Here is an 897,243-nt window from a genome sequence, read left to right on the forward strand (position 1 = left end):
ACCCGCTCACGAACTCGCGCTCGACTGCCTCGCGGCCGGTATCGAGGCCGCCCAGCCGGAGGTGGCGGTCGCGCGCCACCTCTCGCTCTCGGCGGACGGCGAGACCCTCGACGTCATGGGGGAGACGTACGATCTCGGGAACTACGATCGGGTGCTCGTCCTCGGCGGGGGGAAGGCCGCCGGCGGGCTGGCCCGCGCACTCCGTGACCTCCTCGGCGACCGCATCGACGGCGGTGCGGTGGTGCTCGACGCACCGGCCGACCTCACGGTCGAGGTCCACGTCGGCGGCCACCCGGTTCCCGACGAGGGGTCGGTCGCGGGCGCGCGGCGACTGCTCGAACTCGCCCACGACGCCGACGAGCGGACGCTCGTCCTCGCGCCGATCACGGGGGGCGGATCGGCGCTGCTGGCCGCCCCCGTCGAGGGCGTCTCGCTGGAGGAGCTCCGGACGGTCACGGAGTCGCTGCTGGCCTCGGGGGCGAGCATCGACGAGATGAACGCCGTCCGCAAGCACTGCTCGGCGATCAAGGGCGGCGGGCTGGCGCGGGCCTGCGGGGACGCGACGGTGGTCGGCCTGCTCGTCAGCGACGTCGTCGGCGACGACCCCGCGGTCGTGGCGAGCGGCCCGACCGTCCCCGACTCATCGACGTTCGCCGACGCGCGGGCCGTCCTCGACCGCTACGGGATCGACCCGCCCGACTCGATCGACGAGCGGATCGACCGCGGCGTCGAGGGGGGCGTCGAGGAGACGCCGAACCCCGGGGACGCCCTCTTCGAGCGCGTCTCGAACCACGTTCTCGTCGGGGGTCACACGGCGATCGAAGCGGCCCGTGAGGTGGCCGAGGAGCACGATCACGGGACGAGGCTGCTCTCGGCGAGGCTCCGCGGCGAGGCGGCGGAAGCCGGGCTGACCCACGTCGCCGTCGCCGAGGAATCGCTCGACACCGGCGAGCCCGTGACGATTCCGGGGGTCGTGCTCTCGGGCGGCGAGACGACGGTGACGCTCGGCGACACCTACGGGGAGGGCGGCCCGAGCCAGGAACTCGCACTCCGGGCGGCCATCGAGCTCCCCGAGGGCGCGGTGCTGGCGAGCGTCGATACGGACGGGCGGGACGGCGGATCGGACGCGGCGGGCGCGCTCGTCGACGCCTCGACCGTCGAGGACGCCGACGAGGCCCGCGACGCGCTCGCCCGGAACGACGCCGGCTCCTACCTCGGCTCGCGCGGAGCGCTCCTCCACTCCGGGCGGACGGGGACGAACGTCAACGACCTCCGGGTGCTGGTCGTCTCCGGCTGAACCGACCATCGACCCCCGACCGGCCGACGGACGTTCGCCGGTTCGGACGGATCGGACGGCGGGTCGCGAGCTTTTTCTCGCCCGGTCACGAAGGTCCGGCGTGGATCTCGGGCACTTCACGGACGTCTCCGGGTTCGGGAGGCTGGAGTGGATCGTCCTCGGCCTCCACGGCGTCGTCGGCGTGCTGTTCCTGACCGCCGCGGGCCTGACGGTCGCCAGCGGCGGTCCCCTCTACGGAGCGGGCCTCCAGGCGCTCATCGGCCTCATGGTCGCCGCCCTGGGACTCGTCGTCGCCCAGGTCGCCCGCGACCGCTAGTCCAGACAGGCCGCGACGACGCGCAGCGTCTCCTCGCCCCGTACCTCGTCGGCGAACAGCGGGACGCGCTTGACATCGACCCCCCGAAAGAGGTCCTGCGCCCGCGAGAGCGCCCCGCGCTGGACCTCCCAGCGTCGCTTGCAGAACGCACAGGAGTCGAGGTCCGGCGCGACGAACCAGTCCGTTTCCACCCCCGAGACGTCGGCGAGGTCCTGCATGACCCGGTTGACGACGATGGTCCCGACGGGGATGCCGAACCGTCCGAGCCGCTCGACCAGCCGCTCGGATTCGACGACGCTCATCTCCTCGGGTACCATCACGACCCGGAAGTCCGTCCGGCCGGGGTCGCGCAGGGCGTCGCGGAGCCGTTCGACCCGCCTCGATAGCTCGCGGAGGTCGTCGAGCCCCCGTTCCATCTCCTCCTCACCGCCGCCGAACATCCCCGTCACCGAGCCCATCATCCCGGAGAGCCGCTCGCGAAACGAGAGCAGCCGGCCGACCATCGAGTCCATGACGTCCGGGAGTTCGAGCAGCCGGAGGGTGTGGCCGGTCGGCGCGGTGTCGACGACGACTCGCTCGAACCGGTCGTCGTCGAGGTACTGGAGGAGCAACTGGACGGCGGCCGCCTCGTCCGCCCCCGGCATCGGTCCCGAGAGCGGGTCGCCAGGGGTCTCGTTCGGAGCGTTGGCCCCGCCGCCGGGTCCCCCCTCGCCGTCGGCGAACGGGTCGTCGCTACCGCCGAGCGGGCCGCCGTCCCCGCCGAGTAGCCCACCGAGCCCACCGAGCCCGTCGACGTCCATCTCGCCGCCGGCGAACGGCCCCTCCTGCATCGCCTCGGGATCGATCTCGACGCCGTAGAGCGGGTACTCCTCGTGGATACGGCCGGGCTCGGTGGGTACGTCGGTGCCAAGCGAGTCGGACAGCGAGTGTGCGGGGTCCGTCGAGACGACGAGCGTGGCGGTCCCGTCCCGGGCGGAGGCCAGCGCCGTCGCCGCCGCCATCGTCGTCTTCCCGACGCCGCCCTTCCCGCCGTAGAGGACGTACTCCGGGGCGTCGACCCCCCGTGGGACGTCCGCGTCGTCGAGCGACTCGACCGCCTCGACGTGCAGGTCACTCATCGGCCGGGGTTCGCAGTCCGGACACCTGTACCCGTCGGTCACGGCCGAGGGTTCGAGAGGGATGACGCGTCCATCCGTTCCCGGGCGTCGGTCCCCGTCGATCCCCGTCGATCCGGCCGAAGCGAACGGGGATCGGGGTCGTCCACCGGAGAGTGGCGACGACCGTCAGTCCGCGTAGCCGCACCGCCGCGCGGCCGAATCAGCGTCCGAGACGGGACAGTAGGCCCGACGCCCCGGAGCGAGCGAGTTCGGCCCCGCAGGCGTGACACGCCTCGTCGCGAGGACCGTTCAGCGTCCGGCAGTCGGGACACTGCTCCATCTTCCCTCGACGACGCATCCGCCGGGCCAGCCGACCGTCGAGGTCGGGATCGAGGTCCGACGCGTCGAGCGCAGGGAGGCCGACCGCCGCGGGCGTTCCCGGCCGGGCCGCCCGGTCCGGGTCGGCGTCCCGCATCCGCCGGTCGAGGCGGTTGATGAGTTCGTCGTCGCGCATCCGCATGAGGAGTCGCCAGAGCCCGAGGTACATCGCCGTGGGCGTCACGACCATCACGGCGGTGAGCGCGGCGTCCACCACGGGACCCATACACACGCGACGGTGCACGCGGACTTCAGTGTCTCGGCGGCGTCAATGCTCGTGTGGCGGGCATGGGATTCATGTCCGACTCGCCCGGTGTGCGTGTATGTACCAGTTCGCGGCGGAGCCGCCCGTCGAGGAGCGGCTAGGTGAGGCGCTCCGCGAGCGCGGGGAGACGATCGCCGTCGCCGAGTCGGCTACCGGCGGGCTCGCCGGGTCGCTCCTCACGGACGTCCCGGGATCGAGCGACTACTTCGACCGCGCGGTCGTGACCTACTCCTACCGGGCGAAGCGGGCGCTGCTCGCCGTCCCCCGGGAGGACCTCGACGAGCAGGGGGCGGTGAGCGAACCGGTCGCCCGACGGATGGCCGCGGCCGTGCGCGACACCGCCGACACGACCTGGGGTGTCGCGACCACCGGGGTCGCCGGTCCCGAGGGCGGTACCGAGGGGAAGCCCGTCGGGACGGTCTTCGTCGGGGTCGCCTTCGCCGGTGAGTGGGGAACCGGCACCTCCGAGACCGCGGTCGAGCGCTACGAGTTCGACGGCGACCGGATCGAGTGCAAGGAGCGGTTCGCCCGACAGGCGCTCGGGGACTGTCTCGCGGCCGTCGAGCGGCGCGGATAGCTCGACAGAACGGAAACGCTTGTGGGGTCGACGGTCGTCACCCCGACGGTGAACAAGCAGGGTCACGTGCTGAACGCCCTCCTCCTCGCGGTGGGGCTGGGGTACGTCCTCGAGCCGGCCGGCGACCTCGAGACGTTCCGGACGATTGCGGCGGTGTCGGTTCCGGTCGTCCTCGGGGCGCTGTTCCCCGACGTCGACACCGCGTTCGGCAAGCACCGCAAGACGCTCCACAACCTCCTCACCCTCGCCGTGTTCCTCGCGTTTCCCCTCTACTTCGACAACCTCCGGTGGGTGTGGCTGGGCGTCCTCACCCACTACGTCCTCGACATGCTCGGGAGCAGGCGGGGGGTCGCCCTGTTCTACCCGCTCTCGGACCGCGAGTTCGGCTCGCCGACCGGCGTCACGACTGACAGCCGGTTCGCCAACCTCGTCACGCTCCTGGTCACGGCGCTCGAACTCGCCGTCGCCGCCTTCCTCGTCCACGTCGCCCCGGGGCTCGTTCAGCGGGTCGTCGAGGCGATACCGTACGCTCAGTAGACGGCGTCGTCCTCGAAGCGCCCCCCGTAGGCGGGGTGACGCGGGTGGGTCGCCTCGCGACCCTTCAGCACGACCCGCTCGAACTTCTGCCAGGAGTTCTCCCAGCCGAGGTGTGCGAACTCCGCGCGACAGCGCACCGCGTGGGACCACCCCCGTCGGCGGTACACCCGACGCGGGAGCCCCTCGCGGAACGCCTCGACGACAGACGGGACCGACGGCAGGGGTTCCTCGAACGCCGTCCACACCTCCCCGATGCTCCCCCGCAGGTGGGCGTACGAGGAGCCGAACGCCGGGAGCCCCGTCCCGCGAGCGATCTCGCCCGCGCGGCCGTTGTGGCGGGCCCAGTGCTTCGAGTTGTACACCTCGACGGCGTCCACGATGTGGCCGTACCGGTCGATGTCCGCGGCGTCGAGGCTCACCGTCGCGAACTCGGGGTGCGGAACCAGCACGACCGCGTTCTGTCGATCGAGTTCCCGCATCGTCGCCTCCAGTGTCAGGTAGTCGGGGATCGGCGCCGAGAGCCCGGTCGCGAGGATGTGCTTCCGGTTCCGCCAGCCGCCCGTAAACAGCTCCCGCGCCGGAACGACCAGCAGCTCCTCGTCGGAGAACGCCCGGGCCCGGGACTCGATCTCGGGCAGTCGCGTGAAGTGTGGGGCGTAGACCAGCGCGTCGAGCCCCCGGCGCTTGGCGCGGACGACCACGCGCTCGTCGAGCACCTTCACGTGGGGATCGACACGGAACTCGGTCACGCGCCGGGGTTTGTCGGAGCGGAATTTAGCCGTTGTCGTTCGGCGGACCCGTCAGGTGGATGGGCGGCTCACACCGTCCCATCGAGATCGAACGCCAGCGATCCCGCACTCCCCTCGTGACGGAGGAGCCGCTCCTTCAGCCCCGGATACCGGTAGCCACGGAGCGAGTCCGCCCCGACGACCCGGTGACACGGGACGACGAGCGGGAGCGGGTTGCGCGCGTTCGCACCCCCGACGGCGACCGGCGCGGACCCGAGCTCCGTCGCCAGCTCGCCGTACGTCGCCGTCGCTCCGTAGGGGATGCGTGCGACGCGCGCCCACACCCGTCCGGTGAACGTCTCGGGGTACTCGACGGTCAGGTCGAACCGTTCGCGCTCGTCCGCCGCGTACTCCCGGACCCGGCGACGGACCTCGGCGTCGGGCTCGCCGAGGAGCGAGGTGTCGAGGCGTATCGTGTACCCGAGGAGGTCGACGGCGAGGGATTCCATCGGAGCGTCGGTCAATAGAACGCCCCGAGTTCGGACTGGACCCCCGTGAGGACCCCCTCGTGAGCGAGCAGCGCCCGTTTCGCATCGAGGCCACCCGCGGCGGAGAACCCGCCGAGCGAGTCCGTCCCGACGACCCGGTGACATGGGACGACGACCGGGGCGAGGTTCCGACCGCAGGCCGACCCGACGGGCACCGGCGCGCTCCCGAGTTCGCTCGCCAGCTCGCCGTACGTCCGCGTCTCGCCGTACGGGATCGACGCCATCGCCGCCATCACCCGACCGACGAACGTCCCCGGGAACTCGACCGTGAGGTCGAACGTCCGGCGCTCGCCGCGGTCGTACTCGCGGACCTGACGTCGGATCACCTCGGGAGGCTCCGCTATCGCGTCCGCGTCGATCTCGAAGTCGAACCCCCGAACGGTGACGTGCAACACTACCTGCTCCGCGACGGGAGGTCTTCTACCTTCGGGCGTTCCCGCGGCCCCGTCCGGAGCGTACGCCCCCGCCCGGAACGGTTTAGTCCCGTCGTGCGCTCGCTCGGCTCATGTGGGAGTGCGCCATCGAGGGCTGTGGCCACCGGTCGGACGCCGCCGACGAACTCCTCCTCCACCAGGCGACCGACCACGACCCGGTCCGCTGTGAGATCTGCGGAAAGCGCGTCCCCGACGGGTACTTCGCCATCCGCCACGTGTTCGACGAGCACAGCCGGGCACAGTACATCCGGGCCTACGACGGCGACGCCGAGGAGATCAAGCGGCGGGAGGCGGTCCGCGAGGAGGTGGAGGGGGCGGTCGACCTGGAGGCCGTCGTCGAGCGACTGAACGCGAAGGGCGGGTAGGTGTTCGTTTCAGGACCCGGCAGAAGCCTCCAGTGCCGCTCGGCTCCGCCGAGTCAGGGTCGGGGGACGTCTCCAACGACGCGCCGAGTGGGGAATGCGCCCCGATCACGGGATGGGGAGGGACGTTCGCGGTCCGGCGGGTCTCGGGCGTTCTCCCTACCCGAAGGCGAGCCGCAGGACGAACATGACGACGAACGCCCCGACCGCGCCCATCAGACCGGATTCGACCGAGGAGCCACCCAGGACGACGAATCCGAGTAGTGTGCCGATCGAGACCGCGAGACCATACGCGATGGGGCGGCGAAGATCGGTCATGGTCGATCCGTTTTCTCCCACCCTGGAAAGCGTTTCCGAGCGGACGTACTCACTCGTGGAGAGCTGGAGGCCGATACGCGTCGGCGGGCGACAACTCGTGGTGAAAATCCCGGGTGATAGCCGTGTTCAGCCCCTGTCCGCGTCCGGTTAGCGCTCGCCTCTACTCCGAGCCTTCCGGGAGACCTGCTGACTCGAACCGTTCGGGACACGGCCACGCACCGCTCACCGTTCCTCGCTGTCCTACGCGAGCGAAGCGAGCGAGGAGGTCGAGGAGCGCTTTCAGCGCTCCTCACTGTCCAGCACGCGGATCTGGTCCCCGCGGACGGTGACCGGAATGGGAACGGTGGCCTCGTAGAGTTCGACGGTGACCTGGTCCTTGCCCTCGTCGATGCGCTGGACCTGGGCCTTCTCGCCCTTGAACGGGCCGGCGATGAGTTCGACGATGTCGCCCTCGGCGATCCCCTCGACGTCCGGCTTTGGCGAGAGGAAGTGCTCGACCTCCGTGATCGAGGACATCCCCGGGACGACCCCGCGGGCGTGGGGTATCTCGTCGAGGATGCGCTCGAAGACGCTCTCGTCGTCGGCCTCGACCATCACGTAGGAGGTGAGCTGGTCGGGCGCGAGCGCGGCGTGGATCGACGCCTCCTCGCGGTTCATGATCATGTCCGCGACGGTTCGCTCCTGGCTCGCGGTCGTCTTGACGGCGAAGATTCCCATCTCAGGCACCTCCGGGGACGAACGACATGAACACGAAGATGACGAACCCGAGCAGGCCGACCAGCAGGATACCCGCACCGGCGACGAGCGCGACCTGGGAGAACTCCTCGGTCGAGGGCGTACTCGCCAGCTTGAGCACGCGGGCGTACGAGGAGAGGTCTTTGGGGACTTCCATACCCGGACTTTTCCGCGCGGCTTTTTCTACCTGTTGGTCCGCACGCTACCGATACCACAGGTTGTGAGGATGCGACGCGCTGATCGCCGGGGGCCGAAAGTGTAGGCAGGAACGGGGGCGAGCCGTGAGTCCGACCGATCCGACTACTCCACGAAGTCGATGCCGCCGTCGGAGGTCGCCGTGCGGCTCTGGCTCCCGCCCTGCTGTGCCCGCTGTTCGCGCTCGGCCTCGCTCTTGCCGTAGATCTGCGGGCTCTCGACGCCCGTGACGACCACCATCGTCTCCATCTTCCCGTCGAACTCGGGGTTGACCGACGCCCCCCAGATGATGCGGGCCTCGGGATCGATCCGGTCGTAGATCTCCTCGACGACGCCCTCGGCCTCCTCGATGGACATGTCGGGGCCGCCGACGACGTTGACCAGCGCGGAGTTCGCGCCGTCGAACTCGACGTCGAGCAGCGGCGACCTGAGTGCGGAACGCATCGAGTCCTGGGCCTTGTTCTCCGAGTCGGACTCGCCGAGGCCGATCATGGCGACGCCGCCGTTCTCCATGATCGTCTTCACGTCGGCGAAGTCGACGTTCACCAGGCCGGGCTTGGTGATGAGTTCGGTCATCCCCTTGACCGAGCGCATCAGCACCCGGTCACAGATCTTGAACGCGTCCTGCAGGGGCAGGTTCGGTGCGAAGTCGAGCAGCCGGTCGTTCGGAATGACGATGACCGTGTCGGCCACCGCACGGAGCCGTTCGAGGCCGGCGTCGGCGTTCGCCCGGCGACGTTCGCCCTCCGCCGTGAACGGGATGGTGACGACGGCGATGGTGAGCGCGCCGGCCTCCTGGGCGGCCTGGGCCACGACCGGAGCGCTCCCGGTGCCGGTTCCGCCGCCCAGTCCGGCGGTGATGAACACCATGTCCGAGCCATCGATGGAGGCCTGGATGTCCTCAATGTTCTCCTGTGCGGCCTCCTCGCCGATCTTCGGGACGCTCCCGGCTCCGCGACCACCGGTCCGTTTCCGGCCGATGAGGATCTTCTTGTCGGCGATGACCTGCTGGCCGAGGTGCTGAGCGTCGGTGTTCGCCGCGATGAGCTCCGCGCCGTGGATGCCCTCCTGGGCCATCCGCGTCACCGTGTTCCCGCCGGCCCCGCCGCAACCGAACACCGTGATCTCCGTCTCGAGATCCGTGATGACCTCCGCCAGCTCCTCGTCGGTCATCGTCCCGGACGTGCTCGGCGCGGCGTCGCCCTCGGTTCCCTGGGTGGCCCCATCCACCCGGTCCTCCTCCGCCTCCTCGATGGCGCCCTCGATAAGCGAGTCCATGCTACCCGGCGCGTTGCGTGTGCCTCATATGTATCTATCGCCGGCGTCAGACGCTCGTCATACGGTTTCAGAGCTTCTCGCGTCCGATTTCGAGGTTCGGGCGTAAACCATTGAACGCGATATAAAAACACGACGGACGACTCTCCGCGTGACCCGTCCGCGTCTGACGGCGGCGCGCGGGGAGCGACGGACGAGAGCGAACGGGCCCCGGAGCGGCGGACCGACGACGGTAAACCGCCCCGTCGGCTACTCGTCCCATGACCCGAACGCACGCCGACCCGCCCTGGGTGAGTCTCTTCTCCGGCGGGAAGGACTCCTCCTGGGCACTCTACCGGGCCATCGAGGAGGGGCTCCCGGTGGAGCGGCTCGTCACCGTCCACCCGGAGGGGGAGTCGTTCATGTACCACGTCCCGGCGACCGAACTCGCCTCGCTCGCCGCCGAGAGCATCGGTATCCCGCTCGTCGACGTCCACCCGGCGGACTTCGAGGCGAGAGCGCCGGACGCGGAGACCTCCGGCGAGCGCGGCGACCGCGAACTCGAACCGCTCGAAGACGCGCTCGAACACCTCGCCCGCGAACTCGGCGGGCTCGGCGGGCTCACCGCCGGCGCGGTCGAGAGCGAGTACCAGACCTCGCGTATCCGGGCGATGGCCGATCGGCTCGGCTGTGAGCTGTTCGCCCCGCTCTGGGGCGAGGACCCGCTCGAACTCGCCGAGGCGATGCTCGATGCCGGCTTCGAGATACGGATACTTCAGGTGGCGGCCGCCGGCCTCGACGAGTCCTGGCTCGGCCGCCGGCTCGACGCCGACGCGCTCGCGGAACTGGAGTCGCTCAACGAACGCTACGGCGTCCACCTCCTCGGGGAGGGCGGGGAGTTCGAGACGTTCGTGGTCGACGGTCCGCACATGTCCCGGCCGATAGAACTCGAGTACGAGCGCGTCTGGGAGGGCGACCGGGGGCACCTCCGGGTGACCGACGCGCGACTCGGATGAGCGGAGCGGGGAACCCCTTGTGCCGTGCCCGATATCGGGCTTACTCGCGGTCCCCGTTGGTGAGGCGGGTGTGCGCGCCGACGAGCGCGCCGGCGAGGTCGAGATTCTCGAGGTGGGCACCCTCGTCGACGATGGAGTCCTGGACGTCGCAGTCGAGGATGGTCGCGTCGGGGAAGACGACGGAGCCTTCGAGCGAGGAGGACTCGACGCGGGCACCGGCCATCACGTGGACGTTCTCGCCGACCTCGGAGCCCTCGACGATCGCCGAGTCGGCGACGATGCTCTCGCCGCCGAGCGCCCACCGGACCGCTTCGAGGTAGGACTCGGGCGTGCCGATGTCGTACCAGGCGTCCTCGAAGGTGAACGCGTGGACGGGCTCGTGGGACTGGAGCCACTGGAGGAACCAGCCCGGCTCGTCGGGGTTGTTGTCGTCCGTGAGGTACTCCTCGAAGCGGAGCGACTCCCGGGGGAGCGCGTAGCAGGCGATAGAGACGAGCGTGCTGCGCGGGTCCGCGGGTTTCTCCTGGAAGTTGACGACCCGTTCCCCTTCCAGTTCGACGAGGCCGTAGGACTTGGCCTTCTCTCGCGATCCTACGTCGTAGGCGGCGAGCGTGGCCGTCCCGTGTCCCTCGAAGTGGTCGAGGAAGTCCCGGAGGTCGAACCCCATCATGTTGTCGCCCGCGACGACCAGCAGGTCGTCGTCGACCCCCTCGCGGTCGACGAGCTGGGCGAGCGCGCCGACGACCCCGAACTTCTCGTCCTCCTCGCTCGTCTCCTCGACCGAGAGGACCGGCTTCTCGAACCCGCTCTCGTCGAGATACTCCTCGAAGTCGCCGGCGAACCGCTCGTTCGTGCTCACGTACACCGTCTCGACCCGGTCGTCGCGTTCGAGCTGGTCGAAGATGCGGTCGATCACCGTCGTCTCCCCAACGGGGAGGAACATCTTCGGCCGGTGCTTCGTGATCGGCCACAGGCGTGTCGCGTACCCGCCGGCCAGCACGACTGCTTTCATAACCCGGACTGTTACTGGGGCGGGGTAAAGCACTTCTCATTCGATCGGACAGGTGACCGATCCCCTGAGGTACAGGGGCTCACGTACCGTTGCAGTCCGGATGGGTTCCTGTCGCCGGACCGTCGTCGGCGTGCCGGACGGACGGCGGTCCCCGACCGCCCAAGACAAGGGATATACGGGACCGGAGCCACCGCCCGAGCATGCAGGGCGCAGACCGGACGACGCGCCAGCGCATCGCCGACTTCCTCCGCGAGGACACCGCCCGGGCCGGGACGCTCGCCAACGAGTTCGGCATCACCACCGCCGCCGCGCTCACACACGTCGAACACATCGCCCAGTCGCTGGCGAGCGAGGGCGACGAACAGCTTCTGGTCGCCCCGCCCGAGTGCCGCGACTGCGGGTTCACCGACTTCGACGATCTCGTCAACCGACCGTCGCGGTGTCCGGAGTGTCGCTCGGAGAGCATCGAAGAGCCGGCGTTCCGCGTGGAGTGAGAGCAGAGACGCCGAACGCCGGCGCTTCGAAGAGGAGCCGGCGTTCCGCGTCGGCAGCGTGTCCCGACGGTGTAACCCGGACACGCGCGCCGCGGGGTTCTACGACCCGGTGAAGTCGATCCGCCCGCCCGGGGAACCGGTCGAGAGGTCCGCGTCCTCGCTCGGTCCCAGTGAGTCGAACGCCAGGTCCTCGTCGGTCAGGTAGACGTCGCCGTCGTGGACCGTCACGTCCACGCCGTCGAGGTACGCCCCCTCGCAGGGGCCGAAGTTACAGTACCCCGTGTCGGTCTCGAACGTCGCGCCGTGTTTCTGACAGACGAGTTCGTCGTTCCGGACCATCCCACCTGACCCCTTGTCGAACCGGACGTCCGTCCAGTGCTGACAGTAGTTCTCCCAGGCGGCCACCCCGTCGGCCAGCCGGACGAGGACGACCTCCACCTCGTCGAACCCCTCGCGGGCGGTGAACAGGAGCGTCCCGCCCTCGGGGATCTCCGAGAGCGCGGCGATGCGCCGGTCCTCGCTCGGTGCCATACCCGAGGTCGGGCCGCGAACGGTTCCAACCTTGCGGTCGGCCCCGAACCGCCACTACCGGAACCACCGAGTAGGAGCGACACGAAGCGGGCTCGTGACCGATCTCGACCGGCTCGAACGTCTCGGGAGGGCCTCGGGGGTGGCGTTCGTCCTCGTCTCGCTCGGGGCCATCCTCTCGGCGACGCTCGTCTCGCCGACGTTCACCTGGACCGGGAGCGCGCTCTCGGATCTCGGTGCGCCCGGCACGGCGACCGCGCTCCTGTTCAACGGCGGGCTCGTGCTCTCCGGTCTGGTCGCCCTCCCGTTCGTCGCGTGGCTCTACCGCTACGGCCGGAACGGCCTCGAACGGACCGGGGGCGCGGCCCTCGGCGTTTCGGCCGTCCTGAGCGCCCTCGTCGGGGTCTTCCCGACCGGAACCCCTCAGCACTTCCCGGTCGCGGTCGCGTTCTTCCTCTCGGTCCCGGTGGCCCTCTGGACGCACGCGACCGGCTCGTACCGCGCCGGCCAGGCCCGCGACGCCGTGGTCGGGTTCGTCTGCGGCACGCTCGATCCCGGAGCCTGGCTCGTCTGGGGACTCTACGTCCGGACGGTCGCCCCCGGGCTCGCCATCCCGGAGATCGTGGGCGTCCTCGGACTGCACGCGTGGGCGCTCTACACGGTGTTCTCGTCCCGACGGCAGGGGAGCGGGCGTACCCGGGAGGACCGTACCGACGGCACCGACGGCCGCGAGCGGGCTACCCCGGGCGGGTGGGATCAGTAACAGCGTTCCTCGACGCGCTCGTCGTAGAGCCGTCGGAGGAGTTCGGTGATCGGGCCGCCGCCGACGGCGATGCCGTCGATCGACTCGATCGGGCGAACCTCCCACGTCGAGCTGGTGAGGAACGCCTCGTCGGCGTCCCGCACGTCGTCGAGGTCGTACGCACCCGTCTCGACCGGGAACGGCTCGTCCTCGGCGAGTTCGAGCACTACCTCGCGCGTAACGCCGGGGAACAGGTCGCCCGCCTCGGGGGTCCGGAGGGTCCCGTCGGCGACGAAGAAGAGGTTGCTCGTCGCCCCCTCCGCGACGCGGCCCTCGACGTCGCGCAGCAGCGCCTCGTCCGGACGGTAGGAGTCGTTGGCGGCCCGCCGGAGTTCGAGGCGCGCGAGGACGCCGTTGAGGTAGTTGTGGGTCTTCGCGTCGGCCGGGAGCGACGCGTCGGGGACCCGTCGGGTCCGCACCGACTGGACCACCGCGGGGCCGTCCCAGACGTCCTCGCCGTCGAGTCCACCCCGTGGGAGGGCCTCCACCGTGACGACGACGGTCGGATCGACCTCCTCTTGGGGGGTGAGCGTTCCCGGCTGGACGCCCCGCGTGATCGAGATCCGGACGCGGGCGTCGGCGAGGTCGTTCGTGTCGAGGGTCTCGGCCACCCTGAGCGGGAGGTCTCCGGGCACCGCCCCGGGCATCCCGAGCGTCTCGCAGGTCCGGGCCAGCCGCGCGGCGTGGCGGTTCCACTCGAACACTTCGCCGCCGTACGCCCGCATCGTCTCGAACGCCGCGTCCCCGTAGCGGAACCCCCGGTCCTCGACCGGGACGGTCGCCTCCTCGCGGGGGAGGAGTTCGCCGTCGACGTGATACTGTACCCCGTCCGTGTCGCGCGTCACGACCGCCGGCTCACCCGAGACGGTCGTCGGCCGCCTCCTGCCAGTCCGTGATGCGCTTCTCCGAGATCCCCGACGCGTCGGCGAGTTCGGCGGAGTCGGCTCCGGCGAGGTCGGCCACCGTCTCGACGCCCGCGTCGGACAGGCGCTTGCCGTACGCCTGCCCGATGCCGCTGATCGAGTCGACCGGCTCGCTACCCGCGTCGGTCCCGTCGTCCGTCCCGTCGGTCTCCTCGGTCTCGTCGACCTCCTCGGATTCCGCTACGGACCCGCTCTCGGCGACGCCCGTCTCGGTCGACGGCTCCGGGGCGGCGTCCTCGGGCTCGACGTCCACGTCCGGCTCGTCGGGGGTCGGCCCGGCGGCCTCGGCGGGTTCGGCTGCCTCCCGCTCCGTTCCGGCGTGGTCGGTCACGGTGGTTCCCTCGGCCGGTTCGGCCGGCTCGGTCGCCGCGTCGGGGTCGGGCGGCTCCTCGGTGAGCGAATCGGTGGAGGCCGCCGCGTCGGTCCCCGCGGTCACCGCCTCGTCGAGTTCGTCGGGGTCACCGGCCTCGTCGTGCTCGGGCGAGTCGTCGGTCCCCGACGCCAGGGCCTCCGACGTCGCGTCGACGTCGGCCGACTCTTCCGGATCGTGTTCGACCCGGACGTCCGTCGTCCGCCGTTCGACCTGCTCCCCCCGGTCGGACCCGTTCCCGCCGATGCCCAACCACGAGCGGATCGTATCCAGCAGTCCCATGCGTAGGGAAAGCGGGAGGTGGTACTTAAATCCGTTCGCAGTCGAGCCGCCCGTCCCCGATCGGCCCTGGGAGGATGGCGGGCGGGGAGCGGTTACAGCCGCGACCTGAGCGCCCGGTTCATCGCGTCGACCGGGGCCTCCCGGCCGGTCCATCGCTCGAACGCCGCGACCCCCTGGTAGAGGAGCATCCACGCGCCGTCGACGGTCGTCGCGCCCGCGGCCCCGGCCTCGCGGAGGAGTCGTGTCTCGACCGGGCGGTAGACCGCGTCGAGCACCGCCAGCCCGCCGTGGAGCGCCGCCTCGGGGACCGGGGAGACGTCCTCCTCCATCCCGACGCTGGTGGCGTTGACGAGCACCGAGGCGTCGGCCAGCAGGTCCGGGAGGGCGTCGAGGGGGTGAGCCGTCGCACCCTCGACCGCTCCGGCGAGCTCCTCGGCCCGCTCGACCGTCCGGTTGGCGATTCGAACGTCCATACGCTCGTCGGCGAGCGCGAACGCCGCCGCCCGCCCCGCCCCGCCCGCCCCGACGACGACGGCCGAGCCCGCCAGGTCGACGTCGTGCCGCTCGAACGCCCGAACGATCCCCTCGGCGTCGGTGTTGTGTCCCGTCGGTGTCCCGGAGAAGTCGACGGTGTTGACCGCGCCGATACGCGCGGCGAGGTCGTCCGGCTCGACGAGGTCGAGGACGTCCCGCTTGAACGGGATGGTGACGTTCAGCCCCGCGATACCCAGCGCCTCGGCCCCGGCGAGCGCCGCCGGGAGCGCGTCGGGTTCGGGCTCGAACGTGACGTACCGCGCCTCGATCCCGAGCTCCTCGTAGGCGGCCTCGTGCATCGGTGGCGAGAGCGAGTGACCCACCGGGTTGCCGAGCAGACCGAACACGTCCATACGCGGTCGGGTCGGGGGCCGGTCGCATACGTGGTTCGATTCGACCGGGCGGCCCTACTCCCGCTCGTTGACCGCGAGGACGGGCACGTCCGAGCGCCGGATGGTCCGCTCGGTCGTGCTCCCGAGGAGGTACCGGTCGAGACCGGTCCGCCCGCGCGTCCCCATCGCGATCAGATCGACGTCGTGCTCGTCGGCGTACGCGAGGAGTGTCTTCGCCGGTGAGCCCTCGCGGACGTCGGTGACGGCGTCTAGACCGGCCTCCTCCGCTCGCGCCGCGACCGCCGCCGTCCACCGCTCACCGTCCTCCCCGAGCCGCTCGCGGAGTCCGGTTATCGACGCGAAGTCCCGGACCGAGTCGAGCCGCTCGACGTCGACCGCGGTGACCGCGTGGACCCTGGCACCGACCCGTTCGGCGACCGCGATCCCGTGCCCGGCCGCCCGGGCCGCGTGGTCGCTCCCGTCGGTCGGAACGAGGACGTCCGTGTACTCCCCCTCGAGACGGCTCCCCCCGGTCGCCCGGGCCGTCAGGACCGGCACCTCCGCCAGCCGCAGGACGCGCTCGGTGACGCTCCCCGCGACGTACCGCTCCAGGCCGGTCCGTCCGTGCGTCCCCATCGCGATCAGGTCGACCCCGTTCTCGGACCCGTACTCGAGGATCGCCTCGGCCGGGCTCCCCCTGACCAGCGTCGTCTCGACACGGTCCTCCTCGTCCGCCACGGCTTCGACCGCCTCGATCGCCGTCCGCCCCTCGGATTCGAGGCGCTCGACGAACGCCTTGTCCACCCCCCCGGCATTGAACGGTCCCGCCGCGGCCTGGACGTCGACGACGTTGAGGAGGTGTACCGTCGCGTCGAACGCGCGGGCGAGATAGACGCCGTGCTCGGCCGCCCGGACCGCGTGCTCGCTCCCGTCGGACGGGATCAGAACGGTGTCGTACATGGCGTACACAGCGTGGAGTCGGGCCGCACCCGATAAATAACGGGGTGTCCGGCACCGGTCGCGAGTACCCTCGTAGCGTCCGCCTGCTCTACACTGGTTCACTCGGGTCGCCCGTCGAAACGGCCGCCGGGATTGAGATCGGAGCGGCCACCACTCCGGCGTGCGACGCTTCACCGGACCGGGCGGGGCCGGTCCGGGGACATTAGTACCCCCGGCGGGAACGACCTCCCGAGCGATGTCCAGAAAGGCGACGTTCGAGGTGTTCCGGGACAACGCGGACGAGTGGCGGTGGCGTCTCGTCGCCTCCAACGGCAACATCATCGCGGACAGCGGCGAGGGATACCAGTCGAAACAGGGCGTCGAGCGGGGGATAGAGAGCGTGAAACGGAGCGCGCCGGACGCCGAGGTGCAGTTCCGCGAGGGCACCTGAGCGCGCGCCGCGTCCAGCGACCGTCCAGCCCCCGTAGCCGCCCAGCCCCGGCAGCCGAGCGGCCCGTGATCTATCCCTCTGCTACCGATACGTCCGAAACCGTCGATTTCAGGCCTCCAGTCCGGTAAATTCCGAACCAGCCGCTAGAATCCCATATCGAGTGGCTCAGCGGCCAGGGACGCGAAATTCGGGGGAAGGAGCCGTATCTTGTGAATTATAAGCGGTGACGCTCTGGTGGGAGACGAACGGAGGAACGCGAGGACGCCAGCATGAACTCGAAACCACTCCGGACCGTCGCTCTCCCGGCGATCGGTCCGGCCACCGGAGTCGTCGGATACCCATGAGAAGACAGTCGCTGCGGATGATCGGGATGGCGGTCGCGCTCACCCTCCCCTGGGTCGTCACGTGGATCGTCACGTCCGTCCTCCCGGTCCTCGCATCCCTCCTCGGCGTCGGGTACGAGGTCCCCGCCCTGTTCGCGGACATGTCCACGCTCACGATCGTCGCGGTGAGCGGGCTCTCCGTCCTCGGGGCGTCCTTCCTGCTCGCGTGGGGGGCCGAAACCGCCGAGAAGGACGTCCCCCGGGCGTTCGCGATCGCGGTGCTCGCGGTGCTCGCGGTCGCGCCCGAGTACGCCGTCGACGCGCTCTACGCCTGGAACGCGGGCGTCTACGCGGGCACCGAGCGCGGCATCGAGGCCGGTAACCTCGCCGTCGCCAACATGACGGGGGCGAACCGCATCCTCATCGGGATCGGGTGGGCCGGGATCGCCCTGTTCACCGTCTATCGTGCCGGGTCGTCGGCCGACCCCGCCGTCGAGGAGCGCTCCGGGGTCCTCGCCGACGTCGTGACGATCGACCGGGAGATCGGACTCGACATCGTCTTCCTGCTCGCCGCGACGGGCTGGGCGTTCCTCGTCCCCCTGAACGGAGGCATCGACATCCTCGACATGGCCTTCCTCGTCGGGCTCTACGTCGCCTACATCCTCATCATCCTCCGGGGCGACGTCGACCCGGCCGAGGAGCACGTCGGCGTCCCCGCCTACCTCCAGCGGTTCCCGAAGCGGAGGCGGATCTCGACCGTTCTCCTGCTGTTCGCCTACTCCGGGCTGATGATCTTCACCGCGGTCGAGCCGTTCGCCCACGGGCTCGAAGAACTGGGGCAGAACATCGGCGTCCCCTCGTTCTTCATGATCCAGTGGATCGCGCCGCTGGCCTCCGAGTCCCCCGAACTGATCGTCGTCCTCTACCTGGTGAACAAGGCCCGCTCGACCGCGGGGTTCAACGCGCTCATCTCCTCGAAGCTCAACCAGTGGACGCTCCTGATCGGGACGCTCGTGGTCGTCCACTCGCTCGCGCTGGGGCGGTACGGCGTGCTCGCCTTCGACCAGAAGCAGGCCGCCGAGATCTGGATCACCGCGGCGCAGTCGCTGTTCGCCATCGCCGTCCTCGTCAACTTCGAGATATCCGTCAGGGAGGCGCTCGTACTGCTACTCCTCTTCCTCTCGCAGGTGGTCATCGAGTTCCTCATGATCCGCGACGCCATCGCCATCGGGATCTCGAGCTACGAACTGCTGCTCGTCTACACCGCGATCTACATCGTCATCGGCGTCGCGCTGTTCGTCCTGCGTCGTCACGCGCTCGCTGGCATCCTCCGGCGTACCACCGGGACGATCAGCGAGGCGTTCTCGACGGGCGAGAGCCAGGCCCGGAGCGGCGACGACTGACGGACACGAGCCGACCTCGCACCATCCCGGATCCCCCGCCGCTCCCGCACCGACCCCCCGTTCGAATCCCGACCCCCTCCGGACAGCCCCGGCCGGTCCGATATCGGGAGGGTTAATCCCGACCGACGGGAACGCCCCGACGTGCTAGCCATCGTCGTCAGCAGGGACGACTCCGCCTCGGTCCACGTCGGCGAACACCTCCGGGGACTCGTCGAGTGGACCGGGCGCGTCGACGACGCGCGGCCCGACGCCGAGGGGGGCGGCCGCTACTACTCCGCACCCGGAGCCGAACTCCGCGAGTTCGACGACCTCCACATCCACCTCGAGCGGCCCGCCGAGGCGTTCTCCGAGCCCCCCGACCTCCTGGTGTTCGCCTCGCGGCACGCGGGCGACACCGGGGCGCTCCTGACCGCCCACACGACCGGGAACTTCGGCCCCGCCGACTACGGCGGCGAGCCGAACGCCCTCGCACGCGCCGCGCCGAACGCCCTCGCGGAGATTCACGATGCGTTCGAACGACACGCGCCCGATGGCTACGACGTCGGGATGGAGTGCACCCACCACGGACCGACCGAGGTGGGCGCGCCCTCGCTGTTCGCCGAACTCGGCTCCGGCGAGGACCAGTGGAACGACCCTGCCGGTGCCGAGGCGGTCGCGCGGGCGGTCCTCGATCTTCGAGGGACCGACCCGGACCGCGAGCGCCAGATCGTAGGGTTCGGCGGGGGTCACTACGTCCGTCGGTTCGAGCGGGTCCTCGCGGAGACCGACTGGGCGGTCGGCCACGTCGCGGCCGACTGGGGCCTGGAGGCGATGGGCGACCCCCGCGACCCGGCGAACCGGGCGGTGATCGCGGCGGCGTTCGAGCGGTCGGGCGCGACCCGAGCGTTGCTCGACGGCGACGGCGATTCGCGGGCGATTCGAGAGGCCATCGAGGCCGCGGGCTACGAGACCGTGGGCGAGCGGTGGCTCCGGGAGACCGCGGGCGTCCCCCTCGATCTCGTCGAGCGGGCGGAGGACCGGCTCTCGTCGATCGACGAGGGGCTCCGTTTCGGCGCGGATTCCAGGGAGTTCGACGGCGAGTTCGAGACGGCCACCCTGCCCGCGGACCTGCTCGGCGAGGCGGTCGGCATCGACCGCGAACGGGTCCGCGAGACGGTGGTCGACTCGACCGTGGCGTTCGAGTCGACTGAGAACGGAACCGTCCCCGACGGCCGGATCGCCGTCCGGGAGACGTCCGACCGCGAGTCGATCGTCGACGACCTCCTCGACGTCCTCCGGGAGAAGTACGACTCGGTCGAGCGCGAGGACGGCGCGGTCACCGCCCGGACGAGCGGGTTCGACCCTGAGAAGGCCCGAACCCTCGGCGTGCCGGAGGGACCGGCGTTCGGCCGGCTGGCGGCGGGGGAGGTAGTGGAAGTCGAGGGGCGGGAGATACCCCCCGAGGCAGTCGAGGGGACGACCGAGCGGCGGTTCGATATCTGAGGAGGACGAGGCTGCCCGCTGCGCCGGCGGTCAGGGCCCCGAGAACTCCTCCTCGACGTCGGACTCGCTGACGTAGGAGGCGAACCTGACCCCGACGAGGCTGATGAGGATGCCCGAGAGGACGAACAGCGCGAGCCGGGTCCAGACGGAGAAGGCGATCCCCTCGACGGAGACGGGCCCGAATTCGACCGCCGGGATCGTGAGGGGGGCGATGACGCCGCCGCGTTCGAGGAAGTACGCGGAGAACCCGCGGACGACGAGGCCGACGGCGACGACGCCGAACGGGAGGTTGAGCAGCGACGACCGGACCCCGCCCTCGTCGAGCAGTTCGTCGAGGAGGCGACCGGTCGAGGCGGCCAGCGCCGCGAGCGCCAGCCACGGGACGCTGTCGAAGACGAACCGCATGGCGACGAGCGGCGACGCCGGGTCGGCCATCCCCGAGACGCCGATGGCCCCGGCGAACATCCCGACCAGGGCCAGCCCCACGCCGACCACGTAGGTGACGAGCGAGACCTGCCCGGCGTAGAACGCCTCGCGGAACAGCGCCGGGAGCCGGGCCAGGAGGTCGTCGATGCCGAGGCCCTTGTAGAGAAGGAAGACCCCGATGACGGCCGCGATAGCGGACACCGCGATGGTGAGGCTGTCGGCGAGCAACAGCAGGAGGGGGAACACGAGCAGCGTCACGCCGATGGGGACCAGCACCGTTCCGCGGAGCTCCTCGTCGCCGAGGAACTGCTTGAGCAGGTAGTAGGTGGACTCGATGTCGTGGGCCTGCCGGACGACGACGCGGTCGACGGCGTCGACCCGAACCCTGGACTCGACGATCGGGAGGAGCCGCTCGTCCTCGGCGCTGTCGATGACCACCACCGCGGACTCCGGATCGAAGCGTTCGACGAGTTCGTCGGTCTGTCGGGCGACCGCGCGGTCGGCCGCGACGGCGTCGCCCGTCCCCCGGCCGGAGACGACGGCGACGACCGCCTCCTCGCCCGACTCCTCGAGGTCCCGCGCCACGCGGAGCGTCTCGAGCAGGCAGTTGACACGGGAGTCCTCCGGATCGTCGACGCCGACTTCGACGACGAGCTCGCGGACCGCCTCGACCCCGACCAGCGGCCCGTCCGGCGCGAGCCCCCCGCGGTCCACGCACACGACCAGCGTGCTCACTACCGGAGGGACGACCCCCGCCGTAAAAAAGGCTCGTCGATCGGCCGGGGATTACTCGACGGACGGTCAGCGATAAAGAAACCGGACAGTACGGGTCCCGAGGATCGACGAGCACGCGAGCGACGGGTTCGTGAGTGAGTGTCGTCGCCCGGCCTGGCGGATGGGGCGTCGGCGACGCCGGGCCCGTTCAGTCGAACCGGAACCGCTCGACCGAGGCCCCGGGGACGAGCGCCGAGGCGATACCCGCGCCGAAGGCGTAGGCGACGCTCGCGGCCCCCCCGCGAAGTCGCTGGAGCGGCGACCTCGAAGGGGAGAGCTCCTTCACGGTGGCCTCCTCGCCGAGCGTCTCCTCCAGCCGGTCGAGGGTCTCCTCGCGCGTGCCGAGCTCGTCGACCAGTCCCCGCTCGTGGGCCTCCCGCCCCAGGTACACCTTCGCCTCGGTCGCCCGGATGCGGTCGGGATCTTCGTTTCTCCCTTCGGCGACGGTCTCGACGAACAGGTCGTAGTAGTCGTCGATGAGCCCCTGGAGATAGCGCCGCTCGTCCTCGTCGACGTCCGTCGGGAACGCGCCGGCCTCCTTGTACTCGCCGGCCTTGAACTGCTCGTAGTTCAGGCCCACCCGATCCAGCAGCTCCTGACCCGTGATCCGCGACCCCCGGACGCCGATGGAGCCGACGATCGACCCCTCGCGCGCCCAGAGCTCGTCACAGCCGCTGGCGATCCAGTAGCCCCCCGACGCGCAGACGTCGGTCGTGTAGGCGACCGTGGGGCCGTCGAACTCGGCGGCGGCGAGCCGGATGTCGTCGCTCGGGACGACCTCGCCCCCGGGCGTGTTCAGGTGCAACAGGAGCGCCTCGCTCGCGTCGTCCTCGTCGGCGCGTTCGATGCGCTCGACGACCTCGTCCGCGCCGGGGCTCGTCGGCCCGGACGGTGGGAACGAGGGGCTCCCGCCGTCGCGGGTGATGGGCCCGTCGACGGCCACCTCCGCGACGTTGTGCGAGGGGAACCTCGCGGCGGCGAACCGCCCGCCGAGACGGACGCCGAGGACGAGCAGTCCGAGCGCGAGGACGACACCGAGGAGCCGGGCGAGGCTCCCGCTCGGCAGGAAGACGAACAGCACCCAGCCGACGACCGCCGCGAGGGCGGCGGTGACGACGACGAAAAACAGCCGACCGGCGGCACTCGTCCGGTCGGTCATGGCGTATCACGGCGCATGGTCCGACCTGCGGGGGGCCAACGGTTAGGGCTATCGCCCGCCCCGGTCGTGCGTCCGTCGGCGGATTCCGCTAGCCTGGGGTCGCGATATAGACCGTGGCGGTCGCTGACGGGAAGGGGAACTCCGGCTTGCGGATCGAATCGAGACAGGGTAGACGCCCGGGAACCGGGCCCGCGGGTGTGGCGAGTCTACAGCAGACCGGCCTTCTGGAGCTTCATCAGGTCCTCGGTGTCGAGGGTCTCGCCGTCCTTGAAGCTCTGGTAGATCTCCTCGGCCTCGCGCTTTGCCTCCTCGCGCTTCTCCTCGCGCTCGGACTCGCGCTCGCGCTCCTCCTCCTTGTCCATCTCGCGGAGGCGCTTCTGGACGCGGACGAAGTCCTCGTGGTGGCGGTCGGCGGCCTCCTGGGCCTCGACGAACTTCTCGTGCCACTCGTCGGCGTCGTCGCGGATGTCGTCGGCCTCGCGGTAGGCCTGGATCATCTCGTTGTGGTGCTCCTGGGCCTCGTCCGCGAGTTCGGTGACCTTCTGGTGGTGCTCGCTGGCCTTCGCGCGGACCTCCTTGGCCTTGGACTTGAGCTCGTCTAAGTCCTGGTTCTGGTCGAGCTTCTCCTTGCGGTCCTCGAGGCGGGTGCGCTTGTCCTCGATCTTCTCGATGAGTTCGCGCTCCTCGTCGCTCGAGAGCACCTGCGTCTGCTGTTTGAACTCGAGGTCCTCGATCTCCTCCTTGAGCTGGTCGACCGACTTCCCGTCGTTCAGTTCGAGCTCGTCCTTGAGCTCGTCGACCTTGTCGAACAGCTCGTTGGCCTTCGCGTTGAGCTCGTTGCGCTGCTGTTTGTGCTCCTGGACCTGTTCGTTGAGCTCGTCGCGTTTCTCGCGGTGCTGCTGGGCCTCGTCGACCTTCTCGCGGGTCTTGGCGTTGAGCTCGTCGCGCTTGGATGCGCGTTCACTCGCCTTCTGGTTGAGGTCGTTCCGCCGGTCTCGGAGCTGACCGGCCATCTTGATGAGCTGACCCTTCGATTTGTTCTCCAGGTCGTCGTCTGTCAGTGCTACGTTCTTGGACTCGTCAATACTCTCTGCCATGGTTATCGTCGATTCCATTACCGCTTCGGCGTTCCACAGGCGCGGCTCCCGGGTGCGGCTGCCACCGGACAAGCAGTTTCCCTGTCATCTGGGCGTCGTGCGATGCTGTCGAACGCCGGAGGCGTTCTGGTATCCTTCGGTACAGGGTAGAGGAATTTAAACGTTTTGGTGGTCCCGATCCCGGCGACCCGGCCCGTACCGCACCACAGCGGCGCGTTAACTGATACCACGGTAACCCGGGCGGTATATTAACCCGACCGGGTGCGACGGAGCCCGCGGATGACGGATCGGGATGGTCGCGCTCAAGTGTCGCGCCGGTCGAGAGGGGACCGTGACCGACGACCGAACGCGGCCACCCGATGACGAGCCGTCGGCGGGCGCGGGACCGACCGAGACCGTCCGTGCCCGCGGCCACGAGAACGTGGCCGGGACCCACGCGAGCACCTGGGAGCTGACGAGCGACGACTGGCTCACGCCGGCGGGTGACTGCATCGTCGGGGTCGAGGCCGACCGTACTCCGGCCGAGTTCGACCCGGCGTTCGTTGCAGCCTGCCGGGACGCCGACGCGACCGTCGTCGCGACGCTCCGCGCGGGCGGCCACGAGGCCGTCGTGACCGGCCGCGGCGACCCCGATCTCACCTTCGAGGACGAACGGAGCCTCGTGGCCCGGACCAGCGACTACGTCGACGACCGGACGGTGATGGTGGGCGCGGACGCGGCCGCCGCGGACCTCGACCGCGACCTCGTCGCCGCGCTCGCTGACGGGGCGGCGCTGACCCTGACCCTCCGCATCGAGCCGTAGGGCGAGGGATCGAAACCCCGCCCGAATCCCCGCCTACGAAAGCCCCAAGACCGCGCCGTCCGTCTATCAGCTATGCGACAGCAGCTCCCGCGCCCCCCCGACGGCGGCCTCCTGAACGCCGCCCGGTTCGGGGGGAACCCCCGTCGGTTCCTCGAGGGCGTCCAGTCGCGGTTCGAGGACCTCGTCGCGGTCCCCATCCCCGGTCGCGGTCCGCTCGTTGTCGTGACGAACCCCCGTCTCGTCCACGACGCCCTCTCGCGGCCCGCCGAGTTCCCGCGGATCGCCGCGAGCGGCTCCGCGGCGATGATCGCCGAACAGGGGCTCGTCCAGAGCGAGGGCGATCTCTGGGAACAGCAGCGCTCGATCATGGCCTCCGCGTTCGCGGGCAGGCAGGTCACCGCGTACGCGAACACGGTCGGCGAACGGGTCGAGGAGCTCGCCGCCGAGTGGCGGGCCGACCCCGGCGAACGGAACGTCCACGCCGAGATGACCCGGCTCACCATCCGCGTCGCCTCGGAGATCCTTCTGGGGGACGACATCGGCCACGAGGCCGCCGACGAGTTCCACGGCTGGATGCAGACCGCCGGCCGCGAGTTCGAGTTCTCGCCGACGAGCCTGGCTCCCGAGTTCCTCAGCCCCACCTCCGAGGAGTTCGAGGCGGTGGCCGACGAGATACGGGCGATGGGCGAGGAGATCATCGCCCGGCGCCGCGAGAAGCTCGCCGAGGACGGCGGCGACGGCGAGGAGCCGAGGGATATGCTCGCGCTCCTCCTCAGGGCCGAGGAGAACGGCGTCGAGATGCCGCCGAACCAGATCCGCGACGAGGTCCTCACGTTCCTCATCGCCGGCCACGAGACGACCGCGCTCTCGCTCACCTACGCCTGGGCGCTCCTGTCGTGGCACCCCGAAGCCCGCGAGCGCGTACGCGAGGAGGCCCGCGAGGTGCTCGGTGACTCGACCCCGCGGTACGAGCACGTCCGCGAACTCGACTACACTCAGCGGGCGTTCCGCGAGGCGATCCGGCTCTACCCCGCGGCGTGGGCGGTCTTCCGCTCGACGACCGAGGAGGTCCGTCTCGGCGACTACGCCATCCCTCCGGGCGCGTCGATCATCCTCCCACAGTGGTCGATCCACCGAGACCCGCGCTACTTCGAGAACCCGCGGGAGTTCGATCCCGACCGGTGGGCGCGCCGGAACCCGCAGAACGTGGAAGCGTACTTCCCGTTCTCCTCGGGGCCACACTCCTGTATCGGCCAGGCCTTCTCGCTGTCGGGCGCGACGCTCGCGCTGGCCGGACTCGCCCGCGAGTTCGACGTCGAGATCGCCGAGGACGCGCTCTCCGACCTCCGGGTGACGCCCACGCTCCGACCGGCCGGGGACGTCACGGGACGTATCGAGCCCGTCGACTGAGCCAGGACACACTTTCCTCGGCGCTCACGGCCCCGTTACTCCCGTCCCGCACCGATCCCGATCTCGAACCGGGCCCCACCGTCCGTCCCCTCGGTGACCTCGATCCCCCAGCCGTGTGCCGCGACGATCTCGGCGACGATCGCCAGCCCGAACCCGGTCCCTTCCGACGCGGTCGTGTATCCGGATTCGAAGACGTGTTCACGCTCTCCCTCGGGGATGCCGGGCCCGGTGTCCTCGACGTAGAACCCGGGGGAGTCCTCGCACCAGCCGACGCGCACGAGTATCCCGTCGCGACTGTCCTCGGTGGAACCGTCCCGATCGGCCCCACCGCCCGTGGAGCTGTGCGCCGCGCTCTCGTCGGCCGGAGGCCGACTACCCGTGGAGCTGTGCTCCACGCTGTCCTCGCGAGCCTGCGAGCGAGGGCTCGTCGAACCGTGTTCGACGGCGTCATCGGGCGAAGCCCGATTGCTCGTGGAGCTATGCTCCACGCTGTCCTCCCGAACCTGTGAGAGAGGGCTTGTCGAGCCGTGCTCGACAGCGTTCCGAAACAGGTTCTCGAAGAGCCGTTCGAGCCGATCGGGGTCGGCGTCGACCGTGCGATCGGTTTCGACCCGGAGCGTGGCCCCGCCGGTCTCGACGTTGGCCCACGCGCGGCGGGCGACGGCGTCGAGCGCGGCCGGCAGTGTCTCCTGGATCGCGTCCCCCTGTCGCGCCAGCGCGAGCACGTCGTCGATGATCCGCTGCATCCGCTCGTGTGCCCGAGCGACCGTCTCGGCGTGCTCTACCTCGCCCGTCTCGGTGAGCAGTTCGAGACCGGCCATCGCCACGTTGAGGGGGTTCCTGAGGTCGTGCGTGACCACGTCGGCGAACCCGTCGAGCCGCTCGTTCTGTCGCTGTAGCTCGCGCTCGCGCTCCCGGAGCGCCCGCTCGCGGCCGAGTCGATCCAGGGCGGCCTGGAGGTTCGCCGCGAGCACCTTCGCGAGCGAGACGTCGGCTTCCTCGAAGTCGTCCACGGTCGTCGAGCCGATGAGGAGTATCCCGTGGTCCCCGAGCGGGAGGTGTAGCTCGCTACGGATCGGCGTCTCCGGGTCGTGGACCGTCGGTTCGGTCCGGACGTCGCCGTACACGCTGGGCTCGCCGCTCTCGAAGACCCCCCAGGCGATGCTCTCGCCCTCCCGGAGCGTCGGCGGGTCACCGACGACCTCGCGGGTCCCTGTCGAGGCGGCCAGCGGGACCAGTCCGTCGGCGTCATCGTCGTAGAGATGGACGCCGTTCAGCGGGAGCCCCAGGACCTCGCACGTCGCTCGGCTCGCGATCCGGGCCATCTCCCGCCGGGTGTCGGCGGCCATCAGCTCACGCGAGGCCTCGTGGAGCGCGTTCAACCGCCGCTCGCGCCGCTTTCGCTCGGTGATGTCCGTGTAGATACCGTGTGCCCGCGGCTCCGAGTCGACCTCCTCGATGAGGACGTTCCGGAACAGGAAGTCCCGAACCTCGCCGTCGGCCGTCCGCCGTCGGATCTCCCTGACGAGCTGTTCGCCCTCCCGGGCTCGCCGGTCGATATCGGCGCTCTCCGAGCCGAACTCCTCGGGGACGATGAGGTCGTTGAGGGACACGTCGACCGCCTCCTCGGCGGGGTAGCCGAAGACATCCTCGAACGCACCGTTCACCGCCCGGGTGACGGCGTCGTCCCCCACGAGCTCGACGATAACTCCGGGATCGGGCAGGTGCTCGAAGAGCGCCCGGAACCGGTTCTCGGCGCGTTTGCGCTCGGTGATGTCCTGGTACACCCAGAGGTAGCCCGTCCGGTCGTCGTCGAACTCGACCGGCGTTCCGCTCCGCTCGAACGTCCGTCCGTCGACCAGCGCGAACTCCTCGCGCCGGATCGTCGCCTGGGTTGCGACGGCCTCGTCGGTCGTATCGAGGAACCGCTCCGACTCGACGAAACGATCGCTGACCTCCCTGGCGGCGGCCGCACAGTCACGGCCGACGAGCTCGTCCGGGGATGACTCGACGTCGAACAGCTCCGCGAACTCCCGGTTCGTGAACCGGATCCGTCGCGCGTCGTCCTCGACGAGAATGCCGGCGGGGATGTTCTCCACGAGCGTCGAGAGCACGTTGCTCGTCGAGCGGAGATCCTGCTCGCGAACCTTCCGCTCGGTGACGTCCTGGAACGTCCCCCGGAGCGCGACCGTCTCGCCCGCTTCCCGTCGCGCCTCCCCCCGCGCACGCACCCACCGGAGGTCGTCCTCGGCCGTGCGGAGGCGGACCTCGATATCGTAGCTCTCGCCGTACTCGATCGCCCGCTCGATTGCGGACTCGAGGGCGGGCGTGTCCTCGGGGTGGACGAACTCGAGCGCGTCGGCCACCGTCGGCTCGTAGTCGAGCGGCAGATCGTATATCCGGTAGGTCTCGTCGGTCCACCGCAGCTCGTCGGCGACGACGTCGAGCTCCCAGCCGCCCGTCCGGGCGATGCGCTGTGTCTGTTCGAAGAGGTCCCCCTGTCGCTCGAACTCCCGTTCCCGACGGGTACGCTTCGTCCGTGCGCGGGTAACCGCATCCGCGATCCGGTCGGCGAGCAGCGAGAACCGGTCCACCCCCTCGCGCCACCGGACGCAGTCGGTCGCTCCCGCCGCGATGGCATCGCTGGCGAACCCCCCGGATTCGTCGTCGATACACAGGACGACCGGGAGGTCGGCGGAGACGCGGCGGACGCGGCGGGAGAGTTCGAGAGCGTCCGCCGCGGAGAGCCCGTATCCGCCCACGACACAGTCGACCCGCCGCGCCTCGGCGGTCAGCCGATCGACGGCGACGGCCGGGCTGGTCGCGACGGTCAACGCCAGCCCGTCGACGCGTCCGAGGGACGTGGCGGCCGCCCCGCCCGACTCCTCCCCATCGACGTAGAGGACGCGTACGTCCCGTCGGGGGGTTCCGCCCATACTGCCACATTCTTTTACGGTGTAATTAAAGAGCGGTCGGGCGTAGCTCTCGATAGTCGCCGGAGCCCGTGGCCGCGTCCCCGTCACCGTCGAGATCCGACGGACGGTCGAGGGACGAACACGGCGTTCCGGAGCGTCGTTCGAGTCTCGCCGCGTCCCACCCGTTTTTGTCCGTACGGTACTCATCCGCGGGTATGCCGGAGGAACCCGCGGAGAACATCAGCGGCGGGCCCGACGGGGGTGGGATCGAGTCGGCGTTCGAGCCGAGCCCCGATCCGGCGACCCGCGCGGAAGCCGTCGTCGACCGACTCGGCGACATCTACTGGCAGAAGGCCTACGGCGGCCAGGACGCCTTCGAGTGTCTCGTCCGCACGGTCCTCTCACAGAACACCTCCGACGTGGCCTCACAGCCCGCCCACGACGCGCTGATGGCCCGGTACGGCGAGGGGGGCGAGGAGTGGGAGGACGACCTCGCGGTCTCGCTCGCCGACGCCGTGCGGGACGAGCTCGCCGAGACCATCGCGTCGGCGGGGCTGTACAACCAGAAGTCGAAGACGCTGATACGGCTCGCCGACCGCATCGTCGAGGAGTACGGCGGTGCGGAGGGGTTCGACGAGTTCGTCACCGGGGGCGATCCCGCCGAGGTTCGCTCGACCCTCCTCGATATGAAGGGCGTCGGCCCGAAGACCGCCGACTGCGTGCTGCTGTTCTCGGGCGGGCGCGGCGGGGTGTTCCCCGTCGACACCCACGTCCACCGCATCGCCCGGCGGATGGGGCTCGCACCCCCCGACGCCGACCACGAGGGGGTGCGCGAGTGCCTGGAGCAGGACGTTCCGCCGGAGAAGTGCGGCTTCGGCCACACCGCGATGATCCAGTTCGGCCGGGACTACTGCAAAGCCCGCAAGCCGGCGTGCCTGGACGATCCCGAGGCCTGCCCGATGGCCGACCGCTGCGACCAGGTGGGGGTCTACCCCGACACGGGGGAGGTCGTGGACCCCCGCGAGGCGAGCGATGTCGCCGACTGATCCCTCCCCTAGAGCCGCCGTCCCTCGAACCGACCCCTGACTACGACTCGAAGTAGCGCTCGACGATCCGCTCGCCGGTGCGCGCCGCGAGCGCCTGCCCCGTGTTCGTGGGGTTGGGGCCGCCGATACCGTTGGAGAGGGCGGAGTGATCGGCGACGAACAGGCGCTCGACGTCGTAGGCCTCGCAGGCCTCGTCCACGACTCTGCCCATCGCCATCGTGCTGTGGATGTGGATGGCCGTCGTCGGCGAGTCGGACCGGTGGACGTGTGACGCGCCGGCGGCCCGGAGGAGTTCGGCGGCGATCTCGGCCAGTCGATCCCGCCGCTGTCGATCCCCCTCACTCGGCTCGTAGTTCACCAGCGGGATCGGCCCGTGCTCGTCGGCCACACCCTCCTTCACCGAAACCCCGTTCCACCGGTGGGGGTGGTCGTCCGAGAGCACGAATATCGGGAGCAGTCGCCGGTAGCCCGCGAGTGTGCGCTTGAGCTCCGCCCCGGCGAGTCGGCCCATCGTGTCCCAGGGGGCGTCTTCCGGGTCGTTCTGGAAGGCGAAACCCGACGCGCTCGCGCCGAACCCGAGGAGGGCGTTGATGGCAGGTGAGGCCGTGATCGGCTGGAACATCCCGAGCCCGGGGTAGTCGAAGCGGATGGCGCTGTCCTGGCCCTCGAACTGGTCGACGGTCCGCTTGCCGACCGTCGCTTCGAGATCGTCGCCGTCCCACAGCCCAATCACGCTGTCCGGGAAGTGGACGGTCATCCCCCGGCCGACCCACCCGTTGTCGGGGAGGTCGGCGTTGAGCCACAGCCGCGGGGTCTCGACCGCGCCCGCCGCGAGCACCACGACCTCGGCGTCGACCCGTTCTCGCTTGCCCGACCAGGTGTCGCGGAACCGCACCCCCGTCGCCGTGGGCGCATCGCCAAGCGGCGTCTCGGTCAGGATGTCGGTGACGAACGCGTTGGGCCGGACGGTGACGTTCCCGGTCCGGAGCGCGGCGGGGACGAAACTGACGTTGCTCGCCCGCTTTGCCTTCTCCTCGAACGGCGCACCTCGGGGATGGGGGTTGCCGGTGATGTTCCCCAGCGAGAGGGTATCTCCCTCCAGATCGGGGTAGGTGAAATCCCCCTCGTAGCCGGCATCGACGTGGAGGCGTTCGTCGGGCTGACGGATCGCGTTCGGCTGGGGCCGGTAGCCCGGGCCCGTCACGTTCAGGTCATCCAGCAGGTCCCACCCCGCGGCCTCCGCCCCGCGGACGAACAGTTCCTCCTTGGCGGTTATCGGTGCCGGTGCGACGTCGCACATCGCCTCGACCTCCCGGTAGTAGGGGAGGAGGTCGGCGTAGTCGATCGGCCAGTGGCCCTGCTCGTCGAACGACGCGGGGTACGCACGGGGATGGTTCCCGAGGTAGTGGAGGGTGGTGCCGCCCACTCCGGAACACTGGAGGATCGCGCCGTCCCCGGGGAACTTCCGGAACCAGAACCCCCGCTCGTAGTCCGCCGGCCCGAAGATCAGGCGGTTGATCATCTCGAAGTCGCGGGTAGTGAACTGCTCGTCGAGGAGCTCCCCGCTCAGGTCCTCGACGCTCGATGAGGCCTCGCCGCCGGGCTCCTCGTGGGGTCTCGGCCACTTCCGGTTCCCGTGGAACGGGCCGGCTTCGAGCAACAGCACGGAGAGGCCGGCCTCGGCGAGCTTCCAGGCCGTGACCGGCCCGTCGCCGCCCGCGCCCACCACTACTGCATCGTAGCGACTCTCGACCATCGCTCACTCCGGGTAGGGTTCCTCGTAGCCGCTCGTGTCGTAGTCGTTCTCGCGGAACGACCCCGAGCCGTGGGTGAGGCGAACCGCCGAGGGGCCGTCGCCGATGGTGACCCAGGTCTCGCCGTCCCCGAGCGTGCTCCCCTCGGCCCCCAGGTATCCCCGGAGGGCGGCGTGCCCCGGGGCGGTTCCGGGATAGCCGGTCTGTCGCCAGCTCTGGACTGCCGCGGGGTCGTTCGAGTGCGTGAGTTCGCTCGGCGGTCGAACGAACTCCCCGTAGCCCTGCCACTCGCTGTAGTAGATCATCTCCGTGAACCCGACCACCAGTTGCCCGACGAGCCCCGCGTCGAACTCGAACAGGTCGTCCTCGAACGGCGTCAGCTCGAGTTCGAACTCGTCGAGTATGCTGATCGCCCGCAGCCGGTCCTCGCGTGACAGCCTGGCGAACATCCCGGCGGCACGCTCGGCCCGCATCGCCGCCACGCTGCCGGGCTCGTGCAGGGCCGCGGCGCGGTCGCGGCCCGGTTCGAGGGCGTTCTGCCCCCGGTCGACCAGCGTCAGCGCCGCGGCGTCGAGGACGTGCGCGACCCCGTCGGCCAGGGGGATGTTCCCCTGTGGCCCGAGGTGGGGGAGGCCGAGCTGGAAGCCGTCGTCGACGTACGTGATCACGAACTCGTCGAGGCCGACCGACAGCCCGCCGGGGACGTGTCCGGAGCCGAGTTCGTCGGCGAGTTCGGGCGTCTCGGGAACCACCGCGTCGACGATCGCCCGGAAGGTCACCGAGGTGTGGGGGTCCTCGCCCCAGTCGAGGCCGAGGCGCTCGGCCACCAGCCACGCGAGGGACTCCGCTCCGCGTCTCGCGGCGTCTATCCACCGACCGGCCCGACGCCACGCGCGACCGTCTGGCATACGTCCACATCGGTCATAGTAGTAATATCCTTTGCTGTGAAATATAGAAAGAACGACGCGTTCGCTCGTCGACCGGGGCCAGCGGGACCGGGAACCGGCTACCGACCGGGGGGATCGGTCGTACTCCGAGACGGGTCACTCCCCGTCGAACGGCGTCATGACGTAGTACAGACAGAGCCGTTCCCCGTCGCCCGACTCCTTCTCCTCGGAGTGGACGTATCCCAGCGAGCCCTCTCCGGGGGCGGGGAGGATCTGGAGGTCACCCTGGCACCACTTCCCAACCATGAAGTCGTCGGTGAGCTGGCGTATCTCGTCGTGCCAGTGCGTGAAGTCGAACGTCTTCAGTACCGCTTCGCCCATCTCCGTGCGGGAGTGCCCGCGCCAGACGTCGAACACCTCCCACTCCATGTCGAGTTCCCCGCCCGAGTCGTCGAACCGGAACTCGAAGTAGGGCTCGGAGAGCCCGGCGCTCGAGACGAGACGGGTCTCCCAGGGCGTCGACGTGAGAACCGAGGGATCGGGGGCGGTCCCGTGGTCCCACAGCGCCCGGTGGTCGACCGGCGAGAGGAACTCGAAGCCGTACTCGCGGGTCATCGCGAACGTCAGGAGTTCGATCCCGTAGGGGAACCGGCCGAGGTAGGCCTTCCCGACGAGCACGCCGTCGCTGATCGGGAGCAGGAGGTCGTAGAACATCCGGTACTGGAGGTCCGAGTAGGTGAGCAGGGCGTACTGCCTGCCCCGGTGTTCGACCTCGCGGAGCCGGTTGTGGCCCGTGATCACGCCGTCGGGATCGGACGTCTCGCCGCGGTAGGCGTCGCCCTCCGTCCAGAACCGCTTGTGGAACCCCGCCCGGATCGGCGAGAACCGGTTCAGGAGCGTCAGTGCGTGGTCGGTCGGGAAGAACCCGCGCCAGTACTGGTTCGTCTCGACCGTCCGGTCGGGCACGTCCACCCGACGGCCGCCGTCGTTGACGAGCGTGTCGATCGGCATCGGGTCCGCGGTCCGGAACAGCTCGTCCAGGCGTTCCTTCGGGCAGTACATCGGCTGCTCGGCCGAGCACTCGTCGGTCGTCGTTCGCGCCTCGACCGTCTGTGACCCACCCGACGACCTGCCCGGGGTCCCGGGATCGGTCGGAGGGGACGAACCGCGGCGCGCGCCGAACAACCGGGAGAGGCCGGCGAAGCGCGGGGAAGTCCTCGACTGTGCGACGATCCTGGACGGGAGCTGTGACATGGTAACGTATCGTCGAGAGCGAGAATAAATGTTTGTACAATAGTTATATATCCGAGCCACCCCCGCCGAACCGGCGAAGATAGGCCGGACGCCGGATCGCCCGGGCGCGAGGATCAGGGTTCGGCCGAGGCGACCGCTACCGCGGCCACCAGCCCGCTCACCAGCGCGAACGCCACGAACGAGAGGTTCGGAACCGTGAGCCCGAGGACCGGAGCCCGCCAGAGGACCGCCGCGCAGTCGCCGGCGAACCCACAGGAGACGGTCGTCGCCTGGAGGTAGGAGTGGTACGCGGCGAGGCCCGTGCCGAGGACGGAGAGCGGCAGGACGGTCCGCCAGACCGACGCCCGGCGCTCGACGGCCGCCACTCCGAGAACGACCACGAGCGGGTACATGAGGATCCGCTGGTACCAGCAGAGCTCGCACGGGACCAGCTCGAGGCCGAGCGAGAGGTAGAGGCTGCCGACGGTCGCGGTCGCGCCGACGAGCGCCGCCAGCGCCAGCGGGAGGCGGGGATCGTCGAACCCCGCGGCGAGACGCGAACCGGCCGCTCGGGTCGTCCCCACCATCGCCCTACGAGGTCAGCGCGTCGAGCGCCTGGCGCGTGCTCTCGGGGTCGAACGGCGAGTAGGCTTCCCGGTCGATGACCAGCGTGGGTGTGCCGCTCACCCCGGCGGCGCTCGCGGCCTCGGTCGTCGCCCGCACGCGGTCCTCGAACCGGCCGCCCTCGATGGCCGCTCGGATATCGGCCGTGGAGGAGACGCCCGCGTCCTCGGCGAACGACACCAGCCGGTCGGTCGTCGCCCAGGTCTCGCCCTCGGGGGGCTGGTTCGCCATCACCTGCTCGTGGTAGTTCCAGTAGCGCTCGGGGTCGACCGTCCAGACGGCGAGGCCGGCACGGGTCGCCCGCGGGGCGTCCGAGCCGAGGAACGGCTGGCCGTCGGACCCGTACGCGAGGCCGCGGTAGCGAAGCGAGGCGTCGCCGGGATCGACGTAGTCGGCCACGATCGTCCCGAGCGGGAGGACGGCCTGGTCGGCCTCGCCGGTGGCGAAGTTCGCGCAGAACGGGCACTTCCAGTTGCCGAAGTAGGTGATTACGGGATCCGAGCCGGTCCCGGCGGTGGCGTAGTCGACCGAGGAGGGGTCGTCGGGGATGGGCGCTCCGGTGACGGCACCCGGTGGGGGTGTGCCGGCGGGCGTGCCGTCGGAGCCGCCGCCGAACGAGACACAGCCGGCCAGCCCGGAGACACCGGCGAGACCCGCACCCGCGAGGAGTTCACGTCGCGTGTTCACGCTCGAGTGTAGCCGAACGCGGCGGTTCAAGTTTCTGGTCCGGACCGCCAGGGGGACGGGCTCACGAGCGACCGGCTCGATCGGTACGAGAGCGTCTTCCACGTCGGGAGGTCGGGACGCCTCGGCCGGGGGTAACGCGAGACGGCTACTGTCGACCGCAGGGCCACCTCGGGCGGCGGCAGACTCAATATCGCTCCTGTCGAATGGGCTTCGGATCGGATCGGATCCAGGAACACCACGATGCTCCAGATGAACGTCCTCCTCGAGATGCCCGTCGTCTTCCTGCTCGCGCTGTCGGCGGTCCTCGGCGGACTCATGGCCGGGTTCTTCTTCGCCTACTCGGCGAGCGTGGTGCTGGCACTACGGACGCTCTCGGCACCGGAGTACACGACGGTCATGCAGGAGATCAACGAGAAGGTCCTGAACGCGGTGTTCGGAGCGGTGTTCTTCGGAGCCGTCGTCGTCCCGGTCGGGGCGTCGGCCCTCGTCGTGCTCCAGGGGAACTGGTCGACGGGGTACGGACTGCTGTTCCTCGCGGGGACCGTCGTCTACCTCGCCGGGGCGTTCCTCGTGACGCTCGGCGTTCACATCCCGATGAACGACTACATCGCCACCTGGTCCCCGATCACGCCGCCCGACGAATGGGCCGCGGTTCAGGCGCGCTGGGCACGGTGGAACCACGTCCGGACGACCGCAGCGGTCGTCTCGTTCGCGCTGTACCTCGCCGCGATCGCCTCGTTCGGTCCGTAGAACCACACTTCGTGAGCGAGCCGGCGTCGGTCCGTAGCACGGTTTCCTCTCCAGCGCCCGACCCCCGTCAGGTTCCGATTGCCTGACGAATCCTCCGGACCGGTCGTTCACGACGAGTAGCGACTGCATCCGAATCCGAGGGGAGGCGGAGCGGTACGGTTCCAGCACGCTCACCCGCGACGAGCGACTACCGCGCCCGAGCGTAGCGAGGGCGCGACTGGAGCGAGGAGCGCTTTTTCCCCACGTTTTTTCCGGGGGCCTCGCTTTGCTCGGCCCCCCGTGCAAAAAGTGGTGTACCTACTTGAACCGGAACGTCTCGAGGTTCTTCGGGGCGAACGTTCGCATGTTGAACTCGTGGTAGAGCGCGCTGGAGAGATCCTGCGTCGAGGACTCGTCGCCGTGGACGCAGAGCACCTTCTCGGGCCGGGGGTTCATCGTGCGCACGAAGTTCTCGAGGCCCTGGCGGTCGGCGTGGCCGGAGAAGCCGTCGACCGTCTCGACGTCCATCTTCAGCGTCAGCGTGTTCGACCGGCCGCTCCCGTTCCGGTCGTTGATCGGGATCTCGTCCCAGCCGTTCTGGATACGCCGACCGAGCGTCCCCTGTGCCTGGTAGCCGACGAACACCATCCTCGAGTCGGGGTCGCTCCCGAGGTGGCGGAGCCAGGACATGATGGGTCCGCCGGTGACCATCCCCGAAGTCGAGAGGATGATAGCCGGGCCGTCGTCGACGATCTCCTGGCGCTCGTCCTCGCCGCCGTCGATGTGATTGAACTCCTCGGCGAGGAAGGGGTTCTCGTCCTCGTGGAAGATCCGATCCCGCAGGTCGTCGCGGAGGTACTCGGGGTAGGTGGTGTGGATGGCCGTCGCCTCCCAGATCATCCCGTCGAGGTGGACGGGCATCTCCGGTATCTCGCCCTTCCGCATCGCCTCCTCTAGGACGAGCATGATCTCCTGTGAGCGACCGACGGCGAACGCCGGGATGAGCACCTTCCCGCCCTCCTCGTGGGTGCGGTTGATGACCTCCTGGAGGTGTCGCTCGGAGTCCTCCTGGTCGGTCTGGTAGTCGTTGCGCCCGCCGTAGGTCGACTCCATCACGAGCGTCTCGACGCGCGGGAACTCGTTGACCGCGCCGTTGAACAGCCGCGTGTCGTCGTAGTGGATGTCCCCCGAGAAGGCGACGTTGTAGAGGCCGTCGCCGATGTGGAAGTGCGCGATGGAGGACCCGAGGATGTGCCCGGCGTTGTGGAGCGTGAGCTTCACGTCCGGGGCGATGTCGGTGACGTCGCCGTACTCCAGCGTGACGGTGTGTTTGATCGCCTCGCGGACCATGCTCGACTCGTAGGGCGGGGTCCGGCCCTCCTTGGCCGCGACGTCGAGGTAGTCGAGCGTCAGCAGCCCCATCAGGTCCCGCGTGGGCTCGGTCGTGTAGATCGGCCCGTCGTAGCCGTATTTAAATAGCAGCGGGATCAGCGCGGAGTGGTCGAGGTGGGCGTGGGTCAGCACGACCGCGTCGAGGTTGTTCGCGCCCGCGCCGAGCGCCTCGGGCACCTGGAGGTAGGGCACCTCGCCCTCCGCACCGGGCTTGTCGCCGCAGTCGATGAGGATGCGCGTCTCGGCGGTCGAGAGGATGAACGCCGCCCGGCCGACCTCCCGGCAACACCCGAGGGTCGTGATGCGGACCCACTGCTCGTCGGCCATCTCCTTGCGGTGGATCTGCCGGCCGACCCGTTCGAGTATCTCCCGGCGCTCCTCGCGCTCCTGCTTGAGGAAGTTCCGGACGTTCGAGACCGTCGAGGACTCGATCGGTGGCGTCCTGACGACCTCGGGGGTCCACCCGACGCGCTGGGTGATCTCCCGGAGCGTCGAGCCGTGCCGCCCGATGACCATCCCGGGCTTCTGGGCCTCGATGATGACCTCGCCGGTGTCGGCGTGGAAGTCGAGGTCCGTGACCCCCGCTTCCTCGGGAATGACCTCCATGATCTCCTCGCGCGCGCTCTCGGGGTGCGAGAGCGTGTCCGGGTCGGGCCGGACGGTGATGCGCTTTCGGAGCTTGGAGGCCAGTTTGCGGACCAGATCGCCGTTCTGCGCGAACTTCTTCGGATCGCGCGTGTAGACGACCAGTTCGGGCCCCTCGTACTTCACGTCGGAGATCGAGATGTCGTCGGGGACCTCGCCGATGATCTTCGACTTCAGGTCCTCGAGTTGCCGCTCTACTGTGCTCATGAGTGTCGGTGCGCCGCGCCGCTGGCCGGCCGACTCGCGTCGACCCGCGCAACGGTCGCGTGGCGCGATGGAAGGAATCTCTTCATGTTCGCTTTCCGATTGGACAGAGAGTTCGCCCCCGTGGGGCGACTGCGGGAGAGGTTACCCGTAAAACCCGCGTGTGTACCGACGTAGGCCACTGTGTGTATAAAACCCTTCGGGACGAGACGCGGATATGACCGGTGATGGGAGCGCCGACGGGGACGGAGCGGGGTATCGACTGCGGCTCACGCCCGCGACGGTCGAGCGCGAGCGCGACTGGGTGCGTGACCGCACGGCGGTCGTAGGGCTGATCAACGAGACGCGCGCGGCCCTCGGCGAGGCGTTCGAAACGGAGGTCGGATCCGTGACCGAACCGGACTACCGCACGGAGGTAGAGCGGGTGTTCGCCGACGGCGACGTCGCGGTCAACGCCGCCGCGCTGATCGCCCTGCTCCGCGGGCTCGACGTCGAGGACGACTACCCGGGGTTCGTCGTCGACGAGTTCCTGGGCCGGGAGCTCGCGGCCACGATCGCGAGCACGCGCGGGCGGGCCTACTCGCTGCTCGCGGAGGCGACGTTCCACTACGCCGACATCCACGCGCACGGGACGCCCGAGGAGGCGGCCGGGGCCGACGACCTCGACGCCGCGCTCGCCGCGGGGTTCCAGACCCGCCTCCCCGGGTGGGCCTGGACCGAGGGGGACTCGCCGTTCGCCGTCGAGTGACGGAGCCGAAAACGGCCGACACGGGCCGGAAGCACGCTATCGAGGAGCGTTTCAGGGGGTTTTTATCCGGACGCGGAGTAGGGCCGGTAGATGACCCGTATCGTCGTGGTGGACAACGACGGACAGTTCACCCACCTGGAGCAACGGGCCCTCCGCGACATCGGCGTCGAGACGGAGATCGTCTCGAACTCGACCCCGGCGTCCGAACTCGACGCCGACGGGATCGTTCTCTCGGGCGGTCCCCACAGCGCGGACCCGGAGCGCGGCGGCCGGTATCTCGACCTCGGCGTCCCGGTGCTGGGGATCTGCCTCGGCATGCAGGACATGGCCGCGGCGTGCGGCGGCCGCGTCGGCTCCGGCGAGTACGGCGGCTACGCGGACGTGACCGTCACCATCGAGGACCCCGACGACCCGGTCGTCGGGTCACTCGCCCCCGAGACGCGCGTCTGGGCCTCCCACGCCGACGAGGTGAAGGAGGTACCCGAGGGGTTCACGCTGACGGGGAGCAGCGACGTCTGCGGGGTCGAGTCGATGAGCGACACCGACAGGGATCTCTACGGCGTCCAGTGGCACCCCGAGGTGGCACACACGGCGGAGGGGGAGGCCGTCTTCGAGAACTTTCGCGCCGTCTGCGAGCGGGCGTCGGACGGGTGACCGACGGAGGTTCCACGAGCGAATAAATAACCGGACGCGAAAGGACACACCACATGAGCAACACGCAGGGCGATCTCGCCTCGCTCTCGCGGTTCATCTTCCGGGCACCCTCCTGGTACTCCAGCGTGGCGTTCTCGCTGCTCATCGCCGCCCTCGCGGGGGTCGCCGCCTTCGACTCGCGGTTCGTCCTCGAGGACGCCTGGCAGGGGGTGTTCTTCATCGGCGTCCCGACGGTGATCGCGAGCCTCGTCACCCCCTGGCTCGACGCCCGGCTCGGCGGCCAGCTCACCCCGAACCGCGCCTCGCTGCTCGCCCTGACGTGCGAACTCGTCGTCGTGGGCGTCCTCACGGTGGCGGGCGTCGTCGCGATCCTCTCCCCGGCGTTCAACCAGGACTTCGTCTTCGACGCGCTCGTCGCCTCGCTGGCGAGCATCTTCGCCCTCCGCCTGCTCGTCGTGATGGCCGTCTCCCGCCGCAAGCTCCGGGTCGCCGCGATCCCCGCGAGCGTCCAGACCGTCGCCGGCGCGACCCTGCTGTTCGTCTACTCGGGGACGATGCGCTACTTCGAGGTCGGCGGGCCCATCCTCCGGTCGTACCTCTCGCGTCCCGAGAAGGCACCGCCCGAACTGCTGGTCGTCGGTCCCGAGGAGTTCGTGCTGCTCGCGCTGACCTGTGGGCTCTACGCCGGGGCCGTCTACCTCTTCCTGCTCGTCATCGACCGACCGTGGCGGCAGTCGATGGGCGTCTCGGTGCTGGACTTCCTCCGGGGGTTCATCGGCCACATCGCCGAGGGGTCGCGCGAGCTCGAGGAGTTCTTCGAACAGCTCGGCGAGGAGGCCGTCGTCCCCGTCACGGTCCTCTCGTTTCGAACGAACGTGGGCGAGAAGGCACGGTTCGTCCTCCCGATGATCCACCCCGGTCCGATGGGCGACATCGGTGGGGGGAACCTCCCCGAGCGGGTGGCCCGGGAGTCCGAGGGGCTCGCGTTCCCGCCGCACGCCACCGCCGGCCACGACTTCAACCTCGTCACCGCGCGGGAGGTGAACGGGCTCATGGCCGCGGCCCGGACCGCACACGACCGCATCGAGTACGACGCCGAGGCCTCACCCGCCGCGCGCGAGACCGAGGGCGAGGCGACGCTCCTCGGCCAGCGGTTCGGCGACGGCGCGCTGATGACCGCGACCTACTCGCCGGGCTGTGCCGACGACGTCGAGTACGCCGTCGGGCTCTCGGCAGCCGCCGAGGCCCGGGCGAGCGGCCTCTCGGACGTCCTGCTCGTCGACGCGCACAACTGCAACGACGGCCTCGACGGCGAGGACCTCGGCCACGTCGTCCCGGGGTCGCGCCGCTCGTTCGACATGATACGGGCCGCCGGCCGCCTCGGCGAGACGCTCGCCGCGAGCCACACCGACTCGCTCCGCCTCGGGGTCGCCTGGGACCCCACCGAGTGGGGCCCGCTTGACGGAATCGGACCGCTCGGCGTCCGCGTCGCCGTCGCCGAGGTCGGCGACCAGCGGACCGCCTACGTCCTCGTCGATGGGAACAACATGGAGCCGGGCGTCCGCGAGCGGCTCATCGGCGCGCTCGACGGCGTCGACCTCGCGGAGGTGATGACGACCGACACGCACGTCGTCAACACCGTCGAGGCGACCAACCAGGTCGGTGACGCCATCGACGTCGACGAACTCGTCGCGCTCGTCCGCCGGCTGGCCGACGAAGCGGTCGACGACCTCGAACCCGTCGAGGCCGGCATGGCGACCGAACACGCCGAGGTCACGGTGTTCGGCAACGACCGGACGGAGACGCTCGCCTCGCACGCCAACGCCATGATCTCGATGGGCGGGGCGCTCGCCGGCGCGTTCATCCTCGCGGTGACGGCGGTGTCGGCGCTGATCTTCTTCCTGACGTAGCGGGGTCGAGCGCGCGCCGGCCGGCGGTCTCTCGGCGTTCCCGTCGTAGCACGCGATGGCGCGGTGGTCCGGTGGGCGGCGTCACAGAGGCTATCGTCGTCGCCGTCGTACTCATCGAAACGACCGATACCCATGACGCATCTCGATATCTCGACAGGGGCTGGCGGCGGGACGGCGACCGAACGATCGGGAGTCGTATGAGCGACCGACTGCAGCGCCGCAGCGAGGGAGGAACCAGCTACCTGACCGGCGGGGAGGGCCCGATCGTGGTGTTCCTCCACGGCATCCCGGGGTCGGCGCTCACCTGGGAGCCGGTGGCGACGCGGCTCCGATCGCAGTACCGCGTCGTCCTCCCCGACCTCCGCGGGTTCGGCCACTCGGAGCCACCTGTCGGCGACTACTACATGGAGGGGCAGGCGCGGGCGGTGAGGGACCTCCTCGACGCGCTCGGGATCGAGGAGTTCTCGTTCGTCACTCACGACTTCGGCGGGCCGGTCGGGCTGACGACGATGCGGCTCTTCCCGGAGCTGACCGTGCGGGGACTGGTACTCTCGAATACGAACGTGTTCACCGACACCTACGTTCCCCCGCCGCTCCGCGTCGCGAAGGTGCCCCTGCTCGGTACGCTCTGCTTCGGACTGATAGTCGGCAACAGGTTCGGGCTACGGCTCCTGTACCGGGCGGCCGTGGTGGAGAAGGGGACGGCGACGTGGTTGCGGTTCCAGCGCCACCTCACACCGTCGGGTATGGCGATGACTCGCCGCATCTTCCAGCGGAGTCTGACGGACCTCGAAGCGAACTACGGGGAGGTAGAGCGGATGCTCCCGGAAGTCGGGGTCCCGACGCTGGTGGTCTGGGGTGACGACGACCCTTTCTTCTCGACCGACGTGGCCGAACGGACGCGGGCGGCCATCCCCGGTGCCGATCTCGTCGTCTACGACCGGACGGGCCACTTCGTGCCGGAGGAACGCCCGGCCGAGGTCGCATCGGACGTCCTCGCACTCCTTCGGTCGGGGTAGGGAAGCCGCCTGGTCAGGCCCCGTCCCCTCCGCCCTGCGCCTCCGCGAACAGTTCGTCCACCGCGGCCTCCGCGGCCCGCACCGCGTCCTCGGCCACCTGCTCCGGATCGAGATCGTCGGGCGCGTTCAGGTAGACGTCCACCTCCAGAGTACCGTCCTCGAACCGGACGGTCACGTCGAGGTCGTCGATCTCCGACTGTTTGTACCGCGAGAGGACGAGCCCCTCGGCGGCGTCGGAGGCGGCCTCGACGACCGCCTCGTCGCTCGGTTCCCGTTCGTCGCCCGGGTCCGTGTCGGCGTCGCTGTCGCTCATAGACGGGTGTGAACCGCGCCGCGAGAAAGGTCTGGCCGTTCGGGTCTACGCGCCGCCGGCACCCGGACCGCCGGGACCCATCGGGCCACCGCCGCCGGGACCGCCCGCGCCCGGACCGCCGGCACCGCCGCCCTGGAGCATCTGCTGGAGTTCCTGCTGGAGCTCCTCGAACTTGTCGCGGACGCGGTCCTCCTGCTTCTCGAGGGTCTGGACGCGCACTTCGAGGCTGTCGACCTTCTCCTCTAGGTCGTCGTAGGCCTCGTCGTACTCCGTCTCGATGAGCAGCTCGCCGACCTCGCGGTACATCCCGGTGTCCTCCTCGATGTCCTCGAGGGCGTCGAGGGCCGTCTTCGACTCGCGGAGCGTCGACTCGGCCTGCTGTTTCTGTGTCGCGACCTCCTGTGCGGTCTCCTGGAGGTCCTGGAGCTCCTCTATCTTCTCCTGGGCCTCCGGCGGAAGGTTACCCTGCATGGACGGACGGTGGGGTTCCCCCCTGAAAAACCCACGCTATTCCGACGAGCGGTCGCCCGGCGGTGTCGGTACGTCTCGGGAGACGAACTGCAGCGGCGAGAGCCGAGGACACGGCCGTCCGGCCACGCCGTGGTATGGGCGGAACGCCCCGTCACGGTCTGCCCTGGGGTGGCTCGGGGGTCCACCGCTCGTCGGTCCTCTCGACGGCGTGCTTCGTCGCGATCCCGAGGAGGACCACCGCGACCCCCGCCAGCAGCAGTTCGACGGCCGGGCGGAGACGCCCGGACCGGGATCGAGTACAGTAGCGTTCGGAACCGATGCGGCACCGCCCCCGAACAGGAGCCAGTGCCACTCGCCCACGGCGGTCGACGCGACTCCTGCGACCCGGTCGCGCGGTGACTCCTCGTCACCGTACCAGGCAGAGTCGGACATCGACCCCGGGGGTCGGGCCACGCGAGGGGTAAAAGCGGTGTCGGATTACGTACCCACCTGTCCTGAAAGAAGCCCGCAGAACCCGAGTGCGAACCGCTCGAACCGTCTCTCGGTCGTGAGCTCGGTGAGCCGCTCCCGCCCCTCGTCGACCCGTCGGGAGAGGGTCGACTCCGCGCTCGCGCCCGGGAGGACGGAGACGATGACGTCACCCGGGGTCGAGGCGGGGGCGCTCGCCGCCGTGAACGCCCGGAACGCGGGGTTGAGCGGCCGACCGAGCGGGTGGTCGGTCGAGGAGAGGTCCATCAGTGCCAGCCGGCCCGAACAGAGCGAACACCACTCCTCGACGACGCCTGCGGGGTCGGCGAACATCCCCGTCACGAACGTTCCGAGGACGGCGTCGACCTCGCCTTCCTCGATCGGCGGGCGGGTGGCGTCCCCCCGCAGGAGACCCGCTCGGGGCGAGCGCTCCTCCGCTCGCGCCAGCAGTTCGGGCGTGAGGTCGACGCCGATCACTCGGCCCCCGGGGCCGACCCGCCGGCGGAGGTACGGGAGGTTCGCGCCCGATCCACAGCCCATCTCGACGACCGTATCGCCCGGCGAGAGCTCCAGCGCGTCGGCGGCGGCACGACGCCACCGTCCCACGCCGGGGAGCGTGGCGATGCGGTCGTAGAGGGCGGCCCACCGGCCGTAGAACCCCGGGACCGACACCCTACGCGACCCCCCTGACCCGCTCGGCGGCGGCGACGGCGTCGGGGCCGAGCACGTAGATCACCGGCTCGACGCCGAACCCGCCGGTCTGGTACAGCACGTCGGCGTCGGGATTCGACCCGACGGCGGCGACGACCGCCTCCTCCAGGTCGGCCTCGGCGTCGAACTCGACCGCCTCGTACTCGGCGGCGAGCCGTTCCACGAGGTCGGGATCGTACCGGACGTTGACGGCGGCACGGGCGTCGCTCCCGGCGCTCCGGGCGGCCAGCAGCAGGCCCGCGACGTGCTCGCTGACACCGAACTCGGGATCTGCGGGGACGGTCGTCCGGCCCTTGACCTCCAGGAGACGACCCGGTACCGCGGCCACGTCGTCGATGGTCTCCGCACCCGGGACGGCCTCGACGAGGTTCGACCCCACCGCGGGGATGAGCGCGGCGAACCCCGAGGTGTTCTCGAGGACGCGCAGGCCACGGCGGATCGAGGCGAGCACCCGCTCCGCGGTCCGGAGCTCCGAGTCGGGGTCGTGGACGTCGAACCCGCCCTCGTAGTCGGCCAGGGGCGGGAACGCCTCCTCGTGGAGCCGGGAGAGCAGGTCACCGCGTTCGAGCCGCCGAATCAGTACCTCCGTCTCGACCAGCGCCTGCACCCGGCTCACGTCGCCGGTCGCCAGCCCCTCGGCCAGCCGCTCGACCAGGTCGCGGACCCGCTCGTCCTCGCTGACGGCCTCGTTGACCGCCACGCCGCCCTGGGCGTACTTCGAGACGGCGCTCTGGCTGATACCCAGGAGGTCGGCCACCGCCGACTGGGTGAGCCCCCGCTCGCGGAGCGCCGAGGCCAGCATCGAGCGGTAGGTCGGGAGGAACTCCTCGACGACGACCTCCTCGACGAAGCGCATCTATCGGTCGCCTCCGGACGCCGACCAGGTCGACACCGAGGTCCGCCCCGCCGCGCTCATTGGCCGCCCCCGAACTCCAGGTCCCCACCGATCCGAGAGGCCTGCGGCCCGGTCTGGTCCTGGTACTTCGAGCCGCGGTCGCTCCCGTACGGCCGTTCGGCCGGGGTCTTCAGCTCGGTGAACAGCACCTGCGAGATGCGCATCCCTGGAGAGAGCGCGACGGGCGCGGCACCGAGGTTCGAGAGTTCGAGCGTGATCTGGCCGCGGTACCCCGGGTCGATGATCCCCGCAGTCGCGTGAATGACGATCGCGAGCCGGCCGAGCGAGGAGCGTCCCTGGACGTGGGCGATGAGATCCGACGGTATCTCGACGCGCTCCATCGTCGTCCCGAGGACGAAGTCCCCGGGGTGGAGGATGAACTCACCCCCCTCCTCCACGACGGTCTCGGTGACGTAGTCGTCGACCTCGTGCTCGCTGTTCGGGTGGATGCACGGGATGTTGGTCCGGCGGAACTCGAGGAACTCCCGACCCAGCCGGAGGTCGACGCTCGCCGGCTGTATCTGGAGGTCTGGATCCGACAGCGGCTCGATGGTGAGGTTGCCCGCCTCGAGCCGACGGCGGATGTCCCCGTCCGACAGTATCATGCGGGAGACGGCGAGCGAGAGGGGCAAAAGGCTCTCGGTGGGCCGCCGATACGGGTATCGACGTTTTCCCGTCCGCGTCCCGCTGGCGACTATCCTCCTGCGTCCGGCGAGGGACGGGACCAGACTTACCCGTCTCAAGGCACGCGGTGCGGTATGGTACAGCAGGACCCACACGAGACGGACGATACACCACACACCTACGAGTGCGTGGACTGTGGCGAGCGGGTCGAGGCCGAGAGCCACCCCGTCGACTGTCCGGAGTGCGGCGGGGAGATGCAGAACATCAGCAAGCCCCGGGAGTAGGTCCCCGAACGCTCGGCGGGACGGGTAGGTGGACACCGCTAAGGGTCCGGCCGCCGGAGCCACGATATGGACACGAAACAGGCCATCGTCGCCCGCACTGACATCGGGATGGGGACGGGCAAGCTGGCCGCACAGGTCGCCCACGCCTCGCTGTCGGCCTACGAGGACGCCGACGAGAGGACGCGAAAGGCCTGGAAGGGGTCGGGACAGAAGAAGGTCGTCCTGAAGGCGTCGAGCGAGTCGGGGATATTCGAACTCGCGGACCGCGCCGAGCGCGAGGGGCTCGCCCACGCGGTCATCCGCGACGCGGGACACACGCAGCTAGACCCGGGCACCGTCACCTGCCTCGGCGTCGGCCCCGGGCCCGAGGAGACCGTCGATCGCGTCACCGGGGATCTCCCGCTCTACTGAACCGCCCGGCGCGACGGGACCGGCGGCCTACGACCGCGGGAACGCCCGTGCGTACTGCGGTGGGACGTCGACGCGGTCCATCGCGTCGAGTTCGCGCGCCGCCGTCAGCGTGAAGTACGGGTCCCGGAGGTGCTCGCGGGCGAGGATGGCGAGGTCCGCGCGACCGTTCAGGATCACCTCGTTCGCCCCCTTCGGGGTGGTGATACCGCCGACCGCCCCCACGGCGAGCTCCTCCTCGTCGTAGGCCGCGCGGACGTCCTCGGCGAACGGCGTCTGGTAGTGCGGACCGGTGTGGGGGATCTCCTGATCGGGGTGGATACCGCCCGAGGAGACGTCGACGAGGTCCGCGCCGTCCTCCGCGAGCAGGCCCGCGAGCCGGACCGTGTCCTCGCTCGTCCAGGCTTCCTCGCCCATCCAGTCGGTCGCCGAGAGGCGGACGAGTACGGGCCTGTCGTCGGGCCACACGTCCCGCACAGCACGGGTAACCTCCCTGACCAGTCGCGTCCGGCCGTGGAAATCCCCGCCGTAGTCGTCCTCGCGGGTGTTGGTGACGGGCGAGTAGAACTCGTGGAGGAGGTAGCCGTGGGCCCCGTGGACTTCCGCGACGTCGAAGCCCGCGTCGAGCGAGTGTTCGGCGGCCTCACGGAACGAGTCGATCACCCCCTCGATATCCTCGACCGAGAGTGCCTCGACCCGTTCGTGGGGTTCCTCGTGGGGATACGGGACGTCGGTGGGGCCGACTGGCGTCCACCCGTCCGAACCGTGGACCGGGCCGCTCTCCTCGGAGAACGGTCGGAACGTGCTGGCCTTCCGGCCGGCGTGGGCGAGCTGGATCGCGGTGGTCGCGCCGTTGCGTTTCATCGCTTCGACCGTCGGGGCGAGCGCGTCGGCGTGCTCGGCCGACCAGATGCCCAGGTCCTGCGGGGAGATTCTTCCCCTACCTTCGACGGCCGCGGCCTCGCTCATCACGAGGCCGGCACCGCCCACCGCCCGCGAGACGAGGTGCTGGCGGTGCCAGTCGGTGGCGAGGCCGTCCATCGCCTCACAGGAGTACTGACACATCGGCGAGACCATCACGCGGTTCCGTATCGTCGTCCCCCGGAGTTCGAGAGGGTCGAACAGGTCGGTCATCGATCGGGGTTCACGGTCCCGGGACAAGACCGCCTCGGCTTCGGTACGACTCGCCGGTAGGAGTGATGCCGACTGGATCGAGCGACGGACGGTCCGGTCGCCGCTCGGCCATCACTCCCCCTCGGTGTCGCCGGCGAACCCGCGATAGGGAGCGAACCGCTCGCCGCGGATGAGCTGTTCGTCCGAGACGGCGAGCCCGAGCTCGCTCAGGTCCGAGGCGATGCGGGTGAGGTCGTCGTTGTCGGCGGCCACGACGCTCACGAGGAGGTTCTCCTCGCCGACGGCGATTTCGCGGACCGAGACGACGCCGGGCACCTCGATGGCCCGGTCGGCCAGCCGCTCGCGGTCGGTGATGGGGGCCGTACAGACGATCTGCACCAGGAGCTGGTAGCCGGCGCGCTCGAAGTCGACCTCGGCGTGGTAGCCCGAGATGATACCCTCGTCCTCGAGCCGCTGGATGCGCTTTCGGACGGTGCTCGGCGAGACGTCCATCCGCTCCGCGATCTCCTTCGAGGAGGCGTGACGGGCGTCCGCCTGGAGGGTGTAGAGGATGTGCCGGTCGAGTTCGTCCAGACCCTTCAGGGTCATACCGGAACAGTGTACGGAGCGCGGGTATGAGTGTTCGCCTCTCGGGAGGGGACCGATCCCCGGCCCGTCAGTCGCCGGCTCCGTAGAGCGCCGCGAGGCACTCGTCGATGAACCCCGGGACGCAGATCTCGTTGCCCGCCCGGATCTTGATTATGAGCCCGTCGGCATCCGAGAGGTAGACGTGGACGGCCGTCGCGCGCTCGTGCTGGAGCACGAGGCTGCAGGCGTGGCCGAGGTGGGTGTACACCTCCTCGACGTACGGGCGGTTGAACAGCGCGATCGATCGGTGGACGACGACGTCGAACTCGTGGTTCGAGAGCTCGGTCTTCAGGTCCTCGCGGATGTACCGGACGTCGTACCGGTAGCTGTCGGTGTTGAACGACGCGATCCACCGCAGGTCGTCCTCGTAGCGCTCCAGCAGGAACGCGACGAGTGCGTCGTAGTCGGGCTTGCGTCCGTTCGTGTCGATGTGGGTGTCAGTGCTCATGATTTCGTGGTGTAGTGGTGGTTGTTCATCCGAACTGTGCGATCAGCAGGACCACCCCGAGGCCGGCACCGACGACCAGCAGGGCGGTCCCGATGGCCGACTCGGCGGTCGCGGGGTCGTCGCGGTCGAGGAGCGATGCGACGGCGGCGCTCGCGCTCGCCAGCGCGCTCGTCGACCGCCGCCCGGCCCCGGCCGCCAGCCCGGCGGCGAGGCGGGCGAGGCGGAACGCCCCGGGGTGGACCAACCGGTCGACGTCGACGCTCGGAAGCCGCGAGAGCGGGCCGCGCAGGGCGACGAAGCCGACGACCCCCGCGAGGGTGACCGCGGCGGCCTTCGTCAGCTCGCTCGTCGCGTAGGGGTCGAACCCGCCGCTCCCCCCGGGGAGGAGCCCGAACAGGAGCTCCGGCGCGAGGCCGAACGCGACGCTCGGGACCGCCGCGACGACGAGGACGGCTGACAGCGCCGGGCGCGAGGGCCGGACCTCGATCGGCTTCGGCGGAACGCGGACGAACGCGTAGTAGCCGAACTTCGCGAACGACAGCACCGTCCCGACGCCGGCGAGGACGAGCGACCACCAGACGAGGTCCGCCCAGGGACCGGTCCCCTCGATGGACTTGAGGACGAGCCCCTTGCTGACGAACCCGGAGAATCCGGGGACGCCCGAGATGGCCAGCGCCGCGACGAGGAACGCCGCGAACGTCAGTGGCATCCGCCGGCCGAGCCCCCCGAGATCCTTCAGAGACCCTGTTCCGACCCGGTAGACCAGTGCGCCGGCCACCATGAACAGCAGCCCCTTGTAGAGGACGTGCGTCGAGAGGTGGGCGACGGCGCCCGAGGTGGCGAGTGCGGTCCCGACGCCGACCGCGGCGACCATGTACCCCACCTGCGAGACGATGTGGTACGACAGCAGCCGCCGGGCGTCGGTCTGGAGCACCGCCATCCAGACGGCGTACAGCGCCATCGCCGCGCCCATCCCGGCGACCAGCACGTGGCCGTCGGGGACGACACGGACGAGGGCGTAGACCGCCGCCTTCGTGGTGAAGCCCGCGAGGACGACGCTGGCGGCGACGTGGGGCCGCGGGTAGGTGTCGGGCACCCAGTAGTGCAGGCCGACGAATCCGAGGTTGACGCCGACGCCGAGCACCCCGAGTACTGTCGGGAGGCCGTCGGCGAGCCCCCCCACGATGAGGAAGTCGCCGACCGCCGTGTAGTGCAGCGCGACGGCCGCGACGAGCAGCGTCCCGCCGAGCAGGTGGTAGACGGCGTACCTGAACGCCGGACGGACGGCGTCGCCGCCGTGGTGCCAGACGAGCACCGTCGCGGTGACGGCCATCAGCTCCCACGCCACCAGGAGGGTGAGCCAGTCGCCCGCGAGTACGGCGGCCATCGAGGCACCCATGTACGCGAGGGCGTACGCGTTCGTCCTGGCGTCGGCGTCGGTCGCGTACGCGTAGGCGACACCGAGCGCCGCGACAGAGCCGAACACCGCCGCCACGGGCCTCGTGAGGCCGTCGATCCGGAGGAGCGTCTGCTCGAACCCGAGCGGGGCGACCGCGAGGGCCGTCCCGGCGGGCGCGAGCAGCACCCAGGGGACGGTCAGCGCGGTCAGCACGACGCCGACCGCGTAGCCCGCCCTGCGGGGAGCGACCAGCGCCACCGCGGCGGCGACCAGCAGCGCGACCCACGGCGGGACCGCGAGGAGTTCGTTCATCCGAACACCTCCGCGACGGCCGTCTCGGCCAGCTCCCAGAACGGGAGTGCGGTGGGGACGACCCCCAGCACCACCGCCATCCCGACGGTGAACAGCACCGGGAGGAGCAGGGCCGGGACGGCCTCGCTCGCGGGGGTGCGGTGCTCCCACGCCGTCGAGCGGGCGTAGCCGCCGTCGGCCGCCGCCGGGACGCGGGCACTCCCGCTCCCGCCAGCGCCGCCCTCGGGGCGGTCGTGCGGCGGGGCGAACGGGTGCCGGCTGGCCGGCGTCGACCGGTCGCGGCGGCCGAAGAACGCCGCGTAGACGACCGGCCAGAAGTACAACAGTTTCAGCACGCCCGCGACGAGGAACGCCGCGACGAACGCCGGGTGGACGCTCTCGGCGGCCCCGAGGACGAGGTGGAACTTGCTGACGAAGCCGGCCACGAGCGGGAAACCGACGAGCCCGGCGGCGGCGACCGCGAACGCGGTCATCGTCGCCGGGAGGCGTCGCCCAATGCCAGCCATGTCGGAGACGTACTTCTCGCCCGTCTCGACGTAGACCAGCCCCGCGGCGAAGAACAGCGTGATCTTCATGAACGCGTGGGCGACCACGTGCAGGAGCGCGCCGAACGCCGCCAGCGGCGTCAGGAGCGTCACCCCGAGGACGATGTACGAGAGCTGGCTGATCGTCGAGTAGGCCAGCCCGGCCTTGAGGTTGTCCTGCCGGAGACCCACGAGGGCCGCGAACACCATCGTGACGGCGGCGGCGGCCGCGAGGGGGAGCGCCACGCCGAGATCGCTCGCCGCGTCGGGGCCGAAGACGTACAGCACCGAGCGGGTCACGGCGAACGCGCCGCTCTTGACGACGGCGACGGCGTGGAGCAGACCCGACACCGGCGTCGGCGCGACCATCGCGGTCGGAAGCCACGCGTGGAGCGGGACGACGGCGGCCTTCACGCCGAACCCGACGACGAGCAGGCCGAACGCCGCCCGGCCGAGCGTCGGGTCGGCCGTCAACCCCCCGAGCCCGCCGGGAACGAACCCGAGGGTGCCGGCGAGGAGGCCGACGAGCAGGATGCCGCCGAAGGCGAGCACGCCGCCGCCGAGCGTGTACGCGAGGTACGTCCGACCGGCGGCGCGGGCCTCCCCGGTCCCCGCGTGGACGACCAGCGGGTAGGTCGCCAGCGTGAGCAGTTCGTAGAACACGAACAGCGTCAGCAGGTCCGCGGCGAGGGCGACGCCCATCGTGGCGGCGATGCTGGCGGCGAACGCGGCGAAGTACCGCGTCTGTCCACCCTCTCCGAGCCCGCGCATGTAGCCGATACTGTAGACGCTGGTGGCGGTCCAGAGGGTGGCCGCCAGCAGCGCGAACAGCAGGCCGGCGGCGTCGGCCCGGAGCGCTAGGTCGACCCCCGCGAGCGAGCCGAGCGGCGTGACCTGGGTGTCCGGCGAGCGGACCATCACCGCGACGACGGCGAGCGTGCCGACGGTGGCGAGTAGCGTCCAGGCCTCTCGGAGATTCGGGCGGGCGCTCGAGGCCAGGATGGGCGGTATCGCGAGCACCGGGACGAGCACCGCGAGCAGCGGCAGCAGGGAGACGACGTCGGTCATAGCCACCCCTCCACGACGGGGGCGAACCAGTCCGCCAGCGCCGTCGACGCCAGCCCGAGCGCGACGACGAGGGCCGCGGCCACGAGGACCACGGCGAGGGCCGACCGGTCGCTACGACCGCCGTCGGTCGCGGCCGGCGGCGAACCGGTGGGGGTCGACGATCCGCCACCGAGGTAGCACCGCTCGACGAGTCGACCGGCGTACGCCAGCGAGAGCATCGTGCTCGCGACGACGACCGCCGCGACGGCCCAGGAGCCGGCCTCAATGGCCCCGAGCGCGAGATACCACTTCGCCGCGAATCCGACGGTGGGCGGGAGGCCGACCAGGCTCACCGCGAGGACGGCGACGGCGGCGGCGTGGGCCGGCGACCGCCGCGCGATGCCGGCGTACTCCTCGACCGTTCGAGCGCCGAACTCGTGGGCGATCGTCCCCACGGCGACGAACAGGCCGCCCTTCGCGACGGCGTGGCCGACCAGCGCCAGGAGCGCGCCGACCAGCGCCGTCGGGGAGGCCAGGCCGACCCCGAGGCCGACGAGGCCGAACTGCGAGACCGACGAGTATGCCAGCAGCCGGCGGACGTCGGTCTCGCGGAGCGCGAGCACCCCGCCGGCGAGGACGCTGACGGCCGCGGCCGCGAGCAGGACCGTCCGGACCACCGGAACGGCCTCGAAGAACGCCGGCGTGAACACCCCGTAGGTGAGACGGACCAGCGCGTAGGCCGCCACCGTGGAGCCGAGCGCGGCGAGCAGCGCGGCGACGGCCGGCGGGGCGCTCGCGTAGGCGTCGGGCTTCCAGGCGTGGAGCGGGAACAGCGCCAGCTTCACGCCGAGGCCGACCGCCATCAGGGCGAACGCGGCGACGACGAGCGTCGAGCCATACCCGGCGGCCGCCAGCGCGGGCGCGAGGTCGGCCATCGCGAGCGTGCCCGTTGCGACGAAGGCGTAGCCGACGCCGAGCAGGTAGAGCGTCGCCCCCACGGTCCCGACGAGGAGGTACTTGAGGGCCGCGAGCGCGGCGTCAGCCCCCCGGGCGTGAGCGACCAGCGCGTACGCCGCCAACCCCGAGATCTCGAGGAAGACGTAGAGGTTGAACACGTCGGCCGTGACGACCACACCGGTGAGCCCGGCGGTCAGCAGCAGCCACAGGCCGTAGTAGGGGCCGCTCTCGACCGTCCGGTCGGAGAGGACCCCCCCGAGCCCGGCAAGCGCCACGAGCAGGACCATCGCGGCGGTCAGCCGGTCGGCGAACAGCCCGATGCCGAACGCAGCCGGGATGCCGCCCACGACGTAGACGATGGAACCCTCGGTGGCGACGAACCAGGCGAGGACGCCCGCGAGTCCGACCTGCGCGGTCAGGGTGAGCGTCGTCGCTCCCCGGGCGATCCGCGGGTAGCGCGGGGCGAGGAACACCGGTAGCACCGCCGCCAGGAGTGGAAGCGCGACCAGGAGCGGGAGCAGATCGCCGGCGTTCATGGCGATCCCTCCGTGGGCTCCGGTTCGGACACTCGACGCGCCTCCGCGCGGATCTCGCGGATGACGTCCTCGCGGAGCGTGCCGTACTCGTCGTAGAGCCGCACGACCAGCGCCAGCGCCACTCCCGTCACGCTGACCCCGACCACGATGGCCGTCAGGATGAGCACGTGCGGAAGCGGGTTGACGAAGGGACCCTCGCCGACGAGCAGCGGGGTCCGGCCGTCGACGCGGTACGCGCTCGTGACGAAGAACAGGAACACCCCGGTCTGGAGGATGTTCAGGCCGACGACCTTCTTCACGAGGTTCTCGTCGTCGACGAGGACGAACAGTCCGATGCCGACGAGCAGTGCGTAGACGGCGTGGGCGAACCAGCCGTCGAGGGCGAACGGGAGCTCAGTCATCGACGGCCACCTCCGTGGCGGGTCCGAGACCGCCGATCGGGTCATCGACCTCTCCCTGGACCGCGTCCCCGGACGTCTCGGGCTCCTCGTACCCGTCCGCGATGCGGACGAAGAGGACGACGACGACGGCCGCCACCGTCGCGCCGATGCCGACCTCGATGGCCTCGGTGGCGTACACCGTCGCCTTCGGTATCGGGAGGACGTCGAGCTGGAGGAACGCCCCGTCGAGGGCGACCCCGGCCAGCGCGACGGCCCCGAAGACGAGCGGGCCGGCGGCGACGAGCGCCGCCAGCACCCGGCGGTCGAGCCAGGCGGCGGTCCGCCGGATGCCGAGCGCGAATGCCACGGTGACGACCATCGCGGCGGCGACGACCCCGCCCTGGAACCCGCCGCCCACGGAGCTCGTCCCGTGGAACAGCGTGAACAGCCCGTAGGTGAGCACGAACGGGGCGAGCAGGCGCACCGTCGTCGTGACCACCGGACTGTCGGTGTACGGTTCCCGGGTCATGCCAGGGTCTCCCGGCCGAGGACGGCCAGCACGGCGACGGCGGCGGCGAACACCACGGCCACCTCGCCGAAGGTGTCGAACCCGCGGTAGACGACGAGCACCGCGGTCACGGCGTTGTCGACCCCGCGGTCCGTGGCGTCGGTCAGGTAGTAGTCGGCGACCGGGCCGAACGCGGCCGTCTCGCTCGCGCCGACGGCCGGGAGCGCCGGTACGGTCGCGAGCAACCCGAGGGTGACCGCGCCGGCGACCAGCACCGAACGGGGACGCACGCTCCGCCGATCGACCAGCCCCCCGTCGTCGGCCGGGCGGACGGTCCGGCTGATGGCGAGCAGGAACAGGGCAGTGGTGACGCCCGCGCCGACGGCGGCCTCCGTGAGCCCGACGTCCGGGGCCCGGTAGACGACCCAGAGCGCCGCGAGCCCGAGGCTGTAGGCGGCGAAGACGACGACCGCGGTGAGCACGTCGCGGACGATCGCGGTGAGCAGGGCCACCGTCAGGACGAACGCGAGCAGGACCGCGGAGAGGGCGGCCTCCAGCACGAGCGTCATCGAGACCCCTCCGTGTCCTCCGTCCCGTCGGAAAGGGCTGGCCCGAACCCGCCGTCGGGCAGTGGGGTGTCCCGGACCCACGGTTCGATGCCCGCGTCTGCGGCCGACCGGACGACCGCGTGGGCCGCGGTCGGGCCCGTCACGAGCACGAACAGCGCGAGCAGGGCGAGCTTCAGCGTCTCGCCGGGGCCGAACGCGACGGCCGCCGCGGCGATGGCCAGCAGCGCCCCGAGCGTCTCGCTCTTCGAGGCCGCGTGGGCTCGCGCGTAGACGTCCGGGAGCCGGTAGAACCCCACGACCGCCACGAGCGAGAAGACGACGCTCGCCGCGACCAGCCCGACGACGGCGACCGTCACGAGCGCGCTCACAGCACCCCTCCGCGCTCGATGCTGAACTTCGAGAGCCCGACCGAGAGCAGGAAGTTCAGCAGCGCGTAGACGAGCGCCACGTCGAGGAACCCCGGTTCGCCGAGAGCCGCGCCGACGAGCGCGAGGACGACCACCGTGGTCGTCCCGAGGACGTTCACCGCGACCACGCGGTCGTGGACGGTGGGACCGACGACGATTCGACCGAGCAGGACGGCGGCGAGGCCGGCGAGCAGCGTCGCTCCGCCGAGGAGCACGTCCGCGAGGAGCGGGTCCGGAACGTCGGTCATCGACCCCCTCCGTCGGGTCGGGGACCGGGCTCGCCCATCACGAACTCGACGGCCCGGGCGAGCGAGCCGGCCTCCAGGTCGGCCCGGCTCCCCGCGGTCAGGGCGTGCACGACGAGTTCGTCGTCGGTGATGTCGACGGTCAGCGTCCCGGGGGTGAGCGTGATGCTGTTCGCCAGCAGTGCCCGTGTCACCCGTCCCTCGGGGACGGGGAGGCGGACGACCGACGGCTCGATGGGGAGCCCGGGGTGGAGCACGACGTAGGCCATCGCGAGGTTCGCGCGGACGACCGCGTAGAGCAGGTACGGGAGGAAGACGACCGCTCTGAGCATCCGACCGACGGTTGCCACGGTGGGATCGGTCTCGAGCGTGACGCGGGAGAGCACGGCCGCGACGACGGCGGCGCTGACCACCCCGGTCACGAGGTCGAAGGGGTCGGTTGGATCCCCCAGCGCGAGGTAGAAGGCCAGCGCCAGCCCGAACGTGGTCGCGGTTCGGCGGGGGGTCCAGGGGAACGCGATCGGCGGCCGACGGACGCTACGCCCGGTCGGGGCCGGCTCGACGGCGATGTCCCGCCCGAGCGAGGCGATCGCGTCCCCGACCACACCCGGAGTGAACTCGTCCAGTTCCGGCGAGAGGACGACCCGGGTCGTCGCCGGGGGCAGGGCAGCGACGAGAGCCGTAACCCGTGCCGTGGCGTCCGCGCCGGCGACCGGCAGGGGCGCGACATCGACCGTTAGCCGTCCGAGGGACTCGCCCGCGAGGCCGTCCCGGATGCGTTCGACGAGCGCCTCCGCGGCGGGTCGGGGGAGCGCATCCTCGCCCGCACCGACGGCCACCAGGAACCGCGCGGAGACCGGGCCCTCCTGGGCCGCATCCCGGGCCTCGCGGAGGGTGTACTGTACGACGTCCCGGAGTCTGCCCCGGTCGCCGACGATCGCGACCAGATCGGTCACGATCCCCCTCCAGCGGGGGCCGACCACGCGCATCGAGCTGCTAAACGGGCATTCATTACCAACTCGGTAAAAGATACACACTATATTTACCGTTTCGGTTAATTCTTGGGCAAAGTTTATCGTTTCATGTCACTCAGTGCTCGTATGGCTATCAGACGCCGGGGCACCTCGGACAGTACCGAGCCGGATTCGTGGGCGAAGCAGCTGGCGACGGTGATGGACGGAACGGGGACCGAGAGGGGAGTCGACGACGGTCGACACCGGGACGAGAACCGCGTCCTAGTAGTCGGCGGCGGACAGGTCGGCCGGCGGATCGCCGAGGGGCTCGCGACGACCCACCACGTCCACCACGTGGACGCGGACCCGAACGTAGTCCGGACGGAGGCGTACGGGACGAGCCACGCACCCGACCTCACGAGCCCGGCGGCGATGGCGAGGATCGGAATCACGGCAGAGGACGTCGCCGTCGTGGCTACCGGGCTCGACGCCCGGAACCTCCTGGTGGTCCAGCAGCTCCGGACCCGGTTCGGCGTCGAGCGGCTCCTCGTCGTCGTCGAGGACCCCCGCAACCGCGAGGCGCTCGATCTCCCCGGCGTGACGGTCGTCTGCGCCGGGACGGTGCTATCGGAGGCGGTCGACTCGGCCGTCCTCGATAGCGACGAGGGGAACGTCGGAGAGGACGCTCCGGCGGCCACCGACTGAGATGACGAAGACGCTCGAGCGTGACCTCGGGCTCCCGGCCGTCGTCGCCATCAGCATGGGCGCGAGGGCCCCCCGGCTTGCGTCCCCGCTCGCCGACCCGTTCGATAGTGGGAGTGTCGGGCGTCGTGCCGAATACGGGGAGTGTCCGCCGTGTCCGCCCCACCGGGTGGTGGCGGACCGACGCGACCCCGCGGCGCGAAACGGCCAGTAGCTTTTTCGAGGCGACTGTCGATACTGCTGTCATGAACGGTGGGGAGACGCGGCCGATGCACTCGGCCGCGAAGGGGGGAGTCGCTGCTACGACGAATCGAGCCGGTAGCTCCCGTGACGGGGGGCGGGGAACGGTGCGCCGGATCCTGCGACCGGACGTCCGAACGATCCGTGGGCGATGGAACGTGCGTGGACGGAGGAGCTGAACGACGGATGAGATCGGAGAGAGCCCCGTTTCGAGCGGATGGAGTGGCCACACTGGTTGTCGCGGCTCTGGTGGTGCTCGTGGCTACCGCCGGCGTGGTGACGGCGGCCGGCAGCACGACCGTCAGTATCACGTCACGGACCGACACCGTCGACGTCAGCGAGACGACGACCTTCGAGGTGGTCCTCGAGAGTGCTGACGGCGGGGTCGGCGTATACAGCCTCGACGTCGCGCTCTCGGATCCGTCGGTGGCGACCATCTCCGGCGTGGAGTTCGGCGGCAGCCCGAACCTGACGGAGAGCAACGTCGAGGCCGGCTCCGCGAACGTCCGGGCGGCCAGGGCAGACACCGCCGACACCGGACCCGTGACGGTCCTGACCGTGACCGTCCGGGGCGAACGGGCCGGATCGACGAACCTGTCGGTGACGGTCAACGCCCTCGGAGACGAACAGGGGATCGACTACGACGTGACCGGCACCAGCGGCGCGAGCCTCACTGTGTCCGAGGCGAATTCGGCGTCGGGGGGCGGTGACGCTCCCGACCGCGGTGGCGGAGGCGGCAGCGCGCTCGGCGAAGACCCGAGCGGCGAGGTAGAGGTCGTCGACGCGACCCTGCTGAACGAAACGGTAGCGACCGACGCTGGTGTGGTCGCGCGCGTCGACCTGGCGAACAACGATCCCGTTCGCGGGATCGTCTCGCTGAACCTGACGGCGAACGGGTCGACCGTGACCGAGCGGTCCGTGGCGGTGGCCGCGTCGACCGAGCGGACGGTGTTCCTCCGACACGAGTTCGACCGGCCGGGGACCTACGAGGTGTCGGTGAACGGCGTAGCGCTCGGTGCCGTCAGCGTCACCGCGGAGGCGACTCCCACGAGGACCGGCACCACCACGCCCGGCCAGACGACCGATTCGGCGACGGTCTCGCCGAACACGACGACGGACGACACCGTCACGCCGGCGGACGCCGAGCGCCCGGAGACGGCGGGAGACGGGGACCGCTCGCCGAGCGCGCGCGACGGGTCAGGGTTCGGCCTGTTCGTGACGGTCGTCTCCGTCCTCGTCTCCGGTCTGCTCCTGCGGCGGGTCTGAGTCGAGCCGCCGTCGCCCCGTCCGATCTCGGCTCCGTCGCGCTCCGCTCGCTCGGACGACCCGAGTGACGCCTCACTCACGCCGCGGACCGCACACCGAGACCCGTAGCGCCGCGCTCTCGCGCCCGAACCCACAGCGACTTCCCGTCGCCCTTCGAACCCCGGCCATGCACGCGCCGCACCGGCTCGCGACGGAGGGTCACTGATGCGCGAGGCCGGTCCGCTGGAGGGCGAGATGGGGATGCGCTACTACGCGAGCGAGAGCGACGGTACTGGTGGAGTTCTCCGCACGGAGCCCGAAGACTTCCGCGTCACCGAGATCGAGCGGTTCGGCGCGGACATCCGGCCTCGCGATGCGGACCCGGGGAGCTACCCTCACACCGTCTTCCGGGCCACGCTGCGAGGGTGGGACACGAACGACTTCGCCGACGCCCTCTCGACGAAGCTCGGGATCAGCCGCGAGCGGGTGTCGTGGGCCGGCACGAAGGACAAACGCGCGGTCACCACACAGCTGTTTTCGGTTCGGGACGTCGACCCCGACGGGGTGCCCGAGGTCCGGAACGCCGACATCGAGGTACTCGGACGGGCGGGTCGGCCGGTACTGTTCGGCGACCTCGCGGGCAACGCCTTCGAGATCCGCGTCCGCGACGCGGAGCGGCCCGAGAACGCCGAACTGGTGGCCCGGGAGCTCCGCGCGTTCGCCGGCGGCGACCCCGACGATCCCGACGTTTCGGGAGGTACCCCGAACTTCTTCGGCCACCAGCGGTTCGGCTCGCTCCGACCGATCACCCACCGGGTGGGGCTCGAGGTCGTCCAGGGGGACTGGGAGGCGGCGGTGCTGGAGTACGTCACCACGACGGGCGAGAACGAACCGGCGGACACCCGCGAGGCCCGAGAGTGGGTCGCCGAGACGCGCGACTGGGCCGGGGCCGTCGAACGGCTTCCGGGTCGCCTGCGCTACGAGCGGTCGATGTGTCACGCGCTCGCCGAGGCGGTGGGTGAGCCCGGACCCGAGGAGTTCCGCGGAGCGCTGGAGACCCTTCCCACGAACCTCCAGCGGCTGCTCGTCAACGCCGCCCAGTCCTACCTGTTCAACGAGATCCTCTGCCGGCGGCTGGAGCGCGGGCTCCCGTTCCACGAGGCCGTCGAGGGTGACGTGGTCTGCTTCGCCGACCGCGACGCCCCCGATGGGCTGGCGCTCCCCGACACCGACCGGCTCCAGGTCGCGAGCGGCGATCGGCTCCGGACCGTCAACCGCCACTGCGCGCGCGGGCGGGCGTTCGTCACCGCACCGCTCGTCGGCACGGAGACGGAGTTCGCCGACGGCGAACCGGGCGCGATCACTCGGGAGGTCCTCGAGGAGTTCGGCGTCGTCCGGGAGGACTTCGACCTCCCCGGGGAGTTCCACTCGACGGGGACCCGCCGGGCGGTGCTCCTGCGGACGGACCTGGACGTCGGGATGGATCCCCCGACGCTCTCGTTCCCGTTACCGAAGGGGAGCTACGCGACGGTCGTCCTCCGGGAGATCATGAAGACGGACCCCACGGCGCTGACCTGAGATCGTCCGCCGCAGCCGACTGTCGAGGTTGACATCCTCCATCGCCTGAAGACGCGGGCCTCCCATGCGTTGTTGGCCGAGGAGGTCGATCCTGACGCTCGGGCGTCTACGGTTTGCTGGACTGGCAGCCAGTGGCTCTGTCATGAAGCCGTTACTCGTCTACCCGGAGAGGGCGTCGAGTACCTGGAGTGATTAGCCACAGTCGCCGTGATCGACTTACCGTCTTTCCGTTTGAGTTCGGCTCCGAGCCGTGGCAAACACCGAGTCAACTGCCAGTGTTCCGCGTACACGACCGAGGACAGCACAGTATGACGAAGGTGTATCGGATTCAGTTGGTGGCTGACGCCACCAGTATCCTTCTCGAACCCGAAATTTGCGTTTCGGACCGACGGGACTGTGCTGCAAGAGCGGACTGCCGATGGCCGGGAGCTTCCTCCCGATCAGATACGTTCGATGACGAACCTGCCTCCGTCATTGTGTGAGGTGCTCCAGCCCCACGTTCCGTCGAGCCGATGTTCGGTTAAACCGCTTCGCCAGATTCCGAGCCCTCGGTTCGGTCCTGATCGCCACTGGTAGTCAATACGGATACCCTTGAATCCAAGACTATCAGTCCCACTAATAGTCTCCAAATATTTTATCGTTCCCTGGATGTCGACGGTCACCTGTCCGGAGTGGTAGGTATAGGTGAATCGCCCGTCGATCGGTGTTCCGTTCTCGAGATTCGGTTCTCCCGGCGTAAGAGTTCCGTTGATCGCGATTCGAGGGTTGTTCGGATCGTTGCGGATCGAGAACGATCCCTGCCAACTCCCCGCCAAGAGGTTGTTCCAAACGACCGGGGCAACATCGCCGTGGTACAGGTTCGTGTGAGTTTCTTCGTTCCAGTTGGCATTCACGTAATCCCGGATATCGAACCGGCCGCCGGGGTTGTTCTCCAGCCAGCGATAGAACTCGTATCCTCGGGAGTTCGCCTCGAGATCAGCCCTCGAGTAGACGCCTGTGCTCTGAAGACCGAAGATCGCGAGCGGAGGGTCGGTATAGTGCACAACTTCGTTTAACGGAGCGGCAGCTTCGGTCTCGTGGCCCCATTGACGTGCATCGGCCAGCGTGTGTCCGTGGCGTGTGACGAGGATGTAGTACACGTATCCCTGTTGCATGAAGTGGCCAAGCTTGTCCGCGCCGATGTACACGTCACCGATGCGTATTGTCGGAGCGAGAACACGTGTCAGGCCTCCATCTGAACTTCCCCACAACCCGTAGTTTACCCCGGCGTACTTGCTCACGTTCTGTGCAACTGGAAACGAGAAATTGGGTCCGCCCGTCCCCGCCCAGGCTTCGATTTTTGTCTTGTAATTCGAGCTAAAGGGATTCCATGTCGCGTTCCTCCCGACCAGCCGGTACACTGAATCAGCCACTTGCCGTCCGTTCACTCCGGCGGGAGCACTTGCCAATCCAATCGCGGTGTTCACGTACTGGTTGACAGCGTTGGTCGCATCAACCTGGGCTCGTGATCGAACGTTAGTGTCACATTCGGCCATTGTGACACCTCAGTTGTCCTCGTCGTCCGGCTCGGCCGGGTCGTCGTCCGAAGGGCCGTCCGGTTCCGGTTCGTCGAACCCCGGCGGGGAAAACGGCGGTTCGGGACCACTAGTGAGTTCGTCCGGACTCGGCATCGGCGGTACGTTCGCTCCCGCCACGAGACCCAAAATATCGGTGACGTCCGGGATCGGTTCGGAGCCACCGAAGTGTGCGCCGGTCGTTGGATCCTCACCCACGTCGCTCCCGGACGGTGTACTTGGCGACATCCCTCCGGGCATCTCACCGGAGGAACTGGGTGTTGATCCGACGGCCATAAGCTCCGGTGTGGTACCCACTGCATCACCGGCGAGGAGGTCTTCAGTCGTCTCAAGCGGCGTGAGCCACTCGGCCATCGAACAGTCGAAAAGAACCGCGCTGTGCTCGGCAACGACTAGCAGCCCGCCACCTACGGTCGTGATCGTTAGAATCGGTGAAGAGAATTCGTGTGGATGCCACGCTTGATCGAATCGATTCCACCCCCAGACGGTTCGATCGCTCCGAACGTAGATACACTGTGACGACGGTATAGAAACCTGGCCGGGAGCGGATCCCGAGGCATGGGGACCGATGGGAAGTCCACCGCTCCCCGTCGCATCGCTCTCTCCACCACCGTCCCCACCGCCAGGACCGTTATCTCCGCTTGAATCGTTTCCTTCATCCGGACCGGAGGGCTCCGGATCGCCTGGACCTCCATCCGCCGGTGATCCTTTCTTTCCTTTTCCCCGTTCGATACGCTTGGCCTCGTCTTCCGCCTCTTCGATCTCCCGCTTTGCTTCTTCGACTGCTGCCTCCGCGATCGCCATCCGGAGTTCGGCAATCAGGTCATCTATCAGAGCGACTTCCGCCCCGTTCTCTTGTGCGATCTGTTTTTTTGCCTCGATCTTCGGTAGTTCGTCCTCTAGCAAGTCCTTGAGCCGACCGAGGCCGTTGATTACTGTCGTCATCTACGATATTCCTCCGTGCGATAATCGTCGATCGCAGAATTTATACTATTTATTATATAATAATCATTGCGGCAAGAGAGGCAGGTACGCTCGATCTGATAGACTTTACTGTATCCACCGAACCGCCCCCCTTATCCACCCGCCGCGCCCACTACTGGTATGCAGTGTCGGCAGTGCGCGGGGTCGCTCGAACGTCCCGGGGACTACTGTCTCCGGTGTGAGACGCCCAACGCCGACACCGTGGTCCTCGACCTGGACCGCGAGCGGGCGGAGGTGGCCGTCCTCCTCGACGAGGAGCTCGTCGCCCGGCGGGTCGTCACCACCCGCGAGGAGGACTCAGAGCGGTGGGGACCCACCGAACTGCGGAACTACGCCGGGCAGATCGCCGACGAGGTCCACCGGAAGCGCCCCGAGGAGGTGTACGCAACCGGCGACCGCGACACCCTCAACGCCGTCCGTGCACAGCTCCACTACCCGCTCTACCGGGTCAGGGGCGAGGACCCCGTCGAGGCCGTCAGGTCGCGTCGGGACGAGGAACCGCTCGAAGTGGTCGAGAAGTCCGTCGCCGAGAAGATCGGAGGGATGCACTCGACGCTCATCGGGAACCGGGACGGGATGCGGGCCGTCGAGACGGTCGCGGGTCACCCGCACGTGAAGAAGGTCGTCCCCGGCCCCATCGACGCGGGGGGGTCGGGGTCGAACTCGGGGGTCCGGGCGAAGGCGACCCGCGCCGACGGGAAGGGGAACGTCCGGCTCCTGGTCCGCGACGGATCGAGCGTCCAGGAGAACCGCGTCGTCACCACCGCACGCGACCGCGAGTCCGGCGAGTGGATACGCGAGGACCTCAACGAGGCGCTCGGCGAGGCCGGACTGCAGGAGTGAGGAGTAGCGCGCCGGCCGGCGTCCCCGGCGCGGAGCTGTCGGCGGTAGCTTTATCCCCTCCAATATCTTTTCTGTCACGTTATGCCCGAAACCGGCTGGGTGCGCTACACGCCCCACGCGCTCGTCGCCACGGTGGTGTTCGAGTTCATGCACATCGCCGACGAGCTGGCCGGGAACTGGGCCCCGTTCACGCCTATCAACGAGCCGACGATCGCCGCCATCAGCATGGGGATCTTCACCTTCTTCGGGCTCTGGGGGCTGTGGTGGAGCCTCGAGGAGCGGCCCTGGGGCTACGGGCTCGCCGCGCTGTTCGGGCTGTTCTTCGGCGTCGCGGAGGTCTGGCATCTCGTCGACGACGCGAACATGACGCTCTTCCGGTGGGTCGTCGTCCTCCTGGCGCAGGCCTGTGCCGCCGTCGTGATCGCGCTCGGCGCGAGCGGCCTCTGGAGACACAAGCCCTGGCGAGGGAGCCGGGCGGCCGGCGTCTGAGCCGAACCGCTCCCCACTCGATCCCGCACCGCTCTCGACCCCACCGCTACGCCGGGAAGACCCCGTCGGGTCCCGGGACGGCCCAGAGGTTCGCCGCGACCTCGAGCATCAGGCCGTCGAGCTCCTCGGTCATATCGAGGTACCAGAACTCCAGCCCCTCGAACCGGCCGCTCTGGATCACCGGGATCCCGGCGGCCTCGTACGTCTCGACCACGGCACGGGGGTCGTCGTAGGCGAAACAGCCGACGTGGTGGATTCCCGACCCGCCCGAATCGAGGTGTTCGGTGTAGGTGCTCTCCCCTTCGAGGGGCTCGATCAGTTCGACGTTCACCCCCGGGAGGCCGGGGTTCGGGAGCGAGGCGAGCGGGCTCCGGTGATCGGTACTCGACGCGCCGAGCCCGAGCCGGTCGCGGAGCGCCGTCACCCAGTCGACGAGCCGTCTCAGTACCCCCGACGGGAGGACCTTCGACAGCAGGTCGACCGGCCCCCCGACGTCCGAGAGCGCGACCCGCATCGAGTAGTCGGTCGGCTCGCCGCGGACGGTCGTGTGCGCGAGCCGTGGGGGCTCGTACCGGTAGAGTAGCCAGGGCTCGATCCCGAGGAGGCGGCCGAACCGACGCATGGCGTCCTCGAGGTCATCGACGACGAACGCGACGTGGGAGATCTCCGGGAGCGGGACGCCTACACGCGGGACGGTACCGTGAGTCATGGACACTCGTCGTCGTCAGTGGGGATTAACCTGACCTCGGTCGCCACGGCGTCCGGGTGTCGGTCGCGTGCCCGAATCGGGCAAACCGATATATCCGCCCGGGAGCCTCTCTTCCGGCGTGAGTCACCGTGTCACAGGTCACGACGGACACCGAGCGGGTCGTGCGGGAGTACCTGACCGTCTGGAACGACCGGGCGTACGAGAAGATCCCCGAGGTGGTCGCGGAGTCGTTCGTCATGTACGACCCCTGGGCCATCGCCGGTGATCTCCCGGGACCGAGGGGTGAGGTCCACGGCCGCGACGGCCTCGAACCGTTCGTCCGCGGGGTCGTCGCGGGGTTTCCCGACTTCCACGTCGAGATCCTCGATATGTTCTGCGAGGGCGACGCGGCGATGTACACCGGCCGGATCGGCCTGACCCACGAGGCCGACTTCTGCTGGATCCCGCCGACCGGCCGGCGCTGTGAGTTCCGCTACATGGGAGTGATCCGGGTCGCCGACGGCCGGGTGGTCGAACACCGGGTCTACCCCCCGCTGCTGGACATCCTCGACGGGTTCGGGTTCACGTCCCCGGCGGTCGTTCCCTACCTCCCGCGGCTCGCCTGGGCGGCGGCGAGACAGCTCGGCAGGTCGCTCCGTCGGCGTCGGATCCGCCACGGTACCAGTTAACACTGGTTCGTGCCACTGGAGTGCATGGGACTCGACACCGGGACGGCGCTCGTGACGGGCGCGTCCGCGGGCATCGGACGGGCGCTGGCCGAACAGTTCGGGAGCGAGGGACACGACGTGGTGCTGGTCGCGCGCCGCGAGGGTCGACTCCGGGAGGCGAGCGACGAGATCGAGGCCGCACACGGCGTCACGGCCCACGTCGCGCCGGCCGACCTCTCGGAACGGGAGGCCCGCGACGCGCTCTACGCGGACGTCGGAGAGCGGGGGATCGAGGTCGACTACCTCGTCAACAACGCCGGCGTCGGCACGCAGGGAAAGTTCACCGAGATCGACCTCGACCGTGACCTCGCGCTCGTGGAACTGAACGTCGCCGCCCCGACGCACCTCACGAAGCTGTTCGCCCGCGACATGGTCGAGCGGGGGCGCGGCGGCGTGCTCAACGTCACCTCCACCGCCGCGTTCCAGCCAGGGCCGTACATGTCGACCTACTACGCCTCGAAGGCCTACGAGCTGTGGTTCTCACAGGGGCTCTACGAGGAGCTTCGCGGGGACGGCGTGACCGTCACCGCGCTCTGCTCCGGGCCGGTGGCGACGGAGTTCCAGGAGCGGGCCGAGATGACGGACGTACCCATCGGGCGACGGGACAGCGGACTGATCCGGTGGCTCGACGCCGAGACGGTCGCGCGGGTCGGCTACGAGGGGCTCGCGGACGGGAAGGCAGTCGTCGTCCCCGGCACGGCGAACAGGGTAGTCCGGGTGGCGGCGAAGCTACTGCCCTCGTCGGTGGCGCGGAAACTGGCCGCGCGGGTCAACCGCTGAATCCGCGAGCGCGACTCGCAGGGTTTATTCCCCCGTCGGACCCACCTACGGCTACTATGGCCAAGAGCAAGGTCGGCAGCGCGGGTCGATTCGGCGCCCGATACGGGCGCGTCTCCCGCCGCCGCGTCAAGGAGATCGAGGACGACATGCGGAACTCGAAGGTCGACGGCGACGACGTCAAGCGCCTCGGCACCGGCGTCTGGGTGAACGAGGAGACCGGCGAGACGTTCACCGGCGGGGCGTACCGCCCGATCACCCCCGCCGGTCGGACCGTCCGCCGGTCGATCCGCGCCGCCCTCTCGGAGGGCGAGAGCGCGGCCGACGTGACCGCCGACGCCGAGGACGAGGGCGTCGCGGCCGACGACGCGAGCGAGTGAGATGAGCTACAAGTGTTCGCGGTGCAAGCGCGACGTCGAACTCGACTCCTACGGCGGCGTCCGGTGTCCGTACTGCGGCCACCGCGTCCTGCTGAAGGAGCGCTCGCCCGACGTCAAGGAGATACGGGTCGAGTAGCGACCGACCGCCGGTGACCGGGAGCGTGGCCGACGCGCCACACGCGGCCGAACTCGTCTTCGACTACAGTACCCCGGAACGGGCACGACTGCTCGCCCGCAGCGTCGCCCAGGAGCTCGACGAGATCGAGGGCGACCGCACCCGGGCGACCGTCGAGGCCCGGGACCGATCGGTCGTCGTCGAGATCGCGGCCGACGATCTGGTCGCGCTGCGAGCGGGTGTGAACACCTGGGCGACGCTGGTCGAGGTGGCCGAGCGGGCCGCGCGCGTCGGCGATAGCGTTTAAACCGGGGCGCTGAAACCCCCGGTATATGATAGAAACGGCGTGCTGGATACAGAGGGTGGATTCAGTACAATAGCCACTGCTGCCCACGGGGAGCTGACCGCGTCAGTACAATCGGCAGGCGCCCCCATCGGCCAGCACGTCAGATCTTGGTAGATCTCCCGCGAGAGCCCTCCACTCCCACACTTCCTGGCTCACTCCGTGCCCATGTTTAAGTGGGTCTTCGTCGCAGTAGCTACTGACGTAATGGTAGACCCCACCGAGACCGTCCATATCGAGAACGTCGTCGCCTCTACCGGGATCGGGACCGAGCTCAACCTCGAACAGCTCGCAATGGACCTCCAGGGGGCCGATTACAATCCTGAGAATTTCCCGGGCGTCGTCTACCGTCTCCAGGATCCCAAAGCAGCGACACTCATCTTCCGCTCCGGCAAGATCGTGTGTACAGGCGCGAAATCGATTGACGACGTCCACACGGCCTGCCAGCGTGTCTTCGACGATCTCCGTGACCTCGGCGTCGACGTCGATGACGACCCCGAAGTCATCGTCCAGAACATCGTTGCCTCTGCGGATATCGGCGACAGCCTCAACCTCAATGCCATCGCCATCGGGTTCGGTCTCGAGAACATTGAGTACGAACCCGAACAGTTCCCCGGCCTCGTCTACCGCATCGACGATCCCAAGGTCGTCGCGCTGCTCTTCGGCAGTGGCAAACTCGTGATTACAGGAGGGAAAACACCGAGCGACGCGAAACGTGCGGTGGCAGTGATCATTGAGCGGCTCACCGAGGTTGGCATGGCCCCTACCCCGATGTAACCGTAGGGCCGATCGTCTATCCCGGTGTCCGCTCGGGGCAGTTGGCCTCCGGCCGGGGCGTCGAACATCCTCCCGGTTCGGGTTCCGTGTCGAACGATTCGAGTGGCGTGAGGCTGCCCCACCTCCTCTGACCGATTCGCGCGCTGTATACAGCACGACCTCTGAAGCGTATCACGGATTGAGAACTCCGACAAGGTCATTTGAGCGACCTCGAACCGTTTTCACCGTGGCCGCACAGGTCGGTGTATGGTCGACGCCCGCGAGTACCACGAGCGGACGAAACACTCCCCGCAAAGCGTCCGTGAGGGCGCGTTCCGGCTCGACCGGTCGAACCAGCCGCGGCCGTACAAGATCTACGAGGACCTGCCGCGGTTCTCCCCGCCCGGGTCCCCGGACCCGCCCGACGAACCGATGCTGTCGGCGCTCGCCCAGCCCCGGGCGGAACCGACGTGCGGGCCGGACGACGCGGGCGACCCTGACATACACACGCTCTGTCACTACGCGACGGGCGTGACGAAGGAGCTCGACCGGGGCGGGCGGACGATGCGCTTCCGCGCGGCGTCCTGCACCGGCAAACTCTACCACATCGACCTCTACGCCGTCGCGGGTGACTGCGGTGCGTTCGACCCGGGCGTCTACCACTTCGACCCCCATCACGACCGGTTCGACGTCCTCCGCGAGGGCGACTATCGGGGCGTTCTCGCCGGGGCGGCGGGCGGACACGACGCGGTGGCGGACGCGCCGGTGACGTTCGTCGCCACCTCCGAGTGGTGGCGCAACGCCTGGAAGTACCGCGATCGGACCTACCGGCACGCGTTCTGGGACTCCGGTACCGTGCTGGCGAACCTGCTGGCGGTCGCCCACGGAGCGGGCCAGCGCGCGTCCGTCGTCACCGGGTTCGCGGACGAACCCGTCGCGGAACTGCTCGGCGTCGACCCCGACGAGGAGGCCCCCCTGGAACTCGTCCCGGTCGGCGACGGCGATCCGGTTCCGGGGACGCCGACGGTCGAGCCCATCGACCCGGCGGAAGCGCCGCTCTCGGAGGATCCGGTCGACTACCCGCTCGTCCCCGACGCATGGCGGCAGAGCACGCTCCCCGACGGGGAGTCGGCGAACGAGTGGCGAGAGCGCGGGAGCGGGGAGTTCGGCACCCATCCACCGGGAGACGGAGAGCGAATCGAGCTCGACCCCGTGGACGCCGCGACCGCGTCGGCCCGGCCGGTCGGCGCGACAATCGAGCGCCGAGGGTCGCTCCGCGAGTACAGCCACGAGCCGGTGAGCGCCCGGAAGTTCGCCACGATACTCGATCGGGCGCTTCGAGGGACGCCGACAGATCTCGCGGACGACTCGCTCCTCGACTGCTACTGCCTGGTCCACGCGGTCGAGGGGATCGAGCGCGGGGCCTACCAGTACCACCCCGGAGCGAACGTCCTGGAGCGAGTGGGCGAGACCGATCGTGAAGCGGCCGGTCACCTCGCGCTCGACCAGCCGGTCGTCGGGGACGCAGCGGCGAACGTCTACCTGCTCGCCGACGTCGAGCGCGTCGTCGAGCGGCTCGGGAACCGCGGCTACCGGCTCGCACAGTTAGAGGGGGGTATCGCCCTCGGACGGCTCTACCTCGCCACCTACGCCCACCTCGGCCTCGGCGGCCGCGGGTTCACCTTCTACGACGACCTCGTGACGGAGCACCTCTCGCCGTGGGCCGCCGATCGGACCCCGATGACGATGTTCGCGCTCGGGAAGGCCGACCGGTAGGCCGACAGTCGTCTCTCCTTCATTCGTTCTCGGAGTCGCTGGCCGGTCCCGCTCGCTACTCGGCAGTCGCAGCCCCGGCTCCTTCGCTCGCCTCCACCTCCTCGGAGCCGCCCGTGATGACGACGGGACGCGTCGCGTCGAGCGTGACGGCCTGACTGACGCTGCCGAACAGGAGCGACCCGAGCGGCGAGCGCTTCCGGCCGCCGAGGACGATCATGTCGGCGTCGATCTCGTCGGCCGCCCGCAGGATCTGCTCCGCCGGGTCGCCGAACCGGGTCGCGGTCTCGACGCGGATACCGCTGGTCCGCAGGCTGTCCTGGGCCATACTCCCGGTCGGGAGCTGGCCGATCGAGGTCGATTCGGCCGTCTCCCTGTCGTCGAAGACGTGCAACAGCGTCGCCTCGACCCCACCCTCCGCACCGGGCAACGACGCGACGGCGTCTACCTGCGCCGCGGTCCTGGACTCGCTGGTGTCGAGTGGTAGCAGTACTCGATACATATGCTAACACTGGCCACTCATAGTACATAATTATTGTTGTCGTACTCCGGAGAGTCGCCCGCGTCTTCGGCGGCTCGGCGGGGTGTCCACTCGGATCTACGACCAGGAACGCTCGCGGACCCGGCCCTCGCGAGTCGTGACACGGACCGACCGTTCGTCGTGGCCTCTCGCCCGAACGACGGATCCGAACGCCCGACCGGGGCCGGGGGCGAGCCGGGCCGTCAGCCGTACCGGTCGGCGTGGGTCGAGCAGAACTCGGGCTCTCGCAGCTGCGCCTCGATCAGCGCCTCCTGTCGGTGGGCGTCGAACAGCCGACAACGTTCCGCCTCACAGAACGCCTCGCCCGTCTCGAGGTAGTGGATCGCCTGCAGGACGTACCCCTCGAGGGCCTCGGTCGTCCGTGGGTCGTCCTCGACCAGGAACGCCCCCTCGACCTCGTTTTCGAGCACCTCGCGGGGCGGCGTGTCCCCCGAGACGAGCGTGTGTTTCCCCTTCTCACGGTAGTACGTCTCCGGCTTTGCGGGGGCCTCGTAGAGCCCGGGGACGGAGACGGGCGCGAGCGGACCGAGGACGTTCACGCGCTTGTGCCAGCGGCCGTCCGCGCCCCACGTGCCGAGGACGCGGTCGAGCAGCGGGACGTGGAGGCGGTCGAGCGAGCGCTCCTCGTCGGGGAGCCGCCGTTCGAGCAGCTCCTGGACCGCGAACCCGTCGTAGATGACGCCCCCGGCTCGCTCGGGGTGATCGAGCGCCTGCTCCTCGTAGCGAACGATGCCGAGCATCGTGTTGCCCGTCTCGCGCTCGTACGGCGAGACGACCCGCGTCTCGGCGAGCTCACGGGCGAGCTCCCCGTCCCGGTACCGGTCGAGGAAGCGGTCGCACACCTCGACCGTCGCGTCGACACGGGGACGGAGCCACGCCGCGATCTCGGTCGCGTCCGCGACCGTCGTGGGCGCGCGGTACAGGCGGACGTGGTCGACCATCCGGCGTTCCGGTGGATCAGTCGGCTCCGGCCGCGCGGGAGGTCATCTCGACGGGCTCGGCGTCCACGCCGAGTTCGTCGATCGCGGTCTGGGCGGCGCGCTTGCCCGAGACGAGCATCGCGCCGAACGTCGGCCCCATCCGGGGGAGCCCGTACGTCGTGGCGACGGCCATCCCGGTCACCACGAGCCCGTCGTGGGCCAGCCCGGTGTGCTCGACGACGGCGTCCTCGCTCTCGCCGACCCACATCGAGTCGTGGCCCGGCGAGTCGTGGCCCGGCGCGCCGTACTCCTCGTCGCCCGTCGCGTCCATCCCCGTGTTGTGCTCCCGTGCGTGCTGGATGCCGGGCGCGTCGAGCACCCCCCGCTCGTCCAGCTTCGAGACCGCGACGGCCTCGTGGCCGGTCGCGTCGATCACCAGGTCCCCCTCGACGGCGATCGGGTCGACACAGGTGATCTCCCGGGGCAGGGCGTGGACCGGCGTCCAGTTCATCACGATGCCGCCGACGCGGTGGTCCTCCCGGATCACGATGTCGGTGAACTCGGTCATGTTCTGCATCTTCGCGCCGGCGTCACACGCCGCCTTGATCAGCCCGGAGCAGGCCTCCGGGCCGTTGGCGACGTACAGCCCCTCGGAGTCCTGTGCCGGCTTGTAGTCGACGCGGAGCTCGTCGAGGACGCCCTCGGCGGGCCCTCGCACCGTCACCTTGTTCATCAGGAACCCGCCGAGCCAGAACCCACCGCCGAGATAGTTGTTCTTCTCGACGACCATCGTCTTCACGCCCCGTTCGGCGAGCTCCTTGGCGGCCATCAGCCCCGACGGGCCGCCCCCGACGACGATCACGTCGCTGTCCGAGAAGTCCATGAACTCCTCGGTCCACTCCTGGCCGATCGCGCGGGTCACTTCCGCCTCGCCGACGTCGCTGAACTGTTCGGGCTGGTTCATACCACCTAGTAGTAACACCGGGTGCTCGGATAAGTCCTTGGGACGCGCCGCTGTCGGGAGCCGTGTGCGCAATGGGGGGCGATGCGACGCCGAGGAGGGCGAAGACGACGGTGAGGTCGACTCCAGGGGTTCAGTCGGAGGCGACCCGCTCCCGGCCGGCCATCGAGTCGAAGACGCGCTCGCGGAGTTCGTCGAGCGAGACGCCGTCACCGGGCCCGATGCCGCCGAGGTGGTCGACCGAGAGCTGGCCGCCGCCCATCCGGGCGTGTCCGCCGGCGTCGGCCATCGGGATGTCGGCGACGACGCGACGGAGGCACTCGCCCATGTGGATGCGGTCGTCGCGCGACCGGCCCGAGAGGTGGAGCGTCCCGTCCGACTCCCCGCCGACGACGACGGCGGTCACCCCTTCGAGCCGCAGGAGCTCGTCGGCGGCCTGTCCGAGCGCGTCCACGTTCGAGACCGGCCCGACGAACGAGCAGACGAACGGCCCGTCCTTCCGCCGGTTCGTCGCCGCCCGGGCCTTCACGTCGAGCGTGCCGGCGTCGACCGGCGGGTTGGCGATCCGGTCGAGCGCCTCGGGGTTCGCCGCCGGGAAGAGGAACGCGGCAGCGGCGAAGTCCGCGTCCGTACAGCCCCGCGAGAAGTTCGTCGTGTCGGACTGGATGCCGTAGAGCAGGCCCGTGGCGAGGTCCTCGGGGACGTGCCGACCCCCGCTGCTGTCGGTCCGCCACCCGATATCCCGGAGGTACTCGGTGACGATGGCCGCACAGGCCCCGTACTCCGGGCGGACGTCGGTGAACGCTCTCCCCTCCCCCTGGCCGGGGTGGTGGTCGACGACGGCGTACGGCGAGAGCCCGCCCGCGCCGGCGAACCCGCGGGGCTCGTTGTGGTCGACGAGGACGACGCGATCGCCGGCCAGCCCCTCGTCCGCCGGAAGATGCTGCATCTCCACCCCGAGAACGGTCTTCATCGCGCGGTTCTCCTCGTGGCGGATCTCCCCGGGGTACCGGACGACCGCCTCGGTGCCGGCGTAGTCGGCGATGCGGCTGACGGCGAGTGCGCTCGCCATCGCGTCCGGGTCCGGGTTCGGGTGCGTGAGGACGACCACCCGATCGACGCGACCGAGCGCGCGGACCAGCCGATCGGCCGGCGTCCGTCGGAGGAACCGCACCGCGAGGTACCCGACGGCCAGGACGGCCACGACCGCCACGACCGCGATAACGGCCCGTTCGGGGCTCGACTGTGCCGCCTCGACGAGGTCACCGGCCTGCCGGACCACGGGCTGAGCGACCCCGAAATCGAGGGACATGTGCGGCGGGATTTGGATCGGAATTAAAAGTACTTTCCCCTGCCTCCAGCGCTCGTATTCGTCACCGAAACGGCCTCAGCGGGCCTCATCACCACCATTCGTGGCCGTATACGCCTCGATGGCGGCCCCGTACCCCTCCCGAAACGTCGGGTACGCGAACTCGTAGCCGAGCGAGCGGAGCCGGTCGTTCGAACACCGCTTGCTCGTCAGTATCCGCCGCTCGGCCGCCCGAGAGAGGTCCCCCGCGTCGAGACGCTCCTGCTTGGTTCGCTTCGGGGGACGCTCGACGCCGCACTCGTCGGCCAGCCAGTCCGCGAACGCGTGCTTGTCGGCCGGCTCGTCGTCGACCGCCAGTACCACCTCCGCGTCGATCCCCTCCTCGAGCAGGAACTCGACGACTCCGGCGGCGTCGTCCCGGTGGATCATGTTCAGGTAGCCCGCCGTGACCGGTCCCTCCAGGTACCGCTCCAGCCGGTAGCGATCGGGACCGTAGAGCCCGGCAAACCGGGCGACCTGCCCCTCGATGCCGCGTTCGTGGAACTCCTCGCGGGCGATCCGTTCGGCCTCGACCAGCACCTCCGTCTTCTCCGTCGTCGGCTCCAGGGGCGTCTCCTCGTCCACCCAGCCCCCGCCGTGGTCCCCGTAGACACCGGTACTGGAGGTGTAGACGTACCGGTCCGGCACCGCCCCGCGTCCGGCGAACTCCCGCAGGACCGCCCGCTGGCCGTCGACGTACACCTCGCGGGCGGCCGCCGCACCCCGACCACCCGAGGAGGCGGCGAACACCACCCAGTCGGCGTCGGGGATCCGCGAGAGGTCGTCCGGATCGGTCACGTCCGCGCGGACGGCCTCGAACCCCGCGTCCTCGATGGCGGCACACCCGGCTCCGGACCGCCGGACGCCGACCACCTCGTGATCGTCGCGGAGCCGTCGTCCCAGTTCCAGCCCGACGTACCCACAGCCGAGTATGGCGACGCGCATCGCTACTGGCGCGTCTGGAGGTACCGGTGGACGTCGGCGAACTCCCGGAGCGTCATCGGGAACCGCCCCTCGACCTTCGCCTGGAGTTCGCGCGCCTCCAGGTCGCTCTCGACCCCGCGGGCCAGCGCCTCGACGTCGACGACCGCGTTCGTCATCCCAATCAGGAGCGCGTCGCGGTCGAGCGCGGCGACGGTGTCCCCGTCCTCCTCGACGCCGAGCGCGAGCAGCGCGGCCGCCTCCTCGAGGGTGAGTTCGGGCCCCTCACCCGCGAGAAGCGCGTCGACGGTCTCGCGGTCCACGCCCGAGCGCTCGCTCGCCTCGGACGGGCCGACCTCCTCGACGGTCTCGACCAGCAGCGCCTCGTAACGGCCGTACAGTTCGTCCGCGGAGTGGTCCCCGGGGTCGTCGACGGCGTCGTGGAACATGCCCGGGAGTACGCGACCGGCGGTTAAGTTCGTACGGTCTCGCGCCCGCGAACGCGGGAAACGCGTAGTCGGAGATCTCGACCCGGAAGTATCAGATACAGATAAAATCTGCGTTAACAGGTGACATGGAGCGGCCTCGAACCGGCTCCGATCGCCGTTTCACTCGCTCCCGCGGTGGCCTCCCGTGGATCCGAAAACGGGGCACAACGGGTCCGAGACTGACGAAACAGTCCGCAACAGTCGAGCAACAGTCGAAACCGTCTGGGGCGTTTATTCTACATCCCTGGAACGTACGGATCGACGATGAACTCCACGACGACCGCGCAGCCCCCCGAGGAGGAGACTGCGCGCCCGGCGTCGGGCCCCGACCTGCGGACCACCGACGCCACGACCGAGACGGAGGAGGAAGAGGAGTCGCTGTCCCGGGACGAGCTGTTCCACCTGCTGCAGAACTCGCGTCGACGGGCGGTCCTGCGGTACCTGCGCGGGCGCGAGGGGCCGGTACGGATGCGCGACGTGGCCGAGCAGGTCGCGGCGTGGGAACACGGGACGACGGTCGCGCGGCTCACCTCCGAGGAGCGCCAGCGGGTCTACATCGCGCTGTACCAGTCCCACCTCGACACCCTCGCCGAGGCCGGCGTCATCGACTACAACAAACCCCGGGGGGTCATCGAGCCCCGGCCGCTGCTCGACCGCGTCGCCTCGTTCCTCGACCCGGACTGGTCCGACGAGGGCGAGGACGAGGCGGATGGGGGCGAACCCGAGGCGGACGGGAGCGACTGGGACCGGGGGTACCTGGGCGTCGCGGCCGCGGGGTCGCTCCTCCTCTTCGGGACCGCGCTCGACGTCTCGGTGCTCGGGGCGCTGTCGAACCTCGTCACCGCCGGCATCATCCTGACGGCGTTCACCCTGCTGACGCTGGCGAAGCTCGCCTCCGAGTGGGACGGGTCCGAACCGGTCGACTCCGAGTAGGAATAGCGGAGCGGATCGTTCGGAGGCTGACACTCGTTTCCGTTCCTGCTGTGGCCGTAGCAGGGGGCTACCGGTGACCGCCCGGTACCCGGCAGCACCCTCGACCGGTCCTACCGCCCGGCGGCCTCCTCGGCCTCCGCTCGTTCGGCCATCATCGAGGCGGCCGTCCCGGCCCAGTCCCCCCAGAGGAATCCCGCGGCGGCGACCGCGGCCCAGCAGACGTACGAGAGGACGACCCCCACGTAGACGCCGAACAGCCCGTAGCCGAGGGGGACCGCGAGGAGGTACGAGAGGCCGAGCATGAACACGAACGCCCCCAGCAGCCGGGCGTAGAAGGGCGTTCGCGTGTCGCCCGCCCCCCGGAGTGCGCCCGCGAGCGGGAAGAACACCCCGAAGAACACCATCGAGACGCCGAAGACGCGGGTGAACTGCACCGCGTACCGCGCCGTGGTCCGGTCGTCGGTGAAGAGGTTCGCCAGCGCCTCGCTCCCCACGAACAGGACGACACCGGCGAGACCCAGCAGGACGACTCCGAACCCGAGGATGGCCGTCGCAGCGTAGCGCGCCTCCTCGGGGTCGCCCTGGCCGAGCCGCTGGCCGACGATGATGCTCGTGACGGTGCTGAGCGAACGGTACAGCGGGCCCGTGAGCTGCTGGTAGATCCGCCGGCCGATGTGGTAGGCCGCCGCCGCCTCGGTGCCGAACAGCAGGAGGAGGGCATTAAATGGAAAGTTCGCGAGCGAGGTGCTCATCCCCTCGGCGAACGTCGGCGTGCTCACCGCGACGAGCTGGCGGGTGACCGTGGGGTCGCGCGGCCGTGTGAGCGAGACTGGGGTCCACCGGGTCGTCATCGCGCCGGTGATGACGACCGCCTCCAGCAGGCGGCTGATCGCCGTCGCCAGGCCGACACCGAGGATACCTAGCCGAGGCGCGACACCGATGCCGAGACCGAGGGAGACCGTCAGCAGGATGTTCAGCGCGTTCGTGCCCCCGTTGACGAGCATCGGCGTCCGCGTGTCGCCGGCCCCCTGGAGCGAGCGGGCCCCCACGAGGCCGACGATCCGCATCGGTGCGGCGACGAACACCACGAGCAGGTACGTCCCGCCCAGTTCGACGACGGCCTGCTCGGCCCCCAGAATCGAGATCAGGTCGTGGCTGAACAGGAGGCCGACGACGACCAGCGGGAGCCCGCAGAGCGCGCCGATGAGGAGCGCCTGGGTGATGGCGCGGTCGCGCCCGAGGTCCGCGCCCCGGCCCGTGTCCTGACTGGAGAGGGCGATGGCACCCGCGCCGAGGCCGAGTCCCACCCGGAGGGGAATCTGCGCGTACAGGTCGGCGAGACCGATGGCGGCGACGGCGGCCGGCGAGAACAGCCCGGTGACGACGATGTCGACCGTCCGCATCAGCGTGTTGAGCGTCTGCTGGACGGCGATGGGCCACCCCAGGCCGATCATCCGGCCGTAGATCGAGCGGACCCGCGCCGGGAGTCTACGCATCCGGATCGGTCGACGAGAGGGGGGCTTAACAGAACACCGGTGCTAAGTCCCCTTCCTCAAGGAACGGACCGCGTCAGCGGTGAACGAGTAGGGTGGGGTAGTTCACGGAGACGCCGGTCACCCGGCGGAACGGATCGTCGGTCGCCCCTCGACTCGTGCGATTCGCCGGGCCTCGGGACACCATCCACGCGTCCGGTGTCGAGTACGCGGGCGAACCCGGAGGATTTCGGGGAGCCGCGGGAGAACCGATTTCGCGACGAACGACCGCAGAACCCACAGGTAACCGAGTAGCGGCTGGAGCGAGCGGCACCCGACGTAGCCGGGGGCTCCGTCCGTCCCCTCCCGCTACCGCCCGAGGCCCTCCTGACCTGCGATCGTATTCAGTTGAATCTCGTCGGTCCCCTCGACGATCCGGAAGATGCGGGCCTGGTGGAGTTTGTCCATGAACTCGTTCTCCTCGGCGAGCCCCATCCCGCCGTGGACCTGGACGACGTCGTCGGCGACCTCCCAGAACGTGTTGGTGGCGAACCACTTGAGGACCGACGAGTCGGTGATCGCCCGCTCGCCCTGGTCGATCTTCCAGGCGCACCGGAGTCCGGCGGCGTCGGCGGCGTACGTCTTCGCGCGGCCCTCCGCGATCTTGTGTGAGACGCCCTGGAACTCACCTATCGAGTGGCCGAACGCCTCGCGGTCGTTGGCGTACTCGGTCGCCCGGTCGAGGAGCCACTCGGAACTGCCGACCGCCTGCGCCCCGATCTCGACGCGCCCGAGCGAGAGGAAGCCCATCGCCTCGTAGAACGCCCCGTCGACCTCGCCGAGGACGCGGTCCTCGGGGACGCGCACGTCGTCGAGTAGCACCTCGGCCTGGAGCCCCACCGAACCGACGGCGTTGTTGAGCGAGCCGAGTTCGTACTCGTCGCGCTCGACGATGAAGCAGGTGATACCCCCGTACCGGCCGGCCTCCTCCTGTGGGGTTGTCCGGGCGAACACCTGCAGGAAGTCGGCGTAGGGGGCGTTGGTGATCCACTGTTTGGTCCCGTCGATGATCCACTCGTCGCCCTCCTTCTCGGCGCGCGTGTCCATGTTCGGCGAGTCCGACCCGACCCCGGGCTCGGTCTGGCCGAACCCCGTCGACTTCTCCGCCCGCATCACGGGGTCGAGGTAGCGCTCGACCTGCTCTCCCTCGGCCTGGGCGAGCAGCGGCTTCGGTCCCTCGGGGCCCGCGAGCACCTGCCCGGTGAGCGGCGTCCCCATCGCGGCGAGGTGCCTGTTCGCCCGGTACCAGGTGACCGTCGAGACGTCGTCACCGCCGACCTCCTCGGGCATGTTCATCGCGTAGAAGCCCGCCTCCGCGCTCCGGCGGCGGACCTCCCGCATCGCCTCGATCACCTCCTCGGTCAGTCGGCCGTCCGGTTCGTGCCCGAGCCGCGGGTTGGTGAGCGTCTCGCCCAGCTCGTCGGCGATCGGCGCGACCTCACTCTCGACGAACTCGTCGAGGCTCTGGAGGATGAGTCGGGTCTCCTCGTCGGTTCCGAACGCGACGCCCGACGTATCGCCTGTCGCTTCTGACATACTGTGTCACGGTATATATCAGGAGACACATAACCCCTCGTCCCGCCGCAGTCGGCCTCTCACCGGGCTCCGGCGACCGACACCGCGACCGATCACTGAAGCCGCCGAGCGCTGACTGACCGGATACGCAGGCGTGCACGCAGTCGACGCCGCCCGTATCCGGTGTGGCGGGCGCGACGGCTCGGTTCACGACCCCACCGGCGTGCCCCGGCCGCCGAACGGTCGAAGGCGGTGGAGCGGCGCAACGACGTCTCCGGAGTCGACGACGAAGGGGACGTGATCTGCGGCGGCGGCGAGCAGATAACACGCCGCCCGAGGGGAGCGGCCGGGAACGACACCGCTGACGTCCAGGTCGACGCGTGGGACGAGCCGACGACGATCAGTCCGTACCGCTCGCCGCCCGCATCGCCTCGATGTGGTCGCGGGCTGTCGGCCCCACGTCTGGGTGCCACTCGATGAACTGGAGCTGGACCCCGTGCCACGATCCGGGGTGGATCGTCGCCTCGTCGCGGACGCCGGGCACCGTATCCTCCATGACGACCTCGGCACCCGCCGCCGTGACGGCCGCGACGGTCGACCCCAGGTCCTCGACGTTGACACCCATGTGGTGGATACCCGGTCCCCGGCGCTCGATGTAGTCGGCCATGAAGCTCCCCGGGGAGGTCGGTTGGATGAGCGTGAACATATCCTCGCCGGCTAGCATGTACGCCGTCCGGTACCCCCACTCCTGGCTGTCCTTCGTGAAGACGTGCTCGGTCCCCGCGGGGCCGGTGAAGTCCCCGACCGCCGCGTCCAGGTCCTCGACGGCGATCGCCACGTGGTCGATCTGGTACATCGAAGCCCCGTCGACGGGTCCGTATATCAGCGTTTCCCGCCCGAGAACTGCCCGGTACCCACGACGAGTTCGTCACGTCTCCCTCCTCCCCTGTGACCGACCGCTAACTATCATTGTATTAATTTTTCCCAAGCTGTTCACCCACCCGCGGTGGCTCGGACGCCACGGGACGTCGCGTACCGTCGGGTGCGGCCGCACTCGTGCCGACCGACGGATCGACCGCCGGCGACCTCCCCATTTATACGACCCCCCGCACATCGTCCCCAGGAAGCAGGATGAGTACGATCCGATCCCTCGAAACCCGGCACTGCGATGCGGGATGGCGCAACTACCACTTCGTCCGCGTCGAGACGGACGACGGCACCGTCGGCTGGAGCGAGTTCGACGAGAACCTGGGTGCCACGGGCATCACCACGGTCGTCGAGGACATGGCCGAGACGGTGATCGGCGAGCCCGTCGAGGCCGTCGAGCGCGTCCGGGCGAAGCTCGTCCCCCGGGTGCGCCAGTCCTACACCGGCGTCGGGGCGATGGCCGTCGGCGCGATCGAGAACGCCCTCCTCGACGCGAAGGCCAGGGAGATGGGCGTCCCCTGCGTGGACCTGCTCGGCGGCGCGGTCCGCGAGGAGATACCGGTCTACTGGTCGCACTGTGGCACCTACCGCATCGGCGACCGGGGGGACTACTACGATTCGGTCGAGACCCTGGACGACGTGGTCGCCCTCGGCGAGGAGGTACGGGACAGCCAGTTCGGCGCGCTGAAGACCAACATCTTCGACTTCCGCGGCGAGGAGCCCTCGCCCTGGCGGCCCGGGTTCGGCGAGCCGTACCAGCCCTCGCTGACCATCGAGGACGACCAGCTGGCTGCCCAGCGCGAGTACCTCGAAGCGCTACGGGAGGGCGCGGGCCCGAACACCGACATCCTCCTCGACCTCAACTACAACCTGAAACCGGAGGGGTACATCCGGATGCTCAGGGAACTCGAGGACTTCGACCTGTTCTGGGCGGAGATGGACCTGCCCAGCGCGGAGGCGCTGGCGGACGTCCGACGGAAGAGCCCGCACACCATCGCCTCCTGTGAGGCGCTCGTCCCCCACGAGTCGTTCGTGCCCTACCTGTCCGAGCAGGCGACCGACGTGGTCATCATCGACGCGCTCTGGAACGGCGTCCAGCACACGGTGCGGATCGCCTCGATGGTCGACGCCCACCAGCTCCACGTCGCCCCGCACAACTACTACGGCCACCTGGGTACGTTCATGAACGCCCACTGGGCGGCGGCGGTCCCGAACCTGCGGATCATGGAGACGGACATCGACCGGCTCCCCTGGGACGACGACCTGTTCACGACCGCCCCGGAGTACGAGGACGGCAAGCTACAGCTCCCCGAAGGGGCCGGCTGGGGCTGTGAGCCCGACGAGGACGCGCTCGCGGAACACCCCGTCGAGGACTGACTCGGGGCCGTCACTGAGCCCCGGCGAAGACCCCGGTCCCTTCCCGTTCCGGACCGAGGCGAACTGGTCGGGAACGGGGCGGGCTCCGTGCGATCGGCTCGGCCGTCTCCGGCACCGGGGACGAACCTGCCTTCTCGGGCCCGAGACGAGGAGCGAATCGACCCGTCCAGCACTCCCGCGAGGGGAAGAGGACTCGGCGTCCGCTACTTCGGCGGCCGGAGCCGGTAGTACCGCCGGTTGAGCTCGAACATGTACCCCTCGCGCATCGACTTCAGCACCGCGTAGGAGATGACGGCGGCCACGGGCGGCACGAGGAACGTCAGATCGAACAGGAGGCGTGGATCCAGCGGGACGAGATTCTTCGCCGAGTAGGCGGCGATCGTGAACGCGAAGGCGACACCGCCGACGCCGACAGCCGCCCAGAACGGCTGCTCGACGGGCCGGCGGGCGCTGCCCTTGTTCAGGAACGGGACGATGGCGATGAACCCGACGACGACGAGGTTCGCCACCACGCCGTAGGTCCGGTCGGCCATCAGTTTCGACCCGCCGAGCAGCGCGAGGTTGGGGTTGAGCGGCCCGAGCTTCAGCAGCCCGAACGACCAGTAGAGATACCAGTCCGGCAGGATGATTCCAGGGGTCGACTGCGGGTTGGCCGGCGCGCCGATATGCGGCGGGAGCGCCGCCGCCAGGAAGACGAGCATCCCGGTGAAGAAGCTCGTGAGCGCGAGGTTGCGGACCATCTCGTGGGGCCACGTCGGGAACGCCAGCACGTCCCGCTCGACGTAGTCCGACTCCATCCGCAGGTCCTGGTCCTCGCGCCTGGCGCGCTCGAAGTACTCGTAGGTCAGCCGGGAGAGCCCCTGCTTGCGCTCCTTGCGCTCCTCCCACGTCGGCACCGCTCCGTCGGGCGGGACGATACCGGTGCCGTCGGCTCGAACGTCCTCGTCGGACGGGTTCTCGTCGGTCAGTGTCTCGTCTACGCTCTCCGTGTCGTCGCTCATTGGTCTGTCGTGTGCGGGGATTCGTCCGCTACTGCCCGGTGGGTCGGGACGGTGACCCGTCGCGGGTTGCCGTCAGTCCACCGTCGGCTCGATTCGCCGCGGTCAGCGGGGGCTGTTCCGACTCGTCGCGACCGATTGAACGGCTCATCGCCTGTGCCGAACGCCTGGTGTCGCCTCCCGGTCGGGCCGGCGGTATCGGGGGGCTGCCCGGGATCGGCGGCGAACGTCCGTCCGCTCGGCGCAAGCGGTGGCGGGGCCTCGTGCCGACGGCCGGGACGTGAGACGGGGAACGCAGATGCTCGGAAGGGGCGCGAGTCCGCGTTCCCGGGTGGTGGAGGGGGGAGGGAGTCGACCAGGGCGGTCCGACACGTTCTGGGGGCAGTCGCGATGGTGATGTAAGCGTTTCCAGCAGAAAGTTTGTGTTGACTATGTTTCAAATTCGACGGGGTGAGGCGACCGGCCCGAAAGGGAGCGGTGTCCGCGAGACGGTCCCTTCGCGGGCGGGTCGGTGGTCCGAATCGGGGAGTTTGAGTACCGGCGACCGCAGGTGCGAGCAGAGACGTGATGGACGCGCAGGTCTCACCCGGGAAACTGGAGGAGGTGTTCGGACTCGTCGCCAACCAGTCCCGTATCGACGTCCTGCTGGAGCTCTGGAAGCAGTATCCCGATCCGATCGCGTTCTCCGACCTCAGGACGGCGGTCGGGATGGAGAACTCCGGGAAGTTCAACTACCACCTGAACGTCCTCCGCCCGGAGTTCGTCCGGAAGGGAGAGGAGGGGTACCGCCTCACGTTCGCCGGCAGGGAGGCCATCGGTGTGTCCGTCTCCGGTAGTTTCACGGCGGCCGACACGGTCGACATCGGTCGGGTCCCGGCGGGGACGTGTATGTTCTGCACTGGGAGACTCGAAGCGGTCTACGAGGAGGGTCACGTCGTCGTCACCTGCTCCGACTGCGAGGAGCTGCTCGCGAAGCTCCCCATCTCACCCATCTCGATCTCCACCGTCGAGCCGGAACGGGTCCCGGACGTGTTCAGTGATCACCTCCTGATCCTCGCTCACACGCTCAGTTCGGGGTTCTGCACCCACTGTCGTGGGCGTGTCGAGGCGTCGCTCACCGCGCTCTCCGACGAGGAGTCGGTCACGTATCGGGACACGCTCGACGTCCGTTTCGACTGCCAGCAGTGCGGCGACTGGACGAACCTCAACGTCGGGGGCGTCCTGATGAACCACCCCGTGGTCACGGCGTTCCTGTTCGGTGCCGGTATCGACCTGCACGACCGGGGGACGTACGTGTGGGAGGTCCTGCCGCTACTCGATCCGGACGAGAACCTGGCCGGTGGCGAGGATCCCCGGCTCGAACTCCGGTTCGAGATCGACGAGCGGCTGCTCGAACTGACGGTCGACGACTCCGTCACCGTCGTCGACTACGAGTATCCGTGACCGCCTCCCGTGATAGTCCGCGGAGACCGACCACCCATGCGGGTTCGGCCGACGACGGCGACGTCCGAGTTGATCGGAGCCAACCGCCGGCCTCAGCCCCGGGCGGCCACCCAGATGCCGATCCCGCCCATGAGGAACCCGGGGAGCGTCGCGAGCAGTCCGGCGTAGAGGAACGGGGTGCCGGCCAGCACGGCGGGGCGGATCACCAGCCGCAGGTAGACGAGCAGCGGCACGAGCACGAGCGAGAGCCCGACACCGCCCACGACGAGCGGCCAGTCCGAGGTCACGAGACCACCTCGTGACCGGGGGACCCGATCTCGCCCGTCACGGTGTCGAACGAGACGAACTGGCCCGCCGCGATCCGCCTCGGCTCGGAACGGAGGGCTCCACGGTGACTCACCCGACCGATCGCGTGAGCGCCTCCAGGGCGGTGATCGGGCGGACATGCCGGGACGACGTTCGTTCTCCTCCCGACGCACCCGGAGGAAGAGGGCAGGTCACTGACGCACATCACGAAGGCCATTCGATGCGGGAACGGGAACCGATGACTCCGGATATCTACGAGGAGTTTATAACCAGGGGGGAGCCGGGAACGCTTTTCGGGCGCCGTGCCGAACCGGCCGCCGATGAAACGTGTACGAATAACTATACACCCACAGGAGCTCGACAACCCCGACCTGTACGAAGTGCTGACGGAGGCCCCGTACGTCTCGGAGGTCCGGACGGTGAACTGGAACAACGAGACGCCGCCGGTCGGGTTCCTGCTGTGGATCCGGGGGGACTACCGGCGTCTGGAGTCGGACATCGTTGCCGACCCCGTGATCTCGAACTACGAGATCCTCCCGCTCACCGACGAGGAGTGTCACTGCTTCCTCGAAGGGAGGGGGACGGCCGACGCGCGGGCGCTCTGGGCGAACTTCAATCGCGGGAGCCTGATGACGATCCCGCCGGTCGAGTGGAACGACGACGGGAGCAGCACGTTCACGCTCGTCGGCACCGAGGCCGACATCCAGACCGCGGTCGAGGAGGTCCCCGAGACGGCCCCGGTCGACGTCGAACGGGTCGGGGGGCGGTCGGTCCGCCCCGAGAGCGTCGTCGGCGAGCTATCGGACAGACAGCGCGAGGCGGTCGAGACGGCCGTCTCCGTCGGCTACTACGACACGCCCCGCGACGCGACGGCCGAGACGGTCGCCGCGGAGATGGGGTGTGCGCGCTCGACCGCCGCGGAGCACCTCCAGCGAGCGGAGGCGAAGACGATGCTCGCCCTCTTCGGGGAGTGATTCGCCGGGAGTCCGGAGACGGATCCGATCCGCCGTTCGTCCGAACGGGGTGTCGGATCCCGGCTGGAGCCAACGCGACGATTCGGCGACCGGCTATCTTTCATCAAGGAGAGAATCCCGCCGTGTACGGCGGGCGTGAATCCGACACCCCGCACACGTATGTTGTCCGGAGGGTGGGTCAGTATCACCGACACAAAAGAACTGAGATACCTCCGAGTCACCGGGGCAGAACCAGTGGAACCCACCGGCCGATAGGAGTAACGGGGGCGTGGCACTCCCATCGGCACGTCGGGTCGTACACGTACGTTCCCAACCCAGCGGTGCGGGACCGTGGGAAGCCTCGCCGGTTACGGCGAGGAGGATGTCACACTCGACCTACTCCGAGTCCCGTTCGAACATCGCCATCACGCCGCCCCCGCCGCCGACGCTCATCCCGACGAACCCCCGGGTGAGGTTCTCGCGTTCGAGTTCGTACAGCAACGAGGCGGCGATCATCCCCCCGGACGCGCCGATTGGGTGGCCGTACGCCACCGCCCCCCCGCGGGTGTTCAGCCGGTCGTGCGGGACCCCCACCCGGTCCATCACGTGGATCATCTGCGCGGCGAACGCCTCGTTCACCTCGAACCGGTCGACCGCATCGACGGCGAGGTCGTTCCGTTCGAGGAGCGCCTCGACGCTCGCGGCGACGGCGTCGTTGAACCACTTGGGGTCGCGGTACTCGACGGCGTAGTCGGTGAAGCGGGCCTTCGGATCGAGACCGTGGGCCTCGGCGGCGTCGGCGGTAGCGAGGAGGAGAAAGCCCGCACCGTCGCTCAGTTTCGAGGCGTTGCCCGGCGTGATGGTCCCGTCCTCGGCGAACGGCGTCGGGAGCGAGCCGAGCGCCTCCATCGAAGTGTCCTTCCGGGGTCCCTCGTCGGCGTCGACGATCCCGTCGGGCGTCTCGACGGGGACGATCTCCGCGTCGAACAGCCCCGCCTCGGTCGCCCTCGCGGCCCGGCGGTTCGACTCGAGGGCGTACTCGTCCTGCGGTTCGCGGGTGATCCCCTCGCGCTCGACGAGCGCCTCGGTCAGCTCCCCCATGTGGGCGTCGTAGGAGACGTCCCAGAGCGCGTCGTAGATCATCGTATCCCGGAGCGTGGCGTCGCCGTAGCGCCGGCCCTTCCGGTAGTCGGGTATCGCGTAGGGCGCGTTCGTCATCGACTCCATCCCACCCGCGATCGCGAACTCCCCGCGTCCGGCGGCGAGGTGGTCGCGGGCGGTCATGAGCGCCCTGACGCCCGATCCGGACGCCTCGTTGACGGTCGTCACGGGAACCCCCTTCGGGAGTCGCGAGGCGTAGACCGCCTGCCGCCCGGGAACCTGTCCGACCGCCGCCTGGATGGCGTTGCCCACGGTGACGTAGTCGACGGCACCGGGATCGAGGTCGATCCGGTCGAGGAGGCCGTCCAGCGCCGCCCGCCCGAGGTCGACCGCCCCGAGATCGGCCAACCCGCCGAGGAGTGCGCCGTGAGGGGTGCGTGCACCGTCGACGACCACGATGTCGGTCATGCGTCCACTCCGGTGTCGAGCCACATAACGGTGTGTCGGTAGTCCTGGCCCCGATCAGCTCGGGGCCCGTCGTCGACGATGGCTCCCGCCCCCAGAGGCGGACCGGCGATCACTCCTCCTCGTCGACCGTCGCGACCGCCTCGCGGAGTCGATCGACGTGCCCGTCGACGACGCCGAGGGTCGCGTCTGCGTCGGCATACCCCGCCTCGTACTCGTCCATCGCGTCGTCGTACGCCCGGAGGAACCGCTCGACCGCCGCATCGGTGTCGGTCATGACCGGGCGGAGTCGCGGCTGGTACTTGAGCCTCCGGACTCGCCGGGAGCGGGTGCGAGGTGGGGGTGTTCTCGGGACCGATTCGTTCGTGCTACGGCGCGAGCGCGGGGCGCTACAGGCTGTTCCGGATGCGCTCGAAGAACCCCTGTTCGACCTCGACGTCCTCGCCGCCGGCCTCCGCGAACGCCTCCAGCGCCTCGCGCTGTTCCTCGTTCAACTCACTGGGCGTGACGACCTGCACCTGGACGTAGAGGTCGCCGTGGCCGCGGCGCTGGAGCCGGGGCATCCCCTTGCCCTTCAGCCGGAGCACCTCGCCGGACTGGGTTCCGGGGTCGACCTCCGTCTCGACGGCACCGTCCATCGTCGGCACCTCGATGGTGTCGCCGAAGACCGCCTGCGGGAACGACACCCCGAGCCGGTAGTAGAGGTCGTCGCCCTCGCGGTCGAACTCCGCGTGCTCGCGTACGCTGATCTCCACGAGGAGGTCGCCGTTGGGGCCGCGGTTCTCGCCGGGCGCGCCCTCGCCGTCCATCCGGAGGGTCTGGCCGTCCCTGATACCAGCGGGCACGTCGACCTGGAGGGTCGACTCGGCGCGGATCTGCCCGTCGCCCCGGCAGGTCGAACAGGTCTCGGAGTAGAGCGTTCCGTCGCCGCCACACCGCGTGCAGGTCTGGGTCTGCTGGACCCTGCCCAGGGGGCTCTGCCGGACCGTCGTCTGCTGGCCCTGCCCGTCGCACTGCGGGCACGTCTCGGCCTCCGCCTCCGGCGGGTGGCCCTCCCCGTCGCAGTCCGGACACCGCTCCGGACGGGTGATGGTCATCTGCTTGGCCGCGCCCTCGTAGGCCTCCTCCAGGCTGACGTCGAGCGTCGTCCGGAGGTCGGCGCCCTGGCGCGGTCCGTTCCGGTCGCGGCCCCCACCGCCACCGCCGAAGAACTGCTCGAAGATGTCGTTCATGTCGCCGAACCCACCACCCATTCCGCCGAACGGGTCCCCGCCGCCCGCGCCCCCGGCACCACCGTCGAACCCGCCGCGCTTCTCGGCCTGCTCGAAGCGCTCGTGGCCCATCCGGTCGTACGCCTGGCGCTTCTCCTCGTCCGTGAGGACCTCCTTGGCCTTCTTCACCCGCTTGAACTTCTCCTCGGCGTCGGGGTCGTCGCTCACGTCCGGGTGGTACTCCGACGCCTTCTTCCGGTAAGCCCGCTTGATCTCGTCCTTGTCCGCGTCGCGCGAGACGCCGAGCACCTCGTAGAAGTCCTCGCTCATTCGTTGCGCGGTGATAGTCCGTTGACCCACTTGAAAAGAACGGGTCGAACGTGGCGCGTGTCACTCGACCTACCAAAGCGCGTTTCAGCGAACGCTCTTGTCCCCTCGAACGCTGTGTGAGTGTATGGCACGAGCCGCCGACTACGTTCCCGTGGCCGATTTCGACGACCTGCGCGAGCGGGGACAGGACGTCGTCAGCCAGGGCGGACAGGCGATCGCCCTCTTCTACCACGACGGCGAGGTGTACGCGGTCGACAACCGTTGTCCGCACATGGGGTTCCCGCTGACTCGTGGAAGCCTCGAGGACGGCGTCCTTACCTGTCACTGGCACCACGCCCGCTTCGAACTCGAGGAGGGCGACACGTTCGACATCTGGGCCGACGACGTCCAGACGTTCCCCACCGACGTTCGTGATGGAGAGATCTATCTGGACCCCGATCCCGAACCGGACATCCCGCCGGCGACCCACTGGCGGAACCGGCTGGCGGACGGGCTCCAGGAGAACCTCTCGCTGGTGATGGCCAAGAGCGTCATCGGGCTGGACGAGGAGGGCGAGGGGTTCCACACGCCCGTCGAGACCGCGGTGAACTTCGGCACGAACTACCGTGACATGGGCTGGGGCCGCGGGCTCACGACCCTCGGCTGTATGGCGAACCTCTACGACGACGTCGGCGGCCGGGACAAGCGCCGCGCGATGTTCATGGGCGTCCGCGAGGTTGCCGACGAGTCCGCCGGCGAGCCACCACGGTTCCAGCAGTACGGCTTCGACAACCGCGAGGTCCCGAAGGAGCGGTTGAAACGATGGTTCCGCGAGAACTGCGAGGTTCGCGACGCCAACGGCGCGGAGCGCGTCCTCCTGACCGCGATCGCCAATCTCCCCGAGGCGGACGTCGCGGAGATCCTGTTCGCCGCCGCGACCGACCACCTCTACATGAACGCCTCGCACACGCTCGACTTCCTCAACACGGCGTTCGAGACCCTCGACCACATCGGGTACGACGAGCACGCCGACTCGGTGCTCGCCTCGACGGTTCCACAGCTCACGGGTGCGACCCGCTCGGAGGAACTCTCCTCCTGGCGTAACCCGATCGACATCGCGGAACTCGTGTTCGACGCCCACGACCGGCTCCCCGATCTCGTCGCCGCCGGCGAGGGGCGGAGCTGGAAACGTCCGGACGGGTTCGTCGGGACGCTCATGGACGACGACCCCGAGGCGATACTCGACGCGCTCACGGGTGCCATCCGCGAGGGGGCGACTCGGGAACAGCTCGCCGACGCCGTCGCGCGCGCTGCGACCCGGCGGGTCGCCTACTTCGCGACGAACAACGAGTTTGGAGACTGGGACACGGTCCACCACACGTTCACGTACGCGAACGCGGTTCATCGAGCGACCCGCCGGACGGACGCCGTCGAACTCTACCGCGGCTGCTTCGACGGCGCGATGTCGGTCTACCTCGACCGGTTTCTCAACAGCCCGCGAGCGCCGATGCCCTCCCCGGGCGAGTCCGACTCCACTCGGGACCCCGCCGAGGTGCGCGAGGACCTGCTCTCCTGTTTCGACGAGCAGGGGAAGGTCAACCGCGCGGCCACGCTCGTCCACGAGCACTTCGACGTCGGCGGCGACCCGGGGGACCTGAAGCGGACCCTCGGGAGGGGATTGCTCCGCGAGGACGCCGACTTCCACACGCTCCAGAACCTCGAAGCGGCCTTCCGCCGGTTCGAGGCGGTCGAGGAGGACGAGGCCCGGCGAATGGCGCTCGTGGCTCCCGCCCGGTACATGGCCGCGCACTCCCCCACCCGACGGGAGGCCGAGCAGACGTTCTCGATCGCTACCCGTCTGCATCGGGGTGAACGGCTCCACGAGGTGGAGTAGGGCGATCGGACGGATCGCGGGTCGCGGTAACCTCGCTGGCGCTCGACGAACCGCGTCGTATCCAGCGGTGCGGGGCCGTGGGAAGCCTCGTCGTTTACGGCGAGGAGGATGTCACCGCTTATCCGCTGCAGTCCCCAACCGCGGGCGATGAACGGATCCGTCTTCAGTGTGCTCGATCGCCAGCGACACCGGCACCCGGTACCGAGCTGATGGGGATACTCAACCAACTCTGGTGGCTGGTGGGTGTCGTGATGGCGATGCCGCTGCTGGTTCCCGGCGTCGGACTCCTCAACGACGGCTCCCAGTGGGGTGTTCTGCTCCTCGCGCTGGGCCTCGTTGCGCTGTTCGCGCCGGAGTATATCAGGTGGCGATTGTTCGGCGGGAGTTCCCCGTTCAAGCGGGTCCCGCTACTCGGCACACGCGCGGACAACGACGAGGCGTGAACACCCGCCCCGGCGGCAGATACGAGAGTATTGCCGCGTTCGACGACCGTGCGATACATCGGCCGGTATCGGTTCCGGGCAGTACGGACCGGAACCAGGGTGCACGATACGTGCTCCGTGTTCGACACGGCCCACGGGATCCAATCACGGTACCGTAACTCCGACGATCCGGCCCATCGGAACCGCGAGCGGCCGAACTCCCACCTCCACGGCGATCGAGGACGGTCATCCACGGTATGTCACCCGACGTCGTCCGGGGTCGGGGAAGGCGACCACTCCTCGCGGATCGCTCCGCTTTCCGCTCCGATGTTCGAGGTTCTCCCCTCGCTGCGACCGCGCTACTGCCCGCGGTTCACGCCGTTCCCCGCTCGCTTTTCCGAGGCGCGAGCGAAGCGAGCACCTCGCTACTCCTCACGGCTCGCTTCGCTCGCCGTTCGGATTTCGGAGACGCTCCCTTCGGTCGCGTCTCCCTACTCCTCGTCGTCCTCGTCGTCCACGTCCTCGAAGTCGGCGTCGACGAAGTCCTCGCCGTCGCCGTCCGCGGCACCCGCACCCGGGCCGGCACCGCCAGGGCCCGCACCGCCGGGACCGGCACCGCCCATGCCGGCACCGCCGGCGGCCTGCTGCTGGGCCTGCTGTTCGTACATCTGCTTGCCGATCTCCTGGAGCTCCGTCGAGAGCGCCTCGGTGACCTCCTCGTAGTCCTCCTTGGTGGCGTCCTCGTCCTCGAGGACCTCGCGGACGTCCTCGATGCGGTCCTCGATCTCCTCGCGCAGGTCGTCGTCGACGTTCTCCTCGTTCTCCTCCAGGAGCGTCTCGGCGCGCTGGACGGACGACTCGGCCTCGTTGCGGGCCTCGATGCGCTCGCGGCGCTGCTGGTCCTCCTCGGCGTGCTCCTCGGCCTCCTGCTGCATCTGCTCGATCTGGTCGTCGGAGAGACCGGCACCGCCCTCGATGGTGATGTCCTCCCTGTTGCCCGAGCCCTTGTCCTCGGCCTCGACGTTGACGATGCCGTTCTCGTCGATGTTGAACGTCACCTCGATCTGCGGGGTGCCGGCGGGCGCCGGCGGGATACCGGCGAGCTGGAACTCGCCCAGGAGCTCGTTCTCGTTGGCGATCTCGCGCTCACCCTGGAACACGCGGACCTGGACCTGGGTCTGGTTGTCGGCGGCGGTGGTGAACACCTTCGACTCTTCCGTGGGAATCGTGGTGTTCTTCTCGATGAGCCGCTCGAACAGCCCGCCCTTGACCTCGATCCCGAGCGAGAGCGGCGTGACGTCGAGCAGGACGATGTCGTCGACGTCGCCCGAGAGCACGCCGCCCTGGATGGCCGCGCCGAGCGCGACGGCCTCGTCGGGGTTGACCGACTTGCGGGGGTCCTGTCCGGCGAGCTCCTCGACCTTCTCGCGGACCTGCGGCATCCGCGTGGAACCACCGACGAGGAGCACCTCGTCGATGTCGGACTTGTCGTAGCCCGCGTCCTCCAGCGCCTGCTCCGTTGGGCCGACGGTCCGTTCGAGGAGGTCGCCCGTGAGCGCCTCGAACTTCGCCCGCGAGAGCTTCGCCTCGAGGTCCTTCGGGCCGTCGTCGTCCGCGGCGATGAACGGGAGCGTGATCGTCGCCTCCTTCCGGTTGGAGAGTTCGATCTTCGCCTCCTCTGCGGCGTCCTTGAGCCGCTGGAGCGCCTGGCGGTCCTCCCGGAGGTCGATGCCGTGCTCGTCCTCGAAGTCGTCGGCCAGCCAGTCGATGATCTCCTGGTCCCAGTCGTCGCCGCCGAGGTCGTTGTCGCCGTTGGTGGCGACGACCTCGTAGACGCCGCCGCCGAGATCGAGGATCGAGACGTCGAAGGTCCCGCCTCCGAGGTCGTAGACGAGGACTGTCTGGTCCGAATCGTCGTCGAGGCCGTAGGCCATCGACGCGGCGGTGGGCTCGTTGATGATACGCTCGACGTCGAAGCCGGCGATCTCGCCGGCGTCCTTCGTCGCCTGGCGCTGGCTGTCCGAGAAGTACGCCGGGACGGTGATGACGGCCTTCTCGACCTCGTCGCCGAGGTACTCCTCGGCGTCGCGCTTGATCTTCTGGAGGATCATCGCCGAGATCTGCTCGGGGGTGTACTCCTCCCCCTCGATGTCGACGCTGTAGCCGTCCTCGCCCATGTGTCGCTTGATGGACTGGATGGTCCGCTCGGGGTTCTGGACGGCCTGGTTCTTCGCGGGCTTGCCGACGAGGCGCTCGCCGTCGTCGGTGAACGCGACCACCGAGGGCGTCGTGCGGTCGCCCTCGGCGTTCGAGATGATCTCGGGATCGCCACCCTCCATCACCGCGAACGCGGAGTTGGTGGTACCGAGGTCGATACCGAGGATCTTGTTGCTCGCCATTGTTGGCTACGTGTAGCCGCTTGTGCCCGTTAAAGATTACTAGACGGTACGAACGTCGCCCGCGAGCCACCACGACCGTGTCGGGCGGTTTTGCCGACGGTCGCTCTCTATGACCACGTGAATTTTTACCGAACCGCTCTCAGCGTTCACCTCGTCGCGAGGGCCGGCCCGAGCGGGGGACGACCGGTCGAACGCCCGTCGGTCGGGGACCGCCTACTCCTCGCTCTCCTCGGCGACCGTGACCTGCGCCGGGCGGAGCACCCGCTCGGCCATCTCGTAGCCGGCTCGGTGGACGCCGTCGACGCTCCCCTCGGGGTGTTCGGAGTCGACGCGCATCAGCACCTCGTGGCGCTCGGGGTCGACCGCCTCGCCCGGCTCGGGGTCGATCGCCTGGACGTCCTCGGCGTCGAGCACCCGGTCGAACTGGTCGAGCGTCTTCTCGATTCCCGGCCGGACGTCGACGTCCTCGTCCTGGTCGAGCGCGCGCACGAGGTTATCCCGGACGTCGAGCAGGCGCTCGACCAGGGACTCCGTCGCGCGCTTTCGCTCGCGCTCCTGCTTTCGCTCCATCCGCTTCTTGAAGTTCTGGAAGTCGGCCTGCTTGTGCTTGAGCTTCGACTCCAGCTCCTCGACCTGTTCCTCGGCTTCGGCCGCTCGCTCTTCGGCCTCGTCGGCCCGCTCCCGGAGCGCGCGTATCTCCCGGGCGAGGATCTCGGGGTCCTCCTCGGCGACACGCTCGCGGAGCTCCGGCTCCTCCTCGCTTCCGGTGCTCGCCTCGTCCTCGGGGCTGGTCCCGTTCCCCGCTTCGGGGGTGGACCCGTCGGTCTCCGGGCTACCCTCGGGGGCGGTGCCGTCCGGCGTTTCCTCCTCGGCACCCTCGTTCTCGCTCATACTCGAATCGAGGGGCCGCGACGTGTATAAGGGTTGAGAAACCGTTCGTGATCGACCACGAGCCACCGGGGACCCGTGGCCTCCTCGACGAGGGATTCAAGCCCCAGTACGCCCCACCTCGGCACGTGACCGACGCGTCCGTCCGGCTGACGTTCGAGGGGGGGACCGTCCGGGTGGACGCCCCCCGGGACCTCCTCGAGACGCTGCCGGACGTCGAGTACGACCCCCGGACCGAGACGGGTCGCACGCCGGGGTTCCGGTACGCAACGCTCCGGGCGGCGCTCGCCGAACACGACGTCGAGGTCGAGGACCGTGTCCTCGCGCTTTCCGACCTCCCCGCCCTCCGCTCGGCCTACGAACTCCGCGAGTACCAGCACGAGGCCCTCGACGCCTGGCGTGACGCCGGGCAGCGGGGCGTCCTCGAACTCCCGACCGGGAGCGGGAAGACCGTTATCGCGCTGAAGGCGATCGAGGCGCTCTCGATCCCTACCCTCATCGTGGTCCCGACCATCGACCTGCTCGACCAGTGGGAGCGCGAACTCGGTACCGAGTTCGACGTCGATCTCGGGCGGCTCGGCGGCGGCGAACAGCGCGTCGAACCCATCACCGTCTCGACGTACGACTCGGCGTACCTCCGGGCGGACGAACTCGGCGACCGGTTCGAACTCGTGATCTTCGACGAGGTCCACCACCTCGGCGGCGAGGGGTTCCGGGACATCGGACGGCTGCTCGCCGCGCCCGCCCGGCTCGGCCTGACGGCGACGTTCGAGCGGCCCGACGGCGCACACGAGGTCGTCGAGGAGCTGGTGGGGCCGGTCGTTTACCGGCTCTCCGCGGAGGACCTCGCCGGCGATCACCTCGCCGCCTTCGACATCAAGCGGATCGAGGTGGCGCTCACCCCCGAGGAGCGCGAGCGCTACGAGGAGTTCCAGGGAACGTTCACCGACTACCTCGCGCAGTCGGGCATCCAGATGCGATCGGGGAGCGACTACCGCGAGATCGTCAAGCGGTCGGGCAACGACCCCGCGGCGCGCGAGGCGCTCCTGGCGAAACAGCGCGCCCGCGAGGTGATGATGAACGCCGAGGGGAAGGTCGAGGAGCTCGCGGGGATACTCGACCGCCACCGCGGGGACCGCGTCATCGTCTTCACCGCCTACACCGATCTCGTCTACCGGCTCTCGGAGCGGTTCCTGATCCCCGCGATCACCCACGAGGTCCCGAAAGTACAAGCACGCCGGCGTATCTTGGAGAAGTTCCGACGTGGCGAGTACAGCCGGATCGTCAGCTCGCACGTCCTTGACGAGGGGGTGGATGTACCTGATGCGAATGTCGCGGTTATCCTCGGAGGAAGCGGGAGCGAAAGGGAGTTCAAACAACGCCTCGGCCGCGTCCTGCGACCGAAGGCAGAAGGCGAGCGAGCTATCCTATATGAGATAATCGCCGAAGAGACGGCCGAGGAGCGAGTTGCTGAACGAAGACGTGGATAGAGCTTCGTTGCGCTTCAGGGACACCCCCCTATTATATGTCAGCTCAAATCTGGTGAGGAGGTAGATATAAAGAAGGGGTATTTCGGCCAGATTTGTTTTATCTATCTGTTTCAACACATCTTCCAACGCCAGGGTATTGCCGTTGATATGAAGCCATTCTCGTCGGTATTCGTAGTCCGGCACGAGTACTCCGACCGCAGTACAGAAGACGTCACTGTGTAGTCGTGGATCGAATGGACGATTTCGCCGACCTGATCCGCTTCCCGTGGCGCTCACGATTGCATTATCGGGTGAAACTCCTCATGTGACCGTGGACACCCATCCTGTAAGACGCTCACGATTAGTCTGGGCTCTTCGACGCGCTTCGGTATCCACCCTGATCGTTCTCACCTCCCTGGTGCGGGTCGCAGGTCACGCCACCGAACATGGTGGACTGTCCCGTCGTGGAGCTTGATCCTGAACAGGTGAGCGTCTCGTGGATCGCCAGTGTGGTGGCCTGCGTCGTCCTCAACAACCTCTACTACGATCCCGTACTGACCATGGAGTCGGTCGTGGTCGGGATCCGCTTGATCGGGGATGTCCACACGAACTTGATCCCCCTCCTCGAACCGCCTCATTACGCTCCCTATCGGTAGAGAAAACTTGTGCTTTCGGTCGTTACTCCGAAACGAACAGCTCGAGGCCAGAAATGTTACTGTGCGTCCTCCACGTATCGGTACTGAATAGCAAGGAATACGAACGCGGTTAGCCTCGATACCCGACGATCAGACCACACTCCGGGCAATTGATGGCCGAGGAGTCGCCGAGATCGGTAAACGACTGGTCCACGGTGAGTTCACCACCGCACCTCGGACAGCTGCCCGACCTCGAGAGGTCGGATACCGAAGTGAGCGCCTCGATACGAGGAGCCACCTGCCGAGCGTGGGTAGAAACCTGTTCCAGCTGCTCCTCGAGCGCAGAGAGATCCTCGTACGATACCTTCGACACTTCGTGGTCATCGATGACTTCCCGCTCTGTGTGCAATTCCTCTCGCAGGTATTCGAGCTCGTCCTGCTGCCGCTCGAGAAGCGACTCCAGCTCGGTCACCCGTGACTCAAGCTCTCCCGCACTGGCGGAATCATCGGTATTCGCGCCGTCAGCCGTGTCGTGGGCAGATACGACGTCCGTGCCTCCATCAGCCCGCTCTCTGGCGGAGGGGTCACTCGAGATGTGGAACCCCGACGTTTCGTCATCGAGCTGTATACGGGCCGTTTTTGAACACGCCGGACATTCCAGCTCGCCGTTTTCCGACTGGTGGTAGAGGTTGAGCAGTCGGCGGAGCAGCTCGGATCTGCTCACGCCAATCTCGTCTGCTGATTCGTCGATGAGGACTCGTGTCTGTTCGTCGACCTTGGTCGTGATCGGGTGGTTTCCTTGGCATGTTGCCATGGTATTACTTAGTATTACTACTGGAGAATAATAGAGATTGTGGGCGTTTACCCGATAATACTGGCAGCTGGCTGGTGATGGGCTGATCGTTTCACCCTACATGCAAGCGAGTCAATCCCCGAGCTCCTCGGTCATCGAATAATTGGTAGCACAGGACTCCGAGCGAGGAATACCCGACGGAAACGGTTTTCACCCGTACCTATTTGCGTACCCCCTGCAACTCCGCCAACATGTCTAATGGCTTTTTCCTGGGAGACGATGGAATTCCCTGGGAATCGGAGCGGACTGGAGCAGAATGCACGGTCCATCTGGGTGAGGGGAGCGGGAGTATACTGGAGGTAGTCGTCACTGAATCAGAGGGGAGACCGACCAAGGAGTTTCTTCAAAATACGTATACCGACCGCCGAGACGGCCGGGTCGCACCAGTGCTCATTGTCGCGCAGTACAGCGGGAACAAGGTCGGTCTCTGTGGCCCCAGCGGCGAGGAGCCGATGGTGTTCCGCGACGTCGACGCCGGCCAGGCGAAGCGAGTCTGCGCTGCTGCCCTCGACAAGCCAAGCGGGAGTGCAGCCCGTGACTTCCTGAAGGACATCATCCCACAGCTCTCGGAGGATCTCACGGGAGTACACAACCAGGGTCTTCTCTCGACTCACGAGCTGAAGGTGGGTGTTCCCGATCGAGATGACTGGACCGAGTCAGCCGAACGGGCGCGCGGCGCCATGGCAGACGACCCCCGCGACCTGCTCAAGGGGCTCAACTACACCATCGAGCGCGACACCGACCACAGCTACGTCCTGAAGCACACTGAGGATGGTCGGGAGTCGGCAGTTGCGGTCTTCCTCCAGGAGGAGGAATCGTTCGAGCACAAGCAGGACCGTTTCGTCGGAGATTCGCCGGTCGCCTACGCCCTCCGCCAGGCCGAGCAGCGCAACCTCGACTACGTGATCGGGAGTTCGGGCGATCAGCTCCGGCTCTACACGACGAACCCTGAGGCCGGCTTCGGCTCCCGTGGGCAGACCGACACCTACGTCGAGGTGAACACTCGCCTCCTCGACGACGAGCAGGCGGCCTACCTCTGGCTGCTCTTCTCCGGTGACGCCCTGCGCGAGGACGGCAGCCTCCACCAGATCATGGAGGACTCGAAGGAGTACGCCACCGGACTCGGTGAGCGTCTCCGAGACCGGATCTACGTCGATGTGGTCCCCCAACTCGCCGAGGCGCTGGCCGAGGCCCGTGATCTCGACGACCCCGACAAGGACGAACTCGACGAGACCTACCGGATGACGCTGGTGCTGCTCTATCGGCTGCTGTTCGTCGCCTACGCCGAAGACGAGCGGTTCCTCCCACGCTATCGCAACAACCAGTACGACAAGTACTCGATCAAGCAGAAGGCCCGCGACATCCACGAGGGGATGAAGTACGACGATAACCTTACCATCCTCTGGGACGAGGTCACGACACTCACGGAGGCGATTCACGAGGGGAGTTCGAATATGGGTCTACCCGCGTACGACGGGCGCCTCCTCTCGAATGACTCCGAATGGACTGAGGCTGGCTATCAGCTCTCCCAAGTTCAACTCACAGATGCGGAGTTTGGCCCGGCGCTCGAAGCACTGCTCATCGACGAGACGCCAGACGGCTGGGAGGGTCCGGTCGACTTCCGCAACGTCGGCGTTCGCGAGTTCGGCGTTATCTACGAGGGCCTGCTCGAGTCCGAACTATCCGTCGCGGAGCAGGGCCTCGCCATCGAGATCGATGACGGCGACGAGCAGTATGTGCCCGCAGACGAGGGCGACGAGGTCATCATCGGGGAGGGAGAGGTATATCTCCACGGCCAGTCTGGCGAGCGCAAGGCCACCGGCACATACTACACCAAAACGCGGTTCGTCGAGCATTTGCTGGACTACTCGCTGGAGCCTGCGCTGGACAACCACCTCGATCGCGTTGACCGTATCCGCGAGGAGGAAGGGGATGCGGCCGCTGCGGACGCCTTTTTCGACTTCCGGACGGCAGACATCGCGATGGGGTCGGGCCACTTCCTCGTTGGTGCCGTCGACCGCATCGAGAAGGCGTTCCGGAACTACCTTCAAGAGACCACACTCACCGGTGTTGAGGAGGAGTTGGACAACCTGAAGAACGCTGCCGAGGCCGCGTTCGAGAGCGAGGAATACACCCCCGACATCGAGCGGAGCCAGCTTCTCCGGCGGCAGATTGCCAGGCGCTGCATCTATGGCGTCGACCTAAACGAACTGGCGACGGAACTCGCACGGCTCTCACTGTGGGTTCACACCTTTGTCCCGGGGCTGCCGCTGACTTTCCTCGACTACAACCTCCAGTCCGGCGATGCACTCGTCGGTGTCGGCACACTGGGTGAAGTCAGCGATGAGCTCGGGATGGAAGAGGATCAGGTGACGCTGGGCAATTTTGACAGCGGCTCTGGCATCGTCGACGAACTTGATGATGAGATTCAAAGGGCGAAGAACGTCTCGGATACGAGCGCGGAGAAGGTGCAGGAGGCCCGCGCTACTCGGGACCGTATCGACGACTCGCTTGCCCCCGTTCGCGCACGGTTAGACATCCTCACAGCGGCTCGCATCAACGACGACATCAACACAAATCTCGCCACTGACACGAGTATTGACGATCCGAGGGGCCTCTCGACCTACGATGACGTTAAGGAAGTGCTGGACCCGTTCGACGTATTCCACTTCCCGACCGCGTTCCCAGAAGTATTCGAGGGTAATCGCGCCGGGTTCGACACCATCGTGGGGAATCCACCCTGGGATAAGGTACTGTTTGAGCCCCAGCAGTTCTGGGTAACTCGTCATCCGGGGCTTAATGCGCTCTCCAAGACCCGGAGGGACGACCGCATAGAGGAACTCCGTGAGAAGTTCCCTTGGCAGGCAGAAGAGGAGAAGGAAGAACAGGAGCAGCGCGAACAGTACCAGGAGTACGTCGGTAACTCCTTCGATGATCAGGGACGGGGTCACTACGACTATGCCAAACTGTTCGTTGAGCGGGCGACCGACCTACTGAATGACGACGGTGACCTTGGTTACGTACTGCCGCGCCAGTGTCTCGTTCTCGGCGGCTGGAAGCAGCTTCGTCGCCGGCTTATAGCCGATTCCGAAGCTACTGTTCTGCAGGCTCGGAACGCAGGCGGGTGGATTTTTGAAAACGTCGAGGCACGATATATGATTGTCCTCATCACTTCTACCTCAACCGAGGAGGAGGAGGTGGGAGCACACGTTTGGCCGGCTATTGAAGAGGAACAGGCGATGGATGAAATCTCGCTCTCGAACTCAATATACCTCACGTATGACGATCTCGCCAGTTTAACAACTGAAAGCCGGCTGGTTGTGCCGTGGTTCAACAGTGATGGGGCGCGGGATGTTTTCCCGAAGATGAGGAATCAGCCGCGATTGTCGGACGAGGACGGATGGTTCTCCGGAATCCACGACTCACGGTGGGACTTCCGGGGCTCCGGACGGCACAGCCACATCTCCAACAGCGAGCGGGAGCCGCATCACTGGCGGGTGTTCATGACTCGAAGCGTGGACCAGTACAGTATCAACGAGGAGAAGGAATTCCGCCGGTTCGTCGATCCAGAGGATCTCCTCCGGGAGGGGGAAGACTTAGAAACGGAAGATGAGGAGGTCCGGCTCAGTTCCAGTCACCCGACGGTTACGTTCCGTCACGTCTCCCGGAACGATGATACCCGAACGATGATTGCGACTGTCCTCCCCGAATCTGAGTTCGTTTACTGCGCGGGTTACGTTCACGCCGTCGACCATGATCCGGAGACATCCATCGAGGATCTGCTGGCTCTTCTCGGATATTTCAACAGCTTCACCGGTGGGTGGTGGGCCCGGCGTATCGTCGACCGGCACGTTACCGCACCCGTTATCAACAATATCCCGATTCCCAAGTGGGAGGAGAACCAGATTCAGCAGGTCGCCCACTTGGCAGGGGAACTGACCAGACGGAACGGAATCGAAACTCTTCCAGGGGGCATTCCGGTCCCAACTGGTAAAAGTACAGGAGAGCTTGAAGAAATGGAAATTATCGCTCGCATCGAGGCGCTGGTCGCGAAAGGTTATGAATTAGAACCGGAGGAACTGGACACGGTTCTCAGTGACTTCACGACGAAAGCCGCGTCGAACGATCTCCGAGACCGAATCCAAGAGATGGTTGCGGGTGGTACCGCGGGAGCTGCTTCCCTTGCAGAGGACGATGACTGACCGACCACAGTTCGTCGACAATCGCGACGGTAATACGCTCACCGCCGCCATCAACGAGTATCTTGATGGACTTGGCGCGGAACTCGTCGAGTCGCCAGATCTGGACGTAGTGACGGGCTACTTCAATCCGCGAGGGTATTTCTCCGTCCGCCAGGGACTGGAAGAGGTCGGCAACGTCCGGCTGCTCATCGGCGCCCAGCCCGGCGACGAGGGGCGCGAAAAGTGGCGCCAACCTGGCGACCCACTCGATGACGACCAGTATGACCAGGAACGTGTCGATGAGGTACTGCAGTCGTTGGACGAGGACCTCGCCCGGGACCGGGACCTGCTCGGCTTCTCCGAGAACGTCGAGGAGGGGTTGCGTGACCTGGTGGGCTGGCTTCGATCGGACAGCGTCGAAGTCCGACGCCACGAACAGGGGTTCGTCCACGGGAAGGCGTATCTGTTCTCAGAGGGTCACCAGGGAGTCATCGCCGGCTCGTCGAACTTCACCGGTGCGGGGCTGAACTCGAACCTGGAGCTGAACCTCGGAACCTACCAGCCACAGGTGACAGAGGAGGTCAACGGATGGTTCGAGGACCTCTGGACGGAGAGCGAGCCCTACGACCTCGCCTCGCTGTACGAGGAACGGTTCGAGCCGTTCGATCCGTACTTCATCTACATGCGGGTGCTGTACGAGCGCTACGGCGACGAGATCGAGGAAGAGCGTGAAGAAGAGGGCGGCATCCAGCTCGCGAACTTCCAGGAGGACGGTCGACGCCGGGCACGACGGTTCCTCGACGAGCGGGGTGGCGTCATTGTGGCCGACGAGGTCGGGCTCGGGAAGACCTACATCGGCGGGAAGCTGCTCGAGGAGACCGTCCAGGAGAACCGCCAACGGGCCCTGGTGGTGGCTCCGGCCTACCTCCGAGACGGCATGTGGGAGAGCGTACGCTCGGAGTGGAACTTCCACTTCGAGGTGATCTCGTACAGTCAGCTCCGGAACGAACGCCAGCTCGGCGGGGACACGGCGTACCTTCCGCAGGACGTCGACGACTACCAGATGGTAGTACTGGACGAGGCCCACGCCTTCCGGAACCCAGGCACCCAGCAGGCCCAGGCGCTCCGGCAGCTGCTCCGTGGGACACCCCCGAAGGATGTGGTGATGCTGACGGCAACGCCAGTCAATAACTCGCTATGGGACCTCTACTACCTCCTGCGATACTTCGTCCGCAACGACGCAGCCTTCGCCGACGAAGGTATTCGCTCGCTCAGAGACCGAATCAAGAGCGCCCAGTCCGAGGATCCCTCAGAGCTGAACCCCGAGTCCCTGTTCGACGTGCTCGACCAGACGACCGTCCGACGGACTCGGCGGTTCATCAAGGAGCACTACGACCAGGCACGGCTCCCCGACGGCGAGGGTGGGTACATCTACGTCGATTTCCCCGAACAGCGCCCCCGACGTATCGACTACGACTTCGACGACACGTTCGGGGACGATTTCTTCCAAGATATCGCCCATGGGCTCGCCGCCGGCGACGATATCGAAGAGTCGGATCTGAAGCTTGCCCGTTACAGGCCGTCATACTACCTCGAAGGCGAGGAGGACGGCTCTGAGCTGTCGCTCGTCGGTCTGCTTCGGACGGGGCTGCTGAAGCGGTTCGAGTCATCGTCGCAAGCGTTTGCGAACACGTTGGACCGGATGGTCAGACAGAACGAGACCGCTCTCAGACTGCTGCAGGAGGGCTACGTGCCGGAAGCCGAGGCCATAGACGAGTGGGTCGAGATGGACAGCGACGAAGCGTTCGAGGAAGCGTTCGAGGGAGTTGACGAAGCCCGTGTGAACGCCCGGCCCCTGACCGATGAGGAGGGGGATATCGAAGCGTTCCGTGCTGACCTGGAAAACGATCTCGAGATCCTCCGACGGTGGCGTGACCGGGCAAAGAAGGTCGGCCGGTCCGACGACGAGAAGCTCCACGCCCTACGGGATGCGCTTCATCATATCGTCGAGGACGCCCGTGAGGATGCCCGGGCAAACACGACGGACCACGAGGCTTTCGAGGGCGTCTTCGGACGCAACCGCAAGGTACTGCTGTTCTCGTACTACAAAGACACCGTCCGGTGGATCCTCGACTATCTGAAGGAGACCGTTCAGAACGACGAGGACCTCTCGTGCTACGAGGGGCGTATCGCAGCGGTAACCGGTGACGAGTCGATCGACGGCGTCTCACGGACGGATGCAGTCCACGGCTTCGCACCGAACTCCACCGATGCCCCCGAGGGAACGACCGACGACTACGATATCCTCATTGCGACCGACGTGCTTGGTCAGGGGGTCAATCTGCAGGACGCCCGGAACGTCATCAACTACGACCTGCCGTGGAATCCGATGCGGGTGGTCCAGCGGAACGGCCGGATTGACCGGGTGAACTCGCCCCACGACGAGATCTTCCCCCACTGTATTTTTCCGGAGGATCGGCTGGATGACCTGCTCGGCCTCGAGCACAGAGTCCGCCAGAAGCTCACACAAGCTGCTCGGACCATCGGAGAGGAGGGCGGTATCTTCCCCGACATGGAGACCGTCGACCGAAATTACGCTGACAAGAGAGGCGATATCGAGGCGATACGAAACGAACAGGAGGGAGCATACGAGCAGGGCGGACGCGAGGCCGCTGCCTACTCCGGCGAGGAGTACCGCCAGGAACTCCGTGAGGGACTCACCAATCACGAGGAGCGTATCACATCACTTCCGTGGGCAGCCGGTTCTGGGATGCGGGGCCCGTACCCCGGGTACTTCTTCTGTGCCCGTATCGGCGACGAACTCTACCTCCGGTTCCTCTCCGCAGAGAGGAACACCGCCGAGGGTGAGAGCGATTCGGACGACGAAGAGGAAGGGCCCATCCACGATACTCTCGGCTGTCTGAAACGAATCGAGTGTGACCCGGACACTGACCGTCACCTCCCTCCAGAGGCACGGGATGGCGTGTACGAGGCTTGGGACGAGGCTCGGGACGACATCTTCGCCCAGTGGCAGTACCAGGTGGACCCGCGAAACGTCCAGCCTGACGTGCCGAGGATACTGCGTGAAGTCCGAGAGCACCTCGCCGACCACCCACCGACCAACACTGATCAGGAGGGTGCAGAGCGCACACGGGAGGCTGTAGGCGCACCTCTCAGCCGCCGTGAGCAGCGCGAATTCAGGGAGATCTACGAAGACGGGGGGCTGGAACCGATTGAGAAGTCGAACCAATTCGTCGAGAAGGTCGACGAACTGGGGCTGGAACCATTCGAAAATCCGGATCCGAAACCTCGCATTCGCAAAGAGGATATCCAGCTCATCTGCTGGATGGTGGTGTCCCCAGAGGAGGAAGAATCTCGGAACTGGGGTGGACTCGAGGGACAATCGACTATCGGATTATAGGTCAATGGACGGAAATCCATTTTCTCAATGGCAATCACGACCGCTTCTACGGATCGGTCTTTGACGTCCACCGCTACGATGGGTCAGAGCCGCTGATATCCCTCGTTATCTGCATACCCGGCACCCACAGAGAGATGCGCCCGTGTAGTCCGTTAGTTCTATGTGGGTCGAAACGGGCCCAGCTCACACCGTATTTCCGAGCGTTCCAGCTCCGCCGTCACGTCTACCGAAAACCAGGGAATGAAGCGCTCAAAACGATCCTCGAAACTGCACTCTGACTCAGCAACAATCTACGCCACAAGAGCGCTTGCGCTTGTGGCCGGTCCACTAAAGTCGGCGGAGCGCTCCTCACTGGTGGTCTTGCCGTCGGCGTCGACGCGGATAGTGGGATAAACGTGGAGAGTGTCCTACGGGGGTTCCCGTGCCCTCGGATCAACGCTGACGTCGTGGGGGGTAGTTCAAAACCGCTCGCGATTCCCGAGGACGTAACCCAACAATACAATCAGGAGCGTCCCGACGAACGTCTCGACAAGAGCGATGCCTTGTGCTATCGGATGTACCGGGAGCTTCCCGCCAGGAGGCGACGTGGTGAATGTCACGACGCTATACGAAAGACTATTCTCAATACCTGGATCAAGCAGATAGACCACCGTCGCGATACCGAACAACAACACCATAAGCAGACCGACTCGGATGGGGCGGACGCCATAGCCGGTCAGGTACCGGGAAGCTTTGGAACTGAGGTAGGCCTGACTCAACCGCCCTTCGGTCGCTTCAGCTTCTCGCTCGCGGGCGTCCTGTTCGAGGACATGATAGTCGCGAGCGCGGCCGACCAACCCATTCGCGGCAAAGGCCATCTTAAGGGCATGATAGGAGCGGGCTACATTGTCCCATCCGGTGGCCGAGTCGTCAGCTGCTGTCGCGGTCTCACGAAGTCCTGGTAGATCATCACACTGAGTCCCACGACTGAGCGTCACACCTGGGAGCTTGGCCTCGTTCAGGTTCGCATTGATGAGGATAGCTCCTCGGAGATCCGCATCGGTGAGGTCGGCTTCTCGGAGATCCGCATCGGTGAGGATAGCACCTCGGAGATCCGCATCGGTAAGGATAGCACCTCGGAGATCCGCATCGGTAAGGATAGCACCTCGGAGATCCGCATCGGTGAGGTCGGCGTCTCGGAGGATCGCGCCAGTAAGGTCGGCCTCTCGGAGATCCGTATCAGTGAGGTCAACTTCCCTGAGGCTCGTGTTGATGAGGTCGGCGTCTCGGAGGATCGCACCAGTAAGGTCGGCGTCACTGAGGTCCACGTTGTTAAGGATGGCACCTCGGAGATTCGCACCCGTGAGGATGACATCTCGGAGTTCCGAATCGGTAAGGTCGGCGTCGCCGAGGTTCGCTCTGACAAGGTCGGCGTTCCGGAGGGTCGCATCGGTAAGGTCGGCACGCCGGAGATCCGCATCGGCGAGGGTAGCGCCCCAGAGGTGGACTTTGGTGAGTGTTACGTCCCTGAGGTCCGCATTGGTGAGGTCGGCGCGCCGGAGGTCCATATCGGTGAAGTCGGCGCCCTTGAGGCTCGCATTTGTGAAGTCGGCGTCTTGGAGGTCTAAGCCCCAGGGGAACGAATGCTCAGTAAAATCCGTCTTCTGGGCTCGGGCTCCGATCAGTTCCCCGTCCCCAATTGTGGCGAGTAATTCCATTGCCGGCTTATTATCGTGCTCGGCGTGCCAGACACACCGGTCGGAGTCTGTCCCCTCCCAGACTGGTCTTGAGCACCTCACATGTGTGGGATCTGTATCAAACAAGCCTTGGGGGGCATTGAGTTCGTCTGGCGTAAATGTGCATGTCGCCGGCTCCGACGTGCCCGCGTCTTCGTCGGTCATGTCCGTCGTGTCTTTTGGTAGCGCAACCAACTTTTCCCCCATCGGTTCAAACAAGCCGAGCAGCAGTATCCCGACGCCGATAACCGCCTTGTTTCACAACCCGGTTACGAATCCTGGGAGAACCGGGCTGATCGGGGGGATGGAGTCATTTCTGTCGGGGGATTATAACCGCCTTATTTGTACTATCCGTGCATGGTCCGAATCGACGACTCCGGCGACGTCGCGAAGTGCTGGCTCTCCCCCGAGGAACTCGACCGGCTCGAAAGGATCGCGGGGGACGCGGATTGGAAGCGTGAGGTCGCCGTGCAGCTTATGGGGCGATGTGGGCTCCGAGCCGACGAGGTGTCCTACCCAGCTGACCACCATCTCCGGTGGTCCGAGGACGGAGAGGTGTGGCTCTTCGAGGTCCGGGGGAAGAACACAGCGGGCGGGGAGCCGAAGGTCCGCGACGCCTGGATGCCCGAGGCCGTCGCCGACGACATCCACAAGTACAGCCGCGAACGGACATTGACGGCATCCGATCCCTGGGTCTCGGTCTCGACATCGACGGTCCGGCGATGGATCCGGGAGGCTCGCGAGCAGCTCCAGGAAGAGACTGGCGAGTGGCGGTGGGGACACGTCTCCTCACACGACCTCCGGCGGTCGTGGGCGACTCACCACCTCGTCGAGCGGCAGGTCGACGTCCGCACGATGATGGCCATCGGCGGGTGGTCGGATTACTCCGCGATCGAACCCTACCTGACCGAGCCAACCGAAACTCGGATTGGTGAGGCCATGCGCGGGGGCACGGGAGAATAAATCTGTTCGCGTGGACAAACGGTAACCATCTCGCAATCGTTTATTCCGACAATACCCCTGACCACAGGAGACATATCATCCTCCAGTATGGTGGTTCTACTGTCCGGGGGTGGTCAGGGGTGTCCCGTGGACATGGAGAGTACCCGGATTGGAGACAGGAATCTCCGGCGCTCCGGGACGAACTCCAGCCCACAATCAACCGCAGTGTAATCGATTTCTCGAAAACAGATCAGGGCGGAACGCGAGAACAGGAAATCAACCAATCAGTCCATCCCCTATCTGATCATCCTGTTCGATATCTGCCAGAACACCGATCACAGCATTGATTGGAATCCGCGGTAGAGAATAGTAGCGAAGAACAGCGACATCAGCAGGTTCGTCGGGTCTTCCGGGTTTTTGTAGAGCAGGCGTAATTCCAGTCCGGAGCCTCGGGCGTCGGTCCCACTGGCGGGATCGCTCTGTCCCGTCGGGAGTCGATTCGGTATATTCGAATCTGAACGCGCTGTCAATGTACCACCGAACGTTCAGTGACGCTGCCTCAACGGCCGAAGTATACCGGGTGGTATCGAACACAACGTGGACGGATTGGGGCTCGTAGGTATCGGGAACCAGTTCACAGCTCTCGACGAACGGTTGCGGACTGAGAAACCATACGAGTATCCGCAGGGCTGCACGGTCTGGTGGCGATTTTCCTGTCGTTAAGTCTCGGTGATCCGTTCCCATGCCCTGATCACCTCGGGATGAGCCGGCCGTCGTTCTGAACCAGCTGTCGGGCGAGTTCGTACACCTGAAGATCTCGTTTGATCCCGCTCCACTCACGGAGTTTCTCCATCTGTTCGTGCATAGGCTCGCCCTCCTCGATCACTGTGATATTCCTCGGATCGTCGGCTTCGAAGCGGGCTTGGTAGGCGTCACGACGTTCCTCCAGATCGCGGACGCGATCAGTTATCTCCTTGACCGAGAGGTTCTTTGCGATGTGGTCCGCCTCCCACCACTCGACGTACGCCGTATTGCGTGCGTAGCCTCGTGACTCGGCATTCACCACCCCTATGTCGGCGAGCAGATCGAGGTGCTTTTTGGCTGTTTTCGGGTAACAGGACGCTGTTTCGGCGATGGCTCGGTGCGAGGTCGGCTCTCTGATGCCGAGGACGACCTGAAAAATACGGCCGGCGGTATCGGTCCGATCGCTCCACTGTTGACGAAGTTCCTCGGCAGCCTGGTCAGTCGGGATGTTCCCGCGTGGGTCCATGATTTCTATTTGAGAGAGGTATGGAATAAAATCACCGATCCGGGAAATAATTCTTTATTGGACATATTTAACCATCGAGACCATCGGAACAATCGTGGCGCAAACAACTGTATGCACGCGTATACCAGAACAGCTGGAGGTCGCAGTCGAAGCTGCGGCCGAGTCCGAGGGCTTGTTCCGCTCGGAGCTCGTCCGTCGGGCGCTCGATTACTACGTCACGGAGAATCCGGACGGGATCCCTGTGCTCAAACAGAGCCGCCGGACGGGGCGTGCGGAGAATACCCCGACATCGTCCCGGTCCGACCTTCGGATGAGTCGGTCAGACGACTTCATGAAGGGACGGTGGACGAACACAGACACCTAATAAGAGATACATGTCACGACAGAACTACGCCGTGCCGCGAAACGCCCGTGGTCAGGCCCGTACGATTGGACCCGTCTGGCCCGACCCCGGCCCGAGCCACGGCACGACGATAGTGGGCTCGCTGGACGCTCCATTGAACCCATCCTCGTGTTGGTGGGACGACGGTATAAGCGTTCATCAGCTTCCGCTCTCGTCGACTGTGCTCGGCCGCAACAGCCCCTGCGCACACGACACGACGATGGAACTACAACGAATCACGACACCTCCAGAACGCTTGGCCACTGGAGACAAAGTGACCGGCCCGCTTGGTGTCACGAGGAGGCACACTACCTTGATGGGCCCCGGAAGGAGCGACAGGACTCCGAGCGAAACGTTCAATCCTGATGGGAATGTCGCCCAGTTATGGGCGTCCCTCGAAGCTGGAGCCTGTCCCGAGGGGGTAGCTCCGAGGCCGGGCCCCAACGTCACGACCGGTGCAGTTGTGTCGGGTCGACCCCCGAACGCAGCCGGACCACGAGGTCCGAGTCCGACCGGCCGAACACCCCTCCGCCTACAGCTTCGTAACCCCGGCGGGGGGTGTGCTATCACCATACCGTCGAGTCGAAACGGTGGTCGAAAACCGCAGTACAGCGACCGATTTTCACCTCGATATGAAAATCGCAAGGCTGCGGCGGGATGGTTCCACTCGAAATGGAGGTTGATCCGGGGACGGAAGAGGGACCACAACCCCTCTATTTCACAGTCTATCGAGCGAGCCCACTCGATAGACACGAGCACCTGTGTCGGAGCCGCAACTCAGGCCGGGAACTGGAGGCGGGGCCGATGACGTTCGAAGAGGAGGATCCTCGGCCGCAGCTCAATGTCCGGCTTGACGAGGAGCTGATGGAGCAGTTAGACACACTCAGCGACTCGACGGGCGTCACCAAGACGGAGGTAGTCCGAGCCGCTGTGAAGGAGCGCCTTCCCGAGCGAATGAGCGAGGACCACAGCGTCCCCAGTGACGAAAACCTCCGAGAGACGTACCTCTGGTTACTGGAGAACTCGAGACCGGATGGTACGATCGAGGCAGCCCTCGCCAAGAACGAGTTAGCACAGTTCCACGGGAAGTCTGAAGAGCTGGTAAAAAAGACCCGGCTCAGACCCTTGCAGAGACGCGGTTGGACCAGCGTGCGCAACGCGACGATCAAGGTCCACGAGGAGACGGGTCGGCCTCAACGTGGTGAGAGTGAATGACCAACGGGACAGGTCAGCCAGGGGCTGTCGGCGAAACAGACCTCGGCATCGAGCAAGAAGAGCCCGTTCTCCAGCGACGGGAAATCGATCTCGCCCGCGATTTCACGGGCGACCCGCTCGGTGTCATGGTCTTTCTGACTGCTGCCGACCTGCGGACCTGGGATGTCGATCTGTCCGGTCCGACCGTGGTAGTGGTCTACACGACTGAGGGCCTGGTAGTCATGTAAGGCCCTTCTTTACAGGAGCCTGTAAATTTATACGGTATTAACTGTATACAGGTAGCTGTACGGAGGTGATGGACGAGGACGACCAACCCGAAAGTAGTCGGAAACAGTACCCGCTGACCGCCTTCGTTGAGGCGATCGAAGCCGAGGGCGGCATGGCAGGGACACAAGCTGTTGCCGAGCATGTCGGTTGCAGTTACGAACTTGCCTACAAGCGATTGAGCGAGCTGAAAGAAAACGAACGGATCGAAAGCGAGCGCATCGGGAACGCGCACCTGTGGAAAACAATGTAACAACATGGAAGAAGACGAAACCCAGCCCGCCATGTGCTATCCCTCGGAAGTCCAATACGGGGAGTGGAAACGGCGGGCCGAGTCAATGGACATGTCGGTGTCGGAGTTCATGATGTCGATGGTAGAGGCGGGGTGGAAGAAGTTCGAGGCGACTCCGACCCCTGACGAGACCCGTCTCGAACTCCGCGAGCAACGGAACGACCTCAAAGCCGAGCTGGAGCGTGCCCGCGATCGGGTCGGAATGCTCGAAGACCGCGTACATGAGGGCGAACGTTCCGAAATCGAAGCATATGTCGCCACTAATCCTGGTGCGACCTACCAGGAGATCGTAGAACACCTCGGTAAGACCATCCCTGAACGGGCTTCTCGGCACCTCGATGAGCTTGAAGGCCACCAGCTCCGGAGTAATCCTGAGGGGGAGTACTACCCAATGGACGAACAATGAGCGGTATAAAAACGGCTTTGGGGAGAGCGGAGGAGTACGCTGCCGGCTCCTCACCGTGCTACGGCATACCTGCTCGTCCATGTGGGGTAGCGGGAGCCGTGTCAGGGGGGCTCCCGTGAACCACGATGGCAATCGCCGGCCGATCGAAATCCCGGCGGATCCCCGAGAACGTATGGGTGTCTATCAGAGGCTCGAAGACGTCCCGGCTAAACACCGGCTCGAAAATCACGCAGCCGCGTACCGTAACCGAGACACATGGTCCGAGTTCGAGGCTCGACAGGTAGACAAGAATTCCTCGGATAGCCACCGGGCACGAGTGGACCGTGGTGGGAGACGGTGGAAGGAGCACATGATGAAACGCAACCGCCACCATGCTCTCGCGAGACCAGAGGACGTTGAGGCGTACATCGAGATGATGATGGAGATAAATGCTATGCGGACCATTTACAGTACGTACTGGACACATCTCAAGCAGTTCTACGACTGGTTATTGTGGCACACCGAACACCCACATCGATATCATCCGGTCCTAATGGCCGCCGCTCACGAACCGAACACCAGACGTATGTGGACGTATGTAATAGAGGATGTCCGATAGCAACCCATCCGACCCCGAGCAGGAGGGCGACAGTTTACATGCCGCGAAGGAAGCGCTGGCGAGCAAATTCGGTCGTACACTCGACCCGCTCGCGGAGTACGAACCGATCTTCCGTGAGGAAGATCCCGACCTCTTCGGCATGTTCATGACCGAAATCGTGGAACCGAACGATCCAGCTCCGAGCACGACTTCCCAGTACGGCCAGATGTGGGAACAGTGGTGCGAGGTCATGGGACGGGACGATCGCCATCCGGCATGCCCGAATGAACAACACGCGCTGGCTTACATCCAGTACCTTCAGGACGAGCGGGAGAACGAACCCGGGACGATCCGAGCAAAGCTCCAGAAGATGGGGCGCATCTACGAGCACTGGCAGGATGAGGCCGCACTTCCGCACCCCGACGACTTCGACCCGATTTCATCCGCCCGCAAGAAGGTGTCTCTCTCGGATCCCCAGAAGAAGTCGCCGCCGAACATTCCACTCGAACGCCTTCGTGAGGTCGTGGGTGGGATCCACCACATCCGGGATCAGGCGGTCGTGGTGATGCAACTAAAGCTCGGCCTCCGCGCGACAGAGCTCTGTAACATCAAGCTCACCGAAATCAGCCTCGTTGACGAGAAGATCCGAGCCTTCTATCCCGAGCTGGGTACCAGCGAGTATCTTGAGGGTCGTGAGAACGCCATCTACATTCCGCACGACCGCATGGGAAACAAGTCGAAGCGACCACGGGTGCTCCCGCTTGACGAGGAGCTGCGACAGGTACTCCGTCGGTATCTCCTGATCCGTCCGGCCAGTAATCGGCCGTGGTTGTTCCTATCGAAGCAGAGGCATGCTCGACTGGGTGATTCGGCAATAAATGACGTCTGGCATGGGCACTTCCGGCCAGAGTACGACGAGACACCACAACACCGAGCGGTGACAAGCCACTTCGGCCGACACTACTTTACAACGTGGTGGCGGGTGAAACAGAACCTCAATCGAGAACTGGTGAAGTACATGCGAGGAGACAAGCAGGGCATGGAAAGCGGCGTGGGTCGGGAGGGCATGGACCACTACCTCCATGCCTACTATGAGGATATTGAGAGCATCTATCTGAATCGGGTATTTAAACTAAATCTATGAGGTAGCCCTGCAAAGAGTTGGCGAAAAGATAATATATCATTACGGCCCTGGCTTCACGAAGGGCACGTGATAACATATGGCTGACTGGTTTTATCGATATACCGACGACCCACAAGAAAAGTCCCAACTGGATTCCGAGCGGAAAATTGAATCTATCAACTCAAACCAAACACTCTGGGCTACCAGAAGATATTCTCAAGCCCAAAGTGCCAACAACGACTTAAATATTGGCTCTTCACCGGACTTTCGAATTGGGCCGATACCCGATGTTATGATGCCGACATTCAAATACGGCCCCGTGCCGATCCAACCACAGGGTGGAAACGGAGGGGGGAACGGAGTTGAGGTTGCAGTTTCAGATCCTATTTGGGTTTTCGGTATCTGGGACTTCAACAATAGTGACTGGGAGGAGATGTAGGGATGTCAAGTCAAGAATACGAGGAGGTATTAGACTACGTTGAAGGATCATATGAAAGCCTGATAGAATCACACGATTTAAGCGCAGATCCGATCATCCGCTACCCCTGGGGTGGAAACAGTATTCGGCTTTCCTGGACCGGGGACAACGGTATTTCAAAAAACATAATTTCCGAGATCAAAAAGGAGCAGTCTCAGTTATGGATTGAAGCGAACAGCTGGAAAGACGTAAGGAGCGGCGATACAGTCACCCGACGATGGGAGCATTTTCCCGATATTGATCCGGTCCCCTTGGACGGTCCCGAGTTGGAATTCCGAATTCACCACGGGGTCGAAGAAGCATTTGAACAAGTATACCCGATACTGGACGATGACTTAACCCAAGAAAAGGAGTTACAACTGAACCAGTCCGAGCTCAACTTATTAGATAGATAGATGTTGCTACCGGGTGCGCAAAGCACACCACTTCTTTCTCCTGAGACACAGCTATTACTCGGTGTAGGGGGGTTGATCTTGGATATTATCGGCGCAGCATTGATAGCCATCCCCGATTTTCTTTCCCCTCAATCTTTTCTCTTCTCCCAAGCGTATGGAGAATATAAACGGAAAGAGGATCGGTTGGATGAGGAGAAACGAATGCTATTCCGAAATAATTTCATATCTGTTGATAGTAGTTCAGATACAGATCATATTTTGTCGGATCTTCTAAAAGAATACTTAAATGCTCCTGGGAATGTTACGCGCATTAACAGGCGGCCGGAGAGGGGTGGAGAGATACAACTTCAGTTTGCTGAAAGAGAGAATTCTGACCCATTATCAGATGTGATCGTTGGTGAACTTATCGAAGGACATCTGAACGACGTGAAGAGAGCAGAAGACAGGAGAATACGTATCGTCGGAATAGTGCTACTGGTGCTTGGAATACTGTCACAGGCTGCCTCCTATCTCGGTGGGTACCTCCATTGACGTCCTGCTCATGTATTAGCACAAACTCCGTCTACACCCACGAGACGTCCGCGAGCGAGAGACGCCGTATCCTCGAACGATTTCGAGACGGGCGTTACTCCCGGATCGTCGCGGCGAACGTCCTCGACGAGGGCGTGGACGTCCCCGATGCCAACGTCGCGGTCGTCCTGTCGGGCTCGGGAAGCGAGCGGGAGTTCACGCAACGACTCGGACGTGTCCTCCGGCCGAAGGCCGACGGGGGCCGGGCGGTCCTCTACGAACTCGTGACCGGGGAGACGGCCGAGGAGCGGGTCGCGGCACGGCGGCGATGAGTAGCGGGGCCCGCGATCCGTCAGCGATCCGTTGAAGCGCGTGCGAGCGGAGGAGGGGACGTGACGAACAGCGCTGTCGGATTCGTCGTCGTCGTGTTCGGTTTCCTGGCCGCGGCGCTAGGTTCGGTCCCGCTGGCGGTGGTGGTGTCCTGCTCGGCCGGCGCTCGTCGGCCTCGCAGTCGCCCGATTCCGTCGGTGACGCAGGGTCAGGTCCCGAGCCGACGCGGCGATCGTCCATGCGCGCGGTTCCAGCCCCTCCCACAAGTACCTGCGCCGCCGGGCCGACGCACGCGTGATTCCTGCCCGCCGCGATGGCGTTAAACCTCGTCGCCACGTCGCCGTCCACATGAGCGACGAGGAGTTCGAACTCACCGCGCCCGAACTGACGCCCGACGACTTCCTGGTCCTGCCCGACGACCGGTACACGACCGACAACGTCGCGCTGGTGACCGGCGCGGCCTCCGGTATCGGCCAGGCGACGGCGGTCGTCCTCGCGGCCAACGGCCTCACCGTCGTCGGGACCGACATGGACGAGGAGGGGCTCGCCGAGACGGCCGCCATCGCCGAGGACTTCGATCTCCCGGGGAGCTTCACCCACGTCGTCGGGAACCTCACCGACGACGGCGACATCGAGCGGATCGTCGACTCGGCGGCCGAGGAAGGGACGGTCCGGTACCTCGCGAACATCGCCGGGCTCCAGCACATCGCCTCCATCCCCGAGTTCCCCCCCGAGAAGTACGACCTCCTCCACGACGTGATGCTCCGAGCGCCGTTCATGCTCTCGAAACACGTCATGCCACACATCCGCGCCACCGGAGACGGCGTCGGCGCGATCGGCAACATGTCCTCGATCCACGGCCAGTACGCGACGAAGGACAAGGCGGCCTACATCACGATGAAACACGGGCTCACGGGGCTCACCCGATCGATCGCCGCCGAGGGCGAGGGCACCCTCCGCGGGTTCTCGGTGAGCGCCGGCTACGTGCTCACGCCGCTGATGGTGAACCAGATCGAGGACACGGCCCGCGAGCGCGGCATCGGCGAGCGCGAGGTCGTCGAGGACGTAATGCTCGGGCAGGCCCGCACGAAGACGATGATGGAACCCGTGGAGGTCGCCAACCTGTTCGCCTTCGGCTTCTCGGCGTTCGGCCGGCACCTCAACGGCGCGGACCTGCTCTGGGACGGCGGCTACGTCCACACGTACGACTGATGGCGGACGGACCGCTCGGGGACGGCGCGGACGGCGCACGTGATGGCGGCGGCCGCGACGACCACGACGACCGCGGCGATGGCGGCGACCGGGGCGACGGCGACCGACCGACCCGTGTGGCCATCGCCTGTCAGGGTGGCGGGAGCCACACCGCGTTCACGGCTGGCGTCCTCCGTGGGCTCCTCTCCGCGTGGCCCGAGGGCCACGAACTCGTCGGCATCTCCGGCACCTCCGGGGGGGCGTTCAACGCGCTGGCGGTGTGGTACGGCCTCGTCACTGCCGACGAGACGAAGGCGGTCGACCTGCTCGACTCGCTGTGGGCCGACCTCGCCGCCGATACCCCCTCCGAACGGGTGGCGAACGACTGGCTCGTCGCCGCCACACGCTGGTACAACGCGGGCTTCCCATCCGCGAGCCTCTCGCCCTACCGCAACCCCTTCTCCCGGATGGGCCAGGAGCGCATCGCGGAGGTGCTCGAATCCCGCATCGACTTCGAGGCGATACCCGACCTCTGTGGACGCGGCGCGCCGAAGCTCGTCGTCGGTACCGTCGACGTGAACGGCGGCGTCTTCGAGACGTTCGTCGACGGGGAGGTCACGACCGACGCGGTGCTGGCCTCGGCGGCCGTCCCCGAACTGTTCCCCGCGGTCGAACTCCACGGACACGCCCACTGGGACGGCCTGTTCAGCCAGAACCCGCCGGTGATGGACCTGATGACCGTCGACGCCGACCGCAAGCCCGACGAACTCTGGGTGATACAGATCAACCCTCAGGTGCGCGAGGAGACGCCGACGTCGCTCGTCGACATCGCGGACCGCCGGAACGAGCTCTCGGGCAACATCTCGCTCAACCAGGAGCTACGGTTCATCAAGTGGATCAACCAGTGGATCGAGGCCGGACACCTCCCGACCGAGTCGTTCTCGCGGACGGCGGTCAGGCGGATCGCGCTCGGCTCCGGCTACGGCCACTCGACCAAACTCGACCGCGACCCCGAGTTCATCGGGGAACTGATGGCGATCGGCGAGGAGCGGGCCGCCGAGTTCCTCGCGGTGCTCGCCGACCCCGAGCGGGAACCCGAGGGCATCGACCCGCTTGCCACCGGTCACGTCGAGACGGTCACGGACGGGACGGGCGAGAGCCCCGACGCGGGTGAGGACCGACGGTAATCTACCGAGTGACGGCTCCCCCACCGCCGCCCGCTCACCCGGGCGGGGTCCCGCCGTCCTCCTCCTCGTACCGGAGCGTCGAGCCGTCCATCGAGACGCCGGGGAGGTCGGGGAGGTACTCGGCCACCAGCTCGCTCCACCACCGCTCGGGGTCCTCGTAGCCGGCCGGGTCCTCGCTGAAGACCCGTCGCCGTAGCTCCTCGGGCGTCGCTCGTCCCCGAGTGCGGAGGTCGGTGAACGCGTTTCGGACCGCCGCCTCCGCGTCGGGCACGAGGTCGAACGAGACGAGTTCGTGCTCGATGGCCGGCGGGGTGTCGATCCGCTCGTCGGCGTCGCCGTCGCCCGGCGACTCGAGGACCCGACGGCCGCTCTCGGTGAGCTCGTATCCGCCCTCGCGCTCGTCGACGAGCGCGTTGTCGGCGAGTTCGGAGAGCCGCTCCTCGACCGCCGTCTCGTCGCTCCCGACCGTCGTGGCGAGGTCGGGGGTCGACCGCCGGTCCCCCCGGAGATCGCGGAGCAGCGCCAGGTCCGCGTCGGTGAGGTCGACTGTCGTCACACCCGACGTGACGGGCCCCCGCAGTTGAACCCTCACCACGCCGAGGCAAGGCCTCCAGTCACGCCTACCTCCGGGCGGGAACTCTCCGATCCGGGCACCCCGCCCGCTCCCGATACTGTGATCGTGCGGTGATCCCCGGGACGGCGGGAGGAACCGGTCGGCTTACCGTTCCTCCGGCGGCTCCTCTCCGGTGTAGTCGTCGGCGAAGAACCCGAAGTCGTTCTCGTCCCGGCGGAGGTAGTCGTTCTCGAGCGTCTCCGAGACGACGCGACCGAGCGAGTCGAGCTCCGCGTCGACCCCGTCAGGGTCGTCGAACGCCTCGCGCTCCTCCCCGTTCAGGGTGGGCGCGCGGTAGCCGACCTCGTCGGTGGCGGGGTCCCAGTAGAGGTCGAACCGCTCGATCAGGCCGAGTTCGACCGCTCCCTCGAACTCGGCGTCGGTGAGGTGCGTGTGTTCCGCCCACTCCTCGAAGGCGTCCTGCCAGGCACCGTCCCGGAGGACGCCCTCCAGCTCCTCGCGGCGGTAGTCGTCGGTCGGCTCCTGATCGGTCATGTCGATGGCCTCGTACTCGCCTCGCGACTGCGGACCGCGGAGCGACGGCGGATCGGGGACCTCGGCGTCGAGCACCATACCCGCCCGGACGTCGCCGTCGTTGATGTGTCTTCGCCCGGCCGCCGTACGGTACGGCCGGGCTCCCTTCCCCCCGCTCGTCGATCCCCCGTCGGGGTTTTGTCCCCCCACTGACTACCCCCTGTAGTGCTGACGAAGGACCTGCTCCGGGTGTCGCGCGCCGGCGGGGGGTACCACCCGCAGTTCGCCCGCGAGGAGCCGGGGGCCCGCGAGACGGCCGCCCGGGTCGTCGGCGTCTTTCAGGGGCACGTCGGCCACGCCCGCGAGGAGCTCGACGAGGCCCTGACCGCCGTCGAGACGGACGCGCCGGACTTCAAGCTCGTCCGCGGGTTCGCCAAACTCCTGGAGCGCGAGGCGACGTTCGAGACGCGGGCCCCGATCGAGCCCGAACGGGCCCGCGAGGTGGCCTTCGAGGCCGGGGAAGCTGTCGGAGTCGTCACCGCTTCCGAGCGTGAGGCGGCGCTCTCGCGAGCCGCCGACCGGCTCGGGGTCGACGTTCCCGAGATCGACGAGGCGCTGTACGCCGACCTCGGCGCACGGCAGATCCTCGCGTCGTTCGAGCCGCGGTGGACCCCCGACGAACTGGTCGAACAGTACGACCTCTCGCTCGCCCAGACGGCGCTGTTCGACGCCACCGAGGTCCGGGTCCGCTCCTCGGACCCGAAACGGCTGGTTTCGGCCGTGAAACGCCTCCGCCTGCTCTACGAGATCCGCCGCACCCCCGAGGGACGCGAGGTGGTCGTCACGGGTCCGGACGCGCTGTTCCGCCGGTCGCGCCGGTACGGGACGCGCTTCGCCCGGCTGCTCCGGACGGTCGCGGCGACCGGCGAGTGGACGCTGGAGGCGACGGTCGACGACCGCGGGACCGAGCGCACCCTCCGGCTCTCGACCGGCGACGTATCGGTGCCGGGCACCGAGCCGGTCGCCGAGCCGACGTACGACTCGGCCGTCGAGGCGGAGTTCGCCACCCGGTTCGAGTCGCTCGACCTCGACTGGGCGCTGACCCGCGAGCCCGAACCGCTGGCCGCCGGCGAGCACGTCGTCATTCCGGACTTCGCGTTCGACTGGGCACACGGCGGGTTCCGCGTCTTCTTCGAGATCATGGGGTTCTGGACGCCGCAGTACGTCGAGAAGAAGCTCTCGCGGTTCGGCGACCTGGAGGACGTCGCCTTCCTGGTCGCCGTCGACGAGTCCCTGGGGGTGGGCGAGGAGGTGGAGGCGCTCACCGACGGGGCGATCCCCTACCGGGGGACTGTCCGGGTGAGGGACGTCCGGAACGCGCTCCGGAGCTACGAGGACCGCCTCGTCGCCGAGAGCGCCGCGAACCTCCCCGACGAACTCGATCCCGACACGGACGTGACGACGCTCGCCGCCCTCGCCGCCGAGTACGGCGTCAGCGAGTCGGCCGTCGAGGACGCGGACTTTCCGGAACACGAACTGGTGGGCCGGACGCTAGTCCGCCCCCGGATACTCGACGAACTCGCCGACCGGATCGACGCGGGAATGTCGCTCACGGAGGCCGAGGCCGTCCTCGACGAGTACGGTATCGACGACGCGAGCGCGGCCCTCTCGCGGCTTGGCTACCGGGTCGAGTGGGAGGGGTTGAGCGGGGGCGTCCTGCGGGAGAAGTGACGGCCCGGCGTTCGTGGTCAGCTTCGATAGGGACCTCACGGTCGACCTGAACCCACCAGAGGTCGGGCGAGGGGGTCCCCCGCTGGAGAACATAGTGTCGTCCAAGTACGGGCCGCCGCGTCACGATGGCTCCGACGTCACGCACAACCATCCAGGGGTTCGATGGCTCCGGGTACGGCAACTCCTCCGAGACGAAGCCGGACGTCAAAGGCGACGGCCAGAAGCGGATGGAACGTCGCCACGGATGCCATCACAAAAGGTCACACTGGTTGGACTGGGCTCCTTCGGTGAGTGGATCGACCTTCCGAATTCATACCACCTTACCACGTCATAAGGCACCAAGTCACAAAGGAACACTGCTTTATCGACCAAGGCGTCCATATTCTTGACAGCCTCGGCGAACGTTTCGAACGTGTTGCCGGACGGGACCACCGACATCGGTACGATTCGTGTCCAGTTCAACACGATTCATACGGACTGGTGTAGTCCGTATCAGTTGGCGGCGTGCGTGGGCGGTGGGAATCGATCAGAACTCCCGCCGCCGGCCCTTCGGCACCTGCGAGCGGAGTTCGTCGTAGAGGTAGAGCCCGACGCCGATCGGCTCGCGGTCACCGGCGATCTCGTGGGCGACGATCAGGTAGCCCCAGTCGCCGTCCCACCTCGGGAGGTCCTGGGTCTCGCCGGCGAGGAAGCGGCGGGCTTCGTCCTCCTCCAGGACGACGACGTTCCTCGTCGCCTCGCGGCCGAACCGCTGGACGCCGTCGGTCGTCGGCTTCCAGTGCTCCTGGCGGGTCCGGAGGAACGTCATCCCGAGCGCCTCGACCTCGGCGGGCGCGGGCAGGTCGGCCGCGAACGCCCACACCTTTCCCGCGCCCTTCTCCCAGAACGTGTGGCCGTCGAACGCGTCCTCCGGGAGGCCGTACCGGTCGATCCAGAACTCGACGACGGCCTCGCGGCTCGGCCGTCCCTCGACCTCGCGTTCCCCGGAGGTGGCGGGCAGACGCTCGAAGACGTGGGAGCGGTTCTCGCTCACGCGCCCACCTCCGATCGACCGCTGACCGCCGTCGTCACGCCCCCACCTCCAGTTTCGCACAGAAGAACCCGCCCGTGTCGTTCTGGTGTGGGTAGATCCGGCGGGCGCGCTCGACGCTCCGGTCGAACGACTCGCCCTCCCACTCCGTGACGCCGGGCGAGGATTCGAGGGGGAGGTCGAACTCGACGAGGCGGCAGTCGCGCTCACCGAGCACGTAGTCGAGCACCGCCTCGTTCTCCTCGGGTGCGAACGTGCAGGTCGAGTAGACCACGGTTCCACCTTCCCGTGTCACCTCGACCGCCCGCTTCAGGATACCCTTCTGGACGCCCGCGATCCCCTCGACGTGCGAGAGCGTCCACTCGTCGAGCGCGTCGGGGTTCTTCCGTATCGTCCCCTCGCACGAGCAGGGGGCGTCGACGAGCACACGGTCGAATGGCTCTCGATCGAACGGCTTCAGCGAGAAGTTCCGCGCGTCCCCCTTGGTGACCACGGTGTTGGTAACGCCACAGCGCTCGGCGTTCGACCGGAGCGCCGAGAGCCGACCGAGGTTGTTGTCGTTCGCCACGAGGAGTCCCGTATCGTCCATCAGCGCCGCCAGTTGCGTGGTCTTGCTCCCCGGCGCGGCGGCGGCATCGAGCACCCGTTCGCCGGGTTCCGGACCGAGCACTTCCGCGGGGACCGCCGAGACCTCCTCCTGGCCGTACACCCAGCCGTGGACGTACGGCCAGGAGTTCCCCGGATTCTCCCCGTCGAGCCGGAGGAGCCCCTCGTGCCAGTCGACGGGCTCGTAGCCGACGCCGGCGTCGTCGTAGGCCCGCCTGACCCGCTCGGCGGTGGCCTTGACGGTGTTGACGCGGACGACCGACGGGAGCGGGCGCTCGCACGCCGCGCGGAGCGCCGCCGCGTCGTCCACCAGCGGTTCGTACCGGCCGAGGACGTCCATACCCCCCTTCTGCGGGGCCCTCGCTTGTGGGTTTCGACCGGCGGGTCGGACGTCGGACCGACTCGCCGTCGCCCGGAGCTACACCGACCCTTCGTCTGCGTCCACTCGATATTTGTCGCTGGCGACCCTGGTCCCGACAAGGAATGGACGAGTACGAGCGAAAACTCCTCGTCGAGCGCATCGGGCGCGAGGGGGCGACCGTCGGCGTCTCCATCCCCGAGCGGATCACGGTTCAGGGCCAGGAGATCGACCTTCAGGAGTTCGTCTTCGAGATCAAGCGCCGGGACACGGTACCCTCCGGAGAGCGCGAGCGGGTCGAGGAGGCCAAGAAGAACCTCCGGCGCGAGCGTCTCCAGCGCAAACAGCGCATCGAGCACGGCGAGATCGAGTTCGAGGAGGGCGAGCGCCTCGCCGAGTCGATCGTCGGTATCGACCGCGCGCTCGAAGCCCTGGAGAACCTCGGCCCATCGAGCGTCGAGGACGAGGCGAAGCGACAGGAGGCGATGGACCAGAAGCGGTGGATGAACTTCCTCAAACAGGTACTCGGACGCGACGACAGCTCCTCGAAGCGTCGGGGGACGCGATGACCCGGAACGGCGAGGTGGCCGCCCTGCTGGAGGAGTTCGCCGATCGGCTGGAGGCGATGGACGTCGAGTACAAACCCCGCGCCTACCGCCGGGCGGCCGAGAGCGTCCGGGCGAACGCCACCGATATCGAGGCGCTCGCGGCGGAGGGGCAGGACGCCGTCGAGGAGATCGAGGGCGTCGGCGACGCCATCTCCTCGAAGATCGTCGAGTACTTCGAGCACGGCGAGATCGACGAACTCGAGGAGCTACGCGCGGAGCTCCCGGTCGACATCGACGCGCTCACCGCGGTCGAGGGGGTCGGCCCGAAGACCGTCGGTGACCTCTACGAGGCGCTCGACGTGCGGGATCTGGACGACCTCGAAGCGGCCGCCAGGGAGGGTCGCATCCAGGAGGTGGAGGGGTACGGCGCGAAGACCGAGGAGAACATCCTCGAAGCGATCCCGTTCGCCCGGCAGTCCCGCGAACGGGCGCTGCTGGGGGACGCCCGGCCGGTCGCCGACCGACTGCTCGAGTACCTCCGCGGACGGGAGGCCGTCGAGCGGGCCGAAACCGGTGGATCGCTCCGGCGGTGGCGGCCGACCGTCGGCGACGTGGACGTCCTCGTCGCCAGCGAGTCGGGCGAGGCGGCCGTCGAGGCGTTCGTCGACTGGGGGGACGCCGACGAGGTGATCGAGGCGGGGGAGACGAAGGCCTCCGTCCGGTCGAACGGGATGCGCGTGGACCTCCGCGTGGCCGCACCGGAAGAGTTCGGTGCGGCGCTGCAGTACTTCACCGGGAACCGCGACCACAACGTCCGGGTCCGCAACCGCGCGATCGAGCGCGACCTGAAGATGAACGAGTACGGCGTCTTCGACGTCTCCGAGGTGAACGATCCCGATAGCGGTGAGGGAACCGACGGTTCCCGAACGTCGTCGGACGGGTCCGGCGGAAGGCAGCGCGTCGGCGAACGCGTCGCCGGCGAAACCGAGGAGGGGATGTACGAGGTGATCGACCTGCCGTGGATCGCCCCCGAGATGCGCGAGGACCGCGGCGAGATCGACGCCGCGGACGCGGGCGAGCTACCGGATCTCGTCGCCGTCGACGACGTCCGCGGCGACCTCCACACCCACACAGAGTGGTCCGACGGCAAGCACTCGATCGAGGAAATGCTGGAGGCGGCGGCCGCGTTCGGCCACGACTACTACGCCGTCGCCGATCACGCCACTGGCCCGGGAATCGTCGGCGGCGTCGGGCTCTCCGACGAGGAACTGCTCGAACAGGTCGAAGAGGTGCGGGAGGTCGCCGAAGGTGTGGATATGGAGGTGTTCACGGGTGTCGAGGCGAACCTCGACACCGAGGGCGGGTTGAACGTCGGCGACGACGCGCTCGACGAACTCGACGTGGTCGTGGCTTCGCCCCACGCCGCGCTCGACGGCGACGGCACCGACCGTATCGTCGCCGCCATCGAGCACCCCGAGACGAACGTCGTGGGGCATCCGACGGGCCGGACGCTCAACCAGCGGCCGGGGATGAGCCTCGACTTCGAGACGGTCGGCAAAGCGGCGGCCGAGCACGACGTCGCGCTGGAGATCAACTCGTATCCCTCGCGGCTCGACCTCCGCGGTGCAGCCGTGAAGACCGTGATCGAGGAGGGCGCGACGGTGGCGATCGACACCGACGCCCACGCCCCGGTCCACATGGAGTTCCTCCGCTACGGCGTTCACACCGCCCGCCGAGGGTGGACCGAGCCCGACGACGTGCTCAACACCCGCGACGTCGAGGGGATCCGCGAGTTCCTCGGGCTGTGAGGGGCTCGGCGTCCGGAAACGAGGGTTCGACCGCGGCTGGACCGTTCCTGCTCGACGTCATGCTCGGCAAGCTGAGGAGCTACCTGCGGATGTGCGGCCACGACGCCGTCTACGCGCTCGACCGGGGTATCGAGGACGACGACGTCCTCCTCGAACTCGCCCGCGAGGAGGGGCGGACGCTACTCACCCGCGACGTCCAGCTCGCGGGACGGGCGGAGCGGTCGCTGCTGTTGACCGAACGCGCCCCCACGAAACAGCTCCGTGAACTCCTCTCGATGGGGGTGCCGCTCGACCCCGACGAGCGGCCCTCGCGGTGCGGGCGGTGTAACGCCCCGCTCGAACCCGTCCCCGACGAGGCCGGGACGCCGGAGTACGCTCCCGACCCCTCGGAGCGCTCGCAGTGGCGCTGTACGGACTGCGGCCAGGTGTTCTGGAAGGGGAGTCACTGGGACCGGATGCGAGAGACGCTGGCCGGACTCGACTCGGAGGCGTAGAACGGAATCCGGGACCGTCCCCCGTCCCCGGTGCTAGGACTCGGGACTCGACGACTCTCGGTATCCTCTCGGGGTGTAGAACGCTCCGGAAGGGGGAACGCAGGCTACTCGATCCGCTCGATGCCCGAGACGTTCGCCTCCCACTCCTCGCAGGGCTCCATGTCGTCCATGACCTCGCCGTTGAACCCACAGTACGGCTTCATGCCGTCGTTCGTCCGGACGTAGTTGAAGTGCGCGCAGTTGCCGCAGTAGACGTCGCCGCGGGGGTCGGGGCTCGGCTCGTCCAGGAACTCGGCGTCGTGTCCCGCGGCCGTCGAGCCGCCGTCGCTCACAGGCGCTCGGCTCTCGCCCGCTCCGGCGGTCTGGGTCGGCGTCTCGCCGTCGGGGGCACTCCCCAGGAAGCCGATCCCCGAGAGGCGGCTCCGGAGCCCCTCGTTCGACACCTCGACGACTCGCGTCCGTCCCTGCTTGGTGATCTCAAGTTTGACCGTCCCGCCGGGGTCGTTGCGGGTCTTGAAGTTCGCGACGGCGGTGAACACCGCCCAGAACGTCGTCAGGATCCCCAGGAAGTAGATGCCGGAGACGGGGAGGGTGTAATCGGTCTCCATGCCGTACCACTGCATCGGGTAGAACTCCCAGAAGAGCAGGACGCCGAACAGGGCGATGAGCGAGCCGACGGCCGAGGCGACCCGGACGCGCCGATCGGACTGGGGGAGGACGGTCACGACGCCGATGAAGGTGAGCGGGAGGCCGACACCGGCGGCGATGACCGCGACCTCGCGGGCCTCGAAGACCCCCAGCCCGAACGCGTCGGCGGCCGCGGTCGAGGTACCGAAGACGACCCCCGTCACCGCGAGCACGACGCCGACGAGGAAGAGCCCGACGCCGGCGTAGAGCCGTCGGAGGCCGGCTCCTCCCCTGTCTCGCTCGTACACCTCCGAGAGACTAGCCATGGGCCGAGTTGCCCGCGCTCACACAAAAGGCTACGTCAGACGTCCGTCCGACGCCGGTCGGTTTCGGGACGCTCGACCCTCGAGAACGGGTTCGGGGCACGCCCGCCCCGTCGCGACTCCCGGTTCGAGAGCTCAGAGCACGAGCGGGTCGGCCGCGTCCCACCGCGGCCCGAACTCGGTGCGGACGGACTCGGCGAACTCGCGGTCGGTCAGCGCGATCATCCCGAACACCTCCTCGTCGTTCAGGGGGTGGGGGACCTCGATGACGGTCTCGCCGCGGTCGAGGAGCGCGAAGGTCCCGGAGACGTTCCCGCTGGTGCGGACCTCGAACCGGTCGTCGCCCGACAGCGACTCGCGGTAGCGCGCCCCGACCGACTCGGGGAGCAACGGGACCAGGTCCGGGCGCATCAGCAGGCGGACGTCGACGCCGCGGTCGAGCGCCGCGACGAACTCGTCGAGGACGAGGCTACCGACGCCGTCGACCGCCGCCTCGAAGAACCGCTCGGTGTACGTCGAGAGGACGAACACGATCCGCTCGTCGGCCGCCGCCAGCCGCTCGACCAGGAGGTCGACGACCTCCTCCGGGCCGACCGCGGCCGTCCAGAAGGTCTCCTCGGCCGGCTCCGTGGTTTCGAGCTCGCCCTGGAGTGACTCGACGACCTCGGCGTACTGGTCGGCCTTGCGATCGAGTTCGCGCCGCTTGTCCGCGAGCAGCCGTTCGAGCGCGGTGGTCGGCTCGACGGCGGCGTACTTCTTCGGGCGGCTGGCGGACTGCGACCGGATCATGTCGGCCTGCTCGATACTGTTGAGAACGTCATAGATCCGGCCCATCGGGACGTCGCTGACCCGAGACAACTCTTTGGCGGTTGTCGGGCCCGTCTCCAGGAGCGATCGGTAGGCCCGGGCCTCGTACTCGGAGAGTCCGAGGTCTCTCAGGTCTGCCATCATCCCTTGGAGAGCGTGCGGGCGTATAAACACTCCGGGAGTTTTCGACGGCCGTGGCCGACGGACGCCCGGGCTACGGAGCACGCTTCCCGGCAGGGGTCGATCGGAGTGGCCGATCACTCCAGCGAGGGCTGGTCGGTTTCGCCCACGCGGGTCGCCAGCTCCTCGGGATCGCTCGCTGGAGCCGAGCGCTCCCCCCCTCGACGGACGACGGCGGTCTCGCGGTCGCCCGGGACGACCACCTTCTCGTGGTCGGCGATCCGGAGGGCGGCGCGGTGGAGGTCGGTCCCCGCCGGGGGCGTCTCGACGACCAGCGGGTCGTAGTGGTGTCGGGCACACGCGGCGGCGTAGGCGGCCACCTCGACGCCCATCCGATCCGCCGCGCCGGCGAACGCCGAGAGCGCCTCGCCCGCCGCCTCGCGGTACCGGTCCTCTCCTGAGAGGTACGCGAGGTCGACCAGCGCGTCCGCACACTCGACGTTCGTATCGAGCGGGCGCAGGGGGCGGTCGAGCAGTCCCGGCCCCTCCGTGGGGCCGTCGAGGAACGCGCCGTCGGTCGCCTGCAGGGAGAGCGTCTCCTCCGCGATCTCGCGGGCCGCGTCGAGGTACTCCTCCGCGCCGGTCACCTGGACGGCGGTGGTGAGCCCGGCGAGGAGGCGGGCCGAATCGACGAGGAGTCCGCTCGTGCCCACCTCGGTTCCGTCGGCGTAGTGGGTAACCGTCCCCCCGTCGACGAGCTCGTCGAGGACGTGGTCGAGGGCGCGCTCCGCGTAGCGCCGGGGGGCCTCGGTGTCGGTGACAGAGTGGAGGCAGAACAGCGCGTCGGCCGCGAGGCCGTTTCGGTCGGCGAAGGTGGTCGGATCGACGTGCGGCGCGTCGGCCTCCTCGCGGTCGCTGGCTTCGAGGGTGTAGTAGTCGCCGCCGGCCTGGGAGCCGGCGAACGCCTCGCCCGTCCAGAGGGTCGTGGTGAGGTAGTCCGCGCCGCTCTCGGCCGCCTCGCGGTAGGTGTCGTTGCCGGTGTAGAGGTAGCCCGTCACGAACGCCCGGAGGACGGCGGCGTTCTCGTCGAGGAGCTTCTCGCGGTGGAGCCCCGACCAGTCGCGGTTCTCGGTGTAGCGGTAGAACCCGCCGTCGTAGGTGTCGTGGAGGTGGGCGTGGATCGCCTCGAGGGTGCGGGTCGCGCGGTCGCGGTCGCGCTTGGCCGCAAACTCCACGGTACGAGGAAGGGGGAACTTCCCGCCCTGTCCCCAGCCGCCGAACTCCTCGTCGAAGGAGGCGGCGACCTGCTCGACCATGTGCGCCTCGACCTCCGCAGTGACCTCGCCGGCGGGGGGGTCGGGGTCCTGGAGCGCACGGGGGACCCGGCCCGCGTCGACACCCTTGGAGGCCCACATCTCCCGCACCGAGTCGAGTATCCCCCTGAAGCCGTCCGGTCCGAGGTAGGTCGCGCCGGTCATCACCTCCCCGCCGGGCGTCAGAAAGACCGTCGAGGGGAACCCGCCCATGTTGTACCGTTCCCGGACCTGCGGGTTGCGGTCGGCGTCCACCCGTATCGGGACGAACCCCTCGCCGACGTGGGCGGCGAGACGCGGCTCGGAGAACGTGGCGGAGTCCATCTCCGAACACGCCACGCACCACGGCGCGGTCAGGTAGAGCAGGACGGGTTCGGTCCGGGCATCCGCGTGATCGAACGTGGTCGGTCCCCACTCCCGCCAGTCGACGAGCGTCCCGTGGCGAGCGGTCGCGGTTTCGTTCCCTCTCGCGTCCCCGCTACCGCCCCCGTCGGTCCCTCCGGCGTCGGCGTCGTCGGTCATGGTCGTCGTTGGAGGTGAGGCCGGGAAAGCCCTGCCGTTCGGTGTCGCAGTGGCTCGGCCAGACATCAGGGTCGCGTTTGCCGCAGGCTGTCCCTGGCGGTCTCGAAGGGCGAGGGCTTCGGGGTTCTGTTCCAGTCTCCGACTCCCTCGCTGTCGGAACCACATCCATGGCCCGACTGGTCTCTGAAACCGTACGAACCGAACCCAGTCCGGAAAGGGTTACAAGACCCCCGAACCTACGTGCCGACATGGACCTGCGTCTCGTCGGCGTCCTGCTGCTCATCCCGCTGCTGGACGTGATGCTGCTGGTGATCCTCGCCACGCAGCTCGGCGCGGTCGCCACCGTCGCGCTGGTCGTCCTGACCGCCCTTATCGGGCTGTTGCTCGTCCGCGCGGAGGGACGACACACCCTGCGGAAGCTCGAGTCGAAGGTCGCCGCCGGCGAGATACCCACGGACGAACTGCTCGACGGCGGACTCATCCTCGTCGCCGGGGCGCTGCTGCTCACCCCCGGGCTCGTCACCGACCTCGTGGGGCTCGTCCTCGTGATCCCGCCGTCGCGCTACCCGGTCCGCGTGCTCCTGAAGAAGTACGTGGTCACGCCCTACCTCGACGCGAAGGCTCGGGGGATGGTCTCCGGATCGGTCTACACCGGCGGGTTCCCCGGCGCGAGCGAGACCGGCGGCGGCCGGACCGTCGAGGTCGACGAGGCGGACTACCGCTTCGACGATGCCGACGACCGGGACCGCGACTCTCGCGACGGCGGTACCGGAACGCCCGAGGACTGACGGGTCTCGCCGTGGCGACAGCCGGTGAGGACTGACGAACCTCGCCGCGGTGATGGTCGGAGTAGTCCGACCGCTCCGTCGCCACACCGCCGATCACCACACTCTCCTCGCCGTGTTATCTCACTCCATAGCCTGCCAAAGCGGAACGCTTAAACGATTCTCGGCGGTACGTCGTGATGCGCCGACGGGGCCAGTAGCTCAGCCAGGTACGAGCGCTCGGCTGATAACCGGGAGGCCCTCGGTTCAAATCCGAGCTGGCCCATCTACCCTCTCGACGTTTTCAAATCACCACGCGGAAATGTATCATTTGTATGGTGTGTCTGGGGTCCGAGGCTCATCTGAACCGTATCCACGACGTTTTCTCCCGGACCCTCGCCTCGCATGGTGGTGCCCTACTACCGAAAAGAGTCGTTATCTCCTACCCATCGAGCGCTTCGCGGTAGGACTTTTCCAGGCAAATCCGGAGACGGTGCAGAGAAACGACGGCGTAATTAACGAGTCCGCCGCCACCCCGTGGGACGGCGGATCTACCTCGACCACCGACAGCACGTCTGGCCAGCGTCATGAACTGTTCAGTGAAATCGTGTATAACCGATTGGAACCATCCCTCGTTTCCCGCTTCGGCTCCCTGGTTGTGGCGGATCGGGTCGGCGCCGTCTGGCGATTCATCGGGGCCATGGTACCCTTTATTATCAGCGGTTCTGATACGATCGAACGGAACATGGAAATCACGAATATTGAGCCGTATATCGTTCCGATCCCACCGGAAGGTGGAGAGATGGTCGAAGACGGTCATTTTTGGACCGAAACGAACTGGGTGTTCATCGAGGTCGAGACCGACGAGGGTGTTGTAGGCGTCGGAGAAGCCAACTGGACAGTGTTCCGGGCAAGGACCGTGGTACAGGCTCTTGAAGACATGGAGCGATTCGCCGTCGGACTGAACCCGTTTGATGTGGAAACGTTGCGCCAACGTATGTACAACGGCAACCACTTCCTTCACACCCCCGGCGTTGTTCAGTCGATGGTCATCGGCGCGATCGAGATGGCCTGCTGGGACATCATGGGAAAGGTGACCGGTCAGCCCGTATACAACCTTCTCGGCGGCAAGGTCAACGATCGGATCCGGTCGTACACGTACATGCATTATAAATGGATGCCACCAGAGCCCCCCGAGAAAGCCGCTGAAGCTGCCCGTCACTACGTCGACAAGGGTTTTACTGCAGTCAAGCTCGATCCCGTCCGACCGAAAGAGGGTCCCCGAAACCCCCGTATCGACGAACTCGAGTACGCGGAGGCGGCGGTCGCCGCCGTTCGCGAGGAGGTGGGCAACGAAGCGGATATCCTTATCGGCACCCACGGGCAACTGTACACACATTCGGCCCGACGGCTTGCCGCCCGTCTCGAACCGTACGATCCACTCTGGTTCGAAGAGCCCGTCCCACCGGAGAACTTCGGCGAGCTTCGAGAGGTCGTCGATTCGACGAGTATTCCGGTATCGACAGGTGAACGACTCCTGACCGTCCACCAGATGGCCCAGGCCGTCGAGAACGGCGTCAGGATCATACAACCGAACGTGGGACTGACGGGACTCCTCGAAGCACGCAAGATGGCCGGAATCGCCCAGGCTCACTACGCTCAAGTGGCGCCCTGGATGTATGCGGGACCGATCGCGGGCGCAGCCAGCGTCCACCTGTGTGCGGCCATCCCAAACTATCTCCTCCAGGAGTCTCTCGAGGGGTGGAACGGATTCCACAACGACATTCTCGAAGATGGTCTCGAATGGGATAACGGCGATCTTATCCCGCCGGAGAAGCCGGGACTCGGCGTCGAGTTCGACAGGTCGGTGCTTGAGTCGTACGCAGGGGAATATCGTCCGGAATCCAGCTAAAGGGCTCCGGTGAATCGCTTGACGACGTTCGATTCACTGGTCACGGCTTGATTGATGTCGTAGACCGTACACCTCAGCACGATATCCGAAATTTGCGGTACCACGCTCGATCGTCGAGAAGCCGGTCTCAGACAGCGCTCGTCGGCCCTATCTTTCATCAAGGAGAGAATCCCGCCGTGTACGGCGGGCGTGAATCCGACACGCACACGTATGTTGTCTGGGGAGTGAGTAAGTATCACCGACACAAAAGAACTGAGATACCTCCGAGTCACCGGGGCAGAACCACCCGAACCCACCGGCGGATAGGAGTAACGGGGGCGTGGCACTCCCATCGACACGTCGGGTCGTACACGTACGTTCCCAACCCAGCGGTGCGGGGCCGTGGGAAGCCTCGCCGTGTACGGCGAGGAGGATGTCACCGAGACCCATCGGTTGCGCCCACAACAGCGCATCGACGGGTCGAAACCCACGATGCTTGATGCGCGGCTTCACGCCTTCTTTCCGTAGCTTATCGCGTAATTGCCGCCGGTCGTAGCCTCGATCGGCGGCGAGACTGTGCAAATCGCCCGACGCGACGCGGGCGAGTGTCCGGCGTCCGTCTCACCTCATGCCGTTCCGACCGGCTCGATCGCGGCCCATCGAGATGCCGGAGCTCCCCGCGAGGTCGTCAATGATCGGGGCGATCTGAGCGAACGCATCCTCGAGACGCACTACGACAGAGCCTCGGAGCACCAGCGAATGCGTCGACGTCGCGAATATCTCCCGGAGGACTTCCGGACGGTCGAACCAGCGACCGAACGAAGAGGGGGACTCGCTTATCCCGGGCTGGTCCATCGTGGCCAGTCGACTCCCGTCGGCGTCCAACCTTGCTTCGATCCCGCAGTCTCCCGAGGCCCCTCTCCAGGGCCTGCATCTGCAACCCACCCGCTCTCTACCCTGGAAGACCATGATAGAGTAGACGCGAGATGTCCGACCGAATGAACTCGACCACCATCGCCGGTCCCGTCTCGATGTGCGACCGGGTCCGGGGTGAGGTCGCCCGACACGAGGGCGTGCCGCCGGAACGGCTGGACCAGCGCCTCGACGCCGTGATCGACACCGAGGCGCTGAACGAACTCATCGCCGGCGAGTCGGCGACGGTGTCGTTCAGCTACTGCGGCTACGACGTCCTGGTCTCCAGCGCTGGTGTCGTGACGGTCGATCCGCTCGACCGATAGCCCGTCTCCGATACGGCGTCGTCAGTCGCGTCGGCTCGACTCCACGAACGAGATCACCGCGTCGGCCCCCTGGAACCCGTCGGCGAGGCGACCGACGAGGTCGCCGTCCTCGAAGAGGAGGAGCGTCGGAACCGACGAGATCGCGTACCGCTCGGCGAGGTCGAACGCGTGGCCGGCGTTGACCATCGCCACCGTCGCGTCCGTGACCCGGGCGACGTTCCCGAGCACCGGCTCCATCGCCGCGCACATCGAACAGCCGTTGGTGTAGAATTCGACGAGGAGCAGATCCGTCGACTCGCGGAGGTCGTCGAACTCCTCGCTCCCGTCGAGTCGTCGGGGATTCCGGTGCTCTCCGTCGGTGTCGGTCGTGTTTCTCATGTGCAACACTATGCGGTGTGGACCTAAAGCTCTGTCCCGCCGGTCGGTGTCCCGTTCCGTCCCATCGTGTCTCCTCGCCTTCCCCGTCCCTTTCCACCCGTCACTTCCCGATCAGTCCTTCACCGATATCACCGTACTCGACGACCTCGCCGCCGTACGCCCCGGCGAACGCCGTCGCGTCGTCCTCAGCGGAGAACGGGACGAAGTCGGGCCCCATCGCGCCCCGTACCTCGCTCTCTACGACGTAGTAGAGCTCCGCTGCGGGTGCGAACGCGTCCGCAGCGACGTGCGAGGAGATGTACGTCTCGCCGCCCTCGCCCGTCACGTCGTAGTCGACGCCGCTGTAGTCGGTGGCGTACTGGGCGGCCACCGACCATCCCCGGTTCTCGCGTTCGAGCCGGTAGGGGAACATGCACTGCTTGAGCGCGTCGAAGTAGGCGGGGTTCTCGTGGCCTTCGGGGGCGTTCTCCTCGAAGAATACCTGTCCGACCGGCCCTGGGTGCTTCTGGATGACCATCCCGCAGTTGTCACACGCCTGGCCGGCGTCGAGGGCGATCGGCTCGGGGGCAGACGGCCCGCCTCCGAAGGAGGTGCACCCAGCGAGACCGGCGAGGACGGCGCTCGCCCCGGCGGTGAGGACCGTCCGACGGGTAGGGGGGTGAGCGTGGTCGCAGTCGGTACCGTTCGAGTGAACGTGTCGTGTCGGGTATGTCTCCTCGTGCATCGGGGCCACCAGAGCGGTAGTATTGCTCTTCCGTGGGACTACTATCCACGTATACTTGAGCACCGCGCCCGTTCTCACTGCCCAAGAACGGTCGCAGTCCGGTTACCTCTTGCCGTTCGAGTGCCACCGACAGTCGATGGACCCCCGTCCAGCCCTCGCCGTCCTGGTCGCCGTCCTCCTGCTGGGAAGTTCCGCGTTCGCGGTCGACGTGGCCGGCGGCCGGCAGTACGAACCGGTTCCGTTCGAGGACACCATCGAACTCGGCATGACCGGTGCGGTGACGGTCCGGGCCGACGGCGGATCGGGATCGTTCGCCGTCCCGAAGGCCGAGGCGTTCTACTCGGGATACCGGTACGTCGTCGGCTACTACGGCGTCGAGACGCTCGTCGACCACCTCGAGAGCGACGGACACGAGGTGACCTTCGGTCGCCCGCTCGCGGTGTTCGTCACCGACTTCGCCGATAGCGGCGTCTCGCTCTCCCCGGAGGGGTACCTCACGCTCCCTGATTCCCTCGGCCAACACACCGGGTGGGTTCCAGCGAGCGAGGCGGTCTACGTCGTCGGGAGCGAGGCGCGCACTCCCGCCGGTCCGGTTGTCGTCCCGTTCTCCTCGCGAGCCGCCGCCACGTCGTTCGTCGAGGCGTACGGCGGCGAGGTGCGCGAGTGGAGCGATGTCCGCGAGACGTCGTTCGGGACGGGTGCGGCGACCCGGGATGGCATGCGCGAGGCCGTCCGCGAACGGACCGTGTGGGCCGACCAGCAGGTGGCGGCGACCCGAACGCTCCTCGACCGGCCCGTCTCGATCGTCGTGGGCGAGGACGCACCTACCGTGGCGGCGGCCGTCGCCAGCGCGCCGCCGAACACCACCGTCCGGATCCCGGCGGGCACCTACGACGTTCCCGAGCTCACGGTAGAGAAACCCCTGACCATCCGGGGGGTGGGCAACGCCACCCACCTCCGGGGTAGCGGGAACGGCAGCGTGGTCCGGGTTCGAGCCTCGAACGTCGCCGTCGTCGACCTCCGGATCACGGGCGTCGGCAACCGGACCTCGCCGGACGTCCGGCGGGGCAACGACACCGACTGGGACTACGCCGTCCAGATGGGGTACGGCTTCGGCGACGCCGCCGTCGACGTCGTGGGCGTGAGCGGCACCCTCGTCGACGGTGTCTGGACGCGGACGCCCTCGAACGGGGTCCTCCTGCGCGACACGAACGGGACGGTCGTCGAGGGCGTGACCGTCGTCGGCGAGGAGGAGTGGATGGACGGGTTCATGGGCGTGATGTCGATGCGCGCCCGCCCCGTCGTCCAGGACTCGACGTTCGTCGAGGGGCGGGACGGCGTCTACACCCACCTCTCGGACGGCATCGTCGTCCGGGACAACCGGATGCGGGGGAACCGTTTCGGTGTCCACCTGATGTACACCTCCGACGCGCTGCTGGCGAACAACACGGTTCGGGACGCGGGTATCGGGCTCGTCGTGATGACCCGGCCCGAGGGGAACGCACTCGTCGACAACGACGTGCGATCGAGCAACGCGGGCATGAGCGTCGCCGGCGGGCGATCGTACGTCGCGGGGAACGTCCTCGTCGAGAACCGATACGGTCTGCAGACCCCCTCCAGGCGGACGCTGTACGAGCGGAACGTCCTCGCGTACAACGACGTCGGGCTCCGGGCGTCCTCGATACTACCGACCAACCGAGTCGTGTCGAACGACTTCGTCCACAACGACCTGCCGGTGACGGCCGCGCTCGGTCCCCTCCAGGTGCTCACCGTCGACGGCCGGGGGAACTACTGGGCCGACGCGCCCGGCTTCGACCGCGACGGTGACGGCGTCATAGAGCGGGAGTACGCCCCGACCGGGGCGGTCGACCGGCTCGTCGGTCGAGTCGGGGGAGCGCGGACGCTCGCCCACTCACCAGGCCTCGCCGCCGTCAGAGCGCTGGGCGAGGCCGTTCCCGGTCTGCGAGGTACGGGGGCGCTCGACACCGCACCGCTTGCCCGACCCGTCCGCCCGGAGGTCGTCGCAGCGCTGAACCGATCGACCGACGCGACGGAGGTGCGCGCGTGACCGCGGACCGGGGCTCCGGGGTGTCGGGGGCGGACACACAGGACGAACGAGCCCACCGCGAGACTGACCCCGAACCGGGACCGGAGGCCGGCGAGCGGGGGTCGGTCCTGCGCGTCGAGGGGGTCTCGCGGTCGTTCGGTGACCTCGACGTCCTCCGGGACGTCTCGCTGTCACTCGCCTCCGGAACCGTCGGCTCCGTCGTCGGTCCGAACGGCTCGGGCAAGTCGACCCTCCTGCGGGCGCTCGCCGGGCTCTCCCCGCACGGGGGCACCGTCGAGTTGGCGGCGGGCGGTCCGAGAGCCGTCGGGTACCTCCCGCAGTCCCCCGCGTTTCGGCCCCGGTTCACGGTCGGGGAGACGCTCGAATTCTACGCCGACCTCCTCACGGGGGAGGTCGACGTGGACGCGGCGCTCGAGCGGGTCGGGATGGCCGGGGCCGCCGACCGCCGGACCGAGGCGCTCTCGGGCGGGATGCGTCGGTTGCTCGGCATCGCGCAGGCGACGCTCGGCGACCCGCCCCTCCTGCTGCTCGACGAGCCGACGAGCGATCTCGATCCGCGGATGACCGAGCACATCTTCGGCGTGATCGAGGGGATCGTATCGGAGGGTGCCGCGGTCCTCCTCGCCACGCACGATCACCGCGGCGTCGAGCGGAGCGACCGGGTCTTCCTGCTGGACGAGGGCCACATCGTCGTCTCGGGGTCGCCCGGAGAGCTCCGTGGGGACACCGACTCGGCGCTCGACGCGCTGTTCGCCGAGTACGTCGCGGACCCGACGGCCGACCTCACCGTCGGGACGCACGACGCCGTCGACGACGGCGGGGGTGGGGGATCGTGAGCGGCGAGAGCGACGGATCGGACGGATCGCGTCCCCGGGTCGGGGGACTCTCCGACGTCGGATCTCGCGAGCAGCGGGCGGTCCTCTCCCGATTCCTCGCGACCGTCGAGCGCGAACTGACCACGGTCGTCCGGACCCGATCACTGCTGGCGGTCACCGTTGGCTACGCCGTCGTCGTGGTCGGACTCGCCTCGGTCGCCGACACCACGGGGTACGTCCCGGCGGTGCTGAACCTGCTGACACCGACCGAGGTGCTGGTCCCGGCGCTCGCGGTCGCCTTCGGTTACGAGGCGGTGCTCGGCGACCGGACGCGCGGCGAACTCGACGTCATCCGGACCTACCCGCTCGGTCGCCGGGAGTACCTCCTCGCGGTCTACGTCGGCCGCGCGGTCGTCCTCCTGTTCGCCGTGCTCGTGCCGCTGTTCCTCGTCGCGGGACTCGTCACGGCGACGGGCGGGGCGAGGACCTCGGTGATCGCCTCGCACGCTGGCGTGGACTCGTTCGTCCTGTACGTCCGGTTCGTCGTCCTGACGGCGCTGCTGGCACTCGTCGCGCTGGCCGTCGCGGTCGCCGTCTCGGCGGCTGCCGGCGGCCCGCGCTCGGCCGCCGCGCTCGGCGTCGGGGCCGTCGTCGCACTGGTCGTCGGTATCGACCTCGCCATCGTCGCCGGACTCGGCGCGGCGTTCCCGGCCGCCGCCCTCCCGGCCGTCCTCGCGATCTCGCCGACCGGGGCGTACCGGGGACTGGTGCTGGGGAGCGTCCTCGACGTGGCACTCGCCGAGGCGCCGGCCGCCGGCGCACCGCTGCTCTCGCTCGTCGGCCTGCTCGCCTGGCTGGTCGGGTCGCTCGTGCTCGCGACCCTCGTGGTCGCACCGCCCGGGAGTCGACGGTAGGTTCTCGGTCGTCCGTCCGCAGGGCCGGACGGCGCTCAGTCGACGATCTCGGCCATCGTCCGTCGATCGACGAGCGAGACGGCGGCGAGGTCACGCCCGTCGGCGATTCCCAGCAGCGACTCGAACTCGGCCGGGTAGTAGTAGCCGCTCCGGCGGGCGTCGGCCCGCCTGCGGAGTACGCCCGCGTACCGGCTCGCGGTCGACTCGGGGACGCCGAGTTCGCGCGCGGCCTCGGCCGCCGTCACACCCCCCGACAGCGCCCCCCGGAGGGCCGAGAGGTCGAACGGCGCGTCCGTGTCCGCCGGGCGGAACAGGTGGAGGTTGCGGCGTGCGCGGGCGACCTGCCTCGCCGTGACGCCGAGCCGTTCGGCGACCCCGTCGTCGCTCGACCCGGCGTAGAACCCGCGGACGACAGCTGCGAGAGCCGCATCGTCGAGCCCGCTTCGGAACCCGTAGCGCGCTCGCATCCCGGCGACCAGTTCGCGGAGGCCGGCCTCGACGTCGCGGTCGTCGAGGACCGCGCCGCGGGCGACCTCCTGGTGTTCGGTGAACGTCGACTCCGCCGCCACCGACGCGTAGAGCTCCCGTAGGTTCCGTACACGCTCCTGCCGACTCGTGCTCTCCGTCGTAGGAATCACACCAACACGCGGCTTCGCGGCTGTGCCGTCTTTGCCGCGAGCGAACGGCGCTCTCGCTCGTGACTGCCTCCGAAAGGTCTCACGACGGTATAACCCGTTCAGGGAAGGGTGACCGCCTCGCCCAGCCCCGCCCGGGGCGGATCCGCGAATAGGCCGGACCGCTCGTACCGTGGGCTCGCGACCGCTCCGGTAGTGTTTTCGCCCTGGCGGGTCAAGCCGCGAGCAATGATCCAGCGCCTGTCGGACCAGCTCGAGAAGGAGTCCCGCGACCTGCGGGTCCTCGCGGCGGTCATCGAGCACCATCCCATCGGTATCGTCCGGCTCTCGAAGGAGACCGGCATCCCTGACCACAAGGTTCGGTACTCGCTCCGGATGCTCGAGAACGACGAGCTCATCGAGGCGACCCAGCAGGGGGCGATCCCCGGCGACGACATCGGGGGACGGGTCGAGGAGCTGAACGCCGGTATCGGGTCGCTCGTCGAGCGACTGGAGTCTCTCAAGACCGAACTGCCGGAAGCCGAGGACGCCACGGCCGACTGACGCGGGGCTCCGTCCTTCTCCCCCGGAAGATCGAAGCCCGCCGACGGACGGTCGACCGGGAGCGGATCCCCGACTATCGAGCGCCGCGACCGTCCGGTTTCCCCCGGGACCCGACGGACGCCGGACCCCGAACTGTCGGCTCAGAACCCCTCCCGGAGCCACACGGGCTCGGCCGGGAACACCGCATCGAGCCGCTCGATCACGCCGGCAGGGTGGTCGATATGCCCTGCCGTCGCCATCGCGGAGGCGTCCCGGTAGCCGACCGCCAGTTGCGAGAGCCGACCCACGCCGAGCGACACCTCCGCGTCGCGCTCCGCCGGTGCGCACTCCGCTCGCCCGTCTCCGACCGACAGCCGGAACGACCGGTCGTTCGCGTCGACGAGCGGGTCGCTGACTCCCACGACGAGCTCGTCGTCCACCTCCTGGGGGTACGAGAGCGCCGAGAGCCCCCCGGCGACGTCGACCAGTCGGACCATGTGTCCCGCCTCGATCTCGACCGTCACCGACGAGGGGTCGTCGACGGTTTCGAGGATCACGACTTCGGGGTCGAACGGCGCGGCGAACCGCACCGTCCCGACCTGCGAGTCGTGATCGCCGAGGAAGCGAAAGAGCTGTCGGCGGGCGACCGGGTCCGCCCACGACGCCTCCCGGACGCGTAGCTCGCGCCCGTCGTCGCCGTCCTCGACGACGTAGGTGAGGTACGCCCGGGGCTCCCCGTTCTCGTCCTCCCAGCGGTAGACGTAGGGGTCGGTCCCCCAGCCCTCGAACACCCGCTCGCGCCACCACGCCTCCGTCCGGTCGACGTGGAGCCCGCGACCGGCGTCGTGGGCCTCGTGGACCGGGACGAATCGCTCCCACTCCCCTGCCTCCGTGGACCGGAACTCGCCGCGCCGGTCGGCTCCCGCGGCCCCGAGTTCGCCCGGCGGGGCCTCGACGCGGAGGTACTTCGAGCCGGTCCCCCAGCCGAGACGCCGATAGAACGACCGTTTGAACGGCCACAGCGCCGAGAACCGGATCCCCTCGTCGTCGAGCTCGCCGAGCATCCGTCGGAGCAGTTCGCGGACGTACCCCCGACGGCGGTGTTCGGGAGGCGTGGCGACGGCCGTGACGCCGCCGAGCCGGTGGTAGGATCCCCGGATCCGCGTCCGGAAGTCGTGGTAGCCCGCAACCGCGACCGGGTCGTCCAGATCGGGGCGATAGAGCCCGCGCTGGGCCCGCTCGACCTCGGCGTCGTCCGTGTCACCGCCGTCGCTTCCCTCGTCCGACGAATCCTCGGTCGAGGTATCCGGGGGGCCGTCGGTCGGGCGGAAGGCGTACCGCACGTACCGGTCGAACGTGTCGTCGTCCACCTCGCGGTACCCGAGGTCCTCGTCCATGCCGCTCCGGTGATCGGGCGGGCGTATCAGTGCGTCGCCCCCGTGTCAGGCCGTGTCGAGCCCTGTCCGGCGCTCGGTACCCCGGCGCTACTCCCGGGCCGGTCTCACCGTGAGCTCCCGTTCGAGGTACGCACCGCCACCGCCCGGAACCGTCAGTTTCACCCCCTCCCGGACCGACGTTCGGGTATGTCGCTCCTGCAGGCCGCGGGGATCGACCTCGACCCGCCGCGCTGGCTGACGTTCCTGCTCGTCCTCGCCGTCGGGGTCGCGGTGTCGGGGTTCGCCGACTTCGCGCTCTCACAGGCCGGCTACGGCGGTCTCGGGGCGTACGTCTGGGCCGTCGGCTACGCCGGGACGGTGCTCCTGTTGTTCGTCCTCTACCTCCGGCCGCTCGAGATCACGGGGCCGGACGGCGAGGACGGGGCCGAGCCCGACCGGTAGTCCCGCGCGGCGGCGAGTAACGGAAATCTTAAGCGGTCGGTATCGTGAGTTGGGACAAGGATGTTCGCGCCACCGCTGCAGGTCGTCGACAGCTTCCTCCTCCAGTACAACGTGGGGCAGGCGCTCCTCTTCCTCTACATCCTGACGACGCTCGCGGCCCTGCCGCTCAAATCACAGAAGATCATCGGTATCAACACGCTGGTCTTCGGGCTCATCTTCCTCCTCACCCCCACGGGGCCGTCCGCGCTCCAGCCAGTCGAGTTCCAGTTCCTCGGGCTCGCGCTCCTGTTCGTCGGGCCGTTCCTCGTCCTCACCGCGAACCGCTGATCCCGGGCTCGCCAACCGCCACTACTCGCCGGTCCCGCCATTACTCGCCAATCCCGCCATCCCCGAGTCCGACCCGCTCACCACCTCTCCCAGCTACTGACACCCTTGCCCGGAGATGGTCTCCACCGGGACCGCAGGATCGGCGAACCGCTCGTCCGTTCGATCCCACTGTTTCCGGTAGCTGTCGGGGGGCGCGTGCGAAATGCGCGCGCTGGATCTCGGACGGGGTTACGCCGGCTCTCGGGTGGCTGGGTCGCGTAGCGCCGGGGGTGAATCGGTCACACGGTCGGCCGCGGACCGATCGGTGCAGGACGACTGCCCCCGTGAAATCGGCCCGGACGAGCGTCTTCGGCGGAGCGAGCCTACCCACCCTCCAGTGTCCAGCAGGTCCGGGAGAGGAGGCTGTCGTCGATGTGACTGCGCAGTTCGCGGACCATCCGTTCCCCGGTCACCCGGTACACCGCCCGGTGTGTGTACGCATCGGGCGGAAGCGGTGTCGATGTCGTCCCCCCCGCGTCGGCGGTCGGCGTCGCCGGAACCGCGTCGACCGAGAGGCTGACGACGTATCGCTCGCCCACCGTCTCGACGGAGTGGATCCGGAGCGACTCGACGTCCCCGTACTCCTCGTTGGTCGCGAGGGCGTACACGCGTTCGAACTCCCCGACGAACGCCTCGACGGTCTCCTCCGTCAGCTCCGGGGGTGGGCTCGGCACCCCGTCGATGTCCGGCAGTGGCCCGCACGTCTCGGGGAACGGAACCGGCGTTTCGGTCGGAGTCGGCGTCGGTGAGGCCGCCGTCGCCCCCGACGTCTCGGTCGCCGACGCTGCCGTCTCCGTGGGCGTCGACCTGGGCTCGGTTCCGCCGTTCGAGCTCGACGATTCGTCGCCTATGCAACCGCTCAGGCCGCTGAAGCCGACCACGCCCATCGTCACTCTGAGGACGTCACGTCGACGCACGCCCGGGTGTAGCTCGAGTCCGTGAAAGTAGGTGCCGATAGCTCAAACGTGTCCTTCATGCACACGCTGAGCGGGTGATCCGTCGACTCGCGGGCGAGACGGGTAGACCAGCACCGATCGACCGGTCGCACTCCGCGACCGAAGGCGGTTCCGTCGCTACACTACGGCCGTCCGACCGTGGCGTACCACGACGACGGACGGTCGGTGGGGACGGACCGCGGGGCCGTCACTCGCTTCCGCTCACGAGGTCGTCGTACTGTGCGCCGGTCTGCTTCAGCGTCTCCGTCGAGTAGAGCCGCTCGTGTGCGAAGGGGAGGTGCTCCTCGGCGAGTTCGTCGATCTTCCCGTCTACCGCACCTGCCTCCCGTCCGTGGACCATCGTGAACAGGTTGTACTCCCAGTCGAGTTCCGGCCGACGGGGGCGGTGATAGCAGAGCGTGACGTACGGGAGCCGACCGACGGCCTCGCCCCGCACGTCGAGTTCGTCGTCCGGGACGTCCCAGACGACCATGCAGTTGGCGTCGAACCCCGTGACGAGGTGGTTGACGACACAGCCGATGCGCTTTATCGATCCGTCGGCGAGCAGGCGCTCGACGGCTGCGAGGACGTCCCCGACGGGGGCGTCGATCGTCTCGGCCACGTCCCGGTAGGGGGTCGCCGAGAGCGGGAACCCGCTCTGGATGGCGAGCAGGAGTCGCCGGTCGAGATCCGAGAGCCCCGCGGTGGCCTCCTCGGAGATCCGGGTGGCGTTCACCTCGGTCTCGTCGAGGGACTCCCTGGCAAATCGGTCCTCGTTGACCACCGGGAACTCGAGGTCGATGTAGTAGTCGGTGAGCATCGGGAGCCGCAGGACGGGGAGGCCGGTCCGCTCCTCGATCTCGTGGAGGATACCGTCGCGCTTCGCGCGCGTGCCGGCGGTGACGACGAACCACATGTTCCACTCGTGCTCGCGCCGGTAGTTGTGGTTCACCTGCCGGTAGCCGTTGATCACCCCTGCTACCTCCTCGAAGCGCTCCTCCGGTACCGAGACGGCCGCGAGCGTCGAGGACCCGATGACGGGCGGGTTGAGGACGGCACCGAACCGGCGGAAGACGCCCCGCTCGCGCAGGCGCTCGACCCGGGCGAGCGCCTCTGTCTCGCTCGTTCCGAGCGCCTCGCCGACCGCCCGGAACGGCCGCTCCTCGACGGGGAACCCGCTCTGGAACCCGTCGATCAGCGCCGCGTCCACCTCGTCGAGATCCGACCGCCAGTCGTCACCCGACTCGGCCCCCGAACCGGCGTCCGCCTGCTGGCTCATCGTCCGGACTAGGGGGCCTCCCCGCCTATGGCTTTCGTTCGCCGGCGCGGTTCGCCGGGTCGTCAGGTGATCCCCGAGCGACGGCGGCGTTCCCTCGATGGAAGGTCCTCGCCTCTCCGTCGACAGCCCCGTCCTCGTCCGGCTGTCGGGGGATCAGCCCGCCGGCCGGTGCGACCGACGGGAAACTATCGAGCGCGGCGTGTACCCGGCAGCCGGAGTGTGCGGAGGGTGCGGGCCGTCGGATCAGGACGCGGCGCGGACCGCCTCGAGCAGCTCCTCGTAGTCCGGTTCGTTCGTGGGATCGTCCGCGATCCACTCGTAGGTGACCGTCCCGTCCCCGTCGAGGACGAACACCGAGCGGTTCGCGACCCCGAGCAGGCCCAGGTCCTCGATGTCGATCTCGACGCCGTACGCCCCGATGGCGTCCCGGTCCATGTCGCTCACGAGGTCGAACTCCAGGCCGTGCTCCTCGCGGAAGGCGTTCCCCGAGAACGCCGAGTCGGCGCTGACGCCGAGGAGCGTCGCGCCCGCGTCGACGAACTGGTCGTAGTGGTCCTGCAGGGCGACCATCTCGTTCGAGCACGGCGGCGTGAACGCGCCGGGGAAGAACGCCAGGACGACCGGGCCGTCCCCGAGGTGGTCGTCGAGGTCGAACGCTTCCACGTCGCCGTTCGCGATCGTCGCGGTGAACGTCGGTGCGGAGTCGCCTTCTGATACCATGGTCGAATCTGTGTGCCCTCGCCTGATGAAGGCTCTGCAAGCAGAAGCCGTGGCGGGTGGCCTCACCGCCGACCGCCCGGCACGCGCCGAGCGGTTCGGTCCTCGGCGGCGCACGCTCCGGCGTTCGCCGTCGAGACGCCGCGGGCTCGCGGTGCAGGCCTCCACGAACCGTTCCCCGTTCCGGCGGGTGTGGCGCGATTGAACGGCTTTTTGGTCGCGGCGGCCCGAGGTCGGTGTATGGCGAAAGCGACCGAACGATACGGGGACTGGCCGCTCAAGCGGCTGATGACCGAGGTGGTCGGCTCCGGTCACAAGTCGGCGGACGACATGACCCGCGGGCAGGCGACCGAGGCGATGCGGCGCATCGTCGACGGCGAGCCCGACCACACCACGCTGGGGGCGTTCTGGCTCGCGAACCGCTGGAAGCGCAACACGCCCGAGGAACTCGCGGCCTACGTCGACGTGATGGCCGAGTCCGTCGAGACGGGCGTTCCCGATGCGGACCCGGTCGACTGCGGGGCCAACTACGACGGCAAGGGTCGGACCGCCATCCTGGGGGTCGCCGCGGGCGTCGTCGCGGCCGCCGCCGGCACGCCCGTCGTGACCCACTCGGGCGACCGCGTCCCCACCCAGAAGCAGGACGCCTACAAGCACGTCCTCGACGAACTCGGTATCAGGACCGAGATCGTCCCCGCCGAGTCCGCGGAGATGGTCGACGAGACCGGGTTCGGGTTCTACTACCAGCCCGAGTTCAACCCCGCGGTCCACAGACTGCACGACCGGCGCGACCGGATGGGCGTCCGGACGTTCGTCAACACCATCGAGACGCTCGCCAACCCAGCGGAGGCGAGCGTCCACCTCGGCTCGTTCTACCACCTGCCCTACGCCAAGCGGATCATCAGTACCTTCCGGGAGAGCGAGACGGCCGTCGTCGACCGCGTCATCATGTTCCAGGGGATGGAGGGGTACGACGACATCCGGCCGGGCGACACGAAGGTCGCCGTCTGGAACCGCCGCGAACGAGGTTCGCGGGCCCCGCAGGACGACGGTCCTGCGGACGCGGGCGACGAGGAGGTCGAGGCGTTCGACATCCGCACACCGGAGTACGGGATGGACTTCGACTCCGAGAGCCTCGGTGTCGAGGACGTCGCCGGCGAGTCCGCCGAGATCACCGAGGCGGTCCTGACGGGGGAGCACGGGTCCGGGCGGACGGACGAGTCCGCCCGGGACGACGTCGATCAGTTCGCCGACGCGGTGGCGCTGAACGCCGCGTTCCGGATCTACGCCCGCGAGGACTGCGAGGACCTGGACGAGGGGCTCGGGATGGCCCGCGCGGCCATCGAGGACGGGAGCGCCGCCGACGTCCTCGACTCGCTCAGGGCGTTCTGATGGCCGGCGAGCGCGCGGACGGTCCCGGCGGTCCCGACGGTCCTGGCGACGACGGGGGTGAAGGCGGGGGCGAGGACCCCCTCCCGTTCGGCGTCGCGGGACTCGACGACCGGCTCGGCGCGCCCCTCCGCCCGGGATCGGTCGTCGCGCTCTCGGCCGATCCCGCCTCCCCGAGCGAGGAACTGCTCTACCCCCCGGCCGCAGCGAACCCCAACCGATACCTGACGACGCTCCGCGGGGCCGCCGAGGTACGCGCCCACGCCGACCGGACGGTCGACACGGGCAGTATAGACGTCCGCGAGGCGACCGGATCGAGCCTGCTCGACGACCCCGCGGGCAGCTTCTCGGGGCTCGACCCCCGGTCGGTGGTCGTCCTCGACCCCGTCACCGAACTCGAACGCGAGGGTCGCGAGCGCTACCGGGCGTTCCTCGACACGCTCGTCCGCGCGGTCAGAACGACCGAGAGCGTCGCCCTCCTCCACTGCCTGCGGATGAACCCCCGTGCGCTCCAGCGTGACCTCACCCTCGCGGTCGCCGACACGGTCCTCGAACTCGAGACCTACGTCGACGAGAACGGCGGGCCGGTGGTGACGCTGGCGGCCCGGAAGGCCCGGTTCGGGCGCGCTCCCGCCGGCCCCGTCCCCCTCTCCTTCGAGGATGGACCGGCGGTCGCCGGCGGCAGCGGTGCGGGGACCGACACCGGGGAGTAGGCCGTACCGCCACCCTTTTGCGCGGTCCTCGCTTGCTGTAACTATGAGCAGAGACGTCGAGAACCCCGAGAACCCCACGGCGACGCTCCGAACCACCCACGGCGACGTCACGGTCGAGCTGTTCGCCGAACGCGCCCCCCGGACCGTCGAGAACTTCCTCGGCCTCGCCACGGGCGAGCAGGAGTGGACCGACCCCGAGACGGGCGAGACCCGGACCGAGCCCCTCTACGAGGACGTGGTCTTCCACCGCATCATCGAGGGGTTCATGATCCAGGGCGGGGACCCCACCGGCACCGGCCGGGGCGGCCCGGGCTACCAGTTCGACGACGAGTTCCACCCCGACCTCCGCCACGACGGTCCCGGCATCCTCTCGATGGCCAACTCCGGCCCCGACACCAACGGCAGCCAGTTCTTCATCACGCTCGATGCACAGCCCCACCTCGACGACCGCCACTCCGTGTTCGGACAGGTGATCGAGGGGATGGACGTCGTAAGGGAGATCGGCGATGTGCCGACCGACCGCAACGACCAGCCCCAGGAGGAGATCGCCATCGAGACGGTCGACGTGGACCGGTAACCCGATCAGACCTCCCCGTCGCCTTCTTCTCCCGCCCCCTCTCCGTCATCCGCCCGGATCGTCAGCGTTCGACCCTCTATCCCCACCCGGTGGGTCCCCGCCTCCAGCCAGTCGGTGTCGAGTACGACCACGTCACCGCCCTCGACGTCCACGACTTCGGCCGTCGCCTCCCGTTCGACCCCGGTGGACGAGTCCTCGTCTCCGCCTTCGCCATCGTGGCCGGCCGCCAGGTCGAACGCCCCGGCCACGTCGAGTATCCCGCATCCCTCTCGCGGGGTGTCCGGAAGCTCGCGCGCCGACCCCTCGAACGTCCGGACCACCTCGCCGAACTCCGCGCTCAGATACTGGAGCACGGCCGCCGAGAGGATCGGCGCGGAGAAGCTCGTCCCGGACGCCTTCACGTACCGGTCGTCGATCACCTGCCCGAGCGAGGTCCCCTCCGCACGGGGGAGGCGGACGTCCTTGCCGACGGCGCTCACGTCCGGGTTGTCCCGCTCGGGGTTGTAGGCGCTGAACCGCGTGAGCTCGCCCTCGATCGTCACCGCGCCGGCCGAGAACGCCCGTTCGGCGGTGGCCGGGCTCCCGCCGAGGCCGCCGCTGTTGCCCGCCGAGACGACGCCGAGGACCCCCGCGGCGACCATCCGGTTGTGGAGGACGTCGAGCTGGCTCACCCGCTCGTTCGACCCGATCGAGGCGTTCATCACGTCCACCCGGTCGGCGTTGTCGACGAGCCACTCGTACGCGTCGGCGATGGGGTCCAGCGATCCGCGCCCCTGCCCGCCGAACACCCGCAGGTCGATCACCTCCTCGACCGCCGGGGCGAGTTCGACCGCGAGGCCGGCCACGGCCGTCCCGTGTCCGACCGAGTCCCGCCCGTCGCTCTCGACGAACGACTCGTGGGTCACCGGCACGTCCTCGAACACCGGATGGGACTCGTCGACCCCCGAGTCCACCACGGCCAGGGTCAGCCCCTCCCCGTCGCCGCCACGGTCGGTCCACTCGTGGAACGCCCGTATCTCCCCGGCGGTCACCGGCGGTGCCGCCGCGTCCGTGACGAACGGATCGAGGCGAAAGTACGCGTCGGTGTCGTGGTGCACGATATCATCTGTCGTACCAGTTCGTGAAAAAACCTCACCCGGGCCCGGGCAAGCCCCGATCGGATCGCCGGAGCCGGGTGTCTTCACCGTCAGTCGTCGATCCCGTCGAGCGCCGGTGCCATGGTCTCCGCCCACGCCAGGAGCCGCTCGTCGTCGCCGAAGCCCGCGACGACCTGCAGCCCCAGCGGGAGCCCCTCGTGCTCGCCCGCCGGGAGGGAGATAGCCGGGAGCCCCGCGTGGGTCCACGGGAGGTTCATCACCGGGTCGCCCGTCGAGTCGAGCCCCTCGGGGGCCGTTCCGGGTGCCGGCGGACACACCCAGCAGTCGATGCCGGCCTCGTCCATCCGGTCTCCGAGCCTCGCCCGGAGTGCCTCCCGGCTGGCCCGTGTCTCTGCGAGCGTTCCGGCGGTGGTCTCCCGCCCCTCGCGTATCCGTTCGGCCGTATCGTCCGCGTAGCGCCCCTCGTGTCGCTCGAACCAGCCGTGGTGCGAGAGCGCCATCTCCGCGTCGACCAGCGACCGGTGCCGCCCGTTGATCGCCTCGATGTCCTCCAGCGCCGGGACGTGCCTGACCTCGAACCCCGCCGCTTCGAGGCTCTCGACGGCCCGTTCCAGCCCGCGCCGGCCGACCGCCGAGGCCTGTTCGAGGTAGGGCCCCTCCGGGACGCCGAGGACCGGCCGGTCGGGATCGGGTACCTCCCCCCAGTCGGGGACGCAGATCGACGCGGCCAGGTCCATCCCCTCGACGTCCTGGGTGAACAGCCCGACGTGGTCGACCGACTCGGAGACGATCAGCAGCCCGCCGCGCGGGATGCGCCGGAAGCTCGGCTTGAAGCCGACGATACCGCAGAACGCCGCCGGGCGGATGGTCGAGCCGATGGTCTGGGTGCCGAGCGCGAGCGGACAGAGCCCCGCGGCGACGGCCGCGACGCTTCCCGAGGAGGATCCGCCGGGGGTGTGCTCCAGGTCGTGGGGGTTCCGCGTCGGCCCGGGGACCATGTACGCGAACTCCGTCGTGTGGGTCTTCCCCAGGACGAGCGCGCCGGCGTCGCGGAGCTCGGAGACGACGTCGGCCTGCGGCCCGGCGAGGTCCCCCGGCGGGAGCTCCGATCCGGCGCGGGTCGGGAGCTCGGAGACGTGGAAGATGTCCTTCACGCCCACCGGAACGCCGTAGAGCGGCGGGCGGCTCCCGGGGTCGGGGTGACGTTCCTCCAGGCCCGCCGCGGCGGCACGGAGGCGATCCTCGCGCCGCGGCTCGGAAACCAGCGACCGGAGGTCCGGTTCGACCTCGGCCACCCGCTCCAGCGTGGCCTCGACGTGGTCGGTCGCCGTGCGCTCGCCCTCGCGGAGCGCTCCGGCGGTCCGACCGAGCGGGGCGGACTCGGGATACCCGCTCATCGGCGACCACCGACCCGCGGCGGTCGTCGATTCGATACTCCAGGTGCCCCCGGTACAAACGACGCCGTCGACGGTCCCGCGTGTCTCTGTCGCATACCGAGCGAGGTTCCGGAAGGGGCGTATAGCTTCGGGTGATCCGCTCCGATCCCGGGTCGCCAGCGCGTCACGCAGACGGGCTCTACCAACCGGTTCGGCGTCGGATGGTGGCTAACCTGACCGGCCGGAACGGTGGTCGGCGCGCTCACCGATCGTTCGGAAAATGTTATCCTGTCTGAAGGAGTCGGAGGATGTGATGGACGTTCTGGTGATCGGAGGGACCGGAACCATCGGCGCCGGGGTCACGGAACAGTTGGTCGCGGAGGGGTACGACGTCACGCTCTACAACCGCGGCCGGACCGCCGCGACGGTCCCCGCCGACGTCGAGGTCCTGCGGGGTGACCGGACGGACCACGGGACCTTCGAGGCGCGGGCGAGGGGCCTCGACGTCGACGCCGTCGTCGACCTGGACGTCTCGTACGGCTCGCTCGCCGACGTCGAGAGTTCGCTCAGGGCCTTCGAGGGACGGGTCGACCACTACGTCTTCTGCAGTACGGTCACGGTTTATCGCCAGCCGGCGGAGTCGGTCCCGATGACCGAGGGCGCATCCCGGAAGCCACCGGGGGAGAGCTACGGCGGACGGAAGGTCGCGTGCGAGGACCGACTCCTCGAGGCCCACGGCCGAGAGGGGTTCCCGGTGACGATACTGCGACCGGGCCACACCTACGGCGAGGGCGGAGTAGGCGGTGGACTCTCGTACTCGCTTGGCTTCTGGGAGCCGTACTTCGTCGACCGCCTCCGGAAGGGGGAACCGATAGTCGTTCACGGGGACGGGACGGCGCGCTGGGGGTTCTGTCACCGGGACGACGTCGCCCACGCGTTCGTCGCCGCCGTCGGGAACGAACGGGCCGTCGGTGAGACGTACCACGTCCCGAGCCCCGAGAGCCTGACGTGGGACGCGTACGTGCGTACCGTAGCCGACGTCGTCGGCGCCCCGGAGCCGACACTCGTTCACGTCCCCTCTCGACTACTGCGGGACGTCCTCCCCGACGAGCGGAACCAGCTGGCCGAACTCGACTGGGACCACAGCTGGGTGTTCGATACGTCGAAGGCGGAATCGGAGCTGGGTTTCGAGTCGAGCGTCCCGCTACGCGAGGGGGTTGCGAGGACCGTCGACTGGCTCGACGAGCACGATCGTATCGGCGACAGCGAACGGGAACCGCTCGACGATCGTATCGTCGACGCGTGGCGGTCCGCGGAAACCGAGTTCGTCTCGGCGTTCGAGCGACACGAGGGTTGACTACCGGGGATCGTTCCGTAGTCCGAGAGACGAGCTGGAGGTGTTCGTCCTCCCGGACACCCGGGAAACGGCGTCGTCCCGGTCGGACCTACAGCAGGCTGCTCCCGTCGAGTTCGGTGCGGTCGACGTCGAGCTCGAGCAGGTCGAGCAGCGTCGGGGCGATGTCGAACAGGTCGGCGTCGACGACGCGCGCGTCGTCGTCGATGAACAGGCTGGCGTTGTCGAACGAGTGCATCCCGTTGCGCGGGCCGACGCCGAAGACGTCCTCGTCGCCCTTGAACCCGGCCTTCAGGTCGAAGCCGTGGTTCGGCACCACCACGAGGTCGGGGGCGATGTCGTCGTGGTCGCCGCGGAACGCCTCCTCTCGGGTGACGACCCGGTCGGCGACGGGGTTCCCGTCGGGACCCTCTAGCGATTCGAGGGCCGACTTCAGCTCCGCGCGGGTCTCCTCGTACTCCTCCTGGGGGACGACGCCTCTCGGCTCGCGGCCCTCCAGGTTGATGTAGAACCGCCCGGGGATGAGCGAATACGCTCGTGTTTCCTCGGAGATGTCGTCGAGCGAGTCGTGGTCGTCGTCGCGGTAGGAGAGCCACCCCTCCTCCTGGAGCCACGCGTTGAAGTGGACCTCGTAGTCGAGCGAGGTGAACCCGTGGTCGCTGGCGACGACCATCGTCACGTCCTCGGGGAGCGCCTCGCGGAGTCGGCCGAGGTAGCTGTCGACCTTCTCGTAGAACTCGAGGAACGCCTCCTTGTTCTCCCCGTCGCGCTCGTAGTCCCTGAACAGGAAGTGGTTGACCCGGTCGGTGGTCATGAACACGCCGAAGAACAGGTCCCAGTCGTCCTTCTCGACGTACCGGCGGAACGCCTCGTACCGCGCGTCGAGCGTCTCGTGGGCGTCCTCCATGAACTCCGACTTGTCCTCGTCGTGGCCGAGTTTGGCGTTCACGTCGATGCGGTAGTTCGAACTCTCGAGGTCGTTCCGGAGTTCGTCCGGGTACGAGGCCTTCTCGACCGAGGGCGAGAGGAACCCGCTGACCATCCGCTGGACGTTCCGCTGTGGCGGGAACGTGACGGGGACGTTCATCACGGTGGCGTCCCGACCGTCGTCGGCCACGCGGTCCCAGATACGGGTGGCGCGGACGTCCTGGCCCATCGGGACGTACGTGTCGTACGAGCCGTTCTCGCGGTCCTGGAAGCCGTAGACGCCGGTCTGACCGGGGTTCACGCCGGTCGTGAGCGCCGGCCAGCACGCGCTCGACTCCGGGGGGACGATGCTGTCGATGGCACCGCTGCTCCCCTCTCGGGCGAGGGCGGTGAGGTTCGGAAAGGTGTCCGGGTTGTCCGCGATCAGGCTGTAGGGCACGCCGTCGATACCGAAGAAGGCGACGCGAGGCCCGTCGCTGCCGCGGAGCCGGTCGAACAGACCCATGTCTCGAAAAGCGGGAGGCGGCTACATGAAGCTTCTTGCTTGCGAGCGCCTCGAAGCGGCTCCGCGGGCGGACCGACCGTGCGGGCTGGTCCCGTGTCCCACCTCGAGCTCGGGCCCACCAGCCAGCAGTCAGTCGTCCGTGTCGTCCTCCTCGTCCGTGAGACGGTCGGGTTCCGCGTTCTCCGGCACCACCGTGCCGTGAGCGATACCGAACGAGGGGCCGAGGGAGTCGCGTTCTCTCGTCGCCATACCCCTACCACGGACCGCCGCCTCAAGAAATTACCCATGAGCATAACACATCCGGGTCGGAGCGACGATAACCGGGAGGAATACAGATGCGTGGCCCCCATCGCTCACGAACGATCTATATCCCTCGGTAATCGTCGTGTCGCCGGACGCCCTACCCGAACTGCTGTTCGTAGAGGTCCTGTGCGTGCTCGATGGCGTCCATCGCGGCCTCGCGGCCCTCCCAGCCCTGCGTCTCGACCTCCTTGCCCTCCTCCAGGTTCTTGTAGGTGGAGAAGAACTCGTCGATCTCGTCGATGGTCTGCTGGGGGACGTCCTCGAGGTCCTGGAGGTGGTCGAACCGGGGGTCCTCCGTCGGGACGGCGATGACCTTGTCGTCCTGCTCGCCGTCGTCGTCCATCTTCATGAGGGCGACCGGACGGGCCTCGATGATACAGCCCGGGAACGTCTGGTCCTCGACGAGTACGAGCACGTCGAACGGGTCCTCGTCGTCGTAGTACGACTGTGGGATGAACCCGTAGTCCGAGGGGTAGTGGACGTTCGAGTGGAGCACCCGGTCGAGGACGACGCCGGGGACGTCCTTGTCGTACTCGTACTTGTTGCGCTCGCCCTTCAGGCACTCGACCACGGCGTAGATCTCCTCGGGCGGGTTCGGGCCCGTCTCGAGGTCCTCCCACAGGTTGGTCATGGTCCGGACTGCGACTGGCCCCGAAAAAGTCCTTTCGGCATATCGATACGGCCCACGAAATTATCTATATATCAACAGGAAACGTCGAGCCACTCCCCCGATAGCCTCGTGTCGTCTCCGAGCGTTGATTCACCGGATAGGTGTTTGCAAACTGTTAAATACCTGGGAGACCTCCTTACCACTATGTCAGAGGCTCAGACAGTTGATGGCACACCCGGGATCGCCAGTGAACTCACGGCGTTCCAGCGGAACATCCTGACCATCCTCGCCGAGGAGGCGCGGTACGGGCTCGCGATCAAACGCGAGCTGGAATCGTACTACGACTCCGAGGTGAACCACGGTCGGCTCTACCCGAACCTCGACGACCTCGTCGAGATGGGGCTGGTCGAGAAGTCCGAACTCGACAAGCGGACGAACCAGTACGCGCTGACCGACGACGGCGAGCAGGCCCTGCTCGACCAGTTCGAGTGGGAGTTCGCCCGGTTCTGCACCGAAGCCGGCCGCGCGGATTCGCTGCGCGATCTCCTCGACGACCTCGAGTAAAATAGCAGCAACCCCGGCACCCTTCTTTCGAGCGAAACACCGCCCAGAATCGGCTCCGTCCAGCGGTCGCGCCGTCGGCGGTCACCCGGGTCGCGAACGGTCGACGCGCTCGAACAGCAGGTCGAGCGACTCCCCGAGGGCCTCGCGCTGTTCGTCGGTCGGCCAGGCGTTCCGTGGGAAGTACTCCTCCGTGAACTCCTCGACCTGTCGCTCGGTCGCCCGCTCGATCGGCTTCGCGTAGTGGTTACCCATGAAGTCGGCGAACGCGTGGGCGTTCGCCCCGTGGACGCCGCCGTGTTCGGCCTCGACCGACTCGGCGAGCGCCCGGTTGCGCGCCTCCACGTCGTCCCACTCCTCGGGGTCGCCGGTCCCGTCGAGGGGGACCTCGACCGCCCGGGAGACGTCCTCGATCCGCTCGACGCGGACGACGCCGTCCTCTACCCACTCGACCGGGTGGAGCACCAGGACCTCGCCGCGATCCTCCGAGCGGAGCCGGGCGGTGTAGTCGTGTGCCTCCAGGAGCGCCCCCCGGCGATCGCGGTAGGCGGCGGTCTCGTTCCCGTCGACGGCGTCGCGTGCGAGCCGCGTCAGCCGCTCGGCCTCCTCGACGACCGACTCGGGGAGGGGGGGTTCGAGCTCCTCGTCGGACTCCTCTCCTGATTCCGCCTCGGGTTCGTCGTTAGCCTCGGCCGTCATCGAGTGCCTCGTTCGCCAGTTCGTCCGCGCGGTCGTTTATCTCCCGCGGTACGTGCTCGATCGACCACGACCCGAACCCCTCCAGTAACTCGCGGACCCGTACCCGACGCTCCCGGAGGTCCGGGTCGTTCGTGTTCCACTCCCCCCTGACCTGCCGCACGACCAGCTGGGAGTCCCCGCGGACGACCACCTCCTCGAACCCGAAGTCCCGCGCGACCTCCAGCGCCCGGATCAGCGCCTCGTACTCCGCGCGGTTGTTGGTCGCCCGACCGATGCGGTCGCCCCCCTCCGCGGCGATGCCGTCGCCGGTGACGAGCACGTACCCCACCGCCGCCGGCCCCGGGTTCCCGCGACAGGCCCCGTCGAAGTAGACGTGCGCTCGCCCGCCACCGTCCCTGAGGAGGCCGACGAGCCGCTGGGGATCGCGTCCCTGCACGACGACCTTCCCGTCGTAGGCGACGGCGGTCGAGCTCTCCAGCGTCGCTCGCCACCGCTCGTGGTCGGTGTTGCCGGGATCGACCGCCACGCCGGCGGTCTCCAGCCGCTCCCGCGCCGTCTCGGGATCGCACTCGATGACGGGCATTCGTCCACCCTCGGCCCATACCGGGGATAAGCGTGGTGGTGGCGGTCGGGTTCGTCACCCCGCTTCCCACGGCGACGTGGGGTGGGGCCCCAGAGTTTATGTATGGCGGTCCTACTACCGTAAAAACGCGATGTCACGGCCCACACGCCAACGGGAGCGCGAGGGGGATCGCCAGGAGGAGACCGCGGAGGAGGCGGAGGCGGCCCGGGTCTGTCCCGAGTGTGGTGCCGACCGGATCGTGAAGAGCTCCGACAGGGGGGAACTGATCTGTGACGAGTGCGGCCTCGTCGTCGAGGAGGATCAGATCGACCCCGGCCCGGAGTGGCGCGCGTTCAACCACTCCGAGCGCCAGAACAAGTCCCGGGTGGGTGCCCCCACCACCCAGACGATGCACGACAAGGGACTGACCACCCAGATCGACTGGAAGGACAAGGACGCCTACGGCCGCTCCATCAGTTCGGAGAAGCGCTCGCAGATGCACCGGCTCCGGAAGTGGCAGGAGCGTATTCGGACCAAGGACGCCGGCGAGCGCAACCTCCAGTTCGCCCTCTCCGAGATCGACCGGATGGCAAGCGCCCTGGGCGTTCCCCGCTCCGTACGAGAGGTCGCCTCCGTGATCTACCGCCGGGCGCTCAAAGAGGACCTCATCCGCGGGCGCTCGATCGAGGGGGTCGCCACGAGCGCGCTCTACGCCGCCTGCCGGAAGGAGGGTATTCCGAGGTCGCTCGAGGAGATCAGCGAGGTCTCCCGCGTCGAGCGCAAGGAGATCGGCCGGACGTACCGGTACGTCTCCCAGGAACTCGCCCTGGAGATGGAGCCCGTCGATCCGAAGAAGTACGTCCCCCGCTTTTGCTCGGAACTCGATCTCTCCGAGGAGGTCCAGACGAAGGCCAGCGACATCATCGAGACCACGGCCGAGAAGGGCCTCCTCTCGGGGAAATCCCCCACCGGCTACGCCGCAGCGGCGATCTACGCGGCCTCGCTGCTCTGTAACGAAAAGAAGACCCAGCGCGAGGTCGCCGACGTCGCCCAGGTCACCGAGGTCACCATCCGAAACCGCTACCAGGAACAGATCGAGGCCCTCGGCCTCCGGGCCTGACCGCTCGGCAAGTCCTCCCAGAACGCGCTCTCGCTCGGCGTCGTGGGCCGTCTCCGTCCGTCCCCGCCCCGTCGGCTCGCACGCGGGGTTCCGGCTCCGCGGTACCACTTTCACCGTGCCCCCGAGCGATTGAAACCCCCGGCGGTCGTAGCGAGGGTAATGCGGCTGGACGACTACCTCGAGGGGTTCGAACGGGACGAGCAGGCCGACCTCCGCCGGCTCGCCGAGGAGAAGTCCTACGCCATCACGGACCACATCGAGGACGTGAAGACGCGGTTCGACGAGCGGCTGAGCGGCGAGTCGCTCGTCGGCTCGACCTCCCCCTCCATCTTCGTCGGCCGGTCGAACTATCCCACGGTTTCGACGGGCCTGCTCTCCCCCGTCGGCGACGAGGAGAACGCCGCCGACTACACGACCAGCGGCCGGTGGTACCGCGACGGCTTCTCCATCGACGACGTGTTCCAGCGCCGGACGGGACTGCTCAACTCCACCCGGTCGGCGGACGTGAACGTGAACGACGTCTGGGACGGCTTCGTCGGCGTCCAGCGCGAGGTGGCCATCGCCGACCGGCCCGTCGGCGTGGAGCTCGGCCTCGACGGCCGGCCCGAACTCGACCTCGAGTCGTCGATCGACGACGTCGGCGCGCCGACCGGCCCCCGCGCGAGGGCACGGAGCGCCGAACTCACAGAGAACCCACACGTCCCCCGCGCGGTCGAGAAGACCCTTTCGGACGACGACTGGCGCGCGGAGGGGGCGATCAACTACCTCTACCGACGGGGGTTCGACGTCTACGAGATCGACGACGTGCTCTCGGCGGGGGCGCTCGGCCGGTCGGAGGAACGACGGCTCGTCCCGACGCGCTGGTCGATCACGGCCGTCGACGACACCGTCGGCCAGTTCCTCCGGGGGACGATCCGCAACGCCCCCTCGGTCGACACCGTGGAGGTCCACTACAACGAGTACGTCGGCAACCAGTACTGGGTGGTGCTCGCGCCGGGGGACTGGGAGTTCGAGCTCGTGGAGATGAAGGCTCCGGGGAGCATCTGGAACCCCGACGCGGAGGGCTCGTACTACGTCGCGGCCGACCGCGAGGGCTACGAGGGCCGGACGGAGTACGTCGACGAGACGGCGGGGGCCTACTACGCCTCCAGACTGGGGGTGCTCGAGGAGCTCGCCGACCGCGGCCGACAGGCGAAGGTCCTCGTCCTCCGACACGCCTCCGAGGAGTACTGGGCCCCCGTCGGCGTCTGGCAGATCCGCGAGTCGATCCGCGACGCCTTCGATGGCGAGCACGGCGAGTCCGAGTCGTTCCACGACGCGATCCGGGAACTCGACGGTCGGTTACCGATCCCGTGGAACAACCTCAGGCGAAAGTCGCGGATGGTCGCGGGGCTCCAGTCACGGCTCGTGGAGTTCGCTGACGACTGAGTTCGGTGTGTCTCGTTGGGGTTGAGCAGACCATCGGGTGGGACTGAAAGGGGCTGGGTTCTCGGCGAGCGAGACGACGCAAGCACTGCAACGAGCGAAGCGAGTGAAGCGCGCAGCGAGTCGCAGCCGCCGAGAACCCAGGGGCTTTCGAGCTGTTCCTCTCGCTTCAGCCCTGAGTCCGTCGAAAACAGCTCGAAAGCTCTCCGATAGCTACGCTCCCGCGACTCGTTGCGGTCCTCGTCGCTCACTTCGTTCGCTCCTGTGGTCCTTACATCGTCGGGGTTCGCGTAGCATGGGTTGCCGGCTCCGCCGGCAACCGCATAGCGTGGCGGCGAAGCCGCCACGCGCGGCCCCTTTCAGCCTCACCCGATGCCGTCCCTCCGGTGCTACACCTGAAGATTGATAGGTCCGGGGAAACGGACCCACGATATGGTCCCCCCACTGCTCGATGCGTTCGTCCCCGCGTTCCCCGGCATCCCGGGCGGTCCGGAACTGCTGATCATCCTCCTGATCATGGTCGTCCTGTTCGGACTCCCGCTCGTCCTGATCGTGGGCGCGGTGTTCCTGGGCTGGAACGTCCTCGGATCGCGGGGCGAACGGGTCGAGGAGCTCGAATCGCGCGTCGAGGAACTCGAGCGGGAACTGGAGCGAGAGCGCCAGGACTGAGGGATCGTCGCCGCGGAACCGGAGAGGAGAGATGGGAGATGGGAGCGTCCGTCGGGGACCGCGTCGTCGTCCCGCCCCGTCCGCGTTACTCGGCCTGCGCTTCGGGCGCTTCGAACTCCTCGACGGGGATCTTCTCCTCGACGAGGAGCTCCTCCTTGCCCGAGACGTCGACCTGTTCGCGGGCGAGGCGTTTGAGCGCCGACTGCGGCGAGAGGTCGCCGATGAGGACGCCGCCGATGACCCTGCCGTCCTTCAGCGCGACGCGCCGCCACTCGGTGTCGGAGTACTTCCGCTCGACCTCGTCGTCGCCGAGCGTCGGGTGACCGAACGAGAGGAACGGGAAGTCGAAGTGGGTGATGGAGTACGAGGAGACCCACTCGAACCGCTCGGCGGGGTCGTCCCAGTCGGCGACCATGTTCGCGCCGGCGACGCTCCCCTGCTCCTTGGCGCTACCCCACGCGCCGTTCTGGGCCCGCTCGCCGAGGATGACGTCGTGGAACTGCGTGATGTCGCCGGCGGCGTAGACGTCCTCGACGTTGGTACGCATGTACTCGTCGGTGACGACGCCGTCGTCGGTCTCGATGCCGGATCCCCGGAGGTACTCGGTGTTGAAGTTGAGCCCGATGGCGACGCCGACGAAGTCCGCCTCGAACCGCTCGCCGTTCGGGTCGACCGCCGCGACGACCTTCCCGTCGTCGTCGGTCTCGAAGTGATCGACGCCGGAGTCGAAGACGGGTGTGACGTTCCGCTCGCGGAGCGCGTCGTGGATGATCTCGGCACCCTCCTCGGAGAGCGCGTAGCGCCACCAGGCCTTCCCGCGCATCAGGTAGTGGGCGTCGAGTTCCTGGGCGGCGGAGATCGCCGCGAGGTCGATCCCCAGCAGCCCGGCACCGACGACGACGCCGGTGTCGGCCCGCTCTGCGTGTTCCTTGATACCCCGGGCGTCCTCGAACGTCCAGAAGTGGTGGACTCCCTCGGCGTCGGAGTTCTCGACGGGGAGCTGCGTCGGCGTCCCTCCCGTCGCCACGAGGAGCTTGTCGTACTCGTAGGTGTCCCCGGTGTGGGTGTGGATCTCCTTGGCCTCGGTGTCGACCTCGGTGACGTGCGTGTTCAGTTCGAGGGCGATATCGCGTTCCTCGTACCAGGAGGGGTCGTGGATCGAGATGGGTGCCTCGGGGAGCTTCCCCTTGGCGAACTCCTTGATGAGAATGCGATTGTAGAGCGCCTCCCCCTCCTCCGTGATGACGGTGACGTCGGCGTCGGGGTCCGCCTCTCGGATGGTCTCCGCCGCGGACGAACCGGCGATACCGTCGCCGATTATCACGTACGACGCGGTCATATAATCCGCAGGTTACGGCGCGGGCCTAATGGGAGTTGCTATCCGTACATCACGGTCGTTAAGACGGGGGTCGTATCGCGGGCCCGACCCCCGGCTCACGGCCCCGCTGTGCCGTGGTACTACGACACGTGACGGGTGCGACGATCCCTGTCTCGGTCTCGGGGAGGGAACCGCCGGAGACGGGACGTTCAAGGGTGTCGCGACCCAAGAGCCGGGCATGAAGATCCGGCAGAACCTCCGTCACTGGGCGGCGAAGAAGGCGCTCACCACGCCGGTCGTCGGCGAGTTCGCCACCGAGAAGCTCGTGGACATGCACACGGACATCTTCCTCGGGAAAGCGCACGAGGCCCGCCGTGAGGAACGCCGGGCACACCTCGACGACTTCTTCGACGCCACGATGGACACCTACGTCGCGGCCCTCGAAGCCGGGATGCCCGAGGCCGAGGCCCGCGAGATCACCCACGTCCAGGCCAACTTCGACTTCTTCAACCACGGCTGGACGGAGATGATGGAGATCCCGGCCGACGAGTTCGAGGCACACTTCCGGCGCTACGAGTCGTTCTTCAAGCGCCACGGTATCACCGTCGACGACCCGCTCGGAGCGTTCCGCCCGCCGGGGGGTATCGCCGAGGCCCCCGCGACCCCGGAGAAGCTCGACGACCCCGAGTACGAGAACGCCATCGCGGGGTTCGCCGACGACGTCTACGTCGACACACCCGAGGGACAGTTCGTCGGCCGCGGGACCGACGAGCCCGCGGACGTCGACGTGAGCCAGGCCCCGGGGATGGGCGACGCCGACGAGACGAACGCGGACTGAGCGGCGCGAGAACCGAGGAACCGTTTTGTGGTGCCCGGTCGCCGCCCGGGTATGGAGCGGGTACGCGTCGACGACGTGGAGAACGACGTCCAGCCGGCGGCGGTGATGCGCAAGCTCACGAAACCGCTCGGCCTGACCGACCTCGCGATCAACTACTACGAACTCGAGCCCGGCGACAGCTTCTCGTTCGCATATCACAGCCACGGCGTCCAGGAGGAGGTGTTCTACGTGATCGAGGGGACTGCCACGTTCGACACCGACGAGGATCCCGTCGAGGTCGACGCGGGCGAGGCGATCCGGTTCGACCGCGGGGAGTTCCAGCGCGGGTGGAACCGCGGCGAGGAGCGGGTGGTCGCGCTGGCGCTCGGCGCACCGCTCGAGTACGGCGAGCAGGTGAAACTCCGGGACTGTCCCACCTGCGGGGAGCCGACGGACAACCGGCTCGAACGGGTCGACGGGGACGGCGAGGAGATCGTCGTCGCGTACTGTCGCGAGTGCGGGACGGAGACCGGTCGGTGGTACCGGGGGTCGATGGACGGGGAGGTGCCCTGAGGGCCTCGCTCCCCTCGGCGGTGGCCGAGCTATCGTTCGCCGGCGCTTTTACCCCGCGTGTCGACTCACTTCCGACCGAGAATGCGGTCGGCACACTCGTACCCCGCGACGACGCCGCCGTTGAGCGACCGCTCGGGGTACTGCGCCCGCGAGGCCATCCCCGCGTAGTAGAGCCCGTCGGTCACCTCCGGGAGGTCGTACGGCACGACCATGTCGAGGTAGCCCCGCTCGTAGATGGGTGCGGTCCGGGGGTTCCGCGCGATCTTCATCCAGTTCACCGAGCCGCGGTCGAACTGCGGGTAGAGGTCCTCGATGCCGTCGAGCCACGTCTCGCGGACCTGCTCGTCGTCCATCCGCCAGAGCGCCTCCTCGGGGGACTGGATGTAGCTGGCGACGTACAGGAGGTGTTCGCCGCCGTACCTACCCGGTGAGACGAAGTTGGTGTGCTCGATGAGCGCGCCGAACGGGGCCTCGTCGGCGATGTTGAGCCAGTAGGTGTCCATCAGGGACTCGTCCATCGAGACGACCGCACAGACCGACCCCTGGAAGTCGATGGCACACTCGTAGCCCGTCAGCGATTCGAGGACGTCGGGCATCGTCGCGACCACGACCGCGTCGACGTCGTGGGTCTCGGTCCCCGTTCGCGTCTCCTCGCCGGTCGCCCGCGAACTCGCCGACCCGCCGTCGGCGGCCGTCGCGTCGTCCTCGTCACTCGTCTCGACGGTCATCGACTCCACGCCCTCCTCGAACGAGAGCTCCGTGACCCGGGCCCCGGTAGTGACGTTCTCGCGCCCGACGGCGTCGACGAGCGCGTCCAGCAGGACGCCGAACCCACCCTGGAAGTAGCCCAGTTTCTCCCCGCGCAGGAGGTCGCGCTCGCCGCGGAACTTGATGCGTCCCAGGAGCCAGGCGGCGCTCACGTCGTCCTTGCGGTCGCCGAACTTCGCGCGCAGGAGCGGCTCGAAGAAGTAGTCGTACACGCCGCGAGTCGTGTGTTCCAGCAGGAACTCCCTGATCGGGACGTGCTCGTAGGCTTCGAGGTCCTCGTAGGTGTCGAATTTGGGTACGCCGCCGCGCACGTCGACCTCGAGCGTGAGCATCCCCAGCCTGAACTTGTCGTAGATCGAGAGGTGGGGGTAGGCGGCGATCTCCCACGCCGTGTTGAGGGGGTGTTCGACGCCGTCGACGTAGTAGGCGTCCCCCCCGTAGCGCCACTCGACGCGGTCGCCGACGCCGAGGTCCTCCGCGAGGTCGACGATGGTCGTCTCGTTGGCCGAGAGGTGGTGGTAGAACTTCTCGATGCGGTCGCCGGCGGTGTCGTAGGTGGCGGCGAGCCCGCCCACGCTCCCGCTCGCCTCGAACACCTGTACCTCGTGGCCGGCCTCACGGAGCCGGTGGGCCGCGGCCAGCCCCGCGATACCGCCACCGACGACGCCTATCATGCCCGCGAGTCGCTCGCGCCGAGGGATGGGTCTTTCCGTTCGTCCCCCGACGCACGTTCGGGTACATTTATCCGACGGCTGGCGCTACCGCGGGTATGCTGACCGTCCGGGCCCCGGCCACGAGCGCGAACCTGGGGAGCGGGTTCGACGTCTTCGGCGTCGCGCTCGACCGCCCGGCCGACGTCGTCCGGGTCTCGAAGGCCGACCGGACGACCATCTCGGTGACCGGCGCGGGGAGCCAGTTCATCCCCGAGGACCCGGAGAAGAACACGGTCGGTGCGGTCGCGGAGGCGCTGGACGCGCCCGCACACATCCGTATCGACAAGGGCGTCCGCCCCGCCTCCGGGCTCGGCTCCTCGGCGGCGAGCGCGGCCGCCGCCGCCGTCGCGCTCAACGAACTCTACGACCGCGGGCGGACCCGCGAGGAGCTCGTCCCGATCGCCGCCGAGGGCGAGGCCGTCGTCTCGGGGGCCGCCCACGCCGACAACGTCGCCCCCTCGATCCTCGGCGGGTTCACCATCGCCCGCGAGGACGGCGTCACGAGCGTCGACGCCTCGATTCCCCTCGTCGCGTGCCTCCCGGATATCGTCGTCTCGACCCGGGACGCGAGGCGAGTGGTCCCCGACGGCGCGCGGATGGAGGAGGTCGTCGAGACGGTCGGGAACGCCGCGACGCTCGCCGTGGGGATGGCCCGCGGCGACCCCGAACTCGTCGGGAGGGGGATGGCCGATCCGGTGGTCACCCCGTCGCGTGCCGAACTCATCGAGGGCTACGCGGCGGTCCGCGAGACGGCGTTCGACGCCGGGGCGACCGGCGTCACCATCAGCGGGGCGGGCCCCGCAGTCCTCGCAGCGTGCTACCCCGGACGGCGGAGGGAGATCGCGGCCGCGATGGTCGACGCCTTCGACGACGCCGGCGTCGACGCCCGCGCCTACCAGACGGGGATCGGTCGCGGCGCGGAGGTGTTCCGATAGTGGCCCTCGGCGGTGTTCGCGGGTTCGGTCCCGGGTTTTCGGGAGCCGTTCGCTCGTGGAGCGCCGAGCACCGTCGGCCCTTCGGCCGGCGACGATAATCACGACGGAACGACGGGCACGGTGCCTCGCCTCGGCTGACGCCCTCACGAGAGGGCCGTCGAGCGGGGCTCATACGGACGGTTGTAGTCTTTTACCGGTCACCGACGACCCAGTGCGGGCGGTGACCGGTAAATCGTTACAACAGTCCGTATCAGACGAGGACGGCGTTGAGCAGGAGACCGACGGCAGTCCCGATGACGACGACGGTCCCCGCGTAGACGGCCAGCAGCCGCCGCTCGAACAGCCGGCTCAGGAGGACGAGGTTCGGGATGCTCACGCCGGCCCCGCCGACGACGAACGCCAGGACGGTGCCGATGGGGATCCCCTGCTCGCTCAGCGAGGCGGCGATGGGCAGCATCCCGCTCATGCTGACGTAGACCGGCGCGCCAGCCAGCGCCGCGAGCGGGACGGCGACCGGGTTCTCCGGTCCGAGCACGCCCCGGACCACCTCGACGGGCACGACGCCGTGGATGAGCGCCCCGGCGGTCATCCCCAGGAGGAGGTACGGGAACGTGTCGACGAGGAACGCCCAGGCCTCGCCTGCGGCTGTCCCGACGCGATCTCGGTGGGTCCGTCCGACGGGCTCGGCGCTGCTCGCACAGCCACCACCGTCGACGGCGTCCCCGCACTCCGAACGGCGGGCGGTTCCACCGTCGGTCCGGCAGCCCCGCCCGACAGCCCCTCCATCCGGCCCGCAGCCACCGGTTCCACCGTCCGCTTCGACTGACCCACCCACCTCGGCGGCCACGTCCGGTTCGGTGGCCCGTCCGGCATCGAACACGGACAGGTCCTTGACGTGGTCGTCGAGGCCGAGCCGACCGACGACGATGCCGCCGACCACGGCGGCGGCGAACGTCGCGAGGACGTAGAGGGCGGTCACCCTGACGCCGAACAGCCCCAGGAGGAGGACGACGGCGATCTCGTTGACGAGCGGCGACGCCAGCAGGAACGAGAACGCCAGCCCGAGCGGTGCTCCGGCCTGGAGGAGCCCGGCGAGCGCCGGGACCGTCGAGCACGAACAGAACGGGGTGACGGCACCGAAGGCGGCCGCCGCGACGTTTCCGATCCCCTCGTCGTATCCGCGGAGCCGCCGCTCGACCGCCTCCGGGGGCAGGTACTCCCCCGCGAGACCGACGAGGAACGACCCGCCGACGAACAGCGGGACGAGGACGACCGCGAGGTGGACGAAGAACGCCAGCGAGTCGAGGAGCGCGCTCTCGGTTCCCGGAGGGAGGTCGAGGAAGAGCGGGGAGCTCACACTCATTCCTCCGTTCGAGTCTCCATCCTCGTCTCGTCGAGGAACCGGAGCAGGCGCTGTGCGTGGGGGGTCGCGGTGTAGTACCGCCACCGGCCCTCCTTCCGCCGTTCGACGAGCCCGGCACCGAACAGCCGGGAGAGCGCCTGACTGACCGCGCTCTGACTCACCCCGAGCGCCGGCTCTAGCTCGCAGACGCAGACGGGATCCTCGGCCTCCGCGACGAGCCTGAGCGCCTCGTACCGCGTGTCGTTCCCGAGCGTCGAGAGGACCCGGACGTCCGCGGCGACCTCCGCCTCCATCAGGGAGTGCGCGAGCGCCGACCCACCGGCCTCCCGGGGACCCCGACTACCGTTCGACGTTTCGCTCTCGTTCTGCCCAGTCATTTTAGTAATTGCTAATATATGCATTCACTAATATAGTGGTTACGGTCCCGGCGCTCGCTGTCGAGGATGCTCTGCGGTCGGGGCGGAATCACAGCGCGAGACGGCTAGCTCGGCGACTCGGACGCGGTTCGACACCCCGATCTCGGCCCCAGAAGGCGTCGGAACCCCGGCCCGCCACGGCCGGCGGGCGCGTGCCGGCGTCGAGCGGTTCGGATCCACCTCTGTGGTCCCGCCCGTTCCCACTGCCCGGTCGCGGTTTCGCCGCCGGTTCAGCCGTCGGTGGCAGTCCCCACCGGTCGGAGGTGCTCCCGGATCGCCTCCAGGAACTCCTCGGGGTACTCCGCGTGGGGGAGCAGGTCGGCGTCCTCGACGACGAGCAGCCGCGCGCCGGCCGCCCGGGCGATCTCCCTCCCCCGATCGAGCGGCGGGAGGTCGGCCTTCCCGCCCCAGACGACGGTGACGGGCTCGTCGACGTCGGCGAGCGCCGCCCCGAGGTCGAAGTCGAGGTCGAGGAAGCCGCTCACGAACGAGGCGGGCGCGTACCGAGCGCCTGGCTGGTGGGCCGTCCGCCAGTCGTACTCGACCCACTCGTCGGTGACGTGGGCCTCCTCGGCGAAGCCGTGGTCGACGAGGAAGTACCGGATCGAGGGCTTGGAGGTGAGGAGGTTGTAGAGCCCCTCGCCGACGACCGGCGAGCGCAGCAGCGACCGGAGCCACACTCTTCTCCCCGGTATCGTCGACGCCGTTGGACAGACGAGCACGAGCGAGCGGAACTCGACGGACTCGGCGGCGCGGGCGGCGTAGGCCCCCGAGAGCGAGGAGGCGAGGACGGTCGCGTCCTCCGTCAGGTCCCGGGCGAAGTCGGTGACGAACGTGACGTAGAGCGATCCGGAGTAGAGCAGCGGCGGCCGGTCGGAGTGGCCGAACCCGGGCATATCGGGCGCGAGGACGTGGTAATCCTCCGCGAGAGCGTCGACGACGTGGCGGAACTCGTGGCTCGACGCCGCGGCGTTCATCCCGTGGAGCAACAGGAGGTCCGGGTCGTCGGGGTCACCGGCCTCCGTGTAGGCGACGTCGACCCCGCGCCAGCGGTAGGTCTCGGGTTCGCGGCCGAGCGGCGGTTCCAGCTCCCCCGGCTCGCGCCGGAGCGCGCGGTTGGCCAGCGCCGCCGCGCCGAGACCGATGCCCACGCCGGCGAGGGCGGTCCTGAGTCGCATACCCGGTTCGAGAACCCGCCGTCGCTTATACGTGGTGCCGGCGCGGGCAGGCGGATGTCGGGCTACGAGCCGTCCTCGCCCGTCCGCCCTCGCTCCTCGACGCACTTCCGGAGGGGTTCGAGCACCTCGTCGGCCACGGTGTAGGGATCCGTCTCGCGGTCCATCACGGCGTCGACGTACGCGTCGAGCCCGCCCTGTGCCTCGATCTCGCGGGAGGCCAGTCGGGAGGTGTCCTCCCGTAGCAGGGTCCGTATCTCCTCGGCGTACCTGGTTCGGGTCTTCCCCTCCAGCCGCCCCGTGCGTTCGAGCCACTCGCGGTGGTCGGCGAGCGTATCGAGGAACTCGTCGATCCCCTCCCCGGACTTGGCGACCGTCTCGAGGACCGGCGGCTCCCAGGTGTCCGGTTCACCCTCGCCCCCGTCGTCCCCACGGTCTCCGCCGCTCTCGCCGTCGCCGTCGTAACTCGCCTCCGCGCCGTGGTGACCGGCGAAGGAGGGCGAGTCGTCGCGCATCCGGACCATCTCGCGTAGCTCCATCACCATCCGGTCGGCCCCGTCCATGTCGGCCTTGTTCACGACGAGGACGTCCGCGATCTCGAGGATGCCGGCCTTGAGCATCTGGACGTCGTCGCCCGAGGAGGGCGGGACGAGCACCGCGACGGTGTCGGCGGTCGAGACGATGTCGACCTCGTTCTGACCCGCGCCGACCGTCTCGATGATGATCCGGTCCTTGCCGAAGGCGTCGAACGCCTTCACCGCGTCCGTCGTCGCCGTCGAGAGCCCTCCCAGGGTGCCCCGCGCGGACATCGACCGGAAGAACACCTCCATGTCGCCGACGTTGGAGGCCATCCGGATGCGGTCCCCGAGCACCGCCCCGCCCGTGAACGGCGAGGAGGGGTCGATGGCGATCACGCCCACGGTGAGCCCGCGCTCGCGGTACCGGGCGGCCATCTTGTCGACCAGCGTGGACTTGCCGGACCCGGGTGAGCCCGTGATGCCGATCACCTCCGCGCTCCCGGTGTGGGTGTGGAGCTGCGAGACGAGTTCCCGGTAGCCCGGCGAGCGGTTCTCTATCTTGGAGATGACCCGCGCGAGCGCCCGGTGTTTCCCGTCGAGCAGTTCCTCGATGAGGTCCGGGTCGGCGGTCTCGCTCGCGCTCTCGCCCCCGCTCATCGCTCGGGGGCGTTCTCGCGGACGAACCTGACCGTCTCCTCCATCGTCGCGCCGGGACCGAAGATCTCCGCGACGCCCGCCTCCCGGAGCGCCTTCCGATCGTCCTCGGGGACGATCCCGCCGACGATGACGAGCGTGTCCTCGAGGGCGTCGTACTCCCGGAGCCCGTCGAGTATCTTCGGGACGAGCGTGTTGTGCGCCCCCGAGAGGATCGAGATGCCGAGGACGTCGACGTCCTCCTGGACGGCGGCCTGGACGATCTCGTCCGGTGCCTTGTGCAGTCCCGAGTAGATGACCTCGAACCCGGCGTCGCGGAACGCCCGCGCGATGACGTGTGCGCCGCGGTCGTGCCCGTCGAGGCCGACCTTCGCGACGAGACACCGGATGGTCCGCTGCTCCTGCTCCGTGCTCATGGGTGGGAGTAACGGCCACGCTCGTTTGACTCTAACGGAGGGACGGACGTTCTCAGGCCTGTTTGGACTGATTCAAGCTCGCTTGGATTCGGGTCCCGCTCGGCTCCATCACGGTCACTCCCCGCGTTCGAGCCGCGCCGCCGTCCGCTCGGGTAGCCCGGTCTCCCGGATCGCCGCCTGTACCCGATCGACGTCGTACTCGACGCGGTGGAGGTCGGCGGTCATGGTGCCCGTATCGACGACGGCGAACGCCGCGCGCGGGTCGCCGTCCCGCGGCTGCCCGACGCTCCCGGGGTTCAGGACGAGGCGGCCGTCGACGGTCGCCTCGTGCTGGACGTGGGTGTGTCCGAGGATACAGGCGTCGTAGTCGTCGAGGTACGGCCGGATCGCGGGGAACTGGTGCGGGCGGACGTACTGGTCGACGTGCTCGGGGTGATCGTGAACCATCAGGATCCGGCCGTCGGCGAGGTCGACCTTCCGGGGGAGCGAGAGCACCCACTCCCGCCGGTCGCCGTCGAGTCGCCTGTCGGCGAGTTCGAGCCCCGCGTGGGCCATGTGGTTGGCCCGGTAGCGCTCGGGGGTGTCGACGTTCCGGTCGTGGTTCCCCCGGACCGTCGCCTCGCAGGCCTCGCGCACCCGGTCGACGCACTCGGCGGGCCAGGGGTTGTAGCCGACGACGTCGCCGGCACAGACCAGCCGGTCGACCGGCGGCATCGCCTCCAGCACCCGTTCGAGCGCCACGAGGTTGGCGTGTACGTCGGAGATGACGCCCAGTCGCATGGGGAGGGCTTTGATGCGAGGACGCCTACGTCTTCGGGTCCGGAGTGATGGTTCGCGGCTGAATCTACTGGACGTTCGAGTCCTGACATCACCTCGAAAGCCCCCGGCCCCTTTCATTCCCACCCACACCGGCTGGTCGGTCAGCCATCGTCGGGCGGGAGTGAAAGGGGCGAACCGCTGGAGGAAGACGGGCGGCGAAAGCACGCGGCCGTAAGGGAGCGCGCCGCAGCGAGCCCCTTGACCCCAGCGGTTCGGGGTTTTGAGGTGGTCCTGGCCGATGCTACCTCCTCCGATGTCCCGTATCGGTAGCGACCCACCATTCCAGACGATCGATCAAAAGTCGGTACGTCCTCTAGCCGGAAGCGAAGCCGACATACCCCGTCCGCTCGAACCCGCATATATGGCTACCGCGTCATCGGACGGGCCGGTCGGGGTCGTCCGCGAGCACCCCCTGGGGGTGACGGCCGCCCTCTCGGTGGTCGGCTACGCCCTCGTCGGCGGGGCGTTCGCGGGCGTGCTCCCCATCTTCCCCCCGCTCTCGGACGCGACGGTGGTGCTGTTCTCGGACGCCATCGCCGTCGTCAACTCGCTCGCACTGACCTCGCTGCTCGTCGGCTGGTACTTCATCCGGAGCGACGACGTCCGACGACACCGCGCGGCCATGGTGACCGCCTTCGTCCTCATCTGCCTCTTTCTCGTGCTCTACCTCTGGAAGGTCGGCGGCGGGTTCGAGAAGTCGTTCGTCGTCCCGGAGGGGGCGTTCCTCGCCGCCTACGCCGGGATCGTCGAACCGGTCTACCTGGTGATGCTCGCGATACACATCTTCCTCTCCGTCGTGAGCGTCCCGGTCGTGCTGCTCGCCATCGTGCTCGGGCTCACCCACACGCCCGCCGAACTCCGTGACACGCGACACGCGCAGGTGGGCCGTATCGCCGTCCTCGCGTGGTCCGTCTCGCTATTCCTGGGTATCGTGACGTACTTCATGCTCAACCACGTCTACGGCTGGGTGCCCCGCGGCGAGGAAGCCCTGCTCCTGCTCCTCGTCGCTCCCCGGCCGCTCCGTGCCGCCCTCGATTGCGAGGAGGACTGACTCGCCCGGTTCGACCTCCCGTCGTCGTGACACCTGACCGCACGCGTCATATACGCTGGCCGCCCTAACCCGAGGTAAGTCCGGCCGCGGGGTCGGGCCGACCTGATGACAGACGCGACAGACACCAGCACGCACACGTACGAACGGCTCTACGGGGAGACCATCCCGTCGGTCGTCTCGCTGTACGTCACACCCGAGGCGGACGGCGAGCGGGGCCGACACGGGGCCGGGTCCGGGTTCGTCTACGATCGGACCCACGTCGTCACGAACCAGCACGTGGTCGGGGACGCGACCGAGGTCGACCTCCGGTTCAGCGAACGCGACTGGCGGCGCGGCCGGGTCGTCGGCACGGACGCCTACACCGACCTCGCCGTCGTCGCCGTCGAGGACCTCCCGGGGTACGCGATCCCCCTCGAACTCGTCGCCGCGCCCCCGTCGCCGGGGACGCCCGTCGCGGCGCTCGGCAACCCGATGGGCCTCGACGGCTCCATCTCCGCGGGCATCGTCTCGGGGGCCTCGCGGTCGATGCCGACCGGCAACGGGTTCGCCATCCCCGACACCGTCCAGACGGACGCGCCGATCAACCCCGGCAACTCGGGGGGTCCTCTGGTGACGCTCGACGGCCGGGTGGTCGGCGTCAACCGGGCCCGGACGGGCGACAACATCGGCTTCGCTGTCTCCGCGGAGGTGGTCAGACGGATCGTCCCGGAGCTCGTCGAGACGGGTGAGGTGCGACACGCCTACCTCCGCATCCGCACGCTCGACGTCTCGCCGACGGTCGCGGAGGCCAACGGGCTCGAGGAGACCCGCGGCGTTCTCGTCGTCGACGTCTCGCTCGGCCCGGCCAGCGGCGCGCTGCTCGGCTGTGACGACACGCGCGTCGTCCGCGGCCGCGAGATTCCGACCGGCGGCGACGTCATCGTCGCCATCGGCGGCGAACCCGTCGACTCACACGAGGGGCTGATGCGCCACCTCCTGCTGGAGACCGGCCCGGGCGAGGAGGTGACGATCGACCTCCTGCGCGACGGCGAGGAGCTGACCGAGCGCGTCACGCTGGCCGAGCGTCCCGCCCCACGTCGTCGCCGTCGGCGCAGAGGGGGCGGGAGGGGAAGCGGTGGCGGCGGACACATCCCGGTCCGCTAACTCCCCCCTGGCTCTCCGTGCACGGACCGATCCACGAGGACGGGCCGGTCGACCCTGATAAACGACCGGATCGAATCGGGAACCGACCGCCCCGAAACGGATTCATTCCACCTGTGCTGAACGTACGTCAGAGGTGAAAATCTCGTGGACTGTATATCGTGTGGGCTGCCGTCGGGGTACAACCGGGTGGTGATCGACGGGGAGACCGAAGCGGAGATCGGTGGCCTCTGTATCGAGTGCGAGGAGCACCAGATGGGCGAACGCCTGCGGTGGGACATCCGGGCGAAGACCGAACCGGAGGGGTGTGCGCTCTGCGCCCGTGACGCCCACGTCCGCGCCCCCGAGTGGGATCCGGAGATGGAGACGTCCGCGGACGGTACCGCCGTGTGGGTCGAGTACCAGGTGACCGAGACGACTCCCGGTCTCTGCGAGGAGCACTTCGAGGGTCTCGTCGCTCCCGACACGGTGGCCGAGCCGACGCCCGGGACGCCCCGTCGGTCGGAGTGAGCGCCGGTCCGACTCGCTCCGACTGACCCGGACGTCCACCGCTCACGGTCGAGCGTCGAGGGCCCGGGGCCGTCAGTCCGTCCGGGGGATGGCGACCGCCCCGGCGACGAAGAGCACCACGGCGAGCGCCGCGAGGACGATCAGATTCGAGGCGACCGACCCGCCGGCGGGCTCGTACGTCACCGCACGTACCCCCCGCGCGAAGTAGGTGAGCGGCGAGGCCCACACCGGGAGCCACCCGGGGAGGAGGTCGGGCTGGACGAACGTCTCCGAGAGGAAGAGCAGCGGGAGAGCGACCCCGTTCGACGCGGCGATCACGCCGTCCTGGGAGTCCGCGATCCGGCCGAGGACCGCACCGAGACCGCAGAACAGCACGACCCCCAGGAAGACGTAGGGGACGACGAGGAGCGTCGCCGGGCCGAGACCGACGTTCGCACCGGTCGCGACGATCACGAGGGCGAAGATCAGCAGCGCCGCGAGGCCGATCACGCCGGCGTTGACGAGCGTCTGTGCGAGCAGCCACTCCGCGCGGCTCAGGGGCGTCGTCGCCAGCTTCTCGAAGCGCGCGCCCTCGCGGTGACGGGCCACCTCGCTCCCGACCCGCGACAGCGGCGTGAACAGCACGACCACCGCCAGATACCCGGGGACGTAGTAGGCGGGCGGGAGGGCGAACAGTCCGCCGTCGGCTCCCTGGCTCCGGACGATCACCCCGAAGATGAGCACCAGCAGGACGGGAAAGAAGAAGGTGAAGAACACCGCGGTCCGCCGGCGGAGGAACGACCGCGCCGCGGCCGTCGCCTCCGCGCGGACCCGACCCGTGCGGCTCACCGGTGCTCACCTCCCTCGCCGCTGGCCGCGGGTTCGACCCCCGTTCCACCGTGCACTTCGTCCTCCCGCTCGACGGGCTCCCCGCCGCTCCCGACGCCGGTTCCGGTCAGCGCGAGGTAGACGTCCTCGAGGTCGGGCTGTGTCCACGCGAGCGCGCCGTACGCGATCCCATCGTCGTCGAGCACCGCCGCGACCTCCCCCACCTCCCGCGCCGCGATACCGGTGACGGCGAGCCCTCTTCGGGTCTCGACCGTGGCGTATCCGGCCGCGTCGAGCGCCGTGGTCGCCCTCGTGGTCTCGCCCTCGACGGCGATCTCCAGGCGCGGCTCGCCGCCGTGCGCCGCGACGAGTTCGGCGGGCGTCCCCGTGGCGACGAGTTCGCCGTCGGCCAGCAGCCCGACCCGGTCGGCGAGCGTCTCGGCCTCCTCCATGTAGTGGGTGGTGAGGAGGACGGTCGTTCCGGCCTCGGCCAGGCGTTCGAGGAGTGACCAGAGGGCGCGGCGGCCGGCAGGGTCGATCCCCGTCGTCGGCTCGTCGAGCACCAGTAGCTCCGGATCGTTGACCAGCGCGGTGGCGACGCAGGCCCGGCGCTTCTGTCCGCCCGAGAGGTTCTCGTACCACGTCTCCGCGTCGTCGGAGAGCCCGACGTCCGCGAGCACGGACTCCACCGAGCGCGACTCCTCGTAGAGCCCGCCGTAGTACTCGACGAGCTCCCGCGCGGTGAGCCGCTCGGGTGGGCCGAACTCCTGGGGGAGCAGACCGATCCGCTCGCGGTCGACCGCTTCCGGGGTCGCTCCGAGCACCTCGACGCGACCCTCCGCGTCGGTCGTCCCCGTGAGCGCCCGGATGAGCGTGGTCTTCCCCGCCCCGTTCGGGCCGATGAGCCCGAACACCTCCCCCGATCCCACGGTCAGGTCGACGCCGTCGAGGGCGACGGTGTCACCGTACGTCCGGCGGACGCCCTCGGCGACGACGGCGTGCTGCATGGGGGACCGTCCGGGGGTATCCGGTATTGCGGTTGTGGTTCGTCCGTGAAAGAAGCAGTCGTCTCCGTACCCGGGGGCGACATCCGTCGCTCGGCGCGTTGGGACGCTTCGATACCGTCACTCCCGCTGTCGCCGCCGCTGTCGGTCGAGCAGTCGTTTCTGCCCCTTCCCCGGGCCGCCCTCGATCGGCCACCCCCGGGTCCGCCACGCCGGGGGTTCGGGCGAGAACTCCGGGCACGACCCCGAACACTCCCTGTCGGTCGGCGACCGATCCTTCGCCCCACACCACGGCATCGGACCGGCCGGGTCGCGCAACTCGAAGTGCCGGCAGTCGGGCCGCATGGTGTCGGCGTACGAGCGCCAGCCGCGCTCGTAGGCCCGCTCGGCGATCTCGAGGCGCTTCTCGGCCTTCCACGCCGGGTCGGCGTACTCGAACCGCGCCGCCGAGCGGTCGTGTTCGCCGGTGCCCGGCCGGTCGAGGATGCGCGTTCCCGGACTACTGACGGCCAGCGACCGGGGATGCCAGACGACCTCCGGGGTGTCGAGTGCCGGTCCCTCGCGGTCGAACGCGAGGATGCCCGCCTCGACGGGCAGCCGTTCGAGCAGCGCCGGTTCCACGGACTCGCCCGTCCTGCGGGTGGCGACCCACACCTCGTCGGCGAGTCCGAGCGCCACGTCGCGCTCGGTCTGGTCGGCCAGCGCCCGCGCGGCCGAGGCGTCGAGGTCCGGCTTGTTCTCGACGGCGATCACTCGACGAACCCAGTCCGGGTAGCGCCAGCGCCGCCGGAGTTCGATCCGGCCGTCGCGCTTGCGCGAGTCGACGACGCCACGGTCGGCGGCGCGGTGGACCGCCTCGCGGACGTAACGCCACGGGTAGTCGGGCTCGGGGAGCGCCTCGCGGTACCAGGACCACTCCCGGGGGGCATTCCGGACGACGTGGAGGAGATCCGAGTCCAGCCGCTCGGAGCCAAAGCACGCCCGGGTCTCGAGGCCCACGGGGTCGCACTCGAGGACGATGGTGTCCCAGCGGCGGTCGCGCGTTCCGAGCTGGCGGGCGACGAGCACCGAGCTGTCGTCGCGGGCCGGTTCCCAGGCCCGCTCGGCCCACCGGCAGACCCGGAGCTCGAAGGTGAACTCCGGTTCGCGTCCTCCCGCGTGGCCGGTCACGACCGCTCCTCGGTGTGCGGGGGGCCTAAACCGTTCGCACCCGATCCCGTTCGGCCTCCGGTATCACTACCGGACTCTCACGTCGAACCTCGCTCCCCTCAACGTCCTCACTCGCCCGACGACCGAACCCGCTCCGGCCCGAAGCCGTGCAGACCCATGCAGTAATCTCCCCTCCTGCTGGTGTTATCGTAGCCGACCCGTCTTATCGACTATCGGGTCCGATAGGAACATTATATATACTGTCATATTGATTCCGCTCTCTGAGCCGATGAACAGAGCAACACTCTTCGTACTGGTGATGATCGGGGCCTCGTTAGCCGGGGTCGGCGCGGCCCAGCAGACGTCGTCCGACGCACTGGACCCGACCAGCCACCTCAGCACGACACCTCCTGTCGACGGAAACCTGACGATATCCGGTGAAACCGATCGGTTTTGGTGGGCAAGTCACTCTCTCATACTAGATGACTGGGAGAGGGTAACCGTCACGCTAACCAACTTCGGGTCCGAAGAACTCTCCCTTTTAATCGGCGGCGGCGAACGGAATGGGTTCACTGTGGGTGATATCATAGTTGCACCCGGTTCAACTGGCTCAACGTCGTTCGAGTATGATCCTACAGTAACAGATTGGTCCGTGTTCGGACTTTATCTCACAGGTGCCCCCGGAACTGAGTACAAGATCGAGGTCGTATCCGAGACCGATCGACTCTCGCCGACACCAACACCTACGCCGACGCCGTTCGAAGAGGTAGAACCGAACGACGACTATCCCTCGGCGAACGCAGTCGAACTCGGCCAGGTGGTGTCCGGTGAGGGGGACCGAGGGGGCGGCGTTGATACTTTCAAGACGTATCTCGACGAAGGACAGAGAGTAAACGCTACGTTCACCAACTTCGGATCGGATAGTCTCACTGTATATATAACCGGCGGTCCGAGACTCTCGGACGACTTGGCTACGTTTCGAGTCGCAAGCGGTGCTACTGAATCCGTGTCGTTCCGTGCGTACAGCAGATCGCCGCTACAGAAGAGACAGGGCAGGACGTACATTCGCGCGAAGTTTATAGAGGTATACTCCTCGTATCCTACCCGTTACGAGTTCGAGATCGTCCCCGAGACCGATCAGCCCTCGCCGACGCCAACCCCGACACCGACGGCGACACCAATACCAACACCGACGCCGACACCAGGGCCGCCCACGCACTTCCAGATCGACCTCGTCGAGGGCGAGCCGATCGAACGGCTGGATCCTGAGGCGGGCGACACGTACCACAAGCAAGGCCGGTTCATCACCGCGCTCACCCGCTCCGAGGAGGAGGGGAACGCCGGTGGGCCGGGGTCGTACATGGGCCGGACCTACGAGTCCGACGGTTGTGAGGTGGCCTACAGCCTGCTCGGTTTCGACCCCGACACCGGTCTCTCGGAGGTCGCCGTCGAAGTCTCGGACGTCGGTGGCTGTGAGGACATCACCCTCTCGTACGTCGGCTACGAACTCCCCGAGGGGACGACGGGCTGGGACCCCGATCGGGCCGACGAGCAGGAGCTCAGAGACTCGGAGACGGTGACGCTCGAACCGGGCCAAAGCACGTCCTTCATCGTTGACGTCGTCGATGAGGAAACCCCAACGCCGACGCCAACACCCTCACCGACGCCGACACCCAGGCCCGAGCTGCCCGTGGACTACCAGATCGATCTCGTCGAAGGTGACCCGATCGAGCGGCTGGACCCGGAGGCGGGTGACACGTATCACAAACAGGGTCGGCTCATCACCGCGTTCCTGATCGACGAGGACGACCGGCGGCGGGGCGGTCCCGGTTTTACTCCCCGTCGAACCTACTCCTCGGACGGCTGTGAAATCGACTACACGCGGCGGAGCTTCAATCCGAATACCGGTACGTCGCGTGTCGGCGTCACGGTCGAGGACGCGGGAGGCTGTGAGGGGATCACCCTCACGTATGTCGGTTACGAACTTCCCGACGGATCGACCGGCTGGGACGCCGATCGTGCCGACGAACAGGAGCTCAAGGATTCGATGACCCGTACACTCTCCCCCGGCGACGAAATGGTATTTATCGTCAACGTCTTCGACCAGGACCCCCCGACGACGGGCACGTTCGAAGTAGCGGACATCGACGCTCCTGACGTCGAACAGGGGGAGATAGCGAACGTGACCGCGACGATCGAGAACACCGGTGATACGGCCGGGACGCAAAAAGTTAATCTCTCGACGGAAGGTGCAGCCGCGAGAGGGGCGACCAAGCTAGATATCGTCTTCGTTGTCGATGATGTACACCCGTCACCGAACGAAATGGAGGACGTACAGGGGCACATTCGCAACTTTTCCAGCCAACTCGACCGGGCCGAGGTCGACGCACGATACGCACTCGTATCGTTTGCGAACGAGCCCGAAGTGGATCAGGAGTACACGAGCAATATCTCAGAATTCCAGGATAGCGTCGACCGACTCACGCGAACTAGCGGATCCGAGAGGGCGGACGCTTGGGATGCGATCCGTATGGCACTCGAATTAGAGGCTCGTGAGGATTCGACTCCCGTCGTTATCCTGATCGGCGAAGCACCGGCATACCACAACAACGAGTTCTCGGATCTCATCCGGTCCCAGGTTGCCTCCCTGATCGATGAGGCGAATGCCTCGTTGATCACCGTCACCTCCGTCCATAGTGACGTGGCTAGTCGGCACGGAGACACGACGGCACTCGCTGGTGACGTAGAAGACGGGACGCATTTCGATCTCGTGAAGTACGACTTCGGCGGCCCCATCTCGGACGAGATCGCCGCTCTGCTCATCGAACGATCGCGCACGCGAGAGGTGACCCTCGCGCTTGCCCCCGGCGAATCGGCACGAGTGTCGTACTCGGTGAGCACCGACGACGTTCCGCCGGGCACCTACAACATCACGGTCTCCACGGAGAACGAGTCCGAATCGACGACGCTCACCGTCACGGACTAACTCCCGGGCACCTTCTTCAGGTCTCGGACGGCAGCGGAGACGTGGCCGCGCTGTCGGTGGCAGTTCTCCGGGGGCTACCCGGCGGCGGATTCGCGTCTCGCCCGGGTCGCGGCGGCGATGGCTCCTCCTTCGCAGTTGAACCCGAGAACGTGATCCCGTCGTCGGACGGTGCGGCCGCTCCCCGTACCGGACGGACGCGGGCGATCGCCCGCCTCACTCCGCCTCTTCCGTCTCCAGCGCCTCCTCTATGAACTCGTGGGCCTCGCGGAGGATGTCCCGGGGGCCGTCCTGGGTGATGGTATTGATCGCCTGCTCGTAGTCGCGCCACTGCAGGTCGCGGTGCTCCTTGGATAGCTCTGCGGACGCCTCGAACGACCTCGCGATGAACAGGTGGACCGTCTTGTGGATGGTCTTCCCGTTCGCCTCGAAGACGTAGTCGTAGTCCTCACGGAAGCCGTCGATGAGCCGGAATTCGTCGATCCCGGCCTCCTCTTTCACCTCGCGGATGGCGGTCTGTTGTAGCTCCTCCTCGCCCTCGACGCCGCCCTTCGGGAACTCCCAGTCCCCGGGACGGCTCTTGAGCAGGAGGTACTCCCGCCGGCCACGCGTGTCGCGAAAGAGGATGGCTCCCGCGCTCGTGGCCTCTAGCATACGCGTGAATACTCCACGACCATTTAAATCCGTGTCGGACCACACACGATTCTGAACTCCGCGGGAACCGCCGCGGTCGTTCGTGGCATCCCATCCCGGAAACGCGCCCGTCCGGCGGGACGAACCACCCACCTACGCCGGGATCCGTCTCAGTCCTGTGGGGCCGGCTCGCCCGTCGGGGGGTCTGCCACGTCGAGACTCTCCTCGACCTGCGAGAACACCAGCGCCAGCGCCACCGCCGCGAGTCCGGCCCCGAACGCGAACGGGACGACGAACCCGTAGGAGACGAGGAACCCGGATACGAGGGGGCCGAACGCCACTCCCAGCCCGAACGCCATCGTCAGCACCGAGAGCTGCGTCCCCGACTGGCCCTCGCGGGCCAGGTCGCCGGCGAGCGCGAGTGCGGGGGCGAACACGCACGCGACGGCGACCCCCTGGACGAACCGCGCGACGAGCATCAGCAGCGGGTCGGTGACGAACCCCTGTGCGAGCACCGACGGGACGAGGATCACGAACCCCGCGAGCAGGAACGGGCGACGGCCGTACTCGTCGGACCAGCGTCCGATGGGGACCTGGAGGAGGACGTTGGCGATGACGACCGCGGAGAACTGGAGACCGAACAGCGTCGAGCCCTGGCCGAGACGGGCGTTGATCGTCTCCTGGAGGGTGGCGTACAGCGCGATGGTCAGTGCCATGAACAGCGTCCCGACGCCGAGGACGAAAACCGGGTCTAACCCCCCGCCATCCCGGTCGAGGACGGCGATCGAGAGGGTGTCGCCCGCGTCGGCGTCGGGTGACTCGGGGTCGTTCACGAGCAGGAAGACGAGCGCGAAGCTCACGACCGCTCCGAGGACCGCGACGGCGAACGCGGCGTCGAACCCCGAGACCGCCATCCCTCCGAGCGCGGGTAGCCACGCCGGGAGGGCGTACGTGACGACCTGGTCGCCCCCGAACCCGCCGGTGACGACCGCGCCCGCGACGACCGGCCCGAACCCGAAGCCGATCAGCCGGAAGGTGTTGAACACCCCGAAGTTCCCGCCCCGCTCGCGGTTCGAGGTCGCGTAGTCGTTGACCAGCGCCACCGTCACGGGAACGGTGAACGCCGCACCGAGCCCCTGGAGGCCTCTGACGACCACCACCGACCAGTAGGAGGTGACGAACGGGTAGGCCGCCGAGGCGACGGCGAAGATCACCAGCCCGAGCAGGATGTAGAACTTCCGCCGGTTCGTCCGGTCCGACAGCCGGCCGGTGAACGGCTGGCCGAAGCTGTTCAGGAAGCCGAACAGCGAGAGCACCACGCCGATGAGGAACTCCTCGGTGAGCCGGAAGCCGAGCACCTGCCCGTCGACGATGCCGGCGATCGATATCTCCCCGCTGGCGATGTAGAGCGGCAGGACGATGATGAGAAAGGAGTTCCCCAGGGCGTCTGCCATCCGCGCCATGGCCAGCGCCAGCACGCGTCGGTCGACGCCCAGAACCATTCGTTCGGGAGGTGGACCGTCGGCCGTAAGACGGTTTCCATGCGCCTCACTCCTGCCGGAAGCCGACCGACCACCCCGACAGCGCTCGGAGAGACTGACCTCGGTCGAGTGGTCGCCCGGGAAGCGAGGCGTGGCCGACACCTGGGCCACGACGAAAGCGGCTTGACCGGTCGGGGCCAGGTCCGTTCATGGACGAGCGCGAACACGCCCGAGAACGGCGTCGACTGCGAACCCTCGCCGACTACCAGTTCGGGCGGGGTGCGGGTCGGGCGCTGTTCGACGAGGATGTCGTCGTCCGGCGGACGAGCACGGGTCGACCACAGCAGGTGCTCGCGGACGGCTCGCGGCTGGTCTCCTACGGGACCGACGGGCGGTTCACCCTCGGCGTGGCGGGCGGTCGACGGCTCCACGCCGCGCTCTCCCCGCCGGCGTACCGCGTGGTCGTGGGCGACGAGAGCGAGCCGTTCCTCCGGGATGGGGCGAACGCGTTCGCCAAGTTCGTCACCGACATCGACCCCGCGATCCGGCCGGGCGACGAGGTGCTCGTCGTCCACGAGCGGGGCGACCTCCTCGCGGTCGGACGCGCGGAACTCCCCGGGGAGGCGATGCTGGAGTTCGGGACGGGGATGGCGGTGAAGACGAGGGAGGGTGCGGGCGAGCCCGACGGGACGGTGTGACGCGGGTCCCCCCCACGTGTCGCCGTCGCTGTCACCGACGCTCGCCAGGTCGTTTCAGACCGTGAAAACGCTCGCGGGTCGCTTTATACGTACCTCCACAAGTGGAATCCGGGGTGAGTGGGGCCCATCGATGATGGGGCTGTCCGACGAGGACGCGTTGCGGGCCCCACCGCCTCGGGGTGGCGGATGCACCCGACCGTCGCCGAGACGGCCCGGGAATCCCGTTACGATATCGGTGTACGGCAGGGGGGAGTAACGGTCACCCGGCGTCGACGGCGACGTCCGATCGCCGGTCACTCGTGCGTGGCACGCCGTGCCCGCACGGAGTGAGTAGGCTTTTTTATTGGGCGTCCCTCCCGACGGGTATGTTCGGAGGAGGCGGCGGCGGACTCAACCCCCGCAAGATGAAGCAGATGATGGAACAGATGGGGATCGACCTCACCGAGATCGACGCCGAGGAGGTGATCATCCGGACGGCCGACGAGGAGCTGGTCTTCGACGACGCGGACGTCCAGCGGATGGACGCCCAGGGCCAGGCGACCTACCAGATCGTCGGCTCGCCCGAGAGCCGCCCCCGGTCGGACTCCGGGTCGAGCGGGGACGACGCCGCCACGGCCGGGGCGGTCGAGGCGGCCGATCCGGAGGAGGATACGGAGTCGTCGGGCGGGGACGACATCCCGCAGGCCGACGTCGAGATCGTCGCCGGACGGACCGGGGCGAGCGAGGCGGAGGCGCGGGAGGCGCTCGAAGCCGCCGACGGCGACCTCGCGGCCGCGGTCGAGCGGCTGGAGTGACCGACACGGGAGAGCGCGACCGACCGACCTTCCTCCTCGTCAGCGGCGACCGCGAGTTCCTCCTCTCGCCCGGCGAGGAGAAGGGGACCGACCTCGGCGTGCTCGAACTGCCGGAGGACGCCGACCCCGGGGACGTCGTCGAGACGCATCTCGGCGAGCCGTTCTCGGTCCGGGAGCTCCGGGGACCCGACCTGTTCGACCACATGGAGCGGACGGGCGCGCCGATGATGCCCCGCGATATCGGCCTCCTGATGGGCCACACGGGGGCATCGGCCGGCGACCGCGTACTCGACGCCGGGACCGGCACCGGCGTCCTCGCGGCGTACCTCGGACGGGCCGGTGCCTCGGTCACGACCTACGAGTCGAACCCCGACTTCGCGGACGTCGCCCGCGGGAACATGGCGCTCGCGGGGGTCGCCGACCGCGTCGAGGTGCGGACCGGCGACGTCACCGCCGACCTCGACGACCTCTCGGGCGGGTTCGACCTCCTCACGCTCGACACCGGGGACGCCCCGACGGTGATCGAGCGCGCGCCGACACTGCTCCGGGCTGGCGGGTTCCTCGCCGTCTACACGCCGTTCGTCGAGGGGACGCGCGAGGCGGCCCTCGCGGCCCGCGAGGCGGGGCTGGCGGAGGTGGAGACGTACGAGACGATCCAGCGGCGGATGGACTTCGACGACCGCGGCTCGCGCCCGGGCACGGCGGGCGTCGGTCACACTGGCTACCTCACGTTCGCACGGATGCCCGCGGACGGGGAGTGACTCGGGGCCGGCCCGGACTCGTCTCGCCGGCTTCCCCGTCGTTAAGTTCACGCCGACACAACCCCCTGCCATGAGCGAGAGCGATGCCGACGAGGTCGAGCCGCGGGTCGAGGAGACTCGGACCTGGCCGGAGCTAGCGATCAGCCTCTACGACCGCCTGACCGGCCGCGGTGCCGAGATAACCTACGAATTCTCCGACATGGAGGTGGACGTCCCGAGCAAGACCGGACCGGACGCCGACCACGCCCAGTGGCGGATCGACGGGACGCTCCGCATCGCCACCCGCGAGCGCGACCGCGACGGCGACGACTCCGACTGACGGTGACGCCCGTTCGAGACCTCTTCGAAGCGCTCCAGGGCGATCTCGCCGACCGAGCGCCGATAGACGTCACCGCGGACCTCTCGCTCGCCGTCGACGGCGAGCCGGTCCGCGTCGAGTCGTACACCGACCTCGTGACCGTCGACCTGCGGTCCGTTCGATCGGCGGTCCGGCTCCTCCGTCGACACCGCGACCGGGCGGGTGACCTCCCCGACCTGCTCGCGGCCGCCGGACTGACCGTCGAACTGACGGTCGGCGGGACCACGGTCGTCCGCGCGGGGGCCGACGCCGACGCCGGGTCGCTGGAGCGACGCTTCGGCTACCCGGCAGTTCGGCTCCGGCCGCTCGGCTGCCTCCTCGCGGTGCTCCGCTCGCCGCGGTAGTCGTTCCCGACCTATCCGGTCGCCCGAACCAGATCGAGTAGCTCCTCCTGGTAGCCGCTCGCGTCGGGATCGACGTCGGCCAGCAACTCACCGAGCCCGGACTCGGGGTAGACGCCGCCGGCGACGTGGAACCTCTCGTCGAGCCAGACGGCGATGAACCCCCTGACACGGAGGTCGACGCTCAGGCCGCCGTCCCGGAGCGGGTAAATCGCCCGGTAGTCGGTGAGCCGCGCTCGCGCGCCCGAGTCGGTCCGCACGTTCCGTGTCCGCCCGCGGTCGACGTTCACGAACCCTCGCTCGCGGAGGTCCTCCGCGAACTCCCGTCGGGCCTCGTTCGCCACGGTCGACCTGATGAGGGATGCGACGCCGGGGGAGAGCGGTGGTGAGAACTCGACGGTGCTGGCGAAGAAGAACCGGCAGAGCCGGTCGACGCCCGTGGCCTCCCCCACCGCACGCCGGAGGGTGGCGTCCTCGTAGACGCGGGTGTGGCCCTCGACGCGGGCCGCCGACAGCTCGAACAACGTCTCGGTGGACTCCTCGACGAGCTCCCAGCCCCCGGCTTCGAGACGCCCGGTCGGCTCGCCGACCGGGCCGGTGCTCGTCCCCTCGGACATACCCCGGCTACGGGCGGGTGACGTATAGTCCTGTGTCCGACGGCAGTCCCCCGGGTGAGCCGGTCGTCCTCGCTCCCGGTCGGGGGGACGGGAGGCGGTCGCGAGCCGGCGGTCGGATCAGAACAGTTCGACCCGGATGCCGTCCGCCTCCAGCGCCTCCGCGAACGCGCTCGCGTCGGTCTCGATGGCCTCGAACGTGTCGTAGTGGACCGGGAGGACGAGGTCGGGATCGACGCTCCGGGCGAACTCCGCCGCTTCCTCCCGGTCCATCGTGTAGTGCCCGCCGATCGGCGGGATGAACACGTCGGCGGTGATCGACTCGTGGTGAGGGAGGAAGTCGGTGTCCGAGGGGAAGTAGACCGTCGTCCCGTCGAGGTCGAACACGAGGCCGATGACCTCCCCGTCGGCGTGGAACGGGTTCCCCTCGTCGTCGAGGTGCTCCCCCTCGGGATCGTTGTAGGCCGGGACGGCCCGGACGTCGATCCCCGCCACGGTCGTCTCACCCTCGTAGGGGAGGTCGATCACGTCGAAGTCGAGGTCGGTCGTATCGACCGCCTCGTAGACGGCGACGGTCGCGTCGGGTCCGGCGACTGCCGCGATCCCCTCGGGATCGTAGTGATCGAAGTCGTCGTGCGTGACGAACACGACGTCCCCATCGCCGGGTTCGCCGTCGAGGACCTCCGCCCACGGGTCGATGTAGACGACGGTCTCGCCGGTGTCGATACGGACGCTCGCGTGTCCGGGTCGCTCGAACGACAGCCCCTCGTATTCGACGGACATGGTTCGGGAGCCACTACCGCCTCCCGTCTAATATCGGTTGGGAGTCGAGTTCTCGCGGGGTGGTCGCCACCTCGGGGGCAGGACGGCGCGAGCGGCGGGGACGATGGGAAACGTCTAAGTCGGCGTGCGCCGTCCGCCCTCTCATGCGAGGTGTCACACGTCGTGGTGGCCGCCGGCGGGGCCCGACCCACGGGTGTGACCGCGCGTTCGCTTCTCCGAAACGGAAACGGCGGTAGCCACCGGTTCGTGGCGGGCGTGGCGACCCCGTCGCGGGCCACCGCCGACCGGACCGTACCCGACCACCCGACAGCGTACACGACACACAGCACATGACACACGAGCCGTTCACCGGCGTCTTCCCCGCGATGACGACGCCGTTCCACGACGACGAGAGCATCGACTTCGAGACACTGCAGGCGAACACCCGACGACTCGAACGCGCGGGCGTCGCCGGGGTCGTCCCCGTCGGGACGACCGGCGAGTCCGCGACCATGACCCACGACGAACACGTCGAGGTGGTCGAGGCGGTCGTCGACGCGGTCGAGGACGTGCCCGTCATCGCCGGCTCCGGGTCCAACAACACCCGCGAGGCGCTCGACCTCTCCCGACGCGCCGCCGATGCGGGTGCCGACGGTCTCCTCCTCATCTCGCCGTACTACAACACGCCCGAACCCGACGGGATGGAGGCGCACTTTCGGGCGGTCGCCGACGAGGTCGACCTCCCCCAGATCGTCTACAACGTCCCCAGCAGGACGGGGCGGAACATCGAGGTCGGGACGGCGGTGAACCTCGCCTCCCACCCCAATATCGTCGGCTACAAGGCCGCCAGCGGCGACATGGCCCGTATCTCCGAGGTCATCGAGCGAACCCGCGAGGAGGAGTTCACGGTGCTGTCGGGCGACGACGCACTCAACTACCCCATCGTCGCGGCCGGGGGATCGGGCTGTATCAGCGTCGCGGCGAACGTCGAGCCCGAGCGGTGCGTCGCGCTGATCGACGCCGCGCTCGACGGTGATCTGGACTGCGCACGCGACCTCCACCACGAGATGGGGCCGCTGTTCCGCACCCTGTTCGTCGAGACCAACCCCATCCCGGTCAAGGAGGCGATGGCGATGCGCGGGCACATGCCCCGGACGATGCGCCCGCCGCTGTCGTACCTCTCCGAGGAGCACCGCGAACGGCTCCGCTCGGTGCTCGCGGAACTCGAACCCGAGGCGACGGCAACGGCATGAGCGGGTTACGAGTCGTCGTCACCGGCGCGACCGGTCGGATGGGCGGCGCGGTCGTGGAGGCGGCCGCCGAGCGCGGGCACGAGGTCGTCGCGGTCACCGAGACCGCGCCGATGGACGTCCCGGACGTGGACGAGACGTTCGCGGGCTCGGACCTCCGGGCGGCACTGGAGGACGCGGACGTACTCGTCGACTTCACGGTCCCCGAGGCGAGCCTCGACTACGTCTCGACGGCGGCCGAGGCGGGCGTCCCCTGCGTCGTCGGGACGACCGGATTCGGCGAGGAGGGCACCTCGCGGCTCCGGGAGGCGAGCGGGCGCGTCCCGGTGCTGAAGGCGGCGAACTTCGCCCGCGGCGTCCAGGCGCTCCTCCGGGCGGTCCACGCGGCGGTCGATGCCCTCCCGGGCTACGATATCGAGCTGACCGAGACCCACCACAACGGCAAGCGCGACGCCCCCTCGGGGACGGCGCTGACCGTTCTCGACGAGATAGACGACGCCCGCGGGGACGACCCGGAACGGGTCTACGGTCGGGAGGGCGAACAGCCCCGCGAGGACGGGGAAGTGGGCGTCCACGTCCGGCGTGCGGGCGACGTCCGCGGCGAGCACGAGGTGCTCCTGGCGGGGAACGAGGAGGTGCTCACGCTCGCGCATCGGGCGGAGTCACGAGGGGTGTGGGCGGCGGGGTCGCTCGACGCCGCCGAGTGGCTCGTCGGGCGGACCCCGGGGTACTACGGGTTCGGGGACGTGCTCGGAGGTGAACGAACGTGAACTCGACACTGGAATCGGACGTGACGGCGCTGTGGGAACGGTACGACGACGGGCTGACGGCCGCCGAGGCCGGCCGCGAGGAGCTCGACACCCTCGACGCCTTCCTCGACGCGCTCGAAGCGGGGGAGGTCCGTGCGGCCGAGAAGCGCGACGGCACCTGGACGGCGAACGAGTGGGTCAAGCGCGGGGTCCTGCTGAACTTCGGGCTGCGCGAGACCGTCGCCCACCACCACGGCGGCGTCGACTACCACGACGTCCTCCCGCTCCGGCGGACCGACGACCTCCACGAGCGAGGCACTCGAAACACCCCCGACGGGACGGTGATTCGGCGGGGAGCGTACGTCGGGAGCGATGCGATCCTGATGTCCCCCGCGTTCGTCAACGTCGGGGCCCACGTCGGCGACGGCACGCTCGTCGACTCCTGTGACACGGTGGGGTCGTGTGCGCAGATCGGCGAGGGCGTGAAGCTCGGGGCGAACACGCTCGTCGGGGGCGTGCTCGAACCGGTCGAGGACGCGCCCGTCGTCGTCGAGGACGGGGTCTCGCTCGGGGCCGGGTGTCGCGTCACGTCGGGCTTCGTCGTCGGCGAGGACTCCGTGGTGGGCGAGAACACGCTGCTCACCCCGCGAATCCCGATCTACGACCTCGTCGAGGAGGAGGTGCGCTACGGCGAACTACCTCCCGAGCGGCGCGCGTTCATCCGCTACGTGGAGTCGAGCGTCGGCGAACACGACCTGTTCGAGGGCGGCGCGTACAAGCCCGCGGTGGTCGCCACCCACGTCGAGGAGGACACGCTCGAGGCGACGAGGCGCGAGGGCGCGCTCCGGGAGTGAGACGGATGAGATGTAGCACGGGCGAACGCCGCCGAAGCCCGCGGCCGCTGGGCCGCCACGCGCGCTCTGCTCGATTCCGACGGGGAGAGACGAATCCGGCCGAGCGAAGCGGCCCCGGGAGGTGCGTCCCGTGACAGACAACCCCCCGATCCGGCGACTCGACGACTGGGAGGCCGAGGGGCTGCGCGACCTCGCCGACGAGTTCGACACCCCGCTGTACGTATACGATCTCGAACGGGTGCGCGAGAACGCCGCCCGGCTCCGTGAAGCGTTTCCGGACGCCGACGTGGCGTACGCGGTGAAGGCGAACACGACACGACCGGTGCTCGAAGCGCTCGAAGCCACCGGAATCGACGCCGAGTGCGCGGCCGCCGGCGAGGTCAGGCGTGCGCTCGACGCCGGCTTCCCGGCCTCGAGGGTCCGCTACACGGCCGTGAACCCGCCGGCGTGCGACCTGGACCACGTCTGCTCGCTCGATTCGTCCACCGAACTCACGGTCACCGTCGGCGCGGCGGACACGCTCGACCGTGTCGCGGCCCGGGGTTTCGACGGCCCGCTGTGTATCCGGGTGAATCCCGGGATCGGCACGGGCCACCACGCGAAGGTCTCGACGGGGGCCGAACCGAAGTTCGGCGTCCCCTACGACCGGGCCGCGGCGGTCGCCCGCGCCGCCGCCGACCGCGGGTTCGATGTCGTGGGGATCCACGCCCACGCGGGGTCAGGCATCTCCGGCGAGGACCTCTCGGCCCACCGGGAACTCGTCCGGCGGATGGGCGACCTCGCCCGCGACATCGCCGACCTGGATCTCGAATTCGTCGCGGTCGGCGGCGGGTTCGGCGTCCCCTACCGGGAGGACGAGGAACCGCTCGACCTCGATGCCGTGGCCGGGGCGACGCGGGAGGCGATCGGGGACGTCGAACCCCGGCTGGCGATCGAGCCCGGCCGGTACTTCGTGGCCGACGCGGGCGTGCTCCTCACCACCGTGAACACGGTCAAGGAGACGCCCGAGACGACGGTCGTGGGTATCGACGCCGGGATGACCACGCTCCTCCGGCCGGCGATGTACGACGCCTACCACGCGGTCCGGAGCCTCGAGCCGGACCGGCCGCCGCGCGATCCGGTGTCGTGCGAGGTCGCAGGCCCGGTCTGCGAGACGGCGGACGTGCTCGGCCGGGACCGGACGCTTCCCGACCCGACCCGCGGGGACCTCCTCGCGGTGGGGAACGCGGGGGCGTACGGCTACGAGATGAGCAGTCAGTACAACTCCCGGCCCCGCCCGGCGGTGGTCGCGCTCGACGGCGGATCGGCGCGGCTGGCGGTCCGGCGCGAGACGCTGGCGGATCTGACGCGCCTGGAAGTCGAGAGCGGCCCCGGCTCCGCTCGATCGGAGGACCGGGACGAGCGGGATGGGACGACCCGAGCGGACCGTGGGTCTCAAGTGGGTGAGGCGGCTGGAAGTGGCATGACCGACGAGTTCGGGAGTGACGACGGACGGGACGAACGATGGTAGACGTAGACAAGTACCACGGGACCGGAAACGACTTCGTCGTCGTGGACGCGGCCGAGGAGGTGCCCGACCGGCGGGCGTTCGCGGCCGACCTCTGCGACCGGACGGACGGTATCGAACCTCCCGAGAATGGGACCGGGACGAGGGGTGCGGACGGCGTCCTCTTCCTCTCGCTCGAGCCGACGTACAGTCCCCCGCGGGTCGTCATGACGCTCGTCCAGCCGGACGGGAGCGTCGCGGCGATGTGCGGCAACGGTGCCCGGGTTACCGCCCGGTGGGCCGCCGACCGGACCGGAAGCGACGAGGTGATGATCGACACGCTCTCCGGCACCCGGTCCGCCACGCTCGACCGCGAGACCGGCGAGGTGACCGTCGACATGGGCCGACCGACGTTCGATCCCCCGGACGTCCCGGTCCGCTCGGAGGAGCCGTTCGTCGAGCGCGAGGTCGAGGGTGTAGTCGTGACCGCAGTGAACACGGGCGTCCCGCACGCCGTCGCGTTCGTCGAGAGCGTGGACGAGGTGGACGTCGAGTCGGTCGCACCGCCGGTCCGCCACGCCGAGGTCTTCCCCGAAGGGGCGAACGTGACGTTCGCCTCCGAACGGGCCGACGGCGGCTACGACCAGCGGACGTTCGAACGCGGGGTCGAGGGCGAGACCCGCTCGTGTGGGACCGGCGCGGTCGCCGTGGCGGCGGTCGCTAACCGCCTCGGTCGCGTCGAGACCGACGAGCCCGTCGTGGTCTCCCCGCCCGGCGGCGACCTCGCGGTGAGCGTCACCGGCTCGGGGTCGACGCTCCGCGGGCCGGTCGTCCACGAGTTCGAGGGGTCGAGCACTCCCGCCGGGCCGCGCCGACTCGATCGCGTGGCGGGGGACGACGACTGAACATGTCGGCGTTCGACCCGATCGCGTTCCACGAGCGGGCGGTCCGGACACCCTCCCACGAGGACGTGACCGAGATGCGTGACGTCCTCGTCGAGACGCTCGAGGAGCACGAGACGGAGCCCGAGGTCGACGACGCCGGGAACGTCCTGGCCTCGCGCGGCGAGGGCGATACCCACCTCGTCCTGAACACCCACATCGACACCGTCCCGCCGCACGTCCCCTATTCGAGGGACGACGACGTGGTGAGCGGTCGCGGCTCCTGCGATGCGAAGGGACCGCTCGCGTCGCTGCTCGACGCGTTCCTCGCCTGCGAGCCGGGGAACGGGCGAGTGACGCTCGCGGTGACGCCCGACGAGGAGACCACCTCGACGGGCGCGGCCGCGCTCGACTTCGACGCCGACGGCTACGTCGTCGGCGAACCCACGGGGCTGGACGTGTGTACGGCCGCGCGCGGGCGGTTCGAGGGGGTCGTCTCGGTGAGCGGGGTCGCGGCCCACGCCGCCGAGCCACAATCGGGCGTGAACGCCGTCGCGGCGCTCGAAGGGCTCCTCGCCGCCGTCCGGAGCTTCGACGGGACGCACGGTCCCGGCGAGCACGCCCAGTTAGGGGGGCCGACGCTCACCGTCACCACCGTCGAGGGGGGCGAGGCGACGAACCAGGTCCCCGCGGAGTGCCGGTTCACGCTCGACCGCCGATCGGTCCCTCCCGAGACCGCCGAGGGGTTCCGGGCGGAGCTGGACGAACACCTCCGGTCGCACGCACCCGATGGGGCGAGCGTGGAGTTCGCGCTGCGCGACCGACCCACGCCGCACCTCGAGGCGTGGGCGACCGACCCCGACGCGCCGCTGGTCGGGCGACTCGTCGAGGAGAGCGGGGGGGAGACGCGGCCGTTCACCGCCGCGACGGAGGCCTCGTACTTCGCGGCGGACGCCCCGACCGTCGTCTTCGGTCCGGGCGTCCTCGCCGACGAGGAGGGCGCGGTCGCCCACGCCGAGCGGGAGTACGTCCGGCTCCCGGAGGTCGAGGCGGCGGGGGATGCGGTGAGGCGGACGATCGACGCGCTGCTCGGCTGAGACCGGCCAGCGTGCGTCAGCTCCTCGCCTCCCGTTCCTTTCACATCTCGTCATCGTCGGATCTAGGACGTCCCGCACGAGGGACGGCGACCCGGCGCGACTGGGCAGACGGGCACAACGTATAGTAGCGGGCACGGCCACCCACGGCCATGGACACGGAGGGACTGGAGACGGGCGAACGGCTCGTCGAACGGCTGGCAGCCGGCGGCGTCGAGTACGTCTTCGCGACGTTCGGGACCGACCACCCGACGCTAGTGAAGGGGCTTTCACGCGACGCGGCACCCACCACGGTGCTGGCGTCGGACGAGACGGTCGCGGCGAGCGCCGCGCACGGCTACGCGCAGGTCACCGGCGACCCGCAGGCCGTGCTCGTCCACGTCGACGTGGGGACGGCCAACCTCGGGCCGGCCCTCCACAACGCGTCGCGCTCGCACGTCCCGATGCTCGTCCTCGCCGGTCGGACCCCGCTCACGACCCGCGGCGAGCGCCCGGGATCGCGGAGCATCTTCGTCCACTGGTACCAGGACGTCTACGACCAGCAGGGACTCGTCCGGGAGTACGCCAACTGGACGTACGAACTCGAGACGGGGGCCAACGTCGATCGGGTCCTCGCCCGGGCGTTCGACACCGCCGAGGGGCCGCCCGCGGGCCCGTCCTATCTCACGCTCCCGCGGGAGGTGCTTCGCGAACCCGCCGAGACGTCGCCGGACGTCGGGACCGGCCGCCGGGAGACGGCACCCGCGACCGCGAGCCGTGAGACGAGAGAACGACTGCTCGATCTCCTCGATTCGGCCGAGGACCCGCTGGTCGTCACGTCGTACCTCGGTCGCGAGGAGGCGGCCGTCGGGACGCTCGTCGAGTTCGCGGAGACGGTCGGTGTGCCGGTCGTCGAGGCCGCCCCGGCGTTCGACATGAACTTCCCCCGGGACCACCCGCTCCACCTCGGGTTCGGGGCCGAACCGTGGCTCGACGACGCCGACCTCGTCCTCGTCGCGGCCTGCGACGTCCCGTGGGTCCCCTCCCGCGCGACGCCCGGGGAGGACGCAACGGTCGTCCACGTCGACCCCGACACGGAGAAGGGCCAGTACCCGCTCTGGGACTTCCGCCCCGACCTGGCCGTCCGCGCGGACCCCGCGACGGTGCTCGCGGACCTGGCCGCGCGGTACGAACCCGGCGAGCGGACCGAGGACCGGACCGCCCGCGCCGCCGAGCGCCACGACGCGCTTCGAGAGAGCTGGAACGACGCGGTCGATGACGACCCCGACCGCATCACACCCGCCGTCCTCTCGCGGGCCATCGGGGAGGCCGTCGGCCCCGAGGCCGTGATCGTCGACGAGACCGTGACGAACACGGTGTCGGTGCTGCGTCACCTCGAACGGACCGAACCCGGGACGTACTACTCCTACTGTTCGAGCGGGCTGGGGTGGGCGCTCGGGGCCTCGATCGGCGTCAAACTCGCCCGGCCGGACCGGACGGTGGTGACGACTGTGGGCGACGGCTCGTTCGTGTTCGGCAACCCCCTCGCGGCCGCCGCGACGGTCCGTGCCTGCGGCGCTCCCCACCTGTGGGTCGTCTACGACAACGGCGGCTGGCGGGCGGTGTCGGACGCCGTCCACGACCAGTACGAGGATCCCGACTTCCTCGACGACGCCTTCACCCGGTTCGACCCGTCGCCGGACTACGCGGGGGCCATGGCGGGGATGGGGTGTCACGCGGAACGGGTCACCGAACCCGAGGACCTCGCCCCCGCTCTCGACCGGGCGCTCGAAGCCGTCGAGAGCGGGACGCACGCCGTACTCGACGTCGCCGTGGAGTAGCCGCTCGCGGCTACGATACTCGCTGGTCAGAACTGTCCTCTCCACCGAGGGGAGGACTCGCTCCGGTCGTTCGGTTCCGGATCGGGAGGGCTCAGATCCCGTCGGGATCGCGTGCGGCCTTCACCGTCCGGACGGCGGCGACGTTCTCGGGCACGTCGTGGACCCTGACGATATCCGCACCGCGGTCGGCCGCGAGCGCCGTCGCCGCGACAGTGGCGGGAAGGCGCTCGTCGTCGGCGTAGCCGACGAGGTCGAACATCGACTTGTGCGAGTGACCAACCAGCACGGGACACCCCAGCGAGCGGAACTCCCCGATCCGGCCCAGGAGCTCGAAGTTCTCGTGGCGTGTCTTCCCGAACCCGAGGCCGGGGTCGACGATGATCTGCGAGCGGTCGAGACCCGCCCGCTCGGCGAGCAGGACGCGTTCGGCCAGGGCGTCGAGCGTGTCCTCGACCACGTCGTCGTACTCCACTCGGGTACCCGGATCGACCGGCGCGTCGATGGAGTGCATCACCACCACCGGGACGTCTCGATCGGCGGCGACCAGGCGCATCTCGGGGTCCTCGAGACCGGAGACGTCGTTGAGGATGTCGGCACCGGCGTCGAGCGCCGCCCGTGCCACCTCGGCCTTCCGCGTGTCGATCGAGACCAGCGCGTCGAGATCCGTGATCGCCTCGATCACGGGGACGACCCGCGCTATCTCCTCCTCGACGGGGACTGGTTCGGCCCCGGGCCGGGTCGACTCCCCGCCGACGTCGACGACGTCCACGCCCACCTCGACCATCCGCTCGGCGCGGGCGACGGCGGCCTCGACGTCGTCGTACTCCCCGCCGTCGTGGAACGAGTCCGGCGTGACGTTGAGGATGCCCATCACCGCCGTGCCGTCCTCCCAGGGGTAGCCGTGCCGCTCGCGTGGCGTCGTGGTCGCACCCGGGTCGAGCGCCCCCCGGACGTCGGTCGCGAGGCGGGTCAGTCCCCGATCGGAGCCCTCCAGCCGCGTCGCGAGCCGCTCGAACCCGTCGAGCGTCCCCGACAGCACCGCGTCGACGAGGTCGTGGGTCGTGGACTCGACCCCGGAGGTCGCACACGCGACGCCCGCGCCGAGCGCCTCCGCGCGGAGCGTCTCCGCCCGCCCGCCCTCCACGCGCACGCGGAGGGTCCGGTGGACCCCCTCGCTCGCCAGACGCTCGACGTCGACCTCGGGGACGTCGGCGTCCGCGAGCACCGCGCTCGCCGTCTCCACGTCGGGAACTCGCTTCCGTACCGGCGTGCGGGTCCACCGACGGCGGGCCTCGGCCACCGTGAACAGCGATCCGGTGACGACCACCGCGTCCCCCGCGCTCGCGTCGTCGAGCGCGTCGTCGAGCGCCCCGCCCACGTCGTCGGTCTCGATCACCGTCCCGGCGCGTCCCTCGAACGAGACGGCTAGCGCGCTCGCCGTCTCCGCGCGGTCCATCCCCGGCCGGCAGGTGTAGACCCGCTCGGCGCGCGGGAACGCCGCGGCCATCCCGGCGTGGTCCTTGTCGGCCATCGCACCGACGACGAGGTGGAGGGCGTCGTACTCGAACGATTCGAGCGTCTCGGTCAGGCGCTCGGCGCTCCCCGGGTTGTGCGCGCTGTCGAGGACGACGAGCGGCTCGCGACCCATCACCTCCAACCGCCCCGGCCAGTGGGCGTTCCGGAGCCCGCGTTCGAGGTGCGCCCCGGTCACGTCGGTCCCGGTCGCGGCTCCGACCTGCCGGCAGAGCGCGGCGGCGCCCCCGGCGTTCAGCGACTGGTGGGAGCCGAGCAGCGGGAGCCGTGTCTCGACCGCCCAGTCCGGCCCGGTCAGCTCGACGGCCCCCTCGATGCCCTCCCGCCCGCCGTACTCGACGAGTACGTCCGCCTCGTCGTCGGTTCCGACCCGGAGGACGTCACCCGCCGTCGCCCGCACCGCGTCGAACGCCTCGCCCTCGGTCGCGGTGACGAGCGGTCCGCCCGCGGGGGCGACGTGAGCCTTGTCGTGGGCGATCTCGGCGACCGTGTCCCCGAGGATATCGGCGTGTTCGAGCGTGACGCTCGTCACCGCGCTCGCGATCGGGTCACAGACGCTCGTGGCGTCGTACCGACCGCCGATACCCACCTCCAGCACCGCGACGTCGACCGCCTGACGGTCGAACTCCCACAGCCCGAGCGCGGTCAGCGCCTCGAAGAACGTCGGCGAGTCGTTCCCGGCGGCCCGGCGGTCGAGGTACTCACGGCAGTCCTCGACGAACTCGGCCACCCGCGCCTTCCTCACGGGACGGCCGTTCACCCGTACCCGCTCGCGGACGTCGTCCAGGTGTGGCGAGGTGTAGAGGCCGACGTCGAGCCCCGTCTCCCGGAGAATCCGCTCGACCATGCGGGACGTGCTCCCCTTCCCGTTCGACCCCGCAACCTGCACCACCGTCAGGTCCTCGTGGGGGTTCCCGAGATGTGCGAGGAGGTCGCGCGTGGACTCCACGCCCCGCTTCGGGGCGAACCGTCCGAGATCGAACAGGGCGTTCGCCGCCGCCTGGTACTCCATACCCGCTCGACCCGCGGAGCGCGCTTTAGCCCTTCGGCACCAGAACACGTCGTCGCCCGTTCCCCCCACCGACACCCCTGGACGGGTCGCGGGCTGCCGGGCGTGGCTTCCCTCTCCATCGTGTCGTCCCGATCCCGATCGGGGTGGTGCCATCCGTGGGATCGCGCCCACCCGTTCCGGTGGGTCAGTCGTGGCGGAACGCCCGCGAGCCGGTGAACGCCATCGCCATGTCGTGTTCGTCGGCGGCCGCGATCACGTCGTCGTCGTTGACCGATCCACCCGGCTGAACGACCGCCTCGACGCCCGCCTCGGCGGCCGCCTCGATCCCGTCCGGGAACGGGAAGAACGCGTCGGAGGCCATCACCGCTCCCTCCGCGTCCTTCCCCTCCGCGTGTTCCTCGGCCTTCATCGCGGCCAGCCGGACCGCGTCGACGCGCGAGACCTGCCCCATACCCACGCCGACCGTCTCGGTCCCCGACGCGAACACGATGGCGTTCGACTTGACGTGCTTGATGACTCGCCAGGCGAACAGCATCGACTCGACCTGTTCGTCCGTGGGCTCGCGCTCGGTGACGACCTCCAGGTCGTCCGCCGAGAGCGACTGGAGATCGCGCTCCTGGACGAGCCGCCCGCCGACGAGCGGCTTCTCCGTCAGCCGTTCGGTGACCTCGCCGAGGTCGCCCACGCGGAGGACGCGCAGGTTCTCCTTCCCGCACAGGACGTCGAGTGCGGCGTCGGTGTACCCCGGCGCGACGACGGCCTCCTTGAACGACTCCACTATCCGCTCGGCGGTTGGGGCGTCACAGTCCCGGTTGAGCGCGACGATACCCCCGAAGGCACTCATCGCGTCCGTCGAGAGCGCCCGGTCGTAGGCTTCGGCGAGCGAGTCGGCCGTCGCACAGCCCGCCGGGTTGGTGTGTTTGATCACCGCTGCCGCGGGCTCGGCGAACTCCTTGACGAGGTTCAGCGCCGCGTCCGCGTCGTTGTAGTTGTTGTAGGAGAGGGCCTTGGACCCCTCGTTGAGCTGGTCTGCGTGTACGACCGACGCTTCGGTGCAGGTCGGGTCGGCGTACAGCGCGGCGTCCTGGTGGGGGTTCTCCCCGTAGCGGAGTCCCGCGGCGTGGTCGTTCGAGACCAGCCGCCTGGTGGGGAGATCACCCGCCGTATCGCCCTCGACGCGCACCTCGCCGTCGTCGCCGATCTCGACCCGGTCCTCGGCGAACCAGCCGACCGCACGCGGGTACGCCCGGTACTCCCCCTCGTAGAGCACGCGCTCTTTCAACGTCCCCTCGTCGTCGCCCTCGAAGACGGGGATCGCCTCCTGGGTGACGATGGGGCCGCCGTCGACCGTCTCGTCGACGATGTGAACCGTGCAGCCCGTCATCCGAACTCCGGCGTCGAGCACCTGCTCGTGGGCATCGAGCCCCGGGAACGACGGGAGCAGCGAGGGGTGGACGTTCAGGGTCGTCGGGACCGAATCGAGGAACTCCTCGGTGAGTATCCGCATGTAACCGTCGAGGCAGACGAGGTCGAAGTCGTACTCGGCGAGGCGGCCGAGGACGCGTTCTTCGTGGTCCTCGCGGGACTCCTCGTCTCCGCGGGCGACGACCTCCGTCGGGATGCCGCGCTCGGCGGCCGACTCCATGACGGGGGCTCCCTCCTGGTTGGTGAGGACGACCGCGAACTCCGCACCGCCGGGGGCGCGGTCCGCGACGTGCATCAGGTTCCGACCGCGGTTCGAGGCCATGCCGGCGATTCGCATGTGCGGAACCGGGCAGCGTCGGGCAAAAGGGGTTGCGGTCGGGGTGTCGGGAGTGAGGTGTAGTCCTGAAACGGGGTGTCGGGTGGGACTGAAAGGGGCCGCGTTCTCGACGAAGTACGGTGCCGCAAGCACCGCAGTGAGTGACCGGAGGGAACGAACGAGGAGCGCAGCGCGTACCGCACGAGTCGAGAACGCGGGGGCTTTCGAGGTGTTCCAGTCTGTACTCGCTGCGAGCGGTGAGAACACCTCTAGAGCCCCCGCCGGTTCGAGTCGGGGGGCTCGTTGCGCGCCTCGCGCTCACTTCGTTCGCGCTGCGGTGCTTACGTCGCCCGCCTTCCTCGAACCAGCGGCCCCTTTCAGTCCCACCCGACATCCCGACGAGACGGCTACGGTTCGACACCCTCTTTTCGGCACTCCGCGCACGTCCACGCATGACCGACGACCGGGACGCTCTGCACGCCGTCTCGCCGCTCGACGGCCGTTACGCCCGCTACACCGAACCGCTCGTCGAGTACGCAAGCGAGGCGGCGCTGATGCGTGCCCGCGTCCGCGTCGAGGTCGAGTACCTCCTCGCGCTCGCCGACCTCGACGCCACGCCGCTCTCGCTGGACGACGAGACGCGAACCGAGCTCCGCTCGCTCTACGAGGGGTTCGACGCCGACGACGCGCGGACGATCAAGGCCTACGAAACCGAGGGTCACGCGGGCCGATCCGCGACCAACCACGACGTGAAGGCCGTCGAGTACTTCGTCCGTGACGGCACCGAGCGCGATATCGGGCCGTGGGTCCACTTCGCGCTCACCAGCGAGGACGTGAACAACCTCGCCCACCGGCTCCTCCTCGGGCCGGCCGTCGAGGAGGTGATCGTTCCCGCAATCCGGGGGGTTCGCGACGCGCTCGCCGCGCTGGCCCGCGAGCACCGCGACCTGCCGATGCTCGCTCACACCCACGGTCAGCCGGCCACTCCTACCACGTTCGGCAAGGAGATGGCCGTCTTCGCCGCCCGTCTCGCGACGGTGTTGGGGGAACTCGATCGCGTGACCGATCGGCTCTCGGGGAAACTCGCGGGGGCGTCGGGCACCTACGCCGCCCACCACGCGGCCTACCCCGAGGTCGACTGGCGGGCGTTCTCCCGCGAGTTCGTCGGGTCGCTCGGCCTCTCCCACACGTCGCTATCGACGCAGGTCAACCCGTGTGACGATATCGAATCCGTTTTCAACTCTCTGAAGGCGGTGAACAACGTCCTGCTCGATCTCGACCGGGACTGCTGGACGTACGTCTCGATGCGCTATCTCGGCCAGGAGGCGGTCGAGGGGGAGACGGGGAGTTCGACGATGCCCCACAAGGTGAACCCCATCGACTTCGAGAACAGCGAGGGGAACCTCTCGAAGGCCAACTCGGACCTCACCTTCCTCGCGGACTACGTCACCACCTCGCGGCTCCAGCGGGACCTCTCGGACTCGACGGTCAAGCGGAACGTCGGCGCGGCACTCGCCCACTGTCTGATCGGCTACCGGAAGGCCGCCACCGGCCTGGAGAAGGTCGTCCCGCGCGCGTCCGTGATGCGCGAGGACCTCGAATCGAACCCGGAGGTGATCGGGGAGGCGGTCCAGACGATACTTCGACGCGAGGGCCACGAGGACGCCTACGAGCGGGTGAAGGCACTCTCGCGGGGCCAGCGCGCCTCGCTCGAGGACTTCCGGGAGCTGTTCGCGGACCTCGACGTCGACGAGTCGGTTCGCGCGGAACTCCGCGCGCTCACCCCCGACACCTACACGGGGCTCGCGGGCGATCTCGTGGACGAACTCGACGGGTAGCCGTCGCCACGGCCGACCGGGGGACGCGATCCAACTGAACTCCTGTCGGCGACGCAACCTCCCGTAGCCCGGGCCCTGTCGACGAGCACGACCGCGAACGGCGCCGGAGTGCGGTTCGACCCCCGCCGTGAAGCCGGTGAGTACGACAGTCCTCGCCGAGGGGACGACCGGTGACCGCCGTCCCCCCCTGCCGTCGCCCCACCGCCCCGAACACGCCCACGGACGCCGCCGTCGATCGTCAGGACGACGCCACCCCTGCCATCCACGGCCCAGTAACTCGCGTGAGGCCGCTCGGTTGCCGGTTCGCTCGATCGTCTCCCATGGGTCCGTATCGGCGTCTGACGGGTTCCCCGGGGATCCACGAGCGGTCGCTACCGCGACCGCGACCCCGGTGAATCGTCGGACGGCGCGGCCAAGTCGGGGCAAATGATGCCGAAACACCTAACTTCTCGCCCCCGATAACCGGCAACACGCCTCATATGATTATTGGTGCCATACACCACGTCCCGCTCCAGGGGGGCCTGATCCCGCGGGGGACGCGGATGAACGTCTTCAACGAGATATTCACGGTCTTCGTCGCACTCGGGACGCTCGTCGGCGTGATCGTTCTGGGCTACATGCTCTGGAACGCCTACAAGTACCGCGACGGGACCGAGCGCGACGACGTGAAGAAGGCCGACGCCGAGCGGCCGTCGCTGGGGGAACTCCCGGAGGGCGGCGGCGGCGGTCGGAAACTGTTCCTCTCGTTCGGACTCAGCACCGTCATCGTCGTCTCGCTCATCGTCTGGACCTACGGCACCCTGCTGTACGTCGAGGGCGGGGCCGCCGCCCAGACCGAAGAGCCCATCGACGTGGAGGTCGAGGGCTACCAGTTCGGCTGGGCGTTCACCTACCCGAACGGCGAGGAGGTCAACGCGATCCTGCGAGTGCCGGCCGACACGCCGATCCGGCTCACCGTCACCTCCAGCGACGTGTTCCACAACTTCGGGGTCCCCTCGCTGCGCGCGAAGACCGACGCCATCCCGGGGACCACGACCGAGACGTGGTTCATCGCCGAGGAGCCGGGCAACCACACCGCCCAGTGTTACGAGCTCTGTGGGGCGGGCCACTCCGCGATGAACGCGCAGGTGGTCGTCATGGAACCCTCCGCCTACGAGGAGTGGTACGCGGGCATGAACACGTCGAGTTCGGACGCTACGAGCGGTACGAACAGCACCAGTGACACGAACGGCACCGGCGGATCGAGCGCGCGTATCGCCGCCCCCGCGGCGGCCTTCGGTGGGGGTGTCCCCGCATGAGTGACGGGACGGGGACCGAGGCGAACGGCGGTGCATCGACCGACGGGGACCGGGAACCCAGGGACCTCCGATCCGATGGAGGCCACGCCGAGGACCACCACGGCCTCCCGCCGATGTCCTCGGTCAAGCGGTGGTTCGTCACCACGAACCACAAGGACATCGGTATCCTCTACCTCGTTACGTCGCTGTTCTTCGTCGTCTTCGGTGGTCTGCTCGCGCTGCTCATCCGGACGCAGATGTGGACGCCGGGCGGTACCATCCTCTCACCTCAAGCGTACAACCAGACGGTCTCGATCCACGGGCTCGTCATGGTGTTCTGGTTCCTCTCACCCTTCGCGTTCGGTTTCGCAAACTACGTCGTCCCGCTCCAGATCGGCGCGGACGACCTTGCGTTCCCGCGGCTGAACGCCCTCTCGTACTGGCTCTACCTCGCCTCGGGGCTCCTGGTCGGTGTGTCGTTCTTCCAGGGGGCCACGTTCTCGGGCGGGTGGACGATGTACGCCCCACTCAACGTCCCGATGTACATGCCAGAGGTGGGGGCCTCGACGGCGGTGCTGGCGCTGCTGTTGTTCGTCGTCTCGGTCACCGTCTCCTCGGTGAACTTCCTCACGACGATGCACCGGATGCGGGCGGAGGGGCTCACCCTCCGCCGTCTCCCCCTCTTTACCTGGAGCATCCTCCTCACCGTGTGGATGATGCTGTTCGCGTTCGCGGCGCTCCTGGCGGCGCTGATGATCCTCAGCGCCGACCGCCTGCTCGGGACGATGTACTTCGTTACCGAATCGCCGGGCGGGTCGATGCTCTGGACGCACCTGTTCTGGTTCTTCGGGCACCCGGAGGTCTACATCGTCTTCTTCCCGGCGCTGGGGGTGATGGCCGAGATATTCCAGACGTTCACCGGGAGCCGGCTCATCGGGCGCAAGTGGTTCATCGCGTCGATGGTGCTCGTGGCGCTCCAGTCGTTCATCGTCTGGATGCACCACATGTTCCTCACGACGATCAACCTCCAGATCAAGACGCTGTTCATGGCGACCACCATCGGGATCTCGCTCCCGTTCGACCTGATGGTGTTCGCACTCATCTACACGATGTTGAAAGGCAGGATACGCTTCAAGACACCCTTCCTCTTCGCGTTCGGGGGGCTGATCGTGTTCATCGTCGGGGGCATCACCGGCGTGTTCCTCGGAGCCGTCGTCCTCGACTACGCGATGCGGGGGACCTACTGGGTCGTCGCACACTTCCACTACGTGATGGTCGCCGGCGTGACGGCGCTCATCGGCGGGCTCTACTACTGGTTCCCGAAGATGACCGGCCGGATGTACGACGAGTTCCTCGGGAAGGTCCAGTTCGGGCTGTACTTCCTCGGGTTCAATCTGCTCTACTTCCCCATGTTCGTCGCCTGGGAGACCCCACGACGGGTGTTCGACTACCCGGCCGAACTCGTCGGGTGGCACCGGATCGCCACCGTCGGCGGCTTCCTCCTGGGGATCTCGTTCCTCGTGATGTTCTACAACCTCTACACGAGCATCTGGAACGGCGAGGAGGTCGACGGTAACCCGTGGGACTTCACCCACACCGCCGAGTGGGCGGTCTCCTCGCCCCCGCCGCTCGAGAACTTCCCCGGGCGGGCCACTTACAAGGGGGGATTCCTCGACTTCGTCGACCGCGTGACTACCGACGGCGGCGAGGAGACCTCGGAGGGGTACCGCTCGCCGCTGTCGGCCGACGGAACCGGGACCCGTTCGGACGGTGGCACGAGCACCGGCGCGCCGGATGGCGGCGTGGTCACCGGCGGTACGGGTCTCCCCGCACAGCGCGACGAGGGCGGCGGGGAGATGGCGGTCGCCCACGGCGAGGGGCCGAGCCACGCCAGCATCTGGCCGTTCGCGACCGGCGTGGGCGCGTTCGTCCTGCTGGTCGGGCTCTCGGGATTCCAGAGCGGGGCGTTCCCCGACGGCGTGGCCGGCGGGTTCTACATGGGCACGTCGCTCGCGGGCGGGCTGATCACCCTCGGGTCGCTGTTCGCGATGGGCTACGAGGACTTCCACGCCCCCGAGATGGCTATCGCCGAGCGGTGGCCGTTCGCCGGCGTCGAGAACACCAAACTCGGCGTGTGGATCTTCCTCGCCAGCGACGTCGTCCTCTTCGGGGCGTTCATCGGGGCGTACGTGTTCGTCCGTTTCTCGGCCGGGTGGACCGGCTGGCACATCGTCCCGCACAACTCCCTGCCGGGGCTGATCAACACCTACCTCCTGTTGACGAGTTCGTTCACGGTCATCCTGGGGATGGTTGCGGCCGAACACGAGAGTCGGAAGGGGCTGCTGGCGTGTCTCACCGCCACGCTCCTCCTCGGCATCGGCTTCCTCATCAACAAGGGGATCGAGTGGGTCGAACTGCTCCACGAGGGGATCTGGCTCGACGCCTCCATCGAGGGGGCGACGTTCTTCCTCACGACGGGCCTCCATGGGGCACACGTCCTCGCCGGCCTGGTCATCACCGTCTACCTCATGTGGCGGACCTGGGGCGGGGCCTACATGGGCGACGAGAAGCCGGTCGAGTACTTCGGGCTCTACTGGCACTTCGTCGACATCGTCTGGCTGTTCCTCTTCCCGCTGTTCTACATCCTGTGAGGTGACAAGACATGGCAAACACCAGACTGTACACGCTGATATTCGTCGCGCTGTTCGTCCTGGCGACCGCGCAGGTCGCGGTCGAGACGATGGGGTTCGTCGAGAACGCCTACTGGTACGCCTTCGGGGCCATACTCGCCCTGTCGCTGCTGAAGGCCGTCGCGGTCGCCGGCTACTACCAGCACCTCCTCTACGAACCCCGGTCGCTGTCGTACCTCATCGGGATCGGCCTGCTGGCGGCGCTCACACTCACCATCGCCGCGTCGTACTCGATCCTCCCGTAACCGGTTCGGATCGGTCCGACCCCTCTTCTCGACGGCTCCGGAGCGAGCGCCCGCGCCGTACTCACACGCCGAAGACCATGTACGCGAGGACGAGCACCGCGTAGAGTATCGCCAGCGCCCCGACGATCTTCAGGTGGAAGAGGAACAGGTCGTCGTCCTCGGCGTCGCGGGCCGCCTCGTAGGCCGCCCGCTCGAGCTCCGAGAGCGACTCGGTGCCGTGCTCGGCGAGGTGGAGGTCGCGGTACTGTTCCCGCCTGAACGGCCGGCCACAGCGGGGACACCGAACCGGGTCCTCCTCTAGGGGAACGTCCCAGTCGGCGCTCGGATCAGTGGTCGCGTCGGTAGTCGCCACGGCTCAGTCACCCCCCTCCCGACGGCCCGGTCGCCACACGAACACGCCCACGGCAACGAGGAACGCCGCCGTCGAGAGGTCGAGCGAGAGCGCGGAGACGCTCGCCAGTCCCGCGCCGCCGACCCCGACGGCACCAACCAGCGACACCAGGAGCGGGAACGAACAGCCGATACAGGTCGCCACGCCGAGCACCCCCGTGAGGGTTCGCGCCGAGAGGTCCCGCACCGCGACCCAGAGGAGATATGCTAGCGCGAGGTAGCCGACCACCCGGTAGGGGACGAAGTAGACGTGGAACCAGTCGCCGACGTAGGCGATCCGGGGTCCCCACCCGGGTGTCGCGGGGGTGAACTGCCAGCCGTGGAGGTGGTCGTGGGCGTGATCGGGACCGTAGACGGCCAGCAGCCCCGAGAGCCAGGCGAGGACCAGGAAGTACCCGGCCCCCGCGAAGTCCGCCAGCCGTCGGAGGCCGTCGCCCGCCCCCGACGGTTCGACGCGCCAGACGGCGTACAGCCCGGCGTTGATCCAGACGAACGGGTAGAGGACGTACCGGGGGTCGGTCACGGTCGCGGGCGTGAGCGCGAAGTGAGCGAGGACCCAGAGCGCCTCGACGGCGAGGAGTCCGGCCCAGATCCGCCGGTCGGGAAGGAGCGGTCGAGGTGCGAGCTCCCGGACGACGCCCGTCGACATCTCAGGTGAGGAAGACGAGCTTGGCGGTGATGACGAGGAGGAACAGCGTCCCGACGAGGGTCGACCCCTCGGCGACGGCCACCGACGACGGTCGGCCGCGGCCCCGCGCGGACGCGTACGTCCCGTAGAAGAGGTACCCGCCGACCACGGCCGCCGTGGCGACCCCCAGGACCAGTCCGATCGCGTTCACCGTCTCCTCGGGGAGGCCGCCGGCGACGAACACGACCGCCCCACCGCCGAACACGACCAGCAGGAGCAGGAACCCCGCGATCCAGACGGACTGGTTCCCGGCTGCCCGCGAGACCAGATCCCGACCGCCCGGCGCGTCGGGCGTGTAGGCCTGCCAGTCGATCCACCGCACCGCGACCAGTACGACCGCCAGCACCAGCGCGCCGGTCAGGAGCGTGCTCAGGATGAGTGTCTGTGCCATGATAACTCCACTCGTGTAGGTGGATCGTCAGCGCGGACCGTGTTAACGCTTCCGGCGGGTTTCGCCGTCACGTCACCGGGATTCGGGGGTGAAAACGGGACCGATCCACGTCGGCCGACGAGGGATCAGGGGAGGGACGTCCTATCGGACCCTCCAGGCGGGGTCGACGACCCCGACAGCGAGGCCGATCAGGCCTCGACGGTGAGGGCCTCAGGCCTCGACGACGAGTCCGGCCTCCCGGAGCGCCTCCTCGACCGGGAGGTCGTCGTGGACGACGCCCGAGACGGCGCGGGCGATGGCCTCGGGGTCGTCGTGCTGGAACACCGACCGCCCCATCGAGACACCGGCACCGCCCGCGTCCATGGCCCCCCGCACCGCTTCGACGGTCTCGCGGTCGGTCCCCTTCGACCCGCCGGCGATAACGACGGGGAGCCGGGTCGACTCGACGACGTGCTCGAACGAGTCGGCGTCGCCGGAGTAGCCCGTCTTCACGAGGTCGGCACCCAGCTCCTCGGCGAGCCTGACCGCGTGGCCGAGCGACTCGGGATCCGACCCGTCGACCCCCGGTCCCCGGGCGTACGCCATGGCGAGGACCGGGATCCCGAGCCGGGAGGCGTCGTCGGTGAGTTCGGCGAGGCCCTCGATCTGCCGCGGCTCGTGGTCGGAGCCGACGTTGATGTGGAAGGAGACGGCATCCGCACCCGCTCGCACCGCTTCCTCGACGGTACACGTCACGCGCTTGTCGTTCGCGTCCGGGCCGATGGTCGTCGAGGCGTTGACGTGGACGATGTAGCCCGCACCGTTCTTGTTCGGGTGGACCCGGGGCGCGATCCCCTTCTGTGTGAGGACGGCGTCGGCCCCGCCGCGGGTCACCGCGTCGACGGTCGAGTCGATGTCCTTCAGCCCCTTCACCGCCCCCATCGTGATCCCGTGGTCCATGGGGATGATGACGTACTTCCCCCCTGTCCCGATGCGCTCCAGCCGTGCTGCCGTCCCTGCGGTCATGGGTGTGTCACTCTGTGACAGGTGTCCTCATTTGCGTTCCGGTTCCGGCCGCCGTTGCGTGCCGGCGACCGCGCCGTCCTTGAGTTCGCGGGCTTTCTCGCGGAGCCTGGCCGCGGTCTCCTCGACCGGGTCGTCCGCCTCGTGGCCTTCGGCGACGATGTCGACGAGCGCCGACCCGACGATGATCCCGTCCGCGCCGGCCTCGACCACCGAGGCCGCCTGTTCGCCCGTCGAGATGCCGAACCCGACGGCCTTCGGGAGCGACGACTCCGAGAGCCGGGCCAGCGACTCGGTCGTCCGATCCGAGACGTCCGCCCGTGCCCCCGTCACGCCGAGCCTCGCCTGGACGTAGACGTACCCCGAGGAGAGCCCGAGGAGCCGTTCGAGACGGGATTCCGTGGTCGTGGGCGCGACGATGGAGATCAGGTCGAGGCCGTGCTCGTCGCACGCCTCGCGGAGCGGCCCGGCCTCCTCGGCGGGCAGGTCCGGGACGACGAACCCGTCGATACCCGCCTCCGCCGCGCGGCGGACGAACGGTTCCGGCCCCTTCTCGCTCGCGGCCTCCCCGCTCGCGTCCTTCGAGTCCCGCCGGGCCTCCTCGTCTCGGTACTGGTAGAGGAGATTGTAGTAGGTCATACAGACCACCGGCACCGGCGAGTCGAGGTCCTCGACGAACTCGAAGAACCGGTCGGGGGTCATCCCCCCTTCGAGCGACCGGACGATGGCGCTCTGGATGGTCGGTCCCTCCGCGATCGGTTCGGAGAACGGCAGGCCCAGTTCGAGCACGTCCGCGCCCCCGTCGATCAACGCCCGTGCGTACGCGAGCGAGGCATCGTAGCTCGGGTCGCCCGCGGCGATGTACGGGACGAACGCCGGGCCGTCGGCGAACGCCTCCGCGATCCGCGAGTTCGAACTCCGGATCACTCGAAGACCTCCATCTCGGGCGCGTTCGGGATGTCCCGCCGATCGGTCTCCTCGATGGCCGCCTCGAGGTCCTTGTCCCCGCGCCCGGAGAGGTTGACGACCACCGACTCGCCGAGATCGGTCGGGTCCGTCTCCTCCAGGTAGGCGAGCGCGTGGGCGCTCTCCAGGGCCGGGATGATCCCCTCCTCCTGTGAGAGTCGGTGGAAGGCCTCGAGTGCGGCGTCGTCGTCGACGTTGACCGCTTTGACCCTCCCCTGGTCGACGAGGTGCGCCAGTTCCGGGCCGACGCCCGCGTAGTCCAGCCCCGAGGAGACCGAGTGTGACTCCATGATCTGTCCGTCGCGGTCCTGCAGGAGCTTCGTCCGTGCGCCGTGGAGCACGCCCTCGCTTCCGGTCGAGAGCGACGCCGAGTTCGGGGCGACCCCCTCCTCCTCGTCCACCGTCAGCGAGGAGCCCCCGGCCTCGACGGCGTAGAGCTCTACCGGATCGTCGACGAAGTCGGCGAAGATGCCCATCGTGTTCGACCCGCCGCCCGCACACGCCAGCACCGCGTCCGGGAGTTCGCCCGTCTTCTCCCGTATCTGTCGGCGGCTCTCCTCGCTCACGACCCGCTGGAAGTCACGGACCATCGACGGGAACGGGTGGGGTCCGACGATCGAGCCGATGACGTAGTGGGTCGTCTCGACGCTCCCCGCCCAGTCGCGCATCGTCTCGCTGATCGCCTCCTTGAGCGTCCCGCGGCCGACGTCGACGGGTCGGACCGCAGAACCGTTGATACGCATCCGGAAGACGTTGGGTCGCTGGCGGTTGATGTCGCGCCGGCCCATGTACACCTCGCAGGGCAGGTCGAGGTGCGCGGCGGCCATCGCCGTCGCCGTCCCGTGCTGGCCGGCACCCGTCTCGGCGATGATCCGCTCCTTGCCCATGTACTTCGCCAGGAGGCACTGCCCGAGTGCGTTGTTGAGCTTGTGTGCCCCGCCGTGGAGCAGGTCCTCCCGCTTGAGGTAGACGTCGATCCCGTACCGCTCCGAGAGGTTGTCCGCCCGCTGTAAGGGGGTGGGACGACCGCCGAAGTCCCGGAGCCGCTCGCGGAACTCGTCCATGAACCCGTCCTCGTTGTCGAGCACGTACCGCTCGTAGGCGTCGGTCAGCTCCTCGATGGCCGGCATCAGCGCCTCGGGCACGTACTGGCCACCGTAGTCGCCGAACTTCCCGTCCGTCCGTCGTGTCCTGTCTGTCTCGCTCATGTCAGGTACCTCCGTCCGCATCCGCGTCCGTGTCCGCGCTCCCGCCCCCCTCCTCTTCGGGATCGAGCGGCGTCGAGAGCCGCTCGGTGTTCGCTCGCACGTCACCGTCCATGATCGCCGACCCGACGAGGAGGCCGTCGGCCCCCGCCCGACGCATCCGGGCGGCGTCCTCCGGGGTAGCTATCCCGCTCTCCGCTATCAGGGTGACGTCCTCGGGGATGCCCTCCGCTTCCCGCTCGCGAGCGCTCCCGATCACCCGCTCGAACGTCCCGAGATCGACCTCCAGTCGTGCGAGGTCGCGGTTGTTCACTCCGACGATATCCGCGCCCGCCTCGAGCGCCGTGTGGAGTTCCTCGCGGGTGTGGACCTCGACGAGCGCCTGGAAACCCCGCTCGCGGGCCGCGGTGAGCATCGGCGCGAGGTCGTCCCCGAGGAACCGCGCGATGAGCAGCACGACGTCGCTCTCGACGACGTCCAGCTGGCCCTCCGAGAGGAGGAAGTCCTTCCGGAGGACGGGGACGTCGACGGCCTCGCGGACCCGTCGGAGCGAGTCGGGCGACCCGCCGAAGTGATCCGGCTCCGTGAGCACCGACAGCGCGGCCGCCCCGCCGGCGACCATCTCCCGGACGAGTTCGACGGGGTCGTCGCCCCGCTCGCCGTCGGTGGTCGGACTCGTCGGTTTCACCTCCGCGATCAGCGGCACGCGTCCGTCCCGTTCGGCCGCCGCGAGCGCGTCCGGGAGCGACCGCGCCTCGGACACCGTCACCCGCTCGCCGCGGCCCTCGCGCTCACGCGCGCTCTCCAGGATGGCGGTGACCGCCGGCGCGAGCTCTCCTTCAGTGTCCATTAGTGTGCACTAACGCACGCATCTGCACATAAGAGTTGCGTCATTCGATCGGCGTGGGCCCCGGCCCGGATCGACCGTCGGGGGTTCCTCGTGTGGCGCGAGGGCACTCACTCGAAGTCGCCCGCGGAGGAGAGCAGTACCTCCCGGAGGACCGTCCCGTTGCCGCGACGTATCCGTTCGGAGAGTGCCTGCCTGGTGATGCCGAGCTCCTCCGCCAGTTCGTCGAGGGTCGTCCCGCTCGGGACGTCGAAGTACCCGCGCTCGGTGGCGAGGACGAGCGCCTCGCGCTGGGTCTGTGTGAGTCCGAACTGCTGGCCGTGGTCGGTCTCCTCGCTCAACGTGTAGGTTCGATCGACGTGGAGGGGGAGGCTGTGTTCGAGGACGAAGTTGTGGAACGTCGAGAGCCCGTCGTGATCGACGAACCGAAGTCGGAACGCCCACCGGTCGTCTCCCTCCGCCTCCAGGACCACCCCGCCGGCCTCGGCGATCGCCTCGAGCAGATCCGTCGGTCGCGTCGCCCACTCGATCCGGTAGAGGACCCTGTCGTCGATCCGGTCGAGCGCCAGGAGCTCCACGACCGCGGAGTTCGCACGCACCTGCTCCTCGAAGACCTCGTGGTCGCCGCCGGTCGCCCACACGTACGGCATCACTATCTCCCCCGTCGGAACCACCCGTTCCAGCTCCAGGTGCATCCCCGGCGGTCGGTCGAGGATCCGTCCGAAGGAGAAGTTCTCGTCGTCGATCGTGAACTCGAGGATGACGCTCATCGATGTTCACATGGCAACCACACCACGTAACCTTTCAGATTACATATGAACGGTGGGGGAGTCACGGGACGGGCTCGGCCGTCGTCGACCGACGGCGAACGCCCGAGGATCCCGGAGCTTTCCACTGGCTACCGGAGACGATCCCCGGTCGGCCCCCCGGTCACCGACCGACAGTATAAGTCCCCGGCCGTAGACCCCCGCGTATGCCCATCGGTTTCGTCGGCGGGAGCGGCATCTACGAGGCGCTCGATCTCGAGAACGAGTCCGAGGTTGCGGTGTCGACGCCGTTCGGTGACCCCGCCGCACCGGTGACGGTCGGTGCGCTCGACGGGACCGAGATCGCCTTCCTCCCGCGACACGGCCGGGATCACGAGTTCTCCCCGACGACGACGCCCTACCGTGCGAACCTCCACGCGCTCAAGTCGCTGGGCTGTGAGCGGGTGCTCTCCTCGAACGCCGTCGGAAGCCTCCGGGAGGACCTTCCGCCCCGGACGCTCCTCGTGCCCGACCAGCTGTTCGATCGGACGAGGGACCGGCCGTACACGTTCTTCGACGAGGGCGTGGTCGTCCACGCGGCGTTCGGCCAGCCGTACTGTCCCCACATGGTCGAGCACCTCACGGCCTCGGCGGCGGGCGTCGACGTCGACTGCGAGCGCGGCGGCACCTACGTCTGCATCGAGGGCCCGCAGTTCTCGACCGTCGCCGAGAGCGAGTTCTACCGCGACCAGGGGTTCGACGTCGTGGGGATGACTGCCGTCCCGGAGGCCAAACTCGCCCGCGAGGCCGAACTCTGCTACGCGACCGTCGCCGGCGTGACCGACTTCGACGTCTGGAAGGAAGGTGCCGAAGTCACCCAGGAGGAGGTCGTCGAGAACGCCCTCGCCAACGAGACGAACATAAAGGAGGTGGTCGAGCGAGCCGTCGAGGCGATGCCCGAGCAACGCGAGTGTGACTGTGGCTCCGCGCTCGACGGCGCGGTCGCCACCGATCCCGGGAGCGTCGACGCCGAGGCGCGCGAGCGGTACGGGACGCTGCTCGGCGACTACCTCTGATCTCGCTCGTCCTCCCGTCCGAACCGATCGAGGAATCCCGGTCTCCCCTTCGAGAGCAGCAGCCCCCAGGTGACCAGCAGGTAGACGACCATCGCCGGGATCGAGGTGAAGACGGACGACCCGGAGCCGGTCGTCCGGAGGTAGAGCACGGCTCCCAGTAGGAGGACCATAGCGAGGAGCGCGTACAGCCGGAACACCCGCCAGCCGTCGAACTCGTACGCCTCGCCGCGGACCTCGACCCGCATACCCGGTGTAACCCGTCTCGGGGGTTAACGGTTGTCCCGCGCCGGACCGGGCGGACTCCTGGGCCGGGTCAGGTCCCGCCGGCGTCGCGCTCGACCGCACTGACGCTCGCGTCCGACTCGACGACCGCCGTCACCGACTCGCTCCCGGCCTCGAACCTGACCGTCAGCCGGAGCGGGTCGGTCGACCGCAGCGAGACGTCGGGGAGCGAGGCGTCCCCGAGCGCCCAAGAGGGTTCGGTCGACGGGTCGAACCCGTGCTCGAAGAGGAACCCCTGCACCCCGGGGTGGAACATCGCGGGCATCGCCGCCGAGGCCCGTGCCGTGCTCCCGCACCGGCCGCACGCGAACTCGGCGTGGGCGGGCATCCCCGCCACCCGCTCGTCCCCCTCGTCGCGCACGAGTCGTCCCTCCATGCGGCCCGCACAGGTGTAGCAGAACCCCGCGAGTATCCCGCCGAAGACGTGCTGTATCCACCGGTCGAACGCGAGCGGGAGCTCCTGCTTGCTGAACTGGTCGAGGCTCCCCGGCGGGAAGCCGAACTCGTTGCGCCACTCCTCGCACTCGGTACAGCTCATCCGCGCCGTCTCCTCGGCGTACTCGGCGACGAGGCCACCCCCGCACACCGGACACTCCCCCTCGACCGGGATGGTCTCGACGGTCGCGTTCGCGGTGTAGGTCCCCCCGTGGATGGCCCCGACGACCTGCCGGCCCGCGTAGGTCAGTTCGTACCCCTCGTCCGTCCGGCGGACGAACGACCCCCGGAGCTTCCCGAGGTGGTAGTTGAACCCCCCGCTATCGCGCATCCCGACCCGGCCCTGGAGTTCGGCGAACGGCATGGATTCGTCGGGGGTCTCGCCGAGCGCCTGCAGTATCCCGACGCGCGTCTCGTCGCCGAGCAGGGCGAACGCGGCCTCCGGTGACTGCCGTTCGACGGTGATGCCCTCATCCTCACCCTCGTCGTCCGTCCCGGTGTCACCCTCCATGTGTGGGCGTCCGGCGAGACGTCACTTGACTGTACCGTCAGTCGACCCCGGACGACCCCGCGAGGGGCTCCAGCGGCGTTGAGGCGGAGCACGGTCCCGTCGGCGGGCTGGGGCCTGCCATGCTATGACGGACAGAAATCCCGTTCTGCGAGAAGATATATCCGATACCGGCGTTCCGCCGTGCATGGCAACAGAGACCACCACCGAACTGCCCGGAACCGGACCCCAGGCGACCGCCGTCCCGACGACCCGCTCGCGGGCCGTCCTGACCGGCGCCGTCCTCTCGGCCGTCGCCCTCGTCGGCACCATCCCGATACTGGTCGGCGTCGAACCCCTCCAGGCCGCCCTCGGATACGGCGGCGAACTCGCCGTCACGTACCTCGTCAGCGGGTCGGTCCACGCCGCCTTCATGGGCCTGGTCGCGCTCCTCTACCTCCGGTTCCGACCGGTGACGATCCCCGTCCGATGGCCGACGCTCCGCGAACTGGCCCTGGTCGCCGGCACGACCGTGTTCGCGCTGGTCCTCGCCGTCCTCGTCCAGTCGCTCGGCGCGGCGCTCGGGGCCGAACCGGTGAGCCACTTCGTGAGCCGGGCCGCCGCACAGGACCCCGTGCTCGTCTACGGCGGCGGGCTCGTGATGGTCCTCCTCCTCGTCGGCCCGGTCGAGGAGCTCCTGTTCCGGGGTGTCGTCCAGGGGCGGCTCCGCGAGTCCTTCGGGCCCGTCGGGGCCATCGGCCTCACCTCGGTGCTGTTCGGGCTCGGCCACTACCTCGCGTTCGTGTTCGGCGGCACCGAACTCGTCTCGCTCGGGCTCGGCTTCGCGCTGTTCGGCACCGCCGTCACCTCCGTCGTCCTCGGCACCGTCTACGAACACACCGGCAACCTCGCGATACCGGCCCTGATACACTCGCTGTTCAACGGGACGCTGTTCGCCATCGCCCTCCTGAGTGTGCTCTGAACGGTCCCTCCCGGGACACGCGGCTCTCGGTACCTCGTCACGTCCCTTCCGGCTCCCCGTCGTCATCGGCTTCGGTACACGGTACGAGGGCCGCTACTTACTGCGTGACGGGTCCGCGTTTCTCCTTGCGCTCGCGAGCCCATTCCTGTCTCCCACTGTAGTGACGTTCCTCCTTCTCGACGGGAGCAGGCTGGGCTACCCTCCAGTGGTGGCCCGAATGCGTGCCATGCTATGACGGACAGAAATCCCGTTCTGCGAGCAAATATATCCTCCATTGACGTCCTGCCGGGTATGGCAACTCGAACCACCGCCGAAACCCTCGCTCCAGCCCCGACGACGACCGACGGGGGCCGCCTCCGGACGCTGCTCGTCGCCAGCGGGCTGCTCGGCGCCGCGGTCGTCGGCGGGGTCGCCGTCCTCGAGACGTTCCGCCTCGTCCAGGCCGCGGTTTACGGCGAGGACTTCCTGCTCACCTTCGCCGTGGGCGGCACGCTCTCGACGCTGTTCCTGTTCGTTCTCGCGTTCGCGTACCTCCGGGGCCACCCGATCGCCGTCCCCGTCCGGCGGCCCTCGCGCCGGCAACTCGGCTGGGTCGGAGTCGGTATCGTCGCCCCCCTCCTCGCGGGCGTCGTCCTCTCGATGGTCGGCTCGGTCCTCGGGGTCGGGGGTGCGACCAATGGGCTCGACAGCGTCGCCGCGGCGAACCCCGTGCTGGTCTACTCGCTCGCGTTCGTCTCCGTGCTCGTGCTGATCGCCCCGGCGGAGGAACTCCTGTTCCGCGGGGTCGTCCAGGGTCGGCTCCGCGAGACCTTCGGGCCGGTCGCCGCCATCGGAGTCACCTCCGTCGGGTTCGCGCTCGCACACGTCGCGACCTACTGGTGGGGCGGCTCGGAGGTCATCTCGGCCGGCGTCGGCCTCTCGCTCCTCAGCATCGCTATCACCTCGGTCGTCTTCGGTGCGATCTACGAGCACACCCGGAATCTCACCGTAGTGGTGCTGGCCCACGGCCTGTTCAACGCGCTGCTCATCGCGGTGTCGCTGGCCGTGGTGCTGTCGTAGGTCGCAGTTCCGTTCTCCGAGATCCGGCTGCCGGCGGTCGGTGCCCTCGGTATCGGACCTCCGGTCCTCCACTCCCCTGTGCCGACGGACGGCGTTCACAGTCCGGCGACCCGGGACCACCTCATCGGCGCGCCGCACTCGACCCGGACGCGACGGTGGTCGTCGTAATCCGGCCGACGTCGCCCGTGTAGTGCTCCGACAGGAACGAGCGTGCGTACCTGGTCACCGTCCGCCGCCCGCGTGGCGAGAGGAAGTGCCGTTCGCCGGCCAGCAGGACCGACTCCGCCAGCGAAGGGAGCCACGCGGCGGCCCGCTCCGCGGTCCGTTCGCCCGGGAAGAACGGGTCGCCTTCCGCCGTGACGACGAGCGTCGGCGCGTCGAACCCCCCGAGGTCGTCCGGACCGTCGGGACCGGGGAACTCGGCCTCGAGGTCGCCGGTCCGGAGCGCCAGTCCGACCGTCTCCAGCACCACGCTCTCGACGGCGCTCGGCCGGTCGGTGAACATCGGAGCCAGCGCCCGCTCCAGGAGCCACTCCCGCGGGTAGAACCGATAGGCGAGCGACGGGAGGACCACCCGCGCCAGCGCCGGCGAGAGGGGCGTCCCGAACCCCGCGGGGACGACGAGGACGGCCGCCGAGATCCGCTCCGGTGCCTCGGCCGCCGCCTCCAGCAGGACGCCTGCACCGTGCGAGGCCCCGACCATCGCGACCGCCTCCAGCCCGAGCGCGTCGAGGACGTCGACGACCCACGGGCCGTACGCTCCCGGGGCCACGGCCGCGCTCTTCCCCGGCTCCCCGGGCGTGTCCGGCGCGACCAGTCGGTACTCGTCGGCGAGGCCCTGGACCCACGACAGCGTGACCGGATTGGTGACGTTGCTGCCCTGGAGGACGAGCACCGGCGGCGCGTCGGGGTCGCCGGCCAGCAGGACGTGCGTCCGACCGGCCCGCGTCTCGACCCACGTCTCCTCGACGGGGACGTCGAGGAGTTCGGCCACCGCCCGGTCGTACAGCGCGTCGAACGGCCCGTCGGTCGACGGAGCGGGAACGCTCTCCGCCGGACGGGTCGCGGGAACCGCGGTCATGACTTCCGTACGCGAAGCGCCGCGAAGTAGTTGCTCCGACAACACGTGTCCCGGTCCGGGGCCGCGTTTCGGTCTACGACCCGTCGCCTCCCCGCTCGTCGGCGCGGCCGCCGTCGGCCAGCGCCTCCTGCCCGTCCGCGACCGCGCCGGGGTCCTGCACCCAGAGGTCGCCGAACAGCTCGTCCTGCTGGAGCCGGACCTGCCCCCGGTGGGCGAGGAAGAGCAGCCCCAGGAACGTCTCGACGGTCGAGCCGCCCGACTCCCGTATCTCGGCGAACAGCACCTCCGTCCGACCCTTCTCGTACTGCTCGCGGAGGCCCGTGTACACCTCGTTGATCGTCGTCTCCATGTCCTCGTCGTGGGCCGTACCCGTGACGTCGGCGACGGTCGGCTCGTCGTCCATCCGGAAGTCGTCGGCCCCCCGGTAGTCCAGCGTCTGGGTCCCTCTGGAGTAGCCGTGCGGGGAGTCGCTCGTGTCGTAGGTCCGGTGGGCCTTCCAGAACGACTCGCGCTCGCGCTCGCGGAGCTCGCGGACGAGTTCGTCGAGCGTCTGTGGCATCCCGCGGGCCCGCTTGCGCTCGAGCCGCCGGTCCATCTCCCGCTCCAGCTCGTCGAACGGGTCGACCGCCGGGCCGTCGAACTCCTCGAACCCGTCCATCCCCTCCGCGGGCTCCTCGAACTCGTCGGGCTCCTCGAGCAGGTGGTCGGACTTCATCCGCAGCAGCACGGAGGCGTAGAACAGCGCCCGACCGCCCGTCCGGAGGTCCGCCCCGTCCAGCCGGTCGAGGAACTTGTCCGTCACCGCCACGATGTCGATGTCCCAGGGGTCGATGTCGCCGTCGTCGGCGAGGTTCACCAGTAGCTCGACCGGTTCCACCTCGTCGTCGTCTGTCTCCATCTCCATCGCCGCCGGCGCACCCTCGCCCGAGAGGTCCGTGATGAGCGACTCCCCGTCCTCGCCATCGTCGCGGTCGTTCTCGGCCACGCCCTCGCGGTTCCGCGACTCGTGGCCCGCGATGTTCAGGGGGATATCGTCGTCGTCGGGCTTCCCGTTCGTCTCGGAGGCCGATCCCTCCGAGTCGCTATTCTCCCCGTCTCGCGGGTCATCGGTCCGCTCCTCACGGCTCGCTCCGCTCGCCGATCGGGTTTCCGAGGCCTCCTTGCGGTCGGTCTCGCTATCCTCCCTGCCCAACTTCTCCGGGTCGCTACGCGTGTCTCGCGGGTCACTCCGTTCCCCGCTCGACTTCTCCGGGTCGCTACGTGACCCGCTAGTCATCGGCGACCACCCCCTCCATCGAGAGGTCGATGCCGGTGACCGCGCTCACGTTGTTCCCCTGCATCGTGACGCCGATGGCCCGCTCGGAGCGTTCGAGCAGGGCAGAGCGATGCGAGACGACGATGAACTGCGCGTCGCTCGCCAGGTCGTCGACGAGCTCCCCGACGAGTTCGGCGTTCGCCGCGTCGAGGAACGCGTCCACCTCGTCGAGCGCGTAGAACGGGGCCGGATTGAACCGTTGGATGGCGAAGATGAACGCGAGCGCGGTCAGCGACTTCTCGCCGCCGCTCATCGCGTCGAGGCGCTGGACCGGTTTGTCCGCCGGCTGGGCCTTCATCGTCAGCCCGCCGTCGAACGGGTCGTCCTCGTTTTCTAGATGGAGTTCGCCCGACCCGTTCGAGAGCTTGGCGAAGATGCGCCGGAAGTGCTCGTCGATCCCCTCGAACGCCTCCATGAACACCTCCTTCTTGCGCTCCTCGTACTGCTCGATGCGCTCGCGGATCCCCGCCGCCTCCTCGACCAGCGTTCCCTTCTTCTCCTGGAGGTCCTCGAGTTCGTCCTCGACGCGGTCGTACTCGTCGATGGCGAGCATGTTCACCGGCTCGAGTTCGGCCATCCGGTTCTCGAGCTTCGTGATCTGGCCCTTCACGTACGAGAGGTCCCGGATCTCCTCGGGGTCGTAGTCGCCGACCTGCGAGGCCAGTTCGTCGACCTCCCACTCCAGCCGGCTGGCCGTGCTTCGAAGCTCGTCGAGTTCGTCCTCGACGTCCGTGACCCGGCGCTTCCACTCGTCGCGGGCCTCGCGAGCCTCGCGCAGTTCGGCCTTGAGCTCCTCGCGCTCGCCCTTCAGCTCGGCGAGTTCCTCCTCGAGGTCGGCGACCTGATCGCGCTTTGCCTCCAGGGTCGCCTCGCGCTCCTCGATCTTCGATTCGAGCTCGTCGATCGTCCCCTCAGCCTCGGCCTTCCGGTTCTGCGCGGCCTCGATCTCGTCGTGGAGCTCCTCGATGGCCTCCTCGGCGTACTGCTTCTCCAGGCCGAGCTCGTTCAGCTCCCCGTCGAGATCGTCCATCTCCGTTTCGATCTCGTCGATCTCGGTGCGGATCTCCTCGGCGCGCTCGGTGAGTTCGGGGATGTCCGACTCCTTGAGCTCGCACTGGAGCTCCTCGATCGCCGCCTGCTCCTCGTCGATCTCGGCGTCCCGTTCGGCGATCTCGGCCTCGATCTCGTCCATCCGCTCGGACACCTCCTCGCGTTCGTCCTCGATGTCGGCGAGCTCCTCGCGGAGCCGGTCGATACGTTCCTCCAGTTCGACCTTCTCCGCCTCCTTGCGCTCGATCGACGACTCGACGTCGCGTACCTGGTCGGCCGCGTCGGACTGCCGGTCGCGGGCGTCCTCCAGTCGGTCCTCGACGCCACGCAGTTCCTCGCGGACGTCGCTGCGCTCGTCCTCCAGCTGGTGGATGCGCTCGGCGACCCGCTCGAGCTGGCCCTTCCCGGACTTCGAGAAGGAGTAGCGCGAGCCCGACGAGGAACCGCCGGTCATCGCACCCGACTTCTCGACGAGGTCACCGTCGAGCGTCACGAGTCGATGTCGACCCATCAGCTCCCTCGCAGTTTCGATCTCGTCGACGACCACCGTGTCGCCGAGGACGTACGAGAACACGTCGGCGTACTTCGGGTCGAAGTCGACCAGGTTGTACGCGAAACCGATCACGCCCTCGTGGTCGGGAAGTGATCCCAGCCCACGCGACTGCATCTTCGTCATCGGGAGGAACGTCGCCCGTCCGGCGTTGCGCTGTTTGAGGTACTCGATCCCCCGCTGGCCGACGCCGTCGTCCTCGACGACGACGTGTGCGAGCCGCCCGCCGGCGGCGGTCTCACACGCCGTCGCGTACTCGGGATCGACGCCGCCGAGCTGGCCGACGGTCCCGTGAACGCCGTCGAGGTCACTATTCAAAACGGTCGTGACCGCCCGACCGTACGAAGTGTCGCCGGATTCGCCCGCGCGAGCCTCGAGCTCGGCGTACTCCTGCTGTTTCGCGCTGATCTCGTCGTCGAGCTCGTCGAGCCGTTCCGAGAGCTCGCGCTTCTCCGCCTTGAGGTCCTCGACGACCCCCGTGATCGTCTCGCGGTTCGTCTCGACCTTCTCCAGTTCGGCCTCGAGGTCGGCGACGTCGGCCTCGATCTCGGGGATCCTCGCCTCGGCCTCCTCGATCTCCGCCTCCTTCTCGCGCTGCTCGTTGGTCCGTCGACGGGCTTCGTCGAGCAGGCGGTCCTGCTCGCGCTGGAGGTCGTTCTTCGCGTCCTTCAGCTCCGAGAGCCGCTCGCGGCGCTCCTCGAGCTCGTCGCGGACGCTCTCGTACTCCGTGTCGACGGCCTCGATCTCGGCCTCGACTCCCTCGAGTTCCTTACGCTTCTCCTCCAGGTCCGCCTTGAGGTCCGCCTTCCGGACCTTCGTGTTCCGTATTCGACCCTGGAGATCGTCGACCGTCTCCTGCTTGCGGTCGATCTGGACGAATGCCTGTCGGCGCTTGTTCTCCGCGTCCTCGATCCGCTCTTCGGTACTCGCGATGCGGTCCTCGAGCCGGCCGATCTCGCCCTTGACCTCCTCGATCTCGCGCTTGATCTCGAGCTGTTCGTCCTCGCCCTTGCGCTCGATCTCCGCGTTCAGGTCCTCCAGGTCCTCCTCCAGGCGCGTGACCTTCCCCTGTCGCTCGTCGAGTTCGCGCTGGAGGTCCGAGAGGTCGGACTCCTTCGAGGCTATCCCCTCGCGGGCCGATTCGAGGTCCGATCGTTTGTCCTCGAGTTCGGCGGCCTTCAGGTGCCCCTCGAACTCCTCCTTCTCCTCGCGGAGCCCCTGGTACTCGAGCGCCGTCTCCCGCTCGTCCTCGAGCTGTTCCAGCCGCCCCTCCTTCTCCCCGATCCGGAGGTCGGCCTCCTCGATGCGATCCTCGACGACCTCGAGCTCCTCGAAGGCGTCCTCCTTCTTGGCGTCGAACGCCGCGACGCCCGCGATCTCGTCGATTATCTCCCGTCGACGGAGCGGCGTCTTCGTGATGATCTCGGTGACGTCACCCTGCATCACGACGTTGTACCCCTCGGGCGTGACGCCGGCCTGTTCGAGCAGGTCCCGGACGTCCGTGAGGTTCACCGACCGGTCGTTGAGGTAGTAGTAGGAGTAGTAGGTGTCCTCGTCGGTCTGTTTCACCCGCCGACGGATGGTTATCTCGTCGACGTCGCCCACCTTGTCGGTCCCCGCGGCGCTCACGACCTGCGAGCGTTCGAGCGTGCGGTCGGCGTTGTCGAGGACGACCTCGACGGACGCCTCGCGTTCGCCCTGGAACTCCCGCTCCTCGTCGTCGTGCCCGGGGTTGTAGATGAGGTCGGTGAGCTTCTCCGCGCGGATGCCCGACGTCCGGGCCAGCCCGAGCGCGAACAGCACCGCGTCGATGATGTTCGACTTTCCCGAGCCGTTCGGACCGCTTATAGTAGTAAAGTCGTCGTAGAACGGGATTCTGGTCTTCCGGCCGAAGCTCTTGAAGTCGTCCAGGACGAGCTCTTTTATGTGCATGGGGCGCTCGTGGTGGGCCCCGCGGTCAGGCGACGATGATGTCGTCCGCGGAGTCCGTGTCCCCTTCCTCGCCCTCGTCGGCCTTATCCCCGTCGGCTGCCCCCTCCTCGGGGGCCTGATCGTCCTGCGGGGTCGACGTGCCGTTCGCGCCGTTCGAGCCCTTCGCGCCGTTGGCGGTCTGGGTCTCCGGGCCCGAGGGGAGCTGCCCCTCGATGATGTCCGGGTCGAGGTCGGGATCGACCTCCTCCTCGATCACCCGGAGGCGCTCTTTGGTCTCGAGCAGTTCGTCGGTCAACCCGTCGACGGTGGCCTGTAGCTCGCGCACTCGTGCCTCGAGCTCCTCCACGCGGTTGCCGCTCATACGGTGGTGACCGGCCTCCCGACTCATAAATCTGCGTCAGACATTGACACCGTACCTGATAGGTGCCGGACGGGGATTCGGAGGGTTTCGTCTCGAAGTTTCGGTAGGTCGCACTTCTACCACCGAAGACGCGATGCGAACCGCTCACGTCGTCGGATTCGAGCGTCCCTGGGTGATACCGCTCCGGGCGATTCACTCCGGTTCGCGTTCCCGGGACCGGTCGGTCTCGTCGCGGGTGACCTTGACGAAGCCGCAGTGCCGGTCGTCCTCGTCGAACACCGCCGTGATGACCACGTCGGCCCGGAAGGTCGACCCGTCCTTCCGGACGCGCCGGCCCCGGTCCTCGACGCTCCCCTCGGCGAGCGCTTCCGCCAGGAATTCCTCGTGGTCGCCCGCCTCGATCCGTTCTTCGGGGTAGAATATCGAGAAGTGTTCGCCGAGGATCTCCTCCCGGTCGTACCCCTTCAGGCGTTCGGCTCCACGGTTCCAGCTCGTGACGTACCCCTCGGTGTCGAGGGTGAATATGGCGTACTCCTCGACGGCGTCGACGAACAGCTCGAAGCGCTCGCGCTCCCGTGCGAGCGTCCGCTCGGTCTCTCGCTCCTCGGTGACGTCCCGGACGAGACAGAGCAGCGTCCCGTCCTCGGTGTACGCGAGGGCGTGGTCGACGACCAGCCGCGTCCCGTCCCTGGTGAGGTGGACGCTCTCGCCCGTCCAGCGCCCCTGCACGGGGACCGCGGGGAGGATTTCCTCCGAAACGCGGTCCACGTCCTCCTCGGGGTAGAGTACCGCCCAGTACTCGCCGATCAGCTCCTCGCGGTCGTAGCCGTAGATGTCCGCGTAGGCCTGGTTGACGTAGATGAACCTGCCGTGTTCGTCGAGGAACGATATCCCCTCCCGTGCGGTCTCGATCGCCCGGAAGCCGCGCCTGATCTCCCGTTCGACGGCCCGCCGGCGCACCGTGTTCTCGATGCGGTTGGCGAGCACCGAGTACTGCTCGGCGCCGCCCCGCTTCTGGATGTAATCGGTGACACCGGCCGAGATGGCATCGCTCGCGATCTCCTCGCTCCCCTTGCCCGTGAAGAGGATGAACGGGAGGTCGGGATGCTCCGACCGGACCGCTTCGAGGAACTCCAGCCCGTCCGTTCCCGGCATATCGTAGTCGCTGACCACGCAGTCGACCCGTTCGGTATTCAGCCGTTCCAGCCCGGCCTCGGCGCTGTGCTCGGTGAGCACCTCGATCGAGTCCCCCTCCCGTTCGAGATAGAACGCGACGAGGTCACAGAAGTTCGGCTCGTCGTCGACGTGCAGCACTCTGGCCCTGCTCCCATCGTGCAGTATCGAGAGAGTGTCGCGTAACGGGGACGCCCCGGGCTCCGTGGACGACATGACGTGGCCGTCGGAGAGCGGGTCCAAAATGATTACGACACAAAATCTACTGAATCCAAATCGGAGCGTCCCGGCCGTCCTCGACGGGGGACAGGCGGGGGGCATCCGGTTGGGATAGTAGCGTTTGGACGTCTTCACCCACGGACGGGGAGAATGTCCCCGTCCGGCGTGTCATCGATTGCGAACGCTACTGTAGTATCGACCCTGCTGGCGGCTCCGCGGGCCTCCTCTTACCCCTGCCGTTCCCGATACGCTTTACCCGACGGGCCCAGTGAGATACCGGTAATGACCGCACAGGCGACCGCGCGCGACCTCGCGACCGTCATCGGGCTGGAGGTCCACGTCCAGCTCGAGACGGACACGAAGATCTTCTGTGGCTGCTCGACCGAGGCCGACGAGGACGAGGAGCCCAACACGCGCACCTGCCCCGTCTGTCTCGGGCTGCCCGGCGCGCTCCCGGTGCTGAACGAGGCGGCCGTCGAGGCCGCCGTAAAAGTGGGGAAGGCCATCGACGCCTCGATCCCCGAGGAGACGACGTTCCACCGGAAGAACTACTACTACCCCGACCTGCCGAAGAACTTCCAGATCACTCAGTACGATGCGCCGCTGTGCGCCGACGGCGAACTGGAGTTCTCGGTCGAGGGCGACCGTCGGACGGTCCGCATCGAGCGGGCGCACCTGGAGGAGGACCCCGGAAGCCTCCAGCACGTCGGCGGCGGCATCGACACCGCCGACTACACCCTGGTGAACTACAACCGCGCGGGGACGCCGCTGATGGAGATCGTCACGGCACCCGACTTCCGCTCGCCCTCGGAGGTCCGGGCGTTCCTCGCCAAGCTGGAGGAGGTATTAGAGTACCTCGGCGTGTTCGACGCCTCCCGGGACGGATCCCTGCGAGTGGACGCCAACCTCTCGATGATCGACGCCGAGGCGGTCGACGAGTCGGGCGTCATCTCCGCGGACACCCTCGAATCCGCCAACCGGACGGAGGTGAAGAACATCTCCAGTCACAAGGGCGCGGAGAAGGCGCTCGCATACGAGCAGACCAGACAGAAGAACGCCCTCCAGCGGGGTCGCGCGGTCGAACAGGAGACCCGCCACTGGGACGAGTCGAAGGGCGTGACGCTCTCGATGCGTTCGAAGGAGGAGGAGAAGGACTACCGCTACTTCCGGGAGGCCGACCTCCCACCCCTGCGGGTCTCGGACTGGAAGCAGCGCATCGTCATCCCGGAACTCCCGGAGGCGCGCCGCGAGCGGTTCCGCGAGGAGTACGGCCTCTCCGCGGAGGCGGCCTCGAAGCTCACCTCCACGAAGCAGGTTGCGGACTTCTACGAGGACGTCGCCGACCGGTTCGACCCCGACCTGGCGGCGTCGTGGGTGGCCGACCGCCTCCTGGGCGAGCTCAACTACCGCGACATGGCGATCACCGACGCCGCGGGCCGGTTCGACGAGTTCACCCGGCTGATCGAACTCGTCGCCGGGGAGGAGATCACGACGAAGAACGCCGAGGAGGTCGTCCTCCGGACGATGCTCGACGAGGGGCTCGGCCCCGACGAGGTGGTCGAGCGCGAGGGGCTCGGCCGGACCGACGACGACGCGGTCGCGGCGGCGGTAACCGAGGCCATCGAGGAGAACCCCGACGCGGTCGAGGACTACCACGCCGGCGAGGACGGCGCGATCAACTTCCTCGTCGGCCAGGTGATGGGGAAGACCGGCGGGAGCGCCGACCCCGGGACCGTCAACGAACTGCTCCGGGCCGAACTCGAGGGGTAGAGCCCGCTCCCTCTCCCTCTTCCCACTCTCCTCGGACCCGTTCGACACCGCCCATGTCCGACCGCTCACCGACGGATCCGCCCGTCGTCGGCCCTTCGTGGCGATCCGGCATCCTCAAATATATACGTGCATACCGCTAGACGACAACCAATGTCAGAGCTCCTACCCTCGGACTCCGAGGTGCGAGCGGAGCAGAGCGGGGAGCTGCAGACGCTCTGGCTGGACTCCGAGGAGGCGGGGGACCTCCTCTCCTCCATCGCCTGCGACACCGCGAGGAACCTGCTGACCGCCCTCCACGAGGAGCCGTCGACGGCCTCGGAACTCGCCGACCGGGTCGACACGTCGCTCCAGAACGCGCGACACCACCTGGAGAACCTCAAGGAGGCCGGGCTGGTCCGGGTCGCGGACACGCGCTACTCCTCGAAGGGCCGCGAGATGAGCGTCTACGCGCCCGCCGAGGACCCGATGGTCGTCTTCGTCGGACGACAGGACGACGGCGAGGGGCTGATGGACTCGCTTCGCGAGTTCGCGCCCGTCGTGGCGACGCTCGCGCTCGCCAGCCTCCTCGTCCAGGCGCTCGTCACCCCCCCGGCCACCACCACGGCCGCGGGCGAGATACCGCGCATCGGTCAGAGCGTCGGTACGGTCGGCGGGGCTATCGGACTCCCGCCGGGGGCCGTCTTCCTCGCGGGCGGGCTGCTCGTCCTCGCCACGGCCCTCCTCGTCCGGCGAATCCGGTAGCCAGTCCGATGACCGCCAGGGACCGCCCGGGCCATCCGTGATCGACCGACGATGACGAACCGGACGACCCTGCTGCTCGTCCTGACGCTCCTCGTCGCGCTCTCACCGGTCGCACCGGGGGTGTCGCTCGTGCCCGACGCCCGGGCGGACGACCCCGTGATGTCGACCAGGTCGGGCCCGAGCCCCATCGAGTCGCTCGAGGACCGACTCGTCGGCGACGACGCCCCGGCGGACCCGGTCGAGCGGGAGGTGTTCGTGATCGTCCAGATGAAACAGGAGGCGGCTCTCGACCGATCCCGGTCCGACCTCTCCATCGTGGACCGCGAGGGTGCGCGTATCGCAAGGGGGTACGTCCCGCTGACGGCGGTGCGCGACCTGTCGAACGATCCGCGGGTCGAGGCGGTCCGTATCGAACGGTCCCGTCTGCAGGGTGGGGGGACGCCCGCGCTGGCGACTGATCCGAACGTGGCCGCCGGCGTCCCGGCGGTCGGTGCCGACGAACTCCACCTCGCGGGCGTCACGGGTCGGGGCGTCACCGTCGGCGTGATCGACGCCGGGTTCCGGGTGAGCGACCCCGAGATCGCCGGCCACGTCGGTGCCTACCGCTCGTTCGGCGACGAGGGGAGCGACTGGACCCACGGGACGGCCGTCGCGAGCGTCGTCACCGACACGGCCCCGGGCGCGAACCTCCACCTCGCGGCGGTCGGCGAGTCGACCACGCCCGAGGAGTACCGCGAGGCGGTCACCTGGCTGCGGCGGTCGGGCGCCGACGTCATCGTCGATGCGGGCTCGTACTTCGGACAGCCCGGCGACGGGTCGGGCGAGATCGCCGCCGTCGCGTCGGCGGCCGCCCGCGAGGTCGTGTTCGTCGCCGCCTCGGGCAACTACGCCGAGCGTCACTGGCGGGGACGCCACGACCCGACTGCCGGGATCGAGCGAGTCCGGTTCGCGCCGGGCGAGCGCGCCAACTACCTCGCGGGCGGCGCGCCGTTCGGCGGGCCCGTCCGCGCAACGCTCCGCTGGGACGACTGGAACGCGACGGGCGAGAACCGGAGCGACTACGACCTCCTGTTGCTCCGTCGCCAGCCCGGCCCCGACCCGGTCGTCGCCAGCGGGACCGAGTCCGGGGAGGACCCGGTCGAGCACCTCGCCGCGAGGGTCCCCCGGGGGCGCTACTACCTGGCGGTACGAGCGGCCAACGGATCGACGGGGAACGCGAGCGACGGCGACACGCTCGACCTGTTCGCCGGCCGCGGGCTCACACACCACTCCCCGGGAGCGAGCCTCACCGCGCCGGGGACCGCCCGGGGCGTGCTGACCGTCGGGGCCGGTACCGAGAACGGGACCGTCGCGGCGTTCAGCTCCCGGGGACCGGTCGCCGGGACCGACCGCCGTGGGGTCGATCTGATCGCCCCGGACGCCGTCGCGCTCCCCGGTGCCTCGACGGGGGCGGGTAGCTCCTACGCCGCGCCGTACGTCGCCGGGACGGCTGCGCTCCTCCTCGACGGTCACCCCTCGCTCGCGCCGCGGGACGTCCGGTCGGTGCTCCGGAACTCGGCGGTCGACGTCGGGCCGGCCGGGCCGGACACTGCCTCGGGATACGGTCGGCTCGACGCCGTCGCGGCCGACGAACTCGCCGCCGAGCACGAGCGATACGCCGGTATCGACGACCCGTAACTGTCGCCGTGATCGGGTGAGTGTGCGGGGCGTCCCGGCAGTCTCGAGCGCGGCGTCGAGAACCGTCAGTCCGTCCGGTCCGGTCCGCCCTCCGATCCGACCGCGTTCGTGTCATCCTCCTCCACGAACGGGTTGTGGCTCCCCTCGCGGCGGGCGTCGGGATCGACCCGGAGCAGGACCGCGAGCAGGGCGATTCCCGCGAGTTCGAGCGACGTCGAGACCACGCCGAGGAGCGTCCGTCCCGATCCGGGCGTCCCGGAGGCCGAGGCGGTGATCGCCGCGAGGAGCGGCTCGACGTAGTGTGAACGGAGCGTCGCGAGGAGGCCGTCGTGGCTGTGGCCGTCCGGGGACGGTACCTCTCCCCCGAGTGCGAACCCGTGATCGAGGACGGTGTGCCAGGCGACCCACCCGAGGACGTACCCCGCGAGGAGGACGATGCCGAGCACGTAGGCGCGGCGGTGGTCGAGGCGACCGCGAGCGACGGCGACGATGCCGGCGAAGGTGGCGAGCGCCGAGACGACGAACAGGAGCGGGCGTGGGTCGGCGAGGACGAACTCCGTCAGGTAGGACCCGAGCAGTCCCCGGGCGAGGACCTGCAGGAGCGTCTCCCCGCCGACGACGAGGTGGACGACGGCGACGGCCCCCACCACCTGCAGGGCGAGGAACCGGAGCGCCCGGACGCGGGACTCCTCCATACCGACGCTGAGTGTGCCCGGAACAAGAGGGCCCCGATTTCGCGGTGACGACTCCCCCGTTCTCCCGGTTCGGCGAGCGGCGGCGACCGAGTTCGGGTATCGACATGCCCCGGTCGGCACGGGAGGCTCCCCCGATCGTGGTGCCTCGTCCGATCCGCGAGCACGTCGAGGACAACTGGCGGGCGCGGACGCTCGAACTCACCGACGCCGACGTCGAGAGTCTCGACGCCATCGGTCGGACGGAGCGCCAGTACTCGCCGGACTACGCGCCGGACTGGTGAGCGCGAACGGCGGGCCGTCCGGCGAGCGACGAGGGGCCGACGGGCTGGCGCGACGTCGGGGGCGGGTACGAGACCGGGTCCTCAGCGCCCGGTGTCGTACTTGTAGGTGGCGTTCTCGGCGTCGATGCCGAAGTCCTCGGCGGTCTCTTCGGGCTCGGGCTCCGACTCCTCGACCGCCTCGGCGGCGTCCTTGAACCGCTCGCGCAGGGCGTCGGGCATCCGGAACCGCTCGGCGTCGACGACCATCCCGATGGCCTCGGGGTCGAGCGACTCGCGCTTCTCGTCGAGACGCTCTCGGAGGAGCTTCGGGAGCTCCTCGGGCTCGACCCCGCGGAAGCCGAACTGGGCGAGGTACTCGTGCTCGCCCGTCAGGGCGTACACCTCCTCGAACCCCTCCATCTCGGCGGTGTCGACGAGCCGCTCGACGACGTGCGCGCCGACGCCCTGGTCCCGCCAGCCGTCGAGGACGCCGATGCTGGTCAGCTCCGCGATCTCGGGCTCGCTCGGGTTCGGGTGGTAGCGGACCCGGCCGAACCCGGCCCGGGTGTTCGACTCGTCGTCGACCGCGATCACGTAGTCCCGCGAGCGGAAGGCCGTCTCGTCGAGCCCCATCGACTCGATGTGGTCGAGGAGCCACGCCTCGTCGCGGTTGCGCGCGTCCCGGACGTACATGCCTCCGGGTAGGCGACGGGCCGGGAAAGGTTTTATTACGTCGAGGGGACGCACGGCGACCGGACAAACTACTTGCCGGTGGGTGGTCACCTCCCCGTATGGAGTCACTCGGCGAGTTCGACGAGGTGGTCCACGAGCCCTCGCGGGAGTTCGTGGAGTCCACCAACGTCTGGCAGTTCATGCAGGAGTACGACATCGAGGACTACGACGAGTTGATCGAGCGGACTACCGGGGACGTCGAGGGGGTCGAGGAGTCCGGGATCGACTGGTTCTGGGACGAACTCGTCGACCACCTGGGGATCGACTTCTACGAGGCGTACGACTCGGTCCGCGACGATACCGACGGCCCGCAGTTCTCCGACTGGTACTCCGGCGGCGAGATAAACATCGCGCACAACACGGTCGACCGCCACGCCGCCCGCGACTCGCCTACCCGGAACCGGGTCGCGCTGATCTGGGAGGGCGAGGACGGCGACGTCCGCGAGGTGACCTACCACGAACTCAAGCGCGAGTCGAACAAGGTGGCGAACTACCTCGAATCGCAGGGTGTGGAGACGGGCGACCGCGTCGGGCTCTACATGCCGATGGTCCCGGAGGTCGTCTCCATCCTCTACGGCTGTCTCAAGGCCGGTGCCATCGCCGTCCCCATCTTCTCGGGGTTCGGCGTCGACGCCACCGCCACCCGGATCGAGGACCCCGAGGTCGACGTGCTATTCACCGCCGACGGGTTCTACCGCCGGGGCGACCGGATGACGCTCAAGCGTGCCGCCGACGAGGCGATGGAGGACGCCGACCACGACGTCCGCTCGGTCGTCGTCTACCGCCGGTGGGACGACTCGGAGCCGCCGATGACCGACGGCCGCGACGAGTTCTGGGGCGACGCGGTCGATCCCGCGTCCGACGAGTACGAGACGAAGTCCCTCGACTCCGCCCAGGAGTCGATGCTGCTCTACTCCTCGGGGACCACGGGGCGACCGAAGGGCATCGTCCACACGCACGCGGGCGCGCTAATGCAGTGCGCAAAGGAGGTCTACTTCGGGTTCGACCACAAGCCCCACGATCGGTTCTTCTGGGTCTCGGATATCGGCTGGATGATGGGCCCCTGGACGCTCATCGGCAACCACGCCTTCGGCGGCACGGTGTTCATGTACGAGGGCGCGCCGGACTACCCCGAACCCGACCGGTTCTGGGAGATGATCGACCGCCACGACCTCACCACCTTCGGCATCTCCCCGACCGCCATTCGTGCGCTCAGGAAGCGCGGCGACGACTGGCTCGACGGCCACGACCTCTCCTCGCTTCGGCTCCTCGGTTCGACGGGCGAGCCGTGGGACCCCGAGTCGTGGATGTGGTTCTACGAGAACGTCGGCGGCGGCGAGGCCCCGATCATCAACATCTCCGGCGGCACGGAGATCTGTGGCTGTTTCCTCATGCCGATGCCCACCCAGCCGCTCAAGCCGTGTACGCTCGGCGGCCCGGGCCTCGGGATGGCCGTCGACATCGTGAACAGCCAGGGCGAGTCCGTCGCCGACACCCACGAGCGGGGGTTCCTCGTCTCGCGGGACTCCTGTCCGAGCATGACCAAGAGCCTCTGGGAGGGCGACGAGCGCTACCTCGACACCTACTGGTCGTCGTTCGAGGACCCGCCGATGTGGGACCACGGCGACTGGGCCCAGAAGGACGAGGACGGCTTCTGGTTCCTCCACGGCCGGGCCGACGACGCGCTCAACGTCGCCGGTCGGAAGGTCGGCCCCGCCGAGGTCGAGGGGGCGCTCATCGAGCACGAGGCGGTGAACCAGGCCGCCGCCGTCGGCGTCCCCGACGACACGACCGGGACCGCCGTCGTCACCTACGTCATCCTGGAGGAGGGGTACGAGGAGAGCGACGAGCTGCGTGAGGAACTCCGCGAGCAGGTGGGCGAGGAGCTCGGCAAGCCGTTCAGGCCCCGCGAAGTGCTGTTCGTCGACGAGTTCCCGAAGACCCAGTCGGGGAAGATAATCAGGAGAGCGATCCAGGCGACCTACACCGGCGAGGATCTCGGCGACATGAGCAGTATCGAGAACCCCGACGCGCTCGACCGGCTGGAGGACGCGCGGTAGCCCCGGCCCCGATCGCTCGGAGCTGCCCGGAGGCGGACCACCGGAGGTGGGTGGTGACCGATAGTGCGGACGCTCAACGCAGAACGTCGTCGGGAGCGACGGCTCTCTCCGGCCCGCCCTCGCCGACCGCGTAGTCGCCGACCCCGTCCTCCCCCGGCAGGAGGACGACGGCTCCCGCGAGGATCGGCGCGACGAGGCCGGCCGCGACGGTCCCGGGGTGGGTGAACGACCCCCGGACGGCCACCGCGTCGTCGGGGTCGAGGGTCCACTCCTCCCTCACCCGTCGGGCGGCATCGAGGACCTCGCCGTGGGTGAACGTCGAGTCGGGGGTGGTCAGGAGCGTGTCCTCGGGGTCGACGCGATCGGGGGGTTCGGTCGGGTTCTCCGACCAGACGTCGCGCTCGAAGTAGGCGACGCTCGGATCAGCCGGTTCCGAGCCGTAACCGACCCGCCGTGTCCGCGGCCCGGCGTCGAAGTCGTCGAGACTCGGTGTGGGTGCGACGAGCGCCTTCGTCCGTTCGCCGAGCGCGTCGGGGCCGAACCCGACGGCCGCGCCGAGCAGCGCGGCCCCGTAGAACGCGAGGACGGCCTCGGGAGCCGGGTCGTCGGCGATCGCGACGGACATCCCCGATCTGACGCCCTCGTTCCGCAGCAGGTTACCGGTCTTCCAGGCGGTCGTACAGAACCGGCGGTAGTCGTACTCGCGACCCGTGGCCTGGAGGGCGGGGGCGTCGCTCCGGCGGTCGCGGCTCACGGCCTCGCCGAGTACCCGGACGGTCACGGCCGGCCCTTCGGGAGGCCGGGAGAAAAGTCGTCCGCCACGTCGGGGGTCCTCGCGCGGATCAGTCGGTGCTGGGCTCGGCCTCGTCGGGGTCGGGATCCGGGTCGGCGTCACCCTCCGTCCGCTCGGGAAGGGCGAAGTTGACGAACAGGATGCCGAACACCCCCAGCCCGGCGACGAGGAACCCCACGTCCTCGAGGCCGGTTTCGAACACGAACGCGAGGGCGGTGTGGAGGAGCGCGACGAACGTGACGCCGACGAGCAGCAGCGTGTAGGCGATCTTCCGCTTGCCCATGCCCATGGTCCACCTGGGCGCGGTGACCGTATAAGCCCCCGCCTTCCGGCGGTCCCGGCGGGTCGGGGGATCCGTCCAGTTCCGGGTGGTCCGCCCGAACGGACACCTTTTTCGGTCGCGCCGGCCGACTCACGGGTGATGGGGCTCAAGGAGGAGATCGAGGCGATCGAGGAGGAGATCGCCGAGACCCCCTACAACAAGTCCACCGAACACCACGTCGGCCGGCTGAAGGCCAAACTCGCCGAGAAGAAGGAGAAACTGGAGCGCCAGCAGTCCGGCTCGGGTGGCGGCGGCGGCTACGCGGTCGAGAAGACGGGCGACGCCACCGTGGCGCTCGTGGGGTTCCCGAGCGTCGGCAAGTCGACCCTCCTGAACGCCCTCACGAACGCCGAGAGCGAGGTCGGCGAGTACGAGTTCACCACGCTCAACGTCCACCCGGGGATGCTCAAGTACCGGGGGGCGAACATCCAGCTGCTCGACGTCCCCGGGCTCATCTCGGGGGCCGCCGACGGGCGCGGCGGCGGCCAGGCGGTCCTCTCGGTCGTTCGAACCGCCGACCTCGTGCTGTTCCTGCTCTCGGTGTTCGAGGTCGAACAGTACGACCGCCTGCGCGAGGAGCTCTACGCCAACAAGGTCCGGCTCGACACCAGCCCGCCGAACGTGAGCGTCTCGAAGCGACACAAGGGCGGTATCAGGGTGACCACGAGCGGGGACGTCGGCCTCGAGGACGAGACGATCAAGGGCGTTCTCCGGGAGTACGGCTACGTCAACGCCGACGTCACGATCCGCGAGGAGCTGACCATCGACGAGCTCGTGGACGCGCTGATGGACAACCGCGAGTACCTCCCCTCGGCGGTGGCGGTGAACAAGGCCGACCTGATCGAGCCCGACTACAAGGAAGGGGTCGACGAGAACCTCCGGAGCCTCGGCCTCGACCCCGAGGAGACCGTGTTCATCAGCGCCGAGGAGGAGCGCGGGCTCGACGCGCTGAAGGAGACGATCTGGGAGCGGCTCGGACTCATCAGGGTGTACATGGACAAGCCCGGCCGGGGGATCGACTACGAGGAGCCGCTCGTGCTCCGGGAGGGCCACCACACGGTCGACGACGCGCTCGACCGGCTCGGCGGGTCGTTCGACGAACGGTTCAAGTTTGCGCGCGTGACGGGCGCGAGCGCGAAACACGACGAACAACAGGTGGGACGCGACCACGAACTCGCCGACGAGGACGTCCTCCGCATCGTCGCCCGGAAGTAGCGGGACCGCATGGCACACTCGACCCCACGTCGGCGGCTGGCCGCGCTCCTCGCGCTCGGACTCCTCCCCTGGACGGTCGTCTTCATCGGCGACCAGGTGACGCTGTTCTTCCCGTTCGGCGTGCTGAACACGGGGCCCCTGGAGTTCACGTCCCTCCCGGCGTGGTTCGCCGGTGGGGGGCGACTCCCGCGGAACCCCGAACTCCTGCCGCTGTCGTACCTGTTCTACCTCGGGGCGCTGGTGAGCGTCTCCGGTGGCCTGTGGGACCGCGAACCGCCACGGCTCACCGCCGGCCTGCTCGTCCTGGCGAGCGTGGCTCACCTCGGCGTGTCGTACTCGGTGCTCCACCGCATCGCGTACCTCCCGGTCCCGGTGGGGGCGCTCCTCGCGCTCGCGTGGTGGTTCTACTGGCCCGACCTCCGGACGGTGCTGCTCGCGCCGGCCGATCCCGAAGGGAAGTAGGGTCGGGACTGCTCGGATGCGCGGTTGCCGAGCCGAGTAACCGAGTTGGGTGGGACTGAAAGGGGCCGGCGGTTCGGCGAACCCCGGCGTTCACGAGAGCAAAGCTCTCGTGCAGTATGCGAGACGCGCAGCGTCTCGCATGCACACCAGAACGGCGGAGCCGTTCTGGGGACAGCCCACGAGAACCGCTCCGCGGTTCTCGGGACGAAGTAAGGACCGCAGGAGCGAGCGGAGTGAGCGACGAGGACCGCAACGAGCCGCGGGAGCCGAACCGGCGGGGGCTTTCGAGCGGTGTTCTCCCGCGAGGACTTCCCGTACCACCTACGGAACCACTACCCCCTCCGCGACGGCATGATTTATCCGCCGTCGGCGAGTGCCCACGGCTGTATGGACGCCACGCTCGATCACGTCATGATGCGCGTCGAGGATCTCGACGCGGCGATGGACTGGTACACGGGGAACCTGGAGTACGAGGAGAAGGGGCGGTGGGAGGCCGACACGTTCACGAACGTCTTCCTCGGCCCCGAGGACGTCCACGAGGACGGCGCGCTGCTGGAGCTCACCTACAACCACGACGGTCGCTCCTACGAGATGGGCGACGCGTGGGGGCACATCGCCGTCCGCACCGACGACGTCTACGAGGCGTACGACGAGCTGATGGAGAAGGGCGTCGAGGACTACCGCGACCCCGACTCCTGTGGGGGCTCCTACGCGTTCGTGAAGGATCCGGACGGCCACGAGGTCGAGATCGTCGAGCGGGACCACGGCGCGAAGTACTCACTCGACCACACGATGATGCGCGTCGAGGACGCCGACGCGGCCATCGGCTGGTACAGCCGGAAACTCGAGTACGAGCTGTTCCGGCGCTCCGAGCACGACTCGTTCGCGCTCTACTTCCTCAAGCCCGAGGACGCCCCCGACGAGGCGATGAGCGTCGAACTCACCTACAACTACGACGGGAGCACCTACGAGATGGGCGACGCGTGGGGCCACGTCGCGGTTCGGACCTCCGACCTCCACGGGGCGTGGGAGACGCTGATGGAGCGAAACGCCGAGGACTACCGCGACCCCGAGTCGTGCGACGACCGCTACGCGTTCACGAAGACGAACGACGGTCACGAGGTCGAGGTCGTCACCCGCTGATACGGTCGTACGTAGTCCGTTACCGGCGATCCCCGACCCACTCTGGGTTATCGCCGGTAAATCGTTACGCACGACCGTATGAACGGCCGCCGCCCCCGGCCCCGCTCGGTAGGGGTGACCGATCGAACCGGGAGGCGGTCACCCGGGCCGGTGCGGTCGACCCTTCTCTCGCCCTCGTGTCAGACGCCGGTACGACGTCCGTCACGCCGACGGGCGATCCGTGTTACTTCGTCACAATACGCCTCTATCGGTCGATTTCGGGCACGTCAGACGGTGACAGGGGACGTCCCTCACCACAAAGCATTTATAACGAGCGGTATTGGTTCTGGGTGTACCCCTACCCAGGGTGACAGTACGGAGTACCCGTCCCGACTCTTCCGTGCCACCGGCGGCACGCGTCGGGTGCCGCGGAAACGTACTCGTCGCCGAAAGCGATCCCAACAAACAATGACAGGAACCAAAGATAAAGTCCGCGGCGTCTTCCTCGCTGCGCTAATGGTGTTCGCCGTCTTCGCGGGCACCGTCGCGTTCACGGGAAGTGCCGCTGCGGAAGTGCCCGAGGTCGACCAGGACCCCGTCGAGTTCACGATCGGCGAGGGTCCCAGTGCGACCAGCCACATAGAAGTAGTGTTCGAAGATGATGCCTCCGGCCTCGAGTACGAGCTCGAGGACAAGAACGGTGACTCCGTCACCGCCACGGTCAACACGGGTCTCAGTGACCTGTCGGCCGGGCGTGTCGTCCTCGACATCGGCGAGGACCTCAACGGCGAGCCGACCCTGACCGTCACGGACCCGTCCGACAGTGACGACGAGGAGCTCGACGTCACGACGACGGCCACCCTGATCCAGGACCCCGGCGACACCAGCGGTGACGTTGGCGTCGACGCCGAGGAAGAGGTCTTCAAGGGTGAGCGGTTCGCGGTCGCCTCGGATCTCGCCGCGAGTCCGCCCGACACGGCCGAAGCGTACGACATCAGCGAGGGTGGCGAGTTCCCCTTCCTGAGCCGGACGACCGGCACTGACAGCTTCGTCTCGGTGGTCGACACCGAGGAGATCGACGAGCTGGCCGCCGGTGACGAGTACTACCTCACCTACGAGGACTCCGGTGCGAACGTCTCCGTCGGCGTCCGGAACCTCGGCCTCTCCATCACGGCCGACGACCGGTCGCTGAGCTTCGCGGAGGACGACGAAGCGGAGATCGAGGTCACGGCGTCCTCGAACGTCGCCGGCCGCGACGTCGAGTTCCGCCTGCTGGAGGACGGCGACTACGAGGGCGATGAATTCAACGTGACCGCCACCATCGACGGTGACGGTGAGGTTGAGCAGTCGTTCTTCGTCGATGACAGCGGTAACTACACCGTGGAGGTCGTCGACCTCCCGACCGACATCTCGGACACCACCCAGAGTATCCGCGTCTCCGAGACCGAAGGTGACGCCTCGTTCGCCCAGAGCGTGGTGAGCGAGGAGCGCGGTGACATCGCCAGGATCACGGTCGAGATGGCGAACCGCGACGAGGCCACGGTCAACATCGGCGAGGAAGACGTGAGCTACCTCACGTCGATCGACGTCGTCGACGACGACGACGACGGCGAGGTGACGCTTCTGTTCAACACGTACGCGCCGTCGGACCCGGACGAGGCCGTCACGCTGGCGGAGTCGTCCGAGGACGACGAGATCGATGACATCTCCTTCAACATCACCGTCGGCCAGCCGCTCGCCGACGCGAGCTACGAGATGAACATCACCGACGGCGGTGTCCAGGGTGCCGAGCAGGCGGTCGGGACGCTCTCGCTGACGGAGCGCTCGACCGACCAGATGACCATCCACACCGCCGAGGAAGGCGCGTTCGGTGACCTGGACGAGCCCGGCCCGATCAGTGCCTACATCGCGGCAGGCAACCTGACGCAGGACTCGACCATCGCCGACAACGACCTCGTCGTCCAGCGCCTGCAGGCCTCCGGCCTGTTCGGCGCGCTCAACGCGACGAACGAGGACAACTACACGGACGCGCTCTGGGAGCTCGACGTCAACAACCCCGGCGCGGCCGATCCCCAGTTCAACACCACGGTCTACGAGTCTCCGGCAACGATCTCGCCGAACCTTGAAGGCGAGTTCTACAGCCTTGCGGAGCTGGAACTCGGCAGCAGTACGTTCCGCGTCGTTCCCGACCAGGACAACAACACGGTCTACATGATCTACCCGTCCGACATGATCCTCGATCAGGACGGCGCTGAGATCGACGACCGGTTCATCGGGAACTTCACGGTGACCGAGGACAGCGAACTGAACACTGGCAACAGCCCCGAGAGCGCGACGGGCGAGTACCGCATCATCGACCGCGAACTGGAGTTCACCACGAACACCCAGATCGGCGGCGAGGGCGGCATCGAGGTCGAGGCCGCTGCGAACCAGACCATCAACGGCACGACCACGATCGCACCCGGTAGTGAAGTGAGCATCACGGTCCGTTCGACCGGCGACAGTCCGTTCCTCCTCACGGAGGACGCTATCGTCCAGGAGGACGGGATGTTCAACGCGAGCTTCGACTTCACGAACGTCTCCGTGGGGCAGAACTTCACGGTCGACGCCAGTGGTAGCTACGAGGACGATCCCGAGGTCGACGGGGTAGTCGTCGAGGCCCAGGAGGAGACTCCGACGCCGACGGCGACGCCCGAGACGACCGAAACGATGACGGCGACGCCCGAGGAGACGGAGACGGCGACGCCCGAACCGTCGACCGGGACGCCCATGCCGACCGAGACGGCGACCGAACCCGCGACGCCCTCGCCCACCCAGGGTGACGGCGCAGGCTTCGGTGCCATCGTCGCACTCGTCGCGCTGATCGGCGCTGCGCTGCTGGCCATCCGCCGCAACGAGTAAACAACCACCCCTCACGGGGTCACGCTGACCGCGATCCCATTCTTTCGTGCGCCACGCCGGCTAGCCGCAGGACCCGTTCGAACGGCATAGCCGAGACCGTGCGCGCCCGAGCCCGCGTCGGTCCGTCGAAACGGTGACACGCCGTCGAGTCCCCATGGCCTTTTGACCCCACCCATCGACCGCGGTCCCATGCCACGACTACCCCCGTCGGTCGTCGGAGACGCGTTCACGAGCGAACACGCCTGGGACACGCTGGTCGATCTCGTCGGGATCGGGAACCGGATGGCCGGGCAGGAGGGCGAGCGGGAGGGTGCCGCGGTCGTCGAGCGGGCCTTCGAGGACGCGGGGCTCCGCGAAGTGGGCAACGAGACGTTCGACGTTCCCGGCTGGTGGCGGGGCTCCTCCTCGCTGGCTGCCGGGGAGAGCGCGTGGTCGGCCGACCACCACGTCATCGCGCTCCCGGGAACGCCCGCCGGGGCGGTCGAGGCACCGATCGTCGACGTGGGCCACGGGATGCCGGCGGAGATCGGTGACGAGGTCGAGGGGTGCGTGGCGATAGCCCGGAGCGACGTCGCCGAGGGCGATCGGTGGGTCCACCGGATGGAGAAGTACGCGAGCGCGGCCGAGCACGGCGCGGTCGGGTTCGTCTTCCGCAACCACCTCCCCGGCAACCTCCCGCCGACGGGCGAGGTGGGTTACCACGAGCGCCCAGGTCCGATCCCGGCGGTGGGGGTCTCGAAGGAGCTGGGTGCGCGCCTCGCCCGTTACGCCGAACGGGACGAACCAGTAACGCTCTCGGTCGACTGCCGGAACGCCCCGTCGAGTTCGGTGAACACCCACGCGGTCCTCGGCCCCGACACCGAGGAGGAGGTGCTGGTCACCGCCCACGTCGACGCCCACGACATCGCGGAGGGTGCCGAGGACAACGGCGTCGGGAGCGCCCTGCTCCCGGAGATCGGTCGGCTGCTCGTGGGGGTGGCGGACGACCTCGATACGCGGGTGCGGTTCGTGGCCTTCGGTGCCGAGGAGACGGGTCTCTGGGGGGCCTACCACTTCGCCGAGACACACGGGACACCGATCAGGGCGGTGATGAACATCGACGGCGCGGGCTCGTCGCGCGATCCGCGGGTACGGACCCACGGGTTCGAGGGGTTCGAGGCGGCGTTCGGGGCCGCGACCGACCGGTTCGACGCGCCGCTCGCGGTCGACGACGAGGTCTCACCACACGCTGATGCCTGGCCGTTCGTCGAGCGGGGCATCCCAGCGGTGACCATCGGCTCGGTGCGGGATGGTGCGGGACGGGGCTGGGGGCACACCCACGCCGACACGCTCGACAAGCTCGACCCGCGTGACCTCCGGGCGCTCGCGGCGATCTACGCCGAGTCGGTCCTCGAACTGGCCGACTCGGACCGGACCTTCCCGCACAGGGAACCGGCGGAGATACGCGACGCCCTCACCGACGGCTACGTCAGGGAACTGGAGGTCGGCGGGCGCTGGCACTTCGAGGAGTGACCGGGCGCGGGAACCACCTCGGACGGGTCACGACCACCGACTCCGGGCTGTTCCACGTCGATCACGGCGTCGAGATCGGGCAGTCGGTCGAGGCGGGCGAGCACGTGGGCACGCTCTACGATCCGATGGGCTACGAGACCCTCCAGGAGGTCGAGACTGACCGCGCGGACCTGCTCTACACCGTCACCGGGGAGCCGACGGTGACGACGGGGAACTCACTGGTGAACGTGGCGCTCCCGTCGAGGACTGACGGGAACGGACGACGGACACCCGCCGTCGGGGACGCAGGGCGAAGCGAGCTACTCCTCGTCGAGGTCGGCGAACGGCCAGTTGCCGACGTTCCGCATCCCGACGTCGTGGCCGTCGGTGACGGTCGCGTCGCGCATCTCCTCGCGCGAGCGACGTGAGACCGGGCGGTCACCCTCTGCGAGTTTCAGGACCCCGGCCGCCAGCGGGACCGCCAGTTCGCGGAGGTCACGTCGGTCGAGCTTGTCCAGCGTGTCCGCGTGCGTGTGGCCCCACCCGCGGCCGCTCTCTCCAGAGGTCGAGCGCGCCTGGACCGCCGGGATACCCTCCTGGGCGAACGGCCAGTGGTCGCTGTGGGGGCGGACCTCGTTCGAGACGTCGACGGGGACGCCGTGCTCCTCCGCGACCTCCTCGAAGGCCGTCCCGACGTCGTCGAACCGGTGCGTGTAGACGTCGAGGTTCCGCGAGTAGCCCGCGCCGTCGATGTTGACGACCGCCTTGACCTGCTCTGCGGGGTGGGTCTCGACCCAGTGGTACGCACCGAAGAGGCCGACCTCCTCGGCACCGACGATCAGGAACCGGACGCGGGTGTCGAGGTCGTCCTCGACCCGGGTGAGCAGGCGGGCGACCTCGGCGACCAGGACGCTCCCGACGCCGTTGTCGTTCGCGCCCTCGGCGATGTCGTGGGCGTCGTGGTGAGCGGTCAGGAGCACTTCCTCGTCGGTGTCGGGGCCGAGGGTCCCCTCGACGTTGCGCGAGGTCGATGGTTCGTTCCGGCAGTCGACCGAGAGGCTCGACTCGAGCGGGCCGTCGGCCGCGTAGCGCACGAGCCGGTCGCCGAGCTCCTTCGAGACGCCCACCGCGGGGATCGGTCCGGGGCCGTCCTCGCCGCCGACGCTCCCGGTCGGCGGGAGACACCCTTCGACGTGGTTGCGGAAGACGAACCCGGTCGCGCCGTGGTTGGCCGCGAAGTGGTACTTCTCCGACCGGTGGATCCACCGACCGTAGTCGTCGGGAGTCATGCTCGAGGCCATCGCGATCTTCCCCTCGAGATCGGCCGTCTCGAAGTCCGAGGGCAGCCCGTAGCCCACGTCGACGAGCTCGCCCTCGGGGGCTCCGGCGGGCGTTCCCGGCAGCGAGATGATCCGGTGGTCGGCGTCGTACGTCCGCGTCCCGCCGTACTCGACGGTCAGCGAGGAGTCGCCACGCCACCATCCCGGGATGCCGAACTCGGTCACCTCGACGTTCTCGAGGTCGGTCCGCTCGAACGCCACCCGGAGGCGCTCGGCGGCGTCGGCTTCGCCGGACTGGCCGGCCATCCGGTTCTCGATGTCCACCAGGTCGGAGAGCAGGTCCCAGTGGTAGCTGCTGGTGTAAGCGTCGCCGACCAGTCGCGTCGGAAGCGTCGTCATTCGACCGCCGCTTGCACCCCGCCGTTATATAGTGTTCCGACAGGGACGGACTGGGTCGGGAGCCGAAGATCAATGAGCGCTGACACGTCGAGTGGGTCGATGCACGGACCGTGACCCCGACGGGACGGCAGATTCAACACCGCCGCCGGGGAGCCTCCGGCATGATACGCACCGAGGACCGCGGGGACGTCCGGGTCGTGACGCTCGACCGGCCCGAGCGCCGCAACGCGCTCACGCTCTCCGCGCTCGCCGACCTCGAACGGGCGGTCGTGGGGACCGACTCCCCCGTGGTCTACCTGACGGGCGCGGACGGCGCGTTCAGCGCCGGTGCGGACTTCGACGCGGTCGGCGAGGCTGCCGCCGACGGTCCCGAGGCGATCGAGGCGTTCGTCGAGCGGGGCCAGCGGACGATGCGGGCCATCGAGACGGCCGAGAGCGTCGTCGTCGCGGGCGTCGACGGGCCGGCCAGGGGCGGCGGCGTCGAACTCGCGCTGGCGTGTGACATCCGTGTGGCGACCCCGCGTGCGACGTTCGCCGAGACGGGCGTCTCGATCGGCCTCTTCGGTGCCTGGGGCGGGACCGTCCGTCTCCCCGAGGTGGTCGGAACCGGCGACGCGCTCGACCTCTCGCTGTCGGGCCGGACGGTCGACGCGGGGACGGCGCTCCGGATGGGGCTGGTCCAGCGCGTCACGGAGGATCCCCGCTCGGTGGCCGAGGAGGTGGCCGCGAACGATCCCGATTCGCTCCGGGTCCTCAAGGAGCTGGTCCGTGCGGACGACGATCGAGAGGACGGGGAGGCCCGCGAGCGCGAGGCGTTCGTCGAACTGCTCGCCGCACGGGCCGGGGACTTCTCGGGTCAGTGACGTCCCCCGGGGAACGGGTCCACCTCGGGCTTTCGAGACGGGACGCGGTCGGAAAGTGTTAATCCACGGAGCGTCTTGGGCGTGAGTAACGAACAGTATGGAGGACTGCGACTACTGCGGCGAATCGTTCGAGGGGGAGAAGGCCTACGTGAACCATCTCCGGGCCGAGCACATGGACGAACTCGGACCGATAGACCGGCGTCGCGTCGGCGCGGACGAGGACGGTGGTTCGGGCCTGCCCGCGGGACCGCTCGCGCTCGCACTCGTCATCGGTGCGACCGTCGCCGTCATCGGATACGTGATGTTCGTCGCCGGTGGATCGAGCGGGAGCGTCGGCCCGGCCGGGAGCGCCCACTACCACGGACCGATGCAGATGGTCGTCCTCGGCGAGCAGGTCGACTTCTCGCGGGACGAGTACCAGCTCAGGGACGACCGGTTCCACTTCGAGGGCGGCGACGGGTCGACGTGGCACGCCCACGCGACCGGTATCACGCTCGACTACGCGATGGAGTCGCTCGGGTTCGACGTCACGCGCACGAGCGTCACCTACCAGGGGACGACCTACGAGGACTCCGACGACCAGTATAACGTGACGGTCACGGTCGGCGGGGAACAGGTGAACCCCGAGCAGTACGTCCTCCAGGAGGGCGACCGCATCCGGATCGTGGTCGAGGAGGCGTGAGCGGGGACGAGGGGCCGGCGGCGAGCGAGCGGGGAGGGATCGACGGGGACGGGCCTCGTGCGGTCGCGGTGAACGTGGGTGCGAACACGAACGAGCCCGGGTTCCGCGCCCCGATCGACTTCGAGGGGGGCTTCGAGTTCGTCCCCATCCCCGAGCCCGAACCCACCCGGGTACCGGTGCCGACGTACGCCGACCTGGAGCTCTCGATGGACGTCCCGGAGTCGGTCCTCGACACGCCGGTCCACATGGATCCCGAGTTCGCCGAACTGCCGACCTGCGAGCGGTACACCTACGGCGACCCGTTCGGGGTGAAGGCCCGTCCGCTGCTCGACCTCCGGGAGGGGGACTACGCGCTGTTCTACGCCACCCTGGAGACGGCGAGCGAGGACCCGCCCGACTGGCAGCCCCCGCGGTGGGGTGCGTACCTCGTCGGAGGGTTCAGGCTCGCGGCCGATCCGCTGACCGGGGAGGCGTACCGCGAACTCGACGACGGGGCCCGCGAGCCGTTCTCGAACAACGCCCACGTCAAGCGCGAAACCTTCGACGCTGCGGTGCTCCTCCTGGGGGATCCCGAGGAGTCGGGGCTCTACGAACGGGCGGTGCCGCTGTCCGAGCCCTCGGGTGGGGTCGACGCGAACCGGCTGGTCACGGATCTCTCCGCCGATTCGGGGGCCGGCCCCTGGTGGCGTCGGCCGCTCCGGTTCGATGCCGACGCGACCGCCGAGGTACGCGGCGTCATAGACGACCCGAGCGCCGCGCTCGACGCCGCCGAATGACACGACCGACACGCCTATTCGACTCCGGTCGGTACCACGAGTGAACGATTCCGTGTCGAGACGGGAGACGTTCGGACCTCTCGAACCCAGATGACCGACCGACCGTCTATCAGAGTCGCGCTCGCACAGCTGAACCCGACCGTCGGCGACGTCGCCGGCAACCGCGATCTGATCGCGGCGGCGTACGAGGAGGCCCTCGACGCCGGTGCCGACCTCGTCGTCACGCCCGAACTCTCGCTGGTCGGCTACCCGCCGCGCGACCTCCTCCACCGCGGGGCGCTGCTGGACGCCTGCGAGGACGCGCTGTCGGATCTCGCGGCGCTGACGGCCGACGGGCCCGCTCTAGTCGTCGGGACGCCCGACCGATACGAGGGTCCGGGACGCCCGCTCCGGAACGTCGCCGCGGTGTGTGCCGACGGCGAGGTGACGGCGAGGGGGACGAAGCGGCTCCTCCCGACCTACGACGTGTTCGACGAGGACCGCTACTTCGAGCCCGGAACGGACCCGACGACGGTCGAGGTGGCCGGGGCGGTCGTCGGCATCTCGGTCTGTGAGGACGCCTGGAACGAGACGATCCTCGGGAGCGTCCGGCGGTACGAGGCCGACCCGCTCGGTGACCTGGCGTCGGCGGGCGCGGACCTCCTCGTGAACGTCTCGGCCAGCCCGTTCCACGTGGGGAAGGGCCGCTTCCGCGAGTCGCTGTTCGCCGACCACGCCCGACGGAACGACCGCCCCGTGGTGTTCGTCGATCAGGTCGGCGCGAACGACGAACTGACCTTCGACGGGCGCTCGTTCGTCCTCGGACCGGACGGGGGCGTGTGGGCCCGCTCGCCGGAGTTCGAGTCCGACGTCCGCGTCGTGGACGTCCCGCTCGACGGGTCGGCCCCGGACGGCGGAGAACGAGATCGGGTCGCGCCGGCCATCGAACACGAGGCCGAACTGGCCCGCCGCGCGGTACGCGTGGGCATCCGCGACTACGTCCGGAAGTCGGGTTTCGAGGACGTCGTCGTGGGGATGTCCGGCGGCGTCGACTCCTCGGTGGTGACGACGCTAGCGGCCGAGGCGCTCGGGCCGGAGCACGTCCTGGGGGTGGCGATGCCGGCGCGGTACACCAGCGATGCCTCGACCGAGGACGCCCGCCGGGTGGCCGAGACGCTCGGTATCGACTTCGAGGTGATCCCTATCGAGGGGCCGTTCACCGCGTTCCTCGACGCGCTCGGTCCGGTCTTCGACGACCGCGAGCGGGGGGTCACCGAGGAGAACGTCCAGGCCAGGGTCCGGGGAACGACCCTGATGGCGCTCTCGAACGAGTTCGGCGCGCTCGTACTCACGCCGGACAACAAGTCCGAGGCCGCCGTCGGCTACTGCACCCTCTACGGGGACATGGTCGGCGCGCTCGCACCGATCGGCGACTGCCTGAAGGAACGGGTGTACGCGCTGGCCGATCGGCTGAATACGGTACCTGACCCGCGGTTCGACGGCCCGCCCATCCCCGAGCGTGTCATAGAGCGGCCGCCGTCGGCCGAACTCCGCGAGGACCAGACCGACGCCGACGACCTCCCGCCGTACGACGTCGTCGACCCCGTCCTCCGGGACTACATGGAGGGGGGACTCGACCGGGACGCGCTGGTCGAGACCGGGCACGACCCGGCCGTGGTCGATCGGGTTCTGGAACTGCTCCACCGTTCGGAGTACAAGCGCTGGCAGGAGGTCCCGCTGCTCAGAGTGACGCCCCGGGCGTTCGGGATGGGGTGGCGCTACCCGCTCGCGGCACGGTACGACGCCGTCCGCGGGGAGTGAGACGGCCGCTCTGCTGGACGGTTTCTCTTTGCAGGTGCCCAATGGGGGGAGAGCGTGGGCACCTGCGGGGAGAGAGCCGGTCCGCGCCGGCTACTTCCCCGCTGTCACGCCAACTGCATATATTTTCCGATTATTTTGTAGAAATATTATCCAGAGATACAGCCGAGAACGACCCCACAGGGCGAACGATCGTCCACGAACTTGTTATGACCTGACGAATCGTCGATAGCGCGGCAATAATGTCCACATGATCGTACGATCCGGCTGGCAGCAGCGACGGTCTCGGAGACGAGGCGACGGGGACCGATTCGCGTTCGACGCTCGAACGGGCCCGGTTCGGAGCCTTCTACCTGCTCGTGCTCGTCGCGGCGGCGATGACCGCGGCGTTCCTCCGGGACCCCGAGTTAGCGCCGAGGATCCGGGGCGGTCGGGTGATCGACGATCCCGTCGGGTTCGTCCGGAGACACGCGTTCGCGGGTCGACGTGGGTCGTGAGCCCGACGTCAGGGGCTCACGGTGTTCGATTCGGCTCACTGCTCACTGGCTCTCGCCCCTCGGCAGGTCGCTTACGTCGCTCTCCTGTCCGACGATGAAGTCCTTCACCACGACGAGGAACCCGACGGCGCTCAGGATGATGAGGAGGATCCCGGCCGTCGTGAGTAACACGTCACCGAAGATGATGAAGGCGATCCCGGCGACGACCGCCACCACGATAGCCAGACTGAGCCCTACCTCACGGGTTCTCCGGTCCATGGACCCGTGTGGCACCCTGTCGTGAAAACTATTGTCATGGTCCGTCCCGCGGGCGTCGGCAGTCGTCGCTCCACACCGGGCGGTGTCCGAGACCGGAGTTCGACCCCCGGGGATCGCTGACTGAATAGTGTGAGCGCCTTTTTCAACGGCGGTCGCAGGGCCGACAATGACGGGTTCTGCGCGCCGTACCGTCCCCCCTCTCCTGGTCGCCGCCGCCGACATCGGCGTCGGCGGCCTGCTCTACCAGCAGGTCTCGATCCTGCTCGGCGTCCTGCTGCTCGCCTGCGGGGTGTCGGTGCTGATCACCGTCGCGTACGAGCCGCTGTGTCTGCTCGGCTCGGCGCTGTGGCGACGCTTCGAGGGGGAGACGACCAAGTGAGTTGTCACCGGTTACCGGGTACGCCTGCACCCGATCGCGACGCTCGCGGGGGCGGGCGAGCGGGCGCGAAGCGGCCAGTCAACGTGTTCCGGGAGCCGGACCCGTACCCGGCGTGGATCGCCACCCTCCACATGAGTCCCGACTGGCAGGCTCGACTCCCGTGAACCGGCTATCTCTCCCTCCGTTCGAAAATGCGCCGTCCGGGAATTGAACCGGAGCCAGACGGTCGTTCGCTCTGCTCGCGCTGCGACTGGCAGGGTTCGATCCCTCGTGGTGCATCCGCTCGTCACGTCAGTTCCTCGCAGGATGCGCCGTCCGGGAATTGAACCCGGGCTATTAGCTTGGGAAGCTAATGTCCTACCACTGGACCAACGGCGCTCTCTCGCTTCGCTCGTTCGCCCCGAGGTTCGTGCTCCCTTCGGGAGCACTCACCAACGGCGCTCACAGAACCAGTATTTCACCGGTCCACTTCAACGTAGCGCTCCGCGCCGGGGGCGGGTTTTTGTCGTGCCCGCCCCACCGACCGGGTATGAGCGAGCGCGTGTTCAGCCTCGACGCCGACTCCCTCCCCGTGGAGCTCGGCCTCTCGGAGCCGGAACTGGAGGAGCGCCGCGAGCAGATCACCGAGTTCGTCACGGGCGTCGTCGAGGACGCCGGCGCGGCGGGGGCGGTCATCGGCCTCTCCGGTGGGATCGACTCGACGCTGACCGCCCACCTCGCAGTCGAGGCACTCGGGCCGGACTCGGTGCGGGGGCTGGTGATGCCGAGCGAGGCCAACACCGACGAGAACATGAGCGACGCCGAGCGGGTCGCAGAGGACCTGGGTATCGAGTACGACGTCGTCGCGGTCCAGCCGATCGTCGAGGCGTTCGAGGCGGCCTATCCGGTCGACGACCCGCTGGAGGAGCGCATCGAGTCCGATCCGCTCCGAACCGCGCTGGGGAACGTCGCGGTCCGCACGCGTGGCGTGCTCAACTACTTCGTCGGCAACGCCGAGAACCGGATCGTCCTCGGGACGGGCAACCGCTCGGAGACCCTGACGGGGTACTTCACCAAGTACGGCGACCAGGCCGTCGACTGCAACCCTATCGGTAATCTCTACAAGTACCAGGTCCGCCAGCTCGCCGCCCACGTCGGCGTCCCCGAGGACCTCGTCGAGAAGCCCCCGAGCGCGGAGATGTGGACCGGCCAGACCGACGAGGGCGAGATGGGCCTGACCTACGACACGCTCGACGCGATACTGATGCTCCACGTCGACGGGCCGTTCTCGCGGTCGGCGACCGTCGAGACGCTCGGCGTACCGGAGTCGGCGATCGACCGCGTGATCGACCTCTACGAGGCGAGCGAGCACAAGCGTCACATGCCGCCGGCTCCCGACGCGCCGACGCCCTGACGCGGTCCGTGTCCGCTCGGCGGTCGGAATCGAACCGTACCGTCACGCATATGCGGACCCCCCCGTACCGTCGGCCATGGAGACGGCCCGTCTCGTGGTCCCCCTCGTCGTCCTCCTCCTCGCCGGCTCCCTGCTCGGAGTGCAGGCGGCGACCTACACACCCGGAGCGACGACCGCCGAAACCGCCGGCGAGATCCGCCCGTACCCCGGGAACACGCTCATCGGCATCCAGGCGAAGGGCTGGTTCGGCAACGACAACGGCACGGCGATGGTCGTGACCCCCGAGGGCGAGACTGTCTGGGAGTACGACCCGCCGAACAGCCGGGTGTTCGACGTCGAGGCGCTCGATAACGGGAACGTCATGGCCTCGGTCGCCACCGTCGCGACCGGCGAGGACTGTCCCGACGGGCTCGGCGACCGCTGCGTCCACAACCGCGTCGTCGAACTCGGCTACCCGAACACGACCGTCGTCTGGTCCTACGAGTGGTGGGACGTCTTCCCCGAACACCACGAGGTTCACGACGCCGACCGGCTCCCGAGCGGGGAGACCGCCATCGTCGACATGGGGAACAACCGCGCGTTCACCGTGAACCGGGCCGGGGAGATCACCTGGCAGTGGAACGCGAGCGAACACCTCGCCGAGGGGACGCCCTTCTTCGAGGAGTACGTCCCCGAGGAGAGCGCCGGGGAGTTCCGCCAGGGCGGTCCCGAGACCGACTGGACGCACATGAACGACATCGACCGGCTGGAGAACGGGAACTTCCAGCTCTCGATACGGAACTTCGACGTCGTCGTCGAGGTCGATCCCGAGACGAACGAGATCGTCGACGTGATCGGCTCGCCCACGCGTCACAGCGTGATGAACGAACAGCACAACCCGATGCGGATCGAGTCGGGCGGGACGCTGCTCGTCGCGGACTCCGAGAACGACCGCGTGGTCGAGGTCGACGTCGAGACCGAGGAGATCGTCTGGCAGTACGACGGCACGGGGTCGGCCGAACTGCTCCAGTGGCCCCGTGACGCCGACCGGCTCCCGAACGGCAACACCCTGGTCACGGACTCGCGGAACTTCCGCGTTCTGGAGGTGGGCCCTAACGGGAGCGTCGTCTGGCGCTACGAGATGAAGGAGGAGCGGGGGATCGTCTACGAGGCCGACCGGCTCGACGTCGAGGAGGAGCCGGACAGCGTCCCCTCGGGTCGCGACCTCACCAGCCGGTCCTCGGGTGGAGCTCTCGGGTCGATCGTCGCCACCGTCGAGGGCTGGCTGGGGTTCGTCCCCTTCCTCCCCGTCTGGGTGGGCGTGCTCGAACTCCTCGTCGCGCTGGTCGGCCTCGGCGCGCTGGTCGCGCTCGCCCGCGAGGCCGCGAACGGATAGGACGTACCGCCCCCGACAGCCCTTTGTCGACCGACCGACAGGCGTGGACATGGACGCGCCCTCCAGTCCCGCCGATCCGTCCGGTCCCGCCGCCACGACCCGTCGCCGACTCCTCGCGGTCGGTGCGACCGCGGCCGCCGGCCTCGCCGGCTGTGTCGGCTTCGCCGGTCCCGACGTGACCGAGTCGAGTTCGCGGACGTTCGACGCGCCCGAGGGTGTCGTCTCGATCGAGAACCGCAACGGTGACGTCGAGGTCGGACCGCACGACGACGGCGATAGCGAGGGGGTAGTCGTCGAGATACGGAAGCGGGGCCGCTCGCAGGCGGCCATCGACGCCGTCGCCGTCGAAGGGGCGACCGAGGAAGGTGATCTCGTCGTGCGGACGATGTACGACGACCGGCTCCGGAACGCGAGCGTCGATCTCTCGGTGCGGGTGCCCGAGGGGACGGCGGTCGGGTCGGTCGAGACGAGGAACGGCGACGCCGTCGTCCGGTCGGTGTCGGGCGACGTCCGCGCAACCACGTCGAACGGGGACGCCCGCGCGGTAGACGTCGACGGCTACGTCACCGTCCGGTCGAGCAACGGCGACGCCGAGGCCCGGGGGACGACCGGCCTCGCCGGGGCGCGGTCGGCCAACGGCGACGTCCGCGTCGAGGTGTACGACCTGCGCGGGGCGACCGACGCCACCTCGGCCAACGGCGACGTCGAGGCGGGGGTCGCGCCCGGCCTCGACGCGACGGTCCTCGCTACCGCCGGGAACGGCGATCTCGACGTCGAGGTGGAACTGGACGACGCGAGCGTCTCGACGAGGCAGGCGAGGGGACGGCTCGGCGACGGCGGTCCGCTGCTCACCCTGACGTCCGCGAACGGGGACGTCCGGCTCTACGGACTCGCCGACTGATCCCTGTCGGCGTGGAAGATCGGGCACGTCGAAGTCCACCGCTGGTTCGGACGGGGGTTTCGTGTGCCGGGATCGCGAGCGGAACGGCGGAACGGGCGGGTGAGCCGCGGTGGACGTTCGTCGTTCGGCGGTCGGGTTACTCCGCGTCGGGCGGCGAGCGGTCCCGCCCGAACTCGTCGAAGTCGTCGAACCCGTCGGGGAGTTCGTAGGGGAGTTCCCGGGCGTCGCGCTCGTTGGGCATCTCCTCGGGGACGGGCTCGGCGACGGACTCCCAGCCGGGCTTGACCGCGATGGACTTCGCGGGCATCCCGACGGCGATGTGGTGGGCGGGAACGTCCGACTGGACGACGCCGCGCGCGCCGACGACGCTGTTCTCCCCGATGTGACTCCCCGCGCGGACCATCACGTCGTAGGTCAGCCGGGCGTCGTCCTCGACGATCGTGTGGTAGTTCGTCACCTCCGTCTGGTCGACGATGTCGTGGTCGTGGCTGTAGACGTGGACGCCGTCGGAGATCGAGACGCGGTCGCCGATCGTGAGCTTGCCGCGGTCGTCGAGGTGGACGTCGTCGTGGACGACGACGTTGTCGCCGATCGTGATGTTGTGGCCGTAGGAGAACGTGATCCCCTTGAAGAAGCGGCAGTTCTCCCCGCACTCCTCGAACAGGTGGTCGGCGAGCATCCGCCGGAACCGCAGCGCGAACTCGACGTTGTCGGCCATCGGCGTCGCGTCGAACTGTCGCCAGAGCCACTGGAGGAACTTCGAGCGCTCGTAGCGTTCCTCGTCCTTCTCGGCGTAGTATTCGGATTCGAGGGTGGCGTTGCAGGGGTCGTACCCCTGGAGCCGGACGCGCTCGGCGGGCGAGACTGGCTCGCCGGCCTGCCACCGCTCGTAGGCGTCGCGGTCGCCGTGGAGGTCGACGAGCGTCTCCTCGACGACCGCACAGGTGTCCTCCTCGGAGGCGAGCCGGGAGTCGACCTCCTCGAGGAACGACTGGAGCCCCTCCTCCGCGTCGGCCGGCAGGTGGATGTGGCGCTTCGTCATGGCGACCGATAGTCGGTCACGGGCATTAGTCGTTGTGTCCAGAAGGGCCGAAAACCCGGTTACGCGAGCGTTACCGGCCCGCTCCGTGGAACGACCCTGGAACGAAAAGCTCCATGTCCCGCGAGACCGACTTCGGGACATGGACTCGGAAAGACGCGAACCGCCCCGGACCGAGGAAGGGTGGTACGTCCTCCACGACCTGCGCCGGATCGACTGGGACGCCTGGCGCGAGGCCCCCGAACACGAACGCGCGCGCGCGCTCGAATCGGGCGTCGACTACCTCGCCGAACACGAGGCGCTCGCCGACGTCGACGGCGAGGAGGGTGCCTCGGCGACGTTCTCGATGCTCGGGCACAAGGCCGACCTGATGGTCCTCCACCTCCGGCCCACGACGGCGGCCCTCGACCGCGCCGAACGGCGGTTCGAGGCCACGCCGTTCGCCGGGTTCACCGAACGGGTCTCCTCGTACGTCTCGGTCACGGAGATCTCGGGCTACCTGAGCGAGGAGGTTGGCGAGGGCATCGAGAACGTCGAGGACACGGGTACCCGGAACTACCTCGCCTCGCGGCTCTACCCGACCCTCCCGGACGCCGAGCACGTCTGCTTCTACCCGATGGACAAGCGACGGGACCCCGAGTACAACTGGTACGACCTGCCGTTCGAGGAGCGCGCCGAACTCATCTCCGGCCACGGCGAGATCGGCCGGGAGTACGCGGGGAAGGTCACCCAGATCATCAGCGGGAGCGTCGGGTTCGACGACTACGAGTGGGGCGTCACCCTGTTCGCCGACGATCCCACCGAGATCAAGCACCTGCTCTACGAGATGCGGTTCGACCCCTCCTCCTCGCGGTACGCGGAGTTCGGCCCGTTCTACTTCGGCCGGCGGTTCGCTCCCGGGGACCTCCCGGCGCTGCTGGCCGGCGAGACCGTTCCGGCGGACGATGGCGGCACGGACGCCGAGGCGACGGAGCACGGGGACGAGGAGGCGACGCACGCCCGTGCGGCGGCTGTCGGTGGTAGTGGCCACGGGCACGGACACGACGGGGCCGACGGCGGGGACCACGGGCACGGGTCCTCCGGAGACGGCGCGGCGGACGACCGCCCGGACGGGACGAGTGGTGGTGACTCGGGCGGCGGTCGCCCCTCGCGCCCGGCCGAACCGCCACACGAGGAGGTCGATCCCGAGGAACTCGCGCGGGAGCTCGGGAGCGTCGGCATCGACCTCGACGACCACCCCGAGACGGGGTATATCCTCCTGTTCACCACCACCGAGGACGCCGAGGAGCTCGCCGAGGAGGTCGACGGGCTCCGCTCGAACTTCGAGCACTACGACACGCACGTCCTCACGGCGGTCCGGGCCGACGCCGGGCGGTCGGTCGTGGCGAGCCTCTGGAAGAACGAGCGCGCGGCGAACACCGCGAGCGGTTTCCTCTCCGATCTCCCCGGGGCCGAGGACGGGCGTGGTGCGGCGATCGAGCGAGCGTCGGATGACGAGGACGAGTCCGAGAGCGCGGCGGGAGACGGGCACGGCGACGACCAGCGGGACGGCTCCGGGGACGGGGACCAGGACCTCCGCGACGAACTCGAGTCCCTGGGCGTCTACGGGGGCCAGCCCCACGGCGAGGACGTCCACGCCGTCGTGATCTACTCGGAGGCCGACGTCGAGGAGCTCGGAGAGGCGGTCGAGGACCTCCGTGGGGGGTTCGACCGCTACGACACGCATCGCTCGACGGCGACCTACGAGGCCGAGGACGGATCGCGGGCCGCCGTCGCTTCTATCTGGGAGACGGGGGACGCCGCGGAGACGGCCGCGGGCTATCTCTCGGACCTGCCGGGCGTCGTCGAGCGGGCCGGCGAGGAGTCCGGGTTCGGGACGATGGGGATGTTCTACACCGTCAAGCCCGACTACCGCGAGGAGTTCGTCGAGACGTTCGGGGAGGTCGGCGAGATACTCGAGGGGATGGACGGCCACCTCGAGACCAGCCTCCTCGTCAACCGCGAGAACGAGAACGACATGTTCATCGCCAGCCAGTGGAACTCCCGCGAGGACGCGATGGCGTTCTTCAGGTCCGACGAGTTCCGCGAGACCGTCGAGTGGGGCCGCGAGGTGCTTGCCGACAGGCCACGGCACGTGTTTCTGGAGTAGGGTGGTCCGAACGAAGTGAGGACCACCTAAAGGCGAACGGCGAACGAAGTGAGCCGTGAGCAGCGAGGCGGTCCCTGCGGTCGCGCCTCGGACATCCGAACGGGGAGGAGCGAAGCGACGACCCGCGAGCAGAGCGAGGGCGCAGCGACCTTAGGGAGCGCCTCGGACATCTGAACGGCGAACGGAGCGAACTGCGAGCAGAACGAGAGCAAGTGAGACAGGCCCTCGGCCGTCCGGACGGCTGGATCAGTCGCCGGCGCTCGGTGCGAGGATGCCGGCCTCTTCGAGGTCGCGGCCGTCGACCGAGGAGCGGAACTCCTCGGGGCTCATGCCGTCGTCGCGGTCGATACCGAAGTTCCGCCGGTAGAGTTCCTCGACGCGTTCGATCTCCTCGTCGCTCAGCGGCGGGGTGTCGGGCGCGGCGGCCCACGCGTCGATGTCCTCTGCCGTCCGGAAGGTGGGCGTCACCGACGCCACCTCGGAGTGGGCGAGGAGCCACTGGATGGTGGCCTGTGCCATCGTTCTCTGACCATCGCGTTCGAGGAACCGGACGTTCTCGAGCTTCTCCCAGCCGGTCTCGAACCACTGGGTCGGCCGGTGCGAGCGGTGGTCGCCCTTGCCGAGTTCGGTGTCGGGCGTGACCTGCTCGTTCAACAGGCCGGAGGAGTGGGGGACGCGGGCCATCAGGCTCGTGTCCGCGCCGGTCTCGCGGATCTCCTCGACGAAGTTCCGGCCCGGCACCTGCTCGAACATGTTGAAGACGGTCTGGACGACGTCGAACTCCTCGGCGATGGCGCGTTTCCCCTCCTCGAGCCAGCCGATGGAGGGGCCGAGCGCCCAGCCGACCGCCCGGACCCGACCCGACTCGCGGAGGTCGTCGAGCCACTCCAGCACCTCGGGCGTGACCTCCGACGCGTCGGCGTTGTGGAGCTGGAGGACGTCGACGTACTCCATGTCCAGACGGTCGAGCGACCGCTCGAACGCCTCGTCCAGGTAGTCGACGTGCATCTCCTTGGGGAGCTCGCCGTGGCCGGCCTGCGGGTTCTCGTAGAAGTCGTAGCCGACCTTCGTCCCGACGGTCACCTCCTCGCGGTGCTCGGCGAGGGCCTTCCCGACGAGCTCCTCCGAGCGGCCGTGGCCGTAGACGTCGCCCGTGTCGAAGTAGGTGACGCCCCGGTCGAGCGCGTGCTGGACCATCTCGACCGCCTGTTCCTCGGTACGGTCGCCCCACCAGTCCGTGCCGACGACCCAGGCCCCGAAGCCGACCTCCGAGACCTCGACCCCGCTGTCGCCCAGTTCGCGGTGGTTCATAGGTACGGTATGGGGGCTACGACACTTAGCGGGCACGGTCCGTTCTCGGGTGATCGGAACCGGCGACACCGACTCGATACCCGACGGCGGGGCGGACCGTCCGGAGCCACCTCCCGTCTACTCCTTTCGCGTGCTCGTCCCGAGCCACTTCGACCCGTCGCCGAGGTCGCGCAGGGAGTCGAGGAACCCCTTCGATTCGTGCTCGCTCGGACGCAGGCGCGCCCGGAGCCGCGAGGAGAGCAGTTCGATCGAGAGCACGAGGAACAGCAGCGTGACGAGCCCCGCGCCGGCGCGGTAGGAGTTGAACAGGTTGAGGTTGGTCTGGATGTACTGGCCGAGGCCGCCGGCCCCGACGACGCCGAGCGAGACGGCGATTCGGGTGTTGATCTCGAGGATGTAGAGCGTCCAGGCGACGAACGAGGTCGAGACCTGCGAGAGCATCCCGAACGAGATGACCTGCGAGCGTGAGGCTCCCGTCGACCGGATCGCCTCGATCGGCCCCTCCTGGATCTCCTCGAGTTCGTCGGTGAACAGCCGGCCGAGGTTCCCGACGGTGTCGGTGGCGACCGCGAGCGTCGCCGTAAGCGGCGAGAGCGGGACGAGCGCCGCGAAGATGAACACCCAGACGAGCGCGGGGATCGCCCGGATCGTCGACATCACGCCCCGGAAGAGGAAGTTGAACGGGAACGGGACGACGCGCTCGCTCCCGAGCACGCCGAAGAACAGCGCCAGCGGGAAGCCGAGTATCGTCCCGACGATCCCGATGGTGAGGGTGATGACGACGGCCGAGACGATGAGGCTGCTCCGGAGCCCCAGCGCGGTCTCGACCAGGCTCGACGGGTTGGCGAAGCTGACCCAGATCGCCCGCAGGCCGCCGATCTCCCGCTCCCTGCTGTAGGCGGTGAAGTCGACGAAGTTCGGCGAGAAGTAGCGCGCGAACTCCTCGAAGAAGAAGTCGAACTCCGCGAACCTGACGATCGCGGGGACGGGCCTGTCGCCGAGGAAGCCAACCCCGAAGTACGCCGCCAGGCTGGCGACCACGAGTCCGAGCAGGAGCACCAGCCGCCGGGCGAACAGCCGACGCTCGATCCGCGACAGAATGTCGTCGATGGTGTCCGTGTCGACGCTCACGACTGGAACCCTCCGCTCCCGTCCCCGCCACCTCCCCCGTCTGCGGCCGGCGACGTCCCCTCCGGAGCCGCCTCGTCCCGGCCTGCCAGCGCCCCCTCGGTGTCCTCGCCGTAGTAGAGGTCGTCGACGACGTCCATCGAGAGGTCGTCCCGGTCGCCGTCGAACAGGACCCGCCCGTCGCGGATGCCGACGAAGCGGTCGCCGAACTCGCGGGCGATGTTCACCTGGTGGAGGCTCGCCAGCGTCGTCAGGTCGCGCTCCTCCGCGGCCCGCTTCATGTAGCCCATCACGTCCCGGGCGGCCTTCGGGTCGAGGCTCGACACCGGCTCGTCGGCCAGCAGCAGGCCGGGGTTCTGGACGAGCGCGCGGGCGATACCGACGCGCTGTTTCTGCCCGCCGGACATCGATCCCGCCCGCTGTTCGGCCTCGCCCAGCAGCCCGACGGTTTCGAGCGCCTCGAGCGCGGCCCGCTTGTCCGTCCGCGGGTTCAGGGTGAGGAGGCTACGGAGGGGGCCGGTCCGGCCGAGCGAGCCCGTCAGGGCGTTCCGGTAGGCCGACATCGACTCGATGAGGTAGTGGAGCTGGAACACCATCCCCACCTCGCTCCCGGCCTCCCCGACCGGCCGATCGTTCACCCGAACGGTACCGCTGGTCGGGGGCGTCAGCCCGTTGAGGATACGCAGCAGGGTCGACTTGCCGGCCCCGGACGGGCCGAGCACGACGACGAACTCCCCGGACTCGACGTCGAAGGAGACGCCGTCGAGCGCGACGGTGTCCTCCCCGTAGATCTTCGTGACGTTCTGTAGCGAGACGGCGGGCATCGGTTGGTGTGGTGGTCGGGTGGGTCGTGAAACGGACGGTCCGGGTTCCGCGGTCAGCCGTCGAGCAGTTCGGTGGTGATGCCGAGCTGGTTCGCGACTTCGACGACGGGCTGGTAGGTCTCGTTGCTCGCCTCGCGGAGGTCGCTGAACCAGAGGTCGTCGTCGGTCCCCTCCTCGCCGTCCTCGCCGAGGTACATCGAGTCCGGCGCGTTCAGCATGGCCTCGGTGACGCTCTGCTGTTCCTCGTCGGAGAGCTCCGGGCTGACGATGACCGGCGCGCGCGGGATCCCCTCCTCGGTCTCCACGTAGCGGTAGCCGTCGATCAACTCGCGGTCGTCGTTCAGCGTGATGAACTGCCCGACGCCGGCGGCGGCGACCTGGCCGCGTTCGAGCGCGGCGAACGCCTCCGCGTGACTCGAGAACTGGGGCGTGAACGCCGCGCTCCCGGTGTCGGTCGGGAGGTCCCCGATGTCGAGCCCGGCCTGCTGTAGCATGTACAGCGGGTAGAGCGCGCCCGACGCCGACAGTCGGTCGGCGAAGGCGACCCGCTCGCCCTCCAGATCGGTCAGCGACTCGATGTCCGAGTCCTCCTGTGTGGCGATCACCGAGGCGTACGTCCAGGAGCCGTAGCCGTAGCGCTGGAGGATGATCTCACAGCGGTCGTTCGCCACGCCGAGGGCGGCGGCGAACGGCCCGGTCTCGCCGACGTCACCGGTGCCGCTCGCGAGGCTCTGGAGGGCGGCGCTGTAGCCGGCCGCGTACTGGAGCCGGGCCGGCACCCCGAGTTCCTCCTCCAGGTAGGACTGGAGGGGGGCGTACTGGGCCTGCATGAGCTGCTGGGGCTCGGAGGGCGACATGTAGAACGTGAGCCGACCGTCGTTGAACGGGACCGCCGTCTCGGTCGATCCCTCGGTCGCGGTGGGGGTCGCCGTCGACTCGGGGGCCTCCGTCGATCCCTCGGTCGCCGTCGGCGCTTCGGTCGCCGTCGGCGTGCTTCCCCCCCCGTCGCCGCCACCGCCGTCGCCACCGGTTCCGGTACACCCCGCGATGAGCCCGGCGGCTCCGAGCGAGCCGACGGTCTTGATGAACGTGCGTCGATCGGACATACAGTCAATCGAGTGATACGGTAGAGGGTCGTTAAATTCACCGATTCGAACATCCCTCGGTCGAGCCGTGGCTGTCTCCGGACGCTGGTGGGCGGCTCCCGCCCGTACTGGACGAACGGAAAACACCTTGTTCCCGAGACCTGAATCCCCGCTGTGAGCACTCAGATCACCGCCGACGTCGCGCTCGTGGACTACGGGCTCGGGAACCTCCGGAGCGCGACGCGCGGCCTCGAACGGGCCGGCGCGCGCGTCTCGCTGACCGACGACCCCGGCGCGCTCGACGACGCCGACGGCATCGTCCTCCCCGGCGTGGGCGCGTTCAGCGAGGGGATGGAGAACGCCGAACCCGTCCGCGACGCGCTCGTCGACGCCGCCGAGGCGGGCCGTCCGCTGTTCGGCATCTGTCTCGGGATGCAGATGCTCCTCACCTCGAGCGAGGAGGCCGACAAGGTGGGTCAGGGCGACGCCCAGGGCCTCGATCTCGTCCCCGGTCGGAACGTCCGCTTCCGCGAGGGACAGAAGGTCCCCCACATGGGGTGGAACGAACTGTCGGTCGAGCGCGAGCACCCCATCGTCGAGGGCGTCGACGGACAGTACGCCTACTTCGTCCACTCCTACTACGCCAGCCCCGACGACGAGCGCGCGGTCGTCGCCACCACCGACTACGGCGTGACGTTCCCCTCCATCGTCGCCAACGAGGCGGGCAACGTCTTCGGCACGCAGTTCCACCCCGAGAAGTCCGGCGAGACGGGCCTCCGTATCCTCCGAAACTTCGTCGAGTACTGCGCGGACCACGCCTGAACGCGGTCGCGCGGTCGAAAGACCACGCTTTCACTCGGCGGTCGCGTCGGCCGGGGCCTCGCCCGCTCGCCGCTCCCGTTCGACTCGCAGGTGGAGGCCCACGGCACAGGCGGCGGCCACCAGTCCGCCCGCCAGCGCGATGGCGAACGCGACACGATAGCCGAGCGCGGTGTACACGCGAGTGCCGTTGACGGTCTCGCCGGTCCAGAACGCGTCGAGCGCCGCGCCCAGCACCACGGGGAAGACCGCCGCGCCGGTCCAGCACATCGTGTTCACGATGCCGATGACGGTCCCGCTGGCCTCCTCGGGGTTGCGCTCCTTGACCACTGTGAAGGCGAGCGGGACGCCCCCGCGGAGGACACGGGAGAGGAGGAAGATCGCCCCCACGAGCAGGAGCGGGACGCTCCCGAAGGCGGCGAAGACGCCCCAGGTGAGCCCGAAAGCGACCGCCGAGACGACGATGAGCTCGGTGCGCCGGCCCAGCCTGTCCGAGAGCCAGCCGAACGCCGTCGGCCCGACCATCCCCCCGACGTTCCCGACGAGGAGGTAGACCGACGCCTCGGTCACGGGGATGCCGTAGGTCTGGACGAGGTAGGGGATGCCCCAGAGCCCGAAGACGGTGATGCCGATCCCGGTCATGAAAAAGAGCATCACGCCGAGCAGCCACGTCTCGGGCTCCCGGAGGGCGGCGAGGGTGTGTCGTCGCAGGTCGCCCGTCGTCACCTCCGGCCGGTCGGGAACCTTTTCGACGGGCGAGAGGCCGGCATCCCGGGGCGTGTCGTGGGCCAGCGCGGCGATCCCGACGGCGGCCGCGAGGCCGACCCCGCCGAGCCCGAGGAGGGTCGTCCGCCAGCCGAGCGTTTCCACAGTGAGCGCCAGCGGCGTCGTCGCGGCCAGCCCGCCGAAGACGGCGGCCGTGAACGTCACGCCGGTCATCGTGCCGAACTCGTCGGGACGGAACCAGTTCGCGCAGAACCGTAGCGTGGCGACGAACACGACGCTCGCACCCAGCCCGACGAGCAGGCGGCCGAGGAACGCCACCGGATACGCGGGCGCGAGGCCGAACGCGACCGCGCCCGTGGACATCAGTCCCGTCCCGCCGGCGGCGATGGCCCGCGCGCCGTAGCGGTCGGTCAGCAGGCCCGCGGGTACCTGGAGCGCGGCGTAGAGGTAGAAAAAGGAGGAGTGGAGCAGTCCCAGCCCGGTGGCGGTCATCTCGAAGGTCGAGAGGAGCCCCTCGGAGAGGACCGCCGTCGAGGTCCGGTGGAGGCTCACGAGGAAGAACGCCAGGGCGAGGAGGCCGTAGCCGAGCCACCGACGGCGGTAGGGCGATCCGGTGACGGGGCCGCTCGCGTCCACGGTCGACGCGCCGTCCGGCTCCCCGGTCCGTCCATCGTCCATCTGTCCGGCGATCCCGCGAGGGACGCGCTACCGCCCCTCGAACTCGGGGTCGCGCTTCTCCATGAACGCCGTCGCGCCCTCGGCGTGGTCCTCGGACTCGAAGACCTGGGCCTGCGCGGCGGCCTCGAACGCCATCGCGTCGCCGAGCGAGCGGTCGAACCCCCCGCGGAGCGTCTGCTTCGACGCCCGGAGCGCGACGGTCGGGCCCGTCGCGATGGTCTCGATGAACTCGGCGACGTCCTCGTCGAACGACTCGGCCGGGAAGACGTGGTTCACCAGCCCCAGATCCTCGGCACGCTCGGGCTCGACGAGTTCGCCCGTGAACACCAGCTCCTTGGCGGTGTTCTCGCCGACGGCGCGCGGGAGGAAGTAGGACGTGCCGGTGTCGACGGCGAGACCGACCTGCCGGAAGCCGAAGGAGATGCGGGCCTCCTCGCTCATCACCTGCAGATCACAGGCCATGGCGAGGTTCGCGCCGGCCCCGAACGCCACGCCGTCTACCTTCGCCACGGTGGGCAGGTAGAACTCGTGGACCCGTTCGAGCGTCTTCGAGGTCTCGTACTGGATCCCCCTGACCGCTTCGTGGAGCGGGACGTCACCGCCCATCCGCTCCATCATCGCGTTGATGTCCCCGCCGGCGCAGAACGATCCACCGGAGCCCGTCACGACGAGACAGCGAGCCTCCTCGTTCCCCTCGAGATCGTCGAGCGCGTCGGCGATGGCCGATCCCATCTCCCGCGTGAGCGCGTTGCGGTTGTCGGGGCGGTCGAGCGTCAGCGTAGCCACGCCGTCCTCCACGTCGAGCCGGACCGGTTCGTCCGTCATAATTCGGACCGTCCCCGCGCTCTCACCTAAACCTTCCCCGTGCGCTTACCGACGTTCGATCGATGTGGGTTGTGAGTTAACATCGGAAATCGCCACGTTCCGCTCCGCGTGGGTTCCAGGGCACCTCGGCGGCTGTCCCCGAGGACGTCGTTTCCGGGATGTCCCCCGACAGAACCAACTACGTCCGTCCGACCAGATGGGACGTGGACCGTGACTTCACCCTCGGGAACTTCCTGAAGGACCTCGGCACGCGGGCCGCCGCGGCGGCCGTCGTCGTGGGCGTCTTCGTCGGCCTCGGGTACCTCGACCGTACCGACCCCCTCGGCCTCTCCGCCCTCCTCGGTACCCGGGCCGCCTTCTTCGGCGTCGCGTTCCTCCTGATCGGACTCCTCGCCCTGGGCTGGATCGCGCTCCAGCAGTACAGGGGCTGAACGCGGGGCCGAGGTCCGCGGGCGGTCCCGCTCGGGATCCCGCTACTGCCGGGGCCCTCGACGGGGTCCTCCGAACGCTACGCCGACAGCGCGGGGTGATCGGCCGTCGCGACGAGGAACCGGTGGGTCTCGACGAGCACCGTCTCGCCGTCGCCATTGGTGACCTCGACGTCGGTGACGACGACACCCCAGCCCCCCTCCTTCTCGCGGGTCTCGGTCACCTCTGCGGTCGCCGTGAGCGTGTCGCCCGGGTAGACCGGTCCGAGGTAGCGGACGCCGTCGTGGCCGTAGTTCATCGCCAGCGCGGCCTCCTGGGCGATCTCGTCGGCCAGCAGCCCGTCGGTGATGGCGAGCGTGAGCGTCCCGTGACAGACCACGCCGTCGACGAGCGGGTGGGCCTCGGCGTAGTCGTGGTCGACGTGGATCCGGTCCGTGGACCCCGTCGCCCCGACGAACATCCGGATGTCGGCCTCCGTGGCCGTGCGCCCGCCGGTCTCGAAGCGCTGGCCCACCTCGAACTCCTCGAACGTCGTCTCCGTTCCCATCTCGTCGGGTGCTCGCCGGGTCCCGGCCTAACCGTTGCGGTCGTCCCGGTCCCCGACGGCGATCCGGCATCCGCATCCTCGACCCCGGCGTTGAAGCCGGCACCGGACGTCGGTCGGGTATGCGTCTCCACTGGCACCGGGGGGATCTCCGAGGGCCGGACAACACGGCCCTCGCGTGGGCCGCCGAGCGCGGCGACGTCCTCCCGGTCTTCGTCTTCGACGAGTCGGTCCTCGACCACGGCTCGCCCCCCAGAGTCCGGTTCATGCTCGACGCGCTCGCCGACCTCCGGGCGTGGTACCGCGAGCGCGGCGGCGACCTCCTGATCCGTCACGGCGATCCCGCGACGGTCCTCCCGGAACTCTGTAACGAAACGGGTTCGGCGGGCGTGCTCTGGAACCGCGACTACTCGGGGCTGGCCCGCGAGCGCGACGAGCGCGTCCGGGAGGCGCTCGCGGCCGGGGACTACGAGCGACAGGCGTTCCACGACGACCTCCACCACGAGCCGGGGTCGATCACCACCAACGAGGGGGAGCCGTACGCCGTCTACAGCTACTTCTGGAAGAAGTGGAAGGGCCGGGAGAAGGAGGCGCCCCGTCCCGCACCCGGGGACGAGTCGCTCGTCGCCCCCGACGAGGCCGACCTCGATCCGGGTGAGATACCCACGCTGTCGGACCTGGGGTTCGACGAGCCCGAAGCCGATATCGAACCGGCGGGGTGCGAGGCGGCCCGCGAGCGCCTCGAAGCGTTCTGTGACGATGCGGTCTACGACTACGACGAACGCCGGGACTACCCCGGGGACGACGCCACGTCGCGGCTCTCGGCGAGCCTCAAGTGGGGGACCCTCGGGGTGCGGGAGACCTACGCGGCGACCGAGGACGCGATGGAGCGAGCGCCCGACGAGGAGAGTGAGGCCTCGGTCGAGACCTTCCGCGAGGAACTCGCCTGGCGGGAGTTCTACACGCACGTCCTCTACTACAACCCCGATGTAGTGACCTCGAACTACCGGGAGTACGAACGCGGGATCGAGTGGCGCGACGACCCCGACGAGCTGGCGGCGTGGCGGGCAGGCGAGACGGGTTACCCCATCGTCGACGCGGGGATGCGCCAGCTCCGCGAGGAGGCCTGGATGCACAACCGGCTGCGGATGATCGTCGCCTCCTTCCTCACCAAGGACCTCATGTGTGACTGGCGGCACGGCTACGACCACTTCCGCGAGAGGCTCGTCGATCACCACACCGCGAACGACAACGGCGGCTGGCAGTGGGCGGCCTCGACCGGGACCGACGCCCAGCCGTACTTCCGGATCTTCAACCCCACGACCCAGGGTGAGCGGTACGACCCCGACGCCGAGTACATTCAGGAGTTCGTCCCCGAACTCCGCGAGGCGACGCCCGGACAGATCCACTCGTGGGACGAGCTCCCCGACGACGAGCGCGCGGCGGCCGCGCCCGACTACCCCGATCCGATCGTCGACCACGGCGAACGCAGGGAGGCGGCGCTCTCGATGTTCGAGCGCGCGCGTGGGGAGGACGAAGACGAAGTGGACGAGTAGGACCGGACGACGGAACTCATCGGAAGGTATAGCACACCCGCGAGCCAGACCGGGAACGTGTCCCCCAGTATCGGCCCCGACACGTCCAGACTACTCTCCATCGGCATGGCCTTCCTCGCGGGCGTACTCGCCGGAGCCGTCCTGCTGACCGCGGCCCCCGGTCTCGCCGGCGGTCCCGCCGAGATGGCCCCCGACCCCGACAACCCGCCCACGTCGACCACCAGCGCCGGACCGTCCTGCTACGACGGGCAGGTCAACCCGAACGCCGGCTGGGTCCACGAGGTAGCCGTCGGTAACTCGTACGCCGTGACGCTGAACGCGACCGTCGTCCACGACGCCGGTACGGAGCTCGACGCGCACGTCGTGCCCCGGAGCGGGAACGGATACGAACTCGCGCTACGGACGGTCGAGCACACCCCCGAGCGGACGCTCGACTGCGAGCGCGTCCGCACCAGGTTCACGATGGGCGTCTCGCTCCCGACGAGCTACGAACGACTCGTCGTGACGATGGACGGCCGGGAGCTGGTGAGCGCTACCCGGGAGGACACCACGGCCGACCTCTACCCGCTCCCGAATCCGATCGACGCGACCGGGTGATCCACCTCCGGCCGACGAACGCTTACCTGTCGTGAGCGAGGGACACGACACGTGAGAGGGACCTGGATGATCGCTCGGAAGAGCGCGCCGTCGCCGGGATAGGCTGCACCGGGTGGTCGGTGCCGACTGGTAACACGCATCCCTCAACCTTTAACACGTATCGAGGAGACATATGGCCTGGAGGTCTACATAACTATGTCAGAGCACTCGAATCCCGAACTGCCGCCGCTCCCGTACGACTACGACGCCCTCGAACCGTCCATCTCCGAGCAGGTGCTGACGTGGCACCACGACACCCACCACCAGGGGTACGTCAACGGGCTGGAGAGCGCCGAGGAGACCCTCGCGGACAACCGCGAGTCCGGCGACTTCGGCTCCTCGGGTGCCGCGATCCGGAACGTCACCCACAACGGTAGCGGGCACTACCTGCACACGATGTTCTGGGAGAACATGTCCCCCGACGGCGGCGGCGAGCCGTCCGGTGCGCTCGCCGACCGCATCGAGGAGGACTTCGGCTCCTACGAGGGCTGGAAGGGCGAGTTCGAGGCCGCCGCGAGCGCCGCGGGCGGCTGGGCGCTGCTGGTCTACGACCCCGTCGCCGAGCAGCTCCGCAACCTCGTCGTCGACAAGCACGACCAGGGTGCCCTCTGGGGCAGCCACCCCGTCCTCGCACTCGACGTCTGGGAGCACTCGTACTACTACGACTACGGCCCGGACCGCGGCTCGTTCATCGACGCCTTCTTCGACGTCGTCGACTGGGACAACGCCGAGGAGCAGTTCCAGAAGTCCGTCGAACACTTCGAGTAAGTCGTCACGAGCAGGCCGAGCAGCCGGACGAGCCGCCGACCCACGCCTTCTTTCGGACACCGCGACCTTTACCGGCGGGACCGCGCTACCCTCGCTATGCCCCGACCGAAAGCGGACTTCGAGGACCTGCGGCCGTTCGAGTTCCGCGACCCCGAGGAGGTGCTCGATCCCGACGAGATGTACACCGTCTACGAGATCGCCCGGGCGCTCCAGGGGGTCGCGCTCGACCGGAACCTCGACGTCGAGACCGAGAACGTCCTGCTCGACTGGGCCATCCCGTGGATGATCCACAACCAGGAGCGGTTCGTCTTCGCGAACCCCGCCTCCGACGAGGAGCCCGGCTACTACGGGCTGAAGACCGAGTAGGAGACCGGCCCGCCGGGGGCCCCCGATCCGTCTTCCGCCACTCCTTCCGTCATCCTCGCGGCTCGCGGACGGAGGGGTTCCCGTGCGGGTCCCTCCGGTCGATCCCGAACACCACAGCGTATCCGAACAGGAGAGCCGCGGCCCAGGTGAGCGCGGCGTCGACGGGGGGGTATACCCCTCCGCGTGTGAGGGCGGCCGGCCCGACGGCGGTATCGAGGAGCCAGTGGATGCCGACTGTGACGAACGAGAACACGACGATCCGACCGTACGTCGGTGAATCGGAGCGAATCAACAGGACCGTGGCGACGACCACGGCGACGACCACGTCGACGTCGGACAGCCGTTCAACGAGCATATGCTCGTGGATCGAGGAGGTAGCCCAGTCGACCGGTATCAGGACGAGGACGTAGTAGACGAACCAGCGGCCGACCTTTCGGAGCGGTCCCGGTCCGCTCGCCCCGGTCTCCCGATCCCCGTCGTTTCCTCCGGTGTCCGAAGTCACACCGCTCATCGTTCGCCCTCCAGCGCGTGGACGGTGCGCTCGCCGCGCAGGTAGAGCCGGCCGTCGGCGACGATCAGCCCGCGGACGCTCCATCGGGGGAGATCTAGCTCGTGGCTGAACCGTTCGGTCCCGCTCTCGGTCCGGAGTGCGGTCACTCCCCTCGGGGTCGGGACGTACAGCGTCTCGCGGGCGAGGACGGGCGACGCGAGGGGCGTCGTCTCGGCCTCGGTGATCCAGCGCCGCTCGCCGGTCGCGGCATCCAGCGCGAGCGCGATCCCTCCGTCTGCCAGGTAGAGCCCGTCGCCGTCGGTCACGAGCCCGGTCTGTAGGTCGACGTCCCCGATCGGCGCGGACCAGCGTTCGCTCCCGTCGGCCGTCGAGAGGGCGACCACGGGGCCTCGACCACCGTAGACCCGGCCGTCCCCGACCGTCGGGATAACTTGCCCCGAGACGAGCGGGCTGCCGGGGTGGCTCGCCTCCCAGACGGGGTTCCCACGGACCGGATTACGGGCGATCAGCGTACCGCTGCCGTCGAGGGACGGCGCCGCCCCGATCAGGTACCCTTCGTCGGGTGCGAACGCGAGCGGGACTTCGGGAGCGACTCGCTGCCACTGGGGGACGCCGCTGGCGCGGTCGAGCGCGACCAGCCGGTCGTCCCTCGCGGCCGGGCGCGAGGCGCCAGCGAAAACGACGTTCCCGACGGGAAGTACGTGTTCGAAGCCGCTGGTCGTCGAGAAGGACCAGTCGGGGCTCCCGTCCTCGGTCGAGAGGGCGTAGACGTCCGACCCGGAGACGACGAAGGCGCGGTCGTCACGAACGACCGGGCCCCCCCGGGGGAACCAGATGCGCAGTACATCCGGATTCCTCCCCGCGGAATCCTCGTCCGCGGAGACCATCCAGTCGGGGCTCCCGTCCTCGGTCGAGAGCGCCCACATTCCGTCGCGGGCGACCGTCAGGACCTGCCGTCCAGCGGCGGCGATTCCCGGCACGTAGGGAGCGCCCTCACCCACGGATCCGGACCACCGTTCCGTGACGCCCTCGCGGGGACCGGGTTCGGGCTGGTAGCCCGAGCGTGCGGGGTCGCACTTGTGCATCGGCCACTCCCCGGTCGGCACCTGCGGGTCGACCGCGAGTGCCGGGAGGACCGTCTCCGGTCGGAGGACTCCGGCTGCGAGCGACGCGAGACCGCCACCGGTCGCCGCTAGGAGGCCGCGACGCGAGAGGTACGCCATGGGGCCTACGGGCGGTAACCGTTCAGTGAAGTGAAAAAACTTCGGGCGATCAGGCGCTCGCCGAGGGTTCCTCGATCGGGACGGTCACTCCATCTATCGTCTCCGTCCTGTCGGGTACGTCCTCGTATCGGCCCCAGAGGATCCAGCTCGCGGCCGCCGAGAGCGCCCCCATCGCGGTCCCGGCGCGGACGCCGGTCCGGTGGTCGCGGAGGAGCCGCGCGACGCCGTACGCGACGCCGAAGTTGAGCCCGAAGTTGACGGCGCTGTTGAACAGTCGGTCGGTGTCCATCCGGGGGTGAAACGACCCCGCCCGCCATAACCGTACGGGGCATCACTGCGGCCGATGTCGAACGGTTGAAGCCCGGGAGCCCCCGACTCGGGGTATGAAACTGCTCGTCGCCGGCGCGGACCGGGTGGACGCGGGCAAGACCACCTTCTCGACGGGACTGATCCACGAGACGGGGGCGACGGGATACAAGCCCCGGGCGGGCAACGACTACTGGTTCGACCACGACGACTACCGGCGGGCGGTCGACGCCGGCCGGCTCTACGGGAAGGACGCCCGGCGGCTCGCGGAGGCCTCGCCGGGTGGTCCCGACCCCGAAGCGATCAACCCGGTTCACCGGCTCTGGACTCCGGTTCCCGGCCCGAAACAGGGACTGCTGGGCCAGGAGGGTCGGGAGGTGCTCGTCGACCGCGTGGGTTCCCGCGGCGAGGAGCGGTGGGTGGTGAACGCGACGGCGGACGTCCCGTCGTCGGTCCGTGAGGGGCTCCCGCTCGACGACGCCGTCGAGGTCGACTCGGTGTCGGCGTTCAACGACGCCATGCGCGACCTGCACGTCCCGGCGATGGGGGCCCTCGGTGAGCGTATCGCGGCCGACGACCGGGCCGTCGTCGAGTCCTACGCCGACGTCGCCCGACCACTCGAAGGGTTCGAGCCCGACGCGGTCGCCGTCGTCGAGCCGCGGCGGACGCGGGTGTACGGCGGCGAGCGGTACGCGAACGCCTGCGAGGTGGCCTCCGGGAGCGCCCGCGAGGGACGCCTGGAGGAGGCCGTCCCCGAGGTGCTCGATCTGCTCGAACCCCGCGCACGGGTCGAACTCCCGGCGCTCTCCGGCACCGAGCGGGCCGATCCGTCCGCCGTCGCGGAGTCGTACGCCCCCGCCTACGAGGCGCTGCTCGCCGTCGCGCTGGAGTGACCGCTCGCCTTCAACCCCCACTCTGCCCGGCTCCCGCCGAACCCTCTTTGTCCCGTCGCGCCCAACCGACGCCATGCTCACCGGTCTCCAGTGGCTCGCCCTCGAGGTCAAGTATCTCGACCCGGCCGTCGAGTTCTACCGCTCGCACCTCGATCTCGAGGCTCGGGAGCGGACCGAGAACGAAGCGAGGCTCGCGGTCGGTCCGACCGACCTCGTCCTCCGGAGTCCCTCGGGCGTCCCCCGCGGCGGGCTCCACACCCACTACGCGATGTCGGTTCCCTCGGGAGCCTACGACGACTGGTGGGATCGGCTCTCGGCGTCGTTCGACCTCCACGAGGAACGGTTCGGGTCCGTCCGGTCGCTCTACTTCTACGACACGGAGGGAAACTGCGTCGAGCTGATGGGGAGTGACGACGGGGACGACGAGACCGTGACCGGGCTCGTGGAGGTGGTTCTGGAGGTCGAGTCGCTCGACCGCGCGGAGGCGTTCTACCGGGCGCTCGGGATGGAGGTGGTCGACCGCGGCGGGGGGCGAAAGCGGACCCGCCTCTCGGCGGGCCCGTTCGACTTCGAACTCTGGGAGCCACACCTCGGGCTGGCGGACGCTCGGGGCGGGGTCCACGTGGATCTGGGGCTCACCGCGGACGTGGAGCGAGCGGTGGCGGCGATCGAGGACGAGGCGCTGTCCGTGGAGTGGTTCGAAGACGGAGGGGCTCGGGTTCGGGACCCTGACGGTCACTATCTGACGTTCAGGGAAGGGTAGGTGGTCGGGTGCTGGTCGTGCTGTCGGGTGGGACTGAAAGGGGCCAGCGTCTGGACGAAGCACGGCGATGCAAGCACTGAAACGAGCGAAGCGAGTGAAGCGCGCAGCGAGCCGCGCGAGTACAGACGCCGGAGGCTTTCGAGGTGTTTCCATCTCACCATCCACCAGCAGAGCAGAACGCCTCGAAAGCCCCCGCGTTCAGTCCCACCCGACACCTACACTCGGTGCATCGCCACGGATATACCGTCACCACCCACACGACCCACGAGATGAGCGAGGACACCACGTCCGAGGACGAACGCACCTACCGCCACCTCCACGTCGAGGACGCTCCCGACGCACCGAGTCTCACCGACCACAAGTACGAACTCGACGAGGCCGTGGGGGCACGGGAGTTCGGGTTCAACGTCTGCGACGCGAGCGAGGGCCAGCTCCTCCCGTGGGGCCGACACCACCACCCCGATCACGAGGAGGTGTTCTACGTCCTCTCCGGGGAGCTCGCCGTCGAGGTCGGTCCCGAGATCGAGGCCGAGACGCTCCGAGTGGGGGCTGACGAGGCGCTGTTCGTCCCGCCCGGGACGGTGAACCGCGCCGTGGCCGCGGCGGACGGGACCCGCGTCGTCGCGGTGGGTGCGCCGAAGGCGAGCGACGGGGCCGTCGTCGAGGAGCACTGTGCGGCCTGCGGCGAGCCGACGGGCCGTGATTACGAGGTCGAGGAGGACGGTGGCGTCTACGTCCTCTACTGTGCGGGGTGCGGGGCCGAAGCCGACCGGCTGGTCGTCGGTCCCCCCTGATCCTCAGAGCCGGTCGGTACCGATCTCGACGCCGGGCGGCGAGACGACGAGGAACCCCCGGAAGTGCATCAGGTCCCCGCCCATCTCCTTGACGTCGCGAGCGAACCCCGCCGCGAGCTCGTTGAGGTCGCCCTCGACGGCGAGGACGAGCACCGACCCGCCCGAGACGGCCTCGACCCACTCCTCGGGCGGGTCCGACCCGTCGAGCACGCCCAGTTCGACCCGCCCCGCGTCGTCGAGGTCGTCCAGTTCACCCTCCGCAGTCTGCAGGTCCAGGTCGAGGTCGAACCCGTCGCCGCTTCCGCTCATAACTGATCCTCCGCGCCGGGTGAAGAAAAACCGTCCCCTCGCGTCCGGCGGGGTCCCACGCGGGATGGGTCCCCGGGCCAGCACCGGGGACGTCCCCGTCGTCGGGCTCGCTGGTGCCCGTATCGCTCGGCCCGGGACCCGCCCGGCGGTTCGGCCGCTCACGTCCAGTTCGCCCGCGAGACGACGGGTTCCCCGTCGGAGCCGCGTTTCGGTGCCTTACGTCGGGCCGTCGGGCCCGCACGGCCACCTGTCTCACCCGCTCACGGACGTCAGGCTCATCGAGCCACAGTATTCACACTGCGGCGGGTCCGCCGCGTGAATGGTGGCCGTCTGTTCCTCGTGGCACTCCCCACAGACGACTTCGCGCATAACGGGTAACGAACGGGACCGTGAGTAAGTACTCGGCTTTCGTGGGAAGGGGATCGACGGATACGGCCGGCCCGCAGGGCCGTCGAACGGGGATCTCGATCAGTCGGATCGAGGACCACAGGACCGATCGTCGCTGGGTCCGCGACCCGGGGCCACCGGACCGCGCGTTCCCGTCAGTCGTCGACGTACTCCTTGCGGAATCCGCGGAACTCCGTCCTGTGAGCCTCCTCGTCGGCCAGGATGGTCACCGCTATGTCCTCGGTCACGGGGTCGTCCGCCTCCTCGGCCGCCTTGATGAGGCTCCGATAGGTCTCGATAGCGTCCTCCTCCGCGTCGAGGACCCCCTCGATGACGGCGGGGACGTCGGTCGAGTCCTCGGGCGGCTGTAGCGAGTGCTGGTGGGCTTCGAATTCGGCGCTGCTCGGCGGGCGCTCGTCGAGCTGCTTGAGTCGCTCGCCGAGCAGCCGGGCGTGGTCGAGCTCCTCCTGGATGTCCGTGTCCAGGCTCTCCTTGATCTCCTCGGCACGGACTCCATCGAGGATGATGCTGTTCGTCATGTAGTTCATCACGGTCTCGATCTCGTCGCCGTACGCCTTCCGGAGCAGCCGCGTCACTTCTTCGGACATGGGCATCGGTACGTCCTCACCGCACTTGAGTATGGCCGTAGCAAATGCCTGTCCTGATACCCTCACGGCCGGCACGGATCGCTCGGCTGATACGGGACGCAGCGGTCCGTCGTCGGGGCGATCGGAGGCACCGGCGGCCGTCCCGGTGACGCTCCCGTTGGCCCTACTGGTGATCCGTCGGATCGATAGCGCCGACGGGTCGTCGAAGTGGACACCCGTCGCGCGCGAGCCCTGTGTTCCCCGTTCGGAACGCCCGTTCGTCCACCCCCGTCCGTATATGAACCGCCCTCGTGACGGCGCGACACCGGTATCGTATAAGGATATGAGTATCCTACCGAAGCGTTTAGGCAGTGTGGTTTTCGTCGTCACCGGATCGACGCGCCGAGGATGGAGGGGGTGTTCCGACGCCCGGACCGACACGCTTATGTATCGAGTCGGAACACTAAACGAACGCCATGACAGGCTCCAACGAGGGTACGTCGGCTTCGCCGGCGGATCGAGTTCTTCCAGGGAACACTCGATAGTACCTCTGAAATCGACGAGGCACGAATTTTCGACACTACGCTGCGTGACGGCGAGCAGTCGCCACGGACGTCGTTCTCCTACGAGGACAAGCGGGAGATAGCGGCCGTGCTGGACGAGATGGGCACCCACGTCATCGAGGCGGGGTTCCCGGTCAACTCCGACGCCGAGTTCGAGGCGGTGCGCGACATCGCCGACTCCACACGCACGACCACCGCGGGCCTTGCGCGGGTAGTCGACAAGGACGTAGAGGCGGCGCTGGACTCGGGCGTGGAGATGGTCCACGTGTTCTGTTCGACCAGCGACGTCCAGTTGCAGGACTCGATGCACGCCTCGCGCGAGGCGGCGGTCGAGCGGTCGGTCGCCTGCGTCGAGCGGGTGAAGGACGCGGGCGTGACGGCCATGTTCTCCCCGATGGACGCAACCCGTACCGAGGAGGCGTTCCTGATGGAAGTCATCGACGCGGTGACCGAAGCGGGAGCGGACTGGATCAACATCCCCGACACCTGCGGGGTGGCGACCCCCTCCCGGATGGGCGAGCTCATCGGGAAGATCGTCGACCAGACGGACGCGTACATCGACGTCCACACCCACGACGACTTCGGGCTGGCGGCGGCGAACGCGCTGGCCGGCTACGAGGCCGGCGGCGTCCAGGCCCAGGTGTCGGTCAACGGGATCGGCGAGCGCGCCGGCAACGCGGCCTACGAGGAGGTCGTGATGGCTCTCGAGGCGCTCTACGACGTGGACACGGGGATCGACACGACCCGGATCACCGAACTGTCGCGGCTGGTCGAGGAGCTCTCCGACATGCCCGTCCCCGGCAACAAGCCGGTCGTGGGGGCCAACGCGTTCTCCCACGAGTCGGGCATCCACGCCGCGGGCGTCCTCGAGAACACCGACACGTTCGAGCCGGGCGTGATGACCCCCGAGATGGTGGGCGCGACCCGGGAGTTCGTCCTCGGCAAACACACGGGGACCCACTCGGTCCGCCAGCGGCTCGTCGACGTCGGATTCGACCCGACCGACGAGGAGGTCCGCGAGGTCACCCGCCGGGTAAAGGACTTCGGCGCGGAGAAACAGCGGGTCACCATGGACGTCCTGGAACGGTTCGCCCGCGAGGTGGGCGTCGCCCGAGAGGAGGTCAGGGCGTAGGGATGTGGACCCCCCCGTTTACACACCGTCGAGAGCGCCCGCCGTACCGCATCGCTCGTGGGCGGCGACCGGTTCGGAAGGTTCTTTACCGACGGGTGTGCAACGGGGGACGTGATGACGCGGCACGTCGCGCCCGGGGACGCCCCCGCCGGCAGCGACGCGGCCGCGCTCGGCGTCTCGATTATTGTAGGGGTCGCCTAGCCCCTACACCACACTACCCACCGACGCGACTCGCACCGTTTTCGACAGACAGGTCGCCCCTCGAGGGGCGGCCAGTTCCGGATCCAGACAACCGATGACAGCAGCACCACCCAGACGACAGGCGGACACGGACGACGCACCGTCGTCGGGACGAGACGAACGAGGGGAACCGAGCGACGGCCCGCGAGAGCGGGCGGGAGGGACAGCATGAGCGGCGAACGGGCACAGCCGGTCCGCGAGCAGGGGACCGAGCAGGACGCGGACGTCGACGCCGACGCCGCGTCCACCGAGCCGGAGGCGGACACGGACGCGGAGCCCGCACCGGTGACGAACGGCGCGCAGTCGGTCGTCCGGGCGCTCGAGAACGCCGGCGTCGAGTACCTGTTCGGGGTGCAGGGCGGGGCGATCATGCCCGTCTACGACGCCCTGTTCGACTCGGAGATGACCCACGTCACCATGGCCCACGAGCAGGGGGCGGCCCACGCCGCCGACGCCTACGGCATCGTGACCGGCAAGCCGGGCGTCTGCCTGGCCACGTCGGGCCCGGGCGCGACGAACCTGGTGACCGGCATCGCCGACGCCGACATGGACTCGGACCCGCTGCTCGCGCTGGCCGGACAGGTCCCCACGGACTTCGTCGGCTCGGACGCCTTCCAGGAGACGGACACGACGGGTGTCACCCGACCGGTCACGAAGCAGAACTACTTCGCGGGCGACGCGGACTCGGTCGGCGACCTCGTCGGCGAGGCGTTCGCGCTGGCCGAGCGCGGCCGCCAGGGCCCGACGCTGGTCGACCTCCCGAAGGACGTCACCCAGGGCGAGACCGACCACGAGCCCGGTCCCGCGCGGACGCCGGACACCTACCGGCCGGCCGAGCGGGCCGACGAGTCGGCCGTCCGCGAGGCCGCCGAGGCGTTCGCCGCGTCCGAGCGTCCCGTGATACTCGCCGGCGGCGGCGTCATCAAGGCCGAGGCGAGCGAGGAGCTCCGCCGGTTCGCCATCGAACACGAGATCCCGGTCGTGACGACGATGCCCGGAATCGGCGCGTTCCCCGAGGACCACGACCTCTCGATGGAGTGGGCTGGGATGCACGGCACCGGTTACGCCAACCTCGCGCTCACCATGACCGACTGCATGCTCGCGGTCGGCACCCGGTTCGACGACCGACTCACCGGCGGCGTCGAGACGTTCGCGCCCGACGCGGAGATCATCCACGTCGACATCGACGCGGCGGAGATCTCGAAGAACGTCCAGGCCGACTACGGACTGGTCGGCGACGCGAAGGCGGTGCTCGACCAGCTCTACGAGGCCGTGGCCCCGACGCCAGACGCCGACGAGTGGCGTGCCCAGTGCCGGGAGTGGAAGGAGCAGTACCCGATGACCTACGAGGCCCCCGACGACGAGCCCCTGAAGCCGCAGTTCGTCGTCGAGGCGGTCGACGAGGCCACCCCCGACGACACCATCGTCACGACGGGCGTCGGCCAGCACCAGATGTGGGCCTGCCAGTACTGGGAGTTCACCGAGCCCCGGACCTGGGTGTCGAGCCACGGGCTCGGGGCGATGGGCTACGGCCTGCCGTCGGCCATCGGCGCGAAGGTCGCCGCCCCCGACCGTGAGGTCGTCTGCTTCGACGGCGACGGCTCGTTCCTGATGACGTGCCAGGAGCTGACGGTCGCGGTTCGCGAGGAGCTTGACATCACGGTGTTCGTCCTGAACAACGAGTTCATCGGGATGGTCCGCCAGTGGCAGGACGGCTTCTACGAGGGTCGACACATGGCCTCGGAGTACGGCTGGATGCCCCAGTTCGACACGCTCGCGGAGGCGTTCGGCGCACAGGGCTTCCGCATCGACGACTACGACGAGGTGGCCGACACCGTCGAGGAGGCGCTGGCCTACGACGGCCCCTCGGTCGTCGACGTCCACGTCGACCCCGCGGAGAACGTCTACCCGATGGTCCCGTCGGGCGGGGACAACGGCCTGTTCGCCCTCTCGGAGGATCAATTATGAGCGGGGGGTTACAGGGCCCCGCCCCGGAGGAGCGCCCCCGTCCGGAGGGTCGGCGCAACAGCCAGGGCATCCGCATCGACCCGGAGGTCGAGGCGGAACCGAACCCCCGGCGGACGGTCATCTCGGCGCTGGTCGAGAACGAGCCGGGCGTGCTCTCGGAGGTGTCGGGGCTGTTCAGCCGCCGGCAGTTCAACATCGAGTCGCTGACGGTCGGGCCGACGCAGAACCCCGACTGGTCGCGCATCACGGTCGTGGTCGAGGAGGCCGACCCCGGCATCGACCAGATCGAGAAACAGCTGAACAAGCTCCTGCCGGTCATCCACGTCCGCGAACTCGCGGACCACGCCGTGACCCGCGAGCTGGTGCTCGTGAAGGTCGACGCCGAGGAGCCGGACAAGGTCCACGCCATCACGGAGATGTACGACGGGCGGACGATGGACGCCGGCCCGCGGACGATCACGGTGGAGCTGAGCGGCGACGAGCGGAAGATAGACGACGCCATCGACGCGTTCCGACAGTTCGGCATCCGGGAGATCGCCCGGACCGGGCAGACGGCACTGGCGCGCGGCGAGACGAAGACAGCGGTCGTTCCGGAGGATCTCAATCAATGAGTGACGAATACGAATTCACCAACGAGGTATACTACGACGACGACGCGGACGAATCGGTGCTCGCAGACAAGACGGTCGCCGTGCTCGGGTACGGCTCACAGGGCCACGCCCACGCGCAGAACCTCGACGACAGCGGGGTCGACGTGGTCGTGGGGCTCCGCGAGGACTCCTCCTCGCGTGACGCCGCCCGCGAGGACGGCCTCGACGTGGCCACCCCGGTGGAGGCCGCCGCACGGGCCGACATCGTCTCCGTGCTGGTTCCCGACACCGTGCAGCCGGACGTCTACGAGGCGATCCGCGAGGAGATGGACCCCGGCGACACGCTCCAGTTCGCCCACGGGTTCAACATCCACTACGGGCAGATCGAGCCCAGCGAGGACGTCAACGTCACGATGGTCGCCCCGAAGAGCCCCGGACACCTCGTCCGGCGGAACTACGAGGCCGGCGAGGGCACTCCCGGGCTGCTGGCGATCTACCAGGATCCGACAGGGGAGGCCCACGACATCGGGCTGGCCTACGCGAAGGCCATCGGGTGTACGCGCGCGGGCGTCGTCGAGACGACGTTCCGCGAGGAGACCGAGACCGACCTGTTCGGCGAGCAGGCCGTCCTCTGTGGCGGGATCACCTCGCTGGTCAAGCACGCCTACGAGACGCTGGTCGACGCCGGTTACTCGCCGGAGATGGCCTACTTCGAGTGCCTGAACGAGGTGAAGCTCATCGTCGACCTGATGTACGAGGGCGGGCTCGGCGAGATGTGGGACTCCGTCTCCGATACCGCCGAGTACGGCGGACTCACCCGCGGGGACATGGTGGTCGACGACCACGCACGCCAGAACATGGAGGAGGTGCTGGCCGCCGTTCAGGACGGCACGTTCGCCCGCGAGTGGATCAACGAAAACCAGGCGAACCGGCCGGCCTACAAGCAGCTCCGGCAGGCCGAGAAGGACCACGAGATCGAGGTCGTCGGCGAGAACCTCCGCGCGCTGTTCGCGTGGGGGGAGGCCGGGAGCGAGGCGGAGGAAGACACGGAGGAGACGGCGGAACGCGAGCGACAGAGAGCAGATGACTGAGAAGGGAGAACCGGATCGAACGGAGGAGCACAGACCGACACTGGGCGAGACGAGCCACACCAACCCGTACACCGACGAGACGTTCGGGGACACGCAGACGTTCGGTCGGGGCCGGTTCGTCGCGGCCGACGGCGGGGCCGACCCCGAGCGCGAGAGCGAGCCCGAAGCCGAGAGCCAGCCCGAGGGAACGGCGATGCGCGACGTCGACCACACTCCGCCCGACGAGAGCGACGGGGCCGCGCCCGTCTACGAGCGCGGCAACGAGGGCCGATCGGGAGAGGACGAGGACGTACGATGAGTTCCGGTACCTTGTACGACAAGGTGTGGGACCGCCACAAGGTGACGACGCTGCCGAGCGGGCAGGACCAGCTGTTCGTCGGTCTGCACCTCATCCACGAGGTGACGAGCCCGCAGGCGTTCGGGATGCTCCGCGAGCGCGACATCGAGGTGGCCCGCCCGGACCTGACCCACGCGACGGTCGACCACATCGTCCCGACGGCCGACCAGTCCCGGCCCTACGGGGACGACGCGGCCGAGCAGATGATGTCCGAACTCGAGGAGAACGTCCGCGAGGCGGGCATCGAGTTTGACGACCCCGGTACCGGAAACCAGGGTATCGTCCACGTCATCGGGCCGGAGCAGGGGCTCACCCAGCCCGGAAAGACCATCGTCTGTGGCGACTCGCACACCTCGACCCACGGGGCGTTCGGGGCGCTGGCGTTCGGCATCGGCACCTCCCAGATCCGGGACGTCCTCGCCACGCAGACGATCGCCATGGAGAAGAAGAAGGTGCGGAAGATCGAAGTGACGGGCGAACTCGGCGAGAGCGTCACCGCCAAGGACGTCATCCTGACAATCATCCGCGAGCTGGGCGTCGAGGGCGGCGTCGGCTACGTCTACGAGTACGGCGGCGAGGCCATCGAGAGCCTGGACATGGAGGGCCGGATGAGTATCTGCAACATGTCCATCGAGGGCGGGGCCCGCGCGGGCTACGTCAACCCCGACGAGACCACCTACGAGTGGCTCCGCGACACCGACGAGTTCCGTGACGACCCCGAGGAGTTCGATCGGCTCATGCCCTACTGGGAGTCGATCAGGAGCGACGAGGACGCCGAGTACGACGACGTCGTCACGATCGACGGCTCGGCGATCGAACCGGTCGTCACCTGGGGGACGACCCCCGGGCAGGGTATCGGCATCACCGAGCCGATCCCGTCCCCCGAGGAGCTCCCCGAGGGCAAGCAGGACGTGGCCCGCCGCGCCCAGGAGCACATGCGGGTCACCCCCGGCGAGACGATGCAGGGCTACGAGATCGACGTCGCGTTCCTCGGCTCCTGTACGAACGCGCGGCTCTCCGATCTCCGCGCGGGCGCGGAGGTCGTGCGCGGCCGCACGGTCGACCCCGACGTCCGGGCGCTGGTCGTCCCCGGGAGCCAGCGAGTGAAGGCCGCCGCCGAGGCCGAGGGTCTCGACGAGGTGTTCCGCGAGGCCGGCTTCGAGTGGCGACAGGCCGGCTGCTCGATGTGTCTCGGGATGAACGAGGACCAGCTCGTGGGCGACCAGGCGAGCGCCTCCTCCTCGAACCGGAACTTCGTCGGCAGACAGGGCTCGAAGGACGGACGGACCGTGCTGATGAGCCCGCCGATGGTCGCCGCCGCGGCGATCAAAGGGGAGGTCACCGACGTCCGCGACCTGCCGAAGACCGAGGAGGTGCGGGCATGAGCGGCGAGGAACGGAGTTCCTCGGACGAGGTGGAGATCCCGAGCGTCAAGTTCGTCTCCGGACCGGGGATCCCCGTCCGCGGGAACGACATCGACACCGACCAGATCATCCCGGCCCGATATCTGAAGGCCATCACCTTCGAGGGGCTCGGCGAGTACGCGTTCATGGACCTGCGGTTCGACGACGACGGGAACGAGAAGGACCACCCGTTCAACGAGGCACAGTACCAGGACGCGAACGTCCTGATCGTGAACGCGAACTTCGGCTGTGGCTCCTCGCGCGAGCACGCCCCCCAGGCGCTGATGCGCTGGGGGATCGACGCCATCGTCGGCGAGTCGTTCGCCGAGATCTTCGCGGGCAACTGCCTCGCGCTCGGTATCCCCACCGTGACGGCCGACCAGGAGACGATCCGGGCGCTCCAGGACCACGTCGAGAAGTACCCCGACACGGAGATCGAGGTGGACGTCGCGGCGGAGACGGTTCGATACGACGACCGGACGGTCGAGGTGATCGTCGACGACGCCCAGCGCAAGGCGCTCGTCGACGGCATCTGGGACACGACCGCGCTGATGAAGGCCAACCGGAACGCCATCGCGGAGACGGCCGCCTCGCTGCCCTACATCGAAGGGTAGCGCCCTCGCCGTGGGCGGATCCGTCACGAAGACGGGCGGTGGCGACCGATCGAACGGCGGTCAACGCACGACTCGGGACTCCCGTTCTCGGACGTTTCCTCGCCGACGAGCCGGCCCGACGACTACACCCCAGGGTCGGCTCGCTCGCGGAACGCCGAACTCCTGCGGGAGTGGTCACCGTCGATGGTGGACCGGTTCGTGTCGGTCGTGTCGGATCGTGTGATATCCCATGTCGCCTCGTCAGAGGCGTCCGCCGGCGTGGATCGAACCGCCCCCCATCGACGGCCGGGGCCGGCAGTCGGTCGCCCCGTCGGGGTACCGCTCGACGATCCGGACCGCTCCGGTGGTGTAGAGTTCGATCACGACCCGCTGTGGCAGGTCCCTGGTCGACTCGGCGTCGACCTCGCCGGCGAGCCGCTCGACCAGCTGGGCGATCCCCTCCTCACCCGCGTAGTCCACCGACAGGTCCTCCCCGATCCACCCCTCGTGGCCCTGTCTATCGACGAAACGCCACGGCATCGCCCCCATCAAGGGACCCACCGTGTATAAGCGTGGGCCCTCCTCCCGAGAGTGAGCCACGCTGGCGTCGTGAGCGCTCGACCGACGCCCCTGTCGGTCCTCCCCGTAGATCGTCCGGGGCACGGCCGCCGGTCGTCCCGGGGGTGGAACCGTTCACTGCCGAGCGTGAGTGAGGAACGCCGCCGAGGCCCCGACCGGTACACGGCGAGAGACGGGGATCGCGACGGTGAGATCCCTCGCCGATCCGACGTCCGGGTCTCCTCGTACCGACACCCTCTTTTCGGCACCCATCGCACGGGGTGCCATGACACACGAGATAGTCGTCATTCCGGGCGACGGTATCGGGGGGGAGGTCGTCCCGGCCGCCGTCGAGGTCCTGGAGGCGGTCGCGGGCGATCCGGGTCCCGAGTTCGAGTTCGCGGAGTACGAGGCGGGCGACCGGGTCGCCGAGGCGACCGGCCAGGCGCTCCCCGATGCGACCTACGACGCGGCGGCCGCCGCGGACGCGACCCTGTTCGGCGCGGCCGGCGACACCGCCGCCGACGTCATTCTGCCCCTTCGCGAAGCGGTCGGCTCGTTCGTCAACGTCCGGCCCGCGCGGGCGTACCCGGGCGTGGACGTGGTCCGGCCCGAGACGGATCTCGTCTTCCTCCGGGAGAACACCGAGGGGGTCTACGCCGGCCACGAGAACCGGCTCTCCGAGGACCTCTCGACGCTCACCCGGGTCGTCACCACCTCCGCCTCCGAGCGGCTGGCCGAGTTCGCCTGCGACTACGTCGCGGAGCGTGGCGGGGACGCCTTCCAGGTCGTCCACAAGGCGAACGTGATGCGCGAGACGGACGGCCGGTTCCGCGACGGGGTCGTCGGCGTCGCCGAGGAGCGGGGCGTCGACACGGAGGAGGTGCTGATGGACGCGTTCGCCACGCGGGTCTGTCTCGACCCGACCGAGTTCGACGTCGTCGTCTGTCCCAACCTCGCCGGCGACGTGCTCTCGGACCTCGCCGCGGGCCTCGTGGGCGGACTGGGCCTCCTGCCGAGCGCCAACATCGGCCCGGAGAACGCCCTGTTCGAGCCGGTCCACGGCACCGCACCCGACATCGCGGGCGAGGGCGTCGCCAACCCGTGCGCGGCGGTGCTCTCGGCAGCGATGCTGCTCGACCACCTCGGCTACGGGTCCGAGGGTGACCGCGTGCGTGAATCCGTCGAGGGCGTCCTCGCCGACGGGCCGCGCACGCCGGACCTCGGCGGGGAGGGGACGACCGAGGCGGTCACTGGAGCCATCATCGATCGACTCTGAGCGGCCGGGATCGGTGAGGTCCACGCCCTGCGGATCTCAGTCCTCGTCCTCTCCGCTCGAGTCCACGCGGTCGGGGTCGCGCCCGCGCTCACCTCCGGAGCCGGCAGCGGGGAAGAGGTACGCGCGGGTCCCGATGACCAGCCCGAAGACCATCAGGAGCGTCCCGAACACCGCCACGTCGTACTCGTGGGCGACGGAGATCGAACCGCCGACCACCGCGAGCAGGAGGGCGAACAGCAGGGTTTCGGTCGAATCGAGAGCGACGCTCCCTGGGTAGCGGTCACCGTCGCAAGAGCTTCGGAACGGTAGCGATCGGCCGACCGTTACTTCAGGTAGCCGAGATCCCGGAGCTGGTCCGCGATGTCGGCGAACTCGGCCTCCGTGAGTTCGCCCGAACGCTGGTGCTGGACGACGATGCTGCGGAGCAGGAACCGCACGAGGTCGGACGTCGAGGAGAAGGAGGTCCCCTCGATGGTCTCCTCGACGCGGTCGGCGAGCTCCTTCGGGATCGAGACCGTGGTGTACTCGGTCATACCCCGGGGTCGGGCAGGCGAGCGGATAGGCGTTGTGACCGGCGTCGGGACGAACCCCCGGGGCTTTACTACCGGTGGGACGTAGGCCGCGCCGATGGGAATGAGGCCGCCGCCGAGCGACGACGGAGACGCACCCGATACGGTCACGTTCGGCATCGCGGCGCTCGACGCGCGCCTGGAGGGGACGAACGTCCAGTACCCGACGGACGCCCAGTCGCTCGTCGGGGACCTCGGCGACCCCCAGATCCCCTACGACGCCAGCGGGAACTCGGTGGCGCTCTCCGAGGCGCTCTCCGAGACCCACATCGAGCGGTTCGAGACCGAACAGGAACTGCTCAACGCGCTCCACCCCGTCTTCGAGCGGTACCGCGAGCGCTCGGCCGGCGGGATACTCGCACAGCTACGGTCGATGCTCCCGTTCTAGGGACCCATCCCCGGATCGGACTCGACCGGCTCCGCCTCCTCACCGTCCCCCCCCGTGGTCCCGTCCTCGTCGATCGATAGCGCCGTTTCGGGTCGGCCGTCGGGCCCGCGCCGGTCCTCGTCGAGCCGCCGAGCGAGCTCCTCGAGCCGTCGCGTCTGCTCGCGGTTCACCGCGACGATGACGTCCGAGAGGACGCCGAACATCAGGAGCTGGACGCCGAGGATGAGCGCGGCCGCGCCGACGACCGCCAGCGCCTCGTGTGACACCCGTGGCACCCGGACGAACCACTCGTAGGCCACGTAGGCTCCGATGCCGAGACCGGTGAGCAGCGCGGCGGTGCCGACGCTGCCGAAGTAGAACAGCGGGTTGTTGGTCTTCGCCAGCCGGAACAGCGTGAGGTAGATCCGAGCACCGTCCCGCACGGGGCGGAGGTTCGTCTCCGAGTCGGTGGGACGCGAGCCGTAGCTCACCCCCACCACCTCCGTCGAGACGCCGTGTTTGACGCACTCGACGGCCATCTCCGTCTCGACGCCGAACCCGTCGGCGGTGAGTCCGAGCCGGTCGAACGACGGGCGCGTGAACGCGCGGTAGCCGCTGAGGATGTCCACCAGGTCCCGGCCGTGGATGAACGCGAACGCGCGGTTGACCAGCCGGTTGCCGAACCGGTTGAGCCGGGGCATCGCCCCCGGCTCGATGCCGTGGAACCGGTTGCCGATGACGTGTTCGGCCCGTCCGTCGAGTATGGGTTCGAGCATCGCGTCGGCGTCGGCCGGGTCGTACGTCCCGTCGCCGTCGGCCATCAGCACGACCGGCTCGTCGGTCCTCCTGACCCCCTCCCTGATCGCCTGGCCCTTCCCCGTCCCCGACTGGACGAACACGCTCGCGCCGTGCTCCTCGGCGATCCGGCGGGTCCCGTCGGTCGAGCCCCCGTCGACGACGAGGACGTTCTCGTAGCCGTGCTCGCGGAACCCGCTCACCACCTCGCCGATGGTCCGGCTCTCGTCGAGCGTCGGGAGCAGGACGCAGACGTCGGTGCGGGGATCCATCGTCACCCTCTCGCCGGGCGCGCCGCAAAAGCTTGCTGGGTCACCGTCCGGTTCGATTCCGGCTCGCTCGTCATCCCCGGCGGCCCGGCGGGCCGGCGGCCGGACCAGAACTCGCCGGACGTGCCTACGCCCGGCGGCCGCTGAGGTGCTCCCACACCTCTGCACAGCCACAGCCGTCCGGGACGTCTACCAGGTGCTCGTCGTCGGTCTCGGCGGCCCCGGCGGCCCTGGCGGCCTCGGGACGCTCGTCGCGTTCGGTGGCTTCCATAGTTACTCGGATAGTGAGTAACTACTTTACCGGCATAAGTCTTCGGGGTTCCTCCCGTTTCAACCCCGGCGGACCGGGGGACTTAGGTTTCGCCGGGGAGTGTCGCCGGGCATGGACGATGCGGGCGTGTTCGACCTGCTCGACCTCGGCGAGTACGAGCGGACGGCGCTGGCCGAGCTGCTGACGCTCGGGCGGACGACGGCACCCAACCTCGCCGAGGCGACGGGTATCCCGAAGGCCCGCATCTACGGGGTGCTCGAGGCGCTGGCCGACCGCGGGTTCGTGAAGGTGATCCCGGGCCGGCCCAAGGAGTACCAGCCCCGCTCGCCCGAGGCGATACTCGACCGGGCCGCGGAGAACCGTCGGCAGGCCTACGAGTCGTTCAGCGCCGACCTCGACGCCGCCCGCGAGTCGTTCCTCGCCGAGTTCGGTCCCCGGTTCACGGCCGCGAGCGAGGACATCCGCCCCGCCGAGGAGCTGTTCTACGTCGTCGACGTGGGCGAGGCGAGCGAGAGCGAAACCCGCCGGCTCTACCACGAGGCCGACGAACGGGTGAACGTCCTCACGAAGTCCTTCGAGTACCTCGACAGCGTGGCCCCGGCGCTCGCCGACGCGCTCGACCGCGGGGTCGAGGTGAACGTACTCTTCCTCCACCCCGACCTCCTCTCCGCGACGAACCGCGGGATACAGACCGAGATCGTCGAGCGTATCGACGAGGAGTTCCCCGGCGTCGGGTATCGCTTCAGCGAGGAGAAGCTCCCGTGGCGCGGGACGCTCGTCGACCCAAGCATGGAGTACGAGACGGGCCGGGCGATACTGCTCGTCGAGGAGAAGGACGTCCCACTGTCGATGCGCCAGGCCGCCATCACCGAGAACGGCTCGTTCGTCGCCGGGCTCAAACGCTACTTCGACCTCGTCTGGGAGCACGACAGCGTCGCGACCTACCCGGAGTAGGGGACGGGGGAGTCACGGGGACGGGAGGAGCCGGTAAGGATCATGGCGATTGGCAGAGCAGTCCGTAGTTTCGTTCCGATACGGTACCGAGTCTGAAAGAATCAGTATGCGAGATACAGGGCCCCTATCGCGCACGAACCCTGCCGAATCCGGCGATGATTCAGGCTGGACCGACGATACCGATCCGGCCTAGTGGCTCGCCGTCAGCCAGCGTACGGACCACGAGAGCCGCTACGTCACCCGTCGTGACCCGTGCCCCACCGTTGGGGAGCCGGTCGGTCTCGACACGGGCCTGGCTGGTCGCGTCGCCGTCAGGCATGTTTGGCGGACACACCAGCGTCCACTGTAGGGACGATTGAGTGAGCGTCTCGTAGACCGCGCGGTGCTGCTCGGCCACGCCACGGAGGAACGGAGGGAACCCCTCGGCGTCCAGTCGGAGTCCGCCGCCGGGGGCGTCGAGAACGCCCGCTGCAGCGATGGCGACGAATCTCTCGATTCCGAGGTCGGCCATCGCTTCGACGAGCGTCCGCACACCGCCCGAGAGCGTGTCGTCTGTCGCCTCACCTGGCGGCGTTCCGAGCGCACTCACCACCGCGTCGACGGGGTCACCGTCACCGGCAGTCAGTGCCTCCCGGACCACGGCAGTGTCGCGGACGTCGCCGGCCACCGTCTGGACCGTCGCGGGAAGCACCGATGGGTCCCGGGCGAGGCCGGATACCTGGTGACCGGCGTCGAGCAGCCGATCGACGACACGCCGACCCACACGACCCGTGGCGCCGACGACGAGAACGTGCATCAGTGCCGCACCCCCTGGCCGTACTCGCGGCACCACCCGTAGAGGTGGCCGAACGCGGGCTTTAGCGCCTCTGCACGCTCGGTTGCGACGTACTCCACACGAGGCGGAACATCCTCGTGGTCGGTCCTGTCAAGGAACCCCCGCGCGGTCAGCTCAGCGAGGCGGTCCGACAGTGTCGTCGGGGAGAGATTCAGCCGGGACTCCAGTTCCCCGAACCGCCACGGACCGGAGTCACGGGCGAACAGATAGAGAATCGCGAGCGTGTGACGCTTGCCGAGGAGCGCCAACAGGTCGGCGACCGCGGCATCGGCCGCCTCGCGATCGGCGTCGGGCAGGTCCGGATACGGCGGGTCGAGACGGTTGACGGTCATGCACATACTACGCTGTCTGTAGTAGATGTACTCATCGACGAATCGGACGGAGTCCGAACAGCAGGAGATCGACGGCGATGCTGAGCGATGTTTTACACTACAGATATCTGGAGTGACTCCCTTATCACTACAGAATACGTAGTATGGGCATGGAACAGACCATCACACAACCTCGATATGTACCGCCCAAGACCGTCGGTGAGCTCGCTCGGCAGACTACACTCGGCGTCCTGGTCGCCGTCGTCCTCGCGCTGTTCGTCCGGGGCCTCGCGTCAGGCGTCGGCGTCGATCTCGGGCCGACCGGAGCGGGCAGTCCGTTCGCGGTGGTCCCGCTGGTGATGACCACCGTCGTCGCCGGGACGGGTGCCGCCGTCGCCTACACCACACTCGACCGCCTGACCGCTCGTCCGGTACGCAACTTCCTGACGCTCGGAGGATTGGTCTTCGTTGGAATGATGCTGCCAGTCGTCCTATTCGCGCCCTCGCTCGGTGTCACGCCCGTAGGACAGGTGGTTCTCGCAGTCCTCCACGCCGTCGTCGCCGTCCCACTCGTCGTGTTCATCGTCGGTTTGGTCCGGGTCTGAAACGTCTTTTTGATATTATTATCAATAAGGGTTAATATATGTGACCGATGGGAATGGCGTTTGCGTTCTAGAACGTCTCACGGAGATACCTCAACGGAGTACGGAATGAGGCCACCTCGTTCAGGTGCAGTAGAGACTGGTGAACAAACCCTCTGAATCGGTCCGCGAAATCTCGTGCCGTCGGGAAACCGTTACGCGAGAACGTCCGAGGACTTCCGCGAACCACTGTCAGTCCTCGACCGGTGAGTAGTCGATCCCCGGGTCGCGCCCCGGGTAGTCGATCCGCAGGTCCCCGTCCTCGTCCTCGCCCGTCGATCCGGGGTAGCCGTCGGTGTCGGGGTAGAAGAAGCGCTGGCGGAGGCGATCCGAGACCGGCGTCTCCCCGTTGAACCCCCGCCAGGTGCCGAGGAACTGCATCAGCCGGAAGCGGGGTATTCCGGCGAGCTCCCCGAACTCGCCCTCCCGGAGCGCCGCCCGGTAGTCCGCGAGCGTGTTCGAGGCGAACAGGCGAGCGCAGTCGAACAGCGTGAACGACTCGTCGTCCATGATCTCGCGGTGGGCCATCGCCTCCCGGCGGTAGCGGTTGTACACCTCCCGTGGCGACTCCTCGTGGACGTGGATTATCTCGGCGTCCGCCGCGTAGGAGAGCTCCCAGCCGTCCTCGCGGACGCGCTTGGCCCAGTCGAGGTCCTCCAGCCCGGGGAGCGACTCGTCGTAGCGGTGCTCCTCCCAGACCGAGCGCCTGATCGCGGCGTTCGCGTTGTTGCAGAACGGCGAGTTCTGGTGCCGGATGTCGTGCTCGGGGAACCACCGGCGGAACACCTGCCGCTCGGAGAACTTCGTCCGGTCGTCGCCGCGCTGTTTCCCGTACACCAGCGCGACCTCCTCCCCGAAGGAATCGAGGAGCGTCTCCAGCCAGTCCCGGCGGGTCGGGTAGACGTGCGCGGAGGCGAACGCACAGAACTCCCCGCTCGCCGCCTCGACGCCGTAGTTGAGCGCCCGGCCGAACGAGAACTCTTCGGGGGCGATGTACACCACGTCGTCGATGGGGTACTCCCGCGCGACCTCCAGGGTGCCGTCGGTCGACCCGGAGTCGACCAGCAGTACCTCGACGTCCTCCACCGTCTGCTCGAAGATGCCGTAGAGCAGTCTGCCGATGTGCTCGCGCTCGTTGTAACAGCGGATCACCACGGATACCCGCGGCCGGCTCATCGTTTCCCGGTATACCGGTCGGTAACTTAATCCAACCGGTGGACGCGACACGGGGAGGGCCGCGGGGCTACTCCAGGTAGCCCAGGTCCTTCAGCCGGCGCTCGGTCTCGGCGTCCATCGCGACGTCCGGGAGCGACTCGTTCGTCTCGGCCAGTTCTTCGACGTGTTCCTCCAGATGTGCCCGGAGGGGCGCTCTCGCGTCGGGGGCCTCCTCGACGACGTTCTCGTGTTCACCCGGGTCGGCCTCGAGGTCGTACAGTTCCTCGGTCCCCTCGCCCTGGTCCCAGATGTACTTCCAGCCGTCCCGCCGGATCGAGAGCCTGAGCCCGTCGTCGTTCTCCGTCTCGCTTATCACGGCGGCGCTCTCGCCGGTCTCGACGCGATCCAGGACCGAGCGCCCGCGATAGGTCCCCGGCGAGTCGACGCCCGCGAGGTCGTGGACCGTCGGCGCGACGTCGAGCAGTTCGATCTCGACCTCCGGCCGGTCCGACTCGATCCCCTCTCCGGCGAGCACCAGCGGGACGTGGATCACCTCGTCGTACATCGAGGGGTTGTGGCTGTAGCCGCCGTGTTCGTAGAACTCCTCGCCGTGATCGGAGGTACAGAGGAACGTCGTCTCGCCCGCCGACCCTCGAACCGAGTCGACCAGCCGACCGATCTGCTCGTCGGCGTAGCGCACCTCCGCGTCGTAGAGGTCCACGAGGACCTGCCGTTCCGCGTCGGTCACGTCGTCGGGGCGTTCGAGCATCTTCCGGCGGAGCCTGATGGCCTCGCGCTCGCCGATGTCCATCTCGACGCCCATCTCCGCCGCGTAGGACGGTCGGGGGACGTAGGGGTGGTGGACGTCCATGTAGTGGACCCAGCAGAAGAACGGCTCGGGGGCCCCGCGGATCCAGTCGAGCGCCCGATCGGTGATCGTCTCCGCGTCCTTGTACGTCTGCCCGACGTCGATACCGGCCTGTCGCTCCGTCCGGTCGTACACCGACTGGAGCGTCCGGTAGACGACGCCGTCCTGATCGAGGTTCGTCTTCAGGAAGGTCCGGAGACGGGCCATCGGCCCGGGGTCGGACTTCGAGTCGTAGAACCGATCGAACCCGCGGTCGTAGTTGAAGTCCCGCGAGAGCCAGACGTTCGAGTGGAACCCGCCCGTACCGTACCCGGCCTCCCGAAGCGGGGTTCCGAGCATCGTTCGCCGGTCGGAGAGGTACTTGAACCCGCCGTAGGCCAGCGGATACGTCGAGGTGAGGATCGAGGGGAACGAGGCCCGCGTGGCGTTCGCGTTCGCGTAGGCGTCGACGGCCAGCCCCTCGGCCGCGAGCGCGTCGAGGTTCGGTGACGTCTCGCGGTCGTACCCGTAGGAGGAGCAGTGGTCCGCCCGGAGGGAGTCCACGGTCACGAGGACGACGTTCATCACCGGGGAGAGCACGAAAGGAGGCAAATAGCTGTCCTTTCACTCCGACACGGGCACGCTCGCGGTTCGACCTGAGTGCCGCATCGGGTGCGAGCGGGGGACACCGCGGAGGCGCCGTCCGGTCGCTTCCGATCCGCTCCCTCGGACCCGCGAGAAACCAGCACGGTCGCACGCTCGGCCTGATCGGGCTGCGACTGGACCGACGCTGGGTGTGTCCCTCTCACACGGCTGCCCCGCGGGACTCCGTCGACGCATATCCTTATGTCCGGGCGGAGAGTAGTTACGGCCGTATGCCCGAAGAACGGCTGTTTAAATCCGAAAGCGCACAGAGCAGGGGCGAGATCGCCGCGTACCTCCGGCAGGTGGCCGACAGCCTGGAGGCGGGCGAGGCGATCACGCTCCGGGCCGGCGACCAGTCGATCACGATGGACCCGCCGCCCTCGCTCACCTTCGAGGTCCAGGTCGAGCGCGAGGGGCCGAGCGGCGAGCCCGGGGAGCTGAGCATCGAGTTCGAGCTGGAGTGGGACGAGGACGGATCCGGCGGCGGTGGCGGCCCGCTGGAGATCGAGTAGACTCCCGACATCCCTCGTGAGAGGGATCGTCCCTCATCGAGACACCGCACACGATCGTCTCGCCGAGCTGCCTCCGGACCCCTCCCACGAGATCTCGACTCTACGGAGTCGAGGGGATCGAACACGAGCCACCGTTTATACCTGCAGTCACATGCCTGCCGTAGTTTCTAAAGTATCGGACGAGAACCCCGATTACTTCGATCGATGAACGCCACCGAGACCAGTCTTCGACTCGTCGCCGGCGTACTGCTCATCCTCAGCAACGGTTTCTTCGTCGCGATCGAGTTCGCGCTGACGCGGGCTCGGCAGTTCACAAAGGACGAGTTCGTCGACGGCGAGTCCCGGCTCGAGCGCGCCTGGTCGATGACCCAGGACCTCGAGCTCTACCTGACGACCTGCCAGGTCGGGATCACGGCGTCGAGTATCGCGGTCGGGATCGTCGCCGAACCCGCGCTGGCGGCGCTGTTCGAGCCGCTGTTCGCCGGGACGACCCTCGCGACCGTCGGGGCCGGTGCGCTCATCGCGTACTTCATCATCAACCTGGTCCACCTCACCCACGGCGAGCAGACCCCGACCTACCTGGGGGTCGAGCGCTCGCGGCTGGTCTGCCGGTACGGCGCGGCACCGCTCTACTGGTTCTACGTGATCATCTCGCCGCTCATCAAGCTCGGCGACTGGGTGGCCAAGTGGACGCTCCGGATGTTCGGCATCGAGATGACCGGCGCGTGGCTCGAGGCCGAGGAGGACGCCATCGAGACGCGCGCCCAGCTCCGGAACCGGGTCAGCTCGGTTCTGGAGCGCGGTGAGATGTCCGACGAGCGGCACGAGGAGGTCATTAGCGCGCTGGAGGCCGGGACGACCGAGGTCCGGGACGTGATGGTCGACGGCGACGACGTCGTCTACCTCTCGACCGACGCCTCCGTCGAGGAGAACCTCCACCGGATGTCCGAGACCCCTCACACCCGCTACCCACTCGTCGGGGCGAACGCGGACGAGTTCGAGGGCGTCGTCTACGTCCCGAGGGTCCTCGACCGGATCGAGGCGCTGAAGGCCGGCGAGGTGACGTTCGCGGAGATCGCCGCCCCGCCGATGACGATCTCGGGGGACACGACCGTCAGCGACGCCATCGATCAGTTCCAGGCCGAGCGCCAGGAGCTCGCGCTGGTGCTCTCCGAGGGCGAGGTCGTCGGCCTCCTCACCGCCACCGACGCGCTCGAGGCCGTGATGGGCCAACTCGAGGATCCCCTCGACCGGACCAGCCAGCCCGAACGGTCCGGACGGGGCCACCCGACGACCGGATAGCTCCGGTCGAGTCCGGATCGACGCCCGACGGGGTGGAGGAGACGACTCAACCGAGCCGCGGAATCGGAACGGGGACCGGCGAGTACTGCTCGACGACCTGCCGGATGTCGGCGTCGAGCACGACGAGCCCGCCGTAGACGATCACCCCAACGCCGACGAGGACGGCCACGCCGAGCGTAGAGCCCGGCAGGTCGGTCATCGTCGCGCCCGCGTAGACCACCCCGCCCATGGCGAGTGCGCTCGCGGTCTGCCAGGCGAGGCTCCGGACCGGAACCCGAAGATCGAGGAGCTTCGAGAGCCCGCGATACTGGATGACCGTATCGACGGCCTTGGCGGTGAGCGTACCCACTGCGGCCCCGAGGAGTTCGAACTCCGGAATGAGCGCGAGGTTGAGCACCACCGCGAGGCCGACGCCCACGAGCCGCGACCGGAACGGGACGTCGGCGCGGTCGAGCCCCGTCAGGGTCGAGTTGACGACGCGCTGGAGCGCCTCGACGGCCATGTAGGTGGCGAGTATCGTCATCGCGAGCGCGGCGTAGCGGTACTCGGGCTCGTAGACCTGCGCGAGTACGTCGCCGCCGAGGACGGCGATACCGACGAGCCCGGGTAGCGGGAAGATCAGCGAGAAGATGAGCGCGCCCGGGAGCACCCGCTCGATCTCGCCGTATCGCCCCTCGCCGGCCCACGCCGAGACCTTCGGGAAGATGGTCTGGTTGATCGCGGTCGTGGCGATGATGAGCACACGGGTCGTCTGCCAGGCCACCTCGTAGGCCGAGACGTCGAGCGGGAGGAGGAACAGGCCGATGAGCGCGGTGTCGAGCCAGAAGTAGACGAAGTTCGTCGGGCCGTAGACCATCGTGTACCGGGAGATCCCGAGCACCGTCTCGAAGTCCTCGCGGGAGGGGAGCGCGAGCGAGGCGTCGACGAGGACGTAGCCGATCGCGATGGTGACCAGAAATCCCGCGAGCACCCCGTACATCAGACCGCGGGGGCCGAACTCCAGGGTTATCAGCAGTGCGCCCAGCCCCACGCGGACGACGTCCTGTACCAGCTGGAGGCCGCCCGCGAGGAGCACGCGGTCCTCGCCCTGGACGGTGCGGATGAGGACGTCCGCCAGCAGCCACGCGGCGACCGTCACCGCCGCCAGGTACGCGACGTCCGCGCCGACGTAGCTCGCGAGCGGTTCCCGAAAGAGGACCGCCAGCGCGGCGACGAGCAGCGAGACGGCGAGCATGATAGCGACCGCGGCGGAGAACGCCCCCGACTCGTCGCGCCCTTCGCCGATGCGCTGGACGAGCGCCTGCCCGACGCCGAGGTTCGACAGCATCGACCCGATCTGGACGACGACGAAGAACAGGAAGTAGATCCCCAGTCGATCGCCGGGGAGCGCGTTCGTGAAGTAGACGAGACCGAGGAACCCGACCGTCCGGGCGGTCATGTGGATCCCGAACAGCTTGATGCTCTGTGCGCCGGCCGCGCCGCCCTCGTTCCCGTTGGCCTCCCCGCTCGTGCCCTCGCCGCTCATCGGCCGGGCCCGGTGTCGGCATCGGTATCGGCATCCGACCGGGGGACACGAACGACGTTCCGACCCGCCGCGACGGCGTCGAACACCTGTGCGAGCACGTCGGCGCTGTGCTCGCGGCTGAACCGCTCGACGTCGGCGTCGTCGTCGAACCCGCCCATCTCGCCGGCGCGGAGCCAGCCCAGCGCGTCGGCCACGCCCTCGGCATCCCCCGGTTCGACGACCAGTCCGAGTTCGTGCTCGCGGAGGAACTCCGCGACCCTGAACTCGGGATCGACGACGGCGAGGATGGGTGTCCGAGCGCCCACGTAGTCCCAGAGCTTCGAGGGGAGGTTCAGCCGGTTACCGGGGTCGTCGCCGCCGACGTACAGCAGGGCGTCCGAGCCCTTGAGGACGGGAACGATCTCCTCGTGAGGGACGAACTCGTGGGTCTCGACCCAGTCGGCGACACCCGCCTCCCTCGCGGCCCGGTCGTACTCGGGGGACCAGTCGCCGTAGAACTGCGCGCGGAGCGGTTCACCGCCCGCCTCGCGGTAGGCACCGAGCCCCGAGAGGAAGGTGTAGGGCTCGATCCACCCCTCGTAGAAGCTCCCCGCGTAGGTGATCGTGAACTCCTCGTACTCCTCGGCGAGTGCGGCGTCGAACTTCGCCCGCTCGTAGCCCATCACGGGGAGCTTGAAGAACCGCTCTGGGGGGAGCGAGGGGTAGTTCGTGGCGAAGTAGTCGTCCGGGATCTGGATGCCGTCGTGCCAGACGACCTGGTCGGCCTCCCGGACGACCAGCCGCTCTACCGCGTGGGCACCCCACGTCCGCGGGGACATGAGCGCCCGGTCGGGGTGGGCGGCGATCGGGTCCCGAAGCTCGGCGAGCCACGGTACTCCGACGAGCCGGGAGACGAGGAAGCCGTGGAGGTGGAGGTGGAACGGGTTGTTGATCGAGACGATCAGATCGGGGTTCTCGCGGAAGGCGAGCCGGAGGATCGAGCGGAACGCGGACGGGAAGCCGGTGACGTAGGGCTCGGGCGCGTGCCCGACGACGACGCGCCAGCCGCGTTCTCCCATCAGGTCGACCCGCGTGGCGACCTTCTCCGCGCGGCCGCCCGACTCGTCGGGCAGGCGGTTCGACACCAGCAGCGCGGTCTTCATTCGACCGTGGGTGGCGTGGCCTGTGGCGTGAACCTTGTGGAGTGGAGTGGAGTGGAGCGGGGTGGTGTGGGACAGACGTCCATCAGTCCGGCTCCGGCTGCTGTGAGCAGTTCGGTGACGATGTTACGGGACGTGGTGAGACGACTAACGGTACCACGTCGAACCGTAGACTGCTTCACCGAAACACCGTACGATACACCGAGACACTCAGACGTACCCCAGGTCCTCCAGGTGCCGGTAGGCGTCCTCGTCCAGATCCTCGACGCCGCGGCCGCCCTCCCGGACCCCGCGGTCCTCGACGCCCTCGAACGCCTCGACCACCCGTTCGGCCACGGCGTCGTCACGCTCACCCCACGGCGTCACCCGGTAGGAGGTCTCCGCGTCGCGGACGCCGATCTCGACCGCCTCGTCGTTCCAGGTCACGTACTTCCGGACGTCGGTCCCGCTCCCCTCGTAGACGACTCTGGAGGTAGCGGTGTAGGGGGTGAGGTCGTCGCAGTAGCGTGCGGCCCGCTCGCGGACGGCCGTGTCGAGGCCGTGGACCGTCGCCAGCACGGGTCCATCGGGGACGAACGGCCGAGCGTCCGGGCCGTCACCGTCGAGCGCACCGCGGACGGCCTCGGGGAAGCCACGGAGCGAGGCGACCCCCCCTACTCGTTGCCCCTCCTCCTGTCCCGGGTAGCGGACGAGGAGCGGGACGTGAAGCAGCACCTCGTGGGGGGCGACGCTGTGGGAGGCGACCCGCGCGCCCGGGCGGACGCGGCTCGGCTCGCCGAACCCCTCCCCGTGATCGGAGAGCACCACGAGGAGCGTCTCGTCGAGTTCGTCCCGGGACCTGAGTTCGGCGACGAGCCGTTCGAGTTCGGCGTCGACCTGCCGGATCGCCCCGTCGTAGAGCCCCTCCAGCGCGCGGCGCTGCCACCAGGGCCGGCGGCCGCCGTTGAACTCCCACTTCACGTCCTCGATGTCGTCCTGGAGCGCTCGCAACTGGTCGCCGCCCCACCGGTCGTGCTCGCTCGCCGGTTCGTAGGGATGGTGGGCGTCCATCAGGTTGAGGCAGGCCGCCCACTCATCGTGGCTCGCCGACCAGTTGAGGAACCGGTCGACGTACACCGACGCGGGCGTGCTGTAACCGGCGTTCCCGGGGAGATACCGGAGTAGACGCGGGTAGTCCGAGCCGAGCTTGACGGCGGCACCGTTGGCGAGCGCCCGGCCCACCTCCTCCGGTCCCCCCGAGTCGAGCGCGGCGCGGAGGAACTTCCCGTACTGGCCCTGGCCCTCTCTGACCACGAACGAGGTCGGGTCGAGCGACTCGGGGAAGGGGACGTTCTGCGGGCCGACGCGGGTTTCGAACGGATCCCGGAGCCCGGCGTCGACGTCGGTCAGCCAGGAGTTCTCGGTGAACACGCCGGTCGCGTACCCCGCCTCACGGAGTTCGTCGAAGATCGTCGTTCCCGGAGCGAGCCTGTGGTCCGCGCGGGTGACGCCGTGCTCCTCGACGCCGAGCCCCGTAAAGATCGAGACGTGGCTGTCGAGGCTCCGTGCGGCGGGCGCGCGCGCCTGCTCGTACACCGTCGCCCGGTCGGCGAGCGACTCGAGGAACGGCGTCGTCCCGTTCGCGTGGCCGTGGAGGCTCGTGTTCCTCGCCCGGACCGTGTCGAGGACGACGAGGAGGACGTTCATGCGCGAGGGTCGGTGGGGTGTGAAGTGAAAGTTGGCGTTTCGAGGCGGGGCCGGACAGTGGTGGACGACCGAACCGGCCTCCGCTGGTCACGGAGGGGCCCGAGACGGCATGATCCACAATGGCGCACTCTTTCGGGGCTGGTGGTACACGGTTCCCGATGGGAGCACGGGGAGGGATCGTCACACCTGCGGTGAGAGCGGGGGGAGCCTCTGACAGGGCCCCTGGTCCACAGCGGGGACGGTCCGCCGCTCCGCACGGCTCCCGACTGTACCTTCTTCGGCCGACGCGTTCGGAAGCTTTGTTTCGCCCCACGGAATACTCGACGAGCGTGAACCCCCGCTACGCCCTCGGGGAGGTCCGCGAGCACGGTGCCGACCGAGAGTGGTGGCGAAAGCGGTTCCTCACGCACGTCGCCGGGCGCTACTTCGAGCGGTTCCCGCCCGCCGGTCGGACGCGGGTGGTCGACCGGGAGTGGGACACGCTGCTCCTGCTCGACGCCTGCCGGTACGACCTGTTCGCGGAGGCGCTCTCGGACTACCCGCTCCCCGGAGAGCTGTCGATGCGCCGGTCGATGGAGTCCGGCACGCCGGGGTATCTCGCGGAGAACTTCGCGGGAGGGGAGTTCCACGACGTCGTGTACGTGACGGCGAACCCGTACGTCAGCACCGAGCTCCCCCCCGGGACGTTCCACGAGGTGGTCCCGGTGTGGCGCGACGGCTGGGACGAGGAGCTGGCGACGGTCACCCCCGAAACCGTTGCCGAGGCGGCTCGCGAGGCGCACGCGGAGCATCCGAACAAGCGCCTCGTCGTCCACTTCAACCAGCCACACACCCCCTTCATCGGCGAGGAGCGCATCGAGGGCCGGGGGATGGCGAACCTCCGGGCGAAGGCGGTCGGCGAGGGCCGGGCGACCGACGCCCGGACGCCGTTCGAGCGGCTCGGTGCCGGCGAACTCGACCACGAAACCGTCTGGCGAGCCTACCGGAGCAATCTCGACAGGGTGCTCCCGACGGTCGAATCCCTGATGACCGAGTTCGGCGGGCTCACGGCCGTCACCTCGGATCACGGTAACGCGCTCGGCGAGCGCGCCTGGCCGTTCCCCGTCCGGGTGTACGGCCACCCGCTCGGGGTGCTGATCCCCGCCCTGATCGAGGTGTCGTGGCTCACCTACCTGAACGGCGAGCGCCGCGAGACCCGTGCCGAACCGCCGGTCTCGACCGAGCGCTCGGCCGGCGGGGCCGACGAGGGCGGGGTCGACGAAGGCAGGGTCGACGAAGGCAGGGTCGACGAAGGCAGGGTCGACGAGGAGACGCGCGAGCGGCTCCGCGACCTCGGCTACGCCGAGTGATCTACGGTACTCGCCCTTCGCGCCCCGCGGGTCCCGGAGGGCACGGTCGTCTCCAGCCCGTGTTCCGGAGGAAACAGTAGGATGAACCCCCTCAGCTCACGACCGTCACCGGGAGCGAGGAGCGCTCGACCAGGCGCTTCGCCACCGATCCCAGCATCGCCTCGTACTCCTCGGAGAGCCCGCGGTGGCCGACGTAGACGCCGGCGACGTCGCGCTCCTCGGCGTACTCCCCGACGACGGTCGCCGGGTCGCCGTGGAGCAGTTCGGTCTCGGGGTCGAACCCCGACTCGCGGGCGAGGTCGAGCGCCTCGTCGAGCACCTCTCGACCGCGCTCCTCGGCCTCGTCCGGGCCCTCCATCACGAGCGCGCCGTCCCGGTCCGCCCCGTCGACCCCCTCGGCCTGGTAGACCGCGGGGTCGACCGCGTGGACGAGCACGACGCTCGCGTCCGCCGCCCGGGCCAGTTCGCAGGCGTACCTGAGCGCCCGCTGGCTCTGCTCCGATCCGTCGATCGCGACCAGGAACTCCATGGGCGAGATAGCACCTCCCCGGTCATAGGCTTGCGTCTCGTTCCCCGACTCCGAGAACCACTACAGCAGGTCGTCGGCGATTATGTTCCGCTGGATCTCGCTGGTTCCGTCGTAGATCTTCGTGATCCGGGCGTCGCGGTAGTAGCGCTCGACGGGGTGGTCGGAGACGTAGCCCGCCCCCCCGTGGACCTGGATCGCCTCGTCGGTCACCTCGACGGCGTGCTCCGAACAGAACAGCTTCGCCATCGAGGCGAGCCGCGTAGCGTCTTCGGCACCCGCTTCGATGGCCGCCCCCGCACGGTAGGTCATCGCCCTGCCTGTCTCGACGAGCGTCGCCATGTCGGCGAGCTTGTGCCGGATGGCCTGGAACTCCGCGATGGGCCGGCCGAACTGCTCGCGTTCGCGCGCGTAGTCTACACTCGCGTCCAGAGCCGCCTGTGCGACGCCGGTCGCCTGGGCGGCCACGTCGGCGCGCGCGGGCGCGAAGAACTCCATCAGCTGGTAGAATCCGTGGCCCACCTCTCCGATGACGTTCTCCGCCGGTACCCGAAGCCCGTCCAGGTGTATCTCGGCGGTGTCCTGGGCGCGGATACCGAGCTTGTTGTCGATGCGCGAGGCCTCGTACCCGGGGACGTCCGTCTCGGTGAGGAACGCGGTGATACCCCGGTGACCGGCGTCGGGGTCGGTCTTCGCCATCACGATGGCGACGTCCGCGACGCTGCCGTTGGTGATCCACATCTTGCTCCCGTCGATCACCCACTCGTCGCCGTTCTGCGTCGCCTCCGGCGGCGCAGAGCCTGCCGAGCTTTGCTCGGCTCCGTCCCTCTCCGCGCGCGTCTCCATCCCGGCGACGTTCGACCCGTGGGCCGGCTCGGAGATGCAGGTGGCGATGGGCGTCTCCCCGCCCGTGATGCGTGGAAGCCACTCCTCGCGCATCCACTCCTCGCCGTAGTCGTGGATCATTCCCGTCCCGAAGTCGGCGGCGGCGATGGCCCCGCCGACCCCCGGATCCGCGCGCCAGAGCTCCTCGGTCACCAGGAGCGTCGACACCGCGTCCATCCCCGCGCCGCCGTACGCCTCGGGGACGTGCGGGGCGACGAGGTCCAGCTCGGCGGCCTCCCGGCGGAGCTCCTCGGGGTAGCGTTCCTCGGCCTCGTACTCGCTCGCGACCGGACGGATCTCCGCCTCACCGAACCCGCGGACGGCCTCCCGTATCGCCTCCTGCTCGGACGAGAGCCTGAACGTCATACCCGGCATTCCCGCTGGCGGGCCAAAGCCCTGTCGTGGGTCGGGGACGGGGGCTTTGGGTGATCGCGCCGCTCGGGTCCGAGAACTCCGATCGCTTTCGATCTCCCTCCCCCGGGTCCGCGGTCGACGTTACCCGTCCGGGCGCTGACGTCGGGCCGCTCCACCCGAATCCGGGCCAGTCCCTACCGCCACTTCACGATCCCGTAGAGGTAGCCGAACCCGACGAGGGCCGTGAACAGGCCGATAGCGACGAGCTGTTCTGCCCCCTCCCGGGTGGGTCGCCGGGCGAGCCGCGAGAGCCGCGCGGGGACGTACTCGAACAGGAGCCGTCCGAGGAACTCCCCCTCCTCTCCTGCCGATTCGGGGACGAACCGCTCCATCCCGCGCTTGGAGTAGCCCTGCCAGAACGCCCGCTCGGCCAGCCAACGCGGGTCCGTCCGGTAGTCGTACACCTTGTGGGCCACCTCGGCGTCGGGGACGTACCAGACGCCCTCGCCGTACACCTCGCGGAGGCGGGCGCAGAGCTCGGTCTCCCCTCCCTGGAGGTGATTGTCGCCCTTCCGGCCGCCGATGTCGGCCTCGAACCCGCCGAGGTCGAGGAAGGCCTCCCGCTCGAACGAGATGTTCGACCCGAGCGTGTTGCGGACCTCCCCCTCCCGCTCGGCGTTCCCGTCGGGCCCGAACCCTCGGTGGGTCACGCCAACGATCCAGTAGAACTCCTCGGGGAGGAAGGTAGGTCGACCGGCCACCCAGGCGGGAGTCATCTTCCCGCCGGCAGCGACCCGGTCGCGCTCCTCGTAGGCCTCGACGAGCCGCTCGATCCAGCGGCCGTCGGCGATCGCGTCGTCGTCGATGAACGCCACGACCTCCCCCGTGGCGACCTCGGCCCCGGCGTTGCGCGCCCGCAACAGCCCGACGTTATCCCCCATCAGGTGGGTCCGGACGTCCGGTCGGTCTCCGAAGTCGGCGACCATCCGCTCGTGGACGGTCGGGTCGCCGTCGCTGACGAGGACCAGTTCGACGTCGTCGTGAGTCTGGTCGAGGACGCTCCCGGCGGCCTCGGCCAGCGCGTCGTAGCGGTCCATCGTGTGCGTACACAGGACGACCGAGACCCGCATGGTCGTCCCGTGGGGTGGGTCCCGAAATAGGCCTTCCGAAGGGCGTTCGGCGGGCCGACGCGGACGGCCCGCCGGGTTCGATTCCGGTCTCGTAGCGATGGAAAAGGCTTATGCGCGTTTTGGGGCTGGTTTCCCCTAATGAGCCAGCCGTCGGTGACGGAGTCCCTGAAGGACGCGGCCCAGGGGTTCGACTCCTCCGTCGACCGTATTCGAGACCTGTACCACGTCCCCGTCCTCCTCGCGCTGATGGCGTTCATGCTCTGGGTGCGAGTCCGGAACTGGGAGAACTTCGTCGTCGACGGGCGGGTGCTGTTCTCCGGGAACGACGCCTGGTACCACTACCGCATGGTCCAGTACACGGTCGCGCACTTCCCGGGCACGATGCCGTTCGACCCCTGGACGGGGTTCCCCGAGGGGACCGCCGTGGGGCAGTTCGGCACGCTGTTCGACCAGATCATCGCCCTCGGGGCGCTGATCGTCGGCCTCGGATCGCCGACCGACCACCAGATCGCGCTGACCCACCTGTTCGCGCCCGCGGTCTTCGGTGCCGCGACGGTCGTCCCGGTCTACTTCATCGGCAAGCGCCTCGGCGGCCGGGCCGGGGGGCTCGTCGCCGCGCTCCTGCTCGCACTCACCCCCGGGCAGTTCCTCACCCGATCGCTCGCCGGCTTCGCCGACCACCAGGTCGGCGAGGCGCTGTTCATGGCGATGGCGGTGGCCACGCTCCTGGTCGCCCTCGACGTCGCCGTCCGCGAGAAGCCCGTCCTCGAACTCCTCACCGGCGGCGACTACGACGCCCTCTACCCCTCGGTCAAGTACGCCGCGATCGCCGGGCTGTTCCTCGGGCTCTACATGTGGGTGTGGCCGCCCGGCGTCTTCCTCGTCGGCATCCTCGGCATCTACTTCGGGGTCACGCTCCCGCTCCAGTACGTCAGGGGGGAGAGTCCGGATCACCTCGCGGCCGCGGGAATCGTGGTCGGGCTGGTGACCGTCGTGATGACGCTGATCCCGATCAACACGTTCGAACTCACGGCGACGGACTTCTCGCTGGTCCAGCCGACGCTCGCGTTCCTGCTCGCCGTCGAGTGTGCGGTCCTCGCGGGACTCGCACGACTCTGGGACGACCGCGACCTCGACCCGCGGGGACTCCCCCTCGCCGTCGGGGCGCTCGTGATCGTGGGGGCGCTCGTCCTCGCGGTGGGACTCCCCGACCTCTTCGCGTACTTCCAGCGGCAGTTCCTCCGGATCTTCGGCCTCGGCGCGACGGCCACCTCGCTCACCGTCGGCGAGGCACAGCCCCCCGAGAACGCCGCCACGTTCCTCTACAACTCCTACGGGCTCGCGCTGTTCACCGGACTGGCCGGGGTCCTCTATATGCTCTACCGTGTGTTCCAGCGCCGCGACCTCGCCCCGGTCTACCTGTTCGTCTCGATGTGGTTCGTCTTCCTCACCCTGGCGACGCTCACCCAGCAGCGCTTCGACTACTACCTCGTGCTCGCGGTGGGGGCGGCCAACGCCGTCCTGGTTCCGGCGCTGGTCTCGGTGATCGACCTCGACGTGATGGAGTCGATCACCGACGTGAAGGCCTACCAGGTGCTGTCGGTGCTGGCCGCGATCCTCGTGCTGACCGGGCCGCTCGTCTACGGGGCGAACGCGGTCCAGATATCGGACCAGCGGTCCCAGCCGGGCGAGGTGGCCAACTGGGACAGCTCCCTCGAGTGGACCTCGGAGAACACCCCCGTCGAGGGTGCCTACGGCACCGGCGGCGACGGGAGCATCGAGTACTTCGGGACGTTCGAGCGGACGGGGAACTACGACTACGAGGAGGGGGAGTACGGCGTCATGGCCTGGTGGGACTACGGCCACTGGATAACGGTCCTCGGCGAACGGATCCCCGTCGCGAACCCGTTCCAGCAGAACGCGCGGCTGGCCGCGAACTACCTGCTGGCCGACAACGCCTCGAACGCCGACGAGTTCATGGTCAGCCCGGAGGGCGAGCAGACCCGGTACGTGATGATCGACTACCAGATGGGGCTGGCGGGAACGCGGAAGTTCTCCGCACCCGCGGCCTGGGAGACCGAGCACGACGTGTCCCGGAGCGATCTCTCGATGCCGGTCTACGCCGTCAACCAGCAGACCGGTGCCGTCCAGCTCGCCTACGGCGTCAAGACCCAGCGATCGATGGAGAGCATGCGGACCCGCCTCTACCAGTTCCACGGCTCGGCGATGGGCCCGGAGACGCCCAACAGCGCGCTCGGCGGGCGGGTCGTCGTCGCCAACTGGGACGACACGCGGTTCCAGAACGGGCAGACCCTCCCGACGATCCCGAGCGAGGGCCAGCCGCTGTCGGTCCACCGGAACCTGACCGCGGCCCGGGAGTACGTCAGACAGAACGGGTCCGCGCAGGTCGGTGGCGTGCTCGGCGAGCCCCAGGAGAAGATCCCGGCGCTCCAGCACTACCGGCTGGTCCACGCCAGCTCCGAGCGGGCCGAGACCCCGGTGAGCCGCGGATACCGCTTCGCGCTCGTACAGCAGGGCCAGCAGGCACAGCCCCTCGAGGTCCAGCCGTGGGTGAAGACCTTCGAGCGGGTCCCCGGGGCGACCGTCGAGGGGCAGGGCCCGCCGAACTCGACCGTCCAGGCCGCCGTCCGGATGGGTATCCCGACGACGAACTCCTCGTTCCTCTACATCCAGGAGGCCGATACCGGACCGGACGGGAGCTTCGAGATGACGCTTCCCTACTCGACGACCGGCTACGAGGAGTACGGCACCGGGGCCGGCTACACGAACGTCTCGGTCCGGGCCGAGACCCCCTACCAGTTCAGCGTCGGGCCGGTCACCAACGAGAGCCTCGCCACCTCGGTCTGGTCGGACACCGCGAACGTCTCCGAGGGCCAGGTGCTCGGCGAGGTCGAGGATCCGGTCGAGGTCTCCCTCGAGGAGCAGGTCATCAGTCGACCGGAGGGCGCGAACACGACGGACGGGAACGCGACCGCCGAAAACGCGACCGTCGGAAACGCCACGGACGGGAACGCGACGCTCACGAACGCCACCGAGGGGAACGCCAGCGACGCGAACGGGCCGGGTTCGATGGGTGCGGGTACGGGGGCTTTCGGTGACCTCGCCGCGCCGACCGACGTCCGGACGGTGACGTCGCCGTCGTTCGGTTCGTTCGCCGGAACGGTCGCGACGGTGCGAGGCTAACCCGATGGGCCGCGACGGGCGACCCGACGACGACCCGCCGGCACGCGCCGACGTCGACGGCTCGGTCGGCGGAGCGGCCGGCTCGGCGAACGAAGCGCGCGGCGGCGAGGCCGTCGAGACGGGCACCGGCCCGGTACACGACGATGGTGATGCGGTCCGCTCGGCGAACGAGCCGAGTGACGGCCCCCGCGAGTACGCCGGTATCTACCTCCGCGGAGTCGCCATGGGTGCGGCCGACGCCGTCCCGGGCGTCTCGGGCGGGACCATCGCGCTCGTGACAGGCATCTACGAGCGGCTCGTGACCGCCATCACCGACCTCGATCCGTGGTTACTCACCCTGCTCCCGCGGCTTCACACGAGGGCCGGCCGCGAGCGACTCCGCCGCGAGCTCGCCGTGATGGACCTCGTCTTCCTCGTCGCGCTCGGGCTCGGTGTCTTCAGCGCGATCGTGACCGTCTCGCGGGTGCTGGAGGTGGCTCTGGAGGAGTTCACTGCGCTCACGTTCGCCTTCTTCTTCGGACTCATCCTCGCCTCGGCGATCGTCCTCTACGGCGAGGTCTCGCTGGACACACCACGCCGGGGTGCGGCCGCGGTCGTCGGTCTGGTAGTCGGGTTCGTCCTGACGGGCGAACTGACGGCCGTGCTCCCGACGACGCCCGTCGTCGCGCTCCTCGCCGGTGGGATCGCCGTCTCGGCGATGATACTCCCCGGCATCTCGGGGTCGTTCCTGTTGCTCGTCCTCGGCCAGTACGAGTACGCCGTGAGGTCGCTCTCGGGGTTCACCGACGCGATCATCGCGCTCGACCCCGCGGGCCTGCGGACCCACGGGACGGTGGTCGTCACGTTCGGGATCGGTGGGGTTCTCGGCCTCCTGACGATCTCGCGAGTTATCGAGTACGCCCTCGAACACCACCGCGCGTCGACCATCGCCTTCCTCGTCAGCCTGATGGTCGGGGCGCTCCGGCTCCCCATCGAGGAGATCCTCGCCTCGACGTCCTCGCCGGGCGCGGGCGTCCTCGCGAGCCTGGTTCTGGCGGCGGTCGTCGGCGGCGCGCTCGTCATCGGCGTCGACCGCGCGACCGGCGACATCTTCTGAGCGCGGCCCGACCACCCCGGCCCGTCTCCCGCCCCGGTCGGTCGCCTCCGGGTTCAGGTTCGGTCGGCCGAGAGCCGCCAGCCGGGCAGGAACGTGGCACGGATCCCGCCGGCCTCGACGCCGAGGATGCGCAGATCGCTCGCCATCGAGTCGACCGTCACCGGCTCCGGCGAGCGGTCCTCTAGAGGCGTCTTTCCATGGGTAGCGGTGTCCGAGCCCCGCGAGAAGCCCCGTTTGGACGCGCGAGCGGGACACCGTCTTCCCGACGTGGCTCGTCCCGCGGGGACATCCGGACGGCACGGATCGGGCGAGGGGTCTCCGTATCGAGGGTCGGGACCGTCCGACCGGTCGGCCTTTGTCGGCGAGTGCCGTACGAACCCCATGGCCCGCGACCGGAGCGCGACCGTCCAGACGCTCCTCGTCCTCCTCGTCGTCTTCCTCCTCCAGACCCTCGGACGACTGGCGGGTCTGGGCTCGGCCTGGTTCGTCCTCTCGTTCCCGCTCGACGTCCGGCCGTGGACCCTCCTGCTGGCGACGTACGCCCACGCGGGGCCGGTCCACCTCCTCGCGAACGCCGTCGGGCTGCTCCTGATCGGGCCGCTCGTCGAACGCGGCACTTCGAGGGTACGGTTCCACGCCTTCTTCGCCGGCTCGGGTGCGCTCGCGGGGGTCTCACAGGTCGTCGTCTCCGACCTGACCGGGCCGTCGACGGCGGTGCTCGGTGCCTCCGGGGCGGTGTTCGCGCTCCTGGGATACGCGCTCGTCGGCAACCGGGTCGTCGGCGTGGTCCTGAACCGGGTCGAGATCGACCGCTCGCTCACGCTCGGGCTGTTCGTCGCCGTCGCCGCCGTCCTCACGGTCGTCACCGCGGCCCCCGGGCTCGCGCTCGTCGCCCACTTCACCGGCCTGCTCGCCGGTCTCGTTGCCGGACGGTGGCACCTGCTACGGACCTGACGGTCCCCCGCCGGTCGGCACGGTTCCGCCGACCGAGGCGGAGCCGACCCTCCGACCCGGTCCGGCCGGGGACCCTGGAGTTGATGAGCCCCCCACCTGAAGCCGGCGAGTATGCCCATTCGATCGTTCGAGGGGACCGAGCCGGAGCTCCACCCGGACGCGTACGTCGACGAGGCGGCCGTCGTCATCGGCGACGTCACCGTCGAGGCCGACGCCTCGGTGTGGCCGAACGTCGTCCTCCGGGGGGACCACGGGACGATCCGTCTGCGGGAGGGTGCGAACGTCCAGGACGGTGCCGTCTGCCACGAGGGAGCCGACATCGGTCCCTACGCCACCGTCGGACACAACGCGATCGTCCACGGGGCGGCGCTCGACACCCGCGCGCTCGTCGGTATGGGGGCGATCGTCCTCGACGACTCGGTCGTGGGCGAGCGGGCGCTCGTCGGGGCGAACTCGCTGGTGACGGAGGGGACGGAGATCCCGCCGAACACGCTCGCGACCGGGACGCCGGCCGAGGTCAGGAAGGAGGTAGAGGACTCCCCGTGGGCGCGGGCGGGGGACGTGTACGTCGATCTATCAGAACGTCACGGGACGACCTCGGAGACGCTGTACGAGCGGTGGCCGCCCGAGGAAGAAGAGGAGGAGGGCTAATCGGTGGGTAGCCGGTCGGAGATGCGGGGTCCGCGTACTCGACGACCGACCGGGGGCGGTCAGCCGTCCGCGACGAGGTAGGTCCGTCCGCCACGGCGTTCGAGGTGGACGGCGTCGCCGCCGGCGAACGCCTCGATGCGACCCGCTCGGAGATCCGAGACGTCGACGACGCGTCGGGCGCTCTCGGTGGGGTCTGCCGACGTCGACTCGGGTTCGGTCCGGATCGTGTCCACGTTCATATGCGAGTATCTGTCACCGAGAGTAATGAATCTCCGCCACCCGGAGTGAAAGTGAAAATGGGGGATAGAAGGGTCCGAGGGGATGTTTTAGGGAGTCACTATCGTCGGGTGGGTGGGCTTTTTCTCACAGTGAAACCAGGCGATAGTTCTTATACTCCCTCCGCATTACCCTGTATCATGGCACCCACCCCGTGGCGACCAAAGAGCGCGGAAGAAGACAGAACGAGCAGCGTGACCGTCGAGATGCTGTACCGGGAACTGTCGGGCGAGAACTCGTCCGTCACCCAGCCCGAGTCCCCCGAACTGCTCCTCGAGGCCGTCTCGGACGCGCTGTTCCCCGACTCGGCGGTCGACCTCGACGAATCGGTCGTCAAGGGCAACCTCGACGCCGTTCTGCTCGCGCTCGTCGCCACCCAGGACCGCAACACCCACGGGAAGGGACTCATGGAGACGCTCTCGACCTCGTTCGGTGCCGACTTCAGCCCCGGAACGGTCTACCCGTGTCTCCACGACCTCGAAGACGAGGGCTGTCTCGAGACCCGCGAACTCGTCCGGACGAAGGAGTACGCCATCCACGACGACGAGATGTCCCAGGAGCGGATCGAGGCCGCGGCCCAGCAGCACCTGGCGCTCGGCGCGTTCCTCAAGCGCGTCTCGGACAACATCTGACCCCGACTTTTCCTTCGGAGGCCGCACCGTATAGACACGTCTAAACCCCACGGACCGGACGGCTCCCCCATGGAGGTCCGTTCGGCCGCCGGTGGTTCGCGTGGTTGACGCGCTCACGCTAGTCGGACTGCTGTTCGTCGCGTTCGCGGGCGGCGCGCTGGGCGCGGCGCTGGGAGCGTACCCCGCGTTCGCCCTCTCCGGGCTCGTCGTCGCCGTCGGGGAGATCGCGAGGGCGACCGGGGGTTCGGTCCCGACGAGTGCCCCCGACCCGCTGGCGCTCGGCACCGCCGGCGTCACGGCGAACGTCGGTCTCGGCCCGGTGTTCGGCCCGCACGTCGTGTTCGGCGGCGGGGCGGCGGCGGCCGCCTACGCCGCCCGGAAGGGCTATCTCGACACCGGATTCGACTACTACGAGGCGAAGAACGTCACGTACTCGCTCGGAGCCCGTGCCGACGTACTGGCGGTCGGGGGCGCGTTCGGCGTCGCGGGCCTGCTCCTCGCGGCACTCGCCGCGGGATCGCTCGGTGTCGGGGGCGGCCTCCCCTGGCCGGCGCTCCCGCTCGACCCCGTGATGGCCAGCGTCGTCCTCTCGGCGTTCCTCCACCGGCTCGCCTTCGGCTACCCGCTCGTCGGCAACGTCCGGGGCGACGTCCTCGACATGACGCCGTACGAGCGCGACGAGCGCCGCCGACCGGTCGTCGATTCGGGTGAAGCGTCCGGGGGTAGCGGGATCGGCCCGGAGGCGGACGCGGTGGGCAGATACGTCGTCGAACCGTGGCTCCCTCACCAGTCCCGGTGGGGTGGCGTGGCGCTGCTGGGAGCGAGCGCGGGCGTCTTCGGCGCGTTCGTCGCCTACGTCTCCGGGAGCGCCCTCCTCGCGTTCGGCATCGCCGCCGCCTCGACGCTGCTCCTGAGCCTCGGGATGGAACGGGCACCGGTGACCCATCACATGGTACTCCCCGCGAGCATCCTGGTCGTCGGGCTAGCCGACGGGGCGACCGACCCCTCGGTCATCGCCAGCAGCCTGTCGCTCCCGGTCGCGGTCGTCGCCGGGGCGCTCGCGGGTGCCCTCGCCGGAGCCGTCGGCGAACTCGCCCAGCGGGTGCTCTACGCGCACGCGGACACGCACTTCGACCCGCCCGCGGCCAGTATCGTCGTCACGACGTTCCTCCTGGGCCTGCTCGACGTCGTCGGGCTGATCTCACAGAACGTCGTCCCGACGCCGTGACTACCGGACGCTCTCCCGGACCCACTCGGCGTACGGGTCGTACACCGACCTCTCGTCGAACCGCTCGACACAGGGGATCTCGTGAGGGTGGAGTTCGACGACCCGCTCGCGGAGCTCCCGGTAGCGCTCGTCGGTCGTCTTCACGATCAGTACGGCCTCGTCCTCGGCGTGGACGTCGCCGTCCCACCGGTACGTCGAACGACAGTCGATCCGGTTGACGCAGGCCGCGAGGCGCTCCTCGACCAGCGTCGAGGCGAGCTCGTCCGCGGCCCCTCGCGGGACGGTCACGTAGGCGGTCGGCATACCTCGAGAACTACGCCCGGTAGCGAAAGCGTTCGGGTCGGGCGGGTCGGACGGATCCGGCGAGTCAGCGCGGTCAGCGTGTCTCGGCGACGGGGTTGTACGCGCCGTTGATGTCCCACTCGTGGATACAGTGGGGGTTCCCCGCACGGGGCTCGCCGTCCTCGCGGACGATGACCCAGTTCTCCGTCTCCTCGTCCCAGGCGTCCTGCCGTCCGCAACACGTACACGCTCGTTCGGTCGGGGGGACGATCTCGGCGTCCGCACTCTCGCCCATGTCCGGGCGGAGGGCCCCCACCGACTTGAACACCGCGGCACCGGCCGGATGTGGCTGGGTCCGCGCGACCGGGACTGCACGGGCTCCCGAAACCGCCGATGAGAACGGGGTCCCCTCGGCCGGTTTCGAACCCTACTATATCCCCGGTCCCCTACCCCGGGTATGCGCCGCCGCCGGGTACTCGCCGCCGGAACCGGTCTCGTGTCGGCCTCGTCGCTGGCCGGCTGTACGACCGGCTCCGGTTCGGGCGGCGAGCCCACACCTCCCCTCCTGCGCTTCCGCCCGACGGCGTTCGAGTCCGGCGGGGTCGTCCCGGAACGGTTCACCTGCGAGGCCGACGACGGCTCCGGAACCTCGCCGCCGTTCGCCGTCGAGAGCGTCCCGCCACCGACCGAGGCGCTCGGGCTCGTCGTCGAACTCCCCGACAACGTCGGGTCGACGTTCACTCACTGGCTGCTCTGGAACCTCCCGCCCGACCTCGGGACCGTCCCCGCCGGCCTGCCGGCCGAGCCGACGCTCCCATCGCTCGGCGGGGCCCGACAGGGCCGCAACGGGACCGGCCGTGTCGGCTACGTCGGGCTCTGTCCGCCGCCGACCGGCCAGCCGCGGGAGTACTGGTTCACGCTCTACGCGTTCCGGCGTGAACTCGACGTCCCTGCGGGGGCGGGCCGTGACGCCTTCGACGACGCAGCCGAGACGGCGACGCTGGCGAGTCGGCGGCTCGTCGCACGGTTCGGGCGGTCCCCTCCCGACGAAGATGGGGACGGGTCACCCACCCGAACGCCGCTTTCTTGACACCCATCCGTGCGCTCCTCGAACGCGGGGCCGGCACAACGCGCGCAGCTATTTGCCTGCCGCGCGCATCCGGACGGTATGGGCTTTCACACGTTCGACGTCTCCCGGGCCGACCGCCTCGAGGACGAGTCCCGGTACCGGTACGTCTCCGTCGACGAACTGCTCGCGCTGTTCGACCCCGAGGGGAGCGTCGCCGATCTCGGTTCCGGGACCGGGTTCTACACGGACGATGTCGCGCCGTACGTCGAGCGGGTGTACGCCGTCGACGTCCAGGCCGAGATGCACGACTACTACCGGGGGAAGGGCGCACCGGGGAACGTCGAGTTCGTGACCGCGGCGGTCGCGGACCTGCCGTTCGAGGAGGGGGCGCTCGACGCCGCCTTCTCGACGATGACCTTCCACGAGTTCGGGGACGGGGCGGCGCTGGCGGAGATCGCACGGGTGCTCGCCGACGGCGGGCGGCTCGGCATCGCCGACTGGTCGGCCCGGGGAGCCGGCGAGTCGGGGCCGCCGCTCGACGAGCGGTACGCCCTGTCCGAGGCCGTCGCGCTCGCCGAGGGCGCGGGGCTCACCGTCGAACACGGTAGCGAGCGGCGCGAGACGTTCGTGCTTCGAGCGGTCGGGTAGGGAACGGGGAGACCGCCGGCAGCGACCGGGGTCACCGGCTCGATCCGGGGTCGTTGTTGATAGATGGTGTATGTTCGTTTCATACACCACACGCTCGTTCTACTTAACCGGCGAATGTGTCCGATCGTACAGGTATGAAGCTTCCCGTATGTGGTACGTTCGCCGATCGGGGTAGAAAAACATAAATACACGGTCCCGGAACGTGGGGCCGAACGATGTCGAAAGACGACAGAGACTTCGGACGACGCGACTTCCTGAAAGCGACGACTGCCGGTGGCGTGGTCGGAATGACCGCCCTGGCCGGCTGTACGGGAGGCGACGGTGGCGACGGTGGCGACGGTGGCGACGGTGGCGACGGTGGGGACGGCGGTTCGACGCCGACCGAGGGTGACGGCGGCGACGGCGGGTCGACGCCGACCGAGGGCGACGGCGGCGACGGTGGCGACGGCGGGTCGGTCGACCTGCCGACGTACACCTACCTCAACAACTCCCAGAGCTACAACCCGCCGCGCCACGACGCGATCAACCTCATCGCGCGGCAGTTCAACGACCTCGGCCTCGACGTCGAGGTCGAGACCCTGGAGTGGGGGACCCTGTTCAACCGGGTGTCCGTCGAGTACGACTACAGCTTCGCGACGTGGCACACGTTCTTCACGATCGACCCGGTGCTGGAGCTCAACTCGACGATGAACTCCGAGAACGTCGAGCAGGGCGAGGGTAACTTCGCGGGCTACGCGAACGACGAGGTCGACCAGCTCATGGCCAACTACCTCGGTAGCCCGGACTCGGACGAGCGGATCGATCAGGTCCACGAGCTCCAGAAGATCATAATGGAGGACGTCCCCCAGATGCCCGTCACCCACATGCCGCAGCTGGCGGTGTTCAACAACAACCAGGTGACCAACTGGCAGCCCGAGCTGTCGCTGGGGTACAACTCCTACTGGACGATGATCAACCTGGAGATGCAGGACGGGGCGACGTCCCTGAAGGGGTACTGGCCGGAGACCCTGTCGACGATGAACGTCCTGGGCCACAACGACGAGAACAAACACACCTACCAGTTCACGGTGATGTACGACACGCTCCTCCGGCTCGACAACAACGGGGAGCTCAACACGGACGTCAGCCTCGCCACGGACTACGAGCGCGTGGACGAGACGACGATGGAGTACACCATCCGGACGGACCACTCGTTCCACGACGGCGAGGACCTCACCGCCGAGGACGTGGTGTTCACCTACAACTACATCGCCGAGAACGAGATCCCGCTGTTCTCGGTCCAGTCGCAGTTCATGGGCGAGTCCGAGGTCGTCGACGAGAGCACGGTCCGGATCAACATGTCCGAGCCGCTCGGCCCGTTCAACACGCTCGTCGCCACGCAGATCCCGATCCTCCCCCAGCACATGTGGGAGGACCGGAGCAACCCCAGCCAGGCCACCGTCGAAGAGCCGGTCGGCAGCGGCCCGCTCCAGTTCAGCTACTGGAACCAGGGGACGGAGTTCGGCCTGGAGCGGTTCGACGACCACTTCGCGCCGGTCGACTTCGAGGAGCGGTTCTGGCGGATCATCCCCGAGGCCTCGACGGTCTGGGAGCTGCTCCTGAACGGCGAACTGAACTACGAGCCGTTCGGCCGCATCGACCGTTCGCTCAACGAGAACCAGAGCGAGGACCAGATCTCGGTCCAGTCCAACCCGGCCACCTCGTTCTGGCACTTCACCCCGAACGAGCGCCTGGAGGGGCTCGACGACCCCGCGCTACGGAAGGCGCTGGTCAACGCCATCCCGCGGACGCCGATCGTCGACCAGATCCTGTTCGGCTTCCCCGAACCCGGGTTCAACGTCGTCTCGCCGGCGTTCGGTCCGCTACACACCGAGGACGTCACGACGTACGAGGAGAGCATGGAGCGGGCCCAGAGCCGCCTCGAGGAGGCCGGCTACACGGGCGGTAACTGAAGTCGTAAACGGTCGGGACGACCGAAACCCACTTAACGTCGTACTCCTGACCGACCAGCCACACCGCGTAACCGAACCATAGATCAAACATACAATGGGAAAAGCCAGTTTCGTAATCAGACGGATCCTACAGCTCGTGGCCACGTTCTGGGCCGTCGGGACGGTCCTGTTCTTCCTGTTCAGGCTCATGCCCGGCAACCCGACGTCGTTCGTCATCTCGCCACAGATGACGGCGGAGGCCCGCCAGCAGATCATCGCGAGCTACGGCCTCGACGAGCCGTTGCACATCCAGTACATCAAGTTCCTGCAGAACGCGCTGACGCTCGACTTCGGGCGCTCGTTCCACTCGAACGCCCCCGTGCAGGACGTCATCTGGACGTACCTGCCGAACACGCTCGTGCTGATGCTGACCGCGTTCGTCATCGCGTACGCGATCGGTATCACGGCGGGCGTGCTGTCGGGCTGGTACCGGGGCTCGCGCCTCGAGCGTAGTACGGTCATCACGGCGCTGGTCGCCCGGAGCGTCCCCACGTTCTGGGTCGGGCTGATCGTGCTCTGGATATTCGGTGCGGGGATGGGCGTCATCCCGATGACCGGGATGACCTCCGCCGGGAACGACCCCGGGAGCTTCTGGGAGATGGTCCTCAGCGTCGACTTCCTCCACCACCTCGCCGCCCCGGCGCTCGTGCTGGCGTACTACTACATGGGGTACCCGCTGCTCATCATGCGGTCGAGCATGCTCGAGGTGCTCTCGGAGGACTTCATCGACGTCTGTCGGGCCAAGGGGCTCAAAGAGCGGACGATCATGTTCAAGCACGCCGCTCGCAACGCGATGCTGCCGATCGTCACGGCGGCGGCCATCGCGCTCGGATACGCGGTCGGCGGGAGCGTGCTGATCGAGACGGTGTTCGCCTGGCCCGGAATCGGTCGGGAGATGGTCCGCGCGGTCACGCGTCGGGACTTCCCGGTGGCACAGGGGACGTTCATGGTGCTGGCGTCGACCATCATCATCCTGAACTTCGTCGCGGATCTGGCCTACGGCTACCTCGATCCGCGGGTGACCTACGACTAGAACAATGGCAGGAGAAGACATCACGCGGTCGATAATGGACGACGCCGAGGAGCGGCACTCGCGCGAGGAGGTCAGTAAGTGGCAGCGGAGCTTCCGGCTCTGGCGAGAGACGCTCGCGGAACACTGGAGTCAGCTGACCGACGAGCTGTCGGTCCGGCTCTCGATGGTGACGGTCGCGTTCTTCGTCCTGGTCGCCATCTTCGCCCCGTACATCGCCCCCTACGCGCCGCTGGCGCGCCAGTACCAGACGTCCGACGAGCTCCTCATCGCCAAGTGGGCCGAGCCGTCGCTCCTGGGCGCGAACACGGACTACCTGCTGGGGACGACCGCCTCGGGCTACGACATCTTCAGCCAGCTCGTGTTCGGCACCCGGGCCGCGCTGCTGGTCGGCCTGCTCGCTGCGGTGTTCACCGCCGGCATCGGGACGCTCGTCGGGCTCGTCGCGGGCTACTACGGCGGGGTCCTCGACGACGCGCTGATGCGCCTCGTCGACTTCATGTACGGCCTGCCGCTGCTGCCGACCGTGATCGTGCTCGTCGCGCTCACGGGCCCGAGCCTCTGGAACATCATCCTCGCGGTGATCATCCTCCAGTGGCGCGCGACGGCGCGTGTGATCCGTTCACAGGCGCTCTCCTTGCGCGAGCGGCCGTTCGTCAAGGCCGCACAGGTCGCCGGAGCCAGCGACTGGCACATCATCAGCCGACACCTCGCTCCGAACGTCCTGCCGCTGTCGTTCCTCTACGGATCGTTCGCCATCGCGTGGGCGATACTCACCGAGGCCGGCGTCTCGTTCATCGGGCTCGGCGACCCCAACACCGTCTCGTGGGGGACGATGCTCCAGGCCTCGCGCGCGTACTCGGCGCTCTCGTTCGGTGCCTGGTGGTGGTTCGTCCCGCCCGGGATCTGCATCGGCCTGCTCGTGATCAGCGGGTTCCTCATCGGTCGGGGATACGAGGAGATCACTAACCCCAAGTTACAATGAGTCTACTGGAAGTCGAGAACCTGGAAGTGTACTACGAGACGGAGGAGGGGCCGGCACAGGCCGTCGACGACGTCTCGTTCACCCTCGAAGAGGGTGAGAACCTGGGTATCGTCGGCGAATCGGGCTGCGGGAAGACGACGCTCGCCAAGGCCATCATCGGGATCCTCCCGGACGCCGGCTACGTCAACGGCGGCACCATCCGGTTCAAGGGCGACGACATGACCGAGATGACCGGGGAGCAACGGCGTCGTCTGAAGTGGGAGGAGATCTCGATGATCGCCCAGTCGGCGATGAACTCGCTGGACCCGGTCTACACCATCCGCGAGCAGATCGTCGAGGCCATCGAGACCCACCGACCGGGGACCGGCCGTACCGAGTCCCAGCAGATCGTCACGTCCATGTTCGAACTCGTGGGGCTCGACCCCGACAGGGCCGACGACTACCCCCACCAGTTCTCGGGCGGGATGCGCCAGCGCGCCATGATCGCGATGGCGCTCGCGCTCGAACCGTCGCTGATACTGGCCGACGAGCCGACCACGGCGCTCGACGTCATCATGCAGGACCAGATCCTCAAACGGATCAGTCAGATCCAGGACGAGATCCGGTCCTCGATGCTCGTCATCACGCACGACGTGAGCGTCGTCGCCGAGACGTGCGATCGCGTCCTCGTGATGTACGCCGGGAAGGTCGCCGAGGAGGGTCCGGTCGAGGAGATATTCAACCAGCCGTACCACCCCTACACGATCGGGCTGAAGCGGGCGTTCCCGAACATCCGCAAGACCGATCAGGACCTCCTCTCGATCAAGGGCTACCCTCCCGAACTGATCGACCCGCCCCAGGGCTGCCGGTTCGCCGAGCGGTGTCCGATGGCCGACGAGCGGTGCCGCGAGGAGGAGCCGGAAGCACACTACATGAACGACCTGCGGACGTACTGTCACTACGCGGAGGACATCGACCGCGAGCTGCGACCGCGCGCGGACGACCCGAAGACGTGGCGGCAGACCGAGGCCGCGAGGGCGGTACAGGAGGTAGGCGATGACTGAGACGAACACCACGACCGCGACGGATCCCGAGGAGGACTCGCTACTTCAGGTCCGGAACCTGAAGAAGTATTTCAAGGTCGACGCGGGCTGGATCGCGAGCATCGTCCAGTCGGTTTCCGGCGACGACCCGGACTACGTCCACGCGGTCGACGGCGTGAGCTTCGACCTCCGGCGCGGGGAGACGCTCGGGCTGGCCGGCGAGTCGGGCTGTGGGAAGACGACGACGGGGATGTCGCTGGTCAAACTCCACGAGCCGACCGACGGCGACATCGTCTACGACGGCCAGAGCCTCAACGACGCGACCGACGACGAGATCAGGCAGTTCCGCCGGAACGCCCAGATGATCTTCCAGGACCCGTTCGAGAGCATCAACCCGCGGATGACCGTCTACGACACGGTCGCCGAGCCGCTGCGGATCCACAACATCCCCAACGAGACGGCGCGGGTCCAGCGCGCGCTCGAGTTCGCCGAACTCCTGCCGCCGGAGCAGTACTTCGACCAGTACCCCCACGAGCTCTCGGGCGGCCAGCGCCAGCGGGTCGCCATCGCGCGGGCGCTCGTGCTCGACCCGGACTTCATCGTGGCCGACGAGCCGGTCTCGATGCTCGACGTGAGCCTCCGGGCCGGCGTGCTGTCGTTGCTCGAACGGATGACCGACGAGTACGGGCTCTCTGTGGTCTACATCAGCCACGACCTCTCGCTGCTGCGGCACATGTGTGATCGGCTCGCGATCATGTACATGGGGAAGATCGTCGAGAAGGGGCCGACCGACGAGATCATCGAGAACCCACAGCACCCCTACACCCAGTCGCTCATCAACGCGGTGCCGGTCCCGGAGCCGAGCGTCGGCCGCGAGCGCGTCGAACTGCAGGGCGAGGTGGGCGACGTCATCGACATCCCGACCGGCTGTCGGTTCAAGGACCGGTGTCCCGACTACATCGGCGACGTCTGTGACAAGGTCGTGCCGCCGCTCGAACGGAAGACCGACACGGGCGGCGAGGCCGCCGTGGCGTGTCACCTCTACGAGAGCGCCGAGGGGTACGACCCCTACGCGGAGATGGGTGGCTCAGCGGCCGAGCGAGAAGGCGACGCCGGCTCCGAGTCGACGCCGGCCGACGACTAGACGCTCTCTCGCTGCTACGCTACTCCTCCAGCGTCCCTTCCAGCCTGATCCCCGGTGCGGTCACGGCGTAGGGGAGCCGCGACTTGTGCTTCTCCGAGACGCCCGTGACGGTCCCGCGAGCCGCGCCGATGTCGGTCACGTCGTGGAGCGTCGACGGCTCGAACGCCAGCGAGACGCCGTCGACCCGTCCGGCCCGCTCGCCCCCTTCCAGCAGGTAGCCCTCGGCGACGGGGAGCCCGGCCCGACCCCGGTCCGGGCGCTCCTCGGTCTTGCGTTCGAGGTGTTTCGCGTAGAGGACGCTCGCGGGCATGGACCCGGACCGCTGGACGCGCTCGAACTCGTCGCGGAGCCGCGGCCCGTCGAACCGCTCGACGAGCACGTCCGCGCCGGCCCGGAGGTCCGCGCGGGTCGCCTCGCCGGGGGCGACCTCGACGTGTCGGGGGTGGATGCGCGGCGGCTGTTCGAACCCGAGGCTCGGCACCGCGTTCCCACGGGGGTAGGTCTCCTCCTCGGCGGCGCTGACGGTGTTGTGGAGCAGGCCCGTGACGGTCCCGTTTTCGACGAGGTTCACGGGTGTCGTGGGCCGGAGTTCGGCGTCGTAGCCCAGCGCCGCCCACGAGCCCGCGTGGATCGTGTCCTCGATGTCGAGGTCGGGGGGGCCGATCTCGTCGCCGAGGGAGAAGGGGCTCAGCCCCATGAAGTCGACGTCGGCCTCGAAGTACCGCGAGACGAGGTGGAAGAGCTGTCCCGCGGCGCGGGGGCTCAGGACGACCGTCGCCGCCCCTGTGGGCGCGGCGGCCTCGTCGGCGGCCGACAGCGTCTCGGCGTCGTCGACCGCGGCCTCGAAGACCTCCGGAATTTCGTCGAGGAACGCCGCACCGCGCGTCGATCCCGCGTGGCGGTCGACCGTCGGCCCGTCGTCGAGCGAGAGGATCAGGCGCACGCTGGCGCGGTCGAGGGTCGTCCGGACGGTGCTCCCGGTCGTCGTCGCGAGCGAGGCGTCTATGTGGGCGTCCCGGTAGTTCACCCACCGTCGGTCGAGGTCGAGGTCGTCGGCCGCGGCGAGGGCGTCCTCGACGGTTCCGACCTTGGTTTCGAGGTCGACCGCGTCGAGCCCCCCGGACGCCCACCCGCCGTGGACCCCCAGGTGGGTCGTGTACCGGTCGTAGCGCGCCGGGTCGTCCTGCGCGAGGAACTCCCCGGCGCGGATCGCCCGGTCGGCGGCGTCGGAGAGGCTCTCCTCGTCCAGGCTCGACGTGTACCGGTAGTCGGCGGCCCCCTCGACGAAGGTGCGAAAGCAGACACCGGTCTCGTCGAACGAGACCGTCTCGCGGGGACCGTCGTCGGTCACGACGGCGTCGGTCTTCACCTGGTCGATCGCCCCCACCTCGGCGTAGGCGACCCGCTCGTCGTCCTCGAACCGGTCGAGCAGCCAGTCCATCGCGTCGAGCGACTCCTCGAACTCGGCGCTCATACGAGGGTGATAGCCCAGCGCGGCGTATGAAACCCCCGCTATGCGGACGGTGAATCGATATCGTGACTGCGGCGCTCCCGTCGGCCGGTCGTGACGCGCCGGCCGCTACTGTCTGTCCTGCCGGCGCTGTTCCTCGGCCTCGGCCTCGTACCGCTCGGAGGTGAGCTGATCCTGTATCTTCCGCCGGTACTCCCAGTAGCCGGCGGCGATGACGAGCAGTCCGAGCACCGCGCCGCGCAGGGGTAGCCCCGCGATCCAGAGGTAGACGAACGCCGCGACCGCGAACAGGATCGAGAGCCCGAGGCTCAGGTTCGCCAGCCCGAACCGCGAGACGCGGGGTCCCCACATACGGTCCCGTTCCACGAGCGCGCCCATCAAGATTCGGGACGAGGCACGGCAGGGGGAGCACGGTGTTCGCCGCGCTCGATCGGCGAAATCGAACGAACGTCCACGTCAGATCGGAACTCACGGACGAGTGGTGTTAATATGCTATTCGGATGTTATAGGACAACGGTTTAACGGGGCGCGCCGCAGGCTCCGCCCATGCGAAACGGACTCGACCCCTACACGCCCGGAGAACCGCTGTACGAGTGCATGGAGTGCAGCAGCCGGTCGTCCGGCGGGACCGGCGGGACCTGTGCGGACTGCGGTGGCCCGCTGAAGAACATCGCCATCTCCCGGGAGTAGGCCAGCCCGACCCCACGTGGACTCGTGTCCGGCACACGCGGCTGACGGGGAGCGACGGCATCGCTCGCGCGAGCCGGCGGAGCCGCCGAAACCGTTTTCGCGGGCCGGGCGGTCGGCCCGTTCGTGCTGCCCGTCCAGATCCCTCCGCTTCTCTCACTGGCGGTCTCGCTCGCCGTTCTCGTGTGGGCCTCGGGGGTGGCGGTCGACCGCCTCGTGAAGCTCGCACAGCGCTTCGACGTGCCGGACGTCCTGGTAGCGGTCACGGTGATCTCGCTGGGGACGAGCCTGCCGGAGATCGGGACGCACCTCTCGGCGTCGGCCGGCATCCTCGCCGGCGAACTCGACTACGGGGTGGCCTCCGCGACGGTGATGGGCGGCAACCTCGGCTCCTCGATCGCCCAGCAGCTACTCCTGTTCGGCGTCTTCGTCCTCGCGTACGGGGGGTTCACCCTCACGCCGACGCTCCGCCGGGACTACTACGTCCCGATGCTACTGGCGGCGGTCCTCCTGCTCGGCGTCTCGTTCGACGGGACCGTCGGTCGGCTCGACGCGCTCGCGCTGCTCGGCGCGTACGGTGCCTACACCTACTGGAGCTTCGAACGCCGCCCCCGGACGATGAACGTCCCCGACACGGCGAGCGAGGACGTCGTCCGGGACACGGCGGTTTCGCTGGCGGCGATGGGGGTCGTCCTCGCCGCCGCGTTCGTCGCGCTCGCGGCCGTCGAGGAACTCGTCGCCGACCTCGCGCTAGGGGGGTCGATGGCCGGCGTCGTCACGATCGGGCTGGCGTCGGCGCTCCCCGAACTCTCGACCGTCCTCGAATCGGTGCGCCGGAAGGCCCCGAACGTCGCCGTCGGCACCCTCGTCGGGAGCAACGTCGTCAACCCGCTCGTCGCGGTCGGTCTCGGTGGCGTCGTCTCCACCTACCGGGTCCCCCCGGCGGTGGTGTGGTGGGACCTCCCGTTCAAACTGCTCGCGGGAATCGCGTTCCTCGCGTGGGTCACGTACAACGGCGGGCGGGTCGGACGGCGCGACGGTACGGCCCTGGTCGTCGGCTACTTCCTCTACGTCGTCGGACGGCTGCTGCTCTACCCCGCACAGTGACCGCACCGCGCGAGTACGGGCGTCCGACGCGCGGCGTTCGCCCGACCGACAGGTTTATCTTCCTTGGTAACATTACACGTGTTTGCGGCGGAAGCCGTGAGGACACACCGGACGACCGGAGCAAGAACGCCCGCAAAGGGTGGTACGGTTCCGGTTGGGGGCAACAACCAAAGGACCCGTAACAGGGTAACGAGGTCAACGCTCCGAAGGAGAACCGCAGCAGTCCAGGGCCGATCCGTCCGGACGGACCGGAAGGAAGGCCAAGTACCGGACGTCGCGTGAGTGACGTTCGGGAACCCGGCGCAGTCGACAAGGTCGGTGAAAGCCCGACTAAAGCCCGCAAGGGCAAGGCCGGTGCAAGCCCGGCTAAAGCCGACGATCAACGCCGGAAGGGCCGCAGGACTGTGGAAAACGTCCCCCGTCCGGGTCCAAATCGCGACTTTCCCGTGTTTTCCCGCTGAACAGCCCTTCCTAGCGTCGCCTCCCGTGTTCGTGGTTTCGGACGTTCACTCCGGGTAGCGGTTCCCGACGCTCGCTCCGAGGTACTCGTCGAGGAGGGTCGGGAAGTCACGGCCGCGGAGGTAGCGCAGGCCGAAGTCCTCCGCCCAGTTGATGATCCCCGTGTCCTCGGTGACGACGCCGGCGTCGAGTTCGCGCGCGAGGATGAGCAGGTCGAAGTCCTCGCGGGAGTCGAGCACACCCCGGCGGAGCGTCGAGCGGTACTCCTCGCGCAGGTCGGAGATGACCCGGTCGACGGCGGTGATCTCCCCGTTCTCGGGGCCGTCGCTCCGGGACTCCTCGGCCTTCCGGACGGCCTTCTCGGAGACCCGGAGTCCGCGGTTGACGCGGTCGGCCATCTCGTCGATGTACTCGTAGACGAGTTCGGCGGGGATCATCACGCCGTAGCGGTCGGGGTTCTTCTTGATGAGCCAGGTGTTGAGCTTCGAACGCGTCTCGGGCGGGACGTCCCGGTCGTCGAGCATCGACGCGAGCTCCTCGTAGACCGAGGGCGGGATGTAACAGGAGATGTTGAGCTGGAGCTTCGCCTCGGCGATCAGGTCGAGGAGGCGTGCGAGCGCGTCCGGGAGGTCCTCGTCCTCGTGTCGTATCTCGTCGGTGAGGAAGACCGAGGTGTCGAGGACGAACCGCTGTTTCAGCGGGTGCTCCGGCATGGCGGTGGATCGACTCCCGAGGTCATAAAGGTACGAACGGTCGCGGTCGTCGCGATCGCACTCGCGGGGCCGGACCCCCGGACCGACGGGCGCGGCCCGGACTCAGACCGTCAGGACGGGCTGGTCCGCGTGTTCGAAGACGTGGTCGGCGACGCTACCGGTGCGGTGGCCGGGGGTGTGCCCGACCGAGCCCATCACGATGACGTCCGCGCCGATCTCGTCGGCGTAGTCGAGTATCTCGTACTTCGGGACGCCGTGGACGGACCGCCGCTCGAAGGGGACGCTCCGCTCCGTGGCGAGCCCCTCGACCTCGACGAGGAACCCGCGGCCGGCGTCCTCGATGATCTCGGTCGACAGTTCGGCGGTGCTCAGCGCCGGCTCGTCGAGCAGGTGGGTGTCGACCACGAACACCGCGTGGACGGTCGCGTCGTACCGGGACGCGAGGTCGACCGCGTACTCGGCGGCTCTGCGCGCTCGCTCGCTCCCGTCCGTGGCGACCAGGATGGTCTCGTACATGGTACTTTCACCGGCTGTAGTAGGCCACGTTCCAGCATAACGCCGTCGTGGGCGTGCGCCGAACGCCGTGGCGATCAGAAGTCGGGCAGGTCGTCCGGGGCGTCGAACGCGGACTCCCACTCGATGTACTCCTCCTTCAGGACCTCCGAGACCACCTGCCCGAGTTCGGTGAGCCCGGCGTTGATACCCGAGACGGTCCCCCAGGAGTCCAGTGCGGGGTGGATGTCGCGTTCCTTCCAGTCCTCGGGGAGGCCGGGGGCGTGGTAGCCCACGCGGTCGGCGAAGTCGTCCCAGAAGAAGTCGAACCGCCGGACGAGTTCGAGGTCGGTGACGATGCGCCACTCCCGCTCGCCGAGGTCGCTGTGTTCGGCCCACTCGTTGAACGCCCGCTCCCACGCGCCCTCCTCCAGGTACTCCTGGAGCTCCTCCCTGCGGTACTCGTCGCCCTGGACGTCCACGTCGTCGTACTCCTCGGGGTCGAACGCGGGCTGGAGTTCGGGCGGGTCCGGGGCGGGGACGTCGAGGCTCATGGGCGGTGGTACGTCGTCCGCCGAGATAAGCCCGGCGCGGACCGCCGACGGCACCACACCGTCACCGGGAAGTGCAGCGTCCGCGAGCGGGCGAGCATGGACCACGGAGGCCCGCCACGAGCGGGGGCCAGACTCGTGCTCGCGTCGGGCGTCCTGTTCGGCCTCGCCTACCTCGCGTACACGTTCACGACCGCGGCCGAGGAGGTCGCACTCGACTTCGAGGTGTACTACTTCGCCGCCGAGGCGGTCCTCGACGGCGGGCCGCTCTACGGCGTCTCCCCCGTCGGCGTCGACTACCTCGTCTACGCCTACCCGCCGCTGACCGTCCTCGCCTTCCTCCCGCTCACGCTCCTGCCCCCGTTTGCCGCCTACCTCCTGTTCACGGCGCTCAACCTCGGGGCGGGCCTCCTCGCGGCCCGGCTCCTCCTCGGGTTCCTCGCCCGCCACGGTCGAGCCCTCGACCGGGTAGACAGGACCCTCGTCTACGCCTTCGTCGTCCTGTCGGTCCACGCGATGCCGTCGACCGTGTTCGGGCAGGTGAACCTCCCGCTCGCGCTCGCGCTCGTCGTGGGGTTCGACTGGCTCGACCGGGCCGCCAGTACGGGTTCGACCGAGGGCCGCCGCCGGCGGGAGTCCCTCGCGGGTTTCGCGTTCGGCCTCGCGGCGTTCGTGAAGGCGTTCCCCGCGCTCGTCGGCGTCTGGCTGCTCCGGCGGCGGGCCTGGCGGGCCGTCGCCGCCGCAGTGGTGACCGGAACCGTCGGACTGGCTCTCGGTCTCCTCGCCTTCGGCCCGGAGACGACGGTCGCGTACGTGACCGAAGCCCTCCTGCCGCGGGCGAGCGACGATGCGTTCGCCGGCGGGCTCGACCCCGGGGCGGCCTACGTCACCGTCAGACGACCCCTGTCGGTGCTGTTCCCCGAACTGGGGTCGCTCGGGCTCACCGCGACGGCGTTCCTCGTCGTCGCGCCCGTCGTGGCGGCGTTCTACGCCCGCCTCGACACGGGGACGCTCCTCGGGCGGCTCGTGGGCGCGTACGCTACCGTCGCGGGGATACTCACCTTCCTCCCCTCCTTTCCCGTGTACATGGTTCTGCTCTACTTTCCCGTCGTTCCCCTCCTGGTCGTCCTCGACGGACGGCCCTACCGGGTGTTCGCCGCGGGCGCGCTGCTCTGGAACCTCTCGATCCGGTTCGACGACCTGCGGTCGGTCCTCGACCCGCTCGGCGCGGACGGGGTCGCGGCGGCCCTGGAGCCCCTCTTCGCGCTCGCCACGCCGCCGCTCGTCGGTCTCTGTGTCATGGCCCTGGGATGCTGGCTCGCGCTCGGATCCGGGCGAGATCCCACCGACGGCGAACCCGATGGGTCGTAGGACGCAGGGCTTTCTCCCCCCCGTATCGAAGGGGAGTGCGATGCCGACGCTCTCTAGCACCCACATCGAGAACCGGTGGATGGTCCAGCCCAACCACGCCAACTCGCTCGGCTCGGTCCACGGCGGGAACGTCCTGAAGTGGATGGACGAGGCGGGGGCGATGGCGGCGATGCGCTTCGCGGGCGAGTCCTGCGTCACGGCGCGGATCAACCGGCTCGACTTCCGCCGACCCATCCAGGTGGGCGACACGGCGCTCATCGAGGCGTACGTCTACCGCGCGGGTCGGACGAGCGTGAGCGTCCGTCTGCGGGCCTACCGCGAGGACCTCCGGACGGGCGAGCGCGAGCTCACCACCGAGTCGTACTTCGTCTACGTCGCCGTCGACGAGGACGGCCAGCCGACGGCCGTCCCCGAACTGGAGGTCGTGAGCGAGGACGACGAACGGCTCCGCGAGGCCGCACTCGAAGGTGAGCCGGGCGAGGAGGGGGACTGAACGGCTCGGCGACGACCGGAGTACGACAACTGTTTATCGGGTCCACCACTTCGTCCGCCAATGAGCGACGCCGCCGAGTCGACGGGCGAGGGTCGCGGCCGGATCACGCTCGTCGGGACCGCCCACGTCTCCGAGACGAGCGTCCGCGAGGTCGAGGAGACCATCGCCGCGGAGTCGCCGGACGTGGTCGCGGTCGAACTCGACGAGGGCCGGTTCAGACAGATGCGCGGGGAGACCCCCAACGACCTCGACGCCAGCGACCTCCTCCGGGGGAACACCGTCTTCCAGTTCCTCGCCTACTGGGTGCTCTCGTACGTGCAGGCGCGGCTCGGCGACCGCTTCGACATCAAGCCGGGCGCGGACATGATGGCCGCCGTCGAGACCGCGGAGTCGAACGGGATCGACGTCGCGCTCGTCGACCGGGACATCCAGGTGACGATACAGCGGTTCTGGGCACGGCTTTCGGCCACCGAGAAGCTCCGGCTCGTCGGCGGGCTGGCGATGGGTGCCGTCGATCCCCTCGCCATCGGTGCCGGCGTCGGTCTCTCGGTGGGCCTCTTCGTCGCGATCCTCGCCGAGGCATTCGCCGGTCCTCTCATCCTCCCGGCGGCGCTCGGCCCCGCGATACTGGTGGCGCTCGCCGACGGGCTCGTGCTCGCGGCGGTCGTCGGCCTCGGAATCGCGGCGGCCATCGCGGCCGTGCTCTCCCTCACCGCGCCCGACGAGTCCGAGTACGAGGAGTTCGACATCGAGAGCCTCACCGACTCGGACGTCGTGAGCGCGATGATGGAGGAGTTCCGTCGGTTCTCCCCCGGCGGGGCGGAGGCGCTCATCGACGAGCGCGACGCCTACATCGCTCACAACCTCCTCGGCCTGCGCGAGTCGGGCCGGCACGTCGTCGCGGTGATCGGCGCGGGCCACCGCGAGGGGATCGAGCGGTACCTCGCGAACCCCGGGACGCTCCCGCCGATGGCCGAACTCACGGGGCAAGAGACCGGCTCGCGGTTCTCGCTCTACAAGGCCTTCGGCTACCTGTTCACGCTCGGGTTCCTGGTCTTCTTCGTGCTCGTGGCGATGGCGGGCGTCCGACAGGCGTTCCTCTTTCAGCTACTGGCGGCGTGGTTCGTCGTCAACGCGGTGTTCGCGTTCGGCCTCGCCAAAATCGCGGGCGCACACTGGACGAGCGCGGGCGTCGGCGGGGCCGTCGCGTGGCTCACCTCGGTCAACCCCCTGCTCGCGCCGGGCTGGTTCGCCGGCTACGTCGAACTCCGGTACATCGACGTCAACGTGGGCGACATCTCGACGCTCAACGAGCTGCTGGGCGACGAGGACCGTCCCATCCGGGAGCTCCTGGGTGCCATGCTCGACGTCCCGCTGTTCCGGCTGATCGTCATCGTCGCGCTGACGAACGTCGGGAGCTTCATCGGCAGCGTGCTGTTCGTCGCCGTGGCCGTACCGGCGCTGTTCGCGGGCGCGGGTGTCGAGAGCGCGGGCGACGTCGCCGCGCTGATGCTCCGCGGGGCACGCAACAGCCTCGATCTCGTCCTGGGGTGGCTCTCGTGAGCGTCCGCTTCTCGACCCGCGAACTGGGCGACTTCGGTATCGCGTGGGTCGCGCTCGGCGTCGCGTTCACCTTCTTCATCCTCTCGTCGGTCGGCCGGTCGCTGTTCGCCGTCTTCTCCTCGGCCGGAACGGGACTGCTCCTCAGGGTGTTCCTCGTCTCGATGCTCACCGTCGGCGTCGCGTTCCTGCTCCACGAACTCGCCCACAAGGTCGTCGCGGTCCGGTTCGGCCAGGTCGCCGAGTTCCGAGCGGACTACACGATGCTCGCGCTCGCCGTCGGTGCCGGGCTCGCGGGCTTCCTCTTCGCCGCCCCGGGGGCGGTCTACCACCGCGGTCGGATCACCGACCGCGAGCGGGGGCTCGTGGCGCTCGCCGGTCCCGTGACGAACCTCCTGCTGATCCCCGTCTTCGCCCCCCTCTTCCTGCTCGCGGGCGGGTTCCTCGGCGAGGTGGGCCAGCTCGGGATCACCATCAACGCGGCGCTCGCGGCGTTCAACATGCTCCCGTTCGGCCCGCTCGACGGCCGGACGGTCCGCTCGTGGTCGAACGTCGTCTTCGGGCTCGCGTTCCTCGCAAGTGCAGGCACCGGGATTATTGCGATCCTGTTCGTTGGGTTCCCCTACTGATGTCCACCAGCGTACACCCCGGACTCGAACGCGCGGAGCTCGTCGCGGACCTCATGGACGACGCCATCGAACTGCCCGTCCTCGGCAAGGTCGGGCTCGACCCGCTGATCGGTCTGCTCCCGGCCGCCGGCGACAGCGTGTCGGCGCTCATCTCCCTGTACATCGTCTTCGAGGCCTGGAACGCGGGCGTCCCCCGATCGAAGCTCGCGAAGATGGCCGGCTACATCGGCCTCGACTGGGCCGCCGGGTCGATCCCGGTCGTGGGCGACCTCTTCGACGTCTACTTCCGGGCGAACCGCCGGAACGTCCGGCTGTTCCGCGACCACATCGAGTCGGCGTAGACCGGACCGGGCCGTCGCGGAACTTTTCGTACGGGGGTCCTACCGCCCGAGATATGTCCGCAGTCGCGTCCACGCTTCCCTTCCAGATCCAGACGGCTACTCCCGGGGTCGGAGTCGGAGAGCTCGCCGACTACCTCCCGGACCTGATACGAGCGACGTGGTTCCTCGTCGGGTTCGTCGCGATCGTCCTGATCGGCTGGTTTGGCGTCGCCCCGCTCGCGTCGAGCGTCGTGCGGCGACGCAACCGCAACAACCCGACGATCGAGGAGGCCATCTCCCGGTACGTCCGCCTGCTCGTCGTCGTCGTCGCGTTCTTCGTCGGCGCGGGTGTGGCGGGCTACGGGGCGTTCGTCGGCGGCTCCGCCATCGTCGTCGCAGCCGGCACGCTCGCCATCGGCGTCGCGGGGCAGTCGGTGATCGGGTCGATCGTCAGCGGGCTCGTCCTCGTCCTCGATCCCGAGTTCAACGTCGGTAACTACATCGAGTGGCCCGATGGCGAGGGGACCGTGCGGTCGATAACGCTCCGGGTCACCCGCGTCCAGACACCGGAGGGGAAGCTCGTCACGGTGCCGAACACGGTGCTCACGAGCCAGGCGGTCACGCGGCCGTTCGGGCAGGGTCGCCAGCGCGTCATAGAGCATGTCGACATCGCGTACGAGGACGACGTCGGCGAGGCCCTCAACTACCTCGAGGCTGCGACCGAGGAGGTGGAGAAGATCGCCGAGGGGCCGAGCCCGAACGCCTACGTCGAGGAGTTCGGCCCGGACTCGGTCACCATCTCCGTCCACTACTGGATCGAGGATCCCCGGCCGCAGGACCTGCTCTCCGTCCGGTCGGCGTACGCGCGGGCGGCCAAGCACCGGCTCGACGCGGCAGATATCACCATCAGCCCAGCCTCGAAGCGCGAACTCCAGGGGCGCATCGCCGTCGAGGGCTCCGGGTAAGCGGTCCGCGAACGCGGCCCGGGCTCTCCCCGAGACCGACGGCCTTTTCTCCGCCTCGCGCGCCCCCCCGGACATGACCGGCGACCCCGCTGACGACGCAGACGACGCGACGGGGGGAGTGGACGAGGGGATGACCTACGCCGGAGCGGGCGTCGACATCGACGCCAGCGAACGGGCCACCGCGGCGCTCGTCTCCGCCGTCGGCGCGTTCGAGGGCGACTTCGCCGGATTGCTCGACATCGGCGACCGCTACCTCGCGCTCGCCGCCGATGGCGTCGGGACGAAGCTACTCGTCGCCGAGGCGCTGGGCGACTACTCCACCGTCGGTATCGACTGTATCGCGATGAACGCGAACGACCTCGTCGCCGCCGGGGTCACGCCCGTCGCGTTCGTCGACTACCTCGCCGTCGACGACCCGGACGACGAGATCGCCGAGCAGGTCGGCGCGGGGCTCTCGGAGGGCGCGGAGATCGCGGACGTCCACCTCCTGGGTGGCGAGACGGCCGTGATGCCCGAGGTCGTGAAGGGGCTCGACCTCGCGGGGACGTGTGCGGGCCTCGCGGGGAAAGAGGAGACGTTCGACGGCGAGGCCAGCGAGGGCGACCTGCTCGTCGGCTTTCCGTCCTCCGGCATCCACTCGAACGGGCTGACGCTGGCGCGGAAAGCCGCCACGAAACGCCACGAGTACACCGATCCGTTCCCCGACTCCGCCGAGGACCGCTCGATCGGCGAGGTCCTGCTCGAACCCACCAGGATCTACACCGACCTCCTCTCCCACCTGCACGCCGTCGAGACGCACGCCTGCGCGCACGTCACTGGCGGCGGGTGGACGAACCTCTCGCGGATGGGCGCGTTCGAGTACCGGATCGAGGACCCGTTCGACGCCCAGGCGGTGTTCGAGTTCGTCAGGGACGAGGGCAACGTGTCCGACGAGGAGATGCACCGGACGTTCAACATGGGCACCGGGTTCGTCGCGAGCGTCGCGCCCGACGCCGCCGACGAACTCGTCGAGCGGACCGGGGACGGCCGGGTCATCGGGCGGGTCGAGCCGGGCGACTCGGTCGAGATCCGTGGGCTCTCGTTGTGAACCGGGGGGTACCCTTACAGCGTGTCCCCGGGTGGTCGAACGGTTTCCATCGATCCCTTCGGTCTCCATCGGTCCGTCCACGGTGCGGGAGGATGTCCACTATGTGACCGTCTAGTCATGAAGTAACGTTATCTACGAGTACGGTAGTTTCAAGCTCGGTGACGGGACATGTCGAGAACCGACCACCCGGACGGCCTGGCGGGGCGTCGCGCATCCGGTTCGGAGACCGATGATCACGGGCGGGTCGTCGGCCGAGGGACGGATCCAAGACCCGTTGGCGGGCGGAAGACTCGCGCGGAGGACGGACGGAACGCCTACGAGGTGACGTACGCCTTTCACGGCCATCTTCGCGGGGCGTGTGGTGAGGCATTGAGCAGGGCCAGTGAGGAGCTGTCGTCGCTCCGGTCCGAAGGTATGGACGTCGCGTTCCGCGGGGCGACCCTCCGCGTGGACGCCGAGGGTCGGGTGATCACGGCGTCCGTGCGGTTCGTGGCATCGGACGAGGGGGCCATCGCCCGGCTGAACTGCCGTGCGGCGCTACCGGTCAGTGGGATCCGCCGGACCGAACCGTAGGCGATCCGCAGACGAGCCGACGTCGCGGGACGCGGGGACCGGGGAACGGCCCGTCCTACAGGACCTCGTCGAAGTTCTTGTGGCCGCTGATCTCGACGCCCTCGTCGGTAACCTCGGCGAGGAAGACGCCGTTACCGGAGCCGGTGTCGCGCTCGACGGCGGCCTTCACGCCCGAGGCGGCGACCTGCTTCGCCTCCTCGTTGGACATGTCGTCGCGGTACTCGCGTTCGAGCGTGCCGTAGGCGACGGTGAGCCCGGAGCCCGTGACGGTGTAGTCGTCCTCCATGACGCCGCCGGCGGGGTCGATGGAGTAGACGTGGTTACCCTCGGCGTCGACGCCACCGAGGATGGGGTTGATGGCGAAGAACGGGCCGCCACGGGCGAAGTTGCCGGCGAGCGTCGCCAGCGCGCTGATGCTCATCGGCTTGCCGCGGCGGGCCTCGTAGAGGTTCACCTCGGCGCGGAGCGACCGGATGAACGACTGGGCACCACCCACCGATCCGACGAGCGTGAGCGCCGCCGTGGGGTGGATCTGCTCGACCTTCTGGACGTTCTTGTTAGAGACGAAGCGGCCGCCGAGCGACGCGCGCATGTCCGTGGCGATGACGACCCCGTCGGCCGTGGAGATGCCGATGGTCGTCGTCCCCGTGGAGTTGACCTTCTCGGCGTCCTTCTCGGAGACGTCCGGGAGCGACCCCAGTTCGGGCTCGTAGACGGACGACTCGAAGTCCTGTCCGGTCCGCGGCAGGGAGAAATCGGTCTGTCGCATTACCCCATCGTAGAGGGGAGACGCTGATAAATCCCACCCTTCGGGCGCGGGACGCGACCGCAGGGAGCGTCCCGGAGCGGTGAACGCCTTGCCGTAGCTCGGTGTGGCAAGTGTGGGGCCTCGAACGGACGAACGGCGTCCGGAGGGGTCACGAACCGGATCCGCCGGGGACGTGACTTAGGCGCGAACGGCGGACGAAGCGACTCGCGAGCCGTGGAAGTCGTTCACTCCTTGGCGGCGGCCTCGTAGGCGCCGCCGAGTCGGTCGATCAGTCGTCCGACCGGGAGCCGAACCCCTACGCGCCGCGCGAGGAGGGCGACGGGAAGGAGGGCGATACCGAGGACGATACTCGTCTGGTACAGCGCGAACAGGCTCGTACGGCGCAGCCGTGCTTCCATGGGCTTCACCGCGTGGCGACCCGCTACCCCCGCATAAACTTTGTCAACCGTACGAGCTCTGAGAGCGGAGGTACCCCTCCGCTGTACGGCGATTCAACTCCACTTGCGACGAGTCAAATTTGGCTGGGATCGCGGCGTCCGGAGGCGTATCGACTCGATCGCTCACAGTCGGGGTTCGCGTAAGTTATGGGGATATTCGCGGTCGCGTACGCCGACGTGCCGCGGGGAATCCACAAGACAGTACCCCCTGGAGGTCCCAGCGAGTCCATGAGCAACTACCTCGTCGCCATGGAGGCGGCCTGGCTCGTGCGGGACGTAGCGGAGATCGACGACGCCATCGGCGTTGCCGTCACGGAGGCGGGCCGTCGCCTCAACGATCGGGATCTCGAGTACGTGGAGGTCAGCGTGGGGTCGACGCCGTGTCCGGCCTGCGGGGAGCCGTTCGACTCGGGCTACATCGCCGCGGACACGGCGCTCGTCGGGCTGATCCTCGAACTGGAGGTGTTCAACGCCGACTCGACCGAGCACGCCCAGCGCATCGCCAAGAGCGAGGTCGGCGGCGCACTCCAGGACGTCCCCCTGAAGGTGATCCAGACGTTCGAGACCGACGAGGACGAGGAGGAGACGGACTGAACGGGTCCCGGACGACGAGAACGGGTGACCAGCAGTCCCCGTGTCCGACCCGGTCCGTTCGGGGACCACCAGTCCGTCGGTCCCGGCGGCCCTCGGAGGCCGAACGACTTTTGTATAACCCTGGGTTATGCGGCGGCATGGAGCTACCGACGCCGTCCGACCTGCGGGAGCGGCGGAAGAAGATCGACCTCACGCAGAGCGAACTCGCGGAGATGGCCGACGTCTCCCAGCCGCTCATCGCCCGCATCGAGGGCGGCGACGTCGATCCCCGGCTCTCGACGCTGCGGCGCATCGTCGAGGCGCTCAACGAGGCCGAGGGGGCGGTCCTCCACGCCGCGGACATCATGAACGAGGCGCTCACCTACGTCTCCGAGGACGAGAGCGTCGCGGCGGCGATCGACCTGATGGGCGAGGAGGGGTTTTCCCAGCTCCCGGTCGTCGACGCGGGCGAGACCCCCGTGGGGATCATCTCGAACTCGGACGTGCGGCGGCACCGCGGGGAGGGCGACCTCGACGAGCGCCCCGTCAGGGAGGTGATGGGCGACGGTATCCACACCGTGGGGCCGGACGCCTCGCTCGACGAGGTGAATAGTTATTTGAACTACAACAAGGCGGTCATCGTCCAGCGCGAGGGGCGGATGGTCGGCATCATCACCGAGGCGGACATCGCGGCCCACCTCTCGTAGACCGGCGGTCTCCTCGCGAGCCGCGACGGCGCTCGTGGGCGTGCTGGCGAGCCTCGCGACCGCTCCGCTCGCGGGTCGTTTCACTCCCCGTCTGCTCGCGGCTTCGCCGCTCGCACGGCCCGAGGGACCGGAGGTCCCTCGCTGCTCGCCGTTCCGAGGCGCTCCCGCCGGTCACGCCCCTCGGTCAGCGCCGTGCTCTGGTACTACTTCGATAGCCTGCTGTTCCTCCTGTTCGTCCCGTTCGTCCTCTTCCTGCTCCGGGGGTCGGGAGGGGGTCCCGACGAACGCCGTCCCGAGGTGACCGAGTGCCCGGCCTGCGGGTATCGGATCACCGATCCGGCGCACGACTACTGCCCGCGGGACGGGACGCGCCTCGAACGGGGCCGGCTGCACTCGTCGGACCGCGGCTAGCCCCCGCTTTCGGCGTCGGGTTTCGGGTCGTCCCCGGGCGAGGAGGCGTCCCTGACGCCCGGCTCGACCCCCGAGGGGAGTCCCGTACCGGTGACCTGCGAGGGGTCGACCGCGTAGGGCTGGATGCGCTCACCGTCGAGTAGCTCGGGGAGGACGAGCCGTGCGAAGTGGACCATCACCACCAGGAGCATCGGCCCGAGGAAGAGCCCGTACCAGCCGAACAGGAGCGGGCCGAAGATGTACGCGAACATGATCAGCCCGATGTGGAGGCTCCCCTCGCCCGAGAGCCGGATCCTCACCGAGGGAGGTGACAGCGAGTAGTCGACCTGCGGGCGCTGGCCCGAAACCATCGGCCGGACGACCAGGTCCGGGATGGTGTCGACGACGACGAACGAGAGGAGGACGAACGCGGTCGGCACCCAGTAGACGGGCTCGGCGGACAGGTACTGGACGCCGTAGAGATAGAGCGTGACGGGGACGTAGACGAGCTTCATCCCGACGACGGGGACGAGGCTCGCCGCGCCGGCGAGCAGGCCCACCAGCGCCGGGTAGGGCACCCCCGCCGAGGCGGGCGCGACCATATCGAGCAGGCTGTAGGACAGCGCGCCGAGCGTCCCGGTGAACAGCGCGTTGTAGATGTTCCCCGAGAACACCCGGTAGAGGTCGCGGTCGACGGCGGTCACGAACGCGTCGAGGACGCCGTCGGCGTCGTCGAAGCGCCGGTGGAACCACCGGCTCAGCCGCGGACCGTCCCGTAGGAGGTAGAACGCGATGGCGAGCATGACGAACAGGTGGAGGAGACCGGTCCCGACCAGCCCGAGCGAATCGAGGACGGTGTCGGAGAGGTCCCTCGCGACGGCCTGAACGTCCGGGTCGTTCAGCAGGGTCTCCGGCTGGTTCACCACCTCCGAGAGGCCCACGTAGGGCTGGAGGGCCTGTTCGAACGGGCCGAGGTCGACGGTCTCCTCCAGCCGGTTGAACTCCTGGAGAGCGATGCCGATGGTGTACCCCAGCAGCAGGAGGATGGGGAGGACGACGACGGTCAGCGCGACCGCCGCCGCCAGGCTCCGGCTCGGTATCCGCCGCCGGGTACGCCGGTAGACCGGTCGCGTCGCGTAGTAGATGAACAGCCCGAAGACGAACGTCCCCACGAACGAGTGGAGGACGTAGACGAGCGTCGCGGCGAGTACCGCGCCGATCACACCCCAGGCCACCCGGGAGCGGTCCAGTTCCAGCTCCATGCCGTCTCATTCGAGAGAGTGAATATAAGTGGACGGACCGAGTCGACGGGTCGACGAGCGAGGCCTGGGACACGGGTTCGCCGCGGGGCTCCGCCCGGGGCACACCCATGTTCGAAGCGGGTGACTCATAGGCCCCCGGTGGGAAGTACGGGGCGAGATGCGGGTCGAGACGCTCGGGGAGGGCGAACCGGAGGTGGCCGTCGTCGGTGGCATCCACGGCGACGAGCCGTGTGGACCGCGGGCCATCGAGGCGTTCCTCCGGGACGCGCCGCCGGTCGAACGCCCGGTGAAGTTCGTCGTCGCCAACGAGGAGGCGCTCTCGCGCAACCTTCGCTACGTCGAGGAGGACCTCAACCGGGCGTTCCCCGGCGACCCCGACGGGGAGACACACGAGTCCCGACTGGCCCACGACCTCCTCGCCGAGATCCGTGGACTCACCGTCTTCTCGATCCACTCGACACAGTCCTACGGCAAGGCGTTCGCGCTCTGTGAGGAGCTCGACACGCTCGCCCGGTCGGTGGTGCCACAGCTATCGGTCGAAGCGCTCGTCGAGACCGCCCGGTTCAGCGACGGCCGGCTCATCGAGTATCCCGATGTCCTGGAGGTCGAGGCCGGCCTCCAGGGGTCGGAGGAGGCCGCCGAGAACGCCCTGATACTGATCCGGGAGTTCCTCGCCGCCGTCGGCGCGCTCGCCGAGGAACCCCCGTCGAGCCGGGACGTCCCCGTCTACCGGATGGCCCGGATCGTCCCGAAGGACCCCGCCGAACGATACGAGGTGTACGTCGACAACTTCACGCGGGTCGACGCCGGCGAGCCGTACGCCGCGGCGGACGACGAGGTGCTGTACGCCGAGGAGCCGTTCTACCCCATCCTGATGTCGCCGTACGGCTACGAGGCCGTCTTCGGGTTCATCGGCGAGCTCGTGGGGAAACTCGACGCCGAGACGCCCGCTCGGTGAACGGCGAGTCGGTGGATCGAAGTCGAACGGGGAACGGGAACGCCGCCCTCGCCTACTCCTCCTGCGGGGCGAACTCGACGAGCGTGAGGTCGCGTTCTAGCATACAGTAGTCGTGGGGCGGGTCGCCGACGACCTCGGCGATCTGGTACTCCTCGTCGAACTCGACCCCCTCGGGTTCACAGTAGGTGTGGCTCGGACACTCCGTGTAGGGGCACGGCCCTTCGAGAGCGGTCCGGCTGCCGGCGAACGCCCCCTTCGAGGCGACGTTGGCGAGCGCGCCGGCGGGTTCGACCTCGACGGCACGGACCCCCGTGTCGTGGACGCCACACTCGAGGGTCTGTCCGCCCTCGCGCACGCCCGTCACCCGGTAGCGGTGGCCCTCCGTGAGGTTGAGACACTGCCCGCGGTAGGGGCAGCCCTCGCAGGCGGGGGCCTCGCCGCGGTAGGTGAACTCGGTCCCGACGGCCGCGAGTCGGGTCCCGATGAGCGTGACCTTGGTCATATCCCGGTTAGCCGGTCCCCGGGGTTAAGCCTCCCGACCCGTGAGCCCGTCGAGGCGTTCGAAGTAGTCGGGACGGGGGACCTGGTAGAGCGAGCGGTAGTCGACGTCACCACGGGCGAACTCGGCGGCGAGGGAGAGCGCCACCTCGACGGCGGCGTCGGGGGTGTCGAACTCCTGGGGCGTCGTCGAGACGTCCGGTTCGAGGAACAGCGTCACGACCCAGGGCGCGTCCGGCGGGAGGTTCCGCGTGCCGCCAGGGCGACGCGAGCGGCGGCCACGGGTGACGTAGAGGGTGGGGAGGCAGGCGGGGTCGAACCCCTCGCCGTCGAAGACGTCCGGTCGGTAGGCGAGGACGAGGCGGTCCTCGGCGTCGCTCCAGACGCGCCACCCCTCGGCCAGCGTCTCCCGATCCTCCTCGGCGAGCATGGCCGTGGTACGGTACCGTCGGGTATCAGTCCGGCGGTCGGCGTGATCTCGGGGTATATAAAGCCGGTCTGCCTCCTCGGTTGCCTCTCACCCGCCACACCCTCGCCTCCTCCCGGTTTCGAGGCAATTCGACCGGCGATAGACGGTATCGAAAACGGGTTTCGACCGAGAACTTATATAGTTCTGGTTCTCATAGCTAATATAGTATCGGTGGGCCGCCCACCGTGCTCCCACCCCACCCCGCTCTGCGATCAGGTCGTTCCCCCCGGAGCCCCGGTCGCTGACGACGGGAGTGGTACGGTGAGACATGACACGCGATACGAACCCGCTCCGACAACCGCCGGTCGGCCGACGGAGACCGGAGGGTTCGGACCGTGGTCCGGCGGCCATCCGAGACTGTCGACCGGCCCCCAGCCGGCATCCCGCGCCCCCCGGCGCGACGTAAAGCATGAGTATGGAGACGCTCGAAGACCTGAGCAAGGAGTACCGGAACTCGATCCCCTCGGACCTCCGGGAGACCCGGTCGTTCGACTGGTACCTCGACGAGCTGTACGAGGACCCCCGAATCGCCCGCAACGCCCACCAGCGCGTTGCCGACATGTTCGACTACTACGGCACCGAGTACGACGAGGACCTCGGGGTCGTGGAGTACCTGCTGGCGAGCGAGGACCCGCTGAACGACGGCGAGAACACGTTCTACGGCCGGAACATCCACGAGTCCATACACGAGTTCGTCAACAAGGTGAAGTCGGGCGCACGCGGGCTCGGCCCCGAGAAGCGTATCAAGCTCCTCCTCGGCCCCGTGGGCTCGGGCAAGTCCGAGTTCGACCGCCAGGTCCGGACCTACTTCGAGGACTACTCGCTCCGGGACGCCGGCCGGATGTACACCTTCCGGTGGACCAACCTCTGTGACGTGGTCCGCGACCAGGACCCCGCCGACGACGTGGTCCGGTCGCCGATGGACCAGGACCCCCTGATACTGCTCCCCCAGGAGCAGCGCGACAAGGTGATCGAGGGGCTGAACGAGCGGCTCGACGCCCCCTACACCATCCGCAACGAGCAGTCGCTCGACCCCGCCAGCGAGTTCTACATGGACCGCCTGCTCGAACACTACGACGACGACCTCCAGCGCGTCCTCGAGAACCACGTGGAGGTGATCCGGCTGATCGCCGACGAGAACAAGCGCCAGTGCGTCGAGACGTTCGAGCCCAAGGACAAGAAGAACCAGGACGAGACGGAGCTGACGGGCGACGTCAACTACTCGAAGATCGCTGTCTACGGCGAGAGCGACCCGCGGGCGTTCGACTACTCGGGGGCGTTCTGCAACGCCAACCGGGGGATCTTCTCCGGCGAGGAGCTCCTCAAGTTACAGCGGGAGTTCCTCTACGACTTCCTGCACGCCACCCAGGAGCAGACGATCAAGCCGAAGAACAACCCCCGAATCGACATCGACCAGGTGATCGTCGGCCGGACGAACATGCCCGAGTACCGGGACAAGAAGGGCGACGAGAAGATGGAGGCGTTCAACGATAGAACGAAACGGATCGACTTCCCGTACGTCCTCCAGTACGAGGAGGAGGCACAGATCTACGACAAGATGCTCCGGAACGCGGACGTCCCGGACATCCACGTCGAGCCCCACACCCTCCAGATGGCGGGGCTGTTCGGCGTCCTCACCCGGATCCAGGAGCCCGACGGCGGGCAGGTCAGCGTCGTCCAGAAGGCCAAGGCCTACAACGGCGAGATCGACGAGGCCGACGACATCGACGTGAAGAAGCTCCGCGAGGAGGCCGCGGAGATGGCCGACCTCGGCGAGGGGATGGACGGGGTGTCCCCGCGGTTCATCGGGGACGAGATCGCCGAGGCGATCATGGACTCGATGCACCGCGGTCGGGACTTCCTCTCGCCGCTGACGACGTTCAACCACCTGGAGGAGAACTTGGAGAACCACGGCTCGATCCCCCAGGAGAACTTCGAGACGTACTACCGCTACCTCGAACTCGTCCGCGAGGAGTACAAGGACCGGGCCATCGAGGACGTCCGGCACGCGCTCGCCTACGACTTAGACGAGATCCAGCGCCAGGGCGAGAAGTACATGGACCACGTGATGGCGTACATCGACGACGACACCGTCGAGGACGACATCACCGGCCGCGAGCAGGACCCCGACGAGAAGTTCCTGCGCGACGTCGAGGAGAAACTGGACATCCCCGAGGACCGCAAGGAGGACTTCCGGCAGGAGGTCTCGAACTGGGTTTCGCGTCGGGCCCGGGAGGGGACGAGCTTCAACCCGCAGGACAACGACCGCCTGCGCCGCGCCCTCGAACGGAAGCTCTGGGAGGACAAGAAGCACAACATCAACTTCTCCGCGCTCGTCTCGAGCGGCGAGATGGACGACGACGAGCGCAACTCCTGGGTCAGCGCGCTCGTCGAGCAGGGCTACAGCAAGGAGGGCGCGAAGGAGGTCCTCGAGTTCGCCGGCGCGGAGGTCGCCAAGACGGAGATGGAAGCGGACGACTGAGATGAGCGGCGAGGACTACATCCGTCGGGGGGACGAGTCGCTCCGGGACACCTACGAGGCCCCGATGAGCCTCGGCGAGTACGTCGACGCGGTGTTCGAGAACCCCCGCATCGCCAGCCACGCCTCGAAGTACCTGCTCGAGGCGATCGAGGCCGCCGGAACCCGGCGGGTGGTCGAGGAGGGCGAGGAGAAGGAGCGCTACCGCTTCTTCGACGACCCGCACAACGAGGGCGAGCACGCCATCCTCGGCAACACCGAGGTACTCAATCGGTTCGTCGACGACCTGCGCTCGATCGCGGCCCGCCGCGGGAAGGAGGAGAAGATCATCTGGCTCGACGGGCCGACCGCGACCGGGAAGTCGGAGCTCAAGCGGTGTCTCATCAACGGCCTGCGGGAGTACTCGAAGACCGAGGAGGGTCGTCGGTACACGGTCGAGTGGAACGTCGCCGGCGCGGTCGAATCGAGCCCGGGGATGACCTACGGCGACGTTCGGGCCCCCGACGAGGACGACTGGTACGAGAGCCCCGTCCAGGTCCACCCCCTCGCGACCTTCCCCGAATCGGTGCGAAAGGAGCTACTCGCCGAGCTGAACGACCGGCTCGACGACCACATCCCGGTCCACGTCGACGGGCGTCTCGACCCCTTCTCGCGTGAGGCCTACGACTACCTCGAGGAACAGTACCGGCGGGGCGGCGAGGAGGCGCTGTTCTCCGCCGTGACGGACCCGAAACACCTCCGGGTGAAGAACTACGTCGCCGACGTGGGCCAGGGGATCGGCGTCCTCCACTCCGAGGACGACGGCACGCCCAAGGAACGCCTGGTGGGCTCGTGGATGCACGGGATGCTGCGCGAACTGGGCTCGCGGGGGCGCAAGAACCCCCAGGCGTTCAGCTACGACGGCGTCCTCTCGCAGGGCAACGGGCTGCTGACGATCGTCGAGGACGCCGCCCAGCACGCCGACCTGCTCCAGAAACTCCTGAACGTCCCCGACGAGGAGACGGTCAAGCTCGACAAGGGGATCGGGATGGACATCGACACGCAGATGATCATCATCTCGAACCCCGACCTCGAGGCCCAGCTGAACCAGCACGCCGAGCGCTCGGGAGCCGACCCGCTGAAGGCCCTGAAACGGCGGCTCGACAAGCACGAGTTCACGTACCTGACGAACCTCTCGCTGGAGACCGAACTCGTCCGCCGGGAGCTCACCAACGAGACGCCGGTGTGGACCGCCGACTCCTACGAGGAGCTCGCGGCGGAGATCCGGAGGCCCATCACGGTGTCGGTCCGGAACGTCCGCCGGGAGGTCAAAGAACGGGAGCTCGCGCCCCACGCCATCGAGGCCGCGGCGCTCTACGCCGTGGTCTCGCGGCTCGACGGCGAGGACGTCCCGCCCGGGCTCGACCTGGTCGACAAGGCGGTGATCTTCGACCGGGGCTACCTCCAGGACGGCGACGAGCGACGGGAGAAGGAGGAGTTCGACTTCTCGCCGGACGCGGTCGACGGCGAGACCGGCATCCCGGTCACCTACACCCGGGACGTCATCGCGGACCTGCTCCACGAGGAGCGGGACCGCCACCACCCCGAACTGGACGTCGAGAACGTCATCATGCCCCGCGACGTGCTGAACGCGATGGCCGAGCGGCTGGGCGACGCCCCGGTGTTCTCTCCGAGCGAACGCACCGAGTTCGAGAACCGGCTCGTCCCCGTGAAGAACCACGTCTTCGGCGAGCAGGAGGACGACGTGCTGGAGGCGATCATGCGCGAGAAGCGCGTCGACCAGTCGACCGTCGAGGAGTACATCGAGCACGTCTACGCGTGGGTCGAGGGCGAGCAGATCGAGAACGACCGCGGGGAGTACGTCGACCCCGACCCGCTGAAGCTGAAGGTGTTCGAGGTCGAACACCTCGGCCGCTTCGACGAGGCCGACTACGACGGTTCGGAGCCCGAGCCGTCGGTCGAGGAGTTCCGGCGGGACAAGGTCGTCACGGCGCTCAACCGCCACGCCTGGCGCAACCGCGACGAGGAGTTCCGCGCCGGCGACGTCAACCCCAAGGAGATCCCGGTGATAAAGGCGGTCCTCGGGAGCCACGACTGGGACGACGTTCGCCGGACCCACGAGGACTTCGACCCATCCCAGTGGGACGACCCGCCCTCGGGTACGGAGACCGAGGCGGTGAAGGAGCGGACCATCCGGAACATGCAGGAGCTGTTCGACTACAGCGCGGCTTCGGCGGAGCTGACGAGCCGGCACGTCATGAGCCAGGTGAGCTACAGATGGGACTAGGTGATCCTGTGGCGGCCTGTGGTGTGTTTGCTTGGACGGATAGCGGCAGTACCGACAGCACCTACCGAAGCCCTCGGCCGCTGGACTCGCGCGCCTCGTTGCGCGCCTCGCTCCCTTCGGTCGCTTCGGTGCTTACTTCGTCGTGCTTCGTCCAGCGCGGGTTGCCGGCTCCGCCGGCAACCTCAGGCGTGGCGGCTTCGCCGCCACGCGCTCGCCCTTCGGGAGTCCGCCAGGGACACCGGCCGTCGAGCGGAGGCGTGCCTGCCCTCCCCCGTTCGCGGCCGACGAGACGGCCGCGAGGCCAGTTCGACGGCCAGGTTGAGCAAACGATCCGGCCGCCGAGGACCGCGAGCGCCAGCGAGCGTGTCCGAGCCCGGGGAAGGGCAGGCCCCCTGGTGGACTCGGAAAGGGCGAGGCCTGTCGGGGAAGGCGGCCGACGCAAGCACTGGAGCGAGCGCCGGAGGCGCGAGCGAAGCGCGCAGCGAGGCCCCCGACCCGCCAGGATGAGGGCTTTCCAACCGTCCCGGATCCCCCCGCACATGACATCGAGACCAGCGAGCCCCCCAAAAACTCCGGAGGAGAGTAGAACACAATGGGACTGAGAGACGACATCGAACGATACCGCGAAGTGGGCGAGGAACGACGGCAGGACCTCGCGGAGTTCATCCAGTACGGCGACCTCGGCCAGTCGCTCCCCGACGAGGTGAAGATCCCGATCAAGATCGTCGACCTGCCCGAGTTCGCCTACGACCGGCGGGACATGGGCGGGGTCGGCCAGGGCGACGGCGGCACGCCGGACGTGGGCCAGCCGGTCGGACAGCCCCAGCCCCAGCCGGGCGACGGCGACGGGGACGAGGACGGCGAACCCGGCGAGGAGGGTGGCGACCACGAGTACTACGAGATGGACCCCGAGGAGTTCGCCGAGGAGCTAGACGAGGAGCTCGGACTCGACCTCGAACCCAAGGGTAAGAAGGTGATCGAGGAGAAGGAGGGCGACTTCACTGATCTCACGAGAACGGGGCCGGCGAGCACGCTCGACTTCGAGCGCCTGTTCAAGGAGGGCCTGAAGCGCAAGCTCGCAATGGACTTCGACGAGGCGTACGTCGAGGAGGCGCTCCGCGTGGACGGCTGGGGGCCACAGCGGGTGTACGAGTGGGCCCGCGAGAACCACCTCCCCGTCTCCCGGGCGTGGATCGAGGACGCCTACTCGGACATCCCCCGCGAGGAGCGGACGCGGTGGGCGAGCATCGAGGAGATGGAGGCGAACGTCGAGGAGGAGTCGACGGCCGCGCGCATCCGCCGGGAGGGGATCAAGCAGATCCCGTTCCGCCGGGAGGACGAGCGCTACCGCTACCCCGAGATCATCGAGGAACGCGAGAAGAACGTCGTCGTCGTCAACATCCGCGACGTCTCGGGGTCGATGCGCGAGAAGAAGCGCGAGCTCGTCGAGCGCGTGTTCACGCCGCTGGACTGGTATCTCACCGGGAAGTACGACCACGCCGAGTTCGTCTACATCGCCCACGACGCCGAGGCCTGGGAGGTCGAGCGCGAGGAGTTCTTCGGCATCCGATCCGGCGGCGGAACCCGGATCTCCAGCGCGTACGAACTCGCCGCGGCGATCCTCGAGGAGCGCTACCCGTGGGAGGAGTGGAACCGGTACGTCTTCGCCGCCGGTGACTCGGAGAACTCCTCGAACGACACCGAAGAGCGGGTCATCCCGATGATGGAGGAGATTCCGGCGAACCTCCACGCGTACGTCGAGACACAGCCGAGCGGGAACGCGATCAACGCGACCCACGCCGAGGAGGTCGATCGCTACTTCGGCGACGGGAACTCGAACGTCGCCGTCGCGTACGTCACCAGCCCCGCCGACGTCGTCGACGCCATCTACGAAATCCTCAGCACGGAACAGGAGGCCGCGGAGGTCGAGGCGTAACCATGAGCGACACCGAACGCAGACACCGACAGCGCATCGCCGAGGGGCTCGAAGAGCCCGTCAGGGAGGCGAACGAACTGGCGCGGAAGTTCGGGCTCGACCCGTTCCCGGTGAACTACTGGATCGTCGACTACGACGAGATGAACGAGCTCATCGCCTACGGCGGGTTCCAGCACCGCTACCCCCACTGGCGGTGGGGGATGCAGTACGACCGCCAGCAGAAGCAGGGCCAGTTCCTCGGCGGGAAGGCCTTCGAGATCGTTAACAACGACAACCCCTCTCACGCGTTCCTCCAGGAGTCGAACGCCCTCGCGGACCAGAAGGCCGTCATCACGCACGTCGAGGCCCACGCCGACTTCTTCAAGAACAACGAGTGGTTCGGGCTGTTCGCCGAGGACCCCGACGCCGCGGCGATGCTCCAGCGTCACGCCGAGACCATCCGGGAGTACATGGACGACCCGGAGATCGACCGGGAGGACGTCGAGGCGTGGATCGACCACGTGCTCTGCCTGGAGGACAACATCGACCAGCACCGGCCGTTCACCACGGCGGAGGAGTGGTCCGCCGAGCCCACCGATCCCGAGGACGTCGACGAGCGGCTCGGGGAGCTGAACCTCTCCGAGGAGGTCCGGCGCGAGGTGTTCGACGAGGCGTGGGTCGAGTCACAGCAGGCCGACGACGACAGTCCGACGTTCCCGGCCGAGCCCGAGAAGGACGTCCTGGCGTTCCTGCTGGTCCACGGCAAGCGCTACGACGAGGAGAGCGACCGGGCCGTCGAACTGGAGGAGTGGCAGCGCGAGATACTCGAACTCCTCCGCAAGGAGGCGTACTACTTCGCCCCCCAGAAGATGACGAAAGTGATGAACGAGGGGTGGGCCGCCATCTGGGAGTCCCGGATGATGACCGACGAGGCGTTCGCCGGCGACGACGAGTTCATCTCCTACGCCGACCACATGGCCCAGGTGCTCGGGTCCCCGGGGCTCAACCCTTACAAGCTCGGGATGGAGCTCTGGGAGTACGTCGAGAACTACACGAACCGTCGGGAAGTCATCGAGCGCCTGCTGAAGGTCGAGGGGGTCACCTGGCGGAACTTCCACGAGACGGTCGACCTCGACCTCGTGATGGATCTGCTGGAGCCCGACCCGGTCGTGGACGACGTCCGCCCGGAGACGCTCGACCGGCTCGACCCCGAGGACCCGCGCGTCGACGCCGATGCGCTCTCCCGGGCGAAAGCCGGCGAGATAGACGTCGAGCGGTACCCCTGGAAGGTCCTCACCTACGAGGGGCTCTGTGAGCGACACTACTCGCTGATCAAGCCCCAGAACCGCGGGTTCGTGAAGCGGGTGAGCCAGAACGAGCTCGAACGAACGGCGCGATACCTGTTCGAGGTCGACCGGTACGCGAGCGTCGAGGACGCCGTCGCCGACGTCGACCGCTCGCGGGGGTGGGACCGGATGCGCGAGATACGCGAGTCACACAACGACGTGACGTTCCTCGACGAGTTCCTCACCCAGGAGTTCGTCGACGAGAACGACTACTTCACCTACGAGTACACCCACACCACCCGCGACTACCGGGTCACGTCGGTCGACTACGAGGACGTCAAGAAGAAGCTGATGCTGCAGTTCACGAACTTCGGCAAGCCGACCATCACCGTGCAGGACGGCAACTTCGAGAACCGCAACGAGCTGCTGCTCGCCCACCACTACAACGGCGTGATGCTCGACCTCCCGCAGGCGAAGAAGGTTCTGGAGCGGGTGTTCGAGCTGTGGGGCCGGCCGGTGAACCTCAAGACCATCGTCAAGGAGGTCGACGACCACGACATCGAGGTGGCCCGGCGGCGCGACCGCGAGCCGACGCCCGAGGAGAAGGGCAGACTCGTCCGCTACGACGGCGAGAGCTTCGAGACGGTCGACCTGCCCTGGGAGGACGTCGAGGACATCGCCGCGACGGACGTCGACTACGACACGAAACCCGACGACTGGCTGGCCTGACGGCCGCTTCCTCGTCGCGGTCTCGATCCACGCCGGCGGTCGGACGGGGCGCGTGCCTCCGATCCGACGGATTCGTTCCGCGGTCGGGGGCCCCACCGCTCTCTGGCTGGGTCGCTTTCAGTAGCCGAAAAAATCGTTGATCGATTCGACCGGCGCCGGCGTCTCAGGACGCGTCGGCGTTCGAGGAACCGGTGACGCCGCTGTCACTGCCCTCGTTCTCCGCCGTCACGACGAACTTGGCTTTCGTCGTGAGTATCCCGACGTGGCTCCCGGCGTTGCTGCGGAGCCCGGCGTAGGAGATGCCCGACGGGGTCGAGAAGTCCGCGTTCCCGTCCTCGCCGTTCATCACGATCTTCGAGTTGCCCGCATCGATGTCCGACTCCTCCACCCAGTCGATATCTTCGGCGGCCTTCGCCTTCTTCTCGGCGTCCGTGGAGAGGCCGGAGAAGTCGGCGATGTAGCTCAGCTGACTGAGGTTGGGTCGCTGGAGTTCGAACGTGTATCGGAGGTAGACGTTCGTGTCCTGGCTGGACCCGTCCCCGCCGTTGTCGAGCGTCGACGTATCCGCGGCCGCGCCGTAGTACCCCGCGTCGACGTCGTGGTAGTTGTTCTGGTGGCCGTCCGTCTCGTGGGCACCGGGGTAGTCGCTCGCGCTCCCGATGCTCGTCCCGTCGAGGAACGAGGCGAGATCCACACCGCCCGGGAACGAGAGCGAGGAGTAGTCGGGCCGTCCCTGCTCGTCGGCGACGACGAGCGGCCCGGCTGACGCGTCCGGGCCGTCTCCGTCGTCGAACCGCGGGTCCTGGTTGAGCGCCTGGGCGAGCGGGACCTTCACCCGGTATCGACCGGTCGTCCCCGGACTCTGCCGGAGGTAGCCGTTGTTCACCTCTTCGCCGATCCACGGGGTCGCCCGGAAGATCGGCTCCCAACTGCCACCGTCGCCGACCTTCGCCTCGACGAGGTAGAACACCTTGCCGACCGCGTCGTCGAGGTTCTGCCACTGCACGTCGAACTGCGGGTTCGCGGTGACCCGCGAGACGTCACCGCGGTCGTTCGAGACGCTCGCCGGGTTCGACGCGGAGATGTTCACCGTCGCCGCCGCGCTCGTCCCCGCCGAGGCGAGCAGACCAGTACCGGCCACCAGTCCGCCACCGATAGCGCCGAGTGCTTTTCGTCGCGTCAGATCGAGTCGCCCACGTTCGCTGTCTTCATCTATCATAGTCGGTTACCACACCCCCCAAGGGTGCTTGCTCACACCTCGTACCTACACCAACCTTTATATACGCCGCCTGATCGGTTCTTAACTCGATATTACGGACCGACAGGGAGCGGTTGACGCCCGCTGGTCCAGCGACAATCGGGCCCTGAATCGGGCGTTCCCGTCGCTAATGAGTCGTTAAACGGTGATGAAGGCTGTTGCCGACCGGGTTTGAGGATCGGGTCTCCTGCCGACCGAACCGCGGATCGCGGAGAAGTATCAGCGCTCGATCAGTCGCCGGCGGGCTCGTGCCCCTCGGTCGAGGGCGGAAGTCCCTCGCCTCCGAGCCGGTGCCGGCACTCGTGGAGGTACTGGGCCACGCTCGCGAGAAAGAACGCGCCCATCGCCGCGATGGCCCAGGCGTAGCCGGGAACCATCTCGAACGGCGGGACCCCGGTAGCACCGACGGCCATCAACCCGGCGAGAACGAGCGCGACCCCGCCGTTGAACACGCTCCACGGGATCTCGTCGTCCGGAACGACCTGCATGTAGACCGTGAGGTCCTCGAGGCGATCGGTTGCCTCGACTTCCCCCCGGTCGGGATCGAACTCGACGAACTCGGTGCGGTCCATTCGCGGGAGGTGTGACTGTCTGAGCGCGGTGTAGACCCGCTTGCGCTGGTCGGAGGTCACCTCCCGTCGGTCGATCCCGTTCTCCCAGGCGGCCACCTGCCGGGAGAGGTCCCCCAGGTCGGCGGTCCCCCCTCCCTCCAGGTAGTGGACGACGTACCGACGGCGCGTGTTCGACAGCATCTCGAACGCGTCGTCGCGCGATACCCCAGCATCTACCGGCTTCTCGTCAGTGAGCGACGTCTGAGTTGACACTTGATTCCCCCCCACCGCATCCGGTGGTTGGGCCCCGGGTAAGTTAACACTTTTCCTATATGTTTGTTTCGCGGATCGGCTTCCTGATTATTCCGGACGGGCACGGATACGCCTCCCCTTCACGAAGCGGAACGGCCAGCGGGATTAATACGCCCGAATCCGAAATCTCGTTCGTGTCGAACCGACTGAGGTCGGAGCCGAGCGGGTCGGAGCCGGAGGGTGAGGAGGCGGAGCTGGCCGAAACCGAGATCCACGACGTCCTCAGGAACGACCGTCGCAGACTCACGATCGAGTGTCTCCGGGAGGCCGAGGACGGGCGGCTGAGCGTCCGCGATCTGGCGGAGCAGGTCGCGACCCTCGAGACCGGCCAGGACCCCGCACCCCGGAACAAGCGCCAGTCGGTCTACGTCTCGCTCCACCAGACCCACCTCCCGAAACTGGACGACCTCGGGATCGTCTCCTACCAGTCGGACGCGAAGATGGTCACCCTGCAGGACCGCATCCGGCAGGTGGAGGTCTACATGGAGATCGTCCCCCGGTACGGACTCTCGTGGGGCGAGTACTACTTCTCGGTCGGGATACTCGGGATGCTCACCACCATCGCCGTCCTGCTCGGCGTACCGGGGATCGCCGCCGCCGGCATCACCGCCGTCGCAGCGGCCTTTTTCGTCATCCTGATGGGTTCGGCGACCTACCAGGTGTACACCCAGCAGGACCGGATGGTCTTCTCGCGGATCCGGGACTGAACGAGAGGAGCGACGAGCTACAGGGACTGGACCACGACTGCCCTCCACGCCGTACTCTCGGACGCCCGGAACCAGGGGGCGCGTGGACTCGATGATTCCGGCGAGTGGCTACGGACGCCGCCCCGAGCCGCTCCGCCGTCGTCGGCGAACTCCCGCTCACCCCGCTCACGGGGCGGGCGTCACCGAAGGCGCATCCTCCGGTCTCGGTGAGATACCGTCCGGGGAATCCCGATCGTCGGCGTGACGAAACGAGCCGCTTCACCTGTTTTCCTCGATTATCCCTCTCGCCGGGTCGTCCCCGCCTCGGCCCTACCAGGTCAGCCCCTCGTAGGTGAGCCCGTCGCGTCGCCCGACGATCCGTCGGCCGTCGACGACGACCGGGGTCGCCATCGTGTCGAACTCCTCGTCGAGGGCGGTGAACTCGTCCCAGTCGGTCACGACGAGCGCGAGGTGGGCCCCGTCGAGCGCGGCGGCGGCCGAATCCGCGTACTCGATGTCGGGGAAGCGCTCCCGCATGTTCTCGCCGGCGACGGGGTCGTAGGCGACGACCTCGGCACCCCGCTCCCGGAGGGCCTCGATCAGCGGGATTGCCCGGGAGTGGCGGATGTCGTCGGTCCCGGGCTTGAACGCGAGGCCGAGGACGGCAACGCGGCTCCCCTCGACGTCGACGTGTCGCTCGGCGAGACCGAGCATCCGGCCCGGCTGCCCGTCGTTCACCGCGACGACCGCCTTGAGCAGCGCCGGGTCGTAGCCCGCCCGCTCGGCGGCGGCGATGAGCGCCGCCGTGTCCTTCGGGAAGCAGCTCCCGCCCCAGCCGACCCCCGACTGCAGGAACTGCTCGCCGATACGATCGTCGAGCCCGATCGCCTCGGCGACCTCGTAGGCGTCGACGTCGTACTCCTTGCAGATGTTCCCGAGCTCGTTGATGAGGCTGATCTTCGCGGCGAGGAACGTGTTGTTCGCGTACTTGATCATCTCGGCCTCGCGGAGCCCCGTCTCGACGAGCGGCGGGTCCGAATCGGCCCGCTCGATCAGCGGCTCGAAGACGGCCGCGAGCGTCTCACGGGCGTACTCCGAGTCGGTGCCGACGACGAGCTTGTCCGGGTTCAGGTAGTCCTCGACCGCGCTCCCCTCGCGCTGGAACTCGGGGTTCACCGCGACGTGGACGTTCTCGCCCGCGCCCGCCCGGCGCATCGCCGGTTCGAGCTCCGTCTCGGTCGACCCCGGGACGACGGTGCTCTTGACGACTACGACGTGCGGATCGGACTTCGAGGCGAGCGCCCCGCCGAGCGACTCCATCCCGCCCCCGATGATCGAGAGGTCGATGCTCCCGTCCTCGTTCGAGGGTGTCGGGAGGGCCACGAACGTGAGATCCGTGTCCCTGACGGCGTCGTAGTCGGTGGTCGCGCGGAGGCGGTCCCCGCCGTGTTTCGCGAGTAGCTCGTCGAGGCCCGGTTCGTGGATCGGGGCCTCGCCAGCGTTGATGCTGTCGACGACCCCCTCGTCGATGTCGACGTTCGTCACGGTGTGACCGAGGTCGGCGAGACAGGCGGCGACCGTCGTGCCGACGTACCCGCTGCCGACGACGCTGATCTCCATGGAGCATCATTTCCCGAGGGCAGTATCAGGCTTCGGATCTACTCCGCGATCGTTCGCGTCCGAGCCTCCGGATGAGCCACGGTGACGTCGGCCGTCCTCGGACGACGAGCGGCCGACCGTCGAACGGCGTCGGCGGAGCCGGTAGGGACGACCCGAACGCGGCAGGGTGCACCCGGTGCGGTACCGGCCGGTCCCTGGCGTACGGGACGTGGGCTGGACGTGGCGGTTCGATCGCGACCGGAGCGCGGTCGTGTCGAGCCGGCAACGCGGTCCGGATCCTCACGAGCCATGACCCTCGCGCCCCTGTCCCGGCCATGAGCGACACCGCTCTGGTCTGGTTCCGCGACGATCTCCGGCTCCACGACAACGGGACGCTCGCGGGGGCCGTCGCCGGGGCCGACCGGATCGTCCCGCTCTACGTCTTCGATCCACGGGAGTACGGCAAGGGGATGTTCGGACTCCCGAAGCGGGGACCGTACTGGGCCCGGTTCCGCCGCGAGTCCGTCCTCGACCTGCGCTCGTCGCTCCGGGCCCGCGGCGGCGACCTGCTGGTCCGTCACGGCGACCCGCGCGAGGTGGTCCCCGCGGTGGCCGGGTCGTTCGACGCCGACGCGGTCCACGCACAGACCAAGCCGGGAACCGAGGAGATCGGGACGGAGGAGGTGGTCCGGTCGCGGCTCGCGGAGCGGGGGATCGAACTGGAGCGATCCTGGACGCACACGCTCTACCACCTCCGGGATCTCCCTACCCCGTACGACCGTATCGACGACACGTTCACTCCGTGGCGGAAGGAGGCCGAACGCGAGGGGTCGGTCGGGGAGACCCTCCCTGCGCCGGGGACCGTCCCGATCCCCGACTTCGAGGCGGGGGACGTGCCGGGTCTCGCAGACCTCGGCGTGGCGGGTTCGTCGGAGCCCGACGAGCGGGGCGTCCTCGCGTTCGAGGGCGGCGAGACCGCGGGACTGGAGCGGCTTCGAGGGTATATCTGGGAGGGCGACCACCTCCGGAACTACAGGTCGACGCGCAACGGATTCCTCGGTCCCGACTACTCCTCGAAGCTCTCGGCGTGGCTCGCACACGGCTGTCTCTCCCCGCGGCACGTCTACGAGGAGGTCCGACGGTACGAGGCCGAGCGGGTCTCGAACGAAGACACCTACTGGCTCGTCTTCGAACTCGCGTGGCGGGACTTCTTCCAGTTCCAGTTGCTCAAGCACGGTGCCGACTTCTTCACCCCGAGCGGCATCCGCGGCGTCGAGAAGCGATGGCGACGCGACCGCGAGGCGTTCCGACGGTGGGCCGACGGGGAGACGGGCGTCCCGTTCGTCGACGCGAACATGCGGGAGCTGAACGCGACGGGCTACATGTCGAACCGGGGGCGGCAGAACGTCGCCTCGTTCCTCGCGGACTTCCTCGGGATCGACTGGCGAATGGGCGCGGCCTACTTCGAGTCGAAGCTCGTCGACTACGACGTCGCCTCGAACTGGGGCAACTGGGCCTACCAGGCGGGCGTGGGCAACGACTCGCGGGACAACTACTTCTACGTCCCCGGACAGGCCGAGCACTACGACCCCGAGGCGGCGTACGTCGGACACTGGATCCCCGAACTCGACCCGCTCCCCTCCGAGTACGCACACCACCCGTGGCGGATGAGCGAGGCCGAACAGGCCGAGTACGACCTTCGAATCGGCCGCGACTACCCCGTGCCGGTGGTCGACCCCGACGAGCGGTACGACGAGATGCGGTAGTGGTCGGTCGGGCACCACGAGCGGGTCGCCGTTCTCCCGACCGCGACCACTCCTAGCCGCAGGCGGGGAGTTCACGAACGATTTATCAGGAACCTCCCACAAACTCCGGGCGTACCATGAGTCTCAGCGACGAGGAGAGGAGCGACCTGCGCGACCAGATGATCGACGCGTTCGAGGATGCCGACTACCCGATCAACAGCCCGATGGATCTCGTTCCCGCGCTCCCGAACGGACCGTCGACGAAGTTCGAGGCCGGCGACTTCTCGATGACCGCGATGGAGCTCAACACGAAGCTCGGCGGCGGGGAGTTCCCCTACGAGAGCCCTGAGGCGTTCGTCGACGACGTGATGGATCAGCTCGAAGAGCAGGACTACGTCTAGCGCGCCGATCTCGTTCCCCGTTCAGCGGTTCCCGTATCGCCGCCGAGCCAGCGGTGCTCCCGACGAGTTGCCTCTGCCTGCATCACCCCTTTCCATCCCGCGGCCCGAACGCCGCTATGACGATCTCCGTCACGGTCAGCGACGTTCATCGGATGACGCCGGACGTGAAGCAGTTCCGGCTCGTCGCCGACGACCACACCTTCGAGTACGAGCCCGGCCAGCACACGGCGGTTCACTTCGAGAACGACGGCGAGGACGATTCCCGTCCCTACACGGCGGCGAACCTCCCCGGAGGCGACGGGAACGAGCTGATCCTCGCGATCAAGCGCTACGACGACGGCAACGGCTCGGTGTTCATGCACGAACGGACGCCGGGCGACGAGATCGAGACCGAGGAGGTCGACGGCAACCTCCACGTCCGTGACCTCGACCGCGACGCCGTCTTCCTGGCGACCGGGACGGGCATCACGCCGCTCTACCCCATGCTCAAACAGTACGCGGTGGAGGGATCGGGCGAGGCTCACCTCGTGTTCGGCGAGCGCGACCGGGAGCACCTCATCTTCCGCGAGAGCCTCGACCAGCTCCGTGTCGAACACGAGGACCTCTCCGTCGACTACGTCCTCTCGGACGCGGACGAGGCGTGGAACGGGCTCACGGGACACGTCCAGGACCACCTCCCGGACGCGCTGGACGACCTCGACGGGACGGACTTCTACGTCTGTGGCGTGCCCGAGATGGTCGTCGAGACGGGCGACCTCCTCGAATCGGAGGGGGTCGACGAGGGGGACATCTACACCGAGGGCTGGGAGGCCGACGCCGCGGAGGAGTGACGGATCGACGGGCCCGAGGACCGTAGCCTCGTCCGCGGGGTCGCGGCCGGCTCGACCGAACGGGCGTGCCGAACACCGGATTGGGTGTGACGAACACGAGACTTCACCGAGACGACTCGCTTCCCGCCGAGCGATCGGTCGGATCAGATGACCTCCAGGTAGCGCTCCTCCCAGTCGGTGACGTGCTCGACGAAGGAGTCCAGCTCGGCGCGTTTCGCGGCGAGGAAGACCTCGATCAGCTCCTCACCCAGCGCGTCACGGATGACGTCGTCCTCCTCGAGCGATCGGAGGGCGAGTCCCGGTGTTCGCGGGAGGCGGCGTCCCTCCGTGACGTATCCGGTTCCGGGCTCGCCGGGTTCGAGGTCCCGCTCCATCCCGTCGAGTCCGGCGGCCAGGACGGCGGCGGTCGTCAGGTACGGGTTGGCCTCGGCGGCGGGGATGCGCGTCTCGATCCGGACGGGATCCGAATCCGGGATCCGAACGGCCGTCGAGCGGTTGTCGTACCCCCAGGAGGCGGTACAGGGTGCGAACGTCTCGGGGACGAACCGCTTGAGCGCGTTGACCGTCGGGCAGGTGAGCGCGGCGATCGCCTCGGCGTGTTCCAGGACACCTCCGACGAACGCGCGGCCGGTCGCCGAGAGACGGTCTCCCTCGTCGTCGGCGAGGACGTTCTCCCCGTCGCGAAAGAGGCTGACGTGGAGGTGGTAGCCGTTCGCGGTCCCCCCGCTGAAGGGCTTGGTCATGAACGTCGCCTCCCAGTCCGTCCGGCGGGCGACCTCGGCGACGAGTCGTCTGAAGTCGAAGGCACGGTCGGCCACCTCCAGGGGTCGGCCGTGTTCGAAGAGCACCTCGAACTGACCGGCACCGTTCTCGTGGTGTGCGAGCGTCAGGGGGATCCCGAACGGCTCGGCCCACTCCGAGAGGCGGTCGAGGAACGGCCCCGCCGTCTCGGTCGCCCGCATCACGCACTCGTGTTCGTACGGCGTGATCGGCCGGTAGCCGTCCTCCGTCTCCTCGGCGAGCGTGAACTCGAGTTCGCTGCCGGTGAAGGCGTCCAGGTCGCGCTCGGCCAGTCCCTCGAGGACGCGCTCGAGCGCGCCGCGCGTGTAGGCCTCGACGGTCTCGCCCTCGTAGGTGAACTCACAGAGCACCCGTCCCGTGTTCTCGCGCCACGGCACGAGTTCGAACGTCCCCGGGATCGGTCGAAGCGTCCCGTCCGCGAAGTCCGTCGAGAGGCCGTAGTAGGAGTCGGGGTCCCAGTCGTCGAGCGCCCCCGCCTCCAGGACCGTGAGGTTCATCGAGAACCCATCGCGCCACTCCTCGAGGAAGTGATCGGCGGCGACCTTCTTGCCCCGCGAGATCCCGTTCAGGTCGGGGAACTCGACGAACACGTGATCGAGGCCCCCGGTCTCGACGGTCTGTTCCATCGCAGCGGCCGCGTCGTCGGTCATGGTGGTCCGATCGGAGTGGCCTCGTATAACCCCTCGGTGCCGCCCCGATCCGACGCACGACGCCGGGTCATCGCCAGCCCGTCACGGACGTGTCGGAGCGGATCGCCACCGTGGCCTTCCACGGCAGCGAACGAACGTTCGCCGGAACGGGAACGACAGTTCGTCGAGGCGCTCTCGTCTACGTCGCCACGGTGAGGTAGAGCGAGGCCACGGACGCGGCTACGCCCAGCCCGAACAGCGCGTAGTTCGCGAACGGGTTGTCCGCCCGGGTGACGTAGAACGAGATCGGTTCCGCCGGTACGGGCCAGAAGGGGTTGACCCCCATCGGGGTCAGCATATCCGCGAGCAGGTGCGACCCGATGCCGACGACCCCAAGGACGACGCCCAGTCCGACGCCCGGGAGCGGTTCGACGGGTCGGTAGGTCCCGGTCCCGAGCGCCCCGCCGACGGCCCCGAGCGCACCCGCGACGAGCGCGAGGAACAGCAGCGAGTGGGTCGGACCGCGGTGCCGGATCGGGAGCACCTGGTCGACGTCGGGGAGCGTCGCCAGCCAGAGCACGACGCCCGCGCCGAGGAACGCCAGGAGCGGGTCCGAGCGGAGCAGCAGGTGGCCGACCGGTGCGTACACCAGCAGCGCCGCCCCCCAGTGACCCGTCTTGTACACATGCGGGGTTCCGCCCCGATCGGGCTTGAACCTGCGGACCGCCGCTTTCCTCGAAGTTATGCCCGGCGAGTTCCAGTTTCCGCCATGGACATCGCCGTCGTGGACGTCCTCTTCGATGCCTTCGGCCCGTTCCTCCTCCCCGCGGCCCTGTTCGCCGCCGGCGTGGTCGGCTACGGCATCCTCCTCCTCACAGGTCGCCTACTGACGTCCGAGACGGCCGACGCGGGGGACGACACCGCCGATGCGGACCGTCATCAGGGGTGATATGGCCGATCCCGACGTCCGACGGTCTGCCCGACGGGGCGTCCGTGGCCGGGTGGTCGCCGTCGTAAATACGGCGTGACACTCCGTGCCGTCGACGGCACGCTTTTGTTCCGCCGGCGTTCACGCGAAGACATGTCGGAGGGACCGAGGCGCGTTCCGGTCGAGGAGGTGCTGGCGACGTTCCGCCGGGGGGACGATCCGCGCGCCCCCCTGACCGCACCGGAGGTCGCCGAGGAACTCGGCTGTGCCCGGCGGACGGCCCACGCGAAGCTCGAGACGCTGGCCGAACGCGGCGACCTCCGGACGAAGAAGGTCGGGGCGCGCGGCCGGGTCTGGTGGCCCGCCCCGGCGGACGAGGCCGCCGACGAGGCGGTGGCACCCGACCGGCGCACGGAGCACGAGCGGGCGCTGCGCGAACTCCACGACGCCAGCCGGCGGCTGATCCGCGCGGAGACGCGGGAGGAGGTCTGCGAGGTGGCCGTCGACGCCGCCTGGCGCATCCTGGGGCTGCCGCTGAACGGCCTCTGGTTGTACGATGCCGAGCGGGACCTCCTGGAGCCGACCGCGTGGACCGATCAGGGCGCGGAGCAGTTCGGCGAGCCCCCCGCGTTCCCCCTCGACGCGAGCCTCGTCGGGCGGGCCTTCCGCGAGGGGACACACCGCGTCTACGACGACGTCACCGCCGAGGCGGAGCCGTACGACCCCGACACGCGCGTCCGGAGCGAACTCGTCCTGCCGCTCGGCGAGTACGGCGTGATGAACGCCGCCTCGCTCGACGTCGGCGCGTTCGACGAACTCGACGTCTCGCTCGGCAGGGTGCTGGCGGCGAACGTCGAGACGGCCATCGAGCGCGCCGACCGGCTCGCCGAGCGACGGGCCCACCGCCGCGAACTCGAGCGCCAGCGTGACGAGCTCGAGCGGCTGAACCGGATCAACGCGCTGGTCGAGGAGATCGTCCGGGCGCTGGTCGGCGCGGCCACCCGCTCCGAGATCGAGCGGACGGTCTGTGAGGCGCTGGGCAGCTCCTCGTTCTACGCCGGGGCCCAGGTCGTAGAGCGCGGATCCGACCCCGGCAGTGTCGTCTCCCGGATCGAGACCACTGAGGAGGGGACGAACGTCGATCCGACCGGAGAGGCCGACGATGCGATCCGCTCCGTGCTCGAGGACGGTCACCTGCAGGTCGTCCCCCGGCTCGGGAGCGACGGGGTCGACCCCGGGTCGTGTCTCGTCGCGCCGCTCTCGTACGCCGACACCGTCTTCGGGGCGCTGGTGGTCCGTGCGTCCACCGCCGAGGCGTTCAGCGAGCGCGAGACGGTCGCCTTCGAGACGCTCGGCCGCGTCGTCGGGTTCGTCATCAACGCCACGAACAACCGGCGGCTGTTACTCGGGAAGACGGCCGTCGAGGTCGAGTTCACCGTCGGGTCGGCGGACGCCTGGTTCGCCACCCTCTCCGAACGCCTGGGGTGTACGGTGACCGTCGACGGCGTGGTGCCCGTCGAGCGGGGCTCGCTACTGGAGTACGCGACCGTCGAGGGGGTCCCGACCGGGGCGGTCCGGGAGGCGCTCGCGGCGGCGTCGAGCGTCGAGACGGTGCGAGTCCTCGCCGACGGGGACGACCGGTGCTCGATCGAGTGTTCGGTCTCGGACACCGGGGCGGGCCTGCGGACCGTCGCCGAGCGCGGCGCGAGCCTCCGGAGGGTACGGGCCGTCGACGGTTCGGGGACGATCACCGCCCGGTTCCCGTCGGAAACGTCCGCCCGCGAGACCGTCTCGGCGGTGGAGACACGCCTCGACGACGCGACGCTCGTCGCGAAACGCGTCGTCGACGTCTCCGACCGGTCGACGCCGAACCCCCGACGGCGGGTCCTCGAACGACTCACGGACAGACAGCGCACGACCCTCCGCGCGGCGTTCCTCGCCGGCTACTACGACTACCCCAGGGGGACGACCGCCGAGGATCTCGCCGCGTCGCTGGACATCGCCCCCTCGACGCTCCACCAGCACCTGCAGGCCGCCCAGCGGAAGGTGCTCGTGGGGCTCCTCGACGAGCCCTGATCGGTACCGAAGCACGACGGCATGAGGCTATTGCCCCTTCCCCGGTACGGTACGAGTGGCCATGCGACGACTCCCGACTCCGGTCCGCGCCCGGTCCCCGCCCGCGTCGTGGGCGACGGTCCACCGTTGGGGCGGTCACTCCCCGCCCGGCCCTCCATCGCTGTCCGGTCCCGACGGTGGTCGCCGACCCACTCGTGGCACGCCGCCCGACGGGATCGTCTCATCGCCGCTGGCCACCCGCTCCGCGACCGTCCGGGGCCCGCCCTCGACCGACTCGTTCGCCCGGCACGCCGCCCGCGGTGCCCGCCGGTCCGTGGCCCATCGGTCAGCAGCCGAGTCGACACGGTCCCGCCGGTCACACGGAGCACGCTGCACGGGGGGAACGGGGGACACCCACTCGCTTCGCCATCCCGGGAACCGAGCCTGACGTAAGCACACGGCGAGCGTCGTCCCCGGTACCCTGGCGCTCGAAGCCCCTCGCTCGTCCGGACTGGTGTCGCTGACGGACCCGACTGCGGGGTAGCGATCGGCGCTCACCACTCGCTCTTGATCAGGTCGGCGGCCCGCTCGGCGACCGCGATAGTCGGCGCGTTCGTGTTCCCGCCCGGGATGGTCGGCATGACCGACGCGTCGACCACCCGCAGTCCCTCGACACCGTGGACCCGGAGGCGGTCGTCGACGACCGCCGTTCCGTCCTCGCCCATCCGGCAGGTCCCGACCGGGTGGTACACCGTCTCGACGGTCCGGCGAGTCCACTCGGCGATCCCCTCGTCGCTCTCGACACCTTCGCCGGGCCACACCTCCTCGCCGCGGACGTCGTCGAACGGGTCCCGGTGGGCGATCTCCCGTGCCATCCGGACGCCCTCGACGAGGACGTCGAGATCCGTCTCCTCGGTCAGGTAGCGCGGGTCGATGACCGGCGGGGACAACGGATCGGACGACCGGAGAGTGACCCGCCCGCGACTTTCCGGTCGGAGCTGTGTCACCCCGATGGAGAACCCGTGGTCGCCTTCCGGGTTGTCGAACCCGTGCCGCATGAAGAGGGCCGGGACGAAGTGGAACTGGAGGTCGGGGATCGCGCGGCCGGCCGACGTCCTGGCGAACCCCCCGGCCTCGGCACCGTTCGAGGTGAGCGGGCCGCGTTTGAGGAGGTAGTACCTGAGGAGGTTCGGGAGCGTGTCGGCGCTGTCCAGCGTCCCCGCCGTCGTCGACCGGTAGACGTTGAACGCGAAGAGGTGGTCCTGGAGGTTCCGCCCGACGCCGGGCCGATCGGCCCGCACCTCGACGCCGTGCTCCGCGAGGTGATCGGGGTCGCCGATCCCGGAGAGCATGAGCAGTTTCGGGGAGTCGACGGCCCCTCCACAGACGATCACCTCCCCTTCGGCCCGGGCGCGGTACTCCCGACCGTCCCGTCGGAAGTCGACGCCGGTCGCCCGGTCGCCGTCGAACGCGATCCGGGTGACGTGTGCGCCGGTCTCGGCGCGGAGGTTCGGCCGATCGAGCGCGGGTATCAGAAAGGCGTCGGCCGCACTGTGGCGCTCCCCGTCCTTCTGGGTGAGGTGGTAGAAGCCGACCCCCGCCTGTCGCTCGCCGTTGAAGTCCGGGTTGTGCGGATGACCGGCAGCGGCAGCCGCGTCGACGAACCGCCGGGAGAGGGGGTGTGTCGAGCGGTGTTCGGTCACGTTCAGCGGCCCGCCCATCCCGTGGAACCCCGACCCACCGGGCTCGAAGTGCTCGCTCCTGCGGAAGTACGGGAGTAGCTCCCCGTAGCTCCAGCCCTCGTTCCCGCGGTCGGCCCATCGGTCGTAGTCGGCGGGGTGCCCACGGACGTAGATCATCGCGTTCATCGAGGAGGAGCCGCCGAGGGTCTTCCCCCGCGGCCAATAGAGCCGCCGCCCGTCGCACCCGGTCTGGGGCTCGGTGTAGTACTCCCAGTCGATGGGGCTCCGGAACAGTTCGGGGAACGCCGCCGGGATGTCGGTCTCCCGCCTGTCGCTCGGCTCGCCGGCCTCCAGGACCAGGACCGACCGATCCGACCGCTCGGTGAGCCGGTTCGCGACGACACAGCCCGCCGAGCCCGCGCCTACCACGACGTAGTCGTACGTTCCGACCGTCCGTTGCATACTGTCACACGACCCGTTCCCGCGAGGTATAAACTACCACTCCACCCTCCCCGGGGCCGGCCGCAGGCTTCCGACTCCGTGCGACCGACCGGCGTCCCCCGCGACGACCGGAGGCCGCGGGGTGTCGAGGCCGAGGACGAACACGTTCGGGACAAGGTTCCAGGTCCGGGACGACCGAGCCTCGCGCATGCAGGCTCGAACCGAGAACGAGATGGTGAACTCGACGGCGACCACGACGGTCGACGTGAAGGCGACCGGTCACGTCCGGACGGCGCTCTCCGAGCACCGCTTCGAGTTCACGTTCGAGGGGTCGACCCTCCGGGAGTTCCTCGAGGCGTTCCTCGCGGAGTACGACGTCGCGGACCTCCTGATCGCGGAGACCGAGGCCGAGGCCTCCACCGAGGGGTGGGCGCGGGTCCCCGATCTCGACGCGCTCCCCGGCCGGTGGGTCGACAACCCCGAGGGGGAGCAGACCCGGCCGTACGCGCGGGTGCTCGTCAACGGCCGGTTCAACGAACTGCTCGACGGGTTCGACACCGAACTCGAGGACGGGGACCGCGTCGCGCTGGTGAACCCGTTCATCTACTGCTGCTGATCGGCCGCGACCCACGGGAGCGCCTCTCGACACGCGGCGATCCGGGCCGCTACGGCCAGCCCTCGCGTATCTCCTCGAACTGGTCGTGGTCGTGGCCGTAGATCACCTCGGCGTCGTGGCGACGTTCGAGTTCCTTGGTCGTTCGGAGGCTCTCGAGCCACTTCTGCCGGTTCCAGAGCAGTCCCGGCCCGGGCGGGCGCTCCTTCCGGTAGTTCGCGGCCACGTCCGCGAGGTCGCTCGTGAACAGGAGCGTCCCGTGATCGTCCGTGTGGAGCAGCGTCCCCAGCATCCCGGGGGTGTGTCCCGGGAGATGCAGGAGTTCGAGGTCCTCGAAGAGGGTCTCGCGGTGACGGTGGACCAGCCGCCACTCGATGTCGTGGTGGAAGTCATCGAGGACGTACCCCGCACTCCCCTCGCGCGTGGTCGCACTCATGTACGCGTACTTGAGTTCCTCCTCGTGGACGAACACGGGGACGTCCGTCCCCGCGAACTGCTCCAGCCCGCCGGCGTGGTCCATGTGGAGGTGGGTCTGGACGACGCGGTCGATCTCCTCGATCCCGTAGCCGGCTCGTTCGAGATCGGCGTCGAGGGCGTGGTCTTCCGGGTTCTCGATGGGGTAGGCGTCGAACAGCCCGGCGGGCCAGTGGCCCTCGCCCGCCCCGGGGTGTGCTCCCGTATCCCAGAGCACGGTCGCCTCGGGGTGGTCGATAACGAGGTTGTAGATCGGGGACTCGACGAACTCCAGGTCGGGGTTCGGATCGGAGCATCTGGCGATGGTCGCCGCCTCCAGCTGGAAGTTCCGGTCCATGCGGATCGTCCCCCGGGGGACGACCGTCACGCTGGCGTCGGTCATGGTGGCCCCCTGCTGCGGGACGGCGCATATCTCTTCTCCCCGTCGCGTCTCCGTCTCCGACCCTCGTGTCTACGCCTTCACCTTCTCGCGGAACTTCTCGCGCACCTTCTCGACCTTCGGCTGGGCGTGCATCGAGCAGTACGCGTCGGTCGGGTTCTTCGCGAAGTAGTTCTGGTGCTTCTCCTCGGCGCGGTAGAACGTCCCTAGCGACTCTATCTCCGTCACCACCTCGTCGTCGTAGCCACCCTCCTCGTCCAGCGCCTCGACGTACGACTCCGCGAGGTCGCGCTGCTCGTCGTCGTGGTAGAGGACGATCGACCGGTACTGCGTGCCGACGTCCGGACCCTGCCGGTTCAGCTGCGTCGGATCGTGGACGGTGAAGAACACCTCCAGCAGCTCCTCGTAGGTGATCGTCTCTGGATCGTACTCCAGCTGGACGACCTCCGCGTGGCCGGTGTTGCCCGAACACACCTCACGGTAGGACGGGTCCTCGGTGTGCCCCCCGGCGTACCCGGAGGTGACGTCCGTGACGCCGTCGAGCTCCTCGAACGCCGCCTCGATACACCAGAAGCAGCCGCCGCCGAACGTCGCCTTCTCTCCCGTCATCGACCGGAACGAGGGGACCGACGCGTATGTAGCTGACGTGTGGTGGGGTCCGGTCGGGGCCGGCGGCTCTCACTCCCCGGTAGCCACAGAAGACACTTACCGAGAAACGCTGTTCCCACGACTACCGTGAGACGTGCCGCCCTCCCGTTCGCCCTCCTGCTCGTGGCCTGCGTCCTCCTCGGGGCGGTCCCCTCAACGATCGCGAGCCCCCAGCCAGATCCCGTCTGCGGTGCCTGCGGCTCCTCGTTCGAGCACGCCGCCGAGGAGCGCGGTCTCGCGGCGAACGTCACCCACAGCACCGCCACGGTCCGCGTCCACGAGAACGGATCGGCGACCTGGATCGTGACCGATCGGGTGAACCGGTCCGCCGCCGATCGCCTCGCGGAGGACACCGACCTGCTCGAAGGGATCGCCCGCCGAGCGGCGACCGAGGGGTGGGGACTGCCGCACGTCTACGAGGAGGGCGAGGTGTGGTTCCGGTCGGTCTCGATCGACGACCGGACGATCGAGATCCGATTCCGCGACCCGGACGCGGGCGAGCGGCGACTCGGCCTCCTCGTCGTCGACTACCTCCACTCGGAGGGGATCCGGGGCGGGTGGATACTCAACGCCGACCGGTTCACCATCGCCGGCCCCGACGGTACCGCCGTCGTCAACGACCCGCGAGCGACCATCGGCGACGAGTACGCGTCCCCCGGCGAGGTTCCCGAGATCGACGGGGGGAACGCGACGTGGCGCGGATCGACCGCCGAGCGGGGGTCGGCCCTCTACGACGACGTCTACGTCGTCTACGGCGGCCCGGGGACGGGTCGGACCCACGCCGACGCGGTGGTCGCCCTCTCGACCGCGCCCATCTGGCTGGACAACCTCGCGGCGTTCGTCCTCCCCGCGCTCGTCCTCTACGGACTGTTGCTCGTGGGGGTGGCGGGCGTCTCGATGCGAGCGGCCGAGGCGTCCCTAGACCCCGACCGGATCGCCGGATTCGTCGCCGGTCTCGGTCTCGTCGGGTTCCTGGCCGCCGGCCTGGCCGGGGCGACGAACGAACCATCGTGGTTCGCCGGTCTCGCCGCGATCTACCTCGTGACGGGTAGCATCGCACTCGCCCGCCCCGCAACTCTCCGGACGACACGCGGTGCGCTCGCCCTCGCCGCGGCCAGCACGCTCGGGGTCGGGGTCGTCCTCTCGGGGCTGGCCGTCGTCGACCCGGTGACAGACGGAGCCCTCACCGTCCTTCGAGGGATGGCGTTCCACCTCCCGCTGGCGGTCGTCCCGGCGTTCGGCCTCGCGGTCGCCCGGGACGCGGCGGTCGAGGACCTGCGGTCGCTGACGCTCGCCTTCGCCGGGGCCCTCGTCAGCTTCGCGCTCGCCGGGGCGGTGTTCGTCCCGTACGGTTCCCGGCCGTGGGGCCTCGTCCTGATCCTCACCCTCGGCGGAGCGGTGCTGGCGGCGCTGCTCGGCCTTCCGCTCGCCGTCCTCGCCGCCCGCCGGCAGGCGGAGGCCGGCCGACGCGGCAGAGCGCCCCGACGACCGTAGCGGCGGCCTGCGGACGACCGTGGCCCGGGTTGCGAGGCGAACGGCCGCGTACGAGCACCGCTTCCGGGAGCGGTGCGGTTCGAGAAGGCTGATAGCCACACGTGCGAGTGGAGTCTCCGCCCGCCCGCCCGGCTACTGGAGGCCGACACCGGGGTCGGGATACGGGAGGACCGATCAGCGTGACGGGACGGACGTCGGGCGAGTCACCGCGTCGTGAGACGTCCGGCCCGCCACTCCCAGACGACCTCGAACGACAGCCACACCAGCACCCAGGCGGTCACGACGATGAAGACGAGCGCGACCGACGAGAGCAGGTGGAGGGGTCTGGTAGCCGAAACGAGGGCGGGGTAGAGCAGCACGACGCAGACGGTCGTCGCGAGTAGCCCGACCAGTCCACAGGTGTAGTGCTCGACCGCTCCGACGGTCTCCCTCCGTTCGTCTTCGTGGGGGACGCCCCGGCCCCGATCGTTCGTGGCACCGGTTCGGGGTGTGCTCATATTTTCCACTCCTCACGGGCCGTACGGTAACGGTCGTGTTAAGTGTTACCGCTATACAATGGTTTATACGGTACTCGTCGATCCACCGTGGACCTCCCTCCCCGGTTCGCGTGGAAAGGGGGGCTCGACTCGTCGGCCCGGGGGCGGATCGTTTCCGTTCGTCCGGCGGCTCGTCGAGGACCGGCCGGGAGAGTCGGCCGAGGTGGTGTGGTGGTGGTAGCGGTCGACGCGTCCCTCAGCGGCTCTCGCAGTCGACCGGGACCTCCATCCGGGGGCCGATCGGGTCACCGCTCTCGCGGTCGAACGCCCGAAGCACGGCCGTGCCGTTCGGGACGTCTTCGAGGGTCACCGACTCCCCGGGACCGAGCACGCGACGGCCGACGAGGGCGTTCACGCCGGAACTGTCGATGTCGCGGAGTTCGACCCGCCGGTCGCTCACGTTCGTGACCGTCAGGGTCGCGCCCTCGTCGGTACACGCGACCGACGTGTCGAGGACGGCGCTCGTGCTCGTCACGCGGAAGATCGCCGTCGTGCCGCTGATCTCGTGGCCGACGAAGACGAGGGGGTCGTCGATCGGGCTCTCCTCGGCGGACGCGTAGTCCAGCCCCTCCGGACCGAGGTCGCCGGCCGCGCCGGCGGGCGCGTCACCCTCGGCGATCTCGCCCTGGATGTCGAACGAGAGGTCCCGGTTGTTGACGTAGTCGACGAACGTGGGGGAGTGCGGGTCGGTGATCTCGTAGACCACGACCCCGCCCATCCGTTCGAGCCCGACGAACGCGTAGTGGCGGTCGCCGATCCGCCCGAGCGTGAGACCCTCGGGCTCGGGCCCCTTGTTGTCGCTCCGGCTGTCCCCGGTGTTCTCCGTGTTGTCGTTGTTGAACCGGTCGCCGTACCGCTCGGCGGTGATCTCCTCGAAGTCGCTCCCGCTGTCGAACACCAGTTCGCCGTCGGTGGTGAAGATGCTGAACGACCGCCCGCCGAAGACGTATATCTCCTCGTAGTAGCCGTCGCCGTCGACGTCGCCCAGCGTCTTGGTCACGCCCTTCGGACCGAGGTTCTCCGGTGCCTGGAGCTCCTCGACGCTGTCGATCCCCTCGATCGCCGAGAAGTCGAACGCGTCGGGGTCGAGCCTGAGGTCGGCGACCTCCGCCTCCTCGCTGTAGGCGTCGTAGTCGCGGCTGTCGCCCTCGTTGGCCGTGACGAGGTAGGTCTCGCCGTCGGGGCTGTACGTGCCGATCGCGTCGGGCTGGAGGATCCCGTTGATCGGCCAGTTCCGGACGTCGACGCCGCCGTCCTCGTTGCTGGCGTCGAGTTCGTTCCCCGCCAGGCTGTAGTCCTTGAACCCGAGCGGCAGGAGATCCGTGACCTCCGCACGCTCGACGTCGATCTCGGCGATGGCGTTGTTCTCCTGGAGCGAGACCCACGCCGTCGTCGAGTCCTCGCTCACGGTCACGTACTCCGGCTCGAAGTCCTGTGACGCGCTCGCGTTCGGGCCGAAGATGCGGATGCCCCGGCTCCGGAGTTCGTCCTCCATCCCGTCGTAGGCGGTGAAGTCCGCGGTGCTGACGGTGGGGGCGTCCACGCCGCCGGAGACGTCGACGATGCTGACCGATCCACGGGGATCGAAGGCGTAGTCGCTCGTCGGCTCGCCCTCGTTCGCGACGAGCGCCCGCGTCCCGTCGGGGGTGAAGGTGACCTTGTCGGGCAGCGCTCCGACCGTCGCCGTGCTCAGGAGTTCGAGGGTCTCGGGGTGGTAGAACCCGACCTGCCCCGGGTCCTGTGCGACCTCCGCCTCGAGGGCGACGGCGACGGCGTCCGCGGACGTCGAGACGCTGTTCGCCGAACTCACGCCCTCGACGCCGCCCACGGCGTCGATCTCGCCGACCTTCTCGGGCGCAGTCGGATCCGCGACGTCGAGGACGTCGACGCCGCCGAGGTCGGCGTTGATCACGAACAGTCGTTGCGTGGGGGCGTGGTAGGCGATGATCTCGGCCCCGCCCTCGTCGAAGATGCCCGACTCGTACCGACCGATCCGTTCTAACTCGATCCGTTCGTGTCCGGCGAGCGCGCTCGCCACGTCGGGGGTGGCCGCCCCGCCCGACGCGGCCGAGCCACCGCTCGCACCGGCCGTGCCCGCGAGTAGTCCGAGTACCGTTCCTCCCGTGAGACCCAGGACGGTTCGCCGTCCGAGGTCGACGTTCTCCTGTGAGCGCTTCACGACCTCCGCTCCCCGGGGTGTCATGTTAATCCTATATAATACCGAACACGTCCTCTACGTGCACGAACGGTCAGCTACGTGTGCGTATGTTCGTTCCTACACCGATCCGGACGTCCGGCGTCGGTCCCCGTTGGGCCGCTCCTCGATCTCTCGCCGGGCGAGAACGCGCCCGTGGCGTTACCGGTATCCGCGGCGTCGCGGTCCGGCCGATCGCTCCGGGGCGTCCCCACCGGAGCGGACACCCGACACGGGAGCGGCACGTGGGGTCCCGGCCCCGACGCGACACGAGAGGTTTACAACCGGCGGACGGCAGTTCCGGGCATGACCTCGGATGCGGAACTCGCTGACCTGGCGCGGGCGGTCGAGGACCTCGAGGACGAGGCGGTCTCGTTCCTCCGGGAGATGGTCCGGACGCCGAGCGTGAACCCGCCGGGCGACTACGCGGCGATCCTCGACCTGCTCCGAACCCGGTACGGGGGGTACGGCTGGGACGTCGAGGTCGAGTGGGCACCCGACGACCTCCTGGAGGAACTGGACCTGCCCCACCCGCGACCGAACGTCCTCGCGTACGTGACCCGCGGGGACGGCCCGACCGTCGCGCTCAACGCCCACATCGACACCGTCCCGGTCGAGGAGTCGAAGTGGACGTACGACCCGTTCGGCGCGGAGGTAGACGACGGCCGACTCTACGGCCGGGGCGCGCGCGACTCGAAGGGTCGAATCGCGGCGTACACGCTGGCCGCCCGCGCCCTCGAATCGTCCGGGCTCCTCCCCGGGGACGTCACGCTCGTGCTCGCGCTGACCGCCGACGAGGAGACCGGCGGCGAGGCGGGTGCCGGCCACCTCGTCGAGAGCGGTGCGCTCCGTGCCGACTACGTCATCGTCGAGGGGAGCACCTACGCGGTCGAGTACGCCTCCTCGGGCGTGCTCACCTTCCGCGTGGACGTCGACGGGGCGTCGGCCCACGCCGGACTGGAGCCCGAGGAGGGCGCGAACGCGGTGGTCGCGGCCGCGCGGATCATCACCGAACTGGACTCGTACGGGGCGGAACTCGCCGAACGGGAGAGCGAGGTACCGGGCGTCGGGAGCGCCACCTGCACCCCCGCGACCGTCGAGGGCGGCGTCAAGACGAACGTGGTCCCGCCCGCCTGCTCGTTCACCGTCGACCGCCGGGTACCTCCGGATCACGACGCCGAGGCCGCCGAGCGGGAGTTCCGCGAGGTGGTCGCGGGCGTCGACCTCCCGGACGGGACGACCGCCTCGGTCGAGGCGCTGAGCCGGACCAAACCCTTCCTCTCGGACCCCGACGACGACCACGTCCGGGCGGTCGCACGCAACGCCGACGCGGTCATCGGCGACGTGCCGGTCCGCGGGACTCGCGGCGGGTCCGACGCCGGTCACTTCCACGCTGGCGGCACGAGGGCCGTCAAGTTCGGCCCCGGCGGTCGGGACTCGAACGTCCACGGCCCGGACGAGAACCTCGCGCTCGACCAGCTCCGGGGCGCGGCGGTCGTCGTCGCCGCGAGCGTCCGCGACATCGGCCGCGACGCGGAGTGACACCGTACGGCCCGACGGCCACGCGCCGGGGTCGTTCGCGTCGGCCTCCCGAACGGTCGACTTCCACCGGCGGTTCGGTCGCTCGCGAGTGACCGACCGTCACCCGATGCTCGGTTGAGTGGCCGAACGGAGCACGCCCCGATGGACTCACGCACCCGGGTTCGTGGATCCTCCGGAGAACTGGTCGGGGCCTTCCGGGGTCCTCACTCGCGGGCGGACGGAAGTTTCCCGCCCGGAGCGCGTCCCCGGGGCCGAGCGCAACTCCATCTCGCCAGCTGAGGTGGCGTTCGACGTGGTGACGTTCGGCCCGTATCGGCCCACTGCTCCGGTCGTGATCGGGGACGAGGGTTCGCACCGCGCACGGAGGAGCGGATCGCGGGTCGAGTCTGAGAACGAAGCGAAGCTTGATGCGGTTCCTTGGCTCACCGCCGAGTATGACCGGTGTGGTGGTGGACCGACCGCCGATGAACCGTCGGGCTCTCGCCGCGATCGTCCTCGCGGGCCTGGTCGCCGCCTCGGGGTTCTTCCTGATGCCCGTGTTCGAGTGGCTGGGCGTGGGTTTCCTGCTCGCGTTCGTCGGTATCTCCGCTATCGAAGTGGGCTGTGCCCTGGTCGTCGTCGTCTCGGTTCGGAGCCTCTACCCCGACGACTACAGCCCCGAGTACTACTGAGCGCCGGGGGCCGCCAGAGTCCCCGCAGGTGTCCGGACCGACCGCCGATGCGTACGGTTCGACTACTCCCGCTCGTCGCCGGCCGCTCCGCCGTTCGATCCGCTCTCGTTCGGATCTTCGGGATCCTCGTCGACATTGATCCGGATCGGGTCCTGGTCCTCCGGTACTTCTGTCCCGTCCGGCCCGTCCGGGTCGCGACCGCCCGACCCCTCGACGTCCTCGCTCGTCGGCCAGCCGAGTTCCTCGCGGACGAGATCGGTGGCCCGCGAGACCGCCCCGACCGAGCCGAGGTACGCCCCACCGATACTCGCCTTCGCTGCCCGGGCGGCGGCCCCGCGGAGGACCGTCGGGCCGAGCTGTGCGACCGCGCCGTCACCGACCGAGACGACCCACCCCGGGGAGTCGAAGTCGAACGTCTCCAGCCGGGGGCGGAAGCCGCCCTCGCCGGACCGCTCGTGCTCGACGAGACGACCGACGTTCGCCGCGGCGACGCGGGCGGCCCGGACGGCCGACTGCGCGCTCGCGGGGACCGCCTCGCCGGAGGCGTCGACGATCCGGGCGGCGTCCCCGACGGCGAACGTCCGCTCGCCGAGCCTGAGGTCCGCCCGGACGACCGGGCGGTCACCGCCGGTGGCCTCGCTCCCGGCGATGCCGCCCGTCCAGACGAACGCGTCGTAGGGGAGCTCCTCGCCACTGTCGAGCTCGACCGCGTCGGCCGTCGCGCTCGCCACGGCCGTTCCCGTCCGGACGTCGATCCCGTAGGCCTCCAGTTCCGACCGGACGGCGTCGCCGAACCGCCGGTCGAAGTTCGGCGCGATCTCCTCCAGCTGTTCGAGGAGCGTCACCGTCGCGTCGAGGCCCTCCTCCTCGGCGAGGGCGGCGAGCTCGCCGGCGACCTGCACGCCGGAGAGGCCCGCCCCGCCGACCACCGCTCGCGGGGAGTTGCTGGCGAGGAACGCCTCGCGGATGCGACGGGCGTCGTCGAGCCGCTTCAGGGGGATCGCGTGCTCGCCCACGCCGGGGAGGTCGTAGAACGCGGTGGTCGCGCCGAGCGCGAGCACGCCGTAGTCGAACTCGACGGGATCTCCCGAGACGAGCGTGGCGACGCCGGCATCGGGATCGACGGACTCGATCTCGTCCTCGACGAGTTCGGCCCGGCCGAGGACGTCCGCGAGCGGGATCGTGACGTCCTCCGCCAGCGAGGGGCGGCGGACGACGCGGTGGATCTCGTGCTGGACGAGGTGGTCGGGCGAGTCGTTCACGACCACCAGGTCGACCTCCTGGGGGAGGGAGCGTTCGAGGCGTCGGGCGGCGGCCAGGCCGGCGTACCCGGCACCGAGGACGGCGACGTGCATACCGGCCCTACGGCCGTCGATCGCTTGAGGGTGCCGCCTCCGGCCAGTCGGAACGGGTGGGACTTAGAACAGCGCCTCGTCCGCGTCGAGTACCTGCGCGGGGCCGCCGATCCGCCAGACGCGAGTGTCGATGCCGAGGTCGGCGATCGTCGACTCGACCCGGTCGACGTGCTCGTCGGTCGTGTTGACGTAGACCGACGCGCCGGTGTCGACCGAGAAGTACACGGGGATACCCTCCTCGCGGAGGTCGCGGACCGCCTGGAACACTTCGAGCGTCTCGGGCTGCCAGTAGACCCATCCCGCGGGGCCGGTCATGGTCGTCGCGGCGAGCGAGAGCGAGTCGAACTCCGCCGCCTCGAACGCCCGGTGGAACTCGCCCGCGCGGAGCGCGTCGCGCATCTCCGCGAGCTGTCCGTGGATGTAGGCGAGCCGGGCCTCGAACATGTGGGAGTCGGCGGCCTCGGCGTGGGCCTCCTCGGTGTGCTTGAACGCCGGTATCTCGGCGGCGACGACTCTGACGTCCTCCTCGAACGACTCGGGGACGTCGATGCGCCGCGAGCGACAGTCCTCGTCGTTCAGCCCCGTCCGGAGATCGGAGAACGCGCCCGTGACCGCGCGGGCCGCCGAGGAGGACCCCCGGCGTGCCACGGTGGACATCTCCGGGTGGGTCAGGTCGAGGTCGGCCGCCGTACAGAGCGCCACCGCGGCGGCGGCGAACCCCGACGAGGAGGAGCCGAAGCCGATGTTGGTCGGGAAGTCGTTGACGCTCTCCAGCCGGACCCGGTCGTCGGTTCCCGCGAGCTCGCGGACCCGGTCGACCACGCTCCGAATACGCTCCGCGCCCCGGCCCTCGGCGATCTCGTCGTCGACGACGTACTCGTCGGCCGTCCGATCGGGGTCGAACTCCGCCGTCGTCTTCGAGTGCGAGGGGGCCGTACAGAGGCTGATCGAGTCGTGGTAGGGGAGCCTGAGCTCCGGATCGCGCATCCCGTGGTACTTCACGAGCCCCTGGATGGGGTGGGCCTTCGCCGTGGCCTTGTTCATGTGCCGGGGGCGTCCGATGGACGCTTAAGGGGTTCGGGTACCGGGCGACCGCTCCCGTCGTCCTCGGGCGTCGGTTCGCCCGCTCCGCGGTCGGCGGCTACTCGCGGTCGTGCTCGACTCCGGTAACCTCGACCCGCGCGCCGCCCGAGTCACCCTCGGTGGCACGGACCCGCCAGCCGTGCGCCTCGGCGACCTCCTCGACGATGGCGAGGCCGAACCCCGTCCCGTCCCGGGAGGTGGAGTACCCCCGCTCGAACAGCCGGTCGCGGTCGTCGGTCGAGAACCCCCGGCCGTCGTCCTCGACGTAGAACCCCCCGTCGGTGTCCCCGACCACCACGGTCACGTCCTCGCCACCGTGCTCCACGCTGTCGTCGGCCTCCGGCCGACTGCCCGTCGAACCGTGTTCGACGGAATTCCGGAGCAGGTTCACGACGAGCTGCCGGAACCGCCGTCGGTCGGCCCGGACCGCCCGCTCCGTCTCGACGACGAGGGTGGCGTCGTTCGTCTCACACCCTGCCAGCACTCCTCGGCGAGCGCCGCGAGGTCGACCGACTCGACGTCCTCGATCATCCGGCCATCCCGGGCGAGCGCCAGGAGGTCGTCGATCAGCGCCTCCATCCGGTCCAGCGAGTGGTCGACCGCGTCGAGGTGATCGCTGTCACACTCCTCCCGGGCCAGCTCCAGCCGACCCGCGGCCACGCTCAGCGGGTTCCGGAGGTCCTGGGAGACGATGCCCGCGAACTCCTCGAGGCGCTCGTTCTGCCGTTCGAGCTTCCGCTCGCGCTTCCGCCGCTCTGAGATATCGGAGACGGTCGCGACGACGTAGCGTTCCCCGTCCCGTTCGACCGGGCCGAGACTGATCTCCACGGGGATCCTGGTGTCGTCCTCGCGAAGCGCGTAGAGGTCGAGTTCGTTCCCCATCGGGCGCGGCTCCGGGTCCTCGATGTACTCCCGGCGGAACCCGACGTGGTGCTGGCGGTCCTCCTTCAGGAGGAGCTCCTCGACGACCTCCCCTTCGAGCTCCTCCGGGGCGTAGCCCAGGATCTCCGGGACGTGCCTGTTCGCCCGCCGTATCACCCCCTCGGCGTCGACGACGAGGACGGCGTCGGGGGACGCCTCGAGAACTCCCCGAAGGTCGTCCATCACCTCGGCCTATCGGAGTCCGGACTGATAAGGATGCGCCCCTCCCACCGGAGCCACGTCCACTTTCGGTCACGGCCCGACGACGGTGTCGACGCCGCCGCGGACCCGACCTCCCGACCGTGACTCCTCCTTCGGCGACGGACACCCCGTGGCGCGTTCCGGGGCCCGGGTTCACTCCTCGACGAGCCCGAGCTGTTCCAGCGTCTCCCGGTTGTCGTAGTAGACGCGGTGTGCCTCGATCCTCCCGTCGGCGACCTCGATCGTGGCCATCTCCCGGATCTCGACCTCCCGACCGGTCGGCGGGATGCCCTCGAACTCCCCCTCGTGTGTCATGGTCAGCGTCGCCTCGTACATCACGGTCCCCTCCTCGGAGATCATCTCGGTGGGGGCGACGTGGAGGTCGGGGAACCCCGACAGGATCCCGCGCATGTACCCTTCCAGTCCCTCCCGTCCCCGCGTCTCGCTCCCGTCCGGGTCCACGTGCACGAACGACTCCGAGACGAGTTCCGGTATCCGCCCGAACTCCCGCTCGTTCCACATCTCCACGTAGTCCTCCACGATCCGTTCGGCGTCGGTCGTTGCCCGTGCCATTCTGGGACACCGGGTCATCCTCGCGGTCGCAGGTGTTTGACCTTACCCTCTGGGAGGTCTCCCGGGGTGTGGACGGTACCGATCGCCCGGTCCCGCCCCGTGTCCGACCGATGCGGCGATCGATCGCCGGCTCGGGTCTTTTTATCGTGGCGTATGTTACGTTGGCGCATGGAAGACGCGCTCGAGGAGATCCGGTTCCTGGCGAACTCGGGGAACCGGCTCCGGGTGCTGGAGGCGCTCGCGGGCGAGCCGGCCTCCCGACGCGAACTCCAGGAGGAGACGGGCGTCCCCCGCTCGACGGCCGCACGGGTGCTCGACGACGCCGAGGATCGGGGGTGGGTCGATTCGGAGGGGAGCCGCTACCGGCTCACCACGGTGGGCGAAGCGAGGGTTTCCGCGTTCCGTACCTTCCTGGCCACGACACGGGGGATGCAACACCTCGGGGAGGCGATCGGCTGGCTCCCGGAGCCAGCACGCTCGCTCGACTTCCGGCACCTCCGGGACGCGAAGATTACGACCCCCTCCCAGGAGAACCCGACCGCGCAGTTCGATCGGGGGATGGAACTCCTCCGGGACGCCGAGACGTACCGTGGGCTCACGCAGAACTCACTCCCCCAGTACATGGCGGAGCTCGGCGGTCGGATCGTCGACGGCGAACTGGACTTCCAGGGCGTCATCGAACGGGGGTTCGTCGAGGTCATCCGCGAGGAGCCGGGGCGGGCGGAGGTCTGGCGCGACATCGCGGACCGGATGTGGCTGTACGACGGCCACGTTCCGCTCAACATGCACGTCGTCGACGGGACAGCGCTGGTCTGGCTCTGCGACGAGGACTCGACGGGCGAGGACGTGATGGTAAAGGGACTGCTCGAGAGCGACCACCCGGATGTGGTCTCCTGGGCCGAGTCGCTGTACGAGGAGTACCGAGCCGAATCCGAACCGATGGATCCCGCGATGTTACCCGCGGAGTGATCGGCGTCGCTTCTCCACCGTCGACACGAACGAATTCCGGTCCCGGTGCTGTGGCGGTGCTGTACCACCGGCGCACCCACCCGCGCCGAGTGACTACGGGAGGCCGAGCGAGCGAAGTCCTCGTGAGCGCCAGCGAACGAGGATGTTGGCGGACGAGTGAAGCGAGTCCGCCTGAGCGATCGAGGCCGACCACTGGAACGAGGCGCGCCTTTTCCCCACGTTTTTGCCCGACCGAGGCTCGCCGAAGGCGAGCCGAGGGAGGTGCAAAAAGTGGTCGTTTAGGGCCAGGTCCCGCTCTCGCGGTACGCGCGGCCGAGCCGTTCGAGGGCGACGACGTAGGCGGCCCTCCGGAAGTTCGGGAGGTCGTGGTTCTCGAAGGCGGCGGTGAGTCCGTCGAAGGCGTCGACGATGTGGCGTTCGAGCTCGTCGTTCACGCGCGATTCGGGCCAGTAGAACCGCTGTCGGTTCTGAACCCACTCGAAGTACGAGACGGTGACGCCGCCGGCGTTCGCGAGAATGTCGGGGAAGACGTAGACTTCGCTCTCGGTGAGCACATCGTCGGCCTCGGGGGTGAGCGGGCCGTTCGCGGCCTCGACGACGACGTCGGCCTTCACGTCCCGGGCGAGGTCGCCGTCGATGGCGTTCTCCAGCGCCGCGGGGATCAGGAGGTCGACATCCATCGTCAGCAGGTCCTCGTTGGAGAACTCCTCGCTCGCGTCGGGATAGCCGGTCACGGTCCCCGTCTCGTCCTTGTGGCTCCGGACGGCGGCGGCGTCGAGCCCGCCGGGGTCGTGGACGGCTCCCGAGGAGTCGGAGACGGCGACGACGTTCGCGCCGAGTTCCGACTCGATGAGTTTGGCGGCGACCGAGCCCGCGTTGCCGTAGCCCTGGACGGCGACGGTGGCGCTCTCGATATCCCTGTCGAGGTAGTCGAACGCCTCGCGGGCGGTGAGCATGACGCTCCGGCCCGTGGCCTCGACGCGGCCCTCGCTCCCGCCGGACTCGATGGCCTTCCCGGTGACGACGCCCGGTGCCGTGGTGTTCTCCAGGGTCTCGTAGGTGTCCTTGATCCAGTTCATCTCCCGCTGGCCGGTGTTGACGTCCGGCGCGGGGATGTCCCGGTCCTCGCCGACGATGGGCCGGAGCTCCTTGGCGAACGAGCGGGTGAGCCGTTCGAGTTCGCCGGTCGAGAGGTCTCTGGGCTCGACGACGATGCCACCCTTCCCGCCGCCGTAGGGGATGTCGACGACCCCGCACTTGTAGACCATCCACCCCGAGAGGGCCTTCACCTCGTCGCGGCTGACGCCGGGGTGATAGCGAACCCCGCCCTTGTAGGGACCGCGGTCACCGTTGAACTGCGAGCGGAACGCCTTGAAGATAGAGAGCGAGCCGTCGTCCATCTCGACGGTGAGGTTCGTTTCGAGGACGCGCTCGGGGTGCTTGAACCGCTCGAGGACGTCCTCGGGGACGTCGACGTGGACGGCGGCGTCGTCGATCTGCTCCTGCAGGGACTCGAACGGGTTCGCCTCCTCGGCCATGGACGAACGACGGGAAGTGGCCCGATAAGACTGACGGAGTAATACCACACCGTACAATTAATAGACCTTATATATCGGGTGTAGCGGCGCTCTCCGGGCCGATTCGGCGAGCCTCAGTCCCAGGCGTCGGCGGCCCGTGCCCGCTCTCTGACCTGTTCGGCCTGGCCGATCAGCGGCGCGTCGACCATCTCCCCCTCGACGCGGAAGACCCCCCGCCCCTCCTGGTCTGCCTCCTCGGCCGCGTCGAGTACCCGGCGTGCCCACTCGATCCGCTCCCCGGTCGGCGTGAACGCCTCGTTGACGACCGGGACCTGCGAGGGGTGGATGCAGATCTTCCCGTCGAAGCCGAGTTCGAGGACGAACGCGGTCTCCTCGGCCAGACCCTCCGTGTCGCCGATGTCGGTGTGGAGGGTGTCGATGGCGTCGATCCCGGCCGCCGCCGCCGCGAGGACGACGTGCTCGCGGGCGTAGAGCACTTCTGTCCCTTCGGCGGTGCGGGTCGCGCCGACGTCGGCCGAGAAGTCCTCCGCGCCGAACGCGAGCGCGTCGACCGGATCGGCCGCGGCGATCGACTCCGCGTGGAGGACCCCCGCCGCCGACTCGCAGATGGCGATCAGCGGCGCGTCGACCCCCCGCTCTCCGAGGATGCCGGCGAGCGTCTCGGCGTCCTCGGCCGACTCGGCCTTCGGGAGCATCACGCTGTCGACGCGGTTTCCCGAGAGCGCTTCCTTCACGTCGTCGTCGGCGACGGTCGGATCGGCGTTCACCCGGACGCACACCTCACAGTCGGGATCGAACTCGGGGTCCGAGAGCACGTCCGCGACGGCCGCTCGCGCCTCGCCCTTCCCCTCGGGTGGCACGGCGTCCTCGAGGTCGAAGATCACCACGTCGGCTCCCGACGCCGGCCCCTTGCGCATCATCTCCGGCCGGTCGCCCGGCGAGAACAGCAGGCTGCGTCGTGCCATGAGACGGCGGTCGGCGCGACCCGACTTCTCGCTTTCCCCCGGTAGTCTGTCGTCTGCCGTCGGTCCCCGGCGTTCCGCGCCACCTCGAACGCCCGTCCGATACGAGGCCCGATCCCGCGTTCGACGTCGTGGGGGGCTTAACGGGGGATTAACGGCGTGTTCACGGACCCTATCCGGTCCAAATGTACGATTACTTAACGGTATCGGTCGCTTCAGAACTGGATACCGGGCACCCGGCGATGGAGCGCTCCACGGCGGGGCCTGGGGGGTGGAAGATGCAGACGAAAGAGATGCTCCTCTCGGAGCACGTACGGAAGAGAGTACAGCTGGGGATCGTACCCCTCGTGGTCGGCCTCGTCACCTCGATGGGGGCGACCGGACTGATCGACCTGATGGGGGTCGCGGAGGCGCTCGCGCTGGTCGGTGTGCTGATCGCGGTGCAGATGTACCTGATCGTCGCCCGCGTTCGGCTCGACATCATGCCCGCGTCCGGGTAACCGGTACGGCGGCGTTGGGATCGCGCGGTACCCGTAACCCGGGTTCGCGTTTCGGACCGTATCAGTAGGGACGAGCGACGGGACTCGTTGTACCCCGATCGAATCGAGCACGAGACCGGAGGCGCTCCTCCGCCCCGACCGCGCGGGTGTCACCGGGGTCGACGAGCGGATCATCGCCGGGCCTCCCGGTAGCCTTTTGTCGACCACCACCGACCCGCGGGCCATGTCGGGGCTCTACTACGAGGAGTTCGAGGTCGGCGAGACCATCGAACACGAGAAGCGCCGCACGGTGAGCGAGAGCGACAACCAGGCGTTCTGCGACATGACGATGAACCAGCAGCCGCTCCACCTGGACGCCGCGTTCGCCGCCGACACCGAGTTCGGCGAGCGCCTCGTGAACGGCCTCTACACGATGAGCCTGGCCGTCGGGCTGACCATCCCCGACACGACGGACGGGACCATCGTGGCGAACCTCTCCTACGACGGCGTCGAGCACCCGAACCCGGTGTTCCACGGCGACACGATATACGCGCGGACGACCGTGACCGACAAGCGCGAGACCAGCGACGGCGAACGGGGCGTCGTCACGATGCACGTCGAGGCGTTCAAGGCTGAGCCCGACGGCGAGGATACCCTCGTCTGCGAGTTCGACCGGACGGCCCTCTCGCTGAAGCGCGAGCACGCGACGGAGGGCGAGTAGCGAGTCAGCCGCCCCCGTCCGCCACCCCGACGACCCACCGCCAGCGCTCCTCGACGGTCCCGTCGAGCGCGTCGAGGAGGTCGATCGCCCTCCGAACCCGTTCTTCCGGTGGTTCCTTCGGATAGAGACGCGCCGCCATCGCCGGGATCGCGTGGAACCGCCCGACGTCCCCGGCCGTGGCCGCGAACTGCCAGGTCCCGGTTTCCACGGTGAATTCGGCCCGGAGTGCCGCTTCCACTTCGCCCGCTCCCGCCGGCGAGCGCGACTCCCGGCCGAGGCGCTCGAAGACATCCACTCCTTCGCCGTCGACCCACCCGAGGGGGGCGACCGCACCGACGACGCCCCCGGACCGACAGACCCGCTTCGCCTCGCGGACCGCGACCGAGGGATCGGGGACGAGGAAGAGGGAAGCGGTGAACGCGACGCCGTCGAAGGCCCCGTCGGCGAACGGCAATCGGTCGAAGTCACCCTGCACCCGGTCGGCCGCGTCGTTCGCCCGGAGCATCCCCCGACTGACGTCGAGGGCGACCGTCCGGGACCCCCGTTCGGCCAGGACGGCCGTGCTGATCCCGGTGCCAGCGCCCGCGTCGAGGAGCGTCTCGAACGGTCCGGTGGATCGGGCGGTCATCTCCGCGGCCAGCAGCCGCGCGAGCGTGCCGAACCGACTGGTCCGGCGCTCGTACGCCTCGTAGGCGGGGACGCTCGCGTCGAAGTTCGACCGGACCGCCTCCTTCAGCCCCGTCACGCCCGTCCCCCGTGCCGGCGGGGGATCGCCGTCTCGACCGTCCGGTCCGCATCGCCGCGAACGCGTCGGCGTTCGGCGGTCGGACCGCGACCCCCGAGGTCAATCGCGATCCCCCCATCGACGTCGACTCCGGCCATATCGGGAGGGGCGACCCGCGTCCCCATATAGACGAGGTACGATCCCGGTGAACGCCGGTCGGCGGAACGGTTATCGGACGCCCGTCCGACCACCCATCATGTCCCAGGAGTCCTCCACGGCCCCGCCGGAGGGAGCCGACCCCGGTACCGAAGCGGATCCCGACGCGGCCGCGACCGCCGCCGAGTTCGACTGGCTCGCACTCGACGAGGACGAGTCGGTCGTCTGGGCCGACACGCCACACGAGATGTCGATCGCGCCCGCCGTCATCGTCGGCCTCCCCCTCTCGCTGGTGCTGGTCGGCATCCCCATCCTCGTCGGCTCCTACCTCTCCCACCGGAACACGAACTACGTCGTCACGACGGCGGCGCTCTACGTCAAGACGGGTATCCTCTCGCGGAGCGTCCAGCGGATCGAGTTCGACAAGGTGCAGGACACCTCCTACCGGCAGTCGTTCCTCGGCTCGCGGTTCGGCTACGGAACCGTGGACGTGAGCACCGCCGGCGGGACGGGCGTCGAGATGAGCTTCTCGAACGTCGCCGATCCCCGGGAGCTCCAGTCGCGCATCAACGAACGCATCCGCTCGGGTCGAACGGGCGAGGGGGAACGCGACAAGGCGGCAGTCCTCGACGACATCCTCGCCGAACTGCGGGCCATCCGCGAGGCGGTCGAGGCGAGTCCCGAGGACGGTCCCGGGCGATGAGCCGGCCGGACGATACGCCCACGGTGAGCGCCGATTTCAACCTCGACTCCGGGGAGTCGGCGGTCTGGACGGGGAGCCCGAGGCTGTCGGCGGCCGCCGGCGGGCTCCTGGCGGGGGGCGGACTCGCGCTCGCCGGCGTGGCGGTGCTCGTCGGTGCCTGGCTGCCGGACGTCCCCTCGCGGTCGCCACTGGTGGGCCTCGCACTCGTCGTCGTCGGCCTCCTCGTGGCGGCCTACCGGGTCGTCGAGGTCCGCCGGACGCGGTACCTCGTGACGACCGACGCCCTGCACGTCCGCTCGGGCGTGTTCGGACGGCGGGTCGCCCGGATCGGGCTCGAACGCGTCCAGAACAGCGCCTACCGCCAGCCGCTCGCGGGTTCGGTGTTCGGCTACGGGACCGTCTCGGTGGAGGCGGCCGGCGGCGGGGATCTGGCGTTCCGACGGATCGAGAACCCCCGGGAGGTCCGGGCGCTCGTCGATCGCCGGGTCGAGATCGCCGCCGACCCCATCCCGGGGACGGTCGAGCAGTGGGAAGCGGTGTTGGAGGAGGTCCGGGCGCTCGGGGCGGTGCTCGCGCGCTGACCCTGGCCCGGCGCGGCCCGCGACCGACCCCGTTTTCCGGTCGAGCGCCGAAACGACCGTATGTCAGGCGCGTCCCTCTCCCGTCGTGTCGAGTCCGTGGTCGGCCGGGCTCCCCCGACGGCCACTCTCGCCCGCCTCTCGCTCGGCCTGATGGTGCTCGTCGCGGGCGCGCACAAGCTGTTCGATCCCGCGGCGTGGACGGTCTACGTCGTCGACTGGCTCGTCCCGTGGATCCTCGTCTCGCCCACCCTGTTCATGCTGATCAACGGCTACCTCGAGGTGGGGTTCGGCCTCGCGCTCCTGGCCGATCGGTACACCGCGTTCGCCTCGCTCGTCGCCGCCGTCTCGCTCACCGCCACCGTCGGATATCTCGCCGTCGTGTTCCTCACACAGGGCGCGTTCGGCGACGTGCTCGCGAGGGACGTCGGCCTCGCGGGCCTCGGGTGGGTCGTGTTCGTCGAGTCGGTGCGAGAACGGGCGTAAGTTACCCACGACTGAAGTCGTGGGCGTTCCTCCGCGAGGGGTTTCGGCCCACACTTCGTCCACCGTCGAGGGCGGGTTGTACGACGGCGGGCCGGGCACACGGAGGGGTTTCCTGCGTGGTGTTCCGACCCGTGGTCTGCGTCCGAAGCCGTCTCACACCGCTTTAATTATCGGTGGACTCCCCTCATTTCATCGCCGTGTAAGACGACGAGAGCGACGAGGCGTCATCCGTCCCCGATTTCAGGGCGTACCTACGGACGCCCCTCCACGGACGACACGTTTGGCCGACCGGGAGTGTAACTCACGGTACAGAACGCAGGAACATAACTCGAACGGTGGCGAAACCGGCCAATCGTCGCTCGTGGAACGTGTCGGGAGCGTCGGCTTCCTTCCACGGCTAAAGCCGTGGGCTTCCTCCTTGTATTCGTGTGAGGTGGGCTGGCCAGACTCGGGCCGCCCCGGCGTGGGGCCACCCGACAGTTTATTTCACTCAGTCACTATGTCCGCTCATGTCGACGGTCGCCTACGTTGAGTTCGACGCCGACGCCTTCCTCCTCGGAGCGGTCTTCGAGCGGTTCACCGGGGCGACGGTCGAACTGGAGCGGATCGTGCCAACTGACGAGATGGTGATCCCCTACTTCTGGGTGCGGGGGATCTCCCCCGAGAACGTCGAGTCCCTCGTCGAGGCCCTGGCCGAGGAGGCGACGCTCGAACCGATCGACAGCGTGGACGGCGAGCACCTCATGCGGGCGAGTTGGGACCCCTCGACGAAGGAGGGGATCCTGAACGGGCTGACCGAGACTGGTCTCACGCTCGTCTCCGCGGTTGGGTCCGCGGACGGATGGCGATTCGAACTCCGTGGCGACGAACACGAGGCCGTCGGTCGCTTCCGGTTCTACTGCCGCGAGCGGGGTATCCCCCTGCGGCTGGCGGAGCTCCGCTCGCTCGAACCCGTCCGGGCTGCCGGGTACGGCCTGACCGACAAGCAGCGAGAGGCGCTGGTCGTGGCACTCCGGCACGGGTACTACGACTCCCCACGCAGGGCGACGCTGGAGGAGGTCGCGGCCGAACTGGATATCTCTAGGCAGGCGCTCGCCTCCCGGCTCAGACGGGGGACCCGGCGTCTAATCGAGGGGACGCTCGACGCCGAGTGAAACGGCCCTTACGGATATATACCTATTTCATAGTCAACAATCAGGCTGTTACCGCGAGCCCGTTTACTACCGACGAGATGTGGGTGGAACGTTGGGAAGCGCGGATACGGGTCCTCCACGTGGACGACGATCCGTCGTTCGGGGCGCTGGTCTCGACGGCCCTGGAGCGCGAGAACGACGCCTTCGCGGTCACGACCGCGGCCTCCGCCGACGAGGGGCTCGCGAGGCTCGGGGCGGGGACGTTCGAGTGTGTCGTCAGCGACTACCAGATGCCGGGGACCGACGGGCTCGAGTTTCTTCGCGCCGTCCGCGAGCCGTATCCCGATCTCCCGTTCTTGCTCTTCACCGGACGGGGATCGGAGGAGATCGCGGGCGAGGCCATCAGTGCGGGCGTCACCGACTACCTCCAGAAGGGCGGTCCCGACCGGTACACGGTGCTGGCCAACCGGGTCGAGAACGCGGTCGACCGCTACAGGACCCACCGGGCTCTCGACCGGACGCGGCAGTGGTTCCGAATGCTCATCGAAAACTCGACTGACATCACGACGGTCGTCGACGAGGCTGGAGTGATCGCGTACCAGTGCCCGGCCATCGAACACCAACTCGGCTACGGCCCGGACGAACTGGTCGGCAGCGACGGCCTCGAGTACGTCCACCCGGCGGACCGGGAGCGGGTCACACGGGCCTTCGACGCGTTCGTCGACGCCCCGGAGGCGATCCTCGACGACCTCGTCTACCGGTTCCGACACGCCGACGGCTCCTGGCGATGGCTCGCCACGAGCATGTGGGACGCGCGCGACACCATCGTCGACGGGTTCGTCGTGAACTCCCGGGACGTCACCGACCGCCACCGCCAGCGCGAGCGGTTCCGGACGCTGGTCGAGGAGGCCAGGGATACGATACTCCTCGTCGACGCCGAGGGGGACATCGACTACGCGACCCCCGGCGTCGAGGACCTCCTCGGCCTCCGACCCGAGGAACTGGTCGGGCGGAACGGGTTCGAGGGGATCCACCCCGAGGACGTGGCGGCAGTGACGGCCGAGTTCGCCGCCGCCGTCACCGAACCCGCCGGCCGCGGGGACGCGACGTTCCGGTACCGACACGCCGACGGCTCGTGGGTCCGCCTCGACGGGCGGGTGCGGAACCGCCTCGACGATCCGGCCGTCGACGGCCTGATCGTCTACCTCCACGAGGTGCCGGAACCGAGGGTCACCGACGCGCGACCGATCGCGGAGCGGCCGAAGAACTGACCCGGCGTCCGAGTCCCCGGTAGCCCCCAACGGGACGAGCGCGGTCCGGGCTCATCGGGTCGGTCGTAACGATCTCCCGGCGACTCCCCGGGCGCAGTCGACGATCGCGGCAGAGGACTACGACCGATCCGATCAGAGCACCGTCCCGTGCTTCTTGTCTGGCAGGTCCTTCTCGACGGTCTCGTAGAACGCGAACCGTCCGACGAGCTCCTCCCGGAGTTCCGAGGGCGGGACGATCTCGTCGATAACCACGTCGCTGGCCATCCGGTGGACGTCGATCTCCTCGCGGAACTCCTCGCGGAGTTCGGCCTCCCGCTCCGCGCGCTCCTCCTCGTCGTCGATGTCGGCGAGCCGGTTGGCGTAGACGGCGTTGATCGCCGCCTCGGGACCCATGATGGCGATCTCGCCCGACGGGAGCGCGATGGTCGACTCGGGGTCGTACGCCGGGCCGGACATGGCGTAGATGCCCGCGCCGTACGCCTTCCGGACGACCACGCACTGCTTCGGGACGGTCGCCGAGGAAGTCGCGTAGATCATCTTCTTGCCCTGTTCCAGTATCCCCTCCTTCTCGACCTGCGAGCCGGCCATGAACCCCGGGGTGTCACAGAGATACAGGAGGGGGATACTGTAGGCGTCGCACTTCCAGATGAACTCGGCGGCCTTCCCGGCGGCGTCGGGGAAGATCGCGCCCGCGCGCTGGGCGGGCTGGTTGGCGACGATTCCCACGGGACGGCCGTCGATGCGGGCGAACGCGGTGAGTATCTCGCTCCCGAACTCCGGCTGGAGTTCGAACAGCGAGTCGTGGTCGACGATCCGCTCGATCACGTCGTTCATGTCGTATCCCCGGTTCGGTTCGCTCGGAACGACCGAGTCGAGCCCCTCGGGCGAGCGCGTCGGGGGACGGGGGTCGGCGCGGGGTGGCTTCTCGTCCGAGTTGTCGGGGAGGTAGGTGATCAGGTCCGCGACGAGCTCGCGGGCGTGCTCCTCGTCCTCGGCGATCAGGTCGGCCGAGGAGGAGTGCTTCGCGTGGACCTCCGCGCCGCCGAGCTCCTGCATGTCGATCTCCTCGCCGGTGACCATCCGGACCATCCGCGGGGAGGCGATCGCCATCGCGGACATCCCGCGGACCATGATCGTGAAGTCGGCGAACACCGGCGTGTAGGCCGCGCCGGCGATACACGGCCCGTAGAGCACGCATATCTGCGGGACGCGACCGGAGAGCATCGAGTGGTTGTAGTAGTACTTCCCGATACCCTCCCGGTTGGCGAAGAAGCCGCTCTGCTCGTCGATCCGTCCCCCCGAGGAGTCCATGAGATACAGGACCGGTCGGCCGGTCTTGAGCGCACGCTGCTGCATCCGGAGGAACTTCTCGACGCCGCGCTCGGCCATCGAGCCCGCTTTGACGGTGAAATCGTTCGCCATGAAGTGGAGGTCGCGGCCCTCGAACTCGGCAGCACCCGTGATGAGCCCGTCGGCGGGGAGTCGGTCCTCGCTGTCGAACGCCGCGAACTTCCCGTCCTCGAAGTGCAGTCCCTCCTCGCCGAACCAGAGGTTCATTCTATCGCGGACGAACAGCTTGTCCTGCTCCGGAAGGCGCTCCCTGTACTTCTCGGGGCCCCCCTCGAGTATGTCGGCGATCTCCTCGCGGAGTCGCCCCTCCCGTTCGGTGGGACCGAGGTCGTCGTCGAGGGGTACCTCGAGCTCCGCGGGCTCGACGGCGGCGGGCTCGTCCGCGTCCCCGAGGAACACCTCGACGTCGCGGTCGACGTGGGCGGCCAGCGCCTCCGCGATGGCCGAGGCCTCCTCGACGCTCGCGTCCGCGCCGATCCGTACCTTCATGCGCGAACCCATCCCCGGTCGGCCTATACCGTTTTCGGGGACGGTGGCCTCCCCCGGCGTTCGGACCCCGGCTACCGACCGACCACTTCGACGTCCGAGATCTCGAAGCGTGCCCCACCCTCGGGCCGTTCGATCGCCTCGATCGTCCACCCGTGGGCGACGGCGATGCGCTCGCAGATGGCCAGCCCGAACCCCTGCCCCTCCGAGTCGTCCGAGTAGCCAGTCTCGAACACCGCCGTCCGTTCGTCCTCCGGGATGCCCGGCCCGTCGTCCTCGACGAAGAACCCCGCGCGTTCCCCGTCGAGGGAGCCGACGGTGACGGTCACGTCGGCTCCGGCGTGGGCGAGGGCATTGTCGAACAGGTTCTCGAACAGCTGCTGGAGCCGGTGTCGGTCGGCCGAGACGATCAGGTCTACCTCGGCGGAGAGCGTGGCCTCCTCCCTCCCGACGAGGCTCCACGCGGCCTCCGCTACACTCTCGAGTTCAGTCGGTTCCGGTTCGTGGATCGTCTCGCCCTCCCTGGCCAGTAGCGCGAGGTGGTCGAGCAGTTCGTTCGCGCGGGCGAGCGCCCGTTCGGTCGAGTCGAGTCGGGAGAGATCGCCCGTCTCGCGGGCCAGTTCGACGTTCCCCTCCGCGACGGCGAGCGGGGTACGCAGGTCGTGCGAGATGGATCTGATGAGGTCTTGCAACCGGTCGTTTCGTTCGGAGAGCACCTGTTCGCGGTGACTCTCGGTGCCGTCGGGCGTCGCCTCCATCGGGGTCTCCTCGTCATCCCCTCGACGGCACCCTGGATAACAGGGTCGCTTTCATCTGCAAGCCGTGGGCGTATGCTTGCTCACGTGGTGCCGGCGTCGGCGTCCTCAATCGAGCGCGTCTTCGAGCCGGTCGATGAGGTCCGCGTTCCCCACGTGGACCGGGACCCGCTGGTGGACCTCCTCGGCCTCGACGTCGAGTATCGAGCGCTCGCCGTCCGAGGAGGCTCCACCCGCCGTCTCGATGACGTGCGCGACGGGGTTGCCCTCGAACTGCAGGCGGAGCGCCCCGTCCGGCCTGTCGACGAGCGCGGGGTAGGCGAACACGCCGCCGTAGGTGAGTACCTGGTTCACGTCGGCGATCATCGCACCGCCGTACCGGAGCTTCAGTCTATCGTCCTCGAGGCTCTCGACGAACGATTCGAGGTCCTCGGGCCAGTCCGGGACCCGCCCCCCGATCCCGTAGACCGTCGGGTCCTCCGGGATGGTGATGTCCTCCGCGACCGGCCGTCGCTCGACGGGCTCGCCACCACCGTGCCCGTCGGTCAGGTGGCTCTCGCTGGTAGCCTCGTCCGCCGCTTCGAGGACGTACTCGGTCACCGGGCCGTCGGTCGCGACGACCATCGTCGTGATCGGTCCCAGGAGCACCCAGCCGCCGGCGACGATCCTGCGTCCGGGCGCGGGGAGGGGGGTGTCGTAGGCCGCGAAGACGACGCCCATCGGGTTGTTCGACTGGAGGTTCGAGGACCCATCGAGGGGATCGACCGCGACGTGGTAGTCGCCCTCGCCGTCGCCCTCGATCACGTCGGGCCGCTCCTCGCTGGCGTACGAGCCGACCGAGTCGATCGCCAGCAGCCGCTCCTCGAACAGCGAATCGGCCCAGACGTCGGCCTCGAGCTGGTCGTCGCCGGAGGGGTTCTCCCCCTCGGTGTACGTCCGACGACCGGCGAGCCCGCCGCGCACCTCGACGGCCGTCTCGGCGATGGTATCGACGACCCGTTCGACGCTCATCTGGCCTCGGCGGCGTCGAGCGCCTCCTCGACCGAGGCCTCCTCGAAGATGACCTGCTCGAGCGCGTCGAGGATGCGGTGGGGGTTCTCGCGCTGCCAGACGTTCCGGCCCACCGCGAGACCCTTCCCGCCGGCGTCGATGGTCGCCTTCACGTCGGTCAGGAACGCCTCGTCGGAGGTCTTCGACCCGCCGGACATCACGACCTTCGTCGGCCCGGCCATCCGGACCGCCTGGGACATCGCCTCGCCCGAACCGGGGTACTTCACCTTCGCCACGTCCGCGCCGAGTTCGAGCGCCAGCCGCGCCGCGTACGCGATGGTCCCCGGCTTGGTGTCGTTCTTCAGGCCCTGACCTCGCGGGTACGACCACATCACGACCGGGAGTTCGTACTCGCGGGCCTGCTCCTGTGCGCGGGCGAACTCCTCGGCCATCTCGATCTCGTTGTTCGACCCGCCGTAGAGGGTGAACCCGACGGAGGAGGCACCGATGTCGTACGCCTGCGCGACCGAGCAGTTCACCGCCGAGTCCGGCTCGCCCATCCAGAGGTTCGACGTCCCGTTGAGCTTCATCAGCAGGTCGAGGTCGTCCTCGTAGGAGGGGTAGTACGCCTCCGCGATTCCCTTCTGGACCGCCACGGAGGTGACCGCGGGGTGGGTTGCCGCCTCGAACGTCCGCTCGGGGTCCGCGCTCTCGGGGACGCCCTCGAAGTCGACCGGGCCGTGTTCGAGCCCGTGGTCGTACGCGAGGATGAGCACCTTGCCGTCCCGGCAGAGCGCCGAGTCGTCGATGGGGATCATGCGGTCGGACCTGGGCGGACGATGCCCAAGAATCTATTGGGAGACCGGTAGTCATACCCCCCGAGACGACGGTTCTATGTATTTTTACTCGGAATAGAAGCAATATGCAGGAGTGGCCGACATGGGGCGTCCCGGAGTGCCTATCCTCGTCCCGAGCGCTACCGGATCGGGCTCCCGTCCACCCAGTTCAGGCGTACGGATCCACCGGGTGGTCGGTGGCAGCTGTGCGGGTATCGGATCGGCCGACGACGGGAACCGCCCGGGTGCGGGCCGCGACTCACTCTCTTACCGACCACAAAGCTAGATAGGGCGATCCGGTGCAGGGTGTACACGAGTAAGGCAACGCCTCGACATGGACCACTCAATCACGGGTCTGCGCACCGAGCGCTCGGATCTCACGGACGTTCTGACCGAACTGGCAGCCGACCTCGCCGCCCGCGAGCGCCGTCTCGGGGACGGACTCCCCACGGGGACCGTCCTCGGGATCGCGGACTGCATCGAGGAGGTCAGGTCGGGGTGGGAGTCGGGGATGCGGAGCATGCGGTCCTATCCGACGATCGCCGCGTTCGAGCACCTCCTCGGGATCCAGGTACGAGAGGACGTACGGACCCTGCTGGTCGCCCTCGACGCGAAGGTCATCGCGCTCGACGACATCATCGACACCGAGGATCCGACCAGGGCGGAGAAGGTACGTTCGTCGGTCGTGGTCGCGTTCTCGACGCCGCTGGAACTCGGAGCGGTCCCCCCCGAGCACCGCGAGGAGATACTCGAGATCCAGTACGAGTACTGGGTCGTGCTCTCCCAGCTCCCGCTCCTCGAACGGGAGATGATGGACCGGATGCGCGGGACCGACGCCCGGGACGACCTCCTGGACGCCGCGGGCTCGATCTACGCCTACCGGAGCCGGGACATCGACGCCTTCGTCGAGATCGTCGCGACCACCCACGAGGTCGATGGGGCGCTGGCCGACCCGCTCCTGTCCGATCTGCGGGCGTTCCGTGCCAGGTACCTCCTCTACGAGGACTTCCGTCACATCGAGCGCGACCTCGCGGAGGGGCACCAGAACCCGATCATCGCCCTGATGTACGCCTTCGGCGACCCGGACGAGGTGACGTCGACCGTCGAGGCGCTCTACGACCGGTTCGACTACACGGCGGCCGGCCGGGACCGGTACGGCGACCTCCTCGGCGAACTCGAGCGGCGGCCGGACGACCTCGGCCGGCTGGTCAGAGAGCGCATGTGCGTGCTGTCGGGCGGCTCCTCCTGAGGGCGTTCGGTCCGTAGCCCGGGATTCGACTTCAGTCGGCGCGGACGCGGACGAACGGCGGCTCGTCCAGGTTCTCGATCAGGTGGCTCGATCCGATCCGCCCCCGCGGTGACTTCTCCACCGAGACGTAGTTCAGGTCCCCGCCCTCCCGCCAGACGTTGAACACCTGTGCGGCGTCGTAGACGAAGAACTCGGCGAGCCGCTTGTCCATCACCTCGGGGTTGTGGGTGACGACCAGCACGTCGTTCTCGTTGAACACCTTCGACTGGACCCAGCGGGCCTGGAACCGGATCGTCTCCGGCGAGAGGTCCTGGAGTATCGTCTCCGTGTAGACGATCGAGACCACGTCGCGCTCGCCCCGCTGACCGTCGATCCGCTTGTACAGCCGCCTGAACAGCGGGTCCCGGAACGCGCCCACGTTGAGCAGCAGTTCGCGGAGGCCGCCGCGGTGGATGGGGAAGATGTTCTCGTGGTCGAAGCCCCACGAGTCGAACCAGTCCAGCACGAACAGCCGGTCGTCGTCGAGCAGTTCCCGAACCGGCGGGGCACGACCGGCGAGCCAGCCGTCGAGCCGCTCGGGGGTGAGGTGCGCGGGGGTGAACAGGACCACGCCCCCGCCGTTCTCGAACGACTCGCACATGATGCTCGTGACGAGCGGGTCGACGCTGATCCGGCCGTCGTGCTGGACGACCACGGGCTGTGTGGGGAGGAGCCCGCCGCCACAGAGCCGGTCGATACCGTCGACGCCCGTGCTCAACGGTTCCCGTTCGTAGACCGGGGATGCCCGGGGCTGCTGGGGGTAGACGTCGATCCCCGCCGGCGTGAGGGCGTACTCGTGCTTGCGCTGGTCGTGGTCCACCCCGCGCATCTTCCGTATCCGGAGGTACCGGTGGAGCGTGCTGGAGACGTCCTCCTGGAAGAGCCGGATGACGCCGTGGCCGGTGAACTGGAGGAGGTCGGACTCGGCGGACTGGTGGGTCGCCCGCTCGCTCTCCTCGACGGTGAACAGCGTGGTCGCCTGCATCTCCTCGGAGAAGAACCGGACCAGGTCCAGAACCGATCTACGGAACCCCTGCTGGCTCTCGGCGAACGGTGCCAGCCCGGAGACGCTGTCGAGGACGACGCGGTCGTGGCCGGCGAAGTGTTCCAGGTACTGCTCGACGTACCTGGGTTCGAACGGGACGGGGATCCCGCAGAACGGGTCCTCCTCGTCCGGCCCCAGGGTCGAGATGGCCAGCCCCTCCCCCTCGCCCTCGAGCAGGTCCTTCGGCGTCTGGTGGATGGTCGTCAACGTGAGGTTCTCGTGGTCAAGATCGAACTGAAACGACCGATACGTCTCGCGTAGATCGATCGGCGTCTGCTCGGTGCTGACGAACAGGCACCGCTCCCCCCGCGAGAGCCCCTCCTGGAGGAACTGGAGCCCGAAGGTGGTCTTTCCCGTGCTGGGGCCGCCCATCACGAGGACGACCCGTCGCTCGGGGATCCCTCCACCGAGCAGTCGGTCGAGCTCCGGAGAACCGGTTGTGGCCGTCATTTGTCGCTGTCTCTTCCGATGAATCAGTCACCGCGTATTTAAACGAAAGTCCGGTTTCACGAGATGCGTCCCGGCAGTGTGCCCTCGCGCCTCCGTCCACCGACGAGGGGACGGCGACCTGTCTGTCGGGCGTCGAACGGGGCCGTCCGGGCCCCGGGTCGTCGTCGGGGGAGGAGGCGGGATGCCCCGGAGCGGCCGTCGGTAGGCTTAGGCCGCCCCACGAACGAGTCGGAGCCATGCGCGAACTCTCGGAGGTGGAGACGGTCGGGGTCGTCGGCGCGGGGACGATGGGCAACGGCATCGCACAGGTCGCCGCGGTGAACGGGTACGACGTGGTGATGCGCGACGTCGAGGAGTCGTTCGTCGACCGCGGGATGGAGGCCATCGAGGACTCGCTCTCGCGGTTCGTCCGCAAGGACGAACTGTCCCAACAAGAGGCCGACGCCGCCGTCGACCGAGTGTACGGCACGACCGACCTCGACGCCCTCTCGACGGCGGACCTCGTCGTCGAGGCGGTCATCGAGGAGATGGACGTGAAACGGGACGTCTTCGCCGACCTCGACCGGGTCTGTGAGGAGGGGGTGGTGCTCGCGACGAACACCTCGACGCTCTCGATCACGACCATCGCGGCCGCCACCGACCGGCCGGAACTGGTCGTCGGCCTGCACTTCATGAACCCCGTCCCGGTGATGAAGGGCGTCGAACTGGTCGTGGGCGAGAAGACCGACGAAGCGGTGGTCGACACGGCCCACGAGTTCGCCGAGTCACTCGGCAAGGAGACCTGGGAGGCCGACGACAAGCCGGGGTTCGTCACCAACCGCATCCTGATGCCCTGGATCAACGAGGGCGTCCGGGCCTACGACGAGGGGGTCGCCGCCAAGTCGGACATCGACCGCGGGATGACACTCGGCACCAACGTCCCGATGGGACCGCTCGAACTCGCCGACCACATCGGTCTCGACGTGGTACTCGACGCCTCGGAGACGCTCCACGAGGAACTCGGCGACCGATACAAGCCCGCGTATCTCGTCAAGCGCAAGGTCGACGCCGGCGACCTGGGGAAGAAGTCCGGCAAGGGGTTCTACGAGTACGACTAGGCGCAAGCTGTCGGGTGGGACTGAAAGGGGCCGCCTTCTCGACTCCCGCGGCCCACTCTGCGCTCCTCGCCTCACTGCGTTCGGCTGCGGTGCTTGAGGAGCCGGGGTTCGTCGAGAAGGCGGGGGCTTTCGAGGTGTTTCCGCTACCAGCGACGGCGATCACGGAGAACAGCTCGAAAGCCCCCGGCGGTTCGAGGAAGGCGGGCGACGTAAGGACCGCAGGCCCCTTTCAGTCCCACCCGACACCTGCGGCAGACACGCCGTGCTCGGAACAGTCAAGTGTAAACAACCGAACGCCCAGGCATGGACTTCAGCCCGACTGCCGAGCAGAGACAGATCAGGGAGATGGTCGCGGAGTTCGTCGACGAGGAGGTCGTCCCTCGCGCGGGCGAAATCGACCACGAGGACGAGTTCCCCGGCGACCTGGTCGAGGACCTCGCCGAGCTGGGGCTGATGGGGATGCCGTTCCCCGAGGAGTACGGCGGGGCCGGCCTGGACTACCACGCCTACCCGATGGCGCTGGAGGAGATCTCCCGCGGGTCGGGCGGGCTGGGGACCATCGTCGCCGCGCACATCTCGCTCGCGGGCAACATGATCTACGAGTTCGGGACCGAGGCACAGAAACGGGAGTACCTCGAACCGCTGGCGCTCGGCGAGGATATCGGCGCGTTCGCACTCTCGGAGGCGGGTGCGGGCTCCGACGTTCCGGCGATGGACACGACCGCTGAGGAGAACGGTGACGGCTACGTCATCGACGGCGGGAAGCTCTGGATCTCGAACGGGTCGGTCGCCGACACCGTGACGGTGTTCGCCAAGACCGACCCCGAGGCGGGGCGGAAGGGCATCTCCGCCTTCGTCGTCCGTCCGGAGGAGGACGACGGGTTCATCGTGGAGGGGACGGAGGAGAAGCTCGGTGACAAGGGCTGTCCCACCGCGGAGCTCCGGTTCGACGACCTGTACGTCCCGGAGGACCGCCTGCTCGGCGAGGAGGGCGAGGGGTTCGTCCAGGCGCTGAAGACGCTCAACGGCGGGCGGATCACCATCGCCGCCCGGTCGGTCGGGATCGCCCAGGCCGCCCTCGACGCCGCGCTCCGGTACAGCCAGGACCGCGAGCAGTTCGACCAGCCCATCTCGGGGTTCCAGAGCATCCAGCACAAGCTCGCGGACATGGACACGAAGACCCGCGCGGCGCGGCTGCTGATGCACGACGCTGCCGACCGGAAGATCCGCGGCGAGCGGTTCATCAAGGAGGCCGCCCAGGCGAAGCTGTTCGCCAGCGAGGTCTCGCGCGAGGTGGCCAACGAGGGCATCCAGATACACGGCGGCTACGGCTACACCAGGGACTTCCCCGCAGAGCGGTTCTACCGCGACGCCAAGCTCAACGAGATCTACGAGGGGACCAGCGAGGTCCTCCGCAACACCATCGCGAACGACCTGCTGGACTGAACCGGGCCCCCGCGTCCCGCTCCGTCCGACCTCTCCGCCGGCCCGAGCCGTCCGTCCTCAGGTGAATCGATCGCCCGCAGAATCACTTTCACCTCGCTCGGTTGGCTCGTGGCTTTCCCCTCTCTCAGCCTCCCCCCGAACGCGATGTTGACCGACATCACGCACGTGACGCTGCTGGTAGCGGACCAGGACGAGGCGCTCGAGTTCTACACCGGGACGCTAGGGCTCGTGGTCCGCGACGACGTGGAGATCGACGAGGAAGGCATGGAGGGGCGCTGGCTCACCGTCTCGCCGTCCGACAGCGAGTTCCCGCAGATCGCCCTCGTCGAGCCGGACACGGCAGAGAAGAGCGATCGGGTCGGCTCGCAGGTCGCCGACTACGTGAACTTCGTGTTCGCGACCGACGACTTCGACGCCGACTACGACCGACTGCGCGAGGCCGGCGTCGAGTTCCACGGCGAGCCCACCGAGAACCCCTGGGGACGCGAGGTGGTGTTCGAGGATCCGTACGGGAACCGCCACGACATGCTGGAGCCCGCCGCGTAGGCCGCTCGTCCCACCGGTGGAGCCCGAACGGTCTCAGCCGGACGCTTCCAGGACTACGGGTCGGTGGCGTACGGGTTCTCCCGCTCCTGTGGCGGATCCTGGACCCGGAGGTACGGCGGCTCTTTCGTGTACTCGACGAGCGACGTCGTGCCGACGAACCCGCAGGGTGACTTCTCGAGGGTGACGTACTGGAGACCGTCGTCGGACAGCCAGGTCCGGATCACCTGTTCGGCGGCGGTCGTGTAAAACCCCGAGACCTCGTCGGATGTCTCCCGGGGATTGTGGACGTGGATCGTGAGGTCCTCCTCGCGGAGCATCCGTGACTCCTGCCAGTGACGGACGGTCCGGGCGTCGTCGGGACCGAGCGAGTCGACCATCGCGTCGGCGTTCACGAGCGCGAGTCGCGACCGGTCGGCCGAGCGGCCGGCGACGACCTCGAGGACCGACTGGACGCCGGTGGCGGACTCCCGGGCGGCGAAGACGTTCCGGTCGGTCTCGTCCCAGGCACCGATCTGGTCGAGGACGAACAGCCGGTCGGACTCGAGCAGTTCCGCGGTACGCTCCTCCCGGTCGGCCAGGAACGCGTCGAAGCCCCCCGGCCGCATCCGGATGGTCGGCACGAGAAACAGCGCCATCTCGCGGTCGAGCGCGGCGTGGACGATCGCGCCGAACAGCGCCCGGAGGTTGGCGTACCCGTCGTGTTCGAGGAGGACTCCCGTTCCAGTCGCCAGACCGCCGCCACAGAGTGCGTCTAGCCCGGAGACGCCGATGGGGGTGTGATGGTGGGTCTTGAGTTCGGGCGGCTGGGAGCGACGGGACGGGCCCACACGGACCCCGCCGGGGACGAACTCCAGTTCGACTCGACGGGTGTCGTGGTCGACTCCGCGCATCTTCGTCACTGTGAGGAACCGGTGGGGGTCGTCGTTGACCCGCTCGCGTGAGAGCTCGATGACGCCGTGGGTGCTGTACTGCAGCGGGGTCACTACCCGCGCGTCGGGATCCTCGGCCTCCGCGGTGAGGAGGGTCGTCGCCCCGAACTCCTCGGTGAAGAACTGGACGAGCTCCAGAACTGTCCGCCGGAACTCCCCGTCGTCGTCGCTCATGACCGACAGCCCCGAGACGGAGTCGAACACGACCCTGTCGACGGGCGTGAAGAAGTCGAGGTACCGCTGGATGTACCGGGCGGTAAACGGTGCGTTGAACGCGTCGCCGAGCACCTCCCCGCCGCCGTCGGGGTCGGTCTCGCCGAGGTGTCTGAGGACGAGTTCGTCGCCCCCCTCGAGTGTCTCGCCGGTCGTCGCGTGGACGGTCGCGAAGGCGATCTCGGGATGATCGAGATCGTAGTCGTACCCGGCGAACGAGTCGTGTAGCTCCTCGAAACTCTGCTCGGTGCTGATGAACAACCCCGATTCACCGTCTTCGAGACCGCTCTGGAGGAACTGCATTCCGAGCGTGCTCTTTCCGGTGCCCGGGCCGCCCGTGACCAGCACCGAGCGGTTGCGCGGGACGCCGCCGCGGAGCATCCCGTCTAGCACGGGGTCGCCGAACGGGGCGGGATCGCCTCTACTCATGCGGCCGTGTTCCCCACACCGGTTGAAATACCTGGGTGTGGGGTCAGCTATCGACGGCGGGGATCGGATGCCGGTGGTCGAGCGCATCGCCGGAACCGGAAGGTTGGCGTGGGGGCACCGCGTCTCTACATCCCATGAGCGGGGACGTCGCACGCGCTGGAGGCGTCACGGCCCGGTACCGCGAGACCGACGAGGAGCGACTCCTCGAGTTCGAGCGGGGGATCGACGGCGACGAGGACGAGAGTCCTCCGACCGCCACGGCCGTCGTCGCGCAGAACCGCGAGGGGTACGCGATGCTGAAGGTCCGGCCGACCGCCGACGGCGACGAACTCGAACGCTACTACGGGTTCGACATGGCGCTCGACCACGCGGCGGAACTGCTCGGCGTCCCGGTCACCGGTCTGCCGGTGCCCGAGGCGGCCGGGGACATGGGGATGTAGTCCCGCTCGGCCGGGACGGGGTGGCCCAGCGCGAACGGAGGACGGCGGTCCCTCGCCGCTCCTTCGCTCCCGGGTTACCCGAGCGGGAAAATTTTCTCCCGAACCACCAACTGAAACGGCACGGACTCGAAACCATTAACCCCGACAAGCCCGACCTTTCGGGTGACCTAACACCATGGCAACGCTGGAAATCAAGAACCTACACGCGGACGTAGCGGAGGAGGGTGGGGAAACCATCCTCCGGGGCGTCGATCTCGAGGTCTCCTCGGGGGAGATCCACGCCCTGATGGGCCCCAACGGGAGCGGGAAGTCGACGCTCGCGAAGATCGTCGCGGGCCACCCCTCGTACGAGGTGACCGACGGCGAGGTCCTGCTCCACCTCGAGGAGGGGGACTTCGGCGAGGAGTTCGACATCCCCGAGGACAAGCGCACCTGGGAACTCCTCGACCTGGAGCCCAACGAGCGGGCCGCGCTCGGCGTCTTCCTCGGGTTCCAGTACCCCGCCGAGATCGAGGGGGTCACGATGGTGAACTTCCTCCGAACGGCGCTCAACGCCAAGCTCGAGGAGCGCGAGGAGCTCTTCGAGGACGACGACGAGAGCGACGACGAGGAAGAGGAGGAGGCGGGCTACGACACCTCCCCGATGGAGGGTCCCGCCGACGAGGGCGAGGTCGGCGTCGCCGAGTTCCAGCAGCTCCTCGCCGAGAAGATGGAGCAGCTCGACATGGACGAGAAGTTCGCCCACCGATACCTCAACGCGGGGTTCTCCGGCGGGGAGAAGAAGCAGAACGAGGTTCTCCAGGCGGCGATCCTCGAGCCCTCGATCGCGGTTCTCGACGAGATCGACTCCGGGCTGGACATCGACCGGCTCCAGGACGTCTCGCACGGCATCAACGCCCTGCGGGACGAGCAGGGGACGGGCATCCTCCAGATCACCCACTACCAGCGCATCCTCGACTACGTCGAGCCGGACCACGTCCACGTCATGCTGGACGGGAAGGTCGCCAAGAGCGGCGACGCGTCGCTGGCCGAGGAGCTCGAGGACAAGGGGTACGACTGGGTCCGGGAGGAGAACCTCGAGGCCGCGTAACCGTCCGGGGTTACGCACAGGCTAATAAGTAAGCAGACACAAGCGATATCACTCACATGAGTTCCGAACAAGACCACCTAAAGGAGACCGACACCGAAGCCCGTTTCGAGTTCAAGAAGGAGGAGAAGTCCGCCTTCAAGTCCGAGAAGGGCCTGACCGAGGAGACCATCCGCGTCATCTCCGAGGACAAGGACGAGCCCGAGTGGATGCTCCAGCGCCGTCTGCGCGCGCTGAAGCAGTTCCAGCAGATGCCGATGCCGACCGACTGGCCCGGCCAGCCGGATCTGAGCGAAGTGGACATCGACGAGATCGTTCCGTACATCCGGCCGGACATCGAGACCCGCGGCGGCGCGGATAAGTGGGAGGACCTCCCCGACGAGATCCGCGACACCTTCGACAAGCTCGGGATCCCCGAGGCCGAGCGCAACGCCCTCTCGGGCGTCGGTGCCCAGTACGAGTCGGAGATCGTCTACCAGAACATGCAGGAGCAGTGGGAGGAGAAGGGCGTCATCTTCATGGACATGGACAAGGCGGTGCGCGAGCACCCCGACATCGTCCGCGAGTACTTCATGACGAAGTGCATCCCGCCCAGCGACAACAAGTTCGCCGCGCTCCACGGCGCGATCTGGTCGGGCGGCTCGTTCGTCTACGTCCCCGAGGGCGTCACGGTCGAGATGCCCATCCAGGCGTACTTCCGGATGAACTCCGAGGGGATGGGCCAGTTCGAGCACACGCTCATCATCGCCGAGGAGAACTCCGAGGTCCACTACATCGAGGGCTGCTCGGCCCCGAAGTACTCGGCGTTCAACCTCCACAGCGGGGGCGTCGAGGTGTTCGTCAAGGAGGGTGCCCACGTCCAGTACTCGACGGTGCAGAACTGGTCGAAGAACACCTACAACCTGAACACCAAGCGCGCCATCTGCGAGAAGGACGCCACGATGGAGTGGGTCTCCGGGTCCATGGGCTCGAAGGCCACGATGCTCTACCCGTGTACCATCCTCAAGGGCCCGGGCGCGACGGACAACCACATCACCATCGCCTTCGCCGGGAAGGGCCAGAACATCGACACCGGCGCGAAGGTCTACCACAACGCGCCGAACACGAAGTCGACCATCGAGTCCAAGTCCATCTCGAAGGACGGCGGCCGGACGAACTACCGCGGTCTCGTCCACATCGCCGACGGCGCGGAGAACTCCTCGACCAGTGTGGAGTGTGACGCGCTGATGTTCGACAACGAGTCGACCAGCGACACGATGCCGTACATGGAGATCGAGGAGTCGAAGGTCGACGTGGCCCACGAGGCTACCGTCGGGAAGATCGGCGACGAGGACGTCTTCTACCTCCAGTCGCGCGGGCTGGACGACGACGACGCCAAGCAGATGATCGTCGCCGGGTTCATCGAGCCCATCACGGAGGAACTGCCGATCGAGTACGCGGTCGAGCTCAACCGCCTCATCGAGCTCGAGATGGAAGGAAGCCTCGGATGAGCACGGGACTGCAATCCGTCGTCGGCGAGGGTACGGTACGCGAGATCAGCGAGGGCCGCGACGAGCCCGAGTGGCTCCTCCAGCGGCGGCTCGACGCCCTGGAGGCGCTCGACGACCTCGACTTCCCGGACGTCATCCGCACGCCGGGACGCAAGTGGACGGACCTCGCGGACCTGGAGTTCGAGTCGTTCGTCGACCCGCTCACCCAGGCCGAGGACAAGGAGTGGGAGACACCGGACGACGTCGACGTCCTCCCGTTCCACGAGGCCGTCGCGAGCGACGAGCACGACGTCGAGGGGGCGTTCGGGAGCGTCGTCGACCCGGAGACGAACTACCTGACCGCGCTCTCGACCGCGCTGTTCACGACGGGGACCGTCGTCTACGTCCCGGAGGGCGTCGACGCGGAGGACGTCAAGATCCGGACGACGATGAACTCCCGGTCGCTGTTCAACTACACGCTCGTCGTCAGCGAGAAGTCGAGTTCGGTGACGATCCTCGAGCGCCAGGAGACGGGCGAGGACGTCGACGGTAACCGCTACTACTCCGGCATCGTCGAGGTCGACGCCGGCGAGAACAGCTTCGTCCAGTACGGGAGCCTCCAGGACCTCTCGGAGGAGACGTACAACTACCAGATCAAGCGCGCGACGGCCGACACGTACGCGACGGCGAACTTCATCGACGCGAACGTCGGCTCGCGGCTCACGAAGACGAGCGTCGAGGTGAGCCTCGACGGCGACAGTTCGGAGACGAAGATCGTCGGGGCGTTCTACGGCCACGAGGACCAGCACTTCGACCTCGACTCGCGGGTCTGGCACAACGGCGAGCACACCACCGCCGACCTCGTAACCCGTGGGGTCGTCGACGACCACGCGCGCTCGGTGTACGAGGGCGTCCAGAACGTCGGTCGCGACGCCTGGGACACCTCGAGCTACCAGCGCGAGAACACGCTGATGCTCTCCGACGAGTCCGAGGCCGACGCGAGCCCGAAGCTCATCATCAACAACCACGACACCGAAGCGAGCCACTCCGCGACGGTCGGACAGGTCGACCGGCAGGACCTGTTCTACATGACCTCGCGGAGCGTCGACGAGCAGACGGCCCGGAACATGCTCGTCGAGGGGTTCTTCGTCCCCGTCCTCGAGGAGATCGAGGTCGAGGAGCTCCGCGAGGACTTCCAGAGCCGGGTCCGGGACCGCCTCGACCAGCGGACCGCGTAGGAGACGACCGCCGCGTTTTTCGTTTCTGCACTGCACTCGTCGAGCCGACGCGATCGACGAACTGCGGGTCGAACCATCGGGTGGGACTGAAAGGGGCCGATCGCTACGCGAACCCCGGCGACGTAAGCACCGCAGGGAGGCCGGAGGCCGACCGAGGAGCGTGGTTCGAAAGACGCCTCTGGCGTCTTTCGTCATCACGAGAGAGCGAAGCTCTCTCGAACGACAGCGAGCCGCGGGAGCGTAGCGGTCGGGGGCTTTCGAACCGGTTCCCTGTAGCAGTCGATGACAAAAACCGAAACGTCCCGAAAGCCCCCGGCGGTTTGAGTCGGGGGGCTTGCTGCGCTCCTCGCTTCGCTGTCGTTCGAAAGGCGCGAAGCGCCTTTCGCGATGACGAGGGACGCTTCGCGTCTCTCGAACCACGGTGCTTGCGTCGCCCGCCTTCCTCGAACCGCCGGCCCCTTTCAGTCCCACCCGATGCTCCCCGTCCGGGAGGCCGTTCTCGGGTGACCCACGGACGAGCGACGACACCACTTAAGTCCGTGCGAATCACACCACCGTCCATGACCGACGTACCGTTCGCCGGAGCGGGGGGGCGTCGATGAGCGTCTCCACCCCCGTCGGCTCGGACCACCAGCTCGCCCGGCTCCTCCAGATCGGGATGGTGCTCGAGGAGGTCGTCGAGGCCCGGGCGCACAAGCACCACGAGACGCTTTCGGACGTGGACGACGACGTCGTGGCGCTGCTGGAGGAGGCCGCCGAGGAGTCCGCGGAACACCGCCAGCGGCTGGAGGAACTGGTGGGCGAACTCGAGGCCGACCCCGTGGCCTACGAGGAGATCGAGCGGCTCGTCGCCGCACAGTACGAGGCCGACACCAACACCGACGGCGTGCTCTACGACCAGCTCGCCAGCGAGGAGACCGCCTACAAGTTCTACGACGACCTCATCGGTGCGATCGAGAACTCGGACGTCCGCTTCGGTATCGACCGCGACCGACTCCTCACCGTGCTCCGTGAGATCCGGGCCGACGAGGAGGACGGCGTCGAGGCAGTCACCCGTCTGATGGAGACCCGCGAATGAACACCCAGAACCAGTACCTGAAGGCTATCTACCTCGTCCAGGAGCAGGACGACGGCCCCGCCTCGACCGGCCGGGTCGCGGACCTGCTCGACGTCTCGCCGGCGAGCGCCAACGAGATGATCGGCAAGCTCGAAGAGCGCGGCCTCGCCGACCACGAGAAGTACAAGGGCGTCTCGCTCACCGACGACGGCATCGTCCTCGCCCGCGACGCCCTCCAGACGTACTGCATCATCGAACGGTTCCTCGTCGAGGTGCTGGAGGTCGAGGAGTTCCGCGCGGAGGCCCGCTCGCTCGAGACGGTGATCGACGCGACGGTCGCCGAGCGCCTCGACACCATCATCGACCGCCCGCCGGACTGTCCTGACTGCTTCGACGCCGAACACGACGTCTGCTCGCGGCTGCTCTCCGAGATCGACGTCGACTCCGTGGAGTCGGAAGCCGCGGACTGACCTTCCCACTCTCGAAGTGTTGAAGTAGCGCCTCCCGGTACTCCCGGACAGGAGTCCCGTGGTGTAGTGGCCAATCATCTGAGCCTTTGGAGACGTGCGAGCGTCGCTCTACGTCGAAGAAAGCTCAGGACGGCGGTTCGAATCCGCCCGGGACTATGACAGAGGCATTACACATGTGCGCACGGGTGCCCGACAGACCTAATCCCCACCCCCTCCACTCTCCGGCCAGTGCGCGTCCTGAACTACCTCGAACTCGCCGACCGGCTCGACCGCTCGGGGATCGGCACGTCGACGATGCACCAGCGCAAGGCGCTCGCCGATGCGCCCGTCGAGGTGCTCACGTCGCCGTGGCGCGGGGGATCGCTCGCCTCCGCGGCCGGTCGGCGCGTCCTCGGGAACCCCCTGTTCGCCGAGTACGACGTGGCCCACTGCAACCTAATCGGGCCAGCGAGCGTCGCGGTGGCGCGGCACGCAAAGCGGCACGACGTACCTCTCGTGCTCCACAGCCACGTCACCGCCGAGGACTTCGGGGAGTCGTTCCGGTATTCGAGCGAGATCGCCCCCGCGCTCCGGCGCTACCTCCGGTGGTTCTACTCCCAGGCGGACCTCGTGCTCTGTCCCTCCGAGTACACCCGCTCGAACCTCGAATCCTACCCCGTCGAGGCCCCCATCCGGACGATCACCAACGGCGTCGACGCCGACCGGCTGGATGGCCACGAGGACCTGCGCGAGAGCTACCGCGAGCGCTACGATCTCTCGCGAATGGTCGTCTTCGCGGTGGGGAACGTCTTCGAGCGCAAGGGGCTGTCGACGTTCTGTGAGCTCGCCCTGGAGACGGACTACGAGTTCGTGTGGTTCGGCCACTACGACACCGGGCCGCAGGCCTCCCCGACGGTGACGCGGTGGGTCGAGGACCCGCCGGAGAACGTGACGTTCACGGGATGGGTCGACGACATCCGTGGCGCGTACGGCGCGGGGGACGTCTACCTCTTCCCGACGAAGGACGAGAACCAGGGGATCGCGGTGCTGGAGGCGATGGCCTGCGGGAAGGCGGTCGTCCTCAGCGACATCCCCGTCTTCCGGGAGTTCTTCACCGACGGCGAGGACTGCCTCCTCTGTTCGTCCTTCTCGGAGTACCGCGACGCGCTCACCCGGCTCGCGATGGATCCCGGCCTCCGCGAGCGGCTGGGGGAGAACGCCCGCGAGACGGCGGCCGAGCACTCGCTCGACCGGGTGCGCGAGGGGCTCCTCGGCGCCTATCGGACGGTCTTCGAGGGCGGATCGACGGGCGGCGGGGAGAGGGACGGGGGTACGCGAGTCGCAACGGATTAGGGGGGTGCCGGAAAAGCGGACGACGATGCCGGAACTCCCGACCGTCGCGGCGTTCACGGACACGTACCTGCCGACGGTCAACGGCGTCACGTACACGATCCGGACGTGGCGCGAACGCTGGGAGCGCCGCGGCGGCCGGATGGACGTCGTCTACCCCGGGTCGCCGACCTACGACCCCGATGCCGGCGAACACCCCACGAGGGGGTTCGACTTCCCGTTCTACGACGGCTTCCGGATCGGCCTCCCGGGCATCCCCGACGCGACCGAAGACGTCGATGTGGTCCACGCCCACACCCCCTTCCTCCTGGGGCTCTCGGGGCGTCGGCTCGCCGGTCGGGTCGACGCGCCGCTGGTCGCCTCCTACCACACCCCGACCGCGGAGTATGCCGACTACCTGGCCGACGGCCGGCTCTCGGACACGGTCGAGCGCGTCGCGCTCGCCTACGAGCGGTGGTTCCTCGATGGCGTCGACAGCGTGGTCGTCCCGAGCGCCCCCGCGCGCGAACACCTCCGCGAGGTCGGCGTGGACGCGGCGGTCAGGATCGTCCCGAACGGCGTTGACACGGAGTTCTTCGGCCCCGTCGACGACGCGGCGTTCCGCGACCGGTACGGCCTCACCGGGACGCTCGTGGGCTACACCGGTCGTCACGGCTTCGAGAAGGACCTCGGCGCGATACTGGCGGCGGTCGACGGGCTCGATCCGGACCTGACGGTCGTCTTCGGCGGCGACGGCCCCGCTCGCGAGACGCTGGAGCGTCGTGCGGCCGAGGTGGACGCCGACGTCCGGTTCCTCGGCTTTCTGGAACGGGAGGAACTCCCGGCGTTCTACTCCTCGCTCTCGGCGTTCCTCTTCCCGAGCCCGGTCGAGACACAGGGGCTGGTCGCCCTGGAGGCGAACGCCTGCGGGACGCCCGTCGTCGGCGTGGACGCGGGGGCGCTCGCCGAGACGGTCGTCGAGGGCGTCACCGGCTACCGGTTCGAGCGTGGCGACGTCGAGGGGTTCCGCGAGAGCATCCGACGGACGCTCCGGGAGTCGGTGGACCTCCGCGAGTCGTGTCTCGAGAAGCGCGAGTCCACCTCGGTCGAGCACGCCGTCGACCGGCTCGCCGAGGTGTACGACGAGGTGCTGTGACTCTCCCCGGGGGCTCGCCTCCCCCGGCGCGAGGTTCATGCTCCTCTACCGTCTCCTGGACAGCATGGGGCTAGTCGAGGCGGTCGTCGTCTTCGTCGTGGGCTACGTGAGCGGGACGGTCACCCGGTGGTTCGCGGGGCTCGCGGCGATCGCCGCGCTCGTCCTCGCGGTGCTGGGTCTCGCGGCCCCGGCGTCGTTCTTCGCCATCGCCGACCCCGTGCTGTCGTTCTACGCGGGGAACGAACTCCTGTTCCTGTCGGGGTTCCTCTTCGCCATTGCCCACCGCTCGACGGAGGACTGACCTCGTCGAGCGGTCGCTTCCGGGATCGAAAGAGCGGGAGACAGCGCCGCGGTTTCGCGCTCAGTCCTCGAGCGCGTCGGCCACGCGTGCGACCTCACGCCGGAGGTCGTGGAGCTCGTCTCGGACCTTGCGGACCTCGCGGACGAGTTCCTCGTTGCTCTCCTCCTCCTCGCCGCGGCCGCCGGGGCCACCCGGACCGCCGCCCATGCCGCCGGGGCCGCCGCCGCCCATCATGCCACCCATCATCTGCGCGAACGGGTTGCCCCCGCCCATGCCGCCGGGGCCGCCGGGTCCGCCGCCGCCCATCCCGGGCGGACCGCCGCCGCCCATCATCTCCTCCATGCGCTCGCGGGGGTCCTCGCCCTCGCCGCCCTCGCCCTCCCGCTCCTCGGCGCGCTGCTGTCGGATCTCCTCGACGCGCTCGCGGAACGACTTCTCCTCGCCCTCGCCGCCCTCGGCGTCGCCGCCTTCGGCGCCTTCACTCCCTTCCTCGACGTCCGGTGCGCTCTCCTCGGGTTCGTCGTCTGCCATGCCAGCGCGTTCGGCTACGGACGGGAAAAACCCCCGGATACGGAACGCCGCCCGGGCGGTCGTGGCGGACTCGATGCCTGGCCGCTCAGTCGCCCCGTCGCAGCAGGAGGCCGATGCCGCCGACTGCGACCAGGAGCAGCGAGAAGTTGAACGCGGCGCTCACGAGCGGTCGGTACCCGCTGGTTATCCAGACGGTGATCGCGCGCGAGACGCCGGTGTAGAAGCCGAACAGCGCGACCATCGCGGTCACCGCGAGGACGACCACGCCGGCCCACTTCAGGTACTCGACCGGTCGCTCCGTGTCGGCGCGGTCCGCACCGGTGGCGGTCTCCTCGTCGTCGCCGGACCCCGTTCCCGTATGTTCGTCGTCGGTGTCGGTCCCGGTCGCGCGGTCGCTCACGCCGACCACCTCCGGGTCAGCAGTCCGGCACCGAGGAGCGCCACGGTCGCCGCGAGGAGGCCGAACCCGGACCCCTCTCCGCCGGTGGTCGGCTCGGGTGTGGCCGCCTCGCGCGGCTCCTCCCCCTCCTCGGCGAAGTCACCGACCCGGAGCCCCGTCTCGCGGGTGGTGGTGTTCGTCGGGACGACCTCCGTCGGATCGAGGCTGGCGGGCGCGCGCGCCGTCGAGACGATCACGCCGTCGCGCCAGAGCACCGCGTCGAGGTAGTAGTTGTACTGCGAGGGGACCTCGAGGGTCACGCCCGGGGTGACCGTCCGGCCGGGCCGGACGTCCCCGACGGCGGTGCTGGCGCGGTCCGCGACGATGTTCGAGTCGACCTGTCGGGCGGTCACGACCAGCCGGACGTCGCCCGCGGGCTCGTCGCCGGCGTTCGTCAGGTAGGCCGAGACGTTCAGCGTCGTCCGGTTCCCCTCGGTCGACAGGACCGAGTACTCGACGGCCGGGAGGTCGGCGGGCGCGCCGTCGAACCGCTCGAAGTCGAGCGCGGACTCGGTGTACGCCGGTTCGAGCGTCCCGACGCCGCGGACCGTCGTCTCGGCGGTCCGGACCCGGCGGCCGTCCTCGTAGACGATGGTGTCGATGCGGTAACCGCCCTCGCGCGGGACCGAGAGGTTCGCCGTGACCGCCAGCTCCTTGCGGCCCTCGACGGTCCCGAGGTCCCGCTGGACGGTGGCCGCTACGAGCCCCGTCTCGGCGTCCGTCGCCCGGAACAGGACGGTCACGTTTTCGGCGTCACCGCCGAAGTGTCCGAGCCGCGTCGTCACCGACAGCGTGGCCGTACTCCCGCCCACCTCGCCGGGGGCGATGGTGGTCTCGGTCACGTCGAACCTGGAGGGTCTGACGTCCTCCTCCGGTGCGGCGACGATGCCGGGCACCAGGGAGACGAGGAGGACAGTCACGGCGAGGACGAGGGCGGCCCCCGCCGCGAGCGATCGTTCAAGGCGCATACCTCGCGGGTGACCGTCGACCGGTAAGGGTCTTGTGTGGGCGAGCGTCCGGAGTCGTCCGTCGTGATCCGGGGAGAATCCCCGAGAGGGACGCTCTCGACCACCTCGACGACACGCTCCCGAAAGAGGTCGGGGACGACGAGACGAAACCAGTCGGCTTTCGGTCCTCCACTCGAACACGTACACACGATGCGGTCCGGAACCGACAGTGACGAACGGGGGGGCAAACCGTACGTCCAGCCGTGGAAGGTCCGGATACTGCTCACCGCGCCCCGGAGCGCGGTCGCGGGGGCCACCGCGGCTCTCCTCTTCGTGTCCATGGCGGCGGTCAGCCTCTCCCCGTTCAGCCCGCTTGCCGATCCCCACCCGCTCGTCTACGTCTACGGGGCGTTGATCGGCGGAAACCTCACCCTCATCACCGTGGTCGTCTCGATCAACCAGCTGCTGGTCTCGCGGGAGCTGATGACGCCCGACGAACTCCGATCGCAGATCGACGGCGTCATCGACTACCGCCAGGACGTCGAGGAGTCGGCCGGGCGGGTCGCGCCGGTCGAACCGATGGGGTTCCTCCGGCTCCTGCTCGAGAGCACCCGCCGGACGGCCCAGGATCTGGGCGGGCTGGCGTTCAGCCAGACGGACGCCGAGACCGCGGACGAGATCGGCGACCTCGTCTCACAGATCACCCGCAAGGTCGACGAGGTCGACGACCTCCTCCAGGACGGCGACGCCTCGATGTTCCACGTCCTGTCGACGACCCTGGACACGAACTACGCGCGGGAGATAAACCAGCTCCGCCGGATCGACCACCGCCGCGGGGACCGGCTACCCCCACAGGTGACCGAGTGGGTGGAGGCGCTCGTCGGCGAACTCCAGAACATCGACATCGCGCGACAGTACTTCAAGTCGGTCTACCTCCAGCAGGAACTCGCCACCCTCTCGAAGCTCCTGTTCTTCACGGGCCTGCCCTCGATCGCCGTCGTCGCCGCCGCGCTGTTCCTCTTCACCGGATCGAGCGGGCCGGCCGTCCCGCGCACCCTCCTGTCCGCGCTCGCCCCGACGGTGGTCGCCGTCGGACTCCTGCCGCTGACCGTGCTGTTCGCGTACATCCTCCGGACCGCGACGGTCCTCCACCGGACGGCGGCGATCGTCCCCTTCACCGCACCCGCCCAGGAGCGGTGAGGCCGGGCGGCGGCCCGCCCTCAACCGAACGCGCCGAGGCTCGACTGCAGGTCACGCCCCTCGCGTTCCTCGGCGAGTTCGTGCCCCACGAGGTCGCGCAGGTCCACGGCGTAGGTCGTTCCCGCCCGCTCCACGACGAGCACGCGGCCCTTGACGCCTCGAACGGTCCCCACGAGAAGCGTCTCGGGGACGGGCTGGTCGGCCAGTTCGAGGTCGTAGTCGAACGCGACCCGGTCGACGGCGCCGAACTCCTCCACGAGGGCCGCCCACGCCCGCTCGTCCACCTCGCGGTGGAACCCCCGTATCTTGGTCGGGACGCGGACCCACTCGGTGAGCCGGTCGTCCTCGTTGAGGTCCGACTCGACCTCGCGGGCGATCCGGCCGTCGGCGACGGTGTAGGCGAGAGCGCCCCGATCCGCCCCCTGCTCGCGCAACCGGGTCTCCAGCCGCCAGGTGCGCGTGACGCCCACCTTGAACGTGTCGGGGGCGAACGCCGCGAGGTAGACGACGTGCTCCTCGTCGCTGTCGGCGTTGTTCGCCACGGACCAGGGGACCGTGTGGACCTCACAGTAGGGGGCTCCGGCGTTGGGGCAGGCGTCGTGCCGACCGTTCTGGACCGTCCCCGCGCAGTGTCGCTCGCCGAGCGAGTAGTCGAGTTCGGTCCCCCGGTCGAGCGCGAGGCGGGTCACCTCGCCCTCTTCGGCCAGCAGGAGGGCGGGGTCCGGCACCGTGTCGTATCCGACGACCTGCACGTCCCGTCCTACCGCGCGGTCGGGTAAAGGCGTGCCGTTCGGTGAAACGCGGTGCGATAGTGGACTCGGCATCCGTGTCCCGGCCAGCGATCGGGACTCCGGACGACGGCCGGGCCGCGCGACGTAGAACTTTGTAGGTGAAGCCCGAACACGGGGTATGCTCGACAGTTCGCTGGAGGTGACAGTCGGGGAGGGCGTCAGCTTCCGATTCACCGTCTCGAACGGGACGGGCGCCCCCGTCGAACTCACCTTCCGCGACGCCTGCCGGGCGGACTTCACGGTCAGGCACGCCGACGAGGAGGTCTGGCGGTGGTCGGAGGGACGGATGTTCACCCAGGACATCGGCCACGCCCGGCTCGAACCCGGCGAGGAGGCCGTCTTCGAGGAGGAGTGGCCCGACCCCGATCCGGGGGACTACACCGCCGAGGCGACCCTCCGCGTGGACGAGTACGACGTCCGCGCGGAGACGCCCTTCTCGGTGTAGTCGTCGGCCGTCGGTCCTCAGTCGTCGAGCCCCGGGACGCCACCCTCCAGCAGTTCGCGGACGCACGCCCTGACCGCCTCGTCGCTCCCCCGCTCGGCCTCGAACCCGAGGTCGGCGAGCTTCTCCACTGCGAGGCGCATCCGCGGGACGTCGCCCGTCCACCCGCGGTCGCCGCCGGTGAACTCGTACTCGGGGTCGAGCCCCATCTCCTCTGCCACGATGTGTGCGATGTCCGTGACCGACGTCGTGGTGCGCGTGCCGAGGTTGTAGCTGTTCACCGGGGCGTCGGCGTGCTCGACGACGTGGCACATCGCGGCGATACAGTCCTCTATGTGCATGTAGGACTTCTCCTGGCGGCCGTCGCCGAGTATCTCGAGGCTGGTGGGGTCTTCGCGGAGCTTCGCGATGAAGTCGGGGATCACGGCTCCCAGTTGCAGGCGCGGGCCGACGATGTTGGCGAACCGGAAGTTCCACACCGTGAAGTCGTGGCTGTGTGCGTACACCGAGAGCAGCGACTCCTCGGCGAGCTTGGACGCGCCGTAGATGCTGATGGGTTCGAGCGGCGCGTAATCCTCGGGGGTCGGCATGGGTGCCTCCCCGTACACCGTCGAGGAGGACGTGAACGCGATCTCCGTCACGCCCACGTCGTCCATCCGGCCGACGAGCGACTCGGTGAGCGCGTTGTTCAGCCTGAACTGCGAGAGGTCGTCCCGGTCGGCGGCCTTGTCCGCGGCGAAGTGGAACACCCCGTCGAGGTCGGGCGTGACCGCCCGCTCGACGACCGACTCCTCCCGGAGGTCGCCCTCGACGGCCTCGACGCCGTCGGGCACCCACGAGGGGGCCCCGTTCGAGAAGTCGTCGACGATACGGACGTCGTTGTCCGCGGCCAGCCGTTCACAGAGGTGCGACCCGACGAACCCCGCGCCGCCCGTGACGAGGAGGTTCGCGTCCGTCAGTTCCATACGCTCCGAACCGACGGCCGCGGCAAGTGTATTCCGGTAGAGTCAGGATCGGATCCCTTCGGTCCGCCGGCGCGACCGGGGTCGGCCGAGCGAAGCGAAAGGACCTACCACGGTCGCACCCTCGCACTCCCCATGCAGGGGGACAGAGAGGTGTGCGTCCTCAGGCTGGGCCACCGGCCCGGCCGGGACAACCGGATGACGACCCACGTCGGGCTGACCGCGCGCGCGCTCGGGGCCGACCGGGTCGTCATCGCGGGCGACGCCTCGGACTCGCGGGCGACTATCGAGGACATAACCGCCAGGTTCGGCGGCCCCTTCGAGGTCGAACTGAGCGACGAGTGGCGATCGCTCGTCCGGGAGTGGCCCGGCGCGGTCGTCCACCTGACGATGTACGGCGAGCGGGTCCAGGACGTCGAGGGGGAGATACGCGAGCGACACCGATCGGACCCGCTGCTGGTCGTCGTCGGCTCCCAGAAGGTGCCGTTCGACGTCTACGAGGCCAGCGACTACAACGTCGGCGTGACGAACCAGCCCCACTCCGAGGTGGCGGGCCTCGCGGTGTTCCTCGACCGGCTGTTTGAGGGCCGCGAACTCGACCGCGAGTGGGAGGGCGCGGACCGGAAAGTCGTCCCCCGCGCGACCGGGAAGGAGGTCGTTCCCGTCGACGCGGACGACGACGAGGGCGCGGCTGGAGGTGACGGGGTCGACTCGTCCGGCGACGGGTCGACGGGCCGCCCGGCGGACGGGGGCCCGTAGCGGTCGGCCGAACGGAAGCTTTACCCGGCCAACCCACCGATTCGACCGTAATGGCGTACGAGGAACTCCTGGAGGACCCGGTGATACAGAAGTACCTCCACGAACTCGTCGGTCCGACCGGGATGCCCGTCGCGGCGTCGCCCCCCGACGGCGAGGTGACCGACGAGGAGCTCGCCGAGGAGATCGGTCTCGAGCTGAACGACGTGCGTCGAGCCCTGTTCATCCTCTACGAGAACGATCTGGCGACCTACAGGCGGCTCCGGGACGAGGACTCGGGGTGGCTCACCTACCTCTGGACGTTCGAGTACGACAACATCCCCGAACGGCTCGAGGAGGAGATGCACCGACTGCTCGACGCACTGGAGGAGCGCCGGCAGTACGAGATGGACAACGAGTTCTACCTCTGTGAGACCGACTCCATCCGGTTCGAGTTCGGCGAGGCGATGGAGTTCGGCTTCGAGTGTCCCCAGTGTGGCTCCGAACTCGTCTCGATGAGCAACTCCCAGCTGGTGGAGGCGATGGACCGGCGGATCGAGTCGCTGCGCGAGGAGCTGAACGTCCAGCCCGAGGAGGCAGAGGCGTAGCCCGGATGGTCGTCCTCGCCACGAAGCTCTACGTCGGGGGCGACGCCCGCCAGCGCGCCCTCGACTCGCTGTCGTCACAGGTCGGCAACACGCTCGGCGACCTCGACGTCGAGTGGTCGGTCGGCCTCCGCGAGGACGGGTTCCCCTCGGTGACCGTCGAGGGCGAGGACGCCCCCGTCGCCCGGAACCTCCTCCGCGAGGAGTGGGGCGCGATAACCCCGCACCGCGAACCCGGCGAGGTCTACGCGGGAACGCTCGAACGCTGGGACGACGAGGGGTTCTACCTCGACGCCGGCGAGGAGGTGTTCGTCCCGGCCGACGGGCTGGGGCTCGGCCCCGGCGATCCCTCGCAGATCCGCCAGCGGTTCGGGCTCGTCCAGCACGTCCCCCTGCGGTTCGTCGTCGGGGAGGAGGGAGTCGCGAGGCTCGCCGACGAGGAGCGCGACAGGCTCTACGAGTGGACCCGCGGGGAGGGTCGCGTGAACGTCAACTCCGCCACGCGCTCGGAGGTCCGCGCGACGATCAACCGCGCGGGCCACGCCGAGGACATCGTCACGGTCGAGCGTCTCGGCCTGCTCGAGCAGAGCGTCGTCTGCCGGGAGGGGACGGACCCGCCGGGGCTGATCGCCTCCATCGGGGAGTACCTCCCCGCCGAACTGCTGGCGGTGGTACCGTGAGCCGACGCCGGCTCCTCGCCGGGGTCGGCCTCCTGCTCCTGGTCGGTCTCTCGGGCTGTTCGACGATCCTCGGTCCCGGCTCCGTGAACCAGGCCGACCTCGCGGCCGACCCCGGCGGGGGCGAGTACGAGTGGGGGACCGACGCCGCCGCCTACCTCGAGGTCAACCGGAACAACTACACGGCCGTCTACCGGGTCGGCAACCGGACGACGGGGAACCTCCAGCCGCCGTACACGATGGAGCTCTACGACCGCGACGCGCTGGGCACCGACCAGCCGCTCGACCCCTCCTCGCTCCAGTTCCGCTACGAGAACGGGACGCGCCTCCGGTTCGTGTCCGGCGAGGAGAGCGAGTCGGCGGACCTCGTGATGGTCAGGGAGAACGGCTCGCGGGTCGACGTCCCCGAGGAGAAGCTGGTGGTGAACAAGACCCGGCGACGGACCCGGGTGTACGTCCCGACGAACGAGACCGGACAGCTGGCGTTCACGGCCCCCAAGAACGGCAAGCAGATCGCCACACCGACGTTCGTCCGCGGCTCCTACGAGCTCGTGCTCCCGGAGGGAACCTCGGTGGGGCTGCCGGTCCTGGCGCAGGTCTCGCCGGGTGCCTCGCGCACCGAGACCGTCGACGGCAGGGTCCACGTCTACTGGGAGAACGTCGACCAGGCCCCGTCGCTGGTGGTCCGGTACTACCTCGACCGGGACCTCCTGCTGTTCGGGGGGATGGTCGCCCTGCTGTTCGTGCTCGGAGCCGGCGGCGCGGTCTACTACTACCGGCAGATACAGGAGACGGTGAGGAAGCGCGAGGAGGTCGGCCTCGACGTCGACACTGGCGACGACTCCGACGGCGGCGGCCCGCCCGGCTTCGGCTGATACGCCGGCGCACCGGGTCGGTTTTGACGACGGCGCGTCTACGGCGTCCATGAACGTCGCGCTGGTCACCGTCGGCGACGAACTCCTCGCCGGCGACACCGTCAACACGAACGCCGCGTGGCTCGGTCGCCGGCTCGCAGAGCGGGGCGTCACCGTCGAGCGCGTGACGACCGTCCCCGACAGGACCGATGACATCGCCGAGGTGGTCACCGAGTACCGGGAGCGGTACGACGCCGTCCTCGTGACGGGTGGGCTCGGGCCGACACACGACGACGTGACGATGGCGGCCGTGGCGCGGGCGTTCGGCGTGGACCTGATCGAGAGCGAGTCGGTGCTGGAGTGGCTCGCCGAGAACGGCGGCTACTCCCGGCAGGATCTCACCGAGGGCACGTCCCACGTCCCCGAGGGCGCACGGCCGCTCCACAACGACGTGGGGGTCGCTCCGGGCTGTGTGATCGGGACGGTGTACGTCCTCCCCGGGGTCCCCTCGGAGATGGAGGCGATGTTCGAGCGGGTGGCCGGGGAGTTCGACGGCGAGGTCAGCCACGTCGAGTTCGTCGACGCGGACGAGCCCGAGAGCGGCCTGCTCGACCGATTCGAGGCCCTCCGCGAGCGCTTCGAGGTCAAGGTGGGGTCGTACCCCGGCGAGCACGTCCGGGTGAAACTCGAGGGTGAACGAGAGGAGGTCGAGCGTGCGGCGGCCTGGCTCCGGGCGAACGTCACCGCACCGGGGGAGGAGTAGCGCGGGCGGACTTCAGCGGTAGAGGTACGCCAGCCAGCCGGCGGTCAGCGCGAGCGAGGCGATACCCACGACCCAGCCGGAGGCGTCTATCGCCCCGGCGTTCACCGTCTCCTGCAGCGGGAGGTACATACCGGCGCGTACCCGGGGTGACGGTTTATGCCTTCCGGGGTCGCGCCGGGGATCAGATCCCCCACGGGTTCTCGTCCGGAACGATGACCCGTTCGCGGTCGTCGATCGCGTCGATGCGGTCGATCGCCGAGTCGTCGAGCGCGAGCTCGCGGGCCGCGAAGTTCTCCCGGAGGTGGTCCCGCCCGGTCGCCTTGGGGATCGGGACGACCCGGTCGTGATCGAGCAGCCACGCCAGGCTCACCTGGGCTGGGGTCGCGTCGTACTCGTCGGCGACCTCGTTCAGCACGGGGTGATCGAGGACCTCGCCCCGCCCGAGCGGCGAGTAGGCGACGAGATAGAGGTCGTGGCGGCGTGCGTACTCGACCAGCTCGGTCTGGGGAAGCAGCGGGTGCATCTCGATCTGGTTGGCGAAGACGGGCGCGTCGAGGATCTCCCTGGCCTCGTCGAGGAGCGCCGGCGTGAAGTTGCTCACGCAGACGTGCTCGACGGCACCCTCTGCGTGCAGCTCGTCGAAGACGGGGAGCGTCTTCTCGGGGTCGTAGGCCTTCGTGGGCCAGTGGACGTAGAGCATCTCCACGGATTCGACGCCGAGCCGATCGAGGCTCTCCCCGAACGTCCGGCGAACGTCCTCCGGTGCGAGGTTCGTCGGGTGGATCTTCGTCGCGAGCCGGACGTCCTCCCGGTCGACCGGAGCGGACGCGATCCCGCGCCCGACCGCGCGCTCGTTGTCGTACATCTGGGCGGTGTCGACGTGGCGGTACCCGATCTCGAGCGCCGCCTCGACGGAGGCCGCACACTGCTCGGGGTCCGTGTTGCCGGACGTTCCGAGCCCTATCGCGGGGAGATCGTCGGACATATCGCCGTGGACGGCAGCCGGAACCATAGTAGCGTTTGGAACCGGTAACACACGCCGGACGGGGACGATCCCCCCGTCCGTGCGTAAAGACTTCCAAACGCTACTATAAACCGTTACCGTCGTCCCGCTCGCCGTGCCGTAGCTGTTCTGCGACGCCAGCGAGAACGATCACCGATACCGTGTTCGGCGGGCCCGGCTCCGGGCGGGCTCCGGGGGAGTTTTCCTCACTCGACGGGAACACCGGACCATGCACCGTATCGGGGTCGTCGTCAACCCCATCGCCGGGATGGGCGGTCGCGTCGGACTGAAGGGGACGGACGACAAGGTCGACGAGGCGATAGAGCGCGGTGCCGAGCCGCGTGCGCCCGGGCGGGCCGTCGACGCGCTCCGCGCGCTCCGCGAGCGTGCGGGGGGGCTCGGCGAAGGGGTAGAGATCCTCGCCTGGGGCGGCCGGATGGGCGAGGAGGAGGCCCGCGAGGCGGGCTTCGAACCCGTCGTCCCCGGCGGACCCGCGAGCGACGGGGTGGGCGACACGACGGGGGAGGACACCCGCGAGGCCGTCCGGGCGTTCGTCGATTACGGGGTGGACCTCGTGCTGTTTGTCGGCGGGGACGGGACCGCCGTCGACGTGGCCGAGACGCTCTCTGAGCTGGGATCCGAGACGCCGATGCTCGGGGTTCCGGCGGGAGTCAAGGTCTACTCCTCGGTGTTCGCGGTGACCCCCCGTGCTGCCGGGCGGCTGGCGGTGGTCTTCGACACGACGGAGACCCGCGAGGTGAACGACATCGACGAGGACGCCTATCGGGGTGGGGAGGTCCACACCGAACTCCGGGCGCTGGCGGAGGTGCCCGTCGGCGAGGACCTCCAGTCCTCGAAGCAGGTGGGCGGCGGCACGGTCGAACAGCTCGCCGAGGGGGTGGCCGCGGACGCACGTGAGGACACCGGCGGGACCTACGTGCTCGGACCGGGGTCGACGCTCGCGACGGTCAAGCGCGAGCTCGGATTCGACGGGACGCCCCTGGGCGTCGACGTCTGGCGCGACGGCGAGGTCCTGGTGCTCGACGCCACCGAGTCCGACATCCTCGAACACCTCGGCGACCGGAACACCGTCGTGGTCTCGCCCATCGGCGGCCAGGGGTTCGTCTTCGGCCGCGGGAACCCCCAGATATCGCCCGACGTGATCCGGCGCTCGGCGGTGGAGGTCGTCGCCTCGCGCTCCAAGCTCGACGACACGGGTGTGCTCCGGGTCGACACGGGCGACGTCGACCTGGACGAGGAACTCCGCGGCTGGGAGCGAGTCCGCGTGGGGCGGTTCGAGCGGCGGATGGTCAAGGTCGTCTGAGGTGGGGTTCGCGCTGCCGGGCCGGTCTGCGGCGGCATTTAATGGAGGATGCGGCCATCTCCGTCCATATAGTGAAGATTAAGGTCATAGAAGGATTGCTATCCATGTATGGAGACGCGGAAGGTCCAGCGCCTCGGTCCCTCGACGCTGGCGATGACGCTGCCGGCGGAGTGGGCCAAGGCCCAGGACGTGGAGAAGGGTGACGAGGTGTCGCTGCGGATCGGCTCGAAGGGCACGCTGACGGTGATGCCCGAGTCGGTCCAGCAGGAGGAGAGCGAGGCGGTGATCCACGCGGGCGAACTGGACGCCGACGCCGTCGAGCGGGCCATCCTCGCCCAGTACGTGCTCGGCCGCCGCGTCATCGAGGTGCAGGCCGAGGAGGGGGGGATGCTCGACTCCTCGACCATCAACGCCGTCTACAACGCCGAGACACAGCTGATGGGGCTGGGCGTCATAGAGGAGACGCCCGAGCGCATCGCCATCCGCTGTAGCGTGGATCCGGAGGACTTCACGCTCGACAACCTGCTGCTCAGGCTCGAATCGACGGGTTCGACGATGCGCAACGAGGCGATCAAGGCGCTCGCACACGGCAACCCGGACCTCGCCCAGCGGGCGCTCAACCGGGAGCGGCAGGCGAACAAGATCTTCGTGCTGCTGCTGCGGCTCATCTTCACCGCCTACCAGAACCCGAACCTCGCCCGCGCGGTCGGTCTCGACGACGGCTTCCCGCTCATCGGCTACCGGTCGATCGCGAAGAACCTCGAACTCACGGCCGACAACGCCGAGGACATCGCCGAGATCGTCCTCGAGACGGAGGGCCACACGCTGAACGTCGACAGCTCGACGATGCGGGAGATACGCGAGTTCACCGACGCCGTCAACGAGATCACCGAACTCGGGGTGAAGGCGGCCGTCGAGCGCGACTACGACATCGCGATCGAGGTCAAGCGACTGTTCCGCGAGATCGAGGACCGCGAGCGGGAGATGCTCGCCGAACTCCCCGAGATGGACAACGAGGACCTCCTCCAGGTGCGCGAGGTGCTCGTCAGCCTCCAGCAGACCGCCCAGTACGCCGTTCGGAACGCCGAGATCGCCACCAATCTCGCGCTCGACGAGGACTCGGACTACGTCACCATCTCGTAGGCCGGTCGTGTGACCGAGAGGAACCCTCCGTCGTCCGTGGGTGTCGGCGTTCCCCCCGCCCCGTCGCCCGGGGTAGGCGTCGGCGTCCCGCTGAGCAGCCCGCCGTCGCCCTCCGTCTCGCTCGGGGACGGTGCCCGCTCAGTTGGGGTGGAGGTCGCCGTCGACGGCCCGGACGCGGGCGTGCCCGCATCCGTGTCCCCGGGTGCCCCCGCTACCCCCGGTGTAGCTGTGGTCGTCGTGGTCTCGTTCCCCGCCGAGCCCGCATCGGTACTGTCGTCCGACTCCTTCGTCCCGAATATATCTGTCTCGACCGTCCGCTCGTAGGTGAGCGCGTCGAGGGGGACCCGTATCTCCGCCCCGTCCGGGAGTTCGATCTTCGCGTAGAACTCCATGCGGAGTTCGGTCACCTGGTCGTTCCGGAGGTGCGAGACCCACCACTCGTCGAGCCGACCGTTCTCGATGGCCGTCGTCGCCGTGACGTTCTCCGTCGTCCGCCCCTCGATCACGTACTCGTGGTCGCTCGATCCCCGGCCGACCACGATATCGTTCATCGCGATGGTGTAGCCGATCTCGGTGACGACGTAGGGGATCGTCTTCGGGTTGTAGACGAGGAACGAGGTGCGGATCGGCGTCCGTGCGTCGGTGACGTTCCCCCACGCCGCCGTCGTCCGGTTGACGTAGAGAACCGGATCGGAGACGAGCGCCCGGTCGGCGTTCACCGGCCGCGTCTCCTCCGATTCGAACGCGCCGATGAGGTCCGTCTCCACCTGCTCCTCCTGCGTGAGCGAGACCGAGCGGTTCCCCAGCGTCGAGGCGGTGACCGTGGCGTCCACGGTGACTGTCGTGTTCTCGTCGTTCCCGACGTGGGTGACCCACCACGCCGGGATGCGCTCGTTGCGCATCCGGGTGGTGAACCCGAGTGTCGAGTTCCCCCGCTCGATCGAGAGACCCTCCTTCGTCCCCGCGGCCATCGCTACGTCGTTCATCCGGACGGTGTAGTCGACGGTCGTGCCGCCGAGGGCCACCCCCGCGGGGTTCGGGTTGTTCACCACGAGGTCGGTCTCTATCTCGGTCGTCTCGTTCGCCACCTCGCCGAAACGGTTCTCGACGCCGACCACGGCGGGTGCGCCCACCACGCCGAGGAGGGCGGCGGTTCCGACCGCGGCGATCACCACGGCCAGCACGACCAGGGCCGTCGTGGCCCGTCCGAGCGCGCGTCGGTTCCCCGACCGGTCTCGACTCATTCACCCGGGGGTCGTCGGAGGTACTCAAGTGTCTCGGGTTCGAATCGGTGTGGAAGCGGCGGTGTTAAGTGCGTGGTGTCGGAGTCACGCGTATGGCCACGCAGACCGAAAGCGGGGGGGACATGTCCCTCGGGCTGACCCTCCTGTTCGGTACGCTCGGCGTGCTGGGGGCGTTCGGGATGTACCTGTTCGCGACGAGCGGTAACCAGGTCTCCTCGGGCTGGGCGTTCGCGATCGCCATGCTCGCCGCCGCCGTGCTCGTGACGGTCATCCACGTCTACGACTGACCCGGCGGCCCGCGTGGATAGGGCGCAGAACCACCGCCACGAGAACGGTTAAGAGCGTCCGTTCCCTATCACTGATCATGGGACAGTTCAGCGAGGAAGACGAGCGCATCCTGTCGTACCTGCGCGAGAGCGTGTCGGCCGGCGAGCGCTACTTCCGCGCGAAGAACATCGCCGAGCGGGTGGGGCTGACCGCGAAGCAGGTCGGCGCTCGGCTCCCCCGTCTCGCCGAGGAGTCCGACGACGTCGACATCGAGAAGTGGGGTCGCGCCCGCTCGACCACCTGGCGGGTCACTCCGCAGTAACTATTCCACCTCGGCCCGTTGGTTCCGCTATGACCGCCAGAGTCGAGCGAACCTTCGAGTTCGACGCCCCCCGCGAGGACGTCTGGGCGTTCATCGTCGACCCGGAGAAACGCGCCCGCCCGATAAGCGTCGTCGACGAGTTCGAAGTGACCGGCGAGCGGACCGCCCGGTGGCACGTCCGGCTGCCGATCCCCCTCGTCAATCGGACCATCGCGGTCGACACCGAGGACGAGACGGTCGAGCCCCCCGAATTCGTCAGGTTCGTCGGTCGGTCGAAGGTGTTCCGTGTCGTCGGCGAGCACGAGCTGACCGAGCTCGACGACGGACGGACGAGCCTCCGCAATCGCTTCACGGTCGACGGGCGCGTGCCCGGCGTCGAGCGGTTCTTCGAGAAGAACCTCGACGAGGAACTCGAGAACCTGAAGGCGGCTATCGCATCCGACCTCGGCATCGAGGCCTGATGCGGGTCGTCTGTGCACAGATCGAGGTGATCGGCGGCGACCTCGCCGGAAACGTCGACCGGGCGACGGAGGCGATCGAGGACGCCGCGGCCGACGACGCCGACCTCGTCGTCCTCCCGGAGCTGTTCACCGTCGGCTACTTCTCGATCGACTCGTTCGCCCGCCGGGCGGAGTCGCTCGCCGGCCCGACGCTCACCCGACTCGCGGCCGCGGCCGCGAGCCACGGGGTCGCCCTCCTCGCCGGAACGTTCGTCGAGGACCTCGCGGCGACCGCGGCGGAGACGGAGGCCCCGATCCCCGAGGCCGACGGACTCGCCAACACGGCCGTCCTGTTCGACGCCGAAGGGGAGCGCCGGGCGGTCTCCCGGCGGTCCGATCTGCCGGGCTACGGCACGGGGAGCGGTGGGGCGGGGACGGCGTCGCCGGGCGTCGCGACCCTCCAGTTCGGCGAGGAGTCGGTGACGGTCGGTCTGACGACGGGTGCCGACCTGTGGTCCCCGGGGATCTACCGTGACCTGGCCGACCGCGGCTGTGAACTCGTCTGTGTCCCCGCCGCGTGGCCGTACCCCCACGTCGAACAGTGGCGGGTCCTCGGGCGGGCTCGTGCCGTCGAGAACGGCTACTACCTCGCGGCGGCCAACGGCTCGGGGGAGTCCGACGAGGCGACGCTCCTCGGGCGGTCGGCGGTGTACGACCCGCGGGGAACGCCGCTTTCAAGCGCCGGTGACGACCCCGCGCTGGTGCGTGCGACACTGGGCCCGGCGAGCGTCGAGCGGGTTCGCGACACCTCCCCCGCGTCCCACCGTCATCGCCCCGACCGAAGTTGAGGCCTCACCCCGGTGCGGTCGGCGTATTCAAGCCGAGGGTTTATATCGGGGGGCGTCGAACGAACTGATGCCGACGCGACGCTTTTCTCGTCGCAGAGGCAATCAACACGCCGCGCCACATCACGCCGGGTCGCCCGGTACCCGGCAAGGCTCCCGTCCCGGGCCTCCCGCTCGCCTTTCGTACACTTCTCGACCGGACAGCGACGCCCCCGCCCGTTTCGTCGTTACGGGCCAGCGGTCCCCGACCGTCGAACCGGTTCCCCGGCCACGCGGTCGCCGATCGTGACGCGCGTTTCACGCGATCGTGGTTCCGTTCCGTCACTCCGCCGTCGCCGCGACCTTCTCGATCTCGCCGCGGACGGCGCTCCCGTCGAACGCGAGGTCGGGACGGAGGTTGACGAACCCGAGGAACGTCCGGGCGCGGAGGAGGTCGGCGGGATCGTAGTGGGCGAGCGCCGCGTCGACGGCCGCCCGGGCTCCCACGTGTGGGGCCAGCGATCCGAGCGCACAGGCGAGGTCGTACGCCCGGGCGTCCTCGACCGCCCGGGGGTCGACGCTCGTGGCGTCGATGAAGTAGGGTACCCCGTCGAGGACGAGGACGTTCTCGCCCCGGAGGTCGCCGTGGGCGAGACCGGCGGCGTGCATCCGCGCGAGCGAGTCGAACACCTGCGGGGCGACGACCTCCGCGGTCCCCCGGTCGAGCGCCGGGAGCGGTCGGAACCCCCCCAGGTACTCGAGGACGACCACGCCGTGACCCAGGTGTTCGAACGCCTCGACCGGTTCGGGCGCGGCGACGCCGATCTCGCGTATCCGGCGGGTCGCCTCGAGCTCGTGGACCGCCATCTCGTAGGGTGTCTCGAGGTGCTCGAAGAAGCCCGGAACGCCCGAGGAGAGCGCCCCGAGGTTCCGCCCGGTCGTCATGAGCCCGTGGAGCAGTGCGTGCGTCTCCGAGATGACCTTCAGGAACCACCGGTCGGCCACCACGCAGGGCACCGATAGCCAGTTGTCCGCTTCGAGGAACTCCACCCTGACCGCCTCGAGGCCGTACCGGTCGGCGAACTCCCGGAACACCTCCTCGAGATCGTCCTGGGGGACGGTCCTGCGCAGCAGCCGGCGGACGGACATCTACCGTGTGTGGGCGTCCCACGGATATGACCGTTCGGGCCGGGTCACGTCTGCGGCCGCCGCTCGGATACGGAGCACGGGCCGGGGTTTATATAGCGAACTCACCGAGAAACACGGGAGATGGGGTCGTGGATCGGGTACCTGTGGTCGGCCGCCGGGGTGTCGCTCGTGTTCGGGGGGACGCTCCAGGCGTTCGCCAGTATGGGCGCACTGATGGCCGTCCTCTCGTGGGCGATGGTCGCCCTGCTCGGCACCTTCGTCGCCGTCACGGGGGCGAGGCGGGTGATGGCCGCCTCCGACGCCGACGGACGGGCGGACCCCGAGAAGGCGCTCGGGAAGGTCGACTCGCGGTTCGGCCGGCGCTGACTCCGAGAGCCGACGATCGGGCCGACCCCCGGTGGATCGTACTGTCGGCCGTAACGACGTGGAGGGGTTCACTCCGGGGAGACGAACGCCTCGCAGGGCTTGCGTCCGACAGTATTATCGCTCTCTGAGCGAACGGACGGACATGGACTTCGGCCTGCCCAGCGAGCACCGGATGATCCGGGACACGGTCCGGGAGTTCGCCGAGGCGGAGATCGAGCCGATCGCCCAGGAGATCGAGGACGAGCACCGCTTCCCGGCGGAGGTGTTCGAGGAGCTGGGCGGGCTCGACCTGATGGGCGTGCCGATCGCGGAGGAGTACGGCGGCGCGGGCGGCGATCAGCTGATGTACGCCCTCGTCACCGAGGAGCTCGGGCGGGTCTCGGGTTCGATCGGGCTCTCGTACGCGGCGCACACCTCGCTTGGGACCAAGCCGATCGAGGCCTTCGGGACCGAGGCCCAGAAGGAGGAGTGGCTGACCCCGCTCGCTCGCGGCGAGGGGATCGCGGCGTGGGCGCTCACCGAGCCCGGGAGCGGCTCCGACGCCTCGAACATGGACACGGTGGCCGAAAAGGACGGCGACGAGTGGGTGATCAACGGGACGAAGCAGTTCATCACGAACGCGAACGTCGCCCGGTCGATACTGGTGAAGGCGGTCACCGACCCGGGTGCGGGGTACGACGGCATCTCGACGTTCATCGTCGACCCGAAGAACGACGACGGGTTCGAGGTCTCGACCGTGTGGGAGAAGATGGGGTTGAACGCCTCGCCGACCTGCGAACTCCAGTTCGACGACCTCCGAATCCCGGAAGACCGCCTGCTCGGCGAGGTGGGGGAGGGTTGGGAGCAGACGATGAAGACTCTCGAAGGGGGACGCATCTCGATCGCCGCGCTCTCGACCGGCCTCGCGCAGGGTGCCTACGAGGCCGCGAAGCGGTACGCCGGCGACCGCGAGCAGTTCGGGCAACCGATATCCAAGTTCGACGCGATACGGGACAAGATCGTCTCGATGGACCGGAAGATCGAGCGGGCGCGACTCCTCACGCACAAGGCCGCCTGGGCGTACGACGAGGGGATGGACACCACCCGGATCTCCTCGCTCGCGAAGCTCGATGCAAGCGAGGTCTCGCGGGAGGTCGCCGAGGACGCCGTCCAGGTTCTCGGTGGGTACGGCTACACCGAGGACTTCTCCCCCCAGCGGTTCTACCGCGACGCGAAGCTCATGGAGATCGGCGAGGGGACCAGCGAGATACAGCACGTCGTCCTCGGCCGGCAGCTCGGTCTGTAGGCGGGGGCGAGTCCCGCCCACGGATTCCGGCGTGTCGGAACCGAAGCGCTCACCCCTCCGTGGCCTCCTCCGTCCCGCGCCGCTCGCGCCACTCCGCGGCGAGCAGGCCGTAGACGAGCACGTCGACGCGCTCGCCACGGGGAAAGACCGGACCTAGCATGGTCGAGCGTGGCACGCGAGCGATTTGAGCCTGTCCCGACAGTATCACGGCGTGTCACGATCGCCAGAAGGTGTTTACCGGGCGAGCGAGCAGTGGGGACGCGGGCCAACCCGGGTAGGGGTCGGCCCGCAACCCTTCGATGGCGTCCGGTCGCCGGATCGAACGTGACCCTCGACGGGAGGTGAACGCTCGGTCGATCGTCCCCCGGGAACGATACCGCCAGTCGACCGACCGCCCTCCGAGGAGCGACGGACGCCGGATCGAGCGACCAGCCCCCGATACGGGGATCCTCGTCGAACTGGCGGGGTTCGACACGGTGAAGGGGCGTCCGGGCGGCCGTCGGGTATGGGTACGCCGCTCGACTCCCGTGAGGCACAGGCCGACGAGGTGGTCCACCGGCTCTACGACCGCTACCCGGAGCCCGATATCTCGCTCGACTTCTCGAACCGGCTCGAACTGCTGGTGGCGGTGGTGCTCTCGGCACAGTGTACGGACGAGCGCGTGAACGGGACCACCCCCGAACTCTTCGAGAAGTACTCGACGGCTGCCGACTACGCCGCGGCCGACGAGGGGGAACTCGCCGAGGACATCTACGGGATCACGTTCCACAACAGCAAGGCCGGCTACCTGAAGGGGATCGGGGAGATACTGGTCGAGGAACACGACGGCGAGGTGCCCGACTCGATGTCGGCGCTGACCGACCTCCCGGGCGTGGGCCGGAAGACTGCGAACGTCGTCCTCCAGCACGGCCACGAGGTCGTCGAGGGAATCGTCGTCGACACGCACGTGAAGCGGCTCTCCCGGCGGCTCGGACTCACGGAGGAGGAGCGGCCCGAGCGGATCGAGGAGGATCTGATGGAAGTCGTCCCCGACTCCGAGTGGAAGGAGTTCACCCACCTGCTCATCAGCCACGGCCGGGAGACCTGTACCGCGCGGAACCCCGACTGTGCCGACTGCACCCTGGAAGATATCTGTCCCTCCTCGAAGCTCGATCACGACGTCGACCTCGCCAGCGGCGAGGCGTGGTAGGATGGACGAACAGGACCGCGTCGCGGCGTTCATCGAGGCCCACGGCCTGCACGCGCCCCCGGCCTACCGGCTCCTCGACCTCGCTTCCGAGGTGGGCGAGCTCGCCAAGGACGCGAACGACTCCACCAGCTACGGGATCGATCCCGGGTCACTGTCGGTCGGCGAGGACGAACTCGGGGACGCGCTGTTCGCGCTGCTGGCGTTCGCCGAGTCGATGGACGTCGACGCCGGGGACGCACTCGACACCGCTCTCGCGAAGTACGAGCGACGTATCGAGTCGTCCGGTGCCCCCGGCTCGGACGTCGAGCGGTCGCCGGACGGCGGCTGATCGGTCCTCCGTCCCGGTATCGGCGGATGGCTCCCCGATCAGAGCACGTATACCGTCACGAACCGCGAGAGGCCGGTGATCCACGCGAGGATCCAGAACAGGGTGTAGCCGAAGACGCCGACGCGGAGCCGTCGACGCCAGAACCGCATGTTCTCGTCGCCGATCTCGTCGAGCAGGACGTCCTCGTCGTAGTCGTGGTAGAGGTCGTGCTGCCACTTCGCGCGGAAGATGCGGACGATCCCCGTGAACCCGAACGCGAGCATCGCGTAGGCCTGCAGCCCCAGGAAGGCGTGGACGATGGCGTACCCACCGAGCTGACCCGGGTGGCCCCAGAAGCCGAACAGCCGCGGGGCCATCCAGAGCACGAGCGGCGTAGTCGTAAGCGTCAGCCCGGTGAAGATGAATCTGAGGTGGTAGGTCAGCACGTCCCAGGTGACGGCCTCGGCGTCGATCATGATCCACGCGCCGTAGAGGAAACACGGGAGTGCGAGCGTGACGGCGACGGCGACGAGCGCGGCGACGGAACCGTCGGAGAGCCCGAGGGGACCGACCATCCCCCGTGGGTAGTCGTGGGGGACGCTTGAGGGTGCCGAAAGCGGGTGGTGGGTTGGAAAGGGTTCCGAACCGGAACGCCAAACGAGCCCGCTAGCCGGGACCACGAAAGGGCCACTCCTTCGTTCCAACTATGATTCGGACAGGAGGTGCCGTCCGCCGAGCGACATCCATCAAGAAGTTTGGCATATCAACAACAGTGGTAATCTGGCAGCGTATGAAGTACGCAGGTGCGAGAAACTGAAGATAGCCGTGAGCCCATCAAAATACCCGAAGAAGAGCAGAACTGTCGCGATACTATTGGCTGTCTTTGTGGGCGTCTTCGGGGTCCACAAGTTCTACCTGGGTGACCTGAAACGTGGCGCACTATATCTGGTGTTCTGCTGGACGACTGTTCCGTGGTTTCTCGGGTTCTACGATGCATACAAGTACGCGACCACTCCGGAGGAGTTCGAGACCGGGAGTATCCAAGGCTCCGATCCTTCCGGAGTAGATAGCAGATCGGCCGGGCCGTCTGAGGCCACCGCACCGCTGGACGATGCGGTCATGTCCGTTGAAGGAGCGAACGGTATGGTTACCCTCTACGAGGACCGCCTTGAACTGTCGCGGGAGGGTATCGGAATGCTGCACAAGATGCAGCACGGATTCAAAGGGGACAAAGAGATCCCGTACGAGTCCATTACGAGCGTTCAGCTCCGGAAACCGTCGTCGGTGACACGGGGGTATATTCAGTTCGGCCAGAGCGGGTTCTCCGAGAGTGATGACGGGCTTCTAGATGCAACTTCCGACGAAAACACAGTCCTGTTCGACAAGGGATCGCTGAGCGAATTCGAGGAGCTGAGAACCGAGCTTCGAAAGCTGAAGAACGGTGATGTCGAGGAATCCACCGGAACCATGGACGGAGCGATGGAGAAACTTCGGAACAGGTACGCGGAGGGGGAGATCGACGAGGAGGAGTACGAACAGCGCAAGGAAATACTCCAGCAGGGATAGCGGCTTCTCTGAGGAAGCGGAGATCTGCCGTCTCTTCCTTCCGTATCGGCGAAATCTCTCGGTCGGATGCCATCGAAGCCTTCTCTACGTTGAGCGGATGCTCCTACGGACGAACGCCGTCGGCAGGCCCCGGCGACGGTCGACTCCGACCGTCACCCTAACAGTGCTTCCCGCCCAACCCTCACCCCATGAGCGACTCCTCGGACGAGCAGGCTCACGCGCGAGAGGAGCCCGAGGGCTCGGCAGAGCGCGAACCCACCGAGGGGGCCGACGCGCAGGAGCTCACCACCGAGGAGCTCCGAGCACAGGTCGAGGAGAAGTACGACTTCGAGAACTTCGGGCCGGCCCAGATGGCCGAGATGAGCGCCCAGGAGTGGGACGCCGCGTTCGACCTCGACACCTGGATCACCGGCTCCGAGTTACTCGACCGGCTGGAAGCCGACGTGAAACACCGGGTGCTCACCCGCGACGTCTTCGCGCGGGTCGAGCGCATCGAGGACCCGGACCGGCTCGTCGCCTACTCCGACGAGGGGTACGCCGTCGTCTACCCCGACGGGAGCGTCGAGGGCTCGGGCACGGTCCTGCGGGACGTCAAGCCCCTGATCGCGCTCTGCTCGATGGAGGAGTACGACCCCCCGGAGATGCCGGAGGGCGACCTGCTCCCCGATCCGATGGAGGTCCCCGAGGGGAGCGGTGAGTTCGGCAACCTGATGGTCCAGATCATCGCGGGGGCGCAGGTGCTCGCGGGGCTCGGCCTGTTCGGCGCGTTCCTGCTGCTCGACGGCGGTCCCGTCGTCCTCGTCGCGGGACTGGGCTTCCTGTTCATCGGGATCACGCTGTTCGTCGCCGTGGCGAACGCCAGGCTCTCCGACAGGTTCCGGGCGGAGGAGTACCGCAACCGGCTCCGGGCGATCGGGTTCGAGTCGGACGAACGCCCGGAGTGGCTCCCCCCCGAGGTGGAGTTCGAGCCCGACGGCGAGCTCGAGGAGACGCCGGACGGCGAGACGGCCTGATACGGACGGTTGTAACGATTTACCGGTGACCGCCCGGACGGGGTCGGCGGTCACCGGTAAAAGACTACAACCGTCCGTATGACCCCCTGGCGCGGACGAGCCCGTCTACCGGGCGTGAACTGGGCCGTTTCGGAACGGTCGGGAGCCGCCGGAAAGACGGCGAGGGGTCGACGACGGCACCGCGTTCGGAGGCTTTATGACTGGCGGACTCCGATTCCCGGGTGTATATGAACAGACGGGAGTTCATGCGGACGGCCGGTGGGGCCACGGCCGCCACCGCTGCCGCCGCCACGAGCACGGCTGGGACGGCCGCCGCCCAGTCCGGCAAGACGGTCGCCGTCGGCCCCGGCGGGAACCTCGTGTACGAACCAGCGACCGTCTACGCCACGCCCGGGACGACGATCACGTGGGAGTGGGAGTCGGACACCCACAATATCGTCGTCGAGGACCAGCCCGAGGGCGCGAACTGGGAGGGTACCGAGGGGAGCGCCACCACCGTCTACGACACCGGACACACGTACGAGCACACCTTCGAGACGATGGGGACGTACACGTACTACTGCCAGCCCCACCGCACCTCGGGGATGGTCGCGGAGGTCATCATCAACGAGAGCGGGCAGGCCCCCGGCGGTGGCGGCGAGGAGGTTGACCCCGAGCATATGGGCGTCCCGATCCAGGCCCACTTCGTCGGCATCGCGACCATCCTCGCCATCATCGTGTCGATGGTGTTCACGTTCTTCATGCTGAAGTACGGCGAGTCGCCACACGCGAGCGGAGGGAACAACTGATGAGCTCCTCCGGCAACAACACCTACGGTGCCATCCACCGGTACGAACCCCCGCGCGAGTCGACCGCGGCGCTCATCGCCATCGTCCTGCTGACGGTGGTCGAGGTGGTGTTCGTCGGGATGTTCACCTACGGACTGGTGGCCGGCTGGGGGCTCTCTGAGTTCGGTAACATGTTCCTCGGCGGGCTGCTGGCGGTCATCTTCGTCGACCTCGCGTTCATCCTCCTGCTCTACCGCAAGGAGTTCCTGCCGGACGTGATGATCGTCAAGAAGCGCCGGCGCAAGTGGGAGGACCTCTACATCCAGGAGGACCAGATGGAGGGCACCGAGATCGGCGGCGACGCCTGGGAGAACATCAAGCGGGCGGTCTACCCCTACTACAAGAAATAATGCCAGAAGACTCAGACAAGTATCCGACCGAGAGCGGTCGGCGGCGGTTCGTGAAGGGTGTCGTCGGGAGCGCGACGCTCGCGAGCGTCGGAACGGGCGCGGCGGCGGCCGTCGGCTCCGCGACGTCGGCGACGGGTGCCGGCGGCGGCCTGACCCAGTTCTTCGCCATCGAGAACACCGACGGGCCGGCCCCCCGCGGGATGCCCCTCATCCCCATCGAGGTTCAGGGCGGGGAGCTGGTTGGTCTCTTCCCCGACAACATCGAGGACGGGGTCGCCCAGATGCAGATCGCCGGGCAGACCTACTCCTCGGCGTGGTTCCAGTACTGCGGCGTCCAGACGTACGCCGGGGTTCAGCCGGGAACCGACCAGGACAACACCTTCCGTGCCGCGAGCGGTGCCCCCTACGCCTGGATGGAGGACATCGAGGCCGGTACGCCCCTCACGGTGGACATGTTCTCCGACTACGAGGAGTGGAGTAACGGCATCGGACGCGGCGGCATGGGCAAGCCGGCGATGGCGTCGTGGCGCTCACAGGACGTCTCGCCCCAGGAGACGCTGGTCGCACAGGTACTCCGGTCAGAGCGGATACAGGAGCTCCGGGAGGACCCGCCGGAGGGGGCGAACGGCGACTTCATCCGCGCGGTGACGACCGAGGACGGGTTCATCGCGTGGCTGAACAAGTGCACGCACTTCTGCTGCGTGCCGGGGTTCAAGTCCATCGCCGGCTCCGCCGCCTTCGGCGCGGAGGACCGCGTCTACTGCCAGTGTCACCAGTCGGTGTACAACCCGTTCAGCATCGTCCAGGGGCAGTTCGTTGCCCTGCCGCGTCCGGAGTGAATAAGACAGTGCAGCCCAACTACTACACGACGGCGGCGGGAACGGATTCGAGAGGAGCACGATGAGCCTGGAACCCAAGGACGAACACGACCACGGGGCGTGGATGAAGGAGAAGGACCTGACACCGGTCGAGACGACCTTCCTGACGGTCCTGATCTGGCTCGACCAGCGGCTCCGCATCGTTGACTACCTCGAGATCCTCGAGGATCTCTACTACAAGGTCAACATGCAGATGCCCAAGAGCCACACCGAGCAGTACAACCTGGACAACAAGTTCTGGTACTGGTACCCGCTCTACGCACTCGGTTCGTTCTCGACCATCGCGTACGTCGTGGCGGCCATCTCCGGGGCGTTGCTCGGGTTCTACTACTCGCCGGCGACCACCGGGGACCCCTCGACGGCCTACAACTCCATCACGTTCATCATGACGGAGCTTCGCTTCGGGTTCTTCCTGCGGAGCCTCCACCGGTGGTCCGCCCAGGTGATGGTCGCGGCGGTGTTCCTCCACATGCTCCGGGTCTACTTCACCGGCGCGTACAAGGAGCCCCGTGAACTCAACTGGATCATCGGCATCGTGCTCATCTCGCTGACGATGGTGTTCGGCTACACCGGCTACCTGCTCCCGTGGGACCAGCTGGCGTACTGGGCCGGCCAGATCGGCGTCGAGATGAGCCTCTCGATCCCGTTAGCAGGCGAGTGGGTCGCACAGCTACTGTTCGGCGGGTTCACGCTGAGTCAGAGCACGCTCCAGCGGATGTACATCCTGCACGTGTTCTTCCTGCCGTTCATCGCGACGGCGGTCATCGCCATCCACATCGGCATCGTCTGGATGCAGGGCATCGCGGAACCGCACTGATACCATGAACGAGAACGACAACACCGAGACGGACGGAGGCGAGGACGTCGCTACCGACGGTGGCGGCACCGGCATCGTCGCGCCGGACGACGAGACCCCGACGTGGCGCGAGCGCAAGGAGCGCAAGCAGGGGCTCTCCCGGCTGACCTACGAGTACTTCGAGCGCGCCAGGCGCGAGGACCAGGACCTGCGGATGGAGTCGGACTACGTCGAGCGGGACGTGCTGGCGTTCCCGGCGTGGCCCCACGAGATGGTCCGAAACCTCGCGCTCACGAGCTTCTTCACCGGGATGATGATCTTCCTGGCGGCGGCGCTCCCGCCGCATATCGGCGCGCCGGCCAACCCCTCCTCGACCCCGGCGATCATCCTGCCGGACTGGTATCTCTACTGGTCGTTCGGGCTGCTGAAGCTCGGGCCGCTCAACCCCGACCTCGCGCTGCTCGGCGGGTCGAAACTGATGGCCGACCGGACCTACGGCGTGGTGGCGAACCTCGTCGTCGTCGGGTTCATCGCCATCGTCCCGTTCCTCAACAAGGGGAGCGCCCGCCGGCCCGTCGAGCAGCCGTTCTGGGCGGCGGTCGGCGTCTTCGGCGTCATCTTCGCCCTGACGATCAGCGCGCTGTCGGTCAAGAACCTCCTCCCGATGGACTCGCACCTGCTGTTCGACCTGACGTTCCTGCTGCCGTTCGTGGGGGGGTTCATCGCCTACGCGCTGCTGAAGTCGATGCGCGAGGGGTACATGTTCGAGCTCAACCGGCGGTACTACCGGCTCCGGCCGCCGAAGTAGCGTCGTCGGCGCTCGGATTCGTTCCACATCCTTTCGGTCCGTCCTTCGACTTCCGCTCTCCGGCTCCCGGCTACCCGCCCGGTTCCATCCTCCGAATCCCCTTTCGATTCACGCCGAGCGCCGCAAGCGGCGGAGTGAAGTCGCTCCCGGCCGAAGGGCGACCGATGACCGAGGGCGACACCGAGCGGACCGTCTCGACCGTGCGGGACGACCCATCGAACGCCCCGGCCGACGGGGACGCCGACCCGGAGACGGGAACGGATCCGCGGGGGCGCGACGTCGAGGTCCCGTTCGAGGTGTACAAGGCCGTGACCGTCTTCTCGACGCTGTTCGCCGTCGGCGCGGTCGTCGTCGGGTTCGTCCTGGTCGACTGGGGGACCGACCGGGCGACCGCCGACCTCCCCGACGTGAACGTCGCGATCACGCTGGCGGGACTCGCGAGTATCGCGCTCGGTGCCGCGACCTACGCCTTCTCCACCCGATTCCGGGCCTCGGGAATGGGAAACGCTAAGGACGACGCGGACTGAGATCCGGTAATGGCAGACGAGTTCATCAAGGGACTCGGCATCCTCGTCACCGCCGGCCTCGGGTGGATGACCCTCGCGGGCTGGTACCGCACGCCCGGCTTCGAGGACACACAGCTCATCGCCCCGCCGGAGCTGTCTGACCCGACCATCTACGACCAGCTCGGACTCCTGACGATGGACGTCCTGTTCTGGTTCGCCATCCTCGGGGCGCTCACCTTCTGGGTCGTCGTCCCGGGCTACCGGGAGGCGAGGCGGGCCTACGAGAGCCGCCGCCAGAACGAGACGTAGGAACCGCTCTCGAGGTTCCGGGCGTCCCCGGCCGCCCCACCGGAGCTCACTACCGGTTCCGAGACGGTCGAGTTCGCCCGTTGCCTCCCGGCGGCTCCGGTCCCGATAGCTCCGTTACGGCGTGTAATCGGTCGACCCATCCTCGCTCTCGAGGAATGCGGTCAGGAGGTCGGTCGTGGCCGTGACGTCGTCGACGTGGGCGCTCTCGGTGACGGTGTGGAGGTAGCGCGTCGGGATCGAGAGCGCGCCGGCGGGGGTCGCCCCGCCGGCCCGCTGGAGGTTTGCGGTGTCCGTTCCGCCGGAGGGGAGTATCTCGAACTGGTGGTCGATGTCGGCGTCCTCCGCGACCTCCCGGAGCCGTCGGTTCACCTTCGGGTTCGTGATGACCGAGCCGTCTTTGAGCTTGATCGCGGCCCCCTCGCCCAGTCGCGTGACCTGGTCGCCGTCCTCGAACCCGGGGACGTCGTTGGCGACGGTGACGTCGAGCGCGAGAGCGAGGTCGGGGTCGAGGTCGCCGCCGAGCGCCTCCGCCCCGCGCAGGCCGACCTCCTCCTGCGTCGTCGCGGCGAAGTGGACGGTCACGTCGGGGTCCTCCAGCTCCCGGGCGGCCTCGAGCATCGCGAACACGCAGACGCGGTCGTCGAGCGCCTTGCCGTTGACGTGGTTCCCCACGATCTCGGTGGTCTGGCGCATCGTCACGAGGTCGCCGACGCTCACCAGCTCCGAGACCGCCTCGCCGTCACGGCACATGTCGACGTAGACGTCGTGGACCTCCCGGTCCGACTCGTCGTCGTCATCGTCGTCCTGGGTGTGCGGCGGGACCGACCCGATGACGCCCGTGAGTTCGCCCTGCTGGGTGTGGACGGCGACGCGCTGGGCGCGGAGGACGCGCGGGTCCCACCCGCCGAGGGCGTCGAGCTGGAGGAACCCCTCGTCGGTGACGTGCCGGACCATGAACCCGATCTCGTCGAGGTGGGCGGCGACGACGACCGAGTAGTCCGAGTCGCCCTCGACCGTCCCGACGACGTTCCCCATCGCGTCGGTCCGGACCTCGTCGGTGCACTCTTCGAGCGCCTCGGTGACGAGCCCGCGGATCCGGTCCTCGTAGCCGGGCGGCCCGTGAAACTCGGTCAGGTCCCGGAGCAGGTCGAAGTCGAACGGTAGCTCGCGGTCCTCGAAGGACATACCTTCGAGTGGGTGCGTCCAGCGTCAAAAGCGGTCCGAACTGACCGAACGGGCCGGTGTCGGCCGGGCCACGGTGCCCTGGACCCCCGCGAGGATCCTACTGCTATCGCTACTGCTACTGCTGGTTGTAGATGAGGTTGCGCTGGATGTCGTTCGCGCCCTCGTAGATGACGGGGATGCGGACGTCGCGGTAGACCCGCGCGATGCGGCGGTCGGCGAGGACCGAGCGGCCGCCGTGGAGCGTCATGGCGTCCTCGGCGCACTTCGTGGCGGCCTCGGTCGAGTTCGTCTTCGCCATCGCCGCCCAGAGGCCGGGGCGCTCGTCGTTGGCCACCTTCTCCGCGGCCCGCCAGTTCAGCGCCCGGGCGCTCTCGAACGCCATCCGCATGTCCGCGAGCTTGTGCTGGACGGTCTGGAACTCCGAGACCCCGCGCCCGAACGCCTCGCGGTCGTGGACGAACGACCAGGCCTCCTCGATGGCCGCCGCCGCCAGGCCGAGCCCGTGTCCGCCCACGACCACGCGGCCGTGGTTGAAGAACTCCGCGAGCATCCAGAAGCCCGCGCCCTCGGGACCGATGCGGTTCTCCTCGGGAACCCGCATCCCGTCGAACTCGATGTGGGCCTGCTTGGAGGCGCGCATCGCCATCTTCTCCGGGATATGCTCGGCGTCGTACCCCTCCAGATCCGTGGGAACGATGAACATCGAGAAGTTCCCGTAGCGGTTGTCCGGGTCGTCACCGGTCTTCGCGTACAGCGTGACCCAGTCGGCCTCGACGCCGTTCCCGATCCAGTACTTCTCCCCGTCGACGACGTACTCGTCGCCCTCCTTGCGTGCGGTGGTCGACATCCCCGCGAGATCGGAGCCGGTCTGGGGCTCGGAGACGGCCAGGCCCGTGATCTGCTCGTTCTCCGCGACCGGCCGGAGGTACTCCTCCCTCTGTTCGTCGTCGCCGTGCTCCTCGAGCATCTCGGCACCGAACGATGCCAGCTGGAGGGTGAGCGCGATGCCGGCGTCGGCCCGGTAGAACTCCTCGGCGATCGCGAGTATCTCGTAGAGGTCGAGCCCGCGACCGCCGTACTCCTCGCCGATGTCCTGGGCGACGAGCCCGGCGTCCATCCCGGCCTCGAGGATGTCCCACGGGTACTCCCCCGAACGGTAGTACTCCTCGGCCGCGGGTGTGATGTACTCTTCGGCGAACTCACGAGCCTCGCGCTTGACGCCCCGGGCGTGTTCCGGGACGACACTCTCCTCGAACAGTTCCATACCTCCGATCGAGGGGCGAGCCTCTTATGTCGTCTGGAACTCGGAATCCGCGTCGGGAGTTCATCCACGCCCGGCGTCGACGGTCGTCTGGGCCTCGACGGCCGTCGGGACACGGCCAGTGGGGTGCCCTTACCGACGGTGACATCCGCCCCGGTCGTCAGTCGTCGTCCGGGGCGGCCTCCTCGGGGGCTCGTCCCTCGAAGAGGTCCTCGTCGGAGTACTCCTCTCTGAGGTCCTTCTTGGAGAACTTCCCGGTGGCCGTCTTGGGCACCGCGTCGATGAACTCGATGCCGTCGGGGAGCCACCACTTGGGGTACTCCTCGCGGAGCATCTCGTAGATCCCCTCCCGGAGCGCCTCCTCGTCGGCTCCCTCGACGGGGACGACGAACGCGACCGGGCGCTCCTGCCACCGATCGTGGGGGACGCCGACGACGGCCGCCTCGCTCACGTCGTCGTGGGCCATGATGGAGTTCTCCAGTTCGACCGAGGAGATCCACTCCCCGCCGGACTTGATGACGTCCTTGGCGCGGTCGACGATCTTGATGTAGCCCTCCTCGTCGACGCTGACGATGTCGCCGGTCTTGAGCCAGCCGTCCTCGAAGTCCTCCTCGTTGGCGTCGGGACGCTCGAAGTACTCCGTCGTGACCGACGGCCCGCGGACGTGGAGTTCGCCGAAGTCCTCGCCGTTCCACGGAATCTCGTTGCCGTCGTCGTCGACGACGCGGAACTCGAGGCCGGGGACGAACAGCCCCTGCTTCGAGCGTCGCTTCAGCTGGTCCTCGTAGGGCTCCTCCTCGAGACCGGCCTTGAGGTGGGCGACGCTCCCGATGGGCGACATCTCGGTCATCCCCCAGGCGTGGAGCAGTTCGACGTCGTGATCGTCGAACCACTCGATCATCGCGCGCGGGGCGGCGCTCCCGCCGACGATGGCCGAGTCGAGCGAGGAGAGGTCGACGTCGTTCTCCTTCGCGTACTCCATCAGCCCGAGCCACACCGTGGGAACGCCCGCGGTGATGGTGACGCCCTCCTCCTCGATGAGGTGTGCGAGGTCCTCGGGGTTGGGCGATGGACCGGGGTAGACGTGTTTCGCGCCGCCCGCCGTCGCCGTGAACGGCATCCCCCAGGCGTTGACGTGGAACATCGGGACGACCGGCATGACGACGTCGTCGTCGTCCATCGGGATTCCGCCGGGCGAGAGCGACTCCATCGTGTGTGCCCACAGCATCTTGTGGGTGTACTCGACGCCCTTCGGGCGGCCCGTCGTCCCGGAGGTGTAGCACATCCCCGCGGGCTGGTCCTCGTCGAGCTCGGGCCAGTCGTACTCCGTCTCGTGGTTCGCGACGAACGACTCGTAGTCCGTCACGGGGTCGAGCGAGGTCTCCGGCACGTCCTCGCCCATCACGACGAACTCGACGTCGTCGAACTCGACGGCGTCCTCGGCGGCCCCGGCGAGCTTCTCGACCAGCGACGGGTCGACGAAGACGATCTCGTCCTCGGCGTTGCCGACGATGTACTGGATGTGCTCGTCGGGCAGCAGCGGGTTGATCGTGTGGAGCTGCGCGCCGGTGGTCGGGACCCCGAAGTACGTCTCGAAGTGACGGTGGTGGTTCCAGCAGAACGTCGCCACGCGGTCGCCCTCCTCGATACCGGCGGCGTCGAGCGCGTGGGCCAGCTGTGCGGTCCGGTCGGCGTACTCGGCGTAGGTGTACCGCTCGATCCCCTCGTGGGTGCGGGAGACGATCTCCGTGTCCGGGTAGAGATTCTCCGCACGCCACAGGAACGGCCGCAGGGTCAGGTCTGTCCCACCGGGCATACCTACCCGTTCCCTCACGACGCTAATGATTCTTACTAACCGACCCACTCACGCCCGATGGTCCGGGAGTCGACGCGAGACGGCGACCCCTTCGCCGACAGGCAGGAGGACTGTCTCGAACGCCGGTTCGGATCGCACGGTGCGGAGGTAGTCGGCGATCCCCCGCGTCGCGTCGGTCGTCTCGACGTCCACGCCGCTCAGGAGCTTCGATAGCGCCTCGAACTCGATGGAGCCGGCCGAGACGGCGTTGTCCGCCAGAACGATCCCGTCCTCGGCGACCTTCCCCCGGACCGCGTCGAACGCCTCCCCGTAGCGATCCTTCTCGTTGTCGATCAGCACGCAGTCGAACGGGCCGTCGTACCGCTCGACGATCTCGATCGCGTCGCCGTGCTCGAATCGTGCGCGGTCGGCGTAGCCACCACGTTCGAGGAACCCGCGTGCCTCCGCCAGTTCCTCGGCGTCGACCTCGGTGAGGATCACCTCGCCGTCCTCCGGAAGTGCGCCGGCGAACCAGTAGGCCGAGTAGCCGAAGCCGGAGCCGAACTCGAAGACCCGACGGGCGTCGACGAGACCCGCGAGGAGACGGAGCCACCCTCCGACCGCGGGGCCGACGGTGGGGAACCCCTCCGTCTCGGCCTTCGCGTCCATCTCCGCGACGATGTCGTCGGGCTCGGGACCCACGAGGCGGGCGAACGTCTCGACGGACCCGGGTATCGGGTTCATACCCGCTACACCGTCTCCAGGCGTGGAAAGCGTATCGGGGACGAGCAGGCGACACGAGCGTCCGACGGGGTGGTGTGCCGCGCTCGGCTCCCCGGAGCCGTCCGGGCGCACGTATCCCCAACGTGCGCCCGCGTGACACCCCGTCGCTCGGTTCAGGTCACGCGGATCGGTGGTCCCGTCGTCGTACTTGAACCCTCGCGTCCGGCGGGTCCTTCAGCGGTTCCGGCCGACGGGGAACTGCACCCGGTCGGGGTGCTCGTTCAGCTCCGCGAGGATCCGCTCGTAGAGCTCGTTCCGGATCCTGGTCCCCCGACGGGGGTGGGTGAGATAGCGGAGCCGGAGTTCGACCCAGGACTCGCGCTGCTGGACGTTCACCGCGGGTCGGTCCCGGACCTCGAGGTCGACGGGCGTCTCCGAGAGCCGTTCGCGGTAGGTGGCGATGCGTGCGGCCATCTCGTCGCCGAGGTAGTCGTCCGCCACGTCGATCATCGTCCCGCGGACGAACCCGAGATCGGTCTCGTAGGCCACCTGGATCGCGAGCTCGTTCCAGACGTACGGGAAATCCTCCCAGGAGTGGTTGAAGACGTGCGAGGAGAGCACCACGGAGTTGGGGAGCGTGATGATCCGGCCCGAGGGTTGGTTCGTCGAGACCAGGTCGCCGCCGGCCTCCCAGAGCGTCGTGACGAAGAAGTCGACCTCGACGACGTCGCCGCGCGAACCCTCGATGGTGACCCGGTCGCCGACCCGGTAGGGGCGCTTGAGGACGATGTAGATCCAGGCCACGAGCGAGAACAGCGGCTGCTGGAGGGCGAACGTCACCGCGAACCCGACGACGCCGAGCGAGAACAGCAGTCCGACCCACTGCTCGGTGAGCACCCCGAGCGCCCCGACGAGGACCGCGGTCCCGAACAGCAGCCGGACCACGTTCCGGACGTCCCCCTCCCGCCTGCGGTCGGTCGTCCGGGCGGCGAGGAACCCCGAGACGAGGACGTAGAGGCCGTAGCCCGCGAGGAGGATCGCCAGTATCGACAGCGCCTTGGCGACGAGGAAGCTCACCGGCGTGTCGGCGATCGTCCCCGGGAGGAGGTCGAGCCCCGCGACGAGGCTCGCCGACAGTGCGGCGACGACCGCGAGGGCGAGCGACAGGGGACCGGCGGAACGACGCACGTCGAGGGACTCCGGTTCCGGTGACAATACGGTTTGGGTCACGGTCGGGCGGCGAGGGGTTGACGCACCCTATCCCGGCGGGGGCGTTTATTAACGTCTCCGGCGTTGTGAAGGTATGGACCTCCCCACGCACGTCCACCACCTTCCGATCGAGTTCGACTACGACGGTCGCGAGCTGACGATCAACCCCTGCGCCGTCGAGACCGAACGGGGGCTGCTGCTGTTCGACGTCGGGGCGCGCGGGGCGCTCTCCGGGCTGGAGGCGGGGCTGGCCGACGCCGGGTTCGACCTCGGGGACGTGGCGACGGTCCTCCTGACACACCAGGACGCCGACCACGCCGGGGGCCTCTCCGCGTTTCGGGACCGGAGCGACGCCACGACGGTCGCCAGCGAGCGAGCGGCGGCGGTCATCGACGGACGCGAGTCACCCCGCGGAAGGGGCCCCGAGGACGACCGTTATCGGCCCGCCCGGATCGACCTCGAACTCGAGAGCGGAGCGACGTTCCACACGCGCGCCGGCCCCGCGCGGGTCGTCCCGACGCCGGGGCACACGCCCGGTCACCTCTCGGTGTTCTTCCCCGAGGCGCGCTTTCTCGTCGCCGCGGACGCCCTCACCGCCGACGAGGACGGACTCCAGGGTCCGAGCCCGGAGATGAGCGAGGACATGGACGTCGCGCTGGAGTCGGCGGGTCGCCTCGCCGAACTCGACGTCAAGCGGGTCCTCTGCTTCCACGGCGGGTTCGTCGAGGCCGGGAGCGACCACATCGCGGAGGTCGTCCGTTCGGCCTGACCCGACTTCCCCGCCTCTCTCTATCCGGCGAGCCGGGTCAGCCCCGCCGCGAGCACCCGCGTCGCCGCCGCACAGTCCGCCCAGTCGGTCCACTCGCGCGGCGAGTGCGAGACGCCGTCGCGCGAGGGGGCGAACAGCATCCCCGCGTCGGTGACCGCCGCGACGGTCATCGAATCGTGTCCCGCCCCGGAGTGGAGTTCGATCGTCTCCAGCCCCGCGGCCTCGGCCCCCTCGCGGAGCGCCGTCCGACAGCGAGGGGCCATCGGCGTCGGGTCGACGTCGAACTCCCGCTCGATGTCCGTCTCGACCCCACGGTCGGCCGCGATCCGATCGAGCGACTCCCGCGCGGCATCGACGAGGTACTCCATCGACTCGCGCTCGATACTCCTGATGTCGACGCTCGTCCTCACGTTACCCGGAACGACGTTCCTCGCTCCGGGCGAGACCGACAGCTCCCCGACCGTCCCGACGGCCGCCGGATCGACCTCCGTCCGCTCGTTCGCGGCCCGTTCGAGATCGGTGACGAACTCGGCGGCCGCACACAGCGCGTCGTGGCGGTCGCCCATCGGCGTACTCCCCGCGTGGTTGGCCTCCCCCTCCACCGCGACCGAGCAGTGGGTGATACCGGTCACGGCCGTGACGACGCCCGCCGGGACGCCGCGGGACTCGAGTTCGGTGTGCTGTTCGACGTGAAGTTCGAGCCACGCGTCCCACTCGCTCGCGTCGAGGCGACCCTCCCCGTGGAAACCGATCGCTTCGAGGGCCGCCCCGAGCGTGGTGCCCTCCTCGTCGGCCATCGCGAGCGCGTCCTCGGGGCTCCACTCGCCGGCCGCGACCGAGGAGCCGAGCAGTCCCGAACTGAACCGCGTCCCCTCCTCCTCGGTGAACGAGACCACCCCGACGGGCCGTCCGGGCTCGATTTCCGCGTCCTGCATCGCCCGGACGGATTCGAGGGCGGCGTACACCCCGAGCGGGCCGTCGAAGATGCCGCCCTCGGGAACCGAGTCGAGGTGCGACCCGGACGCGACCGGCGCACCCGTCGCGCCCGAGGGGTCCCACCGGCCGACGATGTTCCCGACGGCGTCGACCTCGACGGCCAGCCCCGCGTCCTCCAGGCGCGAGACGAGGTACTCGCGGGCCTCGCGGTTCGACTCCGTCCCGGTGAGCACCGTCCGGCCGTGCCCCTCGCCGGGGATCGCGCCGAACTCGCCGTTCCGTTCGAGGTCCTCGCGGAGCCGGGACTCGTCTACGGCCGCCGCGACCGCCCCTCCAGTCGTGTGATCGTCGCTGTCGCCGTCGCTATCTTCCATGCGGTCGGCTCTCCCCCGGGGAACATCAGTCCACGGACCGCCGCCCGTCCGTCGAAGCGGTCAGCGGCCCCACTCGTAGGCGAGCCACGCCAGCCCCAGGAGGAACAGCCCGGCACCGAGCGCGGAGGTCGCCGGCTCGGGGAAGACGATCATCGCGAACCCGACCAGCACGAGGAGTCCGGGGCTCAGTTCGTCGTAGTAGTCGGCGAGGGCCATGCTCCCCCGAGGGTCGGCCGGCTACAAAGAGGTGCTGGCTTCGCGGCGGTCCGCGCGGGCCCGACCGCCCCTCCTCTCGGTCCTCGTCAGTCCTCGCGCCACTTGATCGAACAGCCCCGTGAGGGCCGGCTCTCGCGGTCGACCTCCTCGCCCGCGAGCACCGCGTCGATGACCTCGCGCATCTCGAAGCCGGGTTCGCCAGAGGGCTCGTCGTCCGGGTTCGTCGCGTCGTCCAGCCGACCGTGGTACTTCAGGTGGAACTCCGCTCGCGGCTCATCGCCGTCTTCTCGCGGGCTCTGCCCGCTCGAATGGTCCGCGGAGCTTCGCTCCGCGCTACTCGCGCCATCCGAGGCGCTCCGCGCCTCGCGGCCCTCGTGATTGGCGAACAGGAACGGGTCGGGGGTGCAGACCGCGCCGTACGCGCGGGCGACCTCCTGGGTGTCGTCCCGGAGGTAGGCGTCGTACTGTACGTCGCCCGACTCGACGTACTCCTGCATCCTCTCGAAGGAGTCCTCGGGATACTGCTCCTCGTCGTTCGGGTTGATACCCACTACCGCCACCTCGTCGTAGTCGGCCGCGATGCCGTTCATCGCGGGGATCCGGGCCTTCGCGTACGGGCAGTGGTTGCAGGTGAAGACGACGAGCAGCGCCTCACCCTCCGCGAACGAGTCGAGCGTGTAGGTCTCCCCGTCCGCTCCCCGGAGTTCGAACGGCGGTGCCGTATCGCCGCGAGCGAGCGCGTCCGCTTCGGATTCGAGCGCCATGGGGGACGGTTCTCGCGGAACCGACAAGTGCGTTCCGCCGCCGGGAGGCCAGGCCGTGACCGTCGCGACGGTCGAGGAGCGACGGGGGATTGCCGATGGCCGTCGGCCGGCCGTTCGCTACGGGGCGGCCCCGCCCGCCGGGATCAGTAGTACCCACAGAGCCACGCGGCGATGTCGCGACGAGCACCCGAGTGCGGCCGCTACGTGGCGGTCGCGACTGAGCGGAACCCAACCCCCCAGGGCGGACCGGTCAGTCGGCGGCGACCCGCACCCGTCCGGTGGATTCGAACTCCAGCTCGGTCGTGGTGAGGCCGTACCGTTCGACGACGTGTTCGAGCTCCGTGGGTGTGACGCCGGCCTGTCGGGCGGCCGTCTCGACGTCCCACGTCCCCTCCGCGTAGAGGGTGGCTGCGGTCCGCATCGCGTGCTGATGCATGTACGGGTCCAAGCGGGGGAAGGATATTAAGAATATCGTGAGATAATATATCACTGTATGTGACTGGCTGTCGGTGAACGTTCGTCCGGATCCTTTCACATAATGAATCGTTACGGTGTGCCGGGGGGTCCGTCGGCCGTCGGCGTGTCGCCCCGAGCCCCGTTCGGTGGTTCCGGGCGGCACCCGCCCGCAAGCCTTTAACCCGGAACCCGTGTCCCCGCGGTATGGACGAGCGCGTCGAGATACTGTCCCTGCTTCGCGAGAACGCGCGCTACTCGATCGCCGACATGGCCCGGATGACCGGCCTCGAAGCGGAGGCGGTGGAGTCGGTCGTCGCCGAACTGGAGGCCGACGGCGTGGTCCGTGGCTACCAGGCGGTCGTCGACTGGTCGGCACACGGCGACGAGCCGGTCCAGGCCGTCGTCGAACTCAACGTCACGCTCGACCGTGAGACCTCCTACCGCGACATCGCCGATCGTCTCGCGCAGTTCCCCGAGACCCGCTCGCTGCGGCTGGTGAGCGGCGACTACGACTTCGCCATGGAGGTCGAGGCCGACACGATGGGCGAGGTCTCCCGGTTCGTCTCCGAGAAGGTCGCGCCCGTCCCCGAGATCACGCAGACGGTCACCCACTATGTCATGGAGACCTACAAGGACGACGGCATCGTCTTCGACGACGGGGGCGACGACGACCGCCTGTCGGTCACCCCATGACGTTCGAGGCCGAGGGGCCGCTCGGGGTTTCCGAGCGGGTCCGATCGGTCCCGCCCTCGGGTATCCGGCGGTTCTTCGAACTCGCCGAGGAGATGGACGACGTCATCTCGCTGGGCGTGGGCGAACCGGACTTCGCCGCGCCGTGGGACGCCCGCGAGGCCGCCATCGCCTCGCTCGAACGGGGGCGGACCTCCTACACCGCCAACCGCGGGATGCGCGAGCTCCGGGAGGCCATCGCCGGCCACGTGAGGCGGTACGGCCTGGAGTACGACCCCGACGAGGAGGTGCTCGTGACGGCGGGCGCGAGCGAGGCGCTCGACCTGGCGTTCCGGGCGCTGGTCGATCCCGGTGAGGTGGTGGCGATCGTCCAGCCCTCGTACGTCTCCTACGAACCCGGCGTCGTCTTCGCGGGGGGCGAACCGCTCCCGGTGCCGACCCGCGCCGCCGAGGAGTTCGTCCTCACCCCCGAGGCGCTCTCGGCGGCCGGGGCGGAGGAGGCCGACCTGCTCGTCTACTGCTACCCCAACAACCCGACCGGCGCGACGATGGACGAGGCGGAACTCGAACGGGTCGCGGCGTTCTGTCGCGAGCACGACATCGCCGTCCTCGCCGACGAGATATACGCCGCGCTCACCTACGAGGGCGAGCACACCTCGATCGCGACGCTCCCTGGGATGCGCGAGCGGACGGTGGTGTTCAACGGCTTCTCGAAGGCCTACGCGATGACCGGGCTCCGCCTGGGGTACGCGCTCGGCCCGCCCGACGCCATCCGGGCGATGAACCGCGTCCACCAGTACACGATGCTGTCGGCCCCGACGACCGCCCAGTACGCCGCGCTGGAGGCCCTCCGCTCGTGTGACGACGACGTCGCCGAGATGCGGAGTCAGTACGACCGGCGGCGGCGGTTCGTCCTCTCCAGGTTCGCGGAGATGGGTCTCGACTGCTTCGAGGCGACCGGCGCGTTCTACGTCTTCCCCGAATCCCCGTGGCCCGACGCCGGCGAGTTCGCCGAGGCGCTCCTCGAAGCCGAGGGGGTGGCGGTCGTCCCGGGGACCGCCTTCGGCGAGGGGGGCGAGGGTCACCTCCGGTGTTCGTACGCGACGGGGCTGGCCGACCTCCGAGAGGCGATGGTCCGGATCGAGCGGTTCGTGAGCGACTCCGACTCGTGAGTGCCCGAGGCGGTCGAGTACGGCGTTTTCGAAACTGACCGCGCCTAAAGCTTTTTTCAGGGGTCGAGCGAGTTGAACGGTAATGGCTATCGACGACGCGGACGGTGCCGAGTCCGGCGCGGGCCTCGAATCCGACGCCGGTGCCGTCACGACGTCGGCGGCGGAGGGGGACGGGTCCGAGTCCGAGGCGGGGGTCGAAGAGTCCGAGCCGCTCGCGACGGTCGGCTCCTACGGCTGGGAGGAGTTCAAGGCGGAGTACTACTACGACGAGGACGGGAACCCGCCCCGCGACGGGGACGGGAACGTCGTCGAGTTCGACGCGTCGGAGTACCTCGGGTTCGATCCGAAGGTGACCGGGAACGTCCTCTCGGGCGGGGAGGAGCTCGCCGACCGACTCGACGGGGTCGTCGAGGAGCGGACCGTCGACGTCGACCCGGAGTTCGACGAGGACGCCTTCTTCTCGACGGTCGAGGGCGGGACGACCGTCTCCAACCGGTACGACCTCGAGAAGTCGGTCCCGCTCGAGAAGAAACACCACTTCCGGGAGGTCGACCGCTACTGGGTGAACAAGCCCTACGCGTTCGTCGTCATCTTCCACTCCGAGAAGGAGAACGAGAAGAAGTACTACCTGATCGAGCCGTACCTGACGGCCGTCGAGGCCGACCTCCGGGAGTTCCTCGCCGGGAAGCTCAAGACCGCCATCAAGTACTCCAGCGACGAGGTGATCGTCGAGGGCGAGGACGACGCCCGCGCGGGCGTCATCGAGCGGGAGACCCACCGGCTCCTCGACCGGTACGACCTCTACGCGGCGGGGAGCAAGCCGATCCGGGCGATCGGGGACACCGAGGGGAGCGAGGGAGAGAACGGGACCGGGGACGCGGAGCAGGACGGGGACGCCGGCGGCGTGATGGGCCAGGTGAAGCGCTCGCTGGGGATGGACGACTCCGGAGCCGAGAACGGGTCGGCCCCCGCACCCGCCGGCAACGCAAGCGGTAACGGCAGCGACGACAGCGGCGGTGGCGGGATGCTCGATCAGGTCAAGCGCTCGCTGGGGATGGACGTTCCGGAGACCTCGACCGGGAGCCGGGGGATGGAGGTGCTGGCCCGTCCCGAGCCCGCGCTCCTGGCGGAGGACGCCCAGACGCTCACCGCCTACCAGATCGAGAAGCTCCTCTACCTCCTCAAGCGCGACTTCATCGGCTTCGAGCGCATCGACGGCATCAAACACGACATCAACGTCGAGGACATCTCCTGTGACGGCTACAACTCGCCGGTGTTCGTCTACCACGGCGACTACGAGCAGATCATCTCGAACGTCTACCACGGCAAGGAGGAGCTCGACGACTTCGTCGTGAAGATGGCCCAGCGCTCGGGCAAGGGGATCTCGAAGCGCCAGCCGCAGGTCGACGCCACCCTCCCCGACGGCTCGCGCTCACAGCTGACGCTCGGCAAGGAGGTATCGGACCACGGGACCAACTACACCATCCGGCAGTTCAAGGACGTCCCCTTCACGCCGATCGACCTCATCAACTGGCGGACGTTCTCGCTCGACGAGATGGCGTTTCTCTGGCTCTGCATCGAGAACCACAAGTCGCTCATCTTCGCGGGCGGCACCGCCTCGGGGAAGACCACGTCGCTGAACGCCGTCTCGCTGTTCATCCCCTCGAAGGCGAAGATCGTCTCGATCGAGGACACCCGCGAGGTCGAACTCCCCCAGCGAAACTGGATCGCGAGCGTCACCCGGCCGTCGTTCTCCGAGGGCGACAAGGGCGACGTCGACGAGTTCGATCTCCTCGAAGCCGCACTGCGACAGCGGCCCGAGTACATCGTGATGGGCGAGATCCGTGGCGAGGAAGGGCGGACGCTGTTCCAGGTGATGTCGACGGGGCACACCACGCTCACGACGTTCCACGCCGACTCGGTGGGCGAGGTCATCAAGCGGTTCACCACCGAGCCGATCAACGTCTCGAAGACGATGTTCACGGCGCTCGACCTCGTCTCGATCCAGACATCCACGCGGGTCCAGGGGACGAAGGTCCGCCGGAACAAGTCGATCACGGAGATCAACCACTACGACCCGGAGAACGACGAGATCAACGTCCAGGACGTCTACCAGTGGCAGGCCGAGACGGACGAGTTCCTCCAGATGGGCGAGTCCAACACTCTGAAGGAGATAATGTTCGATCGGGGGTGGAGGATCGACGAGATCAACACGGAGATGTTCAAGCGGAAGGTGGTGCTCGCGTACCTGATCGAGCACGGGCTCAACACCTACACGCAGGTCGCCGCCTCGCTCCAGGCGTTCATCAACGACCCCGAGACCATCCTCACGCTCATCGCCGAGGACGAACTCGAACGCTCGCTCGAGGACCTCCGGGAGATGGAGTCGGTCTCGATCGACATCGATCCGAAGAAGGAGGAGATGGTCCCTCGCCCGGACCCGGACGAGGAGGGGCGCGAGGAGGCGCAGTCGATACTGGAGGAGGCCTCGGACCTGCTCGCGAGCTACCGTGGGCGCGACGCCGACGACGTGGTCGAGGCGCTCGAGAGCGGCAGCGAGGAGTCGTTCGACTTCGGCGGCTTCTCGTTCGAGGAGGGTGAGGAGGAGTGAGTCTCGGAACGGCCGCCGGCGCGGCGAACGACGCCGACGCGCTCAGTGACGCGTTCTACCCCCTCTACCGGCGGCTGTTCGACGACGACTCGGACTTCGTCGCCGGCCTCGAACGGAAGCTCGCCGAGGCGCGGATGCCCCAGACGGTCGAAATCTACCTCTCGCGGTCGCTCGCCATCGGCGTCATCGTCGGCATCGCGCTCTGGGTCGTCGGGACGATGCTCGGCTGGTTCGTCGTCGAGTTCCTCATCGACGAGCCGCCGATCCTGCTCGGGCTCGACGTCTCGCAGTCGATGCAGGACACGCTGAACGCGCTGAAGCTCCCCGCTATCATCGTCCTCACGGGTCTGCTGTTCGGTTCGATCGGCTTCGGCATGGGCTTTGGCTCGATGGTCGCCCGGCCGTACCTGACCGCCGACGCCCGCAAGCGCGAGATCAACGTCCTGCTCTCCGACGCGGTCTCGTTCATGTACGCCCTCTCGGTGGGCGGGCTGAACCAGCTCGAGATCCTCGAGGCGATGGCGAGGGCCGACGACACCTACGGGGAGGTGGCCAAGGAGTTCCAGTCGATCGTCCTCGAGACCCAGTACTTCGACACGGACTACCGTTCCGCAGTGAGAAACCAGGCGATGGAGACCCCATCGGACGAGCTCTCGCAGTTCCTCACGGACATGCTCTCGATCATCAACTCCGGGGGGGACATGGAGGGGTTCCTGGAGGACCAGAAGGAGAAGCAGATGCGCACCTCGAAACAGGAGCAGGAGATGGTCCTCGAGACCCTGGAGCTGTTCGGCGAGATGTTCATGACCCTCTCGCTGTTTCCACTCCTGCTCATCATCATCCTGGTCATCATGTCGATGCTCGGGGAGGCCCAGACGATGCTGCTCTACGGGACGGTCTACGGGCTCATCCCGCTCATCGGCGGCGGATTCCTCGTGCTCGTCTCGACGGTCGTCCAGGACGAGGTCGGCGACGGCTACCTCGACGCCGACGGCGGCGAGATCGACGTGGGCACGACCGCGGGGAAGATGTTCGACCTCGGGCTCGTCGAGCGCTACACTGGCGAGTACGGGGTCTTCGACCGCATCAAGAACCGCGAGGGGACCTACGAGACGATGCAGCTACTGAAGAGCCCCCACCACTTCTTCCGGGAGTTCCCGCTCGCGATACTCGCGCTGACGCTACCCACGACGGCCGTGCTGCTCGGGTTCTCCGCGCTCGCGGGGTTCGCCCCCCTCTCGCTCGACGGGATGATCGCCAACCCCGTCGGTGGGACGTTCTTCTGGATATACCTCCCCATCTACGTGAACCTCTTACCTCTGGGAGTGTTCTACGAGTGGAACGTCCGCTCGCGCAACGGCATCACGAAGAACCTCTCGGAGAACCTCCGGAAGCTCTCCTCGGCGAACGACACGGGGATGACGCTGCTGGAGTCGATCAAGGTCGTCTCGGACACCTCCTCGGGGAAGCTCTCCGACGAGTTCGAGAAGATGTACGCGAAGGTGAACTACGGCACGTCGCTGAAGACGGCGCTCCGGGAGTTCAACAACGAGTACCACATCCCCCGGCTCGCCCGGACGATAAAGCTGATCATGAAGGCACAGGAGGCCTCCTCGCAGATCTCCCAGGTGCTGACGACGGCCGCCCAGGCATCGGAGAACCAGGACGACATCCTCCGGGACCGCCGGTCGCGGACCCGGATGCAGGTCGTCATCATCATCATGACCTACATCACGCTGCTGGGGGTGATGGCGATCCTGAAGGTGAAGTTCCTCGACGTGATGGCGGGGCTGGCCTCGCAGGCCTCCGGCGGGGGCGGCGCGGGCGGCGGGTCGTTCGGCGGTAACGTCGACACCGACCTGCTGACGCTGCTGTTCTTCCACGCCGTCACGCTCCAGGCGCTCATCTCCGGGTTCATCGCGGGCTACATCCGCGACGTCTCGATTCAGGCCGGCGTGAAGTTCGCGGTCGTCCTGCCGACCTTCGCGCTGATCGTCTTCATGCTCATCTGAGATGTCGGGGAACGAATCGCGGTCGACGGTCGGACGCCGGTGCCCTCCCCGGGACCGGGCGGGACTGGACGGGCGGCGAGTGTGCCGGGAGGACGGAGTACCACTATGAGGGGCACCGACCGCGGCCAGACGAACCTCGACTTCGCCCTCGGCGTGAGCGTCTTCCTGCTCACGGTCGTCTTCGTCTTCTCGTTCGTTCCGGGGATGATCGAACCCTTCACCGCGAGCACCCAGCAGGAGACTGCCGCCTCCGACCGGATCGCGGACCAGTTGGCCCAGGAGATGCTGGTCTCGGATCCGGGCGAACCGTACCGGCTCGATCGGGAGTGTACGGTGATCTTCTTCGAGACCAACGACGTGGGTGACGACGACGGGGAGAACACGAACGGCGACGGCGACTACGGGGACCCGTTCAGCAAGGCGGACGACTACGCCGCACCCTGTAACTTCCCCGACCTCGATCTCGATGGACGACTGGGGACCGCGGGCGAGATGAACGTCCACATCAGCCTCCGACGGGACCTCACGACCGGCGAGTCGGACAACCCCGACGACGACGGTGACGATGTCGACGACGCCGAGGACACCGACGACGAGGTGCCGACCTCGCTCTGTCTGGACGCCAACAACCCCCGGATCACCGAGGTCGACAGGCCGCTCGGCGGGGCCTGCGATCCCGAGGGGACGGTCGACGACGACGTCCTGTTCGAGATCGGCCCGACCCCGCCGGACGGCACCGGATCGGTCGTGGTCTCCCGCCGGTTCGTCCACGTCGAGGGTGGGTTCGCAGACGGGACGAGCGACGCGATGCTCGTCGTGGAGGTGTGGTAGATGCGTCGCGTCCGCGGACAGGCGTACGCGCTCGAGGGGATCGTCGTCTCCCTCCTGCTCGTGGGTAGCCTCGTCTTCGCCCTCCAGGTGACGGCCGTGACGCCGCTGTCTGCCAGCACGTCCAGCCAGCACATCGAGAACCAGCAGCGTGCCGTCGCCGAGGGCGTCCTGGCGACGGCCGTCGAACAGGACGCGCTGCGGATCGCCGTCCTGAACTGGAACCACGATCCGGCGTCGGATCCGCCGCGTTTCTACGGGATCGGGGCCTCCGCAGAGCGGTCGTTCTACGTCGACGGGCCCCCGGAGAACGAGTTCGGGACCCTCCTCGAACGGGCCTTCTCGAGCAGGGGGATCGTGTTCAACGTGCTCATCCGACCCAGCGTGGACATCGACGACGACGGCACCGACGACGGGTTCGCGACCGAGGCACAGCGGATGGTCTACCGTGGCGAGCCGAGTGACAACGCGGTGACCGCGACGCGGCTCGTCACCCTGTACGACGACGACGTGCTGTACGACGACGACGAACACCCGACGTCGACGCGGATCGACGGCGACAGCTTCTACGCCGAGGACGTCTCCGACGACGTCCTCTACAACGTCGTCAGAGTGGAGGTGGTCGTGTGGCGACAGTGATCCCGGAGGAGTTCCGGGACGGGGATCGGGCGCAACTGATGCTCGTCGGGGGACTGGCGCTCGCGGTGACGATCGTGGTGCTGGCGCTGGTGCTGAACTCGGCCATCTACACCCACAACCTCGCCAGTCGGAGCGACTCGGCCGCAAGCGAGTCGCTGACGCTCGACGAGGACACTCGACGGGGAGTCGGCGGGATCATGGACAGCGTGAACAGCGAGGGGACCGGGGACGACTTCCCGGGACTGGTGAGCGACTATGACACCGCCCTCGGGAGCTGGGAGAGCTCGACGCGGAACCTGACGGGGAGCAACGGTCGGGCGGTGAGCGTAACGGGGGCGAGCGAACGCGAGGGTGTCCGTATCGTCGACGACGATGGAGGAGCGTTCCACCCGGCGTCCGGTACACCGAGTTCCTGGACCGTCGTGAAGGAGGTCCGCGTCCGTCGGTTCGAGATGGAGGTCACGGATACGAATCTCCTGTCCACCAACCTGGCCCTGCTCGCTACCGACTCACCGTTCAACGTAACCTTCCACGACCCCGGTACAGGTGATATCCAGCACCGCGTCTCGATATACAAGGACACGGCCAAGGGGACGATCAACGTCACCGTCGACGAGAAAGACGAGTCGACTCTCGGGACGTGCAGCATCTCGCGCTCGGATGCCGTCATCGACTTCACCGACGCGGAGGTCGAGACGGGGGAGTGCGAGCCGCTGGGGTTCCTCTCGGAGTACGACGAGCCATACGACATCCGGTTCCACAACTCAGGTGACAGTACCGGGGCGTACGAGCTCACCGTCGATCGTGTCATCGACGACTCGTCCAGCGAGGCGGGGTCGTTCACCGACGCCGTCGACACCACGAACTTCGGGAATCACTGTTCCGGACCGACCTACAACGGGCCGGGCGGGTCCTCCCCGTTCGTCGCACCGGCCATCTACTCCACCGAGATCGATACGGAGTTCGTCGGTTCGGACACGATCGTCCGGGGGAAGCACCGTATCGCCCCGGGCGAACCGGGTTCGGAACCGGCCACCCCACGCGTGATCGATCTCGACGTGACGGACAACAGTGACGGGACGGACGCCATCTTCGACGTTTCGTGGACTGCGACCGATCCGGACGGCAACTTCCAGAGCGTGGACGTAGAGCTGGAAGGTGCGACCGCCAACTCCCCGGAGACCACCACGTCGGGGACGGTGACTCGAACCGTCTCGGGGGGGGACGGCAACACCTACACCGTCGTCGTCACCGTCGAGGACGCGGACGGAAACACCCGGACCGTCCGCCAGGGCCACCTGGCCGACGGCGACGGGACGGGCGACGATACCTGTCCGGAGTGACACGATGAGAGGAACCCGAAACCAGATCACGGATCCGATCCGCGCCGACCGCGCCGTCTCGACCGTCGTCGGCTACATCCTCACGCTGGGTATCACGGCGATACTCATCACGGGGCTGCTCACCGCCGGCGGCGACTTCGTCTCCGACCAGCGCAACGGGACGATCCGGGACGAGCTACAGGTCCTGGGCCAGCAGCTGGCGAGCGACCTCTCGGCGGCGGACCGGCTCGTACGCGCGGGCGGGACCGAGGTCTCGGTCACCCGGGGCCTGTCGCCGGAGGTGACCGGCGTCGCCTATCGGGTGACCGTCGAGGACGCGGTGGACGGACCGAACGTCGTCGATATCACGCTGCGAACGGAGACCCCGGACGTATCGGTGACCGTCGGGGTGTACCTCGGAACGAACGTCGGCACGTCCACCGGGGGGACCGTCACGCACACCGGCGGTGACGTCGTCGTCGTCCTGAACGGCGACCACCTGGAGGTGAACCGTGTCTGATCGGGGGGTGAGCGACGTGGTCGGGTTCGTCCTCGTGTTCTCGCTGGTGACGACCACGGTCGGGGTCGTCTACGTCGCCGGCATCGGGGGACTTGAGGACGCTCGCGACGCCGAGCAGCTGAACAACGTCGAACGCGCGTTCGACGTGCTGGCGGACAACCTGGAGGACATCCACCGCGACAACGCGCCCAACCGGGCGACGGAGTTCAGGCTCTACGAGGCCACCCTGGAGCTCGGTGCGCCGACGGACGTCTCGGTCGAGTGGCTCAACAACGACACCGACACCACGAATCCGGTTCCGGGGTTCGGCACCGACACCTCACCGATCGTCTACACGCCACAGAGCGAGCCGTCCTCGAGCGTCCTCTACACCGGCGGAGCAGTCATCCGGGAGGACAGGTCCGGCGCGGTGATCATCGACGAGCCACCGTTCGCGTTCGACGACAACGGCGGTGTGAAGACGGCGGTGATCCCCGTAGTCGATACGCGCTCGCCGAACCGAGAGTACGTGGTCGGTACCTCGACGGTACTCATCCGGACGGAGCGGATCGGGAACGAGGTACTGGCGGCGCGAACCGATCCGTCGTCGGCGAGCACCGATGTCGATACTGACGACGCCGACGTCGAATACGAGATACGGCTCGGCATCACGACCACTCCGGCGAGGGCCGACGCGTGGGTTCGATACCTGAACGACGAGATACCGGACTCGTTCGATGCGAACGACATCGACGGTGACACCGACGTGACCGACGATCCCGTCTGTGAGAGAAACGGCGATCAGGCGATCTGTGTCATCGCTACCGAGCGACTCTACGTCACGACCAGCCGGATCGACGTCTCGATCGAGTCCTGACCGAGGGGCCGGCCGGGACGACCCCGATCGAGAGGATCCACGGTATCCCGGGACCGACGACACACTCCGGACAGGGCGTCCTCGCGTCACAGGGCCGTACCTGACCCTCTCTCGCCGTCGAGGGACCGCTCGTTCCGGCTCCGGGGTTACTCCTGCCGTGGACCTGCCGGAGTAGCCACGCACGGCCTGTCGGCGCGGCACGGCTCCGAACGCCACGTAGCGCGGCGTGGTCGAGCAGGCCGAGCCGCCGATCGCTAGTCGAGTCGGACCTCGATCTCGTTACGGGTGACGTGGAGGTACGTGACGTACTTCCCGCCGCCGGGGACGTCGAGCACGCCGGAGGAGCTGTCCGGGCCGGTCTCCTCGACGCTCCCGCCGCCGCCCGGCTTGTCCTTGACCGTCAGGTCGAGTTCGTCGTCGAACATCCCGAAGTAGTGGTTGAGGACGCGGTCGACCGTCTCGGTGTCACCGCTGTCGTACTGACTCCCCTCCCAGGAGACGTCGGCGGAGTGGCTGTCGAAGGTCTCGGAAGGGTTCCGGAGGTTCCCATTGGCTTTGAACTTGAGCATGTTGTCGCCGTTCTTGGTGTAGTCGAGCGTCGGATCGGTGCCTTCGGCGTCGGAGACGTCACCGTCGTTGTCGTCGTCGTCGACGAACGACATCTCGAAGTAGATCTCGTCGTCGTTCCCGTCCCCGTCGCGGTCCTCGCACTTCGCCTCGAAGACGTCGTTGGCGTGCCACATCTCGTAGTTGTCACCACCGTCCTCGGAGTAGTACACCGTCACGTCGGCGGTGATGCCCGTCGACGGACAGCCGCTGCCGCCCGACTTCGTGAAGTACAGTTCGAACTGCTGGTCCCCCTCCTCGATGTACATCGACCACTGGAGGTTGTTGAAGTTCGCGCTGTCGTGGTCCTCCGGCCGGAGGGTGAGGCTGAACTCCTCGACGTTGTGGTCGCTCGTCCCGGGGACGGTCACCGATCCGCCCTCGCCGGGCATCCCGAACGACCCCGGGTTCTCGAGGGACACCAGCCTGATGGTGACCTCCTCGACCCCGTCGCCGTCCCGGTCGGCGTAGGAAATCTCCCCGGAGGTCCGGGCGTCGAAGTAGCGCCCCCAGCCCCGGGCGTAGCGGCTCTCGATCCGGACGATCACCTCCCCCTTGCGAACCGGGTTCACGAAGTCGCCGCCGCCACACCGCGACGGGAACGTCTCCCCCGAGGGGAACACCGGCTTCGCACGGATCCCCTCCTCGACGGTCCCGGAGGCCCTGCCCGTCACCGCGCCGTCCCCCCGGGTCAGCACGATCGGCAGGGTGAGCGTCGCACCGCGGTAGTGGAACTCCGGCGGGGAGACCATCTCGACGCCGCCGTCCGGGCCCCGCCGCCAGACTCCGCCGCCCTGGTAGCCGATCTCGGTGTCGCCGGTCCGGTGGACCATCGCGCCGAGAGCCTTCCGCTCCATGATGTACGCGTCGTCCTCGTCCGTGTTGCTGGTGTCCACCACGTCGTCGGCGTCGTCGTTCACGTTGTCGTTCTCACAGTCCAGCTGGATGATCTCGATCCAGCCCGCATCGTCCTCGACGGTGTAACTCCCTCCCCTCTCCCCGAAGTTCACCCTCTGGTTCGAGGCGTCCCCCAGCGCGACCTGTGCGGCCTGCGAGTCGAACAGCGTCATCGACTGCTCGGCCCGGGCCAGTCCGGAGTTCTCGCGCGTGTCGTCCAGCGCCCGGTCCCCGAGGGCGACGACGGCCGTGCTCCCCACGATGACGAGGGCGATCACGAGTACCGCCCCGATCGTCGTCTGCCCGGCCGAGTTCCGCCGCTGGAGGGTTCTCATACGTCCACAAGCGAGAGTAGGGGTATAAACGGCGATACGGACTCGTACCGTGAGACGTACACGGCGTGTCCGTACGGTCGGTCGAACGCGACCGGAGGAGGGAGTCGGCTCACCGCACCGAGGGAGGACCGCCGACCCCCATTCGCGCGACGTCGATACAGTATATATTCCTCTTATGCATTATAGCCAAGGGTTAATCCCGTCGGGAGTGTCAGACGATGACACGATGGAATCCGAGAACCCCCGGACCCTGAAGGACGTGAGCCACACACCACCGAGCGGCGAGCCGGTCCCCGTCTGGGAACGCGGCGGCGAGCGAGCCGACTGAGCGGCCGTCCCGCGCCCCGATCCCGGCGTCTCCGTGCGGCAGGACCCCCGACTACCGAACGTCGGAGCGTTCATAACCCCTTCGGCCGAACGGGGGTCCATGCTCGTCCTCGAGTCGAGCCGGCGTGCGGGCCGCGGCCGGTGGCTACAGGCGGCCGTGGCCGTGGCGCTCCTCGCGTTCGCCGTCGCAGCCGCGCTCCTGGGGCGGAACCCGCTTCCCCGGGGGCTCGCGCTCGTCGTCGGGCTGTTCGCGCTCACGGCGCTGTACGTCCAGTTCGTCCGGCGACCGGGCGTCGACGCCCGCGACTGACTTTCGACCGTGCGATCACGGCGCCGGCCGTCCGGTCCTACTTGTGGGTGAAGAGGAGCACGTCGCCGTCGTGCGTCGTCACGCACAGGTCGAGCACCATGCTGAGTTCGAGGCTCGTGAGGTCGTCCTCGCAGACGACGAGGTCGTCGAACGGTTCGCCGCAGGCCGGGCAGGCGACGCTGACCGTGTTCTGATACGTCCGTACCCCACCGCCCGATTCCCTGGGTGTGAGCGAGGCGACGAGTTCGTCGAGTTCGCTGTCCTCCATGGCCGGGAGTGGGAGCCCCCCGGTCTTAAGCCTGCATCCGGGACGAGTCGGGGGTCGAGCACGAGGGACCCCCGGTCACCGGGACGGCTCTATACTCCGTCGATCGGTCTCAAGGGCCGCGTGAGATCCTCTCGGTTCGGAAGTGATCCCACGGGTTTATCCCACCCCTCCGGTTAGCGCCGGTGTGGGTTCCCTGTCGGTCCTCCGCGACCGCGAGTTCATCGCGCTCTCCGGGACGGCGTTCGCGCGCGCGCAAGCGTACTCCACCATAGCCATCGCGCTCGCGCTCTACGCCGACGTGTTCAACACCACGAGCACCGTCGAGGGGCTGTTCGGCACCGCGTTCGCCCTCGTCCAGCTGCTGGTCGTGCTCCCAATCGGTCGGTACGTCGACACGCACAACGCAAAGCGAGTCCTGCTCGCCGGGTTGCTGGTCAACGTCGGCGTCTTCGGCGGCTACTTCCTCGCCGACTCCATCGCGGACGTCCTCCTCGTCCGCCTCTTTCAGGGGTTCGGCGCGAGCCTCCTCTGGGTCACCGGTTCGACCGTCGTCGGGGAGATCAGCCCCGGGGGCGAGCGGGGCCAGTGGCTCGGCACCTACAACCAGGTCGGCGCGTTCTCCTCGCTCGCCGGCGACATCGTCGGCGGGGCGCTGTTGACCCTCTACGGCTTCCAGGAGACGTACGTCGTGCTCGGGAGCGTGACGCTCGGCGCGTCCGTCCTGCTCTACCTCTTCCTCCGGGAGAATCCGGGGGGACGGAAGGACCCCGAGGAGTCGACGGGCCGGGAGACCCTGCAGAACCTCCTCTCCCGCCGCACGGTCCGCGCGCTCGTGACGTTCCGATTCGGCCTCTCGTTCGGCAAGATGGCCGTCATCACGTTCGTTCCCATCTACGCCCGCACCGGGTTCGGGATGTCGGCGATCCTCGTTGGCGTGCTGCTCGCGGGCGGGAAGCTCACCAAGGCGCTCACACAGGGGGTCGTCGGGGGCTACACCGACCGCGTCGGCTCGAAGCACTACTTCGTCGCCGGGGGTGCCCTGGTGTACGTCCTCGGGACCGCCATGGTCCCGTTTGCCGAGTTCGCTCACCTCCTCTTTCCGACCGTGGTCGTCCCGCTCGCGTCCCTCCCGGCGCTCTCGGGGTCGGTGACGCTCGTGCCGGCGTTCTTCCTCCTCTTCGTCGCCTACGGGATCTGTGGCGTGGGCGACTCCATCCGGCTGCCCGCGAGCATGGCGCTGTTCGTCGAGGAGGGCGAGCAGTTCGAGGCCGTCGCGGGGAGCCTCTCGCTGCGCTCGATCGCCTGGAAGGTCGGACAGGTCATCGGGCCGCTGCTCATCGGCGTGGTCTGGGACGCGACCGGCGTCTTCACCGCCTTCGCCATCGCCGCCGGGGCGATACTCGTCGCGACGGTCGCGTTCGTCCGTATGTACGGGACCGCCTGGACGAGCGCCGCGCCGGTCTCGGCGGACTGATAGGGATCCTCGTAGCCGACCGGAGGATTCGACCGTCCGACTGGGTCGCGCGGCATATTCTCGGCGGGAAATCTACGAACGACTACGATGAGCCCTGTGGGGACTCCCGTCGGTCCGCGTCGCTTCCGGCCATACGGTCGGTCCCTGTCGGGCGGTCCATCGACGAGACCCCCGAGTGACGACGGCCACGACCGATTCCGGCGCACTGGGCGCGGCCCGGGCTCCGTACTCCGGGCGAGCGAGTTATGCTCCCCGGTGGCCGATGACACACATGAGCCCCCTCCTCGAGCGGTTCGAGCGACTCGTGGTCCGGGTCGTTCCGATGGTGGTCCTCGGCGTCGTCGGGTCGGCAGCGGCGGTCTTCGGTGGGCTGACCGATACCTTCCTCGCGTTCTACGCCGTCACGTGGGCCCTCACGCTCGCGTTCGTCGCGTTCGTCGACCGTGCACGCGCCGAGCCGCCCGACACGACCGACCCGCTGTTCGTCCTCCAGCAGCGCTACGCCCGGGGGGACATCGACGACGCGGCGTTCGAGCGGACGCTCGATCGGCTACTCGTCGGGAACGACCTCGAGCGCTCGCGGCGGGACGTCGAGCGGGAGTTCCTCGTCGAGTAGTGGCGAGTTCCACTGGGTCGGTGGCCCCCGGGGACCGTCGTACGATCCGGCCGACGGGCCGTGCCTGCCCCCGTGGATCGGTTCCGATATCGAACGAGGTCGCCGGCGTGCTACACCGTCCCGACTGGTACCGGGCCGTCGTCACTCGACGACGCTCCGGACCCGCCGGACCAGCAGGGAGAGCGAGTCGGGACCGCCCGACTTCCGAACGTAGTCCGTCACCCCGGCGACGCGGGCGTCGTGAGCGACCGCCTCGTTCCCCTGACCGGTGAACAGGACGAACGCGAGCCCGAAGTCGCGCTCGCAGAGCCACTCGAACAGCTCCAGCCCGGAGGCCGCCGGCATGCAGTAGTCGCTCACGACGACGTCGAATCCGTGGTCGGGATCGTTCAACAGCTCGAGGGCCGCCTCGACACTCGTCACCGTCGTGACCTCGATGTCCCCCTCCGACCGCTCCAGCCAGTCGCGGACGAGCGCCCCGAACGACGCGTCGTCGTCGACGTGCAACAGCGTGATGTAGTGCGTCATTGCCAGCTCGGTCGAGCGCCCCGCCGGTTCCCGCCGACCTGGGAGGGTATCGCTCCCGCTCGTGCATGGTATATTCTAATATAAGTATGTATGAAAAATAAGGGGATCCTCGGGGCGGGGCGTCACCGCTCGGAAGGGGACCGACGGGCCACCGACCGATCCCCGTTCGGGGGTCCATCCGACCCGGACGTACTGGGGGCACGCCGCCCGGTCGGCGCTCGACGACGAGCCCCGTTCGTGTGCCAGCCGCACGGCCCGCCGGTCGCCAGGTGGTACGCCGAACCCGGGGTCCGCCTCGACGACGAGGTCCTCGAATCGCCCGTGAGCGGCGGGGTGTCACTGAAGGGGTCCGGCGAAGTGTGGTGGCTGTATTACAATACCGACGAGGGCTGGTACGAACGAAACGGACCGTCGCCGCTGAACGAGGCCACGATCGGAACGGCCCGGACGATCGGCGGACATGCCGTGACGAAAGAGGTGTGTCTTCCGAAAGTCCCCGTACGACCGCCGAAAGATCCACAAGAGGCCCTTCCAGGATGTCCTGGCACCACATCCCGACGCCCCGTCTAATATATTTTTTCACCTAAATCGAGATGCAGACAATAATTTAAGTACCGAACGCGACCGAGGTGTGCCTGCAGAAATGGGCTGGGGAAGCAAACAATCGGACGAGCTGCAGCTCTCGCGGAGAGGGTTCATGTCACTATCAGGTACCGCGATCGCGGGACTCGGCGTCCTGCCCCGGGGGGATGACGGGGCGGTTGGGGCGTCGGGAGACCTCCGCTCGGCGGGGGAGGTGGCCGACCTCACCTCGTTCGGGTACGGCGGGACGTCCATCACGGAGTCCGGCGTACTCGAAGCGGCGACCAGCGAGACGATGGCAGTGGGCGGTGAACAGTCGCCCTACGTGCCGTCGCTCTCGGGGCGGATCGAGGCCGAGCGGTTCGACAGGGGTGGGGAGGGGGTGTCCTACCACGACGCCGACGCGGAGAACCGGGGCGGGGCGTTCCGGGACACGGGCGTCGACATCCAGCGGACCGGCGACGTCGACGGTCAGTACGACGTCGGCTGGATCGAGGACGGCGAGTGGCTGGAGTACACCCGGGAGTGCACGTCCGGTCGGTACAGCTTCACCGTGCGCGTCGCCTCCCCGGAGGGCGGGTCGGAGCTCGTCCTGAAGATCGACGGAACCGAGTACGGCCGGATCACCGTCCCGAAGACCGGCGGCTGGCAGAGCTGGACCACCGAGGGGTTCGGGACGTTCGATCTGGAGGAAGGGGTGCGGGTCGTGCGGCTGGAGGCCGTCGGCGGGGCCTTCAACATCAACTGGCTCGCCGCGACCCCGAACGTCGGGTCCTCGACGCCGACGGCTACGCCGACCGAGACGTCGACGCCCACGGCGACGCCGACGCCATCGCCAACGCCTGAAGCGACGCCCACGCCCGATCCGCGTCAGCCGGCGTACACCGACCACGATGTGTCACGAATCGAGGCCGAAGCGTACGACGAGGGCGGGGAGGGTATCGCGTACCACGACGTGGACGGGGGGAACTCCGGCGGCGCGTACCGGGACGAGGGTGTGGATATCCAGTCGACGACCGACGACGGCGGCTACAACGTCGGGTGGATTGAGGACGGCGAGTGGCTCGAGTACACCGTCGATCTCGCCGCGGGGACCTACGAGCTCCGGGCCCGCGTCGCGTCGATCCACGACGGGACGAAGCTCCGGGCGATCCTCGATGGCGAGGTCCTCGGGACCTTCGACGTGCCGAACACCGGCGGCTGGCAGAACTGGCAGACCGTCACGCTCACCGGCCTCGACATCAGCGGCGGGCAGGTCCTTCGCCTTGAGGCGCTCACCAACGGCGCGGAGTACGGGTTCAACATCAACTGGGTCGGCTTCGCCCGGACCGACACGTCGACCGCGACGCCGACGCCGACTGAGACGCCGACGCCGACCGAGACGTCGACGCCGACGCCGAGCCCGACGGCCACGCCGACTGCGACGCCCACGGCCACGCCGACACCGTATCCCTCCGGCGAACCGTTCGGGGACGCTCCCGCCAGGATCCCGGGTCGGATCCAGGCCGAACACTACGACAGGGGCGGCGAGGGGGTCGCGTACCACGACACCGACCCGCAGTGGGACGGGCGGCCCGAGTCCGACGCGCTCCGCGGCGACACGCGCGTGGATCTGCAGGCTACCTCCGACGACAACGGGCGGTACAACGTCGGCCGGTTCATCCAGGGCGAGTGGCTCGAGTACACCGTCGACCCGACACCCGGCACCTACGACCTCAAGTTCAGGGTCGCGACCCCCCGTGACGGTCGCCGGCTCCGGGTGACGCTGAACGGCGACACCCTCCGGACCGTCGAACTGCCGAACACCGGGGGCTGGGACACCTACCGGACGGTCGCCGTCCGGGACGTCCGTATCGACACCGATCGGACGAGCGTCCTCCGGATCGAGGCCGTCGACTCCGGGATCGACTTCAACTGGCTCGACTTCGACGTGCCGACGGACACGACGACGTCGACGCCGACTCCCACGCCCACGTCGACCGACGGGGAGGCCGACTGGGGGGAGGTCGCGTACGGCCAGTACGGCTACGGCGGCGTCGTGTAGGTCGGGGAGATCGGGGCCGAACGCGACGGTTACCACTCCCGGTGGAGGGGGTCGTCGGTGCACTCGACCCGCTCGGTGGACGCTCCGATCGACGGATCGTCACCGGTAGCGATCCGCCGTCACTGTCCGTGCTCGCGCCCCGTCGTCCGTCCGTCGTCGGACGGGTTCGGCCGAGGTACCGCCGGGGAGTTTTTACCGGGCGGCTGCTGTGGGTCCCCAGCGTGTACCCTCGTCGGTGGCGCGCCCCGACGATCCGGGGGGCTCACACGGGCGTCCAGTCAGCCGGTCCGAACCGCCCGTCGGCCCTCGGTGACGGCCGATAGCGGGTCCGGGACGCGAGATCCCCCGGCTCGCCCCCCGGGCGCGAGAGGCCGGATCGGACGCGGGTTCCGGTGCACGACGGAGAACACATGAACGGAGACAGCATCGAAGCGGTGACGATCGTCGGCGACGGCGACGCCGGACTGATAGCTGCGCTGACGCTCGACCGCGTGACCCGGGTCGACGTCACCGGGGTCGACGACTTCGACGAGGGGATCCCCGAGGTGGGCAAGAGCACCATCTCGTACATCCAGAACACGTTCCACAACGTCCTGGGGATCGAGAAGGCCCGGTTCATCTCCGAGGTGAAACCGGTGTGGAAGGCGTCGGTCTTCTTCACGGACTGGTGCGGTCGGGGGCCGTTCCACGTCCCGTTCGACGACCTGACGCTCCCGCCCGCCGACCCCGGCCGACGCCGGTTCGAGGAGCTCTACTGTCGGTACCTCGAGGACGACTACCGGACGCTCGGCGTGGAGACCGCCGAGCGAGGGGTCTCCCCGTTCGTCGAACTGCGCGAGGACGGCTTCTCCAGGACCTACGATCACGTCGCCTACCAGTTCAGCACCGGTCGGCTCGACGACTTCCTCCGGGAGATCTGTCGCGAGCGCGAGCAGATCCGCACGGACGCCGAGCGACACCTCCCCTACGAGCAGGTGTACGGGAGCGGCGTGTTCGAGTGAGGTGAACCGTCCTCTACGCTCCGGAGAGCGGCGTGAAACGCGAGGGATTTTCGACCACCGACTCCGGAGGCAACGAACTCTAACATCCGATTCGTGGACTCGCCGGGACTGAGCGGAGCCTACGGCTCCGCGAAGGTCGGCGAGTTCACTAACCGAGTTCGAGCGAAGCGAGAACGAGGGAAGTGGACTCGCCGGGATTTGAACCCGGGGCCTCTCCCATGCCAAGGGAGTGATCTACCGCTGATCTACGAGCCCGCACCCACAACTCAGCCCAGCGCGGCGCATAAACCCATCGGACCGCGCCGACGCGTGCGCCCCGTCAGCGCGGTTCCCTCCCCGTACTCCGGCCTGCCAGTTTCAGTTTCACCGCGCTAGGCGCCGGTATTAGTGCCCGAAGCTCGGATGTAGGGGTGTCCCACCATGAACGCCACCAGGGACCCATCCGACGCTACTGTCAGTCGCCGAACCCTCCGAGAGGGGACGACCGCCCGCGCCAGATACGGCGAACGGTCGGTCGTCGGTGAGGTGATCGAGGTCCGCGAGGAGACTCCAGGGGTGACTCGCGTGGTCCTCAGCCCCCGTGAGGGGGATATCGAACTCGACACCGACGCGAGGCGAGTCGAGCCCGTCGCCCCGGATCGGATCTGTCCGGCCTGTAGCGCCGTCTGGGAGCGTCGCGAGGCGTACCGCTGTCCGGACTGCGGGGCCGACCTCGTATCGGACTGAGCTCACCGCCCGTCGAGAGCCTCCGGCGGTACGCGTCGTCCAGGGGACGCTCGGCCAGCCGCGGATGACGGTCGGACGATACCGTGACCCGAGGGAGAGACATCCGACGAGAGCGAGCCGGGGGTGCCGCACGAACCGGGCGGGTCCGAAGCGACACGCCTTTGTGCGTGTCGGGCCTCTCGCCGGTGGGAACGGCACGGCCGCAAATCCGACTCCGCCGCGCGGCCCGGGCACCTGGTCCGGGGTCTCTTCGACGCTCCGCGCGGCTTGGGATTGCGGAAGTGCGTACAGAGCGCGTCGGCCCGGATCCGCCGGGACAGCGGTCAGTGCCGTCCAACCAGACACATGGCACGAATGCACACCCGACGCCGCGGCAGTTCCGGTTCGGACCGGCCCGTGGCAGACGACCCGCCTGAGTGGAGCGACGTCGACGCCGACGCGGTCGAGGATCGCGTCGTCGAACTCGCGGAGAACGGCCACGACCCCTCCCAGATCGGGATGAAGCTCCGTGACGAGGGCGTCCAGGGGACGCCCGTCCCCGACGTCAAACTCGCGACGGGGAAGAAGGTCACCGAGATACTCGAGGAGAACGACGCTCGCCCCGACCTCCCGGAGGACCTCCGGAACCTGATGGAGCGAGCGATCCGTCTCCGCCGGCACATGGAGGAGAACCAGGGTGACGCCCAGAACAAGCGGGCGCTCCAGAACACGGAGTCGAAGATCCGCCGGCTGGCGGACTACTACCGCGGCGACGAGCTGGAGGAGGACTTCACCTACTCCTACGACGTCGCCGTCGACCTGCTCGAGGGCTGAGCCGTGTCGGCCGCCGACCGCCCGGACGCGAACACGCCCGTCGCTAGCGTGACCGCCGCCTGCCGAGACGCGGGTTTCGTCAGGCTGGTCGGCACGAGCGACGGCGACGGCCTCGCGGCGGTCGGCGTGCTCGCACGGGCGCTCTCGGCCATCGACATCCCGTTCCAGGCGAGCGTGGCACGCTTCCCGGACCCCGCCACGGGGACCGACGCGGACGTGACGATAACGGTCGGCACGAGCGGCGGCGACGTCGCCGTCGACGCGGTGCCGGCGAGCGTCCCGGCGTTCGCCGCCGCCCGCGAACTCGCGCCAGACGCGGCCGATCCGGTCCTCGCGCTCGCGGGGGCCGTGGCCGCGGAGGCGGTCCCCGGCGACGACGGCGTCGGTCTGCTCGACGCGGCACGCGAGTCCGGCGTCGAACGTCAACCGGGGATCGCGATCCCCACGGAGGACGTCGCGGACGGGCTGGCCCACTCGACGCTGGTCCATCTGCCCTGTTCCGGCGACGTCGACGCGGCGCGCGAGGCGCTCACGGCGGTAGGTGGCGACGACTCGACCCCCGAGGCACGCAAGCGGGCGGCCTCGATGGTCGCGCTACGCGCCGTCTCCGGTGCGCCGACGCGCGCCGCCCACGCCGTCGAGCGGGCGCTCCGGCCCTACTCGGGGGGAGCGTTCGAGACTATCGGCGGCTACGCGGACGTGCTCGACGCCGTAGCGAGAGAACGACCCGGGACGGGCGTCGCGCTCGCGCTCGGCCACGATGCGGGGTCGGCGGCGCTCTCGGCGTGGCGCGACCACGCGAGCGCGGCCCACCGTGCCGTACGGGAGGCCGACACCGGCCGGTACGACGGCGCGTTCGTCGTCCGGACGGACGGCCCCGTGGGGACGGTCGCGCGACTGGTCCGGGACTACCGTTCGCCGGAACCCGTCGTGCTCGCGCTCGGGCGGACCGAGCGCGGCTACGACCGGGCGGCGGCCGCGGGCGACCGCGAGGTCCTCTCGGCGCTGCGGAGCGCCGTCGGCGACGCCGGCACGGTCGGTGGTCGCGGCCGGACCGCGCGGGCCCGACTCGCGGAACCGATCGACGAGGGGACGTTCGTGAGCGCGTTCCGGGGGGGACTGTGACCTCCGAGCGCGAGGCGGAGGGGCGTGCTCGCTGCCGGGCGACGGTATCGACGACCCACGTTGACGCGGCGACGGTCGCGGCGGCGCTGGAACCGGACAACACCGACGAGATGAGTACCCGAGTCGAGGACGGACGGGCCGTGACGACGGTCGAGCGTGACTCCCCCGGTGGGTTGCGCTCGACGGTCGACGACTACGTCGTGAACCTCGGGGTTGCGGACCGAATCGTGGACGAACACACAGCGGACAGATCAGACACATCATGAGCGAACGAAGCGTTTCCCGACAGAAACAGGAGAAGCGGTGGTACACCGTGCTCGCGCCCGAGCAGTTCGACCGGCGCGAGCTCGGCACGACCCCCGCGGACGACCCCGAACAGCTCTACGACCGAACCATCGAGACGACCCTCGGTGACCTCACCGACGACGCGGGCGAGAACTCGACGAAGCTCACGTTCCGCATCAACGACGTGGGGAGCGACACCGCCTACACCGAGTTCGTCAAGCACGAACTCACGCGGGACTACCTGCGCTCGCTCGTCCGGCGCGGCTCCTCGAAGGTCGCGTCCTACGAGACGGTCCTGACGACCGACGACTATCGGATGCAGGTCCAGCCCGTCGCGTTCACGACGAAGAAGGCCGACCACAGCCAGGAGCGGGCCATCCGCAAGACGATGACCGACCTGGTCCAGTCGGCCGCCGAGGAGCGCTCCTTCTCGGAACTCGTCGACTCGATCGTCGGCGGGCGGCTCTCCTCGGCCATCTACAACGAGGCGAAGACCATCTACCCGCTCCGCCGGGTGGAGATCCAGAAGGCGACCCTCGAGGCCCACCCCGAGGAGGTCGCCGCCGAGGAGGAGGCCGCCGTCGACGTCGAGGAGGAGGACCTCGCGGTCGACGAGTAAGCGACCGACTTCGATCGCCCCCGTTTCTATCTGTGTCCGGCCGAGCCGAGCCATAGCGACGCGTACTGTCGCCCGAGTGGACGGCCGGCCACGTCTCGAGCGACGGGACCGCCGTGGATCGTGTTACTCGCTGACGACGACCGTCCCGACCATCCCGGCGCGCTCGTGGGGGACGCAGAAGTAGGCGTAGGTCCCCGGTACCTCGAACGTGTGCGACCAGGTCTCGCCCGAGCGGATCGTCCCCTCGCCGCCCCGCTCCCAGAAGCCGTCGCGGGCGGCCGCCTCGCTCTCGAAGCCGCCGGAGGCCCAGTACTCCGCGTCGTCCGGCAGGCCGTCCTCGTAGGCGGTGACGGTGTGGCCCCGCGAGCCGTTGTTCACCCAGACGACGGGCTCGCCGACGGTCGCCTCGAACGTCTCGGGGAGGTAGGCGTTCTTGGCCATCTCGATGTCGGCGTCGCCCGATCCGCCGACCATACCGCAGCCGGCGAGGGTGGCCGTCACGCCCGCCGTCGTCGCGAGGAACGTCCGTCGGCGCATACGCGGGCTACGGGCCGCGTCGTCAAAGGCGGCGCGGTTCCGCGCTCCTGCGCTGACGGCTCAATCGATCCAGACCCGCGCCTCGTACGGGTCGAGGTCGAGCCGCCCGGGTACCCCGCCGGTCCGGTCGGGGTAGTTCGCCACGGCCGACGTCACACTATCCGAGCGCACCCGCTCGGGGGGACTGACCGTCGTCGGCTCGGGCGACCAGTTGAGCGCGACGAACGCTCGTTCCTCGCCGAGCGTCCGCTCGTAGGCCCACACCGACTCGTGATCGGGGAGGACGGGTTCGTAATTGCCGTAGACGAGGACGTCGTGTTCGTGGCGCAGTTCGACCAGGTCCCGGTAGTAGTACCAGACCGAGTCCCGGTCGGACCGGGCGCTCGCGACGTTCACCTCTCCGTGGTTCGGATTGACGGGGAGCCACGGCTCGGCGTCGGGGTCGGTGAACCCCCCGTGTGCCGAGTCGTCCCACTGCACCGGGGTCCGGGCGTTGTCCCGACAGCGGTAGCGGATCAGATCGCGAACGTCCTCGAAGGAGTCGATGTCGCCGGCGGCGATGGCCTCGCGGACCCGACCGGTCGCGTCGGCGTCGTCGATCTCCGCTATGGAGTCCCAGGGGTAGTTCGTCATCCCGATCTCGTCGCCCTGGAAGACGAACGAGGTCCCCCCGAGCGTCAGGACGAGCGTGGCGAGGAGCTTCGCGCTCTCCTCGCGGTACTCCCCGTCGTCGCCGAACCGCGAGACGGCCCTCGGCTGGTCGTGGTTGCCGAGGTAGACCGCCGGCCACGCCAGGTCGGGCTCGGTCTGCCAGCGACCGATCGCCTCCTTGAGGTCGGTGAGCGGGAAGTCGCGGACCTTCCACCACCCCTCCTCGGCGTCGTAGTCGAGGATGACGTGGTCGAAGTTGATCGTCATCCGGAGGCCGTGCTCGGCGTACCGGTCGGCCTCGCCGGGGTCGACGCCGATGCACTCCGCGACGACGAACGCGTCCCGCCCCGAGAGCACGCGGTCGTCCATCTCGCCGAGATACTCGTGGATGCGCGGCCCCTCGGTGAAGTGCTCGATGCCGACCCACTCGTTGTGGGGGTCGCCGTCGGGGTAGCCCTCGGGCTTGGAGATCAGGTTGACGACGTCCATCCGGAAGCCGTCGATCCCCCGCTCGAACCACCAGTTCATCATGTCGAAGATCGCCTCGCGGACGTCGGGGTTGCGCCAGTTCAGATCGGGCTGTTTCTCGTCGAAGAGGTGGAGATACCACTTGCCCACCTCGTCGTCGTAGGCCCACGCCGACCCGCCGAACCCGGACGTCCAGTTGTTCGGTGGCTCGTCGGGGTCGCCCTCGACCCAGTGGTACCAGTCGTGGTACGCCGAGTCGGGGTCGCGCGAACGCTGGAACCACTCGTGTTCGTCGGAGGTGTGGTTGACCACGAGGTCCATCACGAGTCGCATGTCCCGGTCGTGGACGGCATCCCGGAGGGCGTCCCAGTCGTCCATCGTGCCGTACGCCTCGCGGATCGAGCGGTAGTCGCTGATGTCGTAGCCGTTGTCGGCCTGCGGGGAGGCGTAGACGGGGTTGAGCCAGACCACGTCCACGCCCAGGTCGTCGAGGTAGTCGATCCGGTCGAGTACCCCCTGGATGTCGCCGATCCCGTCCCCATCGGAGTCGTTGAAGCTCTGCGGGTAGACCTGGTAGACGACCGCCTCCTTCCACCACCGCCGGTCGAGGTCGCCGTCGGCGACGGGTGTCCTCTCGTCGCCCATCAGACGAGGTCCAGGGTTCGGAGGTCGTCCTCCAGTGCGGCGCGGTCCCCGTCGCTCATCGTCCGCAGGGGCGAACGCAGACCGCCGACGTCGAAGTCGACGTCACGCAGCGAGAGTGCTGTCTTCACCCCCGCCATGTACGGCCCGCGCTTGAGCGCGTCGCGCACGTCGTAGACGCGGCTCTGGAGTTCGCGGGCGCGCTCCTCCTCGCCCGCCGCGTAGGCGTCGTAGAGGTCACCGACGAGTTCGGGGAAAACGTTCGCGACGGCACTCACGAGGCCCGTACAGCCGATCTCCAGGCCGGCGAACAGCAGCGAGTCCGACCCCGCCATGAACGTGAGTTCGGGGTGGGCGTCGATCGCCTGCCCCAGCCAGGGGACGTCCTTCGAGGAGTCCTTCAGCCCCGCGACGCTCTCGATGGCGGCGATCTCGTCGAGCGTCTCCAGCGCGAGCGCGTTGCCCGTCTTCGAGGGGATGTGGTAGACGTAGATCGGGAGGTCGGTCGCCTCGGCGACCCGGCGGTAGTGTTCGACAGCCCCCGTCGCGTCGAGCGGGTAGTAGTACGGCGTGACGACGACCAGTCCGTCGGCACCCGTGGCGGCGGCCGCCTCCGCCCGCGCGACCGTCTCGCGGGTCGAGGGCGCACCGACGCCCGCGATGACGGGCACCTCACCGCCCACCTCGTCGACGACGGCCTCGACGACCCGGTCGCGCTCCTCGGGGGAGAGGAGCGCGAACTCCCCGTTCGTCCCGAGCGGAAAGACCGCGTGGGCCCCCCCGTCGACGACGAACCGGGCGTGGGCCGCGGTCCCCTGGGGGTCGAGCGACTCGTCCCGGGCGAACGCCGTCACCGTCGGCGGGACGACGCCGTGGAGCGAGAGCGGATCGGCCGCGTGGGTGTCCTGCATGGGCGCTCGTTCCGCCGGATCGTCCTTAACGGTTGCCACCTGTCTTTTTCGAATGTGAGTAAACTTTTTGTCGTTAGGCATACTCTGCCGCACCATGGGCGCAGAAGTCAGGCTCTCCGGTTCGCTGATCGCCCGGGCGGGTGCCCGTCGCGCGACGGTTCCCGTGTCCGAGGAGACCACGGTCGTCGACATCGTCGAGCAGCTCGCCGAGGAGTACGGCCCGCAGGTCAAACCGGCCATCCTCGACGGCGGCCGACTCCGCTCCGACACCGTCGCGTTCCGCGAACTCCCCACGCCGGCAGAGCGGCTCGCGCCGAGCAGTCGGGTCCGTTCGGGCGACACGCTCCGGTTCGAGGTCGCGGACTAGCAACCAAACTTTTGCACGCTCGCTCGGCACTCGAAGAGTGCCTCGCTCGCGGCAAAACTTTGGATTCAAAAACGCGCGACTCGCTCCCGCTGGTCGCTCACCGCGGGTGAACCGCGCTCGCTCCGCTCGCGCGGATGCTCGTCGCAGGGGATGCCCCTCGTGGCGTTCGCTCTCGGAGGATACGCCGAGCACGCTTCCGGTAGTGTGTCACCCCTCCAGCGCCGCGAGCCGATTCAGCGCGTAGACCGTCCGGAGCATCTCGGCCGCGTTCCCGCGGTCGAAGACGAGTTCGTCGGTCGAGCGGACGTGTTCGAGGACGTCCGTCGAGGCGTGCTCGGGGGCGGCCGCGATGCCCGTCCCCGTCTCCGCCAGCCACTCCATCACCCGGAGGTCGCTCTTCGAGTCGCCCATCATCACCGCGAACGGGTCCTCGACGCCGAGCACGTCGAACGCCGCCTCCACGCCGACGACCTTGTTGAGTTCCAGACTGCCGATCTCGGCCGCGTCGGCCTCGTAGTACGCGACGTCGATCCGTTCGAGCACCTCGCGGACCTCCCCTGGAACGTCCGTTCCCCCCTCGTCGACCGTCCCACCGCCCGCTTCGAGCACGTCCCGGATCTCCGGATCCCGCCCGGCGTAGTAGCTCCGGGTCCAGGTACCGGGCTCCGCCGTCTCGATGTCGAGTTCTTCGGCGATGGCCCCACCGAGCAGGTCGAGTTCGTGTACCAGCGCCTCGTCTATCACCTCTCTCGCGCGGTCGCTCCCGGTCTCGAAGTTGGGCTTGAGCGTGACGTTGAACTCGTTGCCCTGGAGGTGGCAGTTCCGGCGCACGGCGTCGGGGGCCTCGGTGAGCACGCGCGAGCGAACCCGGTCGAACACCGACCGGATCTCGGAATCGAGGTCCTCGTAGAGGAGCTGCTTGGTGTCGGGCCCGTGCCCGGGCGTGAACACGCCGGTTCCGGCCTCGTAGACGATGCTCAGCTCCCCCGAGTGGACCATCTCGTTGCCCATCCCCTGGATGGCGAACCCCTTGACGTTCTCCAGGGTCTGTCCCGTGCAGACGACGATGGGCGTCCCCGACTCGTGGAACTCCGTCAGGAGGTGGAGCGTCTCGCGGGGGATCTCGTTGTCCGTGTTCCCCGCCGAGCGGAGCGTCTCGTCGACGTCCAGCACGAGGACCTTCACCTCGCGGCCGTACTTCGTGAACAGGTCGAGCGCGGTGAACGCCTGCTCGCGGGTCGCGTGCGCGGCCACGTCCGCGAGCGTCTCGCCGGCGGTCGGAAACGCCTCACCGATGGCGTCCTCCCGCGTCTCCAGCTCCCGGTTCGCCTCGTCCCAGTGATCGAGCGCGACCCGCGAGTCCATCGGCGGGAGGATGTCCACGAACCGCCGGTAGTCCCGAAGGGTCGCGGTGTCGAACTCCCCGTAGAGCCGGTAGAGCTGGTCGTATCGTTCCATATCTCCGAGTGGTGTCGGGGTCGCCTAAGGGCCGTGGTCGGATCGGCCGAGCTCTCACCCCCCCGGCTCCACTCTCTCCTTCTGTCTGAATATTTACTCGCGATAGGGTAAATCTTTTTGCCCGGTGGCTCCAGAGGGGAGTTATGCAGGCCATCGCCATCACCCGTGGGAGCGACGCCCCCACGATACTGGACCTCCCTCGTCCCGAGCCCTCCACGGGCGAGGCGCTCGTCCGTACCCTCCGGGTCGGCGTCGACGGCACCGACTACGAGGTCATCGAGGGAGGTCACGGTGGATTCCCCGAGGACGAGGAGTTCCTCGTGCTCGGCCACGAGGCCGTCGGGGTCGTCGAGGATCCCAACGACACCTCCCTCGAGGAGGGAGACGTGGTGGTCCCGACGGTCCGTCGGCCGCCGAACGGCGACCCGAACGGCTGGTTCGCCCGCGATCAGGCCGACATGGCACCTCCCGAGGCCACGCTCGAACGGGGCATCGCCGGCGCACACGGGTTCATGTCCGAGTACTTCACCAGCCGCGAGGAGTATCTCCTCCGCATCCCCGAGGAGCTCGCCACGCTGGGCTTTCTCGTCGAGCCGGTGAGCGTCGCCGAGAAGGCGATCGAGCACGCCTACGCCACCCGGTCGGCGTTCGACTGGCGCCCCGAGAGCGCGATGGTCGTCGGCAACGGCTCGCTCGGCCTGCTCACGCTCGCAGTGCTCGACGGCTACGACCGACGGTACTGCGTCGGCCGCCGGGACCGACCGGACCCCACCATCGACATCATCGAGCGGCTGGGGGCGACCTATATCGACTCGCGGCGGACGCCCGTCGACCGCGTGGGCGACGTCCACGAGCCGATCGACTTTGCCTTCGAGGCGACCGGCTTCGCCCGCCATCCCTTCGAGGCCGTCCGCTCGCTCGCGCCAGCGGGCGTCCTCGCGCTGCTCGGCGTCCCCGAACCGTGGACGTTCGAGGTCGACGGCGGCTCGATCCACAAGGACCTCGTGATGAACAACAAGGCGGTCGTGGGGAGCGTCAACTCCGCGAAGCACCACTTCCGGAGCGCGGCCGACCACATCGCGTCGTTCCCAGACTGGTTCGTCGACGCGTTCGTCACGGGCGTCCACCCCGTCGAGGAGTTCGAGGAGGCGTTCGTCGACGACGAAACAAGCATTAAACGGGCGGTCCAATTCGACATACTATGAAGAACGTCGACGACCTGATCGCCGGTGCGGCCGAACTCGCCGAGCGGGGGCTCTCGAAGGGGGAGATCGCGGACGAACTCAACGTCTCCCGGGAGACCGCCTCGTGGCTGGTCGAACGGTCGGGGACCAGTACGCCCGCGGCCGAACCCGCCGAGGAGCGCCGAACCGGCCCGCACGACATCCACGTGGACTGGAGCGCCATCGGTCGGGACTCCGCACGGCTCTCCTACGCCGGCGCGGCGATGGCCGACCTCCTCTCCAAGCAGGGCGAGGACGTCGACCTGACCATCGGCATCGAGAAGGCGGGCGGCCCGCTGGCGACGACGGTCGCGCGCGAACTCGACACGGACCTCGGTGCCTACGCCCCCCGCAAGCACCAGTGGAACGAGGGCGACATCGAGGACGTCGAGAGCGGCGGGACGTTCTCGCGGAACTTCGCGACCATCCGCGAGCGCGAGTGCTACGTCGTCGACGACATCATCACCAGCGGGACGACCATGCGCGAGACGATCGAGGCCGTCCGCGAGGAAGGCGGCGATCCCGTCGCCGGGTGCGTCCTCGTCGACAAGCAGGGCCTCGACGACGTCGCGGGCGTCCCGGTCTACTCGCTGTTGCAGGTGCTCCGCGTCGGCGACGGCGGGTAGCCGGGACGGACCGGGACGGACCGGGACGGACGGCACGGCGTCCCGAGAGGGGCAGAGGCAAGTACCCCGACGCGGTACGGTCGACAAATGGTATCCGAGGAACTCCGCGGGACCCTCGAACGGGTCGGTCGCCGGTTCGACTTCGGCGAGTACGAGTCCGAGGCCTACCTCGTCATCCTTGAGCACGGTCGGCTGACCGCCGCGGAGATCGCCGACCACACCGACATCCCCCAGCCCCGAGTCTACGACACCGTCCGGAGCCTCGCGGACAACGGGCTGGTCGAACTCCGCGAGTCCCGGCCGATGCAGGTGCTCGCGGTCGATCCCGAGGAGTCCTTCGAGGGGATACGAAGCTCGCTCGACGAACTGGTCGAGGAGCTCGCGGCCACGTACACCCAGCCCGCCCGCGACTCCGAGGCGGTCTCGCTCATCAAGTCCCGCTCGACGATCCTCCGCTACCTGGGCGACGTCATCGAGTCGGCCAAGTACGAGCTGGTCATCTCGCTCACCCCGTCGCTGGTCGACCGCTTCGAGGAGGCGCTGCGCGAGCGGCGCGAGGCCGGCGTCAGCATCGAACTGCTCGTCTCGCCCGCCGAGGAGGTCCCGCCGCCGGACGAGTACGACTACACACGGATCGCCACCGCCACCCGCGCCCGACGGGGGGTGACGACGCCCGTCGTCGCCGTCGCCGACGGCACCTACTCCGTCTACGCCACCCAGGACGCCCTCCGCGACGACCGCGACCGCTACGGCGTCATCTTCAACCGCTCGGAGCTGGGATTCCTCGTCTCGGGCTACCTCAACACCGTCGTCTGGACGTCCGCACGCAGGCTGGCGAAGGCCGACCGCGAACGGTCGTTCCCCCGGCGCTACGCCACCATCCGCCGCTGTGTGGAGGACCTCCGCGACGGCTCCGAGGACGGGGAGACGTTCTACGCGTCGGTCAGGGGTCGGGACGTCGTGACCGGCGAGCGACGCCAGGTCTCCGGTCGCGTCGTCGACGTCTCGGTGGGGACGAACCGGGAGACGGCCGCGATCACCCTCGAGTCCGACGGCGAACTGGTCGACGTCGGCGGCCAGGTCGCCGCCCTCGAGGACGTCGAGGCCCACGAGATCATGGTCGGACTCGACGAGCCACCGGGGCTGTAGTCCCGCCCGCCCGTCAGCCGCTCCCGTGGTCCGCCCGTTTCCCGCTGTTCACTTCGCCGTTCCGGACGGAAGTGGCCGCCCTCCGGTCGGCCACCCTGCTCGCGGCTCGATACGCTCGCCGCTCGCTTCTGGGAGGGCTCGGTCGCTCCGTCGGACTCGCTGCTCACGGCTCACCGCGTTCGCCGTTCGCAGTCGAGGCCTCCCGGCGGTCGGCCTCGTACCCTCGACCGACGAGGCCCTCGTTCGCTGACGCTCACGAGGACTCCGCTCCCTGCGCTCCCTACTCCTCGGGCGTCCGCGTCCGGAGCTCAAGCGCGTGGATGTCCCGTGTCAGCCGCCCTTCGAGCGCCTCGTGGACCATCTGGTGCTGCTCGACCAGCGAAACGCCCTCGAACGCCGGCGAGACCACCAGCGCCTCCAGGTGGTCGTCGTCCTCCGGGCCGCGGGCCCTGCGGACCGTGGCCTCGGCGTCCTCGATCGCTCCCTCGATGAGTTTCTCAATCTCCGCGAGGTCCATGCTCATGCCCGACGGCAGGCCCCCGGTCGGGATAAGTACCGTGTCCGATCGCGGATCGAGCGGCGTCCGAGGTACCGACGGGCACTGCCGGTGTCGAACGGCTTTACCCCACTGGAACGGAACCGCGGGCCATGGCCGAGACCTTTCACTCGACCGCGGGGCTACGGTCGGCGCTCGCGGACGCCTCCTTCGACCGCCCGCCCGCGCTCGTCGCCAACGCGCACATCACCGGCCTCGGGGTCGCCCGCGCGCTCGCCGCACACGACGTCCCCGTGATCGCGCTCGACCGGACCGGGCGGGGGGTCGCGCCCCCCTCCGAGGCCGTGGCGTACGCCGGGCAGGTGACCTACCCGCTCGACGACCTCGACGCCTTCCGGGAGGACGTCGAGGACGTAACTACTGAGATCGGACACGAACCCGTCGCGTTCACCTGTATGGACGAGTGGGTCAACGCGTTCGCCGAGGCTCGACCGGAGGGGGTACGCCTCCCGTTCGACCACCGAACGTACGACGCCGTCCTCGACAAGGAGTCGCTCTACGGACGGTGTGCCGACCTCGGGGTCCCGTATCCCGAGACCTACTCGCTGGCGGCGGTCGACCCCGACGAGGCGGCCGACCGTCTCGGCTTCCCGCTCGTCGTGAAGCCGGCCCGGAAGCGCGAGGGCGAGGCGGTGCTCGGCACGAACGTGCTGGAGGTCGACGACGCGGACGAACTGGCCTCGGTCGTCGCCACGGCGGAGGACGCCGACATCCGCCTGCTCCTCCAGGAGCGGATCGACGTCGCCGTCGGCGAGGACCGCTCGGTGGTGAGCTACGTCCCGCCGGCCGGAGTCGAGGACGCCGTCGGTATCGTCGGCAACGCGCGGGTCCGCAACCCGACGGGGTACGGGACGTCCTGTGTCGTCCGTTCCGTCGAGAGCCCGGAGATCGTCGAGCGGGCGTACGGCCTCCTCGACGACGCCGGGTACCACGGCATCAGCGAGGCCGAGTTCGTCTACGACCGCGCACGCGAGGAGTTCGTCCTGATCGACCTGAACACGCGGCCCTGGAAGTGGATCGGTCTCCCGGTCGAGGCGGGGGCGGATCTGCCGTATGCCGCCTACGCCGAGGCCCTCGAGGAGGGAACCGGGGTCCGGGCCGGCGACCGGACCGACGGGGGCGACGCGACGGACGCGACCTGGGTCTACCTGCGGGACTACTTCGAGGTGCTCGCGAGCGAGCCGTCGTTCGCGGACGTGCTCGACCGCGAGACGTGGACGCGCCTCGCCTCGGGCAGGTTCGAGACCGAGCGAGGACTGACGACGGGCGTGTACGCGCCGAGCGATCCTGCGCCGACCGCCCGGCTCGTGGAGACCGAGTTCGGTTCGAACGAGTACTACTGCTCCTGCTGATACGGACGGTTGTAACGATTTCCGGTGGTCGCCGATCCCGTCCGGGCGACCATCGGTAAAGGACTACAACCGTCCGTATGACTCGACGCGGTCCGGTCGTTCGCCGGCGGCCGACCCGCTCGCGTCGCGGTACCTACGTCCACCGGTCGAGCCCGGTCTGCGTGACCGCCTCCTCGATGCGCTCGAACCCGCGTTCGACCTCGCCCTCGGGCACCTCCCACTCCTCGGTGACGTACGCGCGGGCGGCGGCGAGGTCCGGGTCTATCTCCTCGCTGAACTCGTAGTCGTCGGTCACGTCCGGGTTCAGGAACAGTTCGCGAATGTGGTCGGCTCCCTCCACGTACGCCTCGCGAGCGTCCAGTGCACCCCAGAGATCGCCGTGTTCGTGGATCAGTTTCACGGCCGTCTTCGGGCCCACGCCGGAGACGCCCTCGTTGAAGTCCGTCCCCATCAGGATGGCGACGTCGACGAGCTGCTCCCAGGTCAGGTCGTGCTCGTCGAGGGTGGCCTCGAAGTCCATCAGCTCGGGGTCGCCCTTCGAGGTGAGTCCGCGGAGGGTCAGCGGCGCGCCCAGCAGGAGCGTGTCGTAGTCCTCGCTCCCGACGTAGTCGACGTGGTCCCGGCGGGCCATGTGGGCGGCCTGTGCTTCCCCTTCGGCGGGGGCCTCGATCACGGGGACGTCGAGCAGTTCGAGGAGCTCCCGGGAGGTCGTCTGGATGACCTCGGTGAGTCGCTGGGTCCGGGATTCGAGCGTGGAGATCTCGGCCGCGGTGACGTCGTCGCGCTCGCGGGCCGTCTCGAGTTCGGCCTCGTAGCGCTCGCGCTGTTCGCGGCGTTCGGCGACCTCGTCGGCCTTGAGCCCCGAGACGCCGCCGTCGAAGACGAACACGGGGGTGACGTCGCTCTCGAGGAACTTCGCGAGCCCCTGGACGATCCCGATGAGGTTCGCCACCTCCTCGCCGTCGGCGGTCGTGTACGCCCCGCTCCGGGTGAACCGGACGGTGGTCGTCAGGTAGCGGTAGAGCCAGTTGTGCGCGTCGACGGCGACGACCGACCCCGTCAGGTCGCCGAAGGCGACGTCCTCGATGTGTGCGAGCTGTCGGAGGTCCGCGTTTCCCATTGCCCGTTCCCTCGAGCGCCCGGGACAAGAGCGTCCCGCTCGGTCGGCGTAACGGGAGGAACGAGACGCGGGAACGACGGCGTTCAGACCCGGCGCGAGAGCGCGACCGACGTCGAGTCCTGGACGCCACGGACGAGATCGAGCAGGCGGGTCGTCTCCGCGAGCACCGGGTGGGTCACGGGGAGCGAGTCGTAGAGGTACTCCTGGAGGCTGATGGGACCGTCGAGGCGGAGCGGGACGCCGTAGCCGGACCGGATCGTCTCCTGGCGCTCCTCGAGCACCGCCTCACACTCCTGCTCCAGATCGTAGAGGTGTCCCCAGCGGTCCATCAGCTGCTCGAACGAGAGCGACAGCGTCGATCCCCCCTCTATCGACTCGACGTCGGACTCGACGTCGGAGAGGCTCTTGGCGGCCTCCCTGAGCGTCGCCTCCTCCTTCTCGATGGCCCGGACCAGCGAGTTGCGCCTGTCGCGGGCGGTCTCGGCACCGTCGACCAGCGTTCGCCTGAGTCCGGGCGTGAACGCCTCGGCCCCCTCCAGGGCGATGGCGACGCTCTCGCCGAACTCGGCCGAGACGTTCTCCGCGAGCGACTCGCCGTACTCCTCCTCGTAGTGCGGGACCGACATCACGGTCTCGCGGTAGGCCCGCCTGGCCTCCGCCACGTGGTCGTCTGGTGGTCTCCCGCCGCCCCCCGCGAGTGCGAGCGTCCCGGGGCCGGGTCCCGATCCCGGCACTCCCTGGTTCGCGCCGTTCCCCCCTGCGGCGTACCCCTGTCCGGCCGTCACGTCTACGTCGGCGACGCGCCGGACGAACCGGGCGAAGGCGTCGCGCTCGTCACTGGCGCGCTCGCGCTCGTCTCGGAGGACGGCCCGCGCGTCCGGGATGAACGCAAGCGTGGCGAGGGCGAAGACCGTCAGCGCCGCGAGACCGATCCACATAAGCGCCTGCGTCAACAGCGCGGCGGAGAAGCAGCCGGCGGGCGAACAGATCGCCTCGGCTCCCATTGCGCTTTCCGTCGATATCATAGTGGCGACGACGGGGGACAAAGTCATGCTATTGCGTGTCAATACGCGGGGGAGGTAAATAACGTACCGGGTCAGTTGCGGAACGTTCCAACCGTGCCGACCCGTGCAGGGGGCGTCTCCCCCCGGGACTCGAGGAACGACCGTTCGGCCTCGCTCGCCTCGCGTTCGGGGGCCCTGAACCGGTCGAGACCCGCGCGGTACCGCTCGGCCGACCGCCCGTCGGGGGCGGGCCACTCACAGACGAGTTCTGCGAGTCCCGTCTCCTCGCCGGTCCAGCCGAACCCCGACCGATAGGCCGCCTCGTAGGAGAACGCGTTGTTGACGCCGATTCGGATCCGGTCGTACCCCCGCTCGTCGGCCCGATCACACAGGAATCGCAGCAACTGCGGGCCGAGCCCTTCCCCCTGACGATCGTTGCGAACCGTCACGTACCGGATACACAGTACCTCCGGGTCCGTCCGGTCCTCGCTGAACGCCACCGCCGCGAGGATGGACGCGTCCGGCGACCAGCCCTCCTCCTCGGCGGCGCGTGCGAGCCGCTCGCGGTCCGCCTCGTCGAGGAGGGCGTCGGCAACCGTGTCCGCCCCGTCCGTCCCGTCCTTTCCTTCGTCCCCGGAGGGAGGGTCCCCGGCGTCGAGGAGGACGGCCTTGCCCGTCGAGGACATCACGAACTTCCCCGCGTAGGCGAACGCCCTGTAGTCGAGTCGGAGTCGGGGGCCCGGCGGCCACCCGAGCACCGCGGGGACGGGGGTCATATCCGATCCCACGGGTGCGAGGGGTATGTACGCTGTCCCGAACGAGTGAAGTCACGTCACCCCGAACGGGCCCCCATGAGCACCGGAACCGACACCGCCCTCGGCGGGCGGGTCGAACTGTCCCCGCTCACGGCCGCGATCGCCGGCGTCGACGTCCTCCTCCTGCTGACGTTCGTCGTCCTCGGCGAGTTCAGCCACTTCGGCGTGACGCCGACGGCGTTCGCCCGCGCGCCCGGGACCGCCGCCCCGTTCCTGCTCGGGTGGGTCGTCCTCGCGCCGCTGGTCGGCGTCTACGCCCCAGCCGCCAGGCGCTCGGCGCGCGCGGCGGCCGTCCGGACGGCTGCCGCCTGGGTCGGGACGGTCGCCGTCGCCCAGACGCTCCGCTCGACGGCTGCCTTCCCCGGGGACTTCGCGGTCGCGTTCGCCGTCGTCTCGCTCCTCGTGGGGCTCGCCCTCCTGCTTCCCTGGCGCGTGCTCGTGGCGAGCCGGTTATCGTAGCGTTTGGACGTCTTGCACCCGCGTAATCGGGTCACGGGCGTCGGATGTGGGCTCGTACCTACGCGACGGTCGGCCCGCTCGTCCGCCGTCGTCGGTAGAGCGCGAGCCCGCAGAGCGCCGCGAGTCCCGCCAGGACGGCGAGGACGACGAACAGGGCACCCGGGTCGGCCACGGTGAGGACGAACCCCGCGAGCGCGCCGCCGAGCGCGCCGACGCCGAACACGCCGAGGTAGGTGTAGCCGTACGACAGCCCGCGGGCCTCCGCCGGGGTGTACTCGGCGATGGTCGCCTGGTAGAACGGCTGGACGACGAACAGCGCGAACCCCAGGACGGAGCCGACGGCCAGGAGGGGACCGAGCCCGAGACTCGCGACCGGGAGGAACAGGAGCGCGAACAGCGCGAGCGTTGCGTAGCCGGCGACCAGCCCCAGCTCGACGGGGACGCGGTCGGTCGCCTTCCCGCCGACGTACTGGCCGAGGACGCCGACCATCAGCAGGCCGGAGTAGACGTACTGCTGGGGTTCGAGCGGCCGCGGATAGCCCGCGACCTCGATCGGCTGGAGCGACGGGAACCGACCCAGGAGGTCGGGGAGGAAAGTGAGCACGCCGCGGTAGTAGAGACCGGAGAGCATCGCGACACCGAACGCGAGCACGAACGCCGAGGCGAACAGCACCCGGGAGTCGGCGAGGAACTCCCCGAGCGAGGCGACCGAGCCGGACGCGCGGGCCTCCCCCGCTCCCTCGGAGTCGCCGCCGTCGGCCGCCGTCACGGCCGCGGTCTCGTCGACGTCGACGCGGGCGGCCGCGAACGCCCCGACGAGGGCCGGAACCGCGAGCAGGCCGACGACGACCCGCCAGTCGCCGACGACGAAGAGGAGTATCGCCGTCACGAGCGGACCGACCGCGATGCCGAGGTTGCCGGCGACGCCGTGGTAGGCGAACGCCGAACCGCGCTCGTCGACGCCCTTCGAGATCAGCGAGAGCCCCGCGGGGTGGTAGACGCTGGCGGCGACCCCCCAGACGAACAGGGCGACGGCCACCCAGAGCAGGCTCGGCGCGAGCGCCAGGCCGCCGAACGCGACACCCATGCCGACGAGACAGCCGACGATGAGCCGCTTGGAGCCGTAGGCGTCGGCGAGCACGCCGCCCGGGAGCGCGCCGATCCCGAACGGGGCGTACCCCGCCGTCAGCACCGCGCCGAGGACGAACGCCGTCGCCGGGAACGTCCCGAGGAGGGGGACCTCGAGGGCCACGAACTCCTCGGCCCACACGAGCAACAGTAGCGGCAGCGAGAGCTCGTAGGTGTGGACCGCCGCGTGTGCCAGCATCACCAGCCCGGTGATCGCCCGGTCGTTCCGGTTCACGGGCGCACTCGCCGACCGTGACGCTTCAACACGTCGGTCCGGCGGCGCGCTCGCCGGGTCGCTCCCCTTCCGGGTCCGAGCACCCGATCCCACGCCACCCATCGCCCGACCTCTCCGGACTGCCGAGAGGTCTCAGGGTCGACGGGTCGGTCGAACTGTCCGTTTCGAAGAAATCTCCGCAGTCGTGCGCTTATGCCGAGGTAACCACGTCATAAGTTACGAGAAACATCTCCATATAGTACGGAGTGGCAACGAGTCGCCACCGGGTTGGGTACTGGCGGAATATGGGGAAGATTAATACCGTATTCACTATTATGATGTATTATGACGGGATACTACGACGTCGTTCTCGGACTGATTCCGCTCGGACTCGGGACCATCGCCGCCGCCATGACGCTCCTCGGGTTCGAACTGACCGTCGCCGTTCCCGTCGGTTCGGTGTTCGCCCTCGTCCTCATCTGCCACGCCATGTTCGTCCGGGCACCCACCGACGCCGCTCCCGAGGTCGAGCCGGCCCGCGGGCCGGCGCCCGCCGCCGACTGAATCCGATTCCACCTCTTCTCCCCTCGCTTCTCGTCTTCTTCTTTCCTTCTCCCCTCGCTGCTGTTCCTCCCCGCCGCCGCCGCTTCCCGACCAGCTCCGGTACCCGCGTCGGCGGCCGCCGCCCGGTCAGAGGGACTAAGCCACTTCCGGGGGTAGGCGGGTACATGACCGACGTCCGGTTTCTCACCAGCGAGGACGTGAACGGCCTGGCGACTCCCGCCGAGTACGTCGACGCCGTCAGGGAGGGCTACCGCGACCGGGGGGAGGGCGCGCCCGCGGAGCCGCGGACGAAGCTCGTCAGCGCCGACCCGCCGGGGATGCTCACGGGCTACATGGCCGTCCTCCCTGGCGTGGGGGCGATGGGGGGGTATGTCTACGCCGCGGGGTTCGGCGACCGTGACGCCCACTTCTTCCTCCAGCTGTTCGACGCCGATTCGGGAAAGCCGCTGGCGCTGTTCGACGGCGCGTCGCTCAACCCGTACAAGACGGGCGCGGCCGGCGCGGTGGGTGTGGAGGCGCTCGCCCGCCGGGACGCCGAGACGCTCGGCATCATCGGGAGCGGGGCGCAGGCCCGCGGCCAGGTCCGTGCCACGACGACGGTCCGCGAGTTCGATCGGGTGAACGTCTACTCGCCGACGAAGGCGAACCGGGAGGCGTTCGCCGCCGAGTTCAACGAGGAACTCGACGCCTCCGTGGGCGCGGTCGCCTCCAGCGCCGCGGCGGTCGAGGGTGCCGACGTCGTGATCACGGCGACGAACGCCGCCGAGCCCGTCTTCGACGGCGACCTCCTCGACTCCGGCACGCACGTCACCACGATGGGCCAGTACGACCCCGAGAAGCGCGAACTCGACGCGACGACGATCGCACGGTCGAAGTACGTCCCCGACCTGCGCGACCGGGCGTTCAGCGACGCCGGGGCGTTCCTCGGGGCCATCGAGGAGGGTGCTGTCGACGAGGCCCACGTCCACGCCGAACTCGGCGAGGTCGTCGCGGGCGTCGAACCCGGCCGGGAGGCCGACGACGAGGTGACGGTGTTCGACAGCGGCGGGACGGCCATCGAGACCGTCGCCGCCGCCCACATGCTCTACGAGAAGGCGGTCGAGGCCGACGTCGGGAGCGGGATCGAGATGTTCCCTGCCAGCGAGGCGCTGACCGGGGAGTGAGCGATCGACCGGCGGGCCCGGACGGGTTGCCGGTCGCGTATCGGATGGAGGGCCGAAGCGTTCGAGCCAACGGTTCTCGCGGGGAGTGGAGGGCCGAAGGGATCCGCGGGAGGTTCGATCGAATCAGTCCGACGGCCGTGGCCGACCGCCGTCGTCCCCGCGGAGCCGCGAGCGGATGCGGGCGCGGACGGTCCCGTCGGCGATCTCGTTGCCCCGGAGGTGGAGCGGGTGTCCCGACCAGCGGACCGTCGCCGACCGCTCGGCGAACGCGAGCGAGACGAGCAGCGGGAGGACGACCAGCGCCAGCGGGAGCAGGGCGAGCAGGACGAGCGCCCCGAACGCGGCGGGGTGAGCGAGTAGACCGGTGGCCAGCCAGCCCACGACGAGCGTGGCGACGGCGGCCTCGACGTAGCGGAGTCCGTACATTCGTTCTCACCGGGGGCGATCCCCGTGTGTGACTGGAGGGGCCCCGTGACCAAAAGTGTAATCTGAAATACGTTTCTGTAGGCCGTGTTACTGAAATCCGTTTCACCTCCCCCAGCGTCCACGGGCCCTGCGTTTCCGCGCCCGCCGCGTTCGGTCGATCCCGTGAATATCGGTCGGGTCGGCTGGCGACCGCGCGCGGATCAGACGTACGGCGCGAGGCCGAGCGCCGTCACGAGGGGGACGCCGGCGAGGAGCGACCCGCCGAGGTAGCCCGCGATGGCCCCACCGTTGAGCAGCGGGAGGCCGGCGTGGGCCTGGCCCTTCGCCACCTGGTACATCAGCACCAGGAGGCCGAGGATGGTCCCGATCATGGCGGTCAGCGCGGGCAGGGTGAGCGCGAGCCCCGAGGCGAGCGCGTCGACGCCGCCGGGCGCGAAGAACCCGGCGCTGGCGACCAGGACCGCCGGCATGACCGCGTCGCCCAGCCCGATGAAGAACGCGTCGCGCTCGAACGCCGAATCGGGCCCTTCCTTCTCCTCCTCCTCTTCCTGACCCCCGTCGGGCTCCTCGGCCGCGTCCGAGACGTCGGGGTCGGTCGCGGCGTGCTCGTCTCCACCGTCTCCGCCGTGCCCGGCATGTCCGCCGTGCTCGCCGTGTTCGCCGCCGTCCGGAGCGGTCGCGGCACCGTCCCCGTCCTCGTCGTCGACGCTCGCCGGCGGGGACGAGTCGAGGAACGAGTACGACAGCGTGAGCGGGAACACGAGGACGACGGGCAGTCTGAGGTCCATCACGCCCGAGGCGAGGGTGAGCATGTGCTCGGTGCCGTAGACGCTGATGGCGTCGTAGACGGCGAGCACCGAGAGGAGGACGATCGCGGGCAGGACGCCGAAGCTGATCCCGAACAGCCCGGCCGCGCCCATCCCCATGACCACCCCGGCGACGTCGATGACGTACCACTCGGGATGGACGTAGAGGCCCGCGACGACGAGCAGGGAGAGGACGCCCGCGGGGACGTTGAACCCGTAGACCGTCACGAAGGGCGGAACGAGAACGGTGAAGACGAAGAACGTGATGTAGCCTGCCGAGAGCACCACGAGCCCGCGGATGAGCCCGTCGACGCCGAACCGGAACGCGGCGAGCATCACCGCCGTCGCGACGAGGATCCCGCCGATGTAGATGAAGCTGTTCGTGGGGTCCGAGGGGTTCTCGGTCGCCTGGAAGCCGGCCGACCTGAAGGGCTCGACGAGCGCGAGCGCCCCCACCTGCACGAGGAGGAATGTCCCGACGATGGCGGCGATCACGGCGAGCGTCCGACGGTCCATGTCCGGGTTCAGACTCCCGGGGTATTGGGCGTTCGGACTCCTCGTCACCCACCGGGGTGACGGGCACACCGTGCTCTCCTACCTCGCGTAGAGCGGCCGGCCGAGCAGGAGCGCCGGGCTGACGCCGTCGTCGGGACTCACCGCCAGGAACGGCCGCTCGACGGGACCGAACACGTCCACCACTCGTCCCACCTCCTCGAGATCCTCGTCGACCACCGCGGTCCCGAGCCGGGGGTGTTCCCCGTCCGGACAGCGGACGACCGCGAGCCCCTGGGCGGTCCGGACGACCTCGCCGACACGCCTCATCGGCTCACGCCCGTAGCGCGCCGAGGTACGCGCCGACGGCCTGCAGGAGGTCGGACTTGCCGGCGTCGTCGGCGTTCTGGACCAGTACTCGGCCTCTGGGTTCGTACTCCCGGGAGTAGGTCACGTCGGGCTCGACCACCGCGTCGTAGCCGACCTGCTGGACCGCCCGTGCGATCTCCTCGGGGTCCGGGTCCGGGACCGCCAGCTCGAGCGGGACCCGGCGACCCTCCGCCCGCGAGAGATCCGCGTCGAGGTAGGCGGGGTAGATGACGTTCTCGACCATACCGGGGGTGGCGCGGGATGCCGTAAGCCCCTTTCGGAGGGTCGCGGGCGCGACAAGCGGGTGTCGTGTGAGCAGGGGGGGAGAAGCCCGCGGGTATCGGGTGACCGAACGTCGAGGTGGTAGCGATCCGTCCGGCGGGGAGAGCCGCTAACCGGGGGGGCCTACCGACGCCTCGCGACGAGCAGCGCGGCCCCAACCAGCGCCACCAGCGCCCCGACGACCCCGAACCCGGGACCATCGCCGTCCGTGCCCCCGGGTGTCGTCCCGGGTGGTGTCGTCTCGTCGGGCGTCGCGCCGGGCGTCGTGGTCGCCATCACGGTGTCGGAGACCGTTCGCGTCGGGGTCGGCTCCGGGGTCGCCGCTGCGGTCTCACCCTCGGGGGTCGGCGACGGCGTCGACGTCGAGTTCTCGACTGCGGCGAACGCCGTCGAGAGGGTCCGCATCGGTTCTACGACCCGTGGGGCCGGCTGCTGTATCAGGTTCGTGTCCACCCGGACGATCCGGTCGTTCCGGTAGGCCGCCGTCGAGTTCCAGGGCTCGCCCGAGGGCACCGCCGAGTCGTCGGTGACGACCACGACCTCGGGGTTCCGTTCGGCGACCAGTTCGAGGTTCACCTGCCGGTAGCCGGTGACGCCGGCCTCGGCGGCGACGTTCCGTCCACCGGCCGCCTCGACGATCTCGTTGGTGAACGTCCCCTGTCCGGCGGTGAAGTTGAAGAAGTAGTAGAACACCCGCGGGTTGTACCGCTCGCTCGCGTTCTCACGGATGCTCTCGACGCTCGCGTCGAACGCCTCGCTGACCGAGCGGGCCCGCTCGCACTCCCCCGCGAGCCGCCCGTACAGCGAGACCTTCTCCGTGATGGAGGCGAGCGAGGAGGGGAACCCGCTCTTGTAGACGGTGATCCCGGCGTTTCGGAGCGACTCGACGGTCTCGTTGGGAACGACGTTCGGCGCGACGACGAGATCGGGGTCGAGCGCCACCACCCGCTCGCGGTTGACCGAGCCGTCCTCGTTGAGCACGCCCGTCTTCTCCCGCGATCCGTTCAGGTACTCGGTGTACGGCCGGACGGGCATCCCGACGACGCGATCCTGGATACCGAGTTCCCACATCACCTGAGCGGCCGAGGCCTGTAACACGACTATCCGCCCGGGCTCCTCGGAGACGGTCACCTCGGTCCCCGTCGCGTCGGTGGCGGACGCGGGGAACGAACAGTCCGTCTGCGCGGCGTGGGCGAGCGCTCCCCCCTCCGTCGCGGTCGGTGCGGCGCTGGTGCTGGCGGGGAGGGCGGCGAGGCACACCAGCAGCGCGAGGACGAGGACTGCCGTCCGTGTCGGCTGTCGCATACGCCGGGCGTCGGCGTTATGCAATAAGTATTTACCTAATCCAAACACAGTTGCGTTCCATGCACCGGCGAGCGCGGGCCGCGGCGTGGTCGGGGGGGTTAGGGACGGCCCTCGTCCTCGCCATGCTCGTCGCCGCGACGATCGGGCCGGTCCGCATCGGGCTCGCCGAGGTGGCCCGGGCGACGCTCAACGCGCTCGTCCTCCCCGTCGGGATCGAGGGTCCCGGTCTCCGGTGGATCCACCCGTTCGCCTTCGAGGTCGAGCGGACCCACCAGGTGATCGTCGGCGACCTCCGGCTCCCGCGGATCGCGCTGGGCGCGGTAGTTGGATTCGCGCTCGCTACCGCCGGGACGGTGATGCAGGGGTTCTTCCGGAACCCGATGGCCGACCCCTCGATCATCGGCGTCTCGACGGGTGCCGCCGTCGGGGCGGTGGCGACCATCGTCTTCCCGCTCGCGGTGCCGTTCTCGCTCCAGTGGGCGGCGTTCGCCGGGGCGCTCATCGCGGGGTTCGGCGTCTACCTGATCGCCAGCGAGGGCGGCCGGACGCCGGTGGCGACGCTCCTGCTCGCTGGGGTGGCCGTCCAGACGTTCCTCGGGGCCGTGATCTCGTTTCTCATGCTGTTCGCGGGCGACAGCCTCGAACGCGCGGTCTACTGGCTGATGGGCCACCTCCACACGAGCACCTGGCCGAAGGTCTGGTCGGTCCTCATGGTGGCAATCCCGGCCTACGTGCTCGTCCGGGTCCACGCGCGGGACCTGAACGCCCTCCTGCTGGGGGAGGCCGACGCCCACACGCTCGGGGTGGAGGTCGAGCGGACCAAGCGGGTGCTACTCGCCGCGTCGAGCCTCGCGACGGCCGCCGCCGTCGCCGCCGCGGGCGTCATCGGGTTCGTCGGCCTGGTCGTCCCGCACGTGATGCGCCTGCTGGTCGGCCCCGACCACCGCGTGCTCCTCCCGACCTCGGCGCTGGCCGGGGCGACGTTTCTCGTTGTCACCGACACGGCCGCCCGGGCCGGCCCCGCCGAACTCCCCGTCGGCATCGTCACCGCGGCGCTCGGCGCGCCCTTCTTCCTCTACCTCCTGCGCGACCGTGAGGTGCACGAACTGTGATCGGGATCGAGGACCTCACCGTCGAACTCGGCGGCCGCGAGGTCCTCCAAGATCTCTCGCTGTCGGTCCCGTCCGGGGAGTTCCTGGGGCTCGTGGGGCCGAACGGGGCCGGGAAGACGACGCTCCTGCGGACGGTCAACGGGCTGGTCGAACCCGCAGGTGGCCGGGTCGAGGTGGCCGGCGAGCCCGTGGCCGGCCGGTCGGCGAGGGATCTCGCCCGGCGCGTGGCGACGGTTCCCCAGGAGACGTCGCTGGGGTTCGACTTCACCGCCCGCGACGTGGTGGCGATGGGCCGGACGCCCCACCAGTCGCGGTTCGCCGCGGCCGACGAGGGGGACCGCTCGGCCGTCGAGCGGGCGCTCGACCGCACCGAGACCGCGGCCTTCGCCGACCGACCCGTGGGCGAACTCTCGGGCGGCGAGCGACAGCGCGTGCTCATCGCCCGCGCGCTCGCCCAGGAGACGCCCGTCCTCCTGCTCGACGAGCCGACCGCGAGCCTCGACATCAACCACCAGGTCGCGACGCTCTCGCTCGTCCGCGAACTCACCTGCGAGCCGACCGACGAGGGGGGACGGAGGGGTTCACGGACGGCCGTCGCCGCCATCCACGACCTCGACCTCGCGGCCCGGTTCTGCGATCGGCTCGCGCTCGTCGCCGACGGGGAACTGGTGGCCGTCGGGCCCCCCCGGGAGGTGCTCACGGCCGAGCGGCTCGAACGGGCCTACGGCGTCCGAACGGTCGTGAGCGACCACCCCACTACCGGAGCGCCGACCGTGACGGCGCTCGGTCCCGGCGAGGGGCTCTCCGCCGTGCGGTCGGCGGACGAACTGTCCGCGGCGGCCGACGACGACTAGCGCCGGGCGAGCGCCTCGCCGAGCGCGGCACCGACCATCAGCGGGAGGGTGAGCGATAGCGCCATCACGAGCACCAGGGTAAACCAGCGGGGACCGCCGGGCGGCCAGAGCCGGGGGAGGACCGCGAGGAGCGTCCCACGGAAGACCAGCAGGCCGACCGCGAGCCCGACGAGTCCACCGGCGACCCGGAACCGCGTCCGCCGCTCGACCGCCGGGACGGGCTCGGGATCGGCCCACTCGCGCTCCTCCGGTCCCTCGGGGTCGGGCATGGACGAGTTCGGCGTCGGGCGTGTTTTTCACTGTCGGTTATCGACCGTAGCTTAATCACCGATCCTCGGGAACTCGTTCCCGATGGTCAACAAGGTCGCGCTGGGTATCCTCGCGGTCATCGTGCTGACGGCGATGACGGTGGGTGGTCTCGTCGGGCTCCAGCTGAACGACGACGGCACTCCGAGCGAGGCGACCCCCCAACCGGATTCGACCCCGACTCCGAACCCCGCGGCGGGGACCCCCGGAGGGGACGGCGGCGGTGACGATGGGACGCCCACTCCTACCCCCACTCCAACCCCTGCGGTATCGGCTTCGGACTTCGACGAGACGGCGATAGCGGAGGGCGTCCGGACGGCGATCAACGTCCAGCGGGCGGACCGCGACATGGAGTCGCTCAGGAGCGACGAGGTCGTCAACGAGATGGCCCGGAACCACAGCCTGACCATGAGTCGGGAGGGGAACGTCACGCACGACGCCGGCGGGCTGACGACCATGGAACGGTACCGGGCGTTCGACCTCGACACCCGGTGTCGCGTCCCCGATAACTCCTACACGGGGATCCGCGACGGCGAGGCCCTCGAGACGATCGACCGGAAGACGCTCGGGACGAACTACACCTCCCGCGACGGCCGGACGCGGAGCATCGAGAACGAGACGGTGGCCGCGCGGGCCGTCGTCGACTCCTGGTTCACCAGCGAGGAGGAGCGACGCAAGCTCCTCCTCCGGGAGGCTACTGTCGCCGGCGTCGGGACTGTGGTCACCGAGGAGGGCGAGCTCTACGTGACGGTCGACCTCTGCTGATACCGCCGGTCCCGCCCTCGCGGAGCGACTGGCAACCCCTTGTGGGGAAACCCCTCGGACGACCCGCCTCGGGCGGCCGGGGACGACCGGACGACCAACACTGTTATATGCTACCGTGTCGCAATACCTGCCGTGAGTGGCGATGCGGCCTGACTGGCTCCGGACGGCGGACGAGCGGATACTCCGCTACTTCGAGGCGAACCCGCCGGACTACGTCCCGCTGATGGCGAGCCGGCTCAACGTCCACCTCGAGTACGCCGAGCGCCGGGTGGCCCTGCTCGTCGAACACGACCTCCTCCGGCCGGTCACCAACGAGCGGATATACACCGTCACCGATCGGGGGCGACGGCTCCTGGAGACGACCGACGGGGCCGCCGTCCCCGCCGAGGAGTGACGGGAACCGCGCGATCGGGGAACTACGGGGTCGTCGGGTGGAGGCCCCAACCCGACGGGCCGTCTCCTGTGCGAGGATCACTCCCGGTCGCCGCTTCGGCGCGCCCGACTCGACGCCGCCCGCTCCGGTACGGCGGCTGGCGGTTCGATGACGGCGGCTCGGGAGGGCGAGAGGGGATCGGGGATCGAGAGACGAACGACCGGCGAGCGGACGTCAGCTAGCTGTTCCCGCGGGTCGAGCGCGCCTTCCTGATCTCGGCCCCGTCGCGGAGCTTGTCCTCGCACTGCGGACAGACCCGGACCGACTCCATCCCCGTCGGCGCGAACACTCGTACATAATTTTCGGTGACAAACGATTCACAGTTCAGACACCTTGGCATACGAGTTACCGTGCAGCCCCCCGGTTTGTACTTTTCCGTACCTCTCGCCCTGCTGTCGGGTTGGGCTCGTAGGGATTATCGTAGCCTGCCGGGGGATTCGATCCGCCACCGTACTCCGGTCGCGTGATCTCGGCTAGGGAAGCTATGAGTAACACCGATAATCCCTATCAGAGCGTGAACGACGTCCCGCAGTCGTTACAGGTGAGCTCGAACCGACCCTCGTCGGTCAGCGTCGTCGCGTGTCCGGTCTCCTCGCCGCACTCCCGGCAGTCGACGATGGATTCGAGGTCCTCCCAGTCGTGCCTGGAGTCGGGCGCGCCGAGCGCCCACCCGACGGCGCGCTCGTCGCCGGAGTTGTAGCCGGTCTGGTACTCGCCGGGCGCGAACCGGATCAGTTCGCGCTCTCCCACCAGGATCTCCTCGCGCTCGCGGCCGACCTCGAACGTGGCCTCACCGGACTCCAGGTAGAACACCTCCTCCTGGTCGTGGTGGGTGTGGAGCCCGCCGGAGAACGACTCGCCGGGTTCGAGCTCGAAGTAGTTCATCGCGAAGTCGGTCGTTCCGAGCACGCTCGAGACGGGCTTGCGGACGCTGTGGACGTCGAGCGGGTTCCTCTGTACGTCGACGTCCTCGATGGCGACCTTCTCCATGCGAGCACGGTCCGACGGCTCGAATATAAACCCCGGGAGGGTGGCGGCCCCTCGTTCCCCGCCCGTCGTCGACGCGCGGGTCAGCCGGCGAACTCCTCCTCGCGGAGCTCCCGGCTCTCGGTCGGCTCATCGACCTCCTCCTCCCCCGTGAGGGTCATCGGAACGTACCGGAACGCCGCGTACGTGAGCAGCGCCATCATAGCGATCGTTACTCCGACGAGGGCGACCGTCACTTCTGCGGACATACCCGTGGTTCGAACGCGGCTACACAAGAACCCGCCGCTCGTTCTCAGTCCAGGAGGCCGACGTGGTATCGCAGGTCGTAGGGGTGGTGTCCCGAGAGCCACTCGAAGACGAGTTCCTTCGAGCGCCGGTCGGCCCGGACCCCGTCGTGATCGACGGGGAGGACGACGTTCTCCTCGGCACCCTCCAGCGCCGGGCTGTCCGCACACCGCCAGAACAGCGGGTCCTCGGTCCCGCGGACGGTGTAGTAGTCGATCTCCCCGGGGGTCTCGTCCTCGTTGAGCCGCGAGAGGGGGTGGTCCGCGTCGTCCACGTAGTCCGCCCTGAGGAACGGGCTCATCCGGTAGGTCCCCCGGGTGAGGCCGGCGTCGGCGGCCCACGAGGAGAGCACCGTCCCGTGGTTCGCGCCGGCGAGCCCGACGAACGCCTCCACCCAGTCGTAGCGGTCGTGTTCGTAGAGCCAGTAGCGGGTGCCCGTCACGCCGAGGCTGTGGGCGACCACCGCCACCCGCTCTCTCCCCGTCACCTCGCGGACGTGCCCCACGAAGTCGTCGAGCTGGTCGGCCATCGACGGGTGGCTCGGGCTCCCGTCGTCGAACGTGATCGCCCAGAGGGCGTCCCCCCGATAGCTCCGCTTCAGGAAGAACTCCGCGTGGCCCTCCCAGTCACAGGCGTCCCGCTGGTTCCCGTGGACGAACACCACGGGCGTGTGCTCGGTCCCGGCGTCGGTCCCGTGGTACATGTGGCCGCCCCACCCACCGTACCCTCCCTCACTTTTCCAGGGGAGCCGTGAGTCGTCCATTCGATCCATCCTGCACCCTACGGAGCAGCCGCCACGTCGGCGCGCGGCGCGGAGGCCCCGCAGGTTCTCCATCAGTTCGCGGGAGATGGGCATCCCGCGAGTCGGCGTACCGAGTGACACGTTGCCAAACACCAGTCGGCCCGACTATAAGTATATTGCATACGACTCGGCGAGGACGGCGGGTTTTCCGGCATCGATTGCCGTTACGTGTCGGCTATCTGTATCGTTTCAACGCCGTCGTCCCGGAACGATGGCGGGACGTACCGGAGCGTCCCCGGGGCGGCGCCGCCCGCTCGTCACGATCGCCCGTTCACGTCCGCCCGCGCTCGCCGTGGGTGGAGCGAAGCCGGAGGCGTTCGGCGTCGACCGCCCTGGACCGGATCTGTCTGGGGGGTGCATTAAGGTCCCTCACCCGCAGAGGGTGGACATGGCACGGACGAACCTCGATCAGTTCTCCTCGCGTCGGTCGACGGTGTACGGACGCGACGGGGTAGTGGCGACGAGCCAGCCGCTCGCGGCCGAGGCCGGCATCCGGACGCTCCGCGAGGGTGGGAACGCCTTCGACGCGGCGGTCGCCACCGCCGCGACGCTGAACGTCGTCGAGCCGACCTCGACCGGGATCGGCGGCGACGTGTTCGCGCTCTACCGGACCGCCGACGGAGAGGTGGGGGCGATGCGCTCCTGCGGCGGCGCGCCCGAGGGGGCGACCCGCGAGCGGGTCACCGACGCGCTCGCCGCCGAGGATGGCGGTGACGCCTCCTCGGTCGAGATGCCGATGCGCGGCCCGCACACCGTCACCGTCCCCGGGACCGCTCGCGGGTGGGAGACTACAGTGCAGGAACTCGGTCGGCTCACTCTCACCGACGTACTCGGACCGGCCATCGACTACGCCATCGGGGGGTACCCGGTCACCGAGGTCGTCTCGGCGCAGTGGCAGCACGGCGAGGAGCTGTTCACCGACGACCACGCCCGCGAGGCGTTCCTGCCCGCGGGCCGTCCCCCGAACGTCGGGGAGACGGTGTCGCTCCCCCGGCTCGGGCGGACGATGGAGCGCATCGCCGAGGAGGGTGCCGACGTCGTCTACGAGGGCGAGGTCGCCGAGGCCATCGCCGACGAGGTCCAGTCGAAGGGCGGGTTCATGACCGTCGACGATCTGGCGGCGTTCGAACCCGAGTTCCTCGATCCCGTCTCGACCACGTACAACGGCGTCGAGGTGTTCGAACTCCCGCCGAACAACCAGGGGCTGATCGCGCTCGAGGCCCTGAACATCGCCGAGGAGATCGGTGCCGGCGACCACCCGCAGGGGTCGGTCGAGAGCGTCCACGCGTTCGCCGAGGCGATGAAGCTCGCCTTCACCGACGGCCACCACTACATCACCGACCCCGAGTACGAGGAGGTCCCCCCGCTCGGGTCGAAGGCGTACGCCCGCGAGCGCGCGGCGGCGATCGACACGGACGCCCCGACCGAGGCCGACATCGGCGTCCCGAACGCCCCCGCCGAGGACGCCGACACCGTCCTGCTCTGCGTGGCCGACGACGAGGGTAACGTCGTCTCGTACATCAACTCCCGGTACGCCGGCTTCGGCTCCGGACTCGTCGCCGGCGAGACGGGTATCGCGCTCCAGAATCGTGGGGCGTCGTTCTCGCTCGATCCCGACCACCCGAACCGGATCGAACCGGGCAAGCGGCCGTTCCACACCCTGATCCCGGCCGTCGCGAAGTTCGACGAGGACGACTGGGCCGCCTTCGGCGTCATGGGCGGGTACATGCAGCCCCAGGGCCACGTCCAGACGCTCTCGAACGTCGTCGATCACGACATGTCGATCCAGGCGGCGCTCGACGCCCCGCGGTGGCGCTCCCGCGAGGACGGCTCGCTCGCACTCGAGGGCCGACTCGCCGCCGACGTCGGTGCCCCGCTCGACCGGATGGGCCACGACGTCTCGGTGCTCCACTCGGGGCAGTTCGGCGGGGCCGAGTTCGTCCGCAACGAGGACGGCACGCTGTCGGGGGCCGCCGAACCACGAAAGGACGGCCAGGTCGGCGCGTACTGATGGGTGGGGACGACCCCCCGGAGGAGGCTGTCGAGCGCGCGACCGCGGTTCGCCCGGACGGCGGCGAGCCGGTCGACTACGCCGCCCGCGCGAAGGACCACCTCGGGTTCTCCCGCTGGTGGCTCATCGTCGCGGCCGTCCTCGCGATGGCCGTCATCAGCCCCTACCAGTACGTCTGGTCGTCCATCGAGGGGCCGCTGGCGAACGACCTCGGGATCCCGCTCCCCCAGCTGGGCTTCGTCTTTACGCTGTTCGTGATCTTCCAGGCCGGCTCCCAGTTCCCCGTCGGGTGGTGGCGCGACGAGCACGGACCCCGCGCGGTGACGCTCGTCGCCGCCGTCCTCGCCGGCGGGGCGTACTACCTGCTCGCCTACGCGACCAGCATCTGGCAGCTGTACGTCCTCTACTCGGTCGGCGCGATCGGGGTGGGGATCGTCTACACCGTCGCGGTGAACACGGCGATCAAGTGGTTCCCCGACAGGCGCGGGCTGACGACGGGACTCGGGACGATGGCGTTCGCGGGCGGCGCGGCGCTGTTCGTCCCCTTCGTGCGCGCGAACGCCACGGTCGAGGCGTACGGCGACGTCCTCCGCGCCATGGGGGTGATCATCGCCATCGCCATCCTCGTCGCCGGGTTCGTCCTCCGAGACCCCCCCGAATCCTGGTACCGGGCGCTCGAGGACGACGAGACGACGGGGAGCGACGCCGACTACACCTCCGGGGCGATGCTCCGGACCTGGCAGTTCTGGCTGATGTACGCGATGTTCATCGGGGTGAGCGGCGCGGGGCTGATGCTCACCGCGAAGATCGTCTCGTTCGCCCAGGCGATGGAACTGGACGCCGTCACGGCGACGCTGTCGGCGACGCTACTGCCGATCGCGGGCGGGGCCGGCCGGCTGCTCCTGGGCGAGCTCTCCGACCGGGTGAACCGCCGGGTCGCGATGGCCGTCACCTTCTCGCTCTGCGGGCTCGGGCTGTTCGCCGTCGTCGAGTTCGCTCGCGCCGGGACGACCCTCGCGTTCCTCCTCTCGGTGGTGGTGGCGACGTTCTTCTGGAGCCCGCAGTACACCCTGTTCCCCAGTATCGTCGCCGACTACTACGGCGAGGCGCGATCCTCGGCCAACTACGCGCTGCTCTACTCCGGGAAGATGTGGGGCGGCGTCTTCGGGGGGGCGGTGGCCGGGTGGGCCGTCACCGTCGTCGGCTGGTCGACCACGTTCCGTATCGGCGGGGCGCTGGCCCTCTGTGCCGGGCTGGCGGCCGTCCTCCTGCGGCCGCCGGCGCGCGAGTCCACCTCCTCCACGACGGGCACGCCGGTCGGGCAGGACTGAGTCCCGAATCCCCGGCCGTCTCGGGTCCGCCACCCGTCAGTCGAGCCCGCCCGTCTCGCCGGAGGCCACCGGTGGGAGTGTGCCGTCGTTTTGATTAAATGACACGAGTGGGACGTGCGGTTCCGGACCGGGAGCCGTGGGATGTCGGGATGGCCGATCCGTTCGACGCGAGGAGGACGCGCCGCGAGCGGTCTCCTGCTACGACCGGCGGGAGGGGCGAAACGAGGTGCTGCCGCGAGGTCGGCGTCCGACGAGGGCGATGAGGACGGATCGTGCTCACCCCTCGCTCCCGTCCGGCTCTCGGGGGGCGACGTCGCGGACGAACCCCTGGACGGCAGCCACCTCGTCGCCCTCCATGATGGGGGTGACGTTGACCTCGCTGTCGACCGTGGAGCCGTCGCTCGTGACTAGCCTCACCTCGAGTCCGAGAACGGGCTCACCGTCGAGGGCGGCCCCGTACCGCCTGCTCGCCCGTTCGAGGTCGGCATCGGACACGTACTCGGCGAAGTGCGTCCCGACCATCTCGTCGGGATCGTAGCCGAGGAACTCCTCCGCGGCCGGCGAGACGTACTCGAAGAACCCCCCCGGGTCCGCCCGGAATATGGTGTCGGGGCTGAGTTCGGCGATCTGCCTGAACTTCTCCTCGCTCTCGCGGAGCCGTCGCTCGGTCTCGGAGCGATCGATGGCCGTCCCGAGCAGGTTCGCGACCGTCCGGACGAACGTCACCTCGTCGTCGGTGAACGACCGCTCCTCGACGGTGTGGGTACCGAACACCCCCCACGGCTCCTCGTCCCGCCCGATCGTCACGCTGAGTCCCCCCCGGACGCCCGCCTCGGTCAGCAGTTTCGCCCCCTCGAAGCGCTCCTCCTCGGTCAGGTCGGCGACGACGGCCGACCCGTCGACGAGCGCGTGCCCCGCCTGTGAACTCGTGCCGTCGGGGACCATCGCCTCCCCGACGAGTTCCTCGTCCCAGCCGGCACCCGCGACCAGGAGGAGGTCACCGTACGCCGGACGGTGTTCGAGCACGTTCGCGTAGTCGGTCCCGAGCTGCTCGACGGTGGTTTCGACCGCCTGGGTGAACAGCTCCGAGATCGGGACGCCCTCGAGCGCCCGCTGGGCGAGGGTGGCGATGGCCTCCTGCTGGTGGATCTTCCGCTCCAGGGTCGCCTCGGCACGCGCCTGGCTCACCAGGTTCTCGATGCGATTGGCGAGGACCTTGAACTGATCCGTCCCGGTCACCTTCTGGAGGTAGTCGTTGACGCCGGCCGAGATCGCCGCGCTGGCGATCTCCTCGCTCCCCTTCCCCGTGAAGAGCACGAACGGGAGGTCGGACTCGCGCTCGCGGACCGCGCGGAGGAACTCCAGTCCGTCGGTCCCCGGCATGTCGTAGTCGCTGACGACGCAGTCGACCGGCGAGGACTCGATGTGTTCGAGCCCCGCCGCCACGCTCGTCTCGACGGTCACCGAGAGCGACCCCGACTCCCGTTCGAGTAATAGTGCTGCGAGGTCCACGAACTCCTTGTCGTCGTCGACGTGGAGCACGCGGATATCGGTCATTGCTACGTCAAGATGCCCCCCGGATATAAATCGGTTACCTCCCGAAACGAATCCCGGAGTCGATCCGTGGTGGGTACCACGCTCCTGCCTCGACCTCCGGCACGCCCCGGGCCGCTGTACGGTCGACCGGGTTCGATACCGGGCGTGACCCCTCGCTTCGCTTACCGGACCGTGGCCGTCCCCGTATGGTGTCTCACGACGGACCGCTACCACAAACTAGTTGTTTCGTGCGTCCCTGACCATACGGTGAGTGGGATGGGGATACGCGAGATCAGTGGGCTCGCCACCGGCGTGTACGTTCCCGCCGTACGTCGACCCACGAGGCTGCTATGAGGTGGTACCATCGGTAACGACGGACACCCGGACGGAGCGCGGGACCGGGCCATCAGCCGCCGCCGGCTCCTGAAGGCGGCCGGGCTCGGCATCGCCGGGGCCGGGATCACCGCGGCACTGGGTAGTGCCGTCACGAATCTATCCGCGCCGACGTCGACGCCCACGCCATCGTCCGGGGGGAGCGATAGTAGCGAAGAGGGTGTCTCGGACGACTACTCGTACTTCACCGGGGGCGTGACTTCGTTGTCCGATTACGGGGGTTTACAGGCGGCGGTGGACGGCACGCCGGCCCGTGGCGTGCTGCTGATCGACGAGGACGTGACGGTGTCCTCCCGGATCGACCTGCCATCGAATCTAAAGATCCAGGGCGACGGCGGTACGATCAGTGTGGCGGGTACCAGAACCCGGACGTTCGAAGGCGACGGCGTGGAGAACGTCTGGATCGACGGGATCGACTGGAACGGACGGCGCAACAGCCACTACTTCGGTATGTCGATGTTCGAGGGAGACTGTGCGAACATCAGGATAACCAACAACGTGCTGCGGGAAGCCTCGGGCAATTTCGTATCGTTCAGAACGAGGGGGGCTGGAACGCTCCAGGAGGACATCTACGTCGGGGGTAACGTGCTGCGAAACGAGCGAGAACCGAGGGACGACGGTCACGGGATCGTCTGGGGGTCGGACGACGAAGGGGAGGGTCGACACGTGCTCTTCGAGGGGAACATGCTCCGAAACTACGGGGCGTCTCAGGGTATCGGGTTCTTCGCGAACGAGCGGGAAGGCCCCGTGGGGCGTCTCGAGAAGTTCGCGGCTGTAGGGAACGAGATACTCTGGGAGGGGCGCGGCCGGCAACTGGGCGGACATGGGGTCGTCGCGGAGGGGAACACCCACAGGTGCGTGCTGTACGGTAACCACGTCGAAGGACCAGACAACCCGTTCAACGGGTTGTCGGTCACCAAGGAGGGCGAGAAGAACCTCGTCGTACGGAACTACTCGGAGGTCGGCAAGTCCGGCCTCACGATACAGAACTACGAATTCTACGAGCCGAGCGGTCCGCCGAGCCACAATATCTTCGCGCGGAACCTCGTGAGGAACTCGGACGCGGGCTTCCACCTCAGGAACACTGACACGCCCAACGCCGTCTTCCAGAACCGGTTCGAGGACTGCGATACCGACATCAGACTCTCCGGTTCCCGGACGAGCGGTTACTGGGAGAACAACGGTGGATACGCCGGCGAGGTCGGTGTTCCCGCGGATCTGGGAACCTCCGTATGGGTGCAGACCAACGACGGGAGCTGGAGCGGAGCCGCCTCCTGGAGCCGCGGCAGCAGTGCTCCGGACGACCCGGTCCGGGTCAACGTCAGCGTCGACCGAGATGACGGCTAGCCGGTGGGAGAGCGAACGACCGACCGGGACGGAGGTGGAGAGCGTATCGGTCTTCGGCGAGAAGAGGCGAGGAAAGCGTATCCCGGACGTCACCGGGGAATCCCGGGGGTATACGCCTCCGGACGATACTGACGCAGGAAGCCTAGGCCGGGATTTGAACCCGGGCTCTCGTCCTTACCAAGGACGCGCTTTACCGCTAAGCTACCCAGGCAGGCAGTAGTTGGTAGCCGCGATTCGTCTTTAGTCGTTTCGGATTGGACCGCGGTCCGGCCCCGTGGAAGCGGGGGAGCGCCGGACGCGACCCGTCTCAGACGAACGCGAACACGAGGAGCGCGAAGACCGCGAGCGCGATGCTGTACTTCAGGCCGCTGAGCACGCTGTCGTTGGCCAGCTTCCCGGTGATGAGTCCCGTCCCGACCGACTGGACCAGCGCCGAGTGGAAGAAGACGGTGTGGTAGAGGTCGATCGAGGACCTGCTCAGCTGGACGGGGTTGTTCGAGGTTCCCTCGCCCGCCGCGGCGGCCTGGGTGACGACGGGACCGAGGAACGACTTGTCGATGATGACGATGACGGCGAGGTAGACGAGGAACCCCATGACGACGATGGCGGTGTAGGAGTTGAGCTTCTGTCTGCGGTCGCGTTCGAGCCGGTAGCGGTGGCGGGTGTCCTCGGCGGCGGTGCCGAGCACCCGGTGGAGGTCACCCGTCGATCGGGAGCCCTCGGCGACGATCTTGCAGGTCCGAGTGAGCTGTGGCACCTCCAGCCGGCCGGCGAGCGAGAGCAGCGCCCGCCGGATGTCGTTGTTCCACTCGATGTCGTTGCGGACCATCCGGAGCTCCTCGGCGAACGACCCCGAGAGGTTCCGCGCGACCAGTCCGAGCCCCTCGGTGAGCTGGATGCCCATCTGGTTGGCGCTGGCGAGGATGTCGAGCGCGTCGGGGAGCCGACGGGTCACCGTCCGCTTGCGGCCCTGCTCGTACTCGTGAAACGCCGTCAGCGGGAGCGTGACGACGAGGAACGGCAGGACGAACAGGAGCGACGTCGTCCGGAACGGATCCGCGACGATCGCGTCGGGCGTCGGGGTGGCGAGCCCCGCGACGATCACGAGACCGGCGAGCGCGAGTGCGCCCGGGACCGTCAGCCCCAGGGTGTAGAGCGGCTCGCGCCGGAACACCGCCACCGGGTCGGAGAAGAATTCGCTGATCTCGCTCCGGCGGCGGATGCGCTGGAAGGTCTCGAAGTGGGGGTGAGCGCGCACGACGTCGCTGGCCTCCCCGCCGGCGAGTTCGGTGACGTCGAGGTCGTGGCCCGGCTCGCGGTACGGCTCGGAGAGCGTCGCGATGACGACGAGGAAGCCGGCCATCCCGAGAGGGACGACGGCGTAGACGACCGCCAGCAGCGGGACGACGGTCTGTGCGCCGAGGAACGACATCATGATGAGCGTCACGACCAGGAACAGCGGCGCGGCGACGAACCCGACGATGAACAGCTCCGAGAGCGTCGCGAGCGTCTCGAGGAACGACTCCTGTTCGGACATCGCCCGATCCATGTACTTGTCGGACTCGTCCCGGAGGAAGTTCGTGACGTCACCCCCGGAGTCGAGCACGGAGAGCAGGTCGTCGAGGAACTGCTCCATGTTGTCGCTGGGGGTGAGGTTCCGCGCGTTCCGGAGCGCGGTGAACACGTCGTTGCCGAACAGGTCGATGTCCCGGACGACCATGTCGAACTCGTTGGCGACCTCGCCGTAGGTGTCCTCGGCGTCGGCCATCCGGCGGGCCACCTCGACGAACTCCATCCCGCCGAACGAGAGCGCGTACCCGTAGACGATGGCGTGGGGGAGCATGAGGTCGATGTTGCGCCGGCGGCTGTCGACCACGTAGCTGGGGTGGTAGTACCGTGCCGCCCAGGCCGCCACGACCGCGAACACCGAGGTCACCGACGCGATGACCGCGCCGGCGATGGGGGCCCGGTTCTCCGAGAGGAACCCCGCGATCCCCGACGACATCGGGACGGGCGACTCCGGAGCGAGCGCCTCGAAGACGCCGAACGTCGACAGCACCCACGTCAGGAGCAGCCCGAAGAGGAGGCCGAACAGCCCCGCGAGCGCGGCGTACGTGACCGTCCGGGTCAGGTAGAGGTCGTAGGTGGTGCCGAACCGGCCCTGGTTGAGCCGGCGCTGGAGCCCGACGTACTCGTCGGAGTGTGACTTGAAGTACGCCCGGATGTAGCCGAACTTCTCGCGGAGGACCCGCTTCCGAGCCCGGGTGACGTCCCACTCCCGCGGGAAGTACTGCTCTGACTCGTACTCCGGGACCGGAACCCGGTCGTCGCCGTCGGGGCCCGAGCCACCGAACCGGCTTCCTGACTCGTTGCTCACCTACTCGACCTCCAGATCGGATGGGTCGAGGTCGTCCGCCCGAATCGCCTCGAGCACGCGGTCCTGGTCGGCGATGAACGTGTGGATGGTCCGGGCGACGTCCTCGTACCACGTCACGTCGTTGTCCAGCAGGTACTCCAGCACCTCCTGACGGCGGTCGAACTCGCGGTTGAGTCGCTTGGTGCTCCACCCCCGATCGTCCGCGATGTCATCGAGCACGTCCGACTGGAACGTCTCGTTGTACGAGTCGGTCTTCGGGTCCCAGTCGAACACCTCGTTGACCGAGATGTCGTCGTCGTCCCCCCGCGCGAGCAGCTCGGTGATACTGTCGTTGCGTCTGACGCGCTGGTCGCCGAGCATCACCTGCCGCTGGATGGAGATGATGTCGAGCTCCTTCAGCATCTGGGTGGGGACGTTGAGCGGCTCGTTCTCGATCCGGTTGATGACGCCCTTGACCGACTCGGAGTGGAACGTCGAGTAGGCGGCGTGGCCGGTCGCCATCGCCTGGAAGAACGTCAGCGCGACCCGTGACTCCGTTCTGATCTCGCCGACGAGGATGTACTCCGGTCGCTGGCGGAGCGCGGCCTGGAGCTGCTGGTACATCGTCACCTCGCCGCGACCCCCGGAGGTCGTCGACTCCCGGGTGACCGACTGCACCCAGTTCTGGTGGGGCAGGGATATCTCGCGCGTGTCCTCGATGGAGACGACCTTGGACTTCTTCGGGATGAAGAAGGAGACGGCGTTGAGGCTCGTCGTCTTGCCCGCGCCGGTCCCGCCGGCGAACAGCAGCGAGCGGTTGTTCTCGATGGCGAGCCAGAGGTAGGCCATCTCCTCGACGGAGAACGTCTCCCAGTTGATCAGGTCGATCGGCGTGTCCGGCACCGAGGAGAACTGCCGGATGGTGAAGTTCGGCCCCCGTGTGGCGATCTCGCCGCCGAACGTCAGCTGCACGCGAGAGCCGTCGGGGAGCGAGCCGTCGACCATCGGGTTCGCCACCGAGAGGTGCTTGCCCGAGCGCTGGGCCATCCGCGTGACGAACGAGGAGAGCTCGCGGCTCCCGAACGAGACGTTGGTGTCCAGGTCGCGGTGCTCGTCGTGGTAGACGAACACCGGGACGTCCACCCCGTCACAGGAGATGTCCTCGACGTTGCCGTCGCGCATGATCGGGTCGATGCGCTCGTAGTCGAGGAAGTCCCGCTGGAGGTAGTAGAGGATCTTGTGGACCGAGAGCGGCTCGATGGCGGCGGTGTGTGCCGCGACGAGCTCGCCCGCCCGCCGGGTGAACGTCCGGGTCCGGTCCTCGTCGTCGCCGACGTCGTGGTACATCAGGTTGTTCCGGAGGACCTTCGTCAGCTCGTCGAGGACGTACTCCTCGTACTCGTCGAGTATCGGCTCGGTGATCCGGTACCGGCGGTCGTCGGTCTCCGCCTCGTCGAGGATCGAGACGTACGCGAACGGCTCGTTCACCCAGTAGCGATCGATCTCGTCGTACTCCCCGAGGTAGGAGAAGTCGAACAGCCCCGCCTCGACGGACTCCTCGGCGGGGATCCCCGCGAACTCGCGCAGGTTCGACTCGGCGATCGACTCCTTGGCGTCGGCGAGGACCGCCCGCCGCGTCGGGTGGTCGACGAGCTCGTCGTCGATCGAGAGCTCGTAGAGGTCCGAGATCGACGGATCCGCCCCGTCACCACCGCCCGGACGATCGGATCCGGTGGCGGATCCGCTCGATCGCCTCCGGAGGGTGCCCGTGACCCCGGCGATGGCGTCGGCGATCGTCTCCGTCATCCCGCCACCGGCCGCCGGATCTGACGGGTACTCAAGTGGCCCGTCGTCTGATTCACTCCCCATCGTTTCTTCTCGACGGGTTACGCCGATGCGTGGATAAACGTTGACTCCGATCCAGATATTGAACCGCCCGATAGTGGCCGACTCAGCTTCTGTGCATCCGACTAGGGGTATATCCCTTCGGTGGAGTACTCCACCGCATGCAGGCAGGTCTATGGGGAGCTAGCGGCGAGCGGGGGTCCTCGGAGGTGCTCGGCGCGATCCTCGTGTTCGCCATCCTCGTCGCCGCCATCTCCGCCTTCCAGGTGACGGTCGTGCCACAGCAGAACGAGCGGGCGGAGTTCGACGCCTATCGCAGCGCCATCACCGACGTGGCGGAGGTGAACACGCAGATCGTCCGCACGGCCGGGCAGGGGACCGAGGGGAGCGCGATGATACGAACCGGGGTCCGGTATCCGGCTCGGGCGGTCACGCTCAACCCACCCGACCCGATCGGGTCGGTCGAGCTCACGAGCGCCGCCTCGGCGAGCGTCCTGAACGCCCGGGCGGTCGACCCCGACGAGGCCGACTACTGGGACGGCTCGGCCCGATCGTTCCCCACACAGCGACTCCGGTTCCGCCCGGCGTACAACCGGTTCGAGGCCGGCCCGGTCACGGCGACCGGTTCGCTCGTCTACCGCCAGCCCGTCCGCGGCACCCCGATACGGGTCTCCGACCAGTCGATCGTCAGGGGGACCCGCCTCTCGCTGGTCGCGGTCCGGGGGGAGATGTACGCGGCGAACGAGCTCGTCACCCTCTCGACGACCCCGGTGAGTACCTCCGCCCGCACCGTCAGGATCACGGGCACGACGGACGCGGACGGCGACACCGAGCCGATCCGCCTCCAGATCCCGACCGACCTTGACGGTACGACCTGGAACGCCCTGCTCGCCGGACAGATCGGGTCCGATCCGAACCAGAACGTCCAGTCCGTGAGCGTCTCGGGGGGCGTGGCGACCGTCGTGCTCGACGGGTCGAAGACCTACACGCTCCAGCTCTCGAAGGTGGAGGTGCGCGAGCGATCCGACGACACGGTCGTCGGGTCGACCGATCCCGCCTACGTCGTCTCGCGCGCGGACACGAAGGTTACGACGACCGACGCCCCGGTCACGCTCTCCGTACAGGTGCTCGATACGTTCGGTAACCCCGTCGCGGGCGAACCGGTCAGCTTCAGCGATGACTCCTCCGGGACGTTCTCACAGTCCGTCGTCGCGACCGACGATCGGGGCTGGGCCACGGTGGAGTACTCCAACGGCGCGACCGGCGATGCCACCGTCGAGGCCCAGTGTGACGACTGCGTCGGGAGCAGTGCCGCGACGAAGGTGGTCTTCGACGTGACCGTCACCGGCGGAGTCGAGAGCATCAACCGCGCGCCGACCGTGGAGGTGATCGACATCGAGAAGATCAACAGCAACCGAAACGTGTTCGACGTGACCGTGCGGGCGACCGATCTGGACGACAACCTCGCCAGCGTCGAAGTCAGGCTCACCGATCCGAACGTCGACGATCCGGACGGGACGTCCATCAGCGGCCGTTCTGAGAACGTCAACGGTGGTTCGGAGGTCGTGACCGTACGGCTCGACACCGACGACACGGAGACGAACGGCGACAACCGGCTCAACGAGTACCACATCGGAGTCGTCGTCCAGGACGGCGACGGCGCGATCGACGCGGAGAGCGTCGTAACGTCGGGGCAACCTAACTCCTGATCCGCCGTCCCACCCGCGCCCTTTCTCTCTCCCCGGCCGCCCGACCCCGCTCACCTCCGACGACGCCTACTCTCGCCTGCTGGCGGTCTAAAACGCCGGAAATGCGTTCTTCCGGAACACCGTCTGCCCCCCGGATCGGTGCGGCCACGGCAGTCCGATCGAGCGCTCGTCCGATGGGTCGGGAGCGACAACGCCACACCGTATCGGTCTCCGTCCCCGGACCCTCGGCCGGCGGTCCTGACGCGAGGGCATCCGACCACTCAGACACGCGGCCCGTCTCGTCCGAGCGCGTCTCGAAGAGCTACCCTCACGGTCGATCGAACCGAACACGCGCTCGCGGCGCACACCGTCGTTTCCACCTTCCCAGCGCTCTCGTCCAGTTCCCGCTCGCGCTGTGACACACGTCGATCGCCCTCTTGCCGGCGCGCCCGGGGCTGGAACTACCGTCACCCTCCCACCATCACCATCGACGACGGGATCGTGGACCCGGTGGCGAGTCGATGTACCTCCGCTCCAGTTCCGAAGTGAGACGTTCGCCGCCGAGCCGGTTTGCCGTTCGGTTCGACGGGGGGACCCGGATCGCCGTCGCTCGAACCCCCGCGTCGGGTGTGATCCATCGCCCTGGCCTCATGCCGTCGACGCGAGTCGTCGCTCCCCCCTCTGCTCGCTGTTCGGTGGGATCGGTCCGGAGGAGAGGCTGCTCGCCGGTTCGAGGTTCGAGCGGTCCGGTCTTCAGACCGTTTCGAGGTCGATCCGATCGACCGTCGGCGACCCCGCGACCGTACCCGTATCCAGTTCGATACGGAGTCGGAACGCGGTGGCCGAGACGTCGTTCGGGAACTCGACCGCGTACGTGCTGTCGGCCGAGTTCAGCGCGATCGGATCGCTCTGGACCTCGTCGGGGCTGTCGGGATTGGCAACGACGTACACCGTCACCGAGCCGCCCGAGACGCCGGCGTCGACGCCGTTGAGCCGGAGCGAGTCGCCACTCGCCGGGTCGGCGAAGTGCTTGACCCCCGTGACGTGGGTCCCGCTCTGCTGATCTAACTGCTCGATCTCGTCGGGGGTGAGCACGCGGTCGTAGATCTGCACCTCGTCGAGGTGCCCCTCGAGGAAGTCAGAGGTGCCGGTCCCGAAGCCGTAGTCCGCGTTGTCCGAGTCCTGGGCGAGGCTCATGACGTCGTCGGACCCGATACGGTGGCCCGTCGTGAACGAGTGGACCTCGGTGCCGTCGACGTAGTAGGTGACCCGACCGGTCGAGTCGTCGAGCGTGATCGCGATGTGGTGCCAGTCGCCGTCGTTGACCACACCGTCGCTGGATTCCTCGCCGTCCTCACCGTCGTCCTCGTCGTCCTCACCGTCGTCGTCGCGGTGGAAGCTCCCGTCGTGGACGGCGAGCCGCGCGTCCTGGTCGTCGTCGTCGCCGGCGTAACACCCCGGTTTGCAGAGGAACCAGAGGATATTGTTCGATCGGTCGGCGTGGTTCGCCGAGACGATCGCCTCCTTCCCGCCGCCCTCGCGGTCGGTCCGCACCCATGCCGACCAGGTGAACGACCCGTCGGCGATGTGCGAGGCCGTCCGCGATCCGAGGTCGACGTACGCGCCCTTCTCGAAGGAGATGTCCGTCTTCTGTGGCTCGAAGTGGATGGAGGTCCCACCGAAGACGCCGGGCGCGCCGCGGTCGTACGCGTCGTGGTCGGCCAGCGAGTCGTCCTTGAGCGTCCCGTCGTTGAGCCCGGTCGCATCCTCCACCGTGACGCCGCCGGTACCGTCGAGCGGGTAGTAGCTCACGAGTCCCGGCACCGACGGCCCGCTCGCCTCGTAGCCCAGCCGGAGACGGGTCGGTAGGCGGTCGCCCACGTCGTCGTGGACGACCCGGGTCGACTGGCCCTCGTCCCAGTCGGTCGAACTCGACCAGACGAGGCGCGTGGCCGCCGCCGCCGCCGGGAACCTGGCGAACTTGCGGCCGTCGTAGAGGAGCTGGTTCGACCGGACGTGGATCACCCGGACCCGGACCTCGTCGCCGGGGTTGAACGACTGGCCGCCCAGAACCGCCGTGTCGCCGGGCTCGAACGTCGGGCCGGCGAGCCCGGCCGCGAGGTCGGTCCGAGAGGACCCCTCCGGGCCGTCGATCACGACGACCACGTCGTCGGCCGCCACCGTGTCGCCGCCGTCGTGGTCCAGGTTCACCGCCCCCGGCGTGACCGACACCCCCACGTCGACGACCGGGCCGGCATCGCTCGACGCTATCGGGGCGAGGACGGCCGCCCCGAGGAGCGCCAGGAAGAGCACGACTATCGCCACGAGGAGGATACTACCGAGGACCTCCGACTGACCACGGTTACCCCGACACTGCATCTAGCCGTGCTGGCCGCCCACCGGGGAAAAAGCTACAGTCCGCTTCAGACCCCGATACGAGCGGTCGTCGGCGCTTGCCGGGGCTACCGTCTCCCCTCTCCGTCGTCCCACCGAACGGTGTCCGAGCGCTTCGGTTAGCCGCTTCGCGGTGCCGTCCCGCCGACCTCGTTGCCCCCGAGTTCGGTCAGCCGGTCGACCACGTCGTCGGTCAGCAGCTCGGCGGCGGGGGGGAACCCCGCCCGGTCGCCGACGAGGTCGGCGGCGAACGCCCCGGTCTCCGGCGCGTCGGCACCGACGGCGGTCGCCCCGGCGAGGACGGCGAGTTCGACGACGTCCCGTTCGAGCTCCCGGTCGAGCGTGGGATCCTCGCGCTCGCGGCGCTCGGTCTGGTCGCGACCGAACGACCGGACGACCCCGACGGCGGCGGCCGCCGCCTCCGTCCGGGCGAGCAGGTAGAACCCGCGGGAGACGAGCACGTTCGCCGCGAGTATCTCCATGTCGGCCGGGACGTCGGCCGCCCCGTCGGCCCCGCTCCAGGGGTCCTCGTTGGCGAGCCGCCGCGTGAGCCGGAGTCCGACGTAGATGAGCTGGACGCCGACGGCCCGTTCGGTCAGCCCGTCGATCCCACTCGGATCGACGTCGCCGAACAGGTCCGCGACGACGAGCGTCAGGGAGCCGGGGACGGTCGACCCGCTCTCGAGGAGCGAGACCATCTCCCCCCTCAGGTCGTCGGGGACGACGTCACGTACCGCCTCCTCGGCAGCCCCCCGGACCGCGGCGGCTTCCTCCATCGCGAGACTCTAGGGCAGTTAGGGCCAAAGACCTTTGGAAACTACCCACAGACGAGGCCTCCGTCAGCGGGAGGGATTGGACCGGACACGGCCTCCACCGGGTACCCGAGTCGACGGCTCTCGCCCCGTCCGTCGTCCTCTCGGGTGATCGGAGCGTGACTCTCCGCGCGTGAGGCCGTCCCGCTCCGCCGATCGGTTCCCGTCGCGGGTCCCGATCCCGATGCCACCGGGATCGCCAACCCCCGTCGATTATACCCCGTCCCTTCGACCGTCGGCCCATGTCCGGACACACCGCCGAACGCATCACACTCGTCCGGTTGCCCTCGGGTGTCCCGATCCAGACGAGGGTCCACACCTACGGGGACGGCGACGGCCCGACGCTCTACGTCCAGGCGGCCCAGCACGGGCGCGAGATCAACGGGACGGCGACCCTCCGACGGCTCCACGAGCGGCTCGACCCGACTGACGTCTCGGGGACGCTTGTCGCCGTCCCCGTGGCCGACCCGCTGACGTTCGATCAGGTGGCGTACACGACGACCGAGCCGATCGACAGCGTCAACCCGAACATGAACCGCGTCTGGCCGGGTGACGAGTCGGGGACCCTCCACGAGCGGATGGCCGCCCGGCTGTGGTCGCTGGCCGGCGAAGCCGACGCCATCGTCGACCTCCACACCGCAAGTAGGGACTCGCTCACCCACGTCGTCTTCCGGGAGGACGACGCCGACTCCCGGGATCTGGCCGAGGCGTTCGGCACCGATCTCCTGCTCGCCGAACTCGCCGACGAGGAGGCCGACGAGGAGTGGCACGCCCGCGACTTCGGCGGCAAGCTCCGGGTCGCGGCCTCCGAGGAGGGGATCCCCTCCATCACGCCCGAACTCGCCCACAACAAGGAGATCGTCGAGTCGGCCGTCGAGACGGGCGTTTCGGGCGTCATGAACGTCCTCCGGGAGCTCGGGATGCTCCCCGACTCCCCCCAGGGCGGGACCCCGCCGCTCTACCGGAATCACCTCGGTCGGGTCACGGCCGAGGACTCGGGACTGTTCCGCGTCGAACCGGGTGTCGAGATCGGCCAGGAGGTCGAGGCGGGCGAGCACGTGGGCACGCTGTACGATCCGACGAGCTACGAGGTCCTCCAGCGTGTGGAGACCGATCGCGCCGGCCTGCTCTACACGGTCACCCGTGAGTCGACGGTGAACGCCGGGGACTCGCTCGTCCGGGTGGCGCTCCCGCTCGACGGGTAGCGGGAGCGGGGCGGCGGGAGGACACCGCTACCGACACACGACAAGACATATAGACGCTATGGACCAACGTGGCGTAGATGCCGGGTCTCGTCGAGTGGTCGCTGTCCGTCCACGACACCGTCGCCGAGCCGCTGGCGTGGGCCGTCGTCGCCGCGTTCGTCGCCGGTGCGGCGGCCGACCTCCGGTCGCGGTCGCTGGCCCGCCGGGTGAGCGTGGGCGCCTGGATGCTGTTCGCCGTCTTCTGGCTCGTCCAGGCTCCCCACTTCGCGTTCGACCAGAAGTCGGCCATCGAGGGCGTGGGGAGCGCCGTCGCCGTCCCGGTCTCGGCCTACGTGGGCTTCCTGCTCTGGAACGGCCGGGACTCGCTTCTGACCCTCTCGCGGGCCGTCGCGGTGATGGGCGTCGTCTTCATGCCGTTCGAGATGATCGACCCGCTCCGGCGCTGGCTCGTCGAGACGGTGACGAGACAGACCGAGTTCCTCATCTACACCGTCGGCTCCTCGCCCGAGGTGATCGAGGGATCGCGGATCTGCAGGGAGGTCGCCGCGACGAACGGCCAGCCCACCTGCGCGCAGACCTACCCGGGCTATCGGAACACGTTCCTCTACGAGACGAACGGCCAGCGGATCTCCTACACCATCCTCATCGCCTGTACCGGCATCGGGAGCATGGCGATCTTCGCGGGGCTGGTCGCGGCGGTCCGGGCACCCCTGGAACGGAAGCTCCGCGCGCTCGCGATCTCCCTGCCGATCATCTACGCGCTCAACCTCGTCCGCAACGTCTTCATCGGCGTCTCGTTCGGCGAGATGCGGATGCAGGTGTTCCCCGAACTCGTCGCCTCCGTCTTCGGGTTCTCGCTCGCGCAGGACCCTGCGCTGGTGTCCTACTACGTCGCCGACAAGATACTCGCCCAGACCGGCTCGGTCCTGGCGCTGGTGGCCATCACCTACCTGGTCGTCCGCGAACTCCCGGAGGTGCTCACGGTCGTCGAGGACCTGCTGTTCGTGTTCACGGGGACGGAGTACGACCTCCGGTCGGCGCTCGCGGTGAGTCCGGTCCGTGCCGACGGCGAGGGAGTCGAGGTCTCCGAGGAGGGCTAACGGTCAGCCTCGTCCTCCGCCGGCAGGAGCGCCTTCGGCGCGCCCGCGAGTGCCGCCAGCGCCTCGCGTTCGACGTGGTGTAGCTCGCCGGGGACCACGAGCAGGTGGAGCGGGTCGCCGAACTCGCGGTCGGCGAGCGCCGAGAGCCGGTCGGCGGCGACGAGCGGCTCGGGGCTCCCCGCGCGGCAGACTGCCACCGCGAGGCGGTCATCGTCTCCGTCCCCGCCCTCGTCTTCGTCCGCGTACGCCTCCGCGAGCAGTCCCGCGGCGACGTCGGCGGTCATGAACCGGTCCGCGTCGCGCTCGGCCTTGATGTCGAGGAAGACGAGGGTGTGGAGCCCGCGCTCGCGGTTCGCCTCGATCGTATCCGTGACGCTTCTCGGCACCTGCATCGACCCGTAGGGGAACGGGAGCGTCGTCGCCTTCCCGAACCGGTAGTTCTGGAGCCCGGTGAGCGAGGCCGCGGCGGCCGCCGCGGTCGTCCCGTGGATCACGCGGGTTTCGATACCCCGCTCGTGGGCCCGCAGACGCAGGTCGACGTGGGTGGTCGAGATCATCGTATCGCCCGCGGTGCAGAAGACGGCCTCACCGTCCGCTGCGGCATCGAGTATCGGTTCCGGGTCCTCCTCGACGCCAGCGCGGTCGCGGACCTCGATCTCGGTTTCATGAAAGGCTTCGAGGTCCTCGTGGGTCGTGCCGATCAGCCGCGAGGTGTAGAACTCGGCGAACACGCGGTCCGCTCTCCGGATGGCTTCGCGGCCCTCGACGGTGACCGAACGCTCGTCGTAGAGGCCGAGGCCGACGAAGGTGAGCATGGGCCGCGTACCCCCGGGACGGTATAGGGGCTGTCGGTCCCGTCCGCCGGTCGCCTGGCTACCGTCGCGCCGGGCCGGGGACAGTTCGGGGGGCGGGTCGACGGTGGGGTTTTGGTCGCGGCGGGCGAGCCTCGGGGCATGGATCCCCCGGCGGTCGGCGAGACGTTCACCACCGCCCGGACGTTCACGACCGAGGACGTCCGGCGGTTCGCCGACGTGACCAACGACACACAGCCCATCCACACCGAACCCGACGAGGACGGGCGGCTCGTGGTCCACGGCCTCCTCACGGGATCGCTACTGACCGACATCGGCGGCGACCTGGAGGTGCTCGCGCGGACGATGGAGTTCGAGTTCCGCCGGCCCGTCCGGACGGGCGAGCGCATCACCTGCACCTGGACGGTCGACTCCGTCGAGGAGCGCGAGGATCGGTACACCCTCGGGAACGACGTCGTCCTCGCCGACGAGGACCGCGAGACCGTCGCCACCGCGCGCGTCGAGGGTGTCGTCTGGAAGGAGTGAGCCGGCGAGCACCGGGACCCGCACGTCCGGTTCGCCCCGTCCACGGCTCGGAACGCCAGCCTTAGGCCCTCCCGCCGCGCACTCCCGTCGATGAGCGTCCCGTGCGTGCGCGTCCCCCGCGAGGAGGGCGAGGCGACTCGGCAGGCCCTCGCCGACCTCGACCTGCTGGACGACGCCCACGACATCACCGTCGAGGGCGACCGGCTCTACATCCCGGTCTCCGAGCCGACGGCCGTCCCCGCGGAGTTCGACGTCGTCACCCACGACGCGCCCGAGCGGGACAGACAGACCCTCCCCGCCGATATCCTGGGCTGGGAGCCCAGCTACGAACGGCTCGGCGACATCGTCGTCCTCGACGAGGACGACCCCGAACGGGCACGCGAGGCCGCCCGCGCCATCGCCGAGTCGGCTATCCCCGCGAAGACGGTCGTGAACCGCGCTTCCCCGATCGAGGGCGAACTCCGGATCCGACGGTGGGACGTGCTCCACGGCGAGGACACCGAGACCGTCCACCGCGAGTACGGCTGTGCGTTCGCGCTCGACATCGCCGAGGTGTACTTCTCGCCGCGACTCGCCACCGAACGACACCGCGTGGTCGAGCAGGTCGAGCCCGACGAGCGCTTCTTCGACATGTTCGCCGGGGTGGGCCCGTTCGTGATCCCCGCCGCGAAACGTGGAGCCGAGTGTGTGGGCGTCGATCTGAACGAGGTCGCCGTCGGCTACCTCCGGGAGAACGCCGAGCGGAACGGCGTCGCCGACCGCGTGACGGCCATCGCGGGGGACGTACGCGGTGTAGAGGGGTACGACGACTGGGCCGACCGGCTGGTGATGAACCTCCCCCACTCGGCCGACGAGTTCCTCGACGCGGCGGTGGCGCTGGCCGGCGACGACTGCACCCTCCACTACTACGACATCCAGCACGAGTCCGACCCGTTCGGACCGGGCGAGCGGGCGATACGCGCGGCCGCCGAGGACGAGTACGACGTGGAGGTGCTGGAGCGACGGGAGGTCAGGTCGTACGCCCCACACGAGCTGAACGTCTGTCTGGACGTCAGGCTCTATCGCACGTGAACGAGTCCGGAATCCTTATACTGCGGACGCGTCCTAACTCCGGTAGCGCCGGTGTAGCTCAGCTGGCAGAGCGATTCCTTCGTAAGGAATAGGCCGGGGGTTCAAATCCCTCCACCGGCTTCCTGAATCCGGTTTACATCCCATACTGGATGGGCTTACCTCCAGACCCTTCTCACCCATTGACGACTTCGCATGGGGGTGCGGGATGTGCTTATTCCGATCTGAGCAGGTCTCCCAACGCGATACGACCCCCGTGTTCAGGACGGTATTAGAATATCACCACACTTCGAGAACTCTACAGGCGGATAATTCTGAACTTCCGACGGATTACTCGTACTGGTAGTCGATCGCTAACTGGTGACCTCTTTGCCGGCGAGTCCCCCATTCCGGAGTCCTGGACGGCGAGAAACGGGTCCTCACTCCCCGACGCAACCGGTCTGCGAAGGTGGCCGATCGGGCCCCACGCCACGGGCGTGGATACGGGTCTCGCCGGCCGATGCTGTTCACCCCACCGGCACGTGGGCGCTCCTCACGGTGAACGAGTGGGCGCGTCGTCGAGATCGGCCGACAGGTCGGCATCGACCAGCTATCGGGGGTCGTCACCTCTCCGTCTCTTCGGCCTGCAACCGACGGGGATTTAAGTCAGATCGGACGGGGTTCGGGCGGCAAGGGGCAGCCCACCCTTAGCTCGCAAGGCGACCGACGAACTTGCTGGGATATCAACCGTGGACCGAATGACATCTCCATATCGAGGACGGATCGCCGGTAGTGACAGGGTGCCCCACGCAGCGATATTCCGGGGGAGCGGACGATGCTGAGCTGGCTCAGATCACTGTACGCAGGCTGGAAATGCCGGAGTCAGACGAGTTCGGGATCGGAGTGCACGAGGCGGTCGGAGGACGGTCCCGACGGGGTGGACAACGAGGTTCGGGCCGGAGAGCGGGCCGACGACCAGCCGGCGGCCCGGGCGGACGCGCCGACCTCCTGGACGGATCTGCTCGACCAGCCGGAGGTCTCGAAACGGGACGTACGGGTCGAATTCGGCCTCCAGCCCGACGAGTTCCTCGCACAGCTGGTACGCTCCGCCGACGGGCGGATGTGGCAGGCCGACCTCGTCGAGACGACCGGCTGGTCGAAGTCGACGGTGAGCCGCTACCTCGACGGCCTCGAGACGGACGGCACCGTCGAACGGATCTGGATCGGCCGCCAGAAGCTCGTCAGTCTCCCCGAAGCGGCCCCCGAAACCCCGGACGCGACCGACGGGCCGTCAGTCGGTTCTACGACCGGTAGCTGGGCGTCCGAGAGCGACAGGCTGACCTGAGGCGCGACGAAGGGCGTCGGGAACTTCCCCTTCGATCTCGACCGTAGATGCGAGGTGCGTCCGGTGCCGGCCGTCAGTTGTTAATCACTGGAGTAACAAGTCGGGACGGGGGCGAGCGTGGCGACACCACCGACGTCGTGCTCGGGGGGGAACGCAGATGGGGAACACAGACACGACCGACGACGCGCTCGACGACCGCCGATGGTTCGTCCGGGAGCTCCGCGCTCACGACGACGTCCGGAGGCTCACCTTCACGCGGGACGGGTTCGAGACGGTGCTCCTCGAACTCGAACCGGACGCCGGATTCCGCGAGGAGTGGCACCGAACGGCGACCCGGCTCGGATACACCGTAGAGCGCCTGGGAGCGGACGACTCCCTGCCGAACTGGCCGGAGGATGCCTGGGTCCTCCGACTCCCGGCCCCGACCGGTCGATCGATGTGGAGTCCCGTGATCCGGGTAGTGGATCGGACGCGGGCGCTCTTCCGACGGCTCCTCGATCGCCCGTGAGGATCGGATCCGGTGGCTGGTGCTTCCGAGCGCACCCTCCGATGGGACCGCTCCGACCCTCGAAGACACCGGCCCGGTGAACGCGGGCCGGACCGGTCGCGTTCGGACCGTCGCTCGTCCGAAGACGACACGAGCGCACGTCCGGGTCCGCCGGCGGTACCGTCGACCGTCCCGTCCAGTACCGCGTCCCCCTGTCCGCTCCGTGGTCGGTGGCCGAACGTCGTCTATCCGGCTCCGGACGTGGCGCACGCCGGGCGGGTGCATCCGTTCCGTCCCCCGGTCTGTCACCCCGATCCGTCGTGCGGTCGGCCGACGCCGCGAGCCCAGGTCAGTCCCCCGCGACCTGCTCCCGTACCGACTCGCTCGCCCCCGACGCCAGCATGAAGACGTACTCGTCGAGGTCGAGCGCGAACTCGTGGTCGGTCCCGGGGGTGATCCACGCGAAGTCGAACTCGTGACCGTGTTCGGCCCCGCCGTCCAGGACCGTGTGTCGCCACCGGTCACGGGCGTCGTGGACCCGCGCGTGGAAGAAGCTCCGGACGTACCAGCGCGGCGGCGACTCCCGCCGGCACCAGACGTCGCTCGCGAGGTGGCGGACGGGACCGATCCGACCCAGGCCGCTCTCCTCGGCAATCTCGCGGTAGACTGCCTGTCGGGGCGTCTCACCCTCCTCGACGGTACCCTTCGGGATCTGGTAGCCGTCGTGGTCGGGGCCCTCGAACACGAGGAGGTCCCCCGACGCCCGGGTGATGTACGCACAGGCCTTCCGGACGTAGGTCGCCTCGGGCGCGTGCGTCATCGGTCGAGCGACCTCCCTACGACGGGGCGCACGTCGGCAGCCAGGTGGCGGCAGACGCCGTAGAGCCCCGACACCAGGAGCAGGGCGGTGAGCGCGGGCAGTACCCCCCGGAACGCGGCCGGGTCGACGAGCCAGAGTAGCCCGAGCAGCGTGCCGAACCAGCCCGCGAACGCGGGCCACGCCGGCACGTCCGGGTCCGACGTTGAGGGATCAGTCATCCCGCCCCCCGACGGCGCAGCAGATCCTCCTCGCCGCCCCGGTCCGGGCGGGCGTGCGGTCGTCGGCGTCGGGTGCAGGTACCGCAGAGATCGTGTGGGGGGCTCGGATCATCGCGTTAGACGGATGGCACTTCTATACGGAAAAGAGTGCCGTACTAATGGAATAATAGGGTGATAAATTCCTAGAACGTTCACTAGATATCGAGAACTACAGCTAGATATCGAGAAATCGAACGTGGAGAGAGCGATCGTAGAGAACGACGAGGAAGCGCAGTTCGACCCGGAGGCCCGGACACGCATGGAGAACGCCGAGGGGTTCTCCGAGGAGCAGGTCGACCCCATCTCGACGACATCGAGCGACGACTGATCGACTCCCCACACCAGAGCCCGACCATCGATCCGTCCCGATAGCGGCCGGGACGCCGGGCGGAACGGATCCGGTTCGGTATACGAACGAACGGTAGCGTTATAGGATTCCCCGATGGAAGGGTACCGTGGGCACTTCCAGCGCGACGATCCACGTCCTCTACGTGGACGACGACCCGGCGTTAGTCGACCTGGTCGCGGAGTACCTCGAGCGCGAGGCCGAGCAGCTGGAGGTGGAGACCGCGACGGGGGTCGACGAGGCGCTGGACCGCTTCCACGACCCCGACGACCCCATCGACTGCATCATCAGCGATCACGAGATGTCCGGGATGGACGGGCTGTCGTTCCTGCGTGCGGTCCGCGAGACCGACTCGAACCTCCCCTTCCTCATCTACACCGGGCGGGGGAGCGAGGAGGTCGCCCAGGAGGCCATCTCACAGGGGGTCACCGACTACATGCAGAAGGCCCGCGGGATGGCCCAGTACGCGGTGCTCGCGAACCGCATCGTCCAGGCCGTCGAGAAGTACCGCGCCGAGCGGAACACCCGCCGGCGACTGCTGGCGCTGGAGACGGCGTGGCAGGGGATCTGCATCGTCGACGCGGACGGCCGGATCGAGTACGCCAACAGCGCCTTCCTCGACCTCTACAGCTACCGCGAGGACGAACTGATCGGCGAGCCGTGGATGTCGCTGTTCCCCGACCCTGAGAAGCCGCGCGTCGAGGGCGAGATAATCGCCTCGCTCGACCAGACGGGCGGGTGGGCCGGCGAGAGTGTCGGGCTGACCTCCGACGGCGAGGAGTTCGAACAGACCCTCTCGATCGCGGAGCTCCCCGACGGGGGGTTCGTCGTCGCGGTCGACCGGTTCGACAGGGAGGCGGTAGACGACTTCTTTCTAGTCGGCGAGCGCGAGCGCGACGACGACTGACCGGGACGGCTTCCGTCATCGGCGAGCGATCGCTGGAGGCGACGATCGCCGGTAGATCGTCACGACCGTCCGTGCGAGCGATCGCGCCGGTCCTCGGCGAGAGCGCCTGTACCCCGGTGTTCGAGCGGCTGTGGCGAACCCACAAGCGTTTACTGCGTCGGCGGTAACGACTCCACATGGCGGACTGCCCACTCGCGGACGAGTGCCCCAGCTTCACCGAGCGGATCGAGGGGATGGGGTGCGTGCACTACGGCGACCGTGGGGGCGCCGAGTGGTGCCAGCATTACAACCAGCCCATCCGCGACCTGAAGGCCCAGCCGGTCAAGCCTGGCGAGGAGGTCGTCGTGGAGGTGACCGACATCCACGAGAGCGGCGCGGGTGTCGGCCGGACCGAGGACGGGTTCATCGTCCTCGTCGACGGCATCCTCCCCGACGCCAGGGCCCGGGTCAAGATCATCCGGGTCAGGTCGAACCACGCGACCGGCGAGGAGGTCGAACGCCTCCCGCTGGAGGAAGAGGAGGAGGCCGACGACGAGGGTGACGGTGTCGGCGTCGACGTCGATACCGCGGGCGATGATGACGACGATGACGACGACGGGGACGAGACGACGCGAGAACGGGGACGCCGCGAGCGGCTGGGCAGCCGTGACAACTTCTGGGGCGGGGACTGAGCTCCCGGTCCGGGCCCGTCGTCGCGCTGACACCGCCGTCAGCCGAGCGGGCCCCCGGGTGGTCGTCCCGAACGGAGTGAGCCCGCGATGAGTGACGACGAGGTACCGGATGCCGACGAGATCCTCGCCGAGCTCGGGTTCGACGCCTCGGCGAACGTCCTGACGCGGCGGCAGGCGGAGGTGCTGGCCCTGCGCGAGCGGGGGATCGCGCAGGCGGCCATCGCCGAGCGGCTCGGGACCTCCCGTGCGAACGTCTCGTCGGTCGAGTCGAGCGCCCGGGAGAACGTCGCCCGTGCCCGCGAGACGGTCGCGTTCGCCGAGGCGCTCCACGCACCCGTCCGGGTCCGCCTCGACGCCGGGACGGACCTCTACGACGTCCCGAACACCGTCTACTCCGCCTGCGACGAGGCCGGGGTGAAGGTGAGCCACACCGCGCCCGAACTGATGAAACTCGTCAGCGACGAGGCGGGCGACGCCGTCCGCGGCCGGGAGGTGACCCGCGATCTCACCGTGGGGGTCACCAGCGAGGGGACCCTCCGGGTCCGGACTCGCTGAACCCCCTCAGGACGCCGACTGCTCCCCCTCTCTTTCGCCTTCCGTCCCGGTCTCGGTCCTCGGATCCGCGTCCGCCGCCGATTCTCGGAGGATGGAGAGGTGTTCCCCCGGGAGGACGTCGGTTGTCGCGGCGTACTCGACCGTTCGCACCTCGCCGTCCGGGCGGACGAGCGGGAAGGTACTCCGTTCGCGCTCCGTGGCCTGGAACTCCCGCCAGGCCGCCTCGAAGTCGAACCCCTCGGGGGCGAACTCCTCGATCCGGCGGCCGAGGAGTGCCTCCCGGTCGAGCCCGAACAGCTCGCAGGCGGCGTCGTTCACCTCGATGTACCGCCCGTCGTCGTCGGCGATCAGCATCGCGTCGAACGACCGCTCGAAGACGGCCCTGAACCGCCGCTCGATCTCCCTGAGGTCGTTCTCGCGGGCCTTCCGGTCGGAGATGTCCCGCGAGTAGATGACGATGCCGCCCACGTCGGGGTCGTCGATCTGGCTACGGGCTCGCGCCTCGATCCAGGTCCAGGTGCCGTCGGCGTTCCTGAGCCGAACCTCGTCGCTCATCGGCATCTCGGGACGATCGATCACCTCCGACAGGCTCGCCACCGCGACGTGGCGGTCGTCCGGGTGGACGTACGCGAGCGCGTCCTCCCCCACCAGGTCTTCGGGTCGGTGGCCCAGTATAGGCTGGACCGAGGCGGACACGTACGAGAACCGCAGATCCTCGTCGACGATGACGATGACGTCCGTCGAGTGTTCGGTGAGCCTGGTGAACCGTCGGCGCTCGCTCTCCAGTTGCTCCTCCGTGCGCCGACGCTCGACCGCGTGTGTGATCCGCTGGGCCAGTACCGCGTACTGGTCCGTCCCGCCCACCTTCTGGAGGTAGTCGGTCACGCCGGCCGAGATCGCCTCGCTCGCGATCTCCTCGCTGCCCTTCCCGGTGAACAGCACGAACGGCAGGTCCCCGTCCCGCTCCCGGACCCGTTCCAGGAACGCCAGGCCGTCGCCCCCGGGCATGTCGTAGTCCGAGACGACGCAGTCGATCTCGCCTTCGGTGAGGTGGTCGAGCCCCTCGTCCGCCGAGCGGGCGGTCGTGACCGCGATACGGTCGTCCGCCCGTCGGAGGAACTTCGCGACCATCTCGGCGAAGCCCGGCTCGTCGTCGACGTGGAGCACGTGGACCTCGCTCTCCATGGTTGAACAGTGCCGATGGACGAAAATAACGCTACCGGCGATATCTGGATTCGGCCCATCGGTGCGGCCGCGGGTCGGACGCTCGTCGTCCACAGCGTGAGGCGTTCGCCTCGCGGTCGCGGGGTCGACCGACGGCGGGGGAAACGAATCTACTATCAGGACGGCTGCCGACGCGACCGGTATGCGCGTCAGCCCGCGGTTCGTCGGCCACCTGGGTGTGGCCGACGTGGCGACGGTGGCGAACGCCGCCCTCGGGTTCGTGGCCGCGGCGGTCGCCACCGTCGACGTGCATCTCGCGGCCCGGCTGCTCCTGCTCGCGGCAATCGCCGACGGCGTCGACGGCGTGCTCGCGGGGATCTACGGCGGCTCCGACGTCGGTCCGCTGCTGGACTCGCTGGCCGACGTCGCCTCGTTCGGCGTCGCCCCGGCGCTACTCGTCTTCGTCGTCGCGGACGGGGAGTGGGGACGCTCGGCGGGCGCGCTCGACGCCCGGCTCGCGGCGGCGCTGGTCGTCGCCACCCTGTTCGTCGCGATGGCCGTCGTCAGGCTCGGGCTCTACGCGGCCTACGACAGCGACGGCGAGAGCACCGAGGGGGTCCAGACGACGCTCGCCGCGACCGTCATCGCCCTCCTCGTGCTCGCCGGCGTACCCCACCTGCTCGGCGTGAGCACCGCGACGCTCCTGATCCTCGTCGCCGGCGTCTCGGTCTACCTGATGGTCGCTCCCGTCCCCTACCCCGACCTCTACACGCGCGACCAGCTGGTGTTCGGGGGGCTCCAGGGGCTCGCTATCCTCCTCCCGAACGCCCTCGGGAAGCTGTTCCCGCGGGTGCTCCTCGTGTTCGCGCTCGGCTACCTCCTGCTGGCCCCCCGGTTCTACTGGCGGGAGGGGTGAGTCCGGACCACAGACCGCAACCCCTTTGTCCCGAACTACCGGAATCCCGGACATGAGCAACGGGGACGACGAGGAGGAGGCCCCCCAGGCCGACGCCGAAGACGAGGGCACCGAGTCGGAGCCCGAGACCGGGTCGGGGACCGACGAGTCGGCCGAGGAGGAGGAAGCCGAGGCCGAGCAGGCCACCGAGGAGGCCGAGGAGGAACAGAAAGCTCCCGCGGCGTCCGAGGAGGCCGATCAGGAGGACGAGTCGCTGGAGGCGACCCGCGACTCGGAGCGGTCGGAGAGCGAGGAGTCCGAGGCCGAAGCCGAGGCCGAGAACGAAGTCGAGACCGAGGTCAAAGCCGAAGCCGAAGAGGGTGAGCCGGCCGACGACGAGACGGCGGACGAGTCCGACGCCGAGGAGGACGCGGAGACGGACGACACCCCTGAGGAGGGGGCCGATTCCGAATCCACGTCCGAGGAGGCCGACGCCGACGGGGACGACACGGAGACGGGTGAGGCCGAGGAGGCCGAGGAGGCCGAGGAGACGGACGAGGAGGACGTCCCGGAGACGACCGACGAGGACGCCGTCGACGTCACTCCCGAGGACCTGGAGGAACGCCTCGACGCCGCCGAGGAGGAGATCGAGGCGGCCGAGACCGAGAACGACCTCGACGAGGTCGAGGCCGAACTCGACGCGATCGAGTCGGACCTCGCGGCCGCCGACCTGCCCGAGCCGGACGAGGACGACGAGGACGCGGAGGACCCCCGTGAGGAGCTGGAGAAGCGCGTCCAGGGCGTCCGCGACACGCTCCAGGAGGCCCGCGGCCCCTACGCCGAGGACGTGATCGAGGCGATCGAGGCCGCCGAGGAGACGATCGAGAGCTCCGAGTGGACCGAACGGGGCGAGCGGGAGGTCGCGGCGGCCGTCGAGTCGTTCCTCGACTCCGCGGGGGAGATACTGGAAACCGAGTTCGGGACCGACGCCGAGCCGGGGGATACCGAGGCGCTCGTCGCCGCGCTCGACGACGTGGCGGGGGCCGTCGACGACGCGGACCTCGACCCCGACGAGGACGAGGAGACCATCGAGTCGCTGCTGGACGCGACGGCCGACCTCTCCGCTGATCTCGAGGAGGCCGAGGAGTGGGACGATCTGTCGGTCGTCCAGAAGATGCGCGCACAGGGGTTCTACGACCGGCTCGTCTCCGAGAACCGCAAGGACTTCCCGCCGGAACTGAGCGTCGTCCGCATCGCCGAGTCCGAGCACGACCCCGAACGGATCCTGATGGCGCTCGACTACCTCACCTCCGAGTTCATGCAGGAGAACTGCATCGAGGCGCTCAAGCGGATGGGCCCGGCGGAGGCCTACGACGCGATGATCCCGATGGCGGAGAAGCGCAACCGCGACGCCATCGAGGTGCTCGGGAAGATCGGCGACCCCGACGCGCTGGAGACGCTCCACGACTACATCGAGGGCGAGTCGAACCCGCCGCTCCAGAAGACGACGCTCCGCGCCATCGGCGAGATCGGCAGCGAGGCGTCGACCCAGCAGGTCGCCGACCGCCTCGTCGCCGAGGACGACGAGGTGCGCTCGGCGGCCGCGAGGGCGCTCGGACACATCGGGGACACCCGGGCGGTCGCCCCGCTCGCGGACGTCCTTGCCGACGACGAGGACGACTCGGTCAGGACCGCCGCCGCCCGCGCGCTGGTCGACATCGGAACCGAGCGCGCCCTCGAGGAGGCCGCCGGCTACGCCGACGACCGCTCGTACGTCGTCGGGATCGAAGGCGAACGGGCCGCCGAGGCGCTCGGTACGGGAGGTACCGAACCGGAGCCCGAACCGACGGCCTGAGGACCCTCTCCCCTCCTTCCTCCCCGCGTAGCTTTTTGTAGGGGGGCGGGACCAGACCCCCCGTGCCGTCGGTCGCCCGGACGCTCACGCTCGTCTCCCTGCTCGTGCTCGGAGCGGTCGCCACGCCCGCAGGTTCGGTCGCGGTTTCGCCCGACGGTCCCGGAATCGTCGCCGCGTACCCGAACCCTGTCGCCGACGGAGACCGTGGGGAGTTCGTCGTCCTCGAGGTCCCACCGGGCACGGACCTCGGCGCGTTCGCCCTCGCGGACGGCGAGGACCGGGCAATGCTCCCGAACCGAACGGTAGACGGGCGGGTCGTCCTGACCGCCGCACCCGAGCGGGTACCGAACGGCACCGAGGGATCGATCCTCGCCGTCTCGGGGTTCCCGTCGCTCTCGAACGCGGGGGAGACGCTCGTCCTCCGCCGGGGGAACCGGACCGTCGCCACCGTCCGGTACGCCGACGCCCCGGAGTCCGAACTCCGCCAGTGGCCTGGCGGGTGGCGACCGCTCGACGCGACCGACTTCCCGATCGAGACCTCCGACGGCGGGCCGGCGACGGCGTTCGTCCTCCCCGACGCGCCCGGAGTGCCGGTCGAAACCATCGAGGCCGCCGAGGAGCGGGTGCTCCTCGCGGGCTACACGTTCGCCGACAGGCGTGTCCGGCGGGCGCTCGTGGCGGCCGAACGTCGGGGCGTCGCGGTGCGAGTGCTCGTCGACGGCGCACCCGTCGGGGGCCTCCCCCGAGAGATGGCCGGGGAGCTCGACCGGTTGAGCGATACGGGTGTCGAGGTCCGCGTCGTCGGTGGGCCACACGCACGCTACGACTTCCACCACGCCAAGTACGCAGTCGTGGATGGAACCGCGCTGGTGATGACCGAGAACTGGAAGCCGGCGGGGACGGGCGGCCGCTCCAGCCGCGGCTGGGGCGTCCGTCTCCGGGATCCGGGGACGGCGAGCGTGCTCGCGGAGACGTTCCGTGCGGACTTCCGGGGACGGGCCGTTCGCTCGTGGACCGCGTTCCGCCGTGGACGGCGGCTCGAACCGGGCGGTCGCTCGAACGCCACCTACGGGACGCGGTTCGATCCCGAGCCGGTGAGCGTCGAGAGCGCCTCGGTGCTCGTCGCGCCGGACAACGCCGAGCGAGGGGTGATCGAGCGCCTGGACGCCGCCGAGGAGTCCATGTCGGTGGTCCAGGTGTCGCTCGGCGGCCTCGACGGTCCGTTCACCGCCGCGCTCCTCCGGGCGGCACGCCGGGGCGTCCGTGTTCGGGTGCTCCTCTCGGGGGCGTGGTACGTCCGCGAGGAGAACGGCCGTTTCGCCGACGCGCTGAACGAGCGGGCGAACTCCCGGGACCTCCCGCTCTCGGTTCGGCTGGCCGATCCCGGCGGCCGGTTCGAGAAGGTCCACGCGAAGGGCGCGATCGTCGACGGCGAGACCGTACTCGTGGGAAGTCTGAACTGGAACGCCCACGCGGCCCGGGAAAACCGGGAGGTGGTACTCGCCCTCCGCGGGCGGGAGATCGCGGACTACTACGGTCGGGTGTTCGAGGCTGACTGGAAGGGTGGGGGTGGGTCGAACCTGCCAGTGGGTGTGCTGGTCGCCGTCGTGCTCGCGGCGCTCGGGGCGGTGTGGGCGGGTCGACGGATCGACTTCGAGGGTGGCTGGAACGGCTACTGACAGCGGTCCTCGCAGATCCGCTCGACGATCCTCCCCGTGGAGAGGAGTTCGTCCTCGCGGGACTCGCGGCCGGAGGCCCGCCGAACGTCGCAGTCGAGGCCCCGTTCGGCGAGCGCGTCGGCGACCGCCTCCTCCTCGTGGTACTGGTCGTGACCCAGGAGGATGACGTCGGGGTCGATCCGCTCGATGGGGACGAAGAAGTCCTCCAGGTGGCCGAGGTGTGCCTCGTCGACGGGGTTGAGCGCGGCGACCATCTCCAGGCGCTGCTCGTCGGAGAGTATCGGTGGGTCCTTGTGGGTGACGTTCGCCCGCCTGGCGACGATGACGTGGACCTCCTCGCCGTACTCGCGGGCCTCCCGGAGGTAGTGGAGGTGGCCGGGGTGGAGCAGGTCGAAGGTCCCCTGGGCGACGACTCTCGTCGGATTAGCGGTCATCGGTCCCGACCCGTCTCCTCGCGCAGTTCGGCGTCGATGTCCGCCTGCGTGAAGTCGAAGAACTGGTCGTCGGGGATGTCGACGTCCAGTACGGGGAGGTCGCGAGTTTCGCCCTCGCGGTCGAACGCCTGCCAGTCGTCCCGGCGGTAGGGGTAGCCGATGATGATGTGAACGGAACCTTTCCCGAACGTGGCGAGGTCGGCCGCGCTCGGCCGGAGCACCCCGTTCGGGTGGGAGTGAACCGACCCCGCCGAGCGACGGTCGTTCGGGATCATGCTCGTCTTGACCGTCGCGCTCACCGGGTTCGATTCGGTCCCCGGGATGACGAGGACGTCCGTGATGACGGTTCCGTCCCGGTCGAGGCCGAGTTTTCGGGCGTCCTCCCCCCGGAGGAGGCCCATGTACTCGTTCGGGTGCGCGTCCTCGGAGGCCTCGAGCGCGAACTCGAGGGCGTCGGCGGCGATGCCGACCACGCCCGACGACCGGAACAGTCGCATGGCTGGAACTCCGTGGTGGCGATAACTAAGGGTTCCGATGGGTTCCCGGCGTGTCGCTCCCCGCGTTCGACCGCTCCCGCCGCTCTCCCCCTGTTTCGGCTCCCATCGGCGGGTCCGTTCGGCCGATCACGAGCGAGACGGGAGTGACAACGCTTAAAATCGGTCGTCACTCACATTCACCAATGTCACCGTCTTCGGATTCTGACGCCGGTGCTTCCGGCGACACGGTCCCCGATTCGGGGGTCACGGTCTACGAACTCGCCCCGGGCTGCACGTCGGACGACGTCGAGATCGGCGAGTACTACCACGCGACAGTGAACGGCGTCGTCGACTACGGCGTCTTCGTCGACGTCTCGCAGGAGGTCTCCGGGCTGGTCCACAGTTCGAACCTCCGCGGCGGGTACGACGTGGGCGACGAGCTCGTCGTCGAACTGCTCGAGATCAGGGACAACGGCGACCTGAGCTTCGCCGAGCGCGAGCCCGGGGACCACGAGACGACCCGCGTCGAGGGCGGCGAGGGCGTCGAGATACACGACATCGAGTCGGCGGTCGGCCGTACCGTCCACCTCGAGGGCGAGGTCGTCCAGATCAAGCAGACCGGCGGGCCGACGCTGTTCTTCGTCCGCGACGGCGCGGAGGTCGTCCCCTGCGCGGCCTTCGAGGAGGCCGGCGTCCGGGCGTACCCGAGCGTCGAACTCGACGACGCGGTCCGTGTCACGGGGGACGTCGAGACCCGCGAGGGGGCCGTCCAGGTCGAGGTCGAGAGCCTCGCCCGGCTCCGTGGCGAGGCCGCCGCGGAGGTCCACGAGCGGGTCGAGTCGAGGCTCGAAGAGCGGGCCGAACCGCCCGAGGTCGAGCCGCTGATCGACTGGCCGGCGTTCGAGAAGCTCCGTCCGGGGCTCCGCGACGTCGCCCGACGGCTGCGCGAGGCCGTACTCGAATCGCGACCGATCCGAATGCGCCACCACGCCGACGGCGACGGGATGTGCGCCTCGATCCCGCTCCAGTCGGCGCTGGAGAACTTCATCGCCGAGACCCACGAGGATCCCGAGGCCCAGCGGCACATGCTCAAGCGGCTCCCCTCGAAGGCCCCGTTCTACGAGATGGAGGACGTCACCCGCGACCTGAACTTCGCCCTGGAGGACCGCGAGCGCCACGGCCAGCGCCTCCCACTACTACTCATGCTCGACAACGGCTCGACCGAGGAGGACACGCCCGCCTACCGGGCGCTCGACCAGTACGACATCCCCATCCTGGTCGTCGACCACCACCATCCCGACCCGGACGCGGTCGCCCCTCTCGTCGACGCCCACGTCAACCCCTACCTCCACGACGAGGACTACCGGATCACGACGGGGATGATGAGCATCGAACTCGCGCGGCTGATCGACCCCGGCGTCACCGACGACGTCCGGCACATCCCCGCCGTCGCGGGTCTCGCGGACCGCTCGCGCGCGGAGACGATGGACGACTTCCTCGCGATGGCCGCCGAGGAGGGCTACGACGAGGACGACCTGCGCGACGTCGGCGAGGCGCTGGACTACGCCGCACACTTCCTCCGGTACAGCGCCGGCCGGCACTTCATAAACGACGTGCTGAACGTCGACTGCGACGACCCGGACCGCCACCGCGAACTGGTGTCGTTCCTCTCCTCGCGGGCCGAGCGTGACGTCGACCGACAGCTCGGCGACGCGATGTCACACGTCGAGTCCCGCCGGCTGGAGAACGGTGCCCACCTGTTCACCGTCGACCTCGACGAACACGCCCACCGCTTCACGTACCCCGCCCCGGGGAAGACGACGGGGAAGATCCACGACACGAAGGTCGAGGAGACCGGCGGCGACCCCGTCATCACGATCGGTTACGGGCCCGACTTCGCCGTCCTCCGTTCCGACGGCGTGCGGCTGGACATCCCGCAGATGGTCTCGGAACTCACCGAGGAGGTCGAGGGCGGCGGCGTCTCGGGTGGTGGGCACCTCGTCGTCGGCTCGATCAAGTTCGTCGCCGGGATGCGCGAGGAGGTCGTCGACGCGCTCGTCGAGAAGATGGGCGAGGCCGAACTCGACGAGGCGCTGCGGTCGACGCTCGTCCGCGAGGACTGACGACTACCTTCCCCCGGTCCCCGAGGACTTCGATACCCTCGGGCCCCGGCCGGATCCCACGGCGATGCGCCTCGTCCCCACGATCCGTGCGCGTCGGAACGTCACGAGTAGTCCGTCGATCGTCATCGCGGCCCGATCTCGTCCGAAGTTCCTCCCAGTCCCCCCTTCTCCCTCCGGGCCGCGATCCGTAGCCTCACCCACACTCCGATCACCGGTCCCGGACGAGGACCTCGCCCGTCACTACCGTCGATCGTCGGTGTCTAACGTGGTGGCTGTTTTGAGGACATACGAACACCTTATACGGTTCATATTTCCTTATCCAGAATTCTTATACGGGAAAGTATCGACGTTCGGTCCGTAATGACTTCCGAGAATACAGCGTGCGTCCGACCCGCCGGTCGCGCCCTCTCGACCCGGCTGAACCAGGGGAACGTCGGGGTGATCCCGACCGTGGCGACGACGCGCCGTGCGACCGGGGGGGGAGGTGATCTGAGACGCGTCGGTGACACCCACCACGGTATAGTAGCGTTTGGAACCGATGACACACTTCGGGCGGGTTCGTTCCGCCCGCCCGTGAGTAAAGACTTCCAAACGCTACTATAGCCGCCCGCGTTTCGGCACCGTGAGCCCGACCCAACCTGGCATACCTACTGGCATCCCCGATGCCACACACGCGCACCGCGCCCGGGAGGGCGCGGTGCCATCGCGGTTCGACCCGTACTCTGATGGTTTCTCACGAACTCGCCCCACGCGTAGCGGCCGGTCTCGGTGTCCTTCTCGCAGGTACCGCACCCGGTCCGTCGACGCCGGTGACGCTCCATCCACGGACGATGGTCGCGCTATTTCGGAGTGGCCGGAATCCGGTGGCTCATCGTACTCCCGTCGGTCCCGTCGAGACCACCCGCTGTCGCGCGACTCAGATGAACTCGTTCTCGGCGAGACGCGAGACGGCCTCGCGGAGGCGGTCCTCGGCGGCCGCGTAGGAGATGCGGGCGTACCCGGGCGTGCCGAACGCGCTTCCCGGCACGGTGGCCACGTGGGCCTCCTCGATGACTGCCTCACACCAGGACTGGTCGTCCTCGTCCACCGGGAGCATCATGTAGAACGCCCCATCCGGGGCCGGTACGTCGAGGCCGTGGTCGTCGAACAGGTCGAGCAGCATCTCCCGGCGCTCGGCGAACGCGTCGCGCATCTCCGCGACCGCCTCGTCGGTGTTCCGGAGCGCCTCGACGCCCGCGTGCTGGACGAAGTTCGTCGCGCACGTGACCGAGTGAGAGTGGAGTTTGCCCGCCTCGGAGACCAGTTCCTGGGGCCCGGCGAAGTAGCCGAGCCGCCAGCCGGTCATCGAGTAGGCCTTCGAGAAGCCGTTGAGGGTGACCGTCCGGTCGCCCATCCCGTCGAGCGCCCCCAGCGAGATCGGTTCGACACCGTAGGTGATCTCCTTGTATATCTCGTCGGAGATCACCAGGACGTCGTGCTCGACGGCGAGATCCCGGACGCCTTCGAGGGCGGCCTCGGAGTAGACCGCCCCCGTGGGGTTCGCGGGGGAGTTGACCACGAGGAGCTGCGTGTCGTCGCTCACGGCCTCGGCGAGCTCGTCGAGGGCTGGCTCCAGGGCGAAGTCGTACTGTGCGGTGTCGACGCGCGCCAGCGAGCCGCCGGCGAGCTTCGCCATCGCCTCGTAGCTGACCCACGCCGGGTCGAGCAGGACGACCTCGTCACCGTCGTCGACGGCAGTCTGAAACACCTCGTAGAGGGCCTGTTTACCGCCGGGCGTGACGATGATCTCGTCAGTGGTGTGGTCGAGGCCGTCGGCGTCGAGCTTCTCGACGATGGCTTCCTTGAGAGCCGGGATGCCCGTCGAGGGGGTGTAGCCGGTGTGGCCGGCGTCGATGGCGGCCTTGCCCGCCTCGACGACGTTCTCGGGGGTCGGAAAGTCGGGTTCGCCGACCGAGAGGTCGACGACGTCGACGCCCTCCGCTTCGAGTTCGGAGGCGAGGTTCGAGATGGCGACGGTCGCTGACGGTTCGACACGGCTCGTTCGGGCTGCGAGATCCAGGTTCATGTTCGTTCACACACCGTCGAGTTCCTCGACGAGGTCGATAGCGCTCTCGACGGCCTCGGCACCCTTCCCGGCCCGCTCGTCGGCCTCGGCCGCGCTCTGCCCGGGACCGGTGATGCCGAGCGTCACGGGCGTGTCGCGGTCGACGGCGACGTCCGCGAGTTTCCGGGCCGCGGCGTGGCCGATGACCTGGTCGTGGTCCGTGTCCCCGGTGACGATGGCCCCGAGGACGGCCACGGCCTCGACGTCGTCGCGCCGGGCGAGTCGGTCGGCGGCCAGCGGCGTGTCGTACGACCCGGGGACCTCGACCTCGGCGACGATCTCCGCACCGCGGTCGGCGGCGGCCTCGCGGGCCGACTCGGCCATCCGCTCCGGGACCGACCGCCCCTCGGCCTTGTCGTACCGGGCGACCACGAGTCCGAGCGCTACCATGTCCGGCAGGTCGTGAGATGCGGGTAAAGAACTGCCGTTTCGCGCGGCCCCGCGCCCCGGACCTCCGGCGGCAACCAGAAGGGTTCTAACCCCCGCCGCGCACACCACCGACAAATGGCCGCCGGACGTGGAGACGAGGACTGGGGCGGGGAGGACTACCTCCTCTCCATCGACGCCCTCGACCGGGTCCCGTGGCTCGGCGACCGCGACGACCTCACCCGCGGGGTGGCGCTGATCGTCCTCGCGGGCCTCGTCCTGCGGCTGGTCGCGCTCGGCGCGCGCGTCGCCCACTTCGACGAGGGCCGGGTCGCCTACTTCACCGAGTACCTCGTGCGGACGGGCAACTTCGAGTACCGCCCCATCATCCACGGGCCGTTCCTCCAGCACGTCAACTCCTGGCTGTTCTCCGTCATCGGGCCGACGGACTTCTCGATGCGGCTGATCGTCGCGCTCGTCGGGGCCGCCCTGCCGCTGACCGCGCTGTTGCTCCGCGACCGGCTCCGCCGGACGGAGGTGCTCGCGCTCGCGTTCTTCCTCGCGCTCAACCCCGTGTTGCTCTACTACTCGCGGTTCTCGCGGTCGTCGGTGCTCGTCGCGGCGTTCATGTTCGCCGCGTTCGCGCTGTTCGTCCGCCTGCTCGACACGGGCGACGTCCGACTCCTCTACGCGGGGACGTTCCTCGCCGCGCTCGGGTTCGCCTCGAAGGAGAACGCGGTGCTGTACGTGCTCTGCTGGCTCGGCGCGGGCGCGCTCGTCGCCGACCGGTCGCTGTTCGGCCCCGCGGACTACGACGGCGGGATGGACCGTCTCTCCGCACTCGGCGAGCGCGTCCGGGCGCGTGTCGACGGCGAGCGGTTCGTCCGCTACCTCGGCCACCTCGCGGTCGGCCTCGCCCTGTTCCTCCTCGTCCTGCTGTTCTTCTACGCGCCACGGGGGACCGGCTCGCCGGTCGAGGTCGCCGGCCGACACGTCGGCTTCTGGGGGATGTTCACGACCCCCGGAGCGATCCCGGACGTGCTCGCGGCCACCGTCTCGGACTTCGGGAAGATCGGGTACTGGATCAGCCAGCCGGGAAGCGACGGCGGCGAGAGCGTCCAGGTGGCGGAGCTCGCCTCGACGTTCACGCGGTTCCTCGGCGGGACCCTCGAGACGTACGCGCTCTACGCCGCGCCGCTCGCCGCGTTCGGCCTGATCGGGTTCGGTCTCGAACGGTACGGGGCGAGCCGCCCGCGGCCGCTCGTCATGTTCGCCGCCTACTGGGCGTTCGCCTCCGCGCTCGGCTACCCGCTCGGGACCGACATCTACGGGGCGTGGATCGTCGTGAACGTGCTGGTGCCGCTCGCGATCCCGGCGGCGGTGGGGATGGCGAAGCTCTACCGCGTGGGGGTGGAGTCGTTCGCGGCCGAGGACGGCGCGAGCGTCGGCCTCGTCGCGCTCATCTTCCTCCTGGTGTTCGGGCAGATGGCCGTCGCCACCGCCAACGGGATCTACCTGGACGACGACTCGGCGGACGCGATGGTCCAGTACGCCCAGCCGAGTGACGAGATGCGGGTCGCCACCGGGGCGATGCGAGCGGCCGCGAGCGACGGGAGCGAGCCGGACGTGCTCTTCTACGGCGAGTACTTCGTCGACGACGAGGACGACTTCGTCGGCCTCGGAGACGACGACATCCGGGTCCCACTTCACCCACAGTGTATCAAGTTCTTCCCGTCGCTCTCGCTCCCGTGGTACACCTACAAGGACGACGTCGCGGTGACGTGTGCGGTGAACGAGTCGGCGCTCGCCGGTGTGGAGACGGTACCGCCGGTCGTGATCGCCCGTTCGAGCGCGGAGCCGGTCCTCGACGAGCGCCTCGGGAGCGGATACGAGAAGACCCGGTTCCTCCTCCGCACCGCCGAGGGCGACACGACCGAGTCGGTGGTGTACGTCCGTCAGTAGCCGACCCGGACCGTCGATCCGGTGTCCGGTGGACACCGACACCGACCGAGACCGTAACCGACACCTACCGGCCCGCCGAGCGCCGCGTATGGACGAGACCCCGGATCCGACGCTCACCTCGCCCGGCCCGACGCTGGGCGTCGTCGGCGGTGGACAGCTCGGACGGATGCTCGGCGAGGCGGCCGGTCCCCTGGGCGTGGAGGTCGTGGTGTCCGACCCGACGCCGGACTGTCCCGCCCGGTCGGTCGTCCGCGACCAGGTCGTCGGCGACTTCGACGACGAGGCGACGATCCGCGAGGTCGCAGAACGAGCCGACGTGCTGACCTACGAGATCGAACTCGCCGACCCCGACGCCATGGAGCGGGTCGCCGACGAGACCGGTACCCCTGTCCACCCCGACCCCGACACGCTGCGGACGATCCAGGACAAGCTCGTGCAGAACCGCGCGTTCGCCGACGCCGGGATCCCCCTCCCCGAGTTCCGCCGGGTCGACGACGCCGAGGACCTCCGGGCCGCGGGGGAGGAACTCGGCTGGCCGGTGATGCTGAAGGCCCGGACCGGCGGCTACGATGGCCGCGGGAACTTCCCGGTCTCCGGACCCGACGAGGCCGAGGACGCCCTCGACGAACTCGGCGGGCCGGCGCTCGCGGAACGGTTCGTCGAGTTCGAGCGTGAGCTCGCCGTCATCGGCGTCCGCGGGGCCGAGGACCGCCGGACGTTCCCCGTTACCGAGACGGTCCACCGCGAGGAGATACTCCGGGAGACGGCCTCGCCCGCCCGAACCGACGAGGCGACGCGCGAGCGGGCGGCCGAAGTCGCCCGGGACGTCCTCGCGGAGATGGACGGCCGCGGGGTGTACGGGATCGAACTCTTCGAGGTGAGCGAGGCGCGAAGCGCCTCGGACAGTCGAGCGGCGGAGCCGCGAGACAGCGACGGGGAGATACTGGTGAACGAGGTGGCCCCACGGCCGCACAACTCCGGGCACTGGACCATCGAGGGCTGTCGAACCTCCCAGTTCGACGCGCACGTCCGGGCGGTGCTGGGGTGGCCGCTGGGTTCGACCGAGCGGCGCTCGCCGACCGTCTCGGCGAACCTCCTGGGGGACGTCCCCGAGCCGGAGCCCGCCGCGCTACGGAACGTCCATCGGGCGCTCGCTGAACCCGACCTCTCGCTCCACTGGTACGGCAAGCGCGAGGCCCGTCCGCTCCGGAAGATGGGGCACGTGACCGCCACGGGTGGGGACGGGACGGATACGTCGGAACTACTGGAGCGGACGCGGGCGGTGCGCGACGACATGACGTTCCGCTCCGACGGCCAGTAGCCGCGCCGGACGGGGGTGCCCCCGACGAGCTCGGGCCTTGCCAGCGCAGGCAGACCCTCTTTACTCGTCGGCCGTCTCGATCCGGGCGAGTCAACCGCATGTCGCTCTCTTCGTACGCGCTGACGATCGGGTGTGGGACAGAGGGATCAGTATGAACGTCGAGGAAAACGCCAGGGATCTGGTCGAGGTCGCCCGCAAGAACCACCTCCTCTTCATGGGGGCGAGCGTCGCGTACTACGCGATCTCCTCGATCATCCCGCTACTGACCGTGGCGCTCGTGGTCCTCTCGCTGTTCGGCGCGACGGACATCCTGATCGGGGCGCTCGAATCGAGCCTCTCCGGGAACGCACAGGAAATACTGAGCCAGGCCCTGTCGGGTAGCCGCGGACAGGCGGCGGCGGGCGTCCTCGGGTTCGGGCTCGCGCTCTGGAGCGGGATCAAGGTGTTCCGGGCGCTCTCGCACGCCTTCAACGAGCTGTACGACATCTCCTCGACCCGCACGTTCGTCGATCACGTCTGGCGGAGCCTGGTCGTCCTCGGCGTGCTCCTCGGCGGGTTCGCCCTCCTGTCGGCGGTCAGCGTCGCCCTCTCGTTCGTCCAGTTCGGCGTCCCGTACCCGACGCTGCTCGGTAACCTCGCCGCGCTGGTCGTCCTCTTCCTCGTGCTCATCCCGATCTACTACGTCCTCCCCCCGACCCCGGTGACGGTCAGACACGTCCTCCCCGGTGCCGCGCTCGCGTCGGTCGGGTGGGTCGTTCTCCAGTTGATCTTCTTCTACTACGCGGGTGCCGCCGGGAGCTACGCCGCGTACGGATTCCTCGGGGCCGTCCTCCTGTTCATCACGTTCCTCTACGCCGGGGCCGTCGTCCTCCTCGCTGGCGTCGTCCTCAACCTCGTCGTCGACGCGGGCCCGACCGTGACGCGAACGCCGACCCGGGCGAAGGCCACGAAGGACGTCTGATTCGACTCGGCCAGCGAGGTCCGGGCGACCGCAACGCCAAAGCGCCGCGGGAGCGGGCATCGGGATATGACCGACAGCGTCCAGTCGCTGATCGACGAACTCCACGCCGAGGCGGACCGAGAGCGCGACCCCGAGGAGACCCCCGACGTGGGCATCGTGATGGGGTCGGACTCGGACCTGGAGACGATGTTCGGGGCCTACGAGGCGCTCACGGAACTCGGGTTCGAGGAGGTGACCGACTACGACGACCCGCCCGCTTCGCGATACTCCTTCGAGACGTACGTCGTCTCCGCTCACCGCACGCCCGACCTGATGTACGCCTACGCCGGGACGGCCCGCGACCGGGGGCTCGACGTGATAGTCGCCGGCGCTGGGGGCAAGAGCGCCGACCTGCCGAACATGACCGCGAGCATCGCCTACCCGCTCCCGGTGATCGGGGTACCGGTCCAGGAGAAGTCGATCGACTCGGTGATCGGGATGCCCACCGGCGCGCCGATCACGGCGGTCGACGCGGGCAAGTCGTTCAACGCGGCGCTGTCGGCGGTCCAGGTGCTCGCACGGGCCCACCCCGAACTCGACGAGCGGCTGGAGGCCTACCACGAGGATCTCCGTGCGGGGGTCGGCGAGGACTCGCGGGGGCTCCACGAGCGGGGGACCCCCGCCTACCGCGAGTCGATGGGCGAGTAGTCGCCGACGGGAACCGGCGCGTCGCCCCGACGCCCGGAAGCGATAGCCCGGGACGGGACCGGGTCGAACCACCGGCAAGCACCGTTATCAACTCTTATGTACGGGGGTTCCCAACCGTGCGATGATAGAGACGTGAGCAATCCATGGATCGCTATCGGTGCCCTCGCGCTGGTGGGCGTCGTGGTGCCGGTCTCGATGATCGTCATCTCGTCGCTCCTCCGCCCGAGCGTGCCGGAACAGGGAAAGAGCGCCATCTACGAGTCCGGCGAGATCCCGACGGGAGACACGCGCATCAGGTTCAACATCCAGTACTACATGGTCGCGTTGCTGTTCGTCATCTTCGACATCGAGACCGTCCTCATCTTCCCGTGGACGGTCATCTACCGGGATGCAGTCCAGTCGGTCGGGCTGGTCAGCGCGCTGGGACCGATGCTGGTGTTCATCGGCGTACTCGTCGTCGGGCTGGCGTGGGCGTGGCGCAACGGTGCCGTCCGCTGGGTCAAGAGCCCGCGGGCGAAGACGAGAGAAGAACAGCGGAACGCGGAGTGATATCATGAGCAGCGACCAACCACACGACCAGCAGGGCGAAGACGCCTACGGCAGTCCGGAGATCGTCTCGACACAGGAGGCCCGGATGGGCGAGGGCGTCGACAACCGGTTCAACTCGAAGCTCCGGGAGGCGTTCGGTTCCTCGCCGTTCATCCTCACCAAGTTCGACAAGTTCATGAACTGGGTCCGGGGCTCCTCGATGTTCATGCTGCAGTTCGGTATCGCCTGCTGCAGCATCGAGATGATGCACACCTACGCGGTGAAACACGACCTCGACCGGTTCGGCGCGGGGGTCCCCCGCGCTTCCCCCCGGCAGGCCGACGTCATCATCGTCCCGGGCACCATCGTCTCGAAGTTCGCTCCCCGGATGAAGCGCGTCTACGACCAGATGCCCGAGCCCAAGTTCGTCGTCGGGATGGGCTCGTGTACCATCTCGGGTGGTCCGTTCCAGGAGGGCTACAACGTCGTCAAGGGTGCCGAGGAGGTCATCCCGGTCGACATCCACGTCCCGGGTTGTCCGCCCCGTCCCGAGGCGCTGGTCTACGGCGTCGCCAAGCTCCAGGAGCGGATCGCCAACGGCGAGACCTCCCCGGTGACGGTCAAGCCGTACGAACTCGAGCAGTTCGGCGACCTCGACCGCGACGAACTGGTCCAGCACCTCGCCGACGAGATCGACGAGGAGGACCTCGTCATGCGGTACAACTGGGCGGATTCACCATGAGCCTCGAAGAACCCACTCCCCCCGAAACGGACGTCGGCGTGACCGAGGACGGCACCGTCGACTACGACGCGCTCGAGGAACTGCTCGGCGAGCACGTCCTCGACCGCGAGACGCACATCAACGCCGAGGCGTTCGTCGTTCGGCCCGACGAGGTTCAGGACGTCCTCCGGACGCTGAAGGGCGAGGCGGGCTTCGATCACCTCTCCTGTCTCACCGCACAGGAGTACAGTGACCGCTTCGAGTCGATCTACCACCTGAAGAAGTACGACGACCCGACCCAGGAGGTCGGCGTCGTCGTCCCCACCTCGACCGACCGGCCCGTGAGCCAGACGGCCGAACCGGTCTACCTGACCGCCAACTGGCACGAGCGCGAGGCGTACGACCTCGTCGGGATCGAGTACGAGGGTCATCCCGACCTCCGGCGGATCCTCATGCCCGAGACCTGGCAGGGCCACCCGATGCGGGCCGACTACAACCAGGAGAAGCCCCAGGTCGTCACGCTGCGCGAGCACGCCAACCCGCTCCAGGACGACCACCGGAGCGGCGACGACGCCGACACGATGTTCCTGAACATCGGTCCCCACCACCCGGCCACCCACGGCGTGCTCCACCTGAAGACGGTGCTCGACGGCGAGCAGGTCGCCGACGTCGATCCGGACGTCGGCTACCTCCACCGGTGTGAGGAGCAGATGGCCCAGCAGAGCACCTACCGCCACCAGATCATGCCCTACCCGGACCGGTGGGACTACACCGCGAACATGCCAAACGAGTGGGCGTACGCGCGGGCCGCCGAGGACCTCGCGGACCTCGACGTCCCCGACTACGCGAAGGTGCTCCGGACGCTCGGGTCCGAGCTCTCCCGCATGACCGGCCACTTCCTCGCGCTGGGGACGTTCGCCCTCGACGTCTACGGGGACTTCACGGCCATCTTCATGTACGCCATCCGCGACCGGGAGATCGCCCAGGACATCCTGGAGGATCTCACCGGCCAGCGGATGATGTACAACTACTTCCGGCTCGGTGGCGTGGCGTGGGACCTCCCCGAGCCCCGCGAGGAGTTCTTCGAGAAGACCCGGGACTTCCTCGAGGACCTCCCCGAGCGCCTGGAGGAGTACCACAACATGGTCACCTCCAACGAGATCTTCCAGATGCGGTGTGTCAACACCGGCATCCTGAACCCGGAGGTCGCCAAGTCCTACGGGGCGACCGGGCCGGTCGCCCGGGGCTCGGGCATCGACTACGACCTCCGGCGCGACGACCCCTACGGCTACTACGACCAGCTCGACTGGGATGTCGTCACCGAGGACGGCTGTGACAACTACTCGCGGGTGCTCGTCCGGATGCAGGAGGTCGAGGAGTCCGCGAAGATCGTCTCCCAGTGTATCGACCTGCTGGAGGACTGGCCCGAGGACGACCGCGAGATCCAGTCGAACGTCCCGCGGACGCTCAAGCCGGAGAACGACACCGAGATCTACCGCGCGGTCGAGAACGCGAAGGGCGAACTCGGCGTCTACATCCGGGCCGACGGCACCGACAAGCCCGCCCGGTTCAAGATCCGGAGCCCGTGCTTCCACAACCTCTCGACGCTGGCCGAGATGTCCGAGGGGGAGTACGTGCCCGACCTCATCGCCTCGCTCGGTAGCCTCGACATCGTACTCGGGGAGGTGGACCGCTGATGGTCCAGAGCGGGAACGGGACCACCACGGCCAACGGGACGGCCACGGCTACGCCGGACGGTGCCGCGAACGCGACGAACGCCTCGGCCGCCGCCGGCGACGTCACCACGCTCACGGAGACGATCACGGGTCTGCTCGGGATCTCTGGGCCGGGCGCGGACTTCCTCGCCGGCCTCATCGGCGGGGCGCTCATCATCACGTTCCTGCTCACGCTGGTGGCGGTCTCCGGCATCTGGGGCAAGCGGAAGATCACCGCCGCGTTCACCGACCGCGTCGCGGTCAATCGCGTTGGCCCGTTCGGGCTACTCATCATCGTGGCCGACGCCGTCCGCCTGCTCTCGAAGGAACTCATCATCCCCGAGGGCGTCGATCGGCCGGCCTGGGACATCGCGCCCATCGTCATGGTGTTCTCGGCGGTCGCCGGGTTCGCCGTCATCCCGATGGGGAGCGGTATCCAGCTCGCCGATCCGGAGGCCGGCCTCGTCTACGTGTTCGCCACCGCCTCGGTCGCCTCCGTCGGGCTGGTGATGGCGGGCTACTCCTCGAACAACAAGTACTCGCTGCTCGGCGGGCTCCGGGCGGTCGCGCAGAACCTCGCCTACGAGATCCCGCTGATAATCACGGCGGCGTCGGTGGTCGTCTTCGCCGGCAGCCTCCGGATGAGCGAGATCGTCGCCGCACAGGCCGTGCCGCTGCTCGAACTCGGCCCGATAGTGATCCCGGCCTGGTACGCGTTCGTCAACCCGTTCGCGTTCCTCCTGTTCATGGCCGCGAACCTCGCGGAGGTCGGACGTAACCCGTTCGACGTCCCCGAGGCCCCGACCGAGATCGTCGCCGGGTGGCAGACCGAGTACTCCTCGGTCTACTTCGTGCTGGGCTACCTCTCGGAGTTCCTGCACATCTTCCTCGGCGGCGCGATCATCGCGACCATCTTCCTCGGCGGCCCGGCGGGGCCCGTGCTGCCCGGGTTCCTCTGGTTCGTCATCAAGATGCTCGCGGTGTTCCTGTTCACCCAGTGGATGCGTTCGGCCATCCCGCGGGTGCGCATCGACCAGCTCATCGAGATCGGCTGGAAGGGGATGCTGGTCCTCTCCTTCGCGAACCTGGTGCTCACGGCCGTCATCGTGGGAGTGATAGCATGATCGGACTACTCAAGTCGATGGCAACGACCATGAAACACGCACTGGACGGCTCGACGTTCACCGTCGAGTACCCCGAGGACACGCCCGACGTGTCCCCGCGGTTCCGCGGCGTCCACAAGTTCAGCCAGGAGCGGTGCATCTGGTGTCGCCAGTGCGAGAACGTCTGCCCGAACGACACCATCCAGATCGTCACCGACGACCAGCGCAACGGCGAGCAGTACAACCTCCACATCGGTCAGTGTATCTACTGCCGGCTGTGCGAGGAGGTCTGCCCCGTCGACGCGATCCTGCTCACCCAGAACTTCGAGTTCACGGCGAACACCAAGGACGAGTTCGCCTACAACATGGAGCAGCTCAAGAACGTCCCCTGGTACAAGGACATCGACCCGCTCGCCTCCCGCGAACCCGACCGCGGCGCGTGGATCGGTGAAGGGGAGGGCGAGATCGACTACCAATAGAACCACCAAACTTTTGCACGCTCGCTCGGCGCGGCGGAGCCGCGCCTCGCTCGCGGCAAAACTTTGGTTTCAAAACGCTCGTCACTCCCTGCGGTCGCTCCTCGCGCGCTGGCCTCGCTCCGCTCGGCCAGTGAACCGCTCGCTCCCTTCGGTCGCTCGCGCGGATACTGGGTTCAAGCAAACGATGGCCCCACGGGAATTCCTGTCGATAATGGTGGGAGTACGCGTAGGCGTGCTGAGTACACGGCGGGTATGTTACACCTCAGGGCAGTCATTGGGTGGCCGTTGTAGAACCAGTCTAACGAAATCATCTCTGATACTGATATCAATCCATGCTGTCACACAGGCCATTCGTTCGGACTTACCTCGGCAATCAGAACAGTGTATTCTTTCGGCAACCTAGCTAACTTCACTCGGATCCGCAATACTCCATAATCTTCACTCACGCGCTGCATATCGTCCCGTTGCTGACGTTCGAATGGGGAATTTCCTGATTTCACTTCAGCAAAGTAAACATCATTAGATGACGCATCACCAGGCGAAACCTCAATTCGGAGATCTGGGGACCATCCCACTTCAATCTCGTCTGGTAACTGTGGCTCAGCGTCCACCCAGACCACTCGTCCCTGTTTCGAAGGGGGCGCTTGCTCAGTAAAATAGTGTGCCAATGCGGGCGAGGTTTTGCCCTCAAGATATACCAACCCGAATCCCAAACCGCCGTACGTATTTGCTCCAACCGGGAACGTCACACTCTGTTCGTTCGACTCTATTGGTTCCCATTCGTTGCGCTGGGTGTCACTGATCAAATATGCATCAACGTCTGCGGGATCCTGTGGAGCGGGTGATTGTAGCCGTACCGGATCCCCTGATGAACACATCTCATCTGCAAATTCTTCGGCTACTCTACGTGAGTTGAACTGCTTGACTGGACCTTCCTCTGGGACTATCTCACCGACACGACAATTCTGTTCTTGAGCAGACTGTTTCAAAGCGACGCGGAACATCGACGTAATTTGTTCTTGAGTTCTCTGCACTCATTAGTTTCCGCTTGGGTAACGACCAATCTACTGTCTGTAATGAATCCGATCACTGTATCGCGAATCCCCTTTCGGACAGCTATTGGAAAATTAGATGGAGTGAAACCCGAGGCCACCAGATGTTCCACCAGCATCCGCGAGCGACCGAAGGGAGCGAGCGGTTCACTGGCCGAGCGGAGCGAGGCCAGCGCGCGAGGAGCGACTAAGCGAGCCGAAGGCTCGCGCTGGAGCGACGAGCGTTTTGAAACCAAAGTTTTGCCGCGAGCGAGGCGCGGCTCCGCCGCGCCGAGCAAGCGTGCAAAAGTTTGGTGGGCGGGGAAACAGCAAGCTTGAAACCGATTCTCCGTTACGTCCAACGTAATGGCTCTACTCGAGACCCTGGCGTTCGCGCTGTTCGCCCTCGTGACGGTGGGGAGCAGCCTGGGCGTCGTGCTGGTCCGCGACGTCTGGCACGCGGCGCTCCTGCTCGGGGCGGCGCTGACCAGCGTCGCGATCCACTACGTGATGCTCCGCGCCGAGTTCCTCGCGGCGATGCAGATCCTGGTGTACGTCGGTGGGGTGCTCATCCTCATCACGTTCGCCGTGATGCTCGTCCGCGATCAGGGGCCGGAACTGGAGGTGGACGGGGCGTGACGACCAGACCGCGCCTCGAGCGGAACGAGCGCCAGGCGGTCGGCCTCATCGCGCTCGTCCTCTTCGTCGTGCTGGCCGCGGTGTTCCTCACCGCGCGCCTCGGCACGCCGCAGGGGTTCCCCGGGGACGGCTCGATCACCGCCTCGATCGGCTACGCGATGTTCAACATCGACGACGGCGCGTTCCCCGCCGAGGGCTTCCTCGTCGCGTTCCTCATCATCGCGGTGGTGCTCGACGCCGCGCTTGACGCCGCGGTGATGCTCGCGAAGCGCGAGGGCGAGGGGCTCGGCCCGCTCGAGACGGACGGCGGCCGGGACGAGGTAACGGACGAGGGGGGTGACCGGTAGATGGCGGTCGCGACCCAGTACTACCTCGTGCTCTCGGCGGCCGTGTTCTGTATCGGACTGTTCGGCATCCTCACGCGCAGGAACGCGCTGATGTTCCTGATGAGCGTCGAGCTGATGCTGAACGCCGCGAACATCAACCTCGTCGCGTTCTCCTTCTACTGGGGGAACCTCACGGGGCAGGTGTTCAGCCTGTTCACGATGGCGCTGGCGGCGGCCGAGGTGGCCGTCGGCATCGGCATCATACTCGTGCTCTACCGCAACTTCCAGGACGTGGACGTGACGAAGGCGACGACGTTGAGGTGGTGACACATGGCAGAAGGAATCTTCCCATTCGTTCCCGCTATCGCCGTGCTGCCGTTCGTATCGTTCCTGGTGGCGCTGTTCGCCGGGAAGTACATGCCGAAGCGGGGCGCGTTCGCCGGTATCGCCGCGACCGGCGGCTCGCTCCTGCTCTCGCTCGGTGCCCTGCTCTCGGTGTGGGGCATCCTGGGCGAGCCGACGGTCCACCAGTCCGTACTGTATACCTGGGTCGTCGGCCAGGGCACGTTCGACCTGCACTTCGGCATCCTGATCGACCAGCTGAGCTCCCTGATGCTCGTCATCGTCTCGCTCATCGCTTTCCTCGTCCACATCTTCTCGCTCGGATACATGAACGACGAGGGCGAGACCGGGCTCCCGCGGTACTACGCCGAACTCGGGCTGTTCACCGCGAGCATGCTCGCGTTCGTCATGTCCGACAACCTGCTGATGGCGTTCATGTTCTTCGAGCTCGTCGGGCTCTGCTCGTACCTGCTAATCGGCTTCTGGTTCCGCGAGGCCGGCCCGCCGTCGGCGGCGAAGAAGGCGTTTCTGGTGACTCGCTTCGGTGACTACTTCTTCCTCATCGGCGTGGTCGCCGTCTTCGCCACGTTCGGCACGTCGACGTTCGCCGGCAGCGAGGGCTTCCCGCATCTCGCCGAACTCGCCGTCGCCGGCGAGGGCTCGGTGAACACGTTCTTCGGGCTCGACCCCCGCGCGTGGTTCACCGTCATCGGCCTCCTCGTCCTCGGGGGCGTGATGGGCAAGTCCGCACAGTTCCCGTTCCACACGTGGCTGCCCGACGCGATGGAGGGCCCCACCCCGGTCTCGGCGCTCATCCACGCGGCGACGATGGTCGCCGCCGGGGTCTACCTCGTCGCGCGGATGTACGGCTTCTACGCCGTCTCGCCGACCGCGCTCGCGGTCATCGCGTTCGTCGGCGGTTTTACTGCTCTATTCGCGGCGACGATGGGCGTCGTCAAGGAGGAGATCAAGCAGGTGCTCGCGTACTCGACGATCAGCCAGTACGGCTACATCATGCTCGCGCTGGGGACGGGCGGCTACGTCGCCGGCGTCTTCCACCTGACGACCCACGCGGTGTTCAAGGCGCTGCTGTTCCTCGGCGCGGGGTCGGTGATCATCGCCATGCACCACAACGAGGATATGTGGGACATGGGCGGGCTGAAAGACCGGATGCCGGTCACCTACTACGCGTTCCTCTCGGGGTCGCTCGCGCTCGCGGGCATCATCCCGTTCGCGGGGTTCTGGTCGAAGGACGAGGTGCTGTTCGAGGCTCTCATCCACGGGCTGAACAGCCCGCTGCTCCTGCTGGCGTACCTCATGGGGCTGATCGCCGTGTTCTTCACCGGGTTCTACACCTTCCGGATGGTGATGCTCACCTTCCACGGCGAGCCCCGGTCCGACACCGCGCGTGATCCCCACGGCGTGGGGTGGAACGTGAAGGGCCCGCTGGCGGTGCTCGGCGTGCTCGCGGCGACGGTCGGGTTCATCAACATGGCCCCGATCGCGAAGCTGACGGGCCTGCACATCGACTACCTCCACATTTGGCTCAACAGCACGCCCGAGGAGTTCCTCACGGGTCTGCACCACTACGAGGTGGTGCTCGAGGAGCAGGCCGGCTACGAGGCCGCCTACCTCCTCGGCGAGACGGGGACGATGCTGCTATCGGCGGCCGTCTCGCTCGGGCTGGCGCTGGCGGGTGCGGGGCTCGCGTACTTCCTGTACAACGACCCCCACCCCGAACGGCACACCGAGAAGCTCGGGGAGGCCCGCGACGTGCTCTTCGCCAACTACTACCAGGACGAGTATCAGGTCTGGCTCGCACAGGATCTCGGCGTCGGGATCGCCCGCGCCGCCGACCGGTTCGACCAGGGCGTGATCGACGGCGGGGTCAACCTCGTCTCCTCGGTGTCGCTGTTCTCCGGGGACCGCCTCCGCAGGGTGCAGACCGGCATCGTCTCGAACTACGCGGCCCTCATCACGCTCGGGCTCGTACTGCTTCTGGTGGCCTTCGGGCTCACCGGGGGGTGGTTCTAGATGCTTATCGAACTGCTCATCGGGCTCTGCCTGCTCGGGGCTGGCGTGGTGTTCTTCCTCCCCGACGAGCACGTCCCGAAGGTGGCGCTGGGCTGGAGCCTCGCGCCGCTCGCGGTCTCGCTGTACATGTACGCGGTCTTCGACGGTGTGGGCAACGCGCTCATCGCCGGTCCGGACTCGGAGATCGCCTTCGAGACGATGGTCGAGTGGATCACGCTCGGCCCCTACGGGCTGAACTGGCACGTCGGCCTCGACGGCGTCTCGATGCCGCTCGTGCTGCTGGCGACGGTGCTCACGACGCTCGCCATCCTCGCGTCGTGGACGCCGATCGACGAGCGCGAGAGCCAGTTCTACGGGCTCGTGCTGTTCATGGAGGCCGCGCTGATCGGTGTCTTCTCGGCGCTGGACTTCTTCGTCTGGTTCGTCTTCTGGGAGGGCGTCCTCGTCCCGATGTACTTCCTCGTCGGGGTCTGGGGCGGTCCGCGCCGGAAGTACGCCGCGATCAAGTTCTTCGTCTACACGAACATCGCGTCGCTGGTAATGTTCATCGGGTTCTTCGGGCTCGTCTTCGGGCTCGGGGACTCGATCACGACGCTCGACATGCCGGCCATCGCCGGCGCGCTCCGCGCGGGTGAACTCGGCGGGCTCGGCCTGCTCACGGCCCCGCAGGTCGCCTCGCTCGCGTTCCTCGCCATGTTCGTCGGCTTCGGCGTGAAGGTGCCCATCGTGCCGTTCCACACCTGGCTACCCGACGCCCACGTCGAGGCACCCACGCCCATCTCGGTGCTGCTGGCGGGCGTGCTCCTGAAGATGGGGACGTACGCGCTGCTGCGGTTCAACTTCACGATGCTGCCCGGAGTCGCCCGGGCGTGGGCGGTGCCCATCGCCCTCGTGGCGGTGGTGTCGGTCATCTACGGCGCGTTCCTCGCGCTGGCCCAGCAGGACCTCAAGCGGGTCGTGGCCTACTCGTCGGTGTCCTCGATGGGCTACGTCATCCTCGGGCTCGTCGCGTACAACACGTACGGGTTCGGGGGTGCGACGTTCCAGATGGTCGCCCACGGGCTCATCTCCGGGCTGATGTTCGCCTGCGTCGGCGTCGTCTACAACGTCACCCACACGCGGATGATCGACGACATGGCCGGGCTGGCCGAGAAGATGCCCGTCACGGTCGGCGCGTTCGTCGCGGGCGCGTTCGGCTACGCCGGCCTGCCGCTGATGGCCGGCTTCGCCGGCGAGTTCTTCGTCTTCGTCGGCGCGTTCCGCTCGGACGTGATGGGAGGGAACGGGATGGCCGTCTTCACCGCGGTCGCGATGTTCGGCATCGTCATCGTGGCCGGCTACCTGCTGTGGGCGATGCAGCGCACGCTGTTCGGCCCGTTCCGGGTCGACACGGACTACGAGATCACGCGGGCCGCACGCCACGACGTGTTCCCGCTGGTCACGCTCATCGTGCTCATCGTCGTGCTGGGCACGTTCCCCGAGATATTCTTCGACATGATACAGGACGCCGTCAACCCGGTGATCGACCTGAGTGAGGTAACGCTGAACGTCGGGGGTGGTTCCTGATGTTCGGATCCGCCCTCGTGCCGCTGGCCATCAGCCCCGACTGGGCGGCGATGGCACCGGCGCTCGTACTCGCCGCCTTCGCGCTCGTGCTCTTCGTCGTCGACAGTATCGACCCCGACTACTCGAACAACGCGCTGCTGGCGGGGATCGCCACCCTCGGCGCGCTCACGGCGACGATCGTCACGGGTGTCTACCTCGTCGCCGGCGTCGGCCAGACGGAGGGTTCGGTCGAACTCTTCCGCGGGTCGCTCGTCGTCGACGGGATGGCGCTACTGTTCACGTTCATCTTCACGAGCGTCGCCACGCTGGTCTTCGTGGCCAGCTACGACTACCTGGAGGGCCAGGAGTACCAGGCCGAGTTCTACTCGCTCATCATGCTCGCGACGCTCGGGATGGCGCTGATGGCGACGGCGAACTCCCTGGCGACGGTGTTCGTCGCGCTCGAGCTGTCCTCGCTGCCGTCGTTCGCGCTCGTGGCGTTCCTGAAGGACAACCGCGGGAGCGTCGAAGCGGGTCTGAAATACTTCCTCATCGGGGCGCTCTCCTCGGCCATCTTCGCCTACGGCATCTCGCTCGTGTACGGCGTCACGGGCGTGCTGTCGCTGCCGGCGGTCGCCGAGGCGCTCTCGGGCGGAACGGAGCTTCCCGGACTGCTCGGGGTCGGCGTGCTGATGATCGCCGGCGGCTTCGCGTACAAGACCGCGAGCGTCCCGTTCCACTTCTGGGCTCCGGAGGCCTACGAGGGCGCGCCCGCCCCCGTCAGCGCGTTCCTCTCCTCGGCGTCGAAGGCCGCCGGGTTCGTCGTCCTCTACCGCGTGTTCGTGACGGCGTTCCCCATCGCTGACGTCGCGATGGCCATCGACTGGGTGCTCGTCTTCCAGGTGCTCGCCGTGGTGACGATGACGCTCGGCAACTTCGCGGCCGCCACCCAGGAGAACGTAAAGCGGATGCTCGCGTACTCCTCGATCGGGCACGCGGGCTACGTCCTCATCGGCGTGGCCGCCCTGACGGGGGCCGGCAACAGCGAGATCGTCCTCGGGGCGGGGATGATCCACATGCTCGTCTACGGGTTCATGAACACGGGCGCGTTCCTGTTCATCGCCATGGTCGAGTACTGGGGTATCGGCCGCACCTTCGAGGACTACAACGGCCTGGCGACGAAGGCCCCGGTGGCGAGCGTCGCCATGACCGTCTTCATGTTCTCGCTCGCGGGACTGCCGGTCGGCGGCGGGTTCCTCTCGAAGTACTACCTGTTCGCGGGCGCGGTCGGCGCGGGCGTCTGGTGGCTCGCGCTGGTCGGCGCGATCAACAGCGCGCTGTCGCTGTTCTACTACTCCCGCGTCGTGAAGGCGATGTGGATCGAGGAGCCCAACGGCAACCTCGACGCGATCGACCGCCGGGGCTACCCGAGCGGGCTCTACGCGGCCGTCGTCGTCGCCGGCGTCGTCACCGTGCTCCTGCTCCCGGCGATCGGGCTCTTCTCCGGCACCGCGTTCGAGGCCGCCGCGGCGCTGTTCTGAGTTCCGGCCGGTCTCGGTCCCGTCTTGGCCGCGTTCGATTCCTCGGCGTGCACCCTCCACGTCCCGAGCCGCGGGACCGACTCACCCACCCGACCCGTCGGCACGGGGGCCGAGGAGGGCCGCCCGTACCCCGGCCGCGGCCAGGACGCTCGCGACCGGGAGGGGGTCGAGCCAGTAGGTGACGCACGGCCGCACGACGAGAGGCTCAACGCGGCCAGGAGCCCGAACACCGCCTCCCGGGGGATCCATCCGGGGAGTCGACGCCGGACGACCCCCGGGACGAACGCCGAGTCGTCCCGCGGTGAGCTGATAGCGGAGGACATCGGAGCGGCTTCGCCGCCCCGGCGGCTACCCGTTTCGGAGGCTACGACGTCGACTTTATCGATCGACCGGCGGCGGACGGTGGGTTTTAGACCGTGTGACCGGAACGAGGGGGTGTGACTTCGCGGCTCGTCCTCGGCTGTGGCACGTTCGGCCGACGGCTGGCGCTCGAACTCGGGGATCGGCGAGAGCCGCTGCTCGTGCTCGACGGCGACGCGGGCCGCGTCGAGGGGCTCCGCGACGAGAGCATCCGCGCCGAGCAGGCCGAGACGACCGACCCCGAGGTGATCGACCGTCGCGCGGCCGACCTGCTCGACGGGGTGGAGACGGTGATCGTGGGCGGTGACGATCCGGCGGAGAACCGCGCGGTGGCCCGGGCCGGGCGCGAGGCGTTCCCCGAGGCGTTCCTGCTCGCCTACACCGGTCAGGGACCGACGCCGGCCGACCGGGCGGCGCTCGGCGAGGTCGCGGACCGGGTGGTCGACGAGGGGACGGCGACCGCCGAGACGCTCGGGCGGCCCATCCGCGAGGTGGGCTACCGGACCAGGCGACTCCGCCGCGTGCTCCGGTCGCTCTCCGGGCCGCTCGCGGTCGTCGCCCACGACAACCCGGACCCCGACGCCATCTCCTCGGCGTTCGCCCTAGCGCGCATCGCCGAGACCGCCGGGATCGAGGCCGAGGTCTGTTACTACGGCGAGATCAACCACCAGGAGAACCGGGCGTTCGTCAACCTGCTCGAATACGACCTCACGGCGCTCGGCCCCGACTCGGATCTCGACCGGTTCGGCTCGTTCGCGCTCGTCGATCACTCCCGACCGGGCGTCAACGACGGGCTCCCCCCCGAGACGGAGGTGTCGGTCGTCATCGACCACCACCCGCCGCGCGAGCCGGTCGAGGCGGAGTTCGTCGACCTGCGCTCGAACGTCGGCGCGACCTCGACGCTCCTCACGGGGTACCTCCGGGACCTCGGCATCGAACCCGACCGCGGGCTCGCGACCGGACTGCTGTTCGGCATCCGCGTCGACACCGACGACTTCTCGCGCGAGGTCGACCCCGAGGACTTCCGGGCGGCGGCGTACCTCCTCTCGTACGCCGACACGGCGACGCTCGAACGGATCGAGTCGCCGTCGATGGACTCCGAGACGATGGACGCTATCGCCACCGCGATCGGCAACCGCGAGGTGCGCGACGACGTGCTGGTCACCTGTCTCGGGGAGGTCTCCGACCGGGACGCGCTGGCGCAGGCGGCCGACCGGCTGCTCGACCTCGAGGGTATCGCGGTGACGTTCGTCTTCGGGTTCACGGGCGTCGACGAGGAGAGCGTCGTCTACGCATCGGCTCGCGCCCGGGGGACGGACCTCGACCTCGGCGAGGCGCTGCGGGACGCGTTCGGACAGGTCGGCAGCGCCGGCGGGCACGCGGACATGGCGGGCGCACAGCTCCCCGTCGGGATGCTGATCGACGAGGACGACGAGGACCCCGGCGACGTCATCGAGGACGTCGTCACCGAGCGGTTCTTCGACGCGCTCGGGGTGGGTCCGAACCGCGCGGCGACCGCCGTCTACGCCCGGGGTGACTACATCGGCACCGCCGAGGAGTATCGGGTTCCCGGCGACGGGGACGCGGGGTCCGGACGCGAGTCGGATGCCGATCCCCGGTCCGACGAGAGAGGCGAGGGACGCGACGATTCCGACCGGAACGCGTAATCCGACACGGGAGGAGACCGCCCACGAGGTTTTTGTCGCCCGCCCCCCTCGGTCCGGCCGATGGAGAGCGGAGACAAGCCGCGGGTGAAGGATTACATGACCCGGGACGTGCAGACCGTCTCGGGCGACGACACCGTGGCCGACGTCGCGCGGGCCATCGCCGAGAGCGAACACGGCGGGTTCCCGGTGACCAACGGCCGCCGCGTCGAGGGGTTCGTCTCGGCGCGCGACCTCCTGCTCGAATCCGACGACGCCCCGATCTTCACCGTGATGACCCGCGACCTCGTCGTCGCCCACCCGGATATGCGCATCAACGACGCCGCGCGGGTCATCCTCCGGTCGGGCATCCAGAAGCTCCCCGTGGTCGACGACACCGGGAACCTCGTCGGCATCATCTCGAACGCGGACGTCGTCCGCTCGCAGATCGAGCGGGCCACCCCCGAGAAGGTCGGCAAACTGATGCGGACCCTGGAGAACATCCACGGCATCAGGGCGACCGAGGAGCGACGGACCGTCCGCCTCGACGACCTCGTCCCGACTCAGACGAAGGTCTACTCCGACGAACTCGAGGGGCGGCGCTACGAACTGGAGAACGGGCTCGCCGAACCGCTCGTGGTCATCGACAACCCCCTCTCCGTGACCGGCGAGGGCTCGAAGGAGCTACTGCTCGCCGACGGCCACCACCGCGTGAAGGCCGCCCGCCGGCTCGACATCGACGAGATGGACGCCTACGTGATAGTCCTCAACGAACCCGTGGAACTCGGCATGGCGGAGACCGCCCGCAAGGAGAACCTCTCCTCGATCGAGGACATCAAGGAGGTCGACTACGCCCACCACCCGCTCGTCGAGACGACCGAGCGATTGCAGGGGCGGTAGAACGATTGCGCGAGGATTAACCGTCGGGTGGGACTGAAAGGCGGGGGCTTTCGAGATGTTTTCAGCTGCCGTACGGAGTACTACTGCACATATCCCGAAACGCCGGCCCCTTTCAGTCCCACCCGGCGTCCCGATCCCGGCGAGCAGACCGTAGAACGCCCTCCGGGGGTGCCGTGCGAAGGTTCTTACTCGCACCGACCGAACCGCCGCTATGTTCGACGAGGAGGATCTGGCCGAGATCAGGGAGACCCGCGAGGAGTGGGAGGGGGAGACCCTGGACCCCGCGCTCGACGCCCACGGCGAGCGCAAGGACCGCTTCGCCACCGTCTCCAACCACGAGGTCGATCGCGTCTACACGCCCGAGGACGTCGCCGACCTCGACTACGACGAGGACCTCGGGATGCCCGGCGAACCGCCCTACACGAGGGGTGTCTACCCGACGATGTACCGCGGTCGAACGTGGACGATGCGCCAGTTCGCCGGCTTCGGCACCGCAGAGGAGACCAACGAGCGGTTCCACTACCTCACCGAGCAGGGTCAGACGGGCCTCTCGACGGCGTTCGACATGCCGAGCCTGATGGGGCTCGACTCGGACCACCCGATGAGCGAGGGGGAGATCGGCAAGGAGGGCGTCGCCGTCGACACCCTCCGGGACATGGAGGTGCTGTTCGACGGCATCGACGTCGGCGAGGTCTCGACGAGCTTCACGATCAACCCCTCCGCCGCCGTCGTCTACGCGATGTACGTCGCGCTGGCAGACCAGCAGGGCGTCCCCCGCGAAGAGATCAGGGGAACCCTCCAGAACGACATGCTCAAGGAGTTCATCGCACAGAAGGAGTGGGTCATCCCGCCCGAACCCTCGCTCGACGTCGTCACGGACACCATCGAGTTCGCGGTCGAGCAGACGCCGAAGTTCTACCCCGTCTCGGTCTCGGGCTACCACATCCGCGAGGCGGGCTCGACGGCGGCACAGGAGGCGGCGTTCACGCTCGCCGACGGCTTCGCCTACGTCGAGGACTGCCTCGAGCGGGGGCTCGATATCGAGGAGTTCGCGCCGCTGCTCTCCTTCTTCTTCAACTCGCACAACTCCATCTTCGAGGAGGTGGCGAAGTTCCGCGCCTCCCGCCGGGTCTGGTCGCGACTGATGGCCGAGTGGTACGACGCGGAGTCGGACGCGGCCCGCCGGCTGAAGTTCCACACCCAGACCGCCGGCCAGTCGCTCACCGCACAGCAGCCGCTGAACAACGTCGTCCGGACGACGATCCAGGCGCTCGCGGGCGTGCTCGGGGGGACCCAGAGCCTGCACACGAACAGCTACGACGAGGCGCTCGCGCTCCCGAGCGAGGACGCGGTCCGGGTGGCCCTCAGAACGCAACAGATCATCGCCGAGGAGTCGGGCGCGGCGGACATCGCCGACCCGCTGGGCGGGAGCTTCGCCGTCGAGAAACTGACCGACGAGATGGAGGCCGAGATCGTCGAGTACGTCGAGGAGATCCGCGAGCTGGGCGACGGCTCGGTTCGCGACGGCGTGCTCGAAGGGATCGACCAGGGATACTTCCACCGCGAGATACAGGAGGCCTCCTACGAGTACCAGCAGCGCGTCGACCGCGGCGAGGAGGTCGTCGTCGGCGTCAACGAGTACCGAACCGAAGGGGAGCCCGACACGGAGATCCTGAAGGTCGACGACGCGGTGGCCGAGAAGCAGCTCGACCGGCTCGCTCGCGTCAAGCGCGAGCGCGACGACGACGCCGTCGAGGAGACCCTCGATGCGCTCTCCTCGGCCATCGACGAGGGGGAGAACGTCATGCCCTACGTCATCGACGCGGTGAAGGCCTACGCGACGATGGGCGAGATCATGTCCGTCTTCGAGACGCACTACGGGAAGTACTCCGAGAAGATCGGACTCGCCTGATCCTCTACACCTGCGCCGCCTACAGCAGGTCACGCCGGCGGAAGTAGAGCAGGCCGGCGACCGGGGCCAGCACCGTCCAGCCGAGCAGGACGGCCGCCGCGAACCAGTGGGTCGTCGCGACCGTCGCCACCTCGTCGGGGGTGGTGATCAGGGGGTGGCCGTACTCGAACTCGGCGAACAGGGTCGTCAGCTTCACGTAGGCGTTGATCGGGTTGAGCCGGCCGATCCAGAAGTACCACTCCGGCCGCGGGTAGACGCTCTCGACGCCCGTGAGCGTGAGGAACTGGACGGCGGGCCAGCCGCCACGGAGGACGGCGAAGACGGCGATGACGACCGCGACCGCGCGGTTCGAGGTGTCCGCGTAGGCCGACGCAGTGAGCCCGATGCCGACGAACAGCAGCGCGTACGGGGTCGAGACGGCGGTCAGCCCGACCATCGCCAGGAACGACCCGTCCCGGAAGGTGAGCGCGACGATCAGGCCCGTCAGCAGCAGACAGACGACCAGCGGGACGCAGACGACGGTCGATCTGGAGGCGAATTTACCGGCGTAAGCGTCGTCGCGGCTGTTGGGGAGCCCGAGGAGGAACCGGACGCTGCCGGTCTCGCGTTCGCCGACGAGCGCGGCGTAGCTCCCGATCAGCCCCACGAGCGGGAGCAGGAGCGACAGGCCGCCGCCGGCGACCAGCACCGCGGTCCCCATCCCGGGGCGCGCGCCGCTCCCCGACGGTTCGCGCAGGGCCAGCGTCACGACCACCGCGAGGACGGTGAACGCCAGGACGACCGCCGCGATCTGCTTCGGGCTCCCGAGGAAGACGAGCGCGACGAGCGAGCCGACGACCAGTAGCGCGCCGATCCCCGCGAGCGCCTGGACGCCCGAGCCGAGCGCGAACAGCCCCGCCGCCACGACGGTCGTGAGCGCGACGATCGCCGTCACCGCCGTCCCCGTGCGCGAGCGGTAGACGCTCCGGAGGTCGCGCCGGAAGACGTCGGTTCGACTCATTCGCTCGCCCCCGACTCCCGGGCCGGGCCGTCGCTCGCGGTGTCCGTCCGCGGAACGGTCGTCGCGCCCTTCGCGGACGCGGTGTCGTCCGAGCCGGTGTACCGCGAGAACACGTCGGAGAGCGACGCCTCGCGGACCTCGAAATCCTCGAAGACGCCCATTTCCGCGACCGCGTTGAGGACCCTGAGCTTCGTCGCGCCGTCGCCGTCACACGACACCTCGATCCGGCGGTCGTCGACGGCAACCTCGTGGACGCCCTCCGTCCCGGACAGTCCGTCGACGAGCGTCCGGGGGACCGCCGAGACGGAGACGTCGAGGGCCGTCCCGACGCCGAGCTCGCGCCGGAGGTCGTCGACGCCTCCCTCCGCGGCGAGCGAGCCGTCGAGGAGGATGCCGATGCGGTCGGCGACCGCCTCGACCTGTTCGAGGATATGGCTCGAAAAGAAGACGGTCGTGCCGCGTGCGGACTCCGTCTCGACGATCTCCCGGAGCGTCCGTGCGCCGTTCGGGTCCAGGCCGGTCGAGGGCTCGTCGAGCACGAGCAGGTCGGGATCGCCCACGAGCGCGACGGCGATGGCCATCCGCTGGGCCATCCCCTTCGAGTAGCCGCCGGCACGGCGTCCGGCGGCGTCCGAGAGCCCCACACGCGCGAGCAGTTCGTCGGGGTCGTCGGTCGCGTCCTTCGTCTCGATGGCGTGCTCGACGTGCTCCTTCCCCGTGAGTTCGGGGTAGACGCCGTACCCTTCGAGCAGACAGCCGGTCCGGCGGCGGATCGGCAGGCTCTCGGCGTTGGCGTCGTGGCCGAACACCGAGACTCGCCCGTCGGAGGGCTTGGTGAAGTCGAGCATCACGTTGATCGTCGTCGACTTCCCGGCCCCGTTCGGGCCGAGGAAGCCGAACGTCTCGCCCGCTTCGACGGCGAGATCGAGGTCGTCGACGGCGGTGAATCCGCCGAAACGCTTGGTCAGGCCGTCGAACTCGACGACGGGGTCCGGGCTCATCGGCTCACCGGGTGGAGGGAGGGCAGTCGGGGACCGTCCATATCCGAAGGCCCGGCGAGCCCGGGAAAAGTCTTGTGTGGCGTCGGTCAGCCCCTGGCGACAGAAATATTGTACCACCCTCGGAACCCCGAACGAGGGAACTATGTCAGACGAAGATGCGGACGTCGAGCTGGAGGCGCGGCTCCGCGAGCAGGAGTACTTCCGACCCCCGTCGAAGTTCGTCGGGCAGGCCAACGCCTCGGATCCGGCCATCCACGACGAGGTGGGCGAGTTCCCCGAGGGGTTCGAGGCCTACGCCGAACTGCTCGACTGGGACGAACACTGGGACGAGACGTTCGATGGGTCGAACCCGCCGTTCTTCGAGTGGTTCGTCGGTGGGAAGCTCAACGCCTCGTACAACTGCGTCGATCGGCACCTGGGTGAACGCAAGAACCAGACCGCCCTGCTCTGGGAGGGTGAGGACGGCGAGCAGGAGAACATCACCTACCAGGACCTCTACCGCGAGGTCAACGAGATGGCCGCCGCGCTCCGTGACGTGGGCGTCGAGGAGGACGACGTCGTCACGATCCACCTGCCGATGGTGCCCGCCCTGCCCGTGACGATGCTCGCGTGCGCCCGGATCGGTGCGCCCCACTCGGTCGTCTTCGCCGGCTTCTCGGCGTCGGCGCTCGCGGAGCGCGTCGACAGCGCCGACTCGGACTACGTCGTCACCATCGACGGCTACTACCGCCGCGGGGAGTTCCTGGAGCACGTCGAGAAGGCCGATACGGCTCTGGAGGAGGCCGACCGCGACCCGCAGGTGCTCTGCTGGACGCGCCACGACGAGGTCCACGACTCCGCCGACGTGAGCGATGAGTACACGATGGTCCCCGAGCTCCTCGAAGATCACCGCCGCGAGACGGTCGAGCCCGTCTCCCGGGACGCCGAGGACCCGCTGTTCCTGATGTACACGTCGGGGACCACCGGGAAGCCGAAGGGCTGTCAGCACCGCACGGGTGGGTACCTCGCCTACGCCGCCGCGACCTCGAAGCACGTGCTGGACATCAAACCGGAGGACACCTACTGGTGTGCGGCGGACATCGGGTGGATCACGGGCCACAGCTACATCGTCTACGGCCCGCTCGCGCTCGGGACGACGAGCGTGATGTACGAGGGGACGCCGGACTACCCGCACAAGTCCCGGATGTGGGAGATCGCCGAACGCTACGACGTCGACATCTTCCACACCTCCCCGACCGCCGTTCGGATGTTCATGAAGTGGGGCGAGGAGCACGTCGAGGGATACGACTTCGACTTCCGGCACATGACGACGGTCGGCGAGCCGATCCAGCCCGAGGCGTGGCTCTGGTACTACAAGCACATCGGCGACGAGGACGCGGTGATCGTCGACACGTGGTGGCAGACCGAGACCGGCGGACACCTCATCACGAACCTGCCCGCCCTGGACGACATGAAGCCCGGGAGCGCGGGCAAACCCGCCCCCGGTATCGAGCCGGCGCTCGTCGACGACGAGGGCGAGGAACTCGAACCCGCCGCCGGGAAGGCGGGCAACCTGATCATCACCCGGCCGTGGCCCGGCATGCTCCAGACCGTCTACGGCAACCCCGAACGGTTCATCGACACCTACTGGGCGGATTTCTCCGATACGGACAGCGACGACTGGACGGACTGGAACTACAAGGCCGGTGACGGGGCCGTCCACGCTCAGGACGGCTACTGGCGGATCCTCGGCCGGCTCGACGACGTGATGAACGTCGCCGGCCACCGGCTCGGGACGATGGAACTGGAGTCGGCGGTCGCGGAGGTCGAGGCGGTCGCCGAGGCCGCCGTCGCCGCCCGCGAGCACACCGAGAAGGGCGAGGTGCCCGACGTCTACGTCGTCCTCCGGGAGGGCGTCGAGCAGAGCGAGGAGGTTCGTGAAGACATCATCGAGGCCGTCGAGGACGAGATCGGCGCGTTCGCCCGGCCCGCGAACGTCCACTTCGTCGACGACCTCCCGAAGACCCGGTCGGGGAAGATCATGCGCCGGCTGCTGGAGAACATCTCCAACGACGCCGACCTGGGCGACACGACGACGCTGCGCGACCCGTCGGTCCCCGAGCGAATCCGCGAGCAGGTCCAGGGCGACTGAGCCACGCTCGACCGCTCCTCTCTCGCTCGACCCCCGTCAGTCCCCGACCGAACGCCGGACCGCCCGGCCGACGACGAGCGGAGCCGGACCCGGAACGACTATCACGGTCTTTTCCGTTCACCCCGGATATGGAGCGACCCCTGCTAGTTACGGACTTCCTCGACAGGGCCCGACGCTACTACGGCGAGCACGAGGCCGTCGTCGCGACGACGGGCGAACGGTACACCTACGACGAATTCGGCGACCGGGTCGACCGGTTCGCGGCGTTCCTCGAGTCGGCGGGGATCGGGAAGGGCGACCGCGTGGCGGTGCTCGATCCGAACACCCACTACCACCTGGAGGCTGCCCACGGAATCATGAACCTCGGGGCGGTACACACGCCGCTGAACTACCGGCTCACCCCGAACGAATTCGAGTACATCCTCTCGGACGCCGAGGTCGACGCCATCTACGCCGACTACGACTACGCCGGGAAGATCGAGTCCATCCGCGACGAGGTGCCGGTCGAGACGTTCGTCACCAACGACGCCGACGCCGTGGAGGGCGACTGGCTCGACTTCGAGGACGTCATCGACAACGACGGCGCGTTCGAGCGCCCCGAGATGAGCGAGGACGAGGTCATCACGATCAACTACACATCGGGGACGACCGGCGACCCGAAGGGCGTGATGCGGACCCACCGGTGCGAGACGCTCCACGCCTACCTCACGATACTCCATCAGGACATCGAGGACACCGACGTCTACTACTGGACGCTCCCGATGTTCCACGTCAACGGCTGGGGGCACATCTACGCCGTGACCGGGATGGGCGCGAAGCATATCTGCGCCCGTGGGGTCGACGTCGAAACCGTGTTCGAGGCACTCCGCGAGGAGGACGTCTCCTACCTCTGTGCTGCGCCGACTGTCCTCAACCAGTTCGGGGCCTACTACGACGCCCACGACGTCCCGGTCCAGGGGGCGAACGACGTCCGCGTGGCGACCGCCGGGGCCTCGCCGCCGGAGGCGACCATCCGGACCATAGAGGACGAGCTCGGCTGGCACATCATGCACGTCTACGGCGCGACCGAGACCGGTCCGCTGGTGACGACCTCGGACTTCGGGCGGTTCATCGACGACGAGTCGCGATTCAGAGTGAAGAAGCGCCAGGGCATCGGCTTCCTCGGGACCGAGATCCGGGTAGTCGACGAGGACGGCGAGGACGTCCCGCGCGACGACTCGACCATCGGCGAGATCGTCGTCCGGGGCAACCAGGTGATGGAGGAGTACTGGAACAAGCCCGAGGAGACGGAAGAAGCGTTCAACGACCGCGTGGAGGGGTACTACCACATGGGCGATCTCGCGACGGTCGACGAGAACGGGTTCGTCGCCATACGGGACCGCAAGAAGGACATCATCATCTCCGGGGGGGAGAACATCTCCTCGATCGAACTCGAGGACACCATCTTCGAACACCCGGCGGTCGCCGACGTCGCGGTCATCCCCTCGCCGAGCGAGGAGTGGGGCGAGACCCCGAAGGCGTTCGTCGTCCCCGAGAGCGGCGACCTCGACGAGCCGGGCGTCACCCGCGAGGAGATCACCGCGTTCACCCGGGAACGGCTCGCCTCCTACAAGGTCGTCCGCCGGATCGAGTTCGTCACCGAACTCCCGACGACTGCCACCGGAAAGGTCCAGAAGTACGAACTCCGTGAGCGCGAGTGGGCCGACGAGGACGAGATGGTCGGACAGGGGTAGTCCGTATCGCGTGTAGGTGTCGGGTGGGACTGAAAGGGGTCGCGTTCTCGACGAGCGAGACGACGTAAGGACCGCAGGGAGGCCAAAGGCCGACCGAGGACCGCAGCGAGTCACAGCTGTCGAGAACGCGGGGGCTTTCGAGATATCCCTGTCGAAGACACGAGATACTGCAAACGGCTCGAAAGCCCCCAGCGTTCGAGTCGGGGGGCTCGCTGCGGTTCTCACCTCGTTCGCGTCGCTCACTCGGTTGCGGTCCTTGTGTCGCCCGCCTTCCTCGAACCGCTGGCCCCTTTCAGTCCCACCCGACAGCCCCCAGACTGTCGGAGCCGTAACTACCCGTGTCTCCCGGTCCTCAGTCGTTGACGTACCGGTCGGAGACGAACATCACGAGCGCGAGCACCACGCCGAGGACGGTCGCGAGCGTGATCGCCCCGTAGGCGGCCATTCCGAGCGGTGTCGGCGGCATCGCGACGAACCCGAATAGCTGCGGGTCGAGGTCGCGTGGGCCGATATAGCCGATGACGAACCCGGTGAACCCGGCGATGGCGACCACGACGGTGTAGAGGAGGAGGACGACGCTGCGCCCCGACCGCCCCCGTTCGACGACCCGCTCTGCGGTCGCCGCGTCGGTCTCCTGACTCACGGTACCAGGTAGGAGGAGTGGATGGATTAGCCTTTTGACCTCGTGGTCCCAACCCCGCGTATGTCAGAGAAGGACCTCCTGTTCGGCGTTCTCGCGGGGGTCGCGGCCATGATGTTCGTCACCGGGATCGTGCTCGTCGTCACCTCGGTGTAGGGGGGACACGACCGGATGGAGCGCATCGGGCCGGCGAGCGGGGAAGGGAAACGACCCGCGGCGGTGAGGTCGCTCCCAGCGAACGTCCCGGAGCGTGGCGTCCTCTCGTACGGATCGTTGTAGTCCTTTACCGGCGATCAGGGACCCCGTTCGGGTGATCGCCGGTGAATCGTTACGACAATCCGTATCAGTCGGCCTCGGCCCGCTCCCTGATGCCGGCCTTCGCGCCCTCGACCGTCTCCCGAACGGCGTCGATCCCCTCGTCGTGGACGAGGTCGCCGACGATCACGGTGTCGGCGTGGCGGCCCATCCGGTAGGCCGAGTCGTAGTCGTGGATGCCGCCGCCGTAGAACAGGGTGGCCTCCTCGCAGGCGTCGTGGGCGGCCTGGACGGTCGCCTCGTCGCCGAGGGTGCCCGAGTACTCGATGTAGACGATCTCCTGGCCGAACATTCGCTCGGCGACGGTCGTGTACGCGGCGACGTCCTCGGGGGTGAGGTCGCAGTCGGCCTGGGTGTACGTCGCCGCCGAGGAGTCGGGATTGAGGACGATGTACGCCTCGGTGTGGGTCCGGGACCAGTCGATCTCGCCGTCGAGACGGACCCACTCCTTGTGCGCGCCGGTCGTCCACGCGGGGTCGCCGGCGTTGAACACCACCGGGACCAGATAGCCGTCGAGCAGGTCCGAGTGGTAGACCGCGCCGACGTGACTGGGCTCGATGTACACCGGGACGTCGTGGGGGACGCAGGCCTCCACCACCCGACGCATCTTCTCCTCGGTCATCCCCGTGGTGCCGCCGATCTCGATCGCGTCGGTCCCCGTGCGGGCGACGTCCTCGAACGTCTCCCCGTCCGCGAGCGTCTTGTCCGGGTCCAGTTTGACGACGTGGTCCCAGTCGACCCAGGGTCCGCTCATTACACGTCAATCCGATGGCGTGGACAAAACGCCTTCGCCTTCGACGCCGCTCCCGAGGCGACCGTCCCGATCGGCCCCGTTCGCCCCCTCGACCGTCTCCGACACCGGACACGTCCCGGCGAGTGGGCTCGCCCGACGGCGGTTCCGCAGGCTTTTATCGGCGAGCGGCTTACCCGGGTAGTATGACGGTTCTCTCGTTCGACGACGACGGGGTGGACGTGGTGTACGAGGGGACGGAGTTCCGCCTCGAACGCGAACTCGTCGAGGAGGCCATCGGGAAGCCATACCCCGACGTGACCGACCACGAGGTGCTCGCCATCGTCGAGTCGGACCCGGCGCTCTCCGGCGAACCCCGGCGCATCGGCGACATCGTCCGCTGAACGCTCCCGGAACGACGGAGCGCAACCAGTTCGACGGACTCCCGACACCCCCCTGAGACGGTGGCCGACGGCCGACGGGTGATGGACGATACAGTCGGAAACTTGAGGTGCGGCGGGACGCATCCTCCGGTGAGATGGCGACCGAGGATCGGAACCGCGACGGCGTCGTGGACGGCGTCCGCGTTGACCTGATACGGCTCCACGAGACCTGGATGGAGCTGCTCTTCCCCCGCCAGCGGACCGCCACCCACTCCGTTCTCGGCAAGTGGCAGCCCTCCACGACGGTCGACAGGACGAAGTACCGCGTCTGGTCGGCCGTCGGCGTCCCGCTCGTCGGGCTGCTCTACCCGCTGTTGCTGGTCGGTCTGGCGACCCGGTTCTACGCCAGGCGGTTCGACTCGGCGGCGGCCCGTATCGGACTCGTGGGCGTCGTCGTTCTCACCACCGTGGCCTGGGGCGGGCTGACGCTCCTCGCCCGCGTCCAGTTCGGCGCGAACGCCCGCGGGTTCTACGCGGTGTTTGCGGCCAGTATCGTCGCCGTCGGTGCCTCCGCGCTGGCGATGACGTTCCGGGCGAAGGGCGGCCGGTTCGTCACGGTCGCGATCGCCTACCCCTTCGGCATGACCGCGATACTCCTCCCTCCCGTCGTGGCGGCGCTGTTCTCGCCGACCGTCGGGGACGTCGTGCTCACCGGAAGCGTTCCGCTCGCCGAGTGGCTGCTCGACAAGGTGTTCTTCGTCGGCGGGTTCGACGAGTACCTCAGCGAGAACTACGACCTCGATCAGTGGGGCGGGCTGGGCTACGTGATCATGTGGTTCGTCATCGCCGTCCCGCTCGGCTGGCTGCTCGGGGTGCTCGTCTCGCTGGCGAACCTCGCCCGTCCCTCCGAGGAATCGGACGAAAACACGGGGAGCGCGAACCCCGACGTCGAGTGACCGGGAGGGATGACACCCGCCCTCGGCCTACCCTTCGCGATCGGCCGGAATCTACAGCCTTATTCGGAACCCGCCCGAATCGCGTGTATGGAGTTCGACCTCACGACGACGGCGGGAATCTTCCTCGCCATCGTGGTCGTCGCCGTTGGCGGGCTCGCCGCCTCCGGCGTGATGACGACCGGTACCGTGCTGATGATGGTCCTCCCCTCGGTGCTGGTCTTCGGGGCCGTCTGCCTGTTCCTCGGGACGAGGTACGGCGAGTACCGCGCGACCCAGACCCACTGATTCGGAGCCGGAACTCGACGCCAGTTACTTCCCGCTCCCCGCGGCCGCCTCGTAGCTCGCCCGCAGGTACGGTTCGAGCTCGTCGAGGTCCGACCCGTCGATCGGGACCTGCACCCACTTCTTCACCGCACGCCCGTTCGCGTCGAACGGTTCGGTCTCCCGTTCCGCTTCGAGATCCGCACGGGCGTCGTCGGAGAGCCGCGTCAGCGCCACCGCGTCGGTCGTGAGCGCGGCGAACACCTTCCCGTTGGCCCGGTAGCACGGACAGCCGAACATCGTGACGGTCGATACCTCTTCCTCCCAGCCGCCGACCATCGCGTCGAACGCCTCACGGAGCCCCGCACCCGCCTGCTCGTCGAAGTACTGCATGACCACTACTCGTCGTGTGAGGATATGAACACACGTGTGACAGGTGCGGACACGGTCGTGGGACGGGGTCCGCACCGGATGCCGCCGGGAACGACCCGCCGGTTTCAGCGCATCAGCGACCGCATCTCACAGGAGAGCACGGTCGTCCCGGAGTCGTTCAGGACCTCGAGGTCGTAGGTGATGACGCCGGTACCGGGCCCCTCCTCGCGCTCGTCCTTGTCGAGGACCTCGAGTTCGACGTGGATGGTGTCGCCGACGAAGACCGGCGCGCGGAAGCGCACGCGGTCGATGCCGTAGAACGCGACGACCGACGCCCGTTCCTCCGGCGAGCGGGACTGCCAGATGAGCCCCGTCGCCGCCGAGAAGACGAACATCCCGTGGGCGATGCGCTTGCCGAACATCGAGTCGGCCATCCGGTCCTCGTCGGTGTGGAGGTGGTTGAAGTCGCCCGAGACCCCCGCGAAGTTCGTCAGGTCCGACTCGGTGACCGTCCGGCCCTGTGTGCGAACCGTCTTGCCGACCTCGATGTCGTGGAAGACGCTCGCTTCGGTGTCCGGGTCGCCCATCTCCCAGCCGTCGCCCTCCCAGTCGGTCATGCGTCCCCCCGGAACAGCCGGTAGGTCGTCCCGCCGGTGGCGACCACCTTCTCCTCGCCCTCGTGGCGGGCGGTCGCCTCGCACTCGGTGACGCCGACGGTCCGCCCCGCGCGGACCACGTTCGCGGTCACCCGGACGTCGCTCCTGGCGGGCCGGACGTACTTGACGTTGAGGTCGGTCGTCGTGAGGCTCGCGTCCGTCGGGTCCTCCATCGTCGAGCGCAGCGCGAACGCCGAGGCCGTGTCGATCACGGTGGCGGCGATACCGCCGTGGAGCGTCCCCGAGGAGATGTTGGCGAGCTTCTCGTCGAACGGCACCCGGAACGTTGCCCGGCCGTCGCCGACCGACTCGACCTCCAGGCCGAGCCACCGGAACAGCTCCATCCCCTCGACGGACTCGCGGACGCGGGGGTCGACCGTCGGTTCCGAGTCCGCGTCCGTCTCCCCGTCCGGATCGGCTCCGGGTCCGGTTCCCATCTCAGTTCCCCTCGAACTCGGGGTCGCGGTCCTCCATGAACGCGCTCGCGCCCTCCATCATGTCGTCGGTCGTCAGCAGGAGGCCGAACGCCTGGCTCTCCATCCGGAGGCCGGCGTCGATGTTCTCGTCGGCCCCCTCGTTCATGACCTCCTTGGCCATCCGCAGGGCGATCGGCGGCCCGTTCACGAGGTCGGAGACGAACTCCTCCACCGTGTCATCGAACTCCTCGTCGCTCACCGCGCGGTTGATGAGCCCCCACTCCTCGGCTCGCTCGGCGTCGATGTGCTCGCCGCGGAAGACCAGTTCCTTCGCGCGGGCCTCGGTGAGCATCCGCATCGTTCGCTGGGTCCCGCCGCCGCCGGGGATGAGCCCGAGGTCGATCTCGGGGAAGCCGAACGCCGAATCCTCGGTGGCGATGCGGAGGTCACACGCGAGCGCGAGTTCGAGCCCGCCGCCGAGACAGAACCCCTCGATCTTCGCGAGCGTCGGCCGGGGGAACTCCGCGACGGTCTCGAAGACGGGCGTGACGTCGACGTCCGCCGGGTCCATTCCCGCGAATCCCGTGATGTCCGCACCGGCACAGAACGCACGGTCGCCCGCACCCTCGAACGTCACTGCCCGAACGTCGTCGGTGTCGACGTGGTCGAGCAGGTGGACGATCTCGTCCATCAGGTCCTGGTTGAGCGCGTTCAGCCGTTCGGGACGGTCGAGTTCGATCTCCAGCAGGCCCGCATCGGAGAGGGAGTAGTTGAGCGTCTGGTAGTCGCGCTCGCTACTGTCGCCGTACTCGTAGAACCCCTCGCCGGCGTCCTCGCCCGTCTTCCCCGCTTCGACGAGTTCGACGAGGTAGGGGTGGGGCTCGTAGCGCTCCTCGCCGTACTCCCCGTGGAGGTCGCGGAGCTTCTCGAGGACGCTGTCGAGGCCCATCTTGTCCCCGCGCCGGCAGGGACCCTCGGGGAAGCCGGTCCCGAGGCGCATGCCTGTGTCGACGGCGTCGGCCGTGGCGACGTCCTCGCCGACGATGCGGGCGGCCTCGTTGATTATCAGGGCCTCGACGCGGAACGTGTCGAACCCCTCGCCGTCCTCGGGTTCGTAGTCCGTTCCGTCGCCGTCCTCGTAGTCGTAGAAGCCCTTGCCGGTCTTCTTGCCGAGGTCGCCGGCCTCCTCCTTCTCCTTGAGTATGGGAGGAACGGGCTGGCCGGCCTCCTCGCGGACGTGGACGTTCACGTCGATCCCCGTGAGGTCGGCGAGTTCGAACGGGCCCATCGGGTATCCACGCTGGTGGACCATCGCGGCGTCGGCCTCGCGGATGGTGGCCTCGTCGTTCGAGACCATCCACGCCGGCTCGATCATGAACGGGAAGAGGACGCCGTTGACGACGAAGCCGTTGACGTCCTTGCGGACGTAGATCGGCGTCTTGTCGATCGCCTCGACGAACTCGTAGGCGGTCTCGGCGGTCTCGTCGCTCGTCTCCGCGCCGTAGATGATCTCGACGAGGTCCATCTTCACCGGCGGGTTGAAGAAGTGCATCCCGCAGACACGCTCGGGGTGCTCGGTCGCCGTGGCGATCTCGGTGATCGACAGCGAGGAGGTGTTCGACGCGAGGATCGCCTCGTCGTGAGTGTAGGACTCGATCTCCGAGAAGATCTCCCTCTTCAGGTCCATCCGCTCGGGGGCGGCCTCGATCACGAGGTCGGCGTCGTGGGTCGCCTCCTCCAGGTCGACGGCGGTCGAAATTCTCCCCAGGATCGTCTCGGCGTCCTCGTCGAGCCGGTCGTTCTCCTCGAGCTTCTCGAGCGACCACTCGATGCTCTCGTAGCCGTCGTCGACGAGGTCCTGCTCGATGTCCCGCATCGTCACGTCGTAGCCGGCCATCGCGACCACTTCGGTGATACCGTGTCCCATGTTGCCCGCGCCGAGAACCGCGACGCGGTCGATCCCTTCGAGGTCCGGACTCATGGTCGGGAGTGGCGGGCGAGTCCGCATAAGTCCACCGTCCTCGCTTAACGACGCTAACCTCGGGGGCCCGTTCCGAAAACAGTGGTAACTCATAGGGGTTATCGTAGCCGGCCGGAGGATTCGACCTGCCGACACCGGTCGAGCGGCATCCGACCGGGGAGAGACGGTGTGAGTAACTACGATAACCCCTATCAACCGAGCAGCAGGAACACGAGGAACGGGAGCACGAACAGCACCGCGAACATCACCAGGAGTATCGCGCCGTAGCTGACCGCCGTGCTCGCCGCCGCGGTGAACGACGGGTGGTCGAACCGGTCGCGCAGGTCGGACGCGCTCATGATCGGAGGTGAGGGCGCTCGCGCTTAGACCTTGTGCCCGCACCTGACGCCCGGGTCCAGGGAGCGGTGCCGACCCCGAGCCGCGAGGATCGAGAACGCGCGATGCTCGCACCGTTCCGACCTGCGCCGAGGCCGGAGCTCACCGGCGGAACGCGATCCGAACCCGCTACAGCGCGAACGCGTACACCATCAGGAACCCGAAGTAGACGAGGACGAGCACCGCGAGCGCCTTCAGCCGGAACATCCGTATGTCCTCGGCCTCGGCGTCGCGGGCCGCGTCGTAGGCCTCCCGCTCCGCGGCGTCCAGGCGCTCCCCGTGCTCCTGTCCGCGGTGGAGGTCACGCCACGGCTCGCGGGTGAACCGCCGGCCACAGTAGGGACACTCGAACGCCCCCGTCGTGGCTTCGGTGTCCGGGGTGGGATCGGCGGTCGGGTCGGCGTCGGCGGTCGGGTCGGTGCTCATCAGATAAAGGGTGGGGCCACGTACGGTCTGGAGACGATCAGCAGCGAGGTCATCGTGTAGAACACCATGACCAGCGTGAGCGCGTACTGGCTCCGGACGGCCTGGATACGGCCGGGAAACAGCTCGAAGGAGGTGGCGTGGGCCACCCAGATGGCGAGGAGGTGGCCGAGGATGACGAACCCGAGCGCGATCCCCTGGAACCAGGTGGGAAGGACGATGGCGATGGGGCTCGGCGGGGAGAGCGGACTGGTGAGTGCCCCGAACAGGGTCGGCGAGAGTTCGACGAAGTAGCCCAGGTAGTGAGCGACGTGGTAGCCGGCGGCGATGGCCAGGAGCGAGGGCGCGAACCGGCGGGCGAGCGTCGACGCCGGGAGGTACGTCTCCGCCCGGCGGCGGCCCGAACGGATCGCGAGCACGAACGCGCCGTAGAAGAGGCCGAACCCGGCGAGGAGCGCCACGGGGTAGAGCAGGACGGGCGGCGCGCCGGCCCCGACGAGCGCCGTCGCCAGGTCGCGCCACGGCGGGGTCGCCACGAGCCCGTCGTAGGTGGTGACCCAGAGGAGCGCGACGACGAACGCGGCCTCGCTCCGGGTCGCCACGAGGTCGGGGTCGTCGAGGCCCGTCCCCGGGATGCGGAGCCGGATCGTCCCGTCCTCGTGGGAGAGCGGGGCGACGGCCCCGTAGTAGTGGAACACCCGCGAGACGGGGTCGACGCGCTCGAACCAGGTGTCGGCTCCGAGGACGACACAGCCCGAGAGCGTCACGACCGTGTAGGCGAGGACGACGACGGCGAGGAGTCGGGGTTCGTCGGCCAGCGGGCTGACCACCTCCAGCCAGACCAGTCCGAGCAGGCCGACGACCGCGGGCCAGGACTCGAACCGCTCGGGGTAGGGTCGGTCGAGCGACGGGAGGTAGCGGGCGACGGTTCGCCAGGGGTTGAGCACCGGCCAGGTGTTCCCCACGAGGTAGGTTGTCATGGCGTATCCGGCCCACCAGCCCACCCAGACGACGAGTACGCCCAGGTTCGACAGCGGGGCCGCGGGGCCGAACAGGCCGACGCCGATCACGGCGAGGAGTCCGAGCACGCCGACTGCGTTCCCGACCCCGACGAGGAGGTCCGCGGCCGGGAGCGAGAGGACGCGACGCCACCCGTGGACGAGCCTGATGAACGCCCGGTCGGTGACGAACGACGCGAGGAGGAATGAGGCTCCGACGACGCCGCCGCCGGTCGCCAGAAACAGCCACAGCGGAACCGAGAGCGACCGCGCGGGGGCCGACCGGAGGCTCCCGCCGTGGGCCAGCGCCGGCCCGACGAGGAGGACGCCCCCGAGCACGAGCGAGAACGCCGCCGCGAGCCCCCCGCGAAGCGCTCGCTCCGCACGCGAGCGCGAACGCGGGCCACCACGGGACGGATGACGGGGGCGGGTCCGTCGGGTCATCGGCGGCGATAGGGAACCCGGGGAAGTGTACCTGTCGAAGCGTTCGAGACGGTTCGGTGTCGGGTCGGAGAGGGATCGAGGTCAGCCGACGCCCACGATGGCCCCGATGTAGAGGACGACGACGAGGAACACCCAGACCGCGTCGACGAAGTGCCAGTACATCGAGACGGTCGAGACCGATGTGTGCTTCTCGGCGGAGTACTGGCCCATCATGGCCCGGACGAAGACGATGAGCAGGAGCACCGCACCGAGCGAGACGTGGAGCCCGTGCAGTCCCGTCAGCCCGTAGAACGCCGACCCGTACGCGCCCTCGGCGATGGTGAAGTTCTCGTGGACGATGAACTCGTAGTACTCGTAGGCCTGGCCACCGAGGAAGACGATGCCGAGCAGGAGCGTCAGGCCCAGGAGCCCGAGGAACCGGCCGCGGTCGTCGTTGCGGAGCGCGACGTGGGAGTAGTGGAGCGTGACGCTCGAGATCAGCAGGAGGACCGTGTTGGCGATCACGAGGCTCCCGAAGATGTTCCCGCTGGCGACGAGTTCGGGCAGGTTGTCCCACGCGCCGACGCGGATGAAGAAGTAGTAGATGAACCCGGCTCCGAACGTCGCCACCTCCGTCCCGAGGAACAGTAGCATGGCGAACCGTAATCCGGAACCGTGACCGTCGCTCTCCCAGAACGCCTTGACGAAGGCGTGGTAGACCCAGCCGTAGAGGCCGACCAGGAACAGCAGTACGGAACCGGCGACGACGACGGGGCCGTACACCGGGTCCACCATCGGGCTGTCGCCGCGCCCGAGCACGAACAGTGCCGCGCCGATGTAGATTCCACCCGCACCGAGGGCCGTGACGAACGGCCACCACGACGCCTCGCCGAACCCGCGGGGCCAGTCCTCGACGGCGGGGAGGTGGTGGGCGTGGTCGTCCGATTCGTGACTCATGCCGCCGACTAACGATTCGGCGAGCAAAAACCCTCCTACTCTCGCCCGGCGATCGTGACCGCGAACCGGGTCACGTCCCCTCCATCGCGTCGCGGAACCGGCGAGCGACGTGGGGGAAGTCGAGCGGCGGTCGGCTCTCGGGGTCGACCGGCTCGACGCTGCAGGCGACCAGCGCCGCCCCGTCGTACTCGACGGCCGCGTCGTACGCCTCCCGGAACCCCTCCTCCGTGGCCGCGCCGTACGACCGGAGCCCGACCGCCTCGGCGACGGCCGCGAAGTCGACGAGCTCCGACCCCGAGGGCTGTCCGCCCGTCGTGGCGAACTCCCCGTTGTCGAAGACCACGACGACGAGGTTCGAGGGATCGTGACGGGCGACGGTCGCCAGCGCGCCCAGCGACAGCAGCGTCGAGCCGTCGCCGTCCAGTACCGTAACCTGCTCGTCCGCCTGGAGGGCGAGCCCCAGTCCCACGGGCGTCGTCACGCCCATGCTCCCCCAGAGGTAGCAGTTCCGTGCGCGGTCCTCGACGCCCGCGAGGACGTAGGAGGCGACCCCGAGGTTCGAGACGAGCGCGGCGTCGGGCGTCGAATCGAGGACGGCCGCCGTACACGTGGCCTGGTCCGCACGCGGGGAGTCAGGCCGGTCAGAACTCATCCTTCGCCCCCGTGAGCGTCGACTCCAGCAGGACGGCGTACGGTGCCCGGGTCGAGAAGGCGGTCCGTGCGGCCATCCCCACCCGTCGCCCGGCGTCATCGGGATCCTCCAGGCTGGTGTTCCGCACCCCGATGGTGTCGAGGATGTCGGCGAGGCCGTAGCCGAACGGGACCTGCGCGGCGTTGAACTCGTCGAGGTCGCCGCGCCGGGTCACCAGCGCGAGCAGCGGGAGGTGGGCGGGAACCGAGAGCGACGCGAGCCCGTTGATGGTCGTCGCGAGGCCGCTCGACTGGCAGATCAGCGCCCCGCGGCCGTGCCCGAGCCACGTCCCCGCGAGGACGCCGATCCCTTCCTCCTCACGCGAGAGCCGGACGGTGCTGAACCGGTCCTCGTCCTCGATACGGTCGAGGAGCGATGAGATCGCCGAGTCCGGCAGGTACGCCACGGTCGTGACGTCGTTCGCGGCGAGCGCGTCGACGACGTCCCCTTCCCATGTCATGGTCGGTGGCCGACCCCACGGGTCTTTACTGCTGTGACTGCACCGGCGGATCCGAGTGGTCGAGTGGGGTGGGGAGAGGAGCCCGAGACGCGAGCCGCAGGTCGAAGGAGGGAGGTGATGGGCGACCGGACGGTGGCGGTGGTCGAGAGCGGTGGACGAAGGAGAGCGGAGTCTACAGGTAGGTGGTGGAGTCTACGCGCTGGACTCGTTGCCCTGGGACTGCTTGCTCTCGAGGTACTCCTGGTACTCGTCCTGGGAGACGACCTGCACCTTGCCGAGCATCTGGGAGTGGCCGACCCCGCAGTACTCCGCGCAGTAGAGCTGGTAGGTCCCCTCCTCGTAGGCGACGGTCTTGAGCGTGTTGTACTGGCCGGGGAAGGCGTCCTGCTTGAGCCCGAGGTCGGGGACGTGGAAGGCGTGGAGCCAGTCGGTCGAGGTGATGTGGAGATAGACCGTCGTGTTCTTCGGGAGATACAGCGGCTCGTCGTTCGTCGAGAGCCCGCTGACGTTCGCCTCGTTGTATTTGTACGTCCAGTAGTACTTCTGGGCGACGACCTCGATCTGTACCGCGTTCTCCTCGGAGGGGTTGGGTCCAACGGCCCCCTCGAAGTCCTCGGTGACGGCGGCGGGCTGGGCGTCGGGGTTCGAGGCGGCCGTGACACCGCCGATGGCCACGACGCCGAGCACCTGGTAGGAGGCGACGCCGACGAACAGGAGGATGATCGCGGTGGCGACCGTCCACGTGATCTCCAGTCGGCGGTTCTCCTTCGTGGGTGTCGCCTCGTCGACGTTCGACTCGCGGAACCGGACGACGGTGTAGATGAGGATGGCCTCGACGAGGATGCTGATCGGGATGGCGACGTAGAGGAGCTTCTCGTTCAGTCCCTGGATGAGCGCCTCGTTGAGCGAATTCTGCGCGGCTACCGGCTGCGCGAGGAGCGCGGCGAGGAAGGCGAGCCCGACGAGGGTCCGGGCCGCGGCTCGCTTCAGGTTCATATTCGCGGTTGGAATGGGCCCGGTAAGTAGTTGCCGAAAGGCGACCCGGTGGGCGAAAACGCGGGTGATAAGTAACGCCCGCATCTACCCCTACGGAGAGGCACCCCATGAAGCGTCTCACTCGGTTGCTCTCGGCCGCGGTCGTCGGCGTCTACCTCCTGGTCGTGGTGGGGGCGACCGCGGCCCTGGCCGACGCCGCGCGGGCCTGTGGGACCTGGCCGGGCTGCTCGCTGTCCGGACCCGTCGGTCCCGCGCTGGCCGTCGCCGTCGGCCACCGTGTCGCGGCGGCGGTCGTCGGCCTGCTCGTCCTCGTCGCGGCCGTCGCCGCCTGGCGCTCCGAGACCTCCTCACGGATCCGGTGGGCGCTCGCCGTCGCGCTGGTGCTCTATCCGATCCAGGTGCTCGTCGGGGCGTTCGTCGCCGTTCTCGGGGCACCCGCGCTCGTCGCGGGCGGCCACCTCCTCGTCGGGGCGGCCATCTTCTCGGCGCTCGTCCTCGCGCTGGCCTGGCACCTCGAGGCCGAAACCGGGGCCGACGACCGTCCCACGGGGCGACCGGAGCCGGCGTTTGACCCCGACGAGCCGGTCGAGTCGCCCGAACCGCCGTCGCCCGCCTACGGCTCGATCGCGGCACGGGCGAAGGGGACCGCGCGGGCGTACTTCCAGCTAACCAAGCCACGGCTGATGTGGCTGCTCTGTCTCGTCGCCTCGGCGGGGATGGCCCTCGCGGCCGGCCCCGGCCTCTCGGTGGGGACCGTGGTCGCGACGCTCGGTGGGGGCGTCCTCGCCATCGGCGCTTCGGGGACGTTCAACCACGTCCTCGAGCGGGACGTCGACGCGCGGATGGACCGGACGAGCGACCGGCCCGTCGCCACCCACCAAGTCCCCGTACGGAACGCCGTCGTCTTCGGGCTCGCGCTGGCGGTGCTGTCGCTGGTCGCCTTCCTCACGGTGAACCTGCTCGCCGCGGTGCTCGGGCTCGTCGCCATCCTGTTCTACAGCGTCGTCTACACGCTGCTGTTGAAACCGAACACCGTCCAGAACACCGTCATCGGCGGGCTGGCTGGGGCGCTCCCTGCCCTCATCGGCTGGGCCGCCGTCACCGGCGAGGTCGGCCTGCCGGGACTCGCGCTCGCGGGCGTGGTCTTCCTCTGGACGCCCGCGCACTTCTACAACCTCGCGCTGGCCTACCGCGACGACTACGAGCGCGGGGGCTTCCCCATGATGCCGGTCGTCCGCGGGGAGACCGAGACCCGCAAGCACATCCTGCTCTACCTCGGCGCGACGCTGCTCGGTGCCTCGGTCCTCTCGGCGCTGACCGACCTCGGGTGGCTCTACGCCGCGACGACCGTCGGCCTCGGGGCGGTGTTCCTGGTGGCCGTCGTCCGGCTCCACTACGAGCGGAGCGAGGGCGCGGCGTTCCGGGCGTTCCACGCCTCGAACGCCTATCTCGGATTACTGTTAGTAGCGATCGTGGTCGACTCGCTCGCATTCTGAACCGGTTAGCAGACGCAATGGTGTTCCAGCGGGCTGACAGCCGAGTCAGAAGCAGTGGATACCGCCTCGAAAGCCCCCGGTCTCTCGACTCCCAGGGCTCGCCGCGCGCCTCGTTCACTCCGTTCGCTCGGTGCTTGCTTCGCCCGGGTTCGCCGAGAGACCGGCCCCTTTCAGTCCCGCCCGACGATGGCCGGTCGATCGGCCAATTCGGGTGGACTGAAAGGGGCGAGTGGCTTCGGCCGCGCGGCCCGCTGTGCTCCTCGGCCTTCGGCCTGCGGTGCTTGTGTCGCCGTGCTTCCCGAGCCACTCGGGGCTTTCCAGGTGGTACCGTCGACTGGCTCTCCTCCACCGTTCGAACGTCACTCTCCTGGCCAGGAACGCGGGATTGAAGCGACTCCCACCCCAACGAACGCCCGAATGAGCACCATCGAGCGACGACTCGCGCCGTACGCGGAGCGCGAGACGCTCCTCTACGGGGCGGCGCTGCTCAACGCCGAGCTCCTCCTTGTGCTCGGATACCTCGCCGTCGTCGGGCCGCAGGTCACCCGACCGCTGTTCTACGTCTACCCGTTCGTCTGGATCAACGCGGCGGTCTACGCGGTGTGGCGGACGGACCTCCCGACCGCGCCGTCCCGACGACGACTCGCCGCGGGGGCGGTCGCGCTCGCCTACCTCGCGGTGCTCTCGTACGTCGGCGGGCTGTTCGGGTTCGGGGCGGGCGGGGCGGCGACTGGTCTCCGCCTCGAACTGGCCGCGCTCCCGCCGGGGTGGAGCCCGGCGCTCATCTACGCCGGGACCGCCCTCCAGTTCGCCCTCCTCCCGTTCAAGATCGTCGGCTACCTCGCCCTGGCGTATCTGCTGTACGCGACGCTGCTCGACGCGGCCGCGGGGCTCGTCGGCGGGCTGCTCGGTCTGTTCTCCTGTGTCTCCTGTACCCTGCCGGTGATCGCGGGCGTGCTCTCGGGGTTCGTCGGCGGGGCGGGCGCGGTCGCCGCGGTGGCCTACGGCCAGTCCTACGCGCTCTCGACGGTCGTCTACGTCGTCACCGTCGCACTCCTGCTGTGGCGACCGACCGTCGCGGACCTCCGGGGGTTCGTCGATCGATTCGGCGGATGAGCGACGACGGTCGCCGGTGCGAGCGAGACTTACCTGGTACCGGGTCGGTGACCTCGGCATCGGCACACCGCGTGGGTGGTGACTTCAGGGAGGAGGGAGTAGAGGGGGTATGAGCGAGTCGACCGTCGAGATCGAGTACTGTGTCCCCTGCGGGTTCCTCGACCGGGCGTCGGATCTCCAGCACCTGCTCCTCCGGACGTTCGGCGAGCGGCTCGACGGGGTGACGCTCCTGACCGGTGCGGACGGGGTGTTCCGGATCCGTGTGGGTGAGGAGGTCGTCTACGACAAGTTCGAGGACGGGAACTACGACCCCGACGAGGTCGTGAGGGAGGTCCGGGCTCGGCTGTAAGTGCGGTGTGTCTACGGTGTCAGTCGTCGAGCCGTTCGACCGTGAGGTCCTCACGGGGGACGGCGAGCCGGTAGGTGGGGACGGTCCGCTTTACGGTCTCGAGGACGCCCTTGCTCGCGAGGCTGCGGAGCGCCTCGCGGACGTCCTCGATCGGGGGGTCCTGGCCGGCCTCGCGGAGCCGGTGGAGCACGTTCACGACGCTCGCGGACTCCTCGTCCGGGCCAGGGACGACCCCGACGACGTGGTACTGGACGTCCGGGAGCCGGAGCGTCCGCCTGCCCTCCTCGTCCTCCTCCATACCGGGATCGACGCCGACGAGTTCGGCCGCCTCGGGGGTCGCCCGGATGAGGCTGTTCTCGTCGCGGAAGTAGTACTCCTTCAGCTCGCTCTCGAGGTACTGGTGGACCTCGCTGCCGCTCTCCATCCCCCAGCGTGACATCAGTTCCTTGTTCTTGGTCGGCTGGAGCGCCACGACGTCAGCGAGCCGCTCGTGGGCCTCCTCCGAGAGCGTCATCGGTCGCCCGTACCTCGGGGGGGTACCTGAGGGTTGCGGAGTCCGGTGAGGGCGGCGTGGCCGCGTGCGGAGCCGTCGTGCGGGCGGGATCGGCAGACAGGCGAGGGGGTGAGGGGTGATAGGTGGGGTTAATCATCCCCGCGAGCCTGCGACCGTCCATGACCTGGGAAACGGTCGATCTGACCCACGACGAGGCGGTGGCGACCCTGACGGTCGACAGGCCGGAGGCGCTCAACTCGCTGAACGTCGAGACGCTGGAGGCGATCGAGGAAGCGCTCGAGGAGGCCGAGCGCGAGTCGGTCCGCGCGCTGGTCGTGACCGGGGCGGGTGAGAAGGCGTTCGTCGCCGGTGCGGACATCTCCTACATGGCCGAACTCGGTAGCCAGGAAGCGCAGGAGTACGCCGAACTCGGCCACGGCGTGATGGACGCCATCGAGGCGTTCCCGGCACCGGCGGTCGCGGCCATCAACGGCTACGCGTTCGGTGGCGGGCTGGAACTCGCGATGGCCTGCGACCTCCGGGTCGCGGAGGAGGGTGCGCTCGTCGGACAGCCCGAGATCGACCTCGGGGTCGTCCCCGGGTTCGGCGGCACGCAGCGCCTGCCCGAACTCGTCGGCGACGAGTACGCCCGTCGACTGATCTACACGGGCGAACGTATCGACGCCGAGACGGCCCACGAGCACGGGCTCGTCGGCGAGGTGGTCGAGGACGCGAAGTCCCGCGCGAGCGAACTCGCCGGGGAGTTAGCGAGTCAGCCGGCGTTCGCGCTCCGCGCGGCCAAGGAGGCGATCAACCGGTCCGCCGGCGGCGACCGCGAGGGCGGACTCGCGTTCGAGCGACGGGCGTTCGCAGGGCTCGCCGGTTCGCACGACCAGCGCGAGGGGATGGCCGCGTTCCTGGAGGACCGCGAGCCCGAGTTCGAGTAACCGGGAGCCCGTACTCCGGTCAGCCGAACCGTCGCCACGCGATACGACCCACCCATCCGACGAAGAATCCACAGAGCGTGCCCGCGAGCCCGACGAGGAGGAACGCGCCCGCGATGGCCCAGAGCGGCGAGTCGGGGATCGGGAGCGGCGTCCCGAGTAGCGAGCCGAGCCCCCGACCGAGGACGACCGCGACCGTCCAGGCGACCGAGGGAAGAGCCCCGAGCGCGAGCGTCGGGACGAGTCCCCCGTCGAGCGTGGCGCTGGCGAAACCGACGACGGCCGGCAGCGCGAAGACGACCGCCGGGAGGACGACACCGTAGGCCTCGTCGAACCAGTACTCCGAACCGACTGCGCCGGTCGCGACCGTCAGGCCGACGAGTGCGGCGACCGCCAGCCCGTGACCGGCGAGCAGCGGACGTACGTGGCGAGGGCGTCCGGAGAGTGGGACCGAGTCGACGATGGAGGGCATCGACGCGACTTGAACGGACGCGGACGAGAACCTTGTGGGGCGTCACGGCACCATCAGTGGGAGGTCTAGCCCGCCCCAATGGGGGATCACGCGGGATCCGAACGGTCGGCGTGAAGGGGTGGGCTTTTGCTCCCGGGCCGACTTCGGGGACCTATGCCGTTCGTCACCCGTCTCACGCTCCAGTCCGGCGACCGCGAGAGCTTAGAGCGGGTCGTCACCGACATCAAAGAACGGGCGGCGCGCAAGGGCGCGGAGTTCCGCGGGCCGAACCCCGAACCGCTCCAGGAGGTCCGCGTCCCGATGTACAAGCGGCTCTCGCCCGACGGCGGTCAGTTCGACGCCTGGGGGTACACCGTCTACGTCCGGACCATCGCCATCGTCGGCCACGACGACTTCGCGCGGGAGATCGCCGGCGAGGAGTACCCTCCTGGTATCCACCTCGAAGTCGAGGTCGAGCAGGTCCGGAACGCCGGGTGAGCGGAGCGCCGTCGGTCGGGGTGTGGAGCGCACCACGCCTACCTTCTTGACCCTCCCCCGCGTCTCGCCCGGTATGAGTCAGCAGCTGTCCCGACGCGATCGGCTCGTGGCGCTCCGGCGTGAACTCCACCGCAAGCCCGAACCTGCGTGGCGGGAGTTCTGGACGACCGCACGCATCGTCGAGGAGCTCGAATCCGTGGGTGTGGACGAACTCCACGTCGGCCCGGACGCCATCGACCCCGACCTGCGGATGGGCGTCCCCGACGACGAGGAGATCGAGGAGTGGTACGAGCGGGCCCTGGAGGCGGGCGCGGACGAGTCCGTTCTCGAACGGCTCCGCGGGGGGAACACGGGCGTCGTCGCTGTCCTCCGTCGGGGGGAGGGACCGACCGTCGGGCTCCGGGTCGACATCGACGCGCTCCCGCAGCGCGAGAGCGAGGACTCGAAGCACCTCCCGGCGAGCGAGGGGTTCCGGTCGGAGCACGAGGGGAACATGCACGCCTGCGGCCACGACGCCCACGCCACGCTCGGTATCGGCGTCATCGAGGCGGTGAAGGAGAGCGACTTCGCGGGGACGTTGAAAGTGTTCTTCCAGCCGGCCGAGGAGGTCATCGGCGGCGGGGAGGCGCTGGCGAAGTCCGGCCACCTCGACGACGTGGACCACCTGTTCTCCGCCCACGTGGGCCTCGACCACCCGACGGGCGAGGTGGTCGCGGGCATCGACGGGTTCCTCGCGGTGACGCACGTCCGGGCCGACTTCCACGGCCATCCCGGACACGCCGGTGCCCGTCCCGAGGAGGGCCGCAACGCCGTCCAGGCGATGGCCGCGGCCGTCCAGGGACTCTACGGCATCCCCCGCCACTCCGATGGCGTCACCCGTGTCAACGCCGGGCACGTCGGCGGCGGGACGGCCTCGAACATCATCCCCGAGCACGCCTTCGCCGAGATCGAGGTCCGCGGGGGAACGACCGAGCTCCGGGACTACATGCTCGACCGCGCGATGGACGTTCTCGATGGCGCGGCGGAGATGCACGACTGCGAACTGGAGACCGCGATCGAGGGGGCTGCCCCCTCGGCGACGAGCGACGAGTCGCTGGTCGACCTGGTGGCGGAGGTCGCGTCGGGCGTCGCGGGCGTCGAGAACGTCGTCCGCCGGGACACGCTCGGCGGGAGCGAGGACGCTACGTATCTCATGCAGCACGTTCAGGACCGGGGCGGGGACGCGACGTACGTCGGTGTCGGGACGGACCACCCGGGGGGCCACCACACCTCGACGTTCGACGTCGACGAGGACTCCCTGGAGATCGGCGTGGACGTACTCGCGGGGGCCATCCGCGAGGTGGTCGGCGGCGACGGCGACCGGTAGTCGGCCCCGACGAACCGCTCGGCCTGCGCCGAAGACACCTATTTGTCCGGGACCGTCGTTCCACTGTATATGAGCTCAGGAATACGAAACACTGGACGCGAGGAATCCAGGCTATCGCGGCGCGACTTCATGCGGCGGGGGGCCGTCGGGGCGGCCGCGGCCGCCGCCGGGAGCACCGCGACGGGGACGGCGAGCGCACAGACGACCCACACCGTCGACATGACCGACGCGCTGGTGTTCGACCCCGACCAGTTGACCATCGCCCCTGGCGACACGGTCGTCTGGGAGAACGTCGGGTCTGTCGGCCACAGCGTCACGGCCTACGAGGACGAGATCCCCGAGGAGGCCGAGTACTTTGCCAGCGGCGGGTTCGACTCCGAACAGGCCGCCCGCAACGCCTACCCCGAGGGCGACATCCCCGGCGGGGAGAGCTTCGAGCACACGTTCGAGGTCGAGGGGGAGTACGGCTACTTCTGCATCCCCCACGAGTCGGCGGGGATGGTCGCCAGCCTCACCGTCGGGGAGGGGGGTGGCGGAGGGACGCCGACGGGCGGTGGGGGGCCGTCGATTCCACCCGTTCCGGGGAGCGCCCGGACGCTCGCGCTGGCGACGATCTTCGGTCTGCTCTCGACGCTCGGTCTCGCCTACTTCTTCATGCGGTACGGCGGGAATTACGCCGACGAGGAGGGGTGAGTCGACAGCCCGACCGGAACGGTCCGTTCGCGGTAGATGCCAGAACGACAGGCCACGGTGCGGTTGCGGTATCACCAGCTCACTCACTCGCCCCGAGGCGCGGAGCGCCGAGGGGCGCAGTTTTTCCCCACGTTTTTCCGACGAGGGGTGCCGAGCGAGCGCAGCGAGCGAGGGCACCCGAGGAGGAAAAAGTGGGCTTTAGTACTTGGGCTCGGCCCCGGTCGCGGCGTAGATGTCGTCCATGATCTCGTCCCGTCGCGAGCGCCAGACCTCGAACCCGTCGGGGGAATCGGGATAGGCCTCGTAGTGGGCGAGCAGGCGGTCGGCGAGGTTCTTCGTCTCCCAGAGGTCGTACAGCGTCCCCCAGTGGCCGAACGACTTGACCGCGGTGCGGAGCTTGAGCGCGAGGCCGATCTGCGCCGAGCCGGAGTAGAGCGCCTCCGAGAGCTTTCCCATGGGGAGCGCGGCGAGGAGGCTCATCAGATCGTCGAGGTCGTAGGCCGTCGAGAAGACGTTGTAGACGTCGAGCGCGGCGTACCTGGCCCCGAAGTGGTCCATCACGCGGGCGTTGTACTCCCAGAGCGTGGCATCGCTCACGTCCCCCGACTCGATCGCCTCGATGACCTGTTCGGCGGCGTAGGTCCCGGCGTAGGCCGCACCGGCGATGCCCCCGCCGGTGGTGGGGTTGACGTGGCCGGCGGCGTCGCCGACGGCGACGAACCCCGGCGCGGTGGCGGAGTCGTACGGCCGGCGGGTGGGGAGCGCGGCCCCGAGCTTGTCGACGACCTCGGCACCCCGGAACTCCGGTCGGTTCCGGAGGTCGTCCCGGAGGTCGTCGACGAGCTTCATCGGCTGTTCGTTCATCTGGAAGCCCAGCCCGGCGTTGATCGTGGTCGACGTCCGCGGGAAGTACCAGAGGTATCCGGCGGCCCGCTTGGTGGGCTTGAACACCAGCGCGTCGGACCACTCGACCGGCTCGGGCACCTCGACGATTTCCCGGTAGGCGGAGGCGAACTGCGAGTACCGGACGTTCGTGTCGAAGGTCGCCCCCGAGAGGTCGGCCTTGTCCTGGAGGATCGAGAGCGAGCCCGCGGCGTCGATCACGACGTCGGCCTCGTACTCGGCCGGGTCGCCCTTCCGGATGGCCTTCAGACCCGTCACCCGTCCGTCGTCGGCCTGGACGACGTCGTTGACGACGGTGTCGTAGTGGAACTCCGCGCCCGCCTCCTCCGCACCCTCGATGATCCGGCGGCCGTATTCCCAGCGGTCGATGACCGCGAGTTCGCCCGGAACGGGGATCTCGAGGACGACGTCCTCGCTCGGGATCTCGAATCGGCCGTGGTCGACGTCCGTGTTCGTGAACGCGGGGAGGATCTGCGATTTGGGGATCGTCTCGGGGAACTCGTCGGCCCCCTTGAGCGCGTCCCCGCAGGCGATGTGGCCCGCCTCCTCGGCGTTCTTGCGCTCGACGACGGCGACGTCGTAGCCGGCCCGACCGAGGCGCGCCGCGGCGTAACACCCCGCTGTGCCCGCGCCGACGACCGCCACGTCGAACGTGTGGGTGGTCATGGACCCCACTCACGGCGCACGGAGCAAAACCCTTTATTCTCCGACCGGTCGGAATACGGCCCCGGACCGACGAGGAGTGAAGAACCGCGAAGACGGGGGTCCCGGCGGCGGCGGGTGGAAAGAGTTTAGGCCGGTCTGGTGGAATCCCGTGGCATGGCCGAGTACACCGTCGAGTTCGTCGGGACGGGTGAGGCGATCACCTGTTCGGACAAGCAGACCATCCTCAGCCGGTGTATCGAGGAGGGGATCGCACAGGAGTACTCGTGTCGGGTCGGGATGTGTCTGGCCTGTTCGGCCGAGATACTCGAGGGGGAGGTGGCCCAGACGGTCGCGGTCAAGCGCGGGCTGACCGAGGCAGAGGCCGAGAAGTACGCGCTCACCTGTATGGCCCGGCCGCAGTCGGACCTCAGGCTCGACCGCGGGAAGTACCCGCCGAGCATCGAGGGGGACGCGGCCGGGTCGGCGGCCGTCGCCGACGACTGAATCACCACTCTTCACGAGAAGAGGTGCGCTCGCGTCAGTTCGACGGGCGAGAGATCGCCGGAGCGGACGACGGCGGCGAGGTCGGTCGCGCTCTGGTGACAGCGATAGCGGGACATACGCCACGGTCGGATGGGTGGCTGTTAACTGTTGGCGGTCAGCAGGGGTCACTCTGTCGACCACAGAAAGAAAACACGACAGAAATCAATTTGCCAGACTTTGCATGAGTGGCACAACGATTGAATACCGTATCTACTCCGGCGAAGAGGTGATTACACCCTCTCCACTTGAGGTATACAAGTGCCAATTGGGTCCCTCTCCACTGGGGCTATCCTCGGAGCGATAGCGACGCTGACAGGCGCAGGTATTCCACTGTTCTACCGATATGTATGGGGTTCAAAATCTCACGTATCCCTATCCAGACTGACGACGACCGAGGATTCTGAATGGCGTGATGGTCGAAACAACAACTTGCCAGTCTGGTCACGACGAATCCTCGTTCGAGCATCGAATAGTGGGTGGAGAGACGGCGTCATCAGTCAGGTCACGCTTGACGAGGTTGTACTGTCGGGCAAGTCCGGACACACAATCATTAGCGCGCCTGAAGATAGCGTCCACAAAATCAAGTTGGAGCATTATTCCGAGGCAGGAGAAAATACACATCTCACTCTCCAGCAACGGACTAGTTACCGTGGACAGATCGTTGGTGGCCGGAGCGACGAACTGATGGGAATTATTCCGTTCATCCTGCAGGAAAGCGAACTGGGTGAGGAGATGAAAGAGGCCAAGAAAGGATTGTTCAAATTCTCGTTCACCGTTGAGGACAACAAGAGGGTCTACTATACAAGCGTGAACGTATCTACTTCTCTTGAAGACAGTACAGGCGGCAAACTCAGTCCTTCCATTTAGTAATTATAAATTGTATGGTGGACTCTCCATTGGTTCTTTCCTGCTGTGCGGAACCGCTAGCATACTCACTCGCCGAGCGAGCGCAGCGAGCGAGGCGCAGTTTTTCCCCACGTTTTTCTGACGAGCGGTTCGCGCCTCCGGCGCGAACCCGAGGAGGAAAAAGTGGTGGCTAGTCGTCGGCGTTCGCCGCGTCCTCGGTTTCTTCCCCTCGCCCCTCGGCGTCGGCCCGCGGTCCGCCCGCGTGGCCCTCGTGGGCGACGGCAGTCTCGCGCAGGCGATCGGAGATAGCCGGGACGTCCTCGCGGGAGAGGCCACCACGTTCCTCGATCTCCTCCGTGGCCATCGGGAACGTCCGGGTGTCGTAGTGGATGCCGATGCCGGCCTTCGCCCCCTGGCCCATCGCCACGGGGATCTGGTTGTGCCCGGGGACGACGTCGCCGACGGCGTAGACCCCATCGACGCTGGTGCGGCCGTGGTCGTCGACCGCGATGGTGCCGTCGTCGGTGAGGTCGACGCCGAGCGATTCGGCGAGGTCGGTGTTGTAGTCCGAGCCGTACATCGGGAATCCCCCTCTGTACTCCCGCCGTGTCCCGTCCTCGAAGACGAACGCCTCGAGCCAGCCGTCCTCGCGTTTCTCCATCGACTCGATCTCCGCCTCGATCACGTCGACGGGGTGGGCCCGCAGCTGTGCGTCGGTCTCCTCGCTCCAGGCCGGCTCCTCGCCGCGCAGGAGGAGGTCGACCTCGGGCGTGAAGTTGAGCATGATCATCGCGACGTGGGCGGCGGCCTCGCCGTTGCCCATCACGAACACCGGTTCGTCGACGAACATGAAGGCGTCACAGTGGAGACACCAGTGGAGTCCTCTCCCCGTGCGGGGGAGCGGCGGGTCGGGTCGGACGTCCGAGAACCCCGTGGCGAGTACCACCCGGTCGGTGAGTACCTCGACGTCGTTCGCGACGACGCGGAACCGGCCGTCGTCGGTCCGCTCGATGTCGGTGACGAAGTCGCGGTGGTAGGCCGCGCCGTACGCCTTCACCTGCTCGACGGCAGTCTGCAGGAACTCGTTACCCGAGACCTCCTCGGTGACGCCGATGACGTTGTGGGTATCGAGCATCATCGCGGCGCGGCCGCCGCCGCGGTTTATCACCGCTGTGTCGTGACCGAGCCGCGTCGTGTAGAGTGCCGCCGTCAGTCCCGCGGGACCGCCCCCGACCACCGCCACGTCGTACTCCGGAACGTCTTCGCTCATTCACTCCCGCGTAGGAGCGCGGACCACATGAACGTCAGGTAGGTCCGGTAGGTCGGACGCACGACCGGGAAAGCACCCCGTTACCGAGTGACGGACGGGGGACTTCGTGCCCCGGATCGGGCGAGATCACCGGGGGCTCGCGGCTCAGTGGTCGTCCTCGCGCCACTTCTGGCCGCACTCGACGCAGGTGAAAAAGCGGGTCTCGGACTCGTCGGCCGAGCGGATCTGCTTCATCTCGTAGCGCGCCCGCTCGCCGTCGCAGTCGGGGTTGATACATCTGACCTTCGTGGTCGGGCCGATCTCCGCGTCGTCGACGTCGGACATGTCGACGATACCGTCGTCGGCCTGGTCCTCGGTCGTGGTCATCGATTCCTCGGTCGCCGAGTCCCGGAGCTCCTCGTGCCCGCAGGACCGGCAGACCCAGGTGTCCCCCTCGGTGTGCATCATCGAGCCGCACTCGTCGCAGAACTGCATCCTTGCCCCGGAGCTAATCGACGGGGTGGTTTGAGGGTTGCGGGTCCGGTCGGACCCAGGTTGCCCGGCTACAGCAGGTATCGGTCCGGATTCTCGCTCATGTCGACGAACGAGTCGGCCGAGTCGAGGAGCTCCTCGGCGGTGGACTCGGCGAAGGAGAACACCTCGATGCGGACGCCCTCGTGGCGGAGGTGCGAGCAGAGCCGCGAGAAGTCCCCGTCGCCCGAGCAGAGCACGAGCGTGTCGACGTGGCTCGCGAGCGTGACGGCGTCGAGCGAGATGCCGACGTCCCAGTCTGCCTTCTTCGAGCCGTCGCCGAACGTCTTGATCTCCTTGATCTTCGCCTCGAAGCCGATGTCGCGAAGCGCGTCGAAGAAGTCCTCCTCGGCGGGCGAGTCCGCGCGGATGACGTACGCGATGGCGCGGACGAGTTCGCGGTCGTGGACGGCGGCGTCGAGGAGACCGGTGTAGTCGATGTTCCGCGAGTAGAGGCTGTGAGCGGTGTGGTAGAGGTTCTGCGAGTCGGCCAGGACGGCGACCCGCTGGTTCGGGTGGATCGGCGGCATTCCGTACGGGTGGATGGTAGGCTCCGGCGGATATGTCTTCGCATCGGCTCCCGCACTCGGTCCGGGCGGCTCGAACGGCTCGAACGCCCGGAACGGATGGAACGGTCCCGATCCGGACGGCGGTCCCCCGACGCAAGCGTTTTGCTCCGCCCGTCACAACGGGAAGTCATGACGTTCGATCCCAATGCGGGGCTAGCACAGGAGGATGTAGACGAGCGCGTGGAGGAGGCCATCGCGAACAACGACGTGGTCCTGTTCATGAAGGGGACGCCGCTGATGCCCCAGTGTGGGTTCTCGGACCGGGCGATAACGCTCATCGGGCGACACCGGGAGGAGTTCGAGACGGTCGACGTACTCGAGTCGCTCGACGAGTACCGCGCGGCCCTGGAGCGACACAGCGGCTGGGAGACCATCCCACAGACCTACGTGGACGGGGAGTTCGTCGGCGGGAGCGACATCCTCGCCGAACTCGAGGAGCGCGGCGAGCTCGGCGAGACGCTGAGCGCGTAAACCCGAAGCCGTCGTCGCGGGTGTGTGAACGTCTGTCAACCGGAAAGACAGCAGATATAAGTGAGGAACCCCTACAGTAAATCGACCACCCATCGTCAGGGGGTGCGTCGACCCCCGGGACAGGGAAACCATGACAAGCCGCGTATTCAGACTCCACTCGACACTCGAACTGCCTCTCGAAGACGTTCACGCCTATTTCGAGGATCCCGACCTCCCGGTCGAGATCGCGGACGTGGACATCACCCGCCGCAACAACACGCTCATCGTGAGCGCGGTCGCGGCGGAGGACAACATCTCGAAGTACACGCCGACGGCCCAGCTGAAGGCCAGCGTGACGGAGAACCGGGTCTACGAGAACGAGGACGGCGAGTGGGTCGAGGAGCCCCCGGAGCCCGAGCACGGCTTCGGCGGCGGTGGCGGCGGCGGCTCCGGCCCCCAGTGGACCAGTTTCGGCGAACAGCAACAGCAGGAGGAGGAGGAGGGCCCGAACTCGAAGCTCGTCGAGTACGCCTGCTTCAAGGGCGACCGCGAGACCGTCCTCCAGAACACGGCGCTACAGTACCCGATGTTCGAGGTGCTGTGTGACCTCGCCCGGACGGCCGAGAAGGGCTCGCTGACGGCCATCGCCGCCGTCGACGACCAGCTCGAGGCCGTCCGGATCGTCGACGGCGAGGAGCGAAAGGCCCAGCTCAAGGTAGTCGAGGACCCCACGGAGAAGGACAACAGCACCGTCAACTGGCGGGACAACAAGTTCATCTCCGGCTGAACGCTCCCCGACTTCTTCCTTCGACGCTCGACCGGTGGCGGGCGGACCATCAGGCCCTCCGATCCGTCCCGACCCATCGACGCACCTTTCTCCCCGCTCCGCGGGTCCGTCCGGGAACCCGACGCACTCCCCGAGGAATCCGTTCGATCGCCCAGCCTCGCCTCCGCGATGCTCGTCTGCCTCGTTCGTCCCTCCCTCGTCGGTTCGGTCGGCTTACCCCTGTGAACCGGTATCGAAACCGGAGCGAATGAAAAGACATTTCCGGAACCTAATTACATGTTATTACGAGGATGAGCGACGACTTTCCAGACTACCTCGACGTCGACTACACCGACGGCGAGGGCGAGACGGCCGAGGACTACCCGAGTATCGAGCACAAGATCGAGAAGGCCATCGAGGTCACGCAGACCGGCCTCGAACAGTACCACAACCCCGCCATCATGTGGACGGGCGGGAAGGACTCGACGCTGACGCTCTACTTCGTGAAGCAGGTCGCGGACCGGTTCGACCTGGATATGCCACACGCGGTGTTCCTCGACCACTACCAGCACTTCGAGGAGCTGATGGAGTTCGTCGAGCGCTGGGCCGACGAGTGGGACCTGGAGGTCATCTACGCCCGTAACGAGGACGTCGGCGACTACGTCGAGGAGCACGACCTGGAACCCGGCGACGACATCGAGGTCTCGGAGCTCTCCGAGCACAACCAGCACCACGTGCGTGACATCCTCGAGTACGAGGAGGACACGTTCCCGTTCCTGCTGGACACCTACGTCGGCAACCACCTGCTGAAGACGGTCGCGCTCAACAACGCGCTCGAGGAGTACGACATCGACGGGATCATCTCGGGCATCCGCTGGGACGAACAGGAGGCTCGCGCGGACGAGACGTTCTTCAGCCCGCGGCACGACCCCGAGATCTACCCGCCCCACGACCGCATCCAGCCGATCCTGCAGTTCGACGAGAGCGACGTCTGGGACGCCTTCTGGTACTTCGTCGTTCCCGACACCGTCGAGGACTTCCCCGAGGAGGGGTACGTCCCCCAGGACTTCGACGACCTGCCGAACGGACTCACTCACGAGGACATCCCCGTCTCGCCGAAGTACTTCGAGGGGTTCCGCTCGCTCGGCAGCGAGATCTCGACGACGAAGGCCGACCAGGAGCCCGCCTGGCTCCAGGATCTGGACAACACGACCGAGCGCGCGGGCCGCGCCCAGGACAAGGAGGACCTGATGGAGCGCCTGCGCGACCTCGGCTACATGTGAACGGTACTCACGCGACCCCCGTTCCGTAACCGACTTTCCGCTCCCGCCCCTCGTTTCTCCCGTGACGAACGAACTATCCGAGCGGGTAGCCTCGACGACGAGCGGGATGCCGACGCTCGGGCTCGGTACGTGGCAGAACGACGACCACGAGGAGGTCGCCGAGTCGGTGCGGACGGCCCTCGAAGCCGGGTATCGCCACGTCGACACCGCCCAGGCCTACGGTAACGAGGCCGGCGTCGGCGAGGGGATCGAGTCAGCCGACGTCGACCGCGAAGAGGTCTTCCTCGCGACGAAGGTGTGGACGGACAACCTCGCCCACGACGACGTCCTCGCCTCGACCGAGGAGAGCCTCGAGAAGCTCGGCACGGACTACCTCGACCTCCTGTACGTCCACTGGCCGTCCGGGGCGTACGACCCCGAGGGGACGCTCTCGGCGTTCGAGGAACTCCGCGAGGACGGACGGATCGAGCGAATCGGCGTCTCGAACTTCGAGCCCGAACACCTCGACCGCGCGACGGAGGTGCTCGGCGAGTCGCCGTTCGCCCTCCAGGTCGAGATGCACCCGCTGCTCCCCCAGCGCGAACTCCGGGAGTACGCCGAGGAGAACGGTATCGAACTGGTCGCCTACTCGCCGCTGGCCCGGGGTGAGGTGTTCGACGTGCCGGCGCTGAGCGAGGTCGCCGAAAAGCACGACGTCAGCGAGGCACAGGTGTCGCTGGCGTGGCTCCGCGAGAAGGGGATCACCCCGATCCCGAAGGCCACCGGCGAGGAACACATCCGTGACAACCTGGCGTCCCTCGATCTCGACCTCGACGCGGAGGACGTAGAGCGGATCGACGGCATCGACCGCGCCGATCGTCAGGTCGACCCGAGCTTCGCGCCCTGGTAACGGTCGAGACCGGCCCGGTCTCGTGATCGATCGGTGGAGGCCGGTGGGCGACGCCTACGCGAGCGTTGCACTCCGCGACGATCGATCTCCCGTATTCCGGGGCTCTCGCGCCATCGGAGAGGCGGCTTCAACGACCGTCCCCGTGACGGATGCTGACCGGTATCGACGCGCCTTTTACGCCACGGCCCCTCCCGATGACCATGAGCGAAGGAGCGACGGAACCGCGGAAGGCGAGCCCGTGGCCGGTCTTCGTGGCCGTGGGTCTGGCCGTCGCGGAGATCGGCGTGTTCCTCGACGGGCTCTACCCCCTCGCGGTCGCGGGGCTGTTGCTGTTCGTCGGGAGCGTCGCCGGCATCGTCAGCGAGGCGGGCTACGTCGACCGGCCGTGGCGGCTGCTCGGCGGGCTCGGGGTGGTGCTCGTCGCCGCCGGCGTCCTGGTCGTCTACTCGCAGGTCGGAACGGCGTTCCTCGACGCCTTCTCGACGCCCGACGGGGTCGTCTTCCGCGGGTTCGCCATCGCCGGTGCGGGGGTAGTGGCCGTCGCGGGCGGGCTCGCGGGGGCGTTCGTCGTCGACGCCGGACGCGAGCCGTTCGCCCCCTGACCGACGGGACGGAGTAGTAACGTCTTAGTGGCGTCACGCCCTCCCTCACGACAATGGCATCCGCCACACCGTTCGATCGCGACACCCTCCTCGACCTCACGGTCAACGCGATACCGCTCGGCATCATGCTGTTCTTCATCGCCGTGTTCCTCCTCGTCAACCCGTTCGGGTCGGACCCGGTCGGGACCGTGATCCAGATCTCCATCGTCGCCGTGACGTTCGTCGCGCTGTTCATCCTCACCTACGTCTCGGGGAAGGCCATCTCCAAGTCCGAGCGTGAACTCGAGGAGAAGGGAATCGCGGGCGTCTCCGAGTCCGTCGGGGCCGACGACGCCGAGGACGAGACGGTCGCCGGCGAACTCGAGACCGGCGAGGCGGACGGGACGGACGAGACGACCACGGAGCGCTGAGCGGCGCGCGACCGTTCGGATTCCGCCGGTCGCACCGCGGGATGGGCTGCGGTTCGGCGCTCGCCGACTCGACGTTTATTGTCGATACACCGCTTATAAGCATCGGAGCGTCGTCCCCCGGTTCGCATAACACAACCTTTCTAAGCCCGTGGTCCTATCCTCGAACCATGGCAGGAGAGCAGCTCGCGCTCACCGTCCTCGCCGGGGTCCTGCTCGTCGGGGTCTTCGCCCTGGTGAGCCGCCAGGGTGACCTGCGCAGCTACACGCCCCTCGGAGGCGGCGCCGGGTACGGTGGCGAGAGCGAGCACGGACACAGCGAGAAACCGGCGGGACTCATCCGCTGGTTCACGACCGTCGACCACAAGGACATCGGCATCATGTACGGCCTGTACGCCACCATCGCGTTCCTCTGGGGTGGCGCGGCCGTCTTCCTGATGCGCATCGAGCTCGCCGCCCCGGGGTTCGACATCATGCAGGCGCAGTTCTACAACAGCCTGCTGACGAGCCACGGGATCACGATGCTATTCCTGTTCGGGACGCCCATCATCGCGGCGTTCGCGAACTACTTCGTCCCGCTGCTGATCGGTGCGGACGACATGGCGTTCCCCCGGATCAACGCCATCGCGTTCTGGCTGCTCCCACCGGCGGCGTTGCTCATCTGGGCCGGGTTCTTCACCGCGCCGCTGACGGGTAACGAGATCGCCCCCGCACAGACGAGCTGGACGATGTACACGCCACTGTCGGTCGAACAGGTCAACCCGGGCGTCGATCTGATGCTCCTGGGTCTGCACCTCTCGGGGGTCTCGGCGACGATGGGTGCGATCAACTTCATCGCGACCGTCTTCACCGAGCGCGCCGAGGACGTCAACTGGGCGAACCTCGACATCTTCTCCTGGACGATCCTCACCCAGTCGGCGCTCATCCTCTTCGCGTTCCCGCTGCTGGGCTCGGCGCTGATCATGCTCCTCCTCGACCGCAACCTCGGTACGACGTTCTTCGCCGTCGAGGGCGGCGGCCCGATCCTCTGGCAACATCTGTTCTGGTTCTTCGGCCATCCCGAGGTGTACATCCTCGTGCTCCCGCCGATGGGGCTGGTCTCCTGGATCCTCCCGAAGTTCGCCGGCCGCAAGCTGTTCGGGTTCAAGTTCGTCGTCTACTCCACCCTCGCCATCGGCGTCCTCTCCTTCGGCGTCTGGGCACACCACATGTTCTCGACGGGGATCGACCCGCGTATCCGGGCGTCGTTCATGGCCGTCTCGCTGGCCATCGCCATACCATCGGCCGTGAAGACGTTCAACTGGATCACGACGATGTGGAACGGAAAGATCCGCTTCACCGCGCCGATGCTATTCTGTATCGGCTTCATCAGTAATTTCGTCATCGGCGGTATCACGGGCGTGTTCCTCGCCGCGATCCCGGTCAACCTCGTCCTCCACGACACGTACTACGTGGTCGGTCACTTCCACTACATCGTGATGGGGATGATCGCGTTCGCCGGCTTCGGGGCCATCTACTACTGGTACCCGCTCGTCACCGGGCGGATGTATCAGCGGACGCTCGCGAAGTGGCACTTCTGGCTCTCGATGGTGGGGACGAACATCACGTTCTTCGCCATGCTCCTGCTCGGGTATCTGGGCATGCCCCGGCGGTACGCCACCTACGAGTTCGATCCGGCCATCGCGCCGCTCGCCGAGGTGACGAGCCTCCACCAGATCGCCACCATCGGCGCGATCATCCTCGCCGTCGCACAGCTCATCTGGGTCTGGAACCTCGTCCAGTCCTACTACGAGGGCCCGGTCGTCCAGGACGGCGACCCCTGGAACCTCAAGGAGGATGGGATGTTCGGCCGCGAGTTCCAGTGGTTCGAGTCCCAGCTCGACCGGTCGATGGTCGTCGCCGACGGCGGTGAGTCCGAAGAACGAGCCTCGTCGGAACTCCGTTCCGACGGCGGCGACGAGGACGACACCGTGATGACCGACGGCGGTGGGGAGGCGAGCGACGACGAGCCCACCCCGGCCGTCCGTCGCATCGACGACGAGTAGCGTAGCGCGGTCCGTATCCGGTAACGCCCCGTTTCTGTCGCCCGATCCACCGACGCGGGAGAGACGTCACTCCCCGGTCCCGGGTCTCCTCCACTGTCGTCTCACTTCAGAACGCTCCGGCGTGCGACGGCCGCCGTACGGACGGCGTGGTCCCCCTCGGGTCAGTCCTCGCCGAGGATCCCCGGCTCGGTCATCTTCCGCGGGTCGAGCACCTCGTCGGCCTCCTCCTCCGTGAGGTAGCCCTCCTCGACGACGACCTCCCTGACCGTCTTGCCCTCGTCGAGGGCCTGCTTTGCGACCTTCGCCGCGGCGTCGTAGCCGATGGAGGGGTTGAGCGCCGTCGCGAGCGCCATCGACTGCTCGACCTGCCGCTCACAGGTCTCGCGGTCGGCCTCCAGTTTGGCGACGAACCGCTCGGCGAACGTCTCGCTCGCGTTCGACAGCAGTTCGGCGGACTGGAGGTAGTTGTGCGCGATGACCGGCTTGTAGAGGTTGAGGTCGATCTGCCCCTCGGCGGCACCCGCCGAGACGGCGGCGTCGTTGCCGACCACCTGCTTGTGGACCTGGTTGACCGCCTCCGCGACGACGGGGTTGATCTTCCCCGGCATGATGCTCGACCCGGGCTGGTTCTCGGGCTGGTCGATCTCGCCCAGGCCATTCCTGGGGCCGGAGGCGAGCAGCCGGAGGTCGTTGGCGATCTTGTTCAGGCTCCCGGCGACGGTACGGAGCGCGCCGTGGGCCTCGCCCATCGCGTCGTGGGCGGCCTGGGCCTCGAAGTGATCGTCGGCCTCGCGGAACTCGACGTCCGTCTCCTCGGAGATGTACTCGGCGGCCTTCGCGGGGAACTCGGGGTGAGTGTTCAGTCCCGTCCCCACTGCCGTGCCGCCGAGCGCGAGCTCCGAGAGGTGCTCGCGGGTGTTCTCCACCCGCGTTATGCCCTTCTCGACCTGGGTGCGGTAGCCGCCGAACTCCTGGCCCAGCCGGACGGGGGTGGCGTCCTGGAGGTGGGTACGGCCGGTCTTGACGACGTCGTCGAACTCCTCGGCCTTCGCGTCGAGGGCGTCGACGAGCGTCTCCAGGGCGGGGAGGAGGTCCTTCTCGACCGCCTCGAGCGCGGCGACGTGCATCGCCGTCGGGATCACGTCGTTGCTCGACTGCCCGAAGTTGACGTGGTCGTTCGGGTGGATCTCCCTGGTACCTATTTCGCCGCCGGAGAGCTCGGTCGCGCGGTTGGCGATCACCTCGTTGGCGTTCATGTTCGAGGAGGTCCCCGAACCGGTCTGGAAGACGTCGACCGGGAACTGGTCGTCGTGCTCGCCAGCGATGACCTCGTCGGCGGCCTCGACGATGTGCTCGGCCTTCTCCTCGGGGACGAGCCCGAGGTCGACGTTCGCCCGTGCCGCGGCCTTCTTCACCACGCCGAGCGCGCGGACGAACCGCCGGCCGAACGTGATCCCCGAGATCGGGAAGTTCCCGACTGCGCGCTGGGTCTGTGCGCCCCAGTAGGCGTCGGCCGGCACCTGCATCTCGCCGAGGCTGTCCCGCTCCGTGCGGTAGTCCCGCTCGTCGCTCATGGACGGGGCCAGGCGTTCCAGGGGCGTAAAGCGTTCCGGATGGCCTCCGGACTCACGGAGTCCCGTGGTTCACTCGCCGCCGAGTAACAAATTTATTACCGCGTCGGGCCGACCGTGACAACATATGACGGGTGACAGTAGTTTACACACCAGAGACGTCGAACGGGACGTCAGGGAGCTGGGATCGATGCTGGGCGAGGTGCTGGAGGCACAGACCTCCCGGTCGGCGTTCGAGCTGGTCGAGTCGGTGCGGACCGACGCCATCGGGTACCGCCGCGGCGAGGTCGACTCGCGGGCGGGCGTGCGCCGGACGCTCTCGGATCTCGGGGAGGAGGAGTCGAGCGTCGTCGCCCGCGCGTTCACGACGTACTTCGAGCTGGTGAACGTCGCCGAGGAGCGCGAACGGGTCCGTGCGGTCCGCGAGCGCGAGGCCGCGGGGACGCTCGGCGACAGCATCCCGGCGGCGGTCGACCGGCTCGCGGAGGCCGGCGTCGACGCCGGGACGGTCGAGTCGATCCTGGGGGATATCCTCGTCGAGCCGACGTTCACCGCACACCCCACGGAGGCCCGGCGGAAGACGGTGAAGGCGAAGCTCCGGAGCGTCCGTCGCGGCCTGGACGAACTCGACACGCGGCGGCTGTCGGCGGCCGAGGAACGGGGGGTCGAGCGGCGGCTCGCCGCGGAGGTGACGGGCCTCTGGCAGACCCCACAGGTGCGGGACCGCCGGCCGGAGCCGATCGACGAGGCGCTGAACGTCCAGTGGTACCTCGAGAACACCCTCTTCGACGTCGTCGGCGACGTCTACGACCGGCTCGAACGGGCGCTCGACGAGCGGTACGACGAGCCCGTCGAGGTGCCGAAGCTGTTCGAGTTCCGGTCGTGGGCCGGGTCGGACCGCGACGGCAACCCCCACGTCACCCCCGAGACGACGGCCGAGACGCTCGAACGCCAGCGTGAGGTCGTCCTCGACCGCTACCGGGAGGCCCTCGGGCGGCTCTCGGGCGTGCTCAGCCAGGACGACCGGCGGATCTCGACCAGCGGGGTGATCCGGGAGCGCATCGAGGTCCACGGCGAACGACTCCCCGGCGTCGTCGAGCGAGTGCAGGAGCGCTATCCGCACGAGCCCTACCGTCAGCTGTTGAAACTGATGGCCGAGCGCGTCGAGCGTGTCGGCAGGGTCCGTCCCGGCGGCTACTCGGGACCCGGGGCGCTGCTGTCGGATCTGGACGCCCTCGCTGACGATCTCCGGGCGAACGGGGCCGAGAGCGTCGCCTCGACCCACGTCGACCCGCTCCGCCGGCAGGTCCGCACGTTCGGCTTCTCGCTGGCGAGTCTCGATCTGCGCGACCACCGGGAGAACCACACGACCGCCGTCACCGAGGTCCTGGCCCGGGAGGGCATCGACTACGAGGGTATGGACGAGGACGAGCGTGTCGACCTGCTGACCGAGGCGATACTCGAGGACGGTCCCGTGATCGACGTCTCGGCGACGGAGGGGCTCTCCGAGACGGCGGGCCGCGTGCTCACGCTGTTCGACCGGACGGCCGACTGGCAGGCCGAGTACGGGGCCGACGCCATCGACACCTACTGCATCTCGATGACCGAGGAGCCGTCCCACGTCCTCGAAGTGCTGTTCCTCGCCGACCAGGCCGACGTCGTCGACCTCCCCGGTTACTCGGGGCTCGACGTCGTGCCGTTGCTGGAGACCGAGGCGGCGCTGGACGGTGCACGGCGCATCATGGGGACGCTGTTCGAGAACGAGGCCTACGCCGCGGCGCTCGCCGCCCGCGACGGGGTTCAGGAGGTGATGCTCGGCTACTCCGACTCGAACAAGGAGAACGGCTACCTCGCGGCGCAGTGGTCGCTCCACCACAACCAGAAGCGTCTCGCGGGGATCACCGACGACTACGGGGTGGAGCTCCGGCTGTTCCACGGCCGCGGCGGCTCCATCTCCCGCGGCGGGGGGCCGATGAACGACGCGCTGCTGGCGCTCCCCACCGAAACGGTCACCGGCCAGGTCAAGTTCACCGAACAGGGCGAGTCCATCGCGGAGAAGTACGCGGAGCCGAGCATCGCCCGCCGGAACGTCGAGCAGATGCTGAACGCGCAGATCCGTGCCAGACACGCCGCGCTCGACGGCTCCGACGAGCCGACCGACGCCCGGTGGACCGAGGCGATGGCCACCGCCGCGGCGGCCGCCCGTACCGAGTACCGCGACCTCCTGGAATCCGACGGGTTCGTCGCGTACTTCGAGCAGGCGACGCCCATCACGGTCATCGAGGGACTGAACCTCGGCTCCCGGCCGGCCTCGCGGAGCGGCAAACGGACGGTCGAGGACCTCCGGGCCATCCCGTGGGTGTTCTCCTGGACGCAGGCCCGGTGTATCCTCCCGGGGTGGTACTCGCTCGGTACCGGAATCGAGGCCTATCTCGACGACGGCGGCGACGTCGAGACGCTCCGGGAGATGTACGAGTCGTGGCCGTTCTTCCGGACGACGCTCGACAACGCGGCGATGGCGCTCGCCCGGACCGATCTCGAGATCGCCGCCGAGTACGCGAGCGCGGCCGATCCCGATCTCGAGCGCCGGTTCTTCCCCCGCCTGCGTGCGGAGTACGAGCGGACCGCCGACCTCGTCCTCGAGGTGACGGACCGGGAGTCGCTCGTGCGCCGCGACTGGCTCTCGGAGAACCTGGAGCGGCGCAACCCGTACGTCGACCCGCTCAACCTCCTCCAGGCCCGGCTGCTCGGCCAGGATCACCTCACCGAGACGGAGCGGCGTACCCTCCGGCTGACCGTGAAGGGGATCGCCGCCGGCATGAAGAACACTGGATGACCGCTAGAGACCGTGAGAAATTTTACTCGTAACTGAGTAAATTTACCCGAAGTCTTTTATCCCCGCGTCGCCTACTCCGAAACGAGATGAACGTGAAGAAGCTACTCCTACCCGTCGGTAGCACGGACGTCGACCGAACCGAGAGTCTCGTCGACGCGGTTTCGAGCGTCGCCGACCCCGGCGAGACGGTCGTCGGCCTGCTACACGTCTACGACCGGGAGGACTACACCGAACTGCGCCGTCAGATGAACGTCGCCCCCAACTCGGAGGTCACGCCCGCGACCGTCGCCCGGCGGCGGACCGACGTCCGGCGGATCCGGACGGCGCTCGAGGAGCGTGGCTTCGACGTCACCGTCCTCGGGGCGCTCGGCGACCGTGCGGACGGCATCATCCGCGAGGCCGGGGACTGGAACGCGGACCTGGTCGTCGTCGGCGGCCGCAAGCGCTCGCCGACCGGCAAGGCCGTCTTCGGCTCCGTCGCACAGAAGGTCATGATGAACGCCCCGTGCCCGGTCACCTTCGTTCGCGACGAGACTGGCAGGGATACGGAGACGGAGCGCCGCGCGGCTACGCCGACCCGGTAGACCCGGTGATCGCGGCCGCGACGACCTCCAGCGGGTGGCGGATCTCGTAGCCCGTCCCGTGTTCCATCTGCATCGCGCAGGTGGGACACTCCGTCATCCCCGTCTCGCCGGGCACGCCCCGCATGTGCTCGAACATCTCCTCGCCGATCGCCATCGAGGTGTCGTAGTGCTCCTCCTTCCAGCCGTAGGTCCCCGAGATGCCCGAACAGGAGTCACCCACGTCGGCGACGTCGACCCCCTCCATCCCGCCGAGTAGCTCGACGGCCAGGCCGTCGAGCCCCTGGTTGCGTGCGTGACACGGCGCGTGGTAGGCGAACGCCCCCTCCAGTTCCCCCTCTACCGACGACCCCCGGAGGTCCCCCGCGAGGTCCTCGTGGATCCGGAGGTACTCCAGGGCCTCCCAGGTGTTCGCGGCCACTCGATCCGTTTCCTCGAAGTCGAACAGTTCGGGGTACTCCTGGCGGAGCGCCATCGAACAGGAGGTGCACGAACAGACGACGTCGTACCCCTCCTCGACGAGTTCGGCGAAGGTCTCGACGTTGAACCGCGCCGCGCGCCGCGCGTCGTCGAGCATCCCGTTGGCGAACATCGGCGTCCCCGAACACCGCTGTTCCGGGACACGGATCTCGTAGCCGTAGTGCTCGAACAGTTCGACCAGTGCTCTCGCCACCTCCGGCGTGTTGTAGTTCGCGTAGTCGCCGTGGAAGTACGCTACTCGCCTGTCCTCGCTCCGGATCTGCGCCCCTCCCCGGTCCGACCACCACCCACGGAACGTCTCGGTGGCAAACTCCGGGAACTCGCGCTCGGCGGTGATACCGAGGAACCGTTCGTTCACCGCCTGGACGAGCGCGTTCCCCATCACGGCGTTCGTGAGCCGGGGCACCTTCGAGCCGAACCGGGCGAGGGTACCGTAGTTGGCGAGGATACGGTTGCGCCAGTACGCCGCCGAGAGACGCGACATCTCCTCGGCGACGTACTCGCCGCGGGCGGTGTTGTGCATCTGCGAGAGCGGGACCCCAGCGGGACAGGCGTCGTCACACCGCATGCAGTTCGAGCACTTCATCACCGACTCGTCGACGCTCGCGTCCCCCTTGCGCTTCAGTCGCCACTGTTCGGGCCCCTGGAACTTCGGGCCGGGGAAGTCGTCGTCGACCGCCGCGACCGGGCAGTTCGTATCGCAGGTCGAACACTTGTAGCACGGGTCGGCCCCCGGGCGCAGGTCCATCTCCTCGCTCTCCGGGAACACTTCGACCGGGTCGTCGGACTGCTGTGTGTCACTCATAGGTGTACGCTCTCGCCCGCGTTCCTGCCGGCGACGACCCCCGTCGCCAGCGAGATGCCGCTCCCCGACTTCTCGGCCGCGAAGTCAGCCCCTCCGAGGACCGCCCCCGCCGCACGGAGGTTCTCGAACTCGGCCTCCCCGTCGGGCGCGGTCGGCCGCAACGACCCGTCGGGGACCACCCCGAACCGCGCGAACGGGTGGTCGCCGAACGCGCGCTCGGCCGACCACCCGTAACGGTCCTCGGGGTGGGGCACGTGGCACTCGAAGACCGGTTCACGCACCGAGTTACGGTCGGAGTCGATACCCCCGCCCACGAGCCCGCCCGTCGCCAGGACGTACTCGCTCGCCGAGTACGGTACCCGCTGGTGGGTCCGCTCGACGAGGACGCGCTCGATCCGTCCGTCCCGGGCGTCGTAGCCGACGACGGGGTTGCCCGTCTCGATGCGGACGCCGGCCTCGCGGGCCGCGGCGTAGAGCCGGTCCTCCAGGCGTAGTCCCGGTAACGAGGGCGGCCCCATCGGTACCTCGAAGACGTCGGCACCGAGCTCCGCCTCGAGAAGCAGGCGGACCTCCTCGGGCCGGTCGTCGCCCAGCACCGCCGGGAACCCCACCCGATTCTCCCCATCCAGGTACGGCTTGACCGCCTCGGCCAGCGCCGTCCGGCCCCCCATCGCGCGCCCCTCGAACTCGACGTCCTCGTCGCGGTCGAGCAGGTGTGCGTACCGGGTCACCTTCGCGTCCGCACGGAGGTCCCCCGGGAACCGGACGGTGACCCCGCGGGTCCCGAAGGGGACGTCCGCGTTCCCCAGGTGGGCGGCGGCGGCCGGCGCGTCGAAGTCGACCAGCGTCTCGAACCCCACGAGGAGGGCGTCCTCGGTTCGACTCGCGAGCCCCGCGGCCACGCTCTCGGGGTAGCGCGCGGTCGGCTTTACCGTGCCGCCGTGGGTCGGAACGAGCGCGTTCGTCCGCGTGTGGTCCCCCCGGTAGGTATCGCCGACCGCCCCGTCGAAGAGGTCGAGTCCCGACTCGATAGCCTCGATACCGACCGCCGAGTAGGGGTGTGTCTCGGGGAGGTCCTCGACCGCGGCGAGGGGGTCGACCAGCGGCCCTTCCCCGTCCGGGGCGTACCCGAGGACGTCGATCAGCCCGGATGCGTTCCGGAGCGTGCTGGTCTTGTGTGAGACCAGCCGGGTGCGAGCGCCGGTCCGGGCGGCCGAGACCGCCGCCGCGACGCCCGCGATGCCGCCACCGACGACGAGCACGTCGTCCTCAATCGCCATCCGAGCCCCCGTCGGTGACCGTCGCCGAGTCCGAGTCCCTCCCCGAGTCGACGGCGTCGAGCGGATCCCGGCCGGCGTCGAACGCCCCGTAGTCGACCGCCCCGTCCGCCAGGCGCGCGGGGTCGCGGTCGCGGTTCATCGTCGTCGCGTGGAGCGCGTGGTTCAGCATCGCCTGGGAGAGCTGTTCGCCCCACAGCGCGTGGCGGAACCCCTTCCATCGTTCCTCGTACAGTTCGTCCAGCGCTTCTCGGGCCGTCGACTCCTCGTGCTCGGGGTGGAGCTCGTTCGCCAGGCGGTGACAGCAGAACCCGCCCTGGCAGTTCCCCATCGACGCCCGCGTCCGGATGCGGACGGCGTTGAGGTCGGTCCCCGACCCCTCGATGGCGTCGCGCACCTCCGCGCGAGTGACCGCCTCGCAGTCACAGACCACCGGGTTCGGCTCGGTGGTGCCGAGCACCTCCTCGGCCCGCGAGCCCAGACGCTGGACGGATCGGCGGCCGACCGGCGATCGGAGGCCGAACTCCGCCATGTAGTCCCGCAGGATGGAGAAGTCCTCGCTTCCCGGGAGGGGTGCCTCGGCGGTTCGACACGCCGCGTCGACCCCGAACCGATCGCAGAGGCCGTCCACGAGCCGCTCGGCCATCATCCGGTAGGTCGTGAGCTTCCCGCCGACGATGCTCGTCATCCCGGGGAGCGAGTCGCGCTCCTCGTGGTCGAGGACGAAGAAGTCCCGCGTGATGTCCGTGGGGTCCGCCGTCCCCGTCTCGGGCGGCTCGTAGAGCGGGCGGACCCCCCAGAACGACCGGATGGTACGGGCTTCGGCGAGTATCGGTACCAGCTCGGAGAGCTGGTCGATCATCAGGTCGACCTCCCACTCCTCCTCGGGGTAGTCCTCGGGATCCGAGACCTCCTCGTCGGTCGTCCCGAGGATACAGGTGGTCTCGTGGGGGACGATGATGTCGGCGTCGCCCTTCGGCCGACACCGGTTGACGACCGTGTCGACCTGCCGGGTGTTCATGATGGTCATGACGCCCTTCGAGGGGCGGACCTCGATGTCGACGCCGGCCATCTCGCCCAGCCGCCCGGCCCACGCCCCCGTCGCGTTGACGACGTGGTCCGCCTCGATCCATTCTCTCGAACCTGCTTTCGAGTGGTCGCGCTTGCCCGGGCCGGTGTCGTGTTCGACGACCACGCCGCCGACCGCACCGTCCTCGACGATCACGTCGACCACTTCCGCGTGGGTCTCGATCCGCGCACCGTGTCGCTCGGCGCTCGCGGCGTTGGCAACACAGAGCCGGAACGGATCGATGGCCGCGTCGGGGACCGCGATGGCCCGTTCGACGTCGGACGCGAGGTAGGGCTCTATCTCGCGTGCCTCCTCGGCGGTCAGCACCTCCGCGGGGATATCGCACTCCCGACACCCCTCTAACTTCTCCTCGAAGTAGTCGTCCGGGTCCTCCGGGCGCTTCACGAACAGCCCGCCGGTCGGCTCGACGCAGTGGCCGGCGATCCCCCGCAGGACGCGGTTCTCCTCCATACACTCGCGGGCGCTCTTGCGGTCCGAGACCGCGTACCGCCCGCCGCTGTGGAGGAGCCCGTGCATCCGGCCGGTCGTCCCGTGGGTGAGGTTGCCCTTCTCGACCAGCGTGGCGTCGAACCCCCGCATCGCCAGGTCGCGGACGACGCCGGTCCCCGTCGAGCCGCCGCCCACGACGACCACCGACGGGGAAGGGGGAGGGGTACTCATTCTGCCACCCGACACCTGGGGTGGGCCGTACTTGACTATGCCCCTCGCCGCGGGGTCTGCCGCGAGAGGGGTCGGTAGCCGCCGGACTCGACGTGCCGCTCCCCTGGAACCCCTATCCCGACGGGGAAGTACCTTTGTCTCGCCCACCCGAACGACGGGGAATGAGCCAGTACGTCGGCGCGATAGACCAGGGGACGACCGGAACGCGCTTCATGGTCTTCGACCACGGGGGGAGCGTGGCCGCGAACGCCTACGAGCGCCACGAGCAGTTCTACCCCGAGCCGGGGTGGGTCGAACACGACGCGACCGAGATCTGGGAGAACACACGGGAGGTAACGATCCGGGCGCTCTCCGAGGCGGGTATCGGGGCCGACGAACTCGCGGCCGTCGGCGTGACGAACCAGCGCGAGACGACGCTCCTCTGGGACCGCGAGACGGGTGAACCCGTCCACAACGCCGTCGTCTGGCAGGACCGACGGACTACCGACCGGGTCGAGCGGCTCGAACGCGAGGGGAAGGCCGGGTGGATCCGCGAGCGCACCGGACTCGAACCTGACGCCTACTTCTCGGCGACGAAACTGGAGTGGCTGCTCGACAACGCCGACCCCATCAAGCTCCGGCGATCCCGGCCCGAGGACGTCCGCGACCGCGCGGAGGCCGGCGAGCTCGCCTTCGGGACGGTGGACTCCTGGCTGATCTACAACCTCACCGGCGAGCACGTCACCGACGTGACGAACGCCTCCCGGACGATGCTCTACGACATCCGCGAGGGGACGTGGGATCGGGAACTCCTGGAGGAGTTCCGTGTCCCCGAGCCCGTGCTCCCCGAGGTCCGCCCGTCGAGCGACGAGGCGACGTACGGCTCGACCGATCCCGATGGATTCCTCGGCGCGGCGGTGCCGGTCGCGGGCGCGCTCGGGGACCAGCAGGCGGCGCTGTTCGGCCAGACCTGCTTCGACGCGGGCGACGCGAAGAACACCTACGGGACGGGTTCGTTCGTCCTGATGAACACCGGTACCGAAGCGGTCGAGAGCGACCACGGCCTGCTCACGACCGTCGCGTTCCAGCGGTCGGGCGAACCCCTCCAGTACGCCCTCGAGGGGTCGATATTCGTCACTGGCGCGGCGATCGAGTGGCTCTCGGACGTCGGACTCATCGACGAGCCGGCCGAGACCGAGCGGCTGGCACGCTCGGTCGACGGTACCGACGGCGTGTACGTGGTCCCCGCGTTCACCGGGCTCGGCGCACCCCACTGGGACCAGCGCGCCCGCGGGACTATCGTGGGGATGACCCGGGGGACGCGCCGCGAGCACGTCGTCCGGGCGACGCTCGAAGCGATCGGGTTTCAGACCCGGGACGTCGCCGAGGCGATGGTCGCCGACGCCGGCCTCGAACTCACGGACCTGAAGGTCGACGGCGGCGCGGTGAAAAACAGCTTCCTCTGTCAGCTCCAGGCGGACATCGTCGGTGCCGAGATCGTCCGTCCCGAGGTCGACGAGACGACTGCGCTCGGCGCGGCCTACGCCGCCGGGCTCGCGGTGGGGTTCTGGGAGTCGGTCGAGGAGCTCCGGGCGAACTGGCGGGTCGACCGGTCCTTTACCCCAGAGGATACCGGATCGATGGACCGGAAGTACGAACGGTGGGACGAGGCCGTCGAGCGGGCGAGCGGGTGGGCTAGGGAGGCGTGAGAGCTAGCGAACGCCTCCGAAAGACGAGCGGCGAACGCAGTGAGCCGCGAGAAGCGAGGGCGCAGGGAGCGCGAGGCCGACCGCAGGGAGACCTCGGCCGTCCGAACGGCGAGCACGGCGAGCCGTGAGGAACGAGCGAAGCGAGTGACCGAGCCCTCGGAATAACGAGCGGAGAGCGGAGCGACCCGCGAGATGCGGGGGTCGAAACGTCCGGCGTCTCGTCCCGCTACGCGGAGCCGAGCAGCCGTCGGTCGCCGGTCCCCTCGGTCATCGCGCTGGCGAGCGCGCCCTGGACGACCACGTCGTCGCCGAGCGTCGTCAGCTGGACCTCGGGGATGTTCGACATGACGAGGTCGTCGAGCCGTTCTCGGATCGGGTCGAGGACGAGTTCGGGGTTGTTGAGCGCGACGGCACCGCCGACCGAGACCACGAGCGGCGCGTAGGCGTGGACGACCGTCGCCATCCCGAGGGCGTTCCACCTCGCGACCCGTTCGATGACGACGTCCGCGAGCGGGTCCCGCCCGGCGGCCTCGAACACGTCGGCCGCGTCGAGGTCGGAGAGCGGGAGGTCGGTTCCGACGTCGAGCTCTTCGCGGAGGTAGCGGGCGTACCGGGGGATGTTGTTCCCCGAGCAGTAGGCCTCCCAGTGGCCGTCGATGCCGCAGCCGCAGGTCAGCGCCCCGTCTGGGTCGACGGTGACGTGTCCGACCTCGCCGGCGTTCCCGTCCCACCCCGCGAGGACGTGTCCGTCGACGCAGACGCCGGCACCGATACCCGAGGAGATCGTGACGTACGCCATGTCGTCCGGGTTCCGCTCGGAGTGGAACCGCTCGCCGATGACCCCCGCGTTCGCGTCGTTGTGGAGGTAGACCGGCCCGTCGACGAGGTTCCGGAGGGGGCCGGTCAGGGGGATCCACTCGATCGCCGGGAGGTTCGCCGGCTTCTCGACGGCACCTTCGGCGAGGTCGAGCGGGCCGATGGAGGCGACGCCGACGGCCCGCACCTCGCGCGGGCCGACGCCGGCCTCGGCACAGGCCGACCGGACCGCGTCGAGCACCGCCTCGGTTACGGCGATGCCCGACTCGTCGGGCGTCGAGCGTCTGTCCTGGCCGCGGACGGTCCGCTCGTCGTCGGCAACGACCGCTCTCACGTTGGTCGCCCCCAGATCCACGCCCGCGTAGGCCATGCCCAAAACGGGGGGCGGGTGCCACTTAACTTAACAGATTCACTCGCGTTCGAGTAGTCTCACCGGCCGTCCGTTCCCCGGCGATGGCCCGGTCAGCCGGCGTCCGGGCCGGTGTCCCCTCGTCCCGGATCAGTCCTCGAACGTGAACAGCCGGACGTCGCAGTCCGGACAGAACAGCACGTCCCCCGGCTCCTCGGTCGGGTTGGTGTAGCCGCCACAGCAGGCGGCCGTCGTGGTCTCGGCGAGCGCCGCGCCACAGTCCGGACACGTCTCCAGGAACGTCCGGAGCGCGCCGGCGGCCGCCAGCCGTGTCGACCGGTCGAGTTCCCAGCCTTCGAGGGCGCGAACCGCACCGGCCTCGGCCACCGCGACGGGACGGGAGAGCCAGGTCCGTCCCGCGAACCCGCCGCTCCCGTCGTCGAGGACGACCCACTCCCCGTACCGGTCGGAGACGACCTCCGACTCGGCGGCGTGGGCCACCTCGTGGACCGCCCCGGCGAGCGCCGCCGTGTCGAGCGCGGCGAGGGTCGACATCTCCGCCTCCCAGTCCTCCCGGAACGCGGGGTCGGGGGCGACCCGTTCCTCCTCGACCACCACGACGCCGGCCTCGACGAGCGCCGAGAGGACCGCCTCGCCGTCGGGTTCGACGGCGTCATCAGCGCCCACCGGGCGCTGATGGCTTGCCGAGGTTCCCTCGGCAACGTCGCCGAGCGTGTCCGGCTTTCCCGTGGTCTCCGGCCGTTCGGCGGCTGAACCCCCCCGGCCACCGGGTTCGCGTTCGGTTCCGCCCGCCGTCGTTCCGGCTGTCGGTTCCGCCGGGGTCCCCCGCGGGGGCTCGCGACCGGGAACCTCGTGGTCGAACGGGTCGTAGGGGAGCGGGAGCGCGGCGACCAGTCGTGGCGCGAACCGGGGCGTCCCGGGGACGACGTACCCGCGGAGGTAGACGGCGACTGCCCCGGCGAGGAGGACGGGGAGCGCGGCGAGGCGTCGGCGGCGAGCGACCGCGAACGCGGCCCCGACGACGAGGACGACGTTCACGACGGCACACGGCCAGCAGCGCCGCTCGCCCGTGTGCTCCGGGCGGCGGAGGGTGTCGAGGAGTGAGCGGCTCATCCGTATCGACCCGTGGTACCCGGCGCGGGCGGATGAGCGTTCCGGGACACCCGGATCGGCCTCGACCCACTCTCGGGACGAACGCCCTCCAGCCCTCGATCCTGCGCCGGGCAAGCCCGGGGTTGATACCTCGCGGTCGACTCGAATCGATCGATGGCCGACACGGACCGCCAGGGGACGGAGATGGCGTACACGCGCCTCGGTGACACCGGGCTCGAGGTCTCGAAGCTGTGTCTCGGTTGCATGAACTTCGGGAGCGGTCAGCCGTGGATGGTGAACGACCGCGATCGGAGCCTCGATATCCTCGACCGGGCGATGGATCTGGGTATCAACTTCCTCGACACGGCGAACGTCTACTCGCAGGGGGAAAGCGAGGAGATCGTCGGCGAGGCCATCGCCTCGCGACGGCGGGACGAACTCGCCGTCGCCACGAAGGTCCGGTGGGGGATGCGCGAGGGACCGAACGCCTCCGGGCTCTCGCGCAAGCACGTCATCGACCAGGCGTACGCCTCGCTCGACCGGCTCGGGGTCGACTACATCGACCTCTACCAGATCCACCGGTGGGACGAGTCGGTTCCGCTGGAGGAGACGCTGTCGGCGCTCTCCCACCTGGTCGACGAGGGCGTCGTGCGCTACGTCGGCGCGTCGACCATGACGGCCTGGCGGCTGACGAAGGCGCTCTACGCGGCCGACGCGTGGGGTCACGAGCGGTTCGTCTCGATGCAACCGGAGTACAACGCCGTCGACCGCCACGAGGAGGCGAACGTCCTGCCGGCGTGCGCCGGGGAGGGGATCGGCGTCGTCCCGTGGTCGCCGCTGGCCGGGGGGTTCCTCACCGGGAAGTACGAGCGCGACGTCGAACCCCCCGAGGGGAGCCGCGCGGCCGACGACGAGTACACCGAGCGGCGGTTCACCGAGGAGAACTGGGCGGTCCTCGACGCGGTGCGCGCGATCGCCGAGGAGCGGGACGCGACGCCCGCGCAGGTCTCGTTGGCGTGGCTCCTCGCGAAGGACGTCGTCGACGCGCCCATCGTCGGCGCGAAGCGGATCGACCACCTCGAGGAGCACGTCGGTGCGCTCCCCCTGTCACTGTCCGATGCCGACCTCGCGCGGATCGAGGCACCGAAGACGCCCCGGTGGCCCGCACGCGGGAAGGATTGAATACGGCCGGTGCCCGAAAGACCCTGATGGATTCCGGGGAACTCGTCGAGACGCTGGAGCGGGCGGGGCTCTCTCCCTACCAGGCCGACGCCTACGTCACGCTGCTCGAGTACGGATCGACGTCGGCGACCGAACTCGCCTCTGCCAGCAGCGTGCCCAAGCCACGTATCTACGACGTGGTCGAGGAGCTCGAGAAACGGGGGTACGTCGAGACGTACGAGTCGGGGTCGCTCCACGTCCGGGCGCACAGCCCCGCGGACGTGATGGAGGACCTCCGCTCCCGTGCCGACCGGTTCGAGTCGGCCGCCGACGAGGTCGAGGAGCGCTGGGAGCAGCCGGATCTCGAGTCGAACCGGGCGAGCATCGTCCGGCGGTTCCAGACCGTCTACGAGCGCGCCTCGCGGTTCATCGACGAGGCCGAACACCAGGTCCACCTGTCGGTGACCCCCGAGGAGTTCACCCGGCTCCGCCCCCGACTGGTGGCGGCGTACGATCGGGGGGTCTCGGTCCGGGTGTCGATCCACACCGGGCCCGGGGTGGCCCCGCCGGACCTGGACTTCCGGGGCGCGTGCGGGGAGGCCAGACACCGGGAGTTCCCCGCGCCGTTCGTCACGCTGGTCGACCGGCGCAAGACCTGCTTCGCACACCACCCCGACGGGTTCGAGGAGTACGGTGTCCTCGTCGACGACCGGACCCACGCCCACGTCTTCCACTGGTACTTCCGGACGGCGCTGTGGGACGACTGGGGCGCGCTCTACGTGGCCGCGGGCGACGGTCCCGTCGAGTATCTCGACACCCGGCAGTGTGCCCGTGACCTCTCGCCGCTCATCGAGGCCGGAGCCGAGGTCCGCGTGCGCGTCGAGGGCTACGACATCGAGACGGGTGCAACCGTCCATCTTGAGGGGCAGGTCAGCGAGGCGATCGTCTCGGCGACCGGCGGTCGCGATGCGAAGGAGCCCTCCGTGGCGGGACAGGTCTCGCTGGTCGTCGAGACCGAGGACGGAACGACCACGGTCGGCGGCTGGGGGGCGATGCTCGAGTCGGTCGAGGCCACCCACATCACCGTCCTCGACGTGACGACCCCGGACGACTCCCGGCCGGAGTTCCCGCCGTCGAGAACGTGATCCATCCGGGAACAACGGCCGTTGTACACACACCACCTATTTTATAAACGAGTGCCAACCAGGTGCAAGTCATGCCAGCCAATGACCGAACGAGCAGCAGGGCGACGAGCGGCGTCTCGCGGCGGCGCTTCGTCAAGGCCGCGGGAGCGTCCGGTATCGCCGTGGGGATCGCCGGGTGTACCGGCGGTGGCGGCGACGGTGGCGACGGCGGCGACGGTGGCGACGGCGGCGACGGGGGAAGCAGCGGTGGCGGCTCCACGGACACGCCCATCAGCACCGAGGCACCCGAGGAGGAGGTCACCATCCAGCTGCTCGCCGACGCGAACTTCGAGGGGGCGAGCGACCAGATCATGCAGACGCTACGGGAGAACGGCGGCCTCCCGGACACGGTCCAGGTCGACTGGCTCGCCGGCTCGTTCGAGTCCGGCAACCGGCAGAGCCAGTTCCAGCAGCTCCTGAGCGCCGGGGAGGGCGAGCCCACCATCATGATGATGGACAACGGGTGGACCGTCCCCTTTATCGCGCGCAATCAGCTCCAGAACCTGAGCGAGTCGCTCCCCGACTCGCTCATCGCGGACGTCCAGGAGAAGTACCTCGACACGATGCTGGCGACGGCCAGGAACGCCGACGGCGACCTGTTCGGCGTCCCGCTGTTCGCCGACTTCCCGACCATCCAGTACCGCAAGGACATCCTCCGGGAGGCGGGCTACTCGGACTCCGACTTCGAGACGTGGGCGACCGAGCCGATGCAGTGGTCCGAGTTCTCGACGATCGTCTCCGACGGCATGGAGATCGACGGGATGGAACAGGGGTTCAACTGGCAGGGAGCCTCCTACGTCGGCCTGGCCTGCTGTGACTTCGTCGAGTTCATGGGATCGTGGGGCGGCTCGTACTTCGGCAACTTCGAGAACCTCTTCGGTCCCATCGGCGATCGGCCCATCACGGTCGAGGAGGAGCCGGTGATCAACGCGCTCCGGATGATGCGGACGTTCATCCACGGCTCGGACGACGAGTTCGCGCTCGAGGACTACCAGGACATCTCGCCGGACGCCGTCGTCCAGTACACCGAGGAGCCCTCGCGCGAGCCGTTCACGCAGGGTCGGACGGTCGCGCTGCGCAACTGGCCGTACTCGATCAACATCAACGGCGCGGAGGACGTCTTCGGCGAGGACCTCGGCGTCATGCCGATGCCGTACGCGGTCACGGCCGAGGAGTCGGAGTACGGCCCCGAGATCGGCGGGTCGACCTCCGCGCTCGGCGGCTGGCACCTCTGTCTGAACCCGAACGCCTCCTCGGCGAAGAAGCAGGCCGCCGCACAGGTGTTCCGGGCGCTCAACAACGACCAGGTCCGCCTCGACCTGTTCGAGATCGGCGGCTGGATCCCGCCCATCCCGGACCTCATCGACACCGAGGAGACCCGCGAGCTGGACATCATCGGCCGCTACGTCGACTCGATCCAGGTCGCCGCCAGCAACGCGGTGCCGCGCCCGGTGACCGCCATCTGGCCCCAGCAGTCCACGCAGGTCGCCTCGGAGGTCAACTCCTGCATCCGCCAGCAGAAGAGCCCCGAGGACGCCATGAGCTCGCTCGCAGAGACGCTCGAGGCGCTCGAGTCCCAGGCCTAAGAACTAATACATGGTTAAGAGTTAACGACTATCATGGCAACGGAACAAGAGACGACCCAGGTGGGCGGGGGCAGTGGCGGCGGGGTGTACACCTCGTTCGTCCGCTGGATGGAGAACCTCGGGGACACGGGGTTCGCCTACTTCCTGCTCACCCCGCCGCTGCTGTTGCTCGCGGTCATCGCGTTCTGGCCGCTGCTGTCGACGTTCCGCCTCTCACTGTACGCCGACGCCATCACCGGCTCGGCGAGCGTCGGGGAGTTCGTCGGCTTCGCGAACTACGTGGCGGTGTTGACCGGCGAGCGGAACGCGCTGATGCCGGCACCGTTCCTGCCGACCGAACTGACCGTGGGCGCGCTCTTCGAGTCGGCGCTGACGGTGACGCTCATCTTCACCGTCGCCAGCGTCTTCTTCGAGACCCTCATCGGGTTCGGCCAGGCGCTCGTCCTCAACCAGGACTTCCGGGGCCGCCGGTGGGTCCGTGTCGCCATCATCCTCCCGTGGGCCATCCCCATCGTCGTCCAGGGGATGCTGTTCTTCCTGCTGTTCAACCCCAACATCGGGGTGCTCGTCGGGACCAGCGAGAACCCCGCGCTGTTGAACCAGCTCGGGCTCCTGTCGACGACGCCGCTGGCGAACGCCCAGGACGCGACGATGATCATCATCGTGGCCGACATCTGGAAGACGACGGCGTTCATGGCCCTGCTCATCCTCGCGGGGCTCCAGTCGGTCGACCGCTCGCTGTACGACGTGGCGAAGGTCGCCGGGGCGAGCCCCTGGCAGCGCTTCCGGTACATCACGTTCCCCATCGTGCTGCCGACCATCCTGGTCGCGATGCTGTTCCGGACCATCCAGGCGATGCGGGTGTACGGCATCATCGACTCCGTCTCGACCTGTACGACCGTGCCGTCGCTGTCGTGTATGGTCGTCGGGTCGTTCTTCGGCGGGACGCGACTGATCGGCACCGCGGCGACGGTGGCGTTCATCACCGCGGCCATCATCGCCCTCGTCGTCTCGGTCTACATCGTGTTCTACGCACGGGAGGACATGTAACATGAGCACGGAGACATCCACCACGGAGTCGGGCGACGGCGGGGACGGCCCCGTCGAGTCGTGGGCCGGCCGCGCCATACAGAACCCCGAGCGGATCTACCGGGCGATGTTCTACATCGTCACCGTGTTCTTCCTGGTCACGACGCTGTTCCCGTTCTACTGGCTGCTGGTGCTGGCGGTCACCCCGCAGAACGCCCCCGTCACGCTGATCCCGACGCAGATCGACCCGAGCGCGTTCATCGACGTGTTCGACGCGGTCGAGTTCGCCCGGTTCATGTTCAACAGCCTGTTGCTGGCGACGGTGACGACCGCGTTCGTGCTGGTGATCGCTAGCCTCGCCGGCTACGTGTTCGGCCGGCTCGAGTTCCCCGGTCGGCGGCCGCTGATGCTGATCGTCCTCGCGATCAGCTACTTCCCGCCGGCGGCGTTCCTGCTGCCGCTGTTCCGGCTGTTCACCGGGAACGTCGCCGGGCTCGGGTTCGTGGAGCTCTACAACACGCCGGGGGCGATGATCCTGCCGTTCAGCGCGCTGTTCATGCCGCTGTCGATCTTCATCCTCACCACCTTCTACGGGCAGATCCCCGACGGGCTGGAGGACGCCGCCCGCGTGGAGGGGACGACCCGGCTGGGCGCGCTGTTCCGCGTCATCATGCCGCTGTCGGCGCCGGGCGTGGCGACCGCGGGCGTCCTGACGTTCATCGCCGTCTACAACGAGTACTTCTTCTCCTCGTTGATGACCAACGGCGAGGCGTCGAACTGGTCGCCGATCGTCAGGGGCATCCTGCAGCTCCAGCAGGCCGGACAGTTCGAGGTGACCTACGGCATGATGGCCGCGGGCAGCATCATCGCGGTGCTCCCCGTCGCCATCCTCGTCGTGTTCGCCCAGGAGAAGATCGTGAGCGGGCTGACATCGGGCGCACTCAAGGAGTAAGACAATGGCAAGCGTAACACTCAGAGACGTGGTAAAGCGGTACGACGACGTGACGGCGGTCGACAACATGAACCTCGACATCGAGGACGGCGAGTTCGTCTGTCTCGTCGGCCCGTCGGGGTGTGGCAAGTCGACGACGATGGAGACCATCGCCGGGCTGACCATCCCCACCGAGGGGACGGTCCACATCGGCGATCGGGACGTGACGAACCTGCCGCCGAAGGACCGCGGGATCTCGATGGTCTTCCAGAACATCGCGCTGTTCCCGCACATGGACGTCTACGACAACATCTCCTTCGGGCTCCGGCTCCGGAGCACCCCCAAGGAGGAGATCGACCGCCGCGTCGAGCGGGCCTCGGACATCGTCCAGCTCGAGGGGATGCTCGACCGGATGCCCGACGAGATGTCCGGCGGGCAGCGCCAGCGCGTCGCCATCGCGCGGGCCATCGTCCGCGAGCCCGAGGTGTTCCTCATGGACGAGCCGCTGGCGAACCTGGACGCGAAGCTGCGGGTCCACATGCGGACGGAGCTCCAGCGGCTCCACAAGGAGCTCGATACGACGATCATCTACGTCACCCACGACCAGGCCGAGGCGATGACGATGTCCGACCGCATCGCGGTCATCGACTCCGGCGAGCTCCAGCAGATCGACCCGCCGCTTACCTGCTACAACGAGCCCGCCAACCTGTTCGTTGCGGGGTTCATCGGCTCGCCAGCGATGAACTTCGTCGTCGGCGAGGCGGTCGCCGAGGGATTCCACTCCGACGTCGGGGAGATCGACATCGAGTTCGACCCGGCGAACGTCGGCGTCGGCGTCGGCGACCGTCTCACCGCGGGCATCCGCCCGGAGGACGTCTACCCGGCCGAGAATGCCGAGAACCTGGCCGACCCCTCGAAGCCCATCAGGGCACGGACGGACGTACTGGAGCCGATGGGCGACGAGATCTTCATCTATCTCGTCACCGACGAGGACGCCGAGGTCGATCTCGAGGAACTCGACACCTCGGGCGGACAGCTCCTGATGAGCGTCGACCCCGACTCGGAGATCGAGGAGGACCAGGAGATGGAGGTCGTCCTCGACCGCTCGAAGGTCCACCTCTTCGACAGCGACACCGAGGAGGCGCTCGTCCACGGCATCGTCGACGTCGGCCCCGACGCCGGCGGTCCGGCGGGCCAGGAGGCCGCCGGGGACGACTGACCCGATGATCGAACAGTCGTACTTCGTCGCGGGCTCGCTGCTGTTCCTCTTCTGGGCCTACGGCCTCGTGTCGTTCGTCCTCGACGTGAAGAACAAGTTCGTCCCCGGGGTCCGGCGGTATCTGGAGAACCGGGGAGAGCGCAAGGAGGAGGCGAAGCGAGCCGAGGAGCGCGAGGAACGCGAACGACAGCTCCTCTGAACCGGATCGGACCCCGCTCTCGGAACGTCCGGCTGGGTGCTCCGTCCGCCGAACCCTGTAGTCCGTCCCGTCGCTCCCGTCCTACTCGTGGCTCGGCCGGCCGGGATCGGGGTGGCCGGTCCGGACCGAGTCCTCGTAGAGGACGCCCCGCTCGGCGTCGAGCGTGACCGGCGACTCGTCCGGTAGCTCGTCCTCGCCCGGGAGGTCCGCACCGCTGATCATGGGGACGCCGAGTTCGCGCGCGACGATGGCGGCGTAGCTCGTCTGTCCGGGCCGGGCGTCGATGATACCCGCGAGCTTCCGGGGCTCGCCGGAGAACTCCCCCTCGAACCCCTCCTCGAGGGCGACGATCGCTCCCTCGGGGAGGCCGGTGAGGTCGCCGTAGTCGAGTCTGAACAGGGGACCGGTCGCCGAGCCCTCGACGACCGAGCGGCCGGAGGCGAGTATCTCGGCGGCGACGTGGACCTTCAGCATGTTCGTGGTGTCGACGCCCTCCATCTCGGTCATCATGCCGGCGAGCGCGACCACCGTGTCGCCGCTCTCGGCGGCACCGGCTTCGAGGGCGGTCTGGACCGCCTCCTGGATCACGGATTCGGCACCGCCGCTCGTCATCGGGGTGTACTTCGGGACGACCCCCCAGGAGAGCCCGAGTCGGCGGCGGACGCCGTCGTTGGGCGTCGAGGCCACGATCGGAATGGTGGGTCGGTACTTGGCGGCCTTGAGCGCGGTGTAGCCGGACTCGGTGGCGGCGACGACGGCGCTCGCGCCGATGTCACGGGCCATGTACCTGGCCGAGCGGGCGAGCGCGTCGGTCTGCGTCTCGCCGCTCGCCGGCACCATCCCCTCGAAGACCTCCGTGTACTCCTCGCTGGATTCGACGTCGCGGACGATGCGGTCCATCGTCTCGACGACGTTGACCGGGTCCTCGCCGACGGCGGTCTCGCCCGAGAGCATCACCGCGTCGGTCCCGTCGAGCACCGCGTTGGCGACGTCGGCCGCCTCCGCGCGGGTGGGCCGGCGCTCACGGATCATCGAGTCCAGCATCTCCGTCGCGGTGATCACCGGGACGCCCGCGTTCACGCACTTCCGGATGATGCGCTTCTGGATCAGCGGGACCCGTTCGAGGGGACACTCCACGCCGAGGTCGCCGCGAGCGACCATGACGCCGTAGGCCTCGTCGATTATCTCGTCCAGGTTCTCGACGGCATCGGCCCGTTCGATCTTGGCGATCACCGGGATCGACGCGCCGAGCTCCTCCAGGGTCTGGCTCACCCCGTAGACGTCCTCGCCCGAGCGGACGAAGCTCGCGGCCACGAAGTCGACCCCCTTCTCCGCGGCCAGTTCGAGCTCGCGCCGATCCGCCTCGGTTATGGTCTCCAGCCCCAGGTCGACCCGCGGGACGTTGACGCCCTTGCGACCTCCGAGCATTCCGCCGGAGTCGACCCTGGCGTGGACGGTTTCGCCCTCCACGTCGGTCACGGTGGTCTCGATGCGACCGTCGGCGATCAGGACCCGATCGCCGGGCGAGACTGCGGCGATCGACGTCGAGAGACCGATCTCCTCGGGGGTCGCGGTGTCGCCTTCGACGAACCGGACCGTCGAGCCGTCGACGAGTTCGATCGGCTCCTCCAGGGGCGCGGTCCTGACCTCCGGACCCTGGAGGTCGTGCATCACAGCCAGGGTCTCCCCGGAGGTGGCGTCGACCTGTCGGAGCCGGTCGATCAGCTCGGCGCGGTGCTCGGTCGAGCCGTGGCTGGCGTTGAGCCGCGCGACCGACATCCCGGCGTCGACGAGGCCCTCGATGGTCTCGACGTCGTCCGAGGCTGGCCCGAGCGTACAGACGATCTTCGCGTTGCGTATCCGGTTCGTGTCGTCGCGGTCCGGCGGTTCGGGGGGGACGCCCTCCACGGCCGCCCGCCGGGGGTCGGCGTCGGGGTCGGTCATCCGTCAGAGGACGATGCTCTTCGTGGTCGTGAAGGCTTCGATGGAGTAGCCGATCCCCTCGCGGCCGATCCCCGAGTCCTTCACGCCGCCGAACGGGATGTCGCCGAGACCGTGCGAGGGCGCGCCGTTGATACGGACTCCGCCGGCCTCGAGCCGGTCGGCGACGCGCATCGCGCGGTCGTAGTCGGCGGTGAAGACGGCGGCGTCGAGCCCGAGGTCGCCGCCGTTGGCGATCTCCAGGGCCTCCTCCTCGCTCCCGAACGAGGTGACGACCGCCACGGGCCCGAACTGCTCCTCGTGGAGGATGCGGGCGTCGTGGGGGACGTCGGCGAGCAGCGTCGACTCGTAGAAGTGGCCGTCGCGCTCGCCGCCGCGGACCAGGGTCGCGCCACGCTCTATCGCGTCGTCGACGAGCTCCTCGACCCACTCGGCCTGCGACTCGGAGATGAGCGGTCCGAGCGTCGTCGACTCGTCGAACAGATCGCCGGGCTGCCAGCTGTCGACCTCCGCTTCGAGCAGGTCGACCACCTCGTCGTGGACGTCCTCGTGGACGAGCACGCGCGAGACGGCCGAACAGCGCTGGCCGGCGTACTTGAACGACCCCTTCGCACACTGGGCGGCGACGTCCGCGAGATCGGCGTCCGGGAAGACCACGGCGGGTGCGTTCCCGCCGAGCTCCATGTGGAGGGTCGTCATCCCGGACTGCTTGGCGACGTGCTTGCCGGCGTTCGAGGAGCCGGTCATGGCGACGGCGTTGATGCGGTCGTCGCCCGCGAGCAGGTCACCCACCGTCGAGCCGCGTCCGGTGACGAGGTTGAACGCGCCGTCAGGGAGGCCGGCCGCCTCGATGGCCTCGGCGAGGATAGCCGCGCTCACCGGCGTCTTGCTCGCGGGCTTGCAGACGACGCTGTTGCCGGCCGCCAGCGCCGGGGCGATCTGGAGCGCCGTCGTCGAGAGGGGGTAGTTGTACGGCGTGATACAGAGGATCGTCCCCATCGGTTCGGGTCGGACGATCGCCCGCCAGCCCTCGTGGCCGTCCGTGGTCCCCTCGAGGAACTCGCCCTGTAGTTCCCGGGCCTCGCCGGCCGCCCGGCGGAATCGCTCCGCCGCCGAGTCGACCTCCCCGCGTGCCGAGGAGATCGGCTTGCCCGCCTCGCGGACGATGGCGTCGGCGAGGCGATCCTTCCGTGCCTCGATCCCGGCCGCGATCGCCTCCATCCACTCCGCCCGCTGGACGATGGTCGTCTCGCGCATCGGCCCCTTCGCCCGGTGGGCGGCCGCCAGGGCCGCCTCCGCCTGCTCCGGGCTGGCCGCGGCCACCCGGGCGAAGATCCCCCCTTCGGCGAGGTCGGCCACCTCGATGACGTCCTCGCCGTCCTCCCACCGGCCGTCGATGTACAATCCCTGGTCTCGCTGTTCGAGTCCGGTAGCCATGTATCTCCCTACGACCGCCAGCGTTAAGAAGTTTACTCGGATTAGAATAAATAATATCATGACCTCGCGTGAGACGGTGACGGACGGCGGGTTCGACCGGGAGGACGGGCGGTCCGGAGACGGGGGAGGGCTGCCGACGGGTCGCCGCGAACGACTCGCCTCCCTCCTCGAACGCGAGGGGCTCGAGAGCGTCTGGTTCGCCGACCCGGACACGTTCGCGTGGGCAACGGGCGGGTCGAACTACGTGGACCGACGGGCGGCCGTCGGCGACGCCGCCGTCGGCTTCGACGGGGAGTGGACCGTCGTGACGAACGACATCGAGGTCGCGCGGCTCCGGGACGAGGAACTCCCCGATGGGGTGCCGGTCGACTCCTTCGAGTGGCACGCGGGCTCGCTCGCCGACGCGGTGGCCGAACACGCCGAGACGCCCGCCGGAGCGGACTTCGACGTCCCGGGGTTCTCCGCCGTGGAGGCCTCGCCGCTCCGCCGCCGGCTCACAGGGGCCGACGTCACGCGCTACCGCGATCTGGGTGCCGATACCGCGGCGGCCATCGAGGCGGCCGCCCGGGCGGCCGAGCCGACCGACACCGAGTGCGAGGTGGCCGCGCGGGTCGAGGCCGAGCTCGCCGAGCGAGGTACGGAATCGCCGGTCGTGCTCGTCGGCGGCGAGGAGCGTGCGGGGCGCTACCGACACTTCACGCCCACGGACGCGACCCTCGGCGGGTACGCGCTGGTCTCGGTGACCGCCCGGCGCGACGGCCTCCACGCCAGCGCCACCCGGACGGTCGCGTTCGACCCGCCCGGGTGGCTCGGGGGGCGACACGAGGCGGCGGCGACCGTCGAGGCGACGGCGCTTGCGGCGACCCGTGCCTACGCCCAGCGCGAGGGCACCGCCGCGGAGGTCTTCGAGGCGATACGCGACGCCTACGCCGCGCTCGGACACCGCGGCGAGTGGCGCGAACACCACCAGGGCGGCGCGACGGGCTACGCGGGCAGGGAGTGGTTCGCCACGCCCACGAGCGAGGAGCCGCTCACCCTCCCGACGGCCTACGCCTGGAACCCGACCGTGCAGGGTGCCAAGAGCGAGGGTACCGCGCTCGTGACCGCCGACGAGGTGTCGTTCCTCACGGATGGGGACCGGGACTGGCCGACCGTGGAGGTCTCCGCGGTGGGGTTTGACGCGACGTTCGAGCGACCGGCCGTCCTCACTCGCTAACCGCCGTTGCCGAGGAGGTCCCGCACCGCCTCGCGCGACGGGAGGGCCGTCATCGCCCCGGATGCAGTCGTCGTAACCGCGGCGACAGCGTTGGCGAACGACAGCACGTCCGTGAAACCCGTCTCCCGGTCGACGAACGCCGCGACGGCCCCCGCGAGGAACGCGTCGCCCGCGCCGGTCGTGTCCACCGGCTCCACGGGGTACCCCGCGTGAGTGACGGTCGCCGGGCCCCACGGCGCGTCCTCGGCGGCTTCCGCCCGTGCGCCCGCCCCGCCGAGCGTCGTCAGGACGGTGTGTGGACCCTTTTCGGAATCGAACACCGCCCGGGACAGCGTCGACTCGTCCTCGCCCTCGAAACCGAGCGCCCGGAGCTCTCCGGTGGTCGCCTTCAGGACGTCGACGTGTTCGAGCGCCCGGCCGACCGTCGACTCGAACGCCCCGTCGGCCCACAGTTCGGGCCGGTAGTTCGGGTCGAACGCCACCGTCGTGCCGGCCGCGGCGGCGCGTTCGAGCAGGTCGAGCGTCGCCTCCCGCGAGGGGCCCGACGCCAGCGCGACTCCGCCGGCGACGATCCACTCGACCCCCGCGAGGACGTCGTCGGATACTCGGCCTCGCTCCATCCGGGTGTCGGCCGTGCCGTCGCGGTAGAAGGTGAACGCCCGATCGGCGTTCTCGTCGTGGGCGACGAACGCGAGCGACGTGCGGGCCTCGGTGTCGCGCTCGACGAACCGATCGGGAAGCCCCTCCTCCTCTAGCGTTCGGACCAGCACGTCGCCGAACGGGTCCGCGCCGACGCGGGTCCAGAACAAGGGCGTCTCCTCGAGGCGGGCGAGTCCCACGGCGACGTTCGCGGGTGCGCCGCCGGGCCGCCGGGTGAACGACTCGACACTCGCGAGCGGTCCCGGCGTCGCGGGCAGGAAGTCCACGAGCGCCTCGCCGGCCACCAGCACGCGTCGCCCGGAGTTCATACTCGAATCGGGGGCCGTACGATCAAAAACCCGGGTGGAGTCCTCGTGCTATCGGGAGATACCGCCGCCGGATTCCTCGATCACCCGCTCGACCTCCGCAGGGGTGACGGTCGCGGCGTCGCCGTCGAACGTACGCTTGAGCGCGGCCGTCGCCGACCCGTAGTCGAGCGCCTCCGGGATCGATCCCCCGTCCAGCCGGTGAGCGAGGAACCCGCCGACGAAGGCGTCGCCGGTGCCCACCGGGTCCCGCGTCTCAGCGGCGTAGGCGGGTTGTCGGTGCGTCTCGCCGTCGTGCCACGCGAGCGACCCGGCGTCGCCCAGCGTCAGGACGACCGTCTCCATCCCGTGATCCTCCGCGAGGGCCGCCGCGACGCCCTCCGGATCGCCCTCCCGTCCGAGCACCTCGGCGGCGTCCCGCTCTGCGACGACGAAGCTGTCGACCAGCGGGAGAAGTTCGCGTATCGTCTTGCCGGCCTCCGCGGGCGACCAGAGCTTCGACCGGTAGTTCAGATCGAAGACCGTCTCGGTACCCGCTTCGCGGGCCGCTTCGAGGAGGTCGGTGGTCGTCCCGACGAGCGTCTCCGAGAGCGCGGGCGTGATGCCGCTCGTGTAGAACATCTCCGCGTCGCGGACCCGAGACAGCGGGAGGTCGGCGGTCGTCGCCGTCGTCACCGCCGCCCCGGCGCGGTCGTAGACGACGTTCGTCCCCCGAGGTTCGCCGCCCGGCTCGAGGTAGTACGTACCGACGCGCCCCTCGTCGGTCCAGGCGACGTCGGGTTCGACGCCGTGGAGGGTGAGCGACCGGGTGATGCGTCGGGCGACCGGGGTGTCGGGGAGTTTGGAGAGCCAGACCGCCTCGCGGCCGAGTTCGGCGGCGGCGACGGCGACGTTGCTCTCCGCCCCGCCGACGTGTACGTCGAGTCGATCCGTCAGTTCGAGCCGCTCGCCGGGTGGCGAGGAGTAGCGCAGCATCGTCTCGCCGAACGTCACGAGGTCCGCCATAGCCCCGACTCCCCGGCGGACGAGTATAAATCCCGCCCGTCCGGACCGCTCCCGACCGGACGGTTGAAGCACGCGGGGGGAGAACGCCCGGTATGGATCTCGGTCGCCGGAGCGGGCTCTTCCTGCACGTCACCTCGCTCCCCGGACCGGAAGGCATCGGCACGCTCGGGGCGGGCGCACGCGCGTTCCTCGAATTCGCGGAGCGGGCGGGCGCGACGGTCTGGCAGGTATGCCCATTGGGGCCGACCGCCGGCGTCCACGGCCACTCGCCGTACTCGCCGCTGTCGGCGTTCGCCGGCAACCCCCTGCTCGTGGACCTCGACCGGCTCGTCGAGGCCGGGTGGCTCGAAGCGGGCGAGGTCGAACCCCGACCCGACACCGGCCCGCACCGCGTCGACTTCGACGCCGTCATCGACTACAAGATGCCGCGACTCCGGGTCGCCTTCGAGGGGTTCGAGGCGCGGGCGAGCCCCGACGAGCGGGCGGCGTTCGACTCGTTCCGCGAGCGCGAGGCCGACTGGCTCGACGAGTACGCCCTCTTCATCGCGCTCAAGCGGAACTTCGACGACGCCGGATGGACCGACTGGCCGGAGCCGCTCCGCCGACGGGACCCCGACGCGCTCGCCGAGTGGCGCGAGGAACTGGCCGACGAGATCGCGTTCCGGGAGTTCGTCCAGTTCTGCTTCGATCGGCAGTGGAAGGCCCTTCGGGAGGATGCCGACGAGCGGGGGATCGATCTCGTCGGCGACGTGCCGCTGTACGTGGGGATGGACAGCGCGGACGTGTGGGCGAACCGCGAGGCCTTCGCGGTCGGGCCGGACGGCCCGGAGGCGGTCGCGGGCGTCCCGCCCGACATGGGCGACAGCGGTCAGCGCTGGGGGAACCCGCTGTACGACTGGGACCATCTCGAATCCACTGGATTCGACTGGTGGGTCCGGCGATTCGAGCGCACGTACGACCTGGTCGATATCGTCCGACTGGACCACTTCAAGGGGTTCGACAGCTACTGGGCGATCCCGGAGGCCGCCGAGAGCCCGGCCGAGGGCGAGTGGCGCGAGGCCCCCGGGACGGAGCTGTTCGAGGCCGTTCGCGAGCGTCGGGGCGGGTTCCCGGCCATCGCCGAGGACGTCGGTCACCTCTCGGAGTCGGTCCACGAACTCCGGCAGCGGTTCGACGTCCCCGGGATGCGGATACCACAGTACGCCGACTGGTGTGCGGAGAACCACCTCTACCAGCCACACACCTACCCCGAGGACGTCGTCGCGTACACGGGTACTCACGACACGGACACCGTGGTCGGGTGGTACCGTTCCCTGGACGACGAGCAGCGCGACTGCCTGCACTACTACCTCGCCACCGACGGCCAGGAGATCCACTGGGACCTGCTGGACGCGGTGTGGGGCTCGGCGGCCGAACTCGCGGTCGCGCCGGTGCCGGACGTGCTCGGCCTGGGGTCGGACGCGCGGTTCAACACCCCCGGGACGACGTCGGGCAACTGGGACTGGCGGGTCACCCGCGAGGGGTTCGACCCCGACGTGGCCGACCGACTCCGTGCGCTCTCGGACCACCACCTGCGCATCTGAGCGAACAGACGGCACCGTCCCCCCTCCGCGCGGTGTCGTGCCGTGCTCCCGCGAGCCACCGCGCGGCTTCGTTCAGATCACGACACGGGGTGGTTCCGTTCCGGTATTTGAAGCTCCGGGCCGAAATCAGACGGAGATCGGTCGGGTCGGTGACCGCTCACGGTCGAGCGCCACTCGATAGCACGCTACTCCCGACTGAACACGACGACCTCGCCGTTGTCGAGGGTCACCGGTTCGTCCGCGGCGACCGTCCCGACGCCCGGTGAGACGAGCACCGGCTCCCACCCGTCGGCCGGGAGTCCCTCGACTGGGAGGTCGGTCGGCGTCTCGATGGCCGAGACGCCCTCCATGTTCGCGAGGAAGAGCAGGGATTCGCTCCCGTCCGGCGCGACCCGGTGGCCGTAGTAGAGCACCGTCCCGTCGGCCGGGTGGCGGTAGTCGAACGCCTCCTCCTCCCGGACGTCCCCGCGGAGCCAGGGCCGCTCGTGGCGGAACTCCCGCACCGCCCGATCGAACGCGGTCCGCTCGTCGTCCTGTCGGTCGGCCCAGTTCCCGAGGCTCGCGAACTCGTGGAAGTCACGCATCCAGGCGTAGCCGAACCGCTCCAGGTCCTCGGGAGTGGGATCGCCGTCCCCGAGCGGCGGGTCGAGCGGCGCGAGCATCGCCGGCATCCCGTCGAGGTCGAAGTCGGTCGCGCTCACCGTGTCGTACAGCGTGTGCATGAACCACCGGAGCGTCTCGGCGTCCTCGAAGCCGAGCTCCTTCAGTCGGCGGAAGTGGCCCGACTCGGGATAGTCCGTCTCACGGATCTGCCACTCGGCGACGTTGTGCTCCTCGGCGACCACCTTCACGTTCCAGGGGGCGTCCGTATCGCGGACGAACCCCCACGGCCCCCTGAAGTTGGCGTTGAGGAAGTCCATCGGCACCCCCGGGAGGAAGCAGTGCATCAGGGCGTTCGCCGCGGGGCTGTCGTACGCCGCGTCGATGATCTCCGTGGGGGTCTCCCCGAGGTGGGGGTTGATCGGGTCGTCCTCCCAGGAGGTCCCGACGCTCCGCTGGCCCCCCCGGCGGACGGTGTCGTGGTTGGCGACGCCCGTGATCCAGTTCGAGCCGAAGTCCGCCACCTCGCGCACCCGCCACCACTTCGTCGCCCAGAACGTCAGGAGCGCGGGCGTGTTGTGCGCGAACGTGACCGGCGACCACTGGAACGAGTGGGGGTGCTGCTCGATGAGCGTCCGGTAGGTGGAGGCGAGCTCCCAGTCCTCGCGGGGCCACGGCCGGCCGTCCTCGTAGATCATCCACGGCCGGTACTCCGTCCCCCCCACCTCCTGGGTCACGCGATCCATCTCGGCGAGGAACTCGTCGTCGTGCCACTCCCCCCGTTCCTCCGACCAGTTGGTGAAGTCCTGCGCGCCGTCGACGCGGATGCCGTCCGCGCCGAACTCCATCTTCCGGCGCTGCATCTCCAGCAGTATCGCCCGTACTACCGGCTCCGTGTAGTCGAGTTCTTGCCCGTACATCCCCGGCCCGGAGAGGAAGCGGTCGTTCAGGAGGTCGAGAGCGCCGTTGTCCGCGTGGCCGAGGGCGATATCGAACACGACCCGTACCGGTCGGGGCATGTCGTGACACGCCGCGATGAAGTCGACGAGTTCGTCCGGGCGACCCGTCTCCAGGAGCGCCGGGTTGACCGCCGGGAACCCCGCGACGACGATGTCGTAGCCCCAGTTCAGCATGTCGGGGGACTCGACGGTCACCTCGACGCGGTCGCCCGAGCGTTCTTCGGGGCGGAAGTAGCCCGGGTGGTCCTCGTTCTCCGTGATCGGCTCGACAGGCATCAGCTGGATCGCGTCGTAGCCGAGGAAGTTGCGGTCCGCGGGTGTGAGATCGTCACCGTCGCGCTGCTTCGCCGCGATTTCGCGGAGCCGTCGAGCGAGGGCCCCGAGGCTCCCCGTCTCGGTCGCCGTCCCCGGGTGTACCTCGAGCATCGAGGTCGCCGGATCCACCCGGGGCAGGCCGTCGTCCTCGGTCGTTGGAATGGCCTCCTCGTCGGTACCGAACGAGCGGAAGTGTTCTCGATCGGGCCGCTCGCGGTCGAGCGAAGCGAGGTCGTAGAGTTCGGCTGGCGCGTACGCGCCGAACGGGAGCGACGACGCGAGCGGGTCGAGGACCTCGCCGCGCTCGCCGTCGTGCTCGTAGACGAGCCGGTAGAGCGAGCCCAACTGGTCCCGAGTCCCGGGTCGCATCCCCTCGACGGCCGCCCAGGTGAACTCGCCCTTGCGTCGGGTCTCGACGATCGCCCGGTCGAACTCGACGGTCGTCTCGGTACCGAGGTCGACCGGCTCGCGTGCGGTCAGCACCTCCAGCTCGACGGCGTCGGCGGGCACCTCGTCGGCGAGCTCGGGCGTCCAGAACCCCACCTCGGCGTACCCATCTCCCGCGCCCTCCTCCTCCGAGCGCCACTGTGCCCCGAGGTGTTCGACGAGCTCCTTCGCCGCCTCGAACCGGTCGTCGTGGTCGTCGAGTATCCGCCGCTGTCGGTCGACCAGCGCGTCGGTCCGTTCCGCGAGGATGCGCGGTTCGCCTGCGCCTTCCCCGCTCCCCCGCCCGCGTCCGTTGTCCTCCTCGCTCATCCCTGTCGGCGGGGTTCTACGGGGACCACAACCACGTTTCCGACCTCGACCTCGCTACCCCGGTCGACCGACTCGCCGGTAACACGGTCGGTCGAGCCGACCGACTCGTCCGGGAACGAGACCGTCGCCGGGTCGTCCCCGAAGTTGCAGGCGACGACGTAGCGGTCGTGCTCGGCGTCCTCGTCCTCGGGGGTGGTCCGGGCGTAGGCGACGACTTCCTCGGAATCGCTCTCGAAGTCGACCCGCTCGAACCCGCCCCGGTAGCCGAGCGCAGGTGTCGACTCGCGGGTGTCGATCAGCGACTCGTAGTACTCGTACAGCGAGTCGTCCGCGGCGTCCCAGTCGAGGGCCCCCCGGCGGTTGCGCATCCCGAGCTCCTGGCCTGAGTAGAGCATCGGTATCCCCGGGAGCGTGAACAGCGTCCCCGCGGCGGCCTCGGTCGCCGCCCTCCCGCACTCCTCCACGTACCTGACCTCGTCGTGGTTCTCGAGGTAGAGCATGAACCCGGCGTGGTCGGGGAAGCCCACCTCCTTGCGCTGTTCGATCGCGTCGAGGACGGCCTCGCCGGGTTCGTGGCCGCGCCCGACCTGCCGGAGCGTGAAGTAAAGCGTCGTGTCGAAGTGGACCTCGAACATCGAGCCGTGGAAGTCGGCGATGTAGGGGATGGTCTCGTCGAGCAGGAGAAACTCCTCGTCCATCGCCTTCACCCGGTCGTGGACCTCCCGCCAGAACGACTGTGGGACCGCCCACGCCATGTCACACCGGAAGCCGTCCACCACCGGGGCCCACTCGTCGACCGCGTCGAGCAGGTGCCGACGGACCTCCAGACTATCGAAGTCGAAGTTGGCGATGTACTCCCAGTCGAAGTACGTCCCGGGCTCGCCGCTCTCCTGCCACTCGTACCAGTCGTAGTAGTCGCTGTCCGGGTTCCCGTAGGCGTCCTCGAAGAACGGGTGGGCGCGCGCGGAGTGGTTCATCACGAGGTCGAACAGCACGCGGATCCCGTGGTCGTGTGCGCTCTCGACGAACGCCTCGAACTCCTCGCGGGTCCCGAGATCCTCAGCGATGGAGAAGAAGTCCGTGATGTTGTAGCCGTGTTCGTACTCGTCGTTCTGGAGGACCGGCGTGAGCCACACCGTGTTCACGCCGAGGTCGGCCAGATACGGGAGACGCTCCTCGAGCGCGCCGAACGAGAAGTCGTCCTCGCCGGCGAACCCGCGGACGTACACCTCATACAGCGTGACCTCCTCGGCCCACTCGGGCGGGTCGTAGAGCCGCTCGACCGAGCCGTCGGGGTGGACCCGAACCGCGTCCGGTACGCTGTAGCCGTCCTCGCCGACCGAAACCACGTGGACCCGGACGGGCTCGTCGGGCACCGGTAGCTCGGCATCCCAGCCCTCGACGGCCAGCCCGGGGTCGGGGTCGCGGTCGTCGACGTGGAACTCCACGTCGAGGTCGGTGTCCGGCTCGTCGTCGACCCCGCGGCGGGCCGTCGCCTGGAGCGAGACGCGGTCGCCCTCGCGACCGCCGTCGAGACGCACCCGGGGCCGGGACTCCCCGTCGGGTCCACCGGGCCGTCCGGAGCCGCGGGCGCTCCCCGAGGCTCCCGACCGGCCGGCGGGGCCCGATCGGCCGCTCGCTCCCGAGTACCCCGAGGCCCCGTCCCCGGCACCAGGGGCCATCTCGCCCGAGAACGACCGGACGGTCAGTCGGTGGGTCCCGTCGGGGGCGTCGAGGGCGACGACGTAGGTGCCGGGGGCGTCCGGGACGAGGTGTTCGACGGGCTCGTCGCCCAGGGTAGTGGTGCTCCCGTCCGGGGCCTCCTCTATGTGCCAGCGGTACGTCGCCGAGGGGTCGGGGTCCCGCGGCGAGAGATCGACGTCGTGGCCGACAGCGGTAAATACCGGCGGGCCTGGCTGATGCATAGGCGCGCGTTGTTCCCGGCGGTATAAGGTTTTACTCATTTCTGAATAAGTAATTCGCCGAAAACCACCACGCTTTAACTGCTGTGGGGCCCGACCGTCGAGTATGCGACTGCGGACCGCGATAAATCGATACAAGCGGGGGCTCGAAGGGGGGATGTTTCCGGCGGAGTGCCCCACGCACGCCGGGGCGTTCTCCGGGTACGGCGACCGACTGGTGTACGTCGACCCCGACGGATCGTTCCGGGACTACTCGGCATCGCTCTCCGATCTACACGGGGTCGACCGATCGCGGTTCGGCATCGAGACCGGCGACGGTGTGCGCTGGTTCGACGACACTACCCCGGTGCGCCAGCACTACTACCGGGACACCGCGCTGGTCGAGACGGAGTACGACGCCGACGAGTTCACCGTCCACCAGTACGATCTCACGCTCGGACGGGCCCACATCACCCACGTCGAACTCCGCGGGGAGGTCCCCACGGACGCCCGGTTGACGGCCTTTCTGACGTTCGCCCCCGAGGGCCAGGACGGGCAGGTGGGACGGCTCATCCACGACGGGGCCGGACCCGACGGTGGTGCGACCGTCGAGGTGTTCCACCGCGAGGAGCACGACTACGTCACCGCCTCGACCGGCCTCTCCGCCGTTCGGGGGCAGGTCCCCGAGCGGTTCGACGAACTGCTCGCCCCCGAGCCCGTGGACTTCCCGCGCGAGGTCCCCCTCGAGAACTACGAGGACACCCACCTCTCGAGCGACATCGTGGTCTCGGCACCCCTGGAGCGCGCGGGAAGGGGAATGCGGACGACGCTCGTCACCCAGCTGTCCGACCACACGGAGACCACCCGCGAACAGGCGCTGGCGGACGTGCGCGGGTCCGCGGAGATGCACGCGACGCCGGACGCGCTCCGGACGGCCGCACGCGAGCGGGTCGCCGTCGAGACGCCCGAAGGGACCCCCCGCGAGGGGACCGTCACCGACGACCTCCGGGCGCTCTCGCTGCTGACGGCGCCGACCGGCGGACGAATCGCGGGTCCGGACTTCGACCCCTACTACGCCTACTCCGGCGGCTACGGCTACACCTGGTTCCGCGACGACGCCGAGATCTCGGGCTACCTGCTCTCGGCGGCCGATCGACTCGACCTCGATCTGGGGGACACGCTCGAACGGAGCGCCCGGTTCCACTGCGACGCCCAGCTCGAGGACGGCACCTGGCCCCACCGGGCCTGGGCGGTCGACGGCTCGCTCGCTCCCGGATGGGCCCACGCCCGCGTCGAGAACCGGGACGTCCCGGAGTACCAGGCCGACCAGACCGCGAGCGTGGTGACGTTCCTCGCCGAACTCCTCCGCGAGCGCGGCGACGACCTCGACGAGTCGCTTCGGTCGCGGGTCCGGGAGACCGTCCGGCAAGGCGTCGAGGGGCTCGACGCCACGCTCGACGAGGACGGCCTCCCCGAGCGGTGTCAGAACCTCTGGGAGGACACCGACGGCCGGTTCACCCACACCGCGGCGACGTTCCTGGAGGCCTACGCGACCGTCTCGCGGACACCCGTCGGCGGGGAGGTCCGCAAGCACGCGACCGTCCGCGCCCAGGAGGTGATGGAGGGACTCGACGCGCTCTGGGAGGGGTCGGCCGGCCACTACGGGCTCCGTCTCGACGGCGACGACCTCGACGACCGGCTCGACTCGGGGACGTTCGCACTCGTCTCGGCGTTCGTCGAGTACGACCGCGCGCTCGGGCTGTCCGAGGACGCCCTCGACCGACTCGTCTCGCACGTCGAGACGGCGCTCGATGGGCTCTACCGCGAGACCGACGACGTCCAGGGGCTGGTCCGCTACGAGGGCGACCCCTGGCGGCGACGGTGGCAGGACGAGGAGAAGGTCTGGTCGGTCTCGACCGTGTGGGGTGCCGACGCGGCCACGCGGCTCGCGGCGCTCCTCGACCGACGTGACCGGACCGACGAGTCGGAGTCACTCCTCGAGTGGGCCGGCCACCTATACGAGGTGCTCTCCCCCGACGGGCCGCTCTGCACCGACGCGGGCTTCCTGACCGAACAGGTCTTCGACGACGGGACGCCCGACTCGGCCGCACCGCTCGGCTGGTCGCACGCCCTCCGGCTCCACACCACGGCGCTGCTCGCGGAACTCGACGCCCTCCCGGCGGTGGCGACCCCGTCGGGGCCGGAGTCGCGCCCCCGGTGGACCACCGCCGAGAAGTACGGCGTCGGGACCGTCGCGGACCACGACGACTCCGACCCCTCGAAGGTGTGGTTCACGCTCACCGACGGGGCGCTCACGGAGGTCCGCTTCCCGCGGATCGACGTGATGAACCTCCGGACGCTCGACTTCCTCGTCGTCGACACGGACGAGGACGAGTCCTACACCGCCCGCACGTTCACCGAGGACCGCCGCGACGAGCGGACGGGGACGCTCGAACGCCGCGCCGAGCACGTCGGCGAGTCCTCGCTCCGATTCAGACAGACCGTCACGGAGACCGGCGACGGCCGCGGCCACGAGTGGCGGCTCACCGCCGAGTACGTCGCCGACCCCGACCACGACGCAATCGTGGCGGACGTCTCGTTCGAGGCGCTCGACGACGCGGAGTACGCCGTCTACGCCGTCGCGGACACCGCGCTCACCAACACCGGCGATCACGACATCGGTTACCGTCTCGGCGAGGCGGGTGCCTACCACCTCGTCGCCCGCGACGCCGGTGCCTTCGACGCCGAGGGCGACCCGCTCCTGGTCGATGGGGACGGCGATCCCTACAGCGTCGCCACCGCGCTCGTCGCGGAGGACCGCTTCGACTGGGCCACCGTCGAGGTCGGCGGCTCCGGCCGGCTCGGTCGGCTGTTCGGGGAGGGGGTCCTGGACGGCGGTGCCGCCGAGGCGACCGACGAGAACGTCGTACTCGTGGGTCGGCTCGGGACCGGCGGGGGGTACGACGGGACGGTCGCGCTCGGCTTCGCCGAGGACGCCGACACCGCCGGTGCGCTCGGGGAGGCCGAGGGTTCGCTCGCCCGCGGCTACGAGACGGTCCGGGCGGGCTACGACGACTCCTGGCGGGCCTACCTCTCGGACAAACCGCTGCCCGACTCGGTGGCCGACGACCGCGAACTGGCCGAGCAGTACCGCGTGGCGCTGATGAGCCTGGCGGCGGTCGAGGACAAGACCTACCACGGGGCGGCGATCGCCTCCCCGTCGGTGCCGTGGGGTGAGGCCGTCATCGCCGACGAGCCCAAGGGGTACGGCTACAACTTCGTCTGGTCGCGCGACCTCTACCAGACGTTCACTGTCCTCGACGCCGTGGGCGACGTGGAGACGGCACACGACGCCCTCGCCTACGTCTACCGCTACCAGCAGGACGAGGACGGGTTCATCCCGCAGAACACCTACCTCAGCGGTCGGACGCGGTGGGGCGGCGAGCAGATGGACAACATCGCGTTCCCGGGCGTGATGGCCTACCACCTCTACGAACGCGGGGTCGGGTTCGCGAACGCCGACTACGACTACGCGAACCTCCGGCGCTCCTCCGACTACATCGCCAGACACGGTCCGGCCACACAGCAGGAGCGCTGGGAGGAGGAGTCGGGCTACTCCCCCTCCAGTATCGCCGCGGAGATCGCGGGACTGACCTGTGCGGCGAAGGTCGCGATCGAGGAGGACGAGCCGGGCGACGCGCTCGCCTGGCTGGCGCTGGCCGACGACTGGCAGTCCCGCGTCGAGGTGTGGACGGCCACCGACAACGGGACCGATCGGATCACCGAGATCCCCTACTACGTCCGGGTCACCCGCGACGGCGACCCGAACGCGGGCCACTACCGCACGCTCGCCAACGGCGGCCCGACGCTCGACGAGCGGGAGATCATCGACGCCGGTTTCCTCGAACTCGTCCGGCTCGGGGTGAAACCCTGGGACGACGAGACGATCCGGAACTCCGTGGAGGTGGTCGACGAGACGATCCGCGTCGAGACGCCCCACGGTCCGGCGTTCTACCGCTACAACGGCGACGGCTACGGCGAACTCGACCGCGACGAGGAGGGTGCGCCGTGGGCGATCGACGGCGGGGGCCGGGGTCGGCTCTGGCCGATCTTCACCGGCGAGCGCGCCGAGTACGAGCTGCTCGCCGGCGGCCAGGGGGCGGACGATCCCGAGTCGCTCCTGCGGACGATGGCCGGGTTCGCCAACTCCGGGCGGATGCTCGCCGAACAGGTCTGGGACCGCGACCGCGAGACCTCCTACAACTGGGAGTTCGGCGAGGGGACGGGCTCCGCGACCCCGCTGGGCTGGTCGATGGCCCAGTTCGTCCGTCTCGCCCACGGCATCGACGCCGGCGAACCGGTCGAGCGCCCCGCCTTCGTCGCCGAGCGCTACGCCACGGGCGAGGCCCGAGAGGGTCCCTCGCTCGTGGTCGACACGGAGTTCGAGGGCGACCGGGTCCGCGTCTCCGGGGAGACCGACGGTGCGCTCGTCGCCGTGAAGACGCCCACGGAGACGGTGGCCGTCGACCCCGAGGACGGTCAGTTCGAGACGCGCGTCGGCATCCAGCACGGCGAGAACCGGATCGTCGTCGCGGCGGCCACCGAGGCCGATCTGGAGCGGGCCGGGACGACCGTCGAACGGCTGGCACTGTAGAGAGGAGACCGCGATCGCCTCGGAGACGCTCAACGCTGAACCCACCTCGATCGAGATCCGCTTTTGCGAACAGCCGGCACTCGATCCAGTCCACGGGGCGACGTGCCGGGCTGCCGCGCCCGCCCCGTGGTGACTCGTCAGAGCACGGGGTCGGTGGTCCCGGTTCCCGATATAAACGTATGCCCGGGGAAGGTGGTCGTGTTCGGATAGCCGCCCATCGAACCATCGGGTGGGACTGAAAGGGGCCGCCGGCTTGAGGAAGGCGGACGACGCAAGCACCGTGGTTCGAGAGACGCGAAGCGTCTCTCGTCACTGAGCGAATCGGAGATTCGCGAGGTCTGCGAACGCTTCGCGTTCGCCCGATCACGAAACGGCGGAGCCGTTTCGAACGACAGCAGAGCGAGGAGCGGAGCGAGTCCCCCGACTCAGGCCGGCGGGGGCTTTCGAGCTGATTTCGGAAACTGCTGGTGGCTGAAACAGAAGCACTCGAGAGCCCCCGACCGATACGCTCCCGCGGCTCGTTGCGGTCCTCGCCTCGTTCGCTTCGCTCACTCGGCTGCGGACCTTACGTCGTCCCGAGAACCGCTCCGCGGTTCTCGCGGGCTGTCCCCAGAACGGCGGAGCCGTTCTGGTGTGCATGCGAGACGCGCAGCCTCTCGCACACTGCACGAGAGCTTCGCTCTCGTGAACGCCGGGGTTCGCGTAGCGTGGGTTGCCGGCGGAGCCGGCAACTGCATAGCGTGGCGGCGGAGCCGCTACGCGCGGCCCCTTTCAGTCCCACCCGATGTCTCCCCGGGCTTCCGTAACCGGCCCTCAACCGTCCCCAGCAGTCTATGGGAAGATGCTCTCGGGCAGGTACGCCGTCACCGTCCAGTTGGGAGCGTCGACGACCTCGCTGATCTTCAGGTCCACGGCCGCCGAACAGAGGATGTACGCCTCGCCGCGGGTCAGATCACGGTGGGCTTCGAGGTGGTCGATCATGTGCCGGACGGCCTTCTTCGTCGCCTCCATCAGGTCGTCGGCGATACCGGTCGTCGCGTACATCGGCTCGTCCTGCCCCGTCGGGGTGAACGGTCCCGTCGTCTCGAGCTGGGGCTGCTCGATCTCCATGTCCGTCCGGACGTCGAACCGCGCGGTGACGAACATCGGGGCTTCGATGCCCGTCACGCAGACCTCGCCGTCGCCCTGCGCGGCGTGACAGTCGGCCGTCGAGAACAGCGCCCCCTCGGTCTCGATCGGGAGGTAGACCGTCGATCCCTGCGTCATGTGCTTGACGTCCATGTTCCCGCCGACGTCGCGCGGCGGGAGCGTGTCGTGCTCGCCGTCCTCGCCCGGGGCGACGCCGATGATCCCCGGGAACATGTCGAGGGGAACCTCGATGCCGTCGACGAAGTGGCCCACGTCGTCATCCAGATCCCAGACGTGCAGGCCGGCGTCGGGGAACTCCTCGGGGAGGAGTCCGAGGCCCATCTCGCCGGGCATGAACCCGGTGAACCCCCAGCCCTTGTGCTCGAAATCCAGCAGATCGACCGCGAGAACGTCGCCGGGCTCGGCCCCCTCGACGGCGACCGGTCCCGTGAGCGGGTGGACCGGGTCGAAGCTCGCGTTCGCGAGGTCCTCGACGGTCGAGTCGGGGCCGACCTGCCCGTCGAGCGCGTCGCGGCACTCGAACCGGACGACTTCGCCCGGCTCGACGGTCAGGACGGGTTCGAGGCTGTTGTCCCAGACGTGGTGGACGTTCGCGTCGTCGTCGCTCAGCTCGTGGTCGACCGTGTAGGCAGTATCTGACGACATGACGTCCAGAAGGACGTCCCGGTCCGTCATGAAGGTGGAGGTGGAGGTAACAGTCGGCCTACGACTCGTCGAACGGAGCGAATCGGGGGTTCGTGGCTCGGTGAAGCTACGCCTCGTCGAACAGTTCCTCGCCGTCGACGAGGTGCTCCTCGACGGCGTCGAGGTCGAGCGTCAGTCCGAGCCCGGGCTCCTCGGGGATGGTGATGTAGCCGTCCTCGATGACCGTTCCCTCGACGAGATCATCCCACCAGCCCAGTTCGTAGGAGTGGTACTCGACCGCCATGGCGTTCGGGACGGCCGTCCCGACGTGGGCGCTCGCCATCGTCGCCACCGGCGAGGAGACGTTGTGCATCGCCACCGGGACGTAGTACTGGTTGGCGACGTCGGCGATCTTCCGCGTCTCGCGCATCCCGCCCACCTTCGGGAGGTCCGGCGCGATGATGTCGACGGCCTGGTTCTCGATGAGCCGGCGCTCCTCGGTCACCCGGTACCGGTTCTCGCCGGTCGCGATGGGCGTGTTCGTGGACTTGGTGACCTCCTCCTGCACTTCGAGGTTCTCCGGCGGGACGGGGTCCTCGAGCCACCAGACGTCGTACTCCTCGATGGCGGCGGCGAGCCGTTTCGCGCTCCCCCCCGAGAACGACCAGTGACAGTCGAACGCGACGTCGGCCTCGTCCTTCACCCGCTCGGTGACCTCCCGGACGATGTCGACCTTGTGTCTGATCTGTCCCGGCCGGAGGTGGCGGTTCGCGCGGTCCTTCTCGAACCCCGTCGGGATGTCGAGGTCGAACTTCATCGCGTCGTAGCCCAGTTCCTCGACGACGCGCTCTGCCTCGTCGGCGCACGCCTCGGGGTTGGCTTCGGACTCGGTGTGACAGTCACAGTAGACCCGGACCGCGTCGCGGTACTTCCCACCGAGGAGCTGGTAGGCCGGGACCTCCAGTATCTTCCCCGCGAGGTCGTGGAGCGCGATCTCGATGCCCGAGATCGCAGTGACGGTGACGCCCTCGACGCTCCCCTCGCCGGACATCTTCTGGACGAGGTGTTCGTACAGCCGGTCGATGTCGAGGGGGTTCTCCCCGATGACGAACGGCTTCATCCGCTCGATGAGTTCGGGGACGCCCGCGCCCCAGTAGGCCTCGCCGGTCCCGACGATGCCCGCGTCCGTGTAGACGCGGACGAGCGTCCACGGGAAGTTCCCGTCGACCATCGTCGTCTGGACGTCCGTGATCTCGACGTCGCGGCCGCCGCCCCGCTTGGCCGTGACACCCATCGTCTCGGCAGCGAGCTTCCGCATCGTGTACTCCGCGTTCGGGTCGTGGAGATCGGAGTAGTCCGTCGGCATGGGTCGCGGTTCACTCGGTCGGCGGTAAAAGCTATCGAGACGCACCCGTCGCCGGGATTCCGGCCGATCCGGTGGTGTCGGGTCCGCCCTGGTGCGGTCTATTCACCGGAGTACGACCGGGCGAGCTTCGTCTCGAGGTCGCGCTTCACCGACGGCCACTCCTCGTCGAGGACGCTGAAGTAGACCGTGTCCCGGGGGCCCTGGTGGGTCTGCATGTGCCGCCGGAGCGTCCCCTCCTCGGTCGCGCCGATGCGCAGGATGGCCTCCCTCGACCGCCGGTTCCGCGAGTCCGTCTTCAGTTCGACGCGGGCGCAGTCCCACTCCTCGAACGCGTGTGTAAACATGAGATACTTGGCCTCGGTGTTGGCCGGCGTCCGCTGCTGGGCCGGCGTGAGCCACGTCCACCCGATCTCGACGCGCCGGTGCTCCGGGGCGACGTTGCCGAACCGCGTCGAGCCGATCGCCTCGTCGGTCTCCCGCAGGACGGTCGCGAACGGGAGCGCCTCTCGCCGTTCCCGGGCGTCGAGCGCCGCCTCGACGAACTCGCGGATCGCTTCCGGCGACGACCAGTCCCTCGAGAACCACCGGAAGATCTCGGGGTGTGCCCCCGCCTCCTGGAGGTCCACGAGGTGGTCCTCGATCGACAGCGGCTCCAGCCGAACGTACTCCCCTTCGAGCGTGACGGGTTCGAGATCCATGACCCGGCGGTCGCCCCGGGTGATCGTCACTCTACCGACGCCGGTCTCCGGGGCCGTCTACAGCTCGTCGCGCTCTTCGAGCTCGGCGAACACCTCCCGGACCCGTTCGGCCTCGTTCCTGGGGACCACGAGCACCCGGTCGTCGTGGACGGCGACCACGAGATCCGAGACGCCCACGACCGAGACGTGCGAGTCCGCGTCGGTCGCGAGCACGCACCCCTCCGCGTCGAGCGCGAGGGCGTTCCCGTCGACGACGTTCCCGTCCTCGTCGGCCGGCAGGACCCGTTCGAGGGCGTCCCACGTCCCGAGATCGTCCCACTCGACGTCCGTGGGGACGACGAGGACGTCCTCGGCTCCTTCGAGGACGCCGTGGTCGACGCTCACCGCCTCCACCACCTCGAAGGGCTCCCGGTGCCCGGATTCGAGCGCGTCGACCAGCGGCGCGAGCGCGGAGTCGCGGGCCGCCGCGAGGAACTCCCCGGGCGTCCAGACGAACGTCCCCGCGTTCCAGAGGTAGCCGTGTTCGCGGTAGCGCGCGGCCGCCCCCGCGTCGGGCTTCTCGACGAACCGCTCGACGACGTACCCCTCCCCGCCGTCGGCCGTCTCGACGGCCTCGCCCGGCTTCAGGTAGCCGTAGCCGGTCGCGGCGTAAGTCGGCTCGACTCCCAGGGTGACCAGCCCGCCGCGACCACGGGCGAGGCCGATCGCCCGCTCGACGTCCGCGGCGAACGCGGCGTCGTCGCCGACGTGGGCGTCCGAGGGGAGACAGACGAGGACGGGGTCGTCGTATCGATCGTGGAGTTCGTGTGCGGCGTAGGTCAGCGCCGGGCCGGTGTCCTTCGGTTCCGGTTCGACGAGGACCTCCGCGTCGGAGGCGTGCTCGGGTACCCGGTCCGCGTGGGCCGCCCGTGTGAGGACGACCACGCTGTCGGCGAACCGCTCGGCCCGCCGGACCGTTCGGCTCAGCAGCGACCCCTCGCCCGGACCCACGGAACGGAACTGCTTGGGCGTCTCTCTCGAACTCGCCGGGTAGAGGCGGGTCCCGGTCCCGCCGGCGAGGACGACGGCGACGACTGTCATGCACGTCGGGTCGTGGTGGACGACCGAAAGCCTCGCGGATTCCTCACCACTCGACCCGGGAGGCCGTCGGTGACCGACAGCCCGATCCTGACGGTCGTCGGCCGTGTCCGAGTATGGACCAGAACAGCCTCCCGATGGTTCCCGACCTCACCGTCTCCCCGCGGGCGGTCCGCCTCCTGTTCCTGGCGGGGGTCCTCCTGTTCGTGGCGACGTTCGTCCTCCTGGTGCTCGTCGGGTTACTGAGCGCGTAGCTCCAGCGCTTTGGGCGTCTGATTTCGGGGTCTCGCGGGGCGACAGTAGCGCCCCGGGCCGCCGACCGCGAGCCGGACGGTCCCGTGACCGGGCTTTATCCGCCCGTGTCGTGTTCCCCCGGGCATGCGACTCGACCACACCGGGATCGCGACGGAGGACGCCGACGAACTCGCCGGGCTGTACGTCGACCTGCTGGACGCCCGGGTCGTCCACGAGGAGAGTGGTGGCATCCACTTCGTGTTCGTCGAGGTGGGTGACAACTACCTGGAGTTCCTCGAACCCGTCGATCCCGAGAGCGACATCGGACAGTACGTCAGCGAACACGGTCCCGGGTTCCACCATCTCGGCTTCGAGACCGAGGACCTCCCCGCGGCCATGGATCACGCCCGCGGCCTCGGCGTCGACCTGATCGACGAGGAGCCCCGCGAGGGCGCGTGGGGCCACGACATCGCCTTCCTCGACCCCGACTCGACCGGCGGCGTCCTCGTGGAGTTCTTCCAGGAGTAGACGTCGACGTACGCCGCCACGCCTCGCCGACTCGTAGCGGGACGCTTGTGATACGAACGGGTTCGCAGAATCAGTTCGGTGGCGGTACTCCGCGTTCCGGCTGTCCTCCTACTGATCGGTAGACTGTGCCATCACCTCCGTCGGTCCGTGGTATGGTGTGACGTAACAAGAATCTTGTGGCCGGTGCGAGGTCCGCCGGATGGATCCACGGGACCGGTTCGGCTTCGCGGATTCGCGGGACCGTCGATACGGGATACCTACTGGTCGAGAGAGCGGCTACGAACCCTCGGCGCTCGGCAGTCGGGGTAGAGCTAGCCCGGCACCCAGAAGTGAACGTCTGCGGCGCTCACGAGCGGCTTTTCACCCATGTTTTTCGAGCCGAGCGGGACGGCTCAGCCGTCCCGCTGGCCGTGCGAACGGGCGGCTCCGCCGCCCGTGAGCAGAGAGTGGGTGACGTAGTGAGCGCCGGAGGCGCGAACGAGTCATCCCGACGAAGAAAAAGATGGTCTCACCACGTCTCCACGACGCCCTCCCGGACGTCCTCGAGACAGCCCCGACAGTCGACCGAGTCGGGGTCGAAACAGTCCGGCCGGAGGTCCTCGTCGAGTTCGACGGCGCGACGCTCGGCGTAGCGTCGACAGACGATGCGGGCCCGCCCCTCCGCGTCGCGCGGGAGGTCGAGCCGCGCTTCGTCCCGGGCGTCCCGGTAGGCCCGCCGGGCCTCCTCGAACTGCCGGCCGGCCGACCGGACCTTCGAGCGGAGGAGCCACTTCAGGCGGCGGCGGTTGCCCATACCGGTATCAGGAACGGGAGCCACAAATGGCCGTCGCTCCACGAGGCCGTGGCACGCTCACGGGATCCCGCCATCGCGACGGACCGCTTCCGTTTTGCCCGTCTCGGGAGACGGGACCCCATGACACGACGGACGGACGAGTTCGTGACGGTCGACGGCGTGGAACTGCACTACTCGGCGTGGGGCGATCCGTCGGATCCGCCGGTGGTCTGCGTCCACGGCCTCTCGAGGGTCGGGCGTGACTTCGACCCGCTGGCCCGCGAACTCCGCGAGGACTACCGGGTCCTCTGTCCCGACGTCCAGGGCCGGGGGCTCTCGGAGTGGGCTCCCGAGGGGGCGGCCGGGGAGTGGTACGCCGGTTCACGACTCGCCGGGACCCTGGTGGGGTTCTTCGACGAGCTCGGCATCGAGGCGGCCCGCTACGTGGGGACGTCGATGGGCGGCCAGCTCGGGATGGGACTCGCCGCCGGCCCCCTCGAAGATCGGATCACCCACCTCGTGATGAACGACGTCGGACCCGCGCCGGCCGACGACGAGGACGCACGCGAGGGGATCGACCGTCTCGTCGACTACCTCACCGACCCCCCGGCGTTCGATCGGCTCACCGAACTCGAGGCCTACTACCGGGAGACCTACTCGACGTTCAGCGCGATGACCGACGACGAGTGGCGGGTCTTCACCGTCGGCTCGGCACGCCGGACGGCGAACGGCGGTTTCGCGCCCGCGTACGACCCGCGCGTGGTCGAACCGCTCCTGACCGAGGAGATCGAGGCGGACCCCTGGGCGGCGTGGGCGGCCATCGACGTCCCGACGCTCGTCCTGAAGGGCGAGCGGTCCGATATCCTCGCCGACGAGACGTTCGAGGAGATGCGCGAGCGCCGCCCCGAGATCGAGACGGTCGTGGTCGACAGCGGACACGCGCCCTCGCTGAACGTCCCCGAGCAGGTCGAACCGATCCGGGAGCTGTTCGAACGGTAGGCCGCGGTGCTTCCGGAAGTGTCCGCTCGGGCGCTCTGTCGCCCGTGGCAGCCACTCTTTCGGCCCGTAGCCGTTCACTTTCGCCGAGCTACCGTATCCTTAAATACCATAGCGAACCAACCGTCGTACGCCTCCCACTGATACCACGCGGAGGCGAGCAAACCATGACTGACCTGCGAGACCACGCGGCGGAGATACACGAGCAGTTCGCCGAGAAGGTGGACGGGCTCACGGTAGAGGAGATCGAGGAGCGACTGGACACCCTGGTCAACGAGTACCGGGTCCCCCTCGACGAGGCGACCCGTAGCGTCGAGAGCACGTACCTCGAGAAGGCCGGAATGGACCGCGAGGAGCTCGGCGGTCGCGGCGGCAACGAGACCGTCGAGGTCGGCACCATCGACCAGGACGAGCAGTGGATCGACGTCCGGGCGAAGGTCGTCGACCTCTGGGAGCCCCGCTCGGAGAGCATCGCCCAGGTGGGCCTGCTCGGCGACGAGTCGGGCACCGTGAAGTTCGTCGCGTTCGAGACCAGCGAACTCCCCGAACTCGAGGAGGGGAAGGTGTACGCCCTCGGGAACGTCGTCACCGACGAGTACGAGGGCCGTTACTCGGTCAAACTCAACCGGACGACCTCCATCACCGAACTCGACGAGGAGATCGAGGTCGGCGACAACGCGACCGAGGTGACGGGCGCGCTCGTCGACATCCAGTCCGGCAGCGGCCTGATCAAGCGCTGTCCCGAGGAGGACTGCACCCGCGTCCTCCAGAACGGCCGGTGTTCGGAGCACGGCGAGGTCGAGGGCGAGTTCGACCTCCGGATCAAGGGCGTCCTCGACGACGGTGACTCGATCCACGAGGTCATCTTCGGCGAGGAGGCCACCGAGGGGCTGACGGGCATCTCGCTCGCGGAGGCCAAGGAGATGGCCATGGACGCGCTCGACACGACCGTCGTGGCCGACGAGATGCGCGGGACGGTACTGGGACGCTACTACCGGGTTACGGGGCCGGAGTTCGGCCGCTACGTCCTCGCGGACGAGGTCGAAGAGCTGGCCGGGCCGGTCGATGCCGAAGCGACGCTGATCCGAGCGAGGTCGATCTGAGATGAGTTCCAACGCAAACGCCATCCCCACGCGGAAGGTCGCCCGGCGAGTGTTCGCGAGCGAGTTCAACGACGCCGGCTACACGTTCAAGGAGTCCGACGACGAGCGGGCACCGATCTACCTGCTGCTGCCGACGGGCGCACGTGCCAACCGGACCTTCGTCGTCGGCACGCTCACCGAGAAGGAGGACATCGGCGAGGATTCGGAGTACTGGCGCGGCCGCGTCGTCGACCCGACGGGGACGTTCTTCGTCTACGCCGGGCAGTACCAGCCCGACGCGGCGGCGATGCTGCGCGACCTCGAACCGCCGGCGTACGTCGCCATCGTCGGCAAGCCCCGCACGTACGAGCCCGACGACGCCGAGGAGGGCGAGGTACTCGTCTCGCTCCGTCCGGAGTCGATCACGGTCGTCGACGCCGACACCCGCGACCGCTGGGTGGTCGAGACGGCAGAGCGCACCCTCGACCGCATCGAGGCGTTCGACGACGAGGCAAACGAGTACGCCGCGATGGCCCGCGAGCGCTACGACCTCCCCGTGGAGACCTACCGCGATCGCGCCGTCGAGGCGCTCGAGAGCCTCGAGGACGGCGAATCGGCGGAGCCGGAACCCGACGCGATCGACGCCGACTGAGTCGGGTGAACCGGGCGTAGCGGCCGCGGGCCCCCGACACACCCTCCACGCTCGGTTCGTGATCCTACCGCTCAGAGGCTGATCGTCTGACGAACGATTAAGTAGCCCTGGCGAGGAGTCCCACGTAGCATGGGCAACAAGAACAAGACCATCTCCTTCAGGGTCAACGAGGACGCCTTCGAGACCCTGCGGGAGATCGCGGAGGAGCGCGACATCTCGCTCTCGGCGGTCTTCCGCGACTACGTGGACATGCTCGTCGCCCACGACGGCCAGGTCCGCGTCGTTCCGGAGCACGAGGTCGACGAGTCGAGCTCCTCCGGGCCGGAGTCGTTCCCGCCGAAGGTCGAGGTGCCCAAGTCGTTCATCCGCGAGCACGAGCGGCTCGAACTCGAGGCCGAACACCTGCGCGAGCAGCTCGACGAGTACAAGCGCTACGTCACCAAGCTCTCACAGCGCCTCGAGGAGCAGGAGGACGAGGAGGTCATCATGCTCGAGGACCTCGACGAGGAGGAGGCCGAGGACCAGCCGTTCAGGCTCGGCTGACCGGACCACCCGTCGAGCGCCCCGTCCGCTATCGGTAGTCCCGACTGCGCGATCCGGGGTGGACTCGGAAACGTGAACGCCTGCCCGCCTTTATTACACGAACTCGCCTATCGTGGCCATGGACGACACCCGACGCCGGTGCCCGAACTGCGAGTTCGAAGTCGCCGACGAGGGCGTGTGTTCGCTCTGTGGACACGAGATCGATCAGGACGAGTCGTAGACCTCCGTAGGCCTCGAACCGGTCGTTCGCCCGCCGGGACGACGGGAACGGGTACCCCCGATCCCTGGATCGGCCGCCGGCCGATAGCACGCTATCCTCGGTATGCGACCGCGACGGGCCAGCGCGCTGCTGACCGACGTTCTCGACCGGGACACGAGCCCGAGTCCGAGCTACGTCAGCCGCCGTCGTGCCTCCCTCGCCTCCCGTGCCGCCTCCTCGCGTCCGTCGACGTCGGCGAGCTCCTCCGTGGCCTCCAGGGTCCGTACGGCGTCGTCGAGGAAGGAGAGCACGTCGCCGGGGTAGGCGTACAGCATGTAGTCCGCGCCCATCGCGTCGACGATGGCGTCCGGGCCGAGCCCCCGCTCGCGGAGGTCGAGCAGGTACCGCACGAACTTTCGCTCGGGGTGGCCGCAGTGGGGGTTCGACTGACAGTCACAGTCGAGGAAGTCCGTGGCGAAGTCGAGCACCCGCTCCTGACTGGCCTCGTCCAGCTTCGCGATGTTCTCCCCCTGGAACAGCAGGTCGAGCGTCGCGCCGGAGAACGCGCTCTTGGGAAAGCGCGTCTCGAGCTGGGAGGCGAGCTGCCGGTGGTTCTTGACGTAGATCTTGTCCGTGATCGCCACTGCCTCACGGTAGCGGCCCGTAGAGGAAAAGCGTGTTCACTCGCCCGGGCTCGTGTCGTCCGCCCCACGGGGCGCGAATGTCGTAACGTATTTGGGCATCTCCGGGCTACGTGGAGGTGCGAGCCAACAGACAGCGTGTCCGGGTTGGGGTAATGGTTATCCTTCAGCCTTGTGGAGGCTGAGACGCGGGTTCGATTCTCGCACCCGGACTTCCTTACTCCTAGAGGAGTAGGCGAAATAAAATCGCCAGGGGAGTTCGAATCCCGTCGGTCAAAGCGACCGACGAACGAGCCGACCGTCCGATCCGGTGTCCAGTTCGCGCTTCACCACCCTTCGCTCCGGGGAGCGTATCGCCGTTCTCGGGACGGGTCGCTCCGGCTTCTCGTGCGCCCCGACACCGCCGACGCTTTGAGGCGAGCGACTCACTACCCTCCATGACCACCTGGGCCTGGGACGAACGCTTTCGGGAGGGCGAGTACCCGCAGGATCCCGATCCCTCGGAGGTCCTGAAGCGATACGTCGGGACGTTCCCGGAGGGTCGAGCGCTCGACGTCGCCACCGGCACGGGACGCAACGCGGTCTTTCTCGCCGAACGGGGGTACGAGGTCGACGCCGTCGACCGCTCGCGCGAGGGGCTCCGGATCGCCCGCGAGAACGCGAGGGAGCGGGGTGTCGCTGACCGGATGGAGTGGATACAGACCGACGTTCCGAACCACGCCTTCCCCGAGGGGACGTACGACGTGATCACGATCAGCTACTACCGGGCAGTCGACCGGTTCCCCGACATCAAGGAGGCGCTCGCTCCGGGTGGCGTGCTCTACGTCGAGCACCACCTGCGCTCGACCGACGAGGCCGCCGCGGGCCCGAGCAGCGACCGCTACCGGTTCGCGTCGAACGAACTCCTCCACGCCTGTCTCGACCTCACAGTCATACACTACCAGGAGACGAATGACGTGCGGGACGACGGTGGCCTGGCACCGAATGCGCGTGTCGTCGCGCGGAAGACGACGGGGACCCGCCAGTCCTACCCCACGGTCGAGTAGGCGGGCCGAAACCACCATCGCTCCACGGGGAGACGGGTCGCCGATGACTGGGCGGCGGGCCGACCTCGGCGGGGGCGACGAACCGTCACGACACGTCGACGACCACGGGGGACTGCTCTCGGAGCTGGACTCACACGACCTCTCGCTGGCGGTCGAGCCGGCTCGCGCGACGGACGCGGAGGGACGGGAGGTCTTCGCGTTCGACCCCGACGCCGATCCTCGCAATACCTTCCCGCAGTCGGTCGCCAGCGGCGGCCCCACCCCCGAGAGCGTCATCCTCTGGACACGGATCGATCCCGCGGCGTTCGCCCCGGACGAGCCCCTCGGCGTGCGCGTCGCCGTCGACGAGGGGTTCGAGGAGACCGTCTACGAGGGTGTCGTCGAGGACGCCGAAGCGATCCGGGCCCACGACCACACGGTGAACGTCGACCTCGACGGTCACCTCGACCCCGGGACCGAGTACTACTACCGGTTCGTCCACGACGGCGTGGCCTCCCGGGTCGGGCGCTGTCGGACCCTCCCAGCCCCCGGGACGCCGCCCGGCTCGGTCCGGTTCGCCGTTCTCGCCTGTCAGGACTACCAGAACGGCTACTACGGTGCCTACCACCACGTCGCCGAGGAGGACGTCGACTTCCTCGTCCACGTGGGGGACTTCATCTACGAGTCTGCCGCGGGCGAGTTCACGGGGCTCGGCTCCTACGACTACCCCGGCCGGGGGATGGAACTCCCGAACGGGCGCGACCGGGTGCAGGACCTGGAGGACTACCGGTACATCTACCGGCAGTACCGCTCCGACGAGTTCCTCCAGGAGGCGCTCGAATCACACACGCTCATCGCGGGCTGGGACGACCACGAGTTGGTCAACGACGTCTACTGGGACTACCGGACGGACGCGCCGGCGGGCGACCACCCGCGGGGCGACGACCCGGAGTTCATGACCCACCTGATCGCCGACGCGATGCACGCCTGGTGGGAGTACATGCCCGCCCGCGTCCAGTACGACCCGCGCGGCGAGTCGCTCCAGGAGCGGTTCCACATCTGGCGCTCGTTCGAGTTCGGCGACCTCCTCACCCTGGCGATGACCGACGAGCGGCTGTTCCGCGATCCACCGAGAGAGGCGATCCCGACCCCCGACAACGTCGGCCCGCAGTACGAACCCATCGGCCGGACGATGCTCGGGGCCGACCAGCGCGAGTGGCTCGTCGACACCATCACCGGCTCGAAGACGACCTGGACGGTCTGGGCCGACGAGGTGCTGACCGTCCCGCTCAGGCTCGGGAGCGGACCCCTCTCGCTCTACCCGGTCCAGGGGGGCTGGGACGGCTACACCCGCGAGCGACAGAAGATAACCGAGGCCGTCGCGACCGCGGGCGTCGAGAACTTCGTCACGCTCACGGGCGACATGCACTGCTACGTCGCGGCCTACCAGCAGGACTCCTACCCGGGGCGGGTCTCCGGCGGCGAGGGCGTCGCCCAGGGCGAGCGGATCGGCGTCGAGTTCATGACACCCGCGGTCACCTCGCTGAACGTCGCCGAGGCGCTCCACCTCACCCGCGGCTGGCGACGGCGTCTCACCGAACCGCTCCTCTCGTGGCTCGTCCCCGCGATGAACCCCCACATCGAGTTCTTCGACAGCCACCACTGGGGCTACTCGGTCGTGGAGTTCACCCCCCAGGACTGCACCTACGTCGGCTACGCCGTCGACTCCGCCGAAGCCGAGCGGGAGGCCCTCGTCGCCTACCGGGTCCCCGAGGACGAACACGAACTGGAAGAGATCACCGACGAGTACCGCTCGTAGCGACGCGGCAATCCCGTCCCGGGAGTGGCCGCGGCCCCGCCGGGTTCCCTGCTAGCCCGAAGGACAACCTCTTTCTACCGGAGAGACGGAGTGGACGCATGTTGGTCACCATCTCCGGACCCGCGGGTTCCGGGAAGAGCACCGCCGCGGCGGCGCTCGCCGAGACCCTCGGGTACGACCACGTCAGCGGGGGCGACATCTTCCGCGACCTCGCCGACGAGCGTGGGCTCACGCCGCTCGAACTCAACCGACAGGCCGAGGAGGACGAGGCGATCGACCGCGACCTCGACCGTCGCCTGCGCGAGACCGCCGCGACCGGGGACGACCTGATCCTCGAGTCGCGTCTCGCGGGCTGGATGGCCGGCGAGCACGCCGACTTCAGGGTGTGGCTCGACGCCCCGCTCGAGATCCGCGCCCGGCGCATCGCCGACCGGGAGGACAAGCCCATCGACCGTGCGCGCGAGGAGACCCAGGCCCGCGCCACGAGCGAGGCCAAGCGCTACCGCGAGTACTACGGGATCGACATCGAGGAGCTCTCCATCTACGACCTCGTGCTCAACACCGCCCGGCTCGACCCCGACGGGGTGGTCGAGGCCGTCGCCACGATCCTCCGGGCGTACGACCCCGAGGGCGACGAGGGCAAGACGCCGGTCGAGGTCGAGTACGACTTCTCCTGAACCCTCTCGACTACTCACCTACATCACATCCATGCGCGGGCCCCCAACCGAGCGGTCGCCGGCCGACCTGCTCTCCTTCGGCGTCGTCAACCTCGACAAGCCCCCCGGCCCCTCCGCCCACCAGGTCGCCGCCTGGGTCCGCGACCTCGCCGGCGTCGACCGGGCCGCCCACGCCGGCACCCTCGACCCCAAGGTCACGGGATGCCTACCCATCCTCCTCGGGGACGCGACCCGCGCCGCCCAGGTGTTCGACGACTCGCGCAAGGCGTACGTCGCGGTGCTCGAACTCCACGGTCCCGCTCCGGCCGATCTGGAGGGGACCGTCGCCGCGTTCGAGGGGGAGATCTACCAGAAACCGCCCCGGAAGTCCGCCGTCCGGAGACGGCTCCGCACCCGCACGATCCACGCGCTCGACGTCCTCGAGGTAGAGAAACGGAAGGCGCTTCTGCGGGTCGAGTGCGAGGCGGGCACCTACATCCGCAAGCTCTGTCACGACGTCGGACTCGCGCTCGGGACCGGCGCGCACATGGGCCACCTCCGACGCGTCGGCACGGGAAGGTTCGACGACACCGACCTCGTGACGCTCCACGACCTCGCGGACGCCCTCGCGTTCCAGCGCGAGGACGGCGACGACTCCTGGCTCCGCGAGGCGGTCGACCCGGCCGAGCGCGCCCTCGAGGGCCTCCCGTCGCTGACCGTCGCGCCGAGCGCGGCTACCGAGATCGCCCACGGCGCGCCGGTGTACGCGCCCGGGATCCTCGACACCGACCTCGCGGACGCCGACCGGGGGTCGCTGGTCGCCTGCTACACGCCCGACGGCGCGGCGGTCTGTATCGGGACTCTCGTGGGCGATCCCGACGCGGAGTCGGGAACGGTCGTCGATCTGGAGCGGGTACTGGTCTGAGTCTCGCGGATCTCGCTGGAACGAAGCGACACCCTTAATTCGGGGACGGCCATCCTCTCGGACGCCAGGGACCGTGGGGTAGTGGTATCCTCTGCGGATGGGGTCCGCAGGAACCGAGTTCGATTCTCGGCGGTCCCGTAACTCGTTCGGGTTCTCGAGACACGACGAGGTCGTGTCTCGACAGTCCCGCTCTCGAAACCGGTGCTCCGAACCGAAGAGCGGTGCTGATAGTCACTCTGTCCGTAACTCCGATCGGGGTGGGTGGTGGGAGGGCGGGCTCACGCTCACGATCGGGGAGCACCTCGGTATACCTACAGGCGAACCGAGCGTGAGAGGAGCGAGGGGGTCGAAGCGCTGGGGAGTCGCATTCGGATGACACCCCACTGTTCGTGCCGGTCAACTCCGTCTCGGAGTTCGAGAGTCGGGACGCGGCCTCGTTCGTCGCCGTGCCTGTGCTCCGGAACGGGTGGAGTCGTAGCCGCCGGTCACCTCCGGTCGCCAGCCGGGATCCCTGGCGTCACTCCCCGGATCGGAAGCCCCGACCCGGCTCCGCTGTACCCACGTCTACGCCGTGCTGCGCTCGGTCTACCGCTCCGCCGGTAGTTCCAGGGCGACGATACTTGAACCAGTCACACATGTATCGAATATATGTATTACGAAAGGTATATACGTCGGATATACACATTCTCCCGTGGAGACGTCCTCTCCCCCCAACCCCCATTGACGTCTCCCGACCGTGCCACGGGGTGCGGTCGTCGGGTCCGGGCGCGGCAGGTGAGCGGCTCAGGAACCTCACGTGCCGCGATCCCGCCCGACTGCGCGGAAACCGGGGATCCGCCACCCCACGCCTCGGTGACTACGATCGTCCGCAGAGCCGTGACTGTAGCGTCGAACGGGACGGAGCGGACGCCGCGAATGATATCGACGAAACGACACGAACGCTCACGACGTGGTAAGGGCGGGCCGGGTCGAGGAAGTGGCGAACGACGTCGTTCGGGTGGTCAGACGGGATCCGACGGTCGGAACGCCTTCGCTCCCCGGGTAGGTGTGTTCCTGTCGGGGAGGACTCGGTCGCGGGGCGATCGGTGTGCCGCTACCGGTAGAGCGAGACGTAGATCATGGCGAAGCCGATGATGAACGGGACGGTCTCCGCCATCTGGAAGTAGACGAGGCTCCCCCCGGCCTGCCCGCCCACGCTCAACTGTGTCGTGAGGTTGGTGACGGCGACGCCCATGCTCACGAACGCGAAGCCGATGAACGCGGACTGGAGTCGCTCGGATCCCTTCTGGCTGTACGCCTGGAAGCTGATGACGGTGAGCCCGAGCGACAGGCCGAACAGCACCAGTCGCAGGAACATCAGCGCCATCTGTACGAAGTCGACCATTATTGGTTCATCACTTACTGCAAGGGTATAAAACTCTCAGCGGCGACTCGGGAGCCGTTTTCGTCCGATTCCGGGCGGCGGCGCGGCCCGGGTTCGGCTCGCGCATCCGACCGCGCGGGGAGGTCATTCCGCACCCAGTTCGTCCCAGAGCTGTGAGAAGCGGTCGGGGAGATTCTCCCGGCGGTAGATGCGGACCTGGTACTCGTCGTTCTTCAGGGTGATGACGGTGCTGTCGAAGTTACATTCGTATATCTTGAAGTGGTTGCCGTCGTCGGCGATGGCGGTCCGCTGTTTGATGAGGTCGTGTTCCTCAAGGAGTTCGAGACGCCGGTAGATCGTCGGGAGCGAGAACCCCACCTCCTCCGAGAGCTCCTTCGCCGACCGGGGCTCCCGGCTGATGGCGGCGAGCACGGTCCGTGCGTGCTCGTCGCCGATGGTGTTCAGTACCTCCTCGATGGTACGCTCTCCTGCCACGGACGCTGGTTCAGAGGGCATCATAAAGCAGTTACCCACGTCATCGAATCCTGAAACGCACCCGCGAACGTCGGGCGCGGGGTGCCCGCGTCACTCGGCGACCGTGTTCCGCAGCGTCCCGACGCCCTCGTAGGTGATCTCGACCTCGTCGCCGGGTTCGAGGAGTCCGGGATTGGCCGGGCTCCCGAACGAGATCACGTCGTTTCGCCGGAAGGTGAACCGCTTCGAGAGGTACGAGACGATCTCTCGTGGCCCGAAGAACGTGCTCGCGGTCGTGTCGGACTGCCGGCGCTCGCCGGCGACGTACGTCTCCATCTCGACGTCCGCGGGGTCGACTTCGGTGTCGATACACGGGCCGAGGGGTGCCGACCCGTCGAACGCCTTGCGTTCGGTGATCCCCTGCTGGTCGAGCGCGTCGACGTCGTTCAGTACGGTGTACCCCCGGACGTACTCGTCGACCTCCTCCTCCTCGATGTCGTGGCAGGTCCGACCGATCACCGCCGCGAGCTCCCCGGCGTAGGTGAGCTCCTCGGTGAACGAGGGGTACTCGATGGGCTCGCCGTGGGCGAGCATCGACGTCGGGGGCTTGATGAAGAAGCTCGGCTCGTCGGGGATCTCGTAGCCCATCTGTTCGACGGTCTCGCCGTAGTTGCGGCCGACGCAGTAGAGCGCCGACGGTTCGCACGGCACCAGCAGGTCCACCTCCTCGGTGGCCGTATCGAACGTCCCCACGTCCGTCTCGACGACGCCCTCGTCGTATCGACCCTCCAGTACGTCACCCTCCGGGGTCTCGATCCGTGCGACCTTCATACGCGGGCCCCGCCCGGGTGGGGCTTACCTCTGTCCCTTCCCGTCGACCGGATGCGCCACTCGCGGGCGGACCGGCCTCCGATTCCGATTGGACTCCCCGACCGCCGACCGAGGTCGCCTATAGTAGCGTTTGGAACCGATGACACACGCCGGACGGGGACGGTCCCCCCGTCCGTGAGTAAAGCGTCCAACCGCTACTATACCGTTCCGTTTAGTATCCTGCCGCACCTACCGGAGGTATGGAACCACTCGACGGCACGTCGGTCGCCGTCATCGGCGGCGGGTTCGGGGGGCTCTCGACCGCTTGCTACCTCGCCGACGCCGGTGCGGACGTGACCGTCCTGGAGAAGAACGAGCAGCTCGGGGGACGGGCTTCCCGCCTCCAGCGCGACGGGTTCCGCTTCGACATGGGGCCCTCCTGGTACCTGATGCCCGACGTGTTCGAGCGGTTCTTCTCACACTTCGACCGCGCGCCGGAGGACTACTACACCCTCCAGCGCCTCGATCCTCACTACCGGATCTTCTTCAAGGACGGCGATCGGATCGACGTGACGCCGGACGTCGAGACGAACGTCGAGACGTTCGAGTCCTACGAACCGGGCGCGGGCGAGGCGCTCCGGGAGTACCTCGACACCTCCGAGGAGCACTACGAGGTGGCGATGAACCAGTTCGTCTACGAGGACCGGCCCCGGCTCCGGGACTGGGTCGACCTCGACGTGATGCGGGCGGCACCCATCGGGCTCACACTCCTGGGGACGATGGACGACTACGTCTCGGGCTACTTCGAGAGCCCGAAGCTCCAGCAGATCATGCAGTACACGCTGGTGTTCCTGGGCGGCTCGCCGAAGAACACCCCCGCGCTCTACAACATGATGAGCCACGTCGACTTCAACCTCGGCGTCTACTACCCGGAGGGTGGCATCGGCGCGGTGGTCGACGGGCTGGTCGAACTCGGTTCCGAACTCGGCGTCGAGTACCGGACGAACGCCGAGGTGACCGAGATCATCACTCGAAGACGGGGGTTCGAACTCGAACTCGCCGCGACGGCCGCCGGCGTCGCGGCCCCGGAGTCGGTCGCGGCGGCCGCGGACGGCGGCGTCCACACCGAGACGGGCGACCGGCTCCGCGTCGACCGCGTCGTGAGCGACGCCGACTACGCCCACACCGAGCAGGAGCTACTCCCCGAACATCTCCGGGGGTACGACGAGTCCTACTGGGAGTCCCGAACCTACGCGCCGTCGGCGTTCCTGCTCTACCTCGGCGTCGAGGGTGACGTCGAGGCCCTCGCCCACCACACGCTCGTCCTCCCCACGGACTGGGACCCGCACTTCGAGGAGATCTTCGACCGGCCGGCCTGGCCCGACGACCCCGCGTACTACCTCTGTGTCCCCTCGAAGACCGACGACACCGTCGCGCCCGAGGGTCACTCGAACCTGTTCGTGCTCGTCCCCATCGCGCCCGGGCTGGAGGACTCCCCCGCGACGCGTGAGGCCTACCGCGGGAAGATACTCGCGGACGTCGCCGAGCACACGGGCGTCGACCTCCGGGACCGGATCGTCCTCGAGGAGTCCTTCTCGGTCTCGGACTTCGCCGCGCGCTACCACTCGATGCGCGGGACGGCGCTCGGGATGGCCCACACCCTGCGACAGACGGCGCTCCTGCGCCCCGAGCGGCGCTCGAAGGAGGTCCCCGGACTCTACTTCACCGGGTCCTACACCACCCCCGGGATCGGCGTGCCGATGTGTCTCATCGCCGGCCAGCACACCGCCGACGCCGTGATCGAGGACGCTTCGTGATCCTCGCCACCCGCCGATGAGCCTCACCGACGTCGTCCCGCTCGACCGCGTGCTCCCCTCCGAGGAGACCCTCGTGGGGTACCTCCTGCGGCTCTCCCGACCGCGGTTCTGGCTCTACCTCGCCGGTCCCGTCGTCGTCGGCGTGACGTTCGCCGCCCGTTCGCCGGCGGAGCTGTTCTCCCCGCTCGCGCTCGTCCTGTTCGGCTACTTCCTCCTCCCCGCCAACGTCTACCTCTACGGTATCAACGACGTCTTCGACCGCGACGTCGACGCCGAGAACCCGAAGAAGGAGGGCCGCGAGGTCCGCTACGACGGTTCCCAAACCGTGCTCGCCGCCGTCGTCCTCTCGGGGCTCGCGGGGCTCGCGTTCGTCCCGTTCTTCGCCCTGCGGGGCCAGTACGGTGCCGCCTCTGCCACCCTCATCTACCTCTTCCTGGCGACGGAGTACTCGGCCCCGCCCCTGCGGTTCAAGACGACCCCGTTCCTCGACTCGATCTCGAACGGGCTCTACGTCCTGCCCGCGGTGATCGCGTTCGCGGCCGTCGCCGGCTCGCTCCCGCCGCTGGGTGCTATCGCCGGCGGCTGGCTCTGGGCGATGGGGATGCACACGTTCTCGGCCATCCCCGACATCGAACCGGACCGCGAGGCCGGGATCCGGACGACGGCGACCGAACTCGGCGAGGCCAGTACGTACCGCTACTGCGCGGCGGTCTGGCTGCTCGCCGCCGCCGTCTTCCTCGCCGTCCACCCCTTCTTCACCGCCGTCCTGCTGGTCTACCCGCTCCTGGTGTTCGGTATCGTCCGCTCGGACGTCGACGTCGACGACGCCTACTGGTGGTATCCCTTCGTGAACACGCTCGCCGGGATGACGATCACGCTGGCGGGGCTGTGGGTGCTCCTGTATGGCTGATCGTGATTACCGTCGCCGGCTGAGGACTCGACCACTCTCGGCTGTCCGGGAGCGTCCGATTCCGATGAGAGGGATCCATGAACAACGACGATAATCACTACGAGACCGGTGCGTTCGGCGACCGCTCGCTCCCGCGTTCGCGGGCGGAGTTCGAGTCCGCGTTCGACGAGCTCGTCCGCGAGAACCGTTTCACGATCGCCGTCGTCTTCCCCGTCGTCGGCGCGGTGGTGCTCGTCGCCTCCGCCGAGGCGCTCCTGCCGGAGCCGCTCTCGTTCAACCCCTGGCTCGTCCTGTTGGGGACGCTCGTGATGCGCCTCCCGCTGATCGCGGGCGTCGCGCCGCTCGTCGACCGCCGGGCCGCTCTCGGCATCGGGCTGCTCACGATCTACGCGTACGGTATCGAACTGCTCGGCGTGATCACGGGGTTTCCCTACGGGGCCTTCGAGTACGGGATCGACCTCGGCCCCATGCTGTTCGGGCTCGTCCCGGTCGGGCTCCCGGTGTTCTTCTTCCCGCTCGTCCTCAACGCCTACCTGCTCGTGCTCCTGCTCCTGGACGAACGGGCGGCGTCGGCGCCCATCCGACTGCTCTCGGTGATCGGAACGGTCCTCGCCGTCGACCTCGTGCTCGATCCGGGTGCCGTGGCGCTCACCTTCTGGACGTACGACGGCGGGGGGGCGTTCTACGGCGTCCCGTGGTCGAACTACGCGGGCTGGGTGCTCTCCGCGACCGTCGCGGTGCTGGCGTTCGACCTGTCGTTCGACCGGGACGCCCTCACGAATCGGCTCGACGGGACCGAGTTCATGCTCGACGACCTCGTCTCCTTCGTCGTCCTCTGGGGGTCGATAAACGCCTACTTCGGCAACTGGATACCCGTCCTCGTGGCTGCCGCGCTCGGGGCCGGCCTCCTCTACACCGACCGCTTCGACTTCGCCGTCGGCACGGGCGTCCCTCCGGCGGATCGCTGAGGCCCGGGGGATCGCTCTCGTTCTCACTCCTCCCGGCTCCCGTTCGTGCTCGACCGGGGGTCAGGGCCGCCGCAGTTCGACGCAGAAGACCGCTCCCTCGGGATCGGCGTCCTCCACCCACACCGAGCCACCGTAGAACCGAACGAGCGTCTCGACGAGGTAGAGCCCGAGCCCCAGCCCGGAGCTCTCCGCCCGCTTCTCGCCCTGGTCGAACAGCCGCTCCTTCCGGTCGTCGGGTATCCCGGGACCGTTGTCGGCGACTCTGACGACGACGGTCTCCTCGCGCTCGTCGAGGGTCGCCTCGATCCGCACGTGGGCCTTGTCGTTGTGGAAGACGGCGTTGTTCAGCAGGTTCGAGAACACCGACGAGAGCAGCGGCGTCGCCAGCACCTCGACGCCCGGGTCGCGTGACTCCGGACCGGCGACGGTGAGCGGCGTCGGCCGATCCTCGTACTCCGCCCGGAGCTTCTCTACCTCGCTGGCCAGGATCGCCGAGACGTCCGTCGGGACGAGCGGGTCCCTGCTCTCGTCGACGAGTTCGGCGAAGTCGCCCGCGGCCTCGACGAGTTCGAGCGTGTGACCGGCGGCCTTGCGGACTCGCCGGAGCGCCCCCTCGCCTTCGGGGTCGACGTGCTTCTCGAGCAGGCTGAGCCAGCCGGTGACGAGGTTGAGGTCGTTGCGGACGTCGTGCCGGAGGATCTGATTGACGAGCGAGAGCCGTTCGCGCTCCTCGACCATCTCGTCGCGCTGTCGCTCGGCACGTCGCTCGGCGAGGACGCGGTCGGTGACGTCGTCGTGAGCGACCACCACGAATCGGCCGTCGCAGGTGGTCAGTGGGGCGGCCAGGAGCCGAAACCACCGTCGCTCGGTCGGCGAGTGACACGGGTACTCCATCGTAAACCGCTCGCAGTCCCCGGACAGGACCGACCGGATTCCGGTCGCCGCCCGTTCGGCGTCACCGTCCTCCGCCTTCCTCGTGGCAGCCTCCGTCACCGCCAGGTAGCTCACCCCGACGTGGTCCTGTGACTCCGTGATACCGTTCTCGGCCGCGAACTCCCGCCAGGCCCGGTTCGTGTCCACGATGACCCCGTCGCGGTCGAGCGTGGCCGTGCTCAGCGGAAGCGCGTCCAGGACCTCGCGGGCGAGCGACCCCGACTGTGTGTGGGAACTCATCTCGGCTCTCCGGGGGAGAACACCCCTTGCAGACCGTACAGCACGTGCCTACTTATACTGCGCCGTGGCAAGCGCCGAAACCAATCGACGGCGAACCGCCCCTGAGCGAGGCCGTCGACCCGCACTCGGTCACCAGGTGTGTCCGCCTTCCGCTCCGGCCGGAACACGGCAACGGTGTCGACGCCGCTGGGGACGTACGGGAGGGGTCGTGGGTCGGTAGTCGGGACCCGAACCGACCGCGGGCGAGTGCGTCACCGGACGACGGAGGGCTCCCCGTGGTCCGGGCCGTGTCGGGTCGTGGCACCGTTCGGGACGGCGCTCACCCGCGCGAAGACCGCCTCCGGATCCTTCTGCCACTGCCAGTGGAGCCACGTCCTCGCCACCAGCGAGAACTTCCGGCGGCGCGACAGCGACGGCGTCTCCGCGAGCACGTCACAGTCCAGTTCGCGAACGAGTCGGTGGTGGTCGGCGTAGAGGACGGCCGCGGTGAGCACGGGGAGCTGACAGTCCTCGGGGAGGTACTCGATGCCGGCGACGCCCTCGCGGTAGAGCGACTCGGCCCGTGCGAGCTCCTCGCGAACCGCCGCGGCGAACGCCTCGTCGTACTCGAGATCCTCGACCTGGCGCTCGGTCGCGCCGTTGCCCCGGAGGGTTTCGAGGGGGAGGTAGATGCGCCCACGGTCGAGGACGTCCTCGCGGACGTCGCGGACGAAGTTGGTGAGCTGGAACGCCTCGCCGAGCGCCCGGGCTCGCTCGATGGCCGGCTCCGGGTCGTCCGGGAGCATCACGTACGTCATCATCACGCCGACGGCCGAGGCCGACCCGCGCATGTAGGCCTCGAGTTCCTCGTAGGTCTCGTACCGGGACCGCTCGATGTCCGACAGCATCGCCTCGATGAACACCTCGACCTCCGCCTCGGGGATACCGTACTCCTCGCGGACGTCCGCGAACGCGGCCAGCACGGGGTCGTCGGTCTCCTCGCGGCCCAGCGCCGCCTCGCGGATCTCCTCCAGCCGTCGCCGCTGGGCCTCCGGGGGCATCCCGTCGGCGTTGTCCACCACCTCGTCGGCGACCCGGAAGAAGGCGTAGAGGACGTACGTGGCACGCCGGACCCGCTCGGGGAGGAGGCGGGTGGCGTAGTAGAACGTCCGCCCGGTCCGACGGTGGATGGACTTGCTCTCGGCGAGCTGGGAACTGTCTACCATTCGCTACCCTCGGATACGCCCGGAGCCGTCTTATGTGTTTGTACCCCGGAACCGGCGGAACGACTGTCTTCGGAGGTTTTTGCCGGGTTTCGAACCCTGACCACGACGCCGGATCGTGCCGTCTCCGGGCACGAGCCCCGGTCGATATACGTTTTTTCTGATACCGGTGGGGGTTGAACCGAGATTCGCTCGGCGGCCGGTCTACGCCCCGAGATACCCCCACGCCAGGAGTCGGTCGCCGTCCCCCTCGATCCAGCGCTCGCCGATGTCGTCGCGGTAGTAGAGGTTGGGGATGACGATGTCGTCGATACGGTCGTACGCCTGCTCGCGGGCGGCCTGCATGGTCTCGCCTTTCCCCGTGACGACCAGCGGCATCCCGCTCTCGCCGGCGACGCGCCACTGTCCGTCGACGCGTTTCGCGTCCTCGATATGTACCCCCTCCGGCGATTCACGGCTCGCCACCGTCGCCGTTCGCTCCTCCCGAGGCGTCCCCTCCGGTCCCGCCTCGCGATCGAAGACGACCGCGGCGTTTCGGGAGTTCTCGTCGTAGGTCTTCTCGTCGTCGAACGGGAACGGCGGCAGGACGACCCGGACGCCGACCTGGTAGCCCCGGTGGACCCGGAGGTCGGGATCGTTCCCGTGCGCGAGATCGCAGAAGAACGCCCCCGTCGAGGACTCGATCGATTCCTCCTGGAGAGCAATCGTGGGGTAGCCGAACCGCGGGGTGAACTCTAAGGGATAGATGCCATTCTCGTTGACGATGCAGTTGATGTCGATACTGCCGACATACCCTTCGTTGGCGAGCCACTCCTCGATCTTTCCGAACGTCTCTTGGAACAGTTTGTTCTGCCCGGCCCAGAACATCGATGTCCCCATCTCGCCCGTCGACGGGCCGATGTTTCCCGGAAATAATTTCTTATGCTCAAAATTAAAATTGACTTGGTCGATGAACTCGTTGCCGTTGAAGAACCCACAGATGGCGATCTCGACGCCTTCGACTTTCCGCTGCAACTGGAACCCCTTCATTCGGTGGCCCCACGCTTTCCTGTAGGCTTTCAGTACGTCGACGACGTCGCTCCCGTCGTCTTCGTTCCCGACGTAGAGCAGTCGCTTGACGTTCTGGACTTCGCCCAGCGGCTTGATAACGTATGGTGCTGGGTTCCCTTGGACGTGCCCGATCCCCGCCTCGAAGGACGTGAACTCGTGGTGGTCGAGCGTGTCCACGCCGTGCGCTTCGAGGACCTCCATCGCGTACCCGCGGTCGTCCTCCAGCCGGTCGGTGTTCGGCGTCCCGCCGACGACGGCGTGGCCGTCCTCGCGCAGCTCCCGGGCCAGTTCGCCGGTACCCACGTCGTTCCCGACCCAGATGTCGTCGAAGACGATCACGTCGGCCCAGTCGAGTTCCGCCCGCCAGTCGTCGGTCTTCGGGACGAACCCGTCGGCGATCTCGCGATCCGACTCGGCCTCGATGTAGTACCGGACGTCGTGGCCCTCGCGGTGGACCTGCCAGGCGAGGTCGCCGACGAGCGCGGCGTCGAGCGAGCAGAAGAGGAAGCGCTTCGACTCCATGGGATGGACCTCTCGCCCGGCCCTCAAAAAGCGGTACGTCCGCGTCGACTACCCTCCGCCCTCGTGTTCCATCCGCTCGACGAGCCGCACGTGGTTCGCCGTCTCGTCGAGGACGTCGCCGTAGATCCCCAGCGCGACCACGACGTCCTCCCCGTGTTCGACCACCGTCACGTCGACGACGACGCCGATACGCTCGCCGTCGACCTCGGCCGTCCCGGCGTAGCTCACTGTCCGCGCCGGCTCACCGAGGACGGTCACGTTTCGACTGCTGACCTCGCGGAGGTCGCTCACGTTGGCGACCCCGCCCGCGGTCCGGAGGTCGGACACCCGATCGAGGACGAACGAGGCGAGTTCCCGGTTCGAGAGCTGGGTCACCGGGTTCACCGACTGGCCCTCGACCCTGACGTCCGGGGAACTGTAGAGGAGCAGGATCGCGGTCTCGTTCGCGGCGGTCGTCTTCGAGTAGCCCGAGACCCACGTCCGGGCGGTGACGTCGCGGGAGATCCCGAACATCCCGGCACGGTAGGTCAGCGGGACCTCGGTCGTGTTCCCGTGGACGTATCCGCTCGCTTCGAGCGCCGGAGCGGGGAGCGTCGCGGGCGAGGCGGCGTACTCGACGAGAGTCCCGCTACAGCCGGCGAGGACGACCGTCAGGGCCACGAGCACGATCCCGACCCTGCTCCCACTTCCGAACATAACACATCTGATGTTTCAATCGAGCTTGAACTTTGCTCCGTCCGTCGCTACCGGACGGTGGGCACGGTGGGATCGCCCGCCCCCTCGTATGCCGAGAGGAGTCCTGTGGGGCCTTTCCCGCCGTGGGAGGATCACCGGCCGGTTTTAAGCCGGGTCCCCCGGTAGATGGGACCATGACGACGTATCTCATCGGGACGGACTCCGTCGAGACCAGCGAGCGCCTGGCGGCGTACATCGAGGCCCGCGCCGACGAGGACGACACCGTCTACGCGGTCAACTCCCTCCGCGGCGGGGACCGGACCCCCGAGGAGGACGTCCGTGCGGGCCGGGATGCGCTCGACGTCTTCGGGGACGCCGCCGTCGAGGTCGACGGCCACCAGCTCGTCCGCGGGAACAGCCCACAGGAGGACCTGATGCAGTTCGCCGCCGACAACGACGTCGACGAACTCGTCGTCGGCATCCGCAAGCGGTCCCCGACGGGCAAGCTCGTCTTCGGCTCGACCGCACAGGACCTCCTGCTCTCGGCGGAACTCCCCGTCGTCTGCGTCCCGCTCGCATCGAGCGACTGATCTCCCGGCCACCCCGTGGTGCCCGGCACGCCGCGCCGGACCCCGCAACGCTTTTCGCCGCGCGTGCGGACCGCCCGGACATGAGCCGTGAGCACCTCGGGCGGGCGAGTGACCTGCTCGCCGACGCCGCCGACGGGACGAGCGGGGAGCCAGCCGACCGACTACGCGCGTTCGCCGACCGGCTCGACCGGATGGCCGGAGGTGATCGCGACCCCGATCACGGCCGGCTGGCGACCGTGCTCCTCAAACTGGAGGAGATCGCCGAAGACGTCGACGACGAGGGGGTCGCCGCGACGATCCACGAGGCCCGCGAACACGTCACCGAGTTCAGAAAGACCGTCGAGGGCGTCTGAGCCGCCGAACTCCTGCGCGGGGCGGGACGGCCTGTCCCCAGCGATAACTTCGGATTCGAAACGCTCGCCACGCCCGGAACTGACGGCACCGGACCGCCCGTCGCCCGGTCAGCCGGGCGGTCTCACCCCTTCTCCGAGATCTTCTCCGCGAGCGTCGGGACGAACGTCCCGATGTCGGTGACCATCCCGACGGCCTGTGCGCTCCCGCGGTCGAGCAGCTGGGTGACGGTCGCGGGGTTGATGTCGACGCAGACGACCCGGGTGGTGGAGGGGAGGCAGTTGCCGACCGCGACCGAATGGAGGAGCGTCGAGAGCATGAGCACGAGGTCGGCCTCGTGTGCCTGCTCGCGGATGGCGTTCTGGGCCTCCACCGCGTCGGTGATGGTGTCCGGGAGCGGCCCGTCGTCGCGTATCGACCCCGCGAGGACCCACGGGACGTCGTTCGTGACGCACTCGTACATCACGCCCGATTCGATGGTCCCGTCCTCGACGGCCTCGGGGATGGAGCCCGCGCGGATGATCTCGGAGATGGTGTATATGTGGTGCTTGTGGCCCTTGCGTGCGTGGTCGAGCGACTCGGTGTCGACCCCAAGCGAGGTGCCGTAGAGGTCGCGTTCGAGGTCGTGGACGGCGAAGCCGTTGCCCGCCGAGAGCATCGTCACGTAGCCGTCGCGGACCAGTCGGGCGAGATCCTCCCTGGCTCCGGAGTGGACGAGCGCCGGTCCCGGAACCGCGAGCACCTCCCCGCCCTCCTCGCGCGTCTCGACGATGGCCTCGGCGATGCGCTCGATGGTCGACTCGGAGGGGCGCTCGGCGGAGACACCCCCCTGCATGAAGCCGAACGCGCCCTCCTTCCCCCGGGGCCGTTCGGGAGGTCGCACGCGGATCCCCGCCTCGCCCGTGACGACGAGGTCGCCCTCCTCGATGGCGTTGAGGACCTTCGTGTACGCGCGGGCGGGATCACCGTTCCCGTCGCGCTCGATCACGACGGCACAGTCCATCTCGATGCGCTCGACCTCGATCCACTGGCCGTCGACGCGGATGTCGGTCGGGTGGTTCGTCGTCGAGTAGAACCCCTCGGGGACGACCTGATCGCGGGGAGCGGGCTGGAGGGTCGCGTCCTTCGGGTCGGCGGGGTTCGCGCCGTTCTGGTGGAGTTCGTGGAGGATCGACTGGAGGTGCTCGGGGTCGTCGGCCGTGACGGTCATCCGGCAGTAGGACCCCTCGGTCTTCGAGCGACCCACTCGGAACTCCTCGACGTCGAACGATCCGCCGAGGTCCATCACGATGCCGAACGCGGCCTGCATCATCCCCGAGTCGATGATGTGACCCTCGAGTTCGACCACGCGAGAGACGGTCATGCCACTCCCGAGGCGTGGGGGTGACAAGTGGGTTGTGGGTTCGGCGAGGCTGGAGCCGGACGAGCGAGAACCGCCGGCTCCGGCTCGTCACCCCCGGTACGCGAGGAATCATCGGCTGGGATATCACTTACGGAGGGAACAATCTACTTGTAGTGCCGATAGTAACGAACGGACAGGATGACCACGTACTCGATCCTCACCATTCCCCTCGAGGAGATCGCGCTCGCGGAGACGGCCGAACGGCTCCCGGACGTCTACTTCTACGTCGAGCAGACGGCCATGGCCGACACCGACGACACGCTCAACCTCTGGATATCCACCGAGAACCCCTCGGCCATCGGTGGCGCTCTCGGGAGTGATCCCTCCGTCACCGACTACGAACGTCTCAAGGGTAGCGACGACGAGTACCTCTATCGTATCACGCTCTCGAAGGAGATACGGCTCGTCCGGGAGCTCGTTCACAGCTACGACGGGACTATCACCGAGGTCTACGGAGACGCCGACGGATGGACCCTCGAGGTCCGGTTCCCCGACCGCGAGAAGTTCTCCGACCTGGATCAGGAGTTCGAGGAGTTCGGTATCAGTCCGACCTACCAGTCGATAGAGTCCTTCGACGACTCCGACGAGGAACTGATGAGCGTCCTCACGGAGTCCCAGCGACGCAGCATCGAGCTCGCGGTCGAGGAGGGGTACTATCAGGTTCCCCGCGAGGCGTCCCTCAAGGACCTCGCGACGGAGATGGGCATCAGCCACCAGGCGCTCTCCGAGCGTCTCCGCCGGGCGGAGAAGCAGCTGGCCGAAGAACAGATCGCGGGCCCGCTCGACGACACGTCCGATCAGCGGGAGCGGAACGTCTGAGAGCGGGGTCGCGCGAGACCGGCGGAACGGTGGCGAGGACGGGCTGTGGAGTACCGGTCCGGCGGTCGGGGGTCCGATCGGGGGTCCGGGGAAGCCGGCCCGCGGGCCCACTCCTCCACATCACCGAGCGGTGCGGTTCGCCCGGCCGTGACTCCCGCTACGGTTCCTCGATCCGGCGCTCGACCGTCCACTCGAACGCCTCCTCGCTCGCCTCGACCAGCCGGTCGTACAGCGCCCTGATCCCCTCGGATTCGGTCTCGGGCAGGACGTGGACCTCGACGCGGCCGTCCCTGACCGCGACGCGGAACGTGTCGTGCGTCGAGGCGTCGTGGACGAGGTAGAGCGGCATCGGCAGGTCGAACCAGTCTCCATACCGGTAGGCCTCCGAATCGAGGACGGACTCGACGAGCGCCACGAGTCCCCCATCCCCGTCCTCGCGGTCGAGGCCGGGATCGAACGAGAAGACGGTCCCGCCGACGTACTCGACGCCGCCGTTCCGGGGGTAGCGCCGGTCCGGGCGCGACGGGATGGCGAACTCGTCCCCCGGGTCCCGCCCGTCGGACTCGGCGGCCGCACGCGCCTCGCGCTCGCGGAGTTCGGCGGCGGTCACGAACGTCGGATCGTCCTCGACCATGCGGCCCTCTACCGGGTTACTTGGGCGGCTTCGGGTTTAAACTCGTGCCCGGCGTGGCGGAAGTGTCCGGATCCGGACGCCGGCGATCCGATCAGGGTCCTCGAAGGGGTATCGATCACGGCGCGCTCGTCGCCGGCGAACGCCCGCAGTTCGCTCACGAGCCGATCCCGGTCGTCGGTGGTGAGACGGTCCGTCACGTGCCCGTTCGGGTCCCGTGGTGCTCGAACTACAGGTCGACCGGACAGCCCCGTATCTCCCCGCCGCGCATCCCGTCCGCCAGCCAGAAGATCGAGAGAACGAGAACGAACGCGGCGAGACCGGCGAATTCGAGGCCGTCGAACGGCAGGAGGAGCGCCGCCGAGGGCACACCCAGTATCGAGAGGACGCCCAGGAGGATCGGGACCCCACAGGCGGCACAGCCCGCGCCGAGCGTTCCGAGGAGCACGCCGACGGCGCTCGCACTCCCCGTGGCGCTCGACGCCCCGCGCTCCGCGTCGTCGCGGTGTTCGCGGAAGTGGTAGGTCGCCATCGCCACGTCGACGCCGAGCAGGACCGCGACGAGAACCAGCAGGGCTCCCTGGATCGGGCCGTAGGCGCTCCCGACGAACGGGTAGAGTCCGACGAGGATGCGGGCCCTCGCTCCGAGCGCGAGGTCACCGGCCAGCGCGAAGCCGGCGAGCGGGGCGTTCAGCGAGAGGACGAACAGCGAGAGCCCGGCGAGCGCGGTCAAGAGCGCGAGCAGGGCGTACCCGGGCGCGCCGAGGACCAGCCGCGCGGTCCGGCCCATCAGCCGCCAGTCCCGCCGCCGGATCGGGAGCCGACGAGTCACGCGGTTGGCGACGCTCATCTCAGAGCTCCAGCGCCGCGGCGAACACGTCCGGCCCCTGCGGGCCCTGTACTTTCGTCCGGAACGCACCGTCCCGAAAGAGGTAGAATATCGGGGTCTGTCCGCCGGCGTCGGCGGCCCGCCCGGCCTCGACGTCGGCCTGGACGGCCGCGTCGTGGCGCTCGTTCCGCGCGTCGTCGACCACTCCCGCGGCGTCCACGTCGGTCTCCTCGGCGAGGAACGCCTCGGTCAGGTCGAGCACGTTGTCGGTCCCGAACCGGTCCTGTTCGGCGTAGTAGTGGTCCTTCAGCGCCCAGAACGCGGCCTCGCTCGCGGCGAACGTCGACTCCAGGGCCTGCGTGGCCGGCTCTCCCCACGGGTAGACGACCGGGTACCCCCGGAAGACGAACGAGAGGTCGCCCACGTCGACGTATTCGGACTTCAGCGTCGGGAGGGTGTTCAGCTCGAAGCGGCGACAGAGCGTACACGAGGGGTCCTCGAACGCGACGACGACCGCCGTCGCTCCGGCGGGATCGGGCCCGAGCGCCGGCTGGTCGCCGAGGCCCGCGGCAGCCGGGTGCCCACCGAGCGGTTCGGGGGTACCCGCATCCGTCGCCGTCGCGCTCCCGGACGCGTCCGCTCCGTCACCCCCGCTTCCTCCACCGTCCCCACCGCTCCCGTCGCCGCCGAGCGCGGTACACCCCGCGAGAGCGGCGAGGCCCCCCGCACCGACCGCGAGGAACTCGCGTCGTGTCTCCATACAGCTTCGGGGCGCTCCGGGCATATCAGGGTTCTCCGGAATCGTTCTAGAATCGCGCGTCCGGCTCCGAGGGTCGCCGTGAGGCGCGCGCTTTTGCCCCGTCGATCCCTCGCCGGGCGTATGTGCGGCCGCTACACCGTCACCGCGTCGGCCGACGAGCTGGAGGCGCGCTTCGACGCCAGTTTCGACGAACCGTTCCGTCCCCGGTACAACGCCGCCCCCGGTCAGGTGCTCCCCGTCGTCACGAACGAGGCACCCGAGACCATCCAGTTCCTGCGGTGGGGACTGATCCCCTCGTGGGCCGACGACGACTCCGGGGGGCAGATCAACGCCCGCGCCGAGACGGTGGCCGAGAAACCCTCGTTCGCCGCGGCCTACGACTCCCGCCGGTGTCTCGTCCTCGTCGACGGCTTCTACGAGTGGCGCGAGGCGGCCTCCGGAAAGCGGCCCTATCGGGTCACGCTGGCCGGGGGCGAGCCGTTCGCCGTGGCGGGGCTCTGGGAGCGATGGACGCCCACGCGGAAACAGACGGGACTCGACGAGTTCGGGGACGGGAGCCCGGACCGCTCGGTCGAACCGCTGGAGACGTTCACCATCGTGACGACGGAACCCAACGACCTCGTCGCCGACTACCACCACCGCATGGCCGTGATCCTCCCCGAGGGGATAGAGCGGGAGTGGCTCACCGCCGAGGACCCCCGACACCTCCTCGAACCCTACCCCGCCGAGCGGATGCGGGCGTACCCGGTCTCGACGGCGGTGAACGACCCGTCGAACGACTCGCCGTCGCTGATCGAACCGGTCGGCTGACACTCCCCGTGACCGGCCTGCCGGCAGGGAAAGCGGCATGCACCCCTCGGCCCTCGTTCGTGCATGGAGTACGACGGCAGGACGGTCGCGATCACGGGAGCGAGCCGTGGGATCGGCGCGGCGACGGCGCGCCGGTTCGCCGCGGCGGGGGCACACGTCGCTCTCTGTGCCCGGGACACCGAGGCGCTCGCGTCGGTCGCGGACGCCATCGAGTCCGAGGGCGGGACGGCGACCACGGTCCGCGCGGACGTCCGCGACGAGTTCGACGTCGAGCGGTTCGTCGAGGTGGCCGCACGCGAGGGCGGCGGCATCGACGTCGTGCTCGCCGGCGCGGGCGTCTACCACGGCTCGCCCGGCGAGACGGCCCTCGAAGCCGAGTCCTACAGCGCGTTCGACGACCACGTCCGGACGAACGTCCGCGGCGTGTTCACGACGATCGGGGAGGCGCTCCCGCACCTGAACGAGGGTGCGCGCGTGCTCGTCCCCTCCGGGAGCATCGCACGGGAGGCGAAAGCGGGCCTGGGATCGTACGCCGTCTCGAAGGCGGGTGCCGAGGCGGTCGCCCGGCAGTTCGCCGCCGAAATCGACCACCCCGTGGGGATCGTCGACCCCGGCCAGGTCTCGACGGATCTCACCGGCGGGGTGGGCCGCGATCCGGAGGACGCCGCCGAGATGGTGCTCTGGGCCGCCGGACTCGCCGACGAGGAACTGAACGGCGAGGTACTCGACCTCCGCACCTGGAAGGCGGCGACGCGCTGACGGGCGGCGGCGTTCGCTCGTCGTGTCCACGGTTACTAAACTAGACGCCGATCTGACCGAAGGATTATTATTCCAGGAGAATAGATTCACAACTACATGGAAACACGGAACCGGTCGGCCCTGCTCGGTGGGCTCGGCCGACCCTCGCTGGTCGGCCTGACGGCCGTCCTCGCCCTGGTCGCGCTGACGGCGCTCGCGCTCGCCGCGGGGCTCTGGAAGGTGACGGTCATCGCGTGGGTGGCGTTCGCCGCGATGGCCGGGTTCGCACCGTTCGGTGCCCGTGCCGCCGGAACGAACGACGCCTACCGGCTGGTGTGGGGCTACGGGCTCGCCGCGGGGGCGATGGTCACCTCCGCCGCGGTGTTCCTCCTCCCGCAGGCTATCGGGCTCGACCCTCGCGTCGGGGGGTTCGGCGTCGCCGCCGGCCTGCTCGTCGGCTACGGGGCGCACACGATCGGGCATCGGCTCACGCACCTCGACACGCCGTTCGACGACACCGCCGCACAGCTCTCGGCACACGCCCTCTCCGCCGGGGTGATCATCGGCCTCGTCTACGCGACGATGCCCGAACTCGGCCTGCTGCTCGGCCTCGCCATCGTCTCGCACAAGGGACCGGCGGGCTACGCGGCCGCGCGACGGCTCCGGAAGGCGGGCAAGCCGGTGACGGTCCTGCTGCTCCCCGCCGCGGGCGTCGGCCTCACGGCCATCCCCGCCGCGCTCGTGGCCCCGCCGGCCGTCCCGGCGATCCAGGGGGCGATCTTCGGCTTCGCCGCCGGCGTCTTCCTCCACGTCGCCATGGACTTCCTCCCCCGCTGTGAGCAGGGGAGCGAAGTCGGAGAGGTCGCCGCCCTCTCCCAGGACGCCCACGCGCTGCTCGACCGCCTCCGCACCCACGCCGTCCTCAGTACCCTGCTCGGGGGGGTCGCGGTGTTCGTCGCCTGGATCGGTGTCTCGGCGTAGCGACCTCGCCCCTCTCCACTGACGCGATCCCTCGTGCTCGCGCCCCCGCTACCGCCGTTCGTCGGCCGTATCGCGGCGGGCGGCACGCTCCGCGGACTCGCGGTCCATCTCCTCGCGCTCGTCGTGTTCGGCCCGCACGAGGACGTAGAGCGCGAGCGGCAGGAGCAGCGCCAGCAGGAGGACGACCACGAAGAGGGCCGCCCCGGCCGCCGTCATCCGAGGAAGACGTCGACGATGTCGCTCGACCCCGACGTGGTGTCCCGGTAGAGCTCGGAGTAGCCGCAGTTGGTACAGGAGACGACCTTGAAGCTGTTCGTCTGGATGTCGAACATCTTCGAGAGGCCGCCGCCGGTCGTCGAGATGGTACCGACGTCGGTGCCGGTGTGACCACACTTCGGACAGCCGCGATCGGTCGATGGTTCGGGGACCATATCCGGGCGTCTCTCGTCGGACGGTAAGGGTCTTCCCCCCGTCCCGCACTCGTCCAGCGTCGGAGCCCGAGTTCGTAGACGTACTCCTCGTGCGTCTCGCCGCTCTCCTCGGTGCGCTCCCCGACGCGCCCGAAGCCGTAGGGCTCGTAGAACGCGATGGCGATCCCGTCCTCGGCGAGGACGACGAGACGCAGGGTCTCCACCTCGGGGGGTTGCCGCTCGCGGAGTTCGTCGACGAGCCGGGTTCCGAGCCCCTCGCCCCACTCGTCGGGGTGGACGTACAGCCGGGCGACGCGGAACGTCCCCTCTCGCCCGGGGTCCGGTGTCGCGTCGACCATCCCGAGCACGTCGCCGTCGCGCGCCGCGACCGGGAGGATCCTCCCGGATTCGGTCGCCTCCTCGCGGAGGTCCTCGACGGACCAGCAGGCGTCGAACAGCTCCTCGACGGTCCCGGGGCCGTGGATATCGTCGTAGGCGGCGTGCCACGCCGCCCGCTCGACCGAACGGATGGCTTGCCTCCTCCGAACGAGCGACCCTGACGGTCGCCTCTCCCATACCGCCGACTCGTTGGTCCGCTCGCTTGCGTCTGGTCCCACCGGGAGAGGCTCAAGGGCCGCTTTGATGCTCGACGGGACTTTTCACGGCCCCCACCGAACGGTAGACCATGCGCCGCCGACAGGTCCTCGGCCTCGGAGCCGCCGCGCTCCCGACCGCGCTCGCCGGCTGTACGTCCTCGGGGGGTCTCGGCGGGAGGGAGGACACGGAGCCGTCGACTGCCACCTCCACGCCCACTCCAACTCCCACTCGCTCCCCCTCCCCGTCGCCATCGCCGTCGCCGACTCCCGCCGGGACGCCCGTCGAGGTGGTCTCCCGCGACGACCAGCCCGACGTCCCGGTCGAGTACGAGGTGGCGATGGCCGAGCGGCTGGCGACCGACGAACATCCCGCCCGAATCGTCGTGACGATACGGAACCCCACCGACTCGGCGGTGGTCCTCGGCGAGGAGCGCGCGGTCCGGTTCCACCACGTCCGTAGCGGGGACGGGACGCTCTACCTGCTACCTGCCGGCGGTCGCGTCGAGGAGTTCGCCGATCCGGGCTGCTGGCGACTGACCGATGGCGTGGCGATCGCCACATACTACGGCACCGTCGCGATCCCCGCGGACGGATCGATCGGCGCGGAGTCGTACGTGCTGGGGAGCACGGACCTCCCCGAGAGCGCGTGTCTCCCGTCGGGCGAGCACCGGGTCGTGACGAGCGGCCGGGCGGCCGCGAGCGCCGAATCCGTACTTGGCGGGGGTGACGACGTGACCGACTTCGAGTGGGGGTTCACCCTCCGTGTCGGGTAGCTGGGGATCGGTCGAACGCGGTGTTGCGGGTGACGACCTGCCGGTCTCTGACGGGGGTCCGTACTGGCCCGGTCACGTCGTCCCGAACGGCGACGCTATCGAACACCGTCGCGAACGAGCGTCGGGTGTTCGACGTGGAGGAGGCCGTCGCGTTCACCCGTGACGGTGGCTTCCGCGGGCCGAAGGGGTTCGCCAGGATGATGGACGACGACTACCCCGCGTGGCCGCTGGGCGGGCTCCTCGGGATCGAACTCCGATCGATGGGTGACGGGGAGGCCCGGTTCGTGATGGAGGTCGGACCCGAGCACGCGAACCCCATGGGGACGCTTCACGGTGGGGTGCTGTGCGACATCGGCGACGCCGCGCTGAGTACCGCTTACATGAGCACCGTCGGGCCGGACGAGTCGTTCACCACCGTAGACCTCACGGTGAACTTCCTGCGACCGGTCTGGGTCGGCCGACTGGAGGCGGTCGGTCGAGTCCTCCACAGGGGTCGTACCGTCGGACTCGCCGAGTGCGAGATCACGGACGAGGACGGGAAACTCGTCGCCCGACTCTCGGGGACCTGCATGACCCTCCGCGAGGAGTCGGCCGACCGGGTCGGACCGCGCGAGGGTTGATATCGCTCACAGCCCCGTCGGGTGCTCCACGTAGGTCGTCTCGATACCCTCCCCCCAGCCCTCGACGACCTCCCGTAACGACTGCACGCCGAACGTCTCCGTCGCGTAGTGGCCGGCGAGGAAGACGTTCACGCCCGCCTCTCGCGCCTCGTGGTAGGCGGGCTGTTTCCCCTCGCCCGTGACGAGCGCGTCCACGCCCTCCTCGCGGGCCTCGTCGAGCCAGTCGGTCCCCGAACCGGTGATGATCGCCACGTCCTCGATCCGGTCGGGGCCGAAGTCGAGCACTCGAACCCCGTCGTTCGGGAGGTCGGCGAGCCGGTCGCGCATCTCCGCGACGCCCTGCGGCTCTCCCGCCCGTGCCCGGATGCCGACCGTCGCCGGCCCCTCCCGTCCGAACCCGTCCACGACGTCGAGGTCGAGGAACTCCGCGACCCCGGCCGCGTTACCCAGTTCGCGGTGGGCGTCGAGCGGGAGGTGGACGGCGTACAGCGCGAGGTCGTTCCTCAGGAGCGTCCCGAGCCTCTCGTACTCCTTACCGGTGACGCGGTCGATGCCGCCCCACGAGACGCCGTGGTGGACGACCAGCACGTCCGCGCCCCACTCGACCGCTTCCTCGAAGGTGAGCGCCACGCCGTCGACGGCGAACGCGGCCCGCTCTACGGTCCCGTCCTCGCTCCCGACCTGGAGGCCGTTGACCGCGTAGTCCAGCCCGTCGAGATCCTCAACGTCGAGCCGTTCGTCCAGCCGGGTGGCGAACTCGGTCAGTTCCATGGCTCCCGACAGGGACGCCCCACGCTTGTATCTGTATCAGTACCGGACGGGGATCGGATACCGTGTCACTGGAACGGACGAAGGGAAGGGCCCGCCTCAGCGATCGGCGTCGGGGTGAGCGTGCGAGAAGACGAACTCCCGGAGCAGTTTTGCTCCCACCGACGCGGCCTGGCCGTCGTCGCGGTCGTTCACCTCAACGACGTCGAACGCCGTCGTCCGGGGAGCGACGGCCCGAACGACGTCCCTGACCTCGCGGGGGGTGAGCCCGAACGGCTCCATCGTCCCCGTCCCGGGCGCGAACCCGGGGTCGAGCCCGTCGATGTCGACGCTCAGGTACGTCTCCCCGTCGAAGTCGGGCTCCCACTCCGTCACCTCCTCGGGTGGAACGACGGTGACATCCGCCTCGCTCGCCCGCTCCCACTCCGCCTCGCTCCCGGTTCGAGCACCCAGGATCACCGCCCTGTCCACGACCTCGAGCGCGTGCCGGGTGACGGTCGCGTGCGAGAGTTCGTTGCCGGCGTACTCGGTCCGCAGGTCGAGGTGAGCGTCGACGCAGACGAAGACGTCGGGGTCGGCCGCGCGGACGCCGGCGACCGTGACGGTGTGCTCGCCGCCGAGCAGGAGCGGGAGGACGCCCTCGGCGTGGAGGTCCGAGAGTTCGCCACGGAGGAAGGAGAGGTAGTCGCCGGCGTCGTCCCAGGCGTCGAGGTCGCCGGCGTCGTGGACGGCGAGTTCCGAGAAGCGCGCCCCGGTCCGGCGGTCGTAGTCGTCGAACGTCCGCGCGAAGCGCCTGATCCTGTCGGGGCCGAACCGGGTCCCGGGCTGGAAGGTGGTCGAGACGTCGAGCGGCGCGCCGAGCACCGCGTAGTCCGCCTCGTCCCTCCCCGCCGGCGCGCCGGGAAACGGTGACACCGCCGACCTCAGACGACCTTGCGCTGGGACTCGTACTCGAGGTACTCGATCTCGTCGTCGGAGGACGGGTCGAGCCCGTCGGGGATGCGCATCGTGAACGTCTCGTAGGTGTCCAGGTCCATCACCTGCATGTCGTTGCCCTGGACGGAGATGACCTGCCCGCCCTTGCGGTTGATGATGGGGACCCAGATCTTCGCGTCGACGGGCTGGGTGAAGTTGCGCTTCTGCCCGTCGAACACGCCCGTCCCCTCGACGCGGGCCTTCGCGCTGCCGTGCTTGCCGGGCTTCGAGGTGGAGTAGGCGGTGATCTTCGAGGGGACGTCGTTGATCATGACGTAGTTCCCCTCCTGCAGTTCGCGGACCTCGGTCTGCTCTCTCGCCATGTCCGTGATTTCCGGCGGTACGGGTATAAACGGTTTGGAACCCTCGCGGACGGGTGCAAGCGCGGTATACGGTGCGACCGTATTCGCTCCCGGAACCGGTGAGCTATTCGAGCACGTCCGGGCGTTCGCCGCTTCCCGCACGCCGGTTGGTCTCGGGATCGATCCCGGCCTCGCGGAGTTCCTCGTCGGTGGGAGGGCGTCCCGTATCGTTCTCGATCGCGTCGATCACGCTATCGAGGTTCGAGAGCGCCTCGTCGCGCGTCTCGCCCTGCGTGGTCAGCCCCCTCGTCTCGTCGCGCGCCGTCCACCACCCGTCGTCGTTCCGCGTGAGGGTGATCTCGACACTCGGCCGGTGGTTCGTGTTCGATTCGGTACTCGTGCCGTATCCTCCGCCCGACTCCATCTCGTCCGTTTAGACCCGGGTTCGGGACGGGACGACGGTTCGATACTCTCGACGATCCACGGCATCACGCGGAGTCCACCCGGCGGGGCTGAAAGGGTGTCGCCGGATGGCCACGTCCAAGTCCTCCCCCGACCAGTCCCGGATATGACCGACAGCGAACGCGAGTCCGTCCCCGTCCCGGGCGGACGGGACGTGCGGGCGACGCTCGACGACCCCGGCGGGGCCGACGCCTGCGTCGTCGCCTGCCCGCCACACCCCCAGATGGGCGGGAAGCGTACCGACCGTCGCATCCGGGCGGTGAGCGACTACCTCACGGAACGGGGGATCGCCTGCCTCCGCTTCGACTATGGTCCCTGGGACGAGGGACCGGGCGAGCGGACCGACGCCCGAAACGCCCTCGGCTGGGCGCGAGAGCGGTTCGATCGCGTGGGACTGTTCGGCTACTCGTTCGGCGGTGCGGTTGCGCTGCTGGCGGCGGCCGCCGAGTCAGAGGACGGAACTCCGCCCGAGGTGGTCGTCGCGCTCGCCCCCGCCGCCCGGCTCTCGGATGACCTCGACGCCGCGGCCGCCGTCGCCGCCATCGACTCCCCTCTACGAATCGTCTACGGCGAGCGGGACACGACCGCCGACTGGGGGCCCGTCGTCGAGCGCGCACGCGAGGTCGGCGCGGGGGTGGTCGAACTCCCCTCGGACCACCACTTCGTCGGCCGGGACGCGAGCGTGGGGGAGGCCGTCGGGTCGTTCCTCGTCGACCGGCTGTAGTCACCGGGATCGGAACCACCGGATACCGCGGCCGGGGCGCGGGCACGGGATCGCGCCGGGGCGATCACGGTCGTCGCTGGCGACGGGGACGACCGCGCTCATGGCGTCGGTATCGCGGCGGAGCGCCGTCCCGCCCCGTCGCGCTCGTCGTCATCCCTGATCCGGCGGGTTCGGACACCCTCGGCCGTGCTCCGGTCGGGAGCGGGCGAGTCGAGATCATCGCCCCGTTCCGGGGACGGGCGCGTGGCACTTCCACGCGAACTTTCCCCCCGTTCGAAACGGTTTTCCCCCAGTCCCGCACATGGTCGTTATGCCGACAGAGGGTGTCTCGGAGTACGACCCTACGCTGGGTAACAAGTTCGTCTTCGTCACCGGCGGGGTCATGTCCGGACTGGGGAAGGGTATCACCGCCGCCTCGACCGGGCGACTCCTCGCCAACGCCGGGTTCGACGTGACGGCGGTGAAGATCGACCCCTACCTGAACGTCGACGCGGGGACGATGAACCCCTACCAGCACGGTGAGGTCTACGTGCTGAAGGACGGCGGCGAGGTCGACCTCGATCTGGGGAACTACGAGCGGTTTCTGGACGTGGACATGACCTTCGACCACAACGTCACGACCGGGAAGGTCTACAAGGAGGTCATCGAGAACGAGCGCGCGGGCGACTACCTCGGCAAGACCGTCCAGATCATCCCGCACGTCACCGACGACATCAAGCGGCGCATCCGCGAGGCCGCCGAGGGCCACGACGTCTGCATCGTCGAGGTCGGCGGCACCGTGGGAGACATCGAGGGGATGCCCTACCTCGAGGCCCTCCGGCAGTTCTCCCACGAGCAGGACGAGGAGGACCTCCTGTTCGTCCACGTCACCCTCGTCCCCTACTCGAAGAACGGCGAGCAGAAGACCAAACCCACCCAGCACAGCGTGAAGGAGCTCCGCTCGATCGGCCTCCAGCCGGACGTCCTCGTCGGGCGGTCCGACGAGCGGCTCGACCCCGAGACCAAGCGCAAGATCGCCCTCTTCTGTGACGTGCCCGACGAGGCGGTGTTCTCGAACCCGGACGTCGAGGACATCTACCACGTCCCGCTGGTGGTCGAGGAGGAGGGGCTCGACACCTACGTGATGGAGCGGCTCGGGCTGGCCGAGGACGCCATCCCCGCCGCGGAACGGGACAACGAGTGGCGCGAACTCGTCACCCGGGACCGGGACGGCGAGGTCGACGTCGCGCTCGTCGGGAAGTACGCCCTGGAGGACGCCTACATCAGCATCCACGAGGCGCTGAAACACGCGGGACTGGAGCGCGGCGTCGACGTGAACGTCCTCTGGGTGGACGCCGACGAGATGAGCCCCGACCACGAGCGGAACCTCGAACGGGCGTGCGGCGTGGTCGTTCCGGGCGGGTTCGGCGCCCGCGGCACGGAGGGGAAGGTCGACGCCATCCGCTACGCCCGCGAGAACGACGTCCCCTTCCTCGGGCTCTGCCTGGGCTTCCAGATGGCCGTCGTCGAGTACGCCCGGAACGTCCTGGGCTACGAGGGAGCCCACTCCGCCGAGATGGAACCCGAGACCCCCCACCCCGTCATCGACATCCTCCCCGAGCAGTACGAGGTCGAGGACATGGGCGGGACGATGCGGCTCGGTGCCCACGAGACGGAGATCGAGCCGGGGACGCTCGCCCACGAACTCTACGGCGCGGACTCCTGCACGGAGCGTCACCGCCACCGCTACGAGGTCAATCCGCGGTACCTCCAGGCGTTCGAGGACGCGGGCCTCGTCTTCTCGGGGACCGCCGGGAACCGGATGGAGATACTCGAACTGCCCGAGCACCCCTACTTCCTCGGGACGCAGTTCCACCCCGAGTTCCGCTCGCGGCCGGGGCGGGCGAGCCCGCCGTTCGTGGGATTCCTCGACGCCGTCCTCGAACACGACGGTACGACCTCCGACGGCGGAGAGGGGGAGGGTGAGGAGGTGACCGCCTGATGGTCGACCCCGGGACGTTCGTCGAGGACGCCGTCGAGGAGATCCGCGAGGCGGTCGGCGACGCGAACGCCGTCATCGCCCTGTCCGGGGGGGTCGACTCCTCGGTGGCGGCGACGCTCGCCTACGAGGCCATCGGCGACTCCCTCACCGCGGTCTACGTCGACACGGGGCTGATGCGGAAGGGCGAGACCGAGGGGATAGAGGAGACGTTCGCGTTCATGGAGTCGCTCCGCGTGGTCGAGGCCCAGGACCGGTTCCTGGACGCCCTCGCCGGCGTGACGGACCCGGAGGAGAAGCGCCACGCCATCGGCGAGCAGTTCATCCGCGAGTTCGAGACGGTCGCCCGCGAGGTAGGTGCGGAGTACCTCGTCCAGGGGACGATCTACCCCGACCGGATCGAGAGCGAGGGGAACATCAAGTCCCACCACAACGTCGGCGGACTGCCCGAGGCGGTCGACTTCGAGGGCATCGTCGAACCCGTCCGGGACCTCTACAAGGACGAGGTGCGGGACGTGGCCCGCGAACTCGGCCTGGAGGAGGTGATCTCCGAGCGGATGCCGTTCCCGGGCCCCGGTCTCGCGGTGCGGATCGTCGGCGAGGTGACCGAGGAGAAACTGGCGGTGGCCCGCGACGCCACCCACGTCGTCGAGGACGAACTCGAGGAGTTCGAGCCCTGGCAGGCGTTCGCGGCGGTGCTCGGGAAGGCCACCGGCGTGAAGGGTGACAACCGCGTCCACGGCTGGGTCGTCGCCGTCCGGTCGGTCGAATCCCGCGACGGGATGACCGCCCGGGCCCAGGAGCTCCCCTGGGAGGTGCTTCAGCGCATCCAGTCGCGCATCACCGGGACGAACGACGACGTCGCGCGCGTGGTGTACGACGTGACGCACAAGCCGCCGGCGACCATCGAGTACGAGTGAGCGGTCGGCCGGGAGACGAACAGGTCCGAACGATGGGCGGCCGGTCGCCGCCCGGAACGACACGAGACACACACATGATCGCGATCATCGCCGGCCCCGACGGGGACGGCCTCGGAGACGCACTGGAATCGAGGGACGCCGACGTCCGCTACGCGGCCGGAACGGCCGCGCGACCCGACCTCGAGGAGGCGGGGATCCACGAGGCGGACCTGCTGGTCATCACCGACGCGGGACTCGCCACCTCGATCCCCGTAGCGAAGGACCTCAACCCCGGAGTCCGGGTCGTCGTGTACGCCCACGACAGCCTCCCGGAGTTCGCCCGCGGACAGGCCGGACACATCGTCGACCCCGCACTGCTCGACGCCGAGACGGTCGCCGAGGAGCTGGTGTAGCGGCATCGAACCGTCCGGAACCGGCAAAGCACTCGAACTCTGGGGGGAGATTTGGGTCCCCGTCTAGGCACTTCTGGAAAATTGGTTATGACGTCCCCGGACCTCCCCGTCGGTGATGTTCGGAAGCAGCAGACGGTCGGTGTTGAGGGGTATCGGCGCTGGAACCGCGGCGCTCGTCGGTGGGGCCGGCGTCGTCAGTGCGGCCCCGGGCAGGGGTCCGCCGAGCAAGGGCGAAACGATCGTCGACGTCGCCGTAGCTAACGGGTTCGACGTCCTGGTGGCCGCCGTGCAGGAGGCCGGGCTCGTCGATGCCCTCAGCGGTAACCGCCAGCTGACCGTGTTCGCGCCGACTGACGCCGCCTTCGGTGAACTAGGTGTCACTGCCGACAACGTCGGCGATGTGGACTTCGAGGCAGCTGTCGGGGCGACACTAACCGAGATCCTCACGTACCACGTAACGCCGGGCCGTCGGAAGGCGAAGTCCGTCACCGGCGCGAGCGAGCTACCCACGCTGAACGGGGCCAAGATCGACGTCAGCGGAACGGTTCTGAACGACGGGCAGGCGGAGATCGTCCAGACGAATCTCCCGGCGTCGAACGGTATCGTCCACGTCATCGACGGGGAAGACGTGGATGGCCCAGGTGTGTTGCTCCCCTGAACGAACCCGGATCTCGGCCGCCGGAACCTCGGTGCTCTCCGTCCCGACTCCCCGGACGGAGAACACGTCGACCCGGACAGTCAGCGTGACGAGCTCCAACCGCAGGAGCTCGTAGTGGGTCGCTCCGCCCGGATACCCCCCGCTTTCTGCCGGTAGTGGCCAGAACCGTTAGGTGCGTGGCACGACTCGGCTCGCTCGATGGAGGCGGTCCTCTGGCAGGTGTTCGCGGGGACCCGGGGCGGACACAACCGGGCGCGCCTGCTCCGGGCGGTCGAGGAGCGGCCGCGGAACGCCAACCAGCTCGCCTCGGCGCTAGATCTCGACTACAAGACGGTCCGACACCACCTCGACGTGCTGGAGGAGAACGGGATCGTCCAGTCGACGGAGGCGAGGTACGGCGCGGTATACCTGCCGAGCGGCAGGACCCGGCGGCACTGGGATACCGTCGAGGAGGTGCTCTCGGAGGTAGACGGGGTCGACCCGTGAGGCTCCCGACCCCAGCCGGGACCGGGCGCTCCGAGTCGGCTCGGATCGCTGGCGGTATGGTCCGCCGGCGTCCACGGCCTATCGCTCGATGCGCTCGCCGAGTTCGGCCAGCCTGACCGATCCGCTCCGGTTGAAGGGGGTGCCGTGGCCCATCCCGATCACGTCCACCGCGGGGGCACGGTCGGCGAGGTCGTGGATGCTCTCGCAGACCGTCTCGGTGTCGTAGGAGAGGACCCACGGCGAGGGGTGGAGCCGCCCGTCGCGCTCCATCACGAGGTCGCCGACGAAGGCGGCGTCGAGTTCGTCGGAGACGAACGCGGTGTGGCCGGGGGTGTGTCCCGGCGTGTGGTAGGCGACGAACGACCCGACCTCGTCCCCGTCGGCGATCAGGTTCGGCTCGGTCGCGGGCCGACGGGCGAACAGTCCACTCAGACGCTGGAACGCGCCCTTGTGGTGGAAGAAGGGGGGTTTCTCGCGGCGCATCAGGAACGGCGCGTCGGCCGCCCCCATGTACCACTCCGCGCCGGTGTCGGCGAGGACGCCGGCCAGCGCGCCGACGTGGTCCACGTCGTAGTGGGTGACCAGCACCCGCTCGACCTCGGTGAGGTGGTAGCCGGCGAGTTCCACGGCGGTCCGGAGCCGCCCGCCGTCCACGGGGGTCCCGCCGTCGACGAGCGTGAGCGTCCCGCCGTCGTCGGCGAGGTACGCGTTCACCCCGCTCAGCTCTATCTGCCAGACACCGTCGCGAAGCTGGGTGACCATACCTCGCGTACGCCGGGCCGTGTCAAGATACTGTTGCCTCGCGGCCGCTAGATGGGGAGTCGCGACCGGATCGCGCCGGAGAGGGCCCGCGTCCGCGAGGGCCGGCGGATCCGCTCCATCTCCTCGTCGCTCAGCTCGAAGTCGAAGACCTCGCGGTTGGCCGCGATGTGTTCCCGGGAGGTGGCCTTCGGGATGACCGAGACGTTGGGGTGCTGGAGACACCACCGGATCGCGACCTGTGCGGGGGACTTCCCGTGACGTTCGCCGACCTCGGCGAGCACCGGATCGGAGAGCATCCCGCCGTGACCGAGCGGGGAGTACGCCGTCAGGAGGAGGTCGTGTATCTCGCAGTAGTCGAGCAGCGAGGACTGATCCCAGTAGGGGTTGAACTGGACCTGGTCGGCGAGGAGTTCGTGGTCGGCGGCCTCGCGGGCCTCGTGGAGCCGTTCGACGTCGAAGTTCGAGACGCCGATCTCCCGTACCTTCCCCTCGTCGACGAGCTCGTCCATCGCCCGGAGCGTCTCCTCGACGGGTTCGCGCTGGAACGGGTTGTGGATCAGGAGGAGATCGACGTAGCGGGTCCCGAGCCTCGCGAGGCTCTCCTCGGTCGACCGGAGGACGTCGTCGTACGAGCGGTTCCCGTTGTCGAGCTTGGTCGTGACGAAGACCGCCTCGCGGTCGGCCTCCGAGGCGGCGAGGGCGTCGCCGACCTCGCGCTCGTTGCCGTAGGCCTGTGCGGTGTCGAGGTGGCGGTAGCCGAGCTCCAGCGCGGTCTCGACGGCCCGGCGGCAGTCCTCGCCGGTGAGCCGCCACGTCCCGAGACCCAGGGCCGGGACGTCGACGTCTCGGATAGTCACGTCGAGGATGTCGGTTTCGGACACGCCGTGGCGTAGTCGGCCCGCGGCCCTGTACCTGTCGTCTCGCGGGTGGGTCTCGTGTTCTCGCGAACGCCGTCCTGCCGTCGCGAGCGAACGGCCCCGAGGAGGGGGATCCGTCGGCACGGATCCGGGATCACCGGGCCCGCCCCCGACCGGTCGATCAGACCCGGGCGACCCGAAGCTCGAACCCCTCGGGGAGGCCGTAGACGGCCCGGAAGGTCCCCTCGAGGAAGTCCGCGGCGTGCTTGGGGTCGGCGATGGCCGAGACGTACACCGTCCCCTCGGGGGCCTTCCGCGTCTCGGGCTGTTTCAGCTTGAACACCGGGAACGTGCCGAGATGTTCGTCGAGCGCGTCGCGCTCCTCGTCCGAGACGGTCAGCGTGAACAGCCGGTCGGCGTACTCGACCCGGACGTGCCTGTCGCCGTCGACGCCGTCGAAGACGACCCCCTCGCTCCCCCGGATGCGGTGCGTGGTCACGGCGTCGACGGCCAGGGCGAGCCGCTCGCTCGCCTCGGCCGCGTCGAAACGACCCATGCCCCATCCTCGTGGGCGGGGTACTAAAGCCCGCGTGGACGAGGGCGCTCGAGGAAGCCGTACCGGGCGATTCGCGGGCGTGCGGCGCGGCGACAGGGTGCAGCGTCCGACGGAGGGAAAAGGCATATCCCCGCCGCCGTGCACCTCCGGACATGAGCAACTCCGGGGAGTACTACACGCGGGACCGCTGGCAGAACTGGCTCGACCGCCTGCGGGAGGAGGAGATCGACCCGGAGAACGAGAACTCCGCGCGACTGCTGCTCAATCTTCAGGACGACGCGGCCATCGCCGTAGCGAAGGTCCTCACCGACCACGAGGACGGCGAACTCGGCGAGGAGGCCGCGATGGACGAACTCGAGCGGATACGCGAGATCGTCCTCTCCGAGGTCGAGTTCGACGACGAGGAGAAGCTGATGCTCGTCGACGGCGTCCAGACCTCGCTGGTCTGTGTCTTCTACGCCGCCGAGGAGTACGTCGTCGGCGGACCCGCCGAGGAGGGGACGGTAGAGGACTACGTCCGGGCGGCCGTCGACGCCGAGGCCGAAGAGGAGATGGACGCGGCAATCGGCTACTGTGCGCAGGCCGGTACCCGCATCATCGACGGCGAGGAGCTCGACATGTCCCTCACCGAGGAGGTCGAGTACGGGCTCGTCGCCGAGTGGATAAACGGCCTCGACAGCCTCCAGACGGCGCTCGCGGACCCCGAGGTCGTCGAGGAGGACGAGGAGTAGCCCGTCACCACGCGGGCGGGGCACCGAGATCGACCTGGCCCGCCGACTTCCTCGGACTTCGACGACTGTCGAAATCTACGTCGACAAACACTTATACGATTTCTCCGAACCGTACGGTATGAAGGACGTCGGTATCGACGCGGTGGAGATAGAGACGGGGAAGCTCCGGCTCGACCTGGCGGAGACGTTCGCACCGGCGAAGGGGGAGGCCCCCGAGAAGTACACGAAGGGGCTCGGCCTGTACGCCTCCTCGTTCCCGGACGTCTACGAGGACATCGTGACGATGGGGGCGAACGCCGCCAAACGGCTGATGGAGCGCCGGGGGCTCACCCCCGCGGACATCGGCCGGATCGACGTGGCCACGGAGTCGGCGTTCGACAACTCCAAGCCCGTCTCGACGTACATCGCGGGCTGTCTCGAACAGACCTTCGAGGGTGACTTCCACCACGCCAACAAGGGCGAGCGGAAGTTCGCCTGTGTCGCCGGCACGCAGGCCATCGACGACGCGTACAACTGGATCCGCGCGGGCCGAAATCGGGGCCGATCGGCGCTGGTCGTCGCGACCGACACCGCGCTCTACGCACGGGGCGACCCCGGCGAGGCCACGCAGGGGGCCGGCGCGGTGGCGATGCTCGTCTCCGAGGACCCCGATCTCGTCGAGCTCTCGACCGAGCAGGGGTACGGCAGCGCCGACGAGACGGACTTCCTGAAGCCCAACCAGCAGTTCCCGAGCGTCGACGGCAAGCGCTCGGTGCAGGTCTACCTCGCGCGGATGCGCGAGGCGCTCGTCGACTACGAGTCCGTCGCCGGCGACGTCCACCCGGACGACTTCGTCTACGCGCCGTTCCACACCCCGTTCCCGGGGATGGTCCGCAAGGCCGCGCTGCTCGCCTACCGGCACGTCACCCGCGACACCGAGGTCGAGGAGGAGCTCGCCGCCGAGATCGGGCGTCAGCCCCGACCGGAGGCGTTCGACGACGAGGAACAGTACTTCGACGCCGTCGCCGAGTACACGGACGCACTGAAGGAGACCGACCGGTACGCCGACTGGTACGACCGCGTCATCGACCCGACGCTCGACATCTCCCGGCACGTCGGCAACTGGTACACCGGGAGCGTCCACGTCGCCCGCGCGGCCGCGCTCAAGCGCGCCCACGAGGAGGGCCGGGACGTGACCGGCGAGACGCTGCTCGTCGCCTCCTACGGATCGGGCGCGCAGGCCGAGATTCACGCGGAGCGCGTCCAGCACGACTGGGAGGCCGAGATCGAGTCGATGGGCGAGAACGTCGACGCCCAGCTCGAGGACCGCTACGAGCTCTCCTACGAGGAGTACGAGACGGTCCACGACGCCCACAACCACGACAAGGAGACGGACTTCGAGGAGTTCACGGCCCCCGAGGGGGAGTTCACCTTCGACGGCTGGGGGCGGATGGGCGAGCGCAAGTACAGCTACGTCGAGTAGTACCCACGGATCGAACCGATCTCTCCTCGCGGGTCCTGACCGGTACGTTCACGGCCGGTATCCCTCGCCGACGCGTCCGGGAAGTCGAAGCTACCATATGACCGAGGGGCGACGGGAGCGTATGAGTACCGAGACGGGCCCCGACGGCGACACCGGGGTCGCCGAGGACTCCGGCACGGGGGACGACGCGGACGTCGCCCACGCCAACGCCGAACAGCAGGTCGTCGCGGTCGACGCCGAGGACGACGAACAGGGTGTCGTCAACCGGCTGGAGGCACACACCGGTGACGGCACCCGCCACCGGGCGTTCACCGTGATCGTACTGGACGAGGACCGGAACGTCCTGCTCGCCCAGCGTGCGCCGGGCAAGCGGCTCTGGGACACCTACTGGGACGGGACGGTCGCCTCGCACCCCGAGCAGGGACAGACGCAGACGGAGGCCACCCGCGAGCGGCTGGAGGAGGAGCTCGGCCTCTCGTCCTCGCAGTACCGCGACCTCCGCATGACGGACAAGTTCGAGTACAAGCGCTACTACCTCGACGAGGGGGTCGAGTGGGAGGTCTGTGCGGTGCTCAAGTGCATGGTGGTCGACCGGACGCTCGACCCCGACCCCGACGAGGTGGGTGGCTGGATGTGGGTGCCGTACGACCACCTCTACGAGAACCAGCGGCTCTACCGACAGCTCAGGCTCTGCCCCTGGTTCGAGATCGCGATGCGGCGGGACCTGGGCGAGTAGGACGGTCAGAACCGAGTGAGGGCCTCCTCGCGGCGAGCGGTGAGGCCTCGAAGCGGACCGTGAGGACGGCTCGCGAGTAGCGGGACACGGAGAGCGGGGTACTCGACACCTTTTCACGGACGTCGGGCCTCCCCGAGGTATGCCCGACATCGACGAGGTGGAACTCCTGGAGTCACTCGACGGACAGGTCGCGCTCGTCACCGGGGCGAACCGCGGGATCGGCGCGGAGATCGCCCGGCGGCTGGTCGACCTCGGTGCCACGGTGTACGCCGGGAGCCGTTCCCGGGAGAACGAGACGCCCGAGGGCTCCGAGCGGGTCCTGCTCGACGTCACCCAGGAGGGCGACGTCGAGGCGGTCGTCGACGGCATCCACGAGGAGGCGGGGCGGCTCGACGTCCTCGTGAACAACGCCGGCGTGGGCGAGTTCGGCGAGGACATCGTCGCCGAGCCCACTTCGCGCATCGACCGGACGCTCGCGGTCAACCTCCGGGGGCCCACGATCGTCTGCAAACACGCGGTTCCCCTCCTGATCCAGCGCGAGGGTGGCCGCGTCGTGAACGTCTCCTCGGGGATGGGGGCGCTCGGCGAGGGGATGAGCGGCGGGTCGCCGGCCTACCGGATCTCGAAGACCGGACTGAACGGGCTGACCGCCTACCTCCACGGGGAGTACCGGGACCGCGGTCTCATGGCCAACAGCGTCTGTCCGGGCTGGGTGCGCACGGGGATGGGCGGCGAGGGGGCGAACCGGAGCGTCGAGGCGGGTGCGGAGACGCCGGTGTGGCTCTCGCGGTTCGCCCCGGGGAGTCCCGGTGGCGAGTTCTGGCGGGAGAAGGAGCGTATCGACTGGTAGCCGTCGTTCGTCCGCCGCTACACCGTCCCCTCGGACGTCCCGAGGAGGAGCGTACCGACGACTATCACGATCACGCCGACGATGCCGATGACGATCCGGAGCACCTCCGATGGGACGGTCGCGAACCCGAGGATCCCGATGAGCACGATGCCGACCACCAGCGCGACGGATCCGAACCGGACGCGCTGGTCCCTCGAGAGCGACTTGAACGCGTTCAACGCCTGTGACATTACCCGACGTTGGAGCGGCGATTACATAACCGCCACGGAACCGTTCGACCGGGACCTCCCTGCTCCCCTGCCGCTCGAAGGCGGGACGTCCCGCTCGACCTCGATCGACACTCGACCGGTACCGATGGACGATCGTCTCTTCTGTCGCGCCGCGAGTGTGGTACCGTCATCTTGTTGCGCGATAACGTGGACGTTCTAGGTAGATGATCTCCGATAGATTTACGTATGTATTCGAATATCTGCGAACGTAGCCCATGCAACTACACGCCCTGCGGACCGCCGCACTGCTGTACACCGAGGGGACGCTCACCGGCGAGGACGCCGCTCGCTACGTGGGGACCTCCCCCGAGAACTGGCACGCGTACTGCCGGGCCCACGGGGTCGAACTGCCCGAAGCGGCCGGTCCGACGGACGAACGCGCCGCCTGACGCGGTCACTCCCGTCGTACCGAGAGGTTCTGTACGTTCTCGCCGCAGCGGTTGCACGGTCCGCGGTACCCGGTGGAGATGAACCGCGCGCCGCAGCCGAGACATTCGTAGTAGTGCATGTGTCACCGTACGTCACGACAGGGCTTAACGATAGCGCGCCGGCTCAGGGTCGGGTCGTCGCCCAGACCGCGAGCGCGGCGAGCACGAGTGCGGGGACCAGCGGGAGGACGAGGAACGCGTCGCGGTAGCCCAGTCCGAGCGACGCCGTGAGCCACTGGACCCGGGGAACGAAGTAGAGCAGCACCGGGATGACGACGAGCGCGACGAACAGCATCCCGACCAGTACCCACCCCCGCCAGCCGAACTCGCGGGTCCCGCCGGGCGGCACGTCCCCGCCCGGCCCCGGTCCGGTCGCTCCCGGCGGTTCGCCGTCCTCCCCACCCACCCCCTCGGAGGGCTCCTCGCCGTCGGCCTCCCCGTCCTCGCGGGACTCGGCGGGATCGAAACGGTACGTCGAGTCGTCGGCCACGGCTACCCGTCGTACTCGGCGTACTCCCCCTCCTCGTACACCGAGTCGGGGACGACCACGACGCTCCCGAACCCCTCGCGGTCCTGGAGCATCTCGTGGGCACGGGCGGTCTCGGACATCGGGAGCACCGCACGGATGCGTGACTCGAACGTGCCGTCCCAGACCTTGGCGAGGACGTCGTCCATCTCGCCGGGCGTCCCCATCGTCGATCCGAGGATGTTCAGCTGCTTCCAGAACACCCGCGAGAGGTTGGTCTCCGGCATCGGCCCCGAGGTCGCCCCGCAGGTGACGATCGTCCCGCCCTTCGCGGCGGCCTTGATCGAACTGTCCCAGGTCGCCTCGCCGACGTGGTCGACGACGACGTCGACGCCGCGACCGTCCGTGTCCTCGTAGACGACGTCCGCGAAGTCCTCCGCCTCGTAGTCGATCAGGTGGTCCGCGCCGAGCTCGGCCGCGTAGTCGAGCTTCTCCTCGCTGGAGGCGGTGGCCCACACCTCCGCGCCGGCGTTGACCGCGATCTGGAGCGCGGCGTGGCCGACCCCTCCGGAGGCACCGAGGACGAGCACCCGGTCGCCCTGGTCGACCTCCGCGCGGGTGACGAGCATCCGCCAGGCGGTCTGGAAGACCAGCGGTGCGGAGGCGGCCGTCACGAAGTCGACGTGCTCCGGTACCGAAACGAGGTTGTCCTCGGGGACGGCGGCGAGTTCGGAGTGGACTCCGCCCATATGTTCGCCGATGAGCGCGTAGCGCTCGCAGAGCGAGTAGTCCCCATCACGACAGAACTCGCACTCCCCACAGGAGGTCCCGGGGGCGACGGCCACCCGGTCGCCGGCCTCGAACCGCGAGACGCCTTCGCCTACTTCGCTCACGACGCCCGCCGCGTCGCTCCCCGGGATGTGCGGGAACTCCCCCGGCGAGGGCATCCCCCGGCGGGTCCAGACGTCGAGGTGGTTCAGGCCGCCGGCCTTCACCTCGATCAGGCACTCGTCGCGCTCGATCTCGGGGTCTGGCTGGTCGCCGTACTCCAGCACGTCGACGTCGCCGTGCTCCTCGTAGTAGACTGCTTTCATCGCCCCGAGATCCGGGTGGGGGACCCAAAACCCTAGCGGAGGTCGCCGAGGGTTCCGGGGTCGGAGAACCGATTTCGAGACCGGCACCGCCCGGACGGGGCTCGGCCTCGGCCGGGAGTTTTAGCCGGTGGGTCCCGAACGACGACGCATGAGCGACGACCCCGACCGGCCGCTCCAGGGCCGCGACGAGCACGAGATGGGCGACGAACACGACCACTACGAGGACGGCGACCGGGACGAGCACGGACACCCGGACAGGGAGCACGAACACGAGCAGGAAGGGCACGAACACGACCACGGGCCCACACACGACGAACACGGCCACCACGCCCACGACGTTGAGGAGCTCGGGGTTGCGGTGGCGACCATCTCCTCGTCCCGCTCGCTGGAGGACGACCCGGCGGGCGACGCCATCGTCGAGGCGTTCGAGGCCGAGGGTCACGGGCTGGCCACCCGGGAACTGCTCCGGGACGACTACGACGGCATCCAGTCCGCGGTCGGCAACTTCGCCCGTCGCGAGGACGTCGACGTCGTCGTCACGACGGGAGGGACGGGCGTGACTCCCGACGACGTCACCGTCGAGGCGGTCTCGGACCTGCTCGAGAAGGAGCTCCCGGGGTTCGGCGAACTGTTCCGACGCCTCTCCTACGACGAGATCGGGACTCGCGTCGTCGGGACGCGCGCGATAGCGGGCGTCGTCGCCGGTACCCCCGTCTTCTGTCTCCCCGGAAGCGAGAACGCCGCTCGCCTCGGAAGCGAGGAGGTGATCGTCCCCGAAGCGTCCCACCTGGCGGGTCTCTCCCGGCGCGAGGAGCAGGGCGAGGACGACGAGGACCGGGAGGCCGACCACGTCACCTCCCCGGACGAGTAGGACCGCACGGCGCAACCATCCCTCAGCGGCTACCGAGCCCACCGGTCGAGGCAATCCGTGGCGGGTCCCCTCCGGTGATCCGGACGTCGCCACCGAACGCCCGTATCAGGCCGGCGTTCGTCTCGACGTGATCGGTGACCCGTGGTATCGCGACCTCCCCGCCGGCAACGGCGAGCGGGAGCACGAGCTGATCCGCGGTGTGCTCGTCGACCGCCGCCCCGCCGGCATCGAACCGGGCGAACGCCTCCGCGGCGGCCGCCCCAACGTCCTCGGCGGGTCGACCCCGCTCGCCGAGCGCGTCGAACCCCGCCAGCGAGTGCTCGTACTCGGCCCGGACGAGCACCACCGATCCCGGCGAGTCGCTCTCGGCGTACTCGACGGTCGACTCGACCGGGGCCGGAACCTCCAGGTCATCCACCACCGCATCCACCTGTCGCCGGGCGACCTCGGCGTCCTCGAGGCTCCGCGAGGCGACCGACACCACATTCACCGACCGGAGCTCCCCTCGATCGGCCAGTTCGATCTCCCGGGGCTCGGCGGGTGAGAGTGCGAGGGTCGCCCTCCCACCGCCGACCGGGTAGAACCCCCGCCGTTCGACGGTCGTCCCCGCTTCGAGGCCCGCACGGCGGACGAGGGGCAGTTTCACCGATCGCTGGTGGTCGACCGTCGGTGCCCACTTCACGTCCGTTCCGCCCGTCGCCCGGAGGCGGAGCGGCTCGGCAAGCGCGTAACCCACCGGGAGGATCGAGTCGAAGACGAGCGGAACGCTCCCGGCGGTCCCGACGGCCACCCCGTACTCGCCACCGGTAGGGGTTCCGGGTTCGAGTTCGAACCCGGAACCCCCTGCCTCCGCGCCGGTCACCTTCGCGTCGCAGACCGCGGCGACGGCCTCGATCGCCGCGAGGTGCTGCGGTCGAATCCCCGGCTTCGGGCGCTCCTCGCGGACCCCGGCCATCCGGAAGGCCTCGCCCGTCAGCGCCGAGCAGGCGAGGGCCGTCCTGACGAGCTGGCCGCCGCCCTCGCTCCCGTCGAGTTCGAGCATGGGTGGGATAGGCGACGGGGATGCGAGTAGCCTTCGCCCGGCTCTTCACGTTCCTCTATCCGCAGGTACGCGGGCCGTTCGACGACCTCGCCCGACCGGTTCACGTCGCTCGGAGTGCGGTCAGTCACACTCGACGGGTCGTCGACGGTCGGTACGGCGTTCCCGGGAGAACCGCCCGGTAGACCGGTCCCCGTCCCCGACCGGCCCGGTCTGCCGGCCACCGTTGAAGACCACGCCGCCCGTCCGCTCCCCATGGACAAGCAGGCACTCCGCGAACGGGTGTGGGACGAACTGGAGGATTCCGGCGAGGCCCGGTTCCCCTTCCCGCCCCACGGCCGCATCCCGAACTTCGCCGGCGCGGACGGGGCGGCCGACCGCCTCGCCGAGACCGACGCGTGGCGCGAGGCGGACGCGATCAAATCGAACCCGGACGCCCCGCAGCTACCGGTCCGCCGTCGGGCACTCCGGGAGGGGAAGACGGTCTACATGGCCGTCCCCCGGCTCCGCGAGGCGGACTGTTTCGTCGAGATCGATCCCGCGGTCGTCGAGGACACCGACGCCGCCGCGACGGTCTCGGGGATGGACGAGCACGGCCGGCAGGTCGGTCCCGAAGCGATGCCTCGAATCGACCTCGTGATCTCGGGGAGCGTCGCCGTCGACGAGGCCGGGAACCGGGTCGGGAAGGGCGAGGGCTACTCGGATCTGGAGTGGGGCGTGCTCTCGGAACTCGGACTCGTCGAGGTGGGGACGCCCGTGGTCACGACCGTCCACGAACGCCAGGTCCGCGAGGAGGACTGGGACTCCGATGCCCACGACGTCCCGATGGACTTCGTGGTGACGCCCGACCGGGTGATCGGGACGGGCGCGTCGGGGAAGCCCGAGGGTATCGACTGGTCGGCGCTCCCGGCGGAGCGTCTGGTGGAGATACCCGTTCTGCGGGAGCTACGTGACGGTTAGCCGCTCCCAGGGAGCGGGCAGAGCGACGCCGTGAACCGGACGACGTCCTCGGTGTCGTTGCGGGCACCGTGTGGCGTGCCGCGCTCGTGGAGGACGACGCCGGGCGCGGTGATCCGCTCCTCGTCCTCGCCCTGGATGACGGTCAACGTACCCTCGAGGAGGTGGAAGACGTTGGTGCTGTCGCCGTGCTCGTGCGGGTCGAGGACGGCCCCCGGTCCGAGCGCGAACGCCTTCACGAGCACGTCGTCGGTCACGACGAGTTCGGCGGTCACGACCTCGCCCTCCTCGGGGGTCAGTTCGGCGGCCTCGGGGTAGCGGTCCATCGCCATACGCGGGAGTGGCCGGGACGGGGCTTAGTGGTTCGGCTGGCGGGACGACGGTCCGAGGAACGTAAGTCAGACCGAACGAACCTCGTGAGCGACCTGGAAGCCCCCGATTCCATTCCCAACTGGGCAGTTCCCCGGGCAGGCGTCCCGTCCCAAGCGTGACCCCCTCCGACTTAACACTGTTCGACCGATACCCCCAACAGTTTTCTCTTGGAAAGCCCACCACGCGGGTATGTCGTTCAGGCTCACGGCCGAACACGAAGCCATCCGGCAGGCCGTCCGCGAGTTCGGCGAGGAGGAGATGCGTCCGGTCGCGCGCGAGCACGACGAGAACAAGGAGTACCCCGAGGACCTCCGGCGGCAGGCGGCCGAACTGGACTTCGTCGCGCCGCACATCCCCGAGGAGTACGGCGGCGCGGGGATGGACATGCTCGGGCGCGTGGTCGTCACCGAGGAGCTCTGGCGCGCCGATCCCGGGATCGGCTCGGCCATCGGTTCCGCGGGGTTCGGCACCTCGATGATCCTCGAGTACGGCGACGAGTGGATGAAGGAGGAGTGGCTCCCCCGCATCGCCAGTGGAGACTCCGCGTCGTCGACCTGTATCTCCGAGCCGGCCCACGGATCGAACGTCGCGGGGATCGAGACCCGTGCCGAGAAGGACGGCGACGAGTGGGTCCTGAACGGGAACAAGATGTGGATCACCAACGGGACCGTCGCGGACCTGGCCGTGGTGATGGCCAAGACCGATCCCGACGCGGGCCACCGCGGCATCACCGCGTTCCTCGTCCCCACCGACACCGAGGGGTACGAGTCGACGAAGATCGACAACAAGCTCGGCATCCGGGCCTCGGATCTCGGGGAGATCCAGCTCGACGACGTGCGTATCCCCGAGGATAACGTCGTCGGCGAGGTCGACAAGGGGTTCTACCAGCTGATGGACTTCTTCGCCTCCGGCCGAACCGGCGTGGCCTCCCAGGCCGTCGGGGCCGCCCAGGGCGCGCTCGACGCCGCGAAGGACTACGCGAACGAGCGCGAGCAGTTCGACCAGAAGATAAGCGAGTTCCAGGCGATCCGACACAAGATCGCCGACATGGCCACCAGCACCGAGGCCGCGCGGTCGCTCACCTACCGCGCGGCGGGGGCGATCGAGGAAGGTGCCGAGGACGAAGCGGTCAGATTCGCCTCCATGGCAAAGCTGTTTGCCAGCGAGACCGCCGTCGACGTGGCCGACGAGGGCCTCCAGGTCCACGGCGGTGCCGGCTACGTCACCGACCACCCCGCCGAGCGGTTCTACCGCGACGCCCGCATCACGAAGATCTACGAGGGCACCTCGGAGATACAGAAGAACATCATCGCCGATCGGCTCCTATGAACGCGGACGCGCCCGAACCGGACCACGAGGCCTGGTCGGCCGCCCAGGAGGAGACGGAGGTACGCGTCGACGGTCACGACCTGACGATGGCCTACCGCGACGAGGGCTCCGGACATCCCGTTATCTTCCTCCACGGCATCCCGACGTGGTCGTTCCTCTGGCGTCGGGTCGCCCCCGCCTTCGAGGACGAGTACCGGACGATCGTCCCGGACATGCTCGGCTACGGCAACTCGGATAGACGGGACTCGTTCGACCGCTCGATCCGGGCCCAGGAGGACGCTCTGCAGGCGCTGATCGACGACCTCGATCTGGGCGTGGTCTCGCTGGTCGCCCACGACATCGGCGGCGGGGTCGCGCTGCGTTATTCAGCACATCACCCCGACCGCGTCGAGACGCTCGTGCTCTCGAACGCCGTCTGCTACGACTCCTGGCCGGTCCAGTTCGTCACGGACCTCGGTCTGCCCGACACTGCGGAGATGGATCCCGAGGAGTTCGAGGGCCAGCTCGACGCCTCGTTCGTCCGCGGGCTCTACGGCGACGACGTCGACCCGGAGTGGGTCGAGGGCATCAAGGAGCCCTGGCTCCGCGAGGACGGCCGCCGGGCGCTCTCGCGGGCCGCCGTCGCCACCAACACGAACCACACCACCGAGATCGACTACGACGTCGTCGACTCGCGGACCTACTGCGTCTGGGGGGCCGACGACGTGATGCAGCCGATCGAGTACGGCGAGCGGCTCGCCGAGGACCTCGACGGTGAGGTCGTAGCCCTCGATGACGCCTATCACTGGGTCGTCGAGGACCGCCCGGCGGCGTATCGCGAGGCGCTCGCGGAGGCGCTGGCGTGAGCCGTTCGGGAGTCGAACCCGTCGGAGCCGTTCGGGGAGCGACCGCGATACGCCGACGGCCATGACCGACGAACCCGAGTGGACGTTCAAGCGTCGGGACGTGCTGATCCTCCGTGAACTCTCCCGGGATCCACAGCTCTCCTCGCGTGACCTCTCGCGGATCCTCGAGGAGAAGTACGACATCACGGTCTCGCACGTCACCGTCTCCGAGTCGATCCGGGGGATGCGCGAGGAGGGCGTGTTCCGCGAGGCGGTCATCCCCAACGAGGAGTACTTCATTTTCGCGCTTTTCGAGTTCCGGTTCAATACCGAGCGGTTCGCCGAGGGCTGGCGCGACGCGATGGAGTACGTCCGCGACTCGCCGAACACGCTCTTCTACTTCCTCTCGGACGGGGAGTACCAGTGGAAGGCGGTGATGATGTTCCCCGACCGCCAGTCCGAATCACGCTGGATACACGAGTGCTACAAGACACACGGCGGGGTCATCGACAACATCCGGAACAGCGTCGTCCACAACGTCCTCAAGTTCCGGACCGACCCGGAGCTGCTCGACAGCCTCCACCGGGGCGACGAGGAGGGGTAGCCGGGGGCGGAACGCGGAGCACTCACATCTCCGGCTCCGTCCCGCTGCGCCGCGAGCATCGGGGAGGACTCCCAGTACGTTCGTTCCGCGGCTTCGACCCCTCGGCCGAGCGTGTGTGCCGTCCCCCGGCAGAGTTATGTGTGAGAATATCTTTCAGAGAACGTGTCATGAAGACACTCGACTGCCCGATGGAGGGATGTACGGCCCACATCGAGGGCGAGACGGAGGAGGAAGTGATGGCACAGGCGGAAGAGCACGCGAAGAGCGCGCACCCGGACATGGAACTCGACGAGGGGACGGTCGCGAGCATCCGATCGCAGATTCGGGACGCCTGATACCGACCGCGGGGGTGGGTTCCGAACGATCGACGAGCCGCCGTATTACCCGAAGGTCCGAACACCGATCGGTGTGCTCACTCGCCGTTCAGCGCCCCCCCGACCGCCAGGAGCGACTCGACTCCCCGGGGTTCGTCGAGCTCGGGGACCTCCGTCACCGGCAGGTCGAACCGCCCGCGGACCACCTCCAGCCGTTCCTGCTGACGGTCGCGCTGGCGGGTGCACCGCGAACAGTCCTCGTTCACGTCGACGAGCACGCCGTTGGCGACCAGATCCGCGATCGGCACCTCGTACTCGCGGAGCCGGTCGACGAGCCGCCCGGTCTCGGCGAGGACGAGCGCCTCGGGTCGGAAGACGACGCGAAAGCCCGTCCGCTCGGGGTCCCGGAGGGCGGCCTCGACCCGCTCCATGCGCTCCCGGAGCTCGGCGAACCCCTCGTCGGCGTCGTCCTCGCCCCGGAAGGCCGCCGGGCCGAACACCATCGAGCGGGCGGTGTCGGCGGCACGTCTGACCTGTGAGCGGACGCTCGCCGCCGTCTCGACGGCCCGACCCACCGTGTCGGGCAGGTCGAGCAGGCGGAGCGTGTGGCCCGTCGGGGCGGTGTCGAACACCACCCGCTCGTAGCCGTCGAGGTACTCGCCGAACAGGTCGAGTGCGGCGATCTCGTCCGCGCCGGGCATCGCGCCGCCGAACAGCGCGTCGAGGTCGTCCTCGGGGACGCGTACGCCGACCGAGCGCATGTCGTCGGCGAGCGCCTCCGCGAGCACCCGGTAGCGCTCGGCTCGCGAGGCCGGGTCGATCTCCACCGCCTCCAGGTGCCGAGTCACCGACGTCGGTTCGCTCCCGATGTCGGCGTCGAGGGCGTCGCCGAGCGAGTGGGCGGGATCGGTCGAGACGACCAGCGTCTCGTGGCCCGCGTCCGCGAGCCCGACGGCGTACCCGGCGGCGCAGGTGGTCTTACCGACCCCGCCCTTCCCGCCGAACATCGTGTAGGCGTTCACGCTCGGGGGTTCGTGACGACGACACGTCAATCCACCACGTCGCGCGGATCGTTCCGCGGGTTCCGAACCGACCGGACGAACGGGGCTCGCGGTCCCGGAGACCGGACGTCGATCGTCGCCCTTCGGACGATGTGACCGACAGCCTATACTGACGGTTGTGACTGTTTGTGGGAGTGACCGGATGCCCTCACCCGGTCACATCCACAATGGCCCACAACCGTCAGTATATTCATCGGCCCGGACGCACCCGCCCACATGCCCTCGCTCCCCGCCAGGTTCGAGGACGGTCCCGGTCGGGTCGTCCTCGCCCTGGTCCTCGCGGTCCTCCTCGCCGCGCTCGGTCTCGGCTTCGGCCAGCTGCTCGTCCGTGGGGCCGCCACGCTCCTCGAGTCCTACGGCGTCGCCGTGACGCCCGCCCGCGCGGTGCTCATCTCGACGGTGCTGTTACAGGGTGTGGCGTTCGGGACCGTCTCGCTCGCCTACCTCCGCCTCCGCGGGCTCGATACGTCGTACCTGGGCGTGCGCGTCCCCTCGCTCCGGGAGTGGCTGACCGCCGCCTCCGGGTGGGTGCTCGCGCTCGTCGGCGCGGTGACGATGGTCGTGGTCGTGGTCGTCACCGGCCTCGACCCGGCGGCCAACCGGGCGGGCGAACTCGGGCAAGCGGACCCGCTCGTCTTCGCGATACTGGTCCCCGTCTCGTTTCTCCTCATCGGCCCCGGGGAGGAGCTCCTGTTCCGGGGGATCATCCAGAACTCGCTCGTGGAGTCGCTCGGCCGGGGCCCGGGGATCGTGCTGGCGACGCTCCTGTTCGCCGCCGCGCACGTCTTCTCGCTCACCGGGCCGCTCACCGGCCGGGCCGTGACGGTCCTGCTCCTGTTCGTCCCGGGGCTGGTGCTGGCCGTCTCGTACGACTTCACCGGAAACCTGGTCGTTCCCTCGCTCGTCCACGGCGCGTACAACGCGACGCTGTTCGCACTCTCGTTCTTCGGGACCGTCTTCGGCGGGTGAGCGACGGCGGCGCTCCGGCCCATCTATCCCGGCTCCGTATCGCCTCTACCATCCTCACCTGCTCTCCGAGCACGCGCCGTCGGCCGGCAGCCTCGTCCCGGAAGCCGAACTCACTCGCCGAGAATGCGTGTGGGCGGGTCGAGACGGATCTCGGCCGTGGCGGTCACGACGACCTCACACCCCTCCAGGCGGAACGTGAGCCGCCCTCCCTCGCGCGGCGTCCCGTTCCGTCTCTCGTCGAACAGCCGATTCAGCGCCCCGGGGTGGACCACGGCGTTCAGCTCGATACGCTCGGCCGGGACCCCCGTCAGCTCGGACACGCCGGCCACCACGGCAGCCGCCAGTTCGTCGTACTCGGAGGCGCGATAGTCGAGGACGTAGGTACGACTCTCCGGGTCGTACTCTAGCTCTCCTCCCCCCCTCAGGTCGCGTACCATCGCCGCCTGTTGGTCGGAAATCAGCGGTAAAAAGCTACCCCTTTCCGGCGTCCGGAGGGGTCGAGAGTCCACCGCCGGAACACCCGCCCACGGGAGACGTCCCGTCTCCGCGATCGCCCCGTCCCGGGGAGGTCCGCCCGCCTCTCGGGAGGTGCCGTGGGCGGTCCTCGTTGCGGCCCTCGGGACCGTCGGGTTCGAGCAGTCGGGCCGTCGGCCGACGGGTCGGTGATCGCTGTACGATCCTTCCGACGACGCCGGCCATCCGTCGCGGTCCATCCCCGCTCGTCGGGCGTTCCGCGGCGTCCAATCGCCGTTACCGGCTTTCTTCCGGTGAAGCATCGCTTGCCTGAACGCCTCCGAGCCCGAGAAACAATATGTCAGGTTTATGTGTTTAGGGTGGGAATAGATGGGTGGGATGTGGGGGAACGGCGATGGGGTGACTTCGGTTTGAGCACAGGGATTAGGGGAGCATTACTCCCTGGGAACGAACGACCCGACCGGCAGCGGTCGGCTGCGGTGCCCGAGGACGACGTGTTCTCGGCGCTGGGTAATCAGCGTCGGCGATACGTGGTGGCGTGCCTGCTCGAGCAGGACGAGCCCGTCGATATGAAGGAGCTCTCGCGACAGGTCGCCGCCCGGGAGAACGACGTACCGGTCGAGGAGGTGACCCACGAGCAGCGAAAGCGCGTCTACATCGCGCTCCACCAGAACCACCTGCCCCAGCTGGAGGACATGGGGTTCGTGGACGGGGGTCGTGCACGCGAGGCCATCACGCTCAACGACAGGGCGACGGTCCTCGATCGTCACCTCAACCCCGAGCCGGAGGGGGAGGAGGTGTGGCTGGGAGCCGAGATCGGACTCACGCTGGGTGGGGCCCTGCTCGTCGTCCTCTCGTGGCTGGACCTCTACCCACTGGTCCTGCTGCCGGACCTGTTCTACATGGTGGGGCTGGTGGTCGCCCTGGCGATCGTGACCGTCGTGCGGTGCTATCGCGTCTACGGACTTCGGCTCGAACCCGCGTCCTGACGCCGCCGATCGGTCCCGCGACCGCTCCGGTCATCGGTTCGCTGCTCGATCGAACGGCGCCGGCCATACGCCGGTCGTTCCGCTCGCTTCGGAACCGACACTCGGACGGGTTCGGGATGATTCTAGATTCCGTACCATTGAGTACAGTGCTACTCCGAGAACCGAGCGACGGTGGTTCTTTTCGATCCGCCGTTATCGTGTCACTATTCCTGTTAGATTGAGCATATTACCCGGGTAGCGTCCGCATACAGACGGTGTATCCCCTGAATGACCGGACGAGATGGGGGAACCACCATCGAGACGCAAACCGACACGTATCGGTCGCCAGCTGGGTGCGGCTGTCGCCGCCCTGCTGGTCGTGACGTCCATGTTCGCGGGGACGGCGGTCCTCGGTGCGGGTGTTGCCGCGGCGGCACCGGGGGACGTCCTGTACCGGGTGAACGCGGGGGGGCCACAGCTCGCGGCCACCGACGGCGGACCCGCGTGGACCGCCGACACCGGGGAGGATACGAGCCAGTACCACAACCCGACGGGCTCGCTCTCGGAGTACTCCGTGAGCCAGACCGACGGCTCGGTCCCGGCCAGCACGCCGACGGACGTGTTCGCGAGCGCCCGCTGGGACGACAGCGGCGGCGAGGAGCTCCAGTGGGAGTTCCCGGTCTCGAGCGCGGGGACCTACGAGGTCCGGCTCTACTTCGCCGACGGCTACGCCGACTCGGCGGGCCAGCGCGAGTTCGACGTCAGCGTCGAGGGCGATCTGGTCCTCGACAACTACGACATCGTCGATGACGTCGGGCAGAACGTCGGGACGATGAAGTCGTTCACGACGACCGTCGACGACGGGACGCTCGACGTCGACTTCGCGCACGCCGGCGCGAACAACCCGATCATCAGCGCGATCGAGATCGTCGAGGCCGGGAGCTCCCCGGACGAACTCGGCACCTCCACGTCGAGCGTCGACTTCGGCGAGGTGCTCACCGGCGAGACCGGGACCGAGACGGTCACGCTGTCGAACCTCGGCGGGAGCGGCGATCCGACGATCGAGATCACCGACGTCTCCGTGAGCGGGGACGGCGCGTTCTCGGTGGGGTCGGCCTCCCAGACGACGCTCGCCCCCGGCGAGTCGACGACGGTCGAGGTGTCGTACGCGCCGTCGTCGATCGGTGACTCGAGCGGGACGCTCGAGGTCGACCACACCGGGACGAACTCCCCGGTGACGGTCGCGCTCTCGGGCACGGGCACGAACGACGTCGACGTCGGATTCGAGTCCGACAGCCTCGGCGCGAACGTCGACAACCCGACCGACCTCCAGTTCGGCCCCGACGGCCGCCTCTACGTCGCCCAGCAGAAGGGCGTCATCAAGGCGTTCGAGGTCGAGCGGCAGGGCGAGGAGGACTACGTCGTCACGAACACGGAGACGATCACGGCGATCAACGACCTCCAGAACCACAACGACGACGGCTCGACCGACGGCGTCCCCGGCGACAGACAGGTGACGGGGATGCTCGTGACGGGCTCGGCGGACGACGTGGTGATCTACGTCACGTCGAGCGACCCGCGGAGCCGATCGAGCCCCGTGTCGGACCGTTCCGACGCCCTGGACACCAACTCGGGAGTCCTCTCGAAGCTCACCCAGGACGGTAGCTCGTGGAACCACGTCGCGCTCGTCCGCGGCCTCCCGCGGTCGACCGAGAAGCACTCCACGAACGACCTGATAATGCAGGAGTCGACGGGTAACCTGCTGATCTCCCAGGGGGGTAACTCGGGTGCCGGTGCGCCGAACGACGAGTTCACCTTCACGCCCGAGTACGCCTACTCGGCGGCGGTCCTCAGCGTCGACGTGGGCCCGATCGAGTCCATGTCCACCAAGACGGACACGGGGAACGTCCCCTACAAGTACGACCTGCCGACGCTCGACCCGAGCGTCTCCCAGGCACCCGACGGCACGCCGTTCGGCGGGATGGGCGGCCAGAACATGGCCATCTGGGAGAGCAGCAGTCCCGTTCAGGTCTACGCGAGCGGGCTCCGCAACTCCTACGACCTCACCATGACCGAAGACGGCACCGTCTACGCGACCGACAACGGGGTCGGTGGCGGCTGGGGTGCGCCGCCGGTCAACGAAGGTCCCGACGGGAACTGCCTGAACCAGCCGGTAAGCGAGGGCAACCCGGAAGACGAAGACCAGATCCACCTTATCGAGGAGGACGGCTACTACGGACACCCGAACCCGACCCGCGGCAACCCCGACGGTGCCGGGCTTTACAAAGCCCAGTCCGGTGGAGCGCAGATCGGAGCGGACGACATCCTCGCGAACGCAGTGCCGTCCGCGAATCCGGTGGAGTGTGACTACCAAGAGCCCGGCTCCGAGGACGGTGCCGTAGAGACGTTCGGGATGTCCACGAACGGTATCCACGAGTACACCGCGTCGAACTTCGGCGGCAAGATGCGGGGCGACCTGCTGGCTGCCGGACTGAACGGCCCAGTGTTCCGCGTTCAGTTGAACAGCGACGGCACCTCGTCGACGGAGACCAGCGAGATATTCACCGGCGGCGCCGCTCCGCTCGACATCGAAGCACAGGGCGACGACGACCAGTTCCCGGGAACGGTCTGGGTCGCCGAGTACGGTAACGGGATCAAGATCTACGAACCGAACGACTACGACGGTAGTACGATCTGCGACCCGAGCGATCCGAGCGGCGACGCTGACGGAGACGGGTTCACGAACGGAGACGAGCAGGCCGTCGGCACCGACCCGTGTTCGGCGGCCAGTCAGCCCGGTGACTGGGACGGCGACAACGAACCGAACGCGCTCGACGACGACGACGACAACGACGGACTCCTCGATACGGAGGATCCGTTCGCCCTCGACCCGGACAACGGTGCTACGACGCAGGTCGTCACCGACTGTCCGATGGACCCGGAAGACGCGGCGGAGACGTGTCTGACGTTCAACTCGAACGATGGGTTCGACAGGACCAGCCTGTTTGGTCTCGGGTTCACGGGCGTGATGACGAACGGACAGGACGACTACGCTGACCTGTACGACCGGAGTAAGATCCAGGCGGGCGGCGCGGCCGACATCTTCGGCATCGAGGAGGTCACCGGCGACGGTAGCGCCTACGAGGGCGACGACGACCAGCGCCAGGGGTTCCAGTTCGGTATGGCCCCGCCCGACGAGCCGTTCGTGATCCACGGCGAGATCACGAACGGGTTCAACGGCGAGGTCCCTCCCGAGTACTGGAACTACGGGATCTTCCTCGGTACCGGCACGCAGGCCGACTACACGAAGCTGGTCATCGGTTCGGACGGCGGTAACGGCGGCGAGATCGAGTACGCCGTCGAGGAGGGGAACAGTGCCACCGGGACGCAGATCCCTGAGGACGGCGTCGTCGGTAACACGGTCGACCTCTACATCACCGTCGACCCGACGACCGATCCGGCCTCCGTGACCTACGAGTACGCCATCGACGGCGGCGAGCGGATCGAGGCGGGAACCTCGACGATCCCGTCGTCGTGGGTCTCGGGTGACTCGATGGCGGTCGGGCTCATCCCGACGGCCACGGGGGCCTCGGGCACCTACTCCGCGAACTACAACGAGCTCGAGGTCGAACTCGTCAGGGAGTCCAGCGCGGCCGACCCCGAGGCGAGCGTCTCGATCACGCCCAACGGCGGGGTCGACGCGAGTTCGTACAGCAACGACGGCTTCCAGGTCGAGAACACGGGCGACGTGGCGATCACCTCGGTCTCGATCGACACGAGCACGGCCGTTCTGCCGGATCTCGTCTACGACCCGGCGGGGACCGCCGGCGACGGCGGCGACAAGAGCTTCCAGCTCGCCGCCGGCTCGGACGACGTCGGCGTGGTCTCGACGGCCGACGCGGACCTGTTCGACAAGTCCAAGAACGGCCAGGACAGCGAGGACGGCTACCAGCGGCTGACCGTCGGGTTCGACGACTTCCAGCCCGGCGAGACCCTGCTGTTCGGCTCGGACGGCGACCCGACCAGCATCAAGGGCGCGGGAAGCGCCCAGCAGACCGAGGCCGGTCCGGTCTCGGGTGCCGAACTCGCTGGTTCGACGGTGACCGTCGAGTTCGCCAACGGCGAGACGACGACGGTCCGGACGTTCGGCGACGGCAGTGCCGGCGGCTCGGCGGCGGTCACGAGCGCCGACCAGTCCACCCAGCCGACGCTGGGCGTCCAGAACGTGCAGCTCGACTCGAACGCCCTCGACGCCCGTCACAGCGCGGCCACCGTCTCCGACGCACAGCAGACCGTCACCGTGAGCGGGCCCGCGGGCGCGACGGTCCAGGTGATGCAGGCGGACACCGAGCTGAACCTGGTGGACGTGCCCGAGTACGACGGGACCTCCGGCTACGAGATCGAGGAGTTCGAGGGCAACAACTTCGTCGACGTGAGCTACCAGACGGTCACGCTGGACTCGAACGGCGAGGCGAGCGTCCAGGTCGACGTGCCCTCGGAGAACCTGCTGTACCTGCTGGCGGCCGTGAAGAACGACGACGGGACGACGGGTGCGCCCTCGAACGTCGTCGTTCTCGAACACGAGGCCGACACCGGCGGCGACACGCCGACCGACGGCGAGGTCGTCTACCGCACGAACGTCGGCGGACCGCAGCTCCCAGCCATCGACGGCGGCATGGCCTGGGAGGCCGACACGAACGGCGACCCGTCCCAGTACCGCACCAGCGCGGGATCGGACGACAGCGACACGAGCGGTCCCGACGGCGACGCGATCACGATCCAGGATATCGTCCCGGACAGCACGCCGACGGATCTCTACCAGTCGACGCGGTACGACCCCGACACCGGTTCGGAGATGCAGTGGGGCTTCCCGGTGCAGTCCGGCGAGACCTACGAGGTCCGGGTGTACGTCGCCGAGACGTACATCGACAGCTCGTACTCGGACGAGCCGCGCGAGTACGGCGTGGCCATCGAGGGCGGGACGGTCCTCGAGAACTACAACATGTACCAGGAGCTCGGCCACGACGTCGGGTCGGTGAAGACCTTCGAGGTCACGCCGTCCGACGACACACTGAACGTCGAGTTCCTCCACGGCTCCGAGAACCCGATGATCGCGGGTCTCGAGGTCGTGCAGCTGAGCGACGGCGGCGGCGGTAACGCGGCACCAACGGTCGACCCGATCGACGATCGGACGGTCACCGAGGGCGACTCGGCGATCGTCCCGATCGTCGCGTCCGACGACGACGGCGACTCGGTGTCGCTCTCGGTGAACGGGCCGGAGTTCGTGAGCCTCTCGAACGGCGAGCTGACGATCGCCCCGCAGTCGGGTGACGCCGCGAACTCACCGTACACCGTCGAGGTCGTCGCCGACGACGGCACCGACCAGACGGTCGAGAGCTTCCAGGTCACCGTCGACCCCGCCGACACGTCGACCGACGGCGAGGTCGCCTACCGCGTCAACGTCGGCGGCCCGGAGGTCGCGGGTACGCCCGCGTGGGCACAGGACGAGGACGGCTCGCCGAGCCAGCACCTCGTCACGACCGACACCCAATTCTCGGAGTACGGCGGCGCGGTCACCGAGAAGTCGGATACGGTGTCCGAGGACGTGCCGCTCGACGTCTACAACTCCGCGCGGTTCATCGACACCGGCGGCCAGCAGACGTCGCAGTCGATGGACTGGGAGTTCGACGTCCAGCAGGGGGCGACCTACGAGGTCCGGCTGTACTTCGCCGAGCCGTACTTCGGCGGTAGCGGTCCGGCTCAGGAGGGCGCTCGCCAGTTCCACGTCGACATCGAAGGTCAGCGGGAGCTGGAGAACTACGACATCTACGCCGACGTCGGGTTCGGGACCGGCACCGTCAAGACGTTCGAGGTGACGCCGAGCGACGGCACGCTCGACGTCGATCTCGTCGACGGCGCGGCGAACAACCCGATCGCGGGCGGCATCGAGGTCGTCAGAACGAGCGACGCCGAGGCGACCCCGGAGGCGTCCATCGCTGTCACGCCGAACAGTGGGGTCGACGCGACGACGTGGGACAACAACGCCTACCAGATCGAGAACACGGGCGACGTGGCGATCACGTCGGTCTCGATCGACACGAGCACGGCCGTCCTGCCCGACCTCGTGTTCGACCCCTACGGCACCGCCGGCGACGGCGGCGACAAGAGCTTCCAGGCCGGGTCGAACTCGGACGACGTCGGCCTCGTCTCGACGGCCGACGCCGACATCTTCGGCCAGCCGCACAACGACGCGGCCGGCGACGACGGCTTCGAGCGGATGACGCTCACCTTCGACGACTTCCAGTCGGGGGAGACGCTGACGTTCGGCTCGGACGGCGACCCGACCAGCATCAAGGGCGCGGGGAACGACGTCCAGAGTACCCTCGCCGGTCCGGTGTCGGGTGCGGAACTCGCCGGAGCGACGGTGACTGTCGAGTTCGCCGACGGCACCACGGAGACGGTGCGGACGTTCGGCGACGGCAGCGCCGGCGGCTCGGCGGCGGTCACGAGCGCCGATCAGTCCACGCAGCCGACGCTCGGGCTCGAGGGTGGCTCGCTCGACGCGAGCGCGCTCGACGCACGACACTCGGCGGCGACGGTCACCGAGACCGACCAGACGCTCACCGTGAGCGGTCCCGCCGGTGCGACCGTCCAGGTCATGCAGGCCACCACGGAGCTGAACCTGCAGGGTGTGCCCGACTACGACGGGACGCCCGGCTACGAGGTCGAGGCCTACGAGGGCAACAACTTCCTCGGCGTGACCTACCAGACGGTCACGCTGGACGCCAGCGGCACCGCCACGGTCGACGTCGCCGTCCCTGACGCCGACGGCCAGCAGCTGTACGTGATGGCCGCGATCGAGAACGCCGACGGCTCGACGGGCGTGCCCTCCAACGTCGTCGTCTTCGAACAGGGCGACTCCGCCGAGGGTCCCGGACCGATCGGCGACTTCGAGAACGCGCCGACGGACCCCGACGGTGACGGGGTCTACGAGGACGTCAACGGCAACGGGGAGTTCGGCCTGGTGGACGTGCAGGCGTTCTTCCAGAACTACGAGGACCCCGTCGTCCAGAGCAACGTCGACGCGTTCGACTTCAACGACAACGGCGAGGTGAATCTCGTCGACGTTCAGGCGCTTTTCCAGGAGGCCTCATAGAGCAGTAGCTGATCACTGCTGCTCAGCCCTTCGCACCCGGGGCGGACTCTCCAGAAGTCCACACGGATCCCTGGGTGCGAGGCGACGAAACCACTCACGCGGAGCGGAACGCGGATGACCGAAACACGACACGAAACACGATGACAACAAGGACAAGGCGGACGGTTCGACAGATGACGACCCTCGCGGTCGTGGCGGCGTTAGTCGTCTCGATCGGCGCGACGGGCGTCGCACTAGGCGCGACAGACACGGAAGTAAGCATCAGCCCCGCCAATCAGGAGATCGGCGTCGGGGAGACGACCACGTTCGACGTCGTCGTCGGGACGACCGACGGCGGGGTCGGCGTGGCCGGCGCCGATATCGAACTGACCGACCCGTCGGTCGCGACGATAACCGGCATCAGCGTCGCCGCGGATGTTCCGTCGCAGTTCAAGACCGAAGAGGTCAACGGGGACTCGGCCACGTTCGCGTTCGCCGGCGGCAGCCTCCAGGGGACCAGCGACATCACGGTCGCGACGGTGACCGTCGAGGGTACCGCCGAGGGGCAGACGGGTATCACCCTCGCCGACGAAGTCGTCGGCGATATCCCCGGGTTCGACTACACCGTCACCGGCGTCAACGGCGCGACGCTGACGGTGACGCCGCAGAACCAGCCGCCCGTCGCGGACGCGGGCGAGGACCAGTCCGTCCAGGCCGGGACGCAGGTGACGCTCGACGCGAGCGGGTCGAGCGACCCGGACAGCGACGCGCTGACGTACACCTGGGCACAGGCCGGCGGCACCGACGTCACGCTGAGCGACACGTCGGCCGAACAGCCGACGTTCACCGCGCCGGACGTCGACAGCGCCGAGACGCTGACGTTCGACCTGACCGTCGAGGACGGGAACGGTGAGAGCGACACCGACTCGGTGGCCGTGACCGTGACCCCGCTCGCGCCGGCCGAGTTCCAGGTCTCGAACCTGAACGCGCCCGGCAGTGCCGAGCAGGGAGCGCAGATCACCGTCTCGACGACGGTCACGAACGCGGGCGAGGAGTCCGGGACGGGGACCGTCGAGTTCCAGCTCGACGGGCAGAGCCTCGGACAGGAGTCGGTGACCCTCGCTCCCGGCGAGTCACAGCCCGTCTCGTTCGACGTGACGGTTCCGGGTGACCTCGCGCCGGGCACCTACACGCACGGCGTCTACACCGACGACGACAGCGCCACCGCGAGCATCGAGATCGAGGAGACCGAACAGCCCGAGGCCCCCACGACCGGCGTGAGACTGTCGCCGTCCGAGGCGACGGTCGGCGTCGGTGACAGCGTGACCTACGACGTGGTTGTCGACGGCGCCGCCGGTGGCGTCGGTTCGATCGATCTCGCGGTATCGACCGACGACGCGAGCATCGCGGAGATCTCCGACATCTCGGCGATCGGTGACACGGAGTTCGTCGAGACGACCGTCCTTAGCGACGGCACGTCGGCGACGATCGACGCCATCGGCCTCGACACGGCACAGTCCGGCCCGGTCACGGTCGCGACCGTGACCGTGACCGGTGTGTCCGCCGACGGTACGTCGGCCGCCAGTACCGGTCTCTCGGTCGACGTCTCGTCGCTCGGGACGGAGGACGGCGTCGACTACGAGGTGACCGGCACCAGCGACGCGACGGTGACCGTGCAGCCGGCCGAGTTCCTCGTCTCGAACCTGGACGCGCCCGGCAGCGTCGTCCGGGGCGAGCCCGTCACCGTGACCGCGGACGTCACCAACGACGGATCGATCGCGACCACGAAGACCGTCCAGTTCCGGTTCGACCTGAACGGCGACGGCACGCTGAGCGAGGACGAGACGGTCGACACGGTACAGCTCGAGCTCGATCCCGGGGAGACCGAGGAGGTCTCGCTCACGGCTGTCGTTCCCGAGGCCACCCCGCTGGGCGAGTACGACCACGGCGTGTTCACCGTGGACGACGACCAGTCGGCGACGATCGACGTCACGCTGGCGAAGCTCGACAGCCAGTACGAAGGTCCGCCGCAGGACCTCGACGGTGACGGGCTCTACGAGGACGTCAACGGCAACGGTGAGGTGAACCTGAACGACGTCCAGGCGATCTTCGTCAACCGCGACTCCGCGGTCGTCCAGGAGAACGGGGAGCTGTTCGACTTCAACGACAGCGGCGAGTTCAACAACGTCGACATCCAGAAGCTCTTCACCACGATCAGCGAGAACAACTGAAACTCCCTCGCCTCTCTTTCTACTGCGACGGACCGTTCGAGGGGATCACACACCGACTGACCCCCGCGAAGGTGTCTGTACAACAACGATCCTGGTGCTGATCGCGGGCGTCCTGACCAGGACGGTCACGGCCGTACCCAGCCCGGAACTCCGATTCGGACGACCGACGCGTCCGTCGACGTCGGCGGAACGACGAGCTACGAGGTGGTCGTCGAGAACACGGACGGCGGGATCGACGCGCACGGACTGACGGTGTCGCTCGACGACGCCGGTGCGGTGACCGTCCTCACGGTTCGGGGTGAGGCGCCCGGCGACCTGTCTCTCTCTCTCTCGTCGTGGCGACGAGTCCGAAGGTCCGCCGATCCTGGCGTCCACGCTCGCGTCGAAGGTCCCGTCGGGACCGTCAGGGACGCCGCGCGTCCCGTCTCGTCACTCCGGGACGCCCCACTGGCGCTGCTCGGTGGGCCGCTCGGAGAGCGCGGCGACGTCGAGGGGCTCGTCCTTGGTCTCGATGGCCTCGAGCGCCGCCCGCGTCGAGGGGACCGTCGAGAAGTACGTGACGACCTCGTCGACCGCGACCTCCAGCAGGTCGCGGTCGCGAGAGAGGATGAAGTCGACCTCGCCGCTCCGGACCGCCTCGAAGGGGTCGTCGAACTCGTCCATGGCGCGGACGTCGAAGTGGCGCTCGGCCGTCTCGACGATATCGGAGAGGTCCTCCTCGGCCTCCGAGAACCCGTGGAGCGTGTCCAGGTCGACGATGGCCGTCCCCTCGCGCGGGATGGGCTTGCCGACGGCGTCCTGTGCCTTGAGGTAGGCCTTCCCGAACGACCGGGCGGTCCCCATCACCTCGCCCGTGGACTTCATCTCCGGGCCGAGGCGGGGGTCCGAGCCGGGGAGGCGGTCGAACGGCAGGACGACCTCCTTCACCGAGACCTGCTCGGGGATCTGCTCGGCGGCGTGGAGCTCCTCGAGGGTCGCCCCGGCCATCACCTTCGCCGCCAGCTTGGCGATGGGGACGCCCGTCGCCTTCGAGACGAACGGGACCGTCCGCGAGGACCGCGGGTTCGCCTCGAGGACGTACACCTCGCCGTCGCGGACGGCGAGCTGGACGTTCAGCAGGCCGACCGTGTCGAGCGAACGGGCGATCTCCAGGGTGACCTCGCGGACCCGCTCCAGGACCTCCCCCGAGAGCGACCGCGGGGGGATCATACACGCGGAGTCCCCGGAGTGGACCCCCGCGGTCTCGACGTGCTCCATCACGCCGCCGATGAGGACGTCCTCGCCGTCCGCCACGGCGTCGACGTCGAGTTCGACCGCGTCGGCGAGGAAGTCGTCGACGAGGATCGGCCGGTCGGGCGAGACCCGGACCGCCTCCTCGATGTAGTGCTTGAGGTCCTCGTCGTTCGAGACGACGTCCATCGCCCGCCCGCCGAGGACGTACGACGGCCGCACGAGGACGGGGTAGCCGATTTCGTTGGCGAGATCGAGCGCCTCGGCCTCGCTCGTCGCGCTCCCGCCCTCGGGCTGGGCGATCCCCCGGGAATCCATCAGGCGGTTGAACCGGTCGCGGTCCTCCGCGAGGTCCATCGCGTCGACGCTCGTCCCGAGTATCGAGCAGTCCAGCCCGCGCCGTTCGAGCTCCTTCTCGAGGGGTTCGCCGATGTTGACCGAGGTCTGCCCGCCGAACTGGACCATCACGCCGTCGGCGTTCGTCTCCTCGACGACGTCGGCCACCTCTTCGGCCGTGATGGGCTCGAAGAACAGCCCGTCGGAGGTGTCGTAGTCCGTCGAGACCGTCTCCGGGTTGTTGTTGACGACGTGGGCGTCGATACCGGCCTCCCGGAGCGCACGGACGGCGTGGACCGCACAGTAGTCGAACTCGACGCCCTGACCGATGCGGATGGGGCCGCCGCCCACGACGACGACGCTCTCGACGTCCGTGTCGACGCGGACCTCGTTGCGGGCGATCGAGGAGAGCGGGTCCCGCGCGGAGTAGTAGTACGGCGTCGTCGCCTCGAACTCGCCGGCGCAGGTGTCGACCTGCTTGAACCGGCGGTCGGTCGAGACTCGCTCGACCTCCTCGATCGGCCCGCCCGTCGGGTCGCCGATACCGGCCATCTCGCCCGCCGAGCTACCCTGGTCGGCGATTGCGGCGACCTGGTGGTCGGTGAACCCGAGCGTCGTCGCCGTCTCGAAGTTCCCCGCGGCGGCATCCTGCGCCGCGTCCGCGATCCGCTCGTACCGCTCGACGTACCACTCCTGGATGCCCGTCAGCTCGGCGACCGACTCGACGGAGTAGCCGCGGTCGAACGCCTCGAAGATCGCGTACGTGCGGTCCGGCGAGGGGTTCACGAGGAGGTCCTCCAGTTCGTCGTCGTCGAGGTCGGCCACCTCGACCGCCGGCCGGTACTCCGTCGAGCGCAGCGCCTTCAGCATCGACTCCTCGAACGTGCGGCCGATGGCCATCGCCTCCCCGGTGGACTTCATCGCCGTCCCGAGCGTGAAGTCCACGTCGGGGAACTTGTCCTTGGGCCACCGGGGGATCTTCGTGACGACGTAGTCGATCGCCGGCTCGAAGGCCGCCGTCGTCTCGCCGGTGATCTCGTTCTCGATCTCGTGGAGGCGCTTGCCGAGCGCGACCTTCGCGGTCACGCGGGCGATGGGATACCCGGTGGCCTTCGAGGCGAGCGCCGAGGAGCGCGACACCCTGGGGTTGACCTCGACGACCCGGTACTCCCCTCCAGGTGTACCGTCGTCGCGCCAGGCGAACTGGATGTTACACCCACCCTGGATGCCGAGCTCGCGGATGACTCCCAGGGCCGCGTCGCGCATCTCCTGGTGGCCCTCGTCGGGTATCACCTGCGAGGGGGTGACGACGATGGACTCGCCGGTGTGGATGCCCATCGGGTCGATGTTCTCCATGTTGCAGATGATGATACAGGAGTTGTCGGCGTCCCGCATCACCTCGTACTCGAGTTCGACCCAGCCGGAGATGGACTCGGTGATGAGCACCTCGTTGTTCCGCGAGAGCCGCAGGCCGCGGCGCACCCGTTCGACCAGTTCGTCCATCTCGTCGACCACTCCCGATCCCGATCCGCCGAGCGTGTAGGTCGTCCGGGCGATGACGGGCAGTCCGCCCACCTCGTCGACGGCGGCCTCGATGCGCTCGCGGAGCGCCCCCTCGTCGAAGTCGGTGACGGACTCGCCCTCCGAGAGGGAGATGGTCGTCGACCGGGGGACCGGCTGGCCGATGTCGCGCATCCGCTGGCGGAACAGGTCGCGGTCCTCCGTGGCGTAGATCGTGTCGAGGGGCGTCCCCATCACCTCGACGTCGTACTCCTCCAGGACGCCCTCCTCGGCGAGCTCGGCGGTGACGTTCAGCCCGGTCTGTCCCCCCAGCCCCGCGATCACGCCGTCGGGGTCCTCCTTCTCGATGACCTCCGCGATGGCCTCCGTCGTGATGGGCTCGACGTACACCTTGTCGGCCATCTCCGGATCGGTCATGATGGTCGCGGGGTTGGAGTTGACGAGGACGACTCGGGCCCCTTCCTCCTGGAGCGCGCGGCAGGCCTGCGCGCCGGAGTAGTCGAACTCGGCGGCCTGTCCGATCTGGATCGGGCCGCTCCCGATCAGCAGGATGGTCCGGTTCTCCCCGCTCAGGTCGGCGGTGTCCTCGCCGGTCATTACACCGACGGTGCCGACACATCGTAATAAGTTCGGCGAAACGCTACGAATCTCGGAGCCGAATTTCGAATTTCGAATCCGTGGCGCGGTAACGCGACTCCCACCCCCTCGGTCGGAGCGGCCTCACCCGTCCCCGGATCCGGAGCCGCTGGTCCGGTGATCCCCGTCCTTCTCGGCGTCGTTCCCCTCGGATCCGCTCGATCCCGACCCGCCGCCCGGGAAGAACGGGCCGGGGTCGTCGTGGGTGAGCGTCACCCGTTCACCGCCGGCCCCCAGGACGTGCGTCAGGAAGCGGCTCGTAGCGTCGGCACGGTCGGCGAGCGCGGACACCGACTCGAACCCGTAGTGAGCCGGTACACACACTACCCGGCGACGGGTCTCGTCCCGGGCCACCACGAGCAGGAACACCCGCCCGGTCTCGGCACGGTAGACCTCGTACGCCCCGAACCGACCGTCCTCGACCCACAAGTCGAGTCGCTCGAACTCGTTCGTCGGGACCGTCACCTCGATCCCGGGGGCCTCGGCGTCGGTCAGCGCCGCCGCGTCGGTCGGGTGGAGTTCGAGCACGTCCCACCCCTCCTCGCGGTAGATCTCGGCCGTCGCCGCGGCGTCGTCGAGCAGCGCCTCCCAGTGGCGTTCGAGGAGCGGGCTCGACGGGCCGAACGGCGTCGGCGCGTCGGGCCGGCCGGATCGCCCGTCCGGATCGTCCCCGCTCCCCGCCCCGTCCCGGTCGCCGTCACCGCCGTCGGGGCCGAGGTCGGTATTCTCCATAGGTCGGTGTCACTGTCCACGGCCGAAAACCCTGCCCTTCGTCACGCCCGCCCCGGCGTCCCCAGTCGGTACAGTCATCCCCGTCTCCGGCTTCGTCGGATCCGAGAACTCGTGGCCGGTATCCGTCGGGCGTACCGGCCGCGGAGCGGCCCCCTTCCCTTCAGGTCACTGCAGCTCCGGGACGCGGTAGCGGTAGGGCTGGTCGCGGATGACCTCCACGTCGCCGCGCTGTGCGCGGCGGCCGAGGACCGTCGCTACCCGGTGGGCGCTGTCGAACCCGGTCTCCTCGCCGTGCTCCTCCAGCAGGTCGAGGATCTCGCGGGCGGTCAGTGGCTCCTCGGGGTCCTCCTCGGAGAGCACCGACCGGATGCGCTCGAACTCGCCCCGGCGTATGCGCATGGGTACACACACCACCCCACCTATCATAGAACCCCGTCAGACGAACGTCGGACGCAAGGCTCGCCGGAACCGCCGGACGGCGAGGTGTCGGCCGACACCGCCACCGTCATACAGGTGGTGTGTGACGCGCCGACGCCGGCCCGACCGACCGCGAGCGGACGATACCGGTCGTATGGCAACCGGGGTGGTATTCGTTTCGGTTGGGCGGCGTCGATCAGAAAGGCGGACAGGATCGCGCCGGGAACTGGCTAGACCCACAGCGTGCGGTATCGGACTCGCGCCTAGCCGACCCCTTTCTCCATCACCACCTCGTCGTAGTCCCGGAAGTCCAGCGGGTACGGTCGTGTCACCTCGTAGCCACGCCGCCGGTAGAATCCCGGGAGATGCGGGTGGTCCTCCGGCGTCGTGAGCCAGACCGTCGAGTGACCCCACCTCCGGGCAAGTCCCTCGGCGTGGTCGAGCAACCGACTGCCGATACCCTCCCCTTTCCACTCCTCGTGGACGCCTAGCCGACTGAGCTTCAGGCGGTCGGGGTCCGTCGCCTCCAGCCGGACGCCGCCCACGATCTCCGACCCGGCGGTGGCGACGTAGACACGGGCCTCCTCGATCCACCCGGCGACGGTCCCCGCGTCCGCCGATCCCGCGAAGGCGGGGAAGCCCAGCCGCTCGTTCTCCCGGTAGGCGTTCCGGTAGACCGCCGCGAGCTCCTCGGCGTCGTCGGCGCACGCGGGTCGGATCCCGACCTCGGTCATCCGGTGGACGTCCGGGGTCGTCCCACTTCGCGCTCCCGGTCCCGCCAGTTCTCGCGGATCCTCCGGGCGACGACGCGCTTCCGAACCGAGGCGGGTGGTTTTTCGAGGCCCGTGCTCTACGCCCCGTCATGGACCCCGCCGCCGAACTCGACCCGCCCGTCCTCGACGACCACATGCACCTCGATCCGGTGAACGGGCGCGGGGCCGACGCCGCCCGCGAGTTCGCCCGCGTCGGCGGCACCCACCTCCTCGTACTCAACAAGCCCTCCTGGTCGCTCGGAACCGACGTCCAGGCCCCGGAGGACTTCCGCGAACCGTTCGACCTGACCGTCGAGGTGACCCGCGAGGCGAGCGAGGTTCTGGAGGGGCGGGCCTGGCCCGTCCTCGGCGTCCACCCGGCGCTGATCTCGAAGCTCCTCGAACGGGGGTTCGACGTCGAGGACGCCCGGGTGCTGATGCAGGGGGGGATCGACGTCGCCGCCGAGTACGTCGCCGACGGCCCGGCGCTCGCGATCAAGTCCGGCCGACCGCACTACGACGTCGACGAGGAGGTGTGGGCGGCCTCGAACGCCGTCATGCGCCACGCGTTCGAGCGGGCCGCCGAGGTGGGCTGTGCGGTCCAGCTCCACACCGAGTCCGGCGAGGAGTTCACCGAGATCATCGAGTGGGCCGAGGCGCGCGGGCTCCCCCGCGAGCAGGTCGTCAAGCACTTCGCCGGCGGTCGAACCGAGGGCCCGGTGCCGAGCGTCATCGCCCGGCGGGAGGAACTCGACGCCGCCATCGAACACGAGGGACCGTTCATGATGGAGACGGACTTCATCGACGACCCCGATCGACCGGGTGCGGTGCTGGGCCCGAAGACCGTCCCCAAGCGGAGTCTCGCCCTGCAGGAGGACGGTCACGGCGAGGCGCTGCGGACCGCGCACGTCGAGACGCCGGCGCGGGTGTACGGGATCGACACCGAGGCGACGCTCGGCGGATAGACGGTATTCCCGAAGACCGGGCGGCGGCCGGGTCGATTCCTACAAGACTTTATCCGGCCCTCCTCAACCCCGAGCTATGAGCCAGCCGAAGCTACTGTTGCTCGGGCCGCCGGGCGCGGGCAAGGGGACGCAGTCCGCGAACCTCGTCGAACGGTTCGGTATCGAGCACGTCACGACCGGTGACGCGCTCCGGTCGAACAAGGGGATGGACATCTCCCACCTCGACACGGAGTACGACACCCCCGGCGCGTACATGGACGCGGGCGAACTCGTCCCGGACGAGGTCGTCAACGAGATCGTCCGGACGGCGCTCGAGGACGCGGACGGGTTCGTCCTCGACGGCTACCCGCGGAACCTCGATCAGGCGGAGTACCTCGCCGACATCACGGACCTCGACGTGGTGGTGTCGCTCTCCGTCCCGACGGACGAACTCGTCCGACGGCTGACCGGCCGCCGGGTCTGCTCGGAGTGCGGGACGAACTACCACGTCGAGTTCGACCAGCCCGAAACCGAGGGCGTCTGTGACGAGTGCGGCGGCGAACTGGTCCAGCGCGACGACGACACCGAGGAGACGGTCCGCGAGCGGCTCCGCGTGTTCGAGGAGAACACGGCACCGGTCATCGAATTCTACGACGAGGAGGGCGAACTCGTGACGGTGGACGGCGAGGGCGCTCCCGGCGAGGTCTGGAAGCGACTCGAATCGGCCGTCGAAGCGCGGCTGTAGGTGCGAGATCCATTCAGTTCCGATCCGAGTCTCGTTCACCGGCCCGAATAGGGCGGGATCGGATCGCCGATCACGGGGGTCGTGTAACCGCGCCAGTGTCACCCGTGAGTCGGGCTCGCGCGGCGCTCGTCCCGGAACCGGGAGTAAAAGCTTGATAACCCGTGGTGGTCTACCACCGGTGATGGCAGGGACAGCGCAGCGAGTGCAGGACCTCGTGGACGACGACGAGCAGATGGCCGGCGTCGTCCAGCTGGTCCTCGACCGCGCGGAGGACGGCGCGGTCACCTACGGTGACGTCAGGGACGACGTGGACAGCGGTCGCTGGGGGCGGCTCATCGACCGCGGCATCCTGATCGAGACCGGCGAGGAGTACGTGGTCCGTGACCCGGAGGGGGTACGCGAGGGCCTCGAGGAGGCGACCAGGGAGCCCGCCACCTCCTCGATCGACCCCGAGGACATGCCCGACGAGCCGGAGGGGAGCTCCTCCTGGTCGGTCTACGACAAGGCCGCGGCGCTCGGCGCGGTCGGCCTGTTCGCCGGCTACTCCATCACGCAGGTCCGGGACGTCATCGGGACCACGCTCGACCTCCTGCTCGGCCCGCTCGACGCCGCGCTCCCCTTCTACGCCGTCGTGATGGTGCTCGCGCTGTTCACCGGGCTCTACTCGACGCTCCTCCAGGCCAACCTGATGGACATGGACCGGATGGCCTACTACCAGGACCGCATGAAGGCGCTCCAGAACCAGCGCGAGGAGGCCAAGGAGCGCGGCGACGAGGAGGAGCTCGACAAGCTCCAGCAGGAACAGATGGAGGCGATGGGCGAGAACCTCGGGATGTTCAAGGAGCAGTTCCGCCCGATGGTCTGGATCATGCTCTTCACCATCCCCGTCTTCCTCTGGATGTACTGGATGATCCTCCCCGGTGGGGGCAGCGTCAGCCCCGAGACGATCGTCCTGCCGATCGTCGGCGAGCGGACGTGGACGGAGGGGTTCGTCGGGCCGATACAGGTCTGGATCGTCTGGTACTTCCTCTGCTCGATGGGGTTCACGCAGATCATCCGGAAGGCACTCGACATCCAGACCACGCCGACGGGGTCCTGAGACGGCTTCGGTCCCCGTTCCCTGGTCGTCGGCTTCCCGTTCTCGTCTCGCCGGCACTCGGACGGCCCGCCGTTCGCTCGTTCAGCGGGACTCGCTGGGCTCGCTCCACCCCCTGCTCGCGGTTCACTCGCGTTTTCCCGGATCACTCCGTTCGCCGTTCGCTTCTTCGTGGGGCTCCCGCCTCGCTTCGCTCGCCGGTCACCCCACGCTACCCAACCCTTAGGACGACCCCACACCACCGGCGGGTATGGACGCCGCCATCGTCACCGTCGGCGACGAACTCCTCGCCGGTGACACGGAGAACACGAACGCGACGTGGCTCTGTCGGGAGCTCGCCGAGCGGGGCGTGACGGTGAAGCGGACGCTGACTGTTCCCGACGAGGTCGACGCCATCGCGGGGAGCGTCCGGGAGTACGCCGAGGCGTACGACGCCGTCGTCGTGACGGGCGGGCTGGGCGGGACCCCCGACGACGTGACGATGCTCGGCGTGGCCCGCGCGTTCGACCGGTCGATGGAGCCGAACGACCTCGCGTGGACGGATCTCGAACGCTCGCTCGCGGCCATCGCCGAGGACCGCCCCGGTCTCGACCTCGACGTGGATATCGAGGCCGAGGCGTCGATCCCGGCGGGAGCCCGACCCCTGATCAACGGGGCCGGCCTCTCGCCCGGATGCGTGATCGGCGCGGACGGGAGCCACGGGACGGTCTACGTCCTCCCGGGTATCCCGAGCGAGATGTCCGCCATGTTCGAGGACGTCGCCGGGGAGTTCGCGGGCGAGGTCCGCTCGACGACGCTCTACACGGAGGAGCCCGAGGCGAACCTCGTCGCGCGGCTCGACGAGGCCCGCGAGCGCTTCGGGGTCCTGGTGGGGTGCTACCCGGATCGGGACGCCGGACACAACCGACTGAAGCTCCGCGCCGAGGACGGTGCCTCGCTGGCCGACGCCCGGGCCTGGCTCGCGTCGAACGTCGAGACCGTCGAGTACGACGACGGCGACTGATAGGGATCGTCGTCGTCGTTCGTAGATTCCCTGTCGAGAACCGTACCCCGCGACCCACGTCGAACGGTCGACTCCTCCGGCTGGCTACGACGATCCCTACGAGCTGTCCCCGCGCTCCGTCGGCTCACACACGGACGCGGCGACGACACACCTGCCGAGTCCGGCGGCCGGTTTATATCGGCCGACCGCGCCGTCCGACCGTGAACTTCCGAATCGCCCCGGGCACGTTCGCGGGTGTGAGCGGTGTCTGACCGACCGCCGCGACGATCGCGGGTGCTCGTCGTCGACGACGACCCGGCGTTCCGGGACCTCTGCGCCGAGGGCCTCGAACGACGGGCGGACCTCTCGTCGGTGGCGGACTCGACGCCGGGGGAGGCACTCGCGGTACTCGGAGGGGGGACCGTCGACGCGGTCGTGAGCGACGTCTCCCTCCCGAGTGCCGACGGCGACGGCGTCGACCTCTACCGTGCGATCCGCGAGCGGTGGCCGGCGTTCCCTTTCGTCTTCTTCACCGGAACGCCAGCCGCCAGGCTCTCCGTGCGGGTCGACCTCCGAGCGGATCCGGCTGTCGACTACGTCCGGAAGGGGTGTCTGCCCGAGCGGTACGGCGTCCTCGGTCGACGGGTAGAGCGCGCGGTCGATCGGTCCCGGGCGGCCGCCGTCAGCGAGGGGTCGGCACTGCGGGCTATCTTTCTTCGAGGAGAGAATCCCGCCCTTCAGGACGGGAGTGAATCCGACACTTCCTACATAACCCACCGTCGATTGCAGGCCGGATATTCAACGCTCGTCCGCACCATTAAGTATGTTCACAAACATAGGCTATGTATGGCGATTGGGGTCACCCGCACCTACGTTGGTTCTATCAAGAACCAGCAACAGGTCTGTGATGGCCTCGACTCGCTCGGAGACTCTGCCTCGAAAATCTGGAACGTCGCCCGATGGACAGCCGACCGTATCTGGGACGCCACTGGCGAGATCCCAGACGTGGGCGTGCTGAAAGCGTATATGAAGAACCACAGGTGCTGGAACGACTTGAACGCACAATCCAGTCAGAAAGTCATTGAAGAACTTTCTGACGCTTTCCAGTCGTGGTTCGATCTGCGACAGAACGACCCAAAGGCGAACCCACCCGGCTACCGCAAACACGGCGACACTCGACCCAAGAGTACGGTCACGTTCAAAGAAGACGGCTTCAAACACGACCCTGAGAACAATCGCGTCCGACTCTCGAAAGGCTCGAACCTCAAGGAGCATTGGTCGGACTTCCTGCTCTGTGAGTACCAGACCCGACCCGACGTTGACCTCTCAGGGGTCAACAGGGTGCAGAACGTTCGTGCCGTCTGGAACGGCGACGAGTGGGAACTCCACTTCGTCTGTAAAGTCAGCCTCGAAACTAACGACTCAGCAGGCGACGGTGTGGCAGGCATCGACCTCGGCATCAAGAACATCGCCGTGGTCGCCTTCCCCGACGAATACGTCCTGTACCCCGGCAACTCGCTCAAGCAAGACAAGCACTACTTCACGCGAGCGGAGTACGACACCGAGGGTGAAAATGGCCCATCTGAGAAGTCGAGGTGGGCACGTCGGAAACTTGCAGAACGTGAGATGCACTTCTACCACACGCTCACGGAGACCATCATCGCGGAGTGTGTCGAACGCGGTGTTGGCACGCTCGCGGTGAGTTGGCCCGAAGACGTGCGAGAGTCCGACTGGGGCAAGACCGCCAACAAGAAACTCCATACGTGGGCGTTCGACCGCATCTACCAGTACCTCGCGTACAAAGGCGAGATCCGTGGCGTCAATGTGCTGAAAGAGAACGAGTGGAACACGTCGCAGACCTGCTCACAGTGTGGAGACGACACGAAAGCGAACCGCAAACATCGTGGGTTGTACGTCTGTCAGTCGTGTGGATTGGTCGGGAACGCAGATTGCAACGGGGCGGAGAACATGCGACAGAAGATAACTCCGAGTCCGCACGGCGAGGATAGGAGTAACGGCTGTGTGGCACAGCCCTCGGTACACCTGTTCGATGCAAAGAGTGGTGTGTTCGCACCGCGAGAACAGGTCGTGTCGTAGACCGGCAAATATCCCACCTGCGGTACGGGAAGCCCCGCCGTTCACGGCGGGGAGGATGTCACCGAGCGGTTCTGTCGGTAGGATTCGGGTGGTCGGCCCGACGGTCGGAGCGGTGGATCCGAAAGTAGACGTCGGGACCCCCGATCACTCGGATCGATCTCGATCCGCGTATCGCCGGGGAGGACTCCTCGAACGCTTCCCCTGGCCTCGTGGGGGGCCGCCACGAGACCGCGCTCCGTCGGCTCAGTCGTCGAAGCGCGGGTCGAGGTCGCTCGATTCCGAGGGATCCGAGCGTCGTCCGGCACCGATCCCGTCGTTACCGGCCGAGAGCGACCCGGACGACCGGATGATCTCGAGCGCGGTCATCAGGTCGGACCGGGAGAGCAGCCCCACGAACGCCTCGTCGTCCATCACCACGAGGCGGCCGACGCCGTTCTCCTGCATCCGCTTGATGGCGTCCATCGCGTCCGCGTCCGGCCCGACGGTGTGGAGGTCGGTGCTCATCACGTCCTCGACGCGGTAGGCGTCGCGCTCGATCTCCGGGACGGACTGGGCGTCCGCGAGCGTCACCAGGCCGGCGACCTGGCCGTTCTCGATGACGGGGTAGCCGGTGTGACGCTCGGTGAACATCCGCTGGACGAGTTCTGCGACGGTCGTCTCCCGGTTGACCGTGTCGACTGCCTCGGCGGGGGTCATCACGTTCCGGACGGTGACGCCCTCGAACGCCGCCCGCATCATCGTCTGCTGGGCCTCCGAGGAGGCACCGATGTAGATGAAGAAGGCGATGGCGACGAGGAACAGGCCGCCACCGCCGAACAGCCCGAACAGGCCGAGCAGTATCGCGAACCCCTGGCCGACGCGGGCGGCGATCTGGGTCGCCCTCGCGTACGGTCGGTCGCGGGCGAGCAGCGCCCGGAGCACCCGGCCGCCGTCCATCGGGAACCCCGGGAGGAGGTTGAACGCCGCGAGCGCGAGGTTCATCAGCGCGAGGTAGCCCAGCAGGAACGAGAGCGCGACGCCGGCCGTCCCACCGATCCCGCCGACCACGAGGAAGGCCGCGTACGCGATTACGCCGAGGACGATCGAGACGGCCGGCCCGGCGAGCGCGATGTACAGCTCCTTCTTCCAGTCCTCGGGCAGTTCCGCGAGCTGGGCGATGCCGCCGAAGATCCACAGGCGGATGCTGGCGATCTCGACGCCGTAGCGCCGTGCGACGAGCGAATGGCCGAGCTCGTGGAGGACGACCCCCACGAACAGGCCGAGCGCGGCGACGGTGCCGAGGCCGTACGCGATAGTCGGGGTCGACGTCAGGACGCCCGCGCTGAGGCCGGCTCCGAGATAGTCGTTGAGGATGCCGACCCACTGGCCGACCTGCGCCCCGATGACGTAGGCGAACAGGGGGAGCACCAGCAGGAACGTCAGGTCCAGCTCGATGGGGATGCCGAACAGGCGGCCCACCCTGAAGCTCTTCATGTAGAAACGTAGTGGACGTGGCACCTTAACCGCGTGGTCTGCGTGTACGAGGGTATCCGAATGGGCGTTTCTCGAACCGTCGGGTGGGCTTTCAAGCTGTTTCTGTTTATACCGACAGCAAGTACAGAGAACAGCTCGAAAGCCCCCAACGGCTGGACTCGCGCGGACCACGCTGCGCGCCTCGTCACTCACTCCGTTCGCTCCTTCAGTGCTTGCGGGTCCGTGCTTCGCCCAGCCGTCGGCCCCTTTCAGTCCCACCCGAGTCCCAGCCAGAGGGTCAGTACCCGAACACGGAGCGTGCACATCACGGATCACACTCTGGCGCCGCCAGCGTGAAGTCACCCGGCGACGGGGAGGGCGTATGGATGTCATCAACGTCACTGCCGACGCGGAGACGTTCACCTGTAACGCCTACCTCGCGCTCGGCGACCGCCCGACGCTCGTCGACGCCGGCGCGATGGACGGCGTCGTCGACGTCGTCCGCGAGCACACCGACACGGTCGAGGCGCTCGTCCTGACCCACCAGCACGGCGACCACGTCGCCGAACTCGACGCGGTCTGTGAGGCGTTCGACCCCGAGGTGTACGCCTACGCCGAGCACCCCCGTCGGGACCACTCGCTCGGCGACGGCGATATGGTCGAGGTCGGCGACGAGACGTTCGAGGCCGTGTTCACGCCGGGTCACGCCGACGACCACCTCTCGTTCGTCTCCGAGACGACGCTGTTCTCCGGCGACGTGGTCGTCCACGACGACGGCGCGTTCGACTACGGCTCGTTCGGCCGGACGGACATGGCCGGCCAGTCCCGCGAGCGGCTCGTCGAGTCCATCGAGAACCTCCTGGGGCGGATGCCCGAGGACGTCGAGCACATGTACTCGGGTCACGGCGGCGTCTTCCACGGCGACGTCCGCGACGTGGTCGAGACGGCGCTCTCGCGGGCGGAGAAGCGGGAGCCGAAGTACCCCGACGAATAGCGAGGAGAGGAGAGGGGCCGATTCAGGCCGCGCGGCGTTCCTTGGCCTTCGGCCGGAGCTTGCTGTAACCGCACTTCCGGCAGCGCTCCGCCCGCGTCGGGTTCCGGGCGTTGCACTTCATGCAGATCATCTTCTCCAGGATGCGGGCCTCCGCCTTCTCGTTTTTCGCCATAACCCACGTTGGGCCTGCGCGGCGGTTAAACGTTCCGAGACGACTACCACGCGAGCCCTTATCCCTCCCCACGGTCTGTCTCGGGTATGGCCATCTACGACCGGCTCGCCGACCTCCCGCTCGTCGTCGAGGGTCACGACCGCCGCCGCCACGAGCGCTCGCCGAGGCCGGATTTTACCCGTGTAACGACCGAACTCCGGCTCCAGGGCCTCGGGGCCACCGGTGCCGGCGAGGACGTCACCTACGAGACCGAGGACCACGACGCGTTCGCCGCGGCCGACGACCGGGGGGCGTTCGAGGACGCCTTCGTCGGCGAGTGGACGTTCGGCGAGTTCTCCGATCACCTCGACGACGTCGACCTCTGGCCCGAGGCCCCGAGTCGGGAGACCTCCCGGGACTACCGCCGGTGGGGGGTCGAGAGCGCGGCCCTCGACCTCGCGCTCCGACAGGCCGGGGAGACCCTCGGCGGCGTCCTCGACCGCGAGTACGACCCGGTCCGGTTCGTGGTGAGTTCGCGCGTCGAGTCGATCGACCGCATCGAGACGCTGCTCGGCGTCGATCCCGACGCCGAGTTCAAACTCGACCCCGAACCCGACTGGGACGACGCGCTGTTCGCCGACCTCGCCGACACCGGGCGGGTCCGCGTCGCCGACCTCAAGGGGTTCTACGAGGGGACCGTCGTCGACACCCCCGCGGACCCCGAGTTCTACCGCCGGACCGTCGAGGCCTTCCCGGACGCGGTGATCGAGGACGCCCGCTGGACGGAGGAGACGACACCGATACTCGAACCCGAGGCCGACCGCCTCGCCTGGGACGCCCCGATCCACTCCGTCGAGGACGTCGAGGCCCTCCCGGTCGAGCCACGGTGGCTGAACGTCAAGCCCTCGCGGTTCGGTACCGTCGAATCGCTGTTCGAGTGCATCGAGTACTGCCTCGATCGGGGCGTCTCGCTCTACGGCGGCGGCCAGTACGAACTCGGTCCCGGGCGGAGCCACCTCCAGGTCCTCGCCTCGCTGTTCTACCCCGACACGCCCAACGACGTCGCCCCGTCGGACTACAACGAGTCCGACCCCCCGAAGGACCTGCCCCGGAGCCCGCTCGACATCGAGAATCCGACCGGTCTCGGCTGGGGCTGAGAGTCGGCTCGACCGAGGACGATTCCTTCGACGGAGAGGCGGCTTCCGGAACGCGCGAATCGATCACCCGAACACCGAAGGGCTACGGCACGGCGCTATTGTCCCTCGCCGTGATACGGTTTTACCGACGATGTCAACGATAGAACGCCTGAGCCCGGACGGGTTCTCCGAACCGGAGCCCGACGTCCGGTACCTCCCGGCGGACGACGCGGCTCCGATCGTCGACGCGCTCGGATCGAGGACCGCCCAGTCGATACTGGCGGAGCTGGCCGACGGATCGGCGACCCCGACCGAACTCGCGGACCGCGTCGGGACCTCCGTGCAGAACGTCTGCTATCACCTCCCGAAGCTCGAAGAGGCCGGCCTCGTGACCGTGGTCGGGACGCGGTACTCCGAGAAGGGAGCCGAGATGGACGTGTACGCACGCGAGGTCGGCGCGATCGTGATCGGTGACCCGTCGTCGTCGGACGACGAGTGAGCGTTTCCGGGCGATCAGCCCTCCTGACGGTAGGTCATCCTGACGAGCTCCTCGGTCCCGCCCTCGGGGACGTCGACCTCACCGTCGTGGGGTTCGAACCCGACGGACTCGTAGAACGGGACGAGCCCCCGGCGACAGAGTAGCGAGAGTCCCACGACCCCCTGGAGGTCCGGGTGTTCGACGACCGCCTCCATCAGCGTCCCGCCGAGCCCTTCGCCGCGCCGGTCTGTCGCCACCACGACGTCGAAGACGTTCGCGTAGTAGAGGGAGTCGGTCAGGACGCGGGCCGAAGCGACGAGCCGACCGGCGTCCTCGACGCCGACGGCGACCTCGGTCCCGGCGATAGTAGCGTTTGGAACCGATGACACACTCCGGGCGGGCCCGTCCCGCCCGGCCGTGAGTAAAGACTTCCAAACGCTACTACAGCGCGCGGCGGACGTTCTCGGCGTCGCGGTCGGCCCACCACTCGTACTCCCCGTACAGCGCGGTCAGCTCGGCGGCGTCGTCGGGCGTCAGGTCGCGGACGCGTGTCATCGAACGGGTCGCGTGGCCCCTGCGAGGAAACACTGTCGGGGACGGGTGCCGCTCGAACTGCCACACGCGACGGCCGGCTACTCCTCGGCGTCGAGATACTCCTCCTGTATCGCCACGACCGCCGCCGAGTCCGCGGCCGCCGCGTACCGCCGGAGGGGCTCCTCGTTGAGTTCGAGGAACGTGTGACCCCACCGGAACTTCGAGAGGAGTTCCTCGGCCTGCTCGCGGTGGCCGAGGATCACCAGCGCGCCCGCGAACGCCTCGACGGTGTTCAGTCGGAACGGCGTCCCGTAGTTGACGGGGTTGGCGGCGACGAGGAAGGGGAGCGCGCGGTGGGGTCCGGAGAGCCGGAAGGCCTCGGCCTCGGCGGTCTCCCACGAGCAGTCGAGCGCGACCAGACGGTCGTGGACGCCCGTCCCCCGACTCCCGGCCCCGTCGTCGGGTGCGTCGGCCGGCGAGAGCGCCCGCTCGGCGTAGGGGTCGAGCACGATGCCCGGCGGCGTCGCGCGCGCCGAGCGGTGGAGCGAGGCCAGCCCGAACCGCGCGAGCTTGCGCGCGGTGCACTTCTTCGGGTCGTCGTCGCCCTCGTAGCGGACGTGCAGTTCCACGCCCCGGGTAGGCCGAGCCGCGACAAAAGCCGTCCGGAGCCGCTCTGCCGGGCCGGGGTTCATACGTCCGCGGCCCCAACGACGGGTATGGACGGTCCCAGCCTCGCCCGGGCGTACTACCGCTACATCGACGGGGGGGAGTACGACGAACTCGCCGGGCTGCTCGCGGAGGGGTTCCAGCAGGTCCGCCCCGACCGGACCATCGAGGGGCGCGAGGCGTTCGTCCGGTTCATGCGCGAGGACCGCCCGATGACCGACACGAGCCACCACGTGGAGGCGCTCTACGTCGACGACGGGCGGGTCGCCGTCGAGGGCCGGCTGGTCCGGGACGACGGGGGGGAGCTGTTCGGGTTCGTCGACACCTTCCGGTTCGAGGGCGACCGGATCGCGGGCATCCGGACCTACACCGACTGAGCGCCACCGGCCCCCGACCTCGCTACTCCTTCCGTCCCGCGCCGACCGCGCTCTCGCCGACGGGTTCGTGACCCTCGATGACCTCCTGGCCGCCCATGTACGGCCGGAGTGCCTCGGGGATCGTGACGGTGCCGTCGTCGTTCTGGTAGTACTCGAGGATCGCGACCACCACCCGTGGGAGGGCGACCCCCGACCCGTTGAGCGTGTGGAGGTACTCCGCCGACTCGTGGCGCTCGGGGCGGTAGCGGATGCCCGCGCGCCGGGCCTGGAAGTCCTCGAAGTTCGACACCGACGAGACCTCCAGCCACCGGCCGCCCTCCTCGGGACCCTCGGGCATGTCGTCGGCGGGGGCCCACACCTCGATATCGTACTTCTTGGCCTGGGTGAACCCCATGTCACCCGTACACATCGACAGCACGCGATACGGAAGCTCGAGCCGTTTCAGGACCTCCTCGGCCTCCTCGAGCAGCCCTTCGAGGCGATCGTAGCTCTCCTCCGGGCGGACGAAGTTGACGAGTTCTACCTTGTTGAACTGGTGGACCCGGACGTACCCCCGGGTCTCGGTACCGTGCTCGCCGGCCTCGCGCCGGAAGTTCGGCGTGAACGCCTGGTGCTTGAGGGGGAGGTCGTCGTCGAGCAGTATCTCGTCGCGGTACATGTTCGTCACCGGCACCTCCGCGGTGGGGAGCAGCCAGAGGTCGTCGTCGTCGTAGGGCGCGTCGTTCTCGCCGCCGATGCGGTAGGCGTCCTCGACGAACTTCGGGAACTGGCCCGTCCCCTCCATCGAGGCGCTGTTGACGGGGATCGGCGGGAAGACGTCGGTGTAGCCCTGCTCGCGGTGGACGTCGAGCATGAACTGGACGAGCGCGTACTCCAGCCGCGCGCCGTCGCCCTTCACGAACTGGTAGCCCCCGCCCGAGACCTTCGCGCCGCGCTCGAAGTCGAGCACGTCGAGCTCCTCGCCCAGGTCGTAGTGAGGAACCACCTCCCCGGGCAGGCCGCGCAGGTCCTCGAACCCCCACCGGTACCGCTCGACGTTGTCCGACTCGTCCTCGCCCACCGGGACGCTCTCGTGGGGGACCATGGGGATCTCCAGTAGCGCCTCCTCGAGTTCCGACTCGAGCTCCTCGGCCCGGGCCTCGACGTCGTCGAGCTCGGCCTTGAGTTCCCCCGACTCCTCGATCGCCCGCTGGGCCTCCTCCTCCTCTCCCTCCTGTTTGAGCTCGCCGATCCGTCCCGAGACCTCGTTCCGGCGCTGTCTGAGGTCGTCACCCCGTGACTTGAGTCGTCGCCACTCCTCGTCGACCTCCAGCACGTGATCGAGGTCGACGTCGGTTACCCCCTTCTTCTCCATCGCCTCTCGAACCGTCTCGGGGTTCTCGCGGAGGAACTGCCGGCTGAGCATGGTCGGCGGTTCTCGATGGCCGAGGTTAGGCGTGTCGGTAGCGTGTGGGGGGTTCTCGGCGCTCAGTGACGGCCGACGAGAACACAGCGACGACCGATGAATCCACCAGCAAGCGTCTCTCGAACCACGGCGAAGCCGCCGCACACGGCTCCTTTCAGTCCCACCCGCCGCCCGTTACTCACTCGGCCAACGTTCCCCCGAAGATCCAGGGGGCCATCACTCGATGGCTTCAAGACCGCGAACGAGCACCACGAGGACATGAAAGTCGGCGAGGTTCGGGAGGTCGGCCACGGCACGACCGATCTCCACTACGTGGAGACGGGGATGTTCGATATCGAGGGGTACAGCTCGGTCTACCTGCTCGACGCCGAGGAGCCGGCGGTGATCGAAACCGGCATCGGGACCGAGTGGGAGGCGATCGTCGGAGCGATGGAGACGGTCGGCATCGCGCCCGAGGAACTCGCGTACGTCGCGCCGACGCACGTCCACCTCGACCACGCGGGCGGGGCGGGCTACCTGGCCGAGGCCTGCCCGAACGCCGAGGTCGTGATCCACGAGATCGGCGCGCCCCACCTCGTCGATCCCGGACGACTCTGGGAGGGGACGAAGCGCGCCGTGGGCGACCAGATCCGTCACTACGCCGAGCCGAAACCGGTCCCCGAAGAGCGTATACGGGAAGTCACCGACGGGGACCTGATCGACCTCGGCGACCACGAACTCGCGGTTCACCACGTCCCCGGGCACGCCCCCCACCAGGTAGTCCACTACGACCCGGCGAACGACGCGGTCTTCACCGCCGATGCCGCGGGGATCTACGTTCCCGACATGGACGCCGTGAAACCGACGACGCCACCCCCGAACTTCGACGTCCCGCAGGCCGTCGACGACACCCGGACGATCGCCGATCTCGGCCCCTCGGTGCTCTGTTACTCGCACTTCGGGCCGCTCCCCGCCGAGGACCGACTCGACGAACACGAGCGGGCGCTCACCGAGTTCGTCGAACTGGTCGAGGAGCGCCGGGAACTGCTCGGCGACGACGAGGCGGTCGTCCAGCAGTTCGTCGAGGGGACCGACCTCGCCGACGCGTGGAGCCCCGACCGCGCGCGGGCCGTCGCGGAGATGGACGTCCGCGGGATACTCCGCTATCTGGACACCCGCGAGGAGTAGCGAGGGCGCAGGGAACGAACGAAGTGAGTGACCGAGGCCTCAACCAGGCGAGCGGGGAGGAGCGGAGCGACGATCCGCGAGGAGTAGCGAGGGCGCAGGGAGCGAAGCGAGGTCGACCGGAGGGAGACCTCGATGGCGAACGACGAGGGACCGGAGGTCCCTCGGGCCGTGCGAGCGGGCGAAGCCCGCGAGCAGATGGCGAGCAGAGCGAGCCGTGAGCCGCCGCGACCGAGCCCCCGATCAGGTGAGCGGGGAGGAACGCAGTGACGACCCGCGAGGAGTAGTCGGGGCCGGGAGCGGCGGCGTGCCGCGCCCGTCGTAATTGATGCCATTTATACGAGGGGCCGCCGTCACCCGAAACCGATGGAGGTGACCACGTGGCGGCCACTGGCGGATACCTGATACCGCTGGTAGCAGCCATCATCGGTCTCGGGGTCGGAGCACAGATACTCTCCGACCGGTTCGAGGTCCCCAGCATCATCTTCCTCATCTTCGCCGGCATCGCGCTCGGCCCGGAGGGGCTGGGCGTGGTCACCCAGTCGTCGTTCGGCGACGCGCTCCCGGCCATCGTGGGCCTCTCGGTGGCGATCATCGTCTTCGAGGGGGCGTTCCACCTCAAGCTCGACAAGCTCCGGGAGGCTCCGAGCGCGACCATCCGGCTCGTCACCCTCGGGGCGGCCATCGCGCTCGTCGGAACGGCCGTGACCGTCAGGTTCGCGCTCGGGGCGGCCTGGGACATTTCGTTCCTGATCGGGGCGCTCCTCGTCGCGACCGGACCGACGGTCATCACGCCCATCCTCGAGGTCGTCCCCGTCAGGGACCGGGTCGCCGCCGCCCTGGAGACGGAGGGGATCGTCAACGACGTGACGGCGGCCATCATCGCCGTGGTCGTCTTCGAGGTCGTCACGCTCGGGGAGGCGACCCCCGCGGTGTTCCTGGAGGAGTTCGCCCTCAGGCTCGGCACCGGCATCTTCGTCGGCGTCGTGGTCGCCATCGTCGTCTGGTACCTCCTCCGGTACGTCGACCTCTCGCCGGGCAATGCCCCGCAGAACGCCCGACTGCTGGTGCTCGCCGGTGCGCTGGTCGCGTTCGGTGCCGCCGACACCATCGCCAGCGAGGCGGGGGTCGCCGCCGTCGCCGTCGCCGGCATCATCCTCGGGAACCTGGACGTGCCCTACGAGGAGGACATCACCTCGTTCAAGGGCGACATCACCCTCCTCGTGCTGTCGTTCGTGTTCATCGCGCTCGCCGCGCTGCTCCGGTTCGAGGACCTCGCCGCGCTGGGGATCGGCGGGCTGGTCGTCGTGGTGGCGGTCGCGCTCCTCATCCGACCGGCGCTCGTCCTCCTCTCGACGCTCGGGGGACGGTTCACCTTCGGCGAACGGATGTTCATGAGCTTCGTCGGCCCGCGGGGGATCATCCCCGCGTCCGTCGCGACGCTGTTCGCGGTCGAACTCGCCGACCGGGGAATGAACGAGACCGCGACCCTGCTCGTCGGCACCGTCTTCCTCGTCATCCTGACGACGGTCGTATTCGAGGGCGGACTCGCCCGCTATATCGCGGGCTACCTTGACGTGATACCAATGCGCGTGATAATCGTAGGAGGCGGGCAGGTGGGCCGTGCGCTCGCCGATCGCCTCGAAGACCGGGGAGAGAACGTCGTCATCGTCGAGAACGACGAGACACAGGTCGAGACCGTCCGGAACAGGGGCCACGCGGCCCACATCGGCGACGGGACCGACACCGACGTGTTGCGCTCGGCGGGCGCGGAGAACGCCCGCATCGTCGTGGCGGCCACCGGTGACGACGACGCCAACCTCCTCGTGGCACAGCTCGCCAACTCGAAGTTCGACGTCGAGACGGTCATCGCGCGGGCGAACAACCCCGACAACGTCGACGCGTTCGAGGACCTCGGCGTGCGGACCATCTCCTCGGCGGACGCCACCGCGCAGGCGCTCGACAACGCCATCGAGCGGCCGGCGCTCACCCGCTGGTTCAGCGAGGTGGGCGAGTCCGGCGACGTCCAGGAGGTCGAGGTGACCAACGAGGAGCTCGTCGGCCGGACCGTCCGCGAGGTCGGTCCCGAACTGCCGGACGGCTGTCTCATCGCGCTGGTCGCACGCAACGGCCGGACGGAGGTGCCCGACGCCGACTTCACCCTCCAGGAGGGCGACCACATCACCCTCATCGGCTCGCGGGAGGCCGTCCGCACGGCGATGGAGTTCTGCCGCCCGAACGAGGTCTGAGCCCCCGCCCCCGCGCTACTTCACTCCCCTCGGTTCCCCTGCCAGACGTTCTCCCCGTCGCCACCACCCGTCTTGTACACGCCGCGGCACTCGGCGATCCGCGTCCCCGACTCGTCTACCACGGTCACGTCGACGGTCGCGACGCCCGCGCCGACCCGGAGCGTCTCGGCCTCCGCGCGTAGCTCCTCGCCCGTCGCCGGCGCGAGGTAGTCGATCCGCATGTCGACCGTCGGCGTCGACCGCCCGACGGTCGAGTAGACGGCCGCACCGCCGACGGTGTCGGCGAGCGAGTACGTCACCCCGCCGTGGACGACCCCGGTCCGTTCGTTGGAGGTGTGCCGTTCGGCCAGTTCGAGCCGGCCCTCCGCGCGGCCGCCGGACGCGTCCGTCAGTTCGATACCCAGATCGTCCACGAACGGGATGCGGTCGAAGAACTCCACGGGGTCGGTGTCGGCGTCCATACCCACCGTCCAGGCGGGTCGGATAAGTCAGGTGCGGACCGTGGTGCCGTCCTCGCCCACGGGTTCGGATCGATCGCCGACGTGACCGATCACGGTAGCCGTTCGCTCACCGGCCGTCAGCCGCCGTACCCTGTCGAGGACAGTGTAGTGGCGCTCGTCGAGGTGACAGGGCGCGACGAACACGAGGTCGCCCTCGCGGTACTCCGCGAGGGTGACGGTCGGCAGTTCGACCCGCGTGCAGGCCTCGCCGGCGAGTCGCTCGACCCTTCGGGCCCGGAAGAACGGACCGAACGACGCGCCGTTCTCGTCCGCCCACTCGCGGAACGACTCCAGCCGGTCGGCGAGCGCGCGGCCCGGTTCGGTGGCCGCCGCCGGTCCCGTCGGGTCGAACGATCGTCCGTACACCGCCACCGCCACCTCGTCGACGGCCTCGGCCCCACGAAGCCGCTGTAGAGCCTCGCCGAACAGCGGCTGTACCTCGTCGGAGAGCGATCGGGCGCAGAGTTCGACGGTCGTTCCGGACGCGGGCTCCTCGGGCGGGCCACGGTCGGCGACGCTGACCTCGGCGGGCGGGGCGAGCGGGGGCTGATCGTCACCGGGTTGCCAGGTCATTAGGGATTCCTCCAGTACCACTAGTAGTGCAAACTATGACTTCAATGGGTATGGTGGAATCGGTGATAGGACAGCCGCGGATCAGGTCGATCGGGTCAGGCCGGATCGAGCGCCGTCAGGGCGTCCTCGTAGAGCGTCCCCTCGCAGTCGGCGAGTTCGTGGACGGACTCGCTCGCGGACTCGAGGGACGACGGGAGGGCCGAGACGTCGTCCGCCTCGCTCGCCTCGCGGAGCGTTCCGCCCACCGCCTTCCAGCCCTCGGCGATAGCGTGCATCCGGTCGCCGAACCCCTCCAGTCCGACCGCCTCCTCGACGGACGCGAGGAACGGAGCGTAGAGTCCCCGGAACGCCCCGCCACCGGTCCCTCGGCGCTCGACGTTCTGGTAGGCGAACCTGGTCGTCCAGCCGGGGTCGGGCAGTTCGGTCCAGGAGGGCAGGTCGTCGTCGAGTGCGCGGATCCCGGCGAGCCCGTGAGTCGCTCCGGGCCAGAGGGGGTACCGTGACGCCTCGGGGTCGAGCATGTAGGTCGCCGTCGTCCGTATCGCCCGCTCCGTGGCCTCCCCGACCGGGACCGTCGGGTCACCCTCGGGTACCAGGTAGCGGTTCGAGAGCGGTACGACCGCGTCGGAGGCCCACGCCGCCCGGAGCGAGGAGAGCGGGAGAGACTGGACCTCCTCGAACTCGCTGTCGCTCGTGTAGACGACGCCCGTACCCGCGTCCGGATCGGCGTTCGGAGCCTCGCTCGCGTCGGCATCCTCGTCGTACCCGACGAGGAGGAGTGAGTGAGGGGCGAAGTGCGTGGAGGTGTCGTAGTAGTCGAGGTAGTAGAGGTCGACGAAGGCCATCACCGGGTCGCCGCCGTCGAGTCGCTCCCGCACTTCGGCCCACGCCGTCTCGAAGTTCTCGCTCTCACGGTCGGTCGTCTCGATCCCGAGGTTGTCGAAGAACGCCCGTTCGAGCCAGATCTGTCGCCCCACGAACATCCGATGCGGGGACTCGGCGAGCTCCCGGTAGTTGAACCCCAGCCCGGAGGCCAGCCCGAAGCACGTGGACTCGTCGAACCCCCAGCCGTGGTATAGTAGCGTTTGGAAGTCTTTACGCACGGACGGGGGGACCGTCCCCGTCCGGAGTGTGTCATCGGTTCCAAACGCTACTATAGGTGGCGAGGTTCCGGAGCGAGGTCGAACCGCAGTGAGCGCCGGGGGCGTGCCCGAAGCCATGGAGGCGCATGGATGGTGGTCGGGAGCGACGGCGAAGAACGTTCGGGGACCGGGTGTCCGGTCAGATCGGGGGAGGGGCCGACCGGACTACGGCAGGCTGAACTCGATGGCCGCGCCCTGGCCGAAGCCCACGCACTCCGTCGCGAGCCCACGCCGGGCGTCGCGCTTTCGCATCTCGTGGATGAGCGTCACGGGCAGGCGAGCGCCCGAGGCACCGAGTGGGTGGCCCAGCGCGATGGCTCCGCCGTTGACGTTGAACAGGTCGTCGTCGAAGCCGAGCTGTCGCTGGGAGTAGAGGGTCTGGGAGGCGAACGCCTCGTTGAGCTCCACGAGGTCGTAGTCCTCCGCGGAGGTGCCCGAGCGCTCGAACAGCTGCTCCGAGGCGGGGACGGGGCCGATGCCCATGACCTCGGGCTCGACGCCGGCGACGGCGTTGTTGCCCACCTCGGCCAGCACGTCGAGGTCGTGGTCCTCGGCGAACGCGCGCGAGGTGACCATCAGCGCGGCCGCGCCGTCGGTGATCTGCGAGGCGTTCCCCGGCGTGACCGTCCCGTCGGACTTGAAGACGGTCGGCAGTTCGGACATCTTCTCGCGGTCGACGTCGTGGCGGATGCCCTGGTCCTCGCTCACCGTCCCCTCGCCGTTGTCGACGGGGACGATCTCGTCGTCGAACCGACCCGATCGCGTGGCCTCGCTCGCCCGCATGTGGCTCCGGTAGGCGTAGTCGTCCTGCTCCTCCCGGGAGATGTCGTAGCGTTCCGCGACCTCCTCCGCGGTCATGCCCATCGAGAGCGCCGCGAGGTTGTAGTCCTCGTTCATCCGGGGGTGGATCTCGTTGTTCTCGCCCATCTTCGTCCGGGACATGTTCTCGACGCCGCCGGCGATGATGCAGTCGCGCTGCCCGGCCCGGATGGCGTCGCTGGCCGAGATGACCGACTGCGCCGAGGAGGCACACCAGCGGTTGATCGTCGTCCCGGGGACCTTCTCGCCGAGATCGGAGAGGAGGGTGATGACGCGGGCCATGTTGTTGCCCTGCTCGCCGCGCTGCTGGGCACAGCCCCACATCAGGTCGTCGACCTGCTCGCCCGACAGCCCCGTCTCCGCGAGCATCTCGTCGATCAGCGGGATCGAGAGGTCCTCGCTCCGCACGTCCGCGAACACGCCGTCCTCCTTGCCGAACGGGGTTCGGTACGCCTGCACGACGACCGGATCGTTGCTACTCATACACGCGGACCAGGGGCCCCACGCTGTTAAATCTCTTCGTTCGGCCACGTAACATTGTTAAACGGGTCTCGTCTGATCGCTCCGAGTGCCCCTCGAAGCCGGGACAGCACTGCGGCGCGCCACGATGCCGAGCGAGTGGGGACCCCGGCAGCCGACGTGTACCCGTTTGTGACTCTCTGCAGTGCAGGGGGTTCGAGTACAGTATACGCCGAGCGAACGAAGTGAGCGAGGTGTTTCACCCGCCCCGAGCGGCGAAGCCGCGAGGGGCGCTTTTGGCATGAACGGGTTTTTCGCTCGGGTGCGCTTTGCGCACCCGAGCGAAAAAGAGGTTCTTTAGTAGAACTCGCGGACCAGGTCCGTCGCGTCCTCGGGTGCGCCGTCGGGGATGTCGGTCATCGGGGCCTCGATGCCCTCCCGCTTCTCGAAGCCGACCGAGTCGTCATCGCGGTAGATGACGCCCTGGTACTCGACGTCGCGGTCGAGGATCTTCTCCTTGGCCGCGTCGTAGTCACCGGCGTCGTGGTCCTCCTCGGCGAGGTCCACGAGCGAGTCGCGGAAGTAGTCGTACGTGTCGACGTCGTTGAACGTGACACACGGGGAGAAGACGTTGACGAACCCGAACCCGTCGTGCTCGATGGCCTCCTGGACGATCTGCGCGTGGCGCTGGGCGTCCGAGGAGAACGACTGGGCGATGAACGTCCCGCCGGCGGCGAGCGCGAGTGCGAGCGGGTTGACCGGTTGCTGCTTCGTCCCCTCCGGAGAGGTGGCCGTCTCGAAGTCCTCCCGGGAGGTGGGCGAGAACTGCCCCTTGGTCAGCCCGTAGATGCGGTTGTCCATGACGATGTACGTCATGTCGACGTTCCGTCGAACGGCGTGGACGAAGTGGCCGGCCCCGATGGAGAAGCCGTCGCCGTCGCCGCCGGCGACCATCACTTCGAGTTCGGGGTTGGCCATCTTCACGCCCGTCCCCACCGGCAGGGCCCGGCCGTGGACGCCGTGGAGCGCGTAGCTGTGCATGTACGTGCCGATCTTCCCGGAGCAGCCGATGCCGGCGACGACGAACGTGTTGTCGGGGTCGTTGCCCGTCTCCGCGAGGGCCTTCATCATGCCGTTCATCGTCCCGAAGTCGCCGCAGCCGGGACACCACGTGGGCTGTGCGTCCGATTTGAAGTCGGTGAATCTGACGTCTGAGCTCATTCTGCTTCCACCTCCTCTTCCTCACCGCCCTCGGCGGCGACGCCGAGGTGGTCCTTGATCTCACCGGCGAGTTCGTCCGCCTTGAACCGGACGCCGGTGTACTTGTTGATGCGGTCGACGCGCGTCAGCGTGTCGTGTTCGAGGACGTCCGCGAACTGTCCGGTCGCGTTACACTCGACGACGATGACGTTCTCGGCGGCCTCGACCTCCTCCGTGAGGTCCGTCCGCGGGAACATGTACGGACACGAGAGGAACCGCACGTCGATGCCGTCCTCCTCGAGGAACTCCATGGCCTCGCGCATCGCGCCCTCGTTCGACCCCCAGGAGACGACGAGCGTCTCCGCGTCGGGGTCGCCGAACTCGCGGGGTGACCAGTCCTCGTTCGCCTCCGCGGTCTCGACCTTCCGGTTGCGCTTGTCGACCTGCTCGACGCGGACGTCGGTGTCCTCGGTCCGTCTGCCGAGTTCGTCGTGTTCGAGGCCGGTCGTCATGTGCGCGCCGCCGGCGGTGCCGGGGAACGACCGCGGGGAGACGCCGTCCTCGGTGTCGGCGTGAGGCTTGAACCGGCCCTGGTCGTCCTGCCACTCCTCGACCGACGCCTCGTCGACGACGTTGCCACGGTCGATCTCGACCGCGTCCATGTCGAACTCCTCTGGCGGGAACGTCTGTTCGGTGACCGCGAGCGCGAGGTCCGAGACGAGATACACTGGGGTCTGGTACTTCTCGGCGAGGTTGAACGCCTCGATGGTCTTGTGGAAACACTCCGCGACGGTCGTGGGTGCAACGACCAGGCGGGGGATCTCGCCGTGGCCCCCGTACAGCGTCATGTTCAGGTCGCCCTGCTCCTGCTTGGTCGGCATCCCCGTCGAGGGGCCCGAGCGCATCACGTCACAGATGACCAGCGGCGTCTCCGTCTGGGCGATCAGCCCGAACGTCTCGGTCATCAGGTCGATGCCCGGCCCGGACGTGGCGGTCATCGAGCGCGCGCCGGCGCGGGCCGCCCCGAGCGCCATGTTGATCGCCGAGAGCTCGTCCTCGGCCTGGACGACCTTCCCGCCGTAGTGGTCGATTCGCCCGGTCAGGTACTCCATCACGTCGGTCGCGGGCGTGATGGGGTAGCCGGCGTAGAACCGACAGCCGGCGGCGAGCGCGCCCATGCCGATGGCCTCGTCGCCGTTGAGCAGGACGTAGTCGGCATCGGTCGTTTCCGTCCGGTACCCCGTGTCGAGGTCGTACTCCTCGCGGGCGTACTCGGCCCCGAGCCGGGCCGCCTGCTTGTTGGTGTCGACGATGGCGCTCCCCTTGTCGCCGAAGCGCTTCTCCAGCGCTTCGTCGAGGTTCTCGATGGGGAAGTCGCACACCTCGCAGGCGGCACCGAGTGCGACGACGTTTCGGACGATCGCGCCGCCGGCCTCCTCGGCCAGCCGCTTCAGCGGGACGTCCAGACCGACCATCCCTTCAGGGGCCTCGAAGTCCTGCATCATCGTCCGCTCGCCGTCGTAGATGATGACGCTCCCGTCGTGGAGTTCGTCCAGGTTCTCGTCGACCGTGCGCTCGGTGAGCGCGATGAGGACGTCGAGCCGGTCGACGACGCTCTCGACGGGGTCGACCGCCGTTCGGATCTTGTAGGCGGTGTACCCGCCGCGGATCCGGGAGGCGAAGTCCTTGGAGGTGAAGACGTGGCGCCCGGCCCGTGAGAGCGCCTGGGCGAATATCTTCCCGGTGGAGTCGATACCGTCCCCGGCCTCCCCACCGATGGCCCAGTTGAGGTCCTCTGTCATACTGTCTCGGGATTCCGCACGACCGAGGTTAAGCCTTCTGAATGATACCATCCCGGAGCCCTCGCTCGCCGGGTCGGGCGTCCGAAAGCGAAAGGTCGTTTGCCCCCCGGGACCACCCGCTCGCATGGATCAGACAGACGCCCGCGTCGTCGCCGTCCGCGATATCGGCCCCGACGACATCGCGATCGACATCGAGACCCCCGACGGGTTCGACGCCCGCCCCGGCCAGTTCGTCAAGCTCACTGGCGACGGGGAGTCGCGCTTCTACACCATCTCCTCGCCCGACGTCGAGGGGTCCTTCGAGGTGACCGTCGAGGTCGACCCCGAGGGGACGCTCGGGCCGTGGCTCGCGGCGCGCGAACCCGACGACACCGTCGGCGTCGCCGGGCCGTTCGGGAACGACTACTACGAGGGCGAGCCCCGTGCGGTCGTGCTCGCGGGCGGTCCGGGCGTCGGTCCCGCGGTCGGGATCGCCGAGCGGGCACTCGCCGAGGGGAACAGTGCGGCCGTCGTCTACCTCGACGAGTCGCCCGTCCACGAGGACCGCCTCTCGGGCCTCGCGACCGCCGGCGCGGACGTGTTCGTCCTCGCCGAGGAGGATGGGCTGACCGACGCCGTCCGGCAGGCGCTCACCGGCGAGGCGGGCGAGCAGGTGTTCGTCTACGGCTTCGCCGACTTCCTCGATCTCGCTACCACCGCCATCGACGCCGTCGGCGGCGACAGCGAGGGGGCGAAGGTCGAGAACTTCGGGTAACCACCATCTTTTTCGGCCTCGGGGTCGCCTCCGGCGAACCTCTCGGCGCAAAAACATGGGTGAAAAAGGCCGCTCGCTCCCTCCGGTCGCTCGCGGTACAGCGAGCTATAGTAGCGTTTGGAAGTCTTTACTCACGAGCGGGCGGGACGAACCCGCCCGGAGTGTGTCATCGGTTCCAAACGCTACTATAGCCCTTACCGCATCCGCTCGGCGGCAGTAGCTACTTCGGTGTTCGACGTGGAGGCCGTAGCGTGACCCTTCGGACGCCTCTCACCGATCTGCTCGGGATCGAGCACCCGATCGTGCAGGCCCCCATCGGTAGCGCCACGTGCCCCGAACTCGCGGCGGCGGTGACCGACGCCGGCGGGCTCGGCCACCTCGCGGTCACCTGGCGGTCGCTCGAGGACACCCGGGAGGTCGTGGCGGAGACCCGCGAACTCGTCGAGGGGCCGTTCGTCGTCAACCTCGCCCTCGACGACCGGACGACTCACCTGCCGACCGACGAGCACCTCGAGGCGGCGCTCGAAGCGGGCGCCCCCGTGGTGTCGCTCTCGTTCGGCGATCCCGCTCCGCATGTCGAGCGCGTCCACGACGCCGGTGCGACCGTGATGGCGACGGTCGGCTCGGCCGAGGAGGCACGCGCGGCGGTCGAGGCGGACGTCGACGTTGTAGTCGCCCAGGGCTCCGAAGCGGGCGGACACCTCCAGAGCGACGTGGCGACGATGCCGCTCGTTCCACGGGTCGTCGACGCCACGGAGGCGGCGGGGCACGCGGATACGCCCGTCGTCTCCGCCGGCGGTATCGCCGACGGTCGGGGCGTCGCGGCCGCGCTCGCGCTCGGCGCCGACGGCGCGTGGCTCGGCACCAGGTTCGTCGCCACCCGGGAGGCGAACGTCGTCGACGACTACCGCGACCGTCTCGCGGAGGTGTCTGAGACGGACACCGTCCGGTCGGGTCTGTTCGACGGTGGGTGGCGCGGACGGGACCACCGCGTCCTGCGGAACAGCACCGTCGAGGCCTGGGAGGCGGCTGGCCGTCCTCCCTCGGGAGAGCGACCCAGGGAGGGCGAACGGGTCGGCGCGTACCCGAACGGCGATCCCGTCGAGCGGTACGACGACGACATTCCGGTGGCGGGTGCGACCGGCGACACCGAGGCGTGGGCGCTCTACGCCGGACAGAGCGCGGGCGCCGTCGACGCGGTCCGCTCGGCCGGCGAGGTCGTCGAGCGGCTCACAGGGGAGGCCGAGGCCGCCATCGACCGGCTTCCGTGACCGAACCGCTCATGTGCCTCCCCGTACACCTCCCGTAGCCCGTGACTCACTACAACCGCGAGGAGGTCGACCGACGGATGGCCCGTCTGTGGGGGGCGTACGACTCCACGGTGGAGGAGGAGTCGGTCGAACTCGAACCCGAGGCGTTCGACGAGTTCACCGAGCACGCCGCGGAGGGGTACATCGGCGGCGGCTACGCGTGGGTCGTCCGCGAGGACCCCCCACCGCTCTCGGACTCGATGCCCGCGGTCGAGGAAACGTACCCGCGTGTCCTGCTCGTGCTCGGGCGCGACGACAGCGGGTGGGGACCGCCCGGCGGGGGGCGCGAGGGCGACGAGGAGTACGAGGTGGCGACAGTCCGGGAGGTCCGCGAGGAGACCGGGGTGGAGTGTACGATCCTCGACTGTCGCCGGATCCGGCGGACGACGTTCGAGCGGGCCGGCACCGGAGGGGAAGCGGAGGAGACCGCCCACACGCTGTGGGTGTTCTTCGTCGCCCGGGCGACCGGCGGGAGCATCGACGTCCAGGAGTCCGAACTGAACGGCGCGGCGTGGTTCCGAAATCTCCCCGCCGACCTCCACTGGAGCGTCGAGAGCAACCCCTGGTCGTGGGAGGAGTGGCAGTCCCGCGGGTGAGCGCGCTGCGGATCACGGGATCCGACCGCCCCTGGAGCGGTGCGGTCCCTCCGAAGTCGCGAGAAGCGGACCCAGGGTGTCCCCGGGGGAGGGTGAGTCGGACGGAGGTGTCCGTCCCCGATCCCGGGGGGTGGGCTCTCGGTCCGACAGGTTGTCGCCCCGGACCCGTGGTCGTCTCCCGTCAGTGCTCGACGAATTCGACGAGCACGCCGCCCGTGTCTCGGGGGTGGAGGAAGGCGACGGTGTGGCCCCACGCGCCCCGACGGGGCTCCTCGTCGATGCGCTCGATCCCCCGATCGTCGGCCCGGGAGAGCGCCGCCTCGATGTCGTCGGTGGCGAACGCGAGGTGGTGGATGCCTGGGCCCTCGCGGTCGAGATAGCTCGCGATGGTCCCCTCCTCGTCTGTGGGCTCGATGATCTCGAGGTAGCCCTCGCCGACCTCGAGGAAGACGAGTTTCATCCCGTCGAGCCACTCCTCGTGGGCCACCTCGGTCTCCAGAAGGTCCTCGAAGAGGAAGACGAGGCTATCGGCGTTACGGGTCGCGATACCGGCGTGGTCGAAGTGCATGGCCGGCCCTCGGTGCCCGCCGACCAAAACGGGCGGGGATCCGTCCCGGCCCGGCCGCGGCGGGTCGGTACGGCCCCTCGTCTCCCACCGTCACCACGGCGAAGGCGTCGCCCGGTGACGGACGACGCGCCGTTCCAGAAGTCGACGGGTGACCGTCCGTATCAGGCGTTGTTCATCCGGAGCACCGACTCCGACCCACAGACCACACACGTCGCGATCCGGTACGGTTCTCTCGAGAACTGGGCGTTCTCGCGCTTGGTCGACTCGGTCCGTATCTCGATGCGGACCTCGTGAGGGGTGTCGTCCCCACAGCGCTCGCACGGCTCGAGTCGGTCCCTGTCGGTGGTCGGGTGTATCGGCATCACCGGATCACCCGCCGGGAGTCGACGCGGGCGGCGATCCCGGCGATCGCCCGCCCCTCGACTCCGAAGGTCCGGGTTTCGTCTCTCCCCTCCACACTTTCGGTTCTCCCACCCATCACCCGGATCCACGCGGCACGTATAGACAAAGCCGTACGAGCGTTCTCACGGCGTGAAAAATCCGGCCGGAGGCGGTGGCGTACCGATACCTCCGACCGGATCGACGTGGCGTCCCGGGGGATCGAGTCGGCCGGGCTCATACGGATTGTTGTAACGATTTACCGGCGATCACCCGAACGGGGTCCGTGATCGCCGGTAAGAGACTACAACACTCCGTATCAGACCCCGCCGCGGTGCTCGCCGAAGACGTCCCGCATCGCGTCGGCGACCTCACCGGTCGTCGCGTAGGCCTTCACTGCGCCGACGATGTGGGGCATGACGTTCTCGCCGGTCTCGCAGGCCTCCCGGAGCGCCTCCAGTTCCGCCTCGACCGCCTCGTCGTCGCGCTCGGCCCGGAGCTCTTCGACCCGCTCGACCTGCTTCGCCACCTCCTCGTCGCTCACCGTCTCGATGTCGTCGGTCGGCTCCTCGTCCTCGACCTCGAACTCGTTGACGCCGACGATGACCCGCTCGCCCTCCTCGATCTCGCGCTGTCGCTCGAACGCGACGTCCTGGATCTCCCCCTGGACCCACCCCGATTCGATGGCCTCGCGCATCCCGCCGCGGTCGTCGGCCTCGCGCAGGATCTCGAACGCCTCCTCCTCCAGGGTATCGGTGAGGTGTTCGATGTAGTACGAGCCGGCGAGCGGGTCGATGGTGTCGGCCGCGCCCGACTCGTGGGCGAGTATCTGCTGGGTTCTCAGTGCCGTGCGGACGGACTTCTCCGTCGGGAGCGACAGGGCCTCGTCCTTCCCGTTGGTGTGCAGCGACTGCGTTCCACCGAGGACGGCGGCGAGCGCCTGGTAGGCCACTCGGACGACGTTGTTGTCGATCTGCTGGGCGGTGAGCGTCGAGCCGCCGGTCTGGGTGTGGAACTTGAGCTGCTTGGATCCCGGGTTCTCCGCTCCGAACCGCTCCTCCATGATCCGGGCCCACATCCGCCGGGCCGCGCGGAACTTCGCCACCTCCTCCAGGACGTTGTTGTGGGCGTTGAAAAAAAAGGAGAGCTGCGGCGCGAACTCGTCGACGTCCTGGCCGGCGTCGATGGCCGCCTGGACGTACTCGATGCCGTCGCCGAGCGTGAACGCGATCTCCTGGGCCGCCGTCGATCCGGCCTCGCGGATGTGATACCCCGAGATCGAGATCGTGTTGAAGTTGGGGACCTCCTCGGCGCAGAACTCGAAGATGTCGGTGATGAGACGCATCGAGGGCTTCGGCGGATAGATGTAGGTGTTCCGGGCGACGTACTCCTTCAGCACGTCGTTCTGGATGGTCCCCCGGAGCTCCTCGCGGGGGACGCCCTGGCGGTCGCCGATGGCGATGTACATCGCCAGGAGGATCGAGGCGGGGGCGTTGATGGTCATGCTCGTCGAGACCTCGTCTAGAGGTATACCCTCGAACACCCGTTCCATGTCCTCCAGCGAGTCGATGGCCACGCCCGACTTGCCGACCTCGCCCTCGGCCATCTCGGCGTCCGAATCGTAGCCCATCTGCGTGGGCAGGTCGAACGCCATCGACAGGCCGGTCTGACCCTGGTCGAGCAGGTAGAGGAACCGCTCGTTGGTCTCGGCGGCGGTGCCCATCCCGGCGTACTGGCGCATCGTCCAGAGCCGCCCGCGGTACATCGTCGAGTAGACCCCGCGGGTGAACGGCTCCTGGGCGGGGTAGCCGATCTCCTCGTCGTAGTCCCGGTCACCGACGTCGTCGGGGGTGTAGAGCGGATCGACCTCCTGGCCGCCCGTGTCGGTCTCGAACGTCTCCTTGCGCTCGCCGAACCGATCGACGGTGGGGTCGTAGGTCTCCTCCTCCCACCGCTCTTTCCCCTCGCGGATCTCCGCCAGGTCGTCCTCGTCGAACATACACACACCTCGGGAGCGAGGCGCTTAAGGGTGGCCGTCGTCGGGGTGGTGCGTCGAGCGAACCCGAAGGCACTTGCCTCCCGGTACCGCCTCTCGGGAGGATGCTCTCCACGGATTCCGGGGCGACCAGACGCCGGCTCCTCCGGGCCGCCGCCGCGGGCGGTGCGGCGACGCTCGCGGGATGTGCCGGGGTCGACGACGGGTCGCCCACGCCGGGTTCCGACGCCTCGACCGAGTGGCCCTACCCCGCGTTCGACCCGCAGGCCACCGCGTACGCCCCCGACGCCGCCGCCCCCCGCTCCGGTGTGACCGAGCGCTGGGCCGTCGAGACCCCCCGGCCGACCGACCGGCCGGTCGTCGCCGAGGAGCGGGTGTTCCTCCCGGGCGCGGCCGGCCTCCACGCGCTCGACCTGGCCACCGGCGAGTCCGTCTGGACGGTCGGACCGGGCGACCAGCCGTGGACGAACGCACCGGCCGTCGTCGACGGCACGGTCTACGCGACCTTCCGCGAGCGGCCAGGCGTCCTCGCGCTCGACCCGGAGGACGGCACCGAGCGCTGGCGGGCCGACGTCGGTCCCGTGAGTTCCTCGCCGGTCGCGGACGGGGAGGGCCGGTGTTACGTCGGAACGCGCGACGGCGGACTCGTCGCCCTCGACGCCGGGACCGGCGAGGTCGCGTGGTCCTACGATCTGTTCGGCGAGGTCGTCGAGCTGACCTTCCGGCTACCGACGCTGGTCGCCGGAACGACCGCGGGTGAGGTGTACGCCCTCTACGACTCCGACGGCCCCCGGGAGCTCTGGCGTCGGAAGGTCGGGGGGAAGGTGGTCGCGCTCGCGCGGACCGGCGGCGACGCGCTCGTCAGTGCGTTCGGCGGGAAGCTCCGCCGGCTGGCGAACGGCGCACACGCGGGGTCAGACCGGTGGGCCAACCGCGACGGCGGCACCGCACAGGGCGGTCTCGCCGTCGCCGCCGGTCTCGTGTTCGGCGGGAACGGCGGCGGCCTGACCGCCTGCGACGTTCGCGGGGGGGAGACCGCGTGGTCCGCTCCGGGTCGCTTCGCGGCCGGGCCGGCCGCCGCGGGCGACACCGTCTACGCCGGCCGTGAGGGCGAGGTGATCGCGTTCGCCCACTCGGGCGGCGTCGGGGTCGGCGGGCTCTCGGTGGGCCGCAAGCGGTGGTCACATCCCGTCTCCGGGACGCCCCTCGAGGGGCTGGCGGTCGCCGACGGCGCGGTCGTCGCGGTCACCGGTGGCGGGGAGGAGGGCCCGCCGCGGACGTACGTGCTCGATCCGGCCTGAGTGGTGTTTCGGCTGTCGGTCGGTCCTCCATCGTCCGTGCCGGGATGGAGAACCGGTATCCGAGAGGGACGGCGTGCCGAACTGCGAGGGTGCATCGAGCGTCGATGGTCCCCGTCATCTCGTTGTCTTCCCTGGTATGAGTTCCAGTGTCGACCCCGCGATGCCGGCACCCACGAGCAGGAGCGCGCCGACGGCGAGAAGGAACGGCTCGGCACCGAGGACGATCATGACCGTGTATTCCTCGGAACCGGGTGGGTGAAGCGTATATTCCCGATAGAGGGAGTGTGGTGACCGGAACTGTCCGAGCACCGCCCGGAACACGTAGAACAGAACGACACCGCCCATCAGGACCGGGATACTCGCCAGGTGCTTCCACCGACGTGCGGCGACGGCCCCGCCGATACCGACACCCCCGACCAGTACGAGCAGGAGTTCCTCGTGATTGAGGTCGCCGTCCCAGCCGCTCGTGATGGTCCCCTCGTACCCGGGTGCGACGTGTACCAACCCCTGATGTGTTCCGAATACGATGGCCACAAAGCCAGTGACCGCTATCATCACCGGAAGGAGCCGATCGTTCTCCACGTACATCTCAAACGTATTTTATGTAATAAATCCGTGCCCCTCTCGGATCTCGACGTGCGCTCCCTCCCGGAACACGCGCAGTCCGTATCGTATCGATATCGGATACTGCATCGACTCTATCGCCCGATACGCGCTCCGTTCAGCACGCATCGAGGGACCGATCCGCGAATCGAACACCCGGGCGTGGAGCGAGGAACGCACCAGTCCGCAGTCGGGAGAGCACCGGATACCGGGGCGGCCCCACACCGGGCGATACGTCCCGACCTGTCCCCGGCCGCTCACTCGGTCGGCGCGCCCGTGAGGATCGCCACGCCGGAGGACGCCCCGATCCGCTCGGCACCGGCCTCGAGCATCCCGATGGCCTCGTCGTAGGTGCCGATCCCCCCCGAGGCCTTCACCGGGAGGTACTCGCTCATGAGTTCGACGTCGCGGATGGTCGCCCCGCCGTCGGCGAAACCGGTCGAGGTCTTGACCATGTCGGCGCCGGCCTCGCGGGCGGCCTCACAGGCGCGGTGTTTCTCCTCGTGGTCGAGCAGCGCCGTCTCGATGATCACCTTCACCGGGAGTGGGACGGCCGCGATCACCTCGGCGAGTTCGGCGGCCACCGCCTCGTCCTCGCCGGCTCTCAGGCGGCCGACGTTCAGCACGACGTCGAGTTCGTCCGCGTCGTCCTTCCAGGCCGCCTCGGCCTCCGCGTGCTTGGCCGCCGTGCTGTTCTGCCCGTGGGGGAATCCGATCACCGTCGCGATGGTCGTCTCGGGTGCGGCCTCGCGGGCCTCCGGGACGTAGCAGGGCGGCACGCAGACGTTCATCCCGAACTCGGCGGCCTCCTCACAGACCCGTTCGACGTCCGCGGCCGTCGTCTCCGGGCCGAGGACGGTGTGGTCGATCCGGGCCGCCAGCGTCTCCCTGTCCATGGCCCCGGCGTGGTCCGAGGCCGTGAAAAAACCATCCACACTCGCTTCCGGCCCGCACCGAGAACGCAACCGACTTGCACGGCGATGCCGAGGTTCGGCCGAATGACGGGAGCGCACCGACACTTCGAGGTCCGCGCGTGGGACGGCGCGGGTCGGCTCGGCGAGCTCGAGGTCCCGCGGGCGGGCGTGACCGTCGAGACGCCGGCCCTGCTACCCGTGGTGAACCCCCACAAGCGGACGGTCTCGCCCGCCCGACTCGAATCCGAGTTCGGCGCGGAGGTGCTCATCACCAACGGGTACATCCTCTACGGGAGCGAGGAGTTCCGCGATCGCGCGCTCGCCGAGGGCCTCCACGACCTCTATGACTTCTCCGGGGCCATCATGACCGACTCGGGCTCGTTCCAGCTATCCGAATACGGCGAGATCGACGTCACGAACGAGGAGATCCTGCGCTTCCAGCACGATATCGGCTCGGACATCGGGACGCCGATCGACATCCCGACGCCGCCGGACGCCTCCCGCGAGCGAGCGGAAGCCGAACTCGAAACGACCCAGGAGCGGCTCGAACGCGCCGCCGACCTCGACCTCGGCGAGATGCTCGTCAACGCGCCCGTCCAGGGATCGACCTACGCGGACCTCCGCGAGCACGCGGCGGGTGACGCTTACGGCACCGGTCTCGACGTCTTTCCGATAGGGGCCGTCGTACCGCTGATGAACTCCTACCGCTACGCCGAGATGGTCGACGTGACGATGGCCGCGAAACGCGGGCTCGGCGCGGACGCCGCGGTCCACCTGTTCGGCGCGGGCCACCCCATGATGTTCGCGCTCGCCGTCGCCTGTGGCTGTGACCTGTTCGACTCCGCCGCGTACGCGCTCTACGCCCGCGACGACCGCTACCTCACCGAACGGGGGACCGAACAGCTCGCGGACCTGGACTACTTCCCCTGTGCCTGCCCGATCTGCTCCGACCACACCCCCGAGGAGGTCCGGGGGCACGAGGACGACGAGCGCGAGCGACTGCTCGCCGAGCACAACCTCCACGTCACCTACGCGGAGCTCCGGACGGTGAAGCAGGCGCTCCGGCGGGGGAACCTGCTCGAACTCGTCGAGGAGCGGGCGCGGGCCCACCCGGACCTGCTCGACGGCTACCGGACGCTGCTGGGGTACGGCGAGACGCTCGAACGGACCGACCCCGTCTCGAAGGACGCGTTCTTCTACCTCTCGGCCGACAGCGCCGACCGACCCGAGGTGCGCCGCCACCACGAGCGGCTCTCGCGGCTCCGCGTCGAGGGCGACTCGGTACTGCTGACGACGGGGAAGGGCAACGCCGACGACTTCGAGTCGACCTGGCGGGTCGTCCCCCCGTTCGGACCGCTCCCGCGGGCGCTCTCGGAGTCCTACCCGCTGACCGCCGAAGTCCCCGAAAGACTCGACGACCGGGCGTACGTTCGGGCCGCCGAGGGTATCGCGCGGCTCGCCGAGGACAACCCGGACACCTCGTTCGCGCTCGCCGCGACGGGCTGGCCCGAGGCGGCGCTCGACGCGCTCCCCGACGGGGTCCGGGTCCTCGGTCGCGGCGAGTCGGAGGAAGAGTGATCCGCGGTCGGCGGGCTACCCGTACCCCTCGGCGTCGACCAAGTCGTCGGGGACGCCGACCCGCTCCAGGACGTCTGTCAGGCTGTAGACCATCGCGTTGACCCCGCAGGCGTACACCTCGACGTTCCCGGGGTCGATCCGGGCGTCGACGTCGTGTTCGACCTCCGAGTCGAGGTACGGCACGATGGCGTCGTCCTCGTCGACCGCCACCAGCGAGTCGTCGAGGTACTTCGCGAACGTCTGCTGGACGTAGGCGGTCTCGCCCGTCCAGTCGGTCAGGTACTGCTCGCGGCTCAGCGTCGGGACGAAGTGGAAGTTCCCGTGCTCGTCGTCGAGCGTCCGGAAGTGATCGCGGTACGCGAGGTCGTCCTCCCAGCCTGCCCCGAGGAACAGCCACACGTCCCGCTGCTCGCCGTCGACCTCGTCCATACCCGTCTCGAAGCAGTAGTCGATCATGCTCCGCAGCGGCGCGACGCCCGTCCCGGTGGCGAGCATCGCCACGTCGCGCCCGGAGGGTTCCTCCAGCGTGAACTCCCCGAACGGGCCGCGGACGGTCACCTCGTCGCCCGGTTCGAGATACTGGAAGAACTCGGGGGTGAGCCGTCCCCCCGGAACCAGACGGACGCAGAGTTCGATCTCGTCCGCGTTGGGCGAACTCGCCACCGAGTAGACGCGGGGGATGTCGTGGAAACGGATCGAGACGTACTGTCCGGCGGCGAAGGTGATTGACTCCTCGGTGTCGAGCGAGATACGCAGCAGCGAGGGGTACGGGCGGACGTACCGCTCGCGGAGCGTCCCGAGCACGTCGAGCGGTATCCCGGCGTCGACCGCCTCCGGGTCGCGGTCGAGGAGCTCGCCCACCCGGTCCCAGTCGACCTCGGGCGGCTCGTCCTCGGGGCGCTCGACCCAGTCGTCGCGGTCGCAGGCGTCGAGCGCCCTCGCGGCGGCGCGCTGGACCTCGTCGGTTCGGTTGTGATCGAGCGGCTCGACCGCCGATACGGTCGCGTCCACGGTCTTGAGGCCCCGGAGCGACGGGGCATCGAGTCCCGTGAGGTGGTTACGGACACTCATTCGATCGTCACGATCCCTTGTCGGGCGCTGGGGCCGCCACGTGCTTACGTCGTTCGGAGCCCACCGCCCCCCGTGACGAGGCCACCGGGCGTGCCCGCCCCCACAGTATTTATCCCGCGGACGGGAAGGGGTTCGCATGTTCCACGCCCAGGGGCCGCTCCTGCAGGTCGACGTCGGCAGCCGAGAGACGAGAGAGGAGGACGTCGACGATGTCCTCGGATCGTTCATCGGGGGTCGCGGCGTCGGGACGAGGCTCGCACACGAGCGGATCCCGTTCGACGCCGACCCGTTCGGCCCGGAGAACCGCCTCCTCTTCAGCACGGGGCCGCTGCAGCTATCGAGAGCGAGCTTCACCGGTCGGACGAACTGCACGGGCGTCTCGCCCCTTACCGATGGATTGCTCTCCTCGAACGCCGGCGGGTTCGTCTCGCGGAACCTCGCCGGGACGGGCTACTCGGTGGTCGAACTCGCGGGCGCGAGCGACGAACTGCTCGCCGTCCACGTCCGCGACGACGGCGTCACCTTCGAGGAGGTGCCGGATCTCGCGGGAGCGACCTCCTCGGAGGTGACCGCGTGGGCCGAGGACGAGCACGACCTCTCCGAGGAGCACATCTGCTGTATCGGCCCGGCGGGGGAGAACCGGGTCCGGTTCGCGTCGATCATGACGACAGAGTCACGCGCGTTCGGCCGCGGCGGGCTCGGGGCGGTGATGGGCGCGAAGAACGTCAAGGCGATCACGTTCGACGGCGATTCGGCACCCGAGATGGAGTTCCCGCAGGCCGCGATGGACCTCCACCGCGACGCGGCGACGAGCGACAGCATCATGAAGCGCCAGGGGACCACGAGCGTCACCGACCTCGGTAACGAGATGAACGCCCTCCCCACCCGGTACTTCTCCGAGCGGTCCTTCGAGGGCGCGGAGGGGATCAACGGCGACCGCGTCGAGGAGAAGAAGTACAAGAAGGGGACCTGCTCGCAGTGCGCGTTCGCGTGCAAGCTCCCCACCCGCGACGAGGAGCGCGGCATCGAGACCGAGGGCCCCGAGTACGAGACCGTGATGGGGTTCGGGTCGAACTGCGGCGTCGACGACATCGTCGACGTGATGCAGTCCAACGAGCTCTGTGACGAGTTCGGGATGGACACCATCTCCTGTGGGAACACCGTCGCCGCCTACCTCGCCAGCGAGGACGAGTTCGGCAACGCCGACCTGATCCACGAGACCGTCGAGAAGATCGCCCACCGCGAGGGCGTCGGCGACCTGCTCGCCGAGGGCGTCGCCCGCGCCCACGAGGAGCTCGGCGTCGAGAACTGGTCGGTGAAGGGTATGGACTTCTCCGCCCACGACGGCCGGGCGCTCCACGGCCAGGGGCTCGGGTTCGCCACCGCGAACCGCGGCGGCGATCACATGTACGCCACCTTCTACGCCTACGAGTACCCGCTCGTCTCGAAGGACATGGCGTTCCCGCCCGAGGGCCTGAGCGAGGAGAAGGTCGAGCGGCTCGTCTGGGCGGAGAACAAGCGCGCGATCGAGGACTGCGGGATCTTCTGTCGCTTCTCCAGAGGGGAGATGAACGAGGAGCGCTTCGAGGCGCTGCTCGACGCCGACTTCGAGGACCTCCTCGAGGTGGGCTCGCGGGTGGTCGAACTCGAACGCCACTTCAACAACCAGCGCGGGTTCGACCGCGGGGACGATCAGCTACCCTACGAACTGGAGGGCCTCGACGAGGCGCTCGACCAGTACTACGAGAAGCGGGGCTGGCAGCCGGACGGAACCGTCGCCTCGCCCGACTCGGGGACTGCGGCCCCCGCGGACGACTGACGGGCCGCTCCGTCTCGCAGCGTTCGGGGGATGGCCCGCGGCGCGGAAGGCAAGACAGTAGGCCCTCGGTTACCCAGTCCGGCCATGACCGACCACTTCGAGGTCCACGAGCGGGACGGCGCGGCCCGTCTCGGCGAACTCCGACTCGCCGACCCACTCACCACGCCGGCGCTCGTCGACGACGTGCTCCGGGACGCGGGGAGCCGGTGGACGCGGGAGCGCGAGGTGCCCGACGGCGATCCCGAGTCGCTGACCGTCCTCCCCCACCGGGCGATGCCCACGGGAACCGACGCGAGGGTCGCCGAGGCGTTCGCACCCGACGTTCCCGACGTGGAGTACCCGAGCGCCGCGGTCGTCTCACCCGAGACCGCGAACGATCTCGGCACCGACGCGTACGTCCTCTCCGGCGGTCCGGGGCTCGTGGGCCACGCCGAACGGTTCGTCGATGCGCTCGTCCGGACGCGAGAGACGATCCCGGGCGACACGGCGCTCTACCTCGCCGGGGCGGCGACGCCCGCGAACGCCCCGGTGCTCGCCTACGCCGGCGTCGACCTCCTCGATACGGATCGGGCGTACGTTCGTGGGACCGAGGGGTTCTACCTCACCAGTTCGGGCGAGGCGTTCCTGGAGGACCTCCGCGAACTCCCGTGTGCGTGTGAAGCCTGCCGAGGTCCCCGCGACGAGTTCACCCGGGAGGACTGCGCCGAGCACAACGTCAACGCCCTCCGTGCCGAATTCGCGACGGTCCGAGAGCGGATCCGTGCGGGTCGGCTCCGCGACTACGTCGAAGGGCAGGCCCGCCACGAGGCCTGGTCCACGTCGGTCTTCCGTCTCCTCGACCAGCAGTACGGTTACGTCGAGGCGCGGACGCCGATCCTCCGCCGCGCCGAACTGCTCGCGTCGAGCGAGGACACCCTCCGACGGGTCGAGATCCAGCGGTTCGCGGATCGGGTCACCTCGCGGTACGTCCCCCGGTTCGACGACCGGCCGCTGGTGCTCGTCCCGTGCTCGGCGACGAAACCCTACAGCGAGTCACAGAGCCACCGGCAGTTCCACGACGCGATCCAGTGGCGGGCGCACATCGTCTCGATGACCTCGCCCATCGGCGTCGTCCCCCAGGAACTCGAACTCACCTACCCCGCACAGCACTACGACTCGGTCGTCACGGGGCGGTGGTCCCCCACCGAGGTCGAGTTCGTCGGGCGCGTCCTCGAACGCTACCTCTCGCGGGCGGACTACCCCCGCGTCGTCGCGCACGTTCCCGAGGACGGCTACCGCGAGGTCGTCGAGCGAGCTATCGACAGCCTCGACGTCGAGGTGGAGTTCACCGTCGCGGACCACCCCACTACCGAGGAGTCGCTCGCGAACCTCGCCGCGGCCCTGGAGGGCGAGGATCAGTACCGCAAGCGCGAGCGCGAGCACAACACCGTCCGGGCCGTCGCGGACTACCTGTTCGGCGACCGGGCCGGCGAGGACCTCTTCACCGACCTCCGGACGGACGGCCACTACCCGAAGCTCAGGGCGCACGCGGGCGACCCCGACCCGAACAGCGAGGAGGGGACGCATCTCGCCACGCTCGTCCCGCAGTACGGCACGCTGTCGTTCACGCTCGCCGGCGCGAAGCGGTGGGCCGAGAGCGACGCACCCGCGAAGCGCGTCGAGATCGACGCGTTCGTCCCGCGGGGATCGGTGCTCGCGCCGGGTATCGTCGACGCCGACGATGACATCAGGGTTGGCGACGAGGTTGTGATCGAGGGGCCGAGGGCGTTCGCCGTCGGCCGGGCCGAGATGCCCGGGCCGGAGATGCGTTCGGCGACCCGGGGGGTCGCCGTCGAGGTGCGCCACTCCGAGGAGCGGTAGCCCGGATCACCTCCGCCCTACTCGTTCTCCAGCGACCAGCCGACGAACGGGCCCTCGGGGTCCACGTCGAGCGCGTCGATGGCGTGAGCGACGGCGAGGAAGTGGCTGGCCATCATCGTCGCGCCGACTACCTCTTCGGGGTCGAGGTATTCCCCGAGCGTCTCGTGGTGACCGTCGTCGACCGAGCGGTCGACGAACGCCGTCGCGTACGTCGCGAGCGCCTCGTGTCGAGCCGAGAGGTCGTCGAACCGGCGTTCGCCGATGGCACGTATCGCCGACCGATCGAGGCCGGACTTCACGGCGAGCGGGACGTGCAGGTCCCAGAGGTAGGTGGACGAAAGCGCCCGAGAGGTCGCGAGGAGGACGACCTCCGCGTCGGGGCGGGGGAGCCCGGAGGCGGCGACGACGGTCGTCCCCCAGCGCATGAGCGACTGGAGCACCTCGGGGTTGTTCCCGAGCGCCCGGTAGACGTTCAGTTCGCCGTTCTCGTTGTCGTCGTAGAGGTAGCGGTAGTCCGCGGGGAGGTCGGAGCGGTCCACGTAGGGGACGGCGGGCATCGACGTGATGGTCGGCGGCCGACGGGTAAACGCCTTCGACCGGACGGACTGAAACCCCAGGATCTGACGGGAATAGCGTGCTGCATACCGAAGGCGTAGTCAGCACGGCACCCTGGTGTATCCGCTAGTTCGATGCGTGGACGAACGCGAGCAGTTCCTCGATCAAACAATCGGTCGCGGTGAGTCTGCGGGGCGACCCGGGATGTCTGCCGCTCAGGGACGCGACGAACAGCGTCAGCAGCCCACTCCACGCCGAGAAAGGGAGCGGCGTGAGGTGACTGTCGAGACGCCCGGCGACCAGGGTGATGGCAGTGTGGAGGTCGGGGCTTCGCGGTGATCGTGGCGAATGCCAACCCGGGTGACGAACCGATCGTCGGGATCGAAGAGGTCCGTTCGAACGTCGCGTTTGCCAGCGTCTTTGTCCCGATCCGCTACTACCGCAGTCCCGTCCACTTTTGCCCGGGTACGGGCCTGGTTTCACGCCCCTAATAGCTAGCGATCTCTACGTGTTCTCAACGTGGCCTCGAGTAGGTGGGGCGGCTGTATATCCTGTACGCGCCGGCGACGACCGAGAGGAAGGCCGCGCCTCCGAATATCAGGACGTAGAACCACTCTGCCTGCATGGTCCAGATATCGGGGTTCGTGTAGAAGTACGCAGCGAGAACGGTTCCCACGATCGCGATGGTCCAGAGATACCACCTCTCGGTGGTGGCTGCCCGCCTGGTCTGTCTCGACTCGATGATGCCTCGGTCACCCTCTGCTACTTTTACCATTGTCTATTATGAGGGATGGGGGCGGATAACCTGATCGGTTTTTGATATTGTGACGCTGGAGGATCAGTTCCCCGGGCCTACTGCATCACCCGGGACGACTGGGAATGCGCGCGCGTCGGACTACGAGTCCGTTTCGCGTATCGTCTCCACGTGCCTGTGCCGGTCGAGATCCTGGCCCTCGTCACGGTCGTGCTCGTAGACCTCGTCGATCATCTTCCGATGGACCAGCAGGGGAGAGGATGGCCTCTCTAACGGGCTTCTGTTCGATAGGGTGCTCGTGGGTTAGCATCGATCACTACAGGGATGCCGATCGACGTCACACGGAGCGGCGAGGGGCTGGCTCTCCGGGTGGCGACCCCGGCACGGACCGCCGGGGGAACGTGGTGTCATCGTAGCGTTTGGGACCGATAACACACTCCGGAGGGAGAGTCTCTCCGTCCGTGAGTAAACGCTTCCACACGCTACTATAGCACCCGTCCGTTCTGGGGGCGTTACGCGCCCTGTATCCAGCACGACCCCCCGAGATCATCACAACGCAGGGACCTCACAGCGCCCTTCGATCGGTATGTGGCGTCGGTCACCAGGAGATGAGCACGATGGAGACGACGGCGAGGCCGATCCCCACGGCACGGGTGGGCGAGAGCGGATCGCCGAGGACGAGGACGCCGATGAAGGCCGCGACGACGAAGTAGAGTGCGCCGACGGTCGAGACGACGGCCGTCGAGCCGAGCGAGAGGCCGACGTAGAGCGAGACGAGCCCGATCGCGGCGAACAGCCCGGCCGCGACCGAGAGAAGCCTACCCTCGACGCCCACGTTCAGCGGCGCACCGGAGAGGAGTGCGTACAGCCCGACGACGACGGCCGCGACGGCGTACGTTGTCGCGGCGGCCGTCACGGGCCCGACGGCGTCGCTCGCGAGGTCGGCGAGCACCAGCCACAGCCCCCAGGTGAACGTCGTCCCCAGCGCGAAGAGGACAGCGGAGTTCATGTCCCGGGGTTCGGACGGGACGGCATAACGGCCCCGGAACGGCCACGAACGGACGCCGCGGGAACCGGGCGAGTCGCCCTCGACCCATCCCTTCATGTCCTCGCCGGCGGAGCGTTCGTGCATGCTAGACGCAGGCGACACCGCCCCGACGTTCGAGGCACCGATGGCCACCCCCGAGAACGCCGCCGGGAAGTCCGGGGAGTTCACCTCGGCGGAGGTCGAACCGTTCGCGCTCGACGACGCGCTCGCGGACGGGCCGGTCGCCCTCGCCTTTTTCCCCGGCGTGTTCTCGCGGACCTGCACCCGCGAGATGTGCCAGATGCGCGACTGGTGGGGTGACCTCGCCGACCTCCCCGGCTCCGTCTACGGCGTGAGCGCCGACCCCCCGTTCCCGCAACTGGCGTTCGTCGACGCGTACGATCTCTCCTTCCCGCTGCTCTCGACGTTCAACAGCTCGGTTCTCGCCGATTTCGGCGTCCGCGTCGAGGAGGGAATCCTCCGGGGTATCGCCCGCCGGAGCGTGTTCGTCCTCGCGCCCGACCGGACGGTCGAGTACGCCTGGGCGACCGAGGAGTCGCTCACCTTCCCGGATCTCGACGCGATGGCGGCGGCGATGGAGTCCGCGTAGCGAGCGGGTCGACCGGCGCGTTCCGGAACGGGGGGATTCACGTTCGTCCCACCGGTATCCCGACCATGGAACACGTCCACCTGACGATCCCCGAACGGCTCCTCGAACTGCTCCCCGAGGACGGCGCGAACGCCGCACGGGACATGGAACGGGCCGTCGAGGGGTACGAGCGCGCGGTGAACCGCGCCATCGACGCCGGCGGCGAGGGCGAGGTCGACGCGGGGGAGCTCCTCGACGTCATCGAGCACATGGAGACGCGGATGAAGACCTACGACGAGTTCGTCCCCGAACTGCGCGCCTGGGGGCAGTCGCCGGCCTACGCCGTCTCGTGGCGCGACCTCCACGCGAGCCTGGTCGAACAGCTCCACGAACACGAGGACCTCACCGACCGCCTCGACCGCGAGCGGAACTACCGCCTCGTCGACGACGGTATTCGACTGAAGGACCTGAAGGAGGACTGAGCCGGCCGGTCCGGATCGTCGGCCCCGTCGGGAGCGCTACCGATACCGAGTTCAGAACGTCTCCCCGAGCCCGTCGATCTGTTCGGCGTCGTGGCCGTAGAGCACGCGGGCACCGTGTCGTCGTTCGATCTCCTCGCAACGCTCCATGCTGTCGTACCAGTCCCGGGTCGAGTGCAGCAGGCTCGCGCCCATCGACCATCCGGACTCGTAGTTCGCGCCGACGTACGCCTGGTCGCCGGCGATCAGCACCGGGTCGTCGCGGTCGACGAACACCCCCAGCAGGCCCGCGGTGTGGCCGGGGAGGTGGTAGAGTTCGAGGCCGTCGAGGAGGGTGTGCCGGTGGCCGTGGACGACCCGCCAGTTCAGGTCGTGGTCGAAGTCCCCACCGATGTAGGCCTCGTCGGCGTCCGGTTCGTCGGTCTTCGCGGAATAGTAGGCGTGCTTGAGTTCGGCCTCGTGGACGACGACCGGTACGTCGGTGCCGTCGAAGGCGTAGAGCCCGCCGGCGTGGTCGAGGTGGAGGTGGCTCTGGATCACGACGTCGATATCCTCGACCGAGTACCCGACGGAGTCGAGGTCCTCCTCGATGGGCCGGGGGTCCTCGTGGGTGAACGCCTCGTACAGTCCGTCGGGCCAGTGCCCGTCGGCCGCGTCGGGGTGCGACCCCGAGTCCCAGAGGACGGTCGCCTCGGGGTGGTCGAGGACGAGGTTGTAGACGACGCCCTCCCCCCTGTGGAGGTCGGGGTTCGGGTCGCTCGCGGTGGCGGTGACGAACCCGTCGAGGATGGCGTTCGTGTCGGCCGTGATCGTTCCCCTGTCGACGACCGTGATGGGACAGTCGACCATGGCCGGAGGTGTACGGGGAGGGGCTTGGACGTGTGGGTCGCGGCCTCGCCTCCGCCACCGGGACCGCGTGCCGACAGACACTTGCCGACCGCGCCGTGGCGTCGGGACGTGGCCCTCCGGTGGCTCGCCAGACTCGCCGTGCGACCCCTCACAGTAGCGGGAGTGCTCGCGGGTCTCGTCGCGTTCGCGCTCCTCCCGGTAGTGCTGTTCTCGTCCCTCGGGATGGCCGGGTCGACTCCACTCCTCTCGCCCTCCCGGTGGCCGATGCTCCTCGGGCTCGGCGTCGTCGCCGTGGTGCTCGGCTTCGGGCTGGCGGTGTGGCTCTACGCGGAGGGACACTTCGAACCCCCCGACGCTCGATAGTTCGCCGCGAGTCAGCCGAGCTTCTCCGCGAGGATGAGCCGCGTCTTCGTCGAGACGACCTCGTTCATCTCGCGGGCCTTCGTGATGAGGTCGTTCAGTGCGCCCGTGTCGGTCGTGTCGGCGACGACGACGATGTCCTCCTCGCCCGAGACCTGCCAGACGAAGTCGACCTCGGACCACTCGGCCATCCGTTCGGACACCTCGGTAGTGTCGACGTCGACCGCGACCCCGACCTCGATCATCGCCTTGACGTTCCCCGTACGCGTGGCGACGGTGAACCGTTCGATCACCCCCTCCTCGACGAGCCGTTCCACGCGATTGCGGACCGTCCCCTCGCTCGTGCCGACGTGGTCGGCGATCTCGGTGTACGGCGTCCGCGAGTCCCGGCGGAGGATGGCGAGGATCTCGCGGTCGAGGCTGTCCATCGAGGCCCGGGGGTTCTCGGGGGGTGCACTTGACGATTACGAATTTCGTAACTCGGCTTCGAACACAACGGTTATTGCGGGGACTTCCATACGAGTCTCGTAATGTCGGACGCCTACCTGGCCCTGGAGGACGGCAGCGTCGTCGAGGCGCGCTGTCGCGCTCCCGGGCGCACACGCGGCGAACTGGTGTTCACGACCGCCTACACCGGCTACGAGGAGTCGCTGACCGACCCCTCCTACGAGGAGCAGGTGCTCACGTTCTCGTACCCGCTGATCGGGAACTACGGCGTCCGAGAGGAGCGCTTCGAGTCCGACCGCGTCCACCCCCGCGCCGCCGTCGCCCGCGAGTTCACCGACGATGTCGCCGAGTGGCTCGAGAGCGAGGGGGTCCCGGCCGTCGACCACCTCGACACCCGCGACCTCGTGACCGGCATCCGCGACGAGGGTGCGATGAAGTGCGGCATCGCGGCCGGTCCCGACGCGACCCCCGAGGCCGCGAAGGAGGAACTCGGGCTGTGCAAGGGGATGAGCGAGCACACCGACATCGGCGCGCGGGTCTCCATCGCCGAACGCGAGACGCACAATCCCGAGGGGGACGGTCCTCACGTCGCACTGATCGACTGCGGGGCGAAGGGTTCTATCGTGTCGTCGCTCGTCGAGCGCCACGCCGTCGTCGAGATTCTCCCCTACGACGCCACCCCCGCGGAGGTCCGTGAGATCGACCCCGACGTCCTGTTCGTTTCGAACGGTCCGGGCGACCCCGAGAACTTCGTGGCCGCGAAGGAGCTCGTCGAGGAGTTCTCGGGGGATCTCCCGCTGGCGGGCATCTGCCTCGGCCAGCAGGTCGTCGCGTCGGCACTCGGCGGCGGGACCGAGAAGATGGAGTTCGGCCACCGCGGGGTGAACCAGCCCGTCCGCGACCTCCGCTCCGGGCAGGTGGTGATGACCACGCAGAACCACGGCTACACCGTCTCGGATCCGGGCCCCCTCGAAGTGACCCAGATCAACGTCAACGACGACACCCCCGAGGGTCTCGAGAGCGACGACCTGGGGGTCATCACGCGGCAGTACCACCCGGAGGCGAACCCCGGCCCCCACGACTCGCTCTCGTTCTTCGACGACGTGCTGGCGATGAGCGAGGCGGGGGAACGCACCAGCCCGTCGCCGTAGGCCGATCGGAGGCGAGGCTCGGCTCGGTGGCCCGTTGACCCGTTCGCCGGCGACCGTCCCGGGCCGCTCATAGGGATCATCGTAGTCGTTCATGCATCTCCCGCCGGGAATCACGCCCCGCGACCCACGTCGAACGGTCGAATCCTCCGGCTGGCTACGATGATCCCTATCAGTCGCTCCCCCTGCGAGCGAGCCGCCGGCCGAGATCCGAGAAGAACAGCGCGAACGGCGGGAAGGCCACGTTCACCAGTCCGAACACCACGAGGACGACGCCGGCGAACGTGTAGGACGCTTCCGGGCTCAGGACCGGGAGGAGCCAGAGGATGACGCCGCCGGTGAGAAAGCCCAGCGAGAGACCACCCCCTCGACCCTCGGTGTACTCGAACACCAGAGTCGCCACGGCGAGGAACCCGACGCCGAACACGACGGGGTCGTACGGGTCGGCGAAGACGCGGGCAGCACCGATGGTGTACAGCCCGCTCAGGACCGTCGTGATGCCCATCAGACGTAGTTTCCGCTGCCGTGGATCCGCCGCTTCGACCTCCGCTTCGTCCGACATACCGACGGATAGCGCCCGGCGGGCCTGAGCCTTGCGGATGGCCCCGTCCGGGCAGGTGTCCCGCACCCGGACGGTCTCCCGACCGACGCTCGGAGCCACGGCCTCGGGAGTCGGTGTGGCGGTCTCGCCGTCGCCCCGATCGAGACTGGCCGGTCGGCCGTATCCGAAGCGTTTTGCCCGGGCGGACCTGCACGCACACCATGCAAGGGGCCGGGTCGACCGACATGACGCTCGCCTTCGAACTGGAGGCGCTCAAGCGGCTGAAGCGGCCGGACGAGGTGTTCGCGGACGCACGCTCGTGGTCGGAGTACGTCGGCGTCGTCAGCGACAAACCCACGTACGTCGTCACGAACTTCACCCGGAAGAACCGCATCCGACAGGACTTCTTCTCCGGACCACGCGGGAAGCGTGAGTCCCTGGAGAACGTGGGTCGCCAGTTCGATACCGACCGGCACGTCTTCGTCGGGGTCGACGAGGACGACCGCGAGATGGCCGAGGACGTCGACTGGGAGTACCTCCCGCTCTCGGACGCCGCCGAGGCGGCCGGGTGGGAGCTCGGCGACGCCGAGGCCGAACGCGAGCGCGAGCGCGAGGAGACCCGCGACGACTGGCCGTAAGAGTGGTTCCGTCGCGGGTCGGAGTCGAGGGGGATGGGCGAGGATCCGGCCGGACACCGGACCCGAATCCCGTTGCATGGACCGTACGACCCATCGGGTGGGACTGAAAGGGGCCGAACGCTGGACGACGCACGGTGCCTCAAGCACCGGAGCGACCGAAGGGAGCGAGGGGCGCAGAGTGTACCGCGCGAGTCCAGCGTTCGGGGGCTTTCGAGCTGTTACGTTCTGTTTCAGCTGTCCACTACGAAACGAACGCCTCGAAAGCCCCGCCCGGCATCTCCGGTCGAACACCGTACCGCTGGCGCCGACCGTGATGGGATCGTCCCGATCCCGGTCGACGCGGACCCGCGGGTTTGATTGTCCCCCGACGCGCCACCTCGGAGCATGTCGCTCGACATCGGTGCCGCGATCACCGAGGGAGTAGACCGGCTCCGGAGCCGGGACGGGCTCGTCCTCGTGGGGGCGTTCCTGGTCGTGGGGGTGCTGAGCAGTGTCGCCACGCAGTCGCTCACCGTCGGACTCTCCGAGGCGGCACTGGAGTTCGCCCAGTCGGCCGACGCCCCCCCGGGGACGGACATCGAGACCCTCCGCGAGCAGGTAGAACAGACCCGCGCGGGCTCGCCGCTCGCCCTGGACATCTCCGCCGGGCTCGCGTTCGGCCTCGCGTTCCTGATCGGTATCCTCGCGGAGACGCTCCGCATCGTCTCGATACGGCTCTTCTACACCCCGGCGGGCGAACGCCCGGCCGACCTCACGAGCGGTCTCGCGTTCGCGACGGTCAACGGCTTTCTGGGCGGTATCGTCGTGGGCGTGCTCGTTGTCCTCGGCCTCGTCTTCCTGATCGTCCCCGGGATCTTCCTCGCGCTCGTGTTCTTCTTCGTCAAGCAGGAGATCGCCGTCGAGGACAGTAACTTCGTCGACGCCATGGCCGACTCCTGGGCGCTCACGCGGGGGGAGCGGCTGAACCTCCTCGGCCTCGCGATCGTCCTCCTCGCGATCGGGTTCGTCGCGTTCCTCCCGACGATCGTCGCGAGCGTGGCCGGTTCCTCGACCGCGTCGCTCGTGGTCGGCGCGATCGTCTCCCCGATCGTGACCGTGTTCGGCATCGCCGCGACCACGCGGGCCTACGCACAGCTGAAAGCGGCGGAGCCGACCACCACGGAGGACGCCGGGGAGTCGGACGAGGTGGGCGCGCTCGGGCCGGACGACATCCCCGAGCCCTGACGGCGCGATCCGCTCGGCCCGGGCCGTATCGCCACCTCTTAACGGCTCGACCGCCTTTCTCCCCCTGATGGCAGAACCCCGAGTGCCCGGTGGGGACGCCTCGGCGCTCGACCTCCCGTGCGGGCAGGCCGTGGACGTCCACGAACTCCACATGGGGATGCGCGACTACCGGTGTGCGTGCGGCGAGGAGCACGCCGTCGTGATGGACGTCCACCCGCTCTCGCGGTGGGTCCCCGAGTCGACGGTCGAGGTCCTCCGGACCGCGATCGACACCGCCGACGAGTTCGGCGAGTTCGGCACCACACACATGCTCGGGATGGTCTCCGAGGAGTTCCCCGAGTCGGTCGCCTCGCTCGACGTCAGCGAGGACGGCTCCGTGGGGTACGCGATGGTATGGATGACCGACTTCGACGCCCGACGCCTCCACGCCGTCGTCGTCGAACTCATCGTCGAACTGATGGAACACGCTGTCAGCCACGCCACCGACGAGGACGCCGCCTCGGAGTTCGAGACCCAGATGCTCGACTTCGACGTCGAGGAGTTCGTGGAGACGTATCGGGAGCAGCGGGACTTCGAGGACGAGTTCGACCGGGCGGTGTAGTCCTCGGCGTACACGGGTCGCCGCCTTGGCCGACGAGATCCCCGTATTCGAGACGCTCGTTTTATGCTAGCTCCGTCCCCACGAAGTTCGATCGCTGGAAGGGAGTTCACCCTGCTCTCGGGCGAGCGTAACCGGAGCTACCGTGAATTACCGATCGTACAGATCGTATCCGGAGCCTCGTTCACCAGGCAGAAATGGTAAACCGACGTTCGTTGTGTTCACGTGTGGCGTACCGGCAGCCTCCGAGGTGTTCCCGACGGGAGACGGGACACGCCAGTTGGGGAGAGTGGTGCGTCCTCGGTATCGCCGGTCTGTCGGTACGTCCCCCGCTGCTGGTACCTCTGAGTTCCCATCACCGGTGTCCCTCGTCGTCGGTCCCCTTCCCCGAGGTTTCGGCCGAGCACGTACCCGGGACGCCATCGACCGTGGGGACTCCCCCGGCCCCCTTACCGCGTCAGATTCGCGGGCGTCGTGTCGGGCAGGAGCGGCGACTCGTACTCGAAGCCGTCGGTCTTCGTCTCGAACTCGTCGCGTGCGGCCGCGAGCAGTTCCTCGTCGTCGAGCAGGTCGTAGAGCGTGCCCCCGATGACCTTCGCGGCGAAGAGGCCGCCCTCGATACCGATACTGCCGGAGGCGGCGACGGCCTGCCAGGAGTGGGGCGGGGTGCCGAGCGGCCAGGTGGCGGCCCGGAACCGACCCAGGGGAACGGTCCAGCTGACGTCGCCGGAGTCGGTCGAGTACATCCCGACCCCGCCACCCTCGACGTCGACCGGCTCGGTGTACATGGCGGCGTCGGCGGCCGCCGTCCGGTGGCCCTCGGGGAGCGTCTCGACGGCGGCCGAGACGTCGCCGAGCGACTCTCGCAGGTCCCGGGCGAGTTCGAGCTGTTCCTCGTCGAAGTGCATCCCGTCCGTCTCGGTCATGTTGCGGTGGATGGCGTCGGCGAGGGTGTCGTTCGGGAGGACGCCGTACATGGCCCCGAGCTGGCGCTCCTCGACCTCGGTGTCGGTCATGAGCGCGGCACCCTCGGCGATGTTGCGCACCCGGTCGGTCATCCGCTCGACCTGATCGCGCTTCGGGGCGCGGATGGTGTACTCGACGCTCGCGGTGGGCGGGACGACGTTGGGTGCGTCCCCGCCGTTCTGGATGACGTAGTGGATGCGGGCCTCGTCGACGACGTGCTCGCGCATGAACTCGACGCCGGTGTTCATCAGCTGGACGGCGTCGAGGGCGGACCGCCCGGCCTCGGGCGAGGCGGCGGCGTGGCTCGACTCGCCCTCGAACGCGAAGATGAACGAGTCGTTCGCGAGGCAGGACTCTCGGTTCGCGGCGTTGTACCACCCGGGGTGCCACGAGACCACGGCGTCCACGTCCTCGAACGCGCCCGCCCGGACCATGTACACCTTCCCGCCGCCGGCCTCCTCGGCCGGCGTCCCGAAGAAGACGACGCTCCCCTCGACGTCGCCGCGCTCGATGGCCTCCTTCGTGGCGACCGCCCCGGCGAGGCTCGCGGTCCCGAACAGGTTGTGTCCACAGCCGTGGCCGGGGGCCCCCTCCTGGATCGGCTCGCGCTCGGCCTGCACCTTCTGCGAGAGCCCGGGGAGGGCGTCGAACTCCCCCTGCGTGCCGACGACGGGGTCATCGTCGCCGTAGCGGGCGACGAACGCCGTCTCGATGTCGGCGATGCCCGTCTCGATCTCGAACCCGTTCTCGCGCAGGACGCGCTGGAGCGCCTCGGCCGAGCGCGTCTCCCGGAAGGCGAGTTCGGGGTGTTCCCAGATGTCCCGGGCGAGTTCGGTGAACTGCTCCCGGTTCCGCTCGACGGCCTCGAAGACCTCCTCTTTTGCCATCGCGTCACACGCCGCGTCCACCGATCAAAGGTGTTCGGAAGTGGATCCCCAAAGTGGGTCCTCGCCCAGTGCCGACGACCGCTCGCCCTCGTCGCGTCGTAAGCAAGAACTAATACGGCGACGGGGTTCGCGGTCAATTATATGCGGAAGACTGCTCTCAAAATATATCGATATTCGGGCGACTACGCGGCCCATCTCCTCCTCGCGGGTGTTCTGCTCGTCTACGCGGTGTTCCTCTTCGAGACGGTCAGCCGGGACGAGGGCGCGTTCCTCCTGATGGGACAGGGGATCCTCGACGGGGTGACGCCGTACCTCGGCTACGTAGACCACAAGCCACCGGGGATCTACTACTTCTCCGCCGCGCTGTTGTCCGTCTACGACAGTCCGATCTCGGTGAGGCTGGGTGTCCTCCTGATAAATACGGCCACCGCTGCGGGCCTGTTCCTCGTCGGGCGCGAACAGTTCGGGGAACGGGTCGGAACGGCCTCGGCCCTGATCTACCTGTCCGGGATCCTGCTCTACCAGGGATTCTACGTCCTCACCGAGCAGTTCGTCGCCCTCTTCGGGGTGGCGGTGCTGTTCCTGCTGTACGAAGCCCGCTCTCCCGACGTCTCCGGGCGTGAGCGCGTTCTCCTCCACCTCGGGATCGGCGTCTGTGTGGGGCTAAGTATCGTGTTCAAACAGACCGGGGGAGCGCTAGCCATCGGCGCAGTGGCCCTGTACACGTTCACCGAAAGTCTCGGTGGCTTCCTCCGGAAGGTAGGCGCTATGGGGATCGGGGCGACCGTTACCGTCGGTGCCGTCGCGGGGGCCTACTACCTGGCCGGCGGGCTACCGGAGCTCCTGCACTGGGTCGTATTGATCCACCTGCCGGGTGGCTCGTACGGGGCGGCGGGGTTGCGGGGCATCCTCCGGGGGATACTGTCGAACGTGTTTCGGTTCCCGATGCTGTGGGCGCTCGTGGCGCTGGGAGTGTTCGGCCACGGGAGATCGAGTCGGGCCTACGGGGAGAGGTACTACGCGCTGGTTTTGCTGGGGATCGCCTCCGCCCTGCCCCTGGTCGTCCGCGGCTATCCCCACTACTGGATACAGATACTGCCGTTCGCCTCCCTCTTCGGCTCGATAGCGCTCGTAGATCACCACGACGCGATCCGGCCCCGCGCAAGAGCGCGGGTCGTCCTCCCCCTGCTGGCGCTAGTGCTCGTCGTGCTGTTGATCCCCTCCGGGGCGATCGTGGCGCAGGGGGGAGCCGACATCCTGGCCGGGGACGACATACGCGACGACTATCGCGTGGGCGAGTACGTTCGAGGGGAGACGGACCCGTCGGAACGGCTCCTCGCCCTGACCGCGGAGCCGAAGGTCTACTACCTCTCCGACAGGAGACCGATCGGCGAGAACATCTACTACCTCCCCGCCAACAGGGGAAACTACAACAACAGCACTATCATCGAGAAGGTAGACGTCGTCGAACCCCCCCTGGTAATCATCCGGACGCCGTGCCGGGACTACGTCGAGACGGCCTGTGCCTACGTCCGATCCAACTACGACGTGACACGGAGACTCGGTCCCTATCGCATCTACGAACGCGACACGGGTGGTGGATGAGTGTCTCCCCGCCTCCTTTCGAGGCCACCTGGCCCCACCCGGACCGGTGGACGGGATGGTGCGTATCCGAGACGTGCCCTCCGGTGGCCCGAAGACACATACCCGACCATCGAAAGCCCCCTCCATGGACGGTCCCCTCCTGGCTCTCGTCCTCCTCACCCTCGTCGGGGGTGTCGTGGCGCTCCGGCCCTACGAGGTCGCCCGGCTCAAGGAGCAGATCGACGCCGAGGGGAGCACCCGCGAGAACGACCTCGCTTCGGTCGAGCCGACCGCACGGAACGTCTTCGTCTTCCGGGTCGCGGGTATCGCGGCGGTCGTCGTCGGGCTCACCTTCCTTCTCTGGGTGCTCTTCGGGAGTCCAGGGCGGTAGTTTGGTAGTCTCTCCCCGTCACTCCCCGAGCGTCACCGCGTCGTGGGCGGCGTTCCGAAGCGCGTCCGAGCGACCGTGGCTCCCGGGGGCGATGGCGAGCGTCCTGACCCCGCGCCGTGCGGCGAGTTCGAGGACGGGCTTGAAGTCGGTATCCCGCGAGGCGACCGCGAGCGTGTCTATCCCGCCGTCGACGACGAACTCGGTTGCGTCGACGGCCAGACGGACGTCGACGTCGCCGCTCGTCACCACGACCTCGTACCCCCGTGCCTCGGCGGCCTTCACCAGTCCAGGGGAGGCCCGTTCGTCGAGGTAGAGCCTCGTCACCGCCGGCCGACCGGCCGCGGCCGCCGCCGCCCGGACGTCGTCGAGGTCGACGTCGAACTCCTCGCGGAGCACGTTCGGCCCGTCGACGAACAGCCCGACTCGGTCGGGAGCGGAGTCGCCTCCCGCTCCGTCGTGATCGTCGTCGGACCCGAGCAATCGGCCGAGCAGACCCATACGCCGGGGTTCGTCGCCCCGGTCAAAGCGTCGTCGGTACGACCCTGCTCGTACGACCCTCCTACCCCATCCCGCCCGTCGACTTGCCCGATCCCGTGCCGGGATAGTCGCTTGCACTTGCTGGCATTACACCCATTCGTTCTCTGGCTAACTGCCGAGTATGACCGAGACTCCGGACCGGAACGTAGAGCCCGAAGCGGGCGAGGAAGAGGAGAAGGAGGACGAAGAGCTCGCGGAGGCGAAGGAGGCCCAGCAGGATGCCCGCGAGGCCCAGCAGGATGCCAGAGCGGAGCGCGAACGCGAGCGCTCGGAGCAGCGAGCCGAGGCGGCCGCCGAGCAGGAGAACCCGGACGACCACCGCGACGAGCCGCCCCACGAGAGTTGAGGCGGGACCCTCCGGCCACCGGGCCGACCGCTCTCCCGGCGAGGTCCGGCTCCGTCCCACGGAAACGGGCCCGCAAGCATCGTCGACCGGATATCGAGGGGTCTTAGGACCGCCCCTCCGAGCACCGACACGTGTCTTTCCTCTCGCTCTCGATCGGGACGCTTCTCCCCCTCGCCGCCGAGGCGACCAGCGGCATCGCCCCCGTCCTCGTCGACCTCCTCCCGATATTCGTCGTCGCGGCCGGCGTAGGTATCTTCGTCGCCAAGGTCGGCCGGTTCCCCTACACCATCGCCCTCCTCCTGGCCGGGCTCGCCATCTCCGTCATCGGGTTCCTCCTCTTTCCGGAGGCCGATCGGCTCGTCGACATCGAACTCACCCACGACCTCATCTTCCTCGTCCTCCTGCCGCCGCTGCTGTTCGAGGGCGCGGCGACGACCGACCTGGAGCGGCTCCGGCGGAACCTCGGGCCGGTGCTCGCGCTCGCCGTGGTCGGGCTGATCGTCGCCGTCGTCCTCCTCGGGCTCGCGGGCCAGGCCGTGTTCGGGTTCCCGCTCCTCGTGGCCCTGCTGTTCGCGTCGATGATCCTCCCGACGGACCCGGTGAGCGTCCTCGCCCTGTTCGAGGAGCTCGGCGCACCCGAGCGGCTCTCCGTGCTGGTCGAAGGCGAGAGCCTCATCAACGACGGCGTCGGCGTCGTGCTATTCCTGACGTTCCTCGGGCTCGTCGAGCAGGGCCGGACGGTGGAGTTCCTGCTGGAGCCGAGCGAGCTCGCGCGGACCGCGATGGAGATCACCGTCGTCTCGGTCGGCGGCCTCGTCGTCGGCCTCGTCCTCGGGTACATCGTCTACAGCGTGATGGTGAACCTCGACGACCACATGACCGAGATCGTCCTGACGTTCATCCTCGCGTACGGCTCGTTCCTCGTCGCCGAGCACGTCCTCGCCCGGGTCATCGGCTTTCACCTCTCGGGGGTCATCGCCACCGTCGTCGCCGGGCTGTTCATCGGCAACCGCGGTGCCGAGTACGCGATGAGCCCGCAGACGAAGATCTCCATCTTCAACTCGCTCGAGACGGCCGCGTTCCTCGTCAACACGTTCATCTTCATCACCATCGGGGCGACGACGCCGATCGACCAGCTCGCCGCACACGGGCAGCTCATCCTGCTGGCGATACCGCTCGTCCTCCTCGCCCGGGCGGCGGTCGTCTATCCGATCTCGGCGATCGCCAACCGGCTCGACACCGACTCGCCGGATATCTCCAGGTCGTACCGCCACATCCTGGTCTGGGGCGGACTCCACGGATCGATCCCTATCGCGCTCGTCCTCGGGCTCCCGAGGGTGCTCGCTTCGGGGGAGCCGTTCGCCTTCTACGACGAACTCCGGGCGATGGTGTTCGGCGTCGCCGCCTTCTCGCTGGTCGTCCAGGGGCTGACGATGGGGCGCCTGCTCGATCGGCTCGGGGTCGCCACCCGCTCGGAGAGCGAGGAGCTGTACGAACTGCTCCTCGGGCGGGCCCGGGCGGTCGACGCCGCCGTGGAGGCGGCCGACCGGCTCCACGCCGCGGGGGAGATACCGGAGACCGTCCACGACGACTTCACCTCCGAGTACGGGCGCGAGAAGGCGGACCTGAACGACACCCTCTCGCGGCTCATGAGCGAGCACCCCGAGCTCCGTCGCGAGTCCCTCCTCGCCGGCGAGCGCCGTGTGCTCCAGGAGGAGAAATCGGCCCTGATGGACGCGATACGGAACGGGGTCGTCGGCGACGACCCCGGCGAGCGCCTGCTGGAGGAGGTCGACATCAAGCTCGACCGGGTCCGCTCCGGCGAGACCACCGTCGAGCGGCGCGAGGAGGGCTACGAGGAGTTCTGGCGTCAGCGCGCACGCGAGTTCGGCCTCGACGTCGGCGTTCAGGAGGATCAGGAGGAGGTCGAGGGGACCTCCGAACCGGCGCACGGCGACGACGGCTGACCCGCTTCGGTCCTGTCCCCCACGCCCCCTGACCAGTCGGCGTCCTCCTCCTGCGTACGTTCCTCCCTGACCGCCGTCAGAGTGTAGTAGCCGTTCTCGTGGCAGAACTCAGCACACTCCTCGTTGATCACTCCTCGCGAGATCACCCGGTAGCCGAGGTCGGTCAGGCCCGTCCGGACGGCCGCTTCGGGCGAGCCGAAGCGGCCGGCCGTGTTGGCGACGATGGCGCGCGGTTCGATCGACAGGTTCCGCAGTATCCTCGCCTCGGGTCCGTCACAGTCCAGTACCAGGACGTCACAGGGCGGGAGGGCCCTCGCGGGTACCGCCGGCGCGTCCCCAACCTCCCCGATCGGTTTGTCGACCCGCTCGATGAGGGCGTGGAGGACGGAGATCCGGTCGCTCAGACCGTCGTACTCCGCGGCTTTTCGGATATCGCGGACGCGTTCCTCCGCGGCCTCGTAGGTGAGGACGGTCCCCGACTCCCCGGCGTGCCGTGCGGCCACGACCGTCGTCACGCCGAACCCGCCGCCGACGATCACGACCGTGTCGCCCTCCGAGACCTGTTCGCGTATGCCGTCGACGGTCCCGGAGTCGTAGTTCGGCTGGTCCCGGGCGCGCCACGAGACGGCGGGGAACAGCCAGTCGAGGGGCCGCTCGAAGACGTTCACGTAGACGGAGTTGTACTGGGCCTGCCTCTCCTTCGGGAGGTAGGGTCGGACGCGCTCGAACAGTCGCCCGAGACCCTCGTAGAGATCCCCGGTCGTTCCGCTCGTCAGCAGGTCGGCGCACAGTTGTCGTAACTGTCCCACGTTTCAATTATAGGGAGCTTCCACGCCTAATAACAGTTTTGCTTGCAGAAAATTTATGCTCTCAAGATTAGACATCATGCCTCCGTTCGGGTTTCCCCGAGAGGGGATTCCGATAGCCCCGCCCCGGCTCAGAACGGCGGGACGACGTAGGCTCCCGAGGGCGTGAGTAGCTCGCGGACGCCGAGGAGGAGGGTGCCCGTCACGGCGAGCAGGACAACCGTCCTGACCACCCACAGCCAGGCCGACGGGAGCGTCGAGGTCTCGCTGAGGCCGGTCCCCTGTGTGATCTCGTCGACGGCGTCGTCGGCGAGAACCCAGCCGACGAAGGTCACGACCAGCAGCACCGCCAGCGGGAGGAAGAGGTTGACCGCGATCCCGTCGAACCACGACAGCCAGGCGGTGTCCCACGCCGAGGGGACGCCCAGCGCGAAGACGACCGCCCCGAGCCCGACCGCGGTCCCCTTCCGCCCGAACCGGTAGTGGTCGATGACGTAGGAGGTGACGACCTCGAGCAGCGAGATGGCTGATGAGAGCGCCGCGATGAGGACGACGGCGAAGAAGACGAAGCCCACGGCCCGTCCGGCGGGGAGTTCGGCCAGCGCCGTCGGCACGCTGATGAACACCGCCCCCGGCCCGGCGGTGTCGGGCGAGACGCCCTGTGCGAACAGCAGGGGGAAGACGACGAACCCAGCGAGCACGCCGATGAAGGTGTTGAACACGGCGATCGTGCCGCCGTCGACGCCGAGGTTCCGGTCCTCGCCGATGTACGAGGCGTACGTGATCATGACGCTGAACCCGAGCGAGAGCGAGAACAGCGCCTGACCGACCGCCGCGGGGACGACCGTGGTGAGGTTCGAGAGGATCGCGTCGACCTCCGGTGTGAGGAAGAACCCGTACCCGGCCCCGCCCCCGGGGAGCGTCGCCGCGTAGGCCGCGATGGCGAGCATGAGCACCACCACGCCCGGCACCATGAACTTCGTCGCCAGCTCGATCCCTCCCTCAACGCCGAAGGCGACGATACCGACGGTCAGTAGCATGAAGACGGCGTGCAGCACGAGCGCCTCCGGTCCGGCGGAGACGGCACCGAAGTAGTCCGCGGGGTTACCCAGGTATCCCCCGGTGACGCTGCCGACGAGGTAGCGGATCACCCACCCGCCGATGACGCTGTAGTACGACAGCACCCAGAACCCGGTGAGGACGCCGAGGGCCCCGACGGCCTTCCAGCGCGGGTGACCCAGTCGGTCGAACGCGTCGATGGCGTTGAGGTTCGCCCGCCGCCCGACGACGAACTCCGCCAGGATGGCGGGGACCCCGACGAGCGCCACCGCGACGAGGTAGACGACCAGGAACGCCGCCCCGCCATTGGTCGCGGTCTGGAACGGGAACCGCCAGATGTTCCCCAGACCGACCGCGCTCCCGACGGACGCGAGGATGAACCCGAGCCGCGTCGCCCACGTCTCCCTGTCTGCCATTTCCGTTCACGTAGTCCGGGCCCGCCTGAAAAGTCGTACGAAAGGGACCGGTGCGGGAGGACCGCGGGGACCGCCCACGAGAGGGGAACGTATAACAGCCGTGCCGTCACAGGCCCACTCATGGCCCTACGGATGCCGCCGTTGCGCGACGCCCACGCGGAGCGGGGCGCGAAGTTCACCGAGTTCGGCGGCTGGGACATGCCCGTCGAGTTCGACTCGATCAGAACCGAACACGAGGCGGTCAGGGGGTCGGCGGGGATATTCGACGTCTCGCACATGGGCCAGATCGAGGTGTCGGGACCGGACGCGCTCGCGCTCACCGACCGGCTCACCACCAACGACGTCTCGGCGCTCGACCCCGGCGACGCCCAGTACGCGGCCATCACCGACGAGGAGGGGGTCATGCTCGACGACGTCGTCGTCTATCGCCTCCCCGAGGGCGGCGAGGCCGACTACCTGTTCGTCCCGAACGCCGGCCACGACGTGGAGGCCTTCGACCGGTGGGTGGACTACCGCGACGAACACGACCTCGACGCGACGGTGGAGAACGTCACCGCCGACGTGGCGATGTTCGCCGTCCAGGGGCCCGACGCGGCCGACCACGTGGCCGATGCGGTCGGAGCGGTCGCGCGGGACCTCTCCTTCTTCGAGGCGATGTACGCGACCGTCGAAGGGGTCGAGGTACTGCTCTCGCGGTCGGGATACACCGGCGAGGACGGGTTCGAACTGATCTGTCCGGCCGACACCGCCGGGACGGTCTACGGGGCGTTCGAGGGGCTCCAGCCCTGCGGGCTCGGCGCGCGTGACACGCTCCGCATCGAGATGGGCTTTCTCCTCTCGGGGCAGGATTTCGATCCCGAGACCGACCCCCGGAACCCGTTCGAGGCCGACATCGGCTTCGCGGTCGACCTCGACACCGAGTTCGTCGGCCGGGACGCCCTCGCGGCGGCGAAGGAGGCCGGCATCGAGGAGCGGCTGATCGGCTTCGAACTCCTCGAACGGGGGGTCCCCCGCCACGGCTACGACGTCGTCGACACCGACGGGCGGATCATCGGCACCGTCACCTCGGGAACGATGTCGCCGACGCTCGGCGACCCGATCGGAATGGGGTATCTCCCGGTCGAGTACGCCGATCCGGGGACGGCTCTGCGGGTGGTCGTCCGCGGCGAACAGAAGGAGGCCCGCGTCCGGAACACACCGTTCATACAATGAGCTTCGACGTACCCGACGACTGTCAGTATCTGGAGACACACGAGTGGGCCCGGCGGACGAACGGGACCGCTCGGGTGGGAATCACCGACTTCGCACAGGACGAGCTCGGCGACATCGTGTTCGTCGAACTCCCCGCCGAGGGCGACCGCATCGAGGCCGACGAGGAGTTCGGCGTCATCGAGTCGATCAAGGCCGTCTCGGACCTCTACGCACCGGTGTCGGGCACCGTCTCGGCGGTCAACGAGGAGCTGTTCGACGCGCCGGAGCTCGTCAACGACTCGCCGTTCGAGGACGGCTGGATGCTCGAGGTCGAGTACGACGACGGCTCCGAGTTCGACGACCTGCTCTCGCCGGCGGAGTACGCCGAGCAGACGGAGTAAGCGTCGCGAGGAGGCGGGCTCAGCGGACGGTGTCGCTTCCACGTCCGTCCGTTCCATCGGCAGCGAACGGTTCCCTCGGGACGGGGAGATCCCGGATCTCGATCCGTGCGCCGTCGCCGTCCGCCTCGACCGCCGAGACGGTTCCGCCGTGGCTCTCGACGATGTCGTCGACGATGGCCAGCCCGAGCCCGGTCCCGCCGGTCGAGAAGCCGCGCTCGAACACCCGGTCGCGCTCCTCCGCCGGGATACCGGGTCCGTCGTCGACGACCGCACAGCCCGATTCGAGGGGCTCGACGGCGATCGAGACCGTCTCGCCGCCGTGCTCGACGGCGTTCCGGAACAGGTTCTCGAACAGCCGCTGGAGCCGCTCGGGGTCGCCGTCGACGGACGGGAGATCCTCCCCGGCGTCGAGGCTGGCCTCGGGGGTCCCGACGGCACTCCAGGCTCTGTCGACCACCCGTCGGAGGGTGACCCGTTCGCGGTCCGCGGTCCCCTCCCCCTCGCGGGCCAGGGCGAGCACGTCCTCGATGAGCCGATCCATCCGCTGCGCGCCGTCGAGAACGTCGTCGACGTGGTCGAGGTCGCCGGTCTCGCGGGCGAGCTCCGCCCGCCCGACGATGACCGACAGCGGGCTCCGGAGGTCGTGAGAGACCACGCTCGCGAACTCGTCGAGCCGCTCGTTCTGGCGCTCCAGGGCATCCTGGTGGGCCGCGCGGTCGAGCGCCGTCTGGCCCGTCCTCGCGTACACCACGACGAGGTCGCGGCTCCGGTCGTCGAACTCGCGGGTCGGTGGCAGCGTCACCGCCAGCAGCCCGTGCTCGGACAGGGGGACGTAGAGCCGCTCGCGCTCGTTCGGCGCGCCGACGATCCGCTCCTCGCCGTCCCGGAACCCCTCGGCTCCGGAACGGTCGGGGGCGGTCGGCGTCCCCTCGACGGCGGGTTCGAGTCCCGACGGCCCGTTCAGCCAGACGGCACAGCTCGCGTCCGGAATCGCACGCTCGATCCCCTCCGCGAGCAGTTCGGCGACGCGGGCCTCCTCCTGGGTGCCGAGGAGCGAGTGGCTGGTCTCGCTCAGCTGTGAGAGCCGGTCGCGCTCGGCCGCGTACATCAGCGCGTTCGTGCGGGCCTCCTCGGCCCGGCGGGCCGCCTCTACGGCCCGGACGGACTGTAGACCGATCAGCAGACCGCCGACGGTCCCCAGCCCCGAGAAGAAGAGTACCTGGAGGGTCAGCCGCGCGCGGCTCGTCACGCCGGTTCCGGTGAGATCGGCACCGAGGTAGACGACGAGGGCGACCCCGCCGCCGAGCGTGACGAGGCTACCGAACACCCACCGCGCGACCGTCCAGTAGGTCGCCGCGTCGAGGCTGCTCCAGAGCATGTAGACGAGGCCGGCGAGCAGGAGGACGCCGGGCATCGCGACCACCGCGGTCATCAGCTCCCCGGTACCGAACCGGACGTCGTGCGCGACGGCGGCGGCGACGAGGCCGATACCGAGGACCGTCAGGGCCGTCGCTGGCACCGCACCACCGCCCTGTTCCGCGGTCGCAGTCACGTCCGGGATTTCAGGAGGACTCCGGTAGGCCTTTCGCCCGACTCACTGCTCGATTCCCGGCGGAGATCCCCCGTACGGCCCGCCCGATGCTCAGACGAACCGAGTCGTTCATAGGCCGGCCCTCGTTAGCGCCAGCCATGAACCAGGAGGTACGTACCCGTGGGCAGTAACCGGGGCAGTCCGTTCGCGCCGCACACGACAGCCGAGCGCGACGCGATGCTGGAGGTGGTCGGCGTCGAGAGCGAGGAGGCGCTGTTCGACGTCCCCGAGCCGGTCCGGTTCGACGGTTCGCTCGGCATCGAACCCCGCGACGAGCGGAGCCTCGTCCGGGAGGTCACGGCGACGCTCGGGCGCAACGACGACCTCGTCGAGTTCCTCGGCCGGGGGCGACACGCCCACTACGTCCCCTCGGTCGTCGATCACCTCGCCGACCGCTCGGAGTTCCTCACCAGCTACACCCAGTACCAGCCCGAGGTCGCACAGGGGTTCCTCCAGGCGCTGTTCGAGTACCAGTCGCTGCTGGTCGAACTCACGGGGCTCCCGGTGGCGAACTGCTCGATGTACGACGCGGCGACGGCGCTCGGCGAGGCCGCGACGCTCGCCTCCCGGGTCCGGGCGACGACCGGCGACCGGGTGCTCGTCCCCGAACACCTCTCCGAGGGTCGCCGCGAGGTCCTGGAGAACTACGTCGTCGGGGGCGACCTCTCGGTCGAGTCATACCCGATGGACGACGGCGCGGTCGACGTCGACGCCCTCGCGGACCTCGTCGACGAGGACTGCGTGATGCTCTACGTCGAATCACCGACCGTCCGCGGAGTGATCGAGGAGTCCCTCTCGGAGATGGGGACGCTCGCGGACGAGCACGAGACGCTCTACGTCCTCGGATCCGACCTCGTGGCGCTCTCGCTGCTCGAACGCCCCGCCGACGTCGGTGCCGACGTGGTGGTGGGCGACGCCGCGCTCGGGCTCCCCACCGCCTACGGGATGGGTCTCGGGCTGTTCGCCTGCCGCGAGGAGTTCCTCCGGCAGGTCCCCGGCCGGCTGGTCGGCGCGGGCGAGGACAGCACGGGCGCGCGAGCGTACACGCTCACACTCCAGACCAGGGAACAGCACATCCGCCGCGAGCGGGCGACCTCGAACATCTGTACGAACCAGGCGTGGGTCGCCCTGCGCGCGGCGATGCACGCCTTCTCGCTCGGACCCGACGGGCTCCAGTCGCTCGCATCCGACTGCGTCACCTGGGCCGACGAACTCGCGGCACGACTCGACGGCGTGACGGGGCTGAAGGCCCCCGTCCACGACCGCCACCACATGCGCGAGTTCCTCGTCAACACCGACCAGCCCGCCCGCGCGGTCGCCGACGACCTCCGTGACTCGGGGTACGCCGTCCACGTCGTCGGCGAGCACCGGATTCAGGTCTGCGTGACCGACACCAACCACGACCGCGTCGACGGGTTCGTCGACGCCTTCGAGGAGGCCGCACGATGAAGTACGATCAGGCACGCTGGACGGACGACTCCGGGGAGCTGTACGAACCGCTCCTCTCCGAGAAGTCGAACGAGCGGGTCGAGGCCGGGAGCGGAAACGGGGACGAGAACGCGAGCGGCTCGCCGCTCCCCGACGACCTGACCCGCGACTCGCTCGAACTGCCCGCCCCCTCCGAACCCGAACTGGCCCGCCACTACACGCGGCTCTCGCAGATGAACTACGGCGTCGAGTCCGGGCCGTTCCCCCTCGGGTCGTGTACGATGAAGTACAACCCGAAGTTCACCGAGGACATCGCGGCCCACCCCGCGGGGCTGGTCCACCCGGGCCGTGACCCCGAGACGGTCCAGGGGAACCTCGAACTGCTCTACGGGCTTCAGGAGCAGCTCGCGACCATCGGCGGGATGGACGCCGTGACGCTCCAGCCGCCCGCCGGTGCCGCGGGGGAGTTCACGGGCATCCTGATCGCCCGGGCCTACCACGAGTCCCGGGACGACGACCGGAGCGAGGTGGTCATCCCCGAGAGCGCCCACGGGACGAACTTCGCGACGGCGGCGATGGCCGGCTACGACGTCGTCTCGCTCCCGAGCGACGAGGACGGACGGGTCGACCTGGAGGCGCTGGAGGCCGCCCTCTCCGAGGAGACCGCGGCCCTGATGCTCACGAACCCCAACACGCTCGGGCTGTTCGAGCGCGACATCGAGGAGATCGCGGAGATGGTCCACGATTCGGGGGGACTGCTCTACTACGACGGCGCGAACCTCAACGCGCTCCTGGGACAGGCACGCCCTGGCGACATGGGGTTCGACGTGATGCACTACAACGTCCACAAGACGTTCGCGACGCCCCACGGCGGGGGTGGCCCCGGTGCCGGCCCCGTCGGTGTCGTCGAGGAACTCGCCGAGTTCCTCCCCCGGCCGCACGTCCGACGGGCCGGCGGCGGGTACGAACTCTACGATCCCGAGCAGTCGATCGGGAAGGTCCACGGCGACCTGGGCAACTGGCTCGTCCTCGTGAAGGCCTACGCCTACATCGCCAGGCTCGGCGACGAGGGGCTCGCCGACGCGAGCGCCAAAGCCGTCTTGAACGCGAACTACCTCGCCTCGCGGATCGACTACGAGATCCCCTTCGGACCGTTCCACCACGAGTTCGTCGCCAGCGCGGGCGAGCAGGACGCCGCCGACGCCGCGAAACGGATGCTCGATCACGGTGTCCACCCGCCGACGACGAAGTGGCCGGAGATCGTCGACGAGGCGCTGATGACCGAACCCACCGAGGGCGAGAGCCGCCGGTCGCTCGACCACCTCGCGGCGGCGTTCGAGGCCGTCCGCGAGGAGGACACGGAGACCCTGGAGACCGCCCCCGAACGCACGGCCGCCCGGCGCATCGACCAGGCGGATGCGGCGCGGAACCCGCGGCTCTCCTGGCAGTCCCTCGACGACGAGGAGTGACTGCGAACGGCCCGCTCACCCCCTATCCCGGCGTTCGCGACCCATCGGCGAACGCCCGAACTGCCCTTTCCGACCTCCCGGGGAACGTCGAACTCGGCACGGCGGGCGGCAGGTAACCCGGGTTCCGCCTCAGAGTTCGAGGACCTGTCGTATCTGCCCGCCCGCTTCGAGGGCGGCCATCGCCTCGTTCACCTCCGCGAGCGGCCGAGTGTCCGTGACCAGGGGATCGAGCGAGAGCCGGCCGTCGACGACGAGGTCGGCGAGCTTCGGGATGGCGAGCGACAGGTTGTACGACCCCGAGAGCGATCCTCTGATGGCTTTCTCGCCGAACAGCATCCCGTAGACGTCGAGGTCGACGCTCCGGTGACCGAACGCGGGTACCCCGACAACGATCACCTCGCCCCGCGAACCGACGGCGTCGAGCGCCTGCGTGATGACCGCCTCGTGGCCCGTCATCTCGAAGGCGTAGTCCGCGCCCCCGGGACGGATCTCCCGTATCCGCTCGGCGACGTCGTCCACGTCGTTCGGGTTCACGGTGTGTGTCGCACCCATCTCCTCCGCGAGGTCGAGCTTCTCGTCGACGAGGTCGACGGCGATCACCGTGGAGGCGTCGCGGATCCGCGCGGCCTGGATCCCGTTGAGGCCAACCCCGCCCGCCCCGAAGATCACGACCGAGGACCCGAGTTCGATATCGGCGGTGTTCTCGACCGCGCCGAACCCGGTGAAGACGCCACACCCCAGGAGACACGCCCGGTCGAAGGGCAGTTCCTCCGGGATCGGGATCGCGACGTCCTGCGTGACGAGCGTGTGCCCGGTGAACGAGGAGACGCCGAGGCAGTGGTGGATCGGCTCGCCAGCGCGGGCGAAGGGGACGTTCCCGTTGCGGAGGCGTCCCGACTCGTTCGCGGGCACGCGGCGTTCACAGAGATGCGAGAGACCCTCGCGGCACCGCCGGCACCGACCGCAGGCGATGCGCCCGAGGACGACGTGGTCGCCGGGTTCGAGGCCCTGCACCTGCTCGCCCACCTCGCGAACGACGCCCGCCCCCTCGTGGCCCAGCACCAGCGGGTAGGGGACGTCGAAGTGGCCGAGCGCGAACCCGACGTCCGTGTGACAGAGGCTCGTCGCGCAGATTTCGACGAGGACCTCCTCGCCCGCCGGGTCCTTCACCTCGACCGGCTCGACGGAGACCGGACGACTCTCCGCGAAGTCGTGATCGTCCGTCGGCGCTTCGAGGACCGCGGCCATCGACTCGGTCGGCATGAGCCGTCACTCTCTCCGGGGGGTGATATACTGTGTGTCGGTGGCGTACGGGTCACGATCCCGCCCGCTCCTTCGATGCCGACCCTCACGCCGGTCCCCCGGCGGTGTCGGCGGCCGGGGCCGACCGGAACCGGGAGAGTGCGGCGGTACAGACGAGGCCGGCGGCGGCCCCGAGCGCGAGCGTCACGAACGCGAGGCCGAACCCCGAGTAGTCGAGGGCGAGCCCGAACACCACCGGCGAGATCACCGTCGCGAAGAAGCCGACGAACGACTGGACCGACAGGGCGGTCCCGACGCGGTCGTCGGCGACCGCCTCGGTGACCGCGGTCGAGGTCGGCGAGCTGTCGGCGGTCAGCGCGAGCCCGTAGACCAGGAGCAGCGCCACGAGTGCCGGCAGCGACAGCCCGGCGAGCGCGACGATCGAGGCGCTGATGAGCCCGCTCACCGCGAGCGCGACCGCGACGGTCCGGGCCCGGCCGATGCGGTCGGAGAGCCACCCTCCCACGAGGTTGCCGGCCCCGCCGACCGCCATCGTCACCCCTACCAGTGTCCCGGCGAGAGCCGTCCCGCCCGCGGCCACGACCGCCGGGACGGTCACGAGGAACGCGAGCAGCCAGTTCCTGACCCCGAGGACCTCCCAGGAGTGAAAGGAGTAGACCCCGACGGCCGAGAGGTACGTCCGGTTGCGGAGCAGCGACAGGTCGAACGAGAACCCCCCGCTCTCTCCGCTCTCTCCGCTCTCGTCGCCGCGAGCCGTCGCCGACGGGCTCTCCCTCGCCAGCGCGAGGAACGCGGGGCCGGCGACGAGCGCGCCGACGCTGGTCGCGGCGACGGCCGTCCGCCAGCCGACGGCCGCCGCGATGTTCGACGCCAGGAGAAACGAGAGCCCGCTGGAGAACGAGAACCCGCCCACGTAGACGCCCATCGCCCGCCCCCGTTCGGATTCGGGGTACCAGTCGCTGACGAAGCGCATCCCGGGGACGTAGATCCCCGCCATCGCCATCCCGCCGAGAAAGCGGAGGGCGGTGCCGACGAGGAACCCGTCGGCCACTCCCGCGAACGCGAGGCTCGCGACGCCCGTCCCGACCGCGCCGACGGCGACGACCGGGCGCGGCGAGTACCGATCCGCGAGCATCCCCATCGGGATGATGGCGAGCATGTAGCCGGCCTGGAACGCGCCGAAGATGACCCCGGCGTCGGTTCCCGAGAGGCCCCAGTCCTCGACGATCAGCGGGAGCACGGCCGAGTAGTTGAACCAGACGAGCACCGACAGGAGGAGGGTGCCGGTCGCGACGGCGAGCATCCGGGTCCGGCCGCGCATCCGGTTCAGCCCTCCCCACCCGACGGATCGACGGCGAACCGTCCGTTCGTTCCGACGGAAGGCCACACTCCCGGCCCGCGCGGGGCGTGGCGTCCCCTCCGACCGCACTCCTCGATGAACGACGTGACTCGCGTCCGGGGTTCCTCGGACCGATCGGTCATACCCCCTCCCTGACCCCGCCCCCTCTTGATTCGCCCGCTCGATCGTCGCTCCAACTCTTTTCCGGATCCGCGTGCCAATGATCCGGGCATTTCGTATCTCGGTATACGGTTTATGGCCCCGGTCTGGGAGGCAACGTCCCCGACCGGAGTCAGTGACACGACTTATAACCGGAACGCCCCGACCTCCCGGCAGATGGTGGTTTCGTCCTACCGCGTGGGGTTCCTGGAGGGGGAGGGCCGCTCGCCGGAGGAGCGGGCGGCGTTCGAGTGGTGTGCCGACGTGTTCGACGCCGAACGGCTCTCGCTGGAGACGATCGCGTCCGGCAGCATGGATCTCGACCGATTCGACGCGCTCTGGTGGCATCACGACCGGCCGCTCCCGGAGTCGGGTGTGGGGAACTGTACCGAGGTGCTCTCCGACTACCTCGGGGCGGGCGGCGGCCTCCTGCTGACGCTCCGCGCGCTGGAGGCCGTCGAGGTTCTGGGTATCGACCCCGTTCCACCCGACGTCGCGGGCGAGACGCGCGTCGAGGAGCCGATCGGCTACCTGGCTCACGCGCTGTACGCGGACCACCCCATTCTCTCGGGGCTCGGCGACTCCATTCGGGTCCACACGCGCGGCCCCGGCGGGCGGGCGGCGGGTGCGTGGTACGAGGCCGTTCTCCCTGCGCACGGGGACGTCCTCGGGGCGACCGTCGAGGGCGAGATCGACCACCCATCGCGGTCGGCGCTCTGCTCGTGGCGACCCGGTGACGGGCTGGTCGTCGGTGCGGGGGTCGCACTCGAGTTCGCGGAGCTCGACGACGACCCGTTCGCACACGCGGGGGCGGCGCTCGTCCGGAACGCCCTCGTGACGCTCGCTCGCGGTCCCGAGTCGTTCGCGGGGATGGACGTCGAACCGACCGGTCGCTACGGGGGGACGTCCCACCTGTCGTCGATGCGCCGGACGCTCGAACCCGACCACCACCGCCCGGCCTACCACCTCGCGCCCCCGGCGAACTGGCTGAACGACCCGAACGGACTCGTCCACTGGGACGGCCGGTACCACCTGTTCTACCAGTACAACCCCGCGGGCCCGTTCCACGGGTCGATCCACTGGGGGCACGCCTCCAGCGAGGACCTCGTCACCTGGCGCGACGAGCCGGTCGCGCTCGCGCCCGACCCGGACGGACCGGACCGCGACGGTTGCTGGTCGGGGTGTATCGTCGACGACGACGGCACGCCGCGGGCGGTCTACACCGGCGGCAGGGACAGACGACAGCTCCCCTGCCTGGCGACCGCGACCGACGACACCCTCCGGCGGTGGGAGAAGGACCCCGCGAACCCCGTCGTCCCCGAGTCTCCCGACGACCCCGACATCCTCGAGACCGAGGACTGGGCCGCGGAGTTCCGCGATCACTGCATCTGGCTCGAGGGCGACACCTGGTACCACCTGATCGGATCGGGCGTGACCGACGTCGGCGGGACGGTCCTCCTGTACGAGTCGGAGGGCGACCTCCGGGACTGGCAGTACCGGGGGCCGATACTGGTCGGTGACTGGCCGAGTGCGGGCCCCATCTGGGAGTGTCCGGAGGTGCTGTTCTTCGAGGAGTGGGACCTGCTACACGTCTCGAACATGGACAACGTGGACTACTTCGTCGGCGAGATGGATATCGAGGAGGGGACGTTCCACGTCGAGGACTCGGGACGCCTCGACTACGGCGGCTTCTACGCCCCACAGTCACTCGAAACGCCCGACGGACGCACCCTCACGTGGGGGTGGCTGCCCGAGGCACGCGGCCCGGCCGAGCAGTGGGACGCCGGCTGGTCGGGGACGCTCTCGGTCCCACGGGTCCTCGACGTCGACGCGGACGGGACCCTTCGACAGCGCCCGGCCCGGGAGGTCCAGTCGCTCCGGGGTCGACACGTCGGCTACGAGGCGGTCCCCGCGGGCCCGTCCCCGACAGTACTCGACGTCCGCGGTCGGTCGCTGGAACTCGCACTGGAGGTCTCACTCGGCGACGCCGAGGCCTTCGAGCTCGGCGTCCTCGAATCCCCCGACGGGAACGAGCGGACGGCCGTCCGATGGGAGGGGGTCGACGTGGTGCTCGACCGCCGGCAGAGCGCCGGGGCCGACGGTCGCACGGGCGCGACGACCGACCCTATACGTATGCCCGTCGCCGACGAGGACCCCCTCTCGCTGCACGTCTTCGTCGACGGATCCGTCGTCGAGGTGTTCGCCAACGAACGACGGTGTCTCACCGGGCGGGTCTATCCCGGCCCGGAGAGTACTGGAGCTTCGATCCGAGGGATCGAGGGGGAGGCGACCGTCGAGCGTATCGATGCCTGGGAACTCTCGGACGGCTTCGACTGGGAATCCGGCTAGAAGCCGTCCGTTCCGCCGGGCTCCGGATGCCCCCCTTCCCGCCCGTAGCCCGACGGCTCGGCCGCCCGCTCGTCGAACGGCGAGTCCGGGAGCGGCTCGGAGCCGAGCGGGATGTGGCCGTGTTCGAGCGTCCCGACGATACGGGAGCGGTCGCCGTCGAGTTCGATCCGGAGGGTCGGCGCGAGCGTCCCGCCGAATCGCCGGAACTGCTCGCTCTCGGGGAGCTGTGCCACCTCGTCGAGCGACGGGCGATCGTAGTCGAAGTAGCCGAAGAAGCTGTTCACGAGGAGGTCGTCGGGGTGGTCGAACGCGAGCCAGGAGTAGGCCTGGAACGGCGCGTTTTCGGGGTTGGCGACGACGAGCCCCGAGTCGTTCAGCGGCCGGTACTCCCCGCGGAGCGAGTCGGCGACGAACCCGTAGAACCCGTCGACTCCGTCGATCCCGGGCGCGAACGTGTGGCGGTGGCTGGAGACGAACAGGTAGTACCGACCGTCCCGGCGGACGACGTGCGGTCGTTCGAGCTCCTGGTTCACACAGACGGCGTCCAGCAGCGGCTCCCTGAGTTCCCACTCGGTCGGGTCGCCGGTCGGCGACTCGGCGAGGCCGACGCTCCCGTTGAACTCCTGCTGTGCCGGGTCGCCGCCGCAGGCCTCCGAGCCCTCCGGGACGGGCGTGTTCCCCTCGAACACGAGATACGTTCTACCGGTTTCGGGGTCCTCGTAGAACCAGGGGTCCCGGAAGGTGTAGGTCATTCCCCGGGACTGGGACTCGGTCTCGTAGCGGTCGCCGTCGGGATGGAGGACGGCGCGGTGCTCCCAGGGCCCCTCGATGCGCAGCCCCTCCTCGTCGGCCTCGACGGTCCCGCCGTCGGCCATCGCGAGGTACTGGGTGTAGCTCAGGTGCGCCTCGTCGCTCTCGCCGGCCGCCGTGTAGTAGAGGTAGACGTCGCCGTCGTCGTGCAGCACCGACCCCGCCCACTGCCGCGATCCGAGCTCGCCGCCCGAGAAGACCGGCCCCCCCGAGTGCCAGCGACGGCCGTCGCGGGAGTAGAAGTACCGGATAGTCGCGACGTCGTGACGCTTGCCCGGGAGGAGGTCCGACGGGGCCGTGAGCGAGAGGATCACCCGCCAGCCGTCGATCTCGGCGATCGAACCGTCGCGGTTCCGGAGGAGCCACGTGTCCCAGATGTGGACCGACGGGTCGAGCGGCCGGTCGGGCGGGTAGATGATCGGCGCGACCGTCCCCGCGTCCCGGCCGACCCGGGTGGCCCGTTCGCGGGTCCACGCGGGGGTCGCCGCTCCCCTCCGCGTCGCGTCGTCCTGATCGCTCATACCCGACCCTGGCGCAGCCGGGCGATTGAAGCTTGCTACATCCGGCGAACCGGATCGACGCCCGAGCCGGGCGAGAGACCGCCCCGCCGTCGCCGGGGGACCGACCGCTCGCTCCCGATACGCTACCGCTGTGAGTCGCGGAGGATGAGCGGTCCGATGGCGAGCGTTCGCTTCGCGACGGTGGCGATGCGGGCGATGTAGGAGAGCAGGAGCAGGAACGGCAGCATCGAGACGGTGAACGCGGCGGCGATGATCCAGAGGACGTTACCGATACCGAGCGTCGTGCCCTCGATGGTCCCGTTCCCGGTGAACGCCAGCGTACAGCCGGCGACGAACAGCGCCGGGACCGCCGTGTAGACGATGAGCCGCGAGAGGTCGATGAGCGCCCACTGGAAATAGAGCGTCTTGATGTGCTCGCGGGCGGGGCCGAACATCGTGAGGACGGTCCTGAGCTCGTCGAGGAGGTGCTCGCTCTCCGCCGAGAGGCTGTCCGCGTGTTCCTCGTCGATGCGGTCGACCTGGAATATCTTCCACCCGTAGTTGAAGTTGAGCGCGGCGAACAGCACGTCGAAGGTCCCGAACGCCGCGCCGTCGAGCTGGTCGGTCACCTCGTCCGCGTTCCCGGTCAGGCTCTCGGTGAACTCGTCGACCTCCGCGCGGAGGTCGTCGTCGTCGCTGCCCGAGACGGTATCACGCAGCGCTTTCGCGCGCCGACGGGTCGCGTCGACGAGGTGTCGGAGGAACGCGGACGGGTCGACGGGCGTCGGCCTGCCGATCAGTTCGCCGGTGTAGTCCCGGAAATCCATCGTGTTGCTCATCCGCTCGTGCTGGTCGCCGAGCGGCCCGTTCTCCTGGGAGATGACGAGCTGGCTGATGGTGACGACGAGGGTCGTTCCGGTGATGATCGCCCCGAGTAGCGTCGAGAACATGGTTCCGATCGTGTCGCCCGACCGGAGCGCCGACTCGAATCCCGGGTGTCCGAACGCACCCACCAGGACGAACGCGGCGAAGAGACCGACGGCCAGTACCGCGGTGACGAACAGCCGGTTCGCGCTGAGCAGCACCCACAGTTTGAATCGGCTCTCGTCCGCCCGTTCACGCATCGTATCCGCCGTGCCGATCTCCGTGTCGCCCTCGGTCTCGATCCGCGTGTCGGACTCCGCGTCGGCGTCGATATCGGTTCCCCCTCCGGCGCTCATACCTCCTCCGCGGCGGGACGCTTGAACAGCAGGTACTTCGTCCCCCCTCCCACGTAGTCGATGGTTCCGACCAGCTCCCAGCCGTCGCTACCGAGCTCGTTCAGCTCGTCCGTCGGGTCGACCGCCTCCTTCTTCGTCGATCCGCGCGGGGGTCGGAGGGTCTCGTACTCCCAGTCGGTCCGCTCCGTCGAGGTCATGTGCGAGCCACGACCGGTGTCCGCAAAAACCGTCTGCATGCGTACCCGCCGGGGAAAGGGTCCACCGGTCCTCGTTTCCAGCTCGTCGCTCCCCGGGCCCTCTACCCGTTACGACACGGCTTCACCGGCCCGCTTCGGGGGTACCACGGCTCGCTCGTCGCTCTCGTCGTTCTCGCCGCGGCTCGCCTACGCGGTCTGGGAGGTGTCGACGTTCCCGTCGATCCGGACGAACCCGTAGTCACACTCGGGACAGTGCCACTTCTCCTTCCGGCCGAGCTGGACGGTCATGCTCGCGGCCTTGTAGAACTCGCGGTCCTCGCCGCAGGCCGGGCAGTAGTGTTCGAGCGCGAGGCTCATGGTCGATACTGTGGCCGGGCGGGAATTCAACCTACTGGTTTCCCCGACATCGGGGGATGAACCGTATGCCGCGATACGGAACCTGGCTCCCGTGGACCGGCGGGGTCGCGGCCGGATCCGGGGCCGTCGAGTCCCGCGATGGTCCCGTCGTATCCCTCGGTCGGCACGAAACGCGTCCCTCCTCACGAGTCGCTCTCAGCCGATCTCACCTCCTCCGTCAGGTGTCACCGCGCCATCGCCCACGTATTCCGATCTCCGACGACGGAGCGACGTTCGTTCGAGTCGGTGGCCGAGTGGCTCACTCGGACGGCTCGCGTGATCGAATTCGGCTCGCCGACCCGGCCGGACGCCGCCCGGCGTGTGCGGTGCCCCGGTCCGGTCCGCGACACTCATCGGATTCTCGCGGAGGGATCGCCGTCGGTGGTCGGGTATAAGTCCTCGGCATCCCTGGCGTCGGACGTGAAGATATACACCGGCCGCGGCGACGAGGGGATGACCGACCTCCGGGACATGTCCCGGGTATCGAAGACGAGCCCGCGGATCGAGGCCTACGGCACCGTCGACGAGGCCAACAGCGTCATCGGAACGATCCGGCCCTCGGGGTACGACGACGTCGACGAGCGGCTCGAAACGATACAGAACCACCTCCACGTGGTCCAGGCGGACTTCGCCAACCCCGACGCCGACGACGAGGACGCCCCGCACCTCCGCGAGGAGCACGTCGAGGTCCTGGAGGAGTGGATGGACGCCTTCGACGAGGAGCTCGACCCCCTGCAGTCGTTCATCCTGCCCGGGGGGAGTGAGCCGGGGGCAGCCCTCCACCACGCCCGGGCGGTCGTCCGCCGGGCCGAGCGCCGGTCGATCGAACTCGCGTCGAAGGAGCCGATCAACGAGACCGCCGTCGCGTATCTCAATCGGCTCTCGGACGCGCTGTTCGTCTTCGCCCGACTCGTCAACAAACGCGAGGGCGTCCGCGAGGAGTCACCGACGTACTGACCTGCCAACTCCCGCCGTGCTCAGCGGCGCACGAACCGCGAGAGCCGATCCCTGATACCGTCCTCGCCGAGCGTGAGGTAGTAGGCGTCGCCGCGGTCCTCGTAGTAGCCCTCGACGCGGCGCTTCACCTCGAAGCCGACGTGCTCGTAGAACTCCAGGGCGTTCCGGTTCGTGGTCCGCGCGTGACAGGAGACGCTCGAGTGCTCGTCGGCGACCTCCGCGACCAGACACTCGCCGAACCCCTCGCCCCGGTAGTCGGGATCGACCGCGAGAAAGAGGATGTAGCCGTCCCGTCGGGTGGCGGCGAAGCCGACCAGCCGCTCCTCGACGCCCCGCTCGACGAGGGCGTAGACCGTCGAGCGACGGTAGGCATCGACGAAGAACCCCCGGCGCTGCTTGAGCACCCCCTCGTCGCCGCGGATGCGCTCTTTGAGGTCCCAGGCCGCCTCGACGAGCGAGTCGTCGCCGGGGCCGAAGGTCCGGGTCTCTATATTGACGCTCACCACGCGCCGGTAACCGTCGAGCGGATATAATTCCACCGGGCGATAACGGCCCCCTCGGGGCCACTCCCGCCTCCTCGCGTCCAGCCGGAAGCCTTTCACTCATCCGCGGTCAGGTCCCGGGTATGTACGCGATCGTGGCGTTCGACGGTGCCGGGGACCCGTCGTGAGCTTCGAACTCCGCGAGCACACCGCCGACGTGGCGGTGGCCGCCCGGGGCGGGACCCTCGGCGACGCGTTCGCGGCCGTCGCGGACGGGCTCGCCGCGGCGATGTGCGAGGCGATTCCGGCCGAGGGGGGCGAGCGATACGACCTCGCCGTCCGCGCCGAGGACCGCGAGGCGCTCCTGTTCGACTACCTCGACGAACTCATCTACCGCCGGGACGTCGAGGCGGTCCTGCCGGTCGACCACGAGGCACTCGTCGAGGGCGAGGACGAGGAGTGGTGTCTGACCGGGTCGTTCCGGGGGATCCCCCTCGACGCCGTCGTCGCGCGCGACGTGAAGGCGGTCACCTACTCCGATATGCGCGTCGCGCGCGAGGGCGACAAGTGGGTCGCGTACGTGGTCCTCGACGTGTGACCGGCGTGCGCTCCCAGATTCCGCTCGTGTCCTGACCACGGGCCGCCGAGCCTCCCGCTCGTCGCCGAGAAAGACACTTCCGCCCGGGGGGCCTACCCGACGGCATGCGAGACGAGGAGGAGATCCGGGAGCAGTACGAGTTCCTGAAGGCCGAGCTGGACGACGAGGATATGAACCACGAGGGGGTCAGACAGATGTTCACCTACTACAAGCGCGCGCTGGGGTGGGTGCTGGAGGAGGAGTACATCTGAACCCGGACGTGGCTCCGACTCGTCAAGGTCGGTACCTTTATTATACTCCGACGGCTTGTGTGAGTTGACGCTTCGCTTTGGAGGGCCGAAGCGTCAGCGGGGACCAATTCAGGGCGGCAAGCGGCCGACCGGGCTCTTTTCACCCCGGTCGGCCGCTTTCCTCTCATCGAAGTGATCGAACAGTCCATGGTCGGTTCTGCGACAGACTACTGATTGACGGATACGGGACCGTCCGCTCGATCCCCGTATCGAAACCACGACGACGCGAGCGAGAGCCATCGGTCGTCGGGGGTCGGGTCGGCTGTCGTAGTCCGCGTCACCGGTAGCTCACTCTCACTCGTCTCCGAACCCTCGTCGCGTCCACGGTCACGTCGCTCTCCTCGACACCGAGTTCGAACGCCGCGCCGGGTCCGTCGACCCGTCCGTCTCGATCGACCTGCACCCCGAACGTCGGGATCGCCGGTACCTCGACGGTCAGTCGCTCCCCGTCGACGGACGCCGTGATCGGACTCTGTCGAACTCGTTCGCTCCGTCGCGCGGGACCGCGGTGATCACCTCGCGTGACTGCTGCGTTCGTCTTCCAAGCGAACTTTCACAGAGGGGGGTGCGCGTTCGCCCGATACGGACGGCTCTCACCGACCGCTCCCGATCACCTACCCCCTGAGTGATGATACCCACGGAGATCATACGTCAGTCTGCTTAGACCCGATTCCGGCGGTCGCGGTACCACATCTCCGGTCAGCCGGTCGGTTATGCACGGCCTGTGCCATACCGATGCGTAAACTTGATCTATTTCGACACTAAGTATGATGTAGACATTACCGATGCACGACCTGACAGGATTCCAGCGAGATCTGCTGTACGTCATCGCCGGCCGGGAGCGGCCCCACGGCCTCGCGATCAAGGAGGAGCTCGAGGACTACTACGAGAAGGAGATCCACCACGGCAGGCTCTACCCCAACCTCGACACGCTCGTCGACAAGGGGCTCGTGGAGAAGGGCGACAAGGACCGCCGGACGAACTTCTACACGCTCACACGCCGTGGCCGCCGGGAGATAGAGGATCGCCGGCGGTGGGAGAGCGAGTACGTCGAGGAACTCCTGTAGTACGCCTACGTACGGAACGACTCGCCACAGCCGCACTCGCTCACGACGTTCGGGTTCTCGACGTGGAACCCGGCACCCTGGAGCCCGCCATCGAAGTCGAGGACGGATCCGCCCACGTAGTTGAGGCTGGCCGGATCGACGAAGATCCGGAGCCCGTGGTGCTCGGTGATCGTGTCGTCCTCCTCCGGTTCGGCGTCGAAGCGCATCCCGTAGGAGAGCCCCGCACAGCCACCCTGCTGGACGAACAGGCGGAGCCCGGCGACGTCCGTATCGTAGTCCTCGCCCCGGAGGAGATCGAGCGCCTCCTCCGCGGCGGCCTCCGTGACGGTCACTCCCGAGTCGGCGTCCTGTCCCTCGGTGACCTCGGTGCTCATACTCACTCATTCGTCCGGGAGGTGTTAACGCTGACGCACGCATCGGGGGCGTCGGTTCGTGGATGACGACCCACGACGTGGTGTCCCCTGACCGACCGACACAAGGGATATATCCTCCAAACCCCTATCAACTACCATGAACAAACACTTCGAAGACAGCCGGTACTACCTCCGACGCGCGGCCCGGACCGCCGCGAGGGGACTGAGCGAGGAGATCGAGGCCGTCGAGGCACGACTCCGCGAGCTGACCGGCCGCGAGGCCGAGACCGAACCGGATCGCGTCGAGGAGATCCGCGCGGAGCTGGATCGGCTCCAGGGACGCGCCCAGGGCGAGGCGCGCGAGGCCATCGGGAAGGCCCGCGAGCGGCTCGGCCGCGGCCGGACCGTAGACACCGACGGGACCGGGGAGGCCGAGGCGTAGGCCCCGAAGCGTAAAGATCAGGGTCTCCCGGGGCCATCCTCCTTTCGACCGTGACCGACAGGGAGTCGAGCGGTGACGCCGATGCCCGGAATCCCGGGACCGGGGACGACGGACGTGAGTGCACCGGGTCGGCCCCATGGGCCGGCGTCGTGCTCGCCGGCGGCGGCTCGACCCGGTTCGGCGACGCCGACAAGCTCCTCGCGGAGCTCGACGGGACGCCCCTCCTCCGTCGCGTCGCCGACCGACTCGCCGCACGGACCGACCGGCTCGTCGTCGCGGCCCGCCCCGGCGAGCGGTCGACGGTCCGCGACCTCCTCGCCGGGATCCCCGCGGAGGTGACGGTGCTCACCGACCCCGAACCCGATCGGGGGCCGCTGGCGGGGATGGCCGTGGGCCTCGACGCCGTCCCGGAACGATACGAGTACGGTGCCGTCGTCGCCGGGGACATGCCGTTCGTCGACCCCGCGCTGCTCGACTACCTCCACGACCGGGCCGCGCCCGACCACGACGTCGCGCTCGTCCGGACCGAGGAGGGCTGGTACAACACCACACAGGCGATCTACCGGGCGGCTCCCGTCGCCCTGGGATGCGAGCGAGTGCTGGCCGACGGTGGGGGGCGCATCCTCGACGCGTTCGAGGATCTCGACGCGCTGACCGTCGAGGCCCACGAACTCGACGGCGTGGTCTCGATGGAGACGTTCCTCGACGTCGACACCCGCGAGGACCTGGCGGAGGCCCACGACCTGGTGTGCCGCGACCGGGGTTTTGACAAGCATTAAGTCCCGGCGGAGCAGTAGTCCGACCACCGGGTCGGTGATCTAGTTCGGTTATGATACCTCCTTCACACGGAGGAAGCCGGTGGTTCAAATCCGCCCCGACCCATCCTCTTATGTCGGTTTCACCGCTGAGCCGCGCGCGCCGGTAAGACTAACCTGTCAGACAGAGGGGGGTGAGCGGCGGTGAGTCGCACCGTTGAGCTGGAGCCCCCGATTTGCGACTACTGCGGGTGCTACATCACTGAGAGGGAGCAGCCGTGTCCAGCGCTGGAGAACGGGGGGTGCCATCCGTGACGTGGAAGCGGACCACGAGGGGCGTTCAAGAGTTCCAGGCCTGGACGCTCCCCCGCAGCTCTCGACTCCGGACGACCGGAGCTCACCGCCGACATCAAGAGGTGATGCGGCGTGCGGGCTAACCCGCTCTACGGCTATCAGCGTTGCCCCCCTGAGCACCCGCAATCTCCGAAGGAGGACACCTGGAACAGGGGGCGGTGGCCGTGACGGACTACATCGTCCCGGCTTCCCACGAGTTCGCTGCGAACTTCCTGTTCGACGAGTACGGCCTAAACCCCTTCTTCGCGGCCGATCGTCGAGTCAAGGAGGGGAGTGGCAGTCAGCGCTCGGTGTTCACCGATCAAGGAGGAGAGTGGACGGTGACGCTCTACTACCAGCCGAGTAACATCGTCTACCCAGGTGAACGTCTTCCGTCCGGGACAGCGTGGCGGCTTGACGAGGTGCGGGAGTTCCGCATGACGATCGCTCGCCACGGCGAGGAAGATCCAGTTGGCGAGCAGAGCTTCAACGCCCACCTCGCTCCACGGTGGCCTGGAATGGAGGCCGAGAGCGACGACGGCACCACCCACCAGATCAGTGTTCCCGATGGGCTGGAGGAGGCCGTCAATGTTCACGTTCAGGGGTCGAACATCGAATTCGACCGCTACAGAAGATTGCTTCAGAAAGCCGCTTCGGCTGTCGACATCCGTAGTGAGTACTTCGAGGAGCTCCACGAGTTCAGTAACGTCCAGGACGCAGAGCGGTACGTCCGAGTTAATCGAGATGATAGCGGGCCAGTCCACGCTCGGGATGGACCAATCGCGTCGATGGGGCATCTCCTCGAGCACGACCGACAGGGCTACCGAAAGGTCGTCCAGGACGACGAGGACGGTCACGGCAATACCCTTCCTGGGTACTACCATACGGTAACGCTCGGTCCACGCCGGATTCGAGAGGCGTTTCCGACGCATGCGCTTCCGAAGGAGGTCAAGCACTACTACGCTCGAGAGGCGGGTAATCTCCCGGATGACTCGCCGCTCGCTCATCCAAAGGTTGGCGTCTCCTACCAGGTGAGTCGGTGGGACGAGACGCTTGGGGCGTCGCCGGAAAGCCTGGAACGGCTGGAGCGCGAACTCGACCAGACGCTTCTGTCTGTGCTCGCCGACGCGGGGTTAGACATCGCTCCGGAGCGCGGGAACGGCCCGTTCGTCGACGACGCCTACTTCGAGACCGAGCGCACAGAGAAGGGTCCGGACCCTGTCTCACTCGATTTGACCCGGATTCGTTCGTCGCAGGAGAGCGTCGTCATACGACACTTGGCAGACGGACTCAGTCCGATCCAATGGGAGAGCCTCCAGACGCTAGTCACGGATGGCGGGGAGGTCTCACCCACGGATATCGCGACCGAACACGGTCGGCACGTCGGAAGTGTGCGGCGGGCACTCCGAGAGATCGACGATCTCGTTGAGCGTGAGTACGGACAGGTCAGCCTGCGGTCGTCGTACATCGCAGAGCTGGTGCACGACGCTGTTGAGGAAGCACGTGAGGCGACGCGAAGAGCAGTCGAAGCTGGCTCCAAAGCGCTGGAAGCGGCCGAGCGTGGATTGGGCGATCAAATGAGTGTGTTCGTCGCGTGGGCAGCGAAGCATGGCGTCGACATCGATGACGCGCTCTCGCGCCGCGAGGCACGAATGATGCTTCGCTTTGGGGAGCCCGGCCGCGAGGCTCGACGAGCAGTTCGTGAAGGGTTCCGGATCTGGAAAGCAGCGGATCTTCCACCTGAGCGATTCCGGACAGCGCGGATCCGGTTCAATGACGGGAGCGCGGCGAGCGCGTGGCGGTACTTAGAGCCCGGCTGACGGCTGGCTCCGTGAGTGGCAACACTGTTCTGCGGGGGAGTAGACGGCAATAATTGCTGGCTTTTTGGGCGTCGGGAGTCGGGATTATCCTCTGGAGATACATACGGCCCCCGATAGCGGGCTACCTTGCTTGACTGGATCGCACAGGGAGTGTTTGGTTCTCCGTTAGGGGTGTGCCTAAGGGCACTAGATTAAAATACCCTGCTTCCCGCAACAGCCGCTGCAGTTAATGCACTTGAAGCGGAGGTCCCCTATCCATTGGAACACCTTACAAGCCACTTGTCGAATCAGGTGCTGTCAGGTAGAAACCAAAGCTCGCCAGGTGACAGCAACCTCCAAGACCACGCTTGAGCAGTCGGTCCGAACGTAAACAGCAAGGTGATTTTCCGTGACGCACCATGACTTAACAGTCAGCCGATTAGTAATAATTTTGAATTTATATCATTTCGACAGGATTCGGAAGCTCCATCAAGCTAATATTGATTCTGTCTGCGTTTTGATTTACTTCGTCGCCGACGATCAGCTCATTAAGCATCAGTGTGTCTATTATTTGGCCGGTTCGAAACTTCCTCTCGTCAATTATCTACTGGAACTGAAGCTTATTACAATGGAATTTAAATAACCAGTCAGGATGCCAAAGGCAGATCAAAAAACAGTCTCACAGGTCTTCTCTGACGCAAAATTACAAGTCCCACTCTATCAGCGAAGCTACGCTTGGGAACCACAGCAGGTCGAGGACCTCCTGAACGACATCGACTACGTCTACCGACGGCGCTACGGCTCTCCGACTGCTCGTAACGTGACTACTGTGCCATCAGATGCGGAGAGCAACGACACGAATGGGAACTCAGACGTCTACCACTACTTCGGGACATTGGTCCTCAACGCAAGAGGCAAGCAGGACATGATGGGTTCGGAGTGGACCGTCTACGACATAATTGACGGACAACAGCGGCTCACAACAACCAATGTCTTCATCGCGTGCATCGTGGAGGAACTCGAGGCGATCGCGGATGCATTCGATACTGCAGGGCTCGGCAAGGAAGATCTCCCGAAAGGGGTTGTTCGACCTCCCGGCTATCTCGCGACGAATTACACGGAGAACTATCTCAAGCTCGGGGACCGGAAGGAGGGACGCCATCTAGAGCCCGGTGAGCTCACTGAAGCAGCGTACGCAGAACTCATCATCGACCAGGGTGATCCACGAACAATCCTCGACGATGACGAGCGGCTTGTCCCAGAGAAGAAGCTGGCCAGAGCGAAACGACTCATCCAGAATTGGATCCGTGAAAAGCGGGAACTGTTCCTCGGTGATGAAGACCTGGATCAGGCTACGGAAACGGATCTCCTCGAATACTATACGGCTATCAAGCGGTATACAGGTGTTCTCACCTCCCAATTCAAACTCACCTCCCAAGAAGTCGAGAGTACAGACGAGGCAGGCCGGCTCTTCGAGGCTGTCAACGACCGGGGCCGAGATATCACGCTCGCCGACAAGGTCAAATCGTACCTGATCTACGTCTCCGGCGAATTCGACACGTTGGACTCAGAAGCAGTCGCTCGCCGATTCAACGACGCCGTCGAAACAGTCGCCCAGTACGCGACCGACGATGACGACATCGACCAATTGGTCCAGTTCCACTGGGAGCTCTTCACGGGTGAGTACAAGAAGGTCCGCAAGAATCGATCTGGCCCGACGCCAATCCACCGGCGTATCAAGGAATCATCCCGCCATATTCCCCTCGACCGGGATCCAGAAGAGGTCGCGACGTGGGTCAACAACTACGTCGATACGCTCTCGAGCGTCTCCAAATCCTACGTCCAAGCGAATTACCTCGACGTCTTCAACCGACAAACCGACGTCTCGCCCCAGGTTCAGGCTCGAGTCAAGTCCCTCCACAACATCAACTTCTCCAATATCGCGCCGCTCATCATCGCAGCCATCGAGCGATACGATGCTGACAGCCCGGAGTTCGCGCGGATCGCCACGCTGTGTGAGGTCTATTCATTCCGCGTCTACCAAGTAGCCAAACGATCGCAACGGACCGCGCGCCGCGAGTTCAAGGAGGCAGCACATCGGCTCTACGCCTCCGAGTTCGAGGACGGCTTCGTCGAGGACCTGTTCGGCGAAGCGGTCGTCGACCCACCCTACGAGAATCCGACTGTCGCCGTCGACGAGGTGACGGCGTATCTCGACAATTACATCGGCCGGCACTGCCCTGACAATGACTTCGTCGAGTACCTGACGCGGTCGGACATCATCCAGGGGAGCGACACGCGTGGGTGGCCCGGCTTCTGCAACAAGGGTGCGATCCGGTTCCTGCTGTTCGAGTACGAGAAGCACCTTCGCCAGGAGAAGAACACGGATACGTCGCTGAAAATGCTCCCCAGCGTGATGGATCTAGACGAGTTCACGATTGAGCACATTGCTCCCCGAACGCCGGAGACCAGCGCTGCGGAGCTTGAAAGCCATGAGGAAAACGTGAACCGGTTGGGGAATCTCGCACTCCTCGGGCCGAAGGATAATCCGTCAGCGTCGAACGACGATTATGCGACCAAGTATGAGGAAATCTACCAAGACGCGCAGATGGAGATTCTTGGTGATGACCTCCCAGCTCCGAAAGCGGGCTGGGACGTCGACGCGTTGGATGCACGAGCGCGAGATATCGTGGCCTTCGCGCTCGACCACTGGAGTGGCGAATCGGCGGCCGTCGTTACGATGGCACAGGGAAGTTCCGACGCAGCTGAGGGAGCAGCCACCGATCCGAGGACGGACACCGCGTTCACCATTCGTGATGATGCACAACGGACGTATGCGGAGGACGTCGACGCTGATCCCTCACGAGTAAAACTCGTCAGGCAAGGTGACGTGGATAGGCCGAGTTCTGGCGCCGATAGGGTGACTGAACTCCCCCAGTGCTCTTGTGGCGCGCTCTACACCCGAATCTCCGATGGAGAGGATCTCACTAAGATGTATAAGTGTGTCTGTGGTTCTTCGTTAGAAGCTCCGAATCTCGCCGGTGTCAGTCGATCAGTTCTCGCTGACTGAGGTGTCTCGATTCTTTTTGAGAAGCTCTCCGACCTCGAAGTTAGTCATCCTGCACAGCCGACTCAACGATGTCGATCTCCTCCTCGGTCAGTCCATAGATGTCGTAGACGATATTGTCAATGCGCTTGTCAGTCGTTTTTATTTTTCCAACTAGTTCATCGGCACGTGTTTTGATCTCAAGATATTGTTCTAAACCGGTTTGTATATTCTCAATATCTGGTAGTGTTAGTTCTTTCAATCTATCTAGTGGGGATTTTGTCTTAGTTGCCTTTTTACGGAAACTTGCGAAACCACCTGCTTCCTTAATAACGATTGGAACAAAATTCTGAATCAGTGCTTTCTCTGCGTCTGAGAGTCCCACAAACCCCATTACTTCATAAGTCTCGAATTCTTCTTCAACAAGACGGCCCCACCGATCAGTTTCTCTGGAATCATCTTCCTCTGGTTTATAACTGATCTCTATAGCCATTACCAACCTCGCACCATCGTTCTTGAAGGAGACATCTTCAATACGCATACTTTCCAAATCGTCCGATGTCTTGGTAACTGGTGTATCTGCGACTCCTGCTACTGGCATTTGTAAGGTATCTAAATCGTCACCAGCCATTGAGTCGGGAAGTTCATCGTTCGGAATTCCAAGGTAATCGAGGATATTCAGATTGAGTGCTTCCAATTCTCTCTTAGCGGAAAGCATGGCTTCTACCTGTGCTTCAAGATCATCTGAGCATTTCATCGGAACGAGCAAATCGGACAAATAGGTGGTCAGATAAGACCGGTAGCCCCCTCTTTTTGCAGGTGAAATACCTCGATAGATGTGATTCATTAGAGACGAGTTCAGTATTCCGAGCAACTCTTTTTGAGATAAATCTATATCATTCCCAATCTTAATGCTCCTTACTTTTGTATTGAAATAATTATGGTTGTCTCCTCGATCGATGGTAAATTCGTTCTCTTTAGCAATCTCAGGGCATAGTATTTTATCATTCGTGTATATTTTTTCTTCTCTCTTTCTCCAGAATTCATACCATTTATAACCAGAATCGACTAAATAACTACGCGACTTGAGCTGGTCCTCATTCGATTGTAAATATTCCCAGGCATTTGGATATCTGCTTTTTAATTCAGCCGGTTTAATAACATCATCACCATCGTACGGGAACAAGACTGATCGATCTGTCTTCGGTGGTATGTACCGATCAATATCTTCACCTTTTAATAGGGGGCGGAATATTTCCTCCTCAATATCTGAATTTTCTTTCTTATCCTTTTCAAAGTAAAATACGCTATCAGCAGATGTATCGATGCCTTTTGAGATGAATTGGGTTACATCTTCCAACGGAACAAATGAATCAGGGATTGCGTCAATAATGAGTGCGACATCAGCAGGTATTACATCCCAAAAGTCACTATTAAGATCGTTGTTATCTAGTGTATAGAAGTATAATTCGCCCTTCTCATCTTGTATAAAACGATCTTCTGATTGAGGGACAATCACTTTGAATTCTGATTTGTTTCTGGTATGTGATAGAGATACAATAGCCACATAATTGGTAGCACCATCAAACACTTGTATATCAGATAGGTCTACTATCTCTGCAACAGAAACGTTGTGATTGGAAATGTATTTTCGAAGCCCTTTGCCATAATCCCGCCTGAAGAACATCGAGGGTTCAATATAGGATATTTTATTTGTAGAGAGTTGTATCCCAAGTTCAGTAAATGGTAGGTATATATCCCATCTCTGTGTTGTAGATTCATATTTCTTCTCTAGGTAATCTTTTAATGAATCACCCAGTAAATATGACTGAATATAGGGTGGATTCCCAATGACAGCGTCGAATCCACCATCGTCTTTCCGGACTCCGTCCTGCTCGTAGAACGCGATCGGGAATTCCAACTCCCAGTGGAAAAAGTGCTCGTCTGCGGCCATCTGTTGAGCAGATCGATACCAGTCCTCTTCCTCGATTCCAGCCCATGAATCCTCCCGAAGTGCCGCCGCCATCCGCTCATAGGCGTCCCTTGGCACGTCGAGTCCAAACTGCTCGGCAGTATGAACGTTTACCATCGCCATAAGATGTTGATATAGAGGGTCCTTACGCACCTCCTCGTAGACCGCCTCCATCTCCTTGATGTCGTCCAAGGTCTCATTATCGATGGCAAGTAGTTCCTCAAACTGGTCGGTGACGTGCTCCAACGCCTGCTGTCGGGTCCGGTCGAACGATTGCTGTAAGGTGAGTTGCCCTTCTTCGTTGCCGATCTCGGTGTTGCCGTTGTTCAGCACCGTCTCGATGTCACTCCCGACCAACGAGTTCCCCGTCTTCAGGTGGTGATTCAAGAACGCGAGCGGCTGTTCAGCCGCGAGCGTCCGAAGCCAGAGTGACACCTTCGCGAGCTCAACAGCGAGCGGATTCAGGTCGACACCGTAGATACAGCGCTGGGCGACCTGCCGACGGGCCCAGTTGATGTCGTGGTCCTCGTCGACAGTCTCGATACCCTGCTGTGCGGCCTGTCGCTCCTGTGCGTCGATGATCTCGCGGGCGAGGTAGTCGATAGCGCTCGTCAGGAAGTGACCGCTCCCCATCGCCGGGTCGAGGATTTTGAGATCAAACACTTCCTCAGCGAACTCCTCAGCGAACCCCCCTTCGTCGAATGCACTCTGTCCGACGAGACTACCCCGAATGTCGTCGACGAGAGGGCCGAGCGTTTCTTCGACGATGTGCTCTACGACGTACTCCGGCGTGTAGTACGATCCCGTCGCTTTCCGCTCTCCGGATCCGGTCGAGAGGTGGACTTCCCCCTCCTCGACGACGACCTCATCACCCTCGCCGGCGGGAACATACTCACCGTCTTCGAGTGCAAGCGGTTCGTCAGCAACATCGATCTGATACTCTAGAAGTCCCTCGTAGATGCTCCCGAGGTGGCGTACGTCCAGCGACGAGTAATCGACGAAGATCTTCCCGCCGCCGTTGCCGTTCTGACTCCGGGTCAGGAGTTCGATGACTTCCGCGAGATAGGCGTCCCCCACTTGATGATTCGCGATGAACCGGGCTTCGTCGCTATCAGCCCCATCGGGATCCGTCCGGAATAGGCCGCCGTTGTACGCGGGGATGTAGAGATCTTTCTCAGGGATCCCACGCGACTTGCTTCCCCTGTCTATGAGCTTGAACAGTTCGTCCAGCCGGTCCCAGAGGTTGCCCTGCCAGTCACGATACTTCGGACTCGGACTGTCGAGTTCCTCAGCGACATCCTGCTTGAGTGTGTTCAGACTGTATGATTCCTCGTAGATCTCGTTGTTCGTATCAAGCAGATCGCGGCCCTCACTCTCGGCGTAGAGCACAAAAATAAGCCGATACAAGTAGATAAGCGAGCTGTCGTGAATGAGATCGAGATCTTCTTCGGAGAGGTCGTTGTCCGGGTACTGCATGAACCCCTCCGAGAGTACCTTTATGGCCTGGTAGATGTTGTCTTGGAGGTCCTCCCCCAACTCCCGGGCGAAGACATTGGACTCGTCGTAGACGTCGTCTAGGAAGCACTCGCCACTGGAGTCTTCGAGGAACGCGCCGTGGCGGAAGAAGAGATAGAAGTATTTGAAGTCCTCAAGATCGCCCTTTTCGAGGACGGTCGGTAGGTCGATTTCGTAGTAGGAGTCGAGCCGATGACTCGTCGGGCCGTAGTAGAGCCGCCATTTCTTTCCATCAGTGAGTACGGCCCACTGTGCTGGCGTCTCCTGTAAGTAGACGTGAATCTGGTAACTTGGGTTCTCGAAGTCACGCTCGTGTTCGCCACTCCCACGGGTGTCCAGCGGACGACCCCAGCGTTTGGCGTCCGCGACGGCGACGGCGTGCTTGTAGAAATCTCCACCTTCCTCACGGCGCTCGAACGCGCCACGTGCGGCGTCCTCTGACTCGAAAAAGCCGTAGTCGGGCCGCCGCTGGGTCCGGCTGGTACTCTCCTCGACCTCGAAAGGAATGCCCAGCTTCCGGAACATCGGCCGGATGAACTTCTCCTCGAGCTGGGACTCGTTACGCTTGGGAGCCGTCCCCTTCTCGCGCTCCCACAGGTCCATAATATCCGCTTTCGCCTCGCGGAGTTCGTCGTCGCTAAGCTCGTCCCACGCCTCGGTCTCGGGGAGATGCTCGTCGAGGTAGTAGTTCGAGAATAAGTCGCGATTCGTCCGGTAGGTGAGTGCCGTTTGCATGAATTATAGGGGAGTGATGATGAGGAACCGATCCGAGTCCTTGCTGTCGATGATAGCGTGAGCGACATCTTTCGTATCAGCAACGTCGACGTCGACGTCGTCGCTGATCCCGGCTTCGAGTATTTCGAGCTCCGAACCGGAGATGTTTACCCGCCCGGAGTTGCCTGAATTCCGGGCGATTGATTTTCGAGTCATCTCGGATGCTAATCCCGTTTCGTCCCCCTATTATAGTCTTTACTTAGACTATCGTATTCGCAATAAGGGAGCCTTGTTTAGACGCGGTGCAGATCTTCTTCTACGGGCTATCTCCACACAGCGAAACCGAATAGAGAGACACTCACGGACTGATCCTATTCACTTGATATAGCCGCTGATCACCGTTTTCGGTGGCGTCTAAACAAGGCCCAATAAGGGTATGCTCAAACAGTACGACTCGTGTCGGAGGTGTTGGACCCAACATACACCCTTGGGTGAGGACTGATTCCCCGATGTCAGTATCCGAGGCCCCTGCCTACTGGAGACGACGGACTAATTCACGGCCGCTTATTTGGATGCTGCGGGACGAAGATCTCGCCACCGGAGTGATGCCGTCTCGCCATCCGTTAGCTCGACCTGGTAGAGGTACCGGTCACGTTCGTCTCCAGTCGCGTTATCCGCGTCGTCTCGCCAGACCTCGACGATGGTCCCGAAATGGCCGTGGAGTCGATCGAAATCCGGATCATCCTCGTCAGGGATGTCGATACGAACACGGTCACCGGCCTCGAACCGTTGCATTACAAGGAGGAGCGTTCGGAAGCGGATTGAACCTTGTGCGCGATATTGGTGGCCCCAGCGAACGACGAGGACCTTCGGTGGGATCAGCTGCGCATGGCCTCGCCGATCCGGCGCTCGGTCGGCTCGGTCAGATACGGCTCGATTGCCGAGTAATCCGACCACCCGCCGATCGCCATCATCGTCCGGACGTCGACCTGCCGCTCGACGAGGTGGTAGGTCGCCCACGATCGTCGGAGGTCGTGGCTCGAGACATGGCCCCACCGCCAGTCGTCGGTCTCCTCGCGGAGCTGCTGGCGGGCCTCCCGGACCCACCGCCGGGCCGTCGATGTCGATGACGACACCCAGGAGTCGGCGGCTGCTAACTCCCGTTCGCGGCTGTATTTGTGGATGTCGTCGGCGAGAGCCTCGGGCATCCAGGCATCCCGGACCTTCGGCTCCCCGCCCACGGTGTTCTTGCCCCGAACCTCGAACAGCCACACCTCCCCGTCCTCGGACCACCGGAGATGCCGGTCCGCCGGGTAGGAGACCTCGTCGGCCCGGAGCCCACACCGGCCCATGAGCTGGACGGCGATCTCCCGCTTCCAATCAACAGCACCGGCCGTCCGTTCGAGCTGGTCGAGTTCCTCAGGGGCAAGCCAGCACTTTGGGACAGAGCCGGCGTCGTCGATCCGAACCATGCACGGATAGTTCAGACAATGCGGCTATAACCTACCGGTGAACACGGCTTGATTACCTCGATCACCCCAGGATTCCGGCCGTTCGTAACCGGGTTGTGGAAGAAAGCGACTGTTCAGTTCGTTGAATATGGGACGTTCACACTGTTGTAACTGAGACCATCCCACAGACAATTGTCCGGGTGAAACTTGTACTATTACTTGTGTAAACACAATATATGAATGACAATCCCGACGGCGATGAGTCGAAGTCGACTACGTGCCCCTTCACGCCGAGCGAACTTGATGTCTGGGTACCGGCACTAATCCATCCAGACATAGAGTGCTCGCGGCCAGTCTGGGAGAACGCAAGCGGAGCTCGATGTGTATGGCACGCTGACGGCGCAGACAAACCAGCAGGTGAGTTGGCAGACACCGTCAGGGACGGAAAGTTGGCCGGAGCCCGCGTCTGCGAGAGTAACCTCACCACGGTATCCTTCCCTAAGGATTCAGTTCTCTGGAAGGCTGACCTCTCTGGGGTAAATCTCCAGGGTGTCAAACTACTTGGAGCATATCTCCGAGGCGCAGACCTCTCTGGGGCATACCTCTGGGACGCCAGTCTCCTCGAGGCGGACTTCCGGGGCGCGGATCTCACCGATGCGAACTTTTGGGGTGCAGACCTCTCTGGAGCATACTTCCGTGGCGCAGATCTCACCGATGTGAACTTTTGGGATGCTAATCTCTTTGGGGCGGATCTCCGGGACGCTGATCTTTCCGAGGTAAATCTCCAAGGTGCCGATCTTTCTGGGGCCGATCTCCGGGCTACCGATCTTTCCGGGAAGGACCTCTGTGACGCTAATTTCTCCCGGGCGGACCTCCGAGACGCTGACCTCTCCCGGGTGGACTTCCGAGGTGCCGATCTTTCTGGGGCCGATCTCCGGGCTACCGATCTTTCCGGGAAGGACCTCCGAGACGCTAATTTCTCCCGGGCGGATCTCCGAGACGCTGATCTCTCCAAGGCGGACCTCCGAGGTGCCGATCTTTCTGGGGCCGATCTCCGGGCTACCGATCTTTCCGGGAAGGACCTCCGAGACGCTAATTTCTCCCGGACGGACCTCCGAGACGCTGACCTCTCCCGGGTGGACCTCCGAGACGCTAACCTCTCCAAGGCAGACCTCCGAGGCGCCGACCTCTCAGTTCTTACTTTGAACCAGAATACACAAATTAGCGGTTTCTGTAATCGGGCAGAAGAACCAGATGAGTGGGACCAACTGGCTCGAGGATATCATGATCTCAAATCCGAGTGTAGTTCTAACGGGCTCGATGAAAAAGCAAGAATGGTGCATTCGCTCGAGCGGTGGGCCCGAACGAGAGAGGCTCTGGCGCGCCGGGACATCACAACCACGTTGAGTGGAGCCCTCTCCCGGTTTCTCACGGGGTATGGCACGCGGGTTTCATACGTGCTTTCCTGGACCATCGCAGTAATACTGTTCACGACTCTCTGGTATGAATGGACTGCCCCGGCCGCTGTTTGGAGAGGGGGGCCTCTATACTACAGTATTACCACATTCGTAACATCTCCACCTCACCCCCCAGATACAGATACTGGATTGATTGGCATTGTCACTGAGTTTATTGTATTATTTGAGACATATTTCGGAACGATACTCATCATTCTATTAGGCTATGTCCTTGGGAACCGAGACCAACTCTGAGCGCAGTGTAAATATCTTTGGAAGTCGCCGACTGGTTGTGCGATAAGGCGGTCATCGAGGGTGGAATAATTACTGTTCAGCTTTTTTGAGCTAACAGGGAAAGGTTGGTTGCGCTGCTACCAGATATACGGATTATGTCCAACAACGACCAAGACTCCGACACGTCGCCCCCATCGACGTGTACGTTCATGCCAAAGGAACTCGACGCACCAAAGTTTATGATTGAGAGCCTAAAGGGATGCTCGCGACCGATCTGGGAGGGGGCGGATGCGAGCCGGTGTGTCTGGCATGCCGACAGCGCGGAGAAGCCCCCGGAGGACTTGGCAGCCACGGTGGAGGATGGGGATCTGGCCGGCGCCCGCGTCCAGGAGAGTGATCTTACCGCGGTTCCGTTCTCCGAGAACTCAATCCTCCGATTCGCCGATCTCACCGGGGCTGACCTTACAGGCGCTGATCTAACCAGGGCGGACCTCGGGGGCGCTAACCTCGCCGGGGCGATCCTCTGGGACACCTCCCTCGCCGAAGCAGATCTCATGCGCGCCGACCTCACCGAAGCGGGCCTCGCGGGCGCCGACCTCGCCGGCACAGTCCTCTGGGACGCCGATCTCACCGGAGCGGACCTCGGGGGCGCCGATCTCACCGGAGCGGACCTCGGGGGCGCCGACCTCGCCGGCACGATCCTCTGGGACGCCGATCTCACCGGAGCAGTCCTCACGGGCGCAGACCTCGCCGGAGCGAATCTCGAGGGCGCAGACCTCACCGAGGCGTCCCTCTTGGATGCCGACCTCCGAAACGCCCTCTTGGCCGAGACCATCCTCACTGGCGTCTCGCTTGCCCGGAGCACAAGCATAGACGACCCTGCAGATCGGATTAAAAAGGAGGATCTTAGCAGGTCTGAGCCGCAGCTCTATGACATACTCGCCCGGACTAATCACGAGCTCAGGGCGGCGTATAGCGACAACGGGTTGACCGGTCGCGCCCGCCACGCCCGTGTTCGGGAACGCACCGCACGGCGCAAGGAGGCCTTCGCTGAGGAGAGCTGGTGGGGGACCGTCGCGGGGATCGGGTCGCTGCTCTCGAAGGTCATCACCGGCTACGGGGTGCAACTCCGGTGGGTCGGGCTGGTGATGCTCCTGCTATATGGCGTGTCGGCTGGGATCTACTGGTGGGAGGGGATGGCCTTTGATCGAGCCCTCTACTACAGTATCGTGACGTTCACTACCTCCCCGCCGGAGTCGCCCCCGCTGGGAATTGCGAGCGTCGTCGCGGGGATTGAGACGTTCGCCGGGACCGCCACCATCGTGCTGTTAGGCTACGTGCTCGCCAGACGTGAGCAGGTCTGAGCCGGGTTCCGACACGTAGGACGTTCACCACGCTGATCGGCGAAGATGAGACCAGTCGATGTACCGCGGGTGAGCCATTGTATCGATGAGACGACGTCCAGTGTCCTGATCTGAATCCGATTCGGTATGGGGTCGGGGGAGCAGTTGTCGCGAGGGCTATCGTTGCTAGCTGCTACCGACGACAGACCGGGGGGCAGGCGTTCACCAGGATTTTCCAGGGGGCCCAGCAGGTCCGCACTAGGATCTCGGCAGGTCCCACCCAGCCCGACACCAGGTCACTCGACGACCTGGGGCAGACCCCTTACTGGAGCTCCTTGTCGAGGGTTTTAGAACTGCTCCGTCTGAGAATCGGCCGAACACCCTGGGTCACCCCAGGGGCACGGGCATACCGAACAAAACGAACAGGGATAGCCAGGGGGACCCTCTCGACGAACGGAGGGTATGGACGACACCGAGACGGCGTGGGGAGCCGTCTATTCGGCCTGGCGACGGTCGTCCCGTAGCTTCCGATTGTACCGCTCGATGAGGAGCGTGAGCTTGTCGTCCGCCGAGAGCTTCGACACGTCGACCTCGACAGTGCCCTCCAGGGCGTGCTCGATTCGGCGGACGGTCTCGGCGTCGAGCGTGGCGGGCTGCTCGCGGTGGTGTTCGTCACTCGATTCGTTGGGTCGGTCGTTGGATCGGAGACCCATACGAACCATCACGACCGGCCGACGGAAAGGCTCTCGTGCGGGCTCTGCGGGTTCTGGGGGTCAGCGAGCGTGGATCTCTGCCCCGTATTAAACTACTTGATCCAATACCAAGTATAAATACTTGTTCGGCACGACATCTCGTGCCATCAAATTACTGCTGCAATCTCCTCATCATATGTGGGAGCGGTTTCAGAATTCATATTTGATTGGTGCCAAGACTCTGGTTTACTATAAGGGGGCATGACGTGAGTACCAACACAGTTCCTTAAGCCAGTCATCCAGAAATCAATTCGAAATACACCGAACATTTTTTATAAAATAATTCGCCGTAATGTGGATCAGTGTCCGCTAGATACTCGTCTAACATTTCCATACAGAGATCCCCATTCCCATCCTCATCTTCATCTCGCGGTAGTGATCCCGGCTCGTATTCTCCCTCAAGATAAGATCTACCACGATATGAGATTACATACGATGATTCGGAAATCCGGTCAATTAGTTTAGAAATTTCTAACAAATAACACCGTGAGCGTATCGCTTCCTTTGTCCCAGGTATCTCACTGTGTTCGAACATATAATACTCCGTAGACCAGTCTTCATCGTCTAAATGTTCCAGAATTCGCTCATCTAAAAGTGTCATCCATGGGGGCGAGCATCTGCCGCTCATGTAGAACCCTCTGTCACGCTTTGAGTGACCCCGGAATTTTCCTCGCTGCTGGCTTCGTTTGATGTGTTAATCTCGCCTCGGAGATAGGCAGATCCCCGCTCTGTGATCCGATAAACCCCATTTCCGACGTTCTCTACGAGGTCGTGTTCTGCTAACTTCCTCGCCCGATCACCGACGTGTTGGGCGCTATAGTGTATATATTCGTGTTTAGCCAGTTCAGAAGGAGTTTGAAACCCTTCCTCATCAAGCTTCTCTAAGATCCTCTCATCAAGGAGGACCATCCACCTACCAGACTTTCTCATAGTACTATTACACCCTTCACTATGTTATCTCTACCGAATAGGGTATTATATCGTTTATGAAAAGCTATAATAGTGTGCGGTGTGAGCGGGTTGTAGGACGCGCTAATGGCTCAAACGGTGCGATAGGGCACATAGGTAAGGCCGGCGGGGCAACGCCGGCCTGTGAAGGGGCGTCCATTCGAGGTTAGACGATGAACGCAACCCCCGCGGGGCTGATCCCCCGCAAACGGCGGGAAGTACCGCTAGATAAAAAATCCGCTGTCAAGCAAGCCACCGCGATTCTCATGGAGGGCCTATCGGTAAAGCCAAATCTCAGTAGTTATTGGTACACCAATCATTCGAGGTCGAATCCGTTCCTTTCGTCTTGGCGATGCGAACTCAGACTGTCGAACGAACAGCACGCGGACGCGCATAACTACACTCATACGGCGGTCAGCATTTGGGAGGGTTCGACCTCATGACACACGATGCCACAATCACCCCACGAGCAGACGAGGCGGATTGTGACGAACCTGGCTGTGACACCAGCGAGTTACTTGCAACAGTCGATCCTGACGGTAATCATCCGATCCGGACGCTATGTCCGGCCCACCGGGTGACCTACCTCCGTGAGGTGAACAGCAAATGAGTCGCCTAGTGGCTGCGCCACCCTCATCATACCGTGTTCGGATCGCCCCGACGGCTGATGGGAGTGGCGACCGCGTCCCCGACCTCTCGCCGCGGGAGGCACTCGAACGGTGGCTCGACAAGATCCGCGTCTCAATGGCCGAGTCGAGCGTCTCGGCGTACCACTACCAGATGAAACTGTTCGTCGAGTGGTGCGAGGCCGAGGGGATCACCCCGATTGGCGATCTCGATGGGTGGGACCTCGAATCCTACGAGACCTACCGGCGTAGCGAGGACCTCAATCCGCCCACGTTGAACAAGGAGATGCTCACCCTCGGCCGGTTCCTCGAGTACTGCGCGAAGATCGAACTCGTCGACGATTCACTCCCCGAGAAGGTCGATCCACCGGCGATTCCCCGGGACGCGCGGGCCGACGACACGATGCTCCACCCCGGGGACGCGAAGGCGCTCCTCGACTACTACGACGAGGACCCTGAGCAGCGCCACTCCCGAGCGCACGCGCTGCTCTCGCTCGCTTGGTACACGGGGGCCCGGCTCGGGGCGCTCCGCGGGGTCGATCTCGAAGACTACCACCCCGAGGCGCAGTACATCCAGTTCGTCCACCGACCCGACGAGGAGACTCCTCTCAAGAACGGGTACGAGGGCGAGCGCGCCGTCGGTCTCACCGACGAGGTGTGTGACGTCCTCGACACTTACATCGTCCGCAATCGGCACGACAAGTACGACGAGTACGGTCGTCGCCCGCTGATCACGAGCCAGGTCGGTCGGGCGTCGAAGAACGCCGTCCGCGCTTGGATGTACCTCGCGACGGTGCCGTGCCTTCATTCTCCGTGTCCACACGGGAACGAGCGGCCGACCTGTGACTACGTCGACTACTCCGAGGCGAGCAAGTGCCCGTCTTCGCGGAGCCCCCACCAGGTCCGGACCGGATCGATCACCTGGCACCGGAATCGCGGATGGCCCGCCGAGGAACTCTCGAAGAAGGTGAACTCCTCGGTCCGGGTGATCGAGGAGCACTACGACAAGCCGAGCCACATTGAGTCACTTGAGGAACGCCGGCGTCGGTACACTGAGTTACTCGATTTCGACGACGAGCCCGAAGGTGATTCTGAATGATGGTTTGGAACCGCCCCGACCCACTCGATTCTGCGACGAGCGGACGCGAGGAGCGAACCGAGCGTCCGGCGGATTTGAACCTGAGAGGGCGTGCGCCGCGACCGAAGGGAGCGAGCACGTCCGACCGTGGTTCAGTATCCGCCCCGACCCACCTGCTCCCTTCGGTCGTATGAACCAACAGATAGCGCCGAGGTCCGAATAAACAATCCCGGAAGCGGCCTCGGTGACTCCATCCGTTCGGCGGATGGGGGCCGCGCCCTGTGTGTGTTTTGAAAAGAAGTCCCGTTGACGCAGGTAGTTATCGGCTCACCAGAACCGTCGAGAACGAGGGGGCTTGACTACTCGGGGTGTTCGTACATCCAGGTGGTGCCCCCGACACCCTTCGAGAACGCTTCATCCGGGCCGAGACACACACTCTCCAGGTCCTCGTCCTCGAATGGGATGGTTGAACCCGGTCCGCGTCCCGGAACGGCTCGCCGCACACGGGACACGCGACGTCGATACGGAACGGTATCCATCGAACCGCGCGACTTGGTATTCAGGACGTGCTTCCGTGTCACGGCCCCGGTTCGGAACCTGTAACTGGTCTTCCCAAAACGCCTCCGCCGGTCTCTCGCGGAGGCCGGTAACAGCGAGAAGGGTGCTTGTTTCCTATCCACTCTCCCGAATAATTCGGAACGGACGACAGGATTACGAACCTGCCCACCGTGCCGAACGGGAGTAGTTTCGACTCCTGACCGTGGTACCTCAAACCCGCAAGCGACCTGTTCTAAAAACCACCCTTATCTGCAAGGGATAATTCTTTTCATACAATATTATAAACTACTGAACGGGACGACAGAGGTTGGGATTCACCCACTAACGCCTCTCCCCCCCCCATCCCACCGTCCCACTCCCTCCCCCTGCCGATTCCCCCCCGCTCCAGGTCACATTCGACCCATTGTCCGATTGATACCGCACAAGGCGACAGGGACAGCAAGAAAGACAGGGCGAGGTTCTTGCTTGTCAGGGCCCCTCTCTATTGGGGCCGGTTGTGACACTACTTCCGGGCGGTGGCCGGATTTGAACCAGGGAGGGCGTGCGTAGCGACCGAAGGGAGCGCACGTCCGACCGTGGTTCAATATCCGCCCCGACCCACTCGTCTCCTTCCCGCTGACGAAGGACCGACCGTAGCGGGTCCTCGAAGGCGGTCTACTCGCCGTACCCATCGGGTCGGAACGTCGGGGTGGTCCGATCGCGTGACCGAGCGCCTCCCGGTTACTGAGAGACGGTCGCCTCGGGGGCCTGGAGATCGGTCGGCGACTCCCCCAGGGTCGCTCGGAGGTGGTCCGTACAGAGCCGTAGCGTCGCGTCCGTGAGCGCGTATTCGACCTCGTCCGGCCGGCCGTCGGTGTACTGGATCCGACAGTCGATGAGCGGGAGATGGTAGTGAACGGGCTCGGCGCAGACGGCGCAGTCGGTCTCGTTTCGCCAGACGTCGTCCCGGAAGACGGGATGAGGAGACGTCGACAGGCACGAATCACACAGACCCCCGATCTCGACCCCGGTCAGGTCGTCGAGGACGACTCGGTCCAGCCCCGCCGTCTCGCCGCAGTTCAGGCAGTGCATCCGGACCTCCGGTGCGGAAAATCGGCCATTGTTTCCGGCTTCATGGGTGGCCGGATAAAGGTTCGCTCGGAATCGAGACGGAGTTTCGTCCCCTCGTCCTCGGTGGAGCGATCCGGTAGGCGGCGTGCCGGATCGACCAGGAGCGTCTCGCGGGCGTCCCGGGCGAGTCACAGTCGACGCTCCGATCGAGCGAGGGATCCGTCGCGAGTGTAGCGCTACCGGCGATCGCACGACTAGACGTCCGTAGCGCGTGTCACGCGTAGTCCCGGCTCCCGCCCGCCGCGGACGGCTCGGCAGAGGTGACGCGGCTCCCTCGGGATCGCTCTCGTTCGGTAGTGCCGCGAGACTCGTCGTCCAGGAGCCCCGAACTGGGCACCGCCATCGTCCCTCGGCGAGACGAGATCCTCACGAGGGAGCACTTCGGAACAAGACCGTTCGACGACTACGAGCTGATCCCCCGACGCGACGACGTGCGGTGGGCCCTGGACTCGCGCTCCCCGCTCTACTGATTCACTCCCCTCACGAGTAGTCCCGGCACGCGTCCTCCTCGACGTAGTAGCGTGCGAACGGATCCCCGTCCGTGTCCTTTCCCGTGTAGAGTTCGATCCACCGTCCCCCGCTGATGGTCATCGAACGCTCGCGCGTCTCCGTTCCGGAGATCGTGAACGTTCGGGGGAAGTTCGACTCCCAGTCGTCGGCCCCGTACAGCTCGGTCACCCGCTGGGTCCCGAGGACCTCGATCCGGTAGTAGATGTTCGCGGACCGCTTCGAGTCGCACTCGTGCCAGAACTCGACCCGCGGCCACCCTTCCGTGGAGGTCGGCGACGGGGTAGGGGATCCGAGGGAGGTCGACGGGGTAGGAGAGGTCGCCGAGTTCGCGCGCGGCGTGGGTGTCGGTGTCGGTGATGCCGTCGGTATCGTCGCCGTCGGCGCTTGCGTACCCGTCGATCCGGCTGGGGTGGCTGTCGGTGATGTCGTCGGACCGGGAGTCGACGCGATACCTGGCGACCCGGTCGCGCTGGCCGCTACCGTCTCCGACCCGGGGGCGGGCGTCGGCGTCCCGACGGAGGCGTCCGGACCCGCCCCGGACATGAGGCTGACGCTGAAGAAGAGGACCGCCAGTGCCACGATGAGGAGCACGAGATCGTAGTCCATGACGGATATTTTCATCGGATTGTCTTGACATTTATGAACGGGGCCGGGGCGCGTGCCCCGCGGCGACGCGGTTCTACACACCCCGGCGGCCGGGCGTCCCGGGACGACGGTCACGCCCCGAGAGATCACCCGATGGTCGCCCGGCACCCACGTAGGCGCGGACGAGGGCGACCCCTCCCACCCCGTCGGTCGCGGTTCCCGCTCGTCGTCGACTACCCGACCGATGCCCGATGCCCGGCGCATCCAGCAGTCCGATCCTGTCCGATCGGGAGTGGTCGGCCCGCTCTCGTCCTCGCCCATCGACCGCCGCCGCGGCCGACTCGTCCCGATCCCGCGGTCGATACCGCTCGAACGTCCGCCGGCGTTCCTCGGACACCGTGCTCGGAGACGTGCGTACACCGGTACGGCGTCGATCGCGAACTGTCGTCGTCAGTCCGGCGAAGCCACCCCCGTGGATGCCACGGCGGGTCGCCCCCGAGCGGTGGTCACTCTCCCGTCGCACCGGCCCGTCATCGGGTATCGCCTATCGTGACGGGACCACACAAGGGGAACCGTGGGGTTCTCGATCCGGGCGTGGCCGGTGCTACTCCACGAACGCGCGGATCCGCTTCAGGCTCTCGGGACCGACGCCGGAGACGGCGAGCACGTCCTCGTCGCTCGCGGTACGGACGTCCCTCGCGGTCACGAGACCCTGCATCCGGAGCCTTCCGGCGGTCGTGGGGCCGATACCGGCTATCTCCTCGAACCGGACTTCGGCCTCGGCGTCGTCACTCCCGTCGTCCTCGTCGTCCCGTTTCTCGCCGTTCTGTACCTCGCTGTTCGAGTCCTCGGTGTCGGTGGGAGCCGGCCCTTCGGCCACCCCACCGAGCAGGTCGAGCGCCTCCGTCAGCGCGTCGACCTTGTGCCTGGCCTTCCGGCCGGGCCGGGCCTCGTACTCGGCGAGCCGGTGTCTGAGCGCGTCGTACTGTCCGGCCTCGATAGGTGGGTCGGCGTCGTGCCGAGTGCGGTACCGGGTGCCGCAGTCCGATTCGAACGAGTCGCGTGGCAACAGCGTCGTGCTGCCCCGTTCGTCGCGGAGGAGGACGGTTCGGCTATCGGCGTAGATGACCTTCCGGAGGTCGCCGGTCCGCTGGTCCTCGACGACGAGTCCGATTCGTATCTCGGTTCCCGCAGGGTTCGATGGGTCGAAGTTCGTCTGAGACATCTCGGGTCGGAAAGTGTGCCTGGTTGTTTCTCCGATCGGCACTCCTTCCCTCGAATAGGGGAGGGGCTGGAGCGGATTGTGTCTGTTGTTTTCGACACGCGAACGGGATCCACGCCGGGGCCCGCCTCACCACCCGAAGCCGGTCCCACGGTACGCCGTTCCCCGCATCGCTCCCCGTGGGCCGATCGCTACGGCGTCCTGTGGTCGAGGCGGAACGTCGCCGCGAAAACCCGCTCGGAATCCGCACGTGCTACCGGGCGATCCCTCCCCCGGTGGTGCATCCCCAGTCCCTCGCCGCCGTGGAGCTATCGACTCCCGCCGAGCCCCCCGGCTCGGCGTCTCCCCCCGTTTTCCCCCTATGTCTCCACCGCACTCCGGCCGCTATCCCGCGATTCGAGACGCTCCCGGTGGAGCGCGAGACGGCGATCCAGCCGCTCGATGTCACGCTCGAGGCCGGCGAACGTCTCGCTCGCCCCGAGCTCCTCCCGCGAGAGTTCCAGCCGCAGGACGTTCCGGCGGACGCGCTTGGCCGAGAGCTCCTGACGGAGCGCCTCGTGGCCCTCCACCGAGAGCAACAGCCCGACGGCCCGCAGCAGCGCCCCCTCCGAGACCGGCTCGGTGAGGTAGTCGTCGAACCCCCGTTCGACGACGTCGAGGTCCGGTCGTCGGTCGGTGACGAGCGTGACCGGGCAATCGACCCCCGCGTCGCGGATCGAGACCAGGACGAAGTCGTCCGAGAGCGCCGACGCGCGGCGACTCAGGACGACCGCGTCGATGGCGTCGGGGTCCCCCCGAAGCGTCTCGACGGCAGCCTCGCCCTCGTGTTCGGCCTGGACCTCGTAGCGCCCGGCGAGCCAGCCGCCGTAGCGGTCTGCCACCGCCGGGTCGTCGCCGACGACCAGTACCGTGGGGCGTCCGTCGAGTCCTCGTTCCCCTGCCATCGATTCCCCCTTCGCGGTCGCCACCCATAACCTCCCGACAGCGTTCTCTCGCGGTGAAAAGGTCCGCCCGACGGCCCGGATTCTTCTATCGATTCTCTGTTAGATCCGGGACGACGCGGAGTATAGCGGCGTGACGAGAGGGCGCAGCGCGGGCGACGAGGTCCTCTCGCTCTGACGCGCGTGGGAGGGCCGTCGGAACGGCGTATCGACTCGGAGCCCGTCACACGCCCCGACCCCGGTCGTGTCCACGTCGATCCGGCTCGTCGAAGGGGCGTTGACGCTGGTCGCCGCGCCACTGGTGTCCGCGCCCGGCCCCGCCGACCTACCGTTCGTCCGCGGTCAGGAACCGCTCGGGGACGAACGGTCGGACGCTCGCGGGCAGGCTCGCGGCGAGCCGTTCGGAGACGGCCGCCACCCGACGCCGGAGGGCGACCCACACGACGGAGATGGCGAGGATGCCGAGCAGACCCGTCCGAACGGATGGATCACCGCCGAAGACGACGAACGCGGGGACGCTCAGAACCCCCGCGAGCAGGAGGTCCTCCGGGGCTCCGTCGTAGGGGACCCACCGCCTCGGCGGGAGCCAGCGCCCGTTCAGGTGGTCGTAGACCGCCCGCTCGGAGTTCCCCTCCCAGGGCCTGAGTTCGAGCCCGCCGCCGAAGGCGTCCATGACCGAGTGGACCGCCGCTCCGAGGAGGAACAGGGCGGCGGCGATCACGACCGGGATCGGGGAGGTCGCGGCGACGACGAGCGCGACGGTGACGGCCGCCCAGTAGTAGGCGGGGTAGTGGAGCGTCCGCCGGTGGCCGGCGTAGATGTCGAGGTCGGGAAAGACGCTCCCCGCGACGGCGGCGGCGAGCACGGCCGGGGCGGTCTCGGGGAGGACCACCGCCGCCGCGGCTGCTATGGCCGCACCGACGAGCGCGTGGGTCGTCGCCATCATCAACCACTCGTAGGCGGTCGCGATACTTACGCTAAACGGGTGATTCGATAACGTCCCCCGATGGGCGCGAGCCTCCTCCACGCGAGGCCCGCCGGGAGGGATCGACGCGGCCGACGTGCCGGGCCGGTCAGGGGTCGAACGCCTCCGCGGATCGGTAGACCATCCGCATCGGGAGGCCCTCGGGGTCGGTCGGCGGGTCCTCCGGGAGCGAGCGGAGTTCGCCCTCGCCCGGGCGGACGGTGAGCGCGAGTGCCGTCGCGTCGAGCACGTCCGCTACGGCCACCTCGTGCCCGCCCGTCGCCTCCGCGGCGGCCACCACGTCGACGGGCGCGTTCGAGTCGAACGCCGCGAGCGTCCGCAGGCGCTCGGCGTAGCCCGCCGCCGTCCGCCCGTCGTACTCGAGCGGCTCGCCGCGGAACGCCCGGAAGCAGAGCTCGGGGTGTGCCTCGACCACGATCGGGGGGGCCTCCGGGATAGCCGAGAGCAGTTCGTCGACCTCCGCGACGGCCCCGGCGTCGGCGAACGCCTCGCGGGTGAGCCCGCGCCCGGCCTTGCGCTCGTTGACGCGGCTGGCCGTCTGGTAGCGCTGTTTCCGCGTCGCCTCCCTGACGGGGGCGTCGTAGATGGCCGACCGGCGCGGGCCGAGCAGTTCGCGGGCGAGTCGCTCGGGCGGTCGGGGCTCCTCCCCCCGCTCGTGGAGGCCGACCGGGACCGGGACGGCGATGCGGTCGGCCGAGTCCTCGTAACGGCCCCAGAGCGCCCCGAACTCGTCGAACACCCCGGCGTGGTCGAACCCGTCCGCCACGTGGACGACGGCGACCCAGCCGTCCGCACAGAGCCCGGTCCCGACGAACGTCGTCGCCTCGACTGACACACCCGACCCGAGTCGTCCCGCCGCCCTATAACCATCGCCGCTTCGCGGGTCGACGAGTCGGCCCCAGGCTCGTGTCGAGGGGCTTTCCGAACGACGCGGACGGTGTGTTCAGCGGGTGAACACGCCCTCTCCCCATTAAGTGCAGAGGAGTAGTAGGTGAAACCGAATGCCGACCACCGACACCACTCCTCCGACGCGAACGGGGATCGGCGGGGACGACGACACCGGGTTCGCGGGCGAGAACGTGCTGGTACTCGCGTCCGCCGACGGCAGCAGGGTAGCGGAGTACTGCTCCGAGCGTCTCGATCGACGGGACGCACCCTCGCCGAACGCGCTGCTGGTCTCCCTCGACGAGTCGCCCGACCGGCGCTTCGACGCGGTCGTCAGACACGGTTCCGGCCGACCCGCCGGCGTAGCCGTCGTGGGCTGTGACGGGGCGCGCAGTGCGGCCGCCACCTCGGCCGGGACCGGTCACGGGCCGGGCCTGGCACCGGGACCGTGGGTCGCGACGGTCGGTTCGCCCGCCGACCTGACGGGGCTCGGGGTGCGCATCCGGCAGGCACTCTCGAACTGGGAGCACGACGACACGCCGATCGAGGTCTGTTTCCACGACCTCGATACCCTCCTCGGCCACGTCGACGACCGCGCCGCGTTCCGGTTCTGTCACGCCGTCACCCGACACGTCCGGTCGGTCGGTGCGACCTCGCACTTCCACCTCGACCCGGACGCCGTGAGCGAGCGGACGCTGAACACGCTCCGGCCGCTGTTCGACCGGGTCGAGGACCGTCGGTAGCGGAGAAGCCGCACGACCCGGTAGCCCGTCGGCGTTCGTCCCCGTTCTCGCTTCCGTTCTCGTCGTCGCTTTCGTCGCTCCGCCCGCTACCAGACGGTGGCGAGGACCGAGTCACGGTTCGGACGGGTGGTCGGGCTACTCGACCGGAGCGCGGTCCGTCACCGGTTCGTCGAGCACCACCGGTACGCCCCGTTCGGCGACGTCGGCACAGAACGCGGGCGCGTCGGTCTCCAGCATCTCGAACGTGTCGTAGTGGATCGGGAGCACGAGGTCGGGGTCGAGGTCCTCGGCCAGCGCCGCCGCCTGGTGGCGGTCTATCGTCACCGTCCCGGCGATGGTCGGACAGAACAGCGAGACGTCGAGTTCGCTGTGGCCCTCGAGGACGTCCGAATCGCCGGTCCAGAACACGCTGACCTCCCGTCCCCAGGCGCCCGGAACGGTGAGGTGGTAGCCACAGCCGAACCCCTCCGGGTGGACGGGCTCGCCGTTGTCGCGGAGGTGTTCGCCGTCGGGGTGGTTGTACGCGGGGAACGTCCTGACGACGACGTCGCCGACGGCGAAGTCGGCCTCGTCGTCGACGATCCGGACGTCGCCGGGCAGGTCGCTCGGCCGTTCGACGTCGCGGTCGATGCGGTGGGTGTTCACGCCCTCGTAGACGACGATCGTCGTGTCCTCGTTCGCCACCCGCCGGATGCCGTCGCTATCGTAGTGGTGGTCGTGGGTCACGCAGACGAGGTCCGCGTCGTGGGGTTCGTAGCCGTCGAGCACGCCGTACCGGCCGGGATCGGTGTACGCCACCGTCTCGGCCCCCTCGATGCGGAGGGTCGCGTAGCCCAGCCAGGAGGCGAGCAGGCCGTCGTGTCTGATCATATCTGTCACGTCCCACGCGAACCGTCTCAAAGGTAGCGGTCGGACGTACCGTCCCGCCGATGCGGGAGGCTCGGACCCAGGATCGGGACCGGAGCCGACCGGGTAGGCAGTCGTCCCCGGGCTCCGAGCGACGCTCAGTCGACGTACGGTTCGAGCGCCTCGCGGGCCTCGCGGGCCGCCCGGTCGGGTTCGTCGGGGTAGGTGTACAGCTCCAGCGTCGCGAACCCGTCGTAGCCGACGTCCTCGAGCGCCTCGAACACCGGCTCGAAATCGAGATCCCCCTCGCCGGGAATGCGGTGGTAGTGTTTCCCGCGTACCCCGCCGACGATGTCCTCGAGGTGGACGCCGGTGATGTGGCCCGCGCAGCGCCGGACGCTCTCGGCGGGGTCCTCCCCGTAGACGGCCGCGTGGCCGACGTCGAGGTTGACCCCCAGCGAGTCGCGGCCGACCTCCTCGATCAGCGCGAGCACCTCGTCGGTGCACTCGATCAGGAGTTCGGGTTCGAACTCGATGCCGACGTCGACGCCTGCGGCCTCGGCGTGGTCGAGTATCCCGTGGAGCGAGTCGAGGAGGTACTCCCGGGCCCGCTCGGGAGGGTTCCCGGGGAGCGGTCGGCCGGTCGCGACGCAGACGGCCGGGGCACCCACCGCCGCGGCGAGGTCGATGGCACCCTTCGTGTACTCGATCCGTCGGGCCCGGTCCTCCTCGTTCGCGGTGACGATGCTCGGCTCGAAGAACGCCGACGGGGGGGCGTCGTCGTAGTAGCCCATCGCGGTGTTCGCGTTGACGTTCGACACCGCCAGATCAGTCTCGCCGAGAACGTCCGCGAGCGCCTCGCGGTCCGCCCCGTCGAACTCGGGGACGAACGCGTGCGGGGCGTCGGCCAGCAGTTCCACGCCGTCGTAGCCGTGATCGGCGATTCGATCGACGGCCTCGGGGAGGGAGAATCGGGTGTAGGCGTTCGTGGCGAAGGCGAGATCGACCATGGCGGACGCACGGCGACCGGCGTCAAGTCGCTTTCCCCGGGCCGCGACGACCCTATCAGGTCACGTCGAAGGCCCGCGAGAGGCCGACCGCGGGGACGAGGAACGCCACCGTCGCGAGCGCCCAGGCCGGCCCGACGGCCGCGGCGAACGCCGCGTCGAGGACGACCAGCCCGAGCACGCACGCGCCCACGGCCGGCCCGACGGTCCCCGGCGTCGGATCGGCGTAGGCCGCTCGCAGCGGCCGACCGGTCCATACGAGGAACGCCGCCAGCAGGAGGCCCGCGAGGGCGACCTCCGTCGGCGTCGAAGCGAGGGCGAGGACGAGGCCGACGACGCCGAGCGCGGCGACCGCGGTGCCGCAGGCGGCGGCGATGACCGCCCCCCCGGGCGCTCTCGCCGGTCTCGCCCTCGGCCATGTACGTCACCCCGGCGATGTAGCAGAGGACGACCGCGGGTACCAGGAGCGCCCACGACGGGAGCGCGGTCGGGACGACGCCGGCCGCCGCGGCCCCGAGGAGGACGTTCAGCCCCCGGGCCGAGCCCATGAACAGGAAGCCGACGGCCGACCCCTTGAACGCCGCGTCGTAGAGCAGGACGGCGAGCGCGAGGGCGGCGGCGACCGCGCCGGCGACCGGCCCGGCGGCGACCAGCGCGACGGCTATGCCGGCGACGAGGAGCCCCCCGCCGAGCGCGAGCGCCCCCCTCTCGGAGACGTCTCCCGCCGGGATGGGTCGCTCCGGGCGCTCCCGTGCGTCCTCCTCGGCGTCGAAGTAGTCGTTCAGCGTCGTCCCCGCCGCGTACAGGAACACGGAGGCGACCGAGAGCCCGAGGAGGACCGGAAGCCCGACGGCGAACCCGGCGGCCGCCGCCAGTGCGGCCCCGAGGAGGACGTCCGGCGGGGCGGTGAACAGGTTCGGGAGCCTGACGAGCGCGGCCAGCGCCGTGACCGAACCACGATCCGCCTCCGCGGTGCTCATCGCACCGCGAGAGGGACCAGGGGGGGTCTCCGAACGAGTTCTCACGTCCTCAGACCCACCCGTGTTCCTCCAGGTAGCGCATCGCGCCCCGCGCGGTCTCCTCGGCCGTCTCCTCGTAGGGGTAGAGTTCGATCGTGACGAACCCGTCGTAGCCGGTGTCGTCGAGCGTTTCGAGGAACCCGTCGATGTCCATCCCGCCCTCGCCGAGTTGGGTGTGCTCGTGGGTCCGGTCGGCCGGGATGTCCTCGAGGTGGTAGTGGGGCGAGTACGGTCCGAGCGTCTCGATCGCTTCCGCCGGGTCCTCGCCCACGCAGAACAGGTGTCCCGCGTCGAAGTTACACCGCATCCGCGGGGAGTCGATCCGATCGGCGAGTTCGAGGAACTCCCCGGTGGTCTCGATCAGCAGGTCCGGCTCCGGCTCGACCAGCACGTCCACGCCGACCTCCTCGGCGCGGGCCAGCACCTCGCGCAGCCCCTCCTCGAAGGTGTCCATCGCCCAGTCCCGCGAGCGACCCTCGGGGACGGGCCCGCCGGGCTCGATGGAGATGTGCCCGGCGTCCAGCGCGGCGGCGGTGTCGAGCGAGTCGAGGGTGTACTCGATCCTGCGGCGGCGGTAGGACTCGTCCTCCTCGACGAACGAGGGGTGGTGGAAGTCCTCGATTGCGGTGAGCATGAACGCGTTGCAGTTGCTGATGGCGATGTCGTTCGCATCGAGGGTCTCGCGGACCGCCTCGATCTCCTCGTCGCTCGCCTCCGGCGGGTAGAGGTGCGGCTGGTCGAACAGGAGTTCGACGCCGTCGTAGCCGACGTCGGCGAGCACCTCGATCGCCTCGTCGAGGTCGTACTGCCGGAACGCGTTCGTGGAGAACCCGAAGCGCATTACGGCTCGTACCCGAAGTTCGGCGACTGGCTGAAGAACTCGTAGGGGTTCCCGAAGACGACCTCCCGGACCGCCTCGCGGTCCCACCCCCGATCGAGCATCTTGTCGCGCGCCTTCGGGACCGCGAGCGGGTCCGAGGGGTCCCAGTCGGCGGCGCTATTCAGAAGCATCTTCTCCGTACCGTACTCCTCGAGCAGGTCGATGGCCGTCTCGTCGGTGATCTTCCCCGGGTAGAGCGTGAACCCGACCCAGCAGTCCGTCCGGAGCGAGATGTCGATCGTGTGCTCCGTGTTGTGGTCGATGACGATCCGCTCCTCGGTGACGTCCTCCTCCTCGATCATCTCGACGAGCCGCTCGGTCCCCTGGGGCTTCTGGGTGTGTGGCGTGTGGATGATGACGGGGAGTTCACGCTCCTCGGCCATCCGGAGCTGACGCCGGAACGCCTCCTCCTCCTCGGGCGTGCCCTGGTCGAGACCGATCTCGCCGACCCCGACCACGTTCTCGCGGTCGAGGTACTCGGGCAGGTGGTCCATCACCCGGTCGGCCATCTCGGGGTAGTTCGCCTCCTTCGGCTCGAGCCCGACGGTGACGTAGTGGTCGATGCCGGCCGACCGCTCGGCCCGCCGCGTCTCGAAGTCGATGATCTGCTCGAAGTAGTCGAAGAACGACTCGGCGTGCTGCTTGTCGGTCCCGCTCCAGAACGCCGGTTCGATACAGCACTCGATACCCGCGAGGCGCGCCCGTTCGTAGTCGTTGCTCGAACGGGACACCATGTGCATGTGCGGGTCGATTATCGGAATCGCCATGTGGTCCGGCTTCGGGCCATGCGGGTATGAAAATTCGTATCGTGTCCCTGGTATGAATCGGGGCAATACCGACCGGCCAGGTATATTGCACTCGACCACCTCGACCCGCGCATGCCCGAGGTCTGTCCGTACTGTGGCGACCCCGTCGAGTCGACTCGGAAGATGCCCGAGGACGGTCGGCCGTACGAGGTGTGGCGGTGTGCCGACTGCGAGGAGGAGTGGCGTCACCCGGAGGAGACCGTGATGAACCGGGAGCTCGACTTCAGCGAGAGCGGGGAGCAGCTCTCGCGGCGGGACGCCGACACCGATCTGAACTGGTAAGGGGCGAGGTCCGATCCCCGACGGGTCCGAGCGGCGTCCGCGGGAGTCGGAACCCCGTCGTCCGCGGGTGGAGTATCCCGTCGGACGGAGGTTCGAGAGGGCCGACCGGTGTGTACCCCGCCGAAACCATCGGCCGTCTCGTCGGACGGTGTTACGAAATCTCCGGGCGATAACATATTTCAACGCCTGCGCCGAACGTCCGGTATGGCGACTGGAGTGTGGTTGATTGGGGCACGGGGGAACGTCGCGACTCTCGCGATGGTCGGCGCACGGGCTATCGCGCGGGGCGCGGCGGGGACGACGGGGATGGTGACGGCCAGGGAGCCGGTTTCGTCGCTCGATCTCCCCGCCGTCGAGGAGTTCGTCTTCGCCGGTCACGACATCCGAGAGGGGAGTATCGAACGGACGGCCGAGGAGGCGAGCGAGGCCGGGGGCGTCCCGGACGGGGGGACGCTGGACGCGGTCCGCGAGGACCTGCGTCGGATCGACGACCGGGTGAACACCGGGACGGCGATCAGCTGCGGCCGGGTCGTCGAGGAGCTCTCCGACGACCGGACGGTCGACGAGGGGTCGGTGGCCGACATCGTCTCGCGGATCCGCGACGACTACGCCACGTTCGTGGGGTCGAACGACCTCGACCGGCTGGTCGTCGTCAACGTCGCGTCGACCGAGCCGCCGATGGAGGATCCCGGGCGGTACGACACGCTCGAGGCGTTCGAGGCGGCGATCGAGGCCGACGACCGCGACCTGCCGGCCAGCGCCCTCTACGCCTACGCCGCGATCGACGGGGGTCACCCCTACGTCAACTTCACGCCGAGCACGGGGAGCGCGCTCGGGGGGTTACACGAGCTGGCCGAGCGCGAGGGCGTCCCCCACATGGGACGCGACGCCAAGACCGGCGAGACGCTCGTCAAGTCCGCACTCGCACCGATGTTCGCCGGGCGGAACCTCCGCGTGCTCTCCTGGGAGGGCCACAACATCCTCGGGAACACCGACGGGCTCGTCCTCGAGGACGACGCGAACAAGGCGGGAAAGATCGAGAGCAAGGGGACGCTCCTGGAGGAGATCCTCGGCTACGAGACCCACAACAGGGTCCGCATCGACTACACCCCGTCGCTCGGCGACTGGAAGACCGCCTGGGACCACATCCACTTCGAGGGGTTCCTCGGGACGGAGATGAAGATGCAGTTCACCTGGGACGGGTCGGACTCGGCGCTCGCCGCGCCCCTGCTGCTCGACCTCGTCAGGCTCGCCGCGTACGCCGACGAACACGGGGAGGGCGGTCTCCAGCCACAGCTGGCGTCGTTCTTCAAGTCCCCGCTTGGCGTCGACGAGCACGATCTCTCTCGCCAGCTCGAACGGCTCTACGACTACGCCGAGCGACACGCGGACCATGACTGAGGGGGACGGGCCGACCGGGACCGCCGGTCGGGTGATCGTCCTCGACGTCGTCGGCCTCCGCCCGGACCACCTCGACGCCGGGCTGGCACCGAACCTCGCGGAGCTGCTGGGCGGGACGGTCGCCCCGCTGCGACCGCCGTTCCCCGCGGTGACCGTCCCGGTTCAGACGACGCTGGCGACGGGGCAGTCCCCCTCGGCTCACGGCGACGTCGCCAACGGGGAGTACGACCGCGAGCACGACGAGGTCGCGTTCTGGGAGCGGGACGTCGAGGACCGATACCGCATCTGGGAGGCCGCCAGCGAGGAGGCCGGGCTCACGACGGGCGTGCTGTTCTTCCAGCACCTCATCGGGACGACGGCGGACGTCGCCGTCACCCCCTCGCCCATCGAGGACGAGGACAACAACATGCTGGAGATGAACTGCTGGACGAACCCGGACGGGTTCTACGACGACCTGGAGGCCGAGTACAATCACTTCCCGCTGCACAACTACTGGGGGCCGATGGCCGGGAAGGAGAGCAGCGAGTGGATACTGACCGCCGCGCGCGAGTCGATCGAGCGCTACGACCCCGACCTGCTCTGGGTGTACGTCCCCCACCTGGATTACGACGCCCAGCGACACGGTCCGGACGCCGACGAGGCGCTCGACGCCGTCGGGGTCGTCGACGGGATGCTCGGGGAGTTCCTCGACTGGCTCCGCTCGACCGACCGGTGGTCCGAAACCGCGGTGAACGTCGTCGGCGAGTACGGCTTCCAGAACGTCGAGACGCCGGTCCTCCCCAACCGCGCGCTACGGGAGGTCGGCCTGCTGGAGGTGACCGAGGACCGCGAAGGAGGTGAGGAGATCGACCTGCAGGGATCGGAGGCGTTCGCGATGGTCGACCACCAGGTCGCCCACGTCTACACGGATGCCGTCGAGGAGGCCCGGGCCGCACTGGCGGACCTCGACGGGGTCGCCACCGTTATCGAGGGGGAGGAGACCGCGGAGTACGGCATCGACCACCCGAACGCGGGCGAACTCGTCCTCGTCGCCGAACGGGACGCGTGGTTCCAGTACTACTGGTGGGCCGACGACGAGGACGCCCCCTACTACGCGACGGACATGGACATCCACGCGAAGCCGGGCTTTGACCCCTGCGAACTGTTCCTCGGCGAGACGGGGCTGGCGTCGCTCGACCCGACGAAGGTCGGCGGCTCGCACGGGCGCGTCGACCCGGCCGGGTTCGGGTTCTACGGCCTGGGCGGGCCGGCGGCACCCGAGGGCGCGAGCGACGTCCTCGACGGCGTCGATGCGGTGGACGCCCGCTCGGTCGCCCCGACCGTCGCCGACCTGCTCGGTGTCGCGGACGATCTGTCGATGGCGTTCGAGCGGCCCTCGCTGCTGGAGTCGGAGCGGTAGCCGGATCGGATCGACGTGACGATCGCCGTCCGTCGTCGGCCGCCCGAACACGGGACTCTCCGCTCGTTTGGATCCCATCCGAATCGCCCCGACGCCGCCGTCTGACGGTCTTTTCGCGCGGAGATAATCCCGACCCGGATTTAATAGGTTGCCCGTCCTCGATAGAGACGAGCCCCCGTCCTCACGGGCGGGAGAACGAACGATGGTGTCCGACGAAGAACTCAAGATGCACGTCGAACGGGCCGAGCGAGCGGGAGCCGACGAGCTGGATCTGGTCGGCCGACTCGACGAGATGGAGTCGACCGCCCGCTGCGTTCACAACGAACTCGCGCGCCGGATCGAGCGGGCGGAGGCGGACAGCGCCGACGCGGTGGCGCTCGCCGACCTCGCCGGCCGGCTCGACGGTATCGAGGAGCGCCTCGACGCCATCGAGTCGCGGCTGGACTGACACCGGACCGGATCGGGACGAACCGGACCCACTTTTTGCCCTCTTGATGCACACGTTCCCGCAACCCCGTCGTCTGCGGCGGGATCGCCCGAGGGCTCGTCCCCTTCGCGGCTCGTGCGGCCGGATCGTCCGTGCGCTCTCGTCACCGCCGCGACACGGGAGGCACGCCGCGCCCCGTGCGAGGCTGCCGTAGTCGCGTTCGGGCTCTCTACTCACGAACGGGGGGAACGCCCCCGCCCGGCCTGTGCCGTCGTTCCAAACGCTACTATATATACCGTCGGTGATGGTGGGGAAAGCATGGTCGCCGTGCCGCCTCCCGAGGCGCTGGTCGTCTTCGCGCTGGTCGCCGCCGCCGTGGCAGCGTTCGTCACGGAGGTCGTCCCGGCGGACGTGACGGCCATCTCCGTCGTCGTCGCGCTCGTGGTCCTCGAACCGTGGACGGGCGTCGACGGTGGGACGGCGCTCCAGGGGTTCGCCTCGCCCGCGACCATCACCATCCTCGCGATGTACGTCCTGAGCGCGGGGGTCCAGTCGACGGGGGCCATCCGGCGGCTCGGGACCCACATCGCGGCGTTCACCCGCGGCGACGCGACGCGGCTCCTCGGCGCGACCGTGGGTATCACGGGGCCGCTCGCGGGCTTTATAAATAACACCCCCGTCGTCGCCATGTTCATCCCGATGGTCACCGACCTCGCGGAGGACGCGCGGGTGTCGCCCTCGAAGCTGCTGATCCCGCTCTCCTACGCCTCGATGCTCGGCGGGACGCTCACGCTCGTCGGGACGGCGACGAACATCCTCGCCAGCGACATCATGGACGAACTCATCGGCGAGACGTTCTCGATGTTCGAGTTCACCCCCCTGGGGATCATCACGCTCGTCGTCGGTCTCGTCTACCTGATGACGGTCGGACAGCGGTTACTGCCCGAGCGGATCAAGCCGACCGACCTCACGGCCGAGTTCGGACTCGACGGCTACCTCCACCGGGTGTACGTCCAGCCGCAGTCGCCGTTCGTGGGGCTCTCCGTCGAGGAGGCGATGGGCGACCTCGACGTCGACGTGGACATCATTCAGATCCTCCGGGGCGAGGAGACCATCATCGCGCCCGCGGACAGGCAGATACGCGAACAGGACGTGCTGACCGTCCGGGCCGACGCCGACGACCTGGCGGCGTTCGTCGCGCTGGGGGCGCTCCGGCGGCTCCCGAGTGCGGCGGTCACGGAGGCCGAACTCGACGAGCCCGAGGGGACGGGAACGCTCGTCGGGGCGGTCGTCCCCGCGAACTCGCGCCTCGCCGGCGAGACGCTTCGGGAGACGGATCTCCGCCAGCGCTACACCGACACCGTCCTCGCGTTCCGCCGCGGCGAGGAACTGATCCACGAGGGCCTCGCCGACGTCGTGATGCGCGAGGGCGATAGCCTCCTCCTCTACACGACGATCGAGACCGTCGAGTCGCTCCGGGAGTCCGGCGACCTGATCGTCACGGACGTGGTCGATCACCGGAGCGCGTTCGACGAGTCGCTCCCGCCGCTGTTCGAGACGCGGGCTCCGCTCGCCGTCGGCATCGTCGCGGCCGTCGTCGGGTGTGCGGCGCTCGACCTCCTCCCCATCGCCGTCGCGGCGCTCGGCGGCGTGGTCGCCATGGTCGTCACCGGCGTCCTCGGGACCGACGAGGCCTACGCCGCGGTCAACTGGCAGGTCGTCTTCCTGCTCGCGGGGGTCATCCCGCTCGGGCTCGCGATCCAGTCGTCGGGCGGCGCGGCCTACCTCGGCGAACTGGTCGTCGTCGCGGCCGCCGTCCTCCCCGCGCTGGCGGTGCTGGCGCTGTTCTACCTCCTGACGGGGATGCTCGCGAACGTGGTGACGCCGGTGGCGAGCGTCGTCCTCGTCCTCCCGGTGGCGATCTCCACCGCCGGCCTGATCGGTGCGGACCCGTTCGCGTTCGCCCTCGGCGTGACGTTCGGTGCCGCCACCGCCTTCACCACCCCCATCGGCTACCAGACCAACCTGATGGTCTACTCGGCCGGCGGCTACCGGTTCACCGACTACGTCCGCGTGGGCCTCCCGCTACAGCTCCTGCTCGCGGTCGTCACCCCGCTCGGTATCGATCTCATCTGGGGGGTGACCTGATCCGGTCCCGTTCGCCTACTCGTCCGGGTTCTGTAGCTCGAAGGCCACCACGACCTCTGCCTGGTACTCTCGGCCGTCGACGGCGGCCACCTCGACGCCGAACTCCTCGACCTCGACCCAGTGGACGGCCTCCAGGGTCTCCTCCGCGCGGTCGACGGCGTCGTCGACGGCGGCGTCGAAACTCTCCGAACTCCGGCCGATCAGCGTGATCTTCTTGAACACCATCGCATCCGACTCTCGTGTGGCTCGTCACTTAAGTACACGGCCGGCAGCGGGCTCTGCCGCGCTCATTGCCCACGACCGCCCCGATGGCGTCCTGCTTCCCCGGCGGCGGTGGGTGCGTCCGGAGTCGACCGAGAGAACTATCCGCGCCGGTGTCACCCTCCCGGCCCTACCCCGCTCGCCGTTCCAGCCGCTCCCGCAGCGCGCCGACCACGCCGCTCAGGTAGGCGGTCCCCCACGTCGCGACGACGGCGGCCCCGATGGTGTTGAACACGAGGTCGAGCAGCGTGTCCTCGAGCCCGTACTGTGTGAGGACGGAGGTGCTCCCCGTGAGCGCGGCTACCTCCGCGATACTGAACTCGACGACCTCCCAGAAGACGCCGAACGCGATGGTGAGCAGGAGGATGAACACGAACATGAACCGGGGCGGGAGGACCACGTCCCTCGAGTGGAGGTCGACCGCGCGGGCGGTTGCGTAGCCGGCGGCTGCGACGACGCTCGCCGACAGCGCGTGGGTCATGTGGTCCCACCACCAGACCTGTCGGTAGAACGAATCGAGATCGGTGCCGGGGATACCCACCGTCCCGAGCGAGTGGAGGAACACCGCCGCGGTGATCCAGAGGGTGAGCGCGGGGTCCATCGGGATGCCCACGTCCCGCTCCAGAACGGGGACGAGCTGTGTAACCGCCAGCGCGACTGCGGTGTTGACGAGGATGCCCGTGTGTCCCCGTTCGAGCCCGACGAAGAACATCCCCACGAGCGCGAACTCCATCAGGTGCGTGAGCTGGCGGAACTGTCGGTCGTCCACCCCGAATCGCTCGCGGAGCTTCACGGCTCGACACCCCGTCGTTCCGCGCTCCGGGCTGCCGCTGCCTGGATGGCCGCCTCGACCTCGCTCGGGACGACGCTCTCGCGCCGCCGGAGCCGCCGGAAGTACCACTCGAAGACCACCCCGCCGAGGACGCCTGCGGTCGTCGAGTAGACGAACTCGAGCATCAGGTCGTGTTCGATCTCGGCCTCGGTCAGCGCGGGATCGAGCAGGAACGCCGTCCCGAGCGTCGTGTCGAGCGCGAACCGGGCGACGGCCCAGATCCCCGCGGCGGCGAGCGTGGCGACGACGACGAACGAGACGGCGAACGCCTTGTTCATCTTCACGGGGGTGAAGACGTGGAGTTCGACGGCGAGGATCAGCGCGATGGCCGCAACAGAGAGGTAGGTGAACAGTTCGCTGGTGACCGGGACGGTCGCGAACGTCCGGCCCAGCAGGGGGAGGACGGCCAGCAACAGCACCTCCCAGGGGAGCATCGCACGCGGGGTCCGGAACTGGACCGGTGGGAGGACGGCGAGGACGGCCATCGCGGCGGCGAACCCCGCCCAGAGGAGATCCCCCGAGACGAGGTTCCCGACGGCGACGACGACCACGAACCCGACCAGCGTCCACGCGAGGGCCGCGTTCGTCCTCGCGTCTTCGAACACCTGTTCGAGCCTGAACGACGCGTCCCGTCCCCCGCCCGACTCTGCCATGCCTCCAATAGGGCGCTCTCGGCGTATAAACGCGCGGACTCGGTTCGTCGATTACCAGCCGACGGTGACGTAGACGAGGGCGTACGCGAGCGTCGCGGCCGTCACGGCCGCGAGACCGGTGGCGACGACGCGGACCGGCCGGGCGGTCGCCCCACGGACCGTCCGGGGTGTCGGGAGCGCGACGAGCAGCCCGACCCCGAGCAACGGGAAGACGAAGTGGTACGAGAGGTCGAGCGTCGGGGCCGGAAGGACGAAGAACGTCCCCGCGTAGCCCGCGCCGGCCGCCGCCCGTCCGGCGACCACGCGCCGGACCGCCCCGGGGAACGCCGCCGGCCGCCCGACCCCGTGTCGGACCACGAGGTAGACCGACAGCGCGAGCCAGGCCGTCGCGAGTTCGAGCCCGAGCGCCCCCAGGAGGTGGAGCGTCGGGTCGGGGTGGAGCACGATCCGATCCACGGTGGGGACCGTCGAGAGCGGGTAGAGCATGGCCGGGGGCTCGCCGGTGAACAGGTCGCCGAATGGGTGCGAGACCAGGCCGACGAGCGCGGCCGCAGCGATGGTGGTCGGGGCGAACCCGTGTCGCCGGCCGACGAACGCGAGCAGCGCCGCGCCGGCGACGAACAGCGTCGTGATGGCCGATCCGAGCGGACCGCTGACGACGAGCGCGACGACCGGGAGCGCGAGCAGGCCGACCCCGCCGGCGCTCCGCAGGCGACGGTCACGCGACGCGATCCACCGCAGGCCGAGCGCGACGACCGGGCCGACGACCACCGAGTGGGTCACCGCGCGGTGGACGAGGTTGCCGGCCGCCCAGAACGCCTGCGCCGTCGCCAGCGGCCCGCCCAGGTCCGAAGCGAGGAGTAGCGCGACGGGTGCGTACGCGATGTCGACGTCCGGGAGCATCCCGAACGCGCCCGCCAGCAGGCCGACGGCCAGCGCCCGCTCCGGCCGCCAGCCGCGCAGATGCGCGACTCCGGCGACCAGGGCGAACGCGAGGAGCCCGTGACCCACGAACATGGATCGGTCGTTCGCGCCGGAGGGATATATCCCCTGCGCGTCACTCCGTGTCGTAACCGGTCGCCGGGACCCCCGTCGTTCGCCCGCTCCGTGCGGACCGTCGCGGCCCTCGGTCGGTGGTCCCCTCTCGGACCGGTGGTCGGCGGCGAACCGTCACGCCAGCCCGTCCCGGTCGTCGTCGCGCTTGGTCCACTTCTTCTCGATCGCGGCGTTCCCGAGGACGACGGTGTCGTCCCCGACGCTGATGCGCGTCTTCCGGAGTTCGATGTCCTCGATGACTCCCTCGGTTCCGTCGGAGAGGACGGTGTCCCCGGGCATGAAGTCCGGGTCCCGGAGGAGGTAGATGCCGGCGACGGCGTCGGCGATCATCCCCGAGACGGCGTAGGAGACCCCGAGCGCGAGGAAGCCGGTCGCGGTACCGAGCGAGGCCGCGATGTCGTCGAGCCCCACGACCGAGAGGAAGGAGAGTGCCACGCCGAACCAGAGGAACACCCTGACGACGGTCGTGACGAACTGCTGGTAGACGGGCTCCTCCCCGCGGAACGTCCGCCGCACGACGGCCCTCACGACGAACATCACCACTCTGATGACGATGTACGCGATGACGAGGAAGACGACGCCGGCCAGTATCTTCGGTATGGCCGCGGTTATGTCGGCCAGAAACGTCCTCAGTGCCGACCGGACGATCCCCGTCAGGCTCTGTAACGGGACGAGCATGGTTCGGCCGACTCGGGGCCGGCTGTTATAAACCGGGGTTCCGGCGGGATCCGGGTCCCTACGGTGCCGGGAGTACGTCGGCGTCCGGGTGGAGGACGGTGTAGTCGTCGTCCTCGACGCCGATCACCGCCCAGTCGTAGTCCGGTGCGCGCGCGAGCAGGTCGTCACGGACGGACGCCGCCCGTTCGGCCGGGGCGACGAAACACCGCAGTCGACCGTGTGTCTCCGCCTCCGCGGGCTCCTGCGTCGTGACGTATACCGTCCGCCACCTCCGTTCGGCGCGGAGCTCGTCCCCCTCTCGGGTCACCTCGTATCCGAGATCGCTGAACACTGCTCGGGCGCGGTCGTCGAGGGTTGTGTTAACAACTCCCATCCGTCCTTCAATCGTGAGCGGTTCGGCATAAACGTTCGCTTGTGACAGGACGATTGGGTGTCGACGAGGGGGACCGTGGCCGATCACCGCGACCCTCGGCCGTGTCTCGGTCCCGTGTAGCGGTCCGACCGTCAGGCGGACGAGCGGGGTGCTCGATCCCGCGGGTACCCCGTCGGTGGCTCGCGGAGGCCCCGGGCCGGTCGTCGGGCATCCCGTTCTCCCCGAGCGGCATCCCGCGTTCGTCGAACGAGGGCTCTCTCACTCGTGAGCAGCGTCCCACTCGTCGGCCTTCTTGTAGTTCTCACACCGGTTGCAGTCGATCCGCCCCATCGAGTCCATCGCGTTGTCGAAGGTCTCGCAGTTCGTACAGAAGTAGCCCCAGCGCTCCTCGCCGTCGGGGTCGGCGTAGGTCACCAGGAACGGGGCGACCGACCCTCGCTCTGCCTCCCGGGAGACGTAGAGCGTTCCGGACGGTCCCTCGCGGGCTTCGAGCGTCGACTCCATACGGGTACGGGGGCGGCGGCGCGGGAAAGCGCTTCGGACTGCTCGAACCGCTTCGGAGCGGTTTTGACGCCTCCGGTCCACCGGTCGGTAGTGACCCTCCGCCTCCTCCACTACTCCGACGTCGAGAACGCCTACGACGATCCCGAGCGCGTGGGCCGGCTGGCCGGGACGCTCCTCGAACGCGACGGCCCGGACGCGCTGACCTGCGGGACCGGCGACGACACCGCCCCGGGCGTGCTCGCCCTGCGCACCGAGGGCGAGCAGTCGCTCGACCTGTTCTCGGCGGTCGAACCGGACGCCGAGACGTTCGGCAACCACGACTTCGACTTCGGAACCGACAGGACGCTCGAACTCGTCGAGCGCTCGCCACAACCCTGGCTCTCGGCGAACGTCTACCCCGACGACCGGCGGGGCGTGATCGAACCGTTCGGCGCGAGCGTCGGCGTGCGACCCTGGACGGTCCTCGAGACCGACGGCGCGCGGGTGGGGCTGTTCGGCCTGACCGACCCTCACACCCCCGACATCAACCCCGCGGCCGCGGATCTCTCCTTTCGCGATCCGATCCCGGCGGCCGAGGCGGCCGTCGCCGAACTCCGCGCCCGCGGCGTCGACTTCGTGGTGGCGCTCTCACATCTGGGTCGCGGTGACGAGGCGCTCGCCGCCGCCGTCGACGTCGACGCGGTCCTCGGGGGACACGTCCACTCCGAGCGGATCGAACGGATCGACGGGACCGTCCTGACCCGACCCGGGGTCAACGGCGAGGTGATCATGGAGGTGTCGCTCCCCGACGGGGAGGTCACTCGGCACGCGGTCGCCGACGGCCCCCTCCACGAGCCGGTCGCGGCGTCGCTCCGCGAGCGGATGGCCGCCGAGGGGTTGACCGACGTGGTGGCCCACGTGGACGACCCGGTCGAGCGGACCGAGCGGACCTGCTTCCGCGGGGAGTCGCGGATCGGCAACTTCGTCGCCGACGCCTACCGGTGGGCCGCGCTCGAGGCCGGCTTCGAGGAGCCCGTGGTCGGCCTGCAGAACAGCGGCGGCATCCGCGAGGGCCCGCCGCTCGCCGGCGACGTGACACTCGCCGACCTGATGAGCGTCATCCCGTTTCCCGAACGGGTCGCCGTGCTCGAAGTGCCGGGGCGGGTCCTGCGGTCGGCGTTCGCGGAGGCCGCCCGGAACGTGGGGTTCGGCGAATCGGAGTGGTGGCACGCCCACGTCTCGAACGCGCGGCTCGAGTACGATCACGGCGAGCGCGAGCTCGTTGGCGCGAGCGTCGGCGGTCGGCCCGTCGAGGGTGGACGGAACTACCGCGTCGCCACCTCCGAGTACCTCCTCCACACCGAGGGGGAGTTCCCGTCGCTCACCCCCGAGTTCCGCGTGGGAACGCTCTCGGTCCAGTACGAGGTGCTCGCGGCCTACGCCCGTGCCGAAGGGATCGTCCCCCGGATCGAGGGGCGGGTGGTCCGTCACGGCGTCTGATACGGTCGTGCGTCCTCCTCTGTCGGCGATCCTCGGCCCGTTCGGGTATCTCGATGTATCGTTACGCACCGCCATCCGATCGTTTAGCGACCGAAAGAAGCGACAAGATTGAACCGGCGGGCACCGTACGTTGACACGATGACGCTCGTCGTGGTCCCCGTCCGGTACCCGCTCTCCGAACACTCCCGTGCGACCCTCCAGCGCGCGGTCGACGTCGCGGAGGAACACGACGCCGACCTGACCGTCCTCCACGTCAACCTCTACCAGAACGGCGGCCGGGTTTCCCGGTCGGAACTCAAGCGGGCCGTCGAGTCGTCGTTCGGCCGGCTCCCCCGCGTCCGGTACGCCGTCCGGTCGGGCTTCCTCGTCGAGGAGACCATCCTCGACGAGGTGGCCGCGGAGGGGGCCGACTACGTCGTCATCGGCCGCAAGCAGGCCGGGCGCTGGCGTCGGATGATCCGGAGCCTCGTCGACGACCCCGACGTGGAGACGTTCCTCCGACGGGAACTCGACTGCGACCTGATCACCGTCTCGGGCTGATCCCGGACCCGGGGACCACTCAGCCGGACCCGTCGTCCGATCTCTCCCCGTCGGGTTCCTCCCGTTCCGGCGTTTCCTCGTCCCGTGGCTCCTCGACGCCGGGCGGTCGCAGCGGCCCCTCCCCGCCCTCCTCCACCCGAATCCCCTCCCCGATCCCGTCCGGGGGGCCGACCGGCGACCCGTCCCTCCGGTCGGTCCCGTCGGTGAGGTTCACCCGCATCTCCCCGCTCGTTTCGTCGAAGAACAGGTGGCTGTGCGGGTAGGCGATCTCGACGTCCGCCTCGGGTAGGCGCTCCCAGATAGCCGTCTGGACCTTCGACCGGGCGGTGAGCAACTTGTACGGCTCGGTCACCCAGTAGCGAAGCCGGAGGTTCACCCCGTGGTCGGCGAACGAGTCGATGTAGCAGACCGGTCCCGCGGGGTAGCGGGCCGACCCGATGCGGATATCGGGCCCGCCGCCGATGACGTTGTCGACGCTCCTCGCGGCCTCCTCGATGAGCTCTCTGGCCTGCGGGATGTCGCTCTCGTAGGTGACCAGCATGTCCAGTTTCAGCCGCGTCCGGGAGTCCTCCGCCGAGTAGTTGAACACGTCCCGGTCCTGTATGGAACCGTTCGGGACGACGAGGAACGTATTGTCCAGAGTGAACATCTTGGTGTATCGGAGTGTAATATCCTCGATAAATCCGTAGATGTCCTCGTCGGCGAGGTAGATCATGTCGCCGATCTCGTAGGGCTGGTCCGAGAGGATGAACAGCCCGTTGATGACGCTCCCGATGATCGGGGCGAGGACGAACCCGGCCACCGCCGAGAACACGGTCACGGAGAGGATGACGTTCCCGAGACGGAGCCCCAGCACCTGTAGAGCGACGATGCCGCCGAGGACGAGCATCGCCGACTGTATCCCCCTGAGGACCGTCCGGGTGACGCTGGGCCGGTTGAACCGCCTCGCGATCCGTCGGCCGAGCACCTGCCGGACGACCCCCGAGAGGTAATACGTGACGACGAGCACGACCACCGCGAGCACGACCTGTATCAGCTCGTCGGGCACCCACGGCGGGAGGTACGACCCCACGACGTCCGGGGCGCTGGGGGTCCCCGTTGGCGAGGCCGTCGCCGCCCCCTCCGCCGTCGGGGTCGGCGTCCCCTCCGCCTGCGAGGCGACCACCCCTGCCGAACCCGCGCCCGTTGCCATGGTCCGGCCGTCGCCGGGGGGCCGAAAAAGCGTTCCGACGCCGACGTCCCCCGAGCCATCGCGATCGCCCCCCCGAGTTATACCCTCGTGTCCCGAGAGGTCGGGCATGTCCGCCGACAGGAACGACCCCGAACCGACGTTCGACGTCCAGCGCCACGAGGACGACGCCTCCTCGCGGCTCGTACTCGGCTTCTCCGAGTTCGGCCTCGCCGGACTGACCGCGGTCGACTACCTCGTCACCCACCTCGAACTCGAACAGACGGGGCGGGTCGCCGCCCGCGGGCTCCCGGCCATCACCCCGTTCGCCCAGGGGGTCCCGCGCCACCACACCCGGCTGTTCTCCCGCGACGACCTCGACCTGACCGTCCTCGTGGGCGAACTGTTCGTCCCCCCGAGGGCCGCCGACCCGTTCAGCGAGGCCATCCTCGACTGGACCGAGCGAGCACAGGTCGAGGAGGTGGTCGTCCTCTCGGGCGTCCCGATCGCCCACGGACCCGACGAACACCGGGCGTTCTACGTCGCCACCCCGGACTTCGCCGAGGCACGGCTCGCCGACACCGAGATCACGCCGATGGGCGGCGGCTTCCTCGACGGGATCAACGGCGCGCTGATGGGACGCGGGCTCGATTCGGATCTGAAGACCTGTCTGCTCACGACGCCGGTTCACGCCCAGACCCCCGACGCCGACGCCGCCCTCAGGCTGCTCGAGGCGTTCCTCACGGTCTACGACCTCGACGTCGACCTGGGCCCGATGACCGAGTTCGCCGCCCGCGTCTCGGCGCAGTACGAGGAGCTCGCCGCGCGGATGCGGGCCGCACAGGAGGAGGAGCGGGGCCCCGAGGACCGGATGTATATGTGAGACCACTTTTTCCTCCTCGGGTGCCCTCTCGCGCCTTCGGCGCGCTTCGGGCACCTCTCGTCGGAAAAACGTGGGGAAAAACTGCGCTCCGCTCGCTCACTCCGTTCGCTCGCTCCGCGGGTGAGCGTGCTGGTGGTACAGCACCGTACCGTCATTTTGTCCCGATATCAAGCGTCTCCAGCGAATGCGGATTAGCCGATACGACGGCGGGTCGAAGAGAGGAGTCGGATGCGGCGATCCGACCAGCGTTCGAACTCCCTGACGTCGGACCAGATGAACGGGTTCCTCGCCGTGTCATCCCGGAAGTCCCTGTGACTGAATCCCCGATTCTCCACTGCTGAAACCAGCGCCGATAGAGGGCCGTCGGTTGTCGACGGCGTGTTATTCGTACTTCAGAACGACCTTGTTCGAGGTCTGCCCGGTATCGCCGTCATCGTCCTCGGTGACCGCGACGAAGTAGTTGAACCCGCCATCCGCGGAGGAGTCAGTCAGCGTGACCGGTACGGCGGCCGTTCCGTCGTCCCCGATCGTTGCGGTGTACTCCTCGACCTGGATCGCCGTGTTCGCCTCGTAGGCCTCGATCTCGTAGCCGGGCGTCCCGTCGTACTCGGGCACTTCCTCGAGGTTCAGTTCGCCTTCGACTCGGAGCAGCGTGACCGTGTCCCCGGGCTCGCCCGTGACCGTTATCGTCTGGTCAGCGTCGGTCACCGTCGCGGCGGTGTGACTGTCCGACAGGGTGGTCGAGGTCAGCGGCACGCCCTGTGCGTCGATCGTCGGCGCGGACGGCACGTCCGCGTCGGCGACTCCCTGTGAGCCACCCAGACTTCCATCGCTGAACAGCGCGGTCTCGACGGTCGACCCGTCGCCGAACTCGGCGGTCACCGTCGATCCGGAGAGCTCCAGCCCAGACACCGGGCCGGCCTCGCTGTTCTGGGCTGTCCCGCCCCCTTTGATACTCGTCGGGTCGTTGTCCACCGAGAACGCGACCGACTCGCCCGGTTGGAACGAGCCGAAGGTGACCGTCAGCGTGTCGTAGCCGTCCGAGCCGTCGACGCCGTTGTGCGGTTTCGCGATCGTCGACTCGACGGTTCCGCTGGTGCCGTCGGAGTCGAGCACGAACCCCTTGGCCGCCTTGTCACCGGCGGTTCCCTCCGGGTCGAACACGAGATCGGGCAGGATCGCCGATCGGAGATCGAGCGTGACGGATTCGATCGGCTCGTCGCCGGTGTTCGTTATCTCGAACGAGCCGCTCCTGTACGTCGACGTGTCGATGCCCCGGCCGCTGTTGATCGTTATCGTCGCTTCCCCGTCGGTGGACGTCGACGTGTCCTCGACGGTCACGGTGAAGGTCTCCGTCGCGGTCGCCGTGCCGTCGGACGCGACCACCTCGACGGTGTAACTCCCCGGATCGTCCGTCTGGGGTGCGATCGAAACCGTTCCAGTTCCGTCTCCGCTATCACTCAGCGAGACGAAGGACGGCGCCTGGCCGAGTGACAGTGCCGGGGTGTCACCGCTGTCCGCGTCCGAACTGCTGACCGGAACGTCGATCGACTCGCCCGCGGTCACGGTCTGGTCCGAGATCGACTCGATCGTCGGGGCGGTGTTGCTAGGCGCGTCTTCGACGGTCACGGTGAACGTCTCGGTCGCGGTCGCCGTGCCGTCGGACGCGATCACTTCGACGGTGTAACTCCCCGAATCGTCCGCTTGGGGCGCGAGCGAAATCGTACCCGTGCCGTCTCCGCTGTCGCTCAGCGAGGCGAAAGGCGGCGCCTGGCCGAGCGACAGTGATGGCGTATCACCGCTGTCCGCGTCCGAACTACTGACCGGGACGTCGATCGACTCGCCCGCGGTCACGGTCTGGTCCGAGATCGACTCGATCGTCGGGGCGGTGTTGTCTGTCTCGTCGACACGACTCACCTCGATGGCGCTAATCTTCGCGTTGTTGTTGGTCGCGGTGAAGTCGATGTTCAGCGTTCCGTCGGTTACGTCGACCGTGTACGTCCGTTCGGTCGCGGTCAGCGAACCGACCTCGGCGAAGATGTCGTAGTCGGTCAGTAGCTGCTGGCCCTCGATCGTCGCGGAGAACACTCGATCGTTCTCGTTAGTGCCGTCGCTCGGCCCCGCTGAATCGGGGACGTCGTTCGAGGAGACGCCCTGATAGATCTCGGCGAACTGCAACGTCACCTCGTAGGTCCCATCCGACACCGGCACGTCGTAGCCGAAGGAGTTGCCGTAGCGTTCGGACTGATAGAGGGTATCGTCGGTCGTACCTGCGATGTCGGGGTCGGAGGGGGTGCCGGCCGAGCCGGTGCTGAATGTCTTCCCGCCATCGAAGTTCGTATCGGCTTGGTAGACACTCCCGTCGCTCGCAGCGTACTCCGGTCCCCCCGCGTTGACCGCGAAGACGGTGTCACTGGACGGAGTCGTTCCATCGGCGCGGCTCACCTCGATGGCGCTTATCTTCGCGTTGTCGTTCGTCGTGCTGAAATCGATGTTCAACGTTCCATCAGTTACGTCGACCGTGTACGTCCGTTCGGTCGCGGTGAGTGCCCCAGCGTCGGCGAAGATGTCGTAGTCGGTCAGTAGCTGCTGGCCCTCGATCGCCGCGGAGAACACCCGGTCGTTCGCGTTGGTGCCGTCGCTCGGCCCCGCTGAATCGGGGACGTCGTTCGAGGAGACGCCCTGATAGATCTCGGCGAACTGCAACGTCACCTCGTAGGTCCCATCCGAAACGGGTACGTCGTACCCGAAGGAGTTGCCGTAGCGTTCGGACTGGTACAGCACGTCGTTAGTCGTGTCCGCAATATCGGGATCGGAGGGCGTTCCGGCCGAGCCGGTACTGAAGGTGTTCCCCCCGTCGAAGTTCATATCCGCCTGATAGGTGGTTCCGTCGTTCGCGGTGTACTCCGATCCTCCCGCGTTGACCGCGAAGACGGTGTCACTGGACGGGGCGGTCTCGTCGATGGCACTTATCTTGATAGCACTTACCTTCGCGTTGTCGTTCGTCGTGCTGAAATCGATGTTCAGCGTTCCATCGGTTACGTCGACCGTGTACGTCCGTTCGGTCGCGGTGAGTGCCCCAGCGTCGGCGAAGATGTCGTAGTCGGTCAGTAGCTGCTGGCCCTCGATCGCCGCGGAGAACACCCGGTCGTTCGCGTTGGTGCCGTCGCTCGGCCCCGCTGAATCGGGGACGTCGTTCGAGGACACCCCCTGATAGATCTCGGCGAACTGCAACGTCACCTCGTAGGTCCCATCCGAAACGGGTACGTCGTACCCGAAGGAGTTGCCGTAGCGTTCGGACCGATAGAGGGTATCGTCGGCCGTACCTGCGATGTCGGGATCCGAGGGCGTTCCGGCGCTCCCGGTGCTGAAGGTCCTCCCGCCATCGAAGTTGGTGTCGGCCTGATAGGTGGTCCCGTCACTCGCGGTGTACTCGGGTCCTCCCGCGTTGACCGCGAAGACGACGGTGGAATCATCTGCCTGAGTAGTCGACGCTCCAACGCTCGCCGTCACGATACTCGTCACGACGAGTACGGAGCAGACGGCCACTGCCAACTGCCTGCCGCTCGGCCGAGCCGTTCCACGCGATACTCCAAACAGTCCGTTGATAGATGCGACTGTGGATATAAAAACGAACACGCTTCCCGAACGCGCTCCGGAACCGTCCGCTATTCCTTTCATCTGATCATCCATGATGACCATCATCTGAGATCGATCGGTAATAAAACGCTTCTACACCTGCCTGGTAGTACACTATACATTATATAAAAATTATTATAAATGGGTGTGCTCAACAGAAAGAATGCGGATGGGAAATACGCCCCGAAGCTCGCTATCATATTATAAATTATACATGTAGGGTAGCGACAATTATGCCCTCCGTCGTTGGGCGAGGTCCCCTGAACCCCCTCGAACGAGACGGAGATGGTCGCGCTGTTCCGACGGATACAATTCCGTCGGTCTCGGATTTCCGGTCGCCGCCACCACTTCGGAGAGCAACCGCTATATCCACCAGCCCCCTCCCTCGGGTATGAGCACCGAATCGAGCACCACGGACGAGGCCGAACTTCGCGAGCGCATCTCGCTGTTCGTCGCGCGGAACTTCCCCCAGATCGGGATGCACGGCGGGAACCACGCCGTCGGGGACATCGACGTCGAACGCGGCGAGGTGTCCATCTCGCTCGGCGGGGCCTGCTCCGGGTGTGGCATCTCCCCGATGACCGTCCAGGCGCTCAAGACGCGGCTCGTCCAGGAGATCCCCGAGATATCGGTCGTCCACGCCGACACCGGGATGGACGCGGGGACCCCGCACGGGTTCGACGACGGGGACGTCCCGTTCTGAGACCGATACCGGCCTTCTCCTCCCGCCGTTCGCGCGCTTTCGCCGTCGATTATAGTAGCGTTTGGAACCGATGACACACGCCGGACGGAGACGATCCCCCGTCCGTGAGTAAAGACTTCCAAACGCTACTATAGCTCGTGGTCCGACCTTCGAGGCGATCCGGACCGGGAACGCTCAAGGGATCCCGAGCGGAACGACGACCATGCAGGAGACGCGCCGGCGCGTCCTCGACGCGCTCGCCGAGGGGCCAGTCCCGGGTCCCGAACTGGCCGAGCGGCTGGACGTCTCGCGGGCGGCCGTCTGGAAGCACGTCGAGGCGCTCCGCGAGGCCGGTTTCGGGATCGAGAGCACCGACGCGGGCTACCGGGTGATCGAGGTCCCGGCGTACGGTGGGCTCGCCGTCGAGTTCGGACTCGACGCCCCCTTCACCGTCGAGTACCACGAGGAGATCGACAGCACGAACCGCCGGGCGAGGGAGCTCGCCGTCGAGGGCGCGAGCGACGTGGCCGTCCTCGCCGGCGCACAGACCGGCGGGCGGGGTCGCCTCGACCGAGAGTGGTCCTCCCCACCGGGCGGGGTCTACCTGAGCGTCGTCTGTCGGCCGGACCTCCCGACGGCCCACGCCCCGGTGTACACCCTCGCGGCGGCCGTCGCCGCGACCCGGGCGGCACGCGAGGCGGGCGTCGACGCCGGCATCAAGTGGCCGAACGACGTCCTCGTCCCCGTCGGTGGTGAGGAACGCAAACTCGTCGGTATCCTCACCGAGATGGAAGGGGAGGCCGATCGGGTGTCGTGGGTGCTCGTCGGCACCGGTGCGAACGTCGACGTCCCCGCGTCAGAGCTCCCCGGGACGGCGACCAGCCTCCGTGAGCTCGGCGCGGACGCCGACCGTCGGGCGTTCGCCCAGCGGTATCTGAGAGCGTTCGAGGATCTCCGGAGCGCCCCCGACTCGATACTACCTGCCTGGCGCGAACACACGCTCACGCTCGGCCGGCGCGTCCGGGTCGAGACCGGCTCCGAGGTGATCGAGGGCGAGGCCGTCGACGTGGCGTTCCCGGGGGCGCTCCTCGTCGAGACCGACACGGGCGAGCGACGCGTCCCCGCGGGCGACTGCGAGCACCTGCGCCCGATCTGAGCCGTCCGATCCCTCATACGGATTGTTGTAACGATTTACCGGCGATCACTCGAACGGGGTCCGTGATCGCCGGTAAAAGACTACAACAATCCGTATCAGCTCCCCTCCTCTTCGCCCACGCGGACGGTCAGCACCGGCATCCCCGCGGTTCTGACCACCCGCTCGGCCACGCTCCCGATGAGGATGCGGTTGAGCCCCCCGCGCCCGTGGGTCCCCATCACGACGAGGTCGGCCCCCGACCGTTCGGCGTAGGCGACGATCTCCCGTGCCGGTCCGCCCTCGAGCACGCGCCGGTCGGTCGGGATCCCCCTCCCCTCGACCGCCTCCTCGGCCGCGTCGAGCGCGGCTCCGCCCTCCTCCCGGAGGCTCTCGCGCACCCCCTCCCAGGAGGTCTCCATCGGGAGGTTCGCGAACGCGGCGGCGTTGACGACGTAGACGAAGTCGAGGCTCGCACCGTGGAGGCGCGCGAGGTCCGCGGCGTGCGCGAGCACTCGACCCATCCCCTCCGAGCCGTCGGTCGGAACGACGATCCGGTCGTACATCGGTATCACGTGGCACGGAGGTATTATAACTGTTCCTCACACCCCTCGATTCCGCCGGCTCGGTCGCCTCACTCCCCCTCGCCCAGGTAGACACGCTTCACGTCGGCCACGCCCGCTCGCCGCACCACGGCCCGGACCGGGTCCTGTGCCCCCGCGAGGTTGTCCGTGTCGCCGTCGAGGACGAGGAGCCGTGCGTCCCGGCCCGATTCCACGACCCCGCAGTTCAGGCCCGCGACCTCCGCGCCCGCGCGGGTCGCCATCCGGAGGACCTCCGTCGCGGAGACGTCGGCGAGCTTCGCCGTGAACTCCATCTCCCGGAACATGCTGGGGGAGTTGAGGAACACGTTGTCCGTCCCGAGCGCCACGGTCGTCCGGTCGAGCAGTTCGCGGATCGGGGGCATCCCGACCTTCGTGACGAGGTTCGACCGCGGGCAGACGACGACCGGGATCGACTGGTCCTCGAGCCGGTCGAGGTGGAGCGGCTCGGAGTGGACCATGTGGACGAGGAAGTCCGGATCGAGGTCGAGCGCGGGGTTGATGTCCGCGGCGTCGCGCTCGCCGGCGTGGATCCCGAAGGGCTTTCGGGCCTCCCGGGTGGCGGTGCGCTGGACGCCGAACTCGCTGTCGCGTGCGCCCGAGGCACCGAAGCCGTCGCCCGCCTCCATCGCGGCCGTCGACCCCCGACCGAGTATCACCGGTTCGAGGTCGAGGCCCGCCGCCGCCTCCCGGAGGATCTCGACGCCCTCGACGTCACCTTCTCGAAAATCGAGGAAGGCGGCAGTGCCGCTCGACTGCATGAACGAGAGCGACCGCCTCATTGCACCTACCTTCTCCTCGCGGCTCGCCGCGCGCAGGAGGCGGTGTTTCAGGCCGTCGGGCGGCGCGACCAGCTCGTCGAGCGAGAGCCCGCCGCCGGCCTCCTTGGCGATGGAGTCGCCGACGTGGGTGTGGGCGTTGACGAACGCCGGCAGCACGATGTCCGTCGAGTCCGTCGAGGCCTCCTCGACGGCTGCGATCTCGCCGTCCTCGACGATCACCCGGCCCTCGGTTGGGGTGTAATCGGGGCCCGCCAGGACGGTCCCTTCCAGTATCATACCAGGGAGTCCCCGTGATCGGAGTTAAACGCAGGGAAGTCCGTCGGTCCGGGTCCTGGGTCGGCCACGCCGGGCGGTCCGCAGTTCGCGCCGGAGCCGGGGCCTCATACGGGGAGTTGTAGTCTTCCCCCGATGATCGCTGAACCGTCCGATCGAAAACCGTAGATCGTCACGACCATCCGCCTCAGAACTGGTCGAGCCGCCGATGGACCCCCTTCCGGACGTCGACCACGAGCGAGTCAAGATCGAGCCCGAGCACGGACTCGGCGGCCTGACCGACCCGTTCGGTCTTTCCCTCGGGCGCGTAGACACCGAGACGCCACTGTTCGACCTGCGCCTCCCGGAGCGCCTCGACCAGCCCCGACTGCGTCCCCAGCCGCCTGACCTCCCCGTTCACGACGACCCGCGAGGTTGACTCGGTCATCACCGGCCGGGACTGGACGTCGACGATGACGTCGTCGGGGTCGACGTCCGCGCGGTCGGCGATGTCGGCCTCGTGTTCGGCGACCGTCTCCCGGTCGGCGTCGACGAGCGAGGCGTCCACGTCGGGGAACTCGGCCCAGACCGCCCGCTTCGGGAGATCTCGGTGGTCGAGTCGACGGGCGAACGGGGCCGCGCCCCCGTGGCCGCGCATCGCCACCATCAGGTCGTGGTCGTCCATCCGGGCGAACTCGTGGGGTTCGACCGCGCCCGACCGCACGAGCTTCTCGGTCCCCCGACGAAGCGTCGCCTTCGAGATGCGCGCGACGTGGTGGTTGTAGACGGTGGGGTTCATCAGCGCCCGCGCGAGCAGCAGCGACTCCGCCGTCTGGACGTTCCCCTCCGCGAGCACGAGGTCGTCGTCGACGAACCGTAGCTCGCGGACGAGCCGTCCGTGGTCGATGGTCCCGTAGGGGACGCCCGTGTGGTGGGCGTCGCGGACGAGGTAGTCCATCCGGTCGACGTCGAGCTCGCCCGAGACGAGCTGGCCGAGCTGGCCCTCGCCGCCGACGAGCCCCGCCACTCGCTCCGGTTCGAGGTCGTTGGCCTCCAGGACGCGGGCGACCTCGCCCGCCGAGAGCAGGTCGTGGACCTCGTCGTGGCTCCGGCCGACGTAGCGTTCGAGGAGCGACTCGGTGTTGTGCGAGTACGGCGGGTGGCCGACGTCGTGGAGGAGGGCGGCGGCCCTGACGCGCTCGGCCTGGGTCCCCTCGATGCCGAGGTGGCCGAGCGCCTCCTCGGCGAGGTGGTAGACCCCCAGGGAGTGCTCGAACCGCGTGTGGTTCGCGGAGGGGTAGACCAGCCCGACGGTCCCCAGCTGCTTCACCCGGCGGAGCCGCTGGACAGGCGGGGTGTCGAGCAGCGCCTCCGCCACGCCCCTGACCGTGATGTGGTCGTGGACGCTGTCCTTGATCGTGGTCACGGTGTGGTTTTGGGCGCGTTCGCCGATAAACCTCCGCGTTCGGTCGTCACCGATGGACGGACGCGGACGGGCCGGCCGGACCGGAGGGGGGGATCCGGAGCCGGCGATACCGGGCCACTCCCGGGACGGACGCGAGGGCGGCCCCCGCTCAGGGCTTGGGCGCGGCCTTCTGGAGCGCCGTCTCGGCGATGTTCCCCCCGTAGTCGGCGCTCCGGTTCAGCGAGTCGACCACGAGTCCGAGCAACTGGGCCTGCTGTGGGTCGAGATCACGGATGAGCGCGTCCACCTCGCGGGCACGATCGTCGGCGGCCTCGACGCGCTGTCGGGCCTCGTTCGCGAGCTTGGTCGCCTTCTCGGCGTCGTCCTCGAGCAGCGCGTCCATCGCCATGTCGATGACCTCCTCCGCGGCACCCTGGAGGTCCCGGAGCGCCTCGGCGGCGTCCTCGGGTATCTTCTCGAGCTCGAGCGAGTGGTGGGCGATCTTCGCGGAGTGGTCCGCGATCCGCTCGAGCTGTCGGGCCGAGGAGTGGTAGTCGAAACACGTCTCCCGGGGCTGGCCGATCTCGGCGGCCGCACCGGGGTCGCGGAGCACCGAACGGAACACCCGCGAGACCATCGCCCACAGCCGGTCGACGTCGTCGTCGCGCTGGACGACGTCGGTGGCGAGGTCGTCGTCGTCCTCGATGAGCGCCACGAGGGCGTCGCCGAGCATCGTCGTCGACACCAGGCGCATCCGGGTGATGGCGCTGTGTAGTGACAGCTCCGAGGAGTCGAGCAGGTCCTGCAGGCGGACGTGTTCGGAGGTCTCGCCGATGACCTCGAGCCCGACGAGCCCCTGTGCGGCCTCCCGGATGGTCCGGCGCTGGTCGGCGGTGACCCGCGAGGTCTCGAGGGAGATGACGTCGAACCCGGAGACGTACATCGTGATGACCGCACGGGTGAGCTCCTCGCCCTCCAGCCCGGTGATGTCGAGGGTCCCCTCGGTCTTCTCGCCCTCGCGACGCGGCGTCAGGAGCAGTGCGTCGTCCTCGGGGTGGAACTCGACCACGCTCCCCCCGCTGACCCCGTTCTCGGTGGCCCACGTCTTCGGCAACGAGACGGTGTACGTCGATCCCCCGGTGACCTGGACTTTCCGCGTCTCCATGGTCGGTCCTCTCCTCCCCGGGACCATAAATTAATCTATCTCTATATACTTAAACGCCCAATACCCCAGGACTGCATACTGCGTGAAAGTCGAGCGGACGGACACCTTTTCGGACCGTCTCGCGCTCGGAGTGAGCCCGATCGGCGAGGGTCCTGTCGCCGATCCCTTTCGAGTAGATCCGCAGAAACCACTGGCACGGAGTCCATCTCACGGATCACCGACCCGATCGAATCTAAATATATTCTCAAATATATCATAGATTAGTCGTACATAGGTGTATGTCTAGATATATGGGGTCGGGGCGAGGGTGTGTGGATCGGGACGAGACCGACTGAGAGCGCCGCTGTGTGTCTTTCGAGCCTCGAGCGCGAGTGAGAAGACACAACGGCTTCCATCGGACGACGCGAAAACCGTATGTCGAAGGCGTCCACACGTCCGCTCACCGATGTCTCGCCGCGAGTTCGACCGGCAGCTGGAGGCGCTCCGGGGGGCGGTGGTGGAGCTCGGTGAGACCGTCCTCGAACGACTCGAGGCGGCCTCCGAGGCGCTCGAGACTGGCGAGGAGTCGCTGGCCCGCCGCGTCATCGCCGGGGACGACGGGGTGAACGAGCGCTACCTGGAGATCGAGGGGGACTGCATCGACCTGTTCGCGCTCCAGCAGCCGGTCGCGAGCGACCTCCGCGAGGTCGCCGGCGCGTACAAGATCTCGACCGACCTCGAACGGGTCGGCGACCTCGCGGTGAACGTCGCCGAGTACGCGCTCGACCTCGAACGGGAGCTCTACCCCGAGGTCCCGCTCGCCGACCTGACCGAGACCGCTCAACGAATGGTCGACGACGCGATCGCCGTCTACGCCGAATCGGGCGACGCGTGGCAGTGTCACGACCTCGCGGACCGCGACACCGAACTCGACGCGATGTGTGCGCACGCCGGGGAGGTCATCACCCGTGCGCTCCTCGAACACGACGCGCCCGACCAGGCGGAGATCGAGGGTCTTGTCGCCGACGTCTCGACGCTCATGCTCGCCGTCCGCGACCTCGAACGGGTCGGCGATCACGCCGTCAACATCGCTGCACGGACCCTCTACATCACCGAGAGCGACGACTCGCTCCTGGAGTAGAACCAGAACCTCTTTTTCGATCGGGTGCCCGCGGGCACCCGATCGAAAAACCCGTTCATGTCAAAAGCGCGCCTCGAGCCTGCGGCTCTCGGCGCGGGTGTCGTTCGAAAGACCGCTTCGCGGTCTTTCGTGATGACGAGAGACGCCGGAGGCGTCTCTCGAACCAAAACGCCTCGCTCACTGGCGCTCGCTCGCGTATGCTGGCTTCGTTTGCTGGTCTCGCCTTCCCGGGTATCTCGGACTCTATGAGGACCATCGAGACGAGTGACTCCGGCGAATCGTGTCGAGCCCCCTCATCACGCAGGGCTTTTGCCCTCCACCCGGATACCCCCGGACGATGGGAGTACTGACGACGCTCGGTGCGGGCGCGGTGTTCGGGCTCGCGCTAGCCGCACCCCCGGGGCCGATGAACGCCATCATCGCCGAGGAGTCGGTCGTAAGGGGATGGCTCGCGGGCTTCCGGGCGGGGCTCGGCGCGATGAGCGCCGACGCCACCTTCCTCGTCCTCGCGTTCTTCGGCGTCGTCGCGTTCGTGGAGTCGCTCCCCTTGCTCCGGGCGGCGATGGTCGGCGTCGGCGGTCTGTTGATGCTCTACTTCGCCTACGGCGCGGCGACCGACGCCGAGGCGACCTTCCGTGGCGAGGGCGACCCCGAGGACGAGTCGAAGGGGTTCCGCAAGGCGTTCGTCCTCGCGCTCACCAACCCGTTCCAGGTCCTCTTCTGGCTCACCGTCGGGGTTGGCCTGCTCGAACCGGGGGTCGTCGACGTGCTCGCCGAGGGCATCGGCGAGTCGTTTCGCGGGATCCTGGTCGTCCGGACGGGGAGCCCCGCGCTCGTCGTGGGGCTGTTCTCCGGGATCGCCATCTGGATAACGGGGTTCCCGGCGGCGCTGGTCGCCGCCGAACGGCGAGTCGCGAAGCTCGCACCGGCGGTCGCGTACCTGTCCGCGGCGGTGCTGGTCGGGTTCGGGCTCTTTTTCCTCTACGACGCCGTTTCGACGCTCGTGGGACTGGTCTGAGGGCCGTTACTCCTCGGTCTCCTCCTCCATCTCCATCTCGGCCACCTCGCCTTCGAGCCACTCCTTGAACCACCGGACGCGCTTGATACGCCGGTGGGCGAGGCTCTGTGCGGTGTCCGAGCGGACCCGGTCGACGGCGTCCTCGCCGCGCTGGAGCACCCGGCCGACCATCTCGTTGGCGTCCATGTGGGTGCGGGCCTCGTAGCCCATCCGGAGCAGCATCAGCGTCGTCCCGTTCGCGCCGACCTTGTCGAGCAGGTCGGCCTCCATCAGACACCGGGTCTCGCGCGAGACGTCCGAGAGGTCGCCCTGGTAGGAGTGATCGGTGATGGCCGCACACACCTCGTCGACGAACGAGGCGGGGTAGTCCCCGTGGGTCTCGAGATACTCGCGGGCGACCCGGGCACCTTCCTCGGCGTGGACGTCCTGATCGGCCTCGAGCTTGGCGATATCGTGGAACAGCGCGGCCACGCGGGTCACGTCGGCGTTCGCGCCCTCCTTCCGGGCGATGTGGCTCGCCAGGTCCGCGACGTTGAGGATGTGGTTGAACCGGTACTCCGCGGAGTGCCACGGGTACCACCGCATCCGGCCGCCCTGCTCCTCGTTCTCGACGGAGGCCTCGAGGTAGTCGTGGACGAACTGCTTCATCGCCTCGAACTCCTCGTCCGAGACGGGCGACTCACGGATCTCGACGCCCATCGGACCACCTCCCGACGACCCCTTCCGCGGTAACGACGTTCATCTTGAGGAAAAAATGGTCAGGTCAACTCTTTAGGGTTATGGTAGGCACGCGGGCCGTACCGAACGGTGTGGAGCGCCACTCACGGCCCGTCCCTCCGATCCGTCGACCCATCGACAGGGGGCCGACGGCAGTCGGGTGTCGCTCACACCTCCGGCGGGAGCGCGTCGGCCGATCGCTGGGGCCCGACAGGTGGACGACCGACGGAGTTAACCGGGCCGGTGTGTCGGGGACGACATGGACACCGAGGCGCTCTACCTCGAGGACTCCTCCGTTCGTCGGTTCGATGCGGAGGTGCTCCGCACGCTCGACGACCCGCCCCGGGTCGTACTCGACCGGACGCAGTTCTACCCGGAGGGCGGTGGACAGCCGGCCGACCGGGGCGTCCTCCGGGTCGACGACCGGGAGTGGACAGTGACGGACGTACAGAAGCGCGATACGATCTACCACGGACTCGACGGGGATCCCCCGGAACCGGGGACGGCGATCACCGGCGAACTCGACTGGGATCGGCGATACGCTCACATGCGATACCACACTGCACAGCACCTCCTCTCGGCCCTGCTGCTCGACGCCTACGACGCACCGACCCGCGGGAACCAGCTCTACGCCGACCGCGCCCGCATCGACGTCGAGCACGGCCGGTTCACCGAGACCGACCTCGCCGACGTGGAGGCGTCGATGAACGGGCTCGTCGAGGACGGGCGGCTGGTGACCTGGTTCACGATGGACCGCGAGCGCGCCGAACGCGAACTCGACCCCGAACGGACCCGGATCGAGCTCCTCCCGGACTCGATACGGGAGCTCCGGATCGTCGAAATCGCCGGAGACGAGGGACCGTACGACCGCACGGCGTGCGCCGGGACGCACGTCGAGAACACCCGGGAGATCGGGACCGTGGCCGTGACTGGGCGCGAGACCGGCGGCAGCGGCCGCGAACGGCTCCACTTGGAGCTCGAGGAGTGACTTCGGGTCGTACCACGAGCGCCGCCCGGCGGTCGACCGGTCGCCACGGCCCGCCGGGAGACCGTGGACGACTGCGGAGCGGCTGCGACCCGGGCGTGTCCCATCGGGCTCGCCGGCGAGTCGTACGATCCCAGCCGTATCGCGCCGGCTGATTGAAGAACCATCGGTTCTCGGGGGGTCCCGGGTTCACTCGTATGGTTTTAAGCGGCTGTGGGCGAAACACCTCCCACATGGACGTTCGGAGTGCTACCACGGCGGACGCCGACGCCATCCGTGACATCGCCCGGCAGTCGATGGAGGCGTCGTACTCTCTCAGCCCGTCCGCCATCGACACCGCGATCCGGAACTGGTACGGCGACGAGGAGCTCGCGGAGAAGTTCGACGACGAGGAGCTGTTCTTCCTCCTCGTCGAGTCCGACGACGGCGTGCTCGCCTTCTCGGAGAGCACCGTCGTCGGCGACCAGGGTGACATCCTCTGGCTCCACGTCGACCCGATGTACCGCGGCGAAGGGGTCGGTACCGAGCTGTTCGGGCGGACCCGGGAGGTCCTCGCCGAACACGGCGGCGGGTCGCTCAGGGGCCGGGTGCTCGCCGACAACGAGCAGGGCAACACGTTCTACGAGGAGCACGGTCTCGTGAAGACGGGCGAGGGCCGCGTCGAGATCGACGACACGCCCTACGTCGAGAACATCTACACCGAGCAGACCGCCGACGACCTCGACCCCCTCACCGGGCCGGACGGCGAGCGGCTGTTCGTCGACCGTGCGGACTCCGACCGGGGCTCGAAGGGCCCGTTCTACGTCGTCTGGATGGACCGCGGCCGCGAGGAGGCGTACGGCTACTTCTGTGGCAACTGCGAGTCACTCGTCACCTCGATGGACTCGATGGGGCAGATGGAGTGCAACGAGTGCGGGAACCACCGCAAGCCGACGCGGTGGGACGCCGCCTACATGTAGACACCCGGGCCGCTCACTCGACCCCTTCCGACACCTTCCTGCCGGCTCGCACTATCCAGTGGACGGTTCCCACGTCTCCCGGTTCGGTCCCACGATGGTGCCTCGTGGCTCCGAACGGGCCGGTCACACGGTCGCAAGCCATTAATCCGGGGACCGCACAGGACGGGTATGACGACGTTCCTCGCCGGGGGGACCGGGACCCCGAAGCTCCTGGCCGGTGCCGAGGAGGTGTTCCCGCCGGCCGAGACGCCAGTGATCGGGAACACCGGCGACGACGTCGAGCTCGGCGGCCTGCTCGTCTGTCCCGACCTCGACACGGTCCTCTTTCTCGATGGGGGTGTCCTCGACCGCGAGCGGTGGTGGGGGATCGCGGACGACTCGACGCACACCCACGAGGAACTCCACCGTCTCGCCGACGCCGCCGACCTGGAGGGTGGCCCGCGCTACCTGCCCCACGACCGACAGACGAGCGGTCGAGGGATCGCCCGGTGGCGGCGGCTCTCCGGGGTCGCGGAGTTCATGGAGATCGGCGACCGCGACCGTGCGGTCCACGTCACCAGGACGTCGCTGCTCGACGAGGGCCGCACGCTCACCGAGGTCACGCGGACGCTCGCCGACGCCTACGGGCTCGAACGCGACCTGCTCCCCATGAGTGACGACCCCGTGGCGTCGCTGATCCACACCGACGACGGGTTCGAGCACTTCCAGTCGTGGTGGGTCGGCCACCGAGCGGCCCCCGAGATCGCGGACGTGGAGTTCCGCGGGAGCGACGACGCGGAACCGACCGATGCGGTGCTCGACGCGCTCGACGCACCGGTCGTGATCGGCCCCTCGAACCCCGTCACCAGCATCGGGCCGATGCTCGCGATGGACGGCTTCCGCGAGGCGCTCTCGCGGACGCCCGTCGTGGCCGTCTCCCCGTTCGTCGGCGAGGAGGTGTTCTCGGGGCCGGCCGCCGAACTGATGGCCGCCGTCGGGATGGATCCCTCGACGAGGGGCGTGGCCGAGGCCTACCCCTTCGCCGACGCGTTCGTCCTCGACGACGAGGACGGGACCGATCTCGAAAGGCCGGTCTTCCGGACGGACACGGCGCTCGACACCGGGGCCGACAGCCTGCGGGTGGCGCGGGCCGTCCGTGAGGCGCTGGAGGCGGTCGCCTGATGTCCGGGGCGACGTTCGAACCGTTCGAGCCCCGGGTGGCCGTCGCCTCCCTGTCGGGCGAGTCGGACGCGGCGTGGGCACGTCGAGCGGCACCCCACGTCGGCTGTACGTTCATGGGTGGGATCGCCCTCGATGCGGCGACCCGCGAGGCCGCCCGCGCGATGGTTGAGGACCGCGACCGGACGGAGTTCCTTCCGGCGGATCCGGTGGAGTTCGTCGAGCGAGAACTGAGCGAACTGGCCGACGCACCCGTCCGTGGGGCGTTCAACGTCCGGACGACGACGCTCGACCCGCTACGCCACGCCGCCGAGATCTGTGCCGACCGCGGGGCGATACTGGAGGTGAACGCCCACTGCCGACAGGACGAGATCTGCGCGGCGGGGGGTGGCGAGACGCTCCTGCGGGAGACCGACCGACTCGCCGAACAGGTCCGGACGGCGAGCGGGGCCGGCGCGGCGGTTTCGGTGAAGGTCCGCGCGGAGGTCGACGGGGTCGACCTCGTGACGACGGCACGAGCGTGCGAGCGGGCGGGTGCTGACGTGTTCCACGTCGACGCGATGGACTCCGAGCCGGTGATCGCCGACCTCCGGGAGGCGACCGACCTGTTCCTGATCGCCAACAACGGGGTCCGCGACCGTGAGACGGCACACGAGTACCTCGGATACGGTGCCGACGCGGTGTCCGTCGGTCGGCCGAGCGACGATCCCGAACTGCTCGAACGTGTCCGCCGGGCCGTCGAGGAGTGGTTCGAGGCGCATCCCCCCGGGCCGGGCGGGGGGGTTTCGGTGTGAGGTCGGTCGTCGACGATGCGACCCTGGCGCTCCTGCTGGAGGTCACGGGGACCCCCAAGCCCGGAAACGTCGACCGCCATCGCGACCACCCGGATCTCCGCTTCGAGCACTTCCTGGCCGGGTCCGTGGGAGCGCGGTCGGGGCTCTCGTTGATGATCGAAGGCGGCCCGCTCGGGGCGGCGTTCGAGCGGAGCGTCGAGGGGATGGCCGACCAGCGCGGGGGGAACACGCAGTTCGGCGCGCTGCTCCTGCTCGCGCCTCTCGTCCGGGCCGCGAACGTCGACGAGGTGGACGGGAACGAGGACGGCCTCTCGCCCGCCGGTGTGAGCGACGTCGTGGCGGCGACGACCGTCGAGGACGCCGTCTCGTTCTACCGGGCGTTCGAGCACGTCGACGTCGCGGTCGAGGACCCGCCCGAGGGTCTCGACGATCTCGACGTCCGACGGGGGGGCGACGCCGCGCCGGCGCTCCGCGAGCGTGGGCTGACCCTGGCGGACGTGATGGACCTCTCCGCCGATGTGGACGGCGTCGCCGCGGAGTGGGTCGGCGGGTTCGAGCGGACGTTCGAGGCCGCCGGGTGGCTCCTCGACGACGACGGGCCGGTCCCCGATCGTGCCTCCCGCGCTTTCCTCCGACTGCTGGCCGACGAGGTGGACACGTTCGTCGTGAAGACGAGTAGCCGAGAAGCCGCCGAGGAGGCGACCCGCCGGGCACGGGCCGTCCTCGACGGCGAGGAGCACGGTGAGGAACTCGCCAACGAGCTCGTCGAGCGCGGGATCAACCCGGGGACGACGGCGGACCTCACGGCGGGCGCGCTGTTCGTCGCGCTCCGTCGGGGGCTGGAGGTCTGAACGGTGTCCGGGTGGCCCGCGGAACTGGATCTACGTGGTGTGACCGAGAGCGTCGTGACGACGCTCGGGCCGAACGGCCGGTGGAACCTGGCGGCCCTCGGTCTGCACGCGCCCGACACCGTGACCCCCGGGGACGCCGACTCCTCGGGGAACCGCGCCGCCGACCGCGTGACCGCCCGGACCTGGGGACGCACGCGCACCCGGCTGAACTTCACCGAGCGCGGGGAGGGGTACGTCCAGTTCACGCGCGACCCGCGGACGTTCGTCGACGCGGCGCTCTCGATCCGCGAGGCCGACGAGCCGGTGCTCGACGACGCCGACGCGTGGGTCAGGGTCGAGGCCGAACGCCTGGGAGCGGGTGAATCCGGCGGGACGGAGTGGGTCGACTGGGCGCTCTCGCCCGTCGAATCGCGGGTCTTGTGCGAGGCGGTCCCGACGACGAACCGCGGATACTACGCGGTCGTCGAGGCGACCGTCGCCGCCTCCCGGCTCGACGTGGACGCCTACGACCGGACGGAACTGCTCGACCGGCTACGCTACTTCGAGTCGGTCGTCGAGACCGCGGGTGGGCCCGCCGAGCGCGAGGCGTTCGAGCAGGTTCGGGCGTACGCCGACGACGCGTGGTAGTCGACGGTGTCACGGCCTCCCACGCCCGTCGCCCGCCTTTTCGAACCTTTTTTGCTCCGTAGCGTTCACCTCCTACTATGGCCATCAAGCCGGCGTACATCAAGAAGATCGGGAACCGACTGCTCGAACGCTACCCCGACGCGTTCACGAGCGACTTCGATCACAACAAGGAGGTCATCGGCGAGGTGACCAACGTCGAATCGAAGGGCGTGCGCAACCGCATCGCGGGCTACGTCACGCACAAGAAGCGCGCCCCGCCGGCCTGATACTGGTTCTCGCGAGCCCCGCGTGCGCCGCCGGCTGACAGTCACGACGCCGTCCTCGCGCCCTCTCGATCCCGCCCTCTTTCCCCCGATAGCCGTCGTGCCTTCCACCTCGTGATCGGATCGACGGATACATAACTGACTGGCCAGTCAGTTACGTGTAGATGCCGGGAACCGATTCCGAGACGAGCGACGCCGCGGCCGACCCCGACTCGGGGGCGAGCGGCGACTCGCGCGAGCGGATCATGCGGGCGACCTACCGGGCGCTCTGTGCGCACGGCTACGCCTCGCTCACGATGCAGGACATCGCCGACGAGTCCGACCTGAGCAAGGCGGCGCTGCACTACCACTTCGACTCGAAGGCGGACCTCCTGCAGGCGTTTCTGTCGTATCTGACCGACTCGTTCCGCGAGCGCGTGACCGAGGAGACCGAGTGCGAGGGCGGGCCGTTCGAGCGCATCCGGACGCTCGTTGGCCTGCTGTTCGAACCGCCGGAGGAGGATCGGGGTGCGGAGTTCCGGACCGCCATCCTCGAGATGAAGGCGCAGGCCCCCTACGAACCGCCGGTGCGCGAGCGCCTCGCCGCGTTCGACGAGTTCCTCCGGGCGGAGATCGCCGACGGGCTCGACGAGGCCCGCGAGGCGGGCATCGTCCGCGCGGACGTCGACCCGGACGCGGTCGCGGAGTTCGTCGTCACGGTCTCGAACGGCGCGCACGCCCGTCAGGTAGCGCTCGGACGGCCGACCGACTGCGCCGAGACGTACCTGATGGAGTACCTGACGACGCTGCGCGCGGGGGGTGAGCGGTGAGCCTGCGCGAGCGCCTCGGGAGCCTGTTCGGCGGGCGCGAGCAGGTGAACCTCACCGAGGGCGGGATCGGCAAGCCGCTGTTCGTCCTCGCGTTACCGATCGTCATCACCAACCTGCTCCAGACCGCCTACAACCTCGCGGACACCTTCTGGCTCGGCCAGTACTCGACGGAGGCGCTGGCGGCGATCTCCTTCGCGTTCCCGATGGTGTTCCTGCTCATCTCGCTGGGGCTGGGCATCTCTGTGGCGGGGTCGGTCCTCGTCGCCCAGAACACGGGCGCGGGCGACGACCGACAGGCGGAGTACGCGGCCTCCCAGACCGTGGCGTTCGCGTTCGTCGCCTCGCTGTTCCTCGGCGCGGCGGGCTACCTGTTCGTCGACGACCTGCTGGTGATCTTCGGGGCCAGCCCTGGCGTGCTGGAGGCGGCGACGGCGTACATGCAGGTCATCTCGCTCGGCCTGCCGTTCATGTTCGGCTTCTTCATCTTCATCTCGCTGATGCGGGGGTACGGCGACACGATCACGCCAATGCTCGTCATGCTCGGGACGGTGATACTGAACGTCGCCCTCGACCCGTTCCTCATCAACGGCTGGTGGGCGTTCCCCGAACTCGGCATCGAGGGTGCCGCCTACGCCACCGTCTTCTCCCGCGGGCTGGCGATGGCCGTCGGCCTCGGCATCATGTTCAACGGCACCCACGGAGTGCGGATCCGCCTCGACGACATGGTGCCCGACCTCGCCTACAGCCGGAAGATGCTCCGCATCGGCGTCCCCGCCTCCATCGAGGGGACGGGCCGTGCGGCCTCGGTCAACCTGCTGCTGATCGTCGTCGGGGCGTTCTCGACGTCGGTCGTGGCCGGGTTCGGCATCGGCATCCGCGTCTTCTCGGTCATCTTCCTCCCCGCCATCGCGGTCGCGAGGGCCGTCGAGACGACGGCGGGACAGAACATCGGTGCCGGACAGCCCGACCGGGCCGAACAGGCCGCCGACTTCGCGGCCAGGGTGATGTTCCTCGTCCTCGGCGGGGCGGGGATCCTCATCTTCCTCGTCCCCGAGCCCATCGTCGCGGTCTTCTCCGACGACCCCGCCGTGATCGGGACCGGGGCGGAGTTCCTCCGGTACGTCTCGCTCACCTTCGGGTTCATCGGCGTCCTGCGGGCCTACACGGGGGCGTTCAGGGGTGCCGGGCGGACGCTCGTCGCCGCCGCCGTCGCCATCACGTTCCTCGGACTCGTCCGGCTCCCGGTCGCGGCCGCCCTCGCGCTCGGGGTCGGGCCCACGACGCTCGCCTTCGCGGGGGTCACGGTGGCCGTTCCCCGGCTGGTCGTCGGGATGGGCCCCGTCGGGATCTGGTGGGGGTTCATCATCTCGAACGTCGTCGGTGCCGCGCTCGCGCTCGCATGGTTCAAGCGCGGGACCTGGCGGGACGCGGACGTCCGTGGGGGACCGGGAACCCCCGACGACTCCAAGGAGGACGGTGCGGGGTCCGGTGAGCGGGCGGGGGAGACATCCGTCGGTGACGACGGCGCCGCCTGCGAGGCGAACCCGAGCGACGACGACTGATTGCCGGCCGGTCGAGCGTCGTGGCCCTGTCGTGATCCTCGAGGAGAACACCGACTATAGTAGCGTTTGGAACCGATAACACACTCCGGACGGGGACGGTCCCCCCGTCCGTGCGTAAAGACTTCCAAACGCTACTATAGGGAGGACCGAAGAACCGGGCAGTGTTTGAAGCAGGAGTCGTCGGGCCCGGCCCCTCCTGCGGCGTATTTATGCGATCCTCGTGATCGTAACGTGTCCGATCGGATCGTCCCAGTCGTGGACCGCCGGTTGCAGGTCATCGCCTCCCTCGACTCCGGCGTGGGGGTGAACAACACCGTCCTCCGCGAGGTCGGGGTTACTCATTCCCGTCCCATCGTCCTCGGAGGTGACCCCAACTAGCCCCTGACACGGTGGTACGATGTCGGCGAAGTCCTCGGTGTTGATCTCCGTCCCGGCGTCGTAGGCGTTCGTGTACATCTCGACCGTCTCGTGTACCTTCTTCGGGAGCCGGAGTGTGTCGACCCCGGTGAACCCGTCGTTCGTGCAGATCAGCATGCTCACGAACGAGAGGTACTTCCGCCCACGGTCGCCCGAGATCTCGACCGTGACGCTGTTACCAGGTGCGAGCGGTGGCGGGGAACCGGAGACCGCTGTGACGACATCGTCGACGTGCTTGTCCGCAGCGAGCGCGTCCTGCATGGGTCCGAGGTTCCCGTTCTCGGCGATCTCCTTCACCTCGAAGCTCGCCGGTTCGCCGACGGTGAACATCCCCGTCGACGGGCGGTGAGTCGCGATGATCGGTGGCGTGAACCACTGCCCCATGGACGTGAGGTTCTCGATCGTCACCTCGTAGGTCGCGTCGCCCTTGCGGTCCCCGGCGGCGGCGATTCCGCTCGTCCCGATCAGTAATCCGCCAGCCGCGGCACCCTTGAGTACGTTCCGCCTCGACGGTCCCATCGATTTCGGTGTCTTCATCATGTCTTTCTCGGGGGTGACTCCCCGGAAACGTGGTTCATCGAACCGGAATATATCGGTTTATCAACAATTGTGGGAAATCTCACCGAATTCATACTAGAATCTACGCCGGATCCGTCCGTCCCCGTCGGACTCTGCCCGAGGTCTCGATGGCCGGGCGACGTCGAACGACCTCTCGATACCGGTGTCGTGGATACCGGACCGTGGCCGGCGTGATCGGCCGTTCCGCTGGGGTGTGTCGAGTGGCTCGTACAAACTCATCCAGGAGCGACACGCTCTTTTCTTCGCCCTCCGGACGTCCCCCAATGGTACGCGTAGGCATCCTCGGCGCCACCGGCGCCGTCGGCCAGCGACTCGTACAGCTACTCGACCCCCATCCGGAGTTCGAGATCGCCGCACTGACGGCCTCCGCGGACTCCGCCGGCAAGTCATACCGGGAGGCCGCCAAGTGGGGTCTCGACGTCCCGGTCCCCGACTCAGTCGCGGACGCGACCGTCGTCGAGACCGACGCCGAGGCGATACCGGACGACGTCCCGCTGCTGTTCTCCTCGCTCCCCTCCTCGGTGGGGGCGGCCGTCGAACCCGATCTCGCCGAGGCGGGCTACGTCGTCTCCTCTAACTCCTCGAACGCGCGGATGGCCGAGGACGTCCCCCTCGTGATCCCCGAGGTGAACGCCGACCACGTCGGCCTGATCGAGGTCCAGCGCGACGAGCGGGGGTGGGACGGCGCGCTCCTGAAGAACCCGAACTGTTCGACCATCACGATGGTCCCGCCGCTGGCCGCGCTCGACTCGTTCGGCCTCGAACGGGTGACCGTCTCGACGCTCCAGGCCGTCTCCGGGGCGGGCTACTCGGGGGTCACCTCGATGCAGATCATCGACAACGCGCTCCCGCACATCGGCGGCGAGGAGGAGAAGATGGAGACCGAATCCAGGAAACTCCTCGGGGAGTTCGACGGCGCGGCGGTCGCGCTCCACGACGCCGAGGTGTCGGCCTCCTGTAACCGGGTGGCGACCCTCGACGGCCACCTCGAGAACGTCTGGGCCGACACCCGCGAAGAGGTGACGACCGACGCGGCCGCCGAGGCGATGGCCTCGTTCCCGTCGGCCGACCTGCCCTCCTCGCCCGACCCGCTGATCGAGGTGTTCGAGGACCCCGACCGTCCACAGCCGAGGCTCGACCGGATGCGCGGCGACGGGATGGCGGTCTCGGCGGGTGGCCTCCAGGAGACCCCCCACGGGTTGCAGTTCAACTGTCTCGCGCACAACACGCTCCGCGGTGCCGCGGGGGCGTCGGTGCTCAACGGCGAACTGCTGCTGCGCGAGGGCTACCTGTAAGCGCTTCCGCGTCGCTCGAATCGCCCCTCTCGACGTCCGAGAGGGCGGAACGACATCGCCGGGAACGCTGGATACGGAGCACGTACTGGTTATCCGCGGTCCCTCGTTCCCGGGGCTACAGAGCAGGGTCCTCGTTACGACCCGTCTCGTCGCACGCGACTGATCGATCGTCGAGAATATTTAATCGGACATCTCTATGGGTTGTTTGTGCCCACGCCCTCTCGTCGACAGGTCCTCGGAGTCGTGACGGCGTTCCTCGCTGGGGCAAGCGGCTGTTCGAGTCCCGCCACCGTGCCCGGCGACTCCCCCTCCCCGAGTCCGACCGCCCAGGAGCCGACGTACGAGCGCTGTGTCCTGGACCCCGAATTCCGGGCGGTTCGACGGTCCGGCGGGAAGCCATCGATCCGCTCGTCGGTACACTCCCCACGGGAGGGCGACTGGACGGACACGGTCTGGATAGTCGCGTCGGAGAGCGAGCGAGACGCACTCGCCTACTCGACGGACGCGGTCGGAATCGATGCGGCAGAAGCGTTCGTCGACAACACCGACCTCTCCACGCGCTCGCTGCTTCTCCATCAGTTCGAGCCCCCGATCGGAGACTGCAGCGTATCCCGGCTCACACGCCTGAAGCTGGATGAGGGCCGGTCTGCCGTCGCGTTACAGTACGATCACTCGCCACCTCCGGGAGGATGTGAGGAGACGGACCCGGACTACGTCGAGACCACCGTCGTGCGGATTCCACCGGCCTTCCAAGACGGACTGACCGCCTTCTCGTGGGGAACGGCGTTACCCGGTCCGAACAGTTGTTGAGTCTCGCTGCCGGCTACCAGTCGCTCACCCAACCGGGAGTGGACCCCGAGGCGAGAGCTGCTGCATAGACCTCCCGTTTAGAAACGGGGTTCCCCTCCGTTCACCGGGCCTTTCGAGGCCGAGGGCACCGCTCCAGCCCCGCCTGCCGTCACGGCTCGACGAACCCCGCATCGGCCCCGCGTCTGGGTGCCTCGCGCCCGGCGAGGTAGCCGAGCCCCGCGACCGTCGCGCCCCCGAGGACGGCGAGCGCCGAGACGACGAGCGGGCCGTGCGTGGCGATCACTCCCACTCGCCCGGCGCTCGTGGCGAGGAGGTAGTTGAACCCGTGGAAAACCCCGACGGAGAATCCGGGGGTGGAGAGCGCCACCCAGAACCCCACGGCGAAGCAGGTACCGGTCAGGAGCCCGGCGGTGAACCCGTGTCTCCCCCCGGCCTCGTCGTCGTCGTGGCGGGCGAGCCCGCCCGCCGCCGCTCCCGCGAGCAGCCCCGAGGCGAGGACAAGCGGGACGGCGGCCCACCGCAGCGCGGAGAAGACGGGCACCGACAGGAGCGCGAGGTAGCCCACCCCCCAGGCGACGCCCGCGCCGACGGCCGGCCAGTCCAGTCCCATCTGCCCGTGGTTCGGACCCGCCCGGCAAGTCCCCTCCGGTCCGGTATCCCCTGGCAGACCCCGTGAGTTAAGGGGGCCCGCGCCGCCCGGCGGGGTATGGAGATACTCCACACCTGCCTGAACGTCGCGGACGCCGAGCGATCGGTCGAGTGGTACGCCGACCAGCTGGGATTCGAGGAGTCCTGGGGGTTCGAGGTCGACGCCACGCGGAACCGCTACGTCGCCGATCCGAACGGCATGGAGATACAGCTCTCCGAGACGGAGGGCGTCACGCCCGACGAGGAGGGGGACCTGTGGGACCACCTCGCGGTGAAGGTCGAGGACGTCGACGAGGCGTTCGAGGAGATCGAGAACCACGGCGTGGTCCAGGAGCCGGCGGACAACGACGCCGCGGGTGCACGGACCGCGTTCGTCCGCGACCCCGACGGGCACGTCGTCGAACTGGTTCAACCCCTCGAGGACTGACCGGTTACGCCGCCCGATCCGGTTCGTGCGGCTCCTCCCGATCTGCGTCGACCACCTCGATGAGCGCCGCGATCTCCTCGGGGAGGCTTTGCTCGCCCTCGGGGGTGTCGACCGTGACCATCCCGAACGGCGCGACGTCGACGATCTCGATCTCGACGTCGGGCCTGACGCCCGCGTCGGCGAGGTAGCGGAGCTCCTCGTCGCCCTGGTGACGGATGCGCCTGACGACTACCCGGTCGCCGATCCTGGCGTCGGCGAGCCGGCTCGTGGCCTCGCCCTCGGGGAGTCTGAGCTCCGCATCGGGGATGGGATCGCCGTGGGGGTCCACGCCGGGGTTGTCGAGCGCATCGGCGATCCGCTCGGAGAGCTCGTCGCTGATGTGGTGTTCGAGCCGGTCGGCCTCGTCGTGGACGTCCGCCCAGTCGTAGTCGAGGTGTTCGGTGAGGAACGCCTCCAGCAGCCGGTGGTGTCTGAGTATCTCCAGGGCGACGAGCTCGCCCTCCTCGGTGAGCGTGGCCCCCTTGTACTGCTCGCGGTCGATGAGGCCGCGCTCGTCGAGCTTGCTGAGCATGCTCGAGACGGTCGGCGGCGTGACGTCGAGGTAGTCCGCGAGCGCCGACGTGGCGACACGCTCGCCCGTCTCGCTCTCGAGGACGTACATCGCCTTGATGTAGTCCTCCATGACGGCGCTCAGCATTCCTGCCGTAGTTCTTCGTCCCCGTGGGGTTAGGCCTTCGGGTGTCTCGACGGGAGCCATCAGTCCGACCCCGCTTCGAGCGAGTCCGCGTCGACGGCCCCGACCTCCGGGGCCGGGCCCTCGGTCCCGTAGTGGTCCCCGAGCTTGCCGGCGAGGACACAGACGGCGTAGACGGCGACGGCGACGAGGACGATGACGCCGCCGGCCGTCGCCTCGCCGTAGTAGGAGATGCCGATGCCGAGGACGACCGCGATCTCGGCGAGCGCCACGGAGGTCCACAGGGATCCCGCGAAGCTCCGGGAGATCTGCGAGGCGGCGGCCACGGGGACGACCAGCATCGCGGCGACGAGGATGACGCCCATGATCTGCATCGCGCCGACGACCACCAGCGCCGTGAGCATCACCACGACCCGGTTGTACCACTGGACGGGGATCCCGGCGACGGCCGCCGCCGTCTCGTCGAAGGTGACGTAGAGCAGCTGGTTCCGGGTCAGCCCCACCGTGACGACGATGACGGCGAACAGTACCAGCAGGATGGCCGCGTTCTCGGCCGACACCGTCGAGAGGTTGCCGAACAGGTACTGGTTGATGCCGACGGCGAGCCCGCCGGCGTTGAGGCTGATGAGGACCGTCCCGAGCGCGAACCCCGTCGAGAGGACGATCGCCATCGAGACGTCGTTGTAGGCGTCGGTGGCCTCCGAGATGAGCTCGATGAGCAGCGCCGCGATCATCGCCACGATCACGGCGGTGAGGTACGGCGAGACGCCGAGTTCGAGCACGCCGTTCAGGAACAGCCCGACGGCGACGCCGGCGAACGCGGTGTGTGCGAGCGCGTCGCCGATGAGCGAGAGCTGGCGGTGGACCAGGAACGTCCCGATGAGCGGGGCCATCACGCCGATACAGAGCCCCACGAGCAGCGCCCGGTGCATGAACCGGAACTCCGGGCTGATGAGTTCGAGACCGGTCAGGTAGTAGAGCCGCGTGAGCAGCCAGTACCAGCCGTCGAGCACGACCAGCAGGAGGTCGTAGACGAGCCCTCCGGCGGTCCCGACCGGACCGAGCCCCGACTGGAGCGGGAGCACCGCACCGGGGAGCAGGGTTTCGAGGGTGGCCACGAGGAGCGCGAGGTCGAGCGTCACGACCGCACCTCCGCGAGGAACCGCGCGTTCGCCCCGAATGCCCGGGCGAGCGCGTCGCTCTCGACGAACTCGTCGGTGGGGCCGTCGAAGTACACCTCGCGGTTCATGCAGACGACCCGCTCGGCGTGTTCGGTCACCGCGCCCAGGTCGTGCTCGATGAGGAGGACGGTGATCCCCTCGCGATTGAGGCCGTCGAGGAGATCGTAGAACGCCTCGACGGACTCGACGTCGACGCCGACCGTCGGTTCGTCGAGAACGAGCAGGTCGGCCTCGCCGGCGAGCGCCCGAGCGATGAACGCCCGCTGGCGCTGCCCGCCGGAGAGCTGGGTCACCCGGCGGTCGGCGAACCCGCTCATGCCGACGGTCTCCAGCGCCCGGTCGACGATGCGCCAGTCCGCCGCCGAGAGCCGGCCGAACCCGACGTGGGGGAATCGCCCCATCTTCACTACCTCACGGACGGTGATCGGCATCTCCTTGGCCGCGCTGGCGTGCTGGGCGACGTAGCCCAGTCTGGACCCCTCGTCGAACGCGCCCGCCGGTTCCCCGAACAGCCGGGCCTCGCCGCTGTCCGGCCGGAGTAACCCGAGCATCAGCTTCATGAGCGTCGACTTCCCCGACCCGTTCGGACCCACGACCGCGACGTACTCGCCGGGGTCGACGCGCAGGGAGACGCCCTCGACGACCGGGGCGGTCGTGTAGCCGAAGTCGACGTCGGCCAGTTCGATCACCGGGTCGGCGTCGGTCGTCTCCCCGTCCCCCCCGGTCGCCGCGTCCGGATCGGCGACACCGGGGCCGGTCGCGGTCATTCGAAGTTCCTCCATCTCTCGGCCCACCCGTCCCCGCCGACCTCCTCGGGTGCCCTGTTCCCGAGGACGATCTCGAAGGTGGGCATGTTGATGTTGTACGCGATCTCCTCGTAGCCCCAGCCCTGCTCGACCCAGTCCTCGCGGACACCCGCGTAGGGGGTCACCGGGAAGTACGCCTCGACGTCGGTCTCGGCGACCAGCTGCTCGGCGGGCTTGCGCGTCTCGAACACGCCGGCCCCGATGTACCGGATACCGTTCTCGTCGATGACGCGCTTGGCCTCCGTGATGTCCGAGGGCTTGACGTCGCCGCTCGCGGCCAGGTTCACCACTAGCGGACGCATCTCGACGCCGTAGCGCACCCCGATGTACTGGAAGGCATTGTGGGCGGCTAGCTGGACGACCTTCCGTTCGGCCCGGTCGAAGATGTCCCGGTAGTCCCGGTCGATGCGGTCCAGCACGTCCGCCTTGTACGCCGAGGCATTCTCGCGGAAGGCGTCCTCGTGCTCGGGGAGGAGTTCGGCGAACCCATCCGTGATGTTGTCGACGGCGACCTTCGCGCGCCGGGGATCGAGCCAGAAGTGCGGGTCCTTCCCCCGGCCCTGGCCGACCCCCTCCTCCTCGGGGTCGAGACTGGCCGCGAGCTCGACCAGCTCGACGCCCTCCCGGACGTTGATGAGCTGGGTGTCGACGTCGTCGTCCTTCAGCGTCTGGATCGCGCGGTCGGCCCAGGGCTGGAAGTCCTCCCCGACGTGGACGAACGCGTCCGCCTCGATGATGTCCCGCGTGACGCTCGCGTTCGGCTCCCAGCCGTGACCGTGGAGCCCGGTCGGGACGAGGTTCCGGACCGTCAGCGGCGTCCCCTCGGCGACCTTCCTGGCGAAGTCGTAGAAGCTAAAGAACGACGCCACCGCGACCGGCCCGTCGTCACCGCCACCGTCGCTCCCTCCACTGCCGTCGGTCGCCTCTGGACTCCCCAGGCTCGTACAGCCGGCCAGCCCGGCGAACAGCCCACCGCCGATCCCGGCCAGCACCGAACGCCGTGACGGCCCCCGGACTTCGGACCGGATCCGGTCCTCACCAGCGTGATTTAGACTCATCTAATCTCTGTTCTAACTCCCTCTAATAAGAAGTTTTGCTTCGCGTCACGGCCGCCGGTTCGAGCGATGAGTGGATCGGAAGGGCGAGTCACCCCTGGCGAGCGGTCTCGGTCGGTGACCGGGTTCGCCGGCAGTTCGATGGAAACCGTCTTCTCCCGGACCGACGAACCCCGGGTATGCAACCGAGAGCCGTCGCGGACCTCGGGCCGGGCGACCGGGCAGCCCTGTTCGAGCGCGACGCCGGCATCGACGACGCCCGCGAGGACGCCCGCGACATCGTCGCCCGCGTCCGCGAGGAGGGGGACGTCGCGCTCCGGGCGCTCGCGAGTGAACTCGACGACGTCGAGGTCGGGAACCTCGACGTGACCGACGAGGCCGAGCGGGCGTGGGATTCGCTCGACGGCGAGATCCGCGAGGCCGTCGAGACCGCCACCGAGAACGTCCGGGCGTTCCACGAGCGGGGGGTGCCCGAGGACTGGCGCGACTCGTTCGACGGCCGCGAACTCGGGCGGCGGTTCCGTCCGATAGAGCGCGTCGGCGTCTACGTCCCCGGGGGTCGTGCCGCGTACCCCTCCAGTGCCATCATGGGCATCGTCCCCGCGAGGGTCGCGGGGGTCGACCACGTCGGGGTCTGTACGCCCCCGGCGACGGAACTGAACCCGGTGACGCTGGGCGCGATCCACCACGCCGGCGCGGACCGCGTCTACCAGGCCGGCGGCGCGCAGGCCGTCGCCGCGCTCGCCTACGGCACCGAGACCGTCAACGCCGTCCAGAAGGTCGTCGGGCCTGGCAACGCGTGGGTGACGGCGGCGAAGGCCGAGGTCCGCGGCGACGTCGAGATCGACTTCCTCGCCGGCCCGAGCGAGGTGCTCGTCCTCGCCGACGACACCGCGAGGCCGGATCTCGTGGCCGCCGACCTGCTCGCCCAGGCCGAGCACGACCCGAACGCCTCCGTCGTCGCGGTCACCGACGACGAGACCCTCGCCGGGGCCGTCTGTGAGGCCGTCGAGCGACAGGTCGAGGCCCGCGAGCGCGCCGACGTCATCCGGGAGGCGCTCGGGGGCGACGCCTCCGGCGTGTTCCTCGCCCGATCGATGCCGGAGGCGGTGCTGTTCGCCGAGGAGTACGCCGCAGAACACCTCTCCATCCAGGCGGAAGACGACGAGGCGCTGCTCGACAGGATCGACTCCGCCGGTAGCGTCTTCCTGGGGCCGTACTCGCCCGTCGCGGCCGGCGACTACGCCGCCGGGACGAACCACGTCCTCCCGACCGGCGGCGGCGCGCGCACCTTCGGCGGGCTCTCCGTCGAGACGTTCCTCCGCTCGACGACCGTCCAGCGGCTCGACCGGGACGCGCTCGCGGACATCCGGGAGACGGTCACGACGCTCGCGGAGGCCGAGGGGTTCGAGGCCCACGCCGCGAGCGTCGACGCGCGGTTCGCCGAGCGCGACGAGGAGTAGCCCGCGAGTGCAGACATAACTGCGACGTGAGCGGGGGGACCATCCACGTGTGGGTCGCCCGGTCGACGGGAGGACGACCGGGCCGACCCGGTTCCCGCGAGCGGTCAGTTACAGCGACGACGGAACCGACCGTTCGGGGTGGATCGTAGCCGTCCCCGGTACGTTCTTGGCTCGGGCCGACACAGGTTCCGCCGTACATGGAACACGTCAGCGTGACGCGGACCGACGCCGTCGGCCGGATCACGATGGACCGCCCGGAGTCGAACAACTCGATCGACCCGGCGATGAGCGAACAGCTCCACGAGGCGGCCATCGAACTCGTCGAGGACGAGACCGTCCGGTGTATCGTCCTCACGGGCTCGGGCGGGACGTTCAACACCGGCGCGGATCTCGGTTCGCTCTCGGCCGACGCGGGCGACGCCGCGCTCATCCGGTCGATGGCCCACCAGCTCCACGGGACGGTCAGCCAGCTCCACCGCGCGCCGAAGCCGGTCGTCTGTGGGGTCAACGGCGTCACCGCGGGCGGCGGGATCGGCCTCTCGCTCTGTGGCGACGTCGTCCTCGTCGCCGAGTCCGCCCGGTTCGAGTTCGCCTACCCCCGCATCGGTCTCTCCGCGGACGGCGGATCGTCGTACTTCCTCCCCCGGCTGGTGGGCCTCCGGCGGGCACAGGAGATCGCGTTCCGCGACGAGCCCGTCGGTGCCGAGGAGGCCGCCGAGATGGGACTGGCGACCGAGGCCGTCCCCGACGAGGGGTTCGAGGATCGGCTCGCCGAGGAGGCCGTCCGCCTCGCGGAGGGGCCGACGCGCGCACACGCCGCCACGAAGGCGCTGCTCCGCCAGTCGTTCGACCGTCAGCTCGACGAGCAGATGGCGACCGAGGCCGCCACCATCGCCGGGCTCACGGGGACCGACGACTACCGACGGGGAGTCGAGGCGTTCTTCGACGAGGGATCGCCCGACTTCCGGGGCGAGTGAGCGCTGTCGTCGGTCCTCCTCCCCCACGGACGGCAGTTCCCGGTCCCCGACCTCACGCCCCGGACCGCGGTCGGATCGCCTGCCGACCGACTCCCGTGGCGGCCGCTCGGACGGAGGCCACCGGTTCGGTCGCGGGACCGAGCCCGGGACGATTGATCGACGCGTTCTCCACGGAGAAGGCCCGGAACGCTTTTTCCCGACTGATGTGATCCCGACTACGTGACGACGTACCTCGTCGCGACGGCCTCGGCCGCGACGACGACCGCCGCCTGTGACTATCTCGAACCGCGGCTCGAGTCGACCGACGAGGTGTACGTCCTGACGGTAGAGGAACCCGAGATCCCGGAGGCGACCCCCTCGGAGTTCGAGGAGGCCCAGACCCGGCTCACCGAGGTCGCCTCGGTCCGGACCATCAGACGACGGGGCCACCCCGATCAGGTCATCGTCGCCTTCGCCCGCGAGAAGGACGTCGACGAGATCATCATGGGACCACAGCGGGACGCCGCCCCGGGGTTCTCGACCATCGGCTCGACAACCCGGGCGGTGCTGAACAAGGTCGACGCGCCGGTGTTCGTCGTCCCCCGGACGCCCCCGGAGTAGGTCGAATCGGGGTGTCGCGAGTCCCGTTCTCAGTAGCTGGGGTCGAGCGCCACCCTCCTTTCGATCCCCGGCGTATCCACGCCCGTATGACGCGCCACACCCCACACCACGAGGTCGAACTCTACCGCGAGGGCGACAGCTACGTCGTCATCGTCGAACTCCCCGGGGCGGCCGCCGAGGACGTCGACGTCGACTGGATCGACGGGCACCTCTCGGTCGCCGCGGAGGTCACGCGGGGGGAGCGACGACGGGTCGTCTCCCGGCGGCTCTCGGTCCCGAAGGAGATCGACCCCTCGGGTATCGCCGCGCGGTTCGACGACGACGTTCTGGAGGTGACGCTCCCCATCGTCGGCGAGAGACGGTCCGAGGGTGTCAGCATCGAGGTCCAGTCCGGATAGCGCCCCCGGCCCGTCAGATTCCGTCGACGGTCCGGAGATCCAGCATCCGTCGGGCTACTGGCCCCACGGACGACCCGCGTTCGGCGAGGCCAGCGGTCAGCGCGACAGCGACAGTCCCGCGTGCCAGGTGTCGGCACCGGCCTCCGCCTTGACGGCCTCCATCTCGTCGAGGAGCTTCGCCGCGAGGCTCGCACACCGACCGGCCCGGCGCTCACCTTCCGTCCGGAACTCGCCCGTGACCCGGTTCGCGTACACCGTACAGACCGCCCCGCCGCGGAGACCGTAGAGGTTCGCGAGCGTGAGGATGGCCGCCGCCTCCATCTCGAGGTTCGTCACGCCGGCCTCACGGAGCGCGTCGAGCCGCTCCTCGGCCCCGGCGGCCTCGAACCCGCCGTACCCCGTCCGCCCCTGTCCGGCGTAGAACGAGTCCGTCGAGCAGGTCACCCCGACGTGGTAGTCGTAACCGAGCTCCTCGGCGGCCGCGATCAGCGCCGACACCACCTCGTGATCCGCCGCGGCGGGGTAGTCCTCGCGGACGTACTCGTCGCTGGTTCCCTCCTGCCTGACCGCCCCGGAGGTGATCACCAGGTCGCCCACGTCGATGCCGGGCTGGATGACGCCACAGGATCCCACCCGGAGGAACGTCCCGATGCCGAGCCGCGCGAGCTCCTCGACGGCGATGGCCGCCGACGGCGCGCCGATCCCCGTCGAGGTGCACGTCAGGGGCGCGCCCTCGTACTCGCCGGTGACCGTCCGGAACTCGCGGTGGCTGGCGGCCTCCTGGGATCGATCCCACGACTCGGCGATCTTCGGGACGCGCTCGGGGTCGCCCGGTAACAAGACTGGGCCCGCCACGTCGTCCGGTCCGACGCCGACGTGGTACTGCACCTCGTCGTTCGGGTCCTCGCTGTCCATGGGCCACGCAGGACGGCACACGCCCTAAGTGCTGGGTCCCGCCCGGGCCACGGGTACAAGCCGTCCCCGGTCGCGCCGGTATCATGGACGTCCACCACGTCGGGCAGCTGCTCGACGCCGACTTCGAGGCCAGCGTCGCGTTCTACCGCGACACCCTGGGGCTCTCACTCCGGGAGACCACCGACGGGCCCGTGCGAGTGGCGTTTTTCGAGACCGATTCCGCGGAGTTCCACCTGATCGTCCGCGAGTCGCGGGGCTCGCCCGCCGACCCGCTTCTCGACGCTATCCGCGCCCGCTCGGCGGCCCACGTCGCCTTCGAGGTCCCGGACCTGGAGACGGCGATAGCCGGCACGACCGACGCCGGTTTCTCCCTTCTCGGCGACCCGCCGGAGGAGGGGCTCGGCCCCTACCGCCGGGCGTTCGTCGACCCCGGCGGGCACGTGGGTATCCCGTTCGAGTTCGTCGAACCGGTGTAGCCAGTATAGTAGCGTTTGGAACCGATGACACACGCCGGACGGGGACGGTCCCCCGTCCGTGCGTAAAGACTTCCAAACGCTACTATAGCTACCGACCGAGCGTCTCCCGCGAGATGGTCGCCGGGATGAGTTCGCCGAGCGTGTACGTCACGATCTCGGGGCTGTCCTCGCCGTCGCCCTCGTCGCAGTAGACCGGGAGGTCCTCCCCGCAGAACTCCGCGAGGGTCTGCCGGCACATCCCGCAGGGGGTGACGCCGTCCCGCTTCCCGGAGGAGACGGCGACCGCCCCGAACGCGCGGTGGCCGTCCATCAGCGCCCGCGAGATCGCGACCTCCTCGGCGTGGAGGCTGTTCGAGTAGTTGGCGTTCTCGATGTTCGCGCCCGTGTAGACGCTCCCGGCGTCGGTCAGCAGGGCCGCGCCCACCCGGTACTCCGAGTAGGGGACGTACGCTCGTTCGAGGGCCTCGCGTGCCGCGGCGACGAGTTCCGTGGGGTCGTGGTCCATGTCGGGTTCGTGTGTGTCGCGTCGGGATAGATGCGCCGGTCGTGCGGGTGGAGTCGCTCACCGAAGCGGGATGTCGGGTGGGACTGAAAGGGGCCGCCTGCTACGTGAACCCCGGTGAAGTAAGGACCGCAGACCGAGCGGAGCGAGGTCAAGGGCCGCAGCGAGCCGTGGGTGCGTAGCAGGCGGGGGCTTTCGAGAGGGTCTGACTGCTGTCCTCGGGAACTGCTGGTAACAGCTCGAAAGCCCCCGCGGTCTCGACTCGTGCGGTACACGCTGTGCTCCTCGGTTCCCTGCGGTCGCCCGCGGTGCTTGCGGCACCGTACTTCGCCGGGACCGCGGCCCCTTTCAGTCCCACCCGACACCCCGACCGAACACCACGCCTACTCCTCGCCGGACTCGTAATGCTCGCCCGCGGCCTCGGGGATACGGGTCCGACCGACGAGCGCCAGCACGATTATGACCGTCACGAACGGGACGATGCGGACGAGCGAGTTCGGGACGCCCGTCCCGCGTGTCTGGAGCGTGAGCTGGAGGGCGTCGAGCCCCGCGAACAGGAACGTCGAGAGGAACGCCCCGACGGGGTTGTAGTTGCCGAACAGGTAGGCGACGATGGCGATGAACCCCTTGCCGTTGACCATCGTGGGGCCGTTGCCGGTGAACTGCCCGAGGCCGAGCGAGAGCGCGGACCCGCCCATCCCCGCGAACACCCCCGAGAGGAGGACCGCGGCGTAGCGCACCCGCGAGACGTTCACGCCCGCGGTGTCGAGCGCGCTCGGGTTCTCCCCGCTCGCCCGTACCCACCGGCCGAACGCCGTCCGGTAGAGGAGATACCACGAGAGGGCGACCATGGCGATCATCAGGTAGACCGACAGCGAGGCCGTGAGCAGGACGTCGAGGACGAACCCGAGGAGCGGCCCCACCACCGGCACCCCGAACGACGCCGGGATCTGGTCGGCGGTCGGGAGGAACCCCAGCATCTCGGGGGGCGTCGGGACCGTGCCCACGCTCCGGGTGTTCGGCCCGCCGTAGACGATCTGCGAGGCGAACGGCGCGAGACCGAGCGCGATGAGCCACACCGCGAGTCCCGCGATGATCTGGTCGGCGCGGAACTCGATGCAGACGACGGCGAACACGAGCGCGAGGAGCGTACTGGCGAACACGCCCGCGACGAACCCGACGAGGATGCTCAGTCCGCCGAGTTCGAACGGCGGCCCGCTGGCGACGTCCGTCACCCAGATGGCGACGAACGCGGCGATGATCAGGTGGCCCTCGAGGCCGATGTTGATGACGCCGCTCTTCTCGGCGAAGATGCCGCCGATGGCCGCGAGCGCGATGGGCACCGAGAGCCGGAGGGCGGCACCGAACGCCGACTCGCTGGTCGCGATGTCGAGCAGTTCGCCGGCCAGCGAGTCCGGCCTGGCGAGCCCGGCGGCGACGAACCCCACCAGGACGACGACCCCGGCGACCAGTCCCGCGGTCTGCCGTCCGGAGAGATCGTCGATCCGCGCTTCGAGCCCGTCGCGGGCCCGGTCGACTATCGAGCGGGTCGACTCACTCATCGCTTTCACCCCCGTCGTCCCCGCCGTCGACGTGGCCGCCGTCCGTGGCGACCGCCCGCCGGTCGTCGGGCTCGGGGGTCGGGAGCCCCCGCGCGAGCATCCGGAAGAACTCCGGCATGGCGACGAACAGGATGATGAGTCCCCGGAGGACCCCAACGAGCTGTGGCGGGACGTCGGTCGCGAACTGGACGACCGTCGAACCCGACTTGAGGGTGCCGAACAGGAACGCGGCGAACCCGACCCCCAGGGGGTTGTTCCCCGCCAGGATGGAGACGGTGATCCCGTCGAAGCCGTAGGCGGGAACGCCCGTCTGGAACTTTCCGAGCACCATCAGCACGTAGACCGCCCCGCCGACGCCCGCGAGCGCCCCCGAGAGGGCCATGCTGTAGACGACGGTCCGTTCCGCGTCGACGCCGCCGTACTCCGCCGCGTCGGGCTGGAGACCCGAGGTCCGGACGTCGTACCCGAACGAGGTCTGTTCGAGCAGGTAGTAGAGCCCGAACACGAGAACGACGCCGAGCCCGAGGGCAAGAAACGAGAAGTCGTCGCGGGGCTCGAACAGCACGGGTGGGATCGTCGCGTACCCCGGGATCGGGGACGTCTCGACGGCCTGCGATTCGGGGTTGCGGACGTAGGTCGAGACGAGGAAGAACGCGACGCCGGTCGCCACGAAGTTCAGCATGATGGTGGTGATCACCTCGTTGGCCTCCGCGTAGGCCTTCAGCGCGCCCGGGATCGCCCCGTAGAGTCCGCCGACTATCGCGCCGACGAGCAGGCCGAGGGTCACCAGGACGACCGTCCCGACGACACCGGCGGGGACGTAGGGGGCCGTCCAGAGCACCGCGAGCCCGGTCCCGAGCGCGCCGAGGACGAGCTGGCCCTGCGTGCCGATGTTGAAGATACCCGCTCGGAAGGCGACGGCGACGGCCAGCCCCGCGAAGACGAGGATGGTCGTCTCCCGGAGCGTGACGGCCATCTGTGGGTTCAGGAGCTCGTACCCCTGTCGGAAGGGGTTCAGCGCTCCACCACGAAACGGCGTCAGCGGCCCCCACCCCCGCTTGAACGGGTCGCCGAGCGCGCCGAAGAACAGCCGGTCGAACACCGTCACGGGATCGAAGCAGAATCCCATCGAGAACAGCCGCGGGAGGCCGAACGGTGTCGGATGGGTGAGGACGAACGCCGCCGTCCCGCAGGTCGTCATGCGGCCGGCCGCGAGGACGAGCACCGTCCCGACGGCGATGGAGAGGGCGAGCGCCGCGACGGAGAGGAGGAACCGCTCGGTGGCCGAGGCCCGCGCTAGCCGGTCGAGCGCCTCCCGCGCCCGGTCGAGCGCCGAGTCGGTGCCCCCGCCGGGTCGTGGGGTATCGTCACCGTCACCGTCGCCCGACGCTCCGGGACCGTCGCTCATCGACCCTCACCGTCCGTCGCGGCCTCGCCCCGGCGCGCCGCGACGGACGCCGGATCCGGCGGCTCCGGGGCCGTCTCGGGGTCGAACTCCGCGGGGTACTCCCCGGCCATCAGCAGGCCGAGCTCCTCCTCCGTGACCGTCTCGGGGTCGACCACCGCGACCAGATCGCCGTCGTGCATCACGGCCAAGCGATCCGAGAGCCCCTGGACCTCCTCGAGCTTCGAGGAGACGAGGAGCACGCCCACTCCCGACGAGCGGAGGTCGAGCATCCGCTCGCGGATGAACTCCGTCGAGCCGATGTCGACCCCCCGCGTCGGGTGGGTGGCGACGAGCAGTTCGGGGTCGCGGGCGAACTCCCGGCCGACGACGAACTTCTGCTGGTTGCCGCCAGAGAGCGATCGTGCCGTCGCCCCGGCGTCCGGCGGTCGGACGTCGTACTCCTCGATGACCGACTCGGCGTGCGCTCTCGCCTCCCTCCAGTCGAGCCGGCCGGATCGGGCGAACGGGGCGGCGTGCTGGCTTCCGAGCACCCCGTTCTCGACGAGGTCGAACGGCATCACCAGCCCGCGCTCCTGGCGGTCCTCCGGGACGTAGGCCATCCCGGCGTCGATGCGTCGACGGCGCGACCACCCCGTGACGTCCTCGCCGTCGAACCGGACTCGGCCGGATTCCGGCCGGCGCATCCCGGTTATCGCCTCGACGAGTTCGCTCTGGCCGTTGCCGTCGACGCCCGCGATGCCGAACACCTCGCCGGCGCGGACGTCGAACGAGACGCCGTCGACGGCCCTCACCCCGCGCTCGTCCCGCACCGAGACGTCCTCGACCTCGAGGACCGACTCGCCGGCCTCGCCCGGTCGTTTCTCCACCTCCAGCAGGACCTCCCGGCCGACCATCATCCGCGCGAGCTCCTCCCGGGACGTCCCGTCGGCGTCGACCGTCCCGACGTTCTTCCCGTCCCTGAGGACCGTGATCTCGTCGGCGGCGTGCATCGCCTCGCCGAGCTTGTGGGTGATGAAGATGATCGTCTTCCCGCTCGCGGTGAGCTCCTCGAACACCTCGAAGAGGTCCTCGACCTCCTGTGGCGTCAGCACCGCAGTGGGTTCGTCGAGGACGAGCAGGTCCGCGCCCCTGTAGAGGGCCTTCAGTATCTCGACGCGCTGCTGAACGCCCACCGAGACGTCCTCGATCCGGGCGTCGGGGTCGACGTCGAACCCGTACCGCTCGGAGAGGTCGACCACCTCCCGGCGGGCCCGCTCGCGGTCGACGGCCAGGCCGCCCCACTTGCGGGGCTCGTTGCCCAGCGTGATGTTCTCTGTGACCGTCATCGGGTCGACGAGCATGAAGTGCTGGTGGATCATGCCGACGCCGGCGTCGATGGCGTCGCCGGGGGAGTCGAACGCCCGCTCCTCGCCGTCGACGACGACGCGGCCGCTCGTCGGCTCGTACAGCCCGTACAGAACGTTCATCAGCGTGGTCTTCCCCGCCCCGTTCTCCCCCAGGAGCGCGTGGACCGTCCCGCGCTCGACCGCCAGGTCAACGTCGTCGTTCGCCACGACCCCGGGGAACCGCTTGGTTATCCCGTCGAGGTGGACGGCCCTCGTCATTACCGGGCGCTGGTCGGGCGGGCGCTTAAACGCCCTGTTTCGGCGCGTCTCGGCCACCCCTAAGTCCGGTCGGGGTCCTGAACGCGGTCTCCCCGCGGGGAGCGCCGTCCCGCGGAGCCGACGAACGAGCGGCTCCCTCTCGGCCGACCACCGGCGACGGCTCGCTGGATCGCCCGGGCTCACTCCGGGTGGGGGTGTCCACCGGATCGATCCCGTGGTGGCGCGACCGGTGCCGGGTGGATATACGTCATTATAATATGTGGGAAAAACTTATTATCCACCTGATTATTCATTGCTGTCAACATGGAGGTGGAGACGGGAAGTGAGGACACCCGCGTTCCGAACGCCGATCGCCCGCCGAACGACTGCCGGACAGCTACGAACTCGGATCAAGATGACCGAACAGACGAACGTCGAGGATCTGGACCTCAGCGACACCGAACTGCTCGAACTACTGCGTAACCACGGACTCGACCGCCGGTCCGTCATGAAGGTACTGGGCGTCGGGTCCGCACTGACGCTCGGTGCCGGGACCGCCGCCGGCGCGGAGCACGACGGGTCCCACCCGCCTGGGATCGATCCGTACTACGGGTACACCTCGCCCGAGGACGAGAACCTCCCGCCGGAACTCCGTCCGGACCACACGGTCGGGCTCCACATCGGCCAGCCGCCGATCCAGTTCCACTTCGATCCGATGGGTCTCCACATCGACGTCGGGGATATCGTCCGTTTCGACTGCCCGACGCCGGACCACACGGTGACCGCGTTCCACCGCGGCCACGGCCGACAGCAGCGCGTCCCGGACGCCGAGGAGCCGTTCTCCTCGCCGGTGATCAGCATCGGCGGGTTCTGGCTCTTCCAGTTCGACCACCCGGGCACCTACGACATCTACTGCGCCCCTCACGAGATCTTCGGCATGGTGATGCGCATCGTCGTCGGCGATCCCGATTCCGCGGCGTACGACGGCGAATTCGGCCAGGAGGGCCGTCCCCCGCTCCACCGCAGCGAGATCGAGGGGATTCCCGGCGTGAGCGAGTGGATGCTCCCGACGTCGGCGGAGATATTCGATACGGGCGCGATGTCGGTGCGTAACATCGTCGAGAACGGTCCGGTGTCCCGGTCGGACGTCGTCGGGGACATCCGGACGATGCTGGACGTCGAGGTCGACTGTGACGTCTCGAACCCCGCGCGTGTCACGATCACGAACGTCTCCGGACGCCGGGTCCAGCTTCGTGACATCGACCACGAGGGCGTCGACGCGGTCGGTGGCCGGCCGATGCTCGATCCCGGCGAGTCCTACACCCGCGACGGCGTCGAAAGCGGCACGGCCGTCCTCGCGGCCTTCGACCGCGAGTCGGACACCCGACTCGGAACCGTCCGTGCGGAGATCGACTGCGAGTGAACCGTGACGACCGGGGTGGTGGCTCCGTCCACCGGCGGAGCCGTCTTCCCGGTCGTCTCCGGCGTTCCCACCCGACTCCACAGCGGGAGAGCCGAGCGGACGGTGGTCGCCTCGTCCCACGGGACCGGTCTACGTCCGCCGGCAGGGGACCGTGACGACGGTGGTATCCCGTTCAGCGTCCCGTACGCAAGCCGGGGAGACCTGATCGGCGGGAAGAGCTGGCCGACACCGGTGAGGACGGACCGGTCGTCGTGCCTCGACCGGATCGTGCTCCGACCGTCCCCGCGAGCGGGCAGGGACCGGGCGCCGCTCAGACGTTGCTGGGATCGGTCGGGACGGAGGTGTCGCCGTCGATGATCGACTGCCTGGACTCGGCGATGGCGTCCGTGACCTCGCTCGGGATCTCCGAGCCGAGCTGCTGGCCGTAGGCGACGCTGATACCCTCGTCGTCGAGGCCGAGTGCGGTGGTCGACCCGCCGTCGAAGCTGTCGTTGACGACGGCCTCGACTGAGCTGTACACCGCGGTGTCGACCCGCTTGACCATCGAGGCGAGGATGACGTCGGCGAACGACTCCTTCGTGATCGACTGGTCGCGGTCGACGCCGATGGCGAACTTCCCCTGCTCCTGTGCGGCCTGGAAGACGCCCGTCCCGGTGTTGCCGGCCGCGTGGTAGACGACGTCGGCCCCGGAGTTGTACATGGCGAGGGCGGCCTCCCGGCCGGCGGTGGGGGCGTTGAAGTCGCCCACGTAGGAGGTCTGGACCTCGACGTCCCCGTTCGCGGCCGCCACGCCGGCCTCGTAGCCGGCCTGGAACTTCTGGATCAGTGGCGACTCGACCCCGCCGACGAAGCCGACGCTCGTGGAGTCCGGCGTCGTCGACCCCGCGCCGGCCGAGAACTCCCGCGTCGTCAGCATGCCGGCGAGCTGTCCGACGAGGTACGACCCTTCCTCCTCGGCGAAGACGTAGGAGGCGACGTTCTCGGCGTCGACGGCGCTGTCGACGATCATGAACCGCTGGTCCGGGAAGTCGGGGGCGGTCTCGGACAGCGCCGACTCCTGGAGGAAGCCGATACAGCAGATCAGCTCGTAGGTCGGGTCCGTGGAGCTGGCGAACTGCTGCTGGAAGTTCGAGAACTCCGAGACCGACCCCGGCTGAGCGTCGTTGTAGGAGATGTCGAGATCGGACTCGGCCTGCTGGATACCCTGCTGGGCCTGGTCGTTGAACGATCCGTCGCCGAGGCCCCCGGTCGCGTACACCATCCCGACGTTGATGGGATCGGAGGACGTCGACGTGGCCGTCTCGGCGTCGGTCTCCGTCTCGTTACCCATCCCCTCGCCCGACTCCGTGGGCGTAGCCTCCGCCTCGGTCGACTCCGGCGTCGACGTCGGGGTCGAGCCGCCGTCGCCCCCGTCCCCGCCACTCTCCGTCGGTCCACCGGTACAGCCCGCGAGGGCGATCCCGCTCGCGGTCCCCACACCGGTGAGGAACTTCCGCCTGTTCATCTGCATGGTCGTCCTGGTAGAGCGGCGAACGCGGGTTAAACGCTACGAATCAGTGACTGGTTTCGGGAGATCGATCCCGGTCCCTCGATCGGCGGAGTCGCCTCCGTCGCCGCTCGGATCCGTTCCCGTTTCGATCGACGCTCAGCCCGCCCGCTCGACGGCGGTCTCGATGCGCTCGCGGGCCCGTTCGACCAGGTCGTCCACGTCGTCGCTCTCGGCGTAGAGCCGGACGTACGGCTCGGTCCCCGAGGGCCTGACCAGCAGCCACGACCCGTCCGGTCGTTCGAGGCGGACGCCGTGTTCGGTGTCGAGCGTCGCCTCGGGAAACGCATCGGGGAGCGTCGTCTCCAGGGTCGCCATCGCCGCCCGCTTGTGCTCGTCCGGACAGGGGACGCTCACCTTCCGGTACGGGCGTTCGGCCACGGGTTCGCGGAGCGACGCGAGCCCCTCGGCCGCGACCAGCCGCGCGAGGACCGCGGCGCTCGTCACGCCGTCGATCCAGGGTCCGAGGCCGGGGTGGACGTGCTTCCACGGCTCGGCCGCGAACACCACGGCCGTCTCGGGGCCGCCCTCGCCGTAGGCCGCCTCGACCCCCTCGTGGAGCGCTCCCAGCCTCACTCGCTCGACGCGGCCGCCCGCGGCGCGGACCCGCTCGTCGATCCGCGCCGAGGCGTTCGGCGTCGTCACCACCACCGGATCCCGGGCCCTGCTCTCGCGGACGTACCGCTCGGCGAGTATCGCGACGACGGTGTCCTCGTGGACGATCTCGCCGTCGCCGTCGAGAACCACGATCCGGTCGGCGTCGCCGTCGTGTCCGAAGCCCAGTTCGGCCCCGTCCCCGGCGACGAACGTCCGGAGGTCGGCGAGGCTCTCGGGGGTGGGTTTCGACTCCCGGCCGGGGAAGTGCCCGTCGACGTTGTCGTTGAGCGCGATGGTGTCGGCACCCATCGCCGCCAGCACCCGCGGGGTGGCGACCGACGCCATCCCGTTGCCACAGTCGACGACCACGCGCAACCCCTCAAGTGACGCCCCGAGCGGCCGGGCGTACTCGACGACGGCTTCGCGGTAGTGCGGGAGCGGGTCGGCCCGCTCGGAACCCGCCCAGTCCGTCCACTCGGCCGGCGGACCGGGGTCGGCGACCCGCCGCTCGACCCGTCGCTCGGCCTCGCGGTCGTACTCCTGGCCGTCGCGGAAGAACTTCAGCCCGTTGTCGGTCGGCGGGTTGTGACTCGCCGTCACCATCACGCCCCGTCGACCCCGCGAGGCGAACGCGAGCGCCGGGGTCGGGACCTGCCCGACGCGGACGACGCGCGCGCCAGCGGCGGTCAGTCCGGCCTCGACGGCCGCGACGAGCGCCGGGCCCGACTCGCGGCCGTCGCGACCGACGACGAACTCCCCACCGTCCCGCCCCGCCGCCGCGGCCACGCGCAGTGCGAACGCGGGCGTCACGCGCGTTCGAACGTCCCCCCTGATGCCGGCGGTTCCGAACAGTTCCTCGACCTCGGCATCCTCCATACCGCGGGATTGCCCGGTGGGTACTTAGCTGGCGGGTACTCGGGTAGAATCTGCTTCCCGGCGGAGGGGGATCGAGAGGGGGGTCGGACGGAACGGGGCCGACGACGGCGACTCGACGGATCGCGACGGCGGCCGGGGCCGGCCCGATCGGTCCCGGCCGGGACGTCAGAGTTCGACGCCGCTCGGGATGAGGCTGTGGCCCCGGAGGAGGCCGCCGTCGGCGTCGTAGACCAGGAGCGTGGACTTCTCGTAGGTGGCGAACGGTTCGCCGTCGATGGTCAGTTCGACGCGGTAGCGGTTCCCGTCGTCGGTGTCCCTGCCGTAGGCGCGTGCGGCGTCGACGAACCGGGTGACGTCCTCGGCGTCGGCGTTGAGTTCGAGCACGAAGTCGCCGGTCACCCGGTTCGTCACGGCGACGACACCCTCCGTGTCGGCCTCGTCGACGGGGCCGTGGAGTCGGTAGGAGACGTCGAGCTCGCCCGCCTCGAAGAGCGTCCCCGAGTCGTCCGTGAGTCGGTCGGTCAACTGGTCGTTCGGGCCGTCGAAGTCGATCGTGACGGTCGGGATACCAGGGTCCGCCGCTTCCCCGTCGTCCCCCAGGTTCCTGACGTCGAGGGTAAAGTAGTCACGCCTCATTCCAGCACGGCGGGCCTACGATACAGGCAGGCATGAAACTGACGACTGCGACAGCCGTGGCCGGACTCGCCCCGCGACCGGGCGGGAGGCTTTATCCGCTCACCCGGGCCAGAGCCGGTATGGTCTGGGTCCGATCCGAGTACGCCGGCGAGTTCGCCGTCCTCTCGGCGTGGGTGTCGGCGCTCGTTCCCTGGTCCGTGTCGTTCGCCAGCCAGGGCGGGATATCGCTGGTCGTGCTCCGGTTCCCGGCGTTCATGTTCCAGTTCGTCCTCGGCGCACAGCTCGTGGGCGGCGAGCGCCCGTTCCTCCCTGTCTGGAGCGCCTACGCGTTCCCCGCGAGCGAGGCGGTCGCCCGGGCCTACCTCGTCTGGCTCGGCGGGGCGGCGGTGTTCGCGCTCGCGCTCGCGCTCAGTGTCGTCTACTACGCCGCCGACGAACGCCTCGAAGCCCGGCTTCCGGTCGACCCCGTCCGGCTGATGGGGGGGCTCCTGCTCGCGACGGCCGTCGTCCTGAGCGCCTCGATCGTGATGCTCTGGACGAGCTACCTCGGCAGGGCCGTCCCCGTCGGCGTGCTCTTCCTCTACGCCTTCGGCTACCTGCTCCTCGTCGTCGAGCGACAGGACGGCGACGCGGACGTCTGAGCGCCGGGGACGCTCGGGAACCCGGTGTGTGGCGCTCGACCGACCGCGGAACGGGCGGCCGACGGCCGCCGGTCGGCCCGTCCCTGGAACGATCGAGGCCGGTCCGTGTCGCGAGCGGAATCGCGCTCCCGCGCGGTGGCTTCTGATCGACCGCTCAGCCGGTGGACAGATGGTGGCGGACGCCGAGGTGGGGAGCGTGAACCGCACGACGGGTACGACCGACGAGGGCCGTTTCGCCTCTCGACCTGGACCTGGCTGTCCTCCCCATCCGAGATGACCGACGACGCCTCGCCCGGAGCGGGCGACCGGACGAGAGGGGGCGAGAGCGACCGGGACGATCCCCGTACCGACCGAAGCCGCCGCGCCGTCAGGGAGACGTACGACGACATCGCCGCCCACTTCGCGAAGACGCGGGCCAACCCCTGGCCGGAGGTCGAGTCGTTCCTGGAGGATCGCACGGGACGCCTGGGCCTCGACGTCGGCTGTGGAAACGGCAGGCACGCCGGCCCGCTCGCCGACCGCGTCGACCGCGTGCTCGGCGTGGACGCGAGCGGGGAACTGCTCGGGATCGCCCGCGAGCGAGCCATCCAGAGGGGATACGCCGCGGCGTTCGATCCGGTCGGAGGTGACGCCGCCCGGCTCCCGATTCGGCCGGAGAGTGTCGATATCGCGCTCTACGTGGCGACGATACACCACCTCCCGACGCGGGCGCTCAGGCGCGAGTCGCTCTCGGAACTCGGGCGCGTCCTTTCGGTACCTGGAACGGCGCTGGTGAGCGCCTGGAGCACTGCCCACGACCGGTTCGACGCCTCGCCCGACGACCCGGAGGGGTTCGACACGAGCGTCGACTGGACGCTCCCCGGCGGGGAGACGGTCCCGCGGTTCTACCACATCTACGCGCTTCCGGAGTTCGAGGCCGACCTCGACGCCTCGGGGCTCTCGGTCGAGCGATCGTTCGTATCGAGCGGGAACTGCTACGCGGTCGTATCGAAGGGAAACGCACATACGGAGCGGGAGGATAGTCGGATCTGAGCGTCGAGCGCGCGCGAGTCGACGGACACGCGCGCAGAGACGCGAGCGACCGAGCGGTCGAGCGCCGGTGGTGAGCGAGTTCGGAGAACTCGCGAACCTCGGCGCGAACGAGCGAAGCGAGTGAGCGCCGGTGGTCTAGTGGTAGGACCTGAGCCTTCCAAGCTCATGGCCCGGGTTCGAATCCCGGCCGGCGCATCCTGTGAGACCCGACCCGACGAGCGTATGCAGTACGGCATTCTAATTCCGACGAGATGCGGTCCGCGCGGTGAAGTGGACAGGGACGTCTCGATCCGGTTCGAATCCCGTCCCGCGCACGCCGTCGCCCCCGGTCACGCAGGGTAGTCCATCGGCGAACGGACCGGCGAACGGTTCAGGGTCGATGGCGGATCACAGACCCGCAGAACGATGAAGGGGTAGAGTGGCACCCACCCCTTCGGTAGTCGCTCGGTCACCCCCCGAGATAAGAGTTTGGCAGTTAGCGATCCTGTACGGCTATTTTTGCAACACAGTTTATACTGGTGTTACACTTCTGCTGCGTAATTTATATCAACATGGAAATGTGCTCCTTCTCGTCGTTGCGTCGAAGCGGGGCGTCAGGACTACTGGTGTAAGGGTTCCACCCCTCTGCGGGCTCGTGTGTGAACGTGGGACACTGGCGAAGAACTGATCGCGGCGTCCGAGGTGAGGTCCGACGTGAGGATTCACCGGCCGGGGGATCGGCGTGCGCCCGGCACACGACACCGCTCTATCCGGCGTTTTCGTCCCAGGCGTACAGCCTGCATAACGAGCGGAAACCATATCCCGTGACCCATCGAAGGTCGATACGAAATGGACGAGTCGGGGCGTGCGACGGTACTGGTCGTCGAGGACGAGGCTCCGCTCGTCGAGATCTACGCCCGGTGGCTGGACGGTGACTACGGCGTTCGGACGGCCCAGAACGGCGAGGCCGCTCTCGAACGGATCGACGAGGCGGTCGACGTGGTTCTCCTGGACCGGTTGATGCCGGGGATGTCGGGCGACGAGGTACTCGACGCCATCGACGATATGGGGCTCACTCCTCGCGTGGCGATGGTGACGGCGGTCGAACCGGACTTCGACATCATCAGCATGGGTTTCGACGACTACCTCACCAAGCCGATCGACCGCGAGGACCTCATCGAGACCGTCGAGCGGCTGCTCTCGCGGAACTCCTTCGCCGACCTCGAACGGGAGTACTACGCCCTGGTCGAGAAGCAGGCGGCCCTCCAGTCGGCGAAGGCCGCGGAGGAGCTCGAACGAAGCGAGGAGTTCACCGACCTCCGGGAACGTATCGAGACGCTGCGTCGGGAACTGGACGCGGTGATGCCCGATCTCGACAACGACGACTTCGTCGCCATGGTCCGGGACATCGAGGCGGACTCGGCGACGGAGATCGACGCCGAGTCGGAGAGCGCCGGGAGAGACGAGGACGAAGGAGGGATCGAGCGCTCGTGAGATACAGTGTCCCCGGTCTGCTGACGGACTGTCGAGTCACGTTCGAGGCGGGGTCGAACCTCCTGATCAGCGGCCCGTCCGCGGCGTCCGAATCGAAGCTCGTCGACGTCCTCGCGGACTGTCCGCCCAGCGAGGCGACGGTCGTCATCACGACGAACCGGCCTGCCGGCTGGGTCACGTCGCGCTTCCGCGAGCGCGGTTCGGAACCGACGACGGGTATGGGTATCGTCGACGCGACGGGCCAGGACTCCTCGACCGACGAGGACGTCCCCATCGAGCACATCGGCTCTCCGGGCGATCTCACGGGGATAAGCCTCGAGTTCGCCAAACTCGCCCGACGATTCGAAGGTGCCGGCGCTGGCAACCGGATCCGGGTCGGTCTCGCCTCCGTCTCGACGCTCCTCATGTACTCGGAGCTCCAGACGGTGTTTCGCTTCCTCCACGTCTTCACCTCGCGGATCCAGTCCGCGGGCCTGTTCGGCGTGTTCGCACTCGATCCCGGGATGCACGACGACCAGACCGTCAACACGATCCGGGCCATCTTCGACGCCGAGGCACGGATCGAGGACGGGGCGATCACGCTGAACGGCAGCGGGTTCAGGAGGGAGTAGCTCCACCTCCAGCCCCCGAGGATCGAGCGCCGAGCCGGGACAGCGATCCCGGAAGCCGATCCCACTACCTTCGATCCGTCCGACCGGACGCGGTGGAGTTCGCTACGACGTTACGGCGGCCCGTCTCGGCTCAGAGTTCGATCCGCTCGACGAGCCGATCGTTCGCGTCGGTGGCGCTGACGTTCAGCGCGACGATGCGGACGTCGTCCTCGAGCCCGGAGTTGACGAGCTTCGACTTGAGCAGTTCGTCGACCTGATAGACGCCCACCGCGTCGGTCATCTCGATCTCGACGAGCACCGGTCGATCGCTTCCCGATCGCAGCGAGACGTTCTTGATGGCCCGGCTGGAGAGCGTGTTGATCCCCCGGCCGCCCTTCTCGTAGGGGATGCGCGACCGGCCGGCCTCCATGTCGAGCCCGTCGGCGACCCGGACGACCCCCGCCTCGAGTGTCAGCGGGTCCTCCTCGGCGTGGTGACAGAGGATCGCGTGGAGGACCTCGCCCTTCACCCGGACGGTTTCGGCGGTGTCGTAGCCGAACTCGGGGAGGAGACGGTCGAGGACGTCCGCCGCGAGGGGGATGGAGTAGTAGGGGTGATCGTCGCGGTGGACGACGTGTCCTATGTCGTGGAGCATCGCCGCCAGGTAGATGATGACCGCCTCGTCGGCCTCCTCGAGGCCCTGCTCGGCAGCGCCGTTGAACTCGACACCGCCTTGCTTCAGCATGTCGTAGAGGCAGAGTGCGCGGTTGCTCACGATGCTGATGTGCTTCTTCCCGTGGTCGTTGTACCCCTTCCTGGTGACCGGGTTGACGTTCTGTGCCCGGAGGTACGTCGTCACCTCGGGGTCCGACTCGACGTGGCGGATGACCTCGTTCACCCGCTCGTCGGGGAACGCGTGATCGGCGTCGGGATCGTACCGGTGGCCGCCGTTGCCCGACTGACCACGCGCGACACCCGTGTTTCCGCTGTCACCGCTATCACCCATACGATAACCTCGGCGTCCGGCGTCAAAAACCCGCGGGCCGGCTCCCGTACCCCGACTGGCACGGCTCCTCCTCGGTGGACGACTCGGGGACCGAACCGGGCTCGGAACCCGTCCGCGGCGAAAGGCCTACAAACGATCCGGTACCACTCCCGGGCACATGCTCCCTGCAGCAAGCCTCATGCCCCTGTTCCCGGGTATTCCCGGCGGGCCGGAACTGCTCGTCATCCTGTTCATCGCCGTACTGCTGTTCGGCGCGAACAAGATCCCCAAGCTCGCCCGCTCCTCGGGCGAGGCGATCGGGGAGTTCCAGAAGGGCCGCGAGGAGGTCGAACAGGAACTCGAGGAGATCCGCCAGCAGGCCTCGGTCGACACGGAGGAGCTGGCCCCCGACCTGGAGACCGACGCGGACACTACCCCCGGCACCGAGGGACGAACGACCCGCGAGAGCGGTGCCCGGGCCGAGACCGACTCCGAGTAACCTACGCCGACGTCCCCGTTCTACGCCCCGCTCTACGTCTCAGAGCCCCCGCTACACCGCCTCACAGGCCTTCGGCGTCCGGGTACGGGGATCGACTCCGAGGAAAAAGCCTATAATCGTCTCATCACTACGTCGGGCAAGATGTTCGAAACCGTCGTCCCGCTGTTCCCGGGTATTCCCGGCGGGCCGGAACTGCTCGTCATCCTGCTCATCGCTGTACTGCTGTTCGGCGCGAACAAGATCCCCAAGCTCGCCCGCTCCTCGGGCGAGGCGATCGGGGAGTTCCAGAAGGGCCGCGAGGAGGTCGAACAGGAACTCGAAGAGATCCGCCAGAAGAAGGCCGGAAACCGGACCGAGGAGGAGCAGGCACGGCTCGAAGCCGAGGACGACGTCGCCGAACCCGAGACCGAGGTTTCCGACTCCTCGCCGATCGAGGGGGTCGAGGGGACCGACGAGACCGAGGAGACGGGAGTCGAAGCCGAGCGGGAGAGCTGAGCGTCTCGGCGTCTCGGTGTTCGGAGCCGGACACACAACCGTTTTGAGCGATCCGATACCAGTGCCGGCAGGGCGTGTGGCCTAGTGGACAGGGCGAGAGGTTCCTAACCTCTCGATCGCGGGTTCGAATCCCGTCACGCCCGCTCGTTCGTCACTTCGTTCCTCACTCGCGGGCGTGACGACCTTCGCGAACGCTTCGCGTTCGCTCAGTCCCGTCACGCCCTTTTGTGTAATTAACTACCACTCCCCCGAAAATTCACACTCCAGTCCGACCTTCTCTGGTAACTCCGGAAGGTACCGCATTTTGTCCTTGGCGCTCAGTGCGGTAAACAGATAATAGCCCTCCGAGAGTGGTTCATACCGTCGCATTTTACTACCATTTGTGTGCTCCGGCTTGTCGTTGAGCAGTGCTCTGCTCCCCTGACCAGTTCCCGGCACGTATGGAATTTCGATGGCATCGGTGAGTCCCTCATGGTCTATGAGATAGTCCACGAGCGAAGCCATCGTTGCTGCTTGTTGGTTGCCGACAACCCGATGTATCTCTTCGCCGTTTTGAGTGAGTCGGATAACGTACTGGCCCTCCGATGCATGTGTGGATTCCTTTGTCGTCTCCTCTGTCACTGCCGTTCGATGAGCCTGCTCCTCAAGCGTAGCGATGAGATCATCAACGAAGCCCTTGGCCTCGTCTTCAACGGGCTGCGAAACTGATTCTCCAATGATATCCGTGACAACTCGTGTTACATCCTCCGCGAGGCCTTCCTTGTTCGTCCGAAGAGTTCTGACTGCTCGCTGTACCGACTCGATTTTCTCCGCAATCTGTTTAGACTCGCCCGACTTAATCGACTTACTGGAGAGTGCTTTCAGAGGCTGTTCGTTATCTGGTACTTTTTCGATAGGAAACTTCGCCAGAGAAATTTCATTTGGCCGATTGCTGGAAAAGTCTCGTCGAAGTATCTCGAATTCTCGTCCATTCGAGAGAAGACCCCAGTCAATCCCGATCTGCCGCATGTAGCTTTTCAGCTGATCTTCGTGACTCCGGTCAAGTTCTGTGTCACATCCTTTGGCCTCAACGAACACTACTGGTGTGTCTTCAAGATTGAGTGCGTAATCGACCTTCTTTGTTCCCGACCCCATCTGGACAGAGTACTCCAGTTCTACGTCTGTTGAAAGAATATCCCACCCGAGAAGTTCGATCAGCGGTTCGATGATCTTCCGCTTCGTGTTCTGTTCGTCCATCTGTGGCGACTCCTCAATGAGTGCCACCGACCGTTCCGAATAGCCAGACAGATCCTCTCGAAACCCCATTAGCTGCGGGGGCTTGTTCTGGGTACCTGATAAAGATAGGGACCTGGTGCACGTAATACCTGACTGCCTTGGAGTGATGATCCGGCTTAATATTGTTCTCGTGACGAAGTGGACAGCCATGGGATCCTCGGTTAGGTGAAATTATCGAGAGGCCATGACGACCCTCGCGAACGCTCAACCCGACCACACCCCTTCGACACCGGCTTTTAGGCTACCCGTGTCCCGGGATGTCCGAGGGGTCCTTCCCGCGTGCGACCTCGGGGAACAGCGCGTCGAGATCAGGGTCTGATTCGAGGAGTTCGTACTCGCGGCTTCCGTCACGCAGCTCGGACTCGATGATCCCGGACTCCTCCAGGTGGCCGAGGTGGGCGTAGGCCTCGCCCGGGCCGTGGAGGATGTGGATGGAGCTGAGCCCGCCGAACAGGTGCGCCGAGACGGTCCAGGCGTCCGCCGGACCCGCCTCGCGGAGGTAGTCGACGATCTTCCCCGTCCTGTCGCGGTGGTGGACGACGATGTCGGCGGCCCGGCCGGAGGGATCGACGATCGCCCCGCGGTGGCCGGGCCAGGCGCGGGCGTAGTCGGCCTCGATGATCCGGGTGAGCGTCTCCAGGTAGTTCGCCAGCGGCGACTCCACGCGAACGTCCGCCCCGCCGACGTTCGGCGTGTAGTAGGGGAGGAGCGCGTCGCCGCTGAACAGTTCCGGTCCCCGCGAGCCCTCGAAGCGGAACCCCGAGAGCCCGACGCTGTGGCCCGGCAGGTGGACCGCTTCGAGCGTCACGGAGCCGATGTCGAACTCGTCGCCGCCCTCGAACGTGGTCACCTCGGGGTCGAGGCCGGTCACGTCGCCGCCGTCGAGAAACGAGAGGAGCTCCGCCCGGGAGTCCTCCGGCATCCCCCAGTCGTCGAGGAGCGTCTCCATTCGGTCGCGCAGCGCGGCCTCGGCGTCGGGGTCGCCCCGGACGAGCGGGGCGTCGCCCTCGTGGACGTGGACGCTCGCGCCGCTCGCGTCCTGTATCTCCCCCGCGAGGCCGACGTGATCGGAGTGGTGGTGGGTGAGGAGCACCCGGTCGACGTCGGCGAACGCGAGGTCGTGTGATTCGAGCTCCCTCCGGAGCTGTTCGCGGGTCTCGTCAGTCGAGATGCCCGTGTCGACGAGCGTCGTCTCGGCTTCCCGTTCCGTGCCGAGGACGTAGCAGTTGTTGAGCCCCTCGAACGCGTGGTTGCCGAGCTGGACGTGTCGCATCTCGAACGGGAGCCCCGGGACCTCCATCACCGCGCCCCTCCGGGCTTCGGACCGGGGGTTCCGGATGAGGGTCCCGGTCGCTCGACCGGGGGGCCGTCCCTCCGGCGGCCGGATGGTCGTCCGAGGCGGTCCCGCCGTGCGGTCCCGTAGCCGGGGCCGCGGGAGGCGAACTCGACGTGCATACCGCCTCCAGGACCGGCCCCGGTATGTGGTTTGTCCCCTGACCCCGCCGGGACTCGACGTCCTCGGGTCGGTCCGCTCCGGTCCATCCGTCCGGTTCGAGCGAACGCCCGTTCGCTGCCGGCCGAAGCTACTTACGCCGCGACGGGGAGTTCCGGCCGATGGCGCTGCTCACGACACCCGACGAGCGGTTCGAGGCCGTCCCGGACTACGACTACGAGCCGGCGTACGTCGAGGTGGACGTCGACCCCGCCGACGGGGGGGACGAGCCGAACCCCCGGATGGCGTACGTCGACGTCGAGCCCACGGACGAGGGCGAGCGCGGCACGGATGATCGGGAGACGTTCCTCTGTCTCCACGGCGAGCCGACCTGGGGGTTCCTCTACCGGAAGATGATCCCCGGGCTCCGGGAGCGGGGACGCGTCGTCGTCCCCGACCTCCTGGGGTTCGGCCGGTCGGACAAGTACGACCGTCGCGAGGCCTACGACTACGAGACCCACTACGACGCGCTCGCGGGGCTGGTCGAGGCGCTCGATCTCACTGACGTCACGCTCGTCTGCCAGGACTGGGGCGGCATCCTCGGGCTCCCGTACGCGACCCGGAACGAGGAGCGCTTCTCCAGACTGGTTCCGATGAACACGGGCGTCCCGAGCGGCCGCCAGGAGATGCCGGAGGCCTGGGAGGAGTTCCGCGCGTTCGTCGAGCGGGTCGAGGAACTCCCCGTCGGGATGCTCATCCAGAACGCGACGGCCACCGAACTCCCCGACGACGTGATCGGGGCCTACGAGGCCCCGTTCCACACCGAGGCGGCGAAGGCGGGGGCCTACGAGTTCCCCGACATGGTCCCGCGGAAGGGTGGCGGCGACGGCGCGGCGTACACCCGCGAGGCCGCCGAGCGGCTGAAGGCGTGGGAGAAGCCGGCTTTCGTCCTCTTCGCCGACTCGGACCCCATCACGCGCCCGAACCGCGATCCGCTACGGGAGCTCATTCCGACGGCGAGCGACCAGCCGGACGTCTGGGTCGAGGGTGCGATGCACTTCCTGCAGGAGGACGCGGGCGAGTCGATCGCCGAGGAGATCGTCGCGTTCGTCGACCGGACCTCGTAGCTCTCACCGCTCCCCTCTCGCTATCCGATGGTAGTCGCGACGCCCTTCGTCTGCCGGTAGTCCGAGGCGAGTAGCGCCTCCAGTCGTTCCCGGAGCGCCCGCTCGTCGCCGGGCGTCCACCGGTCGGGATCCTTCACGGCGACGACGAGGAACCCCCGACCGCGGACCTCCTCGGCGTGAAGCGCGGCGGCGTCGTGGGGGAATTTGTTCTCGAGGGAGGTGTGCTCGCGAAGCGCGTAGGACAGCGCCCGGTCGCCCACGGCGAGGATGATGTGCGGGTTGATCGCGCGGAGTTCGGCGTCGAGGAACCGCTCCATGTCGGCGTAGGAGGCGTCGGACGGATCCCTCCCCTCCGGGATACCCGGATGGACGTACGAGACGTAGCAGTTCTCCAGCCGGGGACGATCGGCGTACGACGCCGCGGTGAAGCCGACACCGTGGAGGACCCGCTGGAGTCTGACACCCGCGACACTCCCCGTGAACGGGACGCCCGTCTCGACGCCACCGTGGCGGCCGGGATGGTCACCGACGACCTGGAAGTCCGCGTTCGCGTCGCCGTACCCGTACACCGCGGGGCCCCCCACGTGCATTCCGAACGGGTTACTCGTCTCCTCGGTGACGTTCTCCACACCGACGATAGCGTCGGCGGTCGGCAAAAATCGCTCGCCTTTCGCCCGTGAGGGCCGCCGCTCCCCGTCTCCCCTGTCCTACCCCTCGATGACGACGACCGCGCCCTTCATGCCGAGGCTCGAGTGGGGCTCACAGACGTACAGCCCGATACCGGCTCCCTCGAAGGTGTGCTCGAAGGGCTCGCCCTCGATTTTCGGGGGACCGCTCGAGAAGTCGAACTCGGTGGGGCCGTCCGAGACGACGTTGTGCTGGCCGCCCTCGCCCGTCCACCGCCAGGAGACCGTCGTGCCCGACGAGACGGCGATCGCGGGGTAGTGGTACGCGAAGTTCCCGCCGTTGCCCTCCGCGCCGACGGCGACGACGATCTCGTCCCGTCCCATCGCGTCCATGATATCCCCCTCGTAGTTCCGGGTATCCGAGAGGTACCCCTCGACGCGCTCGCGGGGTTCCCCGCGGATCATCTGGTTCACGGGATCGAGGTCGGGGACGTTGACCCCGCCGGACTGGGGGGACGGCGTCGGACTGTTCGAGTCACCGTTCCCGCCGTCGCCGTCCCCGCCGTCCCCGCCGCCCCCTCCGGTACACCCGGCGAGCCCGACGACCGCGGCCGTCCCGAGTCCCGCGAGCAGTCGACGCCGACCGAACCGCGAGGCTGTCCGTTCCATGCACGTCGGTACGTCCCGGTCGTGGTAAGTCACCCGTTTTCGCCCGACGGAATCCACCGGCCAGGGTCGTGGAGTCCTACCGGAACCGTTCACCGCATCCGTGGGACGGATTGATGGGGAGCGCCTCCCCACTCGTGACATGGCCGTCTGGGTTCTCGGCGACCAGCTCACGTCCGCTCGCGGGCCGCTCGCGGCCCGGCCCGACGAACCGGCCGTGATGATCGAGTCGCGGTCGTTCGCCCGGCGACACCCCTACCACCCGCACAAGCTGGCGCTGGTCTTCGCCGCGATGCGCCACTTCCGCGACGAGCTCCGGGACGCCGGTAGGGAGGTGGCGTACTATCGGACCGAGACGTTCGAGGAGGGTGTCGAGCGGTTCCTCGTCGAGTACGACGAGCCGCTCGTGGCGATGGAGCCGTCGAGCCACGGGGCCGGCGAGCGGCTCCGCGAACTGGTCGCGGGGCTCGGCGGCACGCTCGAACTCGTCGAGAACGAGCTGTTCCTCTGTTCGAGCGCGCGGTTCGAGGAGTGGGCCGAGGGCCGCGCGAAGCCCTACCGCCAGGAGGAGTTCTACCGGGCGATGCGCCGGGAGACGGGCTACCTGATGGCCGACGGGGAGCCGGTCGGTGGGGAGTGGAACTACGACGAGGAGAACCGCCGGTTCCCGGGGGCGGACTACGACCCCCCCGACCCGCCCCGGTTCGAGCCCGACGAGGTCACGAGGGAGGTGATCGAATGGGTCGCGGCGGAACTCGACGGGTCGTACGACGAACCCCCGTACGGCGGTGCCTGGGCGGATCCCGAGCCGTTCCGGTGGCCGGTCACCCGCGAGGAGGCGCGCTCGGCGCTGGAGTCGTTCTGTACCGACCGGCTCGCCGAGTTCGGCCCCTACCAGGACGCGATGCTCGGCGGCGAGTGGGCGATGAACCACGCGCTGCTCGCGGCGTCGATGAACCTCGGGCTCCTCCACCCCGGGGAGGTGATCGAGCGGGCGATCGAGGCCGCACGCGAGGACCCGGACGTCCCGCTGGCCTCGATCGAGGGGTTCGTCCGGCAGGTGCTCGGCTGGCGGGAGTTCGTCCGGCACGTCTACCGCGTCGAGATGCCCGAACTCGCCCTCGCGAACCAGCTCGACGCCGCCGAGGACCTCCCGGACCTCTACTGGACGGGCGAGACGGGGATGAACTGTCTCGAAAACGCCGTCGAGGGCGTCAGGGAGCGCGGCTACAGCCACCACATCGAGCGGCTGATGGTCCTGTCGAACTTCGCGCTGCTGTACGGCGTCGAGCCCCGGCAGCTCGACGACTGGTTCCAGGCCGCCTACGTCGACGCCTACCACTGGGTGACGACGCCGAACGTCGTCGAGATGGGGTCGTACGGGTCGGGCGCGTTCGCCTCGAAACCCTACGCCGCCTCGGCGAACTACGTCGACCGGATGAGCGACCACTGCTCCGGCTGTGCGTACGACGAGGACCGGACCACCGGCGAGGGTGCCTGCCCCTTCAATACCCTCTACTGGGAGTTCCTCGGACGGAACGAGGATCGGCTCCGGTCGAACGGTCGGATGGGGCTCGTCTACGGCCACTGGGACGACAAGGAGGAGGCCGAGCGGGTGGCGATCCGCGAGCGGGCGAGCGGGATCCGCGAGGCGGCCGACCGGGGCGACCTGTGAGGTCGGCGGCGTGAACGATACCCCGCGGACGGTCGTTCTCGGTGCTGTACGGCCCCGTGATGTGGGTCCCGGAGCGCGCGTCGCGCCGACGTCACTGCCCCGCGATGCGGTTCGGGAGGGAAACGCTTGCCGCTCGATCCTGGCCCGCTCGGTCCTCACCGCCGAAGCCACCAGTAGCCCGCGCCGAGGAGCACCGCCACGACGACGACGCCGGCGACGAGCGTCCCCACCTGTCCGGTCCCGGGCGGTTCCTCGGCCACCGTGACGGGGAGGAGGGTCGGGCCCGTCCGAACCGTCTCCCCGCTTCCCGTCTCGGCGGTGACGTTGACGGCGATCCCGTGGGTGCTCGCGACGGCGTCCTCCGAGACCGTTAGTTCGAACGCGATCCTGGTGGTTTCGCCCGATTCGAGTTCCTCGACGAACGACGACGGCGATTCGCTCGTGAACGGCGGATCGACCGCCAGCCGTGCCTCGACGTCCTCGAGGGTCTCCTCGCCGGTGTTCGTCGCCTCGACGATCAGACGGTTGTTCGAGTCGACGCGGACGGTGGCGTTGACCGGTCGGAGTTCCAGCGTGTCCGGCTCGGGACCGATCGGTTCGCGGAGGTCGAGCCCGTCGCTGACTCGCTGGTCGCCCGCCTCGTCCTCGTACCGTACCCGGAGGGTGAACGCCCGCGGTCCGGGCTCCGCCGAGGCCGGCACCCGTGCGTCGAACGTGAAGTTCCCGCCCGCCCCCGGTTCGAGGTCCCCGATCGGGTGCGTGGACTCGTCGAACCGTACGTTCGGCGAGGCGCTCTCGACGAGGACCACCGCGTTTCGAGCGGTTCGGTTCCCCCGGTTGCGGACCGTCCCGCGGAGGGCCCCCTCCCGGCCGACGCGCAGGTCGGACTCGACGCCCCCGGTGGCGAACGCGAGCTCCGGCTGGATCAGGACGGGGACGGTCAGCGATCCGACCCGCGAGCGGACGCCCTGGGGGGTATCGAACGCGATGCTCCCCTCGAACGCGTGGCTTCGCGGTGCCGCAGTGACGTTCGCCGCCACGTCGAAGGCCAGCGCCCGCTCCTCGCCGGACTCCCACCGCTCGACGTACCGGCTGGCGGAGAGTCCACCGTCCACGCCGAGGGCGGGCGTCGGCGATCGGAGCGACACCGAGACGTCGGTAACGGGTTCGGTCCCGGCGTTCCTGAGCCGGACGGTCACGGCTCCGCTCCCCCCGACGGTCGCCTCGCTCTCGGTGCTGACGACGACGAACCGGCGGCCCTCCCGGGGTGCCAGCCCGACCGGGAGCGGGTCGGTGGTGACCGTTCGGCCGAGGTCGTCCTCGAACGTTCCGGTCGCTTCGGCGGTGTACTCGGCCGGACGCGCGTTCTCGCTCGCCGCGACGGTGTAGCCCACCGTCCGGCGCTCGCCGGGATCGACCCGACCGAGGAACCGGCTCGCCTCGGCGGCCCCGCCGAACCCGAGGTCGGCGTTCGGCGACCGGAGGGCGAGCCGCGCCTCCCGGGCGGGTGCCGAGCCGACGTTCTCGACGGTCACGGTGGCCGTCCCGGTCCCGCCGACGTGGACGTCCGTCGAGGCGTTCACGACCGCGAGCCGGGCCCGTTCCTCGATCCGCACCCGGAGGTAGCCGTCGACGGTCACCGACTGCTCGTCGACGGCACCGTTCGACTCCGAGACCGACCGGACGTGCGAGTACGTCAGTTCGAACGGGAGGTTGTACCGTCCGGGCTCGGCGTCCCCGTCGACCGCCACCTCGAACGGCACCATCCGGGTCGTCCCGTCGGGGATGCTCCCGACCGCCCGTTCGCCCGTCCGGACGGTGATCGGCGTCCCGCCCGATCGGAGCTCGAGCCGCACGCCGTCGGCGGTCGTGACGAGCTCGTTCAGCGCCGGACTGATCGTCGAGGCGGAGGACAGCTCGGCGTCGTTCGACACCTGGACCTCGATGGAGATCACTTCGCCAGCGACGACGTCGTTCGCGGGGAGCGTCACCTCGACCGTGGGAGATCCGGTCGGGGTGCCCGCGGCGATCCCCAGGATCCCCGCGAGGACGATGAGCCCGACGGCGAGCGCCACGAGGCGATCAGCTCCCGGGCGGGACCGACTCATCGAGGGTCACCCTCCTCGTCGATCGCTCGCCGGTCGCGGTCCGGTTCCCCTCGGTCGGTCGTGGATCGGAGGTCCGTTGGTATCATCGGCGTGTTCCGCTCGTTCGCGTTCGGTTCGGTCGCGGGTGTCATACGTCGACACGCTCGAATATCACTCGGCTCGCCGAGAGCAGGGCGACGGTGGCGACGACGAGGACGGCCGCCCCGACCGGGTCGTACGACTCCTCGATCAGTATCTCGGCCGGGTCGTAGTACCTGGTCGGGCTGAGCAGGCCGAGCCACTCGTAGTCCGTGTCGACCGTGACGCTCTCGAGGACGAACAGGACGAACACGGCCCCGATACCGCCCCGCCGTGCGACGTCGGCCCGATGGATCGTCACCGACAGCAGGGTGCCGAGGGCACCGCAGGCGAGCAGGTACGGCACCGAGAGCAGGTGAACGGCGACCAGGGCCGCGGCCTCGATCGACTCCCCGACGAGGACGACCCCACCGTAGACGAACAGGGGCGTCACGAGGTTCAACACGAGGACCGGGGCCAGAAGCGAGAGGAACTTCTCGAGGAGAACCTGCGCCCGGGTGATCGGCGTCGCCAGCAGCATGTCCATACGGCCGTCCTCGATGTCCCCCGCCACCGTCCCGCCGGCGGCGTAGGCGAGGTAGAGCCCGAGCAGCAGCAGCCAGACGAAGGTGTAGAACTCCGTGGAGAGGAACCCCTCCACGGTCGTGAAGGCGGCCCCCGAGACGCCGAACCCCTCCCTGACAGCCGGGGGGAGGCTCTCGACGTAGGCCTCGAAGTCCGCGCCCGATTCCGAGACGGAGGGGAACAGCGCGATCATCAGCAGCGCGAACAGCCCCAGGAGGACCGTGAGCGTGAGCGTCCCGCGGAGGCGTCGCCGGGCCTCGTACCGCGCGAGGTCGAGCATCAGGACTCACCGTAGAAGTGCATGAACACGTCCTCGATGGGCGGTTCGTCGATCTCGAGGTCGACGACCTCGTACCCGGCGAGGGTCTCGAGCAGTTCGCCGTAGTCCCCAGTGAACGTGAACCGGGTCTCGCGCCCGACCTGTTCGGGATCGACGACCCCCGCGAGGTCGAGGGCGTCGGCGTCGAGCGGCGGTTCGGTGTGGACGTGGACGCGCTTGCCGCCGCGGTTCAGCAGGTCGTCGATCTCCTCGAGGGCCGCCAGCTTCCCCTCGCGGATGATCCCCACCCGGTCGCACACCCGGCGGACCTCCCCGAGGACGTGCGAGGAGAAGAACACCGTCGTCCCCGCGTCGGCCTCCGCCCTGAGGAAGCGGTTGAACGACTCCTGTTTCAACGGGTCGAGCCCCGAGGTCGGCTCGTCCATGACGACCAGTTCCGGGTCGTGCATGAACGCCTGGACGATCGCGAGCATCTGTCTGTTCCCCGTCGAGTACTCGCGTATCTCCCGCGAGAGGGGCGGGTCGAACAGGTCGAGCAGTTCCCCCCGTCGCTCGTCGCCCTTCAGCGAGGCGTGGAGGTCGAGGTACTCCTCGCCGGTGACCCCCTCGTCGAGCCCCGGGTTGCTCGGGAGGTAGCCCAGGTCGGCCTTGGCGGCGACGAGCGCCGACTCCTCGCGGACGTCGCGGCCGAGGACCGTCGCCGTTCCCGATGTGGGCGACTGGAACCCGAGCAGGGTCCGGATGGTCGTCGTCTTCCCCGCCCCGTTCGGGCCCAGGTAGCCGAATATCTCCCCCTCGCGGACGCTGAACGTGAGGCCATCGTTGGCAACGACCTCCCCGTACGCCTTGGTGAGATTCGAGACCGCGATCGCCGCCATCGTCCGGAACAGACCGGACGAACCCATACCTGTTTCGGTGGTCCGAACGAGGGGCCGCGTCCGCTACGCCCGGTGGACCGACCGATACCGACGTGCCCGACACCTGCCGTCCGGTCGTGGGTTCTCACGACGGGGCGGCGACCCGCCGGAGCCACCGCCAGCGCGGCGACCGCACCGACCGCTACGAGCATTTCGGACGGGACTTCTGGGGGAGCGGGAGTCGAGCACCGTACCGTCCACCGGGGGAGTCCCACCGGCGCCGGTTCGGGCTCAGACGGTCTGTCGCCGTGACTCGGGCGAACCGCTCTGCACGACCGCCCGGTACGCGGCGGTGAGCAACACGAAGAGGCCGAACACGGCCAGGACCACGCCGACGGGGAGGGAGACGTACTGTGCCATGACGACCCCCGCCGCGATGTCGGCGACGGCCAGCGGGAGCGCCCCGAGCGCCCGGAGGTCGCCGTTCATGGGCGGCGGGGGCTCCTGCGGGTCGCTCGGCGGCGGTTGCGTAGCGTCCTTGAGACCGCTCTTGCCGCCTCGCTGGCGGCTCGAGCGCGCTGTTCGGGGGTGAGTGGAGGGCGACTCATGGGATCACCGTCGACACCCACCGGTAAGTACTTCGTGGAGGGTCAAACGAGGGCTGAGCCCTCGGGCCCGGGACGCCGGCGACGCGTGTCATACGGATCGTCGAAACGATTTGCCGGCGATCACTCGAACGAGGTCCGTGATCGCCGGCAAAAGACTACAACAATCCGTATCAGTCCCGATCGGACAGGATCTCGAACTCGGCGTTCCCACAGCGGCAGTCCCCGTCGGTCCCGAGCGCCCGCCAGCTCTCGGTCGTTCTGTAGACCGCGTAAACCTGACCGCACTCGGTACACCGCCCCAGTGCCTCCGTCTCCGCAGTCATTCGGCGACGGATCGGCCCCGAAGTCACATTCGCCTGCAGCTTTACAGGACAAGTGGTTTACGTCCCTTACCCTGCGGACAAGGGTTGCCGGTACTGCCACCCCCTCTCTTTTCCCCGCCCTCCCGAGCCGGGCGGCTCGGTGGCTCGGCCACGCCGCCGAAATATTTATTAAAGTTAATTACATACGTCGGGGCATGGGGCTCCTGGAGAGGCTCTCGGCGTGGGTCGAGGCACCGTACACGCCCGTCTACCGGTGCTCGGTGTGCGGGAATCGGTTCGAGGATGAGGAGGACTCCCCGTGCCCCGAGTGCGGCGGGGAGCTCGAGAGCGACGAGGTCGTCGAGCGGTCGGTCTACTACTGGGGGCCGATGTGAGCCGGTCCCGCTCCGATCGAGAGGGGTCGTAGCCCGGTATCGTTCGCCTCCGCCCGCTCCCCCGGCCGTCGGTGCGAACGCGGGCCTCCCGTACTACCCATCGGTCCAGGCTGGTCCGTGATCGACGGATCTCTCCGGCCCGGGGGGCACGGCGCCGCCGCCGCTCGATCACCGTCGCGGTCGGTGCACCGTCACGTCCCACCCACGATCCGATAGACCGCTGGCGACGTGACCCGCCCACGGCGGGATATATCCGTGGGTGCGTCGTGGATCGTCCATGGTCGAGTGTCAGTTCAATCACGTGGCTATCGACGTCGACGACCTCGAGGCGACCGTCGCGTTCTACACGGACCTCTTCGATATGGAGCGTGCGCCGACGCCGGACTTCGGGCGGCCCTACGCCTGGCTCGAGTTCGGCGACCAGCAGCTCCACCTCATCGAGCGGGGTGACGCGCCGCCGGAGAACCAGCACTTCGCGCTGATCGTCGACGACTTCGAGACGGTGTGGGACCGCGCCGTCGAGCGGGGGGTCATCGGCGACGACGCGGGATACGTCCGGGCGCTCCCGAACGGCGTCGTGCAGTGTTACGTCCGTGACCCGACGGGGAACCGCGTCGAGTTCATGTGGCCCGACGTCGAGACCCTCCCCGAGCGGATCCGGAGCCGCGTCGACCGCGTCGAGGCCGAGTCGCCGACGGACGAACCCGCCGGCGCGACCATCGCCTCCAGCGTCTACACGTACGTGGACTGACGCCACCGACCCGAGAGTCGAACGCGGAGCGGAGTACGGGTCGGTCGATAGCTGTGACTTCCGACCCCGGAGGAACGAAGCGAGTGGCGAGCCGATCCCGGACAGTTCGCAGGTTAGACGACTCTCCCGGCGGGGCTCCGTCGTCTCAGGTCCGGCGTATCGGGCTCCCCCGCGGGGATCCACACGACGGTGGGCTCGTCCTCGTCCTCCTCCGCGGGTTCGACGTCGACGATCTCCGCCTCCTCGCCCGTCCCGAGCACCCGACACCAGTCCCCGACTTCGAGATTCCACTCCTCCTTCAGGCGCTCGATCGCCTCCTCGCGCCGCCGCTCGCGCTCGCCGACCGGACACGGCTCGTGTCTCACTCGCAGTCCCGACAGCGTCTCGAACTCCTCGCCACAGTGCTCGCAGGCGTACATACGCTCGCTTCGGACTCGATCGGTAAGTCGCTCTCGCTGCGTGCGGTCGGACTTCGGGAGCGTCGGGCGACGGCTCCGGGGGGTCTCATACGGATCGTTGTAGTCTTTTACCGGCGATCACGGATCCCGTTCGAGTGATCGCCGGTAAATCGTTACAACAATCCGTATCAGTCGTCGGTGGTCGAAGCTCCGGAATCGGCGTCGGCCTGCGTCGCCCAGAGGTCGGCGTACCGCCCGTCGGCCCCGAGGAGGGACTCGTGGGACCCCTCCTCGTCGATCCGGCCGTCCTCCATGACCACGATGCGGTCGGCGTCCCGTATCGTCGACAGCCGGTGGGCGATGACGAACGCGGTCCGGTCGGCGATCAGGCGGTCGAGGCTCCGCTGGATGAGCTCCTCCGTCTCCGTGTCGACGTCGCTCGTCGCCTCGTCGAGGACGATGATCGCGGGGTCGTTCAGGAGCGCCCGCGCGATGGCGAGCCGCTGGCGCTGGCCGCCCGAGAGCTTCACGCCCCGTTCGCCGATCTGCGTCCCGTAGCCGTCGGGCAGGTCGGTGACGAACTCGTGGGCCTCGGCGGCCCTGGCCGCGTCGACGACGCGCTCGTCGAGCTCCGGACTGTCGAGCGTCGAGAGGTCGCCGTACCCGATGTTCTCCTCGACGGTGCCCGAGAAGAGGTAGGGGTCCTGCTCGACGACGCCGACGTGCTCGCGCAACCCCTGCAGGCGGTAGTCCCGGACGTCGACGCCGTCGACCCGGATCGCCCCCGAATCCACGTCGTGGAACCGGGGGACGAGCTTCACGAGCGTGGACTTCCCGGCACCGGTCTCGCCCGCGAGCCCGACCGTCTCGCCCGCCTCGACCGACAGGGAGACGTCCTCGACGACGGTCTCCCCGTGCCCCTCGTAACTGAAGGTAACGTCTTCGAAGTCGACGCGACCCTCGACGTGCTCGGGGTCGACGGCGTCCACGGGCTCCTCGACGGTCGGTTCGTGGCCGAGCAGGCCGAACACGCGCTCGGAACTCGCTCGCGCGCGCTGGTAGCGGTTGGCCGTCCGCCCGATGCGCCGCATCGGGGAGTACATCCGCCGCAGGTAGAGGAAGAACACCGTGAACGTGCCCGCCGTGATGGTGTTCGTGACGGTCAGCGGCCCGAGCGAGAACGCCCCGGAGACGATCATCTGTCCGCCGACGAGGAGGACGCCGACGAAGGCGATCCCGGTGAACAGCCGGATCCCGGCGAAGAACCCCCGGCGGCGGAGGATGGCGTCGACCTGCTCGTCGTGGTACGCCTGGCTCTGTTCGGCGACGCGATCGAGCTCGTAGTCGTAGCGGTCGAACGCCTTGATCACCTTCGCACCACCGATGTTGTTCTCCAGCCGCGAGTTGAGCCGGGCGACGATCTCGCGGATGCGCTTGTACTTCGGTTCGATCCAGGTGAGAAAGCGTACGCTCGCGAACCCGATGATCGGGACCGGGAAGAGGACGATCAGCGCGAGCGCCGGCGAGTACGTGTAGAGGACGGCGGCGATCCCGCCGACCGTGGCGACGACCCGGATGATCTGCCGGAGCTCCGTGCTGAGGAACTGTTCTAACCTGTTGATGTCGTTGTTCAGTATCGACATCACCGCGCCCGTCTGGTGGTTCGCGAAGAAGTCGAGCGAGAGGCGCTGCATGTGGTCGTACGTGTCGTTCCGCAGGTCGCGCTGGATCTTCTGGGCGGTCGTCTGGAGCAGGTAGCGGGAGGCGAAGCGGGTTATCGAACGCACCACGTACGCGACCAGCGCGATGAGCGCGAGCCGGCGGAGCAGCGCCAGCCGGGCCGCCTCCGTGGTCACCGGATCGGCAGCGAGCAGGCCGAGGTCGGTGAGCAGTCCCGGGTCGGCCGACTGGTTGATCACGCGGTCGATGGCCGCCCCGACCACCAGCGGCGGGACGAGTCGGGCCGCGCGGGTGGTCAGGGCCGACCCGACCCCGAGCCCCAGTCGACCCCAGTAGGGCCGACCGTAGCCTAGCAACCCCAGCATCGGGTGGCCGTTGACCTCCCGGCGAACGTCCTCGAAACCGCCCGACTCGTCCGAGGCCATGGATGCCCCTGTGTCCGCTCGGGGGAAACGTCTGTGCTTGCCCGCTGCCCGTGCCGGATGTCGGTCGGTCGGCGAGCGACGAGCGGAGGCGCGTAGTTTCGGATCGGAGCCGAAGACGACCTACCTCTTCGACGCCGAGACGTCCGATCGTCTCTACGGGTAGGCTGGCGACCCGTATCTCAGTCCGCGGGATACGACCCCTCCCACGGACGGACTCGCTCGTACGCCGCCGCCGCGGAGACGACGGTCTCGTCGTCGCGCCACCGACCGACGATCTGCAGGCCGACCGGGAGCCCCTCGGCGAAGCCCGCCGGGACGGCGACCACGGGGTTCCCGGTCAGGTTGATCGGCCACGTCAGTGCCCAGCCGTGCAGGGGATCGATCGGAACGCCGCCGATCTCGCTCGGCTGGGTGTCCTTCTCGAACGGGAACATCCCCAGGGTCGGCGCGACGAGGAGGTCGTAGTCAGCGAACACCTCGCGCATCGCGTCGTAGGCCTCGGTCCGCACTCGCTCCGCACGGCGAACGTCGAGCGCGTCGAGTTCGAGGGACTTCTCGACCCGGGAGACGACCTCCTCGGTGACGTCCTCGCGGCGGTCGAGGATGTCGATGTCGTGGTCGCGAACGAAGTTGTCGTACATCCCGAGATAGCGGTCCTGCAGGAGGACCTCGAGCGCGTCGTGGAGCGTCTCCCATTCCTCGAACACCCCGTCGATCCGATCGACGCTCGCACCCGCCCTCCCGAGATCGTCGACCGCCTCCTCGACGACTCCCTCGACGGTCGCGGACACCTCACAGATACCGAGATCCGGGCTGTAGGCGACGTCGAGGTGGTCGACGCCGCGACGGGTGACGCCGAGATACGAGTCGTCCCGCTCGGGCAGGCTGAACGGGTCCCCATCGCTCGGTCCGCCGATCACGTCCAGCATCAGCGCGGCGTCCTCGACCGAGCGCGCCATCGAACCGGAGAAGGTGTACGGGTGTGTGTTGACGAACCCGTCCGGACGCGACTCCATCGGCACGCGGCCGAAGTCGGCCATGATACTGGCGGTGCCGCACGCGCTCGCGGGGACGCGGAGCGAGCCGGCGGCGTCGCCACCCGTCGCCAGCGGTGTCAGCCCCGCCGCGAGAGCCGCGGCGCTCCCACCCGAGGATCCCCCCGCCGTCCTGGTCGGGTCCCAGGGGTTGGCCGTGGCCCCGTGCAGCAGGTTCGTCGTCATGGGCTTGCGCCCGAACTCGGGCGTGTTCGTCTTCCCGATGACGATCGCACCGGCGTCCTTCAGCCGTTCGACGACGATATCGTCCTCCTCGGGGACGAAGTCGGCGAAGAGCTTCGAGCCGAAGGTCGTCGGGACGCCCGCGACGTTCGTGAGGTCCTTGACGGCGACCGGCACGCCGTGCAGCGGCCCGATCTCCTCGCCGGCCAGGAGCGCCCGTTCGGCCGCCTCGGCTGCCGTGCGGGCCTTCTCGTCGCAGACGGTCACGTACGCGTTGATCTCGTCGTCCCGTCGCTCGATGCGGTCGAGGAAGTACTCGACGACGTCGACCGGCGAGAGGTCACCGCGGCGGATCCGGACAGCCAGTTCGGTCGCCGGGGTGTACGCGATGTCCATGTACCGGGAGTGAAGGACGGTGCCAAAGAGCTTACTGAACCGGAGGAGTTCATCGCTCGCCAGTGAAAAGCCGGGTCTCTATCGCGGGACACGAACGTCCCGACCGAACGGTGGCGTCGGGTCGCCCACCCTGGAGAACGGCCACGAGGGACGAACTGCGTGGGGGCGTGGCCCGCGATGAGCCGATTTCCGACGACGATGAACACCTCCGGCGACCGGATCGACGGCCTCCACGGCTACTATCGTCGCGTTTGGAACCGATAATACACTCCGGACGGGCATCCTCACCGTTCGCGAGTGAAGACTCCCCGGGCGCTCTGTAGCTGTTCGAGAGCGGGGAACCTCGCTGGTCGTCTCCGGGGCTAGAACTCGTCGAGGTACTCCTCGCGCTCCCACTCGGTGACCCGGTCCTGGTAGCGATCGAACTCGTCGCGCTTGAGCTTCGCGAACTCCGCGACGAGGTCCTTCCCGAGCGCCTCCACGAGGACCTCGTCGCGTTCGAGGTGGTCGAGCGCCTCCCACAGCGTCCGGGGGAGCCGGTCGTAGTTCTCGTGATAGGCGTTCTCGAGCGTGGGCTCGCCGGGATCCGTCGCGTTTCGGATACCGTCGAGGCCGGCGGCGAGCGTCGCCGCCATCGCGAGGTAGGGGTTCGCCGCGGTGTCGGCCACCCGGTGTTCGATACGGGTCGACGGGCCGAGCTCCGGCGGGAGCCGAAGCACCGTCGAGCGGTTGTCGGGCCCCCACGCGATGTTGACCGGGGCCCAGATCCCGGGCAGGAGCCGCTTGTAGCTGTTGACGGTCGGGGCACACACCGCGGTCAACCCCTTCATGTGTTCGAGCAGACCCCCCACGAAGTGCCGGCCGGTCACCGAGAGCCCCGCTGGATCGGGGTGCTTGCCCGCCGGGAACTCGATATCGTCCTCGCTATCGGTACTGGCGAACCGGTTGGTCTCGCCGGTCTCGTCCCACAGGCTCAGGTGGAAGTGCATCCCGTTCGCGTCCTCGTTCGAGTGGGGGCGTGGCATGAACGTCGCCTTCAGGCCCGCCTCCCGGCTGGTCGCACGGACCATGTGGCGGAGGAACACGATCCCGTCGGCCGTCCGCAGCGCGTCCTCGTATCGAACGTTGATCTCGTACTGTCCGGGCTGTGACTCCTGATGGACTCCGAGCGGGGTGTATCCGGCCGCCCGGAGCGCGTCGTTCCAGGTCCCGATGAGATCGGCGGCCTGGTCGACGGCCGACAGGTCGTACGACGAGCGTGTGTTGTACGGCACCCAGCCGTCCTCCCCGGGGGCGAGGAGGGAGAACTCGGACTCGACGCCCGCGTACGTGTGGTAGCCTTCCGCCCGGAGGTCCTCCAGGACCGACTTCAGGACGCTCCGGCTGCAGAGGTCGAACGGCCGTCCGTCGACGGTCGTGAGGTCGGACGGGACCACCGCGCTCCCCTCGCGCCAGTCGACGGACATCAGCGAGTCCGGATCGGGGACCGCGATCATGTCCCCGTGCTGGGGACCGTACTTCGGGTCCTCGAGCAGCCCGGATTCGAGCGTCACCTCCGCGATTCCGTTCGCGAACCCTACGCCCTCATCGACCGCCTGTTCGTACTGGTCGGCGGGCATCGAGATCCCGCGAGCGATACCGTGGAGGTCCGTCCACAGCAAGCGGACCGTGTCCGGATCCGCGGACGTGTCCTGATCACTCATCCGATACGGGTTCTCTACAACGGGTCGTAAAACCGTTGCTCCGTGGGCATCCGGGCGGTTGTCGGCACGATAACCCGCGATCCCGGGAGGAGAGATCCGGCGGATACCATCATCGGGAACGTGGCGACCGGGAACACCGGCGGTTTATGATCGCCCGTCGGGATTGGCCGGTATGGACCCCATCCGAGCCCGACGTCGTCCCGGCCGCGTGACCGGCCCCTGGAGACGGAACCGAGGGAGCGATCGATCAGTTCCCGGACTCCGGCGGGTGACGACCTCCGGCCGCAGGTGGACGCGATGACGGACGACCTGCAGATGTGGAACGTCCCGAACCGGGTGCTGTTCGGATCGGGCGCGGCGAGCGAGACCGGACAGTACGTCGAACAGTTCGGTGCGGAGCGTGTCCTCGTGGTCACGGACACCGGCGTCCGCGCGGCCGGCGTCCTCGACCCGGTAGTGACCTCGCTCGACGACGTCGGCGTGGAGTACCAGGTGTTCGACGGCGTCGAGCCCGACCCGACCGACGTGGTGGTCCACGAGGCCGCCGAGGCGTACGAGGCTGCGAACGCCGATCTCGTGCTCGGCATCGGCGGCGGCTCCTCGATCGACACCGCGAAAGCGGCCTCTATCCTGGCGACCAACGACGGCCACGTCCTCGACTTCGAAGGGAGCGGGAACGTCCCCAACGAGACGCCACCGAGCGTCCTCGTCCCGACGACTGCCGGGACCGGGAGCGAGGTCGGCCACTGGACCATCGTGAAGGACGCAGAGACGGGGATCAAGGAGGAGATCGGCGACGTGAAACTGCTCGCCGACCTGGCGCTCGTCGACCCCGACCTGACCGCGAGCGCGCCGCCGCGGGTGAAGGCGGCGACGGGGATGGACGTGGTGACCCACGCCGTCGAGGCGTACGTCTCCATCCGCCGACAGAGCCAGACCTCCACGCTCGCGCTCGATTCGATCGAGAAGGCGGGTGCGAACCTCCGGCGGGCCGTGGGCTACCGGGGCGGAGACGACGACGCGCTCGCCGCGATGGCCCGCGCGAGCACGCAGGCCGGCATGGCGTTCAACGGGGCCGGGCTCGGCGCCGTCCACGCGCTCTCCCACCAGATCGGCGGCGCGTTCGGTGTCCCCCACGGCCTGGCGAACGCCGTCGTCCTCCCGTACGTGATGGAGTACAACCTCCCCCAGGTCCCCGAGGAGATGGTCGACGTCGCCGAGGCGCTCGGGGAGGACGTCGATCGTTCGAATCCGGCGACGACGGAGGGGTACAGGGCAGTCCGTGCGGTCCGCCGACTGGCCGACGACGTCGGTATCCCCCGGACGCTCGCCGAGACGGCCGCCGAGCGCGACGCGATCGACCGGCTCGCCGATCGGGCGCTCGACGACGGCAGCCTCACCGGCAATCCCCGACGCACTGGTCACGATGACCTGGCCGGTATCCTCGACCGGGCGTTCGACGGACGGTTCGCGTACGAGTCGATACTCGGGGCCTGACTGGAACGGGCCGTTCCGGGCTGCGACACGTGACGTGCTGATCTCACCGTACCAGCGCCCCTGTGTCACGTAGCGGCTTCGACGTAGCGGCGGGTCCGGAACGCCTCCCGGTCGACAGGCAACCGGTATGCCTACTCCTCCCATCCGTTCCAGGGTGGGGGAACGGACGACGGCAGTGGGTAGGCGTACAGCGGCTCCACCGTTCTGCGAATCGGTCGACGGGGATACGTGTCCGTGGTGAGGTATATGCGTCGTGCCGCACCCCTGCTGTGATGGGAGGAACGCCGGAACGTTCCGGTCGCCCGATCGATCCCCCACCGTCCGTAGTACCGGCTATCTTTCTTCGAGGAGAGAATCCCGCCCTTCAGGACGGGAGTGAATCCGACACTTCCTACATAACCCACCGTCGATTGCAGGCCGGATATTCAACGCTCGTCCGCACCATTAAGTATGTTCACAAACATAGGCTATGTATGGCGATTGGGGTCACCCGCACCTACGTTGGTTCTATCAAGAACCAGCAACAGGTCTGTGATGGCCTCGACTCGCTCGGAGACTCTGCCTCGAAAATCTGGAACGTCGCCCGATGGACAGCCGACCGTATCTGGGACGCCACTGGCGAGATCCCAGACGTGGGCGTGCTGAAAGCGTATATGAAGAACCACAGGTGCTGGAACGACTTGAACGCACAATCCAGTCAGAAAGTCATTGAAGAACTTTCTGACGCTTTCCAGTCGTGGTTCGATCTGCGACAGAACGACCCAAAGGCGAACCCACCCGGCTACCGCAAACACGGCGACACTCGACCCAAGAGTACGGTCACGTTCAAAGAAGACGGCTTCAAACACGACCCTGAGAACAATCGCGTCCGACTCTCGAAAGGCTCGAACCTCAAGGAGCATTGGTCGGACTTCCTGCTCTGTGAGTACCAGACCCGACCCGACGTTGACCTCTCAGGGGTCAACAGGGTGCAGAACGTTCGTGCCGTCTGGAACGGCGACGAGTGGGAACTCCACTTCGTCTGTAAAGTCAGCCTCGAAACTAACGACTCAGCAGGCGACGGTGTGGCAGGCATCGACCTCGGCATCAAGAACATCGCCGTGGTCGCCTTCCCCGACGAATACGTCCTGTACCCCGGCAACTCGCTCAAGCAAGACAAGCACTACTTCACGCGAGCGGAGTACGACACCGAGGGTGAAAATGGCCCATCTGAGAAGTCGAGGTGGGCACGTCGGAAACTTGCAGAACGTGAGATGCACTTCTACCACACGCTCACGGAGACCATCATCGCGGAGTGTGTCGAACGCGGTGTTGGCACGCTCGCGGTGAGTTGGCCCGAAGACGTGCGAGAGTCCGACTGGGGCAAGACCGCCAACAAGAAACTCCATACGTGGGCGTTCGACCGCATCTACCAGTACCTCGCGTACAAAGGCGAGATCCGTGGCGTCAATGTGCTGAAAGAGAACGAGTGGAACACGTCGCAGACCTGCTCACAGTGTGGAGACGACACGAAAGCGAACCGCAAACATCGTGGGTTGTACGTCTGTCAGTCGTGTGGATTGGTCGGGAACGCAGATTGCAACGGGGCGGAGAACATGCGACAGAAGATAACTCCGAGTCCGCACGGCGAGGATAGGAGTAACGGCTGTGTGGCACAGCCCTCGGTACACCTGTTCGATGCAAAGAGTGGTGTGTTCGCACCGCGAGAACAGGTCGTGTCGTAGACCGGCAAATATCCCACCTGCGGTACGGGAAGCCCCGCCGTTCACGGCGGGGAGGATGTCACCCGATATCTACCCTTGATCCCGCCCGAGCGTGTAAAACTCGTCGTTCGGTCGCATGTCGAGCGCCGTCGCCAGCCGGTTCGAGAGGTTGTAGAACCCGACCGTGGTGACGATGTCCCAGATCTCCCCGTCGGTGAAGTGCTCGCGGAGCGCCTCGATCTCGGCTCCGTCGACCTTCCCGGGTTCGGCGGTGAGCTTCTCGGCGAACGAGCACATCGCCTCGTGGCGCGGGGAGAGGTCGGCGCTCCGCCAGTTCGTCGCCAGCTGATCGGCGAGTTTCGGGTCCTTCGCGGTGATACGCACGAGCGCGCCGTGGGCGACGACGCAGTAGAGACAGTCGTTCACCCCCGAGACGGTGACGACGAGCATCTCGATCTCGTGGCGTTCGAGCGGGGAGTTCTCGACGAGCGCGTCGTGGTAGTCGAAGAACGCCCGGAAGTGGTCGGGCTTGTAGGCCATCCCCGAGAAGACGTTGGGGGTGAACCCGGCGTCCTCGGTCTCCCGGTCGATGCGTTCCCGGAGGTCCTCGGGGAGGTCCTTGTACCCGGGTACCGGGATCTCGCCCATCGCGTCGTCCCGCAGCTCAGGTTCCGGTTCTGCCATACCCGGACTCCCCGCGGGACGACCTTATCCCTTCCCCCGCCGTGGCCGTCCCCCCGGGTTGTTCGGATCACGGGACTGCGCGACGGCGAAGACTCTTCTCGGATCGCGCGGTACGACGCGCATGAACCTCACGGGTATCGACCACATCGTGCTCACCGTCGAGGACGTCGAGGCGACGTGCGCGTTCTACTCGGACGTGCTGGGAGCCGAGGTGGTGACGTTCGGGGGCGGTCGGAAGGCCCTGCGGTTCGGCGACGGGAGGATCAGCCTCCACCCCGCGGGCGAGGAGTTCGAGCCGAAGGCCGCGCGACCGACGCCCGGCGCGGGCGACTTCTGCGTCACGACCGACGCCGACATCGAGGCGGTCGTCGGGGACCTCCGGGATGCGGGTGTCGGGATCGTCGAGGGGCCGGTCGAGCGGGCCGGCGCGGTGGGTCCGGTGACCTCGGTGTACCTCCGCGACCCCGACGACAACCTCGTCGAGGTGGCGACGTACCACGAGGCGTGAGACGGCCGGGGTCACGGACGGGACGGAACTGGCGGGAGGATCCGTGGCTGGGCCTCTATCCCCGCCCCGCTCGGATATCCCGTCCTACGGGAGGCCGCCGATGATCTCCCGGTACTCGTCCTCGGTGAACGCCTTGAGCGTCTCCGTCTCGACGGCCCCGCCCCGCCCGAGCGTGAGCGCGACCTTCGCCATCGCCTCGTCGTCCAGGCCATCCAGGAGGACGACGAGGTCGTACCGGCCCATGGTGAGGTAGAAGTCGACGACCTCGCCGCCCATCGACTCGACCAGCGCCCTGCCGTCGTCGAGCCGATCCGGGCTCGCCTCGATGTCCTCCATACCCTTCGCCGTGGAGTTCACCAGCATGATATGCCCTGACATGACCGACAGGACTTCACAGTACGGTAGATTAATATTTTCGGTGAGGTGAAACGAACGGGCCGATCCGTCTCTCCTCGGCTCGCGGGAACCGTTCCTTCCCGACGGTCGGACGAGCGGCGGCGACGCGGCGTTCCGGAACGCTGAAACCCGACGCACCCCGGGGAGTCGGTATGGCAGTCAGACAGCGGCTGGGCGTCAGCCCCGCGCGGGCGTGGGTCGGGGCGGCCCTGGCCGCGACCGCCCTCCTGGTCGTCGGGTCGCTCGCGCTCCCCAGGCTCGTCTGGGATCGCTTCCTCTGGCACTACTTCTGGGGGCCGGTCTACGCCGATGCGGCGAACGCCCGCTGTGCGGTCATCGAGGGGGGTGGGTCCCCGACCCTCCTGGGGAGCGACTCGGCCTGTCGAGCGGTCGACGCCGGCGGCGCGATCGTCGCCGAACCCGGCTACACGGTCGTCTCCGAGGTCGGGTACGCCGTCGCGCTCGTCTTCTTCCTCGTGGGCGTCCTCTACCTGCTCCGCTACCTGGAGGTCGGCCATCGCAAGAGCTTCTTTTTCGCGCTCGTCCCGTTCGTGTTCTTCGGCGGGGCGCTCCGCGTCGTCGAGGACGCCAACGACGCCGCGCTGGCCGCCGGCGTCGACACGCTGCTCTCCTACCCGGCGAACACCCTCATCATCAGCCCGATCATCTACTTCACCGTCTTCGCGATCACGCTGGTCGCGCTCGTCGGCTCGGTGTGGGCCGAGCGCGGGGGCTACGTCGAGAGCTACGAGCGGGTGCTCTCCGGTGCCGGTACCGTCGTACTCGTGCTGACCGTCGGGTTCCTGCTCTGGTTCGTCCCGACGCGGCTCGCCGGCGAGATCCCGGGCGTCGGGTTCTACCCCCAGATGACGCTGTTCGTTCTCGCCGCCTCGGCGGTCCTCGCCTACGCGATCTACCGGCTCGTCGACGTGTACGTCCCGGTGATAAACGAGGGGACCGGCCTCGCGGGGCTCGTCGTCCTGTTCGCCCACGCGGTCGACGGCGTGGCGAACGTCGTCGCCTCCGACTGGCTCGACGTGCTCGGCATCCCCGTCGAGTACGGTGCGAAACACCCGGTCAACCGGTTCATCGTCGACTTCACCGAGGGCGTCCAGCCCGCCGCACTGTCGGCCACGATCGGGGTCTCGTGGCCGTTTCTGGTCGTGAAGCTCGTGGCGGCGACCGGCGTCGTCTACGTGTTCGACCGGGTCATCTTCGAGGAGAACCCCCGGTACGCCATCGTCCTCCTCGTCGCCATCGTCGCCGTCGGGCTCGGCCCCGGGACCAGGGACATGCTCCGGGCGACGTTCGGTATCTGACCGGCCGATTCCCCGTCTGCGGTACCCGGTATCCGGTAGGGGCACCCGAGCGCACCCTCACGGGAACGGGTGCGGTTCGCGCTCCAGCCGCGGCTCGAACCCCAGTGATCCGGGGATCTCGCGGGCCCGCTCGCCGAAGTACGCCTCGCCGGTAAACAGCGGCTGTGCGGCCGGGACGAGCACGCGGACGGCCTCGAACCCCAGCGATTCGAGGTCACGGGTGGTGAGCCGCGCGGCGAACGCCCGGAGCCCCGCGTCGTCGAGCCTGCCGAGGAGTGCGTCGAGTTCGTCGGGCCCTGCGGGCAGGTCCGACGGGCCGACACTCCCGGCCGGGATCGTGATTTCGGGGTCGACGAACTCGCGGGCGGGCTCCGGGAAGTCGGCGTACTCGGCGATGTTCCCCTCCGAACGCGCTCCCTCGGGGCCCATCCCCCGGAGTTCGAGCCAGTTCTGTATCGCCTCCTCGAGGGCTCCCGTCGCCGCCCGTTCGGGGTCGAGGTCGGCGGCCATTCCCGCCGCGAAGCGGGGCCACCCGTCCTCGCGGTGAACGCAGGCCGCCACCACCGGGACGTCCACGTCCTGTGTGAGTAGTAGGACGGAGGTCTCGAGCTCCTCGCTCCGGGCCCGGCGGGCGAGCGTCTCGAACCCCTCGTTCCCGACGTCGAGTCCGAGCGGCTCGTAGGTGGAGTACCACGCGAGCATGGCCGCGTCGCGCTCGATCGTCTCGTACATTCCCGAGAGGAGTGCACCCGTTCCCGAGGAACCCAGACCGAGTCCGGTCGTGATCGAGGGGCGGTGCCGGGCCTCGGGTGGCGGGAAGACGACGAACTCCGCGGGGAGGTTCGCGGGGCTCCCCTCGTGGAGGTCCTCGCCCTCGACCCACGCGAGCGACTCCTGGGGGTCGGGCGGGGAGAACGAGTCGGCGGTGACGAACGCGCTCGGCGGGACGGCGTTCGCGACCGCGCCCGCCGGGTCGGTCTCCATCCCGTCGATCCGGTAGACGGCGGCGGCGTACCGCTCCAGGGCTTCGCCGAGCGCCTTCACGAACGCCGGGTTCCAGTCCGCGGCGACCCCCGCCGCGTGTTCAGGGACGGCCGCGTCGCTGAACGCCGTCGTCGCCGCGAGCGTCGCGAGGTAGTACGGTACCGGGAACGACTCCGCCTCGCCGGCCTCGTGGACGATTCCCGTCCGGGGATCGAGCGCCCGCTCGGCGCGAGCGAGCGCCCCCTCGATCTCCCGTGCCGCGTAGTCCTGGCGGACCCGAGGGTCGGGATCGGAGCCGCAGGAACAGCCCGGAACGGGGAGCAAGGGGTGGCGCGCGTGGGGGACTTCGACGACACTCCCGAGGACCGCCGACTCGTCGCCCGAGAGGAGCCGCGCGGCCGCCCGGCCGGCGAGCGCGCCGGCGAACCGCGCGTCGGTCGCGTCGGGGGGCGAGACGTCGGTCGTCTCGCCGCTCCGCTCGACGTTCGCGGCGACACGCGTGCGGAGACACTCGAAACAGGCGGTCCCGGGGGTGTATCCCGAGATCGCCGCGTCCACCTCCGCGATACCCTGCCCACCGACGCCGCCGAGTTCGACCGCGATCCAGGGGGTCCCGGCCTCTCGGGCGGCGGCGTTCGCCGTCCGGAAGGCGCGGTCGCCAGCCTCGCCTACCACGACGCCGAACTCGACGCTCCCGAACCGACCCGGCTCCGCGGCCGTCACGGCGACGTCGACGTCACGGAGCGCCGCCCGAACCGCATCGGTCGCGGGTCTCTCGCCGACCAGCCCGACCGTCATCGGCCCCTCGTGTCCGTGTCGCCGCTCCGCTCGTGCGTTCCGGTCACGTCCCGACCGACGGGTCGCCCCGAGTTAAGTCCGGGTGACCGAGCGGCGCGGTCGCTACCCGGTCGAAGGCAGGAGAAGTGCCGGGATCCCCACCCACCGCCCCGCGCGATGGAACTGTCCCGGCGTGCTCGGTTCGCGTCGTTACGATCCCTGTGCGAGCACCGACTGTGCGACGCTCGACAGCTCGGCGGTGTCGGCGTCCCGGAGCCGGTCGTCGCCGAGCATCAGGCGGAGTCGCGGTCGGCCGACGTCGATCGGGACCTTCTCCGTGTCGACGAGACCGAGCTCCTCCAGGCGGGTCTTCGTCCGCGAGAACGTCGCCTTGCTCGCGATGCCGACGTCCTCACCCCACTTGGAGATGTCGTACAGCAGTTCGTTGTTCTTCGCGGCGACGAGCAGCGAGATGGTGACCTCGTCGAGGCCATCGCCGTCGCCGCGGGCGGTTTCGAGCGAGTTGAGAACGGACTCGAAGTCGTTCGCCGTCGTCTCCCCGAGGTCGGTCTGGAGGGACCGACGAACCCGCGAGATGGCGGGCGTCCGGAGGGCGAACGGCTCGGCACCGTCCCAGACCTCGTCGTAGCGGTCGTTCGCGCTGGCGACGAACTCCTCGTCGTCCGTGCCGAGACCGGCGACGTGGTCGCCGGCCCGCACCACCGCGAGCACCGTCTCGTCCGTGACGACGAGCGTGTTCTCGTCGCCCTCGTAGCTGCGCAGTTCCATGCTCCCTCCGTCGATCAGGTCGGCAGCCCGGCTGGCGACCAGGAAGTCGTCCATCACGTCCTTGAGGACGCGGTCGGTCGCGAGTAGCTTCACCGAGGGGCTCTCGCTCTCCATCTCGCTCATGACGGAGACGAGGTCCTCGAGGGTGTCCCGTGCCGGGTCGACGACGTACAGGTCGCCCGACGTCGAGGAGAGTGCCTCCTCGAGGACGCCGGAGACCGTCCGTCGCAGCAAATTCGGTTCCATCGTTGCGTTTGAAAGTAAGTGGAGGTATATATTTAATATTATCGGCCGCCAGAGTGGAAGGCGTTTTCTGCGGGTCGCATCGGCCCTCTCGGCCCGTCTCAGGGGCGCGCTGCTGTCAGTGTTTGGCGACAACCCGTGGGACCGGGCTCAGTCGAGCTCCGCGACCAGTTCCTCGGCGCGGCGGACGGTCCCCTCGAACACCACGGGGACGTCCCGTTCGGCCAGGAACGACCCGAGTTCCTCGGCCGAGAGCCGCGACCGGGTGGTGGTCCCGTACGGGTGGCGGCCGTCACCGAACGGCGACTCGTAGATCCGTCCGGCCTCCTGGGCGTCGACCACTTCCCACTGGACGTCGAACCGGTCGCGCTCTCGAGAGACGTGACAGACCGCCGGGTCGTCCAGCGCGGGCGTGAGCGCGTAGGTGCCGTCGCCGACGACGGCGTAGTCCGAGCCCATCATGACCTGCCGTCGGGCCAGCGAGAGGGCCCGCTCGAAGCCGACGCCGTGGACGAGCAAGCGGGCGAACCCGGTTCCGACCGTCGCCGCCTGCTCGTCGAGCACGCGCGTCAGCGTGACGCCGCCCGCCGCGGCCCCGTTCTCGACGAGCGCGAGCCCCTCGGCGTACGACCCGCAGGCGTTGAGGAAGAACGTGCGTGCGTCGACGTCGACGGTCCGGGCCGCGAGGTGGCCGTCGGTACACCGGAGCCCCTCGACCTCGCAGTGACCGACGTAGTGGACGAAGTCCGTCGGCGACTCGAGGACGCCCCGGAGCTCCCGCCGCGTGAGCGACTCGTGTACGTTCACCTCCACGGGGAGGTCGGTGGCCCGTCGTCGGTAGATGTCGGCGACCTCCGCCTCCAGGTGCATCTCGCGGTCGTTGATCACGACATCCACCCGGAGTTCGTCGCGCGAGCGCGAGCGATCGTGCCGGAGGCGGTTCTCGTAGGCCTGAACGGTCGTCTTCGAGGCGGTGATCGGGATACCGTCGGCGAGCCACGCGTGGGCGTGCCCTGGGCCCAGGTCCGGGTCCAACCGGTCGGCGGTCGCCACCTCGCCCCGGAAGAAGTCGTCCAGCGACCGCTTGAGGAGCCCCTTGCCGTCGAGTTCGGAGGCCGACGGCGGGTAGACGAGGCTCATCGCGTCGAGCAGGTACGGCAGGGCGCGGGCGTGATACGGGTCCGGATCGACGTACGTCGAGAGCTGCCAGTCGGGCAGGCGGGCCGCGAGTTCGCCGGGTGATTCGCGGAGGACGGCCGCGAGCCGACCGGCCATCGGTCGCTCGGCGTAGGCGTCGACGTCGATGCCGAGTTCGGGGACGACCTGTGACTCCACGCTCCCGCCCTCGCGGGCGAGGCAGTCCAGCCCGAACACCGACCGCAGCAGGTCGGCCGTCCGGTCCGCGAGCCCCTCACCGGCCGGTAGACGACAGTCCACGTCCGGCGGGGCCGTGAGCCGTGCCGCCGTCGCGTCCGCGTCGACCGTGACCGTCGCACCCAGGTAGTAGGCCAGCGGTGCCGTCGCGTAGAGGTCGGCGTAGTCGGCCGGGACCACCAGTTCGATCCCGGTCTCGGGCGTTCGCGCGGCGACCGTCGAGGGGATCCGCTCCTCCCCGAATGAGAGCAGCGGGGGGTGGTCGCGGTTCGAGGGGCCCGAGCGCTCCGGCCCCGTCGTCGAGCAGGCGGACGCGGCGTGGGTGATCGCCGTCGCGACACCCTCCGGGGACAGCGGTACCCGGACCGTCGGGAGGGCGGCGGCCCGCTCCTCCACCCCCTCCTGGGACGTGGCCAGCACGCGCCGTGCGGGAACGGTCCCGTCCTTGGCCGACTGTACCATTCGTCGACCAGTTAACGGTTCTACGTGATATAGTTACGGACTGTTCCGGTCGGCGGTGTTAACTTAGAGAATGAGGCGTTCGGTTTCGGGTGTCCATGCCAGAAATCGAACGCCTCAGCGGTCGTAGCGACTGGATCGACTTAGAATTTGTTGAGCGAGAACGGACACCCGAGCCGATCATTGAAGTGGGTATTCACCTCCATCTGGCTGGACTATCACTTTCGAATACCAAACAGATACTCGAAAGGTTGGGTGTCGAGCGCAGTCGGACAGCGATTCACAACTGGGTGCAGAAAGCCGACGTACAGCCCAGCAGCGACGCTGAACCGAATCACATCGCGGTCGACGAGACGGTGATTCAGGTCAACGATCAACGTCACTGGCTGTACGCAGCCGTCGATTCCGCGACGAACGAGATCCTGCACGCACGGCTGTTTCAGACGCGGAAGACCCAACTCACCGTGCTGTTTCTGCGTGAACTCCGCGAGCAACAGCAGATCGAGCACGTGACGTTTCTCGTCGACGGTGCGACACACCTTGCGAGTGCACTCGACCGACTCGGCCTCGATTTCAGATACGAGAAACACGGAAATCGGAATAGTGTTGAACGTATCTTTCGAGAGGTAAAACGGCGAACATCTTCGTTCTCGAATACGTTCAGCAATGCGTCGTTAGATTCAGCTGAATCGTGGCTGCAAACCTTCGCCGTCTGGTGGAATCGATGCCAAACTTAACACGACGGTTCCGGTCCCGAGAACGGGGCCGCACGTCGCCGCGGACGGGTAGATACTTGGGACGTCGGGCCCGAATCGTCTCCATGTACGACCGCGTCAGGGAGGCGGATCCCGCGGTGGCGGACGCCCTCGGCGACGAACTCGACAGACAGCGCGGCACCCTCGCGATGATCGCGAGCGAGAACCACGCCAGCCCGGCCGTCCTCGAGGCCCAGGGCTCGGTGCTGACGAACAAGTACGCCGAGGGGTACCCCGGCGAGCGCTACTACGCGGGCTGTGGGCCCTCCGACGAGGTCGAGTCGCTGGCGGTAGAGCGCGCGAAGGAGCTCTGGGGAGCCGAGCACGTCAACGTCCAGCCCCACTCCGGCACGCAGGCCAACATGGGCGTCTACCTGGCGATGCTCGATCCCGGCGACCGGATTCTCTCGCTCGACCTGACCCACGGCGGGCACCTCTCGCACGGCCACCCGGCGAACTTCGCGGGCCAGCTCTTCGAGGTCGAACAGTACGAGGTCGACCCGGAGACGGGCTACGTCGACTACGAGGGGCTGGCCGAGCAGGCCGAGGCGTTCGATCCCGACATCGTCGTCTCGGGTTACTCCGCGTATCCGCGCGAGGTCGAGTGGGAGCGCGTCCAGGCGGTAGCCGAATCCGTCGACGCCTACCACCTCGCCGACATCGCCCACATCACCGGGCTCGTCGCCGCCGGCGTCCACGACTCGCCCGTGGGTGTCGCGGACTTCGTCACCGGCTCGACGCACAAGACGATCCGAGCCGGTCGCGGCGGGATCATCATGACGAGCGAGGAGCACGCGGACGCCGTCGACGCGGCGGTCTTCCCGGGATCGCAGGGGGGGCCCCTCATGCACAACATCGCGGGGAAGGCGGTCGGGTTCGGCGAGGCGCTCGAACCGGCGTTCGGCGAGTACGCACAGCAGGTAGTCGACAACGCCCGCGCGCTCGGCGACTCCCTCGCCGAGAATGGCCTCTCGCTCGTCTCGGGGGGGACCGACACCCACCTCGTGCTCGTGGACCTGCGCGATTCGCATCCCGACCTCTCGGGCGGGACGGCCGAGGACGCCCTGGAGGAGACCGGTATCGTCCTCAACGGGAACACGGTCCCCGGCGAGACGCGCTCGGCGTTCGATCCCTCGGGTATCCGGGCGGGGACGGCGGGGCTCACCACCCGCGGGATGGAGGAGGACGCGCTCCGGCAGGTCGGCGATCTGATCTCCCGCGTCGTCGACGACCACGACGATCCGGAAGTACTGGACGCGGTGAGCGAGGAGGTCGACGCGCTCTGTGCGGACTACCCGCTCTACGACGACCTCTGAGGGACCACCGTTCGATACCCCCGCTACCCCCCGCTACCGGTACCCCCTACCGGGGTTCACGTCCCGCTCGATCCCCGAGAGGAGCATCGAAACCGCCGTGAACAGCACCACGACGATGTACGCCGGAACGAGCAGGACCGGCGAGGGGAGCAGACTCAGGAAGATCGGGAGCGTCAGATCGCCGCCGTTGGCCGCTATCGCGGCCGTCGTCGCCTCGCCCCGGTAGGCGACCACGTACAGGACCAGCAGGATCCCGAAGACGAACGTCCCCGAGAGCGTCGTCCGGACCGGCCTGCCGAACGTCCGCCCGACGTTCCGTCGAACCGCCCGCCTGTAGCGCTGCGCGTCGTTCCGCACGCCTCCCACGACCAGTCGGGCCAGGAACCCCGGGACCCCTCTGAGTGCCATACCACCACTCGTCGTCGGGAGACATAACCGTTCGTATCGTCGACATACTTCGGCTGGCCCGGGACGGACCGGTCCGGGTTCCACGACCGCTCGGATCGCGTATCCGAATCCACGACCGTTCGGTTCCTCGACGGTTCGCGTTTGGAACCCCCGTCCGCGGGCGGCACACAGCGCCGAAGGACGTATGCCCTGGTCGGGCCTCTCCCGCTCATGCGACGACGTTCCCTGCTCCGTGTCGCCGTCGCCCTCCCGCTCGCGGGCTGTGCCGGGTCGCCATCGCCGACGCCTACGTCGTCCCCCGCGACCGGATCCGGGGACGACGGTACCTCGCCGACCCTCACAGACGTGCCGAGGACGGCCGGGGAGCCCGGAGAGGCCGGGACGCCGGCGGACCCCGCCGAGTCGCCGGAATCACGGACGACCGAGGCCGGATCGACGGCGCTCGACCTCCGGGAGGCGAACGTGACCGGCGTCTCCGTCTCGGGGTCGGGCGAGTCGCTCGAGTTCGCCGTCACCCTCCACCACGACGACGCCGGCGAGGAGGGCTACGCGGACTGGTGGCAGGTCGAGCGGCTCGACGGGACGCGACTCGGCCGGCGCGACCTCCTCCACGCCCACGGCACCCGCGAGTTCACTCGCTCCGCGGCCGTCGAGATCCCCGCGACGGTGACCTGCGTGGTCGTCCGTGGTCACGACCGGACACACGGCTACGGCGGCCGGGCCGCGCTCGTGGATCTCGACTCCGGGACGACGCGGTTCGTCGACCAGGGCCCCGATCCGCGGTCGTTCTCGGCGAACGACTGTCCCTGATCGCCCCGCGCACGCCCGCCCCGCCGTGGAAGCCTCGCTTCGGCGTCGTGTGCACTCCGACCGGGACGGCGGACGTTCGAGAACACAGGGGCCGATACGGCGACGGATTCCGGGTCGTTCATTGCCCTCGCCCGCTCCACGCCCGGTAGATGACGGATCCGACCCGCGTCGAGGACGGCGGCGACCCGACGTTCGCGCCCGCGACCGGTCCGGATCCCCGCGAACTCGCCGCCAGGGATGGGGTCCGGTTCCGGGTGAAAGTCCATGAGCCAGGGGCCGAGCGGTTCGAGGCCGCGCGTGACCGCATCGAGGCCGGTCTCGACTGGGGCGTCGGGGCGCTCGTCGAGCGCGACGACGAACTGCTCCTGGTCCGCCAGGACGGCCGGTGGATGCTCCCCGGGGGCGAGGTCGAGCGTGGAGAGGGCCACGCCGAGGCGCTGGTCCGCGAACTCGACGAGGAGACGGGGCTCGCTGTCGATCCGGGCCCGCTCCGTGCGGTCGTCGAGAACCGCTACGTCCGCGGCGAGGTAGCCGTCGGGTTCCACTTCGCGCTCTACGACGCCACGGCCTGCTCACGGGCGGTCACCGACGACCCGGGTCTGGCCGACGAGGAGATCGAATCGGTGGGCTGGTTCGGGTCGCTCCCGGCCGATACGCTCGACCGCGACCTCCTCGTCGACCTCCGGCGGGGGTGACCCGTCGGTCTCACGTCCCGGCCGGATCGGTGTCCGCCACGGGGCCCGCCGCAGGTTCAAGTACCAGGAGGTGACCACCGCCCCCCGTGATCTGACCGTCGCCGCGGGACGGATGGCGGGAGCGCGGTGGGCCGTCCCGGGGGAGCAGTCGTCGCTCTCACCGCCTGCTCGCCACAGGGTTACGTGCGGACACGGAGGGTCCCTCCGGACCGAGAGGTTTCGCTCTCGGAGGATCGGGACTCGCGTCTCGATCCCCTCTCCCCCCGAAATCGAGTCAGGATAGCCGGTCGAGCCGGTCGCGGGCCTCGACGAGCGCCGACTCGTCGTCCTCGCGAAGGTACGTCCCGAGGTCCTGGGCGATTCTGACCAGCAGTTCCGACTCCGGTGCGGGGACCTCCCCGTCGAGGGCCTCGACGCGCTTCACGTGGCTGTCGAGCGGCCCGAGCAGGTCGCTCACCGTCGGATCGGGGTGTTTGTCGAGGTACGCCCGGAGGTCGCTCCGGTAGTCGGAGACGGCTCGCGCGTACGCGAGGCCGCGGGCCGACCGCAGCGACTCGGGGACCTCCTCGACGGGCGGGCGCTCGCCGTGGTCGGCACCCCGCAGCAGCGAGAGGAAGTAGAACTCCTCGTCGTCGTCGAGCGCCATCGACCGCTCGAGTCGGCCGGCGACGTATCGGAGTTCGATGGCGGCGAGATAGGTCTCCCCGAGCGGCTGGAGTTCGCCGGCGTTCACGAAGCCGGAACCGCGGACGTACTCCCGGCAGGCTTCGACGGCGACGTCCACGACCTGCCGGAGGCTCTCGCCCGACTCCAGGCGGTTCCGGGCGTCGGTCAGGTCCAGCCTGGCCGGCGCTGCCGTGTGGAGCGTCCGCTCCTCGTCCATCCCGACGCTCCGGAGGCTCCCACACGAGGGACACTCGACGCTGCCCGTCTCGTAGTAGGACCATCGCGTCTCGCAGTTCCGACACTCGCGCTGGCCGCGGATTCGCATCGCTGGTCCCTACGCCGTCGACCGGCAAAAACGGCGGGGTCGGCGCGTTCGCGTCGTCGGGTACGACATGGGCTGCTGGAGCCGACCGTCACGCTCCGGTGAGCGCCGAGCGCTACTGTCTCGTCGTCGACTCCTTCCGTCCGGTCAGTTCGTCGGGGACGAGCCGGTAGAACTCGAACGGGACCTGTCCCGCCGGTCGCTCGAAGACGTCGAACAGGGGGATACGGACGCGATCGAGCCCCTGGAGGGTCTCGGTGGCGATGTCGTCGTCGGTGGTCCGCTCCAGCCGGCCCTCGGCGACCACGCTCCGCCACGGTCCGTCCCCGTCCCCGTGGGTCACGAACGAGACCGCTTGCCCCTCGACGTCACCCTTCCGACTGTCCGGACCAACGGCGAGCCGGAAGTAGAACGTCACACCCGTCGAATCGTAGCCGTACGAGACGGGGATGGCGTGCGGTGCGCCGTCCCCCGCCGTCGAGAACGCGATGACGCCGGTGCCGCCGGTACCGAGAAACTCGTCCCGCTCCTCCTCGTCCATCTCGATCGCTCCCTGAGAGCTCATACGTGACGTACGATCCGCCGGAATAAAAGGCGCTCCCCGGACCGTTCCCCGCCGCGACGGGGGACGGAGCCGACCGGGCGTCTCGAGGCGTTCTCGACCGATCGGGGGGACCTCACAGGAACCGCCCGAGGTAGACGACGAGCAGCCCGAGCGCGGTCACGAGCCCACAGAGGGCGGTCACTGAGAGGCGGCCGACGGTCAGCGGCGCGGTGAACCCCTCCCGGTTCTCCGGACGGTCGAACCGGAGTTTGAGGAGCGCCGCGTTCACGGCGACGAAGACGACGAGCAGCGAGCCGTTGGCGAGCGCGGCCACCTGCCCGAGGTCGCCGAGCAGGACGAACGGAACGGTCAGGCCGCCGACGAGCGCGACGGCGAGGTAGGGTGTCCCTCGGCGGACGTGTATCCGCGAGAAGAGCGTCGGAAACGACCGGTACTCGGACTTCGAGACGCCGTAGACCAGTCGCGAACTCGACACCAGCAGGATGAGGACCGTGTTGGCGGTCGAGGTCAGCGCGATCGCCCCGACGATCGACGCGGCCGCCGGACCGCCGCCGGCCTCGGCGACGAGCGCCAGCGGCGAGGCCGACTCGCCGAGCGCCCGCCAGTCGGCAACCCCGACCGCCGAGACGGCGACCAGGACGTAGAGGACCGTCGTGATCCCGACCGAGAGGACGATGGCCCGCGGTACCGTCCGTGTGGGGTCCTCGGTCTCCTCGGCGACGTTGACGATGGAGCCGAACCCGAGGTACGCGAAGAACACGAGGAAGGTCGCTTCGAGGACGCCCCCGGGACCGAACGGCGCGTCGAGGACCGCGACGGAACCCCAGGACCCGAGGCCGAGCCAGATGACGAGGGCGAGGCCGCCGACCTCCGCGGCCGTGAACACGAGGTTGAGCTTCGCCGAGACGTCGATACCCCAGAAGTTGACCGCCGAGGCGACGGCCACCAGCGCCACGGCGGCGAGCACCGGGGAGAGGTCGACGAACGAGGAGAGGTAGCCCGCGAACGCGAGCGCGACGGCGGCCGCGGAGACGCTCCCCACGAACACCCGGAGGAACGCGACGACCTCCGCGGGCCGCTTGCCGAACGTCTCGCGGACGTAGACGTAGTCGCCCTCGCCACGCGGGAACCGCGAGGCGAGTTCGGCGTAGCTCAGCCCGGTGAACGACGCGACGACCGCGGCCGCGAGGAAGGCCAGTGGGACCGACTCGCCCGCCACGGCGGTCGCCTCGCCGAGGATGGCGTAGATCCCCGCCCCGAGGATCAGTCCGACGCCGTAGACGACCACCTCCGCGAGCCCCAGGTCGCGGCGCAGTGACGGGGTGGTCGACTCGCTCGCGCCCGGCCTTCCCAGTCCCCCCGGTCCTCCCGGTCCGTCCGGCTCGCTCATCCCGGCTCACCCGGGGACCGGTGGCGAGGTGTCCGTGAGGCGAACTGGACGTGTCGACACGACCGGCGCCAACGGTGGCCGCGGCGGTCGGTCCGAGTACCCATCGTTGTCGCCGAATCCGGCACAGTACATAAGCCACGGGGACGACCCTGTGACTGACTACCGTGATGGCCGTACCGGCGTGTCTCGTTCGCCCCGAACCTATCGTAGCGTTTGGAACCGTTGACACACTCCGGACGAGGACTCCCCTCCCCGCCCGTGAGTACAGACGTCCAAACGCTACTATACCTCGGCCGGTCTCCGGCTATGCGATTCCGCGTTCGAGGGCCGAGCGATGGCGATCCGCGCACCGGCGGAACGGAACGGGGACACACCGAACGACCGGCACAGCGCCTCCCTCGCGTCGGTCTACGAGCGGCCCTCGACCGTCGGGTTCGGGCTGTCGAGCGAGGAGACCGAGCGCCGGCTGGCCGAGTACGGCTGCCCAGGGATCCGGGGGGCCTCACAGCCCGCCTTGTCCCCGTCCTCTCTCCTTCGACGAGGACAGTGCTTTTCCACGCGTCGACGGAGGGTGAACCCGATGCTCGTCGAAGCCGCGCTGTTCCTCGTCGGCCTGGCGGCGCTCGTCGCGGGTGCCGACCGGGCCGTCACCGCCGCCGGCGACCTGGCGCTCTACTACGGCGTCTCACCGTTCTTCGTCGGCGTCACCCTCGTCTCGATCGGGACGTCGATCCCGGAGATGGTCACGTCGGTTTACGCCGCCTACTACGACGCTGGCGACCTCGTGGTCGGCAACATCGTCGGCTCGGAGACGGCACAGATTACCCTCGCGATCGGCGTCGTCGCACTCGTCGCGCCGTTCGTCACCCCACGGCGAAACGTCCTCGTCTACGGGTCGGCGATGATACTGGCGATGATCATCATGCTCCTCACCCTCGACGACGGCGTCGTCGGCCGCTCGGAGGGGTTCCTGATGATGCTGGCGTACGCCCAGTTCGTCTACACCCTCTACACCAACGAGGGCGGCGAGGAGATCGCCGATGAGGTCCTGGAGGAGCCGCGTGCCCCCCGTGAGGTGGTCCCGTGGATCGTCGGTGGGCTGGTGCTGGTCGTCGTGGGCGGGCAGATCATGGTGACGAACGGCGTCGCGCTGGCCCGACTCGCCGGCCTCCCCGAGTACCTGATCGGCCTGCTGACCGGGCTGGGGACCACGCTGCCGGAGATAATGGTCGCCGGTATCGCCGCCCACGAGGGGCAGGGCGGCATCTCTGTCGGTGCCATCCTCGGGAGCAACATCACCGACCCGGTGTTCTCGCTCGGCGTCGGCGCGCTGTTCTTCGACGTCGTCGTCGAGGACGTGGGAGCGCTCACCCCTTCACTCGTCTACATGCTGGTCGCCTCGATCCTCGTGCTGGGGCTGTTCTACTGGCGCGAGGGCATCGACCGGCGGGCGGCCGTCGTCTGTCTCCTGTTGTACCTGCCGACGTTCGTCCTGGTCTGAGAGGTCTCCGAGAGGGCCGTGGCTCACGCTCGCCGTCGGAGGTCGGCATCTCGCCGGTTCGGGACGCGTCGAATAGACAGCACTAACCCGGTCGCCCTGCCGTATCGGCACTGGTGGTCCAATGCCGTCGAATTCGACCTCTCGACTCCCGATCCTCGGCGCGGCGCTGATCGTCACCGCTCTCGTCGCGGTCGCCCCGATCGGCGGGTCGCTCACCGTCGAGGGCCGGTACGCGGTGGCGACGATGGCGTTCGCGGCGATCCTCTGGGTGACCGGTGCCCTGCCCCTCCCGGTGACGGCGCTCTGTGTCCCGGTACTCCTCACCGCTCTCGGCGTCTATCCCGACTTCGGCGACGCGGTCGCCGGGTTCGCCGACCCGGTCATCTTCCTGCTGCTGGCGGGGTTCGTGCTGGCCGAGGCGCTCCAGGCCCACGGCGTCGACCGCCGTATCGCCCTCGCGATCCTCGTCCGGTTCGGCACGTCCGCTCGCGGCCTCGTCCTGGGGGTGATGCTCGCGACGGCGCTGCTCTCGATGGTCGTCTCGAACACCGCGACGGTCGCGATGATGGTGCCCGTCGTCCTCGGGGTGGTCGAGAGCGTCACCGACCTGACCGAGGACGGAACGGAGGGGGCGGACGCCACGAACCTGCAGGTCGCGATGCTGCTCGGGATCGCGTACGCGGCGAGCCTCGGCGGGGTCGGCACGATCATCGGGACGCCGCCGAACGCCATCGTCGTCGGCCAGCTGGGCGAGCTCGTCGGACGGGAGGTGACCTTCGTCCAGTGGCTCGCCGTCGGGCTGCCGATGGTCGCCGTGACGCTCCCGGTCGCGTGGTTCCTCCTGACCTACGTGGTCTACCCGCCCGGACGGTACGACGTCGACCGGGCCCGGGAGCGCGCTCGCGAGGAGCTCCGGTCGATGGGACCGCTCTCATCTCGAGGACGACGCACCGTCGCGATATTCGCGGCGACGGCCGCCCTGTGGTTCCTCGGCGGGCTCGAGTTCCTCTTCGAGCCGTACCTGCCGTCGGCCTGGCGGGTCACGCTGTTCGGCGGGACCGGCACGAGCCTGTTCGGATCGGGCGGTCACGAGGGTGTGCTGTTCTACGTTCTCGTCGGGCTCTGTGCGATCCCCGCGCTGGTCGCGAGCGGCGCGGCGGCGTGGGACGACCTGGTGGACATCGACTGGGGGACGCTGCTACTGCTCGGGGGCGGCATCTCGCTGGCGAACGCGCTGGCGGACACGGACGCGACGCGGTGGCTCGCCGACGTGACGCTCGGCCCCGTCGAGGGCGCGCCGATTCTCCTGGTCCTCCTCGTGGTGGTGGCGCTGACGGTGGCGGTCGGCGAACTGGCCTCGAACACGGCGATGGCCGCGATCCTCGCGCCGTTGCTCGTGGAGGTAGCCCCCGCGTACGCCGGGACGCTCGGGACCGATCCCGGGACGGCGTCGGTCCTGCTGGCCGTGACGGGTGCCATCGCCGCCAGCTACGGCTTCGCCCTCCCCGTCGCGACGCCGCCGAACGCCATCGTCTTCGGCACCGGCTACGTCGGACGCGAGCAGATGCTCCGTGCGGGGGTGATGCTAGATGTGGTGGTCGTTCTCCTGACGACGGGCGTCGCCTACCTGCTCGTCCGGACCGTCTGGCCGGTCGTCCTCGGGTGAGCGCCCGGTCGTGGGCC

At 68.5% G+C, this 897,243-nt stretch carries 887 protein-coding genes, 11 tRNA genes and 11 pseudogenes (1 of these 909 only partly in view); 486 read left to right on the forward strand and 423 right to left on the reverse strand.

Annotation, left to right across the window (positions count from 1 at the left end; all coding sequences use genetic code 11):
- Positions 1–1,297: the 3' portion of a glycerate kinase type-2 family protein gene (locus WDJ58_RS07355; protein ID WP_338917006.1), read on the forward strand. Its footprint begins 32 nt before the window's first position; 1,297 of the gene's 1,329 nt are visible here — the last part of the coding sequence; the start codon falls outside the window, past its left edge; its stop codon occupies positions 1,295–1,297.
- A gap of 100 nt (positions 1,298–1,397) precedes the next feature.
- Positions 1,398–1,613 carry a hypothetical protein gene (locus tag WDJ58_RS07360; protein ID WP_338917007.1) on the forward strand — a complete coding sequence of 72 codons (216 nt, stop codon included), beginning with the start codon at positions 1,398–1,400 and terminating at the stop codon, positions 1,611–1,613.
- On the opposite strand, the gene WDJ58_RS07365 is transcribed toward WDJ58_RS07360, so the two are convergent.
- Positions 1,610–2,731 carry an ArsA family ATPase gene (locus WDJ58_RS07365; protein WP_338917008.1) on the reverse strand — a complete coding sequence of 374 codons (1,122 nt, stop codon included), beginning with the start codon at positions 2,729–2,731 and terminating at the stop codon, positions 1,610–1,612. The two genes, WDJ58_RS07360 and WDJ58_RS07365, sit on opposite strands and share 4 nt — an antisense overlap.
- Before the next feature lie 199 nt (positions 2,732–2,930).
- Positions 2,931–3,314 carry a hypothetical protein gene (locus WDJ58_RS07370; protein WP_338917009.1) on the reverse strand — a complete coding sequence of 128 codons (384 nt, stop codon included), beginning with the start codon at positions 3,312–3,314 and terminating at the stop codon, positions 2,931–2,933.
- Positions 3,315–3,411: 97 nt separating this feature from the next.
- Here WDJ58_RS07370 and WDJ58_RS07375 point away from each other — a divergent pair, with 97 nt between their 5' ends.
- Positions 3,412–3,930 (forward strand): CinA family protein, encoded by a 519-nt coding sequence (locus WDJ58_RS07375; RefSeq protein WP_338917010.1) that lies wholly within the window; start codon positions 3,412–3,414, stop codon positions 3,928–3,930.
- A gap of 48 nt (positions 3,931–3,978) precedes the next feature.
- A complete protein-coding gene (locus WDJ58_RS07380; protein ID WP_338917011.1) occupies positions 3,979–4,467 on the forward strand; it encodes a metal-dependent hydrolase in 489 nt (162 codons plus the stop codon).
- On the opposite strand, the gene WDJ58_RS07385 is transcribed toward WDJ58_RS07380, so the two are convergent.
- The 3 genes from WDJ58_RS07385 to WDJ58_RS07395 form a co-directional block, all read right to left on the reverse strand.
- Entirely contained in the window at positions 4,461–5,216 is a 756-nt protein-coding gene (locus WDJ58_RS07385; protein WP_338917012.1) for a PHP-associated domain-containing protein, read from the reverse strand. The two genes, WDJ58_RS07380 and WDJ58_RS07385, sit on opposite strands and share 7 nt — an antisense overlap.
- Positions 5,217–5,284: 68 nt before the next feature.
- The gene (locus tag WDJ58_RS07390) at positions 5,285–5,704 is read right to left on the reverse strand and encodes a methylated-DNA--[protein]-cysteine S-methyltransferase (RefSeq protein ID WP_338917013.1); all 420 of its coding nucleotides are present in this window, start codon (positions 5,702–5,704) and stop codon (positions 5,285–5,287) included.
- An 11-nt stretch (positions 5,705–5,715) separates the two neighbouring features.
- Positions 5,716–6,135 (reverse strand): methylated-DNA--[protein]-cysteine S-methyltransferase, encoded by a 420-nt coding sequence (locus WDJ58_RS07395; protein WP_338917014.1) that lies wholly within the window; start codon positions 6,133–6,135, stop codon positions 5,716–5,718.
- A 113-nt stretch (positions 6,136–6,248) separates the two neighbouring features.
- On the opposite strand from WDJ58_RS07395, the gene WDJ58_RS07400 reads away from it, so the two are divergent.
- Entirely contained in the window at positions 6,249–6,542 is a 294-nt protein-coding gene (locus WDJ58_RS07400; protein WP_338917015.1) for a DUF7565 family protein, read from the forward strand.
- A gap of 156 nt (positions 6,543–6,698) precedes the next feature.
- Here WDJ58_RS07400 and WDJ58_RS07405 read toward each other — a convergent pair whose 3' ends face one another.
- From WDJ58_RS07405 to ftsZ, 4 genes are all read right to left on the reverse strand, one after another.
- Positions 6,699–6,857 (reverse strand): hypothetical protein, encoded by a 159-nt coding sequence (locus WDJ58_RS07405; RefSeq protein ID WP_338917016.1) that lies wholly within the window; start codon positions 6,855–6,857, stop codon positions 6,699–6,701.
- Between the two features lie 279 nt (positions 6,858–7,136).
- Positions 7,137–7,574, reverse strand: coding sequence for a transcription elongation factor Spt5 (locus WDJ58_RS07410; protein WP_338917017.1), 438 nt, complete (start codon positions 7,572–7,574; stop codon positions 7,137–7,139).
- A 1-nt stretch (position 7,575) separates the two neighbouring features.
- Positions 7,576–7,749 (reverse strand): protein translocase SEC61 complex subunit gamma, encoded by a 174-nt coding sequence (locus WDJ58_RS07415; protein ID WP_338917018.1) that lies wholly within the window; start codon positions 7,747–7,749, stop codon positions 7,576–7,578.
- A 143-nt stretch (positions 7,750–7,892) separates the two neighbouring features.
- Complete coding sequence (ftsZ, locus tag WDJ58_RS07420) at positions 7,893–9,065, reverse strand: cell division protein FtsZ (protein WP_338917019.1); 1,173 nt, start codon at positions 9,063–9,065, stop codon at positions 7,893–7,895.
- Positions 9,066–9,322: 257 nt separating this feature from the next.
- Here ftsZ and WDJ58_RS07425 point away from each other — a divergent pair, with 257 nt between their 5' ends.
- A complete protein-coding gene (locus WDJ58_RS07425) occupies positions 9,323–10,057 on the forward strand; it encodes a diphthine--ammonia ligase (RefSeq protein ID WP_338917020.1) in 735 nt (244 codons plus the stop codon).
- A gap of 40 nt (positions 10,058–10,097) precedes the next feature.
- Here the strand turns inward: WDJ58_RS07425 and WDJ58_RS07430 are convergent, their stop codons facing one another.
- Positions 10,098–11,069: an NDP-sugar synthase gene (locus tag WDJ58_RS07430; protein ID WP_338917021.1), complete on the reverse strand. Its 972-nt coding sequence runs from the start codon at positions 11,067–11,069 to the stop codon at positions 10,098–10,100.
- 200 nt (positions 11,070–11,269) lie between these two features.
- Here WDJ58_RS07430 and WDJ58_RS07435 point away from each other — a divergent pair, with 200 nt between their 5' ends.
- Positions 11,270–11,563: a transcriptional regulator gene (locus WDJ58_RS07435; RefSeq protein ID WP_338917022.1), complete on the forward strand. Its 294-nt coding sequence runs from the start codon at positions 11,270–11,272 to the stop codon at positions 11,561–11,563.
- Positions 11,564–11,662: 99 nt separating this feature from the next.
- Here WDJ58_RS07435 and WDJ58_RS07440 read toward each other — a convergent pair whose 3' ends face one another.
- Positions 11,663–12,094, reverse strand: a complete 432-nt coding sequence (locus WDJ58_RS07440; RefSeq protein WP_338917023.1) for a Rieske (2Fe-2S) protein — start codon at positions 12,092–12,094, stop codon at positions 11,663–11,665.
- A gap of 94 nt (positions 12,095–12,188) precedes the next feature.
- On the opposite strand from WDJ58_RS07440, the gene WDJ58_RS07445 reads away from it, so the two are divergent.
- Positions 12,189–12,854, forward strand: a complete 666-nt coding sequence (locus tag WDJ58_RS07445) for a DUF998 domain-containing protein (protein ID WP_338917024.1) — start codon at positions 12,189–12,191, stop codon at positions 12,852–12,854.
- On the opposite strand, the gene WDJ58_RS07450 is transcribed toward WDJ58_RS07445, so the two are convergent.
- The 4 genes from WDJ58_RS07450 to WDJ58_RS07465 form a co-directional block, all read right to left on the reverse strand.
- On the reverse strand, positions 12,848–13,738 hold the full coding sequence (locus WDJ58_RS07450) for an aminotransferase class IV (protein WP_338917025.1): 891 nt from the start codon (positions 13,736–13,738) through the stop codon (positions 12,848–12,850). The genes WDJ58_RS07445 and WDJ58_RS07450 overlap by 7 nt on opposite strands.
- A 10-nt stretch (positions 13,739–13,748) precedes the next feature.
- Positions 13,749–14,468, reverse strand: a complete 720-nt coding sequence (locus tag WDJ58_RS07455) for a helix-hairpin-helix domain-containing protein (protein ID WP_338917026.1) — start codon at positions 14,466–14,468, stop codon at positions 13,749–13,751.
- Positions 14,469–14,560: 92 nt separating this feature from the next.
- The gene (locus WDJ58_RS07460; protein ID WP_338917027.1) at positions 14,561–15,355 is read right to left on the reverse strand and encodes a shikimate dehydrogenase; all 795 of its coding nucleotides are present in this window, start codon (positions 15,353–15,355) and stop codon (positions 14,561–14,563) included.
- A 54-nt stretch (positions 15,356–15,409) separates the two neighbouring features.
- Positions 15,410–16,294, reverse strand: a complete 885-nt coding sequence (locus WDJ58_RS07465) for a universal stress protein (RefSeq protein WP_338917028.1) — start codon at positions 16,292–16,294, stop codon at positions 15,410–15,412.
- A gap of 235 nt (positions 16,295–16,529) precedes the next feature.
- Between WDJ58_RS07465 and WDJ58_RS07470 the strand changes: the two genes are divergently transcribed.
- The 3 genes from WDJ58_RS07470 to WDJ58_RS07480 all read left to right on the forward strand — a co-directional run bounded on the left by WDJ58_RS07470 (position 16,530) and on the right by WDJ58_RS07480 (position 19,932).
- Positions 16,530–16,724 (forward strand): HVO_2922 family protein, encoded by a 195-nt coding sequence (locus WDJ58_RS07470; RefSeq protein ID WP_338917029.1) that lies wholly within the window; start codon positions 16,530–16,532, stop codon positions 16,722–16,724.
- A 340-nt stretch (positions 16,725–17,064) separates the two neighbouring features.
- Positions 17,065–18,450, forward strand: coding sequence for a sodium:calcium antiporter (locus WDJ58_RS07475; RefSeq protein ID WP_380660453.1), 1,386 nt, complete (start codon positions 17,065–17,067; stop codon positions 18,448–18,450).
- Positions 18,451–18,591: 141 nt separating this feature from the next.
- Entirely contained in the window at positions 18,592–19,932 is a 1,341-nt protein-coding gene (locus tag WDJ58_RS07480) for a D-aminoacyl-tRNA deacylase (RefSeq protein WP_338917030.1), read from the forward strand.
- Positions 19,933–19,962: 30 nt separating this feature from the next.
- Here WDJ58_RS07480 and WDJ58_RS07485 read toward each other — a convergent pair whose 3' ends face one another.
- The 3 genes from WDJ58_RS07485 to WDJ58_RS07495 form a co-directional block, all read right to left on the reverse strand.
- A complete protein-coding gene (locus WDJ58_RS07485) occupies positions 19,963–21,093 on the reverse strand; it encodes a DUF373 family protein (protein WP_338917031.1) in 1,131 nt (376 codons plus the stop codon).
- 187 nt (positions 21,094–21,280) lie between these two features.
- On the reverse strand, positions 21,281–22,291 hold the full coding sequence (sppA, locus tag WDJ58_RS07490) for a signal peptide peptidase SppA (protein WP_338917032.1): 1,011 nt from the start codon (positions 22,289–22,291) through the stop codon (positions 21,281–21,283).
- 206 nt (positions 22,292–22,497) lie between these two features.
- The gene (locus tag WDJ58_RS07495; protein WP_338917033.1) at positions 22,498–23,388 is read right to left on the reverse strand and encodes a coiled-coil protein; all 891 of its coding nucleotides are present in this window, start codon (positions 23,386–23,388) and stop codon (positions 22,498–22,500) included.
- A 331-nt stretch (positions 23,389–23,719) separates the two neighbouring features.
- Between WDJ58_RS07495 and WDJ58_RS07500 the strand changes: the two genes are divergently transcribed.
- Together WDJ58_RS07500 and WDJ58_RS07505 are read left to right on the forward strand one after the other, a co-directional pair.
- A complete protein-coding gene (locus WDJ58_RS07500; RefSeq protein WP_338917034.1) occupies positions 23,720–24,190 on the forward strand; it encodes a DUF371 domain-containing protein in 471 nt (156 codons plus the stop codon).
- A gap of 72 nt (positions 24,191–24,262) precedes the next feature.
- Positions 24,263–25,600 (forward strand): cytochrome P450, encoded by a 1,338-nt coding sequence (locus WDJ58_RS07505; protein ID WP_338917035.1) that lies wholly within the window; start codon positions 24,263–24,265, stop codon positions 25,598–25,600.
- Between the two features lie 35 nt (positions 25,601–25,635).
- Here the strand turns inward: WDJ58_RS07505 and WDJ58_RS07510 are convergent, their stop codons facing one another.
- Positions 25,636–28,536 carry a PAS domain S-box protein gene (locus tag WDJ58_RS07510; RefSeq protein ID WP_338917037.1) on the reverse strand — a complete coding sequence of 967 codons (2,901 nt, stop codon included), beginning with the start codon at positions 28,534–28,536 and terminating at the stop codon, positions 25,636–25,638.
- A 194-nt stretch (positions 28,537–28,730) separates the two neighbouring features.
- On the opposite strand from WDJ58_RS07510, the gene WDJ58_RS07515 reads away from it, so the two are divergent.
- On the forward strand, positions 28,731–29,561 hold the full coding sequence (locus WDJ58_RS07515) for an endonuclease III domain-containing protein (RefSeq protein WP_338917038.1): 831 nt from the start codon (positions 28,731–28,733) through the stop codon (positions 29,559–29,561).
- Positions 29,562–29,601: 40 nt separating this feature from the next.
- Here the strand turns inward: WDJ58_RS07515 and WDJ58_RS07520 are convergent, their stop codons facing one another.
- The 5 genes from WDJ58_RS07520 to WDJ58_RS07540 form a co-directional block, all read right to left on the reverse strand.
- On the reverse strand, positions 29,602–31,317 hold the full coding sequence (locus tag WDJ58_RS07520; RefSeq protein ID WP_338917039.1) for a GMC family oxidoreductase: 1,716 nt from the start codon (positions 31,315–31,317) through the stop codon (positions 29,602–29,604).
- Positions 31,318–31,320: 3 nt separating this feature from the next.
- Complete coding sequence (locus tag WDJ58_RS07525; RefSeq protein WP_338917041.1) at positions 31,321–32,223, reverse strand: hypothetical protein; 903 nt, start codon at positions 32,221–32,223, stop codon at positions 31,321–31,323.
- Between the two features lie 135 nt (positions 32,224–32,358).
- Positions 32,359–33,456 (reverse strand): hypothetical protein, encoded by a 1,098-nt coding sequence (locus tag WDJ58_RS07530; protein WP_338917042.1) that lies wholly within the window; start codon positions 33,454–33,456, stop codon positions 32,359–32,361.
- A 113-nt stretch (positions 33,457–33,569) separates the two neighbouring features.
- Complete coding sequence (locus WDJ58_RS07535) at positions 33,570–34,022, reverse strand: disulfide bond formation protein B (RefSeq protein WP_338917043.1); 453 nt, start codon at positions 34,020–34,022, stop codon at positions 33,570–33,572.
- Positions 34,023–34,026: 4 nt separating this feature from the next.
- Complete coding sequence (locus WDJ58_RS07540; RefSeq protein ID WP_338917044.1) at positions 34,027–34,746, reverse strand: DsbA family protein; 720 nt, start codon at positions 34,744–34,746, stop codon at positions 34,027–34,029.
- Between the two features lie 249 nt (positions 34,747–34,995).
- Here WDJ58_RS07540 and WDJ58_RS07545 point away from each other — a divergent pair, with 249 nt between their 5' ends.
- Positions 34,996–35,496, forward strand: coding sequence for a DUF1772 domain-containing protein (locus WDJ58_RS07545; RefSeq protein ID WP_338917045.1), 501 nt, complete (start codon positions 34,996–34,998; stop codon positions 35,494–35,496).
- Positions 35,497–35,793: 297 nt separating this feature from the next.
- On the opposite strand, the gene WDJ58_RS07550 is transcribed toward WDJ58_RS07545, so the two are convergent.
- Positions 35,794–37,719 (reverse strand): beta-CASP ribonuclease aCPSF1, encoded by a 1,926-nt coding sequence (locus WDJ58_RS07550; RefSeq protein WP_338917046.1) that lies wholly within the window; start codon positions 37,717–37,719, stop codon positions 35,794–35,796.
- A gap of 259 nt (positions 37,720–37,978) precedes the next feature.
- On the opposite strand from WDJ58_RS07550, the gene WDJ58_RS07555 reads away from it, so the two are divergent.
- The 4 genes from WDJ58_RS07555 (at position 37,979) to WDJ58_RS07570 (ending at position 42,047) form a co-directional block, all read left to right on the forward strand.
- The gene (locus tag WDJ58_RS07555) at positions 37,979–38,464 is read left to right on the forward strand and encodes a hypothetical protein (RefSeq protein ID WP_338917828.1); all 486 of its coding nucleotides are present in this window, start codon (positions 37,979–37,981) and stop codon (positions 38,462–38,464) included.
- A 90-nt stretch (positions 38,465–38,554) separates the two neighbouring features.
- Entirely contained in the window at positions 38,555–39,118 is a 564-nt protein-coding gene (locus tag WDJ58_RS07560; protein WP_338917047.1) for a GMP synthase subunit A, read from the forward strand.
- A 53-nt stretch (positions 39,119–39,171) separates the two neighbouring features.
- Positions 39,172–41,028: a DUF2070 family protein gene (locus WDJ58_RS07565; RefSeq protein WP_338917048.1), complete on the forward strand. Its 1,857-nt coding sequence runs from the start codon at positions 39,172–39,174 to the stop codon at positions 41,026–41,028.
- 197 nt (positions 41,029–41,225) lie between these two features.
- Positions 41,226–42,047: an alpha/beta fold hydrolase gene (locus WDJ58_RS07570; protein ID WP_338917049.1), complete on the forward strand. Its 822-nt coding sequence runs from the start codon at positions 41,226–41,228 to the stop codon at positions 42,045–42,047.
- Between the two features lie 13 nt (positions 42,048–42,060).
- On the opposite strand, the gene WDJ58_RS07575 is transcribed toward WDJ58_RS07570, so the two are convergent.
- From WDJ58_RS07575 to dcd, 5 genes are all read right to left on the reverse strand, one after another.
- Positions 42,061–42,360, reverse strand: a complete 300-nt coding sequence (locus WDJ58_RS07575) for a DUF3194 domain-containing protein (protein ID WP_338917050.1) — start codon at positions 42,358–42,360, stop codon at positions 42,061–42,063.
- A gap of 45 nt (positions 42,361–42,405) precedes the next feature.
- On the reverse strand, positions 42,406–42,831 hold the full coding sequence (locus WDJ58_RS07580; RefSeq protein ID WP_338917051.1) for a prefoldin subunit beta: 426 nt from the start codon (positions 42,829–42,831) through the stop codon (positions 42,406–42,408).
- Positions 42,832–43,308: 477 nt separating this feature from the next.
- A complete protein-coding gene (locus tag WDJ58_RS07585; RefSeq protein WP_338917052.1) occupies positions 43,309–43,971 on the reverse strand; it encodes a class I SAM-dependent methyltransferase in 663 nt (220 codons plus the stop codon).
- Between the two features lies 1 nt (position 43,972).
- The gene (locus WDJ58_RS07590) at positions 43,973–44,866 is read right to left on the reverse strand and encodes a thiamine-phosphate synthase family protein (protein WP_338917053.1); all 894 of its coding nucleotides are present in this window, start codon (positions 44,864–44,866) and stop codon (positions 43,973–43,975) included.
- A gap of 56 nt (positions 44,867–44,922) precedes the next feature.
- The gene (dcd, locus tag WDJ58_RS07595; protein WP_338917054.1) at positions 44,923–45,510 is read right to left on the reverse strand and encodes a dCTP deaminase; all 588 of its coding nucleotides are present in this window, start codon (positions 45,508–45,510) and stop codon (positions 44,923–44,925) included.
- Positions 45,511–45,663: 153 nt separating this feature from the next.
- On the opposite strand from dcd, the gene WDJ58_RS07600 reads away from it, so the two are divergent.
- Positions 45,664–45,813, forward strand: coding sequence for a rubrerythrin-like domain-containing protein (locus tag WDJ58_RS07600; protein WP_338917055.1), 150 nt, complete (start codon positions 45,664–45,666; stop codon positions 45,811–45,813).
- A 66-nt stretch (positions 45,814–45,879) separates the two neighbouring features.
- Positions 45,880–46,224 carry a peptidyl-tRNA hydrolase Pth2 gene (gene pth2, locus WDJ58_RS07605; protein WP_338917056.1) on the forward strand — a complete coding sequence of 115 codons (345 nt, stop codon included), beginning with the start codon at positions 45,880–45,882 and terminating at the stop codon, positions 46,222–46,224.
- A gap of 27 nt (positions 46,225–46,251) precedes the next feature.
- Here the strand turns inward: pth2 and WDJ58_RS07610 are convergent, their stop codons facing one another.
- The 12 genes from WDJ58_RS07610 to WDJ58_RS07665 form a co-directional block, all read right to left on the reverse strand.
- The gene (locus WDJ58_RS07610; RefSeq protein WP_338917057.1) at positions 46,252–47,355 is read right to left on the reverse strand and encodes an NADH:flavin oxidoreductase/NADH oxidase; all 1,104 of its coding nucleotides are present in this window, start codon (positions 47,353–47,355) and stop codon (positions 46,252–46,254) included.
- A 111-nt stretch (positions 47,356–47,466) separates the two neighbouring features.
- Entirely contained in the window at positions 47,467–47,943 is a 477-nt protein-coding gene (locus WDJ58_RS07615; protein ID WP_338917058.1) for an Lrp/AsnC family transcriptional regulator, read from the reverse strand.
- Positions 47,944–48,010: 67 nt separating this feature from the next.
- Entirely contained in the window at positions 48,011–48,430 is a 420-nt protein-coding gene (locus tag WDJ58_RS07620) for a hypothetical protein (protein WP_338917059.1), read from the reverse strand.
- Positions 48,431–48,455: 25 nt separating this feature from the next.
- A complete protein-coding gene (locus WDJ58_RS07625; protein WP_338917060.1) occupies positions 48,456–50,141 on the reverse strand; it encodes a proton-conducting transporter membrane subunit in 1,686 nt (561 codons plus the stop codon).
- A complete protein-coding gene (locus WDJ58_RS07630) occupies positions 50,138–51,733 on the reverse strand; it encodes a proton-conducting transporter membrane subunit (RefSeq protein ID WP_338917061.1) in 1,596 nt (531 codons plus the stop codon). Before WDJ58_RS07630 ends, WDJ58_RS07625 begins: the two co-directional genes overlap by 4 nt.
- On the reverse strand, positions 51,730–53,205 hold the full coding sequence (locus WDJ58_RS07635; RefSeq protein WP_338917062.1) for a proton-conducting transporter membrane subunit: 1,476 nt from the start codon (positions 53,203–53,205) through the stop codon (positions 51,730–51,732). Before WDJ58_RS07635 ends, WDJ58_RS07630 begins: the two co-directional genes overlap by 4 nt.
- Positions 53,202–53,606: a cation:proton antiporter subunit C gene (locus WDJ58_RS07640; protein WP_338917064.1), complete on the reverse strand. Its 405-nt coding sequence runs from the start codon at positions 53,604–53,606 to the stop codon at positions 53,202–53,204. Before WDJ58_RS07640 ends, WDJ58_RS07635 begins: the two co-directional genes overlap by 4 nt.
- Positions 53,599–54,114, reverse strand: coding sequence for an MnhB domain-containing protein (locus WDJ58_RS07645; RefSeq protein ID WP_338917065.1), 516 nt, complete (start codon positions 54,112–54,114; stop codon positions 53,599–53,601). The genes WDJ58_RS07640 and WDJ58_RS07645 overlap by 8 nt, the downstream gene beginning before the upstream one ends.
- Positions 54,111–54,662 carry a DUF4040 domain-containing protein gene (locus tag WDJ58_RS07650; RefSeq protein ID WP_338917066.1) on the reverse strand — a complete coding sequence of 184 codons (552 nt, stop codon included), beginning with the start codon at positions 54,660–54,662 and terminating at the stop codon, positions 54,111–54,113. The genes WDJ58_RS07645 and WDJ58_RS07650 overlap by 4 nt, the downstream gene beginning before the upstream one ends.
- Positions 54,659–55,030, reverse strand: a complete 372-nt coding sequence (gene mnhG, locus WDJ58_RS07655; protein ID WP_380660465.1) for a monovalent cation/H(+) antiporter subunit G — start codon at positions 55,028–55,030, stop codon at positions 54,659–54,661. The genes WDJ58_RS07650 and mnhG overlap by 4 nt, the downstream gene beginning before the upstream one ends.
- Positions 55,027–55,317, reverse strand: a complete 291-nt coding sequence (locus tag WDJ58_RS07660) for a cation:proton antiporter (protein ID WP_338917067.1) — start codon at positions 55,315–55,317, stop codon at positions 55,027–55,029. Before WDJ58_RS07660 ends, mnhG begins: the two co-directional genes overlap by 4 nt.
- A complete protein-coding gene (locus WDJ58_RS07665) occupies positions 55,314–56,270 on the reverse strand; it encodes a Na+/H+ antiporter subunit E (protein ID WP_338917069.1) in 957 nt (318 codons plus the stop codon). Before WDJ58_RS07665 ends, WDJ58_RS07660 begins: the two co-directional genes overlap by 4 nt.
- A gap of 144 nt (positions 56,271–56,414) precedes the next feature.
- Here WDJ58_RS07665 and WDJ58_RS07670 point away from each other — a divergent pair, with 144 nt between their 5' ends.
- From WDJ58_RS07670 to truD, 4 genes are all read left to right on the forward strand, one after another.
- Complete coding sequence (locus tag WDJ58_RS07670; protein WP_338917070.1) at positions 56,415–56,972, forward strand: NAD-binding protein; 558 nt, start codon at positions 56,415–56,417, stop codon at positions 56,970–56,972.
- A 1-nt stretch (position 56,973) separates the two neighbouring features.
- On the forward strand, positions 56,974–57,183 hold the full coding sequence (locus WDJ58_RS07675; protein WP_338917071.1) for a hypothetical protein: 210 nt from the start codon (positions 56,974–56,976) through the stop codon (positions 57,181–57,183).
- Between the two features lie 248 nt (positions 57,184–57,431).
- On the forward strand, positions 57,432–58,475 hold the full coding sequence (locus tag WDJ58_RS07680; protein WP_338917072.1) for a hypothetical protein: 1,044 nt from the start codon (positions 57,432–57,434) through the stop codon (positions 58,473–58,475).
- A gap of 204 nt (positions 58,476–58,679) precedes the next feature.
- Positions 58,680–60,032 (forward strand): tRNA pseudouridine(13) synthase TruD, encoded by a 1,353-nt coding sequence (gene truD, locus WDJ58_RS07685; RefSeq protein WP_338917073.1) that lies wholly within the window; start codon positions 58,680–58,682, stop codon positions 60,030–60,032.
- 440 nt (positions 60,033–60,472) lie between these two features.
- Here truD and WDJ58_RS07690 read toward each other — a convergent pair whose 3' ends face one another.
- Together WDJ58_RS07690 and WDJ58_RS07695 are read right to left on the reverse strand one after the other, a co-directional pair.
- Positions 60,473–61,498, reverse strand: coding sequence for a hypothetical protein (locus WDJ58_RS07690; RefSeq protein ID WP_338917074.1), 1,026 nt, complete (start codon positions 61,496–61,498; stop codon positions 60,473–60,475).
- A 78-nt stretch (positions 61,499–61,576) separates the two neighbouring features.
- Positions 61,577–62,551: a hypothetical protein gene (locus WDJ58_RS07695; protein ID WP_338917075.1), complete on the reverse strand. Its 975-nt coding sequence runs from the start codon at positions 62,549–62,551 to the stop codon at positions 61,577–61,579.
- A gap of 159 nt (positions 62,552–62,710) precedes the next feature.
- On the opposite strand from WDJ58_RS07695, the gene WDJ58_RS07700 reads away from it, so the two are divergent.
- On the forward strand, positions 62,711–63,433 hold the full coding sequence (locus tag WDJ58_RS07700) for a DUF2103 domain-containing protein (RefSeq protein WP_338917076.1): 723 nt from the start codon (positions 62,711–62,713) through the stop codon (positions 63,431–63,433).
- 81 nt (positions 63,434–63,514) lie between these two features.
- Complete coding sequence (locus tag WDJ58_RS07705) at positions 63,515–63,922, forward strand: hypothetical protein (RefSeq protein ID WP_338917077.1); 408 nt, start codon at positions 63,515–63,517, stop codon at positions 63,920–63,922.
- Positions 63,923–63,968: 46 nt separating this feature from the next.
- Here WDJ58_RS07705 and WDJ58_RS07710 read toward each other — a convergent pair whose 3' ends face one another.
- Positions 63,969–64,631 (reverse strand): VOC family protein, encoded by a 663-nt coding sequence (locus WDJ58_RS07710; protein WP_338917078.1) that lies wholly within the window; start codon positions 64,629–64,631, stop codon positions 63,969–63,971.
- A 128-nt stretch (positions 64,632–64,759) separates the two neighbouring features.
- Between WDJ58_RS07710 and WDJ58_RS07715 the strand changes: the two genes are divergently transcribed.
- From WDJ58_RS07715 to WDJ58_RS07745, 7 genes are all read left to right on the forward strand, one after another.
- Entirely contained in the window at positions 64,760–65,299 is a 540-nt protein-coding gene (locus tag WDJ58_RS07715; RefSeq protein ID WP_338917079.1) for an ester cyclase, read from the forward strand.
- A gap of 24 nt (positions 65,300–65,323) precedes the next feature.
- Entirely contained in the window at positions 65,324–66,118 is a 795-nt protein-coding gene (locus WDJ58_RS07720; RefSeq protein WP_338917080.1) for an SDR family NAD(P)-dependent oxidoreductase, read from the forward strand.
- Positions 66,119–66,174: 56 nt separating this feature from the next.
- Positions 66,175–66,495, forward strand: a complete 321-nt coding sequence (locus WDJ58_RS07725) for a 50S ribosomal protein L37ae (protein ID WP_338917081.1) — start codon at positions 66,175–66,177, stop codon at positions 66,493–66,495.
- A 1-nt stretch (position 66,496) separates the two neighbouring features.
- Positions 66,497–66,631 carry a DNA-directed RNA polymerase subunit P gene (locus WDJ58_RS07730; protein ID WP_338917083.1) on the forward strand — a complete coding sequence of 45 codons (135 nt, stop codon included), beginning with the start codon at positions 66,497–66,499 and terminating at the stop codon, positions 66,629–66,631.
- Between the two features lie 13 nt (positions 66,632–66,644).
- Positions 66,645–66,917 (forward strand): KEOPS complex subunit Pcc1, encoded by a 273-nt coding sequence (locus tag WDJ58_RS07735; protein WP_338917084.1) that lies wholly within the window; start codon positions 66,645–66,647, stop codon positions 66,915–66,917.
- A 243-nt stretch (positions 66,918–67,160) separates the two neighbouring features.
- A complete protein-coding gene (locus WDJ58_RS07740) occupies positions 67,161–67,730 on the forward strand; it encodes a TATA-box-binding protein (RefSeq protein WP_338917085.1) in 570 nt (189 codons plus the stop codon).
- A gap of 246 nt (positions 67,731–67,976) precedes the next feature.
- Complete coding sequence (locus WDJ58_RS07745; protein WP_338917086.1) at positions 67,977–69,485, forward strand: SagB/ThcOx family dehydrogenase; 1,509 nt, start codon at positions 67,977–67,979, stop codon at positions 69,483–69,485.
- Between the two features lie 55 nt (positions 69,486–69,540).
- On the opposite strand, the gene WDJ58_RS07750 is transcribed toward WDJ58_RS07745, so the two are convergent.
- The 6 genes from WDJ58_RS07750 to WDJ58_RS07775 form a co-directional block, all read right to left on the reverse strand.
- Positions 69,541–69,984, reverse strand: coding sequence for a universal stress protein (locus tag WDJ58_RS07750; protein WP_338917087.1), 444 nt, complete (start codon positions 69,982–69,984; stop codon positions 69,541–69,543).
- A gap of 221 nt (positions 69,985–70,205) precedes the next feature.
- Positions 70,206–70,964, reverse strand: coding sequence for a DUF7001 family protein (locus tag WDJ58_RS07755; RefSeq protein ID WP_338917088.1), 759 nt, complete (start codon positions 70,962–70,964; stop codon positions 70,206–70,208).
- 16 nt (positions 70,965–70,980) lie between these two features.
- Positions 70,981–71,907: a sulfide-dependent adenosine diphosphate thiazole synthase gene (locus WDJ58_RS07760; RefSeq protein WP_338917089.1), complete on the reverse strand. Its 927-nt coding sequence runs from the start codon at positions 71,905–71,907 to the stop codon at positions 70,981–70,983.
- Between the two features lie 130 nt (positions 71,908–72,037).
- Positions 72,038–73,216: a DHH family phosphoesterase gene (locus WDJ58_RS07765; protein WP_338917091.1), complete on the reverse strand. Its 1,179-nt coding sequence runs from the start codon at positions 73,214–73,216 to the stop codon at positions 72,038–72,040.
- Between the two features lie 75 nt (positions 73,217–73,291).
- The gene (locus tag WDJ58_RS07770) at positions 73,292–74,197 is read right to left on the reverse strand and encodes an SDR family oxidoreductase (RefSeq protein ID WP_338917092.1); all 906 of its coding nucleotides are present in this window, start codon (positions 74,195–74,197) and stop codon (positions 73,292–73,294) included.
- Between the two features lie 2 nt (positions 74,198–74,199).
- Positions 74,200–74,622 carry a DUF5791 family protein gene (locus tag WDJ58_RS07775; RefSeq protein ID WP_338917093.1) on the reverse strand — a complete coding sequence of 141 codons (423 nt, stop codon included), beginning with the start codon at positions 74,620–74,622 and terminating at the stop codon, positions 74,200–74,202.
- 303 nt (positions 74,623–74,925) lie between these two features.
- Here WDJ58_RS07775 and WDJ58_RS07780 point away from each other — a divergent pair, with 303 nt between their 5' ends.
- Positions 74,926–75,594, forward strand: coding sequence for a DUF7344 domain-containing protein (locus tag WDJ58_RS07780; RefSeq protein WP_338917094.1), 669 nt, complete (start codon positions 74,926–74,928; stop codon positions 75,592–75,594).
- Between the two features lie 110 nt (positions 75,595–75,704).
- Here WDJ58_RS07780 and WDJ58_RS07785 read toward each other — a convergent pair whose 3' ends face one another.
- The 3 genes from WDJ58_RS07785 to WDJ58_RS07795 all read right to left on the reverse strand — a co-directional run bounded on the left by WDJ58_RS07785 (position 75,705) and on the right by WDJ58_RS07795 (position 79,497).
- The gene (locus WDJ58_RS07785; RefSeq protein ID WP_338917096.1) at positions 75,705–77,090 is read right to left on the reverse strand and encodes an MATE family efflux transporter; all 1,386 of its coding nucleotides are present in this window, start codon (positions 77,088–77,090) and stop codon (positions 75,705–75,707) included.
- A gap of 345 nt (positions 77,091–77,435) precedes the next feature.
- Complete coding sequence (locus WDJ58_RS07790; protein ID WP_338917097.1) at positions 77,436–78,662, reverse strand: acyl-CoA dehydrogenase family protein; 1,227 nt, start codon at positions 78,660–78,662, stop codon at positions 77,436–77,438.
- A 379-nt stretch (positions 78,663–79,041) separates the two neighbouring features.
- The gene (locus tag WDJ58_RS07795; RefSeq protein ID WP_338917098.1) at positions 79,042–79,497 is read right to left on the reverse strand and encodes a VOC family protein; all 456 of its coding nucleotides are present in this window, start codon (positions 79,495–79,497) and stop codon (positions 79,042–79,044) included.
- 275 nt (positions 79,498–79,772) lie between these two features.
- Here WDJ58_RS07795 and WDJ58_RS07800 point away from each other — a divergent pair, with 275 nt between their 5' ends.
- Positions 79,773–80,945, forward strand: coding sequence for a mandelate racemase/muconate lactonizing enzyme family protein (locus WDJ58_RS07800; protein ID WP_338917099.1), 1,173 nt, complete (start codon positions 79,773–79,775; stop codon positions 80,943–80,945).
- A gap of 203 nt (positions 80,946–81,148) precedes the next feature.
- On the opposite strand, the gene WDJ58_RS07805 is transcribed toward WDJ58_RS07800, so the two are convergent.
- Entirely contained in the window at positions 81,149–81,946 is a 798-nt protein-coding gene (locus WDJ58_RS07805) for a cytochrome bc complex cytochrome b subunit (RefSeq protein WP_338917101.1), read from the reverse strand.
- 564 nt (positions 81,947–82,510) lie between these two features.
- Between WDJ58_RS07805 and WDJ58_RS07810 the strand changes: the two genes are divergently transcribed.
- Entirely contained in the window at positions 82,511–83,386 is an 876-nt protein-coding gene (locus WDJ58_RS07810) for a DUF7351 domain-containing protein (RefSeq protein WP_338917102.1), read from the forward strand.
- Positions 83,387–83,478: 92 nt separating this feature from the next.
- Here the strand turns inward: WDJ58_RS07810 and WDJ58_RS07815 are convergent, their stop codons facing one another.
- Positions 83,479–83,673 carry a hypothetical protein gene (locus tag WDJ58_RS07815; RefSeq protein ID WP_338917103.1) on the reverse strand — a complete coding sequence of 65 codons (195 nt, stop codon included), beginning with the start codon at positions 83,671–83,673 and terminating at the stop codon, positions 83,479–83,481.
- A gap of 339 nt (positions 83,674–84,012) precedes the next feature.
- Between WDJ58_RS07815 and WDJ58_RS07820 the strand changes: the two genes are divergently transcribed.
- A complete protein-coding gene (locus WDJ58_RS07820) occupies positions 84,013–84,666 on the forward strand; it encodes a helix-turn-helix domain-containing protein (protein ID WP_338917104.1) in 654 nt (217 codons plus the stop codon).
- A 375-nt stretch (positions 84,667–85,041) separates the two neighbouring features.
- Here the strand turns inward: WDJ58_RS07820 and WDJ58_RS07825 are convergent, their stop codons facing one another.
- The 3 genes from WDJ58_RS07825 to dnaJ all read right to left on the reverse strand — a co-directional run bounded on the left by WDJ58_RS07825 (position 85,042) and on the right by dnaJ (position 87,752).
- Complete coding sequence (locus WDJ58_RS07825; protein ID WP_338917106.1) at positions 85,042–86,214, reverse strand: thiolase family protein; 1,173 nt, start codon at positions 86,212–86,214, stop codon at positions 85,042–85,044.
- A 109-nt stretch (positions 86,215–86,323) separates the two neighbouring features.
- Positions 86,324–86,488, reverse strand: a complete 165-nt coding sequence (locus WDJ58_RS07830; RefSeq protein ID WP_338917107.1) for a hypothetical protein — start codon at positions 86,486–86,488, stop codon at positions 86,324–86,326.
- A gap of 112 nt (positions 86,489–86,600) precedes the next feature.
- A complete protein-coding gene (gene dnaJ / locus WDJ58_RS07835; protein ID WP_338917109.1) occupies positions 86,601–87,752 on the reverse strand; it encodes a molecular chaperone DnaJ in 1,152 nt (383 codons plus the stop codon).
- 124 nt (positions 87,753–87,876) lie between these two features.
- On the opposite strand from dnaJ, the gene WDJ58_RS07840 reads away from it, so the two are divergent.
- Positions 87,877–89,625, forward strand: coding sequence for a Rieske (2Fe-2S) protein (locus tag WDJ58_RS07840; RefSeq protein WP_338917110.1), 1,749 nt, complete (start codon positions 87,877–87,879; stop codon positions 89,623–89,625).
- Positions 89,626–89,834: 209 nt separating this feature from the next.
- Positions 89,835–90,068, forward strand: a complete 234-nt coding sequence (locus tag WDJ58_RS07845; RefSeq protein WP_338917112.1) for a hypothetical protein — start codon at positions 89,835–89,837, stop codon at positions 90,066–90,068.
- A 470-nt stretch (positions 90,069–90,538) separates the two neighbouring features.
- Here the strand turns inward: WDJ58_RS07845 and dnaK are convergent, their stop codons facing one another.
- Both dnaK and WDJ58_RS07855 read right to left on the reverse strand, forming a co-directional pair.
- Complete coding sequence (gene dnaK / locus WDJ58_RS07850) at positions 90,539–92,446, reverse strand: molecular chaperone DnaK (protein ID WP_338917113.1); 1,908 nt, start codon at positions 92,444–92,446, stop codon at positions 90,539–90,541.
- Positions 92,447–92,659: 213 nt separating this feature from the next.
- Entirely contained in the window at positions 92,660–93,337 is a 678-nt protein-coding gene (locus WDJ58_RS07855) for a nucleotide exchange factor GrpE (protein ID WP_338917114.1), read from the reverse strand.
- Positions 93,338–93,462: 125 nt separating this feature from the next.
- On the opposite strand from WDJ58_RS07855, the gene WDJ58_RS07860 reads away from it, so the two are divergent.
- A complete protein-coding gene (locus WDJ58_RS07860) occupies positions 93,463–94,824 on the forward strand; it encodes a DEAD/DEAH box helicase (RefSeq protein ID WP_338917116.1) in 1,362 nt (453 codons plus the stop codon).
- A 425-nt stretch (positions 94,825–95,249) separates the two neighbouring features.
- A complete protein-coding gene (locus WDJ58_RS07865) occupies positions 95,250–95,459 on the forward strand; it encodes a hypothetical protein (RefSeq protein ID WP_338917117.1) in 210 nt (69 codons plus the stop codon).
- Positions 95,460–95,568: 109 nt separating this feature from the next.
- Here WDJ58_RS07865 and WDJ58_RS07870 read toward each other — a convergent pair whose 3' ends face one another.
- On the reverse strand, positions 95,569–96,252 hold the full coding sequence (locus WDJ58_RS07870; protein WP_338917118.1) for a hypothetical protein: 684 nt from the start codon (positions 96,250–96,252) through the stop codon (positions 95,569–95,571).
- A gap of 230 nt (positions 96,253–96,482) precedes the next feature.
- Between WDJ58_RS07870 and WDJ58_RS07875 the strand changes: the two genes are divergently transcribed.
- From WDJ58_RS07875 to WDJ58_RS07885, 3 genes and pseudogenes are all read left to right on the forward strand, one after another.
- Positions 96,483–100,493 (forward strand): Eco57I restriction-modification methylase domain-containing protein, encoded by a 4,011-nt coding sequence (locus WDJ58_RS07875; RefSeq protein WP_338917119.1) that lies wholly within the window; start codon positions 96,483–96,485, stop codon positions 100,491–100,493.
- A complete protein-coding gene (locus WDJ58_RS07880; RefSeq protein ID WP_338917121.1) occupies positions 100,486–103,893 on the forward strand; it encodes a helicase-related protein in 3,408 nt (1,135 codons plus the stop codon). The genes WDJ58_RS07875 and WDJ58_RS07880 overlap by 8 nt, the downstream gene beginning before the upstream one ends.
- A gap of 179 nt (positions 103,894–104,072) precedes the next feature.
- Positions 104,073–104,171 (forward strand): annotated as a pseudogene (locus WDJ58_RS07885) (IS1595 family transposase); the annotation flags it as partial.
- 180 nt (positions 104,172–104,351) lie between these two features.
- Here the strand turns inward: WDJ58_RS07885 and WDJ58_RS07890 are convergent.
- Positions 104,352–105,773: a pentapeptide repeat-containing protein gene (locus WDJ58_RS07890; RefSeq protein ID WP_338917122.1), complete on the reverse strand. Its 1,422-nt coding sequence runs from the start codon at positions 105,771–105,773 to the stop codon at positions 104,352–104,354.
- A 192-nt stretch (positions 105,774–105,965) separates the two neighbouring features.
- On the opposite strand from WDJ58_RS07890, the gene WDJ58_RS07895 reads away from it, so the two are divergent.
- A complete protein-coding gene (locus WDJ58_RS07895; RefSeq protein WP_338917123.1) occupies positions 105,966–106,571 on the forward strand; it encodes a site-specific integrase in 606 nt (201 codons plus the stop codon).
- A 255-nt stretch (positions 106,572–106,826) separates the two neighbouring features.
- Here the strand turns inward: WDJ58_RS07895 and WDJ58_RS07900 are convergent, their stop codons facing one another.
- Positions 106,827–107,294: a hypothetical protein gene (locus WDJ58_RS07900; protein WP_338917125.1), complete on the reverse strand. Its 468-nt coding sequence runs from the start codon at positions 107,292–107,294 to the stop codon at positions 106,827–106,829.
- 7 nt (positions 107,295–107,301) lie between these two features.
- The gene (locus tag WDJ58_RS07905) at positions 107,302–107,820 is read right to left on the reverse strand and encodes a DUF7342 family protein (RefSeq protein WP_338917126.1); all 519 of its coding nucleotides are present in this window, start codon (positions 107,818–107,820) and stop codon (positions 107,302–107,304) included.
- Positions 107,821–109,006: 1,186 nt separating this feature from the next.
- Here WDJ58_RS07905 and WDJ58_RS07910 point away from each other — a divergent pair.
- The 11 genes and pseudogenes from WDJ58_RS07910 to WDJ58_RS07960 all read left to right on the forward strand — a co-directional run bounded on the left by WDJ58_RS07910 (position 109,007) and on the right by WDJ58_RS07960 (position 116,170).
- Positions 109,007–109,417, forward strand: coding sequence for a ribbon-helix-helix domain-containing protein (locus WDJ58_RS07910; protein WP_338917128.1), 411 nt, complete (start codon positions 109,007–109,009; stop codon positions 109,415–109,417).
- A complete protein-coding gene (locus WDJ58_RS07915) occupies positions 109,414–109,644 on the forward strand; it encodes a hypothetical protein (protein WP_338917129.1) in 231 nt (76 codons plus the stop codon). The genes WDJ58_RS07910 and WDJ58_RS07915 overlap by 4 nt, the downstream gene beginning before the upstream one ends.
- A gap of 68 nt (positions 109,645–109,712) precedes the next feature.
- Positions 109,713–109,934, forward strand: coding sequence for a transcriptional regulator (locus tag WDJ58_RS07920; protein WP_338917130.1), 222 nt, complete (start codon positions 109,713–109,715; stop codon positions 109,932–109,934).
- A 4-nt stretch (positions 109,935–109,938) separates the two neighbouring features.
- Positions 109,939–110,379 carry a hypothetical protein gene (locus WDJ58_RS07925; protein WP_338917131.1) on the forward strand — a complete coding sequence of 147 codons (441 nt, stop codon included), beginning with the start codon at positions 109,939–109,941 and terminating at the stop codon, positions 110,377–110,379.
- Between the two features lie 587 nt (positions 110,380–110,966).
- Positions 110,967–112,100, forward strand: a complete 1,134-nt coding sequence (locus WDJ58_RS07930) for a tyrosine-type recombinase/integrase (protein ID WP_338917132.1) — start codon at positions 110,967–110,969, stop codon at positions 112,098–112,100.
- A 76-nt stretch (positions 112,101–112,176) separates the two neighbouring features.
- Positions 112,177–112,518: a hypothetical protein gene (locus tag WDJ58_RS07935; protein ID WP_338917133.1), complete on the forward strand. Its 342-nt coding sequence runs from the start codon at positions 112,177–112,179 to the stop codon at positions 112,516–112,518.
- A gap of 2 nt (positions 112,519–112,520) precedes the next feature.
- Positions 112,521–112,952: a hypothetical protein gene (locus WDJ58_RS07940; RefSeq protein WP_338917134.1), complete on the forward strand. Its 432-nt coding sequence runs from the start codon at positions 112,521–112,523 to the stop codon at positions 112,950–112,952.
- 78 nt (positions 112,953–113,030) lie between these two features.
- On the forward strand, positions 113,031–113,483 hold the full coding sequence (locus WDJ58_RS07945; RefSeq protein ID WP_338917135.1) for a hypothetical protein: 453 nt from the start codon (positions 113,031–113,033) through the stop codon (positions 113,481–113,483).
- Between the two features lie 35 nt (positions 113,484–113,518).
- Positions 113,519–113,794: pseudogene (locus WDJ58_RS07950) on the forward strand (helicase-related protein); the annotation flags it as partial.
- A gap of 346 nt (positions 113,795–114,140) precedes the next feature.
- The gene (locus tag WDJ58_RS07955) at positions 114,141–115,004 is read left to right on the forward strand and encodes an SDR family oxidoreductase (RefSeq protein WP_338917136.1); all 864 of its coding nucleotides are present in this window, start codon (positions 114,141–114,143) and stop codon (positions 115,002–115,004) included.
- Complete coding sequence (locus WDJ58_RS07960; protein ID WP_338917137.1) at positions 115,004–116,170, forward strand: patatin-like phospholipase family protein; 1,167 nt, start codon at positions 115,004–115,006, stop codon at positions 116,168–116,170. Before WDJ58_RS07955 ends, WDJ58_RS07960 begins: the two co-directional genes overlap by 1 nt.
- A 34-nt stretch (positions 116,171–116,204) precedes the next feature.
- On the opposite strand, the gene WDJ58_RS07965 is transcribed toward WDJ58_RS07960, so the two are convergent.
- Both WDJ58_RS07965 and WDJ58_RS07970 read right to left on the reverse strand, forming a co-directional pair.
- A complete protein-coding gene (locus WDJ58_RS07965) occupies positions 116,205–116,726 on the reverse strand; it encodes a hypothetical protein (protein ID WP_338917138.1) in 522 nt (173 codons plus the stop codon).
- A 162-nt stretch (positions 116,727–116,888) separates the two neighbouring features.
- Positions 116,889–117,356 (reverse strand): hypothetical protein, encoded by a 468-nt coding sequence (locus tag WDJ58_RS07970; protein ID WP_338917139.1) that lies wholly within the window; start codon positions 117,354–117,356, stop codon positions 116,889–116,891.
- A 126-nt stretch (positions 117,357–117,482) separates the two neighbouring features.
- On the opposite strand from WDJ58_RS07970, the gene WDJ58_RS07975 reads away from it, so the two are divergent.
- Entirely contained in the window at positions 117,483–118,988 is a 1,506-nt protein-coding gene (locus WDJ58_RS07975; RefSeq protein ID WP_338917140.1) for a DUF790 family protein, read from the forward strand.
- A 526-nt stretch (positions 118,989–119,514) separates the two neighbouring features.
- Here WDJ58_RS07975 and WDJ58_RS07980 read toward each other — a convergent pair.
- Complete coding sequence (locus tag WDJ58_RS07980) at positions 119,515–120,021, reverse strand: DUF7122 family protein (RefSeq protein ID WP_338917141.1); 507 nt, start codon at positions 120,019–120,021, stop codon at positions 119,515–119,517.
- A 34-nt stretch (positions 120,022–120,055) separates the two neighbouring features.
- Positions 120,056–120,964 carry an RsmB/NOP family class I SAM-dependent RNA methyltransferase gene (locus tag WDJ58_RS07985; RefSeq protein WP_338917142.1) on the reverse strand — a complete coding sequence of 303 codons (909 nt, stop codon included), beginning with the start codon at positions 120,962–120,964 and terminating at the stop codon, positions 120,056–120,058.
- 143 nt (positions 120,965–121,107) lie between these two features.
- Here WDJ58_RS07985 and WDJ58_RS07990 point away from each other — a divergent pair, with 143 nt between their 5' ends.
- From WDJ58_RS07990 to WDJ58_RS08000, 3 genes are read left to right on the forward strand one after another with little or no spacing between them, the layout of a single operon-like run.
- The gene (locus tag WDJ58_RS07990) at positions 121,108–121,551 is read left to right on the forward strand and encodes a DUF5788 family protein (RefSeq protein ID WP_338917143.1); all 444 of its coding nucleotides are present in this window, start codon (positions 121,108–121,110) and stop codon (positions 121,549–121,551) included.
- Positions 121,548–123,338, forward strand: coding sequence for a helix-hairpin-helix domain-containing protein (locus WDJ58_RS07995; RefSeq protein ID WP_338917144.1), 1,791 nt, complete (start codon positions 121,548–121,550; stop codon positions 123,336–123,338). The genes WDJ58_RS07990 and WDJ58_RS07995 overlap by 4 nt, the downstream gene beginning before the upstream one ends.
- Positions 123,335–123,832 carry a Mut7-C RNAse domain-containing protein gene (locus WDJ58_RS08000; protein WP_338917145.1) on the forward strand — a complete coding sequence of 166 codons (498 nt, stop codon included), beginning with the start codon at positions 123,335–123,337 and terminating at the stop codon, positions 123,830–123,832. The genes WDJ58_RS07995 and WDJ58_RS08000 overlap by 4 nt, the downstream gene beginning before the upstream one ends.
- Before the next feature lie 104 nt (positions 123,833–123,936).
- Here the strand turns inward: WDJ58_RS08000 and WDJ58_RS08005 are convergent, their stop codons facing one another.
- From WDJ58_RS08005 to WDJ58_RS08015, 3 genes are all read right to left on the reverse strand, one after another.
- The gene (locus tag WDJ58_RS08005) at positions 123,937–124,785 is read right to left on the reverse strand and encodes a DUF7139 domain-containing protein (protein WP_338917146.1); all 849 of its coding nucleotides are present in this window, start codon (positions 124,783–124,785) and stop codon (positions 123,937–123,939) included.
- 132 nt (positions 124,786–124,917) lie between these two features.
- Positions 124,918–125,730, reverse strand: coding sequence for a TrmB family transcriptional regulator (locus WDJ58_RS08010; RefSeq protein ID WP_338917147.1), 813 nt, complete (start codon positions 125,728–125,730; stop codon positions 124,918–124,920).
- Positions 125,731–125,846: 116 nt separating this feature from the next.
- Positions 125,847–127,544, reverse strand: a complete 1,698-nt coding sequence (locus tag WDJ58_RS08015; protein ID WP_338917148.1) for a DUF255 domain-containing protein — start codon at positions 127,542–127,544, stop codon at positions 125,847–125,849.
- 248 nt (positions 127,545–127,792) lie between these two features.
- Between WDJ58_RS08015 and WDJ58_RS08020 the strand changes: the two genes are divergently transcribed.
- Both WDJ58_RS08020 and WDJ58_RS08025 read left to right on the forward strand, forming a co-directional pair.
- Entirely contained in the window at positions 127,793–128,332 is a 540-nt protein-coding gene (locus tag WDJ58_RS08020) for an FxsA family protein (protein ID WP_338917149.1), read from the forward strand.
- A 187-nt stretch (positions 128,333–128,519) separates the two neighbouring features.
- Positions 128,520–128,594, forward strand: a tRNA-Ile gene (locus WDJ58_RS08025).
- Positions 128,595–128,756: 162 nt separating this feature from the next.
- On the opposite strand, the pseudogene WDJ58_RS08030 reads toward WDJ58_RS08025, so the two are convergent.
- A pseudogene (locus WDJ58_RS08030) lies at positions 128,757–128,897 on the reverse strand (IS5/IS1182 family transposase); the annotation flags it as partial.
- Between the two features lie 213 nt (positions 128,898–129,110).
- Here WDJ58_RS08030 and WDJ58_RS08035 point away from each other — a divergent pair.
- Positions 129,111–130,220 (forward strand): mandelate racemase/muconate lactonizing enzyme family protein, encoded by a 1,110-nt coding sequence (locus WDJ58_RS08035; RefSeq protein ID WP_338917150.1) that lies wholly within the window; start codon positions 129,111–129,113, stop codon positions 130,218–130,220.
- Positions 130,221–130,670: 450 nt separating this feature from the next.
- Here the strand turns inward: WDJ58_RS08035 and WDJ58_RS08040 are convergent.
- Positions 130,671–130,805, reverse strand: a pseudogene (locus WDJ58_RS08040) (IS5/IS1182 family transposase); the annotation flags it as partial.
- 15 nt (positions 130,806–130,820) lie between these two features.
- Positions 130,821–131,168: a hypothetical protein gene (locus tag WDJ58_RS08045; protein WP_338917151.1), complete on the reverse strand. Its 348-nt coding sequence runs from the start codon at positions 131,166–131,168 to the stop codon at positions 130,821–130,823.
- A 17-nt stretch (positions 131,169–131,185) separates the two neighbouring features.
- Between WDJ58_RS08045 and WDJ58_RS08050 the strand changes: the two genes are divergently transcribed.
- A complete protein-coding gene (locus WDJ58_RS08050) occupies positions 131,186–131,437 on the forward strand; it encodes a HalOD1 output domain-containing protein (protein ID WP_338917152.1) in 252 nt (83 codons plus the stop codon).
- A gap of 21 nt (positions 131,438–131,458) precedes the next feature.
- Here the strand turns inward: WDJ58_RS08050 and WDJ58_RS08055 are convergent, their stop codons facing one another.
- Both WDJ58_RS08055 and WDJ58_RS08060 read right to left on the reverse strand, forming a co-directional pair.
- Positions 131,459–131,815 (reverse strand): thioredoxin family protein, encoded by a 357-nt coding sequence (locus WDJ58_RS08055; protein ID WP_338917153.1) that lies wholly within the window; start codon positions 131,813–131,815, stop codon positions 131,459–131,461.
- Positions 131,816–131,915: 100 nt separating this feature from the next.
- Positions 131,916–132,539, reverse strand: coding sequence for a nitrous oxide reductase accessory protein NosL (locus WDJ58_RS08060; protein WP_338917154.1), 624 nt, complete (start codon positions 132,537–132,539; stop codon positions 131,916–131,918).
- Between the two features lie 136 nt (positions 132,540–132,675).
- On the opposite strand from WDJ58_RS08060, the gene WDJ58_RS08065 reads away from it, so the two are divergent.
- The 3 genes from WDJ58_RS08065 to WDJ58_RS08075 are packed head-to-tail and all read left to right on the forward strand — an operon-like array spanning position 132,676 to position 136,336.
- On the forward strand, positions 132,676–134,607 hold the full coding sequence (locus WDJ58_RS08065; protein WP_338917155.1) for a NosD domain-containing protein: 1,932 nt from the start codon (positions 132,676–132,678) through the stop codon (positions 134,605–134,607).
- On the forward strand, positions 134,604–135,443 hold the full coding sequence (locus WDJ58_RS08070; RefSeq protein ID WP_338917156.1) for an ABC transporter ATP-binding protein: 840 nt from the start codon (positions 134,604–134,606) through the stop codon (positions 135,441–135,443). The genes WDJ58_RS08065 and WDJ58_RS08070 overlap by 4 nt, the downstream gene beginning before the upstream one ends.
- Positions 135,440–136,336, forward strand: a complete 897-nt coding sequence (locus tag WDJ58_RS08075; RefSeq protein WP_338917157.1) for an ABC transporter permease — start codon at positions 135,440–135,442, stop codon at positions 136,334–136,336. Before WDJ58_RS08070 ends, WDJ58_RS08075 begins: the two co-directional genes overlap by 4 nt.
- Positions 136,337–136,371: 35 nt before the next feature.
- On the opposite strand, the gene WDJ58_RS08080 is transcribed toward WDJ58_RS08075, so the two are convergent.
- On the reverse strand, positions 136,372–136,974 hold the full coding sequence (locus WDJ58_RS08080; protein ID WP_338917158.1) for a conditioned medium-induced protein 4: 603 nt from the start codon (positions 136,972–136,974) through the stop codon (positions 136,372–136,374).
- Positions 136,975–137,199: 225 nt separating this feature from the next.
- Here WDJ58_RS08080 and WDJ58_RS08085 point away from each other — a divergent pair, with 225 nt between their 5' ends.
- A complete protein-coding gene (locus tag WDJ58_RS08085) occupies positions 137,200–137,514 on the forward strand; it encodes a hypothetical protein (RefSeq protein WP_338917159.1) in 315 nt (104 codons plus the stop codon).
- A gap of 140 nt (positions 137,515–137,654) precedes the next feature.
- On the opposite strand, the gene WDJ58_RS08090 is transcribed toward WDJ58_RS08085, so the two are convergent.
- On the reverse strand, positions 137,655–138,890 hold the full coding sequence (locus WDJ58_RS08090; RefSeq protein ID WP_338917160.1) for a GNAT family N-acetyltransferase: 1,236 nt from the start codon (positions 138,888–138,890) through the stop codon (positions 137,655–137,657).
- Positions 138,891–139,076: 186 nt separating this feature from the next.
- Here WDJ58_RS08090 and WDJ58_RS08095 point away from each other — a divergent pair, with 186 nt between their 5' ends.
- Together WDJ58_RS08095 and WDJ58_RS08100 are read left to right on the forward strand one after the other, a co-directional pair.
- Entirely contained in the window at positions 139,077–139,331 is a 255-nt protein-coding gene (locus WDJ58_RS08095) for a hypothetical protein (RefSeq protein ID WP_338917161.1), read from the forward strand.
- Between the two features lie 60 nt (positions 139,332–139,391).
- Complete coding sequence (locus tag WDJ58_RS08100; RefSeq protein WP_338917162.1) at positions 139,392–139,658, forward strand: hypothetical protein; 267 nt, start codon at positions 139,392–139,394, stop codon at positions 139,656–139,658.
- A gap of 362 nt (positions 139,659–140,020) precedes the next feature.
- On the opposite strand, the gene WDJ58_RS08105 is transcribed toward WDJ58_RS08100, so the two are convergent.
- The 3 genes from WDJ58_RS08105 to WDJ58_RS08115 form a co-directional block, all read right to left on the reverse strand.
- Positions 140,021–140,614: a hypothetical protein gene (locus tag WDJ58_RS08105; RefSeq protein WP_338917163.1), complete on the reverse strand. Its 594-nt coding sequence runs from the start codon at positions 140,612–140,614 to the stop codon at positions 140,021–140,023.
- A 226-nt stretch (positions 140,615–140,840) separates the two neighbouring features.
- Positions 140,841–141,911, reverse strand: coding sequence for an Lrp/AsnC family transcriptional regulator (locus WDJ58_RS08110; protein WP_338917164.1), 1,071 nt, complete (start codon positions 141,909–141,911; stop codon positions 140,841–140,843).
- Between the two features lie 243 nt (positions 141,912–142,154).
- A complete protein-coding gene (locus WDJ58_RS08115) occupies positions 142,155–142,631 on the reverse strand; it encodes a redoxin domain-containing protein (RefSeq protein WP_338917165.1) in 477 nt (158 codons plus the stop codon).
- Between the two features lie 237 nt (positions 142,632–142,868).
- Between WDJ58_RS08115 and WDJ58_RS08120 the strand changes: the two genes are divergently transcribed.
- The 3 genes from WDJ58_RS08120 to WDJ58_RS08130 are packed head-to-tail and all read left to right on the forward strand — an operon-like array spanning position 142,869 to position 145,307.
- The gene (locus WDJ58_RS08120; RefSeq protein WP_338917166.1) at positions 142,869–144,020 is read left to right on the forward strand and encodes an anthranilate phosphoribosyltransferase; all 1,152 of its coding nucleotides are present in this window, start codon (positions 142,869–142,871) and stop codon (positions 144,018–144,020) included.
- On the forward strand, positions 144,020–144,730 hold the full coding sequence (locus WDJ58_RS08125; protein ID WP_338917167.1) for an RAD55 family ATPase: 711 nt from the start codon (positions 144,020–144,022) through the stop codon (positions 144,728–144,730). The genes WDJ58_RS08120 and WDJ58_RS08125 overlap by 1 nt, the downstream gene beginning before the upstream one ends.
- Positions 144,731–144,773: 43 nt before the next feature.
- Positions 144,774–145,307, forward strand: a complete 534-nt coding sequence (locus WDJ58_RS08130) for a peptidylprolyl isomerase (protein WP_338917168.1) — start codon at positions 144,774–144,776, stop codon at positions 145,305–145,307.
- Positions 145,308–145,312: 5 nt separating this feature from the next.
- Here WDJ58_RS08130 and WDJ58_RS08135 read toward each other — a convergent pair whose 3' ends face one another.
- Entirely contained in the window at positions 145,313–146,404 is a 1,092-nt protein-coding gene (locus WDJ58_RS08135) for a S8 family peptidase (RefSeq protein ID WP_338917169.1), read from the reverse strand.
- 89 nt (positions 146,405–146,493) lie between these two features.
- Positions 146,494–147,801 carry an amidase gene (locus WDJ58_RS08140; RefSeq protein ID WP_338917170.1) on the reverse strand — a complete coding sequence of 436 codons (1,308 nt, stop codon included), beginning with the start codon at positions 147,799–147,801 and terminating at the stop codon, positions 146,494–146,496.
- Positions 147,802–148,093: 292 nt separating this feature from the next.
- Here WDJ58_RS08140 and WDJ58_RS08145 point away from each other — a divergent pair, with 292 nt between their 5' ends.
- Positions 148,094–149,137 carry an NAD-dependent epimerase/dehydratase family protein gene (locus WDJ58_RS08145; RefSeq protein WP_338917171.1) on the forward strand — a complete coding sequence of 348 codons (1,044 nt, stop codon included), beginning with the start codon at positions 148,094–148,096 and terminating at the stop codon, positions 149,135–149,137.
- 88 nt (positions 149,138–149,225) lie between these two features.
- On the opposite strand, the gene WDJ58_RS08150 is transcribed toward WDJ58_RS08145, so the two are convergent.
- Complete coding sequence (locus WDJ58_RS08150; protein WP_338917172.1) at positions 149,226–150,566, reverse strand: alkaline phosphatase family protein; 1,341 nt, start codon at positions 150,564–150,566, stop codon at positions 149,226–149,228.
- Positions 150,567–150,966: 400 nt separating this feature from the next.
- Positions 150,967–151,500: an inorganic diphosphatase gene (locus WDJ58_RS08155; RefSeq protein ID WP_338917173.1), complete on the reverse strand. Its 534-nt coding sequence runs from the start codon at positions 151,498–151,500 to the stop codon at positions 150,967–150,969.
- 183 nt (positions 151,501–151,683) lie between these two features.
- Between WDJ58_RS08155 and WDJ58_RS08160 the strand changes: the two genes are divergently transcribed.
- Positions 151,684–152,043, forward strand: coding sequence for a PadR family transcriptional regulator (locus tag WDJ58_RS08160; protein ID WP_338917174.1), 360 nt, complete (start codon positions 151,684–151,686; stop codon positions 152,041–152,043).
- A gap of 81 nt (positions 152,044–152,124) precedes the next feature.
- Here the strand turns inward: WDJ58_RS08160 and WDJ58_RS08165 are convergent, their stop codons facing one another.
- Together WDJ58_RS08165 and rnhA are read right to left on the reverse strand one after the other, a co-directional pair.
- Positions 152,125–152,739: a DUF7108 family protein gene (locus WDJ58_RS08165; RefSeq protein WP_338917175.1), complete on the reverse strand. Its 615-nt coding sequence runs from the start codon at positions 152,737–152,739 to the stop codon at positions 152,125–152,127.
- The gene (gene rnhA / locus WDJ58_RS08170; protein WP_338917176.1) at positions 152,723–153,322 is read right to left on the reverse strand and encodes a ribonuclease HI; all 600 of its coding nucleotides are present in this window, start codon (positions 153,320–153,322) and stop codon (positions 152,723–152,725) included. Before rnhA ends, WDJ58_RS08165 begins: the two co-directional genes overlap by 17 nt.
- A gap of 130 nt (positions 153,323–153,452) precedes the next feature.
- Between rnhA and WDJ58_RS08175 the strand changes: the two genes are divergently transcribed.
- The 3 genes from WDJ58_RS08175 to WDJ58_RS08185 all read left to right on the forward strand — a co-directional run bounded on the left by WDJ58_RS08175 (position 153,453) and on the right by WDJ58_RS08185 (position 156,515).
- Positions 153,453–154,421: a transcription initiation factor IIB gene (locus WDJ58_RS08175; protein WP_338917177.1), complete on the forward strand. Its 969-nt coding sequence runs from the start codon at positions 153,453–153,455 to the stop codon at positions 154,419–154,421.
- 159 nt (positions 154,422–154,580) lie between these two features.
- Complete coding sequence (nreA, locus tag WDJ58_RS08180; protein WP_338917178.1) at positions 154,581–155,849, forward strand: DNA repair protein NreA; 1,269 nt, start codon at positions 154,581–154,583, stop codon at positions 155,847–155,849.
- Between the two features lie 429 nt (positions 155,850–156,278).
- Positions 156,279–156,515, forward strand: coding sequence for a hypothetical protein (locus WDJ58_RS08185; protein ID WP_338917179.1), 237 nt, complete (start codon positions 156,279–156,281; stop codon positions 156,513–156,515).
- Positions 156,516–156,600: 85 nt separating this feature from the next.
- Here WDJ58_RS08185 and WDJ58_RS08190 read toward each other — a convergent pair whose 3' ends face one another.
- Entirely contained in the window at positions 156,601–157,854 is a 1,254-nt protein-coding gene (locus WDJ58_RS08190) for an NAD(P)/FAD-dependent oxidoreductase (RefSeq protein WP_338917180.1), read from the reverse strand.
- 217 nt (positions 157,855–158,071) lie between these two features.
- On the opposite strand from WDJ58_RS08190, the gene WDJ58_RS08195 reads away from it, so the two are divergent.
- Positions 158,072–158,671 carry a DUF6149 family protein gene (locus WDJ58_RS08195; RefSeq protein WP_338917181.1) on the forward strand — a complete coding sequence of 200 codons (600 nt, stop codon included), beginning with the start codon at positions 158,072–158,074 and terminating at the stop codon, positions 158,669–158,671.
- Positions 158,672–158,722: 51 nt separating this feature from the next.
- Entirely contained in the window at positions 158,723–159,223 is a 501-nt protein-coding gene (locus WDJ58_RS08200; protein WP_338917182.1) for a cupin domain-containing protein, read from the forward strand.
- Between the two features lie 65 nt (positions 159,224–159,288).
- On the opposite strand, the gene WDJ58_RS08205 is transcribed toward WDJ58_RS08200, so the two are convergent.
- On the reverse strand, positions 159,289–160,665 hold the full coding sequence (locus WDJ58_RS08205) for an NAD(P)/FAD-dependent oxidoreductase (RefSeq protein WP_338917183.1): 1,377 nt from the start codon (positions 160,663–160,665) through the stop codon (positions 159,289–159,291).
- Positions 160,666–160,760: 95 nt separating this feature from the next.
- On the opposite strand from WDJ58_RS08205, the gene WDJ58_RS08210 reads away from it, so the two are divergent.
- On the forward strand, positions 160,761–161,639 hold the full coding sequence (locus WDJ58_RS08210; protein ID WP_338917184.1) for a homoserine kinase: 879 nt from the start codon (positions 160,761–160,763) through the stop codon (positions 161,637–161,639).
- A 250-nt stretch (positions 161,640–161,889) separates the two neighbouring features.
- Here WDJ58_RS08210 and WDJ58_RS08215 read toward each other — a convergent pair whose 3' ends face one another.
- The 6 genes from WDJ58_RS08215 to WDJ58_RS08240 form a co-directional block, all read right to left on the reverse strand.
- Positions 161,890–162,996, reverse strand: a complete 1,107-nt coding sequence (locus WDJ58_RS08215; protein ID WP_338917185.1) for a permease — start codon at positions 162,994–162,996, stop codon at positions 161,890–161,892.
- A 2-nt stretch (positions 162,997–162,998) separates the two neighbouring features.
- Positions 162,999–163,379 (reverse strand): ArsR/SmtB family transcription factor, encoded by a 381-nt coding sequence (locus WDJ58_RS08220; protein WP_338917186.1) that lies wholly within the window; start codon positions 163,377–163,379, stop codon positions 162,999–163,001.
- Positions 163,380–163,648: 269 nt separating this feature from the next.
- Complete coding sequence (locus tag WDJ58_RS08225) at positions 163,649–164,596, reverse strand: alpha/beta fold hydrolase (RefSeq protein ID WP_338917187.1); 948 nt, start codon at positions 164,594–164,596, stop codon at positions 163,649–163,651.
- Between the two features lie 62 nt (positions 164,597–164,658).
- A complete protein-coding gene (gene meaB / locus WDJ58_RS08230) occupies positions 164,659–165,768 on the reverse strand; it encodes a methylmalonyl Co-A mutase-associated GTPase MeaB (RefSeq protein ID WP_338917188.1) in 1,110 nt (369 codons plus the stop codon).
- Complete coding sequence (locus WDJ58_RS08235) at positions 165,765–166,181, reverse strand: cobalamin B12-binding domain-containing protein (RefSeq protein WP_338917189.1); 417 nt, start codon at positions 166,179–166,181, stop codon at positions 165,765–165,767. The genes meaB and WDJ58_RS08235 overlap by 4 nt, the downstream gene beginning before the upstream one ends.
- A 114-nt stretch (positions 166,182–166,295) precedes the next feature.
- The gene (locus tag WDJ58_RS08240; RefSeq protein ID WP_338917190.1) at positions 166,296–166,961 is read right to left on the reverse strand and encodes a metallophosphoesterase family protein; all 666 of its coding nucleotides are present in this window, start codon (positions 166,959–166,961) and stop codon (positions 166,296–166,298) included.
- Positions 166,962–167,361: 400 nt separating this feature from the next.
- Here WDJ58_RS08240 and WDJ58_RS08245 point away from each other — a divergent pair, with 400 nt between their 5' ends.
- From WDJ58_RS08245 to WDJ58_RS08255, 3 genes are all read left to right on the forward strand, one after another.
- A complete protein-coding gene (locus WDJ58_RS08245) occupies positions 167,362–168,051 on the forward strand; it encodes a DUF420 domain-containing protein (RefSeq protein ID WP_338917191.1) in 690 nt (229 codons plus the stop codon).
- Positions 168,052–168,156: 105 nt separating this feature from the next.
- Positions 168,157–169,194: a S1C family serine protease gene (locus WDJ58_RS08250; RefSeq protein ID WP_338917192.1), complete on the forward strand. Its 1,038-nt coding sequence runs from the start codon at positions 168,157–168,159 to the stop codon at positions 169,192–169,194.
- Positions 169,195–169,338: 144 nt separating this feature from the next.
- A complete protein-coding gene (locus WDJ58_RS08255; protein ID WP_338917193.1) occupies positions 169,339–169,701 on the forward strand; it encodes a hypothetical protein in 363 nt (120 codons plus the stop codon).
- 72 nt (positions 169,702–169,773) lie between these two features.
- Here the strand turns inward: WDJ58_RS08255 and WDJ58_RS08260 are convergent, their stop codons facing one another.
- The 3 genes from WDJ58_RS08260 to WDJ58_RS08270 all read right to left on the reverse strand — a co-directional run bounded on the left by WDJ58_RS08260 (position 169,774) and on the right by WDJ58_RS08270 (position 172,682).
- Positions 169,774–170,529: an ABC transporter permease gene (locus WDJ58_RS08260; protein ID WP_338917194.1), complete on the reverse strand. Its 756-nt coding sequence runs from the start codon at positions 170,527–170,529 to the stop codon at positions 169,774–169,776.
- Positions 170,526–171,515: an ABC transporter ATP-binding protein gene (locus WDJ58_RS08265; RefSeq protein ID WP_338917196.1), complete on the reverse strand. Its 990-nt coding sequence runs from the start codon at positions 171,513–171,515 to the stop codon at positions 170,526–170,528. Before WDJ58_RS08265 ends, WDJ58_RS08260 begins: the two co-directional genes overlap by 4 nt.
- Before the next feature lie 117 nt (positions 171,516–171,632).
- Positions 171,633–172,682 (reverse strand): DUF5787 family protein, encoded by a 1,050-nt coding sequence (locus WDJ58_RS08270; protein WP_338917198.1) that lies wholly within the window; start codon positions 172,680–172,682, stop codon positions 171,633–171,635.
- Positions 172,683–172,950: 268 nt separating this feature from the next.
- On the opposite strand from WDJ58_RS08270, the gene WDJ58_RS08275 reads away from it, so the two are divergent.
- A complete protein-coding gene (locus WDJ58_RS08275) occupies positions 172,951–175,647 on the forward strand; it encodes a VWA domain-containing protein (RefSeq protein ID WP_338917199.1) in 2,697 nt (898 codons plus the stop codon).
- 213 nt (positions 175,648–175,860) lie between these two features.
- Here the strand turns inward: WDJ58_RS08275 and WDJ58_RS08280 are convergent, their stop codons facing one another.
- Positions 175,861–176,298, reverse strand: a complete 438-nt coding sequence (locus tag WDJ58_RS08280; RefSeq protein WP_338917200.1) for a bis(5'-nucleosyl)-tetraphosphatase — start codon at positions 176,296–176,298, stop codon at positions 175,861–175,863.
- Positions 176,299–176,447: 149 nt separating this feature from the next.
- A complete protein-coding gene (locus tag WDJ58_RS08285) occupies positions 176,448–177,779 on the reverse strand; it encodes an MFS transporter (protein ID WP_338917201.1) in 1,332 nt (443 codons plus the stop codon).
- 188 nt (positions 177,780–177,967) lie between these two features.
- Between WDJ58_RS08285 and WDJ58_RS08290 the strand changes: the two genes are divergently transcribed.
- The 5 genes from WDJ58_RS08290 (at position 177,968) to WDJ58_RS08310 (ending at position 180,713) form a co-directional block, all read left to right on the forward strand.
- A complete protein-coding gene (locus WDJ58_RS08290) occupies positions 177,968–178,456 on the forward strand; it encodes a PUA domain-containing protein (RefSeq protein ID WP_338917202.1) in 489 nt (162 codons plus the stop codon).
- Positions 178,457–178,821: 365 nt separating this feature from the next.
- The gene (locus tag WDJ58_RS08295) at positions 178,822–179,250 is read left to right on the forward strand and encodes a nascent polypeptide-associated complex protein (protein WP_338917203.1); all 429 of its coding nucleotides are present in this window, start codon (positions 178,822–178,824) and stop codon (positions 179,248–179,250) included.
- Positions 179,247–180,011 (forward strand): methyltransferase domain-containing protein, encoded by a 765-nt coding sequence (locus tag WDJ58_RS08300; RefSeq protein ID WP_338917204.1) that lies wholly within the window; start codon positions 179,247–179,249, stop codon positions 180,009–180,011. Before WDJ58_RS08295 ends, WDJ58_RS08300 begins: the two co-directional genes overlap by 4 nt.
- Positions 180,012–180,081: 70 nt before the next feature.
- Positions 180,082–180,330, forward strand: a complete 249-nt coding sequence (locus WDJ58_RS08305; RefSeq protein WP_338917206.1) for a hypothetical protein — start codon at positions 180,082–180,084, stop codon at positions 180,328–180,330.
- A 2-nt stretch (positions 180,331–180,332) separates the two neighbouring features.
- Positions 180,333–180,713 carry a hypothetical protein gene (locus WDJ58_RS08310; protein WP_338917207.1) on the forward strand — a complete coding sequence of 127 codons (381 nt, stop codon included), beginning with the start codon at positions 180,333–180,335 and terminating at the stop codon, positions 180,711–180,713.
- Positions 180,714–180,724: 11 nt separating this feature from the next.
- Here the strand turns inward: WDJ58_RS08310 and WDJ58_RS08315 are convergent, their stop codons facing one another.
- Both WDJ58_RS08315 and WDJ58_RS08320 read right to left on the reverse strand, forming a co-directional pair.
- Positions 180,725–181,327 (reverse strand): hypothetical protein, encoded by a 603-nt coding sequence (locus WDJ58_RS08315; RefSeq protein ID WP_338917208.1) that lies wholly within the window; start codon positions 181,325–181,327, stop codon positions 180,725–180,727.
- Between the two features lie 117 nt (positions 181,328–181,444).
- The gene (locus WDJ58_RS08320; protein WP_338917209.1) at positions 181,445–182,107 is read right to left on the reverse strand and encodes an MBL fold metallo-hydrolase; all 663 of its coding nucleotides are present in this window, start codon (positions 182,105–182,107) and stop codon (positions 181,445–181,447) included.
- A 329-nt stretch (positions 182,108–182,436) separates the two neighbouring features.
- Between WDJ58_RS08320 and dapA the strand changes: the two genes are divergently transcribed.
- From dapA to WDJ58_RS08355, 7 genes are all read left to right on the forward strand, one after another.
- On the forward strand, positions 182,437–183,339 hold the full coding sequence (gene dapA / locus WDJ58_RS08325) for a 4-hydroxy-tetrahydrodipicolinate synthase (protein WP_338917210.1): 903 nt from the start codon (positions 182,437–182,439) through the stop codon (positions 183,337–183,339).
- Positions 183,336–184,106, forward strand: coding sequence for a 4-hydroxy-tetrahydrodipicolinate reductase (dapB, locus tag WDJ58_RS08330; RefSeq protein ID WP_338917211.1), 771 nt, complete (start codon positions 183,336–183,338; stop codon positions 184,104–184,106). The genes dapA and dapB overlap by 4 nt, the downstream gene beginning before the upstream one ends.
- The gene (locus tag WDJ58_RS08335; RefSeq protein ID WP_338917212.1) at positions 184,103–184,939 is read left to right on the forward strand and encodes a 2,3,4,5-tetrahydropyridine-2,6-dicarboxylate N-succinyltransferase; all 837 of its coding nucleotides are present in this window, start codon (positions 184,103–184,105) and stop codon (positions 184,937–184,939) included. The genes dapB and WDJ58_RS08335 overlap by 4 nt, the downstream gene beginning before the upstream one ends.
- 121 nt (positions 184,940–185,060) lie before the next feature.
- Positions 185,061–186,449 carry a diaminopimelate decarboxylase gene (gene lysA, locus WDJ58_RS08340; protein WP_380660514.1) on the forward strand — a complete coding sequence of 463 codons (1,389 nt, stop codon included), beginning with the start codon at positions 185,061–185,063 and terminating at the stop codon, positions 186,447–186,449.
- On the forward strand, positions 186,443–187,330 hold the full coding sequence (gene dapF / locus WDJ58_RS08345) for a diaminopimelate epimerase (protein WP_338917214.1): 888 nt from the start codon (positions 186,443–186,445) through the stop codon (positions 187,328–187,330). The genes lysA and dapF overlap by 7 nt, the downstream gene beginning before the upstream one ends.
- A gap of 2 nt (positions 187,331–187,332) precedes the next feature.
- The gene (locus WDJ58_RS08350) at positions 187,333–188,403 is read left to right on the forward strand and encodes a M20 family metallopeptidase (protein ID WP_338917216.1); all 1,071 of its coding nucleotides are present in this window, start codon (positions 187,333–187,335) and stop codon (positions 188,401–188,403) included.
- A 149-nt stretch (positions 188,404–188,552) separates the two neighbouring features.
- Positions 188,553–190,220, forward strand: a complete 1,668-nt coding sequence (locus WDJ58_RS08355) for a thiamine pyrophosphate-requiring protein (protein WP_338917217.1) — start codon at positions 188,553–188,555, stop codon at positions 190,218–190,220.
- A 91-nt stretch (positions 190,221–190,311) separates the two neighbouring features.
- Here the strand turns inward: WDJ58_RS08355 and folP are convergent, their stop codons facing one another.
- Positions 190,312–192,765, reverse strand: coding sequence for a dihydropteroate synthase (gene folP / locus WDJ58_RS08360; protein WP_338917218.1), 2,454 nt, complete (start codon positions 192,763–192,765; stop codon positions 190,312–190,314).
- 184 nt (positions 192,766–192,949) lie between these two features.
- Positions 192,950–194,527, reverse strand: a complete 1,578-nt coding sequence (gene purH / locus WDJ58_RS08365) for a bifunctional phosphoribosylaminoimidazolecarboxamide formyltransferase/IMP cyclohydrolase (RefSeq protein ID WP_338917219.1) — start codon at positions 194,525–194,527, stop codon at positions 192,950–192,952.
- Positions 194,528–194,958: 431 nt separating this feature from the next.
- Between purH and purB the strand changes: the two genes are divergently transcribed.
- The 4 genes from purB to WDJ58_RS08385 all read left to right on the forward strand — a co-directional run bounded on the left by purB (position 194,959) and on the right by WDJ58_RS08385 (position 200,556).
- Positions 194,959–196,344 carry an adenylosuccinate lyase gene (purB, locus tag WDJ58_RS08370; RefSeq protein ID WP_338917220.1) on the forward strand — a complete coding sequence of 462 codons (1,386 nt, stop codon included), beginning with the start codon at positions 194,959–194,961 and terminating at the stop codon, positions 196,342–196,344.
- A 479-nt stretch (positions 196,345–196,823) separates the two neighbouring features.
- On the forward strand, positions 196,824–197,642 hold the full coding sequence (gene coxB / locus WDJ58_RS08375) for a cytochrome c oxidase subunit II (protein ID WP_338917221.1): 819 nt from the start codon (positions 196,824–196,826) through the stop codon (positions 197,640–197,642).
- Positions 197,639–200,272, forward strand: a complete 2,634-nt coding sequence (locus WDJ58_RS08380; protein ID WP_380660518.1) for a cbb3-type cytochrome c oxidase subunit I — start codon at positions 197,639–197,641, stop codon at positions 200,270–200,272. The genes coxB (WDJ58_RS08375) and WDJ58_RS08380 overlap by 4 nt, the downstream gene beginning before the upstream one ends.
- A gap of 11 nt (positions 200,273–200,283) precedes the next feature.
- Positions 200,284–200,556, forward strand: coding sequence for a cytochrome C oxidase subunit IV family protein (locus tag WDJ58_RS08385; RefSeq protein WP_338917222.1), 273 nt, complete (start codon positions 200,284–200,286; stop codon positions 200,554–200,556).
- A 61-nt stretch (positions 200,557–200,617) separates the two neighbouring features.
- Here WDJ58_RS08385 and WDJ58_RS08390 read toward each other — a convergent pair whose 3' ends face one another.
- The 8 genes from WDJ58_RS08390 to WDJ58_RS08425 all read right to left on the reverse strand — a co-directional run bounded on the left by WDJ58_RS08390 (position 200,618) and on the right by WDJ58_RS08425 (position 206,815).
- A complete protein-coding gene (locus WDJ58_RS08390) occupies positions 200,618–200,908 on the reverse strand; it encodes a DUF7410 domain-containing protein (RefSeq protein ID WP_338917223.1) in 291 nt (96 codons plus the stop codon).
- 3 nt (positions 200,909–200,911) lie between these two features.
- Positions 200,912–201,595: a DUF7546 family protein gene (locus WDJ58_RS08395; RefSeq protein ID WP_338917224.1), complete on the reverse strand. Its 684-nt coding sequence runs from the start codon at positions 201,593–201,595 to the stop codon at positions 200,912–200,914.
- A gap of 1 nt (position 201,596) precedes the next feature.
- Positions 201,597–202,025 (reverse strand): hypothetical protein, encoded by a 429-nt coding sequence (locus WDJ58_RS08400; RefSeq protein WP_338917225.1) that lies wholly within the window; start codon positions 202,023–202,025, stop codon positions 201,597–201,599.
- A gap of 210 nt (positions 202,026–202,235) precedes the next feature.
- Entirely contained in the window at positions 202,236–203,030 is a 795-nt protein-coding gene (locus tag WDJ58_RS08405) for a 2-amino-3,7-dideoxy-D-threo-hept-6-ulosonate synthase (RefSeq protein WP_338917226.1), read from the reverse strand.
- 27 nt (positions 203,031–203,057) lie between these two features.
- Positions 203,058–203,954: a tryptophan synthase subunit alpha gene (gene trpA / locus WDJ58_RS08410; protein ID WP_380660522.1), complete on the reverse strand. Its 897-nt coding sequence runs from the start codon at positions 203,952–203,954 to the stop codon at positions 203,058–203,060.
- Entirely contained in the window at positions 203,951–205,201 is a 1,251-nt protein-coding gene (gene trpB / locus WDJ58_RS08415; RefSeq protein WP_338917227.1) for a tryptophan synthase subunit beta, read from the reverse strand. Before trpB ends, trpA begins: the two co-directional genes overlap by 4 nt.
- A gap of 1 nt (position 205,202) precedes the next feature.
- Positions 205,203–206,048 (reverse strand): indole-3-glycerol phosphate synthase, encoded by an 846-nt coding sequence (gene trpC, locus WDJ58_RS08420; protein WP_338917228.1) that lies wholly within the window; start codon positions 206,046–206,048, stop codon positions 205,203–205,205.
- Positions 206,049–206,155: 107 nt separating this feature from the next.
- Positions 206,156–206,815 (reverse strand): helix-turn-helix domain-containing protein, encoded by a 660-nt coding sequence (locus WDJ58_RS08425; protein WP_338917229.1) that lies wholly within the window; start codon positions 206,813–206,815, stop codon positions 206,156–206,158.
- Between the two features lie 203 nt (positions 206,816–207,018).
- Between WDJ58_RS08425 and mtnP the strand changes: the two genes are divergently transcribed.
- Entirely contained in the window at positions 207,019–207,867 is an 849-nt protein-coding gene (gene mtnP, locus WDJ58_RS08430; protein ID WP_338917230.1) for an S-methyl-5'-thioadenosine phosphorylase, read from the forward strand.
- Here mtnP and WDJ58_RS08435 read toward each other — a convergent pair.
- Positions 207,858–208,112 carry a hypothetical protein gene (locus WDJ58_RS08435; protein ID WP_338917231.1) on the reverse strand — a complete coding sequence of 85 codons (255 nt, stop codon included), beginning with the start codon at positions 208,110–208,112 and terminating at the stop codon, positions 207,858–207,860. The genes mtnP and WDJ58_RS08435 overlap by 10 nt on opposite strands.
- A 68-nt stretch (positions 208,113–208,180) precedes the next feature.
- A complete protein-coding gene (locus WDJ58_RS08440; protein WP_338917232.1) occupies positions 208,181–209,095 on the reverse strand; it encodes an ArsR/SmtB family transcription factor in 915 nt (304 codons plus the stop codon).
- 184 nt (positions 209,096–209,279) lie between these two features.
- Between WDJ58_RS08440 and WDJ58_RS08445 the strand changes: the two genes are divergently transcribed.
- On the forward strand, positions 209,280–210,053 hold the full coding sequence (locus WDJ58_RS08445) for a CPBP family intramembrane glutamic endopeptidase (protein ID WP_338917233.1): 774 nt from the start codon (positions 209,280–209,282) through the stop codon (positions 210,051–210,053).
- 291 nt (positions 210,054–210,344) lie between these two features.
- Complete coding sequence (locus tag WDJ58_RS08450) at positions 210,345–211,112, forward strand: CPBP family intramembrane glutamic endopeptidase (protein ID WP_338917234.1); 768 nt, start codon at positions 210,345–210,347, stop codon at positions 211,110–211,112.
- Between the two features lie 121 nt (positions 211,113–211,233).
- Here the strand turns inward: WDJ58_RS08450 and WDJ58_RS08455 are convergent, their stop codons facing one another.
- The 5 genes from WDJ58_RS08455 to WDJ58_RS08475 all read right to left on the reverse strand — a co-directional run bounded on the left by WDJ58_RS08455 (position 211,234) and on the right by WDJ58_RS08475 (position 218,790).
- The gene (locus tag WDJ58_RS08455) at positions 211,234–212,193 is read right to left on the reverse strand and encodes an alpha/beta fold hydrolase (protein ID WP_338917235.1); all 960 of its coding nucleotides are present in this window, start codon (positions 212,191–212,193) and stop codon (positions 211,234–211,236) included.
- 73 nt (positions 212,194–212,266) lie between these two features.
- Positions 212,267–213,469 carry a segregation/condensation protein A gene (locus tag WDJ58_RS08460; RefSeq protein WP_338917236.1) on the reverse strand — a complete coding sequence of 401 codons (1,203 nt, stop codon included), beginning with the start codon at positions 213,467–213,469 and terminating at the stop codon, positions 212,267–212,269.
- Entirely contained in the window at positions 213,462–217,040 is a 3,579-nt protein-coding gene (gene smc, locus WDJ58_RS08465) for a chromosome segregation protein SMC (protein ID WP_338917237.1), read from the reverse strand. Before smc ends, WDJ58_RS08460 begins: the two co-directional genes overlap by 8 nt.
- Before the next feature lie 25 nt (positions 217,041–217,065).
- Positions 217,066–217,401 carry a DUF7518 family protein gene (locus WDJ58_RS08470; protein ID WP_338917238.1) on the reverse strand — a complete coding sequence of 112 codons (336 nt, stop codon included), beginning with the start codon at positions 217,399–217,401 and terminating at the stop codon, positions 217,066–217,068.
- A gap of 192 nt (positions 217,402–217,593) precedes the next feature.
- On the reverse strand, positions 217,594–218,790 hold the full coding sequence (locus WDJ58_RS08475; protein WP_338917239.1) for a PAS domain S-box protein: 1,197 nt from the start codon (positions 218,788–218,790) through the stop codon (positions 217,594–217,596).
- Positions 218,791–219,075: 285 nt separating this feature from the next.
- Between WDJ58_RS08475 and gatB the strand changes: the two genes are divergently transcribed.
- The 3 genes from gatB (at position 219,076) to WDJ58_RS08490 (ending at position 222,981) form a co-directional block, all read left to right on the forward strand.
- Positions 219,076–220,563, forward strand: a complete 1,488-nt coding sequence (gene gatB / locus WDJ58_RS08480) for an Asp-tRNA(Asn)/Glu-tRNA(Gln) amidotransferase subunit GatB (RefSeq protein WP_338917240.1) — start codon at positions 219,076–219,078, stop codon at positions 220,561–220,563.
- Positions 220,564–220,713: 150 nt separating this feature from the next.
- Positions 220,714–221,304 (forward strand): ArsR/SmtB family transcription factor, encoded by a 591-nt coding sequence (locus tag WDJ58_RS08485; protein WP_338917241.1) that lies wholly within the window; start codon positions 220,714–220,716, stop codon positions 221,302–221,304.
- A gap of 51 nt (positions 221,305–221,355) precedes the next feature.
- Positions 221,356–222,981: a S8 family serine peptidase gene (locus WDJ58_RS08490; protein ID WP_338917242.1), complete on the forward strand. Its 1,626-nt coding sequence runs from the start codon at positions 221,356–221,358 to the stop codon at positions 222,979–222,981.
- A gap of 65 nt (positions 222,982–223,046) precedes the next feature.
- On the opposite strand, the gene WDJ58_RS08495 is transcribed toward WDJ58_RS08490, so the two are convergent.
- On the reverse strand, positions 223,047–223,676 hold the full coding sequence (locus WDJ58_RS08495) for a hypothetical protein (protein WP_338917243.1): 630 nt from the start codon (positions 223,674–223,676) through the stop codon (positions 223,047–223,049).
- Between the two features lie 44 nt (positions 223,677–223,720).
- Here WDJ58_RS08495 and WDJ58_RS08500 point away from each other — a divergent pair, with 44 nt between their 5' ends.
- Entirely contained in the window at positions 223,721–223,957 is a 237-nt protein-coding gene (locus tag WDJ58_RS08500; protein ID WP_338917244.1) for a hypothetical protein, read from the forward strand.
- 81 nt (positions 223,958–224,038) lie between these two features.
- Here WDJ58_RS08500 and WDJ58_RS08505 read toward each other — a convergent pair whose 3' ends face one another.
- On the reverse strand, positions 224,039–224,629 hold the full coding sequence (locus WDJ58_RS08505) for a GNAT family N-acetyltransferase (protein ID WP_338917245.1): 591 nt from the start codon (positions 224,627–224,629) through the stop codon (positions 224,039–224,041).
- A gap of 98 nt (positions 224,630–224,727) precedes the next feature.
- Here WDJ58_RS08505 and WDJ58_RS08510 point away from each other — a divergent pair, with 98 nt between their 5' ends.
- Positions 224,728–226,728, forward strand: a complete 2,001-nt coding sequence (locus tag WDJ58_RS08510) for an AMP-binding protein (protein WP_338917246.1) — start codon at positions 224,728–224,730, stop codon at positions 226,726–226,728.
- A 73-nt stretch (positions 226,729–226,801) separates the two neighbouring features.
- On the opposite strand, the gene WDJ58_RS08515 is transcribed toward WDJ58_RS08510, so the two are convergent.
- Both WDJ58_RS08515 and WDJ58_RS08520 read right to left on the reverse strand, forming a co-directional pair.
- Complete coding sequence (locus WDJ58_RS08515; protein WP_338917247.1) at positions 226,802–227,509, reverse strand: AMP-binding protein; 708 nt, start codon at positions 227,507–227,509, stop codon at positions 226,802–226,804.
- Positions 227,510–227,570: 61 nt separating this feature from the next.
- Positions 227,571–227,810 carry a hypothetical protein gene (locus tag WDJ58_RS08520; RefSeq protein ID WP_338917248.1) on the reverse strand — a complete coding sequence of 80 codons (240 nt, stop codon included), beginning with the start codon at positions 227,808–227,810 and terminating at the stop codon, positions 227,571–227,573.
- A gap of 132 nt (positions 227,811–227,942) precedes the next feature.
- Between WDJ58_RS08520 and WDJ58_RS08525 the strand changes: the two genes are divergently transcribed.
- From WDJ58_RS08525 to WDJ58_RS08550, 6 genes are all read left to right on the forward strand, one after another.
- Positions 227,943–229,058: an OBG GTPase family GTP-binding protein gene (locus WDJ58_RS08525; protein WP_338917249.1), complete on the forward strand. Its 1,116-nt coding sequence runs from the start codon at positions 227,943–227,945 to the stop codon at positions 229,056–229,058.
- Between the two features lie 9 nt (positions 229,059–229,067).
- Positions 229,068–229,520 carry a TIGR04206 family protein gene (locus WDJ58_RS08530; RefSeq protein WP_338917250.1) on the forward strand — a complete coding sequence of 151 codons (453 nt, stop codon included), beginning with the start codon at positions 229,068–229,070 and terminating at the stop codon, positions 229,518–229,520.
- A 387-nt stretch (positions 229,521–229,907) separates the two neighbouring features.
- Complete coding sequence (locus WDJ58_RS08535) at positions 229,908–230,663, forward strand: VOC family protein (RefSeq protein WP_338917251.1); 756 nt, start codon at positions 229,908–229,910, stop codon at positions 230,661–230,663.
- A gap of 447 nt (positions 230,664–231,110) precedes the next feature.
- Complete coding sequence (locus WDJ58_RS08540; protein ID WP_338917252.1) at positions 231,111–233,543, forward strand: BGTF surface domain-containing protein; 2,433 nt, start codon at positions 231,111–231,113, stop codon at positions 233,541–233,543.
- A 189-nt stretch (positions 233,544–233,732) separates the two neighbouring features.
- Positions 233,733–235,055 carry a M28 family metallopeptidase gene (locus tag WDJ58_RS08545; RefSeq protein ID WP_338917253.1) on the forward strand — a complete coding sequence of 441 codons (1,323 nt, stop codon included), beginning with the start codon at positions 233,733–233,735 and terminating at the stop codon, positions 235,053–235,055.
- Positions 235,052–235,462 carry a hypothetical protein gene (locus WDJ58_RS08550; RefSeq protein ID WP_338917254.1) on the forward strand — a complete coding sequence of 137 codons (411 nt, stop codon included), beginning with the start codon at positions 235,052–235,054 and terminating at the stop codon, positions 235,460–235,462. Before WDJ58_RS08545 ends, WDJ58_RS08550 begins: the two co-directional genes overlap by 4 nt.
- On the opposite strand, the gene WDJ58_RS08555 is transcribed toward WDJ58_RS08550, so the two are convergent.
- Positions 235,355–236,713, reverse strand: coding sequence for a M28 family peptidase (locus WDJ58_RS08555; RefSeq protein ID WP_338917255.1), 1,359 nt, complete (start codon positions 236,711–236,713; stop codon positions 235,355–235,357). The two genes, WDJ58_RS08550 and WDJ58_RS08555, sit on opposite strands and share 108 nt — an antisense overlap.
- Positions 236,714–236,874: 161 nt before the next feature.
- Between WDJ58_RS08555 and WDJ58_RS08560 the strand changes: the two genes are divergently transcribed.
- The 4 genes from WDJ58_RS08560 to WDJ58_RS08575 all read left to right on the forward strand — a co-directional run bounded on the left by WDJ58_RS08560 (position 236,875) and on the right by WDJ58_RS08575 (position 240,834).
- Positions 236,875–237,576: an enoyl-CoA hydratase/isomerase family protein gene (locus WDJ58_RS08560; protein WP_338917256.1), complete on the forward strand. Its 702-nt coding sequence runs from the start codon at positions 236,875–236,877 to the stop codon at positions 237,574–237,576.
- A gap of 97 nt (positions 237,577–237,673) precedes the next feature.
- Positions 237,674–238,258 (forward strand): hypothetical protein, encoded by a 585-nt coding sequence (locus WDJ58_RS08565; RefSeq protein WP_338917257.1) that lies wholly within the window; start codon positions 237,674–237,676, stop codon positions 238,256–238,258.
- Positions 238,255–239,034, forward strand: a complete 780-nt coding sequence (locus tag WDJ58_RS08570; protein WP_338917258.1) for a hypothetical protein — start codon at positions 238,255–238,257, stop codon at positions 239,032–239,034. The genes WDJ58_RS08565 and WDJ58_RS08570 overlap by 4 nt, the downstream gene beginning before the upstream one ends.
- A 90-nt stretch (positions 239,035–239,124) precedes the next feature.
- Positions 239,125–240,834: an NAD+ synthase gene (locus WDJ58_RS08575; RefSeq protein WP_338917259.1), complete on the forward strand. Its 1,710-nt coding sequence runs from the start codon at positions 239,125–239,127 to the stop codon at positions 240,832–240,834.
- Between the two features lie 536 nt (positions 240,835–241,370).
- Here the strand turns inward: WDJ58_RS08575 and WDJ58_RS08580 are convergent.
- A complete protein-coding gene (locus WDJ58_RS08580) occupies positions 241,371–241,808 on the reverse strand; it encodes a DUF3040 domain-containing protein (protein ID WP_338917260.1) in 438 nt (145 codons plus the stop codon).
- Here WDJ58_RS08580 and WDJ58_RS08585 point away from each other — a divergent pair.
- Complete coding sequence (locus tag WDJ58_RS08585; RefSeq protein ID WP_338917261.1) at positions 241,753–241,965, forward strand: hypothetical protein; 213 nt, start codon at positions 241,753–241,755, stop codon at positions 241,963–241,965. The two genes, WDJ58_RS08580 and WDJ58_RS08585, sit on opposite strands and share 56 nt — an antisense overlap.
- Before the next feature lie 307 nt (positions 241,966–242,272).
- Here WDJ58_RS08585 and WDJ58_RS08590 read toward each other — a convergent pair.
- Positions 242,273–242,343 (reverse strand) — tRNA-Gly (locus tag WDJ58_RS08590).
- 151 nt (positions 242,344–242,494) lie between these two features.
- Here WDJ58_RS08590 and WDJ58_RS08595 point away from each other — a divergent pair.
- The 3 genes from WDJ58_RS08595 to WDJ58_RS08605 all read left to right on the forward strand — a co-directional run bounded on the left by WDJ58_RS08595 (position 242,495) and on the right by WDJ58_RS08605 (position 245,634).
- The gene (locus tag WDJ58_RS08595; protein ID WP_338917262.1) at positions 242,495–243,358 is read left to right on the forward strand and encodes an NAD+ synthase; all 864 of its coding nucleotides are present in this window, start codon (positions 242,495–242,497) and stop codon (positions 243,356–243,358) included.
- A gap of 76 nt (positions 243,359–243,434) precedes the next feature.
- A complete protein-coding gene (locus tag WDJ58_RS08600) occupies positions 243,435–244,733 on the forward strand; it encodes an aryl-sulfate sulfotransferase (RefSeq protein ID WP_338917263.1) in 1,299 nt (432 codons plus the stop codon).
- A gap of 49 nt (positions 244,734–244,782) precedes the next feature.
- Positions 244,783–245,634 (forward strand): DUF4097 family beta strand repeat-containing protein, encoded by an 852-nt coding sequence (locus WDJ58_RS08605; protein WP_338917264.1) that lies wholly within the window; start codon positions 244,783–244,785, stop codon positions 245,632–245,634.
- 136 nt (positions 245,635–245,770) lie between these two features.
- On the opposite strand, the gene WDJ58_RS08610 is transcribed toward WDJ58_RS08605, so the two are convergent.
- Positions 245,771–246,676: an acyltransferase gene (locus WDJ58_RS08610; RefSeq protein WP_338917265.1), complete on the reverse strand. Its 906-nt coding sequence runs from the start codon at positions 246,674–246,676 to the stop codon at positions 245,771–245,773.
- Between the two features lie 139 nt (positions 246,677–246,815).
- Here WDJ58_RS08610 and WDJ58_RS08615 point away from each other — a divergent pair, with 139 nt between their 5' ends.
- Positions 246,816–248,822: a heme-binding protein gene (locus tag WDJ58_RS08615; protein ID WP_338917267.1), complete on the forward strand. Its 2,007-nt coding sequence runs from the start codon at positions 246,816–246,818 to the stop codon at positions 248,820–248,822.
- Between the two features lie 246 nt (positions 248,823–249,068).
- Here WDJ58_RS08615 and WDJ58_RS08620 read toward each other — a convergent pair whose 3' ends face one another.
- The 4 genes from WDJ58_RS08620 to WDJ58_RS08635 all read right to left on the reverse strand — a co-directional run bounded on the left by WDJ58_RS08620 (position 249,069) and on the right by WDJ58_RS08635 (position 253,191).
- A complete protein-coding gene (locus WDJ58_RS08620; RefSeq protein WP_338917268.1) occupies positions 249,069–250,133 on the reverse strand; it encodes an aldo/keto reductase in 1,065 nt (354 codons plus the stop codon).
- 117 nt (positions 250,134–250,250) lie between these two features.
- On the reverse strand, positions 250,251–251,264 hold the full coding sequence (locus tag WDJ58_RS08625; RefSeq protein ID WP_338917269.1) for an ABC transporter permease subunit: 1,014 nt from the start codon (positions 251,262–251,264) through the stop codon (positions 250,251–250,253).
- Positions 251,261–252,085: a phosphonate ABC transporter ATP-binding protein gene (locus WDJ58_RS08630; protein ID WP_338917270.1), complete on the reverse strand. Its 825-nt coding sequence runs from the start codon at positions 252,083–252,085 to the stop codon at positions 251,261–251,263. The genes WDJ58_RS08625 and WDJ58_RS08630 overlap by 4 nt, the downstream gene beginning before the upstream one ends.
- A 53-nt stretch (positions 252,086–252,138) precedes the next feature.
- Positions 252,139–253,191: a phosphate/phosphite/phosphonate ABC transporter substrate-binding protein gene (locus WDJ58_RS08635; protein WP_338917271.1), complete on the reverse strand. Its 1,053-nt coding sequence runs from the start codon at positions 253,189–253,191 to the stop codon at positions 252,139–252,141.
- 153 nt (positions 253,192–253,344) lie between these two features.
- On the opposite strand from WDJ58_RS08635, the gene hisH reads away from it, so the two are divergent.
- Positions 253,345–253,992, forward strand: coding sequence for an imidazole glycerol phosphate synthase subunit HisH (gene hisH, locus WDJ58_RS08640; RefSeq protein WP_338917272.1), 648 nt, complete (start codon positions 253,345–253,347; stop codon positions 253,990–253,992).
- Positions 253,993–254,022: 30 nt separating this feature from the next.
- Here hisH and WDJ58_RS08645 read toward each other — a convergent pair whose 3' ends face one another.
- Both WDJ58_RS08645 and WDJ58_RS08650 read right to left on the reverse strand, forming a co-directional pair.
- Entirely contained in the window at positions 254,023–255,393 is a 1,371-nt protein-coding gene (locus tag WDJ58_RS08645; RefSeq protein WP_338917273.1) for an MFS transporter, read from the reverse strand.
- A 27-nt stretch (positions 255,394–255,420) separates the two neighbouring features.
- On the reverse strand, positions 255,421–256,218 hold the full coding sequence (locus WDJ58_RS08650; protein ID WP_338917274.1) for an enoyl-CoA hydratase/isomerase family protein: 798 nt from the start codon (positions 256,216–256,218) through the stop codon (positions 255,421–255,423).
- Positions 256,219–256,376: 158 nt separating this feature from the next.
- Here WDJ58_RS08650 and WDJ58_RS08655 point away from each other — a divergent pair, with 158 nt between their 5' ends.
- On the forward strand, positions 256,377–256,649 hold the full coding sequence (locus tag WDJ58_RS08655) for a hypothetical protein (RefSeq protein WP_338917275.1): 273 nt from the start codon (positions 256,377–256,379) through the stop codon (positions 256,647–256,649).
- A 77-nt stretch (positions 256,650–256,726) separates the two neighbouring features.
- On the opposite strand, the gene WDJ58_RS08660 is transcribed toward WDJ58_RS08655, so the two are convergent.
- Positions 256,727–257,194, reverse strand: a complete 468-nt coding sequence (locus tag WDJ58_RS08660; RefSeq protein ID WP_338917276.1) for a MaoC family dehydratase — start codon at positions 257,192–257,194, stop codon at positions 256,727–256,729.
- Between the two features lie 119 nt (positions 257,195–257,313).
- Between WDJ58_RS08660 and WDJ58_RS08665 the strand changes: the two genes are divergently transcribed.
- The 4 genes from WDJ58_RS08665 (at position 257,314) to WDJ58_RS08680 (ending at position 260,517) form a co-directional block, all read left to right on the forward strand.
- Positions 257,314–258,747: a cryptochrome/photolyase family protein gene (locus tag WDJ58_RS08665; protein WP_338917277.1), complete on the forward strand. Its 1,434-nt coding sequence runs from the start codon at positions 257,314–257,316 to the stop codon at positions 258,745–258,747.
- A 57-nt stretch (positions 258,748–258,804) separates the two neighbouring features.
- Positions 258,805–259,344, forward strand: coding sequence for a hypothetical protein (locus WDJ58_RS08670; RefSeq protein WP_338917278.1), 540 nt, complete (start codon positions 258,805–258,807; stop codon positions 259,342–259,344).
- A gap of 195 nt (positions 259,345–259,539) precedes the next feature.
- On the forward strand, positions 259,540–260,151 hold the full coding sequence (gene sod, locus WDJ58_RS08675) for a superoxide dismutase (RefSeq protein ID WP_338917279.1): 612 nt from the start codon (positions 259,540–259,542) through the stop codon (positions 260,149–260,151).
- Between the two features lie 96 nt (positions 260,152–260,247).
- A complete protein-coding gene (locus WDJ58_RS08680; RefSeq protein ID WP_338917280.1) occupies positions 260,248–260,517 on the forward strand; it encodes a DUF5827 family protein in 270 nt (89 codons plus the stop codon).
- Positions 260,518–260,566: 49 nt separating this feature from the next.
- Here WDJ58_RS08680 and WDJ58_RS08685 read toward each other — a convergent pair whose 3' ends face one another.
- Genes WDJ58_RS08685 through WDJ58_RS08695 form a run of 3 tightly spaced genes read right to left on the reverse strand, consistent with a single transcriptional unit; the run spans position 260,567 to position 262,540 of the window.
- On the reverse strand, positions 260,567–261,028 hold the full coding sequence (locus tag WDJ58_RS08685; protein WP_338917281.1) for a hypothetical protein: 462 nt from the start codon (positions 261,026–261,028) through the stop codon (positions 260,567–260,569).
- On the reverse strand, positions 261,025–262,251 hold the full coding sequence (locus tag WDJ58_RS08690; RefSeq protein ID WP_338917283.1) for a PQQ-binding-like beta-propeller repeat protein: 1,227 nt from the start codon (positions 262,249–262,251) through the stop codon (positions 261,025–261,027). The genes WDJ58_RS08685 and WDJ58_RS08690 overlap by 4 nt, the downstream gene beginning before the upstream one ends.
- Positions 262,252–262,300: 49 nt before the next feature.
- Positions 262,301–262,540 carry a hypothetical protein gene (locus tag WDJ58_RS08695; protein ID WP_338917284.1) on the reverse strand — a complete coding sequence of 80 codons (240 nt, stop codon included), beginning with the start codon at positions 262,538–262,540 and terminating at the stop codon, positions 262,301–262,303.
- A 94-nt stretch (positions 262,541–262,634) separates the two neighbouring features.
- On the opposite strand from WDJ58_RS08695, the gene WDJ58_RS08700 reads away from it, so the two are divergent.
- From WDJ58_RS08700 to WDJ58_RS08710, 3 genes are all read left to right on the forward strand, one after another.
- On the forward strand, positions 262,635–263,450 hold the full coding sequence (locus WDJ58_RS08700; protein WP_338917285.1) for an ATPase: 816 nt from the start codon (positions 262,635–262,637) through the stop codon (positions 263,448–263,450).
- A 73-nt stretch (positions 263,451–263,523) separates the two neighbouring features.
- Positions 263,524–264,213 (forward strand): VOC family protein, encoded by a 690-nt coding sequence (locus WDJ58_RS08705; protein WP_338917286.1) that lies wholly within the window; start codon positions 263,524–263,526, stop codon positions 264,211–264,213.
- 269 nt (positions 264,214–264,482) lie between these two features.
- Positions 264,483–265,007 carry a cupin domain-containing protein gene (locus WDJ58_RS08710; protein WP_338917287.1) on the forward strand — a complete coding sequence of 175 codons (525 nt, stop codon included), beginning with the start codon at positions 264,483–264,485 and terminating at the stop codon, positions 265,005–265,007.
- A gap of 3 nt (positions 265,008–265,010) precedes the next feature.
- Here the strand turns inward: WDJ58_RS08710 and WDJ58_RS08715 are convergent, their stop codons facing one another.
- Together WDJ58_RS08715 and WDJ58_RS08720 are read right to left on the reverse strand one after the other, a co-directional pair.
- Positions 265,011–265,316 carry a DUF5779 family protein gene (locus tag WDJ58_RS08715; protein WP_338917288.1) on the reverse strand — a complete coding sequence of 102 codons (306 nt, stop codon included), beginning with the start codon at positions 265,314–265,316 and terminating at the stop codon, positions 265,011–265,013.
- A gap of 542 nt (positions 265,317–265,858) precedes the next feature.
- Positions 265,859–266,311, reverse strand: a complete 453-nt coding sequence (locus tag WDJ58_RS08720) for a ferritin-like domain-containing protein (protein ID WP_380660541.1) — start codon at positions 266,309–266,311, stop codon at positions 265,859–265,861.
- 495 nt (positions 266,312–266,806) lie between these two features.
- Between WDJ58_RS08720 and WDJ58_RS08725 the strand changes: the two genes are divergently transcribed.
- The 7 genes from WDJ58_RS08725 (at position 266,807) to leuD (ending at position 274,228) form a co-directional block, all read left to right on the forward strand.
- The gene (locus WDJ58_RS08725) at positions 266,807–267,985 is read left to right on the forward strand and encodes a LeuA family protein (protein WP_338917832.1); all 1,179 of its coding nucleotides are present in this window, start codon (positions 266,807–266,809) and stop codon (positions 267,983–267,985) included.
- A 408-nt stretch (positions 267,986–268,393) separates the two neighbouring features.
- Positions 268,394–270,193: a biosynthetic-type acetolactate synthase large subunit gene (gene ilvB / locus WDJ58_RS08730; protein WP_338917290.1), complete on the forward strand. Its 1,800-nt coding sequence runs from the start codon at positions 268,394–268,396 to the stop codon at positions 270,191–270,193.
- The gene (gene ilvN / locus WDJ58_RS08735) at positions 270,190–270,804 is read left to right on the forward strand and encodes an acetolactate synthase small subunit (protein WP_338917291.1); all 615 of its coding nucleotides are present in this window, start codon (positions 270,190–270,192) and stop codon (positions 270,802–270,804) included. The genes ilvB and ilvN overlap by 4 nt, the downstream gene beginning before the upstream one ends.
- Positions 270,801–271,874: a ketol-acid reductoisomerase gene (gene ilvC, locus WDJ58_RS08740; RefSeq protein ID WP_338917292.1), complete on the forward strand. Its 1,074-nt coding sequence runs from the start codon at positions 270,801–270,803 to the stop codon at positions 271,872–271,874. The genes ilvN and ilvC overlap by 4 nt, the downstream gene beginning before the upstream one ends.
- Positions 271,867–272,172 carry a hypothetical protein gene (locus WDJ58_RS08745; RefSeq protein ID WP_338917293.1) on the forward strand — a complete coding sequence of 102 codons (306 nt, stop codon included), beginning with the start codon at positions 271,867–271,869 and terminating at the stop codon, positions 272,170–272,172. Before ilvC ends, WDJ58_RS08745 begins: the two co-directional genes overlap by 8 nt.
- Complete coding sequence (gene leuC, locus WDJ58_RS08750) at positions 272,169–273,596, forward strand: 3-isopropylmalate dehydratase large subunit (RefSeq protein ID WP_338917294.1); 1,428 nt, start codon at positions 272,169–272,171, stop codon at positions 273,594–273,596. Before WDJ58_RS08745 ends, leuC begins: the two co-directional genes overlap by 4 nt.
- Positions 273,593–274,228, forward strand: a complete 636-nt coding sequence (gene leuD / locus WDJ58_RS08755; RefSeq protein ID WP_338917295.1) for a 3-isopropylmalate dehydratase small subunit — start codon at positions 273,593–273,595, stop codon at positions 274,226–274,228. The genes leuC and leuD overlap by 4 nt, the downstream gene beginning before the upstream one ends.
- Positions 274,229–274,468: 240 nt before the next feature.
- Here leuD and WDJ58_RS08760 read toward each other — a convergent pair whose 3' ends face one another.
- On the reverse strand, positions 274,469–274,747 hold the full coding sequence (locus WDJ58_RS08760; protein WP_338917296.1) for a hypothetical protein: 279 nt from the start codon (positions 274,745–274,747) through the stop codon (positions 274,469–274,471).
- Positions 274,748–275,051: 304 nt separating this feature from the next.
- Here WDJ58_RS08760 and WDJ58_RS08765 point away from each other — a divergent pair, with 304 nt between their 5' ends.
- Entirely contained in the window at positions 275,052–276,044 is a 993-nt protein-coding gene (locus tag WDJ58_RS08765) for an isocitrate/isopropylmalate dehydrogenase family protein (RefSeq protein ID WP_338917297.1), read from the forward strand.
- A 36-nt stretch (positions 276,045–276,080) separates the two neighbouring features.
- On the opposite strand, the gene WDJ58_RS08770 is transcribed toward WDJ58_RS08765, so the two are convergent.
- Positions 276,081–276,260: a hypothetical protein gene (locus tag WDJ58_RS08770; protein ID WP_338917298.1), complete on the reverse strand. Its 180-nt coding sequence runs from the start codon at positions 276,258–276,260 to the stop codon at positions 276,081–276,083.
- A gap of 107 nt (positions 276,261–276,367) precedes the next feature.
- The gene (locus tag WDJ58_RS08775) at positions 276,368–276,577 is read right to left on the reverse strand and encodes a ribbon-helix-helix domain-containing protein (protein ID WP_338917299.1); all 210 of its coding nucleotides are present in this window, start codon (positions 276,575–276,577) and stop codon (positions 276,368–276,370) included.
- 94 nt (positions 276,578–276,671) lie between these two features.
- Between WDJ58_RS08775 and WDJ58_RS08780 the strand changes: the two genes are divergently transcribed.
- A complete protein-coding gene (locus WDJ58_RS08780) occupies positions 276,672–277,001 on the forward strand; it encodes a hypothetical protein (protein WP_338917300.1) in 330 nt (109 codons plus the stop codon).
- On the opposite strand, the gene aglJ is transcribed toward WDJ58_RS08780, so the two are convergent.
- On the reverse strand, positions 276,998–278,047 hold the full coding sequence (gene aglJ, locus WDJ58_RS08785; RefSeq protein WP_338917301.1) for an S-layer glycoprotein N-glycosyltransferase AglJ: 1,050 nt from the start codon (positions 278,045–278,047) through the stop codon (positions 276,998–277,000). The two genes, WDJ58_RS08780 and aglJ, sit on opposite strands and share 4 nt — an antisense overlap.
- Positions 278,048–278,171: 124 nt before the next feature.
- Positions 278,172–278,315 carry a hypothetical protein gene (locus WDJ58_RS08790; protein WP_338917910.1) on the reverse strand — a complete coding sequence of 48 codons (144 nt, stop codon included), beginning with the start codon at positions 278,313–278,315 and terminating at the stop codon, positions 278,172–278,174.
- 111 nt (positions 278,316–278,426) lie between these two features.
- On the opposite strand from WDJ58_RS08790, the gene WDJ58_RS08795 reads away from it, so the two are divergent.
- Positions 278,427–279,269 carry a TrmB family transcriptional regulator gene (locus WDJ58_RS08795; protein ID WP_338917302.1) on the forward strand — a complete coding sequence of 281 codons (843 nt, stop codon included), beginning with the start codon at positions 278,427–278,429 and terminating at the stop codon, positions 279,267–279,269.
- Between the two features lie 160 nt (positions 279,270–279,429).
- Here the strand turns inward: WDJ58_RS08795 and WDJ58_RS08800 are convergent, their stop codons facing one another.
- Positions 279,430–280,065 (reverse strand): NAD(P)-dependent oxidoreductase, encoded by a 636-nt coding sequence (locus WDJ58_RS08800; protein ID WP_338917303.1) that lies wholly within the window; start codon positions 280,063–280,065, stop codon positions 279,430–279,432.
- Complete coding sequence (locus WDJ58_RS08805; RefSeq protein WP_338917304.1) at positions 280,065–280,436, reverse strand: winged helix-turn-helix transcriptional regulator; 372 nt, start codon at positions 280,434–280,436, stop codon at positions 280,065–280,067. Before WDJ58_RS08805 ends, WDJ58_RS08800 begins: the two co-directional genes overlap by 1 nt.
- Before the next feature lie 149 nt (positions 280,437–280,585).
- Between WDJ58_RS08805 and WDJ58_RS08810 the strand changes: the two genes are divergently transcribed.
- Positions 280,586–281,020 (forward strand): DUF6069 family protein, encoded by a 435-nt coding sequence (locus tag WDJ58_RS08810; RefSeq protein WP_338917305.1) that lies wholly within the window; start codon positions 280,586–280,588, stop codon positions 281,018–281,020.
- 228 nt (positions 281,021–281,248) lie between these two features.
- On the opposite strand, the gene WDJ58_RS08815 is transcribed toward WDJ58_RS08810, so the two are convergent.
- Both WDJ58_RS08815 and WDJ58_RS08820 read right to left on the reverse strand, forming a co-directional pair.
- Positions 281,249–282,232, reverse strand: coding sequence for a glycosyltransferase family 2 protein (locus WDJ58_RS08815; RefSeq protein WP_338917306.1), 984 nt, complete (start codon positions 282,230–282,232; stop codon positions 281,249–281,251).
- 67 nt (positions 282,233–282,299) lie between these two features.
- On the reverse strand, positions 282,300–283,643 hold the full coding sequence (locus WDJ58_RS08820; RefSeq protein ID WP_338917307.1) for a sulfatase: 1,344 nt from the start codon (positions 283,641–283,643) through the stop codon (positions 282,300–282,302).
- Between the two features lie 290 nt (positions 283,644–283,933).
- Between WDJ58_RS08820 and WDJ58_RS08825 the strand changes: the two genes are divergently transcribed.
- Together WDJ58_RS08825 and WDJ58_RS08830 are read left to right on the forward strand one after the other, a co-directional pair.
- Complete coding sequence (locus WDJ58_RS08825) at positions 283,934–284,215, forward strand: amphi-Trp domain-containing protein (RefSeq protein ID WP_338917308.1); 282 nt, start codon at positions 283,934–283,936, stop codon at positions 284,213–284,215.
- A gap of 204 nt (positions 284,216–284,419) precedes the next feature.
- Positions 284,420–285,517 (forward strand): hemolysin family protein, encoded by a 1,098-nt coding sequence (locus tag WDJ58_RS08830; RefSeq protein WP_338917310.1) that lies wholly within the window; start codon positions 284,420–284,422, stop codon positions 285,515–285,517.
- Between the two features lie 46 nt (positions 285,518–285,563).
- Here WDJ58_RS08830 and WDJ58_RS08835 read toward each other — a convergent pair whose 3' ends face one another.
- The 3 genes from WDJ58_RS08835 to WDJ58_RS08845 form a co-directional block, all read right to left on the reverse strand.
- The gene (locus tag WDJ58_RS08835; protein ID WP_338917312.1) at positions 285,564–287,042 is read right to left on the reverse strand and encodes a polysaccharide biosynthesis C-terminal domain-containing protein; all 1,479 of its coding nucleotides are present in this window, start codon (positions 287,040–287,042) and stop codon (positions 285,564–285,566) included.
- The gene (locus WDJ58_RS08840; RefSeq protein ID WP_338917314.1) at positions 287,039–288,184 is read right to left on the reverse strand and encodes a hypothetical protein; all 1,146 of its coding nucleotides are present in this window, start codon (positions 288,182–288,184) and stop codon (positions 287,039–287,041) included. The genes WDJ58_RS08835 and WDJ58_RS08840 overlap by 4 nt, the downstream gene beginning before the upstream one ends.
- Before the next feature lie 207 nt (positions 288,185–288,391).
- Complete coding sequence (locus tag WDJ58_RS08845) at positions 288,392–289,867, reverse strand: sulfatase-like hydrolase/transferase (protein ID WP_338917315.1); 1,476 nt, start codon at positions 289,865–289,867, stop codon at positions 288,392–288,394.
- 329 nt (positions 289,868–290,196) lie between these two features.
- Here WDJ58_RS08845 and WDJ58_RS08850 point away from each other — a divergent pair, with 329 nt between their 5' ends.
- Positions 290,197–291,216 (forward strand): hypothetical protein, encoded by a 1,020-nt coding sequence (locus WDJ58_RS08850; RefSeq protein ID WP_338917316.1) that lies wholly within the window; start codon positions 290,197–290,199, stop codon positions 291,214–291,216.
- Between the two features lie 91 nt (positions 291,217–291,307).
- On the opposite strand, the gene WDJ58_RS08855 is transcribed toward WDJ58_RS08850, so the two are convergent.
- The 3 genes from WDJ58_RS08855 to aglG all read right to left on the reverse strand — a co-directional run bounded on the left by WDJ58_RS08855 (position 291,308) and on the right by aglG (position 294,111).
- On the reverse strand, positions 291,308–291,745 hold the full coding sequence (locus WDJ58_RS08855) for a universal stress protein (protein WP_338917317.1): 438 nt from the start codon (positions 291,743–291,745) through the stop codon (positions 291,308–291,310).
- A gap of 60 nt (positions 291,746–291,805) precedes the next feature.
- Complete coding sequence (locus WDJ58_RS08860; protein ID WP_338917318.1) at positions 291,806–292,993, reverse strand: acyl-CoA dehydrogenase family protein; 1,188 nt, start codon at positions 292,991–292,993, stop codon at positions 291,806–291,808.
- A gap of 182 nt (positions 292,994–293,175) precedes the next feature.
- Positions 293,176–294,111 carry a glucosyl-dolichyl phosphate glucuronosyltransferase gene (aglG, locus tag WDJ58_RS08865; protein ID WP_338917319.1) on the reverse strand — a complete coding sequence of 312 codons (936 nt, stop codon included), beginning with the start codon at positions 294,109–294,111 and terminating at the stop codon, positions 293,176–293,178.
- Between the two features lie 138 nt (positions 294,112–294,249).
- Here aglG and WDJ58_RS08870 point away from each other — a divergent pair, with 138 nt between their 5' ends.
- From WDJ58_RS08870 to WDJ58_RS08885, 4 genes are all read left to right on the forward strand, one after another.
- A complete protein-coding gene (locus WDJ58_RS08870; protein ID WP_338917320.1) occupies positions 294,250–297,315 on the forward strand; it encodes an oligosaccharyl transferase, archaeosortase A system-associated in 3,066 nt (1,021 codons plus the stop codon).
- A gap of 223 nt (positions 297,316–297,538) precedes the next feature.
- A complete protein-coding gene (locus WDJ58_RS08875; protein ID WP_380661579.1) occupies positions 297,539–298,411 on the forward strand; it encodes a DUF368 domain-containing protein in 873 nt (290 codons plus the stop codon).
- A gap of 381 nt (positions 298,412–298,792) precedes the next feature.
- Entirely contained in the window at positions 298,793–299,365 is a 573-nt protein-coding gene (locus WDJ58_RS08880; protein WP_338917322.1) for a rhomboid family intramembrane serine protease, read from the forward strand.
- 111 nt (positions 299,366–299,476) lie between these two features.
- The gene (locus tag WDJ58_RS08885; RefSeq protein WP_338917323.1) at positions 299,477–300,016 is read left to right on the forward strand and encodes a gamma carbonic anhydrase family protein; all 540 of its coding nucleotides are present in this window, start codon (positions 299,477–299,479) and stop codon (positions 300,014–300,016) included.
- 59 nt (positions 300,017–300,075) lie between these two features.
- Here WDJ58_RS08885 and WDJ58_RS08890 read toward each other — a convergent pair whose 3' ends face one another.
- Positions 300,076–300,255 (reverse strand): hypothetical protein, encoded by a 180-nt coding sequence (locus WDJ58_RS08890; protein WP_338917324.1) that lies wholly within the window; start codon positions 300,253–300,255, stop codon positions 300,076–300,078.
- A gap of 177 nt (positions 300,256–300,432) precedes the next feature.
- On the opposite strand from WDJ58_RS08890, the gene WDJ58_RS08895 reads away from it, so the two are divergent.
- Both WDJ58_RS08895 and WDJ58_RS08900 read left to right on the forward strand, forming a co-directional pair.
- Positions 300,433–300,924 (forward strand): PadR family transcriptional regulator, encoded by a 492-nt coding sequence (locus WDJ58_RS08895; protein WP_338917325.1) that lies wholly within the window; start codon positions 300,433–300,435, stop codon positions 300,922–300,924.
- A gap of 100 nt (positions 300,925–301,024) precedes the next feature.
- Positions 301,025–302,152 (forward strand): hypothetical protein, encoded by a 1,128-nt coding sequence (locus tag WDJ58_RS08900; RefSeq protein ID WP_338917326.1) that lies wholly within the window; start codon positions 301,025–301,027, stop codon positions 302,150–302,152.
- Here the strand turns inward: WDJ58_RS08900 and cutA are convergent, their stop codons facing one another.
- Positions 302,153–302,455 carry a divalent-cation tolerance protein CutA gene (gene cutA / locus WDJ58_RS08905; protein ID WP_338917327.1) on the reverse strand — a complete coding sequence of 101 codons (303 nt, stop codon included), beginning with the start codon at positions 302,453–302,455 and terminating at the stop codon, positions 302,153–302,155.
- Positions 302,456–302,528: 73 nt separating this feature from the next.
- Complete coding sequence (locus WDJ58_RS08910) at positions 302,529–302,729, reverse strand: HEWD family protein (RefSeq protein WP_338917328.1); 201 nt, start codon at positions 302,727–302,729, stop codon at positions 302,529–302,531.
- Positions 302,730–302,891: 162 nt separating this feature from the next.
- On the opposite strand from WDJ58_RS08910, the gene WDJ58_RS08915 reads away from it, so the two are divergent.
- From WDJ58_RS08915 to WDJ58_RS08945, 7 genes are all read left to right on the forward strand, one after another.
- Positions 302,892–303,524 (forward strand): YbhB/YbcL family Raf kinase inhibitor-like protein, encoded by a 633-nt coding sequence (locus WDJ58_RS08915; RefSeq protein WP_338917329.1) that lies wholly within the window; start codon positions 302,892–302,894, stop codon positions 303,522–303,524.
- 78 nt (positions 303,525–303,602) lie between these two features.
- On the forward strand, positions 303,603–304,151 hold the full coding sequence (locus WDJ58_RS08920; protein WP_338917330.1) for a class I SAM-dependent methyltransferase: 549 nt from the start codon (positions 303,603–303,605) through the stop codon (positions 304,149–304,151).
- A 215-nt stretch (positions 304,152–304,366) separates the two neighbouring features.
- The gene (locus WDJ58_RS08925; RefSeq protein WP_338917331.1) at positions 304,367–306,103 is read left to right on the forward strand and encodes an ABC transporter substrate-binding protein; all 1,737 of its coding nucleotides are present in this window, start codon (positions 304,367–304,369) and stop codon (positions 306,101–306,103) included.
- Positions 306,104–306,197: 94 nt separating this feature from the next.
- Complete coding sequence (locus WDJ58_RS08930; RefSeq protein ID WP_338917332.1) at positions 306,198–307,175, forward strand: ABC transporter permease; 978 nt, start codon at positions 306,198–306,200, stop codon at positions 307,173–307,175.
- A 4-nt stretch (positions 307,176–307,179) separates the two neighbouring features.
- On the forward strand, positions 307,180–308,157 hold the full coding sequence (locus WDJ58_RS08935; RefSeq protein ID WP_338917333.1) for an ABC transporter permease: 978 nt from the start codon (positions 307,180–307,182) through the stop codon (positions 308,155–308,157).
- Entirely contained in the window at positions 308,154–309,200 is a 1,047-nt protein-coding gene (locus WDJ58_RS08940; protein WP_338917334.1) for an ABC transporter ATP-binding protein, read from the forward strand. The genes WDJ58_RS08935 and WDJ58_RS08940 overlap by 4 nt, the downstream gene beginning before the upstream one ends.
- Entirely contained in the window at positions 309,193–310,323 is a 1,131-nt protein-coding gene (locus WDJ58_RS08945) for an ABC transporter ATP-binding protein (protein ID WP_338917335.1), read from the forward strand. Before WDJ58_RS08940 ends, WDJ58_RS08945 begins: the two co-directional genes overlap by 8 nt.
- 19 nt (positions 310,324–310,342) lie before the next feature.
- Here the strand turns inward: WDJ58_RS08945 and WDJ58_RS08950 are convergent, their stop codons facing one another.
- Positions 310,343–311,797: a metallopeptidase TldD-related protein gene (locus tag WDJ58_RS08950; protein WP_338917336.1), complete on the reverse strand. Its 1,455-nt coding sequence runs from the start codon at positions 311,795–311,797 to the stop codon at positions 310,343–310,345.
- A gap of 105 nt (positions 311,798–311,902) precedes the next feature.
- Positions 311,903–312,145 carry a hypothetical protein gene (locus WDJ58_RS08955; RefSeq protein WP_338917337.1) on the reverse strand — a complete coding sequence of 81 codons (243 nt, stop codon included), beginning with the start codon at positions 312,143–312,145 and terminating at the stop codon, positions 311,903–311,905.
- Between the two features lie 195 nt (positions 312,146–312,340).
- Between WDJ58_RS08955 and WDJ58_RS08960 the strand changes: the two genes are divergently transcribed.
- Together WDJ58_RS08960 and WDJ58_RS08965 are read left to right on the forward strand one after the other, a co-directional pair.
- A complete protein-coding gene (locus WDJ58_RS08960) occupies positions 312,341–312,484 on the forward strand; it encodes a rubrerythrin-like domain-containing protein (protein WP_338917338.1) in 144 nt (47 codons plus the stop codon).
- A gap of 123 nt (positions 312,485–312,607) precedes the next feature.
- Positions 312,608–313,588: a sodium:calcium antiporter gene (locus tag WDJ58_RS08965; protein WP_338917339.1), complete on the forward strand. Its 981-nt coding sequence runs from the start codon at positions 312,608–312,610 to the stop codon at positions 313,586–313,588.
- A gap of 506 nt (positions 313,589–314,094) precedes the next feature.
- On the opposite strand, the gene WDJ58_RS08970 is transcribed toward WDJ58_RS08965, so the two are convergent.
- The 3 genes from WDJ58_RS08970 to WDJ58_RS08980 form a co-directional block, all read right to left on the reverse strand.
- Positions 314,095–314,760, reverse strand: a complete 666-nt coding sequence (locus tag WDJ58_RS08970; RefSeq protein ID WP_338917340.1) for an RNA ligase partner protein — start codon at positions 314,758–314,760, stop codon at positions 314,095–314,097.
- Positions 314,761–314,862: 102 nt separating this feature from the next.
- A complete protein-coding gene (locus WDJ58_RS08975) occupies positions 314,863–315,276 on the reverse strand; it encodes a universal stress protein (protein WP_338917341.1) in 414 nt (137 codons plus the stop codon).
- 74 nt (positions 315,277–315,350) lie between these two features.
- Positions 315,351–315,806 carry a hypothetical protein gene (locus tag WDJ58_RS08980; RefSeq protein WP_338917342.1) on the reverse strand — a complete coding sequence of 152 codons (456 nt, stop codon included), beginning with the start codon at positions 315,804–315,806 and terminating at the stop codon, positions 315,351–315,353.
- A 96-nt stretch (positions 315,807–315,902) separates the two neighbouring features.
- On the opposite strand from WDJ58_RS08980, the gene WDJ58_RS08985 reads away from it, so the two are divergent.
- The 8 genes from WDJ58_RS08985 (at position 315,903) to WDJ58_RS09020 (ending at position 322,801) form a co-directional block, all read left to right on the forward strand.
- Entirely contained in the window at positions 315,903–317,174 is a 1,272-nt protein-coding gene (locus tag WDJ58_RS08985; RefSeq protein WP_338917343.1) for a glycosyltransferase family 87 protein, read from the forward strand.
- Positions 317,175–317,214: 40 nt separating this feature from the next.
- Positions 317,215–317,667 (forward strand): acyl-CoA thioesterase, encoded by a 453-nt coding sequence (locus WDJ58_RS08990; protein ID WP_338917344.1) that lies wholly within the window; start codon positions 317,215–317,217, stop codon positions 317,665–317,667.
- 60 nt (positions 317,668–317,727) lie between these two features.
- Entirely contained in the window at positions 317,728–319,230 is a 1,503-nt protein-coding gene (locus WDJ58_RS08995; protein ID WP_338917345.1) for a TraB/GumN family protein, read from the forward strand.
- Positions 319,227–319,856 (forward strand): metalloprotease, encoded by a 630-nt coding sequence (locus WDJ58_RS09000; RefSeq protein ID WP_338917347.1) that lies wholly within the window; start codon positions 319,227–319,229, stop codon positions 319,854–319,856. Before WDJ58_RS08995 ends, WDJ58_RS09000 begins: the two co-directional genes overlap by 4 nt.
- Entirely contained in the window at positions 319,856–320,197 is a 342-nt protein-coding gene (locus WDJ58_RS09005) for a DUF4112 domain-containing protein (RefSeq protein ID WP_338917348.1), read from the forward strand. Before WDJ58_RS09000 ends, WDJ58_RS09005 begins: the two co-directional genes overlap by 1 nt.
- Positions 320,198–320,250: 53 nt before the next feature.
- Entirely contained in the window at positions 320,251–321,141 is an 891-nt protein-coding gene (locus WDJ58_RS09010) for a mechanosensitive ion channel family protein (protein WP_338917349.1), read from the forward strand.
- 73 nt (positions 321,142–321,214) lie between these two features.
- Positions 321,215–322,228 (forward strand): phosphoribosylformylglycinamidine cyclo-ligase, encoded by a 1,014-nt coding sequence (gene purM, locus WDJ58_RS09015; RefSeq protein ID WP_338917350.1) that lies wholly within the window; start codon positions 321,215–321,217, stop codon positions 322,226–322,228.
- A 414-nt stretch (positions 322,229–322,642) separates the two neighbouring features.
- Positions 322,643–322,801 (forward strand): hypothetical protein, encoded by a 159-nt coding sequence (locus WDJ58_RS09020; RefSeq protein ID WP_338917351.1) that lies wholly within the window; start codon positions 322,643–322,645, stop codon positions 322,799–322,801.
- Positions 322,802–322,856: 55 nt separating this feature from the next.
- On the opposite strand, the gene psmB is transcribed toward WDJ58_RS09020, so the two are convergent.
- Entirely contained in the window at positions 322,857–323,570 is a 714-nt protein-coding gene (gene psmB / locus WDJ58_RS09025) for an archaeal proteasome endopeptidase complex subunit beta (RefSeq protein ID WP_338917352.1), read from the reverse strand.
- Between the two features lie 224 nt (positions 323,571–323,794).
- Entirely contained in the window at positions 323,795–323,977 is a 183-nt protein-coding gene (locus WDJ58_RS09030; RefSeq protein WP_338917911.1) for a hypothetical protein, read from the reverse strand.
- 258 nt (positions 323,978–324,235) lie between these two features.
- Here WDJ58_RS09030 and WDJ58_RS09035 point away from each other — a divergent pair, with 258 nt between their 5' ends.
- The 3 genes from WDJ58_RS09035 (at position 324,236) to WDJ58_RS09045 (ending at position 325,698) form a co-directional block, all read left to right on the forward strand.
- Positions 324,236–324,601: a DUF555 domain-containing protein gene (locus tag WDJ58_RS09035; RefSeq protein WP_338917353.1), complete on the forward strand. Its 366-nt coding sequence runs from the start codon at positions 324,236–324,238 to the stop codon at positions 324,599–324,601.
- Between the two features lie 137 nt (positions 324,602–324,738).
- Positions 324,739–325,287 carry a CBS domain-containing protein gene (locus WDJ58_RS09040; RefSeq protein ID WP_338917354.1) on the forward strand — a complete coding sequence of 183 codons (549 nt, stop codon included), beginning with the start codon at positions 324,739–324,741 and terminating at the stop codon, positions 325,285–325,287.
- Between the two features lie 192 nt (positions 325,288–325,479).
- On the forward strand, positions 325,480–325,698 hold the full coding sequence (locus WDJ58_RS09045) for a hypothetical protein (RefSeq protein ID WP_338917355.1): 219 nt from the start codon (positions 325,480–325,482) through the stop codon (positions 325,696–325,698).
- On the opposite strand, the gene WDJ58_RS09050 is transcribed toward WDJ58_RS09045, so the two are convergent.
- Positions 325,695–326,939: an AI-2E family transporter gene (locus WDJ58_RS09050; protein ID WP_338917356.1), complete on the reverse strand. Its 1,245-nt coding sequence runs from the start codon at positions 326,937–326,939 to the stop codon at positions 325,695–325,697. The two genes, WDJ58_RS09045 and WDJ58_RS09050, sit on opposite strands and share 4 nt — an antisense overlap.
- 157 nt (positions 326,940–327,096) lie before the next feature.
- Between WDJ58_RS09050 and WDJ58_RS09055 the strand changes: the two genes are divergently transcribed.
- Positions 327,097–327,897, forward strand: coding sequence for a succinylglutamate desuccinylase/aspartoacylase domain-containing protein (locus tag WDJ58_RS09055; protein WP_338917357.1), 801 nt, complete (start codon positions 327,097–327,099; stop codon positions 327,895–327,897).
- Positions 327,898–327,949: 52 nt separating this feature from the next.
- Here the strand turns inward: WDJ58_RS09055 and WDJ58_RS09060 are convergent, their stop codons facing one another.
- On the reverse strand, positions 327,950–328,399 hold the full coding sequence (locus WDJ58_RS09060) for a UPF0179 family protein (RefSeq protein WP_338917358.1): 450 nt from the start codon (positions 328,397–328,399) through the stop codon (positions 327,950–327,952).
- Between the two features lie 24 nt (positions 328,400–328,423).
- The gene (locus tag WDJ58_RS09065) at positions 328,424–328,825 is read right to left on the reverse strand and encodes a DUF5820 family protein (protein ID WP_338917360.1); all 402 of its coding nucleotides are present in this window, start codon (positions 328,823–328,825) and stop codon (positions 328,424–328,426) included.
- Positions 328,826–329,273: 448 nt separating this feature from the next.
- Here WDJ58_RS09065 and WDJ58_RS09070 point away from each other — a divergent pair, with 448 nt between their 5' ends.
- The 4 genes from WDJ58_RS09070 (at position 329,274) to WDJ58_RS09085 (ending at position 337,560) form a co-directional block, all read left to right on the forward strand.
- Positions 329,274–331,346: a PrkA family serine protein kinase gene (locus WDJ58_RS09070; RefSeq protein ID WP_338917361.1), complete on the forward strand. Its 2,073-nt coding sequence runs from the start codon at positions 329,274–329,276 to the stop codon at positions 331,344–331,346.
- Between the two features lies 1 nt (position 331,347).
- Complete coding sequence (locus tag WDJ58_RS09075; RefSeq protein ID WP_338917362.1) at positions 331,348–333,630, forward strand: PrkA family serine protein kinase; 2,283 nt, start codon at positions 331,348–331,350, stop codon at positions 333,628–333,630.
- Between the two features lie 592 nt (positions 333,631–334,222).
- Positions 334,223–335,566 (forward strand): DUF444 family protein, encoded by a 1,344-nt coding sequence (locus tag WDJ58_RS09080; RefSeq protein ID WP_338917363.1) that lies wholly within the window; start codon positions 334,223–334,225, stop codon positions 335,564–335,566.
- Positions 335,567–335,568: 2 nt separating this feature from the next.
- Complete coding sequence (locus WDJ58_RS09085; protein ID WP_338917364.1) at positions 335,569–337,560, forward strand: SpoVR family protein; 1,992 nt, start codon at positions 335,569–335,571, stop codon at positions 337,558–337,560.
- Between the two features lie 163 nt (positions 337,561–337,723).
- Here WDJ58_RS09085 and WDJ58_RS09090 read toward each other — a convergent pair whose 3' ends face one another.
- Both WDJ58_RS09090 and WDJ58_RS09095 read right to left on the reverse strand, forming a co-directional pair.
- Positions 337,724–338,779 carry a hypothetical protein gene (locus WDJ58_RS09090; RefSeq protein ID WP_338917365.1) on the reverse strand — a complete coding sequence of 352 codons (1,056 nt, stop codon included), beginning with the start codon at positions 338,777–338,779 and terminating at the stop codon, positions 337,724–337,726.
- Positions 338,780–339,048: 269 nt separating this feature from the next.
- Positions 339,049–339,642, reverse strand: coding sequence for a DUF7344 domain-containing protein (locus WDJ58_RS09095; RefSeq protein ID WP_338917366.1), 594 nt, complete (start codon positions 339,640–339,642; stop codon positions 339,049–339,051).
- Positions 339,643–339,815: 173 nt separating this feature from the next.
- On the opposite strand from WDJ58_RS09095, the gene WDJ58_RS09100 reads away from it, so the two are divergent.
- The gene (locus WDJ58_RS09100; RefSeq protein WP_338917367.1) at positions 339,816–340,388 is read left to right on the forward strand and encodes a DUF7344 domain-containing protein; all 573 of its coding nucleotides are present in this window, start codon (positions 339,816–339,818) and stop codon (positions 340,386–340,388) included.
- Between the two features lie 309 nt (positions 340,389–340,697).
- Here WDJ58_RS09100 and aglM read toward each other — a convergent pair whose 3' ends face one another.
- On the reverse strand, positions 340,698–341,987 hold the full coding sequence (aglM, locus tag WDJ58_RS09105; protein ID WP_338917368.1) for a UDP-glucose 6-dehydrogenase AglM: 1,290 nt from the start codon (positions 341,985–341,987) through the stop codon (positions 340,698–340,700).
- Positions 341,988–342,301: 314 nt separating this feature from the next.
- Between aglM and WDJ58_RS09110 the strand changes: the two genes are divergently transcribed.
- From WDJ58_RS09110 to WDJ58_RS09120, 3 genes are all read left to right on the forward strand, one after another.
- Complete coding sequence (locus tag WDJ58_RS09110; protein WP_338917369.1) at positions 342,302–343,732, forward strand: DASH family cryptochrome; 1,431 nt, start codon at positions 342,302–342,304, stop codon at positions 343,730–343,732.
- A gap of 116 nt (positions 343,733–343,848) precedes the next feature.
- Positions 343,849–344,112: an MTH865 family protein gene (locus WDJ58_RS09115; RefSeq protein ID WP_338917370.1), complete on the forward strand. Its 264-nt coding sequence runs from the start codon at positions 343,849–343,851 to the stop codon at positions 344,110–344,112.
- 116 nt (positions 344,113–344,228) lie between these two features.
- The gene (locus WDJ58_RS09120) at positions 344,229–344,942 is read left to right on the forward strand and encodes a ferredoxin--NADP reductase (RefSeq protein ID WP_338917371.1); all 714 of its coding nucleotides are present in this window, start codon (positions 344,229–344,231) and stop codon (positions 344,940–344,942) included.
- Positions 344,943–345,085: 143 nt separating this feature from the next.
- Here WDJ58_RS09120 and WDJ58_RS09125 read toward each other — a convergent pair whose 3' ends face one another.
- Positions 345,086–346,393 carry a glutamine synthetase family protein gene (locus WDJ58_RS09125; RefSeq protein WP_338917372.1) on the reverse strand — a complete coding sequence of 436 codons (1,308 nt, stop codon included), beginning with the start codon at positions 346,391–346,393 and terminating at the stop codon, positions 345,086–345,088.
- A gap of 178 nt (positions 346,394–346,571) precedes the next feature.
- Positions 346,572–347,057: a metal-dependent hydrolase gene (locus tag WDJ58_RS09130; RefSeq protein ID WP_338917373.1), complete on the reverse strand. Its 486-nt coding sequence runs from the start codon at positions 347,055–347,057 to the stop codon at positions 346,572–346,574.
- Between the two features lie 84 nt (positions 347,058–347,141).
- Here WDJ58_RS09130 and WDJ58_RS09135 point away from each other — a divergent pair, with 84 nt between their 5' ends.
- Together WDJ58_RS09135 and WDJ58_RS09140 are read left to right on the forward strand one after the other, a co-directional pair.
- Entirely contained in the window at positions 347,142–347,321 is a 180-nt protein-coding gene (locus tag WDJ58_RS09135) for a hypothetical protein (RefSeq protein ID WP_338917374.1), read from the forward strand.
- Positions 347,322–347,453: 132 nt separating this feature from the next.
- On the forward strand, positions 347,454–349,376 hold the full coding sequence (locus WDJ58_RS09140; protein WP_338917375.1) for a bacterio-opsin activator domain-containing protein: 1,923 nt from the start codon (positions 347,454–347,456) through the stop codon (positions 349,374–349,376).
- A gap of 533 nt (positions 349,377–349,909) precedes the next feature.
- On the opposite strand, the gene WDJ58_RS09145 is transcribed toward WDJ58_RS09140, so the two are convergent.
- On the reverse strand, positions 349,910–351,499 hold the full coding sequence (locus WDJ58_RS09145; protein ID WP_338917376.1) for a GMC family oxidoreductase: 1,590 nt from the start codon (positions 351,497–351,499) through the stop codon (positions 349,910–349,912).
- Between the two features lie 187 nt (positions 351,500–351,686).
- On the opposite strand from WDJ58_RS09145, the gene WDJ58_RS09150 reads away from it, so the two are divergent.
- Positions 351,687–352,094 carry a MoaD/ThiS family protein gene (locus WDJ58_RS09150; protein WP_338917377.1) on the forward strand — a complete coding sequence of 136 codons (408 nt, stop codon included), beginning with the start codon at positions 351,687–351,689 and terminating at the stop codon, positions 352,092–352,094.
- Between the two features lie 49 nt (positions 352,095–352,143).
- Here WDJ58_RS09150 and WDJ58_RS09155 read toward each other — a convergent pair whose 3' ends face one another.
- Positions 352,144–352,947: an N-acyl homoserine lactonase family protein gene (locus tag WDJ58_RS09155; protein ID WP_338917378.1), complete on the reverse strand. Its 804-nt coding sequence runs from the start codon at positions 352,945–352,947 to the stop codon at positions 352,144–352,146.
- A gap of 69 nt (positions 352,948–353,016) precedes the next feature.
- On the reverse strand, positions 353,017–353,553 hold the full coding sequence (msrA, locus tag WDJ58_RS09160) for a peptide-methionine (S)-S-oxide reductase MsrA (RefSeq protein ID WP_338917379.1): 537 nt from the start codon (positions 353,551–353,553) through the stop codon (positions 353,017–353,019).
- A 126-nt stretch (positions 353,554–353,679) separates the two neighbouring features.
- On the opposite strand from msrA, the gene WDJ58_RS09165 reads away from it, so the two are divergent.
- Positions 353,680–355,086, forward strand: a complete 1,407-nt coding sequence (locus WDJ58_RS09165) for a hypothetical protein (RefSeq protein WP_338917380.1) — start codon at positions 353,680–353,682, stop codon at positions 355,084–355,086.
- 203 nt (positions 355,087–355,289) lie between these two features.
- Here the strand turns inward: WDJ58_RS09165 and WDJ58_RS09170 are convergent, their stop codons facing one another.
- Both WDJ58_RS09170 and WDJ58_RS09175 read right to left on the reverse strand, forming a co-directional pair.
- Entirely contained in the window at positions 355,290–355,583 is a 294-nt protein-coding gene (locus WDJ58_RS09170) for a hypothetical protein (RefSeq protein WP_338917381.1), read from the reverse strand.
- A 235-nt stretch (positions 355,584–355,818) separates the two neighbouring features.
- On the reverse strand, positions 355,819–357,801 hold the full coding sequence (locus WDJ58_RS09175; protein ID WP_338917382.1) for a choice-of-anchor I family protein: 1,983 nt from the start codon (positions 357,799–357,801) through the stop codon (positions 355,819–355,821).
- A gap of 321 nt (positions 357,802–358,122) precedes the next feature.
- Here WDJ58_RS09175 and WDJ58_RS09180 point away from each other — a divergent pair, with 321 nt between their 5' ends.
- Positions 358,123–359,358, forward strand: a complete 1,236-nt coding sequence (locus WDJ58_RS09180) for a M20 family metallopeptidase (protein ID WP_338917383.1) — start codon at positions 358,123–358,125, stop codon at positions 359,356–359,358.
- A 434-nt stretch (positions 359,359–359,792) separates the two neighbouring features.
- Positions 359,793–360,029 carry a hypothetical protein gene (locus WDJ58_RS09185; RefSeq protein ID WP_338917384.1) on the forward strand — a complete coding sequence of 79 codons (237 nt, stop codon included), beginning with the start codon at positions 359,793–359,795 and terminating at the stop codon, positions 360,027–360,029.
- A gap of 62 nt (positions 360,030–360,091) precedes the next feature.
- On the opposite strand, the gene WDJ58_RS09190 is transcribed toward WDJ58_RS09185, so the two are convergent.
- From WDJ58_RS09190 to WDJ58_RS09210, 5 genes are all read right to left on the reverse strand, one after another.
- Complete coding sequence (locus tag WDJ58_RS09190; protein ID WP_338917385.1) at positions 360,092–361,384, reverse strand: NAD(P)/FAD-dependent oxidoreductase; 1,293 nt, start codon at positions 361,382–361,384, stop codon at positions 360,092–360,094.
- 63 nt (positions 361,385–361,447) lie between these two features.
- Positions 361,448–362,428 carry a phosphomevalonate decarboxylase MvaD gene (mvaD, locus tag WDJ58_RS09195; RefSeq protein WP_338917386.1) on the reverse strand — a complete coding sequence of 327 codons (981 nt, stop codon included), beginning with the start codon at positions 362,426–362,428 and terminating at the stop codon, positions 361,448–361,450.
- A 97-nt stretch (positions 362,429–362,525) separates the two neighbouring features.
- Positions 362,526–362,858 (reverse strand): sensor histidine kinase, encoded by a 333-nt coding sequence (locus tag WDJ58_RS09200; RefSeq protein ID WP_338917387.1) that lies wholly within the window; start codon positions 362,856–362,858, stop codon positions 362,526–362,528.
- Positions 362,855–363,571 carry a PAS domain S-box protein gene (locus WDJ58_RS09205; RefSeq protein ID WP_338917388.1) on the reverse strand — a complete coding sequence of 239 codons (717 nt, stop codon included), beginning with the start codon at positions 363,569–363,571 and terminating at the stop codon, positions 362,855–362,857. Before WDJ58_RS09205 ends, WDJ58_RS09200 begins: the two co-directional genes overlap by 4 nt.
- 171 nt (positions 363,572–363,742) lie before the next feature.
- Positions 363,743–364,162 (reverse strand): ester cyclase, encoded by a 420-nt coding sequence (locus WDJ58_RS09210; RefSeq protein ID WP_338917389.1) that lies wholly within the window; start codon positions 364,160–364,162, stop codon positions 363,743–363,745.
- A 168-nt stretch (positions 364,163–364,330) separates the two neighbouring features.
- On the opposite strand from WDJ58_RS09210, the gene WDJ58_RS09215 reads away from it, so the two are divergent.
- Entirely contained in the window at positions 364,331–365,131 is an 801-nt protein-coding gene (locus tag WDJ58_RS09215; protein WP_338917390.1) for a helix-turn-helix transcriptional regulator, read from the forward strand.
- 278 nt (positions 365,132–365,409) lie between these two features.
- Here WDJ58_RS09215 and WDJ58_RS09220 read toward each other — a convergent pair whose 3' ends face one another.
- Both WDJ58_RS09220 and WDJ58_RS09225 read right to left on the reverse strand, forming a co-directional pair.
- Complete coding sequence (locus tag WDJ58_RS09220; RefSeq protein ID WP_338917391.1) at positions 365,410–366,669, reverse strand: Glu/Leu/Phe/Val family dehydrogenase; 1,260 nt, start codon at positions 366,667–366,669, stop codon at positions 365,410–365,412.
- Between the two features lie 113 nt (positions 366,670–366,782).
- Entirely contained in the window at positions 366,783–367,634 is an 852-nt protein-coding gene (locus tag WDJ58_RS09225; protein WP_338917392.1) for an HpcH/HpaI aldolase/citrate lyase family protein, read from the reverse strand.
- Positions 367,635–367,909: 275 nt separating this feature from the next.
- On the opposite strand from WDJ58_RS09225, the gene WDJ58_RS09230 reads away from it, so the two are divergent.
- The gene (locus WDJ58_RS09230; RefSeq protein WP_338917393.1) at positions 367,910–368,131 is read left to right on the forward strand and encodes a hypothetical protein; all 222 of its coding nucleotides are present in this window, start codon (positions 367,910–367,912) and stop codon (positions 368,129–368,131) included.
- A 223-nt stretch (positions 368,132–368,354) separates the two neighbouring features.
- Positions 368,355–368,831: a MaoC family dehydratase gene (locus WDJ58_RS09235; RefSeq protein WP_338917394.1), complete on the forward strand. Its 477-nt coding sequence runs from the start codon at positions 368,355–368,357 to the stop codon at positions 368,829–368,831.
- A 4-nt stretch (positions 368,832–368,835) separates the two neighbouring features.
- Here WDJ58_RS09235 and WDJ58_RS09240 read toward each other — a convergent pair whose 3' ends face one another.
- Both WDJ58_RS09240 and WDJ58_RS09245 read right to left on the reverse strand, forming a co-directional pair.
- Positions 368,836–369,567, reverse strand: coding sequence for a class I SAM-dependent methyltransferase (locus tag WDJ58_RS09240; protein WP_380661581.1), 732 nt, complete (start codon positions 369,565–369,567; stop codon positions 368,836–368,838).
- Positions 369,568–369,572: 5 nt separating this feature from the next.
- Positions 369,573–369,713, reverse strand: coding sequence for a hypothetical protein (locus tag WDJ58_RS09245; protein WP_338917396.1), 141 nt, complete (start codon positions 369,711–369,713; stop codon positions 369,573–369,575).
- Positions 369,714–369,811: 98 nt separating this feature from the next.
- Between WDJ58_RS09245 and WDJ58_RS09250 the strand changes: the two are divergent.
- The 5 genes and pseudogenes from WDJ58_RS09250 to WDJ58_RS09270 form a co-directional block, all read left to right on the forward strand.
- A pseudogene (locus tag WDJ58_RS09250) lies at positions 369,812–370,384 on the forward strand (PH domain-containing protein); the annotation flags it as partial.
- 26 nt (positions 370,385–370,410) lie between these two features.
- A complete protein-coding gene (locus WDJ58_RS09255; protein ID WP_338917399.1) occupies positions 370,411–370,995 on the forward strand; it encodes a PH domain-containing protein in 585 nt (194 codons plus the stop codon).
- Between the two features lie 60 nt (positions 370,996–371,055).
- A complete protein-coding gene (locus WDJ58_RS09260) occupies positions 371,056–371,478 on the forward strand; it encodes a DoxX family protein (protein ID WP_338917401.1) in 423 nt (140 codons plus the stop codon).
- 509 nt (positions 371,479–371,987) lie between these two features.
- Positions 371,988–372,632 carry a helix-turn-helix domain-containing protein gene (locus WDJ58_RS09265; RefSeq protein ID WP_338917402.1) on the forward strand — a complete coding sequence of 215 codons (645 nt, stop codon included), beginning with the start codon at positions 371,988–371,990 and terminating at the stop codon, positions 372,630–372,632.
- Positions 372,633–372,709: 77 nt separating this feature from the next.
- Positions 372,710–373,882, forward strand: coding sequence for a PAS domain S-box protein (locus tag WDJ58_RS09270; RefSeq protein ID WP_338917403.1), 1,173 nt, complete (start codon positions 372,710–372,712; stop codon positions 373,880–373,882).
- Positions 373,883–374,014: 132 nt separating this feature from the next.
- Here WDJ58_RS09270 and WDJ58_RS09275 read toward each other — a convergent pair whose 3' ends face one another.
- The 4 genes from WDJ58_RS09275 to WDJ58_RS09290 form a co-directional block, all read right to left on the reverse strand.
- Entirely contained in the window at positions 374,015–375,721 is a 1,707-nt protein-coding gene (locus WDJ58_RS09275; RefSeq protein ID WP_338917405.1) for an acyl-CoA carboxylase subunit beta, read from the reverse strand.
- A gap of 71 nt (positions 375,722–375,792) precedes the next feature.
- Positions 375,793–376,476 carry a sensor histidine kinase gene (locus WDJ58_RS09280; RefSeq protein ID WP_338917406.1) on the reverse strand — a complete coding sequence of 228 codons (684 nt, stop codon included), beginning with the start codon at positions 376,474–376,476 and terminating at the stop codon, positions 375,793–375,795.
- Positions 376,477–376,581: 105 nt separating this feature from the next.
- Positions 376,582–377,484 carry a class 1 fructose-bisphosphatase gene (locus tag WDJ58_RS09285; RefSeq protein ID WP_338917407.1) on the reverse strand — a complete coding sequence of 301 codons (903 nt, stop codon included), beginning with the start codon at positions 377,482–377,484 and terminating at the stop codon, positions 376,582–376,584.
- On the reverse strand, positions 377,481–378,281 hold the full coding sequence (locus WDJ58_RS09290; RefSeq protein ID WP_338917408.1) for a class I fructose-bisphosphate aldolase: 801 nt from the start codon (positions 378,279–378,281) through the stop codon (positions 377,481–377,483). The genes WDJ58_RS09285 and WDJ58_RS09290 overlap by 4 nt, the downstream gene beginning before the upstream one ends.
- Positions 378,282–378,633: 352 nt before the next feature.
- On the opposite strand from WDJ58_RS09290, the gene WDJ58_RS09295 reads away from it, so the two are divergent.
- Complete coding sequence (locus WDJ58_RS09295; protein WP_338917409.1) at positions 378,634–379,548, forward strand: hypothetical protein; 915 nt, start codon at positions 378,634–378,636, stop codon at positions 379,546–379,548.
- A 31-nt stretch (positions 379,549–379,579) separates the two neighbouring features.
- Here the strand turns inward: WDJ58_RS09295 and WDJ58_RS09300 are convergent, their stop codons facing one another.
- Positions 379,580–381,082, reverse strand: coding sequence for an ATPase domain-containing protein (locus WDJ58_RS09300; RefSeq protein WP_338917410.1), 1,503 nt, complete (start codon positions 381,080–381,082; stop codon positions 379,580–379,582).
- Positions 381,083–381,318: 236 nt separating this feature from the next.
- Here WDJ58_RS09300 and WDJ58_RS09305 point away from each other — a divergent pair, with 236 nt between their 5' ends.
- From WDJ58_RS09305 to WDJ58_RS09315, 3 genes are all read left to right on the forward strand, one after another.
- Positions 381,319–382,179, forward strand: a complete 861-nt coding sequence (locus WDJ58_RS09305; RefSeq protein ID WP_338917411.1) for a 3-hydroxyacyl-CoA dehydrogenase family protein — start codon at positions 381,319–381,321, stop codon at positions 382,177–382,179.
- A gap of 303 nt (positions 382,180–382,482) precedes the next feature.
- A complete protein-coding gene (locus tag WDJ58_RS09310; RefSeq protein ID WP_338917412.1) occupies positions 382,483–383,625 on the forward strand; it encodes an acyl-CoA dehydrogenase in 1,143 nt (380 codons plus the stop codon).
- A 144-nt stretch (positions 383,626–383,769) separates the two neighbouring features.
- Positions 383,770–384,171 carry a VOC family protein gene (locus WDJ58_RS09315; protein WP_338917413.1) on the forward strand — a complete coding sequence of 134 codons (402 nt, stop codon included), beginning with the start codon at positions 383,770–383,772 and terminating at the stop codon, positions 384,169–384,171.
- 53 nt (positions 384,172–384,224) lie between these two features.
- Here the strand turns inward: WDJ58_RS09315 and WDJ58_RS09320 are convergent, their stop codons facing one another.
- Positions 384,225–385,742: an RAD55 family ATPase gene (locus WDJ58_RS09320; protein WP_338917414.1), complete on the reverse strand. Its 1,518-nt coding sequence runs from the start codon at positions 385,740–385,742 to the stop codon at positions 384,225–384,227.
- Positions 385,743–385,876: 134 nt separating this feature from the next.
- On the opposite strand from WDJ58_RS09320, the gene WDJ58_RS09325 reads away from it, so the two are divergent.
- From WDJ58_RS09325 to WDJ58_RS09370, 10 genes are all read left to right on the forward strand, one after another.
- The gene (locus WDJ58_RS09325; RefSeq protein ID WP_338917415.1) at positions 385,877–386,182 is read left to right on the forward strand and encodes a DUF7111 family protein; all 306 of its coding nucleotides are present in this window, start codon (positions 385,877–385,879) and stop codon (positions 386,180–386,182) included.
- 175 nt (positions 386,183–386,357) lie between these two features.
- On the forward strand, positions 386,358–387,272 hold the full coding sequence (locus WDJ58_RS09330; RefSeq protein WP_338917416.1) for an ABC transporter ATP-binding protein: 915 nt from the start codon (positions 386,358–386,360) through the stop codon (positions 387,270–387,272).
- Positions 387,273–387,328: 56 nt separating this feature from the next.
- Entirely contained in the window at positions 387,329–388,759 is a 1,431-nt protein-coding gene (gene sufB, locus WDJ58_RS09335) for a Fe-S cluster assembly protein SufB (protein ID WP_338917417.1), read from the forward strand.
- Positions 388,756–389,976, forward strand: a complete 1,221-nt coding sequence (gene sufD, locus WDJ58_RS09340) for a Fe-S cluster assembly protein SufD (protein WP_338917418.1) — start codon at positions 388,756–388,758, stop codon at positions 389,974–389,976. The genes sufB and sufD overlap by 4 nt, the downstream gene beginning before the upstream one ends.
- A gap of 598 nt (positions 389,977–390,574) precedes the next feature.
- On the forward strand, positions 390,575–391,054 hold the full coding sequence (locus WDJ58_RS09345) for a ferritin-like domain-containing protein (RefSeq protein WP_338917419.1): 480 nt from the start codon (positions 390,575–390,577) through the stop codon (positions 391,052–391,054).
- A complete protein-coding gene (locus WDJ58_RS09350) occupies positions 391,051–391,503 on the forward strand; it encodes a metal-dependent transcriptional regulator (RefSeq protein WP_338917420.1) in 453 nt (150 codons plus the stop codon). Before WDJ58_RS09345 ends, WDJ58_RS09350 begins: the two co-directional genes overlap by 4 nt.
- A gap of 52 nt (positions 391,504–391,555) precedes the next feature.
- Positions 391,556–391,659, forward strand: a tRNA-Gln gene (locus WDJ58_RS09355).
- A gap of 72 nt (positions 391,660–391,731) precedes the next feature.
- Complete coding sequence (locus WDJ58_RS09360) at positions 391,732–392,835, forward strand: glycosyltransferase family 4 protein (protein ID WP_338917421.1); 1,104 nt, start codon at positions 391,732–391,734, stop codon at positions 392,833–392,835.
- Between the two features lie 25 nt (positions 392,836–392,860).
- A complete protein-coding gene (locus WDJ58_RS09365) occupies positions 392,861–393,967 on the forward strand; it encodes a glycosyltransferase (protein WP_338917422.1) in 1,107 nt (368 codons plus the stop codon).
- A 37-nt stretch (positions 393,968–394,004) separates the two neighbouring features.
- Positions 394,005–394,268, forward strand: coding sequence for a hypothetical protein (locus WDJ58_RS09370; RefSeq protein WP_338917423.1), 264 nt, complete (start codon positions 394,005–394,007; stop codon positions 394,266–394,268).
- A gap of 60 nt (positions 394,269–394,328) precedes the next feature.
- Here WDJ58_RS09370 and WDJ58_RS09375 read toward each other — a convergent pair whose 3' ends face one another.
- From WDJ58_RS09375 to WDJ58_RS09385, 3 genes are all read right to left on the reverse strand, one after another.
- Positions 394,329–394,799, reverse strand: coding sequence for a hypothetical protein (locus WDJ58_RS09375; RefSeq protein ID WP_338917424.1), 471 nt, complete (start codon positions 394,797–394,799; stop codon positions 394,329–394,331).
- Positions 394,800–394,884: 85 nt separating this feature from the next.
- On the reverse strand, positions 394,885–395,199 hold the full coding sequence (locus WDJ58_RS09380) for a hypothetical protein (RefSeq protein WP_338917425.1): 315 nt from the start codon (positions 395,197–395,199) through the stop codon (positions 394,885–394,887).
- Positions 395,196–396,206: a DUF7490 domain-containing protein gene (locus WDJ58_RS09385; RefSeq protein ID WP_338917426.1), complete on the reverse strand. Its 1,011-nt coding sequence runs from the start codon at positions 396,204–396,206 to the stop codon at positions 395,196–395,198. Before WDJ58_RS09385 ends, WDJ58_RS09380 begins: the two co-directional genes overlap by 4 nt.
- Positions 396,207–396,395: 189 nt before the next feature.
- Between WDJ58_RS09385 and WDJ58_RS09390 the strand changes: the two genes are divergently transcribed.
- A complete protein-coding gene (locus WDJ58_RS09390; protein WP_338917427.1) occupies positions 396,396–397,385 on the forward strand; it encodes a hypothetical protein in 990 nt (329 codons plus the stop codon).
- 20 nt (positions 397,386–397,405) lie between these two features.
- On the opposite strand, the gene WDJ58_RS09395 is transcribed toward WDJ58_RS09390, so the two are convergent.
- Positions 397,406–398,137 (reverse strand): DUF2797 domain-containing protein, encoded by a 732-nt coding sequence (locus WDJ58_RS09395; protein ID WP_338917428.1) that lies wholly within the window; start codon positions 398,135–398,137, stop codon positions 397,406–397,408.
- A gap of 157 nt (positions 398,138–398,294) precedes the next feature.
- Between WDJ58_RS09395 and WDJ58_RS09400 the strand changes: the two genes are divergently transcribed.
- Positions 398,295–398,621, forward strand: coding sequence for a BsuPI-related putative proteinase inhibitor (locus WDJ58_RS09400; RefSeq protein ID WP_338917429.1), 327 nt, complete (start codon positions 398,295–398,297; stop codon positions 398,619–398,621).
- A gap of 17 nt (positions 398,622–398,638) precedes the next feature.
- On the opposite strand, the gene WDJ58_RS09405 is transcribed toward WDJ58_RS09400, so the two are convergent.
- Complete coding sequence (locus tag WDJ58_RS09405; RefSeq protein ID WP_338917430.1) at positions 398,639–399,583, reverse strand: NAD-dependent epimerase/dehydratase family protein; 945 nt, start codon at positions 399,581–399,583, stop codon at positions 398,639–398,641.
- A 132-nt stretch (positions 399,584–399,715) separates the two neighbouring features.
- Here WDJ58_RS09405 and WDJ58_RS09410 point away from each other — a divergent pair, with 132 nt between their 5' ends.
- From WDJ58_RS09410 to WDJ58_RS09430, 5 genes are read left to right on the forward strand one after another with little or no spacing between them, the layout of a single operon-like run.
- Complete coding sequence (locus WDJ58_RS09410; protein WP_338917431.1) at positions 399,716–400,339, forward strand: tRNA (cytidine(56)-2'-O)-methyltransferase; 624 nt, start codon at positions 399,716–399,718, stop codon at positions 400,337–400,339.
- A gap of 50 nt (positions 400,340–400,389) precedes the next feature.
- A complete protein-coding gene (locus WDJ58_RS09415; RefSeq protein ID WP_338917432.1) occupies positions 400,390–400,923 on the forward strand; it encodes a transcription factor in 534 nt (177 codons plus the stop codon).
- Between the two features lie 5 nt (positions 400,924–400,928).
- Entirely contained in the window at positions 400,929–401,600 is a 672-nt protein-coding gene (locus WDJ58_RS09420; protein ID WP_338917433.1) for a DUF2110 family protein, read from the forward strand.
- On the forward strand, positions 401,597–402,472 hold the full coding sequence (locus WDJ58_RS09425; protein WP_338917434.1) for a DUF5803 family protein: 876 nt from the start codon (positions 401,597–401,599) through the stop codon (positions 402,470–402,472). Before WDJ58_RS09420 ends, WDJ58_RS09425 begins: the two co-directional genes overlap by 4 nt.
- A 49-nt stretch (positions 402,473–402,521) precedes the next feature.
- Positions 402,522–403,214: a competence/damage-inducible protein A gene (locus WDJ58_RS09430; RefSeq protein ID WP_338917435.1), complete on the forward strand. Its 693-nt coding sequence runs from the start codon at positions 402,522–402,524 to the stop codon at positions 403,212–403,214.
- Positions 403,215–403,395: 181 nt separating this feature from the next.
- Here WDJ58_RS09430 and WDJ58_RS09435 read toward each other — a convergent pair whose 3' ends face one another.
- A complete protein-coding gene (locus WDJ58_RS09435) occupies positions 403,396–404,199 on the reverse strand; it encodes an aldo/keto reductase (RefSeq protein WP_338917436.1) in 804 nt (267 codons plus the stop codon).
- A 247-nt stretch (positions 404,200–404,446) separates the two neighbouring features.
- On the opposite strand from WDJ58_RS09435, the gene WDJ58_RS09440 reads away from it, so the two are divergent.
- Positions 404,447–405,541: an ATP-NAD kinase family protein gene (locus tag WDJ58_RS09440; RefSeq protein ID WP_338917437.1), complete on the forward strand. Its 1,095-nt coding sequence runs from the start codon at positions 404,447–404,449 to the stop codon at positions 405,539–405,541.
- 108 nt (positions 405,542–405,649) lie between these two features.
- A complete protein-coding gene (locus WDJ58_RS09445; RefSeq protein WP_338917438.1) occupies positions 405,650–406,684 on the forward strand; it encodes a phosphate uptake regulator PhoU in 1,035 nt (344 codons plus the stop codon).
- Here the strand turns inward: WDJ58_RS09445 and WDJ58_RS09450 are convergent.
- Entirely contained in the window at positions 406,666–407,928 is a 1,263-nt protein-coding gene (locus WDJ58_RS09450) for an LEA type 2 family protein (RefSeq protein WP_338917439.1), read from the reverse strand. The two genes, WDJ58_RS09445 and WDJ58_RS09450, sit on opposite strands and share 19 nt — an antisense overlap.
- A 92-nt stretch (positions 407,929–408,020) precedes the next feature.
- Between WDJ58_RS09450 and WDJ58_RS09455 the strand changes: the two genes are divergently transcribed.
- The 4 genes from WDJ58_RS09455 (at position 408,021) to WDJ58_RS09470 (ending at position 409,805) form a co-directional block, all read left to right on the forward strand.
- Positions 408,021–408,215, forward strand: coding sequence for a DUF7525 family protein (locus WDJ58_RS09455; protein WP_338917440.1), 195 nt, complete (start codon positions 408,021–408,023; stop codon positions 408,213–408,215).
- Positions 408,216–408,292: 77 nt separating this feature from the next.
- Positions 408,293–408,517: a DUF7123 family protein gene (locus tag WDJ58_RS09460; protein ID WP_338917441.1), complete on the forward strand. Its 225-nt coding sequence runs from the start codon at positions 408,293–408,295 to the stop codon at positions 408,515–408,517.
- A 29-nt stretch (positions 408,518–408,546) separates the two neighbouring features.
- Positions 408,547–408,978, forward strand: a complete 432-nt coding sequence (locus WDJ58_RS09465) for a CoxG family protein (RefSeq protein ID WP_338917442.1) — start codon at positions 408,547–408,549, stop codon at positions 408,976–408,978.
- Entirely contained in the window at positions 408,978–409,805 is an 828-nt protein-coding gene (locus tag WDJ58_RS09470; RefSeq protein WP_338917443.1) for a nitrilase-related carbon-nitrogen hydrolase, read from the forward strand. Before WDJ58_RS09465 ends, WDJ58_RS09470 begins: the two co-directional genes overlap by 1 nt.
- A gap of 318 nt (positions 409,806–410,123) precedes the next feature.
- On the opposite strand, the gene WDJ58_RS09475 is transcribed toward WDJ58_RS09470, so the two are convergent.
- Positions 410,124–410,930, reverse strand: a complete 807-nt coding sequence (locus WDJ58_RS09475) for an RIO1 family regulatory kinase/ATPase (protein WP_338917444.1) — start codon at positions 410,928–410,930, stop codon at positions 410,124–410,126.
- Between the two features lie 120 nt (positions 410,931–411,050).
- Here WDJ58_RS09475 and WDJ58_RS09480 point away from each other — a divergent pair, with 120 nt between their 5' ends.
- The 4 genes from WDJ58_RS09480 (at position 411,051) to WDJ58_RS09495 (ending at position 414,098) form a co-directional block, all read left to right on the forward strand.
- Positions 411,051–411,296 carry a hypothetical protein gene (locus tag WDJ58_RS09480; protein ID WP_338917445.1) on the forward strand — a complete coding sequence of 82 codons (246 nt, stop codon included), beginning with the start codon at positions 411,051–411,053 and terminating at the stop codon, positions 411,294–411,296.
- Positions 411,297–411,438: 142 nt separating this feature from the next.
- Positions 411,439–412,581: an acyl-CoA dehydrogenase family protein gene (locus WDJ58_RS09485; RefSeq protein ID WP_338917446.1), complete on the forward strand. Its 1,143-nt coding sequence runs from the start codon at positions 411,439–411,441 to the stop codon at positions 412,579–412,581.
- 505 nt (positions 412,582–413,086) lie between these two features.
- On the forward strand, positions 413,087–413,770 hold the full coding sequence (gene nth, locus WDJ58_RS09490; RefSeq protein WP_338917447.1) for an endonuclease III: 684 nt from the start codon (positions 413,087–413,089) through the stop codon (positions 413,768–413,770).
- A 1-nt stretch (position 413,771) separates the two neighbouring features.
- Complete coding sequence (locus tag WDJ58_RS09495) at positions 413,772–414,098, forward strand: MazG-like family protein (protein WP_338917448.1); 327 nt, start codon at positions 413,772–413,774, stop codon at positions 414,096–414,098.
- Between the two features lie 38 nt (positions 414,099–414,136).
- On the opposite strand, the gene WDJ58_RS09500 is transcribed toward WDJ58_RS09495, so the two are convergent.
- Positions 414,137–414,652: a DUF7321 family protein gene (locus tag WDJ58_RS09500; protein WP_338917449.1), complete on the reverse strand. Its 516-nt coding sequence runs from the start codon at positions 414,650–414,652 to the stop codon at positions 414,137–414,139.
- Between the two features lie 250 nt (positions 414,653–414,902).
- On the opposite strand from WDJ58_RS09500, the gene WDJ58_RS09505 reads away from it, so the two are divergent.
- From WDJ58_RS09505 to WDJ58_RS09545, 9 genes are all read left to right on the forward strand, one after another.
- Positions 414,903–415,643: an NINE protein gene (locus WDJ58_RS09505; protein WP_338917450.1), complete on the forward strand. Its 741-nt coding sequence runs from the start codon at positions 414,903–414,905 to the stop codon at positions 415,641–415,643.
- A 188-nt stretch (positions 415,644–415,831) separates the two neighbouring features.
- Complete coding sequence (locus WDJ58_RS09510) at positions 415,832–416,656, forward strand: DUF7319 domain-containing protein (protein ID WP_338917452.1); 825 nt, start codon at positions 415,832–415,834, stop codon at positions 416,654–416,656.
- A gap of 227 nt (positions 416,657–416,883) precedes the next feature.
- Positions 416,884–417,444, forward strand: coding sequence for a plastocyanin/azurin family copper-binding protein (locus WDJ58_RS09515; RefSeq protein WP_338917453.1), 561 nt, complete (start codon positions 416,884–416,886; stop codon positions 417,442–417,444).
- On the forward strand, positions 417,444–417,833 hold the full coding sequence (locus WDJ58_RS09520) for a DUF7318 family protein (protein ID WP_338917454.1): 390 nt from the start codon (positions 417,444–417,446) through the stop codon (positions 417,831–417,833). Before WDJ58_RS09515 ends, WDJ58_RS09520 begins: the two co-directional genes overlap by 1 nt.
- Positions 417,833–418,672, forward strand: coding sequence for a ubiquinol-cytochrome c reductase iron-sulfur subunit (locus WDJ58_RS09525; protein WP_338917455.1), 840 nt, complete (start codon positions 417,833–417,835; stop codon positions 418,670–418,672). The genes WDJ58_RS09520 and WDJ58_RS09525 overlap by 1 nt, the downstream gene beginning before the upstream one ends.
- Positions 418,673–418,733: 61 nt before the next feature.
- The gene (locus WDJ58_RS09530; protein ID WP_338917456.1) at positions 418,734–419,528 is read left to right on the forward strand and encodes a cytochrome b; all 795 of its coding nucleotides are present in this window, start codon (positions 418,734–418,736) and stop codon (positions 419,526–419,528) included.
- 4 nt (positions 419,529–419,532) lie between these two features.
- On the forward strand, positions 419,533–420,315 hold the full coding sequence (locus WDJ58_RS09535) for a cytochrome bc complex cytochrome b subunit (RefSeq protein WP_338917457.1): 783 nt from the start codon (positions 419,533–419,535) through the stop codon (positions 420,313–420,315).
- 164 nt (positions 420,316–420,479) lie between these two features.
- A complete protein-coding gene (locus WDJ58_RS09540) occupies positions 420,480–420,842 on the forward strand; it encodes a DUF7315 family membrane protein (protein ID WP_338917458.1) in 363 nt (120 codons plus the stop codon).
- Positions 420,843–420,851: 9 nt separating this feature from the next.
- Positions 420,852–421,130 carry a DUF7314 family protein gene (locus tag WDJ58_RS09545; RefSeq protein ID WP_338917459.1) on the forward strand — a complete coding sequence of 93 codons (279 nt, stop codon included), beginning with the start codon at positions 420,852–420,854 and terminating at the stop codon, positions 421,128–421,130.
- A gap of 114 nt (positions 421,131–421,244) precedes the next feature.
- Here the strand turns inward: WDJ58_RS09545 and WDJ58_RS09550 are convergent, their stop codons facing one another.
- From WDJ58_RS09550 to WDJ58_RS09570, 5 genes are all read right to left on the reverse strand, one after another.
- Positions 421,245–422,315 (reverse strand): M42 family metallopeptidase, encoded by a 1,071-nt coding sequence (locus WDJ58_RS09550; RefSeq protein ID WP_338917460.1) that lies wholly within the window; start codon positions 422,313–422,315, stop codon positions 421,245–421,247.
- Between the two features lie 115 nt (positions 422,316–422,430).
- Positions 422,431–423,579 carry an acyl-CoA dehydrogenase family protein gene (locus WDJ58_RS09555; protein ID WP_338917461.1) on the reverse strand — a complete coding sequence of 383 codons (1,149 nt, stop codon included), beginning with the start codon at positions 423,577–423,579 and terminating at the stop codon, positions 422,431–422,433.
- 157 nt (positions 423,580–423,736) lie between these two features.
- Positions 423,737–425,392, reverse strand: a complete 1,656-nt coding sequence (locus tag WDJ58_RS09560; RefSeq protein ID WP_338917462.1) for a long-chain fatty acid--CoA ligase — start codon at positions 425,390–425,392, stop codon at positions 423,737–423,739.
- Positions 425,393–425,440: 48 nt separating this feature from the next.
- A complete protein-coding gene (locus WDJ58_RS09565) occupies positions 425,441–426,115 on the reverse strand; it encodes an O-methyltransferase (protein ID WP_338917463.1) in 675 nt (224 codons plus the stop codon).
- 213 nt (positions 426,116–426,328) lie between these two features.
- Positions 426,329–427,282 (reverse strand): mechanosensitive ion channel family protein, encoded by a 954-nt coding sequence (locus WDJ58_RS09570; protein ID WP_338917464.1) that lies wholly within the window; start codon positions 427,280–427,282, stop codon positions 426,329–426,331.
- 115 nt (positions 427,283–427,397) lie between these two features.
- Here WDJ58_RS09570 and WDJ58_RS09575 point away from each other — a divergent pair, with 115 nt between their 5' ends.
- Positions 427,398–428,072 carry an MBL fold metallo-hydrolase gene (locus tag WDJ58_RS09575; RefSeq protein WP_338917465.1) on the forward strand — a complete coding sequence of 225 codons (675 nt, stop codon included), beginning with the start codon at positions 427,398–427,400 and terminating at the stop codon, positions 428,070–428,072.
- Positions 428,073–428,092: 20 nt separating this feature from the next.
- On the opposite strand, the gene WDJ58_RS09580 is transcribed toward WDJ58_RS09575, so the two are convergent.
- The 4 genes from WDJ58_RS09580 to WDJ58_RS09595 form a co-directional block, all read right to left on the reverse strand.
- Entirely contained in the window at positions 428,093–429,382 is a 1,290-nt protein-coding gene (locus WDJ58_RS09580; protein ID WP_338917466.1) for a Zn-dependent hydrolase, read from the reverse strand.
- Positions 429,383–429,442: 60 nt separating this feature from the next.
- The gene (locus WDJ58_RS09585; protein WP_338917467.1) at positions 429,443–429,598 is read right to left on the reverse strand and encodes a hypothetical protein; all 156 of its coding nucleotides are present in this window, start codon (positions 429,596–429,598) and stop codon (positions 429,443–429,445) included.
- Between the two features lie 86 nt (positions 429,599–429,684).
- Positions 429,685–430,362 carry a thioredoxin family protein gene (locus WDJ58_RS09590; protein ID WP_338917468.1) on the reverse strand — a complete coding sequence of 226 codons (678 nt, stop codon included), beginning with the start codon at positions 430,360–430,362 and terminating at the stop codon, positions 429,685–429,687.
- Between the two features lie 250 nt (positions 430,363–430,612).
- A complete protein-coding gene (locus WDJ58_RS09595) occupies positions 430,613–430,798 on the reverse strand; it encodes a hypothetical protein (RefSeq protein ID WP_338917469.1) in 186 nt (61 codons plus the stop codon).
- Between the two features lie 224 nt (positions 430,799–431,022).
- Between WDJ58_RS09595 and WDJ58_RS09600 the strand changes: the two genes are divergently transcribed.
- The 9 genes and pseudogenes from WDJ58_RS09600 (at position 431,023) to WDJ58_RS09640 (ending at position 441,468) form a co-directional block, all read left to right on the forward strand.
- Positions 431,023–431,511 carry an Lrp/AsnC family transcriptional regulator gene (locus tag WDJ58_RS09600; RefSeq protein WP_338917470.1) on the forward strand — a complete coding sequence of 163 codons (489 nt, stop codon included), beginning with the start codon at positions 431,023–431,025 and terminating at the stop codon, positions 431,509–431,511.
- Positions 431,508–432,680 carry a pyridoxal phosphate-dependent aminotransferase gene (locus WDJ58_RS09605; protein ID WP_338917471.1) on the forward strand — a complete coding sequence of 391 codons (1,173 nt, stop codon included), beginning with the start codon at positions 431,508–431,510 and terminating at the stop codon, positions 432,678–432,680. The genes WDJ58_RS09600 and WDJ58_RS09605 overlap by 4 nt, the downstream gene beginning before the upstream one ends.
- An 82-nt stretch (positions 432,681–432,762) precedes the next feature.
- Positions 432,763–435,243: pseudogene (locus tag WDJ58_RS09610) on the forward strand (type II/IV secretion system ATPase subunit); the annotation flags it as partial.
- A gap of 44 nt (positions 435,244–435,287) precedes the next feature.
- Positions 435,288–437,303 (forward strand): type II secretion system F family protein, encoded by a 2,016-nt coding sequence (locus WDJ58_RS09615; RefSeq protein WP_338917473.1) that lies wholly within the window; start codon positions 435,288–435,290, stop codon positions 437,301–437,303.
- A gap of 105 nt (positions 437,304–437,408) precedes the next feature.
- Positions 437,409–438,134 carry a DUF7287 family protein gene (locus tag WDJ58_RS09620; protein ID WP_338917474.1) on the forward strand — a complete coding sequence of 242 codons (726 nt, stop codon included), beginning with the start codon at positions 437,409–437,411 and terminating at the stop codon, positions 438,132–438,134.
- Positions 438,135–438,770 carry a DUF7288 family protein gene (locus WDJ58_RS09625; protein WP_338917475.1) on the forward strand — a complete coding sequence of 212 codons (636 nt, stop codon included), beginning with the start codon at positions 438,135–438,137 and terminating at the stop codon, positions 438,768–438,770.
- Positions 438,758–440,113, forward strand: a complete 1,356-nt coding sequence (locus tag WDJ58_RS09630) for a hypothetical protein (protein ID WP_338917476.1) — start codon at positions 438,758–438,760, stop codon at positions 440,111–440,113. Before WDJ58_RS09625 ends, WDJ58_RS09630 begins: the two co-directional genes overlap by 13 nt.
- A gap of 4 nt (positions 440,114–440,117) precedes the next feature.
- Complete coding sequence (locus WDJ58_RS09635; protein ID WP_338917477.1) at positions 440,118–440,612, forward strand: DUF7266 family protein; 495 nt, start codon at positions 440,118–440,120, stop codon at positions 440,610–440,612.
- Positions 440,605–441,468 carry a DUF7289 family protein gene (locus tag WDJ58_RS09640; RefSeq protein ID WP_338917478.1) on the forward strand — a complete coding sequence of 288 codons (864 nt, stop codon included), beginning with the start codon at positions 440,605–440,607 and terminating at the stop codon, positions 441,466–441,468. The genes WDJ58_RS09635 and WDJ58_RS09640 overlap by 8 nt, the downstream gene beginning before the upstream one ends.
- A 254-nt stretch (positions 441,469–441,722) precedes the next feature.
- Here WDJ58_RS09640 and WDJ58_RS09645 read toward each other — a convergent pair whose 3' ends face one another.
- On the reverse strand, positions 441,723–443,306 hold the full coding sequence (locus WDJ58_RS09645) for a DUF7289 family protein (RefSeq protein ID WP_338917479.1): 1,584 nt from the start codon (positions 443,304–443,306) through the stop codon (positions 441,723–441,725).
- Positions 443,307–443,733: 427 nt separating this feature from the next.
- Here WDJ58_RS09645 and WDJ58_RS09650 point away from each other — a divergent pair, with 427 nt between their 5' ends.
- Positions 443,734–443,943: a hypothetical protein gene (locus WDJ58_RS09650; protein WP_338917480.1), complete on the forward strand. Its 210-nt coding sequence runs from the start codon at positions 443,734–443,736 to the stop codon at positions 443,941–443,943.
- A 37-nt stretch (positions 443,944–443,980) separates the two neighbouring features.
- Here the strand turns inward: WDJ58_RS09650 and WDJ58_RS09655 are convergent, their stop codons facing one another.
- A complete protein-coding gene (locus WDJ58_RS09655; RefSeq protein ID WP_338917481.1) occupies positions 443,981–444,211 on the reverse strand; it encodes a DUF7385 family protein in 231 nt (76 codons plus the stop codon).
- A 184-nt stretch (positions 444,212–444,395) separates the two neighbouring features.
- Here WDJ58_RS09655 and WDJ58_RS09660 point away from each other — a divergent pair, with 184 nt between their 5' ends.
- Both WDJ58_RS09660 and WDJ58_RS09665 read left to right on the forward strand, forming a co-directional pair.
- On the forward strand, positions 444,396–445,685 hold the full coding sequence (locus WDJ58_RS09660; RefSeq protein WP_338917482.1) for an MFS transporter: 1,290 nt from the start codon (positions 444,396–444,398) through the stop codon (positions 445,683–445,685).
- Between the two features lie 271 nt (positions 445,686–445,956).
- A complete protein-coding gene (locus tag WDJ58_RS09665) occupies positions 445,957–446,301 on the forward strand; it encodes an SHOCT domain-containing protein (RefSeq protein WP_338917483.1) in 345 nt (114 codons plus the stop codon).
- A gap of 141 nt (positions 446,302–446,442) precedes the next feature.
- Here the strand turns inward: WDJ58_RS09665 and WDJ58_RS09670 are convergent, their stop codons facing one another.
- Entirely contained in the window at positions 446,443–446,829 is a 387-nt protein-coding gene (locus WDJ58_RS09670) for a response regulator (RefSeq protein WP_338917484.1), read from the reverse strand.
- A gap of 697 nt (positions 446,830–447,526) precedes the next feature.
- On the opposite strand from WDJ58_RS09670, the gene WDJ58_RS09675 reads away from it, so the two are divergent.
- On the forward strand, positions 447,527–449,455 hold the full coding sequence (locus WDJ58_RS09675) for a carbohydrate-binding domain-containing protein (protein WP_338917485.1): 1,929 nt from the start codon (positions 447,527–447,529) through the stop codon (positions 449,453–449,455).
- 410 nt (positions 449,456–449,865) lie between these two features.
- Positions 449,866–450,456, forward strand: coding sequence for a tryptophan 7-halogenase (locus tag WDJ58_RS09680; protein WP_338917486.1), 591 nt, complete (start codon positions 449,866–449,868; stop codon positions 450,454–450,456).
- A gap of 183 nt (positions 450,457–450,639) precedes the next feature.
- On the opposite strand, the gene WDJ58_RS09685 is transcribed toward WDJ58_RS09680, so the two are convergent.
- A tRNA-Ala gene (locus WDJ58_RS09685) sits at positions 450,640–450,711 on the reverse strand.
- A 165-nt stretch (positions 450,712–450,876) separates the two neighbouring features.
- Here WDJ58_RS09685 and WDJ58_RS09690 point away from each other — a divergent pair.
- From WDJ58_RS09690 to WDJ58_RS09710, 5 genes are all read left to right on the forward strand, one after another.
- Complete coding sequence (locus tag WDJ58_RS09690) at positions 450,877–451,182, forward strand: hypothetical protein (RefSeq protein ID WP_338917487.1); 306 nt, start codon at positions 450,877–450,879, stop codon at positions 451,180–451,182.
- A gap of 345 nt (positions 451,183–451,527) precedes the next feature.
- Positions 451,528–451,995 (forward strand): 30S ribosomal protein S15, encoded by a 468-nt coding sequence (locus tag WDJ58_RS09695; RefSeq protein WP_338917488.1) that lies wholly within the window; start codon positions 451,528–451,530, stop codon positions 451,993–451,995.
- Positions 451,996–451,998: 3 nt separating this feature from the next.
- Complete coding sequence (locus tag WDJ58_RS09700) at positions 451,999–453,120, forward strand: hypothetical protein (RefSeq protein WP_338917489.1); 1,122 nt, start codon at positions 451,999–452,001, stop codon at positions 453,118–453,120.
- Positions 453,117–453,386: a KEOPS complex subunit Pcc1 gene (locus WDJ58_RS09705; protein WP_338917490.1), complete on the forward strand. Its 270-nt coding sequence runs from the start codon at positions 453,117–453,119 to the stop codon at positions 453,384–453,386. The genes WDJ58_RS09700 and WDJ58_RS09705 overlap by 4 nt, the downstream gene beginning before the upstream one ends.
- The gene (locus WDJ58_RS09710; RefSeq protein WP_338917491.1) at positions 453,383–454,024 is read left to right on the forward strand and encodes a 30S ribosomal protein S3ae; all 642 of its coding nucleotides are present in this window, start codon (positions 453,383–453,385) and stop codon (positions 454,022–454,024) included. Before WDJ58_RS09705 ends, WDJ58_RS09710 begins: the two co-directional genes overlap by 4 nt.
- A gap of 123 nt (positions 454,025–454,147) precedes the next feature.
- On the opposite strand, the gene WDJ58_RS09715 is transcribed toward WDJ58_RS09710, so the two are convergent.
- Genes WDJ58_RS09715 through WDJ58_RS09725 form a run of 3 tightly spaced genes read right to left on the reverse strand, consistent with a single transcriptional unit; the run spans position 454,148 to position 457,233 of the window.
- Entirely contained in the window at positions 454,148–454,561 is a 414-nt protein-coding gene (locus WDJ58_RS09715; protein WP_338917492.1) for a cupredoxin domain-containing protein, read from the reverse strand.
- 60 nt (positions 454,562–454,621) lie between these two features.
- Entirely contained in the window at positions 454,622–456,325 is a 1,704-nt protein-coding gene (locus WDJ58_RS09720; protein ID WP_338917493.1) for a glycoside hydrolase family 13 protein, read from the reverse strand.
- The gene (locus WDJ58_RS09725) at positions 456,325–457,233 is read right to left on the reverse strand and encodes a dihydrodipicolinate synthase family protein (RefSeq protein WP_338917494.1); all 909 of its coding nucleotides are present in this window, start codon (positions 457,231–457,233) and stop codon (positions 456,325–456,327) included. Before WDJ58_RS09725 ends, WDJ58_RS09720 begins: the two co-directional genes overlap by 1 nt.
- 94 nt (positions 457,234–457,327) lie before the next feature.
- On the opposite strand from WDJ58_RS09725, the gene WDJ58_RS09730 reads away from it, so the two are divergent.
- Complete coding sequence (locus tag WDJ58_RS09730) at positions 457,328–457,600, forward strand: hypothetical protein (RefSeq protein ID WP_338917495.1); 273 nt, start codon at positions 457,328–457,330, stop codon at positions 457,598–457,600.
- A 207-nt stretch (positions 457,601–457,807) separates the two neighbouring features.
- On the opposite strand, the gene WDJ58_RS09735 is transcribed toward WDJ58_RS09730, so the two are convergent.
- Positions 457,808–459,058, reverse strand: coding sequence for an HAD family hydrolase (locus WDJ58_RS09735; RefSeq protein WP_338917496.1), 1,251 nt, complete (start codon positions 459,056–459,058; stop codon positions 457,808–457,810).
- 143 nt (positions 459,059–459,201) lie between these two features.
- Here WDJ58_RS09735 and WDJ58_RS09740 point away from each other — a divergent pair, with 143 nt between their 5' ends.
- The 3 genes from WDJ58_RS09740 (at position 459,202) to trmB (ending at position 462,056) form a co-directional block, all read left to right on the forward strand.
- The gene (locus WDJ58_RS09740; protein ID WP_338917497.1) at positions 459,202–460,263 is read left to right on the forward strand and encodes a glucose 1-dehydrogenase; all 1,062 of its coding nucleotides are present in this window, start codon (positions 459,202–459,204) and stop codon (positions 460,261–460,263) included.
- Positions 460,260–460,907 carry a transcriptional regulator GfcR gene (gene gfcR, locus WDJ58_RS09745; protein ID WP_338917499.1) on the forward strand — a complete coding sequence of 216 codons (648 nt, stop codon included), beginning with the start codon at positions 460,260–460,262 and terminating at the stop codon, positions 460,905–460,907. The genes WDJ58_RS09740 and gfcR overlap by 4 nt, the downstream gene beginning before the upstream one ends.
- A gap of 87 nt (positions 460,908–460,994) precedes the next feature.
- Positions 460,995–462,056: an HTH-type sugar sensing transcriptional regulator TrmB gene (trmB, locus tag WDJ58_RS09750; RefSeq protein ID WP_338917500.1), complete on the forward strand. Its 1,062-nt coding sequence runs from the start codon at positions 460,995–460,997 to the stop codon at positions 462,054–462,056.
- A 280-nt stretch (positions 462,057–462,336) separates the two neighbouring features.
- Here the strand turns inward: trmB and WDJ58_RS09755 are convergent, their stop codons facing one another.
- A complete protein-coding gene (locus WDJ58_RS09755) occupies positions 462,337–462,573 on the reverse strand; it encodes a BolA family protein (RefSeq protein WP_338917833.1) in 237 nt (78 codons plus the stop codon).
- A 131-nt stretch (positions 462,574–462,704) separates the two neighbouring features.
- Here WDJ58_RS09755 and WDJ58_RS09760 point away from each other — a divergent pair, with 131 nt between their 5' ends.
- Complete coding sequence (locus tag WDJ58_RS09760) at positions 462,705–463,964, forward strand: carboxylate--amine ligase (protein WP_338917501.1); 1,260 nt, start codon at positions 462,705–462,707, stop codon at positions 463,962–463,964.
- Positions 463,965–464,097: 133 nt separating this feature from the next.
- Here WDJ58_RS09760 and fen read toward each other — a convergent pair whose 3' ends face one another.
- The 3 genes from fen to WDJ58_RS09775 all read right to left on the reverse strand — a co-directional run bounded on the left by fen (position 464,098) and on the right by WDJ58_RS09775 (position 466,864).
- Positions 464,098–465,084, reverse strand: a complete 987-nt coding sequence (gene fen / locus WDJ58_RS09765; protein WP_338917502.1) for a flap endonuclease-1 — start codon at positions 465,082–465,084, stop codon at positions 464,098–464,100.
- 83 nt (positions 465,085–465,167) lie between these two features.
- Positions 465,168–466,109, reverse strand: coding sequence for a DUF7260 family protein (locus tag WDJ58_RS09770; RefSeq protein WP_338917503.1), 942 nt, complete (start codon positions 466,107–466,109; stop codon positions 465,168–465,170).
- A gap of 71 nt (positions 466,110–466,180) precedes the next feature.
- Positions 466,181–466,864 carry a GNAT family N-acetyltransferase gene (locus tag WDJ58_RS09775; protein WP_338917504.1) on the reverse strand — a complete coding sequence of 228 codons (684 nt, stop codon included), beginning with the start codon at positions 466,862–466,864 and terminating at the stop codon, positions 466,181–466,183.
- A gap of 75 nt (positions 466,865–466,939) precedes the next feature.
- On the opposite strand from WDJ58_RS09775, the gene WDJ58_RS09780 reads away from it, so the two are divergent.
- Positions 466,940–467,362 (forward strand): DUF3054 domain-containing protein, encoded by a 423-nt coding sequence (locus WDJ58_RS09780; protein ID WP_338917506.1) that lies wholly within the window; start codon positions 466,940–466,942, stop codon positions 467,360–467,362.
- Positions 467,363–467,420: 58 nt separating this feature from the next.
- On the opposite strand, the gene WDJ58_RS09785 is transcribed toward WDJ58_RS09780, so the two are convergent.
- The gene (locus tag WDJ58_RS09785) at positions 467,421–468,689 is read right to left on the reverse strand and encodes an MFS transporter (RefSeq protein ID WP_380661583.1); all 1,269 of its coding nucleotides are present in this window, start codon (positions 468,687–468,689) and stop codon (positions 467,421–467,423) included.
- A gap of 360 nt (positions 468,690–469,049) precedes the next feature.
- Here WDJ58_RS09785 and WDJ58_RS09790 point away from each other — a divergent pair, with 360 nt between their 5' ends.
- Entirely contained in the window at positions 469,050–469,268 is a 219-nt protein-coding gene (locus WDJ58_RS09790; RefSeq protein WP_338917510.1) for a hypothetical protein, read from the forward strand.
- 164 nt (positions 469,269–469,432) lie between these two features.
- Positions 469,433–470,431 carry an ornithine cyclodeaminase family protein gene (locus tag WDJ58_RS09795; protein ID WP_338917512.1) on the forward strand — a complete coding sequence of 333 codons (999 nt, stop codon included), beginning with the start codon at positions 469,433–469,435 and terminating at the stop codon, positions 470,429–470,431.
- Between the two features lie 123 nt (positions 470,432–470,554).
- Here WDJ58_RS09795 and WDJ58_RS09800 read toward each other — a convergent pair whose 3' ends face one another.
- The 5 genes from WDJ58_RS09800 to WDJ58_RS09820 all read right to left on the reverse strand — a co-directional run bounded on the left by WDJ58_RS09800 (position 470,555) and on the right by WDJ58_RS09820 (position 474,111).
- Positions 470,555–470,857, reverse strand: coding sequence for a hypothetical protein (locus tag WDJ58_RS09800; protein WP_338917514.1), 303 nt, complete (start codon positions 470,855–470,857; stop codon positions 470,555–470,557).
- A gap of 200 nt (positions 470,858–471,057) precedes the next feature.
- Complete coding sequence (locus tag WDJ58_RS09805; protein WP_338917515.1) at positions 471,058–472,179, reverse strand: presenilin family intramembrane aspartyl protease PSH; 1,122 nt, start codon at positions 472,177–472,179, stop codon at positions 471,058–471,060.
- Positions 472,180–472,257: 78 nt separating this feature from the next.
- A complete protein-coding gene (locus WDJ58_RS09810; RefSeq protein ID WP_338917516.1) occupies positions 472,258–472,485 on the reverse strand; it encodes an H/ACA ribonucleoprotein complex subunit GAR1 in 228 nt (75 codons plus the stop codon).
- Positions 472,486–472,489: 4 nt separating this feature from the next.
- Positions 472,490–472,768, reverse strand: a complete 279-nt coding sequence (gene srp19 / locus WDJ58_RS09815) for a signal recognition particle subunit SRP19 (RefSeq protein ID WP_338917517.1) — start codon at positions 472,766–472,768, stop codon at positions 472,490–472,492.
- A 161-nt stretch (positions 472,769–472,929) separates the two neighbouring features.
- Positions 472,930–474,111, reverse strand: a complete 1,182-nt coding sequence (locus WDJ58_RS09820) for a PGF-CTERM-anchored ABC transporter substrate-binding protein (RefSeq protein WP_338917519.1) — start codon at positions 474,109–474,111, stop codon at positions 472,930–472,932.
- A gap of 59 nt (positions 474,112–474,170) precedes the next feature.
- On the opposite strand from WDJ58_RS09820, the gene btuC reads away from it, so the two are divergent.
- Complete coding sequence (gene btuC / locus WDJ58_RS09825; RefSeq protein WP_338917521.1) at positions 474,171–475,223, forward strand: vitamin B12 ABC transporter permease BtuC; 1,053 nt, start codon at positions 474,171–474,173, stop codon at positions 475,221–475,223.
- Positions 475,220–476,008: pseudogene (locus tag WDJ58_RS09830) on the forward strand (ABC transporter ATP-binding protein); the annotation flags it as partial. The gene btuC and the pseudogene WDJ58_RS09830, both read left to right, overlap by 4 nt.
- A gap of 65 nt (positions 476,009–476,073) precedes the next feature.
- On the opposite strand, the gene WDJ58_RS09835 reads toward WDJ58_RS09830, so the two are convergent.
- The gene (locus WDJ58_RS09835) at positions 476,074–476,346 is read right to left on the reverse strand and encodes a hypothetical protein (RefSeq protein ID WP_338917524.1); all 273 of its coding nucleotides are present in this window, start codon (positions 476,344–476,346) and stop codon (positions 476,074–476,076) included.
- 82 nt (positions 476,347–476,428) lie between these two features.
- Between WDJ58_RS09835 and WDJ58_RS09840 the strand changes: the two genes are divergently transcribed.
- A complete protein-coding gene (locus tag WDJ58_RS09840; protein ID WP_338917526.1) occupies positions 476,429–477,148 on the forward strand; it encodes a CAP domain-containing protein in 720 nt (239 codons plus the stop codon).
- Between the two features lie 142 nt (positions 477,149–477,290).
- Complete coding sequence (locus WDJ58_RS09845; protein WP_338917527.1) at positions 477,291–477,542, forward strand: hypothetical protein; 252 nt, start codon at positions 477,291–477,293, stop codon at positions 477,540–477,542.
- Positions 477,543–478,088: 546 nt separating this feature from the next.
- Here WDJ58_RS09845 and WDJ58_RS09850 read toward each other — a convergent pair.
- The 3 genes from WDJ58_RS09850 to WDJ58_RS09860 form a co-directional block, all read right to left on the reverse strand.
- Positions 478,089–478,571 (reverse strand): cupin domain-containing protein, encoded by a 483-nt coding sequence (locus WDJ58_RS09850; RefSeq protein ID WP_338917528.1) that lies wholly within the window; start codon positions 478,569–478,571, stop codon positions 478,089–478,091.
- An 80-nt stretch (positions 478,572–478,651) separates the two neighbouring features.
- Positions 478,652–478,816: a hypothetical protein gene (locus tag WDJ58_RS09855; RefSeq protein WP_338917529.1), complete on the reverse strand. Its 165-nt coding sequence runs from the start codon at positions 478,814–478,816 to the stop codon at positions 478,652–478,654.
- 44 nt (positions 478,817–478,860) lie between these two features.
- Positions 478,861–479,616, reverse strand: a complete 756-nt coding sequence (locus WDJ58_RS09860; protein WP_338917530.1) for an alpha/beta hydrolase family protein — start codon at positions 479,614–479,616, stop codon at positions 478,861–478,863.
- Between the two features lie 427 nt (positions 479,617–480,043).
- On the opposite strand from WDJ58_RS09860, the gene ggt reads away from it, so the two are divergent.
- Together ggt and WDJ58_RS09870 are read left to right on the forward strand one after the other, a co-directional pair.
- Positions 480,044–481,666, forward strand: coding sequence for a gamma-glutamyltransferase (gene ggt, locus WDJ58_RS09865; protein ID WP_338917531.1), 1,623 nt, complete (start codon positions 480,044–480,046; stop codon positions 481,664–481,666).
- Positions 481,666–482,997, forward strand: coding sequence for an OFA family MFS transporter (locus WDJ58_RS09870; RefSeq protein ID WP_338917532.1), 1,332 nt, complete (start codon positions 481,666–481,668; stop codon positions 482,995–482,997). The genes ggt and WDJ58_RS09870 overlap by 1 nt, the downstream gene beginning before the upstream one ends.
- Before the next feature lie 276 nt (positions 482,998–483,273).
- On the opposite strand, the gene WDJ58_RS09875 is transcribed toward WDJ58_RS09870, so the two are convergent.
- Entirely contained in the window at positions 483,274–484,554 is a 1,281-nt protein-coding gene (locus WDJ58_RS09875; RefSeq protein ID WP_338917533.1) for a PAS domain S-box protein, read from the reverse strand.
- Between the two features lie 606 nt (positions 484,555–485,160).
- Between WDJ58_RS09875 and WDJ58_RS09880 the strand changes: the two genes are divergently transcribed.
- The gene (locus tag WDJ58_RS09880) at positions 485,161–486,273 is read left to right on the forward strand and encodes a NosD domain-containing protein (RefSeq protein ID WP_338917534.1); all 1,113 of its coding nucleotides are present in this window, start codon (positions 485,161–485,163) and stop codon (positions 486,271–486,273) included.
- A gap of 139 nt (positions 486,274–486,412) precedes the next feature.
- On the opposite strand, the gene WDJ58_RS09885 is transcribed toward WDJ58_RS09880, so the two are convergent.
- The 3 genes from WDJ58_RS09885 to WDJ58_RS09895 all read right to left on the reverse strand — a co-directional run bounded on the left by WDJ58_RS09885 (position 486,413) and on the right by WDJ58_RS09895 (position 490,498).
- A tRNA-Thr gene (locus WDJ58_RS09885) sits at positions 486,413–486,484 on the reverse strand.
- Positions 486,485–486,580: 96 nt separating this feature from the next.
- A complete protein-coding gene (locus WDJ58_RS09890; protein ID WP_338917535.1) occupies positions 486,581–488,650 on the reverse strand; it encodes a type II secretion system F family protein in 2,070 nt (689 codons plus the stop codon).
- Entirely contained in the window at positions 488,651–490,498 is a 1,848-nt protein-coding gene (locus tag WDJ58_RS09895; protein WP_338917536.1) for a type II/IV secretion system ATPase subunit, read from the reverse strand.
- A gap of 137 nt (positions 490,499–490,635) precedes the next feature.
- On the opposite strand from WDJ58_RS09895, the gene WDJ58_RS09900 reads away from it, so the two are divergent.
- Entirely contained in the window at positions 490,636–492,183 is a 1,548-nt protein-coding gene (locus WDJ58_RS09900) for an Ig-like domain-containing protein (RefSeq protein WP_338917537.1), read from the forward strand.
- Between the two features lie 732 nt (positions 492,184–492,915).
- On the opposite strand, the gene WDJ58_RS09905 is transcribed toward WDJ58_RS09900, so the two are convergent.
- Both WDJ58_RS09905 and WDJ58_RS09910 read right to left on the reverse strand, forming a co-directional pair.
- Positions 492,916–494,541 (reverse strand): LamG domain-containing protein, encoded by a 1,626-nt coding sequence (locus WDJ58_RS09905; RefSeq protein WP_338917538.1) that lies wholly within the window; start codon positions 494,539–494,541, stop codon positions 492,916–492,918.
- A 134-nt stretch (positions 494,542–494,675) separates the two neighbouring features.
- Positions 494,676–495,332: a DUF7114 family protein gene (locus tag WDJ58_RS09910; protein WP_338917539.1), complete on the reverse strand. Its 657-nt coding sequence runs from the start codon at positions 495,330–495,332 to the stop codon at positions 494,676–494,678.
- A gap of 278 nt (positions 495,333–495,610) precedes the next feature.
- On the opposite strand from WDJ58_RS09910, the gene WDJ58_RS09915 reads away from it, so the two are divergent.
- Complete coding sequence (locus WDJ58_RS09915) at positions 495,611–496,573, forward strand: succinylglutamate desuccinylase/aspartoacylase family protein (protein WP_338917540.1); 963 nt, start codon at positions 495,611–495,613, stop codon at positions 496,571–496,573.
- Positions 496,574–496,650: 77 nt separating this feature from the next.
- The gene (artA, locus tag WDJ58_RS09920; RefSeq protein WP_338917541.1) at positions 496,651–497,673 is read left to right on the forward strand and encodes an archaeosortase A; all 1,023 of its coding nucleotides are present in this window, start codon (positions 496,651–496,653) and stop codon (positions 497,671–497,673) included.
- Here the strand turns inward: artA and dph5 are convergent.
- Positions 497,670–498,488 carry a diphthine synthase gene (dph5, locus tag WDJ58_RS09925; RefSeq protein WP_338917542.1) on the reverse strand — a complete coding sequence of 273 codons (819 nt, stop codon included), beginning with the start codon at positions 498,486–498,488 and terminating at the stop codon, positions 497,670–497,672. The two genes, artA and dph5, sit on opposite strands and share 4 nt — an antisense overlap.
- Before the next feature lie 138 nt (positions 498,489–498,626).
- Here dph5 and WDJ58_RS09930 point away from each other — a divergent pair, with 138 nt between their 5' ends.
- The 5 genes from WDJ58_RS09930 to WDJ58_RS09950 all read left to right on the forward strand — a co-directional run bounded on the left by WDJ58_RS09930 (position 498,627) and on the right by WDJ58_RS09950 (position 501,910).
- A complete protein-coding gene (locus tag WDJ58_RS09930; RefSeq protein WP_338917543.1) occupies positions 498,627–499,010 on the forward strand; it encodes a MaoC family dehydratase in 384 nt (127 codons plus the stop codon).
- A 90-nt stretch (positions 499,011–499,100) separates the two neighbouring features.
- The gene (locus tag WDJ58_RS09935; protein ID WP_338917544.1) at positions 499,101–500,081 is read left to right on the forward strand and encodes a class I SAM-dependent methyltransferase; all 981 of its coding nucleotides are present in this window, start codon (positions 499,101–499,103) and stop codon (positions 500,079–500,081) included.
- A 47-nt stretch (positions 500,082–500,128) separates the two neighbouring features.
- Positions 500,129–500,201 (forward strand) — tRNA-Thr (locus WDJ58_RS09940).
- Between the two features lie 793 nt (positions 500,202–500,994).
- Positions 500,995–501,402: a helix-turn-helix transcriptional regulator gene (locus WDJ58_RS09945; protein ID WP_338917545.1), complete on the forward strand. Its 408-nt coding sequence runs from the start codon at positions 500,995–500,997 to the stop codon at positions 501,400–501,402.
- Between the two features lie 157 nt (positions 501,403–501,559).
- Complete coding sequence (locus WDJ58_RS09950; protein WP_338917546.1) at positions 501,560–501,910, forward strand: hypothetical protein; 351 nt, start codon at positions 501,560–501,562, stop codon at positions 501,908–501,910.
- Positions 501,911–502,238: 328 nt separating this feature from the next.
- Here WDJ58_RS09950 and WDJ58_RS09955 read toward each other — a convergent pair whose 3' ends face one another.
- Positions 502,239–502,709 (reverse strand): NUDIX hydrolase, encoded by a 471-nt coding sequence (locus WDJ58_RS09955; protein ID WP_338917547.1) that lies wholly within the window; start codon positions 502,707–502,709, stop codon positions 502,239–502,241.
- Positions 502,706–502,927: a hypothetical protein gene (locus tag WDJ58_RS09960; RefSeq protein ID WP_338917548.1), complete on the reverse strand. Its 222-nt coding sequence runs from the start codon at positions 502,925–502,927 to the stop codon at positions 502,706–502,708. The genes WDJ58_RS09955 and WDJ58_RS09960 overlap by 4 nt, the downstream gene beginning before the upstream one ends.
- Positions 502,928–503,162: 235 nt before the next feature.
- Here WDJ58_RS09960 and WDJ58_RS09965 point away from each other — a divergent pair, with 235 nt between their 5' ends.
- From WDJ58_RS09965 to WDJ58_RS09980, 4 genes are all read left to right on the forward strand, one after another.
- Positions 503,163–503,294 (forward strand): hypothetical protein, encoded by a 132-nt coding sequence (locus WDJ58_RS09965; protein ID WP_338917549.1) that lies wholly within the window; start codon positions 503,163–503,165, stop codon positions 503,292–503,294.
- Positions 503,295–503,421: 127 nt separating this feature from the next.
- Positions 503,422–504,219 carry a response regulator gene (locus WDJ58_RS09970; protein ID WP_338917550.1) on the forward strand — a complete coding sequence of 266 codons (798 nt, stop codon included), beginning with the start codon at positions 503,422–503,424 and terminating at the stop codon, positions 504,217–504,219.
- Between the two features lie 176 nt (positions 504,220–504,395).
- Positions 504,396–504,890: a TRAM domain-containing protein gene (locus tag WDJ58_RS09975; RefSeq protein ID WP_338917551.1), complete on the forward strand. Its 495-nt coding sequence runs from the start codon at positions 504,396–504,398 to the stop codon at positions 504,888–504,890.
- An 87-nt stretch (positions 504,891–504,977) separates the two neighbouring features.
- On the forward strand, positions 504,978–505,445 hold the full coding sequence (locus tag WDJ58_RS09980) for a Tfx family DNA-binding protein (RefSeq protein ID WP_338917552.1): 468 nt from the start codon (positions 504,978–504,980) through the stop codon (positions 505,443–505,445).
- A 6-nt stretch (positions 505,446–505,451) separates the two neighbouring features.
- On the opposite strand, the gene WDJ58_RS09985 is transcribed toward WDJ58_RS09980, so the two are convergent.
- Entirely contained in the window at positions 505,452–506,630 is a 1,179-nt protein-coding gene (locus WDJ58_RS09985) for a PAS domain S-box protein (RefSeq protein WP_338917553.1), read from the reverse strand.
- 181 nt (positions 506,631–506,811) lie between these two features.
- Between WDJ58_RS09985 and WDJ58_RS09990 the strand changes: the two genes are divergently transcribed.
- The 3 genes from WDJ58_RS09990 to WDJ58_RS10000 all read left to right on the forward strand — a co-directional run bounded on the left by WDJ58_RS09990 (position 506,812) and on the right by WDJ58_RS10000 (position 511,038).
- Positions 506,812–507,525, forward strand: coding sequence for a protein sorting system archaetidylserine synthase (locus WDJ58_RS09990; protein ID WP_338917554.1), 714 nt, complete (start codon positions 506,812–506,814; stop codon positions 507,523–507,525).
- Positions 507,526–507,577: 52 nt separating this feature from the next.
- Positions 507,578–509,359 (forward strand): HEAT repeat domain-containing protein, encoded by a 1,782-nt coding sequence (locus WDJ58_RS09995; RefSeq protein ID WP_338917555.1) that lies wholly within the window; start codon positions 507,578–507,580, stop codon positions 509,357–509,359.
- A 62-nt stretch (positions 509,360–509,421) separates the two neighbouring features.
- Positions 509,422–511,038: a phospholipase D-like domain-containing protein gene (locus WDJ58_RS10000; protein ID WP_338917557.1), complete on the forward strand. Its 1,617-nt coding sequence runs from the start codon at positions 509,422–509,424 to the stop codon at positions 511,036–511,038.
- Here WDJ58_RS10000 and WDJ58_RS10005 read toward each other — a convergent pair.
- Together WDJ58_RS10005 and WDJ58_RS10010 are read right to left on the reverse strand one after the other, a co-directional pair.
- Positions 511,032–511,472, reverse strand: coding sequence for an adenylyltransferase/cytidyltransferase family protein (locus tag WDJ58_RS10005; protein ID WP_338917558.1), 441 nt, complete (start codon positions 511,470–511,472; stop codon positions 511,032–511,034). The two genes, WDJ58_RS10000 and WDJ58_RS10005, sit on opposite strands and share 7 nt — an antisense overlap.
- On the reverse strand, positions 511,469–511,969 hold the full coding sequence (locus WDJ58_RS10010; protein ID WP_338917559.1) for a Mov34/MPN/PAD-1 family protein: 501 nt from the start codon (positions 511,967–511,969) through the stop codon (positions 511,469–511,471). The genes WDJ58_RS10005 and WDJ58_RS10010 overlap by 4 nt, the downstream gene beginning before the upstream one ends.
- 182 nt (positions 511,970–512,151) lie before the next feature.
- Here WDJ58_RS10010 and WDJ58_RS10015 point away from each other — a divergent pair, with 182 nt between their 5' ends.
- Entirely contained in the window at positions 512,152–514,071 is a 1,920-nt protein-coding gene (locus WDJ58_RS10015; protein ID WP_338917560.1) for a DHH family phosphoesterase, read from the forward strand.
- A gap of 916 nt (positions 514,072–514,987) precedes the next feature.
- On the opposite strand, the gene WDJ58_RS10020 is transcribed toward WDJ58_RS10015, so the two are convergent.
- The gene (locus WDJ58_RS10020) at positions 514,988–516,136 is read right to left on the reverse strand and encodes a pyridoxal phosphate-dependent aminotransferase (protein ID WP_338917561.1); all 1,149 of its coding nucleotides are present in this window, start codon (positions 516,134–516,136) and stop codon (positions 514,988–514,990) included.
- Between the two features lie 6 nt (positions 516,137–516,142).
- Positions 516,143–516,565 carry a 6,7-dimethyl-8-ribityllumazine synthase gene (gene ribH, locus WDJ58_RS10025; RefSeq protein ID WP_338917562.1) on the reverse strand — a complete coding sequence of 141 codons (423 nt, stop codon included), beginning with the start codon at positions 516,563–516,565 and terminating at the stop codon, positions 516,143–516,145.
- Between the two features lie 114 nt (positions 516,566–516,679).
- Here ribH and WDJ58_RS10030 point away from each other — a divergent pair, with 114 nt between their 5' ends.
- The 9 genes from WDJ58_RS10030 (at position 516,680) to WDJ58_RS10070 (ending at position 526,018) form a co-directional block, all read left to right on the forward strand.
- Complete coding sequence (locus tag WDJ58_RS10030) at positions 516,680–518,503, forward strand: flippase activity-associated protein Agl23 (protein ID WP_338917563.1); 1,824 nt, start codon at positions 516,680–516,682, stop codon at positions 518,501–518,503.
- Positions 518,504–518,591: 88 nt separating this feature from the next.
- The gene (locus WDJ58_RS10035; RefSeq protein WP_338917564.1) at positions 518,592–519,824 is read left to right on the forward strand and encodes a 5-(carboxyamino)imidazole ribonucleotide synthase; all 1,233 of its coding nucleotides are present in this window, start codon (positions 518,592–518,594) and stop codon (positions 519,822–519,824) included.
- 151 nt (positions 519,825–519,975) lie between these two features.
- On the forward strand, positions 519,976–520,785 hold the full coding sequence (locus WDJ58_RS10040) for a YihY/virulence factor BrkB family protein (protein WP_338917565.1): 810 nt from the start codon (positions 519,976–519,978) through the stop codon (positions 520,783–520,785).
- Between the two features lie 66 nt (positions 520,786–520,851).
- Positions 520,852–521,472, forward strand: a complete 621-nt coding sequence (purE, locus tag WDJ58_RS10045) for a 5-(carboxyamino)imidazole ribonucleotide mutase (protein ID WP_338917567.1) — start codon at positions 520,852–520,854, stop codon at positions 521,470–521,472.
- A 132-nt stretch (positions 521,473–521,604) separates the two neighbouring features.
- Complete coding sequence (locus WDJ58_RS10050) at positions 521,605–522,021, forward strand: NADH-quinone oxidoreductase subunit A (protein ID WP_338917568.1); 417 nt, start codon at positions 521,605–521,607, stop codon at positions 522,019–522,021.
- A 4-nt stretch (positions 522,022–522,025) separates the two neighbouring features.
- Positions 522,026–522,742, forward strand: coding sequence for an NADH-quinone oxidoreductase subunit B (locus tag WDJ58_RS10055; RefSeq protein ID WP_380660625.1), 717 nt, complete (start codon positions 522,026–522,028; stop codon positions 522,740–522,742).
- Complete coding sequence (locus WDJ58_RS10060; protein ID WP_338917569.1) at positions 522,739–524,418, forward strand: NADH-quinone oxidoreductase subunit D; 1,680 nt, start codon at positions 522,739–522,741, stop codon at positions 524,416–524,418. The genes WDJ58_RS10055 and WDJ58_RS10060 overlap by 4 nt, the downstream gene beginning before the upstream one ends.
- Entirely contained in the window at positions 524,418–525,560 is a 1,143-nt protein-coding gene (locus tag WDJ58_RS10065; RefSeq protein ID WP_338917570.1) for a complex I subunit 1/NuoH family protein, read from the forward strand. The genes WDJ58_RS10060 and WDJ58_RS10065 overlap by 1 nt, the downstream gene beginning before the upstream one ends.
- Positions 525,557–526,018 carry a NuoI/complex I 23 kDa subunit family protein gene (locus tag WDJ58_RS10070; RefSeq protein WP_338917571.1) on the forward strand — a complete coding sequence of 154 codons (462 nt, stop codon included), beginning with the start codon at positions 525,557–525,559 and terminating at the stop codon, positions 526,016–526,018. Before WDJ58_RS10065 ends, WDJ58_RS10070 begins: the two co-directional genes overlap by 4 nt.
- 338 nt (positions 526,019–526,356) lie before the next feature.
- Here WDJ58_RS10070 and WDJ58_RS10075 read toward each other — a convergent pair whose 3' ends face one another.
- On the reverse strand, positions 526,357–527,052 hold the full coding sequence (locus tag WDJ58_RS10075) for a hypothetical protein (RefSeq protein WP_338917572.1): 696 nt from the start codon (positions 527,050–527,052) through the stop codon (positions 526,357–526,359).
- 363 nt (positions 527,053–527,415) lie between these two features.
- On the opposite strand from WDJ58_RS10075, the gene WDJ58_RS10080 reads away from it, so the two are divergent.
- The 9 genes from WDJ58_RS10080 (at position 527,416) to WDJ58_RS10120 (ending at position 538,291) form a co-directional block, all read left to right on the forward strand.
- Positions 527,416–527,688 carry an NADH-quinone oxidoreductase subunit J gene (locus WDJ58_RS10080; RefSeq protein WP_338917573.1) on the forward strand — a complete coding sequence of 91 codons (273 nt, stop codon included), beginning with the start codon at positions 527,416–527,418 and terminating at the stop codon, positions 527,686–527,688.
- Entirely contained in the window at positions 527,685–528,035 is a 351-nt protein-coding gene (locus WDJ58_RS10085) for an NADH-quinone oxidoreductase subunit J (RefSeq protein ID WP_338917574.1), read from the forward strand. Before WDJ58_RS10080 ends, WDJ58_RS10085 begins: the two co-directional genes overlap by 4 nt.
- Complete coding sequence (gene nuoK / locus WDJ58_RS10090) at positions 528,036–528,341, forward strand: NADH-quinone oxidoreductase subunit NuoK (RefSeq protein WP_338917575.1); 306 nt, start codon at positions 528,036–528,038, stop codon at positions 528,339–528,341.
- Between the two features lie 3 nt (positions 528,342–528,344).
- Positions 528,345–530,390 carry an NADH-quinone oxidoreductase subunit L gene (gene nuoL, locus WDJ58_RS10095; RefSeq protein ID WP_338917576.1) on the forward strand — a complete coding sequence of 682 codons (2,046 nt, stop codon included), beginning with the start codon at positions 528,345–528,347 and terminating at the stop codon, positions 530,388–530,390.
- Complete coding sequence (locus WDJ58_RS10100) at positions 530,391–531,956, forward strand: complex I subunit 4 family protein (RefSeq protein ID WP_338917577.1); 1,566 nt, start codon at positions 530,391–530,393, stop codon at positions 531,954–531,956.
- Positions 531,956–533,476 carry an NADH-quinone oxidoreductase subunit N gene (locus WDJ58_RS10105; protein WP_380660630.1) on the forward strand — a complete coding sequence of 507 codons (1,521 nt, stop codon included), beginning with the start codon at positions 531,956–531,958 and terminating at the stop codon, positions 533,474–533,476. Before WDJ58_RS10100 ends, WDJ58_RS10105 begins: the two co-directional genes overlap by 1 nt.
- Positions 533,477–533,913: 437 nt before the next feature.
- The gene (locus WDJ58_RS10110; protein WP_338917578.1) at positions 533,914–535,503 is read left to right on the forward strand and encodes a DHH family phosphoesterase; all 1,590 of its coding nucleotides are present in this window, start codon (positions 533,914–533,916) and stop codon (positions 535,501–535,503) included.
- Positions 535,504–535,563: 60 nt separating this feature from the next.
- Positions 535,564–536,379 (forward strand): CBS domain-containing protein, encoded by an 816-nt coding sequence (locus tag WDJ58_RS10115; RefSeq protein WP_338917579.1) that lies wholly within the window; start codon positions 535,564–535,566, stop codon positions 536,377–536,379.
- Between the two features lie 211 nt (positions 536,380–536,590).
- The gene (locus WDJ58_RS10120) at positions 536,591–538,291 is read left to right on the forward strand and encodes an acyl-CoA mutase large subunit family protein (RefSeq protein ID WP_338917580.1); all 1,701 of its coding nucleotides are present in this window, start codon (positions 536,591–536,593) and stop codon (positions 538,289–538,291) included.
- A 19-nt stretch (positions 538,292–538,310) separates the two neighbouring features.
- On the opposite strand, the gene WDJ58_RS10125 is transcribed toward WDJ58_RS10120, so the two are convergent.
- Positions 538,311–539,291: an ABC transporter permease subunit gene (locus tag WDJ58_RS10125; protein ID WP_338917581.1), complete on the reverse strand. Its 981-nt coding sequence runs from the start codon at positions 539,289–539,291 to the stop codon at positions 538,311–538,313.
- Positions 539,288–540,292 carry an ABC transporter ATP-binding protein gene (locus tag WDJ58_RS10130; protein WP_338917582.1) on the reverse strand — a complete coding sequence of 335 codons (1,005 nt, stop codon included), beginning with the start codon at positions 540,290–540,292 and terminating at the stop codon, positions 539,288–539,290. Before WDJ58_RS10130 ends, WDJ58_RS10125 begins: the two co-directional genes overlap by 4 nt.
- 142 nt (positions 540,293–540,434) lie before the next feature.
- Between WDJ58_RS10130 and acs the strand changes: the two genes are divergently transcribed.
- A complete protein-coding gene (gene acs / locus WDJ58_RS10135) occupies positions 540,435–542,423 on the forward strand; it encodes an acetate--CoA ligase (RefSeq protein ID WP_338917583.1) in 1,989 nt (662 codons plus the stop codon).
- A gap of 128 nt (positions 542,424–542,551) precedes the next feature.
- Entirely contained in the window at positions 542,552–544,156 is a 1,605-nt protein-coding gene (locus tag WDJ58_RS10140) for a long-chain-fatty-acid--CoA ligase (protein WP_338917584.1), read from the forward strand.
- A gap of 352 nt (positions 544,157–544,508) precedes the next feature.
- Here WDJ58_RS10140 and WDJ58_RS10145 read toward each other — a convergent pair whose 3' ends face one another.
- On the reverse strand, positions 544,509–544,799 hold the full coding sequence (locus WDJ58_RS10145; protein ID WP_338917585.1) for a DUF7520 family protein: 291 nt from the start codon (positions 544,797–544,799) through the stop codon (positions 544,509–544,511).
- A gap of 340 nt (positions 544,800–545,139) precedes the next feature.
- Positions 545,140–545,865 (reverse strand): phosphoglycerol geranylgeranyltransferase, encoded by a 726-nt coding sequence (locus WDJ58_RS10150; protein ID WP_338917586.1) that lies wholly within the window; start codon positions 545,863–545,865, stop codon positions 545,140–545,142.
- A 182-nt stretch (positions 545,866–546,047) separates the two neighbouring features.
- Here WDJ58_RS10150 and WDJ58_RS10155 point away from each other — a divergent pair, with 182 nt between their 5' ends.
- From WDJ58_RS10155 to WDJ58_RS10165, 3 genes are all read left to right on the forward strand, one after another.
- Positions 546,048–546,245, forward strand: a complete 198-nt coding sequence (locus WDJ58_RS10155) for a DUF5800 family protein (protein WP_338917587.1) — start codon at positions 546,048–546,050, stop codon at positions 546,243–546,245.
- A gap of 134 nt (positions 546,246–546,379) precedes the next feature.
- Positions 546,380–547,180 (forward strand): hypothetical protein, encoded by an 801-nt coding sequence (locus WDJ58_RS10160; protein WP_338917588.1) that lies wholly within the window; start codon positions 546,380–546,382, stop codon positions 547,178–547,180.
- An 87-nt stretch (positions 547,181–547,267) separates the two neighbouring features.
- Complete coding sequence (locus WDJ58_RS10165; RefSeq protein WP_338917589.1) at positions 547,268–547,465, forward strand: DUF7333 family protein; 198 nt, start codon at positions 547,268–547,270, stop codon at positions 547,463–547,465.
- A 24-nt stretch (positions 547,466–547,489) separates the two neighbouring features.
- Here WDJ58_RS10165 and WDJ58_RS10170 read toward each other — a convergent pair whose 3' ends face one another.
- From WDJ58_RS10170 to coxB (WDJ58_RS10220), 11 genes are all read right to left on the reverse strand, one after another.
- Complete coding sequence (locus WDJ58_RS10170) at positions 547,490–547,834, reverse strand: MmcQ/YjbR family DNA-binding protein (protein ID WP_338917590.1); 345 nt, start codon at positions 547,832–547,834, stop codon at positions 547,490–547,492.
- A gap of 104 nt (positions 547,835–547,938) precedes the next feature.
- Positions 547,939–548,430 (reverse strand): MaoC/PaaZ C-terminal domain-containing protein, encoded by a 492-nt coding sequence (locus tag WDJ58_RS10175; protein WP_380660636.1) that lies wholly within the window; start codon positions 548,428–548,430, stop codon positions 547,939–547,941.
- Complete coding sequence (locus WDJ58_RS10180; protein ID WP_338917591.1) at positions 548,427–548,906, reverse strand: PaaI family thioesterase; 480 nt, start codon at positions 548,904–548,906, stop codon at positions 548,427–548,429. The genes WDJ58_RS10175 and WDJ58_RS10180 overlap by 4 nt, the downstream gene beginning before the upstream one ends.
- Before the next feature lies 1 nt (position 548,907).
- The gene (locus WDJ58_RS10185; RefSeq protein WP_338917592.1) at positions 548,908–550,866 is read right to left on the reverse strand and encodes a 3-hydroxyacyl-CoA dehydrogenase/enoyl-CoA hydratase family protein; all 1,959 of its coding nucleotides are present in this window, start codon (positions 550,864–550,866) and stop codon (positions 548,908–548,910) included.
- 191 nt (positions 550,867–551,057) lie between these two features.
- Positions 551,058–551,204 carry a hypothetical protein gene (locus WDJ58_RS10190; protein ID WP_338917593.1) on the reverse strand — a complete coding sequence of 49 codons (147 nt, stop codon included), beginning with the start codon at positions 551,202–551,204 and terminating at the stop codon, positions 551,058–551,060.
- Positions 551,205–551,370: 166 nt separating this feature from the next.
- On the reverse strand, positions 551,371–551,667 hold the full coding sequence (locus WDJ58_RS10195; RefSeq protein ID WP_338917594.1) for a DUF7410 domain-containing protein: 297 nt from the start codon (positions 551,665–551,667) through the stop codon (positions 551,371–551,373).
- Complete coding sequence (locus WDJ58_RS10200; RefSeq protein WP_338917595.1) at positions 551,667–553,106, reverse strand: hypothetical protein; 1,440 nt, start codon at positions 553,104–553,106, stop codon at positions 551,667–551,669. Before WDJ58_RS10200 ends, WDJ58_RS10195 begins: the two co-directional genes overlap by 1 nt.
- Positions 553,107–553,187: 81 nt before the next feature.
- Positions 553,188–554,042 carry a cytochrome c oxidase subunit 3 gene (locus tag WDJ58_RS10205; RefSeq protein WP_338917596.1) on the reverse strand — a complete coding sequence of 285 codons (855 nt, stop codon included), beginning with the start codon at positions 554,040–554,042 and terminating at the stop codon, positions 553,188–553,190.
- A 70-nt stretch (positions 554,043–554,112) separates the two neighbouring features.
- Entirely contained in the window at positions 554,113–554,694 is a 582-nt protein-coding gene (locus WDJ58_RS10210) for a thiamine pyrophosphate-dependent enzyme (RefSeq protein ID WP_338917597.1), read from the reverse strand.
- On the reverse strand, positions 554,684–555,193 hold the full coding sequence (locus tag WDJ58_RS10215) for a thiamine pyrophosphate-binding protein (RefSeq protein WP_338917598.1): 510 nt from the start codon (positions 555,191–555,193) through the stop codon (positions 554,684–554,686). Before WDJ58_RS10215 ends, WDJ58_RS10210 begins: the two co-directional genes overlap by 11 nt.
- A gap of 192 nt (positions 555,194–555,385) precedes the next feature.
- Positions 555,386–556,189 (reverse strand): cytochrome c oxidase subunit II, encoded by an 804-nt coding sequence (gene coxB / locus WDJ58_RS10220; protein WP_338917599.1) that lies wholly within the window; start codon positions 556,187–556,189, stop codon positions 555,386–555,388.
- Between the two features lie 107 nt (positions 556,190–556,296).
- On the opposite strand from coxB (WDJ58_RS10220), the gene WDJ58_RS10225 reads away from it, so the two are divergent.
- The 3 genes from WDJ58_RS10225 (at position 556,297) to WDJ58_RS10235 (ending at position 559,150) form a co-directional block, all read left to right on the forward strand.
- Complete coding sequence (locus tag WDJ58_RS10225) at positions 556,297–557,685, forward strand: heme o synthase (protein ID WP_338917600.1); 1,389 nt, start codon at positions 556,297–556,299, stop codon at positions 557,683–557,685.
- 417 nt (positions 557,686–558,102) lie between these two features.
- Positions 558,103–558,801: a DUF7546 family protein gene (locus WDJ58_RS10230; protein ID WP_338917601.1), complete on the forward strand. Its 699-nt coding sequence runs from the start codon at positions 558,103–558,105 to the stop codon at positions 558,799–558,801.
- 109 nt (positions 558,802–558,910) lie between these two features.
- Positions 558,911–559,150, forward strand: a complete 240-nt coding sequence (locus WDJ58_RS10235) for a SelT/SelW/SelH family protein (RefSeq protein ID WP_338917602.1) — start codon at positions 558,911–558,913, stop codon at positions 559,148–559,150.
- Between the two features lie 19 nt (positions 559,151–559,169).
- Here WDJ58_RS10235 and WDJ58_RS10240 read toward each other — a convergent pair whose 3' ends face one another.
- The gene (locus WDJ58_RS10240; RefSeq protein WP_338917603.1) at positions 559,170–559,664 is read right to left on the reverse strand and encodes a DUF5797 family protein; all 495 of its coding nucleotides are present in this window, start codon (positions 559,662–559,664) and stop codon (positions 559,170–559,172) included.
- Between the two features lie 158 nt (positions 559,665–559,822).
- Here WDJ58_RS10240 and WDJ58_RS10245 point away from each other — a divergent pair, with 158 nt between their 5' ends.
- On the forward strand, positions 559,823–560,590 hold the full coding sequence (locus tag WDJ58_RS10245; protein ID WP_338917604.1) for an enoyl-CoA hydratase/isomerase family protein: 768 nt from the start codon (positions 559,823–559,825) through the stop codon (positions 560,588–560,590).
- Positions 560,591–560,609: 19 nt separating this feature from the next.
- Here the strand turns inward: WDJ58_RS10245 and WDJ58_RS10250 are convergent, their stop codons facing one another.
- Positions 560,610–561,059, reverse strand: coding sequence for a hypothetical protein (locus WDJ58_RS10250; protein ID WP_338917605.1), 450 nt, complete (start codon positions 561,057–561,059; stop codon positions 560,610–560,612).
- A gap of 153 nt (positions 561,060–561,212) precedes the next feature.
- Between WDJ58_RS10250 and WDJ58_RS10255 the strand changes: the two genes are divergently transcribed.
- From WDJ58_RS10255 to WDJ58_RS10265, 3 genes are all read left to right on the forward strand, one after another.
- A complete protein-coding gene (locus WDJ58_RS10255) occupies positions 561,213–561,536 on the forward strand; it encodes an uS10/mL48 family ribosomal protein (protein WP_338917606.1) in 324 nt (107 codons plus the stop codon).
- A gap of 73 nt (positions 561,537–561,609) precedes the next feature.
- Positions 561,610–562,902: an amidohydrolase gene (locus WDJ58_RS10260; RefSeq protein WP_338917607.1), complete on the forward strand. Its 1,293-nt coding sequence runs from the start codon at positions 561,610–561,612 to the stop codon at positions 562,900–562,902.
- 69 nt (positions 562,903–562,971) lie between these two features.
- Positions 562,972–563,595: a plastocyanin/azurin family copper-binding protein gene (locus tag WDJ58_RS10265; protein ID WP_338917608.1), complete on the forward strand. Its 624-nt coding sequence runs from the start codon at positions 562,972–562,974 to the stop codon at positions 563,593–563,595.
- 198 nt (positions 563,596–563,793) lie between these two features.
- Here WDJ58_RS10265 and WDJ58_RS10270 read toward each other — a convergent pair whose 3' ends face one another.
- Complete coding sequence (locus WDJ58_RS10270; RefSeq protein WP_338917609.1) at positions 563,794–565,164, reverse strand: geranylgeranyl reductase family protein; 1,371 nt, start codon at positions 565,162–565,164, stop codon at positions 563,794–563,796.
- 153 nt (positions 565,165–565,317) lie between these two features.
- On the opposite strand from WDJ58_RS10270, the gene WDJ58_RS10275 reads away from it, so the two are divergent.
- The gene (locus WDJ58_RS10275) at positions 565,318–565,647 is read left to right on the forward strand and encodes a 2Fe-2S iron-sulfur cluster-binding protein (protein WP_338917610.1); all 330 of its coding nucleotides are present in this window, start codon (positions 565,318–565,320) and stop codon (positions 565,645–565,647) included.
- Between the two features lie 297 nt (positions 565,648–565,944).
- A complete protein-coding gene (locus WDJ58_RS10280) occupies positions 565,945–566,553 on the forward strand; it encodes a hypothetical protein (RefSeq protein WP_338917611.1) in 609 nt (202 codons plus the stop codon).
- Positions 566,554–566,722: 169 nt separating this feature from the next.
- On the opposite strand, the gene WDJ58_RS10285 is transcribed toward WDJ58_RS10280, so the two are convergent.
- The 3 genes from WDJ58_RS10285 to WDJ58_RS10295 form a co-directional block, all read right to left on the reverse strand.
- Complete coding sequence (locus tag WDJ58_RS10285) at positions 566,723–567,802, reverse strand: NAD(P)/FAD-dependent oxidoreductase (protein ID WP_338917612.1); 1,080 nt, start codon at positions 567,800–567,802, stop codon at positions 566,723–566,725.
- 144 nt (positions 567,803–567,946) lie between these two features.
- Positions 567,947–568,276, reverse strand: a complete 330-nt coding sequence (locus tag WDJ58_RS10290) for a transcription factor S (RefSeq protein WP_338917613.1) — start codon at positions 568,274–568,276, stop codon at positions 567,947–567,949.
- Between the two features lie 68 nt (positions 568,277–568,344).
- Positions 568,345–568,842 (reverse strand): NYN domain-containing protein, encoded by a 498-nt coding sequence (locus tag WDJ58_RS10295; protein WP_338917614.1) that lies wholly within the window; start codon positions 568,840–568,842, stop codon positions 568,345–568,347.
- Positions 568,843–569,010: 168 nt separating this feature from the next.
- Between WDJ58_RS10295 and WDJ58_RS10300 the strand changes: the two genes are divergently transcribed.
- The 7 genes from WDJ58_RS10300 to ctaD all read left to right on the forward strand — a co-directional run bounded on the left by WDJ58_RS10300 (position 569,011) and on the right by ctaD (position 575,323).
- Complete coding sequence (locus WDJ58_RS10300) at positions 569,011–569,352, forward strand: glutaredoxin family protein (RefSeq protein WP_338917615.1); 342 nt, start codon at positions 569,011–569,013, stop codon at positions 569,350–569,352.
- A gap of 130 nt (positions 569,353–569,482) precedes the next feature.
- Positions 569,483–570,118 carry a DUF7110 family protein gene (locus tag WDJ58_RS10305; protein ID WP_338917616.1) on the forward strand — a complete coding sequence of 212 codons (636 nt, stop codon included), beginning with the start codon at positions 569,483–569,485 and terminating at the stop codon, positions 570,116–570,118.
- Positions 570,119–570,408: 290 nt separating this feature from the next.
- Positions 570,409–571,380: a phosphoadenosine phosphosulfate reductase family protein gene (locus WDJ58_RS10310; RefSeq protein ID WP_338917617.1), complete on the forward strand. Its 972-nt coding sequence runs from the start codon at positions 570,409–570,411 to the stop codon at positions 571,378–571,380.
- Positions 571,381–571,486: 106 nt separating this feature from the next.
- Entirely contained in the window at positions 571,487–572,269 is a 783-nt protein-coding gene (locus WDJ58_RS10315) for an aldo/keto reductase (protein WP_338917837.1), read from the forward strand.
- A 200-nt stretch (positions 572,270–572,469) separates the two neighbouring features.
- A complete protein-coding gene (locus WDJ58_RS10320) occupies positions 572,470–572,871 on the forward strand; it encodes a DUF7541 family protein (RefSeq protein ID WP_338917618.1) in 402 nt (133 codons plus the stop codon).
- Positions 572,872–572,924: 53 nt separating this feature from the next.
- Positions 572,925–573,281, forward strand: a complete 357-nt coding sequence (locus WDJ58_RS10325; protein WP_338917619.1) for a DUF6684 family protein — start codon at positions 572,925–572,927, stop codon at positions 573,279–573,281.
- 167 nt (positions 573,282–573,448) lie between these two features.
- On the forward strand, positions 573,449–575,323 hold the full coding sequence (ctaD, locus tag WDJ58_RS10330; protein WP_338917620.1) for a cytochrome c oxidase subunit I: 1,875 nt from the start codon (positions 573,449–573,451) through the stop codon (positions 575,321–575,323).
- Positions 575,324–575,484: 161 nt separating this feature from the next.
- Here the strand turns inward: ctaD and WDJ58_RS10335 are convergent, their stop codons facing one another.
- Entirely contained in the window at positions 575,485–576,897 is a 1,413-nt protein-coding gene (locus WDJ58_RS10335) for a class II fumarate hydratase (RefSeq protein WP_338917621.1), read from the reverse strand.
- Between the two features lie 124 nt (positions 576,898–577,021).
- On the opposite strand from WDJ58_RS10335, the gene ppc reads away from it, so the two are divergent.
- Entirely contained in the window at positions 577,022–579,730 is a 2,709-nt protein-coding gene (gene ppc / locus WDJ58_RS10340; protein ID WP_338917622.1) for a phosphoenolpyruvate carboxylase, read from the forward strand.
- Between the two features lie 86 nt (positions 579,731–579,816).
- Positions 579,817–580,314, forward strand: coding sequence for a universal stress protein (locus tag WDJ58_RS10345; RefSeq protein ID WP_338917623.1), 498 nt, complete (start codon positions 579,817–579,819; stop codon positions 580,312–580,314).
- On the opposite strand, the gene WDJ58_RS10350 is transcribed toward WDJ58_RS10345, so the two are convergent.
- From WDJ58_RS10350 to glpA, 3 genes are read right to left on the reverse strand one after another with little or no spacing between them, the layout of a single operon-like run.
- The gene (locus tag WDJ58_RS10350) at positions 580,298–581,596 is read right to left on the reverse strand and encodes an anaerobic glycerol-3-phosphate dehydrogenase subunit C (protein WP_338917624.1); all 1,299 of its coding nucleotides are present in this window, start codon (positions 581,594–581,596) and stop codon (positions 580,298–580,300) included. The two genes, WDJ58_RS10345 and WDJ58_RS10350, sit on opposite strands and share 17 nt — an antisense overlap.
- Positions 581,593–582,876 carry a glycerol-3-phosphate dehydrogenase subunit GlpB gene (gene glpB / locus WDJ58_RS10355; RefSeq protein ID WP_338917625.1) on the reverse strand — a complete coding sequence of 428 codons (1,284 nt, stop codon included), beginning with the start codon at positions 582,874–582,876 and terminating at the stop codon, positions 581,593–581,595. The genes WDJ58_RS10350 and glpB overlap by 4 nt, the downstream gene beginning before the upstream one ends.
- Positions 582,866–584,623 carry an anaerobic glycerol-3-phosphate dehydrogenase subunit GlpA gene (gene glpA / locus WDJ58_RS10360; protein WP_338917626.1) on the reverse strand — a complete coding sequence of 586 codons (1,758 nt, stop codon included), beginning with the start codon at positions 584,621–584,623 and terminating at the stop codon, positions 582,866–582,868. Before glpA ends, glpB begins: the two co-directional genes overlap by 11 nt.
- 161 nt (positions 584,624–584,784) lie before the next feature.
- On the opposite strand from glpA, the gene glpK reads away from it, so the two are divergent.
- Positions 584,785–586,311, forward strand: coding sequence for a glycerol kinase GlpK (gene glpK / locus WDJ58_RS10365; protein ID WP_338917627.1), 1,527 nt, complete (start codon positions 584,785–584,787; stop codon positions 586,309–586,311).
- Positions 586,312–586,537: 226 nt separating this feature from the next.
- Here the strand turns inward: glpK and WDJ58_RS10370 are convergent, their stop codons facing one another.
- On the reverse strand, positions 586,538–587,497 hold the full coding sequence (locus WDJ58_RS10370; protein WP_338917628.1) for an ROK family protein: 960 nt from the start codon (positions 587,495–587,497) through the stop codon (positions 586,538–586,540).
- Positions 587,498–587,626: 129 nt separating this feature from the next.
- Positions 587,627–588,610 (reverse strand): hypothetical protein, encoded by a 984-nt coding sequence (locus tag WDJ58_RS10375; protein WP_338917629.1) that lies wholly within the window; start codon positions 588,608–588,610, stop codon positions 587,627–587,629.
- 183 nt (positions 588,611–588,793) lie between these two features.
- On the opposite strand from WDJ58_RS10375, the gene WDJ58_RS10380 reads away from it, so the two are divergent.
- The 7 genes from WDJ58_RS10380 (at position 588,794) to WDJ58_RS10410 (ending at position 595,898) form a co-directional block, all read left to right on the forward strand.
- Positions 588,794–589,771 (forward strand): aldo/keto reductase, encoded by a 978-nt coding sequence (locus WDJ58_RS10380; protein WP_380661586.1) that lies wholly within the window; start codon positions 588,794–588,796, stop codon positions 589,769–589,771.
- 26 nt (positions 589,772–589,797) lie between these two features.
- Positions 589,798–590,895 (forward strand): TrmB family transcriptional regulator, encoded by a 1,098-nt coding sequence (locus WDJ58_RS10385; RefSeq protein WP_338917631.1) that lies wholly within the window; start codon positions 589,798–589,800, stop codon positions 590,893–590,895.
- A 71-nt stretch (positions 590,896–590,966) separates the two neighbouring features.
- Complete coding sequence (locus tag WDJ58_RS10390) at positions 590,967–592,520, forward strand: extracellular solute-binding protein (protein WP_338917632.1); 1,554 nt, start codon at positions 590,967–590,969, stop codon at positions 592,518–592,520.
- Between the two features lie 108 nt (positions 592,521–592,628).
- On the forward strand, positions 592,629–593,570 hold the full coding sequence (locus tag WDJ58_RS10395) for a carbohydrate ABC transporter permease (protein ID WP_380661589.1): 942 nt from the start codon (positions 592,629–592,631) through the stop codon (positions 593,568–593,570).
- Between the two features lies 1 nt (position 593,571).
- Complete coding sequence (locus WDJ58_RS10400) at positions 593,572–594,501, forward strand: carbohydrate ABC transporter permease (RefSeq protein WP_338917634.1); 930 nt, start codon at positions 593,572–593,574, stop codon at positions 594,499–594,501.
- 4 nt (positions 594,502–594,505) lie between these two features.
- Positions 594,506–595,699, forward strand: coding sequence for an ABC transporter ATP-binding protein (locus tag WDJ58_RS10405; protein WP_338917635.1), 1,194 nt, complete (start codon positions 594,506–594,508; stop codon positions 595,697–595,699).
- Between the two features lie 4 nt (positions 595,700–595,703).
- A complete protein-coding gene (locus tag WDJ58_RS10410) occupies positions 595,704–595,898 on the forward strand; it encodes a hypothetical protein (RefSeq protein ID WP_338917636.1) in 195 nt (64 codons plus the stop codon).
- 81 nt (positions 595,899–595,979) lie between these two features.
- Here WDJ58_RS10410 and pyk read toward each other — a convergent pair whose 3' ends face one another.
- The gene (gene pyk, locus WDJ58_RS10415) at positions 595,980–597,758 is read right to left on the reverse strand and encodes a pyruvate kinase (protein ID WP_338917838.1); all 1,779 of its coding nucleotides are present in this window, start codon (positions 597,756–597,758) and stop codon (positions 595,980–595,982) included.
- A gap of 87 nt (positions 597,759–597,845) precedes the next feature.
- Positions 597,846–599,276, reverse strand: coding sequence for an aldehyde dehydrogenase family protein (locus WDJ58_RS10420; protein WP_338917637.1), 1,431 nt, complete (start codon positions 599,274–599,276; stop codon positions 597,846–597,848).
- Between the two features lie 58 nt (positions 599,277–599,334).
- Here WDJ58_RS10420 and WDJ58_RS10425 point away from each other — a divergent pair, with 58 nt between their 5' ends.
- Positions 599,335–600,492 carry a M24 family metallopeptidase gene (locus WDJ58_RS10425; RefSeq protein ID WP_338917638.1) on the forward strand — a complete coding sequence of 386 codons (1,158 nt, stop codon included), beginning with the start codon at positions 599,335–599,337 and terminating at the stop codon, positions 600,490–600,492.
- On the opposite strand, the gene WDJ58_RS10430 is transcribed toward WDJ58_RS10425, so the two are convergent.
- Complete coding sequence (locus tag WDJ58_RS10430) at positions 600,489–601,460, reverse strand: carbohydrate kinase family protein (protein WP_338917639.1); 972 nt, start codon at positions 601,458–601,460, stop codon at positions 600,489–600,491. The two genes, WDJ58_RS10425 and WDJ58_RS10430, sit on opposite strands and share 4 nt — an antisense overlap.
- A gap of 48 nt (positions 601,461–601,508) precedes the next feature.
- The gene (gene kdgK1, locus WDJ58_RS10435; protein ID WP_338917640.1) at positions 601,509–602,462 is read right to left on the reverse strand and encodes a bifunctional 2-dehydro-3-deoxygluconokinase/2-dehydro-3-deoxygalactonokinase; all 954 of its coding nucleotides are present in this window, start codon (positions 602,460–602,462) and stop codon (positions 601,509–601,511) included.
- 92 nt (positions 602,463–602,554) lie between these two features.
- Here kdgK1 and malQ point away from each other — a divergent pair, with 92 nt between their 5' ends.
- Positions 602,555–604,045 carry a 4-alpha-glucanotransferase gene (gene malQ, locus WDJ58_RS10440; RefSeq protein WP_338917642.1) on the forward strand — a complete coding sequence of 497 codons (1,491 nt, stop codon included), beginning with the start codon at positions 602,555–602,557 and terminating at the stop codon, positions 604,043–604,045.
- A gap of 185 nt (positions 604,046–604,230) precedes the next feature.
- Here malQ and gghA read toward each other — a convergent pair whose 3' ends face one another.
- Together gghA and malA are read right to left on the reverse strand one after the other, a co-directional pair.
- Complete coding sequence (gene gghA, locus WDJ58_RS10445) at positions 604,231–606,675, reverse strand: glucosylglycerol hydrolase (RefSeq protein ID WP_338917643.1); 2,445 nt, start codon at positions 606,673–606,675, stop codon at positions 604,231–604,233.
- Positions 606,672–608,600 carry an alpha-amylase MalA gene (malA, locus tag WDJ58_RS10450; protein ID WP_338917644.1) on the reverse strand — a complete coding sequence of 643 codons (1,929 nt, stop codon included), beginning with the start codon at positions 608,598–608,600 and terminating at the stop codon, positions 606,672–606,674. The genes gghA and malA overlap by 4 nt, the downstream gene beginning before the upstream one ends.
- Positions 608,601–608,703: 103 nt before the next feature.
- On the opposite strand from malA, the gene WDJ58_RS10455 reads away from it, so the two are divergent.
- Positions 608,704–613,230: a glycoside hydrolase family 15 protein gene (locus tag WDJ58_RS10455; protein ID WP_338917645.1), complete on the forward strand. Its 4,527-nt coding sequence runs from the start codon at positions 608,704–608,706 to the stop codon at positions 613,228–613,230.
- Positions 613,231–614,061: 831 nt separating this feature from the next.
- On the opposite strand, the gene WDJ58_RS10460 is transcribed toward WDJ58_RS10455, so the two are convergent.
- The 4 genes from WDJ58_RS10460 to WDJ58_RS10475 form a co-directional block, all read right to left on the reverse strand.
- Positions 614,062–615,024: an acetamidase/formamidase family protein gene (locus tag WDJ58_RS10460; RefSeq protein WP_338917646.1), complete on the reverse strand. Its 963-nt coding sequence runs from the start codon at positions 615,022–615,024 to the stop codon at positions 614,062–614,064.
- A gap of 106 nt (positions 615,025–615,130) precedes the next feature.
- Complete coding sequence (locus WDJ58_RS10465) at positions 615,131–616,369, reverse strand: mandelate racemase/muconate lactonizing enzyme family protein (RefSeq protein ID WP_338917647.1); 1,239 nt, start codon at positions 616,367–616,369, stop codon at positions 615,131–615,133.
- Positions 616,370–616,467: 98 nt separating this feature from the next.
- Positions 616,468–617,067, reverse strand: a complete 600-nt coding sequence (locus WDJ58_RS10470; RefSeq protein ID WP_338917648.1) for a GNAT family N-acetyltransferase — start codon at positions 617,065–617,067, stop codon at positions 616,468–616,470.
- Positions 617,068–617,124: 57 nt separating this feature from the next.
- Positions 617,125–618,147 (reverse strand): mannose-1-phosphate guanylyltransferase, encoded by a 1,023-nt coding sequence (locus WDJ58_RS10475; RefSeq protein ID WP_338917649.1) that lies wholly within the window; start codon positions 618,145–618,147, stop codon positions 617,125–617,127.
- Positions 618,148–618,260: 113 nt separating this feature from the next.
- Between WDJ58_RS10475 and WDJ58_RS10480 the strand changes: the two genes are divergently transcribed.
- A complete protein-coding gene (locus tag WDJ58_RS10480; protein ID WP_338917650.1) occupies positions 618,261–618,398 on the forward strand; it encodes a hypothetical protein in 138 nt (45 codons plus the stop codon).
- A gap of 124 nt (positions 618,399–618,522) precedes the next feature.
- Positions 618,523–618,906 (forward strand): methylmalonyl-CoA epimerase, encoded by a 384-nt coding sequence (gene mce / locus WDJ58_RS10485; protein WP_338917651.1) that lies wholly within the window; start codon positions 618,523–618,525, stop codon positions 618,904–618,906.
- 508 nt (positions 618,907–619,414) lie between these two features.
- Here the strand turns inward: mce (WDJ58_RS10485) and WDJ58_RS10490 are convergent.
- A complete protein-coding gene (locus tag WDJ58_RS10490; RefSeq protein WP_338917652.1) occupies positions 619,415–619,699 on the reverse strand; it encodes a DUF7091 family protein in 285 nt (94 codons plus the stop codon).
- Between the two features lie 120 nt (positions 619,700–619,819).
- Between WDJ58_RS10490 and WDJ58_RS10495 the strand changes: the two genes are divergently transcribed.
- The 4 genes from WDJ58_RS10495 to WDJ58_RS10510 all read left to right on the forward strand — a co-directional run bounded on the left by WDJ58_RS10495 (position 619,820) and on the right by WDJ58_RS10510 (position 622,951).
- Positions 619,820–620,677 (forward strand): alpha/beta fold hydrolase, encoded by an 858-nt coding sequence (locus WDJ58_RS10495; protein ID WP_338917653.1) that lies wholly within the window; start codon positions 619,820–619,822, stop codon positions 620,675–620,677.
- Between the two features lie 164 nt (positions 620,678–620,841).
- Positions 620,842–621,777: a replication factor A gene (locus WDJ58_RS10500; RefSeq protein ID WP_338917654.1), complete on the forward strand. Its 936-nt coding sequence runs from the start codon at positions 620,842–620,844 to the stop codon at positions 621,775–621,777.
- 1 nt (position 621,778) lies between these two features.
- The gene (locus tag WDJ58_RS10505; protein ID WP_338917655.1) at positions 621,779–622,408 is read left to right on the forward strand and encodes an RPA family protein; all 630 of its coding nucleotides are present in this window, start codon (positions 621,779–621,781) and stop codon (positions 622,406–622,408) included.
- A gap of 129 nt (positions 622,409–622,537) precedes the next feature.
- Positions 622,538–622,951, forward strand: coding sequence for a ribbon-helix-helix protein, CopG family (locus tag WDJ58_RS10510; RefSeq protein WP_338917656.1), 414 nt, complete (start codon positions 622,538–622,540; stop codon positions 622,949–622,951).
- Positions 622,952–623,341: 390 nt separating this feature from the next.
- Here the strand turns inward: WDJ58_RS10510 and WDJ58_RS10515 are convergent, their stop codons facing one another.
- On the reverse strand, positions 623,342–623,794 hold the full coding sequence (locus tag WDJ58_RS10515) for a DUF5814 domain-containing protein (protein ID WP_338917657.1): 453 nt from the start codon (positions 623,792–623,794) through the stop codon (positions 623,342–623,344).
- A 138-nt stretch (positions 623,795–623,932) separates the two neighbouring features.
- On the opposite strand from WDJ58_RS10515, the gene WDJ58_RS10520 reads away from it, so the two are divergent.
- The 6 genes from WDJ58_RS10520 (at position 623,933) to WDJ58_RS10545 (ending at position 628,354) form a co-directional block, all read left to right on the forward strand.
- Positions 623,933–624,004, forward strand: a tRNA-His gene (locus WDJ58_RS10520).
- 224 nt (positions 624,005–624,228) lie between these two features.
- Positions 624,229–624,837: a class I SAM-dependent methyltransferase gene (locus WDJ58_RS10525; protein ID WP_338917658.1), complete on the forward strand. Its 609-nt coding sequence runs from the start codon at positions 624,229–624,231 to the stop codon at positions 624,835–624,837.
- A 43-nt stretch (positions 624,838–624,880) separates the two neighbouring features.
- A complete protein-coding gene (locus WDJ58_RS10530) occupies positions 624,881–626,635 on the forward strand; it encodes an alkaline phosphatase D family protein (RefSeq protein ID WP_338917659.1) in 1,755 nt (584 codons plus the stop codon).
- A gap of 98 nt (positions 626,636–626,733) precedes the next feature.
- Entirely contained in the window at positions 626,734–627,312 is a 579-nt protein-coding gene (gene cmk / locus WDJ58_RS10535) for a (d)CMP kinase (RefSeq protein WP_338917660.1), read from the forward strand.
- A gap of 31 nt (positions 627,313–627,343) precedes the next feature.
- On the forward strand, positions 627,344–628,216 hold the full coding sequence (locus tag WDJ58_RS10540; protein ID WP_338917661.1) for an RNA-guided pseudouridylation complex pseudouridine synthase subunit Cbf5: 873 nt from the start codon (positions 627,344–627,346) through the stop codon (positions 628,214–628,216).
- A gap of 67 nt (positions 628,217–628,283) precedes the next feature.
- Positions 628,284–628,354: transfer RNA gene (locus WDJ58_RS10545), tRNA-Pro, on the forward strand.
- 955 nt (positions 628,355–629,309) lie between these two features.
- Here WDJ58_RS10545 and WDJ58_RS10550 read toward each other — a convergent pair.
- From WDJ58_RS10550 to WDJ58_RS10560, 3 genes are all read right to left on the reverse strand, one after another.
- A complete protein-coding gene (locus WDJ58_RS10550) occupies positions 629,310–629,600 on the reverse strand; it encodes a DUF7521 family protein (protein ID WP_338917662.1) in 291 nt (96 codons plus the stop codon).
- A gap of 123 nt (positions 629,601–629,723) precedes the next feature.
- Positions 629,724–630,095, reverse strand: a complete 372-nt coding sequence (locus WDJ58_RS10555) for an ArsR/SmtB family transcription factor (protein WP_380660659.1) — start codon at positions 630,093–630,095, stop codon at positions 629,724–629,726.
- Between the two features lie 69 nt (positions 630,096–630,164).
- Positions 630,165–630,884 (reverse strand): fumarylacetoacetate hydrolase family protein, encoded by a 720-nt coding sequence (locus tag WDJ58_RS10560; protein ID WP_338917664.1) that lies wholly within the window; start codon positions 630,882–630,884, stop codon positions 630,165–630,167.
- Positions 630,885–631,123: 239 nt separating this feature from the next.
- Here WDJ58_RS10560 and WDJ58_RS10565 point away from each other — a divergent pair, with 239 nt between their 5' ends.
- The 3 genes from WDJ58_RS10565 to cruF all read left to right on the forward strand — a co-directional run bounded on the left by WDJ58_RS10565 (position 631,124) and on the right by cruF (position 634,558).
- On the forward strand, positions 631,124–632,680 hold the full coding sequence (locus WDJ58_RS10565; RefSeq protein WP_338917665.1) for a phytoene desaturase family protein: 1,557 nt from the start codon (positions 631,124–631,126) through the stop codon (positions 632,678–632,680).
- Between the two features lie 16 nt (positions 632,681–632,696).
- Entirely contained in the window at positions 632,697–633,590 is an 894-nt protein-coding gene (locus tag WDJ58_RS10570; RefSeq protein WP_338917666.1) for a prenyltransferase, read from the forward strand.
- A 77-nt stretch (positions 633,591–633,667) separates the two neighbouring features.
- Positions 633,668–634,558 (forward strand): bisanhydrobacterioruberin hydratase, encoded by an 891-nt coding sequence (gene cruF / locus WDJ58_RS10575; protein ID WP_338917667.1) that lies wholly within the window; start codon positions 633,668–633,670, stop codon positions 634,556–634,558.
- A 60-nt stretch (positions 634,559–634,618) separates the two neighbouring features.
- On the opposite strand, the gene WDJ58_RS10580 is transcribed toward cruF, so the two are convergent.
- The 4 genes from WDJ58_RS10580 to WDJ58_RS10595 all read right to left on the reverse strand — a co-directional run bounded on the left by WDJ58_RS10580 (position 634,619) and on the right by WDJ58_RS10595 (position 639,201).
- Entirely contained in the window at positions 634,619–635,731 is a 1,113-nt protein-coding gene (locus tag WDJ58_RS10580; RefSeq protein ID WP_338917668.1) for an ATP-binding protein, read from the reverse strand.
- Between the two features lie 251 nt (positions 635,732–635,982).
- Complete coding sequence (locus tag WDJ58_RS10585; protein WP_338917669.1) at positions 635,983–636,936, reverse strand: phytoene/squalene synthase family protein; 954 nt, start codon at positions 636,934–636,936, stop codon at positions 635,983–635,985.
- Between the two features lie 201 nt (positions 636,937–637,137).
- Positions 637,138–638,505, reverse strand: coding sequence for a phosphoribosylamine--glycine ligase (locus tag WDJ58_RS10590; RefSeq protein WP_338917670.1), 1,368 nt, complete (start codon positions 638,503–638,505; stop codon positions 637,138–637,140).
- Between the two features lie 48 nt (positions 638,506–638,553).
- Positions 638,554–639,201, reverse strand: a complete 648-nt coding sequence (locus WDJ58_RS10595; protein ID WP_338917671.1) for a DUF6517 family protein — start codon at positions 639,199–639,201, stop codon at positions 638,554–638,556.
- A 173-nt stretch (positions 639,202–639,374) separates the two neighbouring features.
- Here WDJ58_RS10595 and WDJ58_RS10600 point away from each other — a divergent pair, with 173 nt between their 5' ends.
- Positions 639,375–639,770 (forward strand): universal stress protein, encoded by a 396-nt coding sequence (locus WDJ58_RS10600; protein ID WP_338917672.1) that lies wholly within the window; start codon positions 639,375–639,377, stop codon positions 639,768–639,770.
- 80 nt (positions 639,771–639,850) lie between these two features.
- Positions 639,851–640,123 (forward strand): DUF7553 family protein, encoded by a 273-nt coding sequence (locus tag WDJ58_RS10605; RefSeq protein ID WP_338917674.1) that lies wholly within the window; start codon positions 639,851–639,853, stop codon positions 640,121–640,123.
- Between the two features lie 122 nt (positions 640,124–640,245).
- On the opposite strand, the gene WDJ58_RS10610 is transcribed toward WDJ58_RS10605, so the two are convergent.
- On the reverse strand, positions 640,246–641,484 hold the full coding sequence (locus WDJ58_RS10610; RefSeq protein WP_338917676.1) for a TIGR00300 family protein: 1,239 nt from the start codon (positions 641,482–641,484) through the stop codon (positions 640,246–640,248).
- A gap of 177 nt (positions 641,485–641,661) precedes the next feature.
- Here WDJ58_RS10610 and WDJ58_RS10615 point away from each other — a divergent pair, with 177 nt between their 5' ends.
- Entirely contained in the window at positions 641,662–642,342 is a 681-nt protein-coding gene (locus WDJ58_RS10615) for a helix-turn-helix domain-containing protein (protein WP_338917677.1), read from the forward strand.
- 157 nt (positions 642,343–642,499) lie between these two features.
- Here the strand turns inward: WDJ58_RS10615 and WDJ58_RS10620 are convergent, their stop codons facing one another.
- The 3 genes from WDJ58_RS10620 to WDJ58_RS10630 all read right to left on the reverse strand — a co-directional run bounded on the left by WDJ58_RS10620 (position 642,500) and on the right by WDJ58_RS10630 (position 644,562).
- On the reverse strand, positions 642,500–642,976 hold the full coding sequence (locus WDJ58_RS10620) for a hypothetical protein (RefSeq protein ID WP_338917678.1): 477 nt from the start codon (positions 642,974–642,976) through the stop codon (positions 642,500–642,502).
- Positions 642,977–643,202: 226 nt separating this feature from the next.
- Positions 643,203–643,823 (reverse strand): hypothetical protein, encoded by a 621-nt coding sequence (locus WDJ58_RS10625; protein WP_338917679.1) that lies wholly within the window; start codon positions 643,821–643,823, stop codon positions 643,203–643,205.
- A gap of 1 nt (position 643,824) precedes the next feature.
- Positions 643,825–644,562, reverse strand: coding sequence for a DsbA family protein (locus tag WDJ58_RS10630; protein ID WP_338917680.1), 738 nt, complete (start codon positions 644,560–644,562; stop codon positions 643,825–643,827).
- A gap of 120 nt (positions 644,563–644,682) precedes the next feature.
- On the opposite strand from WDJ58_RS10630, the gene WDJ58_RS10635 reads away from it, so the two are divergent.
- The 3 genes from WDJ58_RS10635 (at position 644,683) to WDJ58_RS10645 (ending at position 647,091) form a co-directional block, all read left to right on the forward strand.
- Positions 644,683–645,372 (forward strand): SOS response-associated peptidase, encoded by a 690-nt coding sequence (locus WDJ58_RS10635; protein ID WP_338917682.1) that lies wholly within the window; start codon positions 644,683–644,685, stop codon positions 645,370–645,372.
- 63 nt (positions 645,373–645,435) lie between these two features.
- Positions 645,436–646,131: an SDR family oxidoreductase gene (locus WDJ58_RS10640; RefSeq protein ID WP_338917683.1), complete on the forward strand. Its 696-nt coding sequence runs from the start codon at positions 645,436–645,438 to the stop codon at positions 646,129–646,131.
- A gap of 96 nt (positions 646,132–646,227) precedes the next feature.
- Positions 646,228–647,091: a ZIP family metal transporter gene (locus tag WDJ58_RS10645; RefSeq protein WP_338917684.1), complete on the forward strand. Its 864-nt coding sequence runs from the start codon at positions 646,228–646,230 to the stop codon at positions 647,089–647,091.
- A 48-nt stretch (positions 647,092–647,139) separates the two neighbouring features.
- Here WDJ58_RS10645 and WDJ58_RS10650 read toward each other — a convergent pair whose 3' ends face one another.
- The 3 genes and pseudogenes from WDJ58_RS10650 to WDJ58_RS26335 all read right to left on the reverse strand — a co-directional run.
- Positions 647,140–647,307: a hypothetical protein gene (locus WDJ58_RS10650; protein WP_338917685.1), complete on the reverse strand. Its 168-nt coding sequence runs from the start codon at positions 647,305–647,307 to the stop codon at positions 647,140–647,142.
- Entirely contained in the window at positions 647,304–647,522 is a 219-nt protein-coding gene (locus WDJ58_RS10655) for a zinc ribbon domain-containing protein (RefSeq protein WP_338917686.1), read from the reverse strand. Before WDJ58_RS10655 ends, WDJ58_RS10650 begins: the two co-directional genes overlap by 4 nt.
- Positions 647,523–647,659: 137 nt before the next feature.
- Positions 647,660–648,118: pseudogene (locus WDJ58_RS26335) on the reverse strand (GNAT family N-acetyltransferase); the annotation flags it as partial.
- A 68-nt stretch (positions 648,119–648,186) separates the two neighbouring features.
- Here WDJ58_RS26335 and WDJ58_RS10665 point away from each other — a divergent pair.
- Complete coding sequence (locus WDJ58_RS10665; RefSeq protein ID WP_338917688.1) at positions 648,187–648,870, forward strand: hypothetical protein; 684 nt, start codon at positions 648,187–648,189, stop codon at positions 648,868–648,870.
- Positions 648,871–648,995: 125 nt separating this feature from the next.
- Positions 648,996–649,490 (forward strand): PaaI family thioesterase, encoded by a 495-nt coding sequence (locus tag WDJ58_RS10670; protein ID WP_338917689.1) that lies wholly within the window; start codon positions 648,996–648,998, stop codon positions 649,488–649,490.
- A gap of 6 nt (positions 649,491–649,496) precedes the next feature.
- Here the strand turns inward: WDJ58_RS10670 and WDJ58_RS10675 are convergent, their stop codons facing one another.
- The 4 genes from WDJ58_RS10675 to WDJ58_RS10690 all read right to left on the reverse strand — a co-directional run bounded on the left by WDJ58_RS10675 (position 649,497) and on the right by WDJ58_RS10690 (position 651,959).
- Positions 649,497–650,261, reverse strand: a complete 765-nt coding sequence (locus WDJ58_RS10675) for a Nif3-like dinuclear metal center hexameric protein (RefSeq protein ID WP_338917690.1) — start codon at positions 650,259–650,261, stop codon at positions 649,497–649,499.
- A 96-nt stretch (positions 650,262–650,357) separates the two neighbouring features.
- On the reverse strand, positions 650,358–651,173 hold the full coding sequence (locus WDJ58_RS10680) for an arginase family protein (RefSeq protein ID WP_338917691.1): 816 nt from the start codon (positions 651,171–651,173) through the stop codon (positions 650,358–650,360).
- 8 nt (positions 651,174–651,181) lie between these two features.
- Positions 651,182–651,556 (reverse strand): translation initiation factor IF-5A, encoded by a 375-nt coding sequence (locus WDJ58_RS10685; protein WP_338917692.1) that lies wholly within the window; start codon positions 651,554–651,556, stop codon positions 651,182–651,184.
- Between the two features lie 103 nt (positions 651,557–651,659).
- Positions 651,660–651,959: a type II toxin-antitoxin system HicB family antitoxin gene (locus WDJ58_RS10690; RefSeq protein ID WP_338917693.1), complete on the reverse strand. Its 300-nt coding sequence runs from the start codon at positions 651,957–651,959 to the stop codon at positions 651,660–651,662.
- Between the two features lie 144 nt (positions 651,960–652,103).
- Here WDJ58_RS10690 and WDJ58_RS10695 point away from each other — a divergent pair, with 144 nt between their 5' ends.
- From WDJ58_RS10695 to WDJ58_RS10720, 6 genes are all read left to right on the forward strand, one after another.
- The gene (locus WDJ58_RS10695; RefSeq protein ID WP_338917694.1) at positions 652,104–652,721 is read left to right on the forward strand and encodes an alpha/beta hydrolase; all 618 of its coding nucleotides are present in this window, start codon (positions 652,104–652,106) and stop codon (positions 652,719–652,721) included.
- Between the two features lie 310 nt (positions 652,722–653,031).
- Positions 653,032–654,702: a CTP synthase gene (locus tag WDJ58_RS10700; protein WP_338917695.1), complete on the forward strand. Its 1,671-nt coding sequence runs from the start codon at positions 653,032–653,034 to the stop codon at positions 654,700–654,702.
- Positions 654,702–655,619: a glutamine-hydrolyzing GMP synthase gene (gene guaA, locus WDJ58_RS10705; RefSeq protein ID WP_338917696.1), complete on the forward strand. Its 918-nt coding sequence runs from the start codon at positions 654,702–654,704 to the stop codon at positions 655,617–655,619. The genes WDJ58_RS10700 and guaA overlap by 1 nt, the downstream gene beginning before the upstream one ends.
- Positions 655,620–655,693: 74 nt before the next feature.
- A complete protein-coding gene (locus WDJ58_RS10710) occupies positions 655,694–656,011 on the forward strand; it encodes a DUF7126 family protein (protein WP_338917697.1) in 318 nt (105 codons plus the stop codon).
- Positions 656,012–656,126: 115 nt separating this feature from the next.
- Positions 656,127–656,669, forward strand: a complete 543-nt coding sequence (locus WDJ58_RS10715) for a fasciclin domain-containing protein (protein WP_338917698.1) — start codon at positions 656,127–656,129, stop codon at positions 656,667–656,669.
- Positions 656,670–656,867: 198 nt separating this feature from the next.
- On the forward strand, positions 656,868–657,155 hold the full coding sequence (locus tag WDJ58_RS10720; RefSeq protein WP_338917699.1) for an ArsR/SmtB family transcription factor: 288 nt from the start codon (positions 656,868–656,870) through the stop codon (positions 657,153–657,155).
- A 78-nt stretch (positions 657,156–657,233) separates the two neighbouring features.
- Here the strand turns inward: WDJ58_RS10720 and WDJ58_RS10725 are convergent, their stop codons facing one another.
- The 3 genes from WDJ58_RS10725 to WDJ58_RS10735 all read right to left on the reverse strand — a co-directional run bounded on the left by WDJ58_RS10725 (position 657,234) and on the right by WDJ58_RS10735 (position 659,330).
- Complete coding sequence (locus WDJ58_RS10725) at positions 657,234–657,917, reverse strand: MBL fold metallo-hydrolase (RefSeq protein ID WP_338917700.1); 684 nt, start codon at positions 657,915–657,917, stop codon at positions 657,234–657,236.
- 47 nt (positions 657,918–657,964) lie between these two features.
- A complete protein-coding gene (locus tag WDJ58_RS10730) occupies positions 657,965–658,783 on the reverse strand; it encodes an aldo/keto reductase (protein WP_338917839.1) in 819 nt (272 codons plus the stop codon).
- 172 nt (positions 658,784–658,955) lie between these two features.
- Positions 658,956–659,330, reverse strand: coding sequence for a hypothetical protein (locus WDJ58_RS10735; protein WP_338917701.1), 375 nt, complete (start codon positions 659,328–659,330; stop codon positions 658,956–658,958).
- Between the two features lie 152 nt (positions 659,331–659,482).
- Here WDJ58_RS10735 and WDJ58_RS10740 point away from each other — a divergent pair, with 152 nt between their 5' ends.
- From WDJ58_RS10740 to WDJ58_RS10755, 4 genes are all read left to right on the forward strand, one after another.
- A complete protein-coding gene (locus WDJ58_RS10740) occupies positions 659,483–660,061 on the forward strand; it encodes a DUF2150 family protein (protein ID WP_338917702.1) in 579 nt (192 codons plus the stop codon).
- 118 nt (positions 660,062–660,179) lie between these two features.
- Positions 660,180–661,523 (forward strand): hydroxymethylglutaryl-CoA synthase, encoded by a 1,344-nt coding sequence (hmgB, locus tag WDJ58_RS10745; RefSeq protein ID WP_338917703.1) that lies wholly within the window; start codon positions 660,180–660,182, stop codon positions 661,521–661,523.
- 121 nt (positions 661,524–661,644) lie between these two features.
- Entirely contained in the window at positions 661,645–662,259 is a 615-nt protein-coding gene (locus tag WDJ58_RS10750) for an isopentenyl-diphosphate Delta-isomerase (RefSeq protein WP_338917704.1), read from the forward strand.
- Positions 662,260–662,398: 139 nt separating this feature from the next.
- Positions 662,399–663,109, forward strand: a complete 711-nt coding sequence (locus WDJ58_RS10755) for an SDR family NAD(P)-dependent oxidoreductase (RefSeq protein WP_338917705.1) — start codon at positions 662,399–662,401, stop codon at positions 663,107–663,109.
- Between the two features lie 17 nt (positions 663,110–663,126).
- Here the strand turns inward: WDJ58_RS10755 and WDJ58_RS10760 are convergent, their stop codons facing one another.
- Positions 663,127–663,339 carry a hypothetical protein gene (locus WDJ58_RS10760; RefSeq protein ID WP_338917706.1) on the reverse strand — a complete coding sequence of 71 codons (213 nt, stop codon included), beginning with the start codon at positions 663,337–663,339 and terminating at the stop codon, positions 663,127–663,129.
- Positions 663,340–663,593: 254 nt separating this feature from the next.
- Here WDJ58_RS10760 and WDJ58_RS10765 point away from each other — a divergent pair, with 254 nt between their 5' ends.
- Entirely contained in the window at positions 663,594–663,767 is a 174-nt protein-coding gene (locus WDJ58_RS10765; protein WP_338917707.1) for a hypothetical protein, read from the forward strand.
- 5 nt (positions 663,768–663,772) lie between these two features.
- Here the strand turns inward: WDJ58_RS10765 and WDJ58_RS10770 are convergent, their stop codons facing one another.
- Genes WDJ58_RS10770 through WDJ58_RS10780 form a run of 3 tightly spaced genes read right to left on the reverse strand, consistent with a single transcriptional unit; the run spans position 663,773 to position 665,366 of the window.
- On the reverse strand, positions 663,773–663,886 hold the full coding sequence (locus tag WDJ58_RS10770) for a rubrerythrin-like domain-containing protein (RefSeq protein ID WP_338917708.1): 114 nt from the start codon (positions 663,884–663,886) through the stop codon (positions 663,773–663,775).
- A 44-nt stretch (positions 663,887–663,930) separates the two neighbouring features.
- Positions 663,931–664,296 (reverse strand): hypothetical protein, encoded by a 366-nt coding sequence (locus WDJ58_RS10775; protein ID WP_338917709.1) that lies wholly within the window; start codon positions 664,294–664,296, stop codon positions 663,931–663,933.
- Between the two features lie 2 nt (positions 664,297–664,298).
- Positions 664,299–665,366 carry a zinc-binding dehydrogenase gene (locus tag WDJ58_RS10780; protein WP_338917710.1) on the reverse strand — a complete coding sequence of 356 codons (1,068 nt, stop codon included), beginning with the start codon at positions 665,364–665,366 and terminating at the stop codon, positions 664,299–664,301.
- Between the two features lie 148 nt (positions 665,367–665,514).
- Between WDJ58_RS10780 and WDJ58_RS10785 the strand changes: the two genes are divergently transcribed.
- Complete coding sequence (locus WDJ58_RS10785) at positions 665,515–666,237, forward strand: MogA/MoaB family molybdenum cofactor biosynthesis protein (protein WP_338917711.1); 723 nt, start codon at positions 665,515–665,517, stop codon at positions 666,235–666,237.
- A gap of 22 nt (positions 666,238–666,259) precedes the next feature.
- On the opposite strand, the gene rtcA is transcribed toward WDJ58_RS10785, so the two are convergent.
- Positions 666,260–667,279, reverse strand: a complete 1,020-nt coding sequence (rtcA, locus tag WDJ58_RS10790) for an RNA 3'-terminal phosphate cyclase (RefSeq protein ID WP_338917712.1) — start codon at positions 667,277–667,279, stop codon at positions 666,260–666,262.
- Positions 667,280–667,531: 252 nt separating this feature from the next.
- On the opposite strand from rtcA, the gene WDJ58_RS10795 reads away from it, so the two are divergent.
- Positions 667,532–668,236, forward strand: a complete 705-nt coding sequence (locus WDJ58_RS10795; RefSeq protein ID WP_338917713.1) for a 5-formyltetrahydrofolate cyclo-ligase — start codon at positions 667,532–667,534, stop codon at positions 668,234–668,236.
- Here the strand turns inward: WDJ58_RS10795 and WDJ58_RS10800 are convergent.
- Positions 668,233–668,565 carry a cupin domain-containing protein gene (locus tag WDJ58_RS10800; protein ID WP_338917714.1) on the reverse strand — a complete coding sequence of 111 codons (333 nt, stop codon included), beginning with the start codon at positions 668,563–668,565 and terminating at the stop codon, positions 668,233–668,235. The two genes, WDJ58_RS10795 and WDJ58_RS10800, sit on opposite strands and share 4 nt — an antisense overlap.
- A 229-nt stretch (positions 668,566–668,794) precedes the next feature.
- Here WDJ58_RS10800 and WDJ58_RS10805 point away from each other — a divergent pair, with 229 nt between their 5' ends.
- The 4 genes from WDJ58_RS10805 (at position 668,795) to WDJ58_RS10820 (ending at position 671,697) form a co-directional block, all read left to right on the forward strand.
- Positions 668,795–669,934, forward strand: a complete 1,140-nt coding sequence (locus WDJ58_RS10805; RefSeq protein ID WP_338917715.1) for an acyl-CoA dehydrogenase family protein — start codon at positions 668,795–668,797, stop codon at positions 669,932–669,934.
- Complete coding sequence (locus WDJ58_RS10810; protein ID WP_338917716.1) at positions 669,931–670,779, forward strand: alpha/beta fold hydrolase; 849 nt, start codon at positions 669,931–669,933, stop codon at positions 670,777–670,779. The genes WDJ58_RS10805 and WDJ58_RS10810 overlap by 4 nt, the downstream gene beginning before the upstream one ends.
- A 61-nt stretch (positions 670,780–670,840) precedes the next feature.
- The gene (locus WDJ58_RS10815; RefSeq protein WP_338917717.1) at positions 670,841–671,362 is read left to right on the forward strand and encodes an Lrp/AsnC family transcriptional regulator; all 522 of its coding nucleotides are present in this window, start codon (positions 670,841–670,843) and stop codon (positions 671,360–671,362) included.
- 167 nt (positions 671,363–671,529) lie between these two features.
- Entirely contained in the window at positions 671,530–671,697 is a 168-nt protein-coding gene (locus tag WDJ58_RS10820) for a DUF1059 domain-containing protein (RefSeq protein ID WP_338917718.1), read from the forward strand.
- A 77-nt stretch (positions 671,698–671,774) separates the two neighbouring features.
- Here the strand turns inward: WDJ58_RS10820 and WDJ58_RS10825 are convergent, their stop codons facing one another.
- Positions 671,775–672,698 (reverse strand): ArsA family ATPase, encoded by a 924-nt coding sequence (locus tag WDJ58_RS10825; RefSeq protein WP_338917719.1) that lies wholly within the window; start codon positions 672,696–672,698, stop codon positions 671,775–671,777.
- A 255-nt stretch (positions 672,699–672,953) separates the two neighbouring features.
- Here WDJ58_RS10825 and WDJ58_RS10830 point away from each other — a divergent pair, with 255 nt between their 5' ends.
- Positions 672,954–673,706, forward strand: a complete 753-nt coding sequence (locus tag WDJ58_RS10830; RefSeq protein WP_338917720.1) for a CPBP family intramembrane glutamic endopeptidase — start codon at positions 672,954–672,956, stop codon at positions 673,704–673,706.
- Positions 673,707–673,816: 110 nt separating this feature from the next.
- Here the strand turns inward: WDJ58_RS10830 and WDJ58_RS10835 are convergent, their stop codons facing one another.
- On the reverse strand, positions 673,817–674,143 hold the full coding sequence (locus WDJ58_RS10835) for a HalOD1 output domain-containing protein (RefSeq protein WP_338917721.1): 327 nt from the start codon (positions 674,141–674,143) through the stop codon (positions 673,817–673,819).
- Between the two features lie 516 nt (positions 674,144–674,659).
- On the opposite strand from WDJ58_RS10835, the gene WDJ58_RS10840 reads away from it, so the two are divergent.
- The 3 genes from WDJ58_RS10840 to WDJ58_RS10850 all read left to right on the forward strand — a co-directional run bounded on the left by WDJ58_RS10840 (position 674,660) and on the right by WDJ58_RS10850 (position 684,514).
- Positions 674,660–675,169, forward strand: a complete 510-nt coding sequence (locus WDJ58_RS10840; RefSeq protein ID WP_338917722.1) for a DUF7344 domain-containing protein — start codon at positions 674,660–674,662, stop codon at positions 675,167–675,169.
- Positions 675,170–675,536: 367 nt separating this feature from the next.
- On the forward strand, positions 675,537–682,304 hold the full coding sequence (locus tag WDJ58_RS10845) for a malectin domain-containing carbohydrate-binding protein (RefSeq protein ID WP_338917723.1): 6,768 nt from the start codon (positions 675,537–675,539) through the stop codon (positions 682,302–682,304).
- Between the two features lie 140 nt (positions 682,305–682,444).
- On the forward strand, positions 682,445–684,514 hold the full coding sequence (locus tag WDJ58_RS10850; RefSeq protein WP_338917724.1) for a PKD domain-containing protein: 2,070 nt from the start codon (positions 682,445–682,447) through the stop codon (positions 684,512–684,514).
- Positions 684,515–684,943: 429 nt separating this feature from the next.
- On the opposite strand, the gene carB is transcribed toward WDJ58_RS10850, so the two are convergent.
- The 4 genes from carB to WDJ58_RS10870 all read right to left on the reverse strand — a co-directional run bounded on the left by carB (position 684,944) and on the right by WDJ58_RS10870 (position 690,120).
- Positions 684,944–688,198 (reverse strand): carbamoyl-phosphate synthase large subunit, encoded by a 3,255-nt coding sequence (carB, locus tag WDJ58_RS10855; RefSeq protein ID WP_338917725.1) that lies wholly within the window; start codon positions 688,196–688,198, stop codon positions 684,944–684,946.
- A gap of 123 nt (positions 688,199–688,321) precedes the next feature.
- Complete coding sequence (locus WDJ58_RS10860) at positions 688,322–688,969, reverse strand: DUF7529 family protein (protein ID WP_338917726.1); 648 nt, start codon at positions 688,967–688,969, stop codon at positions 688,322–688,324.
- Positions 688,970–689,134: 165 nt separating this feature from the next.
- The gene (locus WDJ58_RS10865; protein ID WP_338917728.1) at positions 689,135–689,368 is read right to left on the reverse strand and encodes a hypothetical protein; all 234 of its coding nucleotides are present in this window, start codon (positions 689,366–689,368) and stop codon (positions 689,135–689,137) included.
- 281 nt (positions 689,369–689,649) lie between these two features.
- Positions 689,650–690,120, reverse strand: a complete 471-nt coding sequence (locus WDJ58_RS10870) for a GNAT family N-acetyltransferase (protein WP_338917729.1) — start codon at positions 690,118–690,120, stop codon at positions 689,650–689,652.
- A 128-nt stretch (positions 690,121–690,248) separates the two neighbouring features.
- Between WDJ58_RS10870 and WDJ58_RS10875 the strand changes: the two genes are divergently transcribed.
- The 6 genes and pseudogenes from WDJ58_RS10875 to WDJ58_RS10900 all read left to right on the forward strand — a co-directional run bounded on the left by WDJ58_RS10875 (position 690,249) and on the right by WDJ58_RS10900 (position 696,002).
- Positions 690,249–691,103, forward strand: coding sequence for a TatD family hydrolase (locus WDJ58_RS10875; RefSeq protein ID WP_338917730.1), 855 nt, complete (start codon positions 690,249–690,251; stop codon positions 691,101–691,103).
- A 76-nt stretch (positions 691,104–691,179) separates the two neighbouring features.
- Entirely contained in the window at positions 691,180–691,827 is a 648-nt protein-coding gene (locus tag WDJ58_RS10880; RefSeq protein WP_338917731.1) for an adenylate kinase, read from the forward strand.
- 181 nt (positions 691,828–692,008) lie between these two features.
- Positions 692,009–692,926, forward strand: coding sequence for a DUF106 domain-containing protein (locus WDJ58_RS10885; RefSeq protein WP_338917732.1), 918 nt, complete (start codon positions 692,009–692,011; stop codon positions 692,924–692,926).
- A gap of 247 nt (positions 692,927–693,173) precedes the next feature.
- Positions 693,174–693,926: a competence/damage-inducible protein A gene (locus WDJ58_RS10890; protein ID WP_338917733.1), complete on the forward strand. Its 753-nt coding sequence runs from the start codon at positions 693,174–693,176 to the stop codon at positions 693,924–693,926.
- Between the two features lie 273 nt (positions 693,927–694,199).
- Positions 694,200–694,505 (forward strand): annotated as a pseudogene (locus WDJ58_RS10895) (response regulator); the annotation flags it as partial.
- Between the two features lie 246 nt (positions 694,506–694,751).
- Complete coding sequence (locus WDJ58_RS10900) at positions 694,752–696,002, forward strand: RNA-guided endonuclease InsQ/TnpB family protein (RefSeq protein WP_338913437.1); 1,251 nt, start codon at positions 694,752–694,754, stop codon at positions 696,000–696,002.
- Positions 696,003–696,245: 243 nt separating this feature from the next.
- On the opposite strand, the gene WDJ58_RS10905 is transcribed toward WDJ58_RS10900, so the two are convergent.
- Positions 696,246–697,475, reverse strand: coding sequence for a site-2 protease family protein (locus WDJ58_RS10905; protein ID WP_338917734.1), 1,230 nt, complete (start codon positions 697,473–697,475; stop codon positions 696,246–696,248).
- A gap of 361 nt (positions 697,476–697,836) precedes the next feature.
- Between WDJ58_RS10905 and WDJ58_RS10910 the strand changes: the two genes are divergently transcribed.
- On the forward strand, positions 697,837–698,448 hold the full coding sequence (locus tag WDJ58_RS10910; protein ID WP_338917735.1) for an MBL fold metallo-hydrolase: 612 nt from the start codon (positions 697,837–697,839) through the stop codon (positions 698,446–698,448).
- A gap of 22 nt (positions 698,449–698,470) precedes the next feature.
- Here WDJ58_RS10910 and WDJ58_RS10915 read toward each other — a convergent pair whose 3' ends face one another.
- Positions 698,471–698,620, reverse strand: a complete 150-nt coding sequence (locus WDJ58_RS10915) for a 50S ribosomal protein L40e (RefSeq protein ID WP_338917736.1) — start codon at positions 698,618–698,620, stop codon at positions 698,471–698,473.
- Between the two features lie 86 nt (positions 698,621–698,706).
- Between WDJ58_RS10915 and WDJ58_RS10920 the strand changes: the two genes are divergently transcribed.
- Together WDJ58_RS10920 and WDJ58_RS10925 are read left to right on the forward strand one after the other, a co-directional pair.
- Positions 698,707–699,756 (forward strand): hypothetical protein, encoded by a 1,050-nt coding sequence (locus WDJ58_RS10920; RefSeq protein WP_338917737.1) that lies wholly within the window; start codon positions 698,707–698,709, stop codon positions 699,754–699,756.
- A 130-nt stretch (positions 699,757–699,886) separates the two neighbouring features.
- Positions 699,887–700,234 carry an ArsR/SmtB family transcription factor gene (locus WDJ58_RS10925; protein WP_338917738.1) on the forward strand — a complete coding sequence of 116 codons (348 nt, stop codon included), beginning with the start codon at positions 699,887–699,889 and terminating at the stop codon, positions 700,232–700,234.
- Positions 700,235–700,248: 14 nt separating this feature from the next.
- Here the strand turns inward: WDJ58_RS10925 and WDJ58_RS10930 are convergent, their stop codons facing one another.
- On the reverse strand, positions 700,249–700,602 hold the full coding sequence (locus WDJ58_RS10930) for a GNAT family N-acetyltransferase (protein WP_338917739.1): 354 nt from the start codon (positions 700,600–700,602) through the stop codon (positions 700,249–700,251).
- A gap of 243 nt (positions 700,603–700,845) precedes the next feature.
- Entirely contained in the window at positions 700,846–701,376 is a 531-nt protein-coding gene (locus WDJ58_RS10935) for a DUF367 family protein (protein WP_338917740.1), read from the reverse strand.
- Between the two features lie 87 nt (positions 701,377–701,463).
- On the opposite strand from WDJ58_RS10935, the gene WDJ58_RS10940 reads away from it, so the two are divergent.
- Entirely contained in the window at positions 701,464–701,790 is a 327-nt protein-coding gene (locus tag WDJ58_RS10940) for a nuclear transport factor 2 family protein (protein ID WP_338917741.1), read from the forward strand.
- 22 nt (positions 701,791–701,812) lie between these two features.
- Here the strand turns inward: WDJ58_RS10940 and serS are convergent, their stop codons facing one another.
- Positions 701,813–703,195 (reverse strand): serine--tRNA ligase, encoded by a 1,383-nt coding sequence (gene serS / locus WDJ58_RS10945; RefSeq protein ID WP_338917742.1) that lies wholly within the window; start codon positions 703,193–703,195, stop codon positions 701,813–701,815.
- A 258-nt stretch (positions 703,196–703,453) separates the two neighbouring features.
- Here serS and WDJ58_RS10950 point away from each other — a divergent pair, with 258 nt between their 5' ends.
- The gene (locus WDJ58_RS10950; protein WP_338917743.1) at positions 703,454–704,362 is read left to right on the forward strand and encodes an MBL fold metallo-hydrolase; all 909 of its coding nucleotides are present in this window, start codon (positions 703,454–703,456) and stop codon (positions 704,360–704,362) included.
- A gap of 377 nt (positions 704,363–704,739) precedes the next feature.
- Entirely contained in the window at positions 704,740–706,608 is a 1,869-nt protein-coding gene (locus WDJ58_RS10955) for a cation:proton antiporter (RefSeq protein WP_338917744.1), read from the forward strand.
- Positions 706,609–706,628: 20 nt separating this feature from the next.
- Here WDJ58_RS10955 and WDJ58_RS10960 read toward each other — a convergent pair whose 3' ends face one another.
- The 6 genes from WDJ58_RS10960 to WDJ58_RS10985 form a co-directional block, all read right to left on the reverse strand.
- Positions 706,629–707,069, reverse strand: coding sequence for a PaaI family thioesterase (locus WDJ58_RS10960; protein ID WP_338917745.1), 441 nt, complete (start codon positions 707,067–707,069; stop codon positions 706,629–706,631).
- Positions 707,070–707,096: 27 nt separating this feature from the next.
- A complete protein-coding gene (locus tag WDJ58_RS10965; protein ID WP_338917746.1) occupies positions 707,097–707,681 on the reverse strand; it encodes an HTH domain-containing protein in 585 nt (194 codons plus the stop codon).
- Positions 707,682–707,776: 95 nt separating this feature from the next.
- Complete coding sequence (locus WDJ58_RS10970; RefSeq protein ID WP_338917747.1) at positions 707,777–708,784, reverse strand: BtrH N-terminal domain-containing protein; 1,008 nt, start codon at positions 708,782–708,784, stop codon at positions 707,777–707,779.
- A gap of 204 nt (positions 708,785–708,988) precedes the next feature.
- Positions 708,989–710,125, reverse strand: a complete 1,137-nt coding sequence (locus tag WDJ58_RS10975) for a thiolase family protein (RefSeq protein WP_338917748.1) — start codon at positions 710,123–710,125, stop codon at positions 708,989–708,991.
- A 333-nt stretch (positions 710,126–710,458) separates the two neighbouring features.
- On the reverse strand, positions 710,459–711,322 hold the full coding sequence (locus WDJ58_RS10980; RefSeq protein WP_338917749.1) for a 2-oxoacid:ferredoxin oxidoreductase subunit beta: 864 nt from the start codon (positions 711,320–711,322) through the stop codon (positions 710,459–710,461).
- The gene (locus WDJ58_RS10985; protein ID WP_338917750.1) at positions 711,319–713,103 is read right to left on the reverse strand and encodes a 2-oxoacid:acceptor oxidoreductase subunit alpha; all 1,785 of its coding nucleotides are present in this window, start codon (positions 713,101–713,103) and stop codon (positions 711,319–711,321) included. The genes WDJ58_RS10980 and WDJ58_RS10985 overlap by 4 nt, the downstream gene beginning before the upstream one ends.
- Positions 713,104–713,227: 124 nt before the next feature.
- Between WDJ58_RS10985 and WDJ58_RS10990 the strand changes: the two genes are divergently transcribed.
- From WDJ58_RS10990 to WDJ58_RS11000, 3 genes are all read left to right on the forward strand, one after another.
- On the forward strand, positions 713,228–713,857 hold the full coding sequence (locus WDJ58_RS10990; protein WP_338917751.1) for an FAD-dependent oxidoreductase: 630 nt from the start codon (positions 713,228–713,230) through the stop codon (positions 713,855–713,857).
- Between the two features lie 251 nt (positions 713,858–714,108).
- Positions 714,109–715,128, forward strand: a complete 1,020-nt coding sequence (locus WDJ58_RS10995; protein ID WP_338917752.1) for an NAD(P)H-dependent flavin oxidoreductase — start codon at positions 714,109–714,111, stop codon at positions 715,126–715,128.
- Positions 715,129–715,169: 41 nt separating this feature from the next.
- Complete coding sequence (locus WDJ58_RS11000) at positions 715,170–715,763, forward strand: NUDIX hydrolase (protein ID WP_338917753.1); 594 nt, start codon at positions 715,170–715,172, stop codon at positions 715,761–715,763.
- A gap of 181 nt (positions 715,764–715,944) precedes the next feature.
- Here the strand turns inward: WDJ58_RS11000 and mce (WDJ58_RS11005) are convergent, their stop codons facing one another.
- The 3 genes from mce (WDJ58_RS11005) to WDJ58_RS11015 form a co-directional block, all read right to left on the reverse strand.
- Entirely contained in the window at positions 715,945–716,331 is a 387-nt protein-coding gene (gene mce, locus WDJ58_RS11005) for a methylmalonyl-CoA epimerase (protein WP_338917754.1), read from the reverse strand.
- 161 nt (positions 716,332–716,492) lie between these two features.
- Positions 716,493–716,693 (reverse strand): hypothetical protein, encoded by a 201-nt coding sequence (locus tag WDJ58_RS11010; protein ID WP_338917755.1) that lies wholly within the window; start codon positions 716,691–716,693, stop codon positions 716,493–716,495.
- Between the two features lie 335 nt (positions 716,694–717,028).
- Complete coding sequence (locus WDJ58_RS11015) at positions 717,029–718,708, reverse strand: acyl-CoA mutase large subunit family protein (RefSeq protein ID WP_338917756.1); 1,680 nt, start codon at positions 718,706–718,708, stop codon at positions 717,029–717,031.
- A 101-nt stretch (positions 718,709–718,809) separates the two neighbouring features.
- Here WDJ58_RS11015 and WDJ58_RS11020 point away from each other — a divergent pair, with 101 nt between their 5' ends.
- Positions 718,810–720,006, forward strand: a complete 1,197-nt coding sequence (locus WDJ58_RS11020; protein ID WP_338917757.1) for a PQQ-binding-like beta-propeller repeat protein — start codon at positions 718,810–718,812, stop codon at positions 720,004–720,006.
- Positions 720,007–720,120: 114 nt separating this feature from the next.
- On the opposite strand, the gene WDJ58_RS11025 is transcribed toward WDJ58_RS11020, so the two are convergent.
- Together WDJ58_RS11025 and deoC are read right to left on the reverse strand one after the other, a co-directional pair.
- Positions 720,121–720,588 (reverse strand): hypothetical protein, encoded by a 468-nt coding sequence (locus tag WDJ58_RS11025; protein WP_338917758.1) that lies wholly within the window; start codon positions 720,586–720,588, stop codon positions 720,121–720,123.
- Between the two features lie 278 nt (positions 720,589–720,866).
- Complete coding sequence (deoC, locus tag WDJ58_RS11030; protein ID WP_338917759.1) at positions 720,867–721,505, reverse strand: deoxyribose-phosphate aldolase; 639 nt, start codon at positions 721,503–721,505, stop codon at positions 720,867–720,869.
- 102 nt (positions 721,506–721,607) lie between these two features.
- On the opposite strand from deoC, the gene tgtA reads away from it, so the two are divergent.
- Positions 721,608–723,101, forward strand: coding sequence for a tRNA guanosine(15) transglycosylase TgtA (gene tgtA / locus WDJ58_RS11035; RefSeq protein ID WP_338917760.1), 1,494 nt, complete (start codon positions 721,608–721,610; stop codon positions 723,099–723,101).
- 15 nt (positions 723,102–723,116) lie between these two features.
- Here tgtA and WDJ58_RS11040 read toward each other — a convergent pair whose 3' ends face one another.
- On the reverse strand, positions 723,117–724,172 hold the full coding sequence (locus tag WDJ58_RS11040; RefSeq protein WP_338917761.1) for an FAD-binding oxidoreductase: 1,056 nt from the start codon (positions 724,170–724,172) through the stop codon (positions 723,117–723,119).
- Positions 724,173–724,308: 136 nt separating this feature from the next.
- On the opposite strand from WDJ58_RS11040, the gene WDJ58_RS11045 reads away from it, so the two are divergent.
- Positions 724,309–725,991 (forward strand): aldehyde ferredoxin oxidoreductase family protein, encoded by a 1,683-nt coding sequence (locus WDJ58_RS11045; RefSeq protein WP_338917762.1) that lies wholly within the window; start codon positions 724,309–724,311, stop codon positions 725,989–725,991.
- Positions 725,992–726,075: 84 nt separating this feature from the next.
- Positions 726,076–727,851 carry an archaeosine synthase subunit alpha gene (gene arcS / locus WDJ58_RS11050; protein WP_338917763.1) on the forward strand — a complete coding sequence of 592 codons (1,776 nt, stop codon included), beginning with the start codon at positions 726,076–726,078 and terminating at the stop codon, positions 727,849–727,851.
- A gap of 17 nt (positions 727,852–727,868) precedes the next feature.
- Here the strand turns inward: arcS and WDJ58_RS11055 are convergent, their stop codons facing one another.
- Complete coding sequence (locus tag WDJ58_RS11055; protein ID WP_338917764.1) at positions 727,869–728,408, reverse strand: carboxymuconolactone decarboxylase family protein; 540 nt, start codon at positions 728,406–728,408, stop codon at positions 727,869–727,871.
- A gap of 339 nt (positions 728,409–728,747) precedes the next feature.
- On the opposite strand from WDJ58_RS11055, the gene WDJ58_RS11060 reads away from it, so the two are divergent.
- On the forward strand, positions 728,748–728,897 hold the full coding sequence (locus WDJ58_RS11060) for a hypothetical protein (protein WP_338917840.1): 150 nt from the start codon (positions 728,748–728,750) through the stop codon (positions 728,895–728,897).
- Positions 728,898–728,920: 23 nt separating this feature from the next.
- Here the strand turns inward: WDJ58_RS11060 and WDJ58_RS11065 are convergent, their stop codons facing one another.
- Positions 728,921–729,181 (reverse strand): hypothetical protein, encoded by a 261-nt coding sequence (locus tag WDJ58_RS11065; protein WP_338917765.1) that lies wholly within the window; start codon positions 729,179–729,181, stop codon positions 728,921–728,923.
- 577 nt (positions 729,182–729,758) lie between these two features.
- Positions 729,759–730,169, reverse strand: coding sequence for an EamA family transporter (locus WDJ58_RS11070; RefSeq protein WP_338917766.1), 411 nt, complete (start codon positions 730,167–730,169; stop codon positions 729,759–729,761).
- Positions 730,170–730,290: 121 nt separating this feature from the next.
- Between WDJ58_RS11070 and WDJ58_RS11075 the strand changes: the two genes are divergently transcribed.
- Both WDJ58_RS11075 and WDJ58_RS11080 read left to right on the forward strand, forming a co-directional pair.
- On the forward strand, positions 730,291–730,797 hold the full coding sequence (locus WDJ58_RS11075; protein WP_338917767.1) for a redoxin domain-containing protein: 507 nt from the start codon (positions 730,291–730,293) through the stop codon (positions 730,795–730,797).
- A gap of 65 nt (positions 730,798–730,862) precedes the next feature.
- On the forward strand, positions 730,863–731,258 hold the full coding sequence (locus WDJ58_RS11080) for a hypothetical protein (RefSeq protein WP_338917768.1): 396 nt from the start codon (positions 730,863–730,865) through the stop codon (positions 731,256–731,258).
- A 51-nt stretch (positions 731,259–731,309) separates the two neighbouring features.
- On the opposite strand, the gene WDJ58_RS11085 is transcribed toward WDJ58_RS11080, so the two are convergent.
- Entirely contained in the window at positions 731,310–732,104 is a 795-nt protein-coding gene (locus WDJ58_RS11085) for an N-acyl homoserine lactonase family protein (RefSeq protein WP_338917769.1), read from the reverse strand.
- A gap of 108 nt (positions 732,105–732,212) precedes the next feature.
- On the opposite strand from WDJ58_RS11085, the gene WDJ58_RS11090 reads away from it, so the two are divergent.
- Complete coding sequence (locus WDJ58_RS11090) at positions 732,213–732,467, forward strand: hypothetical protein (protein ID WP_338917770.1); 255 nt, start codon at positions 732,213–732,215, stop codon at positions 732,465–732,467.
- A gap of 11 nt (positions 732,468–732,478) precedes the next feature.
- Here WDJ58_RS11090 and WDJ58_RS11095 read toward each other — a convergent pair whose 3' ends face one another.
- On the reverse strand, positions 732,479–732,892 hold the full coding sequence (locus WDJ58_RS11095; protein WP_338917771.1) for an Lrp/AsnC family transcriptional regulator: 414 nt from the start codon (positions 732,890–732,892) through the stop codon (positions 732,479–732,481).
- Between the two features lie 102 nt (positions 732,893–732,994).
- Between WDJ58_RS11095 and carA the strand changes: the two genes are divergently transcribed.
- Positions 732,995–734,062 carry a glutamine-hydrolyzing carbamoyl-phosphate synthase small subunit gene (gene carA / locus WDJ58_RS11100; protein ID WP_338917772.1) on the forward strand — a complete coding sequence of 356 codons (1,068 nt, stop codon included), beginning with the start codon at positions 732,995–732,997 and terminating at the stop codon, positions 734,060–734,062.
- A 169-nt stretch (positions 734,063–734,231) separates the two neighbouring features.
- Here the strand turns inward: carA and WDJ58_RS11105 are convergent, their stop codons facing one another.
- Complete coding sequence (locus WDJ58_RS11105) at positions 734,232–734,621, reverse strand: hypothetical protein (RefSeq protein WP_338917773.1); 390 nt, start codon at positions 734,619–734,621, stop codon at positions 734,232–734,234.
- 200 nt (positions 734,622–734,821) lie between these two features.
- Between WDJ58_RS11105 and WDJ58_RS11110 the strand changes: the two genes are divergently transcribed.
- From WDJ58_RS11110 to WDJ58_RS11120, 3 genes are all read left to right on the forward strand, one after another.
- Positions 734,822–735,238, forward strand: a complete 417-nt coding sequence (locus tag WDJ58_RS11110; protein WP_338917774.1) for a DUF7124 domain-containing protein — start codon at positions 734,822–734,824, stop codon at positions 735,236–735,238.
- Positions 735,239–735,622: 384 nt separating this feature from the next.
- Entirely contained in the window at positions 735,623–736,462 is an 840-nt protein-coding gene (locus WDJ58_RS11115) for a hypothetical protein (RefSeq protein WP_338917775.1), read from the forward strand.
- A 67-nt stretch (positions 736,463–736,529) separates the two neighbouring features.
- Positions 736,530–737,063 (forward strand): DUF5815 family protein, encoded by a 534-nt coding sequence (locus WDJ58_RS11120; RefSeq protein ID WP_338917776.1) that lies wholly within the window; start codon positions 736,530–736,532, stop codon positions 737,061–737,063.
- Positions 737,064–737,509: 446 nt separating this feature from the next.
- Here WDJ58_RS11120 and WDJ58_RS11125 read toward each other — a convergent pair whose 3' ends face one another.
- Positions 737,510–738,913 carry an amidohydrolase gene (locus WDJ58_RS11125; protein WP_338917777.1) on the reverse strand — a complete coding sequence of 468 codons (1,404 nt, stop codon included), beginning with the start codon at positions 738,911–738,913 and terminating at the stop codon, positions 737,510–737,512.
- Positions 738,914–739,054: 141 nt separating this feature from the next.
- On the opposite strand from WDJ58_RS11125, the gene WDJ58_RS11130 reads away from it, so the two are divergent.
- Both WDJ58_RS11130 and WDJ58_RS11135 read left to right on the forward strand, forming a co-directional pair.
- Positions 739,055–740,518 (forward strand): ArnT family glycosyltransferase, encoded by a 1,464-nt coding sequence (locus tag WDJ58_RS11130; RefSeq protein ID WP_338917778.1) that lies wholly within the window; start codon positions 739,055–739,057, stop codon positions 740,516–740,518.
- Between the two features lie 124 nt (positions 740,519–740,642).
- The gene (locus WDJ58_RS11135; RefSeq protein WP_338917779.1) at positions 740,643–740,888 is read left to right on the forward strand and encodes a hypothetical protein; all 246 of its coding nucleotides are present in this window, start codon (positions 740,643–740,645) and stop codon (positions 740,886–740,888) included.
- 18 nt (positions 740,889–740,906) lie between these two features.
- Here WDJ58_RS11135 and WDJ58_RS11140 read toward each other — a convergent pair whose 3' ends face one another.
- Positions 740,907–741,386: an NYN domain-containing protein gene (locus tag WDJ58_RS11140; protein ID WP_338917780.1), complete on the reverse strand. Its 480-nt coding sequence runs from the start codon at positions 741,384–741,386 to the stop codon at positions 740,907–740,909.
- A gap of 160 nt (positions 741,387–741,546) precedes the next feature.
- Here WDJ58_RS11140 and WDJ58_RS11145 point away from each other — a divergent pair, with 160 nt between their 5' ends.
- Positions 741,547–741,771, forward strand: a complete 225-nt coding sequence (locus WDJ58_RS11145) for a hypothetical protein (RefSeq protein ID WP_338917781.1) — start codon at positions 741,547–741,549, stop codon at positions 741,769–741,771.
- 152 nt (positions 741,772–741,923) lie between these two features.
- Positions 741,924–743,738 carry a cation:proton antiporter gene (locus tag WDJ58_RS11150; protein WP_380661592.1) on the forward strand — a complete coding sequence of 605 codons (1,815 nt, stop codon included), beginning with the start codon at positions 741,924–741,926 and terminating at the stop codon, positions 743,736–743,738.
- On the opposite strand, the gene WDJ58_RS11155 is transcribed toward WDJ58_RS11150, so the two are convergent.
- Together WDJ58_RS11155 and WDJ58_RS11160 are read right to left on the reverse strand one after the other, a co-directional pair.
- Positions 743,687–744,547: a hypothetical protein gene (locus WDJ58_RS11155; RefSeq protein WP_338917782.1), complete on the reverse strand. Its 861-nt coding sequence runs from the start codon at positions 744,545–744,547 to the stop codon at positions 743,687–743,689. The genes WDJ58_RS11150 and WDJ58_RS11155 overlap by 52 nt on opposite strands.
- A 128-nt stretch (positions 744,548–744,675) precedes the next feature.
- Positions 744,676–746,019, reverse strand: a complete 1,344-nt coding sequence (locus WDJ58_RS11160) for a sodium-dependent transporter (protein ID WP_338917783.1) — start codon at positions 746,017–746,019, stop codon at positions 744,676–744,678.
- Between the two features lie 120 nt (positions 746,020–746,139).
- Between WDJ58_RS11160 and gcvT the strand changes: the two genes are divergently transcribed.
- Positions 746,140–747,231 carry a glycine cleavage system aminomethyltransferase GcvT gene (gene gcvT / locus WDJ58_RS11165; RefSeq protein ID WP_338917784.1) on the forward strand — a complete coding sequence of 364 codons (1,092 nt, stop codon included), beginning with the start codon at positions 746,140–746,142 and terminating at the stop codon, positions 747,229–747,231.
- Entirely contained in the window at positions 747,228–747,611 is a 384-nt protein-coding gene (gcvH, locus tag WDJ58_RS11170; RefSeq protein ID WP_338917785.1) for a glycine cleavage system protein GcvH, read from the forward strand. Before gcvT ends, gcvH begins: the two co-directional genes overlap by 4 nt.
- 19 nt (positions 747,612–747,630) lie before the next feature.
- Here the strand turns inward: gcvH and WDJ58_RS11175 are convergent, their stop codons facing one another.
- Positions 747,631–749,163 (reverse strand): sensor histidine kinase, encoded by a 1,533-nt coding sequence (locus tag WDJ58_RS11175; protein ID WP_338917786.1) that lies wholly within the window; start codon positions 749,161–749,163, stop codon positions 747,631–747,633.
- Positions 749,164–749,322: 159 nt separating this feature from the next.
- Between WDJ58_RS11175 and gcvPA the strand changes: the two genes are divergently transcribed.
- A complete protein-coding gene (gcvPA, locus tag WDJ58_RS11180; protein ID WP_338917788.1) occupies positions 749,323–750,651 on the forward strand; it encodes an aminomethyl-transferring glycine dehydrogenase subunit GcvPA in 1,329 nt (442 codons plus the stop codon).
- Entirely contained in the window at positions 750,648–752,099 is a 1,452-nt protein-coding gene (gene gcvPB, locus WDJ58_RS11185; RefSeq protein ID WP_338917789.1) for an aminomethyl-transferring glycine dehydrogenase subunit GcvPB, read from the forward strand. Before gcvPA ends, gcvPB begins: the two co-directional genes overlap by 4 nt.
- A gap of 129 nt (positions 752,100–752,228) precedes the next feature.
- Here gcvPB and WDJ58_RS11190 read toward each other — a convergent pair whose 3' ends face one another.
- Both WDJ58_RS11190 and WDJ58_RS11195 read right to left on the reverse strand, forming a co-directional pair.
- Entirely contained in the window at positions 752,229–753,362 is a 1,134-nt protein-coding gene (locus tag WDJ58_RS11190) for a zinc-binding dehydrogenase (protein ID WP_338917791.1), read from the reverse strand.
- A gap of 85 nt (positions 753,363–753,447) precedes the next feature.
- Positions 753,448–754,683 (reverse strand): MFS transporter, encoded by a 1,236-nt coding sequence (locus WDJ58_RS11195; RefSeq protein WP_338917792.1) that lies wholly within the window; start codon positions 754,681–754,683, stop codon positions 753,448–753,450.
- Between the two features lie 354 nt (positions 754,684–755,037).
- On the opposite strand from WDJ58_RS11195, the gene WDJ58_RS11200 reads away from it, so the two are divergent.
- Positions 755,038–757,209, forward strand: coding sequence for a glycoside hydrolase family 32 protein (locus tag WDJ58_RS11200; protein WP_338917793.1), 2,172 nt, complete (start codon positions 755,038–755,040; stop codon positions 757,207–757,209).
- Here the strand turns inward: WDJ58_RS11200 and WDJ58_RS11205 are convergent.
- The 4 genes from WDJ58_RS11205 to WDJ58_RS11220 form a co-directional block, all read right to left on the reverse strand.
- Positions 757,206–758,540, reverse strand: a complete 1,335-nt coding sequence (locus tag WDJ58_RS11205) for a glycoside hydrolase family 68 protein (RefSeq protein WP_338917794.1) — start codon at positions 758,538–758,540, stop codon at positions 757,206–757,208. The genes WDJ58_RS11200 and WDJ58_RS11205 overlap by 4 nt on opposite strands.
- Positions 758,541–758,662: 122 nt before the next feature.
- Positions 758,663–759,739, reverse strand: a complete 1,077-nt coding sequence (locus WDJ58_RS11210; RefSeq protein ID WP_338917795.1) for a hypothetical protein — start codon at positions 759,737–759,739, stop codon at positions 758,663–758,665.
- Positions 759,736–759,936, reverse strand: coding sequence for a DUF4177 domain-containing protein (locus WDJ58_RS11215; RefSeq protein ID WP_338917796.1), 201 nt, complete (start codon positions 759,934–759,936; stop codon positions 759,736–759,738). The genes WDJ58_RS11210 and WDJ58_RS11215 overlap by 4 nt, the downstream gene beginning before the upstream one ends.
- Before the next feature lie 186 nt (positions 759,937–760,122).
- Positions 760,123–760,293 (reverse strand): hypothetical protein, encoded by a 171-nt coding sequence (locus WDJ58_RS11220; protein WP_338917797.1) that lies wholly within the window; start codon positions 760,291–760,293, stop codon positions 760,123–760,125.
- A gap of 459 nt (positions 760,294–760,752) precedes the next feature.
- Here WDJ58_RS11220 and WDJ58_RS11225 point away from each other — a divergent pair, with 459 nt between their 5' ends.
- Complete coding sequence (locus WDJ58_RS11225; protein ID WP_338917798.1) at positions 760,753–761,289, forward strand: cob(I)yrinic acid a,c-diamide adenosyltransferase; 537 nt, start codon at positions 760,753–760,755, stop codon at positions 761,287–761,289.
- A 20-nt stretch (positions 761,290–761,309) separates the two neighbouring features.
- Here the strand turns inward: WDJ58_RS11225 and WDJ58_RS11230 are convergent, their stop codons facing one another.
- Positions 761,310–761,792, reverse strand: coding sequence for a GNAT family N-acetyltransferase (locus WDJ58_RS11230; protein WP_338917799.1), 483 nt, complete (start codon positions 761,790–761,792; stop codon positions 761,310–761,312).
- Between the two features lie 163 nt (positions 761,793–761,955).
- Between WDJ58_RS11230 and WDJ58_RS11235 the strand changes: the two genes are divergently transcribed.
- The 3 genes from WDJ58_RS11235 (at position 761,956) to WDJ58_RS11245 (ending at position 763,726) form a co-directional block, all read left to right on the forward strand.
- The gene (locus WDJ58_RS11235) at positions 761,956–762,369 is read left to right on the forward strand and encodes an archease (RefSeq protein ID WP_338917800.1); all 414 of its coding nucleotides are present in this window, start codon (positions 761,956–761,958) and stop codon (positions 762,367–762,369) included.
- A gap of 104 nt (positions 762,370–762,473) precedes the next feature.
- On the forward strand, positions 762,474–762,620 hold the full coding sequence (locus tag WDJ58_RS11240) for a hypothetical protein (protein WP_185977114.1): 147 nt from the start codon (positions 762,474–762,476) through the stop codon (positions 762,618–762,620).
- 824 nt (positions 762,621–763,444) lie between these two features.
- Positions 763,445–763,726, forward strand: a complete 282-nt coding sequence (locus tag WDJ58_RS11245) for a PadR family transcriptional regulator (RefSeq protein WP_338917801.1) — start codon at positions 763,445–763,447, stop codon at positions 763,724–763,726.
- Positions 763,727–763,731: 5 nt separating this feature from the next.
- Here the strand turns inward: WDJ58_RS11245 and WDJ58_RS11250 are convergent, their stop codons facing one another.
- Positions 763,732–764,100: a HesB/IscA family protein gene (locus WDJ58_RS11250; RefSeq protein ID WP_338917802.1), complete on the reverse strand. Its 369-nt coding sequence runs from the start codon at positions 764,098–764,100 to the stop codon at positions 763,732–763,734.
- 136 nt (positions 764,101–764,236) lie between these two features.
- Between WDJ58_RS11250 and WDJ58_RS11255 the strand changes: the two genes are divergently transcribed.
- The 5 genes from WDJ58_RS11255 (at position 764,237) to WDJ58_RS11275 (ending at position 770,478) form a co-directional block, all read left to right on the forward strand.
- Positions 764,237–764,521: a DUF7553 family protein gene (locus WDJ58_RS11255; protein ID WP_338917803.1), complete on the forward strand. Its 285-nt coding sequence runs from the start codon at positions 764,237–764,239 to the stop codon at positions 764,519–764,521.
- Positions 764,522–764,571: 50 nt separating this feature from the next.
- Positions 764,572–765,300 carry a molybdenum cofactor guanylyltransferase gene (gene mobA, locus WDJ58_RS11260; protein WP_338917804.1) on the forward strand — a complete coding sequence of 243 codons (729 nt, stop codon included), beginning with the start codon at positions 764,572–764,574 and terminating at the stop codon, positions 765,298–765,300.
- 28 nt (positions 765,301–765,328) lie between these two features.
- Positions 765,329–765,403 (forward strand) — tRNA-Val (locus tag WDJ58_RS11265).
- A gap of 385 nt (positions 765,404–765,788) precedes the next feature.
- Positions 765,789–767,429 (forward strand): MarR family transcriptional regulator, encoded by a 1,641-nt coding sequence (locus WDJ58_RS11270; RefSeq protein ID WP_380660709.1) that lies wholly within the window; start codon positions 765,789–765,791, stop codon positions 767,427–767,429.
- Positions 767,430–768,060: 631 nt separating this feature from the next.
- Complete coding sequence (locus tag WDJ58_RS11275) at positions 768,061–770,478, forward strand: DUF262 domain-containing protein (RefSeq protein ID WP_338917806.1); 2,418 nt, start codon at positions 768,061–768,063, stop codon at positions 770,476–770,478.
- A gap of 40 nt (positions 770,479–770,518) precedes the next feature.
- Here WDJ58_RS11275 and WDJ58_RS11280 read toward each other — a convergent pair whose 3' ends face one another.
- The 3 genes from WDJ58_RS11280 to WDJ58_RS11290 all read right to left on the reverse strand — a co-directional run bounded on the left by WDJ58_RS11280 (position 770,519) and on the right by WDJ58_RS11290 (position 776,127).
- Positions 770,519–774,676: an Eco57I restriction-modification methylase domain-containing protein gene (locus WDJ58_RS11280; RefSeq protein ID WP_338917807.1), complete on the reverse strand. Its 4,158-nt coding sequence runs from the start codon at positions 774,674–774,676 to the stop codon at positions 770,519–770,521.
- A 543-nt stretch (positions 774,677–775,219) separates the two neighbouring features.
- Complete coding sequence (locus WDJ58_RS11285; protein WP_338913309.1) at positions 775,220–775,450, reverse strand: hypothetical protein; 231 nt, start codon at positions 775,448–775,450, stop codon at positions 775,220–775,222.
- An 83-nt stretch (positions 775,451–775,533) separates the two neighbouring features.
- A complete protein-coding gene (locus WDJ58_RS11290) occupies positions 775,534–776,127 on the reverse strand; it encodes a site-specific integrase (protein WP_338913310.1) in 594 nt (197 codons plus the stop codon).
- Between the two features lie 215 nt (positions 776,128–776,342).
- Here WDJ58_RS11290 and WDJ58_RS11295 point away from each other — a divergent pair, with 215 nt between their 5' ends.
- Entirely contained in the window at positions 776,343–777,818 is a 1,476-nt protein-coding gene (locus tag WDJ58_RS11295; protein WP_338913312.1) for a pentapeptide repeat-containing protein, read from the forward strand.
- Between the two features lie 188 nt (positions 777,819–778,006).
- A complete protein-coding gene (locus WDJ58_RS11300; protein ID WP_338913313.1) occupies positions 778,007–779,161 on the forward strand; it encodes a pentapeptide repeat-containing protein in 1,155 nt (384 codons plus the stop codon).
- A 473-nt stretch (positions 779,162–779,634) separates the two neighbouring features.
- Here WDJ58_RS11300 and WDJ58_RS11305 read toward each other — a convergent pair whose 3' ends face one another.
- Both WDJ58_RS11305 and WDJ58_RS11310 read right to left on the reverse strand, forming a co-directional pair.
- Entirely contained in the window at positions 779,635–779,853 is a 219-nt protein-coding gene (locus WDJ58_RS11305; protein WP_338913315.1) for a hypothetical protein, read from the reverse strand.
- Positions 779,854–780,516: 663 nt separating this feature from the next.
- Positions 780,517–780,822 carry a MarR family transcriptional regulator gene (locus WDJ58_RS11310; RefSeq protein WP_338913316.1) on the reverse strand — a complete coding sequence of 102 codons (306 nt, stop codon included), beginning with the start codon at positions 780,820–780,822 and terminating at the stop codon, positions 780,517–780,519.
- A gap of 624 nt (positions 780,823–781,446) precedes the next feature.
- Here WDJ58_RS11310 and WDJ58_RS11315 point away from each other — a divergent pair.
- A complete protein-coding gene (locus WDJ58_RS11315; RefSeq protein ID WP_338913317.1) occupies positions 781,447–782,565 on the forward strand; it encodes a tyrosine-type recombinase/integrase in 1,119 nt (372 codons plus the stop codon).
- 1,257 nt (positions 782,566–783,822) lie between these two features.
- Here WDJ58_RS11315 and WDJ58_RS11320 read toward each other — a convergent pair.
- A complete protein-coding gene (locus WDJ58_RS11320) occupies positions 783,823–784,173 on the reverse strand; it encodes a hypothetical protein (protein ID WP_338913318.1) in 351 nt (116 codons plus the stop codon).
- 519 nt (positions 784,174–784,692) lie between these two features.
- Positions 784,693–784,890 carry a hypothetical protein gene (locus tag WDJ58_RS11325; RefSeq protein WP_338913319.1) on the reverse strand — a complete coding sequence of 66 codons (198 nt, stop codon included), beginning with the start codon at positions 784,888–784,890 and terminating at the stop codon, positions 784,693–784,695.
- A gap of 94 nt (positions 784,891–784,984) precedes the next feature.
- Between WDJ58_RS11325 and WDJ58_RS11330 the strand changes: the two genes are divergently transcribed.
- Complete coding sequence (locus WDJ58_RS11330) at positions 784,985–785,323, forward strand: hypothetical protein (protein ID WP_338913321.1); 339 nt, start codon at positions 784,985–784,987, stop codon at positions 785,321–785,323.
- Between the two features lie 588 nt (positions 785,324–785,911).
- On the opposite strand, the gene WDJ58_RS11335 is transcribed toward WDJ58_RS11330, so the two are convergent.
- The 4 genes from WDJ58_RS11335 to WDJ58_RS11350 form a co-directional block, all read right to left on the reverse strand.
- On the reverse strand, positions 785,912–786,532 hold the full coding sequence (locus WDJ58_RS11335; RefSeq protein WP_338913322.1) for a helix-hairpin-helix domain-containing protein: 621 nt from the start codon (positions 786,530–786,532) through the stop codon (positions 785,912–785,914).
- A 356-nt stretch (positions 786,533–786,888) separates the two neighbouring features.
- Positions 786,889–787,473, reverse strand: a complete 585-nt coding sequence (locus tag WDJ58_RS11340; protein ID WP_338913323.1) for a HalX domain-containing protein — start codon at positions 787,471–787,473, stop codon at positions 786,889–786,891.
- Positions 787,474–787,795: 322 nt separating this feature from the next.
- Positions 787,796–788,416: a metal-dependent hydrolase gene (locus tag WDJ58_RS11345; RefSeq protein ID WP_338913324.1), complete on the reverse strand. Its 621-nt coding sequence runs from the start codon at positions 788,414–788,416 to the stop codon at positions 787,796–787,798.
- Positions 788,417–788,543: 127 nt separating this feature from the next.
- Complete coding sequence (locus tag WDJ58_RS11350; protein WP_338913326.1) at positions 788,544–789,290, reverse strand: DUF429 domain-containing protein; 747 nt, start codon at positions 789,288–789,290, stop codon at positions 788,544–788,546.
- A gap of 166 nt (positions 789,291–789,456) precedes the next feature.
- Here WDJ58_RS11350 and WDJ58_RS11355 point away from each other — a divergent pair, with 166 nt between their 5' ends.
- Positions 789,457–790,083, forward strand: coding sequence for a DUF7504 family protein (locus tag WDJ58_RS11355; protein WP_338913328.1), 627 nt, complete (start codon positions 789,457–789,459; stop codon positions 790,081–790,083).
- Between the two features lie 135 nt (positions 790,084–790,218).
- Here WDJ58_RS11355 and WDJ58_RS11360 read toward each other — a convergent pair whose 3' ends face one another.
- The 5 genes and pseudogenes from WDJ58_RS11360 to WDJ58_RS11385 form a co-directional block, all read right to left on the reverse strand.
- The gene (locus WDJ58_RS11360) at positions 790,219–790,953 is read right to left on the reverse strand and encodes an MBL fold metallo-hydrolase (protein WP_338913330.1); all 735 of its coding nucleotides are present in this window, start codon (positions 790,951–790,953) and stop codon (positions 790,219–790,221) included.
- 134 nt (positions 790,954–791,087) lie between these two features.
- Entirely contained in the window at positions 791,088–791,939 is an 852-nt protein-coding gene (locus WDJ58_RS11365; protein ID WP_338913332.1) for a sugar phosphate isomerase/epimerase family protein, read from the reverse strand.
- Between the two features lie 55 nt (positions 791,940–791,994).
- Positions 791,995–792,916: pseudogene (locus WDJ58_RS26340) on the reverse strand (UbiA family prenyltransferase).
- A gap of 49 nt (positions 792,917–792,965) precedes the next feature.
- On the reverse strand, positions 792,966–793,796 hold the full coding sequence (locus WDJ58_RS11380; protein WP_338913336.1) for a sugar phosphate isomerase/epimerase family protein: 831 nt from the start codon (positions 793,794–793,796) through the stop codon (positions 792,966–792,968).
- Positions 793,796–794,575 (reverse strand): TatD family hydrolase, encoded by a 780-nt coding sequence (locus tag WDJ58_RS11385; protein WP_380661595.1) that lies wholly within the window; start codon positions 794,573–794,575, stop codon positions 793,796–793,798. The genes WDJ58_RS11380 and WDJ58_RS11385 overlap by 1 nt, the downstream gene beginning before the upstream one ends.
- Before the next feature lie 138 nt (positions 794,576–794,713).
- Between WDJ58_RS11385 and WDJ58_RS11390 the strand changes: the two genes are divergently transcribed.
- From WDJ58_RS11390 to WDJ58_RS11410, 5 genes are all read left to right on the forward strand, one after another.
- On the forward strand, positions 794,714–794,923 hold the full coding sequence (locus WDJ58_RS11390; protein ID WP_338913339.1) for a hypothetical protein: 210 nt from the start codon (positions 794,714–794,716) through the stop codon (positions 794,921–794,923).
- A 204-nt stretch (positions 794,924–795,127) separates the two neighbouring features.
- A complete protein-coding gene (locus tag WDJ58_RS11395; protein WP_338913340.1) occupies positions 795,128–796,324 on the forward strand; it encodes an inositol-3-phosphate synthase in 1,197 nt (398 codons plus the stop codon).
- On the forward strand, positions 796,317–797,723 hold the full coding sequence (locus WDJ58_RS11400) for an alkaline phosphatase family protein (protein WP_338913341.1): 1,407 nt from the start codon (positions 796,317–796,319) through the stop codon (positions 797,721–797,723). The genes WDJ58_RS11395 and WDJ58_RS11400 overlap by 8 nt, the downstream gene beginning before the upstream one ends.
- 202 nt (positions 797,724–797,925) lie before the next feature.
- Entirely contained in the window at positions 797,926–798,171 is a 246-nt protein-coding gene (locus WDJ58_RS11405) for a hypothetical protein (RefSeq protein ID WP_338913342.1), read from the forward strand.
- Between the two features lie 297 nt (positions 798,172–798,468).
- Complete coding sequence (locus tag WDJ58_RS11410; protein WP_338913343.1) at positions 798,469–800,298, forward strand: SLC13 family permease; 1,830 nt, start codon at positions 798,469–798,471, stop codon at positions 800,296–800,298.
- 15 nt (positions 800,299–800,313) lie between these two features.
- On the opposite strand, the gene WDJ58_RS11415 is transcribed toward WDJ58_RS11410, so the two are convergent.
- The 7 genes from WDJ58_RS11415 to WDJ58_RS11445 all read right to left on the reverse strand — a co-directional run bounded on the left by WDJ58_RS11415 (position 800,314) and on the right by WDJ58_RS11445 (position 804,655).
- The gene (locus WDJ58_RS11415) at positions 800,314–800,523 is read right to left on the reverse strand and encodes a dodecin (RefSeq protein ID WP_338913344.1); all 210 of its coding nucleotides are present in this window, start codon (positions 800,521–800,523) and stop codon (positions 800,314–800,316) included.
- Between the two features lie 166 nt (positions 800,524–800,689).
- Positions 800,690–801,352 (reverse strand): hypothetical protein, encoded by a 663-nt coding sequence (locus tag WDJ58_RS11420; protein WP_338913345.1) that lies wholly within the window; start codon positions 801,350–801,352, stop codon positions 800,690–800,692.
- Entirely contained in the window at positions 801,349–802,044 is a 696-nt protein-coding gene (locus WDJ58_RS11425) for a hypothetical protein (protein WP_338913346.1), read from the reverse strand. Before WDJ58_RS11425 ends, WDJ58_RS11420 begins: the two co-directional genes overlap by 4 nt.
- A 51-nt stretch (positions 802,045–802,095) precedes the next feature.
- On the reverse strand, positions 802,096–803,061 hold the full coding sequence (locus tag WDJ58_RS11430) for a metal-dependent hydrolase (protein ID WP_338913347.1): 966 nt from the start codon (positions 803,059–803,061) through the stop codon (positions 802,096–802,098).
- 153 nt (positions 803,062–803,214) lie between these two features.
- Complete coding sequence (locus WDJ58_RS11435) at positions 803,215–803,778, reverse strand: mechanosensitive ion channel family protein (RefSeq protein WP_338913348.1); 564 nt, start codon at positions 803,776–803,778, stop codon at positions 803,215–803,217.
- 58 nt (positions 803,779–803,836) lie between these two features.
- Positions 803,837–804,151, reverse strand: coding sequence for a DUF7116 family protein (locus WDJ58_RS11440; protein ID WP_338913349.1), 315 nt, complete (start codon positions 804,149–804,151; stop codon positions 803,837–803,839).
- Between the two features lie 258 nt (positions 804,152–804,409).
- Positions 804,410–804,655, reverse strand: coding sequence for a DUF5816 domain-containing protein (locus WDJ58_RS11445; protein WP_338913351.1), 246 nt, complete (start codon positions 804,653–804,655; stop codon positions 804,410–804,412).
- A 90-nt stretch (positions 804,656–804,745) separates the two neighbouring features.
- Here WDJ58_RS11445 and WDJ58_RS11450 point away from each other — a divergent pair, with 90 nt between their 5' ends.
- On the forward strand, positions 804,746–806,134 hold the full coding sequence (locus WDJ58_RS11450; protein ID WP_338913352.1) for a bifunctional metallophosphatase/5'-nucleotidase: 1,389 nt from the start codon (positions 804,746–804,748) through the stop codon (positions 806,132–806,134).
- Between the two features lie 138 nt (positions 806,135–806,272).
- Positions 806,273–806,674 carry a universal stress protein gene (locus WDJ58_RS11455; RefSeq protein WP_338913353.1) on the forward strand — a complete coding sequence of 134 codons (402 nt, stop codon included), beginning with the start codon at positions 806,273–806,275 and terminating at the stop codon, positions 806,672–806,674.
- 19 nt (positions 806,675–806,693) lie between these two features.
- On the opposite strand, the gene WDJ58_RS11460 is transcribed toward WDJ58_RS11455, so the two are convergent.
- On the reverse strand, positions 806,694–807,866 hold the full coding sequence (locus WDJ58_RS11460) for a mechanosensitive ion channel family protein (RefSeq protein ID WP_338913354.1): 1,173 nt from the start codon (positions 807,864–807,866) through the stop codon (positions 806,694–806,696).
- 106 nt (positions 807,867–807,972) lie between these two features.
- Here WDJ58_RS11460 and WDJ58_RS11465 point away from each other — a divergent pair, with 106 nt between their 5' ends.
- Positions 807,973–808,725, forward strand: coding sequence for a proteasome assembly chaperone family protein (locus WDJ58_RS11465; protein ID WP_338913356.1), 753 nt, complete (start codon positions 807,973–807,975; stop codon positions 808,723–808,725).
- A gap of 381 nt (positions 808,726–809,106) precedes the next feature.
- Here the strand turns inward: WDJ58_RS11465 and WDJ58_RS11470 are convergent, their stop codons facing one another.
- Positions 809,107–812,418 (reverse strand): malectin, encoded by a 3,312-nt coding sequence (locus WDJ58_RS11470; RefSeq protein ID WP_338913357.1) that lies wholly within the window; start codon positions 812,416–812,418, stop codon positions 809,107–809,109.
- A 337-nt stretch (positions 812,419–812,755) separates the two neighbouring features.
- Here WDJ58_RS11470 and WDJ58_RS11475 point away from each other — a divergent pair.
- Positions 812,756–813,058: pseudogene (locus WDJ58_RS11475) on the forward strand (NifU family protein); the annotation flags it as partial.
- A 211-nt stretch (positions 813,059–813,269) separates the two neighbouring features.
- Positions 813,270–814,202: a biotin--[acetyl-CoA-carboxylase] ligase gene (locus tag WDJ58_RS11480; protein WP_338913360.1), complete on the forward strand. Its 933-nt coding sequence runs from the start codon at positions 813,270–813,272 to the stop codon at positions 814,200–814,202.
- 95 nt (positions 814,203–814,297) lie between these two features.
- Here WDJ58_RS11480 and WDJ58_RS11485 read toward each other — a convergent pair whose 3' ends face one another.
- The 4 genes from WDJ58_RS11485 to WDJ58_RS11500 form a co-directional block, all read right to left on the reverse strand.
- The gene (locus WDJ58_RS11485; RefSeq protein WP_338913361.1) at positions 814,298–814,744 is read right to left on the reverse strand and encodes a universal stress protein; all 447 of its coding nucleotides are present in this window, start codon (positions 814,742–814,744) and stop codon (positions 814,298–814,300) included.
- Between the two features lie 68 nt (positions 814,745–814,812).
- Positions 814,813–815,838: an amidohydrolase family protein gene (locus WDJ58_RS11490; RefSeq protein WP_338913362.1), complete on the reverse strand. Its 1,026-nt coding sequence runs from the start codon at positions 815,836–815,838 to the stop codon at positions 814,813–814,815.
- Between the two features lie 184 nt (positions 815,839–816,022).
- Positions 816,023–817,240 carry an HD domain-containing protein gene (locus WDJ58_RS11495; RefSeq protein ID WP_338913363.1) on the reverse strand — a complete coding sequence of 406 codons (1,218 nt, stop codon included), beginning with the start codon at positions 817,238–817,240 and terminating at the stop codon, positions 816,023–816,025.
- A 148-nt stretch (positions 817,241–817,388) separates the two neighbouring features.
- A complete protein-coding gene (locus tag WDJ58_RS11500) occupies positions 817,389–818,384 on the reverse strand; it encodes a PhoU domain-containing protein (RefSeq protein WP_338913364.1) in 996 nt (331 codons plus the stop codon).
- Between the two features lie 445 nt (positions 818,385–818,829).
- Between WDJ58_RS11500 and phoU the strand changes: the two genes are divergently transcribed.
- Both phoU and WDJ58_RS11510 read left to right on the forward strand, forming a co-directional pair.
- A complete protein-coding gene (gene phoU / locus WDJ58_RS11505; protein WP_338913365.1) occupies positions 818,830–819,504 on the forward strand; it encodes a phosphate signaling complex protein PhoU in 675 nt (224 codons plus the stop codon).
- 337 nt (positions 819,505–819,841) lie between these two features.
- Positions 819,842–820,522, forward strand: a complete 681-nt coding sequence (locus WDJ58_RS11510) for a LysE family translocator (RefSeq protein ID WP_338913367.1) — start codon at positions 819,842–819,844, stop codon at positions 820,520–820,522.
- A gap of 6 nt (positions 820,523–820,528) precedes the next feature.
- On the opposite strand, the gene WDJ58_RS11515 is transcribed toward WDJ58_RS11510, so the two are convergent.
- Positions 820,529–821,221 (reverse strand): HD domain-containing protein, encoded by a 693-nt coding sequence (locus tag WDJ58_RS11515; RefSeq protein ID WP_338913368.1) that lies wholly within the window; start codon positions 821,219–821,221, stop codon positions 820,529–820,531.
- A gap of 277 nt (positions 821,222–821,498) precedes the next feature.
- Between WDJ58_RS11515 and WDJ58_RS11520 the strand changes: the two genes are divergently transcribed.
- The 9 genes from WDJ58_RS11520 (at position 821,499) to WDJ58_RS11560 (ending at position 829,247) form a co-directional block, all read left to right on the forward strand.
- Positions 821,499–822,227 (forward strand): alanyl-tRNA editing protein, encoded by a 729-nt coding sequence (locus tag WDJ58_RS11520; protein WP_338913369.1) that lies wholly within the window; start codon positions 821,499–821,501, stop codon positions 822,225–822,227.
- A gap of 230 nt (positions 822,228–822,457) precedes the next feature.
- Positions 822,458–823,183 carry a GNAT family N-acetyltransferase gene (locus tag WDJ58_RS11525; protein ID WP_338913370.1) on the forward strand — a complete coding sequence of 242 codons (726 nt, stop codon included), beginning with the start codon at positions 822,458–822,460 and terminating at the stop codon, positions 823,181–823,183.
- A gap of 168 nt (positions 823,184–823,351) precedes the next feature.
- The gene (gene cofD, locus WDJ58_RS11530; RefSeq protein ID WP_338913372.1) at positions 823,352–824,344 is read left to right on the forward strand and encodes a 2-phospho-L-lactate transferase; all 993 of its coding nucleotides are present in this window, start codon (positions 823,352–823,354) and stop codon (positions 824,342–824,344) included.
- Complete coding sequence (locus WDJ58_RS11535) at positions 824,344–825,135, forward strand: tRNA-dihydrouridine synthase (RefSeq protein WP_338913373.1); 792 nt, start codon at positions 824,344–824,346, stop codon at positions 825,133–825,135. The genes cofD and WDJ58_RS11535 overlap by 1 nt, the downstream gene beginning before the upstream one ends.
- On the forward strand, positions 825,132–825,986 hold the full coding sequence (locus tag WDJ58_RS11540; RefSeq protein ID WP_338913374.1) for a triphosphoribosyl-dephospho-CoA synthase: 855 nt from the start codon (positions 825,132–825,134) through the stop codon (positions 825,984–825,986). The genes WDJ58_RS11535 and WDJ58_RS11540 overlap by 4 nt, the downstream gene beginning before the upstream one ends.
- Positions 825,987–826,025: 39 nt before the next feature.
- Complete coding sequence (locus WDJ58_RS11545; RefSeq protein WP_338913375.1) at positions 826,026–826,613, forward strand: DUF447 domain-containing protein; 588 nt, start codon at positions 826,026–826,028, stop codon at positions 826,611–826,613.
- A 77-nt stretch (positions 826,614–826,690) separates the two neighbouring features.
- Positions 826,691–826,879: a 30S ribosomal protein S17e gene (locus WDJ58_RS11550; RefSeq protein ID WP_338913377.1), complete on the forward strand. Its 189-nt coding sequence runs from the start codon at positions 826,691–826,693 to the stop codon at positions 826,877–826,879.
- Between the two features lie 161 nt (positions 826,880–827,040).
- On the forward strand, positions 827,041–827,685 hold the full coding sequence (locus WDJ58_RS11555) for a TetR/AcrR family transcriptional regulator (RefSeq protein ID WP_338913378.1): 645 nt from the start codon (positions 827,041–827,043) through the stop codon (positions 827,683–827,685).
- A complete protein-coding gene (locus tag WDJ58_RS11560; RefSeq protein ID WP_338913379.1) occupies positions 827,682–829,247 on the forward strand; it encodes an MATE family efflux transporter in 1,566 nt (521 codons plus the stop codon). The genes WDJ58_RS11555 and WDJ58_RS11560 overlap by 4 nt, the downstream gene beginning before the upstream one ends.
- Before the next feature lie 207 nt (positions 829,248–829,454).
- Here the strand turns inward: WDJ58_RS11560 and WDJ58_RS11565 are convergent, their stop codons facing one another.
- On the reverse strand, positions 829,455–830,204 hold the full coding sequence (locus WDJ58_RS11565) for a spondin domain-containing protein (RefSeq protein WP_338913381.1): 750 nt from the start codon (positions 830,202–830,204) through the stop codon (positions 829,455–829,457).
- Between the two features lie 302 nt (positions 830,205–830,506).
- Between WDJ58_RS11565 and asd the strand changes: the two genes are divergently transcribed.
- Together asd and WDJ58_RS11575 are read left to right on the forward strand one after the other, a co-directional pair.
- Entirely contained in the window at positions 830,507–831,538 is a 1,032-nt protein-coding gene (gene asd, locus WDJ58_RS11570) for an aspartate-semialdehyde dehydrogenase (RefSeq protein WP_338913382.1), read from the forward strand.
- A gap of 243 nt (positions 831,539–831,781) precedes the next feature.
- Complete coding sequence (locus WDJ58_RS11575) at positions 831,782–832,348, forward strand: hypothetical protein (protein ID WP_338913383.1); 567 nt, start codon at positions 831,782–831,784, stop codon at positions 832,346–832,348.
- A 148-nt stretch (positions 832,349–832,496) separates the two neighbouring features.
- Here the strand turns inward: WDJ58_RS11575 and WDJ58_RS11580 are convergent, their stop codons facing one another.
- On the reverse strand, positions 832,497–832,958 hold the full coding sequence (locus WDJ58_RS11580) for a hypothetical protein (protein WP_338913384.1): 462 nt from the start codon (positions 832,956–832,958) through the stop codon (positions 832,497–832,499).
- A gap of 96 nt (positions 832,959–833,054) precedes the next feature.
- On the opposite strand from WDJ58_RS11580, the gene WDJ58_RS11585 reads away from it, so the two are divergent.
- On the forward strand, positions 833,055–833,423 hold the full coding sequence (locus WDJ58_RS11585; RefSeq protein WP_338913385.1) for a VOC family protein: 369 nt from the start codon (positions 833,055–833,057) through the stop codon (positions 833,421–833,423).
- 4 nt (positions 833,424–833,427) lie between these two features.
- On the opposite strand, the gene WDJ58_RS11590 is transcribed toward WDJ58_RS11585, so the two are convergent.
- The 4 genes from WDJ58_RS11590 to WDJ58_RS11605 are packed head-to-tail and all read right to left on the reverse strand — an operon-like array spanning position 833,428 to position 837,162.
- Positions 833,428–834,120 (reverse strand): metal-dependent transcriptional regulator, encoded by a 693-nt coding sequence (locus tag WDJ58_RS11590; protein ID WP_338913386.1) that lies wholly within the window; start codon positions 834,118–834,120, stop codon positions 833,428–833,430.
- Between the two features lie 59 nt (positions 834,121–834,179).
- Positions 834,180–835,217 (reverse strand): metal ABC transporter permease, encoded by a 1,038-nt coding sequence (locus WDJ58_RS11595; protein ID WP_380661597.1) that lies wholly within the window; start codon positions 835,215–835,217, stop codon positions 834,180–834,182.
- Positions 835,218–835,255: 38 nt separating this feature from the next.
- The gene (locus WDJ58_RS11600; RefSeq protein WP_380660740.1) at positions 835,256–836,080 is read right to left on the reverse strand and encodes a metal ABC transporter ATP-binding protein; all 825 of its coding nucleotides are present in this window, start codon (positions 836,078–836,080) and stop codon (positions 835,256–835,258) included.
- Entirely contained in the window at positions 836,062–837,162 is a 1,101-nt protein-coding gene (locus WDJ58_RS11605) for a metal ABC transporter substrate-binding protein (RefSeq protein ID WP_338913387.1), read from the reverse strand. Before WDJ58_RS11605 ends, WDJ58_RS11600 begins: the two co-directional genes overlap by 19 nt.
- A gap of 176 nt (positions 837,163–837,338) precedes the next feature.
- Here WDJ58_RS11605 and hisD point away from each other — a divergent pair, with 176 nt between their 5' ends.
- From hisD to WDJ58_RS11625, 4 genes are all read left to right on the forward strand, one after another.
- Positions 837,339–838,622, forward strand: a complete 1,284-nt coding sequence (hisD, locus tag WDJ58_RS11610; protein ID WP_338913388.1) for a histidinol dehydrogenase — start codon at positions 837,339–837,341, stop codon at positions 838,620–838,622.
- Positions 838,623–838,819: 197 nt separating this feature from the next.
- On the forward strand, positions 838,820–839,599 hold the full coding sequence (locus tag WDJ58_RS11615; protein ID WP_338913389.1) for an enoyl-CoA hydratase/isomerase family protein: 780 nt from the start codon (positions 838,820–838,822) through the stop codon (positions 839,597–839,599).
- 219 nt (positions 839,600–839,818) lie between these two features.
- The gene (locus tag WDJ58_RS11620; RefSeq protein ID WP_338913390.1) at positions 839,819–840,199 is read left to right on the forward strand and encodes a universal stress protein; all 381 of its coding nucleotides are present in this window, start codon (positions 839,819–839,821) and stop codon (positions 840,197–840,199) included.
- An 86-nt stretch (positions 840,200–840,285) separates the two neighbouring features.
- Entirely contained in the window at positions 840,286–840,597 is a 312-nt protein-coding gene (locus tag WDJ58_RS11625; RefSeq protein ID WP_338913391.1) for an Hsp20/alpha crystallin family protein, read from the forward strand.
- A gap of 96 nt (positions 840,598–840,693) precedes the next feature.
- Here WDJ58_RS11625 and WDJ58_RS11630 read toward each other — a convergent pair whose 3' ends face one another.
- A complete protein-coding gene (locus tag WDJ58_RS11630; protein ID WP_338913392.1) occupies positions 840,694–841,512 on the reverse strand; it encodes a nucleoside phosphorylase in 819 nt (272 codons plus the stop codon).
- A gap of 83 nt (positions 841,513–841,595) precedes the next feature.
- Here WDJ58_RS11630 and WDJ58_RS11635 point away from each other — a divergent pair, with 83 nt between their 5' ends.
- On the forward strand, positions 841,596–841,988 hold the full coding sequence (locus WDJ58_RS11635) for a VOC family protein (protein ID WP_338913393.1): 393 nt from the start codon (positions 841,596–841,598) through the stop codon (positions 841,986–841,988).
- Between the two features lie 88 nt (positions 841,989–842,076).
- On the opposite strand, the gene cdd is transcribed toward WDJ58_RS11635, so the two are convergent.
- The 4 genes from cdd to WDJ58_RS11655 all read right to left on the reverse strand — a co-directional run bounded on the left by cdd (position 842,077) and on the right by WDJ58_RS11655 (position 847,064).
- Positions 842,077–842,493 (reverse strand): cytidine deaminase, encoded by a 417-nt coding sequence (gene cdd, locus WDJ58_RS11640; protein WP_338913395.1) that lies wholly within the window; start codon positions 842,491–842,493, stop codon positions 842,077–842,079.
- A gap of 380 nt (positions 842,494–842,873) precedes the next feature.
- Positions 842,874–844,052 carry an ABC transporter permease gene (locus WDJ58_RS11645; RefSeq protein WP_338913396.1) on the reverse strand — a complete coding sequence of 393 codons (1,179 nt, stop codon included), beginning with the start codon at positions 844,050–844,052 and terminating at the stop codon, positions 842,874–842,876.
- On the reverse strand, positions 844,045–845,460 hold the full coding sequence (locus tag WDJ58_RS11650; protein WP_338913397.1) for an ABC transporter permease: 1,416 nt from the start codon (positions 845,458–845,460) through the stop codon (positions 844,045–844,047). The genes WDJ58_RS11645 and WDJ58_RS11650 overlap by 8 nt, the downstream gene beginning before the upstream one ends.
- Positions 845,457–847,064 (reverse strand): ABC transporter ATP-binding protein, encoded by a 1,608-nt coding sequence (locus tag WDJ58_RS11655; RefSeq protein WP_338913398.1) that lies wholly within the window; start codon positions 847,062–847,064, stop codon positions 845,457–845,459. The genes WDJ58_RS11650 and WDJ58_RS11655 overlap by 4 nt, the downstream gene beginning before the upstream one ends.
- A 394-nt stretch (positions 847,065–847,458) precedes the next feature.
- Between WDJ58_RS11655 and WDJ58_RS11660 the strand changes: the two genes are divergently transcribed.
- A complete protein-coding gene (locus tag WDJ58_RS11660) occupies positions 847,459–848,466 on the forward strand; it encodes a cupredoxin domain-containing protein (RefSeq protein WP_338913399.1) in 1,008 nt (335 codons plus the stop codon).
- Positions 848,467–848,776: 310 nt separating this feature from the next.
- Here WDJ58_RS11660 and WDJ58_RS11665 read toward each other — a convergent pair whose 3' ends face one another.
- The 3 genes from WDJ58_RS11665 to WDJ58_RS11675 all read right to left on the reverse strand — a co-directional run bounded on the left by WDJ58_RS11665 (position 848,777) and on the right by WDJ58_RS11675 (position 852,121).
- On the reverse strand, positions 848,777–849,970 hold the full coding sequence (locus tag WDJ58_RS11665) for a BMP family lipoprotein (protein WP_380661599.1): 1,194 nt from the start codon (positions 849,968–849,970) through the stop codon (positions 848,777–848,779).
- 141 nt (positions 849,971–850,111) lie between these two features.
- Positions 850,112–851,485, reverse strand: a complete 1,374-nt coding sequence (locus WDJ58_RS11670) for a phosphomannomutase (protein ID WP_338913401.1) — start codon at positions 851,483–851,485, stop codon at positions 850,112–850,114.
- A 165-nt stretch (positions 851,486–851,650) separates the two neighbouring features.
- Positions 851,651–852,121: a DUF5793 family protein gene (locus WDJ58_RS11675; RefSeq protein WP_338913402.1), complete on the reverse strand. Its 471-nt coding sequence runs from the start codon at positions 852,119–852,121 to the stop codon at positions 851,651–851,653.
- Positions 852,122–852,240: 119 nt separating this feature from the next.
- On the opposite strand from WDJ58_RS11675, the gene WDJ58_RS11680 reads away from it, so the two are divergent.
- From WDJ58_RS11680 to WDJ58_RS11700, 5 genes are all read left to right on the forward strand, one after another.
- A complete protein-coding gene (locus WDJ58_RS11680; RefSeq protein WP_338913403.1) occupies positions 852,241–852,762 on the forward strand; it encodes a DUF7549 family protein in 522 nt (173 codons plus the stop codon).
- 273 nt (positions 852,763–853,035) lie between these two features.
- Complete coding sequence (locus WDJ58_RS11685) at positions 853,036–853,794, forward strand: class I SAM-dependent methyltransferase (protein WP_338913405.1); 759 nt, start codon at positions 853,036–853,038, stop codon at positions 853,792–853,794.
- A gap of 124 nt (positions 853,795–853,918) precedes the next feature.
- Positions 853,919–853,989 (forward strand) — tRNA-Gly (locus WDJ58_RS11690).
- A gap of 633 nt (positions 853,990–854,622) precedes the next feature.
- Positions 854,623–855,267: a HalX domain-containing protein gene (locus WDJ58_RS11695; RefSeq protein ID WP_338913406.1), complete on the forward strand. Its 645-nt coding sequence runs from the start codon at positions 854,623–854,625 to the stop codon at positions 855,265–855,267.
- On the forward strand, positions 855,264–855,878 hold the full coding sequence (locus WDJ58_RS11700; protein ID WP_338913408.1) for a DUF7504 family protein: 615 nt from the start codon (positions 855,264–855,266) through the stop codon (positions 855,876–855,878). The genes WDJ58_RS11695 and WDJ58_RS11700 overlap by 4 nt, the downstream gene beginning before the upstream one ends.
- A 130-nt stretch (positions 855,879–856,008) precedes the next feature.
- On the opposite strand, the gene WDJ58_RS11705 is transcribed toward WDJ58_RS11700, so the two are convergent.
- Complete coding sequence (locus WDJ58_RS11705) at positions 856,009–856,863, reverse strand: HD domain-containing protein (RefSeq protein WP_338913409.1); 855 nt, start codon at positions 856,861–856,863, stop codon at positions 856,009–856,011.
- Positions 856,864–857,020: 157 nt separating this feature from the next.
- Here WDJ58_RS11705 and WDJ58_RS11710 point away from each other — a divergent pair, with 157 nt between their 5' ends.
- The 3 genes from WDJ58_RS11710 to WDJ58_RS11720 all read left to right on the forward strand — a co-directional run bounded on the left by WDJ58_RS11710 (position 857,021) and on the right by WDJ58_RS11720 (position 857,979).
- Complete coding sequence (locus tag WDJ58_RS11710; protein WP_338913410.1) at positions 857,021–857,341, forward strand: twin-arginine translocase TatA/TatE family subunit; 321 nt, start codon at positions 857,021–857,023, stop codon at positions 857,339–857,341.
- A 141-nt stretch (positions 857,342–857,482) separates the two neighbouring features.
- Positions 857,483–857,836 (forward strand): twin-arginine translocase TatA/TatE family subunit, encoded by a 354-nt coding sequence (gene tatA / locus WDJ58_RS11715; protein WP_338913412.1) that lies wholly within the window; start codon positions 857,483–857,485, stop codon positions 857,834–857,836.
- A gap of 70 nt (positions 857,837–857,906) precedes the next feature.
- A tRNA-Arg gene (locus WDJ58_RS11720) sits at positions 857,907–857,979 on the forward strand.
- A 94-nt stretch (positions 857,980–858,073) separates the two neighbouring features.
- Here the strand turns inward: WDJ58_RS11720 and WDJ58_RS11725 are convergent.
- Entirely contained in the window at positions 858,074–859,072 is a 999-nt protein-coding gene (locus WDJ58_RS11725; protein ID WP_338913414.1) for a type I restriction enzyme HsdR N-terminal domain-containing protein, read from the reverse strand.
- Between the two features lie 280 nt (positions 859,073–859,352).
- Positions 859,353–860,384: an MBL fold metallo-hydrolase gene (locus tag WDJ58_RS11730; protein ID WP_338917844.1), complete on the reverse strand. Its 1,032-nt coding sequence runs from the start codon at positions 860,382–860,384 to the stop codon at positions 859,353–859,355.
- A 341-nt stretch (positions 860,385–860,725) separates the two neighbouring features.
- Between WDJ58_RS11730 and WDJ58_RS11735 the strand changes: the two genes are divergently transcribed.
- Complete coding sequence (locus tag WDJ58_RS11735) at positions 860,726–861,670, forward strand: haloalkane dehalogenase (RefSeq protein ID WP_338913416.1); 945 nt, start codon at positions 860,726–860,728, stop codon at positions 861,668–861,670.
- A 20-nt stretch (positions 861,671–861,690) separates the two neighbouring features.
- Here WDJ58_RS11735 and WDJ58_RS11740 read toward each other — a convergent pair whose 3' ends face one another.
- Both WDJ58_RS11740 and WDJ58_RS11745 read right to left on the reverse strand, forming a co-directional pair.
- Complete coding sequence (locus WDJ58_RS11740) at positions 861,691–862,299, reverse strand: uracil-DNA glycosylase family protein (RefSeq protein ID WP_338913418.1); 609 nt, start codon at positions 862,297–862,299, stop codon at positions 861,691–861,693.
- A 78-nt stretch (positions 862,300–862,377) separates the two neighbouring features.
- Positions 862,378–862,965 carry a halocyanin domain-containing protein gene (locus WDJ58_RS11745; protein ID WP_338913419.1) on the reverse strand — a complete coding sequence of 196 codons (588 nt, stop codon included), beginning with the start codon at positions 862,963–862,965 and terminating at the stop codon, positions 862,378–862,380.
- Positions 862,966–863,104: 139 nt separating this feature from the next.
- Between WDJ58_RS11745 and WDJ58_RS11750 the strand changes: the two genes are divergently transcribed.
- Complete coding sequence (locus WDJ58_RS11750) at positions 863,105–864,637, forward strand: cryptochrome/photolyase family protein (RefSeq protein ID WP_338913421.1); 1,533 nt, start codon at positions 863,105–863,107, stop codon at positions 864,635–864,637.
- A 155-nt stretch (positions 864,638–864,792) separates the two neighbouring features.
- On the opposite strand, the gene WDJ58_RS11755 is transcribed toward WDJ58_RS11750, so the two are convergent.
- From WDJ58_RS11755 to WDJ58_RS11775, 5 genes are all read right to left on the reverse strand, one after another.
- Positions 864,793–866,745 (reverse strand): COG1361 S-layer family protein, encoded by a 1,953-nt coding sequence (locus WDJ58_RS11755; RefSeq protein WP_338913422.1) that lies wholly within the window; start codon positions 866,743–866,745, stop codon positions 864,793–864,795.
- Positions 866,746–866,872: 127 nt separating this feature from the next.
- Positions 866,873–867,667, reverse strand: a complete 795-nt coding sequence (locus WDJ58_RS11760; protein ID WP_338913423.1) for an ABC transporter permease — start codon at positions 867,665–867,667, stop codon at positions 866,873–866,875.
- Entirely contained in the window at positions 867,667–868,545 is an 879-nt protein-coding gene (locus tag WDJ58_RS11765; protein WP_338913424.1) for an ABC transporter ATP-binding protein, read from the reverse strand. The genes WDJ58_RS11760 and WDJ58_RS11765 overlap by 1 nt, the downstream gene beginning before the upstream one ends.
- A 270-nt stretch (positions 868,546–868,815) precedes the next feature.
- Entirely contained in the window at positions 868,816–869,013 is a 198-nt protein-coding gene (locus WDJ58_RS11770; RefSeq protein ID WP_338913425.1) for a hypothetical protein, read from the reverse strand.
- 289 nt (positions 869,014–869,302) lie between these two features.
- On the reverse strand, positions 869,303–869,455 hold the full coding sequence (locus tag WDJ58_RS11775) for a hypothetical protein (RefSeq protein ID WP_338913427.1): 153 nt from the start codon (positions 869,453–869,455) through the stop codon (positions 869,303–869,305).
- A 194-nt stretch (positions 869,456–869,649) separates the two neighbouring features.
- On the opposite strand from WDJ58_RS11775, the gene WDJ58_RS11780 reads away from it, so the two are divergent.
- Positions 869,650–869,829 (forward strand): zinc ribbon domain-containing protein, encoded by a 180-nt coding sequence (locus WDJ58_RS11780; RefSeq protein ID WP_338913428.1) that lies wholly within the window; start codon positions 869,650–869,652, stop codon positions 869,827–869,829.
- A gap of 277 nt (positions 869,830–870,106) precedes the next feature.
- Positions 870,107–870,580 (forward strand): VOC family protein, encoded by a 474-nt coding sequence (locus WDJ58_RS11785; protein WP_338913429.1) that lies wholly within the window; start codon positions 870,107–870,109, stop codon positions 870,578–870,580.
- A gap of 113 nt (positions 870,581–870,693) precedes the next feature.
- Here WDJ58_RS11785 and WDJ58_RS11790 read toward each other — a convergent pair whose 3' ends face one another.
- From WDJ58_RS11790 to WDJ58_RS11805, 4 genes are all read right to left on the reverse strand, one after another.
- Entirely contained in the window at positions 870,694–870,999 is a 306-nt protein-coding gene (locus tag WDJ58_RS11790; RefSeq protein WP_338913431.1) for a hypothetical protein, read from the reverse strand.
- A 167-nt stretch (positions 871,000–871,166) separates the two neighbouring features.
- Entirely contained in the window at positions 871,167–873,083 is a 1,917-nt protein-coding gene (locus WDJ58_RS11795; protein ID WP_338913432.1) for an ABC transporter ATP-binding protein, read from the reverse strand.
- Positions 873,084–873,262: 179 nt separating this feature from the next.
- The gene (locus WDJ58_RS11800; protein WP_338913433.1) at positions 873,263–874,696 is read right to left on the reverse strand and encodes an amidase; all 1,434 of its coding nucleotides are present in this window, start codon (positions 874,694–874,696) and stop codon (positions 873,263–873,265) included.
- 362 nt (positions 874,697–875,058) lie between these two features.
- Positions 875,059–876,399, reverse strand: coding sequence for a glutamine synthetase family protein (locus tag WDJ58_RS11805; RefSeq protein WP_338913434.1), 1,341 nt, complete (start codon positions 876,397–876,399; stop codon positions 875,059–875,061).
- A 297-nt stretch (positions 876,400–876,696) separates the two neighbouring features.
- On the opposite strand from WDJ58_RS11805, the gene WDJ58_RS11810 reads away from it, so the two are divergent.
- The gene (locus tag WDJ58_RS11810) at positions 876,697–877,896 is read left to right on the forward strand and encodes an iron-containing alcohol dehydrogenase family protein (RefSeq protein WP_338913435.1); all 1,200 of its coding nucleotides are present in this window, start codon (positions 876,697–876,699) and stop codon (positions 877,894–877,896) included.
- A 473-nt stretch (positions 877,897–878,369) separates the two neighbouring features.
- Positions 878,370–879,620, forward strand: a complete 1,251-nt coding sequence (locus WDJ58_RS11815) for an RNA-guided endonuclease InsQ/TnpB family protein (protein ID WP_338913437.1) — start codon at positions 878,370–878,372, stop codon at positions 879,618–879,620.
- Between the two features lie 69 nt (positions 879,621–879,689).
- Here the strand turns inward: WDJ58_RS11815 and WDJ58_RS11820 are convergent, their stop codons facing one another.
- Positions 879,690–880,283, reverse strand: coding sequence for a peroxidase-related enzyme (locus WDJ58_RS11820; protein WP_380660756.1), 594 nt, complete (start codon positions 880,281–880,283; stop codon positions 879,690–879,692).
- Positions 880,284–880,404: 121 nt separating this feature from the next.
- On the opposite strand from WDJ58_RS11820, the gene WDJ58_RS11825 reads away from it, so the two are divergent.
- A complete protein-coding gene (locus WDJ58_RS11825) occupies positions 880,405–880,791 on the forward strand; it encodes a VOC family protein (RefSeq protein ID WP_338913438.1) in 387 nt (128 codons plus the stop codon).
- A gap of 84 nt (positions 880,792–880,875) precedes the next feature.
- On the opposite strand, the gene WDJ58_RS11830 is transcribed toward WDJ58_RS11825, so the two are convergent.
- Positions 880,876–881,169 (reverse strand): GYD domain-containing protein, encoded by a 294-nt coding sequence (locus WDJ58_RS11830; protein WP_338913439.1) that lies wholly within the window; start codon positions 881,167–881,169, stop codon positions 880,876–880,878.
- A 170-nt stretch (positions 881,170–881,339) separates the two neighbouring features.
- Here WDJ58_RS11830 and WDJ58_RS11835 point away from each other — a divergent pair, with 170 nt between their 5' ends.
- A complete protein-coding gene (locus WDJ58_RS11835; protein WP_338913440.1) occupies positions 881,340–882,506 on the forward strand; it encodes a DUF63 family protein in 1,167 nt (388 codons plus the stop codon).
- Between the two features lie 57 nt (positions 882,507–882,563).
- Here WDJ58_RS11835 and WDJ58_RS11840 read toward each other — a convergent pair whose 3' ends face one another.
- The 3 genes from WDJ58_RS11840 to WDJ58_RS11850 form a co-directional block, all read right to left on the reverse strand.
- Positions 882,564–884,288 carry a YcaO-like family protein gene (locus WDJ58_RS11840; protein ID WP_338913441.1) on the reverse strand — a complete coding sequence of 575 codons (1,725 nt, stop codon included), beginning with the start codon at positions 884,286–884,288 and terminating at the stop codon, positions 882,564–882,566.
- A gap of 189 nt (positions 884,289–884,477) precedes the next feature.
- The gene (gene tbsP, locus WDJ58_RS11845; RefSeq protein WP_338913443.1) at positions 884,478–885,302 is read right to left on the reverse strand and encodes a transcriptional regulator TbsP; all 825 of its coding nucleotides are present in this window, start codon (positions 885,300–885,302) and stop codon (positions 884,478–884,480) included.
- 147 nt (positions 885,303–885,449) lie between these two features.
- Entirely contained in the window at positions 885,450–887,135 is a 1,686-nt protein-coding gene (locus tag WDJ58_RS11850; protein WP_338913445.1) for a hypothetical protein, read from the reverse strand.
- A 95-nt stretch (positions 887,136–887,230) separates the two neighbouring features.
- On the opposite strand from WDJ58_RS11850, the gene WDJ58_RS11855 reads away from it, so the two are divergent.
- Together WDJ58_RS11855 and glyA are read left to right on the forward strand one after the other, a co-directional pair.
- On the forward strand, positions 887,231–887,869 hold the full coding sequence (locus WDJ58_RS11855) for an IS6 family transposase (protein ID WP_338913447.1): 639 nt from the start codon (positions 887,231–887,233) through the stop codon (positions 887,867–887,869).
- Between the two features lie 83 nt (positions 887,870–887,952).
- A complete protein-coding gene (gene glyA / locus WDJ58_RS11860) occupies positions 887,953–889,203 on the forward strand; it encodes a serine hydroxymethyltransferase (protein ID WP_338913449.1) in 1,251 nt (416 codons plus the stop codon).
- Between the two features lie 33 nt (positions 889,204–889,236).
- Here the strand turns inward: glyA and WDJ58_RS11865 are convergent, their stop codons facing one another.
- On the reverse strand, positions 889,237–889,611 hold the full coding sequence (locus WDJ58_RS11865; RefSeq protein ID WP_338913451.1) for a hypothetical protein: 375 nt from the start codon (positions 889,609–889,611) through the stop codon (positions 889,237–889,239).
- A 210-nt stretch (positions 889,612–889,821) separates the two neighbouring features.
- On the opposite strand from WDJ58_RS11865, the gene WDJ58_RS11870 reads away from it, so the two are divergent.
- Together WDJ58_RS11870 and WDJ58_RS11875 are read left to right on the forward strand one after the other, a co-directional pair.
- Positions 889,822–890,421 (forward strand): hypothetical protein, encoded by a 600-nt coding sequence (locus WDJ58_RS11870; protein ID WP_338913453.1) that lies wholly within the window; start codon positions 889,822–889,824, stop codon positions 890,419–890,421.
- 149 nt (positions 890,422–890,570) lie between these two features.
- Positions 890,571–891,116 (forward strand): NUDIX domain-containing protein, encoded by a 546-nt coding sequence (locus WDJ58_RS11875; protein ID WP_338913454.1) that lies wholly within the window; start codon positions 890,571–890,573, stop codon positions 891,114–891,116.
- A 274-nt stretch (positions 891,117–891,390) separates the two neighbouring features.
- Here WDJ58_RS11875 and WDJ58_RS11880 read toward each other — a convergent pair whose 3' ends face one another.
- The 3 genes from WDJ58_RS11880 to WDJ58_RS11890 form a co-directional block, all read right to left on the reverse strand.
- Complete coding sequence (locus tag WDJ58_RS11880) at positions 891,391–892,107, reverse strand: DUF7117 family protein (RefSeq protein WP_338913456.1); 717 nt, start codon at positions 892,105–892,107, stop codon at positions 891,391–891,393.
- A gap of 112 nt (positions 892,108–892,219) precedes the next feature.
- On the reverse strand, positions 892,220–892,669 hold the full coding sequence (locus WDJ58_RS11885) for a pyridoxamine 5'-phosphate oxidase family protein (RefSeq protein ID WP_338913457.1): 450 nt from the start codon (positions 892,667–892,669) through the stop codon (positions 892,220–892,222).
- Positions 892,670–892,781: 112 nt separating this feature from the next.
- Positions 892,782–894,059, reverse strand: a complete 1,278-nt coding sequence (locus tag WDJ58_RS11890) for an APC family permease (protein ID WP_338913458.1) — start codon at positions 894,057–894,059, stop codon at positions 892,782–892,784.
- A 580-nt stretch (positions 894,060–894,639) separates the two neighbouring features.
- Between WDJ58_RS11890 and WDJ58_RS11895 the strand changes: the two genes are divergently transcribed.
- Both WDJ58_RS11895 and WDJ58_RS11900 read left to right on the forward strand, forming a co-directional pair.
- Positions 894,640–895,560, forward strand: a complete 921-nt coding sequence (locus WDJ58_RS11895) for a sodium:calcium antiporter (RefSeq protein ID WP_338913459.1) — start codon at positions 894,640–894,642, stop codon at positions 895,558–895,560.
- 121 nt (positions 895,561–895,681) lie between these two features.
- Positions 895,682–897,226, forward strand: coding sequence for an SLC13 family permease (locus WDJ58_RS11900; protein ID WP_338913460.1), 1,545 nt, complete (start codon positions 895,682–895,684; stop codon positions 897,224–897,226).
- Positions 897,227–897,243: the final 17 nt, after the last annotated feature.

The sequence above is a fragment of the Salinirubellus litoreus genome, from assembly GCF_037335815.1.
Taxonomy (GTDB): Archaea; Halobacteriota; Halobacteria; order Halobacteriales; family Haloarculaceae; genus Salinirubellus; species Salinirubellus litoreus.

Coding starts and splice junctions, on each gene's coding strand:
- WDJ58_RS08635 (WP_338917271.1), bottom strand. CDS start 253,191: ATGTCCGATCGACGCACGTTCATCAAGACCGTCGGCTCGCTCGGAGCC.
- WDJ58_RS11895 (WP_338913459.1), top strand. CDS start 894,640: ATGCTCGTCGAAGCCGCGCTGTTCCTCGTCGGCCTGGCGGCGCTCGTC.
- WDJ58_RS09270 (WP_338917403.1), top strand. CDS start 372,710: ATGTGGGTGGAACGTTGGGAAGCGCGGATACGGGTCCTCCACGTGGAC.
- WDJ58_RS11875 (WP_338913454.1), top strand. CDS start 890,571: ATGACGGATCCGACCCGCGTCGAGGACGGCGGCGACCCGACGTTCGCG.
- WDJ58_RS07560 (WP_338917047.1), top strand. CDS start 38,555: ATGACCCGTATCGTCGTGGTGGACAACGACGGACAGTTCACCCACCTG.
- WDJ58_RS09675 (WP_338917485.1), top strand. CDS start 447,527: ATGTCACTATCAGGTACCGCGATCGCGGGACTCGGCGTCCTGCCCCGG.
- WDJ58_RS09870 (WP_338917532.1), top strand. CDS start 481,666: ATGGGTGGGGACGACCCCCCGGAGGAGGCTGTCGAGCGCGCGACCGCG.
- WDJ58_RS08820 (WP_338917307.1), bottom strand. CDS start 283,643: ATGAACGTCGTCCTCGTGACCGTGGACTCCCTCCGGGCGGACCACTGC.
- WDJ58_RS08910 (WP_338917328.1), bottom strand. CDS start 302,729: ATGGGCGAGAGTGCGGACGCCGAGATCGTCCCCCCGACCGAACGAGCG.
- WDJ58_RS11295 (WP_338913312.1), top strand. CDS start 776,343: ATGAATGACAATCCCGACGGCGATGAGTCGAAGTCGACTACGTGCCCC.
- WDJ58_RS07790 (WP_338917097.1), bottom strand. CDS start 78,662: ATGTCAGAAGCGACAGGCGATACGTCGGGCGTCGCGTTCGGAACCGAC.
- WDJ58_RS09905 (WP_338917538.1), bottom strand. CDS start 494,541: ATGCAGTGTCGGGGTAACCGTGGTCAGTCGGAGGTCCTCGGTAGTATC.
- WDJ58_RS10735 (WP_338917701.1), bottom strand. CDS start 659,330: ATGGGTCGTTTCGACGCGGCCGAGGCGAGCGAGCGGCTCGCCCTGGCC.
- WDJ58_RS09390 (WP_338917427.1), top strand. CDS start 396,396: ATGCGGTCCGGAACCGACAGTGACGAACGGGGGGGCAAACCGTACGTC.
- WDJ58_RS10130 (WP_338917582.1), bottom strand. CDS start 540,292: ATGAGCCCGGACCCCGTCGTCGAGTTCGACGGCCTGACCAAGCGTTTC.
- WDJ58_RS07430 (WP_338917021.1), bottom strand. CDS start 11,069: ATGAAAGCAGTCGTGCTGGCCGGCGGGTACGCGACACGCCTGTGGCCG.
- cdd (WP_338913395.1), bottom strand. CDS start 842,493: ATGGACCACGACCCCACGGAACTCGTCGCCGCGGCACGCGAGGCCCTC.
- WDJ58_RS09510 (WP_338917452.1), top strand. CDS start 415,832: ATGAGCGACTCCTCGGACGAGCAGGCTCACGCGCGAGAGGAGCCCGAG.
- WDJ58_RS10975 (WP_338917748.1), bottom strand. CDS start 710,125: ATGAGTAGCAACGATCCGGTCGTCGTGCAGGCGTACCGAACCCCGTTC.
- WDJ58_RS09810 (WP_338917516.1), bottom strand. CDS start 472,485: ATGAGGCGTGTCGGCGAGGTCGTCCGGACCGCCCAGGGGCTCGCGGTC.
- WDJ58_RS11210 (WP_338917795.1), bottom strand. CDS start 759,739: ATGAGCGCCGGAGGGGGAACCGATATCGACGCCGACGCGGAGTCCGAC.
- WDJ58_RS08205 (WP_338917183.1), bottom strand. CDS start 160,665: ATGATAGGCGTCGTCGGTGGCGGTATCGCGGGGCTGGCCGCGGCCCAC.
- WDJ58_RS09065 (WP_338917360.1), bottom strand. CDS start 328,825: ATGCTCGCCGAGGAGGATCGGGAGACGCTGGCCGAGGGGTGGCGCGTC.
- WDJ58_RS11395 (WP_338913340.1), top strand. CDS start 795,128: ATGGCGACTGGAGTGTGGTTGATTGGGGCACGGGGGAACGTCGCGACT.
- WDJ58_RS10540 (WP_338917661.1), top strand. CDS start 627,344: ATGCGCGGGCCCCCAACCGAGCGGTCGCCGGCCGACCTGCTCTCCTTC.
- aglM (WP_338917368.1), bottom strand. CDS start 341,987: ATGGAGATCAGCGTCGTCGGCAGCGGGTACGTCGGCACGACGGTCGCC.
- WDJ58_RS10410 (WP_338917636.1), top strand. CDS start 595,704: ATGATCGAACAGTCGTACTTCGTCGCGGGCTCGCTGCTGTTCCTCTTC.
- WDJ58_RS10305 (WP_338917616.1), top strand. CDS start 569,483: ATGACAAGCCGCGTATTCAGACTCCACTCGACACTCGAACTGCCTCTC.
- WDJ58_RS08400 (WP_338917225.1), bottom strand. CDS start 202,025: ATGGCACAGACACTCATCCTGAGCACGCTCCTGACCGGCGCGCTGGTG.
- WDJ58_RS10965 (WP_338917746.1), bottom strand. CDS start 707,681: ATGACCTGGCAACCCGGTGACGATCAGCCCCCGCTCGCCCCGCCCGCC.
- WDJ58_RS07755 (WP_338917088.1), bottom strand. CDS start 70,964: ATGGTCGACCACGTCCGCCTGTACCGCGCGCCCACGACGGTCGCGGAC.
- WDJ58_RS08720 (WP_380660541.1), bottom strand. CDS start 266,311: ATGTCCGAAGAAGTGACGCGGCTGCTCCGGAAGGCGTACGGCGACGAG.
- WDJ58_RS09285 (WP_338917407.1), bottom strand. CDS start 377,484: ATGAGCGTCGAACGGGTCGTCGATACCATCGCCGAGACGGCCGTCGAG.
- WDJ58_RS10005 (WP_338917558.1), bottom strand. CDS start 511,472: ATGACCGCTAATCCGACGAGAGTCGTCGCCCAGGGGACCTTCGACCTG.
- WDJ58_RS10645 (WP_338917684.1), top strand. CDS start 646,228: ATGGAAACACGGAACCGGTCGGCCCTGCTCGGTGGGCTCGGCCGACCC.
- WDJ58_RS07470 (WP_338917029.1), top strand. CDS start 16,530: ATGTCCAGAAAGGCGACGTTCGAGGTGTTCCGGGACAACGCGGACGAG.
- tatA (WP_338913412.1), top strand. CDS start 857,483: ATGTTCGAAACCGTCGTCCCGCTGTTCCCGGGTATTCCCGGCGGGCCG.
- WDJ58_RS10350 (WP_338917624.1), bottom strand. CDS start 581,596: ATGAGTGACACACAGCAGTCCGACGACCCGGTCGAAGTGTTCCCGGAG.
- WDJ58_RS08085 (WP_338917159.1), top strand. CDS start 137,200: ATGATCCAGCGCCTGTCGGACCAGCTCGAGAAGGAGTCCCGCGACCTG.
- WDJ58_RS10125 (WP_338917581.1), bottom strand. CDS start 539,291: ATGAGTCGAACCGACGTCTTCCGGCGCGACCTCCGGAGCGTCTACCGC.
- WDJ58_RS09315 (WP_338917413.1), top strand. CDS start 383,770: ATGTTGACCGACATCACGCACGTGACGCTGCTGGTAGCGGACCAGGAC.
- WDJ58_RS08645 (WP_338917273.1), bottom strand. CDS start 255,393: ATGGACGATGGACGGACCGGGGAGCCGGACGGCGCGTCGACCGTGGAC.
- purM (WP_338917350.1), top strand. CDS start 321,215: ATGACCGGCGACCCCGCTGACGACGCAGACGACGCGACGGGGGGAGTG.
- WDJ58_RS10795 (WP_338917713.1), top strand. CDS start 667,532: ATGGACAAGCAGGCACTCCGCGAACGGGTGTGGGACGAACTGGAGGAT.
- WDJ58_RS11385 (WP_380661595.1), bottom strand. CDS start 794,575: ATGCACATGGTGTCCCGTTCGAGCAACGACTACGAACGGGCGCGCCTC.
- WDJ58_RS09170 (WP_338917381.1), bottom strand. CDS start 355,583: ATGAGCACACCCCGAACCGGTGCCACGAACGATCGGGGCCGGGGCGTC.
- WDJ58_RS11220 (WP_338917797.1), bottom strand. CDS start 760,293: ATGAGCCTCGCGCTCGAACACTACTGCCCGGCCTGCGGCGAGGACCGC.
- WDJ58_RS11135 (WP_338917779.1), top strand. CDS start 740,643: ATGGACGGTCCCCTCCTGGCTCTCGTCCTCCTCACCCTCGTCGGGGGT.
- WDJ58_RS11840 (WP_338913441.1), bottom strand. CDS start 884,288: ATGACGGTCGGGCTGGTCGGCGAGAGACCCGCGACCGATGCGGTTCGG.
- WDJ58_RS11835 (WP_338913440.1), top strand. CDS start 881,340: ATGGCAGTCAGACAGCGGCTGGGCGTCAGCCCCGCGCGGGCGTGGGTC.
- WDJ58_RS11650 (WP_338913397.1), bottom strand. CDS start 845,460: ATGAGCGACGGTCCCGGAGCGTCGGGCGACGGTGACGGTGACGATACC.
- WDJ58_RS10710 (WP_338917697.1), top strand. CDS start 655,694: ATGATCGCGATCATCGCCGGCCCCGACGGGGACGGCCTCGGAGACGCA.
- WDJ58_RS08650 (WP_338917274.1), bottom strand. CDS start 256,218: ATGACGGACGAACCGGTCCGGCTCGACGTGGAGGACGGCGTGGCTACG.
- WDJ58_RS09150 (WP_338917377.1), top strand. CDS start 351,687: ATGCAGGCTCGAACCGAGAACGAGATGGTGAACTCGACGGCGACCACG.
- WDJ58_RS09035 (WP_338917353.1), top strand. CDS start 324,236: ATGAGCAACTACCTCGTCGCCATGGAGGCGGCCTGGCTCGTGCGGGAC.
- artA (WP_338917541.1), top strand. CDS start 496,651: ATGCCGGGTCTCGTCGAGTGGTCGCTGTCCGTCCACGACACCGTCGCC.
- guaA (WP_338917696.1), top strand. CDS start 654,702: ATGGTCGACCCCGGGACGTTCGTCGAGGACGCCGTCGAGGAGATCCGC.
- WDJ58_RS09205 (WP_338917388.1), bottom strand. CDS start 363,571: ATGGACGACCTTCGGGGAGTTCTCGAGGCGTCCCCCGACGCCGTCCTC.
- WDJ58_RS11105 (WP_338917773.1), bottom strand. CDS start 734,621: ATGTCGGACGAAGCGGAGGTCGAAGCGGCGGATCCACGGCAGCGGAAA.
- WDJ58_RS10120 (WP_338917580.1), top strand. CDS start 536,591: ATGTTCGACGAGGAGGATCTGGCCGAGATCAGGGAGACCCGCGAGGAG.
- WDJ58_RS08450 (WP_338917234.1), top strand. CDS start 210,345: ATGGCAACTCGAACCACCGCCGAAACCCTCGCTCCAGCCCCGACGACG.
- WDJ58_RS11820 (WP_380660756.1), bottom strand. CDS start 880,283: ATGGCAGAACCGGAACCTGAGCTGCGGGACGACGCGATGGGCGAGATC.
- WDJ58_RS08935 (WP_338917333.1), top strand. CDS start 307,180: ATGGCAGGAGAAGACATCACGCGGTCGATAATGGACGACGCCGAGGAG.
- WDJ58_RS08990 (WP_338917344.1), top strand. CDS start 317,215: ATGCCGACGCTCTCTAGCACCCACATCGAGAACCGGTGGATGGTCCAG.
- WDJ58_RS11630 (WP_338913392.1), bottom strand. CDS start 841,512: ATGGACAGCGAGGACCCGAACGACGAGGTGCAGTACCACGTCGGCGTC.
- WDJ58_RS09470 (WP_338917443.1), top strand. CDS start 408,978: ATGCGGGTCGTCTGTGCACAGATCGAGGTGATCGGCGGCGACCTCGCC.
- WDJ58_RS08250 (WP_338917192.1), top strand. CDS start 168,157: ATGACAGACGCGACAGACACCAGCACGCACACGTACGAACGGCTCTAC.
- WDJ58_RS10115 (WP_338917579.1), top strand. CDS start 535,564: ATGGAGAGCGGAGACAAGCCGCGGGTGAAGGATTACATGACCCGGGAC.
- mce (WP_338917754.1), bottom strand. CDS start 716,331: ATGCACTTCGACCACGCCGGTATCGCGACCCGTAACGCCGATAGCCTC.
- WDJ58_RS08015 (WP_338917148.1), bottom strand. CDS start 127,544: ATGACCGACGACGCCGACGCCGGAGGGACCGACGGGGGCGGTAGCGGG.
- WDJ58_RS08295 (WP_338917203.1), top strand. CDS start 178,822: ATGTTCGGAGGAGGCGGCGGCGGACTCAACCCCCGCAAGATGAAGCAG.
- WDJ58_RS08805 (WP_338917304.1), bottom strand. CDS start 280,436: ATGACCGTCAACCGTCTCGACCCGCCGTATCCGGACCTGCCCGACGCC.
- WDJ58_RS11770 (WP_338913425.1), bottom strand. CDS start 869,013: ATGAACGGCGACCTCCGGGCGCTCGGGGCGCTCCCGCTGGCCGTCGCC.
- WDJ58_RS09795 (WP_338917512.1), top strand. CDS start 469,433: ATGACCGACGTCCGGTTTCTCACCAGCGAGGACGTGAACGGCCTGGCG.
- WDJ58_RS09485 (WP_338917446.1), top strand. CDS start 411,439: ATGGACTTCGGCCTGCCCAGCGAGCACCGGATGATCCGGGACACGGTC.
- WDJ58_RS08190 (WP_338917180.1), bottom strand. CDS start 157,854: ATGACCGCGTCGTACGTGATAATCGGCGACGGTATCGCCGGTTCGTCC.
- WDJ58_RS08045 (WP_338917151.1), bottom strand. CDS start 131,168: ATGGTCTTCCAGGGTAGAGAGCGGGTGGGTTGCAGATGCAGGCCCTGG.
- WDJ58_RS10925 (WP_338917738.1), top strand. CDS start 699,887: ATGTCAACGATAGAACGCCTGAGCCCGGACGGGTTCTCCGAACCGGAG.
- WDJ58_RS10675 (WP_338917690.1), bottom strand. CDS start 650,261: ATGGAACTGACCGAGTTCGCCACCCGGCTGGACGAACGGCTCGACGTT.
- WDJ58_RS09805 (WP_338917515.1), bottom strand. CDS start 472,179: ATGGACCGTCGGACGCTCGCCGTGATCGCCGCCATCGTCGGGACATTC.
- WDJ58_RS11335 (WP_338913322.1), bottom strand. CDS start 786,532: ATGTCTCAGACGAACTTCGACCCATCGAACCCTGCGGGAACCGAGATA.
- WDJ58_RS10550 (WP_338917662.1), bottom strand. CDS start 629,600: ATGGTCGACTTCGTACAGATGGCGCTGATGTTCCTGCGACTGGTGCTG.
- WDJ58_RS09790 (WP_338917510.1), top strand. CDS start 469,050: ATGACGGGATACTACGACGTCGTTCTCGGACTGATTCCGCTCGGACTC.
- WDJ58_RS11315 (WP_338913317.1), top strand. CDS start 781,447: ATGAGTCGCCTAGTGGCTGCGCCACCCTCATCATACCGTGTTCGGATC.
- WDJ58_RS08385 (WP_338917222.1), top strand. CDS start 200,284: ATGGCAAACACCAGACTGTACACGCTGATATTCGTCGCGCTGTTCGTC.
- WDJ58_RS07920 (WP_338917130.1), top strand. CDS start 109,713: ATGGACGAGGACGACCAACCCGAAAGTAGTCGGAAACAGTACCCGCTG.
- aglJ (WP_338917301.1), bottom strand. CDS start 278,047: ATGGATCCCCGCACCGACGTCTGCGTCCTGCTCCCGACGCTCGACGAG.
- WDJ58_RS08475 (WP_338917239.1), bottom strand. CDS start 218,790: ATGTCGTCCACGGAGCCCGGGGCGTCCCCGTTACGCGACACTCTCTCG.
- WDJ58_RS10020 (WP_338917561.1), bottom strand. CDS start 516,136: ATGAACCTGGATCTCGCAGCCCGAACGAGCCGTGTCGAACCGTCAGCG.
- WDJ58_RS09245 (WP_338917396.1), bottom strand. CDS start 369,713: ATGGCCGGAGTCGACGTCGATGGGGGGATCGCGATTGACCTCGGGGGT.
- WDJ58_RS07545 (WP_338917045.1), top strand. CDS start 34,996: ATGAACGTCCTCCTCGAGATGCCCGTCGTCTTCCTGCTCGCGCTGTCG.
- purB (WP_338917220.1), top strand. CDS start 194,959: ATGACCGACGACCGGGACGCTCTGCACGCCGTCTCGCCGCTCGACGGC.
- WDJ58_RS10765 (WP_338917707.1), top strand. CDS start 663,594: ATGCAACTACACGCCCTGCGGACCGCCGCACTGCTGTACACCGAGGGG.
- WDJ58_RS11055 (WP_338917764.1), bottom strand. CDS start 728,408: ATGCCCGCCGTCCCCTACGTGGACCGCTCCGACCTCCCCGCGGACTAC.
- WDJ58_RS11725 (WP_338913414.1), bottom strand. CDS start 859,072: ATGGACGAACAGAACACGAAGCGGAAGATCATCGAACCGCTGATCGAA.
- WDJ58_RS09345 (WP_338917419.1), top strand. CDS start 390,575: ATGAGCGTCTCCACCCCCGTCGGCTCGGACCACCAGCTCGCCCGGCTC.
- WDJ58_RS11600 (WP_380660740.1), bottom strand. CDS start 836,080: ATGGAGGAACTTCGAATGACCGCGACCGGCCCCGGTGTCGCCGATCCG.
- WDJ58_RS10780 (WP_338917710.1), bottom strand. CDS start 665,366: ATGAAAGCAGTCTACTACGAGGAGCACGGCGACGTCGACGTGCTGGAG.
- WDJ58_RS11440 (WP_338913349.1), bottom strand. CDS start 804,151: ATGGGAGTTGTTAACACAACCCTCGACGACCGCGCCCGAGCAGTGTTC.
- WDJ58_RS08020 (WP_338917149.1), top strand. CDS start 127,793: ATGGACCTGCGTCTCGTCGGCGTCCTGCTGCTCATCCCGCTGCTGGAC.
- WDJ58_RS07795 (WP_338917098.1), bottom strand. CDS start 79,497: ATGTACCAGATCGACCACGTGGCGATCGCCGTCGAGGACCTGGACGCG.
- WDJ58_RS10385 (WP_338917631.1), top strand. CDS start 589,798: ATGGATTCCGGGGAACTCGTCGAGACGCTGGAGCGGGCGGGGCTCTCT.
- WDJ58_RS10375 (WP_338917629.1), bottom strand. CDS start 588,610: ATGAGCCGCTCACTCCTCGACACCCTCCGCCGCCCGGAGCACACGGGC.
- WDJ58_RS09975 (WP_338917551.1), top strand. CDS start 504,396: ATGGCGGACTGCCCACTCGCGGACGAGTGCCCCAGCTTCACCGAGCGG.
- WDJ58_RS10915 (WP_338917736.1), bottom strand. CDS start 698,620: ATGGCGAAAAACGAGAAGGCGGAGGCCCGCATCCTGGAGAAGATGATC.
- WDJ58_RS09900 (WP_338917537.1), top strand. CDS start 490,636: ATGCAGGCAGGTCTATGGGGAGCTAGCGGCGAGCGGGGGTCCTCGGAG.
- WDJ58_RS09695 (WP_338917488.1), top strand. CDS start 451,528: ATGGCACGAATGCACACCCGACGCCGCGGCAGTTCCGGTTCGGACCGG.
- WDJ58_RS11580 (WP_338913384.1), bottom strand. CDS start 832,958: ATGGGACTGGACTGGCCGGCCGTCGGCGCGGGCGTCGCCTGGGGGGTG.
- WDJ58_RS10260 (WP_338917607.1), top strand. CDS start 561,610: ATGAGTCAGCAGCTGTCCCGACGCGATCGGCTCGTGGCGCTCCGGCGT.
- WDJ58_RS10325 (WP_338917619.1), top strand. CDS start 572,925: ATGGCATCCGCCACACCGTTCGATCGCGACACCCTCCTCGACCTCACG.
- WDJ58_RS07565 (WP_338917048.1), top strand. CDS start 39,172: ATGAGCAACACGCAGGGCGATCTCGCCTCGCTCTCGCGGTTCATCTTC.
- WDJ58_RS11760 (WP_338913423.1), bottom strand. CDS start 867,667: ATGCTCGACCTCGCGCGGTACGAGGCCCGGCGACGCCTCCGCGGGACG.
- WDJ58_RS09895 (WP_338917536.1), bottom strand. CDS start 490,498: ATGGGGAGTGAATCAGACGACGGGCCACTTGAGTACCCGTCAGATCCG.
- WDJ58_RS11755 (WP_338913422.1), bottom strand. CDS start 866,745: ATGAGTCGGTCCCGCCCGGGAGCTGATCGCCTCGTGGCGCTCGCCGTC.
- WDJ58_RS11130 (WP_338917778.1), top strand. CDS start 739,055: ATGCGGAAGACTGCTCTCAAAATATATCGATATTCGGGCGACTACGCG.
- WDJ58_RS09075 (WP_338917362.1), top strand. CDS start 331,348: ATGAGCGGCGAGGACTACATCCGTCGGGGGGACGAGTCGCTCCGGGAC.
- WDJ58_RS08220 (WP_338917186.1), bottom strand. CDS start 163,379: ATGACTGGGCAGAACGAGAGCGAAACGTCGAACGGTAGTCGGGGTCCC.
- WDJ58_RS10205 (WP_338917596.1), bottom strand. CDS start 554,042: ATGAGTCACGAATCGGACGACCACGCCCACCACCTCCCCGCCGTCGAG.
- WDJ58_RS10195 (WP_338917594.1), bottom strand. CDS start 551,667: ATGAGCACCGACCCGACCGCCGACGCCGACCCGACCGCCGATCCCACC.
- WDJ58_RS09415 (WP_338917432.1), top strand. CDS start 400,390: ATGGCGTACGAGGAACTCCTGGAGGACCCGGTGATACAGAAGTACCTC.
- ctaD (WP_338917620.1), top strand. CDS start 573,449: ATGGCAGGAGAGCAGCTCGCGCTCACCGTCCTCGCCGGGGTCCTGCTC.
- WDJ58_RS08915 (WP_338917329.1), top strand. CDS start 302,892: ATGCGCCGCCGCCGGGTACTCGCCGCCGGAACCGGTCTCGTGTCGGCC.
- WDJ58_RS07935 (WP_338917133.1), top strand. CDS start 112,177: ATGGCTGACTGGTTTTATCGATATACCGACGACCCACAAGAAAAGTCC.
- WDJ58_RS10320 (WP_338917618.1), top strand. CDS start 572,470: ATGAGCGAAGGAGCGACGGAACCGCGGAAGGCGAGCCCGTGGCCGGTC.
- WDJ58_RS11410 (WP_338913343.1), top strand. CDS start 798,469: ATGGTCGCCGTGCCGCCTCCCGAGGCGCTGGTCGTCTTCGCGCTGGTC.
- WDJ58_RS11625 (WP_338913391.1), top strand. CDS start 840,286: ATGACGCGCCACACCCCACACCACGAGGTCGAACTCTACCGCGAGGGC.
- WDJ58_RS10015 (WP_338917560.1), top strand. CDS start 512,152: ATGTCACCGTCTTCGGATTCTGACGCCGGTGCTTCCGGCGACACGGTC.
- WDJ58_RS08780 (WP_338917300.1), top strand. CDS start 276,672: ATGGGAATGAGGCCGCCGCCGAGCGACGACGGAGACGCACCCGATACG.
- WDJ58_RS09455 (WP_338917440.1), top strand. CDS start 408,021: ATGGCCACGCAGACCGAAAGCGGGGGGGACATGTCCCTCGGGCTGACC.
- WDJ58_RS07660 (WP_338917067.1), bottom strand. CDS start 55,317: ATGACCGACGTTCCGGACCCGCTCCTCGCGGACGTGCTCCTCGGCGGA.
- WDJ58_RS07440 (WP_338917023.1), bottom strand. CDS start 12,094: ATGGCACCGAGCGAGGACCGGCGCATCGCCGCGCTCTCGGAGATCCCC.
- WDJ58_RS09565 (WP_338917463.1), bottom strand. CDS start 426,115: ATGAACCCGATACCCGGGTCCGTCGAGACGTTCGCCCGCCTCGTGGGT.
- WDJ58_RS11145 (WP_338917781.1), top strand. CDS start 741,547: ATGACCGAGACTCCGGACCGGAACGTAGAGCCCGAAGCGGGCGAGGAA.
- psmB (WP_338917352.1), bottom strand. CDS start 323,570: ATGCGACAGACCGATTTCTCCCTGCCGCGGACCGGACAGGACTTCGAG.
- WDJ58_RS07650 (WP_338917066.1), bottom strand. CDS start 54,662: ATGACGCTCGTGCTGGAGGCCGCCCTCTCCGCGGTCCTGCTCGCGTTC.
- WDJ58_RS11080 (WP_338917768.1), top strand. CDS start 730,863: ATGGAACACGTCCACCTGACGATCCCCGAACGGCTCCTCGAACTGCTC.
- WDJ58_RS11675 (WP_338913402.1), bottom strand. CDS start 852,121: ATGAGGCGTGACTACTTTACCCTCGACGTCAGGAACCTGGGGGACGAC.
- WDJ58_RS08440 (WP_338917232.1), bottom strand. CDS start 209,095: ATGGAGGGTGACACCGGGACGGACGACGAGGGTGAGGATGAGGGCATC.
- trpB (WP_338917227.1), bottom strand. CDS start 205,201: ATGAGCGAGACAGACAGGACACGACGGACGGACGGGAAGTTCGGCGAC.
- WDJ58_RS09650 (WP_338917480.1), top strand. CDS start 443,734: ATGCTCGTCCTCGAGTCGAGCCGGCGTGCGGGCCGCGGCCGGTGGCTA.
- WDJ58_RS11555 (WP_338913378.1), top strand. CDS start 827,041: ATGCCGGGAACCGATTCCGAGACGAGCGACGCCGCGGCCGACCCCGAC.
- WDJ58_RS10650 (WP_338917685.1), bottom strand. CDS start 647,307: ATGACGGCGGCCGGGGCGGCCCTCTTCGTGGTCGTCCTCCTGCTGGCG.
- WDJ58_RS09990 (WP_338917554.1), top strand. CDS start 506,812: ATGCGCGTCAGCCCGCGGTTCGTCGGCCACCTGGGTGTGGCCGACGTG.
- WDJ58_RS11435 (WP_338913348.1), bottom strand. CDS start 803,778: ATGCTCGTCCCGTTACAGAGCCTGACGGGGATCGTCCGGTCGGCACTG.
- WDJ58_RS10270 (WP_338917609.1), bottom strand. CDS start 565,164: ATGACCACCCACACGTTCGACGTGGCGGTCGTCGGCGCGGGCACAGCG.
- WDJ58_RS10610 (WP_338917676.1), bottom strand. CDS start 641,484: ATGACCGTCTCTCGCGTGGTCGAACTCGAGGGTCACATCATCGACTCG.
- WDJ58_RS07375 (WP_338917010.1), top strand. CDS start 3,412: ATGTACCAGTTCGCGGCGGAGCCGCCCGTCGAGGAGCGGCTAGGTGAG.
- WDJ58_RS11125 (WP_338917777.1), bottom strand. CDS start 738,913: ATGGCAAAAGAGGAGGTCTTCGAGGCCGTCGAGCGGAACCGGGAGCAG.
- WDJ58_RS11670 (WP_338913401.1), bottom strand. CDS start 851,485: ATGGAGGATGCCGAGGTCGAGGAACTGTTCGGAACCGCCGGCATCAGG.
- WDJ58_RS09500 (WP_338917449.1), bottom strand. CDS start 414,652: ATGGTCGGTCCCCTCGGGCTCTCCGACGGTTCCGTCGCCGCGCTCGTC.
- aglG (WP_338917319.1), bottom strand. CDS start 294,111: ATGCGGGTCTCGGTCGTCCTGTGTACGCACACGATGGACCGCTACGAC.
- rnhA (WP_338917176.1), bottom strand. CDS start 153,322: ATGCCCGTCATCGAGTGCGATCCCGAGACGGCGCGGGAGCGGCTGGAG.
- WDJ58_RS08095 (WP_338917161.1), top strand. CDS start 139,077: ATGTCGCTCCTGCAGGCCGCGGGGATCGACCTCGACCCGCCGCGCTGG.
- WDJ58_RS10315 (WP_338917837.1), top strand. CDS start 571,487: ATGCCGACGCTCGGGCTCGGTACGTGGCAGAACGACGACCACGAGGAG.
- WDJ58_RS09735 (WP_338917496.1), bottom strand. CDS start 459,058: ATGGAACGATACGACCAGCTCTACCGGCTCTACGGGGAGTTCGACACC.
- WDJ58_RS07730 (WP_338917083.1), top strand. CDS start 66,497: ATGAGCTACAAGTGTTCGCGGTGCAAGCGCGACGTCGAACTCGACTCC.
- WDJ58_RS10850 (WP_338917724.1), top strand. CDS start 682,445: ATGACAACAAGGACAAGGCGGACGGTTCGACAGATGACGACCCTCGCG.
- WDJ58_RS10635 (WP_338917682.1), top strand. CDS start 644,683: ATGTGCGGCCGCTACACCGTCACCGCGTCGGCCGACGAGCTGGAGGCG.
- WDJ58_RS11550 (WP_338913377.1), top strand. CDS start 826,691: ATGGCCATCAAGCCGGCGTACATCAAGAAGATCGGGAACCGACTGCTC.
- WDJ58_RS08090 (WP_338917160.1), bottom strand. CDS start 138,890: ATGGACGAGGACCTCGGGTACCGCGAGGTGGACGACGACACGTTCGAC.
- WDJ58_RS10490 (WP_338917652.1), bottom strand. CDS start 619,699: ATGGGCAACCGCCGCCGCCTGAAGTGGCTCCTCCGCTCGAAGGTCCGG.
- WDJ58_RS11400 (WP_338913341.1), top strand. CDS start 796,317: ATGACTGAGGGGGACGGGCCGACCGGGACCGCCGGTCGGGTGATCGTC.
- WDJ58_RS08245 (WP_338917191.1), top strand. CDS start 167,362: ATGGCTACCGCGTCATCGGACGGGCCGGTCGGGGTCGTCCGCGAGCAC.
- purE (WP_338917567.1), top strand. CDS start 520,852: ATGACCGACAGCGTCCAGTCGCTGATCGACGAACTCCACGCCGAGGCG.
- WDJ58_RS11355 (WP_338913328.1), top strand. CDS start 789,457: ATGCCGACCACCGACACCACTCCTCCGACGCGAACGGGGATCGGCGGG.
- WDJ58_RS09115 (WP_338917370.1), top strand. CDS start 343,849: ATGAGTCTCAGCGACGAGGAGAGGAGCGACCTGCGCGACCAGATGATC.
- WDJ58_RS08305 (WP_338917206.1), top strand. CDS start 180,082: ATGAGCGAGAGCGATGCCGACGAGGTCGAGCCGCGGGTCGAGGAGACT.
- WDJ58_RS09295 (WP_338917409.1), top strand. CDS start 378,634: ATGGACCACTCAATCACGGGTCTGCGCACCGAGCGCTCGGATCTCACG.
- fen (WP_338917502.1), bottom strand. CDS start 465,084: ATGGGAAACGCGGACCTCCGACAGCTCGCACACATCGAGGACGTCGCC.
- WDJ58_RS07510 (WP_338917037.1), bottom strand. CDS start 28,536: ATGGGCGGAACCCCCCGACGGGACGTACGCGTCCTCTACGTCGATGGG.
- WDJ58_RS08425 (WP_338917229.1), bottom strand. CDS start 206,815: ATGAGCGTCATCCTCGAGTTCACGATCGACGACGAGAACTTCTCCTTC.
- leuD (WP_338917295.1), top strand. CDS start 273,593: ATGAGCGGCGAGGAACGGAGTTCCTCGGACGAGGTGGAGATCCCGAGC.
- WDJ58_RS09960 (WP_338917548.1), bottom strand. CDS start 502,927: ATGACTGATCCCTCAACGTCGGACCCGGACGTGCCGGCGTGGCCCGCG.
- WDJ58_RS09710 (WP_338917491.1), top strand. CDS start 453,383: ATGAGCGAACGAAGCGTTTCCCGACAGAAACAGGAGAAGCGGTGGTAC.
- WDJ58_RS10980 (WP_338917749.1), bottom strand. CDS start 711,322: ATGAGCTCAGACGTCAGATTCACCGACTTCAAATCGGACGCACAGCCC.
- WDJ58_RS10785 (WP_338917711.1), top strand. CDS start 665,515: ATGAGCGACGACCCCGACCGGCCGCTCCAGGGCCGCGACGAGCACGAG.
- sod (WP_338917279.1), top strand. CDS start 259,540: ATGTCAGAGCACTCGAATCCCGAACTGCCGCCGCTCCCGTACGACTAC.
- WDJ58_RS09080 (WP_338917363.1), top strand. CDS start 334,223: ATGGGACTGAGAGACGACATCGAACGATACCGCGAAGTGGGCGAGGAA.
- WDJ58_RS10875 (WP_338917730.1), top strand. CDS start 690,249: ATGGACCCCGCCGCCGAACTCGACCCGCCCGTCCTCGACGACCACATG.
- WDJ58_RS08235 (WP_338917189.1), bottom strand. CDS start 166,181: ATGAGCACGGAGCAGGAGCAGCGGACCATCCGGTGTCTCGTCGCGAAG.
- WDJ58_RS09085 (WP_338917364.1), top strand. CDS start 335,569: ATGAGCGACACCGAACGCAGACACCGACAGCGCATCGCCGAGGGGCTC.
- WDJ58_RS08380 (WP_380660518.1), top strand. CDS start 197,639: ATGAGTGACGGGACGGGGACCGAGGCGAACGGCGGTGCATCGACCGAC.
- WDJ58_RS07535 (WP_338917043.1), bottom strand. CDS start 34,022: ATGGTGGGGACGACCCGAGCGGCCGGTTCGCGTCTCGCCGCGGGGTTC.
- WDJ58_RS08155 (WP_338917173.1), bottom strand. CDS start 151,500: ATGACCAACCTGTGGGAGGACCTCGAGACGGGCCCGAACCCGCCCGAG.
- WDJ58_RS09155 (WP_338917378.1), bottom strand. CDS start 352,947: ATGACCGACGCCAGCGTGACGGTCGTCCCCCGGGGGACGATCCGCATG.
- WDJ58_RS09835 (WP_338917524.1), bottom strand. CDS start 476,346: ATGCCCGACCCCGAGGGACCGGAGGAGCGCGAGTGGGCCGATCCCGAG.
- coxB (WP_338917599.1), bottom strand. CDS start 556,189: ATGAACCTGAAGCGAGCCGCGGCCCGGACCCTCGTCGGGCTCGCCTTC.
- WDJ58_RS11070 (WP_338917766.1), bottom strand. CDS start 730,169: ATGAACTCCGCTGTCCTCTTCGCGCTGGGGACGACGTTCACCTGGGGG.
- WDJ58_RS08845 (WP_338917315.1), bottom strand. CDS start 289,867: ATGAACGTCCTCCTCGTCGTCCTCGACACGGTCCGGGCGAGGAACACG.
- WDJ58_RS08885 (WP_338917323.1), top strand. CDS start 299,477: ATGCCCATTCGATCGTTCGAGGGGACCGAGCCGGAGCTCCACCCGGAC.
- WDJ58_RS11390 (WP_338913339.1), top strand. CDS start 794,714: ATGCCCGAGGTCTGTCCGTACTGTGGCGACCCCGTCGAGTCGACTCGG.
- WDJ58_RS09320 (WP_338917414.1), bottom strand. CDS start 385,742: ATGAGTAGAGGCGATCCCGCCCCGTTCGGCGACCCCGTGCTAGACGGG.
- WDJ58_RS08145 (WP_338917171.1), top strand. CDS start 148,094: ATGGACGTTCTGGTGATCGGAGGGACCGGAACCATCGGCGCCGGGGTC.
- WDJ58_RS07515 (WP_338917038.1), top strand. CDS start 28,731: ATGCCGGAGGAACCCGCGGAGAACATCAGCGGCGGGCCCGACGGGGGT.
- WDJ58_RS11785 (WP_338913429.1), top strand. CDS start 870,107: ATGGTCGAGTGTCAGTTCAATCACGTGGCTATCGACGTCGACGACCTC.
- WDJ58_RS10460 (WP_338917646.1), bottom strand. CDS start 615,024: ATGTCGTCAGATACTGCCTACACGGTCGACCACGAGCTGAGCGACGAC.
- WDJ58_RS11800 (WP_338913433.1), bottom strand. CDS start 874,696: ATGGACATCGCGTACACCCCGGCGACCGAACTGGCTGTCCGGATCCGC.
- cmk (WP_338917660.1), top strand. CDS start 626,734: ATGTTGGTCACCATCTCCGGACCCGCGGGTTCCGGGAAGAGCACCGCC.
- WDJ58_RS10390 (WP_338917632.1), top strand. CDS start 590,967: ATGCCAGCCAATGACCGAACGAGCAGCAGGGCGACGAGCGGCGTCTCG.
- purH (WP_338917219.1), bottom strand. CDS start 194,527: ATGCGAATCGCCGGCATGGCCTCGAACCGCGGTCGGAACCTGATGCAC.
- WDJ58_RS08185 (WP_338917179.1), top strand. CDS start 156,279: ATGGTCCCCCCACTGCTCGATGCGTTCGTCCCCGCGTTCCCCGGCATC.
- WDJ58_RS10910 (WP_338917735.1), top strand. CDS start 697,837: ATGGATGTCATCAACGTCACTGCCGACGCGGAGACGTTCACCTGTAAC.
- WDJ58_RS10255 (WP_338917606.1), top strand. CDS start 561,213: ATGCCGTTCGTCACCCGTCTCACGCTCCAGTCCGGCGACCGCGAGAGC.
- WDJ58_RS11665 (WP_380661599.1), bottom strand. CDS start 849,970: ATGAACAGGCGGAAGTTCCTCACCGGTGTGGGGACCGCGAGCGGGATC.
- WDJ58_RS10865 (WP_338917728.1), bottom strand. CDS start 689,368: ATGCGCATACGCCGGGGCGAGTTCGAGCGCATCCGGTCGGTGCTCTCC.
- WDJ58_RS07600 (WP_338917055.1), top strand. CDS start 45,664: ATGGTACAGCAGGACCCACACGAGACGGACGATACACCACACACCTAC.
- WDJ58_RS08510 (WP_338917246.1), top strand. CDS start 224,728: ATGGAGTCACTCGGCGAGTTCGACGAGGTGGTCCACGAGCCCTCGCGG.
- WDJ58_RS10715 (WP_338917698.1), top strand. CDS start 656,127: ATGTTCGGAAGCAGCAGACGGTCGGTGTTGAGGGGTATCGGCGCTGGA.
- WDJ58_RS10250 (WP_338917605.1), bottom strand. CDS start 561,059: ATGCCCTCCATCGTCGACTCGGTCCCACTCTCCGGACGCCCTCGCCAC.
- WDJ58_RS11605 (WP_338913387.1), bottom strand. CDS start 837,162: ATGAGTCTAAATCACGCTGGTGAGGACCGGATCCGGTCCGAAGTCCGG.
- WDJ58_RS10300 (WP_338917615.1), top strand. CDS start 569,011: ATGACGTTCGATCCCAATGCGGGGCTAGCACAGGAGGATGTAGACGAG.
- WDJ58_RS11280 (WP_338917807.1), bottom strand. CDS start 774,676: ATGCAAACGGCACTCACCTACCGGACGAATCGCGACTTATTCTCGAAC.
- WDJ58_RS10630 (WP_338917680.1), bottom strand. CDS start 644,562: ATGGAGACACGACGCGAGTTCCTCGCGGTCGGTGCGGGGGGCCTCGCC.
- WDJ58_RS11095 (WP_338917771.1), bottom strand. CDS start 732,892: ATGGACAGCCTCGACCGCGAGATCCTCGCCATCCTCCGCCGGGACTCG.
- WDJ58_RS09325 (WP_338917415.1), top strand. CDS start 385,877: ATGAGCGGGGACGTCGCACGCGCTGGAGGCGTCACGGCCCGGTACCGC.
- WDJ58_RS08540 (WP_338917252.1), top strand. CDS start 231,111: ATGACAGGAACCAAAGATAAAGTCCGCGGCGTCTTCCTCGCTGCGCTA.
- WDJ58_RS09020 (WP_338917351.1), top strand. CDS start 322,643: ATGGACGTCGCGTTCCGCGGGGCGACCCTCCGCGTGGACGCCGAGGGT.
- WDJ58_RS07710 (WP_338917078.1), bottom strand. CDS start 64,631: ATGACTCACGGTACCGTCCCGCGTGTAGGCGTCCCGCTCCCGGAGATC.
- WDJ58_RS09715 (WP_338917492.1), bottom strand. CDS start 454,561: ATGCGCCGACGGACGTTCCTCGCGACGACGGCGGGCGTGACGGCCACC.
- WDJ58_RS08895 (WP_338917325.1), top strand. CDS start 300,433: ATGGCACCCACCCCGTGGCGACCAAAGAGCGCGGAAGAAGACAGAACG.
- WDJ58_RS09545 (WP_338917459.1), top strand. CDS start 420,852: ATGGCAGACGAGTTCATCAAGGGACTCGGCATCCTCGTCACCGCCGGC.
- WDJ58_RS08160 (WP_338917174.1), top strand. CDS start 151,684: ATGTCAGAGGCTCAGACAGTTGATGGCACACCCGGGATCGCCAGTGAA.
- WDJ58_RS08225 (WP_338917187.1), bottom strand. CDS start 164,596: ATGCGACTCAGGACCGCCCTCGCCGGCGTGGGCATCGGTCTCGGCGCG.
- WDJ58_RS08685 (WP_338917281.1), bottom strand. CDS start 261,028: ATGAGCGGTGTGACTTCGGACACCGGAGGAAACGACGGGGATCGGGAG.
- WDJ58_RS07925 (WP_338917131.1), top strand. CDS start 109,939: ATGGAAGAAGACGAAACCCAGCCCGCCATGTGCTATCCCTCGGAAGTC.
- meaB (WP_338917188.1), bottom strand. CDS start 165,768: ATGAGCGGGGGCGAGAGCGCGAGCGAGACCGCCGACCCGGACCTCATC.
- WDJ58_RS09460 (WP_338917441.1), top strand. CDS start 408,293: ATGGGACAGTTCAGCGAGGAAGACGAGCGCATCCTGTCGTACCTGCGC.
- WDJ58_RS10835 (WP_338917721.1), bottom strand. CDS start 674,143: ATGGTACGCGACCTGAGGGGGGGAGGAGAGCTAGAGTACGACCCGGAG.
- WDJ58_RS08240 (WP_338917190.1), bottom strand. CDS start 166,961: ATGCGACTGGGCGTCATCTCCGACGTACACGCCAACCTCGTGGCGCTC.
- WDJ58_RS10625 (WP_338917679.1), bottom strand. CDS start 643,823: ATGAGCGTCGCCAACCGCGTGACTCGTCGGCTCCCGATCCGGCGGCGG.
- WDJ58_RS11245 (WP_338917801.1), top strand. CDS start 763,445: ATGCACGACCTGACAGGATTCCAGCGAGATCTGCTGTACGTCATCGCC.
- WDJ58_RS07610 (WP_338917057.1), bottom strand. CDS start 47,355: ATGACCGACCTGTTCGACCCTCTCGAACTCCGGGGGACGACGATACGG.
- WDJ58_RS10615 (WP_338917677.1), top strand. CDS start 641,662: ATGACCACGTACTCGATCCTCACCATTCCCCTCGAGGAGATCGCGCTC.
- WDJ58_RS11010 (WP_338917755.1), bottom strand. CDS start 716,693: ATGCCGATACACCCGACCACCGACAGGGACCGACTCGAGCCGTGCGAG.
- WDJ58_RS09405 (WP_338917430.1), bottom strand. CDS start 399,583: ATGGAACTGACGGACGCGAACCTCCTCGTCACGGGCGGCGCGGGGTTC.
- WDJ58_RS08890 (WP_338917324.1), bottom strand. CDS start 300,255: ATGAACGTGGACACGATCCGGACCGAACCCGAGTCGACGTCGGCAGAC.
- WDJ58_RS10530 (WP_338917659.1), top strand. CDS start 624,881: ATGACTGGGCGGCGGGCCGACCTCGGCGGGGGCGACGAACCGTCACGA.
- WDJ58_RS10475 (WP_338917649.1), bottom strand. CDS start 618,147: ATGACAGTCGTCGCCGTCGTCCTCGCCGGCGGGACCGGGACCCGCCTC.
- gatB (WP_338917240.1), top strand. CDS start 219,076: ATGACCGCACAGGCGACCGCGCGCGACCTCGCGACCGTCATCGGGCTG.
- WDJ58_RS08945 (WP_338917335.1), top strand. CDS start 309,193: ATGACTGAGACGAACACCACGACCGCGACGGATCCCGAGGAGGACTCG.
- WDJ58_RS11430 (WP_338913347.1), bottom strand. CDS start 803,061: ATGTTCGTGGGTCACGGGCTCCTCGCGTTCGCCCTGGTCGCCGGAGTC.
- WDJ58_RS10495 (WP_338917653.1), top strand. CDS start 619,820: ATGACACGACGGACGGACGAGTTCGTGACGGTCGACGGCGTGGAACTG.
- WDJ58_RS10760 (WP_338917706.1), bottom strand. CDS start 663,339: ATGTCACAGGCGTTGAACGCGTTCAAGTCGCTCTCGAGGGACCAGCGC.
- WDJ58_RS09875 (WP_338917533.1), bottom strand. CDS start 484,554: ATGACCGATATCCGCGTGCTCCACGTCGACGACGACAAGGAGTTCGTG.
- cofD (WP_338913372.1), top strand. CDS start 823,352: ATGACGACGTTCCTCGCCGGGGGGACCGGGACCCCGAAGCTCCTGGCC.
- WDJ58_RS07705 (WP_338917077.1), top strand. CDS start 63,515: ATGCCCGAAACCGGCTGGGTGCGCTACACGCCCCACGCGCTCGTCGCC.
- WDJ58_RS07400 (WP_338917015.1), top strand. CDS start 6,249: ATGTGGGAGTGCGCCATCGAGGGCTGTGGCCACCGGTCGGACGCCGCC.
- WDJ58_RS11900 (WP_338913460.1), top strand. CDS start 895,682: ATGCCGTCGAATTCGACCTCTCGACTCCCGATCCTCGGCGCGGCGCTG.
- WDJ58_RS11855 (WP_338913447.1), top strand. CDS start 887,231: ATGCCAGAAATCGAACGCCTCAGCGGTCGTAGCGACTGGATCGACTTA.
- WDJ58_RS10150 (WP_338917586.1), bottom strand. CDS start 545,865: ATGAGCGGACCCTGGGTCGACTGGGACCACGTCGTCAAACTGGACCCG.
- WDJ58_RS09235 (WP_338917394.1), top strand. CDS start 368,355: ATGTCGGGGCTCTACTACGAGGAGTTCGAGGTCGGCGAGACCATCGAA.
- WDJ58_RS07620 (WP_338917059.1), bottom strand. CDS start 48,430: ATGAGCACTGACACCCACATCGACACGAACGGACGCAAGCCCGACTAC.
- WDJ58_RS07495 (WP_338917033.1), bottom strand. CDS start 23,388: ATGGCAGAGAGTATTGACGAGTCCAAGAACGTAGCACTGACAGACGAC.
- WDJ58_RS07670 (WP_338917070.1), top strand. CDS start 56,415: ATGGCTATCAGACGCCGGGGCACCTCGGACAGTACCGAGCCGGATTCG.
- WDJ58_RS11360 (WP_338913330.1), bottom strand. CDS start 790,953: ATGATCAGACACGACGGCCTGCTCGCCTCCTGGCTGGGCTACGCGACC.
- WDJ58_RS11405 (WP_338913342.1), top strand. CDS start 797,926: ATGGTGTCCGACGAAGAACTCAAGATGCACGTCGAACGGGCCGAGCGA.
- WDJ58_RS11590 (WP_338913386.1), bottom strand. CDS start 834,120: ATGCTGAGCGCCGTCATGGAGGACTACATCAAGGCGATGTACGTCCTC.
- WDJ58_RS11500 (WP_338913364.1), bottom strand. CDS start 818,384: ATGGAGACGCGGAAAGTCCAGGTCACCGGGGGATCGACGTACACCGTC.
- WDJ58_RS08435 (WP_338917231.1), bottom strand. CDS start 208,112: ATGCGGGTCGAGGTCCGCGGCGAGGCGTACGAGTTCGACGGCTGGCGG.
- WDJ58_RS08940 (WP_338917334.1), top strand. CDS start 308,154: ATGAGTCTACTGGAAGTCGAGAACCTGGAAGTGTACTACGAGACGGAG.
- WDJ58_RS09330 (WP_338917416.1), top strand. CDS start 386,358: ATGGCAACGCTGGAAATCAAGAACCTACACGCGGACGTAGCGGAGGAG.
- WDJ58_RS07415 (WP_338917018.1), bottom strand. CDS start 7,749: ATGGAAGTCCCCAAAGACCTCTCCTCGTACGCCCGCGTGCTCAAGCTG.
- WDJ58_RS07635 (WP_338917062.1), bottom strand. CDS start 53,205: ATGAACGCCGGCGATCTGCTCCCGCTCCTGGTCGCGCTTCCACTCCTG.
- WDJ58_RS10265 (WP_338917608.1), top strand. CDS start 562,972: ATGAGCTCAGGAATACGAAACACTGGACGCGAGGAATCCAGGCTATCG.
- WDJ58_RS11510 (WP_338913367.1), top strand. CDS start 819,842: ATGGGAGTACTGACGACGCTCGGTGCGGGCGCGGTGTTCGGGCTCGCG.
- WDJ58_RS09620 (WP_338917474.1), top strand. CDS start 437,409: ATGAGGGGCACCGACCGCGGCCAGACGAACCTCGACTTCGCCCTCGGC.
- WDJ58_RS11425 (WP_338913346.1), bottom strand. CDS start 802,044: ATGGCAGAGTCGGGCGGGGGACGGGACGCGTCGTTCAGGCTCGAACAG.
- WDJ58_RS10030 (WP_338917563.1), top strand. CDS start 516,680: ATGGCCGCCGGACGTGGAGACGAGGACTGGGGCGGGGAGGACTACCTC.
- WDJ58_RS10750 (WP_338917704.1), top strand. CDS start 661,645: ATGAGTACCGAGACGGGCCCCGACGGCGACACCGGGGTCGCCGAGGAC.
- WDJ58_RS10080 (WP_338917573.1), top strand. CDS start 527,416: ATGGCTCTACTCGAGACCCTGGCGTTCGCGCTGTTCGCCCTCGTGACG.
- WDJ58_RS08580 (WP_338917260.1), bottom strand. CDS start 241,808: ATGTCGGCGGCGGCGACCAGGAGAGGGGGGACGGTACGGCGCGCAGAA.
- WDJ58_RS09180 (WP_338917383.1), top strand. CDS start 358,123: ATGACCTCGGATGCGGAACTCGCTGACCTGGCGCGGGCGGTCGAGGAC.
- WDJ58_RS08660 (WP_338917276.1), bottom strand. CDS start 257,194: ATGGGAACGGAGACGACGTTCGAGGAGTTCGAGGTGGGCCAGCGCTTC.
- WDJ58_RS08600 (WP_338917263.1), top strand. CDS start 243,435: ATGGAGACGGCCCGTCTCGTGGTCCCCCTCGTCGTCCTCCTCCTCGCC.
- WDJ58_RS10310 (WP_338917617.1), top strand. CDS start 570,409: ATGAGCGACGACTTTCCAGACTACCTCGACGTCGACTACACCGACGGC.
- WDJ58_RS09220 (WP_338917391.1), bottom strand. CDS start 366,669: ATGGCCGAGGAGGCGAACCCGTTCGAGTCCCTGCAGGAGCAGATCGAC.
- WDJ58_RS08315 (WP_338917208.1), bottom strand. CDS start 181,327: ATGTCCGAGGGGACGAGCACCGGCCCGGTCGGCGAGCCGACCGGGCGT.
- WDJ58_RS09845 (WP_338917527.1), top strand. CDS start 477,291: ATGCGGCCTGACTGGCTCCGGACGGCGGACGAGCGGATACTCCGCTAC.
- WDJ58_RS11535 (WP_338913373.1), top strand. CDS start 824,344: ATGTCCGGGGCGACGTTCGAACCGTTCGAGCCCCGGGTGGCCGTCGCC.
- WDJ58_RS09275 (WP_338917405.1), bottom strand. CDS start 375,721: ATGAAGGTACGGATCGGCGCGGACGCGAGCGTCGAGGAGGCCTCGGCC.
- WDJ58_RS10370 (WP_338917628.1), bottom strand. CDS start 587,497: ATGGCCTACGCGGGCGTGGATCTGGGGGCGACCAACGTGAGAGCGGTC.
- WDJ58_RS07675 (WP_338917071.1), top strand. CDS start 56,974: ATGACGAAGACGCTCGAGCGTGACCTCGGGCTCCCGGCCGTCGTCGCC.
- dcd (WP_338917054.1), bottom strand. CDS start 45,510: ATGATACTGTCGGACGGGGACATCCGCCGTCGGCTCGAGGCGGGCAAC.
- WDJ58_RS08960 (WP_338917338.1), top strand. CDS start 312,341: ATGCGAAACGGACTCGACCCCTACACGCCCGGAGAACCGCTGTACGAG.
- WDJ58_RS11285 (WP_338913309.1), bottom strand. CDS start 775,450: ATGCAACGGTTCGAGGCCGGTGACCGTGTTCGTATCGACATCCCTGAC.
- WDJ58_RS09690 (WP_338917487.1), top strand. CDS start 450,877: ATGAACGCCACCAGGGACCCATCCGACGCTACTGTCAGTCGCCGAACC.
- WDJ58_RS09440 (WP_338917437.1), top strand. CDS start 404,447: ATGCACCGTATCGGGGTCGTCGTCAACCCCATCGCCGGGATGGGCGGT.
- WDJ58_RS08760 (WP_338917296.1), bottom strand. CDS start 274,747: ATGCCGTGGCGTTTCGTCGATAGACAGGGCCACGAGGGGTGGATCGGG.
- WDJ58_RS10590 (WP_338917670.1), bottom strand. CDS start 638,505: ATGGAGTCGAAGCGCTTCCTCTTCTGCTCGCTCGACGCCGCGCTCGTC.
- WDJ58_RS11240 (WP_185977114.1), top strand. CDS start 762,474: ATGCGAGACGAGGAGGAGATCCGGGAGCAGTACGAGTTCCTGAAGGCC.
- WDJ58_RS09840 (WP_338917526.1), top strand. CDS start 476,429: ATGGTCAACAAGGTCGCGCTGGGTATCCTCGCGGTCATCGTGCTGACG.
- WDJ58_RS08010 (WP_338917147.1), bottom strand. CDS start 125,730: ATGGCAGACCTGAGAGACCTCGGACTCTCCGAGTACGAGGCCCGGGCC.
- WDJ58_RS09525 (WP_338917455.1), top strand. CDS start 417,833: ATGCCAGAAGACTCAGACAAGTATCCGACCGAGAGCGGTCGGCGGCGG.
- WDJ58_RS07505 (WP_338917035.1), top strand. CDS start 24,263: ATGCGACAGCAGCTCCCGCGCCCCCCCGACGGCGGCCTCCTGAACGCC.
- WDJ58_RS08620 (WP_338917268.1), bottom strand. CDS start 250,133: ATGAACCACCGCGAACTGGGCGACAGCGGGGTCGAGGTCTCGGAGGTC.
- mvaD (WP_338917386.1), bottom strand. CDS start 362,428: ATGAACAAGGCCACGGCGAAGGCCCACCCCATCCAGGGGCTCGTGAAG.
- WDJ58_RS08150 (WP_338917172.1), bottom strand. CDS start 150,566: ATGGGTCTGTTCGACCGGCTCCGCGGCAGCGACGGGCCTCGCGTCGCC.
- WDJ58_RS08275 (WP_338917199.1), top strand. CDS start 172,951: ATGAACAGAGCAACACTCTTCGTACTGGTGATGATCGGGGCCTCGTTA.
- WDJ58_RS09260 (WP_338917401.1), top strand. CDS start 371,056: ATGTCAGGCGCGTCCCTCTCCCGTCGTGTCGAGTCCGTGGTCGGCCGG.
- WDJ58_RS08870 (WP_338917320.1), top strand. CDS start 294,250: ATGAGCCAGCCGTCGGTGACGGAGTCCCTGAAGGACGCGGCCCAGGGG.
- WDJ58_RS09855 (WP_338917529.1), bottom strand. CDS start 478,816: ATGTCCGCAGAAGTGACGGTCGCCCTCGTCGGAGTAACGATCGCTATG.
- WDJ58_RS10335 (WP_338917621.1), bottom strand. CDS start 576,897: ATGAGCGACGAGCGGGACTACCGCACGGAGCGGGACAGCCTCGGCGAG.
- WDJ58_RS09665 (WP_338917483.1), top strand. CDS start 445,957: ATGAGCCCCCTCCTCGAGCGGTTCGAGCGACTCGTGGTCCGGGTCGTT.
- WDJ58_RS11850 (WP_338913445.1), bottom strand. CDS start 887,135: ATGGTACAGTCGGCCAAGGACGGGACCGTTCCCGCACGGCGCGTGCTG.
- hmgB (WP_338917703.1), top strand. CDS start 660,180: ATGAAGGACGTCGGTATCGACGCGGTGGAGATAGAGACGGGGAAGCTC.
- WDJ58_RS07880 (WP_338917121.1), top strand. CDS start 100,486: ATGACTGACCGACCACAGTTCGTCGACAATCGCGACGGTAATACGCTC.
- coxB (WP_338917221.1), top strand. CDS start 196,824: ATGATTATTGGTGCCATACACCACGTCCCGCTCCAGGGGGGCCTGATC.
- WDJ58_RS08535 (WP_338917251.1), top strand. CDS start 229,908: ATGGACGCCACGCTCGATCACGTCATGATGCGCGTCGAGGATCTCGAC.
- WDJ58_RS11660 (WP_338913399.1), top strand. CDS start 847,459: ATGACCGAACAGACGAACGTCGAGGATCTGGACCTCAGCGACACCGAA.
- WDJ58_RS07425 (WP_338917020.1), top strand. CDS start 9,323: ATGACCCGAACGCACGCCGACCCGCCCTGGGTGAGTCTCTTCTCCGGC.
- WDJ58_RS10430 (WP_338917639.1), bottom strand. CDS start 601,460: ATGAACTCCGGGCGACGCGTGCTGGTGGCCGGCGAGGCGCTCGTGGAC.
- WDJ58_RS09060 (WP_338917358.1), bottom strand. CDS start 328,399: ATGACCAAGGTCACGCTCATCGGGACCCGACTCGCGGCCGTCGGGACC.
- WDJ58_RS08460 (WP_338917236.1), bottom strand. CDS start 213,469: ATGACTAGCGGGTCACGTAGCGACCCGGAGAAGTCGAGCGGGGAACGG.
- WDJ58_RS08210 (WP_338917184.1), top strand. CDS start 160,761: ATGCTGACCGTCCGGGCCCCGGCCACGAGCGCGAACCTGGGGAGCGGG.
- WDJ58_RS10060 (WP_338917569.1), top strand. CDS start 522,739: ATGAGCCTCGAAGAACCCACTCCCCCCGAAACGGACGTCGGCGTGACC.
- truD (WP_338917073.1), top strand. CDS start 58,680: ATGCGCGAGGCCGGTCCGCTGGAGGGCGAGATGGGGATGCGCTACTAC.
- WDJ58_RS08980 (WP_338917342.1), bottom strand. CDS start 315,806: ATGAGCCTCGACGTCCCCGCCCCGGACCCGCCCGAACTCCAGCCCGCG.
- WDJ58_RS07960 (WP_338917137.1), top strand. CDS start 115,004: ATGGCGGACGGACCGCTCGGGGACGGCGCGGACGGCGCACGTGATGGC.
- WDJ58_RS10685 (WP_338917692.1), bottom strand. CDS start 651,556: ATGGCGAGAGAGCAGACCGAGGTCCGCGAACTGCAGGAGGGGAACTAC.
- folP (WP_338917218.1), bottom strand. CDS start 192,765: ATGGAGTACCAGGCGGCGGCGAACGCCCTGTTCGATCTCGGACGGTTC.
- glpA (WP_338917626.1), bottom strand. CDS start 584,623: ATGAGTACCCCTCCCCCTTCCCCGTCGGTGGTCGTCGTGGGCGGCGGC.
- WDJ58_RS08520 (WP_338917248.1), bottom strand. CDS start 227,810: ATGGGCATGGGCAAGCGGAAGATCGCCTACACGCTGCTGCTCGTCGGC.
- WDJ58_RS09535 (WP_338917457.1), top strand. CDS start 419,533: ATGAACGAGAACGACAACACCGAGACGGACGGAGGCGAGGACGTCGCT.
- WDJ58_RS10230 (WP_338917601.1), top strand. CDS start 558,103: ATGAGCACCATCGAGCGACGACTCGCGCCGTACGCGGAGCGCGAGACG.
- WDJ58_RS09585 (WP_338917467.1), bottom strand. CDS start 429,598: ATGGCCCTCGCCGACTACTACGACGAACTGAGCCCCGGACTCCTCGTG.
- WDJ58_RS09070 (WP_338917361.1), top strand. CDS start 329,274: ATGAGTATGGAGACGCTCGAAGACCTGAGCAAGGAGTACCGGAACTCG.
- WDJ58_RS08290 (WP_338917202.1), top strand. CDS start 177,968: ATGGACGAGCGCGAACACGCCCGAGAACGGCGTCGACTGCGAACCCTC.
- WDJ58_RS11565 (WP_338913381.1), bottom strand. CDS start 830,204: ATGATGAAGACACCGAAATCGATGGGACCGTCGAGGCGGAACGTACTC.
- WDJ58_RS11780 (WP_338913428.1), top strand. CDS start 869,650: ATGGGGCTCCTGGAGAGGCTCTCGGCGTGGGTCGAGGCACCGTACACG.
- WDJ58_RS10580 (WP_338917668.1), bottom strand. CDS start 635,731: ATGAGTTCCCACACACAGTCGGGGTCGCTCGCCCGCGAGGTCCTGGAC.
- WDJ58_RS11750 (WP_338913421.1), top strand. CDS start 863,105: ATGGCCGTCTGGGTTCTCGGCGACCAGCTCACGTCCGCTCGCGGGCCG.
- WDJ58_RS09050 (WP_338917356.1), bottom strand. CDS start 326,939: ATGGAGCTGGAACTGGACCGCTCCCGGGTGGCCTGGGGTGTGATCGGC.
- WDJ58_RS08875 (WP_380661579.1), top strand. CDS start 297,539: ATGGGTGCGGCCGACGCCGTCCCGGGCGTCTCGGGCGGGACCATCGCG.
- WDJ58_RS11110 (WP_338917774.1), top strand. CDS start 734,822: ATGCAAGGGGCCGGGTCGACCGACATGACGCTCGCCTTCGAACTGGAG.
- WDJ58_RS11195 (WP_338917792.1), bottom strand. CDS start 754,683: ATGCGCGGCCGGACCCGGATGCTCGCCGTCGCGACCGGCACCCTCCTC.
- WDJ58_RS07740 (WP_338917085.1), top strand. CDS start 67,161: ATGGTAGACCCCACCGAGACCGTCCATATCGAGAACGTCGTCGCCTCT.
- gcvH (WP_338917785.1), top strand. CDS start 747,228: ATGAGCTTCGACGTACCCGACGACTGTCAGTATCTGGAGACACACGAG.
- WDJ58_RS07915 (WP_338917129.1), top strand. CDS start 109,414: ATGACCAACGGGACAGGTCAGCCAGGGGCTGTCGGCGAAACAGACCTC.
- WDJ58_RS08655 (WP_338917275.1), top strand. CDS start 256,377: ATGTCCCCCGACAGAACCAACTACGTCCGTCCGACCAGATGGGACGTG.
- WDJ58_RS09820 (WP_338917519.1), bottom strand. CDS start 474,111: ATGCGACAGCCGACACGGACGGCAGTCCTCGTCCTCGCGCTGCTGGTG.
- WDJ58_RS08795 (WP_338917302.1), top strand. CDS start 278,427: ATGGACGATGCGGGCGTGTTCGACCTGCTCGACCTCGGCGAGTACGAG.
- WDJ58_RS08975 (WP_338917341.1), bottom strand. CDS start 315,276: ATGTACGAGACCATCCTGGTCGCCACGGACGGGAGCGAGCGAGCGCGC.
- WDJ58_RS09595 (WP_338917469.1), bottom strand. CDS start 430,798: ATGCATCAGCACGCGATGCGGACCGCAGCCACCCTCTACGCGGAGGGG.
- WDJ58_RS09120 (WP_338917371.1), top strand. CDS start 344,229: ATGACGATCTCCGTCACGGTCAGCGACGTTCATCGGATGACGCCGGAC.
- ilvB (WP_338917290.1), top strand. CDS start 268,394: ATGAGCGGCGAACGGGCACAGCCGGTCCGCGAGCAGGGGACCGAGCAG.
- WDJ58_RS10235 (WP_338917602.1), top strand. CDS start 558,911: ATGAGCGAGTCGACCGTCGAGATCGAGTACTGTGTCCCCTGCGGGTTC.
- WDJ58_RS10570 (WP_338917666.1), top strand. CDS start 632,697: ATGAGCCTCACCGACGTCGTCCCGCTCGACCGCGTGCTCCCCTCCGAG.
- WDJ58_RS10880 (WP_338917731.1), top strand. CDS start 691,180: ATGAGCCAGCCGAAGCTACTGTTGCTCGGGCCGCCGGGCGCGGGCAAG.
- WDJ58_RS08830 (WP_338917310.1), top strand. CDS start 284,420: ATGAACGCCACCGAGACCAGTCTTCGACTCGTCGCCGGCGTACTGCTC.
- malQ (WP_338917642.1), top strand. CDS start 602,555: ATGGATCTCGGTCGCCGGAGCGGGCTCTTCCTGCACGTCACCTCGCTC.
- WDJ58_RS11345 (WP_338913324.1), bottom strand. CDS start 788,416: ATGATGGCGACGACCCACGCGCTCGTCGGTGCGGCCATAGCAGCCGCG.
- WDJ58_RS11320 (WP_338913318.1), bottom strand. CDS start 784,173: ATGCACTGCCTGAACTGCGGCGAGACGGCGGGGCTGGACCGAGTCGTC.
- WDJ58_RS11075 (WP_338917767.1), top strand. CDS start 730,291: ATGCTAGACGCAGGCGACACCGCCCCGACGTTCGAGGCACCGATGGCC.
- WDJ58_RS08825 (WP_338917308.1), top strand. CDS start 283,934: ATGCCCGAAGAACGGCTGTTTAAATCCGAAAGCGCACAGAGCAGGGGC.
- nuoK (WP_338917575.1), top strand. CDS start 528,036: ATGGCGGTCGCGACCCAGTACTACCTCGTGCTCTCGGCGGCCGTGTTC.
- WDJ58_RS10465 (WP_338917647.1), bottom strand. CDS start 616,369: ATGCCGACGGACTACTCCGATCTCCACGACCCGAACGCGGAGTACACG.
- btuC (WP_338917521.1), top strand. CDS start 474,171: ATGCACCGGCGAGCGCGGGCCGCGGCGTGGTCGGGGGGGTTAGGGACG.
- WDJ58_RS07580 (WP_338917051.1), bottom strand. CDS start 42,831: ATGCAGGGTAACCTTCCGCCGGAGGCCCAGGAGAAGATAGAGGAGCTC.
- WDJ58_RS08165 (WP_338917175.1), bottom strand. CDS start 152,739: ATGACGGCCGAGGCTAACGACGAACCCGAGGCGGAATCAGGAGAGGAG.
- WDJ58_RS09915 (WP_338917540.1), top strand. CDS start 495,611: ATGTCCGGACACACCGCCGAACGCATCACACTCGTCCGGTTGCCCTCG.
- WDJ58_RS08350 (WP_338917216.1), top strand. CDS start 187,333: ATGTCGGCGTTCGACCCGATCGCGTTCCACGAGCGGGCGGTCCGGACA.
- WDJ58_RS08985 (WP_338917343.1), top strand. CDS start 315,903: ATGGACCACGGAGGCCCGCCACGAGCGGGGGCCAGACTCGTGCTCGCG.
- WDJ58_RS07905 (WP_338917126.1), bottom strand. CDS start 107,820: ATGGACCCACGCGGGAACATCCCGACTGACCAGGCTGCCGAGGAACTT.
- WDJ58_RS09480 (WP_338917445.1), top strand. CDS start 411,051: ATGGGGTCGTGGATCGGGTACCTGTGGTCGGCCGCCGGGGTGTCGCTC.
- WDJ58_RS08835 (WP_338917312.1), bottom strand. CDS start 287,042: ATGAGCGGCGAGGGCACGAGCGGGGAGGCCAACGGGAACGAGGGCGGC.
- WDJ58_RS08575 (WP_338917259.1), top strand. CDS start 239,125: ATGACCGACCGACCGTCTATCAGAGTCGCGCTCGCACAGCTGAACCCG.
- WDJ58_RS07820 (WP_338917104.1), top strand. CDS start 84,013: ATGAAACGTGTACGAATAACTATACACCCACAGGAGCTCGACAACCCC.
- WDJ58_RS08955 (WP_338917337.1), bottom strand. CDS start 312,145: ATGTGGGGACCCCGCGTCTCGCGGTTCGGGCTGGCGAACCTGAGCCTC.
- WDJ58_RS10395 (WP_380661589.1), top strand. CDS start 592,629: ATGGAGAACCTCGGGGACACGGGGTTCGCCTACTTCCTGCTCACCCCG.
- nuoL (WP_338917576.1), top strand. CDS start 528,345: ATGGCAGAAGGAATCTTCCCATTCGTTCCCGCTATCGCCGTGCTGCCG.
- WDJ58_RS10400 (WP_338917634.1), top strand. CDS start 593,572: ATGAGCACGGAGACATCCACCACGGAGTCGGGCGACGGCGGGGACGGC.
- WDJ58_RS07870 (WP_338917118.1), bottom strand. CDS start 96,252: ATGGCAACATGCCAAGGAAACCACCCGATCACGACCAAGGTCGACGAA.
- WDJ58_RS10585 (WP_338917669.1), bottom strand. CDS start 636,936: ATGGTAGACAGTTCCCAGCTCGCCGAGAGCAAGTCCATCCACCGTCGG.
- WDJ58_RS07720 (WP_338917080.1), top strand. CDS start 65,324: ATGGGACTCGACACCGGGACGGCGCTCGTGACGGGCGCGTCCGCGGGC.
- mtnP (WP_338917230.1), top strand. CDS start 207,019: ATGCCCATCGGTTTCGTCGGCGGGAGCGGCATCTACGAGGCGCTCGAT.
- WDJ58_RS07455 (WP_338917026.1), bottom strand. CDS start 14,468: ATGGGACTGCTGGATACGATCCGCTCGTGGTTGGGCATCGGCGGGAAC.
- WDJ58_RS11585 (WP_338913385.1), top strand. CDS start 833,055: ATGGAGATACTCCACACCTGCCTGAACGTCGCGGACGCCGAGCGATCG.
- ftsZ (WP_338917019.1), bottom strand. CDS start 9,065: ATGGACTCGCTTATCGAGGGCGCCATCGAGGAGGCGGAGGAGGACCGG.
- WDJ58_RS09580 (WP_338917466.1), bottom strand. CDS start 429,382: ATGGAAGATAGCGACGGCGACAGCGACGATCACACGACTGGAGGGGCG.
- WDJ58_RS10480 (WP_338917650.1), top strand. CDS start 618,261: ATGGACCAGAACAGCCTCCCGATGGTTCCCGACCTCACCGTCTCCCCG.
- WDJ58_RS09375 (WP_338917424.1), bottom strand. CDS start 394,799: ATGGCAGACGACGAACCCGAGGAGAGCGCACCGGACGTCGAGGAAGGG.
- tbsP (WP_338913443.1), bottom strand. CDS start 885,302: ATGGAACCGAATTTGCTGCGACGGACGGTCTCCGGCGTCCTCGAGGAG.
- WDJ58_RS11045 (WP_338917762.1), top strand. CDS start 724,309: ATGTTCCACGCCCAGGGGCCGCTCCTGCAGGTCGACGTCGGCAGCCGA.
- WDJ58_RS10950 (WP_338917743.1), top strand. CDS start 703,454: ATGAAAGTCGGCGAGGTTCGGGAGGTCGGCCACGGCACGACCGATCTC.
- WDJ58_RS10010 (WP_338917559.1), bottom strand. CDS start 511,969: ATGCGACTGTTCCGGTCGTCGGGCGTGGTCGGCATCGCCGCCGACGCC.
- WDJ58_RS10700 (WP_338917695.1), top strand. CDS start 653,032: ATGCCGACAGAGGGTGTCTCGGAGTACGACCCTACGCTGGGTAACAAG.
- WDJ58_RS07630 (WP_338917061.1), bottom strand. CDS start 51,733: ATGACCGACGTCGTCTCCCTGCTGCCGCTGCTCGCGGTGCTCGTCCCG.
- WDJ58_RS07475 (WP_380660453.1), top strand. CDS start 17,065: ATGAGAAGACAGTCGCTGCGGATGATCGGGATGGCGGTCGCGCTCACC.
- WDJ58_RS11815 (WP_338913437.1), top strand. CDS start 878,370: ATGGCGATTGGGGTCACCCGCACCTACGTTGGTTCTATCAAGAACCAG.
- WDJ58_RS10720 (WP_338917699.1), top strand. CDS start 656,868: ATGGAGGCGGTCCTCTGGCAGGTGTTCGCGGGGACCCGGGGCGGACAC.
- WDJ58_RS07900 (WP_338917125.1), bottom strand. CDS start 107,294: ATGGGAACGGATCACCGAGACTTAACGACAGGAAAATCGCCACCAGAC.
- WDJ58_RS09385 (WP_338917426.1), bottom strand. CDS start 396,206: ATGCGCCTTGAACGATCGCTCGCGGCGGGGGCCGCCCTCGTCCTCGCC.
- WDJ58_RS08405 (WP_338917226.1), bottom strand. CDS start 203,030: ATGACCGCAGGGACGGCAGCACGGCTGGAGCGCATCGGGACAGGGGGG.
- WDJ58_RS09530 (WP_338917456.1), top strand. CDS start 418,734: ATGAGCCTGGAACCCAAGGACGAACACGACCACGGGGCGTGGATGAAG.
- WDJ58_RS08060 (WP_338917154.1), bottom strand. CDS start 132,539: ATGCACGAGGAGACATACCCGACACGACACGTTCACTCGAACGGTACC.
- WDJ58_RS11455 (WP_338913353.1), top strand. CDS start 806,273: ATGACGCTCGTCGTGGTCCCCGTCCGGTACCCGCTCTCCGAACACTCC.
- WDJ58_RS08705 (WP_338917286.1), top strand. CDS start 263,524: ATGCTCACCGGTCTCCAGTGGCTCGCCCTCGAGGTCAAGTATCTCGAC.
- WDJ58_RS08110 (WP_338917164.1), bottom strand. CDS start 141,911: ATGAGCCAGCAGGCGGACGCCGGTTCGGGGGCCGAGTCGGGTGACGAC.
- dapB (WP_338917211.1), top strand. CDS start 183,336: ATGAGCGGGTTACGAGTCGTCGTCACCGGCGCGACCGGTCGGATGGGC.
- WDJ58_RS08680 (WP_338917280.1), top strand. CDS start 260,248: ATGCCCCGACCGAAAGCGGACTTCGAGGACCTGCGGCCGTTCGAGTTC.
- WDJ58_RS11480 (WP_338913360.1), top strand. CDS start 813,270: ATGCAGGAGACGCGCCGGCGCGTCCTCGACGCGCTCGCCGAGGGGCCA.
- WDJ58_RS10890 (WP_338917733.1), top strand. CDS start 693,174: ATGGACGCCGCCATCGTCACCGTCGGCGACGAACTCCTCGCCGGTGAC.
- glpK (WP_338917627.1), top strand. CDS start 584,785: ATGAGCCAGTACGTCGGCGCGATAGACCAGGGGACGACCGGAACGCGC.
- WDJ58_RS11790 (WP_338913431.1), bottom strand. CDS start 870,999: ATGTACGCCTGCGAGCACTGTGGCGAGGAGTTCGAGACGCTGTCGGGA.
- WDJ58_RS09995 (WP_338917555.1), top strand. CDS start 507,578: ATGAGCAACGGGGACGACGAGGAGGAGGCCCCCCAGGCCGACGCCGAA.
- WDJ58_RS08585 (WP_338917261.1), top strand. CDS start 241,753: ATGACGGGTTCTGCGCGCCGTACCGTCCCCCCTCTCCTGGTCGCCGCC.
- WDJ58_RS08700 (WP_338917285.1), top strand. CDS start 262,635: ATGAAACTGCTCGTCGCCGGCGCGGACCGGGTGGACGCGGGCAAGACC.
- WDJ58_RS10755 (WP_338917705.1), top strand. CDS start 662,399: ATGCCCGACATCGACGAGGTGGAACTCCTGGAGTCACTCGACGGACAG.
- WDJ58_RS11885 (WP_338913457.1), bottom strand. CDS start 892,669: ATGAGCTCTCAGGGAGCGATCGAGATGGACGAGGAGGAGCGGGACGAG.
- WDJ58_RS10820 (WP_338917718.1), top strand. CDS start 671,530: ATGAAGACACTCGACTGCCCGATGGAGGGATGTACGGCCCACATCGAG.
- WDJ58_RS11490 (WP_338913362.1), bottom strand. CDS start 815,838: ATGATACTGGAAGGGACCGTCCTGGCGGGCCCCGATTACACCCCAACC.
- WDJ58_RS07805 (WP_338917101.1), bottom strand. CDS start 81,946: ATGAGCGACGACACGGAGAGCGTAGACGAGACACTGACCGACGAGAAC.
- WDJ58_RS10345 (WP_338917623.1), top strand. CDS start 579,817: ATGAACGTGAAGAAGCTACTCCTACCCGTCGGTAGCACGGACGTCGAC.
- gghA (WP_338917643.1), bottom strand. CDS start 606,675: ATGAGCGAGGAGGACAACGGACGCGGGCGGGGGAGCGGGGAAGGCGCA.
- WDJ58_RS09475 (WP_338917444.1), bottom strand. CDS start 410,930: ATGTCCGTCCGCCGGCTGCTGCGCAGGACCGTCCCCCAGGACGATCTC.
- WDJ58_RS09850 (WP_338917528.1), bottom strand. CDS start 478,571: ATGGAGAAGGTCGCCATCGAGGACGTCGACGTACAGAGGAACCCGCTC.
- WDJ58_RS10815 (WP_338917717.1), top strand. CDS start 670,841: ATGACCGACGAACCCGAGTGGACGTTCAAGCGTCGGGACGTGCTGATC.
- WDJ58_RS11445 (WP_338913351.1), bottom strand. CDS start 804,655: ATGGAGTCGACGCTCGAAGCCCGCGAGGGACCGTCCGGAACGCTCTAC.
- WDJ58_RS10940 (WP_338917741.1), top strand. CDS start 701,464: ATGGACGGTCCCAGCCTCGCCCGGGCGTACTACCGCTACATCGACGGG.
- WDJ58_RS09780 (WP_338917506.1), top strand. CDS start 466,940: ATGAGCACCGGAACCGACACCGCCCTCGGCGGGCGGGTCGAACTGTCC.
- WDJ58_RS10210 (WP_338917597.1), bottom strand. CDS start 554,694: ATGAGTTCTGACCGGCCTGACTCCCCGCGTGCGGACCAGGCCACGTGT.
- sufD (WP_338917418.1), top strand. CDS start 388,756: ATGAGCACGGGACTGCAATCCGTCGTCGGCGAGGGTACGGTACGCGAG.
- WDJ58_RS08035 (WP_338917150.1), top strand. CDS start 129,111: ATGGTCGAAGACGGTCATTTTTGGACCGAAACGAACTGGGTGTTCATC.
- WDJ58_RS08710 (WP_338917287.1), top strand. CDS start 264,483: ATGAGCGAGGACACCACGTCCGAGGACGAACGCACCTACCGCCACCTC.
- WDJ58_RS10885 (WP_338917732.1), top strand. CDS start 692,009: ATGGCAGGGACAGCGCAGCGAGTGCAGGACCTCGTGGACGACGACGAG.
- WDJ58_RS11300 (WP_338913313.1), top strand. CDS start 778,007: ATGCCAAAGGAACTCGACGCACCAAAGTTTATGATTGAGAGCCTAAAG.
- srp19 (WP_338917517.1), bottom strand. CDS start 472,768: ATGGTCGAGAACGTCATCTACCCCGCCTACCTCGACGCGGATCTCTCG.
- WDJ58_RS07575 (WP_338917050.1), bottom strand. CDS start 42,360: ATGAGCGACAGCGACGCCGACACGGACCCGGGCGACGAACGGGAACCG.
- asd (WP_338913382.1), top strand. CDS start 830,507: ATGGTACGCGTAGGCATCCTCGGCGCCACCGGCGCCGTCGGCCAGCGA.
- WDJ58_RS10725 (WP_338917700.1), bottom strand. CDS start 657,917: ATGGTCACCCAGCTTCGCGACGGTGTCTGGCAGATAGAGCTGAGCGGG.
- WDJ58_RS10985 (WP_338917750.1), bottom strand. CDS start 713,103: ATGACAGAGGACCTCAACTGGGCCATCGGTGGGGAGGCCGGGGACGGT.
- WDJ58_RS07645 (WP_338917065.1), bottom strand. CDS start 54,114: ATGACCCGGGAACCGTACACCGACAGTCCGGTGGTCACGACGACGGTG.
- WDJ58_RS10800 (WP_338917714.1), bottom strand. CDS start 668,565: ATGGCGATGGACCGCTACCCCGAGGCCGCCGAACTGACCCCCGAGGAG.
- cruF (WP_338917667.1), top strand. CDS start 633,668: ATGAACAACGACGATAATCACTACGAGACCGGTGCGTTCGGCGACCGC.
- WDJ58_RS08765 (WP_338917297.1), top strand. CDS start 275,052: ATGACACACGAGATAGTCGTCATTCCGGGCGACGGTATCGGGGGGGAG.
- WDJ58_RS08595 (WP_338917262.1), top strand. CDS start 242,495: ATGAGCGAGCGCGTGTTCAGCCTCGACGCCGACTCCCTCCCCGTGGAG.
- WDJ58_RS07845 (WP_338917112.1), top strand. CDS start 89,835: ATGGGGATACTCAACCAACTCTGGTGGCTGGTGGGTGTCGTGATGGCG.
- WDJ58_RS09465 (WP_338917442.1), top strand. CDS start 408,547: ATGACCGCCAGAGTCGAGCGAACCTTCGAGTTCGACGCCCCCCGCGAG.
- WDJ58_RS08175 (WP_338917177.1), top strand. CDS start 153,453: ATGTCACGGCCCACACGCCAACGGGAGCGCGAGGGGGATCGCCAGGAG.
- WDJ58_RS08320 (WP_338917209.1), bottom strand. CDS start 182,107: ATGTCCGTCGAATACGAGGGGCTGTCGTTCGAGCGACCCGGACACGCG.
- WDJ58_RS07465 (WP_338917028.1), bottom strand. CDS start 16,294: ATGTACGACACCGTTCTGATCCCGTCCGACGGGAGCGAGCACGCGGTC.
- WDJ58_RS10105 (WP_380660630.1), top strand. CDS start 531,956: ATGTTCGGATCCGCCCTCGTGCCGCTGGCCATCAGCCCCGACTGGGCG.
- hisD (WP_338913388.1), top strand. CDS start 837,339: ATGCAACCGAGAGCCGTCGCGGACCTCGGGCCGGGCGACCGGGCAGCC.
- WDJ58_RS07895 (WP_338917123.1), top strand. CDS start 105,966: ATGGTCCGAATCGACGACTCCGGCGACGTCGCGAAGTGCTGGCTCTCC.
- WDJ58_RS08715 (WP_338917288.1), bottom strand. CDS start 265,316: ATGAGCGGAAGCGGCGACGGGTTCGACCTCGACCTGGACCTGCAGACT.
- WDJ58_RS09430 (WP_338917435.1), top strand. CDS start 402,522: ATGAACGTCGCGCTGGTCACCGTCGGCGACGAACTCCTCGCCGGCGAC.
- smc (WP_338917237.1), bottom strand. CDS start 217,040: ATGCACATAAAAGAGCTCGTCCTGGACGACTTCAAGAGCTTCGGCCGG.
- WDJ58_RS07855 (WP_338917114.1), bottom strand. CDS start 93,337: ATGAGCGAGAACGAGGGTGCCGAGGAGGAAACGCCGGACGGCACCGCC.
- WDJ58_RS07410 (WP_338917017.1), bottom strand. CDS start 7,574: ATGGGAATCTTCGCCGTCAAGACGACCGCGAGCCAGGAGCGAACCGTC.
- WDJ58_RS10560 (WP_338917664.1), bottom strand. CDS start 630,884: ATGAAGGTCGCACGGATCGAGACCCCGGAGGGTGACGTACTGGAGGGT.
- WDJ58_RS10190 (WP_338917593.1), bottom strand. CDS start 551,204: ATGAGCGCGTCCGACCTGCGCGACCGGTTCGACCACCCGTCGTTCACC.
- WDJ58_RS07460 (WP_338917027.1), bottom strand. CDS start 15,355: ATGGACGTGTTCGGTCTGCTCGGCAACCCGGTGGGTCACTCGCTCTCG.
- WDJ58_RS11415 (WP_338913344.1), bottom strand. CDS start 800,523: ATGGTGTTCAAGAAGATCACGCTGATCGGCCGGAGTTCGGAGAGTTTC.
- WDJ58_RS09755 (WP_338917833.1), bottom strand. CDS start 462,573: ATGGACCTCGCGGAGATTGAGAAACTCATCGAGGGAGCGATCGAGGAC.
- WDJ58_RS07550 (WP_338917046.1), bottom strand. CDS start 37,719: ATGAGCACAGTAGAGCGGCAACTCGAGGACCTGAAGTCGAAGATCATC.
- WDJ58_RS10845 (WP_338917723.1), top strand. CDS start 675,537: ATGTTCGCGGGGACGGCGGTCCTCGGTGCGGGTGTTGCCGCGGCGGCA.
- WDJ58_RS08920 (WP_338917330.1), top strand. CDS start 303,603: ATGGGCTTTCACACGTTCGACGTCTCCCGGGCCGACCGCCTCGAGGAC.
- WDJ58_RS10640 (WP_338917683.1), top strand. CDS start 645,436: ATGGAGTACGACGGCAGGACGGTCGCGATCACGGGAGCGAGCCGTGGG.
- WDJ58_RS11890 (WP_338913458.1), bottom strand. CDS start 894,059: ATGAGCGAGCCGGACGGACCGGGAGGACCGGGGGGACTGGGAAGGCCG.
- WDJ58_RS09110 (WP_338917369.1), top strand. CDS start 342,302: ATGAGCGACACCGCTCTGGTCTGGTTCCGCGACGATCTCCGGCTCCAC.
- WDJ58_RS08445 (WP_338917233.1), top strand. CDS start 209,280: ATGGCAACAGAGACCACCACCGAACTGCCCGGAACCGGACCCCAGGCG.
- WDJ58_RS09560 (WP_338917462.1), bottom strand. CDS start 425,392: ATGCCCGGTGGGACAGACCTGACCCTGCGGCCGTTCCTGTGGCGTGCG.
- WDJ58_RS08485 (WP_338917241.1), top strand. CDS start 220,714: ATGTCAGAGCTCCTACCCTCGGACTCCGAGGTGCGAGCGGAGCAGAGC.
- WDJ58_RS08555 (WP_338917255.1), bottom strand. CDS start 236,713: ATGACGACGCTTCCGACGCGACTGGTCGGCGACGCTTACACCAGCAGC.
- WDJ58_RS10035 (WP_338917564.1), top strand. CDS start 518,592: ATGGACGAGACCCCGGATCCGACGCTCACCTCGCCCGGCCCGACGCTG.
- WDJ58_RS09435 (WP_338917436.1), bottom strand. CDS start 404,199: ATGTCCGACGATCTCCCCGCGATAGGGCTCGGAACGTCCGGCAACACG.
- WDJ58_RS11645 (WP_338913396.1), bottom strand. CDS start 844,052: ATGAGTGAGTCGACCCGCTCGATAGTCGACCGGGCCCGCGACGGGCTC.
- WDJ58_RS08790 (WP_338917910.1), bottom strand. CDS start 278,315: ATGGAAGCCACCGAACGCGACGAGCGTCCCGAGGCCGCCAGGGCCGCC.
- WDJ58_RS11825 (WP_338913438.1), top strand. CDS start 880,405: ATGAACCTCACGGGTATCGACCACATCGTGCTCACCGTCGAGGACGTC.
- WDJ58_RS09935 (WP_338917544.1), top strand. CDS start 499,101: ATGAGCGTCCCGTGCGTGCGCGTCCCCCGCGAGGAGGGCGAGGCGACT.
- WDJ58_RS09090 (WP_338917365.1), bottom strand. CDS start 338,779: ATGATAGATGAAGACAGCGAACGTGGGCGACTCGATCTGACGCGACGA.
- WDJ58_RS10380 (WP_380661586.1), top strand. CDS start 588,794: ATGGCGTACACGCGCCTCGGTGACACCGGGCTCGAGGTCTCGAAGCTG.
- WDJ58_RS11305 (WP_338913315.1), bottom strand. CDS start 779,853: ATGGGTCTCCGATCCAACGACCGACCCAACGAATCGAGTGACGAACAC.
- WDJ58_RS09350 (WP_338917420.1), top strand. CDS start 391,051: ATGAACACCCAGAACCAGTACCTGAAGGCTATCTACCTCGTCCAGGAG.
- WDJ58_RS07875 (WP_338917119.1), top strand. CDS start 96,483: ATGTCTAATGGCTTTTTCCTGGGAGACGATGGAATTCCCTGGGAATCG.
- WDJ58_RS08120 (WP_338917166.1), top strand. CDS start 142,869: ATGGCGAAAGCGACCGAACGATACGGGGACTGGCCGCTCAAGCGGCTG.
- WDJ58_RS11465 (WP_338913356.1), top strand. CDS start 807,973: ATGTCCGCCGACAGGAACGACCCCGAACCGACGTTCGACGTCCAGCGC.
- WDJ58_RS11160 (WP_338917783.1), bottom strand. CDS start 746,019: ATGGCAGACAGGGAGACGTGGGCGACGCGGCTCGGGTTCATCCTCGCG.
- WDJ58_RS07760 (WP_338917089.1), bottom strand. CDS start 71,907: ATGAACCAGCCCGAACAGTTCAGCGACGTCGGCGAGGCGGAAGTGACC.
- WDJ58_RS10295 (WP_338917614.1), bottom strand. CDS start 568,842: ATGCCGCCGATCCACCCGAACCAGCGGGTCGCCGTCCTGGCCGACTCG.
- WDJ58_RS09625 (WP_338917475.1), top strand. CDS start 438,135: ATGCGTCGCGTCCGCGGACAGGCGTACGCGCTCGAGGGGATCGTCGTC.
- WDJ58_RS09950 (WP_338917546.1), top strand. CDS start 501,560: ATGGGGAACACAGACACGACCGACGACGCGCTCGACGACCGCCGATGG.
- WDJ58_RS08665 (WP_338917277.1), top strand. CDS start 257,314: ATGCGTCTCCACTGGCACCGGGGGGATCTCCGAGGGCCGGACAACACG.
- arcS (WP_338917763.1), top strand. CDS start 726,076: ATGACCGACCACTTCGAGGTCCACGAGCGGGACGGCGCGGCCCGTCTC.
- WDJ58_RS08495 (WP_338917243.1), bottom strand. CDS start 223,676: ATGGAGGAGTCCCGCGTCCGGGCGCTCCGGTTCCTCGCCCTGCAGGTG.
- WDJ58_RS10920 (WP_338917737.1), top strand. CDS start 698,707: ATGGCCATCTACGACCGGCTCGCCGACCTCCCGCTCGTCGTCGAGGGT.
- WDJ58_RS09225 (WP_338917392.1), bottom strand. CDS start 367,634: ATGGCACGACGCAGCCTGCTGTTCTCGCCGGGCGACCGGCCGGAGATG.
- WDJ58_RS10600 (WP_338917672.1), top strand. CDS start 639,375: ATGACGACGTATCTCATCGGGACGGACTCCGTCGAGACCAGCGAGCGC.
- carA (WP_338917772.1), top strand. CDS start 732,995: ATGTCGGACGCCTACCTGGCCCTGGAGGACGGCAGCGTCGTCGAGGCG.
- kdgK1 (WP_338917640.1), bottom strand. CDS start 602,462: ATGGCGGACCTCGTGACGTTCGGCGAGACGATGCTGCGCTACTCCTCG.
- WDJ58_RS08950 (WP_338917336.1), bottom strand. CDS start 311,797: ATGAGCGCCGAGTTCGAGGAGTCGCTCGACGCGATGGACTGGCTGCTC.
- WDJ58_RS07810 (WP_338917102.1), top strand. CDS start 82,511: ATGGACGCGCAGGTCTCACCCGGGAAACTGGAGGAGGTGTTCGGACTC.
- WDJ58_RS10605 (WP_338917674.1), top strand. CDS start 639,851: ATGAGCCGTGAGCACCTCGGGCGGGCGAGTGACCTGCTCGCCGACGCC.
- WDJ58_RS09230 (WP_338917393.1), top strand. CDS start 367,910: ATGCAGACGAAAGAGATGCTCCTCTCGGAGCACGTACGGAAGAGAGTA.
- WDJ58_RS08395 (WP_338917224.1), bottom strand. CDS start 201,595: ATGTCGACGGGCGTCGTCCGGGAGCTCGCACCTCGACCGCTCCTTCCC.
- WDJ58_RS09605 (WP_338917471.1), top strand. CDS start 431,508: ATGACGTTCGAGGCCGAGGGGCCGCTCGGGGTTTCCGAGCGGGTCCGA.
- WDJ58_RS07405 (WP_338917016.1), bottom strand. CDS start 6,857: ATGACCGATCTTCGCCGCCCCATCGCGTATGGTCTCGCGGTCTCGATC.
- WDJ58_RS11250 (WP_338917802.1), bottom strand. CDS start 764,100: ATGAGCACCGAGGTCACCGAGGGACAGGACGCCGACTCGGGAGTGACC.
- WDJ58_RS08265 (WP_338917196.1), bottom strand. CDS start 171,515: ATGCAGCACGCCGTCGTCGCCGAGGGCGTCCGCCGGACGTACGGTGAC.
- WDJ58_RS07775 (WP_338917093.1), bottom strand. CDS start 74,622: ATGTTCCACGACGCCGTCGACGACCCCGGGGACCACTCCGCGGACGAA.
- WDJ58_RS07725 (WP_338917081.1), top strand. CDS start 66,175: ATGGCCAAGAGCAAGGTCGGCAGCGCGGGTCGATTCGGCGCCCGATAC.
- WDJ58_RS08100 (WP_338917162.1), top strand. CDS start 139,392: ATGTTCGCGCCACCGCTGCAGGTCGTCGACAGCTTCCTCCTCCAGTAC.
- WDJ58_RS08545 (WP_338917253.1), top strand. CDS start 233,733: ATGCCACGACTACCCCCGTCGGTCGTCGGAGACGCGTTCACGAGCGAA.
- WDJ58_RS10040 (WP_338917565.1), top strand. CDS start 519,976: ATGAACGTCGAGGAAAACGCCAGGGATCTGGTCGAGGTCGCCCGCAAG.
- WDJ58_RS11865 (WP_338913451.1), bottom strand. CDS start 889,611: ATGGCACTCAGAGGGGTCCCGGGGTTCCTGGCCCGACTGGTCGTGGGA.
- WDJ58_RS11310 (WP_338913316.1), bottom strand. CDS start 780,822: ATGAGAAAGTCTGGTAGGTGGATGGTCCTCCTTGATGAGAGGATCTTA.
- WDJ58_RS11525 (WP_338913370.1), top strand. CDS start 822,458: ATGGACGTTCGGAGTGCTACCACGGCGGACGCCGACGCCATCCGTGAC.
- glpB (WP_338917625.1), bottom strand. CDS start 582,876: ATGGCGATTGAGGACGACGTGCTCGTCGTCGGTGGCGGCATCGCGGGC.
- WDJ58_RS11485 (WP_338913361.1), bottom strand. CDS start 814,744: ATGTACGACCGGATCGTCGTTCCGACCGACGGCTCGGAGGGGATGGGT.
- serS (WP_338917742.1), bottom strand. CDS start 703,195: ATGCTCAGCCGGCAGTTCCTCCGCGAGAACCCCGAGACGGTTCGAGAG.
- WDJ58_RS09800 (WP_338917514.1), bottom strand. CDS start 470,857: ATGTACGGACTCCGCTACGTCGAGGCCGCCGTCGCCACGCTCGTCGTG.
- WDJ58_RS08745 (WP_338917293.1), top strand. CDS start 271,867: ATGACTGAGAAGGGAGAACCGGATCGAACGGAGGAGCACAGACCGACA.
- WDJ58_RS08130 (WP_338917168.1), top strand. CDS start 144,774: ATGAGCAGAGACGTCGAGAACCCCGAGAACCCCACGGCGACGCTCCGA.
- WDJ58_RS11380 (WP_338913336.1), bottom strand. CDS start 793,796: ATGCGCTTCGGGTTCTCCACGAACGCGTTCCGGCAGTACGACCTCGAC.
- leuC (WP_338917294.1), top strand. CDS start 272,169: ATGAGTTCCGGTACCTTGTACGACAAGGTGTGGGACCGCCACAAGGTG.
- WDJ58_RS08815 (WP_338917306.1), bottom strand. CDS start 282,232: ATGAGCCGGCCGCGGGTATCCGTGGTGATCCGCTGTTACAACGAGCGC.
- WDJ58_RS10525 (WP_338917658.1), top strand. CDS start 624,229: ATGACCACCTGGGCCTGGGACGAACGCTTTCGGGAGGGCGAGTACCCG.
- WDJ58_RS09775 (WP_338917504.1), bottom strand. CDS start 466,864: ATGACCCCCGTCCCCGCGGTGCTCGGGTGGCCGCCGGGCCCCCGACTC.
- WDJ58_RS10140 (WP_338917584.1), top strand. CDS start 542,552: ATGGAGCGACCCCTGCTAGTTACGGACTTCCTCGACAGGGCCCGACGC.
- WDJ58_RS09645 (WP_338917479.1), bottom strand. CDS start 443,306: ATGAGAACCCTCCAGCGGCGGAACTCGGCCGGGCAGACGACGATCGGG.
- WDJ58_RS08630 (WP_338917270.1), bottom strand. CDS start 252,085: ATGCCCGCCGTCTCGCTACAGAACGTCACGAAGATCTACGGGGAGGAC.
- WDJ58_RS11730 (WP_338917844.1), bottom strand. CDS start 860,384: ATGCGACACGTCCAGCTCGGCAACCACGCGTTCGAGGGGCTCAACAAC.
- dapA (WP_338917210.1), top strand. CDS start 182,437: ATGACACACGAGCCGTTCACCGGCGTCTTCCCCGCGATGACGACGCCG.
- WDJ58_RS08560 (WP_338917256.1), top strand. CDS start 236,875: ATGATACGCACCGAGGACCGCGGGGACGTCCGGGTCGTGACGCTCGAC.
- WDJ58_RS09400 (WP_338917429.1), top strand. CDS start 398,295: ATGCTCGACAGTTCGCTGGAGGTGACAGTCGGGGAGGGCGTCAGCTTC.
- WDJ58_RS08125 (WP_338917167.1), top strand. CDS start 144,020: ATGGCCGGCGAGCGCGCGGACGGTCCCGGCGGTCCCGACGGTCCTGGC.
- glyA (WP_338913449.1), top strand. CDS start 887,953: ATGTACGACCGCGTCAGGGAGGCGGATCCCGCGGTGGCGGACGCCCTC.
- WDJ58_RS11365 (WP_338913332.1), bottom strand. CDS start 791,939: ATGGTCGATCTCGCCTTCGCCACGAACGCCTACACCCGATTCTCCCTC.
- WDJ58_RS08200 (WP_338917182.1), top strand. CDS start 158,723: ATGGAGCGGGTACGCGTCGACGACGTGGAGAACGACGTCCAGCCGGCG.
- WDJ58_RS09725 (WP_338917494.1), bottom strand. CDS start 457,233: ATGCAGGACACCCACGCGGCCGATCCGCTCTCGCTCCACGGCGTCGTC.
- WDJ58_RS10065 (WP_338917570.1), top strand. CDS start 524,418: ATGGTCCAGAGCGGGAACGGGACCACCACGGCCAACGGGACGGCCACG.
- WDJ58_RS11340 (WP_338913323.1), bottom strand. CDS start 787,473: ATGGCAGGGGAACGAGGACTCGACGGACGCCCCACGGTACTGGTCGTC.
- WDJ58_RS09055 (WP_338917357.1), top strand. CDS start 327,097: ATGCGGGTCGAGACGCTCGGGGAGGGCGAACCGGAGGTGGCCGTCGTC.
- WDJ58_RS09010 (WP_338917349.1), top strand. CDS start 320,251: ATGTCCGCAGTCGCGTCCACGCTTCCCTTCCAGATCCAGACGGCTACT.
- WDJ58_RS08970 (WP_338917340.1), bottom strand. CDS start 314,760: ATGCCGGAGCACCCGCTGAAACAGCGGTTCGTCCTCGACACCTCGGTC.
- WDJ58_RS09040 (WP_338917354.1), top strand. CDS start 324,739: ATGGAGCTACCGACGCCGTCCGACCTGCGGGAGCGGCGGAAGAAGATC.
- WDJ58_RS11880 (WP_338913456.1), bottom strand. CDS start 892,107: ATGCGAATCCGCGGCCAGCGCGAGTGTCGGAACTGCGAGACGCGATGG.
- WDJ58_RS07695 (WP_338917075.1), bottom strand. CDS start 62,551: ATGACGACAGTAATCAACGGCCTCGGTCGGCTCAAGGACTTGCTAGAG.
- WDJ58_RS07840 (WP_338917110.1), top strand. CDS start 87,877: ATGGCACGAGCCGCCGACTACGTTCCCGTGGCCGATTTCGACGACCTG.
- WDJ58_RS08115 (WP_338917165.1), bottom strand. CDS start 142,631: ATGGTATCAGAAGGCGACTCCGCACCGACGTTCACCGCGACGATCGCG.
- WDJ58_RS10165 (WP_338917589.1), top strand. CDS start 547,268: ATGGAGTTCGACCTCACGACGACGGCGGGAATCTTCCTCGCCATCGTG.
- WDJ58_RS07985 (WP_338917142.1), bottom strand. CDS start 120,964: ATGGACGTCCTCGGCCGGTACGAACCGCTGGTGGACGACGCGGCGGCG.
- WDJ58_RS08810 (WP_338917305.1), top strand. CDS start 280,586: ATGGAACAGACCATCACACAACCTCGATATGTACCGCCCAAGACCGTC.
- WDJ58_RS07390 (WP_338917013.1), bottom strand. CDS start 5,704: ATGGAATCCCTCGCCGTCGACCTCCTCGGGTACACGATACGCCTCGAC.
- WDJ58_RS11205 (WP_338917794.1), bottom strand. CDS start 758,540: ATGAGCGATCAGGACGACGCGACGCGGAGGGGAGCGGCGACCCCCGCG.
- WDJ58_RS10215 (WP_338917598.1), bottom strand. CDS start 555,193: ATGACATGGGAAGGGGACGTCGTCGACGCGCTCGCCGCGAACGACGTC.
- WDJ58_RS10805 (WP_338917715.1), top strand. CDS start 668,795: ATGTCGTTCAGGCTCACGGCCGAACACGAAGCCATCCGGCAGGCCGTC.
- WDJ58_RS11830 (WP_338913439.1), bottom strand. CDS start 881,169: ATGTCAGGGCATATCATGCTGGTGAACTCCACGGCGAAGGGTATGGAG.
- WDJ58_RS10420 (WP_338917637.1), bottom strand. CDS start 599,276: ATGGCTACCGGACTCGAACAGCGAGACCAGGGATTGTACATCGACGGC.
- WDJ58_RS07800 (WP_338917099.1), top strand. CDS start 79,773: ATGAGTACGATCCGATCCCTCGAAACCCGGCACTGCGATGCGGGATGG.
- WDJ58_RS09540 (WP_338917458.1), top strand. CDS start 420,480: ATGACCGAGGGCGACACCGAGCGGACCGTCTCGACCGTGCGGGACGAC.
- WDJ58_RS09145 (WP_338917376.1), bottom strand. CDS start 351,499: ATGCAACGGACGGTCGGAACGTACGACTACGTCGTGGTAGGCGCGGGC.
- WDJ58_RS09955 (WP_338917547.1), bottom strand. CDS start 502,709: ATGACGCACGCGCCCGAGGCGACCTACGTCCGGAAGGCCTGTGCGTAC.
- WDJ58_RS08285 (WP_338917201.1), bottom strand. CDS start 177,779: ATGGTTCTGGGCGTCGACCGACGCGTGCTGGCGCTGGCCATGGCGCGG.
- WDJ58_RS11685 (WP_338913405.1), top strand. CDS start 853,036: ATGACCGACGACGCCTCGCCCGGAGCGGGCGACCGGACGAGAGGGGGC.
- WDJ58_RS09280 (WP_338917406.1), bottom strand. CDS start 376,476: ATGGAGGCGACGCCCGACGGCACCGAGAGTCACCGCGAACAGGTGCTC.
- WDJ58_RS07770 (WP_338917092.1), bottom strand. CDS start 74,197: ATGCGCGTCGCCATACTCGGCTGTGGGTACGTCGGGCTGGAACTGGGA.
- WDJ58_RS07780 (WP_338917094.1), top strand. CDS start 74,926: ATGAACTCCACGACGACCGCGCAGCCCCCCGAGGAGGAGACTGCGCGC.
- WDJ58_RS07370 (WP_338917009.1), bottom strand. CDS start 3,314: ATGGGTCCCGTGGTGGACGCCGCGCTCACCGCCGTGATGGTCGTGACG.
- WDJ58_RS09590 (WP_338917468.1), bottom strand. CDS start 430,362: ATGGCGCTCGAATCCGAAGCGGACGCGCTCGCTCGCGGCGATACGGCA.
- WDJ58_RS07625 (WP_338917060.1), bottom strand. CDS start 50,141: ATGAACGAACTCCTCGCGGTCCCGCCGTGGGTCGCGCTGCTGGTCGCC.
- nreA (WP_338917178.1), top strand. CDS start 154,581: ATGCGGCTGGACGACTACCTCGAGGGGTTCGAACGGGACGAGCAGGCC.
- WDJ58_RS07525 (WP_338917041.1), bottom strand. CDS start 32,223: ATGCCAGACGGTCGCGCGTGGCGTCGGGCCGGTCGGTGGATAGACGCC.
- WDJ58_RS10505 (WP_338917655.1), top strand. CDS start 621,779: ATGAGTTCCAACGCAAACGCCATCCCCACGCGGAAGGTCGCCCGGCGA.
- WDJ58_RS09760 (WP_338917501.1), top strand. CDS start 462,705: ATGGCCGAGACCTTTCACTCGACCGCGGGGCTACGGTCGGCGCTCGCG.
- WDJ58_RS07830 (WP_338917107.1), bottom strand. CDS start 86,488: ATGACCGACACCGATGCGGCGGTCGAGCGGTTCCTCCGGGCGTACGAC.
- WDJ58_RS10175 (WP_380660636.1), bottom strand. CDS start 548,430: ATGACCGACTGGGAGGGCGACGGCTGGGAGATGGGCGACCCGGACACC.
- WDJ58_RS08925 (WP_338917331.1), top strand. CDS start 304,367: ATGTCGAAAGACGACAGAGACTTCGGACGACGCGACTTCCTGAAAGCG.
- WDJ58_RS11020 (WP_338917757.1), top strand. CDS start 718,810: ATGCTCTCCACGGATTCCGGGGCGACCAGACGCCGGCTCCTCCGGGCC.
- sufB (WP_338917417.1), top strand. CDS start 387,329: ATGAGTTCCGAACAAGACCACCTAAAGGAGACCGACACCGAAGCCCGT.
- WDJ58_RS11515 (WP_338913368.1), bottom strand. CDS start 821,221: ATGGGCGTCGAGATCCGTGAGTCGCCCGTCTCGGACGAGGAGTTCGAG.
- WDJ58_RS11065 (WP_338917765.1), bottom strand. CDS start 729,181: ATGGTAAAAGTAGCAGAGGGTGACCGAGGCATCATCGAGTCGAGACAG.
- WDJ58_RS11635 (WP_338913393.1), top strand. CDS start 841,596: ATGGACGTCCACCACGTCGGGCAGCTGCTCGACGCCGACTTCGAGGCC.
- WDJ58_RS11615 (WP_338913389.1), top strand. CDS start 838,820: ATGGAACACGTCAGCGTGACGCGGACCGACGCCGTCGGCCGGATCACG.
- WDJ58_RS07930 (WP_338917132.1), top strand. CDS start 110,967: ATGTCCGATAGCAACCCATCCGACCCCGAGCAGGAGGGCGACAGTTTA.
- WDJ58_RS10180 (WP_338917591.1), bottom strand. CDS start 548,906: ATGGGAACCGGACCCGGAGCCGATCCGGACGGGGAGACGGACGCGGAC.
- WDJ58_RS10470 (WP_338917648.1), bottom strand. CDS start 617,067: ATGGATCTCGAACCCGTCACGCTCGAAGGGGAGTACGTTCGGCTGGAG.
- WDJ58_RS07590 (WP_338917053.1), bottom strand. CDS start 44,866: ATGCGCTTCGTCGAGGAGGTCGTCGTCGAGGAGTTCCTCCCGACCTAC.
- WDJ58_RS11710 (WP_338913410.1), top strand. CDS start 857,021: ATGCTCCCTGCAGCAAGCCTCATGCCCCTGTTCCCGGGTATTCCCGGC.
- WDJ58_RS08355 (WP_338917217.1), top strand. CDS start 188,553: ATGGACACGGAGGGACTGGAGACGGGCGAACGGCTCGTCGAACGGCTG.
- WDJ58_RS08470 (WP_338917238.1), bottom strand. CDS start 217,401: ATGAGCGGCAACCGCGTGGAGGAGCTCGAGGCACGAGTGCGCGAGCTA.
- WDJ58_RS08860 (WP_338917318.1), bottom strand. CDS start 292,993: ATGACGTTCAGGCTCTCGTCCGAGCAGGAGGCGATACGGGAGGCCGTC.
- WDJ58_RS08505 (WP_338917245.1), bottom strand. CDS start 224,629: ATGTACGTCCGGGACGCGCGCAACCGCGACGAGGCGTGGCTCCTCGAC.
- WDJ58_RS07520 (WP_338917039.1), bottom strand. CDS start 31,317: ATGGTCGAGAGTCGCTACGATGCAGTAGTGGTGGGCGCGGGCGGCGAC.
- WDJ58_RS10655 (WP_338917686.1), bottom strand. CDS start 647,522: ATGGTCCCCGAACCATCGACCGATCGCGGCTGTCCGAAGTGTGGTCAC.
- WDJ58_RS09140 (WP_338917375.1), top strand. CDS start 347,454: ATGTCGGAGGGACCGAGGCGCGTTCCGGTCGAGGAGGTGCTGGCGACG.
- WDJ58_RS09770 (WP_338917503.1), bottom strand. CDS start 466,109: ATGATATCGACGGAAAGCGCAATGGGAGCCGAGGCGATCTGTTCGCCC.
- WDJ58_RS09575 (WP_338917465.1), top strand. CDS start 427,398: ATGGACCTCCCCACGCACGTCCACCACCTTCCGATCGAGTTCGACTAC.
- WDJ58_RS10555 (WP_380660659.1), bottom strand. CDS start 630,095: ATGCCCTCTGAACCAGCGTCCGTGGCAGGAGAGCGTACCATCGAGGAG.
- WDJ58_RS10275 (WP_338917610.1), top strand. CDS start 565,318: ATGGCCGAGTACACCGTCGAGTTCGTCGGGACGGGTGAGGCGATCACC.
- WDJ58_RS07570 (WP_338917049.1), top strand. CDS start 41,226: ATGAGCGACCGACTGCAGCGCCGCAGCGAGGGAGGAACCAGCTACCTG.
- WDJ58_RS09930 (WP_338917543.1), top strand. CDS start 498,627: ATGGATCCCCCGGCGGTCGGCGAGACGTTCACCACCGCCCGGACGTTC.
- WDJ58_RS10160 (WP_338917588.1), top strand. CDS start 546,380: ATGGCGACCGAGGATCGGAACCGCGACGGCGTCGTGGACGGCGTCCGC.
- WDJ58_RS07615 (WP_338917058.1), bottom strand. CDS start 47,943: ATGACCCTGAAGGGTCTGGACGAACTCGACCGGCACATCCTCTACACC.
- WDJ58_RS10810 (WP_338917716.1), top strand. CDS start 669,931: ATGAACGCGGACGCGCCCGAACCGGACCACGAGGCCTGGTCGGCCGCC.
- WDJ58_RS08930 (WP_338917332.1), top strand. CDS start 306,198: ATGGGAAAAGCCAGTTTCGTAATCAGACGGATCCTACAGCTCGTGGCC.
- WDJ58_RS09985 (WP_338917553.1), bottom strand. CDS start 506,630: ATGGAGAGCGAGGTCCACGTGCTCCACGTCGACGACGAGCCGGGCTTC.
- dnaK (WP_338917113.1), bottom strand. CDS start 92,446: ATGGCGAGCAACAAGATCCTCGGTATCGACCTCGGTACCACCAACTCC.
- WDJ58_RS08005 (WP_338917146.1), bottom strand. CDS start 124,785: ATGGCTAGTCTCTCGGAGGTGTACGAGCGAGACAGGGGAGGAGCCGGC.
- WDJ58_RS09365 (WP_338917422.1), top strand. CDS start 392,861: ATGCCGGAACTCCCGACCGTCGCGGCGTTCACGGACACGTACCTGCCG.
- WDJ58_RS10070 (WP_338917571.1), top strand. CDS start 525,557: ATGATCGGACTACTCAAGTCGATGGCAACGACCATGAAACACGCACTG.
- WDJ58_RS09290 (WP_338917408.1), bottom strand. CDS start 378,281: ATGATCCCCATCGACGACTCGGCGCTCTGCCGGGACGGCAAGGTGCTC.
- gcvT (WP_338917784.1), top strand. CDS start 746,140: ATGGCCCTACGGATGCCGCCGTTGCGCGACGCCCACGCGGAGCGGGGC.
- WDJ58_RS08610 (WP_338917265.1), bottom strand. CDS start 246,676: ATGACGAAGCGCCACATCCACCTGCCGGCCGACGCGGAGGAGGGGCTC.
- WDJ58_RS09980 (WP_338917552.1), top strand. CDS start 504,978: ATGAGTGACGACGAGGTACCGGATGCCGACGAGATCCTCGCCGAGCTC.
- WDJ58_RS09730 (WP_338917495.1), top strand. CDS start 457,328: ATGGGCGCAGAAGTCAGGCTCTCCGGTTCGCTGATCGCCCGGGCGGGT.
- WDJ58_RS09635 (WP_338917477.1), top strand. CDS start 440,118: ATGAGAGGAACCCGAAACCAGATCACGGATCCGATCCGCGCCGACCGC.
- tgtA (WP_338917760.1), top strand. CDS start 721,608: ATGACGGGAGCGCACCGACACTTCGAGGTCCGCGCGTGGGACGGCGCG.
- WDJ58_RS10900 (WP_338913437.1), top strand. CDS start 694,752: ATGGCGATTGGGGTCACCCGCACCTACGTTGGTTCTATCAAGAACCAG.
- WDJ58_RS10185 (WP_338917592.1), bottom strand. CDS start 550,866: ATGAGTCCGGACCTCGAAGGGATCGACCGCGTCGCGGTTCTCGGCGCG.
- WDJ58_RS10740 (WP_338917702.1), top strand. CDS start 659,483: ATGAGCAACTCCGGGGAGTACTACACGCGGGACCGCTGGCAGAACTGG.
- WDJ58_RS11215 (WP_338917796.1), bottom strand. CDS start 759,936: ATGACCTCGACGGAGCGGACCGACTGGGAGTACGAGACCCTCCGACCC.
- WDJ58_RS09410 (WP_338917431.1), top strand. CDS start 399,716: ATGCAGGGGGACAGAGAGGTGTGCGTCCTCAGGCTGGGCCACCGGCCC.
- WDJ58_RS07825 (WP_338917106.1), bottom strand. CDS start 86,214: ATGACCGACATCGTGGTCGTCGACGGTGCACGCACCCCTCACGGCGCA.
- WDJ58_RS10510 (WP_338917656.1), top strand. CDS start 622,538: ATGGGCAACAAGAACAAGACCATCTCCTTCAGGGTCAACGAGGACGCC.
- WDJ58_RS11805 (WP_338913434.1), bottom strand. CDS start 876,399: ATGAGTGATCAGGACACGTCCGCGGATCCGGACACGGTCCGCTTGCTG.
- WDJ58_RS08055 (WP_338917153.1), bottom strand. CDS start 131,815: ATGAGAAACACGACCGACACCGACGGAGAGCACCGGAATCCCCGACGA.
- WDJ58_RS07955 (WP_338917136.1), top strand. CDS start 114,141: ATGAGCGACGAGGAGTTCGAACTCACCGCGCCCGAACTGACGCCCGAC.
- WDJ58_RS10155 (WP_338917587.1), top strand. CDS start 546,048: ATGACGGTTCTCTCGTTCGACGACGACGGGGTGGACGTGGTGTACGAG.
- WDJ58_RS07785 (WP_338917096.1), bottom strand. CDS start 77,090: ATGCGTAGACTCCCGGCGCGGGTCCGCTCGATCTACGGCCGGATGATC.
- WDJ58_RS11200 (WP_338917793.1), top strand. CDS start 755,038: ATGGTGGTTTCGTCCTACCGCGTGGGGTTCCTGGAGGGGGAGGGCCGC.
- WDJ58_RS09265 (WP_338917402.1), top strand. CDS start 371,988: ATGTCGACGGTCGCCTACGTTGAGTTCGACGCCGACGCCTTCCTCCTC.
- WDJ58_RS08605 (WP_338917264.1), top strand. CDS start 244,783: ATGGACGCGCCCTCCAGTCCCGCCGATCCGTCCGGTCCCGCCGCCACG.
- WDJ58_RS08880 (WP_338917322.1), top strand. CDS start 298,793: ATGGCCCGCGACCGGAGCGCGACCGTCCAGACGCTCCTCGTCCTCCTC.
- WDJ58_RS09215 (WP_338917390.1), top strand. CDS start 364,331: ATGGAAGACGCGCTCGAGGAGATCCGGTTCCTGGCGAACTCGGGGAAC.
- WDJ58_RS11655 (WP_338913398.1), bottom strand. CDS start 847,064: ATGACGAGGGCCGTCCACCTCGACGGGATAACCAAGCGGTTCCCCGGG.
- carB (WP_338917725.1), bottom strand. CDS start 688,198: ATGACCGGCGAGGACACCGCCGACCTGAGCGGGGAGAACCGGACCATC.
- WDJ58_RS09600 (WP_338917470.1), top strand. CDS start 431,023: ATGGACGAGCGCGTCGAGATACTGTCCCTGCTTCGCGAGAACGCGCGC.
- WDJ58_RS09495 (WP_338917448.1), top strand. CDS start 413,772: ATGGACGAACAGGACCGCGTCGCGGCGTTCATCGAGGCCCACGGCCTG.
- WDJ58_RS08565 (WP_338917257.1), top strand. CDS start 237,674: ATGGAGGACTGCGACTACTGCGGCGAATCGTTCGAGGGGGAGAAGGCC.
- WDJ58_RS10595 (WP_338917671.1), bottom strand. CDS start 639,201: ATGTTCGGAAGTGGGAGCAGGGTCGGGATCGTGCTCGTGGCCCTGACG.
- WDJ58_RS11115 (WP_338917775.1), top strand. CDS start 735,623: ATGTCGCTCGACATCGGTGCCGCGATCACCGAGGGAGTAGACCGGCTC.
- nth (WP_338917447.1), top strand. CDS start 413,087: ATGGGTACGCCGCTCGACTCCCGTGAGGCACAGGCCGACGAGGTGGTC.
- WDJ58_RS07365 (WP_338917008.1), bottom strand. CDS start 2,731: ATGAGTGACCTGCACGTCGAGGCGGTCGAGTCGCTCGACGACGCGGAC.
- pth2 (WP_338917056.1), top strand. CDS start 45,880: ATGGACACGAAACAGGCCATCGTCGCCCGCACTGACATCGGGATGGGG.
- WDJ58_RS11140 (WP_338917780.1), bottom strand. CDS start 741,386: ATGGGTCTGCTCGGCCGATTGCTCGGGTCCGACGACGATCACGACGGA.
- WDJ58_RS09670 (WP_338917484.1), bottom strand. CDS start 446,829: ATGACGCACTACATCACGCTGTTGCACGTCGACGACGACGCGTCGTTC.
- WDJ58_RS10870 (WP_338917729.1), bottom strand. CDS start 690,120: ATGACCGAGGTCGGGATCCGACCCGCGTGCGCCGACGACGCCGAGGAG.
- WDJ58_RS10690 (WP_338917693.1), bottom strand. CDS start 651,959: ATGGAGTCGGGCGGAGGATACGGCACGAGTACCGAATCGAACACGAAC.
- WDJ58_RS09210 (WP_338917389.1), bottom strand. CDS start 364,162: ATGGCACGGGCAACGACCGACGCCGAACGGATCGTGGAGGACTACGTG.
- WDJ58_RS07765 (WP_338917091.1), bottom strand. CDS start 73,216: ATGTCCCTCGATTTCGGGGTCGCTCAGCCCGTGGTCCGGCAGGCCGGT.
- WDJ58_RS10425 (WP_338917638.1), top strand. CDS start 599,335: ATGACCTCGCGTGAGACGGTGACGGACGGCGGGTTCGACCGGGAGGAC.
- WDJ58_RS10405 (WP_338917635.1), top strand. CDS start 594,506: ATGGCAAGCGTAACACTCAGAGACGTGGTAAAGCGGTACGACGACGTG.
- WDJ58_RS09515 (WP_338917453.1), top strand. CDS start 416,884: ATGAACAGACGGGAGTTCATGCGGACGGCCGGTGGGGCCACGGCCGCC.
- WDJ58_RS09300 (WP_338917410.1), bottom strand. CDS start 381,082: ATGACGGCCACAACCGGTTCTCCGGAGCTCGACCGACTGCTCGGTGGA.
- WDJ58_RS11775 (WP_338913427.1), bottom strand. CDS start 869,455: ATGACTGCGGAGACGGAGGCACTGGGGCGGTGTACCGAGTGCGGTCAG.
- WDJ58_RS08800 (WP_338917303.1), bottom strand. CDS start 280,065: ATGCACGTTCTCGTCGTCGGCGCCACGGGTCGTGTGGGTCGGCGTGTC.
- WDJ58_RS10225 (WP_338917600.1), top strand. CDS start 556,297: ATGAAGCGTCTCACTCGGTTGCTCTCGGCCGCGGTCGTCGGCGTCTAC.
- WDJ58_RS11705 (WP_338913409.1), bottom strand. CDS start 856,863: ATGGGTGATAGCGGTGACAGCGGAAACACGGGTGTCGCGCGTGGTCAG.
- WDJ58_RS10960 (WP_338917745.1), bottom strand. CDS start 707,069: ATGGACGCCGACACCGACCCCGTGGAGTTCTTCGACCGCATCCCGTTC.
- dnaJ (WP_338917109.1), bottom strand. CDS start 87,752: ATGAGCGAGGACTTCTACGAGGTGCTCGGCGTCTCGCGCGACGCGGAC.
- WDJ58_RS08195 (WP_338917181.1), top strand. CDS start 158,072: ATGAAGATCCGGCAGAACCTCCGTCACTGGGCGGCGAAGAAGGCGCTC.
- WDJ58_RS09720 (WP_338917493.1), bottom strand. CDS start 456,325: ATGGGCGACGAGAGGACACCCGTCGCCGACGGCGACCTCGACCGGCGG.
- WDJ58_RS11470 (WP_338913357.1), bottom strand. CDS start 812,418: ATGGATGATCAGATGAAAGGAATAGCGGACGGTTCCGGAGCGCGTTCG.
- WDJ58_RS11695 (WP_338913406.1), top strand. CDS start 854,623: ATGGACGAGTCGGGGCGTGCGACGGTACTGGTCGTCGAGGACGAGGCT.
- ilvC (WP_338917292.1), top strand. CDS start 270,801: ATGAGTGACGAATACGAATTCACCAACGAGGTATACTACGACGACGAC.
- WDJ58_RS10830 (WP_338917720.1), top strand. CDS start 672,954: ATGCCCTCGCTCCCCGCCAGGTTCGAGGACGGTCCCGGTCGGGTCGTC.
- WDJ58_RS09005 (WP_338917348.1), top strand. CDS start 319,856: ATGTCCACCAGCGTACACCCCGGACTCGAACGCGCGGAGCTCGTCGCG.
- WDJ58_RS09680 (WP_338917486.1), top strand. CDS start 449,866: ATGAACGGAGACAGCATCGAAGCGGTGACGATCGTCGGCGACGGCGAC.
- WDJ58_RS09655 (WP_338917481.1), bottom strand. CDS start 444,211: ATGGAGGACAGCGAACTCGACGAACTCGTCGCCTCGCTCACACCCAGG.
- WDJ58_RS08050 (WP_338917152.1), top strand. CDS start 131,186: ATGTCCGACCGAATGAACTCGACCACCATCGCCGGTCCCGTCTCGATG.
- WDJ58_RS10695 (WP_338917694.1), top strand. CDS start 652,104: ATGACCGACAGCGAACGCGAGTCCGTCCCCGTCCCGGGCGGACGGGAC.
- ilvN (WP_338917291.1), top strand. CDS start 270,190: ATGAGCGGGGGGTTACAGGGCCCCGCCCCGGAGGAGCGCCCCCGTCCG.
- dph5 (WP_338917542.1), bottom strand. CDS start 498,488: ATGCTCACCTTCGTCGGCCTCGGCCTCTACGACGAGCGTTCGGTCACC.
- WDJ58_RS07865 (WP_338917117.1), top strand. CDS start 95,250: ATGGTGGACTGTCCCGTCGTGGAGCTTGATCCTGAACAGGTGAGCGTC.
- WDJ58_RS08530 (WP_338917250.1), top strand. CDS start 229,068: ATGGCACACTCGACCCCACGTCGGCGGCTGGCCGCGCTCCTCGCGCTC.
- WDJ58_RS07970 (WP_338917139.1), bottom strand. CDS start 117,356: ATGGTGCTCGACGCCGAGGTCCCCGATCCGCCGTCGCTCCGCGGTCCG.
- gfcR (WP_338917499.1), top strand. CDS start 460,260: ATGAAGAACGTCGACGACCTGATCGCCGGTGCGGCCGAACTCGCCGAG.
- WDJ58_RS11810 (WP_338913435.1), top strand. CDS start 876,697: ATGACGGACGACCTGCAGATGTGGAACGTCCCGAACCGGGTGCTGTTC.
- WDJ58_RS10055 (WP_380660625.1), top strand. CDS start 522,026: ATGAGCAGCGACCAACCACACGACCAGCAGGGCGAAGACGCCTACGGC.
- WDJ58_RS09185 (WP_338917384.1), top strand. CDS start 359,793: ATGACCGGTGTGGTGGTGGACCGACCGCCGATGAACCGTCGGGCTCTC.
- WDJ58_RS10245 (WP_338917604.1), top strand. CDS start 559,823: ATGACCTGGGAAACGGTCGATCTGACCCACGACGAGGCGGTGGCGACC.
- WDJ58_RS07750 (WP_338917087.1), bottom strand. CDS start 69,984: ATGTATCGAGTACTGCTACCACTCGACACCAGCGAGTCCAGGACCGCG.
- trpC (WP_338917228.1), bottom strand. CDS start 206,048: ATGGACACTGAAGGAGAGCTCGCGCCGGCGGTCACCGCCATCCTGGAG.
- WDJ58_RS08280 (WP_338917200.1), bottom strand. CDS start 176,298: ATGCTAGAGGCCACGAGCGCGGGAGCCATCCTCTTTCGCGACACGCGT.
- ggt (WP_338917531.1), top strand. CDS start 480,044: ATGGCACGGACGAACCTCGATCAGTTCTCCTCGCGTCGGTCGACGGTG.
- WDJ58_RS07700 (WP_338917076.1), top strand. CDS start 62,711: ATGCAGTGTCGGCAGTGCGCGGGGTCGCTCGAACGTCCCGGGGACTAC.
- WDJ58_RS09910 (WP_338917539.1), bottom strand. CDS start 495,332: ATGGAGGAAGCCGCCGCGGTCCGGGGGGCTGCCGAGGAGGCGGTACGT.
- WDJ58_RS09420 (WP_338917433.1), top strand. CDS start 400,929: ATGGTCGTCCTCGCCACGAAGCTCTACGTCGGGGGCGACGCCCGCCAG.
- WDJ58_RS07745 (WP_338917086.1), top strand. CDS start 67,977: ATGGTCGACGCCCGCGAGTACCACGAGCGGACGAAACACTCCCCGCAA.
- WDJ58_RS11190 (WP_338917791.1), bottom strand. CDS start 753,362: ATGCCGACCGAGTCGATGGCCGCGGTCCTCGAAGCGCCGACGGACGAT.
- WDJ58_RS08695 (WP_338917284.1), bottom strand. CDS start 262,540: ATGGACACCGACCGACTGTTCAACAGCGCCGTCAACTTCGGGCTCAAC.
- WDJ58_RS08690 (WP_338917283.1), bottom strand. CDS start 262,251: ATGGCGTACCTCTCGCGTCGCGGCCTCCTAGCGGCGACCGGTGGCGGT.
- gcvPB (WP_338917789.1), top strand. CDS start 750,648: ATGAAGTACGATCAGGCACGCTGGACGGACGACTCCGGGGAGCTGTAC.
- WDJ58_RS08995 (WP_338917345.1), top strand. CDS start 317,728: ATGAGCGACGCCGCCGAGTCGACGGGCGAGGGTCGCGGCCGGATCACG.
- deoC (WP_338917759.1), bottom strand. CDS start 721,505: ATGGACAGGGAGACGCTGGCGGCCCGGATCGACCACACCGTCCTCGGC.
- WDJ58_RS09310 (WP_338917412.1), top strand. CDS start 382,483: ATGGACTTCAGCCCGACTGCCGAGCAGAGACAGATCAGGGAGATGGTC.
- WDJ58_RS10290 (WP_338917613.1), bottom strand. CDS start 568,276: ATGCAGTTCTGCGACGAGTGCGGCTCGATGATGCACACCGAGGGGGAC.
- WDJ58_RS07530 (WP_338917042.1), bottom strand. CDS start 33,456: ATGTCACAGCTCCCGTCCAGGATCGTCGCACAGTCGAGGACTTCCCCG.
- WDJ58_RS08525 (WP_338917249.1), top strand. CDS start 227,943: ATGGGGCTCAAGGAGGAGATCGAGGCGATCGAGGAGGAGATCGCCGAG.
- WDJ58_RS11290 (WP_338913310.1), bottom strand. CDS start 776,127: ATGGTTCGGATCGACGACGCCGGCTCTGTCCCAAAGTGCTGGCTTGCC.
- cutA (WP_338917327.1), bottom strand. CDS start 302,455: ATGCCGACCGCCTACGTGACCGTCCCGCGAGGGGCCGCGGACGAGCTC.
- trmB (WP_338917500.1), top strand. CDS start 460,995: ATGGTATCCGAGGAACTCCGCGGGACCCTCGAACGGGTCGGTCGCCGG.
- WDJ58_RS08455 (WP_338917235.1), bottom strand. CDS start 212,193: ATGACCGCGGTTCCCGCGACCCGTCCGGCGGAGAGCGTTCCCGCTCCG.
- WDJ58_RS08775 (WP_338917299.1), bottom strand. CDS start 276,577: ATGACCGAGTACACCACGGTCTCGATCCCGAAGGAGCTCGCCGACCGC.
- WDJ58_RS10665 (WP_338917688.1), top strand. CDS start 648,187: ATGCGCCGCCGACAGGTCCTCGGCCTCGGAGCCGCCGCGCTCCCGACC.
- WDJ58_RS08615 (WP_338917267.1), top strand. CDS start 246,816: ATGGACTCGGAAAGACGCGAACCGCCCCGGACCGAGGAAGGGTGGTAC.
- WDJ58_RS10990 (WP_338917751.1), top strand. CDS start 713,228: ATGGATCAGACAGACGCCCGCGTCGTCGCCGTCCGCGATATCGGCCCC.
- WDJ58_RS09450 (WP_338917439.1), bottom strand. CDS start 407,928: ATGAGTCGAGACCGGTCGGGGAACCGACGCGCGCTCGGACGGGCCACG.
- WDJ58_RS09445 (WP_338917438.1), top strand. CDS start 405,650: ATGGAGACGCGGAAGGTCCAGCGCCTCGGTCCCTCGACGCTGGCGATG.
- WDJ58_RS10770 (WP_338917708.1), bottom strand. CDS start 663,886: ATGCACTACTACGAATGTCTCGGCTGCGGCGCGCGGTTCATCTCCACC.
- WDJ58_RS09785 (WP_380661583.1), bottom strand. CDS start 468,689: ATGCTGGCACACGCGGCGGTCCACACCTACGAGCTCTCGCTGCCGCTA.
- WDJ58_RS08140 (WP_338917170.1), bottom strand. CDS start 147,801: ATGAGCGGGTATCCCGAGTCCGCCCCGCTCGGTCGGACCGCCGGAGCG.
- WDJ58_RS11040 (WP_338917761.1), bottom strand. CDS start 724,172: ATGAGTGTCCGTAACCACCTCACGGGACTCGATGCCCCGTCGCTCCGG.
- WDJ58_RS08855 (WP_338917317.1), bottom strand. CDS start 291,745: ATGGAGTTCCTGGTCGCGATCGACGGATCGGAGCAGAGCCAGCGGGCG.
- WDJ58_RS11745 (WP_338913419.1), bottom strand. CDS start 862,965: ATGGAACGGACAGCCTCGCGGTTCGGTCGGCGTCGACTGCTCGCGGGA.
- WDJ58_RS07890 (WP_338917122.1), bottom strand. CDS start 105,773: ATGACCGACGAAGACGCGGGCACGTCGGAGCCGGCGACATGCACATTT.
- WDJ58_RS08840 (WP_338917314.1), bottom strand. CDS start 288,184: ATGAAGACCGCGCTGCTGGTGTCGAACCGCCTGCCCGACGAGTCGGGC.
- WDJ58_RS07910 (WP_338917128.1), top strand. CDS start 109,007: ATGACGTTCGAAGAGGAGGATCCTCGGCCGCAGCTCAATGTCCGGCTT.
- WDJ58_RS09125 (WP_338917372.1), bottom strand. CDS start 346,393: ATGACCGACGACGCGGCCGCTGCGATGGAACAGACCGTCGAGACCGGG.
- WDJ58_RS08065 (WP_338917155.1), top strand. CDS start 132,676: ATGGACCCCCGTCCAGCCCTCGCCGTCCTGGTCGCCGTCCTCCTGCTG.
- WDJ58_RS11680 (WP_338913403.1), top strand. CDS start 852,241: ATGGTCTGGGTCCGATCCGAGTACGCCGGCGAGTTCGCCGTCCTCTCG.
- WDJ58_RS11520 (WP_338913369.1), top strand. CDS start 821,499: ATGGACACCGAGGCGCTCTACCTCGAGGACTCCTCCGTTCGTCGGTTC.
- WDJ58_RS10905 (WP_338917734.1), bottom strand. CDS start 697,475: ATGAAGAGCTTCAGGGTGGGCCGCCTGTTCGGCATCCCCATCGAGCTG.
- WDJ58_RS07640 (WP_338917064.1), bottom strand. CDS start 53,606: ATGACTGAGCTCCCGTTCGCCCTCGACGGCTGGTTCGCCCACGCCGTC.
- WDJ58_RS07435 (WP_338917022.1), top strand. CDS start 11,270: ATGCAGGGCGCAGACCGGACGACGCGCCAGCGCATCGCCGACTTCCTC.
- sppA (WP_338917032.1), bottom strand. CDS start 22,291: ATGACCGACCGGACGAGTGCCGCCGGTCGGCTGTTTTTCGTCGTCGTC.
- WDJ58_RS09860 (WP_338917530.1), bottom strand. CDS start 479,616: ATGGACGACTCACGGCTCCCCTGGAAAAGTGAGGGAGGGTACGGTGGG.
- WDJ58_RS11275 (WP_338917806.1), top strand. CDS start 768,061: ATGCCAAAGGCAGATCAAAAAACAGTCTCACAGGTCTTCTCTGACGCA.
- WDJ58_RS10455 (WP_338917645.1), top strand. CDS start 608,704: ATGCGACTGCGGACCGCGATAAATCGATACAAGCGGGGGCTCGAAGGG.
- WDJ58_RS09305 (WP_338917411.1), top strand. CDS start 381,319: ATGCGCGAACTCTCGGAGGTGGAGACGGTCGGGGTCGTCGGCGCGGGG.
- WDJ58_RS10200 (WP_338917595.1), bottom strand. CDS start 553,106: ATGACCCGACGGACCCGCCCCCGTCATCCGTCCCGTGGTGGCCCGCGT.
- dapF (WP_338917214.1), top strand. CDS start 186,443: ATGGTAGACGTAGACAAGTACCACGGGACCGGAAACGACTTCGTCGTC.
- WDJ58_RS11795 (WP_338913432.1), bottom strand. CDS start 873,083: ATGGCCTCGGACGAGTCGGGCGGTTTCGAGGACGTTCGCCGGGAGGTC.
- WDJ58_RS10860 (WP_338917726.1), bottom strand. CDS start 688,969: ATGGAGAATACCGACCTCGGCCCCGACGGCGGTGACGGCGACCGGGAC.
- WDJ58_RS11735 (WP_338913416.1), top strand. CDS start 860,726: ATGGCGCTGCTCACGACACCCGACGAGCGGTTCGAGGCCGTCCCGGAC.
- WDJ58_RS10620 (WP_338917678.1), bottom strand. CDS start 642,976: ATGGTCGAGGACGATCCGACGTTCGTGACCGCCGCCGAACTCCGCGAG.
- WDJ58_RS11085 (WP_338917769.1), bottom strand. CDS start 732,104: ATGGTCGACTGTCCCATCACGGTCGTCGACAGGGGAACGATCACGGCC.
- WDJ58_RS11870 (WP_338913453.1), top strand. CDS start 889,822: ATGCGACGACGTTCCCTGCTCCGTGTCGCCGTCGCCCTCCCGCTCGCG.
- WDJ58_RS11255 (WP_338917803.1), top strand. CDS start 764,237: ATGAACAAACACTTCGAAGACAGCCGGTACTACCTCCGACGCGCGGCC.
- WDJ58_RS09135 (WP_338917374.1), top strand. CDS start 347,142: ATGGACATCGCCGTCGTGGACGTCCTCTTCGATGCCTTCGGCCCGTTC.
- WDJ58_RS11765 (WP_338913424.1), bottom strand. CDS start 868,545: ATGGCGGCGATCGCGGTCTCGAATCTCACCAAGGCGTACGGGGAGGTC.
- WDJ58_RS09370 (WP_338917423.1), top strand. CDS start 394,005: ATGCTCCTCTACCGTCTCCTGGACAGCATGGGGCTAGTCGAGGCGGTC.
- WDJ58_RS09255 (WP_338917399.1), top strand. CDS start 370,411: ATGAGCCGGCCGGACGATACGCCCACGGTGAGCGCCGATTTCAACCTC.
- mce (WP_338917651.1), top strand. CDS start 618,523: ATGCGACTCGACCACACCGGGATCGCGACGGAGGACGCCGACGAACTC.
- WDJ58_RS10500 (WP_338917654.1), top strand. CDS start 620,842: ATGACTGACCTGCGAGACCACGCGGCGGAGATACACGAGCAGTTCGCC.
- WDJ58_RS07940 (WP_338917134.1), top strand. CDS start 112,521: ATGTCAAGTCAAGAATACGAGGAGGTATTAGACTACGTTGAAGGATCA.
- WDJ58_RS08490 (WP_338917242.1), top strand. CDS start 221,356: ATGACGAACCGGACGACCCTGCTGCTCGTCCTGACGCTCCTCGTCGCG.
- WDJ58_RS09190 (WP_338917385.1), bottom strand. CDS start 361,384: ATGCACGTCGCCGTCCTCGGTGCCGGGTACGCCGGCCTGGCCGCCGCC.
- WDJ58_RS11460 (WP_338913354.1), bottom strand. CDS start 807,866: ATGGCAACGGGCGCGGGTTCGGCAGGGGTGGTCGCCTCGCAGGCGGAG.
- acs (WP_338917583.1), top strand. CDS start 540,435: ATGTCAGACGAAGATGCGGACGTCGAGCTGGAGGCGCGGCTCCGCGAG.
- ribH (WP_338917562.1), bottom strand. CDS start 516,565: ATGGTAGCGCTCGGACTCGTGGTCGCCCGGTACGACAAGGCCGAGGGG.
- phoU (WP_338913365.1), top strand. CDS start 818,830: ATGTCTCGCCGCGAGTTCGACCGGCAGCTGGAGGCGCTCCGGGGGGCG.
- WDJ58_RS09520 (WP_338917454.1), top strand. CDS start 417,444: ATGAGCTCCTCCGGCAACAACACCTACGGTGCCATCCACCGGTACGAA.
- rtcA (WP_338917712.1), bottom strand. CDS start 667,279: ATGCTCGAACTCGACGGGAGCGAGGGCGGCGGCCAGCTCGTCAGGACG.
- msrA (WP_338917379.1), bottom strand. CDS start 353,553: ATGACGGGAGAGAAGGCGACGTTCGGCGGCGGCTGCTTCTGGTGTATC.
- WDJ58_RS09555 (WP_338917461.1), bottom strand. CDS start 423,579: ATGGAACTGTTCGAGGAGAGTGTCGTCCCGGAACACGCCCGGGGCGTC.
- WDJ58_RS07990 (WP_338917143.1), top strand. CDS start 121,108: ATGGACGAGTACGAGCGAAAACTCCTCGTCGAGCGCATCGGGCGCGAG.
- WDJ58_RS10240 (WP_338917603.1), bottom strand. CDS start 559,664: ATGACGCTCTCGGAGGAGGCCCACGAGCGGCTCGCTGACGTCGTGGCG.
- WDJ58_RS10285 (WP_338917612.1), bottom strand. CDS start 567,802: ATGAGCGAAGACGTTCCGGAGTACGACGTGGCGGTGGTCGGGGGCGGT.
- ppc (WP_338917622.1), top strand. CDS start 577,022: ATGACGGGTGACAGTAGTTTACACACCAGAGACGTCGAACGGGACGTC.
- WDJ58_RS09740 (WP_338917497.1), top strand. CDS start 459,202: ATGCAGGCCATCGCCATCACCCGTGGGAGCGACGCCCCCACGATACTG.
- malA (WP_338917644.1), bottom strand. CDS start 608,600: ATGCATCAGCCAGGCCCGCCGGTATTTACCGCTGTCGGCCACGACGTC.
- WDJ58_RS10100 (WP_338917577.1), top strand. CDS start 530,391: ATGCTTATCGAACTGCTCATCGGGCTCTGCCTGCTCGGGGCTGGCGTG.
- WDJ58_RS11015 (WP_338917756.1), bottom strand. CDS start 718,708: ATGTTCGACGAGGACGACCTGGCGGAGATCCGCGAGGGGAAAGAGCGG.
- WDJ58_RS09550 (WP_338917460.1), bottom strand. CDS start 422,315: ATGTCCTTCGAGGACCGCGAGCTACCGTTCGACTTCGACCTGCTCCGG.
- WDJ58_RS10170 (WP_338917590.1), bottom strand. CDS start 547,834: ATGCAGTACTTCGACGAGCAGGCGGGTGCGGGGCTCCGTGAGGCGTTC.
- WDJ58_RS10565 (WP_338917665.1), top strand. CDS start 631,124: ATGGAACCACTCGACGGCACGTCGGTCGCCGTCATCGGCGGCGGGTTC.
- WDJ58_RS07995 (WP_338917144.1), top strand. CDS start 121,548: ATGACCCGGAACGGCGAGGTGGCCGCCCTGCTGGAGGAGTTCGCCGAT.
- WDJ58_RS11120 (WP_338917776.1), top strand. CDS start 736,530: ATGGCAGAACCCCGAGTGCCCGGTGGGGACGCCTCGGCGCTCGACCTC.